The sequence below is a fragment of the Pseudomonas sp. FGI182 genome, from assembly GCF_000511325.1.
Classification (GTDB): domain Bacteria; phylum Pseudomonadota; class Gammaproteobacteria; order Pseudomonadales; family Pseudomonadaceae; genus Aquipseudomonas; species Aquipseudomonas putida_Z.
On sequence record NZ_CP007012.1, the window covers coordinates 5,054,377 to 5,891,312 of the forward strand.

Annotated in this window: 736 protein-coding genes, 6 tRNA genes, 3 rRNA genes, 2 other RNA genes, 5 pseudogenes and 2 riboswitches (1 of these 754 running past the window's edge); of the genes and pseudogenes, 323 read left to right on the forward strand and 429 right to left on the reverse strand. The window is 63.5% G+C overall.

Features of this window, described 5'->3' with window-relative positions; translation table 11 throughout:
* Window positions 1–401 carry the start of a 3-hydroxyisobutyrate dehydrogenase gene (gene mmsB, locus C163_RS22270; RefSeq protein WP_025340663.1) on the reverse strand. 487 nt of this gene lie to the left of the window's left edge, so the window shows 401 of its 888 coding nt (coding positions 1–401); the start codon lies at window positions 399–401; the stop codon falls past the left edge of the window.
* Window positions 402–429: 28 nt separating this feature from the next.
* A complete protein-coding gene (locus C163_RS22275) occupies window positions 430–1,956 on the reverse strand; it encodes a CoA-acylating methylmalonate-semialdehyde dehydrogenase (RefSeq protein ID WP_025340664.1) in 1,527 nt (508 codons plus the stop codon).
* Between the two features lie 132 nt (window positions 1,957–2,088).
* Here C163_RS22275 and C163_RS22280 point away from each other — a divergent pair, with 132 nt between their 5' ends.
* Window positions 2,089–3,039 (forward strand): LysR family transcriptional regulator, encoded by a 951-nt coding sequence (locus C163_RS22280; RefSeq protein WP_025340665.1) that lies wholly within the window; start codon window positions 2,089–2,091, stop codon window positions 3,037–3,039.
* Between the two features lie 280 nt (window positions 3,040–3,319).
* On the opposite strand, the gene C163_RS22285 is transcribed toward C163_RS22280, so the two are convergent.
* The 20 genes from C163_RS22285 to mrcB all read right to left on the reverse strand — a co-directional run bounded on the left by C163_RS22285 (window position 3,320) and on the right by mrcB (window position 31,455).
* Entirely contained in the window at window positions 3,320–3,811 is a 492-nt protein-coding gene (locus C163_RS22285; protein WP_025340666.1) for an OmpA family protein, read from the reverse strand.
* 4 nt (window positions 3,812–3,815) lie between these two features.
* Complete coding sequence (locus C163_RS22290; RefSeq protein ID WP_025340667.1) at window positions 3,816–5,087, reverse strand: diguanylate cyclase domain-containing protein; 1,272 nt, start codon at window positions 5,085–5,087, stop codon at window positions 3,816–3,818.
* Complete coding sequence (locus tag C163_RS22295; RefSeq protein ID WP_025340668.1) at window positions 5,084–5,650, reverse strand: YfiR family protein; 567 nt, start codon at window positions 5,648–5,650, stop codon at window positions 5,084–5,086. Before C163_RS22295 ends, C163_RS22290 begins: the two co-directional genes overlap by 4 nt.
* A gap of 226 nt (window positions 5,651–5,876) precedes the next feature.
* The gene (gene recD / locus C163_RS22300) at window positions 5,877–7,952 is read right to left on the reverse strand and encodes an exodeoxyribonuclease V subunit alpha (RefSeq protein WP_025340669.1); all 2,076 of its coding nucleotides are present in this window, start codon (window positions 7,950–7,952) and stop codon (window positions 5,877–5,879) included.
* Entirely contained in the window at window positions 7,949–11,626 is a 3,678-nt protein-coding gene (recB, locus tag C163_RS22305) for an exodeoxyribonuclease V subunit beta (RefSeq protein ID WP_025340670.1), read from the reverse strand. Before recB ends, recD begins: the two co-directional genes overlap by 4 nt.
* Window positions 11,623–15,105 (reverse strand): exodeoxyribonuclease V subunit gamma, encoded by a 3,483-nt coding sequence (gene recC / locus C163_RS22310; protein ID WP_025340671.1) that lies wholly within the window; start codon window positions 15,103–15,105, stop codon window positions 11,623–11,625. Before recC ends, recB begins: the two co-directional genes overlap by 4 nt.
* Window positions 15,106–15,496: 391 nt before the next feature.
* Window positions 15,497–15,612, reverse strand: a 5S ribosomal RNA gene (gene rrf, locus C163_RS22315).
* A 136-nt stretch (window positions 15,613–15,748) separates the two neighbouring features.
* Window positions 15,749–18,640, reverse strand: a 23S ribosomal RNA gene (locus tag C163_RS22320).
* A gap of 242 nt (window positions 18,641–18,882) precedes the next feature.
* Window positions 18,883–18,958: transfer RNA gene (locus C163_RS22325), tRNA-Ala, on the reverse strand.
* Between the two features lie 6 nt (window positions 18,959–18,964).
* Window positions 18,965–19,041 (reverse strand) — tRNA-Ile (locus C163_RS22330).
* A 77-nt stretch (window positions 19,042–19,118) separates the two neighbouring features.
* A 16S ribosomal RNA gene (locus C163_RS22335) occupies window positions 19,119–20,655 on the reverse strand.
* Together the 16S, 23S and 5S rRNA genes with 2 tRNA genes alongside form the textbook arrangement of a ribosomal RNA operon.
* A 908-nt stretch (window positions 20,656–21,563) precedes the next feature.
* Entirely contained in the window at window positions 21,564–22,175 is a 612-nt protein-coding gene (msrQ, locus tag C163_RS22340) for a protein-methionine-sulfoxide reductase heme-binding subunit MsrQ (protein ID WP_025340672.1), read from the reverse strand.
* The gene (gene msrP / locus C163_RS22345; protein ID WP_025340673.1) at window positions 22,175–23,188 is read right to left on the reverse strand and encodes a protein-methionine-sulfoxide reductase catalytic subunit MsrP; all 1,014 of its coding nucleotides are present in this window, start codon (window positions 23,186–23,188) and stop codon (window positions 22,175–22,177) included. The genes msrQ and msrP overlap by 1 nt, the downstream gene beginning before the upstream one ends.
* Before the next feature lie 79 nt (window positions 23,189–23,267).
* Window positions 23,268–24,119: a CDP-diacylglycerol--serine O-phosphatidyltransferase gene (gene pssA / locus C163_RS22350; protein ID WP_003250045.1), complete on the reverse strand. Its 852-nt coding sequence runs from the start codon at window positions 24,117–24,119 to the stop codon at window positions 23,268–23,270.
* 150 nt (window positions 24,120–24,269) lie between these two features.
* Complete coding sequence (ilvC, locus tag C163_RS22355; protein ID WP_013974255.1) at window positions 24,270–25,286, reverse strand: ketol-acid reductoisomerase; 1,017 nt, start codon at window positions 25,284–25,286, stop codon at window positions 24,270–24,272.
* Window positions 25,287–25,341: 55 nt separating this feature from the next.
* Window positions 25,342–25,833 (reverse strand): acetolactate synthase small subunit, encoded by a 492-nt coding sequence (gene ilvN / locus C163_RS22360; RefSeq protein WP_003250040.1) that lies wholly within the window; start codon window positions 25,831–25,833, stop codon window positions 25,342–25,344.
* Between the two features lies 1 nt (window position 25,834).
* The gene (locus tag C163_RS22365; RefSeq protein WP_015271834.1) at window positions 25,835–27,559 is read right to left on the reverse strand and encodes an acetolactate synthase 3 large subunit; all 1,725 of its coding nucleotides are present in this window, start codon (window positions 27,557–27,559) and stop codon (window positions 25,835–25,837) included.
* A gap of 408 nt (window positions 27,560–27,967) precedes the next feature.
* Entirely contained in the window at window positions 27,968–28,300 is a 333-nt protein-coding gene (locus C163_RS22370; RefSeq protein WP_025340674.1) for a YqcC family protein, read from the reverse strand.
* A complete protein-coding gene (locus tag C163_RS22375; protein WP_038408278.1) occupies window positions 28,300–29,118 on the reverse strand; it encodes a M48 family metallopeptidase in 819 nt (272 codons plus the stop codon). Before C163_RS22375 ends, C163_RS22370 begins: the two co-directional genes overlap by 1 nt.
* Before the next feature lie 15 nt (window positions 29,119–29,133).
* A complete protein-coding gene (gene mrcB / locus C163_RS22380) occupies window positions 29,134–31,455 on the reverse strand; it encodes a penicillin-binding protein 1B (RefSeq protein ID WP_025340676.1) in 2,322 nt (773 codons plus the stop codon).
* Between the two features lie 116 nt (window positions 31,456–31,571).
* Here mrcB and C163_RS22385 point away from each other — a divergent pair, with 116 nt between their 5' ends.
* Window positions 31,572–33,134 (forward strand): bifunctional aminoglycoside phosphotransferase/ATP-binding protein, encoded by a 1,563-nt coding sequence (locus tag C163_RS22385; RefSeq protein WP_025340677.1) that lies wholly within the window; start codon window positions 31,572–31,574, stop codon window positions 33,132–33,134.
* Window positions 33,135–33,372: 238 nt separating this feature from the next.
* Window positions 33,373–33,651, forward strand: a complete 279-nt coding sequence (locus C163_RS22390) for a TfoX/Sxy family protein (RefSeq protein ID WP_013974260.1) — start codon at window positions 33,373–33,375, stop codon at window positions 33,649–33,651.
* A 179-nt stretch (window positions 33,652–33,830) separates the two neighbouring features.
* On the opposite strand, the gene C163_RS22395 is transcribed toward C163_RS22390, so the two are convergent.
* The 4 genes from C163_RS22395 to C163_RS22410 all read right to left on the reverse strand — a co-directional run bounded on the left by C163_RS22395 (window position 33,831) and on the right by C163_RS22410 (window position 37,565).
* Window positions 33,831–34,712 (reverse strand): ChaN family lipoprotein, encoded by an 882-nt coding sequence (locus tag C163_RS22395; protein ID WP_025340678.1) that lies wholly within the window; start codon window positions 34,710–34,712, stop codon window positions 33,831–33,833.
* 167 nt (window positions 34,713–34,879) lie between these two features.
* Window positions 34,880–35,647: a heme ABC transporter ATP-binding protein gene (locus C163_RS22400; protein WP_025340679.1), complete on the reverse strand. Its 768-nt coding sequence runs from the start codon at window positions 35,645–35,647 to the stop codon at window positions 34,880–34,882.
* Window positions 35,647–36,684: an iron ABC transporter permease gene (locus C163_RS22405; RefSeq protein WP_025340680.1), complete on the reverse strand. Its 1,038-nt coding sequence runs from the start codon at window positions 36,682–36,684 to the stop codon at window positions 35,647–35,649. Before C163_RS22405 ends, C163_RS22400 begins: the two co-directional genes overlap by 1 nt.
* Window positions 36,681–37,565, reverse strand: a complete 885-nt coding sequence (locus tag C163_RS22410; protein WP_025340681.1) for a hemin ABC transporter substrate-binding protein — start codon at window positions 37,563–37,565, stop codon at window positions 36,681–36,683. The genes C163_RS22405 and C163_RS22410 overlap by 4 nt, the downstream gene beginning before the upstream one ends.
* Before the next feature lie 148 nt (window positions 37,566–37,713).
* On the opposite strand from C163_RS22410, the gene C163_RS22415 reads away from it, so the two are divergent.
* Window positions 37,714–38,031, forward strand: coding sequence for a Rieske (2Fe-2S) protein (locus C163_RS22415; protein WP_025340682.1), 318 nt, complete (start codon window positions 37,714–37,716; stop codon window positions 38,029–38,031).
* Here the strand turns inward: C163_RS22415 and sfsA are convergent.
* Window positions 38,021–38,734, reverse strand: coding sequence for a DNA/RNA nuclease SfsA (gene sfsA / locus C163_RS22420; RefSeq protein ID WP_025340683.1), 714 nt, complete (start codon window positions 38,732–38,734; stop codon window positions 38,021–38,023). The genes C163_RS22415 and sfsA overlap by 11 nt on opposite strands.
* Entirely contained in the window at window positions 38,734–39,906 is a 1,173-nt protein-coding gene (locus tag C163_RS22425; protein WP_025340684.1) for a pyridoxal phosphate-dependent aminotransferase, read from the reverse strand. The genes sfsA and C163_RS22425 overlap by 1 nt, the downstream gene beginning before the upstream one ends.
* 210 nt (window positions 39,907–40,116) lie before the next feature.
* Between C163_RS22425 and dksA the strand changes: the two genes are divergently transcribed.
* The 13 genes from dksA to C163_RS22490 all read left to right on the forward strand — a co-directional run bounded on the left by dksA (window position 40,117) and on the right by C163_RS22490 (window position 59,127).
* Window positions 40,117–40,560 carry an RNA polymerase-binding protein DksA gene (dksA, locus tag C163_RS22430; protein WP_025340685.1) on the forward strand — a complete coding sequence of 148 codons (444 nt, stop codon included), beginning with the start codon at window positions 40,117–40,119 and terminating at the stop codon, window positions 40,558–40,560.
* A gap of 64 nt (window positions 40,561–40,624) precedes the next feature.
* Window positions 40,625–41,512, forward strand: a complete 888-nt coding sequence (gluQRS, locus tag C163_RS22435) for a tRNA glutamyl-Q(34) synthetase GluQRS (RefSeq protein ID WP_025340686.1) — start codon at window positions 40,625–40,627, stop codon at window positions 41,510–41,512.
* Window positions 41,513–41,756: 244 nt separating this feature from the next.
* A complete protein-coding gene (locus C163_RS27260) occupies window positions 41,757–41,933 on the forward strand; it encodes a hypothetical protein (protein WP_003250005.1) in 177 nt (58 codons plus the stop codon).
* Entirely contained in the window at window positions 41,917–44,892 is a 2,976-nt protein-coding gene (locus tag C163_RS22445) for a sensor histidine kinase (protein WP_025340687.1), read from the forward strand. Before C163_RS27260 ends, C163_RS22445 begins: the two co-directional genes overlap by 17 nt.
* A 4-nt stretch (window positions 44,893–44,896) precedes the next feature.
* Window positions 44,897–46,339: a sigma-54 dependent transcriptional regulator gene (locus tag C163_RS22450; protein WP_025340688.1), complete on the forward strand. Its 1,443-nt coding sequence runs from the start codon at window positions 44,897–44,899 to the stop codon at window positions 46,337–46,339.
* Window positions 46,340–47,342: 1,003 nt separating this feature from the next.
* Entirely contained in the window at window positions 47,343–48,731 is a 1,389-nt protein-coding gene (locus C163_RS22455; RefSeq protein ID WP_015271847.1) for a polynucleotide adenylyltransferase PcnB, read from the forward strand.
* Complete coding sequence (folK, locus tag C163_RS22460; RefSeq protein WP_025340689.1) at window positions 48,728–49,207, forward strand: 2-amino-4-hydroxy-6-hydroxymethyldihydropteridine diphosphokinase; 480 nt, start codon at window positions 48,728–48,730, stop codon at window positions 49,205–49,207. The genes C163_RS22455 and folK overlap by 4 nt, the downstream gene beginning before the upstream one ends.
* A gap of 262 nt (window positions 49,208–49,469) precedes the next feature.
* Window positions 49,470–50,270 carry a 3-methyl-2-oxobutanoate hydroxymethyltransferase gene (gene panB, locus C163_RS22465; protein WP_025340690.1) on the forward strand — a complete coding sequence of 267 codons (801 nt, stop codon included), beginning with the start codon at window positions 49,470–49,472 and terminating at the stop codon, window positions 50,268–50,270.
* On the forward strand, window positions 50,267–51,130 hold the full coding sequence (panC, locus tag C163_RS22470; RefSeq protein ID WP_025340691.1) for a pantoate--beta-alanine ligase: 864 nt from the start codon (window positions 50,267–50,269) through the stop codon (window positions 51,128–51,130). The genes panB and panC overlap by 4 nt, the downstream gene beginning before the upstream one ends.
* Window positions 51,131–51,358: 228 nt before the next feature.
* Window positions 51,359–53,023, forward strand: coding sequence for a glucose-6-phosphate isomerase (pgi, locus tag C163_RS22475; protein ID WP_025340692.1), 1,665 nt, complete (start codon window positions 51,359–51,361; stop codon window positions 53,021–53,023).
* Between the two features lie 242 nt (window positions 53,024–53,265).
* Window positions 53,266–55,200: an acetate--CoA ligase gene (gene acs, locus C163_RS22480; protein WP_025340693.1), complete on the forward strand. Its 1,935-nt coding sequence runs from the start codon at window positions 53,266–53,268 to the stop codon at window positions 55,198–55,200.
* A 42-nt stretch (window positions 55,201–55,242) separates the two neighbouring features.
* On the forward strand, window positions 55,243–56,112 hold the full coding sequence (locus C163_RS22485; protein WP_025340694.1) for an oxygenase MpaB family protein: 870 nt from the start codon (window positions 55,243–55,245) through the stop codon (window positions 56,110–56,112).
* 78 nt (window positions 56,113–56,190) lie between these two features.
* A complete protein-coding gene (locus C163_RS22490; RefSeq protein ID WP_025340695.1) occupies window positions 56,191–59,127 on the forward strand; it encodes a DUF748 domain-containing protein in 2,937 nt (978 codons plus the stop codon).
* Between the two features lie 136 nt (window positions 59,128–59,263).
* Here the strand turns inward: C163_RS22490 and C163_RS22495 are convergent, their stop codons facing one another.
* The gene (locus C163_RS22495; RefSeq protein WP_010955354.1) at window positions 59,264–59,677 is read right to left on the reverse strand and encodes a VOC family protein; all 414 of its coding nucleotides are present in this window, start codon (window positions 59,675–59,677) and stop codon (window positions 59,264–59,266) included.
* Between the two features lie 60 nt (window positions 59,678–59,737).
* Here C163_RS22495 and C163_RS22500 point away from each other — a divergent pair, with 60 nt between their 5' ends.
* Window positions 59,738–60,040, forward strand: a complete 303-nt coding sequence (locus C163_RS22500; RefSeq protein WP_025340696.1) for a putative quinol monooxygenase — start codon at window positions 59,738–59,740, stop codon at window positions 60,038–60,040.
* 78 nt (window positions 60,041–60,118) lie between these two features.
* On the opposite strand, the gene C163_RS22505 is transcribed toward C163_RS22500, so the two are convergent.
* The 16 genes from C163_RS22505 to rlmE form a co-directional block, all read right to left on the reverse strand.
* Window positions 60,119–60,469, reverse strand: coding sequence for a BON domain-containing protein (locus C163_RS22505; protein WP_025340697.1), 351 nt, complete (start codon window positions 60,467–60,469; stop codon window positions 60,119–60,121).
* A gap of 263 nt (window positions 60,470–60,732) precedes the next feature.
* On the reverse strand, window positions 60,733–62,838 hold the full coding sequence (gene pnp / locus C163_RS22510) for a polyribonucleotide nucleotidyltransferase (RefSeq protein ID WP_025340698.1): 2,106 nt from the start codon (window positions 62,836–62,838) through the stop codon (window positions 60,733–60,735).
* Between the two features lie 250 nt (window positions 62,839–63,088).
* Window positions 63,089–63,358, reverse strand: a complete 270-nt coding sequence (gene rpsO, locus C163_RS22515; protein ID WP_003249971.1) for a 30S ribosomal protein S15 — start codon at window positions 63,356–63,358, stop codon at window positions 63,089–63,091.
* Between the two features lie 147 nt (window positions 63,359–63,505).
* The gene (truB, locus tag C163_RS22520; RefSeq protein ID WP_013974284.1) at window positions 63,506–64,423 is read right to left on the reverse strand and encodes a tRNA pseudouridine(55) synthase TruB; all 918 of its coding nucleotides are present in this window, start codon (window positions 64,421–64,423) and stop codon (window positions 63,506–63,508) included.
* Between the two features lie 3 nt (window positions 64,424–64,426).
* Window positions 64,427–64,825 carry a 30S ribosome-binding factor RbfA gene (gene rbfA / locus C163_RS22525; protein WP_025340699.1) on the reverse strand — a complete coding sequence of 133 codons (399 nt, stop codon included), beginning with the start codon at window positions 64,823–64,825 and terminating at the stop codon, window positions 64,427–64,429.
* Window positions 64,826–64,941: 116 nt separating this feature from the next.
* On the reverse strand, window positions 64,942–67,482 hold the full coding sequence (gene infB / locus C163_RS22530) for a translation initiation factor IF-2 (protein WP_025340700.1): 2,541 nt from the start codon (window positions 67,480–67,482) through the stop codon (window positions 64,942–64,944).
* 27 nt (window positions 67,483–67,509) lie between these two features.
* Window positions 67,510–68,991 carry a transcription termination factor NusA gene (gene nusA, locus C163_RS22535; protein WP_003258062.1) on the reverse strand — a complete coding sequence of 494 codons (1,482 nt, stop codon included), beginning with the start codon at window positions 68,989–68,991 and terminating at the stop codon, window positions 67,510–67,512.
* A gap of 59 nt (window positions 68,992–69,050) precedes the next feature.
* Window positions 69,051–69,509, reverse strand: coding sequence for a ribosome maturation factor RimP (rimP, locus tag C163_RS22540; protein ID WP_003249960.1), 459 nt, complete (start codon window positions 69,507–69,509; stop codon window positions 69,051–69,053).
* Window positions 69,510–69,639: 130 nt separating this feature from the next.
* Window positions 69,640–69,716, reverse strand: a tRNA-Met gene (locus C163_RS22545).
* 100 nt (window positions 69,717–69,816) lie between these two features.
* Window positions 69,817–69,902: transfer RNA gene (locus C163_RS22550), tRNA-Leu, on the reverse strand.
* Between the two features lie 21 nt (window positions 69,903–69,923).
* Window positions 69,924–70,322 carry a preprotein translocase subunit SecG gene (gene secG / locus C163_RS22555; RefSeq protein WP_015271857.1) on the reverse strand — a complete coding sequence of 133 codons (399 nt, stop codon included), beginning with the start codon at window positions 70,320–70,322 and terminating at the stop codon, window positions 69,924–69,926.
* A gap of 4 nt (window positions 70,323–70,326) precedes the next feature.
* The gene (gene tpiA, locus C163_RS22560) at window positions 70,327–71,082 is read right to left on the reverse strand and encodes a triose-phosphate isomerase (RefSeq protein WP_025340701.1); all 756 of its coding nucleotides are present in this window, start codon (window positions 71,080–71,082) and stop codon (window positions 70,327–70,329) included.
* Window positions 71,083–71,147: 65 nt separating this feature from the next.
* Window positions 71,148–72,488, reverse strand: coding sequence for a phosphoglucosamine mutase (gene glmM, locus C163_RS22565; RefSeq protein WP_025340702.1), 1,341 nt, complete (start codon window positions 72,486–72,488; stop codon window positions 71,148–71,150).
* Window positions 72,489–72,504: 16 nt separating this feature from the next.
* Window positions 72,505–73,356, reverse strand: a complete 852-nt coding sequence (folP, locus tag C163_RS22570) for a dihydropteroate synthase (protein ID WP_025340703.1) — start codon at window positions 73,354–73,356, stop codon at window positions 72,505–72,507.
* 8 nt (window positions 73,357–73,364) lie between these two features.
* The gene (ftsH, locus tag C163_RS22575) at window positions 73,365–75,269 is read right to left on the reverse strand and encodes an ATP-dependent zinc metalloprotease FtsH (protein WP_025340704.1); all 1,905 of its coding nucleotides are present in this window, start codon (window positions 75,267–75,269) and stop codon (window positions 73,365–73,367) included.
* A gap of 203 nt (window positions 75,270–75,472) precedes the next feature.
* Complete coding sequence (gene rlmE / locus C163_RS22580; RefSeq protein WP_025340705.1) at window positions 75,473–76,099, reverse strand: 23S rRNA (uridine(2552)-2'-O)-methyltransferase RlmE; 627 nt, start codon at window positions 76,097–76,099, stop codon at window positions 75,473–75,475.
* Between the two features lie 102 nt (window positions 76,100–76,201).
* Here rlmE and yhbY point away from each other — a divergent pair, with 102 nt between their 5' ends.
* Entirely contained in the window at window positions 76,202–76,510 is a 309-nt protein-coding gene (gene yhbY / locus C163_RS22585; protein ID WP_003249945.1) for a ribosome assembly RNA-binding protein YhbY, read from the forward strand.
* Between the two features lie 163 nt (window positions 76,511–76,673).
* On the opposite strand, the gene C163_RS22590 is transcribed toward yhbY, so the two are convergent.
* The 8 genes from C163_RS22590 to grpE all read right to left on the reverse strand — a co-directional run bounded on the left by C163_RS22590 (window position 76,674) and on the right by grpE (window position 87,088).
* On the reverse strand, window positions 76,674–77,114 hold the full coding sequence (locus C163_RS22590; protein WP_049798463.1) for a hypothetical protein: 441 nt from the start codon (window positions 77,112–77,114) through the stop codon (window positions 76,674–76,676).
* Window positions 77,092–77,568, reverse strand: a complete 477-nt coding sequence (gene greA / locus C163_RS22595; RefSeq protein WP_024717413.1) for a transcription elongation factor GreA — start codon at window positions 77,566–77,568, stop codon at window positions 77,092–77,094. The genes C163_RS22590 and greA overlap by 23 nt, the downstream gene beginning before the upstream one ends.
* 2 nt (window positions 77,569–77,570) lie before the next feature.
* A complete protein-coding gene (carB, locus tag C163_RS22600; RefSeq protein ID WP_015271865.1) occupies window positions 77,571–80,792 on the reverse strand; it encodes a carbamoyl-phosphate synthase large subunit in 3,222 nt (1,073 codons plus the stop codon).
* A gap of 105 nt (window positions 80,793–80,897) precedes the next feature.
* The gene (gene carA, locus C163_RS22605) at window positions 80,898–82,034 is read right to left on the reverse strand and encodes a glutamine-hydrolyzing carbamoyl-phosphate synthase small subunit (protein WP_025340706.1); all 1,137 of its coding nucleotides are present in this window, start codon (window positions 82,032–82,034) and stop codon (window positions 80,898–80,900) included.
* 327 nt (window positions 82,035–82,361) lie between these two features.
* Entirely contained in the window at window positions 82,362–83,168 is an 807-nt protein-coding gene (gene dapB, locus C163_RS22610; protein WP_013974295.1) for a 4-hydroxy-tetrahydrodipicolinate reductase, read from the reverse strand.
* Window positions 83,169–83,181: 13 nt separating this feature from the next.
* Window positions 83,182–84,306 (reverse strand): molecular chaperone DnaJ, encoded by a 1,125-nt coding sequence (gene dnaJ / locus C163_RS22615; protein ID WP_025340707.1) that lies wholly within the window; start codon window positions 84,304–84,306, stop codon window positions 83,182–83,184.
* 197 nt (window positions 84,307–84,503) lie between these two features.
* A complete protein-coding gene (gene dnaK / locus C163_RS22620; protein ID WP_025340708.1) occupies window positions 84,504–86,429 on the reverse strand; it encodes a molecular chaperone DnaK in 1,926 nt (641 codons plus the stop codon).
* Between the two features lie 101 nt (window positions 86,430–86,530).
* Window positions 86,531–87,088, reverse strand: a complete 558-nt coding sequence (grpE, locus tag C163_RS22625; protein ID WP_025340709.1) for a nucleotide exchange factor GrpE — start codon at window positions 87,086–87,088, stop codon at window positions 86,531–86,533.
* Between the two features lie 191 nt (window positions 87,089–87,279).
* Between grpE and recN the strand changes: the two genes are divergently transcribed.
* Window positions 87,280–88,953: a DNA repair protein RecN gene (recN, locus tag C163_RS22630; RefSeq protein ID WP_025340710.1), complete on the forward strand. Its 1,674-nt coding sequence runs from the start codon at window positions 87,280–87,282 to the stop codon at window positions 88,951–88,953.
* 192 nt (window positions 88,954–89,145) lie between these two features.
* On the opposite strand, the gene fur is transcribed toward recN, so the two are convergent.
* Complete coding sequence (fur, locus tag C163_RS22635) at window positions 89,146–89,550, reverse strand: ferric iron uptake transcriptional regulator (protein ID WP_015271870.1); 405 nt, start codon at window positions 89,548–89,550, stop codon at window positions 89,146–89,148.
* 97 nt (window positions 89,551–89,647) lie between these two features.
* Between fur and C163_RS22640 the strand changes: the two genes are divergently transcribed.
* The gene (locus C163_RS22640; RefSeq protein WP_025340711.1) at window positions 89,648–90,181 is read left to right on the forward strand and encodes an outer membrane protein assembly factor BamE; all 534 of its coding nucleotides are present in this window, start codon (window positions 89,648–89,650) and stop codon (window positions 90,179–90,181) included.
* A gap of 62 nt (window positions 90,182–90,243) precedes the next feature.
* Here the strand turns inward: C163_RS22640 and C163_RS22645 are convergent, their stop codons facing one another.
* Entirely contained in the window at window positions 90,244–90,678 is a 435-nt protein-coding gene (locus C163_RS22645) for a type II toxin-antitoxin system RatA family toxin (protein WP_025340712.1), read from the reverse strand.
* Window positions 90,679–90,840: 162 nt separating this feature from the next.
* On the opposite strand from C163_RS22645, the gene smpB reads away from it, so the two are divergent.
* Window positions 90,841–91,323, forward strand: coding sequence for an SsrA-binding protein SmpB (gene smpB, locus C163_RS22650; protein ID WP_013974300.1), 483 nt, complete (start codon window positions 90,841–90,843; stop codon window positions 91,321–91,323).
* A 126-nt stretch (window positions 91,324–91,449) separates the two neighbouring features.
* On the opposite strand, the gene C163_RS22655 is transcribed toward smpB, so the two are convergent.
* Window positions 91,450–92,217 (reverse strand): FCD domain-containing protein, encoded by a 768-nt coding sequence (locus tag C163_RS22655; RefSeq protein ID WP_013974301.1) that lies wholly within the window; start codon window positions 92,215–92,217, stop codon window positions 91,450–91,452.
* Between the two features lie 256 nt (window positions 92,218–92,473).
* On the opposite strand from C163_RS22655, the gene C163_RS22660 reads away from it, so the two are divergent.
* From C163_RS22660 to C163_RS22695, 9 genes are all read left to right on the forward strand, one after another.
* Window positions 92,474–94,144 carry a lactate permease LctP family transporter gene (locus tag C163_RS22660; protein ID WP_015271872.1) on the forward strand — a complete coding sequence of 557 codons (1,671 nt, stop codon included), beginning with the start codon at window positions 92,474–92,476 and terminating at the stop codon, window positions 94,142–94,144.
* A gap of 63 nt (window positions 94,145–94,207) precedes the next feature.
* Entirely contained in the window at window positions 94,208–95,353 is a 1,146-nt protein-coding gene (lldD, locus tag C163_RS22665; protein WP_025340713.1) for an FMN-dependent L-lactate dehydrogenase LldD, read from the forward strand.
* Between the two features lie 75 nt (window positions 95,354–95,428).
* On the forward strand, window positions 95,429–98,239 hold the full coding sequence (locus C163_RS22670; protein WP_025340714.1) for an FAD-binding and (Fe-S)-binding domain-containing protein: 2,811 nt from the start codon (window positions 95,429–95,431) through the stop codon (window positions 98,237–98,239).
* A 520-nt stretch (window positions 98,240–98,759) separates the two neighbouring features.
* Window positions 98,760–99,056 carry a hypothetical protein gene (locus tag C163_RS22675; RefSeq protein WP_013974305.1) on the forward strand — a complete coding sequence of 99 codons (297 nt, stop codon included), beginning with the start codon at window positions 98,760–98,762 and terminating at the stop codon, window positions 99,054–99,056.
* A gap of 99 nt (window positions 99,057–99,155) precedes the next feature.
* Window positions 99,156–99,554: a transfer-messenger RNA gene (ssrA, locus tag C163_RS26850) on the forward strand.
* Window positions 99,555–99,916: 362 nt separating this feature from the next.
* A complete protein-coding gene (locus tag C163_RS22680) occupies window positions 99,917–100,159 on the forward strand; it encodes a hypothetical protein (RefSeq protein ID WP_025340715.1) in 243 nt (80 codons plus the stop codon).
* Window positions 100,160–100,182: 23 nt separating this feature from the next.
* Complete coding sequence (locus C163_RS22685) at window positions 100,183–100,446, forward strand: DUF3077 domain-containing protein (RefSeq protein WP_025340716.1); 264 nt, start codon at window positions 100,183–100,185, stop codon at window positions 100,444–100,446.
* Between the two features lie 233 nt (window positions 100,447–100,679).
* Window positions 100,680–100,958, forward strand: coding sequence for a DUF2790 domain-containing protein (locus C163_RS22690; RefSeq protein WP_025340717.1), 279 nt, complete (start codon window positions 100,680–100,682; stop codon window positions 100,956–100,958).
* A 266-nt stretch (window positions 100,959–101,224) separates the two neighbouring features.
* Window positions 101,225–101,431, forward strand: coding sequence for a co-regulatory protein PtrA N-terminal domain-containing protein (locus tag C163_RS22695; protein WP_025340718.1), 207 nt, complete (start codon window positions 101,225–101,227; stop codon window positions 101,429–101,431).
* An 83-nt stretch (window positions 101,432–101,514) separates the two neighbouring features.
* Here the strand turns inward: C163_RS22695 and C163_RS22700 are convergent, their stop codons facing one another.
* From C163_RS22700 to C163_RS22720, 4 genes are all read right to left on the reverse strand, one after another.
* A complete protein-coding gene (locus C163_RS22700) occupies window positions 101,515–102,969 on the reverse strand; it encodes a multiheme c-type cytochrome (RefSeq protein ID WP_025340719.1) in 1,455 nt (484 codons plus the stop codon).
* A 388-nt stretch (window positions 102,970–103,357) separates the two neighbouring features.
* Window positions 103,358–103,918, reverse strand: coding sequence for a hypothetical protein (locus C163_RS22710; protein WP_025340720.1), 561 nt, complete (start codon window positions 103,916–103,918; stop codon window positions 103,358–103,360).
* Between the two features lie 307 nt (window positions 103,919–104,225).
* Window positions 104,226–105,278: an ADP-ribosylglycohydrolase family protein gene (locus tag C163_RS22715; protein WP_025340721.1), complete on the reverse strand. Its 1,053-nt coding sequence runs from the start codon at window positions 105,276–105,278 to the stop codon at window positions 104,226–104,228.
* Window positions 105,279–105,289: 11 nt separating this feature from the next.
* A complete protein-coding gene (locus C163_RS22720; RefSeq protein ID WP_025340722.1) occupies window positions 105,290–105,547 on the reverse strand; it encodes a hypothetical protein in 258 nt (85 codons plus the stop codon).
* Between the two features lie 119 nt (window positions 105,548–105,666).
* Between C163_RS22720 and C163_RS22725 the strand changes: the two genes are divergently transcribed.
* A complete protein-coding gene (locus tag C163_RS22725; protein ID WP_025340723.1) occupies window positions 105,667–106,542 on the forward strand; it encodes a WYL domain-containing protein in 876 nt (291 codons plus the stop codon).
* Between the two features lie 67 nt (window positions 106,543–106,609).
* On the opposite strand, the gene C163_RS22730 is transcribed toward C163_RS22725, so the two are convergent.
* On the reverse strand, window positions 106,610–108,148 hold the full coding sequence (locus C163_RS22730) for an MFS transporter (RefSeq protein ID WP_025340724.1): 1,539 nt from the start codon (window positions 108,146–108,148) through the stop codon (window positions 106,610–106,612).
* A gap of 283 nt (window positions 108,149–108,431) precedes the next feature.
* On the opposite strand from C163_RS22730, the gene C163_RS22735 reads away from it, so the two are divergent.
* Window positions 108,432–109,295, forward strand: coding sequence for a LysR family transcriptional regulator (locus tag C163_RS22735; RefSeq protein ID WP_025340725.1), 864 nt, complete (start codon window positions 108,432–108,434; stop codon window positions 109,293–109,295).
* Window positions 109,296–109,352: 57 nt separating this feature from the next.
* Here C163_RS22735 and gabP read toward each other — a convergent pair whose 3' ends face one another.
* The 3 genes from gabP to C163_RS22750 all read right to left on the reverse strand — a co-directional run bounded on the left by gabP (window position 109,353) and on the right by C163_RS22750 (window position 113,703).
* Entirely contained in the window at window positions 109,353–110,744 is a 1,392-nt protein-coding gene (gene gabP / locus C163_RS22740; protein ID WP_003258117.1) for a GABA permease, read from the reverse strand.
* Window positions 110,745–111,232: 488 nt separating this feature from the next.
* Window positions 111,233–112,576 carry an MFS transporter gene (locus C163_RS22745; protein WP_025340726.1) on the reverse strand — a complete coding sequence of 448 codons (1,344 nt, stop codon included), beginning with the start codon at window positions 112,574–112,576 and terminating at the stop codon, window positions 111,233–111,235.
* A gap of 176 nt (window positions 112,577–112,752) precedes the next feature.
* Entirely contained in the window at window positions 112,753–113,703 is a 951-nt protein-coding gene (locus C163_RS22750; protein WP_025340727.1) for a 2-hydroxyacid dehydrogenase, read from the reverse strand.
* Between the two features lie 99 nt (window positions 113,704–113,802).
* Between C163_RS22750 and C163_RS22755 the strand changes: the two genes are divergently transcribed.
* Window positions 113,803–114,690, forward strand: a complete 888-nt coding sequence (locus C163_RS22755; protein WP_081742322.1) for a LysR substrate-binding domain-containing protein — start codon at window positions 113,803–113,805, stop codon at window positions 114,688–114,690.
* A gap of 109 nt (window positions 114,691–114,799) precedes the next feature.
* On the opposite strand, the gene gudD is transcribed toward C163_RS22755, so the two are convergent.
* On the reverse strand, window positions 114,800–116,146 hold the full coding sequence (gene gudD / locus C163_RS22760; protein ID WP_015271908.1) for a glucarate dehydratase: 1,347 nt from the start codon (window positions 116,144–116,146) through the stop codon (window positions 114,800–114,802).
* Window positions 116,147–116,165: 19 nt separating this feature from the next.
* Window positions 116,166–117,518, reverse strand: coding sequence for an MFS transporter (locus C163_RS22765; RefSeq protein ID WP_025340729.1), 1,353 nt, complete (start codon window positions 117,516–117,518; stop codon window positions 116,166–116,168).
* A gap of 261 nt (window positions 117,519–117,779) precedes the next feature.
* Between C163_RS22765 and C163_RS22770 the strand changes: the two genes are divergently transcribed.
* The gene (locus tag C163_RS22770; protein WP_025340730.1) at window positions 117,780–118,487 is read left to right on the forward strand and encodes a FadR/GntR family transcriptional regulator; all 708 of its coding nucleotides are present in this window, start codon (window positions 117,780–117,782) and stop codon (window positions 118,485–118,487) included.
* Between the two features lie 147 nt (window positions 118,488–118,634).
* On the opposite strand, the gene C163_RS22775 is transcribed toward C163_RS22770, so the two are convergent.
* The 4 genes from C163_RS22775 to C163_RS22790 form a co-directional block, all read right to left on the reverse strand.
* Window positions 118,635–119,645, reverse strand: coding sequence for an NAD(P)-dependent alcohol dehydrogenase (locus tag C163_RS22775; protein WP_025340731.1), 1,011 nt, complete (start codon window positions 119,643–119,645; stop codon window positions 118,635–118,637).
* A 164-nt stretch (window positions 119,646–119,809) separates the two neighbouring features.
* Window positions 119,810–120,400, reverse strand: coding sequence for an HAD family hydrolase (locus tag C163_RS22780; RefSeq protein ID WP_025340732.1), 591 nt, complete (start codon window positions 120,398–120,400; stop codon window positions 119,810–119,812).
* On the reverse strand, window positions 120,397–121,266 hold the full coding sequence (gene tesB / locus C163_RS22785; RefSeq protein ID WP_025340733.1) for an acyl-CoA thioesterase II: 870 nt from the start codon (window positions 121,264–121,266) through the stop codon (window positions 120,397–120,399). Before tesB ends, C163_RS22780 begins: the two co-directional genes overlap by 4 nt.
* A gap of 96 nt (window positions 121,267–121,362) precedes the next feature.
* Window positions 121,363–121,932 carry a GNAT family N-acetyltransferase gene (locus C163_RS22790; protein WP_025340734.1) on the reverse strand — a complete coding sequence of 190 codons (570 nt, stop codon included), beginning with the start codon at window positions 121,930–121,932 and terminating at the stop codon, window positions 121,363–121,365.
* Between the two features lie 179 nt (window positions 121,933–122,111).
* Between C163_RS22790 and C163_RS22795 the strand changes: the two genes are divergently transcribed.
* The 3 genes from C163_RS22795 to C163_RS22805 all read left to right on the forward strand — a co-directional run bounded on the left by C163_RS22795 (window position 122,112) and on the right by C163_RS22805 (window position 125,343).
* The gene (locus C163_RS22795) at window positions 122,112–122,798 is read left to right on the forward strand and encodes a histidine phosphatase family protein (protein ID WP_025340735.1); all 687 of its coding nucleotides are present in this window, start codon (window positions 122,112–122,114) and stop codon (window positions 122,796–122,798) included.
* Between the two features lie 240 nt (window positions 122,799–123,038).
* Window positions 123,039–123,953, forward strand: a complete 915-nt coding sequence (locus C163_RS22800) for a histone deacetylase (RefSeq protein WP_015271914.1) — start codon at window positions 123,039–123,041, stop codon at window positions 123,951–123,953.
* Window positions 123,954–124,101: 148 nt separating this feature from the next.
* Window positions 124,102–125,343 (forward strand): TIGR03862 family flavoprotein, encoded by a 1,242-nt coding sequence (locus C163_RS22805; protein WP_025340736.1) that lies wholly within the window; start codon window positions 124,102–124,104, stop codon window positions 125,341–125,343.
* A 116-nt stretch (window positions 125,344–125,459) separates the two neighbouring features.
* Here C163_RS22805 and C163_RS22810 read toward each other — a convergent pair whose 3' ends face one another.
* Together C163_RS22810 and yedA are read right to left on the reverse strand one after the other, a co-directional pair.
* Complete coding sequence (locus C163_RS22810; RefSeq protein WP_013974320.1) at window positions 125,460–126,791, reverse strand: DEAD/DEAH box helicase; 1,332 nt, start codon at window positions 126,789–126,791, stop codon at window positions 125,460–125,462.
* Window positions 126,792–126,846: 55 nt separating this feature from the next.
* The gene (gene yedA / locus C163_RS22815; RefSeq protein ID WP_025340737.1) at window positions 126,847–127,767 is read right to left on the reverse strand and encodes a drug/metabolite exporter YedA; all 921 of its coding nucleotides are present in this window, start codon (window positions 127,765–127,767) and stop codon (window positions 126,847–126,849) included.
* Window positions 127,768–127,921: 154 nt separating this feature from the next.
* Between yedA and C163_RS22820 the strand changes: the two genes are divergently transcribed.
* Window positions 127,922–128,371 carry an Lrp/AsnC family transcriptional regulator gene (locus C163_RS22820; protein WP_015271918.1) on the forward strand — a complete coding sequence of 150 codons (450 nt, stop codon included), beginning with the start codon at window positions 127,922–127,924 and terminating at the stop codon, window positions 128,369–128,371.
* Here C163_RS22820 and C163_RS22825 read toward each other — a convergent pair.
* From C163_RS22825 to C163_RS22835, 3 genes are all read right to left on the reverse strand, one after another.
* Window positions 128,368–128,973, reverse strand: coding sequence for a PolC-type DNA polymerase III (locus C163_RS22825; protein ID WP_025340738.1), 606 nt, complete (start codon window positions 128,971–128,973; stop codon window positions 128,368–128,370). The two genes, C163_RS22820 and C163_RS22825, sit on opposite strands and share 4 nt — an antisense overlap.
* Window positions 128,974–128,981: 8 nt before the next feature.
* Entirely contained in the window at window positions 128,982–129,461 is a 480-nt protein-coding gene (locus tag C163_RS22830; RefSeq protein WP_004576858.1) for an NYN domain-containing protein, read from the reverse strand.
* 162 nt (window positions 129,462–129,623) lie between these two features.
* On the reverse strand, window positions 129,624–130,379 hold the full coding sequence (locus tag C163_RS22835) for a DUF2076 domain-containing protein (protein ID WP_025340739.1): 756 nt from the start codon (window positions 130,377–130,379) through the stop codon (window positions 129,624–129,626).
* A 166-nt stretch (window positions 130,380–130,545) separates the two neighbouring features.
* Here C163_RS22835 and C163_RS22840 point away from each other — a divergent pair, with 166 nt between their 5' ends.
* The 3 genes from C163_RS22840 to C163_RS26015 all read left to right on the forward strand — a co-directional run bounded on the left by C163_RS22840 (window position 130,546) and on the right by C163_RS26015 (window position 132,633).
* Entirely contained in the window at window positions 130,546–131,202 is a 657-nt protein-coding gene (locus C163_RS22840) for a YciC family protein (RefSeq protein WP_025340740.1), read from the forward strand.
* A gap of 276 nt (window positions 131,203–131,478) precedes the next feature.
* Entirely contained in the window at window positions 131,479–131,706 is a 228-nt protein-coding gene (locus C163_RS22845; protein WP_025340741.1) for a hypothetical protein, read from the forward strand.
* 396 nt (window positions 131,707–132,102) lie between these two features.
* Window positions 132,103–132,633 (forward strand): hypothetical protein, encoded by a 531-nt coding sequence (locus C163_RS26015; protein ID WP_025340742.1) that lies wholly within the window; start codon window positions 132,103–132,105, stop codon window positions 132,631–132,633.
* A 46-nt stretch (window positions 132,634–132,679) separates the two neighbouring features.
* Here the strand turns inward: C163_RS26015 and hrpB are convergent, their stop codons facing one another.
* Complete coding sequence (gene hrpB / locus C163_RS22855) at window positions 132,680–135,208, reverse strand: ATP-dependent helicase HrpB (protein ID WP_025340743.1); 2,529 nt, start codon at window positions 135,206–135,208, stop codon at window positions 132,680–132,682.
* 117 nt (window positions 135,209–135,325) lie between these two features.
* Between hrpB and C163_RS22860 the strand changes: the two genes are divergently transcribed.
* Window positions 135,326–135,745 carry a hypothetical protein gene (locus C163_RS22860; protein WP_025340744.1) on the forward strand — a complete coding sequence of 140 codons (420 nt, stop codon included), beginning with the start codon at window positions 135,326–135,328 and terminating at the stop codon, window positions 135,743–135,745.
* 22 nt (window positions 135,746–135,767) lie between these two features.
* A complete protein-coding gene (locus tag C163_RS22865; protein ID WP_025340745.1) occupies window positions 135,768–136,640 on the forward strand; it encodes a cation diffusion facilitator family transporter in 873 nt (290 codons plus the stop codon).
* Window positions 136,641–136,805: 165 nt separating this feature from the next.
* On the opposite strand, the gene C163_RS22870 is transcribed toward C163_RS22865, so the two are convergent.
* Window positions 136,806–137,591 (reverse strand): DUF6515 family protein, encoded by a 786-nt coding sequence (locus tag C163_RS22870; protein ID WP_025340746.1) that lies wholly within the window; start codon window positions 137,589–137,591, stop codon window positions 136,806–136,808.
* Between the two features lie 395 nt (window positions 137,592–137,986).
* Here C163_RS22870 and C163_RS22875 point away from each other — a divergent pair, with 395 nt between their 5' ends.
* A complete protein-coding gene (locus C163_RS22875; RefSeq protein ID WP_003249795.1) occupies window positions 137,987–138,463 on the forward strand; it encodes an Lrp/AsnC family transcriptional regulator in 477 nt (158 codons plus the stop codon).
* Between the two features lie 54 nt (window positions 138,464–138,517).
* Window positions 138,518–138,721, forward strand: coding sequence for a DUF2788 domain-containing protein (locus C163_RS22880; protein WP_013974331.1), 204 nt, complete (start codon window positions 138,518–138,520; stop codon window positions 138,719–138,721).
* Window positions 138,722–138,855: 134 nt separating this feature from the next.
* Here the strand turns inward: C163_RS22880 and C163_RS22885 are convergent, their stop codons facing one another.
* The 3 genes from C163_RS22885 to C163_RS22895 all read right to left on the reverse strand — a co-directional run bounded on the left by C163_RS22885 (window position 138,856) and on the right by C163_RS22895 (window position 142,828).
* Window positions 138,856–139,494, reverse strand: coding sequence for a pseudouridine synthase (locus C163_RS22885; RefSeq protein WP_025340747.1), 639 nt, complete (start codon window positions 139,492–139,494; stop codon window positions 138,856–138,858).
* Window positions 139,495–139,500: 6 nt separating this feature from the next.
* Window positions 139,501–140,964, reverse strand: coding sequence for an AMP nucleosidase (gene amn, locus C163_RS22890; RefSeq protein ID WP_025340748.1), 1,464 nt, complete (start codon window positions 140,962–140,964; stop codon window positions 139,501–139,503).
* Between the two features lie 211 nt (window positions 140,965–141,175).
* The gene (locus tag C163_RS22895) at window positions 141,176–142,828 is read right to left on the reverse strand and encodes an acyl-CoA dehydrogenase family protein (RefSeq protein WP_025340749.1); all 1,653 of its coding nucleotides are present in this window, start codon (window positions 142,826–142,828) and stop codon (window positions 141,176–141,178) included.
* A gap of 256 nt (window positions 142,829–143,084) precedes the next feature.
* Between C163_RS22895 and C163_RS22900 the strand changes: the two genes are divergently transcribed.
* Entirely contained in the window at window positions 143,085–144,491 is a 1,407-nt protein-coding gene (locus tag C163_RS22900; protein WP_371257952.1) for a PAAR domain-containing protein, read from the forward strand.
* A 929-nt stretch (window positions 144,492–145,420) separates the two neighbouring features.
* Here the strand turns inward: C163_RS22900 and C163_RS22905 are convergent.
* Both C163_RS22905 and C163_RS22910 read right to left on the reverse strand, forming a co-directional pair.
* Complete coding sequence (locus C163_RS22905; RefSeq protein WP_003257593.1) at window positions 145,421–145,681, reverse strand: DUF3077 domain-containing protein; 261 nt, start codon at window positions 145,679–145,681, stop codon at window positions 145,421–145,423.
* A 471-nt stretch (window positions 145,682–146,152) separates the two neighbouring features.
* Window positions 146,153–148,141 carry a hybrid sensor histidine kinase/response regulator gene (locus C163_RS22910; RefSeq protein WP_025340751.1) on the reverse strand — a complete coding sequence of 663 codons (1,989 nt, stop codon included), beginning with the start codon at window positions 148,139–148,141 and terminating at the stop codon, window positions 146,153–146,155.
* 265 nt (window positions 148,142–148,406) lie between these two features.
* Here C163_RS22910 and C163_RS22915 point away from each other — a divergent pair, with 265 nt between their 5' ends.
* The 4 genes from C163_RS22915 to C163_RS22930 all read left to right on the forward strand — a co-directional run bounded on the left by C163_RS22915 (window position 148,407) and on the right by C163_RS22930 (window position 151,882).
* Entirely contained in the window at window positions 148,407–149,204 is a 798-nt protein-coding gene (locus C163_RS22915; RefSeq protein ID WP_025340752.1) for a hydroxymethylpyrimidine/phosphomethylpyrimidine kinase, read from the forward strand.
* Window positions 149,205–149,217: 13 nt separating this feature from the next.
* Window positions 149,218–149,841, forward strand: a complete 624-nt coding sequence (thiE, locus tag C163_RS22920; protein ID WP_025340753.1) for a thiamine phosphate synthase — start codon at window positions 149,218–149,220, stop codon at window positions 149,839–149,841.
* Window positions 149,842–149,857: 16 nt separating this feature from the next.
* Window positions 149,858–151,141: a glutamate-1-semialdehyde 2,1-aminomutase gene (gene hemL, locus C163_RS22925; protein WP_025340754.1), complete on the forward strand. Its 1,284-nt coding sequence runs from the start codon at window positions 149,858–149,860 to the stop codon at window positions 151,139–151,141.
* Between the two features lie 195 nt (window positions 151,142–151,336).
* Window positions 151,337–151,882, forward strand: a complete 546-nt coding sequence (locus C163_RS22930) for a tetratricopeptide repeat protein (protein ID WP_003257587.1) — start codon at window positions 151,337–151,339, stop codon at window positions 151,880–151,882.
* Window positions 151,883–151,885: 3 nt separating this feature from the next.
* Here the strand turns inward: C163_RS22930 and C163_RS22935 are convergent, their stop codons facing one another.
* On the reverse strand, window positions 151,886–152,212 hold the full coding sequence (locus C163_RS22935; protein WP_013974341.1) for a DUF1820 family protein: 327 nt from the start codon (window positions 152,210–152,212) through the stop codon (window positions 151,886–151,888).
* A 276-nt stretch (window positions 152,213–152,488) separates the two neighbouring features.
* Here C163_RS22935 and C163_RS22940 point away from each other — a divergent pair, with 276 nt between their 5' ends.
* The 4 genes from C163_RS22940 to lnt are packed head-to-tail and all read left to right on the forward strand — an operon-like array spanning window position 152,489 to window position 156,344.
* A complete protein-coding gene (locus C163_RS22940; protein WP_025340755.1) occupies window positions 152,489–153,487 on the forward strand; it encodes a PhoH family protein in 999 nt (332 codons plus the stop codon).
* Window positions 153,480–153,953 carry an rRNA maturation RNase YbeY gene (ybeY, locus tag C163_RS22945; RefSeq protein WP_025340756.1) on the forward strand — a complete coding sequence of 158 codons (474 nt, stop codon included), beginning with the start codon at window positions 153,480–153,482 and terminating at the stop codon, window positions 153,951–153,953. Before C163_RS22940 ends, ybeY begins: the two co-directional genes overlap by 8 nt.
* A 25-nt stretch (window positions 153,954–153,978) precedes the next feature.
* Complete coding sequence (locus C163_RS22950) at window positions 153,979–154,818, forward strand: HlyC/CorC family transporter (protein WP_003257584.1); 840 nt, start codon at window positions 153,979–153,981, stop codon at window positions 154,816–154,818.
* An 8-nt stretch (window positions 154,819–154,826) separates the two neighbouring features.
* On the forward strand, window positions 154,827–156,344 hold the full coding sequence (lnt, locus tag C163_RS22955) for an apolipoprotein N-acyltransferase (protein WP_025340757.1): 1,518 nt from the start codon (window positions 154,827–154,829) through the stop codon (window positions 156,342–156,344).
* Window positions 156,345–156,469: 125 nt separating this feature from the next.
* On the opposite strand, the gene C163_RS22960 is transcribed toward lnt, so the two are convergent.
* Window positions 156,470–157,231: a YdcF family protein gene (locus C163_RS22960; protein WP_025340758.1), complete on the reverse strand. Its 762-nt coding sequence runs from the start codon at window positions 157,229–157,231 to the stop codon at window positions 156,470–156,472.
* A 136-nt stretch (window positions 157,232–157,367) separates the two neighbouring features.
* Window positions 157,368–157,682: a hypothetical protein gene (locus C163_RS22965; RefSeq protein ID WP_003257582.1), complete on the reverse strand. Its 315-nt coding sequence runs from the start codon at window positions 157,680–157,682 to the stop codon at window positions 157,368–157,370.
* A gap of 227 nt (window positions 157,683–157,909) precedes the next feature.
* Here C163_RS22965 and leuS point away from each other — a divergent pair, with 227 nt between their 5' ends.
* From leuS to C163_RS22990, 5 genes are all read left to right on the forward strand, one after another.
* Window positions 157,910–160,516 (forward strand): leucine--tRNA ligase, encoded by a 2,607-nt coding sequence (leuS, locus tag C163_RS22970; protein WP_025340759.1) that lies wholly within the window; start codon window positions 157,910–157,912, stop codon window positions 160,514–160,516.
* Window positions 160,517–160,576: 60 nt separating this feature from the next.
* Window positions 160,577–161,182, forward strand: a complete 606-nt coding sequence (lptE, locus tag C163_RS22975) for an LPS assembly lipoprotein LptE (protein WP_025340760.1) — start codon at window positions 160,577–160,579, stop codon at window positions 161,180–161,182.
* Window positions 161,183–161,221: 39 nt separating this feature from the next.
* Window positions 161,222–162,259: a DNA polymerase III subunit delta gene (gene holA / locus C163_RS22980; protein ID WP_025340761.1), complete on the forward strand. Its 1,038-nt coding sequence runs from the start codon at window positions 161,222–161,224 to the stop codon at window positions 162,257–162,259.
* A 218-nt stretch (window positions 162,260–162,477) separates the two neighbouring features.
* Window positions 162,478–162,642, forward strand: coding sequence for an alternative ribosome rescue factor ArfA (gene arfA, locus C163_RS22985; protein ID WP_025340762.1), 165 nt, complete (start codon window positions 162,478–162,480; stop codon window positions 162,640–162,642).
* 60 nt (window positions 162,643–162,702) lie between these two features.
* The gene (locus C163_RS22990; protein WP_025340763.1) at window positions 162,703–164,019 is read left to right on the forward strand and encodes a lytic murein transglycosylase; all 1,317 of its coding nucleotides are present in this window, start codon (window positions 162,703–162,705) and stop codon (window positions 164,017–164,019) included.
* A 134-nt stretch (window positions 164,020–164,153) separates the two neighbouring features.
* On the opposite strand, the gene C163_RS22995 is transcribed toward C163_RS22990, so the two are convergent.
* The 13 genes from C163_RS22995 to C163_RS23055 all read right to left on the reverse strand — a co-directional run bounded on the left by C163_RS22995 (window position 164,154) and on the right by C163_RS23055 (window position 176,662).
* A complete protein-coding gene (locus C163_RS22995; RefSeq protein WP_025340764.1) occupies window positions 164,154–165,092 on the reverse strand; it encodes an LD-carboxypeptidase in 939 nt (312 codons plus the stop codon).
* A gap of 87 nt (window positions 165,093–165,179) precedes the next feature.
* Window positions 165,180–166,196 (reverse strand): lipoyl synthase, encoded by a 1,017-nt coding sequence (gene lipA, locus C163_RS23000; protein WP_003257574.1) that lies wholly within the window; start codon window positions 166,194–166,196, stop codon window positions 165,180–165,182.
* A gap of 2 nt (window positions 166,197–166,198) precedes the next feature.
* Window positions 166,199–166,846 (reverse strand): lipoyl(octanoyl) transferase LipB, encoded by a 648-nt coding sequence (gene lipB, locus C163_RS23005; RefSeq protein WP_013974352.1) that lies wholly within the window; start codon window positions 166,844–166,846, stop codon window positions 166,199–166,201.
* Window positions 166,846–167,121: a DUF493 domain-containing protein gene (locus tag C163_RS23010; RefSeq protein WP_003249736.1), complete on the reverse strand. Its 276-nt coding sequence runs from the start codon at window positions 167,119–167,121 to the stop codon at window positions 166,846–166,848. The genes lipB and C163_RS23010 overlap by 1 nt, the downstream gene beginning before the upstream one ends.
* Before the next feature lie 73 nt (window positions 167,122–167,194).
* On the reverse strand, window positions 167,195–168,355 hold the full coding sequence (locus C163_RS23015) for a D-alanyl-D-alanine carboxypeptidase family protein (protein ID WP_025340765.1): 1,161 nt from the start codon (window positions 168,353–168,355) through the stop codon (window positions 167,195–167,197).
* A gap of 356 nt (window positions 168,356–168,711) precedes the next feature.
* Window positions 168,712–169,713, reverse strand: a complete 1,002-nt coding sequence (locus C163_RS23020; protein WP_025340766.1) for a septal ring lytic transglycosylase RlpA family protein — start codon at window positions 169,711–169,713, stop codon at window positions 168,712–168,714.
* Window positions 169,713–170,723 (reverse strand): lytic murein transglycosylase B, encoded by a 1,011-nt coding sequence (gene mltB / locus C163_RS23025; RefSeq protein WP_025340767.1) that lies wholly within the window; start codon window positions 170,721–170,723, stop codon window positions 169,713–169,715. Before mltB ends, C163_RS23020 begins: the two co-directional genes overlap by 1 nt.
* A gap of 17 nt (window positions 170,724–170,740) precedes the next feature.
* Entirely contained in the window at window positions 170,741–171,844 is a 1,104-nt protein-coding gene (rodA, locus tag C163_RS23030) for a rod shape-determining protein RodA (protein ID WP_015271941.1), read from the reverse strand.
* Window positions 171,845–171,882: 38 nt separating this feature from the next.
* Window positions 171,883–173,772, reverse strand: coding sequence for a penicillin-binding protein 2 (gene mrdA / locus C163_RS23035; RefSeq protein WP_025340768.1), 1,890 nt, complete (start codon window positions 173,770–173,772; stop codon window positions 171,883–171,885).
* 16 nt (window positions 173,773–173,788) lie between these two features.
* A complete protein-coding gene (gene rlmH / locus C163_RS23040; RefSeq protein WP_003249722.1) occupies window positions 173,789–174,256 on the reverse strand; it encodes a 23S rRNA (pseudouridine(1915)-N(3))-methyltransferase RlmH in 468 nt (155 codons plus the stop codon).
* Between the two features lie 10 nt (window positions 174,257–174,266).
* Window positions 174,267–174,686 carry a ribosome silencing factor gene (rsfS, locus tag C163_RS23045; RefSeq protein ID WP_013974359.1) on the reverse strand — a complete coding sequence of 140 codons (420 nt, stop codon included), beginning with the start codon at window positions 174,684–174,686 and terminating at the stop codon, window positions 174,267–174,269.
* Window positions 174,687–174,729: 43 nt separating this feature from the next.
* Complete coding sequence (gene nadD, locus C163_RS23050) at window positions 174,730–175,389, reverse strand: nicotinate-nucleotide adenylyltransferase (protein WP_025340769.1); 660 nt, start codon at window positions 175,387–175,389, stop codon at window positions 174,730–174,732.
* 1 nt (window position 175,390) lies between these two features.
* Window positions 175,391–176,662, reverse strand: coding sequence for a glutamate-5-semialdehyde dehydrogenase (locus C163_RS23055; protein ID WP_025340770.1), 1,272 nt, complete (start codon window positions 176,660–176,662; stop codon window positions 175,391–175,393).
* Between the two features lie 329 nt (window positions 176,663–176,991).
* On the opposite strand from C163_RS23055, the gene C163_RS23060 reads away from it, so the two are divergent.
* Both C163_RS23060 and C163_RS23065 read left to right on the forward strand, forming a co-directional pair.
* Entirely contained in the window at window positions 176,992–177,660 is a 669-nt protein-coding gene (locus C163_RS23060; protein WP_025340771.1) for a DNA-3-methyladenine glycosylase, read from the forward strand.
* 3 nt (window positions 177,661–177,663) lie between these two features.
* Window positions 177,664–178,980 carry a bifunctional DedA family/phosphatase PAP2 family protein gene (locus C163_RS23065; RefSeq protein WP_025340772.1) on the forward strand — a complete coding sequence of 439 codons (1,317 nt, stop codon included), beginning with the start codon at window positions 177,664–177,666 and terminating at the stop codon, window positions 178,978–178,980.
* Between the two features lie 121 nt (window positions 178,981–179,101).
* Here the strand turns inward: C163_RS23065 and C163_RS23070 are convergent, their stop codons facing one another.
* The 3 genes from C163_RS23070 to C163_RS23080 are packed head-to-tail and all read right to left on the reverse strand — an operon-like array spanning window position 179,102 to window position 180,777.
* A complete protein-coding gene (locus tag C163_RS23070; protein ID WP_025340773.1) occupies window positions 179,102–179,692 on the reverse strand; it encodes an LON peptidase substrate-binding domain-containing protein in 591 nt (196 codons plus the stop codon).
* Window positions 179,693–179,701: 9 nt separating this feature from the next.
* Complete coding sequence (locus tag C163_RS23075) at window positions 179,702–180,418, reverse strand: LrgB family protein (protein ID WP_025340774.1); 717 nt, start codon at window positions 180,416–180,418, stop codon at window positions 179,702–179,704.
* Complete coding sequence (locus tag C163_RS23080; protein ID WP_025340775.1) at window positions 180,415–180,777, reverse strand: CidA/LrgA family protein; 363 nt, start codon at window positions 180,775–180,777, stop codon at window positions 180,415–180,417. Before C163_RS23080 ends, C163_RS23075 begins: the two co-directional genes overlap by 4 nt.
* A gap of 143 nt (window positions 180,778–180,920) precedes the next feature.
* Between C163_RS23080 and C163_RS23085 the strand changes: the two genes are divergently transcribed.
* The 9 genes from C163_RS23085 to C163_RS23125 all read left to right on the forward strand — a co-directional run bounded on the left by C163_RS23085 (window position 180,921) and on the right by C163_RS23125 (window position 192,351).
* Window positions 180,921–181,376 (forward strand): MaoC family dehydratase, encoded by a 456-nt coding sequence (locus C163_RS23085; protein WP_025340776.1) that lies wholly within the window; start codon window positions 180,921–180,923, stop codon window positions 181,374–181,376.
* 249 nt (window positions 181,377–181,625) lie between these two features.
* On the forward strand, window positions 181,626–182,504 hold the full coding sequence (prmA, locus tag C163_RS23090) for a 50S ribosomal protein L11 methyltransferase (protein ID WP_025340777.1): 879 nt from the start codon (window positions 181,626–181,628) through the stop codon (window positions 182,502–182,504).
* Window positions 182,505–182,546: 42 nt separating this feature from the next.
* On the forward strand, window positions 182,547–183,908 hold the full coding sequence (locus C163_RS23095) for a DUF3426 domain-containing protein (RefSeq protein ID WP_025340778.1): 1,362 nt from the start codon (window positions 182,547–182,549) through the stop codon (window positions 183,906–183,908).
* A gap of 255 nt (window positions 183,909–184,163) precedes the next feature.
* The gene (gene dusB / locus C163_RS23100) at window positions 184,164–185,177 is read left to right on the forward strand and encodes a tRNA dihydrouridine synthase DusB (RefSeq protein ID WP_025340779.1); all 1,014 of its coding nucleotides are present in this window, start codon (window positions 184,164–184,166) and stop codon (window positions 185,175–185,177) included.
* Window positions 185,174–185,494 (forward strand): DNA-binding transcriptional regulator Fis, encoded by a 321-nt coding sequence (gene fis / locus C163_RS23105; RefSeq protein WP_012274390.1) that lies wholly within the window; start codon window positions 185,174–185,176, stop codon window positions 185,492–185,494. The genes dusB and fis overlap by 4 nt, the downstream gene beginning before the upstream one ends.
* An 81-nt stretch (window positions 185,495–185,575) precedes the next feature.
* On the forward strand, window positions 185,576–187,183 hold the full coding sequence (gene purH, locus C163_RS23110; protein ID WP_025340780.1) for a bifunctional phosphoribosylaminoimidazolecarboxamide formyltransferase/IMP cyclohydrolase: 1,608 nt from the start codon (window positions 185,576–185,578) through the stop codon (window positions 187,181–187,183).
* 182 nt (window positions 187,184–187,365) lie between these two features.
* Window positions 187,366–188,661: a phosphoribosylamine--glycine ligase gene (gene purD, locus C163_RS23115; RefSeq protein ID WP_025340781.1), complete on the forward strand. Its 1,296-nt coding sequence runs from the start codon at window positions 187,366–187,368 to the stop codon at window positions 188,659–188,661.
* 144 nt (window positions 188,662–188,805) lie between these two features.
* A complete protein-coding gene (locus tag C163_RS23120; protein ID WP_025340782.1) occupies window positions 188,806–191,577 on the forward strand; it encodes a hybrid sensor histidine kinase/response regulator in 2,772 nt (923 codons plus the stop codon).
* A gap of 177 nt (window positions 191,578–191,754) precedes the next feature.
* Window positions 191,755–192,351 (forward strand): MarC family protein, encoded by a 597-nt coding sequence (locus C163_RS23125; RefSeq protein WP_025340783.1) that lies wholly within the window; start codon window positions 191,755–191,757, stop codon window positions 192,349–192,351.
* On the opposite strand, the gene C163_RS23130 is transcribed toward C163_RS23125, so the two are convergent.
* From C163_RS23130 to cobG, 7 genes are all read right to left on the reverse strand, one after another.
* Window positions 192,348–192,971 (reverse strand): hypothetical protein, encoded by a 624-nt coding sequence (locus C163_RS23130; RefSeq protein WP_025340784.1) that lies wholly within the window; start codon window positions 192,969–192,971, stop codon window positions 192,348–192,350. The genes C163_RS23125 and C163_RS23130 overlap by 4 nt on opposite strands.
* Complete coding sequence (locus C163_RS23135; RefSeq protein WP_025340785.1) at window positions 192,964–193,644, reverse strand: hypothetical protein; 681 nt, start codon at window positions 193,642–193,644, stop codon at window positions 192,964–192,966. Before C163_RS23135 ends, C163_RS23130 begins: the two co-directional genes overlap by 8 nt.
* Window positions 193,645–193,700: 56 nt before the next feature.
* Window positions 193,701–194,381, reverse strand: a complete 681-nt coding sequence (locus C163_RS23140; RefSeq protein WP_025340786.1) for a hypothetical protein — start codon at window positions 194,379–194,381, stop codon at window positions 193,701–193,703.
* A gap of 93 nt (window positions 194,382–194,474) precedes the next feature.
* On the reverse strand, window positions 194,475–196,172 hold the full coding sequence (gene cobJ, locus C163_RS23145) for a precorrin-3B C(17)-methyltransferase (protein WP_025340787.1): 1,698 nt from the start codon (window positions 196,170–196,172) through the stop codon (window positions 194,475–194,477).
* Window positions 196,160–196,894, reverse strand: coding sequence for a precorrin-2 C(20)-methyltransferase (locus C163_RS23150; RefSeq protein WP_016712210.1), 735 nt, complete (start codon window positions 196,892–196,894; stop codon window positions 196,160–196,162). The genes cobJ and C163_RS23150 overlap by 13 nt, the downstream gene beginning before the upstream one ends.
* Window positions 196,891–197,517 (reverse strand): precorrin-8X methylmutase, encoded by a 627-nt coding sequence (locus tag C163_RS23155; RefSeq protein ID WP_003257545.1) that lies wholly within the window; start codon window positions 197,515–197,517, stop codon window positions 196,891–196,893. Before C163_RS23155 ends, C163_RS23150 begins: the two co-directional genes overlap by 4 nt.
* A complete protein-coding gene (gene cobG / locus C163_RS23160; RefSeq protein ID WP_025340788.1) occupies window positions 197,510–198,841 on the reverse strand; it encodes a precorrin-3B synthase in 1,332 nt (443 codons plus the stop codon). Before cobG ends, C163_RS23155 begins: the two co-directional genes overlap by 8 nt.
* A gap of 243 nt (window positions 198,842–199,084) precedes the next feature.
* On the opposite strand from cobG, the gene C163_RS23165 reads away from it, so the two are divergent.
* The 17 genes from C163_RS23165 to C163_RS23245 all read left to right on the forward strand — a co-directional run bounded on the left by C163_RS23165 (window position 199,085) and on the right by C163_RS23245 (window position 216,980).
* Window positions 199,085–200,296 carry a bifunctional cobalt-precorrin-7 (C(5))-methyltransferase/cobalt-precorrin-6B (C(15))-methyltransferase gene (locus C163_RS23165; protein WP_025340789.1) on the forward strand — a complete coding sequence of 404 codons (1,212 nt, stop codon included), beginning with the start codon at window positions 199,085–199,087 and terminating at the stop codon, window positions 200,294–200,296.
* Window positions 200,289–201,383 carry a cobalt-precorrin-5B (C(1))-methyltransferase gene (locus C163_RS23170; RefSeq protein ID WP_025340790.1) on the forward strand — a complete coding sequence of 365 codons (1,095 nt, stop codon included), beginning with the start codon at window positions 200,289–200,291 and terminating at the stop codon, window positions 201,381–201,383. Before C163_RS23165 ends, C163_RS23170 begins: the two co-directional genes overlap by 8 nt.
* Window positions 201,380–202,102 carry a cobalt-precorrin-6A reductase gene (locus tag C163_RS23175; RefSeq protein WP_025340791.1) on the forward strand — a complete coding sequence of 241 codons (723 nt, stop codon included), beginning with the start codon at window positions 201,380–201,382 and terminating at the stop codon, window positions 202,100–202,102. The genes C163_RS23170 and C163_RS23175 overlap by 4 nt, the downstream gene beginning before the upstream one ends.
* Window positions 202,103–202,293: 191 nt before the next feature.
* The gene (locus C163_RS23180) at window positions 202,294–202,731 is read left to right on the forward strand and encodes an NfeD family protein (protein WP_025340792.1); all 438 of its coding nucleotides are present in this window, start codon (window positions 202,294–202,296) and stop codon (window positions 202,729–202,731) included.
* A 26-nt stretch (window positions 202,732–202,757) separates the two neighbouring features.
* Window positions 202,758–203,612: an SPFH domain-containing protein gene (locus C163_RS23185; RefSeq protein WP_025340793.1), complete on the forward strand. Its 855-nt coding sequence runs from the start codon at window positions 202,758–202,760 to the stop codon at window positions 203,610–203,612.
* Between the two features lie 216 nt (window positions 203,613–203,828).
* The gene (locus C163_RS23190) at window positions 203,829–204,218 is read left to right on the forward strand and encodes a DUF2946 domain-containing protein (protein WP_024087799.1); all 390 of its coding nucleotides are present in this window, start codon (window positions 203,829–203,831) and stop codon (window positions 204,216–204,218) included.
* A gap of 47 nt (window positions 204,219–204,265) precedes the next feature.
* The gene (locus tag C163_RS23195) at window positions 204,266–204,751 is read left to right on the forward strand and encodes a copper chaperone PCu(A)C (protein ID WP_025340794.1); all 486 of its coding nucleotides are present in this window, start codon (window positions 204,266–204,268) and stop codon (window positions 204,749–204,751) included.
* Window positions 204,752–204,774: 23 nt separating this feature from the next.
* Window positions 204,775–205,206, forward strand: coding sequence for a DUF2946 domain-containing protein (locus C163_RS23200; protein ID WP_025340795.1), 432 nt, complete (start codon window positions 204,775–204,777; stop codon window positions 205,204–205,206).
* Between the two features lie 68 nt (window positions 205,207–205,274).
* Complete coding sequence (locus C163_RS23205; RefSeq protein ID WP_025340796.1) at window positions 205,275–207,323, forward strand: TonB-dependent copper receptor; 2,049 nt, start codon at window positions 205,275–205,277, stop codon at window positions 207,321–207,323.
* A 58-nt stretch (window positions 207,324–207,381) separates the two neighbouring features.
* A complete protein-coding gene (locus C163_RS23210) occupies window positions 207,382–208,749 on the forward strand; it encodes a PepSY domain-containing protein (protein WP_025340797.1) in 1,368 nt (455 codons plus the stop codon).
* A gap of 233 nt (window positions 208,750–208,982) precedes the next feature.
* Window positions 208,983–210,389, forward strand: coding sequence for a D-serine/D-alanine/glycine transporter (gene cycA / locus C163_RS23215; protein ID WP_025340798.1), 1,407 nt, complete (start codon window positions 208,983–208,985; stop codon window positions 210,387–210,389).
* 372 nt (window positions 210,390–210,761) lie between these two features.
* On the forward strand, window positions 210,762–212,027 hold the full coding sequence (urtA, locus tag C163_RS23220) for an urea ABC transporter substrate-binding protein (protein WP_013974390.1): 1,266 nt from the start codon (window positions 210,762–210,764) through the stop codon (window positions 212,025–212,027).
* Window positions 212,028–212,113: 86 nt separating this feature from the next.
* The gene (urtB, locus tag C163_RS23225; RefSeq protein ID WP_371257953.1) at window positions 212,114–213,643 is read left to right on the forward strand and encodes an urea ABC transporter permease subunit UrtB; all 1,530 of its coding nucleotides are present in this window, start codon (window positions 212,114–212,116) and stop codon (window positions 213,641–213,643) included.
* Entirely contained in the window at window positions 213,643–214,722 is a 1,080-nt protein-coding gene (gene urtC, locus C163_RS23230; RefSeq protein WP_025340800.1) for an urea ABC transporter permease subunit UrtC, read from the forward strand. The genes urtB and urtC overlap by 1 nt, the downstream gene beginning before the upstream one ends.
* Window positions 214,719–215,576 (forward strand): urea ABC transporter ATP-binding protein UrtD, encoded by an 858-nt coding sequence (urtD, locus tag C163_RS23235; RefSeq protein WP_025340801.1) that lies wholly within the window; start codon window positions 214,719–214,721, stop codon window positions 215,574–215,576. The genes urtC and urtD overlap by 4 nt, the downstream gene beginning before the upstream one ends.
* A 158-nt stretch (window positions 215,577–215,734) precedes the next feature.
* Window positions 215,735–216,433 (forward strand): urea ABC transporter ATP-binding subunit UrtE, encoded by a 699-nt coding sequence (gene urtE, locus C163_RS23240; RefSeq protein WP_013974394.1) that lies wholly within the window; start codon window positions 215,735–215,737, stop codon window positions 216,431–216,433.
* A gap of 31 nt (window positions 216,434–216,464) precedes the next feature.
* On the forward strand, window positions 216,465–216,980 hold the full coding sequence (locus C163_RS23245) for a GNAT family N-acetyltransferase (protein ID WP_025340802.1): 516 nt from the start codon (window positions 216,465–216,467) through the stop codon (window positions 216,978–216,980).
* A 154-nt stretch (window positions 216,981–217,134) separates the two neighbouring features.
* Here C163_RS23245 and C163_RS23250 read toward each other — a convergent pair whose 3' ends face one another.
* Both C163_RS23250 and cbpA read right to left on the reverse strand, forming a co-directional pair.
* A complete protein-coding gene (locus tag C163_RS23250) occupies window positions 217,135–217,440 on the reverse strand; it encodes a chaperone modulator CbpM (protein WP_025340803.1) in 306 nt (101 codons plus the stop codon).
* Window positions 217,441–217,442: 2 nt separating this feature from the next.
* On the reverse strand, window positions 217,443–218,396 hold the full coding sequence (gene cbpA / locus C163_RS23255; protein ID WP_025340804.1) for a curved DNA-binding protein: 954 nt from the start codon (window positions 218,394–218,396) through the stop codon (window positions 217,443–217,445).
* 164 nt (window positions 218,397–218,560) lie between these two features.
* On the opposite strand from cbpA, the gene C163_RS23260 reads away from it, so the two are divergent.
* Complete coding sequence (locus C163_RS23260) at window positions 218,561–219,832, forward strand: Hsp70 family protein (protein WP_025340805.1); 1,272 nt, start codon at window positions 218,561–218,563, stop codon at window positions 219,830–219,832.
* Between the two features lie 133 nt (window positions 219,833–219,965).
* Here C163_RS23260 and C163_RS23265 read toward each other — a convergent pair whose 3' ends face one another.
* The 3 genes from C163_RS23265 to C163_RS23275 form a co-directional block, all read right to left on the reverse strand.
* Entirely contained in the window at window positions 219,966–220,973 is a 1,008-nt protein-coding gene (locus C163_RS23265; RefSeq protein WP_025340806.1) for an AI-2E family transporter, read from the reverse strand.
* A 71-nt stretch (window positions 220,974–221,044) separates the two neighbouring features.
* Window positions 221,045–221,332, reverse strand: a complete 288-nt coding sequence (locus C163_RS23270; protein WP_003258250.1) for a PsiF family protein — start codon at window positions 221,330–221,332, stop codon at window positions 221,045–221,047.
* A 62-nt stretch (window positions 221,333–221,394) separates the two neighbouring features.
* A complete protein-coding gene (locus tag C163_RS23275; protein ID WP_025340807.1) occupies window positions 221,395–222,183 on the reverse strand; it encodes a helix-turn-helix domain-containing protein in 789 nt (262 codons plus the stop codon).
* Window positions 222,184–222,409: 226 nt separating this feature from the next.
* Between C163_RS23275 and C163_RS23280 the strand changes: the two genes are divergently transcribed.
* The gene (locus tag C163_RS23280) at window positions 222,410–223,282 is read left to right on the forward strand and encodes a DMT family transporter (RefSeq protein WP_025340808.1); all 873 of its coding nucleotides are present in this window, start codon (window positions 222,410–222,412) and stop codon (window positions 223,280–223,282) included.
* Here the strand turns inward: C163_RS23280 and C163_RS23285 are convergent.
* Window positions 223,279–224,169, reverse strand: a complete 891-nt coding sequence (locus tag C163_RS23285; protein ID WP_025340809.1) for a triacylglycerol lipase — start codon at window positions 224,167–224,169, stop codon at window positions 223,279–223,281. The two genes, C163_RS23280 and C163_RS23285, sit on opposite strands and share 4 nt — an antisense overlap.
* Before the next feature lie 123 nt (window positions 224,170–224,292).
* On the opposite strand from C163_RS23285, the gene osmE reads away from it, so the two are divergent.
* Window positions 224,293–224,634: an osmotically-inducible lipoprotein OsmE gene (osmE, locus tag C163_RS23290; protein ID WP_015271980.1), complete on the forward strand. Its 342-nt coding sequence runs from the start codon at window positions 224,293–224,295 to the stop codon at window positions 224,632–224,634.
* A gap of 48 nt (window positions 224,635–224,682) precedes the next feature.
* On the forward strand, window positions 224,683–225,213 hold the full coding sequence (locus C163_RS23295) for a bacterioferritin (RefSeq protein WP_025340810.1): 531 nt from the start codon (window positions 224,683–224,685) through the stop codon (window positions 225,211–225,213).
* A 129-nt stretch (window positions 225,214–225,342) separates the two neighbouring features.
* Here C163_RS23295 and C163_RS23300 read toward each other — a convergent pair whose 3' ends face one another.
* A complete protein-coding gene (locus tag C163_RS23300) occupies window positions 225,343–227,409 on the reverse strand; it encodes an AsmA family protein (protein WP_025340811.1) in 2,067 nt (688 codons plus the stop codon).
* A 341-nt stretch (window positions 227,410–227,750) separates the two neighbouring features.
* On the opposite strand from C163_RS23300, the gene C163_RS23305 reads away from it, so the two are divergent.
* From C163_RS23305 to C163_RS23315, 3 genes are all read left to right on the forward strand, one after another.
* The gene (locus C163_RS23305; protein ID WP_025340812.1) at window positions 227,751–228,293 is read left to right on the forward strand and encodes a hypothetical protein; all 543 of its coding nucleotides are present in this window, start codon (window positions 227,751–227,753) and stop codon (window positions 228,291–228,293) included.
* 122 nt (window positions 228,294–228,415) lie between these two features.
* The gene (gene fabR / locus C163_RS23310; protein ID WP_015271984.1) at window positions 228,416–229,048 is read left to right on the forward strand and encodes an HTH-type transcriptional repressor FabR; all 633 of its coding nucleotides are present in this window, start codon (window positions 228,416–228,418) and stop codon (window positions 229,046–229,048) included.
* Window positions 229,049–229,223: 175 nt separating this feature from the next.
* Window positions 229,224–230,321: an AGE family epimerase/isomerase gene (locus tag C163_RS23315; protein WP_025340813.1), complete on the forward strand. Its 1,098-nt coding sequence runs from the start codon at window positions 229,224–229,226 to the stop codon at window positions 230,319–230,321.
* A gap of 98 nt (window positions 230,322–230,419) precedes the next feature.
* Here the strand turns inward: C163_RS23315 and C163_RS23320 are convergent, their stop codons facing one another.
* The 6 genes from C163_RS23320 to C163_RS23345 all read right to left on the reverse strand — a co-directional run bounded on the left by C163_RS23320 (window position 230,420) and on the right by C163_RS23345 (window position 236,983).
* Entirely contained in the window at window positions 230,420–231,187 is a 768-nt protein-coding gene (locus tag C163_RS23320; RefSeq protein WP_025340814.1) for an SDR family oxidoreductase, read from the reverse strand.
* A 698-nt stretch (window positions 231,188–231,885) separates the two neighbouring features.
* Entirely contained in the window at window positions 231,886–232,602 is a 717-nt protein-coding gene (locus C163_RS23325) for an ABC transporter ATP-binding protein (RefSeq protein ID WP_015271986.1), read from the reverse strand.
* The gene (locus tag C163_RS23330) at window positions 232,599–233,474 is read right to left on the reverse strand and encodes an ATP-binding cassette domain-containing protein (protein WP_025340815.1); all 876 of its coding nucleotides are present in this window, start codon (window positions 233,472–233,474) and stop codon (window positions 232,599–232,601) included. The genes C163_RS23325 and C163_RS23330 overlap by 4 nt, the downstream gene beginning before the upstream one ends.
* A complete protein-coding gene (gene livM / locus C163_RS23335) occupies window positions 233,471–234,772 on the reverse strand; it encodes a high-affinity branched-chain amino acid ABC transporter permease LivM (RefSeq protein WP_025340816.1) in 1,302 nt (433 codons plus the stop codon). The genes C163_RS23330 and livM overlap by 4 nt, the downstream gene beginning before the upstream one ends.
* 2 nt (window positions 234,773–234,774) lie before the next feature.
* Window positions 234,775–235,689, reverse strand: coding sequence for a branched-chain amino acid ABC transporter permease (locus C163_RS23340; protein WP_013974411.1), 915 nt, complete (start codon window positions 235,687–235,689; stop codon window positions 234,775–234,777).
* Between the two features lie 157 nt (window positions 235,690–235,846).
* Window positions 235,847–236,983, reverse strand: a complete 1,137-nt coding sequence (locus C163_RS23345; protein WP_015271988.1) for a branched-chain amino acid ABC transporter substrate-binding protein — start codon at window positions 236,981–236,983, stop codon at window positions 235,847–235,849.
* Between the two features lie 525 nt (window positions 236,984–237,508).
* Here C163_RS23345 and pncB point away from each other — a divergent pair.
* Both pncB and nadE read left to right on the forward strand, forming a co-directional pair.
* Window positions 237,509–238,714, forward strand: coding sequence for a nicotinate phosphoribosyltransferase (gene pncB, locus C163_RS23350; protein ID WP_025340817.1), 1,206 nt, complete (start codon window positions 237,509–237,511; stop codon window positions 238,712–238,714).
* A 3-nt stretch (window positions 238,715–238,717) separates the two neighbouring features.
* On the forward strand, window positions 238,718–239,545 hold the full coding sequence (nadE, locus tag C163_RS23355) for an ammonia-dependent NAD(+) synthetase (RefSeq protein ID WP_013974414.1): 828 nt from the start codon (window positions 238,718–238,720) through the stop codon (window positions 239,543–239,545).
* A 111-nt stretch (window positions 239,546–239,656) separates the two neighbouring features.
* On the opposite strand, the gene azu is transcribed toward nadE, so the two are convergent.
* Window positions 239,657–240,103, reverse strand: coding sequence for an azurin (azu, locus tag C163_RS23360; protein WP_025340818.1), 447 nt, complete (start codon window positions 240,101–240,103; stop codon window positions 239,657–239,659).
* Window positions 240,104–240,452: 349 nt separating this feature from the next.
* Between azu and C163_RS23365 the strand changes: the two genes are divergently transcribed.
* Window positions 240,453–241,040, forward strand: a complete 588-nt coding sequence (locus C163_RS23365; protein WP_025340819.1) for a TIGR00730 family Rossman fold protein — start codon at window positions 240,453–240,455, stop codon at window positions 241,038–241,040.
* Window positions 241,041–241,194: 154 nt separating this feature from the next.
* On the opposite strand, the gene C163_RS23370 is transcribed toward C163_RS23365, so the two are convergent.
* Entirely contained in the window at window positions 241,195–243,495 is a 2,301-nt protein-coding gene (locus C163_RS23370; RefSeq protein ID WP_025340820.1) for a YgiQ family radical SAM protein, read from the reverse strand.
* 657 nt (window positions 243,496–244,152) lie between these two features.
* On the opposite strand from C163_RS23370, the gene C163_RS26870 reads away from it, so the two are divergent.
* The gene (locus C163_RS26870) at window positions 244,153–245,100 is read left to right on the forward strand and encodes an RHS repeat-associated core domain-containing protein (protein ID WP_081742324.1); all 948 of its coding nucleotides are present in this window, start codon (window positions 244,153–244,155) and stop codon (window positions 245,098–245,100) included.
* Between the two features lie 76 nt (window positions 245,101–245,176).
* Here the strand turns inward: C163_RS26870 and dnaB are convergent, their stop codons facing one another.
* The 7 genes from dnaB to rnr form a co-directional block, all read right to left on the reverse strand.
* Complete coding sequence (gene dnaB, locus C163_RS23375) at window positions 245,177–246,574, reverse strand: replicative DNA helicase (protein ID WP_009681285.1); 1,398 nt, start codon at window positions 246,572–246,574, stop codon at window positions 245,177–245,179.
* 113 nt (window positions 246,575–246,687) lie between these two features.
* A complete protein-coding gene (gene rplI, locus C163_RS23380) occupies window positions 246,688–247,134 on the reverse strand; it encodes a 50S ribosomal protein L9 (RefSeq protein ID WP_003249568.1) in 447 nt (148 codons plus the stop codon).
* 20 nt (window positions 247,135–247,154) lie between these two features.
* Entirely contained in the window at window positions 247,155–248,018 is an 864-nt protein-coding gene (locus C163_RS23385) for a hypothetical protein (protein WP_025340821.1), read from the reverse strand.
* Between the two features lie 33 nt (window positions 248,019–248,051).
* Window positions 248,052–248,282: a 30S ribosomal protein S18 gene (gene rpsR, locus C163_RS23390; RefSeq protein WP_003249563.1), complete on the reverse strand. Its 231-nt coding sequence runs from the start codon at window positions 248,280–248,282 to the stop codon at window positions 248,052–248,054.
* A 28-nt stretch (window positions 248,283–248,310) separates the two neighbouring features.
* Complete coding sequence (gene rpsF / locus C163_RS23395; RefSeq protein ID WP_013974420.1) at window positions 248,311–248,736, reverse strand: 30S ribosomal protein S6; 426 nt, start codon at window positions 248,734–248,736, stop codon at window positions 248,311–248,313.
* Window positions 248,737–249,041: 305 nt separating this feature from the next.
* Window positions 249,042–249,788 (reverse strand): 23S rRNA (guanosine(2251)-2'-O)-methyltransferase RlmB, encoded by a 747-nt coding sequence (rlmB, locus tag C163_RS23400; protein WP_003259007.1) that lies wholly within the window; start codon window positions 249,786–249,788, stop codon window positions 249,042–249,044.
* Window positions 249,785–252,361: a ribonuclease R gene (gene rnr / locus C163_RS23405; RefSeq protein ID WP_025340822.1), complete on the reverse strand. Its 2,577-nt coding sequence runs from the start codon at window positions 252,359–252,361 to the stop codon at window positions 249,785–249,787. Before rnr ends, rlmB begins: the two co-directional genes overlap by 4 nt.
* A gap of 271 nt (window positions 252,362–252,632) precedes the next feature.
* Here rnr and C163_RS23410 point away from each other — a divergent pair.
* From C163_RS23410 to C163_RS23425, 4 genes are all read left to right on the forward strand, one after another.
* Window positions 252,633–252,719, forward strand: a tRNA-Leu gene (locus C163_RS23410).
* Window positions 252,720–252,807: 88 nt separating this feature from the next.
* Window positions 252,808–252,894, forward strand: a tRNA-Leu gene (locus tag C163_RS23415).
* A gap of 274 nt (window positions 252,895–253,168) precedes the next feature.
* Window positions 253,169–254,182, forward strand: coding sequence for an extracellular solute-binding protein (locus tag C163_RS23420; protein ID WP_013974422.1), 1,014 nt, complete (start codon window positions 253,169–253,171; stop codon window positions 254,180–254,182).
* The gene (locus C163_RS23425; protein ID WP_013974423.1) at window positions 254,182–255,747 is read left to right on the forward strand and encodes an iron ABC transporter permease; all 1,566 of its coding nucleotides are present in this window, start codon (window positions 254,182–254,184) and stop codon (window positions 255,745–255,747) included. Before C163_RS23420 ends, C163_RS23425 begins: the two co-directional genes overlap by 1 nt.
* Before the next feature lie 176 nt (window positions 255,748–255,923).
* On the opposite strand, the gene C163_RS27790 is transcribed toward C163_RS23425, so the two are convergent.
* From C163_RS27790 to C163_RS23490, 14 genes and pseudogenes are all read right to left on the reverse strand, one after another.
* Window positions 255,924–256,808, reverse strand: a complete 885-nt coding sequence (locus C163_RS27790) for a methyl-accepting chemotaxis protein (protein ID WP_371034222.1) — start codon at window positions 256,806–256,808, stop codon at window positions 255,924–255,926.
* Between the two features lie 21 nt (window positions 256,809–256,829).
* Window positions 256,830–257,522 (reverse strand): annotated as a pseudogene (locus tag C163_RS27795) (methyl-accepting chemotaxis protein); the annotation flags it as partial.
* Between the two features lie 632 nt (window positions 257,523–258,154).
* Window positions 258,155–259,447: an adenylosuccinate synthase gene (locus tag C163_RS23435; RefSeq protein WP_013974430.1), complete on the reverse strand. Its 1,293-nt coding sequence runs from the start codon at window positions 259,445–259,447 to the stop codon at window positions 258,155–258,157.
* Window positions 259,448–259,503: 56 nt separating this feature from the next.
* Window positions 259,504–260,691 (reverse strand): ATP phosphoribosyltransferase regulatory subunit, encoded by a 1,188-nt coding sequence (locus C163_RS23440; protein WP_013974431.1) that lies wholly within the window; start codon window positions 260,689–260,691, stop codon window positions 259,504–259,506.
* A 301-nt stretch (window positions 260,692–260,992) separates the two neighbouring features.
* Window positions 260,993–261,862 (reverse strand): protease modulator HflC, encoded by an 870-nt coding sequence (hflC, locus tag C163_RS23445; RefSeq protein ID WP_013974432.1) that lies wholly within the window; start codon window positions 261,860–261,862, stop codon window positions 260,993–260,995.
* Window positions 261,862–263,043, reverse strand: coding sequence for an FtsH protease activity modulator HflK (hflK, locus tag C163_RS23450; protein ID WP_025340824.1), 1,182 nt, complete (start codon window positions 263,041–263,043; stop codon window positions 261,862–261,864). The genes hflC and hflK overlap by 1 nt, the downstream gene beginning before the upstream one ends.
* Window positions 263,044–263,139: 96 nt before the next feature.
* The gene (hflX, locus tag C163_RS23455; protein ID WP_015272005.1) at window positions 263,140–264,441 is read right to left on the reverse strand and encodes a ribosome rescue GTPase HflX; all 1,302 of its coding nucleotides are present in this window, start codon (window positions 264,439–264,441) and stop codon (window positions 263,140–263,142) included.
* Between the two features lie 12 nt (window positions 264,442–264,453).
* On the reverse strand, window positions 264,454–264,714 hold the full coding sequence (gene hfq, locus C163_RS23460) for an RNA chaperone Hfq (RefSeq protein ID WP_003258160.1): 261 nt from the start codon (window positions 264,712–264,714) through the stop codon (window positions 264,454–264,456).
* Between the two features lie 94 nt (window positions 264,715–264,808).
* Window positions 264,809–265,780, reverse strand: coding sequence for a tRNA (adenosine(37)-N6)-dimethylallyltransferase MiaA (miaA, locus tag C163_RS23465; protein WP_013974436.1), 972 nt, complete (start codon window positions 265,778–265,780; stop codon window positions 264,809–264,811).
* Window position 265,781: 1 nt separating this feature from the next.
* The gene (mutL, locus tag C163_RS23470) at window positions 265,782–267,677 is read right to left on the reverse strand and encodes a DNA mismatch repair endonuclease MutL (protein WP_025340825.1); all 1,896 of its coding nucleotides are present in this window, start codon (window positions 267,675–267,677) and stop codon (window positions 265,782–265,784) included.
* Window positions 267,674–269,104 (reverse strand): N-acetylmuramoyl-L-alanine amidase, encoded by a 1,431-nt coding sequence (locus tag C163_RS23475; protein ID WP_025340826.1) that lies wholly within the window; start codon window positions 269,102–269,104, stop codon window positions 267,674–267,676. The genes mutL and C163_RS23475 overlap by 4 nt, the downstream gene beginning before the upstream one ends.
* Before the next feature lie 11 nt (window positions 269,105–269,115).
* On the reverse strand, window positions 269,116–269,589 hold the full coding sequence (tsaE, locus tag C163_RS23480; protein WP_025340827.1) for a tRNA (adenosine(37)-N6)-threonylcarbamoyltransferase complex ATPase subunit type 1 TsaE: 474 nt from the start codon (window positions 269,587–269,589) through the stop codon (window positions 269,116–269,118).
* Entirely contained in the window at window positions 269,577–270,437 is an 861-nt protein-coding gene (locus tag C163_RS23485) for an NAD(P)H-hydrate dehydratase (RefSeq protein ID WP_025340828.1), read from the reverse strand. The genes tsaE and C163_RS23485 overlap by 13 nt, the downstream gene beginning before the upstream one ends.
* Before the next feature lie 20 nt (window positions 270,438–270,457).
* A complete protein-coding gene (locus C163_RS23490) occupies window positions 270,458–271,702 on the reverse strand; it encodes an RNA-guided endonuclease TnpB family protein (RefSeq protein WP_025340829.1) in 1,245 nt (414 codons plus the stop codon).
* Window positions 271,703–271,886: 184 nt separating this feature from the next.
* On the opposite strand from C163_RS23490, the gene queG reads away from it, so the two are divergent.
* Complete coding sequence (queG, locus tag C163_RS23495) at window positions 271,887–272,951, forward strand: tRNA epoxyqueuosine(34) reductase QueG (RefSeq protein ID WP_025340830.1); 1,065 nt, start codon at window positions 271,887–271,889, stop codon at window positions 272,949–272,951.
* Window positions 272,952–273,163: 212 nt separating this feature from the next.
* Here the strand turns inward: queG and C163_RS23500 are convergent, their stop codons facing one another.
* Both C163_RS23500 and orn read right to left on the reverse strand, forming a co-directional pair.
* A complete protein-coding gene (locus C163_RS23500) occupies window positions 273,164–273,775 on the reverse strand; it encodes a trimeric intracellular cation channel family protein (protein WP_013974442.1) in 612 nt (203 codons plus the stop codon).
* Window positions 273,776–273,875: 100 nt separating this feature from the next.
* Complete coding sequence (gene orn / locus C163_RS23505; protein WP_025340831.1) at window positions 273,876–274,418, reverse strand: oligoribonuclease; 543 nt, start codon at window positions 274,416–274,418, stop codon at window positions 273,876–273,878.
* A gap of 143 nt (window positions 274,419–274,561) precedes the next feature.
* Between orn and rsgA the strand changes: the two genes are divergently transcribed.
* A complete protein-coding gene (rsgA, locus tag C163_RS23510) occupies window positions 274,562–275,593 on the forward strand; it encodes a small ribosomal subunit biogenesis GTPase RsgA (protein WP_025340832.1) in 1,032 nt (343 codons plus the stop codon).
* A gap of 179 nt (window positions 275,594–275,772) precedes the next feature.
* On the opposite strand, the gene motB is transcribed toward rsgA, so the two are convergent.
* The gene (gene motB / locus C163_RS23515; RefSeq protein WP_013974445.1) at window positions 275,773–276,786 is read right to left on the reverse strand and encodes a flagellar motor protein MotB; all 1,014 of its coding nucleotides are present in this window, start codon (window positions 276,784–276,786) and stop codon (window positions 275,773–275,775) included.
* 3 nt (window positions 276,787–276,789) lie between these two features.
* Window positions 276,790–277,641, reverse strand: a complete 852-nt coding sequence (motA, locus tag C163_RS23520; RefSeq protein ID WP_015272014.1) for a flagellar motor stator protein MotA — start codon at window positions 277,639–277,641, stop codon at window positions 276,790–276,792.
* A gap of 130 nt (window positions 277,642–277,771) precedes the next feature.
* Here motA and C163_RS23525 point away from each other — a divergent pair, with 130 nt between their 5' ends.
* From C163_RS23525 to asd, 3 genes are read left to right on the forward strand one after another with little or no spacing between them, the layout of a single operon-like run.
* Entirely contained in the window at window positions 277,772–279,307 is a 1,536-nt protein-coding gene (locus C163_RS23525) for an HDOD domain-containing protein (RefSeq protein ID WP_025340833.1), read from the forward strand.
* 44 nt (window positions 279,308–279,351) lie between these two features.
* Window positions 279,352–280,161 (forward strand): rhodanese-like domain-containing protein, encoded by an 810-nt coding sequence (locus C163_RS23530; protein ID WP_025340834.1) that lies wholly within the window; start codon window positions 279,352–279,354, stop codon window positions 280,159–280,161.
* A 9-nt stretch (window positions 280,162–280,170) separates the two neighbouring features.
* Complete coding sequence (asd, locus tag C163_RS23535; RefSeq protein ID WP_025340835.1) at window positions 280,171–281,034, forward strand: archaetidylserine decarboxylase; 864 nt, start codon at window positions 280,171–280,173, stop codon at window positions 281,032–281,034.
* Between the two features lie 131 nt (window positions 281,035–281,165).
* Here the strand turns inward: asd and serB are convergent, their stop codons facing one another.
* Window positions 281,166–282,380, reverse strand: a complete 1,215-nt coding sequence (serB, locus tag C163_RS23540) for a phosphoserine phosphatase SerB (RefSeq protein WP_025340836.1) — start codon at window positions 282,378–282,380, stop codon at window positions 281,166–281,168.
* 135 nt (window positions 282,381–282,515) lie between these two features.
* On the opposite strand from serB, the gene C163_RS23545 reads away from it, so the two are divergent.
* The gene (locus C163_RS23545) at window positions 282,516–283,973 is read left to right on the forward strand and encodes an AhpA/YtjB family protein (protein WP_025340837.1); all 1,458 of its coding nucleotides are present in this window, start codon (window positions 282,516–282,518) and stop codon (window positions 283,971–283,973) included.
* Between the two features lie 389 nt (window positions 283,974–284,362).
* Here C163_RS23545 and C163_RS23550 read toward each other — a convergent pair whose 3' ends face one another.
* From C163_RS23550 to C163_RS23590, 9 genes are all read right to left on the reverse strand, one after another.
* Window positions 284,363–285,073, reverse strand: coding sequence for a membrane integrity-associated transporter subunit PqiC (locus C163_RS23550; RefSeq protein WP_025340838.1), 711 nt, complete (start codon window positions 285,071–285,073; stop codon window positions 284,363–284,365).
* Between the two features lie 172 nt (window positions 285,074–285,245).
* Window positions 285,246–287,504, reverse strand: coding sequence for a DNA topoisomerase IV subunit A (gene parC / locus C163_RS23555; protein WP_025340839.1), 2,259 nt, complete (start codon window positions 287,502–287,504; stop codon window positions 285,246–285,248).
* Window positions 287,505–287,514: 10 nt separating this feature from the next.
* Window positions 287,515–288,033: a TIGR02281 family clan AA aspartic protease gene (locus tag C163_RS23560; protein WP_025340840.1), complete on the reverse strand. Its 519-nt coding sequence runs from the start codon at window positions 288,031–288,033 to the stop codon at window positions 287,515–287,517.
* Window positions 288,030–289,016: an esterase-like activity of phytase family protein gene (locus C163_RS23565; RefSeq protein ID WP_025340841.1), complete on the reverse strand. Its 987-nt coding sequence runs from the start codon at window positions 289,014–289,016 to the stop codon at window positions 288,030–288,032. The genes C163_RS23560 and C163_RS23565 overlap by 4 nt, the downstream gene beginning before the upstream one ends.
* Window positions 289,013–290,917, reverse strand: a complete 1,905-nt coding sequence (gene parE, locus C163_RS23570) for a DNA topoisomerase IV subunit B (protein ID WP_015272020.1) — start codon at window positions 290,915–290,917, stop codon at window positions 289,013–289,015. Before parE ends, C163_RS23565 begins: the two co-directional genes overlap by 4 nt.
* A gap of 35 nt (window positions 290,918–290,952) precedes the next feature.
* Window positions 290,953–291,561, reverse strand: a complete 609-nt coding sequence (locus C163_RS23575; RefSeq protein WP_025340842.1) for a YqiA/YcfP family alpha/beta fold hydrolase — start codon at window positions 291,559–291,561, stop codon at window positions 290,953–290,955.
* Between the two features lie 275 nt (window positions 291,562–291,836).
* Window positions 291,837–292,637, reverse strand: coding sequence for a 3',5'-cyclic-AMP phosphodiesterase (gene cpdA, locus C163_RS23580; RefSeq protein WP_025340843.1), 801 nt, complete (start codon window positions 292,635–292,637; stop codon window positions 291,837–291,839).
* A gap of 85 nt (window positions 292,638–292,722) precedes the next feature.
* Window positions 292,723–293,175 carry a DUF1249 domain-containing protein gene (locus C163_RS23585; RefSeq protein WP_016501905.1) on the reverse strand — a complete coding sequence of 151 codons (453 nt, stop codon included), beginning with the start codon at window positions 293,173–293,175 and terminating at the stop codon, window positions 292,723–292,725.
* Entirely contained in the window at window positions 293,166–293,783 is a 618-nt protein-coding gene (locus tag C163_RS23590) for an NUDIX domain-containing protein (protein WP_015272022.1), read from the reverse strand. The genes C163_RS23585 and C163_RS23590 overlap by 10 nt, the downstream gene beginning before the upstream one ends.
* A gap of 185 nt (window positions 293,784–293,968) precedes the next feature.
* Between C163_RS23590 and C163_RS23595 the strand changes: the two genes are divergently transcribed.
* Entirely contained in the window at window positions 293,969–294,715 is a 747-nt protein-coding gene (locus tag C163_RS23595) for an RsiV family protein (protein ID WP_025340845.1), read from the forward strand.
* Here C163_RS23595 and cytX read toward each other — a convergent pair.
* Window positions 294,684–295,967, reverse strand: a complete 1,284-nt coding sequence (gene cytX, locus C163_RS23600; RefSeq protein WP_025340846.1) for a putative hydroxymethylpyrimidine transporter CytX — start codon at window positions 295,965–295,967, stop codon at window positions 294,684–294,686. The two genes, C163_RS23595 and cytX, sit on opposite strands and share 32 nt — an antisense overlap.
* A gap of 173 nt (window positions 295,968–296,140) precedes the next feature.
* Window positions 296,141–298,021: a phosphomethylpyrimidine synthase ThiC gene (gene thiC / locus C163_RS23605; RefSeq protein ID WP_025340847.1), complete on the reverse strand. Its 1,881-nt coding sequence runs from the start codon at window positions 298,019–298,021 to the stop codon at window positions 296,141–296,143.
* A 154-nt stretch (window positions 298,022–298,175) separates the two neighbouring features.
* A riboswitch (TPP riboswitch) is annotated at window positions 298,176–298,282 on the reverse strand.
* Window positions 298,283–298,442: 160 nt separating this feature from the next.
* Here thiC and C163_RS23610 point away from each other — a divergent pair.
* Window positions 298,443–299,879 carry a TolC family outer membrane protein gene (locus tag C163_RS23610; protein WP_025340848.1) on the forward strand — a complete coding sequence of 479 codons (1,437 nt, stop codon included), beginning with the start codon at window positions 298,443–298,445 and terminating at the stop codon, window positions 299,877–299,879.
* 177 nt (window positions 299,880–300,056) lie between these two features.
* Here the strand turns inward: C163_RS23610 and waaA are convergent, their stop codons facing one another.
* Window positions 300,057–301,328, reverse strand: a complete 1,272-nt coding sequence (gene waaA, locus C163_RS23615) for a lipid IV(A) 3-deoxy-D-manno-octulosonic acid transferase (protein ID WP_025340849.1) — start codon at window positions 301,326–301,328, stop codon at window positions 300,057–300,059.
* Between the two features lie 11 nt (window positions 301,329–301,339).
* A complete protein-coding gene (locus C163_RS23620) occupies window positions 301,340–302,230 on the reverse strand; it encodes a LysR family transcriptional regulator (protein WP_025340850.1) in 891 nt (296 codons plus the stop codon).
* An 87-nt stretch (window positions 302,231–302,317) separates the two neighbouring features.
* Between C163_RS23620 and C163_RS23625 the strand changes: the two genes are divergently transcribed.
* From C163_RS23625 to C163_RS23640, 4 genes are all read left to right on the forward strand, one after another.
* Window positions 302,318–302,650: a multidrug efflux SMR transporter gene (locus C163_RS23625; protein ID WP_008095055.1), complete on the forward strand. Its 333-nt coding sequence runs from the start codon at window positions 302,318–302,320 to the stop codon at window positions 302,648–302,650.
* 199 nt (window positions 302,651–302,849) lie between these two features.
* Window positions 302,850–304,025 carry an FAD-binding oxidoreductase gene (locus C163_RS23630; RefSeq protein WP_025340851.1) on the forward strand — a complete coding sequence of 392 codons (1,176 nt, stop codon included), beginning with the start codon at window positions 302,850–302,852 and terminating at the stop codon, window positions 304,023–304,025.
* Window positions 304,022–304,834, forward strand: coding sequence for an aldo/keto reductase (locus C163_RS23635; protein WP_025340852.1), 813 nt, complete (start codon window positions 304,022–304,024; stop codon window positions 304,832–304,834). The genes C163_RS23630 and C163_RS23635 overlap by 4 nt, the downstream gene beginning before the upstream one ends.
* A gap of 50 nt (window positions 304,835–304,884) precedes the next feature.
* Window positions 304,885–305,853, forward strand: a complete 969-nt coding sequence (locus tag C163_RS23640; RefSeq protein WP_025340853.1) for a hypothetical protein — start codon at window positions 304,885–304,887, stop codon at window positions 305,851–305,853.
* Window positions 305,854–305,989: 136 nt separating this feature from the next.
* On the opposite strand, the gene hldE is transcribed toward C163_RS23640, so the two are convergent.
* From hldE to C163_RS23655, 3 genes are all read right to left on the reverse strand, one after another.
* Window positions 305,990–307,411: a bifunctional D-glycero-beta-D-manno-heptose-7-phosphate kinase/D-glycero-beta-D-manno-heptose 1-phosphate adenylyltransferase HldE gene (hldE, locus tag C163_RS23645; RefSeq protein ID WP_025340854.1), complete on the reverse strand. Its 1,422-nt coding sequence runs from the start codon at window positions 307,409–307,411 to the stop codon at window positions 305,990–305,992.
* Window positions 307,412–307,541: 130 nt separating this feature from the next.
* Window positions 307,542–309,350, reverse strand: coding sequence for a lipid A export permease/ATP-binding protein MsbA (gene msbA / locus C163_RS23650; RefSeq protein WP_025340855.1), 1,809 nt, complete (start codon window positions 309,348–309,350; stop codon window positions 307,542–307,544).
* A 15-nt stretch (window positions 309,351–309,365) separates the two neighbouring features.
* A complete protein-coding gene (locus C163_RS23655; protein WP_025340856.1) occupies window positions 309,366–310,541 on the reverse strand; it encodes an O-antigen ligase in 1,176 nt (391 codons plus the stop codon).
* 101 nt (window positions 310,542–310,642) lie between these two features.
* On the opposite strand from C163_RS23655, the gene C163_RS23660 reads away from it, so the two are divergent.
* The gene (locus tag C163_RS23660; protein WP_025340857.1) at window positions 310,643–311,248 is read left to right on the forward strand and encodes a hypothetical protein; all 606 of its coding nucleotides are present in this window, start codon (window positions 310,643–310,645) and stop codon (window positions 311,246–311,248) included.
* A gap of 3 nt (window positions 311,249–311,251) precedes the next feature.
* On the opposite strand, the gene C163_RS23665 is transcribed toward C163_RS23660, so the two are convergent.
* The 9 genes and pseudogenes from C163_RS23665 to putP all read right to left on the reverse strand — a co-directional run bounded on the left by C163_RS23665 (window position 311,252) and on the right by putP (window position 321,609).
* Window positions 311,252–312,343, reverse strand: a complete 1,092-nt coding sequence (locus tag C163_RS23665; RefSeq protein WP_025340858.1) for a glycosyltransferase — start codon at window positions 312,341–312,343, stop codon at window positions 311,252–311,254.
* A 97-nt stretch (window positions 312,344–312,440) separates the two neighbouring features.
* Window positions 312,441–312,632, reverse strand: a pseudogene (locus C163_RS26885) (glycosyltransferase family 2 protein); the annotation flags it as partial.
* A 66-nt stretch (window positions 312,633–312,698) separates the two neighbouring features.
* Window positions 312,699–313,655: a glycosyltransferase gene (locus C163_RS23670; RefSeq protein ID WP_025340859.1), complete on the reverse strand. Its 957-nt coding sequence runs from the start codon at window positions 313,653–313,655 to the stop codon at window positions 312,699–312,701.
* 48 nt (window positions 313,656–313,703) lie between these two features.
* Complete coding sequence (locus C163_RS23675; RefSeq protein WP_025340860.1) at window positions 313,704–315,107, reverse strand: PIG-L deacetylase family protein; 1,404 nt, start codon at window positions 315,105–315,107, stop codon at window positions 313,704–313,706.
* A complete protein-coding gene (locus C163_RS23680; RefSeq protein WP_025340861.1) occupies window positions 315,104–316,000 on the reverse strand; it encodes an antimicrobial resistance protein Mig-14 in 897 nt (298 codons plus the stop codon). The genes C163_RS23675 and C163_RS23680 overlap by 4 nt, the downstream gene beginning before the upstream one ends.
* Window positions 316,000–317,130, reverse strand: a complete 1,131-nt coding sequence (locus C163_RS23685; RefSeq protein WP_025340862.1) for a glycosyltransferase — start codon at window positions 317,128–317,130, stop codon at window positions 316,000–316,002. The genes C163_RS23680 and C163_RS23685 overlap by 1 nt, the downstream gene beginning before the upstream one ends.
* Window positions 317,114–318,871, reverse strand: coding sequence for a carbamoyltransferase (locus tag C163_RS23690; RefSeq protein WP_013974482.1), 1,758 nt, complete (start codon window positions 318,869–318,871; stop codon window positions 317,114–317,116). The genes C163_RS23685 and C163_RS23690 overlap by 17 nt, the downstream gene beginning before the upstream one ends.
* A gap of 237 nt (window positions 318,872–319,108) precedes the next feature.
* Window positions 319,109–319,945 carry a 23S rRNA (adenine(2030)-N(6))-methyltransferase RlmJ gene (locus C163_RS23695; protein WP_025340863.1) on the reverse strand — a complete coding sequence of 279 codons (837 nt, stop codon included), beginning with the start codon at window positions 319,943–319,945 and terminating at the stop codon, window positions 319,109–319,111.
* A gap of 185 nt (window positions 319,946–320,130) precedes the next feature.
* Window positions 320,131–321,609: a sodium/proline symporter PutP gene (gene putP / locus C163_RS23700; protein ID WP_025340864.1), complete on the reverse strand. Its 1,479-nt coding sequence runs from the start codon at window positions 321,607–321,609 to the stop codon at window positions 320,131–320,133.
* Window positions 321,610–321,683: 74 nt separating this feature from the next.
* On the opposite strand from putP, the gene C163_RS27265 reads away from it, so the two are divergent.
* Both C163_RS27265 and putA read left to right on the forward strand, forming a co-directional pair.
* Window positions 321,684–321,872: a hypothetical protein gene (locus C163_RS27265; RefSeq protein WP_155951640.1), complete on the forward strand. Its 189-nt coding sequence runs from the start codon at window positions 321,684–321,686 to the stop codon at window positions 321,870–321,872.
* 94 nt (window positions 321,873–321,966) lie between these two features.
* On the forward strand, window positions 321,967–325,920 hold the full coding sequence (putA, locus tag C163_RS23705) for a trifunctional transcriptional regulator/proline dehydrogenase/L-glutamate gamma-semialdehyde dehydrogenase (protein WP_025340865.1): 3,954 nt from the start codon (window positions 321,967–321,969) through the stop codon (window positions 325,918–325,920).
* Between the two features lie 463 nt (window positions 325,921–326,383).
* Here the strand turns inward: putA and C163_RS23710 are convergent, their stop codons facing one another.
* The 3 genes from C163_RS23710 to C163_RS27270 form a co-directional block, all read right to left on the reverse strand.
* On the reverse strand, window positions 326,384–327,334 hold the full coding sequence (locus C163_RS23710; protein WP_025337292.1) for an IS110 family transposase: 951 nt from the start codon (window positions 327,332–327,334) through the stop codon (window positions 326,384–326,386).
* Window positions 327,335–327,653: 319 nt separating this feature from the next.
* Complete coding sequence (locus C163_RS23715) at window positions 327,654–327,917, reverse strand: DUF3077 domain-containing protein (RefSeq protein WP_019473937.1); 264 nt, start codon at window positions 327,915–327,917, stop codon at window positions 327,654–327,656.
* Window positions 327,918–329,017: 1,100 nt separating this feature from the next.
* Entirely contained in the window at window positions 329,018–329,704 is a 687-nt protein-coding gene (locus C163_RS27270; protein ID WP_155951641.1) for a hypothetical protein, read from the reverse strand.
* Between the two features lie 237 nt (window positions 329,705–329,941).
* Here C163_RS27270 and C163_RS23725 point away from each other — a divergent pair, with 237 nt between their 5' ends.
* The gene (locus C163_RS23725) at window positions 329,942–331,744 is read left to right on the forward strand and encodes an acyl-CoA dehydrogenase (RefSeq protein ID WP_025340867.1); all 1,803 of its coding nucleotides are present in this window, start codon (window positions 329,942–329,944) and stop codon (window positions 331,742–331,744) included.
* 17 nt (window positions 331,745–331,761) lie between these two features.
* On the opposite strand, the gene C163_RS23730 is transcribed toward C163_RS23725, so the two are convergent.
* The 3 genes from C163_RS23730 to C163_RS23740 are packed head-to-tail and all read right to left on the reverse strand — an operon-like array spanning window position 331,762 to window position 334,651.
* Window positions 331,762–332,682: a DMT family transporter gene (locus C163_RS23730; RefSeq protein WP_025340868.1), complete on the reverse strand. Its 921-nt coding sequence runs from the start codon at window positions 332,680–332,682 to the stop codon at window positions 331,762–331,764.
* Between the two features lie 2 nt (window positions 332,683–332,684).
* Window positions 332,685–333,644 carry a 2OG-Fe(II) oxygenase gene (locus C163_RS23735; protein ID WP_025340869.1) on the reverse strand — a complete coding sequence of 320 codons (960 nt, stop codon included), beginning with the start codon at window positions 333,642–333,644 and terminating at the stop codon, window positions 332,685–332,687.
* Window positions 333,645–333,670: 26 nt separating this feature from the next.
* A complete protein-coding gene (locus C163_RS23740) occupies window positions 333,671–334,651 on the reverse strand; it encodes a hypothetical protein (protein WP_025340870.1) in 981 nt (326 codons plus the stop codon).
* Between the two features lie 124 nt (window positions 334,652–334,775).
* On the opposite strand from C163_RS23740, the gene C163_RS23745 reads away from it, so the two are divergent.
* The 4 genes and pseudogenes from C163_RS23745 (at window position 334,776) to C163_RS23755 (ending at window position 338,552) form a co-directional block, all read left to right on the forward strand.
* Window positions 334,776–335,651, forward strand: a complete 876-nt coding sequence (locus tag C163_RS23745) for a LysR family transcriptional regulator (RefSeq protein ID WP_025340871.1) — start codon at window positions 334,776–334,778, stop codon at window positions 335,649–335,651.
* A pseudogene (locus C163_RS27800) lies at window positions 335,645–335,758 on the forward strand (hypothetical protein); the annotation flags it as partial. The gene C163_RS23745 and the pseudogene C163_RS27800, both read left to right, overlap by 7 nt.
* A gap of 32 nt (window positions 335,759–335,790) precedes the next feature.
* On the forward strand, window positions 335,791–337,233 hold the full coding sequence (locus C163_RS23750) for a TldD/PmbA family protein (protein ID WP_025340872.1): 1,443 nt from the start codon (window positions 335,791–335,793) through the stop codon (window positions 337,231–337,233).
* Window positions 337,233–338,552, forward strand: coding sequence for a TldD/PmbA family protein (locus tag C163_RS23755; RefSeq protein ID WP_025340873.1), 1,320 nt, complete (start codon window positions 337,233–337,235; stop codon window positions 338,550–338,552). Before C163_RS23750 ends, C163_RS23755 begins: the two co-directional genes overlap by 1 nt.
* Window positions 338,553–338,667: 115 nt before the next feature.
* Here the strand turns inward: C163_RS23755 and C163_RS26890 are convergent, their stop codons facing one another.
* Complete coding sequence (locus C163_RS26890) at window positions 338,668–339,744, reverse strand: RHS repeat-associated core domain-containing protein (protein WP_081742326.1); 1,077 nt, start codon at window positions 339,742–339,744, stop codon at window positions 338,668–338,670.
* Between the two features lie 194 nt (window positions 339,745–339,938).
* Between C163_RS26890 and mdtD the strand changes: the two genes are divergently transcribed.
* From mdtD to yccS, 4 genes are all read left to right on the forward strand, one after another.
* The gene (gene mdtD, locus C163_RS23760; protein ID WP_025340874.1) at window positions 339,939–341,366 is read left to right on the forward strand and encodes a multidrug transporter subunit MdtD; all 1,428 of its coding nucleotides are present in this window, start codon (window positions 339,939–339,941) and stop codon (window positions 341,364–341,366) included.
* Window positions 341,367–341,478: 112 nt separating this feature from the next.
* Entirely contained in the window at window positions 341,479–342,816 is a 1,338-nt protein-coding gene (gene dbpA / locus C163_RS23765; RefSeq protein ID WP_230396947.1) for an ATP-dependent RNA helicase DbpA, read from the forward strand.
* 137 nt (window positions 342,817–342,953) lie between these two features.
* Window positions 342,954–344,135, forward strand: a complete 1,182-nt coding sequence (locus C163_RS23770) for an NAD(P)/FAD-dependent oxidoreductase (RefSeq protein ID WP_025340875.1) — start codon at window positions 342,954–342,956, stop codon at window positions 344,133–344,135.
* 221 nt (window positions 344,136–344,356) lie between these two features.
* The gene (gene yccS, locus C163_RS23775) at window positions 344,357–346,540 is read left to right on the forward strand and encodes a YccS family putative transporter (RefSeq protein ID WP_025340876.1); all 2,184 of its coding nucleotides are present in this window, start codon (window positions 344,357–344,359) and stop codon (window positions 346,538–346,540) included.
* Window positions 346,541–346,671: 131 nt separating this feature from the next.
* Here the strand turns inward: yccS and C163_RS23780 are convergent, their stop codons facing one another.
* Window positions 346,672–347,409, reverse strand: a complete 738-nt coding sequence (locus tag C163_RS23780; protein WP_025340877.1) for an ABC transporter substrate-binding protein — start codon at window positions 347,407–347,409, stop codon at window positions 346,672–346,674.
* Between the two features lie 155 nt (window positions 347,410–347,564).
* Here C163_RS23780 and C163_RS23785 point away from each other — a divergent pair, with 155 nt between their 5' ends.
* Window positions 347,565–348,017, forward strand: coding sequence for a GNAT family N-acetyltransferase (locus C163_RS23785; protein WP_025340878.1), 453 nt, complete (start codon window positions 347,565–347,567; stop codon window positions 348,015–348,017).
* Between the two features lie 86 nt (window positions 348,018–348,103).
* On the opposite strand, the gene C163_RS23790 is transcribed toward C163_RS23785, so the two are convergent.
* The 9 genes from C163_RS23790 to tkt form a co-directional block, all read right to left on the reverse strand.
* Window positions 348,104–348,400 (reverse strand): helix-turn-helix domain-containing protein, encoded by a 297-nt coding sequence (locus C163_RS23790; protein WP_013974495.1) that lies wholly within the window; start codon window positions 348,398–348,400, stop codon window positions 348,104–348,106.
* Window positions 348,401–348,412: 12 nt separating this feature from the next.
* Entirely contained in the window at window positions 348,413–348,913 is a 501-nt protein-coding gene (locus C163_RS23795) for a M48 family metallopeptidase (RefSeq protein ID WP_049866783.1), read from the reverse strand.
* Between the two features lie 39 nt (window positions 348,914–348,952).
* Window positions 348,953–351,085, reverse strand: coding sequence for a bifunctional diguanylate cyclase/phosphodiesterase (locus C163_RS23800; RefSeq protein ID WP_025340880.1), 2,133 nt, complete (start codon window positions 351,083–351,085; stop codon window positions 348,953–348,955).
* 215 nt (window positions 351,086–351,300) lie between these two features.
* On the reverse strand, window positions 351,301–352,365 hold the full coding sequence (fba, locus tag C163_RS23805) for a class II fructose-bisphosphate aldolase (protein WP_016712383.1): 1,065 nt from the start codon (window positions 352,363–352,365) through the stop codon (window positions 351,301–351,303).
* Window positions 352,366–352,465: 100 nt separating this feature from the next.
* Entirely contained in the window at window positions 352,466–352,795 is a 330-nt protein-coding gene (locus C163_RS23810) for an MliC family protein (RefSeq protein WP_013974499.1), read from the reverse strand.
* Between the two features lie 160 nt (window positions 352,796–352,955).
* The gene (locus C163_RS23815) at window positions 352,956–353,207 is read right to left on the reverse strand and encodes a hypothetical protein (protein WP_025340881.1); all 252 of its coding nucleotides are present in this window, start codon (window positions 353,205–353,207) and stop codon (window positions 352,956–352,958) included.
* Window positions 353,207–354,370, reverse strand: coding sequence for a phosphoglycerate kinase (locus C163_RS23820; RefSeq protein WP_025340882.1), 1,164 nt, complete (start codon window positions 354,368–354,370; stop codon window positions 353,207–353,209). The genes C163_RS23815 and C163_RS23820 overlap by 1 nt, the downstream gene beginning before the upstream one ends.
* Before the next feature lie 12 nt (window positions 354,371–354,382).
* On the reverse strand, window positions 354,383–355,444 hold the full coding sequence (gene epd, locus C163_RS23825; RefSeq protein ID WP_013974502.1) for an erythrose-4-phosphate dehydrogenase: 1,062 nt from the start codon (window positions 355,442–355,444) through the stop codon (window positions 354,383–354,385).
* 149 nt (window positions 355,445–355,593) lie between these two features.
* Complete coding sequence (gene tkt, locus C163_RS23830; protein ID WP_025340883.1) at window positions 355,594–357,591, reverse strand: transketolase; 1,998 nt, start codon at window positions 357,589–357,591, stop codon at window positions 355,594–355,596.
* Window positions 357,592–357,935: 344 nt separating this feature from the next.
* On the opposite strand from tkt, the gene C163_RS23835 reads away from it, so the two are divergent.
* The 4 genes from C163_RS23835 (at window position 357,936) to C163_RS23850 (ending at window position 362,508) form a co-directional block, all read left to right on the forward strand.
* Window positions 357,936–358,928, forward strand: a complete 993-nt coding sequence (locus tag C163_RS23835) for a metalloregulator ArsR/SmtB family transcription factor (protein ID WP_025340884.1) — start codon at window positions 357,936–357,938, stop codon at window positions 358,926–358,928.
* 18 nt (window positions 358,929–358,946) lie between these two features.
* Window positions 358,947–360,137: a methionine adenosyltransferase gene (metK, locus tag C163_RS23840; RefSeq protein ID WP_015272060.1), complete on the forward strand. Its 1,191-nt coding sequence runs from the start codon at window positions 358,947–358,949 to the stop codon at window positions 360,135–360,137.
* Between the two features lie 145 nt (window positions 360,138–360,282).
* Complete coding sequence (ligB, locus tag C163_RS23845; RefSeq protein WP_025340885.1) at window positions 360,283–361,983, forward strand: NAD-dependent DNA ligase LigB; 1,701 nt, start codon at window positions 360,283–360,285, stop codon at window positions 361,981–361,983.
* A 132-nt stretch (window positions 361,984–362,115) separates the two neighbouring features.
* A complete protein-coding gene (locus C163_RS23850) occupies window positions 362,116–362,508 on the forward strand; it encodes a DUF1090 domain-containing protein (RefSeq protein ID WP_025340886.1) in 393 nt (130 codons plus the stop codon).
* Between the two features lie 157 nt (window positions 362,509–362,665).
* Here the strand turns inward: C163_RS23850 and C163_RS23855 are convergent, their stop codons facing one another.
* On the reverse strand, window positions 362,666–363,112 hold the full coding sequence (locus C163_RS23855) for a cytochrome c (protein ID WP_025340887.1): 447 nt from the start codon (window positions 363,110–363,112) through the stop codon (window positions 362,666–362,668).
* A gap of 119 nt (window positions 363,113–363,231) precedes the next feature.
* On the opposite strand from C163_RS23855, the gene C163_RS23860 reads away from it, so the two are divergent.
* The gene (locus tag C163_RS23860) at window positions 363,232–364,383 is read left to right on the forward strand and encodes a murein transglycosylase A (protein WP_025340888.1); all 1,152 of its coding nucleotides are present in this window, start codon (window positions 363,232–363,234) and stop codon (window positions 364,381–364,383) included.
* A gap of 319 nt (window positions 364,384–364,702) precedes the next feature.
* Here C163_RS23860 and C163_RS23865 read toward each other — a convergent pair whose 3' ends face one another.
* A complete protein-coding gene (locus tag C163_RS23865) occupies window positions 364,703–365,089 on the reverse strand; it encodes an MAPEG family protein (RefSeq protein ID WP_025340889.1) in 387 nt (128 codons plus the stop codon).
* A gap of 28 nt (window positions 365,090–365,117) precedes the next feature.
* Window positions 365,118–365,951 carry an EamA family transporter gene (locus C163_RS23870; protein WP_025340890.1) on the reverse strand — a complete coding sequence of 278 codons (834 nt, stop codon included), beginning with the start codon at window positions 365,949–365,951 and terminating at the stop codon, window positions 365,118–365,120.
* Between the two features lie 320 nt (window positions 365,952–366,271).
* Here C163_RS23870 and C163_RS23875 point away from each other — a divergent pair, with 320 nt between their 5' ends.
* Window positions 366,272–367,507 (forward strand): sodium:proton antiporter, encoded by a 1,236-nt coding sequence (locus C163_RS23875; RefSeq protein WP_025340891.1) that lies wholly within the window; start codon window positions 366,272–366,274, stop codon window positions 367,505–367,507.
* Between the two features lie 116 nt (window positions 367,508–367,623).
* Here the strand turns inward: C163_RS23875 and C163_RS23880 are convergent, their stop codons facing one another.
* A complete protein-coding gene (locus C163_RS23880; protein WP_003257757.1) occupies window positions 367,624–368,025 on the reverse strand; it encodes an acyl-CoA thioesterase in 402 nt (133 codons plus the stop codon).
* Between the two features lie 178 nt (window positions 368,026–368,203).
* Window positions 368,204–368,300: riboswitch (S-adenosyl-L-homocysteine riboswitch) on the forward strand.
* Between the two features lie 20 nt (window positions 368,301–368,320).
* Between C163_RS23880 and ahcY the strand changes: the two genes are divergently transcribed.
* The 5 genes from ahcY to C163_RS23905 all read left to right on the forward strand — a co-directional run bounded on the left by ahcY (window position 368,321) and on the right by C163_RS23905 (window position 375,029).
* On the forward strand, window positions 368,321–369,730 hold the full coding sequence (ahcY, locus tag C163_RS23885; RefSeq protein WP_025340892.1) for an adenosylhomocysteinase: 1,410 nt from the start codon (window positions 368,321–368,323) through the stop codon (window positions 369,728–369,730).
* Between the two features lie 165 nt (window positions 369,731–369,895).
* Window positions 369,896–370,741, forward strand: coding sequence for a methylenetetrahydrofolate reductase [NAD(P)H] (gene metF / locus C163_RS23890; protein ID WP_025340893.1), 846 nt, complete (start codon window positions 369,896–369,898; stop codon window positions 370,739–370,741).
* 92 nt (window positions 370,742–370,833) lie between these two features.
* Window positions 370,834–371,904: a hypothetical protein gene (locus tag C163_RS23895; protein WP_025340894.1), complete on the forward strand. Its 1,071-nt coding sequence runs from the start codon at window positions 370,834–370,836 to the stop codon at window positions 371,902–371,904.
* 227 nt (window positions 371,905–372,131) lie between these two features.
* On the forward strand, window positions 372,132–372,920 hold the full coding sequence (locus C163_RS23900; RefSeq protein WP_025340895.1) for an ABC transporter substrate-binding protein: 789 nt from the start codon (window positions 372,132–372,134) through the stop codon (window positions 372,918–372,920).
* Between the two features lie 219 nt (window positions 372,921–373,139).
* A complete protein-coding gene (locus C163_RS23905; protein WP_025340896.1) occupies window positions 373,140–375,029 on the forward strand; it encodes a DEAD/DEAH box helicase in 1,890 nt (629 codons plus the stop codon).
* A gap of 139 nt (window positions 375,030–375,168) precedes the next feature.
* Here C163_RS23905 and C163_RS23910 read toward each other — a convergent pair whose 3' ends face one another.
* From C163_RS23910 to C163_RS23920, 3 genes are all read right to left on the reverse strand, one after another.
* Window positions 375,169–375,747 (reverse strand): YceI family protein, encoded by a 579-nt coding sequence (locus C163_RS23910; protein ID WP_025340897.1) that lies wholly within the window; start codon window positions 375,745–375,747, stop codon window positions 375,169–375,171.
* A gap of 34 nt (window positions 375,748–375,781) precedes the next feature.
* A complete protein-coding gene (locus C163_RS23915; RefSeq protein WP_025340898.1) occupies window positions 375,782–376,333 on the reverse strand; it encodes a cytochrome b in 552 nt (183 codons plus the stop codon).
* 273 nt (window positions 376,334–376,606) lie between these two features.
* On the reverse strand, window positions 376,607–378,472 hold the full coding sequence (locus C163_RS23920; RefSeq protein ID WP_025340899.1) for a flavin monoamine oxidase family protein: 1,866 nt from the start codon (window positions 378,470–378,472) through the stop codon (window positions 376,607–376,609).
* A 265-nt stretch (window positions 378,473–378,737) separates the two neighbouring features.
* Here C163_RS23920 and C163_RS23925 point away from each other — a divergent pair, with 265 nt between their 5' ends.
* Entirely contained in the window at window positions 378,738–380,144 is a 1,407-nt protein-coding gene (locus C163_RS23925) for an adenosylmethionine--8-amino-7-oxononanoate transaminase (protein ID WP_025340900.1), read from the forward strand.
* A gap of 129 nt (window positions 380,145–380,273) precedes the next feature.
* A complete protein-coding gene (locus tag C163_RS23930; RefSeq protein ID WP_025340901.1) occupies window positions 380,274–380,993 on the forward strand; it encodes a 16S rRNA (uracil(1498)-N(3))-methyltransferase in 720 nt (239 codons plus the stop codon).
* Here the strand turns inward: C163_RS23930 and C163_RS23935 are convergent, their stop codons facing one another.
* The 7 genes from C163_RS23935 to C163_RS23965 all read right to left on the reverse strand — a co-directional run bounded on the left by C163_RS23935 (window position 380,994) and on the right by C163_RS23965 (window position 390,606).
* Window positions 380,994–381,611 carry a hemolysin III family protein gene (locus tag C163_RS23935; RefSeq protein WP_013974522.1) on the reverse strand — a complete coding sequence of 206 codons (618 nt, stop codon included), beginning with the start codon at window positions 381,609–381,611 and terminating at the stop codon, window positions 380,994–380,996.
* A gap of 96 nt (window positions 381,612–381,707) precedes the next feature.
* On the reverse strand, window positions 381,708–382,181 hold the full coding sequence (locus tag C163_RS23940) for a chemotaxis protein CheW (protein ID WP_025340902.1): 474 nt from the start codon (window positions 382,179–382,181) through the stop codon (window positions 381,708–381,710).
* A complete protein-coding gene (locus tag C163_RS23945; RefSeq protein ID WP_025340903.1) occupies window positions 382,174–387,126 on the reverse strand; it encodes an Hpt domain-containing protein in 4,953 nt (1,650 codons plus the stop codon). The genes C163_RS23940 and C163_RS23945 overlap by 8 nt, the downstream gene beginning before the upstream one ends.
* Before the next feature lie 48 nt (window positions 387,127–387,174).
* A complete protein-coding gene (locus C163_RS23950) occupies window positions 387,175–389,229 on the reverse strand; it encodes a methyl-accepting chemotaxis protein (protein WP_025340904.1) in 2,055 nt (684 codons plus the stop codon).
* Window positions 389,230–389,240: 11 nt separating this feature from the next.
* Window positions 389,241–389,795 (reverse strand): chemotaxis protein CheW, encoded by a 555-nt coding sequence (locus C163_RS23955; protein WP_025340905.1) that lies wholly within the window; start codon window positions 389,793–389,795, stop codon window positions 389,241–389,243.
* Window positions 389,792–390,157, reverse strand: coding sequence for a twitching motility response regulator PilH (gene pilH, locus C163_RS23960; RefSeq protein ID WP_025340906.1), 366 nt, complete (start codon window positions 390,155–390,157; stop codon window positions 389,792–389,794). The genes C163_RS23955 and pilH overlap by 4 nt, the downstream gene beginning before the upstream one ends.
* 47 nt (window positions 390,158–390,204) lie before the next feature.
* Window positions 390,205–390,606, reverse strand: a complete 402-nt coding sequence (locus C163_RS23965) for a PleD family two-component system response regulator (protein WP_003257770.1) — start codon at window positions 390,604–390,606, stop codon at window positions 390,205–390,207.
* A 298-nt stretch (window positions 390,607–390,904) separates the two neighbouring features.
* Here C163_RS23965 and gshB point away from each other — a divergent pair, with 298 nt between their 5' ends.
* The 14 genes from gshB to C163_RS24035 all read left to right on the forward strand — a co-directional run bounded on the left by gshB (window position 390,905) and on the right by C163_RS24035 (window position 404,922).
* Window positions 390,905–391,858 carry a glutathione synthase gene (gene gshB, locus C163_RS23970; protein ID WP_025340907.1) on the forward strand — a complete coding sequence of 318 codons (954 nt, stop codon included), beginning with the start codon at window positions 390,905–390,907 and terminating at the stop codon, window positions 391,856–391,858.
* A gap of 91 nt (window positions 391,859–391,949) precedes the next feature.
* A complete protein-coding gene (locus tag C163_RS23975) occupies window positions 391,950–392,855 on the forward strand; it encodes an energy transducer TonB (protein WP_013974528.1) in 906 nt (301 codons plus the stop codon).
* A gap of 171 nt (window positions 392,856–393,026) precedes the next feature.
* Complete coding sequence (locus C163_RS23980; protein WP_015272081.1) at window positions 393,027–393,596, forward strand: YqgE/AlgH family protein; 570 nt, start codon at window positions 393,027–393,029, stop codon at window positions 393,594–393,596.
* Window positions 393,596–394,033, forward strand: a complete 438-nt coding sequence (ruvX, locus tag C163_RS23985; protein WP_013974530.1) for a Holliday junction resolvase RuvX — start codon at window positions 393,596–393,598, stop codon at window positions 394,031–394,033. Before C163_RS23980 ends, ruvX begins: the two co-directional genes overlap by 1 nt.
* Before the next feature lie 49 nt (window positions 394,034–394,082).
* Window positions 394,083–394,601 carry a bifunctional pyr operon transcriptional regulator/uracil phosphoribosyltransferase PyrR gene (pyrR, locus tag C163_RS23990; protein ID WP_025340908.1) on the forward strand — a complete coding sequence of 173 codons (519 nt, stop codon included), beginning with the start codon at window positions 394,083–394,085 and terminating at the stop codon, window positions 394,599–394,601.
* Between the two features lie 12 nt (window positions 394,602–394,613).
* Window positions 394,614–395,618 carry an aspartate carbamoyltransferase catalytic subunit gene (locus C163_RS23995; RefSeq protein WP_003257774.1) on the forward strand — a complete coding sequence of 335 codons (1,005 nt, stop codon included), beginning with the start codon at window positions 394,614–394,616 and terminating at the stop codon, window positions 395,616–395,618.
* The gene (locus C163_RS24000) at window positions 395,615–396,886 is read left to right on the forward strand and encodes a dihydroorotase (RefSeq protein ID WP_015272083.1); all 1,272 of its coding nucleotides are present in this window, start codon (window positions 395,615–395,617) and stop codon (window positions 396,884–396,886) included. The genes C163_RS23995 and C163_RS24000 overlap by 4 nt, the downstream gene beginning before the upstream one ends.
* 245 nt (window positions 396,887–397,131) lie before the next feature.
* Window positions 397,132–397,662 carry an ATP-dependent protease subunit HslV gene (hslV, locus tag C163_RS24005; protein ID WP_025340909.1) on the forward strand — a complete coding sequence of 177 codons (531 nt, stop codon included), beginning with the start codon at window positions 397,132–397,134 and terminating at the stop codon, window positions 397,660–397,662.
* Window positions 397,663–397,736: 74 nt separating this feature from the next.
* Window positions 397,737–399,080: an ATP-dependent protease ATPase subunit HslU gene (hslU, locus tag C163_RS24010; protein WP_015272084.1), complete on the forward strand. Its 1,344-nt coding sequence runs from the start codon at window positions 397,737–397,739 to the stop codon at window positions 399,078–399,080.
* Window positions 399,081–399,251: 171 nt separating this feature from the next.
* On the forward strand, window positions 399,252–399,629 hold the full coding sequence (locus tag C163_RS24015) for a gamma-butyrobetaine hydroxylase-like domain-containing protein (protein WP_003249306.1): 378 nt from the start codon (window positions 399,252–399,254) through the stop codon (window positions 399,627–399,629).
* Between the two features lie 268 nt (window positions 399,630–399,897).
* On the forward strand, window positions 399,898–401,577 hold the full coding sequence (phaC, locus tag C163_RS24020; protein WP_025340910.1) for a class II poly(R)-hydroxyalkanoic acid synthase: 1,680 nt from the start codon (window positions 399,898–399,900) through the stop codon (window positions 401,575–401,577).
* Window positions 401,578–401,640: 63 nt separating this feature from the next.
* Entirely contained in the window at window positions 401,641–402,492 is an 852-nt protein-coding gene (gene phaZ / locus C163_RS24025) for a poly(3-hydroxyalkanoate) depolymerase (protein ID WP_025340911.1), read from the forward strand.
* A 119-nt stretch (window positions 402,493–402,611) separates the two neighbouring features.
* Complete coding sequence (gene phaC / locus C163_RS24030; protein WP_025340912.1) at window positions 402,612–404,294, forward strand: class II poly(R)-hydroxyalkanoic acid synthase; 1,683 nt, start codon at window positions 402,612–402,614, stop codon at window positions 404,292–404,294.
* A 13-nt stretch (window positions 404,295–404,307) separates the two neighbouring features.
* Window positions 404,308–404,922 carry a TetR/AcrR family transcriptional regulator gene (locus C163_RS24035; protein ID WP_025340913.1) on the forward strand — a complete coding sequence of 205 codons (615 nt, stop codon included), beginning with the start codon at window positions 404,308–404,310 and terminating at the stop codon, window positions 404,920–404,922.
* 120 nt (window positions 404,923–405,042) lie between these two features.
* On the opposite strand, the gene C163_RS24040 is transcribed toward C163_RS24035, so the two are convergent.
* The 3 genes from C163_RS24040 to C163_RS24050 all read right to left on the reverse strand — a co-directional run bounded on the left by C163_RS24040 (window position 405,043) and on the right by C163_RS24050 (window position 406,644).
* A complete protein-coding gene (locus tag C163_RS24040) occupies window positions 405,043–405,816 on the reverse strand; it encodes a phasin family protein (protein ID WP_025340914.1) in 774 nt (257 codons plus the stop codon).
* Window positions 405,817–405,826: 10 nt separating this feature from the next.
* On the reverse strand, window positions 405,827–406,246 hold the full coding sequence (locus tag C163_RS24045; protein ID WP_023663112.1) for a phasin family protein: 420 nt from the start codon (window positions 406,244–406,246) through the stop codon (window positions 405,827–405,829).
* Between the two features lie 122 nt (window positions 406,247–406,368).
* Window positions 406,369–406,644: a polyhydroxyalkanoic acid system family protein gene (locus C163_RS24050; RefSeq protein ID WP_015272091.1), complete on the reverse strand. Its 276-nt coding sequence runs from the start codon at window positions 406,642–406,644 to the stop codon at window positions 406,369–406,371.
* A 124-nt stretch (window positions 406,645–406,768) separates the two neighbouring features.
* Here C163_RS24050 and ubiE point away from each other — a divergent pair, with 124 nt between their 5' ends.
* From ubiE to C163_RS27810, 12 genes and pseudogenes are all read left to right on the forward strand, one after another.
* On the forward strand, window positions 406,769–407,539 hold the full coding sequence (gene ubiE, locus C163_RS24055) for a bifunctional demethylmenaquinone methyltransferase/2-methoxy-6-polyprenyl-1,4-benzoquinol methylase UbiE (RefSeq protein WP_013974541.1): 771 nt from the start codon (window positions 406,769–406,771) through the stop codon (window positions 407,537–407,539).
* Window positions 407,539–408,162 (forward strand): SCP2 domain-containing protein, encoded by a 624-nt coding sequence (locus C163_RS24060; RefSeq protein ID WP_025340915.1) that lies wholly within the window; start codon window positions 407,539–407,541, stop codon window positions 408,160–408,162. The genes ubiE and C163_RS24060 overlap by 1 nt, the downstream gene beginning before the upstream one ends.
* A complete protein-coding gene (gene ubiB, locus C163_RS24065) occupies window positions 408,159–409,778 on the forward strand; it encodes a ubiquinone biosynthesis regulatory protein kinase UbiB (RefSeq protein ID WP_025340916.1) in 1,620 nt (539 codons plus the stop codon). Before C163_RS24060 ends, ubiB begins: the two co-directional genes overlap by 4 nt.
* A gap of 72 nt (window positions 409,779–409,850) precedes the next feature.
* Window positions 409,851–410,243: a phosphoribosyl-AMP cyclohydrolase gene (gene hisI, locus C163_RS24070; protein WP_013974544.1), complete on the forward strand. Its 393-nt coding sequence runs from the start codon at window positions 409,851–409,853 to the stop codon at window positions 410,241–410,243.
* A 1-nt stretch (window position 410,244) separates the two neighbouring features.
* A complete protein-coding gene (locus C163_RS24075; RefSeq protein ID WP_013974545.1) occupies window positions 410,245–410,580 on the forward strand; it encodes a phosphoribosyl-ATP diphosphatase in 336 nt (111 codons plus the stop codon).
* Between the two features lie 169 nt (window positions 410,581–410,749).
* The gene (locus C163_RS24080) at window positions 410,750–411,022 is read left to right on the forward strand and encodes a twin-arginine translocase TatA/TatE family subunit (protein WP_025340917.1); all 273 of its coding nucleotides are present in this window, start codon (window positions 410,750–410,752) and stop codon (window positions 411,020–411,022) included.
* Between the two features lie 3 nt (window positions 411,023–411,025).
* A complete protein-coding gene (tatB, locus tag C163_RS24085) occupies window positions 411,026–411,403 on the forward strand; it encodes a Sec-independent protein translocase protein TatB (protein WP_025340918.1) in 378 nt (125 codons plus the stop codon).
* Window positions 411,400–412,188 carry a twin-arginine translocase subunit TatC gene (tatC, locus tag C163_RS24090; protein WP_013974546.1) on the forward strand — a complete coding sequence of 263 codons (789 nt, stop codon included), beginning with the start codon at window positions 411,400–411,402 and terminating at the stop codon, window positions 412,186–412,188. The genes tatB and tatC overlap by 4 nt, the downstream gene beginning before the upstream one ends.
* Window positions 412,185–412,892 carry a 16S rRNA (uracil(1498)-N(3))-methyltransferase gene (locus C163_RS24095; RefSeq protein WP_025340919.1) on the forward strand — a complete coding sequence of 236 codons (708 nt, stop codon included), beginning with the start codon at window positions 412,185–412,187 and terminating at the stop codon, window positions 412,890–412,892. The genes tatC and C163_RS24095 overlap by 4 nt, the downstream gene beginning before the upstream one ends.
* Window positions 412,893–412,992: 100 nt before the next feature.
* Window positions 412,993–414,909 carry a methyl-accepting chemotaxis protein gene (locus C163_RS24100; protein WP_025340920.1) on the forward strand — a complete coding sequence of 639 codons (1,917 nt, stop codon included), beginning with the start codon at window positions 412,993–412,995 and terminating at the stop codon, window positions 414,907–414,909.
* 290 nt (window positions 414,910–415,199) lie between these two features.
* Window positions 415,200–416,288: pseudogene (locus C163_RS27805) on the forward strand (methyl-accepting chemotaxis protein); the annotation flags it as partial.
* A 150-nt stretch (window positions 416,289–416,438) separates the two neighbouring features.
* Window positions 416,439–417,143, forward strand: a complete 705-nt coding sequence (locus C163_RS27810; protein WP_371257968.1) for a methyl-accepting chemotaxis protein — start codon at window positions 416,439–416,441, stop codon at window positions 417,141–417,143.
* Between the two features lie 110 nt (window positions 417,144–417,253).
* Here the strand turns inward: C163_RS27810 and C163_RS24110 are convergent, their stop codons facing one another.
* The 7 genes from C163_RS24110 to pip form a co-directional block, all read right to left on the reverse strand.
* The gene (locus tag C163_RS24110) at window positions 417,254–417,988 is read right to left on the reverse strand and encodes an amino acid ABC transporter ATP-binding protein (protein WP_013974550.1); all 735 of its coding nucleotides are present in this window, start codon (window positions 417,986–417,988) and stop codon (window positions 417,254–417,256) included.
* Window positions 417,981–418,943 carry an amino acid ABC transporter permease gene (locus C163_RS24115; protein ID WP_025340922.1) on the reverse strand — a complete coding sequence of 321 codons (963 nt, stop codon included), beginning with the start codon at window positions 418,941–418,943 and terminating at the stop codon, window positions 417,981–417,983. The genes C163_RS24110 and C163_RS24115 overlap by 8 nt, the downstream gene beginning before the upstream one ends.
* A 78-nt stretch (window positions 418,944–419,021) precedes the next feature.
* Window positions 419,022–419,819: a transporter substrate-binding domain-containing protein gene (locus C163_RS24120; protein WP_024087841.1), complete on the reverse strand. Its 798-nt coding sequence runs from the start codon at window positions 419,817–419,819 to the stop codon at window positions 419,022–419,024.
* A 275-nt stretch (window positions 419,820–420,094) separates the two neighbouring features.
* Window positions 420,095–422,668, reverse strand: coding sequence for a glucans biosynthesis glucosyltransferase MdoH (gene mdoH, locus C163_RS24125; RefSeq protein WP_025340923.1), 2,574 nt, complete (start codon window positions 422,666–422,668; stop codon window positions 420,095–420,097).
* Window positions 422,661–424,322, reverse strand: a complete 1,662-nt coding sequence (locus C163_RS24130; protein ID WP_025340924.1) for a glucan biosynthesis protein G — start codon at window positions 424,320–424,322, stop codon at window positions 422,661–422,663. The genes mdoH and C163_RS24130 overlap by 8 nt, the downstream gene beginning before the upstream one ends.
* 323 nt (window positions 424,323–424,645) lie before the next feature.
* The gene (dtd, locus tag C163_RS24135; protein ID WP_025340925.1) at window positions 424,646–425,083 is read right to left on the reverse strand and encodes a D-aminoacyl-tRNA deacylase; all 438 of its coding nucleotides are present in this window, start codon (window positions 425,081–425,083) and stop codon (window positions 424,646–424,648) included.
* Window positions 425,080–426,051 (reverse strand): prolyl aminopeptidase, encoded by a 972-nt coding sequence (gene pip, locus C163_RS24140; protein ID WP_013974556.1) that lies wholly within the window; start codon window positions 426,049–426,051, stop codon window positions 425,080–425,082. Before pip ends, dtd begins: the two co-directional genes overlap by 4 nt.
* A 170-nt stretch (window positions 426,052–426,221) precedes the next feature.
* Between pip and C163_RS24145 the strand changes: the two genes are divergently transcribed.
* Window positions 426,222–431,747, forward strand: coding sequence for a dermonecrotic toxin domain-containing protein (locus tag C163_RS24145; protein WP_256220384.1), 5,526 nt, complete (start codon window positions 426,222–426,224; stop codon window positions 431,745–431,747).
* 59 nt (window positions 431,748–431,806) lie between these two features.
* Here C163_RS24145 and hutG read toward each other — a convergent pair whose 3' ends face one another.
* The 7 genes from hutG to hutC form a co-directional block, all read right to left on the reverse strand.
* A complete protein-coding gene (hutG, locus tag C163_RS24150; protein ID WP_025340927.1) occupies window positions 431,807–432,610 on the reverse strand; it encodes an N-formylglutamate deformylase in 804 nt (267 codons plus the stop codon).
* A gap of 10 nt (window positions 432,611–432,620) precedes the next feature.
* Window positions 432,621–433,826, reverse strand: a complete 1,206-nt coding sequence (gene hutI / locus C163_RS24155; protein WP_025340928.1) for an imidazolonepropionase — start codon at window positions 433,824–433,826, stop codon at window positions 432,621–432,623.
* 16 nt (window positions 433,827–433,842) lie between these two features.
* Window positions 433,843–435,246: an amino acid permease gene (locus C163_RS24160; protein ID WP_023663049.1), complete on the reverse strand. Its 1,404-nt coding sequence runs from the start codon at window positions 435,244–435,246 to the stop codon at window positions 433,843–433,845.
* A 153-nt stretch (window positions 435,247–435,399) separates the two neighbouring features.
* Complete coding sequence (gene hutH / locus C163_RS24165) at window positions 435,400–436,932, reverse strand: histidine ammonia-lyase (RefSeq protein WP_003259868.1); 1,533 nt, start codon at window positions 436,930–436,932, stop codon at window positions 435,400–435,402.
* Between the two features lie 107 nt (window positions 436,933–437,039).
* The gene (gene hutU, locus C163_RS24170) at window positions 437,040–438,713 is read right to left on the reverse strand and encodes a urocanate hydratase (protein WP_013974561.1); all 1,674 of its coding nucleotides are present in this window, start codon (window positions 438,711–438,713) and stop codon (window positions 437,040–437,042) included.
* Window positions 438,714–438,971: 258 nt separating this feature from the next.
* Window positions 438,972–439,544 (reverse strand): HutD family protein, encoded by a 573-nt coding sequence (locus C163_RS24175; protein WP_025340929.1) that lies wholly within the window; start codon window positions 439,542–439,544, stop codon window positions 438,972–438,974.
* Window positions 439,541–440,251, reverse strand: a complete 711-nt coding sequence (gene hutC, locus C163_RS24180; RefSeq protein ID WP_013974563.1) for a histidine utilization repressor — start codon at window positions 440,249–440,251, stop codon at window positions 439,541–439,543. The genes C163_RS24175 and hutC overlap by 4 nt, the downstream gene beginning before the upstream one ends.
* Before the next feature lie 145 nt (window positions 440,252–440,396).
* On the opposite strand from hutC, the gene C163_RS24185 reads away from it, so the two are divergent.
* Entirely contained in the window at window positions 440,397–441,761 is a 1,365-nt protein-coding gene (locus C163_RS24185) for a formimidoylglutamate deiminase (RefSeq protein ID WP_025340930.1), read from the forward strand.
* Window positions 441,762–441,877: 116 nt separating this feature from the next.
* On the opposite strand, the gene C163_RS24190 is transcribed toward C163_RS24185, so the two are convergent.
* From C163_RS24190 to C163_RS24210, 5 genes are all read right to left on the reverse strand, one after another.
* Window positions 441,878–442,450, reverse strand: coding sequence for a lipocalin family protein (locus C163_RS24190; protein ID WP_025340931.1), 573 nt, complete (start codon window positions 442,448–442,450; stop codon window positions 441,878–441,880).
* Complete coding sequence (gene bamE, locus C163_RS24195; RefSeq protein WP_003249234.1) at window positions 442,447–442,701, reverse strand: outer membrane protein assembly factor BamE; 255 nt, start codon at window positions 442,699–442,701, stop codon at window positions 442,447–442,449. The genes C163_RS24190 and bamE overlap by 4 nt, the downstream gene beginning before the upstream one ends.
* Before the next feature lie 224 nt (window positions 442,702–442,925).
* Window positions 442,926–443,522, reverse strand: a complete 597-nt coding sequence (locus tag C163_RS24200) for a DUF924 family protein (RefSeq protein ID WP_013974567.1) — start codon at window positions 443,520–443,522, stop codon at window positions 442,926–442,928.
* Window positions 443,523–443,525: 3 nt separating this feature from the next.
* Entirely contained in the window at window positions 443,526–444,536 is a 1,011-nt protein-coding gene (locus C163_RS24205) for a class 1 fructose-bisphosphatase (RefSeq protein WP_025340932.1), read from the reverse strand.
* A gap of 254 nt (window positions 444,537–444,790) precedes the next feature.
* Window positions 444,791–447,241 carry a glycogen/starch/alpha-glucan phosphorylase gene (locus tag C163_RS24210; protein ID WP_025340933.1) on the reverse strand — a complete coding sequence of 817 codons (2,451 nt, stop codon included), beginning with the start codon at window positions 447,239–447,241 and terminating at the stop codon, window positions 444,791–444,793.
* Window positions 447,242–447,426: 185 nt separating this feature from the next.
* On the opposite strand from C163_RS24210, the gene C163_RS24215 reads away from it, so the two are divergent.
* Window positions 447,427–447,831 (forward strand): YkgJ family cysteine cluster protein, encoded by a 405-nt coding sequence (locus tag C163_RS24215; protein WP_003259873.1) that lies wholly within the window; start codon window positions 447,427–447,429, stop codon window positions 447,829–447,831.
* Between the two features lie 200 nt (window positions 447,832–448,031).
* Here the strand turns inward: C163_RS24215 and typA are convergent, their stop codons facing one another.
* Window positions 448,032–449,852: a translational GTPase TypA gene (typA, locus tag C163_RS24220; protein ID WP_025340934.1), complete on the reverse strand. Its 1,821-nt coding sequence runs from the start codon at window positions 449,850–449,852 to the stop codon at window positions 448,032–448,034.
* Window positions 449,853–449,979: 127 nt separating this feature from the next.
* The gene (gene thiI / locus C163_RS24225; RefSeq protein ID WP_025340935.1) at window positions 449,980–451,434 is read right to left on the reverse strand and encodes a tRNA uracil 4-sulfurtransferase ThiI; all 1,455 of its coding nucleotides are present in this window, start codon (window positions 451,432–451,434) and stop codon (window positions 449,980–449,982) included.
* 470 nt (window positions 451,435–451,904) lie between these two features.
* On the opposite strand from thiI, the gene glnA reads away from it, so the two are divergent.
* The 3 genes from glnA to ntrC all read left to right on the forward strand — a co-directional run bounded on the left by glnA (window position 451,905) and on the right by ntrC (window position 456,196).
* Window positions 451,905–453,311 (forward strand): type I glutamate--ammonia ligase, encoded by a 1,407-nt coding sequence (gene glnA / locus C163_RS24230; protein ID WP_025340936.1) that lies wholly within the window; start codon window positions 451,905–451,907, stop codon window positions 453,309–453,311.
* Between the two features lie 366 nt (window positions 453,312–453,677).
* A complete protein-coding gene (glnL, locus tag C163_RS24235) occupies window positions 453,678–454,763 on the forward strand; it encodes a nitrogen regulation protein NR(II) (RefSeq protein ID WP_025340937.1) in 1,086 nt (361 codons plus the stop codon).
* A complete protein-coding gene (ntrC, locus tag C163_RS24240) occupies window positions 454,760–456,196 on the forward strand; it encodes a nitrogen regulation protein NR(I) (protein ID WP_013974578.1) in 1,437 nt (478 codons plus the stop codon). The genes glnL and ntrC overlap by 4 nt, the downstream gene beginning before the upstream one ends.
* A gap of 441 nt (window positions 456,197–456,637) precedes the next feature.
* Here ntrC and C163_RS24245 read toward each other — a convergent pair whose 3' ends face one another.
* Entirely contained in the window at window positions 456,638–457,075 is a 438-nt protein-coding gene (locus C163_RS24245; protein ID WP_025340938.1) for a hypothetical protein, read from the reverse strand.
* Between C163_RS24245 and trmL the strand changes: the two genes are divergently transcribed.
* Window positions 457,074–457,535, forward strand: a complete 462-nt coding sequence (gene trmL, locus C163_RS24250; RefSeq protein WP_025340939.1) for a tRNA (uridine(34)/cytosine(34)/5-carboxymethylaminomethyluridine(34)-2'-O)-methyltransferase TrmL — start codon at window positions 457,074–457,076, stop codon at window positions 457,533–457,535. The genes C163_RS24245 and trmL overlap by 2 nt on opposite strands.
* Before the next feature lie 151 nt (window positions 457,536–457,686).
* Here the strand turns inward: trmL and secB are convergent, their stop codons facing one another.
* From secB to C163_RS24265, 3 genes are read right to left on the reverse strand one after another with little or no spacing between them, the layout of a single operon-like run.
* Window positions 457,687–458,172, reverse strand: coding sequence for a protein-export chaperone SecB (gene secB, locus C163_RS24255; RefSeq protein ID WP_013974581.1), 486 nt, complete (start codon window positions 458,170–458,172; stop codon window positions 457,687–457,689).
* 39 nt (window positions 458,173–458,211) lie between these two features.
* Window positions 458,212–458,466, reverse strand: coding sequence for a glutaredoxin 3 (grxC, locus tag C163_RS24260; RefSeq protein ID WP_003249204.1), 255 nt, complete (start codon window positions 458,464–458,466; stop codon window positions 458,212–458,214).
* A gap of 1 nt (window position 458,467) precedes the next feature.
* Window positions 458,468–458,881 carry a rhodanese-like domain-containing protein gene (locus C163_RS24265; RefSeq protein ID WP_003259887.1) on the reverse strand — a complete coding sequence of 138 codons (414 nt, stop codon included), beginning with the start codon at window positions 458,879–458,881 and terminating at the stop codon, window positions 458,468–458,470.
* 206 nt (window positions 458,882–459,087) lie between these two features.
* On the opposite strand from C163_RS24265, the gene gpmI reads away from it, so the two are divergent.
* The 4 genes from gpmI to C163_RS24285 all read left to right on the forward strand — a co-directional run bounded on the left by gpmI (window position 459,088) and on the right by C163_RS24285 (window position 464,330).
* Window positions 459,088–460,623: a 2,3-bisphosphoglycerate-independent phosphoglycerate mutase gene (gene gpmI, locus C163_RS24270; RefSeq protein WP_025340940.1), complete on the forward strand. Its 1,536-nt coding sequence runs from the start codon at window positions 459,088–459,090 to the stop codon at window positions 460,621–460,623.
* A gap of 231 nt (window positions 460,624–460,854) precedes the next feature.
* Window positions 460,855–462,159, forward strand: a complete 1,305-nt coding sequence (locus C163_RS24275; RefSeq protein WP_015272119.1) for a murein hydrolase activator EnvC — start codon at window positions 460,855–460,857, stop codon at window positions 462,157–462,159.
* Window positions 462,160–462,237: 78 nt separating this feature from the next.
* Window positions 462,238–463,554, forward strand: a complete 1,317-nt coding sequence (locus C163_RS24280) for a S41 family peptidase (RefSeq protein WP_023660970.1) — start codon at window positions 462,238–462,240, stop codon at window positions 463,552–463,554.
* A gap of 8 nt (window positions 463,555–463,562) precedes the next feature.
* Window positions 463,563–464,330, forward strand: a complete 768-nt coding sequence (locus C163_RS24285; RefSeq protein WP_025340941.1) for a divergent polysaccharide deacetylase family protein — start codon at window positions 463,563–463,565, stop codon at window positions 464,328–464,330.
* Window positions 464,331–464,540: 210 nt separating this feature from the next.
* Here the strand turns inward: C163_RS24285 and C163_RS24290 are convergent, their stop codons facing one another.
* A complete protein-coding gene (locus C163_RS24290) occupies window positions 464,541–466,487 on the reverse strand; it encodes a BCCT family transporter (RefSeq protein ID WP_223998156.1) in 1,947 nt (648 codons plus the stop codon).
* A gap of 533 nt (window positions 466,488–467,020) precedes the next feature.
* Here C163_RS24290 and betI point away from each other — a divergent pair.
* The 7 genes from betI (at window position 467,021) to trxC (ending at window position 478,548) form a co-directional block, all read left to right on the forward strand.
* Window positions 467,021–467,677: a transcriptional regulator BetI gene (gene betI / locus C163_RS24295; protein ID WP_025340942.1), complete on the forward strand. Its 657-nt coding sequence runs from the start codon at window positions 467,021–467,023 to the stop codon at window positions 467,675–467,677.
* A 39-nt stretch (window positions 467,678–467,716) separates the two neighbouring features.
* Window positions 467,717–469,189: a betaine-aldehyde dehydrogenase gene (gene betB, locus C163_RS24300; protein ID WP_025340943.1), complete on the forward strand. Its 1,473-nt coding sequence runs from the start codon at window positions 467,717–467,719 to the stop codon at window positions 469,187–469,189.
* 77 nt (window positions 469,190–469,266) lie between these two features.
* Window positions 469,267–470,964 (forward strand): choline dehydrogenase, encoded by a 1,698-nt coding sequence (betA, locus tag C163_RS24305; RefSeq protein ID WP_025340944.1) that lies wholly within the window; start codon window positions 469,267–469,269, stop codon window positions 470,962–470,964.
* A 267-nt stretch (window positions 470,965–471,231) separates the two neighbouring features.
* On the forward strand, window positions 471,232–472,974 hold the full coding sequence (locus C163_RS24310) for a potassium/proton antiporter (protein WP_025340945.1): 1,743 nt from the start codon (window positions 471,232–471,234) through the stop codon (window positions 472,972–472,974).
* A 35-nt stretch (window positions 472,975–473,009) separates the two neighbouring features.
* Window positions 473,010–476,345 (forward strand): mechanosensitive channel MscK, encoded by a 3,336-nt coding sequence (mscK, locus tag C163_RS24315; RefSeq protein WP_025340946.1) that lies wholly within the window; start codon window positions 473,010–473,012, stop codon window positions 476,343–476,345.
* Between the two features lie 180 nt (window positions 476,346–476,525).
* Window positions 476,526–477,986 carry a protein adenylyltransferase SelO gene (gene selO, locus C163_RS24320; protein WP_025340947.1) on the forward strand — a complete coding sequence of 487 codons (1,461 nt, stop codon included), beginning with the start codon at window positions 476,526–476,528 and terminating at the stop codon, window positions 477,984–477,986.
* 127 nt (window positions 477,987–478,113) lie between these two features.
* Entirely contained in the window at window positions 478,114–478,548 is a 435-nt protein-coding gene (gene trxC / locus C163_RS24325) for a thioredoxin TrxC (protein WP_025340948.1), read from the forward strand.
* On the opposite strand, the gene C163_RS24330 is transcribed toward trxC, so the two are convergent.
* Both C163_RS24330 and C163_RS24335 read right to left on the reverse strand, forming a co-directional pair.
* A complete protein-coding gene (locus C163_RS24330; protein ID WP_025340949.1) occupies window positions 478,545–479,318 on the reverse strand; it encodes a ParA family protein in 774 nt (257 codons plus the stop codon). The genes trxC and C163_RS24330 overlap by 4 nt on opposite strands.
* 110 nt (window positions 479,319–479,428) lie before the next feature.
* Entirely contained in the window at window positions 479,429–480,322 is an 894-nt protein-coding gene (locus C163_RS24335; protein ID WP_025340950.1) for a LysR family transcriptional regulator, read from the reverse strand.
* Window positions 480,323–480,488: 166 nt separating this feature from the next.
* On the opposite strand from C163_RS24335, the gene C163_RS24340 reads away from it, so the two are divergent.
* The gene (locus tag C163_RS24340) at window positions 480,489–481,676 is read left to right on the forward strand and encodes an MFS transporter (RefSeq protein ID WP_256220416.1); all 1,188 of its coding nucleotides are present in this window, start codon (window positions 480,489–480,491) and stop codon (window positions 481,674–481,676) included.
* A 100-nt stretch (window positions 481,677–481,776) separates the two neighbouring features.
* Here the strand turns inward: C163_RS24340 and C163_RS24345 are convergent, their stop codons facing one another.
* The 11 genes from C163_RS24345 to pilM all read right to left on the reverse strand — a co-directional run bounded on the left by C163_RS24345 (window position 481,777) and on the right by pilM (window position 496,871).
* Window positions 481,777–482,124 (reverse strand): NirD/YgiW/YdeI family stress tolerance protein, encoded by a 348-nt coding sequence (locus C163_RS24345; RefSeq protein ID WP_025340952.1) that lies wholly within the window; start codon window positions 482,122–482,124, stop codon window positions 481,777–481,779.
* A 116-nt stretch (window positions 482,125–482,240) separates the two neighbouring features.
* Window positions 482,241–483,305: a uroporphyrinogen decarboxylase gene (gene hemE / locus C163_RS24350; protein WP_025340953.1), complete on the reverse strand. Its 1,065-nt coding sequence runs from the start codon at window positions 483,303–483,305 to the stop codon at window positions 482,241–482,243.
* A gap of 236 nt (window positions 483,306–483,541) precedes the next feature.
* Window positions 483,542–484,960: an FAD-dependent oxidoreductase gene (locus C163_RS24355; protein ID WP_013974599.1), complete on the reverse strand. Its 1,419-nt coding sequence runs from the start codon at window positions 484,958–484,960 to the stop codon at window positions 483,542–483,544.
* 106 nt (window positions 484,961–485,066) lie between these two features.
* Window positions 485,067–489,512, reverse strand: a complete 4,446-nt coding sequence (gene gltB / locus C163_RS24360; RefSeq protein WP_025340954.1) for a glutamate synthase large subunit — start codon at window positions 489,510–489,512, stop codon at window positions 485,067–485,069.
* Between the two features lie 372 nt (window positions 489,513–489,884).
* Window positions 489,885–491,519 carry an SPOR domain-containing protein gene (locus C163_RS24365; RefSeq protein ID WP_025340955.1) on the reverse strand — a complete coding sequence of 545 codons (1,635 nt, stop codon included), beginning with the start codon at window positions 491,517–491,519 and terminating at the stop codon, window positions 489,885–489,887.
* A 15-nt stretch (window positions 491,520–491,534) separates the two neighbouring features.
* Complete coding sequence (gene aroB, locus C163_RS24370) at window positions 491,535–492,632, reverse strand: 3-dehydroquinate synthase (RefSeq protein ID WP_015272135.1); 1,098 nt, start codon at window positions 492,630–492,632, stop codon at window positions 491,535–491,537.
* Between the two features lie 96 nt (window positions 492,633–492,728).
* Window positions 492,729–493,247 (reverse strand): shikimate kinase AroK, encoded by a 519-nt coding sequence (aroK, locus tag C163_RS24375; protein ID WP_025340956.1) that lies wholly within the window; start codon window positions 493,245–493,247, stop codon window positions 492,729–492,731.
* A 4-nt stretch (window positions 493,248–493,251) separates the two neighbouring features.
* Window positions 493,252–494,520 carry a type IV pilus secretin PilQ gene (locus tag C163_RS24380; RefSeq protein WP_081742328.1) on the reverse strand — a complete coding sequence of 423 codons (1,269 nt, stop codon included), beginning with the start codon at window positions 494,518–494,520 and terminating at the stop codon, window positions 493,252–493,254.
* Window positions 494,444–495,445, reverse strand: a complete 1,002-nt coding sequence (locus C163_RS24385) for a pilus assembly protein PilP (RefSeq protein ID WP_025340958.1) — start codon at window positions 495,443–495,445, stop codon at window positions 494,444–494,446. Before C163_RS24385 ends, C163_RS24380 begins: the two co-directional genes overlap by 77 nt.
* 11 nt (window positions 495,446–495,456) lie before the next feature.
* Window positions 495,457–495,993: a PilN domain-containing protein gene (locus C163_RS24390; RefSeq protein ID WP_025340959.1), complete on the reverse strand. Its 537-nt coding sequence runs from the start codon at window positions 495,991–495,993 to the stop codon at window positions 495,457–495,459.
* Entirely contained in the window at window positions 495,990–496,871 is an 882-nt protein-coding gene (pilM, locus tag C163_RS24395; protein WP_025340960.1) for a type IV pilus biogenesis protein PilM, read from the reverse strand. Before pilM ends, C163_RS24390 begins: the two co-directional genes overlap by 4 nt.
* A 207-nt stretch (window positions 496,872–497,078) precedes the next feature.
* On the opposite strand from pilM, the gene C163_RS24400 reads away from it, so the two are divergent.
* Entirely contained in the window at window positions 497,079–499,529 is a 2,451-nt protein-coding gene (locus C163_RS24400; RefSeq protein WP_371257969.1) for a penicillin-binding protein 1A, read from the forward strand.
* Window positions 499,530–499,751: 222 nt separating this feature from the next.
* Here C163_RS24400 and C163_RS24405 read toward each other — a convergent pair whose 3' ends face one another.
* The 3 genes from C163_RS24405 to rpmE form a co-directional block, all read right to left on the reverse strand.
* Complete coding sequence (locus C163_RS24405; protein ID WP_024087853.1) at window positions 499,752–501,020, reverse strand: malic enzyme-like NAD(P)-binding protein; 1,269 nt, start codon at window positions 501,018–501,020, stop codon at window positions 499,752–499,754.
* A gap of 177 nt (window positions 501,021–501,197) precedes the next feature.
* Window positions 501,198–502,019, reverse strand: a complete 822-nt coding sequence (locus C163_RS24410; protein WP_025340962.1) for a thermonuclease family protein — start codon at window positions 502,017–502,019, stop codon at window positions 501,198–501,200.
* Between the two features lie 2 nt (window positions 502,020–502,021).
* On the reverse strand, window positions 502,022–502,237 hold the full coding sequence (gene rpmE / locus C163_RS24415; protein WP_003257833.1) for a 50S ribosomal protein L31: 216 nt from the start codon (window positions 502,235–502,237) through the stop codon (window positions 502,022–502,024).
* 167 nt (window positions 502,238–502,404) lie between these two features.
* Here rpmE and C163_RS24420 point away from each other — a divergent pair, with 167 nt between their 5' ends.
* From C163_RS24420 to C163_RS24430, 3 genes are all read left to right on the forward strand, one after another.
* Entirely contained in the window at window positions 502,405–504,624 is a 2,220-nt protein-coding gene (locus C163_RS24420; RefSeq protein ID WP_025340963.1) for a primosomal protein N', read from the forward strand.
* 229 nt (window positions 504,625–504,853) lie between these two features.
* The gene (argS, locus tag C163_RS24425; protein ID WP_025340964.1) at window positions 504,854–506,590 is read left to right on the forward strand and encodes an arginine--tRNA ligase; all 1,737 of its coding nucleotides are present in this window, start codon (window positions 504,854–504,856) and stop codon (window positions 506,588–506,590) included.
* Window position 506,591: 1 nt separating this feature from the next.
* The gene (locus C163_RS24430) at window positions 506,592–507,290 is read left to right on the forward strand and encodes an SPOR domain-containing protein (RefSeq protein ID WP_025340965.1); all 699 of its coding nucleotides are present in this window, start codon (window positions 506,592–506,594) and stop codon (window positions 507,288–507,290) included.
* 146 nt (window positions 507,291–507,436) lie between these two features.
* Here the strand turns inward: C163_RS24430 and C163_RS24435 are convergent, their stop codons facing one another.
* Complete coding sequence (locus C163_RS24435) at window positions 507,437–507,856, reverse strand: TM2 domain-containing protein (RefSeq protein ID WP_013974614.1); 420 nt, start codon at window positions 507,854–507,856, stop codon at window positions 507,437–507,439.
* 166 nt (window positions 507,857–508,022) lie between these two features.
* Here C163_RS24435 and C163_RS24440 point away from each other — a divergent pair, with 166 nt between their 5' ends.
* Complete coding sequence (locus C163_RS24440) at window positions 508,023–508,658, forward strand: C40 family peptidase (RefSeq protein ID WP_025340966.1); 636 nt, start codon at window positions 508,023–508,025, stop codon at window positions 508,656–508,658.
* 127 nt (window positions 508,659–508,785) lie between these two features.
* Here C163_RS24440 and C163_RS24445 read toward each other — a convergent pair whose 3' ends face one another.
* Window positions 508,786–509,784 carry a type IV pilus twitching motility protein PilT gene (locus C163_RS24445; RefSeq protein WP_025340967.1) on the reverse strand — a complete coding sequence of 333 codons (999 nt, stop codon included), beginning with the start codon at window positions 509,782–509,784 and terminating at the stop codon, window positions 508,786–508,788.
* Between the two features lie 65 nt (window positions 509,785–509,849).
* On the opposite strand from C163_RS24445, the gene C163_RS24450 reads away from it, so the two are divergent.
* The 9 genes from C163_RS24450 to C163_RS24490 all read left to right on the forward strand — a co-directional run bounded on the left by C163_RS24450 (window position 509,850) and on the right by C163_RS24490 (window position 516,419).
* Entirely contained in the window at window positions 509,850–510,536 is a 687-nt protein-coding gene (locus C163_RS24450; RefSeq protein ID WP_025340968.1) for a YggS family pyridoxal phosphate-dependent enzyme, read from the forward strand.
* Window positions 510,537–510,574: 38 nt separating this feature from the next.
* Complete coding sequence (proC, locus tag C163_RS24455) at window positions 510,575–511,393, forward strand: pyrroline-5-carboxylate reductase (protein ID WP_025340969.1); 819 nt, start codon at window positions 510,575–510,577, stop codon at window positions 511,391–511,393.
* A 10-nt stretch (window positions 511,394–511,403) separates the two neighbouring features.
* On the forward strand, window positions 511,404–511,994 hold the full coding sequence (locus tag C163_RS24460) for a YggT family protein (protein ID WP_013974619.1): 591 nt from the start codon (window positions 511,404–511,406) through the stop codon (window positions 511,992–511,994).
* 99 nt (window positions 511,995–512,093) lie between these two features.
* Window positions 512,094–513,233: a homoserine O-acetyltransferase gene (locus C163_RS24465; RefSeq protein WP_025340970.1), complete on the forward strand. Its 1,140-nt coding sequence runs from the start codon at window positions 512,094–512,096 to the stop codon at window positions 513,231–513,233.
* A 7-nt stretch (window positions 513,234–513,240) separates the two neighbouring features.
* A complete protein-coding gene (gene metW / locus C163_RS24470) occupies window positions 513,241–513,861 on the forward strand; it encodes a methionine biosynthesis protein MetW (protein ID WP_015272149.1) in 621 nt (206 codons plus the stop codon).
* Window positions 513,862–513,883: 22 nt separating this feature from the next.
* Entirely contained in the window at window positions 513,884–514,318 is a 435-nt protein-coding gene (locus C163_RS24475; RefSeq protein WP_025340971.1) for a DUF4426 domain-containing protein, read from the forward strand.
* A complete protein-coding gene (gene rdgB, locus C163_RS24480) occupies window positions 514,315–514,911 on the forward strand; it encodes an RdgB/HAM1 family non-canonical purine NTP pyrophosphatase (RefSeq protein WP_003257822.1) in 597 nt (198 codons plus the stop codon). The genes C163_RS24475 and rdgB overlap by 4 nt, the downstream gene beginning before the upstream one ends.
* Window positions 514,908–516,083: a radical SAM family heme chaperone HemW gene (gene hemW, locus C163_RS24485; protein ID WP_025340972.1), complete on the forward strand. Its 1,176-nt coding sequence runs from the start codon at window positions 514,908–514,910 to the stop codon at window positions 516,081–516,083. Before rdgB ends, hemW begins: the two co-directional genes overlap by 4 nt.
* A gap of 9 nt (window positions 516,084–516,092) precedes the next feature.
* Complete coding sequence (locus tag C163_RS24490) at window positions 516,093–516,419, forward strand: DUF3392 domain-containing protein (RefSeq protein WP_003257821.1); 327 nt, start codon at window positions 516,093–516,095, stop codon at window positions 516,417–516,419.
* Window positions 516,420–517,218: 799 nt separating this feature from the next.
* Here C163_RS24490 and trmB read toward each other — a convergent pair.
* The 4 genes from trmB to C163_RS24510 form a co-directional block, all read right to left on the reverse strand.
* The gene (trmB, locus tag C163_RS24495; RefSeq protein WP_013974624.1) at window positions 517,219–517,941 is read right to left on the reverse strand and encodes a tRNA (guanosine(46)-N7)-methyltransferase TrmB; all 723 of its coding nucleotides are present in this window, start codon (window positions 517,939–517,941) and stop codon (window positions 517,219–517,221) included.
* Window positions 517,942–517,950: 9 nt separating this feature from the next.
* On the reverse strand, window positions 517,951–518,745 hold the full coding sequence (locus C163_RS24500; RefSeq protein WP_013974625.1) for a thiazole synthase: 795 nt from the start codon (window positions 518,743–518,745) through the stop codon (window positions 517,951–517,953).
* A 53-nt stretch (window positions 518,746–518,798) separates the two neighbouring features.
* Window positions 518,799–518,999 carry a sulfur carrier protein ThiS gene (gene thiS, locus C163_RS24505; protein WP_003257817.1) on the reverse strand — a complete coding sequence of 67 codons (201 nt, stop codon included), beginning with the start codon at window positions 518,997–518,999 and terminating at the stop codon, window positions 518,799–518,801.
* 103 nt (window positions 519,000–519,102) lie between these two features.
* On the reverse strand, window positions 519,103–519,474 hold the full coding sequence (locus C163_RS24510; RefSeq protein ID WP_015272153.1) for a DUF423 domain-containing protein: 372 nt from the start codon (window positions 519,472–519,474) through the stop codon (window positions 519,103–519,105).
* Between the two features lie 64 nt (window positions 519,475–519,538).
* Here C163_RS24510 and mtgA point away from each other — a divergent pair, with 64 nt between their 5' ends.
* Window positions 519,539–520,249 carry a monofunctional biosynthetic peptidoglycan transglycosylase gene (gene mtgA / locus C163_RS24515; RefSeq protein WP_015272154.1) on the forward strand — a complete coding sequence of 237 codons (711 nt, stop codon included), beginning with the start codon at window positions 519,539–519,541 and terminating at the stop codon, window positions 520,247–520,249.
* Window positions 520,250–520,430: 181 nt separating this feature from the next.
* On the opposite strand, the gene rpoH is transcribed toward mtgA, so the two are convergent.
* From rpoH to ftsY, 4 genes are all read right to left on the reverse strand, one after another.
* Window positions 520,431–521,285 carry an RNA polymerase sigma factor RpoH gene (gene rpoH / locus C163_RS24520; RefSeq protein WP_015272155.1) on the reverse strand — a complete coding sequence of 285 codons (855 nt, stop codon included), beginning with the start codon at window positions 521,283–521,285 and terminating at the stop codon, window positions 520,431–520,433.
* Between the two features lie 111 nt (window positions 521,286–521,396).
* Window positions 521,397–522,419 carry a permease-like cell division protein FtsX gene (gene ftsX / locus C163_RS24525; RefSeq protein ID WP_013974629.1) on the reverse strand — a complete coding sequence of 341 codons (1,023 nt, stop codon included), beginning with the start codon at window positions 522,417–522,419 and terminating at the stop codon, window positions 521,397–521,399.
* The gene (gene ftsE / locus C163_RS24530) at window positions 522,416–523,087 is read right to left on the reverse strand and encodes a cell division ATP-binding protein FtsE (RefSeq protein ID WP_013974630.1); all 672 of its coding nucleotides are present in this window, start codon (window positions 523,085–523,087) and stop codon (window positions 522,416–522,418) included. The genes ftsX and ftsE overlap by 4 nt, the downstream gene beginning before the upstream one ends.
* A 2-nt stretch (window positions 523,088–523,089) precedes the next feature.
* Window positions 523,090–524,616 carry a signal recognition particle-docking protein FtsY gene (ftsY, locus tag C163_RS24535; RefSeq protein WP_025340973.1) on the reverse strand — a complete coding sequence of 509 codons (1,527 nt, stop codon included), beginning with the start codon at window positions 524,614–524,616 and terminating at the stop codon, window positions 523,090–523,092.
* Window positions 524,617–524,846: 230 nt separating this feature from the next.
* Between ftsY and C163_RS24540 the strand changes: the two genes are divergently transcribed.
* The 6 genes from C163_RS24540 to C163_RS24565 all read left to right on the forward strand — a co-directional run bounded on the left by C163_RS24540 (window position 524,847) and on the right by C163_RS24565 (window position 532,154).
* Entirely contained in the window at window positions 524,847–526,202 is a 1,356-nt protein-coding gene (locus C163_RS24540) for a pitrilysin family protein (RefSeq protein WP_025340974.1), read from the forward strand.
* Entirely contained in the window at window positions 526,195–527,685 is a 1,491-nt protein-coding gene (locus C163_RS24545) for a pitrilysin family protein (protein ID WP_025340975.1), read from the forward strand. Before C163_RS24540 ends, C163_RS24545 begins: the two co-directional genes overlap by 8 nt.
* Window positions 527,685–528,287: a 16S rRNA (guanine(966)-N(2))-methyltransferase RsmD gene (gene rsmD / locus C163_RS24550; protein WP_025340976.1), complete on the forward strand. Its 603-nt coding sequence runs from the start codon at window positions 527,685–527,687 to the stop codon at window positions 528,285–528,287. Before C163_RS24545 ends, rsmD begins: the two co-directional genes overlap by 1 nt.
* 134 nt (window positions 528,288–528,421) lie before the next feature.
* Window positions 528,422–529,705 (forward strand): pitrilysin family protein, encoded by a 1,284-nt coding sequence (locus C163_RS24555; RefSeq protein ID WP_038408392.1) that lies wholly within the window; start codon window positions 528,422–528,424, stop codon window positions 529,703–529,705.
* Between the two features lie 71 nt (window positions 529,706–529,776).
* A complete protein-coding gene (locus tag C163_RS24560) occupies window positions 529,777–531,102 on the forward strand; it encodes a pitrilysin family protein (protein WP_177325771.1) in 1,326 nt (441 codons plus the stop codon).
* A 59-nt stretch (window positions 531,103–531,161) separates the two neighbouring features.
* A complete protein-coding gene (locus C163_RS24565; protein ID WP_025340979.1) occupies window positions 531,162–532,154 on the forward strand; it encodes a hydrolase in 993 nt (330 codons plus the stop codon).
* Between the two features lie 141 nt (window positions 532,155–532,295).
* Here C163_RS24565 and C163_RS24570 read toward each other — a convergent pair whose 3' ends face one another.
* Window positions 532,296–533,150: a sulfurtransferase gene (locus C163_RS24570; protein WP_025340980.1), complete on the reverse strand. Its 855-nt coding sequence runs from the start codon at window positions 533,148–533,150 to the stop codon at window positions 532,296–532,298.
* Window positions 533,151–533,197: 47 nt separating this feature from the next.
* Window positions 533,198–533,863: a TetR/AcrR family transcriptional regulator gene (locus C163_RS24575; protein WP_025340981.1), complete on the reverse strand. Its 666-nt coding sequence runs from the start codon at window positions 533,861–533,863 to the stop codon at window positions 533,198–533,200.
* Between the two features lie 151 nt (window positions 533,864–534,014).
* On the opposite strand from C163_RS24575, the gene C163_RS24580 reads away from it, so the two are divergent.
* The 5 genes from C163_RS24580 to C163_RS24600 all read left to right on the forward strand — a co-directional run bounded on the left by C163_RS24580 (window position 534,015) and on the right by C163_RS24600 (window position 538,512).
* Window positions 534,015–535,445 carry a coniferyl aldehyde dehydrogenase gene (locus C163_RS24580; RefSeq protein ID WP_025340982.1) on the forward strand — a complete coding sequence of 477 codons (1,431 nt, stop codon included), beginning with the start codon at window positions 534,015–534,017 and terminating at the stop codon, window positions 535,443–535,445.
* 10 nt (window positions 535,446–535,455) lie between these two features.
* A complete protein-coding gene (locus C163_RS24585) occupies window positions 535,456–535,941 on the forward strand; it encodes a hypothetical protein (RefSeq protein ID WP_025340983.1) in 486 nt (161 codons plus the stop codon).
* A 20-nt stretch (window positions 535,942–535,961) separates the two neighbouring features.
* Window positions 535,962–537,560, forward strand: a complete 1,599-nt coding sequence (locus C163_RS24590) for a GMC family oxidoreductase (RefSeq protein ID WP_025340984.1) — start codon at window positions 535,962–535,964, stop codon at window positions 537,558–537,560.
* 112 nt (window positions 537,561–537,672) lie between these two features.
* The gene (gene coaD / locus C163_RS24595) at window positions 537,673–538,152 is read left to right on the forward strand and encodes a pantetheine-phosphate adenylyltransferase (protein WP_014861498.1); all 480 of its coding nucleotides are present in this window, start codon (window positions 537,673–537,675) and stop codon (window positions 538,150–538,152) included.
* A gap of 108 nt (window positions 538,153–538,260) precedes the next feature.
* Window positions 538,261–538,512, forward strand: coding sequence for a YfhL family 4Fe-4S dicluster ferredoxin (locus C163_RS24600; protein ID WP_013974644.1), 252 nt, complete (start codon window positions 538,261–538,263; stop codon window positions 538,510–538,512).
* Between the two features lie 155 nt (window positions 538,513–538,667).
* Here the strand turns inward: C163_RS24600 and mutM are convergent, their stop codons facing one another.
* Together mutM and C163_RS24610 are read right to left on the reverse strand one after the other, a co-directional pair.
* Window positions 538,668–539,480: a bifunctional DNA-formamidopyrimidine glycosylase/DNA-(apurinic or apyrimidinic site) lyase gene (mutM, locus tag C163_RS24605; protein WP_025340985.1), complete on the reverse strand. Its 813-nt coding sequence runs from the start codon at window positions 539,478–539,480 to the stop codon at window positions 538,668–538,670.
* A 3-nt stretch (window positions 539,481–539,483) separates the two neighbouring features.
* Window positions 539,484–540,302 (reverse strand): HDOD domain-containing protein, encoded by an 819-nt coding sequence (locus C163_RS24610; protein WP_177325786.1) that lies wholly within the window; start codon window positions 540,300–540,302, stop codon window positions 539,484–539,486.
* A 191-nt stretch (window positions 540,303–540,493) separates the two neighbouring features.
* Between C163_RS24610 and C163_RS24615 the strand changes: the two genes are divergently transcribed.
* The 3 genes from C163_RS24615 (at window position 540,494) to ilvD (ending at window position 544,544) form a co-directional block, all read left to right on the forward strand.
* Entirely contained in the window at window positions 540,494–541,033 is a 540-nt protein-coding gene (locus C163_RS24615; protein ID WP_025340987.1) for a type 1 glutamine amidotransferase domain-containing protein, read from the forward strand.
* Window positions 541,034–541,234: 201 nt separating this feature from the next.
* Window positions 541,235–542,431: a class I SAM-dependent rRNA methyltransferase gene (locus C163_RS24620; protein ID WP_013974648.1), complete on the forward strand. Its 1,197-nt coding sequence runs from the start codon at window positions 541,235–541,237 to the stop codon at window positions 542,429–542,431.
* Window positions 542,432–542,702: 271 nt separating this feature from the next.
* Complete coding sequence (gene ilvD / locus C163_RS24625) at window positions 542,703–544,544, forward strand: dihydroxy-acid dehydratase (RefSeq protein WP_025340988.1); 1,842 nt, start codon at window positions 542,703–542,705, stop codon at window positions 544,542–544,544.
* 173 nt (window positions 544,545–544,717) lie between these two features.
* On the opposite strand, the gene C163_RS24630 is transcribed toward ilvD, so the two are convergent.
* Window positions 544,718–545,773 carry a phosphorylcholine phosphatase gene (locus C163_RS24630; protein WP_025340989.1) on the reverse strand — a complete coding sequence of 352 codons (1,056 nt, stop codon included), beginning with the start codon at window positions 545,771–545,773 and terminating at the stop codon, window positions 544,718–544,720.
* Between the two features lie 244 nt (window positions 545,774–546,017).
* Between C163_RS24630 and C163_RS24635 the strand changes: the two genes are divergently transcribed.
* Both C163_RS24635 and C163_RS24640 read left to right on the forward strand, forming a co-directional pair.
* Window positions 546,018–547,409 (forward strand): L-cystine transporter, encoded by a 1,392-nt coding sequence (locus tag C163_RS24635; RefSeq protein ID WP_025340990.1) that lies wholly within the window; start codon window positions 546,018–546,020, stop codon window positions 547,407–547,409.
* A gap of 144 nt (window positions 547,410–547,553) precedes the next feature.
* Window positions 547,554–547,760, forward strand: a complete 207-nt coding sequence (locus C163_RS24640; RefSeq protein ID WP_025340991.1) for a hypothetical protein — start codon at window positions 547,554–547,556, stop codon at window positions 547,758–547,760.
* Window positions 547,761–547,804: 44 nt separating this feature from the next.
* On the opposite strand, the gene C163_RS24645 is transcribed toward C163_RS24640, so the two are convergent.
* Complete coding sequence (locus C163_RS24645) at window positions 547,805–548,320, reverse strand: dihydrofolate reductase (protein ID WP_025340992.1); 516 nt, start codon at window positions 548,318–548,320, stop codon at window positions 547,805–547,807.
* 54 nt (window positions 548,321–548,374) lie between these two features.
* On the opposite strand from C163_RS24645, the gene C163_RS24650 reads away from it, so the two are divergent.
* On the forward strand, window positions 548,375–549,766 hold the full coding sequence (locus C163_RS24650; RefSeq protein WP_025340993.1) for a DUF2868 domain-containing protein: 1,392 nt from the start codon (window positions 548,375–548,377) through the stop codon (window positions 549,764–549,766).
* Window positions 549,759–551,123 carry a GTPase/DUF3482 domain-containing protein gene (locus tag C163_RS24655; protein ID WP_025340994.1) on the forward strand — a complete coding sequence of 455 codons (1,365 nt, stop codon included), beginning with the start codon at window positions 549,759–549,761 and terminating at the stop codon, window positions 551,121–551,123. The genes C163_RS24650 and C163_RS24655 overlap by 8 nt, the downstream gene beginning before the upstream one ends.
* A 125-nt stretch (window positions 551,124–551,248) precedes the next feature.
* Here C163_RS24655 and C163_RS24660 read toward each other — a convergent pair whose 3' ends face one another.
* From C163_RS24660 to C163_RS24685, 6 genes are all read right to left on the reverse strand, one after another.
* Complete coding sequence (locus C163_RS24660; protein ID WP_025340995.1) at window positions 551,249–551,797, reverse strand: phosphonate degradation HD-domain oxygenase; 549 nt, start codon at window positions 551,795–551,797, stop codon at window positions 551,249–551,251.
* A 114-nt stretch (window positions 551,798–551,911) separates the two neighbouring features.
* Entirely contained in the window at window positions 551,912–552,937 is a 1,026-nt protein-coding gene (locus C163_RS24665) for a putative 2-aminoethylphosphonate ABC transporter substrate-binding protein (protein ID WP_025340996.1), read from the reverse strand.
* A gap of 18 nt (window positions 552,938–552,955) precedes the next feature.
* Entirely contained in the window at window positions 552,956–554,680 is a 1,725-nt protein-coding gene (locus C163_RS24670) for a putative 2-aminoethylphosphonate ABC transporter permease subunit (protein WP_025340997.1), read from the reverse strand.
* 1 nt (window position 554,681) lies between these two features.
* Complete coding sequence (locus C163_RS24675; protein WP_025340998.1) at window positions 554,682–555,740, reverse strand: putative 2-aminoethylphosphonate ABC transporter ATP-binding protein; 1,059 nt, start codon at window positions 555,738–555,740, stop codon at window positions 554,682–554,684.
* Between the two features lie 219 nt (window positions 555,741–555,959).
* Window positions 555,960–556,829 (reverse strand): LysR family transcriptional regulator, encoded by an 870-nt coding sequence (locus C163_RS24680; RefSeq protein ID WP_025340999.1) that lies wholly within the window; start codon window positions 556,827–556,829, stop codon window positions 555,960–555,962.
* Between the two features lie 9 nt (window positions 556,830–556,838).
* Window positions 556,839–559,052, reverse strand: a complete 2,214-nt coding sequence (locus C163_RS24685; protein ID WP_025341000.1) for a heavy metal translocating P-type ATPase — start codon at window positions 559,050–559,052, stop codon at window positions 556,839–556,841.
* Between the two features lie 84 nt (window positions 559,053–559,136).
* Between C163_RS24685 and cadR the strand changes: the two genes are divergently transcribed.
* Window positions 559,137–559,580 carry a cadmium resistance transcriptional regulator CadR gene (cadR, locus tag C163_RS24690; protein WP_015272183.1) on the forward strand — a complete coding sequence of 148 codons (444 nt, stop codon included), beginning with the start codon at window positions 559,137–559,139 and terminating at the stop codon, window positions 559,578–559,580.
* 117 nt (window positions 559,581–559,697) lie between these two features.
* Here cadR and C163_RS24695 read toward each other — a convergent pair whose 3' ends face one another.
* The 3 genes from C163_RS24695 to C163_RS24705 are packed head-to-tail and all read right to left on the reverse strand — an operon-like array spanning window position 559,698 to window position 562,326.
* Window positions 559,698–560,669, reverse strand: a complete 972-nt coding sequence (locus C163_RS24695) for a thymidylate synthase (RefSeq protein ID WP_013974664.1) — start codon at window positions 560,667–560,669, stop codon at window positions 559,698–559,700.
* 51 nt (window positions 560,670–560,720) lie between these two features.
* The gene (lgt, locus tag C163_RS24700; protein WP_013974665.1) at window positions 560,721–561,527 is read right to left on the reverse strand and encodes a prolipoprotein diacylglyceryl transferase; all 807 of its coding nucleotides are present in this window, start codon (window positions 561,525–561,527) and stop codon (window positions 560,721–560,723) included.
* A 16-nt stretch (window positions 561,528–561,543) separates the two neighbouring features.
* Entirely contained in the window at window positions 561,544–562,326 is a 783-nt protein-coding gene (locus C163_RS24705; RefSeq protein WP_025341001.1) for a sulfite exporter TauE/SafE family protein, read from the reverse strand.
* A 129-nt stretch (window positions 562,327–562,455) separates the two neighbouring features.
* Here C163_RS24705 and C163_RS24710 point away from each other — a divergent pair, with 129 nt between their 5' ends.
* Window positions 562,456–563,202 carry an NRDE family protein gene (locus tag C163_RS24710; protein ID WP_025341002.1) on the forward strand — a complete coding sequence of 249 codons (747 nt, stop codon included), beginning with the start codon at window positions 562,456–562,458 and terminating at the stop codon, window positions 563,200–563,202.
* A 150-nt stretch (window positions 563,203–563,352) separates the two neighbouring features.
* Here the strand turns inward: C163_RS24710 and ptsP are convergent, their stop codons facing one another.
* Window positions 563,353–565,632: a phosphoenolpyruvate--protein phosphotransferase gene (gene ptsP / locus C163_RS24715; RefSeq protein ID WP_013974668.1), complete on the reverse strand. Its 2,280-nt coding sequence runs from the start codon at window positions 565,630–565,632 to the stop codon at window positions 563,353–563,355.
* Between the two features lie 22 nt (window positions 565,633–565,654).
* On the reverse strand, window positions 565,655–566,134 hold the full coding sequence (locus C163_RS24720) for an RNA pyrophosphohydrolase (RefSeq protein ID WP_003249017.1): 480 nt from the start codon (window positions 566,132–566,134) through the stop codon (window positions 565,655–565,657).
* 141 nt (window positions 566,135–566,275) lie between these two features.
* Between C163_RS24720 and C163_RS24725 the strand changes: the two genes are divergently transcribed.
* Complete coding sequence (locus C163_RS24725; protein WP_025341003.1) at window positions 566,276–566,932, forward strand: HAD family phosphatase; 657 nt, start codon at window positions 566,276–566,278, stop codon at window positions 566,930–566,932.
* A gap of 250 nt (window positions 566,933–567,182) precedes the next feature.
* The gene (locus C163_RS24730; RefSeq protein ID WP_025337292.1) at window positions 567,183–568,133 is read left to right on the forward strand and encodes an IS110 family transposase; all 951 of its coding nucleotides are present in this window, start codon (window positions 567,183–567,185) and stop codon (window positions 568,131–568,133) included.
* 240 nt (window positions 568,134–568,373) lie between these two features.
* Here the strand turns inward: C163_RS24730 and C163_RS24735 are convergent, their stop codons facing one another.
* Both C163_RS24735 and ilvA read right to left on the reverse strand, forming a co-directional pair.
* Entirely contained in the window at window positions 568,374–568,799 is a 426-nt protein-coding gene (locus C163_RS24735; protein WP_015272187.1) for a DUF2269 domain-containing protein, read from the reverse strand.
* Window positions 568,800–568,994: 195 nt separating this feature from the next.
* Window positions 568,995–570,509 carry a threonine ammonia-lyase, biosynthetic gene (gene ilvA / locus C163_RS24740; protein WP_013974671.1) on the reverse strand — a complete coding sequence of 505 codons (1,515 nt, stop codon included), beginning with the start codon at window positions 570,507–570,509 and terminating at the stop codon, window positions 568,995–568,997.
* Window positions 570,510–570,643: 134 nt separating this feature from the next.
* Between ilvA and rpiA the strand changes: the two genes are divergently transcribed.
* Window positions 570,644–571,318: a ribose-5-phosphate isomerase RpiA gene (gene rpiA, locus C163_RS24745; protein WP_025341004.1), complete on the forward strand. Its 675-nt coding sequence runs from the start codon at window positions 570,644–570,646 to the stop codon at window positions 571,316–571,318.
* A 116-nt stretch (window positions 571,319–571,434) separates the two neighbouring features.
* Here the strand turns inward: rpiA and C163_RS24750 are convergent, their stop codons facing one another.
* From C163_RS24750 to C163_RS24765, 4 genes are all read right to left on the reverse strand, one after another.
* Window positions 571,435–572,337, reverse strand: a complete 903-nt coding sequence (locus C163_RS24750; RefSeq protein ID WP_025341005.1) for an SdiA-regulated domain-containing protein — start codon at window positions 572,335–572,337, stop codon at window positions 571,435–571,437.
* Between the two features lie 90 nt (window positions 572,338–572,427).
* On the reverse strand, window positions 572,428–573,348 hold the full coding sequence (locus C163_RS24755; protein WP_025341006.1) for an SdiA-regulated domain-containing protein: 921 nt from the start codon (window positions 573,346–573,348) through the stop codon (window positions 572,428–572,430).
* Between the two features lie 182 nt (window positions 573,349–573,530).
* Complete coding sequence (locus C163_RS24760) at window positions 573,531–574,196, reverse strand: fumarylacetoacetate hydrolase family protein (protein ID WP_024087876.1); 666 nt, start codon at window positions 574,194–574,196, stop codon at window positions 573,531–573,533.
* 25 nt (window positions 574,197–574,221) lie between these two features.
* Complete coding sequence (locus C163_RS24765; protein ID WP_025341007.1) at window positions 574,222–575,619, reverse strand: FAD-binding oxidoreductase; 1,398 nt, start codon at window positions 575,617–575,619, stop codon at window positions 574,222–574,224.
* A gap of 170 nt (window positions 575,620–575,789) precedes the next feature.
* On the opposite strand from C163_RS24765, the gene serA reads away from it, so the two are divergent.
* Entirely contained in the window at window positions 575,790–577,019 is a 1,230-nt protein-coding gene (serA, locus tag C163_RS24770) for a phosphoglycerate dehydrogenase (protein ID WP_003258542.1), read from the forward strand.
* A gap of 106 nt (window positions 577,020–577,125) precedes the next feature.
* On the opposite strand, the gene C163_RS24775 is transcribed toward serA, so the two are convergent.
* Window positions 577,126–577,602 carry a DUF4399 domain-containing protein gene (locus C163_RS24775; protein WP_025341008.1) on the reverse strand — a complete coding sequence of 159 codons (477 nt, stop codon included), beginning with the start codon at window positions 577,600–577,602 and terminating at the stop codon, window positions 577,126–577,128.
* A gap of 223 nt (window positions 577,603–577,825) precedes the next feature.
* On the opposite strand from C163_RS24775, the gene C163_RS24780 reads away from it, so the two are divergent.
* On the forward strand, window positions 577,826–578,314 hold the full coding sequence (locus C163_RS24780) for an ABC transporter substrate-binding protein (RefSeq protein ID WP_025341009.1): 489 nt from the start codon (window positions 577,826–577,828) through the stop codon (window positions 578,312–578,314).
* A 122-nt stretch (window positions 578,315–578,436) separates the two neighbouring features.
* On the opposite strand, the gene C163_RS24785 is transcribed toward C163_RS24780, so the two are convergent.
* Both C163_RS24785 and C163_RS24790 read right to left on the reverse strand, forming a co-directional pair.
* On the reverse strand, window positions 578,437–578,940 hold the full coding sequence (locus tag C163_RS24785) for a DUF523 domain-containing protein (protein WP_025341010.1): 504 nt from the start codon (window positions 578,938–578,940) through the stop codon (window positions 578,437–578,439).
* A complete protein-coding gene (locus tag C163_RS24790; RefSeq protein ID WP_025341011.1) occupies window positions 578,927–579,559 on the reverse strand; it encodes a 2OG-Fe(II) oxygenase in 633 nt (210 codons plus the stop codon). Before C163_RS24790 ends, C163_RS24785 begins: the two co-directional genes overlap by 14 nt.
* Before the next feature lie 113 nt (window positions 579,560–579,672).
* On the opposite strand from C163_RS24790, the gene C163_RS24795 reads away from it, so the two are divergent.
* Window positions 579,673–580,425, forward strand: coding sequence for a DUF2059 domain-containing protein (locus C163_RS24795; protein WP_003258544.1), 753 nt, complete (start codon window positions 579,673–579,675; stop codon window positions 580,423–580,425).
* On the opposite strand, the gene C163_RS24800 is transcribed toward C163_RS24795, so the two are convergent.
* Window positions 580,426–581,352, reverse strand: coding sequence for an alpha/beta hydrolase (locus C163_RS24800; RefSeq protein ID WP_025341012.1), 927 nt, complete (start codon window positions 581,350–581,352; stop codon window positions 580,426–580,428). It abuts the gene before it with no gap.
* Between the two features lie 233 nt (window positions 581,353–581,585).
* On the opposite strand from C163_RS24800, the gene C163_RS24805 reads away from it, so the two are divergent.
* A complete protein-coding gene (locus C163_RS24805; RefSeq protein WP_025341013.1) occupies window positions 581,586–582,155 on the forward strand; it encodes a DUF6436 domain-containing protein in 570 nt (189 codons plus the stop codon).
* Here C163_RS24805 and C163_RS24810 read toward each other — a convergent pair.
* Window positions 582,134–582,700 carry a sugar O-acetyltransferase gene (locus tag C163_RS24810; RefSeq protein ID WP_025341014.1) on the reverse strand — a complete coding sequence of 189 codons (567 nt, stop codon included), beginning with the start codon at window positions 582,698–582,700 and terminating at the stop codon, window positions 582,134–582,136. The two genes, C163_RS24805 and C163_RS24810, sit on opposite strands and share 22 nt — an antisense overlap.
* Window positions 582,701–582,786: 86 nt before the next feature.
* Here C163_RS24810 and C163_RS24815 point away from each other — a divergent pair, with 86 nt between their 5' ends.
* Together C163_RS24815 and C163_RS24820 are read left to right on the forward strand one after the other, a co-directional pair.
* Window positions 582,787–585,150, forward strand: a complete 2,364-nt coding sequence (locus C163_RS24815) for a penicillin acylase family protein (RefSeq protein ID WP_025341015.1) — start codon at window positions 582,787–582,789, stop codon at window positions 585,148–585,150.
* A gap of 159 nt (window positions 585,151–585,309) precedes the next feature.
* Window positions 585,310–586,128 carry an alpha/beta fold hydrolase gene (locus tag C163_RS24820; RefSeq protein ID WP_025341016.1) on the forward strand — a complete coding sequence of 273 codons (819 nt, stop codon included), beginning with the start codon at window positions 585,310–585,312 and terminating at the stop codon, window positions 586,126–586,128.
* A 129-nt stretch (window positions 586,129–586,257) separates the two neighbouring features.
* On the opposite strand, the gene C163_RS24825 is transcribed toward C163_RS24820, so the two are convergent.
* The 18 genes from C163_RS24825 to C163_RS24910 form a co-directional block, all read right to left on the reverse strand.
* Window positions 586,258–587,130 (reverse strand): transporter substrate-binding domain-containing protein, encoded by an 873-nt coding sequence (locus C163_RS24825; protein ID WP_025341017.1) that lies wholly within the window; start codon window positions 587,128–587,130, stop codon window positions 586,258–586,260.
* Complete coding sequence (locus tag C163_RS24830; RefSeq protein ID WP_025341018.1) at window positions 587,127–587,900, reverse strand: amino acid ABC transporter ATP-binding protein; 774 nt, start codon at window positions 587,898–587,900, stop codon at window positions 587,127–587,129. The genes C163_RS24825 and C163_RS24830 overlap by 4 nt, the downstream gene beginning before the upstream one ends.
* Window positions 587,897–588,556, reverse strand: coding sequence for an amino acid ABC transporter permease (locus C163_RS24835; RefSeq protein ID WP_025341019.1), 660 nt, complete (start codon window positions 588,554–588,556; stop codon window positions 587,897–587,899). Before C163_RS24835 ends, C163_RS24830 begins: the two co-directional genes overlap by 4 nt.
* Window positions 588,537–589,202 carry an amino acid ABC transporter permease gene (locus tag C163_RS24840; protein WP_025341020.1) on the reverse strand — a complete coding sequence of 222 codons (666 nt, stop codon included), beginning with the start codon at window positions 589,200–589,202 and terminating at the stop codon, window positions 588,537–588,539. The genes C163_RS24835 and C163_RS24840 overlap by 20 nt, the downstream gene beginning before the upstream one ends.
* Window positions 589,203–589,478: 276 nt before the next feature.
* Entirely contained in the window at window positions 589,479–590,264 is a 786-nt protein-coding gene (locus tag C163_RS24845) for a MetQ/NlpA family ABC transporter substrate-binding protein (protein ID WP_025341021.1), read from the reverse strand.
* Window positions 590,265–590,439: 175 nt separating this feature from the next.
* Window positions 590,440–591,270 (reverse strand): sigma 54-interacting transcriptional regulator, encoded by an 831-nt coding sequence (locus tag C163_RS24850; RefSeq protein ID WP_025341022.1) that lies wholly within the window; start codon window positions 591,268–591,270, stop codon window positions 590,440–590,442.
* Between the two features lie 64 nt (window positions 591,271–591,334).
* On the reverse strand, window positions 591,335–591,916 hold the full coding sequence (locus C163_RS24855; RefSeq protein ID WP_025341023.1) for an alpha/beta hydrolase: 582 nt from the start codon (window positions 591,914–591,916) through the stop codon (window positions 591,335–591,337).
* A gap of 281 nt (window positions 591,917–592,197) precedes the next feature.
* Window positions 592,198–592,599, reverse strand: a complete 402-nt coding sequence (locus tag C163_RS24860; protein WP_025341024.1) for a biopolymer transporter ExbD — start codon at window positions 592,597–592,599, stop codon at window positions 592,198–592,200.
* 1 nt (window position 592,600) lies between these two features.
* Window positions 592,601–593,320 (reverse strand): MotA/TolQ/ExbB proton channel family protein, encoded by a 720-nt coding sequence (locus tag C163_RS24865; protein ID WP_025341025.1) that lies wholly within the window; start codon window positions 593,318–593,320, stop codon window positions 592,601–592,603.
* 30 nt (window positions 593,321–593,350) lie between these two features.
* Window positions 593,351–594,142, reverse strand: coding sequence for an energy transducer TonB (locus C163_RS24870; protein WP_025341026.1), 792 nt, complete (start codon window positions 594,140–594,142; stop codon window positions 593,351–593,353).
* A 402-nt stretch (window positions 594,143–594,544) separates the two neighbouring features.
* A complete protein-coding gene (locus C163_RS24875) occupies window positions 594,545–595,534 on the reverse strand; it encodes a sulfate/molybdate ABC transporter ATP-binding protein (protein ID WP_013974693.1) in 990 nt (329 codons plus the stop codon).
* 3 nt (window positions 595,535–595,537) lie between these two features.
* On the reverse strand, window positions 595,538–596,410 hold the full coding sequence (gene cysW, locus C163_RS24880) for a sulfate ABC transporter permease subunit CysW (RefSeq protein ID WP_025341027.1): 873 nt from the start codon (window positions 596,408–596,410) through the stop codon (window positions 595,538–595,540).
* An 11-nt stretch (window positions 596,411–596,421) separates the two neighbouring features.
* Window positions 596,422–597,240 (reverse strand): sulfate ABC transporter permease subunit CysT, encoded by an 819-nt coding sequence (cysT, locus tag C163_RS24885; protein ID WP_025341028.1) that lies wholly within the window; start codon window positions 597,238–597,240, stop codon window positions 596,422–596,424.
* 184 nt (window positions 597,241–597,424) lie between these two features.
* On the reverse strand, window positions 597,425–598,432 hold the full coding sequence (locus tag C163_RS24890; RefSeq protein ID WP_025341029.1) for a sulfate ABC transporter substrate-binding protein: 1,008 nt from the start codon (window positions 598,430–598,432) through the stop codon (window positions 597,425–597,427).
* Window positions 598,433–598,480: 48 nt separating this feature from the next.
* The gene (gene oscA / locus C163_RS24895) at window positions 598,481–598,663 is read right to left on the reverse strand and encodes a sulfur starvation response protein OscA (protein WP_003258557.1); all 183 of its coding nucleotides are present in this window, start codon (window positions 598,661–598,663) and stop codon (window positions 598,481–598,483) included.
* A gap of 298 nt (window positions 598,664–598,961) precedes the next feature.
* The gene (locus C163_RS24900) at window positions 598,962–602,027 is read right to left on the reverse strand and encodes an efflux RND transporter permease subunit (RefSeq protein ID WP_025341030.1); all 3,066 of its coding nucleotides are present in this window, start codon (window positions 602,025–602,027) and stop codon (window positions 598,962–598,964) included.
* Window positions 602,024–603,091 (reverse strand): efflux RND transporter periplasmic adaptor subunit, encoded by a 1,068-nt coding sequence (locus tag C163_RS24905; RefSeq protein ID WP_025341031.1) that lies wholly within the window; start codon window positions 603,089–603,091, stop codon window positions 602,024–602,026. The genes C163_RS24900 and C163_RS24905 overlap by 4 nt, the downstream gene beginning before the upstream one ends.
* Entirely contained in the window at window positions 603,088–604,176 is a 1,089-nt protein-coding gene (locus C163_RS24910; RefSeq protein WP_025341032.1) for an efflux RND transporter periplasmic adaptor subunit, read from the reverse strand. The genes C163_RS24905 and C163_RS24910 overlap by 4 nt, the downstream gene beginning before the upstream one ends.
* Window positions 604,177–604,449: 273 nt before the next feature.
* Between C163_RS24910 and C163_RS26915 the strand changes: the two genes are divergently transcribed.
* Window positions 604,450–605,328 (forward strand): RHS repeat-associated core domain-containing protein, encoded by an 879-nt coding sequence (locus tag C163_RS26915; RefSeq protein WP_081742329.1) that lies wholly within the window; start codon window positions 604,450–604,452, stop codon window positions 605,326–605,328.
* Between the two features lie 157 nt (window positions 605,329–605,485).
* On the opposite strand, the gene C163_RS24915 is transcribed toward C163_RS26915, so the two are convergent.
* Window positions 605,486–605,764 carry a DUF3077 domain-containing protein gene (locus C163_RS24915; RefSeq protein ID WP_025341033.1) on the reverse strand — a complete coding sequence of 93 codons (279 nt, stop codon included), beginning with the start codon at window positions 605,762–605,764 and terminating at the stop codon, window positions 605,486–605,488.
* Window positions 605,765–606,269: 505 nt separating this feature from the next.
* On the opposite strand from C163_RS24915, the gene C163_RS24920 reads away from it, so the two are divergent.
* Window positions 606,270–606,725 (forward strand): transposase, encoded by a 456-nt coding sequence (locus C163_RS24920; protein WP_025341034.1) that lies wholly within the window; start codon window positions 606,270–606,272, stop codon window positions 606,723–606,725.
* A gap of 149 nt (window positions 606,726–606,874) precedes the next feature.
* On the opposite strand, the gene C163_RS24925 is transcribed toward C163_RS24920, so the two are convergent.
* From C163_RS24925 to C163_RS24955, 7 genes are all read right to left on the reverse strand, one after another.
* Window positions 606,875–607,768, reverse strand: a complete 894-nt coding sequence (locus C163_RS24925; protein WP_003258560.1) for an ABC transporter permease subunit — start codon at window positions 607,766–607,768, stop codon at window positions 606,875–606,877.
* Entirely contained in the window at window positions 607,765–608,685 is a 921-nt protein-coding gene (locus C163_RS24930; RefSeq protein WP_013974703.1) for an ABC transporter permease subunit, read from the reverse strand. The genes C163_RS24925 and C163_RS24930 overlap by 4 nt, the downstream gene beginning before the upstream one ends.
* Window positions 608,682–609,824 (reverse strand): polyamine ABC transporter ATP-binding protein, encoded by a 1,143-nt coding sequence (gene potA / locus C163_RS24935; RefSeq protein WP_013974704.1) that lies wholly within the window; start codon window positions 609,822–609,824, stop codon window positions 608,682–608,684. The genes C163_RS24930 and potA overlap by 4 nt, the downstream gene beginning before the upstream one ends.
* Before the next feature lie 71 nt (window positions 609,825–609,895).
* On the reverse strand, window positions 609,896–610,990 hold the full coding sequence (locus C163_RS24940; protein ID WP_025341035.1) for a polyamine ABC transporter substrate-binding protein: 1,095 nt from the start codon (window positions 610,988–610,990) through the stop codon (window positions 609,896–609,898).
* A 158-nt stretch (window positions 610,991–611,148) separates the two neighbouring features.
* The gene (locus C163_RS24945) at window positions 611,149–612,246 is read right to left on the reverse strand and encodes a polyamine ABC transporter substrate-binding protein (RefSeq protein ID WP_025341036.1); all 1,098 of its coding nucleotides are present in this window, start codon (window positions 612,244–612,246) and stop codon (window positions 611,149–611,151) included.
* A 170-nt stretch (window positions 612,247–612,416) separates the two neighbouring features.
* Window positions 612,417–613,778, reverse strand: coding sequence for an aspartate aminotransferase family protein (locus C163_RS24950; protein WP_025341037.1), 1,362 nt, complete (start codon window positions 613,776–613,778; stop codon window positions 612,417–612,419).
* Window positions 613,779–613,824: 46 nt separating this feature from the next.
* Complete coding sequence (locus C163_RS24955; RefSeq protein WP_013974708.1) at window positions 613,825–615,183, reverse strand: glutamine synthetase family protein; 1,359 nt, start codon at window positions 615,181–615,183, stop codon at window positions 613,825–613,827.
* 574 nt (window positions 615,184–615,757) lie between these two features.
* Between C163_RS24955 and C163_RS24965 the strand changes: the two genes are divergently transcribed.
* Window positions 615,758–617,134, forward strand: a complete 1,377-nt coding sequence (locus C163_RS24965; protein ID WP_003259348.1) for a glutamine synthetase family protein — start codon at window positions 615,758–615,760, stop codon at window positions 617,132–617,134.
* A gap of 198 nt (window positions 617,135–617,332) precedes the next feature.
* Here C163_RS24965 and argA read toward each other — a convergent pair whose 3' ends face one another.
* On the reverse strand, window positions 617,333–618,631 hold the full coding sequence (argA, locus tag C163_RS24970; protein ID WP_013974710.1) for an amino-acid N-acetyltransferase: 1,299 nt from the start codon (window positions 618,629–618,631) through the stop codon (window positions 617,333–617,335).
* Between the two features lie 124 nt (window positions 618,632–618,755).
* Entirely contained in the window at window positions 618,756–619,898 is a 1,143-nt protein-coding gene (gene argE / locus C163_RS24975) for an acetylornithine deacetylase (RefSeq protein ID WP_025341039.1), read from the reverse strand.
* Window positions 619,899–620,118: 220 nt separating this feature from the next.
* Between argE and C163_RS24980 the strand changes: the two genes are divergently transcribed.
* Window positions 620,119–621,486 (forward strand): CYTH domain-containing protein, encoded by a 1,368-nt coding sequence (locus C163_RS24980; protein ID WP_025341040.1) that lies wholly within the window; start codon window positions 620,119–620,121, stop codon window positions 621,484–621,486.
* A gap of 171 nt (window positions 621,487–621,657) precedes the next feature.
* Here C163_RS24980 and C163_RS24985 read toward each other — a convergent pair whose 3' ends face one another.
* Window positions 621,658–622,128 (reverse strand): Lrp/AsnC family transcriptional regulator, encoded by a 471-nt coding sequence (locus C163_RS24985; protein WP_025341041.1) that lies wholly within the window; start codon window positions 622,126–622,128, stop codon window positions 621,658–621,660.
* A 126-nt stretch (window positions 622,129–622,254) separates the two neighbouring features.
* Between C163_RS24985 and C163_RS24990 the strand changes: the two genes are divergently transcribed.
* The 3 genes from C163_RS24990 (at window position 622,255) to C163_RS25000 (ending at window position 624,855) form a co-directional block, all read left to right on the forward strand.
* Entirely contained in the window at window positions 622,255–622,560 is a 306-nt protein-coding gene (locus C163_RS24990) for a hypothetical protein (protein ID WP_003259353.1), read from the forward strand.
* 205 nt (window positions 622,561–622,765) lie between these two features.
* Window positions 622,766–624,451: a GspE/PulE family protein gene (locus C163_RS24995; protein ID WP_025341043.1), complete on the forward strand. Its 1,686-nt coding sequence runs from the start codon at window positions 622,766–622,768 to the stop codon at window positions 624,449–624,451.
* 89 nt (window positions 624,452–624,540) lie between these two features.
* Window positions 624,541–624,855 (forward strand): DUF2388 domain-containing protein, encoded by a 315-nt coding sequence (locus tag C163_RS25000; RefSeq protein ID WP_003259356.1) that lies wholly within the window; start codon window positions 624,541–624,543, stop codon window positions 624,853–624,855.
* Between the two features lie 119 nt (window positions 624,856–624,974).
* Here C163_RS25000 and gcvP read toward each other — a convergent pair whose 3' ends face one another.
* The 10 genes from gcvP to C163_RS25050 form a co-directional block, all read right to left on the reverse strand.
* Window positions 624,975–627,848, reverse strand: a complete 2,874-nt coding sequence (gene gcvP / locus C163_RS25005; protein ID WP_025341044.1) for an aminomethyl-transferring glycine dehydrogenase — start codon at window positions 627,846–627,848, stop codon at window positions 624,975–624,977.
* Between the two features lie 194 nt (window positions 627,849–628,042).
* Window positions 628,043–628,426 carry a glycine cleavage system protein GcvH gene (gene gcvH / locus C163_RS25010; RefSeq protein ID WP_025341045.1) on the reverse strand — a complete coding sequence of 128 codons (384 nt, stop codon included), beginning with the start codon at window positions 628,424–628,426 and terminating at the stop codon, window positions 628,043–628,045.
* Between the two features lie 51 nt (window positions 628,427–628,477).
* Entirely contained in the window at window positions 628,478–629,560 is a 1,083-nt protein-coding gene (gene gcvT / locus C163_RS25015) for a glycine cleavage system aminomethyltransferase GcvT (protein ID WP_025341046.1), read from the reverse strand.
* A gap of 125 nt (window positions 629,561–629,685) precedes the next feature.
* Window positions 629,686–631,308 carry an iron ABC transporter permease gene (locus C163_RS25020; protein ID WP_025341047.1) on the reverse strand — a complete coding sequence of 541 codons (1,623 nt, stop codon included), beginning with the start codon at window positions 631,306–631,308 and terminating at the stop codon, window positions 629,686–629,688.
* A 160-nt stretch (window positions 631,309–631,468) separates the two neighbouring features.
* The gene (locus tag C163_RS25025; RefSeq protein WP_025341048.1) at window positions 631,469–632,470 is read right to left on the reverse strand and encodes an extracellular solute-binding protein; all 1,002 of its coding nucleotides are present in this window, start codon (window positions 632,468–632,470) and stop codon (window positions 631,469–631,471) included.
* A 201-nt stretch (window positions 632,471–632,671) separates the two neighbouring features.
* Entirely contained in the window at window positions 632,672–633,889 is a 1,218-nt protein-coding gene (locus tag C163_RS25030; RefSeq protein WP_177325772.1) for a 2-octaprenyl-3-methyl-6-methoxy-1,4-benzoquinol hydroxylase, read from the reverse strand.
* Window positions 633,890–633,898: 9 nt separating this feature from the next.
* Window positions 633,899–634,384 (reverse strand): DUF4442 domain-containing protein, encoded by a 486-nt coding sequence (locus C163_RS25035; RefSeq protein ID WP_025341050.1) that lies wholly within the window; start codon window positions 634,382–634,384, stop codon window positions 633,899–633,901.
* Complete coding sequence (gene ubiH, locus C163_RS25040; RefSeq protein WP_025341051.1) at window positions 634,381–635,580, reverse strand: 2-octaprenyl-6-methoxyphenyl hydroxylase; 1,200 nt, start codon at window positions 635,578–635,580, stop codon at window positions 634,381–634,383. Before ubiH ends, C163_RS25035 begins: the two co-directional genes overlap by 4 nt.
* Window positions 635,577–636,911: a Xaa-Pro aminopeptidase gene (gene pepP / locus C163_RS25045; RefSeq protein ID WP_025341052.1), complete on the reverse strand. Its 1,335-nt coding sequence runs from the start codon at window positions 636,909–636,911 to the stop codon at window positions 635,577–635,579. Before pepP ends, ubiH begins: the two co-directional genes overlap by 4 nt.
* 21 nt (window positions 636,912–636,932) lie before the next feature.
* Entirely contained in the window at window positions 636,933–637,487 is a 555-nt protein-coding gene (locus tag C163_RS25050; RefSeq protein WP_025341053.1) for a YecA family protein, read from the reverse strand.
* A gap of 181 nt (window positions 637,488–637,668) precedes the next feature.
* On the opposite strand from C163_RS25050, the gene C163_RS25055 reads away from it, so the two are divergent.
* The 4 genes from C163_RS25055 (at window position 637,669) to C163_RS25065 (ending at window position 639,054) form a co-directional block, all read left to right on the forward strand.
* Window positions 637,669–637,851, forward strand: coding sequence for a TIGR02449 family protein (locus C163_RS25055; RefSeq protein ID WP_029886233.1), 183 nt, complete (start codon window positions 637,669–637,671; stop codon window positions 637,849–637,851).
* Window positions 637,848–638,168: a cell division protein ZapA gene (locus tag C163_RS25060; RefSeq protein ID WP_003259368.1), complete on the forward strand. Its 321-nt coding sequence runs from the start codon at window positions 637,848–637,850 to the stop codon at window positions 638,166–638,168. Before C163_RS25055 ends, C163_RS25060 begins: the two co-directional genes overlap by 4 nt.
* Window positions 638,169–638,185: 17 nt before the next feature.
* Window positions 638,186–638,365: non-coding RNA, 6S RNA (gene ssrS / locus C163_RS26920), on the forward strand.
* Window positions 638,366–638,445: 80 nt separating this feature from the next.
* Window positions 638,446–639,054 carry a 5-formyltetrahydrofolate cyclo-ligase gene (locus C163_RS25065; protein ID WP_003259369.1) on the forward strand — a complete coding sequence of 203 codons (609 nt, stop codon included), beginning with the start codon at window positions 638,446–638,448 and terminating at the stop codon, window positions 639,052–639,054.
* 18 nt (window positions 639,055–639,072) lie between these two features.
* Here the strand turns inward: C163_RS25065 and C163_RS27395 are convergent, their stop codons facing one another.
* On the reverse strand, window positions 639,073–639,225 hold the full coding sequence (locus C163_RS27395; protein ID WP_013974724.1) for a hypothetical protein: 153 nt from the start codon (window positions 639,223–639,225) through the stop codon (window positions 639,073–639,075).
* A gap of 178 nt (window positions 639,226–639,403) precedes the next feature.
* Here C163_RS27395 and C163_RS25070 point away from each other — a divergent pair, with 178 nt between their 5' ends.
* The 4 genes from C163_RS25070 (at window position 639,404) to C163_RS25085 (ending at window position 644,881) form a co-directional block, all read left to right on the forward strand.
* Window positions 639,404–639,853 (forward strand): EVE domain-containing protein, encoded by a 450-nt coding sequence (locus C163_RS25070; protein ID WP_025341054.1) that lies wholly within the window; start codon window positions 639,404–639,406, stop codon window positions 639,851–639,853.
* 237 nt (window positions 639,854–640,090) lie between these two features.
* Complete coding sequence (locus C163_RS25075) at window positions 640,091–641,050, forward strand: HlyD family secretion protein (RefSeq protein ID WP_025341055.1); 960 nt, start codon at window positions 640,091–640,093, stop codon at window positions 641,048–641,050.
* Entirely contained in the window at window positions 641,047–643,767 is a 2,721-nt protein-coding gene (rbbA, locus tag C163_RS25080) for a ribosome-associated ATPase/putative transporter RbbA (protein WP_025341056.1), read from the forward strand. Before C163_RS25075 ends, rbbA begins: the two co-directional genes overlap by 4 nt.
* Before the next feature lies 1 nt (window position 643,768).
* Window positions 643,769–644,881, forward strand: a complete 1,113-nt coding sequence (locus C163_RS25085; RefSeq protein ID WP_025341057.1) for an ABC transporter permease — start codon at window positions 643,769–643,771, stop codon at window positions 644,879–644,881.
* A gap of 169 nt (window positions 644,882–645,050) precedes the next feature.
* Here C163_RS25085 and C163_RS25090 read toward each other — a convergent pair whose 3' ends face one another.
* Window positions 645,051–645,455, reverse strand: a complete 405-nt coding sequence (locus tag C163_RS25090; RefSeq protein ID WP_025341058.1) for a flagellar basal body-associated protein FliL — start codon at window positions 645,453–645,455, stop codon at window positions 645,051–645,053.
* A 169-nt stretch (window positions 645,456–645,624) separates the two neighbouring features.
* On the opposite strand from C163_RS25090, the gene C163_RS25095 reads away from it, so the two are divergent.
* Window positions 645,625–646,602 (forward strand): NADPH:quinone oxidoreductase family protein, encoded by a 978-nt coding sequence (locus C163_RS25095; protein WP_025341059.1) that lies wholly within the window; start codon window positions 645,625–645,627, stop codon window positions 646,600–646,602.
* Between the two features lie 114 nt (window positions 646,603–646,716).
* Here C163_RS25095 and C163_RS25100 read toward each other — a convergent pair whose 3' ends face one another.
* The 5 genes from C163_RS25100 to trxA all read right to left on the reverse strand — a co-directional run bounded on the left by C163_RS25100 (window position 646,717) and on the right by trxA (window position 652,210).
* Entirely contained in the window at window positions 646,717–647,367 is a 651-nt protein-coding gene (locus C163_RS25100) for a gamma-glutamylcyclotransferase (RefSeq protein WP_025341060.1), read from the reverse strand.
* 245 nt (window positions 647,368–647,612) lie between these two features.
* A complete protein-coding gene (locus tag C163_RS25105; protein WP_025341061.1) occupies window positions 647,613–648,581 on the reverse strand; it encodes a CDP-6-deoxy-delta-3,4-glucoseen reductase in 969 nt (322 codons plus the stop codon).
* The gene (gene ubiD / locus C163_RS25110) at window positions 648,581–650,047 is read right to left on the reverse strand and encodes a 4-hydroxy-3-polyprenylbenzoate decarboxylase (protein WP_025341062.1); all 1,467 of its coding nucleotides are present in this window, start codon (window positions 650,045–650,047) and stop codon (window positions 648,581–648,583) included. The genes C163_RS25105 and ubiD overlap by 1 nt, the downstream gene beginning before the upstream one ends.
* A 203-nt stretch (window positions 650,048–650,250) precedes the next feature.
* The gene (gene rho / locus C163_RS25115) at window positions 650,251–651,510 is read right to left on the reverse strand and encodes a transcription termination factor Rho (protein WP_003253661.1); all 1,260 of its coding nucleotides are present in this window, start codon (window positions 651,508–651,510) and stop codon (window positions 650,251–650,253) included.
* A gap of 373 nt (window positions 651,511–651,883) precedes the next feature.
* Window positions 651,884–652,210, reverse strand: coding sequence for a thioredoxin TrxA (gene trxA / locus C163_RS25120; protein WP_012274768.1), 327 nt, complete (start codon window positions 652,208–652,210; stop codon window positions 651,884–651,886).
* 256 nt (window positions 652,211–652,466) lie between these two features.
* Here trxA and ppx point away from each other — a divergent pair, with 256 nt between their 5' ends.
* Complete coding sequence (gene ppx / locus C163_RS25125) at window positions 652,467–653,969, forward strand: exopolyphosphatase (protein WP_025341063.1); 1,503 nt, start codon at window positions 652,467–652,469, stop codon at window positions 653,967–653,969.
* Here the strand turns inward: ppx and ppk1 are convergent.
* Window positions 653,956–656,199 (reverse strand): polyphosphate kinase 1, encoded by a 2,244-nt coding sequence (gene ppk1, locus C163_RS25130; RefSeq protein ID WP_025341064.1) that lies wholly within the window; start codon window positions 656,197–656,199, stop codon window positions 653,956–653,958. The two genes, ppx and ppk1, sit on opposite strands and share 14 nt — an antisense overlap.
* Before the next feature lie 213 nt (window positions 656,200–656,412).
* Here ppk1 and C163_RS25135 point away from each other — a divergent pair, with 213 nt between their 5' ends.
* On the forward strand, window positions 656,413–657,057 hold the full coding sequence (locus C163_RS25135) for a DedA family protein (protein WP_025341065.1): 645 nt from the start codon (window positions 656,413–656,415) through the stop codon (window positions 657,055–657,057).
* A gap of 413 nt (window positions 657,058–657,470) precedes the next feature.
* Window positions 657,471–658,130 (forward strand): isoprenoid biosynthesis glyoxalase ElbB, encoded by a 660-nt coding sequence (gene elbB / locus C163_RS25140; RefSeq protein WP_025341066.1) that lies wholly within the window; start codon window positions 657,471–657,473, stop codon window positions 658,128–658,130.
* Window positions 658,131–658,283: 153 nt separating this feature from the next.
* Here elbB and C163_RS25145 read toward each other — a convergent pair whose 3' ends face one another.
* Window positions 658,284–658,736, reverse strand: a complete 453-nt coding sequence (locus C163_RS25145) for a YaiI/YqxD family protein (RefSeq protein ID WP_025341067.1) — start codon at window positions 658,734–658,736, stop codon at window positions 658,284–658,286.
* Between the two features lie 172 nt (window positions 658,737–658,908).
* Here C163_RS25145 and C163_RS25150 point away from each other — a divergent pair, with 172 nt between their 5' ends.
* Window positions 658,909–661,764, forward strand: coding sequence for a class I adenylate cyclase (locus tag C163_RS25150; protein WP_025341068.1), 2,856 nt, complete (start codon window positions 658,909–658,911; stop codon window positions 661,762–661,764).
* Window positions 661,765–661,881: 117 nt separating this feature from the next.
* On the opposite strand, the gene rnk is transcribed toward C163_RS25150, so the two are convergent.
* The 3 genes from rnk to cyaY form a co-directional block, all read right to left on the reverse strand.
* Entirely contained in the window at window positions 661,882–662,292 is a 411-nt protein-coding gene (gene rnk, locus C163_RS25155) for a nucleoside diphosphate kinase regulator (RefSeq protein ID WP_025341069.1), read from the reverse strand.
* A gap of 146 nt (window positions 662,293–662,438) precedes the next feature.
* Window positions 662,439–662,663: a DUF1289 domain-containing protein gene (locus C163_RS25160; RefSeq protein ID WP_013974742.1), complete on the reverse strand. Its 225-nt coding sequence runs from the start codon at window positions 662,661–662,663 to the stop codon at window positions 662,439–662,441.
* Window position 662,664: 1 nt separating this feature from the next.
* Window positions 662,665–662,997 (reverse strand): iron donor protein CyaY, encoded by a 333-nt coding sequence (gene cyaY / locus C163_RS25165; protein WP_004575827.1) that lies wholly within the window; start codon window positions 662,995–662,997, stop codon window positions 662,665–662,667.
* Window positions 662,998–663,294: 297 nt separating this feature from the next.
* Here cyaY and C163_RS26020 point away from each other — a divergent pair, with 297 nt between their 5' ends.
* Genes C163_RS26020 through C163_RS25195 form a run of 6 tightly spaced genes read left to right on the forward strand, consistent with a single transcriptional unit; the run spans window position 663,295 to window position 667,920 of the window.
* Window positions 663,295–663,513 carry a lipoprotein gene (locus C163_RS26020; protein WP_025341070.1) on the forward strand — a complete coding sequence of 73 codons (219 nt, stop codon included), beginning with the start codon at window positions 663,295–663,297 and terminating at the stop codon, window positions 663,511–663,513.
* 9 nt (window positions 663,514–663,522) lie between these two features.
* The gene (gene lysA / locus C163_RS25175; protein ID WP_025341071.1) at window positions 663,523–664,770 is read left to right on the forward strand and encodes a diaminopimelate decarboxylase; all 1,248 of its coding nucleotides are present in this window, start codon (window positions 663,523–663,525) and stop codon (window positions 664,768–664,770) included.
* Window positions 664,771–664,774: 4 nt separating this feature from the next.
* On the forward strand, window positions 664,775–665,605 hold the full coding sequence (gene dapF, locus C163_RS25180; protein WP_025341072.1) for a diaminopimelate epimerase: 831 nt from the start codon (window positions 664,775–664,777) through the stop codon (window positions 665,603–665,605).
* A 13-nt stretch (window positions 665,606–665,618) separates the two neighbouring features.
* Complete coding sequence (locus tag C163_RS25185) at window positions 665,619–666,329, forward strand: DUF484 family protein (RefSeq protein WP_015272252.1); 711 nt, start codon at window positions 665,619–665,621, stop codon at window positions 666,327–666,329.
* Window positions 666,329–667,228, forward strand: a complete 900-nt coding sequence (gene xerC / locus C163_RS25190) for a tyrosine recombinase XerC (RefSeq protein ID WP_025341073.1) — start codon at window positions 666,329–666,331, stop codon at window positions 667,226–667,228. The genes C163_RS25185 and xerC overlap by 1 nt, the downstream gene beginning before the upstream one ends.
* Window positions 667,225–667,920 (forward strand): HAD family hydrolase, encoded by a 696-nt coding sequence (locus tag C163_RS25195; RefSeq protein ID WP_025341074.1) that lies wholly within the window; start codon window positions 667,225–667,227, stop codon window positions 667,918–667,920. Before xerC ends, C163_RS25195 begins: the two co-directional genes overlap by 4 nt.
* A gap of 231 nt (window positions 667,921–668,151) precedes the next feature.
* Here the strand turns inward: C163_RS25195 and sutA are convergent, their stop codons facing one another.
* From sutA to glnK, 3 genes are all read right to left on the reverse strand, one after another.
* Window positions 668,152–668,481, reverse strand: coding sequence for a transcriptional regulator SutA (sutA, locus tag C163_RS25200; RefSeq protein ID WP_013974748.1), 330 nt, complete (start codon window positions 668,479–668,481; stop codon window positions 668,152–668,154).
* A 429-nt stretch (window positions 668,482–668,910) separates the two neighbouring features.
* Window positions 668,911–670,242, reverse strand: a complete 1,332-nt coding sequence (locus tag C163_RS25205) for an ammonium transporter (protein ID WP_025341075.1) — start codon at window positions 670,240–670,242, stop codon at window positions 668,911–668,913.
* 46 nt (window positions 670,243–670,288) lie between these two features.
* Window positions 670,289–670,627: a P-II family nitrogen regulator gene (gene glnK, locus C163_RS25210; RefSeq protein WP_002555808.1), complete on the reverse strand. Its 339-nt coding sequence runs from the start codon at window positions 670,625–670,627 to the stop codon at window positions 670,289–670,291.
* Window positions 670,628–671,142: 515 nt separating this feature from the next.
* On the opposite strand from glnK, the gene C163_RS25215 reads away from it, so the two are divergent.
* Both C163_RS25215 and C163_RS25220 read left to right on the forward strand, forming a co-directional pair.
* Window positions 671,143–671,409 carry an accessory factor UbiK family protein gene (locus tag C163_RS25215; RefSeq protein ID WP_025341076.1) on the forward strand — a complete coding sequence of 89 codons (267 nt, stop codon included), beginning with the start codon at window positions 671,143–671,145 and terminating at the stop codon, window positions 671,407–671,409.
* Window positions 671,410–671,548: 139 nt separating this feature from the next.
* Entirely contained in the window at window positions 671,549–673,039 is a 1,491-nt protein-coding gene (locus tag C163_RS25220; RefSeq protein ID WP_025341077.1) for a YifB family Mg chelatase-like AAA ATPase, read from the forward strand.
* A gap of 124 nt (window positions 673,040–673,163) precedes the next feature.
* On the opposite strand, the gene C163_RS25225 is transcribed toward C163_RS25220, so the two are convergent.
* A complete protein-coding gene (locus tag C163_RS25225; RefSeq protein WP_075046733.1) occupies window positions 673,164–673,532 on the reverse strand; it encodes a response regulator transcription factor in 369 nt (122 codons plus the stop codon).
* On the reverse strand, window positions 673,529–674,521 hold the full coding sequence (locus C163_RS25230; RefSeq protein WP_025341079.1) for a response regulator: 993 nt from the start codon (window positions 674,519–674,521) through the stop codon (window positions 673,529–673,531). The genes C163_RS25225 and C163_RS25230 overlap by 4 nt, the downstream gene beginning before the upstream one ends.
* A gap of 238 nt (window positions 674,522–674,759) precedes the next feature.
* Here C163_RS25230 and C163_RS25235 point away from each other — a divergent pair, with 238 nt between their 5' ends.
* Window positions 674,760–679,808 (forward strand): ATP-binding sensor histidine kinase, encoded by a 5,049-nt coding sequence (locus tag C163_RS25235; protein ID WP_025341080.1) that lies wholly within the window; start codon window positions 674,760–674,762, stop codon window positions 679,806–679,808.
* A 116-nt stretch (window positions 679,809–679,924) separates the two neighbouring features.
* Here the strand turns inward: C163_RS25235 and ycaC (C163_RS25240) are convergent, their stop codons facing one another.
* Window positions 679,925–680,551 (reverse strand): isochorismate family cysteine hydrolase YcaC, encoded by a 627-nt coding sequence (ycaC, locus tag C163_RS25240; RefSeq protein ID WP_004375560.1) that lies wholly within the window; start codon window positions 680,549–680,551, stop codon window positions 679,925–679,927.
* 73 nt (window positions 680,552–680,624) lie between these two features.
* A complete protein-coding gene (locus C163_RS25245; protein WP_025341081.1) occupies window positions 680,625–680,987 on the reverse strand; it encodes a helix-turn-helix domain-containing protein in 363 nt (120 codons plus the stop codon).
* A 180-nt stretch (window positions 680,988–681,167) separates the two neighbouring features.
* Between C163_RS25245 and C163_RS25250 the strand changes: the two genes are divergently transcribed.
* Window positions 681,168–682,145, forward strand: coding sequence for a GlxA family transcriptional regulator (locus C163_RS25250; protein WP_025341082.1), 978 nt, complete (start codon window positions 681,168–681,170; stop codon window positions 682,143–682,145).
* Between the two features lie 237 nt (window positions 682,146–682,382).
* Entirely contained in the window at window positions 682,383–684,170 is a 1,788-nt protein-coding gene (locus C163_RS25255; protein ID WP_025341083.1) for a monovalent cation:proton antiporter-2 (CPA2) family protein, read from the forward strand.
* Between the two features lie 4 nt (window positions 684,171–684,174).
* Here C163_RS25255 and C163_RS26925 read toward each other — a convergent pair whose 3' ends face one another.
* Together C163_RS26925 and C163_RS26930 are read right to left on the reverse strand one after the other, a co-directional pair.
* Window positions 684,175–684,459 (reverse strand): HigA family addiction module antitoxin, encoded by a 285-nt coding sequence (locus tag C163_RS26925; protein WP_081742330.1) that lies wholly within the window; start codon window positions 684,457–684,459, stop codon window positions 684,175–684,177.
* Window positions 684,460–684,471: 12 nt separating this feature from the next.
* Complete coding sequence (locus C163_RS26930; protein ID WP_081742331.1) at window positions 684,472–684,750, reverse strand: type II toxin-antitoxin system RelE/ParE family toxin; 279 nt, start codon at window positions 684,748–684,750, stop codon at window positions 684,472–684,474.
* A 601-nt stretch (window positions 684,751–685,351) separates the two neighbouring features.
* Here C163_RS26930 and C163_RS25265 point away from each other — a divergent pair.
* A complete protein-coding gene (locus C163_RS25265; protein ID WP_015272306.1) occupies window positions 685,352–685,645 on the forward strand; it encodes a hypothetical protein in 294 nt (97 codons plus the stop codon).
* Between the two features lie 176 nt (window positions 685,646–685,821).
* On the opposite strand, the gene ycaC (C163_RS25270) is transcribed toward C163_RS25265, so the two are convergent.
* A complete protein-coding gene (gene ycaC, locus C163_RS25270) occupies window positions 685,822–686,451 on the reverse strand; it encodes an isochorismate family cysteine hydrolase YcaC (RefSeq protein WP_013974760.1) in 630 nt (209 codons plus the stop codon).
* A 280-nt stretch (window positions 686,452–686,731) separates the two neighbouring features.
* Here ycaC (C163_RS25270) and C163_RS25275 point away from each other — a divergent pair, with 280 nt between their 5' ends.
* The 3 genes from C163_RS25275 to C163_RS25285 all read left to right on the forward strand — a co-directional run bounded on the left by C163_RS25275 (window position 686,732) and on the right by C163_RS25285 (window position 690,709).
* Window positions 686,732–687,643: a LysR substrate-binding domain-containing protein gene (locus tag C163_RS25275; RefSeq protein ID WP_025341085.1), complete on the forward strand. Its 912-nt coding sequence runs from the start codon at window positions 686,732–686,734 to the stop codon at window positions 687,641–687,643.
* Between the two features lie 203 nt (window positions 687,644–687,846).
* Window positions 687,847–689,109: an OprD family porin gene (locus C163_RS25280; RefSeq protein ID WP_025341086.1), complete on the forward strand. Its 1,263-nt coding sequence runs from the start codon at window positions 687,847–687,849 to the stop codon at window positions 689,107–689,109.
* Between the two features lies 1 nt (window position 689,110).
* Entirely contained in the window at window positions 689,111–690,709 is a 1,599-nt protein-coding gene (locus tag C163_RS25285; protein WP_025341087.1) for an MFS transporter, read from the forward strand.
* 168 nt (window positions 690,710–690,877) lie between these two features.
* Here the strand turns inward: C163_RS25285 and C163_RS25290 are convergent, their stop codons facing one another.
* The 4 genes from C163_RS25290 to ycaC (C163_RS25305) all read right to left on the reverse strand — a co-directional run bounded on the left by C163_RS25290 (window position 690,878) and on the right by ycaC (C163_RS25305) (window position 695,005).
* Window positions 690,878–692,719, reverse strand: coding sequence for an amidohydrolase (locus tag C163_RS25290; RefSeq protein WP_025341088.1), 1,842 nt, complete (start codon window positions 692,717–692,719; stop codon window positions 690,878–690,880).
* Window positions 692,720–693,094: 375 nt separating this feature from the next.
* A complete protein-coding gene (locus C163_RS25295) occupies window positions 693,095–693,913 on the reverse strand; it encodes an alpha/beta fold hydrolase (protein WP_025341089.1) in 819 nt (272 codons plus the stop codon).
* Window positions 693,914–693,952: 39 nt separating this feature from the next.
* Window positions 693,953–694,261: a hypothetical protein gene (locus tag C163_RS25300; protein ID WP_025341090.1), complete on the reverse strand. Its 309-nt coding sequence runs from the start codon at window positions 694,259–694,261 to the stop codon at window positions 693,953–693,955.
* Window positions 694,262–694,375: 114 nt separating this feature from the next.
* Window positions 694,376–695,005, reverse strand: coding sequence for an isochorismate family cysteine hydrolase YcaC (gene ycaC / locus C163_RS25305; RefSeq protein ID WP_025341091.1), 630 nt, complete (start codon window positions 695,003–695,005; stop codon window positions 694,376–694,378).
* A 320-nt stretch (window positions 695,006–695,325) separates the two neighbouring features.
* Here ycaC (C163_RS25305) and C163_RS25310 point away from each other — a divergent pair, with 320 nt between their 5' ends.
* Window positions 695,326–696,753 (forward strand): mechanosensitive ion channel family protein, encoded by a 1,428-nt coding sequence (locus C163_RS25310; RefSeq protein WP_025341092.1) that lies wholly within the window; start codon window positions 695,326–695,328, stop codon window positions 696,751–696,753.
* Between the two features lie 93 nt (window positions 696,754–696,846).
* On the opposite strand, the gene C163_RS25315 is transcribed toward C163_RS25310, so the two are convergent.
* Both C163_RS25315 and C163_RS25320 read right to left on the reverse strand, forming a co-directional pair.
* Window positions 696,847–698,133, reverse strand: coding sequence for an FAD-binding oxidoreductase (locus tag C163_RS25315; protein ID WP_013974769.1), 1,287 nt, complete (start codon window positions 698,131–698,133; stop codon window positions 696,847–696,849).
* Between the two features lie 167 nt (window positions 698,134–698,300).
* On the reverse strand, window positions 698,301–699,791 hold the full coding sequence (locus C163_RS25320) for an aldehyde dehydrogenase family protein (protein WP_025341093.1): 1,491 nt from the start codon (window positions 699,789–699,791) through the stop codon (window positions 698,301–698,303).
* A gap of 136 nt (window positions 699,792–699,927) precedes the next feature.
* Between C163_RS25320 and C163_RS25325 the strand changes: the two genes are divergently transcribed.
* Together C163_RS25325 and C163_RS25330 are read left to right on the forward strand one after the other, a co-directional pair.
* Window positions 699,928–700,818: a LysR family transcriptional regulator gene (locus tag C163_RS25325; protein WP_025341094.1), complete on the forward strand. Its 891-nt coding sequence runs from the start codon at window positions 699,928–699,930 to the stop codon at window positions 700,816–700,818.
* 203 nt (window positions 700,819–701,021) lie between these two features.
* Window positions 701,022–702,416, forward strand: coding sequence for a VOC family protein (locus tag C163_RS25330; protein WP_025341095.1), 1,395 nt, complete (start codon window positions 701,022–701,024; stop codon window positions 702,414–702,416).
* Window positions 702,417–702,529: 113 nt separating this feature from the next.
* Here the strand turns inward: C163_RS25330 and C163_RS25335 are convergent, their stop codons facing one another.
* Window positions 702,530–703,456, reverse strand: a complete 927-nt coding sequence (locus C163_RS25335) for a LysR substrate-binding domain-containing protein (protein WP_013974772.1) — start codon at window positions 703,454–703,456, stop codon at window positions 702,530–702,532.
* A gap of 156 nt (window positions 703,457–703,612) precedes the next feature.
* Between C163_RS25335 and C163_RS25340 the strand changes: the two genes are divergently transcribed.
* Complete coding sequence (locus C163_RS25340; RefSeq protein WP_025341096.1) at window positions 703,613–705,001, forward strand: NorM family multidrug efflux MATE transporter; 1,389 nt, start codon at window positions 703,613–703,615, stop codon at window positions 704,999–705,001.
* 123 nt (window positions 705,002–705,124) lie between these two features.
* Here the strand turns inward: C163_RS25340 and C163_RS25345 are convergent, their stop codons facing one another.
* Window positions 705,125–706,789: a bifunctional diguanylate cyclase/phosphodiesterase gene (locus tag C163_RS25345; protein WP_025341097.1), complete on the reverse strand. Its 1,665-nt coding sequence runs from the start codon at window positions 706,787–706,789 to the stop codon at window positions 705,125–705,127.
* Between the two features lie 254 nt (window positions 706,790–707,043).
* On the opposite strand from C163_RS25345, the gene rep reads away from it, so the two are divergent.
* Together rep and C163_RS25355 are read left to right on the forward strand one after the other, a co-directional pair.
* The gene (gene rep, locus C163_RS25350; RefSeq protein WP_025341098.1) at window positions 707,044–709,053 is read left to right on the forward strand and encodes a DNA helicase Rep; all 2,010 of its coding nucleotides are present in this window, start codon (window positions 707,044–707,046) and stop codon (window positions 709,051–709,053) included.
* 64 nt (window positions 709,054–709,117) lie between these two features.
* Window positions 709,118–709,690, forward strand: a complete 573-nt coding sequence (locus C163_RS25355; protein ID WP_003253535.1) for a xanthine phosphoribosyltransferase — start codon at window positions 709,118–709,120, stop codon at window positions 709,688–709,690.
* 110 nt (window positions 709,691–709,800) lie between these two features.
* Here the strand turns inward: C163_RS25355 and C163_RS25360 are convergent, their stop codons facing one another.
* The 5 genes from C163_RS25360 to dadA form a co-directional block, all read right to left on the reverse strand.
* Window positions 709,801–711,663: an acetyl-CoA hydrolase/transferase C-terminal domain-containing protein gene (locus C163_RS25360; protein WP_025341099.1), complete on the reverse strand. Its 1,863-nt coding sequence runs from the start codon at window positions 711,661–711,663 to the stop codon at window positions 709,801–709,803.
* 275 nt (window positions 711,664–711,938) lie between these two features.
* A complete protein-coding gene (locus tag C163_RS25365; RefSeq protein WP_038408395.1) occupies window positions 711,939–712,343 on the reverse strand; it encodes a cytochrome c5 family protein in 405 nt (134 codons plus the stop codon).
* A gap of 154 nt (window positions 712,344–712,497) precedes the next feature.
* The gene (locus C163_RS25370) at window positions 712,498–713,046 is read right to left on the reverse strand and encodes a cupin domain-containing protein (protein WP_013974777.1); all 549 of its coding nucleotides are present in this window, start codon (window positions 713,044–713,046) and stop codon (window positions 712,498–712,500) included.
* Window positions 713,047–713,155: 109 nt separating this feature from the next.
* Window positions 713,156–714,229, reverse strand: a complete 1,074-nt coding sequence (alr, locus tag C163_RS25375) for an alanine racemase (RefSeq protein WP_025341100.1) — start codon at window positions 714,227–714,229, stop codon at window positions 713,156–713,158.
* Between the two features lie 146 nt (window positions 714,230–714,375).
* Entirely contained in the window at window positions 714,376–715,680 is a 1,305-nt protein-coding gene (gene dadA, locus C163_RS25380; RefSeq protein ID WP_013974779.1) for a D-amino acid dehydrogenase, read from the reverse strand.
* A gap of 156 nt (window positions 715,681–715,836) precedes the next feature.
* Here dadA and dadR point away from each other — a divergent pair, with 156 nt between their 5' ends.
* Window positions 715,837–716,325: a transcriptional regulator DadR gene (dadR, locus tag C163_RS25385; protein ID WP_003258963.1), complete on the forward strand. Its 489-nt coding sequence runs from the start codon at window positions 715,837–715,839 to the stop codon at window positions 716,323–716,325.
* Window positions 716,326–716,327: 2 nt separating this feature from the next.
* On the opposite strand, the gene C163_RS25390 is transcribed toward dadR, so the two are convergent.
* A complete protein-coding gene (locus C163_RS25390) occupies window positions 716,328–716,681 on the reverse strand; it encodes a YkgJ family cysteine cluster protein (protein WP_013974780.1) in 354 nt (117 codons plus the stop codon).
* Window positions 716,682–716,880: 199 nt separating this feature from the next.
* On the opposite strand from C163_RS25390, the gene C163_RS25395 reads away from it, so the two are divergent.
* The gene (locus C163_RS25395; RefSeq protein WP_025341101.1) at window positions 716,881–718,173 is read left to right on the forward strand and encodes an FAD-binding oxidoreductase; all 1,293 of its coding nucleotides are present in this window, start codon (window positions 716,881–716,883) and stop codon (window positions 718,171–718,173) included.
* Window positions 718,174–718,327: 154 nt separating this feature from the next.
* Here the strand turns inward: C163_RS25395 and C163_RS25400 are convergent, their stop codons facing one another.
* Window positions 718,328–718,558, reverse strand: a complete 231-nt coding sequence (locus C163_RS25400) for a DUF1127 domain-containing protein (protein ID WP_025341102.1) — start codon at window positions 718,556–718,558, stop codon at window positions 718,328–718,330.
* A gap of 178 nt (window positions 718,559–718,736) precedes the next feature.
* On the opposite strand from C163_RS25400, the gene C163_RS25405 reads away from it, so the two are divergent.
* The gene (locus C163_RS25405) at window positions 718,737–720,167 is read left to right on the forward strand and encodes a PLP-dependent aminotransferase family protein (RefSeq protein ID WP_177325773.1); all 1,431 of its coding nucleotides are present in this window, start codon (window positions 718,737–718,739) and stop codon (window positions 720,165–720,167) included.
* Between the two features lie 60 nt (window positions 720,168–720,227).
* On the forward strand, window positions 720,228–721,784 hold the full coding sequence (locus tag C163_RS25410) for a phospholipase D family protein (protein ID WP_025341104.1): 1,557 nt from the start codon (window positions 720,228–720,230) through the stop codon (window positions 721,782–721,784).
* Between the two features lie 121 nt (window positions 721,785–721,905).
* Here the strand turns inward: C163_RS25410 and C163_RS25415 are convergent, their stop codons facing one another.
* Window positions 721,906–723,045 carry an MFS transporter gene (locus C163_RS25415; protein WP_025341105.1) on the reverse strand — a complete coding sequence of 380 codons (1,140 nt, stop codon included), beginning with the start codon at window positions 723,043–723,045 and terminating at the stop codon, window positions 721,906–721,908.
* 129 nt (window positions 723,046–723,174) lie between these two features.
* Window positions 723,175–724,668 (reverse strand): aldehyde dehydrogenase, encoded by a 1,494-nt coding sequence (locus C163_RS25420; protein ID WP_013974786.1) that lies wholly within the window; start codon window positions 724,666–724,668, stop codon window positions 723,175–723,177.
* A gap of 196 nt (window positions 724,669–724,864) precedes the next feature.
* Here C163_RS25420 and C163_RS25425 point away from each other — a divergent pair, with 196 nt between their 5' ends.
* The gene (locus C163_RS25425) at window positions 724,865–725,224 is read left to right on the forward strand and encodes a cupin domain-containing protein (RefSeq protein ID WP_003258971.1); all 360 of its coding nucleotides are present in this window, start codon (window positions 724,865–724,867) and stop codon (window positions 725,222–725,224) included.
* A gap of 167 nt (window positions 725,225–725,391) precedes the next feature.
* Here C163_RS25425 and rpmG read toward each other — a convergent pair whose 3' ends face one another.
* A complete protein-coding gene (rpmG, locus tag C163_RS25430) occupies window positions 725,392–725,547 on the reverse strand; it encodes a 50S ribosomal protein L33 (protein WP_003253507.1) in 156 nt (51 codons plus the stop codon).
* Window positions 725,548–725,557: 10 nt separating this feature from the next.
* Window positions 725,558–725,794, reverse strand: a complete 237-nt coding sequence (gene rpmB / locus C163_RS26945; protein WP_003258972.1) for a 50S ribosomal protein L28 — start codon at window positions 725,792–725,794, stop codon at window positions 725,558–725,560.
* 361 nt (window positions 725,795–726,155) lie between these two features.
* Here rpmB and C163_RS25440 point away from each other — a divergent pair, with 361 nt between their 5' ends.
* On the forward strand, window positions 726,156–727,763 hold the full coding sequence (locus C163_RS25440) for an ABC transporter substrate-binding protein (protein ID WP_025341107.1): 1,608 nt from the start codon (window positions 726,156–726,158) through the stop codon (window positions 727,761–727,763).
* Window positions 727,764–727,886: 123 nt separating this feature from the next.
* On the opposite strand, the gene radC is transcribed toward C163_RS25440, so the two are convergent.
* Window positions 727,887–728,567, reverse strand: coding sequence for a DNA repair protein RadC (gene radC, locus C163_RS25445; protein WP_025341108.1), 681 nt, complete (start codon window positions 728,565–728,567; stop codon window positions 727,887–727,889).
* 128 nt (window positions 728,568–728,695) lie between these two features.
* Between radC and coaBC the strand changes: the two genes are divergently transcribed.
* The 7 genes and pseudogenes from coaBC (at window position 728,696) to C163_RS25480 (ending at window position 734,722) form a co-directional block, all read left to right on the forward strand.
* The gene (coaBC, locus tag C163_RS25450) at window positions 728,696–729,907 is read left to right on the forward strand and encodes a bifunctional phosphopantothenoylcysteine decarboxylase/phosphopantothenate--cysteine ligase CoaBC (protein ID WP_003253409.1); all 1,212 of its coding nucleotides are present in this window, start codon (window positions 728,696–728,698) and stop codon (window positions 729,905–729,907) included.
* Between the two features lie 5 nt (window positions 729,908–729,912).
* Window positions 729,913–730,368: a dUTP diphosphatase gene (dut, locus tag C163_RS25455; RefSeq protein WP_015272329.1), complete on the forward strand. Its 456-nt coding sequence runs from the start codon at window positions 729,913–729,915 to the stop codon at window positions 730,366–730,368.
* A gap of 144 nt (window positions 730,369–730,512) precedes the next feature.
* Window positions 730,513–731,880, forward strand: a pseudogene (locus C163_RS25460) (phosphomannomutase/phosphoglucomutase); the annotation flags it as partial.
* A gap of 30 nt (window positions 731,881–731,910) precedes the next feature.
* Window positions 731,911–732,816, forward strand: coding sequence for an acetylglutamate kinase (gene argB, locus C163_RS25465; protein WP_025341110.1), 906 nt, complete (start codon window positions 731,911–731,913; stop codon window positions 732,814–732,816).
* A 173-nt stretch (window positions 732,817–732,989) separates the two neighbouring features.
* Window positions 732,990–733,670 (forward strand): CsgG/HfaB family protein, encoded by a 681-nt coding sequence (locus C163_RS25470; protein WP_025341111.1) that lies wholly within the window; start codon window positions 732,990–732,992, stop codon window positions 733,668–733,670.
* Between the two features lie 27 nt (window positions 733,671–733,697).
* Entirely contained in the window at window positions 733,698–734,066 is a 369-nt protein-coding gene (locus tag C163_RS25475; protein ID WP_025341112.1) for a DUF4810 domain-containing protein, read from the forward strand.
* Entirely contained in the window at window positions 734,063–734,722 is a 660-nt protein-coding gene (locus C163_RS25480; protein ID WP_025341113.1) for a DUF799 domain-containing protein, read from the forward strand. Before C163_RS25475 ends, C163_RS25480 begins: the two co-directional genes overlap by 4 nt.
* Window positions 734,723–734,833: 111 nt before the next feature.
* Here C163_RS25480 and pyrE read toward each other — a convergent pair whose 3' ends face one another.
* A complete protein-coding gene (gene pyrE, locus C163_RS25485; RefSeq protein ID WP_003253405.1) occupies window positions 734,834–735,475 on the reverse strand; it encodes an orotate phosphoribosyltransferase in 642 nt (213 codons plus the stop codon).
* An 80-nt stretch (window positions 735,476–735,555) separates the two neighbouring features.
* Between pyrE and C163_RS25490 the strand changes: the two genes are divergently transcribed.
* Window positions 735,556–736,335 carry an exodeoxyribonuclease III gene (locus C163_RS25490; RefSeq protein WP_003253401.1) on the forward strand — a complete coding sequence of 260 codons (780 nt, stop codon included), beginning with the start codon at window positions 735,556–735,558 and terminating at the stop codon, window positions 736,333–736,335.
* A 115-nt stretch (window positions 736,336–736,450) separates the two neighbouring features.
* Here the strand turns inward: C163_RS25490 and C163_RS25495 are convergent, their stop codons facing one another.
* Complete coding sequence (locus C163_RS25495) at window positions 736,451–736,819, reverse strand: DUF4870 domain-containing protein (RefSeq protein ID WP_003258195.1); 369 nt, start codon at window positions 736,817–736,819, stop codon at window positions 736,451–736,453.
* Between the two features lie 23 nt (window positions 736,820–736,842).
* Window positions 736,843–737,565 (reverse strand): ribonuclease PH, encoded by a 723-nt coding sequence (gene rph / locus C163_RS25500; RefSeq protein WP_013974792.1) that lies wholly within the window; start codon window positions 737,563–737,565, stop codon window positions 736,843–736,845.
* Window positions 737,566–737,793: 228 nt separating this feature from the next.
* Between rph and C163_RS25505 the strand changes: the two genes are divergently transcribed.
* Together C163_RS25505 and gmk are read left to right on the forward strand one after the other, a co-directional pair.
* Window positions 737,794–738,657, forward strand: coding sequence for a YicC/YloC family endoribonuclease (locus C163_RS25505; protein ID WP_025341114.1), 864 nt, complete (start codon window positions 737,794–737,796; stop codon window positions 738,655–738,657).
* Between the two features lie 13 nt (window positions 738,658–738,670).
* Window positions 738,671–739,291 (forward strand): guanylate kinase, encoded by a 621-nt coding sequence (gmk, locus tag C163_RS25510; protein WP_025341115.1) that lies wholly within the window; start codon window positions 738,671–738,673, stop codon window positions 739,289–739,291.
* Between the two features lie 123 nt (window positions 739,292–739,414).
* On the opposite strand, the gene C163_RS25515 is transcribed toward gmk, so the two are convergent.
* From C163_RS25515 to C163_RS25525, 3 genes are all read right to left on the reverse strand, one after another.
* On the reverse strand, window positions 739,415–740,956 hold the full coding sequence (locus C163_RS25515; RefSeq protein WP_013974795.1) for an APC family permease: 1,542 nt from the start codon (window positions 740,954–740,956) through the stop codon (window positions 739,415–739,417).
* Window positions 740,957–741,069: 113 nt separating this feature from the next.
* Window positions 741,070–741,843, reverse strand: a complete 774-nt coding sequence (locus C163_RS25520; protein WP_025341116.1) for a gamma-glutamyl-gamma-aminobutyrate hydrolase family protein — start codon at window positions 741,841–741,843, stop codon at window positions 741,070–741,072.
* A gap of 4 nt (window positions 741,844–741,847) precedes the next feature.
* The gene (locus C163_RS25525) at window positions 741,848–743,230 is read right to left on the reverse strand and encodes a glutamine synthetase family protein (RefSeq protein WP_015272334.1); all 1,383 of its coding nucleotides are present in this window, start codon (window positions 743,228–743,230) and stop codon (window positions 741,848–741,850) included.
* A gap of 207 nt (window positions 743,231–743,437) precedes the next feature.
* On the opposite strand from C163_RS25525, the gene C163_RS25530 reads away from it, so the two are divergent.
* The 5 genes from C163_RS25530 (at window position 743,438) to C163_RS25550 (ending at window position 748,187) form a co-directional block, all read left to right on the forward strand.
* Window positions 743,438–744,310 carry a LysR family transcriptional regulator gene (locus tag C163_RS25530; protein WP_013974798.1) on the forward strand — a complete coding sequence of 291 codons (873 nt, stop codon included), beginning with the start codon at window positions 743,438–743,440 and terminating at the stop codon, window positions 744,308–744,310.
* A gap of 250 nt (window positions 744,311–744,560) precedes the next feature.
* Window positions 744,561–744,824 (forward strand): DNA-directed RNA polymerase subunit omega, encoded by a 264-nt coding sequence (rpoZ, locus tag C163_RS25535; protein WP_003253383.1) that lies wholly within the window; start codon window positions 744,561–744,563, stop codon window positions 744,822–744,824.
* A 59-nt stretch (window positions 744,825–744,883) separates the two neighbouring features.
* On the forward strand, window positions 744,884–746,992 hold the full coding sequence (gene spoT, locus C163_RS25540; RefSeq protein ID WP_013974799.1) for a bifunctional GTP diphosphokinase/guanosine-3',5'-bis pyrophosphate 3'-pyrophosphohydrolase: 2,109 nt from the start codon (window positions 744,884–744,886) through the stop codon (window positions 746,990–746,992).
* Between the two features lie 23 nt (window positions 746,993–747,015).
* Window positions 747,016–747,396 (forward strand): RidA family protein, encoded by a 381-nt coding sequence (locus C163_RS25545; protein WP_003253379.1) that lies wholly within the window; start codon window positions 747,016–747,018, stop codon window positions 747,394–747,396.
* 59 nt (window positions 747,397–747,455) lie between these two features.
* Window positions 747,456–748,187, forward strand: a complete 732-nt coding sequence (locus tag C163_RS25550; protein ID WP_025341117.1) for a hypothetical protein — start codon at window positions 747,456–747,458, stop codon at window positions 748,185–748,187.
* A gap of 151 nt (window positions 748,188–748,338) precedes the next feature.
* Here the strand turns inward: C163_RS25550 and C163_RS25555 are convergent, their stop codons facing one another.
* Window positions 748,339–749,208, reverse strand: coding sequence for an SDR family oxidoreductase (locus C163_RS25555; protein WP_025341118.1), 870 nt, complete (start codon window positions 749,206–749,208; stop codon window positions 748,339–748,341).
* A gap of 190 nt (window positions 749,209–749,398) precedes the next feature.
* Between C163_RS25555 and exbB the strand changes: the two genes are divergently transcribed.
* From exbB to C163_RS25585, 6 genes are all read left to right on the forward strand, one after another.
* Window positions 749,399–750,373 (forward strand): tonB-system energizer ExbB, encoded by a 975-nt coding sequence (gene exbB / locus C163_RS25560; protein WP_025341119.1) that lies wholly within the window; start codon window positions 749,399–749,401, stop codon window positions 750,371–750,373.
* A gap of 3 nt (window positions 750,374–750,376) precedes the next feature.
* Window positions 750,377–750,805: a TonB system transport protein ExbD gene (gene exbD, locus C163_RS25565; protein ID WP_013974803.1), complete on the forward strand. Its 429-nt coding sequence runs from the start codon at window positions 750,377–750,379 to the stop codon at window positions 750,803–750,805.
* Window positions 750,802–751,533, forward strand: coding sequence for an energy transducer TonB (locus tag C163_RS25570; RefSeq protein ID WP_016489831.1), 732 nt, complete (start codon window positions 750,802–750,804; stop codon window positions 751,531–751,533). The genes exbD and C163_RS25570 overlap by 4 nt, the downstream gene beginning before the upstream one ends.
* Before the next feature lie 94 nt (window positions 751,534–751,627).
* On the forward strand, window positions 751,628–752,554 hold the full coding sequence (locus C163_RS25575) for a hydrogen peroxide-inducible genes activator (protein ID WP_013974805.1): 927 nt from the start codon (window positions 751,628–751,630) through the stop codon (window positions 752,552–752,554).
* Window positions 752,555–752,557: 3 nt separating this feature from the next.
* A complete protein-coding gene (recG, locus tag C163_RS25580; RefSeq protein ID WP_025341120.1) occupies window positions 752,558–754,636 on the forward strand; it encodes an ATP-dependent DNA helicase RecG in 2,079 nt (692 codons plus the stop codon).
* A gap of 78 nt (window positions 754,637–754,714) precedes the next feature.
* The gene (locus C163_RS25585) at window positions 754,715–756,118 is read left to right on the forward strand and encodes an aminoacyl-tRNA deacylase and HDOD domain-containing protein (RefSeq protein ID WP_025341121.1); all 1,404 of its coding nucleotides are present in this window, start codon (window positions 754,715–754,717) and stop codon (window positions 756,116–756,118) included.
* Between the two features lie 126 nt (window positions 756,119–756,244).
* Here the strand turns inward: C163_RS25585 and C163_RS25590 are convergent, their stop codons facing one another.
* The 4 genes from C163_RS25590 to C163_RS25605 all read right to left on the reverse strand — a co-directional run bounded on the left by C163_RS25590 (window position 756,245) and on the right by C163_RS25605 (window position 758,586).
* Window positions 756,245–756,619 (reverse strand): SCP2 sterol-binding domain-containing protein, encoded by a 375-nt coding sequence (locus tag C163_RS25590; RefSeq protein ID WP_025341122.1) that lies wholly within the window; start codon window positions 756,617–756,619, stop codon window positions 756,245–756,247.
* Window positions 756,620–756,767: 148 nt separating this feature from the next.
* On the reverse strand, window positions 756,768–757,067 hold the full coding sequence (locus tag C163_RS25595; protein WP_013974808.1) for an HU family DNA-binding protein: 300 nt from the start codon (window positions 757,065–757,067) through the stop codon (window positions 756,768–756,770).
* Window positions 757,068–757,253: 186 nt separating this feature from the next.
* The gene (locus tag C163_RS25600; protein WP_025341123.1) at window positions 757,254–758,402 is read right to left on the reverse strand and encodes an NAD(P)/FAD-dependent oxidoreductase; all 1,149 of its coding nucleotides are present in this window, start codon (window positions 758,400–758,402) and stop codon (window positions 757,254–757,256) included.
* Window positions 758,403–758,418: 16 nt separating this feature from the next.
* Window positions 758,419–758,586, reverse strand: a complete 168-nt coding sequence (locus tag C163_RS25605) for a rubredoxin (protein ID WP_003253349.1) — start codon at window positions 758,584–758,586, stop codon at window positions 758,419–758,421.
* Between the two features lie 230 nt (window positions 758,587–758,816).
* Here C163_RS25605 and C163_RS25610 point away from each other — a divergent pair, with 230 nt between their 5' ends.
* Together C163_RS25610 and ubiA are read left to right on the forward strand one after the other, a co-directional pair.
* The gene (locus C163_RS25610) at window positions 758,817–759,374 is read left to right on the forward strand and encodes a chorismate lyase (protein ID WP_025341124.1); all 558 of its coding nucleotides are present in this window, start codon (window positions 758,817–758,819) and stop codon (window positions 759,372–759,374) included.
* On the forward strand, window positions 759,374–760,264 hold the full coding sequence (ubiA, locus tag C163_RS25615) for a 4-hydroxybenzoate octaprenyltransferase (protein WP_025341125.1): 891 nt from the start codon (window positions 759,374–759,376) through the stop codon (window positions 760,262–760,264). Before C163_RS25610 ends, ubiA begins: the two co-directional genes overlap by 1 nt.
* A gap of 117 nt (window positions 760,265–760,381) precedes the next feature.
* Here the strand turns inward: ubiA and C163_RS25620 are convergent, their stop codons facing one another.
* Complete coding sequence (locus C163_RS25620; protein ID WP_025341126.1) at window positions 760,382–760,753, reverse strand: hypothetical protein; 372 nt, start codon at window positions 760,751–760,753, stop codon at window positions 760,382–760,384.
* Between the two features lie 172 nt (window positions 760,754–760,925).
* Between C163_RS25620 and phoB the strand changes: the two genes are divergently transcribed.
* The 3 genes from phoB to C163_RS25635 all read left to right on the forward strand — a co-directional run bounded on the left by phoB (window position 760,926) and on the right by C163_RS25635 (window position 764,541).
* Entirely contained in the window at window positions 760,926–761,615 is a 690-nt protein-coding gene (gene phoB, locus C163_RS25625; protein WP_003253341.1) for a phosphate regulon transcriptional regulator PhoB, read from the forward strand.
* Window positions 761,616–761,663: 48 nt separating this feature from the next.
* On the forward strand, window positions 761,664–762,971 hold the full coding sequence (gene phoR, locus C163_RS25630; RefSeq protein ID WP_025341127.1) for a phosphate regulon sensor histidine kinase PhoR: 1,308 nt from the start codon (window positions 761,664–761,666) through the stop codon (window positions 762,969–762,971).
* Window positions 762,972–763,200: 229 nt separating this feature from the next.
* Window positions 763,201–764,541: a hemolysin family protein gene (locus tag C163_RS25635; RefSeq protein ID WP_013974815.1), complete on the forward strand. Its 1,341-nt coding sequence runs from the start codon at window positions 763,201–763,203 to the stop codon at window positions 764,539–764,541.
* Between the two features lie 116 nt (window positions 764,542–764,657).
* On the opposite strand, the gene C163_RS25640 is transcribed toward C163_RS25635, so the two are convergent.
* The 8 genes from C163_RS25640 to C163_RS25675 all read right to left on the reverse strand — a co-directional run bounded on the left by C163_RS25640 (window position 764,658) and on the right by C163_RS25675 (window position 775,377).
* Complete coding sequence (locus C163_RS25640) at window positions 764,658–765,554, reverse strand: M23 family metallopeptidase (RefSeq protein WP_013974816.1); 897 nt, start codon at window positions 765,552–765,554, stop codon at window positions 764,658–764,660.
* Between the two features lie 238 nt (window positions 765,555–765,792).
* Window positions 765,793–766,689: a response regulator gene (locus C163_RS25645; protein ID WP_025341128.1), complete on the reverse strand. Its 897-nt coding sequence runs from the start codon at window positions 766,687–766,689 to the stop codon at window positions 765,793–765,795.
* A gap of 164 nt (window positions 766,690–766,853) precedes the next feature.
* Window positions 766,854–767,624 (reverse strand): phosphate signaling complex protein PhoU, encoded by a 771-nt coding sequence (gene phoU / locus C163_RS25650; RefSeq protein WP_013974818.1) that lies wholly within the window; start codon window positions 767,622–767,624, stop codon window positions 766,854–766,856.
* 168 nt (window positions 767,625–767,792) lie between these two features.
* Window positions 767,793–768,626 (reverse strand): phosphate ABC transporter ATP-binding protein PstB, encoded by an 834-nt coding sequence (gene pstB / locus C163_RS25655; RefSeq protein WP_003258171.1) that lies wholly within the window; start codon window positions 768,624–768,626, stop codon window positions 767,793–767,795.
* 72 nt (window positions 768,627–768,698) lie between these two features.
* Window positions 768,699–770,315 carry a phosphate ABC transporter permease PstA gene (pstA, locus tag C163_RS25660; protein WP_170929259.1) on the reverse strand — a complete coding sequence of 539 codons (1,617 nt, stop codon included), beginning with the start codon at window positions 770,313–770,315 and terminating at the stop codon, window positions 768,699–768,701.
* Window positions 770,316–770,386: 71 nt separating this feature from the next.
* Window positions 770,387–772,675: an ABC transporter permease subunit gene (locus C163_RS25665; protein ID WP_025341130.1), complete on the reverse strand. Its 2,289-nt coding sequence runs from the start codon at window positions 772,673–772,675 to the stop codon at window positions 770,387–770,389.
* Between the two features lie 139 nt (window positions 772,676–772,814).
* Window positions 772,815–773,813 carry a phosphate ABC transporter substrate-binding protein PstS gene (locus C163_RS25670; RefSeq protein WP_013974822.1) on the reverse strand — a complete coding sequence of 333 codons (999 nt, stop codon included), beginning with the start codon at window positions 773,811–773,813 and terminating at the stop codon, window positions 772,815–772,817.
* A gap of 274 nt (window positions 773,814–774,087) precedes the next feature.
* Window positions 774,088–775,377, reverse strand: coding sequence for an MFS transporter (locus C163_RS25675; RefSeq protein ID WP_003258167.1), 1,290 nt, complete (start codon window positions 775,375–775,377; stop codon window positions 774,088–774,090).
* A 360-nt stretch (window positions 775,378–775,737) separates the two neighbouring features.
* Here C163_RS25675 and C163_RS25680 point away from each other — a divergent pair, with 360 nt between their 5' ends.
* Window positions 775,738–776,136 carry an acyl-CoA thioesterase gene (locus C163_RS25680; protein WP_003253317.1) on the forward strand — a complete coding sequence of 133 codons (399 nt, stop codon included), beginning with the start codon at window positions 775,738–775,740 and terminating at the stop codon, window positions 776,134–776,136.
* 71 nt (window positions 776,137–776,207) lie between these two features.
* Window positions 776,208–777,104 carry a D-hexose-6-phosphate mutarotase gene (locus C163_RS25685; RefSeq protein ID WP_025341131.1) on the forward strand — a complete coding sequence of 299 codons (897 nt, stop codon included), beginning with the start codon at window positions 776,208–776,210 and terminating at the stop codon, window positions 777,102–777,104.
* Window positions 777,105–777,225: 121 nt separating this feature from the next.
* On the opposite strand, the gene C163_RS25690 is transcribed toward C163_RS25685, so the two are convergent.
* From C163_RS25690 to C163_RS25710, 5 genes are all read right to left on the reverse strand, one after another.
* Window positions 777,226–777,759, reverse strand: coding sequence for a DUF3299 domain-containing protein (locus C163_RS25690; protein ID WP_177325774.1), 534 nt, complete (start codon window positions 777,757–777,759; stop codon window positions 777,226–777,228).
* 48 nt (window positions 777,760–777,807) lie between these two features.
* Complete coding sequence (locus tag C163_RS25695) at window positions 777,808–778,053, reverse strand: GlsB/YeaQ/YmgE family stress response membrane protein (RefSeq protein ID WP_012274863.1); 246 nt, start codon at window positions 778,051–778,053, stop codon at window positions 777,808–777,810.
* 96 nt (window positions 778,054–778,149) lie between these two features.
* On the reverse strand, window positions 778,150–779,232 hold the full coding sequence (locus C163_RS25700; RefSeq protein WP_025341133.1) for a 5-(carboxyamino)imidazole ribonucleotide synthase: 1,083 nt from the start codon (window positions 779,230–779,232) through the stop codon (window positions 778,150–778,152).
* Between the two features lie 10 nt (window positions 779,233–779,242).
* A complete protein-coding gene (gene purE / locus C163_RS25705) occupies window positions 779,243–779,734 on the reverse strand; it encodes a 5-(carboxyamino)imidazole ribonucleotide mutase (protein WP_003253304.1) in 492 nt (163 codons plus the stop codon).
* A 171-nt stretch (window positions 779,735–779,905) separates the two neighbouring features.
* Window positions 779,906–780,838 (reverse strand): LysR substrate-binding domain-containing protein, encoded by a 933-nt coding sequence (locus C163_RS25710; RefSeq protein ID WP_161797629.1) that lies wholly within the window; start codon window positions 780,836–780,838, stop codon window positions 779,906–779,908.
* Between the two features lie 182 nt (window positions 780,839–781,020).
* Between C163_RS25710 and aspA the strand changes: the two genes are divergently transcribed.
* The 4 genes from aspA to C163_RS25730 all read left to right on the forward strand — a co-directional run bounded on the left by aspA (window position 781,021) and on the right by C163_RS25730 (window position 786,083).
* On the forward strand, window positions 781,021–782,445 hold the full coding sequence (aspA, locus tag C163_RS25715) for an aspartate ammonia-lyase (protein WP_003260072.1): 1,425 nt from the start codon (window positions 781,021–781,023) through the stop codon (window positions 782,443–782,445).
* Between the two features lie 273 nt (window positions 782,446–782,718).
* Entirely contained in the window at window positions 782,719–783,711 is a 993-nt protein-coding gene (locus C163_RS25720; RefSeq protein WP_025341135.1) for an AraC family transcriptional regulator, read from the forward strand.
* Between the two features lie 225 nt (window positions 783,712–783,936).
* Window positions 783,937–784,980, forward strand: a complete 1,044-nt coding sequence (locus C163_RS25725; RefSeq protein WP_025341136.1) for a histone deacetylase family protein — start codon at window positions 783,937–783,939, stop codon at window positions 784,978–784,980.
* A complete protein-coding gene (locus C163_RS25730) occupies window positions 784,980–786,083 on the forward strand; it encodes a polyamine ABC transporter substrate-binding protein (protein ID WP_025341137.1) in 1,104 nt (367 codons plus the stop codon). The genes C163_RS25725 and C163_RS25730 overlap by 1 nt, the downstream gene beginning before the upstream one ends.
* Before the next feature lie 176 nt (window positions 786,084–786,259).
* Here C163_RS25730 and C163_RS25735 read toward each other — a convergent pair whose 3' ends face one another.
* Window positions 786,260–787,804: a PLP-dependent aminotransferase family protein gene (locus C163_RS25735; RefSeq protein ID WP_025341138.1), complete on the reverse strand. Its 1,545-nt coding sequence runs from the start codon at window positions 787,802–787,804 to the stop codon at window positions 786,260–786,262.
* A 90-nt stretch (window positions 787,805–787,894) separates the two neighbouring features.
* Here C163_RS25735 and C163_RS25740 point away from each other — a divergent pair, with 90 nt between their 5' ends.
* Genes C163_RS25740 through C163_RS25750 form a run of 3 tightly spaced genes read left to right on the forward strand, consistent with a single transcriptional unit; the run spans window position 787,895 to window position 789,661 of the window.
* Window positions 787,895–788,524 carry an FMN-binding negative transcriptional regulator gene (locus tag C163_RS25740; RefSeq protein WP_025341139.1) on the forward strand — a complete coding sequence of 210 codons (630 nt, stop codon included), beginning with the start codon at window positions 787,895–787,897 and terminating at the stop codon, window positions 788,522–788,524.
* An 11-nt stretch (window positions 788,525–788,535) separates the two neighbouring features.
* A complete protein-coding gene (locus tag C163_RS25745; RefSeq protein WP_025341140.1) occupies window positions 788,536–788,982 on the forward strand; it encodes a GNAT family N-acetyltransferase in 447 nt (148 codons plus the stop codon).
* Window positions 788,983–788,989: 7 nt separating this feature from the next.
* Complete coding sequence (locus C163_RS25750; RefSeq protein WP_025341141.1) at window positions 788,990–789,661, forward strand: GNAT family N-acetyltransferase; 672 nt, start codon at window positions 788,990–788,992, stop codon at window positions 789,659–789,661.
* A gap of 147 nt (window positions 789,662–789,808) precedes the next feature.
* On the opposite strand, the gene C163_RS25755 is transcribed toward C163_RS25750, so the two are convergent.
* The 4 genes from C163_RS25755 to C163_RS25770 all read right to left on the reverse strand — a co-directional run bounded on the left by C163_RS25755 (window position 789,809) and on the right by C163_RS25770 (window position 794,831).
* Window positions 789,809–790,087, reverse strand: coding sequence for a helix-turn-helix domain-containing protein (locus C163_RS25755; RefSeq protein ID WP_025341142.1), 279 nt, complete (start codon window positions 790,085–790,087; stop codon window positions 789,809–789,811).
* Window positions 790,084–791,409, reverse strand: coding sequence for a type II toxin-antitoxin system HipA family toxin (locus C163_RS25760; RefSeq protein ID WP_025341143.1), 1,326 nt, complete (start codon window positions 791,407–791,409; stop codon window positions 790,084–790,086). Before C163_RS25760 ends, C163_RS25755 begins: the two co-directional genes overlap by 4 nt.
* Window positions 791,410–791,595: 186 nt before the next feature.
* A complete protein-coding gene (gene oadA, locus C163_RS25765) occupies window positions 791,596–793,404 on the reverse strand; it encodes a sodium-extruding oxaloacetate decarboxylase subunit alpha (RefSeq protein WP_025341144.1) in 1,809 nt (602 codons plus the stop codon).
* 11 nt (window positions 793,405–793,415) lie between these two features.
* Window positions 793,416–794,831 (reverse strand): acetyl-CoA carboxylase biotin carboxylase subunit, encoded by a 1,416-nt coding sequence (locus C163_RS25770; RefSeq protein WP_013974837.1) that lies wholly within the window; start codon window positions 794,829–794,831, stop codon window positions 793,416–793,418.
* A 189-nt stretch (window positions 794,832–795,020) separates the two neighbouring features.
* Between C163_RS25770 and C163_RS25775 the strand changes: the two genes are divergently transcribed.
* The gene (locus tag C163_RS25775) at window positions 795,021–795,983 is read left to right on the forward strand and encodes a LysR family transcriptional regulator (protein WP_015272364.1); all 963 of its coding nucleotides are present in this window, start codon (window positions 795,021–795,023) and stop codon (window positions 795,981–795,983) included.
* On the opposite strand, the gene C163_RS27580 is transcribed toward C163_RS25775, so the two are convergent.
* Both C163_RS27580 and hexR read right to left on the reverse strand, forming a co-directional pair.
* On the reverse strand, window positions 795,925–796,143 hold the full coding sequence (locus C163_RS27580) for a PA3496 family putative envelope integrity protein (RefSeq protein ID WP_080563834.1): 219 nt from the start codon (window positions 796,141–796,143) through the stop codon (window positions 795,925–795,927). The genes C163_RS25775 and C163_RS27580 overlap by 59 nt on opposite strands.
* Before the next feature lie 216 nt (window positions 796,144–796,359).
* A complete protein-coding gene (hexR, locus tag C163_RS25780; RefSeq protein WP_011536461.1) occupies window positions 796,360–797,226 on the reverse strand; it encodes a transcriptional regulator HexR in 867 nt (288 codons plus the stop codon).
* A gap of 103 nt (window positions 797,227–797,329) precedes the next feature.
* On the opposite strand from hexR, the gene zwf reads away from it, so the two are divergent.
* The 5 genes from zwf to C163_RS25805 all read left to right on the forward strand — a co-directional run bounded on the left by zwf (window position 797,330) and on the right by C163_RS25805 (window position 803,124).
* Window positions 797,330–798,772 (forward strand): glucose-6-phosphate dehydrogenase, encoded by a 1,443-nt coding sequence (zwf, locus tag C163_RS25785; protein ID WP_025341145.1) that lies wholly within the window; start codon window positions 797,330–797,332, stop codon window positions 798,770–798,772.
* An 88-nt stretch (window positions 798,773–798,860) separates the two neighbouring features.
* Complete coding sequence (locus tag C163_RS25790) at window positions 798,861–799,175, forward strand: hypothetical protein (RefSeq protein WP_025341146.1); 315 nt, start codon at window positions 798,861–798,863, stop codon at window positions 799,173–799,175.
* A 130-nt stretch (window positions 799,176–799,305) separates the two neighbouring features.
* Window positions 799,306–801,492 (forward strand): DNA helicase II, encoded by a 2,187-nt coding sequence (gene uvrD / locus C163_RS25795; RefSeq protein ID WP_025341147.1) that lies wholly within the window; start codon window positions 799,306–799,308, stop codon window positions 801,490–801,492.
* 255 nt (window positions 801,493–801,747) lie between these two features.
* The gene (locus C163_RS25800; RefSeq protein WP_025341148.1) at window positions 801,748–802,602 is read left to right on the forward strand and encodes a Tim44 domain-containing protein; all 855 of its coding nucleotides are present in this window, start codon (window positions 801,748–801,750) and stop codon (window positions 802,600–802,602) included.
* 114 nt (window positions 802,603–802,716) lie between these two features.
* Window positions 802,717–803,124, forward strand: a complete 408-nt coding sequence (locus C163_RS25805) for an SMI1/KNR4 family protein (RefSeq protein WP_025341149.1) — start codon at window positions 802,717–802,719, stop codon at window positions 803,122–803,124.
* A 262-nt stretch (window positions 803,125–803,386) separates the two neighbouring features.
* Here C163_RS25805 and C163_RS25810 read toward each other — a convergent pair whose 3' ends face one another.
* Window positions 803,387–805,147 (reverse strand): cation:proton antiporter, encoded by a 1,761-nt coding sequence (locus C163_RS25810; RefSeq protein ID WP_025341150.1) that lies wholly within the window; start codon window positions 805,145–805,147, stop codon window positions 803,387–803,389.
* A 343-nt stretch (window positions 805,148–805,490) separates the two neighbouring features.
* Between C163_RS25810 and C163_RS25815 the strand changes: the two genes are divergently transcribed.
* The gene (locus tag C163_RS25815; RefSeq protein ID WP_003260046.1) at window positions 805,491–805,976 is read left to right on the forward strand and encodes an acyl-CoA thioesterase; all 486 of its coding nucleotides are present in this window, start codon (window positions 805,491–805,493) and stop codon (window positions 805,974–805,976) included.
* Here the strand turns inward: C163_RS25815 and pdxY are convergent.
* Window positions 805,973–806,845, reverse strand: a complete 873-nt coding sequence (pdxY, locus tag C163_RS25820; protein ID WP_025341151.1) for a pyridoxal kinase PdxY — start codon at window positions 806,843–806,845, stop codon at window positions 805,973–805,975. The two genes, C163_RS25815 and pdxY, sit on opposite strands and share 4 nt — an antisense overlap.
* Window positions 806,846–806,965: 120 nt before the next feature.
* On the opposite strand from pdxY, the gene C163_RS25825 reads away from it, so the two are divergent.
* Complete coding sequence (locus tag C163_RS25825) at window positions 806,966–807,358, forward strand: DUF3301 domain-containing protein (protein ID WP_015272369.1); 393 nt, start codon at window positions 806,966–806,968, stop codon at window positions 807,356–807,358.
* Here C163_RS25825 and C163_RS25830 read toward each other — a convergent pair whose 3' ends face one another.
* Genes C163_RS25830 through zigA form a run of 3 tightly spaced genes read right to left on the reverse strand, consistent with a single transcriptional unit; the run spans window position 807,359 to window position 810,202 of the window.
* Entirely contained in the window at window positions 807,359–808,330 is a 972-nt protein-coding gene (locus C163_RS25830; protein ID WP_025341152.1) for a GTP-binding protein, read from the reverse strand.
* A 40-nt stretch (window positions 808,331–808,370) separates the two neighbouring features.
* Window positions 808,371–808,997, reverse strand: a complete 627-nt coding sequence (locus tag C163_RS25835) for a DUF1826 domain-containing protein (RefSeq protein WP_025341153.1) — start codon at window positions 808,995–808,997, stop codon at window positions 808,371–808,373.
* Complete coding sequence (zigA, locus tag C163_RS25840) at window positions 808,994–810,202, reverse strand: zinc metallochaperone GTPase ZigA (protein ID WP_025341154.1); 1,209 nt, start codon at window positions 810,200–810,202, stop codon at window positions 808,994–808,996. The genes C163_RS25835 and zigA overlap by 4 nt, the downstream gene beginning before the upstream one ends.
* A gap of 202 nt (window positions 810,203–810,404) precedes the next feature.
* Here zigA and folE2 point away from each other — a divergent pair, with 202 nt between their 5' ends.
* Window positions 810,405–811,310 (forward strand): GTP cyclohydrolase FolE2, encoded by a 906-nt coding sequence (gene folE2 / locus C163_RS25845; RefSeq protein ID WP_025341155.1) that lies wholly within the window; start codon window positions 810,405–810,407, stop codon window positions 811,308–811,310.
* On the opposite strand, the gene C163_RS25850 is transcribed toward folE2, so the two are convergent.
* The gene (locus tag C163_RS25850) at window positions 811,294–811,821 is read right to left on the reverse strand and encodes a DUF3617 domain-containing protein (protein WP_015272374.1); all 528 of its coding nucleotides are present in this window, start codon (window positions 811,819–811,821) and stop codon (window positions 811,294–811,296) included. The two genes, folE2 and C163_RS25850, sit on opposite strands and share 17 nt — an antisense overlap.
* A gap of 131 nt (window positions 811,822–811,952) precedes the next feature.
* On the opposite strand from C163_RS25850, the gene cls reads away from it, so the two are divergent.
* Window positions 811,953–813,392 (forward strand): cardiolipin synthase, encoded by a 1,440-nt coding sequence (gene cls, locus C163_RS25855; protein WP_025341156.1) that lies wholly within the window; start codon window positions 811,953–811,955, stop codon window positions 813,390–813,392.
* A gap of 141 nt (window positions 813,393–813,533) precedes the next feature.
* Here the strand turns inward: cls and cfaB are convergent, their stop codons facing one another.
* A complete protein-coding gene (gene cfaB / locus C163_RS25860; RefSeq protein WP_025341157.1) occupies window positions 813,534–814,718 on the reverse strand; it encodes a C17 cyclopropane fatty acid synthase CfaB in 1,185 nt (394 codons plus the stop codon).
* Between the two features lie 207 nt (window positions 814,719–814,925).
* Here cfaB and lpdA point away from each other — a divergent pair, with 207 nt between their 5' ends.
* Window positions 814,926–816,326 carry a dihydrolipoyl dehydrogenase gene (lpdA, locus tag C163_RS25865; RefSeq protein WP_025341158.1) on the forward strand — a complete coding sequence of 467 codons (1,401 nt, stop codon included), beginning with the start codon at window positions 814,926–814,928 and terminating at the stop codon, window positions 816,324–816,326.
* A 126-nt stretch (window positions 816,327–816,452) separates the two neighbouring features.
* On the opposite strand, the gene glmS is transcribed toward lpdA, so the two are convergent.
* The 21 genes from glmS to rpmH all read right to left on the reverse strand — a co-directional run bounded on the left by glmS (window position 816,453) and on the right by rpmH (window position 836,860).
* A complete protein-coding gene (gene glmS / locus C163_RS25870; protein ID WP_025341159.1) occupies window positions 816,453–818,288 on the reverse strand; it encodes a glutamine--fructose-6-phosphate transaminase (isomerizing) in 1,836 nt (611 codons plus the stop codon).
* Between the two features lie 3 nt (window positions 818,289–818,291).
* Window positions 818,292–819,068, reverse strand: coding sequence for a DeoR/GlpR family DNA-binding transcription regulator (locus C163_RS25875; RefSeq protein WP_015268400.1), 777 nt, complete (start codon window positions 819,066–819,068; stop codon window positions 818,292–818,294).
* A 304-nt stretch (window positions 819,069–819,372) separates the two neighbouring features.
* The gene (gene glmU, locus C163_RS25880) at window positions 819,373–820,740 is read right to left on the reverse strand and encodes a bifunctional UDP-N-acetylglucosamine diphosphorylase/glucosamine-1-phosphate N-acetyltransferase GlmU (protein ID WP_025341160.1); all 1,368 of its coding nucleotides are present in this window, start codon (window positions 820,738–820,740) and stop codon (window positions 819,373–819,375) included.
* 121 nt (window positions 820,741–820,861) lie between these two features.
* On the reverse strand, window positions 820,862–821,281 hold the full coding sequence (locus C163_RS25885; RefSeq protein WP_003260039.1) for a F0F1 ATP synthase subunit epsilon: 420 nt from the start codon (window positions 821,279–821,281) through the stop codon (window positions 820,862–820,864).
* Window positions 821,282–821,324: 43 nt separating this feature from the next.
* Entirely contained in the window at window positions 821,325–822,701 is a 1,377-nt protein-coding gene (gene atpD / locus C163_RS25890; protein WP_013974904.1) for a F0F1 ATP synthase subunit beta, read from the reverse strand.
* Window positions 822,702–822,728: 27 nt separating this feature from the next.
* Window positions 822,729–823,589 (reverse strand): F0F1 ATP synthase subunit gamma, encoded by an 861-nt coding sequence (atpG, locus tag C163_RS25895; protein WP_013974905.1) that lies wholly within the window; start codon window positions 823,587–823,589, stop codon window positions 822,729–822,731.
* A 48-nt stretch (window positions 823,590–823,637) separates the two neighbouring features.
* Window positions 823,638–825,182 (reverse strand): F0F1 ATP synthase subunit alpha, encoded by a 1,545-nt coding sequence (gene atpA, locus C163_RS25900; protein WP_013974906.1) that lies wholly within the window; start codon window positions 825,180–825,182, stop codon window positions 823,638–823,640.
* A gap of 21 nt (window positions 825,183–825,203) precedes the next feature.
* Window positions 825,204–825,740: a F0F1 ATP synthase subunit delta gene (locus C163_RS25905; RefSeq protein WP_003253191.1), complete on the reverse strand. Its 537-nt coding sequence runs from the start codon at window positions 825,738–825,740 to the stop codon at window positions 825,204–825,206.
* A gap of 12 nt (window positions 825,741–825,752) precedes the next feature.
* Window positions 825,753–826,223, reverse strand: a complete 471-nt coding sequence (locus C163_RS25910; protein WP_003260032.1) for a F0F1 ATP synthase subunit B — start codon at window positions 826,221–826,223, stop codon at window positions 825,753–825,755.
* A gap of 56 nt (window positions 826,224–826,279) precedes the next feature.
* The gene (gene atpE / locus C163_RS25915; protein WP_003097235.1) at window positions 826,280–826,537 is read right to left on the reverse strand and encodes a F0F1 ATP synthase subunit C; all 258 of its coding nucleotides are present in this window, start codon (window positions 826,535–826,537) and stop codon (window positions 826,280–826,282) included.
* 144 nt (window positions 826,538–826,681) lie between these two features.
* Window positions 826,682–827,551 carry a F0F1 ATP synthase subunit A gene (atpB, locus tag C163_RS25920; protein ID WP_003260030.1) on the reverse strand — a complete coding sequence of 290 codons (870 nt, stop codon included), beginning with the start codon at window positions 827,549–827,551 and terminating at the stop codon, window positions 826,682–826,684.
* A 16-nt stretch (window positions 827,552–827,567) separates the two neighbouring features.
* Window positions 827,568–827,975, reverse strand: a complete 408-nt coding sequence (locus C163_RS25925) for a F0F1 ATP synthase subunit I (protein ID WP_008092225.1) — start codon at window positions 827,973–827,975, stop codon at window positions 827,568–827,570.
* Window positions 827,976–828,124: 149 nt separating this feature from the next.
* Entirely contained in the window at window positions 828,125–828,997 is an 873-nt protein-coding gene (locus C163_RS25930) for a ParB/RepB/Spo0J family partition protein (RefSeq protein ID WP_025341161.1), read from the reverse strand.
* 9 nt (window positions 828,998–829,006) lie between these two features.
* Window positions 829,007–829,798, reverse strand: a complete 792-nt coding sequence (locus C163_RS25935) for a ParA family protein (RefSeq protein ID WP_012274913.1) — start codon at window positions 829,796–829,798, stop codon at window positions 829,007–829,009.
* Between the two features lie 18 nt (window positions 829,799–829,816).
* Entirely contained in the window at window positions 829,817–830,467 is a 651-nt protein-coding gene (gene rsmG / locus C163_RS25940) for a 16S rRNA (guanine(527)-N(7))-methyltransferase RsmG (protein WP_025341162.1), read from the reverse strand.
* Window positions 830,464–832,356, reverse strand: a complete 1,893-nt coding sequence (gene mnmG / locus C163_RS25945; RefSeq protein WP_015268403.1) for a tRNA uridine-5-carboxymethylaminomethyl(34) synthesis enzyme MnmG — start codon at window positions 832,354–832,356, stop codon at window positions 830,464–830,466. Before mnmG ends, rsmG begins: the two co-directional genes overlap by 4 nt.
* A gap of 569 nt (window positions 832,357–832,925) precedes the next feature.
* A complete protein-coding gene (gene mnmE / locus C163_RS25950) occupies window positions 832,926–834,296 on the reverse strand; it encodes a tRNA uridine-5-carboxymethylaminomethyl(34) synthesis GTPase MnmE (RefSeq protein WP_025341163.1) in 1,371 nt (456 codons plus the stop codon).
* A gap of 88 nt (window positions 834,297–834,384) precedes the next feature.
* The gene (yidC, locus tag C163_RS25955; protein ID WP_025341164.1) at window positions 834,385–836,067 is read right to left on the reverse strand and encodes a membrane protein insertase YidC; all 1,683 of its coding nucleotides are present in this window, start codon (window positions 836,065–836,067) and stop codon (window positions 834,385–834,387) included.
* Between the two features lie 2 nt (window positions 836,068–836,069).
* Entirely contained in the window at window positions 836,070–836,315 is a 246-nt protein-coding gene (gene yidD / locus C163_RS26965; protein ID WP_015268406.1) for a membrane protein insertion efficiency factor YidD, read from the reverse strand.
* Window positions 836,308–836,712 carry a ribonuclease P protein component gene (gene rnpA, locus C163_RS26970; protein ID WP_003253166.1) on the reverse strand — a complete coding sequence of 135 codons (405 nt, stop codon included), beginning with the start codon at window positions 836,710–836,712 and terminating at the stop codon, window positions 836,308–836,310. Before rnpA ends, yidD begins: the two co-directional genes overlap by 8 nt.
* Window positions 836,713–836,725: 13 nt before the next feature.
* Window positions 836,726–836,860, reverse strand: a complete 135-nt coding sequence (rpmH, locus tag C163_RS26975) for a 50S ribosomal protein L34 (protein ID WP_003253163.1) — start codon at window positions 836,858–836,860, stop codon at window positions 836,726–836,728.
* Between the last annotated feature and the right edge of the window lie 76 nt (window positions 836,861–836,936).

Consider the following 836,936-nt stretch of genomic DNA (forward strand, 5'->3'; position numbering starts at 1 on the left):
AAGGTCAGGGTGCCTGCCGCCGCGCCGCCGGTGCCGCCGGACACCGGCGCATCGCCCATGTCCACGCCCTTGGCCGCTGCGGCCTTGGACACATCACGCGCAGTCTGCGGGTCGATGGTGCTGCAATCCACGGTCGGCGTGCCGGGGCGAATGCCGGCCAGCACGCCGTCTTCGTTCAGGTACACGCTGCGCACATGGGCAGCAGCCGGCAGCATGGTGATCACCAGCTCGCTGTTGGCCGCCGCGTCCTTTGGCGAAGGGCTGATCTGCCCGCCCAGTTCTGCCAGCTCGGCCAGCACGGCCTTGTTCAGGTCGAACAGGTTCAGTTGGTGCCCGGCCTTGATCAGGTTGCGGGCCATGGGTGCGCCCATGTTGCCGAGCCCGATGAATGCGATACGCATGACTCTCTCCTTAGCGCAGGCTGATGGCTTAGCGCAGGCTGATGGTGGTGTTCACACCGTCGTTGACGCTGTCATCATCGAACCAGCGGGCGGTGACGGTCTTGGTCTGAGTGTAGAACTGCACCACTTGCTTGCCGTACGGGCCGAGGTCGCCGAGCTTGGAGCCACGCGAACCGGTGAAGCTGAAGAACGGTACCGGGACCGGGATCGGGATGTTGATGCCGACCTGGCCGATGTCGATTTCGCTCTGGAACTTGCGCGCTGCCGCGCCGCTCTGGGTGAACAGGCCGGTGCCGTTGCCGAACGGGTTGGCGTTGACCAGGGCGATGGCCTCGTCGAGGGTATCGACTTCCAGGGTCACCAGCACCGGCCCGAAGATTTCCTGGGTGTAAACCTGCATGTCGGTCTTCACGCCCGAAAACAGGGTCGGGCCGATGAAGTTGCCTTGCTCGTAGCCCGGCACCGTGACGTCACGGCCGTCGAGTTCCAGCTTGGCGCCTTCCTTGATGCCACTTTCGATCAGGCCCAGCACACGCTCCTTGGCGCGCTTGGAAACCACCGGGCCGACATCGGTGCCTGGCTCGCAACCGGCATTGACCTTGAGCTTGCTGGCCGCGTCCTTGATATCCGGCAGCCATTCGCGGGCCTTGCCCACCAACACCGCCACCGAGGTGGCCATGCAGCGTTGGCCTGCTGCACCGAAGGCGGCGCCGACCAAGGCGTTGACGGTTTGCGTGCGGTTGGCATCGGGCAGCACCACCGCGTGGTTCTTCGCGCCCATCATCGACTGCACGCGCTTGCCGTGCTGGCTGCCCAGGTTGTACACGTGGGTGCCCACTTCGGTGGAGCCGACGAAGGAAATCGCCTTGATGTCCTGGTGGGTGCAAATGGCATCCACCACTTGCTTGCCGCCATGCACCACGTTGAGCACGCCAGCCGGTATGCCGGCTTCCAGCGCCAGTTCGACCAGCAGCATGGTCGACAGCGGGTCTTGCTCGGACGGTTTGAGCACGAAGGTATTGCCGCAGACGATGGCCATGGGGAACATCCACAGCGGGATCATCGCCGGGAAGTTGAACGGTGTGATGCCGGCGCATACGCCGATCGGCTGGCGCAGGGTATAGGTATCGACGCCGCCGGCAACGTTCTCGGCGAATTCGCCCATCTGCAGGGTGCCGATGGAGGCGGCGTGCTCGACCACTTCCAGACCGCGGAAGATATCGCCTTCGGCGTCGGCCAGGGTCTTGCCCTGCTCGGCACTGAGGACCTGGGCGATGCGTTTGGTGTTTTCGCGGATCAGCGCCTGCAGCTTGAGCATGATGCGCATGCGCGCGCCGATCGGCGTGTTACGCCAGGTCTGGAAAGCGCGGTGGGCAGCGGCGACGGCCGCGTCGACTTCTTCGACGGTGGCGAACGGTACGCGCGCCAGCACCTCTTGGGTGGCCGGGTTGACGATGTCGCGCCATTCGGTGGTCTTGGACTCGACCCATTGGCCGTCGATCAGCAGCTTGACCTGCTCGATTTTGGTCTGGTTAGGGGATTGCGGTGCGTTCATCTGCGTTCTCCTTGGAATTATTGTCGGGACGAGATCGCCAGCGCCGTGCAAACGCGAGGTGGCGTCCTGAGGCTTGTTTCGAGTATAGATGTGCAAACATCCAACAAGAACGCACAAAAAAACCGGATCATCATGCAAAAAGACCTCACATCCCTGAGCGCGCTCAACTGGGACGACCTGAAGTTCTTCCTTGAAGTGGCGCGTACCCGCAAGGCCAGCAGCGCCGCCAAGCGCCTGAGCGTGGACTACACCACGGTGTCGCGGCGCATCAGCTCGCTGGAGGGGGCGCTGGGCACCTTGCTGTTCGAGAAATCCCGGACCAACGGCTTTGTCCTCACCGCCGAGGGCCAGCGCCTGCTGGGCTATGCCGAGTCGATCGAGAGCACGCTGCACATGGCCTGCGAGCAGGTGTCCGGGTCGGGCGTGGCGTTGTCGGGGCATGTGCGCATGGGCTGCACCGAAGGCTTCGGCAGCTTCTTCGTCACCCCGCAGCTAAGCCACTTCGTCGATGCCTACCCGGCGATTTCGGTGGATATCCTGCCGCTGCCGCACTTCATCAGCCTGTCCAAGCGCGAGGCGGACATCGTCATCGCCCTGGAGCGGCCGGAGCATGGGCCTTATGTGTGCTGCAAGCTGTGCGACTACCGCTTGCGGCTGTACGCGACCCAGGGCTACCTGGACAGCCACGCACCGATCAACCAGATCGCGGACCTGGCCAGGCACCCGTTCATCAGCTACGTGGACGACCTGGCGTTCAGTTCGGAGCTGCTGTACCTGGCCAACCTGATCCCCAGCGCCAGCGCGCATTTGCGCAGTACCAGCGTGATTGCGCAGTACACGGCTGCGTTGCAGGGGCGTGGGCTGGCTATCTTGCCGTGCTTCCTGGCGGCACAGGACCCGCGTCTGGTGACGGTGTTGCCGGAGGAGATCGAGGTGACACGGCAGTTCTGGATGTATTGCCGGGAGGATTTGCGCAAGCTGAAGCGGATTACCCTGTTGTGGGATTACATTCGCGGGGTGACGGAGGCGAATGCGCCGTTGTTGATGGGCGAGACCCGAGAGATGCGGTTTGCTCAGGAATAAGGGGGCTGCGTTGCAGCCCATCGCCGGCAAGCCAGCTCCCACGGGTGCAGCGTTGATCTCGAGGTTGTCGCTGTACCTGTAGGAGCGGCCTTGTGTCGCGAAAGGGCTGCAGAGCAGCCCCGGCAATTTGTGCATCTGCGCTGAAACCCCAGGGGTAACACAGATAATGTGGGAGCGGGTTTACCCGCGAAGCAGACAACTCGGTGCATGGCACCGGCTTCGCCGGTGTTCGCGGGTGAACCCGCTCCCACAGGGATATCTGATAGCCCGTAGGCTGTGGTCAGTAGGAAGCCACCACAATGGACACCCGCCGGTTCTCGGTACGCCCGGCGCTGGTGCGGTTGTCCGCCACCGGCTGACTACTGCCCAACCCACGGCTCTGGATGTTCTGCGCCGGCATGCCTACCCCGACCAGCGCCTTGGCAACGCTCTGCGCGCGGCGCTCGGATAGCTGCTGGTTATACGCCGCCTTGCCGGACGAGTCGGCATGTCCATCCACCCGCACGCCCTGGATGCCAACGCCGAGCAGCGCCTTGCCAATGCGTTCGACAATCGCCTGGCTCTGGCTGTTGAGGCTGTCCAGGTCGCTGCCGAACAGCACCTTGCCGGACAAATCGTAGGCCCAGCCTTCGTCGGTCGGGGTAAAGCCTTCACGCTTGAGCACGGCAATCTGCTCGGCGGTCAGGCCCTTGGGCGGAGCGCTCTGGCAGCCGGTCAGCGCCAGCACGGCGAGCAACAAGGCCCATAGGGGGAAACGCAAAGCCTGTATCACGGGTTCAACTCCTGTTCTTGATTTCGCTGGCGGACCGTTCCGTCTGCGCCACTTGCCAATGACCACGGCGTTTGCGCTTGGCCTGGTACATCGCCGCATCGGCGGCATTCAGAAGACTGGCGGGGTCAGCACCGTCATCCGGGTAATAGGCAATACCGACACTCAACGAGGTGGCGATACTGCGGCCACTGTCCAGCTGTACCGGCAACTTCATGCTGGCAACGATCTTCTCGGCAATGTGCTCGGCGTCCTGGCGCGAATGCAAAGGCGTCAGCAGCACGGCGAACTCATCGCCTCCCAGGCGCGCCACCAGGTCGTGCTCGCGCAGTTGGGCACGCACGCGGTCGGCCACGCTGATCAGCACTTCGTCGCCCACCGCATGGCCGAGGGTGTCGTTGATCTGCTTGAAGTGGTCGCTGTCGAGAAACAGCAGCGCCAGGTGATCTTGCTGCCGTTCTGCATTGCGCACGCTGCGGCTCAAGCGCCCCTCGAAGAAGGCGCGGTTGGGCAGGCCGGTCAGGCTGTCGTGGCTGGCCTGGTGCGCCAGGGTCTGGTTTTCGCTCTGCAGGTGGCTGTGCCATACCTCCAGCTCATCCAGCAGGGCGTTGAAGTCATTGCCCAGTTCGTTGAGCTCGGCAATCGGCGCTTCCGGCACGCGTCGGTCGAAACTGCGCTCGCGGCGGGCGGCGTGGGCGACACTGGCCAGGCCACGCAGCGGGCGGACGATATCGCTGAGCAGACGCCGTGACAGGTATTGAGCAGCCAGGGCGCTGAGCACCGTGCAGAACAGGATGCCGGCCAGCCCGCTGAACAGGAACAGCAACAGGCTACGCCCCTGGCCAACCAGCTCGATGCGCCCGACCTGCTGTTGCTGGTGCGTGATCGGCAGGTTGATCGGCTCATCCAGCAAGGCGGTGGCCACCTGCGCCTCCAGCCGCGCGAGCACGCCGGTATCGCTGCGCTGCCAATGCGCCAGTTGCTCGCCTTCGTTGTTGAAGACCCTGGCTTCGGCCACTTCCTCGGCACTGGCAATCAGCGCCAGCGATTCATTGGCCGCAGCGCTGTCGTCAAACACCACCGCCGCTTCCACGGTGTAGCTGATCGAGCGGGCGATCAGGTGCAGGTTGTCGTTGGCGTAGACACGCAGGGCGAGCACGCCCAGCAGGGTCAGGGATATGCCGGCCAGGCCCACGGCGAGCAAGGCGACGCTGAGATGGCCACGGCCCAGCACCGAGCGCAGGGTCGGGCGCACGCCGCGCTTGCGGGTTGGTTTCATGGTTGCACCGCCCGGCGCCGCGACAATTGCAGCACGCTGGGGTGAATGCGCACGCCGGAGCGTGCCACCGAGTCCAGGTTGACTTCAAAGGCTACCTGCTGGTCGCTGACCCGCAAGCAGAACAGGCTGCCGACCGTGCACGGGTCGTCCGCCTCGCTGATGCTCAGCACCGGGTGGCCACTGACGCGCTCGAACAGCCGGTCGCGCTGGCCCTGGTCGAGTTTGCCGATGTAGATGGCGTCGCAGGCCTGGGCGACCTGGCTATCGTCTGCCAGCAGCCGCCGCACCTGCAGCGGTCGGCCGGACTCCTGCACATGGCCTTTGATCAGGTCATCGGCGTATTCGGTCGGGCCGACCAGGCACAGGCGCAAGGGCGAGGGTTCGACGGGCCAGCGGGCGTAGCTGAAGATGCCCAGCACCACCTGGGTGACGGCCTTGGCACGTTGCTGCGCCTGGGCGGCAGTTATGGCGGGGTCTGCCCGGGCCGGGCCTGCGGAAAGGAACAGGGCGGCCAGCAATAGCGAAAGCGCACAGCTCGTCACTCGCCTTGCGGCCACTTTCATGTGGGAAATCTCTTAAGGTCCTTTCCAATATCGGCGCAACGATAGCACATGGCCGCATGCCTGTATGAAAGGCGCGGAGGCATTTACGTTCCCTGTAGGAGCGGCCTTGTGTCGCGAAAGGGCTGCATAGCAGCCCCTCGATATCTGCTGCGCTGCTGAGATCCGGGGGCCGCTTTGCGGCCCTTTCGCGACACAAGGCCGCTCCTACAGAGGACTGCGTCCGGTGTCAGACTTGCTCCAGCATCAACCCGGAAATTCGCCGTACCTTGCGCGCCACCGCCTCTTCGAAAATACCCTGGCGGGGCTCGACCAGGCTGAAGCAGTGCTTGGCGCGGGTGATGCCGGTGTATACCAGCTCCTTGGTCAGCACCGGGTTGAGCGCATCCGGTAGCACCAGCGCGGTGTGGCTGAACTCCGAGCCCTGGGACTTGTGCACGGTCATGGCGAATACCGTTTCCACTTCGTTCAGCCGGCTGGGCAGGACGAAGCGCACACCGCCGCTGCCGTCGTTACGCGGGAAGGCCACGCGCAACAGGGGTTCGCCGCGCTCGTCCGGCAGGCGCAGGGCAATGCCGATGTCACCGTTCATCAGGCCCAGGCCGTAATCGTTGCGGGTTACCAGCACCGGGCGCCCTTCGTACCAAGGCTGCTGGCTGTCGATCAGCCCGGCATTGTGCAGTACCCGCGCCACCCGCTCGTTGAGGCCTTCGACACCCCAGGCGCCGCGGCGTACCGCGCACAGCAACTGGAAGTCCTCGAAGCTGTGCAGCACCTTGCCCGCCCATTGCTCCCACGCGGGGTCGTCAACGGCGGTATCGAGTGCCGGGCGGAAGCGGCCAAGGGTGCGCAGGTAGCTGCGATAACCCTGCGGGCCGTCGCTGCCGCGGTTCAGGCCGTCGAGCAACAGGCGGTCGAAGGCGCGGTCCTGTTCGTGCTTCAGGGCCAGGCTGTACACATCGGGCGGCGGCGCGGCCAGCAGGTTGCGCGCCGCATGGGCGTCCTGGCGGTTGACCAGCCGGGCCAGCTGGCCAATGCCGCTACCTTCGCCGAAACGCCGCGAGAAGCGCAGCATCACCACCTGCTGGGCCAACGGGTTGCGTTGCTCATCGCCGGCCTTGAGGCCGCTGCCCGCCAGCGACTCGCCGCCGGTCTGCTCCAGCCATGCCTCGGTCGCCGGCGAGTAACAGCCCTCCTCGGCATCTCGGCATAGGTCACCCAGTACCGCACCGGCTTCGACCGAGGCCAGCTGGTCCTTGTCGCCCAGCAGTACCAGACGTGCCCGTGGCGGCAGGGCATCGAGCAGGTTGGCCATCATCTCAAGGTCGATCATCGACGCTTCGTCGACCACCAGCACGTCCAACGGCAGCGGGTTGCCGGCATGGTGACGGAAGTGCCGCGAACCGGGGCGGCTGCCGAGCAGGCGGTGCACGGTGCTGACCTCGGTGGGGATCTGCCCGCGCACCTCGGCGCTGACCTGCAGGCGCTCGACCTGTTGGCCAATGGATTCGGTCAGGCGCGCGGCCGCCTTGCCGGTCGGCGCGGCCAGGCGAATGCGCAATGGCCTGCCCTGCTCTACCGCCGGCGCCTGCAGCAAGGCCAGCAGGCGCACCACGGTAGTCGTCTTACCCGTGCCGGGGCCGCCGGTGATGATGCTGAAGCCTGCGCGGGTGGCCAGGGCGCAGGCGAGCTTCTGCCAGTCCACCTGGCCTGCCGGCGCGCCACCGTCGAACAGTTGCGCCAGACGGCCAGGCAGGTCGGCCGGAGGCGCTTCGGCCTGGGTCAGGCGCTGGCGAAGAGTATGGTCGATGCGCCGCTCGTAACTCCAGTAACGGCGCAAGTACAAACGCTCGCCGCTGAGGACCAGAGGCCGCGCTTGCTGGCCCGGGGTATCCCCGGCGGCCACCAGCGGGCTGGCGGTAATGCGCTGGCGCCAGGCGTGCAGGTCGAGGTTGGCCAGCAACTGCGAGGGCAGCAGCAAGGGGCCGGTCAAGGCGTCGCCTTCAGGCGGCAACGACAGGGCGAAATCGGGCTCGGCCAGTGTTTGCTGCAGGTCGAGGCAGACATGGCCGTGGCCCAGTTGGTGGCTGGCCAGGGCGGCGGCCAGCAACAGCAGGGGGTCGCTACCGGGGGCTCGTTCCTCAAGGAACGATACGAACGCACGGTCCAGGGCACGCAGCCAGCCCCGCTCTACCCAGCGGTCGAGCAGTTGCAGCAGGTCACCGCTGTCATGCTGCGGCGCCAGTGCGAGCAGGTGCTCGGCGTGCAGCGGAGTGGGCAACAGGTCGACGAGGCTTCGGCTCATATCACGGCTCCGGCAAACAGGTCCTGCTGTACGGGCGGATGCTCACCACGGAACAGCGCATCGAGGCTTTCGATCAGCTCACGCGGTGGCTTGGCGTGGTAAACGCCGTGGCCGCTGCTGCTGGCACCTCGCAGGAAGATGAACAGGGCGCCACCGACATGGCGGTCGTAGTCGTAGTCAGGCAGGCGGGCGCGCAACTGGCGATGCAGGGCCAGCAGGTACAGCACGTACTGCAGGTCGTAGCGATGCTCGAGGATGGCCTTTTCCATGGCAAGGGCATCGTAGGCCTGGATATCCGGGCCCAGCCAGTTGGATTTGTAGTCGGTCACGTAGTAACGCCCGTCCAGCTCGAAGGCCAGGTCGATGAAACCTTTGAACATGCCATTGAGCACGGTCGGCTGCGCCGCCGGGCGTGCCAGGCCGGGGTGGGTGTGGCGTGCCACCAGGCGGTCGAGTTGTTCGGCATCGACCTGGTGGCTGGCGAACCAGAACTCCATTTCGATCTGGTAGTGGCGCAGCTGCCCGAGCGTCACACCGAGGTCGTTGCCCGGCAACGGCAGCGCTTCGCCCAGCAGGCGCTGCAGCCAGTGCGTCAGGGTGGGGATCCAGCCGGTCCAGTCACGACGGTTGCAGCGCTGGCCAACGGTTCGCTCGATCAGCCGTGCATTGCCGCTGACCTGGCTGAAGCCCTCGCGGCCAACCCATTCCAGCAAGCCATGCAGGAAGGTGCCCGGGTTGGGCCCGCGCGGGAAGCGGTGAATATCGCCACTGTCGGCCGGGACCTCGCGCAGCACCTGGGTATCGACCACTTCATCATCCAGTAACTGCTGGGCCTGCGAACTGTCGGCACCGAGGGTCTGGTCGCCGACGCGCAGGGCACTGTACGAGGCAATCCACCAATGCTCGGCGCCCGCTGCGCGGCGCGGTTTGCGGGCAGGTAGCAGCTCATGCTCTGCGTGCGGCATGCGATACACCTGCTCATCTGCCGGCGGCAGGCTCGGGCAAGAGATGTGCGGGCAGGTCTTGGCCAAGGCCTGCAACCAGTCCGTCAGCTGCTGCGAGCCCGGCAGGGCGAGGCCGCCACCCAGCAGGTAGCCGAACGCCGAGCGGTGCAGTTGCGAGCTCTTCTGGTTGCCCCGCTTGAGGTCGGCGACACCCAGCCAGCAGGCATGCTGGGCGCGGGTCAGGGCCACATAGAGCAGGCGCAGGTCTTCGGCCAGGCGCTCGTCGTCGGCGCGCTCGATCTGTTCCTGGTCTGGTGTGAGGGTGAGATGGGCGTTGCCCTGGCTATCATGCCAGGCCAGCGGCAGGCGGCTGCCGTCCACTGGTTTGCTGGTGCAGATGAACGGCAGGTAGACCAAGGGGTATTCCAGGCCCTTGGATTTGTGGATGGTCACCACTTTCACCAACTGCTCGTCACTCTCCAGGCGCAGGATCTGCTCTTCACCAGCCTGGCCGGAACTGGCCAGGTGCTCGGCCAGGTGGCGGATCAGCGCCTGTTCGCCGTCCAGTTCGCCGGCAGCCTGTTGCAACAGCTCGGCCAGGTGCAGCAGGTTGGTCAGCACCCGCTCGCCATCGCTGCGGCGGATCAGCGTGCGCGGCAGCTGGAAGTCATGCAGCAGGTGCCGCAGCATCGGCAACACGCCCTGGCGCTGCCAGGTGTCGCGGTAACGGCGAAAACGCATGACCCAGTCTTCCCAGACCCGCTCGTCCTGGTTCAGGCGGTCCAGCGCAGCCAGCGACAGATCGAGGGTAAGGCTGGCCAGAGCGGCCTTGAGCAGGCGCTCCGAGTCGGGTTCGGCGCAGGCCTTTAGCCAGGCCAACAGGTCGTGGGCTTCCTGGGCGGCGAATACCGAGTCCTTGTCGGACAGGTACACACTACGCACCTCGCGCGCGGCAAGCTCGGCGCGGACCATCTGCGCTTCATGGCCATCGCGCACCAGGATGGCGATGTCCGATGGGAGGCACGGGCGCAGTTCGCCCTCGGCATTCTGGAAACCAGCCGTGCCTTGCTGGCCGCCATTGAGCAAGGCGACGATATGGCTGGCGCAACTGGCGGCCAGCTGCTGCCGGTAAACGCTGCCGGAGACCGGCTCTTCGCTTTCCAGATGCCAGCATTGAAGGGCTGCGCAGGCTTCACCGTCGATCAACAGCTGCTCGCCACGGCCTTTGGCGCGGACCTCGATGAACGGCAGCGGGTTGTCATCGGCCTCGCGGAACAGGAATGCGCCACGCCCTGCCTCACGCGCCTCGGCCTGCAGGAACACCTGGTTGACCGCCGCGACCATAGCCTTGCTGGAGCGGTAGTTGGTGTCCAGGCTGTGCAGGCGACCACTCGTGGCACGGCGGGCGGCGAGGTAGGTGTAGATGTCGGCGCCACGGAAGGCATAGATCGCCTGCTTGGGGTCGCCGATCATGAACAGGCCGGTTTCGGCGCGGTTTTCGCTGATCTGGTAGATGCGCTCGAAGATGCCGTACTGCACCGGGTCGGTGTCCTGGAACTCGTCGATCAACGCCACCGGGAACTGTTCGCGGATCAGGCTGGCCAAGCGCTCGCCGGCCTCGCTGGCAAGGGCGTGCTGCAGGCGCAGGAGCATGTCGTCGAAGCCCATTTCCGCACGCCGACGCTTCTCCACTTCGAAGCGTGCCGATACCCAGTTGGCGGCATGCTCGAGCAATGGGGCATCCGGGCTGTCCAGGGCTTGGAGCTGTTGCTGCAAGCTCTGCATGGCATTGAGGGCCGGGTGCTCGGGTGGCTCGCCCTTCCAGGCTTCGGCCATGCCCGCCGGGGTCAGGCGGGTAAAGCCGGTGCCCAGGTCGAGCTCCACCAGTTGTTCGGCTGCGGCCCAGGCGCAGAGCTTATCGAACCAGGGCTCGAAGTAACGGGCCTGCATCTTGCGGCCATCGACTTGTTTGGCGGCCAGTGCATCACGGCAGATCTGGCGCAACTCCTCGGCCCATTGCGCCCAAGGCGCCTTTAGCCGGGCCAACTGCTCGCCACGCTGCTGCAGCGATGCCTGGATCAGTGCCGCCGGCTCGGGCCCGTCGTGCTGGGCGCGCACGCGACCGAACAGTGGGCGGATCCGCGGCAGCAAGGCGTCGGGGCTGCCCCAGTGGCCACGCACCCAGGCCAGCGCGTCGCCTTGCATGCCGTAGCAGAAGCGCCGCCAGTAGTCGCGCATGACCTGGCCCAGCAGTTCGCTGTGGTCGGTTTCCAGGGTCTGGGTAAACAGGCTGCCGCTGTCGAAGGCATGTTCGCGCAGCATGCGCTGGCACCAGCCGTGGATGGTCGATACCGCTGCCTCGTCCATCCACTGCACGGCGATTTCCAGGCGCCCGGCACAGCGTGGCCAGGTTTCTTCCGGGTAGTCGTCACGCAGCTGGTGCAGCAGCGGGTCGGCCGCATCCAGCTCGCCACGGAAGAACCGCGCAGCTTCGGCCAGGCGGGCGCGGATACGTTCGCGCAGCTCTTTGGTGGCGGCGTCGGTGAAGGTCACCACGAGTATCTGCGGTGGTAGCAGCTCGCGGTCGAAGCCCTGCTCGCCACCGTGACCGAGGATCAGGCGCAGGTACAGCGCCGAAATGGTGAAGGTCTTGCCCGTGCCGGCGCTGGCCTCGATCAGCTGGCTACCGTGCAGGGGGAAACTCAGTGCCAGGGGACGGTCCTGGGTCATGCGCCTTTCTCCGGGTTGCCCAGGGTCTGCCACGGGGCGTTGAACAATGGGCGGTACAAGGCTTCGCACCAGCCTTCGAAGGTTTCATCAGCGGTGAGCGCGGCAAAGTCGCGGAACTGCCGGGCCAGGGCGATGCTTTCACTGCGCTCGCCGAAGCTGGTGCGCTCGTCGCCTTCGTAGGCGCGGGCAGCAGCAGCCAGGGCTTTGTCGCTATCGTCCTGGGCCAGCCAGGCGAACGCGGTCTTGGCCGCGACCGGCAACGGCGCATTCATCGCCGCCTGGCGGGCTACCAGCAGGTCGCCCAGCAATTGCGCCGCTTGCGCTTGCGGCAGTGGCGCAAGCAGCAGGGTCAGGTCGCTGGCCACCAGCGCGCTGTTATAGGGGTAGCCCGCCGCGCAGGCCACCAGGTGCGTGACCCAGGGCGCGATCAGGCGGTGCCACTTGAGGGCGTTACGCCCGGCACTGATGGTGTTGGGTACGGTGGTGATGCTGAGCAGGCTCTGGTCATCCGCCTGGAACACCCGCCCCAGCCAGCCTTCGAGGCGATGCTGGCCGTGCTCGAAATGCACTGGCAATGCCCCCTCGACCAGCTGCGGCCAGCGTTGCAATAGCTGGCGGTGGCGTTGCAGCAGGTCTGGCAGCGGCTCGATCAGCTCGCGCTGCAGCAGTTCGCCGAAGCCGGCCAGTGGCAGCACGCCACAGGCCTGCAAACGCCGGGCCTGGGCCTGCAGGGCCTGTTCGGCATTGTCCGGCTCGGCCAGCGCTGCACCCAGCAGGCTTTCACTGGCGCCGTACCGTTGCAGGGTATCGAGGACGAAGGGTTCCTCGTCCGGGGTCGGTGCTTCCAGCGCTTCGAAGTAGACTTTCAGACGCTGGCTGAAGAAGTGCCGCACCGGGTGGCGCAGGAAATCATTCAGCTGGGTCAGGCTCAAGGCCTCATTGTCATGGTATGGCGGCAGGCCGGGGTCAGCCTGCTGGTCCTCATGGCCCTGCTGGTGCAACACCTGCCATTCGTGGGCAAAGCTGAACAGCGGGCTGCCCTTCTGGAAGTAGCGTGGGCTGAACGGTTGCAGCGGGTGCTCCTGGGTCAGTGCGTGCAGCAATTGCTCGCCCGGTTCCGCTGGCTGCCCCTGCTCCGCGCCTGCCAGCTGCCAGCCGGCTGCAAGGTGATCGCGCAACTGGCCGATCAGTACCGAGGCCGGGCGTTCGCTGTTGTCGCGGATGCTGCGCCCGACCCAGCTGACATACAGTTGGTCGCGGGCCGACAACAATGCTTCGAGCAGCAGGTAGCGGTCATCCTCGCGGCGCGAGCGGTCACCGGGGCGGTAGTCGCTGGCCATCAGGTCGAAGTCCAGCGGCTGCTGAGCGCGGGGGTAATCGCCATCGTTCATGCCCAGCAGGCAGACCACCCGGAACGGGATGGCGCGCATCGGCATGAGGGTACAGAAGTTCACCGAGCCGGCGAGGAAACGCTGGGACAACTTGCCCTGGTCGAGGCCCGACAGCCAGGCTTCGCGCACTACGGTCAGCGGCAATGGGTCTTGCAGGCCGACGGCCTCGCACACTTCAAGCCAGCTATCACGCAGATCCTGCAACTGCATCAGCAGGAACTCGTCGTGCTCGCCCTCAGCCAGGAAAAACACTTGCAGCAAGGCATGCAGGCGCTCGCCCCACTGGCTGACAGTGGCAGGCTCGGACAGGGCCTGGCCGGCCACTTCGAGGGCGTCCAGCAAGGCGACCAGCGGGCCGATCAGTGCCGCATCCAGGCCACCGATTTCATCGTAGGGTTCGATGCCGTCACAGGCCTCACCCACGCCGACGGCATAACCCAGCAGCATGCGCCGCAGGCCGAACCGCCAGCTGTTCTGTTCCAGCCCAGCGGGCAAGCCCAGGCTGGCCCGCTGCTCGGCATTGAGGCCCCAGCGGATGCCAGCCCCCTCGATCCAGCGGTGCAGCGTGGGCAGGTCGTTTTCGCGTATGCCGAAACGGGCGCGGACTGCCGGCACATCCAGCAGGTCGAGCACTTCGCTGACCGCGAAGCGGCTATCCGGTAGCTTGAGCAGGTGTTCGAGGGCAATCAGCAAGGGTTCGCGGCCACGCTGGCCCTGGTCGGTCAGGGTGAACGGGATGTAGCGCGGATCGTTGCGCTGCAACTGGCCGAATACGGCGCGAATATGCGGCGCATAGGTATCGATGGCCGGCAGCATGACGATCACGTCACGTGGGCGCAGGGTTGGGTCGGCGCTGAACCGGGCCAGTAACTGATCGTGAAGGATCTCCACTTCACGTTGCGGGCTGTGGGCGATGTGGAAGCGAATCGAGCGGTCCTTCGCCGGGTCGACTGGATGCCACTGCTCGCGGGTTTCGGCGAGCGGACGCAGTTCGAGGATGTCGTCCTGCAACTGGTTGAGCAGCGTGGTGGGCGAGCCGTCACTGAACAGGTCGATGCGACCATCGCTGAACACGCCTTGGTAACTGCCGGGGTCATCGTAGCTGTCGAGCAGGTTGATGTAGTCGCGGCCTTGTTTGCCCCAGGCGGCCAGCAAAGGGTGGGCATGCTGGTGCAGCGACTGGTCGTCCAGTTGCAAGGGCATGCCCTGCTTGCGTTGCTGGCGCTTGTACTGGTGGCGCAGCAGGTCCTTGTCGGCAACGATATCGGCCCAGTGGTGGCGGCAGGGGTTGTGCACGCACAGCAGCACCTGGCTGAAGCGTGCCAGGCCGGCCAGTGCCTCAAGGGCCTGGGCTGGCAGCGAGGAGATACCGAATACGATCACCCGGGCCGGCAGACCGGCAGGTGCCTGCTCCAGGCTGTTGATTCGTTCGATGAAGCGTTGATGTACGCCGGCACGGCTCTGCGCCATGCCCTGCTCGCCAACATCCTCCAGCAATGCACGCCACAACTCGGCCTGCCAGCGGTTACCCGGGGGCAGCGCCTTGCGCTCACCGCGAGCGGTGTTGAGGATGTGCTCGCCAGCGGCCCAGTCCTTGAGCCAGTCGGCGCGGTAGACCTGATACTGGTCGAACAGGTCGGCCAGGCGCTCGGCGAGCTGATAGCGCTTGCGCAGGTCGCTGTCGTCGGTGAGGAAGCGTCGCAACGGCTCGAAATGCGGGCGTTCGATCAAGGCCGGGAGCAGACGCATCAGACGCCAGGTCAGCGGTGCCTTGTCGAGCAGGGAGACTTCGGGAATTTCGTCACGGCCCAGCACGCTGCGGTACAGCTGCCACATGAAGCTGCCTGGCAGTTGCACGTCGATGGCGGCGGCGATGCCACAACCACCCTGGTCATCGTCCTGAGGGTCTTCGGCAAGGGCCAGTTTGAGCCATTGGGCGATGCCATTGCTCTGCACCAGGGCGATTTCGTTTTCCAGAGGTGCCAAGGGATAGCGACGCATCCAGCTCACCACCAGGCTGCGCAGGTCGTCGAGGCGGTTGCCGTGGACGATCATGAAGCCGGGGTGGAGGTTGGTGGTGTTGGGCATCGGGAGGTCTCTGGCTGGCGCTGGGGGATGAGGGGAAACGATATCACGTAGGTACCATACGGAGAGTATGGCGTAGTGCCATTAACCGTCTGAATTGTGGGAGGCAACATAACAGCGGGCCTGCGCGACCTTTGTAGGAGCGGCCTTGTGTCGCGATCGGGCGCGCAGCGGCCGCAATCCAGGCGCCGCGGTTTACCTGTGAGACCCGGGATACAGGCTTTACGGCCGCTGCGCGCCCGATCGCGACACAAGGCCGCTCCTACAGGGATCGCACAAGGCCGGGGGATTCGCACAAGGTAGGGTCGGGGGATTTGAGTGAGGCCTGAATTTTATAGGGCCAGAAAGACAAAACCCCTACCTGCATGCGCAGATAGGGGTTTTGCGAAATGAATCTTGACGATGACCTACTCTCACATGGGGAAACCCCACACTACCATCGGCGATGCATCGTTTCACTGCTGAGTTCGGGATGGGATCAGGTGGTTCCAATGCTCTATGGTCGTCAAGAAATTCTGTTGCCAGAATGTCCAGATGGACAGCCCAGCGAATTCGGATATGCGATATTTGTGATGTTGCGAACTTTCGGTTCTTTCGTCTTCACCACCACAATTTGGCTTTCGTGCGCAAATTGCTTGGGTGTTATATGGTCAAGCCTCACGGGCAATTAGTATTGGTTAGCTCAACGCCTCACAGCGCTTACACACCCAACCTATCAACGTCGTAGTCTTCGACGGCCCTTCAGGGGATTCAAGATCCCAGTGAGATCTCATCTTGAGGCAAGTTTCCCGCTTAGATGCTTTCAGCGGTTATCTCTTCCGAACATAGCTACCCGGCAATGCCACTGGCGTGACAACCGGAACACCAGAGGTTCGTCCACTCCGGTCCTCTCGTACTAGGAGCAGCCCCTCTCAAATCTCAAACGTCCACGGCAGATAGGGACCGAACTGTCTCACGACGTTCTAAACCCAGCTCGCGTACCACTTTAAATGGCGAACAGCCATACCCTTGGGACCGGCTTCAGCCCCAGGATGTGATGAGCCGACATCGAGGTGCCAAACACCGCCGTCGATATGAACTCTTGGGCGGTATCAGCCTGTTATCCCCGGAGTACCTTTTATCCGTTGAGCGATGGCCCTTCCATACAGAACCACCGGATCACTAAGACCTACTTTCGTACCTGCTCGACGTGTTTGTCTCGCAGTCAAGCGCGCTTTTGCCTTTATACTCTACGACCGATTTCCGACCGGTCTGAGCGCACCTTCGTACTCCTCCGTTACTCTTTGGGAGGAGACCGCCCCAGTCAAACTACCCACCATACACTGTCCTCGATCCGGATAACGGACCTGAGTTAGAACCTCAAAGTTGCCAGGGTGGTATTTCAAGGATGGCTCCATGAGAACTGGCGTCCCCACTTCAAAGCCTCCCACCTATCCTACACAAGCAAATTCAAAGTCCAGTGCAAAGCTATAGTAAAGGTTCACGGGGTCTTTCCGTCTAGCCGCGGATACACTGCATCTTCACAGCGATTTCAATTTCACTGAGTCTCGGGTGGAGACAGCGCCGCCATCGTTACGCCATTCGTGCAGGTCGGAACTTACCCGACAAGGAATTTCGCTACCTTAGGACCGTTATAGTTACGGCCGCCGTTTACCGGGGCTTCGATCAAGAGCTTCGCTTGCGCTAACCCCATCAATTAACCTTCCGGCACCGGGCAGGCGTCACACCCTATACGTCCACTTTCGTGTTTGCAGAGTGCTGTGTTTTTAATAAACAGTCGCAGCGGCCTGGTATCTTCGACCGGCATGGGCTTACGGAGCAAGTCCTTCACCCTCGCCGGCGCACCTTCTCCCGAAGTTACGGTGCCATTTTGCCTAGTTCCTTCACCCGAGTTCTCTCAAGCGCCTTGGTATTCTCTACCTAACCACCTGTGTCGGTTTGGGGTACGGTTCCCAGTTATCTGAAGCTTAGGAGCTTTTCTTGGAAGCATGGTATCAACCACTTCGTCGCCTAACGGCAACTCGTCATCAGCTCTCGGCCTTGAAATCCCGGATTTGCCTAAGATTTCAGCCTACCACCTTAAACCTGGACAACCAACGCCAGGCTGGCCTAACCTTCTCCGTCCCTCCATCGCAATAACTGGAAGTACAGGAATATTAACCTGTTTTCCATCGACTACGCTTTTCAGCCTCGCCTTAGGGACCGACTAACCCTGCGTCGATTAACGTTGCGCAGGAAACCTTGGTCTTTCGGCGTGCGAGTTTTTCACTCGCATTGTCGTTACTCATGTCAGCATTCGCACTTCTGATACCTCCAGCAAGCTTCTCAACTCACCTTCACAGGCTTACAGAACGCTCCTCTACCGCGTCATCAAAGATGACACCCGTAGCTTCGGTGCATGGTTTGAGCCCCGTTACATCTTCCGCGCAGGCCGACTCGACTAGTGAGCTATTACGCTTTCTTTAAAGGGTGGCTGCTTCTAAGCCAACCTCCTAGCTGTCTAAGCCTTCCCACATCGTTTCCCACTTAACCATGACTTTGGGACCTTAGCTGACGGTCTGGGTTGTTTCCCTTTTCACGACGGACGTTAGCACCCGCCGTGTGTCTCCCATGCTCGGCACTTCCAGGTATTCGGAGTTTGCATCGGTTTGGTAAGTCGGGATGACCCCCTAGCCGAAACAGTGCTCTACCCCCTGGAGTGATACATGAGGCGCTACCTAAATAGCTTTCGAGGAGAACCAGCTATCTCCGAGCTTGATTAGCCTTTCACTCCGATCCACAGGTCATCCGCTAACTTTTCAACGGTAGTCGGTTCGGTCCTCCAGTCAGTGTTACCTAACCTTCAACCTGCCCATGGATAGATCGCCCGGTTTCGGGTCTATACCCAGCGACTAAACGCCCTATTAAGACTCGCTTTCGCTACGCCTCCCCTATTCGGTTAAGCTCGCCACTGAATATAAGTCGCTGACCCATTATACAAAAGGTACGCAGTCACCTAACAAAGTAGGCTCCCACTGCTTGTACGCATACGGTTTCAGGTTCTATTTCACTCCCCTCTCCGGGGTTCTTTTCGCCTTTCCCTCACGGTACTGGTTCACTATCGGTCAGTCAGTAGTATTTAGCCTTGGAGGATGGTCCCCCCATATTCAGACAAAGTTTCTCGTGCTCCGTCCTACTCGATTTCATTGACAAGAGATTTTCGTGTACGGGGCTATCACCCACTATGGCCGCACTTTCCAGAGCGTTCCACTAATCTCAAATCAACTTAAGGGCTGGTCCCCGTTCGCTCGCCACTACTAAGGGAATCTCGGTTGATTTCTTTTCCTCAGGGTACTTAGATGTTTCAGTTCCCCTGGTTCGCCTCTTGCACCTATGTATTCAGTACAAGATACTCAGCTTGTGCTGAGTGGGTTCCCCCATTCAGAGATCTCTGGATCACAGTCTGTTTGCCGACTCCCCAAAGCTTATCGCAGGCTACCACGTCTTTCATCGCCTCTGACTGCCAAGGCATCCACCGTATGCGCTTCTTCACTTGACCATATAACCCCAAGCAATCTGGTTATACTGTGAAGACGACATTCGCCGAAAATTCGCATGTTGCTCTTTCGAGCAGAACTCACAAATTTTACCTTAGCCTGATTTCCAGCAGTGAAACTGGTCATCAGTCTATATCTATCACATATCCGAATTTTTAAAGAACGATCTGACAAAAGTCAGAAATCAACATTCGATCTGAATGCTCATTTCTAAGTTCTGACAAGCTACTGCGTACGGCGAAAGTGGTGGAGCCAAGCGGGATCGAACCGCTGACCTCCTGCGTGCAAGGCAGGCGCTCTCCCAGCTGAGCTATGGCCCCGCATATTGGTAGGTCTGGGCAGATTTGAACTGCCGACCTCACCCTTATCAGGGGTGCGCTCTAACCAACTGAGCTACAGACCTATATAGGGTCTTGATCGTCTTCAACCATGAATCAAGCAATTCGTGTGGGAGCTCATCAGCAGGCTGATGTCGTCGATTAAGGAGGTGATCCAGCCGCAGGTTCCCCTACGGCTACCTTGTTACGACTTCACCCCAGTCATGAATCACACCGTGGTAACCGTCCTCCCGAAGGTTAGACTAGCTACTTCTGGTGCAACCCACTCCCATGGTGTGACGGGCGGTGTGTACAAGGCCCGGGAACGTATTCACCGCGACATTCTGATTCGCGATTACTAGCGATTCCGACTTCACGCAGTCGAGTTGCAGACTGCGATCCGGACTACGATCGGTTTTGTGAGATTAGCTCCACCTCGCGGCTTGGCAACCCTCTGTACCGACCATTGTAGCACGTGTGTAGCCCAGGCCGTAAGGGCCATGATGACTTGACGTCATCCCCACCTTCCTCCGGTTTGTCACCGGCAGTCTCCTTAGAGTGCCCACCATAACGTGCTGGTAACTAAGGACAAGGGTTGCGCTCGTTACGGGACTTAACCCAACATCTCACGACACGAGCTGACGACAGCCATGCAGCACCTGTGTCAGAGTTCCCGAAGGCACCAATCCATCTCTGGAAAGTTCTCTGCATGTCAAGGCCTGGTAAGGTTCTTCGCGTTGCTTCGAATTAAACCACATGCTCCACCGCTTGTGCGGGCCCCCGTCAATTCATTTGAGTTTTAACCTTGCGGCCGTACTCCCCAGGCGGTCAACTTAATGCGTTAGCTGCGCCACTAAAATCTCAAGGATTCCAACGGCTAGTTGACATCGTTTACGGCGTGGACTACCAGGGTATCTAATCCTGTTTGCTCCCCACGCTTTCGCACCTCAGTGTCAGTATCAGTCCAGGTGGTCGCCTTCGCCACTGGTGTTCCTTCCTATATCTACGCATTTCACCGCTACACAGGAAATTCCACCACCCTCTACCGTACTCTAGCTCGCCAGTTTTGGATGCAGTTCCCAGGTTGAGCCCGGGGCTTTCACATCCAACTTAACGAACCACCTACGCGCGCTTTACGCCCAGTAATTCCGATTAACGCTTGCACCCTCTGTATTACCGCGGCTGCTGGCACAGAGTTAGCCGGTGCTTATTCTGTCGGTAACGTCAAAACAGCAAGGTATTAGCTTACTGCCCTTCCTCCCAACTTAAAGTGCTTTACAATCCGAAGACCTTCTTCACACACGCGGCATGGCTGGATCAGGCTTTCGCCCATTGTCCAATATTCCCCACTGCTGCCTCCCGTAGGAGTCTGGACCGTGTCTCAGTTCCAGTGTGACTGATCATCCTCTCAGACCAGTTACGGATCGTCGCCTTGGTGAGCCATTACCCCACCAACTAGCTAATCCGACCTAGGCTCATCTGATAGCGCAAGGCCCGAAGGTCCCCTGCTTTCTCCCGTAGGACGTATGCGGTATTAGCGTTCCTTTCGAAACGTTGTCCCCCACTACCAGGCAGATTCCTAGGCATTACTCACCCGTCCGCCGCTGAATCAAGGAGCAAGCTCCCGTCATCCGCTCGACTTGCATGTGTTAGGCCTGCCGCCAGCGTTCAATCTGAGCCATGATCAAACTCTTCAGTTCAATACTGCTTGGGCTTTTAAGAAACCCTAAACTTGGCTCAGCAATCTCAAATGACTATGTGATTTCTCGCATGGCCACTTGTGATGCTGATAATCTTTGTGACTATCAGTCCGTACTCACAAGCACCCACACGAATTGCTTGATTCGATTTGTTAAAGAGCGTTTGGTTAAGAGCTTTTCGTCTCAACCGAGGCGCGCATTCTACGCTTTCCTCATTTGCTGTCAAGCGTTTATTTTGAAGTTTTTTTGCGAGAAACTCGTTTAGCTTCAAACACTTGACTCGCTGCGATCTCTCGTAGCGGGAGGCGAATCATACAGCGCTGAGAAGTGCTGTCAACCATCATCTCAACCGCTGCCGATCATTTGATCGTAGCCCTTTCAGCTCTTTCCGAACAACCTAACCTATTGAATTTCAAGAAGTTTGTCGTTCCGATGTCGCTGGAAGTGGGGCGCATTATAAGGGGATTCGAGAGGGCGTCAACCTTTAATTTCATTTATTTGAAATGTTCCAGGCGAAGACCTTATCAAGGCCACCAGGCGCTCGCCGCAACACCTTCAGCGCCTATGAGATCGAGCGCCGCCCGCGCGGCGCTTCGCGGGACAAGCCCGCTCCCACATTTGTTGCAACGTGGCCATGCCTGTCAGGCCATGGTTGTCAGCCTTGTTGGCATGACTGGATCTCGAGGTGGACATTGGTGCCGCCCCACCTGCCTCAAGACGAGCACCAAGGCAGGTAACCATGGCCTGACAGGTTCGGCACGTTGCAACAAATGTGGGAGCGGCGGTGCGGCGATCCGACTTGTCCCGCGAAGCGCCGCGCGGGCGGCGCTCGATCTCACAGGCGCCAGAGAACCTAAGGCAGGCACCTCTGAAAGCCAATCGCATCCCAAGACAGGCCCCACCCAACCTCAAACCGCCCTCCCCTGCCTCCGGCCCACCCTAGGCAGCACCCGCGAAACAGCAGGAACCCGCAACACCATCAACACCCCCCCAATAACCGCATAGATTGCCCACTCCCGCAGATCCGAGCGCACGATCCACAAGAAATGCAGCAACCCCAACCCAAGTATCACGTACACCAACCGGTGCAGCTTCTTCCAACGCGCACCCAACCGCCGCTGGCTATACCGATTTGAGGTAACCGCCAGGGCCAGCAGCCCAAGAAACCCAAGCGCACCCACAATAATGTAAGGCCGCTTGCGCAACTCAACCGCCAGCTGCCCCCAGTCCAGCCCAAGGATAAAGAACAGGTAAGCCAGGATGTGCAGCACGATATAGGCAAACACCCACAACCCCAGTTGCCGGCGCACCACGATCCAGCCCGACCATCCCGTCAGCTTCTGCAGCGGCGTCATGCCCAAGGTAACCAGCAGGAAGGTCAGCGCCCCGAGCCCAAGCCGGTCCATCATGATCTTTCCAGGGTCAGGCCCTAGCAGATTCATCGCCGCCTCATACAACCACCAGACCGGGAACAGGCACCCCACGATGAAGATGGCCAGACGAAACCAGGGGTAACGCATCAATAGTTCTTCCGCAGATCAAGCCCGGTATACAGCGACGCCACTTCATCGGCATAGCCATTGAACATCTGGGTTTCCCGCACATTGGGACTGAACAGCCCGCTGGGCAGCCGCCGTTCACGCGCCTGGCTCCAACGGGGGTGGTCGACCGTCGGATTCACATTGGCATAGAACCCATATTCATCCGGCGCCAGCCCTTCCCAGGTGGTGCCCGGTTGCTCGGCCACCAGGCTGATACGCACGATCGACTTGATGCTCTTGAAGCCATACTTCCACGGCACCACCAGCCGCAACGGCGCGCCATTCTGGTTGGGCAGCTCCCGGCCATACATGCCGACCGCCAGGATCGCCAAAGGATGCATCGCCTCATCCAGACGCAAGCCTTCTCTATAAGGCCAGTCGATCAAGGCGAACCCCGAACGCTGCCCCGGCATGTGCTCCGGGTCTTTCAGGGTTTCGAAGCGCACATAGCGCGCCTTGGACGTCGGCTCGACCTGCTTGAGCAACTGCGCCAACGGGAAGCCCAGCCACGGAATGACCATCGACCATGCCTCGACGCAACGCAGCCGGTAGATGCGCTCCTCAAGCTGGTACGGCTTGACGAAGTCTTCCAGTGCATAGCGCCCGGGCTTACCCACTTCACCATCGACCACAACGCTCCACGGTTCGGTTTTCAGGCTGTCGCCATTGGCCGCCGGGTCGCCCTTGTCGGGCCCGAACTCGTAGAAGTTGTTGTAGTGGGTGGCATCCTTGAACGGCGTGATTGACTCACCCTTGACCGTTACTGCCTGCCATCGGGTGGCCGCGAGCTTTTCACTGAACCAGCCAGGCGCCCTGCCCGCCTCGACATCGGCGTAACGGCTGGCTTCAGTTGCGCGCGCCATGCTCGGCAAGGCACCCAGCGCCAGGCCGGCCAAAGAGCCACCCAGCAGGGTACGACGGGAGAAGTAAATGCCTTCGGGGGTGATCTCCGACGCCTTGCATTCGGAAGACCTGGGTAGCTTGATGAGCATGAGCGGCTCCACAGCACTGGATAACGGATGTACCAGTAAGACTATGGAGCCGGCGGGTTATTCCTGCATTAAATGATTGTCACGCTTTACGACGGCGTGCCTTGAGCAGGAACTGGATCGGCCCCGAAGCCGCATAGGCGAGGAAGATCAGCAGCAGGATACGCGGCGGGTCGCTGAACACCACGGCAAACACCAGTACCACGGCCAGGATAGCCACGAACGGTACACGGCCCTTGAGGTCCAGCTCCTTGAAGCTGTTGTACTTGATGTTGCTGACCATCAGCATGCCGGCAGCAGCCACCAGCAGCGCCACCAGGAACGACAGCTTGGAGCCCTGGATGCCATAGTCGCTGAACGCCCACACGGTACCCGCGACCACGCCCGCGGCAGCCGGGCTGGCCAGGCCGATGAAGTAGCGCTTGTCGGCGGTGCCGACCTGGGTATTGAAGCGTGCCAGGCGCAGTGCTGCACCGGCCACATAGATGAAGGCGACCATCCAGCCGACCTTGCCCATGTCGCCCAGCGCCCAGCCAAAGGCCAGCAAGGCCGGAGCCACACCGAAGGCGACCATGTCCGACAGCGAGTCGTACTCGGCACCAAAGGCGCTCTGAGTGTTGGTCATGCGCGCGACCCGGCCATCGAGGCCGTCGAGCACCATGGCCACGAAGATGGCGATGGCAGCGAAGGCAAAGTACTTGCTCGCCTCGCGCGGGTCACCGGCGCTCAGGGCGCTCTGCGCGCTCATCGAGCTGATGATGGAATAGAAACCGGCAAACAGGTTGGCGGTGGTAAACAGGTTGGGCAGCAGGTAGATGCCACGATGGCGCACCTTGCGCCCTTCGGCGTCATGCCCTTCTTCAACGTGCTCATCGACAGGTAGCAGGCTTTCGGCGTCGGAGGGCTTGTTCGGCTCTTCGGGACGTTCGCTCATGGAGGGTACCTTGCAACAGGATGGAAAATGTTCGACACGGGCCTGCAAAACAGGTTCTGACGGCAGGCCACTGGTCTGCTTTATACCAGAAGCTGACTGTCAGAACGAAAAAACGCGGCCGAAGCCGCGTTTTTCATCTTTCGATAAGACTTAGTTCTTGGTCTTGTCGACGATTTTGTTAGCCGAGATCCACGGCATCATCGAGCGCAGTTGCTCGCCGATGATTTCGATGCCGTGAGCGGCGTTGTTGCGGCGCTTGGCGGTCATCGATGGGTAGTTGGTAGCACCTTCGGAGATGAACATCTTCGCGTACTCGCCGTCCTGGATGCGCTTCAGGGCGTTGCGCATGGCCTTGCGGGATTCTTCGTTGATGACTTCCGGACCGGTTACGTACTCACCGTACTCGGCGTTGTTGGAGATCGAGTAGTTCATGTTGGCGATACCGCCTTCGTACATGAGGTCAACGATCAGCTTCAGTTCGTGCAGGCACTCGAAGTAGGCCATTTCCGGCGCGTAGCCAGCTTCGACCAGGGTTTCGAAACCGGCCTTGACCAGCTCTACGGTACCGCCGCACAGAACAGCCTGCTCACCGAACAGGTCGGTTTCGGTCTCGTCCTTGAAGGTGGTTTCGATGATGCCGGTACGGCCGCCGCCTACGCCCGAAGCGTACGACAGGGCAACATTCTTGGCGTTGCCGGAGGCGTCCTGGTAGATGGCGATCAGGTCAGGGATACCGCCGCCCTTGACGAACTCGGAGCGAACGGTGTGGCCCGGGGCCTTCGGCGCGATCATGATCACGTCGAGGTCGGCACGTGGAACAACCTGGTTGTAGTGGATCGAGAAGCCATGGGAGAAGGCCAGGGTAGCGCCCTTCTTGATGTTCGGCTCGATTTCCTGCTTGTACAGTTGGCCCTGGAACTCGTCCGGGGTCAGGATCATGACCAGGTCGGCAGCAGCGACGGCAGAGGCAACGTCGGTCACTTTCAGGCCATGGGCTTCTGCCTTGGCAACGGTGGCCGAACCTTTACGCAGACCGATGGTGACATCTACACCGGAGTCCTTCAGGTTGCACGCCTGAGCGTGGCCCTGGGAACCGTAACCGATGATGGCGACTTTCTTACCCTGGATGATGGAAAGGTCGCAGTCTTTATCGTAGAAAACTTTCATGAAAATACCCCTGGTTATATCTCGGCCCCTGCGGAGCCATCGCTAATTTTTGAATTTAGATGCTGAGCACTTTGTCGCCACGGGCAATGCCGGTAACGCCGCTGCGCACGGTTTCGAGAATCGATGCAGTGCCGATCGCCTGGATGAAGCTGTCCAGTTTGTCGCTGGTGCCGCTCAGCTGCACGGTGTACACGCTGGCAGTCACATCGACGATCTGGCCACGGAAGATATCCGTGGTGCGCTTGATCTCGGCGCGCTGGGCACCGGTGGCCTTGACCTTGACCAGCATCAGTTCACGCTCGATGTGAGCGCTTTCCGACAGGTCGACGAGCTTGACCACTTCGACCAGCTTGTTCAGGTTCTTGGTGATCTGTTCGATCACTTCGTCATGGCCAACGGTGGTCAGCGTCAGACGCGACAGGGTCGGGTCTTCGGTCGGCGCCACGGTCAGGCTTTCAATGTTGTAGTTACGCTGGGAGAACAGGCCGACCACGCGGGACAACGCACCTGGTTCGTTTTCCAGCAGCAGGGAGATGATGTGCCGCATATCAGGTACGCTCCGTCTTGCTCAGCCACATGTCACGCATCGAGCCATCCTTGATCTGCATCGGATAGACGTGCTCACTGCGGTCAACCGCGATGTCGATGAACACCAGGCGGTCCTTCATCGCAAACGCTTCTTCCAGCTTCGGCTTGAGGTCCTTCAGGCTGGTGATGCGGATACCCACATGGCCATAGGCCTCGGCCAGCTTGATGAAGTCAGGCAGCGACTCGACGTACGAGTGCGAGTGACGACCGTTGTAGGCCATGTCCTGCCACTGGCGGACCATGCCCAACACACCGTTGTTCAGGTTGACGATCTTCACCGGCAGGCCGTACTGCATGCAGGTGGACAGCTCCTGGATGTTCATCTGGATGCTGCCTTCGCCGGTCACGCAGGCCACGTCCTGGTCCGGGAAGTTGAGCTTGACGCCCATCGCCGCCGGGAAGCCGAAGCCCATCGTGCCCAGGCCACCGGAGTTGATCCAGCGGTTCGGCTTGTTGAAGCGGTAGTACTGCGCCGCGAACATCTGGTGCTGGCCCACGTCGGAGGTGACGAAGGCATCGCCATTGGTCACTTCGCACAGGGTCTCGATGACTTTCTGCGGCTTGATGACATTGCCGTCACCCTTGTCGTAAGGGAACAGCTCGCCATTGCCACGCCATTCGTCGATCTGCTTCCACCAGGCATCCAGCGCCGCCTTGTCAGGCTGCTCGCCGATTTCCTTGAGGATGCCGAGCATTTCGCTGAGCACGCTGTCGACCGGGCCGACGATCGGCACGTCGGCCTTGATCATCTTGGAGATCGACGCCGGGTCGATGTCGATATGGATGATCTTGGCGTTCGGGCAGAACTTGGCCGGGCCGTTGACCACGCGGTCGTCAAAACGGGCACCGACGGCGAAGATGACGTCGGCATGGTGCATGGCCATGTTGGCAGTGAAGCTGCCGTGCATGCCGAGCATGCCGAGGAACTGGCGGTCAGTACCCGGGAAGCCACCCAGACCCATCAGGGTATTGGTGACCGGCAGGTTCAGCGACTTGGCGATTTCGGTCAGGGCTTCGGAGCCACCACCGAGGATCACGCCGCCACCGGAGTAGACGATCGGGCGCTTGGCCGCCAGCAGCATCTCGGCAGCCTTGCGGATCTGGCCGGAGTGGCCGCGTACCGCCGGGCTGTAGGAGCGCAGCTTGACCTTTTTCGGGTAGACGTATTCGAACTTCTCGGCCGGGTTGGTCATATCTTTTGGAATGTCGACCACGACCGGACCTGGGCGACCGGATTGCGCCAGGTAGAATGCTTTTTTCAGAACTTCGGGGATTTCGCTGGCATGTTTGATCATGAAGCTGTGCTTCACGATCGGCCGCGAAATACCGATCATGTCGGTTTCCTGGAAGGCATCGGTACCCACCATGGTGCTAGGCACCTGGCCGGACAGGATGACCATCGGAATCGAGTCCATGTAGGCGGTGGCAATACCGGTAATGGCATTGGTCGCGCCCGGGCCGGAGGTTACCAGCACCACGCCGGCCTTGCCGGTGGCGCGGGCGTAACCGTCCGCCATATGGGTAGCTGCCTGCTCATGACGAACCAGGATGTGCTCGACTTCCGGTTCCTTGAACAGCGCGTCGTAAACATGCAGGAGAGCACCACCAGGGTACCCGTAGATGTGCTTAACGCCTTCGTCACGCAAGAAGCGGACGACCATCTCAGCGCCAGATAAAAGCTCCACGTTGTTCACCTCTAAAACGCCAGAATACCGCCCTCACTGGACGGGTCTTAATAGGTTTACTGCCAAGCAGAGCATGAGCGAACGTCAGCACTGACTGAGCAAGTATTGGGAGCGCCCCAGAGTGTTGCGGGGTTTTCCCACCCAGCGCGAGGTAACGCGTTGCGGGGTGTAACAGGTCGGCGCGGGTGTGCGCCTCATGATCTGCTTAGCGGGTCTGCTTCTGGCAGTCCCTCTACAGCGGAGATTGGATTCTTCTGATTCGGCGCCAACAAGTCAAGAAAAATTATTGCCAATTTTTCCCCAAGATGAATTCCTGCCACCACTAAAAATCGCTTCAGCAGCAGAATAAATAAGATTTCCACAAAAAAGGGCCACAATCTGCGGCCCTTGAAGGAAAAACTGAAGAAATCAGGCGGAAGGAGCAATCAATTGGTCAAATGCTGCCAACAGGCGGCGTAGCTCACGACTTTGCTCTGGCCGGTCGGTAAACACGGTTTCGGCCATGACCAGGATGCCGGAGGCGTTGGGCAACGGGTGGCCCAGCTCGATGATGATCTTCATGCGCGGCAGGAAGATCCATTGCAGCCACTGCTCGAAACTGAGGGTATCGACAGCGAAAGGCACCGTACTGGCCAGTGCCTCGTCGCTTGGCGGCTCGTCATCCCACCAACCTTGCACCTGCAGCTCACGCTCGATCAGCAGCAGGTGGTCGGCAATATCCAGAATGCGCTGTTCGATCATCACGAATTGACCCGTGCCTTTTGCCGGGCCAGTGCGGCGCCGGCGTTATCACCCTGCTTCTCGCGGGCCTGAGCGATGGTGTTCCACAGCTCGGCCTGCAGGCTCGGGCGGCCATTGGCGTAAGTCAGGGCACGACGCGCCAGCTGCTCGGCCTGCGGCGCATCACCTTGCGACAGGCGCACCTGGGCCAGGCGGTACAGCACCTGCGGCTCGCGCGGCGCAATGCGCTGGGCACGCTCCAGGCTCGAGGCGGCACCGTTGAAGTCGCCACTGCCCTGCTGGGTCTTCGCGGTGGTCAGCAGCGCCAGCACCGGGCCGTCCAGCTGCTCGTCGGCCGACAGGCCACCTGCAGCGGCACTGCTACGCGGGATACCGGTTGGCGCGCTGGTGGTTTGCGGGGCACTGTTCATCGCCGCGATGTCGAAGGGTTCGTCGGCGATCGGGTTGGGGTTGGTGGTCATCGGTGCAGAAGTGACCGGCCCTGTGGTAATCGGTCCTGGGGTGATCGGCCCCGGGGTAATCGGCGAGGTGCTGATCGGCGCCGCGCCATTGGCCGCCGGGAACGTCTGGATGCCCGAAGCGCCAGCGCCCTGCGGGATCATCACGGTGACGCCGGAGTCTTCAGGCAGCGTTTGCGCCTGCGCGGTGCCCGCGTTATAGCCACCCGCAGAGCGGTTGGCCGTCACGCGTTCGCTGTTGGACACGCGGGTGCTCGAGTCGACCACCGGAATATTGCCGCGCGGGACGCTGGCGCACCCCTGGAGCACAGCCAGCGCCGTCACGGCAGGAAACAGCCACTTGTTCACGTCACACCTCATCAATGCAGCCTGTGCTTAATTCATCCAGCCCTTGACCCAGTCCATGACCGATTCAACTGGATCCTGCTCGCCGCCACAGGTCGCGCCGGCGGGCGGTTCACTGCCGCGAATATACGGCATCTGCACCGCTCCCGGACAGCTGCCATCAGACCCATGGCCACTGTACGGGTCGATCCAGGCCTGCACCACGTTGTCCGGTTGCGGCATGTCCAGCGGCAGCGGGTCGGCCTTCTTCATGAAGCTGGTCCACACCTGCAGGGCACCGGTAGCACCGGTAAATGGCGTTTTGCCGTTATCGTCACGGCCCATCCATACCACGGCCAGCAGGTCCTGGCTGAAACCGGAGAACCAGCTGTCGCGCGAATCGTTACTGGTACCGGTCTTGCCCGCCAGGGTGAGATTGCGCGGCAAAGTGTTGTACACCGAGCGGCCGGTGCCTTCGCGCATCACCCGCTGCATGGCGTTCTGCACCAGGTAGATGGCCCCCGGGTCGAAGGTTTGCTGGATCTGGAACGGGTAGCGCTTGAGCGGCTCGCCCTCGGCGGTGAGCACGCTGCGGATACCGCGCATCGGGGTGTTGAAGCCGCCGTTGGCGATGGTCTGGTACATGGTCGCGACCTGCATCGGCGACATGCCGCCGGCACCCAGCAGCATGGCCGGGAAGGCTGGCCAGTCGACATTCACACCCAGCCTGCCAATGGTCTTGATCACGTTGGGCACGCCCACATCCAGGCCGATCTTGGCAGTCGACAGGTTGTAGGAGTTGGCCAGCCCCTGGTACAGGTAGATGGTGCCATGCGGGCGGCGGTCGTAGTTTTGCGGGCGCCAGACCTGGCCGTCGGCACCTTTGACCGAGAACGGCTCGTCCTGCACCAGGCTGGTCAGGGTGTACCTGGTCGGCTGCTCCAGCGCGGTCAGGTAGACCGCCGGCTTGACCAGCGAGCCGATCGGCCGCACGGCATCGATGGCGCGGTTGAAGCCGGCGAAACCGGCCTGGCGGCTGCCGATCAGCGCCTGCACTTCACCGGTTTCCGGGTTGGTCACGACCATCGCCGACTCCACCTCGTCCGCCCCCTTGCGGCCCGCCAGGCGCTTGAAGGTCTCGCTCATCGAGGTTTCGGCCTTCATCTGCAGGATCGGGTCGAAGCTGGTGAAGATGCGCAGGCCTTCTTCGGTCAAGTCTTCATCGCGGTAGTCCTGGCGCAGCTGGCGCTTGACCAGGTCGAGGAATGCCGGGAACGAGCTGTCGGCCAGGCTGCCGCGCTTGGTCACGCCCAGCGGCATCTTCTTCGCTGCATCGACTTCTGCCTGGCTGGCCACGCCCTGCTCGGCCACCAGGTCGAGTACCAGGTTGCGGCGGGCCAGGGCGCGGTCCGGATAGCGACGCGGGTTGTAGTAGGACGGCCCCTTGACCATGCCCACCAGCAAGGCGATCTGGTGCAGTTTCAGCTCCGACAGCGGTTGGCTGAAGAAGAACTGGCTGGCGAGGCCGAAGCCGTGCACCGCACGCTGGCCATCCTGGCCGACGAACACCTCGTTGAGGTAGGCCTCGAGGATCTCGCGCTTGTCGTAGTGCAGCTCCAGCAGTACGGCCATCATCGCCTCGGTCAGCTTGCGGCTGAGGCTGCGCTCGCTGGTGAGGTAGAAATTCTTCACCAGCTGCTGGGTCAGGGTACTGCCACCCTGGCGCATGGAACCTGCCGAGGTGTTGACCCACATGGCCCGGGCGATGGACTTGGGCGACACCCCGAAGTGGCTGTAGAAATCGCGGTCTTCCGTCGCCACCAGGGTTTCGAGCAGGTACGGCGGTACCTGGTCGATCTTGATCAGGATGCGGTCTTCGAGGTTTTTCGGGTAGATGCCGCCGATCATCAGCGGCTCCAGGCGCACTACGTCGAGCGTCTTGCCGTTGGCGCCGGAAAGGCCCGCCACGTAATCGCCGGAGAAGCGCACACGCACGAACTGCGCCGGCTCCATGCCCTCGTAGAACTGGAAGCCACGGGTATTGAGCTCGACGGTGTTGCCGTTGACTGCCGCCGCGCCCGGGCCGTTGGCCGCGCTTTCACGCCGGTAGCCGAGCGCGTCCAGCTCGGTGAGGAAGTCGTTCTTGCTCAGCTTCTGGCCGGAAAACAGCTCCAGCGGCCGGGCATACACCTTGGCCGGGATGGTCCAGCGCTTGCCGGAAAACTTTTCCTGGACGACAGCATCAAGGTAAACCGCGAAGCCGGCGATGATCACCAGGCCGACCAGGCTGAGCTTCAAAGCCCAGCCCAGCCAGGCGCGGGAGCGGCCGGTCGGGCGTTTCTGAGGGGTACGGGGATTTCGGGTTCGGGTCATGGCGGCGGATTATACGCACTTTATAAAGGCTGGGCAGACGCCCCCGGCGGTAGGCAGGGACGGCACCATTGACCATAATGGCGCATTCGAATTCCCTGCCCCCGGAAGGATTTCCCGTGAGCCAAGCCCTTATCACTGCGTTGCAGAACCCCGCCCTGTACCCTCACCCCGTGGATGGGTTCCAGCTCATCGAGACGCATATCTCCTGGGTCCTGCTCACTGGCGAGTATGCCTACAAGATCAAGAAGCCGATGAACTTCGGCTTCCTCGACTTCACCGGCCTGGACCAGCGCCAGCATTTTTGTAACGAAGAATTGCGCCTGAACCAGCGCCTGACCGACGGCCTGTACCTGGAAGTGTTGCCGATCACCGGTAGCGTCGACGCGCCGCAGATCGGTGGTGAAGGCGAAGCCATCGAGTACGTGCTGAAGATGCGCCAGTTCCCCCAGGGGCAGATGCTCAACACCCTGCAGGCCAATGGCGAACTGAACGCCGCGCACATCGACCAGATGGCCCGGCAGATCGCCGAGTTCCACCTGCAGGCCCCACGCGTTCCGGTGGAGCACCCGCTCGGCACGCCGGACAGCGTGATGGCGCCGGTGGAACAGAACTTCGAGCAGATTCGCCCGTTCCTCAGCGACAAGGCCGACCTGCAGCAACTCGACGCCCTGCAGGCCTGGGCACGCAGCAGCTTCGAGCGCCTGCATGGCCTGCTGGAAAAGCGCAAGGCCAATGGTTTCATCCGTGAATGCCACGGTGACATCCACCTGGGCAACGCCACCCTGATCGACGGCAAGGTGGTGATCTTCGACTGCATCGAGTTCAACGAACCGTTCCGTCTGACCGACGTGTATGCCGACACCGGCTTCCTGGCCATGGACCTGGAAGACCGCGGCCTGAAATGCCTGGCCCGCCGCTTCATCAGCCAGTACCTGGAACTGACCGGCGACTACGAAGGCCTGGAACTGCTCAACTTCTACAAAGCCTACCGCGCGCTGGTGCGGGCCAAGGTTGCACTGTTCAGCATGCCAGCCGATGCCGATGGCGTGCAGCGCGCCACCACCCTGCGCACCTACCGCAACTATGCCAACCTGGCAGAAAGCTACAGCGCCATCCCGTCGCGCCTGCTGGCCATTACCCACGGTGTTTCGGCAGTGGGCAAAAGCCACGTCGCCATGCGCATGGTCGAGGCCCTGGGTGCGGTCCGCGTGCGTTCGGATGTGGAGCGCAAACGCCTGTTCGGCGACCAGCAGCAGGCTGACGCTGGCCAGCTGAGTAGCGGCATCTATGACCAGGACGCCAGTGTCGCGACCTACCAGCGCCTGCACGAGGTGGCGGCGACCGTGCTGCGAGCCGGCTTCCCGGTGGTGCTGGATGCCACCTACCTCAAGCGTGATCAGCGCCAGGCCGCGGCGGACATCGCCAGCCAGACCGGCGTGCCATTCCTGATCCTCGACTGCCATGCGCCGGACGCGGTCATCGCCAGCTGGCTGGAGCAGCGTCGGGCAGAAAACACCGACCCGTCCGATGCCACCCTGGAAGTGGTCAAGGCCCAGCAGGCCAGCCGTGAGCCGCTGAGTGCACAAGAGCTGGTGCAGAGCACCCGCGTCGATACCCAGAGTGCCGGGAGCATGGACCAGGTGATCGAGCAGATTCGCCAGCGCTTGCCTGGGCTGTAAGGTCAGCGATTTCCTGGGCCGGCCTCTTCGCGGGCTTGCCCGCTCCCACAGGTACAGCACAGTCCTTGAAGCTGTGCCTCACCTGTGGGAGCGGGCAAGCCCGCGAAGAGGCCAGTGCGGGACATCTCGTCGCCCCCTATGGCAAAAGGCCGCGCATTTCCCATCCCCCGCTACACTCCTCTCTGACCTGCTCGCGATTTATCCCCCAATCCCCGTTCAGCCATCGCAAGGAGGCTCGATGAACGATGAATTGCAGCATCTGAAGAACCTTGGCAAGACCTCTGCGCAGTGGCTGCATGCAGCCGGCATCCACAGTGCATCGGATCTGCGCCGCCTGGGCGCGGTGGGTGCGTACCAGGCCGTGAAGACACGAGGGTTCCGCGCATCGAAGGTGCTGTTGTATGCCATTGAAGGCGCCCTGCTGGACATGCACTGGAACGATTTGCCGCTGGAGCGCAAAGAAGCGCTCAACCAACAACTGGATGCGAAAAGCCCTGCGCAAAAAAATCAGAAATAATTTCAGGAAGGGGATTGACGACGAAATGAGAATCGTTATGATTATCACAACTGGTCGCGAGACTGGTTGGATAAGCTAAGAGCCCCTGGTTCGGACTCTCAGATTATCTCCTCATCAGGCTAATCACGGTTATTGACCCGGCAATTTGCCGGGTCTTTTTTTGCCTCTTTGCAGCCCTGTCACCGCAGTTGCGCGCAATAGTCCTGCTCCGGCATCGCTGCCGTGTACCAAACAAAATCAGCCTCGCCTGCCTCGACCTGCTCACCGACCTCTGCCAACAGCAGTACCTTGCTCTCCCCCTGCGCTTGCAGGTCAGCCAGGTGCAACGGCACACCCAGGTCCTTGCGCACGTGATAAGCCCCGGCCAGCAGCAGTGCCGGCTGCGGCGCCGCCAGCAAGCGCTCGGCCATGCGCCGGTCGCGCTGCTGCTGCACGGCCAGCATCGCCGGCAACTGGCTTTCTGGCAGCATCCCGCAATGCCCGGCACGCACATGCTCCAGCAAGGCGGCCTTGACCGTCGGCGCATTGGAGCGTTCGCCCGGTAACGAAGCTGGCTGTCGATAGGCCTGGCGCATCTCGCCGGGCGAGAGGTTGGCGGCCAGCACAGGCACCCGCTGCTGCAAAGCCTCAGTCACGATTGGCCCGTACAGCTGCCAATCCCAGCCGTCCTGCCAAGCCAGGGCATTGGGCAGGTCTGCCGGCAAAGGTTGCCCCGCGAGCTTGTCCAGCAGCGGTTGCTGCTCGGGCTGCAGCATTTCCAGCAGCAGGCTGCCCTGCACACGTTGGCCTTGCAGGGCGCGCAGCAGCCACAGCTGCAGTGCGTGATGGTCGGGGTTGTCGTGTTTCTCGCCGACCAGCACCCGGGGGGCGGCAGACAGGCGCTGCACCAGTTGCTCAGGGCTGATCAGCTGGCCATCGGCGAGATCGACGATATGCCCCAGCTCCGCATGGCTGCGCCCCTCACTGCTCTGCCAGGCGGGCAGCGGTGGCAGGCTGGCCTGGCAGCCACCCAGTACCAGCACCAGGCACAGCGAGAAAGCGGACAGCAGCGGATGTCGCATGGGCAGTACCTCCATTCATGGCCTGCACGAGCCCTTGTAGGAGCGGCCTTGTGTCGCGAAAGGGCCGCAAAGCGGCCCCAGATTTTCAGCAGTGATGCACAAATTGCCGGGGCTGCTCTGCAGCCCTTTCGCGACACAAGGCCGCTCCTACAAAGATCGCGCCAGCGTTAGCGAGTGATGATCAGCGGATGCCCACGCTGCGGGTGCGCCTGTACCAATACATCGATCCCGTATACCGCCTTCAACGCCGCCGGCGTCAGCACTGCTTCGGGTGCGGCAAAGGCATGGCAGCGCCCCTGCTCCAGCAGCAGGATACGGTCACAGTAGCGCGCCGCCAGGTTCAGGTCATGCAGGATCACCAGCACCGCGGCACCACGGTCGGCAAAGCGGCGCACGGCTTCCAAGGTGGTGTGCTGGTGCAACGGGTCGAGCATCGAGGTTGGCTCGTCGAGCAGCAGCGTGGTACCCGCCTCGCCCGGCCATAGCTGCGCCAGCACCCGAGCCAGGTGCACCCGTTGCCGCTCGCCGCCAGACAACGCCAGGTAACTGCGCTCCACCAGGTGCCAGGCATCTGCCGCCCGCAAGGCCGCTTCGACGATTTCCGCATCGCGCCGCTGCCCGGTGCCATGGGGCATGCGCCCCATGCCCACCACTTCCTCGACCCGGAACGAGAACCCCAGGCTGGACACCTGCGGCAACACCGCCAGGCGCCTGGCCCGCTCCTGCCCGGCCCAGTTGGCCAGCGGCCTGCCCTGTAGCGTCACCCATCCGCGATCAGGCATCAGTTCACCACACAGTACACCCAGCAGGCTGCTCTTGCCGGCACCGTTGGGGCCGAGCACGCCCACCACCTGCCCCGGGCTCAGCTGCAAATGAATGTCATGCAGCACTTGGTTGCTGCCCCGCCGCAAGTACAGGCCCTCGGCTTGCAACATCAGCTGCGCCCTCGTATCAGCAAGAACAGGAAAAACGGTGCACCGATAAAGGCCGTGACGATGCCGATCGGCAGCTCGGCAGGCGCCAGCAGCAGCCGCGCCGCCAAATCGGCGAACAGCATCAGCACACCGCCCGCCAACAAGGAAGCTGGCAGCACCACACGGTGATCAGGCCCGGCCAGCAAGCGCACCAGGTGCGGTACCACCAGGCCGATGAAACCGATCAACCCGGCAGCCGCCACCGCCGCACCCACGCCCAGCGCCGTGCAGAACACCAGCTCGCGCTTGAGCCGCTCCACATCGATGCCCAGGTGGCGCGCCTCCGACTCACCCAGCAGCATGGCATTCAACGCCTTGGCCCGGCGTGGCAGCCACACTGCCACGCCAGCAGCCACCAGCAGCAACGGCCACAGCCGCTGGTAACTGGCACCATTGAGGCTGCCCAGGTTCCAGAACGTCAGCGTGCGCAGCGTGGCGTCGTCGGCCAGGTAGGAGAACAGCCCCACGGCAGCACCGCCCAACGCGGTCATGGCCACACCAGCCAGCAGCATCGTGGCGACGTTGGTCTGGCCGTCGCGCCGCCCCAGACGATAGACCAGCGCAGTCACGCCCAGCCCACCGATGAAAGCACACAGCGACAACAAGTAAGGGGCAAGCACATCCGGCATGCCGCCCAGCCAACTGCCGCCAACGATGGCCACCGCCGCGCCCACCGCCGCCCCGGCGGCAACCCCTACCAGCCCAGGGTCGGCCAGTGGGTTACGGAACAGCCCCTGCATCGCCACACCGGACAGCGCCAGCACCGCGCCCACCGCCAACCCCAGCAAGGTGCGCGGCAGGCGGATCTGGCCGAGGATCATCTCGGCCTGCTGCAGGCCGTCGGCGGCAATGGGCAGCCCCAGCAGGCGCAGGCCGGCACGCAGGGTATCGAACAGCGGCAGGCTGACCGGCCCCAGGGCCAATGACAACCACACCGCCAATAGGCACAACAGGCTCAGGCAAACGAACAGCGTGCGTGGCTGGACCCGCTGTTTCATTGGGCGAGGCCGGCCTTGGCAGCCGGATAGAAGGTGGCCGCAAGCAACTGCAGTGTTGCCGGCAGGCGTGGCCCGAGCCCACCGACCAACAGCGTCGGGTCAAGCGATACCAGGCGTTTCTCGCGCACGGCGCGCGAGGCCGCCAGCGCGGGGTTTTCTTTCAGCAACGCCTGCAAGGCCCGCTCATCGGCCAGCGCCCGGTCGGAAAACACGATCACATCCGGGTCCAGCGCCGCCAGTGCTTCGCTGGAGAAATTCTTGTAGCCCTGATGTTCTGCCAGGTTGCGCCCACCTGCCTGGCTCAGCAGCCAGTCACCGGCAGTACCCTGCCCGGCGATCAGCGGCTTGGCCCCGGCATGCCCGACCAGCAGTAACACCCCTGGTGCCTTCTGCTCCGCCCGGGCCTGCCTGACCTTGGCCTGCAAGGCATCGAGCTGCTGGTGGTAGCCCGATGCCAGGACCGCGGCCTGCTGTTCTGCGCCCAGCAACTGCCCCAGGTGCTTGAGGTTTTCATCCACCGCCGCCAGTTCGGCCTTGCTGGAGAACAGTTCGACCCGCACGCCAGCCTTGCGGATTTGCGCCAGTACCGGTGGCGGCCCCATTTCGTCGGTGCCCACCAGCACATCCGGGCGCAGGCTGAGAATGCCTTCCGCAGACAGCTGCCGCTGGTAGCCGACACTAGGCAGTGACTTCAGCGATGGCGGATGCTGGCTGGTGGTGTCCACACCCACCAACCGCGCTTCACCACCCAGCGCGCTGATCCATTCGCTTAGTGCACCACCTGCGCTGACCCAACGCTGCGGCAGCTCGGCCGCCGGGGCCTGGGTGGAGAGCACAAGGCTCGCGCACAGGGCGAGCAAGGCGACGGGACGGCGCATCATCGGGTTCCTTCTGCAGGCGGGCCGCGCGCCTTGTGGCGGGCGACGGAACTGCGCACCATAAGCAGCCGGGCGCAGCGAATGCGGGCAATTTGATAATTATTCGCATTGACGCGTCAAGCTACCACTTGTTTCACGAGTCATCCTTGCCATGCACTTCCTTTGTACCTCCCACGGCCTGGCCGAAGGCCAAAGCCGCGCCTTCAGCGTAGACGGCATCGAACTGTTCGGCGTACGCCGCCAGGGCCAGGTGTACCTCTACCGCAATCGTTGCCCGCACCGCAGCATCCCGCTGAACTGGGCGGAAGATGCGTTTCTCGATGACAGCGCCAGCCTGATTCACTGCGCCCATCATGGCGCGCTGTTCCTGATCGAAAGCGGCGAATGCGTGGCCGGGCCGTGCGAGGGCGAGCAACTGCAGGCCCTAGGCTGCCACGAGGACAGCCAGGGCATCTGGTTCAAGGGGTAAGCAGCACCGGCAGGCGGCGGTCGATGACGATGCCTTCGGCGTCCAGGCGCGTGCCGTAGGCCAGCACCTCCACCCCGTCCGCCACCGCCGCGCGCAGGGCCTGGGCATAGGCCGCATCGATTTCCTCGGCCGGGCGCACCGCGTCGATACCGGTCAAGTTCACGCAATACAACTGCACCGCCCGCACGCCCTGCCTGGCCAGCTTCGCCAGCTCGCGCAGGTGTTTGGCACCGCGCTGGGTCACCGCATCAGGGAAGGCCGCGACCGTGCTGTCTGGGTAGCCCAGGGTCACGCTCTTGACCTCGACATAGGCCGGGGCACCGTCGAATTCCAGACGAAAGTCGATGCGGCTGCCTTCCTCGCCGTAGGCCACTTCACGCCTTAGAGCACTGAAGCCGGCCAGTTCGGCGATGATACCGGCACGCAGGGCCTCTTCGACCAGCGTATTGGCCCGCCCGGTATTCACACAGGCCAGCCGCCCCTGCGGGGTTTCGCTGATTTCCCAGGTGCCCGGGAGCTTCCGCTTGGGGTCGTTGGAGCGGCTGAACCACACCTGCCCGCCTTCACGCATGCAGTTGAGCATGGAGCCGGTGTTGGGGCAGTGGATGGTCAGCTGTTCGCCGCCGGGCAGTTCGATATCCGCCAGAAAGCGTTTGTAGCGGCGCAGCAGGCGTCCCTGTTCGAGTGGGGGATGGAATTGCATCAGCCTTGCCAGCTCCGCAGACCGCGGGCGATCCGTTGTACCGCCTCTTCCAGGCGCGGCAGGCTTTGGGTGTAGGCAAAGCGCACATGGTGGCCGGCCAGGTGACGGCCGAAGTCCAGGCCCGGGGTGAAGGCCAGGTGCTCGGTCTCCAGGAAGTGCCGGCAGAAGGCGAACGCGTCACCGCCAAAGGCACTGATGTCGGCATACAGGTAGAACGCCCCCTGCGGCTCGACGGCAATGCGGAAGCCCAGTTCGCGCAGGGCAGGCAACAGGTAGTCGCGGCGGCGGGCGAACTCGGCCCGGCGCTCCTCGAAAATGGCCAGGGTCTCGGGCTGGAAACACGCCAGCGCGGCATGCTGGGCCATGCTGGGCGCACTGATGTACAGGTTTTGTGCCAGCTTCTCCAGGTCGGCCACCGCGCCAGGAGGCGCCACCAGCCAGCCGAGGCGCCAACCGGTCATGCCGAAATACTTGGAAAAACTATTCAGGACGAATGCCGAGTCGTCCACTTCCAGCACGCTGGGTGCGTCCATGCCATAGGTCAGCCCGTGGTAGATCTCGTCCACCACCAGGTGGCCATGCCGTTCGCGGGTGGCGCGGGACAGGCCGGCCAGCTCGTCACGCCCCAGCACGGTGCCGGTCGGGTTGGCCGGCGAGGCGACCAGGGCTCCGACCGTGTCCTTGTCCCAGTAGCGGTCGACAAGGTCGGCAGTCAGCTGGTAATGCACGTCCGGGCCCACCGGCACCAGCTGCGCCCCGCCCTCGACCAGGCGCAGGAAGTGGCGGTTGCACGGGTAGCCTGGGTCGGCCAGCAGCCAGTGCTTGCCTGGGTCTACCAGCAAGCTGCTGGCCAGCAGCAGCGCACCGGAGCCACCCGGGGTGATGAGGATGCGTTCAGGGTCGACACTCAGGCCGTAACGCTGGCCATAGAACCCGGCAATGGCTTCGCGCAGTGCCGGCAGGCCGCGTGCGGCGGTGTAGCGGGTGTGCCCGGCAGCCAATGCTGCCTGGCCGGCGGCAACGATGGGCGCGGCCGTTGTGAAGTCCGGCTCGCCGATTTCCAGGTGGATCACGTCGTGCCCGGCCGCCTGCAGCTCGTTGGCCCGGGCCAGCAGCGCCATGACGTGGAAGGGTTCGATGGCGCGGCTGCGCGCACTGTAGGGGTGGGCCATGACCTTCTCTCAATTGGGTCTAAACTGGAGATTCTACCTCTGCACGCCACCGAACGTGCGGCTTGCGCCGCTGTCAATTACCAGGATCGGGCGGGGTAGCGCACCCCCGATCTATCTGGTAAGTTCGGCGGCTCGCAGTCGCAGGGCCGGCGGGTGCCGGAGATGGAGCAGCCTGCGCATTGGATCAGATGAGTGAGAGGCGGTCTATTCATGTCCACCGTAGAAAAGCAAAAAGCCCAGACCATGTACGGTGTCGAGCCCTACGTAGAAACCAAGGGTGAAGAGTACATGGGCGAGCCCATGAAAAAGCACTTCACCAAGCTTCTCGGCGCCTGGAAGCAAGAGCTGATGAACAGTGTCGACCGCACTGTGGACCACATGAAGGACGAGGCAGCCAACTTCCCCGACCCGGCCGACCGTGCCAGCCAGGAAGAAGAATTCGCCCTGGAGCTGCGCAACCGCGATCGCGAGCGCAAGCTGATCAAGAAAATCGACAAGACCCTCGACAAGATCAAGGCCGACGAGTACGGCTGGTGCGAATCGTGCGGCATCGAGATCGGCCTGCGTCGCCTGGAGGCCCGCCCTACCGCCGACCTGTGCTTCGACTGCAAGGAAATCGCCGAGAAAAAGGAAAAGACGGTCGGCAAAGGCTGATCTTTCTTTCCACCTGAACGGGGCGCATCATGCGCCCCGTTTCATTTATATGCCCAGCCTGACCATGACCGAATCAAGCTATATCGGGCGTTTCGCCCCCACCCCCAGCGGCTTCCTGCACTTCGGCTCGCTGGTCGCAGCCCTCGCGTCCTGGCTCGATGCCCGCGCCGTGAACGGCCGCTGGCTGCTGCGCATGGAAGACACCGACCCGCCTCGGGAAATGCCCGGTGCTCGCGATGCGATCCTGCAGACCCTGGAGCGCTACGGCCTGGAGTGGGACGGCGAAGTGGTGTTCCAGAGCCAGCGGCACGATGCCTATGCCGCGGTGGTCGACCGCCTGTTCAACATGGGCCTGGCCTACGCCTGCACCTGCTCGCGCAAGCAGCTTGAGGGTTACAACGGCGTTTACCCGGGCCTTTGCCGCAATGCCGGGCATGCTCGGGAAGGCGCGGCGATCCGCCTGCGCGTGCCAGAGCTGATCTACCGCTTTACCGACCGCGTGCAGGGCGAGTTCCAGCAGCACCTGGGGCGTGAAGTGGGCGATTTCGTCATCCAGCGCCGCGACGGCCTGTATGCCTACCAGCTGGCGGTGGTACTGGACGATGCCTGGCAAGGTGTTACCGACATCGTGCGTGGCGCCGACCTGCTCGACAACACCCCGCGCCAGCTGTACCTGCAAGAGTTGCTGGGCTTTTCGCAGCCGCGTTACCTGCATATTCCGCTGATCGTGCAGCCGGACGGGCACAAGCTGGGCAAGTCGTACCGCTCGCCGCCGCTGCAGGCGGACCAGGCGACACCGCTGTTGCTGCGGGCGCTGCGGGCGCTAGGGCAGGAAGCAGACCCCGAGTTGTTGCTGGCAACGCCGGCGGAGGTATTGGCGGTAGCTCGCAAGCAGTGGCGGCCCGAGGCGATTGCGCAGCGGACCACGGTGCCTGAGGCTGATTTGCGCTGAGGCATTACCGGCCTCTTCGCGGGCACGCCCGCTCCCACAGGAACTACACCACCTTCAAGATTTGTGGTTTACCTGTGGGAGCGGGCGCGCCCGCGAAGAGGCCGGCACAGGCAACCCACCCCCAAAAACAAAAGACCAATAAATTCAACCTCTTGGCGAACACCATGGATTCCCGCTAGCATCCGCCCAGCCATTTGCGCCAATAATAAGTCCAAGCCCGCAGCGCCCAACCATCGAGGCCAGCATGTACATCTATCGTTTGGTCCTGCTTCTGGTCGTGGGGATCTACCTGTTCTCCCCGGCCATCATGGACTGGTGGATCGAACCGACCGGAGCCTGGTATCGCCCTTACCTGCTCTGGCTGATCCTGATCGTCGTCACCTTCATCCTGCAGAGCCAACGAGATGCCGATGAGCTTTAGCCTGACCCAGATGATCCTGATCAGCGCCGCGTACCTCATGGTGCTGTTCGGCGTGGCCTGGATCAGCGAGCGGGGGTTGATCCCGCGCTCGATCATTCGCCACCCGCTGACCTACACCCTGTCGCTGGGCGTATACGCCAGTGCCTGGGCCTTCTATGGCTCGGTGGGCCTGGCCTACCAGTACGGCTACGGCTTCCTTGCCTGTTACCTGGGGGTGTCCGGCGCGTTCCTGCTGGCGCCGGTGCTGCTCTACCCGATCCTCAAGATCACCCGTACCTACCAGCTGTCCTCGCTGGCCGACCTGCTGGCGTTCCGTTTCCGCAGCACCTGGGCCGGGGCGCTGACCACCATCATCATGCTGATCGGGGTGCTGCCCTTGCTGGCCCTGCAGATCCAGGCGGTGGCCGACTCGATCAGCATCCTCACCGGTGAACCGGTCAAGGCACGGGTAGCCTTCGCCTTCTGTGCGCTGATCATCCTGTTCACCATCTTCTTCGGCTCGCGGCACATCGCCACACGCGAAAAGCACGAAGGGCTGGTGTTCGCCATCGCCTTCGAGTCGGTGATCAAGCTGCTGGCCCTGGGCGGTATCGGCCTGTACGCCCTGTATGGCGTGTTCGGCGGCCCGCACGAACTGGAAGTGTGGCTGCTGCAGAACCAGACCGCCCTGGCGGCTCTGCATACGCCACTGCAGGAAGGCCCATGGCGCACCCTGCTGCTGGTGTTCTTCGCCTCGGCCATCGTCATGCCGCACATGTACCACATGGCCTTCACCGAAAACCTCAACCCGCGCTCGCTGGTCAGCGCCAGCTGGGGCCTGCCGCTGTTCCTGCTGCTGATGAGCCTGGCCGTGCCGCTGGTGCTGTGGGCCGGCCTGCGCCTGGGCGCCACCACCAACCCCGAGTACTTCACCCTGGGCCTGGGGCTTGCCGCCAACAACCAGGCACTGGCGCTGCTGGCCTACGTCGGCGGCTTGTCGGCCGCCAGCGGGTTGATCATCGTCACCACCCTGGCGCTGTCGGGCATGGCCCTCAACCACCTGGTGCTGCCGCTGTACCAGCCGCCGGCCGAAGGCAACATCTACCGCTGGCTGAAGTGGACCCGCCGCGCGCTGATCGTCGCCATCATCACCGCCGGGTTCATGTTCTACCTGACCCAGAACAACCATCAGAGCCTGGCCAACCTGGGCATCGTCGCCTTCGTGGCCACGTTGCAGTTCCTGCCGGGCGTGCTGTCGGTACTGTACTGGCCGACTGCCAACCGCCGTGGCTTCATCGCCGGCCTGCTGGCCGGCACCCTGGTGTGGATGGTGACCATGCTGCTGCCCCTGCTGGGCAACCTGCAGGGCTTCTACATCCCGCTGCTGGACATGATCTACGTGCTGGACGACACCAGCTGGCACATGGCGGCCATCGCCTCGCTGGCGGCCAACGTGCTGTTGTTCACCCTGATCTCGCTGTTCACCAACGCCAGCAACGAAGAAGTCAGCGCCGCCGAAGCCTGCGCGGTGGACAACGTGCGCCGCCCGCAACGCCGCGAGCTGCACGCCGCCTCGCCACAGGAGTTCGCCACCCAACTGGCCAAGCCGCTGGGCGCCAAGGCCGCACAAAAGGAGGTGGAGCAGGCCCTGCGCGACCTCTACCTGCCATTCGACGAGCGCCGCCCCTATGCCTTGCGCCGCCTGCGCGACCGCATCGAGGCCAACCTGTCCGGCCTGATGGGGCCGAGCGTAGCCCAGGACATGGTCGAGACCTTCCTGCCGTACAAGTCCGGTAACGAGAACTACGTGACCGAGGACATCCACTTCATCGAAAGCCGCCTGGAAGACTACCACTCGCGCCTGACCGGCCTGGCCGCCGAGCTCGACGCCCTGCGCCGCTACCACCGCCAGACCCTGCAGGAACTGCCCATGGGCGTCTGCTCGCTGGCCAAGGACCAGGAAATCCTGATGTGGAACAAGGCCATGGAAGAGCTCACCGGCATCGCTGCCAAGCACGTGGTCGGCTCGCGCCTGGTCACCATCAGCGAACCCTGGCGCGGCCTGCTGCAAGGCTTCATCAACGTGCCCGACGAGCACCTGCACAAGCAGCGCCTGGCGCTGGACGGCCAGCCGCGCTGGCTGAACCTGCACAAGGCGGCCATCGACGAGCCGCTGGCCCCGGGCAACAGCGGCCTGGTGCTGCTGGTAGAGGACCTTACCGAAACCCAGGCGCTGGAAGACAAGCTGGTGCACTCCGAACGCCTGGCCAGCATCGGCCGCCTGGCTGCCGGCGTGGCACACGAGATCGGCAACCCGATCACCGGCATCGCCTGCCTGGCGCAGAATCTGCGCGAGGAGCGTGAGGGCGATGGCGAAATCATCGAGCTGTCCAGCCAGATTCTCGAACAGACCAAACGGGTATCGCGCATCGTCCAGTCGCTGATGAGCTTCGCCCATGCCGGCGGCAGCCACCAGAACAGCGAAGAGCCGGTATGCCTGGCTGAAGTGGCACAGGACGCCATCGGTCTGCTGGCGTTGAACCGGCGCAATTTCGAAGTACAGTTCTTCAACCTCTGCGACCCGGAGCACTGGGCCGAAGGGGACCCGCAGCGCCTGGCCCAGGTGCTGATCAACCTGCTCTCCAACGCCCGGGACGCCTCGCCGCCCGGCAGCGCCGTGCGCGTGCGCAGCGAAGTCAGCGAGCACACCGTCGACCTGATCGTCGAGGATGAGGGCAGCGGGATCCCGAAGAACATCATGGACCGCCTGTTCGAACCCTTCTTCACCACCAAGGACCCGGGCGAAGGAACCGGACTGGGGCTCGCTCTGGTCTATTCCATCGTGGAAGAGCATTATGGGCAAATCACCATCGACAGCCCGGCCGATATCGAACGGCAACGTGGCACCCGGATCCGCGTGACCCTGCCCCGGCATGTCGTAGCGACGTCCCCTGAAATTCGAGACCGTCGAGAGAATTGAATCAATGCCGCACATTCTGATCGTCGAAGACGAAACCATCATCCGCTCGGCCTTGCGTCGCCTGCTCGAACGGAACCAGTACCAGGTCAGCGAAGCCGGCTCGGTGCAGGAAGCCCAGGAACGCTTCAGCATTGCCACCTTCGACCTGATCGTCAGCGACCTGCGCCTGCCAGGCGCGCCCGGCACCGAACTGATCAAGCTCGGCCAGGGCACTCCGGTGCTGATCATGACCAGCTACGCCAGCCTGCGCTCGGCGGTAGACTCGATGAAAATGGGCGCGGTGGACTACATCGCCAAGCCCTTCGACCACGACGAGATGCTGCAAGCGGTGGCGCGTATCCTGCGCGACCGGCAGAACGCCCCGGCTGCCGCACCGGCGGCCGAGCCACGCGCCACCAATGGCAAGGCCGCCCCGGCCGACAAAGGCAGCACGGCAGCCGCCAATGGCGAAATCGGCATCATCGGCTCGTGCCCGCCGATGCAGGACATGTACAGCAAGATCCGCAAGGTCGCGCCCACCGATTCCAACGTGCTGATCCAGGGCGAGTCGGGCACCGGTAAAGAGCTGGTCGCACGCGCCCTGCACAACCTGTCGCGTCGGGCCAAGGCACCAATGATTTCGGTGAACTGCGCAGCCATCCCCGAGACACTGATCGAGTCCGAGCTGTTCGGCCACGAAAAAGGCGCGTTCACCGGCGCCAGCGCCGGGCGCGCCGGCCTGGTGGAAGCTGCCGATGGCGGTACCCTGTTCCTCGACGAAATCGGCGAACTGCCGCTGGAAGCCCAGGCCCGCCTGCTGCGCGTGCTGCAGGAAGGCGAGATTCGCCGGGTGGGTTCGGTACAGTCACAAAAGGTCGATGTACGCCTGATCGCCGCGACCCACCGCGACCTGAAGAACCTGGCCAAGGCCGGCCAGTTCCGTGAAGACCTGTATTACCGCCTGCACGTGATCGCCCTGAAACTGCCTGCCCTGCGCGAGCGCGGCAGCGACGTCAACGAAATCGCCAGCGCCTTCCTCGCCCGCCAGAGCGCGCGCATCGGCCGCGACGACCTGCACTTCTCGGCCGAAGCCGAGCAGGCCATTCGTCACTACAGCTGGCCGGGTAACGTGCGAGAGCTGGAAAACGCCGTTGAGCGTGCGGTGATCCTCAGCGAGAGCGCAGAAATTTCCGCCGACCTGCTGGGCATCGACATCGAGCTGGGTGACCTGGAGGAGGACGAAATCCTCGACAACGCCCTGGTCGTGGCCAGTTCGGCGAACGCCAGCCATGAGCCGACCGAGGACCTGTCGCTGGAAGACTACTTCCAGCACTTCGTGCTCGAGCACCAGGACCACATGACCGAGACCGAACTGGCCCGCAAGCTCGGGGTCAGCCGCAAGTGCCTGTGGGAACGCCGCCAGCGCCTGGGTATCCCGCGGCGCAAGAGCAACGCTACCAGCGAGTAACTCAACCTGCCCGCCACCGTACGCCGCAGCCTATGTGGCGCCTGTGAGATCGAGCGCCGCCCGCGCGGCGCTTCGCGGCACAAGGCCGCTCCCACATCTGTTTCGGGCCAATCATTCCTGTGCCAGATGGGTTGCAGCCTTGGTGCATGGCTGAAGTTGATGAAGAGCTGTCGCGCCCCCCTTGATATCGAATGGAACAGACAAGGCGGGCAGAGGAGACCTCACAGGAGAGACTGGCCCGAAACAGATGTGGGAGCGGCCTTGTGCCGCGAAGCGCCGCGCGGGCGGCGCTCGATCTCACAGGCGCTGAACGTGTCACGGCGAACACCCAGGTAACACCTCAGCCCCCGCAAAAATCTGTTACCCAAGCTTTCCGCCGTAACAGTTCCCGAGGCGTACGGTAACGAAATTTCGACATTTTCGACCGCTGAAAAACTGCTCGCCACCTCCAAGCCCTTGATTTTACTGGGTTTGCAAAAGTTGGCACGGCACCTGCTATATGTCTGGTACAAGAACAATAACAAGCACTGCAACTCAGAATAAGAACAAGACGAAACGGCTCACGCACAATAAAAACAAGACGGCGGAGGCGCAGCTAACTGATTCTTTTGGAGAGGATGCGTGTTTGGGGCTTGCCCCACAACCAGGCAGAGAACAATAAAAACTGCACTAAAAAGCAGCGCCTGAACTGGTTGGATCGACAGATCAACGTGACATCAGCGACCAAAGCAATCCGTTTGCTCTTAACCCCTGGATTGGGGGTCGTCCACAAGCTTCGAGATTTGTGGACAGGGCACTCAACAAAAACAAGAAGCCCAGCAAAAAAACAATAAGAGCACGCAACGACTTCTTGGGGAGCTTAGGCTCCCCTTGTCGTTTCTACCCTTCCGGCAGGCATCCTGCTACCCGCCTACACCATTCCTTGAGTAAATGCTAGAATCCCCGCCCATCATGCGGCCATTCTCCTATTCTTGGCCGAACATTCCTTCAAACAGTGCATCCCATGCTGAAGAAGCTGTTCCAGTCGTTCCGCCCGCCCGTACCGGGCCCGCACCACAGGCGCACCACGCCTGAGGTGATCAACAAGAGCCAGCACTCGCTGCAACGCCACCAGTTCAGCCGCCATGCGGTGAACATCGTGGAACGCCTGCAGAGCGCCGGTTACCAGGCTTACCTGGTCGGTGGCTGTGTCCGCGACCTGATGCTGGGTATCACGCCGAAAGACTTCGACGTCGCCACCAGTGCCACCCCCGAACAGGTCCGTGCCGAGTTCCGCAACGCGCGCATCATTGGCCGCCGCTTCAAGCTGGTCCACGTGCATTTCGGCCGTGAGATCATCGAAGTCGCCACCTTCCGTGCCCACCACTCGGAAGACGACCAGGGCGACAGCCACCGTTCGTCGCACAATGCCAGTGGCCGCATCCTGCGTGACAACGTGTACGGCACCCTGGAAGAGGACGCGCAACGTCGCGACTTCACCATCAACGCCCTGTACTACGACCCGGTCAGCGAGCGCATCCTCGATTACGCCAACGGCGTGCACGATATTCGCAACCGCCTGCTGCGCCTGATCGGTGACCCTACCCACCGCTACCAGGAAGACCCGGTGCGCATGCTGCGCGCGGTGCGTTTCGCCGCCAAGCTCGACTTCGGCATCGAAAAGCACACGGTCCAGCCGATCCGCGAGCTGGCCCCACTGCTGCGCGAGATTCCGCCAGCGCGCCTGTTCGAAGAGAGCCTCAAGCTGTTCCTCTCCGGCCAGGGCGCCATCGTCTTCGAAATGCTGGTCGACCTGCAGTTGTTCGAGCCGCTGTTCCCGGCCAGTTCGCATGCCCTGGACGAGCGCCCGACCTACACCCACACGCTGATCAGCCAGGCATTGAACAACACCGACCTGCGCGTGAAGCAAGGCAAACCGGTAACCCCGGCCTTCCTCTTCGCCGCGCTGCTGTGGCCAGCCCTGCCGGCCCGCGTGCTGCATCTGCAGAACCAGGGCGTGCCGCCGATCCCGGCCATGAACGGTGCGGCCCACGACCTGATCGCCGAGCAATGCGCACGCATCGCCATCCCCAAGCGCTTCACCCTGCCGATCCGCGAGATCTGGGACATGCAGGAGCGCCTGCCACGCCGCAGCGGCAAGCGCGCCGACATGCTGCTGGACAACCCGCGCTTCCGCGCCGGCTACGACTTCCTGCTGCTGCGCGAAAGCGCCGGCGAAGAAACCGACGACCTCGGCCAGTGGTGGACCGACTACCAGGATGCCAACGACAGCGAGCGCCGCGAGATGATCCGAGAGCTGGGCAGCCGTGACGAAGGCACCGGCGCCGGCCCGCGCAAACGCAAGCGTAGCGGTGGCAAGCGCAAGCGCAGTGGCGACGAGGCGTTCGAGTGAGTACCCGCGCCTATATCGGCCTGGGCAGCAACCTGAACGCACCTGCCGAGCAGCTGCGCAGCGCCTTGCAGGCCCTCGACCAGGTCGAAGCCACGCGCCTGGTGGCGGCCTCGGCCCTGTACACCAGCGATTCGCTGCTGCCCGGCCAGCCGCGCTATACCAACGCCGTCGCCGCCCTGGACACTGCCCTGCCACCGCTGGCCCTGCTCGATGCACTGCAGGCCATCGAGAACGATCAGGGCCGCGTGCGCAAGGAACGCTGGGGCCCGCGCACACTGGACCTGGACATCCTGCTGTTCGGCGACCAGGTGCTCGATGAGCCGCGCCTGAAAGTGCCGCATTACCACATGCATGCCCGCCCTTTCGTGCTGTACCCGCTGGCGGAACTGGTACCGGGCGATTTCCGCCTGGCCGACGGCCGCGCCCTCGCGCAACTGCTCGACGACTGCCCGTTCGTCGGCCTGGAACGCCTGTAAACCGGGCGTTCCAGCCTTGCACACTGGCGCGGTAACGCCAGTAACACCCTGATCGTAACAATGCGGTAACAGGGTGATTGACTTCCCCAACCTCGCTCACGACTATAGGCGTCCCGTGTGGCACCAAAGTGCCGCATACCCGTATTTAGGCCCGGACGGACCTGTGCCCGAACATCACGCGCGATGATGTGCCGCTCCGGAAGATGACTACACGCGTTGAATGCAGTCGTTTCTTACAGCGCCTGAACGAGGAATTTCCTACATGCCTGAAGTAACCCTGACCACCCTCAATGGCCTCAAGGCCAAGGGTGAAAAAATCACCATGCTGACCTGCTACGACGCGACCTTCGCCAAGGCCGCCAGCCAGGCCGGTGTCGAAGTGTTGCTGGTGGGCGACTCGCTGGGCATGGTCCTGCAAGGCCACGACAGCACACTGCCGGTGACCACCGCGGACATGGCCTACCATACCGCCAGCGTCAAACGTGGCAACGACGGCGCGCTGATCCTCGCCGACCTGCCGTTCATGGCGCACGCCACCCCGGAGCAGGCCTTCGCCAACAGCGCCACGCTGATGCAGGCCGGCGCCCACATGATCAAGATCGAAGGCGCTGCCTGGCTGGCCGAGACCATCCGCCTGCTGGCCGAGCGTGGCGTGCCGGTGTGCGCGCACATGGGCCTGACCCCGCAGACTGTCAACGTGCTGGGCGGCTACAAGGTGCAGGGCCGCCAGGAAGCCCAGGCCCGGCAGATGCGCGCCGACGCCATCGCCCTGGAACAGGCCGGTGCAGCCATGCTGCTGCTCGAATGCGTGCCCAGCGAACTGGCGGCGGAAATCACCAGTGCCGTATCCATCCCGGTGATCGGCATTGGCGCCGGCAGCGGCACCGATGGCCAGGTACTGGTCCTGCACGACATGCTCGGGCTGTCGCTGAGCGGCCGGGTACCGAAGTTCGTGAAGAACTTCATGCAAGGCCAGCCGGATATCCACAGCGCCCTCGTCGCTTACGTCGAGGCGGTCAAGCAAGTCAGCTTCCCAGGCAGCGAACACGGGTTCAGTGCATGAATACAGTCAAGACCGTCCGCGAACTGCGCGCCGCAGTCGCCCGCGCCCGCGGTGAAGGCAAGCGCATCGGCTTCGTGCCGACCATGGGCAACCTGCACAGCGGCCATGCCGCCCTGGTGACCAAGGCTGCGCAGCGCGCCGATTTCGTGGTCGCCAGCATCTTCGTCAACCCGCTGCAGTTCGGCGCCAACGAAGACCTCGACAAGTACCCGCGCACCCTGGCCGCCGACCAGGAGCGCCTGCTCCAGGCTGGCTGCAATCTGCTGTTCGCGCCCAGCGTCGAAGAGATGTACCCCGACGGCATGAGCGTGCAAACCCGCGTCAGCGTGCCCCACCTTTCCGAAGGCCTGTGCGGCGCCAGCCGGCCCGGGCATTTCGAAGGCGTGGCCACCGTGGTCAGCAAGCTGTTCAACATGGTCCAGCCCGACCTTGCCGTGTTCGGTGAAAAGGACTTCCAGCAGCTGGCGGTGATCCGTGCCATGGTGCGCGACCTGAACATGCCGATCCAGATCATCGGCGAGCCCACCGTGCGGGCCGAGGACGGCCTGGCGCTGTCGTCGCGCAACGGTTACCTCACGCCTGAGCAGCGTGCTGCGGCGCCAGCGTTGTACCGCACGCTGCAGCACATCGCTGCTGGCATCGGCCGTGGCCAACGGGACTTTGCCGCGCTGGTTGCCGAAGGCCAGGCGCAGTTGACCGCCGCTGGTTTCCGGCCGGATTACCTGGAAGTGCGTCATGCCGTGAGCCTGCGCCCGGCAGTGATCGATGATCGAGACCTGGTGGTAATCGCGGCGGCTTACCTGGGTAACACACGGTTGATCGACAACCTGTACCTGCATCTGGAAGAGAAGACCGCGTAACGGCCTGGGGCTGCCTTGCAGCCCATTCGCAGCACAAGGCTGCTCCTACAGAAGATCGCCTTCCTTTGTAGGAGCAGCCTTGTGCTGCGAAGGAGCGCAAAGCGCCCCCCAAATTCCCCCGCCATACCCATTCCCTGCAAGTGGCCTTTGCCTATAATGGTGCCAGCCTGAACCCGGCAATGAGTGCCGTGTCCAAGGTCTCACCACGCACCAAGGGAACCCCGCGCAATGGCGTATTACCGTACACCCCACGATGTCACGGCCCTGCCCGCCTGGCAGGCGCTCCAGCAACACCGCGACGCCATGCAAGGTTTCAGCATGCGCGAAGCCTTCGCCGCCGATGCCAAGCGCTTCGACCAGTTCTCCCTGAGCTCCTGCGGCCTGTTCCTCGACTACTCGAAAAACCTGATCACCGAACAAAGCCGCGACCTGCTGGTGAACCTGGCCAACGAAGTGGGCCTGCAGGACGCCATCAAGTCGATGTTCAGTGGCGAAATCATCAACGCCTCCGAAGGCCGCCCGGTGCTGCACACCGCCCTGCGCCGGCCGGTGGGCGACAAGCTCAGCGTCAACGGCGTGAACGTCATGCCGGAAGTGCACAAGGTGCTCAACCAGATCACCGAACTGGTCGGCCGCATCCACGACGGCCTGTGGCGCGGCTACAGCGAAAAACCGATCACCGACGTGGTCAACATCGGCATCGGTGGCTCGTTCCTCGGCCCCGAACTGGTCTCCGAGGCGCTGCTGCCCTACGCCCAGCGCGGCGTGCGCTGCCACTACCTGGCGAACATCGACGGCAGTGAGTTCCACGAGCTGTCTGCCAACCTGCGCGCCGAAACCACCCTGTTCATCGTCTCGTCGAAGTCGTTCAACACCCTCGAGACCTTGAAGAACGCCATGGCCGCGCGTACCTGGTATCTGGCCCAGGGCGGCTCGGAAGCCGAGCTGTACCGCCACTTCATCGCCGTTTCCAGCAACAAGGCCGCCGCCGTGGCCTTCGGCATCCGCGAAGAAAACATCTTCCCGATGTGGGACTGGGTGGGCGGGCGCTACTCGCTGTGGTCGGCCATCGGCCTGCCGATCGCCCTGGCCATCGGTACCGCCAACTTCAAAGAACTGCTGTCCGGTGCCTACACCATGGACCAGCACTTCCAGACCGCGCCGTTCGAAAAGAACATGCCGGTACTGCTGGCCCTGCTGGGCGTGTGGTACGGCAACTTCTGGGGCGCCCAGAGCCACGCGATCCTGCCGTACGACCACTACCTGCGCAACATCACCAAGCACCTGCAGCAGCTGGACATGGAGTCCAACGGCAAGAGCGTGCTGCAGGACGGCACCCCGGTGAAAACCGACACCGGCCCGGTGATCTGGGGCGGCGTCGGCTGCAACGGCCAGCATGCCTACCACCAGTTGCTGCACCAGGGCACCCAGCTGATTCCGGCCGACTTCATCGTGCCGGTGGTGAGCTTCAACCCGGTGGCCGACCATCACCAGTGGCTGTACGCCAACTGCCTGTCGCAGAGTCAGGCGCTGATGCTGGGCAAGACCCGCGAAGAAGCCGAAGCCGAGCTGCGTGGCAAAGGCCTGAACGAAGCGGACATCGAAAAGCTGGCCCCGCACAAGGTGATCCCGGGCAACCGCCCGAGCAATACCCTGGTGGTGGAGCGCATCAGCCCACGCCGCCTGGGCGCGCTGGTGGCGATGTACGAGCACAAGGTCTTCGTACAGAGCGTGATCTGGGGCATCAACGCCTTCGACCAGTGGGGCGTGGAGCTGGGCAAGGAGCTGGGCAAGGGCGTTTACCAACGCCTGGTCGGCAGCCTGGAAGACAGCGCCGAAGATGGCTCTACCCAAGGCCTGATCAACTACTTCCGCGGCCGTCACCGCGGTTGATCCCAAAGCCGTCACACGGTCGCTCCGTGTAGGAGCGGCCTTGTGTCGCGATGGGCCGCAGAGCGGCCCCAACAATTGATGCGCCAGCGCTGAGATCCCGGGGCCGCTCTGCGGCCCATCGCGACACAAGGCCGCTCCTACAGGGACCGAGTCTACCCTCAAGGAACATCACCTCTGGCTACACTGTCCTATCGAATAGCCGTTGCAGTCCATCGCCCCTTACAAGAGCAGGACCACCCGCCATGTTCGATATCCGCAACTACCCCCAGGCCCTGGCCGTCAGCCAGTCCGCCGCCCTCACCCCCGACGAGTACCGCCGCCTCTACCGCCAGTCGGTGGATGACCCCGACACCTTCTGGGCCGAACAGGCCAAGCGCCTGGACTGGATAAAACCCTGGTCGAGCGTGCAGCAATGCGACCTGAAGACCGGCAGCGCCCGCTGGTTCGACGGCGCCCAGCTCAACGTCAGCTACAACTGCATCGACCGCCACCTGGCCCGACGCGGCGAACAGACCGCCCTGCTGTGGGAAGGCGATGACCCCAAGGACTCCAAGGCCATTACCTACCGCGAACTGCACCGCCAGGTCTGCCGCCTGGCCAATGCGCTGAAAGCACGCGGGGTGAAGAAAGGCGACCGGGTGTGCATCTACATGCCGATGATCCCCGAGGCCGCCTTCGCCATGCTTGCCTGCACCCGCATCGGTGCCATCCACTCGGTGGTATTCGGCGGCTTCTCGCCAGATGCTCTGCGCGACCGTATCCTCGATGCCGACTGCCGTACGGTGATCACCGCCGATGAAGGCGTGCGCGGCGGCAAACGCATCCCGCTGAAACAGAACGTCGACAAGGCCCTGGCCAGCTGCCCCGCGGTCAGCAGTGTATTCGTGGTGCGCCGCACCGGCGGCGATGTCGCCTGGGCCGAAGGCCGTGACCTCTGGTACCACGAGGCAACGGAAAAAGCCGGCGACGACTGCGCTCCCGAGCCGATGGGCGCCGAAGATCCGCTGTTCATCCTCTACACCTCCGGCAGCACCGGCAAACCCAAAGGCGTGCTGCACACTACCGGCGGCTATCTGCTGCAGGCCACCCTCACCTTCAAGGTGGTATTCGACTACCGTGACGGCGAGGTGTTCTGGTGCACCGCCGATGTCGGCTGGGTCACCGGGCACAGCTACATCGTCTATGGCCCGCTGGCCAATGGCGCGATCTCGCTGATGTTCGAAGGCGTGCCCAACTACCCGGACACCTCGCGCTTCTGGCAAGTGGTGGACAAGCACCAGGTGAACATCTTCTACACCGCCCCGACCGCCCTGCGCGCGCTGATGCGCGAAGGCTCCGCGCCGCTGCAAAACACTTCACGCCAGAGCCTGCGCCTGCTGGGCAGCGTCGGCGAGCCGATCAACCCCGAAGCCTGGGAGTGGTATTTCGAGGAAGTCGGGCAAAAGCGCTGCCCCATCGTCGATACCTGGTGGCAGACCGAAACCGGCGGCATCATGCTCACCCCGTTGCCCGGCTCGCAGTCGCTCAAGCCCGGCTGTGCCACCCAGCCCATGTTCGGCGTGCAACCAGTGCTGCTGGACGAAAAGGGCAAGCTCATCGAAGGCCCCGGTGCCGGTCTGCTGGTGATCAAGGCCAGCTGGCCCGGGCAGATCCGTAGCGTCTATGGCGACCATCAGCGCATGGTCGACACCTACTTCAAGCCGATGCCCGGCTATTACTTCACCGGCGACGGTGCCCGCCGCGATGCCGATGGTGACTACTGGATCACCGGGCGTATCGATGACGTGATCAACGTTTCCGGCCACCGTATCGGTACCGCCGAAGTGGAAAGCGCGCTGGTGCTGCATGACAGTGTCGCCGAAGCGGCGGTGGTCGGTTACCCCCACGACCTCAAGGGCCAGGGCGTTTATGCCTTCGTCACGCCCATGAATGGCGTAACGCCGGACGACGCGCTCAAGGCCGAGTTGCTGGCCCTGGTCAGCAAGGAAATCGGCAGTTTCGCCAAGCCCGAGCTGATCCAGTGGGCCCCGGCGCTGCCCAAGACCCGCTCAGGCAAGATCATGCGGCGTATACTGCGCAAGATCGCCTGCAACGAACTCGACAACCTGGGCGATACCTCGACCCTGGCCGACCCAAGCGTGGTGCAGGGCCTGATCGACAAACGCCTCAACCAGTAACCGGCGGCCGCTGTTCATGGCCGCCCTGAACCACAGGTCGCCATGGAAGCCCTTCGCCGCCGCATCGAAACCCAGGTCATGAGCCTTACCGGGCTGGCCCTCGGCCAGCTCGATCTGGAATCGCCCAAGGGCGACCCTGGCCTGTTCGGCCCGCACAGCATCAGCTGGCGGGTACATGGCGACTTCCCGAGCATGCTAGTCGGTGGCATCAGCGCCCTCATGCTGCAATTGCTGCACCCGCTGGCCCTGGCCGGGGTGTGGGACCATTCCAACTTCCGTGAAGACCTGCTCGGCCGCCTGCGCCGCACCAGCCAATTCATCTCCGGCACCACCTTCGGCGCCACCCGCGATGCCGAGTGGCTGATCGACAAGGTGCGCACCATCCACCTGCAGGTGACCGGCACCGCGCCGGATGGCCGCCCATATGCGGCCAGCGACCCGGACCTGCTGACCTGGGTGCATGTGGCGGAAGTCAGCAGCTTCCTCGCCGCCCACCTGCGTTACCGCAACCCGCACCTTGCGCGCGCCGAGCAGGATGCCTACTACGCAGAGATCGCGCTGATTGCCGAGCGCCTTGGCGCCCGCGACGTGCCGCGCTCGTGCCAGCAAGTCGAGGACTACCTGCAGCGCATGCGGCCGCAGTTGCACTGCGACGCCCGCAGCCATGAGGTGGTCAGCATCCTGCTCGATGCCCCCGCCCCCAGCCGCCTGGCACAGCCGGTGGGCAAGCTGATGCTGCACGCCGGCATCGACCTGCTGCCGGCCTGGGCCCAGGCCATGCTCGACCTGCAGCACGGCCCGTTGCAGCGGCGCATGATCCGCCTGGGCCTGCAACGCACCGCGCCGATATTGCGCTGGGCGATGCGCGACGGCTCGGCGCATCGGGCCAAACGGCGCATGGGTATCGAATGAGGTCAGATGGTCGCCTCAGCGGAACTGATTTAACGTGCCATACTCCAAGCTCTCCTGCTTAGACAGACGAAGCGACACATGTACAAAGGATTGACTCGCGCCGCTGGCGCACTGCTGGCCCTCGTAGCCCTCTACAGCCTTCTCGGCTTTCTCGTTCTCCCCGGTGTCGCGCTGCGCATCGCCAACCAGCAGTTGGCCCAGTACGCGACCGTGCCTGCCCACCTCGAACGGATCGAGCTCAACCCCTTCAGCCTCGAGCTGACGCTGTGGGGCCTGCAGATCGGCGAGCCGGGCAAGGAGCAGGTCGGCTTCGAGCGGCTGTACGCCAACCTCTCGCTCGACAGCCTGTGGAGCGGTGCCCTGCACCTGGACGCCGTGGAACTGGTCAAACCACGCAACGAAGTACTGTTCGCCAGGGACGGTACCCTCAACCTGACCCGCCTGTTCAAGCTGCCAGCCAGCGAAGCCAAGCCTGACGAGCCGCCCAGCGACCCGTTCCCGCTACGTATCGGCAGCATCAAGCTCAGCGACGGCTACCTGCACTTCGAGGACCTGCGCCCGAGCGAGCCGATCGAGTTCCTCTACGACAACATGAACCTGGAGCTGAAAAACCTCAGCACCCTGCCCAACGACAATGCCGACATGACCCTGGTGGCCATTGGCCCCAACGGCGGGCGTATCGACTGGAAAGGTACCCTGAGCCTGGCGCCGATCGCCTCTGAAGGCACACTGAAGATCACCGAAGGCAAGATGAAGGCATTCTGGCCCTATGTGCGCGATGCCGTGCCACTGGTGCTGGAAGAGGGCGTGGTCAGCCTCGACACCCACTACAAGCTCAACCTTGCCAAACAGACCGAACTGTTGCTGGACAACGCGTCGGTGCGCATCGCCCCGTTTGCCATCAAGGCCCCGGATGGTCGCCCGCTGGCACGCCTGGCCAGCCTGGAAGTAAGCGAAACCTCGGTCGACCTAGTCAAGCAGCTGGTCACCGTGGGCAAGATCCGCAGCGAAAAACTGGAAACCTGGGCTGCGCTGGAAAAGGACGGCCAGCTTGACTGGCAGAAGCTGTTCGCCAGCCAGCCGGCCAAGGCTACGCCGAAGGAAAAGGCCGAGCCGGCAGCCGCCGAACCCACGCCCGAACAGCAAGCCGCCAAGGAGCCGAGCAAACCCTGGCAGGTGCTGCTCAAGGATGTGCAACTGCGTAACTACCTGGTGCACCTGGCAGACCGTACCCAGAAGGAGCCGGTGGCCCTCGACGTCGGCCCGCTCAACGCCGACCTGCAAGGTTTCGACAGTCTCAACAAGTCGCCCTTCACCCTCAAGCTCGATACCGGCGTGGGCAAGCAAGGCAAACTGCAGGCGGCCGGCCAGGTCAACCTGGCACCCATCTGGGCCAAGCTGGACGTGAGCACCCGCGACATCGACCTGCGAGTGGCCCAGGCCTATATCAGCCCGTTCATCCTGCTGGAGCTGCGCAGCGGCATGCTCGCCAGCGACCTCAAGGTCGACCTGAAGAACACCGCACCGCTGGCCTTCAGCGTTACCGGCAAGGCACAGGTCAGCCAGCTGCACACCCTCGACACCATCAAGAGCCGTGACTTCGTCAAATGGCAGCAGGTGAATGTCGACGGCCTGTCCTACGTGCACGGCGATGCGCTGTCGATCGACAAGGTGACTCTGCTGCAACCCTATGCGCGCTTCATCATCAACGAGGACCGCACCACCAACATCAACGACCTGCTGATCCCGCAGCCGGCCGGCGCCCCGGCGACCAGCCAGGCCAAGCCGGCCGCTGCCAGCAACGACAAGCCGCTGGGCATCCACATCGGCCAGATCGACATCAACGACGGCTCGGCCAACTTCGCCGACCTGTCCCTCACCCCCAACTTCGCCACGGCCATCCAGCAGCTCAACGGCCGGATCGGCACCATCGACAACCGCAAGCCGTTGCCGGCCAAGGTCGACGTCAAGGGCAAGGTCGACCGCTACGCGCCGGTCACCATCAAAGGCGCCCTCAACCCGTTCAACCCGCTGGCCAGTCTGGACATCGCCACCAGCTTCAAGCGGGTCGAGCTGACCACACTCACCCCCTACTCCGGCAAGTTCGCCGGCTTCCGCATCCGCAAGGGCCGGCTCAACCTCGACCTGCACTACCTGATCACCAATGGCCAGCTGAAGGCCGAAAACAAGGTGGTGGTAGAGCAGCTGCAGTTGGGCGAGAAGGTCGACAGCCCGGACGCAGTGGACCTGCCGATCCGCCTGGCGGTGGCGCTGCTGAAGGACACCGAAGGCAAGATCTCGATCGAGCTGCCGGTGTCCGGCGACCTCAACAACCCGCAGTTCAGCGTGATGCCGATCGTCTGGCAAACCCTGCGCAACCTGGTGTTGCGTGCGGCGCAGGCACCGTTCAAGTTCATTGGCGGGCTGGTTGCCGGCGGTGGCTCGGAAGACCTGGGCAACGTGGCCTTCGCCCCGGGCTCCAGCGAGCTCGGTAGCGACGCCCAGGCATCGCTGGACAAGCTGGCGTCGGCCCTGAAGGAACGCCCGGAACTGCGCCTGGAAATCGAAGGCACCAGCGCCCAGGCCAGCGATGGCCCGCTGATCGCCCAGCAGCGCCTGGAGCGCGAGTACCAGGCCACCTGGTACAAGATCCTGCAGCGTCGCGGTGACAAGGTGCCGGCCAATGCCTCGATGCTGGTGGTCGACGACAGTGACAAACCGGCGATGCTCGAAGGCATCTACCGTAACCGCCTGAAGCAGCAGCCGCCTGCCGAATGGGAGCAACTGGGCCGCGACGAGCGCACCGCCAAGCTGCGCGAGGCGGTGATCAAGTCCTGGGCCGAGAGTACTGCGCTACTGCGCACGCTGGGCCAGGAGCGGGCCAGCAGCATCAAGGATTACCTGGTGGACAAGGGCCAGCTGGAAGATGACCGGGTGTACTTCATCGATACCAACCTGGGCCAGGCCGAGAGCGATGGGCGGGTGGTGACGCCGATGCATCTGGATGCCGAGTAACTTCTACTAGCAGGTCCGGCCTCTTCGCGGGCTTGCCCGCTCCCACAGGGACCGCACACAGTTCAAGGCCTGTGCAGTACCTGTGGGAGCGGGCTCATCGGGGCGCCGAACCGCCGCGAAGAGGCCGGTACAGGCTTCACACCAAACGCTGCCCCGACACCGCCGGATGGTACAACGGCTGCACCTTGTTCCCTGCCGGGTCCAGCAGGTGGAAGCTGCGCGCCCCGTCACCATGGTTGAACGGCCGGTCCAGCAAGGTCACGCCGTGCGCCTTGAAGTACTGATACCAGGCTTCCAGCTCCTCCACGCTATCGACGATGAACCCATAGTGGTCCAGGGTCTGCAACCCATTGGCCGCCCCTGCCCCGCGCCCCAGCGACAGGTTGTCGTTACCACAAGTGAGGTACACCAGGTCTTCGTTGGCGCGGTTCAGCACTTCCATGCCCAGCACATCGACGTAGAAGCGTTCACACTCCTCCAGGTTGGGTACCAACAAGGCAATATGACGCAGGCCGTTCAGGCGGCCAGGGCGTGCAGGCAATTCGGACATTGGCGAGGCTCCATTTTTGTATACAATTCATAATAGAATTTAAAACAAAAGGAGAGCCTTGTGTATAGCCTGTTCATCAAGACCCGAGTGAAGCCCGGTTACGCCGATGAATTTCTGACTGCGATCAAGGACAATGCCGCGGCTTCCGTTGCCAACGAACCTGGCTGCCTGGTGTTCGATGTGTCGCAGGACCGGGTCGACCCGGAGGTGATCTACCTGTACGAGATATACCGCGATGATGCGGCGTATGACGCGCATACGCAGACTGCGCACTTTCGCGATAGCCGGCCGTTGGTCGAGCCGCTGATCGTCGAACAGGAATGCTTCGAGAGTGATGTGATTGCGCGTAATCCGGTGTACTAGCCACCAATGAAAAGCCCCGGCAAATAGCCGGGGCTCGGAGCGAAGGTGGCCAAATCCTTTTGGCCGACGGGACATTCCTTATTCGGCTTTCAGGCCGTCCGACATCACACTTTTGACGCCTTTGATGTTCTTGGTAATACGAACAGCTTCTTCTTTCTGGGACTGAGTCACCGCCACGTCAGACGACAGCGAGACGACACCTTGGCTGGTCTCGACTTTGATGTCGCTGCCTGGAATACCTTTTTCAGTCAGCAGGTCCGCTTTCACTTTGGTGGTGATCCAGGTGTCAGAACCTTCCTGCTTGGCGTTGTCCACGGTATTGGCGGCCAACATGACTGGAGCCTGGGTTGGCTCTGCAGCGAACGCGCCGTTAGCCATGGTCAGGGTCAGGGCGGTAGCAGTAGCGGCAGCAATGGCGAACTTCTTCATGTGAGTCACTCCTGTTTTTCGAAAGGTCTGCGCCGTATGTCCTGGCGTCAGGTATGAAGGTAGTTGCACGCGCTGTGCCAGATTTTCCGCTTCGCTTGTTTCCTTTCAAATCAATAAGTTAGCGAAAAACCAGCATTCCCGTCGTCGTGCATTTTGCAATCTGCACGGTAAACCTGCATGCAAGATGCAAGTCCGCAAAAGGTTCCCTTTCGCCCATGAAAAAAGGGCCCCGAAGGGCCCTTTTCCTGTTGCGTGGCAGTCGCTTAGACGCCCGAGGCCTTGGCCGCGGCAACGTCCTTGATCGACAGCTTGATACGGCCGCGGTTGTCCACGTCCAGTACCAGTACTTCGACTTCCTGGCCTTCTTTCAGGATGTCGGTGACTTTCTCGACGCGAGCATCGCTCAACATGGAGATGTGCACCAGGCCGTCCTTGCCAGGCAGGATGTTGACGAAGGCACCGAAGTCGACGATGCGCTCGACCTTGCCGACGTAGATCTTGCCGATCTCGGCCTCGGCGGTGATGCCCAGGATGCGCTGCTTGGCAGCCTCTGCCGCTTCCTTGGTTTCGCCGAAGATCTTGATCGAGCCGTCGTCTTCGATGTCGATCGAAGCCTTGGTCTCTTCGCAGATGGCGCGAATGGTGGCACCACCTTTACCGATGACGTCACGGATCTTGTCGGTGTCGATCTTCATCGCGATCATGGTCGGGGCGTTGGCCGACAGCTCGCTACGCGACTGGGCGATGATCTGGTTCATCTGGCCGAGGATGTTCAGGCGCGCTTCCAGGGCCTGGCCCAGGGCGATTTCCATGATCTCTTCGGTGATGCCGTTGATCTTGATGTCCATCTGCAGCGCAGTAACACCCTTGGCGGTACCGGCTACCTTGAAGTCCATGTCGCCCAGATGGTCTTCGTCACCCAGGATGTCGGTCAGGACGGCGAACTTGTCACCTTCCTTGACCAGGCCCATGGCGATACCGGCAACCGGTGCCTTCATCGGTACACCGGCGTCCATCAGGGCCAGGGAAGCACCACAGACCGAAGCCATGGAGCTGGAACCGTTGGATTCGGTGATTTCCGATACCACGCGGATGGTGTACGGGAAGTCGCTGTCGCTCGGCAGCATGGCCTGCACGCCACGACGGGCCAGGCGGCCGTGGCCGATTTCACGACGGCCGGCGCCGCCCATGCGGCCGCACTCACCCACCGAGAATGGCGGGAAGTTGTAGTGCAGCATGAACGGGTCTTTCTTCTCGCCTTCCAGGGTGTCCAGCAGCTGGGCGTCACGGGCAGTACCCAGGGTCGCGACGACCAGGGCCTGGGTTTCGCCACGGGTGAACAGCGCCGAACCGTGGGTCTTCGGCAATACGCCGACTTCGATGTTCAGTGGGCGCACGGTGCGGGTGTCACGGCCGTCGATACGCGGTTTGCCGTTGACGATGTTCTCGCGGACGGTGCGGTATTCCAGCTCGCCGAAGATGTCCTTGATGGCGCCGGCGGACGGGCCGGTCTCTTCGTTGCTCAGACGGGCAACAGCCTCGTCGCGCAGCTGGCCCAGGCGGTTGTAACGGTCAGCCTTCTGGGTGATGGTGTAGGCCTGCGAAACGGCTTCGCCGAACTCGCCACGCACCAGGTTCATCAGCTCGACGTTGGCTGGGGCTGGCTGCCAGTCCCAGGTCGGCTTGCCGGCTTCGGCGGCCAGTTCCTTGACGGCCTGGATCACGGCCTGGAATTCGTCGTGGGCGAACAGTACGGCGCCCAGCATCTGGTCTTCGGTCAGCTCTTTGGCTTCCGATTCAACCATCAGTACAGCGTCGGAGGTACCGGCAACGACCATGTCCAGGCTCGAGGCAGCCAGTTGCTCGTAGGTCGGGTTCAGCAGGTAGCCGGTGCTTTCGTGGAAGGCAACGCGAGCGGCGCCGATCGGGCCTTCGAATGGAATGCCGGAAATTGCCAGGGCAGCCGAGGTACCGATCATCGCAGCGATGTCCGGGTCGGTCTTCTTGCTGGTGGAAACCACGGTGCAGACGACCTGCACTTCGTTCATGAAGCCTTCCGGGAACAGCGGACGGATCGGACGGTCGATCAGGCGCGAGGTCAGGGTCTCTTTCTCGGAAGGACGGCCTTCACGCTTGAAGAAGCCACCCGGGATCTTGCCGGCGGCGTAGGTCTTTTCCTGGTAGTGGACCGACAGCGGGAAGAAGCCCTTGCCTGGATCGGCCTGTTTGGCGCCTACCACAGTCACCAGCACGGTGACGTCGTTGTCGACGGTCACCAGCACGGCGCCGGTTGCCTGACGGGCAATACGGCCCGTTTCGAGAGTAACGGTCGATTGACCGAACTGGAAAGTCTTGATTACCGGGTTCACGGTTTCCTACCTTTTTCAGTGGCTCTTGGGGGAACTGGTTTCTTGCGAATTCTTGGGCAGAACGGGGAATCGGCCCCATTGACCGTCCAGATACAACACGAGGCTGGGAGCCTGGCACCAAGCGGAAAATCCGCTCAGCATTGCCAGGCTGCCAACCTCGGAGATACGCGTGGCGTGTCCAACTGCAGCACTGCAAAACAGCCCTGCCGAAGCCTGCGACACGCCATGCACACCACTGGCCAGGCCGCTATTAGCGACGCAGACCCAGGCGACCGATCAGGGCGCTGTAACGAGTGGTGTCTTTGCCCTTCAGGTAGTCCAGCAGCTTACGACGCTGGTTGACCATACGAATCAGACCACGACGGGAGTGGTGGTCTTTGTCGTTGGCCTTGAAGTGGCCTTGCAGCTTGTTGATGTTGGCGGTCAGCAGAGCAACCTGCACTTCCGGGCTACCGGTATCGCCGGCGGCTTGCTGGTATTCGGCAACGATCTGAGCTTTTTCTTCAACGCTGAGGGCCATTTGGCTTCTCCTGATAACGGATCCCGCATGCGGGGTCCAATAGGCCAGGGACAAATCCCTGTATTAATAAAAAAGGTGTGACCGTGCCTACTGACAGCCACCCTTGGTGCCGTGGGGCCTGGCAACTGCCTGGCCCCGCGGTTTCGGTCATTCCGACCGAATCAGCCGACGCGGCGCAATGCGCCCGTCTTCGCTCACTTCACCGATACCGATGAAGCGTGCATTGTGATCCTGTACCCGGACCATGCCAAATTGTGGCGCGTCCGGTGCGCGTACCGCCTGCCCATGCAGCCAGTAGAACGCACTGTGTTCGGACAGGCACACCAGCGGCCAGTCCTGCAGGCCGCTGTCCGAGGGCATGAGGAAGCGGTCGAGCGCTTCGTTGCCGCCTTCGGCGTGGGCCTGTTCGAGTTCCTCGAGGGTGACCGTCTGTGCCAGCGCGAAAGGCCCGGCCTGGGTCCTGCGCAGCTCGGCGACATAGGCGCCACAGCCAAGGGCCTCGCCGATATCCTCCACCAGGGTGCGGATATAGGTGCCTTTGCTGCATCCTACGCTCAACCGTGCACGGGTGCCTTCGCACTCGAGCAACTCCAAGCGGCCAATAGTAACAGAACGCGCCTCGCGCTCCACTACCTCTCCTGCACGTGCCAGCTTGTACAGCGGCTGGCCGTCACGCTTGAGCGCCGAGTACATCGGCGGTATCTGGCTGATCTGGCCACGAAACCGCGGCAGCAGGGCCTCGATGTCGGCGCGACCAACGGTCACCTCGCGGGTCTGCAGCACCTCACCTTCGGCATCACCGGTGTTGGTAGTCTGCCCCATCTGCATGACCGTTTCGTAGCCCTTGTCGGAATCGAGCAGGTACTGCGAAAACTTGGTCGCTTCGCCAAAGCACAGCGGCAGCACGCCGGTTGCCAGCGGGTCGAGGCTGCCGGTGTGGCCGGCTTTTTCCGCATTGAGCAGCCAGCGCACCTTTTGCAGCGCGGCGTTGGAGGTGAAGCCCAGCGGCTTGTCGAGCAGGATGATGCCGCTGACGTTGCGGCGGATACGTTTGACCTGGGCCACCGCTTACTCCTCGGCGTCCGGCTTGTCGGCATCCTTGTGCAGACGGTCTTCGGCGACCGCGCGCTCGATCAGTGCCGACAGGTGGACACCGCGGCTGACGCTTTCGTCGAAGTGGAAATGCAGTTGCGGCACGCTGCGCAGCTGCATCGAGCGGCCCAGGTGCAGACGCAGGAAGCTGGCGGCGCTGTTCAGGGCCTTGAGCGACTGCTGCACTGCGTCTGGCGTTTCTTCGCCCATGACGGTGATGAAGACCTTGGCATGGCCTAGGTCGCGGCTGACATCCACAGCGGTGATGGTGACCAGACCGACGCGGGGGTCCTTGACTTCACGGCGGATCAGCTCGGCCAGCTCGCGCTGCATCTGATCACCGATACGTTGGGTACGGCTGTATTCTTTGGCCATTCTTGCTACCTGTAACTTAAAGCGGCAAACGCCCGGTCAGGCTGATGCCTGACCGGGCGCTACCTACTGAGGCACTGCCCACCGCCCTGCGGCGGGGGCTGGCGCCCTGCTCACCCTTAGAGGGTACGAGCAACCTGGACTTTCTCGAAGACTTCGATCTTGTCGCCGACCTTGACGTCGTTGTAGCTCTTCACGCCAATACCGCACTCCATGCCGTTACGCACTTCGGAGGCGTCGTCCTTGAAGCGACGCAGCGACTCCAGTTCGCCTTCGAAGATCACAACGTCTTCGCGCAGTACGCGGATCGGACGGTTGCGGTACACGGTACCCTCGATGACCATACAGCCAGCGATGGCGCCGAACTTCGGCGAACGGAACACATCACGTACTTCGGCGACACCCAGGATGTTCTCGCGAACATCGCTGCCGAGCATGCCGGTCAGGGCCTTCTTGACGTCTTCGATGATGTCGTAGATCACGTTGTAGTAACGCATATCCAGACCTTCCTGCTCGACGATCTTGCGCGCGCCGGCATCGGCACGCACGTTGAAGCCGAACAGTACTGCATTCGAAGCCAGCGCCAGGTTGGCGTCGCTTTCGGTGATACCACCGACGCCGCCACCGATCACGCGTACCTGAACTTCGTCGTTGCCCAGGCCCGACAGCGAACCCTGCAGTGCTTCCAGGGAACCACGCACGTCGGTCTTGAGGACGATGTTGAGGGTCTTCTTCTCTTCCTGACCCATGGTCTCGAAGATGTTTTCCAGCTTGCCGGCGTGAGCACGGGCCAGCTTGACCTCGCGGTACTTGCCTTGACGGAACAGGGCAACTTCACGGGCCTTCTTCTCGTCGGCAACCACGGACAGCTCGTCACCGGCTTCCGGGGTACCGTCCAGGCCGAGGATCTCGACCGGGATCGACGGGCCGGCTTCCTTCACAGGCTTGCCGTTCTCGTCGAGCATGGCGCGCACGCGGCCATAGTTGGAACCGCACAGGACCATATCGCCCTGACGCAGGGTACCGTCCTGAACCAGGATGGTAGCCACCGGGCCACGGCCCTTGTCCAGACGCGATTCGACAACCACGCCACGACCTGGAGCGGTCGGGGTAGCGGTCAGCTCGAGGATCTCGGCCTGCAGCAGGACAGCTTCGAGCAGCTCGTCGACGCCGGTACCCATCTTCGCCGAAACCTTGACGAACGGAGTGTCACCACCCCAGTCCTCGGAGGTCACGCCTTCGACGGCCAGCTCGTTGCGGATGCGATCGATATCGGCACCCGGCTTGTCGATCTTGTTCACCGCAACCACCAGCGGAACGCCAGCTGCCTTGGCATGCTGAACGGCTTCGCGGGTTTGCGGCATCACGCCGTCGTCCGCCGCCACCACCAGGATGACGATGTCGGTAGCCTTGGCACCACGGGCACGCATTGCGGTGAACGCAGCGTGGCCTGGGGTATCGAGGAAGGTGACCATGCCGCGGTCGGTTTCCACGTGGTAGGCACCGATGTGCTGGGTAATACCACCGGCTTCGCCAGCGGCAACCTTGGCACGACGGATGTAGTCGAGCAGCGAGGTCTTACCGTGGTCAACGTGACCCATGACGGTAACGACCGGCGCACGCGATTCGACTTCACCTTCGAACTTCAGCGATTCGGCCAGGGAGTCTTCCAGGGCGGTATCGCTGACCAGGGTCACTTTGTGGCCCAGTTCTTCGGCGACCAGCTGAGCGGTTTCCTGGTCGAGCACCTGGTTGATGGTGACCGGGGTACCCAGCTTGAACATGAACTTGACCACTTCAGCGGCCTTGACCGACATCTGTTGGGCCAGTTCCGAGACGGTGATGGTCTCGCCGATGGTCACGTCACGGATGACTGGACCGGTCGGGTTCTGGAAGCCGTGCTGGTTGCGCTTCTTCAGCTTGCTCTTGCCACCGCGGCCACGGCGTACGCCATCGCTCTCTTCATCGGTGGTGCGCGGTGCGGCACGAGGAGTCGGAGCCTTTTCCTTCTCCTTGACCTTGACCTTGATCGACACGCGCGGGGCCTCGCCACGACGCTCGCCACCACGACGGTCTTCGTCACGGGTGCGGCCTTCGTTGCGACGGGCTTCGTCCTTCTTGCGCTCGGCAGCACGGGCTGCGGCGTCTTCGGACGCCGGGGCGTCGGCAACTACCGGGGCCGGGGCAGCGGCAGGCGCCGCCTCTGGCTTGGCGGCAGGCGCAGGGGCTGCAGCAGCGGTATCGGCGGCCTGACGGCGAGCCTGCTCTTCGTTGCGCTGGCGAACTTCGGCCTCGACCTTCTCGCGAGCGGCATTTTCAGCCGCGCGGCGCTCATCCAGTTCACGCTTCTGCTCAGCCTGGATTTCTTCCGGGCTGCGCTGCACGAATACTTTCTTCTTGCGTACTTCTACGCTGATGCTCTTGCTACCGGCGACACGCAGGGTGCTGGTGGTTTTGCGCTGCAAGGTAATCTTGCGCGGTTCTTCCGCCTTGCTCTTGTGGCTGCTCTTCAAATGAGTCAGCAAGGTCTGCTTCTCATTGTCGGTCACTACCTGACCGGCGTCGGTGTGCGGCAGACCTGCCTCACGCATCTGCTGCAGCAGGCGCTCTACCGGTGCCTCGACCTCTTGGGCCAGTTCTTTCACCGTGACTTGCGTCATGCACTTCTCTCCTCAGGCCGCGCCTAATTACTCGAACCAGTGGGCTCGGGCGGCCATGATCAACTTGCCGGCACGCTCTTCGTCGATGCCGTCGATGTCGAGCAGATCGTCGATCGACTGCTCGGCCAGGTCTTCGCGGTTAACCACGCCGCGCACCGCCAGTTCCGCCGCCAGGTCCTTGTCCATGCCCTCGAGCGAGAGCAGGTCGTCAGCCGGATGGGCGTCTGCCAGTTTTTCTTCGGTAGCGATGGCCTTGGTCAACAAACGGTCCTTGGCTCGAGCGCGGAGCTCGTTGACGATATCTTCGTCAAAGCCATCGATGTTGAGCATTTCTTCCAACGGTACGTAGGCAATTTCTTCGAGGCTGGTGAAGCCTTCGTCGACCAGCACTTGGGCCAGCTCCTCGTCGACTTCCAGTTCATCGATGAAATTGCGCAGGATGTCACCGGTTTCGGCCTGCTGCTTGGCCTGGATGTCCTTCTCGGTCATCACGTTCAGGGTCCAGCCGGTCAGCTGACTGGCCAGGCGAACGTTCTGACCGCCACGACCAATGGCCTGGGCCAGGTTGTCCTCGGCAACGGCGATGTCCATGGCATGGGCATCTTCATCAACGATGATCGCCGCGACTTCAGCCGGCGACATGGCGTTGATGACAAACTGCGCCGGGTTATCGTCCCACAGGACGATATCCACACGCTCACCACCCAGCTCCCCGGATACGGCCTGGACGCGCGAACCACGCATGCCGATGCAGGCGCCTTGCGGGTCGATGCGCTTGTCCTTGGAGCGGACGGCGATCTTGGCTCGCGAACCCGGATCACGGGAGGCAGCCATGACTTCGATGAGGCCTTCGGCAATTTCCGGCACTTCGATGCGGAAAAGCTCGATCAGCATCTGTGGCGCGGTGCGCGACAGGATCAGCTGAGGGCCACGGTTCTCGGTGCGAATTTCCTTGAGCAGCGCACGCAGGCGCACGCCAACACGGAAGGTCTCACGCGGAATGATGTCTTCGCGGGCCAGCAGGGCCTCGGCGTTGTTGCCCAGGTCAACGATGACGTTGTCGCGGGTAACCTTTTTGACGGTGCCGGAGATGATCTCGCCAACGCGCTCGCGGTAGGCATCGACCACCTGGGCACGCTCGGCCTCACGGACCTTCTGCACGATGACCTGCTTGGCGGTCTGGGCGGCAATACGACCGAACTCGATGGACTCGATCTTCTCTTCGATCACGTCACCGACCTTGGCTTCAGGGTGGGTTTCGTGAATCTTGCTCAACCAGGTCTCGATCGCCGGATCATCAAGATCGGCTTCGTCGACCACGGTCCAGCGACGGAAGGTCTCGTAGCTACCGGTGTGGCGGTTGATCTCCACACGCAGGTCGACTTCGTCTTCAAAACGTTTTTTGGTTGCAGTGGCCAGTGCCACTTCCAGCGCTTCGAAAATGACGCCGGGCGGTACACCTTTTTCGTTGGATACCGATTCAACAACCAGCAGTACTTCTTTGCTCATCGTACGCCTCGCCTTGCGCAAGCCATTGGGCCCGGATAGTCCGCCGGGCCCGGCACGTCTCAGTCAAAACTGGGAATAATATTGGCCTTGTCGATCGAGTCGATCGGCAACAGGAACTCTTGATTGTCCACCTGGACCACCACATCCTGCTCCTCCACACCGCGGAGAAGGCCCTGGAAGTTACGACGACCCTCGAAGGGTGAGCGCAGCTTGATCTTCACTTGTTCGCCGGCATGCGAGGCAAACTGTTCCAGAGTGAACAGTGGGCGATCCATGCCTGGAGAAGACACCTCGAGGGTGTATTCACTGCTGATCGGATCTTCCACATCGAGAATTGCGCTGGCCTGACGGCTGACCGCTTCGCAGTCGTCCACCAGGATGCCGCCTTCCTTGTCGATGTAGATGCGCAGTACCGAATGCTTACCCTGGGAAACGTATTCGATCCCCCAGCATTGATAGCCCAGACCCTCGACAACCGGGGCCAACAAGGCCTGCAACTGTTCTAGCTTGCTCGACACCTGAACCCCCTCGTGCATGCTGTGCAAATAAAAAATGGGCGAAGCGCCCATCCCTGAAAGCGCCGTTGGACAACGACGCCGAAAACTGTTCGGTTAGCAAAAAGCCCCTGAAAAGGGGCTCCGCTGAAGCTGGTTGCGGGGGCTGGATTTGAACCAACGACCTTCGGGTTATGAGCCCGACGAGCTACCAAGCTGCTCCACCCCGCGACAAAGCTGGGGCAAAAGTATAAGACCGAACCCTCCTGAGGGTCAAATCCGAACCTTCACCTGCAAGAAAGCCCGCTAAAGCGGGCTCTCAAGCTTTAATTGGTACCGAGAAGGGGACTCGAACCCCTACACCCTATGGGCACAACCACCTCAAGGTTGCGTGTCTACCAATTCCACCACCTCGGCAATACTACTACTTGAAACCCGTTACTTCTGCTCTTGTGCCGGAGGAGGTACATCACCCGTATTAGGAGTGGTTTCGCTCTTCTGCTGCTGGAGCACCGGTACATCATCATTAACTGCCGGTTTCTGCGGCTCTTTCACTTCTAGCACTGCTGGATCTGGAAGACCTGCTTGGCTAAGCTGGTGAGCTTGTTGCTTCGCGAAGTATCCTAACCCAAGTGCTGTCAAAAAGAAAGTGGCAGCGAGTATAGCAGTTAATTTACTCAGGAACGTTGCAGAGCCCTGGCTCCCGAACACGGTATTTGAAGCACCCGCGCCGAAAGATGCTCCTGCTTCCGCACCTTTACCCTGTTGCAACAGAACCAGCACTACAAGCGACAGCGCTGCCAACAGATGAAAAACAACGATGACTGTTTCCAGCATTTGTTCAGTTTCCTGCGGCGCGACAAATTGCACCGAATTCGTCTGCGTTCAGGGAAGCTCCACCAATGAGCCCCCCATCGATATCCGGCATGCCGAACAGTTCGGCCGCATTGGCCGCCTTCACGCTGCCGCCGTAGAGCAACTGCACCTTCGCAGCCACTTCAGCATCTTCTGCCGCCAGCTGGCCGCGGATGGCTGCATGCACATCCTGGGCCTGCTGTGGCGTGGCCGTAAGGCCAGTGCCAATGGCCCATACAGGCTCATAGGCAATTACTGCATTGGCAAAAGCCTTAACACCGAATGCCTCGATGATACTGCTTAGTTGACGCCCGACAACTTCGAGCGTTTTGCCGGCCTCGCGCTCTTCAAGGGTTTCCCCGATGCAAAGCACTGGCTTCAAACCTTTGGCTTGGGCCGCTGCAAACTTGCGATTGAGCACTTCGTCGGTTTCACCAATGATCTGGCGACGCTCCGAATGACCAATCAACACCAACTTGCAGCCTGCTTCAACCAGCTGTTCCGGAGCAACTTCTCCGGTCAGCGCACCCTGTTCGGGTTGTACTGCAGAATTCTGTGCGCCGACAGTAATTTCCTTGCCTGCCAGGCCATCGATCACTTGATTGATGAACAAGGCCGGTGGAAACACCGCGACTTCCACTCCGCTCGGCAAGGCCAGATTTCTCAAGCCTTCGGTCAGCTCAGCGACGCTAGCGCGGGTACCGTGCATCTTCCAGTTACCAGCTACCATAGGGCGACGCATGCTTTACCTCGTCGGTCAAAGTGGGCGCAGATAGTACCCAACCCTATCTGCGCTGGCAAGCGCCTTCAGACACAAACTTCGCCGACCAGTTTGGCCAACGCTTCTGCGTGCGCACGCACCTGGCTTTCGTCCTCGCCCTCGACCATCACCCGCACCAACGGCTCGGTACCGGATTTGCGCAGCAGCACGCGGCCGCGGCCGGCCAAGGCCTCGGTCACCTTGGCACTGGCTTCCTTGACCGCCGGGTGCTCCAGCGGGTCGACCTTGCTGGCGCCATAGCGCACATTGATCAGCACCTGCGGGCACTTGCGCAGGGCCTGACGAGCCTGGGCCAGGGTTTCGCCACGACGTTTGAGTGCCATCAGCACCTGCAGCGCAGCGATGATCGCGTCACCAGTGGTGGTGTGATTGCAGCACACGACGTGACCAGAGTTTTCACCACCGACCAGCCACTCACGCTCCAGCAGCTCGGCCATGACATAACGGTCACCGACCTTGGCCCGCACGAACGGGATATCCAGGTCCTTCAGCGCAAGCTCAAGGCCCAGGTTGCTCATCAGCGTGCCCACTACCCCGCCCTGCAGCTTGCCCCGCTCCTGCAGGTCGCGGGCGATGATGAACAGCAGTTCGTCACCATCGACGATGGCGCCGGTGTGGTCGACCATCAGCACCCGGTCGCCATCACCGTCGAAGGCGATGCCCAGGTCGGCATGACCGACCAGCACGGCAGCCTGCAGCGATTCGATGTGAGTCGAGCCACAGCCTTCGTTGATGTTCAGGCCGTCGGGCTGGGCATGCAGCACGGTCACATCAGCACCCAGCTCGCGGAACACGCTTGGCGCGACCTTGTAGGTGGCGCCATGGGCGCAATCGACCACCAGCTTGAGGCCGTCGAAACTGGTGCTGCTCGGCACGCTGCTCTTGCAGAACTCGATGTAGCGGCCGGCGGCATCATTGATGCGCGAAACCTTGCCCAGCTTGCCCGACTCGACAACGGTCATCGGCTGGTCGAGCAATTCCTCGATCATCAGCTCGACTTCGTCCGGCAGCTTGGTCCCCTGGCCCGAGAAGAACTTGATGCCGTTGTCATCGTGCGGGTTGTGCGAGGCGCTGATGACGATACCGGCTTCGGCGTGGAAGGTACGCGTCAGGTAGGCGATGGCCGGCGTAGGCATCGGCCCGAGCAGCATCACGTCGGCACCCGCCGCAGACAGGCCGGCTTCGAGTGCGGACTCGAACATGTAGCCGGAAATACGCGTGTCCTTGCCAACCAGCACCCGGCAGTGGCCTTGCTTGCGGAAGGCCATGCCGGCTGCCCAGCCAAGCTTCAGCATGAAGTCAGGCGTGATCGGGTATTCTCCGACGCGGCCACGAATGCCGTCGGTACCAAAGTATTTTCTGCTCATAGGGGCTCCAATGTTCTTATTCGGCGCTTTGCACCGCAGCGATCATGCGCACCACATCAACGGTTTCGGCCACATCATGGACACGAAGAATGCTCGCCCCCTTGGTCATGGCCAACGCCGCCAGCGCAAGGCTGCCGTACAACCGCTCGCCGACCGGACGTTCCAGCGTCAGGCCGATCATGCTCTTGCGTGAAACACCCACCAGCAGCGGGCGCCCAAGGCGATAGAGCGCTTCCATATGCTTGAACAAGCTCAGGTTGTGCGCCAGTGTCTTGGCGAAACCGAAGCCCGGATCAAGGATGATTCTGTTTGCGTCAATGCCCGCCGCAGCGCAGGCGGCCATTCGCTGCTCAAGGTAACGCGTAACGTCGGCAGTCACATCTTCGTAATGTGGGTCGTCCTGCATGTTACCCGGCTCGCCGCGCATGTGCATGAGGCATACCGGCAGGCCGGTATCCGCGGCAGCGTCCAGGGCGCCATCGCGCTCCAGGGCTCGCACGTCGTTGATCAGCCCGGCACCGAGGCGCGCCGATTCACGCATGACCGCCGGGGTGGAGGTATCGACCGAGATGACCACATCGAGGCGGCTGTTGATCGCCTCGACCATGGGGGCTACCCGCTCCAGCTCCTCGGTCACCGATACCGCGCGCGCGCCCGGCCGCGTGGACTCGCCGCCGATGTCGATCAGCGTGGCGCCTGCGGCAACCATCGCTTCGGCATGACGCAACGCCTCGTCGCGCTGGTTGAAGCGCCCACCATCAGAAAAGGAATCAGGGGTGATATTGAGAATACCCATGACATGGGTACGCGACAAATCAAGAACCCGGTTGCCGCAAGGCAACCGGGTCGGGTACTGCGCTGAGCTCATAGATGCCCTTAGTGTTGAGCCGCTGGACCGCCGATCGGCGATTCCGGGCGATCACCCTGGGCAGCAGGCTTGCCCGAAGCCGAGTCATCATCCCAGTCGCGCGGTTCGCGGGGGGTACGGCCAGCCATGATATCGTCAATCTGCTCGGCGTCGATGGTCTCGTACTTCATCAGCGCTTCGGCCATGGCATCGAGCTTGTCACGGTTGTCGGTGAGCAATTGCTTGGCCGTGGCGTAGCACTGGTCGATGATGCTGCGCACTTCCGAGTCGATCAGCTTGGCGGTTTCGCCAGAAACGCTGGCGTGCTGGCTGGCAGCACTGCGACCCAGGAACACCTCGCCTTCTTCCTCGGCGTACATCAGCGGGCCGAGTTTTTCGGAAAGGCCCCACTTGGTCACCATGTTTCGGGCGATCTGGCTGGCACGCATGATGTCGTTGGACGCGCCGGTAGTGACACCGTCGAAGCCCAGGGTCATTTCTTCGGCAATACGGCCGCCGTACAGCGAGCAGATCTGGCTGATCAGTGCGCGCTTGGACAGGCTGTAGCGGTCTTCTTCCGGCAGGAACATGGTCACGCCCAGGGCACGACCGCGCGGAATGATCGAAACCTTGTAGACCGGATCGTGCTCAGGCACCAGGCGACCGACAATGGCGTGGCCAGCCTCGTGGTAGGCGGTGTTCTGCTTTTCTTTCTCGGACATGACCATGGTCTTGCGCTCGGCGCCCATCATGATCTTGTCCTTGGCCAGCTCGAACTCTTTCATTTCGACCAGGCGCTTGTTGGCGCGCGCGGCAAACAGCGAGGCCTCGTTGACCAGGTTGGCCAGGTCTGCACCAGAGAAGCCAGGGGTACCACGAGCAATGACCGCCGGGTTGACGTTCTCGCCGACCGGCACCTTGCGCATGTGAACCTTGAGGATCTGCTCGCGACCACGAATGTCCGGCAGGCCAACCACCACCTGGCGGTCGAAGCGGCCGGGGCGCAGCAGAGCCGGGTCGAGCACGTCCGGACGGTTGGTAGCGGCGATGACGATGATGCCATCGTTCATCTCGAAGCCGTCCATCTCTACCAGCAACTGGTTGAGGGTTTGCTCACGCTCGTCGTGACCACCACCCATGCCAGCGCCACGGTGGCGACCAACGGCGTCGATCTCGTCGATGAAGATGATGCACGGGGCGTGCTTCTTGGCCTGTTCGAACATGTCGCGCACACGGCTGGCACCGACACCGACGAACATTTCCACGAAGTCCGAACCGGAAATGGTGAAGAACGGCACCTTCGCCTCGCCGGCGATGGCCTTGGCAAGCAAGGTCTTACCGGTACCGGGCGGGCCGACCATCAGCACGCCACGCGGGATACGGCCGCCCAGGCGCTGGAACTTGCCCGGGTCGCGCAGGAACTCGACCAGCTCGCCGACTTCTTCCTTGGCTTCGTCGCAACCTGCAACGTCGGCCAGGGTGGTCTTGACCTGGTCTTCGGACAGCAGGCGCGCCTTGCTCTTGCCGAAGCTCATCGGCCCGCCCTTGCCGCCCGCACCGCCCTGCATCTGGCGCATGAAGAACATGAAGACGGCGATGATCACCAGGATCGGGAAGCTCGCCACCAGCAGCTGGGTCCAGATGCTCTGCTGCTCAGGCTGCTTGCCTTCGACGATGACGTGGTTGTCGACCAGGTCGCCGATCAGGCCGTTGTCGGTAATGGCCGGGCGAACGGTCTTGAAATTGTCGCCGTCGGCGCGCTTGCCGGTAATGATGTAGCCGTCGACGGTCACACGCTCGACCTTGCCATCCTTGACCTGCTGAATGAAGTCGGAATAGTTGAGGGTCTGCGGCTCGTTAGGGCTGGAGAAGTTGTTCATCACTGTCACCAGGACAGCTGCGATGATCAACCACAGGATCAGATTCTTTGCCATGTCGTTCAATTCGCTACCCTCTGAGGTCGGCGCACGACGCAGCCGTTCCTCGCATGATATTCATCGCCCTAACTTACTACATTACCTACGCAGCCGCAGGCACCGTCTGTAACCCTTTGTGAAAGCTAGACTACACGAAGTTCGGACGATCCTGACGCAGCGGCCGATTGGAAATAACTATCGGCCACCACGCTTCACGCCTTTCATGCCCCTTTGAAACCCCTGCCCAGCAGGTACTGCTCGCGGGAACGGTCACGCGACGACGACGGCTTGCGCATCTGTACCTTGTCGAACTTGCTGCGCACGTCCTTGAGGTACACGTCAAAACCTTCGCCCTGGAAAATCTTGATCAGGAAATCGCCGCCGGGCTTTAGCACGCGGGTTGCCAGATCGAGGGCCAGCTCGCAGAGGAACATGGCACGCGGCATGTCCACCGCAGGCGTACCACTCATATTGGGGGCCATGTCGGAAATCACAAGGTCCACGTGCGAATCGCCGACGGCCTCGAGAATGCGCTGCAGCACTTCATCATGGGTGAAATCGCCCTGGATGAAGGTCACATCGGGGATCGAGTCCATCTCCAGGATGTCGGAAGCAATCAGGCGGCCCTGGCCACCAATCAGACGACTGGTCACCTGCGACCAGCCACCAGGAGCCGCGCCGAGGTCGATCACGCTCATGCCTGGGCGGATCAGCCGGTCCTTTTCCTGGATCTCCAGCAATTTGTAGCTCGCACGCGAGCGGTAGCCATCCTTTTGTGCCTGTTTCACAAAAGGATCGTTGAAATGCTCTCGCAGCCAGTTAGCGCTGCTTTTGGAACGTTGTACCACGGGGCACCTCGATGATATGCGTCGTGATTGACTGGGCGGAGCCGGTGGCCCTCGGGTAAAATGCCGGTCAATTTTACAGAATCAGACGGAAAGGGTCAGATTATGCCGCTCAATAACGAGCAGAAGAAGCAATACAAGTCCATTGGTCATGACCTGAAGCCGGTCCTGATCGTTGCTGGCAACGGTTTGAATGAAGGCGTCATCGCCGAACTGGAGCGCGCCCTGGTCGACCATGAGCTGATCAAGGTCGAAATTCGCTCGGAAGACCGCGAAGAGCGGGCCGAGACCATTGCCGAACTGTGCAAGGCCGGCCGTGCCGAGCTGGTGCAGACCATTGGCAAGAAAGCCCTGATCTACCGCAAGAACCCACAGCCGAACAAGCAGCTGTCCAATATCCACCGTTACAAGTAACGGCTGGACGCCCGGATCGGCGGGCTACCTGTAGGAGCGGCCTTGTGTCGCGATGGGCTGCGAAGCAGCCCCCTGCAGTATCTGCGGCAAAGCTGATATCCGGGGCTGCTTCGCAGCCCATCGCGACACAAGGCCGCTCCTACAAGGACCGCGACAGCCCAGGCTAGCGGCGCACCTTGACCGGAACAGGCTGGGCCACCAGCACGATGCCGGAAAAGCCCAGCACCAGGAAACAGAGCAGCTGCCAGCGCTCGCCAACGGAAATACCGTAGCGCAAGGTGTAATACCCCACGCAGGCACCGAAGCCGAGCAACAGCATCTGGCCACGGAACTGCTGCCACCAGGCCGACAGGCCGTCCACCCTTGCCAGCACCGCCAGCTGGGTCAACAAGCCAAGCAGCGCCACACCGATCAACCAGCGGTCGATCTGCCCGGCGATATCCTGCACCAGCAGCGGCGCCAGGCCACTGACCTTGAGCGCGGGCACCAGCCCCACGTGAAACACCCACAAGCCACCGACCCAGAAAACCTGGGCCAGCTGCCATAGGATCCCCTCGAGGGATGGCGCCCGCAGGCGCCGGTCAGATGTGCTTGACTTCGACAATCTCGTACTCGACCGTCCCGCTAGGCGTCTTGACGACGACAGTATCACCTTCTTCCTTGCCGATGATGGCACGGGCAATCGGCGCACCGCTCGAGAGTTTGCCCTGCTTCACGTCAGCTTCATCCTCGCCGACGATCTGGTAGGTCACCTCTTCATCGGTTTCGGTGTTGGCCAGTACCACGGTGGTACCGAAAATCACCTTGCCGGTGTGAGGGATGGTGGTCACGTCGATCACCACCGAGTTCTGCAGACGGCCTTCGATATCGCGGATACGCGCCTCGACCATGCCCTGCTCTTCACGGGCGGCATGGTATTCGGCGTTTTCCTTGAGGTCGCCCAGTTCGCGCGCTTCGCCGATGGCCTGGCTCAGGCGCGGGCGCTCGGTCTTGCTCAGGAACAGGTGCTCCTCTTCCAGGGCGCGAGCGCCCTGGACGGTCATCGGGTACTTGGTAATGCTCATGCTTTCAGTCCTGCATGCAGATCCTGCAGGCGACGAACGGTCTTTTCCGGACCGAATTTCAGCGCCTCGCAGATGGCTTCACCGGCCGCAATGGTAGTGGTGCAGTAAATCTTGTGCTGCAGCGCATTGCGACGAATCGAGTAGGAATCGGCGATCGACTGGCGGCCTTCGGTGGTGTTGATGATCAGCGACACTTCGTCGTTCTTGATCATGTCGACCACGTGCGGGCGACCTTCGGTCACCTTGTTCACACGGCGCACTTTCAGGCCAGCCGCTTCGATAACCTTGGCAGTGCCGGCAGTTGCAACCACTTCGAAGCCCAGGGCGATCAGGTCGCGGGCAACGCCAGCCACTTGCGGCTTGTCGTCGTCACGCACGCTGATGAAGGCGGTACCGCCGGTCGGCAGCACTTCGCTGGCACCCATCTGGGCCTTGGCGAAGGCTTCACCGAAGCTGTCACCGACACCCATGACTTCACCGGTCGATTTCATCTCAGGGCCGAGGATCGGGTCAACCCCCGGGAACTTGGCGAACGGGAAGACGGCTTCCTTGACGCTGTAGAAGTTCGGGATGATTTCCTGGGTGAAGCCCAGCTCTTTGAGGGTTTTGCCAGCCATGACGCGGGCTGCGATCATCGCCAGGGAGGTGCCGATGCACTTGGAGACGAACGGCACGGTACGCGAAGCGCGCGGGTTGACTTCGATCACGTAGATCTTGTCGCCCTGCAGGGCCAGCTGCACGTTCATCAGGCCGACCACGCCCAGCTCCAGGGCCATTTTCTTGACCTGTACGCGGACTTCGTCCTGCACTTCCTTGCTCAGCGAGTAAGGTGGCAGCGAGCACGCCGAGTCACCGGAGTGAACGCCGGCCTGTTCGATGTGCTGCATGATCGCGCCGATCACCACGTCGGTGCCGTCGCACACCGCATCCACATCCATCTCGATGGCGCAGTTGAGGAAGTGGTCGAGCAATACCGGGCTGTCGTTGGACACCTGCACGGCTTCACGCAGGTAGCGCTTGAGCTCGTCCAGTTCGTATACGATTTCCATGGCACGGCCGCCCAGCACGTACGACGGGCGCACTACCAGCGGGTAGCCGATGCCGCCAGCGGCGCTGATGGCTTCTTCTTCGCTGCGCACGGTGGCGTTTGGCGGCTGCAGCAGGTTCAGGCGCTGAACCATCTGCTGGAAGCGCTCGCGGTCTTCGGCGCGGTCGATGGCGTCAGGGCTGGTACCGATGATCGGTACGCCGGCTTCTTCCAGGGCGCGGGCCAGTTTCAGCGGGGTCTGGCCGCCGTAGTGGACGATCACGCCTTTCGGCTTCTCGACGCGGCACACTTCCAGCACGTCTTCCAGGGTCAGCGGCTCGAAGTACAGGCGGTCGGAGGTGTCGTAGTCGGTGGAGACGGTTTCCGGGTTGCAGTTGACCATGATGGTCTCGTAACCGTCTTCACGCAGCGCCAGTGCGGCGTGTACGCAGCAGTAGTCGAACTCGATACCCTGGCCGATACGGTTAGGGCCGCCACCCAGGATCATGATCTTGTCGCGGGTCGACGGGTTGGCCTCGCACTCTTCCTCGTAGGTGGAGTACAGGTAGGCAGTGTCGGTGGCGAACTCGGCAGCGCAGGTGTCGACGCGCTTGTACACCGGGAACACTTCCAGCTTGTGGCGGTGACGGCGCAAGTTCTTGTCGGTGATACCCAACAGCTTGGCCAGGCGCTGGTCGGAGAAGCCCTTGCGCTTGAGGCGCAGCATGTAGTCCTTGTCGATCGACGACAGGGCCAGGGTCTTGACCTTCTCCTCTTCCTTGATCAGGTCTTCCATCTGCACCAGGAACCACATGTCGATGCCGGTCAGGTCGAAGATCTGCTCGCAGGTCATGCCGGCACGCATGGCGTCGGCCACGTACCAGATACGCTCGGCGCCCGGTACGGTCAGCTCGCGCTTGAGGATGCTGCTGGCTTCAGGGTTGGCCAGGTCGACTTTCGGGTCGAGGCCGCAGGCGCCGACTTCCAGGCCGCGCAGGGCTTTCTGCAGGGACTCCTGGAAGGTACGGCCGATGGCCATGACTTCACCCACGGACTTCATCTGGGTGGTCAGGCGGGCGTCGGCTTTCGGGAATTTTTCGAAGGCGAAACGCGGCAGCTTGGTGACGACGTAGTCGATCGACGGTTCGAAGGACGCCGGGGTGCGGCCGCCGGTGATGTCGTTCTGCAGTTCGTCGAGGGTGTAGCCGACAGCCAGCTTGGCAGCGATCTTGGCGATCGGGAAGCCGGTGGCCTTGGAGGCCAGCGCCGAGGAACGCGAAACGCGCGGGTTCATCTCGATCACGACCATGCGGCCAGTGTTCGGGCAGATACCGAACTGCACGTTGGAACCGCCGGTTTCCACACCGATTTCACGCAGCACCGCCAGCGAGGCGTTGCGCATGATCTGGTATTCCTTGTCGGTCAGGGTCTGTGCTGGGGCAACGGTGATCGAGTCACCGGTGTGCACGCCCATCGGGTCGAAGTTCTCGATCGAGCAGACGATGATGCAGTTGTCCTTTTTGTCGCGGACCACCTCCATCTCGTATTCCTTCCAACCGATCAGCGATTCGTCGATCAGCAGCTCCTTGGTCGGCGACAGGTCCAGGCCACGGGCGCAGATTTCTTCGAACTCTTCACGGTTGTAGGCGATACCACCACCGGTGCCGCCCATGGTGAACGACGGACGGATGATGCACGGGAAGCCCAGGCGCTCGAGGACGGCGTTGGCTTCTTCCATGCTGTGGGCGATACCGGAGCGCGGGCACTCCAGGCCGATGTCCTTCATCGCCTTGTCGAAGCGCGAGCGGTCTTCGGCCTTGTCGATGGTGTCGGCGTTGGCACCGATCATTTCCACGCCGAACTTTTCCAGAACGCCGTGGCGCTCCAGGTCCAGGGCGCAGTTCAGTGCAGTCTGGCCACCCATGGTCGGCAGCAGTGCGTCCGGGCGCTCTTTCTCGATGATCTTGGCCACCGACTGCCACTTGATCGGCTCGATGTAGGTGGCGTCGGCCATGGCCGGGTCGGTCATGATGGTGGCCGGGTTGGAGTTCACCAGGATGACGCGGAAACCTTCCTCACGCAGGGCCTTACAGGCCTGGGCGCCGGAGTAGTCGAATTCGCAGGCCTGGCCGATCACGATCGGGCCAGCGCCGAGAATCAGGATGCTTTTGATGTCTGTACGTTTTGGCATGGTTGTCACTCAAATCCGGGGTCAGTCGGCAAGCCGCTTTGAACAATCTGGGTCAGGCGCTTCCGGGCGCGGCGCAAGCCGGCCCGGGGCCTTGAAGCAGGATGCTCAGCGGCGCTTGGCCATGGCATCGATGAAACGATCGAACAGTGGCGCGACGTCGGTCGGGCCTGGGCTCGCTTCAGGGTGGCCCTGGAAGCTGAACGCGCTCTTGTCGGTACGCTCGATACCCTGCAGGGTGCCGTCGAACAGCGACTTGTGGATGGCGCGGACGTTGCCCGGCAGGGTGGCCTCGTCAACGGCAAAGCCGTGGTTCTGGCTGGTGATCATGACCACGCCGGTGTCCAGGTCCTGGACCGGGTGGTTGGCACCGTGGTGGCCGTGGCCCATTTTCACGGTCTTGGCGCCAGAAGCCAGGGCCAGCAGCTGGTGGCCCAGGCAGATGCCGAATACCGGGATCTCGGTCTCGAGGATGTCCTTGATCGCCTGGATGGCGTAGTCGCACGGCTCGGGGTCGCCAGGGCCGTTGGACAGGAACACGCCGTCCGGGTTGAGTGCCAGCACTTCGCTGGCCGGGGTCTGGGCCGGCACCACGGTCACGCGGCAGCCACGGGCAACCAGCATGCGCAGGATGTTCAGCTTGACGCCGTAGTCGAAGGCGACCACGTGGTATGGCAGGTCAGCGGCTTCGATGGTCGGGTGGCTGTCGGTCTTCAGTTCCCACACGCTGGAGCGCCACTCGTAGCGTTCCTTGGTGGAAACGACCTTGGCCAGGTCCATGCCCTTCAGGCCCGGGAAGGCGCGGGCAGCGGCGATGGCGGCTTCTTCGCTGATGTTGTCACCGGCGAGAATGCAACCGTTCTGAGCGCCCTTTTCACGCAGGATTCGGGTCAGGCGACGGGTGTCGATGCCAGCGATGGCGACGACGTTGTTGGCCTTGAGGTACTCAGGCAGCGACTGGGTGTTACGCCAGTTGCTGGCCAGCAGCGGCAGGTCACGAATGACCAGGCCAGCGGACCAGACGCGGTTCGACTCGGCGTCTTCCGGGGTAGTACCGGTGTTGCCGATGTGCGGGTAGGTCAGGGTAACGATTTGCTGCGCGTAGGAAGGGTCTGTAAGGATTTCCTGGTAGCCGGTCATAGCGGTGTTGAATACCACCTCACCAACGGTCTGACCGTCGGCACCGATAGCTTCACCGCGGAAAATACTGCCGTCGGCAAGGGCGAGTATGGCTGGCTTTGTCAAGAAGACCTCCCGTAAATCAAGCATGAAAGGGCGATCGCAGGTTGCAAAAAAGCGGAGTGACGTATGGACACGTCACCCCGCTTTCATGTGCTGAATTCAATTCGCTGCGCGCTTTTAGTGGACACACTAAAGCTGTAGCTTACAGAAAAGTGCGTTTTCGGTCTACCGCGGATGTGCCTCTAAAACACATCAATGCGACAGGCTGACATCTGTGCCGGCTTCTTCGCGGGTAAACCCGCTCCTACAGGGATAGCGCCATGCCTGAGGGCAACGCTGTACCTGTAGGAGCGGGTTTACCCGCGAAGAAGCCAACACCGCTCCAACTACTTAACGCAGCTCGAGCACATCCTGCATGTCGTACAGGCCAGGCTCACGCCCGTCCAGCCACAGCGCCGCACGCACAGCGCCCTTGGCGAAAGTCATGCGGCTGGAAGCCTTGTGGGTAATCTCGACGCGCTCACCTTCAGCAGCGAACAGCACGGTATGGTCACCCACCACATCACCGGCACGCACGGTGGCGAAGCCGATGGTCTGACGCTCACGCGCACCGGTCTGCCCTTCACGGCCATACACGGCCACTTCCTGCAGGTTGCGACCCAGCGCCTGGGCAACCACTTCACCCATGCGCAGCGCGGTGCCCGACGGCGCATCGACCTTGTGCCGGTGGTGCGCTTCGAGGATTTCGATATCCACATCGTCACCCAGCACGCGCGCCGCGGTATCCAGCAGCTTCAGGCACAGGTTGACGCCAACGCTGAAGTTGGCAGCGAAGACGATAGGGATTTCCTTGCCGGCTTCGGCCAACTGCTGCTTCTCTTCTGGAGTGAAGCCAGTGGTGCCGATGACCATCGCCTTGCCCGCCTTGCGGCAGAACGCCAGGTTCTTCAGGGTTACCGAAGGGTGGGTGAAGTCGATCAGCACGTCGAACTCATCGACCACCTTGCTCAGGTCGTCGGAAATCGGCACACCAATACGACCCAGGGCCGCCAACTCACCAGCATCAGCCCCTACCAGCGAGCTGTCCGGGCGGTCGATCGCCGCCGTCAGGCCCGCCTGGGGAGCCTGCTGCTGCACGGCTTCGACGAGGGTCTTGCCCATCCGCCCTGCCGCGCCCATCACTGCAATACGTCGCATAGCCATTTCCTTGTCAGAGATCGCCGAAGAAGCGCTTCACGCCATCGAACCAGCCACTGGCCTTGGGCGAGTGGGAGCTATCGCCTTCCAGCGAATCACGCAGCTCTTCGAGCAACTCGCGCTGGCGGCGGCTGAGGTTGACCGGGGTTTCCACCGCCACGCGGCACAGCAGGTCACCCGCACCACCACCACGCACCGGGGCAACACCCTTGCCGCGCAGGCGGAACTGCTTGCCGGTCTGGGTGCCTTCCGGGATCTTCAGCTTCACCCGACCATCCAGGGTCGGCACTTCCAGCTCGCCACCCAGGGCGGCATCGGTGTAGCTGATCGGTACTTCGCAGTACAGGTGCTTGCCATCACGCTGGAAAATCTCGTGCTCACGCACGTTGATCACCACATACAGGTCGCCAGTCGGGCCACCATGGGTACCGGCCTCGCCCTCGCCCGACAGGCGGATGCGGTCGCCGGTATCGACACCTGCCGGCACCTTGACCGACAGCGTCTTGTATTCCTCGACACGGCCTTCGCCGTGGCACGAGGTGCAGGGGTCGGTAATGATCTTGCCCTGGCCATGGCAGCGCGGGCAGGTCTGCTGTACCGAGAAGAAGCCCTGCTGCATGCGCACCTGGCCGATACCGCCACAAGTCGGGCAGGTGGACGGGGTCGAGCCCTTCTTGGCACCGGAGCCGTCGCAAGGCTGGCAGTTGACCAAGGTGGGCACGCGGATGCTGACCGTAGTGCCACGCACCGCCTCTTCCAGGTTCAGCTCCAGGGTGTAGCGCAGGTCGCTGCCGCGCTGAGCGCCGCCACGCGAGCCGCCGCGGCCGCCACCGAAGAAGTCGCTAAACACATCGCCGAAGATGTCGGAGAAGTTGGCACCGCCGAAACCGGCGCCACCGCCACCCATGCTCGGGTCTACACCCGCATGGCCGTATTGGTCGAAGGCCGCACGCTTACTGGCGTCAGACAGCACTTCGTAGGCCTCGTTGGCCTCCTTGAACTTGTCTTCCGACTCTTTGTCGCCGGGGTTTCGGTCCGGGTGGTACTTCATCGCCAGGCGGCGGTAAGCCTTCTTGAGGTCAGCTTCGCTGGCGCCGCGCTCGACACCCAGTACCTCATAATAATCACGCTTGGACATAGGTCATTTGCACCTTGTTGGGCGTCTGGCATCTGCGCCGCGCCATCAGCACCTGCCTTTTGCCCACCAGGGCCACTGACAGATGCTGTAAAAATTCTCGAATTCCAGATACGCCAACGCGGGAGCAAGCCCCCGCGCGGCGACATCCTACCAGCTCACCACCAAACGGCGGTGAACCGGCCGACAACATGCAGGGATTACTGCTTGTTGTTGTCTTTCACTTCTTCGAACTCAGCGTCAACCACGTCATCGTGCTTGGCTTCCGGCTCGGCCTGCTGCGCGCCGCCCTGAGGCTGTTCGGCCGACTGCTCGGCGTACATCTTCTGGGCAACCGGTGCCGATACCTTGGACAGCTCTTCGACCTTGGCGTCGATGGCAGCCTTGTCGTCGCCTTTGACAGCGGCCTCCAGGGCAACAACGGCAGCCTCGATGGCGGTTTTCTCTTCGGCGGTAACCTTGTCACCAGCGTCAGCAACCATCTTGCGGGTCGAGTGAACCAGCGCATCACCCTGGTTACGGGCAGCGGCCAGCTCTTCGAACTTGCGGTCTTCCTCGGCATTGGCCTCGGCGTCACGCACCATGCGCTCGATCTCTTCGTCCGACAGGCCGGAGTTGGCCTTGATCACGATCGACTGCGACTTGCCGGTGGCCTTGTCCTTGGCGCTGACGTGCAGGATGCCGTTGGCGTCGATGTCGAAGGTTACCTCGATCTGCGGCACGCCACGCGGAGCCGGCGGAATGTCAGCCAGGTCGAACTTGCCCAGCGACTTGTTCTGGGCAGCCTGCTTGCGCTCACCCTGCAGCACGTGAATGGTCACGGCACCCTGGTTGTCATCGGCAGTCGAGAACACCTGCGACTTCTTGGTCGGGATGGTGGTGTTCTTCTCGATCAGCGAAGTCATCACGCCACCCATGGTTTCGATACCCAGGGTCAGCGGGCTGACGTCCAGCAGCAGTACGTCTTTCACGTCACCGGCCAGCACGGCGCCCTGGATGGCAGCACCCATGGCCACGGCTTCGTCCGGGTTGACGTCCTTGCGCGCTTCCTTGCCGAAGAAGTCGGCAACGGCTTTCTGCACCAGCGGCATGCGGGTCTGACCGCCGACCAGGATCACGTCGTCGATCTTGCTGGCATCGATGCCAGCGTCTTTCAGAGCGATGCGGCAAGGCTCGATGGTACGGGCAACCAGGTCTTCGACCAGAGATTCCAGCTTGGCGCGGGAAATCTTCACGTTCAGGTGCTTCGGACCGGTAGCGTCTGCAGTGATGTACGGCAGGTTCACGTCGGTCGACTGAGCGGAGGACAGTTCGATCTTGGCCTTTTCAGCGGCTTCTTTCAGACGCTGCAGCGCGAGCGGATCGTTCTTCAGGTCCATGCCGGACTCTTTCTTGAACTCGTCGACGAGGTAGTCGATCAGGCGCATGTCGAAGTCTTCGCCACCCAGGAAGGTGTCGCCGTTGGTAGCCAGTACTTCGAACTGGTGCTCACCATCGACTTCGGCGATTTCGATGACCGAAACGTCGAAGGTACCGCCGCCCAGGTCATAAACGATGACGGTGTGGTCGCCCTTGGCCTTGTCCATGCCGTAAGCCAGCGCAGCGGCAGTCGGCTCGTTGATGATGCGTTTTACGTCCAGGCCAGCGATGCGACCGGCATCCTTGGTGGCCTGACGCTGGCTGTCGTTGAAGTAGGCCGGAACGGTGATGACCGCTTCGGTAACTGGCTCGCCGAGGTAGTCTTCGGCGGTTTTCTTCATTTTCTTCAGGACTTCGGCGCTGATCTGCGGCGGAGCCATGTCCTTGCCGCTGGCTTGTACCCAGGCGTCGCCGTTGCTGGCCTTGACGATCTTGTAAGGCACCAGCTTGATGTCTTTCTGCACCACGTCTTCTTCGAAGCGACGACCAATCAGGCGCTTCACTGCGAACAGAGTGTTGTGCGGATTGGTGACCGCCTGACGCTTGGCCGACTGACCAACCAGGATTTCGCCATCATTGGCGTAGGCCACGATCGAAGGGGTGGTACGCGCACCTTCGGCGTTTTCGATGACCTTGACGTTACCGTTTTCCAGAACAGAGACGCACGAGTTGGTGGTCCCCAGGTCGATACCGATGATTTTACCCATGTTAACTCTCCCGAAACTTGAATTTGGTAGCAGCGACTACTTTGGCCAACTGCAGTAATACTTGAAGGCTTGACACCTAGATGGGGATGCCCGGAAGGATTTCAAGCCTTTTCATCAATCGAGGGCTGCGCCGCGCTCGGCGCCTTGCTGACCACCACCATGGCAGGGCGCAGCAGGCGGCCGTTGAGCAGATAGCCCTTCTGGAAGACGTTCAGCACGCTGTTCGGCTCGACTTCGGCGTTCTCCTGCATGGCCATGGCCTGATGATGCTCTGGATTGAACGGCTGGCCGTGAGGGTCGACTGCTTCGAGGTTGTAACGCTTGAGGGTGTCCTGGAACATCTTCAGGGTCAGCTCGACGCCTTCGCGGATCTGCTTGACGTGCTCATCGTCGGCACTGGAGTGCGCCAGGGCCAGTTCCAGGCTGTCGATCACAGGCAGCAGGTCGCCCGAGAACTTCTCGAGGGCAAACTTGTGGGCTTTCTCGACGTCCTGTTCGGCACGACGGCGAGCGTTCTGCACGTCGGCAACGGCGCGCAGCGCCTGGTCCTTGGCGGCGGCCAGCTGCTCCTCGAGTTCCAGGACGCGGGCGTCGGCAGCATTACCTGCACCGGTCTCTTCGACGTTAAGGTCTTTCTCGTTCAGCTGTTCGTCAGCCATGGGGTCTCTCCTGCGCAATTTTGTGGACTGCGAGCCAGGCTCGCCTTGGATGTCGGCTATATGGGGCCGGAAAAACCAGCTTCAAGGGGCAAGGTGGTTTTCCCCGCTGCAACAGAATCTGCCAAGGGGCATTGGCAGGCCTGAAAAAAGTACTGTATAAATAACCAGACCTGACTTTCGGGAGCCGCCCCATGCTGGTGCACCTGTCCATTCACAACTACGCCATCGTCGAGCACCTCGACCTCGAAATCGCTCGCGGCATGTCCGTCATTACCGGCGAGACCGGTGCCGGCAAGTCGATCATGCTCGACGCCCTCGGCCTGGCACTGGGCGACCGGGCCGACAGCGGCGTGGTGCGCCCCGGCACGGACAAGGCAGACATCCTCGCCACCTTCGATCTGGTGGACATCCCCGAGGCGCATGCCTGGCTGGCCGAGCGCGACCTGGACAACGACGGCCTGTGCATCCTGCGCCGGGTGATCACCGCCGAAGGCCGCAGCCGCGGCTACATCAATGGCACGCCCTGCCCGCTCGGCGACCTCAAGGCGCTGGGCGAGTTGCTGATCGATATCCACAGCCAGCACGAGCACCAGTCACTGCTCAAGACCGACACCCACCGCCGCCTGCTCGACGAGTACGCCGGCGCCGTCGACCTGGCCCGCCAGGTACAGCTGGCAGCCAAGCGCTGGAACCAGACCCGTCTGGAACTGGAGCGCCTGTCCAACTCCGGCGATGAGCAGCGCGCCCGCCATCAGCTGCTGAGCTATCAGCTGGAGGAACTGGACAACCTCGGCCTGGGCGAACACGAACTGGAGCAGTTGGAGCAGGAACACAAGAACCTGACCAGCGCCGAAGCCCTGTTCGGCATCTGCCGCCAGGTCATCGACCAGTGCAGCGAGAGCGATTCGGGCAATGTGCTCAGCGCCCTCACCTCCAGCCTCAACCGCCTGGGTGCCGCCACCAACTCGCCAAAGGCACTGGGCGAAGCAGCCAACCTGATCGCCAGTGCGCAGATCCAGGTCGAGGAAGCCGTGGGCGAGCTCAACCGCTTTCTCGACAACTTCGACGCCGACCCCATGCGCCTGCAGGCACTGGAAGAACGCCTCGACACTATCTATACGCTGGCGCGCAAACACCGTGTGCACCCCACCGAACTGCCCCACTTGCAACAGCAGCTGATGGAAGAGCTGGAGGGCCTGAACGCCAGTGACGAGTCGATCGAGCGGTTGGGTGAAGAGCTGGCCGCCTTCGCCCAACACTATAAAGAGAAGGCTCGCGAGCTCAGCGCACTGCGCCAACAGGCTGCCCAGCAGCTGGCAGTGGCCGTCGAGCAGGAGATCCAACGCCTGGGCATGCCTGGCGGGCGCTTCTGCATCGCACTTACCCCCAATGAGGGAGCAGACCTTTCGCCTCATGGCCTGGAGCAGATCGAGCTACTGGTCAGCGCCAACCCTGGCCAACCGCTCAAGGGCCTGGCCAAGGTGGCTTCAGGTGGCGAACTGTCCCGCATCAGCCTGGCGATACAGGTAATTACCGCGCAGACCTCACGCATTCCAACCCTGGTGTTCGACGAAGTCGACGTCGGTATCGGCGGGCCTACTGCCGAAATCGTCGGCCAACTGCTGCGCCGCCTGGGCGAACGCGGCCAGGTGCTGACCGTTACCCACCTGCCGCAGGTGGCAGCACAAGGGCATCACCACCTGTTCGTGCACAAGGTGCGCAACAGCGACACCACCCACACCGCCGTGGCCAACCTGGGCAAACGTGAGCGAGTGGAGGAAGTGGCGCGGATGCTGGGCGGCATAGACCTGACCAAGGAATCCCTGGCGCATGCGCGCAAGATGGTGGTAAGCGGCAAGGCCTGAGCCCTCATTTTTCAGGACAATTCGCGGGCACGCCCGCTCCCACAGGTACGCCACAGATTTCAGGTCCTGTGATCATCCTGTGGGAGCGGGCGTGCCCGCGAAGAGGCCAGCACCGACAACACATCTTCCAGCCCCAGAAAGCACAAAGGCGACCCGAAGGTCGCCTTTGTCATTCATAACGATAAAAAATCGTTACTTCTTTTTACGCACATACAGGACCAGATTGTGGTCCACCAGCTCGTAGCCATGCTCGGCCACGATTTCGCGCTGGCGTTTCTCGATCTCGGCATCCATGAACTCGATGACTTCACTGGTCTCCACGTTGACCATATGGTCGTGGTGACCGCCATCGGCCAGCTCGAACACCGCATGACCGCCGTCGAAGTTGTGGCGAACCACCAGACCCGCCGCTTCGAACTGGGTCAGTACGCGGTAGACGGTGGCCAGGCCCACGTCCTCGCCAGCCTCCATCAGCGCCTTGTAGACATCCTCGGCGCTCATGTGACGCTGCTCGGTGGAGTCGAGCATCTGAAGGATCTTGACTCGAGGCAGGGTCACCTTGAGACCGGCTTTGCGCAATTCGCTATTTTCAACCATGGTCAGCTTTCTCGCCGATGCTGCTTCGCAGCTTCTCTTAATACGGGTATGATCGGGGTTTACGTTGTCCAGCCAAGATAGTGGAAGTCGCCCACCGATGCAAAACACCAAGCTCTTGCTAACCAGCCTCACCCTAGTGGGACTGCTCGCACTCGCCGGTTGCTCGTTTCCCGGGGTTTACAAAATCGACATCCAGCAGGGCAATGTCGTTACGCAAGACATGATAGACCAATTGCGCCCCGGAATGACCCGCCGGCAAGTAAGGTTTATCATGGGTAACCCGCTGATCCAGGACACCTTCAACACCAACCGTTGGGATTACCTGTACAGCCTGCAGCCAGGCGGCGGCAAGCGCCAGCAAGAACGCATGAGCGTGTTCTTCAACGAAAGCGACCAGTTGGTCAGCCTTTCTGGCGACTTCATGCCAGGCGTCAGCCGCGACCAGGAAATCCTCGGCGGCAGCAGCGACACCACGGTCAGCCCGGCCAACCAGCCAGAGCAACCAACCGTGCAGCCTGAAGAAAAACCGGCCAAGCCAGGCTCGGTGGAAGAATCCATCCAGCGCGAGATCGACACCATCGAGACCACCCCGGTCCCGACTCCGGCTCCGTTGGAGACCTCGCCTCAATAAGCGGCGAGCAGATACAAAAAAAGCCCGGACCTGGTCCGGGCTTTTTGTTGCCACCTTTTCAGTCAGGCATTCAGCTGCTTGGCACGCTGGCAGAAAGCATCCACCAGCGTATTAGCCGCCTGGTTGAACAGCGGGCCCAGGGTCGCGCGCACCAGCGGCCCGGCATAATCGAACGACAGGTCCAGGCTGATCTTGCAGGCCTTGTCACCCAACGGCTTGAACACCCACAGGCCATGCAACTGGGTGAACGGCCCCTCTTCCAGGTTCATCTCGATGGACTGCCCCGGCACCAGTACGTTGCGCGTGACGAAGTGCTGGCTCATGCCGCCCTTGGCAACATCGAGCTTGGCGCGCATGTGCGTGTCGCTGGCTTCGATCACCGTCGAGGCCGAGCACCAAGGCAGGAACTGCGGATAGCTGGCCACATCGTTAACCAGATCGTAAAGCGCCTGGGCGGGGTATGGCAGCAGGGCGGAGCGTTGAATATGGGTAGTCATCCAGGCATCACTTCCAAGGCTGGGTGGCGGCGCTTCGCAGCGTGCCGAAAACAGGTTCTGTCGCAAAGACAGGGGCTGTATTGTCCGGTATTCATTGCAGTGGCTCAAGCACACCGAAATCCCATAGCCGACGACGCGGCGACTGCCTATAATGCCGCCCCTATGGCTAAACAAAAGAAACATCCGACCGGGACCATCGCGCAGAACAAGAAGGCGCGACACGATTACTTCATCGAACACAAGTTCGAGGCCGGACTGGTCCTGTCCGGCTGGGAAGTAAAAAGCCTGCGAGCCGGCAAGGCGCACCTGACTGACAGCTACGTGCTGCTGAAAGACGGTGAGGCCTGGCTGTTCGGCAGCCACATCACCCCGCTGACCACGGCCAGCACCCACGTCATCGCCGACCCCATCCGCACTCGCAAGCTGCTGCTGAACAAGCGCGAGCTCGAGCGCCTGGAAGCGGCTGTGGCGCAAAAGGGCTACACCTGCGTGGCCCTGGCGCTGTACTGGAGCAAGCACCTGATCAAGTGCGAAATCGCACTGGGCAAGGGCAAGAAGGAATTCGACAAGCGCGACACCATGCGCGAGCGCGATTCCAACCGCGAGCTGCAGCGGGCTGTGCGGAACAAGGGCAAGGAAGAGTAATACCTTTTCTTTAGCCTGTTCCGGCCTCTTCGCGGGCTCGCCCGCTCCCACAGGTATCGCGCCACCTTCAGGTACGGCGCATATCCTGTGGGAGCGGGCAAGCCCGCGAAGATTCCAACACCGATCTCAACGCCCGCTACGCCGCTCCGCCCGCGCCACTCGCTGCGCTTCTTCGTGCGCCTCTTCCAGCACCTCCTGCACATACAGAATGTGCCGGCTGGACACTTCCCGCGCATCCTCCGCCCTGCCCTCGACTATCGCCAGGTACAGTTCCCGGTGCTGGCTGATCAGCATGTCCCGGGTCTCGGTCCGTTGCTGGTACATGCCGCCGATGTTGGTCACCACGTTGCGCTTGAGCAGGTCGAACAAGCCCCGAATGGTGTGCAGCAGCACGGCATTATGGCTGGCCTCGGCAATCGCCAGGTGGAAGCGCGCATCGGCCGCGCCCTCCTCCGCCCGGGTCACTTCGTCGGCCCTGGCATAGCAGTCCTGCAGCGCATCGAACGCCGCCTTCAGCCGCGCCCGGTCCGGCTGGGTCGCGCGCTGGGCCGCGTAGTAGGCGCAGGAAGCCTCCAGGGTATGGCGGAATTCAAGCAGGTCACGCTGCGCCTCGGCACTGTGCTCGAGCAGCTGCAGCAACGGGTCGCTGAAAGTGGACCCCAGGGACTCGGCGACAAAATTGCCCCCACCCTGGCGGCTGACCAGCAGCCCCTTGGCCACCAGCTTCTGGATCGCCTCACGCAGTGACGGGCGGGACACGCCGAACTGCTCGGCAAGGACGCGCTCGGCCGGCAGCCGCTGCCCCGAGGTCAGCGTGCCTTCCAGAATCATCCCTTCCAACCGATCGACAATGTCGTCGGACAGGCGCCGTTGGCGGACCTGATCAAAAACCATCACATGCTCTCCACAAACCCCCGGCAGATTTCAGGGGGCGCCTATTCTCGCCGATCCAGATCGCGCAAACACCCACCAGGCGACGATTTTCCCTGCCCACCAGGCGCCCGCTCATCGGCACGCGACCAAAGTTTTGCACGGGACAAATTGACACACCCACGAAGACGCTTTTAACCTAGCGCCCAGCCATTGTAAATTGGTCTTACCAATTATCCAATGCCAGTGCCTGACCAACAACAATTAGGGGCCACCCCATATGCAAACCTGGCAACAAATCTATAGTCCGCTTGGTAGTCTTGGCCTGTCCGCACTGGCGGCGGTCATTCCCATCGTCTTCTTCTTCCTCGCCCTCGCCGTATTCCGCCTCAAAGGCCACGTGGCCGGCAGCATCACCCTCGCATTGTCGATCCTGGTGGCGATCTTCGCCTTCCAGATGCCTGTCGACATGGCATTCGCCGCTGCGGGTTATGGCTTCCTCTACGGCCTCTGGCCGATTGCCTGGATCATCGTTGCCGCGGTGTTCCTGTACAAACTCACGGTCAAGAGCGGCCAGTTCGAAGTGATCCGCAGCTCGGTGCTGTCGATTACCGACGACCAGCGCCTGCAAGTGCTGCTGATCGGCTTCTGCTTCGGTGCCTTCCTGGAAGGTGCGGCAGGCTTTGGCGCACCGGTGGCAATCACTGCCGCGCTGTTGGTGGGCCTGGGCTTCAACCCACTGTACGCCGCCGGCCTGTGCCTGATCGCCAACACCGCGCCAGTGGCCTTCGGCGCCCTGGGCATCCCGATCATCGTGGCCGGCCAGGTCACCGGCATCGACGCCTTCCACATCGGCGCCATGACCGGTCGCCAGCTGCCGCTACTGTCGCTGTTCGTGCCGTTCTGGCTGGTATTCATGATGGACGGCCTGCGTGGCGTGAAGGAAACCTGGCCTGCCGCCCTGGTCGCCGGCCTGAGCTTCGCCGTCACCCAGTACTTCACCTCGAACTTCATCGGCCCGGAGCTGCCGGACATCACCTCGGCCCTGGCCAGCCTGATCGCCCTGACCCTGTTCCTGAAAGTCTGGCAGCCCAAGCGTTCGTTCGCCGAAGCCAAAGGCAGCGTCGGCGCCGCCGTGGTTCAGCCAAGCGGCAGCCAGCCAAGCCCCTACAGCTTTGGCGAGATCTTCAAGGCCTGGTCGCCGTTCCTGATCCTCACCGTGCTGGTCACCATCTGGACCCTGAAACCGTTCAAGGCGGCCTTCGCCCCGGGCGGCGCGATGTACAACTTCGTGTTCAACTTCGCCATCCCGCACCTCGACCAACTGGTGATCAAGACCGCACCGATCGTCGCCGCGCCAACCGCCATGCCAGCGGTGTTCAAGCTCGACCCGATCTCTGCCACCGGCACCGCGATCTTCCTCTCGGCGCTGATCTCCATGGCCGTGCTGAAGATCAACTTCAAAACTGGTCTGACCACTTTCAAGGAAACCTTCTGGGAGCTGCGCTGGCCAATCCTGTCGATCGGCATGGTGCTGGCCTTCGCCTTCGTCACCAACTACTCCGGCATGTCCTCGACCATGGCCCTGGTACTGGCCGGCACCGGTGCCGCGTTCCCGTTCTTCTCGCCGTTCCTCGGCTGGCTGGGCGTGTTCCTGACCGGTTCCGACACCTCGTCCAACGCCCTGTTCAGCTCGCTGCAGGCCACCACTGCGCACCAGATCGGGGTCAACGACACTCTGCTGGTAGCGGCCAACACCAGCGGCGGCGTGACCGGCAAGATGATCTCGCCGCAGTCGATCGCCGTGGCCTGCGCCGCCACCGGCCTGGTTGGCAAGGAGTCCGACCTGTTCCGCTTCACCGTCAAGCACAGCCTGTTCTTCGCCACCATCGTCGGCCTGATTACCCTGATCCAGGCCTACTGGCTGACCGGCATGCTGGTTCATCACTAAAGTGAAAGGGGCCGGGCGCCATCGCGCGCCCGGCAATCCCCACACGCAACGCTGCGAGAATCCATGATCATTTCCGCCTCTACCGACTATCGCGCCGCGGCCCAACGCAAGCTGCCTCCCTTCCTGTTCCACTATGCCGACGGCGGCGCCTACGCCGAGCACACCCTGCGCCACAACGTCTCGGATCTGGCCAGCATTGCCCTGCGTCAGCGCGTGCTGAAGAACATGTCCGAGCTCAGCCTTCAGACCAGACTGTTCGACGAAACCCTGAGCATGCCGGTGGCCCTGGCCCCGGTCGGCCTCACCGGCATGTACGCCCGCCGTGGTGAAGTGCAGGCGGCGCGCGCAGCGGCTGCCCACGGTATTCCGTTCACCATGTCCACGGTGTCGGTGTGCCCGATCGAAGAAGTGGCCCCGGCCATCGACCGGCCGATGTGGTTCCAGCTGTACGTGCTCAAGGACCGCGGCTTCATGCGCAACGCCCTGGAGCGGGCCAAGGCCGCCGGGGTAAAGACCCTGGTGTTCACCGTCGACATGCCGACCCCCGGCGCCCGCTACCGCGACGCCCACTCTGGCATGAGCGGCAAGAACGGCCCGCTGCGCCGCGTGCTGCAAGCCATGACCCACCCCGAGTGGGCATGGGATGTCGGCGTGATGGGGCGCCCGCACGACCTGGGCAACATTTCCACCTACCGTGGCAACCCCACCGGCCTTGCCGACTACATCGGCTGGCTGGCCAACAACTTCGACCCGTCGATCTCCTGGAAAGACCTGGAGTGGATCCGCGAGTTCTGGGACGGCCCGATGATCATCAAGGGCATCCTCGATGCCGATGACGCCCGCGATGCGGTCAGGTTCGGTGCCGACGGCATCGTCGTGTCCAACCACGGCGGCCGCCAGCTCGACGGTGTGCTGTCCAGCGCCCGTGCCCTACCGGCAATTGCCGATGCGGTCAAAGGTGACCTGAAGATCCTCGCCGACTCCGGCATCCGTAGCGGCCTCGACGTGGTGCGCATGATCGCTCTGGGCGCCGATACCGTACTGATCGGCCGCGCCTTCCTCTACGCCCTTGCCGTGCACGGCCAGGCCGGGGTGAAGAACCTGCTGGAGCTGTTCGAGAAGGAAATGCGCGTAGCGATGGTGCTGACCGGCGCCAAGTCGATCAGCGAAATCACCCGCGACTCGCTGGTACGCGAACTGGGCGCCTGAACGCCCGCAAGAACGACCGCCTGATTGACCCGGGGCATGTGGCGCACAGACGCCGCGGCCCCGCGAGGAGACTGCATGAGCCTGCCCGCCGCGTTCCTGCGTGATGCCGAGCGCCTGATCCCCGCCGAACGCCGCTTCGACGACCCCACCTCCACCCTGGCCTTCGGCACCGACGCCAGCTTCTACCGGCTGATCCCCAAGCTGGTGGTGCGCGTCGAGTCCGAAGACGAAGTGGTCGGCCTGATCAAACTGGCCCAGCGCGAGCGGGTGCCGGTCACCTTCCGCGCCGCTGGCACCAGCCTGTCCGGCCAGGCCATCAGCGACTCGGTGCTGATCGTGCTGGGCGATAACTGGAACGGCCGTGAAATCCGCGGCCAAGGCGAGCAGATCCGCCTGCAGCCCGGCGTCATCGGCGCCCAGGCCAATGCCTGGCTGGCCCCCTTCGGGCGCAAGATCGGCCCCGACCCGGCCTCGATCAACGCCTGCAAGATCGGCGGCATCGTCGCCAACAACGCCAGCGGCATGTGCTGCGGCACCGCGCAGAATACCTACCACACCCTGGCCGGCCTGCGCCTGGTGCTGGCCGACGGCACGCGCCTGGACAGCGAAGACCCGGCCAGCGTCGCCGCGTTCGAGGCCAGCCACGCCGACCTGCTGGAAGCACTGGCCCGCCTGGGCCGCGAGACCCGCGCCAACACTGCACTCGCCGAGCGCATCCGGCACAAGTACCGGCTGAAGAACACCACCGGCCTGTCGCTGAACGCACTGGTGGACTACGACCAACCGCTGGATATCCTGCAGCACCTGCTGGTCGGTTCCGAAGGCACCCTGGGCTTCATCAGTGCCGTCACCTACGACACCGTGCCCGACCACCCGCACAAGGCCAGCGCCCTGGTGGTGTTCCCCAACGTGGAAAGCTGCTGCCGCGCGGTGACCGTACTCAAGCGCCAGCCGGTCTCGGCCGTGGAGCTGCTCGACCGCCGCAGCCTGCGTTCGGTGCAGAACATGCCCGGCATGCCGCTGTGGGTAAAAGGCCTGTCGGACAATGCCTGCGCCCTGCTGATCGAGTCCCGTGCCGCCAGCCAGAGCCTGCTGCATGAACAGCTGCAACAGGTGATGACCTCGATCGCCGACTTCCCGCTGGAACAGCAGGTGGACTTCAGCGAAGACCCGGCCGTGTACAACCAGCTGTGGAAAATCCGCAAGGACACCTTCCCTGCCGTCGGCGCCGTGCGCCAGACCGGCACCACTGTCATCATCGAAGACGTCACCTTCCCCATCGAGCAACTGGCCGAAGGCGTCAACCGCCTGATCCAGCTGTTCGACAAGCACCGCTACGACGAAGCGATCATTTTCGGCCATGCCCTGGAAGGCAACCTGCACTTCGTCTTTACCCAGGGCTTCAACAGTGCCGAGGAAGTCGCCCGATACCAGGCCTTCATGGACGATGTGGCGCAACTGGTGGCGGTGGAGTTCGGCGGCTCGCTCAAGGCCGAGCACGGCACCGGGCGTAACATGGCACCGTTCGTGGAGCTGGAATGGGGCCATGACGCCTACCAACTGATGTGGAAGCTGAAGCGCCTGCTCGACCCCAACGGCATCCTCAACCCCGACGTGGTGCTGAGCGAGGATCCGGACATTCACCTGAAGAACCTCAAGCCGCTGCCCGCTGCCGACGAGATCGTCGACAAGTGCATCGAGTGCGGCTTCTGCGAACCGGTGTGCCCGTCCAAAGGCCTGACCCTCAGCCCGCGCCAGCGCATCGTCATGTGGCGTGACATACAGGCCAAACAGCGCGCCGGCATCGACACCCGCGAACTGCGCCAGACCTACCAGTACCAGGGCATCGACACCTGCGCCGCCACCGGCCTGTGCGCCCAGCGCTGCCCGGTCGGCATCAACACCGGCGAACTGGTGAAGAAACTGCGCAGCCAGGCCGCCGAGCACGAAAAAACCGCCGACTGGCTGGCCGAACACTTCCACACTGCCTTGGGCGGCGCGCGCCTGACCCTGACCGCCGCCAACACCGCACGCAAGCTGCTCGGCGCCCCACGCCTGGGCCGCCTGAGCGCCTCGCTGAACAAAGCCAGCAAAGGCCGCCTGCCACAGTGGACCCCGGCGATGCCACAACCCCTGCGCCCACTGGACTTCGGCCCGGCCAGCAACGATGCCCGCCCTCGCGTGGTGTACCTGGCCGCCTGCGTCTCGCGGGTGATGGGCCCGGCCTATGCCGACCGCGAGCAGAGTTCGCTGCTCGACAAGACACGCGCCCTGCTGGAAAAGGCCGGTTACCAAGTGGTGTTCCCCGACAACGCCGACAGCCTGTGCTGCGGCCAGCCGTTCGCCTCCAAGGGCTACCCCGAGCAGGCCGAGCACAAACGCCAGGAACTGATTGCCGCCCTGCTGCACGCAAGCCGCGGCGGCCTCGACCCGATCTACTGTGACACCAGCCCCTGCACCCTGCGCCTGGTGCAGGACCTGAGCGACACCCGGCTGGACCTGTACGACCCGGTGCGCTTCATCCGCACCCACCTGCTCGAGCGCCTGGAATTCACCCCCCAGGACGAACCAGTGGCTGTGCATGTGACCTGCAGCACCCAGCACCTGGGCGAAAGCCAGGCACTGATCGATTTGGCGCGGCGTTGCAGCAAACAGGTGGTGATCCCGGAGGGCATACACTGCTGCGGCTTTGCCGGTGACAAAGGCTTCACCACCCCCGAGCTCAACGCCCACTCGCTGCGCAGCCTGAAGGATGCGGTGCAGTATTGCAGCGAAGGTATTTCCACCAGCCGCACCTGCGAGATCGGCCTGTCCAGCCATAGCGGCATCGACTACCACGGGCTGGTCTACCTGGTAGACCGCGTCACCCGGCCGCGTAGCATCTGACCGTTTAACGCAAAACCTGATAGCTGCCGCAATGCCCCGTGGGAGCGGGCAAGCCCGCGAACACCGGCGCAGCCGGTGTCATACACCGCACTGCCTGCTTCGCGGGCACGCCCGCTCCCACAGGTACCGCGCCGGCTTTGGGTCCACGCTTTACCTGTACACCGGCATTGGCCCGAACGTTCAATGCAAAATCTGATAGCTGCCGCATTCCCTGTGGGAGCGGGCAAGCCCGCGAACACCGGCGCAGCCGGTGCCATACACCGCTCAGCCTGCTTCGCGGGCATGCCCGCTCCCACAGGTACCGCGCCGGCTTTGGGTCCAAAGCTGTACCTGTACACCGGCATTGGCCTGTCCGTTTAACGCAAAACCTGATAGCTGCCGCAATCCCCGTGGGAGCGGCTTCAGCCGCGAACACCGGCAAAGCCGGTGCCATCCCGCCAGCATCCCGATTGAACCCCCGCCAATCCCCCACAGTCCACCGTTACAGGCCCACCTTCCAGAGGCCCAGAAGGAGACTCCCATGAAAGGTACCGCGCTTTCGGCCCTGTTCGCGGCCGCCACCCTGCTGGCTTCGCCGGTGTTCGCTGCCGAAGACCTGTGCACCGCCAACCTGCAAAAGATCGACGACAGCATGGCCACCGCCGGCGCCACCTCCGAAGGCCTGGACAAGGCCATCACCGAGCACGTCGACAAAGCCAAGGCGGCCCAAGCCTCGGGCGACACCAAGGAATGCATCGCCATTACCAGCAAAGTCCTGGAGCGCCTGGAAAAAACCGAGAAAGGCAGCGGCACCAGCGGCGGCGGTAGCGGCGCGTGAGCCCAAAAGCGGGCGACCGGACCGGCTGTCGACGTCGCCCGCGCAATGGCGTATACTCCGCCTCACGTACCGTAAGGTGCGTTAGCCAAGAGCTAGTGTGGGGCCGATTAGGATTCGACGCCGGTAGCGAAACTCTAGGTGCATGCCGAGTTGGTAACAGAACTCGTAAATCCACTGTTGCAACTTTTATAGTTGCCAATGACGATAACTACGGCGCGGAGCTCAAGCTGGTCGCTTAAGCGATCAATTTGACCCGTTGCTTCTGGTAGCTTCGGCTCCAGCAATCACTAGGGGATGCCTGTAAACCCGAACTGATTGTCATACAGAACAGGATCGTCGCGTAGCACGTTGTGGGCGAAGTGACTAAAACTTACACAACTCATCCAAAGCACCCTGCCCGTCGGGCGGCTGCGGATTAAATCAGTAGACACGGCTAAGCATGTAGTACCGACAGCGGAGTACTGGCGGACGGGGGTTCAAATCCCCCCGGCTCCACCAAATTCCAAAGACGAAGACGCCCTCGGGCGTCTTTTTTTGTGCCTGCTTTTTGGGGTGCGCGAGCCCCAAAATCAGATTTCATCCCTTCCGTGTAGGGCGTTTCCCAAAGATACTCCCAACGCCTGTTTTCCGTTGCGGTCGTTTTTTCAGCGTTCTAGGCTCGGTGGGTCGTTGCTCATCAACGGCATGACTTTGACAGGTCGCGACGGTAAACAACAAAACGGCTCGTCGTTATGGCAGCTGTACGTGCGGGCACGCTTGCGTGCGCCGGAACTTGTTGTTTCCGCCGGTCTGTCAACCCGCGTACAGCTGCCACCCTCTGTTTGACAGCAGATGGTGACGGCCCTGAAATGGAAGCAATCATGTTGAAGATAGTCCCCGATCCACCCCACCATCTCCATTCCCTGGAAGACACCATCATGCTGGCCTCGGACTACGCGCTCTGTGCAGAAGCCGTAGCGCAGCAGGCAATGCTGATGCAGCCGCGATCGCCAGCGTCATTGTTGATCATGGCGTCGATGCACGAGCTTGAAGCCCTGCGCAAATTACTCGAATCAGCGCTGGCGCAAATACACAAGCCAGCGGGCCCGCAAGCCGTGCACTGAATCACTACCAGGGAGATCGATCAATGGCCAACGAAGACACCCAATGCACAGTCGGTAAAACCATCTTCTACCAAGGTGAAAACCAGACCCATCCACTGTTCCGCATCGAACCCGGCATACCCTGCCAGAACGCCCGTGAACAAGCCTCGGAACTGATGGGCTACGCGCGGGACCTGACCATCGACGGCCTGATGGAAGACAAACCGAAGCTGATCTGGGCCGCGCACTACCTCTGCGCCTTGGGCAAAGCACTGCTGGATGATGCCGAACTCGGCATGATGCGCTGAACAGCACACTGCCCTTCCCCGTGCTCGGCCAGACCCAAAAACGGAATTCTCCCAACAGATACGGGGGTCAAAGGACGAATGGTCGAAATGTGTCAGGCACGGGGAGTTGCTGGGAGTTTTTTGCCACTACTGGCGTTTCAGCCAAGCGCGTTCGTCGTGGTGAAATGAACTTCACTTTCTCGGCGTGTCAGATTAGGTCCTTGTCAAGCGAACTTCAGTAGAGGTACAGCCTTATGAGCATGGCCACAATTGTAAGTGCCGTGATTTCCAGTCTCGCACCAAGTGTCTTTGACCATAACAGCCTGCAAGAACCCGGCGCGCATATTTCTGCCGTCGAATACCACTACGGGATGAACATCGATGTGAAACGCGTATTGCAACGCACCGATACAACCGACAAGACCGGTGTGGTACCGGTAACCGTAGTTTATGAAGACAGCAAGGGCGAGATTCACAAGATCCGCTTCCTCGAATGGGGTAGAAGCCCCGCAGCTCCTACTGGCGTGGCCTGATCCGCCCAACGTTAAAGCCCCCCAGAAACGGAAGTCAAACCTCATACGCATTCAGTGCGAATGATGTTTCCATCACTCGAAAACGGACATGAGCGAATGACTAAAAGTTCATTCGCGAGAAACACCATTACCTTGACAGCCTAACCCTGCAAGTTAATAACCAGAAAAAGCTGAAATTCAATTACAGCCAACAACAGCACACTCTAGCCAAACAGTGCTGAGTGTCATGCTGAGCAGTTCACAAAGTTTTACTTGAGGATATCCAGATGAAAACCATGAAAGTTCTCTTCGTTGCCGCCGCCCTGTCCGCTTCTACTCTGGCGATGGCCTCCGGCGGTGGTGATCGGACCTTCGCACGCATGGAGTCAGCCCGCAAAGCCTCGATGCAGGCCTTCCAGCTCGCCGAGAAACAGAAAGCAGAAGCCGCTATAGCTGAAAGCAAAGCCAAGCCAGCCAATGACGCCAAGGGCTGATCGGTGTAGCGCGTCCTCCAGCCTGGCCATATGGCAGGCGTTTCCGATCCATACCGTCACCACAAACGCATGAACATATGCCGCTAGGGTCGGTACGCAGTGATCGGGGACAGGGGGACGCTCTGTGTGGCTTTGGCCATCTGGGTGATTTCCACCTGCAGTTGGTCTTTGCCGAGCAGGTAGTCGGCCAGTTTCTGCGAGAAAGGCCAGTAGTTCAGGGTGGCAGTCAGGGTCAACGGCCCGACAGCGTCGGTCGGTACCAGGAAGGAGAACTCGCCGATTTCGTAACCCTTGGGCAGTATGCGGTTGTCCGAGAGTATTTGCGTGGCATTCCACACCTCCACATCCAACGGATTACCGTCCTTGTCGCCTATGTGCACTTTGAAGTTTCGCGTGTTGTCCTCGGTCTTGCCGTCCTTGATCGAGCCCAGCCGATAGAGCTCTCGACCACTGGCATCCAGCACCTGGAAATCGATCCACATCTCCCGGCCTTCCGGAAAGCCGGTCGGCAATTTGTGCCCGGCGCCGACGTTGGCAACCTTGACGGCTACCGAGGTGTATTGCCCGGGCGTGATGACTGCCGGCAGTTGCTGGAAGGTTATTTCCGCTGCGCGCGCAAGCATGTCGCGCGCGCGTTGCGCGCCCTCTTCCTGCCCAAGATGCTTGAGCATCATGGCGTTGGCCCCGCTGAACCAATGCGAGGCAACATCTTCGCGGTCCGGCCCCATGATCGCGGCCTTACCCGCAAAACCTGGCATATGGCAACTTTGGCAGGTGACACCGTTGAGGCTGTACGCGCTCTCCTGCCATTCGTCATACGTGCGTTCGACCGCCACGCTGCTGAAAGGATGCGTGACGTTGTGGCAGGTGCCGCAAAAGTCCGAACGCGTGTGCAGGTCGGAATATACGGTGTCGTGATAAGGCGACACGGCATCTTTGCGCGGGCCGAACTTGGTCGGTTTACCATGTGCCCGAGGGCTCAGAACATAGGCGCCGTTATCAAGCCCAGTACGGGCACTGATGTTGTGACAGGACTCGCAATCGACCCCTGGCATCGGATGATTCTTGGCGCTGTCTTCAATCGAGGAGCGATTGACTTGCGAATTGATCTGCCCGGTCGTGAGACCGATCGGGGTATGGCAGCCGGTGCAGAAGTTGTCGACCTTGCCTTCCGTGGCTGCACTCGCACGCTTGAGCAACGCCCGATAGATAGGTTCATCCCAGGCCTGGGACATCATTGATGAGCGCCACTGCTTGTAGATTTCCGTATGGCAAGCGCCGCATACCTGGGCGTTGTCGAAGTCCTGCACATTGAGAACCAGGTTGCCGGTGGTATTGGCCCGATGTGGAAAGAACGGCATCGCGCCAGTCACATGCATGAGCCTGGAGCGCGCCGGCTCCAGCCACTTTTCGTTACCTGGATTGTCATTGCCTTGAAGTTCGTCGGCTACCACCACCAGCGTTGCCATCAGCAGGCAGGCCAGAAAACACAACTTCGGTAACGCCCGCCGCACAAACGTATGCCTGGAGTGGCTCATAAGCATCTCCCCTGGGCGGTTGTAGAGGCGCGCAGCAATGCTTCTATTGAGTAGCCAGGGGTATTTGTGCCGCCAACCGATGGTTACCTGCAATCACTCAATAGGTACTGTCAGCTTCGCTGCTTCCCGACTCTGCACCTTTGATGAACAGGATATGCTCACTCAGCAATTGGCTTGCCAGCCCCGCAAAAACATGTCGGGGCAACAGGAAGACCAGCAGGTATTGTTCAGCGCTTGAAGCGCTCAGTTAATGGGGCCCACAAACTGCTGGGGTATCACGCCCATTAGTGGGGCAACTCACCCCGAAGTCGGGGGGGTACGAATACGCTGCCTGGTTCCTGCGCCCGGGAAGTTTCATGCTATTTACGCTTGAGTTGTGTCACAGCCACTATGAAGCCGTAGTTTCCATGGTGCCTGCCGTGCTGGCGACCACAAGCGCCACGATACAAGCCAGCAAAGCGAATGCCGTGAACACCGCCATCACATGCATGCATGGCATGACATGGTTCCAGGCTCGGGCTACCCCCAGAAAAGCGGCGAACAGCCAACCACTCATGGAGAACGCCCCCAAGAGTGCAAGGCGACCGCGGTCGGAACCCGGTAACAAGACGAAAGGGGCTTTTTGCAACAACGGGAAGCCGATGCGATGCAACAGGCCGCCGTTCAATGTCAGCAACGCGACAACCGCAACCTTGGCCCAGAGCTTCTGGTTGAGCAAATACGCTGCGCCCTCGAGAAGATATCCCTGAAGTATCAACAGCAGACCACTGCCCCAAAGAGCCAGTAACGCAAGGGTGGCAATTTTCCTGGTTTCTTCCAGGTACTCATGCTTTGCCTGATCCAGCGCTTCCTTGCGCCAACTCCAAAGCTTGTGATCGGCAAGCAAGACCCTACCGAGGGCAATACAGGTGGCGAGCAGATGAACATACACGAGGAGCATTTTCAGCATTATTTTTATGACCTTCTTTTTATATGGACAATGCTCTCCTTGCGTCCTGAAATTTAATCTTAATGATACCGATTAACAGCTGCAACATAAAGTTTCAAAACCACCGGACCAGCATCTTGACGGATTGGTCTACTTTTTATAGGCATCTCGGCTACCCAGTTCAGTGGCGACCAAGCGATCAACAGGCTCATCGACGAATTTCGAGTGGATATCAATATCATCCACTCGACTCGAGAACCGGGAGCGGGCTGTAAAACGAAACATCCCGGCTCCTCGGCCCCGCGCAAACTCATGGCCTTCACTGCGCTCAACTACCCGGATAAGCCAGTTCGATCTGCTGATCGAACTCCCCGCCAACCCCACAATACTCCCGCGGAATGCGCTCGATATCTTCGGCTACCTGCGCAATCACCTGGTGCAGTTCCAAGCGCTCGAGCCAGCGGCCAGGAATAGCGGCAGCACCATGTTGCGCACCCAGCAAGTGCCCGGCGACCAACCCGGTACTGCTGCTGTCGCCGCTGTGATTCACCGCCATGGCTACCCCTTCCTCGAGTGACCGAGCTGTCAGCGCACACCACAACCCAACCGCCAGCACCTGGTCAGCGCCCCATGCAGCGCCAAAATCGTCAATGCGTTGCGGGGTGGGTGTATAGCCCTCGTAATAGAAGAACAGCACGCGCTCGATCAGGCTGCGCGTTTCCTCCATGCCAGGCACCTGCCCGTACCTGGCCAGGCTCTGAGTCACAGCGTGCTCCACGCTATCTTGTCGATCGACAATGCGCTGGAGAATGTCGGCGAACAGCCCTGCCGCCAGGTAACCGGTTGGATGTCCGTGCGTCAGTCGCCCGGACTGCGCTGCGTAGTCAAATGCATGGGCAAAGAATGCACAGGGTGCAACCCGTACCAGGGCACCGCAGCCCTTGCTGTTGTTTTCGGCAACCGCACCCAGCCGCCCGCTGCTCTTGAGCGCATTCAGGCAAGTTGCGTCGGGGGCGCGGCGCGACCAGAGCTCCACGTGCTTGATCAGCCAGCCATCCGTGGTCACCGGTATCGTCGAGGGGTAATCCTGTGTCATCAGCCAGCGCAGCAACGCGTGATGAATAATGCTGGGAACATGACAGCGCTGCCGTGAACTCCCAAGCACATAAGCCCGCAGCAAGCCTTCAGCGGTGAACAGCATCATCTGCGTATCGTCGCTGATCGCACCGGTGATGCCGTAGGCCGGGGCAAGATCAATGATGCCCTGCGCGCCGAACCTGGCCTTGATCACAGGCCACTCGAGAAACTCCACGGGGGCGCCAAGCGCGTCTCCCACTGCGCCACCTAGCAGGCAGCCTTTGATCCGTTCAAGTCTGTTCATGTCTTCCCTTGTCACTCTTCTGCAGAGACCAGGTTCTGCAAAAGCACCAGCTTGCTTTGCAGCTGTGCGATGTGCGCTTTGTCGGCACGCTGTGCCGCACGTAGCTCCCGGTTTTCCATCTCCCATATCCGCGCCCAACGCGCGTCCTGGCGACAGGCGAAAACCAGGTGCCAGATTTCTCGCAACCGCAGGTACTGCATCAGGAGCACCACCAGGATCACCCCGATCAACACCAACGCTCCTGTTGAAACCGCTTCAGACATGGTCATGTCCACTTCCTTTCGTGACTTCAATTTATTTCGAAGACAGGAACACGATATGTAGTGTTTAGTGACAGGTCTAGAATGTAGACTTATACAGGTAAAGTTATCGCGCACATGGAGAGGGTATGAAACGCAAGCAATCCATCGAGCAGGTACGCTGGGACCTGGCACTTCGCTATCGCTTGATCGAGACCGTTGCCTGGTGGGAAGGCCGGCTGACCACGGGCCACCTGATGCAGAGCTTTGGCATCAGCCGCCAGCAGGCGTCGAAGGACATCAATACCTACATCACCGAACATGCGCCCAAAAACTTGACATATGACAAGCAGCTCAAGGGCTATGTACCAAGCAAGCAGTTCAAGCCGCTGTTCATCGACGACAGCGCCAGCGCCTACCTGCACCTGCTTTATCAGAACAATGAGCGGGCCCCGCACATCGACGGGCTGGCACTGGCCTATGCGCATACCCGGGTGCTGGAAGTGCCGGACCGGCCTATTCGCCCGGAAGTGCTGCGCCCCTTGCTCAAGGCCTGCCGTGAAGGTTTGCGCCTGGAAACCGAATACGTGTCCTTCAACACCCCTAACGTGGAGGTGCGCCTCATCGCCCCGCACACGCTGGTCTACACCGGCATGCGCTGGCACGTGAGGGCTTACTGCGAAAAGAACGGCCAGTATCGCGACTTCGTCCTCAGCCGCCTGCGTGGGCAGCCAGACTTGCTCGACCAATCGCCGAACACCCGCGAGCAGGATGAAGACTGGAATGTCGAGGTGCCGGTCATCTTCGAACCTGACGGGCGATTGAACGCGGCGCAGAAGGCAATCATCGAAACCGACTTCGGCATGACGCAGGGGCAATTGGTGGTGCCCAGCCGCAGGGCGCTGGTGAAGTACGTGTTGCAGCGTTACCAGATCGACCACCGCAACCTGGCAGTACTTCCCGAGGCGCAGCAATTGGTGGTGAGCAACCTCAAGGAACTGAAGCCATGGCTGTTGAATGATTGATTGTCGAATGCCGCGACGAGGGGCTCGATGCCCCCAGTCGCTGTGTCGTGGTGCCCCGCCGCACGCTTCATGATTGCCCCTCGGCCAGCAACACCTCCGGTATGGCCGGCAGCGGCCGGCTCAGCAACACGCCGACCAGCATCGCGAACAGCAGCGCCGCCACACCGGCGACCTGCAACACGGCTTCGAAGCCCCCGATGAACGCCTGGCGGGCCAAGGGTGCCACCGTTTCCCGCAACCCGGGCTCAAGCAACGCCAACGCCGCCTGCAAATCCCCCGCGGCAACCCGCGTAGCCATTGCGGCAACCTGGCCCGATTGCCCAGGCGCCACGGCAGCCATGGCCTCATACAGCAACTGCCCACTACGTGCAGCCAGCACACCACCCAACCCACCGATGGCCAGCACGATCGCCCCGAACCGCGTGGTTGTGCTCAACCCCGAAGCCATGCCGGTGCGCTCACGCGGCACGCAAGCCATGATGTTCTTCTGCGTATCGCCATTCAGCAGCCCGGCGCCAGCACCCAGCACCAGGCTGGCCAGGGCGAATCCACCGTAACCGCCCTGCTGCGTGGCCCAGGCACACAGCAGGTTACCCGCCCCGACCAATACCAGGCCGAGTGCGAACACCTGCGACGGGCTCAAGTGCGCAGCCAGGCGCATGCCCAGGCGTGGCGTCAGCAGCATGGCCACGGCAAACGGCAACATGCCCGCCCCTGCGGCCAGGGCCGACAGCTGCAGGCCGTTCTGCAAGTAAAGCGGCAGCAGGGTCATCATCACCTGGGCGCAGGCCGCGTAGGCGAACATGCCCAGCAAGGCACCAACGAAACGCCCGCTACGCATCAGCCGCAGGTCGATCATCGGCCGATCCTGGCTGCGTTCGACCATGACGAACAGGCCGAACAGGAAGGCGCTGATCACCAGCCGTCCCAGGGTTTGCGCACTGCCCCAGCCCACCTGGTTGGCATCGATCATTGCCCAGATCAGGTAACCCAGGCTGCCGGCGAAAGTCAGGCTGCCCCATGGGTCGAGCCGGGCCGCAGTGCTGTCACGGGACTCTTCGACACTGCGCAGCACCATCACTGCGAGCACTGCCACCAACGGCAGGTTGATGTAGAAGATCCAGCGCCAGCCAAGGGTGCTGGCGATCACCCCGCCCAGCAGCGGCGCAAAGGTGATGGTGGCGCCCATGCAGGCGCCCCAGAAGGCCCAGGCGCGCATGCGCTCCTGGGGTTGGTGGAAGCGGTTGCCGATCGCGGCCAGGGCCGAGGTCAGCAGCAGCGCCGCACCAACGCCCTTGGCTGCCCTGGCCAGGTCGAGGAACAGCAGGTTGGGCGCCGCGCCACAGGCCAGCGAGGCGATGCCGAACAGGGCCAGGCCGAGCAGCAGCATGCAGCGGCGGCCAAAACGGTCGGCCAGGCTGCCAGCGGGCAGCAGGCAGGCGGCAAAGGCCAGCAGGTAGGCGCTGACCACCCATTCGATATCGGCGAACGAGCCGGACAGGTCGCGGGCGATGCTGGGCAGGCTGACCGCGACGATGTTGGTGTCGAGGATGATCAGGGCGCAGACCAGGGAGGCGGTGAGCAGGGTGAAACGCGCAGAGGGCATGGTGAGGCTCCGGATGCAGGGCTGGTTGGTCAAATCGCCGGGGCTGCCTTGCAGCCCATCGCAGGCAAGCCAGCTCCTACAGGGACCGCACCGCCTTCAAGGATTGCGCAATACCTGTAGGAGCTGGCTTGCCTGCGATGGACCGCAAAGCGGTCCCCTGCAATTCCCAGGCAGCCTTTGCCGCCAAGCCACCAGCCTTGTAGTGTTGGCCTCACCATAACGCCGCCAGCCCCCAGGCTTGTTAGCCCCGGCGGCCCGCGTCATTACCCTGCAGGTAACACCCATGGAAATCCGCCATTTCCGCTACTTTCTCTGCGTCGCCCGCCACGGTCACTTCACCCGTGCCGCCGAACAGCTGGGCATCGCCCCGCCCACCCTCAGCCGGCAGATCCAGGACATGGAGCGCGAACTGGGCGTGCGCCTGTTCGAACGCAACCAGCGCGAGGTCAACCTCACCGCAGCGGGCCAGGCGCTGTTGGTCGAGGCCGAGCATGCCGTGCGCCAGTTCGATGCTGCACAACTGGGCGCGCAACGGGCGGCCCGAGGCGAAAGCGGGCGCATAGAACTGGGCTATGTGGCCTCGGCCGCGTACTCGGGCATGCTCCAGCAGCAAGTCAGCCGCTATAACGAAACCTGCCCCGGCGTACGCCTGAACATTCGCGAACTGCCCATGGCCGAACTGCCCGGCATGGTCCGCGACGGCCTGCTCGACCTTGCCTATGTGCGCTCACCGATGGAGTTGCCCGAGGAGCTCGAAGCCATCGCCTTGCACCAGGAAGGTTTCGTCCTCGCCCTGCCCGCCAGCTCGCGGATAAATGAAGTGCCGCAGATCCCGGCCTCGCGCCTGGCCAATGAAACCTTCATCCTGCCCGAACAGATCTCCGGCACGCTGGAGGTGGCCGCACAAGGTGGTTTCGTCCCGAGGCTCGGCCCCCAACCAGGCAGCCTGGTGGCGGTGATCACCCTGGTGTCACTCGGCCAAGGCATCGCAGTGGTGCCGGAATCGGTGGTGCAGCGCATCAGCCTGCCGCAGGTGAACTACCGGCGTATTGTCGACTGCCAGACCAGCTCGTGGCTTAGCCTGATCCACCGGCGCTTCGAGAAAGCGCCGGCGGCAATCAGATACATCAAGATGATGAAAGGCTGAAAAAACAAAGGGCACCCATCCACTGGTGCCCTTTGCCCTACCGCCAGGTGAACTCAATCACCCCATCGAACGCACCCCCACAGGTTGCGCATTGCCCCGCGTGGTTACGATCCCCAGGAAGGAAATCACGATCGCCAGGCCCAATGTCGAGCTCACTTCCGCCCGGTGTTCAGGCGTGAACATCATGACCGCCAGTGCTCCGCCAATGAACAGGATCACCGCCCAGGTCAGGTACGGGAACAGCCACATGCGGAACTTCAGCTCGGTGTTTTCCCGCTCCAGGCGGCGGCGCATGCGCAGCTGCGAAATGGCGATGACCATGTACACCAGCAAGGCAATGGCGCCGGAGCTGGCCAGCAGGAACTCGAACACGCCCTTCGGCGCGAAGTAGTTGAGGATGGCAATGGCCGCGCCGATCAGCGTGCTGCCGAATACCGCAGCGCGTGGTACGCCGACCTTGGAGGTCTTGTTGAGCATGGCCGGTGCGTCACCGCGCTTGGCCAGCGAGTACATCATCCGCGAGGCAATGTAGATCGAAGAGTTCATGCAGCTGGTCACTGCCACCAGCACCACCAGGTCGACCATGAAGGCCGCGTTGGGGATGTTCATGATCTCCAGCGCACGCTGGTAGGAACCCACCACCGCCAGCTGCGGGTCGTTCCACGGCACCACCGAAATGATCACGAAGATCGACAGGATGTAGAAGGTGCTGATGCGCCAAATCACCGAGCGAGTGGCCTTGGCGATGTTGCGCGACGGGTCGCTGGATTCGGACGCGGCGATGGTCACCGCTTCGGTGCCGATGAAGCTGAACATCACGGTGATGAACGCACCAACCACGGCCGACCAACCCTTCGGCGCGAAGCCGCCGTGCTCGGCCATCAAACTGCTCAGGCCGCTGACCTCGCGGTTGGGCAGCCAGCCCATCAGTGCGGCGAATCCCAGGCCGATGAAACCGAGAATGGCCGTGACCTTGAGAATGGCGAACCAGAACTCGAACTCACCGTACTTGGCCACGCTGAACAGGTTGGTACCAGCCAGCAGCAGCACCGAAGCCAGGGCGAATATCCAGCTGTCCACCTGCGGGAACCAGGCGTTCAGCACATGCCCGGCGGCCAGTGCTTCGATCGGGATTACCAGTACCCAGAACCACCAGTACAGCCAGCCGATGGTGTAGCCGGCCCAGCGGCCGATGGCCTGCTCGGCGTAGGTGGAAAACGATCCGGTGTCCGGGTGTGCCACGGCCATTTCGCCGAGCATGCGCATGACCAGTACCACCAGGGTCCCGGCCACGAAATAGGAAATTATGGTAGCTGGCCCGGCTGCCGCGATGGCGTGGCCAGAGCCGACGAAAAGTCCGGCGCCGATGATGCCGGCGATGGACAGCATCGTTACATGACGTGGCTTGAAACCTTGTGCAAGGTTGCCATCAGATCCCACGGTGTTCATTGATGTTGTTCTCTTTTTGCTGACACAAGGATGGACGGGCAGGTGTAGGCGAAAATATCTCCTTTGAAATCAATAAGTCGACACGTTACTCGCGCTCTGTTGTTGATATTTGGCACGCGTCACAGAGCAACGTGTCAGTGCAGGTCGGGCTTCATTTAAGCCCCGCAGGGCTGTGGGAAATTACACGAGAACGCCCCGGAACTGTTCGATCACGACAGGGCATTTCCATGAACGCCAGATGTCGCGAATGGCATGCCCGATCGCGTCACCAGGCCGTCTGGAGCTTTTGTTTTTCATTTGGGTGTGTTTGTGGCTGTACTGGCCCTTTCGCGGGCTCGCCCGCTCCCACAAGTACTCCACGCCCCTCAAACCTGTGGTGTACCTGTGGGAGCGGGCAAGCCCGCGAAAGGGCCGGTGCAGGCATCACCACTTTCTGCCAGCCACAAAAAAGCCCCGGTCTCCCGGGGCCTCTGTTGCCAGGCGTCTGCCTACGCCTGCCCGGTACGCTCGAAGCGTCGGGCCAGCAACAGGTAAGCGAGGATCCCCAGCACGCCATGGGCGGCCACGAACCAGAGTGCGTTGTGGAACGAGCCGGTGCTGGCCACCACATAACCGATCACCAACGGGGTGACGATACCGGCGATGTTGCCGATGCCGTTGAACACGCCACCGCACAGGCCAACCATCTTCTTCGGCGCCACATCCGACAACACCGCCCAGCCCACCGCCGCCAGGCCCTTGCCGAAGAAGGCCAGGGTCATCAGGGCGATCACTGCGGCATTGCCGTCCACATAGTTGGCCAGCACCAGGCTGGTGGACAGCCCCATGCCGATGATGAACGGGGTCTTGCGCGCCCTGGACGGGTGCACGCCACGGCGGATCAGCCAGTCGGACACGAAGCCACCGAGAATGCCACCGGTAAAACCGCAGATTGCCGGCAACGCGGCCACCCAGCCGGCCTCCATGATGGTCATGCCACGGCCCTTGATCAGGTAGATCGGGAACCAGGTGATGAAGAAGTAGGTGAGCGCGGTGATGCAGTACTGGCCCAGGTACACCGCCCACAGGTTACGGCTGGTGAACAGTTGCGCAAGCTCGGCCCGGGTCGGTTTGCTCTTGGCGGTCTTGCGTTCCTTTTCCAGGTCGACCAGGGCGCCGCCTTCACGCATGTAGTCCAGCTCTTCGGGGCTCAGCCCTGGCGCACTGTGCGGCTCGTGGTACAAGCGGAACCACACCACGCTAAGCGCCAGCCCCAGCACGCCCATCCAGATGAACACCTGCTCCCAGCTCAGCGCATGGGTCATCCACGCCATCAACGGTGCGAACACCACCACGGCCATGTACTGCGCCGAGTTGAACAGTGCCGAGGCGGTGCCGCGCTCGCGGGTGGGGAACCAGCAACTGACGATGCGCGAGTTGGCCGGGAAGGCCGGCGACTCCACCAGGCCCAACATGAACCGCATGGAGAACAGCGCCACGGCGGCGGACACACCAGCCAGGCCCATCCAGCCCACGGTCCCTTGCAGCAGGGTGAACAGCGACCAGAGGATCAGGCTGATGCCGTAGACCCGGCGGGCGCCGAAGCGGTCGAGCAACCAGCCGCCAGGTACCTGGCCCAGGGCGTAGGCCCAGGCGAAAGCAGAGAAGATCATGCCCAGCATGACCGGGTCCAGGCCGAGGTCCTTGAGCACCTCGGTGCCGGTAATCGACAGGGTGGCGCGGTCGGCGTAGTTGATGACGGTGATGACGAAGATCAGTGCCAGGACCAGGAAGCGATGGCGACCGATCCCGGCCACGGCCTGCGGTGCGGCGACGGCGGATTTGCTGTTCATGTGGACCCTCTTGCTTCTCGGTGGAAGCGATTGTTCTTGTGCGGAGAAGGTGTGGCCCTTGGGGCCTGGTGTTGCCTGTACCGGCCTCTTCGCGGGCTTGCCCGCTCCCACAGGTGCTGCACAAACCTCAGGACCTGTGGTGTCCCTGTGGGAGCGGGCAAGCCCGCGAAAGGGCCTTAGGGGTGGATCACCCGATTCGGCGGCATCTCACCCCGGAAGCAAGCCTCCAGGTTGAGCAAGACCATGCGCCCCATTTCCAGCCGGGTTTGCAGCGTGGCGCTGCCTCGATGTGGCTGCAGAACGACCTGGTTCAGGTCACGCAGCGCCGGCGGCACATGCGGCTCATCGACAAACACATCCAGCCCAGCCCCGGCAATGCGCTGCTCACGCAATGCCTCGACCAGCGCGTCCTCATCGACCAACTTGCCGCGCGCCACATTGACCAGGTACCCCCCCGGCCCCAGTGCATCGAGCACTTCGGCCGTCACCAGCACCTGGCCGCCATCGGCGGCAGCTGCAACCACCAGCACATCCACCGAGCGCGCCAGCTCGACCAGGTCGGCCTCATAGCGGTAGCCGGTTTCTGGTTGCTCGCGCCGCCCGTTGTAGGCAATGCGCATGTCGAATGCAGCGGCACGCCGAGCGATAGCCTTGCCCACCTCGCCAAGCCCGACGATGCCCAGTTCGATACCGCTGACCTTGCGCGCCAATGGCAGGTCGACCTTGCCCCACAAGCCATCACGCACCAGCCGCTCACCCTCGCCCAGGCGGCGCAAGGTGCCAATGATCAAGCCCATGGCCAGGTCGGCCACATCGGCGGTGAGCACGCCCGGCGTAGTGGTGACATGGATGCCGCGGCTGGCCGCATGGCGCAGGTCCACGGCATCGGTGCCGATGCCGCTGATAGCGATGATCTCCAGCGCGGGCAGTTGCTCCATCAGCTCATTGGACAGGCCCTTGGCACCGCCTGTAACCACACCACGAATGCGCGGGCCGGCTTCGTCGAGCAACTGTTGCGGGTTGGAATGCTGATACAGGCGATGTACCCGATAGGCGCTGACCAGCCGGGCATCGATGGCCTCTGGTACTGGCTGGGTCAACAGCACTTCGATGGGGTTTTCGTTCATGGTGGGCATCCGGCAGTTCGAAGACATGACTCGATGCTAGGCCGGCATTTGATACAGGTCTAATATAGATGCTGGATCGAATAATTCAGGAATTGAATCATGGAGCTGCATCAGCTGCGCTGTTTCGTGGCCGTGGCCGAAGAGCTGCATTTCGGCCGCGCCGCCACCCGCCTGCACATGACCCAACCGCCCTTGAGCCGGCAGATCCAGTTGCTGGAACATGCCCTCGGCGTGTTGCTGCTCGAGCGTAACAACCGCCAGGCGCGGCTGACCCTGGCGGGCCAGAGCTTTCTCGAAGACGCCCGTCGCATCCTGCAGATCGCCGAGTCGGCCAGCCAGTCGGCGCGGCGCATCGCTCATGGCGAAGCGGGCCGGTTGACCCTGGGTTTCACCGCTGTGGGTGCCTACAGCATGATCCCGCGCTTGCTGGTGCATGCCGGGCAGGCGCTGCCGGACATCGAACTGGTGCTCAGCGAACGCGTCTCCAGCACCCAGGTGCATGACTTGGAGGCAGGGCTGATCGATGTTGGCCTGGTGCGCCAGGTGCTGCCCAGCGCGCGTGTGGAGTACCTGCCGATCCACCGCGAACCCTTCATCGCCGCCCTGCCCGCCGGGCATGCGCTGGTGGCACGTGAGCGGCTCAGGCCGAGCGATTTCGATGAACAACCATTCGTGATGTACAGCGCCAACGAAGGGCGCTACTTCCATGACCGCATCGCCAACCTGTTTGCTCGACATGAGGTGCAGCCGCGGTACCTGCACCAACTGGGGCAGACTCACTCGATACTGGGGCTGGTCAATGTGGGGCTGGGCTGCGCGGTAGTGCCGGCCTCGGCGCAGGCATTGCGCCTGGAGCAGGTGGTGTTCAAGCCATTGGTGGGGATGGAGCAGCAGGCGGAGATTTTCCTGGCGTTCTGCCGGGATAACCCCAACCCGGTGCTGGGGGCATTCGTGGCGATGGCGCGGAAGTTTTTCGAAGCAGGTTGATTTGTGCCTGCCTCTTCGCGGGCTCGCCCGCTCCCACAGGATAAATGCAGGCCTGGAGCCTGATGCAGTACCTGTGGGAGCGGGCAAGCCCACGAAAGGGCCAGCAGCCTCAACGCACCAGGCAAGGCCGCTTGTTATCGAAGCTCCACCCCGGAATCAGGAACTGCATTGCCACGCTGTCATCCCGCGCGCCCAACCCCATGTTGCGGTAGCACTCATGCGCCTTGGCCAGCTGGTCTTCATCCAGCTCCACCCCAAGCCCCGGCCGCGCCGGCACGTGCACATGCCCGTCGACGATGCGCAGTGGTTCGCGGGTCAGGCGCTGGCCGTCCTGCCAGATCCAGTGGGTGTCGATCGCAGTGATTTCACCCGGCGCCGCAGCCGCCACCTGGGTGAACATTGCCAGCGAGATATCGAAGTGGTTGTTGGAATGCGAACCCCAGGTCAGCCCCCAGTCGTTGCACATCTGCGCCACCCGTACCGAACCCTGCAAGGTCCAGAAGTGCGGGTCGGCCAGCGGAATGTCCACCGACTGCAACTGGATCGCATGGCCCATCTGCCGCCAGTCGGTAGCGATCATGTTGGTGGCGGTGGGCAGGCCGGTGGCACGGCGGAACTCGGCCATCACCTCACGGCCCGAGTAGCCGTTCTCGGCACCGCACGGGTCTTCGGCGTAGGCCAGCACATCGTGCTTGTCGCGGCACAGGGCAATGGCCTCCTTCAATGACCAGGCACCATTCGGGTCGAGGGTGATGCGGGCTTCGGGGAACCGTTCGGCCAGCGCCGTTACCGCTTCCATCTCCTCCTCGCCGCGCAACACCCCGCCCTTGAGCTTGAAGTCGCTGAAGCCATAGCGCGCCTTGGCGGCCTCGGCCAGGCGCACCACCGCGTCCGGGGTCAGGGCCTTTTCATGGCGCAGGCGGAACCAGTCGTCCTCGGCATCGGCTTCGTTGCGGTAAGCCAGGTCGGTCTGCTGGCGGTCGCCGATGTAGAACAGGTAACCGAGCATCTTCACCGCCTCGCGCTGCTGCCCCTCGCCCAGCAGTGCCGCCATCGGCACGTTCAGGTGCTGGCCGAGCAGGTCGAGCAGCGCCGACTCGATGGCCGTCACCGCATGCACGGTGATGCGCAGGTCGAAGGTCTGCAGGCCGCGACCAGCCGAGTCACGGTTGGCGAAGGTCTGGCGCATGGCATTGAGCACGCGCTGGTAATGGCCGATCGGCTGGCCGACCACCAGGCTGCGGGCGTCCTCCAGTGTCTGGCGGATCTTCTCGCCGCCCGGCACCTCGCCCAACCCGGTATTGCCGGCGCTGTCACGCAGCACCACCACGTTGCGGGTGAAGAACGGGCCATGGGCACCACTGAGGTTGAGCAGCATGCTGTCGTGCCCGGCGACGGGGATCACGCGCAGATCAGTGACCACGGGGGTGCTGGTGTGAAGGGTCTGCATGTTCATGGTTGTTGTCTCGCAGTCATCAATGGCTCTGACCCAGGGCCGAAGGGGCCTTGAGGTCATCGGAAGGGACGCCCTTTGGGCGAGTGCGTACGAAGAAGATGGCAATGGCCGCCAGCACCGAGGTCACCGCCAGGCCGTACAGGCCGCCCTGGATCGAACCGGTCTGCTGCTCCAGCAGGCCGAAGGTGGTGGGGGCGACGAAGCCGCCGAGGTTGCCGACCGAGTTGATCAAGGCGATCACCGCAGCGGCGATGCGGGCATCCAGGTAGCCCTGCGGGATCGGCCAGAACAGTGACGACGCCGACTTGAAACCGATGGCCGCGAAGCACACCGCGACAAAGGCGAACACCGGCCCACCCGTGGTGGACATGAACATGCCGATGGCAGCGATCACCAGCGCACCTGCGACCCAGGCCTGCTGGAACTTCCAGCGCGCCGAGCCGGCGGCGAAGGCATACATGGCCAGGATCGAGATCAGCCACGGGATCGAGTTGAAGAAGCCGACCTGCAGGTCGCTGAGGTCACCCATGCGCTTGATGATGCTCGGCAGCCAGAAGGTGGCGGCGTAGATGGTCAGCTGGATGCAGAAGTAGATCAGGCAGAACAGCAGGATCTGGCGGTCCTTGAGCAAGCTCCAGGCCGATGGCCTGACCGCGCCGACCGCTTCGCGCTCAAGCTGCTCGCGATCGATGGCGCCCACCAGTGCTTCCTGCTCGGCCTGGCTCAGCCACTTGGCGTCCTGCGGCCTGGAGTCGAGCCAGAAGAACACGAAGAAGCACAGCGTCACCGAGGCCATGCCTTCGATGAACAGCATCCACTGCCAGCCATGCATGCCCAGGCCCTGGATCTGCATCAGCGCGCCGGCCAGCGGCCCGGAAATCAGCGACGCCAATGCCGAGCCGCTGAGGAAGATGGCAATTGCCTTGCCACGCTCGGCGGCCGGCAACCAGCGGGTGAAGTAGTAGATCACCCCGGGGAAGAAGCCCGCTTCGGCAACGCCCAGCAGAAAGCGCAGCACATAGAACTGGGTTTCGTTCTGCACGAAGGCCATGGCTGTGGCCACCAGCCCCCAGGTGAACATGATGCGGGTCAGCCACAGCCGTGCGCCGACCTTCTGCAGCAGCATATTCGAGGGCACTTCGAACAACGCGTAGCCAATGAAGAACAGGCCGGCGCCAAAGCCATAGGCCGCGGCGCTGATGCCCAGGTCGCTTTCCAGATGGGGGCGGACGAAGCCGATGTTGACGCGGTCCAGGTAGTTGACGATGAACATGATGACGAACAGCGGCAGGACGTGGCGCTTGACCTTGGCCACGGCGCTGGCCAGGGCGTCGCCTTCATTCCGGGCAGACGGAGCGAGGGTATCGTTCACTTGCGGATCTCCCACTAATTGTTTTTGTGCGGGTCGAGGTTGTCTGACATGGCAGTGGGGAGGAGCATATGCGCAGCGCAGTTGTACGACAAGATCAACAACATCGGCAAAATCACAAAATACAAGCTACTGCAAAGCCAATATGCGTCGATCTTGCAAAAACAGACAAACTACTCGCTGGCTTGACCGCTGGAAAAATCGGCAAGAAATATTTTTATCGATTAACTTGTCGTACAAGCACAACAACAATCGGATCACACCATGGCCACCGAACAAGCCCACAAACGCGGCCACAGCCGTGCCCATGACCTGGTCTCCAGCCTGACCCAACAGATCTTGCTGGGTACCTTCAAGCCAGGCGACAAGTTGCCCTCGGAAAACAGCCTGGTGCGCGAGCATGGGGTCAGCCGCACCGTGGTCCGCGAGGCCCTGTCGAAATTGCAGGCTTCGGGGCTGGTGGAGCCACGCCACGGTATCGGTACGTTCGTGATGGAGCGCCAGGCCCAGGCCGGCCTGCGCATCGCTGCGGAAAGCGCGGCGAATGTGCGCGACCTGCTGGAGCTGCGCATCGGCCTGGAAGGCCAGGCCGCCGCCCTGGCCGCGCTACGCCGTGACGAGGGGCACCTGAGGCGCATGCGCCAGGCGCTGGATGACTACCAGGACCTGGCCGCCGCCGGCGACAGCTGCATCGAGGCCGACCGGCGCTTTCACCTGTTGATTGCCGAGGCCACTGGCAACCTGTACTTCACTGAAATGCTGTTGCAGCTGGGCAACGGCCTGATCCCGCGCAACCGCATGGCCCTGGCCGAACGCAGCGGGGCGAAGTTGGCGCGGCAGGCGTACCTGGCCAACCTCGAGCATGAGGCGATCCTCAATGCCATCCGCCGGCAGGACCCGGACGCGGCGCGGGCAGCGGTGTGCCTGCACCTGTCCAATAGCCGCGACCGACTACTGCCCGAACAGGTCTGACACGATCCCCTGTAGGAGCGGCCTTGTGTCGCGAAGGGCTGCACAGCAGCCCCTCGATTTCAGCTACAGAATTGCAGGCCGGGGGCCGCTTTGCGGCCCTTTCGCGACACAAGGCCGCTCCTACAAAGAGAACCGCATCAGGCCCTGTTACCAGGTCAGGCAGATCTTGCCGAAATGCCGATTGCTCTCCTGATAACGGAACGCCTCGACGATCTGTTCCAGCTCGAAATGCTTGTCCACCACCGGCCGCAGGCCGTTGGCATCGATCGCCCGCACCATCGCCTGCTGCTGGGCGCGGCTGCCCACCAGCACGCCTTGCAGGCGAATCTGCCGCACCAGCGCCTGCACCAGCGGCAACTGCCCGGCCACACCGGTGAGGATGCCGATCAACGACACATGCCCACCAATGCGCGCGGCAATCATCGATTGCTCCAGCGTCGCCGGGCCACCCACTTCGATTACATGGTCGACACCGCGGTTGCCGGTCAGCTCGCGCACTTTCTCACCCCACGCCGGGGTGCTCTTGTAGTTGATCAGGTGGTCGGCACCCAGGGCCTTCAGGCGCTCCAGCTTGGCGTCGCTGGACGAGGTGGCGATCACCGTCGCGCCGGCCAGCTTGGCAAACTGCAGGGCGAAGATCGACACACCGCCCGTGCCCTGCACCAGCACCGTATCGCCGGGCTTGAGGTGGTCGTCGCTCATCAACGCACGCCAGGCCGTGAGACCGGCCGTGGTCAGCGTGGCAGCTTCAGCATGGCTGAAGCCCTTGGGCGCCAGGGTGAAGGCGGTGGCGCGAGCGGTGACCTGTTCACGGGCGTAACCATCGATACCGTCGCCGGGCACCCTGGCGAAGCCTTCCACATTGGCCTGGCCGTCGAGCCAGTCGGGGAAGAAGGTACTGACCACATTGTCGCCGACCTGGAACTCGGTGACGCCGCTACCCACCGCGACCACTTCGCCAGCGCCATCGGCCATGGGGATGCGCCGCTCGCTCGGGCCCCACATGCCGCTGACAACGGCGAAATCGTGGTAGTTGAGAGAGCTGGCGTGCAGGCGCACGGTGATTTCGCCGGCCTGAGGTGCGAGAGCCTCGCTGGTACCGACCTCGACCTTGTCGTAGCCGCCGCCGGGTTTTACGTAGATGGCCTTGCTAGTCATGGATAGGTCTCCGTTCAGGGAATAGATTGGGGTTCAGCATAGACAGGTCCGGCCTCTTCGCGGGCTTGCCCGCTCCCACAGGATCTTCACCACCCTCAACAGCAGTGCAGTACCTGTGGGAGCGGGCAAGCCCGCGAAGAGGCCCGCACAGGCGACACAAAAACTCAGCCCAGCATCACCTTCAATGCCCGGCAATCGGCCGCATGCCAATCCACAAGCTCCGGCCACGGATTGTCCGGCAGGTTCACCAGCACCGTGCGCGCCCCTGCGGCCCGCCCACAGTCCAGGTCAAACCGGTAATCCCCCACCATCACCAGCTCACCCGGTGCCACACCCCAGGCATTGGCAATCTTCAGCAGCCCATCCGGGCTTGGCTTGGGCGCTGCTTCGTCACGCCCCAGAATGTGCTCCACCGGGAAGCAGTCCGCCAGGCCGATGGCCTCCAGCGTCACATGTGCCAACTCACGGGCATTGCGGGTCAGAATGCCCAGCCGGCAACCACGCTGGGCCAGTTCGCGCACCAGCTCCACCGCCCCGGTGGCCGCCGTGGAGGCAATCGCCAGGTCACGCTCGTGCTCCAGCAGCCAGGCATGCTTGGCCGCCGCCTCGTCCGCCGGCAAGGCTGCCAGGTGGGTGAGGATGTCGTGCTCGGCCGGGATATCCAGCGCTACGCGGATGGCGGCAAAATCGTGCACGGCCACGGTCAGGGTGCCGTCCATGTCGAACACCCAGTTGCGCACCTCGCCCAGGCTCATGCCCAGTCCTTGCGATGGCGAATCAGGCCTTCTTGGCACGACGACGCCACCAGTTGCCCGGCCTGGTTGAAGATGCTGCCGCGGCAGAAGCCACGGGCATTGCCCGCCCAGGGGCTATCGGTGGCGTACAGCAGCCACTCGTCGGCACGCAGGTTGCCATGGAACCACAGCGAATGGTCGAGGCTGGCGATCTGCATGTCACGCTGCCACACCGATTTGCCATGGGGCAGCAACGCAGTGGTCAGCAGGCCGAAGTCCGAGGCGTAGGCCAGCATGTATTTGTGCAGGGCGGGGATATCGGGCAGGTTGCCATCGGCGCGGAACCAGGCGTACTTCACCGGGTCGCCAGGCTGGGGGTTGAACGGGTCGCGCTCGGTGACCGGGCGGATCTCGATCGGCTTGGCGCACAGCACCTTGTCGCGAATGCGTTCGGGCAACTGGTCGGCCATGGCCCGGGCCAGCTCGACTTCAGTGGGCAGGTTCTCCGGGCCGACCACCTCGGGCATCTGCGCCTGGTGCTCGAAACCTTCCTCGTCGTACTGGAACGAAGCGCTGCAGGTGAAGATCGGCTGGCCCTTCTGAATCGCAGTCACCCGCCGGGTGCTGAAGCTGCCGCCATCGCGCACGCGGTCCACCGAATACACCACCGGCAGGCTGGCATCGCCAGGGCGCAGGAAGTAGCCGTGCAACGAATGCACATGGCGTGCATCCTCGACCGTCTGGCTGGCCGCCGACAACGATTGGCCCAGTACCTGCCCACCGTACAGCTGGCGGAAGCCCAGGTCCTGGCTGCGGCCACGGAACAGGTTCTCCTCGATGGACTCGAGGCTCAACAGGTCGACCAGGTCGTCCAACACATGACTCATCGGGGGTTCTCCTAGCAAGGCAAACAGGTCTCTACAGCACTCTTATGAAGGCAAATGATACAGGGTTTGTCATTCGCGCCGGGCATGGCCATGCATTCAGGCGCGCAGGGTACGCTCCCAGTGTGCGCGGTCGATGCGGTACAGCACATGCGGGCGCAGCGGATGGCCCACGGGCAGACGGGGGTGTTCGAAACTGCCACTCAGGTCCTGCTGCATGCCGATGGCCTGCATGACCTTCTGCGAGGGCAGGTTGCTCTCGCTAGTGAACGACACCACTTCCTCCAGGCGCAATTGGGCGAAAGCACAGCGCAGGCATGTCCACGCCGCCTCGCTGGCGAAACCCAGGCCCCAGTGGCGGCGTGCCAGGCGCCAGCCGATCTCCACCGCCGGCGCAAAATCGGCATCGAAGCCCACGTGCAGCAACCCGGTCATGCCGATGAAGGCACCGCTGTCCTTGCGCTCCAGGGCCCACAGGCCAAAGCCGTACTCATTGAAATGCCCGCGCACGCGGCCGATCAGCGCGGCTGCCTCCACGCGCGTCAGCGGCGCCGGGAAGTAGCGCATCACCTGCGGGTCGGCACACAGGGCGGCGAACTCGCGCAAGTCGTCGTCGTGCCATTGGCGCAGCACCAGCCGCGCGCTTTCCAGTTGCAGGATAGGGGTCATCGGGCGTGCTCCGGTTTTACCGTCTTGCAGTTTACAGCGTAGGCGCGGGTGCAGGTTTCACCCAGCCGGCGCAGCCGAATGCAATTTTCACACGCCCTTCACCGCCCCCCGACAGGCCTGTTGGCAGGATGCCAGCCAATACCGCCGCGCCAGCCGCGACCATGCCAACGGAGCAACGCATGCTATCGAGCAACACCTTGGGGCACCCAGCCATCCACGCCCGGCGCAAGCGACGCCTGACCCGCAAAGCCCTCGGTGCCGCCCTTGGCCTGTGCATGGTCGTGGCGGCGTTGAGCACCTGGCTGGCGACGAGGACGCACATCGTGGACCTTGGCAACGAACGACAATTGAGTGACAGCGGCCTGCTGCAGGACTGGGCCGACGGTGCGGTGATCGTGATGATCCGCCACGCCGAGCGCTGCGACAGCGCCCCCGGCCCGTGCCTGGACGACCCCACCGGCATCACCGTGCCCGGCAGCCAGGCTGCCGGACGTGTTGGCCAAGGGCTGCACCAGCTGGGCCTGAACAACGCCGATATGCTCAGCAGCCCGAAACTGCGCACACGGCAAACCGCGCATTTCATACTTGGCCAGGCGGTGGCCAGTGAGGACTGGCTGGAAAGCTGTGACAGCCAGTTCGCCAGCGAAGCGCTGGCACACAAACGACCGGGGCATAACCTGGTGCTGGTGACCCACAACGGCTGCATCGACCATTTTGCCCGCCAGCAGAAAGTTGCGGGGGGCGAGCGTGAGAGCGGCTATGCCAGTGCGCTGTTCGTTTCGGTGGATGGCAATGGCAAGACGCGCATCCTCGGCCGCCTGAACGAGCCGGACTGGCAACGGGTGCTGGCCAGTACCACGAAATAACGCCCCCTCATGGCAAACACGCCCTGTAGGAGCGGCCTTGCGTCGCGAAAGGGCTGCGCGGCAGACCCGGCAGTTTGTGCATTTGCGCTGATACCCCGGGGCTGCTGCGCAGCCCTTTCGCGACGCAAGGCCGCTCCTACAAAGGCCGGCGCTGGCCAGGAGATTGATGCCAGGCAGGTTCTCCCACAGCAGTCTCCAGCCATGGCAAGATCAGCACTGGCCCCGATTGCGACCCCACCCATGCCGTTGCCGCTGATCTACCACGAAGACTACAGCCCGGAGTTCCCTGCCGAACACCGCTTCCCCATGGACAAGTTTCGCCTGCTGCACGACCACTTGATCGACAGCGGGCTGACCACCGACCAGGCCCTGCTGCGCCCGGACATCTGCCCCAACGACATCCTCGCCCTGGCCCACGACCGCAGCTACATCGAGCGCTACATGAACGGCGACCTGTCGCGTGAGGACCAGCGCCGTCTCGGCCTGCCCTGGAGCGAGGCCCTGGCCCGGCGTACCGTGCGCGCCGTAGGCGGCTCGCTGCTGAGCGCCGAGATGGCGCTGCAACACGGCATCGCCTGCCACCTTGCCGGCGGCACCCACCACGCCCATTACGACCACCCTGCCGGTTTCTGCATCTTCAACGACCTGGCCGTGATCAGCCGCTACCTGCTGGAGGCTGGCCGGGTACACCGGGTGCTGATCTTCGACTGCGATGTGCATCAGGGTGACGGCACCGCGCGCATCCTGCACGACACACCAGACGCCATCACCGTGTCGCTGCACTGCGAACAGAACTTCCCGGCGCGCAAGGCACAAAGCGATTGGGACATCCCCCTGCCCCGCGGCATGGGCGACATGGCCTACCTGAAGGTGGTGGACGACGCCCTCAACTACTTGCTGCCGCTCTATCGACCCGACCTGGTGCTGTACGACGCCGGGGTCGATGTGCACAAGGACGACGCCCTGGGCTACCTGCAACTGACCGATGCAGGCGTTGCCGCCCGTGACGAAGCGGTGCTGCGCCACTGCCTGGGCCGCGACATCCCGGTGGTGGGCGTGATCGGCGGTGGCTACAGCAAGGACCGCGCAGCCCTGGCCAGGCGCCATGGCATCCTTCATCACAGCGCGGCACGCGTCATCGGTTGTTCACAATGACTGTGGAACCGCTTGTGGATAACCTGCGGGAAAGGCGCTGCAGCCCTTTACAGGCAAGGCTTGCAGAGTACTGATCATTTTTTGAGCAGTGCTTCTGCACGCCGCGCTGCGCTAGAATGCGCCTCTTTTCCACAGCCTGCTGCCCACCATGCCTGATCTGAGCCCCGCCTCCCCTCCCCTCGCTGTCGTCATCGGCGGCGGCCCAGCCGGCCTGATGGCCGCCGAAGCACTGGCCCAGGCGGGCCTGGCGGTCGAGGTGTTCGATGCCATGCCTTCGGTGGGCCGCAAGTTCCTGCTGGCGGGTGTCGGTGGCATGAACATCACCCATTCCGAGCCCTACCCGGCGTTCGTCAGCCGGTATGCCGAGCGCCAGGGCGAAATCGCCGCGCTGCTGCACGACTTCGATGCCGACGCCTTGCGCCAGTGGATTCACGGCCTGGGCATCGAAACCTTCGTCGGCACCTCGGGCCGGGTGTTCCCCACCGACATGAAAGCCGCGCCACTGCTGCGCGCCTGGCTCAAGCGCCTGCGCGACAGCGGGGTAGTTATCCACACCCGTCACCGCTGGTTGGGCTGGAATGCCGAAGGTGCATTGCGGATTGCTTATCCACAAGGTGAGCGGGCGGTGAAGGCCGCCGTGGTGGTGCTGGCGCTGGGTGGCGGCAGCTGGGCGCGACTGGGCTCGGACGGTAGCTGGCAGCCGCTGCTGGCCGCACGGGCTGTGGATATCTCACCCTTGCAGCCCAGCAACTGCGGTTTTGAAGTGGCAGGCTGGAGCGCGCTGCTCAAGGACAAGTTCGCCGGTGCGCCGTTGAAGAACATTGCTCTCAGCGTTCCCGGCAGCGCGTCGCGCAAGGGCGAGTTCATCCTCACCGCGCAGGGTGTGGAAGGCAGCCTGGTGTATGCATGGTCAGCGCTGGTGCGCGAGGCCATCAACCGTGAGGGCCACGGGATGTTGCTGCTCGACCTGTTGCCGGACAAGCCTGTGGACAAGATTGCCCAGGCGCTGGCCAAGCCACGGGGTTCGCGCTCCATGGCCAAGCACCTGCACAGCCAGCTGGGTATCGATGGGGTCAAGGCGGCGCTGTTGCGCGAGCTGACCGATCAGGCGACCTTTGCCGACCCTGGTGCCTTGGCTAGGGCGATCAAGGCATTGCCGATCACGCTGGTGCGCACGCGGCCGCTGGATGAAGCGATCAGCAGCGCGGGTGGGGTGCGTTTCGAGGGGCTGGATGAGGGCTTGATGGTCAAGGGCATGCCGGGGGTGTTCTGTGCCGGCGAGATGCTGGACTGGGAGGCACCGACTGGGGGGTATCTGCTGACAGCGTGCTTTGCCAGCGGCTTGCGCGCCGGGCGGGCGGCGGCGGATTGGCTCAAATCCAAAGGTTGACACTGTCCCCTGTGGGAGCGGGTTTACCCGCGAACACGGGCGAAGCCCGTGCCATGCACCGAGTCGCATTCTTCGCGGGTAAACCCGCTCCCACAGAGACCGCGTACACTGCAAATCTACGGCTTACGCTTGCGCGCCCCACCATTGAAGCTCGGCACCTTGCGCACCGCCTTCACCGCCGGCTCCGCACTGCCTGATTCAGCACTGTCCATCCAGCGCCCCAACCCTCGCTTGGCGCTGTTTTCCTTCGGCTTCTTGGGCTTCTTCGGCTTCTTGATCACCTGGCCACTGGCGTCGGTCATCGGCACCCGGTGGTCAGGGATGAAGTCCGGCTCTTCATGACGGGGCAGGGTCTGCCGGGTCAGCACTTCGATTGCCGCCAGCAGCTGCACTTCATCCGCACACACCAGCGAGATCGCCTCGCCCTTGTTGCCCGCCCGCCCGGTACGCCCGATGCGGTGCACGTAATCCTCGGCAACGATCGGCAGGTCAAGGTTGACCACCAGCGGCAAGTCGTCGATATCCAGGCCGCGGGCCGCCACATCGGTCGCCACCAGCACCTGGATTTCGCGGGCCTTGAAGCTGTCCAGCGCGCGCTGGCGGGTGGCTTGCGGGCGGTCACCGTGGATACCGTCAGCATTCACCCCCTCGGCCAGCAAGCGCTCCACCAATTGATCGACGCCATTGCGGGTCTTGGCGAACACCAGCACCTGCTTCCAGCGCTGCTTGCGCAGCAGGTGGCAGAACAGGTCGACCTTGCGCTTTTTATCCACAGGCACCAGCCACTGCTTGACGCTGGTGGCCGTGGCATTGCGCGGGCTGACTTCGATGCTCAGCGGGTCGTTCAGGGCCAGCCCCGCCAGCATGCGGATCTGGTCGGAAAAAGTGGCGGAGAACAGCAACGTCTGGCGCTTGCGTGGCAGCGCGGCGTACACCGACTGCAGCTCTTCGGCAAAGCCCAGGTCGAGCATGCGGTCGGCTTCGTCCAGCACCAGGGTCTGCACCTGGTTGAACTTCACGGCATTCTGCCGGAACAGGTCGAGCAAGCGCCCCGGGGTGGCCACCAGCAGGTCGACACCACGGCGCAGGCGCATCATCTGCGGGTTGATGCTGACCCCGCCATACACCGCGTAGGTACTCAGCGGCAGGTTCTCGGCATACTCGCGCACGTTGTTGTGCACCTGCTCGGCCAGCTCACGAGTGGGCACCAGCACCAGCGCGCGGATCGAGTTGCTGGCCACCTTCTCGCCTTCCAGCGCCAGGCGCTGCAGCACAGGCAGGGCAAAGCCCGCGGTCTTGCCAGTGCCGGTCTGGGCCGCGGCCATCAGGTCGCGGCCGGCCAGCACGGCGGGGATGGCCTTGGCCTGCACCGGGGTCGGGGTGGTGTAGTCCAGTTGCTGCAGGGTGCGCAGCAGCGGTTCGATCAGGCCGAGTTTGGCGAAATTCATGGCAATACCGTCAGGGGGTTCAGCGAAGGCGGCAAGTTTACCGCATCACCCCTGCCTACTTGCAGATTTCGCCTTTCAATGGCTGCGCCGGCTCTGGTGCCTTGCGCCACTGCGGTAGGCCGATCAGCACCACTGCGCCGATGATCACCGCCATGGCCACACATTCTTCTGCACCAATCTGCTCACCGGCAAAGACGATACCCAGCAGAACGGCCACTGCCGGGTTGACGTAGGCATAGCTGGTGGCAGCTGCCGGGCGCACGTGCTTGAGCAGGTACATGTAGGCACTGAACGCCAGGATCGAACCGAAGAATACCAGGTAGGCCAGTGCCCCCCAGCCGGCAGCGGTCGGCATCTGCGTCATGCGCTCGCCAGACAGCACGCTGCCGAGCAGCAGCACGGCGCCACCGACCAGCATTTCCGCAGCGCTGGCCATAGGCCCCTGAGGCAGCGGCAAGGTCTTGCTCCATACCGAGCCGAATGCCCACGACGCTGCCGCAAAGATGATCAGCGCCGCGCCAATCGGGCTTGCCTGCAGGTTGGAGCCCAGGTTCAGCAGGCCGATACCCACCAGCCCGAGGGCGATCCCCGCCCACTCCAGCTTCGAATTGCGGTGCCCGAACAGCAGGCCGAACAGCAAGGTGAACAGCGGCACCGTCGCCACCGCCAGTGCCGCCACGCCCGAGGCCACACCGGCATGCTCGGCCACGGTCACGCCACCGTTGCCACAGCTGAGCAGCAGGAAACCGATCGCCCCCGCAGCCCGCCACTGCGGCCAGGTCGGTGCCGGCACACCGCGCCAGCGCAAGAAGCCATACAGCAGGCCCCCGGCAATCAGGAAGCGCACCCCGGCCATGAGCATCGGCGGCCAGCTCTCGACGCCTATGCGAATGAACAGGTAGGTGGAGCCCCAGACCAGGTACAGGGCCAGGAATGCGCCAATGAGCAACAACGGGAAGCGACGGGAGGCAGGCATGGGAAACACTCGAAATCCGTTTACGGGTGGCTTAGTTTAGAAAGGCCACCGTGTAAACTTAAGTTACAAAACAGCTTTAAATCACCCGAACACTTTGCATTGCATGGTTATTCGGATGCTTTTCAATCGAATCGAAACCAGGCAGGAATAACCCATGGACAAGTATGACCGCATGCTGCTCGCCGCCCTGCTCGACAATGGCCGCGCCACCTTCGCCCAACTGGCGCGCCAGGTGAACCTGTCGGCGCCGGCGGTGGCCGAGCGGGTGGCCAAGCTCGAGGCCAGCGGGGTTATCACCGGCTACCAGGCCAAGGTCGACATGAGCAAGATCGGCCTGCCGATCCAGTGCGTGATCGAACTGCGCCTGGCCAGCCACGGCAACCAGCAGGCCTACGAAGCGTTGACCCAGATTCCCCAGTTGACCGAATGCCACCGGGTAACCGGCGACCCCTGCGTCATCATGCAGGCAGCGGTGGGTTCGATGCCGGAGCTGGAAGAACTGATCAACCGGGTCGCGCAGTTCGGCTTCAGCAAGACCTCGATCATTCTCTCCAGCGCTGTGGAGCGGCGGGTGCCGCTGGCGCAACTGGAGAAGAAGCCTTAACAGAACCTGGCCAGGGTTTCACGAACCTTCGCGGCAGGGGTTTTCTGCAGGCGGCAGAGCAGGTCGTGCGAGAGTTGCTGTACACCATGGCCCTGGCGCAGCACGCCAGCCAGGTGTTGCAGCAGGTTGGCGGCCATTTCGGCATCGGCCATGGCCCGGTGCGCGGTACCGGTATCCGGCAGCCCGGCCCAGCGGGTCAGGGTGCCCAGCTTGTGGTTCGGTGCCGCCGGCAACAGGCGCCGTGACAGCAGCAGGGAACAAGCGAAGGCCTGGCTGCGGCTACGGCCGATGCGGCTCAGTTCGTAGTCCCAGAACTTCTGGTCGAAGGCGGCATTGTGTGCAAGCAGCGGGGTACCACCAACGAACTCGGCCACTTCGCTCATCACCTTGTCCACAGGCGGCGCACTGCGCAGCATGGCGGTGGTGATGCCAGTCAGCCCGGCGACGAAGGCCGGTACCGGCACGCCCGCGTTCATCAGGCTCTGGTAGCGCTCGACGATGCGCCCGCCCTCCAGCATCACCACCGCCACCTCAGTGGCGCGGCAGCCGGCGCCGGGGCTGATGCCGGTGGTTTCAAAGTCGATGACAGCGATACGTTCCATGAAAAATCTCAGTGTTTTAGCAACAGCGCACCCTCGATGGGCACATAGCGGGTGGCGGCACGGATCAGCGACAGTGCGGTAAGCCCGGGCACACCATACACCACTGCCTCGGTGCCATGGCGCTGTATCACCCGCTCCAGCAGCAGGTCGAAATCGCCGTCGCCGGAGGCCAGTACCACTTGGTCGACGCGGCTGGCGGCGTCGATCACATCCAGGGTAATACCCACATCCCAGTCACCTTTGGCCGAGCCATCGCTGCGCTGGATGAAGGGCTTGAGGCGCACATCGAAACCGAGATTGCGCAGGATCTGCTGGAACTGCTGCTGTTTGCTGTCGCCACGGTCGATGGCATAGGCCACGGCCTCGACGATCTGGCCTTCGCGGCTGACATCGGCCCACAGAGCGGTGTAGTTGAAATGGCAGCCGTGGGCCTGGCGCACGGTGTAGTAGAGGTTCTGCACATCGGCGAACAGCGCGATCTTTTTCACCTTGGAACCCCTTGGTCGGCCTGGAATGCTGGGGGCTGCCTTGCAGCCCTTTCGCGACACAAGGCCGCTCCTACAGGGGTTCGCGTACCCTTGTAGGAGCGGCCTTGCGTCGCGAAAGGGGCGCAAGGCGCCCCCAAAATTGCCAGCAGTATGCCAGACCTGTCAGACGTACGAATCGTCGTCCGAGAAGAACCCACCATCATCGCTGCCATAATCGCTGTCGGCATAACCACCCTGGTCGTTGCCCCAACCACTGTTGTCAGCCACCTGCTGCTGCGCCCCCGAGTCGTTCCAGCCACCGCTGTCGCTGGCCGGCGCCGGCTCCTCCTTGATCACCTCTACCACCTCCTCCGGCTGCGAGTTGTGGTTGAACAGGCTGCTGATGCCCTGCGCCAGCAACACACCACCCGCCACACCGGCCGCAGTCTGCATCGCGCCGCCGAGGAAGCTGCTGGCACCACTGCGGGCCGGTGCGGCGCCAAAGCCAGGCTGCTGCGCTTGTGGCTGGGAAAAGCCCGGCGCCGACGGCTCACGCCAGCCACCGCCAGATGCCACGGGGGCTGCAGCGGGACGCTGCGGTTGCACGGCCGGGGCCGCATTGCGCCCAGACGAACCAAAGATGCTGGACAGGAAACCACCACCGCCATTGCTCGGCGCGCTGCCGGCACGGGCGGCCTCGGCCTGGGCACGGGCCTGCTTCAGTTCGGCTTCCAGTTGCTTGTTCTGCTCGTCGAGGCGCTTGATCGCTGCCTCCTGCACCAGAATCGCCTGGGCCATGTAATAAGGCGCCGCCGGCTGCTGACGCACATGTTCCTCGATGCATGCCTGGGCCTGCGCATCACGTGGCTGGCTCGGGTCCTCGGCTTGCTTGAGGCGGCCGAACAGGCCGTCGATCAGGGTTTGTTCTTCAGTATTCATGGGGCGACCTCGTGGGGTAGCGGACAACGGACAGCGTCAAAGATGGGGCGTACAGGCGTGGGATTCAATCACCGGCGGCGTGAAACTTTTTTCAGCAAGTGACAGCCCCAGGCCTGCTTTGGGCTAAAGTTATGCCCCTGTTTTTACTGCCATGCGATGTAGACTGATGAACCCGCTGAGCGTCCTGCGCGACTCCCTGTACTTCTTCCGCCGCCACCTGCCGAACATCCTCCAGCTGTGCCTGCCGCTGGTGGTGCTGGAAGCCTTGCTCACCCAGCTGCTGTACCGGCAGATGGGCGATCAGGCATCGCCGGCCTACGGCATGCTGGTCAGCCTGCTGTTCTACCCGCTGTACAGCGCCGCACTGATCCTGTACCTCGACACCCGCAGCAACGGCCAGGAAATCGCCAAGCGCGACCTGTTCGCCCGAGCCCTGCAATTGTGGCCGCAGCTGGCCCTGCTGATCCTGATCAGCTCGCTGCTGATCATGGCCGGCCTGGCGCTGTTCATCTTCCCGGGCGTGTGGATCATGATCAACCTGGTGTTCGCCGAGTACCTGCTGGTACTGCGCGGTCGGCCGGTGGTGCAGTCGATGCGCGACAGTGCAAGCATGACCACCGGGCACTTCATGCGCATCATGATCTGTGTCTTGGGCGTGCTGGCGCCGATCTGGCTGATCGACGGCCTGCTGCTGATGGCCTTCCCCGAGCCATCGCCCGGCATGGAGCTGGCCATGGACAGCCTCAGCGGCTTCCTGCAGTTGTTCAGCACCGTAGTGCTGTACCGCCTGTTCATGTTGCTGGAAGGCGAAGCCGGCGCCTGAGGCCACGAGGGACAGCCGTCAATCTGCTTGACGAGCTGTCCCCCTGGCGCTACCTGCACCGTCGCAAGTGTTCGCCAACTGCTGCGCCAAGGTACCCAGTCGACCGTTCAACAGCACATCAAGAAAGGGAAACTTCTTAATCCTTATTTAACTATTGCCCCTCAATCTTGCCCACGTACCAAGCCCAACCAAACTTCGACTTCAAGCATTTCCATAATCTCGATATGGGCGCCCCTGGCTGCCTGTAGCCCAAAACTTTACCTATGAGGAGTTCTTATGAAACAGCTGTCGAAATACATCGCCGTGGCCGTGGCAATTTCCATTCCGTATCTTGCCCATGCTGAAGACGGGATGGAAAACGCAAGAAAATTCCAGGAGCACAACAGGCAGACCTTCCTTCTGCAAAAACAGCGGCATGATCGTGAGGTGCTAGCTAAAACCCATGAAGATTCGAAAAAAACCGCCCAGACCGAAACTGCTGAAGGGGGCAAATCCGGAAGTTGATCTCTGCGAACGCACAGGGGGCTAGCCCATGTAATGAATACATGGAAAGCGAATGTCGCTGACATGCCAATCTACATGGACACCTTCAATGCCATGGCGCAACATCGCATCAAATTAATTTATCGCCACGTTTTCCATTGAACAATGGCTGCAGCTTTTAGCGACAACCGAATCATTTCCCCCAATAGCATTTCCGACTCAAGTCGAAAATGGGCAGTGCCTGGCGCCGAACTTCGAAACTGCGAAGTCGAGAATGCCAGGCCTGGATAACCTCATTGCCTACGGTAACTTCAGGTGTCTCGAACAAGGAAGTACTTCAGGCTTCGGCCCGGTCCGCAGCCTTACTACTGTACCCACGCAGAGGGAGCTCACCTCCCTCATTGGTGGAGAACAGTCATGAGTAACAGCATTACCAACTGGATCGCAGAAGCAAAATCTTTCAAGGTGCACATATATTGTCAGTCGGCCTGGAAATACTGGGACGCCGCCCAAGCCAGGTACAAAGAAATAATGATGTTCGACTCACAAGGGAAAGATGAACCAGTCCGGCTGAGCGACGCTTCCGGGCTCGTCCTGGAGGAGGGCTGGCTGATCACCGGACGCCAAGCAGCGCCCACCATGTTCAACATCGAATACCACTCCGAGACTACGGATCGGATCCATGTCTACATCAACGGCACGGGCACCGACAGCGACAGAAAGGTCGAGATCAGCCGAAACGGTTATCTTGGCTTGTACCGAACCAACTCACCGGTCGACCTGATAAAACTCGAACCGCTGGAATGGGGCCCTGACACACTGCGCTGCCGCCTGCGCGACCATACAGGCCGTACCGTGAAAACGCTGTATCACATGCCTCCGGACAGCAATGTCTATCTGAATACGAACGATGGCGACATCGCGACATTTCTTATCACGCGCCGATAGCTGACAGGTTGCCCCTGGAAAACCCGAGGTACACGGCCATGCGATGTCAGGTACCTCTGGGTTTGGCCCGTGCCGTCGCCTCAGCCACTAGTGGGTCATCCGGCCAGTAATGCTTCGGATAACGCCCCTTCAGATCTTTCTTCACCTCGGCATAGGTCGTACGCCAGAAGTTGGCCAGGTCCTGGGTCACCTGCACCGGGCGGCGTGCCGGTGACAGCAGGTGCAGCTTGACCTGCTGGCGGCCATTGGCGATGCGTGGGGTATCGGCCAGGCCGAACAGCTCTTGCAGGCGCACCGCGAGGATCGGCGGGTTTTCGCTGTAGTCCAGGCGGATGTTCGAGCCGGACGGTACCGCCAGGTGCGCGGGGGCCTGCTCCTCCAGACGCTGCGGCAGCGGCCATGGCAACAGGTTGCGCAGCATCGACGGCAAATCCAGTGCGGCGAAATGGCTGAGGCGCGACACCTTGCCCAGATAGGGCTGCAACCAGTCTTCCAGGCTGGCGAGCAAGGCCTCGTCAGCCAGGTCGGGCCATTCGCTGTGGCCGTCCTTGGCCAGATCCAGTTGACGCAGCAAGGCCACGCGCGCCTGCCATTGTCGCAGCTCGGGAGTCCAGGTCAGCAGGTTCAAGCCTTTGCGCCGGACCAGCCCAATCAGTGCGCGAGCCCGCGCTTCGTCATCCAGGCCGGGCAGCGGTTCGCGGCTGAGCACCAGCTCGCCGACCTTGGTCTGGCGTTCTGCACGCAGCACCTGCTCACGCTCGTCCCAATCAAGGATATCGACCCGCTCGACCTGCTCGGCCAGCACGCCCTCGAGCAGCGCCGGCTCGAACTCGGCGGCCAGATAGATGCGTTCTTCGCGCTGCCCCTGGCGGCTGCCCAGGTCGGCGATCACCAGCCACGGGCACTTCATCAGTGCATCGACTTCGGCAAACAGCACCGCACGGCCGTTGGCCAGCCGATATTCCGCACCACCCTCGCGGCGCTGCTGGGCGACGCGGTCGGGGTAGGCCAGCGCCAGCAGCGCGCCCAGCCAGCGCGGGTGATCGGGGTCCGCAACCGGCGCGCCTGGTTTGCCACGCAGCAGGCCACGGTACTGGCGAGCCAGTTGGCGCGCACGCTGCACACCGCCGTGGCTGCCACGAGCAGCTTTGCTTTCGCCACTGACCAGCGCCAGCCGGCTGTGCAGATCGGCACCACCGCCGCGCTGGATATCCCGCTCGCCCAGCAGCGCAGCCACATCGCAGGCCATCTGTGCCAGGCCCAGGTCCTGGCCGCGCAACAGCAGATGCGCGATACGCGGATGCGCCGGCAACTCGGCCATGGCCTGGCCGTGTTCGCTGAGGTTGTCACGGCTCCCGGGCTTGAAGGCGTTGAGCCGCGCCAGCAGGTCCTGGGCCTGGGCGAAGGCGGCCGTGGGGGGCTGGTCGAGCCAGCGCAACTGCTCGGGTGTAACACCCCAGCGCGCCAGTTGCAGGGCTAGGCCAGCCAGGTCGGCCTGCATGATCTCGGCGCTGCCGTGGGCGGCCAGCTGGTCATGCTGGGCCTCGGACCACAGGCGATAGCACACGCCGGGCTCCAGGCGGCCGGCACGGCCAGCGCGCTGAGTGGCACTGGCACGGGAGATGCGTTGGGTGTCCAGACGAGTCATGCCGCTGCCGGGGTCGAAACGCGGTACCCGGGCCAGGCCTGCGTCGATCACCACGCGCACGCCGTCGATGGTCAGGCTGGTCTCGGCGATGTTAGTGGCCAGCACCACCTTGCGCAGGCCCTTGGGCGCCGGGTCGATGGCCGCACGCTGGGCGTCGAGATCGAGCTCGCCATGCAGCGGGCAAAGCAGGACCTCGGGGCGCTCGCCCAGCGCTTCCTGCAGGCTCTGGTGCACCCGGCGGATCTCGGCTTGACCTGGCAGGAATACCAGCACACTGCCGGCCTGGTCGGCCAGTGCCTGCAACACGCTGTCCACTACCCGTGGCTCGATAAACTCACCCGGCTGGAAAGGCCGCCCCCAACGGATGTCGACGGGGTGCATGCGACCTTCGCTGCTGACCACCGGGGCATCATTCAGCAGCCGCGAAAGGCGCTCGCCCTCCAGGGTCGCGGACATCAGCAAAACCTTCAGTGGCGGATCTTCCCGCAGCAACTCCCGGCCATTCAGGCTCAATGCCAGGGCCAGGTCGGCATCAAGGCTGCGCTCGTGAAATTCGTCGAAGATCACCAGCCCCACACCCTCCAGCGCCGGGTCGGCCTGCAGGCGGCGGGTCAGGATGCCTTCGGTCACCACCTCGATGCGGGTGTTCGGCCCGACCTTGCTGTCCAGGCGGATGCGATAGCCCACGGTTTCGCCGACCTTTTCGCCCAGCTCGCTGGCCAGGCGCTCGGCCGCAGCCCGCGCTGCCAGGCGGCGGGGCTCGAGCATGAGAATGCTCTGCCCAGCCAGCCACGGCTCGTTGAGCAGCGCCAGCGGCACGCGGGTGGTCTTGCCCGCGCCAGGTGGCGCTTCGAGCACCGCTTCGTCACGGTTTTCCAAGGCCTGGCGCAGGGCGGGCAAGACAGCATCGATCGGTAATGAAATCATGGTGGTCCTCGAACAGTCTGGCGAGTATAACGGCGAACCCAAGCTGCCCTATCATGGTCTTAGCTTCAGGTGCAGGCGTTTCGCTTGCCCTGCTGAATACCTTTTCGGAGTTTTTACATGCGCATCCCATCCCGCGTCATCGGTGGCGCCCTCATCGTCACCTTGCTGACCCAACTGACGGCCTGCGGCACCATTCTGTACCCGGAACGTCGTGGCCAGATCGGCGGCAAGATCGACCCAGTGGTTGCCGCAATGGATGCCATCGGCATCCTGTTCTACGTGATCCCGGGGCTGATCGCCTTCGGTATCGACTTCGCCACGGGCGCCATTTATTACTCAGGCGGGCGATCCGCCCAGGTCGACCCGGTCAAACTGCGCGAAGCCGTGAGCCCCGATGGCAAGGTCGACAACCTGAAGTTGCAGGCCATTCTGGAAAGCGAACTGGGCCAGCGCCTGCCGCTGAACGACCCACGGCTGATCCAGCATCGCGGCAGCATCGAGCAGTTGGCCAGCCTGGGCCTGGTGCCTGCAGCCTGAAGCACAAGGACACTACCCACGGATGATGACCACCCCGGCTGAACACCAGCGCCTGCTACGCCTGGCCACTCGCGCATCGCTGGCGGTGGCCAGCATCCTGGTCCTGAGCAAGGCGTTGGCCTGGTGGCTGAGCGGCTCGGTCAGCCTGCTGGCCGGGCTGACCGACTCGGCACTGGATGCCGTTGCCTCGTTCCTCAACCTGCTCGCCGTGCACTACGCCCTGCGCCCGGCCGACAACGACCACCGTTTCGGCCATGGCAAGGCCGAGGCCCTGGCCGGTATGGCGCAGGCGCTGTTCATCGGGGTCAGTGCGGTGCTGATCGGGGTGCAGGCGGTTGAACGCCTGCACACCCCGCAACCCTTGGGCAATACCGCCGTCGGTATCGGGGTAATGCTGCTGTCGCTGGTGCTGACCCTTGCCCTGCTGGCACTGCAACACAAGGTCATCCGCCTGACCGGCTCCACGGCGGTACGGGCCGACTCCCTGCACTACCGCTCGGACCTGCTGCTCAACGGCAGCATCCTGCTGGCCCTGCTGCTGGCACGCTTTGGCTGGCCGCAGCTGGATGCGCTGTTCGGCCTGGGCATCGCTGTCTATATCCTCTGGAGCGCGCTGCAGATTGCCCGGGAGAGTACGGCCATCCTGATGGACCAGGAACTGCCCGGCGATGTTGGCGAGGACATGGCTGCGCTGGTGCTGGCCATTCCCGGGGTCAAAGGCGTGCACGACCTGCGTACGCGGGTGTCGGGCAACCAGTGGTTCGTGCAGTTGCATCTGGAGATGCCGGGGCAATTGCCGCTAAATGAAGCGCATGCCTTGTGCGTGGAGGCCTCGAAGGTAATCCGCCAGCGTTATCCACAGGCGGATGTGATGGTGCACGCGGATCCGGTGTGAATCAGTGAGCGTAACTGTGGGAGCGGGTTTACCCGCGAACACCGGCACAGCCGGTGCCATGCACCGCATCGCATTCTTCGCGGGTAAACCCGCTCCCACAGGGCTCTGCGCCGGCTTCAATCAATACGTGAGCCACACAGGTCCATTGCCGGGACGTGTCCCGCTTCAGTTGATGCTGTAACCTCGGCCGCTGAAACAAGCGCCCAGCGCCCGCCGGTAGTTGTCCGCCACATTGGCCGAAGGTGCATAAGTTGCCGTCGCCGGGTCGAACCCTGACTGGCTCACCGCCCAACGGTGGCATTGGTAACGGTCTTGGTCCTGCTGCTCCTGCCCTTGCCCATACATCGGGTAGGCCACCACGTCATACCCACCGCCTACAGGTGCCGGCGCCGCAACCGGCGGGTTGACCACCACGTACTCGCGGCTGTCGGCCACGTACTGGTAATAGGTATCGGCCACCAGGAAGAACAGCGCCCCGCCCAGCCAGACTTCCCGCGCATAGGGCGGCAGGTAATCGACCCGCACGCCACGGGGCGGAGTCACCACGACATAATGGCCACCATGGGGGCGGTACCAGTAACCACCGGAGTAGAAGTAGTCATCGCCACGGTAGGGCACTTTCCAGTAGCGGTCCGGGAAATGATCGATGGTGTGCCCCGGGCGATACTGCGGCCCCGGCCCCCAGCCATTGCCATGACCATCCGGACGCCCCTGCCAGTCACCGCCAGGCCGTTGCCCCGGGCCACCGGCTTCCCAATGGCGGTTATCGCCATGGCGGCGGGGAATGTCCTGGTAATAGCCCTGGCGTGGCGGCTGGGTCTGCTGCACTTCGTCACGCGAATTGAGCGAGCGGCCCGGCGCCCCCTCGCCCGGCCCTTCGGCCATGGCCCCGAGGCTGATGCTCAACCCCAACACACCAACACCTGCCAACTGCCAGATGCGCGACTTCATGCTGTTCCTCTCGGTAGAAAATACGGCAACCTCAGCCAGTCTACCGCGCCTGTCACGCAGGCCAATTAAATTTCCGGACATGAAAAAAGGGAGGCCGCTGGGCCTCCCTTCAGGAATTGTCGTCCGTGCTCGGCACTTGTGGCGCCGGCTCACCTCACACCGTCTTCTGGAAGGTGTGTAGCCCGGGGGCCTGCAGATCCTGTTGGATGGCTGGCCGCGACCGCCCGCCTAGGGCGCGTCGCCGTGGACTGATGTCCGGGCAGTGATTCTGTGGATAAAGATACCGGACAGGCTGCGGCAGATGATTGCGAAGATTGCTCGGATAAATAGCACTTGCGCAATTTTTCACCCTGGATTGATAATTCACCGCAATCCGAACAGAAAAGGCATAAACCATGAGCAAACTTGACCGCTACGACCTGAGCATCCTCGCCGAATTGCAGCGCGATGCGCGCATTTCCAACCAGGAACTGGCCGAACGCATCGGCCTGTCGCCTTCGCCATGCTCGCGTCGGGTCAAGCAACTGGAGGACGATGGCTACATCTCGCGCCAGGTGGCCCTGCTCGACCGCAAGAAGCTGGGCCTGAGCCTGACTGCCTATGTGCTGATCGGTATGGACCGCCACACCCCGGAGCGTTTCGAAACCTTCGAGGCGGCCATCCGCAACCTGCCACAGGTGCTCGAATGCAGCCTGGTCACCGGCATGGATGCCGACTACCAGCTGAAGGTGGTGGTGCCCGACATGGACCACTACCAGAAACTGCTGCTAGGCAGCCTGACCCGCATTGAAGGCGTCACCAGCGTACGTTCGAGCTTCGTGCTGAACCAGGTGCTGGCCAGCACCGAGCTGCCCTTGACCCACCTGCGTTAATTGCCTGCGCCAGCAAGCGTATAATCGGACGCTCAACCCGCCTGGAGAACACCGATGGATCCCGCCGTATTCGAAGAGTGGATGATGATCATCCTGGTCACCGTGTTGATCGGTTTCATGGGTTTCATCGTCTGGGACCTGGCGAAAAAGTCCAAGGCCGGGCGGTTCGGGACGCTGATCCTGTTCTTCGTGCTGGGGCTGGGGGTGCTGGCCTTTATCATCAAGAGCGTGGTGGTAGGGTTTCTCGAAGGGGTGTAAGGCTCAAGAAAGCCGGGAGCGCTTTGCGCTCCTTTCGCGACACAAGGCCGCTCCTACAGGGATCGCACAATGCCTGAGTTTGCGCTGCACCTGTAGGAGCGGCCTTGTGTCGCGATGGGCCGCAAAGCGGCCCCCTAGCGCTGCAACTTCGCCGGGACTTCTCGCCAGCAGCCCTGTTCCAACCCATCCAGCGCCCAGTCGCCAATCCGCACCCGCACCAGGCGCAAGGTCGGCAACCCCACCGCCGCCGTCATCCGCCGCACCTGGCGGTTACGCCCTTCGCGAATAACCAGCTCCAGCCAGCTGGTCGGCACGCTCTTGCGAAAACGCACCGGCGGGTTGCGCGGCCACAGCTCGGGCTCGTCCAGGCGCCGCGCCTCGGCCGGCAAGGTCGGCCCATCGTTCAGTTCCACGCCATCGCGCAAGCGCTGCAACTGCTCCTCGCTCGACTCCCCCTCCACCTGAACCCAGTAAGTCTTGGCCAGCTTGTGCTTCGGGTCGGCAATGCGCGCCTGCAGGCCGCCATCGTTGGTCAGCAGCAACAGGCCTTCACTGTCGCGGTCCAGCCGCCCGGCCGGGTAAACGCCGGGGATGTCGATGTAGTCCTTGAGCGTCGCGCGCCCGTCGCCGTCGCTGAACTGGGTCAGCACGTCGAACGGTTTGTTGAAAAGGATCAGGCGCGGCTCGGCCGGTGGCGCCTTGGGCTGGCGACGCGGGCCGGTGGCAGGCCGCGCCTGGGGGCGGCGCGGCTTGGAACGGGGTGGCAGTGACATGGATCCTCAGCGGAACGGCGGCTCATCGAAACTGCGCAGTTTACGCGAGTGCAGCGAGTTGAGCTCGGTGCGCAGCAGGTCGAGGGCGGCAATGCCGATCTTCAGATGCTGGCTGACCGCCCGGTTATAGAAGGCGTTGGCCGAACCCGGCAGCTTGATCTCGCTGTGCAGCGGTTTGTCGGACACGCACAGCAAGGTGCCGTACGGCACGCGCAAGCGGTAACCCTGGGCGGCAATGGTACCGCTTTCCATGTCCACCGCCACGGCACGCGACAGGTTGATCAGCGGCCGCTCCTGGGCCCAGCGCAGCTCCCAGTTGCGGTCGTCGTAGGTCAGCACGGTGCCGGTGCGCAGGCGCTTTTTCAGCTGTTCGCCACGCTCGCCGGTGACCTGCGCGGCGGCTTCCTGCAAGGCCAGCTGCACTTCGGCCAGGGCCGGAATCGGGATGTTAGGCGGCACCACCCGGTCGAGAATGCCGTCACGGCGCATGTAGGCGTGTGCCAGCACATAATCGCCGATGGTCTGCGACTGCCGCAGGCCGCCGCAGTGGCCGATCATCAGCCAGCAGTGCGGGCGCAGCACGGCCAGGTGGTCGGTGATGTTCTTGGCATTGGACGGGCCGACGCCGATGTTGACCAGCGTGACGCCGTCGCCATCAGCGGCGATCAGGTGATACGCCGGCATCTGGTAGCGGTGCCAGACCACGCTGGCCACCAGGGCCTGGGTTTCACCGTGGTCCATGCCCTTTTCGATCACCACGTTGCCCGGCAGCACCATGCGCACGAAGCGCGGGTCGTCACGCAACTGGTCGAGGCCGTGGCTGATGAACTGGTCGACATAGCGGTGATAGTTGGTCAGCAGGATCCACGGCTGCACATGGCGCCAGTCGCTACCGGTGTAGTGCACCAGGCGGCGCAGCGAGAAGTCGACACGCGCGGCATCGAACAGCGCCAGCGGCAGGGTTTCGGCACTGCCCCAGTCATACAGGCCGTCGGCGATGTTGTCGGTGGCAGCCGACAGGTCGGTGCTGGGGAACACCCGCGCCAGCTGCGCGGCGGTGATGCCGCTGCCGGCCAGTTCGTCGCCCTGGTCGACCACGTAGGGGTAAGGGATGTTCTGTTCGCTGACGCCGACCTCTACCGTGACGGTGTAGTCGTGCATCAGCGGGCGCAGTTGCTCCAGCAGGTAGCCACGGAAAGCAGCCGGCTGGGTGATGGTGACACTGTAGGTACCGGCCACCTGAACCTTGGCGTAAGCCCGCGTGGTGGCGGCGACTTCACCGTGGCTGTAATAGGTCAGGCGCAGCGCCGGGTAGCGGAACAGGTCGCGCTCTTCGACGCCCGGCTCGGTACGGTCCTTCAGGTAACGCTTGAGGGCCTGGCTAAGGGCCCCGGTGGCCTGGTCATGCAGGGCCGCCAGACGGTCGACGGCCTGTTCGGGGGTATCAACGACTACAAAAGCTTGGCTCACACTGTGCTTCCTGTCTGGACATGCATGTGAACCATCTTGCCTGCCTTCTTGGCTAAATACACCCCCATTGATCGGTGTTAATCAGCAGGCCAGCGCTGGTCCCTGAGCGGCCTTGTGTCGCGATAGGGCTGCAAAGCAGCCCCGGCAATTTGTGCATCTGCGCTGATCCCCTGGGGCTGCTTCGCAGCCCTATCGCGACACAAGGCCACTCCTACAGGTCCTGTGCTGGCGTCGCCCTGGCCACCAATGCCTCCACATCCACACCCCTCGGCAATGCCCCATACACGCGCCCGCCCCCCGTCAAGCGGCTGTCGATAAACGCATCGCTCACCACCGCATTGCCCGCCTCCAGCAACAGCTTGGCCTGCAGCGCCAGGGCAATATCCTCGGTCAGCTGCCGCGCGCGGTACTGCATGTCGCCAGTGTCGGCAAACGCCCCCTTGAGGTTGCCGATGTGCGCTGCCAGGCGCGGGTCCCCGTGCCCATCGCCCAGCTCAGCGAACAGCGCATCGAGCACGCCCGGCTCCTTGGACAAGGCCCGCAGCACGTCCAGGCATTGCACATTGCCCGAGCCTTCCCAGGTCGAGTTGACCGGCGCTTCGCGGTACAGCCGTGGCAGGATGCTGTCTTCCACATAACCCGCCCCGCCCAGGCACTCGGCGGCCTCGTTGATCATCGCCGGCGCGCGCTTGCAGATCCAGTACTTGCCCACCGCCGTGACCAGCCGGGCGAAATGCGCCTGCTGCGGGTCTTCCAGCTGCTCCAGCGCCTGCCCCATGCGCAGGCTCAGGGCCAGCGCGGCCTCGCTTTCCAACGCCAGGTCGGCCAGCACGTTCTGCATCAACGGCTGCTCGCTCAGCAGCCGCCCGCCGACCTTGCGGTGCGCGCAATGGTGGGTCGCCTGGGTCAGCGCCTGGCGCATCAGGGCGCTGGAGCCGACCATGCAGTCGAAGCGGGTCATGGCCACCATTTCGATGATGGTCGGCACGCCCCGCCCTTCTTCCCCGACCATCCACGCCAGGGCACCGCGGAATTCCACCTCGCTGGAAGCGTTGGAACTGTTGCCCAGCTTGTTCTTCAGGCGCTGGATATAGAACTGGTTGCGGCTGTCGTCCGGGCGGTGACGCGGCAGCAGGAAGCAGCTCAGGCCTTTTTCGGTCTGGGCCAGGGTCAGAAAGGCATCGCACATGGGCGCCGAGCAGAACCACTTGTGGCCGACCAGCTCGTAGGCCTGCCCCGGGCCAGCGGCGCCGACCGGATAAGCCCGGGTGGTGTTGGCCCGAACATCGGTGCCGCCCTGCTTCTCGGTCATGGCCATGCCCAGGGTGACCCCGGCCTTGTGGCGGTCGCCGACGTTACGCGGGTCGTACTCGCAGGCGAGGATTTTCGGCAACCAGTATTCGGCCAGTTCGGGTTGCAGCCGCAGCGCTGGCACAGCGGCGAAGGTCATGGTCAGCGGGCAGCCGGTACCGGCCTCAGCCTGGCTGTGCAGGTAGGTCATCGAAGCTCGCGCCACATGGGCACCTGGGCGGGGTTCGGCCCATGGCAGCGAAGGCAGGCCGTGCTCGACGGCGGTGCGCATCAGTTCGTGGTAGGCGGGGTGGAACTCGACCAGGTCGATGCGATGGCCGTAGCGGTCGTGGCTGCTGAACTCCGGCTTGTGCGCATTGGCCAGGAAGCCCGCCTGCATCAGCGGGCCACCGGCCAGGGCACCGTAGGCATCGATCCGCGATTCGGCCCAACCCGCACCGAAACGTCGCGACCATTCCTGTAGCGGCAGGTCGAGGCGGTAAAGGTTGGCACCATCGAGGGGCGGTGGCTGGTTGGTGACTTCGTGGGTTTCAGCGTACTGGTGCAGGTTCATCGGGGGCTCCTGGATCCGGGTAGCTTGAGAGCCCCAGTGAAGCACTCCCCGCGGGTCAGTCAAAGTGACATTAATGACTAAACATGTGGTGGGGGGCGCATGTCAGCCCTGACCCGATTCCCGCATTGTCATCAGAAAGCGCTGTAGTCCAAATCCCTATCCATTGTAGGACCCTTCCTAAACCCTCCCCTGCCTGAAAATACCCGCCTACAGGCTGCTAGGTTCCTGGCTTTCACTTTTAAAAAAGAGGCAAGCCATGAGCATGCGCATGAACATCTTCGGCCGAGGCCAGGGCCTGGACGGGGACGAAACCACCACTGGCGCCATCTGCATTGCCGGCCAGGCCAGGGGCCGTGTACACGGCAGCGACTGGCTGCTCAAAGGCGACAAGACCACCCCCTGCCCTCTCTGCGGTAGCGAAGGCACCATCGTGGAAGGCGAAAGCCGATGGACGCAGGACGGTAAAGCGACCGTCGTGGATGGCTCACTGGTCAGGTGCGGATGCCCCATCGGCAACAATCGAGTTGTCGCCCCTATGCACCAGCGCCCTCTACCACGCAGCACACCAGCCGCATCGGCCATGCCAGAGGCTGCATCTCGAATGGGCAACGCACCGGCTAGCAACTACTACCAACCCGTCGTTCGTCAGGAGCACTCCCAGTTGCCGGAGCTTGAGCCTGGTTTCTATATCATCCCTCGTAGCATGTCGTACGAGCAGGTCCTGGCTAACCTCAGAGATACACTGTCAATCCTTCCGGACGCGATGTTGAAGCGGCTAAACCCGACTTATCAACAGGGCTTCAAGGCAGGCGAAATATTCATCATTGGTGACCCTCGCAACGGTTACACCTGCACGCGTCAGGAAATGCACGCGATGAGTGCGGCGGAATTCGCACGCGAAGCATTAGCAGAACTAACCCCCGAAGAAGCCGATTTCATGATGCGGCACCAAGCCGAAATTGCCGGGCTGCTCAGCGATGTAAGCCTGGCGATGGGGGTAAGCCAAGCCATGATGGCCAAGTCACTGGATGAATTGGGCACCACGTTGCGCAATATTGAAAACCTGCACCAGCAGCAGTTTTCGAAGCATGGGCACCTACGCAGTCCGGAGTTCTTTGCCGAGCGTAAAGAGCTGTTCAGGCAACTGGACGCAAAATTGAGAGTTGGTCTACTTAACAAGCATATGAACCTCGGTAGTCATGACACTTTACGTCGAGGATTGGGGATATCAAGCCGGAGTCTTGTTCACCATTGGACCAAAGCTGGCGCCCCTGGGCAGATACCGGGATATTCAACGCACCTTAACAAGGTGGCAAGCATGTCCAAATACCTCCAATCCGGGGGATATGTAGGCGTAGTTTTGGGCGGAGGCTCATCATTACTGAAAATTCAAGAAGCCTGCAACTCGGGGAACAGCAATGCATGTAAAAAACTAAAATTTACCGAGGCAGGAAGTTTTGCAGGAGGTCTCGCAGGAGGTACGGCAGGAGCATACATCGGGAAAACAGTCGCAAGCTTTGCCTGCCTCAGCCTCGGGGCTTTAAGCGGAAGTGTATGCACGATTGTAATTGTAGGTACAGGATCCTTCGCAGGGAGCGAAATTGGTATGCACAGAGGGGAATATCTTGGAGAAAAGCTGTATGAGTTCGTCGAGCATGATTGACTTACAAGACGATATATGGCGTTTATTTTTGCTGGCCACACCTTTCACACTTATACTAACAGGGCTAACCATGCTAATAAATCTTGCTCGAAAACCAAACTATCGAAACATCGAAACATCCTTTAAAAAAAGCCAATGCCTAAAACGTGCAGTTCAGATATGGGGCAATAAAAGCCTGCGCTCTCGAACATCAGTCGTCGCCACTCTGACCGGAGTTGCATTATTCCCTAGCTTCTTTCTAAAAAGGAATCTTCTCGACACAAAAGAAGCATCCGCCTTTCCCGCCCATCTAAAAAACAGAATGCGCACTGCGTTATGGCTGCTATTAACTGGGTCACTCTTGCTAACACTAACCGATATTTATTATTAGCCCCAAAAAACCGACTCACAAATGAAACAGCCGATCAGTCGGATGGCTTAGCAAAACCATTATGAAAATACAACGCAGGCAGGATTTCATTGACTTGTCATCAAAAACCATAAAACTGTTAATGGCAGCAGTGCCATGCCTCATGATCATGACTGGCTTGGCACTTTATGCTCGTTTGGCTTGGTCTAAGAACCTCGAGATTATGATTTCTGCATTACCAAGTAGCTATTGGTTGAAGCTGAATATTGAAATATGGGGAAAGAAGAGCCTTCGCTCGAGGCTACACCTCATCGGAACCGTGTCAGCCGTATTATTCTTCCCCATAAAAAATCTGCATATTCGTAACCACAAACTAAACCAAAGAGATATTGATAACTTCCCGAAAGCCTTGAAAAGACAGCTACTGACTTGCAATTATCTACTATACTTTGGCGCAGCTTGGTTTGGATTAACGTACCATCTACACAACTAATGTCCCGCTTCCACAGGGATCGTGTACCCTTTCATCCCTGTGAAAGCGGGCTTGCTCCCGAAAGGGCCGGTGGGGCTAATACCGGGGTCAGCGCATCAAACCCAGCTCGGCATCATCCAGCAGCGCCTTGGCCATTGCTGCGAAGTAGTGTGAAGCCCACATCATTTGCTGGTCGCCATCCATCAAACCGGTAAGCGACAAGTCCCGCGCATACCCCATCAGCTCCGAGGCCTGCTCACGGGCGCTGCGACAGGGGATGCCCTCGGCAATGCGAAACAGTGGATGGGTTTGGCCTTCGCCTTGGTAGAAGTAGGTAACGCCAGGGGTGGTTTTGGTTTCGTCGTTCATGAGTTCGGCACCATGGAGATATGTGCCACCCGTCCGTTTCCACACATAGGGGTGACAGCTGCACACGGGGTGGAAAACCAGGCATGGTGCGAACCCGGTAGGCCCAAAGGCCTCCCGCGTACAGCTGTCGTAACGACACGCACCATAGGTCTTGCCAGGTTTCCACACCCGATCGCTGAACCGTCAGCGACTGGAAAAGCCTAGAGCGCGGGATTTGCAGGAACAATCAGACGCGTGTCGACAGGGGTTGTAGGGTATTTCGCAGTTGGCGCAGTTTCCAGTGCCAGTGCGTAGGAAGAGTCTGGAGTTGTTGTAGCCTGTGGGTTTCTTGGGGCCGCTTTGCGGCCCTTCGCAGGCACGCCCGCTCCCACAAGGGGATCGCGCATTTATCTGGGCTGAGCACCAAACCTGTAGGAGCGGGCGTGCCCGCGAAGGGCTGCAAAGCAGCCCCAACAAAGCCTGCGAAAATCTCTAAAGCAACCGTCGCGTCTGCAGAACATTCGATGCCATCTGCACCTGCGCAATAGCCATGTTCAAACTCAACTCGAACCGGCTCCCCAACCCCCGCGTCGACTCATGCGACAACCGTGCCCCCAACAATTCCCCCATCTGCCGGCAGATCGACAAACCAATCCCCAGCCCGCCATAACGCCGGGTCATCGAGCCATCGACCTGGAAGAAGCGCTGGTACAGGGTCGCCTGATCGAGGTCATCGAAGCCGATACCGCTGTCGCTGACCATGAAGGTCAGCGCCAGGTCGTCAGGCCCCACCCGGCGCCCGCGCACCTGGATCATCACCCCGCCCTGGTGGGTGAACTTCAAACCGTTGTCCACCAGGCACCCCAGGCAGCGGGCCAGCTTCTGAGCATCGCCCAGCAACCCGTCCGGCACATCGGCCGGGATGTCCAGGCTCAGGTACAAGCCTTTGCCCAAAGCCTGCCCGGCATAACCGGCACGCACGCCCTGCAGCAGGTCACGCAGGCTGAACGGCGCCGGCTGCGCGCGCAGGCGGCCGGCCTGCAGCTCGGACAGGGTAAGAATGGCATCGACCATATCCATCATGCCCTGGGCCGAGCCCACCGCCGTGCGGTGGTACTGTGCCATCTCGGCCTCCATCGGCAGGGTATGCATCAGCTCCAGCGAGCCGATCACACCATTCATCGGTGTGCGCAGCTCATGGGTCACGCTGGCCAGGAACTCATCTTTCAGCCGGTTGCTCCTGGCCAGTTGCAGGTTCAGTTGTTCCAGCGTGCGCCCGGTGTCTCGCAAGGTCTGCGCCTGCTGCTCGCGCAGGCTGTTGATGCGGTCGGCCAGCGCCAGCGACAGCAAGGCCACCTCCAGCGCCGACCCCAGCTGGCTGGCATACATGGTGATGAACACGTTCGGCAGGTAGCCCAGCACCATCAGGGTGTTGACCAGGCCACCAAGCAGGAATGCCGTCCAGGCGATGATGAACCAGCGTGCCACGCGCAAGCCACGCCACCAGGCGTACAGCCCGGCAGCGAAGATGCTCACGGTAAACAGCAACGCCAGCACCGTGGCCATGCGCAGGGCGACGCCGTAGGGCATGCTCACCGCCAGCACCATGACCAGCGCGCCACCCAGCATCAGCAGCTGCAGCAGCCGGTCGAAACCACGGCTGATGCTGCCCAGTTGCAGGAAATGCCGGGCGAACTGGCAGCCGAACAGGCCAGCGGCCCCGATGAACAACGGCGTCGAAGCATTCGCCCACCACGGGCTGTCCGGCCAGAAGTAGGCCACACCGGCGCCATTCACCGACACCTGGTAAAAGCCGAACGAGGCGATATAGAGGATGTAGTAGAGGTAGCTGACGTCGCGCACGCTGAGGTAGATGAACAGGTTGTACACCAGCATCACCAGCAGCACGCCGTAGATCATCCCCAGCACATACAGGCGCGTGGGCTGCTCCTCCATGTAGGCCTGGGCGGACCACAGCGCCAGCGGCGCCTGCACCGAACCCTGGCTGTGCAGGCGCAGGTAGGCAGTGGTCACCTGGCCAGGCGGCAGCTGCAGTTCGAACAGGTAGTTGTTCTGCAGGATCTGCCGGCTTTGGTAGGGCAAGGCGTCGCCGGTGCGCCGGGCCAGGCGGTAACTGCCACTGCTGTCGGGCAGGTACAGCTCGAGGTGGTCCAGCGGCGGATAGGCCAGTTCCAGTAGCCATTGCCGTGGGGCGGCGCCGGGCGCGGCGACAGGGCGCAGTTCGACCTTGAGCCAGAACACCGAGGTGGAGTAACCGGCGTTCAGCACGTCTTCATGGTGGGGGCGAAAATGCTTGGCGAACCCAGGGGCACTGACCTGGGCGATGCTGGCGCTGCCATCGAGGTCTTCATAAACCTGCATGGCCTTGCCCAGCGGAAGATGCCGCGTAGCGTCGTCGAAATCGACTGCCCCGGCCAGCACGGGCAGCAAGCCCAGAAGCACAATCAGCAAATAGCGCATACAGCCCCAGCATGGCCTGTCCGGTCGAGTCGCGGTTGCCTCCCATCCGTTTGAGACGACACGATCCGGCAGAACCCGTTTGTAGAGTTATCCGAGCACTCTAGCATAGCTTCGCAACCTGGCAATCGACCATATCCAATCACAAAGAAAAGGCTCTAAATCAATGCTTTCAGAAATTAAACCGGCAAAAAACTGACCTTATGATCAACAAAACTCGTTTGTAGGACGATCCGCCCAAACAGGATTGGTGGTAAGCTCGCCGACCATGAATACCTACAGCTCCCGCCCCGTTGTCCTCTGTCTCTCCGGCCACGACCCCAGTGGCGGCGCCGGCCTGCAGGCAGATATCGAAGCCCTGATCGCCCAAGGCTGTCACGCCGCACCCGCAGTGACCGCCCTGACCGTGCAGGATACCGTCAACGTTTCCGACTTCCGCGTGCTCGACCGCGAGTGGGTGCTGGCCCAGGCCAACGCCGTGCTGGCCGACTCCACGGTGGCCGCCGTCAAGCTCGGCATGCTCGGTTCGATCGAAATGGTCGACACCATCGCCGAGCTGCTGGCCGCCCACCCGCACCTGCCGCTGGTCTGCGACCCGGTGCTGCGTGCCGGTGGTGGTGGTCGCCTGGGCAAGGACGAAGTGGGCTACGCCCTGCGCGAACGCCTGCTGCCGCTGGCGACCATCGCCACACCGAACCTGCCCGAAGCCCGCATCCTTGCCGAACTGCCCGAAGGCACCGCCGACGAGTGTGCCGAGAAACTGTTGCCGTTCTGTAGACACCTGCTGATTACCGGCGGTCACGGCGACGAAGACGAAATTCACAACCGCCTGTACAGCCGCGACGGCCAGCACCACACCTGGACCTGCCAGCGCCTGCCGGGCAGCTACCACGGCTCGGGCTGCACCCTGGCCAGCGCCCTCGCCGGCCGTCTGGCCCTCGGCGAGCAGCTGGAAAGCGCCGTCCGCAGCGCCCTGGACTACACCTGGCGCACCCTGCGTGACGCCGAACAGCTGGGCAAGGGCCAGTTCGTGCCGCGCCGCCTGCCGCTGGATTTCTGCTCCTGACACGAGGCCTCCAATGAAGCTACGCGGTCTGTACGCCATCACCGACAGCCAGCTGCTCGCTGGCCGTTTCCTGTCCCATGTCGAGGCGGCACTGGAAGGCGGCGTGTGCCTGCTGCAGTACCGCGACAAAAGTGACGACGCGGCGCGCCGCCTGCGTGAAGCCGAAGGGCTGCTGAAGCTCTGCGAGCGCTACGGCACCCAGTTGCTCATCAACGACGACGCCGAACTGGCCGCGCGCCTGGGCGTCGGCGTGCACCTGGGCCAGACCGACGGCCCGCTGACCCCGGCCCGCGCATTGCTCGGCCGCCAGGCGATCATCGGCTCCACCTGCCACGCCAGCCTCGAACTGGCCGCCCAGGCTGCCAGCGAAGGCGCCAGCTACGTGGCCTTTGGCCGCTTCTTCAATTCCGTCACCAAGCCGGGTGCACCCGCTGCCAACATCGAACTGCTGGAGCAGGCCCGCGCCCAGGTGAAACTGCCGATCGCGGTGATCGGCGGCATTACCCTCGACAACGCCGCCCCGCTGGTCGCCCATGGCGCCGACCTGCTGGCGGTGATCCACGGCCTGTTCGGTGCCGACAGCGCGCAGGAAGTCACCCGCCGCGCCCGCGCCTTCAACGCCTTGTTCGCATCCTGATTCGAGAGATCCTCCCATGTCCCGTTCCGAAGCCCTGTTCGCCCAAGCCCAGAAGCACATCCCCGGTGGCGTCAACTCGCCGGTCCGCGCTTTCAAGAGCGTTGGCGGCACGCCGCTGTTCTTCAAGCATGCCGAAGGCGCCTACGTCGTTGACGAGGATGACAAGCGCTACGTCGACTACGTCGGCTCCTGGGGCCCGATGATCCTCGGCCACGGCCACCCGGAGGTACTGGACTCGGTACGCAGGCAGCTGGAGCACGGCCTGTCCTATGGTGCCCCGACCGCCATGGAAACCGAGATGGCCGACCTGGTCTGCTCGCTGGTGCCGTCCATGGAGATGGTGCGCATGGTCAGCTCGGGCACCGAAGCCACCATGAGCGCCATCCGCCTGGCCCGTGGCTACACCGGCCGTGACGCCATCATCAAGTTCGAAGGCTGCTACCACGGCCACTCCGACAGCCTGCTGGTAAAAGCCGGCTCCGGCCTGCTGACCCAGGGCGTGCCGAGCTCGGCGGGCGTGCCGGCGGACTTCGCCAAGCACACCCTGACCCTGCCGTTCAACGACATCGCCGCCGTCGAGAAAACCCTGGCCGAAGTCGGCCAGACCGTAGCCTGCATCATCGTCGAGCCGGTAGCCGGCAACATGAACTGCGTACCGCCGGCGCCAGGCTTCCTCGAAGGCCTGCGCGAGCAGTGCGACAAGCACGGCGTGGTGTTGATCTTCGACGAAGTGATGACCGGTTTCCGCGTTTCGCTCGGCGGCGCCCAGGGCCACTACGGCATCAAGCCGGACCTGTCGACCTTCGGCAAGATCGTCGGTGGCGGCATGCCGGTCGGCTGCTTCGGCGGCAAGCGTGAAATCATGGGCTGCATCGCCCCGCTCGGCCCGGTCTACCAGGCCGGTACCCTGTCGGGTAACCCGCTGGCCATGGCCGCCGGCCTGACCACCCTGAAGCTGATCAGCCGCCCGGGCTTCCACGCCGAGCTGACCGACTACACCAGCCGCATGCTCGACGGCCTGCAACAGCGCGCCGATGCTGCTGGCGTACCGTTCGTCACCACCCAGGCCGGTGCCATGTTCGGCCTGTACTTCAGCGGTGCCGACGACATCGTCACCTTCGAAGACGTGATGGCCAGCGATGCCGAGCGCTTCAAGCGCTTCTTCCACCTGATGCTCGATGGTGGCGTGTACCTGGCGCCGAGCGCATTCGAGGCAGGCTTCACCTCCATCGCCCATGGCGACAAGGAGCTGCAGATCACCCTGGATGCGGCTGAAAAGGCTTTTGCATCGCTGAAGTAATGCAGTGTCTGTACCGGCCCTTTCGCGGGTTCACCCGCGAAGAGGCCGGTACAGGCAACAAATACCCATGCACAATCAGCTGACTTCCCCAACCAAGCAGAAATTCGAGTAAAACTTTGTAAGGTTGGCGCTGCTTATCCCATAATGTGCCACCAGAGACATTGGCCGCAGCTTTGCAGAGGTAAGTCGATCCCCATGAACCGCACCGGCCGCGCCCTGACCCTGGGCTGCCTGTTGCTTCTTCAGCCCCTGCTGGCCCTGGCGGAGGGCGGTAACTCGTTGCTCATTCCGGCGACGGGCCGCTGCACCTTGAATGTCCAGCCTGAAGATCTGGCAAACGCCCTCAAGGCTTGTGAGCAGACGGCAACAGCGGGGGATGCCCAGGCGCAATTCGAACTGGGCGAGTACTACTACACGCAAACGCCGAAAAACCTGGGCAAAGCCCTGAACTGGTTCGAAAAGGCCTCGCTGCAAGGCCATGCAGAGGCCCAGTACCGCCTGGGCGCCATGTTCTTCCGTGGCGAAGGGGTCAAGGCCAACAATGTGCAGGCCTACATCCTGCTGAAGATGGCCGCGGTCAACGGCGCCGAGGATGCGCTGGACATGGCCGACGAAGTGACCGAGCAAATGCCTCGCGACGAACTGGAGCATGCCACCCAGGTGCTCGGCCAGATCTTCCGCAAGTACCTGCTGGAACTGCAGAACGCCGAAGGGCGCACGCCGTTCTCGCCACTCCCCTGAGGGTTACTTTTCCGGCATCGGCATGGGGAACGGCATCACGTTGCCGCCGCCCTTGGCTTCGCTGATCTTCGCCGTGCCCAGGCGCTCCACCTCGTCGATGCGCACGATCGAGTGCATCGGCACGAAGCTGCGGATCACCCCATCGAACTGGCTCTTGAGCTTCTCCTCGCTCGGGTCCACCACCAGCTGCGAACGCTCGCCGAACACGAACTCCTCGATTTCCAGGAACCCCCACAGGTCGCTCTGGTAGATCTGCTTGGCATACATCTCGAAGACCTGCCCCTGGTTGAGGAAGATCACTTTATAGATGGCAGGTTCGCGTTTGCTCATGTTCGTCGGGATAACACATGCGTAAGAAAAGGCGGGCATCATAGCAGACAGGTTTGCTGATCTGTGTTGCCTGTCCCGGCCTCATCGCCGGCAAGCCAGCTCCCACAGGTACTGCGCAAGCTTCAGGCCTGTGCAGTATCTGTGGGAGCCCGGCTTGCCGGCGATAGGGCCGGAACAGGCCATACATACCGTTGAACGTTTCAGTGCTTTCGCCACTGCCATTCAAGGGTTATTCTTGAGTTCACATCCATTGCCGTCGAGCGGCTAAAAACGACCTTGAACGCACCCATACAACCCCATCGTTTCATCCTCGAACCTTTCGAGGCCCACCGTTTCGCCAACTTGTGCGGCCAGTTCGACGAGCACCTGCGCCTGATCGAACAGCGCCTGGCCATCGAGATCCGCAACCGCGGCAATCAGTTCGAGCTGATCGGCGAACCCAAGACCACCTCCGCTGCCGAACAGCTGCTGCGCCGTCTCTACCGCGAGACCAAGGCCAGCGACCTGTCGCCGGAAACCGTGCACCTGTACCTGCAGGAATCGACCGTCGAGAACATCGACAACCCGGCCGTCACCGAGGTCAGCGTGTCGCTGCGCACGCGCAAGGGCAACATCCGCCCGCGCGGGGTCAACCAGCAACGCTACGTCAAGGAAATCCTGGCCAACGACATCAACTTCGGCATCGGCCCGGCTGGTACCGGCAAGACCTACCTGGCCGTGGCCTGCGCCGTGGACGCGCTCGAACGCGAACAGGTGCGCCGTATCCTGCTGGTGCGCCCGGCGGTCGAGGCGGGCGAAAAGCTCGGCTTCCTGCCCGGCGACCTGGCCCAGAAGATCGACCCGTACCTGCGCCCGCTGTACGACGCCCTGTACGAAATGCTCGGCTTCGAACACGTGGCCAAGCTGATCGAACGCCAGGTGATCGAGATCGCCCCGCTGGCCTACATGCGTGGCCGCACCCTGAACAACAGCTTCATCATCCTCGACGAGAGCCAGAACACCACGCTGGAACAGATGAAGATGTTCCTCACCCGTATCGGCTTCGGCTCCACTGCGGTCATCACCGGTGACATCACCCAGGTCGACCTGCCCCGTGGCACCAAGTCGGGCCTGGCGCACGTCATCGAGGTGCTGAGGGACGTCCCGGGGATCAGTTTCACCCACTTCCAACCCAAAGATGTGGTTCGTCACCCACTGGTGCAGCGCATTGTCGAGGCCTACGACCGCTTCGATGCCCGCCAGGCCAAGCCCGAGGCGCCCGGCAAAGATGCTTGAACTCGATATTCAACGGGCCACGGATGCTGCCGCCCCGGATGACACCGCCTTTCGCCGCTGGTGCGAACTGGCCCTGCGCCAGCGCAGCGCCGATTCGGAAATGACCATTCGCCTGGTCGACGAAGTCGAAGGCCGCGAGCTGAACCACACCTACCGGCACAAGGACTACGCGACCAATGTGCTGTCGTTCCCGGCCGACGTTCCCGACGACCTGCTCGATATCCCGCTGCTGGGCGACCTGGTGATCTGCGTGCCGGTGGTCGAGCGCGAAGCCGCCGAACAGGGCAAGTCGCTGGAAGCGCACTGGGCACACCTGGTCATCCACGGTTGCCTGCATCTGCTCGGCTACGACCACATCGAGGATGAGGAAGCCGAGGAAATGGAAGGCCTGGAACGGGAATTGCTGGCAGAACTGGGTCATCCCGACCCGTACGCCGACGATGAAACCGACACCATCACACACTGATACACGAAGGATCACGAGAACCGCCATGAGCGAAGATCGATCGAGCAACGGGCAGAAGTCCTGGCTGGGTAAACTGACCCAGGCTTTTGCCCATGAGCCGAAAAACCGCCAGCAACTCCTTGAACTGCTGCGCGAAGCCCATCAGAACAAACTGCTGGACAGCGAAGCGCTGACCATCGTCGAAGGCGCCATCCAGGTGGCCGACCTGCAGGTTCGCGACATCATGGTGCCGCGTTCGCAGATGATCAGCATCAAGGCCAGCCAGTCGCCGCGCGAGTTCCTGCCGGCAGTGATCGACGCCGCGCATTCGCGCTACCCGGTGATCGGCGAAAGCCACGACGATGTGCTCGGGATCCTGCTCGCCAAGGACCTGCTGCCGCTGATCCTCAAGGAGAACGGCGACAGCTTCAACATCAAGGACCTGCTGCGCCCGGCCACTTTCGTGCCCGAGTCCAAGCGCCTGAACGTGCTGCTGCGCGAGTTCCGCGCCAACCATAACCACATGGCCATCGTCATCGACGAGTACGGCGGCGTGGCCGGCCTGGTCACCATCGAGGACGTGCTGGAGCAGATCGTCGGCGACATCGAGGACGAGCACGATGTCGAGGAAGACAGCTACATCAAGCCGCTGCCCAGCGGTGACTTCCTGGTCAAGGCGCTTACCCCGATCGAGAACTTCAACGAGTTCTTCGACAGCGAATTCTCCGATGACGAGTTCGACACGGTCGGCGGCCTGGTGATGAGCGCCTTCGGTCACCTGCCCAAGCGCAACGAAACCACCGAGATCGGCCCTTACAAGTTCCGTATTCTCAATGCCGACAGCCGGCGGATACACTTGCTGCGCCTGACACCGATCACCCGTTAAGGACAAACATGCGTTGGATCACCCGCCCCGGCTGGCCCGGTAACCTGCTGGCCCTGGCGGCCGGTGCCTCCACCCTCCTGGCCCTGGCGCCGTTCGACATCTGGCCCCTCGCCGTGTTGTCCATCGCCCTGCTCTACCTTGGCCTGCGCGAGCTCAGCCCGCGCCAGGCCATGTGGCGTGGCTGGTGGTTCGGCTTCGGCCTGTACGGTGCCGGCACCTGGTGGATCTACGTCAGCATGAACACCTACGGCGGCGCCTCGCCGCTGCTGGCGATCCTGCTGCTGCTGGCGTTCTTCGCCGCCCTGGCCTGGTTCTTCGCCCTGCCCACCTGGCTTTGGGCACGCTGGTTGCGGCGTACCGAGGCGCCACTGGCCGACGCCTTGTGCTTCGCCGCCCTGTGGCTGCTGCAAGAGGCCTTCCGCGGCTGGTTCCTGACCGGTTTCCCCTGGCTCTACGCCGGCTACAGCCAGCTGGACGGCCCGCTGGCCGGCCTGGCACCGCTGGGCGGCGTGTGGCTGATTTCCTTCACCCTGGCCCTGACCGCTGCCCTGCTGTGCAACCTGCACCGCCTGCGCGCCCGCCCCTCGTTCCTGGCGGTGGGTTGCCTGCTGTTGCTGGCCCCGTGGGTGCTGGGCCTGGCGCTCAAGGGCCATGCCTGGACCAAGCCGGCGGGCGACCCGCTGAAAGTGGCGGCCATCCAGGGCAATGTCGAGCAGGACCTGAAATGGGACCCGGCACACATCGACGCGCAACTGGCGCTGTACCGTGACCTGAGCTTCAGCTCCAGGCCGGTGGACCTGCTGGTGTGGCCGGAAACCGCGGTCCCGGTGCTCAAGGACCAGGCCCAGGGCTACATCGATGTGATGGGCCGGTTCGCCGCCGAACGGCATTCGGCGCTGATCACCGGCGTGCCGGTGCGTGAAGTGGTGCACCACCAGCGCCGCTACTACAACGGCATCACCGTCACCGGTGAAGGCGATGGCACCTACCTCAAGCAGAAGCTGGTGCCGTTTGGCGAGTATGTGCCGCTGCAGGACATGCTGCGCGGCCTGATCGAGTTCTTCAACCTGCCCATGTCGGACTTCGCCCGCGGGCCGGAAGACCAGCCGCTGCTGCAGGCCAAGGGCTACCAGATTGCGCCTTACATCTGTTACGAGGTGGTCTACCCCGAATTCGCCGCTGGCCTGGCGGCCCGCAGCGACCTGCTGCTGACCATCAGCAACGACACCTGGTTCGGCACCTCGATCGGCCCGTTGCAGCACCTGCAGATGGCGCAGATGCGCGCGCTGGAAGCCGGCCGCTGGATGATCCGCGCCACCAACAACGGCGTGACCGCGCTGATCGACCCGTTTGGCCGCATTACCACGCAGGTACCGCAGTTCCAGCAGGCGGTGCTGTATGGCGAGGTGGTGCCGATGCAGAAACTGACGCCGTACCTGCAATGGCGGTCGTGGCCGCTGGCGATAGTCTGCGCATTGCTGCTGGGTTGGGCGTTGCTGGCCGGGCGCATTGCCAAGACCGTTTGAGTTTTCCTGTACCGGCCTCTTCGCGGGTAAACCCGCTCCCACAGGGACCGCACAAGCCCATGGCCTGCGGTATACCTGTGGGAGCGGGTTCACCCGCGAAGAGGCCGGCACAGGCAACACAAGGCTCAGTAGAACAGCCGATACCCCACCAGCCCGGCCACTTCATTGAGCAACTGCCCGCTCTGCCACATCGCCCGGCTCTCCGGCAGCAACCCGCCGAACGGCCGCGCATGATCGCGCCCGAGGAACCCGACCGGCGCCGGCACCACCTCGAACCCCGCCTGCTCGAAGCTCCAGCGCGAGCGCTGCATGTGCCACGCCTGGGTCACCACGACCACCCGGCGAATCCCCAACGGCTGCAGTACCTTGGCCGTCAGCCGGGCATTCTCCCAGGTCGTGCGGCTGCCCTCCTCTCGCCATTTCACCTCGACACCGAAATCTTCACGCAGGCGATCAGCCATCAACTGCGCCTCGCTCGGCGGCGAGCCATAGTGCAACCCGCCACTGGTCAGCACCGGCAAGCCCGAAGCCTTGGACAGCCGCGCGGCAAAGCGCATGCGCTCCAGCGCCGTGGCCGTGGGCTGGTCGCTACCACCCCAGGCCGGATCACCCCGCTCACGCCCCGCGCCCAGCACCACAATGGCATCCGCCCGGCTTGCCAGGCCGGCCCAATCGCTTACCGCCAGCGGCGCTTCCGTCTCCAGCGCACGGGCGGTTTCCTGCACCACCAGCGGCAGGCTCATCAGCCACAGGCCACCAAGGCCCACGGCAAAACACAGCGCTGCCAACCTGGGCCGGCGACGGCGCAGCCACCACGCCACAAGCAGCAGCAGGAACAGGACGCCTGGCGGCATCAGCCATTGTTTGACGAAGAATCGGATCGGCATTGGCCACACCTCCTTGGCAGGCGTGCAGCCTAGAAGGATCGACGCCGGTCAACAAGGGTGCGGCCGGCGCCGATCGTGAGCTGTGCAAATTTTGAAGAACCGGCGCGCGATAGCCTGCGCCTGGCGTCCTGAACGGCTAGCGATGTGGCAGCGTCCTGGATCTCGCCGTGCTGGCGGGGCGTTTCTTGTCCTTGAGCCAGATGATCTTGGCCGATGTCGGCTCCGCTTGTGGGTAACTGCCGACACAGGCATTGTGGCGCTCCGGGAGGGAATCCAGGTAGGCCTTGATCAGTTCGAACTCTGCGTGGCTCAGGCCACGCAACTCCAGCTCGGCTGGCATTTCGTCGCGCAATCGCACCGAGGTCCTGGCCACTTCCAGCGCCAGGCCAAGCCGGTCGATCAGGCGTTCGTATAGCTCCGGTCTGATTGCGGGTAGCTGCGTCTCTCCCATCCGTTCACCTCATTGAAGATAAGAATATCTCCCCCCACACCTGAGCTTAGCGTCGCTGCAAAAAGCAGCCGTGTGCCGCGACCAGCGGGCATTCGCAACGAAGGTTTCCCACGATGCGCGGCGCTGCTGTATGCTACGGCGTTCACTCTAAACGACACCGGAGTGCCGGACGCAGCGAGGTTCCGCTGCCTGGAACAAGGTCTCTTCTCTCTCAGCAAAAAGTAGCCATGCACGAACAATACACGCCCCGTGATATCGAAGCCGCCGCCCAGAACTTCTGGGACGAGCAACAATCGTTCGCTGTTACTGAACAGCCAGGCAAGGACACCTACTACTGCCTGTCGATGTTCCCGTACCCGAGCGGCAAGCTACACATGGGCCACGTGCGCAACTACACCATCGGTGACGTGATTGCCCGCTACCAGCGCATGCTGGGCAAGAACGTCCTGCAGCCGATGGGCTGGGACGCTTTCGGCATGCCCGCGGAAAACGCGGCGATGAAGAACAACGTCGCCCCGGCCAAGTGGACGTACGAAAACATCGACTACATGAAGACCCAGCTCAAGAGCCTGGGCCTGGCCATCGACTGGGCACGTGAAGTCACCACCTGCAAGCCCGACTACTACCGCTGGGAGCAGTGGCTGTTCACCCGCCTGTTCGAGAAAGGCATCATCTACCGCAAGAACGGTACCGTGAACTGGGACCCGGCGGACCAGACCGTACTGGCCAACGAGCAGGTCATCGACGGCCGTGGCTGGCGTTCGGGCGCGCTGATCGAGAAGCGCGAAATCCCGATGTACTACTTCCGCATCACCGACTACGCCGACGAGCTGCTGGAAAGCCTCGACGAGCTGCCGGGCTGGCCTGAGCAGGTCAAGACCATGCAGCGCAACTGGATCGGCAAGTCGCGCGGCATGGAAGTGCAGTTCCCGTTCGACCTGGCCAGCATCGGCCACGAAGGCACCCTCAAGGTCTTCACCACCCGTCCCGACACGCTGATGGGCGCCACCTACGTCGCCGTCGCCGCCGAACACCCGCTGGCCACCCAGGCCGCCCAGGGCAACCCGGCGCTGCAGGCGTTCATCGACGAGTGCAAGAGCGGCAGCGTTGCCGAAGCCGACATGGCCACCCAGGAGAAGAAGGGCATGGCCACTTCCCTGTTGGTCGAGCACCCGCTGACCGGCGAGAAGCTGCCGGTATGGGTCGCCAACTACGTGCTGATGCACTACGGCGATGGCGCCGTCATGGCCGTGCCGGCCCACGATGAGCGCGACTTCGAGTTCGCCCACAAGTACAACCTGCCGGTCAAGGCCGTGGTGCGCACCAGCGCTGGCGACGAAGTCGGCAACGAGTGGCTGGCCGCCTATGGCGAGCACGGCCAGCTGATCAACTCCGGCGAGTTCGACGGCCTGGACTTCGCCGGTGCCTTCGACGCCATCGAAGCCGCCCTGATCCGCAAGGAGCTGGGCAAATCGCGTACCCAGTTCCGCCTGCGCGACTGGGGTATCAGCCGCCAGCGCTACTGGGGCTGCCCGATCCCGATCATCCACTGCCCGTCCTGCGGCGACGTACCGGTGCCGGAAGACCAGCTGCCGGTCACCCTGCCGGAGAACGTGGTGCCGGACGGTGCCGGTTCGCCACTGGCGCGCATGCCTGAATTCTACGAGTGCAGCTGCCCGAAATGCGGCACCGCGGCCAAACGCGAAACCGACACCATGGACACCTTCGTCGAGTCGTCCTGGTACTTCGCCCGCTACGCCTCGCCGAACTACGAAGGTGGCATGGTCGACCCGAAAGCGGCCAACCACTGGCTGCCGGTCGACCAGTACATCGGCGGTATCGAGCACGCCATCCTGCACCTGCTGTACGCGCGCTTCTTCCACAAGCTGATGCGTGACGAAGGCCTGGTAACCTCGAACGAGCCGTTCAAGAACCTGCTGACCCAGGGCATGGTGGTCGCCGAAACCTACTACCGTGTGGCCAGCAACGGCGGCAAGGACTGGTTCAACCCGGCCGATGTTGAAGTCGAGCGCGATGCCAAGGCCAAGATCATTGGCGCCCGCCTGAAGACCGACGGCCTGCCGGTGGAAATCGGTGGCACCGAGAAGATGTCGAAGTCGAAGAACAACGGCGTCGACCCGCAATCGATGATCGACCAGTACGGCGCCGACACCTGCCGCCTGTTCATGATGTTCGCCTCGCCGCCCGACATGAGCCTGGAATGGTCCGACTCCGGCGTCGAAGGCGCCAGCCGCTTCCTGCGCCGCGTCTGGCGCCTGGCCCAGGCCCACGTGGCCCAAGGCCTGCCGGGCAAGCTGGATGTCGCCGCCCTGGACGACGCGCAGAAGGTCATCCGCCGCGCCATCCACGCCGCCATCAAGCAGGCCAGCACCGACGTAGGTCAGTTCCACAAGTTCAACACCGCCATCGCCCAGGTGATGACCGTGATGAACGTGCTGGAAAAGGCCCCGCAGGCCACTGAACAGGACCGTGCCCTGCTTCAGGAAGGCCTCGAGGCCGTCACCTTGCTGCTGGCACCGATCACCCCGCACATCTCCCACGAGCTGTGGCAACAGCTGGGCCACCAGCAGGCCGTCATCGACGCCAGCTGGCCAGCCGTCGACGAGGCAGCCCTGGTACAGGACACCGTCACCCTGGTGGTGCAGGTCAACGGCAAGCTGCGTGGCCAGGTCGAAATGCCGGCCGCCGCCAGCCGCGAAGAAATCGAAGCCGCCGCGCGCAGCAACGAGAACGTCCTGCGCTTCATCGATGGCCTGACCATCCGCAAGGTCATCGTGGTACCGGGCAAGCTGGTCAACATCGTCGCCAACTGATGGCAACGCCCGCCCGCAGCCACTGCGGGTGGGCGAACAGGCCCACAAGGGAGCAACAACATGATCAAACGCAATTTGCTGGTAATTGGCCTGGCGGTCATGCTCAGCGCCTGCGGTTTCCAGCTGCGCGGCACCGGCTCCACCGAGCTGAGCGTGAAGGAAATGGACGTCAGCGCACGCAACGCCTACGGCCCGACCGTGGTCCAGCTGCGTGAAGTACTGCAGCGTAGCGGTGTCAACGTGCACGCTGGCGCACCGTACCGCCTGGTGCTGACCAACGAGCAGGAGCGAGAGCGCTCGGCAACCTACAACAGCGGCAACCGTACCGCCGAGTACGAGCTGACCACCGTGCTGAACTACAGCATCCAGGGCCTGAACAACCTGGAGCTGATGAGCGACAAGCTGGAAGTGCGCAAGATCTACTTGCGTGACGGCTCGAACATCACCGGCTCCGAGCAGGAAGCCAACCGCGCCCGCGAAGAAATGCGTCGCGACCTGGTCAACGCCATGGTCGTTCGCCTGCAGATGCTGACCCCGTCCCAGCTGGACGAGCTGCAGCGTCAAGCCGACGAACGTGCCAAGGCCGAAGCCGCTGCGCTGGAGGCCGCTCGCCGCCAGCAGGCCGAAACGCCTCAGCAGTCGCCACTGGAAGTGCCGGGCAGCTAAGCCCGAGCGGGGTACCTTCGGGTGCCCCGCCTGTTTCCCATGAAGCTCGCCCCCGCCCAACTCAACAAGCACCTGCAGGGCGCCCTGGCACCGGTCTACGTGGTCAGCGGCGACGACCCGCTGCTGTGCCAGGAAGCCGCCGACGCCATCCGCAACGCCGCGCGCCAGCAGGGCTTCGACGAACGCCAGGTATTCAGTGCCGACGCCAACTTCGACTGGGGCACCCTGCTCCAGGCTGGCGCCAGCCTGTCCCTGTTCGCCCAGCGCCGCCTGCTGGAATTGCGCCTGCCCTCGGGCAAGCCCGGTGACAAGGGCGCTGCTGCGCTGATGGAATACTGCGCCAACCCCGCCGAAGACACCCTGCTGCTGGTCAGCCTGCCCAAGCTCGACGGCAGCGCACAGAAGACCAAGTGGGGCAAGGCGCTGATCGAAGGCGCCCACTGCCAGTTCATCCAGATCTGGCCGGTGGATGTGCACCAGCTGCCGCAGTGGATCAACCAGCGCCTGCAGCAGGCCGGCCTGTCGGCACAACGTGACGCCGTCGACCTGATTGCCGCACGCGTGGAAGGCAACCTGCTGGCTGCAGCGCAGGAAATCGAAAAGCTCAAGCTGCTTGCCGAAGGTAACCAGATCACCGTGGAGACCGTGCAGGCCGCCGTCGCCGACAGCGCCCGCTTCGATGTCTTCGGCCTGGTCGATGCCATTCTCAACGGCGAAGCCGCGCATGCCTTGCGCATGCTCGAAGGCTTGCGCGGTGAAGGCGTGGAGCCACCAGTGATTCTCTGGGCCCTGGCCCGTGAGCTGCGCCAGCTGGCCGGGCTGGCCCAGCAGTTCAGCCAGGGTGTACCGCTGGACAAGGCCTTCAGCCAGGCCCGCCCGCCGATCTGGGACAAACGCCGGCCACTGGTCAGCAAGGCCCTGCAGCGCCTGTCGGCGCAGCGCTGGGCGCAGTTGCTGCAAGATGCCCAGCGTATCGATGCACAGATCAAAGGCCAGGCCGAGGGCTCGCCCTGGACAGGCCTGGCGCGCTTGTCGCTGCTGATGGCCGGCCAGCGCCTGACACTGCCTCCCGAGTAACTGGGGCCGCTGTGGGAGCGGGCATGCCCGCGAATCAGGCGACACGGTGGATGGCACCGGCTTCGCCGGTGTTCGCGGCGGTTCGACGCCTCGACACGCCCGCTCCCACAGGGCTGCAATGTCCCCAACATCTCGAACCATAAACACAATCAATTGGCCCCACCCTGCCCGAAGCCCTACAGTGCGCCGCGAAACCCACCCAACCCGGGAACCCCGCCATGAGCAAAAAGCCGAAAAAGCACGGCCCCAACAAGGCCAAGTCGATCATCGCCCAACCGCTGTTCCGCTGCCGCCAGGAACGGCCGAACAAGGGCAAAGGCAGCTACCGCCGCGAAGCCTTCCAATCGAGAGATTGGGAGGCTTCCTACTTTTTGGCAGCATGAAAGCATCGAAAGCGCAGGCATGGTATGGTCGTCACCTGACCTGCAATTCTGGATCTGTGCATGCTCCTCAGTCTTCTCCCCCGCTGGAAAACCCGTCAGCTGATCGCGGCCTCCAGTTTCATCCTGCTCGTGGCCTGCGCAGAAAAGCCCACCGCCGCCGATGCCCTGCCGCTGGCCCCCGCCCAGCCCGCCCCGGTGGTGACCCTGCCCGGCACGACGCCCGACACCAGCACTGAAATCCAGCCTCTGCAAACCTTCGCGCAATGGCAGGCCGGCTTCCGCCAGCAAGCCCTGCAAGCCGGCATTTCGCAGGACACCTTCGACCGCGCCTTCCTCGGCATCACCCCTGACATGGACGTGATCAAGGCCGATCGCAGCCAGCCGGAGTTCACCCGCCCGGTATGGGAATACCTCGAAGGCGCCCTGTCGCCCCTGCGTGTGCGCAACGGCAAGAAACTGCTGGAGCAGAACGCCGAACTGCTGACCCGCATCGAGCAACGCTATGGCGTCGATCGCCAGGTGCTGGTCGCGGTATGGGGCATGGAAAGCAACTTCGGCCAGTTCCAGGGCAACAAGTCGGTGATCCGCTCGCTGGCTACCCTGGCCTATGAAGGCCGCCGCCCGCAGTTCGCCCAGGACCAGCTGATCGCCGCGCTGCAGATCATCCAGCATGGCGACATCCAGCCTGAAGCCATGCGCGGCTCGTGGGCCGGCGCCATGGGCCAGACCCAGTTCATCCCGACCACCTACAACACCCATGCCGTGGACTTCGACGGCGATGGCCGACGCGACATCTGGAACAGCACGGCAGACGCCCTGGCATCGACCGCGCACTATCTGCAGAGCTCGGGCTGGAAACGTGGCCAGCCGTGGGGCTTCGAGGTCCAGGTGCCGCCTGGCTTCGATTACTGGCAGGCCGATGGCGCCCTGCGCAAGCCGGTGAGCGAGTGGCTGGCGATGGGCGTGAAACTGCCTGCCGGTACCCAGCTGCCGGTGGGCAGCAACCAGCTGTCTGCCGCCCTGCTGCTGCCAGCGGGCGCGCGCGGCCCGGCGTTCCTGGTGCTGGACAACTTCCGCGCCATCCTCAAGTACAACAACTCGTCGTCCTACGCGCTGGCGGTAAGCCTGCTGGGTGATCGCTTCACGGGCTGGGGCTTCATTGCCGGCAGCTGGCCGAAAGAAGACCTGCCGCTCAGCCGCAGCGAGCGCATGGAGCTGCAGAACCTGCTGAACAGCAATGGGCACGAAGCCGGCAATGCCGATGGCATCATTGGCGCCAATACCCGCAAGGCGATCCGCAATGCCCAGCAGGGGTTGGGGTGGCCGGCGGATGGGTATCCGACCCACAAACTGCTCGAGAGCCTGCGTCAGCAGTGAGAATCTTGGGGTCGCTGCGCGGCCCATCGCGACACAAGGCCGCTCCTACAAGCGATCGCGAACCATCGGGGTAACGCGGTCTCCTGCAGGAGCGGCCTTGTGTCGCGATGGGCTGCAAAGCAGCCCCGACAATCTCAAGCCTGGAAAAGATCCTGCTCCAGCAGCAAGCTCTGCCGATCACTGTCCAGCATTACCCGAGCCCCCAACGGCAAGCACACATTCGGGTCACAATGCCCACTGCGCCACCCGGCCAGCACCGGCACACCCAGCGGTGCGAAGATATCCTCCAGCAGGGGCGTCAACGCCGCAGTGGTAATCCCGGCAAAGTCCCCCACCAGCACCCCCTTCACCCCCTCCAGCTTGCCCGCCAGGCGCAGTTGGGTCAGCAAGCGATCCACCCGGTACAGCGGCTCGTTGACGTCCTCGATGAACAGGATGCAGCCCTGCGTATCCAGCTCGGCAATCGTCCCCAGGGTCGCGCCCAGCATCGACAGGTTGCCGCCCAGCAGCGGCCCGCTGGCCACCCCATGCAGCACGCTGCTCAAAGGGAAGTCAGCAGGGTGCACGATCTGCTCCCCTGCTCGCACATGCCCACCCAGCTGCGCCAGCAACGAAGTCTCGGTTGGCGGCAACTTGGCCCCCAGCAGGTCGGCATTGAGCATCCCGCCATGGAAGGTGAGCAGCCCGGTATGCCGGTAGATCGCCGTGTGCAGCGCGGTGATGTCGCTGTAGCCGATCAACGGCTTGGGGTTGCGCCGGATCAGTTCGAAATCGAGCTGGTCGAGCAGGCGCATGCTGCCGTACCCCCCACGCATGCACAGAATGGCGTCGATGGCCGGGTCGGCAAAGGCATCATGCAGGTCCTGTAACCGCTGCAGGTCCGGCCCCGCCAGATAGCCCTGGGCCTGAAGGGCTCCCGGATAGATGCGGCAGCTGTAGCCTCTATCAACGAACCACTGGTTGACCTTGTGCGTATCCAGCCGCGCCGCGCCCGCCGGGGCGACAATGGCAAAACAGGCATCACGCGGCAGCGCGGCGGGCAGGCTGGGTTGGAAGGTTTCGGCGCAATTCATCGCGGCTCCTTGCAGCACGTGTGGCACAAACAAAAATGCCGATGCCGCCCTTCGGCGCGCATCGGCATGCGTGGCTCTGTGCTTGGCTCAGAGCTTGATCTTGGCTTCGTGAGCCTGCTGGTCAGCGTGGTACGAAGAACGCACCAGCGGGCCGGAAGCGACGTTCTTGAAGCCCATCTTGTAACCTTCCTCGGCGAACCAGGCGAAGGTGTCCGGGTGGACGAAACGCTGCACCGGCAGGTGGCTGCGCGACGGCTGAAGGTACTGGCCGAGGGTGAGCATGTCGATGTCATGCTCGCGCATGCGGTGCATCACTTCGATCACTTCCTCGTCGGTTTCGCCCAGGCCGAGCATCAGGCCCGACTTGGTCGGTACGTGCGGCACCAGCTGCTTGAACTTCTGCAGCAGGTCCAGCGACCAGTCGTAGTCCGAACCCGGGCGTGCGGCCTTGTACAGGCGCGGTACGGTCTCGAGGTTGTGGTTGAACACATCCGGCGGCTCTTGCGCGGTGATCTCCAGGGCAATATCCATGCGCCCACGGTAGTCCGGCACCAGGGTTTCCAGCTGTACGCCCGGCGACAGCGCACGGATTTCGCGGATGCAGTCGGCAAAGTGCTGGGCACCACCGTCACGCAGGTCGTCGCGGTCCACCGAGGTGATCACCACGTACTTCAGGCGCAGGTCGGCGATGGCGATGGCCAGGTTCTTCGGCTCGTCCAGGTCCAGCGGTTTCGGCCGGCCGTGGCCAACGTCGCAGAACGGGCAACGACGGGTGCAGATGTCACCCATGATCATGAAGGTGGCGGTACCACCGGAGAAGCACTCGCCCAGGTTCGGGCAGGATGCCTCTTCGCATACGCTGTGCAGCTTGTGCTTGCGCAGCAACTGCTTGATGCGGTCTACCTCGGGCGACACCGGGATACGCACGCGGATCCAGTCGGGCTTCTTCGGCAGCTCTTCGGTGGGGATGATCTTCACCGGGATGCGCGCCACCTTTTCGGCACCACGCAGCTTGACCCCGGCTTCCACCTTCTTCGGCGCTGGGCGCGGGGTGGCATCCTGGGTAGGTATCAGGTTCGGCACGGCTTCTTGCACAGTTGTCATATTCAGTCGATTCCGCCCGTGAGGGTCGTCTGCTCAGCGTAGTCGAGGTGCTTGACCAGCTGTCCGCGCAGCCTTGTCCTGACCTCGTCGAGTTCGATCGGACCTGCCAGGTCGCGCAGCTGGGTCATCGCCAGCCCCGCATAGCCGCAGGGGTTGATTCGGCGGAATGGCGCGAGGTCCATGTCCACGTTCAGGGCAAGGCCGTGGAATGAACGGCCGTTGCGGATTCGCAGGCCGAGGGAGGCGATTTTCGCTCCGTCGACATAGACGCCCGGGGCATCGGGCTTGGCCGCGGCCTGGACATCGTAACTGGCGAGCAGGTCGATGAGGGTCTGCTCGATACGGCTGACCAGCTCACGCACGCCAAAGCCCAGCCGGCGCACATCCAGCAGCAGGTAGGCCACCAGCTGCCCGGGGCCATGGTAGGTCACCTGGCCACCGCGATCGGTCTGCACCACCGGGATGTCGCCCGGCACCAGCAGGTGCTCGGCCTTGCCGGCCTGGCCCTGGGTGAAGACCGCGGGGTGCTCGACCAGCCACACTTCATCCTGGCTGTCCGGGCTGCGTTGCTCGGTGAAGCGACGCATGGCCTCCAGCACCGGTTCGTAGGGCTGCAGGCCAAGCTCGCGAAAACCGAGGCAGGCGGACATCAGAGCACCATTTTCACGATGCCGGTAGCGCGCAGGGCGCTGTTGATATCGTGAAGCTGGTTCTCGCTTTCGGCAACGATGTGCAATTGCACGGTGGTGTACTTGCCTTCCTTGCTCTGGCGCTCGGCCAGGGTGGAAAGGTCGACCTTGGCGTGCTTGCTCAGGATCTCGATCACCGTGTCCTTGAAGCCGACAACGGTGTCACCGATGACCTTGATCGGGTAATCGTCGCAGGGGAATTCGATCTTGTGCGACTTGACGTCTGGTTCGCTCATGGCGGAAACGGCCTCGTAAGCCGTGGCAACAACAACGCCCCCGCAGGATACGCGGGGGCATGCAGGTCACGTATCAGTTGAACAACCCGTAGAAGAATAGACGGATGCTATCCCACATACGGCGGAAGAAACCACCTTCCTCGACGCCATCGAGGGCGATCAGGTCGGCGCTGTGAACCACTTTCTCGTCCAGTTTGACTTCCACTTTGCCGATCACGTCACCTTTGGCGATTGGCGCGGTGAGCTGCGGGTTCATGGTCATCGAAGCCTGAAGGCGCTTCAATTGGCCTTTAGGCATAGTCAGGGTCAGGTCGTTGGCCAGGCCGGCTTTCACTTCGCCAGTCGCGCCCTTCCAGACCGGCGACTTGGTCAGCTCGGTACCCTTCTGGTAGAAGGTCTGGGTTTCGAAGAAGCGGAAGCCGTAGGTCAGCAGCTTCTGGGTCTCGGCAGCACGCGACTGCTCGCTGTTGGTGCCGAACACCACGGCGATCAGGCGCTGGCCATCGCGAACGGCCGAAGCCACCATGCAGTAGCCGGCTTCGTCGGTGTGGCCGGTCTTCAGGCCATCGACGGTCTTGTCACGCCACAGCAGCAGGTTGCGGTTTGGCTGCTTGATGTTGTTCCAGAAGAACTCTTTCTGCGAGTAGATGGCGTAGTGGGCCGGGTCGACGTTGATGATCGCACGGGCCAGGGTCGCCATGTCGTGGGCCGACGAGTAATGCTCCGGGTGCGGCAGGCCGGTCGGGTTCATGAAGTGGCTGTTGCCCATGCCCAGGTCGGCAGCGGTCTTGTTCATCATGTCGGCGAAGGCGTCTTCGCTGCCGGCGATGTGCTCGGCCAGGGCGACCGAGGCGTCGTTGCCGGACTGGATGATGATGCCGTGCAGCAGGTCGCTGACGGTCACCTGGCTGCCCACCTTGATGAACATGCGCGAACCGCCGGTACGCCAGGCGTTTTCGCTGACGGTAACCGGGTCGTTTTCACCGATCTGGCCGCGACGGATGTCCAGGGTGGCGATGTAGGCCGTCATCAGCTTGGTCAGGCTGGCTGGCGGCAGGCGCTCGTCACCGTTGTTCTCGACCAGCACGTTGCCGCTGGACGCATCCATGAGTACGTAGGACTTGGCTGCCAGTTGCGGTGGCGCCGGCGTCATCTGCTCAGCCGCGAAGGCGGCAGGCGTGATCATCAGCAGTACGGGCAGGCAAAGTCGTTTGGCAAGGTTGGTGATGTTCATCCGTCTCTCGAAAATCGCTAATGGTCTGATGTTCCCTGGGCAAGATCATGTGCCCAGCGCCAGTCAGTCTAGTTTTGTGGCCGTAGGCCAGGCTCGCAAAGTGCGGCTTTATGTCGCTGCGGGCAAAAGCCGACATTGTACATGCCCGCGCCCGGCAATTCATGACAAAACCGACAGTTTAACGGTTGCCTTGAATGGGAACGCGGTCATTGTAGGAGCGGCCTTGTGTCGCGATCGGGCTGCAAAGCAGCCCCAGCCACTTTTGCATTCATGCAGAAACCCTGGGGCCGCTGCGCGGCCCTCTCGCGACACAAGGCCGCTCCTACAGAAAGCGCATCAAGGCTGGAGCTCCACTGTCAGTCAGCTGTGACCAGCTTGGCCTGCCCAAGGTTCGCCAGGCGGATGCTGTCCTGCGCTTGCTGGATCTCGCCCTGGCTGTTGATCGGCCCCAGGCGCACGCGGTGCAGGGTCTGCTGGTTGCGCACGATCGAGCTGATGAACACGGGCGCGCTGACCATGCTGCTGAGCTTGGAGCGCAGCAGTTCGGCGGCGTCCGGGTTGGCGAAGGCGCCCACCTGCAGGAAGCTGCCGCCACTGCCGGCCGGCACGTTGTTGCCAGCCACCTGCACCGGCACCACCGGCGCCGCATGCTGCTGGGGCGGCGGGGTCCATTGCTCGACGCGCCCGGTACTGGCCGGGATTGCCTGGGTCTGGGCCACCTGCGGCTCTTTCAGCACCATCGGTGGCGTCTGGCCACGCTGGGCCCACCATTGTTGCGGGTCGATGCCTTCGACGCGCACGTGCGCGGTACCGATCTCGGCATAACCGAGCTTTTTCGCCGCGGCATAGGACAGGTCGATGATGCGGTCCGAATAGAACGGCCCACGGTCGTTCACCCGCAGGATCACGCTGCGGCCGTTGGCCAGGTTGGTCACCCGCACGTAGGCCGGCAGCGGCAGGGTCTTGTGCGCCGCGCTCATGCCGTACAGGTCGTACAGCTCGCCGTTGGCGGTGTTCTGGCCGTGGAACTTGGTGCCGTACCACGACGCGGTGCCCTCCGCGCGATAGTTGCGCGAGTCCTGCATCGGGTAGTAGGTCTTGCCCAGCACCGTGTACGGGTTGGCCTTGTAGTTGCCGGTGTGCACGGTTGGCGTGGCGTCGGGGATCTTGTTCACATCCACGTCCCACCACGGCGCGCCGTCCTTGTGCGCCCGGTTGATGTCCAGGCCCGGCTGGGTGCGCACCACGTTGCCACTGCTTTGCTGGGAAGGGCGGTTGGACGAACAGCTGGCCAGCACCACGCCGACGGCGAGGCAGGTGAACAGCTTGAAAGAGTTGCCAGAGAAGATTGCGCGCATTACTTGACGCCCCGTGCTTGAACCAGCTGTTCCGATAGCTGATGCACCGCCATGGCATACATCACGCTGCGGTTGTAGCGAGTGATCGCGTAGAAGTTCTTCAGGCCCATCCAGTACTCGGGGCCATTGTCGCCCTCGAGACGGAAGGCGGTAACCGGCAGATCATCGCGCAGCGAATCATGGACCGACCAGCCAAGCGTGCGCAACTCCCCAACGGTTTTTACCGGCTCGATGCCGGTAGTCAGGCCTTCGTCGGCGCGCCCACCGTCCACCCAGGCACGGCTGACCACACCTTCGCCGGCCACCCAGCCGTGGCGCTTGAAGTAGCTGGCCACGCTGCCGATGGCATCGTCCGGGTTGTTCCAGATATTGATGTGGCCGTCGCCGTCGAAGTCCACCGCGAAGTTGCGGAAGCTGCTCGGCATGAACTGCGGCAGGCCCATGGCGCCGGCATAGGAGCCCTTGAGCGTCAGCGGGTCGAGCTGCTCCTCACGGGCCAGCAGCAGGAACTCGCGCAGCTCCTTGCGGAAGAATTCGGCCCGTGGCGGGTAGTCGAAGCCCAGGGTCGACAAGGCATCGATCACCCGGTAGTTGCCGGTGTTGCGGCCAAAGAAGGTTTCCACGCCGATGATGGCGACGATGTACTGCGCCGGCACGCCGTATTCTTGCTCGGCACGGGCCAGCACCGCTTCGTGCTGGCGCCAGAAGTCCACACCGCGGGCGATGCGCGCGTCGGTGATGAACATCGGCCGGTAGTCCTTCCACGGCTTTACCCGTTCGGCCGGGCGCGAAATGGCGTCGAGGATCGACTGTTTGCGCTGCACCTCACTGAACACACCCATCAGCTGCTCAGGGGCAAAGCCATGGTCGCGGCTCATTTCGCCAACGAACTGGGCCACCTGGGGCGAGCCTTGATAATCGCCGGCATGGGCCAGCTGTACAGCGCCGAACAGGCCCACCGCGCCGATCCACGGCGCACAACGGGCAGCCCAGTTACGCACTGCTTGCATGAAATTCTTCACCTTATTCAAACCTGAGCGATCCATTTGCGGTGCGTGTGGATCGACATCAGAACGCCAAACGCTGACAGCAGCGTCACCAACGAAGTTCCGCCATAGCTGATGAAGGGCAGCGGCACGCCCACCACGGGCAGAAGGCCGCTGACCATACCGATATTGACGAACACGTATACAAAGAAGGTCATGGTCAGGCTGCCCGCCAGCAGCTTGCCGAACAGGGTCTGCGCCTGGGCGGTGATCATCAGGCCACGGCCGATCAGCAGCAGGTAGACGATCAGCAGCAGGCAGATGCCGACCAGGCCGAATTCCTCGCCGAGCACGGCAATGATGAAGTCGGTGTGGCTTTCCGGCAGGAAGTCCAGGTGCGACTGGGTGCCGAGCAGCCAGCCCTTGCCGAACACACCGCCCGAGCCGATCGCCGCCTTCGACTGGATGATGTTCCAGCCAGTGCCCAGCGGGTCGCTTTCCGGGTCGAGGAAGGTCAGTACCCGCTGCTTCTGGTAGTCGTGCATGACGAAGAACCACATCGCCACCGCCACTGGCACCGCAGCCGCCAGCACGCTGAGGATCCAGCGCCAGCGCAGGCCTCCCATGAACAGCACGAAAGCCCCGGAGGCGAGGATCAGCAGCGCCGTGCCCAGGTCGGGCTGGCGCACGATCAGGATGAACGGCACGCCGATCAGCACCAGGCTGATCGCCACATGCTTCAGATGCGGCGGCAACGTGCGCTTGGACAGGTACCAGGCGATGGTCGCCGGCATGATGATCTTCATGAACTCCGAGGGCTGGAAGCGGATCACCCCGGGGATGTTGATCCAGCGCGTGGCGCCCATGGCGTTGTGGCCCATCACGTCCACCACCACCAGCAACAGCACCCCGGCCAGGTAGGCCAGCGGCACCCAACGGGCCATAAAGCGCGGCTCCAGCTGGGCGATGATGAACATCGACACCAGGCCGATGCCGAACGAGGTGGCCTGCTTGAGCAGCAGGTCCCAGTTCTTGCCACTGGCCGAGTACAGGACAAACAGGCTGCCGGCCGCGAGGGTCAGCAGAATGATCAGCAAAGGGCCGTCGACGTGGATGCGCTGCAGAAAGCTGGCGCGCCGACGCATCACATCCTCGCTGGAGAGCATGCGATCGAAATTGTTCATCACAGGGCTGATTCCTGGGTAACGGTGGCAGGCGCGAACTCGGGCTTGAGCCGGCCGTTTTCGTCAAGCAGCCAGGCGTCCATCACCTGGCGCACCACCGGGGCGGCGACGCCCGAGCCGGACTCACCGTTCTCGACCATCACCGAAACCACGATCTTCGGGTCCTCGGCCGGGGCGAAGGCGACGAACAGGGCGTGGTCGCGGTGGCGCTCCTGGAGCTTGTTGCGGTCGTACTTCTCGCCCTGCTTGATCGCCACCACCTGGGCGGTACCGCTCTTGCCGGCAATGCGGTACTGCGAGCCGATGGCCGCCTTGCGTGCGGTACCGCGGGCGTTGTGCATCACCTGCTCCATGCCATGGGTAACCTTGGCCCAGTCGGATTTGTCACGCAGCACGATGTTTTCCATGGGGTTGTCGTCCACCGGCGGCTGGCCTTCGATGGTCTTGGCCAGGTGCGGGCGGTTCCACACGCCCTTGTTGGCGATCAGCGCAGTGGCCTGGGCCAGTTGCAGCGGCGTGGTCTGCATGTAGCCCTGGCCGATGCCGAGGATCAGGGTTTCGCCGGGGAACCAGGCCTGGCGGCGGGTGGCGCGCTTCCATTCGCGCGACGGCATCAGCCCGGCGGATTCCTCGAACATGTCGAGGGAAACCCGCTGGCCGATGCCGAACTTGTTCATGTAGCTGGACAGCCGATCGATGCCCATCTTGTGGGCAAGGTCATAGAAGTAGGTGTCGTTGGAGCGCATGATCGCGGTGTCCAGGTCGACCCAGCCATCGCCCGAACGGTTCCAGTTACGGTATTTGTGGTCGTAGTTGGGCAGTTGGTAGTAGCCCGGGTCGAACACCCGGCTGCCGGCATTGACCACGCCGCTGTCCAGGCCGGCGATGGCCACCGCCGGCTTGATGGTCGAGCCTGGCGGGTACAGGCCACGCAGCACGCGGTTGAACAGCGGTCGGTCGATCGAGTCGCGCAGTTCGGCATAGGCCTTGAAGCCGATGCCGGTGACGAACAGGTTGGGGTCGAAGCTGGGCTGGCTGACCATCGCCAGCACCTCGCCGGTACGCGGGTCGAGCGCCACCACCGCACCACGCCGGCCACCCAGGGCGGCCTCGGCGGCCTCCTGCAGCTTGATGTCCAGGCTCAGCACGATGTCCTTGCCCGGTTTCGGGTCGGTACGCTTGAGCACCCGCAGCACACGGCCGCGGGCGTTGGTCTCGACTTCCTCGTAGCCCACCTGGCCATGCAGGTCGGCTTCGTAGAAGCGTTCGATGCCGGTCTTGCCGATGTGGTGGGTGCCGCTGTAGTTCACCGGGTCGAGGGTTTTCAGCTCTTTCTCGTTGATCCGCCCCACATACCCCACCGAATGGGCGAAGTGCGCGCCCTGCGGGTAATGGCGCACCAACTGGGCCACCACTTCCACGCCCGGCAGGCGGAACTGGTTCACCGCCACGCGGGCGATCTGCTCTTCGTTGAGTTCGAACAGGATCGGCACCGGCTCGAACGGCCGGCGGCCCTGGCGCATGCGCTTCTCGAACAGGGCGCGGTCGTCGGGCGTCAGTTCCAGCACTTCGACGATGGTATCCAGCACTTCCTGCCAGTTACCCGCACGTTCGCGGGTCATCGACAGGCTGAAGCTGGGCCGGTTGTCGGCGACGATCACCCCGTTGCGGTCGAAGATCAGCCCGCGGGTCGGCGGGATCGGCTGCACATGCACCCGGTTGTTCTCCGACAGCGTCGAGTGATAGTCGTGCTGGATGACCTGCAGGTAGTACAGCCGCGCGATCAGCACGCAAATGAGCAGCATGATCGCCACTGCGCCGACCACGACGCGGTTGCGCACCAGGCGGGCGTCTTTCTCGTGGTCCTTGAGACGGATCGGCTGCGACATCGGACTGCTTACAGGCTCATTTATGGTAAGGATGCCCGGACAACACGGTCCAGGCGCGGTAGATCTGCTCGCCGATGAGTATCCTTACCAATGGGTGCGGCAAGGTCAGCGGCGACAGCGACCAGCGTTGCTCGGCGCGCGCACAGACCTCGGGCGCCAGGCCTTCCGGGCCGCCCACCATCAAATTCACCGTGCGCGCATCCAGGCGCCAGCGGTCCAGCTCGGTCGCCAGCTGCTCGGTACTCCAGGGCTTGCCATGGACCTCGAGGGTGACGATGCGTTCCCCTGGCTGAACCTTGCTCAGCATGGCCTCGCCCTCCTGACGGATCAGGCGGGCGACGTCGGCATTCTTGCCACGGGTGTTCAGCGGGATTTCCACCAGCTCCAGCGACAGCTCGGCGGGCAGGCGCTTGGCATATTCATGCCAGCCTTCCTCGACCCACTTCGGCATGCGCGAGCCGACCGCGATCAGGCGCAGACGCACAGCGCTTTCCTTATTCCCGGTCCTTGAGCTTGTCGGAGTACTCGTGGGCATGGTCCGGGCTGTGGTGCTTGCCATCGGCGGCACGGCTTTGCTCGGCACCCTGCCACAGGCGCTCCAGGTCGTAGAACTGGCGGGCAGCGGCGGTCATCATGTGCACGATGACGTCGTTCAGGTCCAGCAGCACCCAGTCGCTGTCGCCCTTGCCTTCTTCACCCAGTGGCTGGGCACCCTTGGCCTTGACCGCTTCGCGGACCTTTTCCAGCATCGCGTTGATCTGGCGGTTGGAGGTACCGGTGGCAATGATCATGTAGTCGGTCAGGCTGTGCTTTTCGCGCACGTCGATGACCTGGATGTCCTGGGCCTTGACGTCTTCCAGCGCTGCCTTGGTCAGGGCGACCAGTTCTTCGCCGTGGATTTTCTGCTTGGTCATATAAAACTCGTTCAACTCGTTGGATGAGGCGCCAGAGGCACCGTCAGTTAGGTGCACGATACAGTTCGTGCGCCTCGATGTAGGCCAGTACGGCGTCCGGCACCAGGAACCTCACCGATTTGCCGCTGGCCAGCAGCTGTCGGATCTGTGTAGCCGACACCGCAAGCGGCGTCTGCCAGACGAACGAAATGTTTCCCGCCGGGCCGGACATGGCGGTGGGATCGCTCTCCGAGCGCGCAGCCAGCAGGTTGCGCAGCTCGTCAGGGGGTTCTACGTCGGCATCCGGGCGTTGCAGCACCAGGATGTGACAGTGTTGCAGCAATTCTTCCCAGCGGTGCCAGCCGGGCAAGCCACAGAAGGCATCCCAGCCCAGCACCAGGAACAGCTGGTCGTTGGCGCCTAGTTCGGTGCGGATCGATTCCAGCGTGTCGATGGTGTACGACGGTTTGTCGCGCGCCAGTTCGCGGGCATCCACGCTCAGGCAGGGCACGCCCTGTACAGCGCCTTGCACCATGGCCAGGCGGTCCTGCGCGGCCACCTGCGGAGTGTCGCGGTGCGGCGGCCGGGCGTTGGGCAGCAGGCGAAGCTCGTCCAGCCCCATGAGCTCGGCCACTTCCAGCGCGCTGCGCAGGTGGCCGATGTGCACGGGGTCGAAGGTGCCGCCAAGAATGCCGATGCGCCGGACTGCCTGGGCCTTGCTCAACTCAGCAGGACTCCTGGCCGCGCAGCTGGCCGTCGCCGATCACTACGTACTTCTCGCAGGTCAGGCCTTCCAGGCCGACCGGGCCACGGGCATGCAGCTTGTCGGTGGAAATGCCGATTTCCGCACCCAGGCCGTACTCGAAGCCGTCGGCGAAGCAGGTCGGGGTATTGAGCATGACCGACGCCGAGTCGACCTCAGCCATGAACTGGCGGGCTTCACCCTGGTGTTCGCTGATGATCGAATCGGTGTGGTGCGAGCCATAGTGGTTGATGTGCTCGATGGCCTGGTCCAGGCCGTCGACCACACGGATCGACAGGATCGCGTCCAGGTACTCGGTGTGCCAGTCGGCCTCGGTGGCCGGCTTGGCGTCGATGATCGCCCGGGTGCGCTCGCAGCCACGCAGCTCGACGCCCTTCTCCTGGAAGCGGCGGGCCATTTCCGGCAGGAAGCGCTCGGCCACCTGCTGGTCGACCAGCAGCGTTTCCATGGCGCCACAGATGCCGTAGCGGTAGGTCTTGGCGTTGAACGCCACGCGCCAGGCCTTGTCCAGGTCGGCGTGCTGGCTGACGTAGACGTGGCAGATACCGTCCAGGTGCTTGATCACCGGCACGCGGGCATCGCGGCTGATGCGTTCGATCAGGCCACGGCCACCGCGCGGCACGATGACGTCGACGAATTCCGGCATGCTGATCAGCGCGCCCACGGCTTCGCGGTCGGTAGTCTCGACCACCTGCACCACGGCTGCCGGCAGGCCGGCGGCGGCCAGGCCACGCTGGATGCAGGTGGCGATGGCGCGGTTGGAGTGGATGGCTTCGGAGCCACCACGCAGGATGGTCGCGTTCCCCGACTTCAGGCACAGGCTGGCGGCATCGATGGTCACGTTCGGGCGCGACTCGTAGATGATCCCGATCACCCCCAGCGGCGTGCGCATCTTGCCAACCTGGATACCGGATGGGCGGTAGCTCATGTCGCGGATGGCACCGACCGGGTCCGGCAGGCTGGCCACCTGGCGCAGGCCGGTGATCATGCCGTCGATACGCGCCGGGGTCAGCGCCAGGCGGTCGAGCAGCGCCGGCTCCAGGCCGTTGGCACGGCCGGCGGCCAGGTCCAGCTCGTTGGCAGCGGTAAGCTCGGCACGAGCGGCGTCCAGTGCATCGGCGGCAGCCTGCAGGGCGCGGTTCTTCTGCGCGGTGCTGGCACGGCCGATCACCCGGGAAGCCTCACGGGCAGCGCGACCCAGGCGGGTCATATAGTCAAGAACGGACTCAGTCATGGGTTCGGTGTCTTGGCGAAGGGGAAATCGGCTGATTATAACTGCCGCGCAGGTGTACGCCCAGCGGCGGGTGGCGGATGGTAGAAAATGGCTGGGGGCATTGTGTAGGAAAGATGTAACCGGGGTTATCGAAAAACCCACCATCTGTTGCGGCCTTTTCGCGGGCACGCCCGCTCCCACAGGGATTGCACAAGGCCTGGGACCTCCGAGGTACCTGTGGGAGCGGGCGAGCCCGCGAAAGGGCCGGCACTGCCAACATCCCACTCGATTCAGCCTCGATTAAGCCATTCATTGCTATCATCCCCGCCTCCCAACCGCGAACCGCCCGCATGCCAGCCTTGCCCGACAGCTTTTTCGACCGCGACGCCCAGACCCTGGCCAAGGCCCTGCTGGGCAAGGTCATCCGCCATCGCCACGGCGACCTGTGGCTGGCCGCGCGCATCATCGAGACCGAGGCCTACTACCTCACCGACAAGGGCAGCCACGCCTCGCTCGGCTACACCGAAAAACGCAAGGCGTTGTTCCTCGATGGCGGGCACATCTATATGTACTACGCGCGCGGCGGCGACTCGCTGAACTTCAGCGCCCACGGCCCGGGCAACGCGGTGCTGATCAAGTCGGCCTATCCTTGGCAGGACGCCCGCTCGGGGCCGAACAGCCTGGCGCAGATGCAACTGAACAACCCCGATACCAGCGGCAACCTCCGCCCGGCCGAGCGCCTGTGCGCCGGCCAGACCTTGCTGTGCCGGGCCCTGGGCCTGAAGGTGCCGCACTGGGACGCCCAGCGTTTCGACGCCGAGCGCCTGTACGTGGAGGATTGCGGCAACGCCGTGCCACGGGTGATCCAGGCCACCCGCCTGGGCATCCCGCATGGCCGCGACGAGCATCTGCCCTACCGTTTCGTCGATGCCGAATACGCCCGTTTCTGCACGCGGAACCCGTTACGTCGTGGCCAAGTCGAAGGCCGCGACTTCTTCATTATCGAACAAGGAAGCTGAACCATGGGCCAATGGCTCGACAGCCTGACCGGCTGGCTCAGCGCCAACCCGCAGTGGCTTGGCCTGGCGATTTTCCTGGTGGCCTGCATCGAGTGCCTGGCCATTGCCGGCATCATCGTGCCAGGCACTGTGTTGCTGTTCGCGGTCGCGGTACTGGCCGGCAGCGGCGCCTTCAGCCTGGGCGAAACGCTGCTGCTGGGCTTTCTCGGCGGCCTGGTGGGCGATGCCTTGTCGTACACGGTGGGCAAGTACTTCCACCAGAACATCCGCCGCCTGCCCCTGCTGCGCCACCATCCGGAATGGATCGGCAGTGCCGAGGCCTACTTCCAGCGCTACGGCATCGCCAGCCTGCTGGTAGGGCGCTTCATCGGGCCGCTGCGGCCAATGCTGCCGATGGTCGCCGGCATGTTCGACATGCCACTGCCGCGCTTCATCGCCGTCAGCCTGGTGGCCGGTGCCGGCTGGGCGGTGGCCTACCTGCTGCCCGGCTGGGCTACCGGCGCGGCCATGCGCCTGCCCCTGCCGGAAGGCTTCTGGCTGGATGCCGGGATCATCGCTGGCACCCTGGCAGTCATCATCGGGCTGAGCCTGAACACCAGCATTCGCGATCAACGCCACGGCACCCGGCTGATCGCCGGCATGAGTTTCCTGGCCTTGGCCGGGGTCTTCCTCGGCTGGCCCTACCTGCACGAATTCGACCAGGGCGTGATGACACTGGTGCAGGAACACCGCAGCCAGGCCATCGATGGCGCCGTGGTGCTGGTGACCCGGCTGGGCGATTTCCGCACCCAGTTGTTCCTCGGCGGCCTGCTGACGGGCCTGCTGCTGCTTGCCCGGCAGTGGCGGCATGCCATGTTCGCTGCGGGCGCGCTGATGGGTACGGCGCTTGCCAACGGCACGCTGAAGTGGCTGTTCGCCCGGGCCCGCCCGGAAGTGCTGAGTGACCCGCTGACCAGCTACAGCATGCCCAGCGGGCACAGTTCGGCGTCGTTTGCGTTCTTTCTGGTGATGGCGGTGCTGGCCGGGCGCGGGCAGCCGCCGCGGATGCGCCTGACCTGGGTGATGCTGGGCTGTATTCCAGCGCTGGCGATTGCCCTGTCACGGGTGTATTTGGGGGCGCACTGGCCGACCGACATCCTCGCCGGGGCCTTGCTGGCGTGCTGTGTGTGCGCGCTCAGCCTGGCATTGGTGCAGCGCCACCAGACCCTGCCGGCCTTGCCGCTGCGGGTGTGGTGGCTGGTGTTGCCGGCGTGTGTCGCGTTGCTGGCGTTCTTTGCCATGCATGCGCTGCCGCAGGCTTTGCTGCGGTATCAATATTGATGTCGCCTGTACCGACCTCTTCGCGGGCTTGCCCGCTCCTACAGGTACCGGCCCGAGAGGGCGCTATCTCTGTGGGAGCGGGCAAGCCCGCGAAGAGGCCGGTACTGGCAACCCATCACTATCAGGCAAAAAGCTCTCCCTGAATCCGCTCCAGCAGCTTCTGGATTTCCCCCAACCGCTCCTGTGGCGAGTCGAGGGTCAGCAAATCCAGCTTGTCCTCTTCCATGAATGGCAGCAGGTACGCCAGCTGGTTGGCCAACGCCTGGCGCCCGTCTACCGGGCGCGGCATGTCCAGGGCTTCGACCATCGGGTGTTCGCCCAGGGCCACCAGCAACGCCAGCAGGTCTTCGTCCGCCTCGAGCAACGGGCTGTCCGCCTGCTCCGGCAGCCATTGCACCTGCCCCACCAGCAACTGGTCCTTCTGCACCTCGGTGCTTTCCAGGTTGAAGCGCCGCACACCTTCGACGCGGATACCCAGCAAGCCGTTATCCTGCTGCACGAAGTCACGGATCACCGCCTCGCAGCCGATCGAGGCAACCACCGGCGGCGCCTTGCCGACCTGCTCGCCTTCCAGGATGCACACCACACCAAAACCTTCGCCCCGCTTCATGCAGCGCCCGATCATGTCCAGGTAGCGCGCCTCGAAAATCTGCAAATCGAGAAAACAACCAGGAAACAGCACGGTATTGAGTGGAAACAGCGGTAGCGTCATCACAAGTCCTCAAGCCACCAGGCTGACCGCCAGCGGCAGGAACACCGCCGTGGCCACCCCCATCAGGCTCATCGCCAACGCGGCAAAGGCGCCGCATTCGTCACTTTCCTGCAGGGCCACCGAAGTGCCCACCGCGTGCGCGGTCACGCCCAGAGACATGCCGCGTGCCTCGGGGCTATGCACGCCAAAACGGCTCAGCAGCGCCGGGCCGAAGATTGCCCCGATCACCCCGGTAATCAACACGAACACCGCCGCCAGGGCCGCCACACCGCCAATCTGCTCGGCCACCAGCATGGCGATCGGCGAGGTCACCGATTTCGGCGCCATGGTCATCAGGATCATGTGCTCGGCACCGAACCACCAGCCCAGCAACAGGCAGCACAGCGTGGCGAACAGGCCTCCGACTACCAGCGTAGTAAATGTGGGCCAGAACAGCTGCCGGATACGCCGCAGGTTGAGGTAGAGCGGCACGGCCAGGGCCACGGTGGCAGGCCCCAGCAGGATGTTCATGATTTCGGTGCTCTTGCGGTATTCGCGGTAGTCGATGCCACACACCAGCAACACGCCGATCACCAGCAGCATCGACACAAGTACCGGCTGCAGGAAGATCCAGCGGGTCTTCTCGTAGGCCGCCAGCACCACCTGGTAGGCCCCAAGCGTGATGCCGATACCGAACAAGGGATGATGAACGACCGCATCCAGTGCGCCTTGCCAGTCGAGCATCATGGCTGCTCCTCGCGCCGGCCCTGGCGGTGGATGAGCTTTTGCATCAACACGCCGACGAACACCAGGGTCACCAGGCAGGAGATCAGCAAGGCACCGGCAATGGCCCAGAAGTCGGCGGCGATATCCCTGGCATACACCATCACCCCCACCGCTGGCGGCACCAGCAACAGCGGCAGGTAGCGCAGCAGGCTGCTGGCGGCCTCGTTCAGCGGCTTGCCCACCTCACCACGGGCCATGAGGAAGAACAACAGCAGCAACAGGCCAATGATCGGCCCCGGCAAAAACGGCACCAACAGGTGGTTGATCGCCGTCCCCAGCAGCTGGAACTGCACCAGCCAGGTCAAACCACGCAACAGCATAAGCATCTCCCTCGGGCATGGCCGCCATTATAAGCATGTGCCGCCATATACCGATATTCGTCGAAAAGCGCGCAACTTGACTGAAACGGTTCGCCGTGCTGATCTTGCACTTTCGTACCAACTGACAACCTGGAGAGTCCGCGATGCCCCATGTACCGGTTACAGAGCTTTCGCAGTACGTTGGTAAGGAACTGGGCCACTCGGCCTGGCTGAAGATCGACCAGCAACGCATCAACCTGTTCGCCGAAGCCACGGGCGATTTCCAGTTCATCCATGTCGACCCGGAAAAGGCGGCGAAAACCCCGTTTGGCGGCACGATCGCCCACGGTTTCCTGACGTTGTCGCTGATTCCCAAGCTGATCGAGGACATCCTGATCCTGCCGGAAGGGCTGAAGATGGTGGTGAACTACGGACTGGACAGTGTGCGGTTCATCCAGCCGGTCAAGGTCGACAGCCAGGTGCGGCTGAAGGTGGACCTGGCCGAGGTGACCGAGAAGAAGCCGGGGCAATGGTTGCTCAAGGCGATTGCCACGCTGGAGATCAAGGGAGAAGAGAAGCCTGCTTATATAGCTGAGTCGCTTTCCCTCTGTTTTGTCTGATGCACCACAGTTTCTGTGGGAGCGGGCAAGCCCGCGAAGCAAGCACCGCGGTGGATGGCACGGGCTTCGCCCGTGTTCGCGGGCGCGCCCGCTCCCACAGGGTGCATGCCAGGATTTCAATGTTGTGCAAGGCATTAACCCCAACGATGTCCGTGCCTGGCCTCCTCTACAAACCCACCGCACTCGCGTAAACTGCCAGCCTTCGCGCAGCCTAGGGCTGCCCCTGTCGATTTACCAAAGGTGCCCGCCATGCCCTGGCTGCAAGTACGCCTGGCCATCAGCCCGGAACAAGCCGAAACCTACGAAGATGCCCTGCTCGAAGTGGGTGCCGTCTCGGTCACGTTCATGGACGCCGAGGATCAACCGATCTTCGAGCCAGACCTCAACACCACCCCGCTGTGGTCACACACCCACCTGCTGGCCCTGTTCGAGGCCGATGCCGATCCTGAGCAGGTATTCGCCCACCTGCGCCTGCTGACCGGTGCCGAGCTGCCCGAGCACCAGGCCGAGGTGATCGAGGACCAGGACTGGGAACGCAGCTGGATGGACAACTTCCAGCCGATGCGCTTCGGTCGCCGCCTGTGGATCGTGCCCAGCTGGCACGAGGCCCCGGAACAGGACGCGGTGAACCTGCTGCTCGACCCGGGCCTGGCGTTCGGCACCGGCACCCACCCGACCACCGCCCTGTGCCTGGAATGGCTCGACGGCCAGCAACTCGAAGGCACCCAGGTGCTGGACTTCGGCTGCGGCTCGGGCATTCTGGCCATCGCCGCGCTGCTGCTGGGCGCCCGTGAGGCGGTCGGTACCGACATCGATGTGCAGGCCATCGAGGCTTCGCGCGACAACGCCCAGCGCAACGGCATCGCCGATGAGAAGCTGGCGCTGTACCTGCCCGAGCACATGCCGGCCATGCAGGCCGACGTGCTGGTCGCCAACATCCTCGCCGGCCCGCTGGTGTCGCTGGCACCGCAACTGTCCGGTCTGGTCCGCCCAGGTGGCCTGCTGGCGCTGTCGGGCATCCTCGCCGAGCAGGGTGAGGAAGTGGCCGCGGCCTACGCCGCCGACTTCGAGCTGGACCCGATCGTCGTGCGCGACGGCTGGGTGCGCATCAGTGGTCGCCGCCGTTAAGCGGGCCTAGAATACTTTTCTGCACAGCTCCCGGATTGCCGCATGACCGACAGTTTCGTCACCCAGTGCCCGCATTGCCAGACCAGCTTTCGCGTCACCCACCACCAGTTGAGCGTGGCCCGCGGTGTAGTGCGCTGCGGCCACTGCCTGCAGGTGTTCAACGCCGCCAAGCAACTGCTGGAGCAGAACCGCGCCGGCGGAGCCAGCGCACCTGCGGTGCCAGCACCGATGCCTGCCGCCCCTGCCGAGCCGCTGGCCGAACCGGTGATCACACCCGAGCCTGTCGCCAGCGAGCCCGGCACCACCCCGGACGAGGACTGGGCGCTCACCAACCAGGCGCTGGACGCGCTCGACCTCGACATGGAACTGGAGCGCCTGGAGCGCCGCGGCCAACCGGCCACGGCTCGCCCGGCCAGCCAGGATGACGGCCTGCAGGCGCGGCGTGACGAACTGCACCCGGACGAACATGCCGACGACCTGTTCGGTACGGCTACCGATGAACCGTTCGAACCGCAACCGGCGATAGAAACCGCGCCCGTGCTGCGGGAGCCGGAGCCCTTGGAGCTGGACCTGGAGCCCGCCCCGGGCGAGCGTACCGAGCCGACGTTAGGTGGCAATCTGGACCTGGACATCGACGACGAGCCACCGGTAACCCGTGCCGTCGAAATCGATGAACACCCCGAATTCAACGAACCGCTGCGTGCCAGCGATGATGAAGCCCCGATACAGGGCCTGAGCGCTCGCGACGACGAGCCGCTGGAGCTGCACCTGTCGGCGCGCGATGACGAGCCTGTCGAGCCGCTGCCCGGCGAACGCCTGGAACCAGGCCTTGCCGGCAAAGCCGAGCGCCCGGCGCGCAAGGAGCCGCTGGTCGACGTGGTCGACGACCCGCTGCAACTGGGCTGGGAAAAGCCCGCACCCAACTGGGGCAAGCGCCTGCTGTGGGGCTTCCTGACCCTGCTGGCCGCTGGCTTGCTGGCGTTCCAGTACGTGTGGTTCCACTTCGATGAAATGGCCCGCCAGGACCAGTACCGGCCGCTCTTCCAGCAAGTCTGCCCGTTGGTCGGCTGCGAAGTGCCGACCCGCGTCGATATCGCCCGAATCAAGAGCAGCAACCTGGTGGTACGCAGCCACCCGGACTTCAAGGGCGCACTGATCGTCGATGCGATCATCTACAACCGCGCGCCGTTCGCCCAGCCGTTCCCGCTGCTGGAACTGCGCTTCGCCGACCTCAATGGCCAGCTGATCGCCAGCCGGCGCTTCAAGCCCAGCGAGTACTTGTCCGGCGAACTGGCCGGGCGCGGCGAAATGCCCAGCCAGACCCCGATCCACATCGCCCTGGACATCCTCGACCCGGGGCCGAAGGCCGTCAATTACAGCCTGAGCTTCCGCTCGCCGGAATAACCACCAACCCTGTGGGAGCGGGCGTGCCCGCGAACACGGGCGAAGCCCGTGCCATCCATTGCGCCGCCTGCTTCGCGGGCACGCCCGCTCCCACAGGGGCCGCGCAAGGTCCTGGATCCTCCCCCCATACCAAATGTCATAAGCCGACAACTGTTCAGATTTTATCCAAATCCATCTTTATCCGGTCACCGAGAGCGGGTATCATGCCAACCCTTTTTCGAACTCCAAGATTCGGCCCCACAACAGGGATCACCTATGTCGGCGGTACGCATCGGCCCATACACACTACGTAACAACCTGATCCTCGCGCCCATGGCCGGGGTCACGGACCAGCCTTTCCGTACACTTTGCCAGCACCTGGGCGCCGGCATGGTGGTGTCGGAAATGGTCTCCAGCGACATGAGCCTGTGGAACAGCCGCAAGTCGAGCCTGCGCCGCATCCATGAAGGTGATCCCGAGCCACGCTCGGTACAGATCGCCGGTGGTGATGCGCAGATGATGGCAGCGGCGGCAAAGGCCAACGTCGAAGCTGGCGCCCAGATCATTGATATCAACATGGGCTGCCCGGCAAAAAAAGTCTGCAACAAAGCCGCAGGCTCTGCTTTATTGAGAGATGAAGCCTTGGTCAGCGAGATTCTCCACGCCGTGGTCGGCGCCGTGGACGTCCCGGTGACCCTGAAGATCCGCACCGGCTGGGACCGGGCGAACAAGAACGGCCTGAACGTGGCGAGGATCGCCGAGCAGGCCGGCATCCAGGCGCTGGCGGTGCATGGCCGCACACGCGCCGACCTGTACACCGGCGAAGCCGAATACGACACCATCGCTGCCATCAAGCAGGCGGTGTCGATCCCGGTTTTTGCCAACGGCGATATCACCTCGCCAGAAAAGGCCCGGGCGGTGCTGGACGCCACCGGGGTAGACGGCCTGTTGATCGGCCGGGCCGCCCAGGGGCGGCCATGGATCTTTCGCGAGATCGAGCATTACCTGCGCACTGGCGAACACCTGCCAGCGCCGCAGCTGGACGAAGTGGAACGCATCCTGCTGGAGCACCTGGCCGCGCTGCATGCCTTCTATGGCGATGTGATGGGCGTACGTATCGCCCGCAAGCACGTTGGCTGGTACCTGACAACACGACCCGGCGGCAAGGAGTTTCGCTCCCGGTTCAACGCTTTGGAAGACACACAAGCGCAGTGCGCCAACGTTCGCGCGTTTTTCAGCGAACGTCGACAGAGCCTTGAGACAGAGGACGGACAAGGGGTGGCCGCATGACGATGATGACCGAGACATTTGTGAGTGGAACAACGCCCGTGAGCGACAACGCCAACCTGAAACAGCACCTCAACACGCCGAGCGAAGAGGGCCAGACCCTTCGCGACAGCGTCGAGAAGGCGCTGCACAACTACTTCGCCCACCTGGAAGGCGCGACCGTGACGGACGTGTACAACCTGGTGCTCTCCGAAGTCGAGGCGCCCCTGCTCGAAAGCGTGATGAACTACGTGAAGGGCAACCAGACCAAGGCCAGCGAGATGCTCGGGCTGAACCGAGGCACCCTGCGCAAGAAGCTCAAGCAGTACGACTTGTTGTAAGCCAGAATCCCAACCAGAAAAGGCGGCTCCCTGAACAGAGGCGCCTTTTTTGCTGACTCCACCGCGTTATTGGAACCCGAAATGACCGACCAGACTACCCGCCTGCCAGTCCGCCGCGCCCTGATCAGCGTCTCCGACAAGACCGGTATCCTCGAATTCGCCCGTGAGCTGCAGCAGCTCGGTGTCGAGATCCTGTCCACCGGCGGCACCTACAAGCTGCTCAAGGACAACGGCGTCAACGCGGTGGAAGTGGCCGACTACACCGGCTTCGCCGAAATGATGGATGGCCGGGTCAAGACCCTGCACCCGAAAATCCACGGTGGCATCCTGGGCCGTCGCGGCACCGACGACGCCATCATGAACGAGCACGGCATCAAGCCGATCGACCTGGTAGTAGTCAACCTGTACCCGTTCGAAGCCACCATTTCCAAGCCTGGCTGTGATCTGCCGACCGCCATCGAGAACATCGACATCGGCGGCCCGACCATGGTCCGTTCGGCTGCCAAGAACCACAAGGACGTGGCCATCGTGGTCAACGCCAGCGACTACGCCGGCATCGTCGAAGGCCTCAAGGCCGGTGGCCTGACCTACGCCCAGCGCTTCGACCTGATGCTCAAGGCGTTCGAGCACACCGCTGCCTACGACGGCATGATCGCCAACTACATGGGCACCATCGACCAGGCCAAAGAGACCCTGACCACTGAAGACCGCAGCGAATTCCCGCGCACCTTCAACAGCCAGTTCGTCAAGGCCCAGGAAATGCGCTACGGCGAGAACCCGCACCAGAGCGCGGCGTTCTACGTGGAAGCGAAAAAAGGCGAAGCCAGCGTTTCCACCGCCATCCAGCTGCAGGGCAAGGAACTGTCGTTCAACAACGTGGCCGACACCGACGCCGCACTGGAGTGCGTGAAGAGCTTCGTCAAGCCGGCCTGCGTCATCGTCAAGCACGCCAACCCATGCGGCGTGGCCGTGGTACCTGAAGACGAAGGCGGCATCCGCAAGGCCTACGACCTGGCCTATGCCACCGACACCGAGTCGGCGTTCGGCGGCATCATCGCCTTCAACCGCGAACTGGACGGCGAAACCGCCAAGGCCATCGTCGACCGCCAGTTCGTCGAAGTGATCATCGCCCCGAAAATCTCCCAGGCTGCCCGCGACGTGGTTGCCGCCAAGCAGAACGTACGCCTGCTGGAATGCGGCGAGTGGCCAGCCGAGCGCGCTGCCGGCTGGGACTTCAAGCGTGTCAACGGTGGCCTGCTGGTGCAGAGCCGCGATATCGGCATGATCACCGCCGATGACCTGAAGATCGTCACCAAGCGTGCGCCGACCGAGCAAGAGATCCACGACCTGGTGTTCGCCTGGAAAGTGGCCAAGTTCGTCAAGTCCAACGCCATTGTCTACGCCAAGCAGCGCCAGACCATCGGCGTCGGCGCCGGCCAGATGAGCCGCGTCAACTCCGCGCGCATTGCTGCAATCAAGGCCGAGCATGCCGGCCTGCAGGTGCAGGGTGCAGTCATGGCGTCGGATGCGTTCTTCCCGTTCCGTGATGGCATCGACAATGCGGCTAAAGTGGGTATCAGCGCCGTGATCCAGCCGGGTGGTTCGATGCGTGATGCCGAGGTGATTGCTGCTGCTGACGAAGCCGGTATCGCCATGGTGTTCACCGGTATGCGCCACTTCCGCCACTAAACAGATGCAGGGCCGATCGCCGGCCCTTGTAGGAGCGGCCTTGTGTCGCGATAGGGCCGCAAGGCGGCCCCGGCAATTTCTGCTGCGAAGCTGAAAACCTGGGGCCGCTACGCGCCCCTTTCGCGACACAAGGCCGCTCCTACAGGAAGCGGGATCGGCCAGACAGAATTCGAGGTTTTGACATGAAAGTTTTGATCATCGGCAGCGGCGGCCGTGAGCACGCCCTGGCCTGGAAAGTCGCCCAGGACCCACGCGTGGAAAAAGTCTTCGTTGCCCCGGGCAACGCTGGCACCGCCATTGAAGCCAAGTGCGAGAACGTCGCCATCGACGTCTGCGCCCTGGAGCAACTGGCTGACTTCGCCGAGAAGAACGTCGACCTGACCATCGTCGGTCCGGAAGCACCGCTGGTCATCGGTGTGGCCGACCTGTTCCGCAGCCGCGGCCTGGACTGCTTCGGTCCGACCAAGGGCGCGGCCCAGCTGGAAGGCTCCAAGGCCTTCACCAAGGACTTCCTGGCGCGTCACAAGATCCCGACCGCCGACTACCAGAACTTCACCGAAATCGAGCCGGCGCTGGCCTACCTGCAGGAAAAAGGCGCGCCGATCGTGATCAAGGCCGACGGCCTGGCCGCGGGCAAGGGCGTGATCGTCGCCATGACCCTGGAAGAAGCCGAAGCCGCCGTGCGTGACATGCTGGCCGGCAACGCCTTCGGTGATGCGGGCTCCCGCGTGGTGATCGAGGAGTTCCTCGACGGCGAGGAAGCCAGCTTCATCGTCATGGTCGACGGCCAGAACGTGCTGCCCATGGCCACCAGCCAGGACCACAAGCGCGTCGGCGACCAGGACACCGGCCCGAACACCGGCGGCATGGGTGCCTACTCCCCTGCCCCGGTGGTCACCGCCGAAGTGCACCAGCGCGTGATGGACCAGGTGATCTGGCCGACCGTGCGCGGCATGGCCGAGGAAGGCAACGTCTACACCGGCTTCCTCTACGCCGGCCTGATGATCGACAAGGCGGGCAACCCCAAGGTCATCGAGTTCAACTGCCGCTTCGGCGACCCTGAAACCCAGCCAGTCATGCTGCGCCTGGAGTCGAGCCTGGTGCTGCTGGTCGAGGCCGCATTCGCCAAGGCGCTGGACAAGGTCGAAGCACAGTGGGACCCGCGCCCGAGCCTGGGCGTGGTACTGGCTGCCGGCGGCTACCCGGGCGACTACGCCAAGGGTGATGTGATCAACGGCCTGGACGCTGCCGCGAAGATCGAAGGCAAGGTGTTCCACGCCGGTACCGCACTTAAGGATGGCAAGGTGACCACCAACGGCGGGCGCGTGCTGTGTGCCACCGCCATGGGCAGCACCGTTGCCGACGCGCAGCAGCAAGCTTACCGCCTGGCCAAGGAAGTAAGCTGGAACGGCAGCTTCTACCGCACCGACATCGGCTACCGGGCCATTGCCCGAGAGCGCGGTGAGCACCAGCAGTAAGTTGTACCGGGCTGCCGCAGCGCGCTCCAGCACCTTGCGCCTGCGGCATCCGGCTCGTCGACAGGGCCCCGAGGGGCCTTGCCTTCGACTTGGCGCGCCGCGCATAGTTAATACCCGGCACCTTGGCTAAGAAGGGATTTCGTAGTGCGTCGGCTTCGGATTGCCTCAGCTCTGATCGTCAGCTTGCTGACCTTGCTCTGCATGTTCCCGGCTGCGGCCGAACATGACGGAGGCTGGGCCGTTCTGCTCGACGAACAGGCCAACCTGCAACTGAGCGACGTGCGCTCCGAGCGTTACCGCAACCAGTTCAGCCCGCTGGTACTCGCCGACCTGGATGCCGCCCCTGCGGAACAGGCCCTGTGGCTGCACTACCGCCTGGAGCCCGGCGAGCAGGAACAACTGCTGCGGGTTTTCGCCCCAGACCTTTCTGGCCTGGACCTCTACGCCCTCGAGGGCGACCAGCTTCTGCGTCAGCTGCACCACGGGCGCCAGGCCGGCAATGCCAGCCCGACCCTGCGTGGCAGCGACCATGTACTGCCCCTGCCCAACAGCAAGCAACCCCTGGATATCTACCTGCGCCTGGTTTCCGAGCACCAGCTGCGCCCGGCCATCAGCCTGGAGCCTGCGGCCGTGGCAGCCTCCGACCAGCGCCAGCCACTGCTGTTCGGCATGCTGTTCGGCGGCCTGGTGATGCTGATCATGCACAACCTGATCCGCTTCCTCTACAGCCGCTCGAGCACCACCCTGATCCTGGCGCTGTACCACGGCCTGATGCTGCTCAGCGGCCTGATCCTGCTGAACCTCAGCGGCCCCTGGTGGCACGTGTGGCACAGCGCGCAAACGCCCGCCGCATACCTGACGCTGGTCCTGGCCGGCCTGGCCGGGCTGTGTTTCACCCAGCATTTCTTCTCGCCATGCAACTCGCCACGGCTCAACCGCCTGCTGCAGGGCGAGATGCTGGTGGTCGGGTTGAGCGGGTTGGTGCTGCTGTTCGTCGACACCCTGCCCCTGAACCTGATGACCTACGCCCTGATGGCCCTGGGCAGCGTGAGCATGCTGCTGGTCAGCAGCTACCACTGGTACAAGGGCTATGCACCCGCACGCCTGTTCAGCCTGGCCATGGTGGTGTTCAACCTCGGTGGGCTGGTGCTGCTGCCAGCGCTGCTGGGCCTGACCCGTACCTCGACGCCCTGGCTGCTGTGCATCCTGCTGGGGCTGACCGTGGCCAGCGGCCTGCTGCTCAACCTGGCAGTCAGCGAACGCCTGCGGCGCATGAGCGAAGAGCGCTTCAGCGCCAGCCGCGCCCTGGCCGCCAGCGATGCCGAAATCAACGCCAAGGCCGAGTTCCTGGCCAAGATCAGCCACGAAATCCGCACCCCCATGAACGGCGTGCTGGGCATGACCGAACTGCTGCTGGGCACGCCGCTGTCGGTCAAGCAGCGCGACTACGTGCAGACCATTCACAGCGCCGGCAACGAACTGCTCACGCTGATCAACGAGATTCTCGACATTTCCAAGCTGGAATCCCGACAGATCGAACTCGATGACGTGCAGTTCGACCTCAACGCGCTGATCGAAGATTGCCTGAACATCTTCCGCGCCAAGGCCGAACAACAGAACATCGAACTGATCAGCTTCACCCAGCCGCAGGTACCACGGGTGATCAGCGGCGACCCGACGCGCCTGCGCCAGGCCTTGTCAAGCCTGCTGGAGAATGCCCTGAAAAACACCGACCAGGGCGAGATCCTGCTGGTAGTGGCACTGGACCAGCGCGGCGAGGTACCGCGCCTGCGCATCGCCGTGCAGGACAGCGGCGAACCGTTGCCCGCCGCTGACCGCGAAGCTCTGTTGCAGGCCGAGTTGCACAGCCACCACTTCCTGTCCAGCAACAAGCTGGGCGGCCACCTGGGGCTGGTCATCGCCAAGCAGCTGATCGGCCTGATGCAGGGCGAGTTCGGCATCAAGAGCAGCACCGGCATGGGCAACACCCTGTGGCTGACGCTGCCGCTGGACCCTTCGCGCCTGGAACAGCCACCGGCCGACCTGGACAGCCCGCTGCGCGATGCTCGTGTACTGGTGGTGGACGACAACGACACCTGCCGCAAGGTGCTGGTACAGCAGTGCAGTGCCTGGGGCATGAACGTCAGCGCGGTCCCGTCGGGCAAGGAAGCCCTGGCCCTGCTGCGCACCAAGGCCCACCTGCGCGATTACTTCGATGCCGTGCTGCTGGACCAGAACATGCCAGGCATGACCGGCATGCAGCTGGCCGCCAAGATCAAGGAAGACCCGAGCCTGAACCACGACATCCTGGTGGTGATGCTCACCGGCATCAGCAACGCGCCGAGCAAGGTCATTGCGCGTAACGCCGGAGTCAAGCGGATCCTCGCCAAGCCGGTGGCCGGCTACACGCTGAAAACCACCCTGGCCGAAGAACTGGCCCAGCGCGGCCGCGAGCAAGCCATACCAGCCAGTTTGCCCGGCATCCCCCAGGCACTGGACCTGCCCGGCGATTTCCGCGTGCTGGTCGCCGAGGACAACAGCATTTCGACCAAGGTGATCCGCGGCATGCTCGGCAAGCTCAACCTCGAGCCCGACACCGCCAGCAATGGCGAAGAGGCCTTGCAGGCGATGAAGGCGCAGCGCTATGACCTGGTGCTGATGGACTGCGAGATGCCGATACTGGACGGCTTCTCGGCCACCCAGCAGCTGCGCGCCTGGGAAGCCGCCAACCAGCGCCAGCGCACCCCGGTGGTGGCACTGACCGCGCACATACTTGCCGAACACAAGGAACGCGCCCGCCTGGCGGGCATGGACGGGCACATGGCCAAACCGGTGGAACTGTCGCAGTTGCGAGAGCTGATCCAGTACTGGGCCAATCACCGGGAAGCCAAGGTGGATCCGGTGCATAGTTCCTGATCTGAGGCGCCTGTGCCGGCCTCTTCGCGGGTGAACCCGCTCCCACAGGGATAGCATTGCCTTCAGGCCTTATGCAGTACCTGTGGGAGCGGGTTCACCCGCGAAGAGGCCGGCACAGGCTATCAACAGAATCTGCTGATAAACTCTGCCCAGCCATAACTGCCTGGACTAGCCCCCATGCTCCATGAGTTGTTCAGCGTCTACCTGAAAATGCTCGTGCTCTACAGCCCGTTCTTCGTGCTGTCGTGCTTCATCAGCCTGACCCGCGGCCACTCCAGCAAGGAGCGCAAGCAGCTGGCATGGAAGGTGGCCATCGCCGCGCTGATCTCCAGTGTCCTGCTGTACCTGTTCGGGCGGGCGATCTTCGGCATTTTCGGCATCACCGCCGACGCCTTCCGCATCGGCGCCGGCAGCGTGCTGTTCATCTCGGCCCTGGGCATGGCCCAAGGCAAGTCCGCGGTACAGGCCGACAACGTGCAGCAGGATGTCACCATCGTGCCGCTGACCATCCCGCTGACCGTCGGCCCCGGCACCATCGGTGCACTGCTGGTAATGGGCGTCGGCCACCCGCACTGGGACGACAAGCTGCTGGCCATCATCAGTATCGCCCTGGCCTGCTTCACCGTGGGCCTGGTGCTGTACCTGTCGCACCGTATCGAGCGCATCCTCGGCGACCAGGGCCTGCAGATCGTCAGCCGCCTGATGGGGCTGTTCGTCTGCGCCCTGGCTGCACAAATCATCTTCACAGGCATCAAAGGCTACCTCGCGCCCTAGATGTCGAAATCCAGTATGCGCTTCAAGGAAACCTGCACGACGCGGTCCTGCACCTTGGGCAAGAAACTCTGCTCGAAAGCCAGGATGTTGAAGCGTATCAACTCCGCTCGCACATTCTTGAGGCTGCGCTTGTGGCTGATGAAGCCTGCCCGGAACGCCGAACGATTATCCGTTTCGTGATACAGCACCATGTCGACACGATTCGCCCCTGCAGGCGCGCAGGGCAGCAATTGAAAATGCTGCCGCTCATAGGCACAGCGCTCAAGCGATTGCAGAACCGGCGGCTTGGTCAACAGCTTGCGCATGGACTGACCACTTGCCGAGGCAAAATGATCGCCGGCGGTTGCGGCAATGGTTTCAAGCACCTTGTCGGTTTGCCTGACCCGGTCCTCCTCAGGCCAGTGCACCTGCTCGGCAGTAACTGCGTCCCAGCCCATGAATTTCAGCTGGTTGCGGTAGTAGGCCAACCAGTCCTGGATCAGCCCTTCCTTGTAAGCCGTTTCGGTGGCCCGCTCAGCCATCGCCAGGGCAAGCCGCACTTTGTTTTTCTGCGCAGTGGAAATACCCGGCAGAAACGAAACAATCCCTGCGCCGATCACAGCAGATATGGCTTCAATCATGTTGTGCTCCTGTTACTGGTGCATGAGGGTCGAACCGATACTCCCCCAGTGCATCCTTGGTTTTCATCAATGCCTGCAGTTCATCTCGCTGACGTTGGAAACGCCCGTTATCCAGCAGCAAGGAAACGCCATTGAACCTGGCTTCGCCCTCCAGCGCCTTTTCGACCAGCAGCATGTCCTGAGAGATGCCGGCGATCGGCTTGTCGAATTGCAGGGTGATACTGCAAAGGTCAAGCGCCGGCCCCGGCTTGAGCAGCCCAAGCTCGATCACCAGCTGCGAACCCTGCGTGCTGAACTTCAGCTGGTGGCGAAAACCTTCGATCGATCGGCCCAGGCCGCTTCTTACTGCAGCCAGCACGGCCTCATGACGGATCGAGCGCATCTTCAGCCACGCCTCGAGCGGCTGTATCTGCGCGCTGCGCGCGGGTTGCCCCAACTGTTTCAGGTCATGCGTACTGGCCAGCTTGATCCAGCCCAGTTGCCGATATGCCTCGCGATAGGCGTCATACCAGGCTTCATAGTTGTCAAAGCGTGACCCCGCATTCCTGTTGGCCACCAACTGGGCGTAAAGGATGGAGTCGAAGGCAGCCTGACGCTGAATCTGGCCAGTGTCTGCGCGATACAGTAATGCCGTTCCGCCAATCAACATGAGTTGTTCAGCTGCTCTGTCCATTGTGTTGCCTCGTCACAAAGACCCGAACAAGGCGGCGTTGCAACGCCGCCCTGCGATCAGATGTCGTACTGGAGAATGTTCTCGACACTGCGCACGCCGAGTTTGTTTTCCACGGTTTCGCGGATTTTGTCGTAGACGAAGGTGTTGAGAGTAAGCACAGCCGTGCCGGCGTAGTAGTGGGTCTTGTCCAGCTTCCACTGGATACCCAGGATGTCATCATCCAGCTGCGGGGCAGACGCCTGGATGCAACTCACCACCATGACCACATCGTTGTTATCGGTTTCGATGCAGGCCGCCATGCCGACCATGCCCCTGGCCTTGTTCTTGCGTTTGTGGTCGAGCACCTTGGCGTCATTTTCGACGGTAGTCAGTTTGTCGAAGGCCATCTTGGCCAGCTCACCCAACTTGGTACCCCCCAGCATTGCATTCCCCACCACACCGATCGCCCGTACAGCGACAGCGCCTACGGTGACAGACAGTTCCGCCGAGGTTTCCAGTTCGAAACTACGCTTGGGGATGGTAAAGCCAAGATCACGCATGACATCGATGAACCGCTCGTACCACTCCCTGCTCTGCTTTTCGGCATCGAAGGATTTGTCAGCCACCAAGGTGGCAAAGTGGAAGGCATTCTTTACGTCATGACGGCTTTGCGAAGACATGCCTGCGCCGCAGGCCAGCAGGTTGCCTTCGACCAGAATGGCCGCGTCAGTGGTAGTGACTTGTGTTTCTTCGGACATGTGGAAACTCCTAGATGGTTGCCCCTTGAGTCAGGGGCAACCACCTTAGCCAGCGCGCCCACGATGCAGCGCGCTGAAGGGTTTCCGGTGCAACTAGTCGGCCGACGGGTACCAACGCGGCGTGTAGGCCCACACCCCACCCGAGAGGCGAGGAAACACGCAGGTTGTAGATGAACCCACCAGCACCATGGTGCGCATGTCGACCATTTCCGGCAGCAGCTCGGCCAATGTGACGACCTTCAGCGTCTGCCCCGGCCTACCGATGTCACGGCCAAGGACTACAGGCGTGTTCCCCTCGCGATGCCGGCGCACGACCTCCAGCGCTACCCCGAGCTGGTGCGGCCTTGCCTTGGAAATCGGGTTGTAGAATGCCAGCACCAGGTCGGCCTGGGCCGCCAGATCCAGGCGCTTTTCAATGATCGACCATGGCTTGAGGTTGTCCGACAGCGACATCACGCAGAAGTCATGCCCCAGCGGTGCACCCGCCTGGGCGGCGGTCGCGAGCGAGGCCGACACCCCTGGCAGGATCTCGAGATCCACCCGGTGCCAGGCAGGGTCCGTTGACTCGTGCAGCGCTTCAAGTACCGCAGCTGCCATGGCGAACACACCCGGGTCGCCCGACGACACCACCACCACCGAACGGCCCTGGGCCGCCAGTTCGAAGGCATGCCGGGCACGCTGCATCTCTTCACGGTTGTCGGTGCAGTGCAGCACCTGGTCGTCACGGAACGGGCCGGCCATGCGCACGTAGGTTTCGTAACCGAGCACATCCTCGGCTCGCGCCAGTTCGGCCTTGACCGCCGGCACCATCAGCTCGGCTGCACCCGGCCCCAGGCCGATGACCGCCAGGCGACCCCGACGACGACCGATCTGCGCCACCTCGACCGGGGCAGGCGCCACCGCGATGACCACGTCTGCCACCTCGATCAGCTGCGCAGCAGGCAATGCCGCAGCAACCATGCCGGCCAGATCATGCGTCCTGGCAGCAAAGCGCAAGGCAATCCCCAGGGCCTGTGCGGCCTCGTGCAGGGCGCTGTCGGCCATGGCTTGCTCGTCGGCCAGCAGGCAGGCCACAGCAGGCTCGGCGATGCCGGCCTGCTGCAATGCCGCACGGATACTGGCCAGGCTGCCGCCAGCAACACCCACTACCACCGAACGCGGGTGGATCAGCAGCTCGTCGCGGCTGGCCGGGCGGGCCTGGTGCCCCACATGGATGGTACGCCGAGCCGCCTCGCTGGCAGGCAACTGCGCCTGTTGCAGCCACGGCGCGTCACCTTCGATGCGCACCGCCTCGCCAGCAAGCAGGTCGGAGACAAAGCGCTTGCCTTGCTCGATATCCGCCAGCGCATAGCCCTGTGGCGGGTTCAGTAGACAGGTGCCGAAACGCAGCTCGCCGCTGGTGGTGATGGCCGCAGCAACGCCTAGTGCTTCAGCGATTTCGCGCGCCATCACGTTCACCCCGCCAAGGCCCCCGAGCAACGGCACTACGGCACTGCCGTCTTCGGCCACGGCCAGTACCGGTGGTTCGACACCTTTCTCGCTGAGCAGGCTGGCCAGGCTGCGGATGACGATACCCGCCGCGCACAGGGCGATGATCGGCGTGTTCTGCTGGTACAGCCCACGCAGGGTATCGCCGAACGCGGTGTAGCAAAGGTCGGCACCCTCGACCCGGCCTTCCAGGCCATGGATCGATGCTTGTGGATAACACTGCTGGATACGCTGCGCCGTGGCCAGGCTGCCCTGGCCAAGGATGACGATCGCCGGTGCCTGGTGCATGTTCAGCCCTGCCATTTTTCACCCGGCACGATGATCAGCGAGAAGTACGGCGACGACTGTGGGTCGACCTGGTCCAGCGGCACGATCTTCTGGTTGGCCATGGTCGCCCGCTCCACATACAGCGCGCGCCCGTCCAGGCCCAGTTCGGCCAGCACTTCGCGCACCTTGGGGAAGTTGCGGCCAAGCTTCATGATCACCGCTGCGTCGGCGTCGGCCAGGCGACGCTTGAGCTCTTCGGCCGGCAACACGCCAGACAGCACCGACAGGCTCTGGTTGCGGTAAACCAGCGGCGCGCCCAGTACCGAGGCGCCACCGAGCATCGAGCAGACGCCGGGGATCACTTCGGCCTCGTAGCGCTGCGCCAGGCGGTCGTGCAGGTACATGTAGGAACCATAGAAGAACGGGTCGCCTTCACAGATCACCGCCACGTCGCGGCCGGCATCCAGGTGCTCGGCTACCTGAACGCTGGCCTCGTCGTAGAAGTCGCTGATCACCTGTTCATAGGACAGCGGCGCTGGCAGCGCTTCGGTGGTTACCGGGTAGACCAGCGGCAGCAAGGTCTGCTCGGGCTGCAGGTGCGCCTCGATGATGCCGAAGGCATTGCCGCGCTTGCCCTTGGCCACGAAGTAGCCGACCACGGGCGCTTCACGCAGCAGGCGCAGGGCCTTGAGGGTAATCAGTTCAGGGTCGCCAGGGCCCACGCCCAGGCCCAGCAGACGTCCACGCGGCGCCATCATTCCACCTCCGTGGCGAGGGCGTTGACCGCAGCGGCGGCCATCGCGCTGCCGCCCAGGCGGCCCTGCATGATCACGAACGGCACGCCACGGCTGTCGGCGGCGAGCATCGCCTTGGACTCGGCGGCACCGACGAAGCCGACCGGGAAGCCGAGGATCAGGGCTGGTTTCGGGGCGCCGGCGTCGAGCATTTCCAGCAGGTAGAACAGCGCGGTAGGCGCGTTGCCGATCACCACCACACTGCCTTCCAGGTGCGGTCGCCACAACTCCAGGGCCACGGCGGAACGGGTGTTGCCGGCGTCTTTCGCCAGGCCCGGTACGCTCGGGTCGCGCAGGGTGCAGATGACCTTGTTGTCGGCGGGCAGGCGGGCGCGGGTAATGCCTTCGGCGACCATGTGCGCATCACACAGGATCGGCGCGCCGTTCAGCAACGCCTCGCGCCCGGCCCGGCCGGCGCCTTCGGAGAACTGCAGGCCATCGATGGCGTCGACCATGCCACAGGCGTGGATCACGCGCACGGCGAGCTTTTCGAGGTCTGCGGGGATCCGCTCGAGTCGGGCTTCCTCGCGGATGATCCGGAAGGAATTGCGATAGATCTCCTGACCATCGCGGATGTAGTCAATCATCAAGGTGCTCCGTCGGCAGGTCGAGCATGGCGCCTGCTTCATTCAAGGTAAGGTCGGTGGCGCGCAGGGCGCCGAAGCCCGGCAGGCGCGCATCACGCAGGTACAGGTCGTAACGGCCCGGCGCGCGGGCCAGCAGGGTGGCCGGGGCAACATGGGCCACGGCGCAGGATCGGGGGCAACCGGACAAGTGCACGCTGCCGGGCACGCCAGGGCCGAGCAGTGCAGCCAGGGTGACGGCGTCGGCCTTGGTCTCGCCCAGGGCCTTGGCACAGCCACTGGTGCCGGTACAGGCGCTTATGCGTGCCAGTGGCTCATGGTCGTGGCATAGCAGGCCCAGTGCGGACAACCCGGCCTGGGCGTGATCGATGTGTTGGGCTTGCAGGTTGGTCAGCACCAGGCTTTGCCAGGGGCTCAGGCGCAGGCTGCCATCGCCATGTTCACGGGCAACGCGCGCAGCGCCACGCAGCATGGCCGGGGTCAGGCGCCCCTGCGGCGGGACAACGCCCAAGGCGACGCCCTGCGCCTGGGGCAGAACGCCCAGCCACGAGGCGCTGCGGGGTGCACGCCGCCATGCGAGCACGGCGGCATCGCGGCGGATGGCCAGGCCGAGTCCGTCGATGAAATCGGTTGCCGAACACACCTCGAGCAACTGGCGCATGCGCGACTGTGCCGGGGTGGCCAGGTCGAGGAAGCGCTCCAGCACCGCACGCACCAGTGCCAGGCCTTGGTCCGCCGGCACCGCGCCGAGCACCTGGCCGTCTGCCGGGCAACCCGCCAGGCCAAACGCCAGCCAGGTCTGCTGCCCCAGGCGCAGGGCCGACAGCCACAGGTCATGGGGGTGTTCGAGCATGGCCAGGTTTTCGCCGGCATCCAGCTGCACGGCGAACTTGGCCGACAACTGGTGAAAACGCGGGGTGCCTTCCAGCAGGTCGAGGATCTGCCCGGCCAGCGGCCGAGCGTCCAGCAGCATCGCCGGGTCATGCCCGGCCAGCGGGCTGAGCATCAGGTTGCGCACATCGTCACCGGCGGCATCACGTGGGCCCAGGCCGGCAGCAAGCAGTGTCTCGACCAGGCCGCGATGCTCGCTGCCGATGCCGCGAATCTGCAGGTTGCCGCGGTTGGTGGCCTCGATCACGCCACCGGCGAAACGCTCGGCAGCCGCCGCCACTGCGTCGGCCTGGTCGGCCAGCAGCAGGCCGCCCGGCAGCTTGATGCGGCAGATGCCACCATCACGGGCACTGACGATGCGCCACAACCCCGGGCAGGCCGAGGGACGGGGCGATACATGGGAGGCATGGGCCTGGGTCAAAGGGGCGTCCGGCAATCTGTGAAAATGCGCTTGAGTGTAGAAGGCGCGGTATTATGCCTGCTTTGTCCGGCGGCATGAAAAGCCGGTGGTCGAGCATCATCGACGATCGAGTAGAAATTCAGGACCGCGTCGCCTTCTTCGCGGGCATGCCCGCTCCCACAGGATCACCGCTGCCCTCAACGGCTGCGCTGTACCTGTGGGAGCGGGCGAGCCCGCGAAGGGGCGCGCAGCGGCCCCCAAAATGGCGGAATGAAATACATGGCACCCTGGCTGACAGTTGTAGGTATCGGCGAAGACGGCTTCAGCGGCCTGGGCAAGCAGGCCCGGCGCGCGCTGCTGGGCGCTGCGCGGATCTTCGGCAGCCCGCGCCAGCTGGCCTTGCTGCCACGCTGCGTGGCCGGCGAACGGCTGGGCTGGCCAAGCCCGTTCTCGCTGGCCCCGGTACTGGCCCTGCGCGGCCAGCCGGTATGCGTGCTGGCCAGCGGCGACCCGATGTTCTACGGCGTCGGCGCCAGCCTGGCGCGCCAACTGCCCGCCGCTGAAATACGCGTGCTGTCGATGCCCTCCTCCTGCGCCCTGGCCGCCGCCCGCCTGGGCTGGCCGCTGCAGGACGTGCAAGTCGTATCGCTGGTCGCTCGGCCCCTGGCAGCGCTCAATGCCCACCTGCACAGCGGCGTGCGCCTGCTGGTGCTGAGCAACGACGGCGACAGCCCGGCAGCAATTGCCACGCAGCTGCGCGAGCGGGGCTTCGGGCCAAGCCGCCTGCGGGTCTTCGAACACTTGGGTGGCGTGGACGAACGTGAGTTGGCCGGCACCGCCGAGGGCTGGCAGCACAGCGACGTCGCCGCGCTCAACCTGGTAGCCATCGAGTGCCTGGCCACGCCAGAGGCGCCGCGCCTGCACCGGCTGGCCGGGTTGCCGGACAGCGCCTTCCGGCATGACGGCCAGCTGACCAAGCGCGATGTCCGCGCCATCACCCTGGCCCGCCTGGCACCACAGCCCGGCGAGCTGCTGTGGGACGTGGGTGCCGGCTGCGGCTCGATCGGCATCGAATGGATGCGCGCCCACCCGGCCTGCCGCGCCTTGGCCATCGAGGCCGACGAAGGCCGCCAGGGCTTCATCGAACACAACCGTGATGCGCTGGGTGTACCCGGCCTGCAACTGGTCCGCGGCAAGGCACCGGCGGTGCTTGAAGGCTTGGAGCAACCGGATGCGATCTTCATCGGTGGCGGCGTCACCCGCGAAGGTGTGCTCGACTTGTGCTGGGCAAGCCTGCGCCCCGGCGGCCGGCTGGTAGCCAATGCGGTGACCCTGCAAAGCGAACTGGCCCTGGCGCATTTCCGTGAACGCCATGGCGGCGAGCTGACCCGCATCCATGTCGCCCATGCCCAGCCATTGGGCGCGTTCGACACTTGGCGCCAGGCGCTGCCGATCACCTTGCTGGACGTGGTGAAACCCGCCAATGCGTGAAGAAACCCGCGAACAGCCCGCCCCCCTGCGCAGCGGCCTGACCACCGGCAGCTGCGCCACTGCCACCAGCCTGGCGGCAGCGCGCTTGCTACTGGGCGGCGAGAGCAACGACGCCGTCAGCATCACCCTGCCCAAGGGCAAGGTGGTGCAGATGCGCCTGGAGTTCTGCCGCCTCACCGGCCAAGGTGCCGAAGCGGGCACGCTCAAGGACGCCGGCGACGACCCGGACGTGACCCATGGCGCCCTGCTCTATAGCCAGGTGCGCCTGCTGGCCGAACCGGGCATCCGTTTTGTCGCCGGCACCGGCGTCGGCACCGTGACCCGCCCGGGGCTGGTGCTGGCGGTGGGTGAGCCGGCCATCAACCCGGTGCCACGGCGCATGATCAGCGAACACCTGCAACGCCTGGCGGACGAATGCAGCTACTCAGGTGGCTTCGAGGTCACGGTCAATGTGCAGGGCGGCGAGCAACTGGCCCTGAAGACCATGAATCCGCGCCTGGGCATTCTCGGCGGGCTGTCGATCCTCGGCACCAGCGGCATCGTGCGGCCGTTTTCCTGCGCGGCCTACATCGCCTCGATCCACCAGGGCATCGACGTCGCCCACACCAACGGCTACACGCATATCGCCGCATGCACCGGCAACGCCAGCGAAGACACCATGCGCCGCGTCTATGGCCTGCCGGAAATAGCCCTGATCGAAATGGGCGACTTCGTCGGTGCGGTGCTCAAGCACCTGCGCAAGGTGCCGGTGCCACGCCTGACCCTGTGCGGCGGTTTCGGCAAGATCAGCAAACTGGCTGCCGGGCACATGGACCTGCACAGCCGCCACTCCAGCATCGACCTGCCGCAACTGGCCGGCTGGGCAGCGGACATCGGCGCCGACGAGGCGCTGCAGGCATCGATCATTACTGCCAACACCAGCCAGCAGGCCCTGGCACTCGCCCATGCAGCGGGCATCCCCTTGGGTGACGCGGTTTGCGCCCACGCCCTGGCCTTCGCCCGCAGCGTGGTGCCAGCGCAGGTGCAGGTGGAGGTGTTCGCCATCGACCGCCAGGGTGGCATTGTCGGCCGGGCGGGTGTGCAATGAACGGGCGCATCCTGCTGCTGGGCGGCGTCACTGAAGCCCTGGCCATCGCTCGCCGCCTGGGCCCGCAGCACGTCTACAGCCTGGCAGGCATCGGCCGGGTGCCGAAGGACCTGCAATGCCAGGTTCGGGTCGGCGGCTTTGGCGGTGCCGAAGGGCTGGCGAACTACCTGCACGATGCAGGCATCACGTTGCTGATCGATGCTACCCATCCCTATGCCGCGCAGATCAGCCGCAACGCGGCCAACGCCGCACGCTTGGCCGGTATTCCGTGCTGGGCCTTGCGCCGCCCGGCCTGGCAGACACAAACGGGGGACGACTGGCGCGAGGTCGAGGACTGGGCGGGGTTGATCGAGGCACTCAAGCCGTTTCGCAGGCCATTGTTCACGCTGGGGCGTGAGCCGCTGCAACATCTGGACGAGATACCGCTGGAGCAGTTCTGGACCTTGCGTGCGCTGGAGGCGTGCCCTGGCAATGATCGCTGCGAAGTGATTGGCGCGCGCGGGCCGTTCCATATCGACGATGAGCGGGCGTTGTTCCAGCGCCGCAAGATCGATGTACTGATCAGCAAGAACAGCGGCAGCGTGGCGACCGAACCGAAGCTGGAAGTGGCGCGGGAGCTGGGGATACCTGTGCTGATCCTGAAGCGACCGGCGTTGCCGGATGTGGACCAGGCATTCGACTCGCCAGCCGACCTGGCTGCGGCACTCGACCTGCAATAACTGTGGGAGCGGGCGCGCCCGCGAACACCGGCGAAGCCGGTGCCATGCACCGAGTCGTAATTTTCGCGGGCACGCCCGCTCCCACTGGGGTGGCCTACAGTAAGTTCAGACTTTTCTCTCAAACCATGAAGTGGCCATGTGCCGCACCGCTACCTTAAACTCGGCACTCCCTCCCGGAAGGCGCTACCCATATGGAAATGCAATGGTGGATCTGGCTGGTCTTCGGCATCGCGCTGATCCTGCTCGAACTGGTCCTGCCGACGTTCTTCATCCTCTGGTTCGGCATCGGCGCCGTGCTGGTGTCGCTCATTTCGCTGGCCGCCCCCAGCCTGCAATTGGACATGCAGGTGCTGCTGTGGGTGCTGATGTCGTCAGTCACCACGGCACTGTGGTTCAAGCTGTTCCGGCGCAAGCAACCAGACGTGCGCTGGACCGCCGAAAGCGTGATCGGTGAAGTGGGGCTGCTGACTGCTGGTGTATCGGAGTTCCAGAAAGGCCGTGTGCGCTTCCAGAAGCCTATCCTCGGCAACGAGGAATGGACCTGCGTCGCCAACAGCGAGATCGCGGCCGGCGAGCGGGTACGCCTGACCGCCATCGAAGGGAACACCGCCCGGGTCATCCGGGCCTGAATCCGCACTAAAAGGAATTTCGCATCATGACCAGCCTCATCGTCGTCGTCGCCATTGCCCTGTTCATCCTGATCACCGTGTTCAAGGGGGTGCGCATCGTGCCCCAGGGCGAGGAATGGGTCGTCGAGCGCCTGGGCCGCTACCAAAGCACCCTCAAGCCCGGCCTGAACATCGTCATCCCGTACATGGACGTGGTCGCCTACCGCCTGCCGACCAAGGACATCATCCTCGATGTGCAGCAGCAGGAAATCATCACCCGGGACAACGCGGTGATCGTCGCCAACGCCCTGTGCTTCGCCAAGGTGGTCGACCCGCAGAAGGCCTCTTATGGCGTGCAGGACTTCTCGTTCGCCGTCACCAGCCTGACCATGACCTCGCTGCGTGCCATCGTCGGCGCCATGGACCTGGACGAAGCGCTGTCCAGCCGCGAGCAGATCAAGGCGCGCCTGCGCGAGGCGATGTCCGAGCAGACCGAAGACTGGGGCGTGACCGTACGCTCGGTGGAAATCCAGGACATCAAGCCCTCGGAGAACATGCAACTGGCCATGGAGCGCCAGGCGGCAGCAGAGCGTGAGCGCAAGGCCGACGTGACTCGTGCCGAAGGGGCAAAGCAGGCGGCGATCCTGGAAGCAGAAGCACGCTTGCAGGCTGCCAGGCTGGATGCCGAAGCGCAGATCAGCCTGGCCGAGGCCTCGGCGCGGGCGATTACGCTGGTCAAGGACGCGGTCGGCAACGAGACCGTGCCGGCGATGTACCTGCTGGGCGAGCGCTATGTGGGGGCGATGGAGAACCTGGCGGGCAGCAGCAATGCCAAGGTGGTGGTGCTGCCGGCGGACCTGCAGGAGACCGTGCGTGGGCTGATGGGCCGCAACAAGGCTTGATAATGCTGGGGGCGCTTTGCGCCCCATCGCGACACAAGGCCGCTCCTACAGGTTACCCGCTGCCCCTGGGCCGGTGATAATCCTGTGGGAGCGGGCGTGCCCGCGAAGCAGGCGACACCGCTTCAACAGCATGCCTGCGTCACTTCACCGCACCCCGCCATTTTTACCTATACTCCGCCTTACAATACCCACCACGATTCCTGACCGGATCTCTCCATGCCCCCACGTCGGCACATCGCCTGGATAGCCTGCCTTGCAGTGCTGTTCAACCTGCTGGCCATGCCGCTGTCTTCCGCCGCGCCCAAGGGCCCGGCCGAGCAGCTGCTGTGGGGGGCCTTCTGTTCCAGCATGGCCAACAAGGCCAAGGTCGACGTCCAGGCCCTGGCCAAGATCGACCTCGGCCCGCAAAGCGACGACAGCGCCAGCATGATGAATTGCTGGTGCTGCTCCGGTGCCGCGCCACTGCTGGCCCTGCCCGGCTACCCGCCGCAGCTGCACAACCCGCCGATACTGCTCGCCGGCCTGCTGCCGCCACCCGCCGACTACCACGCCACGCCGCGCCAACTCTGGCCGGCGCTCAACCCCCGTGCCTCTCCGCTGGCCTGAGTTCTTCACGCTGTCTGCCTGAACCTGAACAGAAACGGAGATTCACCATGCTCAAGCACGCCCTCGTCATGGCCGCCCTGCTGCTGCCCGGCGCCTTTGCCAATGCCCACGAATACAGCGTGGGTGACCTGCACATCGCCCACCCCTGGTCACTGCAGCTACCCCCCAACGCCCCCAACGTCGCGGCGTATTTCGTGGTGCACAACAACGGCCAGGCCGACGACCGCCTGCTCAGCGTCGACAGCCCCATCAGCGATGACGCACAACTGCACGAGCATGCCATGAGCGCCAGCGGTGCCATGAAGATGCAGCAGGTGCCCAGCGTGGTGGTGCCCGCTGGCAAGGACCTGACCTTCGCCCCCAGCGCCTACCATGTGATGCTGATGCAGCCCAAGGACCGCAGCCTGCTCAGCGACGGCAAGCGCTTCCCGTTGACCCTGCACTTCGAAAAGGCCGGCGATATCACCGTCGATGTGGCCGTGCAGAAGCAGGCGCCGACGGACCAGCCGCAAGCCCACGAACACGCGCACTGATCACCCGCTGAAAGGCACTCGCCATGAGCCTGCCGCGCAACAGCATCAGTCGTACCACCCGCCCTGACCGCAGGCGCGCCGGTGGCGGATGGCTGAGCCTGTTCGCCATGTGGATGATCTTCATCGGCCCGCTGATTTCCCAGTCGATGCCGATGGACCACCACGCCGGCATGAGCATGCCGATGGACATGCCGATGGCCACCGCCCATCAGCATGGCGGCGACACCCATCACGGCCAGGCTGGAGATGGCCAGCTGCATGTGATGTGGGAAAAGTGCGGTTACTGCAGCCTGTTGTTCAACTGCCCGGCCCTGCCCCAGGCCCTCAGCCCGCTCAGTGCCGGCAGCGTCGTACCCACCACCCACCTGTTCGCACCCACGCGCCAGGGCCATGCCCGGCAGGCTGTATTCCCCGGCGCGCGCAGCCGCGCTCCACCTTCCTCGATCAACGTCTGAACCCACATTTTTTGCGCACGGAGCCAGGAGGCTTCGCGCTGACTCATGACTGATCGACTGGAATCATTATGTCCGGCTGCACCCCTGTTTTTGCCTTGTCCCTGCGTGGGACCATCGCCGCCGTGTGCGGCTCGCTGCTCGCGCCCGTGGCCCTGGCCGCCGACCCAGGCCATGAAGGCCATGCACACGACGCCCCCGAGCTGAGCCCGACGGTGATCACCGCGGTGGCCCCGAGCTCGCCGCTGACCGTGGTCACCAACCCGAAAGACCCGCGCCAGCCGGTGCCGGCCAGCGATGGCGCCGACTACCTGAAAACCATCCCCGGCTTCTCGGCCATCCGCGCCGGCGGCACCAACGGCGACCCGGTACTGCGCGGCATGTTCGGCTCGCGCCTGAACATCCTCACCAATGGCGGCCTGATGCTGGGCGCCTGCCCCAACCGCATGGACGCCCCCACGTCGTACATTTCGCCGGAAACCTACGACCGCCTGACCGTCATCAAAGGCCCGCAAAGCGTGATCTGGGGCCCGGGCGGCTCGGCGGGCACCATCCTCTTCGAGCGCGAGCCGGAAAAGTTCGGCACCCTCGGCAGCCGGGTCAATGCCAGCCTGCTGGCCGGCTCCAACGGCCGCTTCGACAAGGTGCTGGACACTGCCGCCGGCAACGACCAGGCCTACGCCCGCTTCGTCGGCAACCAGTCGCGCTCGGACGACTACCACGACGGCGGTGACAACACCGTGCCGTCACGCTGGGACAAGTGGAACGGCGATGTCGCCCTCGGCTGGACCCCCGACCAGGACACCCTGCTGGAACTCACCGCCGGCAAGGGCGATGGCGAGGCCCGCTATGCCGGCCGCGGCATGGACGGCTCGCAGTTCAAGCGCGAAAGCCTGGGCCTGCGTTTCGAAAAGTCCAACCTCGGCGAGGTGCTCGACAAGGTCGAGGCGCAGGTCTACTACAACTACGCCGACCACGTGATGGACAACTACAGCCTGCGCACGCCTTCGGGCAGCGGCATGATGGGCATGCCGATGGTCAGCAATGTCGACCGCCGCACCATGGGCGCACGCATCAAGGCCACCTGGCGCTGGGCTGATGTTCAACTGATCGGCGGCATCGACGCGCAGACCAACGAACATCGCAAGCGCGGTGGCATGGGTGTGGACGCGCACAAGGGCAAGGCCTGGACCAAGGACGCCGACTTCCACAACTACGGTGCTTTCGGCGAGCTGACCTGGTACGTCAGCGGTGACGACCGGTTGATCAGCGGTGCCCGCCTGGACCGCGCCTCGGCCCGTGACTTCCGCGCGACCAGCGCCACCAACGGCGACACCCGCGCCGACACCCTGCCCAGCGGCTTCGTACGCTACGAGCACGACCTGGCGGCGCTGCCAGCCACCACCTACATCGGCCTCGGCCATGCGCAACGCTTCCCCGACTACTGGGAGCTGTTCTCGGCGGGCGGCCCCACTGGCTCGGTCAATGCCTTCGACAGCATCAAGCCGGAGAAGACCACCCAGCTCGACTTCGGTGTGCAGTACCGCGACGAGCGCATGGAAGCCTGGGCTTCCGGCTACGTGGGGCAGATCCGCGACTACATCCTGTTCGACTACCAGGGGATGAGCTCCCGGGCCCGCAATATCGACGCCCGCATCATGGGCGGCGAACTGGGCGCGGCCTACCAGCTGACGGAAAACTGGAAGGCCGATGCCACGCTGGCCTACGCCTGGGGCAAGAACAGCAGTGACGGCACGGCACTACCGCAAATGCCGCCCCTGGAAAGCCGCCTGGGCCTGACCTACAGCCGCGATGTCTGGAGCGTCGGCGCACTGTGGCGGCTGGTGGCGGCGCAGAACCGCATCGCCGAGGACCAGGGCAACGTGGTCGGCAAGGACTACGACAACAGCGCCGGCTTCGGCGTGTTCTCGCTCAATGGCGCCTACAAGGTAAGCAACCACCTCAAGCTCAGCGCGGGGGTCGACAACCTGTTCGACAAGACCTACGCCGAGCACTTGAACCTGGCCGGGAACGCCGGGTTCGGCTACCCGGCTACCGATCCACAGCCGGTCAACGAGCCAGGCAGGACCTTCTGGACCAAGGTCGACTTCAGCTTCTGACAACAACAACGGGCGCGGCGCAGGTCGCGCCCATCTGCTGGTCAAACAGGAGGTTCCCATGAGAGGAACACGCATCAACTTCTACAACCTGGCCTGGCGTTGGCACTTCTATGCGGGGCTGTTCGTGGCCCCGTTCATGATCCTGCTGGCAATTACCGGGATCATCTACCTGTTCAAGCCGCAGCTCGACCCGCTGCTGTACCGCGAGCTGATGGTGGTCGAAGCCGGCCACCACCGACAGGGCGCGGACACAATGCTGGCCGAGGTGCGCAAGGCCTACCCCGAGGGCCACGTTGGCCAGTACCTGCCGCCGCTGGACGCCGAACGCAGCGCACAATTCGTGGTGCATGACTCCGGGCGCGAACTGAACGTGTTCGTCGACCCCTATAGCGGCAAAGTCCTCGGCGAACAGGATGGCAAGCAGAACCTGCAGGCCATCGCCCGCGCCCTGCATGGCGAACTGATGGTCGGCACGGTCGGTGACCGCCTGGTAGAACTGGCCGCGGGCTGGGGCATCGTGCTGGTGGTGTCGGGCCTGTACTTGTGGTGGCCACGCGGGCGCAATGGTGCTGGCGTGCTGTGGCCACGGCTGTCGGCACGCGGCCGACTGTTCTGGCGCGACCTGCATGCGGTGACCGGCTTCTGGGGCTCGGCCTTGTTGCTGCTGATGCTGGTCAGCGGCATGACCTGGACCGGCCTGTGGGGCAAGCAGTACGCCGACTTGTGGAACCGCTTTCCGGCGGCCATGTGGAACGACGTGCCCAAGTCGGACCAGCAGGCGGGTGAACTCAACAGCGCGCACCGCCAGACCGTGCCCTGGGCGATGGAAAACACGCCGATGCCGCAGTCCGGTGCACACGCCGAACATGCCGGGCATCACATGATGTCGAGCGCGCCGGCAGCGCCACAGATAAGCCTGCAGCAGGTCGAAGACATCGCTACCGCGCGCCAGGTCGAACCGGGTTACAGCATCACCACGCCGACCACGGCCGATGGCGTGTTCACCATCGCCGTATTCGCCGACGACCCGCGCAACGACGCCACCCTGCATGTCGACCAGTACACCGGCAAGGTGCTGGCCGATGTGCGCTGGCAGGACTACAGCCCGGTCGCCCGTGCCACCGAGCTGGGTGTGATGCTGCATGAAGGCAAGATGTTCGGGGCGTTCAACCAGATCATCATACTGCTGGTGTGCCTGATGATCTTGCTGGGCTCGGTGAGCGGGCTGGTGATGTGGTGGAAGCGCAGGCCGGCCGGCGGGCTGGGTGTGCCGCCGCTGCGCCATGACCTGCCGCGCTGGAAGGTAGCGGTAGGGGTGATGCTGGTGCTGGGGTTGATGTTCCCGCTGGTGGGGGTGTCGATGGTGGTGATGTGGCTGGTGGATAGCCTGGTGGTGAGGCGCGGTCGGGTGCTGGCCAGCGCTTGAGTTCTGGCCTGTGCCGGCCTCTTCGCGGGCTTGCCCGCTCCCACTGGGTCACCACATATTTCGAGGCCTGTGGTGTACCTGTGGGAGCGGGCAAGCCCGCGAAGAGGCCGGCACAGGCACAACACTGCTCCCCAAAAGTCGAGTCGATCTGTCGCGCCCCGAACTGGAACGCGCGTGTTAGCCTAGCCGGCTACCTCTGACAAGACGACCGACTGTCCAACGGAATGCAGCCTATGACGCAAACCTCACCCACAGCGCCAGATGAACAGCATCTGCAGCGCAACCTGACCAACCGCCACATCCAGCTGATCGCCATCGGTGGCGCGATCGGTACCGGCCTGTTCATGGGCTCGGGCAAGACCATCAGCCTGGCCGGGCCGTCGATCATCTTCGTCTACATGATCATCGGCTTCATGCTGTTCTTCGTCATGCGCGCCATGGGCGAACTGCTGCTGTCGAACCTCAACTACAAGTCGTTCATCGATTTCTCCGCCGACCTGCTCGGCCCCTGGGCGGGCTACTTCACCGGCTGGACCTACTGGTTCTGCTGGGTAGTCACTGGCATCGCCGACGTGGTCGCGATCGCGGCCTATACGCAGTTCTGGTTTCCCGAACTGCCGCAGTGGATACCGGCGCTGACCTGCGTAGGGCTGCTGCTGTCGCTGAACCTGGTGACGGTGAAGATGTTCGGTGAAATGGAATTCTGGTTCGCCCTGATCAAGATCGTCGCCATCATCGGCCTGGTCGTCACCGGCCTGTACATGGTCATCACCGGCTTCACCTCGCCCAGCGGGCGCACCGCGCAACTGGCCAACCTGTGGAATGACGGTGGCATGTTCCCCAATGGCCTGATGGGCTTCTTCGCCGGCTTCCAGATCGCCGTGTTCGCCTTCGTCGGCATCGAGCTGGTAGGCACCACCGCCGCCGAAGCGAAGAACCCGGAGCGCACCCTGCCACGGGCGATCAACTCGATCCCGGTACGGATCATCGTGTTCTACGTGCTGGCGCTGATCGCGATCATGGCCGTGACCCCATGGCGCGACGTGGTGCCAGGCAAGAGCCCGTTCGTGGAGCTGTTCGTGCTGGCCGGCCTGCCGGCGGCGGCGAGCATCATCAACTTCGTGGTGCTGACCTCGGCGGCCTCGTCGGCCAACAGCGGCGTGTTCTCCACCAGCCGCATGCTCTACGGCCTGAGCCAGGAGGGTGACGCACCCAAGGCCTTCGAGAAACTGTCGAGCCGCTCGGTACCAGCCAACGGCCTGTACTTCTCCTGCACCTGCCTGCTGCTGGGCGCAGTGCTGATCTACCTGGTACCGAACGTGGTCGAGGCATTCACCTTGGTCACCACCGTTTCGGCGGTGCTGTTCATGTTCGTCTGGACACTGATCCTGCTGTCGTACCTGAAGTATCGCAAGCACCGCGCGGCGCTGCACCAGGCCTCGAAGTACAAGATGCCGGGCGGGCGCTTCATGTGCTACGTGTGCCTGGTGTTCTTTGCCTTCATCCTGGTGTTGCTGAGCCTGGAAGACGATACCCGCGCGGCATTGCTGGTGACGCCGATCTGGTTCGTGCTGCTGGCGGTGACCTATCAGGGTGTGCGCAGCAAGCGCCATCCGCGCACGGCTGTGCGTAACGGCTGATGGCCTCGAGGGCTGCTCTGCAGCCCTTTCGCCGGCAAGCCAGGCTCCTACCTCGACCGCATCGACCTCAAGTCATGCGCTAACAACTGTCTTGTGTTGCCTGTACCGGCCTCATCGCCGGCAAGCCAGCTCCCACAGGGACAGCGCATGGCTCGAGGCCGATGCGGTCGAGGTGGGAGCTGGCTTGCCGGCGATGGGCCGCACAGCGGCCCCAATCCTGTGCACACAAATCCATCAGGCACCAACCTGGATCCAACCAACGCCCCAACACCTCGCACAACCCCTCTATTGCGCACCTTCCGCCGTTAGGCACACCCCTTGCAACACCCCTCCCCGCTTGCCCAACACATAAAAACTCAGCGGAGAGAGCACATGAAGCGACGCAGTCTGATCAAGGCCTTCACCCTTAGCGCATCGATTGCCGCAATGGGCCTGAGCTGGAGCATCCAGGCCGCCGAAACCATCAAGGTCGGCATCCTGCATTCGCTGTCGGGGACCATGGCCATTTCCGAGACTTCGCTCAAGGACATGGCGCTGATGACCATCGAGCAGATCAACGCCAAGGGCGGCGTGAACGGCAAGCTGCTCGAACCGGTGGTGGTCGACCCGGCCTCCAACTGGCCGCTGTTCGCCGAAAAGAGCCGACAGCTGCTGACCCAGGACAAGGTGGCAGTGGTGTTCGGCTGCTGGACCTCGGTATCGCGCAAGTCGGTATTGCCAGTGTTCGAGGAACTGAACGGCCTGCTGTTCTACCCGGTGCAGTACGAAGGTGAAGAGATGTCGCCAAACGTGTTCTACACCGGCGCCGCGCCCAACCAGCAGGCGATCCCGGCCGTGGAGTACCTGATGAGCGAGGACGGCGGCAGCGCCAAGCGCTTCTTCCTGCTGGGCACCGACTACGTCTACCCGCGCACCACCAACAAGATCCTGCGTGCCTTCCTGCACAGCAAGGGCGTGGCCGACAAGGACATCGAAGAGGTGTACACGCCGTTCGGCCACAGCGATTACCAGACCATCGTCGCCAACATCAAGAAGTTCTCCGCCGGCGGCAAGACCGCGGTCATCTCCACGGTCAACGGCGACTCGAACGTGCCGTTCTACAAGGAGCTGGCCAACCAGGGCCTGAAGGCCACCGACGTACCGGTAGTGGCGTTCTCGGTGGGCGAAGAAGAACTGCGCGGCATCGACACCAAGCCGCTGGTGGGCCATCTGGCGGCGTGGAACTACTTCGAGTCGGTGGATAACCCGGTCAACCAGAAATTCGTCGCCGACTGGAAGGCCTACGCCAAGGCCAAGGGCCTGCCAGGCGCCGACAAGGCGGTGACCAACGACCCGATGGAGGCCACCTACGTGGGCATCCACATGTGGGCGCAGGCGGTGGAGAAAGCCAAGTCCACCGATGTCGACAAGGTGCGCGAGGCACTGGCCGGGCAAAGCTTCGAGGCGCCGTCCGGCTTCACCCTGACCATGGACAAGACCAACCACCACCTGCACAAGCCGGTGATGATCGGCGAGATCCAGGATGACGGGCAGTTCAGCGTGGTGTGGGAAACCGAGCAACCGCTACGGGCGCAGCCATGGAGCCCGTTCATTCCCGGCAACGACAAGCGCCCTGATTACGCCGTGAAAGGTAACTGAGTGTACTGGGGCTGCTTTGCAGCCCATTCGCGGGCACGCCCGCTCCCACAGGTTCGGTGCCAGGTTCGAAACCTGTGGGAGCGGGCATGCCCGCGAAGAATCCAACGCCGATTTCCAGGATTACCCGCATGCTCAGACTGCTGCTCACCCTGCTCCTGCTGATGCCCTTGGCAACCCAGGCCAGCGAGGGCGAATTCTTCCTCGCTGCCAAGCCTGCCGAGCAAGCCCGCCTGCTCGAAGGCTGGGCCGCGCAACCCGATGCCGCCCGCCTGCCGCTGCTGGACAACCTGCGCCAAGGCCGCATCGCCGCCGACGACACGCGCAAGGTGCGCCTGAACAACCGCCTGCGCGGCCTGATCGACAATGCCCTGGCCAGCCACCAGTTGCTCAGCGACAACAGCGACATCCGCCTGGCCGCTGCCCAACAACTACAGAAAAGCGCGCAACCGGCGCAAATGGCCTTCCTCGACCGGCGCTTCGCCAGCGAACCGGATGCCGCCGTGCACGCCGCCCTTGGCCTGGCCCTGGCCAACCTGCAACTGGGCGCCAGCGAACCAGCGGTACGCCTGGCTGCCGTGCGCCTGCTCGGCGAAACCGGCGACCCGCTGGCCCGCACCCGCCTCGAAGCCTTGCTGCAACCCGACGCGGAAACCGACCCGGGCGTGCGCACCGCCGCCGAAACCAGCCTGGCCCAGGTGCAGCGCAAGCTGCTGGTGGGCGAACTGCTCGGCCAGGCCTTCAGCGGCCTATCGCTGGGCTCGATCCTGCTGCTGGCAGCCCTTGGCCTGGCCATCACCTTCGGCTTGCTCGGGGTGATCAACATGGCCCACGGCGAAATGCTGATGCTCGGCGCCTATAGCACCTACATGGTCCAGGTACTGCTGCAGCGCTACGCCCCCGGCGCCATCGAGTTCTACCCGCTGATCGCCTTGCCGGTGGCGTTCGCCATCAGTGCCGGGGTCGGCATGGCGTTGGAGCGCACGGTAATCCGCCACCTGTATGGCCGCCCACTGGAAACCCTGCTGGCGACCTGGGGCATCAGCCTGATCCTGATCCAGGCCATCCGCCTGCTGTTCGGCGCGCAGAACGTCGAAGTCAGCAACCCGGCGTGGCTGTCGGGGGGCATCCAGCTGCTGCCCAACCTGGTGCTGCCATACAACCGCCTGGTGATCATCGGCTTCGCCCTGGCCGTGGTACTGCTCACCTGGCTGCTGCTCAACCGCACACGGCTGGGCCTGAACGTGCGCGCAGTCACCCAGAACCGCAACATGGCCGCCTGCTGCGGCGTGTCCACCGGGCGCGTAGACATGCTCGCCTTCGGCCTCGGCTCGGGCATCGCCGGGCTAGGCGGCGTGGCCTTGAGCCAGGTCGGCAACGTCGGCCCGGACCTGGGCCAGAGCTACATCATCGACTCGTTCCTGGTGGTGGTGCTCGGCGGCGTCGGCCAGTTGGCCGGCAGCCTGTGGGCAGCCTTTGGCCTTGGCATCGCCAACAAGCTGCTGGAGCCGCAGATCGGCGCCGTGCTCGGCAAGATCCTCATCCTTGCGTTGATCATTCTGTTCATCCAGAAGCGCCCGCAAGGCCTGTTCGCCCTCAAGGGACGGGTAATCGACTGATGAACCAGCCACTGCTTGTCACCGCTACGCAAAAGGCCGGGCCACGCCTGACCCTGGCCATCGGCGCCGTCGTCGTCCTGCTGCTGGTGGCCCTGCCGCTGCTGTCGCTGCTGCCGGCGGACCATGCCCTGCAAGTGTCGGCCTACACCCTGACCCTGGTCGGCAAGATCCTCTGCTACGCCATTGTCGCCCTGGCCCTGGACCTGGTCTGGGGCTATGCCGGGCTGCTGTCGCTGGGCCACGGGCTGTTCTTCGCCCTCGGTGGCTACGCCATGGGCATGTACCTGATGCGCCAGGCCGCCGGTGACGGCCTGCCAGGGTTCATGACCTTCCTGTCGTGGAGCGAGCTGCCGTGGTACTGGGCTGGCACCCAGCATTTCGCCTGGGCCCTGTGCCTGGTGGTGCTGGCGCCCGGGTTGCTGGCGCTGGTGTTCGGCTGGTTCGCCTTCCGCTCGCGGATCAAGGGCGTGTACTTCTCGATCATGACCCAGGCGCTGACCTTCGCCGGCATGTTGCTGTTCTTCCGCAACGAAACCGGCTTTGGCGGCAACAACGGCTTTACCAGCTTTCGCACCATCCTTGGCTTCGACATTGCCGCCCAAGGCACCCGCGCGGTGCTGTTCCTGCTCACTGTCGGCCTGCTGCTGGCCAGCCTGTACCTGTGCTGGCGCCTCACCCGCAGCAAGTTCGGCCGTTTGCTCACCGCCGTGCGCGACGCCGAAAACCGCCTGATGTTCTGTGGCTACGACCCGCGTGGTTTCAAGTTGCTGGTGTGGGTGCTAAGCGCCGTACTGTGCGGCCTGGCCGGTGCGCTGTACGTACCGCAGGTGGGCATCATCAACCCCAGCGAGATGTCGCCGACCAACTCCATCGAAGCCGCCGTGTGGGTGGCCCTGGGCGGGCGCGGCACCTTGATCGGCCCGCTGCTCGGCGCCGGCCTGGTCAATGGCATGAAAAGCTGGTTCACCGTGGCCTTCCCGGAGTTCTGGCTGTTCTTCCTCGGCGCGTTGTTCATCCTCGTCACCCTGTACCTGCCCAAGGGCGTGGTCGGCCTGTTGAAGAAAAGGAGCCAGCCATGAGAGGCGTGCCCCCGGTCCACCCGGAATTCATGCTCGAACCGGTGTTCGACAACCTCGGCGCCAGCCGTGACGCCATCGGCCTGGGCCACAGCCGCAAGGCCGGCCTCGACACCCGCCACGGCACGGTGCTGAGCCTGGAAGACATCAGCGTCAGCTTCGATGGCTTCAAGGCGCTGAACGCGCTGAACCTGTACATCGGCGTGGGCGAGCTGCGCTGCATCATCGGCCCCAACGGGGCCGGCAAGACCACGATGATGGATGTGATCACCGGCAAGACCCGGCCCGACAACGGTACGGCCTATTTCGGTGACACCCTCGACCTGACCCGCATGAGCGAATACCAGATCGCCCAGGCCGGCATAGGCCGCAAGTTCCAGAAGCCCACGGTGTTCGAGGCGCTGACGGTGTTCGAAAACCTGGAGCTGGCGCTGAAGACCGACAAGTCGGTATGGGCCAGCCTGGCAGCGCGCCTGGGTGGTGAGCAGCGCCAGCGCATCGAGGAGGTACTGGGCACCTTGCGCCTGCTGCCGCTGGCCCAGCGCCAGGCGGGCTTGCTGTCGCATGGGCAGAAGCAGTTCCTGGAGATCGGCATGCTACTGGTGCAGGAGCCGCAACTACTGTTGCTGGACGAGCCGGTGGCGGGCATGACCGATGCCGAGACCGAGTTCACCGCCGAGCTGTTCAAGGGGTTGGCTGGCAAGCATTCGCTGATGGTGGTGGAGCATGACATGGGGTTTGTCGGCAGCATTGCCGACCATGTGACCGTGCTGCACCAGGGCAGCGTGCTGGCGGAAGGGTCGCTGGAGCAGGTGCAGGCGGATGAGCGGGTGGTCGAGGTGTACTTGGGCCGGTGACCGGCATTTGAATTTTTGAAGCCTGTACCGGCCTCTTCGCGGGCTTGCCCGCTCCCACAGAAAACCCACAGTTTTCGAGCCCTGTGTAGTACCTGTGGGAGCGGGCAAGCCCGCGAAAGGGCCGGCACAGGCACAGCAACAATTTCAGGAATACACACATGCTCAAGATCGACACCCTGCACCAGTACTACGGCGGCAGCCATATCCTCCGGGGCCTGTCCTTCGAGGCCAAGGTCGGCGAAGTCACCTGCCTGCTGGGCCGCAACGGCGTGGGCAAGACCACCCTGCTGCGCTGCCTGATGGGCCTGGTCCCGGCCCGCGACGGCAGCATCGAATGGGAAGGCAAGCCGATCACCAGCCTCAAGCCCCAGCAACGGGTCCACGCCGGCATCGCCTACGTGCCCCAGGGCCGCGAGATCTTCCCGCGTCTCACCGTCGAGGAAAACCTGCTGATGGGCCTTTCGCGCTTCCCCGCCCGTGAAGCTCGGGAGGTACCGCCCTTCATCTACGAACTGTTCCCCGTGCTGGAACAGATGAAACAACGCCGTGGCGGTGACCTGTCCGGCGGCCAGCAGCAACAGCTGGCCATCGGCCGCGCCCTGGCCAGCCGCCCGCGCCTGCTGATCCTCGACGAGCCCACCGAGGGTATCCAGCCTTCGGTGATCAAGGAGATCGGCGCAGTCATCCGCCGCCTCGCCGAGCGTGGCGACATGGCAATCCTGCTGGTGGAGCAGTTCTACGACTTCGCCGAGGAGCTGGCCGACCAGTATCTGGTGATGGCCCGTGGCGAGATCATCCAGCGGGGGCGCGGTGAAAACATGCAGGCCGAAGGTGTGCGCGGGCTGGTAACCATTTAATCTGCAAGCAACTACCCTGCGAGACGCTGTCATGAGTCATGAAATCCGCGACGCCCTGCCTTCCGACGTGCCGGGCATCCTCGACATCTACAACGACGCGGTGCGCAACACCACGGCGATCTGGAACGAAAACCCGGTGGACCTGGCCAACCGCCTGGCCTGGTTCGATGCACGGGCGCAGCAGGGTTACCCGATCCTGGTGGCGGTGGATGAGAGCGGGGTGCTGGGCTATGCGTCGTTTGGCGACTGGCGGCCGTTCGAGGGCTTTCGCCTTACCGTTGAGCATTCGGTGTATATCCGCGGCGACCAGCGTGGCAAGGGGCTGGGGCCGGTGCTGATGGCGGCGCTGGTCGAGCGTGCGCGCGCGTGTGGCAAGCATGTGATGGTGGCGGCCATCGAGAGCGGCAATGCAGCGTCGGTGCGCCTGCACGAGCGGCTGGGCTTCGTGGTGACCGGGCAGATGCCGCAGGTGGGGGTGAAGTTTGGCCGGTGGCTGGACTTGACCTTCATGCAGCTGGTGCTGAACCCGGGGGCAGAACCAAGCTGAGAAACCAGGCCTCACACGATCCCTGTAGGAGCGGCCTTGTGTCGCGATGGGCTGCGCAGCAGCCCCAGATCTTTGCTTCATCTCAAGATTGCCGGGGCTGCTGCGCAGCCCATCGCGACACAAGGCCGCTCCTACAGGGGTTAGCCGCAACGGCCTACATCTGGGTAAACCTGCCCAACCGCTGCCTCAGCATGTTGTTCTCGCTGCGTAACTGCTGCACTTCCTGCAGCAGTTCCAGCGCCAGCGCCACACCTTCCCACTCCAGTTCCAGCTCCTGATGCAGCTTCGCCGCACGTTTGGCCAACAACGGCGCCTGATCGTCGAACAACCAGTCCTCCGGCGTTCGGCCGGAAGGTTCGACAATGCCGTGCTCGACGATTTCGATCACGCAGTCAGCCGTGATATCGGCCTCCTGACACAAGGTACGCATGTCCAGTTGAACGATCAGGGTGCTGCTCATGATCACTTACTCCATTGTGTCCTCGGGTTGAACGCAGCCTTCTCGGAAAGCTTGGTCCACAATTCGCGGGCAGACTCGTCGGATGCTGGCGGCATGACCACTTTCAGCTGCGCGTAAAGGTTGCCGCGCTCGCCACTCTTGTTGGCCAGGCCCTTGCCCGGCACGCGCAGGCGCTGGCCGCTCTGGCTGTCGGGGCGGATGGTGAGGTTGATCTTGCCGTCCAGGGTCGGCACGGCCACCTTGGCGCCCAGTGCTGCCTCCCACGGTGCCAGCGGCACGGTGATGATCAGGTCATGACCTTCGACATCGAACAGCGGGTGCGGTGCCATGCGAATGGTCAGGAACAGGTCGCCATTGGCCCCGCCACCACTGCCCGGCGCGCCCTGGCCCTTGAGGCGGATGCGCTCGCCGTCGGTCACCCCTGCCGGGATCTTCACGTTCAGGGTCTTGGTAGTGAAGCCAGTGCGCTGGCCCATGGCATTGGTCTGCGGCACCTGGAAGCTGATCTGCTTGGACTCCTTGCTCAGGGTCTCTTCAAGGAATACCGCCAGTTCTAGCTCCACATCCTGCCCCCGCCTGCCGGCGCTGCGTTGCTGCTGCCGGGCACCACCGAACGGGTTGCCGCCCCGGCCACCAAAGATCGAGCTGAAAAAGTCGGAAAAATCACCGCCTTCGAAACCACCGCCACCGCCGCGGCTTTCCCAGCCCGGTGGTGCCTGGAACGGCCGGCCATGCTGGCCGCCGTACTTGCGGATTTCGTCGAATTCGGCACGTTTCTGCGCGTCGCCCAGCACTTCGTAGGCCTCGTTGGCCTCCTTGAATTTCTCCTCGGCGTCGCGCTCCTTGCTGACATCGGGGTGATACTTGCGCGCCAGCTTGCGGTACGCGGCCTTGATCGCCTTGTCGTCCGCCGTGGGCTCTACGCCGAGTATCTTGTAATAGTCTTTGAAGTCCATCTATGGATCACCAATGTGAATGTGCGTGTTGCAAAAGAAGATAGGGGTCAAGCATAGCCTTTCAAGACCGCCTTGGGTTTGCTCCATGGCAGACGACCGGTCTTGATTCTGTAGCCAACTGGCATACACTGCGCGGCCGTTTTGCCTCCGGAAGCTCATTCCCCATGTCTGACGTATCCCCGGCCCGCGCCCTGGGCATCGACTTTGGCACCTCCAACTCCACGGTCGGCTGGCACCGCCCCGGCGTCGAGTCGCTGATTGCCCTGGAAGACGGCAAGATCACCTTGCCCTCGGTGGTGTTCTTCAACATCGAGGAGCGTCGCCCGGTATATGGCCGCCTGGCACTGCACGAGTACCTGGAAGGCTACGAAGGCCGCCTGATGCGTTCGCTGAAAAGCCTGCTGGGTTCCAAGCTGATCAAGCACGACACCAGCGTGCTGGGCAGCGCCCTGCCATTCAAGGACTTGCTGGGCATGTTCATCGGCGAGCTGAAAAAACGCGCCGAGGCCGCTGCCGGGCGCGAGTTCGAGCAGGTGGTGCTGGGCCGCCCGGTGTTCTTCGTCGACGAAGACCCAGCCGCCGACCAGGAGGCCGAGGACACCCTGGCCGAAGTGGCGCGCAAGATCGGCTTCAAGGATGTGTCGTTCCAGTACGAGCCGATTGCCGCGGCCTTCGACTACGAGTCGAGCATCAGCCGCGAAGAGCTGGTGCTGATCGTCGACATCGGCGGTGGTACCTCGGACTTCACCCTGATCCGCCTGTCGCCCGAGCGCCACCTGGTGGCCGAGCGCCAGAGCGACATCCTCGCCACCGGCGGCGTGCACATTGGCGGTACCGACTTCGACAAGCAGCTGAGCCTGCAGGGCGTGATGCCGCTGTTCGGCTACGGCAGCCGCATGAAGAGCGGCGCGCTGATGCCGACCAGCTATCACCTCAACCTCGCCACCTGGCACACCATCAACGCCCTGTACTCGCAGAAGTCGCAGCTGGCGCTGGGCAGCATGCGCTATGACATCGAGGACACGCTGGGCATCGACCGCCTGTTCAAGCTGATCGAAGAGCGTGCCGGGCACTGGCTGGCGATGGAAGTGGAGGCCAGCAAGATCGAGCTGACCGAGCAGCAGAGCCGCCACGTCGACCTCGGCCGCATCGAGCGCGAGCTGGGCGTGGACCTGTCACGAGCGCTGCTCGAGGGGGCTATCGAAGGGTTGCTGGAGCGGGTGCGTGGTAGCGTGAGCGAACTGCTGGCCAAGGCTGGAGTGAGCGAAACACAGGTCGATACGGTGTTCTTCACCGGCGGTTCCAGCGGGATTCCGGCGCTGCGCAACAGCGTGTCGGCGATGCTGCCGAATGCGCGGCATGTGGAAGGCAACATCTTTGGCAGCATTGGTAGCGGGCTGGCCATCGAGGCGCGCAAGCGTTACGGCGTAGCCTGATCCCTTCTGGGGCTGCTTTGCAGCCCATCGCGACACAAGGCCGCTCCTACAGGGACCGCGTAATCAGATGAATGCGCGGTCCCTGTAGGAGCGGCCTTGTGTCGCGATGGGCCGCAAAGCGGCCCCAGCAATCTCAGACCAGTTCGGCCCGCTTCAGCTCACTCTTCAGGTAGGCATAGTAGATCGGCCCCGCCACCACCCCCGGCAGCCCGAACGCCGCTTCGAACACCAGCATCGCCAGCAGCAGTTCCCACGACTTGGCACTGATCTGCCCGCCCACGATCCGCGCGTTGAGGAAGTACTCGACCTTGTGGATGACGATCAGGTAACCCAGCGCCGCCGCCGCCACCCAGATCGACAGCGACAGGCCGACGATGGTGATCAGGGTATTCGACATCAGGTTGCCGATCACCGGCAGCAGGCCCAGCAGGAAGGTCAGCACGATCAGCGTCTTGGTCAGCGGCAGGTGCACGTCGAACATCGGCAGCACCACGGCCAGGAAGATGCCGGTGAAGGTAGTGTTGAGCAGCGAAATCTTGATCTGCGCGAAGACGATGTTGCGAAACGCCTGCACCAGCAGGCTCAGGCGCTCGAACAGCGCCGCCGCCAGCGGCTTGCGCCGGGAGATGTCGGGGATGCGCTGCAAGGCGACGATGGCGCCCAGGATCATGCCGATCAACAGGGTGACGAACATGTGCGCCATGCCCTTGCCCACCAGCTGCAGGTCGCTCAGGTGGCTCTTGATCCAGTCACCGATGGCTACCTTGAACTCCGCCGCACTGGCCGGCAGGTAGCCTTCGATGAACGGCGGCAGCTGCCCGCGGGCGCGCTCCACCAGGGCCATGAACTTGTCCAGCGAAGCCCCGGGGTTTTCCGCCTCGTGCAGCAAAAAGCTGAAAGCACCGGCAAACAGCAGGGTCAGGGTGCTGACCACCAGCGTGCCGAGCAGCGCTACAGCCAGCCAGCGGGCACGCTGCCCGGCAATCAGCGGCTGCAGCCGCGGCGTGAGCATGTTGACCAGCTCGAACACCAGCAGGCCGGCCAGCAGGCTCGGCAGCAATTTCAGGGGCAACGCCAGCAACAGGCCGGCAAACACGATGATCCAGCTGGCCAGGGTGACCTGGCGGGGGGTGAAGGTCATACAGCCTCAACGGCAGACAACGGGAAAGACCCGCAGTCTGCCAGCCTTACGTCTGCAGGCATAGGCGCAGGTCATTTCTTCTTCAGGCAGTCGCTCATGAACGCTTTGCGCTCGTCACCCTTCAGGGCCTTGGTGGTGGCGTCGGCGTTGCAGGTTTTCATCTTTTCTTGCTGGGTTTGCGGCACATCCTTCTTCAGGCAGGTGCTCATGAAGGCTTTGCGCTCATCGCCCTTGAGGGCCTTGGCGGTGGCGTCGGCGTTGCAGGTTTTCATCTTTTCCTGCTGCGCGGTATTGGCGGCGAAGCCTTGGGCGCTGAACAACACCGCCAACACCAGTAAGGGGATTTGCAGCACTTTCATGGAGTAGTCTCCTTGGCTCCGCGCCCGATGCACGGGGGTCGAGCTGAGTGTAGCCAAGAATTTCAACGCCCTGCCCGTGCCTGGCGGCGGTATTGCTCGGGCGTGCACTGGGCCTGGCGCTGGAACATGGCGATGAACGCCGAGGCGCTGCTGTAGCCCAGGTCGAAGGCGATGGCCTGGATCGGCTGGCCGGCCTCCAGCGCTTCAATGGCGCGCAGAAAGCGCAGGCGCAGGCGCCATTCGCCAAAACTGATGCCCAGCTCACGCAGAAACTGGCGGGCCAGGGTACGTTCGCTGACATGCACCTTGGCGGCCCAGTCGGCCAGCGGGCGGTTGTCGCCCGGCTCGGCACCGAGGGCATCGAGCACCTGGCGCAAGCCTTCGCTGTGGGCAAACGGCAGGTAGCAGGCCTGGGTGGGCGCCAGCAGCAACTGGTCGAGCAGCACTTGCACCAGGCGCTGGTCGCGCTCGCCCTCGGCCACCCGCAGGTCGCGCCGGGCGAAGTCGGCGAGGATGGCCTTGAGGATGTCGCTGATCATCAGGCTGCACGGTTGCTGCGGCAGTGCGGCGCACAGGCTGCGGTCCAGGTAGACAGAACGGTAGACGATGGCCTGCGGGTTGTAGCAGCCATGCTCAGTGTCGGGCGGCACCCACACGGCGTATTGCGGCGGCGACAGGAAGTGCTGGCCGGCGACCTCCAGATGCATCACGCCGTGGGCGGTGTAGTTGAGCTGGCCCCAGGCGTGGCGATGCAGGGCGCTGCGGGTGTCGGCACCGAACTCGTCGTGACGGAAGTACACCGGGGCCGGGAGCCGGGTGAACTGGGGAATGTCGAGGTATTTGCGCGGCATGCTGTCTGCTTTGCGGGGTGGGTTGTCTGGATAGGAGTATAGGCTTGTTGACAGACAGTTGATAATGGCTGCCATCGGGGCCTGCTGCGCAGGCCATCGCGACACAAGGCCGCTCCTACAGGGACCCGCGTTGTCTTCCGGGCCTGTGCGATACCTGTAGGAGCGGCCTTGTGTCGCGATGGGCTGCAAAGCAGCCCCAATCAGTCCAAAACGAGTAACCTGCTACATGAACTACCTGTTCCCCCTGACCGCCATCCTGATATGGGCCGGCAACACCGTGGTCACCAAGATGTCCGCCGGCGCCATCCACCCCGCCGAGATCGGCTTCTACCGCTGGCTGCTGGCCGCGCTGTTGTTCACCCCGTTCCTGCTGCCCGCCGTGTGGCGCAATCGCGCGGCCATTCGCCCGCACTTGGGCAAGGTTTTCGTGCTGGGCGTGCTGGGCATGGCGCTGTACCAGAGCCTGGCCTACTTCGCCGCCGGCATCACCAGCGCCACCAACATGGGCATCATCCTTTCGCTGATGCCGCTGATGTCGCTGGCACTGTCCATCGCCTGGCTGGGCCAACGCCTGAGCTACGGCGCCCTGCTGGGCGCGCTGGTGTCATTTTTCGGCGTGCTTGAAGTGGTCAGCGCCGGCCACCCCGCCAGCCTGTTGCAACAAGGCCTGAACAGCGGCGACCTGCTGATGCTGGTGGCCACACTGGCCTACGCGCTGTACAGCTTCCTGCTGAAGAAATGGCAGCTGCGCCTGCCACCGATGCAGCTGCTGTACCTGCAGGTGCTGGTAGCCATCGTCGTGCTGCTGCCGCTGTTCGTGCTGTCGGACAAGACTGGCCTGAACAACCGCAACATCGGCCTGGTGCTGTACGCCTGCGTGCTGGCCTCGATGATCGCACCCCTGGTGTGGATGCAGGCCGTGCACCGCCTGGGGCCCAGCCGCACCACGCTGTTCTTCAACCTGCTGCCGCTGGTCACGGCACTGATCGCCGCCGTGGTGCTCGACGAGCAGCTGGCCCGCTATCACCTGGTCGGCGGCCTGCTGACCCTGGCGGGCGTGGTGCTGGCCGAGCGCTGGACCACACCGATCCGTCGTTAGAGCCCTGCCGCCTTGAGCCGGGCGGCATGTTCGGTGAACAGCCGCACCGGTTCGGCACCCTTGCCCACCGCACCAAGCGACTGGTTGACGATATCCAGGTGGTCGAGCGGGTAATCGTCGCCGATCACCTGCCCCAGGTGCGAACTGAAGCGCCCGACCATACCGTCGCAATGGCCCCTTTCCTTGACGAAACTGCGCGCGAACAGGCGGCAGAAGTGGCTGCTGCCGTCGAAACGGTTGCGCCGCTGGTCGGTCAGGCCGGGCTGCAGGGTGCCGGACCAGGAGTAATAGCGCACGCCATCGACCTCATAGGCCCCCTCCCCGCCCCAAGTGTCTGGCAACCCCTGTGGATAAGCCTGGTTGAACAGCGCCACCCCGGCGCTGGTCAACGACTGGTGCGAGGCGTGTACATCCACCGGCAGCGGGTCGCGGCGCCAGCCGGTTTCCAGCCACACCAGCAGCACGGCCAAGCCATGCAGCACAGCCTTCAGGATGCGCCCCTGCGGGGAATCGCCCGGTGCCGTACGCTCCAGGTAGTCGGCCAGTTCCGAGCCATGGTTGGGCCCCGCCACCGAAGTGACCGAAGCCACCCGCCCGGGCCGCCTGGCGGCCGCGTAGCGCGCGCTCAGGGCACCCTGGCTGTGGCCGATGAGGTTGACCTTTTCCGCTCCGGTGCGCAGGCAGATGTCTTCGATGATGGCCAGCAACTGCTCGCCGCGCACCTCGCTGGAATGCAGTGGCGAAACCTGCACCGGGAACACCTGCGCCCCGCCCTTGCGCAGGGCCGGCACGATGCCGAACCAGTAGGGGTAGAGCACTACCCGGACAAAACCGAGCATGCCCGGCACCAGCACCAACGGGTATCGCGTGGCCAATTCCTGCTGCATTGCCCCAGCCCCTTTCCGTGGACGACCGGCCAACACTACAGCGGCCTTGATGACCATCGCAATCGAACTCCCGGCGCGCGCTGCGGTTCCAAACCACACATACCCTTTGCAAGGAGCGGGACCATGTACAAGCAGACCCTGGCAATCCTTCTGGCAAGCGCCACCCTCGCCGCCTGCGGCAGCCGCCCGGAAAACCCGGTGGACTATGTCACCTACCGCGACGAGCCGCTGGTCAAGCAGGTGGAAAAAGGCATGACCATGCAGAAAGTCATCGCCATCGGCGGCAGCCCGTCCAACGTGATCGACCTCCCCCATGGCGGCACCTGCAACGACTACATCCTCAACCACGATGGCCACCAGCAGCCCTACTACGTGCGCTTCGACGCCACCGGCCATGTCGACGCCAAGGGCTTCAAGACTTGCAAACAACGCGAAGAAGACAGCGACGCCGTCCACGGCGCCTGAGCCTTCCAGGCCATATCCATGACCACCCTGATGTTCCAGGAGATGAACATGAATGCGACTGAACTGACCGATGTGCAAACCCTGCGCGAACGTGCCCGCCAGCATGTCGAGCAAGGTGCGGTGACCGAGGGTTACGATGCTGATCGCCAACAGATCCTGCGCCTGCTCAATGATTCACTGGCCACCGAACTGGTCTGCGTGCTGCGCTACAAGCGTCACTACTTCATGGCCAGCGGCATCAAGGCCAGCGTGGCTGCCGATGAATTCCTCGAGCATGCCAACCAGGAAGCCGAGCACGCCGACAAGCTTGCCGAACGGATCGTGCAGTTAGGTGGAGAGCCGGATTTCAACCCGGACAACCTGAGCAAGCGGTCTCATGCCCAATATGTGGCGGGCACTTCATTGAAGGAGATGGTGCTGGAAGACCTGGTGGCGGAGCGGATCGCCATCGATAGCTATCGCGAGATCATTCGGTACATTGGGGATAAAGATCCGACTACGCGGCGGATTTTTGAAGACATCCTCGCGCAGGAAGAAGAGCACGCGGACGATATGTCCGACCTGTTGCAAGGCTTGTGATTGCTGGGGGCGCTTTGCGCCCCATCGCGACACAAGGCCGCTCCTACAGAGGGATCGCATCTCGGCAGATTTGCGCGATTCCCTGTAGGAGCGGCCTTGTGTCGCGATGGGCCGCGAAGCGGCCCCCTGCTATTTCCTCTCTTTCACCACCGCCGGCGCCTTGCCCGCCTTCATCTGCTGCAACAGCGGCGTGCACTGGTTGGGATCATCCCCGCTGCTAGGCGCAATCAGCGCCAGCAACCCCGCCGCCGGCCCGGCAACCACGCCCAACGCCACCATCCCCGCGCCGCGCAACGCCAGCGGCACCGCCTGCACCCCGGCACTGGGCTTGGCGAACGGCCCGCGCACATACAGCGGCGAGCGCAGCGAGAACAGCCGCAGCCCTTTCGATTCAGGGGTAATTTTCAGGTCCAGCTGCTCCGTGGCGAAATTGGCCGTGCCGTTGATGTAGATGATCGCGTTCTCGGTATCGAAGATGAACAGGCGCGTGGTCGCCAGGCCATCCTTGATGCCCACGTCAGCCGCTGCACAGTTGATCTTCACATCCTCATCACCAAACAGCTTGCCGACCACATAGTTGCCCACGTTCAACCCGGCAATCTCCATCAGGCTGCGGCTGATGGCGCCATCGTTGATCAACATGCGCAGGTCGCCATTGGCCGTGCCCAGCAAGGCGGCTACCGAGTTGCCCCGGCCGGTGATATCGGCATCGCCATTCAACTCACCGAAGCTGGTCTGCATCGGCGCAAAGGATGGGAACAACTGCTTGAGCTTGAAGCCCCGCGCCGTCAGCCGGGCACGTCCCTGCAATGGTACGTTGCGGCCATCCAGGCGGATCCTGGAAGCCAGGTTGCCGCCAGCCACGCCAAAACGCAGGGGCTCCAGGCGCAGCAGGCCGTCCTCCAGTATCACGTGGGCCGACAGGTCGTTGAACGGCAGTTGCGCGCTGTGCACGATGCGCTTGCCGGCGAAGGTGACGTCGGCGTCCATCGCGCGCCAGCGCTCGGTGCGGAACTCTTCCACCGGCAGCACCTTGCCCGCCGGCTGCTTGCTGGCACCCCCGCGGGCCTTCTGCTCGGCGTTGGAGTCGGCGCCGATCAGCGGCGCCAGGTCCTTGAACAGCAACTGGTTGGACACCAGGTTGCCGGACAGCTTGGGCCGTGGCTGGCTGGCAACGAAGGCCAGGTCGCCGTGGATATCGCTGTCACCGATCTTGCCGTTGAAGCCCTGGTAGTTGAAGGTCGCCCCTTGCGCCGCGTGCAGGTTGGCGCTGAGGTGGCCGTCGGTGGAATAGGCCGGGGTGTCGGGCAAGGTTACGCCGGTCAACGGGTAGAGGTTGCCCAGGCTGGCCCCGGACAGGCGCAGGCGCAGGTCGAGGGCGCCGAGGTTGCGCGGGTCGGTCAGGGTGCCGGCGAGCACCACATGGGTGTCGGCGATGCGCACGTCAGCCTGCAGCGGGAACGGCTGGCTGGCGTCCTGCAGGGCCAGCAGGCCGCCGATCTTGCCGGTACCGGACACCGGCTGGCCTTTGTAGCGGCCCTGGGCCTTGAGCCCGAAGGCGTAGTCCTGCGCGGCACCGGCCTTCTCGGCGCTGGCCTTGCCGACGATGTCGCTGAACGGGACAGGCTTGCCCAGCGGGTCGATCTGCACCTTCATGCTGGTTTTCAGGGTTTGGTCATCGAAGCTGACATTGCCCTGGTCGAAGCCGATCGCGCCAATGTCCAGCTGCCATTTGGAAGGCTCTGCGTTTTCATCCTTGGGGCCGAAGTCGAAGGCCCAGTTGGCGCGGCCATCGGCCAGGCGGGTGAGGCTGGCTGTGGGCTTGGTCAGGTCGATGCGCGGGATGCTGATCTGCTGGAACAGCAGCGGCAGCGGCGCCAGGCGGAACGCCACGCGCTCCAGGCCGACCATCTTCGGTTCCTTGAGCCACTCGGGGTTGCCCAGGGTCAGGTCTTCGGCAATGAAGTGCGGCCAGGGCACCCAGGCTCGCCAGCCCCCCTCTTCTGGTTCGGTGCGCCAGTCCACGGCAAGGTTGCCATTGATCGCGAAGGGCCGCTGCAGGGCCTCGGAGACTTTCTCGTTGAGCAGGGGCTTGACGCGGTTCCAGTCGAAGGTGGCGATCACCACCACCAGGATCGCCAGCAGGGTCAGCAGGCTGGTGAAGGTCCAGACGAGGATTCTGGCGGGACGCGTCATTGCGTGATTCTCCTTGCGGTATGGCACAGAACAGGTGCAGCGGTGGCACTCAATATCTCGGACTGATGAAAACCCGTGGGGTTTTATCGATGGCGCCATGATAGCGAAGTTTTTCCTGGCCTTTTGCTCAGCAATTCGTCGCGCCAGGCCATACGTGTTACCCGCATACATCGCCATCAAATTGCCACCTTCCAGCCTGGAAAGTGCTTTCTAGAGCAGGTTGCAACCTCTATCAATACGGTCGATTGTTACCATTACCCGTATGAACTTCTCTCTGGCGTTACCCGGCGTAGCATTGGCTCCGTACCCACTTTCCAGCCCCCGAGAGGAGCACCGAAATCATGAAACGCCATCTGCTGACCCTGACCCTGTCCATCCTGGCCGCCAACGCTTTTGCCCTGCCAGCCGACGAGCAACACCTGACCGCCGAATCGCGCTCCAGCGCTGCCGAAATCGCCCAGCCGCTGAAAACCGTTGCCGAAGGTGGCTCCGATCGCCTGATCGAACGTAGTGGCCGTGTTGCCGAAGGTGGCTCCGATCGCCTGATCGAACGTAGTGGCCGCGTTGCCGAAGGTGGCTCGGATCGCCTGATCGAACGTAGTGGCCGTGTTGCCGAAGGTGGCTCCGATCGCCTGATCGAACGTAGTGGCCGTGTTGCCGAAGGTGGCTCCGATCGCCTGATCGAACGTAGTGGCCGCGTTGCCGAAGGTGGCTCCGATCGCCTGATCGAACGTAGTGGCCGCGTTGCCGAAGGTGGCTCCGATCGCCTGATCGAACGTAGTGGCCGCGTTGCCGAAGGTGGCTCGGATCGCCTTATCGAACGTAGTGGCCGCGTTGCCGAAGGTGGCTCCGATCGCCTGGTTGAACTCAGCCGTGTGAGCTGATCACCATGGCCGAAAAGAACAACCTCTGTCACAACACTTGCTCCCCTCCAGGCCCGGTCCATTGACCGGGCTTTGTTTTTTTAACTAGAGTGCCCAGCCTTACCGCCACAGAAGCCCGCACCATGCTGCCGCGCGCCGAACAGAAGCTACAGACCCGCCAGGCCCTGCTCGATGCCGCCTGCCAGCTCATGGAGAGTGGCCGTGGTTTCGGCAGTATCAGCCTGCGCGAAGTGGCGAAGACGGCCGGCATCGTACCCACCGGCTTCTACCGGCATTTTTCCGACATGGACGCCCTGGGCCTGGCCCTGGTTGCCGAGGTCGACACTACCTTCCGCCAGACCATCCGCCTGGTGCGCCAGAACGAATTCGAACTGGGCGGCATCACCGACGCCTCGGTGCGCATCTTCCTCGACGTGGTTGCCGCCCACCGTGCGCAGTTCCTGTTCCTCGCCCGTGAGCAGTACGGCGGTTCGCAGGCCGTACGCCAAGCCATTGCCCGCCTGCGCCAGGACATCAGCGACGACCTGGCCACCGACCTGGCGCGGATGAAGCGCTGGCAGCACCTGGATAGCGCCGCGCTGGCGGTGATGGCCGACCTGGTGGTGAAAACCGTGTTCGCCACCCTGCCAGAGCTTATCGACAGCCCCGAAGCGGGTTATCCACAGGCGTTGACGCCGCAGGAAAAGATCACCCAGCAGTTGCGCTTCATCTTCGTGGGGGCGCGGCATTGGCAGGGGTTGGGCAACCCGGGCTGATCGGTAGCCTGTGCCGGCCTCTTCGCGGGCATGCCCGCTCCCACAGGTACCCCGCATTGCTCGAACCTTGTGGTGATCCTGTGGGAGCGGGCGTGCCCGCGAAGAGGCCGGCACAGGCTACCCACAACCCAGTTCTGCTACCATGGCGCCCTGCCCGACAGCGACGAGCGCCGAAATGTCCGACCCCCGCCCCACCCTGCCCGAACTGGCCCGCTTCAACCAGCACTTCGCCGAACGCATCGTGCCGTTGTGGCAAGGCCCGGGCTGGAACGCCGACATGGCCCTGCCCTACGAGGCACTGGACGCCCAGCACCAGCCATTGCCGGTGCAGCGCTACCGGGCCATGGCCTGCGCGCGTCAGCTGTACCTGTTCAGCAGCCGCATCGGGCAACCGGGCGCAGCCGAGCGTGCGGCCGCCTTGTTCCGCTCGCTGCAGAAGCACTTCCACGACGCCGAACACGGCGGCTGGTTCTACAGCATCGACGCCCAGGGCAAACCGCTGGACCGGCGCAAGGACCTCTACACTCACGCCTTCATCGTCTTCGCCTGTGCACATTACTGGGGCAAGGTGCGTGAAAACCTGGTGGAGTCCACGCTGAACGCCGCGCTGGACATCATCGACCAGCAGTTCGCCCGCGACGATGGCCTGTACGAAGCCAGCCTCGCTGAAGACTGGGCCGACCTTGGCAGCGGCCCGCTGCAGAACCCGCAGATGCACCTGGCCGAAGCCTTCCTGCAGGTGCTGGCGGTGCGTGACGACGAGCATGCCCAGCAGTCGTTGCTGCACCTGTGCGAGGCGCTGCAGGAACACTTCATCGACCCCGCCCACGGCCTGATGCTGGAAAAGCCACGCGGCACTGTGGATAACTGGTTCGAGCCAGGGCACCAGTTCGAGTGGTTCTACCTGCTGCATACCTCGCCACTGCTGCGTGATACGCCGCTGCATGCGTCCATCGACCGGGCTTTCGGCTACGCCGAGCAGTACGGGGTGAAGGACACCGCGGTACTGGCGATGCTGGATGTGGATGGCCAGGTGCTCGACGCCACCCAGCGGATCTGGGCGCAGGCGGAATACCTGCGGGCGCTGGTGTTGCGGACAGGGGGCGAGGCGAAGCTGGCCGGGCAGTTGCAGGCGCTGGAAGCGCGGTTCCTGCGTGAGGCGGGCTGGTATGAGTGCCGGGATGGGCAAGGTAGTGTCAGCCGGCATGATATGCCTTCTACTACGCCCTACCACTTGGCGACTTGCCTGGAAGGGTTGCAGCGCCTGGGCTGACGCATTCGCGGGTGAACCCGCTCCCACAGGGATAGCGCCTGCTCTGAAACCGGTGCAGTACCTGTGGGAGCGGGTTTACCCGCGAAGAGGCCCTCGGATCAGTCTTTGACCGACCGGTCGATCGAGAACCCTGCCCAGTCCTGGCTCACCGGCATCAACTCGAGGCTGTTGATGTTGATATGCGCCGGCTGGTTGAGGATCCAGAAGATGGTCTCGGCAATGTCCTGCGGCTGGATCGGCTCGGCACCGGCGTAGGTGGCGTCGTATTTGGCCTGGTCACCGCCGAAGCGCACCAGCGAGAACTCGCTCTCGCACAGGCCCGGCTCGATGTTGCTCACGCGCACGCCCGTACCCCGCAGGTCGCAGCGCAGGCTCAACGAGAACTGGCCGACGAAGGCCTTGGTGCCGCCGTACACGTTGCTGCCCGGGTACGGGTAGTTGCCCGCCACCGAACCTACGTTGAGGATCGACGCCCCACGGCCATGGGCGATCAGCCGTGGCAGCAGCAGGCGGGTGGTGTACATCAGGCCCTTGATGTTGGTGTCGACCATGGTTTCCCAGTCGTCCAGGCTGCAGTTCTGCGCCGCGTCCACACCCAGCGCCAGGCCTGCGTTGTTGACCAGGCCGCGCAGCTTGTCGAAGCCGGCCGGCAAGTTGGCGATGGCCTGCTCCATGGCCTTGCGGTCACGCACGTCGAGCACCAGGCCATGTACTTCGGTCTTGGCCGACAGTTCGGCGCACAGGGCGTCCAGGCGCTCCTTGCGGCGGCCAGTGAGCACCAGCTTCCAGCCGGCTTCGGCGAAGCGGCGGGCAGTGGCCTCGCCGAAACCGGAAGTCGCGCCAGTGATGAATACGGTGGACGTCATGCTCTGTTCCTCACGGTGGATTGTCATCGGCAGGCTTGCAGCATGCCCGCGCCGGGCGCTTGCAGCAACCCGCCCGGGGCACTGTTCATTTTTTGATCATATGCGGCAAACCCTTGCAGCAGAGGGCTCGGCACCAGCTATGCGCATGTTATCCACAAGGCTTTCCCCACGGATTGGGGGCAACTTGTCCACGGTGCGGAACCCTTTCAGCGACTTGTGGTCGGTGGATATCTTTTCGGTGATGGCGCAAGGCTTTCAAGCATGCTGTCTGCAGCGGTCTGTCCAAGGTTTTTTCACAGGGTTATCCACAGGTTTTGCGCGCGCCTTGGAATGAATGCAGGGCTTTGAAAAACCTGGGAAAATCATCCACAAGTCACCTGTGATCAAAAAATGATCATGAAGCTGCAGGGCTTGGTATCAAAGGGCTTGAGCGAGATGCCACCATGTTTTCCACAGGCGGTTCCACATTATCCGTGGAAAAGATCGGGCCTGTGGAAACAAGGGCTTGAGATGGGATGCTGGAGTGTATGGAGGCAGGCCCGCGACAAGTTGTCCACATTTGGAATCGGGGCTGCTTTGCAGCCCATCGCGACACAAGGCCGCTCCTACAAGGGGCCGCGATGCCACATGGAATCGCAGATCGCCTGTAGGAGCGGCCTTGTGTCGCGATGGGCCGCAAAGCGGCCCCCGCATGCAACTCAATGCCCGCCGAGATAGGCGTTACGCACTTCCTCGTTGACCAACAGCTCCTGCCCCGTCCCGCTCATGCGAATCTGCCCGTTGACCATCACATAAGCCCGGTCCGACAGTTTCAGCGCATGGTTGGCGTTCTGCTCCACCAGGAAGATGGTCATCCCGGTCTTGGCCAATTCACGCAAGGTCGAGAAGATCTGCTTGACCACGATCGGCGCCAGCCCCAGCGATGGCTCATCCAGCAGCAACAACTTTGGCCGGCTCATCAGCGCGCGGGCAATGGCCAGCATCTGCTGCTCGCCACCGGACATGGTCATGGCCCTCTGGTTACGCCGCTCTTTCAGGCGCGGGAACAGCTCGTACATGCGCTGCATGTCTTCGTCGGCATGCTTGTCACCGATGGGGATGGTACCCATCATCAGGTTCTCCTCGACGGTCATGTCGGGGAACACCCGGCGCCCTTCCGGCGACTGGGCGATGCCGTTGGAAGCGATGTAGTGCGACGACTTGCGAGTGATGTCGGTGCCGCGGTACACGATATGCCCCGACGCCGCCCGCGGCTGGCCGAAGATCGACATCAGCAGGGTCGACTTGCCGGCACCGTTGGCGCCGATCAGGCTGACCGTCTCGCCCTCGTTGATGTGCATCGAGACCTTTTTCAGCGCCTGGATCGGGCCGTAGAACACGTCCAGGTCCTTCAGTTCGAGAATGGGTGCACTCATACCAGTTCCTCTTCATCGGCACCCAGGTAGGCGGCGATCACCGTCGGGTTGTGGCGGATATCCTGCGGCGCGCCTTCGGCAATCACGTTGCCGTGGTCGAGCACCACGATATGGTCGGAAATGCTCATGACCATGCCCATGTCGTGTTCGATCAGCACCACGGTGATGTCGTGCTCGTCGCGCAGCACGCGGATCATGCGGCTGAGAGCTTCGGTTTCCTGTGGGTTCAGGCCAGCCGCCGGTTCGTCCAGGCAGATGATCTTCGGCCGCGTGCACATGGCCCGGGCGATTTCCAGGCGGCGCTGCTGGCCGTACGACAACTCGCCAGCCAGGCGGTTGGCGCAATCGACCAGGTCGACCACCTCCAGCCAGTAGAACGCGTGGTCCAACGCGTCGCTCTCGGCCTTGCGGTAGGCCTTGGTGTTGAGCACCCCGGCCAGCAGGTTGCGGTTGACCCACATGTGCTGGGCCACCAGCAGGTTCTCCACCACCGACATTTCCTTGAACAGGCGAATGTTCTGGAAGGTGCGTGCCAGGCCGGCGCGGTTGACCAGGTGAGTACCGCCGAACATCTTGTAGTACATGCGGTTGGCAAAGCGCGCCGGCGAGACGAAGTCCGCCACCTGGAAGCGCTCGCCGAGCAGCTGGATGACATTGGTGTGGCTGCCGCGCACGTTCAGCTCGATGCGCCCGCCACTGGCCTTGTAGAACCCGGTCAGGCAGTTGAACACAGTAGTCTTGCCCGCACCGTTGGGGCCGATCAGGGCGAAGATCTGGTTGCGCCGGACCTTCAGGCTGACATCGCTGAGCGCCTTGATGCCACCGAACTGCATCATCAGGTTGTCGACCGAGAGAATGATATCGTCGCTCATGGCGCCACTCCTTTACGCGGGGTCACACCGGTACGGCTGATGCGGATCAGCCCACGCGGTCGCCAGATCATCATCAGCACCATCAGCACACCGAACAGCAGCACGCGGTATTCGGAGAAGCTGCGCAGCAGCTCGGGCGCCACGGTCAGCACGAAGGCCGCGATCACTACACCTACGGTCGAGCCCATGCCACCGAGCACGACGATGGCGAGGATCAGCGCCGACTCGAAGAAGGTGAACGACGACGGGTTGACGAAGCCCTGGTAGGTGGCAAAGAACACCCCGGCCAGGCCGGCGGTGGAGGCACCCAGGGTAAACGCCGAAAGCTTGACCAGCACGTGGTTCAGGCCCATCGAGCGGCAGGCGATCTCGTCTTCGCGTAGCGCTTCCCAGGCACGGCCGACCGGCATGCGGGTCAGGCGATGCTTGATGTACAGCACGGCCAGCACAACGATGAACAGCACTGCGTAGATGAACACGAACTTGAGGTTGGCGTTGTAATCGAAGCCGAAGAACTCGTGGATCGGTACCCCACCGTCCTTGGCCCTACGGCCGAACTCCAGGCCGAAGAAGGTCGGCGCCGGTGCCGGCATGCCGTTCGGGCCGCCGGTGAACGACAACCAGTTGTTCAGCACCAGGCGGATGATCTCGCCGAAGCCCAGGGTCACGATCGCCAGGTAGTCGCCGTGCATCCGCAGCACCGGGAAGCCGAGTATGCACCCCGCCAGCGCCGCGGCGATGGCCGCCAGTGGCAGCACGCTCCAGAAGCCCAGGCCAAGGTACTGGTAACCCAGCGCCAGGCCGTACGCACCGATGGCATAGAACGCCACGTAGCCCAGGTCGAGCAGGCCGGCCAGGCCAACCACGATGTTCAGGCCCAGGCCCAGCAGCACGTAGATCAGGCCGAGGATGACCACGGTCAGCAGGTACTTGTTGGCGAAGATCGGGAAGACGATGGCAATCACCACCAGCGCAGGGATGATATAGCGCAGCCGCGATACGTAGTCCGGCGCGCGCACATGCACGCCTGAGCCACCGCTTTCGAAGCCCTGGAGCATGCGCGAGCCGGCGGCCGTCTGCAGGTACAGGCTGAGCAGGAAGCGCCCCAGCATCACCCCGCCGACCAGCCAGGCCACACGCCGCGGCTCGGCATTGAAGGTGTAGCCGTCGAGCACCACGCCGACCACAGGGCCAAATACGATGAGTGCCAGCAGGCCGGCGACGATGGTCTCCAGCAGGCTGCGTTTGATGTCGAAACTTCTGGTTTCAGTAACGGAGGCAGTTTTGGCAATGGACATGTTCACACCTTAGCCACGAGCGGGCGACCCAGCAGGCCTTGTGGGCGGAAGATAAGGATCATCACCAGCAGCGAGAAGCTGAACACGTCCTTGTAGTCGGAGTTGATCAGGCCAGAGAACAGCGACTCGGAAATACCCAGGATGATCCCGCCGAGCATGGCGCCAGGCAGCGAGCCGATACCGCCGAGCACCGCGGCGGTGAACGCCTTGATGCCGATGATGAAGCCGGCGTAGAAGTCGAAGGTGCCGTAGTTCATGGTGATCAGCACGCCGGCCAGGGCGGCCATCACAGCACCGATGACGAACACGTAGGAGATCACCCGGTCGGTGTTGATGCCCAGGATCGAGGCCATCTTGCGGTCTTGCTGGGTGGCACGGCACATGCGGCCGAGCTTGGTGTACTTGATCACGTAGGTGAGCAGGCCCATGCCAACGAAGGCTGCCACCAGGATGAAGATCTTGGTGTAGGTCAGTTGCACGAAGCCGGTGCCCACTTCGACACGCCAGGCACCTTCCAGCAGGGTTGGCACGCCTTGCTGGCGGGCGCCCTGGCTGATCTGCGCGTAGTTCTGCAGGATCAGCGAGATGCCGATGGCACTGATCAGCGGTGCCAGGCGGGTGGAGTTGCGCAGGGGTTTGTAGGCGATGCGTTCGATGGTGAAGCCGTACACACCGGTGACGACGATGGTGAACAACAGGGTGCCCAGCATCAACAGGGGGAACGACTCGATACCGAAATAAGCCAGCAATGCCAGGCTGATCGCCGCGAGGTACGCGGAAATCATATACACCTCGCCGTGCGCGAAGTTGATCATGCCGATGATGCCATAGACCATTGTGTAGCCGATGGCGATCAGGCCATAGACCGACCCGAGGGTCAGGCCGTTGACCAGTTGCTGCAGGAAAATACCATCCATAACGCAATCTCACCTGATTGAGATTGCACGAGCGCCGACCACGGCGGGCCTGGGACAAGGCGGCCCTCGCAGCGCAGTACTGTGCAGATCTACGGATAAAGACAGGTACCGCGGGGCTTTGGCCCGGGGGCTGACGCGCCCGGGCCGTGGGCCGTTGTTATTTTTGTTTTTCCAGCTGGTGGTACTTGCCTTGGGCATCCCACTGGTAGACCACATAGTCGGACACGGTCAGGTCACCCTTCGAGTCCCACTTTTTCTCGCCCATGACGGTCTGCACCGGGTTGGCCTTGAGCCACTTGGCAGCGTCTTCGCCCTTGTTCGACTTTGCGCCGTTGAACGCAGCAGCCAGGGCCTGCAGCGAGGCATAGGCGTACAGGGTGTAGCCTTCAGGTTCGGTACCGGCCTTGCGGAACTCCTCCACCACCGCCTTGCTGTCCGGCAGCAGGCGCGGGTCGGCGCCGAAGGTCATGTACACGCCATCGACGTACTGCGCGCCGCCGGCGGTGGACACCAGTTCATCGGTGACGATGCCGTCATCGGACATGAACTTGACGTCCTTCAGGCCCTGCTCGCGCAGCTGGCGTACCAGCGGGCCGGCTTCCGGGTGCAGGCCGCCGAAGTAGACCACGTCGGCACCGGTGGAACGGATCTTGGTGACGACGGCGCTGAAGTCTTTCTCGCCGCGGGTCAGGCCTTCGTACAGCACCGGCTTGACGCCGCGTTTCTCCAGCTGTGCCTTGGTCGCGTCGGCCAGGCCTTGGCCGTAGGTGTCCTTGTCGTGCAGCACCGCGACTTTCTTGCCCTTGAGCACGTCGACGATGTAGTCGCCGGCGACGATGCCCTGCTGGTCGTCACGGCCGCACATGCGGAACATGGCGCCCAGGCCGCGCTCGGTAACCTGTGGGTTGGTGGAGCCAGGGGTGATGGCGATGACGCCAGCCTCGTCATACACCTCGGAGGCCGGGATGGTGTTGGAGGAACAGAAGTGGCCGACCACGCCGATCACCTTGTCCTGGTCGACCAGGCGGTTGGCCACGGCCACGGCCTGCTTCGGCTCGCAGGCGTCATCGCCTTTGACCAGCACGATTTTCTCGCCGTTCACGCCACCGGCGGCGTTGATCTTGTCGGCCGCTGCCTGCGCACCTTTCATGTACTGCTCGCCAAACGCTGCGTTAGCCCCGGTCATCGGGCCCGCTACACCGATCTTGACGTCGGCCTGAACATACGAAGAAACACCCAGTGCCGTAGCTACGGCCAGAGCCAGGAAACCTTTCTTGTAAAACGTCTGCGACATGAGGTGGTGCTCCTAGAGTTTTTTTTGGTTGGCACTACAACTTCTCAGCCCTGTGCTCTGAGCAAGGGCCGTGCCATAGGTTTTGTCTTCCGGGAAAACACACTGTGCAGGTTGCCGGCAGGCGACCGACGGCCTTTTCTTTATTGAGCGTGCAACCGTCTGCCACGCGGCAGGCGCCACCACACGTACAGACAAGGAGCAACCATCGGGTGCCATCATTGCAACCCTGGCAAGTGTTTACGTGCAACCGCCCTGTAACAGCGGACGTCACCGAACTGCACACAGCTGGTGCGCGACTGCTACAGGCGGCACCGTTTCAAGGCTAGCTGGTGCACGAAAAAACACCTCTGTTTTGGCAGTTCCGGCCCTATCGCCGGCAAGCCAGCTCCCACAGGAACACTGCAAATTTCGGCCGTGTGGGTTACTTGTGGGAGCTGGCTTGCCGGCGATAGGGCCGCAACAGGCACAACAAGGCCGAAAAGGCTGGCACAATGTCCGCCATTCGCCGCTTCCGGAGCCCCATTGATGAGCGAGAGCGCATTCGCCGAGCGCATCGTGCACAACCTGCTCGACACCGACTTCTACAAACTCACCATGATGCAGGGCGTGCTGCACAACTACCCGGACGCCGACGTCGAGTGGGAATTCCGCTGCCGCAACGGCGAGGACCTGCGCCCCTACCTCGGCGAGATCCGCAACCAGCTCGAACTGCTCAGCGACCTCACCCTGGATGACGGCCAGCTGGCATTCCTCGAACGTATCAGCTTCCTCAAGCCTGACTTCCTGCGCTTTCTGCGCCTGTTCCGCTTCAACCTGCGCTACGTACGCCTGGGGATAGAAAACGACCAGCTGTTCCTGCGCCTGAAAGGCCCGTGGCTGCATGTGATCCTGTTCGAAGTGCCGCTGCTGGCGATCATCAGCGAAGTGCGCAACCGCCATCTGCACCCGCGCATGCGCCTGGCCGAGGCCCGCGACCAGCTGTACCGCAAGTTCGACTGGCTGCGCGCACATGCCAGCGACGATGAACTGGCCGAACTGCAGGTGGCCGACTTCGGCACCCGTCGGCGCTTTTCCAGCCGTGTGCAGGAAGAAGTGGTGCGTGTGCTGCGCGACGATTTCCCGGGCCGCTTCGTCGGCACCAGCAACGTCGACCTGGCATGGAAACTGGATATCAAGCCGCTGGGCACCATGGCCCATGAATGGATCATGGCCCACCAGCAACTCGGCCCGCGACTGATCGACAGCCAGATCGCCGCGCTGGACTGCTGGGTGCGCGAGTACCGCGGCCTGCTCGGTATCGCCCTGACCGATTGCATCACCATGGATGCCTTCCTCGGCGATTTCGACCTGTACTTCGCCAAGCTGTTCGACGGCCTGCGCCACGACTCGGGCGAACCGGTGGCCTGGGCGGAAAAGGCCATTGCCCATTACCAGAAACTGGGTATCGACCCGATGACCAAGACCCTGGTGTTTTCCGACGGTCTCAACCTGACCCGCTCGCTGGAAATCTTCCGTGCCCTGCGCGGTCGCATCAACGTCAGCTTTGGCATCGGCACCAACCTGACCTGTGATATCCCGGGCGTGGCCCCGATGAGCATCGTGCTTAAAATGACCGACTGCAACGGCGCGCCGGTGGCGAAGATCTCGGACGAAGCCGCCAAGACCCAATGCCGCGACGAGAACTTCGTCGCCTACATGCGCCATGTATTCAAAGTCCCCAGCAAGGAGTAACCCATGCAAGCGGTTCAGCAAGAGATTGCCCAGGCGCTGAAGGTACAGCCGCCGTTCGCCGACGCCGCCGCGCTCGAGGCCGAAGTGGCCCGGCGCGTGGCGTTCATCAAGGATTGCCTGGCCAACGCCCGGCTCAAGACCCTGGTGCTGGGCATCAGCGGCGGCGTCGACTCGCTGACCGCCGCCCTGCTCGCCCAACGCGCCATCAACGAGCTGCGCGCCGAAACCGGCGACAAGGCCTACACCTTCATCGCCGTGCGCCTGCCTTACCAGGTCCAGCATGACGAGCATGACGCCCAGGCGTGCCTGGAAGTGATCAAGGCCGACGAAGTGCACACCGTGGATATCGCCCCGGCAGTACGGGCGCTGGCGGCTGAAGTGGTGGAGTTGAAGAACGGCTCGCCGACGCTTGTGGACTTCGTGGTCGGCAACGTCAAGGCGCGTACCCGCATGGTCGCCCAGTACACCATCGCCGGTGCACGCGCGGGCCTGGTGATCGGCACCGACCACGCCGCCGAGGCGGTGATGGGGTTCTTTACCAAGTTCGGTGATGGTGCCTGCGACCTGGCGCCGCTGAGCGGGCTGGTGAAGAACCAGGTGCGGGCGATTGCGCGCAGCTTCGGTGCGCCGGAGTCATTGGTGGAAAAGGTCCCGACTGCGGACCTGGAAGACCTGGCGCCGGGCAAGCCGGACGAAGCCTCCCATGGCGTGACCTACCAGCAGATCGATGCCTTCCTGCATGGGCAGCCGGTTGACCAGGAAGCGTTCGACATTATCGTCGCCACCTACCGCAAGACCCAGCACAAGCGCGAACTGCCGTTCGCCCCTTGATAAGGCTATAGACGGACCTGTGGGAGCGGGTTCACCCGCGAATGCCATGGTGAAGCCACCGACGCATTCGCGGGTGAACCCGCTCCCACAGGGCTCACCGTCAGCCTTTGATTACTTGACGACGACCTTGCCTTTCATCATCGAGATGTGGCCCGGGAAGGTGCAGAAGAAACTGTAGTCGCCACCGGCTTCCAGCTTGGAAGTGTCCAGGCTGATGCTGGCTTTTTCGCCAGCGCCGATCATTTTGGTGTGCCCGATGATCGCTGCGTTGTCAGCCTTGATGTAGTCCTTGTCCAGGCCTTGCGACATACCTTCGGTGGCGATTGCCTGCATGTCGGCAGTCTTGCTGATCACCAGGTTATGGCCCATTACGTTCTTCGGCAGGCTGCCACCATGGGTCAGTTCGATTTCAACGGTCTTGCAGCTCTTGTCGACAGTGAATTCCTTGGTGTTGAACGACATCTGGTCGGTCGAGTCGACGGTGACTTTGCACTCGGCTGCGAAGACAGAAGCGCTGGCGAGGGTCAGCAGGGATACCGCTACAGCTTTCGCAAACATCATGAATCTCCTTGGCAGGGTTTTATCAATTGCGAGACTGCCTGAAACCGTTCAGCCCCTTGCTGATATGGGTCAAGGGGCTGTCAAGAGGCCAGCCAGTAGAATTGTTCAATGGATTGTATACAACCAATTCAAGGGCACATCATGCCCTTTTATTGGACGATGGGACAACCTCTCATTTAGGAGCAATACGAAATGACCCTTGGTAGCCTGATGAACAGCCTGCTGGCGGCCTACGCCCATGGAGCGACCGGCGCCATCTGCGAATTCTCCCGACCGGAGTGAAACCAGCCTTGGAACTGTAGGACATGGGCCTTACCCTGTCAGCCTGAGTGACTGGAGATGAGCAATGCCCGTACGTTCCGTTTGTGTGTTCTGCGGCGCCAGCATTGGTGCCAACCCTGCCTACCGTGAAGCGGCCATCGCGCTGGGCCAGGCGATTGCCCGTCGCGGCCTGACCCTGGTCTATGGCGGTGGCGCGGTTGGCCTGATGGGCACCGTCGCCGACGCGGCCATGGCGGCCGGTGGCGAAGTGATCGGGATCATCCCCCAGAGCCTGATGAATGCCGAAATCGGCCACAAGGGCCTCAGCCGCCTGGAAGTGGTCGACGGCATGCACGCGCGCAAGGCACGCATGGCCGAGCTGAGCGATGCCTTCATCGCCCTGCCCGGTGGGCTGGGTACGCTGGAGGAGTTGTTCGAGGTATGGACCTGGGGGCAATTGGGCTATCACGCCAAGCCGCTGGGGCTGCTGGATGTGAACGGCTTCTACGAGAAGCTGGGCGGGTTCCTCGACCATATCGTCGAAGAAGGCTTCGTGCGGCCGCAGCATCGGGCGATGTTGCTGCTGGGGCAGCAGCCTGATGAGCTGTTGGACGGGATGGACAGCTTCGTTGCGCCGGTGGCGCCGAAGTGGGTCGACAAGAAGCCTGACTGAAGCTGAGATTTTTGGGACCGCTTTGCGGTCCATCGCGACACAAGGCCGCTCCTACACCGACCGTGAGCCCCCCGGAATTGGCGGGTTTGCACGGTCATTGCAGGAGCGGCCTTGTGTCGCGATGGGCTGCAAAGCAGCCCCAAGAATCGCCCAGTTAACGCGGGATCACTGGCTGACGCGGCTTCTTGTTGCCCTTGCCACCCTTGGCCGCTTCCTTGCGCTCCTTGGCCGCCTGCTGGTTACGCGCAAACGCTTCGGCCTTGGCTTTTTCACGCTTGTCCCACGGCTTGCTGCCATCACTGCCACGCGGCGGCAGGCCGGTGTGCTGGGTAAGAACCTTCTGCTCCTTGCCCACCTTGTGGCTACCCGCAGGGGTCGAGTTCTTGCGGCGTGCACTCTGGTAGGTATCGGTCTGCGGCTGGTGCAGCGGGATCAGCTGGTGCTTGCCCGGCCCGATCAGGTCGGCGCGGCCCATGCGCTGCAACGCCTCACGCAGCATCGGCCAGCCCTTCGGGTCGTGGTAACGCAAGAACGCCTTGTGCAGGCGGCGCTGCTCCTCGCTCTTGACGATATCCACACCTTCGCTCTTGTAGGTCACCTTGCGCAGCGGGTTCTTGCCCGAGTGGTACATGGCCGTGGCCGAGGCCATCGGCGACGGGTAGAACGCCTGCACCTGGTCGGCACGGAAGCCGTTGCCCTTCAGCCACAGGGCCAGGTTCATCATGTCTTCGTCGGTGGTGCCCGGGTGCGCGGCGATGAAGTACGGGATCAGGTACTGCTCCTTGCCCGCCTCTTTCGAGAACTTCTCGAACATGCGCTTGAAGCGGTCATAGGTGCCGATGCCCGGCTTCATCATCTTGTCCAGCGGGCCACGCTCGGTGTGCTCCGGGGCAATCTTCAGGTAACCGCCGACGTGGTGGGTGACCAGTTCCTTGACGTACTCCGGCGACTCCACCGCCAGGTCATAACGCAGGCCAGAGGCAATCAGGATCTTCTTCACACCCGGCAGGGCACGAGCCTTGCGGTACAGCTCGATCAGCGAGCTGTGGTCGGTGTTGAGGTTTTCGCAAATGCCCGGGAACACGCACGACGGCTTGCGGCAGTGCTTCTCGATGTCATGGCTCTTGCAGGCGATGCGGTACATGTTGGCAGTCGGGCCGCCAAGGTCGGAGACCACGCCGGTGAAGCCCGGCACCTTGTCACGCATCTCTTCGATTTCGTGCAGGATCGACTCGTGCGAGCGGTTCTGGATGATGCGGCCTTCGTGCTCGGTGATCGAGCAGAAGGTGCAGCCACCAAAGCAGCCACGCATGATGTTCACCGAGAAGCGGATCATCTCGTAGGCCGGGATGCGCTCCTTGCCGTAGGCCGGGTGCGGCACACGGGCATAGGGCATGCCGAACACGTAATCCATTTCCTCGGTGCTCATGGGGATGGGTGGCGGGTTGAACCACACATCCACTTCGCCATGCTTCTGCACCAGGGCGCGGGCGTTGCCCGGGTTGGTCTCCAGGTGCAGCACCCGGTTGGCATGGGCATAGAGTACCGGGTCGTTACGCACCTTCTCGAACGACGGCAGGCGGATCACCGACTTTTCCCGGGTCATGCTCGGGCTGTCGAGAATCTGCACGACCTTGGCTTCGTTCGGGTCCTCCTGGTCGCCCTTGGCCTGCTCGATGGCACAGGCCTGGGTGTCCTGGGTGTTCACGTACGGGTTGATGATCTTGTCGACGCGGCCCGGGCGGTCGATGCGGGTCGAATCGATCTCGTACCAGCCCTGAGGCGTGTCACGGCGCACGAAAGCAGTGCCGCGCACATCGGTGATGGTCTCGATCTTCTCGCCGTTGGACAGGCGCTGGGCCACCTCGACCACCGCGCGCTCGGCGTTGCCGAACAGCAGGATGTCGGCGCTGGCATCGATCAGGATCGAGTGGCGGACCTTGTCCTGCCAGTAGTCGTAGTGGGCGATGCGGCGCAGCGAGGCCTCGATGCCGCCAAGCACGATCGGCACATGCTTGTAGGCTTCCTTGCAGCGCTGGCTGTACACCAGGCTGGCGCGGTCCGGACGGCTGCCGGCCAGGCCACCAGGGGTGTAGGCGTCGTCGGAACGGATCTTCTTGTCCGCGGTGTAGCGGTTGATCATCGAGTCCATGTTGCCCGCGGCCACGCCGAAGAACAGGTTCGGCTCGCCGAGCTTCATGAAGTCGTCTTTCGACTGCCAGTTCGGCTGGGCGATGATGCCCACGCGGAAGCCCTGGGCCTCCAGCAGGCGGCCGATGATGGCCATGCCGAACGACGGGTGGTCGACGTAAGCATCACCGGTCACGATGATGATGTCGCAGGAATCCCAGCCGAGCAGATCCATCTCCTCCCTGCTCATCGGCAGGAAAGGTGCTGGCCCGAAGCATTCGGCCCAGTACTTGGGATAGTCGTAGAGTGGTTTGGCTGCTTGCATGTCAGTGACCGGTTCTGGTGTGCAGGGAAATCGCGGGCGCGGAATATAGCACAAATTTTGACCAAATCCGACTGGATTCGTGGGGATTGGTGGGGTGGGCGACGGTTGGGGCGGGTCGGTAAATGCCTTGAAACCTGTGGGAGCGGGTTCACCCGCGAAAGGGCCCGCTCAGGCGACATATCACTGAAGCCTTACAGTGTGCATTTGCCCTGCACCGGGTTGTCTTCAGGTAAAGGGGGATCGAGGGGTGGATCGGGGACAATCTTGAGCACGACAGGGCCAGTCCGCCCCGAAAACCACCGCAATACCGCAAAGGCGGTAAGAAGCTATTTCAGAAATGGCCTAAGCGCAACGGGAAAGATCTGGTTATTTCCTAGCAAACCGGTCAGAAACCGTAGCGCGTCTCGCAAGGCTTTCGCCTTGAAACCTGCCAGGGCCGCCAGGTGCATACCGACAGGTTTGCCGCACCTGTCAAATCGAGTGCCGCCCGCGCGGAGCTTCGCGAACGAAGCTGGGTCTTTATCGGCTTTACGACGCCCCCTGAGCGCGCTTCCAGATTTGATAGACGATTCTGAGCCTAGCATTTTTGTCAGTACCGCGAAGCCAACTGCAGAGGTACAGTTGAAACTGTAAAGTTACTAGCAGTGAGGATAAAATATGCGCCTCTTTTATTGCAACGATATTTTGTCACATATTGCATATACATTCACGAACGAATCAATCTTCAGGCACGGTCGATACAACCTCTCGCTAAAAGACCAGCAGAACACTCAATGGCTTCTGAGCACTGATTCTTTTAATACCCCATTTCTCACCAACGCCCCGAACCAAGGTATATCTTACCGCTACAGCGCTTTCGGATTCAGCGCCCCCTCTAACAACGAATGGGGTTTTAAAGGCGAGCGGAAAGACCCTATCAGCAACGGTTACCTACTTGGAAATGGTCGCAGGCTCTACAACTCGACCATCATGCGCTTTGCTAGCCCAGACCCCTTAAGCCCACTCTCCAAAGGCGGCCTTAACTACTACGCATTTACACTGAACGACCCCATTAACAACAGTGACCCAACCGGCCTGTTCACTCAACCCATACTTCGATTTTTCGCTAAACTTAACCCGAAGAAAACGTATCGCGGCGATATACTATGGCAATATGATGGTATAACTGCATTCGCTGATAAGCGTCGAACAGACGGCAATCTCGACACCATTTACATCCTGAGCCATGGCGAGGCAGGTGTATTAACGGGAAACGAATTCAACCACTCAGCCTTGGATATTTTCGTCAGACTGAAACAAAAGGGTATTGAAATGCGCGGCAGACAAACACATTTCTTAGCCTGCTACTCTGCTACACCTGAGTCTTACGGAGGGTATTCAGTCGCTGATGAAATGGCCAAATTAACAGGCGCACAATCCTCAGGGTACGATGGCCGCGTCAGTGTCGTCGATGAAATCGACAAAAGTGGAAAAATCCTCAGCCACCGCCTCAGCAACCCATTAATTAATTTTATTGGGCTAGGCACAGCAACTAAAGTCAGGCGGGGCAACATAAGAAATCCCCACAAAACTGAAAATACGGGGCCTGGCGGCAGACACTGGTAGTATCTGCACTCAGCATGCATAACGTGTTCGCAGTTCACGCCCCACTGGCTGACCGCTTTAATTAAGCTAGTGGTTATCACTCATCATCATCAAAGTTATACATCCCTGGCGCAAGGTTCTCGAAGCGGGTGTACTTACCGATAAACGCCAGGCGCACGAAGCCGATGGGGCCGTTACGCTGTTTACCGATGATGATTTCCGCCACGCCCTTGTGCTCGGTCTCGGGGTGGTACACCTCGTCGCGGTACACGAACATGATCACGTCGGCGTCCTGCTCGATCGCACCGGATTCACGCAAGTCGGAGTTCACCGGGCGCTTGTTCGGGCGCTGCTCCAGGGAGCGGTTCAGCTGCGACAGGGCGATGACCGGGCAGTTGAACTCCTTGGCCAGGGCCTTGAGCGAGCGGGAGATCTCGGAAATTTCGTTGGTCCGGTTGTCGCCGGCCGAACCCGGGATCTGCATCAGCTGCAGGTAGTCGACCATGATCATGGCGATTTCGCCATGTTCGCGGGCCAGGCGACGGGTACGGGCGCGCATTTCCGAGGGACTGATGCCGGCGGTATCGTCGATGAACAGCTTGCGGTCGTTGAGCAGGTTCACCGCCGAGGTCAGGCGCGGCCAGTCGTCGTCGTCCAGCTGGCCGGAACGCACCTTGGTCTGGTCGATACGGCCCAGGGACGAAAGCATACGCATGATCAGCGATTCACCTGGCATCTCGAGGGAGAACACCAGCACCGCCTTGTCGGTACGCAGTACGGCGTTTTCCACCAGGTTCATGGCAAAGGTGGTCTTACCCATCGACGGACGGCCAGCGACGATGATCAGGTCGGCAGCCTGCAGGCCACTGGTCTTCTCGTCGAGGTCGGTGAAGCCGGTGGACACGCCGGTGATGTCACTGTCGGAGTTGAACAGCGTGTCGATGCGGTCGATGGCCATGGTCAACAGTTCGTTGACCCCCACCGGGCCGCCGGTTTTCGGGCGGGCCTCGGCGATCTGGAAGATCTGCCGCTCGGCGTCGTCGAGAATCTCTTCGGCGTTGCGCCCTTGCGGGTTGAACGCGTTGTCGGCGATATCGGTACTGATGCTGATCAGCTGGCGCAGGGTGGCGCGCTCGCGAATGATCGCGGCGTAGGCCTTGATGTTGGCTACCGACGGGGTGTTCTTGGCCAGCTCGGCCAGGTACGCCAACCCACCGACTTGCGAAGAAAGGCCTTCCTTGTCCAACTGCTCGTGCAGGGTCACCACGTCGAATGGCTGGTTGGCGTCGGCCAACTTGTGCACGGCACGGAAGATCAGGCGGTGGTCATGCCGGTAGAAGTCGCCATCCGATACCTGGTCCAGCACCCGCTCCCAGGCATTGTTGTCCAGCATCAGGCCACCGAGCACGGCCTGTTCGGCCTCGATGGAATGCGGCGGTACCTTCAGGGCTGCGGTTTGCAGGTCTAGCTGTTCGGAGGTGGTGATCTCGTTCATGGCCACGAAAGAATTCTGGAGGATGAAAAAGACAAAGGGCACGGCCTGTCGAAAACAGGACCGTGCCCGATGTTAACCGCCTGACCCACAAGGAGCCAGCCAGTCAGCGCAGCTTAGGCAGCTACGACGACCACGCGTACGGTGGCTTCAACGTCGCTGTGCAGGTGCACGGCTACGTCGTATTCGCCAACCTGACGGATGGTGCCGTTCGGCAGACGAACTTCAGCCTTGGCCACTTCAACGCCGGAGGCGGTCAGGGCGTCAGCGATGTCGTGGGTGCCGATCGAACCGAACAGCTTGCCTTCGTCGCCAGCGGTGGCAGTGATGGTCACTTCCAGCTCGGCCAGTTGGGCAGCGCGGCTTTCAGCCGAAGCTTTCTTGTCAGCAGCTGCTTTTTCCAGCTCGGCGCGACGCTCTTCGAACGCAGCCAGGTTGGCGGCGTTGGCAACGGTGGCCTTGCCGAATGGCAGCAGGAAGTTACGGCCGTAACCAGCCTTAACTTTTACTTTGTCGCCCAGGTTGCCCAGGTTAGCGACTTTTTCCAGCAGGATCAGTTCCATTTGGTAAAACCTCTTAACTTTTAACCTTCACCGTTCGCGGAGTCATTCCCCTTGGGGGACTTGCGACCGCGAAAATCAATCAGGCTGTCGACAATGGCCAAAACCACCAGCAACGGATAAATCAGCTGCATGATCAGCGGCAACGTCACGTACATGCCCACCAGCCAGAAACCGGCCAGTCGCCCCTGCGCCACCAGCCCGTGCATCAAGGCGATGCCGGCCAGCACCAGTACCAGGCTCGAGGCCGATGCCAGGACGATGAACTGCGGCCCGATGAACGGGGCCACCACCATCACTGCCACCAAGACCGCCATGGTCTGTTTCGGCAACCTCAGCGCGCGAAACTCGCGACCGAAGCCTCCAGGGTTGTACAACGCTGCCTGCCAGTAGCGCGCCAGCACCAGGGCCAGCACACTGAACAATTGCACCGTCACTGCTGTGGAAGCGACCAGCACAGGGCGGATCAGCTCACCGGAGAGCACCGGTTGCCCCTCGATTTTCGGCATGGCTTCGGCAAACGCCTTGGCCAGCACATCGAAGGTTTGCGCCAGCGCCAGATCGAGCACGAGGCTGAAAGCCACGGCGAACACGGCACTGACCAGCAACACCCGGCTCCAGGGATGCTCGGCGCGCAACAGCGCAGCCAGGCCCAAGGCACCCGCAATCACCAGAAAGGTGATGGGATCGCCCATGACCCACACGGCCAACCCGGCCAGCAGGCCGCCGGCGATGACCGTTGTAGCATCCTTGAACCCACGCCGCAGCAGCACAAGGCTGCCAGCAGCGGCACTCAACCAGAACAGCAGCGGCAGTACCGCGCTGATGACCACCACCAGGGTGGCCTGCACACGACCGCGCATGATGAAACTTGCTAACGCTCGCATGCTAATCCCTTACTGCTTGTCGACGACCCGGTCTCAGCGGCCGTGGCTGTCGGTGTAGGGCAGCAGGGCCAGGAAGCGGGCGCGCTTGATAGCGGTAGCCAGCTGACGCTGATAACGAGCTTTGGTACCGGTGATACGGCTTGGAACGATCTTGCCGGTTTCGGATACGTAAGCTTTCAGGGTGTTGAGATCTTTGAAGTCGATCTCTTTCACGTCTTCAGCAGTGAAGCGGCAGAATTTACGACGACGGAAGAAACGTGCCATTTAATAGGCTCCTCTAAAGGTCCGTGGATTACTCGTCAGCGTTATCGCTGGAGTCGCTGTCATTGCTGTCGTCGCCGTCGGCGGATTCAGCATGCTCAGGACGCTCACGACGCTCACGGCGCTCGCTGCGGTTTTCTTCAGCCTTCAGCATCTCGGACTGGCCGGTAACGGCTTCGTCGCGACGGATGACCAGGTTACGGATAACGGCATCGTTGTAGCGGAAGTTGTCTTCCAGCTCGGCCAGGGCCTTGCCGGTGCACTCAACGTTCAGCATCACGTAGTGAGCCTTGTGAACATTGTTGATTGCGTAGGCCAGTTGACGACGGCCCCAGTCTTCCAGGCGGTGGATCTTGCCACCATCTTCTTCGATCAGCTTGGTGTAACGCTCAACCATGCCGCCGACTTGCTCGCTCTGGTCCGGGTGAACCAGGAAGATGATTTCGTAATGACGCATGAATGCTCCTTACGGGTTAGTAGTCTGCCAGCGAATCTGGTCAGACAAGGAGTGAATGACACTGTATGTCTTGCACGGAGGGGAGGCACATGCGCGCCTGCCAGCTCGGCAAGGGGCGCAATTGTAGAGAAGGCGAGGCGTACAAGCAAGGTGATTGGTGAATATTTGAACAGCCTGAAACACATTACAGACTGCCGGCCCTTTCGCGGGTAAACCCGCTCCCACAGATACCCCACAGGGCTTAGGCCTTGTGCGATCCCTGTGGGAGCGGGTTTACCCGCGAAGAGGCCGGTACAGGCTGAAGATCAGCGCTTGGCCTGACGCTGACGCACAGCCTCGAACAGGCACACGCCAGTCGCCACCGACACGTTCAGGCTGCTGACACTACCGCCCATCGGCAACTTCACCAGGAAATCGCAATGCTCGCGGGTCAGCCGGCGCATGCCCTTGCCTTCCGCGCCCATGATCATCACCAGCGGCCCGGTCAGGTCCTGCTGGTAGATTTCCTGTTCGGCCTCGCCGGCGGTACCTACCACCCACAGGCCACGCTGCTGCAGTTTTTCCAAGGTGCGCGCCAGGTTGGTCACGGCCACCAGCGGGATCACCTCCGCAGCGCCACAGGCCACCTTGCGCACGACCGGCGTCAGGGTTGCGGACTTGTCCTTGGGCACCACCACTGCCGTGGCACCGGCGGCATCGGCGGTACGCAGGCAGGCGCCAAGGTTGTGCGGGTCGGTCACGCCATCCAGCACCAGGATCAGCGGGGGTGTTTCGGTGCGTTCGAGCAATTCCTCGAGCATCAACTCGCCCCAGACCTGGCTCGGGCTCACCTCGGCGACCACACCCTGATGCACGCCCTCTACCCAGGCATCCATCTCACGGCGCTCGGCCTGGCCGACCGCCACGCGATTTTCCGCGGCCAGCGCCAGCAGCGCCTGCAGGCGCGGCTCGCTGCGCCCTTCCGACAGCCAGATCTGCTTGACCCGCTTCGGATGGTGCTGCAGCAATGCCTGCACGGCGTGCACGCCGTAGATCTTTTCCAGCTGACTCATGACTTGCTCTTGCTCTTGCGTGGCGCGCCGGACTTCGACGGGCCTTTACGGTGCTTGGTCGGCTTGCCGGATGCCTTGCCACCCTTGTCCGACTTGCTGCTGGCATGGCCGCCACTGCGCGCCTCGCTCATCAGCGCCTTCTTCATTTCGCGGCTCTTGCGTACTTCGGCGTTACGCTGCACAGCGTCTTTCGGGAAGTACGCCTCGGCGGTCTCGCTCTTGCGGCTGCGCGGCTTCGGCGTGGCCTTGGCCTCGACCGGGGCCTGCTCGGCCTGGCCGGCAGCCGGTGCGGCGCCACGTTGCTTGCGGCCGATCGGGGCGGCGAGGGTCTTTTCCGACACTTCGAAGTCGATCTTGCGCTCGTCGAGGTCGACGCGCATGACCTTGACCTCGATCGTGTCGCCCAGGCGGAAGCTGCGCCCGGTACGCTCGCCAGACAGGCGGTGGTGCACCGGGTCGAAGTGGTAGTAGTCGCCCGGCAGCGCACTGACGTGCACCAGGCCTTCCACGTAGATATCGGTCAGCTCGACGAACAGGCCGAAACCGGTCACCGCGGTGATCACACCCGGGAAAGTCTCGCCCACGCGGTCCTTCATGAACTCGCACTTGAGCCAGTTGACCACATCACGGGTGGCTTCGTCGGCCCGGCGCTCGGTCATCGAGCACTGCTCGCCAAGCTGCTCGAGGGTGTTCTCGTCGTACGGGTAGATGCGCGCCTTGGGGATGCTCATGGCGCCGGCACGCTTGACGTGCGGGGTTTCGACCCTGGAACGGATGATGCTGCGGATGGCGCGGTGCACCAGCAGGTCCGGGTAGCGACGGATCGGCGAGGTGAAGTGGGTGTACGCCTCGTAGTTCAGGCCGAAGTGGCCGTTGTTGTCGGTGCTGTACACCGCCTGGCTCAACGAGCGCAGCATCACGGTCTGGATCAGGTGGAAGTCCGGGCGCCCGGCGATGCTCGCCAGCAGTGCCTGGTAATCCTTCGGCGACGGGTCCTTGCCCTTGTGCAGGGTCAGGCCCAGTTCGCCCAGGAAGGCGCGCAGCTTTTCCAGACGCTCCGGCGGCGGGCCGTCGTGCACGCGGTACAGGGCCGGCACGCCATGCTTCTGCAGAAATTCGGCGGTGGCCACGTTGGCCGCCAGCATGCATTCCTCGATCAGCTTGTGGGCGTCGTTGCGCACGGTCGGGCGGATTTCCGCGATCTTGCGCTCGTCACCGAAGATGATGCGGGTTTCCTGGGTCTCGAAGTCGATCGCGCCACGGGTGTGACGGGCCTCCACCAGCACCTTGTACAGGTTGTACAGGTTCTTCAGGTCCGGCACGACTGCCTTGTACTCCTCGCGCAGCGCCTTGCCCTCACGGGTGCGGGAGTGCTCGAGCATGCTGCTGACCTTGTTGTAGGTCAGGCGGGCGTGGGAGTGGATGACGCCTTCGTAGAACTGGTAGTCGACCATCTGGCCGGCTTTGTTCATGGTCATTTCGCAGACCATGGCCAGGCGATCGACATGCGGGTTCAGCGAGCACAGGCCGTTGGACAGCTCTTCGGGGAGCATCGGTACCACGCGCTCGGGGAAGTACACCGAGTTGCCGCGCTGCTGGGCCTCGACGTCCAGGGCCGAGCCCAGGCGCACGTAGCTGGACACGTCGGCAATGGCCACATACAGGCGCCAGCCGCCGGAGAACAGGCGCAGCTTGCCCAGCGGCTCGCAATAGACGGCGTCGTCGAAGTCACGGGCGTCCTCGCCGTCGATGGTGACGAACGGCAGGTGGCGCAGGTCGACGCGCTTCTCCTTGTCCTTCTCTTCGACTTCGGAGCGGAACTTGCGCGCTTCCTTGATCACGTCTTTGGGCCAGACATGCGGGATATCGTAGCTGCGCAGGGCAACGTCGATTTCCATGCCCGGCGCCATGTAGTTGCCGATGACCTCGACCACATCGCCTTGCGGCTGGAAGCGCGGGGTCGGCCAGTGGGTGATCTTGATCTCGACGAACTGGCCGATCTTGGCACCGCCGTTGCGCCCGGCGGTGACCAGCACTTCCTGCTGGATCTTTGGGTTGTCCGGGGTCACGTAGCCGATACCGCCTTCTTCGAAGTAACGGCCGACCACGCTTTCGTGGGCACGGGAGATGATTTCGACCAGCACGCCTTCACGGCGGCCACGGCGGTCGACGCCAGATACGCGGGCCAGGCCGCGGTCGCCGTCGAACACCAGGCGCATTTGCGACGGGCTGAGGAACAGGTCTTCGCTGCCGTCGTCCGGAATAAGGAAGCCGAAGCCGTCGCGGTGACCGGAGACGCGGCCGCAGATCAGGTCCAGCTTGTCTACCGGGGCATAAGTGCCGCGCCGGGTATAGATAAGCTGGCCATCGCGCTCCATTGCACGCAGGCGGCGGCGCAGGGCTTCGATCTGGTCTTCGTCGTAAAGACCGAACTCGGCCGCCAGCTCCTCGCGTGCGGCCGGTTCGCCACGGTCGGCGAGGCGCTGCAGGATCAGCTCACGGCTGGGAATGGGGTTGTCGTATTTTTCCGCTTCGCGAGCGGCCTCGGGATCGAGGGATTGCCAATCGGCCATCAGAAGGGGTTCACCTTGGGGTATATAGATATGAATTCTGGCATAGGCGTATTGAAACCGGAAATGTCAGCCTTGGACAGCCCCACCGGCGCCTCCGGCGAGCAGGAATAGGCCTGCGGAATCAACAAGTTGAATTTTTTGAAATTTTTTTTGCTTGGGGGGTTTACAGCCCCCCGGACCGTCCGTATAGTGCGCACCACAACGACGGACAACCCCGAAGTTGTAGTAGAGATGAGCGGCGCTGTAAAGCATCAAGTAATCTCGAATGTGTGCCCAGGTGGCGGAATTGGTAGACGCGCTGGTTTCAGGTATCAGTGGCTTAACGGCCGTGGAAGTTCGAGTCTTCTCCTGGGCACCAAATATTTTCAAGTAACAGATGACCAAGGATCTGTTACTACTGTGTGAAAGCGAACGATAGTCGCCTTCTTCAGATGATGTAAAGCTTTGCCCAGGTGGCGGAATTGGTAGACGCGCTGGTTTCAGGTATCAGTGACTTAACGGTCGTGGAAGTTCGAGTCTTCTCCTGGGCACCATACAAAAACCCACTAGCTTGCTAGTGGGTTTTTTCTTGCCTGCGATTTTTGTATCCCTCCTCTTTCGGTCATAGGTGCAAACCTGTGCCGGCCTCTTCGCGGGCACGCCCGCTCCCACAGAATCATCACAGGCCTTCCGGCTAGTGAAATACCTGACACCTTCAGACTCTTGCACCATGGTCTGACCATGAATTTCTCGTCACCCGGCCACTTGAGAAACGATTTCGTTTACCATTGTTTCCAAATATGTAGCCGTAAGCGAGGAAGTACCCGCATGACGATCCGCCCGCAACCGCTGATGCGTACCTTGGCCGCCGCCGTGCTGAGCCTGGCCATCGGCGCTCCGGCCGCCATGGCAGACGCACCGGTCACCCTGACCATGTACAACGGTCAGCACAAGGAAATCGGCGAGGCCATCGCCAAGGCCTACGAGGCCAAGACCGGCATCCACATCGATATCCGCAAGGGCAGCAGCAACCAGCTGGCCAGCCAGATCATCGAGGAAGGCGAGCGCTCGCCGGCCGACATCATCTATACCGAAGAGTCCCCTCCCCTGAACAACCTGGGCGAACTGGGCCTGCTGGCGAAGATCGATGACGCCACCGCGAACATGATGCCCAAGGAGTATGTTGGCGCCAACGGCACCTGGATGGGCATCACCGCCCGTACGCGTATCGTCGTGTTCAACCCGAAGAAGGTCGACGAGAAAGACCTGCCGACCACAGTGATGGACTTTGCCAACCCCGAGTGGGAAGGCCGCGTCGGCTATGTGCCCACCAGCGGCGCCTTCCAGGAACAGGCCGTAGCCATCCTGAAGATGCACGGGCGAGAAGCCACCGAAGAATGGCTTACCGGCCTGAAGGCATTCGGCAAGACCTACACCAACAACATGGTCGCCCTCAAAGCCGTGGAAAAAGGCGAAGTGGCTGCGGTACTGGTGAACAACTACTACTGGTACGCGCTTGAGCGCGAGCGCGGCAAGCTGGACACCAAGCTCTACTACCTGGCCGATGGCGATGCCGGCAACCTGGTCACCATTTCCGGCGCAGCCGTGGTCAAGGCCAGCAAGCACCCGAAAGAAGCCCAGGCCCTGCTCAACTGGATGGCCAGCGAAGAAGGCCAGCGCGTGATCACCCAGACCACCGCCGAGTACCCGCTGCACAAAGGCATGGTCTCCGACCGTGGCCTGAAGCCGTTCGAAGACCTGCGCCCACCGAAGATCTCACCAGCCGACCTGGGCAATGCCGAGGAAGCGATCGAGCTTGAGCGCGAGGTCGGCCTGCTCTGATGACTGCCGCCCTGTCCGAGCCGGTGCCGGTACGCTTCGTACCGCGCCGCAAGCGCCCCTCTGTCTGGGTGGTGCTGCCTGTGCTGTTCCTGGTAGCGATGAGCTTGCTGCCCTTGCTGTACGTTGCCATGAAAGCCTGGGAGGCTGGCTGGCGCGAAGCCTTGCACCTGCTGTGGCGGCCGTTTGTCTGGGGGCTGATGCGCAACACCCTGATGCTGATGGTCGGGGTGACGCTGACCTGCATGGTGGTCGGCCTGGCCCTGGCCTGGCTGCTTGAGCGCAGCAACCTGGCCGGCCGTCGGCTGTGGGGCGTGGTGCTGTGCCTGCCGTTCGCCGTGCCGTCGTTCGTCAGCAGCTTCACCTGGGTGTCGCTGAGCTCGGACTTCGAAGGGCTGGGCGGGGCGATCATGGTCATGGCCCTGTCCAAGTACCCACTGGTGTTCCTGCCGGTAGCCGCGACCCTGCGCAACCTCGATACCTCGCTGGAGGAATCGGCACGTACGCTGGGCTGCAGCCGCTGGGGCGTATTCATCAAGGTCACCCTGCCGCTGCTATGGCCATCGATGCTGGGCGGCGCGCTGCTGATCGCCCTGCACATGCTGGTGGAGTTCGGCGCCTTGTCGATCCTCGGCTTGCAAACCTTCACCACGGCGATTTACCAGCAGTTCGAACTGGAGTTCAGCAATGCCAACGCGGCCATGCTGTCCGCCGTACTGTTGGCGATGTGCCTGGTGATGCTGTGGCTTGAACTGCGGGTACGCGGCAAAGCCCGTCATGTGCGCATCGGCCAGGGTGTGGCGCGGCGAGCACAACCGGTGCGGCTGCGTGGCTGGGCAGTGCTGGCGCAACTATTCTGCGTGGGCCTGGCGGTGTTGGGCAGCGGTATTCCGCTGGCCATGCTCGGCTACTGGTTGAGCGTGGGTTCATCGGCGGCATTCCCTGTGGCAGCCATTTCCAAGGCGCTGTTCACCTCGTTGTCGGTGTCGCTGGGGGGGGCCGGTTTCTGCGTGTTGCTAGCCCTGCCAATCAGCTTCCTGGTGGTGCGCTACAAGGGCCGCCTGGCAATCTGGGCCGAGCGCCTGCCATACCTGTTGCACGCCCTGCCCGGCCTGGTGATTGCCCTGACCCTGGTGTTCTTCGCCCTGCATTACGTGCCGGCGCTGTACCAGACCACGGCACTGTTGCTGCTGGCCTATGCGCTACTGTTCCTGCCGCTGGCGCAGTCGCCGGTGCGCACCGCACTGAACAAGGCTTCACCTACCCTGGAGGAAGCGGCACGGACCTTGGGCGCGAGCAGCTTTGCCGCGTTCTGCCGGGTGACCCTGCCGATCATCTTCCCGGCCATGGCGGCAGCCTTTGCCCTGGTGTTCCTGGATGCCATGAAGGAACTGACAGCTACCTTGCTGCTCAGCCCGACCGGCATGACCACCCTGGCCACCGAGGTGTGGGCGCACACGGCCAACGTCGAGTTCGCGGCGGCAGCGCCTTATGCGGCGTTGTTGATTGTGGTTTCGGGGTTGCCGGTGTATCTGCTGACTACGCGGATGTACCTGAACAAGGCGTAACCTTCTTCGCGGGCTTGCCCGCTCCCACAGATACCGCGCAGCCCTGCTGCCCACAAAGGCAAGGGCCCTGTGTCGCGATCGATGTGGGAGCGGGCATGCCCGCGAACACCGGCGAAGCCGGTGCCATCCACCGTGTCGCCTGCTTTGCGGGCACGCCCGCTCCCACAATGATCGGGTCAGGCTCTGAATTGGCCCAGACTGGCACGCAGCTGTGCCGCCAGGTCATCCAGCACCTTGCTGCTGGCGGTGGTCTGCATCACCACCTCGGCCGAGCGTTCGGCCTGGGCGTGTATGGTTTCCACCCGTCCACGCACTGCCTGCGCCCCGCTCGCCTGCTGCTCGGCCGCCCGGGTGGCCAGGCCGATGGCCGCGTGCACCTGCTCCACCGCTGCCTGCACCGACTGCTGGCGGCGCTCGTTGTCACGCAGCACCAGCAGCCCTTCGCTGGCCTTGAGCCCGGCCTGGCTGATGGTGGCCACGGCCTCCTTGGCCCCCTTCTGCAGCGCGGCGATATGCGCCTGGATATCGCCCGTGGAACTTTGCGTCTTGCTCGCCAACGCCCGCACCTCATCGGCCACCACGGCAAACCCGCGCCCGGTTTCGCCAGCACGGGCGGCTTCGATGGCCGCGTTCAAGGCCAGCAGGTTGGTCTGCTCGGCGATGCCGTGGATAACCGTCAGCACCACTTCGATCTGCTCACTCTGTTTGGCCAGGCGCTCGATCACCTGGGAGCCGGCCTCCACCTGCCCGGCCAGGTTTTCGATCAAACCGGCTAGCTGGGTCGATGTGCGGCTGTTTTCATCAGTTGCCTGGCGGATATCCACCACCTGCTGCAGGGCGGCCTGCATCGCGTGGCTTTCAGCCTGGGCCTCGTCGGCCATGCTCGACAGGTCGCGCAGGCTGGCCGCCACTTCGTCGCGTTGCAGTGCAGCGGCAGCATCGGCACCGGCATTGCGCTGGGCCATCGCGCCAATCTCAACGCCGGTGCGCTGCGCCACCTCGCCCGCCTCGCGCACGATGGGTTGCAGCTTGTCGACAAAGCGGTTCACCGCCGAAGCCATGTCGCCAATTTCGTCGCGGCTGTCGAGGGGCACACGCTTGGTCAGGTCGCCTTCACCAGCCGCCAGGTCATCGAGGGCAGCAATCAGCAGGCGCAGCTTGCTCAGCACCCGGCGGCCAAGCACCACAGCCACCACCACCAGCACACCCAGGCCGACCAGCATCAGGCCCAGGCCGATGCGCCAGCGCAGTTCGGCGGCAGCATCACGCACGGTCTGTGCGGTATTGGCCTGCATCGCGGCTGCGCTGCCCTGCGCCTTTTCAAGGCGCTCGCGCAAGGTCTTGCCACTGTCAGCTGCAGCACCGACCAGGCTGTCGCCGACCAGTTGCTCGCCGCTGGCGATCAGTGCGGCGAAGCGCTGGTCGAGGGCCTTGAGCTCTTGGTCGATGCCGGCGGTGGAAACGCCCATCACCACCTTGCCGATTTCTGCACCATTGGGGTTGATCGAGGCCTCGACGAAGTACACCGCCGGGTCGCGCCGGGCCGCGTCGATCACCTTGTCCAGCGCACGCTCGCCCTGGCCTTTGTCCATCAATGCCTGGTTGATCGGGTTTTGCCGGTTCAGGTAGCGAGTCAGGTGCTGGCCCTGGGCGTCGTCGTAGACCACGAACAGCACGTTGGGGTTGCGCTGCGCACGCCGGGCGAAGTCGGAGAGCACCGGCACGTCGTTGTCCCATATCGCCCGCGGTGCGACCGACGCCAGCAGCTCGGCCATATCGTTGGCGGAGTCCTTGAGGTTCTTTTCCAACGTGCTGCGCAGCTGCTGCTGCTCGCTTTGCAGGCGCGCCGACAAACCTACGCTCAAGCGCTGGCGGGTGCTGCTGGAGAGGCTGTCGAGGCCTGAGCGCACGTCTTGCCCGGCTTGCTCCAGCTCACTGGCGAGCTGGCGGCTGTCATTGCCCAGGCGTTCGCCCAGGTCGGCTTCCAAGGCGGTGACCGTGCTTCGGGTAAGCGCAACGGCGACCAGCACCTGCACCAAAAGAGCGATACCAAGGGCAACAAACACAGGCCGCAAAAGGCGGCTTCGTAACAGTGAGAGGATGGCAGACACGGTGTAACCCTCGTGTTTTCTGGCGCCACTATTTTGATGGCATCTTCAGAAACTTCTTACAGCAAGGGTTGTGCCGGGGGCAGCAGGGAAATGTGCCAAGGTCTAGCAATGAGGTTGCCCGCACGGGCCTCTGCGCGGGTGAACCCGCTCCCACATGGACCGCGCAGGTACTGAGGACTGTGCAGGACCTGTGGGAGCGGGTTTACCCGCGAAAGGGCCGGGACAGGCATACCCCACAAATGAAAACGCCGCAGCCCCTTTCAGGGCCACGGCGTCAGATCAGCCGGGAAGGCAGATCAGGCGAACGGATGACGCAGAACGATGGTCTCGTTGCGGTCCGGGCCGGTGGAGATGATGTCGATCGGCGCGCCGATCAGCTCTTCGATGCGCTTGATGTAGGCGCGAGCGTTGGCTGGCAGTTCTTCCAGGGTTTTCACGCCCAGGGTCGACTCGCTCCAGCCTGGCATCTCTTCGTACACCGGCTCCAGGCCGATGTAGCTGTCGGCATCGGAAGGCGCGTCGATGACGGCACCGTTCTCGTTCTTGTAGCCAACGCAGATGTTGATGGTTTCCAGGCCATCCAGTACGTCCAGCTTGGTCAGGCAGATGCCCGAGATGCTGTTGACGTCGATGGCGCGACGCAGGATCACGGCATCGAACCAGCCGCAACGGCGCGCACGGCCGGTGGTGGAGCCGAACTCATGGCCACGCTTGGCCAGGGTAGCGCCAGTCTCGTCGAACAGTTCGGTCGGGAACGGACCGGAACCTACGCGAGTGGTGTAGGCCTTGGTGATACCCAGGATGTAGTCCAGGTACATCGGGCCAACGCCAGAACCGGTGGAGATACCGCCAGCAGTGGTGTTGGAACTGGTGACGTACGGGTAGGTACCGTGGTCGATGTCCAGCAGCGAGCCCTGAGCACCTTCGAACATGATGTCCTTGCCGGCGCGACGCAGGTTGTGCAGCTCGGCGGTGACGTCGAGCATCATCGGCTTGAGCTGTTCGGCGTAGGCCATGCATTCGTCCAGGGTCTGCTGGAAGTCGATGGCCGGCTCTTTGTAGTAGTTCACCAGCTGGAAGTTGTGGTAGTCCAGCAGCTCACCCAGCTTGGCGGCGAAACGCTCGCGGTGGAACAGGTCGCCCACGCGCAGGCCGCGGCGTGCGACCTTGTCTTCGTAGGCTGGGCCGATACCACGGCCGGTGGTGCCGATCTTGGCTTCGCCACGGGCTTTTTCGCGGGCCTGGTCCAGGGCAACGTGGTACGACAGGATCAGCGGCGCAGCCGGGCTGATGCGCAGTCGCTCGCGCACCGGTACACCCTTCTCTTCCAGCTTGGTGATTTCACGCATCAGGGCATCCGGGGCAACGACCACGCCGTTGCCGATCAGGCACTGTACGCCTTCACGCAGGATGCCGGACGGAATCAGGTGCAGAACGGTCTTTTCACCGTTGATCACCAGGGTGTGACCCGCGTTGTGGCCACCCTGGTAGCGCACTACGGCGGCAGCATGTTCGGTCAGCAGATCGACGATCTTGCCTTTGCCCTCATCACCCCACTGGGTGCCCAGGACGACGACATTCTTACCCATTACATTGGTCCTCATTCACGCAAACTTGGTTGCCGGCCTACTGCCGGCGCAGAAACTCACTGGGCCAGCGGCAGAACCTGCCAGCGCCCGTCTTGCTGAATCAATTGCCGATCACAATCCGCCTCGAGAGCAGCACTCAACGGCTGGCCAGGCAGGGCCTGGACCACACGCTGGCCCTCGTTGCGCAACTGGCAGACTTGCTGCCAGAGGGCCGCGTCGCCACTGTCCGGCATCCAGATGCCGCCAGTTGGCAATACGACCTCCGCTCGCCCCAGTGTGACCAGGGTCTTCAAATCCGTGGAGAAACCGGTGGCCGGGCGGGCCCGGCCGAAATCGGCGCCGATGTCGTCATAGCGCCCGCCCTGGGCGATCGATTGACCTTCGCCCGGCACGAACACGGCGAATACCACGCCAGTGTGATAGTGGTAACCGCGCAGCTCGCCGAGGTCGAAGTACAGCGGCAGGTCCGGGAAGCGCGACGCCAGGCGATCGGCGATCGCCAGCAGGTCGTCCAGCGCCGCCAGCACGCTGGCCGGGGCACGGCCCAGGCGCACGCGGGCTTCGGCCAGCACTTCGCGGCCACCGCACAGCTCGACCAGCGCGCGCAGCATGTTGCCCAGGTCCTTCGGCAGGTCGGCGGTCAGCACCTGAACTTCATCCACGGCCTTGCGCTGCAGGGCGTCGAACAGCTGCTGCTCGACCGCACCGGACAGGCCGGCAGCACGGGCCAGGCCGCGGTAGATACCGACGTGGCCGAGGTCCATGTGCACATCCGGCACATCGGTCAGTTGCAGCGTGGCGAGCATCAGGCTGATGACTTCGACATCGCTGGTGGGGCTGGCGTCGCCGTACAGCTCGGCACCCAGCTGGATCGGGCTGCGCGAGGTGGACAGGGCACGCGGCTGGGCGTGCAGCACGCTGCCGGCATAGCACAGGCGGCTCGGGCCTTCACGGCGCAGGGTGTGGGCGTCGATACGTGCCACCTGCGGGGTGAAGTCGGCGCGGAAGCCCATCAGGCGGCCGGACTGCGGGTCCACTACCTTGAAGGTGCGCTGATCCAGGTCCTGGCCGGCGCCGGTGAGCAGCGACTCCAGGTACTCGATATGCGGGGTGACGACCAGTTCGTAGCCCCAACTCTGGAACAGGTCCAACACCTGGCGGCGCGCGATCTCGATGCGCGCAGCCTCAGGTGGCAGTACTTCCTCGATGCCATCTGGCAGCAGCCAGCGGTCTACCGTTGCCATTACGCCATTTCCCCTCTGGTCCGGGCGGCTTGCCAGCAGGCTAGCCGTCAGTAAAGCCGGTATCGCGCACAGCAGCGGGCAGCACTGATCCCAGCGCAGCCACCGTACCCGACACCCTCGAATTGCCTTGCGACCTGACCAAACCGTCAACTGGCGGTTTGCCAATCAACCTTGCAGACGCAAAAAAGCCGGGAAATTTCCCGGCTGCCTCATCATACACCCCTTTTCATTCAGGATGCACCCCGCCTGGTGTTTTAGCTGCCAGGCGGGGCGCCGCTGCATGAAAATCAGGGCCTGAGCATCACGGCCTGCTCTTGTCCAGGAAGCGGAAGAACTCGTTCTTCGGGTCCAGGACCAGCACGTCGCTCTTGCTCGAGAAGCTCTCGCGGTACGCCTGCAGGCTACGGTAGAACGCATAGAAATCAGCGTCCTGGGTGTAGGCCTTGGCGTAGATGGCGGCCGCCTGGGCGTCGCCGTCACCGCGGGTTTCCTCTGCTTCGCGATAGGCCTCAGCCAGCAATACGCGGCGCTGACGGTCGGCATCGGCACGGATACCTTCAGCCAGCTCGTTACCCTTGGCGCGGTGCTCGCGGGCTTCACGCTCACGCTCGGTACTCATGCGGTCGAACACGCTGCGGTTGACTTCCTTCGGCAGGTCGATGGCCTTGACGCGCACGTCGACCACCTCGATACCCAGCTCCTTGGCGGCCATGCGGTTCAGCGATGCAGTGATGTCAGCCATCAGCGCGTCACGTTCACCGGAAACCACTTCGTGCAGGGTACGTTTACCGAACTGGTCACGCAGGCCGCTTTCCAGACGACGCGACAGACGCTCGTCGGCGATCTGCTTCATGCCGGACGTGGCGGTGTAGAAGCGTTCAGCGTCCTTGACGCGCCACTTGGCGTAGGCGTCGACCATCACCGCTTTCTTCTCCAGGGTCAGGAACCGCTGGGTCGGGGCGTCGAGGGTCATCAGGCGGGCGTCGAACTTGCGCACCTGGTTCACGTACGGAATCTTCACGTGCATGCCCGGCTGTACATCCGCCTGGACCACCTTACCGAAGCGCAGCAGTACCGCACGCTCGGTCTGGGACACGATGTAGAAGCTGTTCCAGGCCACGATGGCCAGGACCACGGCGGCGATCAGGGCGATCAGCGATCTGTTGCTCATCAGCGGCTCTCCCTAGTGCGCAGCGGCTGCTGTTGCTGTTGCAGGTCCTGCGCCGCACGCGCGGCCGCATCGTTGACCGATGGCGACACACTGGCGGTCGGCGCGGACGGGTTGCGGCTGCCTTCGACCATCTTGTCCAGCGGCAGGTAGAGCAGGTTGTTCTGCCCGTCCTTGGTCGCCACCATGACCTTGCTCGAATTGCTGTAGACCTCTTGCATGGTCTCCAGGTACAGACGCTGACGGGTCACGTCAGGTGCCTTGCGGTATTCGGCGACCAGCTTGGTGAAGCGGTCGGCCTCACCCTTGGCGCGGGCGATGACTTCGTCGCGGTAACCGTTGGCGTCCTCGATGATGCGCTGGGCCTGACCACGGGCTTCCGGCACCACGCCATTGGCGTAGGACTCGGCCTGGTTGCGGGCACGCTGCTCGTCTTCGCGGGCACGGATCACATCGTCGAAGGCTTCCTGCACTTCACGCGGGGCTGCCGCGCTCTGCACGTTGACCTGGGTAACGCTGATACCGGTGCGGTAGGTGTCGAGGAAGCGCTGCAGGCGTTCGCGGATATCCACGGCCATCTGCTCGCGGCCTTCGGTCAGCACCTGGTCCATCGAGGTGGAACCCACCACGTGGCGCAAGGCACTGTCGGTCGCGTGCTGCAGGCTGACCTCAGGCTGGTCGACGTTGAGCACGAAGTCCTGCAGGTTGCTGATCTTGTACTGGACGGTCAGCGGTACCTCGACGATGTTCTCGTCTTCGGTCAGCATCTGGCCCTGCTTGGTGTAGGCACGCTCGCGCGTGACGTTCTCCATGTACTTGCGATCGATCGGCGGGAAGTAGATGTTCAGGCCGGGACCGACCGTCTCATAGTACTTGCCGAAGCGCAGCACCACGGCCTGCTCCTGCTCGTCGACCACGTACACGGCGCTGTACAGCCAGATAGCAGCCAGCACCGCCAGGCCGATGCCCAGCAGGCCCAGGCCACCGCCCTTGCCGACATTGCGGTCACCGCCGCCACGTTTCTTGCCACTGCCGAACATGCCGTTCAGGCTGTCCTGCAATTTGCGGAAGGCCTCGTCCAGGTCCGGTGGACCTTTTTTGTCACCACCGCCGCCACCGCCATTCCGGCGACCGCCCCAGGGATCCTGATTGTTCGAGTTGCCACCCGGCTCGTTCCAAGCCATAGCGCTCTCCATCTGATAAAGCAAAGACGCGCCCACGGCGCGCCGTCCAATGCTACAGAATGCCTGTCACTGCTGCCCGGCGACCTCGACGAGCATTTATTGCAAAGTGTGTTGCTCGACAAACACTTGCGGCTCCATGCCTTCGCGGCTGACCAGGCGATTCAGTTCGACCATGGGCAGTCGCACGCTCAGCAGGCTGCGCCCTTCTTCATCATGCTCTTCACTCTGCACGGCACCCAGGGCAAAGAATTGCGCGCGCAAGCGGGCAAAACGCTGCTCCAGACACAGGGTACCGACAAACAGATCATCCCCCAGCAACTCGGCAATCGCCTGGCCGACCAGCTCCAGGCCACGCCCATCGCGTGCCGATACCCAGACCCGTTCCGGCTTGCCATCGGCATTGCGCTGGATCTGCGGCTCGACATCTTCGAGCAGGTCGAGTTTGTTATACACCTCGAGGATCGGCAACCCTTCGGCACCAATCTCGCCCAACACCGCCAATACCTGCTCGATCTGCTCCATGCGCTCCGGCTCATGGGCGTCGATCACATGCAGCAACAAGTCGGAGTTGCTCGACTCTTCGAGCGTAGCCCGAAATGCCTCGACCAGCTTGTGCGGCAGGTGGCGAATGAAGCCCACGGTGTCGGCCAGCACGATCGGCCCCAGGTCGTTCAGCTCGAGCCGGCGCAGGGTCGGGTCGAGGGTGGCGAACAGCTGGTCCGCGGCATACACCTCGGATTCGGTCAGGGCGTTGAACAGCGTGGACTTGCCGGCGTTGGTATAACCCACCAGCGATACCGACGGAATGTCCGCACGCTTGCGCCCACGGCGCGCCTGCTCGCGCTGGCTGCGCACCTTCTCCAGGCGTGACTTGATCTGGCGAATGCGCACCCGCAACAGGCGGCGGTCGGTTTCCAGCTGGGTTTCACCCGGGCCACGCAGGCCGATACCACCCTTCTGTCGCTCAAGGTGGGTCCAGCCGCGCACCAGCCGCGTGCTCATGTGCTCGAGCTGGGCCAGTTCGACCTGCAGCTTGCCTTCATGGGTACGCGCCCGTTGGGCGAAGATATCGAGGATCAGCCCGGTACGGTCGAGCACACGACACTCGAACACACGTTCGAGGTTGCGCTCCTGACTGGGCGTGAGGGTGTGATTGAAAATCACCAGGTCTACCTGTTCGGCATGGACCAGGTCGTGCAACTCTTCGACCTTGCCACTGCCAATCAGGTATTTGGCGGAAGGCTGATGCCTTGCCACCGTGACCAGCGAGACGATGTCGGCACCGGCCGACAATGCCAGCTCCTGGAACTCCTGCGGGTCTTCGCGCGCCTCAGGGTTCTGACCTTCCAAGTGAACGAGCAACGCCCGCTCACCACCACCGTGGCGCTCAAAGAACAATGCAGGCTCCTATCAGGCGTTGCCTGGCTCGCTGTCGCCGTGTTCGGAATCGGACGGGCTTGGCAGACGAACCGGACGGGCAGGAACCACGGTCGAGATGGCGTGCTTGTAGACCATCTGGCTGACGGTGTTCTTCAGCAGTACCACGAACTGGTCGAAGGACTCGATCGAACCCTGCAGTTTGATGCCGTTGACCAGGTAGATGGATACCGGGACCTTTTCTTTTCTCAAGGTGTTCAAGTAAGGGTCTTGTAGCGAATGCCCTTTTGACATATGCCGCACTCCTGTAAGGATAAATAATAGAAAATCAAGAAAATCGATAAATTAGGCCGCCCCTTCGCAAGAATAGACGGCAATCAGCAGGGACTCAGCTCAATATGGAGATGGCCCCAAGGTATTTCAAGGTGCGGGACAGATTGTCGCAGGCCAGGCTGTCAAGCCAGTGTACTTCGGGCCAGCCACGCAACCAGGTGAACTGCCGCTTGGCCAGCTGCCTGGTGGCAATGATACCGCGTTCACGCATCTCATTCTCAGTCAGCTTGCCGTCCAGGTAATCCCAGACCTGCCGATACCCCACTGCCCGTATAGACGGCAGCCCGGCGTGCAAGTCACTTCTGGCTCGCAGCGATCGGACCTCGTCGACGAAGCCCTGTTCCAGCATCTGTGAAAATCGTAACGCAATTCGCTGATGCAAAATGTGACGATCTGTAGGAGCAATCGCCAAACTCGCGACAGTATAGGGCAAATGTCCGCCAGCGCCTGCGTCTGCGCCGCGACTTTCCGCGAATTGACGCTGTCGATGTGCCGTCATGCTCTCGCCGCTCACCCGGTACACCTCCAACGCCCGGATCAACCGCTGCGGGTCGTTGGGGTGGATGCGCGCCGCCGACTCAGGGTCAACCTCGGCCAACTGGCGGTGCAACTCGGCCAGGCCGAGCGCTTCGGCCTGGGCTTCCAGCTCGGCACGCACCGCGGCATCGGCCGCCGGCATGTCGGCTAGGCCATCGATCAACGCCTTGTAATAGAGCATGGTGCCGCCCACCAGCAGCGGGATCTTGCCGCGCGCGGTAATCTCGGCCATGGCCTCCAGGGCATCGGCACGGAACTGCGCAGCCGAATAGCTCTCGGCCGGGTCGCGAATGTCGATCAGCCGGTGCGGGTGAGCGGCGAGGATTTCTTTCGACGGCTTGGCCGAACCGATGTCCATGCCGCGGTAGACCAGCGCCGAATCGACGCTGATCAGCTCGCACGGCAGTACTTTGGTCAGCTCGATGGCCAGGTCGGTCTTGCCGGCCGCCGTCGGGCCCATCAGGAATATTGCAGGGGGCTTGCCGCTCATTTCATCGACCGCGCAGGAAGAGTTTGTCCAGGTCGTCCAGGCCCATTTGGGTCCAGGTGGGGCGACCATGGTTGCACTGGCCGCTGCGCTCGGTGTTTTCCATGTCACGCAGCAGGGCGTTCATCTCGGGGATCGCCAGGCGCCGGTTGGCGCGCACGGCGCCGTGGCAGGCCATGGTGCCGAGCAGCTCGTTGAGGTGCGCCTGGATACGGTCGCTGGTGCCGTATTCCATCAGGTCGGCGAGTACATCCTGCACCAGGCGGTTGGCCTCGGCCTGCTTGAGCAAAGCCGGGATCTGGCGGATGGCCAAGGTCTCGGGGCCCAGCCGCTGCAGTTCGAAGCCCAGCCGCTGGAACCACTGCGCGTGCTCTTCGGCGCAGTCTGCTTCACGCTGGCTAAGGGCCAGGGTCTCGGGCACCAGCAGCGGCTGGCCGCTGAGGCCTTCGCTGGCCATGGCTACCTTCAGGCGCTCGTACATGATGCGCTCATGGGCCGCATGCATGTCTACCAGCACCAGGCCGATGGCGTTCTCGGCCAGGATATAGATGCCCTTGAGCTGCGCCAGCGCGTAGCCCAGCGGGGGAATGTCACCCTGGCTTTCGGGCAACGCCGTTGGCGCCGCGCCTTCATCCAGCGGTTTGTAAAACTCGCGATACACCGCCTGCGCCTCGGCGGCTGGCAGCGGCTGCGAGGGGCGCGGGGTGTACTGGTACTGGTAACCCGCGCCACTGCCGCCACTGGAAAACGACTGCTGCGGGGCTCGCGGCTGCTCGAGCACCGGCGAGGCCAGGCGCATTTCGCCCTGGGGGCCGAACTCACCGGCCTGCTGGCCCGTGGGGCGGACCACTTCGGGCACGGCAGCAGGCGCCGCCAACTGGTCTTCCGGGCGTACATCGGCAAGGGCGCGATGCAGGGTGCCATACAGGAAGTCGTGCACCGAGCGCCCCTCGCGGAAACGCACTTCGTGCTTGGTCGGGTGCACATTGACGTCGACGCCGTTGGGCTCCAGCTCCAGGAACAGCACGAAGGTCGGGTGTCGACCATTGAACAGCACGTCGCGGTAGGCCTGGCGCACGGCGTGGGCGACCAGCTTGTCGCGCACCGCACGGCCGTTGACGAAGAAATACTGCAGGTCTGCCTGGCTGCGCGAGAAGGTCGGCAGGCCGACCCAGCCCCACAGGCGCAGGCCATTGCGCTCCACGTCGATCGGCAGCGCCTGCTCCATGAAACCCGGGCCGCAGATGGCACCCACCCGCCGCGCACGGGCGGTTTCATCGTGGGCCTCGTGCAGGCTGAGGATGCTCTTGCCGTTGTGGCGCAGGTGGAAGCCGACATCGAAGCGCGCCAGCGCCAAGCGCCGTATCACTTCCTGCAGGTGATCGAATTCGGTTTTCTCGGCCTTGAGGAACTTGCGCCGGGCCGGGGTATTGAAGAACAGGTCGCGCACTTCCACCGAAGTACCCACCGGGTGCGCCGCCGGCTGCACCCGCGGGGTCATGTCGCGGCCTTCGGTTTCCACCTGCCAGGCCTCGGTAGCGCTGGCGGTACGCGAGGTCAGGGTCAGCCGCGCCACCGAGCTGATCGAGGCCAGGGCCTCACCACGGAAGCCCAGGCTCAATACCCCTTCCAGGTCTTCCAGCTCGCGGATCTTGCTGGTGGCGTGACGGGCCAGGGCCAGCGGCAGGTCGTCGGCGGAAATGCCGCTGCCATCGTCACGCACCCGCAGCAGCTTGACGCCGCCCTGCTCCACTTCCACGTCGATACGCCGGGCGCCGGAGTCCAGGCTGTTCTCCAGCAACTCCTTGGCCACAGAGGCCGGCCGCTCGACAACCTCACCGGCGGCAATCTGGTTGGCCAGCCGCGGGCTGAGCAGCTGGATGCGCGAACCGCCACTCATTGCGAGGCCAACGTGGTAGCGGGGATATCGAGGCGCTGGCCGACCTTCAGTTCATCGGTCTTGAGGCTGTTGGTGCTGCGCAGGCTGGTCACGCTGACCTGGTAGCGCACGGCAAGCATCGCCAGGGTCTCGCCAGGGCGCACCGTGTGCTCCCGCGGGCCAGCGGCGATCTTGCCGGTGTCGCGCAGCCAGGCGATGTAGGTGCCAGGCGGCGGGTTCTGCTGGAAGTACTGGCGCACACCGGTGTGGATCGAACGTGCCAGGGCCTGCTGATGGCTGGCGGTGGCCAGCTTGGCGGCTTCGTTGTTGTTCGAGATGAACCCGGTTTCCACGAGGATCGACGGAATATCCGGCGACTTCAGCACCATGAAGCCGGCCTGTTCCACCCGCTGCTTGTGCAGGGAGGTAATGCGGCCCATGTTGCCCAGCACCTTCTGCCCCACATTGAGACTGGAGCTGAGCGTGGCGGTCATCGACAGGTCGAGCAGCACGCCGGCCAGCATGCGGTCCTTGTCGTCGAGGCTGACGTTACCGGCACCACCGATCAGGTCGGAACGGTTTTCCGTGTCGGCCAGCCAGCGCGCGGTCTCGGAGGTAGCGCCGCGGTCGGACAGGGCGAACACCGAGGCGCCAAAGGCGGCGCGGGACGGCGCGGCGTCGGCGTGGATCGAGATGAACAGGTCGGCGCCCTTCTTGCGGGCGATTTCGGTGCGCTTGCGCAGTGGGATGAAGTAGTCACCGGTACGGGTCAGCTCGGCCCGGAAGCCTTTTTCGCTGTTGATCTGGCGCTGCAGTTCCTTGGCGATCTGCAGCACGATGTCTTTTTCATGCTGGCCACGCGAACCGGATGCACCCGGGTCTTCGCCGCCGTGACCGGCGTCGATGGCAACCACGATGTCACGCTTGCCGCTGGGTACCGGCGGCAGCTTGATGCCAGGCTGGGCCGGGGTCACCGGTACTGCTGGCGTGGTTGCGGGCGTTGGTGCCGGAGTCGGGGTCGGAGCCGGCGCGCTGGCCGCGATGGCGTCAGCCTCCTGGTCGTACAGGTCGACCACCAGACGGTTGCCGTACTGGGCGTTGGGCGCCAGGGTGAAGCTTTTGGGGGTGACCGACTTTTTCAGGTCGACCACCACGCGCAGGTCGGTCGGGGTGCGCTGAGCCGAACGCACGCTGCTGATCGGCGTATTGGAGGTAGCCACGTTCAGTGGCGCGGCCAAGGTCGCGCCATTGATGTCGATAACCAGGCGATCAGGTGCGCTCAGGGTGAAGACGCTGTGCTGCACGGGGCCAGACAGGTCGAAGACCAGCCGCGTGTTGTCCGGCGCGCGCCACAGGCGCATGCTCTTGACTTGAGTGACGGCCAGAGCGTCAACGGTCACCGTTGTCAGCAGCAGCCCAACGATGGCGACCAGTGCGCGTATGCGCATACCTACCCCACTTACTGTTTATAGTGTTCGGCCAGTGCCACGCACCAGGCCTCGCCGCGAGCCCCCTGCGGCGAAAGGATCAGCGAGCGTCCGCCCGCTTGGGGGCTTATGGTAATGGTCAGGTCGGGCTTTGGCAAAACGCCCGCACCCTTTTGTGGCCACTCGAACAGGCACAGCGGGTCGCCCTCGAAATAGTCACGAATGCCCATGAACTCCAGCTCTTCCGGATCGACCAGGCGATACAGGTCGAAATGGAATGCCCGCACCTCACCGATCTCGTAAGGCTCGACCACGGTGAAGGTCGGGCTTTTCACTGCACCAGTATGGCCCAGGCCACGAATCAGGCCACGCGACAGCGTGGTTTTGCCCGCGCCCAGGTCACCTTCCAGAAAAATCACGCCGTGACCGCCGGTCACCCCGGCCAGTTGTGCGCCGAATTCGACCGTGGCCGCTTCATCGGCCAGAAACAGGTTTAAGCCAGACACGCAGAATGCTCCTCCAACAACTCACGAATGACCGGCGCCAGATCGCTGGCAGCCAGGCCTCTACCTTTAACGCCCAGACGCTCGCCGGCACAGGCGTGCAGCCATACCCCCAGCCCCGCGGCATGCCAGGCATCCAGGCCCTGGGCCAGCAGCGCCGCCAATACACCGGTCAGCACATCGCCCAGGCCGGCACCGGCCATGGCCGGGTGGCCACGTTCGCACAGCAGCAGCTGCCCGGCCGGGTCGGCCACCAGAGTGCCGGCTCCCTTGAGCACGCAGACGCTGTTGTAACGGCGCGCCAGTTTGCGTGCGGCGCCCGCGCGGTCCGCCTGCACAGCCTCGGTGGAAATGCCCAGCAGCCGCGCCGCCTCCCCGGGGTGCGGGGTAAGGATGCTGCCACTGGGCAGGGCCAGCGGGGTGCGCGCCAGCAAATTCAGGGCATCGGCGTCCCACACCTGCGGGCGCTCGGCATTGGCCACCGCCGACAGCAGACTGCGGCCCCAGGCTGCCTGGCCCAGGCCTGGGCCGACCACCAGCACCGAAGCGCGCTCCAGCACGCCCATCAGCTGGTTGGCCGAACTGGCGCCCAGGCACATGACTTCGGGCAGGCGGGCCAGGCTGGCGGCCACATGCTCGGGCCGGGTCGCCACGCTGACCAGCCCGGCGCCACAGCGCAGGGCGGCTTCGGCACTGAGCAGCACGGCGCCACCAGTGCCAAGGTCGCCACCGACCACCAGTACATGGCCGAAGTCGCCTTTATGGGCGTGCGCATGCCGTGCCGGCAGGTGCGCGACCGACACGCTGCTGAGCAATTGAGGGGTATGGCTGGGGTGTTTGGTCTGCGGCATGGGTTGACATCCTCCCCGGCCTAAAGGCAGGGGATTCCTACGGCGCTACACGAGGGTTCTCGCGTAGTCGCTTCGGTGGGTTCCTGCTTCATCGAGCGGCCTGACTGCACCGTCTCTCCACAGGCTGCAACGCGGTGTCCCCGCGCCAGTATGTTGATCGCCCCGACCGCATCGGCGTTATCCTCGAGGCCGCAGGCCACGCACCGGAATTGCGCTTGTGTCCTGCGGTTGGCCGCATCTACATGGCCGCATTGCGGACACGTACGGCTGGTGTTATGCGGCGGCACCGCAATAAGCAACCCGCCCGCCCATTGCAGTTTGTAATCCAGTTGCCGCCTGAACTCGAACCAGCCTTGATCGAGGATAGCCTTGTTCAGGCCGGACTTGGCCTGCACGTTTTTGCCCGGTGTTTCTACCGTGCCTGCCGCTGACCTGGACATGTTGCTTACCTGCAAGTCCTCGATGCACACCATCGCGTGGTTTTGGCTGATGGCGGTCGTGGCCTTGTGCAGGTAGTCGCGGCGGGCGCTGCCGATGCGGGCGTGAATGCGCTGGACTCGGGCTTTCGCCTTCTTCCAGTTGTTGCTGAATCGGGTCTTGCGACTCATCGCCCGCTGCGCGTGGCGTAACCGGACTTCATGCGTCTTGAAGCGGGCCAGCGGCGCAAGGTGGCTGCCGTCGCTCATCGTGGCGAAGCGGGCAATGCCGACGTCGATGCCGATGGCGCTGGTGGCCTGCGGCACGGGTTGTTCGACTTCGCGCTGGGTCTGGATGCTCACAAACCATTTGCCCGCGCTCAGGCTGACGGTGACGTTCCTGACCGCACCCAGCGCCTCGCGGCTGTTGCGGTAGCGCAGCCAGCCCAGCTTGGGCAAGAAGATGCGGCTATTGGCCTGATCGAGCTTGATCTGCTTCGGATCAGGGTAGCGGAAGCTGTCGGATTGGCCTTTCTTCTTGAAGCGCGGGAAGGCTGCGCGCTTGGCGAAGAAGTTGGCATAGGCGCGCTCCAGGTCCTTGAGCGTTTGTTGCAGCGGATGCACCGGCGCACCTTTGAGCCACGGCGTCTCCAGCCCGTTGCGCCACGCCGTGAGCTCCTTGCACAGGCCGGCATAGCCCAACTTCTTCTCGCCTTGCTCGTAGCGTTCCCTCTGCATTGCCAGCGCCTTGTTGAACACGAGCCGACACGATCCCGCGAAGCGGCGCATGTCGCGCTGCTGCTGGCCGGACGGCATCAGTTCGTATTTAAAGGCTTGGAGGCGTTGCATGGGGATAATATAGTTTGGTCTATAAGCAACGACAACGACCTTCGCCACGGAAGACAATACGTCCGAGCAGCAAACGCCACATTGACTTCCACCGCCGAAGGACAGAGCTTGACGCGCACCAGGTCAAAGTCTCCAGTTTCTGGCAAAATTATACGCACCTGAGCCCGTATTGCCTTGCCCATCCATGTCCGCCTGTACGCCTGACCTCGCCCAACTGGCCCAATCGATCAAGATTTGGGGCCAAGAACTCGGTTTTGCCCATGTCGGCATCGCCGGGGTCGACCTTGGCGAACACGAACACCATCTGCAGCGCTGGCTCGACGCCGGCTACCAGGGCGAGATGGATTACCTGGGCGCCCACGGCAGCAAACGCGCGCACCCAGAGCAACTGATCCCCGGCACGGTACGTGTGGTATCGCTGCGCATGGACTACCTGCCCGGCGACACGCAGATGGCGCAGCGCCTGGCACAGCCGGAAAAAGCCTACGTATCGCGCTACGCCCTGGGCCGGGACTACCACAAGCTGGTGCGCAAGCGCGTGCAGTTCCTGGCCGATCGCATTCAGGAAGCCATCGGCCCGTTCGGCTACCGCGCCTTCGTCGACAGCGCTCCGGTGCTGGAAAAGGCCCTGGCCGAGCAGGCCGGGCTGGGCTGGATCGGCAAGAACACCCTGTTGCTCAACCGCAAGGCGGGCAGCTACTTCTTCCTCGCCGAGTTGTTCGTCGACCTGCCGCTGCCGGTGGACGAAGCCACCACCAGCGAACACTGCGGGCGCTGCCAGGCCTGCCTGGACATCTGCCCGACCCAGGCCTTCGTCGGGCCGTATGTGCTGGATGCACGGCGCTGCATCTCCTACCTGACCATCGAACTGCGGGGGCCGATCCCCGTCGAGTTGCGTTCGAAGATGGGCAACCGGGTGTTCGGTTGCGATGACTGCCAGATCGTCTGCCCGTGGAACCGCTTTGCCAGGCACAGCCAGGAACAGGACTTCCAGCCACGGCACGGGCTGGAGAATGCCGAGCTGGCGGAAATGTTCCTGTGGGATGAAAGGACCTTCCTGCGCAAGACCGAAGGCGGGCCATTGCGCCGGGCCGGGTATGAGCGCTGGTTGCGCAACCTGGCGGTTGGGCTTGGCAATGCGCCATCGACGATCCCGGTGATCGAAGCGCTGAAGGCGCGGCGCGAGGATGCCTCGGAGCTGGTGAGGGAGCATGTGGAGTGGGCGCTGGCGCAGCACGGCGTTCAATAGCGACCCAGCCCCAGAGCTTGCGCCACCCTTGTGGGAGCGGGCGTGCCCGCGAACACCGGCGGAGCCGGTGCCATACACCGCGTTGGCCGCTTCGCGGGCACGCCCGCTCCCACAAAGAAGGTGACACACTCTCGAAATTTGTTCCCTGTGCGACAGCGCAGCCCCAAGGGCTGGGCAATCTCCCACAGGGGCCATGTTGTGCCGGAACTGCGTTACTGCTGGTCGTTGTAGTGGAACTTGGGCATTTCCCAATGGAACCGAATCGCCAGCAACCGCACCAGGAAGCCGCCAAACAAGGTCAGCAGCATCGCCTGCTCCGCCGGCACCTTGAAATACACGCAGCCCAGGTAGAACCAAGCCGCGGCAAACGACACGCTGGCGTACAGCTCGCGGCGGAATACCAGGGGAATGTCGTTACAGAAAATATCCCGCAAGATCCCGCCAAATACCCCGGTGATCACCCCGCTGATCGACGCCACCAGCATGCCCTGCCCCATCTCCAGTGCGGTCATGCAGCCGATCAGGGTAAAGGCCACCAGCCCCAGGGCATCGAGCACCAGGAACAGCGAGCGCAGGCGGCGCATCATCGGTGCGATGAAGATGGTCAGCAGCGCCGCACAACTGGTCAGCACCAAGTACTCCGGGTGCTTCACCCAGGTCAGCGGGTAATGCCCGAGCAGCACGTCACGCACCGAGCCGCCACCCAGGGCGGTGACGCAGGCAATCAGCACCACGCCGAACCAGTCCATGCCGCGGCGGCCGGCAGACAACGCGCCGGTCATGGCTTCGGCGGTGATGGCGATGAGGTAGAGCATCAACAACATGGTGCGGGGTCCGTGCGGGCGTGCGAGAAAGGCGCGCAGTCTAACCAGTTGCCCATGGCACCAAAAGAGGGCGCAGATACAATATCTGCGCCTTTTCGGCTCACACCTTGATGAAGTGCTCGCGATAGTGGCGCAGTTCGGCGATCGATTCGCGAATGTCGTCCAGCGCCAGGTGGGTGTTGCCCTTCTTGAAGCTGTCACGCACATCAGGCGCCCAGCGTGCAGCCAGCTCCTTCAGGGTAGAGACATCCAGGTTGCGGTAGTGGAAGTAGTTTTCCAGGTTGCGCATGTGCCGGTAGAGGAAGCGGCGGTCCTGGCAGATGCTGTTGCCGCAGATTGGCGACTTGCCTTTCGGTACCCACTGCTCGAGGAAGGCAATGGTCTGCGCCTCGGCTGCGGCCATGTCGACCTTGCTCTCGCGTACGCGCTGGGTCAGCCCCGAAGCGCCATGGGTGCGGGTGTTCCACTCGTCCATGCGCGCCAGCACTTCGTCACTGTGGTGGATGGCGATCACCGGCCCTTCGGCCAGGGTGTTCAGTTCGCTGTCGGTGACGATGGTGGCCATCTCGATGATGACGTCGCTGTCCGGATCCAGGCCGGTCATTTCCAGGTCGATCCAGATCAGGTTCTGTGGGTTTTGCATGCGGGGGCTCCTCGTATAGGCCGTCATAGTAGCGTAGTGGCCAAGGCACGCCCATTCACGGCGCGAAGGTAAGCCAAATGGTCCGGCGCCTGGCGTGCTAAACTGCCTGCCGTTTTCAACCTGCCCCCACGCACGGAACCTTCATGGCCAAACGCCAGCTCAATCGCCGCCAGAACTGGCGCATCGAAAAAATCCAGAACGAGCGCGCCGCGCGTGCGGCCAAACGCGAACAGCACGTGTTGCAGGAACTGGAGGGTGGCGACCTGGGACCGGAGCAACTGGGCCTGGTGATTGCGCACTTCGGTGTGCAGGTAGAAGTGGAAGCCCAGGACGGCGAAGCCGCGGGCCAGGTATTCCGCTGCCACTTGCGCGCCAACCTGCCGGCGCTGGTTACCGGCGACCGCGTGGTATGGCGCTCGGGCAACCAGGGCATTGGCGTGATCGTCGCGCAGATGCCGCGCAGTACCGAGCTGTGCCGGCCGAACAACCACGGCCAGCTGAAGCCGGTGGCGGCCAACGTCGACCTGATCGTGATCGTCTTCGCCCCCGCGCCCGAACCGCACCCCAACCTCATCGACCGTTATCTGGTGGCGGCGGAGCACGCCGGCATTCGCCCGCTGCTGCTGCTGAACAAGGCCGACCTGATCAACGACGAGAACGGCCCGGGCCTGCATGCGCTGCTGGAGGTTTACCGCGAGCTGGGCTACCCGCTGCTGGAGGTCTCGGCCCACCACGGTGACGGCATGCAACGCCTGCAACAGATGCTCGACGGCCACATCAGCGTGTTCGTCGGCCAGTCGGGGGTGGGCAAGTCGTCGTTGGTCAACAGCCTGCTGCCGGACGCCGGCACCCGTGTCGGTGACCTGTCGGAGTGGTCTGGGCAGGGCACCCACACCACCACCACCGCGCGGTTGTACCACTTCCCCAACGGTGGCGACCTGATCGACTCGCCAGGCATCCGCGAGTTCGGCCTGGGTCACGTCAGCCGCAGTGATGTGGAGGATGGTTTCATCGAGTTCCGCGACCTGTTCGGCACCTGCCGCTTCCGCGACTGCAAGCATGATCGCGAACCGGGCTGTGCGCTGCTCAAGGCGCTGGACGAGGGGCGTATCAAGCAGCAACGGATGAACAGCTACCGCTCTATCATTGCCAGTTTGCCGGAAGACGCTTACTAACCCCTGTGGGCGCGAGGTTCAGCTGCAGCACACGCCTGTAGGAGCGGCCTTGTGTCGCGATAGGGCCGCAGAGCGGCCCCAGCAATCTTTGCCAAAATGCAGAGATCCGGGGGCCGCCTTGCGGCCCTATCGCGACACAAGGCCGCTCCTACAAGGACCGTGCAGGGCGCCCCAAGAACCTACTGGTCCTTGGCCTCATCCATCTTCAGTGTCCCCTCTTCGAAGATGTTCAGCTTCTGGCGCAGTTCACGCGGCTGCATGGGGGCCTGCCCGGCCTCCCCTGGCGCCGCCGGTGCCGCAGCGGCGGGCGGCGCAGGCTCGGCAGCCGGTGCTTCCGGCGCGCCCTGTTCGCCTTCGATATTGCGCTGGGCCTTTTTGGTCAGCACGATGATGTCGATGCGGCGGTTGACCGGGTTGAACGGGTCCTTGCGATCGAACAGCGACGACGAGGCATAACCCACCACCCGCGCCACCTGGCCATCCGGGTAGCCGCCGGCCACGAGTGCACGGCGCGCGGCGTTGGCGCGGTTGGCCGACAGTTCCCAGTTGCCGAACTCGCCACTGCCGGCATAAGGCTTGGCATCAGTGTGGCCACTGATGCTGATCTTGTTCGGCACCGCCTTGATGGTGTCGGCCATGGCCAGCAGGATGTCCTCGAAGTACGGCTGCAGGCGCGCGCTGCCAATGTCGAACATCGGCCGGTTCTCGGCGTCCATGATCTGGATGCGCAGGCCGTCCTGGGTGATCTCGAACAGGATCTGGTCCTTGAACTTCTGCAGCTGCGGGTTCTCTTCCACCTTGTTCTGCAGTTCCTGCAGCAGCAACTCCAGGCGCTCACGCTCGACCTGCTCGGCCATGGTCTCCACCTGGTCCTTGTCCAGCTGGATGCTGGTATCAGGCGTCGGCTCCGACTTGGCTTCGGGGTTGATGGTCTTTTCCGGCGCCAGCTGAGGCGAGCCGCCCAGGTCGATGACGTAGGGCGTTCCGCTTTCCGAGAAGCCGATCGGGTCCTTGAAGTAGCCGGCAATGGCGATCTTCTGTTCCGGTGTGGCCGTGGACAACAGCCACAGCACCAGGAAGAACGCCATCATCGCCGTGGCGAAGTCGGCGAAGGCGATTTTCCAGGCGCCGCCGTGATGGCCGCCACCAAAGCGCTTGACGCGCTTGACGATGATGGGCTGATTGTTCTCCATGACTCAGCGACCGCGAACCGCTTGTTCCAGTTCGGCGAAGCTTGGGCGGTGCTTGGGGTACAGCACCTTGCGCCCGAACTCGACCGCCAGCGAAGGCGGCATGCCCGAGGCCGAGGCCACCAGCGAAGCCTTGATCGATTCGTAGAGGTTCAGCTCTTCCTTGGCATCGTGTTCCAGGCACTTGGCCAACGGGCCGAAGAAGCCGTAGGCCGCCAGAATACCGAAGAAGGTACCCACCAGTGCCGCACCCACATGGAGGCCGATGGAGGCCTGGTCACCGTCGCCGAGCGAGGCCATGGTCACCACGATACCCAGTACCGCCGCAACGATACCGAAGCCGGGCATGCCGTCGGCGATGCCGGTCACCGCATGGGACGGGTGCTCCAGTTCTTCCTTCATGCTCAGCAGTTCCATGTCGAACAGGCCCTCGAGCTCGTGCGGGGCCATGTTGCCGGTGGACATGATGCGCAGGTAGTCGCAGACGAACGCGGTCATGCGCTCATCGGCCAGCACCGTCGGGTACTTGGCGAAGATCGGGCTGGCGGCGGCATCCTCGATGTCGGCCTCGATGGCCATCATGCCTTCGCGCCGGCTCTTGTTGAGGATCTCGTACACCAGGCCCAGTACTTCCAGGTAGAAGGCATGAGTGAAGCGCGAGCCGAACATCTTCATCGACTTCTTGATGACGTGCATGGTCATGTGGCCAGGGTTGGCCTGCAGGAATGCACCAAAGGCCGCACCGCCGATGATCAGTACTTCGAACGGCTGGATCAGCGCCGCAATCTTGCCGTGGGAAAGCACGTATCCGCCGAGCACGCTCGCGAATACGACGATGATGCCGATAATTTTAGCCATAGGTTCAAAGCACTTGCTGTCGTGGTCAGGGGAAGAGACGGGAGCTTTAAAACTCTTCTTCTACTTATCGGCAGAACTGCGCCAGACTATAGCCACTCAATGCGAAAAGCCAGTTCGGACTGATGTCAAAATGCCAATTGAAACCAAGGTGCCCGCTCAGGCTCCACGTACGCTAGAGGCCTGGGTAAAGCTGCTCGAGAGTGTTCGCATCCCCGTGCCGAAGCACAGCTACGACCGGGTCATGGCCGCCATCCACGATAACCGCCGCTCGCTGCGCGATATCGCCGAACTGATGCAGGATAGCCCGGCACTGGTGCTGTCGGTGATGCGCGAAGCCAATCACCCCACCAATGCCAGCCTGGCAGAGCCCGCCGAAAGCCTGGAAGTCGCCCTCAACCGCCTGGGCCTGGAGCGCAGCGAACAGCTGCTCAAACGCCTGCCAGCTGTGCCCGTAGAAGAAATCCCACCGGTACTGTGCCAGTTCCAGCTGATCAGCCAGCACGCCTCGCAGCAGGCCAGCGGCCTGTTCGCCAGCCGCCTGGCACGGCTGTGGCAGGAAATCCACTGGGGCAGCCTGTTGTTCCTGTCGCCACTCTGGCCGCTGGCGCTGGCCTACCCCAAGCTGCTCGATACCTGGGAGCTGCGGGTTATCCACAAGGGCGAAGACGCCGCCCATGTCGAGGAAGAACTGTTTGGCGTGCGCATCATGGAGCTTTGCCAGACCATGGCAGAGTACTGGCGCCTGCCACAATGGGTGACCCAGGGTTACCGCCTGCTGCTGGAAGAACGCGAACAACTGGCCCAGGTGCTCAGTATCGCCCGCGACCCGGACCTGCTCAGCCAGCAACACCGCCTGGACGCCGAGCCTGGCCTGCGCCGGTGGTTCAACCAGCCGGCCAACACCGTGCTGCTGGCCAACAACCTGGCCCTGGCGGCACAGGTGGGCTGGGACAACCCGCACCTGCTGCGCTGGCAGCTGTTGACCGCACTGTACCTGCAGACCTCGCTGGAAGACGTGCAGCAGCAGGTGCACCAGCAGGCTGCGGCCAGCGCCCGCCGCCATGCCCAGCATGCCCTGTTCCACCCGGCCGAAGCGCTGATCTGGCCCTGGCACCAGCGCCGCCCGCACCCAGACATGCTGGCTCCGCCACCGCCCACCAGCGACGAACTGGCGCGCTGGCGCAAGCTGTGCCAGGACCTTCTGGCCCAGCCCAGCCCGTTCACCAACAGCGTGCACCTGGCCACGCAGGTTATCGAGGCCCTTCTGGCCTCTGGCATGCAGCGGATCCTGCTGCTGAGCCTGGACAAGGCCAAAGACGAGCTGCGCGTGCAGCAGATGGCCGGCCTGCCCAAGGAAGCCGGGGCGCTGGTGCTGCCGGTGGCGCAGAACAAACTGCTGCAAAAGCTGCTGGCCAAGGCCGGGCAATTGCGTATCACCCCGGAAAACCACAGCCAGTTCTCGGCCCTGCTGCCGGCCCCGCTGCGTGCCTTGTTCCGCAGCGAGCACGTGCTGCTGCGCTCGCTGGCAGTGACGGACCAGGTGCTGATGCTGATGGTGGCTGACCAGGGCTGCCGGCCGCTGGCCGATATCAGCGTGCAAGCCTTCGGCAAGACCGCACAGTGCACCGAACGGGCGCTGTCGGTGTTTGCCAACCGCAAGGCCTGAGCCTTGCGCTACAATCGCCCCTCTTTCCACACTGGAGACCGTGGATGACTGACTTTTCCGGCCTGCCCCTGGTGATCGAAGCCGCGGACCTGCTGCCGCGCCTGGATTCGCCACAGCTGATCCTGGTCGACCTGAGCAGCGCCAACCGCTATGTCAGCGGGCATATCCCCGGCGCACGCTTTGTCGAAGGCAAGCGTACCCAGCTTGGCCAGCCCCCCGCGCCCGGCCTGCTGCCGGCCCTGGGCGAGCTGGAAAAACTGTTCAGCGAACTCGGCCACCGCGACGATGCCGTGTATGTGGTGTATGACGATGAGGGCGGCGGCTGGGCCGGGCGCTTCATCTGGCTGCTCGATGTGATCGGCCACAAGCGTTACCACTACCTCAATGGCGGCATCCAGGCCTGGCCCGCCGACAAGCTCTCCACAGAAGTGCCCGCCAGTGGCAACACGCCGGTGCACCTGCGCATCGACAGTTCGCCCACCGCCACCCGCGAGTACCTGCAAAGCCGCCTGGGCGCCGACGACCTGGTCATCTGGGACGCCCGTGGCCCGCAGGAATTCAGCGGCGAGAAAGTGCTGGCAGCCAAGGGCGGCCACATCCCCGGCGCGATCAACTTCGAATGGACCGCCGGCATGGACCTCAACGACCACCTGCGCATCCGCCAGGACATCGCCGAAGTCCTGCAGAAACTGGGCATCACCCCCGACAAGGAAGTGATTACCCACTGCCAGACCCACCGCCGCTCCGGTTTCACCTACCTGGTGGCCAAGGCCCTCGGCTACCCGCGCGTCAAGGCCTACGCCGGCTCGTGGAGCGAATGGGGCAACCACCCGGACACGCCTGTAGAAGTCTAAGGAACCTGCATGAAATCCCGTTTGTTCATCATCAGCCAGTACCTGCTGCCGCACCACCTGCTGTCGCGGCTGGCCGGCTGCATCGCCGAGTGCCGCGTGCGCTGGTTCAAGAACGCCTTCACCGCCTGGTTCGCCAAGCGTTATCAGGTCAACATGAGCGAAGCGCTGGTCGAGGACCTGAGCGCCTACGAGCACTTCAATGCATTCTTCACCCGCGCCCTGAAGCCGGGTGCCCGCCCGCTGGACGAGACCCCGGGCGCCATCCTGTGCCCGGCCGACGGTGCCGTCAGCCAGCTTGGCCCGATCGAGCACGGCCGCATCTTCCAGGCCAAGGGCCACGGTTTCAGCGCGCAGGAGCTGCTGGGCGGTGACCCGGCCATGGCCGCGCCGTTCATGGGCGGCGAGTTCGCCACCATCTACCTGTCGCCCAAGGATTACCACCGCGTGCACATGCCGCTGGCCGGTACCCTGCGTGAAATGGTCTACGTGCCGGGCCGCCTGTTCTCGGTCAACCAGACCACCGCAGAGAACGTCCCCGAGCTGTTCGCCCGCAACGAGCGTGTGGTATGCCTGTTCGATACCGAGCGCGGGCCGATGGCCGTGGTGCTGGTTGGCGCGATGATCGTCGCTTCGATCGAAACCGTGTGGGCCGGCCTGGTGACGCCACCCAAGCGTGAACTGAAGACCTTCCGCTACGACGAAGCCAGCCGCGCGCCGATCCATCTGGAGAAAGGCGCCGAACTGGGCCGTTTCAAGCTGGGGTCGACTGCTATCGTGCTGTTCGGGCCGGAGCAGGTGAAGTGGGCGGAGAGCCTGGGTGCTGGTTCCGCGGTGCGCATGGGGCAGCAGTTGGCGGCGCCTGTGCAGGCTTGATTACCTGATGGAACCTGGGGCCGCTTTGCGGCCCTTTCGCGACACAAGGCCGCTCCTACAAGAGATATGCAATTCCCTGTAGGAGCGGCCTTGTGTCGCGATGGGCTGCGAAGCAGCCCCGGATTCTCAGATCAGCCGCGCGCGTCGCGGTCCCGCAGGCCCAGCAGATACAACACCCCATCCAGCCCCAGGGTAGAAATCGCCTGCTTGGCCGACTGGCGCACCAGCGGCTTGGCGCGGAACGCCACGCCCAGGCCGGCTAGCGACAGCATCGGCAGGTCGTTGGCACCGTCACCCACGGCAATGGTCTGCTCCAGCTGCAAGCCTTCTTCGCTAGCCAGCTTCTGCAGCAGCTCGGCCTTGCGCTGGGCATCGACGATCGGCTCCACAGCCACGCCGGTCACCTTGCCATCGACCACTTCCAGCTCGTTGGCGAACACATAGTCGATGCCCAGGCGCGCCTGCACCTGGCGGGCAAAGTAAGTGAAGCCACCGGACAGGATCGCCGTCTTGTAACCCAGGCGCTTGAGCTCGGCAAACAGGTTCTCGGCACCCTCGGTCAGGCGCAGCGACGCACCGATCTCGTCCAGCACGCCCACATCCAGGCCCTTGAGCAGCGCCATGCGCTCCTTGAAGCTGGCACGGAAGTCCAGCTCGCCACGCATCGCGCGCTCGGTGATCGCGGCCACCTGCTCACCTACGCCAGCGGCCTTGGCCAGTTCGTCGATGACTTCGGCTTCGATCAGCGTCGAGTCCATGTCGAACACCGCCAGGCGGCGGTTGCGGCGGAACAGGTCGTCCTTCTGGAAGGCGATGTCGATGCTCAGCTCTTCAGCCAAGGCGAAGAAGTCGGCACGCAGCGCCTGGGCATCGCTCGGCACGCCGCGCACGGAAATCTCGATGGCCGCCTTGCCCTTGTCGGTCTCGGCATCCAGCGCCACACGGGCCGACAGGCGCTCGATGCGCTCGATGGTCAGGCCGTACTGGCTGATCACCGCACTCACCCGCTGCAGCTGCTCGGGGGTGATCTTGCGGCTGAGCAAGGTGACGATGTGGCGCGCCTCGCCGTGGCCATCGGCCCAGTGCTGGTAGTCCGCCTCGGAAATCGGCGTGTAGCGGGCCTGCAGGTTCAGTTCGTGGGCCTTGGCCTGCACGCTCTGCAGCAGGGAGGTGGCCACTTCGTTGTCCGGGATATCGACCAGGATGCCGAACGACAAGGTACCGTGCATGACTGCCAGGCCAATGTCGAGGATGCTCACACCGCCCTGCAGCAGGACGCCGGTGATAGCCGCAGTGAGACCGGGACGGTCCTCACCGGTGATGTTGATCAGGACGATTTCGCGCACAACCTGGCTCCGACTTCGATGAAAAATGCGCATTCTACCGATTTTCCGTGACCGTCGGGCGCCAACGATACTTTGCCGACAAAACCCGGCTCGCTATACTGCCCCACACTTTCATGCCATTAAGAGCCGAGCTCAGTGAACCGGCCCACGCCCGTCAAAGCAGACAACTTCTTCCTGATGATCTATCGCGCCCTGAGTCAACGTCGCGTGCCGCTGGCACTGCGCATCGCCTGCACCAACATTTTCCTGGTGGCGCTGGCGTTGGTGATCTACGCCTGCGTGATGGGCCTGCAGTTCAAGCAGGCCATGCACGAGCAGGCCGATGCCCTGGGCCAGAGCCTGACCACCCAGACCGCCACCTCGGCGACCGAGCTGCTGGTGGCCAACGACATCCTCAGCCTCAACGTGCTGCTCGGCAACCTGGTGAAAAACCCGCTGGTGGCCCATGCGGCGATCTACAGCGTGGACAACCGTATCCTCGCCGAGGCCGGCCAGCGCCCGCGCAATAGCCTGCTGGGCGAGGCCGAAGGCCTGTACCAGACCAAGATCACGTTCCAGGACGTGACCGCCGGGCAACTGCGTATCAGCCTGGACATGAGCCAGTTCCAGCAGCCGATGCTGATCAGCCTGCAGAGCATGGGCATCCTTGCCGCCATCCTGCTGGTGCTGGCACTGACCCTGAGCCTGCGCCAGGGCCGCTTCATCACCCTGCCGCTGCTGCAGCTGCGGGTGTGGCTGCGCGACCCGCAACCCTATACCCCGGCTACCGACCGCCAGGACGAGATCGGCGACATCGCGCGCCAGCTGCACGCGCGCCTGGCCCCGCCACCGCCACCTGAGCCGGAGCCCGAAGAAGAGGACGACGAGCAGTTCGACGACCTGCACGACGCCGCCCCGGCAGCCAAGGCCGCACCGCGCGCCAAGCTTGCCGCCCAGGCGGACGAGGATGACGATGAAGCCTTCGCCGGCCTGCTGGACGACGAAAGCGCGCCCAAGGCCGCCGTGGTCGAATCCGACGAGCCGCAATACAGCGCCGTGCTCGCCGTGCAACTGGGTTCGCAGGAGCAGCTGCGTCGCCTGCCGCGCACGCGCCTGACCGAGCTGACCGAGCGCTACCGCGATTGCCTGGAGCACGCCGCCTCGCTCTACGACGGCGAAACCCACACACTCAACGACGGCAGCACCCTGGTGCTGTTCCACAGCCGCGACTGCGGCGAGGACTACCTGACCAACGCCATCTGCTGCGGCGAGCTGTTGCGCGCCCTGGGCCATGCCCTGCAGATCGAGGTGGCAGACAGCGGCATTACCCTGCAGCTGCAACTGGGCCTGGCTCTGGGCAACGACCTGCAAGGGCTGGAGCTGGTAGACCTGCTGATGGCCGAAAAGGCCCAGGACGCCCTGGCGCTGTCGCAGCACAGCCGCAACCTGTTGCTGGTGGAGCGGCAGATCAGCGATGACACGCTGATTCGCCAGCGCGCCCGCATTCGCCCGATTGCCAGCCCCGAGGGCGCCTGCTGCGTGGAGCGCCTGATGGAGCCCTACCCGTCGATGCTGGAGCGGCAGTTGGCGCGGATGCACGAACGACGGGCCTGATACAGCCCCCTGTGGGAGCGGGCGTGCCCGCGAATCAAGCGCCGCGGTGTATGGCACCGGCTACGCCGGTGTTCGCGGGCATGCCCGCTCCCACAGGAACCGCGCATTTTCTGAGCCTCGCGCTAAACCTGTGGGAGCGGGCGAGCCCGCGAAGGGCCGCAAAGCGGCCCCAATTTGCTTAACTGAACGACATTAGGGCATGCCGGCTCCCACAGGCCCCACGCATTTTCTGGGCCTCGCGCTAAACCTGTGGGAGCGGGCAAGCCCGCGAAGGGCCGCAAAGCGGCATACCTGCTCCCACACGCCCCGGCAAAATCAGTGGGGTATGGTTTACAGCAGATACGAAAAAGCCCGCATCGTTGCGGGCTTTTTCGTATCTGGCAGTTGGATCAGAACCGGTAGACTTCCATATCGGTTCGAATCGGCGCAGCCATCGGGATCTTGGACTTCTCCGGCGTCTTTTTCACCTGCACCGGAGCAGCCGGCTTTTTTGGCGACTCTTCGGCAATCGCCGGCTGGTTGGCCAGCGGCTTGACCGCAGTGCTCAGCTGTTCGGCCAGCTTCTGCAGCAACTGGCCCTGGGCCTGTACCTGCGACGCCTCGCTGCCCGCGTGTGGCTGCTCGAGGTGAACGATGCGGTTGTCACGCACATGGCCACGGCGGTCCAACAAGCGCCACTGGGCATCCAGGACGGCCGGCTGGTCCTTGCCCGAGTCCAGGCGAGTAATCGACAGCAGTACTTGTACATCGGGGTTGAAACCGGTCGCCGCCGGGGCCAGCACCACGCGCTGGCTGTCCAGGCGCCAGGCGAGTTGGCGCACCAGCAGCTGGTCGATATCCGACGAAAGGCTGCCGGCCCAACGACCGTCGGTCGCCGAACTCAGGCTGCCATCGGCCTGACGCTGCAGGAAGGTTTCACGTTGCAGGTAATCGGCAACCGATACCGGGCCGAGCACCACGGCCATGCCCGCACTCTGCGAAGGCTGGCCAGGATCACCACTGTCGAGCTGGTACAGGGCAACCGGCTGGTGCATTGTGCACCCGCCAAGGCCCAGCAGGCCAGTCATCAACAGCGCAAATGGAAGGCGCAGAAATTTCATCATCCCATCCAGGCGGTCGCCAAAAGGCCAACCGCAGTGATACACATAGATTCAAACGGGCACACGGCCACGCCGGCACCGCAAGGGCCATATCATCCGCGAAATAACCGTCCGACTCCAGCATTTCTGCCCGGAACGACGCTGAAATTGCCGTTCCAGACATTTCAACCGGTTACGCCGGCACTTCCACCTGCAACCCATCGACCCGCTGGAACCCGCGTGGCAGCTTACTGCCGCGCCTTCCGCGCTCGCCCTTGTAATGCTCCAGGTCGTCCGCTTTCAGAGATAGGGTACGCTTGCCGGCTTGCAATACAAGTGTCGCGCCATCGGCAATCACAGCCAGATCGGTAACAAATTCTTCACGGCTGGCTACCCGGTCGCCCGGCACCCCGATGATCTTGTTGCCCTTGCCTTTGCCCAGCTGAGGCAGGTCGCTGACCTTGAACACCAGCAGACGGCCTTCGGTAGTCACCGCCGCCAGCCAGTCCTGCTCGCGGTTGGCCACCGGGCGCGGGGTCATGACCTTGGCACCGTTGGGCAGGCTGAGCAAGCCCTTGCCGGCCTTGTTCTTGGCCTGCAGGTCTTCACCCTTGACCACGAAGCCATAGCCGGCGTCCGAAGCCACCACGTACAGCGCATCGTCGTCCGGCAACAGCACGCACTCGAAGGTGGCCCCCGGTGGTGGCGTCAGGCGGCCGGTCAGCGGTTCGCCCTGACCACGCGCCGACGGCAGGCTGTGAGCGGCCAGCGAGTAGCTGCGGCCAGTGGAGTCGATGAGCACGGCAAACTGGTTGGAGCGCCCGGCGGCGGCGGCCTTGAAGCCATCGCCGGCCTTGTACGACAGGCCGGTGGCATCGATGTCGTGGCCCTTGGCGCAGCGCACCCAGCCCTTCTCCGACAGCACCACGGTGACCGGCTCGGTCGGCATCAGTTCGTTTTCCGACAGCGCCTTGGCCTCGGCACGCTCGACGATCGGCGAGCGGCGGTCGTCGCCATAGGTTTCGGCATCCTTGACCAGCTCGCTGCGTACCAGTTTGCGCAGCTTGGCATCGCTGCCCAGCAGGGCGAGCAGTTTGGCCTGCTCTTTCAGCAATTCATCCTGCTCGCCACGGATCTTCATCTCTTCCAGGCGCGCCAGCTGCCGCAGGCGGGTCTCGAGGATGTAGTCGGCCTGGATTTCGGTCAGGTCGAACCGGGCGATCAGGGCTTGCTTGGGCTGGTCCTCGGTACGGATGATGTGGATAACTTCATCCAGGTTGAGGAACGCGGTCAGCAAACCTTCCAACAGGTGCAGGCGCTTCTCCACCTTGTCCAGGCGGTGCTGCAGGCGGCGACGGACGGTAGTGGTACGGAACTCCAGCCACTCCAGCAGCAGCGCTCGCAGGTTCTTCAGCTGTGGCCGGCCGTCCAGGCCGATGATGTTGACGTTGACTCGGTAGCTGCTTTCCAGGTCGGTGGTGGCAAACAAGTGCTGCATCAGTTCATCGGCATCCACGCGGTTGGAGCGCGGGATGATGACGATGCGGCACGGGTTCTCGTGGTCCGATTCGTCACGCAGGTCGGCGACCATCGGCAGCTTCTTGGCCTGCATCTGCGCGGCGATCTGCTCCAGCACCTTGGCCCCGGAGACCTGGTGCGGCAGCGCGGTGACGACGATGTCGCCATCCTCGACGCGGTACACGGCGCGCATACGGATGGAGCCGCGGCCGCTTTCGTACATCTTGAGAATTTCTGCCCGCGGCGTGACGATCTCGGCCTCGGTCGGGTAGTCCGGCCCCTGGATGTGCTCGCACAGCTGCTCGATGGTGGCCTTGGGCTCGTCGAGCAGGCGCACACAGGCCGTGGCCACTTCACGCAGGTTGTGCGGCGGCACGTCGGTGGCCATGCCCACGGCGATACCAGTGGTGCCGTTGAGCAGGATGTTGGGCAGGCGCGCCGGCAGCACGGCGGGCTCCTGCAGGGTGCCGTCGAAGTTGGGCACCCAGTCCACGGTGCCCTGGCCGACTTCGCTGAGCAGCACTTCGGCGTAGCGCGAAAGACGCGCTTCGGTATAACGCATGGCGGCGAACGACTTCGGATCGTCCGGCGCACCCCAGTTGCCCTGGCCGTCGACCAGGGTATAGCGGTAGCTGAACGGCTGCGCCATCAGCACCATGGCCTCGTAGCAGGCCGAGTCGCCATGGGGGTGGAACTTGCCGAGCACGTCACCGACGGTACGCGCCGACTTCTTGTGCTTGGCATCGGCATCGAGCCCCAACTCGCTCATGGCGTAGACGATGCGTCGCTGCACCGGCTTCAGGCCATCGCCGATGTGCGGCAGGGCGCGGTCCATGATCACGTACATGGAGTAGTTGAGGTAGGCCTGTTCGGTGAAGTCAGCCAGCGAGCGGCGTTCCACGCCGTCCAGGCTGAGTTCCAGTGAGTCGCTCATGCGGGCCTCGTCATTTCAGGTTCTGGCGCAGCAGCATGGTGCCGCCGCGCTGGGTAAATTCAAGTTGTTTCAGGGCACTCATGCCCAGCAATACGGTCTGCCCATCCAGGCCCGGCACCACGATGGCGCGCACGTCCTGCAGGCGGATATCCCCCAGCTGCAGGCTGGCCAGGCGCGTGCGGTAGCCTTCGGTACGGCCGTTGGCGGTACTGAGCTGCACCGGGCTGCCACGCTCCAGGCCCAGCTCGCGGCCCAGCGCCTCGGGGATGGCCACGTCGGTGGCACCTGTGTCGAGCATGAAGTGCACCACCTGGCCGTTGATTGCGCCATCCATCACGAAGTGGCCCTGGCCGTTGCCCAGCAGGCGCACCTCGATAAAGCCTTCGCCATGCGACGACTGCACCTGGGCATTGGGGTTGCGCTGGCTGTCTTCCCATTGGCCGAAGAAACGCGTGGCAAGGAACAGCGCCGCCGCCCAGGCGACGATCATCAATACCTTGCCAGCCCGCTTGCCCGGTGCCTGGCTCATGGCTTGGCGCTCCATCCGCCTTCCGGCGCATCGAAGCGCCAGACGATCGGGCGTGCCTCGCCATCGGCGCGGGCGCCATTGTTGTTGTCCACACCGATCCAGGCGCCCTTGGCATCGATCACCAGGGCCTCGGCCAGGCCGAACGGCTGTTGATAGCGGCGCGACTCGACCAGGGCATCGGCAGCGAACGACCAGCAGCGCTCGACCTTGCCACTGTCGGTATCCCGACGGCAGACCCGGTAGGCGTTGCGTTCGAGGGTGAACAACTTGCCTTCGAACCAGGCCAGGTCAGCGAAGTCGCGCGACAGTGCCTGGGCATTGGGCATCTGCGCCGGCTGCATTTCGACGCCAGCCTCGCTCAGCAGCACGCAACTGCGGCCGCAGGTCCACACCGATTGCTGGCGCTCGATGGCCACCAGGCCCCGCCGCTCGCGCTCGGCGGCCAGCCACAGGCGGTCGCCCGCCGGGTTGATCGCCAGGCCTTCGAACAAGGCGTTGAAGTTCAGCAGCATGCCGCTGGCACGGGCCTGACGAACCATGGCCGGGTCGATCTTCAACCAGTCCGCTTCGCCTTCCAGCGGCAGTTGCAGCACCGCGGCATGCGCCTCGCTGACCAGGTACAGGTTACCCGCCTGGTCACAGCTGATGCCTTCGAAATCCAGCTCGCCACCACGAATATACGACGCCGCCCAGTTGCGCGACTTCAGGCCCCACGGCAGGCCACTTTCCGGCACCGCTGGCGGGGTGAAGGTGAGCGGCTGCGCGCGCCAGGTCGGGTTTTGCTGGTCGAAGCGGTAGATACGGTCGTCGTCGCGGTCGGAAACGCCCCACAGCCCGCCCCGGCATTCCACCAGGCCAGACAGGTTGCCACCACGCATGCCTTCGATCGGGTGCTCGGCGCTCAGCTTCAACTCTGGCCAGTTGCCCGCTAGGCTCGGCAGGGCAACCAGCGCCAGACAGGCAGCCAGAAGCCGCCGAATCAAACCATGACCTCGGCCAGGTTACCCTTGGTTTCCAGCCAGCTCTTGCGGTCACCCGCGCGCTTCTTGGCCAGCAGTTTGTCCATCAGCTCGCAGGTGGCCTGCACATCGTCCAGGGTCAGCTGCACCAAGCGCCGGGTGTTCGGGTCCATGGTGGTCTCGCGCAGCTGTGGCGGGTTCATCTCGCCCAGGCCCTTGAAGCGGGTGACCTGTGGCTTGCCGCGTTTCTTCTCGGCCACCAGGCGATCGAGGATACCGTCACGCTCGGCCTCGTCGAGGGCGTAGTAGATTTCCTTGCCCAGGTCGATGCGGTACAGCGGCGGCATGGCCACGTACACATGCCCGGCCTCGACCAGCGCGCGGAAGTGCTGGACGAACAGCGCGCACAGCAGCGTGGCGATGTGCAGGCCGTCGGAGTCGGCGTCGGCAAGGATGCAGATCTTGCCGTAGCGCAGCTGCGCTAGGTCGGTGGCCCCCGGGTCGACGCCAATGGCCACGGCGATGTTATGCACTTCCTGGCTGGCCAGGACTTCGCCACCGTCCACTTCCCAGGTGTTGAGGATCTTGCCGCGCAGCGGCAGGATCGCCTGGAATTCCTTGTCGCGAGCCTGCTTGGCCGAGCCACCAGCCGAGTCACCCTCGACCAGGAACAGTTCGGCGCGCATCGGATCCTGGCCGGCGCAATCGGCCAGTTTGCCGGGGAGTGCCGGGCCCTGGGTGATGCGTTTGCGCTCGACCTTCTTGCTGGCCTTGAGGCGGCGACCGGCGTTGCTGATCGCCAGCTCCGCCAGTTGCATGCCCAGCTCGGGGTGGGCGTTGAGCCACAGGCTGAAGGCATCCTTGACCACGCCGGAAACGAAGGCCGCCGCCTCGCGCGACGACAGGCGCTCCTTGGTCTGCCCGGAGAACTGCGGGTCCTGCATCTTCATCGACAGCACGAAGGTGATGCGTTCCCAGACGTCTTCCGGCGCCAGCTTCACGCCGCGCGGCAGCAGGTTGCGGAACTCGCAGAACTCGCGCATGGCATCCAGCAGGCCCTGGCGCAGGCCGTTGACGTGGGTGCCGCCCTGGGCGGTAGGGATCAGGTTGACGTAGCTTTCCTGGATGCTGTCGCCGCCTTCTGGCAGCCACAGCAAGGCCCAGTCCACTGCCTCCTTGTTACCGGCCAGGCTGCCGCAGAACGGCTCGTCGGGCAGGCGCTGGAACTCGTTTACCGAGTCGACCAGGTACGAGCGCAGGCCGTCCTCGTAGTGCCATTCGACCTTCTCGCCGCTGGCCTTGTCCTCGAAGCTGACCAGCAGGCCCGGGCACAGCACGGCCTTGGCCTTGAGCACGTGCTTGAGGCGGCTGATGGAGAACTTCGGCGAATCGAAGTACTTGGGGTCGGGGCTGAAGTACACGCTGGTACCGGTGTTGCGCTTGCCGACCGAGCCGACCACTTCCAGCTCGCTGGCCTTGAAGCCATCGGCGAAGGTCATCTGGTATTCGTTGCCGTCACGTTTGACGCGCACGCGCACCTGGGTCGACAGGGCGTTTACTACCGAGATGCCCACGCCGTGAAGGCCACCGGAGAACTGGTAGTTCTTGTTGGAGAACTTGCCGCCGGCGTGCAGCTTGGTGAGGATCAGCTCGACCCCGGACACGCCCTCTTCCGGGTGGATGTCCACCGGCATGCCGCGGCCATCGTCGCTGACTTCCAGCGAGTGGTCGGCATGGAGGATGACCTGCACCGAACGGGCGTGACCGGCCAGGGCTTCGTCGACACTGTTGTCGATGACTTCCTGGGCCAGGTGGTTGGGGCGGCTGGTATCGGTGTACATGCCCGGCCGCTTGCGGACCGGGTCAAGGCCCGAGAGGACTTCGATGGCGTCTGCGTTATAGGCGCTAGCGCTGGGAGTGGCCATAGGGTCTCGTCGTCAGTCTGGTGAATGCAAAAAAGTCAAAATACAGAAAAATCGAGCGCTGCGTACTGCCCACGGGCAATGCCGGCGAAGGCCAGCAGTGCCGGCAGGCGCTCGGCGAAGCCCTGGAAGCTGTGGTCGCCACCGGCCTGGATACGCAGGGCACAAGCACGGTAATAGCGCTCGGCGTGGCGATAGTCCAGGGTTTCATCGGCGGTCTGCAGCCACACTTGATAGCGGCTGGCGTCCACCGGGGCTGGTACTTCCAGCTCGGCCAGGGCCTGCACGTGATCGTGGGTCAGCTCCCAGGCTTCACCGGTGTAGTGATTGTGCTGGGTACCCAGGTAGCCGTCGAAATGCTTGTGCGGTGTTACCGCCGGGTTCACCAGCAGGGCCTTGAGGCCGTGGCGCTCGGCCAGACAGGTGGCATAGTAGCCGCCGAGCGAACTGCCCACCAGCAGTGGCGCGCCCAGCTCGGCGATGGCCGCTTCGAGCTGGGCGATGGCCTGCCGTGGGTGGTGGTGCAAGGCGGGCACCCGCAGTTGGGCCGACAGGCCCAGTTGCTGCATCACGGCCTCGAGTTGGCGCGCCTTGGTCGAAAGTGGCGAGCTGTTGAAGCCATGGATATAGAGGATGGAACCCGACATGCTGCCCCCGGAATCTGTGGCTTCGCGCCCGGTGATATGGGCGCAGGGACGCGCAGTGTAGCGCGTTCGCCGGGTTTTGACGCAGTGTCACGGGTTTCGCAACAATTTCTTCACCGAAGTCGCAACCACAGTTCCCTGTAGGAGCGGCCTTGTGTCGCGATGGGGCGCGAAGCGGCCCCAGGGTTTCAGCTGCGCCACAAATATTGCCGGGGCCGCTCTGCGGCCCATCGCGACACAAGGCCGCTCCTACAATTGAGCGCGTCTGCAGCCGCAGCTCAATAACCAGGGCTATCGAAGTCGAGCTTCACCTTGAAATCCAGTGCCCGCTCTACCCCGGTCTCCAACCGCCCGTCGGCGTGCAGGCGCAGCCAGCGGTATCCAGGCTGCTCCTCGCTCACCTTGAAATCCTCGCTGCGCGCCGCGAACTGGATGCAGGTCGACGGAGTGGCCAGCAGGCGACGGCCGTCGCGCACTTCATCCCATTCCTGGTGCACATGCCCCCACAGCAGCGCCCGCACCTGTGGATAACCCTCGACGATATCGAACAGCGCCTGGGCATTGCGCAAGCCGATCGGCGCGATCCAGGCACAGCCGATATCCACCGGCTGATGGTGGAAGCACACCAGGCAATGCCGTTCACCCGCCTCTCGCAAGGCCGTTTCCAGCACTGCCAGCTGATCACCCTCCAGCAGCCCATGCGTCGCCCCGTGCACGGCCGTGTTGAGCATGACGATGCGCCACGCACCGATATCGGTCACCGCCTGTACCAGCTCCGGCGCCACTTGCGCCATGACTCGGGCCTCGTCATGGTTGCCAGGCAACCAGCGGGTGGGCACGGCAAACGGTGCGGTCAGCTCACGGAATGCTTCATAGGACGCCACGCTGGCGTCCTGGGACAGGTCACCAGTGCACAGCAGCAGATCGACAAGCGGTTGCTCCCGCCGCACCTGGGCCACTACATGGCGCAGGCTGTCACGGGTATTGAGGCCCAGCATGCTGCCGGCCGGGTCGGCGAACAGGTGGGCATCGGTCAGTTGCACCACATGCACGGGGCGCGATTGGTCTGGCTGCGGCAACGGCCGTCTCCTCGAACGGATTCAGCGCGAATTATGGCTGCACAACGGGTGCGAGCAAACACCCACGAACGACCTGCGTCACACTTCAGCGAACACTCGCCAGTTCGTGACCACAAGCCAGGCAGTGGCTCAGCCATTCACCGAGGAACAGGTTGAGCTGGGCCTTTTCGTCCGGCTGGTGCATGGCCTCGTTCGGATACGGGTAGATGCTGCGCAGGCGCCGGGTGTGTTCGGCACTGACCACTTCGGCCATGCGCGCATCGTGGTACACCTGCACTTCCAGGTGCGGCACCGGCAACCACGGCAGGCTGTGCTCCTGGCGCACGTGCAGGGTGGTGGTATACGGGCAGGCCAGCACCACGTCGAGCACCAGCACGCCAAGCATCTGGTCGCCCTGGGTCATGCCGATGCGGCGCGAGCTCTGGGTGGTGCGCATGTCGGGCAACAGGCGCATCAGCCGGGCGTAGTTGGCCTCGCAGGCTGCCTGCAGCCCGACCAGGTCGACCCGATAACGCTCGCGCAGCAGGTTCACTTCCACATACCTCGTACTTCGTCACGGTTCAGCGCCAGCCATTGCAGGCCGATGATGGTCGCCGCGTTGCAGATGCGCCCGTCGCGCACCGCCTGCATGGCATCCTCGAACGACCACACGCGCACGCGAATGTCCTCGCCCTCTTCTTCCAGGCCATGCAGGCCGCCCGCACCTTCGCTGCTGCAACGGCCGAGGAACAGGTGAACGTATTCGTCACTGCCGCCGGGCGACGGGAAGTAACGGGTCATCGGCCACAGGGCGCTGAAGGCCAGGCCGGCTTCTTCTTCGGCTTCGCGGTGGGCGACTTCCTCGGGTTGCTCGTCCTTGTCGATCAGCCCGGCCACCATCTCGATCAGCCAGGGGTTGTCGACCTTGTCCAGTGCACCGACGCGGAACTGCTCGATCAGCACCACTTCATCGCGCAACGGGTCGTACGGCAGCACGCACACCGCATCATGGCGCACGAACAGTTCGCGGCTGATCTCGCGGCCCATGCCCCCGGCAAACAACTCGTGGCGCAGGCGTAGCTTGTCGAGCTTGTAAAAGCCCTGGAAGCAGTTGGCCCGCTCGATGATTTCGAAGCCCTTGGGCACTGAGTTCAACGCGTCTGACATGGAAATCCTCATTACCTCGAATACCGCATCGCGCCATCCTACTCTGCACGCCTGCCGGTTTCATCCCTTTCCGGCAACCGTTCGCGCACTCGGGACAGCGCGCCTTCTCTCTGTTAGCTTAGTGGCGAACTGAAGGCCGCGCAGACGGTCAAAGGCCGACTTTTCCCTGTTCTGCAAGGATCCTCATGACACTTGTCAAACTGACTTCCGTGGCTGTGCTGGCCCTGGCCCTGGGTGCCTGCCAAAGCCTGTTCACGCCCAACTACCGGGCGCCGCTCGAGGTCAAGCGTGATGCCTGGGAGCATGTCAAACCCGGCTGCAGCGAAAGCGACTGCCCGCTGGTGAACATCGACATGATCCACTTCCCGGCCTTGCCCAAGCTCGATGGCATCGTCGAGAAACGCCTGCTGCAACTGACCGAAGACAACCAGCGCGGCAACGCACCGACCAGCCTGCAAGCCTACGAGCAGCAGTACCTGGCCAGTGCCGACAAGCGCAACAGCAGCTACCTGCAGGCCAAGGTACGCGAGCAGCATGACGGACTGGTGATCATCGAACTGTCCAGCTACCTGGACAGCGGCGGCGCCCATGGCATGCCCGGGCGTGGTTTCATCAACTATTCGCGCAAGCTGGACAAGGTGCTGACCCTGCAGGACATGCTGGTGCCCGGCCAGGAAGACACCTTCTGGAAAACCGTCGAGGAGTCGCACCGCGCCTGGCTGATCAGCGTAGGCATGGACAAGGACGCCGAGTTCATCAAGACCTGGCCGTTCAAGCAGTCGCCGCACGTCGCCCTGACGTACGGCGCGGTGGTGGTCAAGTACGAGGTCTATTCCATCGCGCCCTACTCCATGGGCCACGTGGAGTTGAAGATCCCGTACCCACGCCTGAATGGCGTGCTCAAGCCCGAGCTGTTTCCCGGCCGCGGCTGAAGCTCAACAGCCCGTGCAGTAGCCCTGCCAGCAGCAATGCCGGCAGGGTCGCACCCAGGTCGGGCGCTTGCGCGGCGATCAGGTGGTACGCGGCAACGCCCACCGCCCAGGCCAGCAGTGCAGGCCAGTGCAAGCCATGCACCTGTGCCGGCAAGCGGCGGCGACGGATCACGTAATGGTCCATCAATACCACACCGAACAACGGTGCAAACACCGAGCCGATCAGCAGCAGGAAGTTCTCGTACTGTGCCAGTGGCGCCAGCAAGGCGATCAGCGTGCACAGCACGCCAATGGCCAGCGCCAGGTGCTCGACCTTCAGGCGCACCAGCACACCGGTGGAAACGGCTGCCGAGTGAATGTCGGCAAAAGCCTTTTCCGACTCGTCCAGCAGAATCAGCAGCAGTGGAATGCCCATGCCGGCGCCCGCCAGGGCCAGCAGCAGGGCGTTGGCTTCGCCATTGCCGGCGAAGGCCAAGGTGTAGCCCACGCCCAGGCTCATCAGCCAGGTGTTGCCGATGAAGTAGCCCACCACCGTACCGCCGAATACATGTTTGCCGTTACGGGCAAAACGCGAGTAATCCGCGATCAGCGGCAACCAGGACAGCGGCATGGCAATGGCGATGTCGAAGCCCACGGCCAGCGACATCGAACCGTCACCGGCACGGTCCCACAGTGCCGCCAGGTCGGCCTTGGCGAACAGGTTCCAGGTCAGCCACAGGCAAGCGCCCAGCAGCAGCCAGATGCCCCAGGTGCGCAGCACCTTGCGCACGAACGCCAGCGGCCCACCGACCGCGAGCAGAGTGGCCAGGGCGCCGAAGCACAGGGTCCAGAGCATAGGGCTGTTCCAGGCGCTGGCTTCGCCGAACGCCCGCGCGCCCAGCAGGCTGGCGGCATCGCGCATGACGATGATCTCGAACGCGCCCCAGCCCACCAGTTGCAGCAGGTTGAGCATCGCCGGCAAACGCGCACCATGGCCACCCAGGCTCAGTTTCAGGGTGCCCATGGCCGACAGGCCGGTATCGCTGCCGATGACACCGGCAGCCCCCAGCAGCAGCACACCCACACCGGTGCCCAGGGCGATAGCCAGCACCGCGCCGGCAAGGCCCAGGCCAGGGGCCAGCATGGCGCCGACCTGCAGCACCATCAGGCCGATGCCGAGGGAGAACCATAGCGAGAACAGGTCGCGGGCGCCGAAGATGCGCTGGGCGGTGGGGACCGGGTGGTCGGGGGAGAATTGGCTGGGGGTGGTCATGCTTTGACACTCGGCAAGGTATTGGATTGGACGCGGTCGCTGTAGGAGCGGCCTTGTGTCGCGAAAGGGCCGCAAAGCGGCCCCAGGTTTTCAGCTTCGCGGCTGAAATTGCCGGGGCCGCTTCGCGGCCCATCGCGACACAAGGCCGCTCCTACAGGGGTCAGCGCTGCGACTTAGACTTTGTGATACAGCTGGCTGCCTTCCTGGCGGAACCGCTCGGCCTGCTCACGCATGCCTTGCTCGACCGTCACATCCACGGTTTCGATCTTGGCGGCGTATTCACGCACTTCCTGGGTGATCTTCATCGAGCAGAACTTCGGCCCGCACATCGAGCAGAAGTGCGCGACCTTGGCCGATTCCTTTGGCAGGGTCTCGTCGTGGTAGGCACGGGCAGTGTCCGGGTCCAGGCCGAGGTTGAACTGGTCTTCCCAACGGAACTCGAAGCGTGCCTTGGACAAGGCGTTGTCACGAATCTGCGCACCTGGGTGGCCCTTGGCAAGGTCGGCGGCATGAGCGGCGATCTTGTAGGTGATGATGCCGGTCTTCACGTCATCCTTGTTCGGCAGGCCCAGGTGCTCCTTGGGCGTGACGTAGCAGAGCATGGCGCAACCGAACCAGCCGATCATCGCCGCACCAATGCCCGAGGTGATGTGGTCGTAGCCAGGAGCGATATCGGTGGTCAGCGGGCCGAGGGTGTAGAACGGCGCCTCGTCGCAGCATTCCAGCTGCTTGTCCATGTTCTCCTTGATCAGCTGCATCGGCACGTGGCCGGGGCCTTCGATCATGCACTGCACGTCGTGCTTCCAGGCGATCTTGGTCAGCTCGCCAAGGGTTTCCAGCTCACCGAACTGCGCGGCATCGTTGGCGTCGGCAATCGAGCCGGGGCGCAGGCCGTCGCCCAGCGAGAAGCTGACGTCGTAGGCCTTCATGATTTCGCAGATTTCGTCGAAGTGGGTGTACAGGAAGTTTTCCTTGTGGTGCGCCAGGCACCACTTGGCCATGATCGAGCCACCACGGCTGACGATGCCGGTGACGCGCTTGGCGGTCAGCGGCACATAGCGCAGCAGCACACCGGCGTGGATGGTGAAGTAGTCCACGCCCTGCTCGGCCTGCTCGATCAGGGTGTCGCGGAACAGCTCCCAGGTCAGGTCTTCGGCCACACCGTTGACCTTTTCCAGGGCCTGGTAGATCGGCACGGTACCAATCGGCACCGGCGAGTTGCGGATGATCCACTCACGGGTTTCGTGAATGTGCTTGCCGGTGGACAGGTCCATGACCGTGTCCGAACCCCAGCGGATGCCCCAAGTCAGCTTGGCCACTTCTTCCTCGATCGAGGAGCCCAGGGCGCTGTTGCCGATGTTGCCGTTGATCTTCACCAGGAAGTTGCGGCCGATGATCATCGGCTCCACTTCCGGGTGGTTGATGTTGGCCGGGATGATCGCGCGGCCACGGGCGATTTCCTGGCGAACGAACTCTGGGGTGATTTCTTTCGGGATGTTGGCCCCGAAGCTGTGACCGGCGTGCTGCTCGTCGAGCAGGCCCGCGGCGCGTGCCTCTTGCAGCTTCATGTTTTCGCGGATGGCCACGTATTCCATCTCGGCGGTGATGATGCCCTGGCGGGCATAGTGCATCTGCGAGACGTTGGCGCCCGCCTTGGCACGGCGCGGGTTGCGCACGTGGGCGAATCGCAGCTTGGCCAGTTCGGCATCGTTCAGGCGCTGCTGGCCGAAGTCGGAGCTCAGGCCGGCCAGGCGCTCGGTGTCACCGCGTGCCTCGATCCACGCCGAACGCACGTCGGCCAGGCCTTTTCGCACGTCGATGACAACGTTGGGGTCGGTGTACGGGCCGGAAGTATCGTAGACCAGCACCGGGGCATTGGACTCGCCACCGAAATCGGTCGGGGTGTCGTCCAGGCTGATTTCACGCATGGGCACGCGGATGTCCGGGCGCGAGCCTTCGACATACACCTTGCGCGAACGCGGGAACGGTTGCACGGACTGCTGATCGACTTGTGCCGATTCGCTGAGGTTGATCGCTTTTTCTTGTTTGGTCATCACAGGCTCTCCAGACGGCTTCCTAGCAGTGGAATGTCGGGGTGAACCTGAAAGGCGCGGACGCACCCTTGATGGGTGCAGTGCCGGACATGGGGGTGCCTGAAGCTGCATGCAGCTGCGACATTCCCGGACCTGGCACAAGAGGCTCCCCGGGAAGGCGAGCAATCTTGTTCCCTACGCAGGCGCTAACCTGATCAGGTTCAACGGGATCCGCAACTTTGCGATCTCAGCCTTTGCTTCAAGGCACCCCGACAAGAACATGCGCAGTCTAGACTGGAGTGGTCGGCAAAGCCAAGCAGGTAAATGCGCGGATGATGAAAGGCACCCCGAGCGATTGTTGCCGGGTGCGCATGGCACTACACTGGCCCATCGCTCGATACTCAACAGTTCAGTAATTCAATTTCGTACAAGGATTGCCTCTATGCTGCGCAAACTCTCACTGGCAATAGCCGTGTCTTGTGCGTCCAACGGAGTGGTCTGGGCAGCGGACGTGCCCACTACAGTGAAAACCGACCTGGTCAGCGTCTATCAGGAAGCGGTCGACAACAACGCTGACCTGGCTGCGGCCCGCGCCGATTACGGTGCCCGCCGCGAAGTGGTACCGCAGGCTCGCGCCGGGTTGCTGCCCAACCTTTCGGCCGGTGCCGAAATGCTGAACACCCGCACCAAGCTGGACGAACCCTCGGCCACCAGCAACCGCAGCGGCAATACCTGGAGCGCGACCCTGGCGCAGCCTATCTTCCGCGCTGACCGCTGGTTCCAGTTGCAGGCGGCCGAGGCGGTCAACGAACAGGCAGCGCTGGAGCTGTCGGCGACCGAACAGAACCTGATCCTGCAAACCGCGCAGAATTACTTCGCCGTGCTCCGTGCCCAGGACAACCTGGCCGCGACCAAGGCCGAGGAAGCTGCCTTCAAGCGCCAGCTGGACCAGTCCAACGAACGATTCGACGTCGGCCTCTCCGACAAGACCGACGTGCTGCAATCCCAGGCCAGCTACGACACGGCGCGGGCCAACCGGATCATTGCCGAGCGCCAGGTACAGGATGCGTTCGAGGCCCTGGTGACCCTGACCAACCGGGAATACACGTCGATTCAAGGCGTGGTCCATACCCTGCCGGTGCAGGTCCCTACGCCCAACGATGCCAAGGCCTGGGTCGAAACCGCCGGGCGCCAGAACCTCAACCTGCTGGCCACCAACCACGCGGTCGTCGCTGCCGAGGAAACCCTGCGCCAGCGCAAGGCCGGCCACGCGCCGACCCTGGACGCAGTTGCCAAGTATCAGAAGGGTGACAACGACAACTTCGGTTTCACCAACCCCGCGCCGGCCCCCGTTTCGCGCTATAGCGGCGACGTCGAGCAGACCAGCATCGGCCTGCAGTTGAACATCCCGATCTACAGCGGCGGCCTGACCAGTTCGCAGGTGCGCGAGGCCTACCAGCGCCTGAGCCAGAGCGAGCAGCAGCGTGAAAGCCTGCGCCGCCAGGTGGTGGAAAACACCCGCAACCTGCACCGCGCGGTAAACACCGACGTGGAACAGGTGCAAGCGCGCAAGCAGTCGATCATCTCCAACCAGAGCGCGCTGGAAGCCACCGAGATCGGCTACCAGGTGGGTACCCGCAATATCGTCGACGTGCTTGACGCCCAACGTCAGCTGTACACCTCGGTGCGCGACTACAACAACAGCCGCTACGACTACATCCTCGACAACCTGAGCCTGAAACAGGCGGCCGGCACCTTGAGCCCGCAGGACCTGCAGGACCTCAAGCGGTACCTGAAGCCAGACTACAACCCGGACAAGGACTTCCTGCCGCCGGACCTGGCGGCTGCAGCGGCCAAGAACTTCGAGCGTCGCCCCTGAAAGTGCTGGACCAAGGCGAGCGGTCGCTGTAGGAGCGGCCTTGTGTCGCGAAAGGGCCGCAGAGCGGCCCCAGGGAATCAGCAGTGATGCACAGATTGCTGGGGCCGCCCTGCGGCCCTTTCGCGACACAAGGCCGCTCCTACAAGGACCGCACCATTGCTGACATCTGTTTAGAACTCAGCTGATGAGTTTGCCCAGGCCATCGAGCAAGCGCTGCAATGCGCCCTGGTTGGCCCGCATTACCGCCCTGCCCGCCTCGCCCATGCGCTGTGCATCCTGCGGCAACTCGACCAGCCGCCGCACCGCTTCGGCCAGCCCGTCGGCATCGTCCACCTGCTGCAACGCCCCCGCCTCGCGCAGCATCGCGCTGATTTCGAGGAAGTTGAACACATGCGGCCCCATCAGTACCGGCAAGGCCAGCGCCGCGGGCTCCAGCGGGTTGTGCCCGCCGGTCGCCACCAGGCTGCCACCGACGAAGGCAATGTCGGCCAGGGCATAGAGGAACAGCAGTTCGCCCATGGTATCGCCGAGCAATACGCGAGTCTGCGCATCAACCGGCGTGCCGGCAGAGCGCCGCACGGTGGTGAACTGTTCGCTGCACAGCGTATGCACCGCTGCGAATCGCTCGGGGTGGCGCGGCACCAGGATCAGCAGGGCATCGCCATGCACCTGCAACAACTGCCGATGTGCCTGCAGGATCAACGCATCTTCACCTTCGTGGGTGCTGGCGGCGATCCACACCGGGCGCTGTTCGGCCCCCCATTGTTCACGCAATGCCTTGGCACGCGGCAACAGTTGCTCATCGATCTTCAGGTCGAACTTGATCGAACCGGTGACCTGCACGCACTCCGGACGCGCGCCCAGGTCACGGAAGCGCTGGGCCTCGGTTTCGGTCTGCACGGCAATCAGGCTCATCTCGGCCAGCATCGGCCGGGTCAGCCTGGCAAAGCGCCCATAGCCACGGGCCGAGCGCTCAGACAAGCGTGCGTTGGCCAGCGCTACTGGAATGCCGCGCTTCGCACACTGGTGAATGTGGTTGGGCCACAGCTCGGTTTCCATGATGATGCCCAGCTTCGGCTGCACATGGTCGAGAAAGCGCCCTGCCGCCCAAGGCAGGTCGTAGGGCAGGTAGCAATGCTGCACGCGAGGTTCGTCAGCGAACATGGCGCGAATGCGCTCGGAACCGGTCGGGGTCATGCAGGTAAGCGTGATCGGCAATTCAGGGTAGGCCTTGAGCAAGGCGCGCACCATCGGTGCCGCCGCAATGCTCTCGCCCACCGATACCGCGTGCACCCAGATGCCGCCCCGGCGCATGGCCGGCAGCCTGAAAGCAAAGCGCTCGCCAATGCGTTGGCCATAGGCCGGCGCCTTGCGCGCGCGCAGGTACAGGCGCAGCGCAACCAGCGGCAGGCCCAGGTGAAACAACAAGGTATAGAGAGTTCTGTTCATGGCCGCGGAGTTTACCCGATCGCGCGCAGGTGCACCGCAAAGCGCTCGGCCAGCCACTGCGCGGCAGGCCCCAGTGGCTCGTCGCGGCGCCAGGCCAGTTCCACCACCAAGGCCGGTGGCCGCCACTCGCTGTCCAGTTCGACCATGTGCGCCTGGTAGGTCGGGTACTGCACCACGTGCCGCGGCAGCCAGGCCCAGCCCAGGCCGCGCATCAGCAGTTCGGCCATGGCATAGAAGCTGTCGGCGCGCCACACCTGCGGGCTTATCGCTTCGCCGCCGGGGTAGCCGCTTTGCTGCGGGGCGATCAGCAATTGTCGGTGGCGCGCCAGTTGCTGCCGGGTAACCCGGCCTTCGCCGGCGAGCGGGTGGCCGACCGCGCACACCGTGACCATTTCCACACTGCCCAGGGCGCGCCGCTCCAGCGAGGCCGGGATGCTCTCGTGATGGAAGAACAGGCCAAGATCAGCGCGCCGCTCCACCAGCTTGCGCGCCACATCGCCCTGGGCACCGCTGGCCAGTTGCACCTCCAGGAACGGGTATCGGCTGGCCAGCTCGTCGAGGCTGTCGATGACCGGCTGGTAGGGCATGGCTTCGTCCTGGGCGACCCGCAACAAGGCCTCCTGCCCGCGCATCAGCGCCAACGCACGGCCATCCAGGCGCTCGCACTGACGCAACAGTTCGCGGGCATCTTCCAGCAGGGCGCTGCCGTTCTCGGTCAGCTTGGGCTGCCGGCCACTGCTGCGCTCGAACAAGGTGACCCCCAGGTCGGTTTCGAGCAAAGCGATCGCGCTGCTGATCGCCGACTGGGCCTTGCGCTGCTCGCGGGCCACGGCAGAGAACGAGCGCAGTTCTGCAACGCGCAGGAAGGTACGCAACTGTTCAAGGTTCCACTGCTCGGCCATCGACCTATCTCCAATAGTGATAGGTAATGACTTTACCCCATCCAGGTTACGTCTAGAATGCCCGACCAGTTACCGGAGGATCCCGCCATGAATGCCTACACCTACCTCGCCATCGCCATCTGCGCCGAAGTCATCGCCACCGCTTCCATGAAAGCGGTGAAAGGCTTGAGCACGCCCTTGCCGTTGCTGCTGATGGTGGTTGGCTATGGCATTGCGTTCTGGATGCTGACCCTGGTGGTGCGCAGCATTCCGGTGGGGATCGCCTATGCCATCTGGTCGGGGCTGGGGATTGTACTGATCAGTGTGGCGGCGCTGGTGATCTATGGGCAGAAGCTGGATGTGCCTGCGATGCTGGGGATGGCCATGATTGTGGGTGGGGTGGTGGTGATTCAGCTGTTTTCGAAGACTGCTGGGCATTGATGTTTGCCTGATGGATTTTGGGGCCGCTTCGCGGACCTATCGCGACACAAGGCCGCTCCTACAGGGACCGAGGCATGCGCGGGGCCTGTAGGAGCGGCCTTGTGTCGCGATAGGGCTGCGCAGCAGCCCCAGGAACGCAAAGCCCACATCGGCCCGACCCTGTATACTTGCCAGCTGTCCCAGTCTTCGAGGTACCGCCATGCCATCCGCCATTTCCACTGACGTGCTGATCGTCGGCGCCGGGGTCGCAGGCCTCTGGCTCAATGCCCGCCTGCGCCGGCTGGGCTACTCGACAGTACTGGTGGAACGCGCCAGCCTTGGCGGCGAGCAGACCATCAAGTCCCAGGGCATCATCCATGGCGGCACCAAGTACGCCCTGCACGGTGCCCTGACCGGCGCCTCGGAAGCCATCGCCGACATGCCGCGACGCTGGCGCGAAGCGCTGAGCGGCAGCGGCGAGCTGGACCTGACCCGCACCCGCCTGCTGTCCGACGCCCATTACCTGTGGTCACCAGGCACGCTGGCCGGCAACCTCACCAGCTTCTTCGCCAGCAAGGCCGTGCGCGGCCGGGTCGACCAGGTGAAGGGCGAGCAACTGCCGCCGGCGCTGCAGGACCGCGCCTTCAAGGGCAAGGTCTATCGCCTGGCCGAACTGGTCATCGACGTACCCAGCCTGCTGGCCAACCTGGCCGAACTGGCAGGCGACAGCCTGCTGGCCGGTGAGCGCATCGAGCCACTGCGCGAGGGCGACGACCTGGTCGGCCTGCGCGTCGACGGGCGCGACATCCGCGCCCAGCGCATCGTGCTCAGCGCCGGCGCCGGCACCGAAGAGCTGCTGCATGCCCTGGGCCTGAACCAGCCAGCCATGCAGACACGCCCGCTACATATGGTGATGGCCAAGGGTGTCAACCTGAAACCGCTTTACGCCCATTGCCTGGGTGGCGGGCCAAAGCCACGGGTGACGGTTACCACCCACCCCGCCGCCGATGGCCAGTGGGTCTGGTACCTGGGCGGCGACCTGGCCGAAGCCGATGGCGTTGCCCGCGAGCCGGCTGCGCAAATCGCCGCGGCACAGAAAGAAATCGCCAGCCTGCTGCCATGGGTCGACCAGAGCCAGGTGCGCTGGGCCACCCTGCGGGTCAACCGTGCGGAACCGGCGCAATCGGGCCTGGTACGCCCGGACAACGCCTTCCTCGCCGACCAGCAACGCCTGCTGGTGGGCTGGCCGACCAAGCTGGCCCTTGCACCGGACTTCAGCGACCGGGTCATCAGCCACCTGGAGCGCGACGGTATCCGCCCACAGGAACAGGCCGACCTGGCCGACCTGCCACGCCCACCGCTGGGCGTACCGGCCTGGGAGCAACTGCTGCCATGAGCCTGCCGACCCTGCACGACTTCCATCGCCCCTTGGGCAGCACCGGCTTCAAGGTTTCGCCGCTGGGCCTGGGCACGGTCAAGCTGGGCCGCGACCAGGGCGTGAAGTACCCCACCGGCTTCACCATACCCGGCGATGACGAAGCCCGCCTGCTACTGGCCCAGGCCCGCGAGCTGGGCATCAACCTGATCGACACCGCCCCGGCCTACGGCCGCAGCGAAGAGCGCCTGGGCCCGCTGCTGCGCGGCCAGCGCGATGAATGGGTGATCGTCAGCAAGGTTGGCGAAGAATTCGACAATGGCCAATCGCACTTCGACTTCAGCGCCGCCCACACCCGCCGCTCGGTGGAGCGCAGCCTGCGGCGCCTGGAAACCGACCGCATCGAGCTGGTGCTGGTGCATTCCGACGGCAACGACCTGGCGATCCTGGAACAGCAGGAGGTCTACCAGACCCTTGCCGAGCTCAAGCAGGAGGGCAAGATCCTCGGCTTCGGCCTGTCCGGCAAGACCGTCGCCGGCGGCCTGAAAGCGCTGGAGCAAGGCGACTGCGCCATGGTCACCTACAACCTCAACGAACAGGCAGAACGCCCGGTGCTGGACTACGCTGCCGAACACGGCAAGGCCATCCTGGTGAAGAAGGCCCTGGCCAGCGGGCATATCTGCCTGGCCCCGGGCATTGACCCGGTGCAGGCCAGCTTCGAGCTGCTGTTCGCCCACCCCGGCGTCAGCAGTGCTATCGTCGGCACCATCAATCCGTTGCACCTGGCCCACAACGTGGCCACCGTCGCCCGTATCCTGGGCCAGCATTGAGTTGCCCCAGGCCCGCGGGCCTGGACTGACCCGACGCAAGGAGGAGCCTCGTGGCGCGAACGCTGATCCGCAAGAACCCGAGCAACTTCAAGACACTGCCGCTGCATGTCGAGGCCACGCCCGAAGGGCTGATCTACCAGAGCATCGGCATGCCGCTGAACTTTGCCCAGACCCAACAACGGCGCAAGGCCATCCAGTTGCCCGACGTGCAGCGCTTCGTGATCGAACTGGCCAACCTGGGCGTGTCGGTGCGGCTTACCCTGCATTGGCAGAACCGCGATTATTGGGTGCTGGTACGTCAGCGCCGGCAAGACCGTGGCGATGTGGTGCTGAAACTGATTTCCGGCTATGTGCCGGCGCAGGAGCTGAACCTGCCATTGCACACGGCCGTGCAGGAAGTGGCCGAGGAATGCCTGCTGGAAACCCCGGAAGGCTGGCTGGGCGGGCGCTTCAACGACACCTGGTTGCCGGTGCCCTACGCTGCCGCCCTGCACTACCGCGAAACGCCGCACTTCGTGCTGGCCCCGGAGTCCGGTGCCGCGCGCCCGGTGCACTGCGGCAAGCTGATGCTGCTGGAACGGCCACGGGCGTATGTGCACCTGCCCACCGCCTCGCTGCAACTGATCTACGACATGCGCCTGCAGGTACCCCGGGACGCCAAGAAGCTCAGCCTGTTCCACGTTGATGAGCGGCTGGAGGGCGACCAACTGGTGGCGCGGCTAAACCGCAAACGGCCAGACCTGTACCTGATGCCACTGAAGGACGGCCAGCCACTGGCTGAGCTGTATACCGTGAAGAAGGATGAACTGGTGCCGGCGAGCACACGCGGGCTGTACCTGGCCGAAAGTTTTGCCCGGCAGGAGGGCTGGGTGGTCACGGACGAGCGGGTGCGCTGGAAGGACTGGGTGAAGCAGCAGGGGTTGGTGGAGAACAAGCCGGTACGGGCATCGCACCTGCAGCGGTTTGGCGACAAGGCGCAGGAACTGCTGGAGCGGGCGCGGACCTCATTGCACAAGTAAGACTCTGGGGCTGCTTCGCAGCCCATCGCGACACAAGGCCGCTCCTACAAAGGATCGCGCAAGCCTTGAAGTTGCGTGGCCTGGTGTAGGAGCGGCCTTGTGTCGCGATGGGCCGCAAAGCGGCCCCCGGGGTCGATCAGTTCTTGCGAATCTTCTCGACGATCGCCGTGGTCGAGCTGTTCTCGACCAGCCCCAGCACCTTCACGGTACCGCCATAGGCCTTGACGATATCGGCACCCACCACCTGGTCGATGCCATAGTCTCCGCCCTTGACCAGTACATCCGGCTTGACCTGGCTCAGCAGGTTCTCCGGCGTGCCCTCGGGGAAGCTGATCACCCAGTCCACTGCCCCCAGCCCGGCCAGTACGGCCATGCGCCGGTCGACGCTGTTGATCGGCCGGCCCGGCCCTTTCAGGCGGCTGACCGAGGCATCGTCGTTGACCGCGACGATCAGGCGATCGCCCTGGGCCCGCGCCTGCTCCAGGTAGGTGACATGCCCGGCATGCAGGATGTCGAAGCAGCCGTTGGTGAAGACGATCTTCTCTTTGTGCGCCCGCGCGTCGTCGATGGCCAGCAGCAGTTGCTCCAGGCCCAGCACGCCGCGCTCGGAGCCTTCCTCACGCTGGATCGCCCGGCGCAGCTCGGGGGCGCTGATCGCAGCCGTACCCAGCTTGCCGACCACAATACCCGCCGCCAGGTTGGCCAGGGCCACCGCGTGGGGCAGGTCCTCGCCGGCAGCGATGGCCGCGGCGAGGGTGGAGATGACGGTATCACCGGCACCGGTCACATCGAACACTTCACGCGCCCGCGCCGGCAGGTGCAGCGCCGGCTGGCCGACGCGCAGCAGGGTCATGCCGTGCTCGCCACGGGTCACCAGCAAGGCGCCAAGGTCCAGGTCCTGCAGCAGCTGCAGGCCCTTGGCGACCAGCTCGGCCTCATCGACGCAACGGCCGACGATGGTCTCGAACTCGCTGAGGTTGGGGGTGATCAGGCTGGCGCCACGGTAGATGGAAAAGTCCTTGCCCTTGGGGTCGGCCAGCACCGGAATGCCCTTGGCCCGCGCCGCCTGGATCAGGCTCTGGTGGTTTTTCAGTGCGCCCTTGCCGTAGTCGGACAGGACCAGCACCTTGACGCCCTCGAGCAGGCTGTCGACCTCTGCGCCCAGCGACAGCGGGTCGGTGGCGAACGGTTCTTCGAAATCGATGCGCAGCAACTGCTGGTGACGGCTCATGACCCGCAGCTTGACGATGGTCGGCTGGTGCGCGATGCGCTGGAACACCGAGCGCACGCCTGCAGCCTGCAGGCTGTTGGCCAGGCTGTCGGCGGCCTCGTCCTGGCCGGTGACGCCAATCAGCGAAGCCGGCGCGCCCAGGGCGGCGATGTTCAAGGCAACGTTGGCCGCGCCGCCGGGGCGATCCTCGATCTGATCGACCTTGACCACCGGGACTGGCGCTTCAGGCGAGATACGCGAAGTACCGCCATGCCAGTAGCGGTCGAGCATGACATCGCCGACCACCAGTACCGGGGCTTGATCGAAACGCGGCATGGACAACTTCATGGGCAACCCATATGGAAATAATGAACAGGGGCAGGATATTAGCACAGGGTAGACGACGGCTTTATGGCCAGATCACCCCAGGAAAATTCCCGTGACAATCGGGGCCGCGATGGCCCCGATCAACGAGGGGTCAGGTGATATCGGCCTTGGCCGGCTCATCCAGGCCCATGGCATGCAGGCGGGCATAATGGCCATTGGCCGCGAGCAGCTCGGCATGGGTGCCGCGCTCGACCAGCCGGCCCTGGTCCATGACCAGGATCTGGTCGGCCTTCTCGATGGTCGACAGGCGGTGGGCGATCACCAGCGTGGTACGGCCCTGCATCACATGGTCCAGGGCAGCCTGGATATGCCGCTCGGACTCGGTATCCAGCGCCGAGGTGGCTTCGTCGAGGATCAGCAGCGGCGCATTCTTCAGCAGTGCCCGGGCGATGGCCAGGCGCTGGCGCTGGCCGCCGGAGAGCAGCACGCCGTTTTCACCCACTTCGGTATCGAAGCCTTTTGGCAGCCGGTCGACGAACTCCTTGGCGTAGGCATCGGCCGCAGCGGCTTCGATGTCGGCGCGCGGGGCGCCGGCCAGGTCGCCATAGGCTATGTTGTTGGCCACGGTATCGTTGAACAGGGTGACATGCTGGGTCACCTGCGAAACGTGACGACGCAGGTTGCGCAGGCGATAGTTCTCGATCTCCACGCCATCGAGCAGGATCTGCCCCTGGTCGTGGTGATAGAAGCGCGGGATCAGCGCCGCCAGGGTCGACTTGCCGCTGCCGGAGCGGCCAACCAGGGCAATCATCTGGCCCGGCTCGGCCACGAAGCTGATATCGCTCAGCACCTCACGCTCGGTGCCCGGGTAGGTGAAGCTCAGGTTGCGCACTTCCAGGCGCCCTTCCACCCGCTCCTTCTCGACGGTGCCGCTGTCCACTTCAGGCGCTTCGTCCAGCTGCTCGAAGATGCTCTCGGCACCGGCCAGGCCCTTCTGGATGGTCGAGCTGACTTCCGAAAGCTGACGAATCGGCTTGGGCAACAGGCCGGCGGCGGTGATGTAAGCCACCAGGTCACCGGCAGTGGAATCACCGCGCAGGAACAACACCAGGAACATCAGCGCGGCCATGGCGGTGTAGATCACCAGTTGCAGCATCGGCGTGTACAGCGAGCCGGTCTTGGTCATTTGCAGCTGCTTGTCGGTGTTGCTCTGGCTGGCCTTGCCGAAACGCTGCTCCTCGTAGGCCTCGCCGCCGAAGCTGCGCACCACGCGGTAGCCCTGGATGGTTTCCGAGGCGACATGGGTGACGTCGCCCATGGCCACCTGGATCTTCTTGCTCTGCTTGCGGAATTTCTTGCTGGCGACGCTGACCATCACTGCAATCACCGGCAGGATGGCGACCATCACCAAGGTCAGGTGCCAGTTCATCCACAGCAGGTAGCCGAACAGGAACACCACGGTCAGGCCTTCGCGGATCACCACCTTGATCGCATCGGTGGCGGCACCGGTGACCATGGTCACGTTGAAGGTAATGCGCGAGATCAGGTGCCCGGAGTTGTGGTTGTCGAAGTAGCGGTTAGGCAGCACCAGCAGCTTGTTGAACAGTTCCACACGCAGGTCGTGCACCAGGCACAGGGAAACCTTGGCCAGGAAGTAGTTGCCGAGGAACGAGCCCAGGCCCTGCCACGCGGCGATCAGGATGATCAGCAGCGGCACAGCCTGCAGCAGTTGCAGGTCGCGCAGGTAGGGGACGTTGGGGAACAACACCGCTTCGGGGTTGCTCAGCCCATCGACGAAATATTTCAGGATCCCGGCCAGCATCGGCTGGGTCGATGCAAAGATCACGAAACCGATGATGCTCAGCAGGAAAATGCCGACATAGGGTTTCACATAGCTCAGCAGCCGGAAGTAGATCTTCAGGCTGGAGGTGTGTTCCGCCGGTCGCGGTGTTTCGGCCATTATCAAGCTCGCTGTTCAGGTTGAACCGGAAATTTTACCACAGGCATCATTTTCGGCACGCCCCCATGGCAGCAACATGGCCAGGCCCACGGGCAGCCAGCTGATGAACCATTCGGCACGTGGCGTACCGGTAAGGCTGGCGGCATCGAATTGCATGGCCAGGGTGGAGTACACCCAGAAACCGAGCAGGATCTTGCCGAACAGCGTGCCGCGTGCGCGGACGATTTCGCCCAGGGTGTACAACCACACCAATATCCACAGCAGCATGCCAGGCAGGCCCATCTCCACGGCGACATGGGTGAACATGTTGTGGCTATGGTCGAAGCGCATGCCCGCTGCCGTCACATCGTAGGCAGCCCCCAGGCCCAGGCCGGTCCAGGGGTGCGCGGCAATCATGTCGACTACAGCATGGAAAATTTCCGGCCGGTAGGACGAGCCACGCTGGGCGATCAGGTCGTACACGCAGTAGAAGGCCAGGCCGGTGGCAACGACCGCCAGGATGGAAAACAACAGACTGTGGCGATCGCGGAACCACAGCGGCGCAATCACCACGGTGATCGCCAGAGCCAGGATCGCTCCACGGCTCTGACTGAGCACGGCGAACGCCCCCATGCAAGCCAGTGCAGCCAGCCACAGCAATTGCAGACCACGTTCGCGCGGCGGCTCATACAACAAGAAAAGCACGGCCGAGCCAATGACATAGGTGCCCAGGATGGGGTGCGATATCTCGCCAATGCCCTCCAGGCGGGCCAGCATAGGCATGCCCATCACGCCGTAGAAATGAATGATCGAGATCAGCGCGGCAATGGCTAGCAGAGCGCTGCCGACCAGCAGCAGTTGACGAATGCGGGCTAGGCCAAGCTGGGCCAACAGCGGGAACGTCAGTAGGAACACCAGGATGTAGACCAGGCGCTTGACCTCGCGCCCCGGGCTTTCTGCGGCCGACCAGACCAGGCTGAGACCGCTCCACGCCAGCAGCAACAACACACTCCCCCACAAGGCCGGCTGACGTTTCCAGGCCTGCACCAGTACCGGCCTGGCAGACCAGGCCAGGATCAACGTCGGCAACCACAGGAACAGCACCAGGCCTTGCTGATAAATCTTGTTGCTCGGTGCCAGGGCAATCGCTGCCAGGAACCAGACCAGACCCAAGCCCAACCAGACTCGTGCCCAGTTTTTTTGATACAACATCCTTTCCCCCGATGAATCAAAGACACCATCCAATGGTGCTAAAACATTATTTTCGGCATTATTGTCGGTCATTTTGTTCGCCCGACGACAAGGCTCTTTTCATGCAATGCTCCCGGCTCACCCAGGTCGACTTCGATCAGATGACACTAGGCGCACAGGTACTAGAGGCAGATAGCCATGGTGCCAAAGTCTACCTGCTTACGAATGGTAATTTCCTCAAAGTTTTTCGCCGCAAGCGGTTGATTTCATCCGCATTGTTGCGCCCGTATTCGCAACGTTTCGTCGACAACGCTGCGCGCCTGGCGCAAATGGGCATCCCTACCCTGGAGGTAATCAGCCAGCACAAGCTTGACCTGCCAGGTCGCACTGCCGTGCTGTACCGTCCACTGCCAGGGCGCACCCTGCTGCAGATGTCGCGCGATGAAGGGTTCAGTTGGGGCACGCACCTATCACGGCTGATCGAACTGATTCGCCAACTGCACCGCAGTGGGGTGTACTTCCGCTCGTTGCACTTGGGCAATGTGGTGGTCACTCCCGACCAGCACCTGGGGCTGATAGATGTGGCTGACATGCGCTTCCTGAGCCCGCCGCTGTCGGCGCGCATGATCCGGCGTAATGTCCAGCACATGGTGCGCTATATCGAGCGGGAGAACCTGGGCGACCGGTTCCCCCTCGCCGCCTTCCAGGCAGCCCTGCTGACGCGTTGAGTGTCAGCTGCGCAGCAGGCTCTGCGAGCCAGTGCAGAAGGCCTGCCAGGCCTGCTCGGGGGCTAGCGCCTGGCGCTGCCGCGCGACCGCTGACGGAGTGCTGAGGGTGGCACAACGCCTGATCGCCTCGGCCCAGGCGCGCTCATCGCCAACCGGCAGGTAGCCGCCGGTATCGCCCAACTGCTCGCGGAATACCTGCAGGTCACTGCATACCACCGGCACATCGGCCATGACCGCTTCCTGTACCACCAGCCCCAGGCCTTCGGAGCGCGAGGGTACCAGTAGCCAGTCGAATGCCCGGTACAATTGCTGCAGGTCGTCGCGGTGCCCGCTAAGATGAATACGGTCAGCCAGGCCCAGCGCGTCGATGCGGGCCTGCAACGCCGCATGCAGAGGCCCGCCGCCGACGACCGCCAATTGCAGGTCCGGCTGGCACGCACTGGCTTTAGCGAACGCTTCGATCAACATCTCGAAACCTTTGCTTTGCACCAATCGTCCTACCGCACCCAGCACCACCCCGCCTGCCTCGGGCATTTGCAAGGCCTGCCTGGCCGCCTCCCGGCTCAACAACGGTGCGGTAAAAGCCTGCGGGTCAAGCGCCATGCGCAAGGTCTGCACTGGCCTGCCCAGGTCACGCTGCAACGACGCGGCCAGCGTCTGCGAAACCGCTGCGACACTCAGGCGCTCGGCCGGGAGCATGCGCAGCAAACGCACATCACTGGCACTCAGGCGCGTCTCGCCGTGGAACAGGACCTTGACGCGCACCTGGGGAACCCGCAGCAACGCCGGCAGTAACAGCCGCGCCACACCGACACCGTCGAGCAGTACGACTTCAGCCTGGGCCTCGTTCAGCGCCTTGCGCAAGCGCATGCGCAACCATGGACGCAACAAACGCCAGAAGTACCGCCCTTTCAGTGCCCGTGACGGCATATGCCACTCCCGGGTCGAACCGAGCCCACAGCAGAGCCCACTACCCAGCAGTAGCCAGTTACTGATCCGGGCATCAGCCCCCGCATGCGACAGCACCTGCTGATGCACCTTATGGATGGACATGTACGGCGTTCCGCCCGCCCACATTACATTGACGATGTTCATGAGTCCTCTCCCGCTCATGTTAGGTGGGACAGCGACATCATTGAACAAAGATGCTGACAGCCATACCGATCAAAGCACCCTCCGCCAGAGTCAACCCCTTGCAGTGCGGCTTCCAGTGCTCAGGCACAGCGGCATGCACGGCATCGTCACCGGAGTCTTCGGTGATAAACACTTCGCGAATGGGCGCAGTATTGTAGCGATCGAAACTCTCAAGGGTATCTTTGAGCAGATCGAACCGCCCACAACTGGTCACGACGAGCGTGACGTCACTCTCATTTGAAAAGCGCACCGGACTCCCTCCGCATTGCGACTATCGACTTTCAACGCCCGCTCCGCAGGCGCGAAAGTTCTTATGTTAGATGCCCAGCTTCAGGCGCAGCCGCTGCCATGCAGACAACGGCGGATGGGGCCTGAGCGCCGGGCGCATGTGGTCGACGATGCTACGTCCAACTGCGCCGAAACTGAAACGGGAAACCGCCAGGTGGCGGCCATTTTCTGCAATCTGCCGGGCAAGTTCAGGTTCCGCACGCAAGTGGCGGAGCTTTTCCTGGAGGGTCGGGATGCTGTCATAGAACACCACGTTGTGCATGTCCTGCAGGCCCAGCGCGCGGTTCTCTTCCTCGCCCTGGTCATACGCCAGCAACACACAGCCACAGGCCATGGCTTCGAAGTTCTTGATCATGTATTCGCCCATGCCGACGTCGGCACTGACGAAGAAGCGGATCCGGTTGAGCGTGTTGCAGTAGTCCTCACCCGACTTGGTACGGGTCACTACCAGGTTCTCGACCCGGCCCAGCTCGTCCAGCAATGCCTTGCGGCCGCTGTAGGCCACGCTGTTGGTGCTGCCGACGAAGGCCAGTTCGATGTCGCGCTCACGCCCCTGGTCGGCCAGCAACTGCTCGTCGTAGCCCTTGGGCACGAACACGGCGTCGAAACCTTCCTGGCGCAAGCGCTCGCTGACCATGTAGCCGGAGCTGATCACCCGCGCCCAGGGCAGCTTGCGGTAATGGGCGCTGAACTTGCCGGTGTATTTGCACGGGATGTAGTTCTGGTAGGCATCGTGCTCGAGGATTACCAGGTTCGGCACGGTACGGATGAACGCCGCCTGGCGGATCTCCTGCTTGAAACGCAGGAAGAAGACAATGCGGTCATAGCGCTCGACCTGCACTTCACGCTTGAAATAGCGGCGCAGGTTGCGCTGGTCTTCGCTGGTCAACCAGCGCAGGTCGCACTCGCAGTTGGCCGCGACGCCATCGTACAGGCGGTCGAGAATCGCCCGCTGTTCCTTCTGCACCAGAAATAGGACTTTCATTGGGTTCCTTGGGCGCTCTGCGCCATCGCGGTCAACCATGGGGCGCGGCTACAACTCACGCCGCCAGAACAGTTCATGTCGGCGCACGGCCTTGCGGAAGAATTCGTTCTCGCCGTAAGGCGACGGCCGCCGCCCGGCCAGCCAGCGCTGCAACAAGCGGCGCAGGCGGCGCTTGAACGGCGCCGGCGGCTGCAGGTCGTGCATCATGCCCAGGGCCATGGCCTTGTCGCGCTGGGTTGCCAGGTCCAGTACCAGGCTGCAAGGTGCCCACGCCTGGGCAGCGCTCAGCTGCGGCGGCAAGGCCACGCCGTCACCACTGTCGCCCATCGGCCAGCGGTCGTTGTCATGCAGGTGGTTGGCGTAGCACAGCAGGGTTTGCGGCTGCCAGGCCAAGCCTTGCAAGGCTTCCAGCACCGCTGCCTGGGCACATATGTGGTCGGGGTGCGGGTCGAGCTGCGGGTGCGGCATCACCAGCACCTCTGGCCTGGCCATTTCCAGCAAGGCCCGTAGGTCGGCCAGCAGGTTGCGCCAGGTCGGCGCGCCATCGTCGTCGGCCGGCAGCGGGAACGGGTTGAACCGGCGGAATACGCGAATGTCGGCAAGGTCGGCCTCCCGGGAAGCGGCCGGCTGGTCTGGCGCAGCCTGCATGGCAGGCAGTTGCAGGCAGAAATAGCCCAGCTGCACGCAACGCGATTCCGCCACACCGGCCCAGCGTGGCACGGCGATACTGTCCCAGGCCCGCAGGCGGCCCTTCAGGCGCGCGGCCTCAGCCTTTGCCAGGCCCATCTGCTGATAGTGTTCGGCCTCGATCTCACCGGCGGTCAGGGTCACTACCCAGGTTTCGTCGGCCTGACTGTAGAGACCGTAAGCGGCCAGCTCGGCATCATCGGCATGCGGCGCGATCACCATCACCCGGCGCCGTTGCAGCTCGACCGCCGGGGTTATCCACAAGCGCGGCTGGCCCGACAGCCGGCAATGCCGGCCACGCAGGCGCAACGCGCCAGCCTGCAGAGGTGCGGCGAGGCCGGTCAAGTTGAGGAAACGCACGCCATCGACGCCGCGCTCGAAGGTTTGCCGATCGGCCTGCTCACCAGCCATCAGCTCGACCTGCGGGTCGAGGAAGCGCCCCAGCCAGCTGCTTTTTACCCGCAGCTCGAGGACCAGGGTTTCGTTGCCCAGCAGCGCGCAGTCAGCCTTGAGCAGGCCGCCATTCAGGCTGGCAGGGGCTTGCCGGGTCTGCTCGCCGAAGTCGTAGGCGTAGTCCTCGCCAGGCGCATAGAACAGGTGGTCGGCAAACCAGGCTTCATGGGCTGCCCACAGCAGCGGCAACAGCAACAGTGGCAACCACCACCAGCTGAACACACCTACGGCCACCAGCGCGACCAGGCCCGCCAGCAGGCCCAGGCGCTTGTTGCGCCGGTGGCGCTTGAGCAGCTGCTGCTTGCGACTCACGCCTGATACACCGGCACGGGGTTGCACCAGCGGTCCTTGTACTCGCGGTCGGCACGGCCGAACGAGAACCGCAGCGGCTTATTGCGCGCACGGGCGTCTTCCCAGGCGGCCTGGGTATTGATGAAGCTCAGCACGCTGCCGGGGCTGAAGGCCTTGGTTTCAGGGTCGACACCGCCATTGATGTACTCGACGCTGATCCATTCCGGCGCTTCGACACGGTAAACCAGCTGGATGGCAATCGGCTTGCCGTCCAACAGCAGCACCGAGCCGATCAGCAGCTCGCGCAGGCGTTCCAGCACCTCGGCCATGCGCTCGGCACCGGTGGCAGGGAAGCCCCAGCGGCGCTGGAACAGGTCGCAGTACATACTGGCAATTTCCTGCGCGCTGAAGTCACCAATCGGGCGCACCACACCGCCCGCCTCTTCCAGCAGGCGCAGTTCGCGGCGCTGGTTGTAGCGGAACTTCTTCGACAGGTCTTCGTGGGCGCGGGCCATGGCCAACTGTTCCTTCTGCGCCTTGAGGCCGCTGAAGCGCCCCTGGTTCAGTTCGGACAGGTAGCGCGCGGCATGGCGCAACGGTGCAGCAGCATCGGCCGCCGCCGGCAGGATGATCTCGGCATTGCCCAGGTCGAACAGGGCCTTTTTGCCGGCACGCTTGAGCACATCCTTGGACAGCGCAAGGTGACGCCCCCAGGTGGGGATGGCGGCCTTCAGCTCGCCGGCCTGGTGCCAGCCCAGGTAACGCACCGGGATCTGTGCCAGGTCCGCCAGCTGCTCGACTACCAAAGGATGGGTGGCGACACTGCCACCAAAGCGGGCCCATGCCTCGGCGTAGGCCTTGGCGTCGATAACTTGCCAACCGCGTTCGCGGAAGGCCTGGATACGGTTGAGCATCAGGCCTGCCCCACCAACGCACGGACTTGCGGCAGCTGCCAGAAGGCCTCGCGCACCGCCTGGTCGGAGAAGCGTTCACGCAGGCGCTGCAGCATGTGCTCGGCACAGGCCTGGCGCTGCTGCCCATCGAGCACAGCCATGTGCTTCAGGCCCTGGGCCAGTTGCCCGGCATCGCCCAGCGGGAACAGCACGCCAACACCCTCGACCACTTCGCGAGCACCACCACAAGCCGTGGCCAGTACCGGTACACCGGCGACCATGGCTTCGAGCAGGACCATGCCGAACGGCTCATGGTCGGAGCTCAGGGCGAATACGTCGAATGCCTGGAAGTAACGGCGCGCATCCGGCACCTGGCCAAGGAAGTCCACTTGCCCGGCAATGCCCAGCTCGGCGGCCAGGGCCTTGAGCCTGGCTTCCAGGCGCCCCTTGCCAAGAATTGCCAGGCGGGCGCCAGCCGGCAGCCCCGGTAGCGCTTCGGCAAAGCCACGCAGCAGGGTGGCCTGGTCCTTGTCCGGGTGCAGGCGCCCGACGTTACCGACAATCCACGCCTGCGCATCCAGGCCCAAGGCCCGGCGGGCCTCGGCGCGTGGCACCAGGGCCGCTTGCAGGGCATCGATGTCGATGCGGTTGTACAAGGTCTGGATACGCTCTGCCGGCCACTGCGGCAGACAGCGGCGCATGTCGTCACGCACTGCATCCGACACGCCCAGCAAGCTCAGGCGCTTGCCGAACAGGTTGGCGAAGATGCGTCGCCCCTTGCGCTCGTAATCACCGAAAGCATGGTGCACGCCGATCACCGGCAAGCTGGTGCCCAGCAACGCCACGTAGATCGGCTTGAAACGATGGGCAATGCAGAAGGCGAAATTGCGCTCGGCCGCGATCCGCCGCAATGCACGGATGGCGCCGAGTTTCAGGCCGCGCACGGCCTTGGAGCTGAACTCCAGGAACAGCACCTCGTCCGACGCGCAGCCAGCCGCTACCTGCGGGTCGGCGGCGCCGGTGAGGAACACCGTGGTGACCTGGTAACCACGCCCCTGGAACAGGCTGGCGTACTGACGGGCGCAGTCCAGGAACGGCCCGTCATAGCCATGGCAGAACTGCAGGATGCGCGGTTCAGAGCGGCTGGTCATACGGGGCCGCGCCGTCCTTCACAACCAGGATGTCTTCCATGATCAGGTACTGCAGGTCCGAGCCGAAGAACATGTTCAGGGCGTCGGTCGGCGAGCAGATCATCGGTTCACCACGGCGGTTCAGCGAGGTGTTCAGCGACACGCCGTTGCCGGTCAGGTCTTCCAGCGCCTTCATCATGTCGTAGTAGCGCGGGTTGTACTCGCGCTTGAGCACCTGGGCACGCGAAGTGCCGTCCTCGTGGACCACTTCCGGCACGCGGGTCTTCCACTCTTCAGCCACTTCGAAGGTGAAGGTCATGAACGGCGCGGGGTGATCGACCTTGATCATCTGCGGGGCGACGGTGTCGAGCATCGACGGGCAGAAAGGTCTCCAGCGTTCGCGGAATTTGATCTGCTCGTTGATGCGGTCGGCTACGCCCGGCACGCTCGGGCAACCGATGATCGAACGGCCGCCCAAAGCACGAGGGCCGAATTCCATACGGCCCTGGAACCAGGCCACCGGGTTGCCGTCGACCATGATTTTGGCGATGCGCTGCGGCATGTCGTCGAGCTTGCGCCACTTCGGCGCGTTCGGGTGACGGGCGCAGGCAGCGATCACGTCTTCGTTGGAGTACGAAGGGCCGAGGTAGACGTGTTCCATCTTCTCTACCGGCACGCCACGGGCGTGGGAAACGTAGGCGGCAGCACCCACGGCGGTACCGGCGTCACCGGAAGCAGGCTGGACGAACAGCTCTTTCAGGTCTGGGCGGGCGATGATCTTCTGGTTGAGCTTGACGTTCAGCGCGCAACCGCCGGCAAAGGCCAGCTTGCCGGTTTCACGCAGGACGTCGCCCAGGTAGTGATCGATCATCTGCAGGGCGATCTTCTCGAACAGCGCCTGCATGCTGGCCGCGTAATGGATGTACGGCTCGTCGGCGATGTCGCCTTCGCGCTTGGGGCCCAGCCATTCGATCAGCTTCGGCGAGAAGTAGAAGCCCTTGCCCTTCTCTTTATAGCGGCGCAGGCCGATGACGTTGGCGTACTCGGTGTTGATCACCAGCTCGCCGTTTTCGAAGCTGGCCAGGCGCGAGAAGTCGTACTTGCTGGCATCGCCATACGGCGCCATGCCCATGACCTTGAACTCGCCATCGAGCATCTCGAAGCCGAGGAACTCGGTGATTGCGCCGTACAGGCCGCCCAGCGAGTCCGGGTCGAAGAACTCCTTGATCTTGTGGATCTTGCCGTTTTCGCCGTAGCCAAAGAAGGTGGTGGCGTATTCACCTTTACCGTCGATGCCGAGGATTGCGGTTTTTTCCTTGAAGCCCGAGCAGTGGTAGGCACTGGAGGCGTGGGCCAGGTGGTGCTCGACCGGCTCGATCTTGACCTTTTTCGGGTCGAAGCCCAGTTGCTCCAGGCACCAGACGATCTTCTTGCGGTAGCGCTTGTAGCGACGGTTGCCCATCAGGATGGCGTCGAGGGCGCGGTCCGGGGCGTACCAGTAGCGCTTGGCATAGTGCCAGCGCGCCTTGCCGAACAGGCTGATCGGGGCGAACGGGATGGCTACCACGTCGACGTCGGATGGCTTGATGCCTGCCTGTTCCAGGCAGAACTTCGCCGACTCGTAGGGCATGCGGTTCTTCGCATGCTTGTCACGCACGAAGCGCTCTTCTTCGGCGGCGGCAATCAGTTTGCCGTCAATGTACAAGGCCGCGGAAGGGTCATGGCTAAGGGCGCCGGACAGGCCAAGAATCGTCAATGCCAAGGGATTAGCCTCTTCATTCGGTAGAAATGCGCCAGCGGCCTCTTGGGCGGGTGGCGGCTAAAGGGCGGGATTATAACGCAAACATCAGGAACTGCGCGGTCGTTGTAGGAGCGGCCTTGTGTCGCGAAAGGGCCGTGCAGCGGCCCCAGGCTTTCAGCTTCGCAGCAGAAATTGCCGGGGCCGCTTTGCGACCCTTTCGCGACACAAGGCCGCTCCTACAAGGGATCGCAGCGCAGCTTATTCAGCGATCAGCCAGTCCATGCGGAAGCTGCCGGCGGTTTGCGCCAGCTCTTTGGCCAGCCATGGCAGCAGCTCCTTGAGCTCTTCTTCCAACCCCCACGGCGGGTTGGCGATGGCCAGACCTGAGCCATTGAGCCCCTGCGGGCTGTCCTGATGGTGCACATACAACTCGACCCGCAGCAGTTTCGGTGCGCCGGTGCTGGTCAGGTCCTGGTAGAAGCGGGTCAGCGAGCGCTGGTCCTTGATCGGGTACCAGATGGCCGCGACGGTCTGGCGCATGCGACTGATCGCCTCTTTCATTGCGGTAGTGCAGCGCTTGAGCTCGTCAGCCTGTTCGAACGGCGGGTCGATCAGCATGATCGCGCGCTTTTCCTGCACGGGCAGCAAGGCCCGCGGCACATGCCAGCCTTCGCCCAGGTGCACGACCACGCGTGGGTCTTTCTTCATGTTCTCTTTGAGCAGAGGCCCGTCCTCGGGATGCTTCTCGTTGAGCAGGGCGCGGTCCTGCTGGCGCATCAGGCGGCGGGCCAGCTCGGGCGAACCGGGGTAGTAGCGCAGCTCGCCATCGGCATTCAGGCGCTTGATGATACGCAGATAGTCGTCGGCCATGGCCGGCAGGTCATCGCGATTCCACAGGCGTGCGACACCTTCCAGGTACTCGCCGGTGCGGGTTGCCTGGTCGCCCTGCAGGTCGTAAAGACCGAGCCCTGCATGGGTATCGATGTAGGCGAACGGCTGCTCCTTGCGCGACATCAGGGCGATGAGGCGGGTCAGCACGATATGTTTGAGGACGTCGGCGTGGTTGCCGGCGTGGAAGGCGTGACGATAGTTCATGGCAACTCCTGCGGGGGTGGCAAGTTTACCTTGCCTTGCAGGCGGAGTCAGGCCTGGCTGCTGATCGGCGACGGCATCTTCGCGGGTAAACCCGCTCCCACAGGCACCTCACAGAATTTGAGTTCTGTGCAATCCCTGTGGGAGCGGGTTCACCCGCGAAGCAGGCGCCGCCGACTCAACGGGTATTACTTGTCAGCGTGATACGCCGCATCAGCAGTCTCGAAGCGCTTGACCATTGCCTGCGACGGGCTGCCCAGCTTGCTCACCACGAAGATGGCGATGCTGGCGAACAGGAAGCCCGGGATGATTTCGTACAGCCCGAGGGTGTCGAAGTTCTTCCACAGGATCACGGTCAGTGCGCCCACCACGATACCGGCCAGTGCGCCGTTACGGGTCATGCCTTTCCACAGTACCGAAATCAGCACCACCGGACCAAAGGCAGCACCGAAGCCGGCCCAGGCGTAAGCCACCAGGCCCAGCACGCGGTTTTCCGGGTTTGCGGCCATGGCGATGGCGATCAGGGCAACGGCCAGCACCATCAGGCGGCCGACCCACACCAGCTCGACCTGCGAAGCATTCTTGCGCAGGAACGCCTTGTAGAAGTCTTCGGTCAGGGCACTGGAGCACACCAGCAGCTGGCAGCTCAGGGTACTCATTACCGCCGCGAGGATGGCCGACAGCAGCACACCGGCAACCCATGGGTTGAACAGGATCTTGGCCAGCTCGATGAACACCCGCTCGTGGTTCTCGCTGACCGGGCCTGCCAGGTCAGGATGCGCCGAGAAGTAGGCGATGCCGAAGAAGCCCACGGCGCAGGTACCGACCAGGCAAAGGATCATCCAGGTCATGGAGATACGACGGGCGTTGGCGATCGACTTCACCGAGTCGGCGGCCATGAAACGCGCCAGGATGTGCGGCTGGCCGAAGTAGCCCAGCCCCCAGCCCATCAGCGAGATGATGCCAATGAAAGTGGCGCCCTTGAACATGTCGAAGTGGGCCGGGTTGACCGCATCGATGGCAGCGAAGGTGGTATCGAAGCCGCCAGTGGAGATCAGCACGATCACCGGAGTGAGGATCAGCGCAAAGATCATCAGCGAAGCCTGCACGGTATCGGTCCAGCTCACCGCCAGGAAACCACCGACGAAGGTGTAGGCGATGGTCGCAGCGGCACCGGCCCACAGGGCGGTTTCGTACGGCATGCCGAAGGTGCTCTCGAACAGACGGGCACCGGCAACGATGCCGGAGGCGCAGTAGATAGTGAAGAACACCAGAATCACGATGGCCGAGATGATCCGCAGCATGCCGCTGTTGTCTTCGAAGCGGCTGGAGAAGTAGTCCGGCAGGGTCAGTGCATCGCCGTTGTGCTCGGTCTGCACGCGCAGACGGCCAGCGACGAACAACCAGTTCAGGTAGGCGCCGACGGTCAGGCCGATGGCAATCCAGGCTTCGGACAAGCCGGAGAAGTAGATGGCGCCCGGCAGGCCCATCAGCAGCCAGCCACTCATGTCGGAAGCGCCGGCGGAAAGCGCGGTGACCACGCTACCCAGGCTGCGACCGCCAAGGATGTAGTCGGAAAGGTTATTGGTGGAGCGATAGGCGGCGAAGCCGATCAGCACCATTGCCGCGATATAGACCACGAAAGTGATCGTTAGTGGATTGCCCATGCGTGTGCCCTGGCGTTTGTTTTTATGTCATGCACAACCGCAGCCATGGCGGTTGCACCCAGGCGGCGAATCGTATGCAACAACGCAAAGCGGGTGCAACCATTTTTCATTTGCAAGTTGCACCTTCTCGTGCATTTTCAGACAAAACTGATTTTTTGCTCCTTTTTGGAGCAAAAATCCCGCTTTTCAGAATAAAACTCACCGAAAACGACCCTTTTCCGAGCATGGAAATGACGGTCGGACGAGTTGCACCTTTTCCATGAAAAATTCGGGTTGCACCTGGTTGCACCCGAATTGTCCTACAGCTACTCTTGGCGTCAGCTTAGGCCACAACCGTGGCAATAACGAGGATAAGAAATGGCGACGACCACCCTTGGGGTCAAACTCGATGACCCGACCCGTGAGCGACTCAAGGCAGCTGCGCAGTCGATTGACCGCACCCCGCACTGGTTGATCAAGCAAGCGATCTTCAACTACCTGGAGAAGCTCGAGGGTGGTGCCACCCTGACCGAACTCAACGGCCATGCCAGCAACCTGGCCGACGACGCCGGTGAGGTCCAACCTGACCACAGCCACCAGTGCTTCCTCGAGTTCGCCGAGAGCATCCTGCCGCAGTCGGTGCTGCGCTCGGCGATCACCGCCGCCTACCGCCGCCCCGAGCAGGAAGTGGTACCGATGCTGCTGGAGCAGGCGCGCCTGAGCGCCCCGCTGGCCGAAGCGACCAACAAGATGGCCGCCGGCATCGCCGAAAAACTGCGTAACCAGAAGAGCGCTGGCGGTCGTGCCGGCATCGTTCAGGGCCTGCTGCAGGAATTCTCGCTGTCGTCCCAGGAAGGCGTGGCACTGATGTGCCTGGCCGAAGCCCTGCTGCGCATCCCCGACAAGGGCACCCGTGACGCGCTGATCCGCGACAAGATCAGCACCGGCAACTGGCAGCCGCACCTGGGCAACAGCCCGTCGCTATTCGTCAACGCCGCCACCTGGGGCCTGCTGCTGACCGGCAAGCTGGTATCTACCCACAACGAATCCGGCCTCACCTCCTCGCTCACCCGCATCATCGGCAAGAGCGGCGAGCCGATGATCCGCAAGGGCGTCGACATGGCCATGCGCCTGATGGGCGAGCAGTTCGTCACCGGTGAAACCATCGCCGAAGCCCTGGCCAACGCCAGCCGCTTCGAGTCCAAGGGCTTCCGCTATTCCTACGACATGCTCGGCGAAGCCGCACTGACCGAGCACGACGCACAGAAGTACCTGGCGTCCTACGAGCAGGCTATCCACTCGATCGGCAAGGCCTCCCATGGCCGTGGCATCTATGAAGGCCCGGGCATCTCGATCAAGCTGTCGGCGCTGCACCCGCGCTACAGCCGCGCCCAGTACGAGCGCGTGATGGAAGAGCTTTACCCGCGCCTGCTGTCGCTGACCCTGCTGGCCAAGCAGTACGACATCGGCCTGAACATCGACGCCGAAGAAGCCGACCGCCTGGAGCTGTCGCTCGACCTGCTCGAGCGCCTGTGCTTCGAGCCTTCGCTGGCCGGCTGGAACGGTATCGGCTTCGTTATCCAGGCCTACCAGAAGCGCTGCCCGTATGTGATCGACTATGTCATCGACCTTGCCAAACGCAGCCGCCACCGCCTGATGATCCGCCTGGTGAAAGGCGCCTACTGGGACAGCGAAATCAAGCGCGCCCAGGTCGAAGGCCTGGAAGGCTACCCGGTCTACACCCGCAAGGTGTACACCGACGTGTCCTACGTTGCCTGCGCCCGCAAGCTGCTGGCCGTGCCAGAAGCCATCTACCCGCAGTTCGCCACCCACAACGCCCACACCCTGTCGGCCATCTACCACATCGCCGGTCAGAACTATTACCCGGGCCAGTACGAGTTCCAGTGCCTGCACGGCATGGGCGAGCCACTGTACGAGCAGGTGGTCGGCAAGATTTCCGAAGGCAAGCTGAACCGTCCGTGCCGCGTCTATGCACCGGTCGGCACCCACGAAACGCTGCTGGCCTACCTGGTACGTCGCCTGCTGGAAAACGGCGCCAACACCTCGTTCGTCAACCGCATCGCCGACCACTCGATCTCCATCCAGGAACTGGTCGCCGACCCGGTCGCCAGCATCGAGCGCATGGGCACCCAGGAAGGCAGCATCGGCCTGCCGCACCCACGCATCCCGCTGCCGCGTGAACTGTATGGCAGCGAGCGAGCCAACTCGGCCGGCATCGACATGGCCAACGAACACCGCCTGGCATCGCTGTCCTGCGCCATGCTGGCCACCGCTCACAACGACTGGAAAGCCACGCCACTGCTGGCCTGCGCCGCCAGCGAAAGCGCAGCCGCACCGGTGCTGAACCCGGCGGACCACCGCGACGTGGTCGGCCATGTTCAGGAAGCCACGGTCGCCGACGTCGACAACGCCATCCAGTGCGCACTGAATGCAGCACCGATCTGGCAGGCCACTCCGCCGGCCGAGCGCGCTGCCATTCTGGAGCGCACCGCCGACCTGATGGAGGCCGAAATCCAGCCGCTGATGGGCCTGCTCATCCGCGAAGCGGGCAAGACCTTCGCCAACGCCATCGCCGAAGTGCGTGAAGCCGTGGACTTCCTGCGCTACTACGCGGTGCAGGCACGCAACGACTTCAGCAACGACGCCCACCGCCCGCTGGGCCCGGTGGTGTGCATCAGCCCATGGAACTTCCCGCTGGCGATCTTCACCGGCCAGGTAGCCGCAGCGCTCGCCGCCGGCAACCCGGTGCTGGCCAAGCCGGCCGAGCAAACCCCGCTGATCGCTGCCCAGGCCGTGCGCCTGCTGCTGGAAGCCGGCATCCCTGAAGGCGTGCTGCAACTGCTGCCAGGCCGCGGTGAAACCGTCGGTGCCGGCCTGGTGGGTGACGAGCGCGTCAAGGGCGTGATGTTCACCGGTTCCACCGAAGTGGCCCGCCTGCTGCAGCGCAACGTCGCCGGCCGCCTGGACAACCAGGGCCGCCCGATCCCGCTGATCGCCGAAACCGGTGGCCAGAACGCGATGATCGTCGACTCCTCGGCACTGACCGAGCAGGTAGTGATCGATGTGGTGTCCTCGGCCTTCGACAGCGCCGGCCAGCGTTGCTCAGCACTGCGCGTGCTGTGCCTGCAGGAAGACTCCGCCGACCGCGTGATCGAAATGCTCAAGGGCGCCATGGCCGAAAGCCGCCTGGGCTGCCCGGACCGCCTGGCCGTAGACATTGGCCCGGTGATCGACGCCGAAGCCAAGGCCGGCATCGAGAAGCACATCCAGGGCATGCGCGAGAAAGGTCGCTCGGTCTACCAGGTGGCCATTGCCGATGCTGCCGAGCTCAAGCGCGGCACCTTCGTCATGCCGACCCTGATCGAGCTGGAAAGCTTCGACGAGCTCAAGCGTGAAATCTTCGGCCCGGTGCTGCACGTGGTGCGCTACAACCGTCGCAACCTGGACCAGCTGATCGAGCAGATCAACAACTCCGGCTACGGCCTGACCCTCGGCGTGCACACCCGCATCGACGAGACCATCGCCAAGGTGGTGGAAACCGCCAACGCCGGAAACATGTACGTCAACCGCAACATCGTCGGTGCAGTGGTGGGTGTGCAGCCTTTCGGTGGTGAAGGCCTGTCCGGCACCGGCCCGAAAGCCGGCGGCCCGCTGTACCTGTACCGCCTGTTGTCGACCCGCCCGGCCGACGCGATTGGCCGCCACTTCCAGCAGCAGGACGGCGAAGGCAAGCCTGACCGTGCCCTGCACGAACAGCTGATCAAGCCACTGCATGGCCTGAAGGCCTGGGCCGAGAGCAACCAGCTGGCCGACCTGGCCGCGCTGTGCAGCCAGTTCGCCAGCCAGTCGCAGAGCGGCATCGCCCGCCTGTTGCCAGGCCCGACCGGCGAGCGCAACAGCTACACCATCCTGCCGCGTGAGCACGTGCTGTGCCTGGCCGACAACGAAGCCGACCTGCTGGCGCAGTTCGCCGCAGTGCTGGCCGTTGGCAGCTCGGCGGTATGGGCGGACGGCGAGCCGGGCAAAGCCCTGCGTGCCCGCCTGCCGCGAGAGCTGCAGGCCAAGGTCAAGCTGGTGGCGGACTGGAACAAGGATGAAGTGGCGTTCGACGCCGTGATCCACCATGGCGACTCGGATCAACTGCGTGGCGTGTGCCAGCAGGTGGCCAAGCGTGCCGGGGCGATCGTGGGTGTGCACGGGCTGTCCAGCGGCGACCACCAGATTGCGTTGGAGCGCCTGGTGATCGAGCGGGCAGTGAGTGTGAACACTGCTGCTGCCGGTGGTAATGCCAGCCTGATGACCATTGGCTGAGGCTGGGGGTTGTTAACGAAAAAAGGAGAGCTTCGGCTCTCCTTTTTTTATGAGGGCTTGGGTTGGGCTGACAGGTGTTCGCCACAGAATTTTCTGCGCCTGTGATATCGAGCGCCGCCCGTGCGGCGCTTCGCGGGACAAGCCCGCTCCCACATTTGTTGCAACGTGCCAAACCTGTCAGGCCATGGTTGCCTGCTTTGTTGGCCTGACGATATCTCCCCCGTTGGCGCGGCTGCCGCCCCACATGTCTTTAATCATGCGCCAAGGCTGACGACCATTGCCTCACAGGCATGGCCACGTTGCAACAAATGTGGGAGCAACTGTCTTGCTCAATTTCAAAAAGCTGGCGCGATCCCTGTGGGAGCGGGCTTGCCCGCGAACACGGGCGAAGCCCGTGCCATCCACCACGGTGTTGGCTTCGCGGGCAAGCCCGCTTCCAGGCGGCTCACGCTGCGTTCTGGATTTACGTTGTACCTTCAGGCTGCGGTAGCACTAGATCGAGCCATGATGTACCCGTTCTGAGCATGGCATTTAACCGCACGATGAACGTTCTCATGCAGGCCACGATAGCGACTTTGGGAAGTTTTCCGCGCTCCCGCAGTGACTGATAACGAGCCTTGAGTGCTGGGTTGTATTTCATCGCCACAAGGCATGCCATGTACAGCGATCGCCTGACCGCAAATCGCCCGCCAGAGATAGAGCGCTTGCCCATGAATTTCCCGCTGTCGTGGTTGAAGGGCGCCACCCCAACCAGGGAGGCAATTTCTCTGGACTCAACCCGACCTAGCTCCGGCAGCAGCGCTATTAGTTTGCCCGCTGTCACCATCCCAATGCCTTTCACTTTGATCAGCTGGGCAACCCGTTCGTCGTTCAGCATCGCGATTTGCTGTTCGATCTCACACTCAACCCGTTTGATCTGCGCCTTGAAGTGTTTCAGGTTGGCATTCAGGTAGTTAGCAACTGCAGTCGATTGCACCTGCTTCAGGCGCCGCAGGTCGTCATCTCGCTGTTGAACCATCCGATCACGTTGCTGAAGCAACTCTCGCAGAAGCGCTCGTTCGGGGCTGACTCGCAGAGAGGGTTGATCTGGAATGACTTCGGCATAGTGCGCCAGAACCTCGGCGTCGATGGCGTCAGTCTTGGCCTTGATGCCTAAAGAGTCAGCGAATGACCTGGCTCGCCTGGGATTGACGCGTATGACCTTGTAGCCAGCGTCCTGTAGAAAACACATGACATCTCGCTCGTAGCCACCCGTCGCCTCTAACAGGACGCGCTTGATACTGAGCTTGCGAAGGCTCTCCAGTAGCGCCTCAAACCCTGTTGGATCATTGCTTAAATGCATTTTGATGCCCTGTGGCCGCACCGCAGCATCAAGGGAGAGACTGGAAACATCGATACCCAAGAAGGAAGCCATCACCAAAACCTCCTAAACTCAACACAGTGAGAGGACTTTGGCTTGGCCCACGCTTGTGATTCGAGATCAGAGCCGCATCCAACTGTTCGGGCTCTCGCCAAAGTGGAACGGTGAATGGCAGCTTTTGCTCCCACACGTGCTCAAGGCACCTACGGCATTCAGCTTGCCATTCACCGCTCTCACTCCAAATTCTAATCCCCCATCAAGACACAAGCGGGCTTGTCCCGCGAAGCGCCGCGCGGGCGGCGCTCGATCTCATAGGCGCAGGAATTGTTGTGGCGAACACATGGCGGCCTTCACCCCATCTGAAGCCAAACCCTCACTGCTTCATCCCCAACTCAGCATCATCCATCAGTGCCTTGGCCATCGCACTCAGGTAATGGGCAGCCCAGATCATCATCGGCTTCTCATCCATCAGCCCGGTAATGGTCAATTCGCGGACATAACCCATCAACTCCGACGACTGCTCGCGGGCGTCCCGGCACGGGATGCCCGGCTCGATGCGGAACAGCGGGTGGGTGCCATTCTCACCCTGGTAGAAGGTGGTCTTGCCGACGGTAAATTGGGTGTCTTCTGTTGTCATTGTTCAATCCCCTGATAATTCTCGACTGCCTGGGCCGGCCCTTTCGCGGGTAAACCCGCTCCCACAGGATCACCACAGGCTTCAAGACTTGCACCGTACCTGTGGGAGCGGGCATGCCCGCGAAAGGGCCGGCCCAGGCGACACATCAATAAGCCTCAGTGCGAAGTCCGTGGCCTGGATGAGGGCGTCTCGAGTGAATGGGCGTTCAGGGGTGGATCGGGGACAATATTCAGCATTGGTATTTTTCTCGGTTTGGGCCACCACCATCTGCTGTCAAACAAGAGGGTGGCAGCTGTGCATGGGTTGACAGACCGGTAGAAAAATCCAAAAAGCCCGGCGCACGCGAGGTGCCCCATACACAGCCGCCATAAAGGCGAAAGCCATGAGAATTTTCTGGTCGGCCTGTCAAAGCCGGTCACTGATTTGGCAGCGACCACCCGAGACTATGGCCCGATCCAGAGCACCGCAATGGCTAGGAGGGGGTTGGGAGTATGTTTGGGAAATGGACTACATGGAATAGGCGAAAACCTAAAAAACTGCCGGGGTGCTGACTGAAATGCGGTAGGGCTGGCAGGTTTCACCTCGCCCTTTGCAGCGCGCCTGTGTGACCGCTCGCCGCTCGGTCGCACAGATCTAGGAGGAACCAAAGCAAGCACCCTTTAATGCCCTCGCTCATCCGAGCCTTCGCCAGAACCACCAAAGGCTTAGGATTTTAGCCCCTTCAGAAGCTGCGAAAAGGCTCAACCAAACCCACGTACTGGTATCTGGCAATAATAGAAACAAAGAAAACGACGGAACTATAAACAAGATACGAAATGGAAACTGAACGAAAGCCAGATAACGCCCTAATCTTCTCCCCATACAAAGTAATATGCTACTGGCAACAAGGGATACCTGGACAATCAGACCCATCCACACCATGATCTCAAGCCCTCCCCCCCACTGCTCCATGTTTGCAAGAGCGGAATTGAGATCACTGACAAAGGGGATCACACCTCTATTCAGGCTACTGACCACAACGAAAAAAATGTAAAAAGCATCCATACACCCCCAAAACAAACCGACCAAACGCGTTGACCTTATCAAACCGATGCTCCAGTTCATTTATCTTTCAACTCATATTCTTCATTTGCTATTATTGGTCGCCAATGCCATGAGGTTCCCGACACATCCCAGGCATCATCAGCCTCCACATAAACTTGCGTTACTTTACGTTCCATTCCATATCTGTGGATTGCGGAGGATGGCGAAAAATACTGTTCCTCTTCATAAAGCGGCACCCATTCCTGCGTAACTGTTCTCGTCGTATTCGCAAAATCTTTCCCTGACGACAAGAAGACACGCCCCTCATCTCCTCTTGATGTCAGGAAGTTCGCAACAAAGGCAGCACTCGAAGCAAGCTTATTAACACGTATAGAGGTTATTTTCCATTTGCCCGGACCACTCATCGCAGAAACGGTGTTAATCAGAAAATCGCCATCATCGCTCTCACGACAATTTCTCGCATACCAATTCTCTTCGAGATCTATCGGCTTGAATGGCCTATCTTTAATCAGCATCCACTCACCTGATGCAACCGGCCTAAGTACTCTGTCAATTTGATCACTCGCCAGCCTAACCGAGTCATACAAACCGCACTCCCTTAAGAGTTCTGTTACGCCGAATATTTCTTGTACGTAGCCCCTACTTTGCAAATAATCTCTAATTATCCCGGTCGAAAAGAATGGATCTTCGACCCTACACAGGTCATCCGTTAGAACGTTCGTCCAGCGAGTGAGCTTTTCCATTGCCAATCCTCCATTCCGAGCACCGACGTCTACATTCACTAGCTCAAAAAATCTGTAGGACCACTTCTGATGAAGTTGTGGGAAATTTCTCCATGTTTCATGGAAAACAACATCTGTACGGATGCCAGACCGCAGGTCTCATTACTCTTTCTCAACCCATATCACCCAAACCTATTAACCTGTCCCCCACCCCACCACTCTCCTACACTCGCAGCATCCCGCCTCAGGACCGCGATCATGCCCGAGACCCTGCTCAGCCCCCGCAACCTCGCCTTCGAACTCTACGAAGTCCTCGACGCCGAGGCCCTGACCCAACGCCCGCGCTTCGCCGAGCACAGCCGCGAAACCTTCGATGCGGCGCTATCAACTGCCCGTACCATCGCCGAGAAGTTCTTCACCCCGCACAACCGCAAGGCCGACGAAAACGAGCCGCGCTACGTGGATGGCCGCGCCGAACTGATCCCCGAAGTGAAACCCGCCGTCGACGCCTTTCTCGAAGCCGGCTTCCTCAACGCCAACCGCGACTTCGAAGTCGGCGGCATGCAGCTGCCGAGCCTGGTCTCGCAGGCCTGCTTCGCCCACTTCCAGGCCGCCAACGCCGGCACCACGGCCTACCCGTTCCTGACCATGGGCGCGGCCAACCTGATCGAGAGTTTCGGCAGCGATGAACAGAAACGCCTGTATCTGCAGCCGATGATCGAAGGCCGCTACTTCGGCACCATGGCCCTGACCGAACCCCACGCTGGCTCGTCGCTGGCCGATATCCGCACCCGCGCTGAACCCGCCGGTGACGGAAGCTACCGGCTCAAGGGCAACAAGATTTTCATCTCCGGCGGTGATCACGAGTTGTCGGAAAACATCGTGCACATGGTGCTGGCCAAGCTGCCGGATGCTCCGCCCGGCGTGAAGGGCATCTCGCTGTTCATCGTGCCCAAGTATCTGGTCAGCGAAGATGGCAGCCGTGGCCCGCGTAACGATGTGCTGCTGGCCGGGCTGTTCCACAAGATGGGCTGGCGCGGTACCACCTCCACCGCGCTGAACTTCGGCGACAACGGCCGGTGCGTCGGCTACCTGGTCGGCCAGCCGCACCAGGGCCTGGCCTGCATGTTCCAGATGATGAACGAGGCACGCATCGGTGTCGGCATGGGCGCGGTGATGCTCGGCTACGCCGGCTACCTGTATTCGCTGGATTACGCCCGCCAGCGCCCGCAGGGCAGGCTGCCGGACAACAAGGACCCGCACAGCCCGGCAGTGCCGATCATCGAACACACTGATGTAAAACGCATGCTGCTGGCACAGAAGGCCTACGTGGAGGGCGCCTTCGACCTGGGCCTGTATGCCGCGCGCCTGTTCGACGACACCCAGACTGCCAGCGACGGCAGCGCCCGCAAGCAGGCGCAGGAGCTGCTCGACCTGCTGACCCCGATCGTCAAGTCCTGGCCCTCGGCCTTCTGCCTCAAGGCCAATGAACTGGCGATCCAGATCCTCGGCGGCCACGGCTACACCCGCGAATACCCGGTGGAGCAGTACTACCGCGACAACCGCCTGAACCCGATCCACGAGGGTACCGAGGGTATCCAGTCGCTCGACCTGCTCGGCCGCAAACTGGCGCAGAACAATGGTGCCGGCCTCAAACAGCTGATCCGCCTGATCGCCGCCACCGGCGAAAGCGCCAGCCACCACCCGAACCTCGACCCACTGCGCCAGCCGCTGGAGCAACTGGTCAACCGCCTGCAAGGTGTGACCCTGACCTTGCTTGGCGACCTGGCCGAAGGCAAGGTCGCCGGTACCCTGGCCAACTCCGCCCTGTACCTCAAGGCCTTCGGCCACTGCGTGATCGGCTGGCGCTGGCTGGAGCAGGCGATTCATGCCGAGCTTGGCCTGCTCAAGGGCAACCCTGCCGACCGCGACTTCTACCTCGGCAAGCTACAGGCCGCGCGTTATTTCCTGACCTGGGAAGTACCGGGCTGCCATAATGAGCTGGCATTGCTCGGGGCGCGCGACGACACCTGCCTCGCCATGCAAGAGGAGTGGTTCTAGACAGCACCTGTGAAGAATCACTGAGTACACTTGGCGGGCGATGCCGAGCTGCGGGGGTTGCGAGCAATAGCGATTCCTGCAGCGACTACCGCAATGCCCAGGTAGGCTGTCCAATGAATCGCGTCGCCGAACATCAACGCAGCCCATAACAATGTCACTGGCGGTTCCAGATAAACCAGCGCCGACACGCGGGTCGCGGTCAGCTTGGTCAGCAATATCCACAGGCTCAAATAGGCGATGAACGTTGAGAACAGTGTCAGCCAGGCGACAGCCACCCAGGCCTGGGTGCTGGCAGGCACTTCGATCAAGCCCAACGGCAAGCCTGTAGCGGTGAGCAACACCAGCGTCGCGGTCGATTGCAGAAACAGTGGCATCAGCAAACCGTCCTTGCTGTGGTCTGTCTCCAGAACCGATTGCCGTCGCTGGTAAAGCGTGGCGATGGACAGCGTGATGGCAGCGATCAGCGGCAGAGCGTACAGCCAGAATTCAAGCCGGGCTGTCGACAGGCTGTACTCACCCAGAATGACTACGCTGACGCCCGCAAACCCAAGCACAAGCCCCAGCCACTCCTGCCGGCCACTGCGTTCACCGTGGTCCCTGCTGCTCATCGATGCCGTGATCAATGGCTGCAAGGCGCAAATGATGGCAGCAATACCCGCCGGCAGGCCGCCGCGGATGGCGATGTAAACGCTGACCAGGTAGGCAAACTGGGCCAGAAAACCGATCACGGCGTTGTAACGTATCTGCGCCCACGACAGTACACGCAGTCGGTGCAAGACAAAGGGCAACAGGCAGATGCAGACCAGCAAAAAGCGCCAGAACAGCAGGTTTATTGCACCAGCGTCCTCCGTGCCCAGCCGGGCGCCAATGAAGCCCGAACTCCAGGAAAGGACAAAAATGACTTGCAGCAGGATCAGGTATGGCGCACTGCTTGGCATATTCACGCCCCTATGTGATGCAATTCCTCGAACGTAATCGGCTGGATGCCTATACGTGCGTATTGTCGAACAGCTGATCGCTGCAGGGCCCAGCGCAACCCCAACCAGTTGGGGATGGTCGCGGGAATGCCGTCGTCGGAGGCTAGGTGCCAGAAGCGGTTGGAGTCGTCACCGAAGTAAGGGCAATGGAAGGACAACACCAGTGACATGCGCCGCCCGCTGAGCACCGGGCGAACGCCGTGGAACAGGCGGCTGCCATAGATGAACAAGGCATCGCCGGGCTCGTCCAGGCGTGCGGTTTCGAAGGTGCGGTAATCCAGAGCATCAAAGGTATCGACAGTACCGTTGTGGAACAGGAACTCGCCACCGCTGTAATCGGCAGGCCCCGACAGCACGATGTTCAGCACATAATTGGTGCCGTCCGTATGCCACATACCCAGTTGCTGCTGTTGCTCGACAGGCTTGGGGTAGTAGTAGTTGATCTGCGAGCGGGCATTGAGCATGGGGTAAGGCACGAGCGGCACGCCAGCGATGCGCGAGATGGCCAGCAGGAATGAGCGACTGCACATCATGTCGTTGATGAACGACGACAGCCCCGTCACCCCTCGTGTGCGCCGGGAAATGATCCAGTCGCTGTCGCCCGCCCCTTCCTCCAGGCGGGCGCAGATGTCTTGCAAGGCCGCGACGCCCTCGAGCGTGAACAACCGATGGACGACAGCGACCCCCGTGATGGCATCTACCGCAACTTTCGAGTGTGGGCTTTGGCTATAACCCAGTTCCCCCAGCGTTCGGGTGTCCGTGACGGTGGGCCCTTGTCGTCGAAGCAGATCATCCCGCCAGGCAACCTGCTCGCCCAGGCAGATCGACGAAGCTCGCGGCGTGCGCTTCAACGTTGACTTGAGCGCCAGCTTCACGCGGCCTACGCCGCGCTCGAACAAGGGTAAGGTATCTGAGTGGTTCATGAAGTGTCAGTCCCTGTTGGTGGTCGCTACTGGAGGTACTTCGCGATTTGATAGCGCACCGAGCCGTCCCCACTGGCGAACTCGTCTACCACACTGCAGTTGCAGTGCCGGGCTCTGATGCGACGGAACTGTTCGGGCGTGTATTTGAGGCAGATGTTGGTCAGCAGGTACCCATGTTGCCGCAGGCGCTGCACAGGCTGCAGGGTCACGGCCACATGGACGGATTCATCCAGAATTCGTAAAGGCACGAGGATGGCTTCGTGCTCGCCCGACGGGGTAAAGCCTTGTTGCAGCGCAACCATTCGGGAAAACTGCAGCATGTTGGGGTTGGCGTAGAACTCAAGAATGGGCCGCTCCAGGCCTTCTTCGTAGACCTGCATTTCCGAAAGAATGTAGGTGGTCTCACCGGCAAGGTTACGGATCAGTCTACCCGTGCTCACGGGCAGCTCATTACCCTCCTGAAAACCAAGCAGTGTGATCAGGGTGAGCTCTTGATCATGACGCAAAGCTTCATGAGTAACGGTACGATAATCAGCGGCGATGTAATTGAAGCTGCCTTCGGCTTGCACGATGGGGCGCACAGCATCGCTCATCGCGGGTTCCGAGGTCTGGTTGATATCGATGGCGGTGTAGCGGATGGAGCTTGAAGTCTGGGCTATTCGCTTCAGCAAGCAAGTGCTCTTGATCGGCTCGGGGCCCAGCTCGACGTAGTGCAGTCGGCGCCCACTGCTCAGCGCCGCCAACCGCTCGGCAACACTGCCGATGACACTTTTGAGCGCACCCTGCCCCCGTGCGTCGGCACAAAGCCCGTCCTCGCCCACGCCTTGTTCATTCAAGGCGCGCATGAGCAAAAATATTTCGTGGTTAAAACGATTCCCGCCTTCGGGGTGGAGCTCAGGCTGGTCCAGGGTCGAGTACTTCTCATGGTTCTCGACAGTCCATAGCCGCGAGTTCTGGTACGAGGGGGTGCGCACGAGTGCATCTACAACGAAGTCGTTCAGGCTCATCCGTATCATTCCTTTGCAATTTCGGGGGTAGCTATGCCTTGCCCACACAGTAAGAGGGGGTATAAAGCCTGTACAGTTGATTAAATCGAAGCGCTGGTTCGATCCGGCTAAATCAGGTGGTTCAATGGGGAAAGGCCTCGACATCAACGTACTCAGAACCTTCCAGGCAGTAGCCCGGCTGGGCCGCTTCAAGGATGCCGCCGACTATGTCCATCGCAGCCCATCGGCGGTGACGACGCAAATACAGAAGCTGGAGGAACAGATCGGGCAGCAGCTGTTTGCTCGCAGCAACCAATCAGTAGAACTGACCCCGGCGGGTCGACACCTGCTGGTTGAAGCGACACGTTTTCTGATGGCCCATGACAGGCTGCTGGCTACGTTGTCGCCCCAGCAGATGACCGGCAAGGTCCGCCTTGGGGTACCAGACGGATATGCAGCCAGCCTCATGAGCGATTTCCTGCCAGTTTTCGTAGCCAGTAATCCGAAGCTGGAACTGGAGGCCGTAGCGCGGTCCAGCGCAGAGCTCATCGAGCTGTTTGCGCGACAGCGCCTGGACTTGGCAGTGGCGGTCAGCAGTGAGGCCTGTGAACAAGGGGAGTGGCTTCGCTCGACCAGACCTCGCTGGGCTGCGGCCCCTGGTTTCCACTACGACCCTGGCCGCCCCTTGCCGCTGGCACTGCAACTGAAGGGCTGTCCGTACAGGGAGGCAGCCTTGCAGGCACTGAAGGTACACGGCATTGCGTACCGTATCCTGCTGGAAAGCGCCAACTGGCATGCGGTACTAGCCTGCATGAGGAGCGGCCTGGCAGTCGGTATTGTCGAGGGGCTGGACAGTGGTGATACATCACTTGCGTACGTGGAAGGCATGGGCTTCCCCGCGCTCGCCGAGCATCACGTCTACCTGCTCACGGACACCACTCACCATGTTGCGTCGCATCTGAACGAAATGTTGAAGGCCACCATCCGCAAGGATGGACCTGCAACACCAGGCCCTTGCTGACCGCACTTTATTTCCTGACCTGGGAAGTACCTGGCTGCCATAATGAGCTGGCATTGCTCGAGGCACGCGACGACACTTGCCTCACCATGCAGGACGAGTGGTTCTAAGGGGGAGCCACCGTGTACACGGAGGCTTCCACATGTTCGATACCAGCGCCCTGCTGCGCCAGCGCTTTGCCGCGCTGCGCAGTACGGCCGAGTTGTTTTCCCTGCGCCATGTGAAACAGTCGCACCAGGCTCTGTCGGTTCGCCGCAACGTCGCGGAACCACCCTTCTTCAGCCAGGACGAGGGCGCCATGCTCACCGTGCGGGTGAATGGCGTGGAAGCCTATGCCGCCACCGCCGACCTGTCCCAGGCCGGCCTGCAGCGTGCCCTGGAGCACGCCGAGGCACTGGCCCGCCAGATCGCCCGGTACAACCTGCTGGACCTGCGCGAGCAACCGGTGACCAGCGCACGCCACGACCACATTTCGCCCAACTTCGACCAACCCGTGCCCAACCTCGCCGACTGCCTCGGCCTGCTCGCTGCCGAATCGGCCAGCGTGCCCAAGGACAGCCGCCTGGTGGACTGGCAGGCCAGCCTGGGCCTGAGCCTGGTCGAGCAGACCTACCTGAACTCGGCCGGCGCCGAGCTGCGCCACGCCCAGCGCTTCCTGTTCCCGGGCCTGGGCGTGACCGCCAGCGATGGCCAGGACAGCCAGAGCCGCAGCCTGGGCCGCGACAACTTCGGCCAGCAGGGCGGCTTCGAGATCATCGAGCGCTGTGGCCTGGTCGGGGCTGCCCGCCGGGTGGCCGACGAGGCGCTGCAGCTGCTACTGGCACCGAACACCCCCAGCGGCCCGCGCGACCTGCTGTTGATGCCGGACCAGATGATGCTGCAGATTCACGAATCCATCGGCCACCCGCTGGAGATGGACCGCATTCTCGGCGACGAGCGCAATTACGCCGGCACCAGCTTCGTCAAGGCCGGTGACTTCGGCCACCTGCAGTACGGCTCCGCGCTGCTCAACGTGACCTTCGACCCGACCATCGGCGAAGAGCTGGCCAGCTACAGCTTCGATGATGACGGCACCCCGGCCAGCAAGCAGTTCCTGATCCGCGATGGCCTGCTGCTGCGCCCGCTGGGTGGTGCGCTGTCGCAGTTCCGCTCCGGCCTCGACGGCGTGGCCAACAGCCGCGCCTGCGGCTGGAACCGTGCGCCGATCGACCGCATGGCCAACCTCAACATCGAGCCGGGCGACCAGAGCCTGGATCAGCTGGTGAAGGGCATCGAGCACGGCATCCTGATGCGCACCAACCGTTCCTGGTCCATCGACGATGCGCGCAACAAGTTCCAGTTCGGCTGTGAATGGGGGCAGTTGATCGAAAACGGCGAGCTCAAGGGCATCGTCAAGAACCCCAACTACCGCGGCATCTCCGCGCAGTTCTGGCGCAACCTGGCGGCGGTCGGCGACAGCAGTACCTTCCAGGTGCTGGGCACGCCCAACTGCGGCAAGGGCGAACCCAACCAGGTGGTGCGGGTCGGCCACGCCTCGCCGGCCTGCGTGTTCCGCCAGATCGACGTATTCGGAGGAGACGCCTGATGAAACACGCTTTCGAAACCCTAGTCGGGGATGTACGCAAAGCCCTGCAGACGGGCGAACAGTTCACCCTCGGCTACAGCGCCGAACAGTCGCAATTCGTGCGTTTCAACCATGCCAAGGTGCGCCAGGCCGGCACCGTGAACCAGGCCGGCGCGCAACTGCGGCTGATCCGCGATGGCCGCCAGGCAGAGCAACAGGTGACCTTGAGTGGTGACACGCAACTGGATAGCCAGCGCCTGGTCACGGCCCTGGAGCAACTGCGCCAGACCTTGCCACTGCTGGCGGTCGATCCGTACCTGCGCCTGGATGAAAGCGCCTGGCACAGCCACAGCCAGCAGGAGCAGCCGCTGCCCGAGCTGAGCGATGTGCTGACCTTGCTCGAGCGCGAAGCCGGCGACCTGGACCTTGTCGGCATCTACGCCGCCGGCCCCATCTGCCGGGGCTTCGCCAGCTCGTTCGGGGCCTTCGGCTGGCACCAGGCCAACAGCTTCAACTTCGACTGGAGCCTGTTCCACGAAAACGGCGAGGCGGTGAAGGCCAATTATGCCGGGCAAGTGTGGAGCGCCGACGACTTCACTGCACGCCTGCGCCAGGCGCGGGAGCAGCTGGGTTTCCTTGGCCGCCCTGCCGTCACGCTGAAACCTGGCAGCTACCGTGCCTACCTGGCCCCGGCGGCCATGGACGAAATAGCCGGCATGCTGTGCTGGGGCGGCTTTTCCGCACAGGCCCTGGCCACTGGCAACAGCGCCCTGCAGCGCCTGTACAACGGCGATGCGCGGCTGAGCCCGCTGGTGAGCTTCACCGAGCAGGTCAGCGGTTCGCTGAGCCCGGCGTTTTCCGATGAAGGCTCGCCGCGCCTGGATGTGCCGTTGATCCAGCAAGGCGAGGCCCGGCAGCGATTGATCAGTGCGCGCAGTGCGGCCGAGTTCGAGCTGCTGGCCAATGGCGCCGATAGTTACGAGTCGCCGTGTGCGCTGAGCCTGGCAGCAGGTAGCCTGCCGAGCGAGCAGATCCTGGAGCGGCTCGGTACCGGGCTGTACATCAGCAACCTGTGGTACCTGAACTATTCCGACTTGCCGGCAGCACGCATGACCGGGCTGACCCGCTTCGCCACTTTCTGGGTGGAGAACGGGCAGATTCAGGGGCCAGTTAGAACCATGCGTTTCGATGACAGCCTGTACAGCCTGCTGGGCAGCCAACTGGAAGACCTGACCCGCGAGCGCGAGATGATCTTGTCGACTAGCACCTATGAGCAGCGAAGTACCGGGTCGAGTCATTTGCCGGGGGCGTTGGTCAAAGGGCTGACCTTGACACTATGAAGCGCAATACCAACCTCTTCGCGGGCCTGGCCAGCTCGCGAATAAGTCTAACGCAAAGACTGCCATGGGCACCCTGTGCTAGCGAATCCATGTCAATGCTTGCTGGCCCTATTTTCTAACCATGACTGCTTCGAATTACGTTAATATCTTTCAACAAGCGCCTGACTTCAGGAGACTCTAGGACCCCTGGGATGGGCTGCATGTCTCTCATGGGTGTGCCAGGTTGTATAATGTTATTCTTATACGGCCCAATCGCCGCGTGAAGCCTCACTTCATGAGCCCTCGTCATACCTGTAAAAGAAATGTCTATTATTGAACGGTCCCGACTTGATGCCGGTAAAGTTTGCGAGATGAAAATATGATTAGAGGGAAGCCCGTTTGCGATTGATTCAATGACATTTCCTACAGCTCTGGCTGATATTTCATTCGCCAATCCAGGATTTTGCAAATCTAAGCGCTTTATATAGTTATCAAAAGCCTTCGATTTGTAACTAGCAGTCTTATCCGCAATATGATTTACCTCATCATTCAGACCAGCCATCGTTTTCGACGATAGACGCTTGCTCGAATAACTGTAGACCAATTTGCCATTATTTAAAAGCTCATTCCTCGCAGTGCTTAAGTCTATACCAGGCCCACCCCGGGATACGACTTTCCGAGCTGCCAATGATTGAAGAGTAGGAATTTTAGTACGCCCGCTCGGGTCGATCGAGTTAACGGGGTCTCCTCCACAATAGGCATAACCATTTATACCCGCCGAGGTAAAGGGGCCAGATCTATCGGTAGAGCAGAAGCGTCGGAGCCTGGGACTGTAAAAACGCTCGCCATTACCCAACGCATAAAGCGTCGCCAGTAGAAGATAATGCTCACCATTGAAACCCAAACCAAGCTTATGCCCCCCAGGCACGCCGTCGCAGCCGTAAGTGTCGTAACAGAGCGCCTGATGGCCTGCGCTGCCACAGATCGCTCTAAGCACTGATGAAGAGAAGTCAGTCGCTATCAATCGCCTACAATCAGGCTGACCCAGAACAAGCGGTAGCCGACCAGACCGCACAACGCGTTCAGCCCCTGCGGAATGCATCCACATGGCCAAACACCCATTTTCGTAGAAACAAAGCATTTCATCCGTCCCCGCCCTGGTAAGGCCCGCCTCTACCCGCAGCAATCGTGAGGCGACAAACCTGCATGCCATCACGCAGCCCTCTACAATCAGCCTGTATCGTCGAAGGCTCAACTGGCAAAAGTGATAGGACCGCCAGATTGATCTGGCTCTGCATCAAGCGGTGAAATCCGCAGGAACCCGGTATGTTTCTGGGAGAACTCACCGGCATTCACATCGGCACATGAGACTGCCCATGCCTATCCAGCACATGACTTGAGGATCAAATGCCCGAACGCACCCCGCTGGACCCTGTCACCGCCCGCTGGATCCCTTGGGTGGTGGCCATCGCCTTCTTCATGCAGTCCCTGGACGGCACCATCCTCAACACTGCACTGCCAGCCATGGCCCGCTCGCTGGCCGAAGACCCGCTGCGCATGCAGGGCGTGATCATTGCCTACATGCTCACCGTGGCCCTGCTGATCCCCGCCTCAGGCTGGATCGCCGACCGCTTCGGCACCAAGCGCATCTTCTTCAGCGCCATCCTGCTGTTCAGCTTCGGCTCGCTGCTGTGCGCCGCCGCCAACAGCCTCGGTTTCCTGATCTTTGCCCGTGTCGTGCAAGGGCTGGGCGGTGCGCTGATGCTGCCGGTCGGTCGGCTGGTGGTCCTGCGCGCCTACCCGCGCACCGAGCTGGTGCGCATCATGAGCTTCATCACCATCCCCGGCCTGCTCGGGCCGCTACTGGGCCCGACGGTTGGCGGCTGGTTGGTGGAAATACTGAGCTGGCACTGGATCTTCCTGCTCAACCTGCCGGTCGGCCTGATCGGCTGCTACGCCGTGTGGAAGTTCATCCCCGACCTGCGCGGCGCCGAGCGCACCACGTTCGACGGCCCCGGGTTCCTGCTGTTTGGCGCAGCGATGGTATTGATCACCATCGCCATGGAAGGCCTGGGCGAACTGCACCTGCCGCACCTGCGGGTAATGTTGCTGCTGTTCGCCGGCATGGCCTGCCTGGCGGCCTACTGGCTGCGCGCCGGGCGCGACCCGGAGCCGCTGTTCTCGCCCAGCCTGTTCCGCGTGCGCACCTTTGCCATTGGTATCCTCGGCAACCTGTTCGCCCGCCTGGGCAGCGGCGCCCTGCCGTTCCTGGTGCCGTTGCTGCTGCAAGTGGCGCTGGGCTACTCGCCGGCCCAGGCCGGCATGAGCATGATCCCGCTGGCGGCTGCGGCGATGCTGGCCAAGTCCATTGCCCGACCACTGATCGAGCGCTTTGGCTACCGCATCATCCTCACCGGCAACACCCTGCTGCTGGGCCTGCTGCTTGCCAGCCTCGGTCTGGTCGACGAACAGACGCCCTATGCCGTGCTGCTGATTCAGCTGGGCCTGCTCGGCGCGGTCAACTCGATGCAATTCACCGCGATGAACACGGTAACCCTGATCGACCTCGACGACGCCAGCGCCAGCAGCGGCAACAGCCTGCTGTCGGTGGTCGCGCAGCTGGCCCTGAGCCTGGGCGTGGCATGTGCGGGTGCATTGCTCGGCGGCTTTACCGCAGCCGGCAGCGCCGACGGCGTGGAAACCACCTTGGGCGCATTCCAGCTGACCTTCGTCACCATCGGCGGGATGGCCATGCTGGCGGCGGCGATCTTCCTGCAACTGTCGCCGACGGACGGAAGGCGTGCCCGTCGTCCGGAACAACACATGGAGTCGTAGGGCGAATGGCCACGAGGCTGGTAGACTGTGCGGCATTTTTCGCTTCGCAACGCAGGCCCGCCTCGTGACCACCGAATCCACCGCCTTTGCCACCTTGCCGCTGTCCACTGCCATGCTGGCCAACCTGGACGCCCTCGGCTATGCCTCGATGACACCAATCCAGGCCCAGAGCCTGCCGGTCATCCTCAAGGGCCAGGACCTGATCGCCCAGGCCAAGACCGGCAGCGGCAAGACCGCCGCCTTCGGCATCGGCCTGCTCAACCCGATCAACCCGCGCTACTTCGGTTGCCAGGCGCTGGTGCTGTGCCCCACCCGCGAGCTCGCCGACCAGGTGGCCAAGGAGCTGCGCCGCCTGGCCCGCGCCGAGGACAACATCAAGATCCTGACCCTGTGCGGCGGCGTTTCGCTGGGCCCGCAGATCGCTTCGCTGGAGCACGGCGCACACATCATCGTCGGCACCCCAGGGCGCATCCAGCAGCACCTGGACAAGGGCACCCTGGTGCTCGACGGGCTGAACACCCTGGTGCTGGACGAAGCCGACCGCATGCTCGACATGGGCTTCTTCGATGCCATCGCCAGCATCATCGGCAAGACCCCGTCGCGCCGCCAGACCCTGCTGTTCTCGGCCACCTACCCGGCCGGCATCAAGCAACTGGCCGCCGACTTCATGCGCAACCCGCAACAGGTCAAGGTCGAGAGCCTGCACGCCGACAACCAGATCGAGCAGCGCTTCATCGAGATCGACCCGCAACAGCGCCTCGAGGCCGTCACCCGCGTGCTCGGCCACTACCGGCCGCAGTCCTGCGTGGCGTTCTGCTTCACCAAGCAGCAGTGCGAGGATGTGGTCGCCCACCTGACCGCCAAGGGCATCGTTGCCCAGGCCCTGCATGGCGACCTGGAGCAGCGCGACCGCGACCAGGTGCTGACCATGTTCGCCAACCGCAGCAGCTCGGTGCTGGTGGCTACCGATGTGGCCGCGCGCGGCCTGGACATCGATGGCCTGGACATGGTCATCAACGTCGAACTGGCACGTGATGCGGAAATCCATGTGCACCGTGTGGGCCGTACCGGCCGTGCCGGCGAGAAAGGTATTGCGGTCAGCCTGGTGGCACCGGCCGAAGGCCACCGCGCCCAGGCCATCGAAGACCTGCAGAAGAGCCCGCTGCGCTGGGACCAGCTGGACAGCCTGAAGCACAAGGGTGGCGAGCCGCTGCTGCCGCTGATGAGCACCCTGTGCATCGCCGCCGGGCGCAAGGACAAGCTGCGCCCCGGTGACATCCTCGGGGCGCTGACCGGTGATGCCGGCATCCCCGGCAAGCAGGTGGGCAAGATTGCGATCTTCGATTTCCAGGCGTTCGTGGCCGTGGAGCGACCGCTGGCCAAGCAGGCCATGCAGCGCCTGAACAGCGGCAAGATCAAGGGGCGCTCCCTGAAAGTCCGCATCGTCTGAACTAATTTTGGGGCCGCGTTGCGGCCCTTTCGCGACACAAGGCCGCTCCTACAGGGGATCGCAAACTCCTGTAGGAGCGGCCTTGTGTCGCGAAAGGGCTGCAAAGCAGCCCCCAGCAATCCTGAAGAGGTAACACCGTGCACTCCACCGACGTGATCATCCTCGGCGCCGGCGCCGCCGGCCTGATGTGCGCCCAGCTCAGCGCCCGCCGTGGCCGCCGGGTACTGGTGCTCGACCACGCCAACAAACCGGGCAAGAAGATCCTCATGTCCGGCGGCGGCCGCTGCAACTTCACCAACATGTATACCGAGCCGGGCAACTTCCTCTCGCAGAACGCACACTTCTGCAAGTCGGCCCTGGCCCGCTACACCCAGTGGGACTTCATCGAGCTGGTGTGCAAGCATGGCGTGGCCTACCACGAGAAGAAGCTCGGCCAGCTGTTCTGCGACAACAAGGCCAGTGACATCCTCGACATGCTGCTGGCCGAATGCGATGAGGCCGGCGCCGAGATCCGCATGCACATCAGCATCGAGCAGATCGAGAAGACCGAAGGCGGCTACCTGCTGCAGACCAGCGGCGGCCAGTTCGCCTGCCAGTCGCTGGTGATCGCCACCGGCGGCCTGTCGATCCCGACCCTGGGTGCCACCGGCTTCGGCTACCAGGTGGCCCGCCAGTTCGGCCACACCCTGCTGCCAACCCGCGCCGGGCTGGTGCCGTTCACCATCACCGAGCCCCAACTGAAGGCACTGTGCACCGAGTTGTCCGGCACCTCGCTGGATTGCACCGCCAGCTGCAACGGCACCAGCTTCCGCGAGAACCTGCTGTTTACCCACCGCGGCCTCAGCGGCCCGGCGATATTGCAGATCTCGTCGTTCTGGGAGGCCGGCGACACGGTCGAGATCAACCTGCTGCCCGACCGTGATGCACTGACCTGGCTGCAACAGATGCAGGCCGAACGCGCCAACGCCGAGCTGAAGACCGTGCTGGGTGAGGTGTTTACCCGCAAGCTGGCCAACCTGCTGGCCGAGCAGTGGTTCGAGTCCAGGCCGATGAAGCAGTACACCCCGGCGGAACTGGCACAGATCGCCGAAAAGCTGGCGAACTGGCAAGTGGTGCCGGCCGGCACCGAGGGCTATCGCACTGCCGAAGTGACCCTGGGCGGCGTGGATACCCGCGAGGTGTCGTCCAAGACCATGGAATCGCTGAAGAGCCCCGGGTTGTATTTCATTGGTGAAGTGCTGGATGTGACTGGCCATTTGGGCGGTTTCAATTTCCAGTGGGCCTGGGCCTCCGCCAACGCCGCGGCGCAGTTCGTGTAGAGTAGAATCCATTCAGCAGCACGGAATGCTTCTTGCTGGCCCGTGCTGGGAGTGCCGAAATTCGCATGGGGCTGCCATGCAGCCCATTCGCGGCACAAGGCCGCTCCTACAGGGGACGCGATCGACTGTAGGAGCGGCCTTGTGCCGCGAATGGGCCGCACAGCGGCCCCAATGACACGGCCTCGAACGGTATTTCTCTGATCACTGCCTAGCAGGCCATCATGTCATCGAGCTCGTTCCGTCAGTCACTGCGTCGCCTGTGGGGTCAAGACAAGTTCAGCTACAGCATCCGGGTCACCATCGCCCTCACCGGCAGCCTGGCCCTGTGCTGGTACCAGAACGAAATGGCCCTGCTGATTCCGCTGTTCCTCGGCATCATCGCCAGCGCCCTGGCCGAAACCGATGACAGCTGGCAGGGCCGCCTCAGCGCCCTGGCCGTCACCCTGGTGTGTTTTGCCATCGCCGCACTGGCGGTCGAACTGCTGTTCCCCTACCCGTGGGTATTCGTCATTGCCCTGGCCTTGGCGGCCTTCGGCCTGACCATGCTCGGTGCCCTGGGCGAGCGCTATGGCGCCATCGCTTCAGCGACCCTGATCACTGCGGTGTACACCATGATCGGCGTGGACCAGCGCGGCGGCCAGGTCACCGACTTCTGGCACGAACCACTGCTGCTGGTGGCGGGTGCGGCCTGGTATGGGCTGTTGTCGGTGCTATGGCAGGCGCTGTTTTCCAACCAGCCGGTGCAGCAGAGCCTGGCCAAGCTGTTCTTCGAGCTGGGCAGCTACCTCAAGCTCAAGGCCAGCCTGTTCGAACCCGTCCGCACCCTTGACGTCGAAGCCCGGCGCCTGGAGCTGGCCCAGCAGAACGGCAAGGTGGTAGCGGCGCTCAACGCGGCCAAGGAAATCATCCTGCACCGGGTGGGCAACAGCCAGCCGAACTCCAAGGTCAGCCGCTACCTCAAGCTGTACTTCCTGGCCCAGGACATTCATGAACGGGTCAGTGCCTCGCACTATCCCTACAACGCCCTGACCGAGGCTTTTTTCCACAGCGACGTGATGTTCCGCTGCCAGCGCCTGCTGCGCAAGCAGGGCTCGTCCTGCCAGGAGCTGGCCCGCTCGATCCGCCTGCGCCAGCCGTTCGTGCTGGCCAGCGGTTATCCCGAAGCCCTCGAAGACCTCAACGCCTCGCTGGAACACCTGCGCATGCAGAACAACCCGGCCTGGCGTAGCCTGCTTCGCTCGTTGCGGGCGCTGGCGGCCAACCTGGCGACGCTCGACCGCCTGCTCAGCGCCGCCAGCAACCCGGACAGCCTTGCCGACACAAGCGATAGCAGCCTGCTCGACCGCTCGCCACGCTCGCTGAAGGATGTGTGGACCCGCCTGCGCACCCAATTGACTCCGACTTCGCTGCTGTTCCGCCATGCCCTGCGCCTGCCGCTGGCGCTGTCGATCGGCTATGGCATGGTGCACCTGATCCACCCCACCCAAGGCTACTGGATCATCCTTACCACGCTGTTCGTGTGCCAGCCCAACTACGGTGCGACCCGGCGCAAGCTGGTGCAGCGGATAGCCGGCACCGCCGTCGGCCTGACGGTGGGCTGGGCATTGTTCGACCTGTTCCCCAACCCGGTCATCCAGTCGTTGTTCGCCGTGGTCGCCGGGGTGGTGTTCTTCGTCAACCGCACCACCCGCTACACCTTGGCCACGGCCGCGATCACCCTGATGGTGCTGTTCTGCTTCAACCAGATCGGCGATGGCTATGGCCTGTTCCTGCCGCGCCTGTTCGATACCCTGGTCGGCAGCCTGATCGCCATCCTCGCGGTGTTCCTGTTCCTCCCCGACTGGCAGGGGCGGCGGCTGAACAAGGCGCTGGCCAATACCCTGGCCTGCGCCAGCGTGTACCTGCGGCAGATCATGCAGCAGTATGCCCACGGCAAGCGCGATGACCTGGCCTACCGCCTGGCCCGGCGCAACGCCCACAACGCCGACGCGGCGCTGTCCACCACCCTGGCCAACATGCTGATGGAGCCGGGGCATTTCCGGAAGGAGGCCGACGTCGGCTTCCGTTTCCTGGTGCTGTCGCATACCTTGCTCAGCTACCTCTCGGGGCTGGGCGCGCACCGCGACACCGCCTTGCCGGCGGAGGTGCAGGAGCAGTTGATCGACGGTGCCGGACAAAGCCTGGCCAGCAGCCTGGACGAGATTGCCAACGGCCTGGCCGCGCGGCTGCCGGTGGCGATTCACAGTGATGCCGAAGAAGCGCTGGCCAATGCCTTGGAGCAGATGCCGGAAGAGCTGGATGAGCACCAGCGGCTGGTGCAGACGCAGTTGGCGTTGATCTGCCGGCAGCTGGGGCCGCTGCGGACCTTGGCAGCGCATTTGATCAAGGAAGGTGCACCGGCCTGAGTTGTACTATCGCCTGTGCCGGCCTCTTCGCGGGTGAACCCGCTCCCACAGGAACCCCACAAGTTTCAAGACCTGTGTAATACCTGTGGGAGCGGGTTTACCCGCGAAGAGGCCGGCACAGAAGATATAGCTCAGAAGCCATGCTGGCGCATGAGCCGCGCATAGCTGCCATCCGCCTTCATCGCCGCAATCGCCTGCTCGAACCGCTCGACGATCCGCGCATGCTCCGGGTTTTTCAGGCTGACCAGGATATGCAGGGTGTTCTCCCCCAACGGCGGCTCCACCAGCATCACCCCATCGCGTACCTCCGGCAGTTCGCGCTGCAAGTTGTAACGGGCCACGTACTCGTCCTCCACCGCCAGGTCCACCCGCCCCGCCGCCAGCATGCGTACCGCAGAGGGAAAGTTGCGCACCGCCACCTTGTGCAGGCGGGTGTCGCGGTCGAACTCGGGGGAATAGGCGTAATCACGCACCACAGCGATGCTATAGGGGTACAGGTCTGACTGGTGCTTGTAGCGAAACGCCTCGCCCTTGCGTTGCAACAGGCGAATGCGGTTGACCAGGTAGGCTTTGGAAAACTGCCCGATGCTGGCGCGCGAGTCGTTGTACCAGGCGTTGATCAGCACGTCGTAACGCCCCTCGCTCACCCCCAGCAGGGCCCGCGCCCACGGTGCCTCTTCGACCCCACTGGTGTAGCCGGCCCGGGCCAGCGCCGTGGTGACGATGCTGGTCGCCAGGCCACCGCCCGGCATGCTGGCATCGGTGAACGGCGGCCAATTGTCAGCCACCAGGCGTAGCTTTTCGTAACCCGGGGCGGGTGTTGCAAGCATCATTGCCAGCAACCCCAGAACACAAAGCAGTGGCCGCATGCTCACGTCCTTTCGCAATGGAGGGCACACACTGTCGACGAGATTACACAAAGCCGTTGCCGAGGGCAGCGGCCAATAATGTCATTTAGCCTCTATTTTGGCCGTGGCACATACATCATGCGATGATCGACGGCCCACTCAAGGAGTTCGCGCCAATGTCCATCGACTGGCTCTGCAAGCACCACACCGATCTCAGCAAGGACCAGCTCTACGCCATTCTGCAATTACGCACTGAAGTGTTCGTGGTCGAGCAGCGCTGCGCCTACCAGGAAGTCGATGGCCAGGACCTGACCGGCGATACCCTGCACCTGATGGGCTGGCAGGATGACAAGCTGGTGGCCTACCTGCGCCTGCTCGACCCGCAATCCCAGGGTGGGGATGTGGTGATCGGGCGGGTGGTGACTGCACCTGCGGCGCGCGAGCTGAAGCTGGGGCACCCCCTGCTGCTCAAGGGATTGGAGGCAGCGGAGCATTGCTGGCCGGGGGTGCCGGTCTATCTGTCGGCGCAGGCGCATTTGCAGGGGTTCTATGCCCGGCATGGGTTCGCGGTGGTGGGCGAGGAATATCTTGAGGATGACATTCCGCATATCGGGATGCGCAAGGGTTGAGATCGCCGGGGGTGCTTCGCACCCCTTTCGCGACGCAAGGCCGCTCCTACAAGGGAACGCGATTACCTGTAGCAGCCCCCAGTGGATCAGGGATACCCCAGCACTTCGCGAACCTGCCGCAGGTGCTGGATGATCCACTGCTTGTCGATCGCCCCCCAGTCATGAATGCGGTAATGCCCGGCGTGGTTGCGCGCGCCTTCCTGCTGCTCGAACTCGCAGACGATATCCAGGTCGGCCAGCGCCGCAATGGTGTCCTGGGCGGTGCGCCGGGGCATGCCGGTGGCCTCCATCAGGGCCGGCACGCTGGTCGCGGTCTGGCTGTCAATCAGCCAGGCCACGTACAGGCGGCGGTAGAAGCTGCTCTTGGTCTTGCTCACTTCCATGCTGCGTGGTCCTTAACAGTTGCCCGGCAGCTCCCGATAGGTCAGGTAGACGCGCAGGTCGAATTCCAGTTGGTGGTAGTCCGGCTCCATGTGCTGGCAGAGCTGGTAGAACGCCTTGTTGTGGTCGCGCTCGCGCAGGTGTGCCAGTTCGTGCACCACGATCATGCGCAAGAATTGCGGCGCGGCCTCCTTGAACAGCGAGGCAATGCGGATTTCCTTCTTGGCCTTGAGCTTGCCGCCCTGCACCCTTGATATCGCCGTATTCAGGCCCAGGGCCCGATGGGTCAGGTCGAGACGATTGTCGAACAGCACCTTGTCCAGGTTCGGCGCGCTGCGCAGGTATTGCTGGCGCAAATCCTGGGCATAGCCGTACAACGCCTTGTCGTTCTGCACGTCATGGCGGTCGGGGTAGCGGCGATGCAGGTACTCGCCCAGGCGGTCGCTGTCGATCATCTCCCGCACCTGCTGCTGCAGGTGCGGGGGGTAGGCTTGCAAGTATCGTAATACGGTCATGGCGCTGCATTCGGTGTAACGAATGCCGATTCTAGCCAATCATGGCCCCGGCCAGGAGAAAATCACCGGGAAGCTGCTGGCATCCGTGGCGGTCATCGGGTAAGCCACCAGGAACCCCTGCACGTACTCACAGCCATTGGCCTTGAGCCAGGCCGCCTGGGCCGGGGTTTCCACCCCCTCGGCGATCACCGTGATGCTGTAGTCGGCGCACAGGCCGATGACGCTGCGCACCAGCGCGGCATCCACCGCCGAGTCGGGCAGGCGCGCGACCAGGTGGCGGTCGAGCTTGAGGGTATCGATCGGCAGGTCGCGCAACATGCGCAACGAACAGTCGCCGGCACCAAAGTCATCCAGCGCCACCCGCATACCCAGCTCGCGCAAGCGGTGTATCTGTTTCACCGCCGCATCGATGTTGTACATCAGCGAGGTTTCCGCCACCTCCACTTCCAGCTGCGCCGGGTCCAGCTGGTAAAGCTGGATGACCCGGTGCAGTTCGTCGACCAGGCTTGGCATGGCGAACTGCGCACGGCTCAGGCTGATACCCAGCACCAGGTCCGACGGGAAACGCTGGCACCAGGCCTGGCGCTGAGCCGCGCCCTGGCGGTAGATCCAGCTGGCCAGGCGGTTGATCAAGCGCGCCTCTTCCAGCAACGGGATGAACAGCCCCGGCGGCACGTCGCCGACACTGGGATGCTGCCAACGCAGCAAGGCCTCGAAGCCACGCAAGCGGCCATCGTTGAAGCCAACCTGCGGCTGGTAAACCAGAGTGAAGTCTTGCTGCTCCACGGCCGTGCGTACGCTGTCCTCGAGCATCAGCCGCGAACGCGCCCGGCCGTTGAGCTCCTGATCGTAGAAGCGATACTGCTGGCGCCCCGCCTGCTTGGCCGCGTACATCGCCGCATCGGCCGCACGCAAGAGGCCTTCGACATTGGCGCCGCAATCCGGATAGGTGGCGATACCGATGCTCACCCCAAGGCTCACATCCAGCCCTTCCACCTGGTGGCTGATGGAAATACGTTCCAGCAACCGCTCGGCATAGCGCCCGGCCTGCTCCGGGTAAGGCAGGCTGTCAAACAGTGCGGTGAACTCGTCCCCGCCCATGCGCGCCAGCAGCGCTTCACTGCCCAGGCAATCCTTGAGCTGTTCGGCTACCCAGTGCAGCACCCGGTCGCCTGCGTCGTGGCCGAGCGAGTCGTTGATGCGCTTGAAGCCATCCAGGTCCATGTACATCAGCGCCTGCGCCTTGTCCGAACGCTCGTTGCGCAGCAGCGCCCCTTCGGCGGCCTGGTAGAACCCGCGGCGGTTGAGCAGGCCGGTAAGCGGGTCGGTGACGGCCTGGTACTCCAGCTGCTGGTGCAGGTTGCGCACCACCGACATGTCCAGCACGGTGACCACCATGGCCTGCTGCTCGGCCGGCAGTGGCGCACAGGACAACGCCACCGGCACCAGCTCGCCGCCAAGGGTGCGCAGCTGGGCATCGTGCACGCGGAAGATACGCCGCCCCAGGTAGGCTTGGTAGAAATCCGATTCGTTCCACAGGCTGGCACTGGTCAGTTGCACCAGGTCGAGCAGATGGGCGCCCTGCAACTGCTGCACCGGCGCTGACAACAAACGGGAAATGGCCGGGTTGGCAAAGCTGATGATGCCTTGGGCATCCACCACCAGAATGCCCTCGGCGGCGTTCTCCAGGATCGATGCGTTGAAGGCCCTGGCCGCTTCCAGCTCGCGGGTCAGCCGCTGCAGCATGCGCCGGTTGCGCTGCTGGTCGAGCAGGGCCTGGACCTTGGGCTTGAGGATTTGCGGGTCGAACGGTTTGAACATGTAGTCCACGGCGCCGCTGGCGTAGCCCTTGAGCACGGCCGCTTCGGACTGTTCGTTGGCGGTGAGGAAAATGATCGGGGTCAGCCGGGTACGCTGGCTGCCGCGCATCAGCCGGGCGACTTCGAAGCCGTCCATCTCCGGCATCTGTACATCCAGCAGGACCAGGTCGACATCGTGCTCGAGCAACGCGCTCAGGGCTTCCATCCCCGAGTTTGCCGTCAGCACCTGCCAATCCTGACGGGCCAGCAATGCCCGCATGCTGATGAGGTTTTCGGGGTAATCGTCTACCACCAGAAGAACCGAGCTGCCATCCAGTGGCTGAGGTTGGGGGTGAGGGTGAGCGCCATCCATGCTGCTTCTCTATTATGTGACCGACTTCAAGATACGGTTGGATCCACTAGTACTCTAGACCTGAGCGGATAACACGCAATGCAATCAGAACGCTATCAGTGCCTCAACTATACGGTAGCCGACTAACGGTCGCTTTGCCGGCACAGGCATAAGGTTCTAACACCCAAAAATGAAAAAACCCGCATTTCTGCGGGTTTCTTGTGTTGCCAGTGCAATCAGTTGACCTTGGCGGCCAGCTCACCTTTCAGGTAGCGCTGGTACATGCCTTCCAGGGAGATCGGCTTGATCTTCGAGGCATTGCCAGCGGTGCCGAAGGCTTCGTAACGGGCGATGCACACGTCACGCATGGCCTTGACGGTTTCACCGAAGAACTTGCGCGGGTCGAACTCGCTCGGGTTCTGCGCCATCAGGCGGCGCATGGCACCGGTGGAAGCCAGACGCAGGTCGGTGTCGATGTTGACCTTGCGCACGCCGTACTTGATACCTTCGACGATTTCCTCGACCGGTACACCGTAGGTTTCCTTGATGTCGCCGCCGTACTGGTTGATGATCGCCAGCCACTCTTGCGGTACCGAGGACGAACCGTGCATCACCAGGTGGGTGTTGGGGATGCGCTTGTGGATTTCCTTGATGCGGTCGATGGCCAGCACGTCACCGGTTGGTGGCTTGGTGAACTTGTAGGCACCGTGGCTGGTACCGATGGCGATCGCCAGGGCGTCGACCTGGGTCTTCTTGACGAAGTCGGCAGCCTCTTCCGGGTCGGTCAGCATCTGGCTGTGGTCCAGCACACCTTCGGCACCGATGCCGTCCTCTTCACCGGCCATGCCGGTTTCCAGCGAACCCAGGCAGCCCAGCTCGCCTTCTACCGAAACGCCGCAGGCGTGGGCCATAGCAACGGTCTGCTGGGTAACGCGGACGTTGTACTCGTAGTCGGTCGGGGTCTTGCCGTCTTCACCCAGCGAGCCGTCCATCATCACCGAGCTGAAGCCCAGCTGGATCGAGCGCTGGCAGACGTCAGGGCTGGTGCCGTGGTCCTGGTGCATGCACACCGGGATATGCGGGAATTCTTCGATGGCCGCCAGGATCAGGTGACGCAGGAACGGGGCACCGGCGTATTTGCGGGCACCGGCCGAAGCCTGGACGATCACCGGGGAGTCGGTCTTGTCGGCCGCTTCCATGATGGCGCGCATCTGCTCGAGGTTGTTGACGTTGAAAGCTGGTACGCCGTAACCGAACTCGGCGGCGTGGTCCAGCATCTGGCGCATGCTAATGAGTGCCATTGTGTATCTCTCTCCCGACAAGCGTCGTTTGTTTCGTGCAAGCCTGCCGCAGGGGCGGTTGCTGTTCAAGTAGTGTGGGCCACCCTCGCGGCCCGGCCAGTCACGGTGCCTTGCAGCCCCGCCCAATCAGATCGTTGGTTGCCACCCAGTACACCAGGCCTTCTTCGCCCTTGGTATGGAAGGCCAGCATGCCATCGCTGTACAGCGCACCCGAGGCACCCGGCTCGGCCTTGAGCCGGTAGACCTGGTCTCCGCCACCAAGGCGCACATCGACCTGGTCGCGCTGCGCATCGGCGAAGCGCCACAGCACTTCAGCCTGGGTGTCGCAGACCCAACGGGTCCAGTCGTCTGCCGGGGCGGGTTGCGCCGGCTTCAGCAGCGAGCATCCTGCCAGTGTCGCCAGGGCCGTCACGGCCAAAAGCGCTTTCATTCAGTTTCCTCGATTGGGGGCTGCTGTGCAGCCCTTCGCGGGCTTGCCCGCTCCCACAGGTCAAGCGCTGTACCTGTGGGAGCGGGCAAGCCCGCGAAGGGCCGCACAGCGGCCCCTACCTCAAGACCACAAATCAGCCTTCAGGTTGCCTGTTACCCGATCAAGGGCAACCCGGCGCCTTGCGCTGGTGGTCTTCGTCGTACTTTTCCAGGCCTTCCGGGCCCACGCGCTTGCTGATGACCGGCACGGTCTCGGCCTGCCACTCGGACTGGTAGCAACCGCCCTTGGGCGGTTGCGCCGGGTCGGCATCCGAGGCCGGGCTGCCGGCGCATGCGCTCAGCAGGCCAGCCAGCATCATCACAGGCAATTGCTTGACCATCAGGCCGCTCCCTTTGCCAAGCGCCGACGTCATCAGGCCTTGGCCCGCTCTTCCAGGATTGCCACGGCCGGCAGGACCTTGCCCTCGACGAACTCGAGGAAGGCGCCACCACCGGTAGAAATGTAGGAGATATCGGCGCCAACGCCATATTTGTCGATGGCTGCCAGGGTGTCACCGCCACCGGCGATGGAGAACGCGGCGCTGTCGGCGATGGCTTTGGCCAGCACCTTGGTGCCGTTGCCGAACTGGTCGAATTCGAACACGCCGACCGGGCCGTTCCACAGGATGGTCTTCGACGACTTCAGCAACTCGGCGAAATTGGCTGCGGTTTGCGGGCCGATGTCCAGGATCATGTCGTCAGTGGCAACGTCGGCAATGGCCTTGACGGTGGCTTCGGCGCTCTCGGCGAACTCTTTGGCAACCACCACGTCGACCGGCAGAGGCACGCTGACCTTGGCGGCGATGGCCTTGGCGGTGTCGACCAGGTCAGGCTCGTACAGCGACTTGCCCACCGGGTGGCCGGCTGCGGCCAGGAAGGTGTTGGCAATGCCGCCACCGACGATCAGCTGGTCGCAGACCGAGCTCAGGCTGTTCAGCACGTCCAGCTTGGTGGAGACCTTGGAGCCGGCAACGATGGCTGCCATCGGCTTGGCCGGGGCCTTCAGGGCCTTGCCCAAGGCATCCAGCTCGGCTGCCAGCAGCGGGCCGGCAGCAGCGACCTTGGCGAACTTGGCAACGCCATGGGTCGAACCTTCGGCACGGTGGGCAGTACCGAAAGCGTCCATGACGAACACGTCGCAGAGGGCGGCGTATTTCTGCGCCAGCTCGTCGGCGTTCTTCTTCTCGCCCTTGTTGAAGCGCACGTTCTCGAACAGTACCAGGTCACCAGCCTTGACCTCGACACCGTCCAGGTAGTCGGCAACCAGCGGCACGTCGCGGCCCAGGGCCTTGCTCAGGTAGTCGGCGACCGGCTTGAGGCTGTTCTCGGCAGAGAACTCACCCTCGGTCGGGCGGCCCAGGTGCGAGCAGACCATTACCGCCGCGCCCTTCTCCAGGGCCAGCTTGATGGTCGGCAGCGCTGCCAGGATACGCGCGTCGCTGGCTACCACACCGTCCTTCACAGGCACGTTGAGGTCTTCGCGGATCAATACGCGCTTACCTTGCAGGTCGAGGTCGGTCATCTTCAACACGGTCATGAATGCAGTCCTTCAGGGCTGTTTGTTGCGGGTTGGGTGGACGACGTGCAGATAGTGTTCGGCAACGTCGAGCATACGGTTGGCGAACCCCCATTCGTTGTCGAACCAGGCCAGCAGGTTCACCAGGCGAGGGCCGGAAACACGGGTCTGGCTGGCATCGACGATCGCCGAATGCGGGTCATGGTTGAAATCACAGCTGGCGTGGGGCAACTCGGTGTAGGCCAGCAAGCCTTTCAGCGGGCCTTCCAGCGCCGCCTCGCGCAGCACCCGGTTGACTTCGGCCGCGCTGGTATCGCGGGCGGTCTGCAGGGTGATGTCCAGGCACGAGACGTTGACGGTCGGTACGCGTACCGCTTTGGCCTGGATTCGCCCGGCAAGTTCCGGAAGCAGGCGCTCGATGCCACGCGCCAGACCAGTGGACACCGGGATCACCGACTGGAAGGCCGAACGCGTGCGGCGCAGGTCTTCGTGGTGGTAGGCGTCGATCACCGGCTGGTCGTTCATCGCCGAGTGGATGGTGGTGATCTGCACGTACTCGATGCCGAATGCCTGGTCCAGCACGCGCAGCAGCGGCACGCCGCAGTTGGTGGTGCACGATGCGTTGGACACCAGGCGCTCGTTGCCGGTCAGGCAGGCCTGGTTGACGCCGTAGACCACCGTGGCATCGACGTCGGCCTCGCTGGCCATTGGCTGCGAGAACAGCACCCGCGGCGCGCCGGCGTCGAGGAAACGCTGGCCATCGGCGCGGGTGTGGTAGGCGCCGGAGCACTCCAGCACCAGGTCGATGTCCAGGGCGGCCCAGTCGATGCCTTCGGGGGTGGCACTGCGCATCACCTTCACGCAGTCGCCATTGATATGCAGACAGTCGCCATCGACCTTCACCTCACCGGGGAAACGCCCGTGGGTGGAGTCGAAGCGTGTCAGGTATTCCAGGCTGGCCTGGTCGGCCAGGTCGTTCAGCGCGACGATCTCGAAACCGGCCTTTGCCCCCCGCTCGAACAGCGCGCGCAGGACACAGCGGCCGATACGGCCATAACCGTTGAGTGCAACTTTGTAGGGACGCAGGTGGGGCATAGGTAGCTCTTGAACTCCGGCAGTTGAACGGGGCCGCTGCGCAGCCCATTCGCGGCACAAGGCCGCTCCTACAGGGGACGGCGTGCGCAATACCCTGTAGGAGCGGCCTTGTGCCGCGAACGAGGGCCATGGCCCTCGCCTTCCTTGTATCAGTCTTCCAGCAGCTCTTCGGCGGTACCCAGGATGTTCTCCAGGGTGAAGCCGAACTCTTCGAACAGTGCCGAAGCCGGCGCCGACTCACCGTAGGTGGTCATGCCGATGATACGACCTTCCAGGCCGACGTACTTGTACCAGAAGTCGGCGTGAGCGGCTTCGATGGCGATACGCGCACCTACTTCCAGCGGCAGCACGGACTGCTTGTAGGCAGCGTCCTGGGCATCGAACACGCTGGTGCACGGCATGGAAACCACGCGTACCTTGCGGCCTTGTTCGGTCAGCTTGGCGTGCGCCTGAACAGCCAGGCCCACTTCGGAACCGGTGGCGATCAGGATCAGCTCAGGCTCGCCGGCGCAGTCCTTGAGCACGTAGCCGCCGCGGCTGATGTCGGCGATCTGCTGGGCGTCGCGGTCCTGGTGCTGCAGGTTCTGGCGCGAGAAGATCAGCGCCGAAGGGCCGTCCTTGCGCTCCAGGGCGTTTTTCCAGGACACGGCGGATTCCACCGCGTCGGCTGGGCGCCAGGTGTCCAGGTTCGGCGTGCTGCGCAGGCTGGTCAACTGCTCGATCGGCTGGTGAGTCGGGCCGTCTTCGCCCAGGCCGATGGAGTCGTGGGTGTAGACGTGGATCACGCGCTGCTTCATCAGCGCCGACATGCGCACGGCGTTGCGGGCGTATTCCATGAACATCAGGAAGGTCGCGCCGTAAGGCACCAGGCCACCGTGCAGGGCAACGCCGTTCATGATGGCGGTCATGCCGAACTCGCGCACGCCGTAGAACACGTAGTTGCCGCTGGCGTCGTTGGCTTCGACACCCTTGCAGCCCTTCCACAGGGTCAGGTTGGAACCGGCCAGGTCGGCCGAACCGCCGAGGAACTCTGGCAGCAGCGGGCCGAAGGCGTTCAGGGCGTTCTGGCTGGCCTTGCGGCTGGCGATGGTTTCGCCCTTGGCGGCCACTTCGTTGATGTAGGCCTGGGCCTTCTCGCTGAAGTCGGCCGGCAGCTCGCCGCTGTCACGGCGCTTGAACTCGGCAGCCAGCTCCGGGTAGGCCTTGGCGTAGGCGTCGAAGCGCTGGTTCCACTCGGCTTCGGCCTTGGCACCGGCAGCCTTGGCGTCCCACTCGGCGTAGATCTCGGCCGGGATTTCGAACGGGCCGTGGTTCCAGTTCAGTTCCTTGCGGGCCAGGGCGATTTCGTCGTTGCCCAGCGGTGCGCCGTGGCAGTCTTCCTTGCCCTGCTTGTTCGGCGAGCCGAAACCGATGATGGTCTTGCAGCAGATCAGGGTCGGGCGATCGCTCTTGCGGGCGGTCTCGATGGCGGTCTTGATCTCGTCGGCGTCATGGCCGTCGACGTTGCGGATCACCTGCCAGTTGTACGCTTCGAAGCGCGCCGGGGTGTTGTCGGTGAACCAGCCGTGCACTTCGCCGTCGATGGAAATGCCGTTGTCGTCATAGAAGGCGATCAGCTTGTTCAGGCCCAAGGTGCCGGCCAGCGAAGCGACTTCGTGGGAGATACCTTCCATCATGCAGCCGTCGCCGAGGAACACGTAGGTGTTGTGGTCGACGATGTTGTGGCCGTCACGGTTGAACTGGGCGGCAAGCACTTTTTCGGCCAGGGCGAAGCCCACGGCGTTGGCGATACCCTGGCCGAGCGGGCCGGTGGTGGTCTCGACGCCTGGGGTGTAGCCGTATTCCGGGTGGCCCGGGGTGCGGCTGTGCAGCTGGCGGAAGCCTTTGATGTCATCGATGGTGACGTCGTAGCCGGTCAGGTGCAGCAGCGAGTAGATCAGCATCGAACCGTGGCCGTTGGACAGCACGAAGCGGTCACGGTCGGCGAAACTCGGGTTGCTCGGGTTGTGCTTCAGATAGTCGCGCCAAAGCACTTCGGCGATATCCGCCATGCCCATGGGGGCACCTGGGTGGCCGCTGTTGGCCTTTTGCACGGCATCCATGCTGAGGGCACGAATGGCGTTGGCACGTTCACGACGGCTGGGCATCGCTGATCTCCTGGGGGGCTTGAATAGGTGGTGTCACGAAAAAAGGCGGCCATTTTCGCCCACTGGGGGGGCTTGGGGCAATGACGTATGGTCGCAGTCGGGGGATTTTCCTCTGATTGGCACTGATTTCGGGGCAAAATCTGGAAATCGGCGCCGGCTTCTTCGCGGGTGAACCCGCTCCCACAGGGTCGCACCAAGGCTGAGGGCAGTGCTGAACCTGTGGGAGCGGGTTCACCCGCGAAGAGGCCAGCAATGGCAGCCTCGCCCTCCGCCCATCAGCCAATATCAAAACTTTTTGATATTGCCCTTGCTAGGGCAACGATGCCTGTCTAGACTGCCGCACCATGAACCTCCGTGCGCAATCGATCCCCGAGCAACGCGAAGCATTGGCAGCCCTGTGCAAAGCCAGTGGCGACGAGTTGCGTCTGAACGTATTGCGCGCCCTGGCCAACGACTCGTTCGGCGTGCTGGAGCTGGCGCAGATCTTCGATGTGGGCCAGTCGGGCATGAGCCACCACCTGAAGGTACTGGCCCAGGCCGAGCTGGTGGCGACCCGCCGCGAGGGCAATGCCATCTTCTACCGCCGCGCCCTGCCCGACAGCCTGCGCCTGGGCGGTCGGCTGCACGCGGCGCTGCTTGAAGAAGTGGACGACCTGGCCCTGCCGCCTGACGTGCAGGCGCGCATCGCCCAGGTGCAGCAACGCCGCGCAGCCACCAGCCAGGACTTCTTCCTGCGTGTGGAAGAGAAATTCCGCGCCCAGCAAGACCTGATCGCCGGCCTGCCGCAGTACCGCGAAAGCCTGCTGGCGCTGCTCGACAAACTGAATTTCGACCCGGCCGCCAGCGCCCTCGAGGTCGGCCCCGGTGACGGTGGCTTCCTGCCCGACCTGGCCCGGCGCTTCGCCCAGGTCACCGCCCTGGACAACAGCCCGACCATGCTCGAACTGGCGCGTCAGGTGTGCCAGCGCGAAGGGCTCGACAACGTGAACCTGCAGTTGGCCGATGCACTGGGTGCAACGGATGTGGCCGCCGACTGCGTTGTGCTGAACATGGTGCTGCACCATTTCAGCGACCCGGCCCTGGCCTTGCGCCAGCTGGCCAAACGGGTGAAGGCAGGCGGCAGCCTGCTGGTAACCGAACTGTGCAGCCATGACCAGGGGTGGGCGCGCGAAGCCTGCGGCGACCTGTGGCTTGGCTTCGAACAGGACGACCTGGCCCGTTGGGCCAACGCCGCCGGGCTGGCCCCCGGGGACAGCCTGTACGTGGGCTTGCGTAACGGTTTCCAGATTCAGGTCCGCCATTTCCAGCGGACGGCTGGCGACATACAACATCGGTAAATTTCAGGAACCTTCGAGATGAGCGAATACTCCCTTTTCACCTCCGAGTCCGTGTCCGAAGGGCATCCGGACAAGATCGCCGACCAGATTTCGGACGCCGTCCTTGATGCCATCATCGCCCAGGACAAATACGCCCGCGTAGCCTGCGAAACCCTGGTCAAGACCGGTGTCGCCATCATCGCCGGCGAAGTCACCACCTCCGCCTGGGTCGACCTGGAAGAGCTGGTGCGCAAGGTCATCATCGACATCGGCTACAACAGCTCCGACGTCGGTTTCGACGGCGCCACCTGCGCCGTGATGAACATCATCGGCAAGCAGTCGGTGGACATCGCCCAGGGCGTCGACCGCTCCCGCCCGGAAGACCAGGGCGCCGGTGACCAGGGCCTGATGTTCGGCTACGCCAGCAACGAGACCGACGTGCTGATGCCAGCACCGATCTGCTTCTCGCACCGTCTGGTCGAGCGCCAGGCCGAAGCGCGCAAATCGAAACTGCTGCCATGGCTGCGCCCGGACGCCAAGTCGCAGGTCACCTGCCGTTACGAAAATGGCAAGGTGGTCGGCATCGACGCCGTGGTGCTGTCGACCCAGCACAACCCTGAGGTTTCGCAGAAAGACCTGCAGGAAGCCGTGATGGAGCTGATCGTCAAGCACACCCTGCCTGCCGAACTGCTGCACAAGGGCACCCAGTACCACATCAACCCGACCGGCAACTTCATCATCGGTGGCCCGGTGGGTGACTGCGGCCTGACCGGGCGCAAGATCATCGTCGACTCCTACGGCGGCATGGCCCGCCATGGTGGTGGCGCGTTCTCCGGCAAGGACCCGTCCAAGGTCGACCGTTCCGCCGCCTACGCCGGCCGCTACGTGGCCAAGAACATCGTCGCCGCCGGCCTGGCCGAGCGTTGCGAGATCCAGGTGTCGTACGCCATCGGCGTGGCCCAGCCGACCTCCATCTCGATCAACACCTTCGGTACCGGCAAGGTCTCCGACGACAAGATCATCCAGCTGGTGCGCGAGTGCTTCGACCTGCGTCCTTACGCCATCACCACCATGCTCGACCTGCTGCACCCGATGTACCAGGAAACCGCTGCCTACGGCCACTTCGGCCGCACCCCGCAGCAGAAGACGGTCGGCGACGACACCTTCACCACCTTCACCTGGGAGCGCACCGACCGCGCCCAGTCGCTGCGTGACGCTGCCGGCCTGTAAGTTTCCTACGGCGCTGGACGAAAGCCCCTGCCGAGCAATCGACAGGGGCTTTTTTGTGACATATGGGCTGACAAACGCTGCATGGCGACCCTCACGCTACCTGCCTAGGCTGAGGGCTCCCACCCGCCATGCAAGGATGCTGGCCATGCCGCTCATGCTGCTTTTCGCCCTACTGTTGACGTTGAATGCTCCCTTGGCCCGTGCCGCCACATGCCCCACCTGGAACCCGCAACAAGTCGAGGCTGAAGTAAGCCGACTGCGCGCCACGCTTGCCCGCTGGGACGACCATTACCATCGTCAGGGCATCGCACTGGTGGCCGATGAACTGTACGACCAGAGCCGCCAGCGCCTGGCGCACCTGCAGCAATGCTTTGGCATCGCGGCCACCCCGTCCCCGCTGGCCAGCGCTGGCGGGCCAATCCCGCATCCGGTGCCGCATACCGGCGTCGACAAGCTGGCCGACCGCCTGGCTGTAGAACACTGGCTGGCCGGCAAGGCCGATGTCTGGGTGCAGCCAAAGGTCGATGGCGTAGCGGTATCCCTCATCTACCGACAGGGCCGGCTGGTGCAGTTGATCAGCCGGGGGGACGGCGTGCAGGGGCACGACTGGAGCCGCCACATCCCCCTGCTCGACGCAATCAACCGGCAACTGCCCCAGGCCATCGACCTGCAACTGCAGGGCGAACTTTACCTGCGCCTGGACGGGCATGTGCAAGCCCGGGCTGGCAGCGCCAACGCCAGAGGTACGGTAGCCGGGCTGCTGGCTCGCAAGCAGCTGAGTGGTGAGCAAGGCGAGCGCATCGGCCTGTTCGTGTGGGACTGGCCGCAAGGCCCCGAGCAGCAGGCCGAACGCCTCGCGAAGCTGGCGGAACTGGGCTTTGCGCACAGCCAGGATTACAGCGTCGCCATAGCAACAGCGGACGATGCCGCGCACTGGCGTGAGTACTGGTACCGCTCACCCCTGCCCTTCGCCACCGATGGCGTGGTGTTGCGCCAAGGCGTCCGGCCGCCGGCCGAGCGCTGGCAGGCCAAGGCACCCTACTGGATCGCGGCGTGGAAGCACCCGTACACGCAGGCCCTGGCCGAAGTGCGCGAAGTACGCTTCCGCGTTGGCCGCACAGGCAGGGTCACGCCAGTGTTGCACGTGCTGCCAGTTACCCTGGATGACCGGCGAATCACCCAGGTGAGCCTGGGCTCGCTGGCTCGCTGGCTCAAGCTCGACATCCGCCCCGGTGACCAAGTGGCCGTCAGCCTTGCCGGGCTGACCATCCCGCGCCTGGAGCAAGTGGTGCACCGCGCCGCCGAGCGCCAACCGGTAACCGCACCAGCGCCCGGCCAACATCATGCCCACAGTTGCTGGCAGGCAAGCGAAGGCTGCGAGGACCAGTTCATTGCCCGCCTCACCTGGCTCAGCGGCAAGCAGGGGCTGGCCCTGCCGCGCACCGGCCCCGGCACCTGGCGCCGACTGGTGGCTGCCGGGCTGGTGACCTCCATGACGGACTGGCTGCATCTGGATGCCGAGCGCCTGGGCCAGGTAGCGGGTATCAGTGACGCAACGGCTGCGCAGTTGCTGGGCAGTTTCGAGCAAGCCCGCTCACGGCCCTTTGCCCAGTGGCTGCGCGGGCTGGGCGCACCCACGCCCACCGGCATGCAGATGACAGGCGACTGGCTGGAGCTTGCTGCTCGCACAAACCTTGAATGGCAAGGCATGCCCGGTATCGGCGAAAAGCGCGGGCAACAGCTTGCAGGATTTTTTGCGACCACCGAGGTTCAAGCCATTGCAACGCAGCTGGCCAAGGCCGGGATCGACGGATTCCGGATCGACAGGCAAAGCATCGAGCAATGATTATTTACCAATTTACCCGTAGGAAAATCCCGAGATTAAGCCGGAAAACCGCAACAAGGGTTTCTAAATGGGCAAAACCAAGGCAGGATTTCCCCCAACTTTTGCTGCCCCGCCCCGTCAAGGAGGCTTTTCATGAAACGTATTTCGACCCTTTTCCTGCTCGCGACACTGGGCCTGGCCGCTGGCGCCGTACAAGCCGCCCAGCCGGATGCCGGCCTGACCGGTTGCGCCGCCAAGCGTAGCGCCATCGAGAACCAGTTGAAGATTGCCCGTGACCACGGCAACAACGATCAGGCCGCGGGGCTTGAAGAGGCGCTGCGAGGGGTCGACAACTGCACCGATGCCGGTCTGCGCAAGGAACGTGAGCAGAAGGTGCTCGACGCCCGTCACGAAGTGGCGCAGCGGGAAAGGGACTTGAAGAAAGCCGAGAAGAAAGGCGATTCGGAGAAGATCAACAAGCGCAAGGACAAGCTGGCAGAGTCGCGCAAGGAACTGCAGGAAGCGGTGGAAGATCTGGATCGCTGAGGCCCCGACCGGGCAAACGCGATCATTGTAGGAGCGGCCTTGTGTCGCGATGGGCCGCAAAGCGGCCCCGGCGATTTGTGCATCAGCTGAAATCCTGGGGCCGCTGCGCAGCCCTATCGCGACACAAGGCCGCTCCTACACAGGGCAATGCAGTCCATCAATGGTTGCGGAATTCCGTATGACAGGCCTTGCAAGCCGCTTCGACCTTGTCCATCGGCGCCTTCAGCTGCGCAGCGTCCAGCGGCTGGCCGCGGGTGACATCGACCAGTTCGCCAGTGACGCCTTCCAGCTGCCGGGCCAGGTCATGAAAGCGTGCCTGACGTTCCCATACCTCGGCACGCGCGCTACTGTCGCCACCATCACGCGCCTGTGGGAAGTGCTGCCAGGGCTGGTGCGAAAGGTTGTCCAGCTTCAGCGCACCGTCGGCAAACTTCACCCCGTCGAACGGCAACCGCCCACGCAACATGCCGCCCAGGTCTTCGCTGGTCTTGAGCATGTCCTTGAAGATCACCTTGCGCTTGCCCAGCGGGGAGTTCGGGTCAACCCGGTCACAACCACCCAGGGCCAGTGCTGCCAGCAGAACAACGGTCAATCGCTTCAACATCACGGTCACTTCGGCCTACGCAAATGGGCGGCCAGTATCGCTGCCCAGCGGCCAAAGACCAATAGCCACATAAAAAACAGGGGCGAATATCCGTGTTCACCCATGACAGGAACGTACTCATGAAATCTGCCCTGCGCCATCTGGCCTGGACACTCCCGGCGCTGGCCCTGCTGGCCGGCTGCAACGGTGGCGAAAGCGCCAAACCTGAGCCCCATGCCATCGCCACCTACGCCAATGCCACCTGGCAGGACCTGCCTGCCGTCAGCGACAGCGACCTGGTGGCGGGCTTCCAGGCCTGGCGCAACGGCTGTGAAAAGCTCAAGCGCGACACCGTCTGGGCCAGCACCTGCGAAGCAGCCGCCAGCGTGCCCGACAATGCCTTGCAAGTGCGCGCCTTCCTGCAACAGAACCTGCAGGTATACGGCCTGCGTTCGGCCGAAAACAATGCCAACGGCCTGATCACCGGTTACTACGAACCGGTCTACCCTGGCAGCCTGAGCCAATCGGCAACCAACCACGTGGCGGTCTACGGCATCCCCGACGACATGATCGTGGTCGACCTGGCCAGCGTGTACCCCGAACTCAAGGGCAAGCGCCTGCGCGGTCGCCTCGATGGCCGGGTGCTAAAGCCTTACGACACCGCCGAGGTGATCAACCGTGACGGCGTCAAGGCACCGGTGCTGGCCTGGCTGACCGACCCGATGGACCTGCAGTTCCTGCAGATCCAGGGTTCCGGCCGGGTACAACTGGAAGATGGCCGCCAGCTGCGCCTGGGTTACGCCGACCAGAACGGCCACCCCTACCGGCCGATCGGGCGCTGGCTGGTGGAACAGGGCCAGTTGAAAAAGGAAGAAGTGAGCATGGGCGCCATTCATGCCTGGGCCCAGGCCAACCCGCAGCGGGTGCCGGAACTGCTCGCCAGCAACCCCAGCTACGTGTTCTTCAGCACCCGCCCGGACAGCAACGAAGGGCCGCGGGGTTCGCTGAACGTGCCGCTGACCGCTGGCTACAGCGTGGCCATCGACCGCAAGGTGATTCCGCTGGGCAGCTTGCTGTGGCTTTCCACCACTCGCCCGGATGGTACGCCGGTGGTACGCCCGGTGGGGGCTCAGGATACCGGTGGGGCAATTACCGGCGAGGTGCGCGCGGACCTGTTCTGGGGCACCGGGCCGCAAGCCGGAGAGCTGGCCGGGAACATGAAGCAGCAGGGGCAGATCTGGATGCTGTGGCCCAAGGGCAAGCCGCTGCCTGAGGTGCCGAAAGTGCCTTGATCGGCGGTGGATTCTTCGCGGGCTCGTCGGACCGCCGCACCGCCGCTCCCACAGGTACACCCCAGGATTCAAGGGCCGTGATGTACCTGTGGGAGATTGCCCAGCCCTTTGGGCTGCGCTGTCGCACAGAAAACTGAACTCGCAAGCGATCCTCGTACCCTGTGGGAGCGGCTTTAGCCGCGAAGAATCCAACGCGGTGCATGGCACCGGCTGCGCCGGTGTTCGCGGCTAAAGCCGCTCCCACAGGGTCCCTGCTAATTCAATGAGTTATGTGCAGTTCTATGAGAGCGGGCAAGCCCGCGAAGAAGGCAACGCGGTCTCAGATGGAAACCACGAAGAAGGCCACGATCATCGCCATACCGGCAAACCACACCAGCGATCGCAGCATGGCCCAGTCGGCCAGGTAACAGATGATGTAGAGCAACCGGCTGGTGATGTACATCACCCCCAGCACATCCTGCGTCACCTGCTCGGCATTGCCGACGATATCCGCCACCAGCACCGCCGCGGCAAATGCCGGGAAGGCTTCGAAACTGTTCTGCTGGGCAGCATGCGCGCGCCGCGGCAACCCGGACAGGGTATCCAGGAAGGCGCGCGGGTCGTGGTTGTCGCGCAAGCGGAAGCGGCCACTACCGACTTTGGCGATCAACGCACACAGTGGTGGCAAGAACAGCGCAATCAGGATGCACCACAGGGCAACAGTCATGGACAGGACTCCTTGTTCAGTCTTCGGGTCAAAGCTTCATTACCAGCATGCCGGCCAACACCAGCCCGCAAGCTAGGAGTCTCGGTCCGCCAAAAGGTTCTTTCAGGTAGCGCATGCCCAGCAGCACCACCAGGATCACGCTCAACTCCCGCAACGCCGCCGCTTCGGCCACCGACCCCAGGTGCATGGCCCACAGCACCAGCGCGTAACTGAGCAATACACAAAGCCCCACCGCCAGCCCCAGGCGCCACTGCAGGCGCCAGAACAACACGAACGGCGCACGTCGCGCCACGCTGGCAAGCAACGGGAAGGGCCAGGCGCTGAGCAAGGTCAGCCACACCAGGTAATCCCAGGGCTTGCCCCACAAGCGCACGGCCTGGCCGTCGAACCAGGTGTAGCAACCAATGCACAGACCGATCAGGGCAACCACCGGCAGCATCGACCAGGGCAGCCGGTCACCGCCACCGCCCTGCCACAACAGGCAGGCCATGCCACAGGGGATCAGCAGGATGCCGATGATCTGCTGCTGGCTCAGCGATTCGCCGGCAAAGGCCAGGGTCAGCCCCAGCACCACCAGCGGCGACAGCCCGCGCATCAGAGGATAGACCAGCCCCAGGTCGCCCACGCGGTAGGCCTGGATCAACAGGAAGCGGTACAGCTGCTCGGCCAGCGCCGACGCCAGCAGCCAGGGCCAGATGTTGGCCGGCGGTACCTCGACGAAGGGCACCGCCAGCACCGCGAAGGCCAACGCCACCGTATCCATGCTGGCGATCACCAGCAGGCGCTCGCCGCTGAATTTGATCAGGGTATTCCAGGTCGCATGCAGCAGGGCAGCGACCAACACCAGGGAAGTTGCCAGCACGCCTTCTTATCCTTGTGGCTTTTTACGTTTGTGAATATACAGCGCTCGAGGGGACCATTGTGGGAGCGGGCATGCCCGCGAAGAAAGCAACTCGGTGCATGGCACCGGCTTTGCCGGTGTTCGCGGGCATGCCCGCTCCCACAGAGACCGCGCCAGCCTTCGGGTTTTGCACAAGTCAGGGTATGCGATACAAGCTTCTGGATGGGAACGTTTCAAACGAATCCGGTCAAACCCTGTGTCCCGAACCCCGCGCCAGGTCATCAAAGAACTGCCCGAGCCATTCGGGTTACGACTTGGAAGCCACTGTTACAGGATTCGGGATGCTTGAACTAGTTGCCGCGTTTATCTGCCTTACCACCCTCCTCACCTATGTAAATTACCGTTTCATCGGCCTGCCCCCTGCCATCGGCGTGATGGTCACGGCGCTGCTGTTTTCCCTGATGCTGCAGGGCTTGAGCCTGATCGGCTTCCCTGGCCTGGAAGCGCGCGTCGAAGGGCTGATGAATCAGATCGACTTCAACGACCTGCTGATGCACTGGATGCTGGCGTTCCTGCTGTTCGCCGGCGCCTTGCACGTCAACCTCTCCGACCTGCGCAGCTACCGCTGGCCCATCGGCCTGCTGGCCACCGTCGGCGTACTGATTGCCACCGTGGTCATCGGCTACCTGTCGCACTGGGTGTTCGCCCTGTTCGGCTGGCAGGTGCCGCTGATCTACTGTCTGCTGTTCGGTGCGCTGATCTCGCCCACCGACCCGATTGCCGTGCTGGGCGCGCTACGTACCGCCAATGCCTCCAAACCGCTGAAAACCACTATCGTCGGCGAGTCGCTGTTCAACGACGGCACTGCGGTGGTGGTGTTCACCGTGTTGCTGGGCATCATCCAGCTGGGCGAGACGCCGAGCATGACCGACACCGCGATCCTGTTCGCCCGCGAGGCCATCGGCGGCGTGGTGTTCGGCGGCCTGATCGGCTACGCCACCTACCGCATGATCAAGAGCGTCGAGCAATATCAGGTGGAAGTGATGCTGACCCTGGCACTAGTCATCGGCGGCTCGGCGATGTGCTACGAGCTGCACGTTTCGGCGCCGATCGCCATGGTGGTGGCCGGGCTGATCATCGGTAACCTGGGGCGCAACCTGGCCATGAACGACATGACCCGTCGCTACATGGACGGTTTCTGGGAACTGATCGACGACATGCTCAACGCCCTGCTGTTCGCGTTGATCGGCCTGGAACTGTTGCTGCTGCCATTCAACTGGATGCACCTGGCGGCCGGCAGCGTGCTGGCGCTGGCGGTGCTGCTGTCGCGGCTGCTGACCGTGGCCCCGGCGATCGTGCTACTGCGGCGCTGGCGCCCGGTGCCCAAGGGCACGGTACGGGTGCTGACCTGGGGTGGCCTGCGCGGTGGGGTGTCGGTTGCCCTGGCACTGTCGCTGCCACTGGGCGAGGAGCGTGACCTGCTGCTGTCGATCACCTACATCGTGGTGCTGTCATCGATCCTGGTGCAGGGGTTGAGCATTGGGCGGGTGGTGCGCAAGGTGAGCGCTCAGCCTTGAGACCCTGGGGCCGCTTTGCGGCCCTTTCGCGACACAAGGCCGCTCCTACAGGAGATTGCATTCCCCTGTAGGAGCGGCCTTGTGTCGCGATGGGCTGCAAAGCAGCCCCAGAATGTTCATTCCACTGCAGAATCCGGGAACTGGTCCTGGATGTACTTGATCTCGGTCCGCCCATGCGCCGCCGGCAGCCCATCCTCGCCAAGGTTGACGAAGACCATCTTGTCGACCGTGAGGATGGCCTTGCGGGTGATCTTGTTGCGCACTTCGCACTTGAGGGTGATCGAGGTGCGGCCGAACTCGGTGGCGGTGATGCCCAGCTCGATGATGTCGCCCTGGCGCGAGGCACTGACGAAGTTTATTTCCGATATGTACTTGGTCACCACGCGCTGGTTGCCCAGCTGGACGATGGCGTAGATCGCCGCCTCTTCGTCGATCCAGCGCAACAGGCTGCCACCGAACAAAGTGCCGTTTGGGTTGAGGTCTTCGGGTTTAACCCACTTGCGGGTATGAAAGTTCATCTGTACTCCTGACCTGCTTGGCTAACGTGTAGCAATGATGGCAGAGCGGCCGCTGTCGCTCCATTGAACATCGACTATCGTCGCGATTAATCGACAGAAAACCTTGGGCAAGCCGACGGGCGCGGCTATAATCTCCGCCGCTTCACATGGCCGCCCACAGCGGCGCCATGCCCGCCACCCGTCCGAGGGGCGCTGCAGCAGGCTAGGCCTGTCAGGCTCGGATGGGGCGTTGCTCGCTCTCGCGGGCGCTTAACGCACAACGGCGCCCATTCGCACACTACGAATGGAGGCTCTCATGAGCGCTGCAAACATGCCTGCTGGTTTTACCGATTACAAAGTCGCCGACATCTCCCTGGCCGCCTGGGGTCGTCGCGAAACCATCATCGCCGAATCGGAAATGCCTGCACTGATGGGCCTGCGTCGCAAGTACCTGGCCGAGCAACCGCTCAAGGGTGCGAAGATCCTGGGCTGCATCCACATGACCATCCAGACCGCCGTGCTGATCGAAACCCTGGTTGCCCTGGGTGCCGAAGTGCGCTGGTCGTCCTGCAACATCTTCTCCACCCAGGACCAGGCCGCCGCGTCCATCGCCGCCGCCGGTATCCCGGTGTTCGCCTGGAAAGGTGAAACCGAGCAAGAGTACGAGTGGTGCCTGGAGCAGACCATCCTCAAGGATGGCCAGCCATGGGACGCCAACATGGTCCTCGACGACGGTGGCGACCTGACCGAGCTGCTGCACAAGAAGTACCCGCAAGTGCTGGAGCGCGTGCACGGCGTGACCGAAGAGACCACCACCGGCGTGCACCGCCTGCTGGACATGCTGGCCAAGGGCGAGCTGAAAGTCCCGGCGATCAACGTCAACGACTCGGTCACCAAGAGCAAGAACGACAACAAGTACGGCTGCCGTCACAGCCTGAACGACGCCATCAAGCGTGGTACCGACCACCTGCTGTCGGGCAAGCAGGCCCTGGTGATCGGTTACGGTGACGTGGGCAAGGGCTCGGCCCAGTCCCTGCGTCAGGAAGGCATGATCGTCAAGGTCACCGAAGTCGACCCGATCTGCGCCATGCAGGCCTGCATGGACGGTTTCGAAGTGGTTTCGCCGTTCATCGACGGTATCAACAACGGCACCGAAGCCAGCATCGACAAGGCCCTGCTGGGCAAGATCGACCTGATCGTGACCACCACCGGTAACGTCAACGTCTGCGACGCCAACATGCTCAAGGCGCTGAAGAAGCGTGCCGTGGTGTGCAACATCGGCCACTTCGACAACGAGATCGACACCGCCTTCATGCGCAAGAACTGGGCCTGGGAAGAGGTCAAGCCGCAGGTGCACAAGATCCACCGCACCGGCGCTGGCAGCTTCGACCCGCAGAACGACGACTACCTGATCCTGCTGGCCGAAGGCCGCCTGGTCAACCTGGGTAACGCCACTGGCCACCCAAGCCGCATCATGGACGGTTCGTTCGCCAACCAGGTACTGGCGCAGATCTTCCTGTTCGAGCAGAAGTTCGCCGACCTGTCGGCCGAGAAGAAAGCCGAGCGCCTGACCGTTGAAGTACTGCCGAAGAAGCTCGACGAAGAAGTGGCCCTGGAAATGGTCCGCGGCTTCGGCGGCGTGGTCACTCAGCTGACCAAGCAGCAGGCCGACTACATCGGTGTCACCGTCGAAGGCCCGTTCAAGCCGCACGCCTACCGCTACTAAGCGGCAGCTTGAAGCTTCAAGCGGCAATCAAAGGCAGACCATGCCGTTGCCGCTTGCAGCTCAAGCATAAAGGATCTTGAACGATGCCCAAGCCAGGCCGGCCATAACCGATCTGGCTTTTACTTGCAGCCTGCCGCTTGAAGCTTGCTGCCAGAGGAACGCCTGATGTCCCAGGAACGCCGTTACAGTTTCGAGTTCTTCCCGACCAAGACCGATGCCGGTCACGAAAAGCTGATGGGCGTCGCCCGCCAGCTGGCCGCCTACAACCCGGACTTCTTCTCCTGCACCTACGGTGCCGGTGGCTCGACCCGCGACCGCACGCTGAACACCGTGCTGCAGCTGGAAAGCGAAGTGAAGGTACCTGCCGCACCGCACCTGTCGTGCGTAGGCGACACCAAGGCCGAACTGCGTGCCCTGCTGGCCGAATACAAGGCTGCAGGCATCAAGCGCATCGTCGCCCTGCGTGGCGACCTGCCATCGGGCATGGGCATGGCCAGTGGCGAACTGCGCTACGCCAGCGACCTGGTCGAATTCATTCGCCAGGAAACCGCCGATCACTTCCACCTGGAAGTGGCCGCCTACCCGGAGATGCACCCCCAGGCCCGCAACTTCGAGGCTGACCTGGCCAACTTCGTGCACAAGGTCAAGGCCGGTGCCGACAGCGCCATCACCCAGTACTTCTTCAACGCCGACAGCTACTTCTACTTCGTCGAGCGCGCGCAGAAGCTGGGCGTGGACATCCCGGTGGTACCCGGCATCATGCCGATCACCAACTACAGCAAGCTGGCGCGCTTCTCCGACGCCTGTGGCGCCGAGATCCCGCGCTGGATCCGCAAGCAGCTGGAAGCCTATGCCGACGACACCGCCAGCATCCAGGCATTCGGCGAAGAAGTGATCACCCGCATGTGCGAACAGCTGCTGCAAGGCGGCGCACCGGGCCTGCACTTCTACACCTTGAACCAGGCCGAGCCGAGCCTGGCGATCTGGAACAATCTGAAGCTGCCGCGCTGAAATTTTTTGCAAAATCTGTTTAAGATTTGATTAAGGCTTTGGTCATAGACTAAAGCCTTATTCATTTTCCGGTTACACAGGTCTTGCCTGCCATGCAGCCCCTCCAGCCATCGCGTCCACAGCTCGTCTACCTGGCTTTTGGCCCGGCAACCTACCATCAGGAAGCCTGCTTCAGCATCATCAGCGCCCTCGCCCATCTGGGCACAGGCGAAGCCATGGACATCCAGGTCTACACCGACAACCCGCAGCCCTATGCCGGCCTGCCGGTCACCGTACACCTGCTGGACGAAGCCACGCGTCAGGCATGGAACGCCCCTCACGGTTATCACTTTCGCAGCAAGCATGTGCTGTTGCGTCAGGTGCTGCAGCAACACCCGCTGGCAGTGCTGATCGACACCGACACCTTCTTCCGCAAGTCGCCGCTGGAGCTGTTCGCCCGAGTGGCCCCAGGCCGCCTGCTGTGCAATGCCATCGGTGCGCGCTACGGCAGCAACCAGAAGTGCCTGCTGTACAAGAACCTGCTGGCCATCCTCGAGTCCAGGGGCCTGGCCGATTGCCAGATGCCACTGGTCAACTCGGGGGTGATCGGCCTCAGCGCCGAAGACGCCGGCACCCTGGACCGCTCCATCGCCATGATGGACGAGTTCCACCCCCTGGCTCGCGAGGCTTATACCCTCGAGGAGTTCTGCCTGGCGGTGGCAGCCTACCGCACGCTGGAGCTGGCCGAATGCACAGATGTCATCCACCACTACTGGAGCCGCAAGGCGCAGTTCCGCGCCAAGATCCAGGCCTGGCTGCGCAAGCACGGCCATGACCCGCTGAGCCACGCGGCGCTGGCCGACGTGTCCCTGGTCAATGACCAGCTGCCACGGCCGCCGGCCCTGCAACGCCTGGGTTACAAGGCGCTGAGCATGACCCTGCCCAGCCATGAGCGCCAGTTCGCCCGCGAGCTGCTGTATGGCTGCTACCCCTACCCCAATGAGTTCGACCGTGCCTGCGCGCCGGCCTGGTGGGACAAGGCCCTGGAAAACCTCAACGCCCGCCATGGCCACATGGAGCCCGAGCAACTGCGCCAGTGCCTGCGCCACCCGGGGTTGCGCCTGTCACTGGGCGAGCGGCGCAAGGATATCGAGGCGCATCTGCTGCGCACCTCCCAAGGCTGAGGTACCCGCAAAACCACTGCCTTGCGCAATTCCGTGGGAGCGGGCGTGCCCGCGAAGCAGGCAACGCGATAGATGGCACCGGCTTTGCCGGTGTTCGCGGCGGTTCGACGCCTCGACATGCCCGCTCCCACAGGGGCCGCGCATGCCTTTCAGTATTCGATTATGGCAATTGCCGCGTTCAATCTCGGGCTCTGGCCATGCAGCGGCCGAGCGCGTAATCTCCGGCCATGCCACACGTCGCCCGTCTGTTCTGGATCCTGTTGCTCGCCTGCCTGAGCCCGCTGGCCCTGGGCGAGCGCCTGCGCCTGGTGACCGACGACTGGGCACCCTATGCGTACCAGCACGACGGTCAGCCGCGCGGCATCGACTACGAAGTCACCACCCAGGTGTTCGAACGCCTTGGCGTCGAGGTGGAGTGGGAGTTCCTGCCATGGAAGCGCTGCCTGGCAATGATCGAGCAGGGCTCGGCCGACGGCATCATGGACATCTTCCAGACCGAGTCGCGCCAGCCCTACCTGGTGTACGCCCCCGAGCCCATGTCGGAGGTCGAGTTCGTCCTGTTCCAGGCCAGCGCACGTCGCCATGCCGTCAAGGCGCTGGATGACCTTGCCGGCCTCACCGTCGGCACCTCACCCGGCTACGCCTATGGTGCCGCATTCAACGAGGCCGTACATTTCAGGCGCGAAGCAGCGCCTACCCATGAAGCCAACTTCGGCAAACTGATGCTGGGCCGCATCGACCTGGCAATCACCGACCGCAGGGTCGGACATTACCTGCTGCGGCATCTGGGCCTGCAACAGCAGGTCGAGGAGCTGCCGCTGGTGATCAGCCGCCAGGCGCAGTACCTGGGGCTGGCGCGCAAGCCGGGGCGGGAGGCACTGGCCCAGGCCTTCGCCGTGGAACTGCGGCGCTTCAAGCAGGAACCGGCCTATGCAGCGATCAGCAACCGCTACACAGGCGACATCGGAAACATTCTCAACGCCGTTGAGCAGCAGGAAAGCAGCACAGCGCGATAGCTCTGTTATACTCGGGCCTTCCCGCCCGGCTCACGCCCGGACGCTCGGCCTAGCAACAGGCATCCCGATCGGCATCGACGCGCCTTCGCGTCCACCCTCCGCTAACCGGATGTGCAGTGAAAGCCCAGCTGGACCGGACGCGATCGCATCCCACCGATGCCCGTCGCGCCAGGCAGAACATCCCAAACGGGCCCAGCCCACACGAGAACAGGATTGCCCATGTCCTTTGCTTCCCTCGGTCTCTCCGAGGCTCTTGTCCGCGCTATCGAGGCTGCGGGCTACACCCAGCCGACCCCCGTGCAACAGCGGGCGATTCCCGCCGTGTTGCAAGGCCGCGACCTGATGGTCGCCGCACAGACAGGTACTGGTAAAACCGGCGGTTTCGCCCTGCCGATCCTCGAGCGCCTGTTCCCGGCCGGCCACCCCGACAAGTCGCAGCGCCATGGCCCGCGCCAACCTCGCGTGCTGGTCCTGACCCCGACCCGCGAACTGGCAGCCCAGGTGCATGACAGCTTCAAGGTCTATGCCCGTGACCTGCCACTGGTCAGCGCCTGCATTTTCGGCGGCGTCGGCATGAACCCGCAGATCCAGGCCATTGCCAAGGGTGTGGACGTGCTGGTCGCCTGCCCGGGCCGCCTGCTCGACCTGGCGGGCCAAGGCAAGGTTGACCTGGCCCACGTGGAAATCCTGGTGCTGGACGAAGCCGACCGCATGCTCGACATGGGCTTCATCCATGACGTCAAGAAGGTCCTCGCCCGCCTGCCGGCCAAGCGCCAGAACCTGTTGTTCTCGGCCACCTTCTCCAAGGACATCACCGACCTCGCCGACAAGCTCCTGCACAACCCGGAGCGTATCGAGGTCACCCCGCCGAACACTACCGTCGAGCGTATCGAGCAGCGCGTCTACCGCCTGCCCGCCAGCCACAAGCGCGCGCTGCTGGCGCACCTGATCACCCAGGGTGCCTGGGAACAGGTACTGGTGTTCACCCGCACCAAGCACGGCGCCAACCGCCTGGCCGAGTACCTGGAAAAGCACGGCCTGACCGCCGCCGCGATCCACGGCAACAAGAGCCAGAACGCCCGCACCAAGGCTCTGGCCGACTTCAAGGCCAACAGCGTGCGCGTGCTGGTCGCCACCGACATCGCCGCCCGTGGCCTGGACATCGACCAGTTGCCGCACGTGGTCAACTTCGAGCTGCCGAACGTCGAGGAAGACTACGTCCACCGTATCGGCCGTACCGGCCGTGCCGGGCGTTCGGGCGAGGCCATTTCCATGGTCGCGCCAGATGAAGAGAAGCTGCTCAAGAGCATCGAGCGGGTGACCAGGCAGAAGATCCCGGACGGCGACCTGATGGGCTTCGACGCCAGCCAGGTAGAGGCCGAAAAGCCTGAAGTACGCGAACGCCAGCAGAACAACGGCCGTGGTGGCCGCAACCAGCAGGCCCGCGGCGAAGGCGGCAAAGACGCCAACGGCGGCCGCAAGGACAAGGGCAAGGATAAAGGCAAGGCCAAGCAACAGGCCGCTGACAAGCCGGCCGACAAGGAAAAGAGCGGCGACAAGCAACAGCAGCAACGCAAGCCGCGTGACAAGAAGCCGCGCCAGCAGCAACAGGCCAGCAACAGCAGCGCGCCGAAAGTGCCTGTCGACCGTGATCCGGAAGAGTTCCTGGACGACGATATCGACAACTTCGGCAACCGTGCCGACTATGTCAGCCCGTACCAGGGCAAGAACCAGGGCCGCAATCGCCGCCCGGGTGGCAGTGCCGGCCAAGGTCAGGGCCAGGGTAATGGCCAGCGCAGCAACGCCGGTGGCCAGGGTCGCAATAGCGGCCAGGGTCGCAGTGGCGGTGGCGGTGGCGGCGAGAAACGTCCGGCCCGCGCCAACAATGGTGGCGGCGCCCGTCGTGATGGTGGTGGCCGTGGTCGCCCGGCCCGTGACGATGCTGCCCGGCAGGAACCGGCCGTGCGCAACCCGCGCCAGCCGGAAAAACAGCCAGTGATCATCCGCAAGGAATCCAAGCTCGACCGTTATCCGACGCCAGAGCAGCTGGATGACCTGCCGAGCCGCCCGCGCGGTGAGCGCCCGGCGCTGCTGACCCGCAAGGGCTGACAGAAGCACCGAGGGGGCTGCTTCGCAGCCCTATCGCGACACAAGGCCGCTCCTACAGGGTTACGTAATTCCCTGTAGGAGCGGCCTTGTGTCGCGATAGGGCCGCAAAGCGGCCCCCTCAGTTTTCAGCAGGTAAGAATTACTTCTGCTTCACACCTTCAACACTGATATCCAGGTCCAGGGTCTGCGAGGTAGCGCCCGGGCCCTTGATGCCGAAGTCGTTCAGGTTCAGCGTGGTGGTGGCGTTGAAACCAGCGCGCTCGCCGCCCCATGGGTCCTTGCCTTCACCGTTGAAGGTGGCCTTGAAGGTGACCGGCTTGGTCACACCGTGCATGGTCAGGTCGCCAGTCACGTCAGCGGTCTTGTCGCCAGTCGACTTGACGCTGGTGGAGACGAACTTGGCTTCCGGGTACTTCTTCACATCGAGGAAGTCGGCGCTGGCAATGTGCTTGTCACGCTCGGCGTGGTTCGACCACAGGCTGGCGGTTTTCAGGTCGACGTTGATCTTGCTGGCTTCAGGCTTGGCGCTGTCCCAGGTGAAGTTGCCGTCGAAATCCTTGAAGGTACCGTGAATGAAGCTGTAGCCCAGGTGGCTGATCTTCCAGTCAACGAACGCGTGCTGGCCTTCCTTGTCGATCTTGTACTCGGCAGCCATGGCCTGGCCGGCGGAGAGCAGAGCGGTACCGAGCGCCAGAGCGGCAAAAGTCTTTTTCAACATCCTTACTTCCTTCCTATGCAATTGAGGTTGAGAGTCAAGCTTTGCGGCCCAGCATGCGGGTCAGGGTCGCGTCACGGTCGATGAAATGGTGCTTGAGCGCTGCCAAGCCATGCAGCACGGCAAAAATCACCAAGCCCCAGGCCAGCCAGAGATGAATCACGCCAGCCAGGTCTGCCTGGTCGGGCAGGTCGCTGACCAGTGCCGGCACTTCGAACAGGCCGAACACCGGAATGCCGACACCGTCGGCGGTAGAAATCAGGTAACCGGCAATCATTACCGCGAACAGCCCCAGGTACAGGGCCAGGTGGCCCAACTTGGCTGCCAGGCGGGTAAGTGCGCCGTGGTTGGCCGGTGCCGGTGGTGGCGGGCTGATGAAGCGCCAGACCACCCGCAGCAGCATCACCGCCAGCAGCACCAGGCCGATGCTCTTGTGCAGGTCCGGGCCGGCCTTGCGCCAAGGGCTATAGTAGTCGAGGCCGACCATCCACAGGCCCAGGCCGAACAGGCCGAAGACTGCCAGAGCCACGCCCCAGTGCAGGACGATGCTGACCACGCCGTAGCGAGAAGATGAATTGCGCAGTTGCATGTTGACGTGTTTCCCCGTGAAAGCTGTGCACAGACTAACGCGTAACGCATCGAATAAAAGCGTAAAAAATTGCTTTGGATTATCGAGAAATCCGATATTTATTCTGTAAGCTTCCCATTAAGGAAACATTAACGATAGTTGGGTAATCAGCGGATGCCAGTGCCGGCCCTTTCGCGGGTAAACCCGCTCCCACAGGGTCGGCGCAGTTCCTGATACATGTGCCGGACCTGTGGGAGCGGGTTTACCCGCGAAAGGGCCGGCACTGTCAATAAATTAACCGGCCTTGGCTTGGGTATTGGCTACAGCTTTCTTGGCCGGTTCGGACTTGGCAGTCGCTTTCTTGGCCTCGGCAGGCTTGTGGGCCGGTTTGTGCGCCGGTGCATGCTTGCCAGATGCAGCCTTGGTAGCAGCAGGCTTGGCCGCCGCCTCCTTGGCCACAGGCGCTGGCGCAACCGGGGCCGGTGCGGCTTGCGGCGCTGGCGCAGGTGCTGGCGCCACTTCCTCGGCCTTGGCAATCGGCTCGGCCTTCACCTCAGGCTTGTCCGCCCCACCAAACAGGCGCTTGAAGAAGCCCGGCTTATCCTGCTTGGCCTCATCGACCGGCTTCGGCTCGGCCTTGACCGGGGCCTTGTCAGCCTTGTCGCCCTTGTCGGAAGAACCACCGAACAGGTTGGAGAAGAACCCGCCCTTGCTCTCCTTGGCCGCCACGGCGCCTGCAGCTGCTGCCGCCGCCACCGGTGCCGCCTTGGCCGGGTCGAACGACTTGCCGGCCAGCAGGTCCTGCACCTGGCTGGCCGCGCGCTGACCACTGCGCAGGGCGCCTTCCAGGGTGCCTGGGTAGAGGGCGTCGGTATGCTCACCGGCAAAGGTGATGCGCTGCACCGGGCGCTCCCACAGGCGCCAGTACTTGCTGATCTGGCCCGGGCCATAGGCCAGGTAGGCGCCGCCGGTACCGGCGTCGGTGCTGTAGCGCTTGACCTCGTAGCCGGTGAACGAGCCACGGGCCTGTGGGTAGAACGCATGCAGGCGGATCAGCACCTGATCGACCATCTGCTTGTCGCCGAACGCCTGCAGCAGACGGGCGTTGTCGCCCGACAGGTTGATCACCACGTTGGCGCCACCCTTGAGCGCGGGTTCGATCCACAGCATGCCCAAACCAGCGTTACTGAAGATTTCGCCCGACATGCGCGCGCGGCTTTCCCACACCGGTTTCTTGAACTTGAGCATCAGCTGGTCGCGCCAGCCATAGTTGGTGCCCTTCAATGCCGCCAGGTGCTGGCTGTCCAGGCCCGGGGTCATCTGGATCTTGGCCAAGGCGCGCAGGGGCACGGCCATGACCAGGTAATCCGCCTGGTAGCCGACGCTGCCGACCTTGACCGTGACACCGTCCTTGTCCTGGACGATGGAGGTCACCGGCGAACTGGTCTTGATGGTCTTCAGTTGCTTGACGAACGCCTGGGCCAGCACCGGGCTGCCACCGGGCAGGCGCGCGGCACGCAGATCACGGTCGCTGACGCCACGATACACGCGGTTCTGCTGGGCAAAGTACAGCAGCGACAGGCGCGATGGCTCATCGTAGCGGGTACGGATCTGCTGGTTGACCAGCTGACGGGCGGTGGTCGGCAGTTGCAGCTTGTCCAGCCAGGTGGAGACGTTGATCTGGTCGAGGGCGAACAGCGTGCTGTTGGCTTGCGGGTTCAGCGGGTCGTCGATCGAACGGGCCAGGTCATCGAGGGTTTTCTCGTAACGTTTGAGCGCATCGGCTGTAGCCGGCTGCTTGGTGGCCAGGTCGGTGGCGCTGAAATACTCGCCGTCGATCAGGTAACCGGGGGTACGCACAAACTCCGGTGCCGGCAGTGTTTCAAGTTTGAAACGGTCGAGGTACTGGTTGAGCACCGGCTGCGCCTTGGCGTTGCCGATCCACTCGCTGGTGGCCAGGCCCGAGCGCCCGCCCATGCCCGCCTTGGCCTCCAGCAGCGTCACCTGCCAGCCTTTGTTCTGCAGCTCGTAGGCGGCCGTCAGGCCCGCCAGGCCGCCACCCACGACGATCGCCGAAGGTGTCTTGTCCTTTGCCAGCGCGGCGCCGCTGGACACACCAATCAATACCAACGCGCACAGGCGCACCCAAGCAGCAGCCATGTCGGCGAACTCCGAGTCAGGGGGTTACAGAAACGGGGAGAGGCAGGAATGCCCCGGGAGAGATGCGTTAAGAATACGTCAGGTCCGCCGACCCTGCCAGCGCAGTGACATCAAGTCCTTTTCGCCACTGACATTTTTGCCTGCAGCGATTCCACGCGGTGGCAAGCTCAGCTGGCAAGCCGATGAGAAGCGGCGGTTGTCCTGCCTTGCGGCATTGCTTAGGCTTACGCGGTCGAACCAAGCCGCAAAGCCAGGAGAAGTGCCCATGGGCCTCAATGATCAGTGGATGCAACGCGACCTCAAGGTCCTGTGGCACCCCTGCACCCAGATGAAAGACCACGAGCAGCTGCCGCTGATCCCGATCAGGCGCGGCGAAGGCGTGTGGCTGGAAGACTTCGAAGGCAAGCGCTACCTGGATGCGGTGAGCAGCTGGTGGGTCAATGTGTTTGGCCACGCCAACCCGCGTATCAACCAGCGCATCAAAGACCAGGTCGACCAGCTGGAGCACGTGATCCTGGCCGGTTTCAGCCACCAGCCGGTGATCGAGCTGTCCGAGCGCCTTGTAGCCATGACCCCCGCCGGCCTTGACCGGGTGTTCTATGCCGACAACGGTTCGTCGTGCATCGAAGTGGCGCTGAAGATGAGCTTCCACTACTGGCAGAACGTCGGCAAACCGGGCAAGAAGCGCTTCGTCACCCTGACCAACAGCTACCACGGCGAAACCATCGCCGCCATGTCGGTCGGTGATGTGCCGCTGTTTACCGAAACCTACAAGGCGCTGCTGCTCGACACCCTCAAGGTGCCCAGCCCCGACTGCTACCTGCGCCCCGAGGGCACGAGCTGGGAAGAGCACTCGCGCACCATGTTCCAGGCCATGGAACAGACCCTGGCCGAGCACCACGCCTCGATCAGCGCGGTGATCGTCGAACCGCTGATCCAGGGTGCCGGCGGCATGCGCATGTACCACCCGGTGTACCTCAAGCTGCTGCGCGAGGCCTGCGACCGCTACGACGTGCACCTGATCCACGACGAGATCGCCGTGGGCTTCGGCCGCACCGGCACCATGTTCGCCTGTGAACAGGCCGGCATTCGCCCGGACTTCCTGTGCCTGTCCAAGGCCCTGACCGGCGGTTACCTGCCGCTGGCCGCCTGCCTGACCACCGACAAGGTGTACCAGGCGTTCTACGACGACTACCCGACCCTGCGCGCGTTCCTCCACTCGCACAGCTACACCGGCAACCCGCTGGCCTGCGCCGCGGCGCTGGCGACCCTGGACATCTTCGAGCAGGACAACGTGATCGAGGCCAACAAGGCCCTTGCCACCCGCATGGCCAGCGCCACCGCGCACCTGGCCGACCACGCGCATGTGGCCGAGATTCGCCAGACCGGCATGGCCCTGGCCATCGAAATGGTCCAGGACAAGGCCGGCAAGGTTGCCTACCCGTGGCAGGAGCGTCGTGGCCTGAAAGTGTTCGAGCACGCCCTGACGCGTGGCGCCCTGCTGCGCCCGCTGGGCAGCGTGGTGTACTTCCTGCCGCCGTATGTGATTACGCCAGAGCAGATCGACTTCCTGGCAGAAGTGGCCAGCGAAGGCATCGACATTGCCACCCGCGATAGCGTCAGCGTGGCCGTACCGGCCAACTTCCACCCCGACTTCCGCGACCCGGGCTAAGCCCGGAAGCCCGCCGCGTACTCTGTGGGAGCGGGTTCACCCGCGAATGCAATAGTGGAGTCACCGCCGCATTCGCGGGTGAACCCGCTCCCACAGGGACCACCTTCTCCCTTTAGCTTGAGCTCAACCATGAGACTGTCCCGCTTTTTCATCGACGCCCCCCTGAGCCTTGGCGAGCATGACCTGCCCGAAGCCCAGGCCCACTACATCGGCCGCGTACTGCGCATGGCCCCCGGCGACGCCGTGCAGCTGTTCGACGGCAGTGGCCAGGAATACCGCGGCCAGTTGCTCGAAGTGGGCAAGAAAACCGTGCGCGTCAGCCTCGACCAGGCCCTCGCCGGCCAAGCCGATTCACCACTGCACGTGCACCTCGGCCAAGGCCTGTCCCGTGGCGAGCGCATGGACTGGGCAATCCAGAAAGCCACCGAACTGGGCGCCAACGAAATCACCCCGATCGTCAGCGAACGCTGCGAAGTGCGGCTGAAGGACGAACGCGCCGACAAGCGCCTGGCCCACTGGCGCCAGGTGGCCATCAGCGCCTGCGAACAATGCGGCCGCTCGACCTTGCCGGTCATCCACCCGCCAGTGACCCTGGCCGAGTGGCTGAACAGTGCCAAGGCCGAGCTGAAACTGGTCCTGCACCCGGTGGCCGAACCACTCACCAGCCACGCCAAGCCGGCCACCCTGGCCTTCCTGATCGGCCCCGAAGGCGGCCTGAGCGAGGCGGAGGTCGACCAGGCCAAGGCTGCCGGTTTCCACGCCGCACGCCTGGGCCCACGCGTGCTGCGCACCGAAACCGCACCGGTGGTGGCACTGTCGGTGGCACAGCAACTGTGGGGCGACTTTTAACTAGCGCACGTAGAACGACACCGCCACGAAGTGCATGAGGCTGCCGGCGATCACGAACAGGTGCCAGATGCCATGCCAGTGGCGGAAGCGGCTGTCGAAGGCGAAGAAGATGATGCCGACGGTGTAGAACACCCCGCCGGCGGCCAGCCAGGCAAAGCCGGCGCTGCCGAGCGAGTGCAGCAATGGCTTGACCGCCACCAGCACGATCCAGCCCATCACCGCATAGATGATGATCGACAGGATGCGCGCCTCGGAGCGCGGCTTGATCTCCTGCAGCATGCCGATCACCGCCAGCCCCCAGACCACCCCGAACAGGCTCCAGCCCCAGGGGCCGCGCAGGCTGACCAGGCAAAACGGCGTGTAGCTGCCGGCGATCAGCAGGTAGATCGACAGGTGATCGAGCTTGCGCATGATCACCTTCGCCCGCCCGCGAGTGCTGTGGTACAGGGTAGAAATGCTGTACAGCAACAGCAAGGTGCTGCCGTAGATGGAGAAACTGACGATCTTCCACGGGTCGCCCTGCAGGCCCGCGACCACGATCAGCCAGATGGCACCGATACAGGCCAGGACGGCACCGACCAGGTGGGTCCAGGCGTTGAAGCGTTCACCGTAGTACATGCAAACACAGACCTCCTGAGGTGGGCTGGGTTCCTGCTTCCTTCTGTTCCGGCCTCTTCGCGGGTTTACCCGCGAAGAGGCCCTGTGCCTTGCATCCTACCCAAGCTCAGGTTGCAGTTCCGCGTCACGCACCAGCCGTTCCAGCGCAGCCAGGTCCGGTACCCGTGCCACCTGCTCACCCACCTGCACCGCCGCCAGCTCCAGGCGACCCAGCGCCACGTCCACGTAGTTCAGCTGGCTGTCGAGCTTGCACGAGCGCGGTATGTCCTGCAGCAACAACGCCAGGTAACGCAGGCCGGTATCACCCAGGGCATTGAGCACCACCACGCGTGCCCGCTCGCCGCAGGGTGTCTCACCACCGCACGCGGCTTCGAAGCCGATCAGCGGCAGGCGCTGCTGGCGCCAGTCGATCCAGCCCAGGTGCCAGGCCGGCTCGCCGCGTTGGCACACCAGATTGCGCTGGCCACTCAGTTCGGCAACCGCCACGTTGGGCAACACCAGGGTACGGTCACCCAACGGCAGCAAAAGCCCGGTCAGGCTGCTGCGCTGGCCGGCGATCAGTTCAAGCATGGGGCTGGCTCCAATGGGCAATGCTCTGCAACAGGACCGACTCCTGGTACGGCTTGCCCAGGTATTCGTTGACGCCGATGGCCATGGCACGGTCGCGGTGCTTCTGCCCGGTGCGCGAGGTGATCATGATGATCGGCAAGTCTTTCAGCCGCTCGTCACGGCGGATACGTGTGGCCACCTCGAAGCCGTCCATGCGCGGCATCTCGATGTCCAGCAGCAACACATCGGGGCGGTGTTCTTCCAGCAGGGCCATCGCATCGACCCCGTCCTTGGCCGTCAGCACACTCATGCCGTGGCGCTCCAGCAGGCGGCTGGTGACCTTGCGCACGGTCACCGAATCGTCCACCACCATTACCAGCAACGCCCGCCGTGGCGCCGGGCCGAACACCTGGCGCCGGGCCGCACCGCCACCCGGTAGGCGCGCCAGGCGCCGCTGCTGGCCACGCAACTGGCCCAGCAGGTCGAGAATCAGTACCACCCGCCCATCGCCCAACAGCGTTGCCCCCGACAACCCGGCAACCGCGGCAAACTGCGGCCCCAGGCTCTTCACCACGATCTCGCGGCTGGGCGACAGGCTGTCGGCCTGGATGGCGAACGACTGCTCCTGGGAATGCACCAGCAGCACCGGCAGCGGCACGCTCTGCCCGAGCAATGCCGGGCGTGGCATGCCCTGCAGCAGCTCACCTAGGTAGCGCAGCTCGTATTCGTGGCCGGCGTACACATAACGCGGGGCGTCCAGCTGGTAGCACGCCGCCAGTTCGGCCGGCGGCACGCGAACGATGCCCTCGATGGTGTTCAGCGGAATGGCGTACTGCTCTTCGCCCAGGTGCACCATCAGCGCACGGTTGACCGACACGGTGAACGGCAGGCGGATCAGGAAGCGCGCGCCCTTGCCCTGGGCCGACTCGATACTCATCGAGCCACCCAGTTGCTTGACCTCTTCGTGTACCACGTCCATGCCCAGGCCACGCCCGGAAATCTGGGTGATCTTCTCGGCAGTGGAAAAGCCCGGGCGCAGGATGAACTGGAGGATCTCGTGATCGCTCAACTGCGCCTGCGGGTCCAGCAGGCCGCGCTTGATGGCCTTGCGGCGCACCGCTTCCAGTGGCACGCCGGCACCGTCGTCGGTCATTTCGATGACGATGTCCGCGCCTTCGTGCAGCAGATTCAGGTGAATGGTGCCCTGCTCCGGCTTGCCGGCGGCCAGGCGCATTTCGCGGCTTTCCAGGCCATGGTCGACGGCGTTGCGCAGCATATGCTCCAGCGGCGCCACCATACGTTCAAGCACGCTGCGGTCCAGTTCGCCCTCGGCATTGCCCACCACCAGCTCCACCTGCTTGCCCAATTCGCTGGCCACCTGCCGTACCACGCGCTGCAAGCGTGGCACCAGGCGCTCGAAGGGCACCATCAGGGTCGCGGTCAGGCCTTCCTGCAACTGGCTGTTCACCCGCGCCTGCTGCTGCAGCAGGCTGTAGGCCTCCTGGGCGCGCTGTGCCAGGGTTTCCTTGAGGTCGAGCAAGTCCGAGGCAGACTCGAACAGGGCCCGCGACAGCTGCTGCAGTTGCGAGTGGCGGTCCATTTCCAGCGGGTCGAAGTCGTCATAGGCATCGCCTTCGAACTGCTGCCGGCTGGACATCCGCCCTTGGGTCTCGATATCCAGGCGCAGCAACTGGTCGCGCATGCGTTCGAGGGTGGTTTCCATCTCGTTGAGGGTGAACTGCGCATCGTTTACCTGCTGCTCGATGCGCCCACGGATGATCGAGTGCTCACCGGCCAGGTTGCCCAGCTCGTCGAGCAACTCGGCATCGACCTTGACCATGTCGCCCGGCGCCCGCTCCGGCGCCGCCGCCGGCGCCTCACTGGTCGCGGCCTCGACAGGCCCCTGGCCAGCGGCGCTGTCGGCCAGGGCCGAGAAGCTGAAGTTGCGGATGTAGTCGATCAGCGCAGTGGCGGCATGCAACGGCTGCCCCAGGCGCACGGCATCGAGCATGTGCGCCAGGCGGTCATGGCAGTTCTGCAGCAAGGCGAACAGTGGCGCGCTCGGCGGCATACGGCCAGCGGCCAGCAGTTCGTAGAGGAACTCCAGCTCGTGGGCCAGGTCGCCGATTGGCGCGATTTCGACCATGCGCGCCACGCCCTTCAGGGTGTGCAGGTCGCGCATCAGGTTGTCCACCTCGACGCTGTTGCGCGGGTCGGCCTGCCAGCGCGCCAGGGCTGCGGCGGCACTCTCGACGATGTCCGAGCTTTCTTCGAGGAAGACTTCCAGCAGCTCTTCGCCTGGGCTTTCCGGCTCTTCGACCAGCGGCTCGGCCACAGCCGGCAGCAAAGGGTGCTGCGCCGGCCCCAGGCCAAGGGTATCGGCCAGGTCCATGTCCGGGTGCAGCGGCGTGACCGTGTCGATGCCTACCAGGCCAGTGGCCTCCGGTGCCAGGGCCTGGCCCAGCAGGTTGCGCAGGCTGTCGACCAGCTCCGGCCTTGGCGGGATGTCCTGCCCGGCCGCCACTTCGTCGAGCATGTCCAGCAGGGCTTCATGGGCCCGCTGCACGTGGGCGAAGAAGCGCGCATCGGCGGGCAGGCTGCCCTCCTCCACGGCGCCGTACAGGTCGAGCAAGGCCTCGCACACATCATCCATCTGCCACAGGTCGGCCAAGTGCGCGGCGTGGCCCAGGGTGGTCAGTTCGTCAAGCAGGGCGTCCAGCGCATCGCGCTGGCCGGGCTGCTCCTGCCAGCGCGACAGCAACGACTCGGCATCCAGCAGGATATCCATGGCCTGGGCCAGGAAACTGGCAATCAACTGCGGGTCGCGCTTGCTGCGCCGCGCATGCTGCGGGTCGTCATGCAAGCTGACCAGGTGCGCGTCCACCGCCTGGCCGACCTGCTCGATCAGCTCCGCGGCACCGGGGATGGCCGCCAGCGGCGTGCTGTCGAGTTGCGCCAGGCCCAGATGGAACAGCGAGCGAGCAGCTTCCAGCCATTCGATCTCGGCCATTTGCAGGGGCAGTTGGTGGCCCTTGTATTCACGAGCCAGGCGGTCGAAGGCGGTGGCCAGTTCGGCGACCGGCATCACCCCGGCCATGGCGGCACTGCCCTTGAGCGTATGCAGGGCGCGCTGCAGGCCATCGCTGACCTGCGTATCGTGGCCGTCGGCGCCCTGCAGGAAAGCATCCAGGCTGGCCAGGTGGCCCTGCGCCTCGCTGCGGAAGATGTCGAGCAATTGCGGGTCGAGACCGTCGATGTCGGCCGCCACCGGGGCATCGTTTTCGGCCAGGGCATGTAGGTGCCCGGCCAACTGCTCGATTTCCGTCAGTTGTGGCAGCTGGCCGGCGGCAAAGTCGGCCAGCAGGTCGGGCAGGTAGACGAATGCCTGCTGCAGGGCCACCACGCCTTCCGGGCTGAGCACGCTACGGCCCTCGAGCACCCGGTTCAGCAGGTGCTCGGCGCCCCAGGCCAGCTCGGCCACCGCCTCGGCATGTACCATGCGGCCGCTGCCCTTGAGCGTATGCAAGGCGCGGCGCACTTCTCCCAGTGCCTCGCGCTGCTGGTTGTCGGCACGCCAGCGCAGCCAGTGGCGCTCGATTTCCGGCAGCAGCTCACCAGCCTCGTCGAGAAACACTTCACGCAACTCGTCATCGATGCCATCAGCGCTGCCATCGTGGCCCGCGGTGGCCTCGACCAGCGCGCAGTGCACACCCAGCGTCGCCAGGCTGGCGCGCGCCATGTCGATGAAGGGCTGGCCATCCGCCAATGGGTCCGCCACCCGCCATTGCAGGTAGCATTCGGCGGCGCTCAGGGCCTCGGCCAGGTGCGTCAGCTCATCGGCTGGCGGCTCCACGTCCAGGTGCTGCAGCCAGCGCTGTACATAGCTGGCGCAACCGGCAAACAGCTCGGCCACGGCCGGCAGCATCAACATCGCCAGCGCACCGCGAATCTGCTGCAACAGCCCTGGCAAGGGTTGCAGGCGTTGCCGCGGCCAGCCGGACTCCAGGCAATCGCCGATCAGGTCCTTGGCCTGCTGCAGCACGTTCAGCGACTCGTTCAACACCAGTTGGCGGATCTCGGCCAGGTCCGAGCCCGGCAGGCCGCCCTGGCCGTTTTCCTCCAGCGGGCCGACCATGCCATTGAGCGTGGCCTCCACGTACAGCAGGGCCCCCGCTACATCCATCAACACCGCGTCGTCCACCGCCCGCTCGCCCTGGGCCAGGGCCTGCAACGCCAGCACCTGGTCGATGATCACCCGGCGTGGCTGTTGGAAGCCAAGCACCGCCAGGGTGTCGGCCACGTGGCGCAGCGGTGCCAGCAGGGCATCGAGCTGCTCGCTGTGCTGGCGGTCGCCACGCACGAACTGGTCCAGGCGCTCCTTGATGCGCATCAGGTCGTCGCACAGCGCGGTCACCACCGAGCGCAGGGCATCGCGGCCCGGCCCGGCCTGCAGCTGCTCGCGCCAGTTGCCCAGCGACAGGTCGAGGTTGGCCAGGTCGTCGGCACCGGCAAAGCGTTGGGTGGCGCCGCTGATCAGGCTGGCCTGGGCCAACGGCTCCTCGCCACGGCAGGCACGCAGCTGGTTGAGCAGCGGCAGCATCACCAGTGGCAGGTCGTGGCGGGCGCCGCGCAGGCGCTCCAGATACGACGGCAATTGCTCCAGGCCGCGGAACAACGCGCCCAGGCAATCACCGCGGGGGCTGACCTGGCCATCGGCCAGGGCCCTGGCGAACAGCTCCAGTTCTTCAGCCAGGCGCGTGGCGCCGCGCAGTTCGAGCATGCGCAGGCAGCCGTGCACCTGGTGCAGGTTGTCGACCACGAATGCCAGCATCGACAGGTCGCCAGGCTCGCCGGCAAAGCGCTCCAGCGCCTGGCGCGCCTGGCCCAGGCAGTCGAGGATGGCGGCCTTGGTCCAGGCCAGCGCCACTGTGTCGTGGCGCTCGGGGCTTACTGCAGCTACAGCCATGGGCACTCCTCGGCGCGGCTTTTCAGTAGAGCTCATCAGTAGGGCTATTCACTTGGGCTCTGCTGGTGGCGGCAGGGTGAACCCGGACACCGAACGGCGCATCTCGCTGGCCATGCGTGCCAGGTGGCGGATGCTGTCGGCGGTGGCGCCGGAGCCGGCGGACGTCTGCGCGGTAATCTGCTGGATAACTGCCATGGTGTGGGAGATCTGCCCGGCAGACGAAGTCTGCAGCTGGGCGGCATCGGAGATGCTGTGGATAAGGTCGGCGAGGTTCTGCGATACGCCTTCGATCTCGGCCAGTGCCACCCCGGCATCCTGGGCCAGGCGGGCACCGCGCACCACTTCGGCGGTGGTCTGCTCCATGGAGATCACCGCCTCGTTGGTGTCGGCCTGGATGGTGCGCACCAGCGCCTCGATCTGCCGGGTAGCCGACGACGAGCGCTCGGCCAGGCGCTGCACTTCGTCGGCGACCACGGCGAACCCACGGCCGGCCTCGCCGGCAAGCGAGGCCTGAATCGCCGCGTTGAGGGCGAGGATGTTGGTCTGGTCGGCAATGTCGTCGATCAGGCTGACGATATCGCCAATTTCCTGGGAAGACTCACCGAGGCGTTTGATCCGTTTGGCGGTGTCCTGGATCTGCTCGCGAATGTTGTCCATGCCGTTGATGGTGTTGTGCACCACCTCGTTGCCCTTGTTGGCGATCGCCACCGAGCGCTCGGCAACCTTGGCCGACTCGTAGGCATGTGCCGAAACCCGGTCGATCGACTCGACCATGTCGCCGACCGCCTCGGATGCCTCGCTGATCTGCTCGGCCTGGTGTTCAGAGGCCTTGGCCAGCTGGCGTGCGGTGTTCTGTGTGTCCTGCACGGCGGCAGCGACCTGCACGGCGCTGTGGTTGATGGTGGCGACCAGGTCGCGCAATTGGTCCACGGAATAGTTGATCGAATCGGCAATGGCGCCGGTGAAGTCTTCGGTCACCGATACGGTCACGGTCAGGTCGCCGTCAGCCAGCTCTTCGATTTCGTCGAGCAGGCGCATGATCGCCTGCTGGTTGCGTTCGTTCTTTTCCGCCGTCTCGCGCAGCTGCCGGTTGGTGGTGCGCACCATGACCAGGCCGATGAGGATGATCGAAGCCAACGCCAGCAGGCCCAGGACATAGCCGCCGACAGTGTCGAGGGTGCGCCCGCCGGCCAGGTTCTCGAAACCGTTGGCCAGGTGCGAGGCCTCGTCGAGCAGGGTTTGCGACAGGCTGAAGATGTTGCCGGCAGCCTCGCGTACGCGGAACAGTTCTGGTGAGGTTTCGAGGATTTCATCCACCGAGCCGGCAACGAACTGGAACAGCTCGGCAATTTCAGCCAGGCGCGCACGGGCGTCGGCGTCCTCGACACGGGTCACCTGGATCGCCGCGCTGCCACTGAGCATGCCCTCCAGCACCTGGCCGAAGCGCCCGGCATCACGGCCAAAGGCATCCGCCGCCTGGGCCGCGGTGTCGTCACCGGCCAGCACAGTGTTGACCGAGCCGAGGATGCGTTCGGCCAGCAGCAACTGGCGCTGGGCCACCGCCACCTGGCTGGCCGGAGCGCCGCTCTGCAGCAGGATCTCGACCACTTTCTCGTATTCCACCTGCAACTGCGGCACGGTCTCGGCCAGGGTCGCCGCCACCTGGTGCAGCGACAGCACGGTCTGCTCGCTGGCCAGGATGGTATCGGTGTTCTTGCGCAGGTTTTCCCAGTCGCGGCGTACCGCTTCCATCTCGTCCCGCACCATGGGCGGCGCGGGTGGCAGGCCGGTGGACTTGTCACCTTCACGCAGGTAGCCCCAGCGCCGTTCGAAATCGTTGCGCGCGTCCGACAGCAGCTTGAAGGCCAGGGCCTTGCCGGTGGCGGCTTCGGTGGCGTTCTTGGCGATGCGCTGCGACAGCACCCGCAGTTCGCCGGCGTGGCCGATGTACTGCTTGTCGTAGTTGGACTGGGTGTTCAGGTAGGCAAAGTTGGCGAACAGCAGGATGATCGACAGGATCAGGATCAGGAACAGCACGGTGATCTGCGCGATGCTGCGGGTACGTGGGGTCACGGTGGTGACGGGGGTGGCAGGCTTGTTCACGTTCGCAGGTCCTATAACGCCACATCGAGAAAGCCCGGCGCCTGGGCCAGGGCGAAGGGGCTGAAGATCGCCCAGTTGCGTTCACGCGGGAAGTGCCCCTGCACGAAACGCGCAGCGGCGCGGATCAGGGGCTGTGGTGGCGACAGTTGCAGGCTGTCCAGGGCAAAGTGCTGCAGGCCCAGCACCTCGTCCACCAGCAGGCCGACGAACAGGTCCTCGTGGTCCAGCACCAGCACCCGCCGCTGCTTGCCCGGGGCGGCGTGGCCCAAGCCGAAGAAGCTGCTCAGGTCCATCACCGGCAACAGCCGGCCGCGCAGGTTGGCTACCCCGCACACCCACGGCTGCACACCGGGGACGCGGCTGCTGCGCGGTTCGCGCAGCACCTCGGCCACCTCGCCCATGGGCGCGACGAACCATTGCCCGGCAATACGAAAGCCAATGCCGCTCCACTGTTGCAGGCGGTTGTCCTGCGGCGGCTGGTCGGCGACCAGCAGGCGGCAGCGCCGGTCGATGTCCAGCAACAACTCGAAGGCGGTCAGCGACGCGCCCTGCGGGCGGGTGGTCAAGCCCCCAGCACTTCTTTGAGCTTGGCGATCAGCGCGTCCTCTTCCACCGGTTTGGTCAGGAAGTCACGAGCGCCCTGGCGCGTGGCCCAGATACGGTCGGTTTCCTGGTCCTTGGTGGTGACCACGATCACCGGGATGGCGCTGGTTTCCGGGTCCTTGCTGAGCTGGCGGGTGGCCTGGAAGCCGTTCATGCCGGGCATGACGATGTCCATCAGCACCGCGTCGGGCTTGTCCTGCCGGGCCAGGGCCACGCCATCGGCACCGTTGTTGGCCTTGAGCACCTGGTAGCCGTGCTTTTCCAGCCATTCGGTCAATCGGTACATCTCTGTCGGCGAGTCGTCGACAATCAGAACTCGGGCCATGCTGGTTCCCCATCAGGAAAGAAAGACCGTGCCATGGCGGGGCGCGGTCAGGGTGCGTGTTGTTGGGCTGCGGCAAAACCGGGCACGTGGGCGCGGATCGCGTCGAGCAGTTCTTCCTTGCTGAACGGTTTGGTCAGGAACTGGTCGGAGCCGACCACCCGGCCGCGGGCCTTGTCGAACAGGCCGTCACGTGACGACAGCAGAATGACCGGGGTGTCCTTGAAGGCACTGTTGTGCTTGATCACCGCGCAGGTCTGGTAGCCGTCCAGGCGCGGCATCAACACATCGACGAAGATGATGCTGGGCTGGTGGTCGACGATCTTGGCCAGGGCATCGAAGCCATCGCTGGCGGTGATCACCTCGCAGCCCGCTTCACCGAGCAACATCTGCGCGGTGCGGCGGATCGTGCGCGAATCGTCGATCACCATCACCTTCAGGGGTTGTTCCATCACTTGGGCTACCGTCGCTGCTTATGCCGAATTCCTGGGGCCGCTTCGCGCCCCTATCGCGACGCAAGGCCGCTCCTACAAGGGACCGCAATCTCCTGTAGGAGCGGCCTTGCGTCGCGATAGGGCTGCGCAGCAGCCCCCATGGGCCTGTCATTCAGCACTATGACTGGCATTTTTAGCACACTCCGGGTGGCCGTTCCATCTGCGGCGCCCCTTGACCGGCGGCGTTCACGGCGCCACCCTGAGCCACTTTTCTTTCGATCCATCGCGGCCACGCGCCGCCAAGAGGAACCACCCCATGAGCGTTCGCCTCGGCATTGTCATGGACCCCATCGCGTCCATCTCCTACAAGAAGGACAGCTCGCTGGCCATGCTGCTGGCCGCCCAGGCACGCGGCTGGAGCCTGTTCTACATGGAACAGCGCGATATGTACCTGGGCGCCGGCCAGGCGCGTGCGCAAATGCGCCCGCTGAAAGTGTTCGCCGACCCGGCCCGCTGGTTCGAGCTGGGCGACGAGCAGGACAGCGCGCTGGCCGAGCTGGACGTGATCCTGATGCGCAAGGACCCGCCCTTCGACATGGAGTTCGTCTACAGCACCTACCTGCTGGAGCAGGCCGAGCGCGAAGGCGTGCTGGTGGTCAACCGCCCGCAGAGCCTGCGCGACTGCAACGAAAAACTGTTCGCCACCCAGTTCCCGCAGTGCATGGCGCCGACCCTGGTCAGCCGCCGTGTCGACATCCTGCGCGAGTTCGCCAACAGCCGTGGTGACGTGATCCTCAAGCCGCTGGACGGCATGGGCGGCGCCTCGGTGTTCCGCCACCGCAAGGACGACCCGAACCTGTCGGTGATCCTGGAAACCCTGACCCAGCACGGCAACCAGCAGATCATGGCGCAGGAATACCTGCCGCAGATCGTCGACGGCGACAAGCGCATCCTGATGATCGACGGCGAGCCGGTGGACTACTGCCTGGCGCGTATCCCGGCCAGCGGCGAGACCCGTGGCAACCTGGCCGCCGGCGGCCGTGGCGAAGCACGCCCGCTGACCGACCGCGACCGCTGGATCGCCGCCCAGGTCGGCCCGACACTGCGCGAGAAGGGCCTGATGTTCGTAGGCCTGGACGTGATCGGCGACTACCTCACCGAAATCAACGTCACCAGCCCCACCTGCATCCGCGAGATCGATGCCGCCTACAACACCGATATCGGCGGGCAATTGATGGATGCCATTGATCGCCAGCTGAAGGCGCGCTGACCGCCGACGCACGGCAACAACCCAGAGTGGGGTATGATGCGGGTCCTTTTGGCCTGGCCTGCTACCCCGCCCTGCGGTTGCTGGAAACCTGATGACGCTGCCCGCTGACATCCCCGCCGACCTGCTGCCCCCCCGTGTTCGCCCGGTGGACCGGCTCGGCTTTACCCTGTTCCTGGCTGCCCTGGTGCACCTGGCGCTGATCCTCGGCGTCGGCTTCAGCGTGGTCAAGCCTGCCGAAATCCGCCACACCATGGACATCACCCTGGCCACCTTCAAGAGCGAGAAACCGCCGGAGAAGGCCGATTTCCAGGCCCAGGACAACCAGCAGGGCAGCGGCACCCTGGACAAGAAAGCGGTGCCCAAGACCACCGAACTGGCACCGTTCCAGGACAGCAAGATCAACAAGATCACCCCGCCACCCGCCGCGAAGCCCGAGGTGGTACCGCCCCCTGTCCCGCAGAAGTCGGCGGTAGTGACCACGGCGCCCAAGCCACAGAAGGTCGAGCCCAAGCCCAGGGAAAGCAAGCCGCAGCCCAAGCCGGCAGCCCCGGCACCGGACTTCGACAGCTCGCAGTTGTCCAGCCAGATCGCCAGCCTGGAGGCGGAGCTGTCCAACGAACAGCAGATGTACGCCAAGCGCCCGCGCATCCATCGGCTCAATGCTGCCTCGACCATGCGCGACAAGGGTGCCTGGTACAAGGAAGAGTGGCGCAAGAAGGTCGAGCGGGTGGGCAACCTGAACTACCCCGACGAAGCGCGCCGGCAACAGATCTACGGCAACCTGCGCATGATGGTGTCGATCAACCGCGATGGTTCGCTGTACGAGGTGCTGGTGCTGGAGTCGTCCGGGCAACCGGTGCTGGACCAGGCGGCGCAGCGCATCGTGCGGCTGGCGGCGCCGTTTGCGCCGTTTACCGGGGACCTGGCCGAGTTTGACCGGCTGGAGATCATCCGCACCTGGCGATTTGCCCGTGGGGACCGTTTGTCCAGTAACTGACCTGCGGCATTACGCGGTCCCTGTGGGAGCGGGTTTACCCGCGAAAGCTTCCGACTAAGCGACATCATTGCCTGATCTGGCGCATTCGCGGGTAAACCCGCTCCCACAGGGAACGCGCAAGCCTCGTTACGCACCTTGTCAGCCTCGCCACCTGGCGCCACACTATCCCCCATGAAAACCCTCACGCCGAGCTACCTCAAGCATCAGTTCCTGATCGCCATGCCGCACATGGCCGATCCGAACTTCGCCCAGACCCTCACGTACATCGTCGAGCACAACGCCCATGGCGCCATGGGCCTGGTGGTCAACCGGCCGCAGGAGCTGAACCTGGCCGACATCCTCGAGCAGCTGCGCCCGGACGAAATGCCACCGGCCAGCACCTTGCAGGTGCCGATCTACCAAGGTGGCCCGGTACAGACCGACCGTGGCTTCGTGCTGCACAGCAGCGAATGCAGTTTCCAGGCCACCGTGGCGCTGGAGGGGCTGTCGCTGACCACCTCGCAGGATATATTGCTTGCCATCGCCGCCGGGGTAGGCCCGAAACAGAGCCTGATCACCCTGGGTTATGCCGGCTGGGAAGCGGGCCAACTGGAAGCGGAGCTTGCCGACAACGCCTGGCTCAACTGCCCGTTCGACCCGGAAATCATCTTCGGCCTGACCAGCGACCTGCGCCTGGAAGCCGCCGCTGCCAGCCTGGGGATCAACCTGAACCTGCTGACCAGCCAGGCGGGCCACGCCTGATGGCCGAACTGCACCCTGAACTGCGTCTGCTGCTGGGCTTCGACTACGGCAGCAAACAGATCGGCGTAGCCGTCGGCCAGGTGGTCACCGGCCAGGCCCGCGAGCTTTGCACCCTGAAGGCACAGAACGGCGTGCCGGACTGGGCCCAGGTGGAAAAGCTGATTGCCGAATGGAAGCCCGACGCCATCGTCGTCGGCCTGCCGCTGAACATGGACGGCACCCCCAGCGAAATGAGCGCCCGCGCAGAAAAGTTCGCCCGCCGCCTGAACGGCCGCTTCAACCTGCCCGTGCACACCCACGACGAACGCCTGACCACCTTCGAGGCCAAGGGCGAGCGCATGGCCCGTGGCGGCCAGCGCGGCAGCTACCGCGACAACCCGGTCGATGCCATCGCCGCCGCCCTGTTGCTGCAAGGCTGGCTGGAGGCCAATACCTGATCATCTTTGCCGCCGGGCCCGCCCGGCGCACCCTTCCGAGGAGCCTGCAATGAGCCTACCCGATCCAGCCGAACTGATTCGGCAGATGGCCGTCGACCTTCGCGCCCACCTGGCCCGCCGGGCAATTACCGAACCGCGCTACATCGGCATCCGCACCGGCGGCGTCTGGGTTGCCCAGGCCCTGCAGGAAGCCATGGGCGACACCAGTCCCATGGGCACTCTGGACGTGTCGTTCTATCGCGACGACTTCAGCCAGAACGGCCTGCACCCGCAAGTGCGCCCGTCCGAGCTGCCGTTCGAGGTCGAGGGCCAGCACCTGGTGCTGGTGGATGACGTGCTGATGAGCGGCCGCACGGTGCGCGCCGCGCTCAACGAACTGTTCGATTATGGCCGCCCGGCCAGCGTCACCCTGGTCTGCCTGCTGGACCTGGATGCCGGCGAACTGCCAATCCGCCCGAATGTACTCGGCGCCACCCTGTCGCTGGCCGCCCATGAACGGGTAAAATTGACCGGACCCGCACCGCTCGCTCTCGAGCGCCAGGACCTCGCCTCCGCTTCCGCCCTTTAAGAGTCCCCCGCGATGACGCCAATCGACGCCAAGCGCCCGCTGCAGCTCAATGATCAGGGCCAGCTGCGCCACTTCCTCTCGCTCGACGGTTTGCCCCGCGAACTGCTCACCGAGATCCTCGACACCGCCGACTCCTTCCTGGAAGTCGGTGCCCGGGCCGTGAAGAAAGTCCCGTTGCTGCGCGGCAAGACCGTGTGCAACGTGTTCTTCGAGAACTCCACCCGTACCCGTACCACCTTCGAACTGGCGGCCCAGCGCCTGTCGGCCGACGTGATCAGTCTGAACGTGTCGACCTCCTCGACCAGCAAGGGCGAGACCCTGTTCGACACCCTGCGCAACCTCGAAGCCATGGCCGCCGACATGTTCGTGGTGCGCCACTCCGACTCCGGGGCCGCGCACTTCATCGCCGAGCACGTGTGCCCGGAAGTTGCCGTGATCAACGGCGGTGACGGCCGCCACGCGCACCCGACCCAGGGCATGCTCGACATGCTCACCATCCGCCGCCACAAGGGCAGCTTCGAGAACCTGTCGGTGGCCATCGTCGGCGACATCCTGCACTCGCGCGTGGCCCGCTCCGACATGCTGGCGCTGAAAGCGCTGGGCTGCCCGGATATCCGCGTGATCGGCCCGAAAACCCTGATCCCGATCGGTATCGAGCAGTACGGCGTGAAGGTGTACACCGACCTCGCCGAAGGCCTGAAGGATGTCGACGTGGTGATCATGCTGCGCCTGCAGCGTGAGCGCATGGCCGGTGGCCTGCTGCCCAGCGAAGGCGAGTTCTACCGCCTGTTCGGCCTGACGACCGCGCGCCTGGCCGGGGCCAAGCCCGACGCCATCGTCATGCACCCGGGCCCGATCAACCGCGGCGTGGAAATCGAGTCGGCGGTGGCCGACGGCAAGCACTCGGTGATCCTCAACCAGGTCACCTACGGCATCGCCGTGCGCATGGCCGTGCTGTCCATGGCCATGAGCGGGCAGAACGCGCAACGTCAATTCGACCAGGAGAACGCCCAGTGACCATCAGTATTCTCGGCGCCCGGGTCATCGACCCCAACAGCGGCCTGGACCAGGTCACCGACCTGCACCTGGACGGCGGCCGCATTGCCGCCATCGGTGCAGCCCCGGCCGGCTTCAGCGCCAGCCGCACGATCCAGGCTGATGGCCTGGTCGCCGCGCCCGGCCTGGTCGACCTCGGCGTGTCCCTGCGCGAGCCGGGCTACAGCCGCAAAGGCAACATCGCCAGTGAAACCCGCGCCGCCGTCGCCGGCGGTGTCACTAGCCTGTGCTGCCCGCCGCAGACCAAGCCGGTGCTGGACACCTCGGCCGTGGCCGAACTGATCCTCGACCGCGCCCGCGAGGCCGCCAACAGCAAGGTCTACCCGATCGGCGCCCTGACCAAGGGCCTGGAAGGCGAGCAACTGGCCGAGCTGGTGGCCCTGCGCGACACCGGCTGCGTGGCCTTCGGCAATGGCCTGAAGGAGATCCCCAACAACCGTACCTTGGCCCGCGCCCTGGAATACGCCGCCACCTTCGACCTGACCGTGGTGTTCCACTCCCAGGACCGCGACCTGGCCCAGGGTGGCCTGGCCCACGAAGGTGCCATGGCCAGCTTCCTCGGCCTGCCGGGCATTCCGGAAACCGCCGAGACCGTGGCCCTGGCGCGCAATCTGCTGCTGGTGGAACAGACCGGCGTGCGTGCGCACTTCACCCAGATCACCAGCGCCCGTGGCGCACGGCTGATCGAGCAGGCCCAGCAGCTTGGCCTGCCGGTGACCGCCGATGTGGCGCTGTACCAACTGATCCTTACCGACGAGTCGCTGCGTGAGTTCTCCAGCCTGTACCACGTGCAGCCACCGCTGCGCACCGCCGCCGACCGTGACGGCCTGCGTGCGGCGGTGAAGTCGGGGGTGATCCAGGCGATCTCCAGCCACCACCAGCCGCACGAGCGCGACGCCAAGCTGGCCCCGTTCGGCGCCACCGAGCCGGGCATCAGCAGCGTCGAGCTGCTGCTGCCGCTGGCCATGACCCTGGTGCAGGACGGCCTGCTCGACCTGCCAACCTTGCTGGCCCGCCTGAGCAGCGGCCCGGCGGCGGCCCTGCGCCTGCCGGCCGGCGAGCTGAAAGTGGGTGGCGCGGCCGACCTGGTGCTGTTCGACCCGCAAGCCTCGACCGTGGCCGGCGAGCAGTGGTTCTCGCGCGGCGAGAACTGCCCGTTCATCGGCCACTGCCTGCCGGGTGCGGTGCGTTATACCTTGGTCGATGGGCATGTCTGCCACGAGGCCTGAGTAGCCCCTGTGGGAGCGGCCTTGTGTCGCGATAGGGCCGCAAAGCGGCCCCAGCAATCCATGCATGATGCCGAGAACCTGGGGCCGCTGCGCGGCCCTTTCGCGACGCAAGGCCGCTCCCACATTGACCCCGTACAACCTTGAGCCTGCACCGACCATTCATCCCCCACGGTTGAAATCCTTCCCCCCACCCCCATATGAGTCTGCATCAGGCACTTTCGCCCCGCTGCGTGGAGACTCTCCCCTTGACCACCATCGTTTCTGTCCGCCGTAACGGCAAAGTCGTCATGGGCGGCGACGGCCAGGTATCCCTCGGCAACACCGTGATGAAAGGCAACGCCAAGAAGGTGCGCCGCCTGTACCACGGCCAGGTCATCGCGGGCTTCGCCGGCGCCACCGCCGATGCGTTCACCCTGTTCGAGCGCTTTGAAGGCCAGCTCGAGAAACATCAGGGCCACCTGGTCCGCGCTGCCGTGGAGCTGGCCAAGGAATGGCGTACCGACCGCTCCCTGAGCCGCCTGGAGGCAATGCTGGCCGTGGCCAACAAGGACGCCTCCCTGATCATCACCGGCAACGGCGACGTGGTCGAACCCGAAGACGGCCTGATCGCCATGGGTTCCGGCGGCGCCTACGCCCAGGCCGCAGCCCGCGCCCTGCTGAACAAGACCGACCTCTCGGCCCGTGAAATCGCCGAGACCGCCCTGAACATCGCCGGCGACATCTGCGTGTTCACCAACCACAACCTGACCATCGAGGAGCAGGACCTGGCCGAATAATCAGTTGTTCTGGCGTCCCGCTGCGAGCGGGACTTTTCCACGCTGATTCATTCCGCCCGAGGACCATTTTCATCATGTCCATGACCCCCCGCGAGATCGTCCACGAACTCAACCGCCACATCATCGGCCAGGACGACGCCAAGCGCGCCGTGGCCATCGCCCTGCGCAACCGCTGGCGGCGCATGCAGCTCCCCGCCGAGCTGCGCGCCGAAGTGACCCCGAAGAACATCCTGATGATCGGCCCTACCGGCGTCGGCAAGACCGAGATCGCCCGCCGCCTGGCCAAGCTGGCCAACGCGCCGTTCCTCAAGGTCGAAGCCACCAAGTTCACCGAAGTGGGCTACGTGGGCCGCGACGTCGAGTCGATCATCCGCGACCTGGCCGATGCCGCGCTGAAGATGCTGCGTGAGCAAGAAATCATCCGCGTGCGCCACCGCGCCGAAGACGCCGCCGAAGACCGCATCCTCGACGCCCTGCTGCCGCAGGCGCGGGTCAGCAGCTTCGCCGAGGAAGCCGCGCAGACCAGCACCGATTCCAACACCCGCCAGCTGTTCCGCAAGCGCCTGCGCGAAGGCCAGCTGGACGACAAGGAAATCGAGATCGAAGTGGCCGATGCCGTGGGCGTCGAAATTGCCGCGCCGCCCGGCATGGAAGAAATGACCAACCAGCTGCAGAGCCTGTTCGCCAACATGGGCAAAGGCAAGCGCAAGGCGCGCAAGCTGAAGGTGAAAGAAGCACTGAAGATGGTTCGCGATGAAGAAGCGAGCCGCCTGGTCAACGAGGAAGAGCTCAAGGCCAAGGCCCTGGAAGCTGTCGAGCAGCACGGCATCGTGTTCATCGACGAAATCGACAAGGTTGCCAAGCGCGGCAACGTTGGCGGCGCCGACGTGTCCCGTGAAGGCGTGCAGCGCGACCTGCTGCCGCTGATCGAAGGCTGCACCGTCAACACCAAGCTGGGCATGGTCAAGACCGACCACATCCTGTTCATTGCCTCGGGTGCGTTCCACCTGAGCAAGCCGAGCGACCTGGTGCCCGAACTGCAAGGCCGCCTGCCGATCCGTGTGGAACTCAAGGCCCTGACCCCGGAAGACTTCGAGCGCATCCTGCAGGAGCCGCACGCGTCGCTGACCGAACAGTACCAGGCCCTGCTCAAGACCGAAGGCCTGAACATCGAGTTCCTCGCCGACGGTATCAAGCGCCTGGCCGAGATTGCCTACCAGGTCAACGAGAAGACCGAGAACATCGGTGCCCGCCGCCTGCACACCCTGCTCGAGCGTTTGCTCGAAGAGGTGTCGTTCAGCGCTGGCGACCTGGCCAGCACCCATGACGAAGCGCCGATCCAGATCGACGCGGCGTATGTGAACAGCCACCTGGGTGAGCTGGCGCAGAACGAAGACCTGTCGCGTTACATCCTGTAAGACCGCACGGGGCCGCCTTGCGGCCCATCGCGACACAAGGCCGCTCCTACAGGGGAACGCGATCTCCTGTAGGAGCGGCCTTGTGTCGCGATGGGCTGCAAAGCAGCCCCCTTGCACAATCCCCCGAATCTCCTGAAGCTGTGCACCATCAGCTCCCGAGAGATTCCGCCCATGGCCCGCCTGCCCACCGCCATCAACCTGCACAAAGCCTCGAAAACCCTCAGCCTCACCTACGCCCCCGGCGAGGTCTACCACCTGCCCGCCGAATTCCTGCGCGTGCACTCCCCCTCCGCCGAGGTCCAGGGCCACGGTAACCCCATCCTGCAGTTCGGCAAGATCAACGTCGGCCTCAGCGGCCTGGAACCTGCCGGGCAATACGCACTGAAACTGACCTTCGACGACGGCCATGACAGCGGCCTGTTCACCTGGGAATACCTCGAGCAGCTGTGCCTGCGCCAGGAACAGCTGTGGGCCGAGTACCTCGACGAACTGCACAAGGCCGGGAAATCCCGCGACCCTGCCGAGTCGGTGGTCAAACTCATGCTCTAGCGCAAGGCCTGCAGGATTTAGAGCGCATTTTCTAAATTCATCTGTTTGAATGCCTTACAGACAGCCCAGTGACGGGCTGTCTTGCGCATTACATGAAAGTCGGGTAACCAATGGGGGTGGCAAGTTCCCTGCATCAAATTGCAGGTAGTCAGAACCCTCGCAGCACCGCTGTTCCTTATCACTGGTCACCCGAGTAGCAGTACCGGGCTCAGAACTGTGCACCCGCCACAGCAACCGGTACTCGTCTCAGGACAACGGAGCGTCGTAGATGAGTAACAAGAACAACGATGAGCTGCAGCGGCAGGCCTCGGAAAACACCCTGGGGCTGAACCCGGTCATCGGTATCCGCCGCAAGGACCTGTTGAGCTCGGCACGCACCGTGCTCCGCCAGGCCGTGCGCCAACCGCTGCACAGCGCCAAGCATGTGGCCCACTTTGGCCTGGAGCTGAAGAACGTGCTGCTGGGCAAGTCCAGCCTTGCCCCGGAAAGCGACGACCGTCGCTTCAATGACCCGGCATGGAGCAACAACCCACTTTACCGTCGCTACCTGCAAACCTACCTGGCCTGGCGCAAGGAGCTGCAGGACTGGATCGGCAACAGCGACCTGTCGCCCCAGGACATCAGCCGCGGCCAGTTCGTCATCAACCTGATGACCGAAGCCATGGCTCCGACCAACACCCTGTCCAACCCGGCAGCGGTCAAACGCTTCTTCGAAACCGGCGGCAAGAGCCTGCTCGATGGCCTGTCCAACCTGGCCAAGGACCTGGTCAACAACGGCGGCATGCCCAGCCAGGTGAACATGGACGCCTTCGAGGTGGGCAAGAACCTGGGCACCAGTGAAGGCGCCGTGGTGTACCGCAACGATGTGCTGGAGCTGATCCAGTACAGCCCCATCACCGAGCAGGTGCATGCCCGCCCGCTGCTGGTGGTGCCGCCGCAGATCAACAAGTTCTATGTATTCGACCTGAGCCCGGAAAAGAGCCTGGCGCGCTACTGCCTGCGCTCGCAGCAGCAGACCTTCATCATCAGTTGGCGCAACCCGACCAAAGCCCAGCGCGAATGGGGCCTGTCCACCTACATCGACGCGCTCAAGGAGGCGGTCGACGCGGTGCTGGCGATTACCGGCAGCAAGGACCTGAACATGCTCGGTGCCTGCTCCGGCGGCATCACCTGCACGGCATTGGTCGGCCACTATGCCGCCCTCGGCGAAAACAAGGTCAATGCCCTGACCCTGCTGGTCAGCGTGCTGGACACCACCATGGACAACCAGGTCGCCCTGTTCGTCGACGAGCAGACTTTGGAGGCCGCCAAGCGCCACTCCTACCAGGCCGGCGTGCTCGAAGGCAGCGAGATGGCCAAGGTTTTCGCCTGGATGCGTCCCAACGACCTGATCTGGAACTACTGGGTCAACAACTACCTGCTCGGCAACGAGCCGCCGGTGTTCGACATCCTGTTCTGGAACAACGACACCACGCGCCTGCCGGCCGCCTTCCACGGCGACCTGATCGAAATGTTCAAGAGCAACCCGCTGACCCGCCCGGACGCCCTGGAGGTTTGCGGCACCCCGATCGACCTGAAACAGGTCAAATGCGACATCTACAGCCTTGCCGGCACCAACGACCACATCACCCCGTGGCAGTCGTGCTACCGCTCGGCGCACCTGTTCGGCGGCAAGATCGAGTTCGTGCTGTCCAACAGCGGCCACATCCAGAGCATCCTCAACCCGCCAGGCAACCCCAAGGCGCGCTTCATGACCGGTGCCGATCGCCCGGGTGACCCGGTGGCCTGGCAGGAAAACGCCACCAAGCATGCCGACTCCTGGTGGCTGCACTGGCAAAGCTGGCTGGGCGAGCGTGCCGGCGAGCTGAAAAAGGCGCCGACCCGCCTGGGCAACCGTGCCTATGCCGCTGGCGAGGCATCCCCGGGCACCTACGTTCACGAGCGTTGAGCTGCAGCGCCGTGGCCCCCTGCGGGGCGCCACGGTGTTCATTTCACCCCATGAGTCACGCGCATGCCGCAACCCTACATCTTCAGGACCGTCGAGCTGGACAACCAGTCCATCCGCACCGCCGTCCGCCCGGGCAAGCCGCACCTGACGCCGCTGCTGATCTTCAACGGCATCGGTGCCAACCTGGAGCTGGTGTTTCCGTTCATCGAAGCACTGGACCCGGACCTGGAAGTCATTGCCTTTGACGTACCCGGGGTCGGCGGCTCGTCCACGCCGCGCCACCCATACCGCTTTCCCGGGTTGGCCAAGCTGACGGCACGCATGCTCGACTACCTCGACTACGGCCAGGTCAATGTCATCGGTGTGTCCTGGGGCGGCGCCCTGGCCCAGCAGTTCGCCCACGATTACCCCGAACGCTGCAAGAAACTGGTGCTGGCCGCCACCGCAGCCGGTGCGGTGATGGTGCCAGGCAAGCCCAAGGTGTTGTGGATGATGGCCAGCCCACGGCGTTACGTGCAGCCGTCGCATGTCATCCGCATTGCGCCGACGATCTATGGCGGCGGCTTCCGGCGTGACCCCGAACTGGCCATGCAGCACGCCGCCAAGGTGCGCTCCGGCGGCAAGATGGGCTACTACTGGCAGCTGTTCGCCGGGCTCGGCTGGACCAGCATCCACTGGCTGCACAAGATCCAGCAACCGACCCTGGTGCTGGCCGGCGACGACGACCCACTGATCCCGCTGATCAACATGCGCCTGCTGGCCTGGCGGATTCCCAATGCCCAGCTACACATTATCGACGACGGTCATTTGTTCCTGATCACCCGGGCCGAGGCCGTCGCCCCGATCATCATGAAGTTCCTTCAGCAAGAACGACAGCGCGCCGTCATGCACCCTCGCCCGGCTTCGGGCGGGTAAATCGATGCGGCCTTCTTCGCGGGCGCGCCCGCTCCCACAGGGATGGCGCCGAACCTGTGGGAGCGGGCATGCCCGCGAAGGTCTCGACAGCGAAATGGCTTAGACGAGGGAGTGTTGCCATGAAAGACAAACCGGCCAAAGGAACGCCAACGCTTCCCGCCACCAGCATGAACGTGCAGAACGCCATCCTCGGCCTGCGCGGCCGTGACCTGATTTCCACGCTGCGCAATGTCAGCCGCCAAAGCCTGCGTCACCCGCTGCACACCGCACATCACCTGTTGGCCCTGGGTGGCCAGCTGGGCCGGGTGATACTGGGTGACACACCGCTTCAGCCGAACCCGCGCGATTCGCGCTTCAACGACCCGACATGGAGCCAGAACCCGTTCTACCGTCGCGGTCTGCAGGCCTACCTGGCCTGGCAGAAGCAGACCCGCCTGTGGATCGAGGAAAGCCACCTGGACGACGATGACCGGGCCCGTGCGCACTTCCTGTTCAACCTGATCAACGATGCCCTGGCGCCGAGCAACTCGCTGCTCAACCCGCTGGCGGTCAAGGAACTGTTCAACAGCGGTGGCCAGAGCCTGGTGCGCGGCGTGGCCCACCTGCTCGATGACCTGCGCCACAATGACGGCCTGCCACGCCAGGTCGACGAGCGCGCCTTCGAAGTGGGCGGCAACCTGGCCGCCACCGCCGGCGCCGTGGTGTTTCGCAACGAGCTGCTGGAGCTGATCCAGTACAAGCCGATGAGCGAAAAGCAGCACGCCCGGCCACTGCTGGTGGTGCCGCCACAGATCAACAAGTTCTACATCTTCGACCTCAGCTCGACCAACAGCTTCGTCCAGTACATGCTCAAGAATGGCCTGCAGGTGTTCATGGTCAGCTGGCGCAACCCCGACCCGCGCCATCGCGAATGGGGCCTGTCCAGCTACGTGCAGGCCCTGGAAGAAGCGCTCAACGCTTGCCGCAGCATCAGCGGCAACCGCGACCCCAACCTGATGGGCGCCTGCGCCGGCGGCCTGACCATGGCCGCACTGCAGGGCCACCTGCAGGCCAAGCACCAGCTGCGCCGGGTGCGCAGCGCCACCTACCTGGTCAGCCTGCTGGACAGTAAGTTCGAAAGCCCCGCCAGCCTGTTCGCCGACGAGCAGACCATCGAGGCCGCCAAGCGCCGCTCCTACCAGCGCGGTGTGCTGGATGGCGCCGAGGTGGCGCGGATCTTCGCCTGGATGCGGCCCAACGACCTGATCTGGAACTACTGGGTCAACAACTACCTGCTCGGCAAGACACCACCAGCCTTCGACATCCTGTACTGGAACGCCGACAGCACGCGCCTGCCCGCCGCGCTGCATGGCGACCTGCTGGACTTCTTCAAGCTCAACCCGCTGACCCACCCCGCCGGCCTGGAGGTATGCGGCACCCCCATCGACCTGCAGAAGGTCGAGCTGGACAGTTTCACCGTGGCCGGCAGCAACGACCACATCACCCCGTGGGATGCGGTGTACCGCTCGGCCTTGCTGCTGGGTGGCGACCGACGCTTCGTGCTGGCCAACAGCGGGCATATCCAGAGCATCATCAACCCGCCCGGCAACCCCAAGGCCTACTACCTGGCCAACCCCAAGCTATCCAGCGACCCGCGTGCCTGGTTCCACGACGCCAAGCGCAGCGAAGGCAGCTGGTGGCCGTTGTGGCTGGAGTGGATCACCCCGCGCTCCGGCCCGCTCAAGGCACCGCGCAGCGAACTGGGCAATGCCACCTACCCACCACTGGGCCCCGCGCCGGGCACCTACGTGCTGACCCGATGAGCATGCCGACTGGATGAAGACTCGCGACCGTATCCTCGAATGTGCCCTGCAGCTGTTCAACCAGCAGGGCGAACCGAACGTATCCACCCTGGAAATTGCCAACGAACTGGGCATCAGCCCTGGCAACCTCTACTACCACTTCCACGGCAAGGAGCCGTTGGTGCTGGGGCTGTTCGAGCGCTTTGAAGAAGCGCTGATGCCCTTGCTCGACCCGCCGCTGGAGGTACGCCTGGACGCCGAGGACTACTGGCTGTTCCTGCACCTGATCGTCGAACGCATGGCGCAGTACCGCTTCCTGTTCCAGGACCTGTCGAACCTGACCGGGCGCCTGCCCAAACTGGCCCGCGGCATGCGTAGCCTGATCAACGCGCTCAAGCGCACGCTGGCGGCGTTGCTGGCCAGCCTCAAGGGCCAAGGGTTGGTAGAGAGCGAGACCCAGGCGCTGGGGCAACTGGTGGAGCAGATCACCCTGACACTGATGTTCTCGCTGGATTATCAGCGGGTACTGGGGCGCGAGGGGGATGTGGGGATTGTGGTGTACCAGGTGATGATGCTGGTGGCGCCGCATCTGCAGGCCCAGGCGCGGGGGGCGGCGGAGCAGTTGGCCGTGCGGTATCTGGAGGGGTAAGCCTGTTGTTTCGGTGTCGCGGCTTTCGCGGGCATGCCCGCTCCCACAGGTGAAATGCAGTGCTCGAGTGCACACAGGACCTGTGGGAGCGGGCAAGCCCGCGAAGAAGGCGACGCGGTATCAGATCAGGGTACCGGTGCCTGTCTGTGCCGAAGGCGGGTTGCTGGCCGGAGCCGCAGTGGGTGCGGGAGCTGCGCTAGCGGCCGGAGCGGCGCTGGCCGCTGGAGCTGCCGGCTTGGCGGCTGCCGGCTTGGCCGGTGCTTTCTTCACTGCAGGCTTCTTCGCCACAGCTGGTTTGGCCGCTGCCGGTTTCGTCGCAGGCTTGGCCGCCGCAGTCTTCGCAGCAGGTTTAGCCGCTGCGGCCTTGGCTGCCGGCTTGGCTGCCGCGGTTTTTGCCGCAGGCTTGGCCGCTGCCGTCTTGGCCAGTGGCTTGGCAGCCGCCTTGCTCGCAGCCGGTTTGGCTGCAGTGCGCGACGAAATCGGGGTAACCGAAGCGCCGGTGAGTTTCTCGATCTGCTTGGTCAGGCTGTCCACCTGCTGGTGCAGGGCCTTGATCTCGTTGCGGCTCGGCACGCCAAGGCGAGAGATGGCGCTGTTCAGGCGCTTGTCGAAGGCCTCTTCGAGTTCGCTCCACTTGCCCAGCGCACGGTCCTTCACGCCCGACACACGCGAAGTGGTCGAAGACTTGGCAGTTTCAGCAACATCTTCTGCGGTCTTCTTCGCCTGCTTCTCGGCCTTCTCGCCATCCTTCACCAGCGAGTCAAACAGCTTCGGGCCGTCCTGGTCGATCTTCGAATAGATACCAAGCCCCGCCAGCCAGATCTTGCGGGAGTACTTCTCGATCCCGCCGACCCAGGAGCTGCCTTCTTTCTCGGAATTCTTCTTGCCAGCCATCCTGCTCTCCTTATGGTTTGTGCGCGACGCGCTCGAGCAGCTCATGCAGCTGTTCAAGCTTGATGGACAACGCCTCAACGTCATGTTTAGACGGAATGCCAAGGCGATTCAAGGCGCGACCTACCCGCGCGTCGAAAGCTTTTTCGATCTTGTCCAGTTGAACTTCGACCTTGCCGCGTACGCGGCTGACTTCCTGGGTCGCTTCGTCGATCTGGTTGTTGGCAGCATCGAGCTCCTTGTCGATGCGCTTCTTGCCACGCTTCTCGACGCCTTCGCCGGCCTTGACCAGCTCATTGAAGTAGTCGGAGCCTTCCTGGCCCACACGCGCATAGGCGCCGATGCCCGCCAGCCAGATCTTGCGCGCGTAACCGCGCACCTCGCCCAGCGTACCCGGGGCGTCGTCCTTTTTCTTCACAGTCACTTTGGCCATGCTCTGTACCTCATGCTCATGAGTGGAGGAGGAACCGCCCATGGAGGTTGGGCTTGAGCACAAGGTAGAGAGGGAAATTAGAATCTTCACCCTAAGGTGAACGAGCATGGCCCGGGGAGGGGTCAGGCCAGGGCTTTGTCCAGCGCCCGCTCGATCTCGCCCTTGATGGTGCCGCTCATCATCGACAGCATCATGCCCAGCTTCAATTCGACGCGAATGCGGTCATCGAAGATGTGCACGCTGCCGTTGGCACCGCTGCGCGCCACGTCGACCCGGTCACCGTTCCAGGTGGCCTTGAGGTCGTACTCGCGGGTCAGTTTGTCGACCAGCGCTTCAGCCTTGGCACGGGCGGCATCGCGGCCGAGGGAATGTTTGCGTTCGACGCTGATCTGGGTCATGCGGGTGTTCCTGAAGATGAAGACATAATGGGCATTATGCCCGCCCCTGCCCACAGGCACACCCCGCCAAGACAAATCCGCCCGTTCGCCCTAGAATGGCGGTAATTTTTTCCGGTGAAGCGATATGAACGACCAGCGCAAAGGCGACCACGCCGAACCCACCACCCATTTCGGTTACCAGGACGTCCCTGAAAGCCAGAAGGCGAAGAAAGTCGCCGAGGTGTTCCACTCGGTAGCGGCCAAGTACGACCTGATGAACGACGTGCTTTCCGGCGGCATGCACCGCCTGTGGAAGCGCTTCACCATCGAGCTGTCGGGCGTACGCGCCGGCAACCGTGTACTGGACATCGCCGGCGGTACCGGCGACCTGGCCGCCAAGTTCTCGCGGCTGGTCGGCCCGACCGGCCAGGTAGTGCTGGCCGACATCAACGAGTCGATGCTCAAGGTCGGCCGTGACCGCCTGCTCGACCGTGGCGTGGCCGGCAACATCGAGTTCGTCCAGGCCGACGCCGAGAAGCTGCCATTCCCGGACAACCACTTCGACTGCGTGACCATCGCCTTCGGCCTGCGCAACGTCACCCACAAGGACGAAGCCATCCGCTCGATGCTGCGCGTGCTCAAGCCGGGCGGCCGCCTGCTGGTGCTGGAGTTCTCCAAGCCGACCAACAAGCTGATGTCCAAGGCCTACGACGCCTACTCGTTCGCCTTCATGCCGCTGGCCGGCAAGCTGATCACCAACGACTCGGAGAGCTACCGTTACCTCGCCGAGTCGATCCGCATGCACCCCGATCAGGAAACCCTGAAGGCCATGATGGTCGAGGCCGGTTTCGACCGCGTCACCTACCACAACATGACCAGCGGCATCGTTGCCGTGCACCGGGGGATCAAGCCCTGATGCTGCTGGCCGGGCTGCTCGCCAGCGTCGAACATGGCCTGAACCGCGTCCTGCGCATGGACAGCACGGCCCTGCCGCGGCTGGCCGCGCTGGAGGGCAAGGTCATCGAGATCGACTGCCGCCAGCCGGCCTTGCAGGTGTTCATCCTGCCCGATGAAGAGGGCCTGATGCTCGCCGCCCACTGGCAAGGCGAGGTCGACTGCAGCCTGCGCGCCCCGGCCGGCAGCCTGGCGCAACTGGCCCTGGCCAGGGACAAGACTGCCGTGCTGCACAGCCCGCAAGTCGAACTGCATGGCGACAGCGCCGTGCTGCTCGACCTGTTCGGTGTGCTGCAGGACCTGGAGCTGGACTGGGAGCACGAGCTGCAACGCTGGCTCGGCCCGGTCGCCACGGCGCTGCTGGCGGGCCACATCCGCCTGCGTGCACGCTGGACCCGCCAGGGCCTGGCGCGCTTCAGCCAGAACCTTTCCGAGTACCTGGCCGAAGAGTCCCGTACCCTGGTCGGCAAGCGCGAAGCCGAAGCCGCCTTCAGCGAGCTCGATGCCCTGAAGCTCGATACAGAACGCCTCGAGGCGCGCCTCAAGCGCCTTTCCCGAACCCTTGATACCAGCGATAACGCATGAAGCTGCTCGCCGTCCGCCGTCTTTTTCGCATCCAGCGTGTGGTGATCCGCTACCGTCTCGATGACCTGCTGTTCGACCTGCCGCTGCCCTGGTGGCTGATGAGCCTGCGCCTGCTGATGCCGTGGCGCTGGCTGCCGCGCAAGCCGTCCGAGCTCAGCCGTGGCGCGCGCCTGCGCCTGGCCCTGCAGGACCTGGGGCCGATCTTCATCAAGTTCGGCCAGTTGTTGTCCACCCGCCGCGACCTGCTGCCCAACGACATTGCCGATGAGCTGATGCTGCTGCAGGACCGCGTGCCGCCGTTCGACCCCAAGCAGGCCGTGGCACTGATCGAGGCGCAACTGGGCGCCCCGGTAACGCAACTGTTCAGCCGCTTCGACGTCGAGCCGCTGGCCTCGGCCTCGGTGGCCCAGGTGCACGCTGCGCGCCTGAAAAGTGGCGAGGAAGTGGTGGTCAAGGTGGTGCGCCCGGGCCTGAAGCCGGTGATCGCCCAGGACCTGGCCTGGCTGTTCCTGATCGCCAAGGCCGCCGAGCGCGCTTCGGCCGACGCCCGTCGCCTGCACCCGGTGGAAATCGTCGGCGACTACGAAAAAACCATCTACGACGAGCTCGACCTGCTGCGCGAAGCGGCCAACGCCAGCCAGCTGCGGCGCAACTTCGAAGGCTCCGAGCTGATGTACGTGCCCCAGGTGTACTGGGACCTGTGCCGCCCCAAGGTGCTGGTGATGGAGCGCATCTACGGCGTGCCGGTGACCGACATGGCCACCTTGGCCGACCAACGCACCGACATGAAGCTGCTGGCCGAACGGGGTGTGGAGGTGTTCTTCACCCAGGTGTTCCGCGACAGCTTCTTCCATGCCGACATGCACCCCGGCAACATCTTCGTCAGCACGGTCAAACCATGGAGCCCGCAGTACATCGCCATCGACTGCGGCATCGTCGGCAGCCTGACCGCCGAGGACCAGGACTACCTGGCGCGCAACCTGATCGCTTTCTTCAAGCGTGACTACCGCCGCGTCGCCCAGTTGCACATCGACTCGGGCTGGGTGCCGGCGCACACCAAGGTCAACGAGTTCGAAGCGGCGATCCGCACCGTGTGCGAGCCGATCTTCGAAAAACCGTTAAAGGATATTTCCTTCGGCCAGGTGCTGATGCGCCTGTTCCAGACTGCCCGGCGCTTCAACATGGAAGTGCAGCCGCAGCTGGTGTTGCTGCAGAAGACCCTGCTCAACATCGAGGGCCTGGGCCGCCAGCTGTACCCCGAGCTGGACCTGTGGAGCACCGCCAAGCCATTCCTCGAGCGCTGGATGCGCGACCGCATGAGCCCCAAGGCCGTGCTCGGCAACATCCACAGCCAGGTCGAGCAACTGCCGCACCTGGCCGACATGGCCCGCGACCTGCTCGAGCGCCTGTCGCAACCGCACCTGCACGATCCGCAACTGCCGGAGCGGCGCCGCCAGGGCGACCGCTGGGCGCTGCGCCTGTTGGGCGCCGGCCTGCTCGGCGGTGGTGCGGTACTGGCCGCTGGTGCCGCCGCGGCCGCCAGCCTGGCCGCCCCTGCCGCCTGGCCGGCCTGGCTGATGCTGGCCGCCGGCCTTTACCTGATCGTGCGCCAATAGCCAGCCGCGCCCATGGCTGGCACACTAGCGCAAAGGGCCCGGCACAGGAGCGGGCCCGCTTTGGAGTCGACGATGAAAGACTGGCTGGACGAGATCAAGTGGAACAGCGAGGGCCTGGTACCGGCGATCGCCCAGGACCACAAGACCGGACGCGTGCTGATGATGGCCTGGATGAACCGCGAATCGCTGGCCCTGACCGCCGCCGAGCAACGCGCCATCTACTGGTCGCGTTCGCGTGGCAAGCTGTGGCGCAAGGGCGAGGAATCCGGGCACGTGCAGAAGCTGCATGAAATGCGCCTGGACTGCGATGCCGACGTGATCATCCTGATGGTCGAGCAATTGGGCCATATCGCCTGCCATACCGGCCGTGAAAGCTGCTTCTACCGCGTCTTCGAAGACGGCCAGTGGAAAACCGTCGACCCGGTCCTGAAAGACCCGGATGCCATCTACAGCGCAGGACACTGACATGAGCGACACCCTCAACCGCCTGGCCGAAGTGCTTGAAGAGCGCAAGCAAGCGGCGCCCGACAGCTCCTACGTGGCCAGCCTGTACCACAAGGGCCTGAACAAGATCCTCGAAAAGCTCGGCGAAGAGTCGGTCGAGACGATCATTGCCGCCAAGGACGCTGCGGTCAGCAAGGATTACAGCGATGTCATCTACGAAACCGCCGACCTGTGGTTTCATAGCCTGGTAATGCTCAGCGCGCTGGGCCAGCATCCGCAAGCCGTGCTCGATGAGCTGGAACGCCGCTTCGGGCTTTCCGGGCATGATGAGAAGGCTGCACGACAGCCGTCTGCCTGATGTAATTCAAGTGCGCGGTGCCCCTCTCTTTTGTGGGAGCGGGTTCACCCGCGAAGAATGCGACGCGGTGTATGGCACCGGCTAAGCCGGTGTTCGCGGGTGAACCCGCTCCCACAGGGGCCGCGTTGCCAGAACAATTCGCTTGACCTGTAAATTTCAGGAGTACGAAATGGGTATCTTTGACTGGAAACACTGGATCGTCTTGCTGGTGGTCGTGGTCCTGGTGTTTGGCACCAAGAAGCTGAAGAACTTCGGCAGTGACCTGGGTGAGTCGATCAAGGGCTTCCGCAAGGCCATGAGCGACGAAGAGAACAAGCCGGCCGAGCAGACCCCGCCGCCTGCCCAACCCGTTCCACCGGTGCAGAACACTGCCCAGCAGAACCAGGGCCACACCATCGAAGGCCAGGCCCAGCCGGCTCAAGAGCCGCAGCGGAAAGACTGACCCATGTTCGGCATCAGTTTCAGCGAGCTGCTGCTCGTCGGCCTGGTCGCCCTGCTGGTGCTCGGCCCCGAGCGCCTGCCCGGTGCCGCGCGCACGGCAGGCCTGTGGATCGGCCGGCTCAAGCGCAGTTTCAACAGCATCAAGATGGAAGTGGAGCGCGAAATCGGCGCCGACGAAATCCGCCGCCAGCTGCACAACGAGCACATCCTGCAGATGGAAGAGGAAGCCAAGCGCATCCTCAACCCGATGACGCCACCGGCGCAGCCGCCTGTCACCACCGCAACCGTTCAGCCCCCCGCCGGGCTCGAAGCCAGGCCGGTCGAGACCGCTGCCACCCCGGCCACGCCTTCTGAACCGCCTCAACCGCCGCGAGCCCCATGAGCGAAAATCCGGAACACGACCAGCCAATGCCGCTGGTTTCGCACCTGACCGAACTGCGCACCCGCCTGCTGCGCTGCGTTGCCGTCATTTTCCTGATCTTTGCCGGGCTGTTCTCCTTCGCCCAGCAGATCTACACCTTGGTCTCCGCGCCGCTGCGCGAGCACCTGCCGGCCAATGCGACGATGATCGCCACCGACGTGGCCTCGCCGTTCCTCACGCCGTTCAAGCTGACCATGATCGTCTCGCTGTTCCTGGCGATACCGTTCATCCTCCAGCAGATCTGGGGCTTCATCGCACCCGGGCTGTACCGCCATGAAAAGCGCATCGCCATTCCGCTGTTGGTGTCGAGCATCTTCCTGTTCTACGCCGGCATGGCCTTCGCCTATTTCCTGGTGTTCCCGCTGATCTTCGGCTTCTTCGCCAGCGCCACGCCGGAAGGCGTGTCGATGATGACCGACATCGCCAGCTACCTCGACTTCGTGATGACGCTGTTCTTCGCCTTTGGCGTGGCCTTCGAAATCCCGGTGGCGGTGGTGCTGCTGGTATGGATCGGCGTGGTCGACGTGAAGTACCTGAAGAAGATCCGCCCCTACGTGATCATCGGCTGCTTCGTGGTCGGCATGGTCCTCACCCCACCGGACATCTTCTCCCAGACCCTGCTGGCCGTACCCATGTGGCTGCTGTTCGAGATCGGCGTGCTGTGCGGCAGCCTGATCCGCAAGCGCAGCGCCCACGACGAAACCGCCAACGACCACAACGACCAGCCACCAGCGACCCAACCGTGAACCTGTTGCTCCTTGAAGAGGCCGACTTCGTCTCGGCCGACCGCGTCGTTCTCGCAGACCGGCGCTTCACCCACATGCAGGACATCCACCGTGTGGCGGTGGGCGACAACCTGCGCGTGGGCCGCATCAACGGCCTGATGGGCAAGGCCACGGTGCTGCGCCTGGAAAAGCACGAAGCCGAACTGGAAGTCGCCTTTGACCAGCAGCCACCGGCCAAGCTGCCGCTGACCCTGGTGCTGGCCGTACCTCGGCCGAAAATGCTGCGCCGGCTGTTCCAGACCGTGGCCACCCTTGGCGTGCCGCGGCTGATCCTGCTGAACAGCTACAAGGTCGAGAAAAGCTTCTGGCAAACACCGTTCCTGCACCCGGACAGCATTCGCGAGAACCTCATCCTGGGCCTGGAACAAGCCCGCGACACCGTGCTGCCCGAAGTGATCATCGAGAAGCGCTTCAAGCCGTTCGTCGAAGACCGCCTGCCGGCCATCGCCGCAGGCACCCTGGGCCTGGTCGGCCACCCCGGCCCCTACCCCGCCTGCCCGCGCGCCGTGGAGCAGCCCGTGACCCTGGCCATCGGCCCTGAGGGCGGCTGGATCCCCTACGAGGTGGACCTGCTGGGCAAGGCAGGCCTGGCTCCGGTCCAGCTGGGCGACCGCATCCTGCGGGTAGAGACCGCGGTAACAGCGCTGCTTTCACGGATTTTCTGACACTCAAGTCAACTTTTACCCATAAAGTTTCCCTTCCCCAGGCCGATTGTCTTGGCAACACAACAATTAATCGTGCTGCCAAGGCGCCGGGGAGTCGTACATGTATCAATGGTTCGCCCAATCATTGGGCAATGTGAGCGTCAATCGCAAACTGGGGCTGGGCTTCGGCCTGGTGCTGCTGTTGACCCTGGCCATTACCCTGGCTGGCTGGCACGGCATGGACAGCATCATCAACCGTGGCGACAAGCTGGGAAACATCTCGGTCATTCAGCAGTACACCCAGGAACTGCGCATCGCCCGCCAGCATTACCAGCGACAGCCTGACGAAGCCTCGGTGGCAGAGCTGGAAAAAGCCCTGGGTAATCTCGAGCGCCAGGTACAGCTTATGCTCGGGCAGATCGAGCAGCCCGCTGACAGCCAGCGCCTTGAGCAGCAGCGCGAGGCCGTGCGCGGCTACCAGCAGGCGTTCAACGAGCTGAAACAGGCCGGCCAACGCCGCGAGGCCAGCCGCGCCGTGCTAGGCGACACTGCCGACAAGGCCGCGGAGCTGATTGGCCGGGTGCAACGCGGCCTGCTGCAGGGTGGCGATATCAGCCAGTACCAGCACGCGGTGGAAGTCAGCGCCCTGTTGCAACAGGCGCGGTTCCAGGTACGCGGTTACACCTACAGCGGCAACGCCGACTATCAGCAGACGGCGCTGAAAGCTATCGACCAGGCCTTGGCCGAACTGCGCGCGCTACCGGCCAAAGTGCCGGCGGAGCATGCTGCCAGCCTGGACGATGCCACCACCGCCCTGGCAGGCTACCGCGACGCGGTCACCCAGTTCGGCAGTGCCCAGGTCGCCAGTGAGCAGGCCCTGCAGAGCATGGTCGAGCACGGCACGGTACTGCTGCAGACCAGCCAGGCGATGACCACCTCGCAAACCGCTGTGCGCGACGCCGGGGCGGCCCAGGCCAAGACCGTGCTTGCCGTGGCCACCGTGCTGGCGCTGACCCTCGGCCTGCTGGCGGCCTGGGCCATCACCCGGCAGATCATCGTCCCGCTGCGCCAGACCTTGCACGCCGCCGAACGCGTGGCCAGTGGCGACCTGACCCTGAACCTGCAGGTACAACGCCGCGACGAACTGGGCCAGTTGCAAGCCAGCATGCATCGCATGACCCAGGGCCTGCGCGAACTGATCAGCGGCATCGGTGATGGCGTCACGCAGATCGCCAGTGCTGCCGAGGAGCTGTCGGCGGTGACCGAGCAGACCAGTGCCGGGGTCAACAACCAGAAGGTCGAGACCGATCAGGTGGCGACCGCCATGAACCAGATGACCGCTACCGTGCATGAGGTGGCGCGCAATGCCGAGCAGGCCTCGGAAGCTGCGTTGATGGCCGACCAGCAGGCCCGCGAGGGCGATCGTGTAGTGGGCGAGGCGGTGGCGCAGATCGAGCGCCTGGCCGGCGAAGTGGTCAACTCCAGCGAAGCGATGAACCAGCTCAAGGCCGAAAGCGACAAGATCGGCAGCGTGCTCGACGTGATCAAGTCGGTGGCCCAGCAGACCAACCTGCTGGCCCTCAACGCGGCGATCGAGGCGGCCCGGGCCGGCGAGGCCGGGCGTGGCTTTGCCGTGGTGGCCGATGAAGTGCGCAGCCTGGCGCAGCGCACTCAGCAATCGACCGAAGAGATTGAAGAGCTGATTGCCGGCCTGCAAAGCGGCACCCAGCGCGTGGCCAGCGTGATGGACAGCAGCCGCCAGTTGACCGACAGCAGCGTCGAACTGACCCGCCGTGCCGGCAGCTCGCTGGAAACCATCACCCGGACCGTATCGTCGATCCAGGCCATGAACCAGCAGATTGCCACGGCAGCTGAAGAACAGACGGCCGTGGCAGAAGAGATCAACCGCAGCGTGATGAACGTGCGGGATATTTCTGACCAGACCTCGGCGGCCAGTGAAGAGACGGCCAGCTCCAGCGTGGAGCTGGCGCGGTTGGGTACCCACCTGCAAGGGTTGGTGAGGCGGTTCAAACTTTGACCAAAGGTGCCACGCGCCCCCTGTAGGAGCGGCCTTGTGTCGCGATGGGGCGCGTAGCGGCCCCAGAATTTCAGCCTCGCTACATCCATCGCCGGGGCCGCTTCGCGGCCCTTTCGCGACACAAGGCCACTCCTACAGAAACCGTGCCGCCACGTAATTCTTCTTACAATTGCCAGTGAAATTTCCTACCTGATTATCAGGTCAAGTCCTACAGCTCCGCTGCCGATTGGCACAGGTGTGATGCCAGCAATGCGCCTGCATCCTCGCCCCCAATCGCACGGAGATTCCTCATGCTCGGCTACCTCAACCGCAAGCTCGGCAACATCAGTGTCGCAGCCAAACTCGCCCTCGGCTTTGCCGTAGTCCTGCTGCTTACCCTGGCCACCACCGTCAGTGGCTGGCGTGCACTGGATGACGCCATTGTGCGCTCGCAGCAACTCAGCGAAATCGGCCTGATCAACGACCTGACCAAAGACTTGCGCGCAGAGCGCATTACTTACCGCGTACTCAACGACAACGCCAGCAGAACGCGGATAGCCAACATTCTCGACCAGCTCAACAGCATGCTGAGCACCTTGCAACAACGTAGCAGCGTGGATGAATCCCGGCAGATGCTGGCCGAAAAGCTGGCGTTGCTGCAGCGCCTGCGCGACGATTTCAGCGAGCTGGAGAATACTGTCGCCAAGCGTATCGCCCTGCGCCAGGCCATGCAGGCCCATGAGCAGAAGCTCACCGAAGTGATCGACGATCTCCAGACCCAGGCCTTGCTGAGGATGCCTGCCGACAGCCAGCAAGGCGGTGTGCTGGGGCTGATGGACACGCTTGGCCGACATGTCGACGGTGCCAACCAGCAGAGCCTGGTGCCGGCCTATACCTTCTCCCCTGTGGAAAGCTTCGCCAAGGTCGGCGACACCTCCCTGGATGCCGCCGCCAGCAGCCTTGCGCAACTGCTCAAAGGCCTTGCTCCACTTGGCTTGCCCCGTGCGCTCACCCAGCAGCCCGGCGAGCAGCTGGCCAAGTACCGCGCCAGCCTGGATGAGTATCGTCGGGCTGCGGTGCGTGTCGAACAGCTGCAAAACAATATGGAGAACATGGGCAACGAGCTGCGCGCGGTAAGCCTGGAACTCGGCAAACGCAAGATCGAGCAGCGCGACAGGGAAGCCCTTGAAGCCCGTTCGCTGCTGACCACTGTAGCCCTGCTGGCGTTGGTGGTAGGCGTCGTGGCCGGCTGGCTGATCACCCTGCAGATCACCCAACCTTTGCGCCAGACCCTGGCCGTGGCCGGGTGCATCGCCAAGGGCGACCTGAGCCAGGTCGAACCTGTGCAACGCCGCGACGAGATGGGCCAGTTGCAAACCAGCATGCGCGAAATGACCTTGAGCCTGCGCGAGCTGATCGGTGGCATCGACCAGGGCGTAGGCCACCTGTCACAGGCCGCCACACAGCTGGCGGCCAGCAGCGAAGACACCAAGCTGCGCATCAACCAGCAACGCGAGGAAACCGACCAGGTGGCCACAGCCATGAACCAGATGAGCGCCACCGTGCAGGAAGTGGCGCAGAACGCTGAACAGGCCTCGCTGGCGGCGACCAACGCCGACCAGCAGGCGCAGATCGGCGACCAGGTGGTGGCCGAAGCTATTGGCCGTATCGAACAGCTGGCCGGGCAGATGGACCATTGCCTGGCGGCCATGCAGCACCTGGCGGGCGAGAGCCAGCGCATCGGCAGCATCCTCGATGTGATCAAGTCAGTGTCCGAGCAGACCAACCTGCTGGCCCTGAACGCGGCGATCGAAGCGGCACGGGCGGGTGAAGCCGGGCGTGGTTTTGCCGTAGTGGCCGATGAAGTGCGCGGTCTGGCCCAGCGCACCTCGACGGCGACCGAGGAAATCGGCCAACTGATCGACAGCCTGCACAACGGCACCGACGAAGTGACCCGCCTGCTGGACAACAGCAAGAACCTGACCGAGCAAAGCGTGGAGCTGAGCCGCAAGGCGGGGCATGCGTTGAGCCAGATCACCGACACGGTGTCCAGCATCCAGGGCATGAACCAGCAGATTGCCACGGCCAGCGAAGAGCAGAGCGTGGTCGCCGAGCAGATCAACCGTAGTGTGCTGAATGTGCGCGATGTGTCGGATCAGACCAGTGCGGCCAGTGAGCAGACGGCGGCGTCGAGTGGGGAGCTGGAGCAACTGGGGCAGCAGTTGCGGGGGATGGTGGGGCGGTTCAACATCTGAAACCGAGTCGTCCTCTTCGCGGGCATGCCCGCTCCCACAGGTATATCCCCCCCTTCAAGGCGGTGGTGGACCTGTGGGAGCGGGCGTGCCCGCGAAGAGGCCGGTGCGGGTTAAAGCACCTGGCGCAGGAACGCCTGCGCACGCGGGTCCTTCGGCGAGGCGAAGAACGCGGCCGGCGCCGAATCTTCCAGCAACTTGCCATGATCGAAGAACAGCACCCGGTCCGCCACTTCACGGGCAAAGCCCATTTCGTGGGTAACGCAGACCATGGTCATGCCTTCCTGGGCCAGGGTCTTCATCACGTCCAGCACCTCGCCGACCATTTCCGGGTCGAGCGCCGAGGTTGGCTCGTCGAACAGCATCACTTTCGGGTCCATGGCCAGGGCACGGGCGATCGCCACCCGCTGTTGCTGACCACCGGACAGGCGTGACGGGTATTCGTTGGCTTTCTGCGCAATGCCCACCTTCTCCAGCAGCGCCCGGGCCTTGGCCTCGCGGTCGGCCTTGTTGCGCTTGCGCACCACCTTCTGTGCCAGGCACAGGTTCTCCAGCACGGTCATGTGCGGGAACAGGTTGAAATGCTGGAACACCATGCCGACTTCGCGGCGGTAGGCGTTGATGTCGGTCTTCGGGTCGGCCAGTTGCAGGCCGTCGATGGCCACATGACCTTCGTCGAAATGCTCCAGGCCGTTGAGGCAGCGCAGGAAGGTAGACTTGCCCGAACCCGACGGGCCGAGCACCACCACCACTTCGCCCTTGGCGACCTGGGTGGTGACGTTATCCACGGCCCGTACCACGTGGCCACGGGTGTCGAAGACTTTCAGCAGGTCACGGACTTCAATCACTTTGCGCAAGCCTCCGCTCGAGCCGGCTGGCCAGGTGCGACAGCGGCAGGTTGATCAGCAGGTACAGGCCTGCCACGCAGAACCAGATCTCGAAGGTCGAGAACGAGGTGGTAATGGCCTCGCGGCCGCTCTTGGTCAGCTCGGTGATGGCGATCACCGAGACCAGCGAGGTGTCCTTGACCAGGCTGATGAACTGGCCGGCCAAAGGCGGCAGCACGCGCTTGAAGGCCTGCGGCAGGATCACGTGGCGCATCGACTGGCCCGCGTTCAGGCCCAGCGAGCGGGCCGCTTCGTTCTGGCCCTTGGCGATGGACTGCACGCCGGCACGAACGATTTCGGCCACGTAGGCGCCGGTGAACAGCGCCAGTGCCGCCACCCCGGCAAACTCGCGGGACAGGTTGAGCACGGTACCGATGAAGAAGTAGAAGATGAAGATCTGTACCAGCAGCGGTGTACCGCGCACCAGTTCGACATACACCGTCGACAGGTCACGCAGTGTAGGGTTGCTGGACAGGCGGCAGAGGCCGGCGAACAGGCCGATCAACAGGCCCAGGGCACCGGATACCACCGAAATCCAAAGCGTGGTCCACAGGCCCCAGGCCAGCGGGCCAGCCGCCCAGTGGCGGGTGACGCCAATCTGGTCGCCTTCGGAAACATCGTCGCCGCGGGCCAGCTGCAGGCTGTCCTTGGCCACATCGAGCACCTGCTCGGCACCGCTCTCGTCTTTCAGCGTGACACGGGCATTGTCGCCAGAGATGACGATGTCCTGCACGGTGCCGTAACCGGCGGCGCGCTGTGCTTCCTCGGCCTTGTAGGCGAAGTACTGCGGTACGCGGTTCCAGCGCCACTCGTAGGAAATCATCGAGGTGGCCATGTACAGGCTGAACGCCAGGCCCACCAGGACCAGGGCAGTCAAACCGTGCCAGGGCCACTGGGCTTTCTTGTGTTTGATCACGTGGGGTACTTCCGTAAATACGAACGCGCAGGGTTTGCCTGCGCGTCGGGGTCATAAAGCCGGCTTGTGGCCTGGGCCTTATTCCATTTCCTTCAGCCAGTCCTTGTTCTTGAACCACTTGTCGTGAATACGATCGTAGGTCCCGTCATGCTTGATCTGGTGCAGGAAGTTGTTGATGAAGTTGATGCTGTCGTAGTCGCCTTTCTTCAGGCCGAAGGCCAGCGGCTCGTAGGTGAAGGGTTCTTCGAGGAACAGCAGCTTGCCGGCACCGGCCTTGTCCACTGCCACCACGTTGTACGGCGCGTCGTAGACGAAGGCGTCAGCCTTGCCGTTGACCACGTCCATCACCGCTTCCTGCTCGTTGTCGTAGCCGTGGTACTTGGCCTTGGCGATCAGCTTCTTGGAAACCATTTCGCCGGTGGTGCCGAGCTTGGAGGTGATGCGGTACTTCTCGTTGTTCAGGTCCTTGTACGACTTGATCTCGCCCGCCAGTTCCTTGCGGATCAGCAGGGTCTGGCCAACCACGATGAAGGGTTCGCTGAAGTTCAGGCGCAGGTTGCGTTCCTGGGTCAGGGTCATGCCGCTGCCGATCATGTCGAACTTGTCGGTCAGCAGGGCCGGGATGATGCCGTCATAGGCCGTGGATACCGGCTCGAACTTGACGCCCATGGACTTGGCCATGGCTTTGAGGATATCGACTTCGAAGCCGATGATCTCGCCACGCTTGTTGGTCATCTGGAATGGCATGTAGGTCGGGTCCATGCCCACCCGCAGGGTGCCGCGCTTGACCGCGTCATCTATCGCGCCCGCCTGGGCCGCAGTCACGGCGACCAGGGCGGTGACACCGACCAGCAGTCGCGAAAGGTATTTCTTGATCATCACCAAGTCCCCTAGCAAGAAAAGTAGCGAATCTTATTGTTGGCATGGCCGTGGCGGCCGATGCGTCATATCGGAGAGGGATGCTAACGCATGGCGGCTCGGGGACCTAGAGCCGGGGGGGACTTTGTTGGCCAAAATCCATCATGCAGGGACATTGCTAGCGAGGGCTTTGCCCTCGTTTCGCGACACAAGGCCGCTCCTACAGGGGCATGCATTCCCTTGTAGGAGCGGCCTTGTGTCGCGATAGGGCCGCAAAGCGGCCCCTGGGCCGATCAGGCGCCGACGAGTGCCGGTTGGCCTTCATTCTCCGGATGCAGCGGCAACAGCGGCGAATGCGGGTCGTTCTTGATCGATGCACGCCACACGTTGATCCACGCCGCATTGTGCTCGGCCCAGACCTGCTCGTGCAGGCGGGTCAGCGCCACCGGGTCGCTGAGCAGGGCCAGGCGGGTATTGAGGTCCAGCCCTTGCGGCCCGACCTCCATCGCCTTGGCCACGCGCTCGACGCGCAGTGCCTCGATCGGCGCCGCCTGACCATGACGGGCAGTGGCCATGGCGCAGGCCAGGGCGTTCTGCCGCGGGTCGACCACAGCCCGCACGAAGCCGTCATGCAGGGCATGCCAGCGGTTTTCGTGGGTGTACTGGTCGGTGGCCAGCAGCTCCTGCGGAGTAGCGTATTCCTCGGGGATGAGGAACAGCTTCTCGTCCTTGGCCGCCAGCCCCAGGCGGGTGCGGCTGGAGATCACCGAGACCGGGATCGACAGCACCAGCGAACCAACGATTGGCGCCAGCCACCACAGGAAGCTTGGGTTCAGCCAGGCCACCAGCGCCGCCCAGGCAATGCCCAGCAGGGTCTGCGGGCCGTGGCGGCGCACCGCTTCGCTCCACGGCGTGGAGTCGTCGTCACGCTGCGGCGAGTTCCAGGTCGCGGCCCAGCCGAGGAACGCGGCCAGCACGAAGCGGGTGTGGAAGATCATGCGCACCGGTGCCAGCAGCATGGAGAACAGCATCTCCATCAGCATCGACAGGGTGACCTTGATACGCCCGCCAAACTCGGTCGCGCCCTTGGCCCAGATCAGGATGACGCTGAGCAGCTTGGGCAGGAACAGCAGCACGATGGTGGTGGAGAACAGCGCCACGGCCTTCTCCGGGTGCCACTGCGGCCACAGCGGGTAGAGCTGGTACGGCTCGATGAAGTACTGCGGCTCCATCAGCGTGTTGGTCGCCAGCAGCGCGGTCGACAGCACCAGGAACAGGAACCACAGCGGTGCCGACAGGTACGACATCACCCCGGTGAGGAACACCGCACGGTGCACCGGGTGCATGCCCTTGACCAGGAACAGGCGGAAGTTCATCAGGTTGCCGTGGCACCAGCGGCGGTCGCGCTTGAGCTCGTCGAGCAGGTTCGGCGGCAGTTCTTCGTAGCTGCCCGGCAGGTCGTAGGCAATCCACACGCCCCAGCCGGCACGGCGCATCAGCGCGGCTTCGACGAAGTCGTGGGAGAGGATTGCACCGGCGAACGCACCCTTGCCCGGCAACGGCGCCAGGGCGCAGTGCTCGATGAACGGCTTCATGCGGATGATCGCGTTGTGGCCCCAGTAGTGCGACTCGCCCAGCTGCCAGAAGTGCAGGCCGGCGGTGAACAGCGGGCCGTACACGCGGGTGGCGAACTGCTGCAGGCGCGCATACAGGGTGTCCATGCCCGAGGCCTTAGGCCCGGTCTGGATGATGCCGGCGTCCGGGTTGGCCTCCATCAGGCGCACCAGGCTGCTCAGGCACTCGCCGCTCATGACGCTGTCGGCGTCGAGCACGACCATGTACTTGTATTCGCCGCCCCAACGACGGCAGAAGTCGTCGAGGTTGCCGCTCTTGCGCTTCACCCGGCGCCGACGGCGGCGGTAGAAGATACGGCCGAAGCCTTTGGTTTCGCGGCACACGTCCAGCCAGGCCTGTTGCTCGGCCACGGCGATGTCGGTGTCGTTGGTGTCGCTGAGCACGAAGAAGTCGAAGCGATCGAGGTTGCCGCTGGCGGCCACCGACTCGAACGTTGCGCGCAGGCCGGCGAACACGCGCGGCACGTCTTCGTTGCAGATCGGCATCACCAGCGCGGTACGTGCCTCGGGCGCGATCGGCTCGTTGCCTGCACTGCTACCCGAAATCTTGTACTTGTCACGCCCGGTGAGCAGCTCGAGGAAGCCCATCAGCGCGGTCCAGAAGCCCGCCGATACCCAGCAGAACAGGATGCCGAAGAGAACCAGGATGGACGTCTGCAAGGCATACGGCCAAACCTGTACCACGGTGTCCCACAGCGGCTGGTTGACGACTTCGTCAAAGTCCACGAACGACCAGCCCTGGTACGGCAGGATGCCCTTCATGTACCAGCCGGCAACGATGGTCTGGCCGATCATCAGCGCCAGCAGGATGTAACGGCGGATCGAGCCGACCGTACGCCAGCGGGCTGGCGGCAGCTCGCGCTTGGGCGGCTGCGGGGCGTTGGTGCGGCCGGTCATGCGCCGCCACATGCGGATCAGCACGTTGGTACGCCATGGCTCGGGCACGACCTTGGTGCGCTTGATCGGCGGAGCGATCTTCAGGCACAGGCGGCCGCTGCCGTCGACACCAAGCATTTCGGCGTCTTCCAGCTCGGCGGCGCTGCCTACGGTCAGGCGCGGGCCCACCGAGGCCTGCACGGCCTCGGCAGAGCTGGCGGCCGGGTTGGCCGCCAGGCGTTGGTGCAGCTCACTGAATGACGTGCAGCTGGCGAGTTCCGCCCGTTGCTCGTCGCTCAGTGGTAGGTGGGCCAGGTACTCGCGAAGCGATTCCGGCCTTGCGCTTGAGTTACTCATCGGCAGGCAACTGATAGCTCCAGGTCTCGGTCAGCACCTTCTCGGTGGTGGCCGGGGTCCCGTTGGTGGGCGCCGCATCGGCGGCAGGTTGTTCGGCCTTGGCAGCTTTCTCGGCCTTGGCTTGCTTGGCTGCAGCCTTGTCCTGCTTGGCGTCCTTGGCAGGCTTGGCGGCTTCGACCGGCACGTCACGCACCAGCGCGGCACGCATTTCGGTCGATTTGTTGGCTTCCTTGACCTTCAAACGCAGGGTCAGGCGCCAGCCCTTGGTCTCAGGGTTATAGCGCAGGTTGTTCTCGACCACCTCGGCGTTGTCGCCCACGCTGATCTGGCTGCGCACGGCGGTGTCTTCCGGCAGGGCGGCCAGCGCCGGGCCGGCGAAGTCGACCAGGAAGGCCACGCTGCCGTCTGGCTGGCGGATCAGGTTGGACTGCTTGACGTCGCCGGTGGAACGCAGGGTCTGCTTGACCCAGCCCAGCTCGGAAGCCTGGAACTTCGGCTCGTCGATGGTCCAGTGCAGGCGGTAGGCGTACTCGAATGGCTTGCCTGGCTCAGGCAGCTTCTCCGGGCTCCAGAAGGCCACGATGTTGTCGTTGGTCTCGTCGGCAGTCGGGATTTCGACCAGGTCGACGGTGCCCTTGCCCCAGTCACCCTTCGGCTCGATCCAGGCGCTCGGGCGCTTCTGGTAGTTGTCGTCGAGGTCTTCGTAGTCACTGAAGGCGCGCTGGCGCTGCATCAGGCCGAAACCACGCGGGTTCTCGACGCTGAAGTTGCTGACGGCCAGGTGTTTCGGGTTGTTCAGCGGGCGCCACAGCCATTCACCGTTGCCGGCATGGATCGACAGGCCTTCGGAGTCGTGCAGGGCCGGGCGGTAGTTGAGGACCTTGGACGGCTGGTTGGGGCCGAACAGGTACATGCTGGTCAGCGGGGCAATGCCCAGGCGGCTGACATGGTCACGCAGGAACACGCGGGACTGCACGTCGACCACGGTGTCGTTGCCTGGGCGCAGGATCAGCTTGTAGGCACCGGTGGAGCGTGGCGAGTCCAGCAGGGCGTAGATGACCAGGTGCTTGTCGGCCGGCTTGGGCTTCTCGACCCAGAACTCGGTGAAGCGCGGGAACTCCTCGCCCGACGGCAGTGCGGTGTCGATGGCCAGGCCACGGGCCGACAGGCCGTACACGTGGCCCTTGCCGACCACGCGGAAGTAGCTGGCGCCAAGCAGGGTCATGATCTCGTCCTGCTTGTCGGCCTTGTTGATCGGGTACAACACGCGGAAGCCGGCGTAACCCAGGTTCTTGGTGGTTTCCGGGTCGTGTGGCACGTCACCGAACTCGAAACGGCTCGGGTCGTACTTGATTTCCTCGACCTTGGTGGCAGTAACCTGGTTGATCTTCACCGGAGTGTCGAAGTGCATGCCCTGGTGATAGAACGACAGCTTGAACGGGGTCTTGTCCTTGGCCCACTCGGCCTTTTCCTGCAGGAAATGAATCTTCTGGTAGTCCGCGAACTTCATGTCGCGGAATACGGCCGGCAGGTTGCTTTTCGGTGCTTCGTACTTCTGGCCGGCCAGATCCTTTGCCTTGGCTGCAACATCGTCAAGATTGAATGCCCACAGCTGGCCCGCGCTCATCAGGCCGACCAGTGCCACACTGGCCATCAGGGCCTTGCGCAGCCCGGTACCGGGGATTCTTGATGCTTTTTGGGGACTAACAATCACGAGCAACCCTCGCCGAAAACAGATCATGAAACCAACGGCCAGCGACAAATGCCGGGTTGGCGAGCACTGTTCGGACCCCGTGAGGGCGTAATGATTCCCCAAACGGATCCAGACAATGCTCGAGTCAGAGTGAAACGAACCTGCGAACGCAGGTCCATGCAGCGCGCGATTATCCAGCAGGTCGCGTGACAACGCATCAGGCTGGAACAACTATTTATCGTACAAAACCCCTTGTTTTCCTGTGAACAAGGGGTTTTTTACACTCACATTTGTAACATAAATGTTACGGGGCCATCATTGACCAGGTGCACCTGCATGTCTGCACCGAATTGCCCGCTTGCCACATCAGCGTGCCGGGCCTTCGCCTGCTGCAAAAGATAGTCGAACAACTCGGCGCCGAGGGCCGGTGGCGCTGCCGTCGAGAAGCTCGGGCGCATGCCGTTGCGGGTGTCTGCCGCCAGGGTGAACTGCGACACCAGCAACAAACCTCCCCCCACATCCTTGAGCGACAGGTTCATCTTGCCCTGCTCGTCGCTGAACACCCGGTAGTTCAACAGCTTGTGCAACAGTTTGTCGGCCTGCTCACGGGAATCTTCAGGCTCGACGGCCACCAGCACCAGCAAACCCTGGTCGATGGCACCTACCACCTCCCCCGCTACTTCCACCCGCGCACCACGCACGCGCTGCAGCAGGCCCCTCATGCTTCTTCCAGGGGCAGGTCGAGCAGGCGCCGGGCCATCTGGTCGGCGGCACGCACCAGGGCATCGGTGATGCCCGGCTCGGAAGCCGCGTGGCCAGCGTCACGGATCACCTTCAGTTCGCTGTTCGGCCAGGCCTGGTGTAGCGCCCAGGCGTTGTCCAGCGGGCAGATCACATCATAGCGGCCATGCACGATCACGGCCGGCAGGTGGGCGATCTTCGGCAGATCGCGGATCAGCTGGTCCGGCTCGAGGAAGGCGTTGTTCATGAAGTAGTGGCATTCGATACGGGCGATCGACAGTGCACGCTGCGGCTCGGAGAAGCGGTCGACCACCAGCGGGTTGGGACGCAGGGTGGCGGTACGGCCTTCCCAGGTGGACCAGGCCTTGGCCGCGTGCATCTGGGCGATCTGGTCGTTGCCGGTCAGGCGCTTGTGGAAGGCCGTGACCAGGTCACCGCGCTCCTCCGGCGGGATCGGCGCGATGTAGTCCTGCCAGTAATCGGGGAACAGGCGGCTGGCGCCTTCCTGGTAGAACCATTGGATTTCCTGGGGCCTGCACAGGAAGATGCCGCGCAGGATCAGGCCATGCACCCGCTCGGGGTGGGTCTGGGCGTAGGCCAGGGCCAGGGTGGAGCCCCACGAGCCGCCGAACAGCACCCACTTGTCGATGCCAAGGTGCTCGCGGATGCGCTCAAGGTCCTCGACCAGGTGCCAGGTGGTGTTGTTCTCCAGGCTTGCGTGCGGCGTGGAGCGGCCACAGCCGCGCTGGTCGAAGGTGATGATGCGGTACAGGGTCGGGTCGAAGTAGCAGCGGCTCTGGGCGTCGCATCCGGCGCCCGGGCCGCCGTGGATGAATACCACCGGCAGACCTTCTGGCGAGCCGCTTTCGTCGACATACAGCACATGCGGCGCTTCCACGGCCAGATCGTGCCGGGCGTAGGGTTTGATCTGCGGGTACAGGGTCTGCATTGCGCACTCCGTGTGAGGATTATTCGGCCGTGGGCCATCATAAACCTGAATTGCGCTTTGAGCACTGCCCGCGCTGATGCCGCCGCACCTCAAGGGCACATATATCTACCTCCAGCAGTTCAGGCAGGCCCGCGATAGTCCCTCGCCCCAAATCAAGCAAGGGCCTCGCCATGCCAACTGCAGTCACTGCCGCGCCTAGTGTTCATTACGCCACCATCGAGCGCAGAATCCCCACCTGGCTCAAGCACGCGCCACCAGAAACCCGACGTGCGATGCGCAACTGGCATCAACCCCCTGCCTGGCTGGTGACGGCACTCCAGCAACAACCGGAAGTCGCCAAGGCATGGCAGGAAGAGCACGCACGCCACCGCGAGCACCAGGTGCAGGTGCACAAGCTGTTCGAACAGCTTCCAACCCTGGAAACCTACGCCACCAAGGCACTCACCGATGCCATCAAGCAGCGATTCAGGCTTGACCTGGATGTGCGCAACACCTACCTCGTCGATGCCCGCCTGATCGAAACGACCGACGCCATCGACAGCCGCCAGGCCGTAGACCGGGCTACACGCTCGCTGCTGCACTGCGCCTTGCACAGCTTCGACCAGGCCGCCGCTGCCGAACACGGCATGGACGCGCCCGCCTCCCTGCTCAAGAGGTCGGTCATCGTCGATCACCGGCGCTTCATGGGCACCGTGCCGATCACCAATGCACTGGGTATCGCCGCCGAAGACTTCGCCGACTTGTGTCGCACGCTGGATATCGGCGGCAAGTATCACGAACAGGTACATGCCATCTACTACCCGGCGGCCACGCCGTCACTCGGCGCCGATGAAGCCGCACTGGCCGTTTATGAAACCCTGGGGCGTGCCGAGGTATCGGCATTCCGGCAATCCCTGCATTTCGCGCGCCTCAAGGGCGATATCAGCGAAGCGCTATATTCCGCCGCTCTCGCCACACCACTTGACCAGGCGCCAGCGCCCTCTTCGCCGGTGACATTCAGCTTGCTCGAGTTGTGGGAAGCCGAGCTGACCGGCGTTGTGCTCATTACCCTGCAAGCTGAAGGGCATCAGGCCGTGGCGCTGTACATCCCTGAAGACAGCACCACGCCCCTCAAGGAGTTCACCAGCCAGCAAGCCATGCACGACGAATTGCGCGACAGGCTCCAGGCCGATATCGGCTACCTGGACAAGCACCTCGCCGACCGCGACAAGGCGCCGATAACCACCCGCCTGAAGGACCGGCTCATGCCCCTCGCCTGGAGTGCCCGCGGCTTGCATGAACGTGTTCCGGACCCGCACGCCACCCTGTATCCGGTCATGAAGCCTTTCAGCCACGCCTTCCAAGGCGTGATGGCTTTCCAGAAGGCCCAGCGTCATGAAAAGGACGTGCTGTTCCACGCCACTCCCACCGAAATCGTCGACCGGCGCACCACGCAAGCCCACCGGGAACTGATCGCCGGCCGTGTGCTTACGGCCTTGAACATCGCCGGCTTCTTCGTGCCGGGGCTTGGCGAGGCAATGCTTGCCGTTTGCCTGGCCCAGCTGGCCCATGAGGTGTATGAAGGGATCGACGCCTGGGAAAACGACGAGCGTGATACTGCCTATGGCTATCTGGTCGATGTGATCGAAAACGTGGCCGTCATGGCCGCCCTCAGCGCAGCAGCCAAAGCATTGAGAGGCTCGCAGGGCGGCGAAACCGGCACGGCTTCGGAAGGTCCGGCGGTAGAAGAGCCAGAGGACGAGGAGCCAGGGATAGCCCGTATTTCTGTAGAAACGCCTTCATTCATCGAAGAACTGGAAGACGTGGAAACATCCGATGGTCAGATGAGGCTGTGGAAACCCGACCTCACGCCCTACCAGAGCTTCGAGACACTGCCCCATGACCTGGTACCGGACGAACTGGGCCTACGGCATCACCAAGGCAAACGCTGGCTGGTACTGCAGGGCAATCAGTACATCGTCAGCCAAACGCCAACGACTGGTGAATATCGTTTGCAACACCCTGCAAGTCCTCGCCGTTACCAGCCGCCAGTGCGGCACAACGGTGCCGGAGCATGGTTGCACGTTACCGATAAGCCACTGAGTTGGTCGGGCATGACACTCCTGCGCCGCATCGGCCACTTGAGTGGGCACTTCGACGAGCCGACGCTGCAACGGATTATCGCCGTCAGCGGCGTACACGAAGACGAGCTGCGCCGGGCCCTGGCCGAAAGCCAGCGGCTGCCGGCCTTGCTGGAAGACACCCTGCAACGCTTCAAGCTGGACGAAACGGTCCGCCAGCTGGCGGACGAGAGCACTCGGCCCGCTGAGTTTGCCAGGGCCTACGCCGGCCTTTCGCGCGACCTGGCGCCGGGCGCCGAGGCCATCCAGAGGGCGTATCCGAAATTGCCGTCAGCAGTCGCCAATGAGCTGGCGCGCGAGGCCAGTGCCAACGAACTGCAGATACTCGACAACGGCAAGGTACCACTGCGCCTTGCCGAAGAGGCCCGCATCTACCAGCAACAAATTCGCCTTGCCCGCGCCTGCGAAGGGCTGTACCTGTCCAGCGTGCCGAACTGGGATAGCGACCTGTTGATCGTGCATACGCTCGAACGCTTGCCAGGCTGGCCTGCACAGACCAGGCTCCGGCTGCTCCAGCGCATGTCCTGGCCGGCCCAGGATCATGCCATAGGCACACTGGACACCCGCCCATTCAAGACCATCACCCATGCCCAGGCAGGGTACATCGTCCACGACGAAAGCCTGCCCAGCGCGGCGGTCAAGGTGTATTCAAGCCTTTACGCTGCATTGTATGAGGCACTGCCAGCGGCCATGGCAAGCATCGACGTCGCCGATCAGCAAGCGCTGCAGCGCCTTGTACAGGGAAGCCCGTTGCTGCCCCGCCCGGCCTTGAGGGTGCTGCTGGGCATGCAGCCCGTACGCCCAGGCTACCGTTCTCCCATGCGCCTGGCCGATGGCCGCCTGGGCTACCCACTCAGTGGCGGCGGCCCGGCCACCCATGGCATCACCCGCCAGCAGCTGTTCGAAGCTATCGAAGCCACAGGGCTCGCCGAACGCACCGGCCGCTCGGCGGATCAGGTTCTGCTGGCACTTGCCAGCCGCGGCCGTACGCAACTGCAGATATTCGAACATTTGCAGACACTACTGGAGCAGCGCAACGAGCTGCAAAGCAGCCTGGACGATTGGAGCGAAGCCATTTCGCCGGCAAGCGACCAGGCAGCACAGGACTACGACAGCCTGCGTGACTCGATCATGCAACATTGGTACGACACTGCGCTGGACGAGAACACCGGGCCCACCACCGAACTGCGTATCGCCCGCGTCCCCCTTGCCGACGTGCCCCTCACCTTGCCCGCTTTTTTCAACGCACGCGTGCGCAGCCTGAGCCTGATCGACTTGCCGTCAGGGTCCTTGGCGGGCTGGGCGCAAAACGAGCGCCTGCTGCAACGCCTGCTCAGGCAGATGCCGCAGATCGAGTCGCTGGAAATCAGCCGTCCGTTTGACCCCAGGGCAACACCCTCGCCCTTCCTGTTCAGCGTGCCCACCATCACCGAGTGCCTGCCAGGGTTGCGACGACTGGTGCTCACCAACCAGAACATGACGCTCTCCGAAAGCGACCTGAACCTGCTGTCAGGGCTTCGCCAAATGAGATACCTCGACCTGAGTGGTAACCGGCTGGCGCAGAGCAACAGGCCAAGCTTCCATGAGTTGACCCTGGATTACCTGGGCCTGGACCAGATGCAATTGGCCCAATGGCCGATCGGGATTGGCAGCGACGCCCTGGCGCGCATTTCCCATCTGTCGTTGCGCCACAACAATCTCAGGTCGTTGCCCACGTTCCTGCTTCATGAAGCGGACATGCTGACAACCCCACCGGTGATCTCGCTGGAAGGCAACAGCATCAATGAGTCCCACCTGCAGCGCTTGTTGCTGAATGAGCATGTCGACACCTCGGGTATCACCACGGACCAGCCAGCAGCACTTTCCGAACAGCTCGCACGCATTCGCGATGAGCGACGGCAGATGCGCGATGCGATCGATGGCTGGGCCCAGGCCTCAAGCTCGAGCAACCCATTGACCCAGGCCGCACTGGCGGACAGGCAACGTATCGCGTCAGCGATCGATCAATTCTGGGAACAGCAGGAGCAGGGCCAGTCATACCTGCGCCTGCAACTCGAGGACGTGGCCATCGAGCATTTCCCCAGGCGGCTTCCAGCGTTCTTCGGCGCCCGCGTACGTGCACTCAGCCTGACGCGTTTGCGAGGCAGCACCTCACAGCTCGATGAACTACTCAGCCGGTTCCCTAACATCAGCCGGCTGACCATCGATGAACACCAGGCCGCCATGCCCTCACTGGCATCCGTCCTGGCCCGCCTTCCCCAACTCACCTACCTGGAGTTTCGCAACATGGGGCTGGAGGTCGACCAGGCCATGATGGACATTTTCGCAGGGCTGCGAAACCTGACCTCGCTGGACCTGTCGGGCAACCGGGCAGGCAGCATCGACCATGTGCCCGCATCGCTGGCCGGCAACCTGCAGTCACTCGCATTGACCAACATGAACCTGCAAGCCTGGCCCAGCTGGTGTGACAGTTTGCTGCCACTGGAACTTCTGGACCTGAGCTCGAACAACATCACCCAGTTGCCCGAGCACATCCTGACGAACCTGAACAATCCCATGCCAATCTCGTCGATCGCCTTGTTCGACAACCCACTGCCTCTTGAAACCATCCTGCGGGTACGCACCTTCTCGGACAGCCAGCACAGCTATTCCTTTGCCCTGGATATCCCCGACGACCTGATGTTCTTCGATTCTTCCAGCGAAGGATCTCTCGACCACCCTCACTTCCCACTGCTGGGCGATGATACGCCCAGGCTGGAGGACTGGCTGCTGGGTAGCGAAGCACAGAATGCCGCATTGCAGGACTGCTGGGAGCGGCTCGAAGGCAGTGATCTGTTGCGTCTGGCGGGCCGTTTGCACAATGCCGCCCCATACGTTGACCCGAATACGCGAGCCACCTTCTGCGAACGGGTGCGCTTGATGCTGGTGGTGGCTGCAAGCAACGAAACCGAACGCCCGATCATGGAGAGCATCGCCGCAGCGGCATTGCCAGACCCGGTAACCGGCTCGCAGACCTGCCATGACGGAGCGCTGCAGGAGTTCAACAATATTGAACTGTACCTGATGAGCCAACGCCTGTTGGTCGACGCCGGCGATTCCCTGCAAGCACTGCGTCGTCGCCTGTTACAGCTTTTCCGGATCGAACAGCTGGAGCTGCTGGCCAACCAACGGACCGGCTCGGGTGACCTGGTCTCGGTACGCCTGGCCTACCGCCGGGAACTGGCCAGGGAACTGGACCTGCCGATCGCCGACAGCATGCGTTTTCGAGGTGCTGCGAACCTGGCGCGCGATGAGCTATCCAGTGTGCTGGAAAAGGTCCGGAAAAGTGAACTGAGCGATGCACTGGTCGACTACATGCTGGCGAATACGGACTGGACCACGCGCCTGCGCGCCGAGTGTGCCGACCGCTTCGCCGAAATAGACGCACGTTTCCGCCTGCGGGTGCTCGAGCTGGCCAGCAAGGACCACTCGCTTCAGGACGAGTTGAACTTGCAGCAAGGCCTGCAAGATGACAAGGACCAGGAAGAGAAGGAGCTACTGCGCGAACTTACCATCAAGCAGATCAACAACAACTGACCCGTAGTGACTGGCGACGCGCATGGCCTGCATCGCGTCGCCATTCTTACTGGCGAACTTCACCGCCCGTAATGCGCCTTGCCCCAGTCCAGCACTGCCTGCAGAAGCTGCTTCAACACCTCCTGTGTAGGCCGTGCCAGGTCTTCGCGGTAAGCGAACGGCTCGGTCTCTTCCATATAGGTGCTCTGCGCCAGCTCCAGCTGCACCGCATGGATGTGGTTGGCCGGATCGCCGTAATGCCGGGTGATATGCCCGCCCTTGAAGCGGCCATTGAGCACATGGCTGTAACCTTGGGCCTGGGCGCACACCTCTTTCAGCCGTTCGGCCAGGGCCGGGTCGCAGCTGGCGCCGTTGAAGGTACCCAGGTTGAAGTCCGGCAGCTTGCCGTCGAACAGGTGCGGGATCAGCGAACGGATCGAATGGGCGTCCCACAGCAGGGCGTAGCCGAACTGCTCGCGCAGCCGCGCCAGCTCGCGACGAATCGTGTCGTGATAGGGGCGCCAGATCTGCTCCAGATACTGCTTGCGCTCCTCGCCTGTCGGCACCAGCCCGTCCTTGAACAATGGCTCGCCATCGAACAGCGTGGCCGGGTACAGGCCGGTGGTGGCACCGACGTACAGTGGCTTGTCGTCATCCGGCCGGTTCAGGTCGATGACGAAGCGCGAATACTCCGCCGCCACCACGCTGGCGCCCATGTCACGGGCAAAGTCATACAGCCGTGGAATATGCCAGTCGGTGTCCGGCAGGCTGCGCGCCTGGTCGACCAGGCCGTCTCGTACCGCCGGCGACAGTTGCAGGCCGGCATGGGGCATGCTGATCAGCAGCGGCAGGCGCCCCTGGTGAAAACTCAGTACCTTGTCCATCGTGCCTCACTCAGTTGGAAATCTCGTGGCCCTTGCGCACCACGCGCTTGGGCAGGTCGCCGCCCAGCCAGTAGGCCAGGTCGGCGGGGCGTTCGATCTGCCAGGCGACGAAGTCGGCGACCTTGCCCACTTCCAGCGAGCCGTGGCTGTCGCCCAGGCCCAGCGCCGTGGCGGCGTGCACGGTGACGCCGGCCAGGGCTTCTTCCGGGGTCATGCGGAAGCAGGTGCAGCCCATGTTCAGCATCAGCCGCAGCGACAGCCCTGGCGAGGTGCCAGGGTTGAGGTCGCTGGCCAGGGCAATCTTCACCCCGTGGCGGCGCAAGGCGTCCATCGGCGGCAGCTGGGTTTCGCGCAGGAAGTAGAACGCGCCCGGCAGCAGCACTGCGACCGTGCCGGCTTTTGCCATGGCAATGGCGTCTTGCTCGGTCATGAATTCCAGATGGTCAGCCGAAAGCGCCTGGTAGCGCGCCGCCAGGCTGGAGCCGTGCAACGACGACAACTGTTCGGCGTGCAGCTTGACCGGCAGGCCCAGCTCGCGCGCCTTGATAAACAGCCGCTCGACCTGGGCCGGGGAGAACGCCAGGTGTTCGCAGAAGGCATCCACTGCGTCCACCAGGCCTTCGGCGGCCAGGGCCGGCAGCATTTCATCGCAGATGTGCGCGATGTAGTCGTCAGCCCGGCCGACGTATTCCGGCGGCAAGGCATGGGCTGCCAGGCAGGTGGCGCGCACCGCCAGCGGCAACTCGTCGGCCAGGCGCCGGGCCACACGCAGCATCTTGCGCTCGTTGGCCAGGTCCAGGCCGTAGCCGGACTTGACCTCGATGGTGGTCACGCCATCGCGCATCAGCGCCTGGACCCGCTGGCGAGCACTGGCGAACAGCTCGTCCTCGCTGGCCGCACGGGTAGCCCGCACGGTGCTGGCGATGCCACCGCCCTGTGCGGCGATTTCGGCATAGCTCACGCCCTGCAGGCGCTGCTCGAACTCACCGCTGCGGTTGCCACCGAACACCGCGTGGGTGTGGCAGTCGATCAGCCCCGGGGTGACCCAGGCGCCGCCCAGGTCCACCGTATGCTCGGCATCGACCGACGCCAGCTCGACGCGTGGGCCGATCCACTCGATCAGCCCAGCGTTGGTGACGATGGCCGCGTCCTCGATGGCCGAGTAACGGCCCTCGGCCATGGTTGCCACATGGCAGTGCTGCCAGACGGTTCTCATACATTGACTCCTGTACTTAGCGGTGCAGTTCGGCCGGTTCCGCTACCGGTTTGCCCTGCCCTGCGCGCGGCTTGCACCACAGCAGGTAGGACGCCACCAGGAACACCACCCAGACCACGCCGACGAGCAGTGCCGCCTGGGTATCCGGGAAGTAACCGAGCACGCCAAAGATGAACACCATGAACGCAATGGCCATGGCCGGGCCGTAAGGCCAGAACGGTACCGGGAACTGTAGCTGGGCCACTTGTTCACGGCTCATGCTGCGGCGCATGGCCACTTGGGTGAGCAGGATCATCAGCCACACCCACACGGTGGCGAAGGTAGCGATCGAGGCGATCAGCAGGAACACGTTCTCCGGGATCAGGTAGTTGAGCAGCACGCCGATCAGCAGCGCAGCACCCATCACCACCACGGTCATCCACGGCACGCCGTGCTTCGACAGCTTGCTGAAGCCGCGCGGAGCGTGGCCTTGCTGGGCCAGGCCGTACATCATGCGGCCGGCGCCGAAGATGTCGCTGTTGATGGCCGAGATCGCGGCGGAAATCACCACGATGTTCAGCACCGCGGCGGCAGAGCCGATGCCCAGGTTACTGAAGATCTGCACGAACGGGCTGCCCTGGCTGCCGATTTGCGGCCATGGGAACAGGCACATCAGCACGAACAGGGTGAGCACGTAGAACAGCAGGATGCGCAGCGGCACGGCGTTGATCGCCTTGGGGATGACCCGCTGCGGGTCCTTGGCCTCACCGGCGGTGACGCCGATGATCTCGATACCGCCGAACGCGAACATCACCACGGCAAAGGAGGCGATCAGGCCGCCCACGCCATTGGGCATGAAGCCGCCGTGGTCGAACAGGTTGCTGACACCCACGGCCTGCCCGGTGCCTACCTGGCTGAAGCCGAAGGCCATGATACCGAGGCCGGCCAGGATCATCGCCACGATGGCGCCGACCTTGAGCAGCGACAGCCAGAATTCCATTTCGCCAAAGACCTTGACGTTGCACAGGTTGAGGCCGCCGATCAGGAAGACGATGCCCAGCACCCAGATCCAGCGGGCCACTTCCGGGAACCAGAAGCCCATGTAGATACCGAAGGCAGTGACGTCGGCGATGGCGACGATGACCATCTCGAAGGCGTAGGTCCAGCCGAGGATGAAGCCGGCCATGGGGCCGAGGTAGGTGCTGGCGTAGTGGCCGAACGAGCCGGCGACCGGGTTGTGCACAGCCATTTCGCCGAGGGCGCGCATGACCATGAACACGGCGGCGCCGCCGATCAGGTAGGCCAGCAGCACGGCCGGGCCGGCCATCTGGATGGCCGAGGCGGAACCGTAGAACAGCCCGGTGCCGATGGCGGAACCGAGGGCCATGAAACGGATGTGGCGGGCACTTAGCCCGCGCTTTAGACCTTGAGCTTGTTGCATGTCACGTCCTTAAATTGTTTTTGTGGTCGTGAGATCGAGGGGGGCTGCCTTGCAGCCCTTTCGCAGCACAAGGCTGCTCCTACAAGGGAGCGCGTCGCCTTTGTAGGAGCAGCCTTGTGCTGCGAATGGGCCGCACAGCGGCCCTTGGGGGCATTACAGGCTTGGCAGCACACCAGCCGGCAGCAGGCCGGTCAGGCGACCCTTGGCCAACAGTTCCACGGCCTTTTCGATGTCGGGCGCGAAGAAACGGTCACGGTCGTAGTGCGGCACTTCGCTGCGCAGCGCCTGGCGCGCCTGCTCCAGCTTGGCCGAGGTCTTCAGGCCCTTGCGCAGGTCCAGGCCCTGGCAGGCGCCCAGCCATTCGATGGCCAGCACGCCACGGGTGTTTTCGGCCATTTCCCACAGGCGCTTGCCGGCTGCCGGGGCCATCGACACGTGGTCTTCCTGGTTGGCCGAGGTCGGCAGGCTGTCGACACTGTGCGGGTGCGACAGGGCCTTGTTCTCGCTGGCCAGGGCAGCAGCGGTGACCTGAGCGATCATGAAGCCCGAGTTGACCCCACCGTTTTCCACCAGGAACGGCGGCAGCTGGGACATGTGCTTGTCCATCATCAGCGAGATACGGCGCTCGCTGAGCGAACCGATTTCGGCAATGGCCAGGGCGATGTTGTCGGCGGCCATGGCCACCGGCTCGGCGTGGAAGTTGCCGCCGGAAATCACGTCACCTTCGGCAGCGAACACCAGCGGGTTGTCCGACACGGCGTTGGCTTCGATGCCCAGTACCTCGGCGGCCTGGCGCAGCTGGGTCAGGCAGGCGCCCATGACCTGCGGCTGGCAGCGCAGCGAGTACGGGTCCTGGACCTTGTCGCAGTTCTTGTGCGACAGCGACACTTCGCTGGAGTCGCCCAGCAGGTCACGGAAACAGGCAGCAGTGTCGATCTGACCGCGCTGGCCACGCACTTCGTGGATGCGCGCATCGAACGGCGAGCGCGAGCCCAGCGCGGCTTCGACGCTCAGACCGCCGCAGGCGATGGCAGCGGCGTACAGGTCTTCGCCCTGGAACAGGCCACGCAGGGCATAGGCGGTGGACGCCTGGGTGCCGTTGAGCAGGGCCAGGCCCTCCTTGGCGGCCAGGGTCAGCGGCTCGAGGCCGGCCACGGCCAGGGCTTCGGTAGCTGGCAGCCACTGGCCCTTGTAGCGGGCCTTGCCTTCACCCAGCAGCACCAGCGACATGTGCGCCAGCGGGGCGAGGTCGCCGGAGGCGCCCACCGAGCCCTTCAGCGGGATGTGCGGGTAGACTTCGGCGTTGACCAAGGCGATCAGCGCGTCGATGACCTTGCGACGGATGCCGGAGAAGCCACGGCTGAGGCTGTTGATCTTCAGCACCATGATCAGCCGCACCAGGTCGTCATCCAGCGGCGCGCCGACACCGGCGGCGTGGGACAGCACCAGCGAGCGCTGCAGGTTTTCCAGGTCGTGGCTGGCGATGCGGGTCGAGGCCAGCAGGCCGAAACCGGTGTTGATGCCGTAGGCGGTACGGTCTTCGGCAATGATCTGCTCGACGCAGGCAACGCTGGCGTCGATGGCCGGCGCGGCGCTGGCGTCCAGTTGCAGGCGCACGGGCGCGGCATGGATGGCGCGCAGCTGGGCCAGGGTCAGGGTGCCGGGCTTGAGGGTCAATTCGGTCACTTCACTACTCCAATCGCGTGGAGCCGCAGGCCCGTTTGTGAGTGCCTGCGTGCTCCTTCTTGTTGTTCAGTATCACCCCTTGTGGGGTGCGATCCAAAGCGTGGCGATCAGCCAGTGATCATCGGCAGGTCCAGGCCCTGCTCCTTGGCGCACTCGATGGCGATGTCGTAACCGGCATCGGCATGACGCATTACACCGGTCCCTGGGTCGTTGGTCAGCACGCGAGCGATACGCTCGGCGGCTTCATCGGTACCGTCGCAGACGATGACCATGCCAGAGTGCTGGGAGAAGCCCATGCCCACGCCACCACCGTGGTGCAGCGAAACCCAGGTAGCACCGCCGGCGGTGTTCAGCAGGGCGTTGAGCAGCGGCCAGTCGGAGACAGCGTCGGAACCGTCGCGCATGGCTTCGGTTTCACGGTTGGGGCTGGACACCGAACCGGAGTCCAGGTGGTCACGGCCGATCACGATCGGTGCCGACAGCTCGCCGCTGCGTACCATTTCGTTGAACGCCAGGCCCAGCTTGGCGCGCAGGCCCAGGCCAACCCAGCAGATACGTGCCGGCAGGCCCTGGAAGCTGATGCGCTCGCGAGCCATGTCCAGCCAGCGGTGCAGGTGGGCGTCGTCGGGGATCAGTTCCTTGACCTTGGCGTCGGTCTTGTAGATGTCTTCGGCATCACCGGACAGCGCCGCCCAGCGGAACGGGCCGATGCCACGGCAGAACAGCGGGCGGATGTAGGCCGGCACAAAGCCCGGGAAGTCGAAGGCATTGGCCACGCCTTCTTCCTTGGCCATCTGGCGGATGTTGTTGCCGTAGTCGAAGGTCGGGACACCCTGCTTCTGGAAGTCGAGCATGGCTTGCACGTGCACGGCCATCGACTGCTTGGCGGCCTTGACCACTGCGGCCGGCTCGGTCTGCGCGCGGTCGCGGTACTGTTCCCAGGTCCAGCCGGCTGGCAGGTAACCGTTCAGCGGGTCGTGGGCGCTGGTCTGGTCGGTGACCATGTCCGGGCGCACGCCACGCTTTACCAGCTCTGGCAGGATTTCGGCAGCGTTGCCGTGCAGGGCGATGGAGATGGCCTTGCCTTCGGCGGTGTACTTGGCAATGCGTGCCAGGGCGTCGTCGAGGTCAGTGGCCTGCTCGTCGACGTAGCGGGTTTCCAGACGGAAGTCGATGCGGCTCTGCTGGCATTCGATGTTCAGCGAGCAGGCACCGGCCAGGGTGGCGGCCAGTGGCTGGGCGCCGCCCATGCCGCCCAAGCCGGCGGTCAGTACCCACTTGCCTTTCAGGCTGCCGCCGTAATGCTGGCGACCGGCTTCGACGAAGGTTTCGTAGGTGCCCTGGACGATGCCCTGGCTGCCGATGTAGATCCAGCTGCCGGCGGTCATCTGGCCGTACATGGCCAGGCCCTTGGCGTCCAGTTCGTTGAAGTGTTCCCAGTTGGCCCAGTGCGGCACCAGGTTGGAGTTGGCGATCAGTACGCGCGGGGCGTTGCTGTGGGTCTTGAACACGCCGACCGGCTTGCCCGACTGCACCAGCAGGGTTTCGTCGTCTTCCAGGCGGGTCAGGGTCTCGACGATCTTGTCGTAGCACGCCCAGTTACGGGCAGCGCGGCCGATACCGCCGTACACCACCAGTTCTTTCGGGTTTTCCGCGACCTGTGGATCGAGGTTGTTCATCAGCATGCGCAGTGGCGCTTCGGTCAGCCAGCTTTTGGCAGTCAGCTTGTTGCCACGTGGGGCACGGATTTCAACGTCACGGTATTTGTTGTTGTCGGTCACGGGAAAGGTCCTCTGCGGTCGTCCGCGGGCGGGTATGTCGTGGTAGATATACAAACACACCTTTACTTGTATGTACAAGCATGGACAACCAAAATAATCGGACTTTTCCGCTGAGCGGCCAAAAAAACTGGGGCCGCTACGCGACCCTTTCGCGACACAAGGCCGCTCCTACAGGGGACCGCGCCAGCCAAAGCATGCGCGGTGCGTGTAGGAGCGGCCTTGCGTCGCGAAAGGGTCGCGTAGCGGCCCCCGACTATCTCAACGTGAAACGAGTTCGATCAGGCAGAACCGCCCCTGCACATCCAACCCCAGCAACTGGTCATTGCCCTCCAGCCGCAGGCAGTCATACAACCCCAACCGCTGCGTCTCGCGCCCGGCAATGCCAACCTCGACCTGATTGCTGGCAGCGAACAGCAACACCGTCGACGCCGAGCTGTACAAGCGGCTGGTGCCACCGAACCACTGCAACCGCGCCCGGTAGCGCTGCGGTGCGTAGATCAGGTTGAAATCGCGGATCGCCCCACCCAGCAGCTTGCAGCTGACCTGACTCTCGCCACTGAAGGCGAAGGCATCGAACGGCAGCAACGGCCTGCTGGCCTGGCCGTCGACCAGCAGGCGCATGCCGTCACCTTGCAGCACGGTGATGATCCGCTGGTAGCCGGCGAAGGTGGAAAACCCGCCGGACTCCTCGATATCGGCAATCGACAAGCGCCAGCCAAAGCCGTCCAGGCCTTCGCCACTGTCGCGGGTAATCTCTTCGGTGAAACCGCCACCGTTCTTCCACGGCATGCGCGGGTAGCCCTGCGCACGCAACAACTGCAGCTGACTCATTTACTGAAACGTCCTTCCAGGCGATGACGGGAACCGGGGTGGATCAGCCGCGCGGCGGTCACTGGCTGGCGGCCAGACCAGGTGCGACGGCGGATCAGCAGGCAAGGCTCGCCCCGCTCGATCTGCAACAGGCGGCATTCTTCCGGCTCGGCCAGGATTGCCTCGACCACGTGCTCACCCTCGGTCAGCGGCGCCACCTGCGACAGGTAGGCGTAAGGCGTCTGCCGGGTGAAGTCCTGCTTGAGGTAGTCGGGGGCAATCGCCGCATTGACGTAGCGATCCTCGATCTGCACCGGCACGCCGTTCTCGAAATGCACGATCAGCGAGTGGAACACCCGTTGGCCTTCGCGCATGTCCAGGGCCAGGGCCCGCTCGGAACCGGCCGTTTCCTCGGTGAGGGTGATCACCTGGCAGCTATGCTGGTGGCCACGCGCGGCAATTTCGTCGGCGATGTTGTTGACCTCGAACAGCGCCGAACGCCCCTTGGGCTCGGCCACGAAGGTACCGACCCCTTGCATGCGCACCAGCAGGCCTTCGGCGGTAAGTTCGCGCAGGGCGCGGTTGATGGTCATGCGGCTGAAGCCCAGCTCGCTGACCAGTTCGCTCTCCGAGGGCACTCGGTGATGCGGTGGCCAGCTGCCGTTGTCGATCTGCTGGATGATCATCTGTTTGACCCGGGCGTACAGCGGAGCCGGGCCCTCGCCCATCTGGGCAACCAGCGCGGAGACAGGTGGTGTCGGCACGGCGTTGGATCCTTGTGCAAATGGAATGAGCGGTAGCTTGCCGCAGTTTACCCGGCAGGCAAACGCCTGTATATGTATATACAAGTTAACAATAACAGGATTTTCACCGATGTCCGCCTACTTCACCGAACGCGCCCTGCTGCCCACGGGCTGGGCCAGCCATGTCCGCATCGAGGTCACCAGTGATGGCCATGTGGCCCGCATCGAACCAGGTGCCTCGGCGGAAGGCGCCGAGCGGCTGGCCGGCCCGCTGCTGCCCGGCATGCCCAACCTGCACTCGCATGCCTTCCAGCGCGCCATGGCAGGGCTGGCGGAAGTCGCCGGCAACCCCAACGACAGTTTCTGGACCTGGCGCGACCTGATGTATCGCCTGGTCGGCCAGATCAGCCCGGAGCAGCTGCAGGTCATCGCCCGTCAGCTTTACATCGAGATGCTCAAGGCCGGCTACACCTCGGTCGCCGAGTTCCACTACGTGCACCATGACCAGGCCGGCAAGGCCTACGCCGACCCGGCCGAACTGTCCCGCCGCATCAGCGCGGCTGCAGCCGACAGCGGCATTGGCCTGACCTTGCTGCCGGTGCTGTACAGCCACGCAGGTTTCGGCGGCCAAGCCCCGAATGACGGGCAACGGCGCTTCATCAACTCCACCGAACAATACCTGCAACTGCAAGCGCAGCTGGCCCCGCTGCTGGCCGCGCAACCCGCGCAGCAACTGGGTTTGTGCTTCCATTCGCTGCGCGCGGTGACGCCCGGGCAGATCGCCGAAGTGCTGGCAGCCAGCGACAAGCAGTGCCCGGTGCATATCCATATCGCCGAGCAGCAGAAGGAAGTCGACGACTGCCTGGCCTGGAGCGGCCTGCGCCCGTTGCAGTGGCTGTACGAGCACGTGGACGTGAACCCACGCTGGTGCCTGGTGCATGCCACCCATGCCGAGCCGGATGAAGTCACCGCCATGGCCCGCAGTGGCGCGGTAGCCGGGCTGTGCCTGACCACCGAGGCCAACCTGGGCGACGGGATTTTCCCGGCAGTGGACTACCTGGCGCAGGGTGGGCGCATGGGCATTGGTTCGGACAGCCATGTGTCGCTGAGCGTGGTGGAGGAACTGCGCTGGTTGGAATACGGCCAGCGGCTGCGCGACCAGCGGCGTAACCGCCTGTATCGCGGCGACCAGCCGATGGTCGGGCGCACGCTGTATGACGCTGCCCTGGCGGGCGGCGCGCAGGCGCTGGGGCAGACGGTCGGGGAACTGGCCGTGGGCAAGCGCGCCGACTGGCTGGTGCTCGATGGGCAGGACCCTTACATCGCCATGGCCGATGGAGATGCGATTCTCAACCGCTGGCTGTTTGCCGGGGGCGATCGCCAGGTGCGGGATGTGATGGTGAATGGGCAGTGGGTGGTGCGCCAGGGGCGGCATGCGCAGGAAGAGCAAAGCCGGTTGGCGTTTGCCGAGGTGTTGCGACAGCTGTTGGGGTGAGTTCATTGGGGCCGCTTTGCGGCCCATCGCGACACAAGGCCGCTCCTACAGGAATGTGCGTTCCCCTGTAGGAGCGGCCTTGTGTCGCGATGGGCTGCAAAGTAGCCCCCAGAAATTCAGTGCCTCTTGACGATCTGCTGGTCCGAAGCACGCCAGATCAGTCGGTTGGTGTCATACCCCTGCTGCCGGGCCTTGGACATCAGGTTCTCGCGCTCCCAGGCAGGTAGCGTCGGCGTACGCGACAGGATCCACAAGTGCTTGCGGTCCGGGCTGCCGACCACCGCCGTGCGGTAGCGATCATCCACATAAAGAATCCAGTACTCGCCCCTCGCCACCCCTGGCACCAGCTTGGTGAACCAGTTGTCGAACTCGACCCACAACTTGTCGGTGTGTCCCGGCTCCTGGATGTTCGCATGCCCTTCGGCGCGCAGCCATTCGTCACCCATGGTGCGGCAGCGGTTGAGCACGCCGAGGCTACCATCGAGCCGGAGGTTGTAGTGCGCTTCGGACTGCTCGCAGCCGGTCTGGTAGCGCATCGGCAGGCGCGCCAGCTCGTACCATTTGCCTTGGTAGCGCTTGAGGTCGATGTTGCCCGCGGTTTTCGGCGCCAGCGGGTCATGCACGGAGCCGGCACAACCGCCCAGCAGCAACGCCAGGCATACCCCCATCAGCAGATACAGGTGCCTCATTTGAGACCCTGCCCTGAATACATGAGCACCTTGTCAGCCGCGTATTGCACACTGATGAAGCTCTTCTCGTCCCCCCAGGTGCAGCTGCTCATCCCCAGCGCACCAGAGCACTCGGTCGGCGTGCCGAGCAGCTGCTCGACCTCGGCCTTGTTCATACCGGCCTTGATCTTGGAATAGTTTTCCTGGTTGATCTTGCTGCAGGCAGTCAGGACGACGCACAGCGACAACAGGGCGAGGGAACGCAACGACATGAAGGACACTCCTGGAGAGGGGATACAGGCGAGTGGCCTGCAGTGACCTTCGACGGTAAAAACCCTCCCAGGTTCCCTGACCTCCCTCCTCTACCCCTACGCCATTGGTCGGATGGCCACTACTGTGCGATTAATCACAAAGAATTACCCCGCCCAAACAAAAAGGCCGCTCCGTGAAGGAGCGGCCTTGCGTCGCGACGGCCTGCGCAGCAGGCCACGAAACCTTAGAACCTGGACCCAGGCTCCAGCAAAAAGTCCATCTCTTCGCTGGTACTCGGCCGCTCCAGCACCAGGTTGCGGTGCGGGAAGCGCCCGAAACGGGCAATTACCCGCTGGTGCTGCTCGGCGTAGTCGAGGAAGCCTTCGAACAACCGGCGGTTGGCTTCGGGCTGCTCGTCCAGCAGCACCTGGTAGCGCTCGACGCACAGGTTCTGCCAGTCCAGCACCTCGGCATGCTCCAGCACCAGCAGCACGAACACCCGCTGGATCGGCAACAGCTGGTAATCCCAGTTTTTCTGCAAACCCTGCATCGCCACCACCTGGGCACGCCGGTCACCCTCGAAGGCACGCGGCGTGTCGCGGTAGATCATGCGCGGCAGCTGGTCCAGCAGGATCAGCAGGCCCAGCCAGCCCTGCGGGCTTTGCTGCCACTCGTCGAGCCCACCCGCCAGGGCATGCTCGACCAGGTCGCCAAACAGCGCATGGGCGTCGGCATCATGATGCTTGCCGAACCACAGCGTGCTCTTCTCGTCAGCCACGGCCTGGGGACTGGTGCCCCAACCGAACCACCACTCCAGCAACGGCTGCCAAGGTGCGAGCATGACTTACTCCTTGTGGTAGGCGGTGACGCGCTCGACCTCTTCCTTCGAGCCGAGGATTACCGACACACGCTGGTGCAGGCTTTCTGGCTGGATGTCGAGGATGCGATCGTAACCGTTGGTGGAGGCGCCGCCGGCCTGTTCGATGATGAAGGACATCGGGTTGGCTTCGTACATCAGGCGCAGTTTGCCCGGCTTGCTCGGCTCGCGGGCGTCACGTGGGTACATGAACAGGCCGCCACGGGTCAGGATGCGGTGTACGTCGGCCACCATCGAGGCGATCCAGCGCATGTTGTAGTTCTTCTTCAGCGGGCCGGTCTCGCCTGCCAGCAGTTCGCCCACGTAGCGCTGAACCGGGGCTTCCCAGTGGCGCTGGTTGGACATGTTGATGGCGAACTCTGCGGTGCTTTCCGGCACGCGGATGTTTTCGTGGGTGAGGACGAAGCTGCCCAGTTCGCGGTCCAGGGTGAAGCCCTTGACGCCGTTGCCCAGGGTCAGGATCAGCATGGTCTGCGGGCCGTAGATTGCGTAACCGGCGGCGACCTGCTGGGTGCCTGGCTGCAGGAAGGCATTTTCGTTCAGGGTTTCGTTCTGGCTCAGGTATTCGTTAGGGCAACGCAGTACCGAGAAGATGGTGCCGACCGAAACGTTGACGTCGATGTTGGACGAGCCGTCCAGCGGGTCGAAGACCAGCAGGTAGGCGCCTTTCGGGTACTTGCCCGGGATCTGGTAGGCGTTGTCCATTTCTTCGGAAGCCATGCCGGCCAGGTGGCCGCCCCACTCGTTGGCTTCCAGCAGGATATCGTTGGAAATCACGTCCAGTTTCTTCTGGACTTCGCCCTGCACGTTTTCAGTGCCCATGCTGCCCAGCACACCACCAAGGGCGCCTTTTGACACGTGATGGCTGATTTCCTTGCACGCACGCGCCACCACTTCGATCAGGAAGCGCAGATCGGCAGGGGTATTGTTGCTGCGGGTCTGCTCAATCAGATAGCGACTCAGGGTAACGCGGGACATGTATGGCTCCGAAAGGATTGGGGGGATAAAAACCCCCGCAGTTTACAGGGAGAGTTGCGGGCTAGCGAGTGATGAGACTCGCCACGGCTCTCAGACGGCACAATAGGTCGGTAGTTCAGCGCGCGCCAGGCCGGTGGTCGGAGTGAGGCCCATTCGCGGGTGAACCCGCTCCCACAGGATCTTCACAAGATTCAGGGCCTGTGCAGTCCCTGTGGGAGCGGGTTTACCCGCGAAGAGGCCGGCACAGGCCTACCTCAATCCAGCGCCTTCCAGATCTCGCTGGCATATTCCCGAATGGTCCGGTCCGAGGAGAACCAGCCCATCCGCGCGGTATTCAGCACCGCCATGCGCCACCATTCCTGCGGCGTGTGCCACAGCTCCTCGACCCGTCGCTGGGCATCCCAGTAGGCATCGAAATCGGCACACACCAGGAAGCGGTCATGAGCCACCAGCCCGTCGATCAGCGCGCTGTAGCGCGACGGGTCGTCCGGTGAGAACACCCCGCTGCGAACAGCCTGCAACACGTCGTTCAAGCGGCTGGACGCGGCAATCGCCGCACTGGCGCCAAAGTCCCCGTCGCGCCGTCTGGCCTCCACCTGCTGCGCGGTAAGGCCGAAGATGAACATGTTTTCGGTACCCACCTGCTCGCTCATCTCGACGTTGGCACCATCCAGGGTGCCGATGGTCAGCGCGCCGTTCAGGCCGAACTTCATGTTGCTGGTGCCGGAGGCTTCGTAACCGGCGGTGGAAATCTGCTCGGAAAGGTCCGCCGCCGGGATGATGCTTTCAGCCAGGCTGACGTTGTAGTTGGGCAGGAATACCACCTTCAGCAGGCCGCGCACGGTCGGGTCGTTGTTCACCACCCGGGCAATGTCGTTGGCCAGCTTGATGATCAGCTTGGCCTGGTGATAGCTGGCCGCGGCCTTGCCGGCGAAGATCTTCACCCGCGGCACCCAGTCGGTACCGGGGTCGTTGCGCATCGCCTGGTACAGCGCCACGGTGTGCAGCAGGTTGAGCAACTGGCGCTTGTATTCGTGGATGCGCTTGACCTGCACATCGAACAGCGCTTCGGGGTTCACCGTAACGCCCAGGCGGTCCTGGATGATGCTGGCCAGGGCACGCTTGCTGTGCAGGCGCTGCGCGGCGAACTGCTTGCGGAAGCCGCTCTTGTCGGCGAACGGCACCAGATTGACCAGGCGCCCTTCCGGATCGTCCAGCAACTCAGGGCCCAACGCCTCGACCAGCATGGCGGTCAGCTGCGGGTTGGACTGGTACAGCCAGCGGCGGAAGGTAATGCCGTTGGTCTTGTTGTTGATCCGTTGCGGGTAGAGCTTGTGCAGCTCGGAGAACACCGTGCTTTTCATCAGCTTGCTGTGCAGCGCCGACACACCGTTGACGCTGTGCGAACCGAGGAACGCCAGGTTGCCCATGCGCACTCGGCGGCCGTTGTCTTCTTCGATCAGCGACACGGCCCGCAGCACATCGAAGTCGTGCAGGCCTTTCGCCCGCAGCGCGTCGATGTGGTAGGCGTTGATCAGGTAGATGATCTGCATGTGCCGCGGCAGCATGCGTTCCATCAGCGCCACCGGCCAGGTTTCCAGGGCTTCGGGCAGCAAGGTGTGGTTGGTGTAGGCCAGGGTGCCGACGGTCAGCTCCCAGGCGGTATCCCAAGGGATTTCATGCTGGTCGACCAGCAGGCGCATCAGCTCGGCCACGGCGATCGACGGGTGGGTGTCGTTGAGCTGGATGGCCGCCGCATCCGGCAGGTTGAGCAGGTTGTCGTGCATGTTCAGGTGGCGGCGCAGCAGGTCCTGCAACGAAGCCGAGACGAAGAAGTACTCCTGGCGCAGGCGCAGCTCCTGGCCCGCCTCGGTGCTATCGGCCGGGTACAGCACCCGCGAAATGCTTTCGGCCCGCGCCACCTCGGCTACCGCACCCAGGTGGTCACCGGCATTGAAGCGTTCCAGGTGCAGCTCTTCCAGCGCCCGCGCACGCCACAGGCGCAGGGTATTCACGCTGGCCCCGCGCCAACCGACTACCGGGGTGTCATAGGCCACCGCTCGCACGGTCTCGCCCGGCCACCACACCTGGCGCTGCTGGCCGTGGGTGTCGTGCACCGTTTCGACGCTCCCGCCAAAGCTGATCGGGTAGATCACCTCCGCGCGCTCGAACTCCCAGGGGTTGCCGAAGTCCAGCCAGTTCTCGGTCTGCTCCTGCTGCCAGCCATCAACCATGGCCTGGCGAAACAGCCCGTGCTCGTAGCGGATGCCATAACCGTGAGCAGCGATGCCCAGGGTCGACATGCTCTCCATGAAGCACGCCGCCAGGCGGCCCAGGCCACCGTTGCCCAGCGCGGCATCGGGCTCGAGCAGGCGGATGCGCTCCAGGTCCACGTCCAGCCCTTCCAGTGCATCGCGGGCAATGTCGAGCAGGCCCAGGTTGCTCAGGCTGTCGTACAGCAAGCGGCCGATGAGGAATTCGAGGGAAAGGTAATAGACCCGCTTCTGGCTGCGGCGATAAGCCTGGCGGGTGTGGTCCATCCAGTGATCGACCATGTGATCGCGCGCGGCCAGTGCAATGGCTTCGAACCAGTCGTGGTCGAAAGCGTGCTCCGGGTCCTTGCCGACCGCATAGGTCAGCTTGTCCAGTACAGCGGCGCGAAATTCGGCCACCTCGGCGTCACGAGCTTTGGGTTCCTGGGACATGCGGCATCCTCGGGCAAGTTGACGAAAGCGGAGGGAGACTGTTGAGCCTAGACCCTTCGACAGGGAGTGACAGTTAGCGTTCGCAGTTTTCATGCCCACTCTGCGATTCCGGCAAAAGGTTGTTCATAAATTGAACAATTCCGGTATGATCGCGCGCCCCAAGACCGTGATACACCCCCATAACGATGAAAACGACCCTGATCGCCGCGGCCGAAGTCGACCGCCTGGAGACCTGGCAGCGCTATACCAGCAACATGTGCCATGGCTGCCATTCGACCTGCTGCACCCTGCCGGTGGAGGTGAAGATCAAGGATCTGATCCGTATCGGCGTGGTCGACGAGTTCGAGAAAGACGAACCGCCGAAGAACATCGCCAAGCGCCTGCAGAAGGACGGCATCATCGAACGCTTCAACCAGAAGTCGGGGATCTTCACCCTGACCCGGATGAGCAATGATGACTGCCTGTACCTGGATCGTAAAAGCCGGCTGTGCACCATTTATGACAAGCGGCCGGATACCTGCCGCAACCACCCCAAGGTCGGGCCGCGGCCGGGGTATTGTGCGTACAAGCCCAAGGTGGTCGGGCGCTGATCCTGCTTTGCATTTGAGATCCTGGGGCTACTTTGCAGCCCTTTCGCGACACAAGGCCGCTCCTACAGGAGATCGCGGTCCCTTGTAGGAGCGGCCTTGTGTCGCGATAGGACGCAAAGCGGCCCCAAAATCTGCAGGCAAACAAAAACGCCCCCGGCCTTTCGACCGGGGGCGTTTTTGTTTCAGCTCAAGCTAGACGATCAAGCCTTGGCTTTCTTGGCAGCGCGGGTACGCTCGCCTTCGTCCAGGATCTTCTTGCGCAGGCGGATCGACTTCGGAGTCACCTCGCACAGCTCGTCGTCCTGGATGAATTCCAGGGCCTGTTCCAGGGTGTGGCGAACCGGCGGTACCAGGGCGATGACTTCGTCTTTGCCCGAAGCACGCATGTTGTCGAGCTTCTTGCCCTTGGTCGGGTTCACGCCCAGGTCGTTGTCACGGCTGTTCAGGCCGATGATCTGACCGTTGTAGATGTCCTGGCCGTGCTCGATGAACAGCTTGCCGCGAGCCTGCAGGGTTTCCAGCGAGTAGGTCAGCGCCTTGCCGGTCTCGATCGAAACCAGTACACCGTTCAGGCGACCAGACATCTGGCCGGCTTTCATGGTGTCGTAGCGATCGAAGATCGAGGTCAGGATGCCGGCACCGTTGGTCAGGGTCAGGAACTGGTTACGGAAACCGATCAGACCACGAGCAGGTACGTTGTACTCCAGACGTACACGGCCCTTGCCATCCGGCGCCATGTTGGTCAGGTCGCCCTTACGCAGGCCCATTTCTTCCATGACCTTGCCCTGGGATTCTTCAGGGATGTCGATGGTGACGTTCTCGAACGGCTCCTGCTTCACGCCGTTGACTTCGCGGATGATCACTTCAGGGCGGCCTACAGCCATCTCGAAGCCTTCACGACGCATGGTTTCGATCAGAACCGACAGGTGCAGCTCACCACGGCCGGAAACCTTGAACTTGTCAGCCGAGTCGCCTTCTTCAACGCGCAGTGCAACGTTGTACAGCAGCTCTTTGTCCAGACGTTCCTTGATGTTACGGCTGGTGACGAACTTGCCTTCCTTGCCGCAGAACGGCGAGTCGTTGACCTGGAAGGTCATCGAAACGGTCGGCTCGTCAACGGTCAGTGGCTTCATCGCCTCGACGTTGTTCATGTCGCACAGGGTGTCGGAGATGAACAGCTCGTCGAAACCGCTGATGCAGACGATGTCGCCAGCCTGGGCTTCTTCAACGTCGACGCGGTGCAGGCCGTGGTGGCCCATCAGCTTGAGGATACGGCCGTTACGCTTCTTGCCTTCGGTGTCGATGGCAACAACCGGGGTGTTCGGCTTGACGCGACCACGGGCGATACGGCCAACGCCGATAACACCGAGGAAGCTGTTGTAGTCCAGAGCGGAGATCTGCATCTGGAACGGGCCATCGACGTCAACGTTCGGCGCCGGTACGTTGTCGACGATCGACTGGTACAGCGGGGTCATGTCTTCGGCCATGTCGGTGTGGTCCAGACCGGCGATGCCGTTCAGGGCCGAGGCGTAGACAACCTGGAAGTCCAGCTGGTCGTCGGTGGCACCGAGGTTGTCGAACAGGTCGAAGATCTGGTCCAGAACCCAGTCAGGACGCGCGCCCGGGCGGTCAACCTTGTTGATCACGACGATCGGCTTCAGGCCAGCTTCGAAAGCCTTCTTGGTCACGAAGCGGGTTTGCGGCATCGGGCCGTCCTGGGCATCGACCAGCAGCAGCACGGAGTCGACCATCGACATTACACGCTCAACCTCGCCACCGAAGTCGGCGTGGCCGGGGGTGTCGACGATGTTGATGTGGTAGCCGTTCCAGTTGATGGCGGTGTTTTTCGCCAGAATGGTAATGCCGCGCTCTTTTTCCTGGTCGTTGGAGTCCATCACGCGCTCGTCGTTGAGCTCGTTACGCTCCAGGGTGCCGGACTGGCGCAGGAGTTTGTCGACCAGGGTGGTTTTACCATGGTCAACGTGGGCGATGATGGCGATGTTACGCAGATTTTCGATCACAACTGTATCTCGATCAGAGGATTCGGTTGCCGCCAGTGTAGGCGGCGAATATGTACGGTTTGAGGCTCAGCGGGCCCGATGGTCGGGAGGGCGATGGCGGATGCTGCCGCCATACAGCCCTGGCGTCTTATGTCGGACGATAAACACGCACATTGGCATGTCCCTCACTGAGCAGGTGGTGTGCGTGCAGACGGCTCATCACACCTTTGTCGCAATACAGCAAGTACTGGCGGTTGGCATCCAGGTGCTTGAACTTGCTGTTGATGGCATAGAACGGCATGGCCTGGACTTCGATACCGTCGAGCACCAGAGGTTCGTCTTCCTGGGCATCGGGGTGACGAATGTCGATGACGATCTGGCCGGGCAGCGCCTCGGTCACTTCCTCGATTTCGATGTCCTTGCCCAGTTCGTCGATCACATGGTCGATGGAGATCAACCGGGCGCGTTCCAGGGCGCGCTCCAGCACGGCCATGTCGAACTGCTTCTCTTCATGCTCCATGCGGTGGCGCTTGGCGTGGGTGGTCGGGTTTACCGAGATCACGCCGCAGTATTCTGGCATGTGCTTGGCGAAGTCGGCAGTGCCGATCGCGTAGGCCTGGTCGATGATGTCCTGCTTGTGGCTGGCCAGCAGCGGGCGCAGCACCAGCTTGTCGGTGGCCGAATCGATGATCGACAGGTTCGGCAGGGTCTGGCTGGACACCTGGGAAATCGCCTCGCCGGTGACCAGCGCGTCGATCTCCAGGCGGTCGGCCATGTGCGCGGCACCGCGCAGCATCATGCGCTTCAGGGTCACACCCATGTAGCTGTTGTCGACCTTGTTGAGGATCTCGCCGACCACTTCCTCGAACGGCACGCTGATGAACAGCACGCGCTGGCTGCTGCCGAACTTCTTCCACAGGTAGTGGGCCACTTCCATCACGCCCAACTCATGGGCACGGCCGCCGAGGTTGAAGAAGCAGAAGTGGGTCATCAGGCCACGGCGCATCATCTGGTAGGCCGCCACGGTGGAGTCGAAGCCGCCGGACATCAGTACCAGGGTCTGCTCCAGGGCGCCCAGCGGGTAGCCGCCGATGCCCTGGTGCTGGTTGTGGATCACGTACAGGCGCTGGTCGCGGATTTCGATGCGCACCAGCACTTCCGGGTTCTTCAGCTCGATGCCGGCTGCGCCGCACTGCTGGCGCAGCTGGCTGCCGACGTAACGATCGACGTCCATCGAGGTGAAGTCGTGGTGGCCGCCGCGCTTGCAGCGCACGGCGAAGTGCTTGCCGGCCAGCAGGTGACCGAAGTGCTGCTTGCACTTGGCGACGATATCGTCGAAGTCGCCGAGCGGGTATTCCTCTACCTGCAGGAAGTGGGTGATACCCGGGGTGCAGGTGAGGCGCTCGATCATCTCGCGCTGGACTTTTTCGTCTTCGACGCGGGTGACCACTTCGAGATTGTCCCAGACACCATCGACCACGAGCTCAGGGTCGAGGTCCTTGAGCACGTTGCGGATGTTCTTGCCGAGCTGGCGGATGAAGCGCTTGCGCACCGGCCGGCTCTTGATGGTGATTTCTGGGAAGACTTTGACGATAAGTTTCATTGGTTAACAGCGCGCGCAGGGCCTGCCGAAAATGAGGGGCGCGAATTATAGCGGAAATTGCTCAGGATTTGACCAACTTTTGTACAGAAGGTCGGATTTATATTGCCTGCGCCGGCCTCATCGCCGGCAAGCCAGCTCCCACAGGCTATCCGCAGCTCTCAAGACGTACGCCCTACCTGTGGGAGCGGGCGAGCCCGCGAAGAGGCCCTCAAAGAAAGCACACAACTCAAGCAATGCACACTATTGGTGCACCGCTACCAAAATTCGCATCTTAAGGGTGCATTTTTACCCGCCAACCCTGCGCCAAATGCCCGCAAACGCCCCCTTTTATCCCGCCCTCGCCATTTTCGGGCACTGGCATGCAATTTGCTCCCTTGTGAGGCAGGTAAGCTTGGCCGACTATCCGCGCCCGGCAACACCCTTTTTCCAGGGCAGCGGCCCACCGCGCTCTAGACCATCCGGAGGACAACATGTCGAAGTCGGTTCAACTCATCAAAGATCATGACGTCAAGTGGATTGATCTGCGTTTCACGGACACCAAAGGCATTCAGCACCACGTGACCATGCCGTCGCGTGATGCGCTGGAAGACGACTTCTTCGAAGTCGGCAAGATGTTCGACGGTTCCTCCATCGCTGGCTGGAAAGGCATCGAAGCTTCCGACATGATCCTGATGCCGGTCGACGAAACTGCCGTACTGGACCCGTTCACCGAAGAGCCAACCCTGATCATCACCTGCGACATCGTCGACCCGTCGAGCATGCAGGGCTACGATCGTGACCCTCGCGCCATCGCCAAGCGCGCCGAAGAGTACCTGAAGAGCACCGGCATCGGTGACACCGTATTCGCAGGCCCGGAGCCAGAGTTCTTCATCTTCGACGAAGTGAAGTTCCAGTCGGACATCTCCGGCTCGATGTTCAAGATCTTCTCCGAGCAAGGCTCGTGGATGACCGGCGCTGACGTGGAAGGCGGCAACAAAGGCCACCGTCCAGGCGTGAAAGGCGGCTACTTCCCGGTTCCGCCGTTCGACCACGACCACGAAATCCGTACCGCCATGTGCAACGCACTGGAAGAAATGGGCCAGACCGTCGAAGTTCACCACCACGAAGTGGCGACTGCCGGCCAGAACGAAATCGGCGTCAAGTTCAACACCCTGGTGAAGAAGGCTGACGAAGTACAGGCACTGAAGTACGTCGTGCACAACGTTGCCGACGCCTACGGCCGTACCGCCACCTTCATGCCGAAGCCTCTGTACGGCGACAACGGCTCGGGCATGCACGTGCACATGTCGATCTGGAAAGACGGCAAGAACACCTTCTCGGGTGAAGGCTATGCCGGCCTGTCCGACACCGCCCTGTACTTCATCGGCGGTATCATCAAGCACGGTAAGGCCCTGAACGGCTTCACCAACCCGTCGACCAACTCCTACAAGCGTCTGGTCCCAGGCTTCGAAGCCCCGGTAATGCTGGCCTACTCGGCTCGCAACCGTTCCGCCTCGATCCGTATTCCTTACGTCGGCAGCCCGAAAGCCCGCCGTATCGAAGCTCGCTTCCCGGACCCATCGGCCAACCCGTACCTGGCCTTCGCGGCCCTGCTGATGGCCGGCCTGGACGGTATCCAGAACAAGATCCACCCAGGCGATGCTGCCGACAAGAACCTGTACGACCTGCCGCCTGAAGAGGCCAAGGACATCCCGCAGGTTTGCGGCAGCCTGAAGGAAGCGCTGGAAGAGCTGGACAAGGGCCGTGCGTTCCTGACCAAGGGCGGCGTGTTCTCCGACGACTTCATCGATGCCTTCATCGAGCTGAAGAGCGAAGAAGAAATCAAGGTCCGCACCTTCGTTCACCCGCTGGAATACGAGCTGTACTACAGCTGCTGATCTGATCGGCGCCTGGCGCCGATGACATGATCACGAACGGCCTCCTTCGGGAGGCCGTTTTCGTTTCTGCACCATACGAAGCCACAGAGACCCCGCCCGTCACGCTATGCTCTATATTGGTGCACAGCTGAACGCCGTGCCCCTATTTGCTCCCCAAACTGGTTCACATGAAACGTTTCATCAAGACTTTCTGATCCGAATTTGCGCAGATTCAGGCCTTTATCGGCAAATCCCGCTTCTTTTCGGAGCTTTGGTTTGTTTCTTGCATTTCCAGCAGGTAGAGAGTCTCGCATCAGCGGATCCACCGCGCGCCCGGCCATGGCCGCGCCATGCCAGCCAAGCGCCAAAAGAGGTCAACGACGCCTTATGACCATCAGCGATGCACAGCACCGTCTGCTTCTGGACAACCTGACCACCGCCACGTTGCTGCTCAACGCCGAGCTGCGCCTGGAGTACATGAACCCGGCCGCGGAAATGCTCCTGGCGGTCAGTGGCCAGCGCAGCCATGGGCAGTTCATCAGCGAACTGTTCACCGAGTCGACCGAGGCCCTCAGCTCGCTGCGCCAGGCGGTCGAGCAGGCGCACCCGTTCACCAAGCGCGAAGCGCAGCTCACCTCGCTGACCGGGCAGACCATCACCGTCGACTACGCGGTAACGCCGATCCTGCACCAGGGCCAGACCCTGCTGCTGCTGGAGGTGCACCCGCGCGACCGGCTGCTGCGCATCACCAAGGAAGAGGCCCAGCTGAGCAAGCAGGAAACCACCAAGATGCTGGTGCGCGGCCTGGCCCACGAAATCAAGAACCCCCTTGGCGGCATCCGCGGCGCAGCCCAGCTGCTGGCACGCGAACTGCCTGAAGAAGGCCTGCGCGACTATACCAACGTGATCATCGAGGAAGCCGACCGCCTGCGTAACCTGGTCGACCGCATGCTCGGTTCGAACAAGCTGCCGTCGCTGGCCATGACCAACATCCACGAAGTGCTGGAGCGGGTCTGCAGTTTGGTAGAGGCCGAAAGCCAGGGCTGCATCACTTTGGTGCGCGACTATGACCCCAGCCTGCCGGATGTGTTGATCGACCGCGAGCAGATGATCCAGGCCGTGCTCAACATCGTGCGCAATGCCATGCAGGCGATCAGTTCGCAGAACGAACTGCGCCTGGGCCGCATCACCCTGCGCAGCCGTGCCCTGCGCCAGTTCACCATCGGCCACGTGCGCCATCGCCTGGTGGCGCGAGTGGAGATCATCGACAACGGCCCGGGCATCCCGCCGGAACTGCAGGACACCCTCTTCTATCCCATGGTCAGCGGCCGCCCGGACGGTACCGGGCTGGGCCTGGCCATTACCCAGAACATCATCAGCCAGCACCAGGGCCTGATCGAGTGTGAAAGCCATGCAGGCCACACCGCCTTCTCGATCTACCTGCCCCTGGAACAAGGAGCCACCGCCTCATGAGCCGAAGTGAAACCGTATGGATCGTCGACGATGATCGCTCCATCCGCTGGGTCCTGGAAAAAGCCCTGCAACAGGAAGGCATGACCACCCAGAGCTTCGACAGCGCCGATGGCGTGATGGGCCGCCTGGCACGCCAGCAACCGGACGTGATCATTTCCGACATCCGCATGCCGGGCACCAGCGGCCTCGACCTGCTGGCACAGATCCGTGAGCAGCACCCGCGCCTGCCGGTCATCATCATGACCGCCCACTCCGACCTGGACAGCGCCGTGGCATCGTACCAAGGCGGTGCCTTCGAGTACCTGCCCAAGCCGTTCGATGTGGACGAGGCGGTCTCGCTGGTCAAGCGAGCCAACCAGCACGCCCAGGAGCAACAAGGGCTGGATGTGCCGCAGAGCCTGGCGCGCACCCCGGAAATCATCGGTGAAGCGCCGGCGATGCAGGAGGTGTTCCGCGCCATCGGCCGCCTCAGCCACTCCAACATCACCGTGCTGATCAACGGCGAGTCCGGTACTGGCAAGGAGCTGGTGGCCCACGCCCTGCACCGCCACAGCCCGCGTGCGGCGTCGCCGTTCATTGCCCTGAACATGGCCGCCATCCCCAAGGACCTGATGGAGTCCGAGCTGTTCGGCCATGAAAAAGGCGCCTTCACCGGCGCCGCCAACCTGCGCCGGGGGCGCTTCGAGCAGGCCGACGGCGGTACCCTGTTCCTCGACGAGATCGGCGACATGCCTGCCGACACCCAGACCCGCCTGCTGCGAGTGCTGGCCGATGGCGAGTTCTATCGCGTGGGCGGCCACGTGCCGGTCAAGGTCGATGTGCGCATCATCGCCGCCACCCACCAGAACCTGGAGTCGCTGGTACAGGCCGGCAAGTTCCGCGAGGACTTGTTCCACCGCCTGAACGTGATTCGCATCCACATTCCACGGCTGGCCGACCGCCGCGAGGATATCCCCGCCCTCGCCCGCCACTTCCTCGCCCGCGCCGCCCAGGAGCTGGCGGTCGAGCCGAAGATCCTCAAGCCGGAAACCGAGGAATTCATCCGCAACCTGCCGTGGCCGGGCAACGTACGGCAGATGGAAAACACCTGCCGCTGGATCACCGTGATGGCCTCCAGCCGCGAAGTGCTGATCGGCGACCTGCCGCCCGAGCTGCTGAACCTGCCACAGGACGCCGCACCAGTAACCAACTGGGAGCAGGCCCTGCGCCAGTGGGCCGACCAGGCGTTGGCGCGCGGGCAGACCAGCCTGCTGGACAGCGCAGTGCCGAGCTTCGAGCGGATCATGATCGAAACGGCGCTCAAGCACACCGCTGGCCGTCGGCGCGATGCGGCACTGTTGCTGGGTTGGGGGCGCAACACCCTGACGCGCAAGATCAAGGAGCTGGGGATGAATGTGGCGGGTGGCGATGATGAGGAAGGGGACGAGCACTGAGTTCCAGGTAAACCCATAGTTCTTTGGGGCTGCTGCGCAGCCCATCGCGACACAAGGCCGCTCCTACAGGAGAATACGATCACCTGTAGGAGCGGCCTTGTGTCGCGATGGGCCGCAAAGCGACCCCAAACATTTCAGCCCTTCGATGCACCGATCCTGTGCCCGATGCACCTCTCGAAGGCACAAATCCCCCGCAAAAACGGCCAAATCACCCTGAAAACCCATAATTCACGGGCTTTTCAAAACTGGCACGCCCCCTGCAATAACCCATACATATCCAGTTTCGGGGGCCCTGGTACAGGCAGGCCGGGTGAACCCCTCTTTTATTCGCAACGTCGCCAGTTTTGGGGACCTCGGTACAGGCAGGCCGGGCCATCCCCCCTTTATACGCAGTACCCCTTTCGGGGACCCTGGTACAGGCAGGCCGGGATATCCCCTCTTTTATTCGTGCAGTTTCACCTGCAACCGCCAGCGCCCAGCGTCCTCTGCACCGGCCCACTCGCCGTGCAGGGGGCGCGCGGCCACCACCGTCAGCAACAGACCTTCCTTGCTATTCTGCACCCGCCAGCTCACAGGCTTGCCCTGCAGGCTCAGTTGCCCTTGCCGGGCCTTGCCCTGGGCCTGGAACAATAGCGCTACCGTACCTTCCACATTCTCGCCATGCAGCTGAGGCTCTTCGTTGAACCACAGCTCCAGGCCATCCTGCACCACTTCCACCTGCTGCAGCTCGCGCTCGTCGGGCGTGGTCAGGCGGCCGATCATCAGCCCCACCATCAAGCCGACGATCGCCAGCGACAGCATCACCCGCGGGAACGCCTTCGAACGCACGTCCGGTTCAGGGGTAGAATGCCCGTCATCTTCACGCTTGGAGCCGTGCATGTTTCACGTCATCCTTTTTCAACCAGAAATTCCGCCGAATACCGGCAACATCATTCGCCTGTGCGCCAACAGCGGCTGCGACCTGCACCTGATCGAGCCCATCAGCTTCGAACTGGATGACAAGCGCCTGCGGCGCGCGGGGCTGGATTACCACGAGTATGCCACGCTCAAGCGCCATGAGAGCCTGGCCGGATGCCTGGAAAGCCTGGGCAACCCACGGCTGTTCGCCTTCACCACCAAGGGCTCGCACCCGTTCCACGAAGTGGCCTACCAGCCGGGTGATGCCTTCCTGTTCGGGCCAGAAAGCCGTGGCTTGCCGACCGAGGTACTGGACAGCCTGCCGGCCGAACAACGCCTGCGCCTGCCGATGCGGCCGGGGTGCCGCAGCCTGAACCTGTCCAATACCGTGGCTGTGACGGTGTATGAGGCGTGGCGGCAGAATGGGTTTGCCGGGAGCTGAGCTATAGCCTGTGCCGGCCCTTTCGCGGGCTCGCCCGCTCCCACAGGTAGGACGCCGAACGCGAACCTGTGGGAGCGGGCATGCCCGCGAAGAGGCCGGCACAGGCAACAAAAAAGCGCCCCGAGAGGCGCTTTCTTGATACCAGCAGCTATTACTGCACAGTCGGCGCTTCGCCAGCTTCCTGCATGCGCTGCATTTCCTGCGCGTACAGGGCGTCGAAGTTGACCGGCGACAGCATCAGGGCCGGGAACGAACCGCGGGTCACCAGGCTGTCCAGGGTCTCGCGGGCGTACGGGAACAGGATATTCGGGCAGAACGCACCCAGGGTGTGGCTCATCGAAGCCGCGTCCAGGTTCTTGATCAGGAAGATACCAGCCTGCTGCACTTCAGCGATGAAGGCCACTTCGTCACCGTTCTTGACGGTAACCGACAGGGTCAGCACCACCTCGTGGAAGTCACCTTCCAGGGCTTTCTGCTTGGTGTTCAGGTCCAGGGCAACGCTCGGCTCCCAGGTCTGACGGAAGATCTGCGGGCTTTTCGGGGCTTCGAACGACAGGTCGCGCACATAGATGCGCTGCATGGAGAACTGAGGGCTGTTGTCTTCTGCAGCAGCGCCGTTGGTCTGTTGGTCAGTCATGGCAGATCCTTATCCTAATGTTTTTGAATGCAGTGCAAATCAGGCCGCCAGCAGCGCGTCGAGCTTGCCGGCGCGCTCCAGGGCATAAAGGTCATCGCATCCACCGACATGGGTGCTGCCGATCCAGATCTGCGGCACAGATGTACGGCCGGCCTTCTGGCTCATCTCGGCACGAACCTGTGGCTTGCCGTCGACCTTGATTTCCTCGAAGGCCACGCCCTTGCTCTCGAGCAGGTACTTGGCGCGCATGCAGTAGGGGCAGTAGTCGCTGGAATAGACGATGACGGGCTTCATATCACTTCACCAGGGGCAGGTTATCGGCTTTCCAGCTGGAAACGCCACCGCTCAGTTTGGCGGCGTTGTAACCAGCCTTGAGCAGCTCGCGGCAGATGGTGCCGGACTGCTGGCCCATCGAGTCGACGACGATCAGGGTCTTCTCTTTGTGCTTGTCCAGCTCGCTCATGCGGTTGACCAGCTTGTCCTGCGGGATGTTCACCGCACCGACGATGTGACCGGCGGAGTATTCCTTGGTCGGGCGGATGTCGATGACCAGGGCTTTCTCGGCATTGACCAGGGCAGTCAGCTGGCCGTTGCTCAGGCTCTGGCCGCCGCGACGGATTTCGTTGACGAGCAGCGCGACCAGCAAAACAACGAAGATCGCCACCAGGATGTAGTGGTTTGTCGCAAATTGAATCAGGTTAGCAACCATCTGGGGTGTTCCACGCGATTGAAAATGCCGGCCAGTATACACAGCCCCCCAGTGCCACCAAAGCCCGACGGGCCGGCCGGAAAGGTACCTTCATGTTGCCACATTGGCCACGCTGGTCAGGGAACAGGACGAATATTCGCCGCCGGTGGCGCATTTGCCCTAAAATGCGTGTCTTTATCATCTTTGAACAACCGTGAGTTTGATTGATGACGAGTACGCCCAAACCCCTGGTCCTGATCATCCTGGATGGCTTCGGCCACAGCGAAAGCCCCGAATACAACGCCATCTACGCCGCCAAAACACCGGTCTATGACCGCCTGCGCGCCAGCCAGCCGCATGGCCTCATTTCCGGCTCGGGCATGGATGTCGGCCTGCCGGATGGGCAGATGGGCAACTCCGAAGTCGGTCACATGAACCTCGGCGCCGGCCGCGTGGTGTACCAGGACTTCACCCGGGTGACCAAGGCCATCCGCGACGGCGAGTTCTTCGAGAACCCGGTTCTGACCGGCGCCGTGGACAAGGCAGCCAGTGCCGGCAAGGCCGTGCACATCCTCGGCCTGCTGTCCGACGGCGGCGTACACAGCCACCAGGACCACCTGGTAGCCATGGCCGAACTGGCCGCGCAGCGCGGTGCGGAAAAGATCTACCTGCACGCCTTCCTCGATGGCCGCGACACGCCGCCACGCAGCGCACAGTCGTCCATCGAACTGCTCGACGCCGCCTTCGCCAAGCTGGGCAAGGGCCGCATCGCCAGCCTGATCGGCCGCTACTACGCCATGGACCGCGACAACCGCTGGGACCGCGTCAGCGCCGCCTACAACCTGATCGTCGACAGCGCTGCCGAATACACCGCCGACACCGCCCTGGCCGGCCTGGAAGCGGCCTACGCCCGCGACGAGAGCGACGAGTTCGTCAAGGCCACGCGTATCGGTGAAGCAGTCAAGGTCGAAGACGGCGACGCGGTGATCTTCATGAACTTCCGCGCCGACCGCGCCCGCGAACTGTCGCGCGTGTTCGTCGAAGCCGACTTCAACGAATTCCCGCGTGCCCGCCTGCCAAAACTGGCCGCCTACATCGGCCTGACTCAGTACTCGGCGAAAATCCCGGCCCCCGCCGCCTTCGCCCCGGCCAGCCTGAACAACGTGCTGGGCGAGTACCTGGCGAAGAACGGCAAGACCCAGCTGCGCATCGCCGAGACCGAGAAGTACGCCCACGTCACCTTCTTCTTCTCCGGTGGCCGCGAAGAGCCGTTCGAAGGCGAAGAGCGCATCCTGATCCCGTCGCCGAAGGTCGCCACCTACGACCTGCAGCCGGAAATGAGCGCACCGGAAGTTACCGACCGCATCGTCGAGGCCATCGAGCAGCAGCGTTATGACGTGATCGTGGTCAACTACGCCAACGGCGACATGGTCGGCCATACCGGCGTGTTCGAAGCTGCGGTGAAAGCCGTCGAAGCCCTGGATGGCTGCGTCGGGCGCATCGTCGAGGCGCTGGACAAGGTAGGCGGCGAAGCGCTGATCACCGCCGACCACGGCAACGTCGAGCAGATGGAAGACGAGTGCACCGGCCAGGCGCACACCGCGCACACCACCGAGCCGGTGCCGTTCATCTATGTCGGCAAGCGCAACGTCAAGGTGCGTGACGGCGGCGTGCTGGCCGATGTGGCGCCGACCATGCTGAAGCTGCTGGGGCTGGAAAAGCCGGTGGAAATGACTGGTACCTCGATTCTGGTCGACGCCTGATTCGGTGCCAAAGGGGGCCGCTTTGCGGCCCATTCGCAGCACAAGGCTGCTCCTACAAAGAGCTCGTGCTATGCCTGTAGGAGCAGCCTTGTGCTGCGAATGGGCTGCACAGCAGCCCCAACAACACATGAATTCCAGACAAACGCCCCTCTGCACCCGCAGCGAGGCGTTTTTTTTGCCCGCCCGCGCGGGCATACTAGGCCAGTCTCCATCCTTGGTACGCCAAACCCCATGCTTCGCGCCCTGATCCTCCTAGCCCTGTCTTGCCTGCTCAGCCCGGCCTTTGCCGATGAGCGTGCGCAGACCCAGCAGCAACTGGACGCCACCCGTCAGGATATTGCCGAGCTCAAGAAGACGCTGGGCAAGCTCCAGGAAGAAAAGGCCGGTGTGCAAAAGGACCTCAAAGCCACCGAGACCGATATCGGCAACCTCGAAAAGCAGGTGGAGGCCCTGCAGCAAGAACTAAAAAAGACCGAGGGCGAGCTGGAGCGCCTTGATACCGAGAAAAAAAAACTCCAGAGCGCCCGCGTTGAACAACAGCGACTGATCGCCATCCAGGCCCGTTCGGCCTACCAGAACGGCCGCGAGGAATACCTCAAGCTGCTACTCAACCAGCAGAACCCCGAGAAGTTCGCCCGCACCCTCACCTACTACGACTACCTGAGCAAGGCGCGCCTGGAGCAACTGCGCACCTTCAACGAGACCCTGCGCCAGCTGGCCAACGTCGAACAGGAAATCGCTACCCAGCAGCAACAGCTGCTGGCCCAGCGCGCCGACCTCGACAGCCGCCGCCAGGCCCTGGAAACCGAGCGTGGCAAGCGCCAGCAGGTGCTGGCCAAGCTCAACAGCGACATGAAGGACCGCGACCAGAAGCTGCAATCGCGCGAGCAGGATCAGGCCGACCTGTCCAAGGTACTCAAGACCATCGAGGAAACCCTCGCCCGCCAGGCCCGCGAGGCCGAAGAAGCGCGCAAGAAGGCGTTGCTGGCCCAGCAGGAAGCGGAAAAGCGCCGCCAGCAGGAAGCCCTGGCCGCTGCTGCCGCCCGCGAACAGGCCCGCGAACCGGTGGAACCACCGAAAAAGGCCCGCACCACCCTGGGCCCGCTGGTTTCCAGCGACGGCGCGAACTACGGCGGCGCATTTTCTGCCGCACGGGGAAAACTTCCCTGGCCAGTCAATGGTCGATTGCTGGCACGTTTCGGTGATGCCCGCGGCAGCGATGCCCGTGCCAAGTGGGACGGGGTGATGATCAGCGCCAACCCGGGCACCCAGGTCCGTGCCGTGCACGGCGGGCGCGTAGTGTTCGCCGACTGGTTGCGCGGTGCCGGGCTTCTGGTCATTCTCGACCATGGCAACGGTTACCTGAGCCTGTACGGCCATAACCAGAGCCTGCTCAAGAGCGCCGGTGATATCGTCAAGGCTGGCGAGGCCATTTCCACCGTTGGCGACAGCGGCGGCCAGGACGCTGCCGGCTTGTACTTCGCCATCCGCCAGCAGGGCCGGCCTACCGACCCTTCGCAGTGGTGCCGGGGCTAGTCAAATTTCTACGGGGTAGCCCACGGGCTGCGCCGATGCTCCCCAGGGAGCGCTTACAGGATCAGGAGTTCGTTCGACATGCTGCACTCGCCTCGTCTCACCCAGCTGGCCCTGTCCATCGCCCTGGCGGTCGGCGCGCCCCTGGCCACTGCCGCGGAGCCGGCCAAGCCGGCCGCAGTACCGGCCACCGAGGTGACCGCCAAGGCGCCACTGCCGCTTGAAGAGCTGCGCACCTTCGCCGAGGTCATGGACCGCATCAAGGCGGCCTATGTGGAGCCGGTGGATGACAAGACCCTGCTGGAAAATGCCATCAAGGGCATGCTCAGCAACCTCGACCCGCACTCGGCCTACCTCGGCCCCGAGGACTTTCAGGAACTGCAGGAAAGCACCAGCGGCGAGTTCGGCGGGCTGGGCATCGAAGTAGGCCAGGAAGACGGCTTCATCAAGGTTGTCTCGCCGATCGATGACACCCCGGCCTCGCGTGCCGGCGTGCAGGCCGGCGACCTGATCGTCAAGATCAACGGCGCCCCGACCCGTGGCCAGACCATGACCGAAGCGGTCGACAAGATGCGCGGCAAGGTCGGCGAGAAAATCACCCTGACCCTGGTGCGTGACGGCGGCAACCCCTTCGACGTGACCCTCGCCCGCGCGGTCATCCAGGTCAAGAGCGTGAAGAGCCAGCTGCTGGAGAACGACTACGGCTACATCCGCATCACCCAGTTCCAGGTCAAGACCGGCGACGAAGTCGGCAAGGCCCTGGCCAAGCTGCGCAAGGACAACGGCAAGAAGCTGCGCGGCGTGGTGCTGGACCTGCGCAACAACCCGGGCGGCGTGCTGCAGTCGGCGGTGGAAGTGGCCGACCACTTCCTGACCAAGGGCCTGATCGTCTACACCAAGGGCCGCATCGCCAACTCCGAGCTGCGCTTCTCGGCCGACCCGGCCGACGCCAGCGACGGCGTGCCACTGGTGGTGCTGATCAACGGCGGCAGTGCCTCGGCCTCGGAAATTGTTGCCGGCGCCCTGCAGGACCAGAAACGCGCCGTGCTGATGGGCACCGACAGCTTCGGCAAAGGCTCGGTGCAGACCGTGCTGCCACTGGCCAACGACCGTGCGCTGAAGCTCACCACCGCGCTGTACTTCACCCCCAACGGCCGCTCGATCCAGGCCCAGGGCATCGTCCCCGACATCGAAGTGCGCCCGGCCAAGCTCACCGCCGAAGCCGACACCGACAACTTCAAGGAAGCCGACCTGCAGGGCCACCTGGGCAATGGCAACGGCGGTGCCGACCGCCCGACCGGCAGCGGCAAGCGCAAGGAGCGCCCGCAGGATGACGACTTCCAGCTGAGCCAGGCCCTGAGCTTGCTCAAAGGCCTGAACATCACCAAGGGCGACTGACCCACCCCATGCGTTATCTGCTGTGTCTGCTGTTCTGCCTTATGGCCGGGGTCGCGCAAGCGGCGCCGGCCGGCAAGGCCTACATGAGCATCATCATCGACGACTTGGGCCAGAGCAGCGAGCGCGATAGCCGCACCCTGGCCCTGCCCGGTCCGGTGACCATGGCGATCATGCCCGACACCCCGCATGCCACCGACTTTGCCCGCCAGGCGCACAAGGCTGGCAAGACGGTGATCCTGCACATGCCCATGGACCCGGCTACCGGCCCTTACGCCTGGCACCCTGGCACGCCGATCGAAGAACTGGCCAAACGCCTGGACGCAGCCCTGGCCAAGGTTCCGTATGCCGCCGGCATCAACAACCACATGGGCAGCCGCATGACCGCCCAGCGTGAGCCGATGGCCTGGCTGATGGGAGAACTGCAGCGCCGACACCTGTTCTTCGTCGACAGCCGCACCAGCGCCGCCACCGTGGCAGCGGCCGAAGCCCAGGCGCAGGGGCTGGCGCATGTTTCGCGGGATGTATTCCTCGATGATGTGCGCACCGTTGAAGCGATTACCGGGCAGTTGCAGCAGGGCATCGCCCTGGCGCACAAGCAGGGCTCGGCGGTGCTGATCGGGCACCCTTATCCACAGACACTGGGAGTACTGGAGCGGGAGTTGCCAAGATTAAGGAGCCAGGGCATCGAACTGATCAGGCTCAAGCAGATGATCGCCGTGCGCAGCAATCAGGCGATGCCGGGGCATGGCCGGAATGGCCGCTACAGCAATCGCTGATACAAGCACCGACGCGATCCCTTGTAGGAGCGGCCTTGTGTCGCGAAAGGGCCGCAAAGCGGCCCCGGCAATTTGTGCTGCGTAGCTGAAATCCCGGGGCCGCTACGCGCCCCTTTCGCGACACAAGGCCGCTCCTACAAAGGATCGCGCAATCTTCAGGTCATAAAAAACCCGCTCATGCGAGCGGGTTTTCTTTTGCCTCAACAGCGATCAGCTGTACACACGCCCCAGCAACTGGCGGTGGCTTTCGAACTGATCCAGCACATCACGCACGATCTGCTCCGGCGCAAAGCCCATCAGGTCGTACTCCTGGCTGCCATCGTGCAGATACACCTCGGCGCGGTAGAAGCGCTGGCGCACTTCCGGCTCACCTTCCACCGGCGCTTCGCTCGGCGCGGCCAGGTAGCCATCCAGGCTCACTTCATAGACGAACGGGTTGCCCTCTTCCATCATCACCCGCAGGCCCATCATGTTGCGCGACTGGCCAACCCGGGTTTCCACCTCGAAGCCCAGGGTCTGCAACTGCGCGGCGGCTTCTTTCAGCGCCGGGCTGACCTGCTTGTCCATGAAACGCTGCACCACGGCCTGGGTCGGCTGCAGTTCCAGCTGGGTCAGGCGCTCGCTGAAGCCACGACGGCCACGGGCGGCCAGCTCGGCACGCTCCTGCTCGACCGCCACGTCCTGTTTCATTGCCTTGTACAGGCCAAACATGAACAGTACCAGCACCACCGAGAACGGCAGGCCCGCCAGCACCACCATGGTCTGCATGGCTTCGAAGTTACCGGCGAACAGCAGGCCGATGGTGACCAAGGTGATGACCACCGACCAGAACACCACCATCCAGTGCGGGGCGTCTTCGTCGACCTTGCCGCCTTTGCACGACAGGTTGGCCATCATCACCGCGCCGGAGTCGGCCGGGGTGAGGAACAGCACGAAGCCGACGAACACCGCTACACCGATCACGATCTTGGCCGCCGGGAAGTATTCCAGCAGCTGGTAGATCGACATCGACGGCTGTTCCAGGGCGGTCTTGCCCAGCTCAACGGCGCCCTGGTTGATCACCAGGTCCAGCGCGGTGTTGCCGAAGATCGACAGCCAGGCCAGGGTGAAGCCCAGCGGGATCAGCAACACGCCGCTGACCAGTTGGCGCACGGTGCGGCCCTTGGAGATACGGGCAATGAACATGCCGACGAACGGGCCCCAGGAAATCCACCAGGCCCAGTAGAACACGGTCCACAGGCCCAGCCAGCGCTCGGACTTGCCGGCTTCGCCTTCATACACATAGAGGTCGAAGGTTTTCAGCACGATGCCGTTGAGGTAGTCGCCGATGTTCTGCACGAAGCCGTTGAGCAGGTGCAGGGTTTCGCCGCCCAGCAGGACGAAGATCAGCAGGCCGCTGAACAGCACGATGTTGAGGTTGGACAGGCGGCGAATGCCGTTTTCCACACCCGAGACCGCCGCCACGGTGGCGACGCCGGCCATGACCAGGATCACCACCAGCAGGTTGGTCTTGCTGTGGTCCATGCCGAACAGGTATTCCAGGCCGGAGGCCACCTGCATCGAGCCGATGCCCAGGTTGGTCACCAGGCCCAGCAGGGTTACGAACATGCCGAAGATGTCCACGGCGTTGCCCGCAGCACCCTTGACCCAACGCTCACCCACCAGCGGGTACAGCGCCGAGCGCAGCGCCAGCGGCTGGTTGTGGCGGTAGGCGAAGTAACCCACGGCCAGGCCGACCAGGGCGTAGATCGCCCAGCCATGCAGGCCCCAGTGCAGGAAGGTCAGCTGCAGGCCCTGGCGCGCTGCGTCGAGGCTGGCAGAAGTGCCTTCCGGTGGGTTGAAGTAGTGGTCCAGCGGCTCGGAGGCGCCGAAGTACAGCAGCGAAATGCCGATACCGGAGGAGAACAGCATGCCGGCCCAGGCACCGTAGCTGAAGTCGGGCTGGTCATCCTTGCCGCCAAGCTTGAGCTTGCCGTAGTCGGAGAAGGCCAGGTAGATGACGAACAGCAGGTAACCGCCGATTACCAGCATGTAATACCAGCCGAAGGTGCGCGTCAGCCATTTCTGGGCCACGCCCAGCACCTGGCCGGCGGTTTCGGGTACAGCGATAAGCAAGGCAGTCAGAACGAGGATCATCAGCGCGGAGGTGAAGAACACCACGCGGTTGACCCGTACCCTCTCGGCCGGAGGGTTGGTAAGTGAGGCAGAACTCATTGCACGAATGCTCCGGGCAGTACAGCTGTGGAGGCTAATCAGTCTTTCCCGAGCAATTGGTGGAATATCCCCACTGCATCAGGTGTTATAAAAGCACCCTGGAAACCGTGATCCCGAATCGATACGTTGCAAAAAAACAGACAGGTGGCCTGCTGCAAATGCCACGCCTCAGCCGAGGTGCGCGCATTCGTCACAGATCACCCCGCCCGCTCCAAGGGCCCGCCGCAGGGTCCATGACCGCACGGCAGAATCTGCATTTCGCATCGCTCATGCCCGTCAACGCCTTGTATTCCGGGGGTTACGCGATTTCCTGGGGTGTCAATCCGTGCCTTCTCGACCGCCTGAAAAACTGTCAATGGCACAAATTGTCGCAGAGCTTATTCTTTATTGATTGAACGTTCAATCAAAACAAAATAGACTGGCCTTCGCCGAGTCAGCCGCCCGTCGTCTGCTCGCAGGCCTGAGGAGATAGCAAGATGCCCAAGGTCGGTATGCAACCCATCCGCCGCCAGCAGTTGATCGAAGCCACGTTGCAGGCGGTCGATCAGGTCGGACTGGGCGACGCCAGCATTGCGCTGATTGCCCGTTTGGCCGGTGTGTCGAACGGCATCATCAGTCACTACTTTCGGGACAAGAACGGCCTGATCGCAGCGACGATGGGTTACATCATGAACATGCTCAACGAAGGTGTCAGAGCACGTCGCCAGGCCCTGACGGACGACAGCCCGCGCGCCCACCTGAAAGTGATCATCGAGGGCAACTTCGATGCCAGCCAGGTGAACGGCCCGGCGATGAAAACCTGGTTGGCCTTCTGGGCTTCCAGCATGCACCAGCCCGATTTGCACAGGTTGCAGCGGATCAACGACCACCGCTTGTATTCCAACCTGTGCTGCCAGTTCCGCCGCGCCCTGCCGCTTTACCATGCGCGCAAGGCAGCCCGCGGCCTGGCAGCTTTGATCGACGGCTTGTGGCTGCGTGGCGCCCTGTCGGGTGATGCATTCGACACCGACCAGGCGATACGGATTGCTTACGAATACATGGATCTACAACTGGCTAAACAGCACACCCTGGGTACAAACGACCAGGCCGCTGAACCAACGCGCACGGCCCTTGCCAACCCGGCAGGAGCGTGACGCGCAAGCCAAACCACACACTGCACTTGCGAGGACACTATGGCCCGTTTCGGAACGCAAAAACTCTACATTGATGGCGCTTACGTCGACGCTGGCAGCGATGCCACCTTCGAAGCCATCAACCCGGCTACCGGCGAAGTCCTCGCCCACGTGCAACGTGCCACCGAGGCTGACGTCGAGAAGGCCGTCGAAAGCGCCGAGCGTGGCCAGAAAGTCTGGGCCGCGATGACCGCCATGCAGCGTTCGCGCATCCTGCGCCGCGCCGTCGAGATCCTGCGCGAGCGCAACGACGAGCTGGCCATGCTGGAAACCCTGGACACCGGCAAGTCGTACTCGGAAACCCGCTACGTCGACATCGTCACCGGCGCCGACGTGCTGGAGTACTACGCTGGCCTGGTTCCGGCCATCGAAGGCGAGCAGATCCCGCTGCGTGAATCGTCCTTCGTCTACACCCGCCGCGAGCCGCTGGGCGTGACCGCCGGTATCGGCGCCTGGAACTACCCGATCCAGATCGCCCTGTGGAAATCCGCCCCGGCCCTGGCCGCCGGCAACGCGATGATCTTCAAGCCGTCGGAAGTCACCTCGCTGACCACCCTGAAACTGGCCGAGATCTACACCGAAGCCGGCCTGCCGAACGGCGTGTTCAACGTCCTGACCGGCAGCGGCCGCGAAGTCGGCACCTGGCTGACCGAGCACCCACGCATCGAAAAAGTCTCCTTCACCGGCGGCACCACCACCGGCAAGAAGGTCATGGCCAGCGCCTCGAGCTCGTCGCTCAAGGAAGTCACCATGGAACTGGGCGGCAAGTCGCCACTGATCATCTGCGCCGACGCCGACCTGGACAAGGCCGCCGACATCGCCATGATGGCCAACTTCTACAGCTCGGGCCAGGTGTGCACCAACGGCACCCGCGTGTTCATCCCGGCTGAAATGAAAGCTGCCTTCGAGGCCAAGATCGTCGAGCGCGTTGCCCGCATCCGCGCTGGCAACCCGGAAGACGAAAACACCAACTTCGGCCCGCTGGTCAGCTTCCAGCACATGGAAAGCGTGCTTGGCTACATCGCCAAGGGCAAGGAAGAAGGTGCCCGCGTGCTGTGCGGTGGCGAGCGTCTGACCGCCGGTGATTTCGCCAAGGGTGCGTTCGTGGCCCCGACCGTGTTCACCGACTGCACCGACGACATGACCATCGTCAAGGAAGAGATCTTCGGCCCGGTGATGAGCATCCTCACCTACGAAACCGAAGAAGAAGTCATCCGTCGTGCCAACGACACCGAGTACGGCCTGGCCGCCGGTGTCTGCACCAACGACATCACCCGCGCCCACCGCATCATCCACAAGCTGGAAGCCGGTATCTGCTGGATCAACGCCTGGGGCGAATCGCCGGCCGAAATGCCGGTCGGTGGCTACAAGCAGTCGGGCGTCGGCCGTGAGAACGGCGTCAGCTCGCTGGCTCAATACACTCGCATCAAGTCGGTCCAGGTCGAGCTGGGCGGCTACAACTCGGTTTTCTAAACCCTGTATAGCCCCGCCCGTGCCGCTGCGCACGGGCGTTCCCGCTCCCTGATCACCGCCAACACGAGGGTACTTTCATGTCCCAAGAATTCGATTACATCATCGTCGGTGCCGGCTCGGCCGGTAACACCCTGGCGACCCGCCTGACCGAAGACGCCGGCGTCACCGTACTGCTGCTGGAAGCCGGTGGCCCCGACTACCGCTTCGACTTCCGCACCCAGATGCCGGCCGCCCTGGCCTTCCCGCTGCAGGGCCGCCGCTACAACTGGGCCTACGAGACCGACCCGGAGCCATACATGGACGGCCGCCGCATGGAATGTGGCCGCGGCAAGGGCCTGGGCGGCTCGTCGCTGATCAACGGCATGTGCTACATCCGCGGTAACGCCATGGACTTCGACGGCTGGGCAGAACTGCCAGGCCTGGAAGACTGGACCTACCTGGACTGCCTGCCGTACTTCCGTAAAGCCGAAACCCGCGACATCGGCCCGAACGACTACCACGGTGGCGAAGGCCCGGTCAGCGTTGCCACGCCAAAGGCTGGCAATAACCCGCTGTTCCACGCCATGGTCGAGGCCGGCGTGCAGGCCGGTTACCCGCGCACCGAAGACCTCAACGGCTACCAGCAGGAAGGCTTCGGCCCGATGGACCGTTCGGTGACCAAGAACGGCCGCCGTTCCAGCACCGCCCGTGGCTACCTGGACCAGGCCAAGAAGCGCCCGAACCTGACCATCGTCACCCACGCCCTGACTGACCGCGTGCTGTTCGACGGCAAGCGCGCCATCGGCGTGACCTACCTGGTCGGTGACAGCGAAGAGCGCGTTGAAGCCCGCGCCCGCAAGGAAGTGATCGTCAGCTCCGGCGCCATCGCTTCGCCGCAACTGCTGCAGCGCTCCGGCGTCGGCCCGCGCGCCCTGCTGGAAAGCCTCGACATCCCGGTGGTGCACGACCTGCCGGGCGTTGGCGAAAACCTGCAGGACCACCTGGAACTGTACCTGCAGTACGCTTGCACCCAGCCGGTGTCGCTGTACCCGTCGCTGCTGTGGTGGAACCAGCCGGCCATTGGTGCCGAGTGGATGTTCAACGGCACCGGCATCGGCGCCAGCAACCAGTTCGAGGCCGGTGGTTTCATTCGTACCCGCCCTGAATTCAAGTGGCCGAACATTCAATACCACTTCCTGCCGGTGGCCATTAACTACAACGGCTCCAATGGCGTGAAGGAACACGGCTTCCAGGCGCACATGGGCTCGATGCGTTCGCCTGCCCGTGGCCGCATCCAGGCCAAGTCGAAGAACCCGCGCCAACACCCGAGCATCCTGTTCAACTACATGTCCACCGAGCAGGACTGGCAGGAATTCCGTGACGGCATCCGCCTGACCCGCGAAATCATGGCCCAGCCGGCACTGGACCCGTACCGTGGCCGTGAGATCAGCCCGGGCGCGCACGTGCAGACCGATGAAGAGCTGGACAAGTTCATCCGCGAGCACGCCGAAACCGCCTTCCACCCGTCCTGCTCGTGCAAGATGGGCACCGACGACATGGCGGTGGTCGACGGCGAAGGCCGCGTGCATGGCATGAAAGGCCTGCGCGTGGTCGATGCGTCGATCATGCCGCTGATCATCACCGGCAACCTCAACGCCACCACGATCATGATCGCCGAGAAAATCTCGGACAAGATCCGTGGCCGCAAGCCGCTGCCGCGCAGCACCGCCAAGTACTACGTGGCGGGCGATGCACCGGTGAAGGGCAAGCCGATGCGTGAGGTCAAGCAGGCGTAAACCTGCACCGGCCCTTTCGCGGGCATGCCCGCTCCCACAGGATTCTCACAGAACTTGAGATTTGTGATTCACCTGTGGGAGCGGGCGCGCCCGCGAAGAGGCCCACCCAGGCAACACCAGAAAAGGCACCCACCGCGGTGCCTTTTTTTCATCTGCAGAAACGCTTTACAGCCTGCCAATTCATCAGGTTAGAATCATTTGGCACGCGACCTGCTAGCGTCATGCTATCAAGTCCCCTCCCCCCTGCGGTCCCCGGAGTACCTGCCTTTGGATGCAAGCACCATCAACAGCCTGTTCCTGATCGGCGCATTGCTGGTGGGCGCAAGTATCCTGGTCAGTTCGCTGTCGTCGCGCCTGGGCATCCCTATCCTGGTCATCATCCTCGCCGTCGGCATGGTCGCCGGGGTCGATGGTGGCGGCATCATCTTCAACAACTACCCGACCGCCTACCTGGTGGGCAACCTGGCGCTGGCCGTGATCCTGCTCGACGGCGGCCTGCGCACGCGGGTGGCGAGTTTCCGCGTGGCGCTGTGGCCGGCGCTGTCGCTGGCCACCATCGGCGTGATGATCACCACCGCCCTCACCGGCCTGGTCGCCGCCTGGCTGTTCGACCTGAGCCTGATCCAGGGCCTGCTGATCGGCGCCATCGTCGGCTCCACCGACGCCGCGGCGGTGTTCTCGCTGCTCGGCGGCAAAGGCCTGAACGAGCGGGTTACCGCCACCCTGGAGATCGAGTCGGGCAGCAACGACCCGATGGCAGTGTTCCTCACCGTCACCCTGATCGACATGATCGCCAGCGGCCAGACCGGCCTGCACTGGAGCCTGCTCACCCACCTGCTGCGTGAATTCGGCATAGGCGGGCTGCTGGGCCTGGGCGGCGGCTGGCTGATGCTGCAACTGGTCAACCGCATCAAGCTGGCTGGCGGCCTGTACCCCATTCTGGTGATCGCCGGCGGCCTGGTGGTGTTCTCGCTGACCAACGCCCTGCACGGCAGCGGCTTCCTTGCCGTGTACCTGTGCGGCCTGGTGCTGGGCAACAAGCCGATCCGCAGCCGCCACGGCATCCTGCACATGCTCGACGGCATGGCCTGGCTGGCGCAGATCGGCATGTTCCTGGTGCTGGGGCTGCTGGTCACACCCCACGACCTGCTACCCATCGCCCTGCCGGCGTTGGGCCTGGCGCTGTGGATGATCCTGGTGGCGCGGCCGCTGTCGGTGGTCGCCGCCCTGCTGCCGTTCAAGGCTTTCCATGGCCGCGAAAAGGGCTTCATTTCCTGGGTCGGCCTGCGCGGTGCGGTACCGATCATCCTCGCGGTGTTCCCGCTGATGGCCGGCCTGCCGGACGCCCAGCTGTTCTTCAACCTGGCCTTCTTCATCGTGCTGGTGTCGCTGCTGGTGCAAGGCACCAGCCTGCCGTGGATGGCCAAGCTGTTGAAAGTGACAGTACCGCCAGACCCGGCGCCAATCTCCCGCTCCGCCCTGGAAGTGCACATCACCAGCGAGTGGGAAATGTTCGTCTACCGCCTGGGCGCCGAAAAATGGTGCATCGGCGCCGCCCTGCGCGAGTTGAAGATGCCCGAAGGCACGCGGATCGCCGCGCTGTTCCGGGGCGAGCAGCTGCTGCACCCGTCCGGCAGTACGGTACTGGAAGTAGGCGACATGCTCTGCGTGATCGGCCACGAACATAACCTGCCGGCCCTGGGCAAACTGTTCAGCCAGGCGCCACAACGTGGCCTTGACCTGCGTTTCTTCGGCGACTTCGTGCTCGAAGGCGATGCCGAACTGGGTGCGGTGGCAGCGTTGTACGGCCTGAAACTCGACGGCCTGGACGCGAAAATGCCGCTGGCCCAGTTCATCCGACAGAAGGTCGGAGGCGCTCCAGTAGTAGGTGACCAGGTCGAATGGCATGGCACGATCTGGACCGTGGCCACCATGGACGGGAACAAGATCCAGAAAGTAGGCGTCAGATTCCCCGAAGGAACGCGACCCGGACCAGGATTGTTCCTCTAAACTTCGTTTCTGCCGGATCCACAAGTAGTCTGCCTATGTCCCTGCGCGTGTACCTCCGCACAGCCCTGCTCGGGCTGTGCCTGTCTCTCTCGTTCGCCGCTGGTGCGGCCGAGCTTCCCACCACGACCAGCATCCAGAGCAGCCTGAACAAGATTTCCCAGCCCAAGGGTGCCGAGGCCGACCCCAAGGCTGCGCAACAGACACCGGAGCAGAAGGCCCAGCAACAGGTGCTGGAACAGACCTTGGCACTGCTGCTCAGCAAGGAAGACAGCGAAAAGAAGCTTGAGGCACTCAAGCAGCAATTGGCTGGCGCGCCCAAGGAAACCGCCGACAGCCAGCGCGAGCTGATCAAGCTCAAGGCCAGCAAGCCCCTGCCGGTGGCTCAACGCTACGCCACCCTGAACGTGCCACAGCTGGAGCAGATGCTCAGCGAGCGCAGTACGCAACAAGGCGAACTGCAAAAGGCACTGTCGGATGCCAACAGCCTGATCATCAACTCGCAGACCCGCCCAGAGCGGGCTCAGGCAGAAATCAGCAACAACCAGACACGTACCCAGCAGATCAACCTCAGCCTCAAGAGCGGCAAGGAGAACGGCAAGCCGCTCAACAGCGACCAACGCAACAGGCTCAATGCCGAGCTGGCGTCGCTAAATGCCCTGACCTCGTTGCGCCGCCAGGAACTGGCCGGCAACGGCCTGCTGCAGGACCTGGGCAATGCCCGTCACGACCTGCTGATCGAGCGCGCCACACGAATGGAGCAGGAAATCCAGGACCTGCAATCGCTGATCAACGAAAAACGCCTGGCCCAGTCGCAACAGGCGGTCACCCAGCAGTCGATCGAAGCGCAGAAAGCCGGCGGCAGCACCCTGCTGGCCAACGAAAGCGCTGCCAACCTGAAACTGTCCGACTACCTGCTCAAGAGCACCGACCGCCTAAACGAGCTGACCCAGCAGAACCTGCGCAGCAAGCAGCAGCTAGACAGCCTGACCCAGGCCGACCAGGCCCTGGATGAACAGATCAGCGTGCTCAAGGGCAGCCTGCTGCTGTCCAAGATCCTCTACAAGCAGAAACAGGCCCTGCCGCACCTGAAAGTCGACCGCGACCTGGCTGACCAGATCGCCGATATCCGTCTTTACCAGTTCGAAGTGAACCAGCAACGCGAGCAGATGAGCAGCCCCGCCGCGTACGTCGACAACCTGCTGCTCGGCCAGCCGCAGGAGCAGGTTACCCCTCAGCTGCGCAAGGCGCTGCTGGAGGTGATGATTACCCGCGTCGACCTGCTCGAACGCCTCAGCCGGGAGCTGTCGGCACTGCTCAACGAATCGATCACCTTGCAGCTCAACCAGAAGCAGCTGCTCGGCACCGCCCAGGGCTTGCGCACCACGCTCGAAGAGCAGATGTTCTGGATTCCCAGCAACAAGCCACTGGACTGGGAATGGCTGAGCCTGGTGCCGGCACGCTTCGCCGACCAGGTAGCCAGCCTGCCCTGGGGTTCGGGCCTCAAGGAACTGGCCGATGGGCTGGGCCAGCGACCGTTGCTGTTCCTGCCCTTGCTGCTGGTGATCGGCGCCCTGCTGTGGCGGCGCAAGTACCTGTACCAACGGCTGGGCAAGGTGCACCAGGACATCGGCCACTTCCGCCGTGACAGCCAGTGGCACACGCCACAGGCGATCCTCATCAACATCCTGCTGGCGATGCCGGTCAGCCTGGGCCTGGCCCTGTGCAGCTACGCCCTGCAGATCGACGCCCGCGGGCAGAATGCCAACCTCGGCGCCGCCCTCTGGCAACTGGCCCAGGCCTGGCTGGTGTTCTACACCGCCTACCGCATCCTAGCCCCGGGCGGCGTGGCGGAAATCCACTTCCGCTGGCACAAGCCGCAGGTCGAGTTCCTGCGCGGCTGGGTGCGGCGCCTGGGCACCGTGGTACTGGCACTGGTCGGCGTGGTGGCAGTGGCCGAACATCAGCCTTCGGCGCTGGCCGATGATGTGCTGGGTATCGGCGTGGTACTGACCTGCTACGCACTGATGGCCTGGCTGCTCAGCCGCCTGCTGCTCAGCAGCCCGGCGCACCGAGACACCTCGCTGTTCCGCAAGGCCGTGGGTGTGGCCTTCACCGCCCTGCCCATCGCCCTGTTCGTGGCCGTGTGCTTCGGCTACTACTACACCGCGCTCAAACTTACCGACCGGCTGATCTACACCCTGTACCTGCTGCTGTTCTGGCTGGTGATCGAAGCCGCGTTCGTGCGGGGCCTGTCGGTGGCGGCACGGCGCCTGGCCTACCAGCGCGCGCTGAGCAAGCGGGCGGCGGCCAAGGAAGGGCTGGATGGCGAAGTCATCACCGAAGAACCGACTCTGGACATCGAACAGGTCAACCAGCAGTCGCTGCGCCTGATCCGCCTGGCCCTGCTCGGCGGCTTCATCGCCGGCCTGTACTGGGTGTGGTCGGACCTGATCTCGGTGTTCGCCTACCTCAACAATTTCACCCTGTACGAGTACTCCAGCGGCACCGGTGCCACCGCCAGCATGGTGCCGATCAGCCTGGGCGACTTCCTCGGTGCGCTGGTCATCATCGGCATCACCTTCGCGCTAGGTCGGAACTTGCCCGGCCTGCTCGAAGTACTGGTGCTGTCGCGGCTCAACCTGGCCCAGGGCAGTGCGTATGCCACTACTACCTTGCTGTCCTATGTCATCGTCGGCGTCGGTATCGTCAGCACCCTGTCGACCCTCGGGGTCAGCTGGGACAAGCTGCAATGGCTGGTGGCCGCGCTGTCGGTGGGCCTGGGCTTCGGCATGCAGGAGATCTTCGCCAACTTCATCTCCGGCATCATGATCCTGTTCGAGCGCCCGGTGCGGATTGGCGACACCATCACCATCGGCAACCTGTCGGGCACGGTGAGCAAGATCCGCATCCGCGCCACTACCATCACCGACTTCGACCGCAAGGACATCATCGTCCCCAACAAGACCTTCATCACCGGTCAGCTGATCAACTGGTCGCTGACCGACACGGTCACCCGGGTAACGCTGAAGCTGGGCATCGACTATGGCTCGGACCTGGACCTGGTGCGCGACCTGCTGCTCAAGGGTGCCCACGAAAACCCACGCGTGCTCAAGGACCCGGAGCCGATCGTGTACTTCCTCAACTTCGGCGAGAGCTCGCTGGACCACGAGCTGCGCATGCACGTACGCGACCTGGGCGACCGCAACCCGACGCTGGACGAGATCAACCGCTACATCAACCGCGAGTTCAAGGCGCACAACATCAAGATCTCGGTGCGCCAGGTCGAGGTGTTTCTGATGGATCCGAAGGGCGGCAAACAGCAGCTGATTCCGGTGGAGCAGCCGAAACCGGATGGCACTGCTTCGGCCTGAGTGGGCTCTAATACTTTATTCTGTGCAGAATCCCTGCGAGGGCTTCGCCCTCGTTCGCGGGCGCGCCCGCTCCCACAAGGGCCGCGCCGCTCTCAGGCACTGCGCAATACCTGTGGGAGCGGGCTTGCCCGCGAAGGGCCGCAAAGCGGCCCCAGTCCATCAATTTCTGGAGCCGGCCCCGTGAAAGCCCTCGACCAACTCACCTTCGACAATCGCTTCGCCCGCCTGGGCGATGCGTTCTCCACCCAGGTCCTGCCCGAACCCATCGCAGACCCACGCCTGGTGGTAGCGAGCGAGTCGGCCATGGCGCTGCTCGACCTCGACCCGGCCCAGGCAGAGCTGCCGGTTTTCGCCGAGCTGTTCAGCGGCCACAAGCTATGGGAAGAGGCCGACCCGCGGGCGATGGTCTATTCCGGCCATCAGTTCGGCTCCTACAACCCGCGCCTGGGTGATGGCCGCGGCCTGCTGCTGGCCGAAGTGCTGAATGACCAGGGCGAGCACTGGGACCTGCACCTCAAGGGTGCCGGGCAGACGCCCTACTCGCGCATGGGCGACGGCCGCGCCGTGCTGCGTTCCTCGATCCGCGAGTTCCTCGCCTCCGAGGCCCTGCACGCCCTGGGCATTCCCAGCAGCCGGGCACTGTGCGTGATCGGCTCGAGCACCCCGGTGTGGCGCGAAACCCGCGAAAGCGCGGCCATGCTCACCCGCCTGGCGCAGAGCCATGTGCGTTTCGGGCATTTCGAATACTTCTACTACACCAGGCAGCCAGAACAGCAGCGCGTGCTCATCGACCACGTGCTGGAGCAGCACTACCCCGAATGCCGCGATGCCGAGCAGCCTTATCTGGCCATGTTCCGCACCATCGTCGAGCGCAATGCCGAGCTGATCGCACGCTGGCAGGCCTATGGTTTTTGCCACGGGGTGATGAACACCGACAACATGTCGATCCTCGGCATCACCTTCGACTTCGGCCCGTACGCCTTCCTCGACGACTTCGACGCCAACTTCATCTGCAACCACTCCGACGACCGTGGCCGCTACAGCTACGCCAACCAGGTACCGATCGCCCACTGGAACCTCAGTGCACTGGCCCAGGCGCTGACCACGGTGATCGAAGTCGAACCGCTCAAGGAGGCGTTGGGCCTGTTCCTGCCGCTGTACCAGGCACACTACCTTGACCTGATGCGCCGGCGCCTGGGCCTGTCCACCGCGGAAGAGGACGACATGGCGTTGGTCGAGCGCCTGCTGCAGCGCATGCAGAGCGGTGGTGTGGACTACAACCTGTTCTTCCGCAAGCTGGGCGATCAGCCCGTGGCCGAGGCGCTGAAGGTGGTGCGTGACGACTTCATCGACCTGGCCGGTTTCGATGCCTGGGGGGCGGACTACCTGGCCCGCTGCGAGCGCGAAGCGGCCAATGCCGAAGGGCGGCGTGAGCGCATGCATGCGGTGAACCCGCTGTACGTGCTGCGCAACTACCTGGCACAGAAAGCCATCGAAGCGGCCGAAGCGGGGGATTACAGTGAAGTGCGACGGCTGCATGAGGTGCTGAGCCGCCCGTTCGAGGAGCAGGCCGGGATGCAGGGCTATGCCGAACGCCCGCCGGAATGGGGCAAGCACCTGGAAATCAGCTGCTCATCATGAATCCTGGGGCCGCTGCGCGGCCCATCGCGACACAAGGCCGCTCCTACAAGGGTACGCGGACTCCTGTAGGAGCGGCCTTGAGTCGCGATGGGCTGCAAAGCAGCCCCAAAAACCTCAAGGAAACGACATGTCCGACCCACTGGTAATCCCCTGCCCCCACTGCAACGGCCTCAACCGCCTGCCCGCCGAGCGCCTGGGCGACGCGCCGAAATGCGGCCGCTGCAAACAGGACGTGCTGCTGAGCACCCCCTTCGAACTCACCGAAGCCAGCTACGCCAGCCAGATCAAAGGCGACCTGCCACTGCTGGTCGACATCTGGGCGGATTGGTGCGGTCCGTGCAAATCCTTCGCCCCCACCTTCGAACAGGCCGCCCGCCAACTGGCCGGCCGCTGCCGCCTGGCCAAGCTCGACAGCGAAGCCAACCGCAACCTGGCCGGGCAACTGGGCATCCGCTCGATCCCCAGCCTGCTGCTGTTCAAGAATGGCCGTGAAGTAAGCCGTCAGGCCGGGGCGTTTCCACTCCAGTCGTTGCTGGAGTGGTTGCGTAGCCAGGGGGTCTAAGCGTTCTCTTCGAGCAGCGAATGCAACTCGACAAACTGCTGGGTCAGCTTGTGCCTGGGCTCCAGGTGAATCAGCGGAAGGCTGGCATGGTGCGACTCACGCATCTTCACCGAGCTGCCCAGGTACACCGGTAGCACCGGGAGCCCTTCGGCCAGCAGCTCGTCGAGCATCTGCTGTGGCAGGCTGGCGCGGGACTGGAACTGGTTGACCACGATGCCTTCGACCACCAGGTCTTCGTTGTGGTCTTCCTTGAGTTCTTCGATCTCGGCCAGCAGGCCATACAGGGCCTGGCGTGAGAAGCTGTCGCAGTCGAAAGGAATCAGCACGCGATCGGCGGCGATCAGTGCGGAAACCGCATAGAAGTTCAGCGCTGGCGGGGTATCGATGTAAATGCGCTCGTAGTCCTCGTCCAGTTCGTCGAGCAACTTACGCAGCTTGTTGATCTTGTGCTTCGCCTCAAGCTTCGGTTGCAGATCGGCCAGCTCGGCCGTGGCGGTGACCACGTGCAGGTTGTCGAACGGGGTTTCGTAGATATCGACCTGGTTCTTCTTGCTGAACGGCCCGCTGGACAGGCTTTGCTTGAAGAAGTCGGCGATGCCCATGGGGATATCGTCGCCGGTCAGGCCAGTCAGGTACTGGGTCGAGTTGGCCTGGGCATCCAGGTCGATCAGCAGGGTCCGATAACCTTCGCTGGCGCTCACCGCCGCCAGGTTGCAAGCGATGCTCGACTTGCCCACACCACCTTTCTGATTGAACACCACGCGCCGCATGATTGACCTCCGTGTATCAACGAATGCCCGAGTATGTGGCGCCGCTGCGGCAATGACCAGTGCCATTTGCCGTGTGGTCTGCAGAGGCCGCCCTGACAAAAAGCAAGCCGTCAGATATAGGCCTGCCCGGTGACCAGTTCGGCAAACGCCTTGGCCATCGCCGAACCCCCGCGCTCGCGCTGCACCAGCCACACCGCCGACATCGCCCCTTCATCCAGCAGCGTGCGATAGACCACCCCCTCGATGCGCATGCGCTGGAACGACGCCGGCAGCACCGATACCCCAAGCCCTGCCGATACCAGCCCGATGATGGTCATCGCCTCCCCCGCCTCCTGGGCAAAATGCGGGCTGAAACCCGCCTGGCGCGCCAGGCTCAGCAACTGTGCGTGCAACCCGCTGCCATAGCTGCGCGGGAAGAACACGAACGGCTCATGAGCCAGCGCGGCCATTTGCACGCCATGCTCCGTGCCTTCGGCCAATGGATGCGAGGCATTTATCACTGCCACCAGCGGCTCGCGAAACAACTCGGTGGCCACCAGCCCTTCCGGCAGCGGCATCGGCCGCATCAGCCCGACCTCGATGGACTCGTCGAACACCCCTTCTGCCACGTCGCGACTGCTCATTTCCTTGAGGTTCAGGTGCACCGCCGGGAAGCGCTGGCGAAACGCGTGGATGGCCTTGGGGATCTTCGAGGTGAACGGTGCCGAGGAGGTAAAGCCGATCTTCATCTCCCCCAGCTCCCCCAACTGCGCACGCCGGGCGACATCGGCGGCCTTTTCCACCTGCGCCAGCACCTGGCGGGCTTCCTCGAGGAACAACCGCCCCGCCTCGCTCAGCTCGACCCGACGGTTGGTACGCTCGAACAGACGGGCCCCCAGTTCCTGCTCCAGCGCCTGGATCTGCTGACTCAAGGGTGGCTGCGAAATGCCCAGCTGCTGGGCAGCGCGGCCAAAATGCAGCTCTTCGGCCACGGCGATGAAGTAACGCAGATGGCGCAGTTCCATGATCAGCTCCAAACAGGTCGTAAAACATCTCAAATAGGTCGAACAATATATTGGATCTAATCATTAGCCAGCTATATGCTTTTTTTCATTGCGCCAGAGGTACCCGCCCGTGAAAACTGCTGTAGCTCCCCTTCCCGCCGAGCCAGAACCTGCCCCGCTGAACGAAATGTGGATCGAAAAAGGCACCCCCGCTTTCATGAAGACCGTGCTGGCGCTATTCAGCGGCGGCTTCGCCACCTTCGCCCTGCTGTACTGCGTGCAGCCGATGATGCCGTTGCTGTCGAAGGAATTTGCCATCAATGCGGCGCAGAGCAGCCTGGTGCTGTCGGTCTCCACAGCCATGCTGGCGTTCGGCCTGCTGATCACCGGCCCGATCTCCGACCGCATCGGGCGCAAGCCGGTGATGGTGTTTGCCCTGGCCTGCGCCGCCCTTTCCACCCTGGCCAGCGCGGTGATGCCGAGCTGGGAGCTGGTACTGGCCACCCGCGCTCTGGTCGGCCTGTCGCTGAGCGGCCTGGCAGCGGTGGCGATGACCTACCTGAGCGAAGAGATCCACCCGCAGCACATTGGCCTGGCCATGGGCCTGTACATCGGCGGCAACGCCATTGGCGGCATGAGCGGGCGCCTGATCACCGGCGTGCTGATCGACTTCGTCAGCTGGCACACGGCGATGCTGACCATCGGCGGCCTGGCCTTGGTGGCGGCGCTGGTGTTCTGGAAGGTGCTGCCCGAATCGCGCAATTTCCGCCCGCAGGCGATGAACCCACGCAGCCTGCTGGATGGCTTCGTCATGCACTTCAGGGATGCCGGCCTGCCCTGGCTGTTCCTCGAAGCCTTCCTGCTGATGGGCGCCTTCGTCACCCTGTTCAACTACATCGGCTACCGCCTGCTGGCCGAGCCCTATCACATGAACCAGGCGCTGGTCGGCTTGCTGTCAGTGGTGTACCTGTCTGGCATCTACAGCTCGGCGCAGGTCGGCGCACTGGCTGACAAACTGGGCCGGCGCAAGGTGTTCTGGGCCAGTATCGTGGTGATGGCGGGCGGCTTGCTGATGACCCTGGCCAGCCCGCTGGTGATGGTTATCGTCGGTATGCTGGTGTTCACCTTCGGCTTTTTTGGCGCGCACTCGGTGGCCAGCAGCTGGATCGGCCGCAGGGCTTTGAAGGCCAAGGGACAGGCGTCGTCGCTGTACCTGTTCAGCTATTACGCCGGGTCGAGCGTGGCCGGTACGGCGGGCGGGGTGTTCTGGCACCAGTGGGGCTGGAATGGCATCGGGCTGTTCATTGGCAGCCTGCTGGCGGTGGCGTTGCTGGTGGCGCTGCACCTGAGCAAGCTGCCACCGAAATCGAGCTGAACCCCATCGCGACACAAGGCCGCTCCTACAGCAGAACGCGATTCCCTGTAGGAGCGGCCTTGTGTCGCGATGGGCTGCAAAGCAGCCCCAAAATCTCGGCTTAGTTGATGATCTCGACCATATCCACATCCACTTCCCGGCTCATCAGGTGCTTCTCCACCTCACCGGTCAGCTTGACCTTGGTCTTGTCGTTGAACGGCGTCGGCGGCAGGTCTTCATCATCGATTTCCACGGTGATGGTGCCGGTGTTGTCCTTGAACTCGTACTTGTCGTCGTTGTTGATCTTCTTGGTCACGAAGCCTTGCAGCACCACTGGGGTGTCGTCGGCAGCATCGTTGGCCGCAGATACGGTGGTGACGGACTGGGCACCGGGGCCGGTATAACCGGCAGCCAAGGCAGCAGTGCTGAACAAGGGGGCGAGGATCAACGCAAGATAATGTGCTTTCATGAGGAACAGGTCCTGTTTCGGTTTCGATGGGACCAGATTAACGACGATCGCTGAATTAAAACTTAATGCAACAAAAAGCCCGGCACATGGCCGGGCTTTCGTGTTCAGAGATCAATTCATTGATGGTATTGCGCCGACAGCTCATGCACCGCGTTGATGAACACGCCGGCGTGCTCTGGGTCGACTTCCGGTGTGATGCCGTGGCCCAGGTTGAACACATGGCCTGTGCCGTGGCCATAGCTGGCCAGGATACGCGCCACTTCCTTACGGATAGCTTCGGGCTTGGCGTACAGCACGGTCGGGTCCATATTGCCCTGCAGCGCCACCTTGTCACCCACGCGGCGGCGGGCATCGCCGATCTCGCAGGTCCAGTCCAGGCCCAGCGCGTCGGCGCCGGCTTCGGCGATGCTTTCCAGCCACAGGCCGCCGTTCTTGGTGAACAGGATCACCGGCACCTTGCGCCCTTCGTGCTCGCGGATCAGGCCGCTGACGATCTTGCGCATGTAGGCCAGGGAGAACTCCTGGTAAGCCGCCGCCGACAGGTTGCCGCCCCAGGTGTCGAAAATCTGCACGGCCTGGGCACCAGCGAGGATCTGGCCGTTGAGGTAGCTGGTGACCGACTGGGCCAGCTTGTCCAGCAGCAGGTGCAGGGCCTGCGGGTTGTCGTAGGCCATGGCCTTGGTCTTGCGGAAGTCCTTCGACGAGCCGCCTTCGACCATATAGGTGGCCAGGGTCCACGGGCTGCCGGAGAAGCCGATCAGCGGCACGCGGCCGTTGAGCTCGCGGCGGATGGTGCTGACCGCGTCCATCACGTAGCCAAGGTCTTTCTGCGGGTCGGGGATCGGCAGCGCTTCGATGTCGGCCGGGGTGCTGATGACCTTCTTGAAACGCGGGCCTTCGCCGCTTTCGAAGTACAGGCCCAGGCCCATGGCATCGGGGATGGTGAGGATGTCCGAGAACAGGATCGCCGCGTCCAGCGGGTAGCGGTCCAGCGGCTGCAGGGTGACCTCGCAGGCGAACTGCGGGTTCATGCACAGGCTCATGAAGTCACCGGCCTTGGCGCGGCTGGCGCGGTACTCCGGCAGGTAGCGGCCGGCCTGGCGCATCATCCACACCGGGGTGACGTCTACGGGTTGCTTGAGCAGTGCACGCAGGAAACGATCGTTCTTCAGGGCAGTCATGTCGGCATCCGGAAAAATAGTGCGGGCATTTTCTCAGACGCCAGCGCAAAAGGCACGGTCAAGGCCATGCGTTTTGTCTATTGGATGCCATGGATCAAGGATTTTTGTATACAAAAATGCCTTTGGGGCTGCTTTGCAGCCCGTCGCGACACAAGGCCGCTCCTACAGGACATACGCGATCCCCTGTAGGAGCGGCCTTGTGTCGCGATGGGCCGCAAAGCGGCCCCGACAATCGATCAGACTTCCAGGTAGTCCAGGATACCTTCAGCAGCAGTACGCCCTTCGAAGATAGCCGTCACCACCAGGTCCGACCCACGCACCATGTCGCCACCGGCAAACACTTTCGGGTTGCTGGTCTGGTGCTTGAACTTGCCCTTCTCCGGTGCCACTACGCGGCCCTGGCTATCCAGCTGGATGCCATGCTGCTCGAACCACGGCGCCGGGCTTGGGCGGAAGCCGAAGGCGATGACCACGGCATCGGCCGGCAGGATCTCTTCAGACCCCGGGATCGGCTCCGGGCTGCGACGGCCACGGGCATCCGGCTCGCCGAGACGAGTCTCGACCACCTTCACGCCTTCGACCTTGTCCTCGCCGACAATGGCGATAGGCTGGCGGTTGTAAAGGAACTTCACGCCCTCTTCCTTGGCGTTCTTCACCTCACGACGCGAACCCGGCATGTTGGCCTCGTCACGGCGATAGGCGCAGGTCACCGACTTGGCGCCCTGGCGGATCGAGGTGCGGTTGCAGTCCATCGCGGTGTCACCACCGCCCAGTACCACTACCTTCTTGCCCTGCATGTCGACGAAGTCTTCCGGCGACTTCTCGAAGCCCAGGTTGCGGTTGACGTTGGCGATCAGGAAGTCCAGCGCGTCATGCACGCCCGGCAGGTCCTCGCCCGGGAAGCCGCCCTTCATGTAGGTGTAGGTACCCATGCCCATGAACACCGCGTCGTACTCGGCGAGCAGTTGCTCCATGGTCACGTCCTTGCCCACCTCGGTGTTCAGGCGGAACTCGATGCCCATGCCGGTGAACACTTCACGGCGGTTGCTGAGCACGGTCTTTTCCAGCTTGAACTCGGGAATACCGAAGGTCAGCAGGCCGCCGATTTCCGGGTTGCGGTCGAACACCACCGGGGTCACGCCGGCACGTACCAGCACGTCGGCACAGCCCAGGCCGGCCGGGCCGGCACCGATGATGGCGACGCGCTTGCCGGTTGGCTTGACCTTGGACATGTCCGGGCGCCAGCCCATGGCGAAGGCGGTGTCGGTGATGTACTTCTCCACCGAGCCGATGGTCACCGCACCGAAGCCGTCGTTCAGGGTGCAGGCCCCCTCGCACAGGCGGTCCTGCGGGCATACGCGGCCGCACACTTCCGGCAGGGTGTTGGTCTGGTGCGACAGTTCCGCCGCGGCCAGGATGTTGCCTTCGGACACCAGCTTCAACCAGTTGGGGATGAAGTTGTGTACCGGGCACTTCCATTCGCAATACGGGTTACCGCAGCCCAGGCAGCGGTGCGCCTGCTCCACGGACTGCTGCGGCTTGAACGGCTCGTAGATTTCCACGAACTCCTTCTTGCGCTGGCGCAGCAGCTTTTTCTTCGGGTCCTTGCGGCCCACTTCGATGAACTGGAAGTCGTTGTTCAGACGTTCAGCCATTTTTCAAAACCTCTTTACCGCAGTTGCCAGCCTCAGGCTGCAAGCTGCAAGACGATCACTTGAGCACGACAGGCCCCGCGCACGGGGCCGTCACTTGCAGCTGTTGTTACTGCGGGTTGGCACGGGTGCTGGACAGCAGTTGCTTCAGGTTGGCTGCCTTCGGCTTCACCAGCCAGAAGCGCCGCACGTAGTCGTCCAGGTTCTCCGAGAGCTCACGCCCCCACTCGCTGCCAGTCTCTTCCACGTACTCGGCAAGGACCCGCGCCAGGTGGCTGCGGTAGGCCTCCATCGCTTCACCACTGATACGCTGGATTTCCACCAGTTCATGGTTGAGCTTGTCGACGAAGGTATTGTCCATGTCGAGCACGTAGGCGAAGCCGCCAGTCATGCCAGAACCGAAGTTGTAACCGGTCTTGCCCAGCACGCAGACAAAGCCGCCGGTCATGTATTCACAGCAGTGATCGCCAGTGCCCTCGACAACAGCGTGGGCGCCGGAGTTACGTACAGCGAAGCGCTCGCCAGCAGTACCGGCGGCGAACAGCTTGCCGCCGGTGGCGCCGTACAGGCAGGTGTTGCCCACGATGGCGCTGTGCTGGGTTTCGAACGGGCTACCGGCTGGCGGCACGATGGTGACCTTGCCACCGGTCATGCCCTTGCCGACGTAGTCGTTGGCGTCGCCTTCCAAGTGCAGGTTCAGGCCACCGGCGTTCCACACGCCGAAGCTCTGGCCCGCAGTGCCCTTGAAGCGGAAGGTGATCGGCGCCGCAGCCATGCCCTGGTTGCCGTGCAGGCGGGCGATTTCGCCCGACACCCGCGCACCGATGGAGCGGTCGCAGTTGCAGATGTCGAGGCTGAACTCGCCACCGGCCTGGTCGCGGATGGCCGGCATGGCCATTTCCACCATCTTCTCGGCCAGCTCGCCCTGGTCGAACGGCGGGTTCTTGTCGACTTCGCAGAACTGCGGCTTGTCAGCCGGGATGTGCGAGCTGCCCAGCAGCGGCGACAGGTCCAGGTACTGCTGGCGCTCGGTGTCGCCTGGCAGCACGTCGAGCAGGTCGGTACGGCCGATCAGCTCGCCGAGGCTGCGCACGCCCAGCTTGGCCAGCCACTCACGGGTTTCTTCGGCGACGAAGGTGAAGAAGTTGATCACCATGTCGACGGTGCCGATGTAGTGGTCCTTGCGCAGCTTGTCGTTCTGGGTGGCCACGCCGGTGGCGCAGTTGTTCAGGTGGCAGATGCGCAGGTACTTGCAGCCCAGGGCGATCATCGGCGCGGTACCGAAGCCGAAGCTTTCGGCGCCGAGGATGGCTGCCTTGATCACGTCCAGGCCGGTCTTCAGGCCACCGTCGGTCTGTACCCGTACCTTGCCGCGCAGGTCGTTGCCGCGCAGGGTCTGGTGGGTCTCGGCCAGGCCCAGCTCCCATGGGGCGCCGGCGTACTTGATCGAGGTCAGCGGCGAAGCACCGGTACCACCGTCGTAGCCGGAGATGGTGATCAGGTCGGCATAGGCCTTGGCCACACCGGCGGCGATGGTGCCGACGCCAGCTTCTGCCACCAGCTTGACCGAAACCAGGGCCTGCGGGTTGACCTGCTTGAGGTCGTAGATCAGCTGGGCCAGGTCTTCGATCGAGTAGATGTCGTGGTGCGGCGGCGGCGAGATCAGGGTCACGCCCGGCACCGCGTAACGCAGCTTGGCGATCAGGCCGTTGACCTTGCCGCCTGGCAGCTGGCCGCCTTCACCGGGCTTGGCGCCCTGGGCAACCTTGATCTGCAGCACTTCGGCGTTGACCAGGTACTCCGGGGTCACGCCAAAGCGGCCGGTGGCCACCTGCTTGATCTTCGAGCTCTTGATGGTGCCGTAGCGCGACGGGTCTTCACCGCCCTCGCCAGAGTTGGAACGCGCGCCCAGGCGGTTCATCGCCTCGGCCAGCGCTTCGTGGGCCTCTGGCGACAGTGCACCCAGCGAGATACCGGCGGAGTCGAAGCGCTTGAGGATCGCCTCCAGCGGCTCGATCTGCTCCAGCGGCAGTGGCTGGTCGGCCACTTTCACCTTCAGCAGGTCGCGGATCATCGACACCGGGCGCTGGTCGACCAGCGTGGTGTATTCCTTGAACTTGGCGTAGTCGCCCTGCTGCACGGCGGCCTGCAGGGTGTTGACCACGTCCGGGTTGTAGGCGTGGTATTCGCCACCGTGGACGAACTTCAGCAGGCCGCCTTGCTGGATCGGCTTGCGCGCGCTCCAGGCTTCGGCTGCCAGCAGCTTCTGGTCGCTTTCCAGGTCTGCGAAGCGCGCACCCTTGATGCGGCTGGAAACGCCCTTGAAGCTCAGGCCCACCACTTCCTCGGCCAGGCCGATGGCTTCGAACAGCTGCGCGCCACGGTACGAGGCGATGGTGGAGATACCCATCTTCGACAGGATCTTCAGCAGGCCCTTGGAGATGCCCTTGCGGTAGTACTTGAAGACTTCGTCCAGATCGCCCAGCACTTCGCCGGTACGGATCAGGTCAGCCAGCACTTCATAGGCCAGGTACGGGTAAACGGCCGAGGCACCGAAGCCCAGCAGCACGGCGAAGTGGTGCGGGTCGCGGGCGGTGGCGGTTTCCACCAGGATGTTGCTGTCGCAACGCAGGCCCTGTTCGGTCAGGCGGTGGTGCACCGCACCAACGGCCAGCGAGGCGTGCACCGGCAGCTTGCCCGGGGCAATGTAGCGGTCGCTCAGCACCAGCTGGGTCTTGCCAGCGCGCACGGCTTCTTCAGCCTGGTCGGCGATGTTGCGGATGGCCGCTTCCAGGCCGACGCTCTCTTCATAGTTGAGGTCGATCAGCTGGCGGTCGAAGCCTTCGCGCTCCAGGTTCATCAGCGAACGCCACTTGGCGGGCGAGATGACCGGCGAGCTGAGGATTACCCGCGAAGCGTGCTCCGGGGATTCCTGGAAGATGTTGCGCTCGGCACCCAGGCAGATTTCCAGGGACATGACGATCGCTTCGCGCAGCGGGTCGATCGGCGGGTTGGTCACCTGGGCGAACTGCTGGCGGAAGAAGTCGTACGGCGAACGCACGCGCTGCGACAGCACGGCCATTGGCGTGTCGTCACCCATCGAACCGACCGCTTCCTGGCCCTGCTCGCCGAGCGGGCGCAGCACCTGGTCACGCTCTTCGAAGGTGACCTGGAACATTTTCATGTACTGCTTGAGCTGGTCAGCGTCGTAGCTGGCCACGCCCTGGTCATCGGTCAGTGTCGCCTGGATGCGCGTGGCGTGCTGACGCAGCCAGCGCTTGTACGGGTGGCGCGACTTCAGACGGTTGTCGATGGCGTCGGTGTCGAGGATCTGGCCGGTTTCGGTGTCCACGGCGAAGATCTGGCCCGGGCCGACGCGGCCCTTGGCGATGACGTCCTCGGGCTTGTAGTCCCATACGCCGATTTCCGACGCCAGGGTGATGTAGCCGTTCTTGGTGGTCACCCAGCGCGCCGGGCGCAGGCCGTTACGGTCGAGCAGGCACACCGCATGGCGGCCTTCGGTCATTACGATACCGGCCGGGCCATCCCACGGCTCCATGTGCATGGAGTTGTATTCGTAGAAGGCGCGCAGGTCGGCGTCCATGGTCTCGACGTTCTGCCAGGCTGGCGGTACCAGCATGCGCACGCCACGGAACAGGTCGATGCCGCCAGTGACCATCAGCTCCAGCATGTTGTCCATGCTCGAGGAGTCGGAACCGACGCGGTTGACCAGCGGGCCGAGCTCGTCGAGGTCGGGGATCAGGTCGTTGGCGAACTTGGTGCGACGGGCCATGGCCCAGTTGCGGTTGCCGGTGATGGTGTTGATCTCGCCGTTGTGGGCGAGGAAGCGGAACGGCTGCGCCAGCGGCCATTTCGGCAGGGTGTTGGTGGAGAAGCGCTGGTGGAACACGCAGATCGCGGTTTGCAGGCGCTCGTCACCCAGGTCTGGGTAGAAGGCCGCGAGATCGCGCGGCATCATCAGGCCTTTGTAGATGATGGTCTTGTGCGAGAAGCTGCAGATGTAGTGGTCGGCGTCGTGGGCGTTGGCCACGGACGAACGGCGACGGGCACTGAACAGCTTGATGGCGAATTCCTGGTCGCTCAGGCCTTCACCGCCGATGAACACCTGCTCGATCTGCGGCAGGCGCTCAAGGGCCAGGCGGCCGAGCACGCTGGTATCGATCGGCACCTTGCGCCAGCCGACCAGCTTCAGGCCAGCAGCAAGGATTTCGCGGTCCATGTTGGCGCGGGCGGCTTCGGCTTTGACCGGGTCCTGGTTGAAGAACACCATGCCGACGGCGTACTGCTTGGGCAGCTCGACAGCGAAGTGCTCCTGGGCCACGGCACGCAGGAATTGATCGGGCTTCTGCATGAGCAGACCGCAACCGTCACCGGTCTTGCCGTCGGCGTTGATACCGCCGCGGTGGGTCATGCAGGTCAGTGCCTGCATGGCGGTTTGCAGAAGGTGGTGGCTCGGTTCGCCCGTCATATGGGCGATCAGGCCAAAACCACAGTTGTCCTTGAATTCTTCGGGATGGTACAGACCTGTTTTCATAGACACATTCTCACCAGGTTCACCTCTCAACGGAGGTAAATCTCTTTTTTAACAACCACTTACCATCCACGCCGATCAAACGCCAGCTTTTTTGCGGTGGCCATGGAAAACCATTGTTGCACAGCGACAGCGATGCCCACAAATTTTCATGTCTCACCATTGAAAATTTATGTCGCAATTTTGAATGTTTTTGCGCCATGCGCCGTGATAGCGGCTTGGCTCGAGTCTGAAGCGTTTCAGCCATGACTGCAAGTAAGGCTTGTGGCCGGCAGTCTGGGACAGAAAAGCCTGCCGCGTGACAACGCAGCAGGCTAGTCGAAAGTCAGTAATCGCTCAGCAACTGGGCGGCGGGGTGGTGCCGCCCGGAAGGTATCAGCGGGCCGAGGCCAGCTCTTGTTGGACGCTGGCGACGGTACGTGGCCAAGGTTTACCAGCCTGGACCTTCGCTGGCAAGTTCTTGATTGCCGCAACCGCTGCGTCGCGGTTGGCGAAGTTGCCGTAAGTGACTACGTACAGCGGCTTGCCCTGCAGGTTTTTCTTGAAGTAGCGATAGTCGCCACCCTGGGCCTTGACGAACGCCTGGGCCGAAGCCTCGGAGCTGGTACCCAGGATCTGCACCACGTAATTGCCCGGTTTCTGCCCGGCGTACCAGCCGCTGTTACCGCTGCCACCGGTGGCCGGCTTCTCGACAGGCTTGGCGGCCGGCTTGGCCACGGCGACCTGGGTCGGTGCTGGTGCAGGCTTGGCTGGCGCAACCGGCTTGGCAGGCTGGGTTGCGACAGGTTTTGGCGCAGGCGCAACCGGCTGCGGTTGCGGCTGTACCGGCTGGGCTGGCGCCGCGGCTACTGGCTGGGCAGGTACCGGTGCCGGGCCCGCCGGCACACCTTGCGGCGGTGCGATGGTGGTCACGGTTGGCGGCGGGTTGCCTGGCTGCAGGGCGGTATCACCGGCCGGGCTACCCTCTTCACCCTCACCCATGCCCGCGGCTTGGGCCAACGGCTCGCGCATCACCGGCTGCGACTGGCCAACCAGCGGTAGCGGCATCGGCTGGGACGAACCCGAGAACTCGATGGCTGGGTTGCCACCATTGGCCTGGCCCTCGCCAAGCGGCAACTGGGCCTGGGCGGCCGGCGCTTCGGCAGGCGCCTTGTCACCTTTCTTCGGCATCAACACCGCGGCCGCAACGGCGACCACAACCACAGCGGACAGCGCGAGCACATGTTTTTTAGGCATCTTGAACCCCATGGATGGTCGCTTGGCCGTCGAACGGCTGGCGATCATGGCTTCGATCAAAGTGTCACGGGCGACCTGGTTGATGTTGCCAGGCCAGCCGTCGGAGTTTTCATGGATATCGACGATCTGTTCACGGCTGAACACCTCGATGCCCCGGCCAGCACCTTCCAGGCGCTGCTCCAGGTACTCGCGGGTTTCTTCTTCACTGTAGGGGGCGAGTTCGATGATGTGGAAGCGTTCTTCCTCGACATTGATCTCGTCCAGCCCGGCAATCAGCGACGGCTCACCGAACAGGAACACATGCGGGCGCCCTTCCGGTACACCCGCCGCCAATTCCAGCAACGCTTGGAGTGCCGACTCGTCGAGTTGTTCCGCATCGTCCACCAGCAAGTACACTTCCTGGCCGGTCAGTGCCAGTTGCACCACCTTGGCCAGGATCGCCTGCATTTCGGCCTCGGCCACATCCAGGCTCTGCGCGACCTGGCCGAGTACGCTGGCGGCATCGCTGGCGCCACGGGCAGACACCACCACGCTCTGCACCGCCTGCTTGTTGGTACTGGCCACCAGGGCCTGGCGCAGCAGGGTCTTGCCACTGCCCAGCGGGCCGGTGACAACCAGCATCAGCTGGCTGTAGCGCGCCAGGTGGTGCAGTTGGCCGAGCACGGGCTTGCGCTGGGCCGGGAAGAACTTGAAGCCGGGCACGCGGGGCGCGAACGGATCGTGGCTCAACTGGTAATGGTCGAGAAAGGCCTCATCGGCATGCAAACTGGTCATTGCGCTGTCACAACCTCAAAGCTGGGCCACGATCGCGCGGTAATCCGCCGACAACGTGGCCTGTAGAATCTCTTTCGGATAGTCGTCGGTCACCACGGCCTCGCCCATCTGGCGCAGCAGCACCAGACGCAGACGGCCGTCGAGCACCTTCTTGTCGACCGCCATGTGCTCCATGAAATGCGCCGGGGTCATTTCCTGTGGTGGCACCACCGGCAAACCTGCGTCCTGCAACAGGCGGATTCCGCGATCGCGCTCGGCCTGGTCGATCCAGCCAAGGCGCATGGACATCTCCAGGGCCATCACCGTGCCCGCCGCCACGGCTTCGCCGTGCAGCCACACGCCATAACCCATGTGGGTCTCGATGGCATGCCCGAAGGTATGCCCCAGATTCAGCGTGGCGCGTACGCCAGACTCGCGCTCGTCGGCCCCCACCACCGCGGCCTTGGCCGCGCAGGAGCGGCGGATGGCTTCGGTCAACGCCACCGGGTCGAGGGCGCGCAACGCCTGCATATTGTCCTCGAGCCAGGCGAGGAACGGCTTGTCGCAGATCAGGCCGTACTTGATCACTTCGGCCAGGCCTGCGGACAGCTCGCGCGCCGGCAGGGTCTTGAGACTGGTGGTGTCGATCAGCACCGCATTGGGCTGGTAGAAGGCACCGACCATGTTCTTGCCCAGCGGGTGGTTGATGCCGGTCTTGCCACCGACCGAAGAGTCAACCTGGGACAGCAGGGTTGTCGGCACCTGGATGAAGTCGACGCCGCGCTGGTAGCAGGCGGCAGCGAAGCCGGCCATGTCACCGATCACGCCGCCACCCAGGGCGACCACGGTGGTGCGACGGTCGTGCCGTGCAGTCAGCAGGCCATCGAAGATCAGTTGCAGGGTTTCCCAGTTCTTGTGGGCTTCGCCATCGGGCAATACCACCGGCAGCACCGAATAGGCACCCAAGGTCTTGCTCAGGCGTTCGAGATACAGGGGCGCGACGGTCTCGTTGGAAACGATGGCAACCTGCCGCCCGGCGATGTGCGGCGCCAGCAGCTCGGGCTGGTCCAGCAGGCCTTCGCCAATGTAGATCGGGTAGCTACGCTCGCCCAGGTCGACCTTTAGTGTCTGCATGTATCCCCACAATGTACTTGGGCGCGGCGCCGTTCAGGCACCCGCGCGGTAACGTTGAACCTCGCCTCGGCGCTGGTGGCCGAGAATAGTCCCGGGCTAACGGGGCGGCAACTGCTGCAAGCGCTCGAGAATATCGATCACCACCATGCGTGGCGGCCGCTCGTCGGTTTCCACTACCAGGTCGGCGATCTCGCGGTAGAGCGGGTCGCGGGTTTCCAGCAGGGCGCGCAAGGTCGCCTCGGGATTGGCGGTGCGCAGCAGGGGGCGATTGCGATCACGCGCGGTGCGGCCAACCTGCTGTTCCACCGAAGCATGCAGGTAGATCACCCGGCCACCCTGGTGCAGGGCCTGGCGGTTGGCTTCGCGCATTACCGCGCCACCGCCGGTCGCCAGGACCACGCCGTCGAGTGCGCACAGCTCGGCGATCATCGCCTGCTCGCGGTCACGGAAACCCGGCTCGCCTTCCTTGTCGAAAATCCACGGGATGTTGGCGCCGCATCGCAGTTCGATTTCCTTGTCGGAATCCTTGAACAGCAGGCGCAGCTCTTTGGCCAATAGGCGTCCGATGGTGCTTTTACCAGCGCCCATGGGCCCCACAAGTATCAAATTTCGCACAGAATCAACGACTCACAGCAATCGCCTGGTCACTCATGATACGCGGAGTCAGGAAGACCAGCAGCTCGGATTTTTTCTCTTGTAATGCATCGCGTCGAAACAGCCGCCCAACATACGGCAGATCGCCGAAAAATGGCACCTTGTCGACCACATTGTTTTGCGAAGTCGAGTACACGCCACCAATCACGATCGTTTCACCGTCCACCACGCGAACCTTGGCATTGACCTCGTTCTTGCGGATCGGCGGTACGTTGTTCAAGGCATTGACGTAATCCGGCTCGTCCTTGGTCACCCTGACGGTCATGATCACCTTGTTGTCCGGGGTGATCTGCGGGGTCACCTCCAGCGACAGCGAGGCTTCGCGGAACGCTACCGAGGTGACACCGCTCTTGCTGGTTTCCTGATACGGCACCTCGGTACCCTTGAGGATCCTGGCCGTTTCCTTGTCGGCCGTGACCACCTTGGGCTGCGAGACGATTTCGCCGTTGCCGCTCTTTTCCATGGCACTGAGCTCCAGGTCGAGCAGCACGTCGCCACGCAGCAGGCCCAGGCCGATGCTGCCGCCCACCCGCTCCACCCCTAGGTCGACGAACAGGTCCTTGCCCGGCAGCGGGTCTTCAACGTAAAGCAGCCCACCCCAGCGCACCCCCAGGCTTTTTTCGTAATCGACGTTGGCCTCGACGATACGCGCCTCGATCGCCACCTGACGCACCGGCACATCCAGCTGCGCCACCAGTTGCCTCAGCTCGGCAAGGCGGTCGGCCGGCTGGTGCACCACCAGCGTATTGGTGCGCTCATCGACACTCAGGCTGCCCCGACCGGTGAGGATGCCGTCATCTGCCAGGCTCGCCAGCAGCAGCTCCGCAAGTTCGGCGGCCTTGGCGTGATGGATGGGCAACAGCTCCCGGCGCAACGGCTGCAACTGCGCATCCAGCGCCTGGCCCACACGAGCATCGACAGACTGCGCGGCAAACTCGGCCGCAGGCGCCACCAGCAGCACATTGCCCTCCTGGCGCCGGGCCAGGCCCTTGCTGCGTAGCACCAGGTCCAGCGCCTGATCCCATGGCACATCCTGCAAGCGCAAGGTGACGCTACCCTGCACGGCATCGCTGGCGACCAGGTTGACGCCAGCATAGTCAGCCAGCACCTGCAGCACCGAGCGCACTTCCACATCCTGGAAGTTCAGCGACAGTGGTTCACCCTGATAAGGCGTCGCCGACGCCAGCGGGACCGGCAGCAGGGCTGCCAGCATCCATTTCATCAATGTTTTCATCGTCGTCCGGGGCCTCCTTGCCCAGGTGCTTTGCGAGTGTGATGAACGCCGTGCGTTCATGCCACACCCCTGCCATGAACAGCCGTTCGCGTACTTCGACCTGGGCTTGATCAACCCTCGCCACCACACCTTGGTCGCGCCCGACCCGGTCACCAGGGCGCACGCGATAGAGCCTGCCGGCCGCCATCAGCAGTGCTTCGTGCTCCGCCCCACGCGACAGGCTGCCGACCATCTCCAGTTGCGCCAAAGGCACGTCGGCCAACCCGCTGCCCGTCAATCGCGTCGCCCCGGGCGCAAACGGGTCCACCGGGGGCGCTGCCGTCACGCCCCTGGCCGGCATGCGCGCAAGCATCGCAGGCTCCGGCACTGGCGCCAGCGCCTGATAGGCATCAACCCGCAACTGCAGGCGCAGCAGGCCAGACTTGCCATCTGCTGCAGCCAGCTGCAGGTCACCGCTGCGCAGCACACGCGCCTGGCCCAACCAGTCGCCCAACCACTGGCGCAAGGCCGCGTATCGTCCCACCACCTGTAGCTCCAGCGGTACCTTGCGCAAGCCCGCCTGTTGTTCATCTTCATGTACATCGAAGCGCTCGATGAGCAAGCCGTGCGCATGCCCCGACGCTGCCAGGCGCTCGAGCAGGTCGCTCATGCCCTCCCCGGCCGCCAGGTGCCAGTACGCCTCCCGCAAGCGTCGCTCGGCAATGGCCACAGACGCCTGGAGCTGCTCCAGTTCGGCCAGCTGCACCGCGCCGGCTGAATGCTGTTCGTGCAACTCGGCGTGCCGGGCCTCCTCCTGCGCCTGCTGCTGCAGCACTGCAGGGAGACGTATGGCGCAGCCCAGGCCGAACAACGCCAAGGCCATCAGCACTGGCGCCAGCTGCCTGAAGCGGCTGGAGCGTTCGGCCATGGCCAGCCAGCCGAGCACCTGTGCAGCATTCACGACCAGAACGCCGAAACGCGCGCGCCCAGCAGGAATTCATCGCCGCCCGGCAGGCTCCTGATGCGCTTGAGCTCCAGACCAACCAGCGCACTCGAGCGGCTCAGGTCCCGCATGAACTGCGCGACCACGGCACCGGACGTGGCCAGCCCGGTCATCTGCAGGCTGCCGTCTTCCAGGCTGAGGTCGAGCAGTTGCACACCCACTGGCAACGCCCGCTCGAGGTCAGCGAACACCCCGGCCAGCACATCCTGGTTGGCACGCAGGCCTTCCAGCGCCGCCGCACGTGCCAGTAGCGCCTCATGCTGCGCACGCACATCGGCCAGCGGCTGCAATTGCTCGCCCAACACCTCAAGGGCCGCCTGGTGCCGGATATTGGCCAGCGCCTGCTGCTGCCCGCGCTGGCGGGCCAGCTGGTCGACCAGCGTCACGCCACACAGGGCCAGCAACGCGCCGGCGACCAGTCGCCTGCGGAAAGACCGCAAGGCGGCCTGGCGTTGCCGTTCGCGCCAGGGCAGAAGGTTCAGCCGCATCATCGGCGCAACCCTCCGAGAGCCAGGGCGCACGCCAGAATCATCGCGCCATCGACGTGTTCCACGCGCGCCAGGTCGGGTACCAGGCGACACGGCAGGTTCAACCGGGAGCCGAGGCTCTGCAACTGGCCCGGCTCGATCGGCGAACGGCTGGCGATCAACAGACAATCGGGCAAAGGCTCACCGGCGAGCAGGGCCAGCAGGCGCTCCGGCAGCGCCCCGGCTATCGTCGACAGCCCCAGGTTCAGCTCACGCCGTTGCTGAGGCCGACCCGACTGCCAGCCATGAAGGGTGGTGCTTTGCGCCTCGATACGCAGCAACGCCGAGCTTTGGTGCCTGGCCAGCGGCAGCATGCGCCCCAAGGCAATGCTGTCGACCTCCACGGCCTCCAGTTGCAACCCGGCCTCCTCGACGATGCCCTCAAGTGGCGCCAGTGCACTCTGTCGACACGCAGCCACCATCACCTCGGCGCAGCCTGGCTGGACGCTAGAGCCTCCCAGGACCTGAAAATCCAGGGCCAGGTCTTCCAGCGGAAATGGAAACAGCCGTTCGGCGTCAGCCAGCAACTGCGCCTCCATTTCTGCCCCGCCCTGTTCAACCGGCAGGTGGCACAGCTTGCAGATCACCTGGTTGCCCGGCAGTGCCAGCGCCACCCGGCGCTGCCTGAGGCCGCTGCGTCGGTAGGCGCGCCTCAAGGCAGCCGCCACGGCGCCAGGCTCTGCCGCCCAGTCACTGCCAGCCGGTGATTCGAACGGTTCTTGTACCGAGGCAAGCACACGGCAGCGCCGGTTACGCCGCTGCAGTTGCACAATCCGAACGGAGTCGAGGGCAATTTCCACCCCCACGAGTGAACCGGCATCCTTGCCGAAGCGTCCTAGCATCGTGGCATCCTTGTTGTCTGTCGCCGCCATCTGTCGCGGCTACCTGCCCCAACCCCGCGTCAACACTAGGCCGCGCCGGCCCATCGAGGCGACGGGCAGCCTGGCCGGTAACCCGGAGAGGCGAAAAAATGCTTATAATGCCCAGCGTTTTTTGGTCCGCCGGACCTGCGTGCAATCCACTCCCAACCTGGACACCGAAAAGCCTTGATACGTCTGCTGAAGTTCTTCTGGTGGTCTTCCGTCGCAGTCATTTGCGCGCTCGTACTCGGTGTGAGCGGTGCGTTTCTGTATCTTAGCCCCAGCCTGCCCTCGGTCGAGTCGCTCAGAAGCATCCAGTTGCAGATCCCCCTCAGGGTGTACAGCAGCGACGGCAAGCTGATTGCCGAGTTCGGCGAAATGCGCCGCTCGCCGATCCGCTTCGCGGAAATTCCCCCACAATTCATCCAGGCGCTTCTGTCGGCCGAGGACGACAATTTCCTCAACCACTATGGCGTCGACCCCAGCAGCCTGATGCGCGCCGCGACCCAGCTGGTGAAAACCGGCCATATCCAGACCGGCGGCAGTACCATCACCATGCAGGTGGCGAAGAACTTCTTCCTCACCAGCGAGCGCAGCTTCTCGCGCAAGACCAACGAGATCCTGCTGGCCCTGCAGATCGAGCGTGAGCTGACCAAGGACGAGATCCTCGAGCTGTACGTGAACAAGATCTACCTGGGTAACCGCGCCTACGGTATCGATGCCGCCGCGCAGGTGTACTACGGCAAGTCGATCCGCGACGTGAGCCTGGCCCAGATGGCGATGATCGCCGGCCTGCCCAAGGCACCCTCGCGCTTCAACCCGCTGGCCAACCCGGTGCGCGCCAAGGAGCGCCGCGACTGGATCCTCGGCCGCATGTACAAGCTGGGCAAGATCGACGAAGCCAGCTACCAGGCAGCCCTGGCCGAGCCGCTCAACGCCAGCTACCACGTGCCCACGCCTGAAGTGAATGCGCCTTACATCGCCGAAATGGCCCGCGCCGAAATGGTCGGTCGCTACGGCAGCGACGCCTATACCGAAGGCTTCCGCGTCACCACCACGGTTCCCAGCGACATGCAGGAAATGGCCAACAAGGCCATCCTCAACGGCCTCTCCGACTACGATGAGCGCCACGGCTACCGCGGCCCCGAAGCACGCTTCCCGGGCCGCACCCAGGCGGCCTGGCTGCAGGAACTGGGCAAGCAGCGCAGCCTTGGCGGCCTGGAGCCGGCCATCGTCACCCAGGTAGAAAAAACCGGCCTCAAGGTACTGACCCGCAGCGGCCAGGAAGAGCTGGTAGCCTGGGACACCATGAAATGGGCGCGCCCGTTCATCAATAGCAACTCCCAGGGCCGTGCGCCGCAGTCGCCGGCAGACGTTGCCCAGGTCGGCGACCTGGTGCGCCTGCAGCGCCTGGAGGATGGCAAGTTCAAGTTCAGCCAGGTACCTGGCGCGCAGAGTGCGCTGGTCACCCTCGACCCTTACAACGGCGCCATCCGCGCCCTGGTCGGCGGCTTCTCGTTCGAGCAGAGCAACTACAACCGCGCCATGCAGGCCAAGCGGCAGCCGGGCTCGAGCTTCAAACCGTTCATCTACAGCGCCGCCCTGGACAGTGGCTACACCGCATCCAGCCTGGTCAACGATGCACCGATCGTGTTCGTCGACGAGTACCTGGACAAGGTCTGGCGACCGAAGAACGACACCAACACCTTCCTTGGCCCGATCCGCATGCGCGAAGCGCTGTACAAGTCGCGCAACCTGGTGTCGATCCGCCTGCTGCAGGCAATGGGCGTGGACCGCACCATCGACTACATCGCCAAGTTCGGCTTCAACAAGCAGGACCTGCCGCGCAACCTGTCGCTGGCACTGGGCACCGCCACCCTGACCCCGATGGAAATCGCCACAGGCTGGAGTACTTTCGCCAACGGTGGCTACAAGATCACCCCGTACCTGATCGATCGCATCGAAAGCCGCAGCGGCGAGACACTGTTCACCGCCAACCCGGCCCGGGTACCGCAAGGTGCCGAGGACCAGGCAGGTGTGGCCGCGCCCGAACAGCCGATCAGCACCGCCGCCATGCCGGGCGAGGCACCCGCCGCCTTCAGCCAGGTGGCGTCTGCACCGCAGGCGCCGGCCGTGGCCGAGCAGATCATCGACGGGCGCACCACCTACATCCTCACCAGCATGCTGCAGGACGTGATCAAGCGCGGTACCGGCCGCCGGGCGCTGGCCCTGGGCCGCACCGACCTGGCAGGCAAGACCGGTACCACCAACGAGTCCAAGGACGCCTGGTTCTCCGGCTACAACGCCGACTACGTGACCACTGTGTGGGTCGGTTTCGACCAGCCCGAAACCCTTGGTCGCCGCGAGTACGGCGGCACCGCGGCACTGCCGATCTGGATGAGCTTCATGGGCGCGGCACTCAAGGACAAGCCTGCGCATGCGCCGGCAGAGCCGGAAGGCATCCTCAGCCTGCGCGTCGACCCGGTCAGCGGCCGTGCCGCTTCGCCGAGCACACCGAATGCCTACTTCGAGCTGTTCAAGGCCGAAGACTCGCCGCCGTCGGTGGACGAACTGGGCACTGGCGCAGCACCGGGCAGCCCGTTGCCGGCGGATGAAGCGGCGCCGATGGATCTGTTCTGAAGCACAGCGGTCAACGCCGTCCGTGTAGAAGCGGCCTTGTGTCGCGAAAGGGCCGCAAAGCGGCCCCAGCAATGTCTGCTTGATGCATGAACCCCGGGGGCGCTTCGCACCCCTTTCGCGACACAAGGCCGCTCCTACAAGGGACCGCATCATCAGTGCAGCGTGTAAACAAAAAGCCCCGGCTCATACGAGCCGGGGCTTTTTTATGTCGCCAGGCAGCAATCAGCCTTTGAACACGTCATCCACGCTGGTCAGCGGGTAGTGCTTCGGATACGGCAGGGTAGCCACGCCGGATTCGATGGCGGCCTTGGCCACAGCGTCGGAAACGACGGTGATCAGGCGAGCGTCCAGCGGTTTCGGAATGATGTACTCACGGCCAAATTCCAGAGCCTGTACGCCGTAGGCGTCGCACACTTCCTTCGGCACTGGCAGCTTGGCCAGGTCTTTCAGGGCGATGGCAGCGGCGATCTTCATTTCTTCGTTGATACGCTTGGCGCGAACGTCCAGGGCACCACGGAAGATGAACGGGAAGCCCAGTACGTTGTTGACCTGGTTCGGGTAGTCGGAACGACCGGTAGCCATGATCACGTCGCTGCGAGTGGCATGCGCCAGCTCTGGCGAGATTTCCGGGTCCGGGTTCGAGCAGGCGAACACGATCGGGTTGGCAGCCATCGACTTCAGGCCTTCGGCGCTCAGCAGGTTCGGGCCGGACAGGCCTACGAACACGTCGGCACCGTCGAGGGCGTCAGCCAGGGTGCGCTTGTCGGTGGCGTGGGCGAACTGCGCCTTGTACTGGTTCAGGTCGTCACGGCCAGCGTGGATCACGCCGCTGCGGTCGATCATGTAGATGTTCTCGACCTTGGCGCCCATGCTCACCAGCAGCTTCATGCAGGAGATGGCAGCAGCGCCGGCACCCAGGCAGACGATCTTGGCGTCTTCCAGCTTCTTGCCGGCGATTTCCAGGGCGTTGATCATGCCGGCCGCGGTCACGATGGCGGTACCGTGCTGGTCATCGTGGAATACCGGGATGTCGCACTGTTCGATCAGGGTGCGCTCGATTTCGAAGCACTCAGGCGCCTTGATGTCTTCGAGGTTGATGCCACCGAAGGTGATCGAGATGCGGCGAACGGTGTCGATGAACGCCTGCGGGCTTTCCGATTCCACTTCGATGTCGAACACGTCGATACCGGCGAAACGCTTGAACAGAACACCCTTGCCTTCCATGACCGGCTTGGAAGCCAGTGGGCCGAGGTCACCCAGACCGAGGATGGCGGTGCCATCGGAAATCACCGCAACCAGGTTGCCTTTGCCGGTGTATTTGTAAGCCAGCTCTGGATCACGGCCGATTTCACGCACGGGCTCAGCAACACCTGGGCTGTAGGCCAGGGCGAGGTCACGGGCGGTGGCGGTGGGCTTGGAGAGTTCGACGCTCAGTTTCCCCGGACGAGGTTGAGCGTGATATTCGAGAGCGGCGGTTTTCAGGTCTGACATGGTGGGCATTCCGCTATTTACTGTTCTGACGGACCGCCGAGGATACGCAAAGAGCCGGGGAGCCACAAGACTGGTCGGTCACTTGTGTCAAGGCCTTTAGCCTACGACTTTACGCTATAACCCACGGGGCATACGGCTAACAGTGTGTACAATCTAATAGCGAAATGTCTACATCTTTTAGCCTGAAATGCGCTCCAACATGCTCGGATCGGTCAACGGCAACAGCCAGCGTCGCTGCCCGGGCTTGAGGCCGCCCTTGCGGGAACGATCCAGCACCCAGCCACGCGCCTCGACTTGGCGTCCCTTGAGGTTATCGAAGAAGCTGGCGGGGAAGTTGCGCTGCAGACGAGCGGGAACCTGCAGCACCACCGCACCGTCCAGGTTCAGCCAGACCCCGCCACGGTTGCGCTCCACGCCTTCGATGCGGCCCGCAATGACCGCGAAACCCGACTGCCGGACATCCCCGGCACGCACCACCGGCGAACGACGCCACAGCCCGGAGCCAGCCTTGCGCGCAGCCTGCTCGGCAAGCTGCTGGCAAGCGCTGAGGCGTACATTGGGGGCAACCGCGACGCGATAGCCCAAGCCCTCACTGAGCAGCTGTGCTTCGATATTGTCGCCATTGCGGCCATAGATATGCGCCAGCGTGCGGCCGTATTTGTCCTTGGACTCGACGCCCGGCTCCAGCCCGACACGCCCGTCGCTGGCCTTGACCAAGGCCTGCAAACGCTGCCTGGCGGCCTCGGCATAGGGCTCGCTGGTGCGCCCGTTACGGCCGATTTCCGGGGCATTGATGCCGATCAGTCGCACGCTGCGGCCATCGACCAGACGCAAGGTATCGCCATCGACCACCTGGCGCACCGCCACCTGCTGAGGGCTGCCTGGTAGCGGGCAGAACGCCAGGGCCGGGAAATGCCAGATGACGCCCATAAAAAAGGCGCCCACAAGGGGCGCCTTTTTTTGCAGCAATGCGAAACCCGAGGGGTTCGCCATGCGCATGATTACTTCTTGGTACCGAACATACCGAAGCGATCGGCGAACTTCTGTACGCGACCACCGGTGTCCAGGACTTTCTGCTTACCGGTGTAGAACGGGTGGCACAGGTTGCAAACGTCGATCGCCAGGGTGCTGCCCAGGGTCGAACGGGTTTCAAACTTGTTGCCGCAGCTGCAGGTGACTGCAACTACTTCGTAGTTCGGATGAATATCTGCTTTCATGGTCACTTCCTCGAGCTGCGTGCCGCCACCCAACACCAATTGTTGAATACCGCACGTAATTAGGCGGCGAATAATACCAGAGCATCACGCCAACGCAAGTTGTCGCTTGCACCGACCGTCGTCTGCTAGGCTCGCCAGTCTTTGAAACGCCCTCCGAGACTTTCCGCGTGTCCGACGTCATCCTGCGCCTTGCCCTGCCCTCCCCGCTGCGTCGCCTGTTCGACTACAAGGCGCCGGCAAGCATGGCGCGCCAGGCCTTGACCCCGGGCATGCGCATTCGCGTGCCATTCGGCCGCCGCGAAATGATCGGCGTGCTGGTGGAGGTGTGCGAGCAGAGCGAAGTACCCGCCGACAAGCTCAAGCCGGCCAGCGCCCTGCTCGACCCGGTGTCGCCGATCCCGCCGTCGCTGTTCAAGTTGTGCCTGTGGACCGCCCAGTACTACCAGCACAGCCTGGGTGACACCCTGAGCTGGGCCTTGCCGACCCTGCTGCGCCAGGGCGAGCCCGCCGAGATGCGCCAGGAGCGCTTCTGGCACGTCGCCCCCGGCGCCCGCCTGGAAGACCCGCGCATCGCCCGCGCTCCGCGCCAGCGCGATGCCCTCAAGACCCTGGCCCAGCACCCGCATGGCGTGGCCCATAGCCTGCTGGCCAAGCTCAATCTGAACAAGGACAGCCTCGACCTGCTGCTGGCCAAGGACCTGGTGCAGATCGAGGTCCGCCGCCACCTGCCGTCGCTGCGCCACGAACACTGGCTGGCACAGCCGGAACTGCCGCTCAACGAAGAGCAACGCGACGCCTTCGACGCCGTGCGCGAAGGCTTTGGCGGCTTCGGCGCCTTCCTGCTGGCCGGTGTCACCGGCAGCGGCAAGACCGAGGTGTACCTGCAGCTGATCCGCGAAACACTGGAAGCCGGCAAGCAGGCCCTGGTGCTGATCCCGGAGATCAACCTCGGCCCGCAGACCCTGGCCCGCTTCGAGCAACGCTTCAACGCCCGCATCGCCCTGCTGCATTCGGCGGTGAACGACCGCGAACGCCTGGATGCCTGGCTGGCAGCCCGGGACGGCGAGGCCGACATCATCATCGGCACCCGCTCGGCGTTGTTCACGCCGATGAAGAATCCCGGCCTGATCATCATCGACGAGGAGCACGACGGCTCCTATAAACAGCAGGAAGGCCTGCGCTACCATGCCCGCGACCTGGCACTGGTGCGCGCCCACCAGGAAAACGTCCCGATCCTGCTAGGTTCTGCCACGCCATCGCTGGAAACCCTGCACAACGCCCTGACCGGTCGCTACCGCCTGCTGCGCATGAACCAGCGCGCCGGCGGTGCCCGCCCGCCACGCATGCTGCGCCTGGATGTGAAGAGCCTGCCGCTGGACAGCGGCATCAGCGGCCCACTGCAGCAGGCCATCCGCCAAACCCTGGAGGCGGGCCAGCAAGTGCTGGTGTTCCTCAACCGCCGCGGTTTCGCCCCGACCTTGCTGTGCCACGATTGTGGCTGGCTGTCCGAATGCCCGCGCTGCGATGCGCGCATGACCGTGCACCAGCGCTCCGGCGTGCTGCGTTGCCACCATTGCGGCTATGACGAGCGCCTGCCGCAGCAGTGCCCGCAGTGCAACCACGTTGACCTGCGCCCGGTCGGCGCCGGCACCGAGCGTGCCGAGGAACGCCTGAAAGTGCTGTTCCCGGATTACCCGATCCTGCGTGTGGACCGCGACAGCACGGCGCGCAAGGACGCCATGCACAACCTGTTCAGCACCATCCAGCGCGGCCAGCCGAGCATCCTCGTCGGCACCCAGATGCTCGCCAAGGGCCATCACTTCCCGCGGGTGACCCTGGTGGCCATCCTCGATGCCGATGGCGGGCTGTTCTCCGGCGATTTCCGCGCCAGCGAACGCATGGCACAGCTGATCGTGCAGGTTGCCGGGCGGGCCGGGCGGGCCGAGGAACCCGGCAAGGTCATCATCCAGACCCACCTGGCCGACCATCCGCTGCTGGTGCAGCTTACCGAGCAGGGCTACTTCGCCTTCGCCGAGCAGGCCCTGGATGAACGCCGCGCCGCCGGGCTGCCGCCTTACTCGCACCTGGCGCTGCTGCGCGCCGAAGCGCACAAGCCCGGGCAGGCCGAAAGTTTCCTCGACGAGGCCTGCGCCGCCGCCGAGCGCCTGGTGGCCGAACAGCGCCTGCCCGGCATCGAGTTGCTGGGGCCGGTGCCAGCACCGATGGAGCGCCGCGCCGGGCGCTTCCGCGCGCAACTGTTGATACAGGCCAATACGCGGGCGCCTTTGCATCGACTGATCAGCGCCTGGTTGCTAGTGTTGGAGCAGATGCCGAGCGGGCGCCAGGTGCGGTGGTCGCTGGATGTCGATCCAGTCGACCTGTACTGACGTTGGGGCTGCTCTGCAGCCCATCGCGGCACAAGGCCGCTCCTACACGGGGGCGCGTAACGCCTGTAGGAGCGGCCTTGTGTCGCGATGGGCCGCAAAGCGGCCCCGGCATTCTCAAGGCAAGCAACCCCCAAAGGTTGGCAACCCGCCCCCAGCCACGGATAATGCCCAGTTTTTCCACCTGCGCATCCAAGCGCTCCACCGCGCTTGCGGTCGAAAAGAGATCCCCATGAAAGACACCATTCGCCAGCTGATCCAGCAAGCCCTCACCCAACTCGTCACCGACGGTGTGCTGCCTGAAGGGCTGTCGCCGGCGATCCAGGTGGAAAACGCCCGGGACAAGACCCACGGCGACTTCGCCAGCAACATCGCCATGATGCTGGCCAAGCCGGCCGGCATGAAGCCGCGCGACCTGGCCGAGAAACTGATCAATGCCCTGCCGGCCAGCGCCGACATCAGCAAGGTCGAGATCGCCGGCCCCGGCTTCCTCAACTTCTTCCAGAACACCGACGCCCTGGCCAACCGCCTGGATGCCGCACTGGCCGACGCCCACCTGGGCGCGCGCAAGGCCGGCCCTGCGCAAAAGGTTGTGATCGACATGTCGGCACCCAACCTGGCCAAGGAGATGCACGTCGGCCACCTGCGTTCGACCATCATCGGTGACAGCGTGGCGCGCGTGCTGGAGTTCCTCGGCGATGACGTGATCCGCCAGAACCACGTGGGCGACTGGGGCACCCAGTTCGGCATGCTGCTGGCCTACCTGGAAGAAAACCCGATCACCAGCGACGAGCTGTCGGACCTGGAAAACTTCTATCGCGCCGCCAAGAAGCGCTTCGACGAATCCGAAGAATTCGCCACCCGCGCCCGCGGCCTGGTGGTCAAGCTGCAGGCCGGTGACCCGGACTGCATGGCCCTGTGGACGCGCTTCAAGGACATTTCGCTGTCGCACTGCCAGAAGACCTACGAGCTGCTCAACGTCAAGCTGACCATGGCCGACGTGATGGGTGAAAGCGCCTACAACGACGACCTGGCGAACGTGGTCGCCGACCTCAAGGCCAAGGGCCTGCTGGTCGAAGACCAGGGCGCACAGTGCGTGTTCCTCGACGAGTTCAAGAACAGCGAAGGCGAACCACTGCCGGTGATCGTGCAGAAGGCCGACGGTGGCTACCTGTACGCCACCACCGACCTGGCTGCCGTGCGCTACCGCAGCAACGTGCTCAAGGCAGACCGCGCCCTGTACTTCGTCGACCAGCGCCAGGCCCTGCACTTCAACCAGGTGTTCGAAGTTGCACGCCGCGCAGGCTTCGTCGACCACCCGATGCAGATGGAGCACATGGGCTTCGGCACCATGAACGGCGCCGATGGCCGCCCGTTCAAGACCCGTGACGGCGGCACCGTGAAGCTGATCGACCTGCTCACCGAGGCCAAGGAGCGCGCCTACGCGCTGGTCAAGGAAAAGAACCCGAGCCTGGCCGACGAAGAACTGCGCCACATCGGCGAAGTGGTTGGCATTGGCGCAGTGAAATACGCCGACCTGTCCAAGCACCGCACCAGCGACTACAGCTTCAACTTCGAGCTGATGCTCAACTTCGAAGGCAACACCGCGCCTTACCTGCTGTACGCCTACACCCGCGTGGCCGGCGTATTCCGCAAACTGGGCAAGGGCTTCGATGAAGTCGACGGCAACATCGTGCTGCAGGCTGCCCACGAGCAGGACCTGGCCGCGCGCCTGGCGCAGTTTGGCGAAATCCTCAACAACGTCGCCGACAAGGGCACGCCGCACGTGCTGTGCAGCTACCTGTACGACCTGGCCGGCCTGTTCTCCAGCTTCTACGAGAATTGCCCGATTCTTGCCGCCGAAACCCCGCAGCAGCAGCAGAGCCGCCTGCGCCTGGCGGCGCTGACCGGTCGCACCCTCAAGCAAGGTCTGGAACTGCTCGGCCTGGAAACCCTGGAGCGCATGTAAGTTGGCTGCCAAGAAAAAACCCGCACCCAAACGCGGCGCCAGCCGCCAGACGGCGCCGGCCAAGCAGCCGATTCCCGGTTGGGTATGGCTGGCGGTCGGCCTGACCGTAGGCGCGTTCATCGTGTTCCTGATGAAGCTCGAGCCCGGTGGCGAAGACATCAAGCGCACCAAGCCCGAGCAGCAGAAGGCGGAGAAAGTGGCCGAAGCCGGCAAGCCGGCGCAGGCCACCCCGCAGCAGCCGGTGAAGCCGAAGTACGACTTCTACACGCTGCTGCCGGAGTCGGAGGTGATCGTGCCGCCGGAGGCCGTGCCAGAGAAGACGCCACCTGTCCCGGCCCAGCCGGTGACCCCGGTGACGCCGGCCGAAGCGGCGAAGATCGACACGGCGCGAGCCCAGGCGGCGCTGATGGGCCAGACCCCGCCACCGGCACCACCGGTGATCAAGCCGGCGGCAACCACCCAGTTCTTCCTGCAGGCTGGTTCGTTCCGCAAGCAGGCCGATGCCGACAAGGTGCGCGCGCAGATCATCCTGCTGGGCCAGTCGGTGAAGGTGGAGTCGGGCACGGTCAAGGACGAAACCTGGTACCGCGTGCTGGTGGGGCCGTTCAGCAACCGCGAGCAGCTGACCGGGGCGCAGAAGCAACTGGCTGGGGCAGGTTTCAGCAACCTGCTGCTGCAACAGCGGCAGACCCGTCAGTAACCTGCTTTCGGGGGGCGCTTTGCGCCCCTATCGCGACACAAGGCCGCTCCTACAATGTGCGGGTAAACCTGAAAGTCAGGTTTACGCGATCCCTGTAGGAGCGGCCTTGTGTCGCGATAGGGCTGCAAAGCAGCCCCCATGTGAACTCAACCCCGCCCCGCATTCCGCTCGGAAACCTGGCTGTTCAGCGTCCAGAAGTCATACAGCACCCCCACCAGGAACAGCCCGCCGGTGAAGAAGTAGATGATCGCGGTGATCCACTTGCCCTGATACAGCCGGTGCAGCCCAAACACCCCGAGGAAGGTCAGCAGGATCCAGGCGATGTTGTAGTCAATGCGCCCGGACTGGAACCTGAGGTCGGCTTCACGGTCCATGGACGGGATCAGGAACAGGTCGATCAACCAGCCGATGCCCAGCAGGCCCAGGGTGAAGAACCAGATGGTGCCGGTTACTGGCTTGCCGTAATAGAAACGATGCGACCCGGTAAAGCCGAAAATCCATAGCAGGTAGCCAATGGTCTTGCTGTGGGTGTCGTGAAACGGCGCCCCCTGTTGATAACTGTTCATTCATAGCCCCCGTGGGTTATCCGAAAATTTTCTAAGAAAAAATGTGACTTTCTTGTCGCAGGCCGACGTACGGCACCTGGACAATCGACCAACGGATCAAAGATTGATCAAAAAGCTGTTATAAAGTTGCGCGCCCAACACATAACTATTCATAAGAGCTTCATCTATGCCGCCTTTACTCAAGACATGGCTGACCCTCTGCCTATTATTGCCCCTGGCCGCCCACGCCACCAATCGTGAGCAACGTCTTCCCAATGGTTTTACCGGCTACACCACCAATGCCTCGGTAAGACATGCACCGGTCAAGCAGACCGCGCTGCGCACCCGCCCAAGCAATGCCGCCAGCAGCCGCAGCGTGCCCGGTGCGCCGGTCGCCGCCATGTCGCCGAAGCAGAGCAGCGATGTGCTCAGCCGTGCGGTGAATGTGCTCGGCACCCCTTATGTCTGGGGCGGCAGCAGCCCGAAGAAAGGCTTCGACTGCAGCGGGCTGGTCAAATACGCCTTCAACGACGTCGCCGACGTCGACCTGCCGCGCACCTCCAATGCCATGGCCCAGGGCCACGGCGTCAAGGTAGCCAAGGGTGACCTGAAGCCAGGTGACCTGATTTTCTTCAACATCAAGAGCCGCCGGGTGAACCACGTTGCCATCTACCTGGGCAACGACCGCTTCATCCATGCTCCACGCCGTGGCAAGCGGGTAAGCATCGACACCCTGAGCAAGCCTTACTGGCAGAAGCATTACGTGGTGGCCAAGCGAGTGCTGCCGAAAGAACAGCAGCAGCTGAACCTGGCCAAGCGCTGATCTGATCGGCGCTCTCCTGTCCGGGCCTCTTCGCGGGCACGCCCGCTCCCACAGGTACCGCGTCGCTCTCGCGGGCAGCGCCATACCTGTGGGAGCGGGCGTGCCCGCGAAGGGGCCGGTACAGCCACTACAAGTCTTCGATCAGCCCTCGCTCCCTCAGCCCCCGCATCGCCCCCTCCATCGTCCGCATCCCGTCCGCACCACCCGCCTGCATCACCGAACACAACTGCGCCATCCGCCCCTCCCGAACCAGGTTACGCACCGCTGGCGTCACCACCAGCACTTCCCGCGCAGCAACCCGCCCACCGCCCGTACGCCTGACCAGCACCTGCGCCACCACCAGGCGCAACGACTCGGCCAGCATCGCCCGCACCAGCGGCTTCTCTTCGGCAGCGAACACCTCCACCAACCGGTCAATACTGCTCACCGCCGAACGCGTATGCACGGTCGCCAGCACCAGGTGCCCAGTCTCGGCCGCGCGCAAGGCCAGCCGAATGGTTTCCAGGTCGCGCAGCTCACCGATCATGATCACATCCGGGTCCTGACGCAGGGCACTGCGCAGCCCCTGGGCGAACCCACCGCAATGGCGGCCGACCTCACGCTGGTTGACCAGGCTGCGCTGGCTACTGTGGATAACTTCGACAGGGTCTTCGAGGGTGATGATATGCAGAGCCCGATCGCGGTTCAGTTGGTCAAGCAGTGTCGCCAAGGTGCTGGACTTGCCGCTGCCGGTCGGCCCACCCACGAGGATCAAGCCATCGCTGCATTGCGCAACAGCTTGAAACACATCCCCCAGGTCGAGTTCATCGAGCGTGGCGATATGCCCCGGGATCAGGCGAAAGGTGGCCGCAGGGCCATGCAACTGGCGAAACAGGTTCAGCCGAAAGCGCCCCAGCACCGGCAATTCCAGCGCCAGGTCCAGCTCATCACCCCGGGTCCACTGTCGACGCTGGTCTTCATCCAGCATGGGTGCCATGCCCTCGGTCAAGGCAGCCGGGCCCAAGGTCGGCAGGGCCATGCGCTGCAGCTCGCCATCCAGGCGCAGCATCGGTATCTGGCCCGCCGCCAGGTGCAGGTCGGAAGCCCCCGCATCCACGGCCCGGGCCAACAGGTCGGTCACATCCATGAGACTCCCCAAAGGCCTTCAAGTAGGTAGAATGCCGCAAACCCCACAGCCGCCGGCATCAGTCCATGTCCACCCTAGCAGACAACCTTTCCGCTATTTCCGCCCGTATCGCCAGCGCTGCCCAGGCTGCCGGGCGTGATCCGGCCAGCGTCCAGTTGCTGGCCGTGAGCAAGACCAAGCCAGCCAGCGCCATCCGCGAGATCCACGCCGCCGGCGTGTGCGATTTCGGGGAAAACTACCTACAGGAAGCGCTGACAAAGCAGCAGGCACTCGGCGACCTGCCCTTGATCTGGCACTTCATCGGCCCCATTCAGTCGAACAAGACCAAAGCCATCGCCGAGCATTTCGACTGGGTACATTCCGTGGACCGCCTGAAAATCGCCCAACGCCTCTCGGAGCAGCGCCCGGCCGGGCTGGTGCCACTGAACATCTGCCTGCAGGTGAACGTCAGCGGCGAAGACAGCAAGTCTGGCTGCGCCCCCGCCGACCTGCCGGCCCTGGCCAAGGCGGTAGCCGCGCTGCCCAACCTGCGCCTGCGCGGGCTGATGGCCATCCCAGAACCCACTGATGACCGCGCCGCCCAGGAAGCCGCCTTCGCCACCCTGCGCCAATTGCAGGAAGGCCTTGGCCTTGGCCTGGACACCCTGTCCATGGGCATGAGCCACGACCTGGAAGCGGCCATTGCACAGGGTGCGACCTGGGTGCGTATCGGTACCGCCCTGTTCGGTGCCCGCGACTACGGGCAGCCCTGATTCCATGCTTTACTCACTCTTTCCCACAAGGACCTGACATGAGCAAGACTCGTATTGCCTTCATCGGCGCCGGCAACATGGCCGCCAGCCTGATCGGTGGTCTGCGTGCCCAGGGCCTGGACGCCTCGCAGATCCGCGCCAGCGACCCGGGCGCCGAGACCCGCAGCCGCATCCAGGCCGAGCACGGCATCGAAACCTTCGAGAACAACGCCCAGGCCATCGATGGTGCCGACGTCATCGTCCTGGCGGTCAAGCCCCAGGTCATGAAAGCCGTGTGCCAAGCCCTGCAACCAAACCTGCAGGATGGCCAGCTGATCGTTTCCATCGCCGCCGGCATCACCTGCGCCAGCCTGCAAAGCTGGGTCGGCGCTCGCCCGGTGGTGCGCTGCATGCCCAACACCCCGGCACTGCTGCGCCAAGGCGTCAGCGGCCTGTACGCCACCGCGGAAGTATCCAGCGAACAACGCCAACAGGCCGAGCAACTGCTGTCGGCCGTGGGCACCGCCCTGTGGCTGGAGCAGGAGCAGCAACTGGACGCCGTGACGGCTGTCTCCGGCAGCGGCCCGGCGTATTTCTTCCTGCTGATCGAAGCCATGACCGCGGCAGGCGAGAAACTTGGCCTGCCACGTGAAACCGCCTCGCAGCTGACCCTGCAGACAGCCTTGGGCGCCGCACGCATGGCGGTTGCCAGCGATGTCGATGCTGCCGAACTGCGCCGCCGTGTCACCTCGCCTGCCGGCACTACCGAAGCGGCGATCAAGTCGTTCCAGGCCAGCGGCTTCGAAGCCATCGTCGAACAGGCGCTGCAGGCTGCGGCTACACGTTCCGCCGAGCTAGCCGAACAACTGGGCAAATAAGGAGCCTTAGATGAATGCACTGTCCGGCGCCGCGATCTTCGTGGTGCAAACCCTGGTCAGCCTGTACCTGGTGATCGTCCTGCTGCGCTTCGTGCTGCAGCTGGTCAAGGCCAATTTCTACAACCCGCTGTGCCAGTTCGCCGTGCGCGCCACACAACCGCTGCTCAAGCCGATCCGCCGGGTCATCCCCAGCGTTGGTGGGCTGGATACCTCGTCGCTGCTGTTGTCGGTGGTCATCCAGGCGTTGCTGATGGCTTTCGTGCTGATGGTCACCTACGGCACCTTCGGTGACATCCTGCACCTGCTGATGTGGGCCATCATCGGTATCACCTCGCTGTTCCTGAAGATTTTCTGGGTCGCGATGATCGTCATGGTGATCGTGTCCTGGGTTGCTCCCAACAGCCACAACCCGGCGGCCGAACTGGCCTACCAGATCAGCGAACCGGTGCTGGCACCGTTCCGCCGCATCGTGCCCAACCTGGGCGGCATGGACATCTCGCCGATCTTCGCCTTCCTCGCGATCCAGGTGATCCAGTCGTTCGTCATGCCGCCGCTGGCCGCCTATGCCGGCATGCCACAAGAGCTGTGGCGGATGATCTGAGCCTCACCTGACCCTGGTTGCTTCCAGCGACAAGCCTCTGCTTGCCGCTGGGGGTAGCGCTCTTTAGACTTACGCCTCCGTCAAGCGTGAGCAGGGTCGATGTCCACTGTCTTTCCCGAAGATTCCGTCGGTCTGGTAGTACCGCAAACCGCCCGGTTCGATGAACCGCTGGCACTGGCTTGTGGCCGCTCCCTGGCCAGTTACGAACTGGTCTACGAGACCTATGGCACCCTGAACGCCAGCGCGAGCAACGCCGTGCTGATCTGCCATGCCCTTTCCGGCCACCACCATGCCGCTGGCTACCATGCCACCACCGACCGCAAGCCGGGCTGGTGGGACAGCTGCATCGGCCCTGGCAAGCCGATCGACACCAACCGCTTCTTCGTGGTCAGCCTGAACAACCTGGGCGGCTGCAACGGCAGCACCGGCCCCAGCAGCGTCAACCCGGCCACCGGCAAGCCTTATGGCGCCGACTTCCCGGTGCTGACCGTGGAAGACTGGGTGCACAGCCAGGTGCGCCTCGCCGAGCGCCTGGGCATCCAGCAGTGGGCCGCCGTGGTCGGTGGCAGCCTGGGTGGCATGCAGGCGCTGCAGTGGACCATCAGCTACCCCGAGCGCGTGCGCCATTGCGTCGACATCGCCTCGGCGCCCAAGCTGTCGGCACAGAACATCGCCTTCAACGAAGTGGCACGCCAGGCCATCCTCACCGACCCCGAATTCCACGGTGGTTCGTTCCAGGACCAGGGCGTGATCCCCAAGCGCGGCCTGATGCTGGCGCGCATGGTCGGCCACATCACCTACCTGTCGGATGACTCGATGGGTGAAAAATTCGGCCGCGAGCTGAAGAGCGACAAGCTCAACTACGACTTCCACAGCGTCGAATTCCAGGTCGAGAGCTACCTGCGCTACCAGGGCGAGGAGTTTTCCGGGCGCTTCGACGCCAACACCTACCTGCTGATGACCAAGGCGCTGGACTACTTCGACCCCGCCGCCGCCCAGGGCGGCGACCTGGCGGCCACCCTGGCCCACGTCAAGGCGGATTACTGCATCATGTCGTTCACCACCGACTGGCGCTTCTCCCCGGCCCGTTCGCGCGAGATCGTCGACGCCCTGATGGCCGCGCGCAAGAACGTCTGCTACCTGGAGATCGACTCGCCTTACGGGCACGACGCCTTCCTGATCCCCACGCCTCGCTACATGCAGGGTTTCTCGAACTACATGAACCGCATTGCCATCTGAGGACAGCATGAGAGCCGATCTGGAAATCATCCACGACTGGATCCCCGCCGGTAGCCGGGTACTCGACCTGGGCTGCGGCAGCGGCGAACTGCTGGCCTCGCTGCGCGACCGCAAGCAGGTCACCGGCTATGGCCTGGAGATCGACGCCGACAACATCGCCGCCTGCGTGGCCAAGGGCGTCAACGTCATCGAGCAGGACCTGGACAAGGGCCTGGGCAACTTCGCCAGCAACAGTTTCGACGTGGTGATCATGACCCAGGCCCTGCAGGCCGTGGAGTACCCCGACCGCATCCTCGACGAGATGCTGCGCGTGGGCCGCCAGTGCATCATCACCTTCCCCAACTTCGGCCACTGGCGTTGCCGCTGGTACCTGGCGACCAAAGGCCGCATGCCGGTTTCGGACTTCATGCCGTACACCTGGTACAACACGCCAAACATCCACTTCTGCACCTTCGCCGACTTCGAAGAGCTGTGCCACGAGCGCCGCGCCAAGGTGCTAGACCGCCTGGCGGTCGACCACTTGCACCGCAACGGGTGGGGTGGCCGGCTTTGGCCTAATCTTCTAGGTGAGATCGGCATCTACCGCGTCAGCAGCCCGGGCCTGCAAGAACATCAGCTCGCGGTCTGACGCCCACCGGAGGAACCACCCCATGCGTCGCCTAGCCCTGTTCCTGATCAGCCTGTGCCTGGCCCTGCCGGTACTGGCTGCCGATGCTGCCCGTCCCGAGCGCAAGGAAGTGTTTGGCGACGTGACGGTGCACTACAGCGCGTTCACCTCGAGCATGCTGACACCGGAGGTGGCCGCAGCCACCGGCCTGGTACGCAGCAAGAACCAGGGCGTACTCAACATCGCCGTGCTCAAGGCCAACAAGCCCGCCACGGCTGTGGTCAGCGGCACGGTCAAGGACCTGACCGGGCGCAGCAGCCCGCTGTCGTTCAAGCAGATCACCGAACAGGGCGCGGTGTACTACATTGCCCAGTTCAAGATCGACCAGCCAGAAACCGTCACCTTCGACCTGAATATCGAAACCGGCGGCATCAGCAACTCCCTCAGCTTCAATCAGGACGTTTTCCCAGGCGAATGATGAATTTCCAGCAACTCGTATTGGCCAGCCACAACGCCGGCAAACTCAAGGAACTCCAGGCCATGCTCGGCGCGTCCGTGCAACTGCGCTCGATCGGCGAGTTCAGCCAGGTCGAGCCGGAAGAAACCGGCCTGTCGTTCGTCGAGAACGCCATCCTCAAGGCGCGCAATGCCGCACGCATTTCCGGCCTGCCGGCCCTGGCCGACGATTCGGGCCTGGCGGTGGATTTCCTCGGCGGCGCGCCGGGCATCTACTCGGCGCGCTATGCCGACGGCAAGGGTGACGCGGCGAACAACGCCAAGCTGCTCGAAGCACTGAAAGACGTGCCTGAAGCCGAGCGCGGCGCACAGTTCGTCTGCGTCCTGGCACTGGTGCGCCATGCCGACGACCCGCTGCCGATTCTGTGCGAAGGCCTGTGGCACGGGCGCATCATGTTCGAGGCCAGTGGCGAGCACGGCTTTGGCTACGACCCGCTGTTCTGGGTACCGGAGCGCAGCTGCTCCAGCGCCGACCTGGCCCCTGTGGACAAGAACCAGCTCAGCCACCGCGCCCGCGCCATGGCCCTGCTGCGCCAACGTCTGGGCCTGGCATGATCGAAACGCTGTCCACCCCCGGCGCGGCGGGCTTCACCAGCCTGCCGCCGCTGGCGCTGTACATCCACATCCCGTGGTGCGTACGCAAATGCCCTTACTGCGACTTCAACTCCCACGCTGCCGGGCCTGAACTGCCGGAAGATGCCTACGTCGCCGCCCTGCTGACCGACCTCGACCAGGAACTGGCCGCCGTGCAAGGCCGGCCGATCAGCTCGATCTTCTTCGGCGGCGGTACCCCTAGCCTGTTCAGTGCCGACGCCCTTGGCCGACTGCTGCGTGGCGTAGAGCAACGCATCCCGTTTGCGCCGGACATCGAAATCACCCTGGAGGCCAACCCGGGCACGTTCGAGCAGGACAAGTTCAAGGCCTACCGGCAAACCGGTATCAATCGTCTGTCCATCGGTGTGCAGAGCTTCCAGCCAGCCAAACTGCAGGCGCTGGGGCGTATCCACAATGGCGATGAAGCGGTCCGCGCCGCCGGCATGGCGCGCGCCGCCGGCTTCGACAACTTCAACATGGACCTGATGCACGGCCTGCCCGACCAGTCGCTCGACGACGCGCTGGGCGACCTGCGCCAGGCCATCGACCTGGGGCCGACGCACCTGTCGTGGTACCAGCTGACCGTGGAGCCGAACACGGTGTTCTGGAACCAGCCGCCCGAGCTGCCCGAGGACGACATCCTCTGGGATATCCAGGAGGCCGGCCAGGCACTGATGGCCGAACACGGCTTCCGCCAGTACGAGGTCTCGGCCTATGCCCAGGCGGGGCGCGCTGCCCGGCACAACCTCAACTACTGGCGCTTTGGCGACTTCATCGGCATCGGCGCTGGTGCCCACGGCAAGCTGACCTTCGCCGACGGGCGCATCCTGCGCACCTGGAAAACCCGCCTGCCCAAGGACTACCTGAACCTGGCCAAGCCGTTCAAGGCCGGCGAAAAGCTGCTGCCAGTCGACGAGCTGCCGTTCGAGTTCCTGATGAACGCCCTGCGCCTGACCGATGGGGTGGAAGCCGAACTGTTCACCCAGCGCACCGGTTTGCCGCTGGCACACCTGCGCGAGGCACGCCGCGCGGCCGAACAAAAGGGCCTTTTGCAGGTCGAACCGGATCGACTGGTGGCCACGCCGAGGGGCCAGTTGTTCCTCAATGACCTGCTGCAGTATTTCTTGACCTAAGGATGACCCATGGATCTGGTACTTGATCTGCTCGCGACGGTTTCTCGCTGGAGCCGCAGCAATCTGTCGGAGATTTCACTGGCCTTGGTAGGCTGCCTGCTGGTGCTGTTCGGCACCGATATCAAGGGCTGGGTGGAACAGCGCCTGGGCGGCCTGGCGGGTGCCCTGCGCGTACCGTTCATGGCTTTGCTGGTGATGATCGGCAGCGGTGCGGCGCTGATCTATGCCACGCCTTGGGTGGTGAAAGGGCTGAGCCAGTTCAACAACTACGCGCTGGCGCCGGTGTTGCTGGTGGTACTGGTGCTGATCGGGGTGGTGGCGGATCGACGGGGCTGAGCCACGGCCTTGCACTGAACCTTGCAGGAGCGGCCTTGTGTCGCGATAGGCCGCAAAGCGGCCCCAGCAATTGCTGCCTCACCGCTGACATCCTGGGGCCGCTACGCGGCCCATCGCGACACAAGGCCGCTCCTACAATGACCGCGTAATCTGGCGAGTACAGAGATGGGTTGTAAAAGCTGCCCCGGTGAACCAGGGCAGCCCTACCACCTGACTAGCCCTTACTGGGCATCATCAAAGTGATCGCGCATGAAGTCCCGAACGGTCTTGAGCACAGTCAAGATCCGGATGAACGTCCAAACGCGGCTCAGCGCATCAAGCAAACGCTTCATATGCCTTGGCCTCCGTGTTGGCGGGCCAATCTTCCAGCATCTAACCGGTACTTCGATGCCTTCGAAAACTGTGTGAGAGTCTTCTGTGAAGTGGCCAGGTCAATGGCCCTTCGAAGAGGTGCACCGGCACGGTTCTCAGGCCGTGTCGAAGGGGCCGGAAAGCAGAATTCTTCTCCTACCCGGCCCATCACTGATTTCATCCACACAGGAGCAGCGCGATGATACTTGGAATGCTCACCCAAGACTGTTAACCGCTCCGACACACGTGATGCCGGATATTTCTGAGCATTGACGTTCCCCCGCTACGCTGCCTATGATCAACTAACTGTGTGAGGGTTTTCTGTGAAACCTCAGAGCGAAGGATACTCAGTCCTGTCGCTCACATAAAAAAACCGCCCTTCTCAAGGCGGTTTTTTTTCGCCTGCATTTCTGCAGGCATCGGCATATCGAAAGGCCGTATCAGCCGGTCAATCCACCTTCTCGAACTTCAAATCCCAAACCCCATGCCCCAGCCGCTCGCCGCGGCGCTCGAACTTGGTGATCGGGCGCTCTTCCGGGCGCGGCACGTAGGTACCGTCAGCCGCACGGTTGCGATAGCCCGGGGCAGCGCTCATCACTTCCAGCATGTACTCGGCATACGGTTCCCAGTCGGTGGCCATGTGGAACACGCCACCGGGCTTGAGCTTGCGTCGTACCAGCTCGGCGAACTCCAGCTGGACGATGCGGCGCTTGTGGTGGCGCGCCTTGTGCCATGGGTCGGGGAAGAACAGCATCAGGCGGTCGAGGCTGTTGTCCGCCACGCAGCGGTTCAGCACTTCGATGGCATCGCAGTCATATACCCGCAGGTTCTTCAGGCCCTGGGTCAGCACGCCGTTGAGCAGCGCGCCAACACCCGGGCGGTGTACTTCCACACCGATGAAGTCCTGTTCAGGCGCGGCAGCAGCCATTTCCAGCAGGGAATGGCCCATGCCGAAGCCGATCTCCAGGGTGCGCGGCGCCGAGCGGCCGAACACCTGGTCGTAGTCCACCGGGCTGTCGGCCAGCGGCAGGATGTACAGCGGGCCGCCCTGCTCCAGGCCACGTTGCTGGCCTTCGGTCATGCGCCCGGCGCGCATCACGAAACTCTTGATGCGGCGGTGCGGGCGGGCTTCGCCGTCGGGGGTGATCGGCGTATCGTGCGATTCAGTCATCAGGGGCTCTTACTTGATCAGACCATCCAGCGGCGAAGAGGCGCTGGCATAGAGTTTCTTCGGCATACGGCCGGCCAGGTAGGCCATGCGACCGGCGACGATGGCGTGCTTCATGGCCTCGGCCATCAGTACCGGCTGCTGGGCGTGGGCGATGGCCGAATTCATCAGCACCGCTTCACAGCCCATTTCCATGGCGATGGTGGCGTCGGACGCGGTACCCACGCCAGCATCGACCAGCACCGGCACCTTGGACTCTTCCAGGATGATCTGCAGGTTGTAGGGGTTGCAGATACCCAGGCCGGTACCGATCAGGCCAGCCAGCGGCATGACCGCGATGCAGCCGGCTTCGGCCAGCTGGCGGGCAATGATCGGATCGTCGCTGGTGTAGACCATCACGTCGAAACCATCCTTGACCAACACTTCGGCGGCCTTGAGGGTTTCGATCACATTGGGGAACAGGGTTTTCTGGTCAGCCAGTACTTCCAGCTTGACCAGGTTGTGGCCATCCAGCAGTTCGCGGGCCAGGCGGCAGGTGCGCACGGCTTCGACCGCGTCGTAGCAGCCAGCGGTGTTCGGCAGGATGGTGTAGCGGTCCGGTGGCAGCACATCGAGCAGGTTCGGCTCGCCCGGGTTCTGGCCAATGTTGGTGCGGCGCACGGCAACGGTGACGATCTCGGCACCCGAGGCTTCGATGGCCAGGCGGGTTTCTTCCATGTCACGGTACTTGCCGGTACCGACCAGCAGGCGCGACTGGAAAGTACGCCCGGCCAGGGTGAAGGGCTTGTCGCTACGAACGTTGCTCATGGTTGTTCCTCGGGAAAAGGTTGCTGGGCTTGCAGGTGAATCGCCGGCCGGAATCAGCCGCCACCGATGGCGTGGACCACTTCGACCTGGTCGCCGTCGTTCAACAGCGTGCTGTCGTGCTGGCTACGCGGCACGATATCCAGGTTAAGTTCCACCGCGACGCGGCGCCCGGTCAGCTCCAGGCGGGCCAGCAGGGCCGCGACGCTTTCGCCAGCGGGCAATTCGTAAGGTTCACCGTTCAGTTGAATGCGCATGCGCACGGCCACCATTGTTCTTTGGGGGCCCGCATTCTAGCGCTGAACCGCCCTGCAACCCAAGGGCGCTGCACGCCATTAGTCGCGATTGTGGACCACTCGGTCAACCGAGCCGCCAGGCTGCCAGGCCCAGGCACAGCCAGCCGGCGAGGAAGCACAGGCCACCAATCGGGGTGATGATGCCGAGCTTGCCCAGGCCGCTGAGGGTCAGCAGGTACAGGCTACCGGAGAACAGCACTATCCCCACGGCAAACAGGCCGCCAGCCCAGCCGACCAGGCGCCCTGGCAGGTGCACCGAGAGCACGGCGACAGCGAAGATCGCCAGGGCATGCACCAACTGGTAGGTCACACCAGTCTGGAAGATCGCCAGGTAGTCGGCCGTCAGCCGGCTTTTCAGGCCGTGGGCGGCGAAAGCGCCCAGGGCCACACCGGTGAAGCCGAAAAAGGCGGCAAGCATCAGGAAGCTGCGAAGCATGGGACGACTCCTTGGATCGGGTCTGTATAATGGCCCCTTCCACCCGTACGGCCAAGCCATCGTCATGCTGCCAACCCTTCTCCGCCGCCTCTCCCGCGCCCTGCTCTGGTTCGCTGCCGGCAGCATCGTGCTGGTGCTGGTGTTCCGCTGGGTGCCACCACCCGGCACGGCGCTGATGGTCGAGCGCAAGGTGCAGTCCTGGGTGAATGGCGAGCCGATCGACCTGCAGCGCGACTGGGAGCCGTGGGAGAACATCTCCGATGACCTCAAGGTCGCGGTCATTGCTGGCGAGGACCAGAAGTTCGCCAACCACTGGGGTTTCGACATCCCGGCTATCCAGGCGGCGCTGGCCTACAACGAGCGCGGCGGCAGCATTCGCGGTGCCAGCACCCTGACCCAGCAGGTGGCCAAGAACCTGTTCCTGTGGTCCGGGCGCAGCTGGTTCCGCAAAGGGCTGGAGGCCTGGTTCACCGCGTTGATCGAGCTGTTCTGGTCGAAGGAGCGGATTCTCGAGGTCTACCTGAACAGTGCCGAATGGGGCAAAGGTGTGTTTGGCGCCCAGGCGGCAGCGCGCTACCACTTTGGCGTCGATGCGAGCAGGCTTAGCCGCCAGCAGGCGGCGCAGCTGGCGGCGGTGCTGCCGAGCCCGATCAAGTGGAGTGCCAGCAGACCGAGCGCCTATGTGGCCAGCCGGGCCGGCTGGATTCGCCGGCAGATGAGCCAGTTGGGTGGGCCCAGCTACCTGATGCAGCTCGACACTTCGCGCAAACTTTGAGCCTTTGGGGCTGCTGCGCAGCCCATCGCGACACAAGGCCGCTCCTACAGGGGATCGCAGTCTCTTGTAGGAGCGGCCTTGTGTCGCGAAAGGGCCGCAAAGCGGCCCCAAAATCCCCCGGCCAAAAAAAAGCCGCTCACCCTATGCGGGCCAGCGGCTTTTCCTTGCAGCCAGGGCTCGATCAGACCGCGATCAGCGCCTTGACCTTGTTCATCGCATTCTTCTCCAGCTGGCGAATCCGCTCAGCCGAAACGCTGTACTTGTCCGCCAGCTCATGCAACGTGGCCTTCTCTTCCGCCAACCAGCGCTGGTAGAGAATGTCGCGGCTACGCTCGTCCAGCCCTTGCAGTGCTTCGTGCAGGTTGCTGGTGGAGTTGTCGCTCCAGTCGGCATCCTCCAGCTGCACCGCCGGGTCGTAACGGTGGTCTTCCAGGTAATGCGCAGGCGACTGGAAGGCACTGTCGTCGTCAGCTTCCGCTGCCGGGTCGAACGCCATGTCCTGGCCGCTGAGGCGGCTTTCCATCTCGCGCACTTCACGCGGCTCCACGCCCAGGCTTTCCGCCACGCGGTGCACTTCGTCGTTGTTCAGCCAGGCCAGACGCTTCTTCTGGCTGCGCAGGTTGAAGAACAGTTTGCGCTGGGCCTTGGTGGTGGCCACCTTGACGATGCGCCAGTTGCGCAGGATGAACTCGTGGATCTCTGCCTTGATCCAGTGCACGGCGAACGACACCAGGCGCACGCCCATTTCCGGGTTGAAGCGCTTGACGGCTTTCATCAGGCCGACGTTGCCTTCCTGGATCAGGTCGGCCTGGGCCAGCCCGTAGCCGGCATAGCTACGGGCGATATGTACGACGAAACGCAGGTGGGCCATCACCATTTGACGAGCGGCCTCGACATCCTGCTCATAATAGAGACGCTCGCCCAGATCACGCTCCTGCTCGACAGTCAGCAGCGGGATGCTGTTGACCGTGTGCACGTAGGCTTCCAGGTTTGCACCGGGTACCAGGGCATAGGCAGGTTGCAACGATGTGGTCATTCAAGAACCTCCGACTTACAGAACTCGCGCCTTGTGGGCGCTGCCAACATTGACCTGGAACGACGGTACAAGTTCCATAGTGAAGAATTTGTCAATGCTGGCACGTAAAAACTATCGCGGCGCCAGCTCGTTCAAATGGCGGGCCACTGCGATCCATGCACCGATATACCCCAACAGCACCGCTCCGATCAAGAGCGACAGACCATCGGACGCCGGCACCCCGCCCAGGGCGAAGTCGCTGCCATACAGCCCGGAAAGCCCTACCACCGCCTCATTTAGCCAGTTCAGGCCAAACGCCAGGATGCCCCATGCAATCACCCCTGCACCCAGGCCATACAGCGCGCCCATGTACAGGAAAGGCCGGCGTACGTAGGCGTCTGTACCACCGACCAGCTTGATCACTTCGATCTCGGTACGGCGGTTTTCAATATGTAGACGAATTGTGTTACCGATTACTAACAGCAGGGCAGAAATCAGCATCACGGCCAGGCCAAAGACAAAGCGGTCACCCAGCTTGAGGATGGCTGCAAGGCGCTCGACCCAAACCAGGTCAAGTTGCGCCACTTCCACCCGCGGCAGCTCCGACAGGCGCTGGCGCAGGGCTTCCAGGGCCGGCTTGTCGACTTCGGTAGGGGTCACCACCACCACGCCAGGCAGCGGGTTGTCAGGCAGCTCACGCAGGGCTTCGCCCAGGCCGGACTGTTGCTGGAACTCCTCCAGCGCCTGCTCGCGGCTGACATACTGCGCGTCGGCCACGCCAGGCATGCCCTTTATCTCGTCGCGCAGCGCCTCACCTTCGCGGCTGCCGGCATCGAGCTTGAGGTACAGCGAAATCTGCGCGGCGCGCTGCCACGAGCCGCCAAGCTTCTCGACGTTCTTCAGCAGCAGCGACAGGCCCATGGGCATGCTCAGCGCCACCGCCATCACCAGGCAGGTGAAGAAGCTGCCGATCGGCTGCTTGCCCAGCCGGCGCAGGCTGTCGGCCATGCTGGCACGGTGGCTTTCCAGCCAGGCATGCAGCAGCGTGCGGAAATCCGGGCCGTCATCGTCGTCGTGCTTTTTCTTCGCCGGTTGCGGGTCGGCCGGTTTCGGCGCAACCCGCTCGGAAACCTTCGGCGTACGTGTAGTGCTCATTGCCCGGCCTCCCCATCGCCGATCAAGCGGCCGCGCTGCAAGGTCAGCATGCGGTGGCGCATGCGCGCAATCAGTGCCAGGTCGTGGCTGGCGATCAATACCGTGGTACCCAGGCGGTTGATGTCCTCGAACACCCCCATGATCTCCGCGGCCAGGCGCGGGTCGAGGTTACCGGTGGGTTCGTCGGCCAGCAGCAGGGCTGGCTGGTGAACGATGGCGCGGGCGATGCCCACCCGTTGCTGCTGCCCGGTGGACAGGTCGGCCGGGAACAGCTCGCCCTTGTCGGCCAGCGACACTCGCTCCAGCGCCGAGTCCACGCGCTTGGCGACCTCGGCCTTGGACAGGCCGAGAATCTGCAGCGGCAAGGCGATGTTGTTGAACACCGTGCGGTCGAACAACAGCTGGTGGTTCTGGAACACCACGCCGATCTGCCGGCGCAGGAACGGGATCTGTGAATTGCTGATCTGGCCCAGGTCCTGCCCGGCCAGCATCAGCTTGCCGCTGGTCGGGCGCTCCATGGCCAGCAGCAGGCGCAGCAAGGTGCTCTTGCCCGCGCCCGAGTGGCCGGTGACGAACAGGAATTCGCCCCGGCGCGCCCGGAAACTCAGCTCATGCAAACCCACATGACCATTGGGATAGCGCTTGGCAACCTGTTCGAATCGGATCATGTTCAGTCTCGCTCGGCGAACAGAGCCTTGACGAACGGCTCGGCTTCGAAGGTACGCAGGTCGTCGATGCCTTCACCGACACCGATGAAGCGGATCGGCAGCTTGAACTGCTTGGCCAGGGCGAAGATCACCCCGCCCTTGGCAGTGCCGTCCAGCTTGGTCAGGGCCAGGCCGGTCAGTTCGACGCTCTGGTTGAAGTACTTGGCCTGGCTGATGGCGTTCTGGCCGGTGCCCGCATCGAGTACCAGCAGCACCTCGTGCGGCGCCTCGGCGTCGAGCTTGCCGATGACCCGGCGGACCTTCTTCAGCTCTTCCATCAGGTTGTCTTTGGTGTGCAGGCGGCCAGCGGTGTCGGCGATCAGCACGTCGACGCCACGGGCCTTGGCGGCCTGTACGGCATCGAAGATCACCGAAGCGGAGTCGGCGCCGGTGTGCTGGGCGATCACCGGGATCTGGTTACGCTCGCCCCACACCTGCAGTTGCTCGACCGCAGCGGCACGGAAGGTGTCGCCAGCAGCCAGCATCACTTTCTTACCTTCGAGCTGCAGCTTCTTGGCCAGTTTGCCGATGGTGGTGGTCTTGCCGGCGCCGTTCACACCGACCACCAGGATCACATAGGGCTTGTTCTGCGCCTGCACCACCAGCGGCTGCTCGACCGGGCGCAGCAGCGCAGCCAGTTCTTCCTGCAGCGACTTGTACAGGGCATCGGCGTCGGCCAGCTGCTTGCGGGCAACCTTCTGGGTCAGGTTCTGGACGATGGTGGAAGTGGCTTCCACGCCAACGTCGGCGGTCAGCAGTCGGGTTTCGATTTCGTCGAGCAGGTCGTCATCGATGACTTTCTTGCCCAGGAACAGGCTGGCCATGCCCTCGCCGATGCTGGCGCTGGTCTTCGACAGGCCCTGCTTGAGGCGGGCGAAGAAGCCGGGCTTGGCCTGCTCGGCCTGCGCGGCGACCGGGGCTGCAGCCACAGGGGCAGCAGGCTCTGGTGCAGGGCGTTCCGGGATGGCGGGCGGCGCTTTCGGCTCCAGATCCGGCACCAGGGCCACGGGCTCTTCGGCAACCGGCAGCACCAGGTTGCTGACCGGCGCGGCCGGCTCGACGATCGGGGCCGCCTCGACAGGGGCTGGCTCGACCGGGGCCGCCTGCAAGGGCATTGACGCGACCGGCTGCGGTGCAGGTGCCACCAGCGGCTGGGACGCGACCGGCTCGGGTTCAGGGGCCTGTGACGGTTGGGAAGCAACCGGTTCGGGGACAGGGGCCTCGACCACCGGGGATTGGACGGGTGCGGCGACCTGCTGCGGTTCTGTCAGCTGTGTGGCCGCAGGGGCCTGAACGGGTTCAGGGGCCTGTGGCGCTTCGGCGGTAGCCCCTTCGACCGGAGCGGCTGCAGGCTGCTCGACGGCTGGGGGTTCATTCGCGGGCACGCCCGTTGCCACAGGTTGCTGCGGCTTCTTGCGAAACCAGCTGAACAGGCCTTTCTTCTCACCAGCCTCGGCCGGTGCTTTTTTGTCGTCGTTGGAACCAAACATGGAAGACGGCTATCTCAGGGTAGCGATGGGCCAGCTATGGCGCATCGGGAATTCTCTCTACGCAGAACAGACTATCTTGAAGCCGGCTGGTTCATGCGCAACGTTTTGTCTTAGTGTCCTGCGGGCCAGAACGGCGACAGGCATGGTCGCCAGGCAACCGGATCAGTATCCTAGCACCTCCTGGCCCGCCGACGCTAAACCAGCGGGCCGCCGAACAGGTTAAACACCGTATGAATGCTCTAGCCCGCCGCGCCGCTGGCCTGTTGCTCGGCACGCTCTGCCTGCCGCTCGCGGCCTTCGCCGCCGATGTGCAACCCACCCACGAATTCATCCTCGACAACGGCCTGAAAGTAGTCGTGCGCGAGGACCACCGCGCCCCGGTGGTGGTCTCGCAGATCTGGTACAAGGTTGGCTCCAGCTACGAAACCCCGGGCCAGACCGGCCTGTCCCACGCGCTGGAACACATGATGTTCAAGGGCAGCGCCAAGGTCGGCCCCGGCGAGGCTTCGCGCATCCTGCGTGACATTGGCGCCGAAGAAAACGCCTTCACCAGCGACGACTACACCGCCTATTACCAGGTGCTGGCGCGCGACCGCCTGCCGGTGGCCCTGGAACTCGAGGCCGACCGCCTGGCCAGCCTGCGCCTGCCCGCTGACGAATTCAGCCGTGAAATCGAGGTGATCAAGGAAGAACGCCGCCTGCGTACCGACGACCAGCCCAACTCCAAGGCGTTCGAGCTGTTCCGCGCCATGGCCTACCCGGCCAGCGGCTACCACACCCCGACCATCGGCTGGATGGCCGACCTGGAGCGCATGAAGGTCGAGGAACTGCGCCACTGGTACGAATCCTGGTACGCCCCCAACAATGCCACCCTGGTGGTGGTCGGCGATGTCACCGCCGATGAGGTCAAGGGCCTGGCGCAGAAGTACTTCGGCAGCATCCCCAAGCGTGCCGTGCCGCCGGCCAAGTTGCCGCTCGAACTGGCCGAACCAGGCCAGCGCCAGCTGACCCTGCACGTGCGCACCCAGTTGCCGAGCCTGATCTACGGTTTCAACGTACCTGGCCTGTCCACCGCCAAGGACCCGCGTACGGTGCATGCCCTGCGCCTGATCTCGGCGCTGCTCGACGGCGGCTACAGCGCCCGCATGCCGGCACGCCTGGAACGTGGCCAGGAACTGGTGGCCGGTGCTTCTTCCAGCTACAACGCCTTCACCCGCGGCGACAGCCTGTTCCTGATCTCGGCCACGCCGAACGTGCAGAAGCAGAAAACCCTCGCCGATGTCGAAAAAGGCGTCTGGCAGCTGCTGGATGAGCTCAAGACCACCCCCCCCAGCGCCGAAGAGCTGGAGCGCGTACGCGCCCAGGTCATTGCCGGCCTGGTCTACGACCGCGACTCCATCAGCAGCCAGGCCACTACCATCGGCCAGCTGGAAACCGTCGGCCTGTCCTGGAAGCTGATCGACAGCGAGCTGGACGAGCTCAAGCGCGTTACCCCGCAGGACATCCAGAACGCCGCGCGCACCTACTTCACCCGCGAACGCCTGAGCGTTGCCCATGTATTGCCCGAGGAGTCCGCTCATGAGTGATCGCCGCGCACCACGCCCAACCCTGCTGGCCACGGGCATCCGCGCCCTGGCGCTGGCGGCGGTGCTGGCCGCCCCGGCCATGGCCGACAACGCCGCCAAGGCCGACAGCAACGCGGCACGCCCGGCCAACACCTTGCAGTCGCTGGCCGAGCTGGATGGCAAGGCGCCCAGCCGGCGCCAGTTGAACATCCAGCACTGGAACACCGCCGAAGGTGCCCGGGTACTGTTCGTCGAGGCCCGCGAACTGCCGATGTTCGACCTGCGCATCACCTTCGCCGCTGGCAGCAGCCAGGATGGCGGCACGCCAGGCCTGGCAGCCCTGACCAACGCCATGCTCAACGAGGGCGTAGCCGGCAAGGATGTGACTGCCATCGCCGAAGGCTTCGAGGGCCTGGGCGCCGACTTTGGCAACGGCTCCTACCGCGATATGGCCGTGGCCTCGCTGCGCAGCCTCAGCGCCAAGGACAAGCGCGAACCGGCGCTCAAGCTGTTCGCCGAGGTGGCTGGCAAGCCGACCTTCCCCGAAGACGCCCTCAAGCGCATCAAGAACCAGATGCTGGCCGGCTTCGAGTATGAAAAGCAGAACCCCGGCAAGGTCGCTGGCAAGGCCCTGTTCGCCAAGCTCTACGGCGACCACCCCTACGCCCACCCGAGCGACGGCACCGCCGAAAGCATCAGTGGCATCACCCTGGCACAGCTGCGCGCCTTCCACGCCAAGGCCTACACCGGCGGCAACGCAGTCATCGCCCTGGTCGGCGACCTCAGCCGCGCCGAGGCCGAAGCCATCGCCGCCCAGGTATCAGCTGGCCTGCCCAAGGGCCCCGCGCTGGCCGCACCGGCCCAACCCGGCGAAGCCAAGGCAGGCCTGACCCACATCGACTTCCCGTCCAAGCAGACCCACCTGATGCTGGCCGAACTCGGCATCGACCGCCAGGACCCGGACTGGCCGGCCCTGTCACTGGGCAACCAGATCCTCGGCGGCGGTGCGTTCGGCACGCGGCTGATGAGCGAGGTGCGTGAAAAGCGCGGCCTGACCTACGGCGTGTACTCGGTGTTCAGCCCGATGCAGGTGCGCGGGCCGTTCATGATCAACCTGCAGACCCGTGCCGAACTCAGCGAGGGCACGCTCAAGCTGGTGCAGGATATTCTCGCCGACTACCTCAAGGCCGGCCCCACCCAGCAGGAGCTGGACGATGCCAAGCGCGAACTGGCCGGCAGCTTCCCGCTGTCCAATGCCAGCAACGCCAGCATCGTCGGCCAACTGGGTGCCATTGGCTTCTACAACCTGCCGCTGACCTGGCTGGAGGACTTCATGCAGCAGTCCCAGGCCCTCACCGTCGAGCAGGTAAGAACGGCCATGAACAAACACCTGTCAGCCGATAAACTGGTGATCGTCACCGCTGGCCCGAAAGTGCCGCAAAAACCGCTGCCAGCACCCACTGACAAGCCCTCCGAGCAGCCGCTCGGGGTACCGGAGCACTAATGCCAAGATCCACCCCTCCCGCCCGCCCGCAACCGGGCCAAAGCAAGGGCCAGGGCCACCTGCGCATCATCGCCGGCGAATGGCGCAGCCGCCGTCTGGCGGTGCCGGAAGGCGAAGGCCTGCGGCCAACGCCCGACCGCGTGCGCGAAACCCTGTTCAACTGGCTGGCGCCCTATATCGAGGGCGCCCGCGTGCTGGACGCCTTCACCGGCAGCGGCGCCCTGGTGCTCGAAGCCCTGTCCCGGGGGGCCGAGGACGCCGTCGCGCTGGACAGCAACCCGGCGGCCATCGCCAACCTGAAGAACAACCTCGAGATCCTGCGCTGCCCGCGCGGGCAAATCCTGCAGACCGACGCCCTGCGCTATCTGCAAGGCCCGGCCAAGCAGCAGTTCGACGTGGTGTTCCTCGACCCGCCGTTCCACCAGGACCTGCTGGCCGACACCTGCAACCTGCTGGAACAGAACCAGTGGCTGCGCGAGCAGGCGTGGGTCTACACCGAAAGCGAGGCTGCCCCATCGACCTTGCAACTGCCAGGTAACTGGCGCCTGCATCGAGAGAAAAAGACCGGCCAGGTACATTACGCGCTCTGGCAGCGGGGCTAATTATTTAAAGCAGGTGCAGCACCCTTGTCGCTGAAGCTGTTCGGGTTCACATCAACCAGAGCACTTCAGCGATGACCTCACAACCACCTACTTCGCCACCCGACCTGGGCCAGGTCTCTGCGGGGCTTGCCGCCTTGTCCTGCACCACTACCTCGCCATTGCAGCACTTCACGCTGGAAAACGGCCTGTCCGTTTACTTGCGAGAAAATCACAAGACATCTCTGGCCGCAGTCCAGCTCTGGTACCACATAGGCTCAAGCCATGAGCCTGCCGGCCACACGAACCTGTCTCACGTGCTGGAGCACCTGATCTTCGCAGGCAGCAGCAAACTGCCCACCGACCAATACAGCCGGGTGATCGCACGCATAGGGGGCAATGCCAATGCCTCCACCCACCTGGACGCCACCTCCTATGAAATCTCGCTACCGGCCAGCCGCCTGCCCATAGCGTTGGAAATCATGGCCGATGCCATGAGCACCGCTACCTTCGGTCAAGCGGAGATGGAAAGGGAGATAAAGGCGGTGGAGGACGAGCGCCGGCTCAAGCTGGACGTCCAGCCCGACCAACAGGCATACGATCAGCATAACGCTCTGGCACATGGCGCCAGCCCCTACGCAGGCCCGAGCTTCGGTTATCCGGCAGACCTGGACAGCATCGACCTGGCGGCGCTGCGAACCTGGTACAGGTCCTGGTATCAGCCCAACAACGCAACGCTTGTGGTAGTCGGCAGCGTTGACCTGCCAACGCTCCGGCAGCATGTGGAGCGTTACTTCGCAGGCGTGCCGAAAGCGCCTGTCGCCGACCGGCCTGTTCCACGCCATGACGCTCAACTGCAGGCCCGCAGCCACACCGTAAGCCTGCCAGGGTTACGCGAGGGGTTGTTCATGTCATTCAACGTTCCAGGCCGAGCAACAGCCCCCGACGCCAAGACATCGCTTGCCCTGACCCTGCTTTGCGACTTGCTTGGCGCAGGTTTCAGCTCCCGGCTGTACAGCGACCTGGTACGGGACAGGCGCCTGCTTACAGGCGTGCAAGTGTCCTACAAGCCCTTGGTGCGTGGCGACACGCTGTTGACGATTTCAGCCTACGTAAACACCACCCACGCCACACCGGAAGAGGCCGCCCAAGCCGTTTACGAGCATGTGCAGGCGCTGCGCAGCGTTGCCTTGCCGGAAGCAGAGCTGCAGCGCGCCAAGTTGCGCATGCTCGCCCGACGGCTGTTCGGCCTTGACGCGCTCACCCCCCAGGCAGACGAGCTGGGCGCCGCTGCCGCCGCCGGTTTGCCAGCCTCGGTGATTGACGAGGACTGCCCTCTCATCCAGAACCTCGACAGTGCGACAGTGCAACAGGTGGCGGTTGCCTATCTGGGGCGCGAACGGCTGACCACAACCTACCTTCGGCCAGGAGTGCCAGCATGAGCCCAGACAACTTGACGACCACCCGACCAACGCTGTGCGACGGCCCAACTACCGACACCGCCTTGGAGGCCATGGCCAACCTGGAATCGGCCAAGGAAATCGAGCTTGGCCAGATACCGCCCCTGCAAGCCGCCGCCGAGTGCTGGCAAACCGCCGGCGGCGCAAAGGTCAGCTTCATCGCAGACCATGACCGCCCGATGTTCGACCTGGCCTTGCGCTTTCGAGCCGGCAACGTGCTTGACGGTGCCAACCCAGGCCTGGCTGCAGTTACCCTGTACAGCCTCGACCAAGGGACCGGGGAGCTCGATGCAGCACAGTTTGCCGAGCAGCTGGCCGGGTACGGGGCCATCCTCAGCAGAAGGATCACCGATGACAGTGCGGTCATCACACTCCGCTGCCTGAGCTTGCCCGCGCTACGCGCCAGCGTGATGCAACTGTTCACCCAGATGCTGGCATATCCTGCTTTCAGGGAGCCTGACGTGGCGAAAATCCGGGAGCGGCTGGCTTTCAACCGGGTCCGACAGGCCAGCCACCCACTGGTACGGCTTACCAACACCACGATGGCTCATGTTTTCCGTGATCATCCGTACGCTGCCAGCGCCACCACGACGGCCAGTGGCACCGTCAATGTCGAGCAGATCAGGGACTTCCACCAGAAGGCTTACTCGGCGAACAATCTGGATATTGGCCTGGTGGGAGACCTGAGCCGCGAAGACGCGGAGCAACTGATCAACGAACTCACCCGTTCCCTGCCGCAAGAGTGGGCCGCCGCCGCCCCGCCACCACTCCCCGAACACCTGCCACTCGTGCAGCACCTGACCGCCGCCGGCAGCGCCACCCGGGCACTGTTGACGTTGTCCTCGAAAGCTTCGCCAAGCAGCCCGCTATTTCCGGCCTTGACGCTGCTCAACGTGATACTTGGCACCAGCTATGAATCACGCCTGACGCAAGAGTTGCGAACCCTGCGCAGCCTGACCTACGCCATCTACTCCGACCTCAACCCACTGGATGCGGCATGCCTGCTGCAAACTCATTGGGACATCGCCCCGCAGTACCGGGATGCGGCAGCGGCCCTGGTGTCGGGGATTGTCGCGTGCCTGCGCGAACGAGGCCCAAGCCAGGCAGAATGCGACATCGCTGTGAACGAAATTGCGGCCAAGCTGCATCACGACCTTGCAGACAGCGCCAAACTGGCCAGAGCACTTGCGACTTACAGCCACCAAGGGCTGCCAGGCGATCACCTTGCCACTTTTCTTGACAGGCTACAGTCGCTCACGCCTGCGAACCTGCGTGAAGCCGGGCAGGTGTGGTTGGGCAACGCGACGCAAGTGCTGGTGACCGTAGGCCCCGAGTCAGTGCAGCTGCCACTGCCGGAAACAATGAAGGACGACCAATAGCGCAGGTACATCGGGGTTTTTCCATGGCATTCTAGGCACGCACACCATGAGTCGCCCACATGCCCAGCCCCAGCGCAACGTTCCGTCCAGCCCTCGGCCTTGCCAACCCCCACTTGCAAACCTTGTGGGGGCCATTGTGGCGAAAACTGCCTGAACTGCAGCGCAACCGCGAGCGGCTATGGCTGGCCGATGGCGACTTCATCGACCTGGACTGGCACGGCCCGCACCAGCCCCACGCGCCGTTGGTGCTGGTGCTGCACGGTTTGACCGGCTCCTCCCACTCGCCCTACGTCAAAGGCTTGCAGCAAGCGCTGCAAGGCCGCGGCTGGGCCAGCGTGGCGGTGAACTGGCGCGGTTGCTCGGGCGAGCCCAACCTGCTGCCACGCAGCTACCATTCCGGCGCCAGCGAAGACCTGGCCGAAATCGTCAGCCACCTGCGCGCCCAGCGCCCGTTGGCGCCGTTGTATGCGGTGGGTTATTCGCTGGGGGGCAATGTGCTGCTGAAATACCTGGGCGAAAGCGGTGTCGCCAGCCAGTTGCAGGCTGCGGTGGCAGTGTCGGTGCCGTTTCGCCTGGACCACTGCGCCGACCGCATCGGCCAGGGCTTTTCAAAGGTGTACCAGGCGCATTTCATGCGCGAGATGCTGGCTTATGTGCAGCTCAAGCAGCGGCACTTCCACGACAAGGGCCAGCATGAAGGGCTGGCGACGCTGCAACGGCTGGGGCCGTTGGGCAACCTGCGCACGTTCTGGGATTTCGACGGCAAGGTCACCGCACCGCTGAACGGTTTTCGCGATGCGCACGACTACTACCGCCGCTCATCGAGTCATTTCTTCCTCGGCCAGAACCGCACGCCGACGCTGATCATCCACTCCGGCGATGACCCTTTCGTCTCCGGCCACAGCCTGCCAACGGCCCGCGAACTGGCGCCGCAAACCCGCCTCGAACTGCACAGCCGCGGCGGCCATGTGGGCTTTGTCGATGGCAGCCTGCGCAACCCGGGCTATTACCTGGAGCGGCGGATTCCACAGTGGCTGGTGGAGGGCACATAAGCGATTGTTTTGCAGGATCCCTGTGGGAGCGGGCGCGCCCGCGAACACCGGCGCAGCCGGTGCCAGCCACCGCGTTGCATGCTTCGCGGGCTCGCCCGCTCCCACAGGGCCTGGGCGATCTCCTACAGGATTTTGACCGGCTTACTCGCCAGTGGCTACGCCATGCTGCGGATCGTTGATCCACTCACTCCACGACCCGGCATACAGCTTGCCCAGCGGGTACCCGGCCAACGCCAGGGCAAACAGGTTATGACACGCCGTCACCCCTGACCCGCAATACGCCACCAACTGCTCCGGCGCCCGCCCGGCCAGCTTTTCGGCAAAGCGCTGTTTTAGCTGGTCCGGCTGCAGAAAACGCCCATCAGCCCCCAGGTTGTCGGTGAACGCAGCGCACTGCGCCCCCGGAATATGCCCCGCCACCGGGTCGATCGGTTCCACTTCGCCACGGAAACGCGGCAAGGCACGCGCATCGATCAAGGTCAGGTCTGCGTTACCCAAGCGCTTGGCCAGGTGCTCGGCATCGATCAGCAGCTTGCCGTCCGGCTCACCGTTGAAGGTGCCTTCCCGCTTGAGCGGCGGGTCCAGGCTGAGCGGCAGGTGCGCCGCATGCCAAGCCTTCAGGCCACCGTCGAGGATCGCCACGCCGCTGCGCTTGCCCAGCCACGCCAGCAGCCACCAGGCACGGGCAGCAAAAGCGCCAGGGCCGTCGTCGTACAGCACCACCTCGCTGTCATCGTCCAGGCCCCACTCACGCAGGCGCTCGACCAGCCGGCGCGCATCCGGCAACGGGTGGCGCCCGGTGCGCCCCTTGCTCACCGGCCCGCTGAGATCACGCTCCAGGTCGGCAAAATGCGCCCCGGCAATATGCCCCTGGGCATAGCTGCGTTGGCCATAGTCCACATCCTCGAGGGCAAAGCGGCAGTCGAGGATCACCAACTTGGGCGAGCCCAGACGCTCGGCCAACTGCTGCGGGGTGATCAATTGCGCAAGGGGCATGACAATCTCCTGATCGATGGCACTATCGATAGCACTGAGGCCTTGGGTTAGTGCTCCAGGGCCTGGTTGAACGGTACATGGAATTCCTGGCACAGGGCGTCCACGGCATTGCGGGCGTTGTCGGTGACGAAGCCGAGCTCTAGCACCAGTACCTGGTAGACGCCGCGCTTGAAGGCTTCTTCACCCAGGTGCGCGGAATGCTCCCGCGTGGTGCTGAGAAAACGTACCCAGGACGTCAACACGATCCAGGCGTTGATGGTCAGCGATTCGATCTGCGCTGGTGCCATGGCCAGGATGCCCGCCTCGACAAAGCCGCGGTAGATCGCCTGGCCCTGGCGCAGGCAGCGCTCGGAAAAGCGCCGATAACGGGCGGCCAGCTCCGGGTCGCTGTCCAGCAGGTGCTCCAGGTCGCGGTGCAGAAAACGGTAGTTCCACATCGCTGCCAGCAGGGCCTTGAGGTAGAAGCGCTTGTCCTCCACGGTCGCCGCGCGGCCTTGCGGCGGGCGCAGGAAGCTGTCCACCAGTTCTTCGTACTGGCTGAACAGCAAAGCGATGATCGCCTGCTTGTTGGGGAAGTGGTAATACAGGTTGCCGGGCGAAATTTCCATGTGCGCGGCAATGTGGTTGGTACTGACGCTGCGTTCGCCCTGCTGGTTGAACAGCTCGAGGCTGTTCTGCACGATGCGCTCTCGGGTCTTCATGCGCGGGGCCATGCTCAGCTCCCAGTCTGCGGGCCTTCATCAAAGGGTCATCTTACGGCGTATTGGCAATGGAATGCACCGCTCGACAACGCGGAAAAATTCGCACCATCGTACAAATTAGAGTATAGGCTCTAGGGATTCCCTGCCCGGACTCGACGCCGCCATGAACTCGCCCAGTGCCTTGCCCCCTGTGCAATCCGACCTCGACCTTGCGGCGACGTTCGCCACCCAGCGCCAGGCCTTTACCGACAACCCCTTGCCAGCGGCGGCGCAGCGGCGCCAATGGCTGATAAGCCTGCGGGAAGCCTTGCTGGCCGGCCAGGCCGAACTGATCGAGGCAATCGGCCAGGACTTTGAGGGGCGCAGCGCCGACGAGACCCTGCTGGCCGAGCTGCTGCCCTCGGTGCAAGGCCTGCGTCACGCCGAAAAGCACCTGCAGCGCTGGATGCGCGCCAGCCGGCGCAAGGTCGGCCTGGCCTTCCAGCCGGCCAGCGCGCAGGTGCGCTACCAACCCCTGGGCGTGGTCGGCATCATCGTGCCGTGGAACTACCCGCTGTTCCTTGCCATCGGCCCGCTGACCTGCGCCCTGGCCGCCGGCAACCGGGTCATGCTCAAGCTCAGCGAAGCCACGCCTGCCACTGGCCTGGCGCTCAAGCAACTGCTGGAGCAGGTGTTCCCCACCGATCTGGTCAGCGTGGTGCTCGGCGAGGTCGAGGTAGGCCAGGCCTTTGCCCGCCTGCCGTTCGATCATCTGCTGTTCACCGGCGCCACCAGCGTGGGGCGCCAGGTAATGCTGGCTGCGGCGCACAACCTGACCCCCGTCACCCTGGAACTGGGTGGCAAGTCGCCAGCCATTGTCTCGGCCGACGTACCGCTGGACAGCGCCGCCGAGCGCATCGCCTTCGGCAAGACCCTGAACGCCGGCCAGACCTGCGTCGCCCCCGATTACGTGCTGGTGCCACGCGAGCGCCTGGAGGCCTTCAGCGACGCCTACCAGCGTGCCGTACGCCGGCTGTACCCGCGCATCGCCGGCAACCCCGACTACACCGCCATCATCAACCAGCGCCAGCTGCAGCGCTTGCAGCATCTACTGGACGATGCCCACGCCAAAGGTGCGCAGGTACTCGACCTGTACCCCGGTGAAACCCGCCAGGGCCGGCGCCTGCCACCCCACCTGCTGCTGGGGGTGAACGACGGCATGCAGGTGATGCAGGACGAAATCTTCGGCCCATTGCTGCCGCTGGTGCCCTACGACAGCCTCGAGCAGGCACTGGCCTACATCAACCAGCGCCCGCGCCCGCTGGCGCTTTACTACTTCGGCTATGACCGCGCAGCCCAGGAGCAGGTGCTGCGCCACACCCACTCCGGCGGAGTGTGCCTGAACGACACCCTGCTGCACGTGGCCCAGGATGACTTGCCGTTCGGCGGCATCGGCCCTTCAGGCATGGGCCATTACCATGGCCATGACGGTTTCCTGACCTTCAGCAAGGCCAAGGCGGTGCTGGCCAAGCAACGCTTCAATGCTGCTCGGCTGATCTACCCGCCTTATGGCAAAGCCTTGCAGCGCCTGGTCTTCAAGCTTTTCATCCGCTGAGGGCCGGCCCATGCACCGCCGCGAACTGCTGCGCTTCAGCCTTGGCGCCAGCGTCTTTCTGGCCGGTACCAGCCTGGTCGGCTGCAGCGCACAGACAGCCGCAACGGGTTACCAGGTACTGCGCGACGACGACCTGCCGCTGCTGCGCGCGCTGATCCCGGTGGTACTGGCCGGCACCCAGGCCGCCGAGACACTAGTGCTGCATAGCCTCGACCACAAGCTGGCGGCGCTGTCGCCGGAAATGCTCAAACTCACCCGGCAGTTGTTCGACGTGCTCAACCTGCCGCTCACCCGCGGTCCCCTGACCGGTGTCTGGGGCGCCTGGGAGCAAGCCAGCGCCGCGCAGGTCACGGCCTTCCTGCAACGTTGGCAGGACAGCTCGCTGAACCTGCTGCGCATGGGCCACGCCTCGTTGCTGCAGTTGCTGCAGATGGCCTGGTACGAACGCCCCGAATCCTGGGCCGCCTGCGGCTACCCCGGGCCACCGAAAATCTGAAAACAACAAGAGCAGCGCCAATGCCTGTACCCGACCCGTTTCGCCAAGGCCTGGAAAGCGGCTGGATCACCCACGACGCCTCGCGCCTGGAGCACGACCTCACGCTGGAAGCCGACATTGCCGTGATCGGCAGCGGTGCCGGTGGCGCCACCAGCGCGCAAATGCTCAGCACTGCCGGCTTCAAGGTGCTGCTGATCGAAGAAGGCCCGCTGAAGACCAGCAGCGATTTCCACCTGCTGGAAAACGAAGCCTATGCCAGCCTGTACCAGGAAGGCCTGGGCCGCATGAGCAAGGATGGCGCCATCACCATCCTCCAGGGCCGCGCCGTGGGCGGCACCACGCTGGTCAACTGGACCTCGAGCTTTCGCACGCCGCCACAGACCCTGGCGCACTGGGCCGCAGCCCACAACGTGAGCGGCCTGGGCGAAGAGCAAATGCGCCCCTGGTTCGAGCGCATCGAGCAGGAACTGAGCATCACCCCCTGGGCCCTGCCACCGAACGCCAACAACGACGTGCTGCGCCGTGGCTGCGAACAGCTGGGCTACCGCTGGGCGGTGATCCCGCGCAACGTGCGCGGCTGCTGGAACCTGGGCTACTGCGGCATGGGTTGCCCGGTGAATGCCAAGCAGTCGATGCTGGTAACGCGTATTCCCGCCACCCTCGAACAAGGCGGCGAGCTGCTGTACCTGGCTCGGGCCGAGCGCTTCGAACACAACGGCGAGCGCATCCAGGGCCTGTCATGTCAGGCCCTGGATAGCCAGGGCATACACGCCACAGGCCGGCAGGTCCGCGTTCGCGCGCGTCACTACATACTTGCCGGTGGCGGCATCAACAGCCCGGCCCTGCTGCTGCGTTCCGACGCGCCCGACCCGCATGGCCGCCTGGGCAAACGCACCTTCCTGCACCTGGTCAACTTCAGTGCAGCACGCTTCAACGACCGTATCGACCCCTATTACGGCGCCCCGCAGTCCATCTACAGCGACCATTTCCAATGGCAAGGCGGCAGCGACGGCCCGGTTGGCTACAAGCTGGAAGTACCACCGCTGCACCCGGCCCTGGCCAGCACGCTGCTGGGCGGGCATGGTCACGAGAATGCCCGGCGCATGGCCGAGCTGCCACATACCCACGTGATGCTGGCACTGCTGCGTGACGGCTTCCACCCGCAAAGCCAGGGAGGGGCCGTGGAGCTGCGCGGCGATGGCTCACCGGTGCTCGATTACCCGGTCACCGACTACCTGCGCGACGGCCTGCGCCGCGCCTACCGCAGCATGGCGCAGATCCAGTTCGCCGCCGGCGCCACCCAGGTCACCCCCGTGCACAGCGATGCCAGCGCCGCGTCCAACCTGGAGCAGGCCTTGGCCATGATCGACCAGTTGCGCCTGGAGCCGTTCCGCACGCGCCTGGGCAGCGCTCACGTGATGGGTGGCTGCGCCCTCGGCGACGACCCGCGCCAGGCGGTATGCGACAGCGTTGGCCGCCATCACCAGCTGGAAAACCTGTCGGTTCACGACGGCTCGCTGTTCCCCACCAGTATCGGCGCCAACCCGCAACTGTCGGTGTATGCCATCAGCGCCAGGCTCACCGAAGCGCTGGTCGCCCGCCTGGCACACAGCGCATGACAAGGAACAGGCCCCCTGTCTATAGTGCCATCAGCCGGCCGCATGACTTGGCCGGGGCGCCGTCGCTGCGCTACCATCCGACTCCCCAACGCACTCCAGCCAGGATGACGCGATGAACCGAGTGTTGTACCCGGGTACTTTCGACCCCATTACCAAAGGCCATGGCGACCTGGTCGAGCGCGCCTCGCGGTTGTTCGACCACGTGATCATCGCGGTGGCGGCCAGCCCGAAGAAAAACCCGCTGTTCCCGCTGGAACAACGGGTCGAGCTCGCCCGTGAGGTCACCAAGCACCTGCCCAATGTCGAAGTCATCGGCTTCTCCTCGCTGCTGGCGCATTTCGCCAAGGAACAGGGCGCCAACGTCTTCTTGCGTGGCCTGCGTGCGGTATCCGACTTCGAGTACGAGTTCCAGCTGGCGAACATGAACCGGCAACTGGCTCCCGACGTCGAGAGCCTGTTCCTCACGCCTTCGGAGCGCTATTCGTTCATTTCCTCGACCCTGGTCCGGGAAATTGCCGCGCTGGGCGGTGATATCAGCAAGTTCGTCCACCCGGTGGTGGCCGAGGCGCTGACCGAACGCTTCAAGAAGTGACCTTTAGCGGCTGATCATCGCGCCCGCGTGCACTGCGGGCGCGAATGCGGCACAATTGTGCCCACTGCGTTGAACATGCCCGGGCGCAGAGCCCCGGCCGGAGTCCCCATGTCCCTGATCATCACCGACGATTGCATCAACTGCGACGTCTGCGAACCCGAGTGCCCGAACGAGGCCATCTCCCAAGGCGAAGAGATCTACGTGATCGACCCTAACCTGTGCACCCAGTGCGTGGGCCATTACGACGAGCCGCAATGCCAGCAGGTCTGCCCGGTCGACTGCATCCCGCTGGATGAAGCGCACCCGGAAACCGAAGAAGAGCTGATGGCCAAGTACCGCCGGATTACTGGCAAGGCCTGATCGCTCGGCCCTACGCTGTACCTGTAGGAGCGGCCTTGTGTCGCGATGGGGTGCGAAGCGCCCCCAAATTTCAGCTCCGCAGCAGAAATTGCCGGGGCCGCTTCGCGGCCCATCGCGACACAAGGCCGCTCCTACAAGGTACCGCGTAACTTGCCTCAGCGCTGGCAGCGCGGGCAATACACACTCGCCCTCTGCCCCAGCTTCACCTCGCGCAACTCCGTGCCACACACCTTGCACGGCTGCCCGCCCCGCCCGTACACGAACAATTCCTGCTGGAAGTACCCCGGCTGCCCGTCGCCACCGATGAAGTCGCGTAGCGTGGTGCCGCCCTGCTCGATCGCCGCCGCCAGCACGCGCTTGATCTCGATCGCCAGCTTCAGGTAACGCGCCCGGGAAATCCCGCCCGCTTCCCGACGAGGGTCGATGCCAGCGGCAAACAGCGCCTCGGTGGCGTAGATGTTGCCCACCCCCACCACCACCGCGTTGTCCATGATGAACGGCTTGACCGCCATCGACCGCCCACGGGACAGCTGGAACAGCCGCTCGCCGTCGAACAGGTCGGTCAGCGGCTCCGGCCCCAGGCGCAGCAGCAGTTCGTGTTTGAGCGGGTCCAGGCTCCACAGCATCGCGCCAAAGCGGCGCGGGTCGGTGTAACGCAGCATCAACCCCGACTCCAGCTCGATATCCACGTGCTCATGCTTGGCCGCCGGCAAGCCCAGCTCGACCAGGCGAAGGTTGCCCGACATGCCCAGGTGACTGATCAGGGTGCCGACCTCGGCATTGATCAACAGGTACTTGGCGCGCCGCTCGACACTGACGATGCGCTGCCCCGACAGGCGCACATCCAGGTCTTCCGGAATCGGCCAGCGCAGGCGCCGGTCACGTACCACCACCCGGCTGACGCGCTGGCCTTCCAGGTGGGGCGCAATACCGCGCCGGGTGGTTTCTACTTCTGGCAATTCCGGCATGTGTCAGTGCCCGCCCAACTCGCGAATGTTCTGCTTGAGGTTTTCGAAATCGTATTCCGACAAGCCAATGTAATCGAGCACCAGCGGGCCGACCACATTCCATTCGTGGTCCACGGCCTGGTTGCCCAGCACCCGGTACGACGCGCAGATGTGCTCGGCCATCTTCAGCACCGCCAGCAGGTTTTTAAGCTGGCTCTGGGTATTGCGCGAACTCTCGTCGCGGAACACCGCCAGGGCGTTGTGGTGGTTGGCAATGGCCGCACTGAGGTGCTCGGGCAGGCGCCAGGACTTCGCAGTGAAATAGCCGACCACCGAATGATTGGTGTTGAACGCGCGGTTTTCGGTGTCGACCACGCGGGTTTCGTCGTCGGCCTTGGCATAGGCCTCTTCCAGCACATCCATGTAGTCGGGGAAGCGCTTGAGCATCAGCGGCACGCCACAGTCATGGAACAGGCCCAGGGTGTAGGCCTCGTCCGCCGCCTGGATGCCGGTGCGCTTGGCCAGGGTCAGGCAGGTCATCGCCACGTCCTGGGCGGTGTCCCAGAAGCGGTTGAGGGTAACGATGGTCTCGTCGCTCATCTCGCCCTTGATCGACTGGGCGTTGATCAGGTTGATGATCGAACGGCTGCCCAGCAGGTTCACCGCGCGCTGGATCGAACCGATCTTGTTGGAAAGGCCGAAATGCGGGGAGTTGACCAGTTTGAGCAAGGCGCCCGAGAGGCCCGGGTCCTGGGAAATCAGCTTGGCGATGGTTTCCAGGTCCGGTTCAGGCATGTACTGCTCGAACTGCAGATCGACCATGATCTGCGGTTGCGGCGGGATGGTGATGCCTTGCAAGGCTTGCTGGATCTGTTCGGCGCTGAGTTCTTGGGACATACGTGCACACTCGTTTGGGACCGGCGATTCTAACCCTCCAGACCGGAAAGGGACCAACCACTGAATCGTTGCGCCGGAACTTTACTCTATCCATGCGGGCCTCTCTCTCATATTCATCAAGGAAAGGAGCAAGGCCCATGAGTGCAGAACTGAACGGCAAGCGAGTGGCTTTCCTGGTCACCGACGGCTTCGAGCAAGTGGAACTGACAGGCCCTCGCGAAGCCCTGGAACAGAGCGGCGCGGTGGTGGACATCCTCAGCGACAAGGAGGGCACGGTACGCGGCTGGAACCACGACCAGCCGGCCGACGCATTCGCCGTGGACGCAACCTTCGAAAGCGCCCACCTGGACCTCTACGATGCCCTGGTGCTGCCCGGCGGCGTGCAAAACTCTGACACGATTCGGTTGATCCCCGCCGCGCAGAAACTGGTGAAAAGCCACGATTCGGCTGGCAAGCCGCTGGCGGTGATCTGCCACGGTGGCTGGTTGCTGGTGTCGTGCGGGTTAGCCAAGGGCAAGCGGCTGACCAGCTACAAGACCCTGCAGGACGACATCCGCAATGCCGGCGGAGACTGGGTGGATGAAGAAGTGGTAGTCGATGGCAACCTGATCACCAGCCGCCAACCCGACGACATTCCGGCGTTCAACCAGCAACTGATCAAGGCATTGGCAGCCTGACGCCATCTCATGGCCTACGCGAGGCCTGCAGGAGCGGCCTTGTGTCGCGAAAGGGCCGCAAAGCGGCCCCGGCAATCCATGCAGCGCTGCTGAAACCCTGGGGCTGCTGCGCAGCCCTTTCGCGACACAAGGCCGCTCCCACAACGGGCATGCGGCCCGGCAACAGGCTATAATCCCGCTCTTTTTTCCCGGAGCGACGTCATGTCCCTGCCCAGCCTACGCCTCAAAGCCAATGCCGACCGCCGCCTGCGCGCCGGCCACCTGTGGGTCTACAGCAACGAAGTCGACGTCAGCGCGACCCCGCTGCAAGGCTTCCAGGCCGGCCAGCAGGCTGTTCTCGAGGCGGCCAACGGCAAGCCGCTGGGTATCGTCGCACTGAGCCCGAACAACCTGATCTGCGCCCGCCTGCTGTCGCGCGACGCCAAGCTGCCGCTGGACAAGTCGCTGCTGGTGCACCGCCTGAACGTCGCCCTGTCGCTGCGCCAGCGCCTGTTCGACCAACCGTGCTACCGCCTGGTCTATGGCGATTCCGATCTGCTGCCAGGCCTGGTTGTCGACCGCTTCTTCGACATCCTCGTGGTGCAATTGGCCTCGGCCACCATGGAAGCGCACAAGGACGACGTGATTGCAGCCCTAGTACAGGTGCTCAAGCCAAGCGGCATCCTGTTCAAGAACGACTCCTCCGCACGTGACGCCGAAGGCCTGCAGCGCTATGTCGAGACCGTCTATGGCGAAGTGCCGGACTGGGTGCCGCTGGAAGAAAACGGCGTCAAGTTCGAAGCCCCGGTACGCGAAGGCCAGAAGACCGGCTGGTTCTACGACCACCGCATGAACCGTGCACGCCTGGCACCGTACGTGAAAGGCAAGCGCGTGCTCGACCTGTTCAGCTACATCGGTGGCTGGGGCGTGCAAGCCGGTGCCTTCGGCGCCAGCGAAGTGTTCTGCGTCGACGCCTCGGGCTTCGCCCTGGACGGCGTGGAGCGTAACGCCGCGCTGAACGGTATCAGCGAGAAACTGACCTGCATCGAAGGCGATGTGTTCGAGGCCCTGCGCGAACTGAAGGCCGCCGAAGAGCGCTTCGACGTGATCATTGCCGACCCACCCGCCTTCATCAAGCGCAAGAAAGACCTGAAGAACGGCGAAGCGGCCTACCGCCGCCTGAACGAACAGGCCATGCGCATGCTGACCAAGGACGGCATCCTGGTCAGTGCCTCGTGCTCGATGCACCTGCCAGAGGACGACCTGCACAACATCCTGCTGACCAGCGCCCGTCATCTGGACCGCAACCTGCAGTTGCTCGAACGCGGCGGCCAGGGCCCGGACCACCCGGTGCACCCGGCGATCGCCGAAACCCGCTACATCAAGAGCATCACCTGCCGGTTGCTGCCAAACAGCTGATATCCGCTAAAAAGGGCCGCCAAGCGGCCCTTTCCTGCTGCAATCTCCCCGCCAGCTATCCACATCTGCATTCCCTCGCCGCGCCAGCGGTGTAGAATCGGCCTATTCATCGCCAGTCATCCCCGGCGGGTTTATGAGCTCTGCCCAAGCACGCGGCGATCCCGCGCGGTCTTCGGCCCCATCCGTGCCAGTGGCAACCGGCCTGCGGTACAAAGGACAAGAGAAGCTCACTCCCCTTTTTGTGACCTGATTAAGCCGCCAGGAGTGTTTCATGCCTGATTATCGTTCCAAGACTTCCACCCAAGGCCGCAACATGGCCGGCGCCCGTGCCCTGTGGCGCGCCACCGGGATGAAGGACGAAGACTTCAAGAAACCGATCATCGCCATCGCCAACTCGTTCACCCAGTTCGTCCCGGGCCACGTGCACCTGAAGGACCTGGGCCAGCTGGTCGCCCGCGAAATCGAACGCGCCGGTGGCGTGGCCAAGGAATTCAACACCATCGCGGTCGATGACGGCATCGCCATGGGCCACGACGGCATGCTCTACTCGCTGCCAAGCCGCGAGATCATCGCCGACGCCGTGGAGTACATGGTCAACGCCCACTGCGCCGACGCCATCGTGTGCATCTCCAACTGCGACAAGATCACCCCCGGCATGCTGATGGCCGCCCTGCGCCTGAACATCCCGGTAATCTTCGTCTCCGGCGGCCCGATGGAAGCCGGCAAGACCAAGCTGGCCAGCCACGGCCTGGACCTGGTCGACGCCATGGTCATTGCCGCCGACTCCTCGGCTTCCGACGAAAAAGTCGCCGAATACGAGCGCAGCGCCTGCCCTACCTGCGGTTCGTGCTCCGGCATGTTCACCGCCAACTCGATGAACTGCCTGACCGAAGCCCTGGGCCTGGCCCTGCCGGGCAACGGCTCGACCCTGGCCACCCACGCCGACCGCGAGCAGCTGTTCCTCACTGCCGGCCGCACCATCGTCGAGCTGTGCAAGCGCTACTACGGCGAGAACGATGAGTCGGTACTGCCGCGCAACATCGCCAACTTCAAGGCGTTCGAGAACGCCATGATGCTCGATATCGCCATGGGCGGCTCGACCAACACCATCCTGCACCTGCTGGCCGCCGCCCAGGAAGCCGAGGTGGCGTTCGACCTGCGCGACATCGACCGCCTGTCGCGCAAAGTGCCGCAGCTGTGCAAGGTTGCGCCGAACATCCAGAAATATCACATGGAAGACGTGCACCGTGCCGGCGGCATCTTCAGCATCCTCGGCTCGCTGGCCCGTGGCGGCCTGCTGCACACCGACCTGCCGACCGTGCACAGCCGCAGCATGGAAGAAGCCATCGCCAAGTGGGACATCACCCAGACCGATGACGAAGCCGTGCACACCTTCTTCAAGGCCGGCCCTGCCGGCATCCCGACCCAGACGGCATTCAGCCAGTCGACCCGTTGGGAATCCCTGGATGACGACCGTGAGAACGGCTGCATCCGCAGTGTCGAGCACGCCTATTCGCAGGAAGGCGGCCTGGCCGTGCTGTACGGCAACATCGCGCTGGATGGCTGCGTGGTGAAAACCGCCGGTGTCGACGAGTCGATCCTGGTGTTCGAAGGCACCGCGAAGATCTTCGAAAGCCAGGACAGCGCCGTACGCGGCATCCTCGCCGACGAAGTGAAGGCCGGCGACATCGTGATCATCCGCTATGAAGGCCCGAAAGGTGGCCCGGGCATGCAGGAAATGCTTTACCCGACCTCGTACCTGAAGTCCAAGGGCCTGGGCAAGGCTTGCGCCTTGCTCACCGACGGCCGCTTCTCGGGCGGCACCTCGGGCCTGTCGATCGGCCATGCCTCGCCGGAAGCCGCCGCTGGCGGCGCCATCGGCCTGGTGCGCGACGGCGACAAGGTGCTGATCGACATCCCGAATCGTTCGATCAACCTGCAGGTCAGCGACGAAGAGCTGGCCGAGCGCCGTGTCGAGCAGGACAAGAAGGGCTGGAAACCGGCTGAAGTACGCCCACGCAAGGTGACCACCGCGCTGAAGGCCTATGCCCTGCTGGCGACCAGTGCCGACAAGGGCGCTGTGCGTAACAAGGCGATGCTGGAAGGGCTGTGAGGCTCTGACGGTATGAATGAAGAACCGGCGCCCTGGGCGCCGGTTTTTTATGCCTGTAAGGGCCCTTTCGCGGGTAAACCCGCTCCCACAGGTACAGTGCCTGGCTCAAAGGCTGCGGGGTCCTTGTGGGAGCGGGTTTACCCGCGAAGAGGCCAGCACAGGCACCACATGGCTTACTGAATCTGCTCCGGCGTCACGATCACCCAGTTCTTGTCCGCCGTCACCGGCAGCCCTTCCTTGGCCTGCGCCGCGGCATTCCTGGCAATCATCCCGTTCATCTGGTCCATGTACTTGGCCTTGCGGTTTATCCACAAGTGGATGCCACCTTTGCCCACATCCACCCCATGAAACTGCATGTAGCCATCACTGGTCGGCGTATCGCCCCCCACCAGCACCGGTTTCTTCCACTCATCGATATAGGTCAGGATCGCCGCCTGCTTGCCTGCCATCCAGGTGGCCGGGGTCCACAGGTACGGGGTCAGCTCCAGCCCCACGTTGGCCTTGGCATCATAGTGCCCGGCGCTGATCTGCTTGCGCGCGGTGGTCAACTGGCCGCTGGCGCGGTCCTTCAGCAACAGGCTCACGCCAATCACATTCTGCGGCTTCACGTTGTAGCCGTACTTGGGGTCCGACGCGACCATGCGCACCAGCTCCTCGGAAGCAGCGGAAATCACATAGACCTCGATACCGTTCTCCATCAGCTTGTTGTACAGCTCGGCCTGGCCCTTGAAGACCTTGGGTGGCTGTACCTCGATGGCCTTGACCTGGTCCCCTTCGTAATAGGTGGCCGGGATCGGTTTGCCGGAGGCCATCAGCTCATCCACCTGCACCTTCAGCTCCTGCAGGGTAAAGCCGGAGAACACCTGGGCCACCCACGGGTAGCAGACCATGTCGTCCACTTCGCACAGCCGGTAGTAGTAACTGAACAGGCTTTCCTTGTGCTCGGCGGTGTCCTTGAACGGCATCAGCTTCAACGAGGGGTCGAGCTTGTCGCGGCTCAGCAGGCCCTTGTTTTCCATGAACGGCAGCAAGGCCTCTTCAAGGTCGTAGCGGTAGCTGGTGTTGTCCATGTCGAACACCGCGTAGTTACCCTTGTTGGCATTGGCGGCAATCATGCCGTCGAGCTGCCTGGCTGCCTCGGCGGGCCAGTGCTTGAGCTCGGTGGCGAAGGTTTCGATACTGAACAGCAGGGACAGGCCGATGGCGACGGCTTTCGGAGCGAACTTCATGTACGAATCTCCTGAAATGACCCCGAAACGCTAGTGCAACAATCCCCGCCGGAAGCCCTTGATAACGACCTCCATGCAGCTGCAAACGCCGTGTTCATTGCAATCCGCGACACGCCGTTATTCCATAAACGACTATGCACATTCCATTTGGGTATAAATTCGTTTGTTTTCAGCCTGTTAGCATTTCCGTTCGCAATCGCTCACAGAGGCGATGCCTCTTCTGCTTTTTTCTGCTGGAGCTTCAATGAACCTGCCGCTGTCCCTTAACCTGCTGGCGTTCCTGGCCCTGTTGCTGGGCCTGGCACAAACCCGCCGCACCGACTGGAGCCTGGCCAGGAAAGTATTGCTGGGCCTGGTGCTGGGCGTGGTGTTCGGCCTGATCCTGCATACCGTGTATGGCGCTGGCCACCCCGTACTCAAGGCCACCATCGCCTGGCTCGACCTGGTCGGCAACGGCTACGTCGGCCTGTTGCAGATGATCGTCATGCCGCTGATCTTCGCCTCGATCCTCAGTGCCGTGGCGCGCCTGCACAATGCCTCGTCACTGGGCCGCATCAGTGTGCTGAGCATTGGCACCCTGCTGCTGACCACCGCCATCGCCGCGTTGATCGGCATCGTCCTGACCAACCTGTTCGGCCTGAGCGCCGAAGGCCTGGTGGCCGGCGCGCAGGAAAGCGCGCGCATGCAGGTTATCCACAGCGACTACGCCGGCAAGGTCGCCGACCTCAACATCCCGCAACTGCTGCTGTCGTTCATCCCCAGCAACCCGGTAGGTGACTTGGCACGGGCCAAGCCGACCTCGATCATCAGCGTGGTGATCTTTGCCGTGTTCCTCGGCCTGGCCGCGCTGCAGCTGATCAAGGACGATGCCGAGAAAGGCGAACGCGCGCTGTCGGCCATCGACACCCTGCAGGCCTGGGTGATGCGCCTGGTGCGGGTGGTGATGAAGCTGACCCCGTATGGCGTACTGGCGCTGATGACCAAGGTGGTGGCCAGCTCGAACATGGAAGACATCCTCAAGCTGGGCAGCTTCGTGGTGGTGTCGTACCTGGGCCTGGCGCTGATGTTCGTGGTGCACGGCGTTATCCTCGCCGCCACCGGCGTGAGCCCGCTGCGCTTCTTCCGCAAGGTGTGGCCGGTGCTGACCTTCGCCTTCACCAGCCGCTCCAGCGCCGCCAGCATTCCGCTGAACATCGAAGCGCAAACCCGCCGCCTGGGCGTACCGCAGTCGATTGCCAGCTTCAGCGCATCGTTCGGTACCACCATTGGCCAGAACGGCTGCGCCGGCCTCTATCCCGCCATGTTGGCGGTGATGGTGGCGCCAGCGGTGGGCATCGATACCTTCGACCCGCTGTGGATCGCCACCCTGGTGGCCATCGTCACCCTGAGTTCGGCAGGTGTTGCCGGCGTAGGTGGTGGTGCCACTTTCGCCGCGCTGATCGTGCTGCCGGCCATGGGCTTGCCGGTGGAGCTGGTGGCGTTGCTGATTTCGGTAGAGCCGCTGATCGACATGGGCCGCACGGCGTTGAACGTGAACGGTTCGATGACCGCAGGGGTGGTGACCAGCCAGCTGTTGAAAGAGACCGACAAGGAAGTGCTGGCTGGCGATGAACATGCCGAGTTGAGTCATTCCTGATAAGGAAGGGGTCGCTATGCGGCCCCAATATCCAGTAACGCAATGGCATGGGAAGCAAGCAATAGCTGGCTATTGGCGTTGCTATACTGCTAGCCGGGCTAGCGAATACGCCGATGGAAAGGAACCACCATGCAGCAGTACGACATGACCCAGGCAGAAGCCGAAAAGATCCGAATTGAGGTTGCCAAGATCCGCGTCGAAGTGGATAAGTTGATGGCCGAGACACGCAAGCTGAATGCTGAAGCCGTCAAAATGACCCGCGAAACCTTCTGGTACCCGGTTGCCATCGCCGTCGGTTTCGTCACCACGGTGGCTACTGTCACCGCATTGATCATCAAGCTGCTCACCTGAGCGCCGGACCGGCCGGAAAGGGCTGCAAGGCAGCCCCGGCAATCTCAAACCTTGTCCCAGACCTCGAAGTGATACCCAGGCTTGCCTTCCTCAGCCTGCGCCTCGCTCGACACCAGCTTCCACTGCCCCCGATCGAACTCAGGGAACCACGCATCCCCCTCCGGCGACAACTCGACCCGCGTCAGGTACATGCGGCTGACCAGCCCTTTCTCCAGCGCCTGCCCATACAGCTGCGCCCCGCCAATCAGCATCAGCTCGTCGACACCGGCCTCCCGCGCCCACTGCTCGGCCCGCACCAGCGCCTCTTCCAGCGAGCCAAACACCTCGGCCCCCGCCAGTTCCAGCCCGGCCTGCCGGCTGACGACGATATTCAACCGCCCAGGCAATGGCCTGCCCAGCGAGTCCCAGGTCTTGCGCCCCATGATGATCGGCTTGCCCAGGGTAGTGGCCTTGAAGTACTTGAAGTCCCCCGGCAGATGCCAGGGCATGGAGTTGTCGATGCCGATCACGCGGTTCTCGGCGTGAGCCGCGATCAGGCTGAGGGGGAGTGATGTATTCATGCCAGCGAGGATAGCACCGGGCGTGTGGGTTATGCTTCTGCCCTGACCTGTGCAATGGAAGACCTTGTGACCGCACCGACTTCACTGGACAAGCGCTGGCTCACCGAAGCGGTACGCCTGCGCGAGGAACATGCCGGCCCCCTGGAGGACCAGGAAGCCAACCGCCGCGCCCGCCAGGCAGGCGGTGACCTGGCAGCCCGCATCGAAACCCGTGCCCTGTTCCTGGCCGAACGCGACGGCATCAGCACCGCCCTGCGCCACTGGAAACAGGGCGCACGCCTGGCGCTGCTGGCCTTGCTGGTGCTGGCCGTGCTCAGCGGCGCAGGGTTGGCACTGGCCGCCCTGGGCGACGGGCAGCGCCCGGTGAATGTGTTCTGGGCCCTGGGCAGCCTGCTCGGGCTGAACCTGCTGATGCTGCTGGGCTGGGCCATCGGCTTTGCCCTGAGCGGCGAACATGGCGCGGGGCTGGGCCGCCTGTGGCTGTGGCTGAGCGAACGCTTTGCCCGTGACGCCAAGGCCGCGCACCTGGCACCGGCGCTGCTGGTGCTGCTGCAACGCCAGCGCCTGAACCGCTGGCTGCTCGGCCTGCTGGTGCATGGCCTGTGGCTGCTGGCGATGATCACCGCACTGGGCATGCTGCTGGCCTTGCTGGCAACCCGGCGCTATGGCTTTGTCTGGGAGACCACCCTGCTCGCTGCCGACCCGTTCATCCACCTGACCCAAACCTTGGGCGCGCTGCCTTCGTTGCTGGGCTTCACGGTCCCCGACGAGGCCATGATCCGCGCCAGCGGCGACAGCCAGCCGGCCCTGGACCTGGCGCGCCAAGCCTGGGCCAGCTGGCTGCTTGGCGTGGTGCTGGTGTACGGCCTGCTGCCGCGTCTGCTGCTGGCCGGGCTGTGCCTGTGGCGCTGGCGTCAAGGCCGCCAACACCTGGCGCTGGACCTCAGCCTGCCCGGCTACGCGCAGCTGCGTGAAGCGCTGATGCCACGCAGCGAACGCATCGGCGTCCAGGATGCCGCGCCCGAAGCCTTGCCGCAGTTTGCCGCTGGCCAGCTGGAAAGCGGCAGCAGCGGCGCCCTGCTGGTCGGCCTGGAGCTGGACGACCAGCACCCCTGGCCGCCCGCGCTGCCGAAAAGCGTGACCAGCGCCGGCGTGCTCGACAGCCGCGAATCGCGTAACCGCCTGCTCGAACAGCTCAGCCGTTTTCCGCCGGCACGCCTGGCCATCGCTTGCGACCCGCGCCGTTCGCCCGACCGCGGCAGCCTGGCGCTGCTCGCCGAGCTGGCACGCAATGCCGGCGCCACCCGCATCTGGCTACTGCAGGCCGCACCGGGCGAGGCCCTGGACGCCCAGCGCCTGGGCGACTGGCACGAAGCCCTCGACCGCCTTGGCCTGGCGCATGCCGATACCTCGCCGCTGACCTGGCTGGAGCATGGCCATGACTGAGCCGCTGAAACTGGCCGTGGTCGGCCACACCAACGTCGGCAAGACCTCGCTGCTGCGCACCCTGACCCGTGACGTCGGCTTTGGTGAGGTTTCCCACCGCCCCAGCACCACCCGCCATGTGGAAGGTGCGCGGCTGTCGGTGGACGGCGAACCCTTGCTCGAGCTGTACGACACCCCGGGCCTGGAAGACGCCATCGCCCTGCTCGACTACCTCGAACGCCTGGAGCGCCCGGGCGAGCGCCTGGACGGCCCGGCCCGCCTCGAGCGCTTTCTGCAAGGCAGCGAGGCACGCCAGCGTTTCGAGCAGGAGGCCAAGGTGCTGCGCCAGCTGCTGGCCAGCAATGCCGGCTTGTATGTGATCGACGCCCGCGAACCGGTGCTGGCCAAATACCGCGACGAACTGGAAGTGCTGGCCAGCTGCGGCAAGCCGCTGCTACCGGTGCTCAACTTCGTCGCCAGCCACCAGCACCGCGAGCCGCAATGGCGTGAAGCCCTTGCCAGGCTTGGGCTTCACGCGTTGGTGCGGTTCGACAGCGTGGCCCCGCCAGAGGATGGCGAGCGCCGGTTGTACGAAAGCCTGGCCCTGCTGCTGGAAAACGCCCGCCCGGCCCTGCAGCGACTGATCGACGACCAGCAGGCACAGCGCCTGGCGCGCCGGCACAGCGGCAAGCGCCTGATTGCCGAGCTGCTGCTGGACTGCGCCGCCTGCCGGCGCAGCGTCGAGGCCGAACCGGCTGCCGAAGCCCAGGCCATCGAGGCATTGCGGCAAGAGGTGCGCCAGCGCGAGCAGCGCTGTGTCGAGGCACTGCTCAAGCTGTATGCCTTCCGCCGCGAGGACGCCCATGCCAGCGACCTGCCGTTGCTGGATGGCCGTTGGGGCGATGACCTGTTCAATCCCGAAACCTTGAAGCTGCTGGGCGTGCGCTTGGGCAGTGGTGTGGCCGCCGGTGCTGCGGCGGGTGCCGGGGTGGACCTGCTGGTCGGCGGCCTGACACTGGGGGCTGCCGCCCTGGCCGGGGCGATTGCCGGCGGCGCGCTGCAGACGGCGCGCAACTATGGGTCGCGGTTGATGGGCAAGCTCAAGGGCAAGCGCGAGCTGACGGTGGACGACACGGTGTTGCGCTTGCTGGCCTTGCGTCAGCAGCAGTTGATGGTGGCGCTGGAAAACCGCGGGCATGCGGCGCAGGACAGCATTCGGCTGGGGGAGCTGGATGAGAAGGCCTGGCGGGAGGGCAAGTTGCCGGAGGCGCTGAGCAAGGCGCGGGCGCATCCGCAGTGGTCCACCCTCAACCCTGGGGCGAAGCTGAACCAGGCTGAGCGGCAGGAACAGCTAGAGGCGCTGGTTTCACAGTTTTGATCAAGCAGGTCTGGCCTCTTCGCGGGTAAACCCGCTCCCACAGGTATCTCACATTCCTTGAGATGTGCACTACTCCTGTGGGAGCGGGTTCACCCGCGAAGAGGCCCGCACAGGCAGCCCACATCTCAAAGTAAAGCCAAAGCCTTCCGCTTCAACCCATCCAGGTCAATCACCGCCACCCCGACCACTTTGGCCCGCTCATCCCACTCCCTCATCCGCAAGCTCACCTCGAACAGCGGATCCCGCTCGAACACATCCGCTTCGCCCTCGCTCATCACGCCCCCCTGATACTCCAGGGTCCGCCGGCTCGCTTCACTCAACCGCTGGTAATACCCAGGCTGGCGCAAAGTCAGGTAGCGCTTGGCCTCCACGTGATACTGCACCAGCCGCGCCATGCGTTCGCCGAAACCGCAGCGGCGTAAATACTCGGCGCCGATGCGCTCATGGCTGACCACGCCATAGCCGCCCATGCTCGCGTAACCGCCGCACAGGTGGCCGATGTCGTGGAAGAACGCCGCCAGCACCACTTCGTCGTCGAAGCCTTCGGCCATGGCCAGTTGCGCGGCCTGGGACATGTGTTCGAGCTGGGTGATGGCTTCGCCGATGTAGTCGTCACTGCCGTGGCGTTCGTACAGCGCGAAGGTGCTGTCGATGATCTGGGCTGGGGTGGGCATCACCGTCTTCTCCTGGCTTGATTGGGTGGTGGCTTCTTCGCAGCGCAAGGCTGCTCCTACAGGTTGTCGCCGACCTGTAGGAGCAGCCTTGTGCTGCGAAGAGGCCGGTGCAGGTTACTGCTGAGCCACCTTCTCCGACTTGCCGTCATAGCGCTTGCGCCACTCGGCCAGGATCTGGTCACGGTTCTTCGAGGCCCAGGCAAAGTCGTTCTTGATCAGGCGCTGTTCATAGTCCGCCGGCAGTTCGGTCTGCGGCTTGGCAATACCCGGTGCAGCCAGCACGGCGAAGTTCTCCTTGTACAGCTCCATGGCCGCCGGGCTTGCCGAGAAATCAGCCAGGCGCTTGGCCGCATCCGCTTTTGGCGAACCCTTGATCACCGCAGTCGCCTCGATCTCCCAGCCCAGGCCTTCCTTCGGCAGCACGATGTCCAGCGGCGCGCCCTGGCGCTTGAGCTGCACGGCCGGGTACTCGAACGAGATACCGATCGGGAATTCACCCGCTGCGGCAAGCTTGCACGGCTTGGAACCGGAATGAACGTACTGGCCGATGTTGTGGTGCAGTGCATCCATGTACGCCCAACCCTGTGGCTCGCCAAAGGTCTGCAGCCAGGCACTGACATCCAGGAAGCCGGTGCCGGACGAGGCCGGGTTCGGCATGACGATCTTGCCCTTGTACTCGGGCTTGGTCAGGTCCTGCCAGCTCACCGGCTTGCTCAGGCCCTGCTTCTCGGCCTCGATGGTATTGAAGCAGATGGTCGCGGCCCACACGTCCATACCGACCCAGGCTGGAGGGTTGGCAGCATCGCGGTAATTGGCGGCAATCTTGCCCAGGTCCTTCGGTGCGTAGGCTTCGAGCATGCCGTTCTGGTCGAGGATGGCCAGGCTGGAAGCAGCCAGGCCCCACACTGCGTCGGCTTGCGGGCGGTCTTTCTCGGCCAGCAGCTTGGCGGTGATGATGCCGGTGGAGTCACGAACCCACTTGATCTCGATGTCCGGGTTGGCCTTCTCGAAGGCCTGTTTGTAGCTCTTCAGCTGTTCGGCTTCCAGGGCGGTGTAGACCGTCAGCTGGGTACCAGCGGCCGAAGCCTGCAGACCGAACACGGCGGAAACGGCAGCGGCAAGTGCAAGGTGCTTGTACATGGGTAGGTTCCTTACAGGTCAGACGGTCGCGGCGCGTTGGCGCCAGGCTTGGGAGCGGCGCAGCAGGCCGCGTGAGGCTGCGGCCAGCAGCAGTGAAGCGCCGGCACTGGTCAGCAGGATCAGGGTGGACATGGCGGCGGCACCACCGACATTGCCGGCGTCATCCATGTTCAGCACGGCGACGGCAGCCAGGATGGTGTCGGGGCTGTACAGGAAGATCGCCGCCGACACGGTGGTCATCGCCGATACGAACAGGTAGCGAATGATGTCCAGCAGCGCCGGCAGGCAGATCGGCACGGTCACCCGCAGGAAGTGCCTGTACAGCGGCGCCTTCAGCGACAGCGCGGCGGCCTCGAACTCGCCGTCTAGCTGGCGCAGGGCGGTGGTCGCGGTCATCTGCGCGGTGGTCAGGTAGTGGGCGATGGTGCACACCACCAGCAGCCCCATGCCGCCGTAGAACACATGCAGCGGGTTGCCGTTCAGGTTGAAGAAGAATACGTAGCCCAGGCCCAGCACTAGGCCCGGCACGGCCATGGGGATGAAGCTGAGCAGGCGCAGCGCCTGGTTGAGCAGGCGTTGGCCCTGGGTCTTCTCCATCAGGTAGGCGCCGGTGAAGATCACGATGCTGCCGATCAGCGCGGTGCCGATGGCCATGGTCACGCTGTTGCGGTAGGCCAGCCAGCCACCACCGGCGGTGTCCTCGAACATGTAGTGACGCAGCGACAGCGACAGGTTGTAAGGCCAGAACGTGACCAGCGACGAATACACCGCCATGCCGATCACCAGCAGCAATGCCGCGCACACCAGCAGCACGATCGCCAGGAAGCAGGCATCACGGCCCCGCGACGGCTTGGGCTCGAACACCTGGGCACGGCCGCTCATGGCCTCGCCCTGGCGCCGGCGTAGCCAGGCATCGACGGTAAAGCTGAACAGCGCCGGCAACAGCAGCACCATGCCGATCAGCGCGCCGCGGCCGAACTGCTGCTGGCCGACCACAGCCTTGTAGGCTTCCAGGGCCAGCACCTGATAGTCGCCGCCGACCACGACCGGTACACCGAAGTCGGTGATGGTCAGGGTGAACACCAGGCAGAACGCTGCGAATACTGCCTGGCGCGTGGCCGGCCAGGTGATGCTGGTGAACGCTCGCCAAGGGCCTGCACCCATGCTGGACGCTGCGTCGAACAGGCGTGCATCGGCCAGCGACAGCGCCGACAGCAGGATCATCAGGGCATGCGGGAAGGTGTAGATGGCCTCGCCCAGCACAATGCCCCAGAAGCCATAGATGTTGTCGCTGAGCAACCCGCGCAGCAGCCCCTGGTTACCGAACAGGTAGACCAGGGCGATGGCAGGCAGCATTGACGGCGCCAGCAGCGGCAGCAACGAAATCCCCCGCCACAGGCCTTTGCCCGGAATCAGCGTGCGTTGCAGGGCATAGGCGAACAGGTAGGCCAGCGGCACCACGATGGCTGCCACCGTGAAGGCCACCGACAGGCTGTTGCCCAGCAGCCAGTGGAAGTTTTCACTGGCCAACAGTTCGCGGGCCGCCAGCAGGCCGCCACCCTGGCCCGCTTCTGCGCTGAAGCCGCGCCAGAAGATCGCCAGCAGCGGCATCAGCACCGCCAGCATCAGAAGGATCAGCAGCAGGCTCTTGCCGCCGACGACGAACAACCGGTCGCCCAGGGCGACGCCAGCACGCGGCGTGGCCTTGGCCTGGCTCAGCGGCAGGGACATTGGCGCGGCCATCTCAGGCAAACACCTGCAGGCTCTGCGGCGGCAGCGCCACCCAGATGTCCTGCGAACCCAGCCGCGGCATGGCCTCGGGGGCCAGCTCCGCCAGCAGTGCATGGCCAGGCAGCGCCTTGAGCTCGAAGCTCATGCGGCAGCGGTTACCGAGGAAGGTGATTTCACGGACCATGGCCGGGAACAGGTTTTCTTCGTGCACCGCCGGGTTGACCGTGATCGCCTCCGGGCGGCAGAACAGCCGGCCGCTGCTGGGTCGGGCCGAACCTGGTGCCAGACGCATGTTCATGCCACCGACCTGGGCATGGCTGTCACTGCTGCGCTGGAACGGCAACCAGTTACCCTGGCCGACGAACTCGGCAACGAACGGCGTGGCCGGCTGGTCGTAGATTTCCTGCGGGGTGGCGTACTGCTCGACCTGGCCGTTGTTCATCACCGCAATGCGGTCGGCCATCAGCATGGCCTCGTCCTGGTTGTGGGTGACCATCAGCGTGGTGATACCCAGCTGGCGCTGCAGCTGGCGCAGTTCGGTGCACAGGTGCTCGCGCACCCGGGCGTCCAGCGCCGACATCGGCTCGTCCAGCAGCAGCAACGACGGCGACGGTGCCAGCGCACGGGCCAGGGCCACACGCTGCTGCTGGCCACCGGAAAGCTGACCGGGGTACTTCTTCTCGCTGCCGGCCAGGCCCACCAGTTCGAGCATTTCGGCCACTCGCTGGCGGGCCTGCTCGCGGCCGCTGCCAGTCAGGCCATAGGCGATGTTGGCTTCGACGGTGAGGTTGGGGAAAAGCGCGTAGGACTGGAACAGGATGCCGTAGTCACGGGCCTGGGGTGGCAGCTCGGAGATATCGCGCTCGCCGATGTACAACGTACCGCGGTCCTGGCGCTCCAGGCCGGCGATGCAGCGCAGCAACGTGGTCTTGCCGCAGCCGGACGGGCCGAGCAGGCACACCAGTTCGCCGGCGGCGATGTCCAGCGAGACATCGTTCAGCGCCGTGAAGGCGCCGAAGCGCTTGTGGATGTTGCGCACTTTCATCTGTGCGCCGGGGGTGGTGTGGTTCATGGCAGGGCCTCATCGAAGAGATGGGGGCCATGCTAGGAAGGCTGTGCGAAGGTTCTGTGGCTTTAGGGCAAAAGCGGGTGATAGTGGTATAGGCAGATTTTGTAGTGGCCTTCGCGGGCCTCTTCGCGGGTAAACCCGCTCCCACAGGGATCGCGCCGCATCTGAAGGCTGTGCAGTACCTGTGGGAGCGGGTTTACCCGCGAAGAAGCCAACACAAATCTAGAACTGTGAACCGGCAACTTCCTGCGCCACGCCAAGGAAGGCAGCTGGCAATCGCGCCTGGCGCCGCTCCTTCAGGCAATACAGGTACTCATGCATCACCGGCGCGTTCTCCAGCGCCAGCACCCGCAACTCAGGGTTGTGCGGCACCTCGTGCCGGGCAATCACGCTGATGCCGATATTGCGCAGCACCGCCTCACGGATCGATTCGCGGCTGCCAATCTCCAGCAAGGCGCCGGCCTTCACCCCGGCCTCCTGCATCATCTGCTCGGTCAGCTTGCGTGTGGTCGAGCCCTTCTCGCGCATCAGCAGGCAATGGCCGGCCACCACGTCAATGGACACCGCCTGGCGGTGTGCCAACGGGTGGTTGCGATGCACCGCCACCACCAACGGGTCAGTCCCCAGCACCCGCCGCACCAGCCGCGCGTCTTCCAGCAGTTGCGACGAAGCGGCGATATCCACCCGGTAGTCCTCGAGCATCTCCAGCACCTGCTGCGAGTTGCCGATTTCCACCGCCACTTCCACCTGCGGCAGGCGTTCGCGGTAGATCTTCACCAGGTCGAGAATGTAGTAAGGCGCCGTGGCCGCAATGCGCAAGCTGCCCTGGGCCTGGCCGCTGTTGCGCAGCTCGAACTCGATGTCGGCCTCCTGCTGCAGCAGTGCCTTGACCATCGGCAGCAGGCGCACGCCCTCCTCGCTCAGCACCAGGCGCCGCCCGCCGCGGTAGAACAGCTCCACCGCGTACTGGCTCTCCAGGTTGCGAATCTGCGTGGTCACCGTGGGCTGGCTGAGGCCGAGCTTCTTCGCCGCCAGGGTGATGCTGCCCAGGCGGGCCGCCATGTAGAAGGCTTTAAGCTCCGAACTCAGCATGCACGTCCTCTATTTGCGCAACAGGCGCAAGCCGTTGAACACCACCAGCAGGCTCACGCCCATGTCGGCAAACACCGCCATCCACATGGTGGCCATGCCGGCAAAGGTGATCGCCAGGAATATTGCCTTGATGCCCAACGCCAGAACGATGTTCTGCATGAGGATCGCCGCACTTTGGCGCGACAGCCTGACGAAGGCCGGGATTTTCCGCAAGTCGTCGTCCATCAGCGCCACATCGGCGGTCTCGATGGCGGTGTCGGTACCGGCCGCCGCCATGGCAAAACCGATCTCGGCCCGAGCCAGCGCCGGGGCGTCGTTGATACCGTCACCGACCATGCCCACCCGATGGCCCTGGGCGTACAGGGTTTCGATGCTCTTGAGCTTGTCGGCAGGCAGCAGGTTGCCTTCGGCACGGTCGATACCCACCACGGTGGCGATGGCCTGGGCGGTATGCGGATTGTCACCGGTCAGCATGACAGTCTTGATGCCCAGCTCGTGCAGCTCGGCGATGGCCTGGCGACTGCTTTCCTTGACCGTGTCGGCCACCGCGAACAGCGCCAACGGGCCGGAGCGGTCGAGCAGCAGCACCACGGTCTTGCCCTGGCGCTCCAACGCATCCAGCTGGGCCTCGAGCTCGGGCGAGCACAGCCCCAGCTCCTCGACCAGACGGTGGTTACCCAGGTGGTAAACCTCACCCGCGATGGTACCGCGCACGCCGCGCCCGGCCAGGGCGGCGAAGTCATCGACCTCGCTCAAGGCCAGGCCTTGCTCCTTGCCGAACTGGGCAATGGCGCGGGAAACCGGGTGGTCCGAACGCTCGCCCAGGCTGGCGGCCAGGGCTTGCGCGCGGCCTTCGAACAGCGGCTCCAGTACCTTGGCGTCGGTCTGCACCGGCTTGCCGTGGGTGATGGTGCCGGTCTTGTCCAGGGCCAGGAAGTCTAGCTGGCGCCCGCCTTCCAGGTACACGCCACCCTTGATCAGGATGCCCTTGCGCGCGGCGGCGGCCAGGCCGCTGACGATGGTCACCGGGGTCGAGATCACCAGGGCGCATGGGCAGGCCACCACCAGCAGCACCAGGGCGCGATAGACCCAGTCGAACCAGGCACCGGCCATGAACAGCGGCGGTATCACCGCAACGGCCAGGGCAATGGCAAACACCACCGGGGTGTAGATGCGCGAGAAGCGGTCGACGAAACGCTGGGTAGGCGCCCGCGCGCCTTGCGCTTCCTCGACGGCCTTGATGATTCGCGCCAGGGTCGATTGCCCGGCAGCAGCGGTAACGCGGAACTCCAGCGCCCCTGCCTGGTTGATGGTGCCGGCGAACAACTTGTCGCCCACGGCCTTCTCCACAGGCAGGCTTTCGCCGGTGATCGGCGCCTGATCGACGGTGGATTGCCCGCTGGTCACTTCACCGTCCAGGCCAATGCGTTCGCCGGGGCGTACCCGCACCAGGGCCCCGATGGCCACTTCCCGCACCTCCACTTCCCGCCACTGGCCATCGGCCTGGCGCACGGTGGCCATGTCCGGGGTGAGCTGCATCAGGCCGCCAATGGCGTTGCGCGCGCGGTCCAGCGAGCGGGCTTCGATCAGCTCGGCGACGGTGAACAGCACCATCACCATGGCCGCTTCCGGCCACTGGCCGATCAGCACCGCGCCAGTCACGGCAATGCTCATCAGCGCGTTGATGTTGAGGTTGCGGTTTTTCAGGGCGATCCAGCCCTTCTTGTAGGTACCCAGGCCACAGCCGAGGATCGCTGCCAGCGCCAGCACCGCCACCACCCACTCCGGGGCCAGCGCGGCAAAGTGCACGATTTCAGCGGCGATCGCGGCAATGCCGGACAGCGCCAGCGGCCACCAGCGGGTCTTGGCCACTTGTGATGCGCTGGCGGTGCCATCGTCTTCGGCCCCAAGCGGCTCGGCTTTCATGCCCAGGCTATCGATGGCCTGCTCGATTTCAGCAGTGCCACCCAGGGTGTGGCGCACGCCAAGCACGCGGTTGATCAGGTTGAATTCCAGCTGCTCGATACCGGCTAGCTTGCCCAGCTTGTCCTGGATCAGGGTCTGCTCGGTAGGGCAGTCCATGGCCTCGATGCGAAAACGGCTGAACTGGGCGTGGCTGCTGGCCTTTTCGCTCAGCTGGACCAAGGCTGGCGCAGCAGCGCTGCCACAGCAGCTGTGGGCGTGGTGTTCGTGCTTGTGTTCGTGGCTGACAGGCTGGTTCATGGGGTCATCCTTAATTTGAGCCTGTTGCCAAGTGAACACCCTGTAGCCACTATAGGGTCAAGCCACTTGCTGGAGAATTTCGTGATGAAGATCGGAGAACTGGCCAAAGCCACCGACTGCGCCGTGGAAACCATCCGCTACTACGAGCGTGAACAGCTGCTGCCGGAGCCGGCGCGCAGCGACGGCAACTACCGGCTGTACACCCAGGCCCACGTCGAGCGGCTGACGTTCATCCGCAACTGCCGCACCCTGGACATGACCCTGGATGAAATCCGCAGCCTGCTACGCCTGCGCGACAGCCCCGATGATTCGTGCGGAAGTGTCAATGCGCTGATCGACGAACATATCGAGCATGTGCAGGCACGGATCGATGGGTTGGTGGCGTTGCAGGAACAGCTGGTGGAGCTGCGGCGGCGCTGCAATGCACAAGGGGCGGAATGCGCGATCTTGCAGCAACTGGAGACGAACGGGGCGGTATCGGTGCCGGAAACCGAGCATTCGCATGTGGGGCGAAGCCACGGGCATTAAGCCAAAAGCTTCGCGGGTAAACCCGCTCCCACAAGTACTGCACAGGCCTGAGCTTTGTGCGGTCCCTGTGGGAGCGGGTTTACCCGCGAAGAGGCCGGTACAGGCAATAGAGATCTGTCACACCGCCATCGGCGCCGTCATCGGCGCATGGTGCTCATACCCTTCCAGCCAGAAATCGCTCGGCTCGATCTTCTCCAGCCACTCCGGCTCGTACTTGCCCGTCTCGGCAAACGCCGGCACACGGTCGCTGATCACCAGCTTCGGCGCTTCCAGCGGCTCACGCTTGAGCTGCTCGTTGAGCATGTCCAGGTGGTTCTCATACACATGAGCGTCGCCGATGAAGTAGGTGAACCAGCGAGGGGTGTAGCCGGTCAGGCGGCCGAACAGCGACAGCAGCGCCGCGCCTTCGGTGAGGTTGAACGGCGTGCCCAGGCCCAGGTCGTTGGAGCGGATGTAGAGGGTCAGGGAAATCTCCCTGGTCTCCACATTCGGATGGAACTGGTACAGCAGGTGGCACGGCGGCAGGGCCATTTCGTCCAGCTGCGCGCAGTTCCAGCCGTGGAACAGGATACGGCGGCTGCCCGGGTCGTTGGCGATGGTGTCCAGGCACTGGCGCACCTGGTCGATGGCTTTGTACAGGATGACGAACGCGACGCCGTCCTCCTCGTCCTGGGCGATGCGGCGGAAGCCCGCCTTCTCGGCCATTTCGATGGCCGCCGGGTTGCTCAGCGGGATGCGCTTGTAGCCCGGCCACTGGCGCCATTGCACGCCGTAGATCTCGCCCAGGTCGTCATGGCCCTGGCGGAACGGGTTGGCCAGCCACTGGGCGTTCTCGTTGGCGTTCTGGTCCCAGACCTTGCAGCCCAGTTCGCGGAATTCACCGGCGTTCTTCACGCCACGCAGGAAACCGACCATTTCGCCGATCGCCGACTTGAATGCCAGTTTGCGCGTGGTAATGGCCGGGAAGCCCTTCTGCAAGTCGAAACGCAGCATGGCGCCCGGCAGGCTGATGGTGCGGATGCCGGTGCGGTTGCCCTGCAGCGTGCCGTTGTCGATGACGTCGCGGACCAGGTCCAGATACTGTTTCATGGCTTACCTGTAGCAAAAACGGCAGGGGGATCGCCCCTGCCGTGGGATTAATCAGGCGGGTTTCGCCGTAGGCTTGCGATTATAAGCCCACCAGATCAGGCCAAGGCCAGCCAGGATCATCGGCACGCACAGAATCTGACCCATGGTCAGCCAGCCCCAGGCCAGGTAGCCAAGCTGGGCATCCGGTACGCGGACGAATTCGACGATGAAGCGGAAGATGCCGTAGAACAGCGCGAACATGCCGGATACCGCCATGGTCGGCCGCGGCTTGCGCGAGAACGCCCAAAGGATCAGGAACAGCGCTACACCTTCGAGTGCGAACTGGTACAGCTGCGATGGGTGACGCGGCAGCTGCGCCGGGTCGCTGAACGGCGGGAAGACCATCGCCCATGGCACGTCGGTGGCCTTGCCCCACAGCTCGGCGTTGATGAAGTTGCCGATGCGCCCGGCCCCCAGGCCGATCGGCACCAGCGGCGCGACGAAGTCCATCAGCTCGAAGAACGACTTGTTGTTGCGCTTGCCGAACCACAGGGCCGCCAGCATCACGCCGATGAAACCGCCGTGGAACGACATGCCACCCTTCCACACCTCGAAGATCAGCGTCGGATTGGCCAGGTAGGCGTGCAGGTCGTAGAACAGCACGTAGCCCAGGCGACCACCGACGATCACACCCATCGACAGCCAGAACACCAGGTCGGAGAGCTTTTCGCGCGTCCAGGTGGGGTCGAAGCGGTTCAGCCGGCGCGAGGCGAGCAGCCAGGCACCGCCGATGCCGACCAGGTACATCAGGCCGTACCAATGGATTTTCAGCGGCCCGATGGCCACGGCCACGGGGTCTATCTGCGGGTAAGGCAGCATGGAACTTCCTCTCGATTCAAATCAAAAAGCTGAGGCCGACACAGAACAGCAGGGCTGCGAACAGGCGTTTCAACAAACGTGGCGACAGCTTGTGCGCCAGGCGCGCGCCGAAGCGGGCGAAAAACATGCTGGTCACGGCAATGCCGAGCAGCGCCGGCAAGTACACGTAACCCAGGCTGTGGGCCGGCAGGTGCTCCTCGTGCCAACCCAGCAGCATGAAACTCAGGGCACTGGCCAAGGCAATCGGCAGGCCACAGGCCGAAGACGTGGCCACTGCCTGCTGCATGGGCAGGCTGCGCCAGGTCAGGAACGGCACGGTCAGCGAACCGCCGCCGATGCCGAAAATGGCCGAAGCCCAGCCGATCACCCCACCTGCACCGATCAGCGCGGGCTTGCTGGGGATGCCACGACTGGCCTTGGGCTTGAGGTCCAGGGCCATCTGCGCGGCAATGACCAGGGCGAACACACCGATGATCTTTTGCAGCAGTGGCCCCTGGATCAGCGAGGCGGTCTTGGCGCCGACACCGGCCCCGAGGAGGATGCCGAGGGTCATCCAGGCGAAGATCGGCCATTGCACCGCGCCCTTGCGATGGTGCTCGAGCACGGCGTTGATCGAGGTGAAGACGATGGTTGCCAGCGACGTACCGACAGCCAGGTGGGTCAGCACCGAGGCATCGAAACCCTGCAAGGTGAAGCTGAACACCAGCACCGGCACGATGATGATACCGCCGCCCACGCCGAACAGCCCGGCCAGCACACCGGCGCAGGCGCCCAACAGCAGATAGAGCACGAATTCCATTCGTCTTCCCCGAGAAAACAATGCGGCATGGTAACGGAAGCCGGGCTCGGGGCTCTAGTGAACAGTGTGTCAGGATGGATCCTCCCCGCCGCTGTGGGTACAGTGGCAAAAAACCCAGAGGCCCGACCGATGTGCCTGATCGTATTCGCCTGGCGGCCGGGGCATGCCCTGCCGCTGATCGTGGCGGCCAACCGCGATGAGTTCTATGCCCGCCCCACCCAGGCCCTGGCGGCCTGGGAGGATGCACCCGGGGTATATGCCGGGCGCGACCTGGAGGCCGGCGGCACCTGGCTGGGCGTCGGCCCGCAGGGGCGGTTCGCGGCGCTGACCAATATTCGCGACCCGGCGCAGGCTTTGGGGCCGCGCTCGCGGGGCGAGCTGGTGGCGGCGTATCTGCAGGGGGAGTTTGGGGTCGATGCCTATCTGGACCAGGTGGCCAGCCGCAGCAGGCAGTATTCAGGGTTCAACCTGTTGGTGGGCGATGGGCGACAGCTGGGCTATCTGCATGCCCGGGACGCGGCGCCGCGCTTGCTGGAGGCCGGGGTTTACGGGCTTTCCAATGCCGGGCTGGATACGCCTTGGCCGAAGCTGGTGAAGGCGCGCAGTGGGCTGGAAGGGTTACTGGAGACGCCAGAGCCACAGCGCTTGCTGGCGTTGCTGGCCGATGCCGAACCGGCGCCGGAGGGCGAGTTGCCGGAGACGGGCGTGGGGTTGGCGACCGAGAAGCTGCTGTCGAGTGTGTTCATTGCCAGCCAGAACTACGGGACTCGGGCGAGTACGGTGCTGATTGTGGATGATCAGGGCAAAAGGCGACTGATTGAACGCAGTTTCGGGCCCTTTGGTGGGCACTTGGGGGAAGTTGAGCTTTCAGTCTGATCACTGTGCTGGCCTTTGTGGGAGCGGGCGAGCCCGCGAACACCGGCGAAGCCGGTGCCATACACCGAGTCGCCTGCTTCGCGGGCACGCCCGCTCCCACAAGCCCGCTCCCACAAGCCCGCGAAGAGGCCGGAACAGGCCACCTCACATTCAGAGGGTTTTATTGGCCCCAGGCCCGATCATCCGCGCCAACCCAAGGTTTTTCAGGGCCAGTTGCAGCGAGCTGTGGATAACCTGCGGGTTGTCATGACTCAAGGCCTCCACCAGCAGCTCCTTGGCCTTGCTCATATTCACCTGACGCAGCATCCACTTCACCTTCGGCAGGTTGGTGGCGTTCATTGACAGGCTGTCGAAGCCCATGGCCATCAACAGGATCGCCGCTGCCGGGTCGCCGGCCATCTCACCGCAGATACTCACCGGCTTGCCTTCGCCATGGGCGTCGCGCACCACCGTGTTCAGCGCCTGCAACACCGCCGGGTGCAGGTAGTCGTACAGGTCGGCGACCCGCGGGTTGTTGCGGTCCACCGCCAGCAGGTACTGGGTCAGGTCGTTGGAACCGACCGACAGGAAGTCCACCTGCCGCGCCAGCTCCTTGGTCTGGTACACCGCCGCAGGAATTTCCACCATCACGCCAACCGGTGGCATCGGCACATCGGTGCCTTCGTCACGCACCTCGCCCCAGGCGCGGTGGATCAGGTGCAGCGCCTCTTCCAGCTCATGGATGCCGGAAATCATCGGCAGCAGGATACGCAGGTTGTTCAGCCCCTCGCTGGCCTTGAGCATGGCACGGGTCTGCACCAGGAAGATTTCCGGGTGGTCGAGGGTGACGCGAATGCCGCGCCAGCCGAGGAACGGGTTTTCTTCCTTGATCGGGAAGTACGACAGCGACTTGTCGCCACCGATGTCGAGGGTACGCATGGTCACCGGCAGCGGGTGGAAGGCCGCCAGCTGCTCGCGGTAGATGGCCAGCTGCTCTTTCTCGCTGGGGAAGCGCTGGTTGATCATGAACGGCACTTCGGTGCGGTACAGCCCCACCCCTTCAGCACCACGCTGCTGGGCACGGGCCACGTCGGCGAGCAGGCCGGTGTTGACCCACAGCGGCATGCGGTGGCCGTCCGGGGTAACGCACGGCAGTTCGCGCAGGGCATCCAGGCCCTGGGCCAGCTGGCGCTCCTCCTCGACCACGTCGCTGTACTGCTTGCGCAGCACTTCGCTGGGGTTGGTGAACACCTCGCCCTTGTAGCCGTCGACGATCATCTCGATGCCGTCGACCTTGGAATAAGGCAGGTCGACCAGGCCCATCACCGTGGGGATGCCCATGGCGCGAGCCAGGATGGCGACGTGGGAGTTGCCCGAGCCCAGTACCGAGACCAGGCCGACCAGCTTGCCTTCCGGCACTTCGCCGAGCATCGCCGGGGTCAGCTCTTCACTGACCAGGATGGTGTTGTCGGCATACACCAGCGACTGCGCGCGGGCTTCCTGCAGGTAGGCCAGCAGGCGCCGGCCCAGGTCCTTGACGTCGGAGGCGCGCTCGCGCAGGTAGTCATCGTCCATCAGCTCGAAGCGGTTGACGTGCTCGCCCACCACCTGGCGCAGGGCGCCCTGGGCCCACTGGCCGGTCTTGATGACTTCGGTCACCTCACCGCCCAGGGCCGCGTCTTCGAGCATCATCAGGTACACATCGAACAGTGCACGCTCCTCCGGGCGCAGCTGGGTGGCCAGTTTGGCCGACAGCTTGCGCATATCGTCGCGCACACCTTCGAGGGCGTTCTGGAACAGCTTCAGCTCGGCGTCGATGTCATCGACGGTCTTGTCCGGTACCACTTCCAGATCGGCTGGCGGCAGCATCACCACTGCGCGCCCCACGGCGGCGCCAGGCGAGCCCGGTACGCCGACGAAGCGCGCTTCCTGGATACCTTTGCCCTGGCGGCCCAGGCCACGGATCGAGCCGGTGGCCTCGGCGTGGGCGATAACCCCTGCGAGCTGGGCGCTCATGGTGACCAGGAAGGCTTCTTCGCCCTCGTCGAACTGGCGGCGCTCCTTTTGCTGGATGACCAATACCCCGACCACGCGGCGGTGGTGGATGATCGGCGCACCGAGGAAGGAGGCGAATTTTTCCTCGCCGGTTTCGGCAAAGTAGCGGTAACGCGGGTGGTCGGCAGCGTTTTCCAGGTTCAGCGGCTCTTCCCGGGTACCGACCAGGCCGACCAGGCCTTCGTTGGGGGCCATGCTGACCTTGCCGATGGAGCGCTTGTTCAGGCCTTCGGTGGCCATCAGCACGAAGCGGTTGGTTTCCGGGTCGAGCAGGTAGACCGAGCAGACCTGGCTGCCCATGGCCTCCTTGACACGCAAGACAATGATCCCCAACGCCGACTTGAGATCTTTGGCGGAGTTTACTTCCTGGACGATCTTGCGCAGCGTATTGAGCATGGCTCGGGGTCGAACTCCGTCGTCAGTCGCGCGTCAGCAGACGCGGTGCTAGCTCTTTCAGGGCGCGTCGGTAGACCTCGCGCTTGAATGTCACAACCTGGCCCAGCGGGTACCAATAGCTGACCCAGCGCCAGCCGTCGAATTCCGGCTTGCCGGTCAGGTCCATCCGCACCCGTTGTTCGTTGCTGACCAGACGCAGCAGGAACCATTTCTGCTTCTGGCCGATGCACAGCGGCTGGCTATGCGTACGCACCAGTCGCTGGGGTAAACGATAACGCAACCAGCCACGGGTGCAGGCAAGAATTTCCACATCATCGCGTTCAAGGCCAACTTCTTCGTTCAGCTCGCGGTACAGGGCATCTTCCGGCGTCTCGTCAGGGTTGATGCCACCCTGGGGAAACTGCCAGGCATCCTGGTTGATCCGTCGAGCCCATAGCACCTGCCCGGCATCATTCGTGAGAATGATCCCGACATTGGGGCGAAAACCATCCGGGTCGATCACGGCAGCAACCTCGCAAACGCATGTCACCGCATTGTTCCACAAAGCTTGCGAGCGCAGCAACGCGCCCGCCAAGCTTATGTGCAGCAGCGTGAAAACTCCGTATTCTGCGGGCCTACCCTGTGGCTTATGCGAGTGACCGCGATGCGCCTGGCTTTATTCGACCTGGACAATACCCTCCTCGGTGGCGACAGCGACCATGCCTGGGGTGACTACCTTTGCCAGCGCGGCATCCTTGACCCGGTTACCTACAAGCAACGCAACGATGGCTTCTACCAGGACTACCTGAACGGCACCCTGGACCTGCAGGCCTACCTGGCCTTTTCCATGGAGATCCTTGCGGCAACACCGGTAGCCCAGCTCGACGAATGGCACCGCGACTTCATGCGCGCCTGCATCGAGCCGATCATGCTGCCCAAGGCGCTGAGCTTGCTGCAGCAGCACCGCGAGGCCGGCGACCAGCTGGTGATCATCACCGCCACCAACCGCTTCGTCACCGCACCGATTGCCCGGCGCCTGGGAGTTCGCGTGTTGCTGGCGACCGAATGCGAGATGCGTGATGGCCGCTATACCGGGCGTAGTACCGATATACCGTGTTTCCGTGAAGGCAAGGTGACGCGGCTGGAGCGCTGGATGCTGGAGAACGGCTTCGATCTTGAGGACAGCTATTTCTATAGCGACTCGATGAACGATTTGCCGTTGTTGCAGCGAGTGGCGCATGCGGTGGCGGTGGACCCCGACCCGAAGCTGCGGGCGGAGGCCGAGATGCGCGGGTGGCCGGTGGTTTCGCTGCGGGATTGAGGTTTTCCTGTAGCGGCCTCTTCGCGGGCATGCCCGCTTGTGTCTTGATGGGGGATTAGAATTTGGAGTGAGAGCGGTGAATGGCAAGCTGAATGCCGTAGGTGCCTTGAGCACGTGTGGGAGCAAAAGCTGCCATTCACCGTTCCACTTTGGCGAGAGCCCGAACAGTTGGATGCGGCTCTGATCTCGAATCACAAGCGTGGGCCAAGCCAAAGTCCTCTCACTGTGTTGAGTTTAGGAGGTTTTGGTGATGGCTTCCTTCTTGGGTATCGATGTTTCCAGTCTCTCCCTTGATGCTGCGGTGCGGCCACAGGGCATCAAAATGCATTTAAGCAATGATCCAACAGGGTTTGAGGCGCTACTGGAGAGCCTTCGCAAGCTCAGTATCAAGCGCGTCCTGTTAGAGGCGACGGGTGGCTACGAGCGAGATGTCATGTGTTTTCTACAGGACGCTGGCTACAAGGTCATACGCGTCAATCCCAGGCGAGCCAGGTCATTCGCTGACTCTTTAGGCATCAAGGCCAAGACTGACGCCATCGACGCCGAGGTTCTGGCGCACTATGCCGAAGTCATTCCAGATCAACCCTCTCTGCGAGTCAGCCCCGAACGAGCGCTTCTGCGAGAGTTGCTTCAGCAACGTGATCGGATGGTTCAACAGCGAGATGACGACCTGCGGCGCCTGAAGCAGGTGCAATCGACTGCAGTTGCTAACTACCTGAATGCCAACCTGAAACACTTCAAGGCGCAGATCAAACGGGTTGAGTGTGAGATCGAACAGCAAATCGCGATGCTGAACGACGAACGGGTTGCCCAGCTGATCAAAGTGAAAGGCATTGGGATGGTGACAGCGGGCAAACTAATAGCGCTGCTGCCGGAGCTAGGTCGGGTTGAGTCCAGAGAAATTGCCTCCCTGGTTGGGGTGGCGCCCTTCAACCACGACAGCGGGAAATTCATGGGCAAGCGCTCTATCTCTGGCGGGCGATTTGCGGTCAGGCGATCGCTGTACATGGCATGCCTTGTGGCGATGAAATACAACCCAGCACTCAAGGCTCGTTATCAGTCACTGCGGGAGCGCGGAAAACTTCCCAAAGTCGCTATCGTGGCCTGCATGAGAACGTTCATCGTGCGGTTAAATGCCATGCTCAGAACGGGTACATCATGGCTCGATCTAGTGCTACCGCAGCCTGAAGGTACAACGTAAATCCAGAACGCAGCGTGAGCCGCCTGGAAGCGGGCTTGCCCGCGAAGCCAACACCGTGGTGGATGGCACGGGCTTCGCCCGTGTTCGCGGGCAAGCCCGCTCCCACAGGGATCGCGCCAGCTTTTTGAAATTGAGCAAGACAGTTGCTCCCACAGGGATCACCACAAGCCTGGAGGGCTGCGCCGTACCTGTGGGAGCGGGCGCGCCCGCGAAGAGGCCGGCACATACAGCACAAGCCTGTCAGACCGGCTTGGCCCCCATCAGCCCGGCGATGGACAGGAAGCAAACCCCACTGAACACCGCCAGTGCCAGGGTAAAGCGCAACCCCACCACCTCGGCCTTGCGCAGCCGGTTCAACCGCACCAGCAGCCACCACACGGCAAACGCGCCCAGCGTATAGATGACGCTGGACGCCAGCACCCAGGTCTGCCCCAGCGGCCAGCCCACCAGGTGCACCAGCCACCAGCCGGTAAACGGCATGCTCACCAGGCACAGGCCCATCACCAGCCAGACGAACACAAGCGGCCGACGCAGCAGCTTGGCGTAGGCCTCGGCATCGCCCTGGCGGCGGGCGCGCACGGTCCAGAGCGCCAGGCCCAGAGCACCCAGCAGCAGGAGCGCGGTGGCGATGATGTGCAGGGTCTTGAGGGTGGTCAGGTGTTCCATGTCCGAATTGTCCTTTGTCAGGCCATTTTTGCAGCAGCCCCTAACCCTTGTAGGAGCGGCCTTGTGTCGCGAAAGGGCCGCAAAAGCGGCCCCGGGATCTCGGCCATGATCACACATTGCCGGGGCCGCCTTGCGGCCCATCGCGACACAAGGCCGCTCCTACAAAAAGCGAGATTTCTGGCTTAGCTTAGCCGCTCAGCCCAGGAACAGCTTGTAAGCCGGGTTGTCAGTCTCGTCCCAGTACGGGTAGCCGATCTTCGCCAGCGCCGCCGGCACCAGATGGCGCTCGTCTTCCGGCACCTGCAACCCCGCCACCACGCGCCCGTCAGCGGCACCATGGTTGCGGTAATGGAACATCGAGATGTTCCAGCGCCCGCCCAGCTTGTTGAGGAAGTTGAACAGCGCCCCCGGCCGCTCGGGGAACTCGAAGCGCAGCACCATCTCGTCACTGGCACCGGCCGAATGGCCACCGACCATGTGGCGAATATGCAGCTTGGCCAGCTCGTTGTCGGTCAGGTCGGTAACCGGGAAGCCCTGCTCGGTCAGTTGCTGTACCAGCGCCGCACGCGGGTCGTTTTCCGGGTGGGTCTGCACGCCGACGAAGATATGCGCCTCGTCGGAGGTGTGCTTGCGGTAGTTGAATTCGGTGATCTGGCGCTTGCCGATAGCCTCGCAGAAGGCCTTGAAGCTGCCCGGGCGCTCAGGAATGGTCACGGCGATGATCGCTTCGCGCTTTTCACCCAGCTCGGCACGCTCGGCCACATGGCGCAGGCGGTCGAAGTTGACGTTGGCACCGGAGTCGATGGCCACCAGGGTCTGCCCGGTCACGCCGTACAGTTCGACGTACTTCTTGATGCCCGCCACGCCCAGGGCACCGGCAGGTTCGGTGATCGAGCGGGTATCATCGTAGATATCCTTGATAGCCGCGCAAATCTCGTCGGTACTGACGGTGACCACTTCATCCACATGATGACGGCAGATATCGAAGGTATGCTGGCCGATCTGCGCCACCGCCACGCCGTCGGCGAACAGCCCGACCTGCGGCAGCACCACGCGCTCGCCGGCCGCCATGGCCGCCTGCAGGCAGTTGGAGTCGTCCGGCTCGACGCCAATCACCTTGATTTCCGGGCGCAGGTACTTCACGTAGGCAGCAATGCCGGCGATCAGGCCACCGCCACCCACCGGCACGAAGATCGCGTCCAGCTGGCCTGGGTGCTGGCGCAGGATCTCCATGGCCACGGTGCCCTGCCCGGCGATGGTGTGCGGGTCGTCGTAGGGGTGCACGTAGACGAAGCCCTTTTCATCGACCAGTTTCAGCGAATAGGCCAGCGCCTCGGGGAACGAGTCGCCATGCAGCACCACCTTGCCGCCCCGCGAACGTACGCCTTCGACCTTGATTTCCGGGGTGGTCTTGGGCATCACGATAGTGGCCTTGATGCCCATCTCGCGCGCAGCCAGGGCCAGGCCCTGGGCGTGGTTGCCGGCCGAGGCGGTGACCACGCCACGGGCCAGTTCTTCCGGGGTCAGTTGGGCCAGCTTGTTGTAGGCCCCGCGGATCTTGAACGAGAACACCGGCTGCAGGTCTTCGCGCTTGAGCAGAATCTGGTTGCCCAGGCGCTTGCTCAGCTGCCCGGCGCTCTGCAGCGGGGTTTCGACCGCAACGTCGTAGACGCGCGAGGTGAGGATCTTCTTGACGTACTGTTCGAGCATCGGGAATGCATCACTGGGCCGCGGGACAAGGGCTGGGAGTCTACCCCAGCGCTACGTCGGGCGACCACAGCAAAGCCGCCCGAGCCGTTATACTAGGCTCTTTTCAAAACCGCCCTGCCCCTCTCGGAGCCCGCATGACCCAGGACCAACTCAAACAGGCCGTCGCCCAGGCCGCTGTCGACTTCATTCTGCCCAAGCTGGATGAAAAGAGCGTCGTCGGCGTCGGCACCGGTTCGACCGCCAACTTCTTCATCGACGCCCTGGCTCAGCACAAGACCGCCTTCGACGGCGCGGTCGCCAGCTCCGAAGCCACTGCCCAGCGTCTGAAGGGCCATGGCATCCCGGTCTACGAGCTGAACAGCGTCAGCGAACTGGAGTTCTACGTGGACGGCGCCGACGAGAGCGACGCGCACCTGAACCTGATCAAGGGCGGCGGCGCAGCCCTGACCCGCGAGAAGATCGTCGCCGCCGTGGCCAAGACCTTCATCTGCATCGCCGACGCCAGCAAGCTGGTACCGGTGCTGGGCGCCTTCCCGCTGCCGGTCGAAGTGATCCCGATGGCCCGCAGCCACGTGGCGCGCCAGCTGGTCAAGCTGGGTGGTGACCCGGTGTACCGTGAGGGCGTGATTACCGACAACGGCAACGTGATCCTCGATGTGCACAACCTGCAGATCACCAACCCGGTGGAGCTGGAAGGACAGATCAACGCCATCGTTGGCGTGGTGACCAACGGCCTGTTCGCGGCGCGTCCGGCGGATTTGCTGCTGCTGGGTACCGCTGAAGGCGTGAAAAGCCTGAAGGCCGAGTAACCTGCGGCGAGGGCTTCGCCCTCGATTCGCAGCACAAGGCTGCTCCTACAAGGGTACGCGACTTCCTGTAGGAGCAGCCTTGTGCTGCGAATCGGCTGCAAGGCAGCCCCACCGGCTCACTCCGCCGTCTGTTTAAACACATAGAACAGGTTCGGCTCACTGACCAGATAGATGGTCCCCGCTTCATCCATCGCAATCCCCTCCGCCTGCGGCACCGTCGCCTGCAACCCCTGGAACCCCTTGCGCAACGACAAGGTACTCAGCGGCCGGCCCTCCACATCCAGCTCCAGCACCAGCCGCGACTCGTCCGACAGCGCCAGCAGGTGCCCGCTGCGCTCATCGAACTGCAAGCTCGACAGGTCCCGCACGAACAGCCGCGAATCGCGCTTGCGGTCCTGCACCACATGCACCGCATAGGGCTGCTCAGGGTTGTCGTGCGGGAAGCCATGCACCTCGTAGATCAGCATCGGGTCACGCTCCTTGGCCACGAACAGGCGCTTGCCCGCCGAATCGTAAGCCAGCCCCTCGAAACCCTTGTTGCCGTTCAGGCCAATGCCCAGGGTCAGCTGCTCGGCATCGCCGGCATCGAGGAACATCGTGTCGTCCTCCAGGCGCACGCGTATCAGCCGCTGCTGACGCTCGTCGGTGATCACATAGCTGTTGGGCCCGACGTACTCCACGGCTTCCGGGTCGCCGAAGCCGGTCAGCGGCACCCGGCGCAGGATGCGGCCGTCCAACGACAGCTCGATCAGCTCCGAGCGGGCATTGGTGACGGTAAACAGGGTCTTGCGGTCGGGGTCGTAGGTCAGCGCCGATATGTCGTCATCCAGCCCTTCGACCGGCTGCGCCTCCACCACCACCCGGTAGCGGTCCAGGCCGATGCTCTGCTCGGCGGGCTGCCACCAGGCCTTGAGGTTGAACCAGCCACGCTCGAACAGGCGGAACTCCTGCCCGGCCAAGCCGAGCAGGAGCAGGCCGATGGCGACCAGGACAAGGAACAGGCGAACAGAACGGCGCATGAGGGCAGACTCGACATAGGGGTGGCGAATCTAACCATGAACCACTGAATTAAAGCTTAATGCCAGCATCCGAAAAGTCGGATGTTGGGCTCAGTTCTTTCTGAAGCGATAGAACAGGGCCGGCTCGCTGACCATGTACAAGTTGCCCTTGTCGTCCATGGCCACCCCTTCGGCACGCGGAATGGTGTCCTGCAGGCCGTTGAAACCGCCGAGCAAGGTCATGAAGCTGACTTGCTGACCCTGCTCGTTCAGTTCCAGCAGCATGTTGGAATCGGCCGACAGCGCCAGCAAGTGGCCGGTACGCGGGTCGACGCCCAGTGCCGAGAGGTTGCGCAGGTCCAGTTCATCGTTGGGCAACGGCTGCTTTTCGCCCGTGAGCGGGCTGCGGCCATCGGTGTTCCAGGTGTACAACCTTGGCGGGCGCTCCTCGCCGATGACCAGGCGCTGGCGCAGCGGGTCCCAGGCCACCGCCTCGAAGCCCTTGTTGCTCTTCACCGACTGGCCCAGGTCGTGGCTCTGGAAATCATCATGGTTCAACGAGGTGGTCTGCGCATCCACCTTGACCACGGTCAGGTCGTGCAGGCGCTCATCGGTGATTGCCAGGAAGCCGTCTTCCAACACGGCGACGCCTTCCGGGTTGTTCCAGCCGTTGAGGGGGATCTTGCGCAGTACATTGCCATCCAGGCTCAGTTCGACCAGGATCGGGTTCTTGCCCATGACTGCGAACAGGGTGCGGGTACGCGGGTTGAAGGCCACATCCGAAGCTTCATCGTCGTCCATGCCCGGCAGCGGCTTGGCATCGATGTCGACCTGGTAGTCCGGCAGCCATACGCTTTCGCTGCGCTCGGCGGTGCTTTCGAAGCCTTCCTTGACCCACAGCGCGCCGCGGTCATCCCAGTGCATGGCCACGGCCACGCCATAGCCGATTACCGCCGCCGCGGCCAGGCCGAAGGGCCAGCGCAGGAAGAAACGACGCTTGGGGGTTGCCGGGGCGCTGGAGGGAGATGGCATGCGGGGGTCCTGGGGAAATGGGCGTAGGTTCGCGCATTATCCGGATCAGGTGTGAAAAATCGGTAAACAGGACCGGCCTCTTCGCGGGCATGCCCGCTCCCACAGGGTTCTCCACAGGTTTGAAGCTTGTGATATTCCTGTGGGAGCGGGTTTACCCGCGAAGAAGGCGACGCTGTTTCGAGTCAGAGCACCCGGCTTTCGAAGCGGCTCACACCCGGCAGTTCCAGCACCAGTTCGTCACCGACATTGAACGGCCCCACGCCCGCCGGGGTGCCGGTGAGGATCACATCCCCCGCCTGCAGCGAGAAATGCGCGGCCATGTACTGAATCATCGGCACGATCGGGTTGAGCATCATCGCGCTGTTACCGTCCTGGCGAACTTCGCCGTTGACGGTCAGGCGCACCGGGATGTCGGTCACATCCTCGAAGCTGGCGGCTGACACGAACGGCGGCAGTACGCAGGCGCCGTCGAAGCACTTGGCCAACTCCCATGGCAGGCCCTTCTCTTTCAGCTTGGCCTGCACATCGCGCAGGGTCAGGTCCAGCGCCGGGGCGTAACCGGAAATGGCGTCCAGCACCTCTTCCTCGCTCGGATGAGTCGACAGCGGCTTGCCCAGCAGCACGGCAATTTCCGCCTCATAGTGCACCGAGCCACGTTCCGTCGGAATCTTGAAGCCGCCCTCGGCCGGCACTACGCAGCTGCCCGGCTTGATGAACAGCAGCGGTTCGGTGGGGATCGGGTTGTCCAGCTCCTTGGCATGCTCGGCATAGTTACGGCCGATGCACACCACCTTGCCCAGCGGGAAGTGAATGCGTGTGCCGTCTACGTACTGGTGCTGGTAACTCATGGCCGACTCCTCTGGATACTGCTTTCTATTCAGGTGCGAAGATCTTACCCGGATTCATGATGCCGTTAGGGTCGAACACGGCCTTTATTGCCTTCATGCAGGCGATTTCTTCGGGCGAGCGGCTGTAGCCCAGGTAGTCTCGCTTGGTCATGCCCACGCCGTGCTCGGCCGAGATCGAGCCGTTGTAGCGCTTTACGATATCGAACACCCACTTGTTGACCTTGGTGCACGAAGCGAAGAAGTCATCCTTGCTCATGTGCTCGGGCTTGAGGATGTTCAGGTGCAGGTTGCCGTCGCCGATGTGGCCGTACCACACCACTTCGTAATCCGGGTAATGTTCGGTCACGATGGCGTCGATATCGCGCAGGAACGCTGGCACTTTCGATACCGTGACAGAAATGTCGTTCTTGTACGGTGTCCAGTGCGAGATGGTTTCCGACAGGTATTCGCGCAGTTTCCACAGGTTTTTCAGCTGGGTCTCGCTCTGGCTCATCACCCCGTCCAGCACCCAGCCTTGCTCGACGCAGTGCTCGAAGGTGGCCAGGGCTTCGTTGGCCACCTCCTCGGTGCTGGCCTCGAATTCCAGCAGCGCATAGAACGGGCAGTCGGTCTCGAACGGCGCCGGCACATCGCCACGCGCCAGGATCTTGGCCAGGCCCTTGTCGGAAAAGAACTCGAAGGCGGTCAGGTCCAGCTTGCCCTGGAAGGCATGCAGCACCGGCATGATCGAGTCGAAATCCGGGGTCCCCAGCACCATCGCGGTGAGGTTGCGCGGCGCACGGTCCAGACGCATGGTGGCCTCGACCACGAAGCCCAGGGTACCTTCGGCACCGATGAACAGCTGGCGCAGGTCGTAGCCGGTGGCGTTCTTGATCAGGTCCTTGTTCAGCTCTAGCAACTCACCCTTGCCGGTGACCACTTTCAGCCCGGCCACCCAGTTGCGGGTCATGCCGTAGCGAATCACCTTGATTCCGCCGGCATTGGTGCCGATATTGCCGCCAATCTGGCTGGAGCCGCTGGAGGCGAAGTCCACCGGGTAATACAGGCCCTGTTCTTCGGCGTAGGCCTGCAGCTGGCGGGTAATCACCCCTGGCTGGCAGACCACGGTGCGGTCGAAGGCATTGAAGCCGAGAATCTGGTTCATGTAGTCGAAGGCGACCACCACTTCGCCATTGGCCGCCACGGCGCCTGCGGAAAGCCCGGTACGCCCGCCCGACGGCACCAGCGCCACCTTGTGCGTATTGGCCCAGCGCACGATCGCCTGCACCTGCTCCACCGTCTTGGGGAAGACGATGGCGCTGGGCGCCGGTGGGTAATGCTTGGTCCAGTCCTTGCCATAGGCCTCCAGGGAAGCTGCGTCGGTCAGGACCTTGCCAGGGTCGACAAGGGTCATCAGTTCATCAATAACAGCGGGGTGGGTCATCGCTGGAACTCTCGACTTATTCATAGTCACCCTGAGCACTCTTCACCTGTCGGGATAAGCTCAGATTGTGTCGCGTATGCTAGCATAGCCCTCCCGCTGTTCATGCTAAGGCTGCCTTTGCGCCTGGCATCACCCTCGCCATTTTTTCTCCGGGATACAGGTTTACGCAGATGAGCAAGACTTCTCTCGACAAGAGCAAGATCCGGTTCCTTCTTCTTGAAGGTGTGCACCAGAACGCGGTCGATACCCTCAAGGCCGCCGGCTACACCAACATCGAATACCTCACTGGTTCGCTGCCGGAAGCCGAGCTGAAGGAAAAGATCGCCGACGCCCACTTCATCGGCATCCGTTCGCGCACCCAGCTGACCGAAGAGATCTTCGACTGCGCCAAGAAACTGGTCGCCGTTGGCTGCTTCTGCATCGGCACCAACCAGGTCGACCTGGAAGCTGCCCGCGAGCGCGGTATCGCCGTGTTCAACGCGCCATACTCCAACACCCGTTCGGTAGCCGAACTGGTACTGGCCGAAGCCATCCTGCTGCTGCGCGGCATCCCCGAGAAGAACGCTTCCTGCCACCGTGGCGGCTGGATCAAGAGCGCGGCCAACTCCTTCGAAATCCGCGGCAAGAAGCTGGGTATCGTCGGTTACGGCTCGATCGGCACCCAGCTGTCGGTCCTGGCCGAGAACATGGGCATGCAGGTGTATTTCTACGACCCGCTGACCAAGCTGCCACTGGGCAACGCCGTGCAGGTCACCAGCCTGCACGAGCTGCTGGGCCTGGCCGACATCGTTTCGCTGCACGTGCCTGAGCTGCCGTCCACCCAGTGGATGATCGGCGAGAAGGAAATCCGTGCGATGAAGAAGGGCGCGATCCTGATCAACGCCGCACGCGGCACCGTGGTCGAGCTGGACCACCTGGCCGCCGCCATCAAGGACCAGCACCTGATCGGCGCCGCCATCGACGTGTTCCCGGTGGAGCCGCGCTCCAACGACGAGCAGTTCGAAAGCCCGCTGCGTGGCCTGGACAACGTGATCCTGACCCCGCACATCGGTGGTTCCACTGCCGAAGCCCAGGCCAACATCGGCCTGGAAGTGGCCGAGAAGCTGGTCAAGTACAGCGACAACGGTACCTCGGTATCCTCGGTCAACTTCCCGGAAGTTGCCCTGCCGGCGCACCCAGGCAAGCACCGCCTGCTGCACATCCACGAAAACATCCCTGGCGTGCTCAGCGAGATCAACAAGGTCTTCGCCGAGAACGGCATCAACATCTCCGGTCAGTTCCTGCAGACCAACGAGAAAGTCGGTTACGTGGTGATCGACGTTGACGCCGAGTACTCCGACCTGGCGCAAGAGAAGCTGCAACAGGTCAAGGGCACCATCCGTTCCCGCGTCCTGTTCTAAGTTCGCTGGCGGTATGAAAAAGGGAGGCCCCGGTGGCCTCCCTTTTTTTTTGCCTGTGACATTGGTGTCGCTTGCTTCGCGGGCTTGCCCGCGAAGAACCCGACACCTATTTCACGTCGACAGTAATCTTCTGCGACACGACGCTCGGCTTGAACGGCACGTGATACTGGTCACCCAGCACCAGCTGCAGGGTGTGCTTGCCCGGGGTGAGGGTAATGCTGGTCTCGGTCTGCGCCTTGCCGAAGTGCAGCACTTGCGGGCCATCCGGCAGCGCGGTGCCGGCCTGCGGCATCAGGCTGGATGGCAGCGCCATGTCGGCCACCGGCTCTTTATCCACATCCACCAGCAGGTGGTGGTGCCCGGTGTGCGGGGTGCTGTCGCCCGCAGGCTTGAGCGCCATGCCCTCGATGCCGAACTTGACGGTGAAGGTCTTGTCGACCGTGGCGCCATCGGCGGGGGAAACGATGAAGACCTTGGCATCCTTGGGCGGCTCCTGGCTCTTCAGGGCATCTGCGGCACTGGCGAACATTGACGCTCCCATCAACAGACCAGCAACGGCAGCACGCGAAAATAGGCTGTTCATTCACTTCTCCTGTGATTCACTTATTGACCGCCGCCAGTATTCCAGTGGCGGCGGTGGTTCACCTTAGTTGATATGTTTGCCCAGATGTTCACATCGTCAGGCAGAAATATTTCAATCCGGGTTAAACAATGCCGAGGCTTCAAGGTCATAGGCTGCGCTCGACCACGGCGAGGAAGAAAGCCGTGGCGAAGGTTATTCATCTGCCAAAGAGAAAGGGGCTTTAATGCGTTCGATCATCGGAGTAATGCTGGCGGTACTGATCACGCCATTGGCTCAGGCCGAGCTGATAGACGAAATTGCCGACCGGGGCGAACTGCGCATTGCCGTACAGGCCGACAACTCGCCGTACGCATTCAAGGAAAATGACCACCTGACCGGTTTCGAGATCGAGTTTGGCCAGGACCTGGCCAAGGAACTGGACCTGCGCGCCGAGTTCATCGAAGCCCCTGCGGCAGAGGTACTGCCCGGTGTCGAGAGTGGCAAGTACGACATCGCACTGACCCCGTCGAGCGAATCGCCCAAAGGTGACGGCCCGCTCGATGTGAGCCTACCGTTTGGCGAGAAGCAGCTGGTGATCCCGTTCCAGAAGGACAACCCGGCGTTCGAGAGCGCGGTGAACAATGCACTGCAGCGGCTCAAGGACAGCGGGCGGACTGCCGAGCTTGAGCAGAAGTGGTTCAAGGGTGTGCCTGAGACTGCGTCCGGGCAATAGGATTTTTGCTGCCTGTACCGGCCTCTTCGCGGGTGAACCCGCTCCCACAGGGACATCACAAGCCTTGAGGGCTGTGGAGAACCTGTGGGAGCGGGTTCACCCGCGAAAGGGCCGGAACAGGCTTAAGCTGAAAGCCCGGCCAGAGCCTGCTGTGCCTCGTCCAGCTCCAGCTCGCTGAACACCAGCACCCCCGCCCGCCGCAGCAATGCCGTAGTCACTCCTTCCCCGGCCACCTTCACACCACTGAACGTGCCGTCATAGGTCAACCGGTTGCCACACGAAGGGCTTCCAGCCTTCAGCACGGCCACACGAATGCCATGCCGGTGCACCAGCTCCAGCGCCCGCTGCGCCCCGGCCAGGAACTCGGCGCTGACATCCTCGCCCGCCACCGTCAGCACCTGCGCGCCACCGTCGAGCACCTCCCCGCCCTGCCCGCCCGGTATCTCTGCAGGCGGCCGTGGGGTCGGCAAGCCACCCGCCACTTCCGGGCACAACGGCACCACGCGCCCTTCGGCCTGCCAGCGCTGCAACAGGTCGGGGTGGCCACTGGCGCGGCCGTCATAGCGCACCGGCTGCCCCAGCAGGCAGGCGCTGACCAGGACCTTGGGCAGGTCAGAAGGGGTCATTGCCACGGCGCCGGAACCAGCCGGTCAACGAAAGCCGCTCACGCCCTGCCGGCAGCACCTCATGGGGCACCTCGCCCGACAGGAACACTACCAGGCTGCCCGCCACCGGCTCGACATCATGCTCGACACCGTCCGCCAGGAACATGCGCAACTGGCCACCGTCCTGCGGCTGCCAGCCTTCATTCAGGTACAGGACTGCCGACACCATGCGCCGGTCATCATCGCGGAAGCGGTCCAGGTGCCGGCGATAGAACGCCCCCGGCGGGTACAAGGCAAAATGGCACTCGAAGTCTTCCAGGCCGAGGAACAGGCCCTGGTTGATGGCCTGGCGCAGCTGGTCCATGGCGCTCAGGTACTGGTCGCAGGCCTCGGCCTGGCCAGGGTCGATCCACTGGATCTGGTCGCCGCGAATGGCCTCGCGCACCTCCTGGGCAGCACCGCGCCCAACCCCTGCGGGGTTGAGTTCGCCTTCGGCATCACGGCGCCGGCACTCGGCCGCGAGCGCGTGCACCAGGTCGGCAGGCAGAAAAAGCGCCTGCTGGGACCAGCCATGGGTGACCAGATCATCGACGACGGCCGCAAGCATCGGGTGTTCAGGGGAGATGTGCATGGCGCGCATCATATCCATTAGCCATGCCGGCGCACAGCGCCACTTGGCCGAGAAGCACGCGGATATCTCGACAAACCGGCGCCCGGCCACGGACAATAGCCACCTGCCGACAGGAGTCCTGAATGCGCCGTCTGTTTTCCCTGATTCTGCTGATGATCTGCACCGTGCCTGTCTGGGCAGACAACCTGGATCAACTGTACAAGGCCGCCGGCTGGCCCGACCAGCGCGCCCATTTCAATGATGCCCTGACCGCTGCCCAGGAACGCTACCGCAACAGTTTGCCACCCGCCGTGTACCAGGCGCTGGTAAACAACAGCAACCAGCGCTTCCAGGCCCAGGCGGTGGACCGTCGCGCCCAGGCACAGCTGCGCGCAACCTTGGCCAACCCGGCACCGGCGCTGGCCTTCTTCCGGTCGCCGCTGGGGCGCAAGGTGGTGGCTGCGGAGCTCAAGGCCACACGCAAGGACGAACTGGCCAGGAATGCCAAGGGCTTGCCGAAGATCCAGGCCAGCGATGACCGCCTGCTGATAATCGGCCACCTGGCCCAGGCCCTGCCGGCGCGCGAAGCCGGCGCCGAAGTGAGCCTGGCCATCGCCGGCGTGGCGGCCGACAGCCTCAGCTCGATGATCCCCGGCCTGTTCGGCGGCGGCCAGGCTCAGAACCTGCTCGACGGCCAGCGCCAGCGCCTGATGGGCCAGATCGGCGAAGACCTCAACAACACCCTGCTGTATGTCTATCGCGACCTGTCCGATGCCGAGCTGGAAGAGTTCGCCACTTTTGCCGAGTCGCCAGACGGCAAGGCTTACTACCAGGCCGCCCTGGCCGCAGTTCGCGCAGGCCTGGCGGTTGGCCAGAGCAGCAGCGACCTGAAGTGATCAGCCCAGGCGCTGGTCGATGAAGTCGAAGTAGCGCTGGCGAATGCCCGGCAGCTCGTTGGCCAGGTGGTGACGGGCCTCGGGCAGCATCAGAATCTGCGGTTCGGCGAACTTGGCCTTGAGCACTTCGAGGTTGTACGGCCAGTCCACTGTGCCATCCGCTTCTCCTTGCACGATCAACGGCCGCCGCGTGCTGCGCGGCGCGGCCTCGATGCGTTTGACCCAGGCAATCAAGGCACCCACCCAGGCTGTAGGCAGGCGGCGCGGTTGCAGCGGGTCGGCTTCGAGGAAGGGAAGGAAGGTCGGGTCATTGGTGTTCTCGCTGAAGCGCCGCTCGATGCCATTCACGAAGTGACGCAACACGCGATAGCTCAGCTTCGACCAGCGCCAGGCACAGGGCCGCACCAGCGGCGCCAACAGGATGACCTGGCCATCGATGGGGCTGCGCGCGCCCTGGTGCAGCAGGTGGTCCACGGCGATGGCGCCACCGGTGCTTTGCCCGCACAGGTGCCAAGGGCGCGGCAGTTGCAGCGTGCGCGCCTGCTCGAACAAAGCCTCCAGCACCTGCTGGTACACCGCGAAATCACTGATGCTGGCTCGCTCGCCGCTGGACAGGCCGTGGCCTGGCAGGTCGCAACTGATCACAGCGAAGCCCTGTTTGAGCGCCCAATCGATCACATGCCGGTAGAGGCCCATATGGTCGTAATAGCCGTGCAGCAGGAACAGCGTCGCGCTCGGCTGCTCGGGTAGCCAGGCCTGCCCGACCAGCTCGAAGCCTGCGGCCTGGAAGCCGCCCAGCCAGCTGCGGGCCGACAGGTTCAGGCCATAGAAGCGCTGGTAGTCCTGCGCCTGCGCCGACAACGGCTGGCGAGCGGTCAACGGCGCCAGACTGGTGCGCAGGAGGTCGGGGTGAAAGGCAGCGGGCATCGGGTACATCCACAGTGAAGCAAGTATTGATCTGGGATATTCAGCTCTGGCCCGCGCCATGGCAAGCTTGCTCACCATCGAACATCAACCACCGATCCCCTGTAGGAGCGGCCTTGTGTCGCGATAGGGCCGCACAGCGGCCCCGGCAATCTCAGCGTGGGGCACAAATCCTGGGGGCGCTTCGCACCCCATCGCGACGCAAGGCCGCTCCTACAGGGGGCCGCGGAAACTTCATGAAGACTCGGATCATCAAACCGCTGTGTACGGCAATCGCCCTTCTGGTCGGCGTGGCCATCCTCTGGCAGGCCTACACCACCTTCCAGGCCCGCTACCTGCGCCCGTTCGACAATCAAACCACGCTGTTCGACGGCAGCCAGCTGCAGTTGCCCCCCGAGCTGGCCGGCCCCGGCCCGGTCCGGGTAGTGCATTTCTGGGACCCGGCCTGCCCGTGCAACGTCGGCAACCAGCAGCACCTGGGCGACCTGGTCAGCCAGTTCGCCAGCCAGGGCGTGACCTTCCACGTGCTGCAAAAGCCCGACAGCCACGGCCAGCTGCCCGCCAACCTCACCGCCCTAAAGCCACTCGCCAGCGTGCCCGGCAGCGAACACCTGCCCGCCTCCCCGGCCGTGGCGATCTGGGACCGGCAAGGCCACTTGGCCTACTTCGGCCCGTACAGCGAAGGCGCCGTGTGCAATGCCAGCAACAGCTTCATCGAACCGATCCTCAAGGCGCTACTCGACGGCCGCCAGGTGAGTGCCTCAAATACCTTGGCGGTGGGCTGCTACTGCCCCTGGGCCGGCTGACGCACCCGCGCAGGGTTGCCCACCACCACCGCGCCTGCCGGCACGTCACGGGTGACCACACTACCGGCACCCACCACGGCGTTATCGCCAATGGTCACCCCCGGCAGGATGATCGCCGCGCCGCCGATCCACACGTTGTTGCCGATAGTCACCGGCCGGCCACTCTCCAGCCCAGTGCGGCGCACCTCGGGGTCGAGCGGGTGGTCGGCGGTATAGATCTGCACGTTGGGGCCGATCTGGCAGTCATCACCGATATGCACCGGCAGCACATCGAGGATCACGCAGTTGAAATTCATGAAGGTGTTGCGGCCGACGCTGATGTTGTAGCCATAGTCGCAATAGAACGGTGGGCGGATCACCGCGCCTTCGCCGACCTGGCCAAAGTGCTCGACCAGGAGCCCATGACGTGCGTCGTTGAGCAATTCGACACTGCTGTTGTAGCGGTGCATCCAGTGCTTGTTGGCGATCTGCTCGGCCTGCAGCTCGGGGCAGCCAGCGTGATAGAGCTGGCCTGTAAGCATTTTCTGTTTTTCGCTGAGGGACATGGAAACTCCTTCCTGGGGCTATGCTCTGTTCGCGAATCCGCCGATCATCGGACCACATTTTTCGCTTGAACGCACAAGGAGCCTGCATGAAGCGCAGCCTGACCCTGTTGGCCGTGGTGGTTGCCGTGGCCGCCGGCGCCGGATACTGGTACGTGCAGGGAAAGCTGCCGCAACGCGAGGGCGAGGTGGCCATCGCCGGCCTGCAGGCGCCGGTCAGCGTGCGCTACGATGCCCGCGGCGTGCCGCACCTGCAGGCGCAGAGCGAGCCGGACCTGTACCGTGCCCTCGGTTACGTGCATGCCCAGGACCGGCTGTTCCAGATGGAGATCCTGCGCCGCCTGGCCCGGGGTGAGCTGGCCGAGGTGCTGGGCGACAAGCTGCTGCCCACCGACACCCTGTTCCGCAGCCTGCGCATTCGCGAACAGGCAGCACTGATGGCCAAGCGTCAGGACCGGCAATCGCCCGCCTGGCAAGCCCTGCAAGCCTACCTCGACGGGGTGAACAGCTGGCAGGCCAGCCACCCCAAGCCCATGGAATTCGACCTGCTCGGCATCACCCCGCGCCCATTCAGCGCCGAAGACACCCTGAGCATCGCCGGCTACCTGGCCTACAGCTTTGCCGCCGCGTTTCGCACCGAGCCCGCGCTGACCTACATCCGCGACCAGCTGGGCCCTGAGTACCTGAACATCTTCGATCTCGCCTGGCAGCCCGAGGGCGCCTTGGGTACAACGCTGGCCGCTGCCGACTGGCAAAGCCTGGAGGCCCTCGCCCGCCTCAGCCATGACGCGCTGGGCGATGCGGGCATCCCGCAATTCGAGGGCAGCAACGCCTGGGCCGTGGCCGGCAGCCGCACCCGCAGCGGCAGGCCGCTGCTGGCCGGCGACCCGCACATCGGTTTTGCGGTGCCGGCGGTGTGGTACGAAGCCGAGCTGTCGGCGCCGGGCTTCAACCTGTATGGCTACTTCCAGGCGCTCAACCCATTCGCCCTGCTCGGCCACAACCGCGACTTCGGCTGGAGCCTGACCATGTTCCAGAACGACGACGTCGACCTGATCGCCGAGCGCACCAACCCAGCCGACGCCAACCAGGTGATGGTCGATGGCAAATGGCAGGCGCTGGAAAAGACCGAGCAACAGATTGCCGTCAAAGGCGAAGCACCGGTCACCCTCAGCCTGCGCCGCTCGCCCCATGGCCCGATCGTCAACGACGTGCTGGGCGCCACTGCCGGGCCCACGCCAATCGCCATGTGGTGGGCGTTTCTGGAAACCGAGAACCCGATCCTCGACGGTTTCTACCAGCTCAACCGCGCCGGTACCCTGGGCAAGATGCGCGAGGCCGCGGCCAAGGTGCATGCGCCGGGGCTGAACCTGGTGTGGGCCAATGCCCGTGGCGATATCGGCTGGTGGGCGGCGGCGCAGTTGCCGATCCGCCCCGACGGCGTCGACCCCGCGTTCATCCTTGACGGTGCCAGTGCGCAGGCCGACAAGCTCGGCTTCTATCCCTTCAGCGTCAACCCGCAACAGGAGAACCCGGCGCGCGGCTACATTGTCTCGGCCAACTACCAGCCTCCGGCGGCGGTGCCGATACCCGGTTACTACAACCTGCCGGACCGAGGCCGCCAGCTCGACCGCCACCTGTCCAACCCCGAGGTGAAGTGGGATACCCAAAACAGCCAGGCGCTGCAGCTGGACACTGCCAGCGACCATGGCCCGCGCACCCTTGCACCACTGCTGGCAACGCTGCGCGCAGTGGCCGAGGGTGACGAAGAGAAGGAACTGGTCGAGCAACTGGCAGCCTGGAGCGGCGACTACCCGCTCGACTCGACCAGTGCCACGCTGTTCAACCAGTTCCTCTACGAGCTGGCATTCGCGGCCCTGCATGACGAGCTGGGCGACACCTGGTTCCCGGTGCTGATCAGCACCCGCGCCATCGACGCCGCCCTGCCGCGCCTGGCGGCAGATGCCGATTCGCCGTGGTGGAACACCCGCGGAGCCAACCAGCGCACCGACCGTACCGCCGTGGTGCGCACGGCGTGGCAGAGCAGCTTGAAGCACCTGCGGGAGACCTTGGGTAGTGACCCGGCCAGCTGGCAGTGGGGCAAGGCCCATACCCTGACCCACAACCACCCGCTGGGGGTTAAAAAGCCGCTGAACCTGCTGTTCAACGTCGGCCCGTTCGCCGCACCGGGCACCCATGAAGTGCCGAACAACCTCTCGGCGAAGATCGGCCCGGCGCCATGGCCGGTGACCTATGGGCCGTCGACGCGGCGGCTGGTCGACTTTGCCGATGCCGGGCAGGCGCTGACTACCAACCCGGTCGGGCAGAGTGGCGTGCCGTTCGACAGGCATTTTGCGGATCAGGCCGAAGGGTATGTGCAGGGGCAGTACCAGAAGGCGCAGATGGGGGTGATTCCGGCGCAGAGTACCTTGCGTCTGGTGCCAGCACCGTAGGGGCTGCCTTGCAGCCCATCGCGACACAAGGCCGCTCCTACAGGGGACCGCGCAACTCAAGGCGAATCCCTGTAGGAGCGGCCTTGTGTCGCGATGGGCCGCAAAGCGGCCCCCGACAATTTCGAATACCCTACAGCACTCCCAGCCGAGACCCATTCCATGCAAAGACACTTCATCGAAATCGACGGCGCCCGCATGAGCTACATCGACCAGGGCCAGGGTTTTCCGGTCCTGCTCGGCCACAGCTACCTGTGGTCCGCCGAGATGTGGCAGCCACAAATCGAAGCCTTGTCAGCAAACTTCCGCGTCATCGTCCCCGAGCTGTGGGGCCACGGCGGCTCCGATGCTCCGCCTGCCACGACCACCGACATGAGCGCCCTGACCCGCCAGCATCTGGCACTGCTGGACGCCCTGGACATTGGCAAATGCCATTTGGTCGGCCTGTCGGTCGGCGGCATGTGGGGCGCGCAACTGGCCCTGGAACACCCCGATCGGGTAGACCGCCTGGTGCTGATGGACACTTATCTCGGCGCCGAGCCGGAGGCGACCCGGCTCAAGTACTTCGGCCTGCTCGACGCCGCCAGTGCTGCGGGGCTGTTCCCGGAGCCATTGTTGGATATCGTCGTGCCGATCTTCTTCCATGCAGGCGGGCAGACTGTGCCGGAAGTGCGCGAAGGCTTCCGCGCAGCATTGAAGGCGAGCAGCGCTGAGGTGATTCGGCACAGTCTCGATCCGATGGGGCGGGTGATCTTTGGCCGGCCAGACCTGTTGTCGCGGCTGGGAGAACTGGCCAGTGAGCGGACCATCGTTGTCTGCGGCGACCAGGACATTCCGCGGCCGCCGGAAGAGTCCAATGAAATGGCGCGGATCATTGGTTGCCTGGCGGCGCAGATTCCGTTTGCGGGGCATATCTCCAGCCTGGAGAACCCGCGGGTGGTGAATGAGTTCTTGCTGAATTGGCTGCCGCGTAACCACTGAGATTACCGGGGCTGCTTTGCAGCCCTTGTGGGAGCGGGTTCACCCGCGAAGCAGGCAACGCGGTGCATGGCACCGGCTTCGCCGGTGTTCGCGGGTGAACCCGCTCCCACAATGGCCTTATTTACCTGACTAACCCTGCCACTTGCCCCCTTCCACAATCACGCTTTCCGGCTTGGTGTCATCGCTCAGTTCCTTGCGCACATACTGGTCATACAGCTTCAGCAGAAACTTCTCCTCCCCCAATTTGGCCAGCTCGGCATTCACCCAGTCACGCAGCTCGGTGTTGCCCTTTTTCACCGCCGGTGCAATCGGTGCCTCGTCACCCAGCAGCTCAGGCAGCACGCGGTACCCCGGGTTCTGCTTGGCCCAGCTGAACAGAATCAGGTTGTCCTGCGCATAGGCATCGCCACGCCCGGTGGCCAGCGCCTGCAGCGACTCGCTGTTCTTCTCGAACTTGAGCAGTTTCCAGTCGGGGTGGTTCTTGGTCAGCCAGATATCAGCGGTAGTGCCGGTGGTGACGATGATGGTCTTGTCGGCCAGGTCATCGAGCTTCTGCACCGGGCTGCCATCCGCGACGATGGCCTGCACGGCAACGCGCAGGTTGGGGTTGGTGAAGTCCACCGCTTCCTTGCGCTCCGGGGTCACGGTCATGTTGGCGAGGATCAGATCGACCTTGTCGCTCTGCAGGAACGGGATACGGCTGGCCGGCTCCACGGCAACGAACTCGACCTTGTTTTCATCACCCAGCAGGTCCTTGGCCAGGCGCCGGCCGATATCGGTGTCAAAGCCCACGTAGCGGCCCCGCTCATCGACGAAACCGAACGGCGGCTTGTCGGTGAACACCCCGACAATCAGCTTGTCGCGGGCCTTGATGGTTTCCAGGTAGCTGGTGGCCGGTGAGGCCGCCGCGGGCTTGGGTGGTTCTTCAGCCTTGTTGCAGCCGGCCAGCAGGGCCAGGCCGAACAACGGCGCCAGCAGTTTGGTGAGGTTGGCAGTTTTCATGACAGTTCCTTGTGCAGTGTCTTCGGCAGGCTTTCTACGAAGGAGAATTTCTCCAGGAACTGCTGCGCGCGTGCGGTCCGCGGTCGTGTGAAGAAGCTCTCGGGGTCGCCCTGTTCAAGGATCCTGCCGGCCTCCATGAACACGATGCGGTCGGCCACCGCGCGAGCGAAGGCCATTTCGTGGGTAACGATGAGCAAGGTCATGCCGTCGCGGGCCAGGCCCTGGATCACCTGCAGCACCTCCTTGACCATTTCCGGGTCGAGGGCTGCGGTAACCTCGTCGAACAGCATTACCTCGGGGTTCATGCACAGCGAACGCACGATGGCGATGCGCTGTTGCTGGCCCCCGGACAACTGCCGGGGAAAGGCGTCGCGCTTGTCCAGCAGGCCGACCCGCGCCAGCAACGCCTCGGCCTGGGCCTGGGCTTCGGCGCGCTCGCGCCTTTGCACCTTGAGCGGGCCAAGCAGCAGGTTGTCGATCACGCTCATGTGACCGAACAGGTGATAGCTCTGGAACACCATGCCGACCCGCTGGCGGATCTCGCGCCAATCGGTGCGCGGGTCGAGCAGCTCCTGCCCGGCCAGGCGCAGGTGGCCGCCGTGGGCCTGCTCCAGGCCGTTAAGGCAGCGCAGCAGCGTGCTTTTGCCACAACCGCTGGGACCGAGGATGACTACCGCCTCGCCGGCCGCCACCTGGAGGTCGACGTCCTTGAGCACCTGGTGCTCGCCAAAGAACTTGTTGAAACCCTGAAATTCGATCAATGCGCTCATGAGTGGGCCCAGCGGCGTTCCAGCACGCGTGAAGCGGCGGACAGCGGATAGCAGACGATGAAGAAGAACAGGAACAAGGCGCCGTAGATCAGCACCGACTCGTAGGTGCGCTCGATGATCTGCTGGCCGGCCTTGATTACCTCGACCACGCCGATCAGCACCGCCAGCGAGCTGGTCTTGATGATCCGCGTGTAGATGTTGATGGTCGGTGGGGTCATGCGCTTGAGCGCCTGTGGCAACAGCACGTAGCCATACAGCTGCCAGCCGGCCAGGCCGATCGACAACCCCGCCTCGCGCTGGCCGCGCGGCAGCGAGCGCAGCGCGCCACGCACCACCTCGCCCACCTCGCTGGCGCCCCACAGGCCCAGCACCAGCACCGCGCACCAGAAGCTGGGGATGCTCAGGGCCAGGAAGATCGGCAGGCCGAAGAACACCAGGTACAGCCAGACCAGCACGGGGATGGCACGGAACAGCTCCAGGTACACCTGCAAGGCAATGTTCAGGGCCCGGTTGCCCAAGGTTGCCAGCACGCCATAAAGCACACCGCCCAGCGTCGCGAAGAGGATGCCCAGTGCAGAGATGGCCAGGGTCTGCGCCGCGCCGCCAGCCAGCTGCGGCAATGCCTGCAGCAGCAGTTCAGACGCCGAACTGGCCATGTTGCAGCCTCCTTTCGACATAGCGCAGCAGCAACGACAGCGGCAGGAACAGCAGCACACAGAGCAGGGTCAGCACGGTGAGCATTTCATAGGTCTTGTAGTACAGCGCGATGTAGTTCTTGGTGGTGTAGAGAATCTCCGGCACGGCCACCGCCGACACCACGGTGGTTTCCTTGAGCAGGAAGATGAAGTTGGCGAACAGTGCCGGCAGGCTGAGGATGCCGGCCTGGGGCAGCACCACATGACGCAGCAGCTGGCCTTCGGACAGGCCGATGGAGCGCCCGGACTCCAGCTGGGCACGGGGCACGGCCTCGATGCCGGCACGCAGCACCTCGGTGAGGTAGGCACCGCCCATGAAGGTCATGGTGATGATCGCTGCGGCAAAGCCGGAAATCTTCAGGCCCAGGCTGGGCAAGGCGAAGTAGACGAAGAACAGCTGGATCAGCAGCGGCGTGTTGCGGGCCAGCTCCACGTAGGCTTTTACCAGGCGCGACAGGTACGGGGTGCGTAATACCAGCAGTGTGGCGTTGACCAGGGCGACCAGCAGCGAGGTGGCGATGGCGATCAGGCCGACCTGCAGGGTCACGCCCACGGCCTTGAGGAAGGCGGGCAGCGTGCCGAGGATGAATGCGGTGTCGAAGGTCATGGTGAAGCAGGTCTGCAGGGTGCGCGTGGGCACGATAGCTAGACTCTAATGATCTAAAAACTTTTTGATAAATACCTTTGTAGAATAAACATATCACCGAGACGTCGCGCAGGGACCCTGTGGGAGCGGGCGCGCCCGCGAACACCGGCGTAGCCGGTGCCATCCACCGCGTCGCCTGCTTCGCGGGCACGCCCGCTCCCACAGGGTCCTGCGCCACAAACAAAAACGCCGACACAAGGGTGTCGGCGTTGGGTCATGCAAGGTAATGCAAGCGCATCAGAACGCCGGCAGCACCGCACCCTGGTACTTCTTGGCGATGAATTCCTTCACTTCCGGGCTGGTCAGGGCCTTGGCCAGTTTCTGGATGGCTTCGCTGTCCTTGTTGTCCGGGCGGGCGACCAGGAAGTTCACGTATGGCGAGTCGCTGCCTTCGATCACCAGCGCGTCCTTGGCCGGGTTCAGGCCGGCTTCCAGGGCGTAGTTGGTGTTGATCATGTCCAGGTCGACCTGGTCCAGCACACGCGGCAGCATGGCCGACTCAAGCTCGCGGAACTTCAGCTTCTTCGGGTTCTCGGCAATGTCCTTGGGGGTGGCCAGGGCGTTCTTCGGGTCCTTCAGGGTGATCAGGCCAGCCTTCTGCAACAGCAGCAGGGCGCGGCCGCTGTTGCTGCCCTCGTTAGGGATGGCAACGGTAGCGCCTTCTTTCAGTTCGCTCAGGCTCTTGACCTTCTTCGAGTAACCACCGAAGGGTTCGACGTGCACGCCGATCACGGTATCCAGGTGGGTGCCCTTGCCTTCGTTGAAGTTCTGCAGGTACGGCAGGGTCTGGAAGTAGTTGGCGTCCAGGCGCTTCTGGTCAACCTGCACGTTCGGCTGCACGTAATCGGTGAAGACCTTGATCTGCAGGTCCACACCTTCCTTGGCCAGGGTCGGCTTGATCAGCTCGAGGATTTCGGCGTGCGGTACCGGGGTGGCGGCAACCACCAGTTTCTCGGCGGCGGCAGCCAGGCCGGCAAACGACAGGGCAGCAGCCAGGGCAGTGGTCAGCAGGGTCTTCTTCATGGTGGTCCTTGTTCTGGTTCTGGGCCATCGACGATGGCGAATCGGGTGCCCAACCGGTTCACCAGCGGGCGTGAGGCGGACAATACCCAGATTTTTTATTCCGTAACAATATCTTTTATTTAGCTTCTTATTCCAAAAACAAACTGCCATCAGCCACTTTGCTTATGAGCGATGTCTAGCGCGCGGGGTTTGGCAGGTCAAGGTCTTCAGCCAGGATCTCTTCGCCGTCATTCACCAGCAAGGCGAAGTGGATGACGTTCTCCAGTTCACGGGTGTTGCCGGGCCAGGGGTGTGCTTCCAGCACCTGCTGCGCCGCCTCGCTCACCAGCGGCACAGGCCGTTGCAGGCGCACGCTGTAGATGCCCACGAAGTACTCGGCCAACGGCAGGATATCGCCCGGCCGCTCGCGCAGTGGCGGCAGCTCCAGCGCCCCCTCGCGCAGGTATTGGTACAGGCGCTCATTGAAGCGCCCCGCGCGCACCACCCGCGCCAGGTCGATACTGGTAGCGGCCACCAGGCGCACGTCCACCGGTTGCGGCTGCTGCGCGCCCACCCGGGTAACCTCGCGGTTTTCCAGGGCGGCCAGCAGCTTGCCCTGGATGGCCAGCGGCAAGTCGGCGATCTCGTCCAGGTACAACGTGCCGCCGTTGGCCGAGCCGAACCAGCCGGCACGGCTGCTGGCTGTGCCACCCTGGCTGCCGGCACTGTAGCCGAACAGCTCGGCATCTGCGTAGGTGGGGCTGATGGCAGCGCAGTTGACCGACACGAACAACCCGCTGCGGTCACTGGCACGGTGGATCTGCCGAGCCAGCAGTTCCTTGCCGGTACCGGTTTCGCCACGGATCAGCACTGGCAAGGGTTGTGGCGCCAGGTGCTCGAGCTCCTCGCGCAGCTGCTGCGACCGTGGGTCGATGAACACCAGCGCCTTGGCGCGGATGCTCAGCGGGCTCTTGTCCAGCTCAGGGAAGGTCAGCAACGGCTGGCCAAAAGGGTTTTGAAAAGTCATGACGAACTCCCGCCCCAGGCCTTCAATGGCCGGGCGTCAGGCAAACGGTAAACAGTAAGGGCGATCAGGCGCGGCGCAGTGCGCGCTGCTCGACCCGGCTCTGCAAGCGATACAAGTAGGCGAAACCCTGTTCCCAGCGCTCATGGCCGGACTTGACGTTGATGTGCCCGGCGTTGGTCAGCAGCCCTGCTTCGGCGCCCCAGACCTGGGCCAGGTACAACGCCCTTGGCACGCTTACGGCCGGGTCGTTGTCCGAGCTGACCACCTGGCTGGGGAATGGCAGTGCTTCGGTCGGGATCGGCGCGAAGTTGCGCAGAGCCGGCGCGCAGGTTGGCCGCTCTACGTCAGCGGGTGCCACCAGCAGCGCGCCACGTACCCGCCGCAGCAGGGCCGGGCTGGCTTGCGCGGCCCAATGAGCGACGGTTATGCAGCCCAGGCTATGGGCAATCAGAATCACCGGCGAGCGCTCGGCGGCAATCGCCTGCTCCAGTGCCTGCACCCAGTCCTTACGTTGCGGGGTAAGCCAGTCGTGCTGCTCGACCCGGGCACTGTTGGGCAGGGTGCGCTGCCAGTGACTTTGCCAATGGTTGTCTGGCGATCCTTGCCAGCCCGGCACAATCAGGTAACGAATCGACTCATTGCGCATGGGGACGCCTCCAGTGAGTTTGCGTGCTTGGAGACAAGTATAGGGAGGGAGTTATATCAGTAAAGGAATAAGAAGCTATTTATTAATAACCAAAAATCTCAGCATCTTGTGCGACCCCTGTGGGAGCGGGCATGCCCGCGAAGCAAGCACCGCGGTGGATGGCACGGGCTTCGCCCGTGTTCGCGGGCACGCCCGCTCCCACAGGGATCACGCAAAAAAAGGGGCCATCCCCTGCCAAGAGATATGGCCCCTAAGCACTTGCCTGAAGAAAGTTGACGGGTTCAGCGCGCGGTAATCACCGCCAGCTTGCTGATCCCCGCACGTTCGATAGCCGCCATGGCCCGCGCCACTTCGCCGTAGTTCACGCCGTCATCAGCCTGCAGCTGTACGCGCACGTCCACGTCCTTGTCCTTGGCGGCCTTGAGGCTGGTTTCCAGCAGGTCGGGCTGGATCTCGTCCTTGTTGATGAACAACTTGCCGTCACCGTCGATGCTGACCACCAGCGGGTCCTTCTGCTCCACCGGGGCCACGGCCTCGGTCTTGGGCAGGTTGATGGGGATGGCATTGGTCAGCAGCGGCGCGGTGACGATGAACACCACCAGCAGCACCAGCATGACGTCTACCAACGGCGTGACGTTGATTTCACTGAGGACTTCGTCGCTGTCCTGGGTCGAAAAGGCCATGTCAGGACGCCTCCTTCACCGGTTGGGTGAAACCGGCCTGGGGCCTGTGCACGGCCGGGTGCACCAGCACGCGGAAGGCACTCTTCTGCGCCAGGCTGTAGAAGTCGTGGGCGAAGTCATCGAGATCGGCCGCGGTGAGCTTGAGGCGGCGCAGGAAGTAGTTGTAGACCAGCACCGCCGGCACCGCGACGGCGATACCCACGCCGGTGGCCACCAGTGCCGCGCCAATTGGCCCGGCCACGGTTTCCAGGCTGGCGGAACCGGCCGCGCTGATGCCCTTGAGCGCTTCCATGATGCCCCAGACGGTGCCGAACAGGCCGATGAAGGGCGAGGTACTGCCAATACTGGCGACCACCGCCAGGCCGGTTTCCAGCGAACGGCGCTCACGCACGATCTGCTGGCGCAGGGCGCGCTCCAGGCGGTCCTGGTGGTTGATGGCGTGGCTCAGGTCATTGGCCTGGCTGTCACCGACAGCGATGGCGGCATAACCGGCCTGGGCAACGCGGGCGGCCGGGCCAGGCAGTTCGTGGCTGGGCTCGGCAGCCGAGTCCAGGCTCGAGGCGGCCCAGAATTGCTGGTGGAAGCGTTTGTCCTGGTTCTTCAGCCGCACGAACTGCACGACCTTGACCAGGGCCAGGGCCCAGGTGGCGACAGAAAAACCGACCAGCAGCCAGATGACTGCGCTTTCAACGGATTCGAGGGGGGATGCCAGCAGGCTCATGATGATGTCTTCCTGTGTTCTGCGAAAAAGTTAGCGAAGCTTGAAATCGATCGGCACGCTGACCCAGCCGGTCTGGGCCACGTCACCCTGCTTGGCAGGCACGAAACTCCAGCGCTTGACCGCGGCCAGTGCGGCAGCGTCGAGGGCATCACGGCCGCTGCTCTTCTGGATCTGGATCTGCCCGGGCTTGCCGCTGGGCAGCACCTCGACGCGCAGCAGCACGGTGCCTTCCCAACCGCGGCGCTGGGCCATCTGCGGGTACTCCGGCGCCGGGTTCTTCAGGTACGCCGCGTTGGCCGATGCCGGGGTGACCGGGGCCGGCGCGGGCGGTGCTGGCGGGGCCGGAGCGGCCACAGGGGCTGGCGGCGGCGCTTCGACCGGCTTGGGCTGCGGTTTGGGCTGTTGCTTGACCACCGGCTTGGGCACGGGTTTTGGCTTGGGTTTGGGCTTGGCGGCCAGCTCGTCGACCACCGGCGGAGGTGGCGGCTGGACCACCGGCGGTGCCGGGGCTGGTGGCGGTGGCTCGACTACAGGCGGTGCCGGCGCGGCGAACTCGATGGTCATCGGCGGTACTTGCGGTGGCACCACCGGCAGCTCGGGCGTTGGTGCCTGGCTGACCCAGTACGCTGCTGCGCCATGCAGGGCCAGCACCAGCAGGCCCAACACCAGCTTGTCGCGGCGCTTGAGCCCACTGACGGGCGTGCGTTGCAGGCGCAGCTGGCCAAGCGGGAGGCGAAGCGTGCGTCCAAGGTCGACCAGGTCACCCGGTGCCGGGCGCCATGGCTGGTCGTAGGCCCTGACGGCCGACTGGACATTACCCATTGATCAAACTCCTGGGACTCGATTCAGGTGTGTGGCTGAATCATCGGGGCCAGGGGCTTATCTCTTAAAGTAATGTTTAAAATTATGGTTAGAACTTTACTGAATATCGTTTTTGAGGGATTGTGGCAAAGCCGCGGAATTCGCGGGCTGTAGCCGGGCGGGTTTTCAATCATGCATTGCCGGCATGCGAAATATTCGCGTAAGGCATGAGATTGCCGCGAGGGCTGCGCCCTCGATCGCGACACAAGGCCGCTCCTACACGGACCGCGCAAGCCCCAGGCATTACGCGATCCCCTGTAGGAGCGGCCTTGTGTCGCGATGGGCTGCAAAGCAGCCCCGGCAATCCATCAGGCATAAAAAAGCCCAGGAGCAACCCCGGGCTTTTTCATCACCAAAGGCGACTCAGATATCCGCCACCTTCTGCCAAACCTTCGGCCGGAAGAACAATGTCTCCCCCCGCGCCAACCCGGTCAGGCTGTCATGGTCCTTGACCACTTCGGCCTCGATCAGCTCGCTCTGCCCCTCCACCTTCAAGGTCACCCGCGTGGTCGCGCCCAACGGCCGGATATCCCGCACCTCGGCCGCATGGTGCCCTTCGGTCTCGTGTCGCGACAGCGACACTTCGTGCGGGCGGAACAGCACATGATGCCCTTCGCTCAGGGCCAGGCGGTTGGAATCACCGAGGAAGTGGTAGACGAAATCGTTGGCCGGGTGCTCGTACACCTCGCCCGGCGAGCCGATCTGCTCGATCACGCCCTTGTTCATCACCACGATGCGGTCAGCCACCTCCATGGCTTCTTCCTGGTCGTGGGTGACGAACACCGACGTCAGGTTGATGTCCTCGTGCAGGCGCGCCAGCCAGCGGCGCAGCTCCTTGCGCACCTTGGCATCCAGCGCACCGAAAGGCTCGTCCAGCAGCAGCACCTTGGGCTCCACCGCCAGCGCACGGGCCAGTGCGATACGCTGGCGCTGGCCACCGGACAACTGCTCGGGGTAGCGGTCGGACAGCCAGTCCAGCTGCACCATGTTCAGCAGCTCATGCACCTTCTCGGCAATCTTGCTCTCGCTCGGGCGCTCGCCCTTGGGCTTCATGCGCAGGCCGAAGGCAACGTTGTCGAACACACTCATGTGGCGGAACAACGCGTAGTGCTGGAACACGAAACCGACGTTGCGGTCGCGCACGTCATGGCCGGACACGTCCTCGCCATGGAACACGATATTGCCCTGGTCGGGGGTTTCCAGGCCGGCGATGATGCGCAGCAACGTGGTCTTGCCGCAGCCGGACGGGCCGAGCAGGGCCACCAGCTCGCCGCTGTTGATGTCCAGGTTGATGTTGTCCAGGGCCTGGAAGCTGTTGAAGCGCTTGCTGACGTTACGAACTTCGATCGACATGAATCATTCCTCCGCGGCGCTGTGGCGCAGGCGGTTAATACGGTTCTCGCTCCACTGCTTGAGCAGCAGGATGAAGAGCGCCAGGATCAGCAGCAGGCTGGCCACGCTGAAGGCCGCGACATGGTTGTACTCGTTGTAGAGGATCTCCACATGCAGCGGCAAGGTGTTGGTCACGCCGCGAATGTGGCCGGACACCACCGACACCGCGCCAAACTCGCCCATGGCCCGCGCGGTGCACAGCACCACGCCGTAGATAAGGCCCCATTTGATGTTCGGCAGGGTCACGTGCCAGAACATCTGCCAGCCATTGGCGCCGAGCAGGCGCGCGGCCTCCTCTTCCTGCGTGCCCTGCTCCTGCATCAGCGGGATCAGCTCACGGGCCACGAACGGTACGGTGACGAAGATGGTGGCCAGGACGATGCCCGGCAGGGCGAACACGATCTGGATATCGTGGTCCTGCAGCCACGGCCCGAACAGGCCTTGCGCACCGAACATCAGCACGTAGACCAGGCCGGCGATCACCGGCGATACCGAGAACGGCAGGTCGATCAGGGTGACCAGGATACTCTTGCCACGGAAGGTGTACTTGCTCACGCACCAGGCGGCGCTGACGCCGAACACCAGGTTCAGCGGTACCGAAATGACCACGGCGAGCAGGGTCAGCTTCAGCGCCGACAACGCGTCAGGCTCGAAGATCGCTTCGAAGAAGGTGCCAAAGCCGTTCTTCAGCGCCTGCGATACCACAATCACCAGTGGCAGCAGCAGGAACAGCGCGAACACCAGCCAGCCAAGGCCGATCAGGATACGCCGCGAAGTGGCACTGCCCCGGCGGGCGGCGTTGGCGGCGGCGGTTGCATTCAGGGATGAACTGGACATGCCGGCCTCCTTCAAGGGGTTTCGATGCGGCGCTGCAGCAGGTTGATCAGCAGCAGCAGGATGAAGGAAACCACCAGCATGAGCACGCCGATGGAGGTCGCGCCGGTGTAGTCGTACTGGTCGAGCTTGACCATGATCAGCAGCGGCAGGATCTCGGTCTTCATCGGCATGTTGCCAGCAATGAAGATCACCGAACCATACTCGCCCACGCCGCGGGCGAAGGCCAGGGCAAAGCCTGTCAGCCAGGCAGGCAGCAGCGCTGGCGCCAGCACATGGCGGAACACCTGCAGCGGCTTGGCGCCCAGGCAGGCGGCGGCCTCCTCCACTTCACGCGGAATGTCGGCCAGTACCGGCTGCACCGTACGCACCACGAACGGCAGGGTGACGAAGGTCAGCGCCAGGGTGATGCCCAGCGGGGTGTAGGCGATCTTGAAACCCAGGTCGGTGGCGAACTGACCGACCCAGCCCGAAGGCGCGTACAGGGCGGTCAGGGCGATACCGGCTACGGCCGTGGGCAGGGCGAACGGCAGGTCGATCATCGCATCGATGATCTTGCGCCCGGGGAAGGTGTAGCGCACCAGCACCCAGGCCAGCAGGGTGCCGATCACTCCGTTGATGATGGCGGCGAACAGGGCGGTGCCGAAACTCAGCTTGAGCGCGGCGATCACCCGCGGCGCACTGATGACGTTCCAGAACTGCTCCCAGGTAAGCTGTGCGGCATGCACGAACATGGCGGCCAGCGGTATCAGCACGATCAGGCTGAGGTACACCAAGGTGTAGCCCAGCGTCAGCCCGAAGCCGGGTATGACGGGGGAAATGCGGCGTGACATAAATATCCCTGGTTGAACGCACTTGGCCCGGGAACGATCCCGGGCTGGTGCTAGCTTCTGAAATCCTGGGGCTGCTTTGCAGCCCATCGCGACGCAAGGCCGCTCCTACAGGGGTGCGCGTACCTCTGTAGGAGCGGCCTTGTGTCGCGATGGGCCGCAGCGCGGCCCCGCTTTTCCTTGGCCCTTACTGTGCCTGATAGATCTGGTCGAACACACCGCCATCATTGAAGAATTTAGGTTGTGCAGTCTTCCAGCCACCAAAGTCCTTGTCGATGGTCACCAGGTCCAGTTTCGGGAACTGCTTGCCGAACTCGGCAGCGACCTTCTCGTCACGCGGGCGGTAGAAGTTCTCGGCGGCGATCTTCTGCCCGGCCGGGCTGTACAGGTGCTTGAGGTATTCGCTGGCAATCTCGGTATTGCCCTTCTTCTCGGCGTTCTTGTCCACCACCGCCACCGGCGGCTCGGCGAGGATCGACAGCGACGGCACGACGATCTCGAACTTGTCGGCGCCACCGTCTTCCTTCAGTGCCAGGAAGGCTTCGTTTTCCCAGGCCAGCAGCACATCGCCCTGGCCGTTGTTGACGAAGGTGATGGTCGAGCCACGGGCGCCGGTGTCCAGCACCGGCACGTGCTTGAACAGCTCCTGCACGTAGGCCTTGGCTTTCTCTTCGCTACCGCCGGTCTTCAGGCCATAGGCCCAGGCAGCCAGGAAGTTCCAGCGGGCGCCGCCGGAGGTTTTCGGGTTGGGGGTGATGACCGACACGTCCTTCTTGATCAGGTCGCCCCAGTCCTTGATGCCTTTCGGGTTGCCCTTGCGCACCAGGAACACGATGGTCGAGGTGTACGGGGTGCTGGCATCCGGCAGGCGGGTCTGCCAGTTGTCTGGCAGGGTCTTGCCAAGCTTGGCGACTTCATCGATGTCGCCGGCCAGGGCCAGGGTCACCACATCGGCACGCAGGCCATCGATCACCGCACGGGCCTGCTTGCCCGAACCGCCGTGGGATTGCTGGATCTTCACCTTGTCGCCCGGGTGGGCCTGCTGCCAGTGCTTGATGAACTCGGCGTTGTACTGCTGGTACAGCTCGCGGGTCGGGTCGTAGGACACGTTCAGCAGTTCGTAGTCCTTGGCGATGGCGGAACCGGCAAAAACAGCACTGGCCAGGGCGGCGAGCGCATAACGGCGGATGGACATGGTGAAGCTCCCGATTGGCATTTTTCTAGTTTTGAATGTGTGGTGCGATCAGCCGGTCTTGTTGCCGGGCTGCTGCAGGCGGAACTTCTCCTTGCGCTCGATCTGCACGACCTGAGCGTTGTGCACGGTAATCTCCACCGCACCGAATCGCAGGTCGCGCAGAGCGCTCTGGATTTCACGCAGAATGGTGGCTTCGTCCTGACCGTCGATGCTACGCAGAGATGCACTCATGCTCGTTCTCCTTGGAGTGAGGGTGCCGGGCTGAGGTTTGAAGGGGATTTGCGCCTGGCTTGAGGGCAATAGTAGTGAGGCTGGGTTATTCTTAAAAATACTGTTTAAGAATGTTTATATAACTAAAAATTAGCGATGATCTTGCAGGCGAGAAAGCGCCTCTGTGGGAGCGGGCACGCCCGCGAAGAATCCAACGCGATGGATGGCACCGGCTTCGCCGGTGTTCGCGGGCACGCCCGCTCCCACAAGGACTGCACAAGCATTTGGATATTGAACAAGACAGCTGTTTCAACAGGGTTCAGTGTTGGGTTCCAGTACTGTTTTCAGGCTCGCGGATCTTGTACCAGGCCACATACAAGGCCGGCAGGAACAGCAGCGTCAGCAGGGTCGCCACGATGATCCCGCCAATCATGGCGTAGGCCATCGGCCCCCAGAACACCTCGCGGGCAATCGGGATCATGCCCAGGCTCGCCGCCGCCGCGGTCAGCAGAATCGGCCGGCGCCGGTGGTTGGTGGCCTCCACCACCGCATCCCACGGCGACAAGCCCTGGGCCTCGAACTCGTCGATCTGGGTCACCAGGATCACCGAGTTACGAATGATGATGCCCGCCAGCGCGAGAATGCCGAGAATCGCCACGAAGCCCATGGGCGTACCTGTGGGCACCAGCGCAATGATCACGCCAATCAGCCCCAGCGGCGCCACGCTGACCACCAGGAACAGCTTCTGCACGCTGTGCAGCTGGATCATCAGGAACGTCGCCATCAGGAACAGCATCAGCGGGATGACCTTGCGGATCGGCCCCTGCGCCTTGGCGCTCTCCTCCACCGTACCGCCGGTAGCCACTTCGAAGCCCACCGGCAACTTGCTGGCGAACTCGTCGATCTTCGGCTTCAGCTGGGCCACCAGGTCGGTGGGCTGGATGTCGCCGTTGACCGAGGCCTTGATGGTGATGGTCGGCTTGCGGTCACGGCGCCACACCAGCGGCTGCTCCAGCTCGTAGCGCACGGTGGCGAACGCAAGCAGCGGGATCGAGGTGCCGTTGGGCGTCAGTATCTGCAGGTTCTGCAGGGTATCGGGCGAGCCACGCTCGCTGTCCTCGGCACGGGCGACCACGTCGACCAGGTAGATGTTGTCGTTGACCTGGGTGATCTGCACGCCGCTGACGATGCTGTTCATCACATTGGCCACGTCCTCCGACGACAGGCCCAGCTGGCGCGCCTTGTCCTGGGCGATTTCCACGCGCAGCACCTTACCCGGCTCGTTCCAGTCGTAGATCATCTCGCCGATGTGCTCGTTCTGGTCGAGCAAGGTGGCCAGCTCGATGGCGTGCTTGCGTACCTGGTCGATATTGGCGCCGCTGACCCGATACTGGATCGGTCGGCCCACTGGCGGGCCCATTTCCAGCGATTGCACGTTGGTGCCGACGCCAACGAACTCTTCATGCAGGATCTTCTGCAGGCGGTCCATCATGGCCTGGCGTTCCTCGAAGCCCTTGCTGACGATCACCAACTGCGCGTAGTACGGGTTCTGCAGCTGCTGATCGAGGGGCAGGTAGAAGCGGATCGCCCCTTGGCCGATGTAGGTACTCCAGTGCACCAGGTCCGGGTCGTCCTTGATCCGCGCCTCGAAGCGGTCGACCACCTTGCGCGTCTCTTCGATCGAGGCGTTTTGCGGCAGGTTGAGGTCGACGAGAATTTCCGGGCGGTCCGAGGACGGGAAGAACTGGTTCTGCACGAAGCGCTCGCAGAAGATCGCCAGGGCGAACAGCACCACGGTGCCGATGATGGTCAGCCAGCGGTTGCGCATGCACCACAACAAACCATGCTCGAAGACCCGGCCGACACGGCCAGGCTCGGCTTCGTGGGGCTTGAGCTTGGCACTGCTGAGAATGTGCACGCCGAGCACCGGGGCGAAGAACACCGCTACCACCCACGACACCATCAGCGCCACGGCAATTACCGCAAACAGCGTGTAGGTGTACTCACCCGCCGAACTGGCGTTGAGGCCGATCGGCACGAAGCCGGCCACCGTCACCAGGGTGCCGGTAAGCATGGGGAAGGCTGTGGAGGTATAGGCAAAAGTCGCCGCCTGCTCCTTGCTTTCGCCCATCTCCAGCCGTGTGACCATCACCTCCACGGTGATCATCGCGTCGTCCACCAGCAGGCCCAGGGCGATGATCAGCGCCCCCAGCGAAATCCGCTGCATGGTGATGCCGCTGTATTCCATGAACACGAACACCATGGCCAGCACCAGCGGGATCGAGCAGGCCACCACCAGCCCGGCACGCACGCCGAGGCTGACGAAGCTCACCGCAAGCACGATCACCACCGCCTCGAACAGCGCACTGGTGAAGCCGCCCACCGCTTGCTTGACCACCACCGCCTGGTCGGAAACAGTGTGCACCCCGACGCCCACCGGCAGGTCTTCGATCACCTTGTCCATGCGCTTTTTCAGCGCCGCGCCGAACACCTGGATATTGCCGCCGGCCTTCATGCCGATGGCCAGGCCCAACGCCGTCTGGCCGTTGTAGCGGAACATCGGCGAAGGGGGGTCGACGTAGCCGCGCTCGATATCGGCGATGTCGGCCAGGCGGAAGAAGCGGTCGTTGATCTTCAGGTTGACGGTTTGCAGGTCCTTTTCCGAGGTGAACTGCCCGGAGGTACGCACCGAGATACGTTCCGGCCCGGCCTCGATCACACCGGCAGGGGTCACGGCGTTTTGCGATTGCAGGGCCTGCATGACCTGGCGCTGATCGATGCCCAGGGCTGCCAGCTTGCGGGTGGAGAAGTTCAGGTAAAGCACTTCGTCCTGGGTGCCGATCAGCTCGATCTTGCCGATGTTGGGCACATCGCGCACTTCGGCCCGCGCCTGTTCCACATAGTCGCGCAACTGGCGCAGGGTCAGGCCGTCGGCGGTGAAGGCATAGATCGAACCGAACACATCGCCGAATTCATCGTTGAACCCGGGCCCCTGGATGCCCGCAGGGAATTCACCGCGAATGTCCTGGATCTTCTTGCGCACCTGGTACCAGATTTCCGGGATGTCCTTGGCCTTGGTGGTATCGCGCAGGTACACGTAGACCGTGGATTCGCCGGGGCGGGTGTAGCTTTTGGTGTAGTCGAGGGAGTCGAGTTCCTCGAGCTTCTTCTCGATACGGTCGGTGACCTGGTACAGGGTTTCGTCCTGGGTCGCGCCGGGCCAGCGGGTCTGGATGACCATGGTCTTGATGGTGAACGACGGGTCTTCCTCACGGCCCAGGTTGAAGTAGGAGAAGATCCCCATCAGCAGGCCAACGAACATCAGGTACCAGACGAACGATTGATGCTTGAGTGCCCAGTCGGACAGGTTGAAGCTTCCTTTCATTGCGCATCCTCGTCGAAGGTGACCTTCTGGCCGGGCTTGAGGCTGTTCACGCCCGCAGTCACCACCCGCTCGCCGGGCTGTACGCCCGAACTCAGGACGACGCTGTCGGCGGTGCGGCCGATCAGGGCCACGTCACGAGTGGCCACGGTCTTCTGCTGCGTATCGATCACCCATACCTGGGTCTTGCCGTCGCGCTCGAGCAAGGCACTCAAAGGTAGTTCGCTGCGCGGCGACACCTCCGAACTCAGGGTCACGCTGATGGCGGTGCCCAGGTGGAAGGCCGCCGGGGTGCTGGCCAGGGTCAGGCGCGCGCGGCGGGTGCGAGTGGTGGCGTCGGCCTGGGGTTCCAGTTCCCGCAGGCTGGCGGTGGTGTTGATGGTCGGGTCCAGCTGCGAAGCAACGGTAAAGGTCAGGCCTTTGCTCAACTGCTCGGCCAGGCCGATCGGCAGGTCGATCACCGCTTCCTTCACATCCGGCCTGGCCAGGGTTACCACGGCCTGGCCGGCGGTGACGGTTTGCCCGGCTTCGGCCTGCCAGGCAGTGATTACCGCGGCGTGGTCGGTGCGCAGGGTGCTGTAGTCGAGCTGGTCACGCGCCTGGCTGAGCGCAGAGCGCGCCTGCTCCAGCGCCGCGCTGGTGGTTTTCAGGTTGGTCTGGGCGATATCCAGCTGTGCCTGGGCGCCTACGCCACGGTCGTACAGCTGTTGCTGGCGGCGGGCATCGGCCTGGGCGTTGATCCATTGCGCCTGCACCTTGGCCAGGTCGCCCTCGGCGGCACGAAGCTGGTTCTGCTGGTCGGTCGGGTCGAGGGTGGCCAGGGTGTCGCCCGGTTTCACCTGGGCGCCCACATCCAGCCAGCGCCGGGCGATACGCCCGGATACCCGGAAGCCCAAGGTGCTTTCGAAACGTGCCTGGATACTGCCGGCGAAACGGCCCAGCTGCGACTGCACCTGGGGTTCGACCTTGACCGACAGCACCGGCCGAATCGGCTCCGGCACTTCATCCTCGCTACTGCAGCCAGCCAACAGCACGCCGGCCGACAGCATCAGCAGCAGGCGCTTCATAGCTCACCCCCGTTGCCCTTGGCATCGATCTTCAGCACCTGCATGCCGGGGTGCAGCAACTGCCCGCCATTGACCACCACGGTCTCGCCGCCGTTCAGGCCGCTGGCGACCACGATCCTGCCGGTGAGGTAACGGCTGACCTCGACCTTGCGCAGCTCTACCTTGTCACCCTCGCCCACCACCCACACGGCGGGCTCATGCAGGGCTTTGGTCAGTGCCGACCATGGCAGCTCGATACTTGGCCGGCCCTGGGCATTGGTGGTGGCCGTCACCGGTGCACCCAGTTGCATCCCTGGCGGCACATCCCTCAGCCCGACCTTGACCTGTACCGTGCCGCTTTGCGCGGACACCGTGGGTGTGATTTCGCGCACGAAGCCACGGGCCTGGACCTTGGGGTCGTCCAGCAGGCTGACGATCACGCCGGCGTCGCTTGGCGGAGCCACCAGCAGCGATTCGTAGACATTGAACACGGCATCACGGTCGCCATCGGTGGCCAGGCTGAAGATCGGCATGGTCGCCTGCACCACCTGGCCGACCTCGGCCTGGCGCTCGGTGATGACCCCATCGGCCTCGGAGACCAGCGCGGTATAGCTCAGTTGTTCGTTGGCATTGGCCAATTGCGCCTGTGCGGCCTTGAGCGCGCTCTGGTTGCTGCGCAGCGCGGCTTCGGCGGAATCGTATTCGCTCTGGCTGGTGTAGCCCTTGGGCAACAGCTTTTGCTGGCGAACGAAGGCAGCGCTGGTCTGGGTGACCCGCGCCTGCGCGGCGAACACCTCGGCCTTGGCCGAGTCGACATTGTTCTGCAGGTCTTTCGGGTCCAGCCGCGCCAACACCTGGTTGGCCTTTACGTGGTCGCCGACATCGACACTGCGCGAAATGATCTTGCCGCCCACACGGAACGACAGGTCGGTCTGCACCCGTGCCTGCACATCGCCGGTCAGGGTGACCCTGGCAGCGAAATCGGTGGGTGATACCTGTTGCACACCTACGCGTGCCAGTGTTTCGGTGGTTTCTTCCTTACTACAGCCCGACAGCAGGGACACAAGCCCCAGGCAGACGACCAACAGCGGACGTATCAACGTCATGCAGGCTCCTTGCTTGCGCGCAAATGATTCGTGGGATGCGACTGTCAGCGTAGTTCAGGGTTGGACAAACGGCACTGGCCATATGCGCAAGGGAGGCATTCCGAATGCCGGCGACACAGGGCAGGTTCGGCACAACTTGTTCGTTGAAAACCTGGCATTTCTGCCAGTAGCCGATTATCGCCAGGGCATTACATAGTGTCCCCAACCGGTCGCCCCGATAGTGGCACCACAGAGAGGCATTTTTCTGTTCACCCTTGAACCCTCGGAGGCCCCATGGCCGCTGCAAAAAGTTCACGCCGCTTCTACCAGAACGGCCGTGTTTCCACCGAACTCGGCGGGTCTGTAACACGCTCCATCTTCCGGCATCAGGGTAGCCTCCTGGCGCAATGCACATCAGGTGCTGAGGTATCGCGTTCTATCATGACGGTGAACAATACCAACACCGTCATGAGCGAATTTGGACACACCGGTAAGACGCCGTTCGCTTATACCCCCTATGGCCGACGCCCAGGTGAGAGCAAATCGAATAACCCCTTCGCATTCAACGGCGAGCAGCTAGACACGACAACAGGCTGTTACTTGCTAGGCAATGGTTATCGTCTCTTTAGCCCGATACTCCGAAGGTTCTTTAGCCCAGATAATCTAAGCCCGTTTGAGGAGGGTGGCCTGAACGCTTATGCGTACTGTGCGGGGGATCCGGTGAACAGTACTGATCCCTCGGGGCACTCCCCGCGTAAAATGCTCTTGGATGTTGTATCGTTAACCTTGATAGCAGCATCAATTGCAGGAGCAATTGCGACAGCGGTTACGAAGCCCAAAAAGGCTGAACTCTATTCGTTCTTGGCACTCACTGGTGCTGCAGTAGGGGCCGGCTTGGTTATAATGCGTGTCACTTCATCTAGACGACAATTTGCCCCGTTCCTTCAGCGCAGGCAGCAAACAGCAGTACCTGTCCAATCTGAACCGCCTCCTTCCTACAGGGAACTTTTCGGTCAACCGCCTTACCCGGGTGTAACTCATTCCACGGATATTGAGATGACCCCACTTGCTAATATTGAAGGCAGTCCGGGAGTCAGCACTCCCGGAGCTGCACCTCCCCCTTACCAGGTGGCTATGTCTGCTAATGATGTTCGCAACCCGGAATGGAATTAAGGGTTGGATAACCGACAATGATGGAGATCAGTCGGCATTTTCAGCGCCTGCGCGGGCCTTTTCGCGGGTGAACCCGCTCCCACAGGTATTGAGCAAACCCTGAAGGCTGCACATGACCGTGTGGGAGCGGGCGTGCCCGCGAAAGGGCCGGTACAGGTCAGAGCTGAACTGAAGCCTTGTTCAGTCCCAGCTCGATGTCATCGATCAGTGCTTTGGCAAAGCCACTGAGAATTCTCGCGGCACTACCAGCCAGCCGGTCATTTTCCATCTCGGCTTCGGTCGTCAGGTGATTGATGCAACCGAGCATTACGGAGAGTTCGGAGAAGGCATGGTTGAAAGGGATATTGGCCTGTACGCGGAAGAGGTCCATGCAGGTTTCTTTACCGACGGTGCTGCTGTGTGATGGATGAGGAGTGCCTGGAGCAGAATTGGTCATGGTGGATCTCCTATATCTGGACAAGGAGTTGCCACCTTCATCTTTCTCACGGATCAGGGCGGCAACCGTACGCGAGGTGAGAAACCGCGGATATAGGAACGCAGCCAGACGTAAGTCTGCCCGCGCACGGTTGCCATGACGAAAGCACTATATCGTTGGGTTCTCACACCCAGTCCCAGGTACGTTATCCCTGGGGCATTTCCCCAGCAACAGAGCAGCTTCCACACGGCTCGTAGGATAATTCCCAAGCCGATCCAACTGAAGCCTTTGGTTCGAGTTGATGAAAAGTCGTACGCCTTCAGGGCCTCTTCGCGGGCATGCCCGCTCCCACAGGAATGTCGCCAGCCCCAAGCCAGCGCTGTACCTGTGGGAGCGGGCGCGCCCGCGAAGAGGCCGGCACAGCAATGCATGAGCTTCTGCCATATTCAGAAACCATCAGCCACCCGGTAACCCCCGCTTCAGCCACTACCTTTCAAAAGGAGATTCAATTTCAAGGAAGATCACAATGCCACTAGCCGAATCCCACCGATTACGTCGTGGGCGCTACTCCGAGCCAGGCAGGCTCTACCTGCTGACCACCATCACGCACCAACGAAAACCACTGTTCCATGACTTCGACAATGCTCGCCTGGTGGTCAATCACCTGCGGGTTTCAAATGACATTCAGGATTGCCATTCCCTGGCCTGGGTAGTGATGCAGGACCACCTGCATTGGCTGGTCGAGCTGAAGGAAGTGGCATTGGGAACGTTGATGCGCAAGTTCAAATCACGCACAGCCATTGCGTTACGCAAGGCAGGTGTCAGGCACAAACCGATCTGGCAACCCGGTTACCATGACCATGCGCTGCGGCGGGAAGAGTGTGTGGTGCATGTAGCCCGGTACATTGTTGCCAATCCCTTGAGGGCAGGATTGGTCAGGAGTGTCAGGGACTATCCACACTGGGATGCTGTATGGCTTTGAGTCGGCGTTGGGGCCTTCGCGGGCTTGCCCGCTCCCACAGGGATTCCCACATGCCTGAAGGTTTTGGTGCCCCTATCCCACAGGGATCACCACAAGCCTGAAGGCTGTGATGTCCTTGTGGGAGCGGGCAAGCCCGCGAAGAGGCCAGGTCAGGCCGACGCCGCAACCTGCGCCGGGCGCTTGACCTGTGGCTGCGAAGCATTCGCCGCAGCGCCCTCTTCGATCGCCTGCTGTATCGCCTTGCGACGGCGCTCTTCGGCCTGGCGGCTGAAGTACCAGACGAAGAAGGTCACCAGCGACACCGACAGCAGGATCAAGCTTGCCACGGCGTTGATCTCCGGCTTCACGCCCAGGCGCACCGCCGAGAACACTTCCATCGGCAAGGTGGTCGAACCAGGGCCGGAGACGAAGCTGGCCAGTACCAGGTCATCCAGCGACAGGGCAAACGACATCATGCCGCCCGCCGCCAGCGACGGCGCGATCATCGGGATGGTGATCAGGAAGAACACCTTCCACGGCTTGGCCCCCAGGTCCATCGCCGCTTCCTCGATCGACAGGTCCAGCTCACGCAGGCGTGCCGACACCACCACCGCCACATACGCGGCACAGAACGTGGTATGGGCGATCCAGATGGTGACGATGCCGCGCTCCTGCGGCCAGCCGATCATCTGCGCCATGGCCACGAACAGCAGCAACAGCGACAGGCCGGTGATCACCTCGGGCATTACCAGCGGCGCGGTGACCAGGCCACCGAACAGCGTGCGGCCCTTGAAGCGGGTAACCCGGGTCAGCACGAACGCCGCCAAGGTACCCAGCGCCACCGCTGCCACCGCCGTGTAGCAGGCGATTTCCAGCGAACGCATCACCGAACCCATCAACTGGGTGTTGTCGAGCAGGCCGACGTACCACTTCACCGACCAGCCACCCCATACCGTCACCAGCTTGGAGGCGTTGAACGAGTAGATCACCAGGATCAGCATCGGCAGGTAGATGAACAGCAAGCCGAGCACCAGCATCAGCTTGGAGAAACTGAAGCGCTTCATGCCCTGCCCTCCATTTCTTTGGCCTGGCTGCGGTTGAACAGCAGGATCGGCACGATCAGGATCGCCAGCATCACCACCGCCAGCGCAGAGGCCACCGGCCAGTCACGGTTGTTGAAGAACTCTTGCCACAGCACCTTGCCAATCATCAGGGTTTCCGGGCCGCCAAGCAGTTCAGGGATCACGAACTCGCCCACCACCGGGATGAACACCAGCATGCAGCCGGCGATGATGCCGTTCTTCGACAGTGGCACGGTGATCTTCCAGAAGCTGTTGAAGGTGCTCGAACCCAGGTCCGAAGCGGCCTCGAGCAGGCTCGGGTCGTGCTTCACCAGGTTGGCGAACAGCGGCAGGATCATGAACGGCAGGTACGAATAGACCACGCCGATGTACACCGCCAGGTTGGTGTTGAGGATTTGCAGCGGCTGGTCGATCAACCCGGTCCACAGCAGGAAGCCGTTGAGCAGGCCGTTGTTGCTGAGAATACCCATCCAGGCATAGACGCGGATCAGGATCGCGGTCCAGGTCGGCATCATGATCAGCAACAGCAAGACCGTCTGGGTCTCCTTCTTGGCGTTGGCAATGGCATAGGCCATCGGGTAGCCGATCAGCAGGCACAGCAGGGTGCTGAAGAAGGCCATCTTCAGCGAGCCCAGGTAGGCCGAGATATACAGCTCATCCTCGGTCAACAGGCCATAGTTGGCCAGGTTGAGCACCAGCTGCAGCTTGTCTTCGACGTAGCTGTAGATCTCGGTATACGGCGGGATAGCCACGTCGGCTTCGGCGAAGCTGATCTTCAGCACGATGAAGAACGGCAGCATGAAGAACAGGAACAGCCAGATGAACGGCACGCCGATCACCAGGTGCCGCCCCTCCGGGGTAATACGCTGGAAGGCTCGCTTGAGCTTGCGCAGTTTCATGACCGCAGTACCACGCCGCTGTCGTCTTCCCACCACACGTACACTTCATCGCCCCAGGTCGGGCGGGTGCCCTGGCGCTCGGCGTTGGCGACGAACGACTGGACGACCTTGCCGCTCGGCAACTCGACGTAGAACACCGAGTGGCCACCCAGGTAGGCAATGTCGTGAACCTTGCCGCGCGACCAGTTGTGCTCGCAGGTCGGTTGCTGGGTGGTGACCAGCATCTTTTCCGGGCGCAGGGCATAGGTGATGTGCTTGTCTTCCACCGACGTGGTGATGCCGTGGCCGACATAGATCTTGCGCTCCAGCTCCGGGCTGGCAATGATCGCGTGGCCTTCGGCGTCGTCGACCACTTCACCTTCGAACAGGTTGACGTTGCCGATGAACTCGCACACCAGGCGGCTGGTAGGCGTCTCGTAGATGTCCACCGGCGAGCCGATCTGGGCGATCCAGCCCAGGTGCATGATGGCGATGCGCTGGGCCATGGTCATGGCCTCTTCCTGGTCGTGGGTCACCATCACGCAGGTCACGCCCACGCGCTCGATGATCTCCACCAGTTCCAGCTGCATCTGCGAACGCAGTTTCTTGTCCAGTGCGCCCATCGGCTCGTCGAGCAGCAGCAGCTTGGGGCGCTTGGCCAGCGAGCGGGCCAGGGCCACGCGCTGGCGCTGGCCGCCGGACAGCTGGTGCGGCTTGCGCTTGGCGTACTGGGTCATGTGCACCAGCTTGAGCATCTCGGCCACGCGGGCGTCGATCTCGGCCTTGGGCATCTTGTCCTGCTGCAGGCCGAAGGCGATGTTCTGCGCCACGGTCATGTGCGGGAACAGCGCGTAGGACTGGAACATCATGTTGATCGGCCGCTCGTAGGGCGGCATGTCGGTGATGTCGACGCCATCGAGGAATATCCGCCCTTCGGTCGGGCGTTCGAAGCCGGCCAGCATGCGCAGCAAGGTGGACTTGCCGGAACCGGAGCCACCCAGCAGGGCGAAGATCTCGCCCTTGCGGATTTCCAGGGACACATCGTCCACGGCTACCGTTTCGTCGAACTTTTTCGTGACCCGGTCGATCTTGACCAGCACCTGCTTGGGTTGCTGGCCACCCTCGAGGGCTTTTTTATAGGCACCGGAGGCAACTGCCATGAGTGAAACTCCCAACAAGATTTTTGTGCCCGCGAGCCCTGTTCTACAGGTGCCACCACGGGCCTGGATTTTTACTTGCCCGACTTGACCTTGGTCCAGCTACGGGTCATCAGCCGTTGCACCTTGGGTGGCAACTCTGAGTTCACGAACATCTTGTCCAGCACTTCCTGCGGTGGGTAAACCGCGGCGTCAGTCCTCACGGCCTGGTCCATCAGGTCGCCAGCCTTGGGGTTCGGGTTGGCGTAACCGACGTAATCACTGACCTGGGCGATAACCTCAGGCTTCAGCAAATAGTTGATGAAGGCATGCGCCTCTTTGACGTTCTTGGCGTCCTTGGGGATCGCCAGCACGTCGAACCAGAGGTTGCCGCCTTCCTTGGGAATGGCGTAGGCCAGGTTCACGCCCTTCTTCGCTTCTTCGGCGCGGGCCTTGGCCTGGAACACATCACCCGAGAAACCTGCCGCGACGCAGATGTCGCCGTTGGCCAGGTCGGTGATGTACTTGGACGAGTGGAAGTAGGTCACGTACGGGCGTACCGCCAGCAGTTTCTTCTCGGCGGCCTGGTAGTCCTTGGCATTGGTGCTGTTGGGGTCCAGCCCCATGTAGTTGAGCACCGCCGGCAGCATTTCGTCCGCCGAGTCGAGGAAGGCCACGCCGCACTTGGCGAGCTTCTTCATGTTCTCGGGCTCGAACAGCACTGCCCAGGAGTCGATGGTGTCCACGCCCAGCGCGGCCTTCACCTTGTCGACGTTGTAACCGATGCCGTTGGTGCCCCACAGGTAAGGCACGGCGTACTGGTTGCCCGGGTCGTTCCTTTCCAGGCGCTTCATCAGCGCCGGGTCCAGGTTGGAATAATTGGGCAGCAGGCTCTTGTCGAGCTTCTGGAACGCGCCCGCCTTGATCTGCTTGCCGAGGAAATGGTTGGATGGCACTACCACGTCATAGCCGGTGTTGCCGGCCAGCAGCTTGCCTTCCAGGGTTTCGTTGGAATCGAACACGTCTTGCACGGGCTTGATGCCCGTGGCTTTCTCGAAGTCCGCGAGTGTGGTCGGGCCGACGTAGTCGGACCAGTTGTAGAAGTGCACCGTAGGCGCCGCTTGGACGCTGCATGCCAGCGTCAGGCCCGCTCCAGCCATCAAGGCCTTGCGGAATACAGAAATGGACAAGTGGGTGGTCCTCACAATCAGTGCCTGGGTAGCGACAATGCTGCCGCACACGCAAAACCGGCGCGCAACTTACCTTCGCAGCTTCGATGCCGCAATCATCAATTGCCTTTCACTGGCTCTGGGCCGGGATTCCCCGGCCCAGAGGTACCGCATCGGGCTTATTTGCCCGACTTGATCTTGGTCCAGCTGCGGGTGATCACACGCTGGGCAGACGCTTCAGGCGCAGCGATCGCGTACAGCTGCTTCTTCACTTCAGCTGGCGGATAAATGCTCGGATCGCTGGTGATTTCCTTGTCCACGAACTGGGTGGCGGCAGCGTTGCCGTTCGGGAAGCGCACGGCGTTGGTGATCTCGGCCATGATTTCCGGCTGCATCAGGAAGTTCATGAACTGGTAGGCAGCGTCTTTATGCTCGGCATCCTTGGGGATGGCGACCATGTCGTAGAAGGTACCGGCACCTTCCTTCGGAATGACGTAGTCCACCTTGACCTTGTCACCGGCTTCGTGGGCACGGGCCTTGGACTGCTCCAGGTCACCCGAGTAACCGACGGCTACGCAGATATTGCCGTTGGCCATGTCGCCGATGTACTTGGACGAGTGGAAGTAGGTGATCGAAGGACGGATCTTGAGGAACAGGTCCTCGGCGGCCTTCAGGTCTTCCTTCTTGGTGCTGTTGCTCGGCAGGCCCAGGTAGTGCAGCGCAGCCGGCAGCATTTCGGTCGGGGCATCCAGGAAGCTCACGCCGCAGCTCTTGAGCTTGGCGATGTTCTCAGGCTTGAACACCACGTCCCACGAGTCGATCTTGTCCACGCCCAGCGCGGCCTTGACCTTCTCCGGGTTGTAGCCGATGCCGATCGAGCCCCACATGTAAGGGAAGGCGTGCTTGTTGTCCTTGTCGCTGGCATCGCCAACGGCCTTGAGCAGGTCTGGGTCGAGGTTCTTCCAGTTCGGCAGCTTGGAGCGGTCCAGTTCCTCGTACACGCCAGCCTTGATCTGCTTGGCCAGGAAGTTGTTCGAAGGCACGACGATGTCATAGCCCGACTTGCCTGCCAGCAGCTTGGCTTCGAGGGTTTCGTTGCTGTCGAAGACGTCGTACTTGACCTTGATGCCCGACTGTTTCTCGAACTTGGCGATGGTGTCCGGAGCGATGTAGTCCGACCAGTTGTAGACGTTCAACACCTTGTCTTCAGCCTGAACAGCGGTAGCCATGGCACCCATAAGGGCGGCGGCCAGCAACGTCTTGCCCATTTTATTCATGCGTAATGCTCCAGAATTTTTTATTTAGCCATCTGTTCAGCAGCCAGGACCTACGGTGCAGAGCGCGCGGCGACTGAAACAGTCGCTAGTCTGGCAAGTTACAAGGCTCTGTATCAAGGAAAGCAGGGCCTTGTAACGACTTAATGTCACATCGCTAGCCTAGCAAACTGTCAGCGGATCGCTTCGAGCGTCAGATCAAGGCATTTACGTGCCTTTTCCACCAGTTCGTCGATCTCTGCATGGCTGATCACCAGCGGCGGCGCAATGATCATGGTGTCACCCACCGCGCGCATGATCAGGCCGTTTTCGAAGCAGAAGGTGCGGCAGATCATGCCCACGCCCTTGCCCTCGTAACGGCTGCGGGTGGCCTTGTCCTTGACCAGCTCGATCGCGCCGAGCAGACCCAGGCCGCGTACCTCGCCCACCAGAGGGTGGTCCTGCAGTTCACGCAAACGCTTTTGCAAATACGGTGCCGCTTCGCTGCGCGCCTTCTCGACGATTTTCTCGTCACGCAGGATGCGCAGGTTTTCCAGGCCCACGGCGGCCGCTACCGGGTGGCCGGAGTAGGTGAAGCCGTGGTTGAAGTCGCCGCCTTCGCTGAGTACCTGGGCCACGGTGTCACGCACGATCACACCGCCCATTGGGATGTAACCGGAAGTCAGGCCCTTGGCGATGGTCATCAGGTCAGGCTTGAGGTCGTAGTAGTCGGAACCGAACCACTCGCCGGTACGGCCGAAACCGCAGATCACTTCGTCGGCGACGAACAGGATGTCGTACCTGGCGAGGATCTCCTTCACCTTCGGCCAGTAGGTTTCCGGCGGGATGATCACGCCCCCGGCGCCCTGGATCGGCTCGGCGATGAAGGCGGCGACATTGTCTTCGCCGACTTCGAGGATTTTCTTCTCCAGCTGCTCGGCCGCCCACACCCCGAACTCATCCGGGGTCATGTCGCCGCCTTCGCCGAACCAGTAAGGCTGCGGGATATGCACGATGCCCGGGATCGGCAGGCCGCCCTGCTCGTGCATGCCGCTCATGCCGCCCAGGCTGGCACCAGCCACGGTGGAGCCGTGGTAGCCGTTGATGCGGCCGATGATGGTCTGCTTCTGTGGCTTGCCTTTCAACGCCCAGTAATGGCGGACCATGCGCAGCACGGTGTCGTTGCCTTCGGAGCCGGAGCCGGTGAAGAACACATGGGTCATGCCTTGCGGCGCGACATCGGAGATTGCCTTGGCCAGTTCCAGCGCAGGCGGGTGGGCAGTCTGGAAGAACAGGTTGTAGTACGGCAGCTCGCGCATCTGCTTTTCTGCCGCCTGCACCAGTTCTTCACGGCCATAGCCCACCGCCACGCACCACAGGCCAGCCATGCCGTCGAGGATCTTGTGCCCCTCGCTATCCCACAAATGCACACCCTGGGCCTTGGTGATGATGCGCGGCCCCTTCTCCTTCAGCTGCTTGTAGTCGCTGAAGGGCGCGAGGTGATGCTCCTCGCTCAGGGTTTGCCATTCACGGGTTTGCGGGTTGTTGACGCTCATGTGCTTCTCCGTTGTTCGACAGCCGCGTCCTGCGGCACCAAGTTGATCAGACAGCAAACAGCAGGAACTCACGCTCCCAGGAACTGATGACTCGCTTGAAGTTCTCGTGCTCGGCGCGCTTGGTAGCGACGTAGCCGGTGATGAACTTCTTGCCCAGGTACTGCACCAGTGCACGGCTGTTTTCCATGCGTTCCAGGGCATCTTCGATGGTCAGTGGCAGGCGCAGGTTGCGGCGTTCGTAGCCACGACCCTGCACCGGCGCGCTGGCGTCGATGCCTTCGACCATGCCGATGTAGCCACACAGCAGGCTGGCGGCGATGGCCAGGTAAGGGTTGGCGTCGGCGCCTGGCAGGCGGTTTTCGACCCGGCGGCTTTGCGGGCCGGCGTCCGGCACGCGCAGGCCGACGGTACGGTTTTCCTCGCCCCACTCCACGTTCACCGGCGCCGAGGTGTCAGGCAGGAAGCGGCGGAACGAGTTGACGTTGGGCGCGAACAGCGGCAATGCCTCGGGGATGAACTTCTGCAGGCCACCGATGTGGTGCAGGAACAGTTCGCTCATGCTGCCGTCGTCGTTGCTGAAGATGTTCTTGCCGGTGGCCACGTCGACCACGCTCTGGTGCAGGTGCATGGCACTGCCTGGCTCGCCGGTCATGGGCTTGGCCATGAAGGTGGCGGCCACATTGTGCTTGAGCGCGGCCTCGCGCATGGTGCGCTTGAACACCAGGATCTGGTCGGCCAGGTGCAGGGCGTTGCCATGACGGAAGTTGATCTCCATCTGCGCCGTGCCGTCTTCATGGATCAGCGTGTCGAGGTCCAGCTGCTGCAGTTCGCACCAGTCGTAGACGTCTTCGAACAGCGGGTCGAATTCGTTGGCGGCTTCGATCGAGAACGACTGGCGGCCGGTTTCCGGGCGGCCCGAACGGCCTACCGGGGGCTGCAGCGGGAAGTCCGGGTCTTCGCTGCGCTTGGTCAGGTAGAACTCCATCTCCGGCGCGACGATCGGCTGCCAGCCCTTGTCGGCGTAGAGCTTGAGGACTTTCTTCAGCACGTTGCGCGGCGACAGTTCGACCGGGTTGCCCTTCTTGTCGTAGGTGTCGTGGATCACCTGGGCGGTCGGCTCGATGGCCCATGGCACCAGGAACACGGCGTTCTCGTCGGGGCGGCAGATCATGTCGATGTCCGCCGGGTCCAGCAGTTCGTAATAGATGTCGTCGTCGACGTAGTCGCCGGTCACGGTCTGTAGCAGCACGCTCTCGGGCAGGCGCATGCCTTTTTCGGCGATGAATTTGTTGGTAGGCGAAATCTTGCCGCGCGTGATGCCAGTCAGGTCACTGATCATGCATTCGACTTCGGTGATCTTGTGCTCTTTCAACCAATCGGTGAGCTGGTCGAGGTTGTTACTCATAAATACCTCAGGAGGTAAGGTGGTCCGCGCACTGATTCTGGATGGAGTACATTGCTAAAGCAAAAACCCCCGCGCAGAGCCACAGTGGATACACTGAAAACAGGTGCGTCCGTAATGAGTTCGAAAGGCAGGAAGACGAAACGAAGGGCGGCAAGCCGCTACGAGGGCAGGTCCGGGAGCGCCAAACGTCAATTATTGCGGCCAGGGCGGCCACGCCATTGACGAAGCTTGCAAAAAAGACGGATGTACCCGATGGCACTGCGCAGGCAGTGCTTTCAGGTCTCGGCAAGCGGACCATGTGACCCTCGTATTATTGTGTTCTGGGTTGAGACCGAGCTTAGCCTTGTTCATTTTTTTACACAACACCTCCGTAAAAAATAAAACACGGTTGGTCGGAGATAGCCCTTTGCGCGGGAAATAGCGGATAATGGTTTGCCCCGAGATGCAGCAAATCTGCCGTCGATGTGCCATTTCAGGGCATCATGGGGTTGGCTTGACATCAGTTTGTCTTTTCGATTGACTGGTCTTGCAAGCCCCCCTTGATTGATATTTTTAACAACAAAGGTGTTGCATCATGTCGGTACCCCCGCGTGCCGTTCAGCTTAACGAAGCGAACGCGTTCCTTAAGGAACATCCTGAGGTTCTCTACGTTGACCTTCTGATTGCAGATATGAATGGTGTGGTGCGTGGCAAGCGCATAGAGCGCACCAGCCTCCACAAGGTTTACGAGAAAGGCATCAACCTGCCTGCCTCCCTCTTCGCCCTGGACATCAACGGTTCCACCGTTGAAAGCACCGGGCTGGGCCTGGACATCGGCGATGCTGACCGCATCTGCTATCCAATCCCTGACACCCTCTGTAACGAGCCGTGGCAAAAGCGCCCTACTGCCCAGCTGCTGATGACCATGCACGAGCTCGAAGGCGAGCCGTTCTTCGCCGACCCGCGTGAAGTGCTGCGTCAGGTGGTGAGCAAGTTCGACGAACTGGGCCTGACCATCTGCGCCGCGTTCGAGCTGGAGTTCTACCTGATCGACCAGGAGAACGTGAACGGCCGCCCGCAGCCGCCGCGCTCGCCAATTTCGGGCAAGCGCCCGCAGTCGACCCAGGTGTACCTGATCGACGACCTCGACGAATATGCCGACTGCCTGCAGGACATCCTGGAAGGCGCGAAGGAGCAAGGCATCCCGGCCGACGCCATCGTCAAGGAAAGCGCCCCGGCGCAGTTCGAAGTCAACCTGCACCACGTGGCCGACCCGCTCAAGGCCTGCGACTACGCGGTGCTGCTCAAGCGGTTGATCAAGAACATCGCCTACGACCATGAAATGGACACCACTTTCATGGCCAAGCCCTACCCGGGCCAGGCAGGCAACGGCCTGCATGTACACATTTCCGTGCTGGACAAAGATGGCAACAACATCTTCACCAGCGAGGATCCCGAGCAGAACGCCGCGCTACGTCACGCTGTCGGCGGTGTGCTCGAGACCCTGCCCGCGTCCATGGCGTTCCTTTGCCCGAACGTCAACTCGTACCGCCGCTTCGGCGCGCAGTTCTATGTGCCGAACGCGCCAAGCTGGGGCCTGGACAACCGCACCGTGGCCCTGCGCGTGCCGACCGGTTCGCCGGACGCCGTGCGCATCGAGCACCGCGTGGCCGGTGCCGACGCCAACCCGTACCTGATGATGGCCGCCGTGCTGGCCGGCGTGCACCATGGCCTGACCAACAAGGTCGAGCCGGGTGAGCCGATCGAAGGCAACTCGTACGAGCAGCTGGAGCAGAGCCTGCCGAACAACCTGCGCGATGCCCTGCGCGAGCTGGACGACAGCGAGATCCTGAACAAGTACATCGATCCGAAGTACATCGACATCTTCGTCGCGTGCAAGGAGAGCGAGCTGGAGGAGTTCGAGCACTCGATCTCCGACCTCGAGTACAACTGGTACCTGCATACCGTGTAAACAAAAACGCCGCCCACAAGGGCGGCGTTTTTCATTGGCTTCCAGGCGACTGGGTCCCTTGTAGGAGCGGCCTTGTGTCGCGATGGGCCGCGCAGCAGCCCCGACAACCTCGGCTAAAACACAAGGCCCTGGGGGCCGCTTTGCGGCCCATCGCGACACAAGGCCGCTCCTACAGAGACCGCGCAGGAGGCAGATGCCTTACAAGGGCTTCTCGAAGATTTTCGAATTGCGCTGGTAGTTGTACAGCGAAGCCCGCGCCGCTGGCAGCCGCTCGACCCCGCTCGGCGCAAACCCGCGTTCGCGGAACCAGTGCGCGGTACGCGTAGTCAGCACGAACAGGGTATTCAGCCCCAACTGCCGCGCCCGGCTTTCGATGCGCTCCAGCAGCTCGTCACCACGCCCGCCATGCCGGTACTCCGGGTTCACCGCCAGGCACGCCAGCTCGCCGGCGTCGGAGTCGGCAATCGGGTACAACGCCGCACAGGCGATGATCATGCCTTCGCGCTCGACCACGCTGAACTGCTCGATCTCCCGCTCCAGCACCTCACGCGAACGGCGCACCAGGATACCCTGCTCTTCCAGCGGGCTGATCAGCTCCAGCAAGCCGCCCACGTCTTCGATGGTCGCCTCGCGCACCACTTCGAACTGCTCCTGCGACACCAGCGTGCCGCCACCGCCACGGGTGAACAGCTCGGTCAGCAAGGCGCCGTCCTCGGCATAGCTGACGATATGGCTGCGCGCCACGCCGCCTTTGCAGGCTTCGGCCGCGGCATCCAGCAATTCGCCCTGGTAATCGCTGCCCAGGCGCTGCAGATGCGGGGCAACCTGCTGCGGGCGCAACTCACGCACCAGCTTGCCATCGGCATCCAGCAGGCCCGGCTCGGCACCGAACAGCAGCAGCTTGTCGGCACCCAGTTCGATGGCGGCGCGGGTGGCCACGTCTTCGCAGGCCAGGTTGAAGATTTCCCCCGTGGGCGAATAGCCCAGCGGCGACAACAGCACGATGGAGCGCTCGTCGAGCAGGCGGCTGATGCCCTTGCGGTCGACCCGGCGCACTTCGCCGGTGTGGTGGTAGTCCACGCCTTCGAGCACGCCGATCGGCCGCGCCGTGACCAGGTTGCCGGACGCCACGCGCAGGCGCGAGCCCTGCATCGGCGAAGCGGCGATGTCCATCGACAGGCGTGCCTCGATGGCCAGGCGCAAGGCGCCGACGGCATCGATCACGCAATCCAGGGTGGCGGCATCGGTGATGCGCAGGCCACGGTGGTAGTGCGGGGTCAGGCCGCGATCAGCCAGGCGGCTTTCGATCTGCGGGCGCGAGCCATGCACCAGCACCAGGCGCACGCCCAGGCTGTGCAGCAGCACCAGGTCGTGGACGATGTTGCCGAAATTAGGGTGTTCCACCCCATCGCCAGGGAGCATGACCACGAAGGTGCAGTCGCGATGGGCATTGATATACGGGGAGGCATGACGCAGCCAGTTGACGTAGTCGGGCATGACAGGGCCTGTGGATAAGTGGACGGAGAACGGCGATACAGGGGGCGTTCAGGATCATCGTCGGAACAGGCTTGCGGTCACGCGCGGTCTCCTCTAGGCAGGAACGAAACAGTTCGGTTGACGTTTAGTCCAGGCAATAGTGCCGGATCAGGTCACGCAATAGACGCACGGTAGGCTCGATTCGTGACATTTCAAGGTATTCGCCGGGCTGGTGGGCACAGGCGATGTCGCCGGGGCCCAGCACGATGGTCTGGCAACCCAGTTGCTGAAGATAAGGCGCTTCGGTGCCGAACGCCACCGCTTCGGCGCGATGGCCGGTCAGGCGCTCCGCCACTTGCACCAGCTCGGCGTCGGCGGCCTGCTCGAATGGCGGCACCTCGGGGAACAGCGGGCCATAGTCGATGCGCACGTCATGGCGCTCGGCCACCGGCACCAGCTTCTCGCGAATGGCAGCACGCAGTTGCTCGACGTCCATGCCCGGCAGTGGCCGCAGGTCGAACTCCAGGGCGCACTGGCCACAGATGCGGTTGGGGTTGTCGCCGCCGTGAATACAGCCGAAGTTCATGGTCGGCGTCGGCACGGTGAATTGCGGGTTGCGGTAGGTTTGCTGCCATTGCTGGCGCAGGCCCATCAACTCGCCCATTACCGCATGCATGGCCTCCATGGCGCTACGGCCAAGGCTTGGGTCCGACGAATGGCCGCTGCGCCCGAGGATGTCGATGCGGTCCATGAGGATGCCCTTGTGCATGCGGATCGGCCGCAGCCCGGTGGGCTCGCCGATCACCGCCGCACGGCCGAGTGGCTGGCCGGCCTCGGCCAGGGCGCGGGCACCGGACATGGAGCTTTCTTCGTCACAGGTGGCGAGGATCAGCAGCGGCTGCTTGAAATCGTGCTCCAACAGCGGGATGACCGCCTCGATGACCAGGGCGAAGAAGCCCTTCATGTCGCAGCTGCCCAGGCCGACCCAGCGGCCATCGGTTTCGGTCAGCTTCAGCGGGTCGCTGGCCCACAGCTGTCCGTCATAGGGTACGGTGTCGCTGTGCCCCGCCAGCACCAGGCCCCCCGGGCCAGTGCCACGGCTGGCCAGCAGGTTGAACTTGCCGGGGCTGACCTGCTGGATGTCGCACTTGAAACCCAGGTCACCCAGCCAGCCGGCCAGCAGGTCGATGACCTGGCGATTGGACTGGTCCAGCGCAGGCTGGGTGCAACTGACCGAGGGCGCGGCGATCAGGGCGGCGAACTGGTCTTTCAGCGTCGGCAACGGCATGCGCGTACTCCTCGGAAGCGTTGCCCATCATAGCAATGCCGTCCAACCGTGTGGGCTTCTTCGCGGGTAAACCCGCTCCCACAGGGAAAGCGCTACACCTGAGGGCTACACAGTACCTGTGGGAGCGGGTTCACCCGCGAAGAAGCCAACCACGATCCAACAGACGAGAGCCGACTCCTGTAGACTGCTGGGCAACCACGCCCCCTCCTTCGAGCCTGTGATGCACAAAGAAACCGAACTCAAGCTCCGCGCCAGCCGCGAGACCCTTGCCGCCCTGCGCGAGCACCCTCTGCTGAAAAAGCGCAACAAGTCCGGCTGGCAGACCCGCGAACTGCTCAACCAGTACTTCGACACCCCCGAGCGCGAGCTCTCTGCTGCCCGTGTCGCCCTGCGCCTGCGCCGCGATGGCGAGGCCATCATCCAGACCCTCAAGTGCCGCGGCACCAGCGTGGCCGGCCTGTCCGAGCGCAACGAGCACGAATGGCAGCTGGACAAGGTCAAGCTCGACCTGAAGAAGCTCGACGACAGCTGCTGGCCCGCGCAACTGGCCAACCTGGACAAAAAGACCATCAAGCCGCTGTTCACCACCGACTTCAGCCGTGAATACGCCGAAATCGCCTGGGGCCGTGGCAAGAGCAAGGTGGTGATCGAGGCCGCGCTGGACCAGGGGTTCGTGATCGCCGGCAAGCGCAAGGAAGAAATCTGCGAGCTGGAACTGGAACTGCGCGAAGGCGAGCCGCAGGCACTGCTGGAACTGGCCGCCGAGCTGGCCGCCAGCCTGCCGTTGATGCCATGCGACATCAGCAAGGCCGAGCGTGGTTACCGCCTGCTGGAGCCGGACAGCTACGAGCTGGGCCTGCCGCACACCGAGCTGGAAGCCGAAATGGCCGTGGACGACGCCTACGCCGCACTGGCCTGGCAACTGCTGGGCAGCAGCCAGCGCCTGGCCGAGCAATACCGCCACAACGGCCACTGGCGCCTGCTGCAGGACTGGGTCGAGTGCCTGAGCGAGCTGCGTGCCATTACCGCCAGCCTGGGCCAGGCCGCGCCGCGCGCCACCACCCGCGACCTGCGCAGCAGCCTCGACGCCCTGCTCGAAGACTGGCGCCCGCTGGTGCAGGCCGGCAACGAAGACGAAGATATCCGCCGCGCCGCCCCCGAGCAGTTCGCCGAAGAGCTGGAGGACGTGCGCTGGGGCCAGTTCTCGCTGGAAACCTCGCGCTGGCTGCTGGCCCGTGCCTGGACCGTGGAGCGCAAAGGCCGTGGCGAGCGCCAGGGCAAGGCGCAGCTGGCAAGCTGGCTGGCGCACCTGCTGGGCGAAGAAGGCCGAGCGTTGAAGCTGCCGCTGTACACCCAGCGTCCGGAAGACCTGGCCGAGCAACTGCCGCGTATCGAACAGCTGCTGGCCTGGCTGCACCATGCCCGTCAGGTGCTGGAAGCGCCGCAGATGGACCGCCTGTATGGCGACCTGAAGAAGCTGCATGAGCTGGCTGAACAGCCGATCAGCGATGAAGTGCTGGAAGCGCGTATCGAACAGGCTCGGGCGGTGGATCAGAGCCGCGGCTGGAAGCACCTGCTCAAGGTGTGAATCCTTCTGAAGGCTGACACAGCCTTTGTAGGAGCGGCCTTGTGTCGCGAAAGGGCCGTACAGCGGCCCCGGCAATATCTGCTTGGTGCACAAAGCCTGGGGGCGCTTAGCGCCCCTTTCGCGACACAAGGCCGCTCCTACAGGGACCGCGTCAGCGGGTCTGAAACGGTCTTACCGCGACAATGGCAGACTGGTGGTGGACTTGATCTCCGACAGCGCCACGATCGAGTTCACCTCCTGTATCCCCGGCACGTTCGACAGTTTTTCGAAGAAGAACCGTTCATAAGCCTCGATATCCGGGGTAACGATGCGCAACAGAAAGTCCACCGACCCCATCAGCACATAACACTCCAGCACCTCCGGAAACCCGCGGATTGCGTCGGTGAACTCGGTGAAGTTGGAGCGCCCGTGGGCGTTCAGTTTCACCTCGGCGAATATCTGCGTGTTCAGGCCGACCTTCTTGCGGTCCAGCAAGGTCACCTGCCCGAGAATCACCCCCTCCTCCTTCAACCGCTGGATACGCCGCCAGCACGGCGATTGCGACAGCCCCACGCGTTCGGCGATCTGCGCGCTGGACAGCGAAGCGTCCTCCTGCAGCAGTTCGAGGATACGGCGGTCGTAGGCGTCCAGCTCGCTGTGCATAAATAATTCTCCCGAACAGCACTTTATGAATAGAGCAATTCGCCAATACAGCGAAACGATCAAATCATAGCGAAAAAATACCGCCGCCAACGTGCAAGAATTTCTCCCACATTTGCGGAGACCAGCATGAACGCACAGCCCCGTACCGACGCCTGGGCCGCCAGCAGCGCCCATAGCACCGTGCACTATCGCCTGCAGGCCGAGGCCGAGCCTGACAGCCTGTGCCGGGTGCTCAACCTGTTTGCCCTGCAGTTCCTGACCCCGCACAGCGTGCAGGTCAGCCAGCAGGATGACTGGCTGGATATCGAGGTCGGCATCGGCGGCCTGAGCTGGCACCGGGCCGAGGTGATTGCGCAAAAACTGCGTAACCTGGTGTGTGTGGGCGAGGTGAGCCTGAGCAACCTGCAGCGGGTGGAGCTGGCGGTGGTCTGAGCCATCCGCTTTGGCCCCTTCGCGGGCTCGCCCGCTCCCACAGGATTACCACGGACCTCAGCCCTGTGGTGTACCTGTGGGAGCGGGCGAGCCCGCGAAGAGCCAGTACAGGCATTGCAAGATTCCGAAACCTTTCACCCTCGGTAACCCTCCCTCGCCCGGCTAGCCTTGATCAGCACTCCCCTATCAGGCACGGACGCCAACCATGCACACACCCGACAACCCGGCACTCGACCTCAAGCACCTGCTCCAGGCCCTGCTCGCCGACCAGCACCTGCACGCCAACGACACCCTGCAGGTACTCGAGCACGCCGCCACTCACCCCACCGCCCACCCGCTGGAACAGATCGCCGCCTGCGCCCTGGAAGACCGCCGACACCCTGGCCAGCCCCTGGACCTGGACCGCCTCTGCCAATGGCTGGCCAACAAGGTCGGCCAGCCCTACCTGCGCATCGACCCGCTGCAACTGGACCTGCCCCAGGTCACCGGTCTGATATCCCCGGCCTTCGCCCAGCGCCACGGCATCCTTATCGTCGCCGCCGACGCCTCCAACGTCACCGTCGCCAGCGCCCAGCCCTACCAGGACGACTGGCTGGCCGACCTCGCCCGCAGCCTGGGCCGGCCGATCCGTCGCGTGCTGGCCAACCCGCAGCAGGTCCGCCAGGCAGGGCAGTCGTTTCACCGCCTGGCCCAATCGGTAAAGGGCGCGCAACACCAGCAGTCAGCCAGCCTGGGCGAACTCGAACAGCTGCTGGAGCTGGGCAAGCGCCAGGCCGAGGCCAGTGCGGACGACGCGCACATCGTGCATATCGTCGACTGGCTGCTGCAGTACGCCATCGAGCAACGCGCCAGCGATATCCACCTGGAACCACGCCGCGAACAGGGCCAGCTGCGCTACCGCATCGACGGCCTGCTGCACAACGTCTACGCCTTCCCCGCCGGGGTGACCCTGGCGCTGGTCAGCCGCCTGAAACACCTGGGGCGCATGGACGTCGCGGAAAAGCGCCGGCCGCAGGATGGCCGGCTGCAAAGCCGCCTGCCTGGCGGCGGCGAGGTGGAACTGCGGCTGTCGACCTTGCCGACCCCGTTCGGCGAAAAATTGGTGCTGCGCCTGTTCGACCCGCAACAGCTGCAAGAAGGCTTCGACCGGCTGGGCCTGGATGGGCCACAGCTGGACCAGTGGCAAGGCCTGCTGCGCCAGCGCCAGGGCATCATCCTGGTCACCGGCCCCACCGGGTCCGGCAAGACCAGCACGCTGTACGCCAGCCTCAAGCTGCTGGCCACGCCGCAGGTCAACCTGTGCACTATCGAAGACCCGATCGAGCGCCTGGATCCCACCTTCAACCAGTTGCAGGTGCAGCCCGCCCTGGACCTGGGTTTCGCCAACGGTGTGCGGGCCATGCTGCGCCAGGACCCGGACATCATCATGATCGGCGAAATCCGTGACCGCGAGACCGCCCTGGTGGCGGTGCAGGCAGCCCTGACCGGGCACCTGGTGCTGTCGACCCTGCATACCAACGACGCCTGTGGCGCGATCACCCGCCTGCAGGAACTGGGTGTGGCCGACTACCTGATCAAGGCGACGCTGGTGGGGGTCATGGCTCAGCGGCTGGTGCGCACACTGTGCGCGGATTGCCGGGGTGGTGCAGCGCTGCCCGAAGGCCAGCCATGCCGTACCTGTCGTGGCACGGGGTTCCATGGCCGCACAGGGTTGTTCGAGCTGCTGATACCCAGCGACAGCCTGCGCGCCCTGATAGGCCCGGGCAGCGATCTGGCCGGTTTGCGGCGCCAGGCCGTGGCCGATGGCTTGCTCGATCTGCGCCGCTGCGGCGAAGCCAAGGTAGCCTGCGGGCAGACCCGCCAAGAGGAAGTGCTACGGGCCTGTTCCTGAGCAAAAATCCTTTGTATTCAAGGAACTTGCCTCCCTGTGGCAGGATCAAACCGCGCATCTTCAACCCTCACCCTTCGAGGTGTTTCAACATGCGTTTCAAAACCGCCATCGCTGCCGCTGCCTTGCTTTCGCTGCCTATCGGCTCGGCCATGGCCGATACCTTCTGGCGTAACGTGATGACTACCGGTGCTACCACGGCATCGAGCTACCTGACCTCCGGGGATCACAAGCTGGTGATGGCGGCGCAGGATGACGCCGGCAGCTTCGTGGCCAGCGAAGGCGCGATCCGCGGGCCGTTCCTTGAAGCGGCGATTCGCCAGGCCCGCGCAGAGAACCCGGGGATGCAGGCTTCCGACATGGAACTGGCCAATGCCATCCTGGCCAAGAATGCGGTAGCCGAGTAACCGCGTCGCCTGCTTCGCGGGTGAACCCGCTCCCACAGGTACTGCACAGTATTCAAAACTTGTACAAGCCCTGTGGGAGCGGGTTTACCCGCGAAGAGGCCGGCACAGGCAAACCACAATTAGCGGTAAGCCTCCACCGGCACACAAGCACAGAACAAATTCCTGTCCCCATACACGTTGTCGACCCGGTTCACCGCTGGCCAGTACTTGTGCTGGCGCACATGAGCACTGGGCGCCACCGCCTGTTCCAGGCTGTAGGGCCTGTCCCACACCGCCAGCACATCGGCCAGGGTATGCGGCGCATGCTTGAGCGGGTTGTTCTCCGCCGGCCAGTTGCCCTCCTGCACTTCGCCAATTTCCGCCCGAATCGCCAGCATCGCCTCGACGAAGCGGTCCAACTCGGCCTTCGACTCACTCTCGGTCGGCTCGACCATCAGCGTGCCCGGCACCGGGAACGACATGGTCGGCGCGTGGAAGCCATAGTCCATCAGGCGCTTGGCCACGTCCTCTTCGCTGATGCCGGTCAGCGCCTTCAGCGGCCGCAGGTCGAGGATGCACTCATGCGCCACCCGCTGGTTGCGCCCGCGGTAGAGCACCGGGAAGGCCCCACCCAGCTGGCTGGCCAGGTAATTGGCCGAGAGGATCGCCACCTCGCTGGCATCGGCCAGCTGCGGCCCCATCATGGCTATGTACATCCAGCTGATCGGCAGGATGCTCGCACTGCCCCAGGGCGCGGCACTGACCGCGCTGTTGTTCGGGTCCAGGCCGGGTACCGGCACCACCGGGTGGCTGGCGACGAACGGCTTGAGGTGCGCGCGAATGCCGATCGGGCCCATGCCCGGCCCGCCACCACCGTGGGGGATGCAGAAGGTCTTGTGCAGGTTCATGTGTGAAACGTCGGCGCCGATATCCGCCGGCCGCGCCAGGCCCACCTGGGCATTGAGGTTGGCGCCATCCATGTATACCTGGCCACCGTGCTGGTGAACCACTTCGCAGATCTCGCGAATCCCCTCTTCATACACGCCGTGGGTCGACGGGTAAGTGATCATCAGGCACGACAACCGATCCCCGGCCGAGTGGGCCTTGGCCTTGAGGTCGGCCAGGTCGACGTTGCCATCGTCGTCGCAATCGACGATCACCACCTCCATGCCGGCCATTTGCGCCGACGCCGGGTTGGTGCCGTGGGCCGACGACGGAATCAGGCACAGCGTGCGTTGCGGCTGGTGGCGGCTGCGGTGGTAGCGGGTAATGGCCATCAGGCCGGCGTACTCGCCCTGGGCACCGGAGTTGGGCTGCATGCAGATGGCATCGAAGCCGGTAATGGCGCACAGCCAGCTTTCCAGTTCGTCGATCATCGCCTTGTAGCCGATGGCCTGGGACGCCGGGGCAAACGGATGCAGCTGGGCAAAGCCAGGCCAGGTGATGGGGATCATCTCGCTGGTGGCGTTGAGCTTCATGGTGCACGAACCCAGCGGGATCATCGACTGGTTCAGCGCCAGGTCCTTGTTCTCGAGCTGCTTGAGGTAGCGCAGCATCTCGGTTTCGCTGTGGTGCAGGTTGAACACCGGGTGGGCGAGGAACGGCGTGCGCCGCACCAGGCTGGCGGGGATGCCTTCGGGCAGGGCCAGCTGGTCGAGTGCGGCTATATCCAGGCCGTGGTCCACCCCCAGGAAGATATCGAACAGGCGCAGCACCGTCTGCTCCGAGCAGGTCTCGTCCAGGCTCACGCCCAGGTGCCCGCGGCCAAGGATGCGCAAGTTGATCTGCGCGGCTTCGGCGCTTTCGATGATGGCCACCTGGGCACCGCCGACGTCCAGGGTAAGGGTGTCGAAGAAGTGCTGGTTGAGGCGTTTGATGCCCTTGGCCTCGAGGCCGGCGGCCAGGATGAAGGTCAGCCGGTGCACGCGCTGGGCAATGCGCTGCAGGCCTTCCGGGCCGTGGTACACCGCGTAGAAGCCGGCAATGTTGGCCAGCAGCACCTGGGCCGTGCAGATGTTGGAGTTGGCCTTCTCGCGGCGGATATGCTGCTCGCGGGTCTGCAGGGCCATGCGCAACGCGGTGTTGCCACGGGCATCGCGCGACACGCCGATGATGCGCCCCGGCATGGCTCGCTTGTAGTCATCGCGGCAGGCGAAATAGGCCGCGTGGGGGCCGCCATAGCCCATCGGTACGCCAAAGCGCTGGGTCGAGCCCAGCACCACATCGGCACCCAGCTCCCCAGGCGGTGCCAGCACCACCAGGCTGAGCAGGTCGGCGGCTACGCAGGCCAGGGCATGCTGGCTGTGCAAATGGTCGATTTGCGGGCGCAGGTCGCGCACCTCGCCGTGGGTATCCGGGTACTGCAGCAAGGCCCCGAAAACCGCGTGTTTGCCAAGGTTATCCACAGAGTCGACGATCAGCTCGAAGCCGAAGCCCTCGGCACGGGTCTTGAGTACCGACAGGGTCTGCGGGTGACAGTGCTCGTCGGCGAAGAAGGCATTGCTCTTGTTGCGCGCCACCCGCTTGGCCAGGGCCATGGCCTCGGCGGCGGCGGTAGCTTCGTCGAGCAGCGAGGCGTTGGCCAGGGCCAGCCCGGTGAGGTCGATGACCATCTGCTGGAAGTTCAGCAGCGCCTCCAGCCGGCCTTGGGCAATCTCGGGCTGATAAGGCGTGTAGGCGGTGTACCAGCCCGGGTTTTCCAGCACGTTGCGCAGGATGACCGTGGGGGTGATGGTGCCGTGGTAGCCCATGCCGATCAGGCTGGTCCAGACCTGGTTCTGCCCAGCGTAACCGGCGAGCTTGGCCAGGGCGGCCTGTTCGTCCAGTGCCGGCGGCAGGTCGAGGGGGCGATTGAGGCGGATGTCTGGTGGTACGGTCTGCTCGATCAGCTCACTGCGGCTGGCGACACCCAGCGCGTTGAGCATGGCCTGCTGCTCCGTGGCATCCGGGCCCAGGTGGCGACGCAGGAATGGGTTGAGCTCTTGCAGTTGATGCAGGGATGGCGACTGGGACATGACGACGCTCTCTTCCTGGAACAGCTCTCATGGAGACTTACAAGTCTAGGAAGGGATTGCCGATTCTGCGGGGAAAGTTGCTCGCAGGCCCGGCCTCTTCGCGGCTAAAGCCGCTCCCACAGGGACCGCACAGGTATCAGACGCTGTGCAGTCCCTGTGGGAGCGGCTTTAGCCGCGAAGAAGGCAACGCGGTCTTACTCGCCGATAGCGGCTGCGTAGCCAGCAGCACCCAGCAGCTTGTCCAGCTCGGCCGGGTTGCTTGGCTTCAGCTTGAAGATCCACGACTCGTAAGGTTCTTCGTTGAGCAGCTCAGGGCTGTCAGCCAGTTCTTCGTTGACCGCGATCACTTCGCCACCGACCGGGGCATAGATGTCCGAAGCGGCCTTGACCGACTCGACCACACCGGCCGCGTCGCCAGCGGCGAATACCTTGCCGACTTCAGCCAGCTCGACGAATACCACGTCACCCAGGGCTTGCTGGGCGTGGTCGCTGATACCCACGGTCACGGTGCCGTCGGCTTCCAGGCGAGCCCACTCGTGGCTTTCGGCAAAACGCAGGTCGGCGGGGATATTGCTCATGTCTTGAATTCCTCGATTGGCTCAGCGGTACGCCCGCCGGTTAAAAATTGTTCAGATCAGGATCTTGCCGTGGCGCACGAAGGTCGGTTTGACCACCCGCACCGGGTACCACTTGCCGCGGATTTCCACCTCGGCCCGGTCGCCGGTGGCCATGGGCACGCGTGCAAGGGCAATGGACTTGCTCAGCGTAGGCGAGAAACTACCACTGGTGATCTCCCCTTCGCCAATCCCGGCTACACGCACCACCTGGTGGGCACGCAGCACGCCGCGCTCTTCCAGCACCAGGCCGACCAGTTTTTCCTGCACGCCGTGCTCGATTTCTGCCAGCAGCCCGGCGCGGCCGATGAAATCGCGCTCGGCCGGCTCCCAGGCGATGCTCCAGCCCAGGTTGGAGGTAAGCGGGGTGTGGGTTTCGTCGATGTCCTGGCCGTACAGGTTCATGCCGGCTTCCAGGCGCAGGGTATCGCGGGCACCAAGGCCGCTGGGGGCAATACCGGCACCGACCAGGTCGTTGAAGAAAGCCACGGCCTGCTCGCCGGGGAGGATGATCTCCAGGCCGTCTTCACCGGTATAACCGGTGCGGGCAATGAACCAATCGCCTTCGGCAACGCCTTCGAACGGGCGCAACTCGCGGATCAGCGCGGCACGCGCGGGGCTGAGCAGCGCTGCAACCTTATCTCGGGCGTGCGGGCCCTGGATGGCAAGGATGGCAAGGTCGGGGCGGACCTTGAAGTCCACGGCAAAACCGTCACGCTGCAGCTGCAGCCAGTCGAGCACCTTGGCGCGGGTGGCGGCGTTGGTTACCAGACGATAGCCATCTTCCGTGCGGTAGACGATCAGGTCATCGATCACCCCGCCCTGCGCCTGCAGCAGCGGGCTGTAAAGCGCCTTGCCGGTGTCGTCGAGGCGGGCCACGTCGTTGGCCAGCAGACGCTGCAACCAGGCAGTGGCGTCGCTACCATCGACATCGATCACGGTCATGTGGGAAACATCGAACACCCCGCAATCGCTGCGCACCTGATGGTGCTCCTCGACCTGCGAGCCATAGTGCAGGGGCATGTCCCAGCCACCGAAATCGACCGTCTTGGCGCCAAGCGCCAGGTGCAGGTCATACAAAAGCGTGCGCTGTCCCATGGGTTTCTCCTTCCGGGCGTGGCGAAGCGGCGGCGGTCGATGACGTCGGGTCGTCAGCTCTTCTTGTGTAGGACCCGCCGCGCGAATGCCGCGCATTGTAGCCGCAAGGGCGCGGGCTGGCACCCTCAGTGACTGTGACCGGGTCGACGTGCCGAACGGCGGATCAGGCCGATGACCGGCAGCAGGCCCACCAGCACCAGGGTCAGTGCCGGCAACGATGCACGCGCCCACTCGCCCTCGCTGGTCATCTCGAACACCCTTACCGCCAAGGTGTCCCAGCCGAACGGGCGCATCAGCAAGGTGGCCGGCATTTCCTTGAGCACGTCGACGAACACCAGCAGAGCGGCGCTGAGCACGCCAGGCACCAGCAGCGGCAGATACACCTTGAAAAACAAACCCGCGCCACCGACGCCCAGGCTGCGGGATGCCTCGGGCAGTGACGGGCGGATACGCTCCAGGCTGCTCTCCAGCGGCCCGTAGGCCACCGCGATGAAGCGCACCAGGTAGGCCAGCAGCAACGCCGCCAGGCTACCCAGCAGCAGCGGCTTGCCGGCACCGCCCAGCCAGCTGGACAGCGGGATGACCAGGTGGTTGTCGAGGTAACTGAAGGCCAGCATGATCGACACCGCCAGCACCGAGCCGGGCAAGGCATAGCCCAGGTTGGCCAGGCCTACCCCGGCGCGGATACCGCCCGTCGGCGCCTGGCGCCGGGCAAAGGCCAGCAGCAACGCCACACACACCGTGACCAGCGCCGCCATGCCGCCCAGGTACAGGGTGTGCAGCACCAGGCCGACATAGCGCTCGTCCAGGTCATGCCGGCCGCGCTGCCAGAACCACGCCAGCAGTTGCAGCAGCGGGATGACGAAGGCGCAGGCGAACACCAGCAGGCACCAGCCACTGGCCAGCAACGCCTTGAACCCGCGCAGGTGATACAGCGCCTGCCCGCGCGGCCGCTCGTTGCCGCTGCGGCTGGCCCCCCTGGCACGGCGCTCGCCATACAGCACCAGCATCACCGCCAGCAGCAACAGGCTGGCCAGCTGGGCCGCGCTGGACAGGCTGAAGAAGCCGTACCAGGTCTTGTAGATGGCCGTGGTGAAGGTGTCGAAGTTGAACACCGCCACCGCGCCGAAGTCGGCCAGGGTTTCCATCAGGGCCAGGGCAATACCGGCGCCGATCGCGGGCCGTGCCATGGGCAGGGCCACACGCCAGAACGCTTGCAGCGGGGACAACCCCAGCACCCGCGCCGCTTCCATCAGGCCCTTGCCCTGGGCCAGGAATGCGCTGCGCGCCAGCAGGTAGACATAGGGGTAGAACACCAGCACCAGGACGACGATCACCCCGCCGGTGGAGCGCACCCGCGGCAGGCGCATCGGCCCGAATACCTCGCGCAGGGCGCTCTGCACCGGGCCGGCGAAGTCCAGCAGGCCGACGAAGACGAACGCCAGCACATAGGCCGGGATGGCGAACGGTAGCATCAGCGCCCAGTCCAGCCAGCGCCGGCCAGGGAACTCGCAGAGGCTGGTCAGCCAGGCCAGGCTGACGCCCAGCACGGTGACGCCGATGCCCACACCCACCACCAGCGTCAGGGTATTGCCCAGCAGGCGAGTCATCTGGGTGTCGAGCAGGTGCGACCAGATCTGCAGGTCGATCGACTGCCAGGACAACAGCAGGACGCTCAGGGGCAGGAGCACCAGGGCGGCGACCAGGGTGACCGGGAGGTACCAGCGGCGTTGGGGGGTGTGGGGCAAGGCTTGATTCTCGATTGCGATGGCGACCGCTGCGCGGTCGTTCGCGGGTGAACCCGCTCCCACAGGATCTGCACTGCCTTTGAGGGTTGTGCGGTCCCTGTGGGAGCGGGCATGCCCGCGAAGAGGCCCTGAAAGGCCCCGGAAGGATAAAGCCTGGCGCTTAGTTCCAGCCAGCCCGATCCATCAAGCGAATCGCTTCAGCCTGGCGCTTGCCGGCGATTTCCACCGGAATGCTGTCAGCCTTGAAGCTGCCCCACGCTGCCACTTCTTCCGATGGCTTGACCTTCGGGTTGGCCGGGAACTCCTGGTTGATGTCGGCGAACAGCTTCTGCGCCTCTTCACCTGTCATCCATTCCACCAGCTTCTTCGCCGCCTCCGGGTGTGGCGCATGCTTGGTCAGGCCGATGCCCGACAGGTTCACGTGCACGCCACGGTCACCCTGGTTGGGCCAGAAGATCTTCACCGGCAGTTTCGGGTTCTGGTTGTGCAGGCGGCCGTAGTAATAGGTGTTGACCACGCCCACGTCGCACTGGCCGGCCTCGATGGCCTGGATCACTGCGTTGTCGTCGGAGAACACGTCGGTGGACAGGTTGTTGACCCAGCCTTTGACGATCTGCTCGGTCTTCGCCTCGCCGTGGGTCTCGATCAGGGTGGCGGTCAGCGACTGGTTGTACACCTTCTTCGCCGTGCGCAGGCACAGGCGGCCTTCCCACTGCTTGTCGGCCAGGGCTTCGTAGGTGCTCAGCTCCTGTGGCTTGACCCGCTCGGTGGAGTAGATGATGGTGCGGGCGCGCAGGCTCAGGCCGGTCCAGTCGTGAGACGAGGCGCGGTACTGCGGCGGGATGTTCTGGTCGATGATGTCGGACTTGATCGGCTGCAGGATGCCCATCTGCTCAGCCTGCCACAGGTTGCCGGCATCGACGGTCAGCAGCAGGTCGGCCACGCCGTTTTCGCCCTCGGCCTTGATGCGCTGCATCAGCGGGGCTTCCTTGTCGGTGATGAACTTGATCTTGACCCCGGTCTTGGCGGTATAGGCATCGAACACCGGCTTGATCAGCTCGTCGATGCGCGAGGAGTACACCACCACTTCGTCCGTTGCGTGGGCGGTGCCGCCGAACAGGGTCAGGGCCAGGGCGGCCAGTAGGGGCTTGCGTGGCAACATGGAAAGCACTCCTCGGATCGTATGAGAGGCGCAAATGGTAGTGAATCCCATTTTCCGACTCATCTACATAGGCGTTACCGGATGTTGCAGAGGGGCTGCTGCGCAGCCCATTGCGACACAAGGCCGCTCCTACAAGAGATTGCGTCCCCCTGTAGGAGCGGCCTTGTGTCGCGAAAGGGCCGCAAAGCGGCCCCGACAAGCTCAAGCCTTGGCCAGATCCGGCAGATCACCGCTCAAACCCAGCGCCTGCCGCACGAACAGCGCCTTGGCCTCCGGCATCTGCTCCACCAGCTTCAACCCGCTGTTACGCAACCAGCGCAACGGCAACGGGTTGGCCTGGAACAACCGCTCGAACCCTTCCATCGCCGCCATCAGCGCCAGGTTGTGCGGCATGCGCCGCCGCTCGTAACGGCTCAGCACCTTCACATCCGCCAGCCGCTCGCCACGCTCGCAGGCGTTGACCAGCACTTCGGCCAGCACCGCAGCATCGAGGAAGCCCAGGTTCACGCCCTGCCCGGCCAGCGGGTGAATGGTGTGCGCGGCATCGCCGATCAATGCCAGGCCTTCATCCACATAGCGCTTGGCGTGGCGCTGGCGCAGCGGCACGCACACCCGCGGGTCGGCCTGCAGCACATCACCCAGGCGCCCCTCGAAAGCCCGCTCCAGGGCTTTCAGGAAGGCCGCTTCATCCAGCGCCATCAACTGCTCGGCATGCTCCGGGGTGGTCGACCACACGATCGAGCACCAGTCCTGCTGGCCATCGCGGGTCAACGGCAGGAACGCCAATGGCCCTTCATCGGTGAAGCGCTGCCAGGCCGTGGCCTGGTGCCCGGCGCTGCAACGCACGCTGGTGACGATGGCATGGTGCAGGTAATCCCACTCGCGGGTTTCGCAGCCGGCCAGGCGCCGCACTGCCGAGTTGGCACCGTCGGCCGCGATCACCAGCGGCGCACGCAGCTGGCGGCCATCGGCGAGGGTCAGCAGCCACTCGTCGCCGGAGCGGCGAAGCTGTTCGAGCCGCGCGTTGGGCAGCAGGCCGATGTCGCTGTCATGCAGGCGCTCCAGCAGGCCATCCTGCACCACCCGGTTCTCGACGATGTGGCCGAGCACCTGGGCATGCACGCTGGCAGCCGAGAAGTGAATCTGCCCGGTGCCGCTGCCATCCCACACATGCATGTCCGAGTATGGCGTGGCACGCCGCTGGGCAATGCCATCCCAGGCGCCAAGGCGCTCGAGAATGCGCTGGCTGGCTGCCGACAGCGCGCTGACACGCGGCTCGAACGGGGCCTGGGCATCGAACGGCTTGACCGTCAGCGGGCCGCCGTCGAGCAAGAGGATTTGCAAGCCACTGTGGCGCAACGCCAGGGCCAGGGCGCTGCCGACCATACCGGCACCGACAATCAACAGATCTGCGCGCATTTCCATGCCTTACGCCAGCCTCGCTTGCGGCTTGAGCCGCACATATAGGGTTTTATCGACCCGCGCCACCAGCTCGCCGGCGCCGTCGCGGATATCGACCTGCAAACGCGGCAGGCATTTCTTGCCGGTGGCGGTCTGCTGGCGGATTTCGTCCAGCAATGCGTCATCGACGTGGAGTTCGGCATACACCGGGCCTTTGCCCGGCGAAATGAAATCGATGCTGGCGGCCTTGTCCCAGACGATGTAGTCACGCCCCAGCTGCTCGATCAACAGCAGCATGTAGAACGGGTCGACCATGCCGTACAGGCTGCCGCCGCATTGGGTGCCGACGTAGTTGCGGTTCCAGCGGGTCAGTTTCATCGCCACCTTGACGCTGCGCAGGTCCGGGCTGATGTGCTGCACGCGGATGCCAGCCCCGAGGTGCGGCGGGAACAGGTTCAGCCGCCAGCGCAACAGGCACGCCCGGCGCGCCAGCCTGCGCGTGTCGTCACTCATGCCTGACCTCGCGGATCGGGGCGGGTGCCCAGGCCCATGGCCTGGCGGGCGAACCAGCTTTTGGCCGGTGGCAGCAGGTCGAGCCCAAGCAGGCCAAGGTTGCGCCCGGCGGCCAGCAATGGCTGGCTGCTGCCGAACAGACGGGTGACCTGGTCGGAAAAACCGATGGTCATGGCCTGGTCCAGGCGCTGACGCTGGTGGTAGCCCTGCAACGTGGTCAGGTCACCAGGCTGCTGCGGCCCGGCCAGCAGCGCCTCGGCCAGCGCCTGCACGTCACGCAGCGACAGGTTGAAGCCCTGGCCGGCAATGGGGTGCAAACTGTGCGCGGCGTTGCCCAGCACCACCAGATGCGGCCGCACCTGCTCCTGGGCCTCGATCAGCGACAGTGGGTAGAGGTGCCGCGCGCCGACCTGGCGCAAGGCGCCCAGGCGATAGCCGAACACGCCCTGAAGCTCGCGCAGGAAACTGCGCTCGTCGATGTCGGCCAGGCGTCGTGCGTCCATGCCCTGGCGGGTCCAGACCAGCGCGCAGCGGTTATCCGGCAGCGGCAGCAGGGCCATGGGGCCTTCTTCGGTGAAACGTTCGAAGGCCTGGCCACCGTGGGCCTCGCCCGGGGTGATATTGGCGATCAGCGCGCTCTGTTGGTAGGGCGTGTGGCGCACATGGATGCCTAGCTGTTCGCGCAGGCCGGAGCGGCCACCATCGGCCAGTACCGCCAGGTCGCACTCCAGCTGGGTGTCGTCGTTCAACAGCAGGCGGTAGCCACCTTCGATGGCCTGCATCGCGGTCACCTCCGCCGGGCAGCGCCAGCTCACCACCTCGCTGTCCAGCCCTTGCCACAGGCACTGGCCCAGCCAGGCGTTTTCCACCACGTAGCCAAGCGCCGGCACGCCCTCTTCCAGGGCATCCAGGCGGGTGGCGCCGAAGCGGCCGCGGTCGGATACGTGAATCTGCCGGATCGGCTCGGCGCGATGGCCGATGGCCTGCCACAGGCCCAGCTGCTGGTAGATCTGCTGGGTACCGAACGACAGTGCCGACGAACGCGCGTCGTAGCTGGGCTGGAAGCTGTCACCGGGGGCGAAGGGCTCGATCAGCAGGATCTTCCAGCCTCGCGCTTTGGCCCCCGCCTGCAGGGCCAGAGCCAGGCTCGCGCCCACCAGGCCGCCACCGATGATCGCCAGGTTCACCCGATTCATGCCGCGTCCTTGCGGGCGGCCTGCATCAGCGCCTCGATCTCGGCGACCGTGCGCGGCACGCCCGAAGTCAGGATTTCACAACCTTGCCTGGTCACTACCACGTCGTCCTCGATCCTTACACCAATGCCGCGCCATTTCTTGGCCACGGCCTGATTGTCGGCGCCTATGTAGATGCCCGGCTCGACGGTCAGCGCCATGCCGGGTTCAAGCACCCGCCACTCACCGCCCACCTTGTACTCGCCCACATCGTGCACATCCATCCCCAGCCAGTGCCCGGCGCGGTGCATGTAGAAGGCACGATAGGCCTCGCTGTCGATCAGCGCCTGCACCTCGCCCGTCAGCAGGCCCAGTTCCACCAGGCCCTCGGTGATGACCCGCACGGTCGCCTCATGGGCGTGGTTCCAGTGCTTGCCGGGGGCGATTTCGGCAAACGCCGCTGCCTGGGCCTTGAGCACCAGCTCGTAGATGGCCTTCTGCTCGGGCGAAAAGCGCCCGCTGACCGGGAAGGTACGGGTGATGTCGCTGGCGTAGCAGTCGATCTCGCAGCCGGCGTCGATCAGCACCAGGTCACCATCCTTGAGCGGGGCGTCGTTCTGCTGATAGTGCAGGATGCAGCCATTGCGCCCGGCCGCGACGATCGAGCCGTAGGCCGGCATCTTCGCCCCGCCCTTGCGGAACTCGTAGTCCAGCTCGGCTTCCAGGCTGTATTCGTGCAACCCGGCCCGGCAGGCCTGCATGGCCCGCACGTGGGCCCGCGCCGAGATATCCGCGGCAGCGCGCATCACCTTCACTTCCGCTGCCGATTTATACAGGCGCATGTCGTGCAGCAGATGATCCAGCGCAACGAACTCGTTCGGCGGCTGGGCGCCCAGGCGGGCCTTGGAGCGGATCACGTTGATCCAGTCCATCAGCCGGCGGTCGAACTCGGGGTTGCTGCCCATGGCGCTGTACACCCGCTCACGGCCTTCGATCAGGCCCGGCAGGATCTCGTCGATGTCGGTGATGGGGAAGGCATCGTCTGCGCCAAAATCGCGCACCGCACCTTCCTGGCCGGCCCGCAGACCATCCCACAGCTCGCGCTCGGGGTTGCGTTCACGGCAGAACAGCACGTATTCGCCATGCTCGCGCCCCGGGATCAGCGCAATCACCGCTTCCGGCTCGGGGAAACCGCTGAGGTACTGGAAGTCGCTGTCCTGGCGGTAAACGTGCTCGACGTCGCGGTTGCGGATGGCAACCGCGGCGGCGGGCAGGATGGCGATGCTGTTGGGGACCATCTGCGCCATCAGCGCCTTGCGCCGACGGGCATACTCGGCCTTGGGAATGTGGCTCATGGGCAGACTACCCCCGGTTGATCAGTGCAGCGATGGCTTGGGTGCGGGGGCGGCCGGCTTGGCCAGCTCGGAGAACAGCAGCAACGGCGCCACGCGCAGGTATTCCATGACTTCCATGTAGTCGCTCTCGCCGTCCTCGGATTCCTCGAGGGCTTCCTGGACTTGGGAAATCGCTACCAGGTCCTGCAGCACTTCCTTGGCCTCGTCGGACAGGTCCTTGCCACCGGCATTCAGGCCGAAACCGGTGATGAAGCCTTGGCACCACTGGCCCAGCGCGGTGGCGCGGTCGCTCAGGGCGGCGTCGTCGGAAGGCAGCAGCAGGACAATGGCCATGTCGTCGCTGGTCAGCTCGCCCTTGACCATTTCCTGCAGGCCGACCAGGGCGTTGCGCACGGTGTCACCGGGCTCGGTTTCCAGCAGCTGGGCGGCATCGGCCAGCCAGCCGTCGGCCTCGAAGCCGGCACCGGCGCAGCTGCGGCCGATCAGCAGGCCGTGCAGTTCGGCCGGGGTGACAGGATGACCATTGCTGGACAGCAGCATGGCGAAGGCGATGTAGGGCGATTGGGTATTGGGCATGGGCAGCTAGGCGCCAGACGGCGCAATGACTAGAATGGAGACCTTGTATCCTAGCACCGGCAGGCGCGCCAAGACCATCGGCACTGGCCGTCGCCGCCCAGGGAGAGGCATCATCGCCAGGTGACTCAACGACGGAGCGAATCGAGTGCAACCCACGCAAGAGAACGACCTGCAGGCACTGATGAGCCGATTCGAGTTGCTGATCGAACGTGTCGAGCAACTAAAACGGCAAAATGCACTCCTAGTAGCTCAGGAAAAATCCTGGCGCGAAGAGCGCGCCCACCTCATCGAAAAGAACGAGATCGCCAAGCGCAAGGTCGAGTCGATGATTTTACGCCTCAAGGCTCTGGAGCAAGACTCATGAGTTCAAGCAATAGCGTCACCGTGCAGATCCTCGACAAGGAATATTCGATCATCTGCCCGCCGGAAGAGCGCAACAACCTGGTCAGCGCCGCGCGCTACCTGGACGGCAAGATGCGCGAGATCCGCAGCAGCGGCAAGGTGATCGGCGCCGACCGCATCGCGGTCATGGCAGCGTTGAACATCACCCACGAAATGCTGCACCGCCAGGAAGACCGTAACGATGCCCCGGCAGGCGGCACCACCCGCGAACAGGTGCGCGACCTGCTGGAACGGGTCGACCAGGCACTGTCCGACGACGCGGATACCAAAATCGGCTGAGATTGGTATACTGGCGCCACTCCCTGGGGGATGCGCCAGTCGGTTATGTCCCTGAGCCGATACGCACAACCACGGGGGTTGCACGCTGGGGCCGGTGTGCATGTCCGCCCGACGGAAAGCCTTAACGCCCCCTGCAATCTCCACCTTGAACTTTCGGGTTCAAGGGCTACACCGATAGCGGTCTTATCGGGGAGCCTGAATTCTCTTGCCCGCCCCCTTCCGGCGGGCAATTCGTTTTGGCCGACCACGTCGGCCAGCACCTGGGATCGCCCGTGCCATGACCGACACCGCGCAGCTCACCCGCCCCCAGCTCCGTCGCCTGCTCCGCAATGCCCGCCGCGCCCTTACCCCTGCCCAGCAACGCCAGGCCGCCCTTGGCCTGTACCGCCAGCTGGCGCAGCACCCGCTGTTCCGACGCGCCCGGCATATTGCCCTGTACCTGCCCAACGACGGCGAGATCGACCCTTACCTGCTGCTGCGCGAAGCCCAGCGCCGCGGCAAGCGCACCTACCTGCCGGTGCTGCACGCCTGGCCGCGCACGCGCATGGTGTTCCAGCGCTTCGAGCAGGGCGAGAAGCTCAAGCCCAACCGCTTTCGCATTCCCGAGCCGGTCACCGAGCGCAAGCGCCAGCGCCCGATCTGGTCGCTGGACCTGATCCTGCTACCGTTGGTCGGTTTCGACGAAGTGGGCGGTCGCCTGGGAATGGGCGGTGGTTTCTATGATCGCAGCCTGGCCTACCAAGCACGTCGCCAGACCTGGAAAAAACCATTGCTGTTGGGGCTGGCACATGAATGCCAGAAGGTCGAGCGGCTGGCTCAGGCCAGTTGGGATGTACCGCTGCAGGGGACGGTCTCGGACCGTGGCTGGTACCTGGCGCCGCGTTGAGCGGCGCCGGCGGGGGCATCAACGTTGCGGCTGGCTGGCGTCGACCGGCATCTGATAGGCGTTGTCCAGCTTGCGCTCCCAGATACCTTGCGCATAACCGGTCGTGACCACACCCAGGCCGAAAATGAACACCAGGATCCACAGCAGATCCGGCTTGTTACGTTGATTCATCGAAGATTGCCCCCCAGGCAAACTGTTCAGGCTCGGCAATTTTCTGGGTATCGCCGGAGCATCGCGCTTTAAACGGGGCGCATTTTCCGACAACCTGCGTCTGCACGCAAACCTTGACGCCAACCGACTGTCGGTTTCATGCAACAGGTTATTTCAAACCTTTTCAGGAGCAGCACCCATGGCCTACTGGCTGATGAAATCCGAGCCCGACGAGCTCTCCATCGAAGCCCTCGGCCGCCTCGGCGAAGCGCGCTGGGACGGCGTGCGCAACTACCAGGCGCGCAATTTCCTGCGGGCCATGAGCGTTGGCGACGAGTTCTTCTTCTATCACTCCAGCTGCCCGCAGCCGGGCATCGCCGGCATTGCCAGGATCACCCGCGCCGCCTACCCCGACCCGACCGCGCTGGACCCGCAAAGCCACTACTACGATGCCAAGGCCACGGCCGACAAGAACCCGTGGAGCGCGGTGGATGTGGCCCATGTGCAAACCCTGCCACGGGTGCTGGAGCTGGGCTGGCTGAAACAGCAGGCAGGCCTGGCCGAATTGCCGCTGGTGCAGAAGGGCAGCCGCCTGTCGGTGATGCCGGTAACGCCAGAGCAATGGGCGGTGATTGTCGCTTTGCGTTGAAACTGCGACTAAGGTCAGATCTTGCTGACCGGCGCGGTCCCCTGTAGGAGCGGCCTTGTGTCGCGATGGGGCGCACAGCGGCCCCGGGATATCAGCGTCACCCCATGAATTGCCGGGGCTGCTTTGCAGCCCTTTCGCGACACAAGGCCGCTCCTACAGGGCCTTTGATTGATATCAACACATCGCCAATGGCCGCAGGCCATGATGCAGTGTGCATGACCGCAAGGATGCAGACCGATGAACCGATACGCCCCAAGGATCTTCGCCACCGCGCTGATCGCCCTACTCGCAACAGCCGGTGGGCTGGGGTACTGGAAGTCGCTCCACGACCAGCTGCCCGGAGGCCTGAGCATGGGCAACGGCCGCCTGGAAGCCACCGAAGTGCAGATCGCCAGCAAAATCCCCGGCCGCCTGGCCGAAGTGCTGGTCGACGAAGGTGACAAGGTAACTCGTGGCCAGCTGCTGGCGCGCATCGACACCCGTACCATGGAAGCCCAGCGCAGCCAGGCCGAAGCCGAAGTGCTGCGCGCCCGGGAAAACTACGCCGCCGCCCAGGCCAGCGTGCAGCTGCGCCAAAGCGAACTGCTGCTGGCCAGCCAGGAGCTCAAGCGCGTGCGCGAGATCTTCCAGCGCAAATACGCCAGCCAGCAGTTGCTCGACCAACAGCAGGCGCGCTTCGACACGGCCAACGCCGCCGTGGTCGCCGCCCGCGCCCAACTGGCGGCGATCAAGGCCGCCATCGGCGCCGCCGAGGCCCAGGTGGCGCAGCTCACCAGCGAAATCGACGACAGCAGCCTGCGCGCACCGATCGACGGCATCATCCAGCTGCGCCTGGCCGAGCCCGGTGAAGTGTTGGGTGCCGGCGGCCGCGTACTGATGCTGATCGACCCCAGCGACCAGTACATGAACCTCTACCTGCCCGCCTCCACCAGCGGCCGGCTGACCGTCGGCGACCAGGCGCGGATCGTGCTCGACGCCCTGCCCGAGCGGGCGCTGCCGGCGAAGGTGGCCTTTGTCGCGGCCAAGGCCCAGTTCACCCCCAAGCAGGTGGAAACCCGCGACGAGCGGCAGAAGCTGGTGTTCCGGGTCAAGCTGCGCCTGACCGACCCGGGCGCCGTGCCGCAGGCCAAGCCGGGCATGCCAGGCGCCGGCTATGTCCGCACGGCTGAGGTGGACTGGCCGGCCAACCTGCAATGAACGCCCCGGCACTGCTGGCCGAGGGTATCAGCCATCGCTACGGCGATCTGGTGGCCCTGCACCCCCTCGGGTTCAGCCTGCCGGCGGGCACCCGTTGCGCGCTGATCGGCCCTGACGGGGCTGGCAAATCAACCCTGCTGGGGCTGATCGCCGGCGTCAAGCGCCTGCAACAGGGCGAACTGCAGGTGCTGGGTGGCTCGATCCGCCAGCGGCGCCATCGCGCGGCGCTGTACCCGAAAGTGGCATTCATGCCGCAGGGGCTGGGCAACAACCTGTATCCGGAGCTGTCGATCAGCGAGAACATCCGCTTTTTCGCCACTCTGTTCGGCCTCGGCCGCCGCGAATGCGAACAGCGCATGGCCAACCTGCTGCAGGCCACCGACCTGCAGCGCTTTGCCGAGCGCCCGGCGGGCAAGCTGTCGGGCGGCATGAAACAGAAGCTGGGCCTGTGCTGCGCGCTGATCCACGAGCCGGACCTGCTGATCCTCGACGAACCGACCACCGGCGTCGACCCACTGTCACGGCGGCGTTTCTGGGAGCTGGTCGAACAGGTGCGCGCGCAACGTCCGCAACTGACCCTGCTGGTGGCCACTGCCTACATGGAGGAGGCCGAACAGTTCGAGCATTGCCTGATGCTCGATGGCGGCCGCCTGCTGGCCGCCGGCCCCAGCCATGAGCTTGCCGCAGTCACCCCCAGCGGCAAGCTGGACGACGCCTTCACCCATTACCAAGGCGCGGGCAAGGCACAACACCCTCCGCTCATCATTCCACCGCGCCCGGCCACTGACACCTCGGTCGCCATCGAGGCCCACGACCTGACCCTGCGCTTTGGCGATTTCACGGCAGTGAACAAGGTCAGCTTCGCCATTGGCCGCGGGGAGATCTTCGGCTTCCTGGGCTCCAACGGCTGCGGCAAGACCACCACCATGAAAGTGCTCACCGGCCTGATGCCGGCCAGCGAAGGCAGCGCCAGCCTGCTCGGTCGCCCGGTGGATGCCAGCGACCTGGCCACGCGCAAGCGGGTCGGTTTCATGTCGCAGAGTTTTTCGCTGTATGGCGAGCTCAGCACCCGGCAGAACCTGACCCTGCATGCCCGCCTGTTCGACCTGCCCAAGGCCGAGAGCGCCCAGCGTATCGACGAACTGATCGAGCGCTTCGACCTGGGTGCCATCGCCGACCAGCCATCCGGCGCCCTGCCCCTCGGCCTGCGCCAGCGCCTGTCACTGGCGGTGGCGGTGCTGCACCGCCCGGAAGTGCTGATCCTCGACGAACCCACCTCCGGCGTCGACCCGGCTGCCCGTGACGACTTCTGGCGCCTGCTGGTGGAGCTGTCACGCGAGCAGGGCGTGACCATTTTCCTTTCCACCCACTTCATGAACGAAGCCCAACGCTGCGACCGCATCTCGCTGATGCATGCAGGCCGGGTGCTGGCCTGCGACACGCCGGGTGCTCTGCAACGCCAGTACCAGGGCAACACCCTGGAAGACGCGTTCGTACGCTGCCTGGAACAAGCCCAGGAACTGGCGCCGCAAGCCACCGACAACGCCGTGCTGGAACAGGCCGCCACGCCTGCGCCGGCGCTGCGCCAGGGTTTCAGCCTGCGTCGCCTGCTGGCGGTGGCCAGCCGTGAGGGCAAGGAGCTGCTGCGCGACAAGGTACGCCTGGCCTTCGCCCTGCTGGGAGCGGTGTTCATGATGGTGATCTTCGGCTATGGCATTTCGCTGGATGTGGAAAACCTCGCCTTCGCCGTACACGACCAGGACCAGAGCCCGCAAAGCCGGGCCTACCTCGAAGCCTTCCGTGGTTCACGCTATTTCGCCGAACAGGCGCCCATCCGCGATACCCGCGAAATGCACCAGCGCCTGCAGCGCTCGGAAATCAAACTGGCGCTGGAAATCCCCCCCGGCTTTGGCCGCGACCTGTACGCCGGGCGTCAACCGGTGGTGGCTGCCTGGCTCGATGGCGGCATGCCGTTCCGCGCGGAAACCAGCCGCAACTACGTGGAAGCCGTGCATCAGGCCAACCTCGAGCAGTTGGCCAAGGCCAGCCCACAGCCGCAGCCGCGCCAGGACCTGGTGCGCCTGGAAACCCGTTTTCGCTACAACCAGGATGTGGTCAGCGTGAACGCCATCGGCCCGGGGGTAATGGCGCTGATCCTGGCCTTCATCCCGGCCATGCTCACCGCGCTGGGTATCGTCCGCGAGAAAGAGCTCGGTTCCATCACCAACTTCTACGCCACACCCCTCACCCGCCTGGAGTTTCTGCTTGGCAAGCAGATGCCCTATCTGGCCGTGAGCCTGGTCAACCTGGCGTTGCTGGTGGCGATGAACCGCTGGCTGTTCGCCGTGCCGCTCAAGGGCAGCGTGCTGGCCCTGGCCTGTGGCGGCGTCGCTTACCTGCTGGCGACCACCAGCCTGGGCCTGTTGATCTCGGCCTTCACCCGCACACAGATCGCCGCCATCCTGGGCACCATGATCATCACCAGCCTGCCGACCATCCAGTTTTCCGGGCTGATCGTGCCACGCTCGTCGCTGGACGGCGCGGCGGCGGTGATGGGCCAGCTGTTCCCGGCGGGCTACTTCCTCGACATCGCGGTCGGCACCTTCACCAAGGCGCTGGGCCTGCGCGAACTGTGGCCGCAGTGCCTGATCCTGCTCAGCTTCTTTGCCGTGTTCACCGGCCTGAGCCTGGCCATGCTGAAGAAGCAGGAGGCCTGAGATGTCGCGCCTGAACCACACCCTGCGCCTGGGCCTGAAAGAGCTGACCAGCCTGCGCCATGACAGCGTGCTGCTGTTGTTCCTGCTGTATGCCTTCAGCGTGGCCATCTACATGCCCGCAGCCGGCTCGGTGATCGGCGTGCACAACGCCAGCGTCGCGGTGGTGGACGAAGACCACAGCCTGCTGTCACGCAAGCTCGGCGAAGCCCTGCAACCACCCGAATTCCAGCCCGCCGTGCCGCTGGCCCCGGGGCGCCTGGACCAGGCCATGGACAGCGGCCAGTACACCTTCGTGATCAACGTGCCGGTGAATTTCCAGAGCGACCTGCTGGCCGGGCGCTCGCCGGAACTGCAGATCAATGTCGACGCCACGGCCATGAGCCAGGCGTTCATGGGGGCCGGCTATATCGGCCGCATCTTCGAACGCGAGTTGCTCGACTACAGCCAGCGCAACAACACACAGAGCCCGGTGGTAATAAACGCCAAGGCCCTCTTCAACCCCAACCTGGAGGGTGGCTGGTTCCTGGCGGTGATCCAGATCGTCAACAACATCACCATCCTGGCGATCATCCTCACCGGCACCGCGTTGCTGCGCGAGCGCGAGCACGGCACCCTCGACCACATGCTGGTGCTGCCGCTGACCGCGCTGGAAATCATGCTGGCGAAAATCGCCAGCAACGCGCTGGTGGTGGTGATCTGCACCTGGATTTCGCTGGTGGTGGTGGTCAAGGGCGCGCTTGGCGTGCCGCTCTCCGGTTCGATGGGCCTGTTCCTGGCCGTGACCGCGCTGTACCTGTTTGCCAGCACCGCACTGGGCATCTTCCTCGCCACCCTGGCGCGCTCGACGCCACAATTCGGCCTGCTGGCAATCCCGGTGATCATCCCGATGCTGTTGCTGTCCGGCGGCAGCACACCGCTGGACAGCATGCCGCAGTGGCTGCAGTGGGTGATGCAAGGGTCGCCGTCGACGCACTTTGTCAGCCTTGGCGCCGCAATCCTGTTCCGTGATGCCGGCTGGACGGTGGTGTGGCCGGACATCCTGGCGCTGGCCGTGATCGGGCTGGTGTTCTTCGGTGTGGCGCTGGCGCGGTTTCGCCGAAGCCTGGCGTCTTGATGATGCTCAGGCTCAGCGGGCACTTGTAGGAGCGGCCTTGTGTCGCGAAAGGGCCGCATAGCGGCCCCCGGATTTCGGCTATACCGCATCAATTGCCAGGGGCTGCCATGCAGCCCTTTCGCGACACAAGGCCGCTCCTACAGGGACCGAGTTAGTCAGACAAAGTGGATCACTGCACGATCAGGTTGTTGAACAGCAGGTCTTCAACGATCGGCTTGCCCTCTTCGGCTTCCATCACCTGCTGCACCTGTTTCAGCGCTTCCTGGCGAAGATGCTCCTTGGCTTCGACGTTGCTCATGCTGTCCACCGACTGTTGGGTGAACAGGGCCACCAGCTGGTTGCGGATCAGCGGCTCGTGGTGCTTCACCGCCTTGGCGGCTTCGTCGCCAGTCACGCGCAGGGCCACATCGGCCTTGTACACGCGCAGCCGCGGGCTGCCGTCGAGGGCGTAGTTGCCGACAAAGGGCGGGCTCAGGCTGATGTAGGCGACTTTCGGCGCCCCTTCCTTGGCTTCCTCGGCCATGGCCGCAGCCGGCAGCAGCAGCGCCAGCACCATCAAGATCCACGCTTTCACGAATTTGCTCCTCAATACAGTTGGCGCCAGCTTACCCAGCATGCCGCTCAAACCCAAGCCCGGGCTTGTGCCGCCACTTATGCCTGCACATCAGGGCGCCCCATGCTCGTTGACCGGGCAGGCGGCACTCCTACACTTATCGGCCACGACCCGCAAAGGAATAGCCCCGATGAAAGCTGTGTTGTGCAAAACCCTGGGCCCGGCGCGCGACCTGGTGCTGGAAGAGGTGGCCAGCCCGGTGCCGAAGAAAAACGAGATCCTGCTGGATGTGCAGGCCGCCGGGGTCAACTTCCCCGACACCCTGATCATCGAAGGCAAGTACCAGTTCCAGCCACCGTTGCCGTTCTCCCCCGGCGGCGAGGCAGCGGGCGTGGTGGCCGCCGTCGGGGAAAAGGCCGGCGCGTTCAAGGTCGGCGACCGGGTCATGGCGCTGACCGGCTGGGGTGCATTCGCCGAGCAGGTGGCGGTGCCGTTCTACAATGTGCTGCCGATCCCGCCGAGCATGGACTTCACCACCGCAGCGGCATTCGGCATGACCTACGGCACCTCCATGCACGCCCTGCGCCAGCGCGGCCAGTTGCAGGCGGGCGAGACCCTGCTGGTGCTGGGCGCGTCCGGCGGCGTCGGCCTGGCGGCGGTGGAGATCGGCAAGGCCATGGGCGCGCGGGTGATCGCGGCCGCCAGCAGTGCGGAAAAACTGGCCGTGGCCAAGGCAGCCGGCGCGGATGAACTGATCGACTACAGCCAGGCCAGCCTGCGTGACGAGATTAAGCGCCTGACCGGCGGCCAGGGCGTGGATGTGATCTACGACCCGGTGGGTGGCGAGTTGTTCGAGCAGGCAGTGCGCGGGCTGGCCTGGAATGGCCGGTTGCTGGTGGTGGGTTTTGCCAGCGGGACCATCCCGCAGCTGGCGGCCAACCTGGTGCTCCTCAAGGGCGCGGCGGTGCTCGGGGTATTCTGGGGGGCGTTTGCCCAGCGTCAGCCGGAGGACAATGCGGCCAACTTCCGGCAGCTGTTTGCATGGCATGCCGAAGGCAAGTTGAAGCCGCTGGTGTCGCAGACTTATCCACTGGCTGAGGCAGGGGCTGCCATTGAAAAGTTGGGGCAGCGTCAGGCTGTGGGTAAGTTGGTGGTGCTGGCCAGGTAAGACAGTTCCGGCCTTTTCGCGGGCACGCCCGCTCCCACAGGAATACCATGCCGTTCGAGGCTGTGGTGATCCTGTGGGAGCGGGCGTGCCCGCGAAGAGGCCGGTGCAGGCTAATCAAACTTCGCGCAGGTTATGGCAGCGCCTGAACCGCGCCTCCAGGTTGCGATCGGGCATCTGGTGGCTGCGCAGGGCATTCAAGGTCTGTTCGACATAATCACGCGTGGTGCCATAGCGCCCCTTGGCACTGGCCAGGATCTGGCTGAGCAGGGTGTCCGGCAGGTTCCCGGCATAGCACGGCAGATGCCGCTCCAGCACGAAGCCCAGGGCCTGCACCTTGCTGCCATCACCCAACCGGCAACTGAGCCAGTGCGGCCGGTACGCCGGGTACGGCATCTCGCGCTGCCACAGGGCCATCAGCGACTCGTCCAGGCTGCTTTCATCCAGCCGGTAGGCAAAACCACTGCAGGAGCCCCCACGGTCCAGGCCGAACACCAGCCCAGGGGTTTCCGGGGTGCCGCGGTGTTCGTGCGACCACAGGTACAAACCACGGTGGTAACCATGTACCCGCGCGCGTTGGCGCTCCACCGAGTTGCACTCCGGTCGCCAGATCAACGAACCATAGGCGAACAGCCACACCGGCCCACCCTGATGGCGAGACATGGTTGTCTTCATGGAATTGAACAACTGTTCGCGAGTATGTTGCTGACCGAAGTCGAGTGTCGGTGGATATGAAACTTCCCAGGACATACTTTCAAGTGCCGACATAAGCTGCCGCCATTATCCCTGTGAACTACGGATGTAGCGAGATTCGATTACGATGCGCCCCCAGCCTCTGTACCAAGGGCGCTTGCAGTAACCATAGGACAGAAATGCAGGAATACTCAAGCCCTCGCGCCAGAGTTTCATCCGCGCTCCCGACGACTGGAAAGTACTGTTTCGACAACTGTGAAAGTTATTAGCCAAGGCGGTAACAATTACCGCCTTATACCCATACTTTCAAACTTCGGTTATTAGCCGCGTGGTGCGTAGGCAAACACATCGGCGCGCATGCGGTGCGCATCCATGCCGGCTTCGACCAGGGCGTCGAGAGTGGCATAGATCATGTTCGGCGAGCCGCTGGCATATACATGCACGCTGTTGAGGTCGGCGATGTCCTCGCAGACCGCCTCATGCAGCATGCCGCAACGGCCTTCCCAGCCGCACAGGTCGCTGACCACCTGATGCAGGAACAGGTTGGGCAGGCGCTGCCATTCGTCCCAGTGCTCGATCTGGTAGAAGTCCTCGGGCCGGCGCACGCCCCAGTACAGGTGCACCGGGTGCTTGAAACCCTGAGCCCGGCAATGCTCGACCAGGCTGTGCATCTGGCCCATGCCGGTGCCAGCAGCGATCAGCACCAGCGGCCCGTCGGGCAACTCGGCCAGGTGGGTGTCGCCGAACGGCATTTCGATGCGCGCCAGGCCGTCGCGCTTGAGCTGCTCGATAAGTTGCACCGCACTGGGCTCGCGCGCCAGCACATGCAGCTCCAGCTCGCGCCCGGCATGGGGTGCGGAAGCCAGCGAAAACGCTGCCTGCTTGCCGCCTTCGCGCTCGATCATCAGGTACTGCCCCGCGTGGTAGCGCGGCGGCCTGCCAGCCGGCGCGCGCAACCGCACGCGCCAGACGTCGCCACCGACCTCGACGCACTCACTGACACTGCACGCCAGTTTGCGCACCGGCAACTCGCCCAGGGCGAGCACACCATCCCAGAGCAACACGCAGTCCTCCAGCGGTTCGGCAATGCAGGTGAACAGCTCGCCATGGTCGCGGACTTCACCGTCCTGGCGTACCCGGCCTTCGACCAACAACGCGGCGCAGACATGGCAATTGCCATTGCGGCAGCTGTTCGGGCAGTCATAGCCCAGCCGCCGCGCTCCATCCAGGATCCGTTCCCCGGGTTCGAGCGCCAGCACCGCCCCGGACGGCTGCAACGTTACCTGCATCAATCTATTCCCAACTGATCCCACAGCTCATCGATACGGCGGGTGACGGCTTCGTCCTTGACGATGACCCGTCCCCATTCGCGTGTAGTCTCGCCCGGCCACTTGTGCGTGGCGTCCAGGCCCATCTTCGACCCCAACCCGGATACCGGCGACGCGAAGTCCAGGTAGTCGATCGGGGTGTTGTCGATCATCACCGTATCACGCTTGGGGTCCATGCGTGTGGTGATGGCCCAGATCACATCGTTCCAGTCGCGGGCATTGATATCGTCATCGGTGACAATAACGAACTTGGTGTACATGAACTGTCGCAGGAACGACCACACACCCAGCATCACGCGCTTGGCGTGGCCCGGGTACTGCTTCTTCATGGTCACCACCGCCATGCGGTACGAGCAGCCTTCCGGCGGCAGGTAGAAATCGACAATTTCCGGGAACTGCTTCTGCAGGATCGGCACGAACACTTCGTTCAGCGCCACGCCGAGGATCGCCGGCTCATCTGGCGGGCGGCCGGTATAGGTGCTGTGGTAGATCGGTTTCTGCCGGTGGGTGATGCGCTCGACGGTGAACACCGGGAAGCTGTCCACTTCGTTGTAGTAGCCGGTGTGGTCGCCGTACGGGCCTTCCGGCGCCATTTCGCCCGGGTGGATCACACCTTCCAGGATGATTTCGGCGGTGGCCGGTACCTGCAGGTTGCTGCCCCGGCACTTGACCAGTTCGGTACGGTTGCCGCGCAGCAGGCCGGCGAAGGCGTACTCGGAGAGGGTGTCCGGCACCGGGGTCACGGCGCCGAGGATGGTGGCCGGGTCAGCGCCCAGGGCCACGGCGACCGGGAACGGCTGGCCAGGGTTCTTCTCGCACCATTCGCGGTAGTCCAGGGCCCCGCCACGGTGGCTGAGCCAGCGCATGATGACCTTGTTGCGGCCGATCACCTGCTGGCGGTAGATGCCCAGGTTCTGGCGGTCCTTGTTCGGGCCGCGGGTGACGGTGAGGCCCCAGGTGATCAGCGGCGCCACGTCGCCCGGCCAGCAGTGCTGTATCGGCAGAGCGCCGAGGTCGACATCGTCCCCCTCGACCACCACTTCCTGACATACCGCGTCCTTGACCACTTTCGGCGCCATCGACACGACTTTCTTGAAGATCGGCAGCTTGGACCAGGCATCCTTCAGGCCCTTCGGCGGCTCAGGCTCCTTGAGGAAGGCCAGCAGCTTGCCGATTTCCCGCAGTTCATCGACCGACTCGGCGCCCATGCCCATGGCAACGCGCTCCGGGGTGCCGAACAGGTTGCCCAGCACCGGGATGTCGAAGCCGGTGGGCTTTTCGAACAGCAATGCAGGGCCCTTGGCACGCAGGGTGCGGTCGCAGACCTCGGTCATTTCCAGGACGGGGGAGATCGGAACCTGGATGCGCTTGAGCTCGCCGCGCTGTTCCAGGCCACGGATGAAGTCGCGCAAGTCGCGATACTGCATGCAGGAGCCTCGTGTTGGCCGTATCGGTCGGGGGTGCAGAGTGTAGCGCCGTTCAGTGCCTAATAGCCAAAAATGACTTGGGGCCGCTTCGCGCCCCATCGCGACACAAGGCCGCTCCTACAGGATTACGCATTCCCCTGTAGGAGCGGCCTTGTGTCGCGATGGGGCGCGAAGCGGCCCCAATCAATTCCGGCCTGAAACGCTTACTTGCGCTTCATCGACAGGAAGAACTCGTCGTTGGTCTTGGTCTGCTTGAGCTTGTCGACCAGGAACTCGATGGCGGCGATTTCGTCCATCGGGTGCAGCAGCTTGCGCAGGATCCACATGCGCTGCAGTTCGTCGTCGGCGGTCAGCAGCTCTTCGCGGCGAGTACCGGAACGGTTGATGTTGATGGCCGGGAACACGCGCTTCTCGGCGATGCGGCGGTCCAGCGGCAGCTCCATGTTGCCGGTGCCCTTGAACTCTTCGTAGATCACTTCGTCCATCTTCGAGCCGGTTTCGACCAGCGCGGTGGCGATGATGGTCAGCGAACCGCCTTCCTCGATGTTACGCGCGGCACCGAAGAAGCGCTTCGGCTTCTCCAGGGCGTGGGCGTCGACACCACCGGTCAGTACCTTGCCGGAGCTCGGGATCACGGTGTTGTAGGCACGCGCCAGACGGGTGATGGAGTCCAGCAGGATGACCACATCCTTCTTGTGCTCGACCAGGCGTTTGGCCTTCTCGATCACCATTTCGGCAACCTGCACGTGGCGGGTTGGCGGCTCGTCGAAGGTGGAAGCAACCACTTCGCCGCGCACGGTGCGCTGCATTTCGGTCACTTCTTCCGGGCGCTCGTCGATCAGCAGGACGATCAGGTGGCACTCGGGGTTGTTGCGGGTGATGTTGGCCGCGATGTTCTGCAACATGATCGTCTTGCCCGCTTTCGGCGGAGCAACGATCAGGCCACGCTGGCCTTTGCCGATCGGGGCGCACAGGTCGATGACGCGGCCGGTCAGGTCTTCGGTGGAGCCATTACCGGCTTCCATCTTCAGGCGCTTGTTCGGGAACAGCGGCGTCAGGTTTTCGAACAGGATCTTGTTCTTCGCGTTTTCCGGGCGGTCGAAGTTGATGGTGTCGACCTTCAGCAGGGCGAAGTAACGCTCCCCTTCCTTCGGCGGGCGGATCTTGCCGACGATGGTGTCACCGGTACGCAGGTTGAAGCGACGGATCTGGCTGGGCGAGACGTAGATATCGTCAGGGCCGGCCAGGTAGGACGCATCAGCCGAACGCAGGAAACCGAAACCATCCTGGAGAATCTCCAGCACGCCGTCACCCGAGATCTCTTCGCCGCTTTTCGCGTGCTTCTTCAGCAGGGCGAAAATCACGTCCTGTTTGCGCGAACGGGCCATGTTTTCGATGCCCATCTGTTCGGCCATTTCCAAAAGATCGGTAATCGGCTTTTGCTTGAGTTCAGTCAGGTTCATAAGGGGAGTGACGTAATCATGTAAGAAGGGAGAATTAAGCTTCTGGCTTAATGAGGCCGCGCCGCTAGATGGCGACAGGATCGCGTACTGATTCGAATTAGGGATGCTTCGGCGACGGCGTGTAGAGGGCACTGGAGAAGCAGTGCGAGGCCGAATGTAACACTTGCTTTTTTCGACGTCTAGTGGTTTTGCCCTGCCATTTTCAGCTGCATCACACCTTCCTGTAGGAGCAGCCTCGTGCTGCGAAGAAGCCATCAGCCGCAGCGACAACGCCAGCCTTACCGGCCCTTTCGCAGCACAAGGCTGCTCCTACATGGGCAAGACCGCCTTTGCAGAGGCAAAAAAAGCCCCGCATCTGCGGGGCTTTTTCACATCACAGGTGGGCGTCGAGGAACGCGGCCAGCTGCGACTTGGACAGGGCGCCGACCTTGGTGGCTTCGACGTTGCCGTTCTTGAACAGCATCAGCGTCGGGATACCACGCACGCCGTGCTTGGCCGGGGTTTCCTGGTTCTCGTCGATGTTCAGCTTGGCGACGGTCAGTTTGCCCTCGTAGGTAGCAGCGATGTCGTCCAGAACCGGAGCGATCATCTTGCATGGGCCGCACCATTCAGCCCAGTAGTCGACCAGCACCGGGCCTTGAGCCTGCAGTACGTCGGCTTCGAAGCTGGCGTCGGTGACGTGTTTGATTTTGTCGCTCATGGAAATCTCCAAGGTCGTAAGCAATAAAAAACGTTGCCCATCATAGCCGCACCCGTCTCCTACAGGAAGCCGCGGACGATTGAGTGTAACTATAGTTGTGCAAGACGCCACGAATCGAAACTGTCATACAAACGTCATAGCATCGAATGGCACATTGCCTTGCATCAAGGCCAGCTCAACGGCTATGTACCACGCGTTGGCGACAGCCTGCTATCGTGGCACGATTGCCGGGTTAACGACCGAGAACAACCAGATCATGCCGCAAACCATCGCGAAGAACCTGTCCCTGATCGCCGCCATCGACCTTGGCTCCAACAGCTTTCACATGGTCGTGGCCAAGGCCCACCATACCGAAATCCGCATTCTCGAGCGGCTCGGCGAGAAGGTTCAGCTGGCCGCTGGCATCGACGAAGAACGCAAGCTCAGTGAAGAGGCAATGGAACGAGGCCTGGATTGCCTCAAGCGCTTTTCCCAACTGATCAACGGCATGCCGGCAGGCTCGGTGCGCATCGTCGGTACCAACGCCTTGCGCGAAGCGCGCAACCGCAACGAATTCATCCAGCGCGCCGAAGCCATCCTTGGCCACCCGGTCGAAGTGATCTCCGGCCGTGAAGAAGCGCGCCTGATCTACCTGGGCGTGTCGCACACCCTGGCCGATACCCCCGGCAAGCGCCTGGTGGCCGATATCGGCGGCGGCAGTACCGAGTTCATCATCGGCCAGCGCTTCGAGCCGCTGCTGCGCGAAAGCCTGCAGATGGGCTGCGTCAGCTTCACCCAGCGCTACTTCCGCGACGGCAAGATCACCCCGGCCCGCTACGCGCAGGCCTACACCGCCGCGCGCCTCGAGCTGATGAGCATCGAGAATGCCCTGCACCGCCTGACCTGGGACGAGGCCATCGGCTCGTCCGGTACCATTCGTGCCATCGGCGCCGCCATCAAGGCAGGCGGCCTGGGCAATGGCGAGGTCAACGCCGAGGGGCTGGCCTGGGTCAAGCGCAAGCTGTTCAAGCTGGGTGAGGTCGACAAGATCGACTTCGAAGGCGTCAAGCCGGACCGCCGCACCATCTTCCCGGCGGGCCTGGCGATTCTCGAAGCGATCTTCGATGCCCTGGAACTGCAGCGCATGGACCACTGCGACGGCGCCCTGCGCGAAGGCGTGCTGTTCGACCTGCTGGGCCGCCACCACCACGAAGACGTGCGCGAACGCACCCTGAACTCGCTGATGGAGCGCTACCACGTGGACCAGGGCCAGGCTGCGCGCGTCGAGCGCAAGGCATTGCACGCCTTCGACCAGGTGGCTGACGCGTGGGACCTCAAAGACGGGAATTGGCGCGATCTGCTGGGCTGGGCGGCGAAAGTGCACGAAATCGGCCTGGATATCGCCCACTATCACTACCACAAGCACGGTGCCTACCTGATCGAACACTCCGACCTGTCGGGCTTCTCCCGCGAGGACCAGCAAATGATGGCCTTGCTGGTGCGCGGCCACCGCCGCAACATCCCCAAGGACAAGATCGCCGAGCTGGGTGAGGAAGGGGTCAAGCTGCTGCGCCTGTGCGTGCTGCTGCGCTTCGCCATCCTGTTCCACCACATCCGTGGCAACCAGCAGATGCCGAAGGTCGAGCTCAAGGCTGCCGACAGCAGCCTCGATGTGGCCTTCCCCGAGGGCTGGCTGGAACAGAACCAGCTGACCCAGGCCGACTTCGCCAACGAGGCGGAGTGGCTGGCCCGGGTCGGCTTCGTCCTCAGCGTACGTTGAGGACCGGGTTGCTCAGGCGCTCCAGCAGGGTCGCCTGGGCACTGCGTGGGTTCTGGTTGCCGGTCGGCGTGCTGCGCACGTAGCGCCCGTCCGGCTGCAAGGTCCAGGCGTGGGTGTTGTCGGTCAGGTAGCCTTCCAGCTCCTTCTTCACCCGCAGCAACAGCTTCTTGCCTTCCACCGGGAAGCAGGTCTCGACACGCTTGTCGAGGTTGCGCTCCATCCAGTCGGCACTGGACAGGTAGATCTGCTCTTCGCCGCCATTGAGGAAGTAGAACACCCGCGTGTGCTCGAGGAAGCGGCCGATGATCGAGCGCACCTGGATGTTGTGCGAAACCCCCGGAATGCCTGGGCGCAGGCAGCACATGCCACGCACCACCAGGTCGATCTTCACGCCCGACTGGCTGGCCTTGTACAGCGCCTTGATGACCTTGGCGTCGGTCAGCGAGTTGAACTTGGCGATGATATGCGCCGGCTTGCCTTCGAGGGCGAACTGGGTTTCCCGCGCGATCATGTCGAGCATGCCCTTCTTCAGGGTGAACGGCGCGTGCAGCAGTTTCTTCATGCGCAGGGTCTTGCCCATGCCGATCAGCTGGCTGAACAGCTTGCCGACGTCCTCGGTGAGGGCGTCGTCGGAGGTCAGCAGGCTGTAGTCGGTGTACAGGCGGGCGTTGCCGGCGTGGTAGTTACCGGTGCCCAGGTGCGCATAACGCACGATCTCGCCCTGCTCGCGGCGCAGGATCAGCATCATCTTGGCGTGGGTCTTGAAGCCGACCACGCCGTAGATCACCACCGCACCGGCCGCTTGCAGGCGGCTGGCCATCTGCAGGTTGGACTCTTCGTCAAAGCGCGCCCGCAACTCGATCACCGCAGTGACCTCCTTGCCGTTACGCGCCGCGTCCACCAGCGCGTCGACGATTTCCGAGTTGGCCCCGGAACGGTACAAGGTTTGGCGCACGGCAAGCACGTGCGGGTCCTTGGCGGCCTGGCGCAGCAGGTCGATCACCGGGGTAAAGGACTCGAACGGGTGCATCAGCAGGATGTCCTGCTTGCCGATCACGCTGAAGATGTTGTCGGCGTTCTGCAGCAGCTTGGGGATCGCCGGGGTGAACGGCGTGTACTGCAGCTCGGGGTGGCTGTCCAAACCGGTGATGCTGAACAGGCGGGTAAGGTTGACCGGGCCGTTGACCTGGTACAGCTCGCTTTCGCTGAGGCTGAACTGCTTGAGCAGGTAGTCCGACAAGTGTTTCGGGCAGGTGTCGGCCACCTCCAGGCGCACGGCGTCACCGTAGCGGCGCGAGAACAGCTCGCCGCGCAGGGCGCGGGCCAGGTCGTCGACCTCTTCGGAGTCCAGCGCCAGGTCGGCGTTACGGGTCAGGCGGAACTGGTAGCAGCCCTTCACCTTCATGCCCTGGAACAGGTCGTCGGCGTGCGCGTGAATCATCGACGACAGGAACACGTAGTTGGCGCCCGGGCCACCCACCTCTTCCGGCACCCGGATGACCCGCGGCAGCAGGCGCGGGGCCGGGATGATCGCCAGGCCCGAATCGCGGCCGAAGGCGTCGACACCCTCGAGCTCGACGATGAAGTTGAGGCTCTTGTTCACCAGCAGCGGGAACGGGTGGGTAGGGTCGAGGCCGATCGGGGTGATGATCGGGGCGATTTCGTCGCGGAAGTAGCGGCGCACCCAGGTCTTGAGCTTGGGTGTCCAGTAACGCCGGCGGATGAAGCGAATATGGTGCTTTTCCAGCTCTGGCAGCAGCACGTCGTTGAGGATCGCGTACTGGCGCTCCACTTCGCTGTGCACCAGGTCGCTGATGCGTGCTAGCGCCTGGTGCGGCTGCAGGCCGTCGGCACCGGCCTGTTCACGGGCGAAGTTGATCTGCTTCTTCAGGCCGGCGACGCGGATCTCGAAGAACTCGTCGAGGTTGCTGGAGAAGATCAACAGGAACTTGAGGCGTTCGAGCAGAGGGTAGTTCTCGTCCAGCGCCTGTTCCAGCACACGGATATTGAACTGCAGCTGCGAGAGTTCGCGATGAATGTACAGGCTGCTGTCGTCCAGGCCTGGGATGATGATTGCAGGGGCCGGCGCGGGTGCCGGAGCCGCAGGCTCTGCCACCGGTTCCACGGCAGGCAGGGGCGCCGGCGGCAGGTCTGGCGGGGTCTGCACCATCTCTTCGGGGAGTTCCTGGGCATCCTTGATCGCGACAGGGGTTAGCACTTCATTATTCATCTGGCGTTCCTGAGGACGTTAACGCCCTATCATCTATTGAGCGGCAAGATAAGCGCCCATTATGACGCCTGTGTTACACGCCAGGGCAAGCCATGGCGCGTGGCTTTTGGCATTCTCCGAGCAGGAATTGTTCATGTCGAGACACATTTGGACACTTTCACGAACGCGCGCGAAGGGGTAGGCTTCGCGTTCATTTCGCCAGCACCTCAGAAAATGCTTCAACAATTCCTGCAGGATTTCGGCTACTTCGCCCTTTTTCTAGGCACCTTCTTCGAAGGCGAGACCATTCTGGTGCTTGCGGGATTCCTTGCGTTCCGCGGTTACATGGACATCAACCTGGTGTGCCTGGTGGCGTTTTTCGGCAGCTATGCCGGCGACCAGCTGTGGTACTTCATGGGCCGTCGCCACGGGCGCAGGATCCTGGCACGCAAACCACGCTGGCAGGCGATGGGTGACCGGGCGCTGGACCACATCCGTCGCCACCCCGACATCTGGGTACTGAGTTTCCGCTTCGTCTATGGCCTGCGCACGGTCATGCCGGTGGCCATTGGCCTGTCCGGCTACCCGCCACGCCGCTATCTGCTGCTGAATGGTCTTGGCGCTGCCATCTGGGCAGTGGCCCTGGGCGCGGCCGCGTATCACTTCGGCGCCATCCTCGAAGGCCTGCTGGGCAACGTGAAGCGCTACGAGCTATGGGTGCTCGGTGGCCTGTTGGCGCTGGGCGGCCTGCTGTGGCTGCGCCGGCGCTTCCGCACGTTGCGCGCGGAGCGCAAGGCGGCGGGCAAGGCCCAGGCCCCAGAGGCTGAGCAGGTTGTAAGCCACGAGCAGCAACCAGGCCAGCGGCACGACCACCGCTAGGCCCAGTGCGCCGGCTAGGTGCCTGGCTTGGATTTCTCAGGTGATGCGTCAATCGAGCGCCGCCCACGCGGCGCTTCGCGGGGCAAGCCCGCTCCCACATTTGTTGCAACGTGGCCATGCCTGTGAAAGAGGCGTTGTCAGCCTTGGTGCAAGGCTTGAGACAAATGGGGGCAGAAATGCCAGCACAGAGATCCAGCCAGCCCACCCAGGCTGACAATCATGACCTGTCAGGTTCGGCACGTTGCAACAAATGTGGGAGCGGGCTTGCCCCGCGAAGCGCCGCGCGGGCGGCGCTCGATCTCACAGGCACCATACAACTCACGCCAAGCATAAGATAAAGCCGCACGGAACCCCCTATCGCTACATCTGCCAAACTAGAGGACATTTAGCGCCTCGACACTGGAGTAAAAAGCATGACAAAAAAAGTAGCGGTGATTCTTTCCGGCTGTGGCGTTTATGACGGCGCCGAAATCCACGAAAGCGTGATCACCCTGCTGCGCCTCGACCAGCGTGGTGCGCAGGTGCAGTGCTTCGCGCCGAACATTGCGCAGATGCATGTGATCAACCATCTGACCGGCGAGGAAATGCCCGAATCGCGCAATGTGCTGGTGGAGTCGGCGCGCATTGCCCGCGGCGAGGTCAAGGACATCCGTGAGGCCAAGGCCGAAGACTTCGATGCGCTGATCGTGCCGGGCGGTTTCGGGGCGGCGAAGAACCTGTCCAACTTTGCCGTGGAAGGCGCCAACTGCAGCGTCCACCCAGATGTGCTGGCCCTGGCCGAAGCCTTTGCCGATGCCTGCAAGCCAGTTGGCCTGATCTGCATCTCGCCGGCGCTGGCGGCGAAGATCTACGGGCCAGGCGTGGTCTGCACCATCGGTACCGACGCCGGCACTGCGGCGGCCGTGACGAAGATGGGTGGCACCCATGAAGAGTGCGATGTGCACGATATTGTCGAGGACACCCAGCGCAAGCTGGTGACCACCCCGGCGTACATGGAGGCCAAGTCGATCAGTGAAGCGGCTGGCGGGATCTACAAGCTGGTGGACCGGGTGCTGGAGCTGACGCACGAATAGGTTCTTGCTGGCACGCGCTGTGTAGGAGCGGCCTTGTGTCGCGATCGGGCCGCGAAGCTGCCCCGGCAATTTATGCGGCGAAGCTGAAAACCTGGGGCCGCGCTGCGGCCCGATCGCGACACAAGGCCGCTCCTACAGGGACCGCGCCTGCCCTCAGGCTCTGGACAACCGGGCAATGATCCGGTCCAGCGCATTGGCAAACGCCTGTTTCTCGCGCTCGCCATAAGGCGCCTGCCCTCCCCCCACCTGGCCCTGCTCGCGCAGCTCGGTGAACAGGTTGCGCGCCGCCAGCCGATCACCCATGTTGCGCTCGTCGAACTCGCGCCCGCGCGGGTCCAGTGCCGCCACGCCCTTTTTCACCAGGCGGTCGGCCAACGGCACGTCACTGCAGATCACCAGCTCGCCAGGCACGGCGTGCTCCACCAGGTAATCATCGGCCGCGTCCATGCCGCTGGGCACCACGATCAGGCGCACGATCGCGAACGCCGGCTTGGCCACAGCCTGGCCCGCCACCATCACTACCTCGAACTTGCGCTTGAGGGCGAACTTGACGATCAGATCCTTGGCCGCCTTGGGGCAGGCGTCGGCATCGATCCACACACGCATCGGAAAACCTCGCAATCAGCTTGAGACCCCCATCATGCCTCAAGCGCAACGAAAGCTGCAGCCGCCGCCCACGCGCGCTGGGAAAATGGCGCCAATATTTCAATTGCCGCTTATCCGACCCCGCCACTCAGGCTACACTCGCCACAGCTCCGCTGGCCTGCCCGAGTGCGCAATGAACCACCCCCACGAAATCCGCCCCGACCTGGACGAAGGCGTCGACCGCAAGGTCCTGGCGACATTGCGTGCGCGCTTCCTGCGGCTCAACCAGGGCCGGCTGCAGCGGGCCCTGGAGGGCCTGTCGACGCGCCAGCAACAGGTGCTGACGCTGCTGCCGCTGCTGTTTCATGTGAACCACCCGTTGCTGCCGGGCTATGTCTCCGGCAGCACCCCCGCCGGCGTATCGGGCTACGAGCCAAGCGCCGACCTGGTAGTCGAGGCCCAGCGCCTGGCCCGCTCGTTCACCTACAAGGCCCGCCATGGCAACCCGCCGCGGCCGATCCACGGCCTGTTCCTGATGGGCAGCCTGGGCTCGCTGGCCCAGGCCGAGCACAGCGACATGGACCTGTGGGTGTGCCATGCACCCGGTCTGGCCGACGAGCTGCTGGGCGAGTTGCGCCGCAAATGCCAACTGCTGGAGGCATGGGCGGAAAGCCTGGGTGCCGAGGCACACTTCTTCCTGATCGACACGCAAGGTTTCGCCCAGGGCCAACGCGAGGGCCAGCTCGGTTCCGACGATTGCGGCACCACCCAGCACTACCTGCTGCTGGACGAGTTCTACCGCACGACTATCTGGCTGGCCGGGCGCACGCCACTGTGGTGGCTGGTGCCGGTCTACCAGGAACACGATTACCACACCTATACCCAGACCCTGCTGTCCAAGCGCTTCATCCGCAGCCAGGATGCCCTCGATCTCGGCAACCTGGCGCACATTCCGCCCGGCGAATTCGTCGGCGCCGGCTTGTGGCAACTGTTCAAAGGCATCGACTCGCCCTACAAGTCGCTGCTCAAGCTGCTGCTGACCGAGGCCTATGCCAGCGAACACCCCGCAGTACGCTGCCTGAGCCTGGACTACAAGCAGGCAGTGTTCGCCAACCAGCTCGACCTCGACGAGCTGGACCCGTACGTGATGGTGTACCGGCGCATCGAGCGATACCTGCTGCAGCGTGGCGAACACGCGCGCCTGGAGTTGGTGCGGCGCAGCCTGTACCTGAAGGTGAACAAGAAGCTCAGCGACCCGGCCCGGGCCAATGGCTGGCAACGCCGGCTGTTGCAGCGCCTGGCCGACGAGTGGGACTGGGACGAGCGCCAGTTAGCCCTGCTGGACAGTCGCAACCAATGGAAAGTGCAACAGGTTGCCGTCGAGCGCCGCGAGTTGGTGGCCGAACTGAACCACAGCTACCGCTTTCTCAGCCAGTTCGCCCGCACTCAGAACGCCAGCAGCCGCGCCGACCAGCGCGATCTCAATGTGCTGGGCCGGCGCCTTTACGCGGCCTTCGAGCGCCGCGCCGGCAAGGTCGAAGTGATCAACCCCGGTATCGCGCCGGACCTGGCCGAAGGCACCCTGACCCTGGTCCAGGCGCCTAACCGCAAAGAGCCCGGCAGCCACCACTGGGAGCTGTACACCGGCAACCTGAGCCCCCATGAGGTGGACCACTTCAGCCCGCTCAAGCGTTGCCGCGAACTGCTCGAACTGCTGACCTGGGCCCATCGCAACGGGGTGATCGACAGCAGCACGCGCTTGGCGCTGCACCCGGGTGTCAGCGACCTCAGCGAATTCGAGCTGTTCAACCTGGTCGGCTGCCTGCAGCAGAGCATCCCCCTGCCCTTGCCGACCGTCAGCGAAGTGCGCCTGCTGCAACCCAGCGTTGCCGACGAGGTGCTGCTGCTGGTCAACGTCGCCATCGACCCACTGCGCCACCACCGCGACCTGAACATCCTGATGACCACCGAGCGTACCGACTCGTTGAGCTATGCAGGCGTGCGCGAAAACCTGGTCCTGACCCTGGACCAGGTCACCCTCAACAGCTGGAACGAGGTATTGGTCCAGCGCTATGACGGCGAGCACGCGCTGGTGCGCTGCCTGCGCGACTTCCTCAACAGCCCCGTGCTGCGCGGCCACCGGCCGAGGGTGCGGGTGCGCTGCTTCTGCCACAGCCGCGCCCAAGCCATCGGCCAACGCGTGGAGGAAATCTTCGACACCGTGCAGCTGCTGCTGGACCAGGGCCTGAACCACCGCTACCTGCTGCAGGTGGCCCAGCACACCCATGTGCTGGAGCTGCTGGCCGGGCATGTCGGCCTCACCACCTTGGCCGAGCACGAGGCACTGCTGGACCACCTGGGCGAAGAGCGTAGCGCCTACAGCCCGCTGTACCTGGATGCCAACGCCCTGCAGGACCACGACCTGCACCTGGTGCTGGAGCAGGGCCGGCCGGCCTGCATCCAGGTGTTCTACCGCCTGCAGGGTGGCTGGGCCGAGCTGTACGTGCTGGATGAATACAATGCCCTGTGGCAGCAACGCCTGCCCCTGCACGACGAAGCCCACCTGCTGTTGCCGCTGCAGCGCTTTCTGCGCTCGGTGGTGATGCGCCGTGATGCCCGGCTGCCGCTGGACACCCAGCGCGCGGCCTCACTGGACATCCACTACGCGCAACTGTTGCCTTCCGGGCCAGGCAAGGCGCGCAGCATCGAGCCGCGCCAGGCCCCGCTCGAGGGTAGCGACCAGCCTTACTATGAGGTGCAGGCGATCATCCAGGCCGGGGTGGCGGGTGCGGCGCACGTGACGCTGTATTGCGACCAGCAGGAGTTTTCCGAACTGGAGCATGGTGAACAGCTATATGCGGTAGCGGCCCGGCAAATCCTCGGGCAGCGACGTGGTGCAGGACAGTACCGCTGCTACATCACTGACCTGGATTTGTCCGAGTTGCTGGATGACCAGTTGGGGTCGACGCAGCTGTACCTGCGCTACAAGCGGGAGCTGGAGCAGGCTTTGAATGAGGGGTTGGAGCAGGTTTTGGCGCAAGAGGCTTGAATTGCCGGGGGCGCGTTGCGCCCCTTTCGCGACACAAGGCCGCTCCTACAGGGGAATGCGTAATCCTGTAGGAGCGGCCTTGTGTCGCGATGGGCCGCAAAGCGGCCCCCTTGGTCCTTACAGGTCGAAATCGCCCGCCGCTTCCGGCTGGTATTCCACTTCCAGCAGCTTCAGCTTGAGGGTCTTGCCCCCCGGGGCCGGCCAGTCGATCTGCGCGCCCACCGACAACCCCAGCAAGGCGCAACCGATCGGCGCCAGGATCGAGACCTTGCCTTCCGGCCCGGCATCCTTCGGATACACCAGGGTCAGGTGGTAGTCCTTGCCGCTGGCTTCCTCACGGCAGTGCACGCGCGAGTTCATGGTCACCACGCCAGCCGGGACTTCCTCGTGACCGACCACCTGCTCGGCGCGGTCCAGCTCGTCCTGCAGGGCGAGCACACCCGGCGTACTCTCGTCGAGGCTGTCGATCAGACGCTCCAGACGTTGTACGTCCAATCGGGTGAGGATGAGGGAAGGCTTGGTGCTCATGATCCAGTCAGACTCCTTTGAACAGGCGGTTTTCATCGTGCAGATAAAGCAAAACCCCGCCCAAGGGCGGGGTTTGTGAAGGCTTTGGCGTCACCGACGCAGAACCCGACGTTACCACAGCCGGGTAAATACTCAAGCCCCTGCGATCAGTGTGCCTTAGCCTGGTCGCGCAGGGCCTGGGCCTCGCGGCAGATCTGCCGGCGCCGTTCGTCATCGGCCGAACGCCATTCGCGGATGTGCTCGACATGCCGGTGGCAACCCGTGCAGACCCGCTGTTCGTCCAGCCGGCAAACGCTGATGCAGGGCGACGGTACTGCGGGGCTGACGTTGCTGTAGAGCGGCTTGGGCGGCCGGGCCTGGGTGCTGCTCATGTCAGATCTCGTCGAAGTCCAGCTTCTCGCCGGCCCGCTCCCAGACGATGCGCTCGAGCATTTCGCCCAGCAGCTCCTCGCTCTTCTCGCACACCCACTTGCCGCTGTCTTCGTCGTAGTCGAAGTGGAAACCGCCGGAACGGTCGGCCAGCCACAGCTGGCGCAGCGGCTCCTGGCGGCTGAAGATCAGCTGGGCGCCGCCTTCGAACTTGACGGTGAGGACGCCAGCGGAGTTCTCCATGTCCAGGTCCAGGCCGCTCTCGTCGAACAGGTCTTCCAGGGCCTGTTGGGTCGCGTCGACCAGATCATGGAAACGCGCTTCACTCAAACTCATTGCAGGAACCTCGAAATTGGCTGCGTTACAGGCAAGCCCGGCAAGATACGGGCGCTTGCCGCCGAATGCAAAGGTTTAGCCGCTACCTTCACTTGCCCCTTCGCGGCTAAAGCCGCTCCTACAGGTACTGCACATGGCGTGAGGCCGATGCGGTCGAGGTGGGAGCGGCTTCAGCCGCGAAAGGGCCCTTGCAGGCGGTAAGAATAGCCCGCCCGGCGGGCCGGCCCTTGCATAGGCAAGCCGTCGGTCGCTCGGTATACTCGGGCGCAATACTGCATATTTCTAAGGATTTCACCCATGAAGCGCCTGATTTCCTCCCTCGCGGCGCTGGTCGCTGTTGCCTGCCTCGTTTCGGCCTGCGGCCAGAAAGGTCCGCTGTATCTGCCAGAAGACAGCGATAACGGCAAAGCGCACAAGTCGCACCAGCACCAGCCAAAAGCCAAGCCGGCCCCGGTACAAGAGCAGCAGCCAGAGCCGGAGCTCGAGCCCGAGCCCGAGCAGTCGCCAGCGCAGTAAGGAAACCAGATGAACGCTTTCAACTACCGCGACGGCGAGCTGTTCGCGGAAGGCGTGGGCCTGTCGGCCATCGCCGAACGCTACGGCACCCCGACCTACGTGTATTCGCGCGCCCACATCGAGGCCCAGTACCGTAGCTACGCCGACGCCCTGCAAGGCACCGAGCACCTGGTGTGCTTCGCGGTCAAGGCCAACTCCAACCTCGGCGTACTGAACGTGCTGGCGCGCCTGGGCGCAGGCTTCGACATCGTCTCCGGCGGTGAGCTGGAGCGCGTGCTGGCCGCTGGCGGCCGTGCCGACCGCGTGGTGTTCTCCGGCGTCGGCAAGACCCGCGACGACATGCGCCGTGCCCTGGAAGTCGGCGTGCACTGCTTCAACGTCGAATCCACCGACGAACTGGAGCGCCTGCAAGTGGTGGCCGCCGAGATGGGCAAGGTTGCCCCGGTCTCGCTGCGGGTCAACCCGGACGTCGACGCCGGCACCCACCCGTACATCTCCACCGGCCTGAAAGAGAACAAGTTCGGCATCGCCATCGCCAACGCCGAGGCCATCTACATGCGCGCGGCGCAGCTGCCGAACCTGGAAGTGGTCGGTGTCGACTGCCACATCGGTTCGCAACTGACCACCGTCGAGCCTTTCCTCGATGCCCTCGACCGCCTGCTGGTGCTGGTCGACCGCCTGGCCGAGTGCGGCATCCACCTGCGCCACCTGGACCTGGGTGGCGGTGTCGGCGTGCGTTACCGCGATGAGGAGCCGCCGCTGGTGGCCGACTACATCAAGGCGATCCGCGAGCGCGTCGGCGACCGCGACCTGGCCCTGGTGTTCGAGCCGGGCCGTTACATCGTGGCCAACGCCGGCGTCCTGCTGACCCGCGTGGAATACCTCAAGCACACCGAGCACAAGGACTTCGCCATCATCGATGCGGCGATGAACGACCTGATCCGCCCGGCCCTGTACCAGGCCTGGATGGGTGTCAGCGCGGTCAAGCCACGCGCAGACGAAGGCCGTGCCTACGACCTGGTCGGCCCGATCTGCGAGACTGGCGACTTCCTCGGCAAGGACCGCGTGCTGAACCTGGCCGAAGGTGACCTGCTGGCCGTACAGTCCGCGGGCGCCTATGGTTTTGTCATGAGCTCCAACTACAACACCCGTGGCCGTTGCGCTGAAATCCTGGTCGACGGCGACCAGGCCTTCGAAGTACGCCGCCGCGAGACCATCGCCGAATTGTACGCTGGCGAAAGCCTGCTGCCGGAGTAAGCCCATGCTGCTGCGTTTTACCAAGATGCATGGGCTGGGCAACGACTTCATGGTCCTCGACCTGGTCAGCCAGCACGCGCACATCCAGCCCAAGCACGCCAAGCAATGGGGTGACCGCCACACCGGCATCGGCTTCGACCAGTTGCTGATCGTCGAGGCGCCGAATAACCCAGAGGTGGACTTCCGCTACCGCATCTTCAATGCCGACGGCTCCGAGGTCGAGCAGTGCGGCAACGGTGCGCGCTGCTTCGCCCGCTTCGTGCTGGACAAGCGCCTGACCGCGAAAAAGCGCATCCGCGTGGAAACCAAGAGCGGCATCATCGAGCTGGACGTGCAGAACGACGGCCAGATCAGTGTCGACATGGGCCCACCGCGCTTCACCCCTGCCGAAATCCCCTTCGTCGCCGACGAGCAGGCGCTGAACTACCCACTGGAAGTCGACGGCCAAGTGCATTCGATTGCCGCCCTGTCCATGGGTAACCCGCATGCCGTGCTGCGTGTCGACGATGTGCGTACCGCCCCTGTGCACCAGCTGGGCCCGAAGATCGAAAACCACCCACGCTTCCCGCAGCGGGTGAATGCCGGCTTCCTCCAGGTCATCGACCGCCACCGCGCCAACCTGCGGGTGTGGGAACGTGGTGCGGGCGAAACCCAGGCCTGCGGCACCGGCGCCTGCGCCGCCGCCGTGGCGGCGATCAGCCAGGGCTGGATGGACTCCCCGGTATCCCTCGACCTGCCCGGTGGCCGCCTGCACATCGAATGGGCCGGCCCCGGCAAGCCCGTGCTGATGACTGGCCCAGCCGTACGCGTCTACGAAGGACAGGTTCGTCTCTAAGCGAGTAACCGCCATGACCGATCAGCCCCAGGTTGTACCCCAGCAGTCCGCCGAGCTCGATGCCGAAGCGGTGGTCGCCTACCTGCGCGCCCACCCCACCTTCTTCGCCGAGCACGACGAGCTGCTGATCGAACAGCGCATCCCGCACCAGCGTGGCGACAGCGTGTCGCTGGTGGAGCGCCAGCTCAAGCTGCTGCGCGACCGCAACATCGAGATGCGCCACCGCCTGTCGCAACTGATGGACGTGGCCCGCGACAACGACCGGCTGTTCGACAAGACCCGCCGGCTGATCCTCGACCTGCTCGACGCCGGCAGCCTGGAAGAAGTGGTGATGGCGGTCGAAGACAGCCTGCGCCAGGAGTTCCAGGTGCCCTTCGTCAGCCTGATCCTGTTCGGCGAAAACGTCGCGCCGGTCGGGCGCTGGGTCAGTAACGCCGAAGCGCAGCAGGCCATCGGTGCCCTGCTAGGCGGCGGCAAGACGGTCAGCGGCAACCTGCGCGAGCACGAGCTGGCCTTCCTGTTCGGTGAAGAACAGCGCCGGGAAGTGGGCTCCAGCGCCGTGGCTGCCCTGGAGTACCAGGGCCTGCACGGGGTGCTGGCGATCGGCAGCCGCGACCCGCAACATTACAAGAGCAGCGTCGGCACCTTGTTCCTTGGCTACATTGCCGAGGTGCTTGGCCGCGTTGTGCCACGCGTTACCCAGACCCTGCGCCCGGTACGCTGATGGAACGCCAGCTGGAGGCTTATTGCGCACACCTGCGCAACGAGCGCCAGGTTTCCGAGCACACCCTGCTGGGCTACCGTCGCGACCTGGACAAGGTGGTCGCCTACTGCAAGGAGCACGGCATTGCCGGTTGGCAGGCGCTGCAGATCCAGCAGCTGCGCCAGCTGATCGCCCGCCAGCACCACCACGGCCAGTCCTCGCGCAGCCTGGCCCGGCTACTGTCGGCGGTGCGTGGCCTGTACCGCTATCTCAACCGCGAAGGCCTGTGCCAGCACGACCCGGCCAGCGGCCTGAGCGCGCCCAAGGGCGAACGCCGGCTGCCCAAGGTGCTGGACACCGACCGCGCCCTGCAACTGCTCGATGGCGGTGTCGACGATGACTTCATCGCCCGTCGCGACCAGGCCATCCTCGAACTGTTCTATTCGTCGGGCCTGCGCCTGTCCGAGCTGACCAACCTCGACCTCGATCACCTCGACCTCGCCGCCGGCCTGGTGCAGGTGCTGGGCAAGGGCGGCAAGGCCCGCGTGCTGCCGGTCGGCCGCAAGGCCCGCGAAGCGTTGCAGGCCTGGTACCGCCTGCGCGGCATCGGCAACCCGCGCGACCGCGCGGTGTTCATCACCCGCCAGGGCAACCGCATCAGCCCACGGGCCGTTCAGCAACGGGTGAAGGCAGCCGGTGAGCGCGAGCTGGGCCAGCACCTGCACCCACACATGCTTCGCCATTCCTTCGCCAGCCACGTGCTGGAATCGTCCCAGGACCTGCGCGCAGTGCAAGAGATGCTCGGCCATGCCGACATCGGCACCACGCAGATCTATACCCACCTGGACTTCCAGCACCTGGCCGCGGTGTACGACAGCGCCCACCCTCGGGCCAAACGCAGCAAAGGCACAGACTCATGAGCATCAAGCTGATCACCTTCGACCTCGACGACACCCTGTGGGATACCGCGCCGGTGATTGCCAGCGCGGAAGTCGTGCTGCGCGACTGGCTCGAAGCCAACGCCCCAATCCTTGGCGGCGTGCCGGTGGAGCACCTGTTCGCCATTCGCGAGCGCCTGGTGCAAGCTGAACCCGGCCTGAAGCACCGCATCAGCGCCCTGCGCCGACGGGTGCTGTTCCATGCCCTGGAAGAAGTCGGCTACAGCGAAAAGCATGCGCAGGAGCTGGCCAACGAAGGTTTCGAAGTATTCCTGCATGCCCGCCACCAGGTGGAGATCTTCCCGGAGGTGCAGCCGGTGCTGGAGATCCTGCGCCATCACTACACCTTGGGCGTGGTCACCAACGGCAATGCCGACGTGAGCCGGCTGGGGCTGGCGGACTATTTCCGCTTTGCCCTGTGTGCCGAGGACCTCGGCATCGGCAAGCCGGACCCGGCGCCGTTCCTCGAAGCCCTGCGCCGCGGTGCCGTTGAGGCCAGCGCGGCGGTGCACATCGGTGACCACCCGGGCGATGACATCGCCGGCGCCCAGCGCGCCGGGCTGCGCGCGGTGTGGTTCAACCCGCAGGGCAAGGCGTGGGTAGGCGAACAGGCGCCTGATGCCGAGATCCAGCGCCTGTCGCAGTTACCCGACATCCTCGCGCGCTGGCGCTGACAGGTACTGCACAGCCCTCGAAGCCTGCGCGGCCCGTTGTAGGAGCGGCCTTGTGTCGCGAAAGGGCTGCGAAGCAGCCCCAGCAATTCGTGCATCTACGCGAAAACCCTGGGGCTGCTTCGCAGCCCTTTCGCGACACAAGGCCGCTCCTACAGGGACCGCGTCAACCTGGCCTGAACAGTAGGCACAAAAAAGCCCGCAGCGACGGCGGGCTTTTTTTCGATCAGCCACTCAGATAGGGCGGCTGCCGTACTTGTTGTCCGGCTTCTTGGGCGGGTCGGCGACCACATTGGCCTCGACTTCCTGAACCTTGCCGCCGCGAGCGAGGAACTCTTCCATGGCCTTGGCCAGGGCGTCACGCTCCTTCTGCTTGGCTTCCATGCTCGGCATCTCGTCTACCGAGACCGCGGCCTTGGATTTGCCCTTGGCAGCGGGTGCCGGGCTGCTGTCGTCATCGCCAGCGTCTTCGGCGCCGTCATCAGCTGCCGCTTCGAGGCCTTCATCGCCCTCGTCTTCGTCGCCTACTTCGAGGTCATCATTTTCCAGATCGTCGTCGCTCATGTTCTACCTCATGACTTGCGAAAAGCAGGTTAGTTATAGACCAGTGCAGCCGTAGACCGGCAGCCACCAGTGAAAATTCAACTGGCCGTGGGTTAGGCCACTGCCCTAGGGTCGGCGCTCCTGATGGGAGGCGGCACCCAGCAGGCCCTGCTCCTGGCAGGACCTGACAAATCCTTTAGCCCCTGCTGGCCACACGCTAATGGCAAGCCTAGCAAAGGCTGGCGAAGCGTGTGGACTACTCGTCAAACACCCTTCGGCGCGCATTCTAGCGCGCCAGCAGAAAAAGCAAAGCACCATGAATGCTCTGCGTTTTGTAAGATTTCCGCCTACGTCGCGAACGTGTCGGATAAACCGTTTGCCGTGCGGGAAATGCTAAAAATCTGGCAAAAAAATGCCCGGCAAGCCGGGCAAGTTTTTACCGCGTCGCAGTTACAGGTTGTAGCCGCGCTCGTTGTGCTGAGCCAGGTCGAGGCCGACCGACTCTTCTTCTTCGCTGACCCGCAGGCCCATCACTACATCCAGCACCTTGAGGATCACGTAGGTGACGATGGCGGTGTAGACCACGGTGAAAATCACGCCCTTGGCCTGGATCCAGACCTGCATGCCGATGTCGGTGACGGCACCGAAGCCGCCCAGCGCCGGGGCTGCGAACACGCCGGTGAGGATGGCGCCGATGATACCGCCGATGCCGTGCACGCCGAAGGCATCCAGCGAGTCGTCATAGCCCAGCTTGCGCTTGAGGCTGGTGGCGCAGAAGTAGCAGACCACACCCGAGACCAGGCCGATCACCAGGGCACCCATCGGGCCTACGGTACCGGCAGCCGGGGTGATGGCGACCAGGCCGGCGACCACGCCCGATGCGATGCCCAGGGCGCTCGGCTTACCGTGGCCGATCCACTCGGCGAACATCCAGCCCAGGGCCGCGGCGGCGGTGGCAATCTGGGTCACCAGCATGGCCATGCCGGCGGTACCGTTGGCGGCAGCGGCAGAGCCTGCGTTGAAGCCGAACCAGCCGATCCACAGCATGGCCGCGCCCATCAGGGTGTAGCCCAGGTTGTGCGGGGCCATCGGGGTGGTCGGGTAGCCCTTGCGCTTGCCCAGCACCAGGCAGCAGACCAGGCCCGCGATACCGGCGTTGATGTGCACCACGGTGCCGCCGGCAAAGTCCAGCACGCCCCAGTCCCACATCAGTGCACCGTCACCGCTCCAGACCATGTGCGCGATCGGCGCGTAGACCAGGGTGAACCAGATGCCCATGAACACCAGCATCGCGGAGAACTTCATGCGCTCGGCGAAGGCACCGACGATCAGCGCCGGGGTGATGATGGCGAAGGTCATCTGGAAGGTGATGAATACCGCTTCAGGGAACAGCGCGGCAGCCGAGGTCAGGTTCGAGGGCGTGACGCCGCTGAGGAACGCCTTGGAGAAGCCGCCGACGAAGGAATTGAAATTGAGCACGCCCTTTTCCATACCGGTGGTATCGAAGGCCATGCTGTAGCCGTAGACGACCCAGAGAATGCTCATCAGGCCAGTGATTGCAAAGCACTGCATCATCACCGACAGCACGTTCTTGGAACGCACCATGCCGCCATAGAACAGGGCCAGGCCCGGAATGGTCATGAACAGCACCAGCGCCGTTGCGGTCAGCATCCAGGCGGTGTCGCCGGAGTTCAGCGCTGGGGCAGCTTCCTCTGCCAGGGCAAGCCCGGGCATTACGAGGGACAATAGGGCTCCTAGCCCTGCGATCTTACGCAGAGTCATGTTGTTTTCTCCTGGGGCGTTGGGTTTGGTGAGGCTTTGTTGCTGCTTAGATCGCGTCGGTATCGGTTTCGCCGGTACGGATACGGATCGCCTGCTCCAGATTCACCACGAAAATCTTGCCGTCACCGATCTTGCCGGTGTTGGCTGCCTTGGTGATGGCTTCGATTACCCGATCAAGGTCCTTGTCATCGATGGCGACATCGATCTTCACCTTGGGCAGGAAATCGACCACGTATTCAGCACCGCGATACAGCTCGGTATGGCCCTTCTGCCGACCGAAGCCTTTGACTTCGGTGACGGTGATGCCCTGCACGCCGATTTCCGACAGCGACTCGCGCACGTCGTCCAGCTTGAACGGCTTGATGATGGCTGTGACTAGCTTCATGAAACTCTCTCCCGATTTGGTGGACTTGCCCCAGGAAAACAAACCCGTCTCAAGTCTAAGCGCAGCGCTTGGCTTTGTAACGCGTCGTCGGCATCCGGCTCCGCGTGCGCACTGCCTGGTCACAAGGAACTGCATCAGTGCATGGCTCGCAGTGGTCTTTGCAGAATCCTTGCCAGTTCCGTCAAAGCACGGGAAAACAGCGAGTTATGTGAATCAGTCGGGATTGGCCAGTCGCCAGCATGCGTAACATGCACAATTTCGGTGCATCCCGACCTGGCGCATTGCTCGAAAAATGTGCAGTTTCAGAGGTGCGCTGCTTTCTGTAGGAGCGGCCTTGTGTCGCGATAGGGGTGCGAAGTGCCCCCACGATTTGTGCCAGGATACTGATATCGCTGGGGCCGCTGTGCGGCCCTTTCGCGACACAAGGCCGCTCCTACACAAGCCCGCGACCGGATCAGATGCGCATGTGTGCGTGCTACACTGCCGGCCATTTCCCAGTATCAGTGGACAGCCCCATGCTCGCGCCCAAAGCCCTTCTCGATGCCCTGAGCGACCAGGCCTCGCGCCTGTTCAGCAGCGATACCGCCCAGCCCCGCGCCGAACTGGAAAGCCAGTTCAAGGTGCTGATGCAAGGTGCCTTCAGCAAGCTGGACCTGGTCAGCCGCGAAGAATTCGACAGCCAGATGGTCGTCCTGGCGCGCACCCGCGCACGCCTCGAGGCCCTGGAAAAACAGGTAGCCGAGCTGGAAGCACGGCTGAATCCAGCCCCGCAGGATGAATGAATGCGCAAGGGCATGAAAATACAGGGTAACGCCCTAGCCTGAAAAACCACGACGCACACTTGTAGCTCCGGCCCGGGCCGCGCTGGCTATGCTTGCAAAGCCGCAGGAAGCGGCCCTTTTCAGCGACAACGGAGCGTCCATGTCCCTAGCCCTCGTCCACAGCCGCGCCCAGGTGGGCGTGCAGGCACCGGCGGTCAGCGTCGAAACCCACCTGGCCAACGGCTTGCCCCATCTCACTCTGGTCGGTCTGCCGGAAACCACGGTCAAAGAGAGCAAGGACCGGGTACGCAGCGCCATCGTCAACTCCGGTTTGAACTATCCGCAGCGGCGCATCACCCAGAACCTCGCCCCCGCCGACCTGCCCAAGGATGGCGGGCGCTATGACCTGGCCATTGCCCTGGGTATCCTCGCCGCCGATGGCCAGGTACCAATGGCCACCCTTGCCGAGGTCGAATGCCTGGGCGAACTGGCGCTATCTGGCAAGTTGCGCCCGGTGCAGGGCGTGCTGCCCGCGGCACTGGCGGCACGCGAAGCAGGGCGGGCGCTGGTGGTGCCACGGGAGAATGCCGAGGAGGCCAGCCTGGCAGGCGGGCTGGTGGTGTATGCGGTGGGGCACCTGCTGGAGCTGGTCGCCCACCTGAACGGCCAGGTGCCGTTACCGCCGTATGCGGCCAACGGCCTGATCCTGCAGCAACGCCCGTACCCGGACCTGAGCGAGGTGCAGGGCCAACTGGCTGCCAAGCGTGCACTGCTGCTAGCGGCGGCCGGGGCACATAACCTGCTGTTCACCGGGCCTCCCGGTACCGGCAAGACCTTGCTCGCCAGCCGCCTGCCAGGGCTGCTGCCACCGCTGGACGAGCACGAGGCACTGGAAGTGGCGGCGATCCAGTCGGTCAGCGGCCATACGCCACTGAGCAGCTGGCCGCAGCGGCCCTTCCGCCATCCGCACCACTCCGCCTCCGGCCCGGCGCTGGTCGGCGGCAGCAGCCGGCCGCAACCGGGCGAAATCACCCTCGCCCACCATGGCGTGCTGTTTCTGGACGAGCTGCCGGAATTCGAGCGGCGTGTGCTGGAAGTGTTGCGCGAGCCGCTGGAGTCGGGCGAGATCGTGATTGCCCGGGCCCGCGACAAGGTGCGCTTCCCCGCACGTTTCCAGCTGGTGGCGGCAATGAACCCCTGCCCTTGCGGCTACCTAGGCGACCCCACTGGCCGCTGCCGCTGCAGTACCGAGCAGATCGCGCGGTATCGCAACAAGCTGTCCGGGCCGTTGCTGGACCGTATCGACCTGCACCTGACCGTGGCCCGGGAGAGCACCACGCTGAACAACCGGCCCTGCGGTGAGACCAGTGCCGATGTGGCGGCCAAGGTAGCCGAGGCACGTGAACTGCAACAGCGGCGGCAAGGGTGTGCGAATGCATTTCTCGACCTTGAGGGGTTGCGCCGCCATTGTGGCTTGGCCGCGGCGGACCAGGCCTGGCTGGAGGGCGCCTGTGAACGGCTGACCCTGTCGTTACGTGCGGCTCACCGGTTACTGAAGGTGGCGCGGACCCTGGCGGATCTGGAAGGTAGCCAGGCAATTGGCCGGGCGCATCTGGCCGAGGCCCTGCAGTACCGGCCGGGGAGCAGTTAGATTGCCGGGGCTGCCTTGCAGCCCATCGCGACACAAGGCCGCTCCCACAAGAGACACCACAGTTTCAAGGGTTGTGGAGATCCCTGTGGGAGCGGGCAAGCCCGCGAAAGGGCCGACACAGGCATCACTGGCTGCCCAACAAAGCATCTTCAACCACCTTCAGCAGCACCTCTTCAGAAAATGGCTTGCCCAGGCAGACCAGCGCCCCAAGCGCCATCGCCGCCCGCACCGCCCCTTCATCCCAATGCGCCGACATGCAGATCACCGGCAAACGCCACTCCAGCCGGGCCAGTTCGCGCTGCACCGCCAGCCCGCTCATTCCAGGCATCCTCAGGTCGAGCAGCACACATCCCGCTTGCCGCGCCAGTGCCGAGGCCAGGAACAGGTCCCCTGCAGCAAAAGACAAGGTCTCGAAACCTGCCGAACGCAGCAGGTTGGCCAGGCTTTTGCGCACCGACGCATCGTCGTCGACGATGCACACCGCTCTGCTCATGCGCCGCCCAGGCCCTCAGGCTGCGCCCCGATGACGTTGTGCATGGCCACCAGCTCCAGCAGCGAGCGGGACTGCATCTTGTTCATGATGTTCTTCTTGTGCACCTTGGTCGTCACCTCGCTGGTGCCGATCTGCTTGGCGATCTGCTTGTGCGACAGGCCGCCAACCACCAGCGAGAACACCTGGCGCTCGCGCTGGGTCAGGCGCTGGTACTTTTCCTCGACCTGTCGCGCATGGTGCCACCTGCGTCCTTCGGCCACGGCACTAGTGCGCACCGCCTGCAGCAGTGTCAGCAGTTGGTCTTCGTCGAACGGTTTGGTCAAAAACTCCACGGCCCCGGCACGCATGGCCTGGACGGTCATCGGGATGGTGCCGAAGCCGGTCATGAAGACGATCGGCCAGGGCAGCGCCAGCCGGCGCAGCGCGTCTTGTACCTCCAGGCCGCTGGTATCGGGCAGGTGCATGTCCAGCAACAGGCAGGCATAGGGGGTTTCCAGGCGGGCCTCGAACAACGCCTCGGCACTGGCGAACAAATGATGCGGAATGTCCTGCGAGCGCAGCAGGCGGCCTAACGCCGTACGCACCGACGGGTCGTCATCCACCACCAGCACCGGCACGTTCAAGTGCTCATCGAACAACTCGACAGTGTCGGCCACGGCGCACAGCGGCGATTTGCCCAACGCCTCGCCAGGCACCTCGAGGCTGATCTCGGCGGCCAGGCGGTAGCCCCGGCGCGGCACGGTCTGGATCAGGCCACGGTCACCAAAGGCCTTGCGCAGCAAGGACACCTGCACCTGGAGGTTGTTGTCCTCCACCACCGTGCCAGCCCACACCTGGCTGAACAGCTCGTCCTTGCCGACCACCCGGCCCTTGGCCTTGATCAGCGTCGCCAGCACCTCGAAGGCACGCCCGCCCAACAGGATCGGCTTGCCATCAACAAAGGCTTCGCGCCGCTCCAGCGACACCTGGGCATTACCTATTCGGATCATGGCTTCCTCGCGCGGGCATGGGCGTTTCCCAGCCCCGGGCAGCCTAGGCCAGCGTACGCCTTCAGACAATTATCCCGAGGGATAGGTTGGCCTGGGGACTATACAAAAGCCCGCCAGCCCCCAGGGGACGATAACGGACAACAGCGTGCCCGTTCCTGCCAAGCAGGCTGCAGGCCGCATCCGTGCTGGGCTCGCTGCGTATACTCGCGCGTCAGGATGTCGCTAGCAGGGGTGCCTTATGCTCGATGAACGCCTTGCCCACAGGCCCATCGATTACGACCAGACCGTCGACGAGGGCTGGCTGAACCGGTGCGACATCAGCGCGCTGGGCCAGGAAGGTGAGCTCAGCTACTTCCGCCTGCGCGACCCTGCCACCCACCAGGCCTGGATCGCCGTGCGCGCCCCGCGCGAGGCCCCCGCCGCCTGCCAGCGCCTGGAACGTGACTACCGCCTGCAACTCGACCCGCAGTGGGCGGTGATCCCCTCGGCGTTCGTGCGTTCGGCCGAAGGCCCGCTACTGGTGTACCCGGCCGGCCGCTCCATCGCCGACCTTATCGCAGAAGGCCCAGCAGCCCTGACGCCGTTTCTCGAGATTGCGGTAAACGCGGCCACTGCCTTGGCCCAGGCCCACGAACGCAACGTGCTGCACGGCGCGCTGCAGCCCGAACATGTGTGCCTGCACTCCAACCAGCGAGTGCGGCTGGGCTGCTTTCGCGCCGACCCGGCGGAACTGATCAGCGAACAGGGCACCGCGCTCGGCAACTGGGCGTACCTGGCACCGGAACAGGTCTGCCCGCACGGCAGCAGCAGCGACCGACGCACCGATATCTATGCCCTTGGCGCGATCCTCTACCAGCTACTGCTGGGCGAATTGCCGCTAGCCGGACGCGACACCCAGCACTGGCGCCAGCTGCATGCCGGCGTGCAGCCACGAGCGGCCTGCGAAGTGGACAGCAATGTGCCGCAACCGCTCAGCAGGATCCTGGCCAAGGCCTTGGCCAAAGAGCCGGACGCCCGCTACCAGAGTGCCCGCGCCCTGGCGGTGGACCTGGCCCATTGCCAGCGGCAGTGGGCCGCCAGCAAGTCCATGGAGGCCTTTGAACCAGGCTGTGCCGACCCGGTCACGCCCGACCGCGCACGCCTGTATGGCCGCTGCGCCGAGCAGAAGGCCATCGCCCTGCTGCTCAAGGCCCTGCGCCGTGACAGCAAGCCACAGGCCCTGTTCATCAATGGGGCTACCGGCATGGGCAAGTCGAGCCTGGTCGAGGCAGCACTCAAGGCCAACGCCCAGGGTTACTGGGCCACCGGCAAGTGCAACGGCGTTGCCCAGGCCGTGCCCTACGCGCCCTGGGTCGAAATTCTCGGCGCGCTGACCACCCAGTTGCTGGCCCAGAACAGCCAGGACCTCGACACTCTGCGCCGCGAGATCCTGCGCCGCATCAAGGGCCACGGCCGGCTGCTCGGCAAGCTGGCGCCAGACCTGCAACTGGTCCTCGGCCCCCTGCCCGAATTGCCGGCCAAGCCCACACGCCTGGCGCTGCAGAAGGAGCTGCGGGCGATCGTCGAATTCCTGCAGGTGTTCAGCCGCCCCGGCCAGCCGCTGGTGCTGTTCTTCGATGACCTGCAGTGGGTCGACGACGCCAGCCAGCAACTGCTGGCGCAACTGCTGGCTCACGCGCCCGGCAACCTGTTGCTGATCTTCGCCCGGCGCAATGATGCGCCAGCCAGCAGTACACCCCTTGCCCTGCCTGCAGCGGTGCGCAGCACCACGCTGAACCTGCGGCCCCTGGCGGTGGGCGCGGTGACCGAGCTGATCGGCGAGCGCTACCACGTCGGCCCCGAGGACGCATTGCAGGTGGCCGAGCTGGTGCACGACAAGACGGCGGGCAACCCGTTCTTCATCAATCAGATTCTCCGGGCCCTGGTCGAGGACCAGCTGTTCACCTTCGACACCCAGGCCATGCGCTGGTCATGGTGCCTGAAGGCCGTGGCCCGCCACCGCTATTCCGACAATGTCGCCGACCTGATGATCCACCGCCTGGCGCGCCTGCCAGAGCCGCAGCGCGACCTGCTGCGGGTGGCCAGCGCGGCGGGCAGCCGCTGCGATGAACGCCTGCTTCAGCAGGTGCTCTCTCAAACGCCCGGCGAACCGTTGAAAGCCTTGATTGGCGCGGGTTTCCTGCAATCGGGCCAGAACGGCCTGGGCTTCGCCCACGAGCGGGTGATGGAAGCCGCGTACGCTCTCACGCCCGCGCGCGAGCGTGCCCAGCTGCATGCACATATCGCCCTGGCCATGCGCCAGGCCTGGCCGGGGCGCCTGCACGAGGCACTGTTCGAGCTTGCCAACCAGCTGCAACGCGCCAGCCCATGCGGGTTTGCAGCGGATGACTGCGAAGCGTTCCTGCAGCTTCTACGCGAAGCCGCAGCACGTGCACGCGACGGCGGCGCTTTCGAACAGACAGCTGGCTACCTGCACACGGCCGAGCAGTTGCTGCACCACGGCGCAACGCTGGAAAGCCGCGCCACGCATGGCTTTGCCATCGCCTGCATGGCGACCGAGTGCGATATGCAACTGTCGCGAATGATCGCGGCCGAGGCCCGCATCACTGAATGCCGCCAGCGCGCTCGCTCGGCGTTGGACCAGGCGCGGGTGTGCCGCCTGCAGGCGCTGCTGTACACCTTGCGCGGCGACTATCAGGCGGCCATCGACAGCGCCATATCCGGCCTGGACTTGCTAGGTATAAGCCCGGTGCGGGGTGTCGACTGGCAACAGGTCGAGGCCAGTCATGCCCATGTACAGGCCTTGGTCGAACAGAAAGGCCGCCACTGCCTGGAGTCGCTGCAGCGCACCGATTCGGAGGAAGTGACGGTTGCCATCAGCCTGCTGGCCACCCTGTCGTCATCGTTTTTCGTAAAGGACGACATCTGCTTCCTGCACCTGGCCAAGCTCATGGAGCTGTCGCTGCTGCACGGCGTCGCCCCGGGCAGCACCTACGGCATGGCCTGGTACGGGGTGATGATTGCCGAGCGCTTCGGCGCCTACCATGATGGCCATGCTTGCTGCCTGGCTGCGCTCAAGCTGATAGAACGACACGGTTTCGACGCTGACTTGACCAGCGCGCTGCTGGCCCTGGACCAGGTCAGCGCCTGGACCTCGCCCATGGAGTTCGCCCGCCGCACCGCGCTGGATGCGGTCGATTCAGGGCGCGTGAGCGGTGACCTGGCAATGAGCTGCTATGCCTGCAACCACCTGGTTTCCGATTCGCTGTTCATGGGCCGCTACCTGCCGGACGTGGTGGAGGAACTGGCGCAAGGCCTGACCACCGTGCGTCGCTACGGTTACCGCGACATCGAGCAGATCCTGCAGGCCCAGCAAGCGTTCGTCGGCAAATTGAGCGGCACGCCCTGCCCGGCCTCGGCCGCAGCCTCGAAATCGCCTGCCACGCGGTTCTTCCAGTACCTGATGGCCGGCATGTGCGACTTCTACCTGGGCAACATCCCGCAGGCCATGCGCAACCTGGCACTGGCCGGCGACAACGCCTGGGCGGTACCGGCGCACATCAACCTGGCCGACTATCACCTGTTCCGCGGCCTGGCCCTTGGCAGCCCCGAGGCCATTGGCAGCCTTGCCGACAAGCTGCGCGAGCTACACGCCCTGCGCGAGCGCTTCGGCCGCTGGGCCGGCTTCAACCCGGCCACCTTCCGCAACAAGCTGTTGCTGATCGAAGGCGTGATCGCCAAGCTAGAAGGCGACGGCCTGGCCGCCATCCGCTGCTTCGACCAGGCACAGATCGCCGCCACCGCCGCCGGTTTCATCCACGAGCAGGCGCTGGCCCACGAACAGCTGGCCGAGGTATGCATCCCCAGCGGCCTGATCTCCGGCGCCAACCTGCACCTGCGCATCGCCCGCGACTGTTTCCATATCTGGGGCGCGACCGGCAAGGTGCACCAGCTGGAGGCTTTGCACCCGTTCCTGCGCACCCAGCCGATCCAGGAAAGCCACCGCGCCACCCACCAGGCCAAGCTCGACCTGGAAGCCGGCATCGAGGCAGCACGGGCGCTGTCCGAGGAAGTGCTGCTCGAGGGCCTGATCGAAACCCTGATGGGCCAGCTGACCCAGCATTCTGGCGCCGACCACGGTGCGCTGCTGATCGTCAGCGGTGCCGAATTCCAGATGGCGGCCCTCGCCTACATCGACGACGCCGGGCTGCACGTGAGCATGGACGACTGCCAGAAGTTCATGACCCAGGCGCCGCTGTCGATCATCAACGCCACCATGCGCACCAAGAAGCCCCTGGTGCTCAACGATGCCCAGAGCGATTGCCCCGAGGCCTTCCGCCAGCAGTTGCAGGCGCGCAAGGCCCGTTCGGTGCTGTGCCTGCCGCTGGTGATCCAGGGCGTGCTTATCGGCCTGGTGTACCTGGAAAACCGCCTGGTACCGAACCTGTTCGGCAGCCAGCGCCTGGCCATGCTGGAAATCCTCGCCTCGCAGGCGGCGGTGTCGCTGCAAACCGCCAAGTTCTACACACGCCTGGCCGAAGACAACCAGACCCGCGCCCAGATGGAGGCCGAGCTGCGCCGCTCCCGTGCGGAGTTGGCGCGCACGGCGCATCTGCAGGTGATGAACGAGCTGTCCGCGTCCATCGCCCACGAGATCAGCCAGCCGCTGCTGGGCATCGCCTCCAACGCCGCTGCCAGCCTGCGCTGGCTGAAGCGCGCCAAGCCCGACCTGGAAGAGGCGATTGCCGGCCTGGAAGACATCCGCAACGACAGCGAACGGGCCGCCAACATCGTGCGTGCACTGCGCTCGCTGGCCAAGCAGTCACCGATGCAGCTCAAGGTAGTGAAGCTGGACGAACTGATCCGCGAAGTGGTGCGCCTGACCTCGGCCGATGCCGCCAAGGGCACGGTGGATGTGCAGATGCGCTTGCAGGCGGGGGTGAGCGTGATGGCCGACCCGGTGCAGTTGCAGCAGTTGGTGTTCAACCTGATTACCAATGGCCTGGAGGCGCTGGCGGGGTATCGCAGCGATGGGGTGCTGCGGATTGCGTCGGCGGTGGTCGGGGATGGGGTGGAAATCTGCGTGGACGACAACGGGCCGGGGATTGCAGCGGATGAGCGCGAGCGAGTGTTCGATGCGTTTCATACCACCAAGATCGGCGGCATGGGGATGGGCTTGGCGATCTGCAACTCGGTGGTGCAGGCCCATGGTGGGCAGTTGCAGGCGCTGGTGTCGGAGTTGGGGGGGTGTCGGGTTCGCCTCACTCTGCCTGTGAATCATTCTTAGCCTGTTCCGGCCTCTTCGCGGGCACGCCCGCTCCCACAGGAACCGTGCAGCTCTCAAGCTGTGCGCTATCCCTGTGGGAGCGGGCGTGCCCGCGAAGGGGCCGGGACAGGTTTACATCAACGGGCGCTCAGCGCCGCATAGCTGTTCATCAGGTTGCGGTAGTTGGGAATGCGCTGCGACAGCAGGTTACCCAGCCCTTCGATGTCATTGCGCCAGTCGCGGTGCAGCTCACAGGCCACCGAGAACCAGTTCATCATCTGTGCACCCGCCTGGGTCATGCGCACCCAGGCCGCCTGCTGCACGGTTTCGTTGAAGGTGCCCGAAGCATCGGTCACCACGAACACTTCAAAACCTTCCGCCAGCGCCGACAAGGTCGGGAACGCCACGCACACATCGGTCACCACGCCAGCGATGATCAGCTGCTTGCGGCCAGTGGCCTTGATCGCCTTGACGAAGTCTTCGTTGTCCCAGGCGTTGATCTGACCAGGGCGGGCAATGTACGGCGCATCCGGGAACATCTCTTTCAGCTCGGGCACCAGCGGGCCGTTCGGGCCTTGCTCGAAGCTGGTGGTGAGGATGGTCGGCAGGCCGAAGAACTTGGCCAGGTCGCCCAGGGCCAGCACGTTGTTCTTGAACTCGTTGGGCGAGAAGTCCTGCACCAGCGAAATCAGGCCGGTCTGGTGGTCGACCAGCAGCACCACGGCGTCGTCTTTGTTCAGGCGCTTGTAATCGGGTTGGCTCATCGGGGTGACTCCTTGGGTTGGGAAAACGGGCCGGCACTGTCCACAAGGGGCTATACCGGCGGATAGGTTCGGCTTAAGGATGGGCATGCGCCTGGCGCCAGGCCTTGGGCGGCTGGCCGACCAGGCGGCTGAAGGCACGGGTGAAATGGGCCTGGTCGCAGAAGCCGCATTCCAGGCTCACGTGGGTGATCGGCGCCTCGGTGGCGAGCAGGCGCTTGGCCTTTTCCATGCGTGCCAGCAGGCGCCAGGCCTGGGGCGAGAGGCCGGTGTTGACCTTGAATGCGCGGGAGAAGTGGCTGCGGGTGAGGTTGCATACCCCGGCGATTTCGATGATCGACAACGGGCTGTGCAACATCAGTTCCTTGGCCCGGCGCAACCGTGCTGGCGTCAGTGCGCCGGGGGGTTGCAACGGTGCTTGGGGCGTCCCGGGGTGCATGGCGACTCTCCTGTTCAATGCAGAAAGTCTCGCCCCCGGCACATGACAAAGTCCTGAGCCAAACCTGAATTGTTGTTAATTGCGCGCTGCTGGCCCTGGCTGTTTTACCGATACCTTAAGATGCGTTTCGTATTCAGCTTCAGGCCGCCAGTGGCGGCCGGCATTCAAGGCAAAAGAGCCATGCAGGAAAAACCCGCCCACCGCACCGTGGCCATGGTGCTGTTCAATGATGTGCTGTTGCTGGACGTGACCGGGCCCATGGACGCGTTTGCCATTGCTAACCGCTTCCTTCCTGCCGAGCGGAAGTACCGGCTGCTGACCCTGGCCGAAGGGCAGGCAGCGGTGCGCGGCTCCTGCGGGTTGAAAGTGGTAGCCGACCTGCGTCTGGAGGATTTGCCGGAAGCCGTCGACCTGTTGCTGGTGCCAGGCGGCCCGGGCGCCTATGACATCGCCCTGCCAGGCATCGAGCGCTGGCTGCCCCAGGCCGTGCGCCAGGCCAAACGCTTTGGTGCCATCTGCACGGGAGTATTCCTGCTGGGCCGGGCCGGGCTGCTGGACGGCTATCGCTGCACCACACACTGGAACTACGTGGAGCGCCTGGCACAGGCGTTCCCCGAGGCGAAGGTCGAGACCGAACAGATCTACGTGATCGACCGCTGCCTGATTACCTCGGGCGGCATCACCGCTGGCATCGACCTGGCACTGGCGGTGGTGGCCGAAGACCACGGCAAGGCGCTGGCCCTGGAAGTGGCCAAGGTGCTGCTGGTCGCCCGCCATCGCCAGGGTGGGCAGACACCCTACGGGCCACTGCTGGCGGCTGTACCGCGGGATGATTCACCGATTGCCCGGGTGCAGGCGTATATCGTCGACCATATCGAACAAGCCTTCACCGTGCAGAAGATGGCCGACCTGGTGGCCATGAGCGGGCGCAACTTCGCCCGCACCTTTCAGCGCGAGGTGGGCATCACGCCGCTGCAATACTTGCAAAACGCACGCATCGACCGCGCGCGCAAGCTGCTGGAAGGCACCGACCTGCCGTTGAAGGTAGTGGCTGCGCAGTGCGGGTTTGGCAGTGACCGGCATTTGCGCAAGGTGTTCTGCGAGCGGATTGGCATGACGCCGGCGCAGTATCGGGCGCAGTTTGGTGGCGGTGAATAGTCAGATCTGCGCTGCCTTCTTCGCGGGCACGCCCGCTCCCACAGAGATAACACCGGCCTCAGGGGCAGTGTTGTACCTGTGGGAGCGGGCGTGCCCGCGAAGAGGCCACCACAGGTTGTCACCTGTACCGGGACAATGTTTCTCCCCGATGGCAGATTGTTTGACTCCATCTCAACCCCCAGAATTGTCCGCCAAACTGATCTAACGCTGCCCCGGCAGCTCATGGAGTACGAGCCAATGCCACACGAAGGCAGCCTTCTGCAAACCGCGGTGATCTTCCTGCTCGCCGCTGTTCTCGCCGTCCCCCTGGCCAAGCGCCTGCACCTGGGGGCCGTGCTCGGTTACCTGCTCGCCGGCGTGATCATCGGCCCGCAGGCGCTGGGCCTGATCCGCGACACCGAAAGCGTGGCGCACATTTCCGAGCTGGGCGTGGTCCTGCTGCTGTTCATCATCGGCCTTGAGCTGTCGCCCAAGCGCCTGTGGCTGATGCGCAAGTCCGTATTCGGCGTCGGCACCGCCCAGGTGCTGCTGACCGGTGCGCTGATCGGCGCCATCGCCCTGTTCGGCTTCAGCCAGACGCTACCGGCGGCCATCGTGCTCGGTCTGGGCCTGGCGCTGTCGTCCACCGCCCTTGGCCTGCAGAGCCTGGCCGAAAGCAAGCAGCTCAACGCCCCGCACGGCCGCCTGGCGTTCGCCATCCTGCTGTTCCAGGACATCGCCGCGATCCCACTGATCGCATTGGTTCCGCTGCTGGCTGCCAGTGGCCCGGACACCAGCCACGGCGACAGCCTGGAGCATGGCCTGAAGGTGTTCGCCAGCATCGCCGTGGTCATCGTCGGTGGCCGCTACCTGCTGCGCCCGGTGTTCCGCACCGTGGCCCGCACCGGCCTGCCGGAAGTGTCCACCGCCACCGCGCTGCTGGTTGTGATCGGCACTGCCTGGCTGATGGAAGAAGCCGGCATTTCCATGGCCCTGGGTGCCTTCCTCGCCGGCCTGCTGCTGGCCGACTCGGAATACCGCCACGAGCTGGAATCGCAGATCGAACCATTCAAGGGCCTGCTGCTGGGGCTGTTCTTCATCAGCGTCGGCATGGGCGCCAACCTGCGCCTGCTGCTGGAAATGCCTTTGGTGGTGCTGGGCCTGACCCTGCTGCTGGTGGCCGTGAAGCTGGTACTGCTGATCGGCGTCGGGCGCCTGGCCGGTGGCCTGAACAGCGCCAGTGCCCTGCGCCTGGGCATGGTGCTGGCTGCCGGTGGTGAATTTGCCTTCGTGGTGTTCAAGCTGGGCAAGGACCAAGGCTTGTTCGACACCCAGACCTACGACCTGCTGCTGATGACCATCACCCTGTCGATGGCCATTACCCCGCTGCTGATGATTGGCTGCGCCCACGCCCTCAAGCGCCCGCAACCGGCGCGTGAAGTGCCGGAGCATTACAAGCAGATCCAGGCTGACACGCCACGGGTGGTGATCGTCGGCATGGGCCGCATGGGCCAGATCGTCGCGCGCATCCTGCGGGCACAGAAGATTCCGTTCATTGCCCTGGAAACCTCGGTGGACACCATCGAGATGACCCGTATGTTCGAACAGGTACCCGTGTTCTACGGCGACCCACTGCGCCCCGAGGTGCTGCATGCCGCCAAGGTGGGCGAGGCGGAATACTTCATCATCACCATCGATGACCCGGAAGCTGCCATTCACACGGCGGAACGGGTGAAACGCCTGTACCCGCACTTGAAAGTGCTGGCCCGCGCGCGTAACCGCCAGCATGTGCACAAGTTGGCGGATGTCGGCGCCGAGCCGATTCGAGAGACGTTCTACTCCAGCCTGGAGATGACCCGCCGGGCATTGGTGGGGTTGGGGTTGAGCGAGGCGCAGGCGGCGGACCGGATTGCGCGGTTTACCCAGCATGACGAAGAGGTGCTGGTGGCCCAGGGGCAGGTGCGTGATGACCGGGCCAAGGTGATGCAGACGGCCAAGGAGGCCCGGGCGGAGTTGGAGCGGTTGTTTGATTCGGATGCGGATTGAGCTATCAGGCAAACACTAGCCGTACTATTTGCGGATGCTCACGGTGCGCGGCCTGCCAGAGATCATAAGCAGCCTGCTCCGCAAGATACTGGCGGGCATCACCGAGGCCCGCCAACTCAAGGCGATAAGCAAGGTCGGCTGATATGGCGGCGCGCCCGTTAAGAACGGTGGACAACTGCCCTCGCGAGTAGCCGAGGTGTCGAGCCAGCCCCGATACGCTCATGCCAATCGCAGGTAACACGTCTTCACGGAGGGACTCGCCAGGGTGGGGCGGATCGAACATAGCCATGATTTCAGCTTCCTAGTGGTAATCCAGATAATCGACAAGCTCCACGTCTGTACCAACGAAGCGGAACACCAGACGCCAATTGCCCGAGACATTCACTGCCCAAAAGCCGTCCAGCTTTCCATGCAGGGGATGAAGCCGGTTACCAGGGCGATTCATATTTGAAGGCGTCTGCGCTACTTCAAGTGAAGCGAGTAAGCGTCGCAAACGGGCAACATGATCTGCCCGCACTCCTGATGAGTCGCCTTGCTGATGAAGTAGCCTCAGGCCTTTGTGCCTGAAGCTCCGTATCATTGGAGATAAAGTGTAAGGCCAAGCCTTACACTATTCAAGTTAGCATTGGGAACGTACATAGACATACTCCTGAATGATTTCCGGGTTGACCAGTTTGTTCCTGACCACTCGGTTTGGCGCCGTCTGACGCTCCGATCTGCGCGTAAGAAATTTCCCAAAAAAGATGCCCGTCAGAAGCAAATCGCCCACATGGCCCCTCGCCTGCCATCACTACAAGTCGGTCTGGTGCAATCTTGGGAGAGAAGGCTTGCCCACGATTAGCAGCGCGCGGAATTAAAACGCAGACGTCTCAGCAGCCTCCTACTTACCTGCGAGTCATTTCCTACTCAGGCACACCGTCTGAAGATTTATCCTACGCACCGTGTCGACGCCCGTCTGATTGTCCGGGGAAAGCCTGCTCTCTAGGCTTGCCGGGTCGCTGTCGGTTCAGCGATCGGGTGTGGAAACCCGTCTGGTCTGAGGTGCTGTCTTCAATGGCAGCTGTGCGCGGGAGGCCGTATGGCCTACCGGGTTGCCTCCGACCGGTTTTCCACCCCGCGTACAACTGCCACCCTTCGTGTGGAAACGGATGGTTGCAGGACAATCTTGTGAGGTCACTGCAATGAAAAAAATTGTCCCCAATCCACCTCTTCCCGACACCAAAGAGCGCGCTTTCAGCCGCTGCGATGCCGGCCATCCACCTTTGTTCACAGTAAACCCAGGCGTCTCTGCCCACGACGCCCTGGTGCATGTCGCCCAGTACCTGCGCGGCGCCTACGACTGTGGCTACAAAGCCCTGGAACACCTGGATGAAACCGGCAAGAGCCTGTTCTGGAGCAACCTGAATGCGCTCGAAATGGCAGAAGGATTGGTTGAGGCATTGCTGGATGGGATTGAGTCGCAGCCCATGAATTGATGTTGTCTGTTCCGGCCCCTTCGCGGGCTTGCCCGCTCTCACAGGTACTGCACTGCGTCAGAGCCTGTGGTGATCCTGTGGGAGCGGGCAAGCCCGCGAAGAGGCAGGCACAGCAAACACAAAAGGCCGGCTCCCTGCAGAGGGAGCCGGCCTTATTGCTTTCAACTAACGGACTATTACTTACCCGCAGTCAGCGCGTTGTAGCTGGTAATCAGGTTGCGATAATCCGGAATGTGGTTGGAGCACAGCGCCGCCAGCCCTTCGATGTCGTTGCGCCAGTCGCGGTGCAGCTCACAGGCCACGCCGAACCAGGTCATCATTTGCGCGCCGGCGCGGCTCATGCGGTCATGGGCAGCATCGCGGGTCATTTCGTTGAAGGTGCCGGAAGCATCGGTCACCACGAACACTTCGAACTCCTCTTCCAGGGCCGACAGCGCCGGGAACGCTACACAGACCTCAGTCACCACGCCGGCAATGATCAGCTGTTTCTTGCCAGTGGCCTTCACCGCCTTGACGAAGTCTTCGTTGTCCCAGGCGTTGATCTGGCCTGGGCGGGCGATGTACGGGGCGTCTGGGAACAGGGCTTTCAGCTCTGGTACCAGCGGGCCGTTGGGGCCTTGTTCGAAGCTGGTGGTGAGGATGGTCGGCAGGTTGAAGAACTTGGCCAGGTCGGCCAAGGCCAGCACGTTGTTCTTGAACTTGTCCGGCTCGATGTCACGGACCAGGGACAGCAGGCCAGCCTGGTGGTCGACCAGCAGGACAGCGGCGTCGTCTTTGTTCAGGCGGTTGTAGGTGAATTTGCTCATGGTCTGTGCTCCTAAGGGTTATGAATTTTTCAGCATTCGGGGGTGTTTCGCGTTGATGGGCACAGATTAAAATCATCACCTTTGTGGCGGTAGATAGCAGAATTTGGCTTTAGCGTTCCGTTTTGTGAACGATGGATTTGTAGGGGCTGTGCCGGCCTCTTCGCGGGTAAACCCGCTCCCACAGGGATGGCGCCGGGCTTGAGCCCTGTGCAGTACCTGTGGGAGCGGGTTTACCCGCGAAAGGGCCGGCACAGGCAACCAAGTACCTGGAGACCGATCATTGGAAGACCTCAACTCCCTCTACTACTTCACCCAGGTAGTCGAGCACGGCGGCTTCGCCCCGGCTGGCCGGGCGCTGGACATGCCCAAGTCGAAGCTAAGCCGGCGCATCGCCGATCTCGAAGACCGCCTGGGCGTGCGCCTGCTGCACCGCACCAGCCGCCATTGTTCGCTCACCGAGATCGGCCAGGCCTACTACAACCGCTGCCTGGCCATGCGCGTGGAGGCCGAGGGCGCGGCGGAGATCATCGAGCGCAACCGCAGCGAACCGCGCGGTCTGGTGCGTATCAGTTGCCCGACCACCCTGCTCAATTCCTGGGTCGGGCCGATGCTGACCCGCTACATGCTCAAGTACCCGCAGGTGGAGCTGTTCATCGAGAGCACCAACCGCCGCGTCGACCTGCTGCACGAGGGCTTCGATATTGCCCTGCGGGTGCGCTTTCCGCCGCTGGAGAACACCGACATGGTGATGAAGGTACTGAGCAACAGTACCCAGTGCCTGGTCGGCCAGCCGCAGTACCTGGAGCAGTTGCCCAAGGGCTTCGACCCGCAGCTGCTCGGCACGCTGCCGAGCCTGCATTGGGGCAGCGCCCAGCGTGAGTACCAATGGGAGCTGTTCCAGGGTGAGGACAGCAGCCACAGCATCGTCATCCCGCACACACCGCGCATGGTGACGGACGACCTGTTCGCCCTGCGCCATTTCGTGGTGGCCGGGGTGGGTATTGCGCACCTGCCGCGGGTGGCGGTGCGTGAAGACCTGGCGGCGGGGCGGCTGGTGGAGTTGTTGCCGGAATGGCACCCGCGTTGCGGCATCGTGCATGCAATCTTCCCGTCGCGGCGGGGGTTGCTGCCGTCGGTGCGGGCGCTGATCGATCATCTGGCCGAGGAGTTTGCGATCAGCGACATGGCTTGAGTTCTGGGTTGGCTGTACCGGCCTCTTCGCGGGCTCGCCCGCTCCCACAGGTTCACCACAGGCTCTGAACCCTGTGCAAAACCTGTAGGAGCGGGCGAGCCCGCGAAGAGGCCGGCACAGGCAAAACCACCCAGAGCACACACATACAAGACCCCTGGCCTATCCTTCATCCACATTCCCGGATCATCCCTCCCGGAGCCCCCATGATCCGCGCCACTCACGGACCAGGCCGCGCCCTGCTCGCCACCCTCGCCCTGTGCCCGGCGCTCAGCCAGGCCGAAGAGCCCGGCTGGTCGCTGCTCAGCCGCAACTACTTCCTGCACAGCGACTTCCGCTCGCCCTCCGGCAGTGGCCAGAACTACCGCCAGGAATGGGCCCAGGGCTTCATTGGCGAAATCCGCTCCGGCTTCACCGAGGGCACACTCGGCGTCGGCATCGATGCCCATGGTTTTCTCGGCCTCAAGCTGGACGGCGGCCGCGGCCATGCCGGCACTGGCCTGCTGCCGCGCGACAGCGATGGCCGCGCCGAGTCCGACTACTCCAGCGCCGGCGCCGCACTCAAGCTGCGGATGGGCAACACCCAATTGCGCTACGGCGAAATGACCGTGGAAACCCCGGTGTTCGACACCAGCGACAAACGCCTGCACCCGGAGTACGCCACCGGCTGGTTCCTGGACAACACCGACCTGCCCGACTGGCGCCTGCAGGCCGGGCACTTCACCGCCTTCAACAACCAGGACAACAGCTCCAGCCATGATGACTTCAGCGGCTACGGCGCTACCACCGACAACCGTGCCATCAGCCTGGCCGGCGCCGCGTTCGCACCCGACGGGCCATTCGGCGGCGCACTGTACGCAGGCCAGCTGGAGGACACCTGGCGCCAGGCCTACCTCAACCTGAACCTGGCCGAGGGCAACTGGCGCCTGGACGGCAACCTGTACAAGACCCGCGACACCGGCAATGCCAGTGCCGGGGCAATCGACACCCTCGCCTACAGCCTGCTGGCCAGGTACAGCTTTGGCGCCCAGGCGCTGAGCCTGGCCTACCAGAAGGTCGAGGGCGATACCCCGTTCGACTTCGTCGGCGGTGACTCCATCTACCTGGCCAACTCGATCAAGTACGCCGACTTCAACGGCCCCGGCGAGCGCTCGTGGCAACTGCGCTACGACCTCGACTTCGCCACCCTCGGCGCCCCCGGCCTGAGCCTGATGGGCCGCTACGTCAGCGGCCGTGGCATCGACGGCAGCCATGCCCCGGCCGGCGGCGCCTATGTGGGCCAGTACGGCGACGGCGGCAAGCACTGGGAGCGCGACATCGACCTGAAATACGTGGTGCAGTCGGGCGCCGCCAAGGACCTGAGCCTGTCGTTTTCCCACGTCAGCCACCGCGCCAACCAGGCCCAGGCCGGCGATGACATCGACCGGATCTACCTGATCATCGAATACCCACTCAAAGGCAGCTTCTGACATGAGCACGACCACTTCAGGCGCCTGGAGCCCATTGCGCAACGCCACCTTCCGCATGCTTTGGATCGCCACCATCGCTTCCAACATCGGCACCTGGATGCATGAGGTGGGCGCCGGCTGGCTGATGACCACGCTGTCGGCCAGCCCGCTGCATGTGGCCCTGATCCAGGTAGCCGGCTCGCTACCAATGTTCTTCCTCGCCCTGCCGGCCGGTGCGGCGGCGGATATCGTCGACAAGCGCCGCTACCTGTTGCTGGTGCAACTGTGGATGTCCACGGTGGCCGTGGTGTTGGCAGCCCTGACCCTGCTCGGGCTGATGAACGTCACCCTGCTGCTGGTGCTTACCCTGGCGCTAGGCATCGGCACGGCACTGATGATGCCGGCCTGGAGCGCGCTTACACCGGAGCTGGTGGGCAAGGACGACCTGGCCAACGCGGTGGCGCTTTCCAGTGTCGGTATCAATGTGTCGCGCGCCATCGGCCCGGCTTTGGCGGGCGTGGTGGTGAGCATGGTCGGCCCGTGGCTGACCTTCGCCCTGAATGCCATCTCGTTCGCCGGGGTAATCCTGGTGCTGTTCCTGTGGAAGCGCGAGGTGAAGGAGCCACTGCTGCCGGCCGAGCGCTTCGTCGGCGCCATGCGCACCGGGCTGCGTTTCGCGCGCAGTGCCAAGCCCTTGCAGGCGGTGATATTGCGCGCCTTGGCATTCTTTTTCTGCGCCAGCGCCGGCACCTCGCTGCTGCCGTTGATCGTGCGTGGCGAGATGCAGGGTACCGCCGCCGATTTCGGCCTGCTGCTGGCGGCCATCGGCATCGGCGCGGTGGCCGGCGCCACCTTGCTGCCACGCCTGCGCGAACGCATCAGCCGCGACCGCCTGGTGCTGCTGGCCAGCCTGCTGTATGCCCTGTTCCTGCTGGCCCTGGCGCTGGTGCGCAACTTCTATGTGCTGCTGCCGGCAATGCTGCTCAGCGGCGCGGCGTGGATTGCCGTGCTGTCCAACCTGCAGGTGGCGGCGCAGACCTCGGTGCCGGCCTGGGTACGGGCGCGGGCGCTGTCGGTGTACATCCTGATCTTCTTTGGTGCCATGGCCGGTGGCGGGTTGCTGTGGGGCACGCTGGCCAGCCATGCAACGATCACCTTGAGCCTGCTGCTGGCCGCAGGAGGCTTGGCACTGGGCACGCTGCTGACCTGCAAGGTGACGCTGCCGGAAACCGCAGCCGAGGAGCTGACGCCGTCACTGCATTGGCCGGTGCCGCTGCTGAGCGACGACATGGACAAGGAAAGCGGGCCGGTGATGGTCACCGTGGAATACCACATCGACCCGGCCAAGGCCGAGGCGTTCCAGCAGGCAGCGCGGGAGCTGGAGGCGATGCGCAAGCGCAATGGCGCGTTGTCGTGGGGGTTGATGCGCGACAGTGCGGACCCGGCGTTGTGGCTGGAGTTCTTCTTCGAGGAATCGTGGCTGGAGCATTTGAGGCATCACCACCGGGTAACCCGGGGTGAGCTGAAGATCGAGGCCAGGGTGCGGATGCTGCAGACCGATGGGGTGGAAGTGAAGATCCGGCATCTGTTGGCTGGAGCTGAGCACAAGGCTCACCATTGATGCTGGCCTTTCCGGCCTCTTCGCGGGCTCGCCCGCTCCCACAGGGATCGCACAGAGTCTGAGGGCTGTGATGTACCTGTGGGAGCGGGCGAGCCCGCGAAGGGGCCAGCACAGAAGGAACAAAAAAGGGGGCCAATAACTGGCCCCCCCTTTTCACATCAGCTCAGCTTAGAAAGCAAAGCACGAACAACCCAACGCCCCCCAGAAGCCCTGGAAGTCATTCACCGGCACATTCGAATGCCGTGCCTTCTCATGGCTGTGTGCATGCACCCCGCAAGGCCCGACACACTGGTGCGCCACCGCTGCCAGCGACGGCGTGCCCACGCGCCAGTGGCCCGGCACCTTGCTCACCGGCGACCACTCCGGCAGCACCGGCACCTGGGGCGGGCCGAACTTGTCGAATTCCGCCGCGCCATACACCACCTTGCCGTCGACCACGGTCAGCACCGACTCGATGCCCTTGATCGCCTCTTCATCGACACTGAAGAAGTCCAGCGACAGCGCCGCCAGGTCGGCCAGCTGGCCCACCTTGATCTGGCCTTTCTTGCCCTGCTCGCTGGAGAACCAGGCGCTGCCCTGGGTGAACAGCTGCAGCGCGGTGTCACGGCTGAGGCCTTCCGGGTACAGCTCCATGCCACCGACGGTCTTGCCGCTGACCAGCCAGTACAGCGAAGTCCACGGGTTGTAGCTGGACACGCGAGTGGCGTCGGTACCGGCGCCCACCGGCACGCCCATGTCGAGCATGCGCTTGATTGGCGGGGTCTGCTCGGCAGCCTTGGCACCGTAGCGGTCGACGAAATACTCACCCTGGAAGGCCATGCGATCCTGGATGGCGATACCGCCGCCCAGCGCACGCACTCGCTCGATGTTCTGCGGGGTGATGGTTTCGGCGTGGTCGAAGAACCACGGCAGGCCATTGAACGGGATATCGCGGTTGACCTTCTCGAACACGTCGAGCATGCGCGTGATCGATTCGTTGTAGGTGGCATGCAGGCGGAACGGCCAGCGCTGCTCGACCAGGTGGCGCACCACCGGCTCCAGCTCTTGTTCCATGGTTTGCGGCAGGTCCGGGCGCGGTTCGAGGAAGTCCTCGAAGTCGGCGGCGGAGAACACCAGCATCTCGCCGGCGCCATTGTGGCGCAGGAAGTCGGTACCGCTGTGCAGCTTCACGCTGGAGGTCCACTTGCGGAAGTCGTCCAGCTCTTCCTTGGGCTTCTGGGTGAACAGGTTGTAGGCAATGCGCACGGTCAGCTGGTTGTTGTCGGCCAGCTCCTGGATCACCTGATAGTCGTCCGGGTAGTTCTGGTAGCCACCACCGGCATCGATGGCGCTGGTCAGGCCCAGGCGGTTGAGCTCGCGCATGAACTGGCGGGTGGAGTTGACCTGGTATTCCAGCGGCAGCTTCGGCCCCTTGGCCAGGGTGGCGTAGAGGATCATCGCGTTGGGGCGGGCGATGAGCATGCCGGTCGGGTTGCCGAACTTGTCACGCTGGATCTCGCCGCCCGGCGGGTTGGGCGTGTCCTTGGTGTAGCCGACGGCCTTGAGCGCGGCGCGGTTGAGCAGTGCGCGGTCATACAGGTGCAGCAGGAATACCGGGGTGTCAGGTGCGGCCTGGTTGATTTCCTCCAGGGTGGGCATGCGTTTTTCGGCGAACTGGAACTCGTTCCAGCCACCGACCACGCGCACCCACTGCGGGGTCGGCGTACGCGCAGCCTGGTCCTTGAGCATGCGCAGGGCATCGGCCACCGAAGGCACGCCTTCCCAGCGCAGCTCCAGGTTGTAGTTCAGGCCACCACGGATCAGGTGCAGGTGCGAGTCGTTCAGGCCAGGGATGACCGTACGCTGCTTGAGGTCGATGATCTGCGTGGTGGCGCCCTTGTGGGCCATGGCTTCGGCATCGTTGCCCACTGCGATGAAACGGCCATCCTTGATGGCGACGGCGGTCGCGGTGGGCTTTTCACGATCAACGGTATGCAGTTTGCCGTTGAACAGAATCAGATCGGCGGTCATGGAGCCTCCTTGGGTGGATGCGTGAGCGGAACCGGCGGAACCGGTAAAAGGCAATGCGGACCAGAGCGCGCCGGCGGCACCGAGCACGGTACTGGTGGCGAGGAACTGGCGACGGGTCTTGTCGTTGCGGTCCTGGGACATGGGGTTCTCCGTCTGGTGCGGCAGCGGGCAGGCGCAACTGCGGAGCATGCCGGTTGGTGTAGGGGCAAGGCTTGGATGGATGTGCGGTGGGTGGTTGAAGGTTAGCCCTGTTCAGCATTTGTGCTGTCTGGGCTGGCCTCTTCGCGGGCACGCCCGCTCCCACAGGTACTGCACAGCATTTAAAACCTGTGATTTCCCTGTGGGAGCGGGCGTGCCCGCGAATGCCTCCCACAATTACTGCTGAAGGAACGCCAGCAGGTCCTCGTTCAGCTGCTGTGCATGAGTCACCGCAAACCCGTGCGGCGCCCCCGCATACACCTTCAGCTCAGCCCCGCGAATCAGCTCCGCCGCCTGCTTGCCGGTGCTCTCGAACGGCACGATCTGGTCGTCGTCACCGTGGATCACCAGGGTCGGCACATCGATCTTGGCCATATCCGGACGGAAGTCGGTTTCGGAAAACGCCGTCACGCAATCCAAAGTGCCCTTGATCGATGCCATCAGCGCAATGTTCAAGGTCTGGGTCTGCACCCCCTGGGACACCTGCTGCCCATGGTTGATGCCATAGAACGGCGCGGCGAAATCGGCGATGAACTGCGCCCGGTCGGCACGCAGGCCGGCGCGGATACCCTCGAACACCGACAGGTCGACACCTTCAGGGTTGTCGTCACGCTTGCCGAACACCGGCGTCACCGCGCCCAGCAGCACCAGCCCGGCCACCCGCTCGCTGCCGTGGCGGGCGATGTAGCGGCTGACGTCACCGCCACCCATCGAGAAGCCCACCAAGGTCACGTCGCGCAGGTCGAGGTGTTCGATCAGCTGGGCGATGTCATCGGCGAAGGTGTCGTAGTCGTAGCCATTCCATGGCTGGCTCGAACGGCCGAAACCACGGCGGTCGAAGGCGATGGCGCGGTAGCCGCGGCTGGCCAGGAATTCCATCTGCGAATCCCACATGTCGGCATCCAGTGGCCAGCCGTGGCTGAACAGCACAGGTTTGCCGCTACCCCAGTCCTTGAAGTAGATCGAAGTGCCATCGCGGGTAACGAACGTGCTCATGTCGGTATCTCCTTGAAAATGTCGAGGTAAAGGCCTGGCTCAGCCACGCAGCCAGTTGGCGCAGCGGCGGGTTACCCAAGGCATGATGTAGAACACCACAGGCAGGATGACGAACACATTGACGATCAGGTTGCCGGCAATCACACCGCCCAGCTGAGGGAAGCGTGCGAACAGCGGTGCCAGCAGTTGCGGAATGATCATGGTCATCGGGCAGATCACCAGGTAGGTCAGCAGCGCCTGCTTCCAGCGCGGCGGTTGCGCTGCGTTGGTGCCCGGGGTGCTATCAAGAACCTGGTGTTGCAGGCATACGGTTACCACTTCGCGGTTATCTTGGAGTGCGGTGTTCATCAGCGTTCCTTGGGATGAGCTTGCCCGCATCCACTGTGCAACGGCGGACGGGCGCTGGATTGGACAGGTGTGCTGCCTTGGCGGGCACCGGCTGGCGGTGCCCGCGCATCTGGCTTACTTGCTGGCGTTGAAAGCGTTGTAGCTGGTGATCAGGTTGCGGTAGTCCGGGATGTGGTTGGAGCACAGCGCCGCCAGGCCTTCGATGTCGTTGCGCCAGTCGCGGTGCAGCTCACAGGCCACGCCGAACCAGGTCATCAGTTGTGCGCCGGCCTGGCTCATGCGGTCGTGGGCGGCGTCGCGGGTCATGGCGTTGAAGGTGCCGGAGGCATCGGTGACCACGAACACTTCGAACTCTTCTTCCAGGGCCGACAGCGCCGGGAAGGCTACGCACACTTCGGTCACCACGCCGGCGATGATCAGCTGCTTCTTGCCGGTGGCCTTCACCGCCCTGACGAAGTCTTCGTTGTCCCAGGCGTTGATCTGGCCTGGGCGGGCGATGTAGGGGGCGTCCGGGAACAGGGCTTTCAGTTCTGGTACCAGCGGGCCGTTCGGGCCTTGTTCGAAGCTGGTGGTGAGGATGGTCGGCAGGTTGAAGAACTTGGCCAGGTCGGCCAGGGCCAATACGTTGTTCTTGAACGCGTCCGGCTCGATGTCGCGGACCAGGGACAGCAGGCCAGCCTGGTGGTCGACCAGCAGGACAGCGGCGTCGTCTTTGTTCAGGCGGTTGTATTTGAAGTTGGTCATGGTCGTTGCTCCTAAGGGTTTTGATCTTTTCAGTAAGTTGGGTGTTTCGCGTTGATGGGAGAAGATTAAAACCATGACCTTTCTGGCGGTAGATAGCAGTTTTTGGCCCTAGCGTTCTGTTTTATGAACGATGGTTTGGTATAGGCTCGACCGGCCCTTTCGCGGCTAAAGCCGCTCCCACAGGGATTGCGCGGGATTTGAATCGTGCGCAGTACCTGTGGGAGCGGCTTTAGCCGCGAAGAGGCCGGCACAGGCCCCATTGCCTGCCCGGCCAACCTGCTCTATTACTACCCACAGCCCTCCCCTCACCCGAGACCACCATGCTGGCGTTCATCCAGTCATACCCGTTGTTGCTCGGCACCGCCCTGATCCTGCTCGACCTCGTGCTCTGGCAACTGATCCCTCTCCAGCACCGGGCCTGGCGCATCGGCGCGCGGCTGGTGCTGTTCCTGCTGTTCAGCTCGGTGCTGGTGGCTGCCGGCATGAGCCCGCTGCAACCACCACCCTGGCCCGATGATGTCTCGCGCAACCTGATCGCCACGGTACTGGCGATCGGCTGGTGGCTGTTCGGCGCACGCACGGTGACGGTGGTGTTCGGCCTGTTGCTGGTGGCCCGCGGCAGCCATGGCGGGCGTTTGCTGCAGGATGTGCTGGGGGCGCTGATCTTCCTGGCTGCCGTGGTCGCTGCCGCAGGCTATGTGTTGCAGTTGCCGGTCAAGGGCCTGCTGGCCACGTCGGGGGTAATGGCCATCGTCATCGGCCTGGCGCTGCAGAGCACACTGGCCGACGTGTTCAGTGGCATCATCCTGAACACCACGCGGCCGTATCAGATTGGCGACTCGATCTCCATCGACAGCACCGAAGGCAAGGTGCTGGAAATCGACTGGCGTGCCACCCGCCTGCTCACCAGCACCGGAAGCCTGGCGGTAATCCCCAACTCGGTGGCGGCCAAGGCCCGGCTGCTCAACCACAGCCGCCCTGCCGATTTGCACGGGGTGTCGATCAGCGTGGTGGTGCCGGCCAAGGTGCGGCCCAAGCGGGTGTTCGATGCGCTGGAAAAGGCCTTGCAAGGCGTCAGTGCCATTCTTGCAACACCAGGACCAAAGGTGACGGTGAAAGCCTCGACGCTGGAATCAGTGGAATACGAAGCCAGTGGCTTCGTGGCCGACGCGGGCGCCAAGGGCGACGCGCGCAACCAGCTGTTCGACCTGGCCCACCGGCACCTGGAGGCCAGTGGGGTGATGTGGAACACCGACCTGGCCATGCCACCACGCAGCCGCCAGCGCGAGGTGCTGGACGAGGTGCGGGTGTTCCGCTCGCTGAGCGCGGAAGAGCGCGATGCGCTTAGCCAGCGCATGACAGCGGTGGAATACCTGGCCGACCAGGTAATCCTGGGCGTGGGCGAGCATTCCGATCATTTGCTGGTGATTGGCAGCGGGGTGGTTTCGGCGTCGATCCGCGATGGCGACAAGCTGGTCGAGGCCGGGCGCATGGGGCCGGGCGAGGTGCTGGGGATCGAAGGAATCATCGACGAAGAGGAATCGCTGGCCGAGTTCCGCACGCTGACCGGTTGCGTGCTGTATCGGATCGACAAGGAACAGGTGAAGAGCTGCCTGGTGCAACGCGGCGATGTGCAGACGGCGTTGAGCAAGTTGCAACGGTTTCGGCGGCAGAGCCGGGAGTCGTTATTGCTGCAGAAGCCGGTTTCGATCAAGAAGGGCGGCTTTCTCAGCTGGTTGCACAAGTAAACCTGTGCCGGCCTCTTCGCGGGCGCGCCCGCTCCCACAGGTCCACCACAGCACTCACTGTGGGAGCGGGCATGCCCGCGAAGAGGCCTGTATTTACAACACAACTCTCAAGCATTGCCCCGCGTGGTACAGCGAGAACCCGGACTCGTAGAACGCGGTCCGCAGCGAGGGCGCACTCACGCCCTTCATCGGCGAGAACGGAATCGGCAGGCTGCCCGCCTCCCCCTTCAGCAGGAACTCGGCAAACGCCCGGCCAATCACGGTCCCGGTGGTATTGCCCCGCCCGTTGTAGCCGGTCACCGCCACCAGCCCCGGCGCCGGTTCGAACAGGCGCATCAGGTGGTCTGGGGTGAAGTCGATGCAGCCGGTCCAGTGCATTTCCCACTCGACCTTGCCCAGCTCCGGGTAATAGTGGCTCTGGATGCGGTCGGCCCAGCTGCGCACGAACCACGCCGGCTTGTTGTCGACCCGGCCCAGGCTGCCGAGCAGCAGGCGGCCCTGGTCGTCGCGACGGATGCTGCTGAGCACGGTGCGGGTGTCCCACGAGCCTTGGCCATGTGGCAGCACCTTGTCGGCTGCAGCGCCCTGCAACGGCTTGGACGCCACCTGGTAGTAGTAACCACGGAAAAACTGCTTCTGCAGGTTGCTCCAGTCGCCTTCGGTGTAGGCGCCGGTGGAAATCACCACCTTGTCGGCGCGCACCGAACCACGTGCGGTCTTCACCCGCCAGGCATCACCGTCACGCTCCAGGCCTTCGACCGAAGACTGCTGGAACAGCTTACCACCCAGGCGTGCCACCGCTGCGGCCAGGCCCTGGGTGTAGCCCATGGGGTTGATGGTGCCGGCGCGGCGGTCGAGCAGCGCGGCGGAAATCTTGTCGGTGCCGCAGTATTCCTGGCATTGGGCGCCGGTCAGCAGCTCCACATCGGCACCACGGCGGCGCCATTGTTCGTGGCGGGCCTCGAGGTCGGCGATGCCGGTGGCGTTGTGCGCCATGTGCAGCGTGCCTTTGTGCTGGGCCTGGCAGTCGATGCCAAGGCGTTCGATCATGGCGAACACTTCGGCCGGGGCTTCGCCGAGCACCTTGTTCAGGCGGCTGCCCTGCTGCAAGCCGAGGGTGGCCTCGACATCGTCGGGGCGAATCCAGGTGCCGGCGTTGACCAGGCCGACGTTGCGCCCGGAGCCACCGTGACCGATCTTCCAGGCCTCCAGCAGGATCACCGACTTGCCCTGTTCGAGCAGGTGGATGGCCGCCGACAGGCCGGTAATGCCGCCACCGATCACGCAGACATCGGCCTTGTGCTCACCGGCCAGGGCCTGGGCGGCGACGGTCGGTTTGCTGACGAATTCCCACAAGCATTCTTGACGCAGTTCGGACATGGCCCGGCTCCAGCAATTTGTTCTTGTTTGGGGCCGTTGTGCGGCCCATTCGCGGGTAAACCCGCTCCCACAGGTGCATCACAGGTTTCAAGAACTGTGTTGTACCTGTGGGAGCGGGTTTACCCGCGAACCGGGGGCCAGGCCCCCGGCCATGCAGCATCAGCCGATCAGTCGAACACGATACCCTGCGCCAACGGCAGTTCGCGCGAGTAGTTCACGGTGTTGGTCTGGCGACGCATGTAACCTTTCCAGGCATCCGAACCGGACTCACGGCCACCGCCAGTCTCCTTCTCGCCACCGAACGCACCGCCGATCTCGGCGCCGCTGGTGCCGATGTTGACGTTGGCGATGCCGCAGTCGCTGCCCGAGGCGCTCTGGAAGCGTTCGGCCTCACGGATGTCGGTGGTGAAGATGCACGACGACAGGCCTTGTGGCACTTCGTTGTTCAGGCGCAGGGCCTCTTCGAAGTCGTCGTAGGCCAGCACGTACAGGATCGGGGCGAAGGTTTCGTGGCGCACCACATCGCTCTGCGCCGGCATTTCGGCGATGGCAGGCGATACGTAGTAGGCGTTCGGGTACTGGTCGGCCAGCTGACGCTCGCCACCAAATACCTGGCCACCTTCGTCGCGTGCCTTGGCCAGCGCGCCCTGCATGGCGTCGAACGACTGCTTGTCGATCAGCGGGCCCACCAGGTTGTCCTTGCGTGGGTCACCGATGCGCACCTTGCCGTAGGCGGCTTTGACGCGGGCAACCACTTCGTCCTTGATCGAACGGTGCACGATCAGGCGGCGCAGGGTGGTGCAACGCTGGCCGGCAGTGCCCACTGCGGAGAACAGGATGCCACGCACGGCCAGGTCGAGGTCGGCGCTCGGGGCCAGGATCATGGCGTTGTTGCCGCCCAGTTCGAGGATGCTGCGGCCGAAGCGGGCAGCCACACGTGGGCCGACTTCGCGCCCCATGCGGGTGCTACCGGTGGCGCTGACCAGCGGTACGCGCGGGTCGTCGACCATGGCTTCGCCGGCTTCACGACCGCCGATCACCAGTTGTGCCAGGCCAGCCGGGGCATCACCAAAGGCTTTCAGGGCTTTTTCGAACAGCGCCTGGCAGGCCAGGGCTGTCAGCGGGGTCTTCTCGGACGGTTTCCATACCACCGAGTTACCGGCGACCAGGGCCAGGGCGGTGTTCCAGGCCCAGACTGCGACCGGGAAGTTGAAGGCGCTGATCACGCCGACCACGCCCAGCGGGTGCCAGGTTTCACGCATGTGGTGGCCAGGGCGCTCGGAAGCGATGGTCAGGCCGTACAGCTGGCGCGACAGGCCAACGGCGAAGTCGCAGATGTCGATCATTTCCTGCACTTCGCCCAGGCCTTCCTGGGTGATCTTGCCGGCTTCGATCGAAACCAGCTCGCCGAGGTCGGCCTTGTGCTCACGCAGCACTTCGCCGAACAGGCGCACCAGCTCGCCGCGGCGCGGGGCCGGCACGCTGCGCCAGGCTTCGAAGGCGCTCTGGGCCTGATCGATGCGGGCGATGGTCTCGGCCTTGCCGAGCAGTTTCACCGAGGCGATCTGGCTGCCGTCGATCGGCGTGTGAACAGGGTAGTCGCCCTGGGTGTAAGCCTGGGCAGCAACGCCAAGGCGCTCGAGCAGTCCAGCAACCATTTGTGCATCTCCTACATCGGGTGATGGGGTGGAAAAATGATGTGGATCAGTATTAATCCGATCACACCGGTGCAACAAACGACCTTTATTCCGCATATCATTCCGTCAGGTAATGATTTGAGCCGCAGAGACCGCTATGTCCAAACGCCTGGTGCCCTCCATGACCGCCCTGCAGTGCTTCGAAGCTGCAGCCCGCCATTTGAGCTTTACCCGTGCCGCCGAAGAGCTGCACCTGACCCAGAGCGCGGTCAGCAAGCAGGTGGCGCAGCTTGAAGACATGCTGCGCCACCACCTGTTCCTGCGTATCCGCCGCCGCCTGCAACTGACGCCGGCGGGCAGCCTGTACCTGGCCGAGGTCAACAAGATCCTCACCCAGGTGGATATGTCCAGCCGCTACGTGCTCACCTACGGCGAGCAGACCGAGATATTGAAGGTAGCCACTCAGCCGAGTTTTGGCGTGCGCTGGTTGATCCCGCACCTCAAGGGCTTTGGCAAGCGCCACAGCAACATCCACCTGGACATCCGCAACGAGATGGAGCCATTCGCCCTGCTGCAGGGCTCGGCGGACGTGGTGTTCTTCTATGGCCAGGGCACCTGGCCAGGGGCCACCTGCGTGGAGCTGTTCGGTGAGGAGGTGGTGCCGGTGTGCGCGCCGGAGTTGCTGGCCGGGCGTGAACTGAACGATGCCGGGGAGCTGGCCGACATGGTGCTGCTGCAGAGCACCTCGCGGCCCGAGGCCTGGCACGAGTGGTTCCTGGAGTTGGGCTTGCAGAGCGTCAGCGCCTACCACGGGCCGCGCTTCGATACCTTCTACATGGCCTTGAGCGCGGCGCAGGCCGGGTGCGGGGTGGCGTTGGTGCCGCGCTACCTGGCGGCAAAGGAGCTGGCCGAGGGGAGTTTGGTGGTGCCGTGGAACCATGCGATGCGCAGTGCCGGGGCGCATTACCTGGCGTATGCCGAGCATGCGGCGGAGGTGCCCAAGGTAAGGGCATTGGTGGAATGGATTCGTGAGCAGTTATCGGCTTGAGGGCCTCTTCGCGGGCACGCCCGCTCCCACAAGGTACTGCATAAGGTTCAGACTGCGCACAGTCCCTGTGGGAGCGGGCGTGCCCGCGAAAGGGCCCTTGAGGTCGATCAAAAAAGGAATGACACACTCACTTTTTTTCGCTTGTGAGCAAAGTGCATTCCCAGCTTTCATGTAAGCGTCCGAACCCAACCAGGAAGCTAGCGATGCCCGCCCACGATTTCGTCAGCCCCGACAGCATCCGCGCGCAGTTCTCTGCCGCCATGTCGCTCATGTACAAACAGGAAGTGCCCCTGTACGGCACGCTGCTGGAGCTGGTGAGCGAAATCAACCAGCAGGTCATGGCCCAGCAACCCGAGGTTGCCGAGGCCCTGCGCTGGACCGGCGAAATCGAGCGCCTTGATCAGGAGCGCCACGGCGCCATCCGTGTGGGCACCGCCGCAGAGCTGGCCACCATCGCCCGGTTGTTCGCGGTCATGGGCATGCAGCCGGTCGGCTACTACGACCTCAGTTCCGCTGGCGTGCCGGTGCATTCCACCGCCTTCCGCGCGGTGCATGAGCAGTCGCTGCACGTCAGCCCGTTCCGCGTGTTCACCTCGCTGCTGCGCCTGGAGCTGATCGACAACCCGCAGCTGCGCGAGCTGGCAGAGAGCATCCTGGCCAAGCGCCAGATCTTCACCGCCCGTGCCCTCGAACTGATCGCCCAATGCGAGCGCGATGGTGGCCTGAACGCCGCCGATGCCGAAGCGTTCGTGCAGGAAGCGCTGCACACCTTCCGCTGGCACCATGACGCCACTGTCACTGCCGAGCAGTACCAGCAGTTGCACGACCAGCACCGCCTGATCGCCGATGTGGTGGCCTTCAAGGGCCCACACATCAACCACCTGACCCCGCGCACCCTGGACATCGATGCAATCCAGCTTGGCATGCCGGCCAAGGGCATCCCGCCAAAGGCCGTGGTCGAAGGCCCGCCCACCCGCCGCCACCCGATCCTGTTGCGCCAGACCAGCTTCAAGGCCCTGCAGGAAAAGGTAGCGTTCAGCGACCAGCAGGGCAGCGAAGGCAGCCATACCGCGCGCTTCGGCGAAATCGAGCAACGCGGCGCGGCGCTGACGCCGAAAGGTCGCCAGCTGTACGACAAGCTGCTCGACGCCACCCGCGCCGCCCTGGGTGGCGCCCCGGCCGAGGCCAATGCCGAACGCTACATGGCGTTGCTGAAGGACACCTTTGCCGAGTTCCCGGATGACCTGGCACAGATGCGTGAACAGGGGCTGGCCTACTTCCGCTACTTCGCCACCGAGAAAGGCCTGGCTGCGCGCGACCAGGACGGCCGCCCGACCACACTGGAAGGGTTGATCGAGGCTGGCCATGTGCACTTCGAGGCGTTGGTGTACGAGGACTTCCTGCCGGTGAGCGCGGCGGGGATCTTCCAGTCCAACCTGGGTGACGATGCGCAGGCCGAGTACGGCAGCAACGCCAACCGCGATGCGTTCGAAGCGGCGCTGGGGCTGCAGGTGCAGGATGAGCTGGCGCTGTATGCGCAGAGCGAGCGTCGGTCGCTGCAGGCGTGTGCACAGGCGTTGAACCTGGGCTCGATGTAAGGCATTGCGGCCTCTTCGCGGGCTCGCCCGCTCCCACAGGTACAGTGCCGGTTTCAAGGCATGCGATAACCCTGTGGGAGCGGGCAAGCCCGCGAAGAGGCCGGTACAGGCGATCAAAGGGCCGGCAGGATCTGCACATCCGGCAAATCCATCGCCGCCACCTCCTCTTCCAGAAACGCGCTCAAACGCCGCAATCGCTCGCCCCCTGGCCGAGTGCGCGGCCATACCAGGTAATAATCCATCCCGCTGGGCACCGCCGTCGGCCAAGGCAGGCTCAAGCGCCCCTGCGCCACATCTTCGGCCACCATCAGCAAATCACCCATGGAAATGCCATAGCCACGCGCCGCGGCAATCATGCCCAGCTCCAGGGTGTCGAACACCTGCCCGCCCTTGAGCGAAACCTTGTCACTCAATCCCATGCGCTCCAACCACTCCCGCCAGTCGCGCTTGTCCACCGTGGGGTGCAGCAGCTCGATGCAGGCCAGCCGGCGCTCGTCCCACGGTTCCTCGTCGAGCAGGTCTGGCGCACCCACGGGGATCAGCAGCTCCGGGAACAACCTGCGCACTTCCCATTCCGGCGGGAACACCCCGTCGCTGAGCAACACCGCGCAATCGAACGGTTCCTGGTTGAAGTCCACATGGTCGACATCCATCCAGGCGCTGGTCAGCTGCACTTCGTTGCCAGGCTGCAAGTGGCGAAAGCGGCTAAGGCGCGCCAGCAACCAGCGCATGGTCAGGGTCGAGGGGGCCTTCATGCGCAGGATGTCATCCTCACCGCGCAAGGTATCGCAAGCCCGTTCCAGCGCGGCAAAGCCTTCGCGCACACCGGGCAGCAGCACCCGCGCCGCTTCGGTCAGTTGCAGGCTGCGGCCGCTGCGCACGAACAGACGGCAGGCAAAATGCTCCTCCAACGTGCGGATATGTCGGCTGACCGCGCTCTGGGTAATCGACAACTCTTCGCCGGCACGGGTGAAGGAGCTTAGCCGCGCTGCGGCTTCGAATGCGCGCAGGGCATACAGCGGGGGGAGCTGACGGGACATGAGGCACCTGCCATACGGGGCTGTGAAATGAATCACCGGGAAGCATATATACATGAGTCAGACTCATGCCAATGATCGCTTTTATCCTTTTGTGCAAAGTTGACCAAAGCCTCAGAATCGCCCTTCGTTGATCACCCCAGGAAAAGGACTGCCCCCATGCATGTCGCGCCCACCACAGAACTCAAGGCTTTGCTGCGCCTGGCCGGGCCGCTGATCGCCTCGCAGTTGGCGCACATGCTGATGGTGCTGACCGATACCCTGATGATGGCCCGCATCAGCCCGCAAGCCCTGGCTGGCGGCGGCCTGGGCGCGGCGAGCTACTCGTTCGTGTCGATCTTCTGCCTTGGCGTGATCGCTGCGGTCGGTACCCTGGTGGCCATTCGCAAGGGCGCCAACGACATCGAGGGCGCCACCCGCCTGGCGCAGGGTGGCTTGTGGCTGGCCTGGGGCCTGGCGCTGTTCGCTGCGCTGGTGCTGTGGAACCTTGAGCCGGTACTGCTGCTGTTCGGGCAAAAGCCCGAGAACGTTGCCTCGGCCGCCGAATTCCTCACCCTGCTGCCACTGGCCCTGCCCGGCTACCTGACCTTCATGGCCTTGCGCGGCTTCACCAGCGCGCTGGGCCGGTCGACCCCGGTGATGGTCATCAGCCTGGTCGGCACGGTGCTCAACTACCTGTTCAACGTGGCGTTGATCGAAGGCATGTTCGGCCTGCCCAAGCTGGGCCTGATGGGCATCGGCCTGGTCACCGCGGTGGTGTCGATGGGCATGGCCATTGCCTTGGCGCTGTATATCCGCTGGCACCCGGCCTATGCCGCCTACCCACTGCGCAAGGGCCTGTCGCGCCCTTCGCTGCCGGCCCTGCGCGAGCTGTGGCGGCTGGGCCTGCCGATTGGCGGCACCTACATGGTGGAAGTCGGCCTGTTCGCCTTCGCCGCGCTGTGCATGGGCGTGCTGGGCAGCACCGAGCTGGCAGCGCACCAGATCGCCCTGCAGATCGTTTCCACGGCGTTCATGGTGCCGACCGGGTTGTCGTATGCGGTGACCATGCGCGTGGGGCTGTACTACGGCGCCGGCAACCTGCTGGCGGCGCGCAGTGCCGGGCGGGTGGGCATCGGCTTCGGGGCGATGATCATGTTTGCCTTCGCCGCGCTGTTCTGGCTGCTGCCCGATGCGCTGGTGGGGCTGTTCATCGACCGTGACGACCCGGCATTTGCGGCGATCTTCCAGCTGGCGGTGCAGTTGCTGATGGTGGCTGCGTGGTTCGAGCTGTTCGATGGCATGCAGACCATCGCGATGGGCTCGATCCGTGGGCTGAAGGATGCCAAGACCACCTTCCTGATCGGCCTGGTGTGCTACTGGTTGGTGGGGGCGCCGAGCGCCTGGCTGTTCACCTTTACCCTGGGCGGTGGCGCGGTCGGGGTGTGGTGGGGACTGGCGTTGGGGCTGGCGTGTGCGGCGGTGGCACTGACTTTTGGCTTTGAGTGGCGCATGAAGCGGCTTTTGGGCAAGGCCGGTCTGGCTGACGGGTCGGCAGTGTCTGTGTGATTGCCGGGGCTGCTTTGCAGCCCTTTCGCGACGCAAGGCCGCTCCTACATGGGCCTGCGTTCGTCGATCAATGTAGGAGCGGCCTTGTGTCGCGACAGGAGGGCGAAGCCCTCCCCTGCGATGTCACAGGCTAACCAGCTTCGGCTTGCTGTAAACCAGCAAGAACTCCATCAACTCCCCCACCGGCAGCGGCTTGCTGACCAGGAAGCCTTGAACCTGGTCACAGCCAAACCCGCGCAGCAAAGCCATCTGCTCTTCGCTCTCCACCCCTTCGGCCACCACCTCCAGGTTGAGGTTGTGCGCCAGGTTGATCATGGCGTGCACCAGCTTGCGGTTCTCCTCGCGCATTTCCATTTCCGCGACAAAGCTGCGGTCCACCTTGAGCAAGGTGATCGGCAGGCTGTTGAGGTGCACGAACGAAGAGAACCCGGTACCGAAATCATCGAGCGAAAAGCGCACGCCCAGGCGCCCCAGGGCGTCCATGGTCTGGCGCACCAGTTCGTTGCGGCGCATCACCGCCGTTTCGGTCAGTTCGAACTCCAGCCAGCGGGCATCCACGCCATGTTCGAGAATCAGGCGGCTCAAGGTCGCCAGCAACTGGCTGTCCTGGAACTGGCGGAAGCTCAGGTTGACCGCCATGTGCAGCGGCTCCAGGCCGCGCTCGCACAGCGCCTGCATGTCGCGCAGGGCACGGGAAATCACCCAGTAGCCCAGCGGCACGATCAGGCCGCTCTGCTCGGCCAGCGGCACGAACTCGCTGGGCGGCAACAGACCGCGCTCGGCATGCCGCCAGCGCACCAGCGCCTCGAGGCCGACGATGCGCCCGTCGGCCAGGTTCAACCGCGGCTGGTAATGCAGCTCCAGTTCGTCCCGGCGCAGGGCGCGGCGCAGTTCGCTTTCCAGGTCGGCAAGGCTGCGGGCGTTGCGGTTGATGCGTTCGTTGAACACATGGAAAGTGCAACCCTGGCTGCCCTTGGCCTGGCGCATGGCGATGTGCGCGTGCCACATCAGCGGGTCGGCACCACCCTGGGCGCGGGCATGGGCCAGGCCCAGGCTGCAGCCCAGCAGCAGGCTTTCGCCGTCGATCCAGTAGGGTTCGGCCAACGCCTCGACAATCCGCTCGGCAATCGATTCGGCACGATTGGGGTCGCGTCGGGTGTCGATCAGCAGGGCGAACTCGTCGCTGCCAAGGCGCGCCAGCTGGTCACCCGCCTCCAGTTGCTGTTTCAGGCGCGCCACCACCTGCAGGATCAGGCGGTCGCCACTCTGGTGGCCAAGGGCGTCGTTGACGTGGCGGAAGTTGTCCAGGTCCAGGTGGCCGAGGGCAAGGCCACGGCCGTCGTTCTCGGCCAGCCGCGCGGTCAGCAAGGCCTGGAAGCCCTGGCGGTTGGCGATGCCGGTCAGCGGGTCCTGCTCGGCCAGGCGCTGCAAGGTGGCCACCAGCACGCCGCGCTCGCGCACATGGCGCAACGAGCGGCGCAATGTGTCGACATTGAGCTGGTCACGCACCAGCCAGTCGCTGACAGCGGTGGGCGCTACCTGGGGCTCGTGGTCGAGCAGCAGGATGGTCGGCAACTCGCAGCGCCCGGGCGCGGGCTGCAGGGCCGGGGTTGCCAGCACGATAGCCTGACGGTCCTGGTTGAACAGGCTGTCGACCGACTCCCAGTTCGGCGCCGTCAGCAGTACGGCGCTGCCACCCAGTGCGGGCGTGCACTCGCGTAGCAGCGCACCCCATTCCGGCTCATCGGCCAACAGCAGCAAACGCAATGGTTCGACAGGCGTGGACAAGCGGGCTCCTTAGGGCTTCACGGTGCAACGGAAACTGCCAGGTATGCTACTGCATTAATGAAAATGATTTTCAATTTAATACATGTTTTTACGGGTGTAGCATCCCGACGTATTTTGTCGTGCATCCTGCGCGAAACTGCGCCAGCCGGCAAATCCCGTTTACATATTTGACTCAGACGTCAGACGGTCGCGCCACAAACGCCCCATGCCTGTTAGAATGCGCGGCTATTTTCTGGCGACCCCCGGTTTCTAGCATGTCCCGACTCAATCCCCGGCAGCAGGAAGCCCGTGACTATGTCGGCGGCCCTCTTTTGGTGCTCGCCGGTGCAGGCTCGGGCAAGACCAGCGTGATCACGCGCAAGATTGCCCACCTCATCCAGAACTGCGGCATCCGTGCCCAGTACATCGTGGCGATGACCTTCACCAACAAGGCCGCGCGCGAGATGAAGGAGCGGGTCGGCACCCTGCTGCGCCCGGGGGAAGGCCGTGGCCTGACGGTATGCACGTTCCACAACCTGGGCTTGAACATCATCCGCAGGGAGCACGAGCGCCTGGGCTACAAGCCGGGTTTCTCGATCTTCGACGAGTCCGACATCAAGGCGTTGCTGTCGGACATCATGCAGAAGGAATACTCCGGCGACGACGGCATCGACGAGATCAAGAACATGATCGGTGCCTGGAAGAATGACCTGATCCTGCCCGCCGAAGCCCTGGAGAAGGCGCGCAACCCGCGCGAGCAGACCGCAGCCATCGTCTACACCCACTACCAGCGCACGCTCAAGGCGTTCAACGCGGTGGACTTCGACGACCTGATCCTGCTGCCGGTCAAGCTGTTCCAGGAACACCCCGATGTGCTGGAGCGCTGGCAGAACCGCGTGCGCTACCTGCTGGTGGACGAATACCAGGACACCAACGCCAGCCAGTACCTGCTGGTAAAGATGCTGATCGGCATGCGCAACCAGTTCACCGTGGTAGGCGACGACGACCAGTCGATCTACGCCTGGCGTGGCGCCCGGCCGGAAAACCTGATGCTGCTCAAGGAGGACTACCCCTCCCTGAAAGTGGTGATGCTGGAGCAGAACTACCGCTCCACCAGCCGCATCCTGCGCTGCGCCAACGTGCTGATCGCCAACAACCCGCACGCGTTCGAGAAGCAGCTGTGGAGCGAGATGGGCGTGGGCGACGAGATCCGCGTCATCCGCTGCAAGAACGAGGAAGCCGAGGCCGAACGCGTGGCCATGGAAATCCTCACCCTGCACCTGCGCACCAACCGCCCCTACAGCGACTTTGCCATCCTCTACCGCGGCAACTACCAGGCCAAGCTGATCGAACTGAAGCTGCAGCACCACCAGGTGCCGTATCGCCTGTCGGGCGGCAACAGCTTCTTCGGCCGCCAGGAGGTCAAGGACCTGATGGCCTACCTGCGCCTGCTGGTGAACCCGGACGATGACAACGCCTACCTGCGGGTGATCAACGTACCGCGCCGCGAAATCGGCTCCACCACCCTGGAAAAGCTCGGCAACTACGCCACCGAGCGCGGTATTTCGATGTACGCCGCCAGCGAGGAGCTTGGCCTGGGCGAGCATCTGGACGCCCGCTATACCGAGCGCTTGCAGCGCTTCAAGCATTGGCTGGACGGGGTGCGCCACAAGGTTGCCCTGGAAGACCCGATTGCCGCGCTGCACGAGATGATCCGCGATATCGACTACGAGAACTGGATCCGCCAGCAGACCGCCAGCGACAAGGCTGCCGAGTTCCGCATCAGCAACGTCTGGTTCCTGGTCGAAGCGCTGAAGAACACCCTCGAGAAGGACGAAGAGGGTGACATGACCATCGAGGACGCCATCGGCAAGCTGGTGCTGCGCGACATGCTCGAGCGCCAGCAGGAAGAGGAAGAGAACGCCGAAGGTGTGCAGATGATGACCCTGCATGCCTCCAAGGGCCTGGAATTCCCCTACGTGTTCATCATGGGCATGGAAGAGGAAATCCTCCCGCACCGCTCCAGCATCGAGGCCGACACCATCGAAGAGGAACGCCGCCTGGCCTACGTGGGCATCACCCGCGCGCGCCAGACCCTGGCCTTCACCTTCGCCGCCAAGCGCAAGCAGTACGGTGAAATCATCGACTGCACGCCCAGCCGGTTCCTCGACGAACTGCCACCGGACGACCTGGCCTGGGAAGGCCTGGACGATGCGCCGGTCGAGGTAAAGGCTGCACGGGGCAACAACGCCTTGGCCGATATCCGGGCAATGCTCAAACGCTGATCAACCATTACTCTTTAACTTTGCCGCTATTTGCGGCCACCTTTGCTACATCGAGGAAAACAAAGTGGAAGCACTGCATCAGAAGATTCGCGAAGAAGGCATCGTGCTTTCCGATCAGGTTCTCAAAGTCGACGCGTTTCTCAACCACCAGATCGACCCGGCGCTGATGCAGCTGATCGGTGACGAGTTCGCCCGCCTGTTCGCCGACGCGGGCGTGACCAAGATCGTCACCATCGAAGCCTCGGGCATTGCCCCGGCGGTGATGACTGGCCTGAAGCTGGGCGTGCCGGTGATCTTCGCCCGCAAGCACCAGTCGCTGACCCTGACCGAGAACCTGCTGACCGCCTCGGTGTATTCCTTCACCAAGCAGACCGAGAACACCGTGGCCATCTCGCCGCGTCACCTCAACAGCAGCGACCGCGTGCTGGTGATCGACGACTTCCTGGCCAACGGCAAAGCGTCGCAGGCACTGATCTCGATCATCAAGCAGGCCGGCGCCACCGTGGCCGGCCTGGGTATCGTGATCGAGAAGTCGTTCCAGGGCGGCCGTGCCGAGCTGGACAGCCAGGGCTATCGCGTCGAGTCGCTGGCCCGGGTGAAGTCGCTGGAAGGTGGTGTGGTGTCCTTCATCGAATAAGGCCGCTACGCGATCTCTGTGGGAGCGGGTTTACCCGCGAAGGCGATTTGGGATGCGCCATCGCATTCGCGGGTAAACCCGCTCCCACAGGGGACAGTATGTCCGAGCGCTTATTTTGCAGCCTGTAAGCCCGCCAGCAGCAACCGCTGGTAAAGCTCTTCCTTCAGCCCCTGCGGCTGCTCCAGCTGCATCCGCGCAAGATGCCTCGCATACCCCTCTGGCCCCGGCGCATCCAGCGCTGCCTTGCCCAGCTCCAGCACCTCGCTCAGCTTGAACTTGCTCTTCAACCAGTTCAGTGCCCGCAGCAAATCCCGCTCTTCAGCCGTAAAGTCCGTGCCCAGCGGATACTCCGGGAACAACCGCGAGTGCCGCGCCCTGATCGCCTCCAGCCGCTGCGGCGTATTGTCGGTAAAGCACGCCTCCAGTTGAAAGTCTTTGGCCAGCTTGCCGGCGTCCTTTGCCTGCTCGATCAACCCCTGCTGGAACCGCGAATCACATACCGCCAGCAACCGCGCAATCACCTCGCTGTCGGTCTGCCCACGCAGGTCGGCGATGCCGTACTCGGTCACCACGATATCGCGCAGGTGCCGGGGGATGGTGCAATGGCCATAGTTCCAGAACAGGTTCGAGGTCACCTCCCCGCCCGCCTCACGCCAGCTGCGCAGCAGCAGGATCGAACGCCCGCCCTCCAGCGCATGGCCCTGGGCGACGAAGTTGTACTGCCCGCCCACGCCACTGAGTACCCGGCCATCCTCCAGCTGGTCGGCCACCCCGGCGCCGAGCAGGGTCATGCCGAATACGGTGTTGATGAAGCGCGCATCACGGCGTTGGCGGCGCTTGAGCTCCTCCTGTCCATACAGCTCGTTGATGAAGCTGATACACGTCATGGCAAACCGTGCGCGCTGTTCCAGCGGCATGTCGCGCAAGCGCTGGTAGAACGCCTGGGGGCCGAGGAAGAAACCGCCATGCAGCACTGCCGCCCCCTGCTCGTCCGCCGGGCGCCGCAACAGGCCCGCTTCGGCCAGCGCCAACAGGCCGTTGACGAACATCTCGCTGCAGCCGTACAGGCCTTGGGCGAAGGTATCCAGGCCCCCTTCCCGTTCGACCAACGTTTGCCACGAGCCAGCACCCAGCGCGTCGAGCACGGCACGATAACCGGCGTTGTCACCCTGGCGCGCCAGCAATGCGGCAGCTACCGCATCGCCCATGGCACCAATGCCGATCTGTAGCGTGCCGCCGTCGCGAACCAGGCTGCTGGCGTGCAGGCCGATGCAGTGGTCCTGGGTGTTGACCGGCATGTTCGGCGTGGAGAACAGGCGGCGTTGCTCGGCTGTATCGATCAGCAGGTCGAACGTATCGATGGGTAGCTCGGCGTCACCCGGCATGTAAGGCAGCTCGGCATGCACCTGGCCGAGCATGAGGATGGTCTCGCCGGCGGCGCGGCGCTTGGCGATCATCGGCAGCAGGTCGAGGGTGATGTCGGGGTTGCAGGCCAGGCTCAGGTGCACCGGCCTCTCGGGTGTGGCGGCCACCAGCTGCGCGATCAGGTTCAGGCCCTTGGCGTTGATGTCGCGTGCGGCGTGGCTGTAGTTGCTGCTGATGTAGCTCTGCTGGGCCGACGCGCTGTGCAGCAGGCTGCCCGGCTGCATGAAGAACTGTTCGACGCGAATGTTGGATGGCAACGTGTCGTTGCGCAGGTCGGTGAGGTAGGCGAGTTCTTCGTAGTCGGCGAAAACGCGTTCGACAAAGGGTTCGAGAAAGCGCCGTTGCAAACCGTCACCCAGTGACGGACGTCCGAGGGACAGGGCCGTGTAGATGGTCAGCTGCCGTTCGGGCAGCTCGCGGATGCGGGCGTAAAGCGCATTGACGAAGGCGTTGGGCTTGCCCAGGCCCAGCGGCAGGCCCATGTGAATGTGGGCTGGCAGGCGCGAGAGGACTTGCTCGACGGCCTGGTCGATGGAGCAGAGGTGCATCGGGGCCTCCTGAGACATCCATGGGTTCAGGGGTTGGACATGGGCTTTGGTGGGTTGGTTGCCCGTGCCGGCCTCTTCGCGGCTAAAGCCGCTCCCACAGAGACCTCACCGCCCTTGAGTCCTGTGCTGTACCTGCGAGTTCCCACAGGGTCCCCACAGCCCTTGAAGCCTGCACTGTACCTGTGGGAGCGGCTTTAGCCGCGAAAGGGCCGGCACAGGCACCACAAAAACAAAGCCCGCCATCAATGGCGGGCCTCATGCAATTCAGCTGTTTCTCACAGCCCGGACATTTTCTTGATCGCCCCTTTCAGGTCGTCATCCGAGCAGTCCGCGCAGGTGCCTTTCGGTGGCATGGCGTTGATGCCGGTAATGGCCTTGGCCAAGATGCCGTCCAGGCCGCCCTGATGGTCGGCGCGTTCCTTCCACGCCGCGGTATCGCCAATCTTAGGTGCGCCGAGCAGGCCGGAGCCATGGCAGGCATTGCAGTGCTTGGCGATGATCTCGTCCGGCGTCTTGGCACCACCGCCACCTGCGGCGGCGGCCACTTCCATGCCTTTGCACTCTTGGCCTTGGACGCACACCTGGCCAACCGGCTCCAGGCGCTTGGCGATGTCATCATTGGTCGCAGCGGTTGCGCTCATTGCCCAGAGGGCGAATACGGCTGCTGGTACGGCCAGCATCTTCTTGATTTGGTTCACGCGAACACCCTCATGGTGGCTAATCACGCTCGCGGCCACGGATCGGCGAGCGTTGAAAAGTATAGCGGGAACCCAGAGGCCGTGAAACGACCCCACACAGGAAAGGGGTATTGCCGAATCAATGCACTGCGCTGGATCAAAAGTTTGAAGGCGTCGCCGCACTGATCAGCCGCGCCGGGCGGTCGAACGGGTTGCGAAAGCGGTGCGGGCGGGTGCTTTCGAAGTAATAGCTGTCGCCCTCTTCAAGGATGAAGATCTCATTGCCGACCACCAGCTCCAGGCGGCCTTCGAGCAGGATGCCGGTTTCTTCACCGTCATGGGTAAGCATTTCGGCCCCCGTGTCGGCACCCGGTGGATACACCTCGGTGAGAAAGGCGATGGCACGGTTGGGGTGCGACTTGCCGACCAGCTTCATGGTCACCGCACCGTCGGAGATATCGATCAGCTCATGGGCCTTGTAGACGATCTGCGTGGGGCTTTCAGGTTCCAGTTCGACCGAGAAGAACTCGACCATGGACATGGGAATGCCGCTCAGCACCTTGCGCAGCGAGCTGATCGACGGGCTCACGCTGTTCTTCTCGATCATCGAGATGGTGCTGTTGGTCACGCCGGCACGCTTGGCGAGTTCACGCTGGGACAGGCCCTTGAGCTTGCGGATGGCTTGCAGTCGTTCGCCGACGTCCAAAGCTGGAGCCTCCTGAAACGGTGGAAAGGGGGGTGGATGTGAACGATATCATGGCAATGCCGTTCAGTATTTACAACACACCGCCCTTCAACCTGTCCGCTTCAGCGTGTCATTCGCCGACGTAGTCCCGAGGTACCCGCTTCAGGTTGCAGAAAATCTGGTACGGAATGGTACCCGCGTGCGCCGCCACTTCACTGGCCAGCACATGCTTGCCCCACAGTTCGACGGGGCTGCCGACGGTGGCTTCCGGCACATCGGTCAGGTCGATGCTGAGCATGTCCATCGACACCCGGCCGATCAGTTGGGTGCGCTTGCCGGCGACCAGCACCGGGGTACCGTTGGGCGCCTGGCGCGGGTAGCCATCGGCATAGCCCATGGCAACCACACCAACACGGGTTGGCCGTGGACTGACGAACTTGGCGCCGTAGCCCACCGGCTCGCCGGCAGGCAGCTCGCGCACGCTGATCACCCGCGATTGCAGGGTCATCACCGGTTGCAGGCGCTCGGCCTCGGCCTGGGCCACTTCGAACGGTGTGGCACCGTACAGCATCAGGCCCGGGCGCACCCAGTCGCTGGGGGCCTGCGGCCAGCCCAGCACACCGGGGGAGTTGCGCAGGCTGCACTCGGCGGCCAGGCCCTGGCGGGCGGCCTCGAACACGGCGATCTGCTGGGCGGTAGCGTCGGCATCCAGTTCGTCGGCGCGAGCGAAGTGGCTCATCAGCACGATGCGCGCGACCTTGCCGCTGGCCAGCAGGCGCTGGTAGGCCTCGTGGTAGTCCTTGGGGTGCAGGCCGACGCGGTGCATGCCGCTGTCGAGCTTGAGCCAGACGGTGAGCGGCTTGTGCAGCTGGGTCTTTTCGATCGCTTCCAGTTGCCACAGCGAGTGCACCACGCACCACAGGTCGTGTTCGGCGATCAGGGCCAGTTCGCTGGCTTCGAAGAAGCCTTCCAGCAGCAGCACCGGGGCCTTGATACCGGCGGCGCGCAGCTCCAGCGCTTCTTCGATGCAGGCCACGGCAAAGCCGTCGGCTTCGGCCTCCAGGGCCAGGGCACAGCGCACGGCGCCGTGGCCGTAGGCGTCGGCCTTGATCACTGCGAGGGCTTTGGCACCGGTCAGTTCACGGGCCAGACGGTAGTTGTGGCGCAGGGCCTGGAGGTCGATCAGGGCGCGGGCGGGACGCATGGCGGCTGCCTTATGGTGGTTCACAGGTTGAAAACGGTGTTGGGTTCTTCGCGGCTAAAGCCGCTCCCACAGGGGACCGCACAATGTCCAAGCACATGCGATCCCTGTGGGAGCGGCTTTAGCCGCGAAGAGGCCGGCGCAGGCTATTACTGCTGGTGAGCCGGCGCAGTCTGCCCGTGCTTGGCCACTTCCGGGCTGTTGCCATAACGGGAAATGTCCAGGCCTTCGGCACTGATCTGCGGCTTCTTGCGCGCAATCAGGTCGGCCAGCAGGCGACCGGAGCCGCACGCCATGGTCCAGCCCAAAGTACCGTGACCGGTGTTCAGGAACAGGTTGCGGAACGCCGTGGCGCCGACGATCGGCGTGCCGTCCGGGGTCGCCGGGCGCAGGCCGGTCCAGAAGCTGGCCTGGCTCAGATCACCGCCGCGAGGATAAAGGTCGTTGACGATCATCTCCAGCGTTTCGCGCCGACGCGGGTTCAGCGACAGGTCAAAACCGGCAATTTCAGCCATGCCGCCGACGCGGATACGGTTGTCGAAACGGGTAATGGCGACCTTGTAGGTCTCGTCGAGAATGGTCGAGGTCGGGGCCATGTCGGCGTTGGTGATCGGCACGGTCAGCGAGTAGCCCTTCAGCGGGTACACCGGGGCCTTGATGCCCAGCGGCTTGAGCATCTGCGGCGAGTAGCTGCCCAGCGCCAGCACGTAACGGTCGGCAGTTTCCAGCTTGCCGTCGATCCACACGCCATTGATGCGGTCACCCGCGAAGTCCAGGCGCTGGATGTCCTGGCCGAAGCGGAACTCCACGCCCAGCTTCACGGCCATTTCGGCAAGCTTGGTGGTGAACAGCTGGCAGTCGCCAGTCTGGTCGTTTGGCAGGCGCAGGGCGCCGGCCAGGATGTCCTTGACGCCAGCCAGGGCCGGCTCGACGCGGGCAATGCCGTCGCGGTCGAGCAGCTCGTAAGGCACGCCGGACTGCTCCAGCACGGCAATGTCCTTGGCCGCGGCATCCACCTGGGCCTGGGTACGGAACAGCTGGGTGGTGCCCAGGCTGCGGTTTTCGTAGGCGATGCCGGTTTCGGCGCGCAGTTCGTCGAGACAGTCACGGCTGTACTCGGACAGGCGCACCATGCGCTCCTTGTTCACAGCGTAACGGCTGGCGGTGCAGTTGCGCAGCATCTGTGCCATCCACAGGTACTGGTCGACGTCGCCGGTGAGCTTGATGGCCAGGGGCGCGTGGCGCTCCAGCAGCCATTTGATGGCCTTCAGCGGCACGCCTGGGGCGGCCCAGGGCGAGGCATAGCCGGGCGAGATCTGGCCTGCGTTGGCAAAGCTGGTTTCCATGGCCACCGCCGGCTGGCGATCGACCACCGTTACTTCGAAACCTTGCCGGGCCAGATAGTAGGCACTGGCGGTTCCGATCACACCGCTACCAAGTACCAGAACTCGCATCGTTTTATCCCTCGCACGCGGCGCGCCGCAGACTTTTATTGAAATGGCATGAATGCGCGCAGTATAGGAATTTGAAGGCAGTGCAATTCACTATATAAAAGCCTATTATTGGCGAGAATTCTCGGCAAAATCGCCTTTCACGGAGGGGCATCCCCTATGAGAACCCAGCACCAGAGCAAGCGTGAACTGGACAAGATCGACCGTAACATCCTGCGTATCCTGCAGAATGACGGGCGTATTTCCTTCACCGAACTGGGCGAGAAAGTTGGGCTTTCCACCACCCCTTGCACCGAGCGGGTCCGCCGCCTGGAGCGCGAGGGCATCATCATGGGCTACAACGCCCGCCTGAACCCGCAGCACCTCAAGGGCAGCCTGCTGGTGTTCGTGGAAATCAGCCTGGACTACAAGTCGGGCGACACCTTCGAGGAGTTCCGCCGCGCGGTGCTGAAACTGCCCCACGTACTGGAATGCCACCTGGTTTCAGGCGACTTCGACTACCTGGTGAAGGCGCGTATTTCCGAGATGGCCTCGTACCGCAAGCTGCTCGGCGACATCCTGTTGAAGCTGCCGCACGTGCGCGAATCGAAGAGCTACATCGTGATGGAAGAGGTGAAGGAGAGCCTTTGCCTGCCGATCCCGGACTGAAGTCAGACCAGCACCTGGCGGGTGGTGGCAATGAACTGGTGGACCAACTGCTCGGCAGCGGGCTCGATCATCTGTTCAGGGCCACGACCGCGCGGGCAGGCCAGGCGCGGGGTGGTGCCGAACAGGCGGCAGATCATCGGGCGCTCTTCATACACCGTGCAGCCGTTGGGGCCCAGGTGCACACAGTCCAGGCGCTCCAGGGCGGCGTCCTGCTCGGCTTGGGACTTGCGCGGCAGGCGGGCCATTTCTTCCGCCGAAGTGGTGACCGGGCCGCAGCAGTCGTGGCAGCCGGGCTCGCACTCGAAGGAAGGGATGAGTTCGCGCAGGAAGTGGATCTTGTGGCGGTTGCAGGACATGGCAAGGTACAAGTTTGAGAGCTGAGGTTGGATTATAGGGCCAATCGCCGGCAAGCCGGCCCCCACAGGTACACCGCCGGTCTCAAGTGCCACGCGGACCCTGTGGGAGCTGGCTTGCCGGCGATGAGGCCGGTTGCCCCTCCCCAAAGCCCCGGCTTATCCTCCTCCCCCTCAGCCCACCAGCCTCAGGACCTGCCCAATGATCCACAGCGCGCAGCACGCCGCCTCCTATTACGCCGCCAGCAGCGCGCCACACCCCGACCACTCCTTCCTGCAAGGCGAGCACAGCGCCGACGTGTGCATCGTCGGCGGCGGCTACTCGGGCCTGAACACCGCCATCGAACTGGCCGAACGCGGCTTCTCGGTCATCCTGCTGGAAGCGCGCAAGCTCGGTTGGGGCGCCAGCGGGCGCAATGGTGGGCAACTGATCCGTGGCGTCGGCCACGGCCTGGAACAATTCCTCCCGGTCATCGGTGAGGAAGGCGTGCGCAGCCTGAAACTGATGGGCCTGGAAGCCGTGCAGATCGTCCGCGAGCGGGTCGAAAGGCATGCCATCGCTTGCGACCTGACCTGGGGTTATTGCGACCTGGCCAACAAACCCGCCGAACTGCTGGGCTTTGCGAAGGATGCTGAAGAACTGCGCAGCCTCGGCTACGCACATGAACTGCGCCTGGTCGGCAAGGACGATATCCACAGCGTGGTCGGTGCCGACTGCTATGTCGGCGGGCTGGTCGACATGGGCTCCGGGCACCTGCACCCGCTAAACCTGGCACTGGGTGAGGCTGCCGTGGCCAGCCGCCTGGGCGTGAAGCTGCTCGAGCAGTCCGAGGTCACACGCATCGACTACGGCCCGGAAGTACAGGTACACACCGCCCAGGGCCGGGTGCGCGCCAAGACTCTGGTGCTGTGCTGCAACGCCTACCACAACGACCTCAACCGCGAACTGGGCGGCAAGGTGCTGCCAGCCGGCAGCTACATCATCGCCACCGAGCCGCTGGGCGAGGAACGTGCCCGTTCGCTGCTGCCGCAGAACATGGCGGTGTGTGACCAGCGCGTGGCACTGGACTATTACCGCCTGTCCGCCGACCAGCGCCTGTTGTTCGGCGGTGCCTGCCACTATTCAGGCCGCGACCCGAAGGACATCGCCGCCTACATGCGGCCAAAGATGCTCAAGGTTTTCCCGCAACTGGCCGACGTGCGCATCGACTACCAGTGGGGCGGCATGATCGGCATCGGCGCCAACCGCCTGCCACAGGTTGGCCGCCTGGCCAGCCAGCCGAACGTGTATTACGCCCAGGCCTACTCCGGCCATGGGCTCAACGCCACCCACCTGGCTGCGCGCCTGCTCGGCGAAGCCATCAGCGGCCAGGAAAGCGGGCGGTTCGACCTGTTTGCCAAGGTGCCGCACATCACCTTCCCCGGCGGCAAGCACCTGCGCTCGCCGCTGCTGGCGTTGGGGATGCTGTGGCATCGCCTGAAAGAGCTGATCTGAAAGCCACGCGGTCCCTGTAGGAGCGGCCTTGTGTCGCGAAAGGGGTGCGTAGCGCCCCCAGGTTTCAGCTTTGCCGCAAATATCGCTGGGGCCGCTCTGCGGCCCTATCGCGACACAAGGCCGCTCCTACATTGACCGCGCAACATCTGTATGGTCAGTCTTTCCAGAAGGGCTTACTCCCCTCGGTCCGGGCCTGCTCCCAGCTCAGCCCGACATCGCGCAACTCGTCATCGGTCAACTGCAGCAGCGCCCTGCGGGTGTGCCAGCGATGCAGCATCAGCCCCCAACGCCCCAACCCTTCCGGCGCGTTGAACACCTTGGCTTGCTGCCCGGCTTCCAGTTCCTTGGCCAACAGTTGCAAGCGCACATCGCTCATGCCACCCATCACCGCATCCTCTCGTTCAGTTGATACCGTGGAGAAAGCATGCGCGTCGACAGCACCGGCAATACAGACCCAATACAGCCTTATTATTCCCATACAGAATTGGCCGCAGGCCGACTGAATGCTGTATTTTCAGCGCAACTGTACCGGTCGCCACGCTATTGCAGCGAAGGAGTATGCCGTGACCCTTTACCTGAACCTCGCCGAACTGCTCGGTGCGCGCATTGAACAGGGCCTCTACCGCCCCGGCCAGCGCCTGCCGTCAGTGCGCGCCCTGAGTGTGGAGCACGGGGTCAGCCTGAGCACCGTGCAGCAGGCCTACCGCATGCTGGAAGACAGCGGCATGGTCTCGCCCCGGCCCAAGTCCGGCTACTTCGTCAACGACCACCGCCACCTGCCAGCCCTGCCCGCCGTCAGCCGCCCGGCCCAGCGCCCGGTAGACATCTCGCAATGGGAGCAGGTGCTGGAACTGGTGCGAAGCACCCCACGCCAAGGCGTGATCCAGCTCGGCCGCGGCATGCCCGACATCGACAGCCCAACCCTCAAGCCACTGCTGCGCAGCCTCGCCCAGCTGAGCCGGCGGCAGGACATGCCCGGCCTGTACTACGACAACATCCACGGCAATCTGGCCCTGCGCGAACAGGTGGCCCGGCTGACGCTCGACTCCGGCTGCCGCCTGGGCCCGGGCGACCTGGTGATAACCACCGGCTGCCATGAGGCGCTGTCATGCAGCATTCGCGCAGTGTGCGAGCCGGGCGATATCGTCGCGGTCGACTCCCCCAGCTTCCACGGCGCCATGCAGACCCTCAAGGGCCTGGGCATGAAAGCCCTGGAAATCCCCACCGACCCGGTCACCGGCATCAGCCTGGAGGCGCTGGAGCTGGCCTTGGAGCAGTGGCCGATCAAGCTCATCCAGATCACCCCCAGCTGCAACAACCCGCTCGGCTACATCATGCCCGAGGCCCGCAAGAAGGCCCTGCTGAGCCTGGCCCAGCGCTACGACGTGGCGATCCTCGAAGATGATGTATACGGCGACCTGGCCTACACCTACCCGCGCCCACGCACCCTCAAGTCGTTTGACGACGACGGCCGCGTGCTGCTTTGCAGTTCGTTCTCCAAGACCCTCGCCCCCGGCCTGCGGATAGGCTGGGTGGCACCCGGTCGTTACCTGGAGCGGGTGCTGCACATGAAGTACATCAGCACCGGCAGCACGGCCAGCCAGCCGCAGTTGGCCATTGCCGACTTCATCGCCGGCGGGCACTACCAACCCCACGTGCGGCGCATGCGCAGCCAGTACCAGCGTGGCCGCGACCTGATGAGCGACTGGGTGACCCGCTACTTCCCGGCGGGCACCCGGGTCAGCCGGCCGCAAGGTGGCTTCATGTTGTGGGTGGAATTACCCGAACATTTCGATACGCTGCGCCTGAACCGGGCTTTACTGGAGCAGGACGTACAGGTTGCCGTGGGCAGCATCTTCTCGGCCTCGGGCAAGTTCCGCCACTGCCTGCGCATGAACTTCGCCGCGCGGCCGACGCCGCAGATCGAAGCCGCCGTGCGCAAGGTTGGTGAAACCGCCCTTCGTCTACTGGATGAAGAAAGCGCCAGCGCGTAACTTTGCGCAGCCCGCCACGGTCCAACCTATCAAGCCTTTGCTGCACAGGACGATCCACCCTTGAGACTCCAGCGAGCCCTGCCTCTGCTGCTGGTGCTACTGCTCGGCCTTGCCGGCTGCGCCAGCGTCGGCACGCCCCGCGAAACCAGCCAGGCGCTGCCTGCCAACGACTCGGCCTTCGGCCGTTCGGTTCTGCGCCAGGCCGCGCCCTACGGCGGCCGCTCGGGCTTTCGCCTGCTGCCCAACAGCAACGAGGCGTTCCGCGCCCGCGCCGAACTGATCCGCAACGCCCAGGCGAGCATCGACTTGCAGTACTACATCGTCCACGATGGCCTCAGCACCCGCGCCCTGGTGCATGAACTGCTGCGCGCCGCCGACCGTGGCGTGCGCGTGCGCATCCTGCTCGACGACACCACCAGCGACGGCCTGGACGTCATCATGGGCACCCTCGATGCCCACCCGAACATTCAGATACGCGTGTTCAACCCGCTGCACCTGGGCCGCAGCACCGGCGTGACGCGCGCGGTGGGCCGCCTGTTCAACCTGTCGCGCCAGCACCGGCGCATGCACAACAAGCTTTTCCTGGTGGACAACAGCATGGCCATCGTCGGCGGGCGCAACCTGGGCGATGAGTATTTCGATGCCGAACCCAACCTCAACTTCACCGACATCGACTTGCTGGGCGTCGGCCCGGTGGCCGAACAGCTCGGCCACAGCTTCGACCAATACTGGAACAGCGCCCTGAGCCGGCCGATTACCGACTTCCTCTGGCGCGACCCGGATGCCAGCGACCTGCGCGCCAGCCGCCACCGCCTGGAAGTTTCACTGGCCGAAGCCAGGACGCAGCGCAAAGCCCTGTATGACCGCTTGATGGCCTACCAGTCGCAGCCACGCCTGGATGTGTGGCGCAACGAGCTTATCTGGGCCCATGCCCAGGCGCTGTGGGATGCGCCGAGCAAGGTGCTGGCCGATGACGAACCGGACCCGCAACTGCTGCTGACCCAGCAACTGGCCCCGGACTTGAGCAAGGTGCAACACGAGCTGATCCTGGTATCGGCGTACTTCGTACCCGGCGAGTCCGGCCTGCTGTACCTGACCCACAGCGCCGACGCGGGCATATCGGTCAAGCTGCTGACCAACTCGCTGGAGGCTACCGACGTGCCGGCGGTGCATGGCGGCTATGCGCCGTATCGGCGGGCGCTGCTGGAGCATGGCGTGCAGCTGTACGAGCTGCGCCGCCAACCCGGCGACCCCAGCGCGCAGCACCGCGTGAGCTTCCATGGCAGCTCGGACTCGAGCCTGCACAGCAAGGCGATCGTGTTCGACCGGCGCAAGACCTTCATCGGCTCGTTCAACTTCGACCCGCGTTCGGTGTTGTGGAATACCGAGGTCGGAGTGCTGGTGGACAGCCCGGAGCTGGCCGAGTACACCCGCGCACTGGCGGTACAGGGCATGGCCCCGGCCTTGAGCTATCAGCCGACGCTGGTGGGTAACCAGATGGTATGGGTGACCGAGGAAAATGGCAGGCGGCGCATGCTCACATCCGAACCGGGCGGGATGTGGCGGCGGTTCAATGCCTGGATCAGCAAGGCGGTTGGCCTGGAGAAGATGTTGTAGCGGCGATTTTGGGGCTGCTTTGCAGCCCATCGCGACACAAGGCCGCTCCTACATGGGATCGCGTATCTCCTGTAGGAGCGGCCTTGCGTCGCGATGGGCCGCAAAGCGGCCCCAGAATCCATCAGGCAGAAGCCGGCTCAAACGCCCCGCGCCGCCGGGTCAACACCACCAACCCCGCAGCCCCCGCCGCCATCAGCAACGGCAATGCATGCCCGCTGATCCACTGGCTGCCTGCCCCGGCCAGCAGCGGCCCGAGCAGGCAGCCAATACCCCACAGCTGCGCCACATGGGCGTTGGCCCGCACCAGCGCATCATCCCGGTAGCGCTCACCAATCAGCACCAGCGACAAGGTGAACAAGCCCCCCGCACTGGCCCCGAACAGCACCCACAGCGGCCAGATCGCCGGTGTATGCAGCAGCAACGGAATCGCCAGACTGGATACCAGCAGGGTCACCGCACAGCCGGTGAACAGGGCGCGCCGCGACATATGGTCGGCCAGCGCACCGATGGGCAGTTGCAGCACCGCATCGCCCACCACCACGGTACTGACCATGAACAGGGCGATTTCGGTGCTGAAGCCCTGTTGCAGGCAATACACCGGCAACAAGGTCAGGATCATTGCTTCGAACGAGGCAAACAGGGCAATGGCCCAGGCGATCACCGGCAAGCGCCGGCAGAAGGCAAACAGGTCGCCGAAGGTGACGCTGCAGGCCTCTGTGCTGGGTGCCCCGCCACGGCCCAGGAGAATCAGCGGCGCCACCAGCAGCAGGCCGGTAGCGGCCCAGAAGCCGAAGTCGTCATCCGAGCCGAGAAAGCCCAGCACCAGTGGCCCGGCCAGCTGGCTGAGCGCATAGCTGCTGCCATACAGCGCCACCAGGCGGCCACGCCATTGCTCGACCACCAGCTGGTTGATCCAGCTTTCGCCGAGGATGAACACCACGGTCAGTGACATACCGATCAGCAGCCGCAACAGCAGCCACAGCGGGTAGCTGGGCAGCAGTGCGACCAGGCCGATCGACAGCGCCCCGCCCCACAGGCACAGGCGCATGGCCGAGGGCACGCCGACCCAGCCGGCCAGGCGGCTGGCCAGGCTGGCACCTACCAGCACGCCCAGCGCCGGCATTGCAGCCATCACGCCGATGGCGAAGCTGCCGTAGCCCCAGGCCTCCAGGCGCAGGGATACCAGCGGCATGCTCACGCCGAGTGCCAGCCCGACGCTTAGCACCGATGCCAGTACGGCGAAGTAGGTACCCCAACGCATCCTTGACCTCTCGAGTTCTGGGGGCTGCTTTGCAGCCCATTCGCGGCACAAGGCCGCTCCTACAGGGAAACGCATACCCCTGTAGGAGCGGCCTTGTGCCGCGAATGGGCCGCGAAGCGGCCCCCGGGATTACAACTTGATCCAGGTCGCCTTCAGCTCGGTGTACTTCTCCAGCGCATGCAGCGACTTGTCACGGCCGTTGCCCGACTGCTTGAAGCCACCGAACGGCGCGGTCATGTCGCCGCCGTCGTACTGGTTGACCCAGACGCTGCCAGCGCGCACGGCACGGGCGGTCTTGTGGGCCTTGGAGATGTCCGAGGTCCAGATGCCAGCGGCCAGGCCATACGGCGTGTCGTTGGCAATGGCGACGGCTTCTTCGGCGGTATCGAAGGCAATCACCGACAGCACCGGGCCGAAGATTTCTTCCTGGGCGATCTTCATGGCGTTGGTCACACCGTCGAAGATGGTCGGCTCGACATAGGTGCCACCGGTTTCTTCCAGGGTGCGCTTGCCGCCGGCCAGCAGCTTGGCGCCGTCCTTGTGGCCAGCCTCGATGTACGACAGCACGGTGTTCATCTGCTGGGTGTCGACCAGGGCACCGACAGTGGTCTGTGGGTCCAGCGGGTTACCTGGCTTCCAGCCTTTCAGGGCCTCGACCACCATCGGCAGGAACTTGTCCTTGATCGAACGCTCGACCAGCAGGCGCGAGCCGGCGGTGCACACTTCGCCCTGGTTGAAGGCGATGGCGCTGGCGGCAGCTTCGGCGGCAGCTTGCAGGTCCGGAGCGTCAGCGAAGACGATGTTCGGGCTCTTGCCGCCGGCTTCCAGCCAGATGCGCTTCATGTTCGATTCGCCCGCGTAAACCATCAGTTGCTTGGCGATCTTGGTCGAACCGGTGAATACCAGGGTGTCGACGTCCATGTGCAGGGCCAGGGCCTTGCCCACGGTGTGGCCGTAGCCTGGCAGCACGTTCAGCACGCCAGCCGGGATACCAGCTTCGATGGCCAACTGGGCAATGCGAATGGCAGTCAGCGGTGATTTTTCGGACGGCTTGAGCACTACCGAGTTACCGGTGGCCAGGGCCGGGCCGAGCTTCCAGCAGGCCATCAGCAGCGGGAAGTTCCACGGTACGATGGCACCGACCACACCCACCGCTTCGCGGGTGACCAGGCCGAGCTGGTCATGCGGGGTCGGGGCGACTTCGTCGTAGACCTTGTCGATGGCTTCGGCAGTCCAGTGGATGGCATTGGCCGCGCCAGGTACGTCGATGCTGGAGGAGTCGCCGATCGGCTTGCCCATGTCCAGGGTTTCCAGCAGCGCCAGCTCTTCGACGTTCTTGCGCAGCAGGTCGGCGAAGCGGATCAGCTTGGCCTTGCGCTTGGCCGGGGCCAACTGCGACCACACGCCGGAGTTGAAGGTGGCACGGGCGTTTTCCACAGCGCGGTTGGCATCGGCCAGGTCGCAGCTGGCAACCTTGGCCAGGAAGCGTCCGTCGACCGGGCTCAGGCACTCGAAGGTTTCACCGGATGCGGCATCGGTGTATTCGCCGTTGATGAAGGCACGGCCTTCGATCTTCAGTTGCTGGGCACGTTGTTCCCAGTCCGCACGAGTCAGGGTGGTCATACGAAACTCCTCCTCTTGTATAGGTGCAACGCCGCACTGAGGACTCACAGGCGTTGTCAGAATTCTGCCCAAGCGTCGAGGGCATTTTGGCTACCGACACCCTAAACCAGCCGGTGTAAACTATCAATATATTTGACACGAATGGCTCAAAAGCCTACTCATGTGCATTTTATTAAACAACAACAGGAGCCGAACCATGAGCATCGACAGCATCATCGACTTCGCACAGGTCATTACCGAGGCCGAACGCTACCGCCCGGCGGCAGAAAAAATCCTCAAGGGCGAGCCAGACCAGGCTGTCTACAACCATTATTCCAGCCCGTGCGGGCAGTTTGCCGCGGGCGTGTGGGAAGGCGAGGTGGGGCAGTGGACGGTGAACTACACCGAGCATGAGTACTGCGAGATCGTCCAGGGCGTTTCGGTGCTGCGTGACCAGGATGGCGGAGCCAAGACCCTGCGTGCCGGTGATCGGTTTGTCATCCCGGCCGGCTTCAAGGGCACCTGGGAAGTGCTGGAGCCTTGCCGCAAGATCTATGTGATGTTCGAGCAGAAGTAAGCCTCTGGGGCCGCTTCGCGACACAAGGCCGCTCCTACAGGCATTGCGCGGTCCCTGTAGGAGCGGCCTTGTGTCGCGAAAGGGGCGCGAAGCGGCCCCGGCTTTCTTGCAGGCATAAAAAAACCCGCCTCCTTTCGGATGCGGGTTTTTTTCAGGTCGCCGATCAATTACTTGATCTTGGCTTCCTTGTACACCACGTGCTTGCGAACAACCGGATCGTATTTCTTGATCTCGATTTTGTCCGGAGTGGTGCGCTTGTTCTTGTCGGTGGTGTAGAAGTGGCCAGTGCCAGCACTCGAAACCAGACGGATCAATTCACGCATGACGTTCTCCTTAGAACTTTTCGCCGCGAGCGCGCAGCTCGGCCAGCACTACGTCGATACCACGCTTGTCAATAACGCGCATGCCTTTGGCAGATACGCGCAGACGCACGAAACGCTTCTCGGATTCAACCCAGAAACGGTGGTGCTGCAGGTTCGGCAGGAAACGACGACGGGTTTTGTTGTTTGCGTGGGAAATGTTGTTCCCGGTTACTGGACCCTTACCAGTAACTTGACAGACTCTCGACATGACTCAGCCCTCTAAAACCACATGCCCAACCCGGCATGGGTTGGCCGCTTAATCTCTCAGTCTTTGGCGCCTAGGCGCCGTGATTCTGGAGGTCTTATCGACCGGATCCGCTTATGCGACAGGCCGAGCCCCTAGAAAAGAGCGCTGCTTTATACCAGAAAGACTTGGCCGCAACAACATTAGATGCACATTGTCACGAGCCGGAACGCGCCGGGCCAGCATAGCGGCAGGCCCCGCCAGCCGTCGACCGCCCGTCGCCAATTTTGTAAAAAAGGGTGTGGTCATTTCCCGACGGGCACACTAGGGTAGGCCTTTTCCAGACTGCACTGGCAGATGGGCCACTGACAGCCAAGGAGCCACCATGCGTACTGCCGCCCTTTCCTTATTGTTCAACTCCTTGTTCGCCGCAAGCGCCCTGTTCGCCGCAGGCGTTGCCCAGGCCGCCCCGCTGAGCGTCTGCAGCGAGGCCAGCCCCGAAGGCTTCGACGTGGTGCAGTACAACTCGCTGACCACCACCAACGCCACAGCCGATGTGCTGATGAACCGCCTGGTGGAGTTCGACGCGGCGCAAGGCAAGGTGGTGCCGAGCCTGGCGGCCAGCTGGACGGTATCGGCCGACGGCCTGATCTACGACTTCACCTTGCGCGATGACGTGAAATTCCACACCACCGCCTACTTCAAGCCAAGCCGCGCACTGAACGCCGACGACGTGCTGTTCAGCTTCCAGCGCATGCTCTACCCCGCCCATGCCTGGCACAAGACTGCGCCAGGCGGCTACCCGCATGCCCAGTCGCTGCAACTGGGCAGCCTGATCAAGGCGATCGAGGCGCCGGCACCGAACACCGTGCGCTTCACCCTCAGCCACCCGGACGCCACCTTCCTGGCCACCCTGAGCATGGGCTTCGCCTCGATCTACTCCGCCGAGTACGCCGACAAACTGCTCAAGGCCGGCACGCCGGAGAAGCTCAACAGCCAGCCGGTCGGCACCGGGCCGTTCATCTTCCAGCGCTTCCAGAAGGACGCCGTGGTGCGCTACCGCGCCAACCCTGACTACTTCGCCGGCAAGCCGGCGGTCGACCCGCTGATCTTCGCCATCACCACCGATGCCAACGTGCGCCTGCAGAAGCTCAAGCGCGGCGAGTGCCAGGTCGCGTTGTCGCCCAAGCCGCTGGACATCGCCGAAGCCGGCAAGGACCGCAACCTCCAGGTGGCCACCACCCCGGCGTTCATGACCGCCTTCGTCGCCATCAACAGCCAGCACCCGCCGCTGGACAAGCCGGAAGTGCGCCAGGCGATCAACCTGGCCTTCGACAAGCAGGCCTACCTCAAGGCCGTGTTCGAAGACTCTGCGGTGGCCGCCAACGGCCCCTACCCACCCAACACCTGGAGCTACGCCAAGGACCTGCCCGGCTACCCGCTGGACCTGAAGAAAGCCAAGGCCCTGTTGACCAAGGCCGGCCTGGCCGAGGGCTTCAGCACCACGATCTGGACCCGCCCGTCGGGCAGCCTGCTCAACCCCAACCCCAGCCTCGGTGCGCAGATGCTGCAGGCCGACCTGGCCAAGATTGGCATCAAGGCCGAGATCCGCGTGATCGAGTGGGGCGAGCTGATCCGCCGCGCCAAGGCGGGCGAGCATGACCTGCTGTTCATGGGTTGGGCGGGTGACAACGGCGACCCGGACAACTTCCTCAGCCCGCAGTTTTCCTGCGCGGCGGTGCAGTCGGGGACCAACTTCGCACGCTTCTGCGACAGCCGCCTGGACCAGCTGATCAGCGCCGGACGCACCACCAACGACCAGAGTGTGCGCAGCCGGCTTTACCAGCAGGCACAGACGCTGATCCAGCAGCAGGCGCTGTGGGTGCCGCTGGCGCACCCGACGGCGGCGACCCTGCTGCGCCAAGGGGTCGAGGGGTATCAGGTGAGCCCGTTCGGGCGGTTGGATTTCAGCAAGGTGTCAGTGAACAAGTAAGCCTGCACCGGCCTTTTCGCGGGCTTGCCCGCTCCCACAGGGACAGCACAACACTCAAGGTTGGCACGATACCTGTGGGAGCGGGCGAGCCCGCGAAGAGGCCGGGACAGGCAGCACAAGTGCCTAAGCCACAATCCACCCATGCTCGACCATCGACAGCGGCTCCCCGTCACCGATGATGATGTGATCCAGCACCCGCACATCGATCAACGCCAGCCCCCGCTTCAACGACAGGGTCAAGTGCACATCGTCCTGGCTGGGCTCACTGTTGCCCGAGGGGTGGTTGTGGCACAGGATCAAGGCCGCTGCGTTATGCAGCAATGCCCGCCGCACCACTTCCCGCGGGTAGACGCTGGCCCGATCTATCGTGCCTCGGAAGAGGATCTCAAACGCCAACGGCCTGTGCTTGGTATCGAGAAAGAGGCATCCGAACACCTCGCTGACTTCATGTCGCAGCATCGCTTTCAAATAACGCCTCACCGTTGCCGGGCTGTCCATCGCGGATTCACGCTCAATCGAAGTTGCAAGGTGCCTGCGCCCGATCTCCAGCAGCGCCTGCAGCTGGCTGAACCTCACCGGACCCAACCCAAGCTCGCCGACGAAAGCCTCACGGTCGGCCTCCAGCAACTGGCGCAACCCCCCGAACTTCACGAGCAGACCTCGCGCCAGCTCCACGACATTGCGCCCACGCACACCTGAGCCGAGAAATACAGCCAGCAATTCCGCGTCCGTCAGGCTTCCGGCCCCACGCTGCAACAACTTCTCCCTCGGCCGCTCTTCCGCCGGCCACTCCCTGATATTCATCCCGTCCCTCTGCCCTTGCTGCGGCCCATTTCGGCCCTGTGTTAATCTATTTCGCCTCGTACATGCGACGTTCTGCCGCAGGCATTTTCAAACGTCGCCGCCCGCTCTCACTGGAAAAAGGCAAGCCTATGCAGCGGCTGTATCGCAAGCGCATCGTTCTCGGCGTGGGTGGCGGCATTGCCGCCTACAAAAGCGCCGAACTGATTCGCCGACTCCTGGAGCACGGCGCGCAGGTGCGCGTCGTCATGACCCGTGGTGGTGCAGAGTTCATCACCCCGCTGACCCTGCAGGCGCTGTCGGGCCACCCGGTGCACATGGACCTGCTCGACCCTGCCGCCGAAGCGGCCATGGGCCACATCGAACTGGCCAAGTGGGCCGACCTGGTGCTGATCGCCCCGGCCACCGCCGACCTCATGGCGCGCATGGCCCAAGGCATGGCCGACGACCTGCTGACCACCCTGGTGCTGGCTACCGATGCCACCGTCGCCGTGGCCCCGGCCATGAACCAGGCCATGTGGCGCGACCCGGCCACCCAAGCCAACCTCGAACTGCTCAAGAGCCGTGGCATCCAGGTGTTCGGCCCGGCGTCCGGTAGCCAAGCCTGTGGCGATGTCGGCCTGGGCCGCATGCTCGAAGCCACCGACCTGGCCTGGTGTGCCGCGGAAAGCTTCAAGCGCCAGGCACTGACCGGCAAGCACGTGCTGATCACCGCCGGCCCGACCCAGGAAAACATCGACCCGGTGCGCTACATCACCAATCATAGCTCCGGCAAGATGGGCTTCGCCCTGGCCGAAGCGGCCGCCGAAGCCGGGGCTCGGGTCACCCTCGTCACTGGTCCGGTGCACCTGCCGACCCCCGACCGGGTCAGCCGTATCGACGTGGTCAGCGCACGGGACATGCTCGCGGCCTGTGAAGCGGCCATGCCGTGCGACCTGTTCATCGCCTCTGCGGCGGTTGCGGACTACCGCCCGGAAGTCGTTGCCACGCAAAAATTGAAGAAAGATCCTACGACCGGCGACGGCATGCTGCTGCAGATGGTGCGCAATCCCGATATCCTTGCCACCATCGCTGGCCGCGCCGACCGCCCGTTCAGCGTCGGTTTCGCCGCCGAGACCGAACACTTGCTCGATTACGCCACGCGCAAGCTCAAGGACAAGAACCTCGACCTGATCGTCGCCAATGATGTGGCCAACCCCAGCATCGGCTTCAACAGCGAGGAAAACGCCTTGACCGTGATCGACCGCCAGCAGCACCAGACCCTCTTCGCGCAGACCAGCAAGGGCAAGATTGCCCGGCAACTGGTCGCCTTCATCGCCGAACGGCTCAATCAGGTTCAATAAGTTACATGCACGCTCTTCAAGCCAAGATCCTCGACCCACGCCTGGGCACCGAATTTCCCCTGCCGCAGTACGCCACCCCCGGCTCCGCCGGCCTGGACCTGCGCGCCCTGCTCAAGGAAGACACCGTCCTCGAGCCAGGCCAGACCCTGCTGATCCCCACCGGCCTGTCGATCTACATCGGCGACCCGGGCCTGGCGGCGGTGATCCTGCCGCGCTCGGGCCTGGGCCATAAGCACGGCATCGTGCTGGGCAACCTGGTCGGGCTGATCGACTCGGACTACCAGGGCGAGTTGATGGTGTCGTGCTGGAACCGCGGCAACACCCCGTTCACCATCGCCGTTGGCGAGCGCATTGCCCAGCTGGTGCTGGTACCGGTGGTACAGGCCCATTTCGATATCGTCGAAGCGTTCGATGAAAGCCAGCGCGGTGCTGGCGGCTTTGGCCATTCCGGCAGCCACTGAGCCGAGAAATGACCGTTCAGGCCAAGGATGGCGAACTCTCTGGCGAAACCACCGTCCAAGCGTTCAGTTTGCGCCTGCCCAGAAAGCCTTTGACTAATGGAGCTTCCAGAGATGAACGACATGGCCCACCTGGTACCCGCCGCACTGCCAGACAGCATTTTCCGCGCGTATGACATTCGCGGCGTGGTCGGCAAAACCCTTCACGCCGAAACCGCCTACTGGATCGGCCGCGCCATCGGCGCACAGAGCCTGGCCCAGGGCGAACCGCAGGTTTCGGTCGGCCGCGATGGCCGCCTGTCCGGCCCGATGCTGGTCGAACAGCTGATCAAGGGCCTGGTCGATGCCGGCTGCCAAGTCAGCGACGTCGGCCTGGTACCCACCCCGGCGCTGTACTACGCAGCCAACGTGCTGGCCGGCAAGTCCGGTGTGATGCTGACCGGCAGCCACAACCCGTCGGACTACAACGGCTTCAAGATCGTCATCGCTGGCGATACCCTGGCCAACGAACAGATCCAGGCCCTGCTGACGCGCCTGAAAACCAACGACCTGACCCGCGCCGAAGGCCGCGTGGAAAAGGTCGAGATCCTTGACCGCTACTTCCAGCAGATCGTCGAGGACGTGAAGCTGGCCAGGAGGCTCAAGGTGGTCGTGGACTGCGGCAACGGTGCCGCCGGCGTGGTCGCGCCGCAACTGATCGAAGCCCTGGGCTGCGAAGTGATCCCGCTGTTCTGCGAAGTCGACGGCAACTTCCCCAACCACCATCCGGACCCGGGCAAGCCGGAAAACCTCGAAGACCTGATCGCCAAGGTCAAGGAAACCGGCGCCGATATCGGCCTGGCCTTTGACGGTGACGGCGACCGCGTCGGCGTGGTGACCAACACCGGCAGCATCGTCTACCCAGACCGCCTGCTGATGCTGTTTGCCCAGGACGTGCTGTCTCGCAACCCGGGCGCCGAGATCATCTTCGACGTCAAATGCACCCGTCGCCTGACCCCGCTGATCGAGCAGCACGGCGGCCGCGCACTGATGTGGAAGACCGGTCACTCGCTGATCAAGAAGAAGATGAAGCAGACCGGCTCGCTGCTGGCCGGCGAGATGAGCGGTCACATCTTCATCAAGGAACGCTGGTACGGTTTCGACGACGGCATCTATAGCGCTGCACGCCTGCTGGAGATCCTCAGCAAGGCCGGGCAGAGCGCCGAAAACCTGTTCGCCGCGTTCCCGAACGATATTTCCACGCCGGAAATCAATATTGATGTGACCGACGAGGGTAAATTCAGCATCATTGATGCACTGCAACGCGACGCCGACTGGGGCGAAGCCAACCTGACCACCATCGACGGTGTGCGGGTGGACTACGCCCACGGCTGGGGCCTGGTTCGCGCCTCCAACACCACCCCGGTGCTGGTGCTGCGCTTCGAGGCCGACAGCGACGCCGAATTGCAACGTATCAAGGATGTTTTCCGTACCCAGTTGCTGCGGGTTGAGCCTGAGCTGCAACTGCCGTTCTGACCGACTATCTGTTCCTTACAGGAGCCCTGCATGACCCTCGATCGCGATGCCGCTTCCCATGTAGCCGAGGTTTTGTCCGAAGCACTGCCTTACATCCGCCGCTTTGTCGGCAAGACCCTGGTGATCAAGTACGGCGGCAACGCGATGGAGAGCGAGGAGCTCAAGACCGGCTTCGCCCGTGACATCGTGCTGATGAAGGCTGTGGGCATCAACCCGGTGGTGGTCCACGGTGGTGGCCCGCAGATCGGCGACCTGCTCAAGCGCCTGTCGATCGAAAGCCACTTCATCGACGGCATGCGCGTCACCGACTCGGCGACCATGGACGTGGTGGAGATGGTGCTGGGTGGCCAGGTCAACAAGGACATCGTCAACCTGATCAACCGCCACGGCGGCAGCGCAATCGGCCTGACCGGCAAGGACGCGGAGCTGATCCGCGCCCGCAAGCTGACCGTCAGCCGCCAGACGCCCGAGATGACCACCCCGGAAATCATCGACATCGGCCACGTTGGCGAAGTGGTAAGCGTGAACACCGACCTGCTGAACATGCTGGTGAAGGGCGACTTCATCCCGGTGATCGCACCGATCGGCGTGGGTGCCAATGGTGAGTCCTACAACATCAACGCCGACCTGGTGGCTGGCAAGGTAGCCGAAGCGCTGAAGGCCGAGAAGTTGATGCTGCTGACCAACATCGCCGGCCTGATGGACAAGCAGGGCGAAGTACTGACCGGCCTGACCACCGAGCAGGTCAACGAACTGATCGCCGACGGCACCATCTACGGCGGCATGCTGCCGAAGATCAAGTGCGCGCTGGATGCGGTGCAGGGCGGTGTCAACAGCTCGCACATCATCGACGGCCGCGTGCCGAATGCGGTGCTGCTGGAGATCTTCACCGACAGCGGCGTGGGTACCCTGATTACCAACCGCAAGCGTCACTGATCCGGCTGTAATACACGGCGGCTGGCCCGCTGTGCTTTCAGCCCGATGTACGCGGACAGGTGGTGCAAGGCGGTCAATTCAGGTTCGATCATAAGATTCCTGACCAGCAGCCGATACAACGTGGCAATATGCAGGCTCACTGCAAATTGCCACTATCCATCTGGAGTACACGCGTGAAATACGCATCACACGGACTCGTGCTGGCAGCCGCCCTGGCTGTCGGGTCCATCGCCGGCTGTGCCACCGAAACCTCCACCGCTGTTGCCGTACAACAGGTCGAAAGCGTAAGCCGCCCCTACAGCGGCGCGCGCGCGCCGATTGCCGTAGGCAAGTTCGACAACCGCTCCAGCTACATGCGCGGTATCTTCTCCGATGGCGTCGACCGCCTCGGCGGCCAGGCCAAGACCATCCTCATCACCCACCTGCAGCAGACCAACCGCTTCAACGTGCTCGATCGCGACAACATGAGCGAGATCCAGCAGGAAGCCGCAATCAAGGGCCAGGCACAACGCCTGAAAGGTGCGGACTTCGTGGTAACAGGCGATGTCACCGAGTTCGGCCGCAAGGAAGTCGGCGACCACCAACTGTTTGGCATCCTCGGCCGTGGCAAGACCCAGATCGCCTACGCCAAGGTGGCGTTGAACATCGTCAACATCAGCACCTCCGAAGTCGTCTACTCGAGCCAGGGGGCAGGTGAATACGCGTTGTCCAACCGCGAAATCATCGGTTTCGGCGGCACCGCCAGCTACGACTCGACGCTCAACGGCAAGGTTCTCGACCTGGCCATGCGCGAAGCCGTGAACAAATTGGTGAACGCTGTCGAAAACGGCCAATGGAATCCAAAGGCCCAGTAAAAGATTTTTCCAGGAAGGACCCCTCCCATGAGCATCACCCTCCCGGCCATGCGCATCTGCGCTGGCCTTGTGTTGGGCAGCGTCTTGCTGGCCGGCTGCAATGCGCCCAAGCCGCTGTACCAATGGGAAAGCTATCAACCCCAGGTTTATGGCTACCTCAAAGGCGATTCGAAAGAAGAACAGGTCATTGCGCTGGAGCGCGACCTGGAAAAGATCAAGGCCAAGAATGGCGCCGTCCCGCCTGGCTACCATGCGCAGTTGGGCCTGCTGTATTCCAGCCTGGGCAAGGATGACCAGATGATCCAGCAATTCCGCACCGAGAAGGCGCTCTTCCCGGAGTCGGCGGCGTACATGGACTTTCTGCTGAGCAACGCCACCAAGGGGGGCAAGCAATGATCAAGCGCCTTAGCCGCCTTGTCGTCGGCGCCTGCGTGCTGGCCCTGTTCGCGGGCTGCGCCGAGCGCAAGACCATCGACTACTCGGCTTACAAACAGAGCCGCCCGAAGTCGATCCTGATCCTGCCGCCACTGAACGAGTCGCCCGATGTGAAGGCGAGCTACAGCATGCTGTCGCAGGTGACCTACCCGCTGGCCGAGGCCGGCTACTATGTGATGCCGGTGGCGCTGGTGGACGAGACCTTCCGCCAAAACGGCATGACCACGCCAGCCGACATCCACCAGCTACCGACGACCAAGCTGAATGAGATCTTTGGCGCCGACGCCGGCCTGTACGTCACGGTATCGGACTACGGCACCCGCTACATGGTGCTTAGCAGTGCGACCATCGTCACCGCCAATGCCAAGCTGGTCGACTTGAAGACCGGTACCACCTTGTGGACTGGCAGCGCCACTGCCTCCAGCCAGGAAAACCAGCAGAACCAGGGCGGCATCATCGGCATGCTGATCGTTGCGGCGGTCAACCAGATCATCAGCAGTGTGCAGGATGATGCAGGTTACCCGATCGCTGGCATGACCAGCGCACGCCTGCTGACGCCGCACCCGAACGGCGGCATCCTCTATGGGCCACGGTCGCCCAAGTACGGCACCGACTGAGTCCGGCCTGTTCCGGCTTCCTTCGCGGACTTGCCTGCGACAGGGCCGAAAACGGCGACAAAAAAAGGCGACCTTCACAAGAAGGTCGCCTTTTTCATTTCCAGGCCCGGATCAGATACCGTACTGCGCCCGGTAAGCCTCGACAGCTGGCAGATGTTGCTTCAGCTGTGGGTCATCGGCCAGGAACTCCAGCACCTGGGTCAGCGAAACGATGCTGACCACAGGGATACCGAAGTCACGCTCCACTTCCTGGATCGCCGACAGCTCGCCATTGCCGCGCTCTTCGCGGTTCAGCGCGATCAGCACGCCAGCGGCCTTGGCCTGCTGGGCATTGATGATCTGCATGACTTCACGAATGGCGGTACCGGCGGTGATCACGTCGTCAATGATCAGCACGTCACCGGCCAGCGGTGCACCGACCAGGCTGCCACCTTCACCGTGGTCCTTGGCTTCCTTGCGGTTGAAGCACCATGGCACGTCGAGCTGATGCTGATCGGCAAGGGCCACGGCGGTAGTCGCTGCCAGCGGGATACCTTTGTAAGCCGGGCCGAACAGCACATCGAACGGGATCTTGCTGTCGACGATGGCTGCGGCATAGCAACGGCCCAGTTCGGCCAGGGCGGAACCGGTGTTGAACAGGCCGGCATTGAAGAAATACGGGCTGGTACGCCCCGATTTCAGGGTGAATTCACCGAAACGCAGTACCCCGCGATCGATGGCAAAACGGATGAAGTCGCGCTGATACGGCTGCATGGATAGTCCCGGACACCACGGATTTAGCTAAATGGGTTGAGCTCGGGTATCATACACGCACGAGATTTTTGGGGCCATTTATGCGGATCATCAGTGTGAACGTAAATGGCATTCAGGCTGCGGCCGAGCGTGGTTTGCTCAGCTGGCTGCAAGCCCAGAATGCCGACGTCATCTGCCTTCAGGATACCCGCGCCTCGGCCTTTGAACTCGATGACCCAGCTTTCCAGCTCGATGGCTATTTCCTTTATGCCTGCGACGCGGAGGTGCCTGCCCAAGGTGGTGTGGCCCTGTATTCGCGCATGCAGCCCAAGGCAGTCATCACCGGCCTGGGCTTCGAGACAGCCGACCGCTACGGGCGTTACCTGCAAGCAGATTTCGACAAAGTCAGTATTGCCAGCCTGCTGCTGCCTTCGGGGATGAACGGCGACGAAGACTTGAACCAGAAGTTCAAGTTAATGGACGACTTCGCCAAGTACCTGGACAAACAGCGTCGCAAGCGTCGCGAATACATCTACTGCGGCTCGTTCTACGTGGCGCAGCAGAAGCTCGATATCAAGAACTGGCGTGACAGCCAGCAGTCGCCGGGTTTCCTGGCGCCGGAGCGTGCCTGGATGGACGCGATCACTGGCGAGATGGGTTACGTCGATGCCCTGCGCGAAGTCAGCCGTGAGGGCGACCAGTACAGCTGGTGGCCGGACAACGAGCAGGCCGAGATGCTCAACCTGGGCTACCGGTTCGACTACCAGATCCTCACCCCGGGCCTGCGCCGCTTCGTGCGCAATGCCCGCCTGCCGCGTCAGCCGCGCTTCTCCCAGCATGCGCCGCTGATCGTCGACTATGACTGGACGTTGACCATCTGAAGGCATGGGGCCGCTTTGCGGCCCTATCGCGACACAAGGCCGCTCCTACAGGGGAATGCATATCCCTTGTAGGAGCGGCCTTGTGTCGCGATAGGGCTGCAAAGCAGCCCCAGCATTATTTGATCGGCCGCCAGATCATCGGGTAGCGATACGGCTTGCCCTCATTCGCCCGCACAGCCGCAATGATGATCAGGATCATCACCGCGACCATCAGCATGGCGAACAGCACCAGCCCGATGAACACGAACATCAGCAGGAAGCAGATGAACCCGGCAATGGTCACGCTGATCTGAAAGTTCAGCGCCTCTTTGCCCTGGGCGTCGATGAAAGGGTCTTGCTCGCGCTTGAGGTGCCACAGCACCAGCGGGCCCAGCAAGTGCCCGAGCGGCACCACCAGGCCCAGCAGCGCGGAGAGGTGGCAGAACATCGCCCACTGCCGGATTTCGGCATTGGGCGGGGTGATCGACAGGTTCGATTCGCTCATGCCCCGCACCTCCCTGGCTGGGTTCAGTCGGCCAGTGCCGCCTGCTGCAGTTCGAAGATCTCGCTCATGCCCTTCTGTGCCAGGGCGAGCATGGCGTTGAAGTCTTCAGGCTGGAACGGCGCACCTTCGGCAGTACCCTGCACTTCGATGAAACCACCGGCGCTGGTCATGACCACGTTCAGGTCGGTTTCGGCGGCGGAGTCTTCCAGGTAGTCCAGGTCGAGCACCGCTTCGCCCTGGTACATGCCCACCGACACTGCGGCGATCATGTGCTTGAGCGGGTTGCCGGCCTTCAGGCCACCGCGCTTCTTGATCACCGCCAGGGCGTCGCACAGGGCGACCATGGCACCGGTGATGGACGCGGTACGGGTGCCACCATCGGCCTGGATCACGTCGCAGTCGACGTACAGGGTGATGTCACCGAGCTTGCTCATGTCCAGCGCGGCGCGCAGCGAACGGCCGATCAGGCGCTGGATTTCCAGGGTGCGGCCACCCTGCTTGCCACGGCTGGCTTCGCGCTGGTTACGCTCGCCGGTGGAGCGCGGCAGCATGCCGTATTCGGCGGTCAGCCAGCCTTGGCCCTGGCCTTTGAGGAAGCGCGGCACACCGTTTTCCACGCTGACCGTGCAGATGACCTTGGTGTCACCGAACTCGACCAGTACCGACCCTTCGGCGTGCTTGGTGTAGTTGCGGGTGATGCGGATCGAGCGGAGCTGATCGGCGGCGCGACCACTTGGACGTTTCATCTGGGATACCTGTACTGGGACTTTGAATCTGCCGAGCATTATAGAGCCCACGGCCCGGGGAAGACATGCCTATTGTCGCGCCCGACACAGCCCGTCGCCTTTTCCTGCCGGCCAAGCCACCCGTCGGTAACATGGGTGGATTGGGCGCCAAGGCCCCACTGCGCTACAATCCTGCGCCTTGCAGCCGAGAGGCTCCCACCGTTCATTCATATACGCGAGGTACTCCCCATGGTGCACAGCATGACCGCTTTTGCTCGTGTCGAGCGCGCCGGCAGCCAAGGCACCCTGGTCTGGGAGCTGCGTTCGGTCAACCACCGTTACCTGGAGCCGCACCTGCGCCTCCCCGAGGCCCTGCGCGACCTCGAAGGCGCCGTGCGTGAAGGCCTGCGCCAGGGCCTGTCGCGGGGCAAGGTGGAATGCACCTTGCGCCTCAACGAAGACAGCAACGGCAAACCGCTGAAGGTGGACCGCGAGCGCGCCGCGCAGCTGGTTGCCGCCGCCGAGGAAGTGGCCGGCCTGATCAAGCAGCCGGCACCACTGAACCCGCTGGAGGTGCTGTCGTGGCCAGGCGTGCTGGTGGCCGACGCAAGCGACCCGCAGGCACTGAATACCGAAGCCATGGCGCTGTTCGATGAAGCGCTGGCCGAGCTCAAGGCCGGGCGCCAGCGTGAAGGCCAGGAACTGGCCCGGCTGATCAACGAACGCCTGGACAACATGGCCAGCGAAGTCACCACCCTGCGCGCCCTGGTGCCGCAGATGCTGGCAGCTCAGCGACAGAAGATCCTCGACCGCTTCGGCGACATGCAGGCCGAACTCGACCCGCAACGCCTGGAGCAGGAGATGGTGCTGCTGGCCCAGAAGAGCGACGTGGCCGAGGAACTCGACCGCCTCAGCACCCACGTCACCGAAGTACGCCGAGTGCTCAAGGGTGGCGGCGCCGCCGGCCGGCGCCTGGACTTCCTGATGCAGGAACTCAACCGCGAGGCCAACACCCTCGGCTCCAAGGCCTTCGACCCACGCAGCACGCAAGCGGCGGTCAACCTGAAGGTATTGATCGAACAGATGCGTGAACAAGTACAGAACATCGAGTAAGGCCACCCCGACCATGAACCACAGCAGCGGCACCCTCTACATCGTTTCGGCCCCTTCGGGCGCCGGCAAGACCAGCCTGGTCACCGCCCTGATCAAGGCCGACAAGCGCGTAAGCGTCTCGGTCTCGCACACCACCCGCGCCATGCGCCCGGGCGAGCAGCACGGCGTGAACTACCACTTCGTCAGCCATGACGACTTCAAGGGGCTGATCGCCAAGGGTGACTTCCTCGAGCACGCCGAAGTGTTCGGCAATTTCTACGGGACTTCGCGCAGCGCGCTGCAAGAGGTACTCGACCAGGGCAATGACCTGATCCTGGAGATCGACTGGCAAGGCGCCCAGCAGGTACGCAAGCTGATGCCCGAGGCTTTGTCGGTGTTCATCCTGCCGCCAAGCCAGCAGGCCCTGCGCGAGCGCCTGGATGGCCGCGGGCAGGACAGCGAAGAGATCATCGCCGGGCGCATGAAAGAAGCGGTCAGCGAGATGGTGCACTACGACGAGTACGACTACGTGATCATCAACGATGACTTCGACGTGGCGCTGGAAGACTTGAAGGCAGTGTTCCGCTCGAACCGCCTGCAGCTGAAGAAACAGCAACAGCGTCATGCGGCATTGCTGAAGCAAATGATCGGCTGAAGATTGCCGGGGCCTCTTCGAGGCCCTTTCGCGACACAAGGCCGCTCCTACATCGGAAGGCGTACGCCGTGCTGTTGTAGGAGCGGCCTTGTGCTGCGAATGGGGCGCGAAGCGCCCCCAGCCTTATTCCTGCAGTGGCAAGGTAGCCTGCTGACGCAGGGTAGCCCCCAGGAAGTACGCCGGCGCGCGCAGGCGCGACAGCATCATCAGCACGATCCCCAGCACCGAGATGATCGCGGCGATCACGAACACCAGCCCCAGCCCGCCCACATGCGAGCCGCTGCCGAAGTCCGGCGAGGCGCTGTCGATGGCGGTACGCACGAAGATCACCGACAAGATCACCCCACCCACCAGCGGGCACAAGCCGCGCATCAGGAAGTGGCGCAGGCTGTCGAACAGGCTGTGGCGGAAGTACCAGACACAGGCGAAGGCCGTCAGCGAATAGTAGAAGCAGATCATCATGCCCAGTGCAGTGATGGTATCTGCCAACACGTTCTCGCTCAGGGTGCGCATGGTCACGTAGAACAGGCCCGCGGCCACGCCGGCGCAGATGGTGGCGTAACGCGGGGTCTGCGAACGAGGGCAGACGCTGGCGAACTTCTGCGGCACCGCACCGTAGTAACCCATGGCCAACAGGGTGCGCGCCGGTGACACGAAGGTCGACTGCAGCGACGCCGCGGTGCTGGCCAGCACCGCGATGGACATCAGGATCGCCAGCGGCCCCATGACCGGACCGGCCAGGTGGGCGAAGACGTTTTCCTGGATGCGCGGGTTGTTGAGGCCCAGGCCTTGTTCGCTGATACCGGCAAACTGCAGGGTGGCAATCGCGGTGAACAGGTACAGGCCGAGGATCAGCAGCACGGTCCAGGTGGCCGCCTTGCCCGGCACCTCGTCACTGCCGACCGATTCCTCGCTGACAGTCAGGCACACGTCCCAGCCCCAGAAGATGAAGATCGACAGCGACAGCCCGGCGGCAAAGGCCGAGAACGATTCGACGCCGAACGGGTTGAACCAGGCGAAATCGAATTCCAACGGTGGCGGCGCGGTGGTTTCGCCGAAAGCGGCAAAGGCAAAGCCGATCAGCACCAGCAACTGCAGGGCCACCAGGCCGTATTGCACGGTCATGGTGGTGGTCATGCCGCGGCAGCAGATCCACACCGCCAGGGCGATGAACACGCAACAGGTGGTTATGTTGATGAGCAGGTTGTCGGCCAAGGCCGCCAGCTCATGCTTGCCGGTTATCTGGCCAAGGAACAGGTAGAAGAAGTCGACCGCCACCCCTGCCAGGTTCGACAACACGATGGTGGTGGCGACCACCAGGCCCCAGCCACCGATCCAGCCGATCATCGGGCCAAAGGCACGCGCCGACCAGGTAAACGAAGTACCGCTGTCCGGCTCCGCCGAGTTCAGTTCGCGGTAGCCCAAGGCCACCAGCAGCATCGGCAGGAAGCCGACGATGAACACCGCCGGCAGGTGCGCGCCCACTTCACGCACGGTCGGGCCAAGGGCACCGGTAAGGGTGTAGACCGGGGCGATGGTGGAAATGCCCAGCACCACGCTGGCCAGCAAGCCCAGTCGGCCGGTGGCCAGGCCCTTGCTGCGCTGGGTGTTGCCCGCGTCGGCCGCCACGTCGGGTGGGCGGCCGGCTTCTGTGTAATTGCTCATGAGTATTTGCCGTAAATTTTGGAATTGTTTTCACAGGCCTTGCGTACAAGGCCCGCTTTCACTCATTGAAAGCTTGCTGCCGGGAACAAGTCATCCGAGACCTTCGGGTGACGTCAGAATGCCTCCTGCCGTGCGCCCTCCCGTATTGCGTAGGCAATGCAGGCCTCGCGAAACGCCTGGAACAGGCGCAGCGAGACCGGGTTTTCGGTAAATCGCCACTCCGGGTGCCACTGCACGCCGAGCACAAAGCCCGGCGCCGCCGGCATGGACACCGCTTCGATCAGGCCATCCGGGGCCCGTGCCTCGACGCGCAGGCCCGGGGCCAGTCGGTCGATGCCCTGGCTGTGCAGCGAGTTGACCTCGAATTGCGCCGCCAGGCCCAGGCGCTCGAACAACCCGCCAGGCTCGATGCCGACAAGGTGACGAGGGCCGTATTGCACCTCCAGGGGTGCGTCCTCAGGTTCACGGTGGTCAAGGTAGCCGGGCAGTTCCTGCACGCGCTGGTGCAGGCTGCCGCCCAGGGCCACATTCAATTCCTGGTAGCCACGGCAGATACAGAACACCGGCACACCGGCGGCAATGGCCGCCTGCAACAACGGCAGGGTCAGGCGATCACGTGCCAGATCGTGCCGGGTACCCGCCGCGCTGGGGGCGCCATTGTAATGATGCGGTTCGATATTTGAAGGTGAGCCGGTAAAAACAATGCCGTGCAGACGGGCCAGCAGCGCCTGCGTGTCGCTGCCCCCGTCACGGGCCGGCAGGATCAATGGCAAGCCGGCAAAGCCGGCCGCCTCGACATACTTGTCGCCTACCGTATGCGACGAGTTCTTCCCCACCTGCTGGCGGCAGGCGCTGACACCGATCAAGGGGACCGCATTTGCGCTCATGGGCTTACACCGTGTGCAGGTACCAGTTGTACTCGAGGTCGGAAATCGACACTTCGAACTCGGCCAGTTCGCTTTCCTTGCAGGCCACGAAGATATCGATATAGTCCGGGCTGATGTATTGGTTGAGGACTTCGCTGTCGTCCAGCGCGCGCAGGGCATCGCGCAGGTTGTTCGGCAGGCTCTGCTCCAGCTGTTCGTAGGAGTTGCCTTCGATCGGTGCCTGCGGCTCGACCTGGTTGGTCAGGCCGTGGTGAACACCGGCGAGGATCGCCGCGAGCATCAGGTAGGGGTTGGCGTCGGCACCGGCCACGCGGTGCTCGAGGCGCACGTTGTCGCTGCTGTCGGTGGGCACGCGCACTGCCACGGTACGGTTGTCCAGGCCCCAGCTTGGCGCATTGGGCACGTAGAACTGCGCGCCGAAGCGGCGGTAGGAGTTGATGTTCGGGCAGAGGAAGGCCATCGACGCCGGCATGGTCTCCAGCACACCACCGATGGCATGGCGCAGCGCGTCGCTTTGCAGCGGGTCGTCGCTGGCGAAGATGTTCTTGCCGGTTTTCTTGTCCAGCAACGAAATGTGCACGTGCAGGCCATTGCCTGCCTGGCCCGGGTAGGGCTTGGCCATGAAGGTGGTGTCCATTTCATGGTCGTAGGCAACGTTCTTGATCAGGCGCTTGAGCAAGATCGCGTAGTCGCAGGCCTTCAGCGGGTCGGCAACATGATGCAGGTTGACCTCGAACTGTGCCGGGGCGCTTTCCTTGACGATGGCGTCGGCGGGCAGGCCTTGCTCCTTGGCCGCTTCGAGCATGTCCTGCAGGCAGTCGGCATATTCATCGAGGTCGTCGATCAGGTACACCTGGGTCGACTGCGGGCGCTTGCCGGAAATCGGCGAGCGCGGCGGCTGCGGGCGACCGTTGAGGTTGTCCTGGTCGATCAGGTAGAACTCCAGCTCGAACGCGGCGCAGATATCCAGGCCCAGGTCATCGAACTTGCTCACCACCTGGCGCAGTACTTCGCGCGGGTCGGCGAAGAACGGCTGGCCATCCAGTTCGTGCATGGTCATCAGCAGCTGGGCGGTGGGGCGTTTCTGCCACGGCTCGTCCGACAGCGTGCCGGGGATCGGGAAGCAGATGCGGTCGGCATCGCCGATGTCCAGGCCAAGGCCGGTGCTCTCGACGGTGGACCCGTTGATGTCCAGGGCGAACAGCGATGCCGGCAGGTTGATGCCCTTCTCGTACACCTTGTGCAGGCTGGCCCGCTCGATGCGCTTGCCACGTACCACGCCGTTCATGTCGGAGATCAGCAGGTCGACGTACTGCGTGTCCGGATGGGCCTGGAGGAAGTCATTCATCTCGCTGGAAGAACTGGCGCACGGGGTTACCGACGTCATGGCTGTACATCCTTTGATTTGCTGCGGCGATGTGGGGGATACGGCTGGCGCCTCACGGGCGACGATGGTTGCAGCTGTTGTTCTTTTCACTTTCCCATCGTGGGGATTGGTTACCCGACCGGGCGCATTGATTCTCGGGGGCCGTTTCACTATAAAATGGCCAAAACGCAACAGACATTGGCAATTCGGCAAGCAGAGCGTGCACCAATGCAATATCAGATTACCCATGCCGACCTCTCCCTGGTCCTGGCCCTGGAACGTGGCCGCTCGCTGGCCAAGGCTGCCGAGTTGCTCAAGGTCGATGTTTCGACGGTGTTCCGCTCGATCCGTCGGCTGGAGTCGGCGCTGGGCACAGCCTTGTTCGTCAAGAGCCGCAAAGGCTACCTGCCGACCGACACCGCCCAGGCCCTGGCCGAGCAGGCCGAACGCGCCGAGCAGGCGCTGGAGGCGGCGCGCATCGCCATGACCAGTGGCGAGCAGGTGGTCAGCGGCACCGTGCGCCTGACCTGTACCGAGGCGGTGATGCACAGCCTGCTGCTGCCGGCGCTGGCCGAGTTCATGCCCAACTACCCGGCCTTGTCGCTGGAGATGGGCACCTCCAACACCTTCGCCAACCTCAGCCGGCGCGATGCCGACATTGCCCTGCGCCTGACCAACACGCCGCCGGAGCACCTGGTGGGCCGCAACCTGGGGTCCACCTCCTACGTGGTCTGCGGCCAACCGCAGTGGCGCGAGCGCCTGGCCGAGTCACCTGCCAGCGTGCCGTGGATCGCCCCCGACGACTCGATGCAGGACCACCCCACGGTGGTCTGGCGCAACCAGCAGCACCCGGGTTTGAGCCCGCGCTACCAGTGCAGCGGCATGTCGACCATCGCCCAGCTGGTCACGGCCGGGCTCGGCGTGGCAGCGTTGCCGGACTACATGGTGCACGCGCTGCCCGGGGTGGATGCGCTGAGCGGGCCGCTGCCGGGTTGCGACACCCAGCTGTGGCTGCTGACCCGGCCGGACTGCCGGGCGTTGCGCTCGGTGCAGACCCTGTTCGAGGAGCTGACCCCGCGGTTGCGTGACGCGATGCTCTGAGGTTATCGTCAGGTTCAAGTATTGATAGTGTCTGTTCCGGCCTTTTCGCGGGCACGCCCGCTCCCACAGGTAAAGCGGCGGCGGTGAGAACTGTGCAGGACTTGTGGGAGCGGGCGTGCCCGCGAAGAACTCCACACCGATCTACCCGACAAAACAGCGCTTCCCTATTGGCTGGTGATTTTTTAAACTATCGAGTCCGCCTGCCCATTACTGGGCTGCACGCCCACCGCAATTGCTACTGAGGAAGACCATGGCCCGCGTAACTGTTGAAGACTGCCTGGAACACGTGGATAACCGCTTTGAGCTGGTCATGCTCTCGACCAAGCGCGCTCGCCAGCTGGCGACCGGCGGCAAAGAGCCACGCGTTGCGTGGGAAAACGACAAGCCGACCGTTGTTGCCCTGCGTGAAATCGCCGAAGGCATCGTCACCAACGAGTTCATCGCCGCTGAAGAGATCGTCACCGAGGATCCGGTGTTCGCCGCGTTCGAGGACGAGAACAACGAGGCTGTCTGATTGATGCCAGGTCGACGTCGCACGGCGCAAGGCCCCCTTCCTCGGCAGGAGGTGAACCCATGCCGGGTATAGAAGCCTTGGCCGAACGGCTGTCGACCTATCTTGGCCCCGAACAGGTCAACCTGGTCCGGCGCGCCTATTTCTACGCCGAACAGGCCCACGATGGGCAGCGCCGCCGCAGTGGCGAGCCCTACGTGACCCACCCGCTGGCCGTGGCCAGCATCCTCGCCGACATGCACATGGACCATCAGAGCCTGATGGCGGCCATGCTGCACGACGTGATCGAAGATACCGGCATCGCCAAGGAAGCCCTCAGCCAGCAGTTTGGCGAGACCGTGGCCGAGCTGGTCGATGGGGTCAGCAAGCTGACCCAGATGAACTTCGAGACCAAGGCCGAGGCGCAGGCCGAAAACTTCCAGAAGATGGCCATGGCCATGGCCCGTGACATCCGCGTGATCCTGGTCAAGCTGGCCGACCGCCTGCACAACATGCGCACCCTGGAAGTGCTGTCCGGCGAAAAACGCCGGCGCATCGCCAAGGAAACCCTCGAGATCTACGCCCCCATCGCCAACCGCCTGGGCATGCACACCGTGCGCGTGGAGTTCGAGGACCTCGGCTTCAAGGCCATGCACCCGATGCGTTCGTCGCTGATCCACCGTGCGGTGAAAAGCGCTCGCGGCAACCGCAAGGAGATCGTCGCCAAGATCGAGCATTCGCTGGCCAACTGCCTGGCCGCCGACGGCATCGAGGGCGAGGTCAGCGGCCGGCAGAAACACCTCTATGGCATCTACAAGAAGATGCGCGGCAAGCGCCGCGCCTTCAACGAGATCATGGACGTATACGCCTTCCGCATCGTCGTCGACAAGGTCGACACCTGCTACCGCGTACTCGGTGCGGTGCACAACCTGTACAAGCCGCTGCCCGGTCGCTTCAAGGATTACATCGCGATCCCCAAGGCCAACGGCTACCAGTCGTTGCACACCACGCTGTTCGGCATGCACGGCGTGCCCATCGAAATCCAGATCCGCACCCGCGAGATGGAAGAGATGGCCAACAACGGCATCGCCGCGCACTGGCTGTACAAATCCAACGACGACGAGCAGCCCAAGGGCAGCCACGCCCGCGCCCGCCAGTGGGTCAAGGGCATCCTCGAGCTGCAGCAACGTGCCGGCAACTCGCTGGAATTCATCGAAAGCGTGAAGATCGACCTGTTCCCGGACGAGGTTTACGTGTTCACGCCCAAAGGCCGCATCATGGAGCTGCCCAAAGGCTCCACGGCGGTCGACTTCGCCTACGCGGTGCACACCGACGTCGGCAACAGCTGCATCGCCTGCCGCATCAACCGCCGCCTGGCGCCGCTGTCCGAACCGCTGCAAAGCGGCTCGACGGTGGAAATCGTCAGCGCCCCGGGCGCACGGCCGAACCCGGCCTGGCTCAACTTCGTGGTTACCGGCAAGGCGCGCACGCACATCCGCCACGCACTCAAGCAACAGCGCCGCTCCGAGTCCATCAGCCTGGGCGAACGCCTGCTGAACAAGGTGCTCACCGGCTTCGACAGCAGCCTGGAGATGATCCCCCAGGAGCGTATCCAGGCGATTCTCGCCGAGTACCGCCTGGAGCTGATCGAAGACCTGCTCGAAGACATCGGCCTGGGCAACCGCATGGCCTACGTGGTCGCGCGCCGCCTGCTGTCGGCCGAAGGCGAGCAGTTGCCGGCACCGGAAGGCCCGCTGGCGATCCGCGGTACCGAAGGCCTGGTGCTGAGCTACGCCAAGTGCTGCACGCCGATCCCGGGCGACCCGATCGTCGGCCACCTGTCAGCCGGCAAGGGCATGGTCGTGCACCTGGAAAACTGCCGCAACATCAGTGAAATCCGCCACAACCCGGAGAAGTGCGTACAGCTCTCCTGGGCCAAGGACATCACCGGTGAATTCAATGTCGAGTTGCGTGTCGAACTGGAGCACCAGCGCGGCCTGATTGCCCTGCTGGCCAGCAGTGTCAACGCCGCCGACGGCAACATCGAGAAGATCAGCATGGACGAACGCGACGGCCGTATCAGCGTGGTCCAACTGGTGGTCAGCGTGCACGACCGCGTGCACCTGGCGCGTGTGATCAAGAAGCTGCGTACCCTGACCGGTGTGGTCCGCATCACCCGCATGCGTACGTAGTCCGCCAACCGCAAGGAGTCATCATGAGCAAGACCGTCATCAACAGCGACAAGGCCCCTGCCGCCATCGGCACCTACTCGCAGGCGATCAAGGCCGGCAACACCGTGTACATGTCGGGCCAGATCCCGCTGGACCCGAAGACCATGGAACTGGTCGAAGGCTTCGAAGCCCAGACCGTACAGGTGTTCGAGAACCTCAAGGCCGTGGCTGAAGCCGCTGGCGGTTCGTTCAAGGACATCGTCAAGCTGAACATCTTCCTCACCGACCTGAGCCACTTCGCCAAGGTCAACGAGGTGATGGGCCGCTACTTCGAGCAGCCTTACCCGGCCCGCGCCGCCATCGGCGTTGCCGCACTGCCGAAAGGCTCCCAGGTCGAAATGGACGCCATCCTGGTCATCGAATGATGCCCCCGGTGACGGGCGCCCTGTCCGTCACCTTCCCTTCTCTGCAAGGTTACCCCGTCATGCGTCAAGCACTGCCCCTCGCGCTGGCAGCCCTGCTTCTGGGCGGCTGCGCCAGCCACAAACCCGAAGATTTCAACGGCACCTGGATCAACCAGGACGCCATCAATGCGGCCGTCAAGGGCGGCAGCCTGCGTCAGGCGCTCAATGAGCACGGGCCGGTGTTCGAGTGGAAGCTCGACGTCGCCAGCCAACAGGCCAGCTACAGCAATGGTTTCGAAGCGGCCGACGGCCAGCTGAGCGCCATCGACAAGCAATGGCAGGCCAGCTTCCAGGGTGGCCAGACCGAACAGCTGTCGCTCGATGGCGACGAACTGCAGGCGGTCGATCAAAGCGGCAGCAAGCAGACCTTCGTGCGCGCCAAAGCACCGGCGGCGACCAATGCGCCACTGGGCAGCAGCTTCGAGAAAGCCCTGTACCAGGCCTATCTGGGCGGTAACTGGAAGATCATCGAAGGCCAGGGCAAAGGTGCCAGCGTGCGCTTCGGCGACACCGGCAACGTCACCGGCCTGCCGGGGCCAGACCGTTTCGCCCTGTGCCTGGCGGGTGACTGCGCGACCATGGGTGGCAGCAATGACAGCCTGTGGCTGGAGCGCAACCAGCGTGGCGCGCCGTTCATCCTCAAGCGCGATGGCGACAAGCTGGAGATCTTCCAGGCAGTGAACCGCGCACAGCCGGATGAAATGCCAGTGTTGGCGGCCGGCAAGCGCCAGTGGGTGCTGGAACTGGACTGAAAACCTGCGCGGTCCCTGTAGGAGCGGCCTTGTGTCGCGATGGGCCGCACAGCGGCCCCGGCATTCTAAGCGGCGACGCTGAAATCCTGTGAAATCCTGGGGCCGCTGCGCGCCCCATCGCGACACAAGGCCGCTCCTACAGGGGGTCGCATCAGGCCTGAGGCTGGTTTTTACCCTCAAGGATGGCCGCATAGCCTTCCCTGTAACTCGGATACACCGGCGCCCAGCCCAACGCCCGCGCCCGGGCATTGCTACAGCGCTTGCTGCCGGTACGCCGCACTCGCTGCTCATCCGACCACTCGGTTACCCCCATGTACGCCCGCAGCCAGGCCACCACGTCGGCCAGCGGTGCCGGGTCGTCGTCGACGCCGATGTAGCAATCGTCGAGCACCTTGCCGTCGGCATCGGCCTGCAACAGGAACGCCAACAGGCTGGCGGCATCCTCGGCATGGATGCGGTTGCCATAAAGCGGTGGCTCCTCGGCCACGCGGTAGCCCTGGCGCACCTGACTGAGCAGCCACTCGCGGCCGGGGCCATAGATGCCGGTCAGGCGCACCACGCTGGCCGGGATGCCGCTGGCCAGCGCCAGCCGCTCGGCCTCCAGCATCAACCGCCCGGAATAACCTTCAGGCTCGGTGGCCGCGCCTTCTTCGATCCACTCGCCGTCCTTCTGTGCATACACGCTGCTGCTGGACACGAACAGCAGGCGCCGTGGGCGTTGGCCGCGCTCGGCCAGCCAACCCAGCACATGGCGCAAACCGTCGACATAGGCTGCCTGGTAACCCGCCTCGTCGTGCTGGCTGGCCGCCACGCAATACACCAGGTAGTCCGGCGCGCGCTGCGGCCAGGCGTCGGGGATCGATGGCTCGGACAAGTCCGCCGCCACCGGCACGACCCCCGCAGGCAACTGCCCGACCGAGCGACGCAGGCCGCTCACCTGCCAGCCGCGCGCAAGCATCTGCCGGGCAAGACGCCCGCCTACATCACCACATCCCACCACCATCACGGAAAGGTCTGACATCTCTAAACTCCCTAGACCAATTGATCAGCCCGACCACGCTACACGATGGATGGCTAGACCATAGGCGAAAAAAGCAACAAGATTACTTTTGTTAACAAGAATTACTTGCAATAATGGCCGCCAAATTGTTCTCGGCCTACCTCGAGGCCTTGGAGAACGTTCACTTTATTCTTCATCAGGTCCGGCCAGCATGACACGTACTCAACCTTCCGCTTCGCCAACCCCGTCGCGCGCCTGGCGCGCCATCGCCGCGCTGACGCTCAGCTTGGTGCTGGCCCCGGTGGCCATGGCCGATGAGCCAACCGCCAATGCTGCCACGCCTGCTGCCGCTACTGCACCAGCTGCGCCGGCCGCTGCCCCAGCCGCAGCACCGGCTGCCGACGCAGTTGCCGCCACCCCGGTTGATGCCCCGGTCGCTGCAGACCCGAGCGTCGAAGCCCTGGTTGAAGACACCTCGCTGGGCATGGCCCACGACCTGTCCCCATGGGGCATGTACAAGAACGCCGACGTGGTGGTCAAGGCGGTGATGATCGGCCTGGCCATCGCCTCCATCATCACCTGGACCATCTGGATCGCCAAAGGCTTCGAGCTGATGGGCGCCAAGCGTCGCCTGCGTGGTGAAATTGCCCTGCTGAAGAAGTCCGCCAGCCTCAAGGAAGCCAGCGACGTTTCCAACAAGGAAGGCACCCTGGCCCACACCCTGGTCCACGACGCCCTCGAAGAGATGCGCCTGTCGGCCAACGCCCGCGAAAAAGAAGGCATCAAGGAGCGCGTCAGCTTCCGCCTGGAGCGCCTGGTACACGCCAGCGGCCGCACCATGAGCAGCGGCACCGGCGTACTCGCCACCATCGGCTCCACTGCGCCATTCGTCGGCCTGTTCGGTACCGTATGGGGCATCATGAACAGCTTCATCGGCATCGCCAAGACCCAGACCACCAACCTGGCCGTGGTTGCCCCGGGTATCGCCGAGGCCCTGCTGGCCACCGCCCTGGGCCTGGTCGCCGCAATCCCGGCCGTGGTCATCTACAACGTCTTCGCCCGCTCCATCGCCGGCTACAAGGCCCAGGTGTCCGACGCCTCCGCCCAGGTGCTGCTGCTGGTCAGCCGTGACCTGGACCACCAGGGCAGCGAGCGCGCCGCCCCGCACATGGTGAAAGTGGGGTAAGCCATGGGCCTGCATCTCAACGAAGGTGGCGACGACCTCGCCGAAAACCACGAAATCAACGTTACGCCGTTCATCGACGTGATGCTGGTGCTGCTGATCATCTTCATGGTCGCAGCCCCCTTGGCCACGGTCGACATCAAGGTCGACCTGCCGGCCTCGACCGCCAAGCCGGCGCCGAGGCCCGAGAAACCGGTGTTCGTCAGCGTCAAGGCCGACCAGAAGCTGTACGTCGGCGACGATCAGGTCCCTGCCCCCGACCAGCTTGGCCCGATGCTCGATGCCAAGACCAAGGGCGACAAGGAAACCACCATCTTCTTCCAGGCTGACAAAGGCGTGGATTACGGTGATCTGATGGAAGTGATGAACAACATGCGCGCGGCCGGCTACCTGAAAGTCGGTCTGGTAGGTCTCGAGACGGCAGCCAAGAAATGACAAAAACGCGCTCTAACATGGCGCGCTACGGTGGCAGCCTGGCGATCGTGCTGGGCGTGCACGTGGTCGCCGTGCTGCTGACGCTCAACTGGTCGGTGCCCCAGGCCATCGAACTGCCACCGGCAGCCATGATGGTCGAGCTGGCGCCATTGCCGGAGCCTGCGCCACCACCGCCCCCGAAAGCGGCGCCGCAGCCACCGGCGCCGGTCGAGGAACCGCCGCTGCCGAAGCTGGCCGAGGCACCCAAGCCCAAGATCGCCATTCCCAAGCCGCCCAAGCCAAAGGCCAAGCCACAGCCGCCCAAGCCCGAGAAAAAGCCTGAACCGCCGAAGGAAGCACCGCCGACCGAACAAACGGTAGACGCACCGCCCAGCAACACGCCACCGCAGAAGTCCGCGGCACCGGCGCCGAGCATTGCGTCCAACAGCAACGCCCTGCCGACCTGGCAGAGCGACCTGCTGCGTCACCTGGCCAAGTACAAGCGTTACCCGGAAGACGCGCGCCGTCGCGGCCTGCAGGGCATCAACCGCCTGCGCTTCGTGGTCGACGCCGAAGGCAAGGTGGTGTCGTACTCCATGGCCGGTGGCTCGGGTAGTGCCGCCCTGGACCGGGCGACGCTGGAAATGATCCGTCGGGCCGGCACGGTACCCAAACCGCCACCCGAGTTGCTGAACAATGGCACGATCGAAGTCGTGGCACCGTTCGTCTACTCGCTGGACCGCCGCTGAGACTTTTGTTTCTGTCACAAATCGGCAAGTCTGATAACGTGCGTCTATCGATTGCAGCCGCTATGCTGGGCTCGCAACTTCATGGACGCACGTTATGACCCTCACAGAATTACGCTACATCGTCACACTCGCCCAGGAACAGCACTTCGGCCATGCCGCCGAACGCTGTCACGTGAGCCAGCCGACCCTGTCGGTCGGTGTGAAGAAGCTCGAGGATGAGCTTGGCGTGCTGATCTTCGAGCGCAGCAAGAGCGCGGTCCGCCTGACCCCGGTCGGCGAAAGCATCGTCGCCCAGGCGCAAAAGGTACTGGAGCAGGCCCAGGGCATTCGCGAGCTGGCCCAGGCCGGCAAGAACCAGCTGACCGCCCCGCTCAAGGTCGGTGCCATCTACACCGTCGGCCCGTACCTGTTCCCCCACCTGATCCCTCAGTTGCACCGCGTGGCGCCGCAAATGCCGCTGTACATCGAAGAAAACTTCACCCATGTACTGCGCGAAAAGCTGCGCAATGGCGAACTGGATGCGGTGATCATCGCCCTGCCGTTCAACGAAGCCGACGTGCTGACCCTGCCGCTGTACGATGAACCGTTCTGCGCCCTGATGCCGGCCGACCACCCATGGACGGCGAAAAAGACCATCGACACCGCCATGCTCAATGACAAAAGCCTGTTGCTGCTCGGTGAAGGCCACTGCTTCCGCGACCAGGTGCTGGAAGCCTGCCCAACGCTGAACAAGGGCGGTGAAGGCTCCAAGCACACCACGGTCGAGTCCAGCTCGCTGGAAACCATCCGCCACATGGTGGCCTCGGGCCTTGGCGTGTCGATCCTGCCGCTGTCGGCGGTGCACAGCCACCACTACGCCCCCGGCGTCATCGAGGTCCGCCCACTGACCGCACCGGCACCATTCCGCACCGTGGCCATCGCCTGGCGCGCCAGCTTCCCGCGGCCGAAGGCCATCGAGATCCTCGCCGACTCGATCCGCCTGTGCTCGGTCGCCAAAGCCCCTGCGGAACAACCGGCCTGAGTCATGAGTGAGCTGTCGAAGGTCCCGGTCACGGTACTCAAGGGGGTTGGCGAGGCCATGGCGGAGAAACTCGCCAAGGTCGGCCTGGAGAACCTGCAGGACGTGCTGTTCCACCTGCCCCTGCGCTACCAGGACCGCACTCGCGTGGTGCCGATAGGCCAGCTGCGCCCTGGCCAGGACGCGGTGATCGAGGGCGTGGTCAGCGGCGCCGACGTGACCATGGGCAAGCGCCGCAGCCTGGTGGTGCGCCTGGGTGACGGCAGCGGCGTGCTGAGCCTGCGCTTCTACCACTTCAGCAACGCGCAGAAGGAAGGCCTCAAGCGTGGTACTCACCTGCGCTGCTACGGCGAAGCCCGCCCCGGCGCCTCGGGCCTGGAAATCTACCACCCGGAATACCGCGCACTGAACGGCGACGAGCCGCCGCCACCGGTCGAGCAGACCCTGACGCCGATCTACCCGTCCACCGAAGGCCTTACCCAGCAACGCCTGCGCCTGCTGTGCCAGCAGAGCCTGGGCCTGCTCGGCCCGCGCAGCCTGCCGGACTGGCTGCCCGACGAACTGGCCCGGGACTACCAGTTGGCGCCGCTGGACGATGCCATCCGCTACCTGCACAACCCGCCGGCCGACGCCGACCTCGACGAGCTTGCCGAAGGCCAGCACTGGGCCCAGCACCGCCTGGCCTTCGAAGAACTGCTGACCCACCAGCTGTCGCAGCAACGCCTGCGCGAAAGCCTGCGCAGCCTGCGCGCGCCGGTGCTGCCCAAGGCCCAGCGCCTGCAGGCGCAGTACCTGGCCAACCTGGGCTTCCAGCCGACCGGCGCGCAGCAGCGGGTGGCCAACGAAATTGCCTACGACCTCAGCCAGCACGAGCCGATGATGCGCCTGGTGCAGGGCGATGTGGGTGCCGGCAAGACCGTGGTCGCCGCCCTGGCCGCGCTGCAGGCCCTGGAGGCCGGCTACCAGGTGGCCTTGATGGCGCCCACCGAGATCCTCGCCGAACAGCACTACATCACCTTCAAGCGCTGGCTCGAACCGCTGGGCATCGAAGTGGCCTGGCTGGCCGGCAAGCTCAAGGGCAAGGCCCGGGCAGGCGCCCTGGAACAGATCGCCAACGGTGCGCCAATGGTGGTTGGCACCCATGCGCTGTTCCAGGAAGAGGTGAAGTTCAAGCACCTGGCCCTGGCGATCATCGATGAACAACACCGTTTTGGCGTGCAGCAACGCCTGGCCCTGCGCAAGAAGGGCGTGGCCGGGGAATTGTGCCCGCACCAGCTGATCATGACCGCCACGCCCATTCCGCGCACCCTGGCCATGAGCGCCTATGCCGATCTGGACACCTCGGTGCTCGACGAACTGCCACCCGGGCGCACCCCGGTGAACACCGTGCTGGTGGCCGACAGCCGCCGCTTCGAAGTGGTCGAGCGGGTGCGCGCCGCCTGCGCCGAAGGGCGCCAGGCCTATTGGGTGTGCACCCTGATCGAAGAATCCGAAGAGCTGACCTGCCAGGCCGCCGAAAGCACCTACGAGGAGCTGGGCAGTGCCCTGGGCGAGCTGCGGGTGGGGCTGATCCACGGGCGCATGAAGCCGGCGGAAAAGGCCGAGATCATGGCCGAGTTCAAGGCCGGCAACCTGCAGTTGCTGGTCGCCACCACGGTCATCGAGGTGGGCGTGGACGTGCCCAACGCCAGCCTGATGATCATCGAGAACCCCGAGCGCCTGGGCCTGGCCCAGTTGCACCAGCTGCGCGGCCGGGTTGGCCGGGGCAGCGCCGTCAGCCATTGCGTGCTGCTGTACCACCCGCCACTGTCGCAGATCGGCCGCGAGCGGCTAGGGATCATGCGGGAAACCAACGACGGCTTCATCATCGCCGAAAAGGACCTGGAGCTGCGTGGCCCGGGCGAGATGCTCGGCACCCGCCAGACCGGCCTGTTGCAGTTCAAGGTCGCCGACCTGATGCGCGACGCCGACCTGCTGCCGGCCGTGCGCGACGCCGCCCAGGCCCTGATCGCACGCTGGCCGGAGCACGTCAGCCCACTGCTCGATCGCTGGCTGCGTCATGGCCAGCAATATGGCCAAGTGTGACGCTGGTCCCATAATGGATCCAGTTTTGCCCCCAGGCTGGTTATACTTCGCGTTTAAAAGAATCAGTGGATACGGACCATGACTGAAGTTGCCCTGGACACCGCAACCCCACACGCTCCCTCGGTCATCCGGCTGCTGCTCGACAAACTCGGCGTGGCCTACCGCGAGGTGGTCGAACATCCGCACCTGCCGGCAGCGTCGCGGGTACAGGCCGTGCTGCTCGACGACGAGGTCGGCGCCCTGATGGTGCTGTTCCCGCAGAGCCAGCTGCTGGACCTCAACCGCCTCGCCGAACTGACCGGGCGCAAGCTCACCGCGGTGTCGGTGCCACGCCTGAAGCAGATGCTGGACAAGCACCAGCTCAAGGCCCTGCCGGGCATCCCGGCGCTGACCAGCTCGCCGTGCCAGTACGAAAAGAGCCTGCTCGACGCCGATAAAGTGTTTATCCAGTCTGGCGAAGCCGGCCTGCTGCTGGAAATCGAACGCGCGCACTTCAAGCGCATGCTGGTCAAGGCCAGCGCCAGCAGCTTCGGCCAGGAAGCCGAGGCCATCAGCCCCAACCTCGACCGCCCCGATGATGACACCCGGGAAATCACCAACGCCGTCCAGGCCTTCACTGCCCGGCGCATCCAGAAGCGCCTGGAAGAAACCATCGAAATCCCGCCGCTGGCCGACACCGCGCAAAAGATCATCAAGCTGCGGGTAGACCCCAACGCCAGCATCGACGATATCACCGGCGTGGTCGAAACCGACCCGGCGCTGGCAGCACAGGTGGTGAGCTGGGCGGCATCGCCCTACTACGCCTCACCTGGCAAGATCCGTTCGGTAGAAGATGCCATCGTGCGTGTGCTGGGCTTCGATCTGGTGATCAACCTGGCCCTGGGCCTGGCGCTGGGCAAGACCCTGAGCCTGCCGAAAGACCACCCGCAGCAAGCCACGCCGTACTGGCAGCAGTCGATCTACACCGCCGCGATCATCGAAGGCCTGACCCGCGCCATGCCACGGGCCGAGCGCCCCGAGGCCGGCCTGACCTACCTGGCCGGGCTGCTGCACAACTTTGGCTACCTGCTGTTGGCGCACGTTTTCCCGCCGCACTTCTCGCTGATCTGCCGCCACCTGGAGGTCAACCCGCACTTGTGCCACACCTACGTGGAACAACACCTGCTGGGCATCAGCCGCGAGCAGATCGGTGCCTGGTTGATGAAGCTGTGGGACATGCCGGAAGAGCTGTCCACCGCGCTGCGCTTCCAGCACGACCCTGCCTATGAAGGCGAGTTTTCGGCGTTCCCCAACCTGGTGTGCCTGGCCACCCGCCTGCTGCGCTCGCGGGGGATTGGCTCGGGGCCGCAGCAGGAAATTCCAGACGAGTTGCTGGAACGGCTGGGGATTACCCGGGACAAGGCCGAGGATGTGGTGAACAAGGTGCTCGAGGCAGAGAGCCTGCTGCGTGAGCTGGCTTCGCAGTTCCACACACCGCACTGACATGATTGGCCCCTGTGGGAGCGGGTTTACCCGCGAAGATCGCGACGCGGTGCATGGCACCGGCGTTGCCGGTGTTCGCGGGTAAACCCGCTCCCACAGGGTATGAGTCAGCAGGCCTATTGAGTTTCAGCCCTTCTTCTTCGGCTTCAGGTACTTCATCAACCCCTGGAACCACATCACCAGCGCCGGGTTACCCTTGATCTGGATGTGCTTGTCCTGGATCCCCTGCATGAACGCCAACTGCTTGTTACCTGCCTGCATGGTGGCGAAGCCATAGGCGGCGTCCTTGAAGGCAATGGCGAACGCCGGCTGCGGGTGCGCGCCGCCCTTGCTGCTGACGCGTTCGTTGTTGACGATGAAGTGCCGGGCGACCTTGCCGTCCAGGGTCTGCATCTGGAACACCAGGTCCTTGCCCTTGAGCTGCTGCTGGAATGCCGGGTTGTTGCGGCTGGCCCTGGCCATCAACAGCCCCATGGCCCAGAGAAGAAAGCGGAACTTCATCAACGCGCCTCGAATTAAAAGTGACTAAGGCGCGCAGTCTATCCTTTTCCGGAACTATTTATGCAAGTTCGAAACATTTTGCCTGCAGAAAGCACAACGGGCGCCCTGGGGCGCCCGCTTGGCTGACACTGGGGTTGTCAGGGAGCGATCACTTGCCTTTCTTGGCCGGCTTGACGGGGGCGTTGACGCTGTCGCGCAGGTTCTTGCCTGGCTTGAAAGCCACGGTATTGCTGGCCTTGATCTTGACCGGTTCACCGGTTTGCGGGTTCTTGCCGGTACGCGCACCGCGATGACGTTTTTCGAAGGTGCCGAAACCGACCAGGGTCACGGTGTCCTTGTCCAGGGCACCCGTGATGCTGTCGAGAATCGCGTTCAAAACCTGATTGGCCTTTTCCTTGGTCAGATCGGCCTTTTCGGCGATGACGGCGGCGAGTTCTGGTTTGCGCATAGTGAAGCCTCTTTGACGGAATTCTTGTTGTTATGCCGTGCTGCCCTGGGAGCAGCGCTCAAGGCACCGCAGGCTCTAATCTGCGGCAGACGGAAGTGAGGATGGCACGTGCACAGGGGCCGCGCCAGTATCTGGGCGGCCATTGTGCAAGCAACAACAGGATAAATCCGACAGAACGCCAGCTATTTACGCCATCACGGCCGGCAGCAGGCGATTCAGGGCCAGCTTTTCCATCACGGCCGCCCCGGTGAGGGCGTAGCCCAGCAGCTTGCCCTCTGCATCAAGGCAGAGCACCTTGAGGTCACTGCCCTGCCCTTCTACCTGCCAGGTGCCTTCGTGGCCCTGGGGCGGCGGCGAGACCACCAGCGGGCAGGCCGGGGTTTTCACGGTGATCGGCATCGGTCCGTAGGCGACCGTTGTCGGCTTGCCGGCCAGGGTTTGCGCCAGGGCCCGGGCACAGCTCATCAGCGGCATCACATAGAGCAGGTTGATGCCATCGACTTCGGCACAGTCGCCAAGGGCGAATATGTTGGCGTGGGACGTGCGCAACTGGCGGTCCACGCAAACGCCGCGATTGGTCTGTAGGCCAGCGGCTGCGGCCAGGTCGGTGCGCGGGCGCAGGCCGATGGCCGAAACCACCAGGTCGCAGGCGATCACGCTGCCGTCGGACAGGTGCGCCTCCAGGCCCTGGGCCACCTGCTGCAGGCGGGTCAGTACCGGGCCGAGGTGAAAGCGCACGCCCAGGCCTTCCAGCCCGGCCTGCACGGCAGTGGCAGCAGCCGGGTGCAGCAGGGTCGGCATGACTTGCTCGCACGGCGCCACCACATCGACCTGGAAGCCGCCCAGGCTCATGTCGTTGGCGAATTCGCAGCCGATCAGGCCGGCACCGAGGATCAGCACGCGCTGTTTGCCGACGGCGGCGGCACGGAAGCGCGCGTAGTCTTCCAGGTCGTTGATCGGGAACACTCGATCGCCGCCATCACCTTCGATCGGCACCTGCACCGTCTGCGCGCCCCAGGCCAGCACCAGGTCGCGGTATTCCACCGCCTCTTCACCTATCCACAAACGCTTGTGGCCCGGGTCGATGCCGCTGATGCGGGTATGGGTGCGAATCTCGGCATTCAGTTGCTCGGCCATGGCGCCCGGCTCGGCCATGCACAGGCCGTCGGCGTCCTTCTGCTTGGCAAAGCCGGTGGACAGCATGGGCTTGGAGTAGGAACGACCGTCATCGGCGGTGATCAGCAGCAGCGGCGTCTGCGCATCGAGCTTGCGAAATTCACGGGCCAGGTTGTAGCCCGCAAGGCCGGTACCGATGATTACCACAGGGGACGTCATGTCGTGCTTTCCTCGATTAGCCGATGGAGATCATTTCAAAGTCGCTCTTGCCCACGCCGCAGTCGGGGCACAGCCAGTCTTCAGGCACATCTTCCCAGCGGGTGCCGGGGGCGATGCCGTCGTCGGGCCAGCCTTCGGCTTCGTCGTAGATCAGGCCACAGACAATACATTGCCACTTTTTCATGGGGGTGGGTTTCCTCGGTTCAGGCTGGAGCGTTGTGTTGCTGCTGATGGCCTCTTCGCGGGCATGCCCGCTCCCACAGGCATTGTGCATAACCTGTAGGAGCGGGCGCGCCCGCGAAGAGGCCAGCGCGCAATTCGTGGGGCTTTGTAGCGGCCCTGTCGGCAGTATGCAAGCAGTCGGGGCAATCATGCTAAGCTCGCCGCCTCTCTGGTTGTAACAAGCAGACCGACGTGTCGTACGAATCCCCGCAAGCAGCCGCTGTCGCGTGGCTGCCGTATTCACAGCTGGCGACCGACATCGACCAGCCCACCCTTGACTGGCTGTTCGACGAGGGCTCGCTGACCCGCCGCCTGACCCGCCTGTCTAACGATCACTTCTCCGTCACCCCGCTGTTCGAGGGCTGGCAGCCGCTGCGCGATGACGAATGCCAGGCACTGGGCATCGCCGCTGGCGCCGAAGGCTGGGTGCGTGAGGTTTACCTGCGCGGCCATGGCCAACCCTGGGTGTTCGCCCGCAGCGTCGCCAGCCGCAGCGCCCTGGAGCGCGGCGGGCTGGACCTGGAAACCCTGGGCAGCCGTTCGCTGGGCGAATTGCTGTTCTGCGACCAGGCGTTCATCCGCCACCCCATCGAGGTGTGCAGTTATCCACAGGCCTGGCTGCCGGGCGAAGCCGCCCAAGCGGCGCTGTGGGGCCGCCGTTCGCGCTTCGAACGTGGCGGCCTGGACCTGCTGGTGGCAGAGGTGTTTCTGCCAGCATTGTGGCAAGCGGCCAAGGAGGAAAACCGCTGATGTACCTGCAACTGCTCAAGTCGCTCAACCGCCTGCACCCACGGGCCTGGGACTTCGTCCAGCTCAGCCGCATGGACCGGCCGATTGGTATCTACCTGCTGCTGTGGCCGACCTTGTCGGCGGTGTGGATTGCTGGCAACGGTTCACCAACCCTGGCCAACGTGCTGATCTTTGGCCTCGGTGTGGTGCTGATGCGCGCCGCAGGTTGCTGCATCAACGACTTTGCCGACCGCAAGGTGGACGGCCACGTCAAACGCACCGCCGACCGCCCCCTGGCCAGCGGCCGGGTCCGCCCGCGCGAAGCGCTGGCGCTGTTCGCCATCCTGGTCGGAGTGAGCTTCCTGCTGGTGCTGTGTACCAACAGCCGCACGGTTTGGCTGTCGTTCGGTGCGGTGGCACTGGCGTTCTGCTACCCGTTCATGAAGCGCTACACCTATTACCCGCAGGTGGTGTTGGGGGCGGCGTATTCCTGGGGCATTCCCATGGCCTTCACCGCAGCGGGTGGCGAGCTGCCGGCCAGCGCCTGGCTGCTGTATATCGCCAACCTGCTGTGGACGGTGGGCTACGACACCTACTACGCCATGGTCGACCGTGATGACGACCTGAAGATAGGCGTGAAGTCGACCGCTATCCTGTTCGGCGACGCAGACCGCACCATCATCCTGACCTTGCAGCTGCTGTCGCTGGGCTGCCTGTTGCTGGCCGGCAGCCGCTTCGAGCTGGGTGGCTGGTTCCACCTGGGGCTGCTGGGCGCGGCGGCGTGCTTTGCCTGGGAGTACTGGGCGACGCGCAAACTGGACCGGGAGTCGTGCTTCAAGGCGTTTCTGCACAATCACTGGGCGGGGATGCTGGTGTTCATCGGGGTGGTGCTGGATTACGCATTGCGCTGAGGATTCTGGGGCTGCCTTGCAGCCCATCGCGACACAAGGCCGCTCCTACAGGGGATCGCGCATTCCTGTAGGAGCGGCCTTGTGTCGCGAGAGGGCCGCAAAGCGGCCCCGGCAATCTCAAGGCTTGGCAACGTGCCAGACGTCCTTCATGCCGTCACCGGTCATATCGCCGGCCTTCTTGTCCTTGACGAAGGTGTACAGCGGCTTGCCGTCATAGGCCCACTGCTTGCTGCCATCATCGCGCATCACCACTGTCCACTTGTCCTTGGCCGGTTCGTCATTGGCCTTGACCATCAGCGGCGGCCAGTTTTTGGCGCATTCGCCATTGCACATCGACTTGCCGCCCGCATCCTTGTCGAAGGTGTACAGGGTCATGCCGGCATGATCGACCAACATCCCGCCCTTCTCCATCGCATGGTCGGCCAAGGCCACCCCCGGGAGCGCCAGCGCAGTGAAAAGGGCCATCCAGCTCAGCGTTTGTCGTGTCATTGGATTCACCATTGTTTCGGGGGGATTGAGTTCTGGTTGCCACAACTACGGCCCTTTCAAGCCTAGTTCAGTCATGGAATGTCGCCAGAACGGCCAACACCCTGTCACACAGCTGCAATAATTCCGTTATCTAATGCGGGCCAAGACACCGTATCCAGGAGAGGTTTTGAGCATGGTTGGCAGGAACATTCTGATCGTCGACGACGAAGCACCAATTCGCGAGATGATCGCCGTTGCCCTGGAAATGGCCGGCTATGACTGCCTGGAAGCGGAAAACTCCCAACAGGCCCACGCGATCATCGTCGACCGCAAACCGGACCTGATCCTGCTCGACTGGATGCTGCCGGGCACCTCCGGCATCGAGCTGGCCCGCCGCCTCAAGCGCGACGAGCTGACCGGCGACATCCCGATCATCATGCTCACCGCCAAGGGTGAAGAGGACAACAAGATCCAGGGCCTGGAAGTGGGCGCCGACGACTACATCACCAAGCCGTTCTCGCCGCGTGAACTGGTCGCCCGCCTGAAAGCCGTGCTGCGCCGCACCGGCCCGAGCGATAGCGAGGCACCGATCGAAGTCGGCGGCCTGCTGCTCGACCCGATCAGCCACCGCGTGACCATCGACGGCAAGCCGGCCGAGATGGGCCCTACCGAATACCGCCTGCTGCAGTTCTTCATGACCCACCAGGAGCGCGCCTACACCCGTGGCCAGCTGCTGGACCAGGTGTGGGGCGGTAACGTCTATGTCGAAGAGCGCACCGTCGACGTACACATCCGCCGCCTGCGCAAGGCGCTGGGTGAAGCCTACGAAAATCTGGTACAAACCGTCCGGGGCACCGGCTACCGCTTCTCGACCAAGAGCTGATCGAGCTGAAAAGCGCCAAGCTGCACGTCGTTGTACAAGGACCGTCAATTGAACCAGAACTGGCACGCGACCCTGATTCGCCACCTGCTGCTGCTGATTACCGTCTGCCTGATCGGCGGGTTGGTGAGCGGCTACTATGGCTGGAGCCTGGCCATCGGCCTGGCGCTCTACCTGGGCTGGACCCTCAAGCAACTGCTGCGCCTGCATGACTGGCTGCGCAACCACCAACCCGACGAAGCACCGCCCGATGGCTACGGCCTGTGGGGCGAAGTGTTCGACAGCATCTATCACCTGCAACGCCGCGACCAGCGCGTGCGCGGCCGCCTGCAGGCGGTGATCGACCGGGTGCAGGAGTCTACCGCCGCGCTGCGTGACGCGGTGATCATGCTGGACAGTGACGGCAACCTGGAATGGTGGAACCGCGCCGCCGAGACCCTGCTGGGCTTCAAGACCCCACAGGACGGCGGCCAGCAGGTGACCAACCTGGTGCGCCACCCGCGCTTCAAGGAATACTTCGAGGCGGAGAACTACCTCGAGCCGCTGGAAATCCCCTCGCCGATCAACGACCGCATGCGCGTGCAGCTGCACATCACCCGCTACGGCAACAACGAGCACCTGATGCTGGTGCGCGATGTTACCCGCATCCACCAGCTGGAGCAGATGCGCAAGGACTTCGTCGCCAACGTATCCCACGAGCTGCGCACGCCGCTGACGGTCATCACCGGCTACCTGGAAACCTTGCTGGACAACGTCGAAGACGTGAACCCGCGCTGGGGCCGAGCCCTGCAGCAGATGAGCCAGCAAGGCTCGCGCATGCAGACACTGCTCAACGACCTGCTGCTGTTGGCCAAGCTGGAGGCCACCGACTACCCGTCGGACAACCAGCCAGTGGCGGTCGATGCCTTGCTCGCAGCGATCAAGAACGACGCCCAGGCCCTGTCCGGGCCCCGCAACCAGCGCATCACCCTGGAAGCCGCGCCCGGCGTGCAGCTGAAAGGCAGCGAGTCGGAGCTGCGCAGTGCCTTTTCCAACCTGGTGTTCAATGCGGTCAAGTACACCCAGGACGAAGGCAGCATCCGTATTCGCTGGTGGGCCGATGCCCAGGGCGCGCACCTGTCGGTTCAGGACTCGGGGGTGGGCATCGATGCCAAGCACCTGCCACGCCTGACCGAGCGCTTCTACCGGGTCGATTCCAGCCGTGCGTCGAATACCGGCGGCACCGGGCTGGGGCTGGCGATCGTCAAGCATGTGCTGATGCGCCACCGCGGCAAGCTGGAGATCAGCAGCGTGCCGGGGCATGGCAGTACCTTTACCTGTCATTTCGCGCCGGCACAATTGGCCAACGGCAAGGCTTGAGGGCCTCGGGGGCTGCTTTGCAGCCCATCGCGACACAAGGCCGCTCCTACACGGGATCGCGGTCTCCTGTAGGAGCGGCCTTGTGTCGCGATGGGGCGCAAAGCGCCCCCAAAGAATCCATCGCCCTTTGCTTTTACGGCCCCAGCCGCTACATTGGACCCCCTGTGCCAGCAAGAGCTGGCACTTTTTTTCTCTCTATCTCGAAGACGGACCCCGTAAAAACTCCATCATGGACCCTTCCCCTGGTATCAGCCTCACCTCGTTATTCGCCGATTTCGGCATGATCATCTTTGCCTTGCTCCTGGTGCTGCTCAACGGCTTCTTCGTTGCCGCCGAGTTCGCCATGGTCAAGCTGCGCGCCACCCGCGTCGAGTCCATCGCCGAGCTGCATGGCTGGCGTGGTAGCATCCTGCGCAAGGTACACAACCAGCTCGACGCCTACCTGTCGGCCTGCCAACTGGGCATCACCCTCGCCTCGCTGGGCCTGGGCTGGGTCGGTGAACCAGCGTTCGCCCACCTGCTCGAGCCGCTGCTGGCCTACCTGGGCGTGGACACGCCCGAGCTGATCAAGGCCATCTCGTTCTTCGTCGCCTTCTTCGTCATCTCGTACCTGCACATCGTAGTCGGCGAGCTGGCGCCCAAGTCCTGGGCCATCCGCAAGCCCGAGCTGCTGTCGCTGTGGACCGCCGTGCCGCTGTACCTGTTCTACTGGGTGATGTACCCGGCCATCTACCTGCTCAATGCCAGCGCCAACACCATCCTGCGCATTGCCGGCCAGGGTGAGCCCGGCCCACACCACGAGCACCACTACAGCCGTGAAGAGCTCAAGCTGATCCTGCACTCCAGCCGTGGCCAGGACCCGAGCGACCAAGGCATGCGCGTGCTGGCCTCGGCCGTGGAAATGGGCGAGCTGGAGGTGGTCGACTGGGCCAACTCGCGCGAGGACATGGTCAGCATCGACGCCCATGCGCCGTTGAAGCAGATCCTGGCCCTGGTGCGCCGCCACAAGTTCAGCCGCTACCCGGTGTACGACGCCGAGCGTGAAGAATTCACCGGCCTGCTGCACATCAAGGACCTGCTGCTGGAGCTGGCCGAACTCGAGCACCTGCCCGAAACCATCGACCTCGACGACCTGGCACGGCCACTGGAGCGCGTGTCGCGGCACATGCCGCTGGCGCAGTTGCTGGAGCAGTTCCGCAAGGGCGGCGCGCACTTCGTGCTGGTGGAGGAAGCCGATGGCAAGGTGATTGGTTACCTGACCATGGAAGACGTGCTGGAAGTGCTGGTGGGCGACATCCAGGACGAGCACCGCAAGACCGAGCGCGGCATCCTCGCCTACCAGCCGGGCAAGCTGCTGGTGCGTGGCGACACGCCGCTGTTCAAGGTCGAGCGCCTGCTGGGCGTCGACCTTGACCATATCGAAGCAGAAACCCTCGCCGGGCTGGTCTACGAGACGCTCAAGCGCGTGCCTGAAGAAGAGGAAGTGCTGGAGGTCGAAGGGCTGCGCATCATCATCAAGAAGATGAAAGGGCCGAAGATCGTGCTGGCCAAGGTGCTCAAGCTGGATTGAGGGCAAGGGGGCTGCTTTGCAGCCCATCGCGACGCAAGGCCGCTCCTACAGGGGTTCGCGTATCCCTGTAGGAGCGGCCTTGTGTCGCGATGGGGCCGCAAAGCGGCCCCAAAATCTCAAGGGTTACCCGCAGTGAAGTCAGGCAACCCTCCGATCGGCCTGTCGAACCGATAAGGTATCGACTCCAGCGCCAACCCCACATTGCGCTGCACCACGAAATGCAGGTGAGGCCCGGTACTGTTGCCGGTATTGCCCGACTTGGCCAGCATCTGCCCCTGCCGCACTCGTTGCCCCTCCGCCACTACCACCGACCCGCGCATCAGGTGCAGGTACACGCCCATGGTGCCGTCCGGGTGCAGGATCCTGACGAAATTGCCCGAGGGGTTGGGGCCGCGCCCGCTCTGGCTGTTCTCCGTCTTCACCACCACCCCTTCCCGCGCCGCGATGATGGTGGTGCCTTCGGGCATGGCGATGTCCATGGCGTAACGCCCCTTGGGCCCAAAATGACTGACCCGGCCATTGGGGCCCTGGGTCACGCGGAACGGCCCGCCAATCCAAGGGAATGCATAGCGGAAGCCCTGGGGCCGCTTGCCCGGGTCGCCCATGGCCTGTAGCAGGGTCGAGCGGTAGTTCAGCAGCATCCCGGGGCGCCCCCTGAGCACGCTTAGCATTTGCGTGGTGCGCGGCGGCAGTACCCGGCGCACGGTACGCGGGGCATTGCCACCTTGTGCATTCACCAGGTTGTCCAGGCGCAACTCCACCTCCACTGGCACGTGTAGCTGGTTGCGGGCCGAAAAGCTCACGCCGCCGTTGAAGGTTATCGCGTTCAGCAGAACCTGGCCTTCGGGCACCTCAACCATAGGTACGCGCCGCACAAAGGTTTTGGCACCGGGGCCGGGCCGGTCGGAATAGGAGGTCACGCGGCCATCATCGGTGATCTCGTAGATAGTCATGCCCAGGCTCGACGCCGAGGCCATGAGCAATGCACAGAACAGCAGCAGGCGGGCGGGCATGATAGTGGCTTTTTGACAGTTATGATTTGTCGAAGCCTAGCAGGGGGTTTTGCGGCGGGTATGACAGTTGGTCGGATGGCCCTGGGGTGCGCAGTTTTTTGTAGGAGCAGCCTTGTGCTGCGAATGGGCTGCAAAGCAGCCCCGGCAATGCTTGCGGCGGCATTGATGCCTGGGGGCTGCTCCGCAGCCATTCGCAGCACAAGGCTGCTCCTACAAAAAGTGCGGTGTGAGGCTGCGGTCAGGCGCCCGGGGTGAAATGCTTCTGCGCCGTCCCGCGGGCAATCAGCCGCGACAGGTAGTCGAGCTTCTGGGCATCCTGGTCGACGAACTTGAAGGTCAGTTGCAACCAGTCACTGTCAGGCTTGGGTTCCAGTGCCGCGACGGCATGCAGGTAGCCGTTAAGGCGCGCGACTTCGGCGTTCTCGCCCTGCTCCAGGTCCAGCACTGCGCCTTCCAGCACTTGAGGCAGCGCTTCGCCACGGCGCACCACCAGCAGGGCCTCTTTCAGGCTCAGCGCCTTGATCACGCATGGCTGCATGCCGCCGGCCAGGCGCAACTGGCCCTGGCCACGGCCGGTCGGCGCAGGAGCGGCGGGCCGGGGGGCATTGGCCACTGGCCTGGCGAGTGCAGGTGCCGGCGCTGGCGCCGTGACCTTCACCGCTTCAGGCTTGCCGGCTGTCAGTGCATTCAGCGAGTCATTGGCGAACGCCGAGTTGACCCGTGCCGGGCCGCTGGCCATCAGGCTGTCGAGCTTGCCGATCTTGGTCAGGGCCTTTTTCACCTTGGTCAGCAATTGTTCGTTGGTGAACGGCTTGCCGACAAAATCGGAAACGCCCGCCTGAATCGCCTGGATGACGTTTTCCTTGTCGCCACGGCTGGTCACCATGATGAACTGCAGGTTCTTCAACTCAGGCTGCTGGCGGCACCAGGTGAGCAGTTCCAGACCGGACATTTCCGGCATCTCCCAGTCGCACAGAACCAGGTCGAACGCTTCCTTGCCCAGCATGGCCATCGCCTTGCGACCGTTGACGGCGTCGTCGATGGTCATGCCCGGGAAGGCATTGCGCAGGCATTTGCGGACCAGGTCACGGATAAACGGGGCGTCATCCACGACCAGCACATTCACTTTACTCATCGATACTCCTTCTGAATCCCGACTAGCCTACCGCCGAATAATGGCCACTTGCTACAACCTGGTCACGCCGGGACTTCTTCACATCGTTCGCGGGTGCCTGCCGGCTCCTCGACCGCAAACGAAAACGCCCGGCCAAGGCCGGGCGTCGATGCTCGGGAGCAACCTTACTTATCGTCAGGTTCGGCCGGAACATTAGCGTTTTCGCCGTCGGAAACAGCAGTGCCCTGCACTTCTGCCGTCATGCGCTTGAGGCCCATGTGACGCACGTCGGTGCCGCGCACCAGGTAGATCACCAGCTCGGAGATGTTGCGCGCATGGTCGCCGATACGCTCCAGCGAACGCAGGACCCAGATAACGCTCAGTACCCGCGAGATCGAGCGCGGGTCTTCCATCATGTAGGTCACCAGCTCACGCAGGGCGGTCTTGTATTCACGGTCGATGGTCTTGTCGTACTGGGCCACCGACAGCGCCAGGTCGGCGTCGAAGCGGGCAAAGGCGTCCAGCGCGTCGCGGACCATGTTGCGTACCTGATCGCCGATGTGACGCACCTCGACATAGCCGCGCGGCGACTCGCCTTCCTCGCACAGCTGGATGGCGCGACGGGCGATCTTGGTCGACTCGTCACCGATGCGCTCCAGGTCGATCACCGACTTGGAGATGCTGATGATCAGGCGCAGGTCGGAGGCCGCCGGCTGACGACGGGCGAGGATGCGCAGGCACTCCTCGTCGATGTTGCGCTCCATCTGGTTGATCTGCTCGTCGACTTCGCGCACTTGCTGGGCCAGGCCCGAGTCGGCTTCGATCAGCGCAGTGACTGCGTCGTTGACCTGCTTTTCAACCAGGCCGCCCATGGCCAGCAGGTGGCTACGCACCTCTTCGAGCTCGGCGTTGAACTGCTGGGAAATGTGATGCGTAAGGCTTTCTTTGTTGATCATCGTTCGCTCCGCGAAGAAGCTGCAAGCTTCAATTTGTTCGTCTCGTTCCCTGGTCTGTGGGAGCGGGTTTACCCGCGAACACCGGCGAAGCCGGTGCCAGACACCGCGGCGCCTGCTTCGCGGATAAACCCGCTCCCACAGGGGCCAGGTACCTATCCGGAGCGGCGATCAGCCGTAGCGACCGGTGATGTAGTCTTCGGTCTGCTTCTTCGCCGGGTTGGTGAACAAGGTGTCGGTATCCCCGAATTCGACCAGTTTGCCCATGTACATGAACGCGGTGTAGTCCGAAACACGGGCCGCCTGCTGCATGTTGTGGGTCACGATGACGATGGTGTACTTGGATTTCAATTCGTAGATCAGTTCCTCGACTTTCAGGGTCGAGATCGGGTCCAGTGCCGAGCACGGTTCGTCGAGCAGCAGCACTTCCGGCTCCACGGCGATGGTGCGGGCGATGACCAGACGCTGCTGCTGGCCACCGGACAGGCCCAGTGCCGAGTCGTGCAGGCGATCCTTGACCTCGTCCCACAGGGCCGCGCCCTTCAGCGCCCACTCGACCGCTTCGTCGAGCACGCGCTTTTTGTTGATGCCCTGGATGCGCAGGCCGTAGACCACGTTTTCGTAGATGGTCTTTGGGAACGGGTTGGGCTTCTGGAACACCATGCCCACACGACGGCGCAGCTCGGCCACGTCTTCGCCCTTGCGGTAGATGTTGTTGCCGTACAGGTTGATGGCGCCTTCCACGCGGCAACCATCAACCAGATCGTTCATGCGGTTGAAGGTGCGCAGCAGGGTCGACTTGCCGCAGCCGGACGGGCCGATAAAGGCGGTCACGCGCTGCTTGGGAATGTTCATCTGCACATCGAACAGCGCTTGTTTGTCGCCGTAGAACAGGCTCAGGCCCGGCACTTCGATGGCTACGGTTTCTTCGGCCAGGCGCAGGCTCTGCTTGTCGCGGCCCAGGGCAGACATGTCGATGCCGTGGGTATGGGATTCTTGCTGCATGGTCAACTCCATACGCTAACAATTCGTTTCAAAGGGCCGCCCGGCTCACGGGCGGCACGCTTGCAATCAGGATCAGCTGTCGAGGGCCTTGTACTTCTCGCGCAGGTGGTTACGGATCCACACGGCCGAGAGGTTGAGGGCCGCGATCACCAGCACCAGCAGCAACGCCGTGGCGTATACCAGCGGCCGCGCGGCTTCGACGTTGGGGCTCTGGAAGCCGACGTCATAGATGTGGAAGCCCAGGTGCATGATCTTCTGGTCCAGGTGCAGGTACGGGTAGTTCCCGTCCACCGGCAGCGACGGGGCCAGCTTCACCACACCTACCAGCATCAGCGGTGCCACTTCACCGGCGGCGCGGGCCACGGCGAGGATCATGCCGGTCATCATCGCCGGGCTGGCCATCGGCAGGACGATCTTCCACAGGGTCTCGGCCTTGGTCGCGCCCAGGGCCAGCGAGCCTTCGCGCACGGTACGCGGGATACGCGCCAGGCCTTCTTCGGTGGCCACGATCACCACCGGCACGGCCAGCAGCGCCAGGGTCAAAGATGCCCACAGCAGGCCCGGGGTACCCAGGGTTGGCGCCGGCAGTGCTTCGGGGAAGAACAGGCGGTCGATCGAGCCACCCAGCACATAGACGAAGAAGCCCAGGCCGAACACGCCGTAGACGATCGCCGGTACACCGGCCAGGTTGTTCACCGCGATGCGGATCAGGCGGGTCACCGGGCCCTGTCTGGCGTATTCGCGCAGGTACACGGCAGCCAGCACACCGAACGGGGTGACGATCACGGCCATGATCAGGGTCATCATCACGGTACCGAAGATGGCCGGGAAGATACCGCCCTCGGTGTTGGCTTCACGCGGGTCGTCGCTGAGGAACTCCCAGACCTTGGTGAAGTAGGCGCCCAGCTTGGTGAACCCCGACATGGCGTTCGGCTGGATGGCGTGCACCACCTTGCTGAGGTTGATTTCCACTTCACGGCCGTTGCCATCGCGGGCCACCAGGCTGTCGCGAGCGAAGGCCTGGTGCAGGCCGGTCAGGCGGTCTTCGATGGCCTTGTAGCGGCTGTTCAGCTCGGCGCGCTCGGCGTCCATGTCAGCCTGGGCGGCGGCGTCCAGCTTGCCGTCCAGCTCCAGCTTGCGCGCCTGCAGACGCAGGCGCTCGAGGCCATGGTTGATGGCGCCGATGTCTTTCTTCTCGAGGCTTTGCAGTTCGCTGTTGAGCTGGTTGGCGCGCTTGAGGCGAGCCTGCAGCTCGGCCCAGGCGGCAACACCTTCGGCGACCACGCGGCCTTCTTCCTTGACGCTGACCAGGTAGCCGTAGAAGTTGCCCCACTCGCGACGCTCCAGGGCGATCAGGTCGGTCGGGTGCTTTTCGTCGACCAGCCAGTCGCCGACCACCCACGTGAAGTCGCTGCCGTTGAGGTCGCGGTTGCCCACCTTGATCAGCTCACGGGTCATGAACTCCGGGCCTTGGTCAGGCACTGGCAGGCCGGCGCCCTTCAGGCGGGCACGGGGTACTTCTTCCTTTTGCACCACTTCGCCAATGACGACGTGGTCGGCCTGGCCCGGCACCTTGTAGGTGGCCTGGACAAGATCGGCCGGCCAGAAGTGGCCCAGGCCGCGCACGGCAATCACCGCCAGCAGGCCAACGGTCATGATCACTGCCATGGCCACCGCGCCGCCGCTCATCCAGACGCCTGGGGCGCCGCTCTTGAACCAGCCTTTGAGGGAATCCTTTTTCACGGATCGCTACCTTTCTATCAAAGCGACGAGTATTTCTTGCGCAGACGCTGGCGAATCAGCTCGGCCAAGGTGTTCATGATGAAGGTGAACATCAGCAGCACCAGCGCGGCCAGGAACAGCACGCGGTAGTGGCTGCCGCCGACTTCCGATTCCGGCATTTCCACGGCCACGTTGGCGGCCAGGGTGCGCATGCCCTCGAACAGGTTCAGCTCCATCACCGGGGTGTTGCCGGTGGCCATCAGCACGATCATGGTCTCGCCCACCGCACGGCCCATGCCGATCATCAGCGCCGAGAAGATACCCGGACTGGCGGTGAGGATGACCACGCGAGTCAGGGTCTGCCATGGCGTAGCTCCCAGGGCCAGGGAGCCCAGGGTCAGGCTGCGCGGCACGCTGAACACGGCGTCTTCGGCGATGGAGTAGATGTTCGGGATGACCGCGAAGCCCATGGCGATACCCACGACCAGGGCGTTGCGCTGGTCGTAGGTTATCCCCAGGTCGTTGGTGATCCACAGGCGCATGTCGCCGCCAAAGAACCAGTTCTCGAGGTGCGGGCTCATGGTCAGGGCGAACCAGCCGGTGAACAGGATGACCGGGATCAGGATCGCCGCTTCCCAGCCATCCGGGATACGCAGGCGGATCGACTCGGGCAGGCGGGTCCAGGCGAAGCCGGCCAGCAGGATACCGAGCGGCATCAGCAGGAACAGGCTGAACACGCCCGGCAGGTGGCCTTCCAGGTACGGGGCGAGGAACAGGCCGGCGAAGAAGCCGAGGATCACCGTCGGCATCGCTTCCATCAGTTCGATCACCGGCTTGACCTTGCGGCGCATGCCAGGGGCCATGAAGTAGGCGGTGTAGATGGCCGCGGCAATCGCCAGCGGGGCCGCCAGGATCATGGCGTAGAACGCGGCCTTCAGGGTACCGAAGGTCAGCGGTGACAGGCTCAGCTTGGGCTCGAAGTCGGTGTTCGATGCGGTCGATTGCCAGACGTATTTCGGCTCGTCGTAGTTCTCGTACCACACCTTGCCCCACAGCGCGCTGAAGGAAATTTCCGGGTGCGGGTTGCGCAGGCTCAGTGGCAGCAGCTTGCCGCCTTCTTCGATGATGATGCGGTTGGCACGTGGCGACAGGGCCAGGATGCCAGGGCCTTCGGCGGCCGGCTCGACCAGCAGGGTACGGTGCGCGGTGCTGTGGAACACGCCCAGCTCGCCTGCGGCGTCGAGGGCGACGAAGCCCTTGCGGCGCTCTTCGGCGTCGATCTGCACGACCGCGGCCTTGCCCATCTGGAAGGTGCGGATCAGCTTGAAGCGGGATTCGCCATCCGGGTCACGGGCCATGAACCACTGGGCCAGGCCGCCCTTGGAGTCGCCGATGATCAGCGAGATGCCGCCGACCAGCTGGGCGGTGGCGGTAATTTCGGTGTCGGCGCTTTCAGACAATTTGTAGCGGCCGTTGAGGCTCCTGTCGCGCAGGTTGAACACGTCTGCGGTGGCGCGGCCGTTGATCACGTACAGCCACTGCTGACGCGGGTCGATGAAGATGTTCTTCACCGTTTCGGTCATCTGCGGCAGTTCGATGCGGTTCTGCTCGGTGGTGACCTCTTCGGTCATCATGTTTTCGGTGCGGGTCAGCTCGACCACCTGCAGGTGCGCGCCGGTGGAACCGGCCATCAGCAGGGTGTCGCCATTGACGTTGACGCTGACATGCTCCAGCGCACGGCCCTGCTCGTCGAGCACGAACGGCTGCTCGCCGTACGGGTAGTCGATGCCGGGGGCGATGGTTTTCTTGTTGTCCGGGTAGGTGATCTTGTAGGTGTGGTGGAACACCAGCGCCTGGCCATTGGACAAGCCCAGCACCACCAGCGGACTGCCCGGCTGGTCGGCACTGATCGAAGTGACCTGGGTGCCTGCCGGCACCGGCAGGTCGAAACGCTTGAGCTCGTTACCGGTCTTGGTATCGAAGAACAGTGCCTGGCCCTTGTCCGAAACACGCATGCCCACCAGGTTCTGCTCTTCAAGCGCGATCATCAGCGGCTTGCCGGCATCCTGTTGCAGCCAGGTCGGCTCCAGGGCTTTCTTGCTGGTCAGCTCGGCGCCCTGGAACAGCGGCAGCACCACATAGGCCAGATAGAAGAAGATCAGGGTGATCGCCGCCAATACGGCAAGCCCGCCCACCAGTACATACCAGCGGGTCAGGCGGTCCTTGAGCGCGCGCATGCGGCGCTTGCGTTGCAACTCCGGCGTATTGAAATCAATCCGCACGGGCTGGGAGTTTTGGGTCATGTTGGAGTTGGCCAGATCATTCATGCGCACACCCTAGCGGTCCCGTGTGACAAAAACATTACAAAGTGGTGACGCACGAAAGCCCGCCGCACAGGAAACCTGGCTTCGGACTGGAATTTCGTGGAAGAGGCCAGGCATCAGCGCCGGCCTCCCCTTCAATTACTTACTTTTTTGCGACGTTACCAGCGTGGGACAGGCCCAAGTCAGCCAAGGTCTTGTCGACGACTTTGGCCGGCAGCGGGATGTAGCCATCCTTCACCACGACCTGCTGGCCAGCTTGCGACAGCACCAGCTTGACGAACTCGGCTTCCAGCGGGGCCAGAGGCTTGTTCGGGGCCTTGTTGACGTAGACGTACAGGAAGCGCGACAGCGGGTAGGTGCCGTTCAGGGCGTTGGCTTCGTTGTCTTCAACGAACTCGCCGCCTTCCTTCTTGGCCAGGGCCACGGTCTTGACGCTGGCGGTCTTGTAGCCGATACCCGAGTAGCCGATGCCGTTCAGCGAGGAGCTGATCGACTGCACGACCGAAGCCGAGCCAGGCTGTTCGTTGACGTTAGGCTTGAAGTCGCCTTTGCACAGGGCTTCTTCCTTGAAGTAGCCGTAGGTGCCCGATACCGAGTTACGGCCGAACAGCTGTACTGGCTTGTTGGCCAGGTCGCCGGTCACGCCCAGGTCACCCCAGGTCTTGACGTCGGCTTTGCCACCGCACAGGCGGGTGGAAGAGAAGATAGCGTCGACCTGGGCCATGGTCAGGCCTTTGATCGGGTTGTCCTTGTGCACGAACACAGCCAGGGCGTCTACGGCGACCGGGATGGCGGTCGGTTTGTAGCCGTACTTCTGCTCGAAGGCCTGCAGCTCGACGTCCTTCATCTTGCGGCTCATCGGGCCGAGGTTGGCGGTGCCTTCGGTCAGCGCGGGTGGCGCGGTGGAGGAGCCGGCAGCCTGGATCTGGATGTTTACGTTCGGATATTCCTTCTTGTAGGCCTCGGCCCACAGAGTCATCAGGTTGGCGAGGGTGTCCGAACCGACGCTGGAGAGGTTGCCCGAAACACCGGTGGTCTTGGTGTAGGTCGGGATCGCAGGATCGACAGCGGCTACCGCGTTGGCGGTTGCAACGCCAGCGGCGGCAAAGGTGAGGGCCGCCATCAAACGCTTCAGTTTCATGCCTTGCTCCTAGCAGGAATATTGGGGTGTTGGATGGAACGGGCCCAAGTATCTGCAGGCCGCATGAATACGATATGACTTGAATATGACAATTGGATGAAAAGCCATCACCGCTCAGCTGCTTGGCAATACCTGTAGGAGCGGCCTTGTGTCGCGATGGGCTGCGCAGCAGCCCCGGCAATTTGTGCCGGGTTTGCGATCTCTGGGGCTGCTGTGCAGCCCATCGCGACACAAGGCCGCTCCTACAATGACTGCGTTGACCAATCGGTGCCGATCAGCGCTTGTTGGCGAGCAGGTACAGGCCCACAACCAGACCAACGGCACACAGCCCCGCCACATAGTAGGCCGGCGCCATCGGGCTCACTTTCAGCAGCGCAGTCACCACCATCGGCGTCAGCCCGCCAAAAATTGCGTAGGCCACGTTGTACGAGAACGACAGCCCGCTGAAGCGCACCACCGCCGGGAACGCCTTGACCATCACATAAGGCACCGCGCCAATCACGCCCACGCACAGGCCGGTCACCGCATACAGCGGGAACAGCAGCTCGGGGCGCGTAGGCAGGCTGTGGTAGAAGGTCCAGGAGGTCGCCAGCAGCAACAGGCTGCCGATCACGAACACCCGGCCCGCGCCAAAACGATCAGCCAGGCTGCCAGCGCCGATGCAGCCGAAGCTGAGCAGCACGATGGCCAGGCTGTTGGCCTTGAGCGAGTCGGTGGGGCTGATGTGGTAGATGCTCTGCAGCAGCGCCGGAGTCATGAGGATGAGTACCACGATGGCGGCTGACAGCATCCAGGTCAGCAGCATCGACAGGATGATCGCACCGCGATGGTCACGCAGCACCGCGCGCAACGGCAGTTCCTCGGCCAGCGCCTTGCGCTGCTGCATCTCGGCGAACACCGGGGTTTCGTGCAGCCAACGGCGCAGGTACACCGAGAACAGGCCGAATACACCGCCGAGCAGGAACGGGATACGCCAGGCGTAATCGGCCACTTCCTGCGCGCTGTAGACGCTGTTGATCAGGGTCGCCACCAGCGAGCCAAGCAGGATACCCGCAGTCAGGCCTGCGGTGAGGGTGCCGCAGGCGTAGCCGGTGTTGCGCTCTGGCACGTGCTCGGACACGAATACCCAGGCACCGGGTACCTCGCCGCCGATGGCCGCGCCCTGGATCACGCGCATCAGCAGCAACAGGATCGGCGCCCACATGCCGATCTGTGCATAGGTGGGCAGCAGGCCCATGATCAGCGTTGGCAGGGCCATCATGAAGATGCTCAGGGTGAACATCTTCTTGCGCCCGAGCAGGTCGCCGAAGTGGGCCATGATGATGCCGCCCAGCGGCCGCGCCAGATAGCCAGCGGCAAAAATGCCGAAGGTTTGCATCAGGCGCAGCCATTCGGGCATGTCGGCGGGGAAGAACAGCTTGCCGACCACCGTGGCGAAGAACACGAAGATGATGAAGTCGTAGAACTCCAGCGCGCCGCCCAGGGCGGACAGTGAGAGAGTCTTGTAGTCACTGCGGGTCAGCGGCCGCGAGGGCTGCTCGATACTGCTCGGCACGGAAGTCATCGCTGATTGTTCTCTTTGTAGGCATGCAGGCCGCTTGGCACGCGGCTTCTGGAGTGGGAGACAGGCGAAGATAGCAAATTGCTGAGCTGCGCCGGAAGCGATACAAAATCCCTACACATATTCATGAATGCACGGTCGTCGCTGGCCGTTATGCTCTATATACTGGCAGTTCGTAGGAAAAGGTTGCTGCTAGCGTGGGATGTTGTGCGAAAACGCCGGTCTTTATGTCAGGCGGTTTCGCAGAGTTTCCCTACGGCCGCTCAGTGAAACGAAATCGGCGTAGTATGTTTCAAGCTGAATCGTTTACCCGGCCTTTGCGCCACACCAACGAAAAGCGTCACGGGTCAGAGGCCCCATCGCATGATTGAGCTCGAACAAGAAGATCCTATCCCGCAAGGTGACCTGGCCTTGCAGATCACCGCACTGCCGCGCGAAACCAACGGGTTTGGCGACATCTTCGGCGGCTGGCTGGTCGCCCAGATGGACCTGGCCGGTACCGCCATGGCCAGCCGTGTCGCCGGCGGCCGCGTGGCCACCGTGGCCATCGACCGCATGGCCTTTCTGGTCCCGGTCGCCGTCGGCGCGCAGCTGTCGTTCTATACCCAGACCCTGGAAATCGGCCGCAGCTCGATCCAGATGATGGTCGAAGTGTGGAGCGACGACCCGCTGTCCAGCGAATGGCGCAAGGTCACCGAAGCAGTCTTCGTCTTCGTCGCCATCGACGGCAGTGGCCGCACCCGCTCCGTACCTCGTCGCTGAGCCACGCCGGCGGTAAACTCATTGCATGTGCCCGGGTCCAAGGCCCACTGGCAATCAATGAGATGAATGCAATGGCTACCTTCCAGGTCGTAACCGAGCAACATGGCGAACTCAACTGCTGGCGTATCAGCAGCGACCACGCCGAACTACTGATCGCCCAGCAGGGCGCGCAGATCCTCAGCTACCAGCGCGTTGGCCAGCCACCGCTGCTGTGGCTGAGCGACCAGGCCATCTTCCGTCAGGGCAAGTCGGTACGCGCCGGTGTGCCGGTGTGCTGGCCGTGGTTCGGCAACCTGCAGCGCAACCCCCAGGCCGTGCAGGCCATGTACCACGGCAAACAGGCACCCGCCCACGGCCTGGCGCGCGCGCGCGACTGGCAATTGCTGGGTATCGAGGAAGCGGGCAAAGGCCTGCGCATCGAATTCGAACTGCCGGAAGCGCAGGGTGACCTGCCTGGCTGGCCTCATGACGTCGAGCTGAAGCTGGTAGTGGAGCTGGGCGAGGACCTGCAGCTGAACCTGACCAGCCGCAACATGGGCAATACCCCCGTCACCATCAGCCAGGCCCTGCACAGCTACTTCGCGGTCAGTGATGTGCGCCAGGCGCGGGTCGAAGGGGTGAAGGGGCTGAGCTATATCGAGACCCTGGCTGACTGGGAGCAGCGCCAGCAGCAGGGGCCACTGGCGTTTGCCGGGGAGACCGACCGGATCTACCTGGCGCCCCCGCAAACCCTTAGCATCGTCGACCCGCATTGGGAGCGGCGCATTACCTTGACCAGCAGCGGGTCGCGCTCGGCGGTGATCTGGAACCCTTGGACTGAACGGGCCAGGGAACTGCCGGACATGGCCGACGATGGGTGGCAGCGGATGCTGTGCATCGAGACGGCGAATGTGTGGGATGACCTGGTCGAATTGAAGCCTGGGGGCAGCAGCTCGCTGGGGGTCAGGATTGGCTGTGAAATGATCTGAGTCTTGTGCCTATGCGGGCCTCTTCGCGGGCTTGCCCGCTCCCACAGGTACTCCACAAGCCTTGAAAATTGTGGAGTACCTGTGGGAGCGGGCAAGCCCGCGAAGAGGCCAGTGCAGGCGATCAGAGGTCTGCGTCCTCCACCACCCTCACCTTCCCGGCATCCAGCGCATAGGCCGCATCGGCCAGGTCATTGCTGACCTTCTCCACCTTCAGCTTGCCGCTGACCCACAGCGGTGTGTAGATATCATCGATCTTCAGGCCTTTCGGGTAGCGCACCAGTACCAGCTGGTTCGGTGGTGGTGGCGGCACATGAATGCACGCGCCCGGGTACGGTACCAGGAAGAACAACGTGCTGTTGCCCTTGGCATCGCTCTCCAGCGGCACCGGGTAGCCGCCCAGGCGAATATCTTTGCCGTTCATGGCCGCCACGGTCTTGGTCGAGTACATCACCGCCGGCAGGCCCTTGCTCTGCTTCAGGCCGCCCTTGTCGGTAAAGGTGCCCATGGCTTCCGGCGAGTTGTGGTCGATATCGGGCATTTGCTCGAGTGCCTGCTGGTCCGACTTGGGCATCAGCTCCAGCCAGTCGGTTTCAGGCAGTTCGGCATGGGCCAGGGTGCTGGCCAACAGCAGTGGGGCGAGGAAAAAGGCACGCATGAAAATGCTCGGCAACTCGAATGAATTGCCGGGCATTCTAACCAGTATTCAGCGTTTCTTGATGAATCCGTAGATCACCAGAAGGATCACAGCACCGATCAGCGCGCCAAGGAAACCGGCAGCCTGCCCGGCCTGGTAGATACCCAGCGCCTGGCCGCCGTAGGTGGCCAGCAAGGAGCCGGCAATCCCCAGCAGAATGGTCATGATCCAGCCCATGCTGTCGTCGCCCGGCTTGATGAAGCGGGCCAGCAGGCCGACGATAAGGCCGATGAAGATGGTTCCAATGATACCCATGGCAATCCCTCTGCAGTGAAGATGGAACAAGCCAAAGCCTAGACAGCGCTTTGGCTTGTTGCCATTTCAGAGGGCAAGCCGCTGGTAGAAGTTCGATCAGTTGCCGATCAGGGCTTCTACTTCGGCAATCTTGCGCTCGAGGGTGGCCATGTCGTGGCAGCGCAGGGTGGCGTGGCCAACCTTGCGACCAACCTTGAAGGCCTTGCCGTAGTGGTGCAGGTGGCAGTCACCGATGGCAACCACCTTGTCCACCGCCGGCACTTCACCGATGAAGTTGAGCATCGCGCTCTCGCCGACCTTGGCAGTCGAGCCCAGCGGCAAGCCGGCGACGGCGCGCAGGTGGTTCTCGAACTGGCTGCACTCGGCGCCTTCGATGGTCCAGTGCCCGGAGTTGTGCACGCGCGGGGCGATTTCGTTGGCCTTCAGGCCGCCGTCGACTTCGAAGAACTCGAAGGCCATCACGCCCACATAGTCCAGTTGCTTGAGCACACGACCCACGTAGTCTTCGGCCAGGGCCTGCAGCGGGTGCGCCTGGCTGGCGACCGACAGGCGCAGGATGCCGCTTTCGTGGGTGTTGTGCACCAGCGGGTAGAAGCGGGTTTCGCCATCACGGGCGCGCACGGCCACCAGCGACACCTCGCCGGTGAACGGCACGAAGCCTTCCAGCAGGCAAGGTACGCTGCCCAGCTCGGCAAATGTACCGACCACGTCCTCAGGCGTGCGCAGCACCTTCTGGCCCTTGCCGTCGTAACCCAGGGTGCGGGTTTTCAGCACGGCCGGCAGGCCGATGCTGGCCACCGCGGCGTCCAGGTCGGCCTGCGAGAGGATGTCGGCGAAGGCCGGGGTAGGGATACCCAGGTCGCGGAACATGCTCTTCTCGAACAGGCGGTCACGGGCGATGCGCAGCGCTTCGGCGCTGGGGTACACCGGCACGAACTGCGAGAGGAAGGCCACGGTCTCGGCCGGGACGCTTTCGAACTCGAAGGTGACCAGGTCGACTTCGTCGGCCAGCTGGCGCAGGTGGTCCTGGTCGCCGTAGTCGGCACGCAGGTGCTCGCCCAGCGGCGCAGCGCAGGCGTCCGGCGCCGGGTCGAGGAAGGCGAAGTTCATGCCCAGCGGGGTACCCGCCAGGGCCAGCATGCGGCCCAGCTGGCCGCCACCGATTACACCGATCTTCATGGGTTGAGCCTCAAGCCTGGCGCGGGTCTGGGTTGTCCAGCACGGTGTCGGTCTGTTCCGTGCGGAACTGCTTGAGCGCCGCGTGGTACTGCGGGTACTTGGCGCCGAGGATGCTCGCCGACAGCAGCGCGGCGTTGACCGCCCCGGCACGACCGATGGCCAGGGTGGCAACCGGCACGCCGGCTGGCATCTGCACGATCGACAGCAGCGAATCGACACCCGACAGCATCGACGATTGCACGGGCACGCCCAGCACCGGCAGGTGGGTCTTGGCGGCACACATGCCTGGCAGGTGGGCTGCGCCACCGGCACCGGCGATGATCACCTCGATGCCACGGCCCTCAGCCTCCTCGGCATACTGGAACAGCAGATCCGGGGTACGGTGGGCGGAAACCACCTTCACCTCGTAGGGAATGCCGAGTTTTTCCAGCATATCGGCGGTGTGGCTAAGGGTGGACCAATCGGACTTGGAGCCCATGATCACGCCAACCAGTGCACTCATCGTCGAGCCTCTTCGCTTGTGCGCCCTTGGGCGCGTCAAAAAACAACAAGCCACGCGGGACGACCGGCGTGGCTTGTTTGCTGATCAGGACCGGACGCATCCGGTCGAAAGGCCGCGCAGTATACCGTAAGGTGGGGCGTTTAAGGCACCCCGGCGACCAACTGTCGCCCCTTATTTTTCGGGGCTTTGACTGACTTTTGGGTCAACCATCGCCGCCCCCTCGAGCTTGCGCCACAACAGCCTTACATTGGCCTTGCGCACCAGGGCGCAGCGGTACAGGCGGATTTCCAGCGGCACGTGCCACTGACTGCCGCCGCAGATCGCCAGTTCGCCCCGTTCCAGTTCGCCACGCATCGACAGGCGCGGCACCCAGGCGATGCCCATGCCTTCCAGCGCCATGCTCTTCAGACTGTCGGCCATGGCGGTTTCATAGACGGTGGTATAGCGCAGGTTGCGCTGACGCAGCAGCAAATTGACCGAGCGACCGAGGAAGGCGCCGGCGGTATAAGCCAGCAGCGGCACGCTGCCCTCGCCTTCCAGGTCGAACAACGGCTTGCCGTCGGCATCCACGGCGCATACCGGCAACATTTCAGTGGTGCCCATGTGCAGCGACGGGAAGATCTCGGCATCCATCTGCAGGGCGGCATCCGGGTCATAGAAGGCCAGCATCAGGTCGCAGCCACCTTCGCGTAATGCATGCACGGCATCTCCGACGTTGGTCGCAACCAGGCGGGTAGCGATGTTCAACCCGTCGTTGCGCAACTGGGCCACCCAACGCGGGAAAAAGCCCGATGCCAGGGAGTGTGCCGCGGCCACTTGCACCACTTCACCCTGCCCGCCTTCCAGATGATGCAAGTGGCGGAGAATTTCGCTCAACTGGTCGACAACAGTACGCGCCGTGACGAGAAACAGCTGGCCGGCCTCTGTCAGCTCGATCGGCGTGCGGGAACGATTCACCAATTGCAGGCCCAAGGCTGCTTCCAGGCTGCGAATGCGCCGGCTGAAGGCCGGTTGGGTGACGAAACGCCGCTCTGCCGCCTGGGAAAAACTGCGGGTGGCGGCCAGCGCGCTGAAGTCTTCCAGCCATTTGCTTTCAAGGTTCACGAAGCACATCTCCTGGCGTGCACCAAAATGGAACACGTTCGAATGTCAATTGGCGTCACATGAAACACTATGCCGTTTGTGCATAGGTTAGCGTGCAACAGCATTGGCCGCAAAATCACCTTCAGGCCTAGGATTGGCGCCATTCCGGCATGTGCCGGGTCAAAATCGAGATGATATACATCATGTCCTCCGCTGCATCGTTCCGCGTCGAAAAAGATTTGTTGGGTACCCTTGAAGTTCCTGCAGATGCCTACTACGGCATCCAGACCCTGCGCGCTGCCAACAACTTCCACCTCTCCGGTGTTCCGCTGTCGCACTACCCGAAGCTGGTCGTGGCCCTGGCCATGGTCAAGCAGGCTGCTGCCGACGCCAACCGTGAGCTGGGTCACCTGAGCGATGCCAAGCACGCTGCCATCACCGCAGCCTGCGCCCGCCTGATCAAAGGCGATTACCACGACCAGTTCGTGGTGGACATGATCCAGGGCGGTGCTGGTACTTCTACCAACATGAACGCCAACGAAGTCATCGCCAACGTCGCGCTGGAGGCCATGGGCCACCAGAAGGGTGAGTACCAGTACCTGCACCCGAACAACGACGTGAACATGGCGCAGTCGACCAACGACGCCTACCCGACCGCCATCCGTCTGGGCCTGCTGCTGGGCCACGACGCCCTGCTGGCCAGCCTCGACAGCCTGATCCAGGCCTTCGCTGCCAAAGGTAAGGAATTCGACCACGTACTGAAGATGGGCCGTACCCAGCTGCAGGACGCCGTACCGATGACCCTGGGCCAGGAATTCCGCGCCTTCGCCACCACCATGACCGAAGACCTGCAGCGCCTGCGCTCGCTGGCCCCGGAACTGCTGACCGAAATCAACCTGGGCGGTACCGCCATCGGCACCGGCATCAACGCCGACCCTGGCTACCAGGCCCTGGCCGTACAGCGCCTGGCTGCCATCAGCGGCCAGCCGCTGGTACCGGCTGCCGACCTGATCGAAGCCACCTCCGACATGGGCGCCTTCGTGCTGTTCTCCGGCATGCTCAAGCGTACCGCCGTCAAGCTGTCGAAGATCTGCAACGACCTGCGCCTGCTGTCCAGCGGCCCGCGCACCGGCATCAACGAGATCAACCTGCCAGCGCGTCAGCCAGGCAGCTCGATCATGCCAGGCAAGGTCAACCCGGTTATCCCGGAAGCCGTCAACCAGGTGGCCTTCGCCATCATGGGCAACGACCTGGCCCTGACCGTCGCCGCCGAAGGTGGCCAGCTGCAGCTGAACGTTATGGAGCCGCTGATCGCCTACAAGATCTTCGACTCGATCCGCCTGCTGCAACGCGCCATGGACATGCTGCGCGAGCACTGCATCGTCGGCATCACCGCCAACGAACAGCGCTGCCGTGAACTGGTCGAGCACTCGATCGGCCTGGTCACCGCCCTGAACCCGTACATCGGCTACGAAAACGCCACCCGTATCGCCCGCGTTGCCCTGGAAACCGGCCGCGGCGTACTGGAACTGGTGCGCGAAGAGAAGCTGCTGGACGACGCGATGCTCGACGACATCCTGCGTCCGGAAAACATGATCGCTCCCCGTCTGGTTCCGCTGAAGGCGTAACCAGGCCGCTGTAAACAGTCTCACCAGGTCGAGGGACTAGACACCTCTCAACCTTTCCAAGGCCCGAGCCTATGCTTCGGGCCTTTTTTTTGCCTGCAGGATTTTGGGGCTGCTTTGCAGCCCATCGCGACGCAAGGCCGCTCCTACAAGAGCCCTGCGTACACTGGCCAATGTGGGAGCGGCCTTGTGTCGCGACAGGGCCGCAGAGCGGGCCCCGAACATCGGCACACAACTTGCTCCATAATGCGTCCCAGCCCAACGGGATTACCCAGCATGCTGCACAGCCACCTGACCACCCTCAATGCGGTTTCGCTGATCCTCAACGTCTTCCAGGCAGACGGTTGCGACGCGTCGGCGCTGCTGGCCGGCAGCGGCATCGGCCCGGCAGACCTGGGCCATGCCGATGCGCGCATCACTACCCAGCAGGAACTGCAGGTGTGCGCCAACGCCGTTGCCCGGCGCGAGGATATCGGCCTGGAACTGGGCCGGCGCATGCATGTGTCGTGCTACGGCATGCTCGGTTACGCCCTGCTCTCCAGTGCCACTTTGGGTGACGCCTTGCGCCTGGCGCTGCAGTATCCGGCACTGCTGGGAACAGTCTTCAAGCTGCGTTTGCTCGACGACGGCCAGCGCGTCTGGTTTAGCGCCAGCGACTACCACGACAGCCCGACGCTGACCGCCTTCAACGCCGAGTTCTGCCTGGTGTCGCTGAAGGTCATCTGCGACGACCTGCTCGGCCGCCCGCTGCCCCTGCTGGCAGCCCGTTTCGAACACCCACGGCCCGGTTACCACGCACTCTATGCCGGGGCATTCCAGTGCCCGGTCGGTTTTGACGCCGAGGACAATGCCTTTGCCTTCGAACAGCGCTGGCTGGACACGCCACTGCCGCTGGCCGACCCGATTACCCACAAGGCCATGAGCGAACGCTGCCGGCGCCTGAACCTGGAATTCACCGGCCGCCAGGCCTGGCTGGGGCGGATTCGCCAACTGCTGGCGCAGCAACTGGATGCAGCGCCCGGGCTGGAAGGGCTGGCGCGGCAGATGAACTGCTCATCGCGCACCCTGCGCCGGCATTTGCAGGCGTTGGGCAGCAGTTATCAACAGCTGCTGGATGAACTGAGGTTCGAGCGGGCCAAGCAGATGCTGGCTGATGAGCAGATGCCGATCTATCGGATTGCCGAGTGCCTGGGGTTCAGCGAGACCGCCAGTTTTCGGCATGCCTTCCAGCGTTGGAGTGGCGTCGCGCCCAGTCACTTCCGCGGTTGACCTGTACCGGCCTCTTCGCGGGCTTGCCCGCTCCCACAGGCTCTGCACAACTCCCCAGTGTTGTGGGATACCTGTGGGAGCGGGCGCGCCCGCGAAGAGGCCGGTACAGGAAAAGCGGGCCAAAGAGCTTGGCCATATCGATCCCCTTTTGGCCACTTGCGTCGTTCTCCCCCACTGGCCCGCCCATGAGAATGGGCCCACGCCAGTACCCAACGGAGAACAACAATGCTGACGATCTATTCCGATGACCACCGCCTGCACCACGGCCGCTGCGAGCTGATCGACGGCAAGCTGATGCCCTGTTTCGAAATGCCGTCACGCGCCGACCATGTGCTCGACCAGGTAAAAAAGCGCAACCTCGGCGACATCCAGGGCCCCACCGACTTCGGGCGCGCACCGTTGCTGCGTATCCACAGTGCCGGCTACCTGGACTTCTTCGAAGGCGCCTGGGCGCGCTGGGCCGCACTGGGCCAGGAAGGCGACCTGCTGCCGTTCACCTGGCCCGCACGCACCCTGCGCCAGGTAAAACCCACCGGCCTGCACGGTGAGCTGGGCTACTACAGCTTCGATGCCGGCGCACCGATCACCGCCGGCACCTGGCAGGCCGCCTACAGCGCCGCTCAGGTCGCCCTCACCGCCCAGGCGGCGATCCAGCAAGGCGCCCATTCCGCCTTCGCCCTGTGCCGCCCGCCAGGGCACCATGCCGCCGGCGAAGTCATGGGCGGCTATTGCTACCTGAACAACGCCGCGATCGCCGCCCAGGCCTTCCTCGACCAGGGCCGGCGCAAGGTCGCCATCCTCGACGTCGACTACCACCACGGCAACGGCACCCAGGACATCTTCTACAACCGCAACGATGTGTTCTTCGCCTCGATCCATGGCGACCCGCGCGACGAGTTCCCGTTCTTCCTCGGCTATGCCGATGAAACCGGCGAGGGTGCCGGTGAAGGCTGCAACATCAACTACCCACTGCCGGCCGGCAGCGACTGGGCCGCCTGGAGCGCTGCCCTGGAGGACGCCTGCCAGCGCATCGCCGCCTATGACGCCGATGTGCTGGTGATCTCGCTGGGCGTGGATACCTTCAAGGACGACCCGATCTCGCAGTTCAAGCTGGACAGCCCGGACTACCTGGAAATGGGCAAGCGCATCGCCCAGCTCGGCAAGCCGACCCTGTTCGTGATGGAAGGCGGCTACGCTGTGGAAGAAATCGGTATCAACGCGGTCAATGTGCTGGAAGGCTTCCAGCACGCCCAGCCAGGAGCCCGGTAATGGTCCGACTCAAGCGTCTGCTCGCCCCGTTCATCGCCGCCACCCTGTTCACCGGTGCCCTGCACGCCCAGGCCGAACAGCGCACCCTGCGGGTGTACAACTGGTTCGACTACATCACGCCGCAAACCCTCACCGAGTTCCAGAAAGACAGCGGGGTGAAGCTGGTCTACGACATCTTCGACACCAACGAGGCGCTGGAAGCCAAGCTGCTGACCGGCAACTCCGGTTATGACGTGGTAGTGCCGTCCAACGTGTTCCTCGCCAAGCAGATCGAAGCGGGAGTGTTCCAGCCACTGGACCGCAGCAAGCTGCCGAACTGGCAACACCTGGACCCGGCGCTGATGAAGCTGATCGAGGCCAACGACCCCGGCAATAAATTTGCCGTGCCCTACATGTACGGCACCGTGCTGATCGGCTTCAACCCGGCCAAGGTCAAGGCTGCGCTCGGCGACAACGCCCCGGTGGACAGCTGGGACCTGGTCTTCAAGGAAGAGAACATCGCCAAGCTCAAGCAATGCGGCGTTGCCCTGCTCGACTCGCCGTCGGAGATCATGCCGCTGGCGTTGCAGTACCTGGGCTTGCCACCGAACAGCGACAAACCGGCTGATTACAAGAAAGCCGAAGCGCTGATGCTGAAGATCCGCCCGCACATCACCTACTTCCATTCCTCGAAATACATGGCCGACATCGCTAACGGCGATATCTGCGTGGCAGTGGGCTACAGCGGCAGCTTCTCGCAGGCCGCCAACCGCGCCGTCGAGGCGAAGAATGGCGTGGTGGTGGACATGCGCCTGCCCAAGGAAGGTGCACCGATCTGGTTCGACATGCTGGCGATTCCGAAGAACGCGGCCAACCCGGAAGATGCCCACGCGTTCATCAACTACCTGCTGCGGCCCGAAGTGATTGCGCCGATCAGTGACTTTGTCGGGTACCCGAACCCGAACAAGGACGCGACCGACAAGGTGAGCCCGGCGATTCGCAACAACCCCAACCTGTATCCGACGGCGGAGGCGATGGCCAAGCTGTATACCCTCAAGCCCCTGGCGCGGGATGCCGAGCGGGCTCGGACCAGGGCCTGGACGCGGATCAAGTCCGGCACCTGATTTAGAGCCGGGGGCTGCTTTGCAGCCCAATCGCCGGCAAGCCAGCTCCCACAGGGATCTCGCAAGCTTGAGGATTTAGTGCAAGGCAGTTGCTCCCCAGGGCTGCACAGCTCTCAAGACCGGTGCAGTCCCTGTGGGAGCGGGCGTGCCCGCGAAGGGCCGCACAGCGGCCCCATTCACTTTCTCCAGGCCTTGCGCAAGCGCATCAACGCCTCGGCAATCTCCCCCTCCGGCACCGCTGCAAACCCCAGCACCAGCCCTGCCCTTTTATCCACAGGTACCTCGCTGTCCGCCAGCCAGAAATTACTCAGCGGCGTCACCTCCACCCCCACCGCTTCAGCCTTGGCCACCAGCTCCTGCTCCCGCGCAAAGTTATCCACATCGACCTTCACATGCAGCCCGGCCGCCACCTCCGGCATGCCGCCCAAACCCGGAATATCCACAGGCCAGCCAGCCTTGAGCACATTGCGCCGGCTCAACGCTGCCTTGCGCATGCGCCGAATATGCCGCTGGAAGTGCCCCCGGGCCATGAACTCGGCCATCACGCACTGGCTACTGACCTCCGAATGCCGCACCGCCAGCGCCCTGCCCTGGCTGAACGCCTGCGCCAGTTGCGGCGGCAGTACCAGGTAGCCCAGGCGCAACGCTGGAAAGGCGATCTTGCCGAAGGTACCGACATACAGTACCCGCCCGTGCCGGTCGAGCGCCGCAAGCGGGGCCAAGGGCGCACCGCTGTAGCGATACTCGCCGTCGTAGTCGTCTTCGATGATCCAGCCTTCGCTGCGCTCGGCCCAGGCCAGCAGTTCCAGGCGGCGCGCCAGGCTCATGGTCACCCCGGTCGGGTACTGGTGGGCTGGCGTGACATAGGCCAGCCGGCAATCCGTCAGCTGCCCAAGCCGGCGACAGTCCATGCCGTCCTCGTCCACCGGCACGCCACACAACCTGCCACCGGCCAGCGCAAAGGCATGCCCGGCTGCGCGGTAACCCGGGTTTTCCACAGCCACACCGTCGCCGGGCTGCAACAGCAACTGTGCACAAAGGCTGATGGCCTGCTGCGCACCACTGGTGATCACAATTTGTTCAGCAGTGCAACTCAGCCCACGCGAGCGACGCAGGTAGGCTGCGATCAGCTCACGCAGCAGTGGCTCGCCTGCCGGGTCACCATAACCCAACTGCGCCGGAGCCGGGTTGCGCCAGAAACCCGCCTGCAGCTTGGCCCAGACGTCGAACGGGAACAGGTCGAACGCCGGAATACCGACGCGAAAAGCACGCGGTGCACCGCTTCTTGGGGGCGGCAGATGGTTACTTTTCAGGCGCTGCAAAGGCTCGCTGGAACAGCGTTTGCTGGATAAATCCTCAGTATTTTCTGAGGAAAATGTGGATAAGTCTGTTGATAACCCCCGGGATAACCCTGTGGATACTTGTGTGGATAGTTTTGCAGTGGAGAGTTTCGGTAACTGGCTGACATAGGTGCCGTCGCCTACCCGGCTTTCGATGTAGCCCTCGGCATATAGCTGGTCATAGGCCCGCACCACGCTGTTGCGTGACAGCGCCAGCATGGCGGCCAGATCACGAGTGGCCGGTAGCCGCGTGCCACTGCTCAGGCGCCCGTCCAGCACCCGCGCACGTAGCGCCTGGTACAGCTGCTGGCTGAGCCCGCGGCGGCGATCGAGGGCGATCCCGGCAGGGTCGAAAGGCAACACTAGGGGGCGCTCGCTCATGGCATTGGACCTATAAAAACAGCCGTTAATGGCTCTTACTATGAACCAATAGCCTGCCTAGGATGGAGCCATCGCACAAGGAAACCGAGCATGTACAACAGCAAACCCCATCAGGAACACGACCTCGGGCGCCTGCACCAGCACATGCTCGACACCCGCCTGGCCATCCTGGTCAGCCAGGGCGAACAAGGCCTGCTGGCCACGCACCTGCCAGTGCTGGTCGATATCGCCGAAGGCGAATTCGGCACCGTCTATGCCCACCTGGCGAGGGCCAACCCCCAGTGGCACGACCTGAAGCAAGGTAGCGAAGCCCTGCTGGTGTTCCCCGGCGCCGATGCCTATGTCAGCCCCGGTTACTACCCGAGCAAGGCCGACAACCCCAAGGTGGTGCCAACCTGGAACTACCTGGCCGTGCACGCCTATGGCCCGGCCGAAGTGATTCACGAAGCCGAGCCATTGCTGGCCATTGTCAGCCGCCTGACCGAGCGCCACGAACAAGGCCGCGGCGAACCGTGGAACGTCACCGATGCCCCGCGTGACTACCTCGATGGCATGCTCCGCGCCATCGTCGGCATCCGCCTGCCCATCGCCCGCTTGCAAGGTGCGCGCAAGCTCAGCCAGAACCGCTCTGAGCAAGACATTGCCGGCGTGCGTGAAGGCCTGAGCGCCAGCCCCGATTACCTGGATAACCAACTCGCGGCGCACATGCGCCAACTCTGAAGGAATAGCCCATGTCCAGCGTTACCCTGCGTCCTGTTACCACCCAAGACCATGCTGCCTGGCTCGCCCTGTGGCAGGCCTACTTGCACTTCTATGAGTCCGAATTGACCGAAGAGGTCAGCCTCAGCACCTGGCAACGCCTGCTCGACCCGAACGAACCGACCCATTCGGCCCTTGCCTGGGTCGATGGCAAGGCAGTGGGCATGGTCAACTTCATCTACCATCGTTCCAACTGGAGCATCGGAAACGCCTGCTACCTGCAGGACCTGTACGTGGACAGCACACAGCGCGGCCTGGGCATCGGCCGCCAGCTGATCGAGCACGTCTACGCCAAAGCCAAGGCCGACAACTGCGCCAAGGTGCACTGGCTGACCCACGAGACCAACGCCACCGCCATCAGCCTGTACCAACAGGTTGCCGAGCGCTCGGGCTTCATCCAATTCCGCAAAGAGTTCTAAGCCGAACATGACCGACGCATTGAACTGGAAACCCGCCGCAGCTCCCCAGGCCGAGCCCATCGACGGCCACTTCATCCGCCTGGAAAAGCTCGACCCGGCGCGCCATGGCGACCACCTCTGGGAGGTGCTGCAAGGCCCGGCGGCCGACCCGGTGCTGTGGGACTACCTGCCCTATGGCCCGTTCACCGAACGTGCCGCATTCGACCGTTGGCTGGAAGGCAACGCCGCTGGCCGCGACCCGCTGTTCTACACCGTCATCGACCGCGCCAGCGGCCAGGCCCAGGGCATCCTGAGCCTGATGTCGATCGTGCCCGACCACGGCCGCATCGAAATCGGCCACATCGCCTTCGGCGCTGCCATGCAGCGTACGCCCAAGGGCACCGAGGCGGTGTATTTGCTGGGCAAGCTGGGCTTCGAGCTGGGCAACCGCCGGCTGGAATGGAAGTGCAACAACGCCAACGCACGCTCCAAGCGTGCGGCGGAGCGGTTTGGCTTTGTCTATGAAGGAGTGTTCCGCAAGCACCTGGTGGTGAAGGACCACAATCGGGATACGGCGTGGTATTCGATTACCGATGATGAGTGGCCGGCGGTGGCTACCGGGTTCGAGCGTTGGTTGAGCGAGGAAAACCAGAAGCCCGAGGGGCAGGTGCAGACCTTGGAGGCGTGCCGCAAGGGTTGAGAATCGCACTGGACCAACCGTCCTCTTCGCGGGCTTGCCCGCTCCCACAGGTTTTCCACAAGTCTCGAGACTGGTGGTGTACCTGTGGGAGCGGGCAAGCCCGCGAAGAGGCCGGCAAGCCCAACACAGACCTGATGTTGGGCGCGCTCAGATGACCTTCCGCTGACGCCTGACAACCCCCATTTGCAAACCAAAAGGACGAAACACGGCATTCATTGATTTGAGTGTCGGGTTTCCTTCCCCTTGCTCGATCTGAATAAGCGTGCGCAGTGAAATCTTGCACATCCTGGCAAACTGAGCCTGTTGCAGATTGGCCACCGTGACCCGCAAATGCCTCACTCCAGCACCGAGTTCCCAAGTGCCATCGGCGATGCCTCGTTGAACATCGTCGATTACCTGGGCACGTTGTTCGGGCGTAAGCGTCATAGCAATTTCCACTCTTTCATTCGTTGCTCAAGCAGCCTCAAGTGGACCGCTGGATGATTCATGACGGCATCAGGCAAGCCCGCAGCACTGAGCAGATCAGGTAAAGCCAACAGGCGTGCGGCATCCTGCTGTAACCGGTCAAAGGCCAGATGCGGGTCGATCAGATCGGCAAGGCTGGTGCATGCTGCCCACCAGTCGATGTCGCCAGCACGCTCTATGTCTGCCGCCCATTTGGTAGTCCGTGTAATACCTTCCGCGTCCAGCACCATCGGCGCCAGATCATAAATGGGCGCCAACCTGACGGAATTGGCCCCACGGATGACCGCCATGTTCCGCCCATGATTGTCGGCATTACCCACAACCTTGTTGATAAGGTCGCGGCGCAGGTAGTCGGCAATCAGGTCATTGATCTGTTGGTCTTGCCCGGCTTGTGTCCAAAGCGCCGCCAGGTTCCTCAGCACTTCCCCATGGTCCATCCGGCTACCGGGCTGGGTGATGCCTGACAACGAGTAGATGGACTCGACCGCTAGCCGTTGCACACCGTGCGGGCTGATCTCGCGGTCAAAGCGGCGCATCCACAGGCTGGGCTTTGTACCCTCCTCCAACGCCATGTCGTTCGTCGCCACAGTCTCCACGCCCAAGGCTTGCAATGCGCGGTAGTACAGATATTCAGCCCGCAAGATATCCTGATCGTTGTTCAGGGCCTGATTGCGGGCGAACTTGATGAACCAGTGCCGGCAGGCTTGCCCATCATCGAGTGCAGCATCGGGATAGAGAAGACCGTCATGGTCCTCCGTCATCAGTAGCTTGGGTGCCTCACCGCCCGCGCCCGTAGCCCCGCCGATGGCAGCACCTTGCTCGTAGGCGTACTCAAGAAAACGTTGATCGCGAGAGATCACATCCTGCCTGGCAAAGCCCATTGGCTCACGTGTGTCCAGATAGTTCATGGATTCCTTGATGCGCATGTTTCCTACTGGCGCCGGTGTACTCCTTGCCAAAAGAAACATGTCATCACTGACACCGTCGGGCTTTGCCTGGCCGATGTGCGCCATGAGGAAGCGCTTGGCCGCACCGGATGGCGCAATGTCATGAACGAACGCAGGGGCAGCAGGGAGCATGAAGCTGTCGAAGTCTACCGGTAGCCGGGCACTGACCGCCTTGGCGGCAAAGCTCTGGTAGGCATCAAGGTTGTCTCTGACATAGGACGCTTCATAGGCGACGGCGCACGGCCCATGAAAGCCTTGTTCTGGCCGCAAGAACGTCAACGTCATAGCGTCCTGCCAAATGCCGTCTGCAAAGACCTGAAGGGTTAGCGGGTACATGTGTGACCTGCTGCAGCTGTTAAGACAATCTGCAATATAGTGCATTAACCTTTTCAGTAAGCACATAGGGTATGCACTTTATTGCACATACATTATGCCAACCCCAGGCTTGAATGCGTTTTAATGCACAAAAAAAGGGGAGCATCCGCTCCCCAGAGGTAAACCGTTGGTAGATGAGGGCTTATCTCAGCCTTCGATCTCGATCAGGATCTCGCCCGGTGTCACGCGGTCGCCCTTGGCCACGTGGATGGCCACGACCTTGCCAGCGATACCCGCCTGCACTTCGGTCTCCATCTTCATGGCTTCGGTGATCAGCACGGCCTGGCCGGTCTTGACCATGTCGCCTTCCTTGACCAGTACATCGACGATGTTGCCTGGCATGGTGGTGCTGACATGGCCCGGGGCACTGGCCTGCTTGCGCTTGCTGCTGCCGCCACCGACGAATTCGTTGAGCGGCTCGAACACCACTTCTTCCGGCATGCCGTCGATCGACAGGTAGAAGTGGCGCTTGCCTTCGGCCTTCACGCCCACACCGGTGATGTCGACGCGGTAGGTTTCGCCGTGCACGTCGATGACGAACTCGGTCGGTACGCCTTCACCGCTGTGGGACGCCACTGCGCCCGCTTCAGGAATTGGCAGCAGGACCTCAGGGGTCAGGGTGCCGGCTTCGCGTTCTTCGAGGAACTTGCGGCCAATGTCCGGGAACATGGCGAAAGTCAGCACGTCTTCTTCGCAACGGGCCAGGGCGCCGATATCGGCACGCAGCTTGGCCATTTCCGGCTTCAGCAGGTCGGCCGGGCGCACGTCGATTACTTCTTCACTGCCGATCGCCTGACGGCGCAGCTGCTCGTTGACCACGCCCGGAGCCTTGCCGTAACCGCCTTGCAGGTACAGCTTCACCTCGTTGGTGATGGTCTTGTAGCGCTCGCCGGCCAGCACGTTGAAGAACGCCTGGGTGCCGACGATCTGCGAGGTCGGGGTCACCAGCGGCGGGAAGCCGAGGTCTTCACGCACGCGCGGGATCTCTGCCAGCACTTCGTTCATGCGGTTGAGGGCGCCCTGCTCCTTGAGCTGGTTGGCCAGGTTGGAAATCATGCCGCCCGGTACCTGGTTGACCTGCACGCGAGTGTCCACGGCGGTGAACTCGCTTTCGAACTGGTGGTACTTCTTGCGCACGGCATAGAAGTACAGGCCGATTTCCTGCAGCAGCTCCAGGTCCAGGCCGGTATCGAATTCGCTGCCCTTGAGCGCGGCAACCATCGACTCGGTACCCGGGTGGCTGGTGCCCCAGGCGAAGCTGGAGATGGCGGTGTCGATGTGATCGGCGCCGTTTTCCACAGCCTTCAGCTGGCACATTGCGGCCAGGCCGGCAGTGTCGTGGGAGTGGATGAACACCGGCAGCGACTGCTCGGCCTTCAACGCCTTGACCAGTTCGCCGGTGGCGAACGGGGTCAGCAGGCCGGCCATGTCCTTGATCGCCACCGAGTCGCAACCCATGGCTTCCATCTGCTTGGCCTGCTTCACGAAGGCTTCGATGGTGTGTACCGGGCTGGTGGTGTAGGCGATGGTGCCCTGGGCGTGCTTGCCGGCAGCCTTGACCGCTTCGATGGCCACGCGCAGGTTACGCACGTCGTTCATCGCATCGAAGATGCGGAACACGTCGATACCGTTGACCGCTGCCTTGGCGACGAACGCCTTGACCACATCGTCGCTGTAGTGGCGGTAGCCCAGCAGGTTCTGGCCACGCAGCAGCATTTGCAGGCGGGTGTTGGGCAGCGCCGCGCGCAGCTTGCGCAGGCGCTCCCACGGGTCTTCCTTGAGGAAGCGCACGCAGGCGTCGAAGGTGGCGCCACCCCAGACTTCCAGCGACCAGTAGCCGACTTTGTCGAGCTTGTCGCAGATCGGCAGCATGTCTTCGGTACGCATGCGGGTGGCCAGCAGAGACTGGTGGGCGTCGCGCAGGATCGTGTCGGTTACGTGAATTTTCTTGGACATTATGGGGTTCCTCACAGGCCTGCGTGGGCGGCGATGGCAGCGGCGATGGCCAGGGCCAGCTCTTCGGGTTTGCGCTTGATCGAGTAGTTGGTCAGTTCCGGGTGGCTTTCGACGAAGCTGGTGTTGAACTGGCCGCTACGGAATTCGGGATTGCGCAGGATTTCCTGGTAGTACGCGGCGGTGGTCTTCACCCCTTGCACGCGCATGTCGTCCAGGGCCCGCAGGCCGCGGTCCATGGCTTCTTCCCAGGTTAACGCCCACACCACCAGTTTCAGGCACATGGAGTCGTAGAACGGCGGAATGGTGTAGCCGGTGTAGATCGCCGTGTCGGTACGCACGCCCGGGCCGCCGGGGGCGTAGTAACGGGTGATCTTGCCGAAGCTGGGCAGGAAGTTGTTCTTCGGGTCTTCGGCGTTGATGCGGAACTGCAGCGCGTAACCGCGATGCTGGATGTCTTCCTGCTTGACCGACAGCGGCAGGCCCGAGGCAATGCGGATCTGCTCACGGACGATGTCGATACCGGTGATTTCCTCGGTGATGGTGTGTTCCACCTGCACCCGGGTGTTCATTTCCATGAAGTACACCTCGCCATCGGCGAGCAGGAACTCCACGGTACCGGCGTTCTCGTAGTTCACCGCCTTGGCCGCACGCACCGCCAGGTCGCCGATGTAGGCGCGCTGTTCGGGGGTGAGCTGTGGGCTCGGGGCGATTTCGATGAGCTTCTGGTTGCGGCGCTGGATCGAGCAGTCGCGCTCGAACAGGTGCACGACGTTGCCAAAGCTGTCACCGAGGATCTGCGCCTCGATGTGCTTGGGGTTGACGATGCACTTTTCCAGGAACACTTCCGCGGAACCAAAGGCCTTAGTAGCCTCGGAGATGACGCGGGGGAAGTTCTGTTCCAGTTCTTCACGGCTGTTGCAACGGCGAATACCACGGCCGCCACCACCAGAGGTGGCCTTGAGCATGACCGGGTAACCGATGCGGTCACCTTCACTCAGGGCTTCGTGAATATCGGCAACGTTGCCTTCGGTACCCGGGGTTACCGGTACACCGGCGGCGATCATGGTGCGGCGTGCTTCGGTCTTGTCGCCCATGCGGCGAATGACCTCGGCGGCCGGGCCGATGAACTTGATCCCGCGTTCGGCGCAGATCTCTGCCAGTTCAGCGTTTTCCGACAGGAAACCATAGCCCGGGTGCAGGGCATCACAGCCGGTTTCCACAGCCAGGTTCACCAGCTTGCGCGGGTTCAGGTAACCGGCCAGCGGCTCGGCACCAATGCTGTGGGCTTCGTCGGCACGCTTGACGTGCAACGCGTGGCGGTCGGCGTCGGAATAGATCGCCACCGAGCGAATGCCCATCTCGGCGCAGGCACGCACGATCCGAACTGCAATTTCACCTCGGTTGGCGATCAGGATTTTTTTTATCACTGGAGTCTTCCCAAAGCCGTAGGAACAGTCGAGCCGGTTCTCCCGGTCGGCGCGTGACCAGACGTTGCTGGCCAGTCGCACATTCACCCTAGCGCTGTAGGTTGATAAACAAAAATCAATATTTGTTAGGGGCTGTATTAGCAAAAGCTTATAGTGCGGTAACAAGGTGTTGCCGAAGGGCGGATAAAAATGCGTAAGTCCTTGATGCGTATGACTTTGCGTCAATTGCAGATCTTCAACGAGGTATGCGATTTGCGTTCATACAGCCGTGCGGCGGAAGAGATGGCGCTGACGCAACCCGCCGTTAGTCTACAGATCCGCCAGCTCGAAGAGCTGATCGGCCAGCCGCTGTTCGAGTACGTGGGCAAGAAGCTCTACCTGACCGAAGCTGCCGAGGCCTTGCAACGCGCCAGCCGCGATATCTTCGGGCGCCTGGAGAGCCTGGACATGCAGCTTTCGGACATGCAGGGCTCATTGCAGGGGCAGTTGAAACTGGCGATCGAGTCCAGTGCCAAGTACTTCGTGCCACACCTGTTCGCGGCCTTCAAGCAGCGTCACCCCGAGGTCAACCTGACCCTGACGGTGGTCAATCGCGCCCAGGCCATCCGCCGCCTGTCGGACAACCGCGACGACCTGATCATCATGTCCATGGTGCCGCAGGACATGGGCCTGGAGTTTCTGCCGTTCCTCAACAACCCGATCATCGCGGTGGCGCCGCCCGAGCACCCGCTGTGCAAGCTGGAGCAACTGCGCCTGCAGGACCTGGAGCCTCATACCCTGCTGGTCCGCGAACAGGGTTCGGGCACGCGCAAGGCTTGCGAGGAATACTTCAAGGACAAGCGCGTGCATTTCACCCAGACCCTGGAGGTGGCCTCGGCCGACGCCCAGCGCGAGTGCGTGATTGCCGGCCTGGGCATTGCCATGCTTACCCGCCATGCGGTCAACCTGGAGCTGGCCACTGGTGTGCTGAGGGAGCTGCCCGTGGAGGAACTGCCGCTGTATCGCAGTTGGTGCGTGGTGCAGTCCAAGGCCAAACGGCAGTCGCCGGTGGCCTTGGCTTTCCTGGCGTTCATCCGCAGCGAACGTGCGCTGATCAGCGCGCTGGTTGAGCGTTTTTCGGGGAAGCTGCTGCCGACGCCTGCCAGACCGTGAGCTCTTGCAGCTCGGGGTAGTCCACTAGTTCGCGGAGCAGTTGACGTTGGTCGCAATAGCTCTCGATCGCGCGGCGGTATTCCATGCGGCGCTGATCCTTTTCCTGCTGCTTGCGAGCCTTGGCGCTGGGTTGGTACGTACCGTCGAAGTCACGAGCCATTGCCTGTCTCCCAGATAGGATGCGGGAGTTTCAGACTGGCTTGAGTGGTTTACGGTTTGGCTGTGGAATGGTGACAAAACAGTGAAATTTATAGCACCTGTGCTGGCCCTATCGCCGGCAAGCCAGCTCCCACAGGTACTCCACAGGACTCGAGGCCTGTGGTGACTGTGTGGGAGCCCGGCTTGCCGGCGATAGGGCCAGCACAGGCAATGCAGATCAGTCGTCGGTAGCCTTGATCGACTTGGGCGACAAGCGCAGGCTGCGCAAGCTGCGCTTCACGCTCTTCAGGTGGTTGACCAGGCTAGGCCCGCGCGCCATGGCCACGCCCATGGCCAGCACGTCGATCACCACCAGGTGGGCGATACGCGAGGTCAGCGGGGTGTAGATTTCGGTGTCTTCATGCACGTCGATCGCCAGGTTGACCGTCGACAGCTCCGCCAGCGGTGTCTGGCTTGGGCACAGGGTAATCAGGTTGGCACCGCTCTCACGGACCAGGTTGGCGGTGATCAGCAGGTCCTTGGAACGGCCCGACTGGGAAATGCATACCGCCACATCACCCGGCTTCAGGGTCACCGCCGACATCGCCTGCATGTGCGGGTCGGAATAGGCTGCCGCGCTGAGCAGCAGGCGGAAGAACTTGTGCTGGGCATCGGCCGCTACCGCACCGGAGGCGCCAAAGCCATAGAACTCCACACGCTGCGCCTGGGCCATGGCGGTCACCGCCTGCTGCAGCGCCTGCGGGTCGAGGTGCTCGCGCACTTCCATCAGGGTGTGCAGCGTGGTGTCGAAGATCTTCAGACTGTAGTCGGCGACCGAGTCGTCTTCATGGATGGCGAACTGGCCGAAACTGGCCCCCGCAGCCAGGCTCTGCGCCAGCTTCAGCTTCAGGTCCTGGAAGCCCGAGCAACCGATCGCGCGGCAGAAACGCACGATGGTCGGTTCGCTGATACCCACGCTGTGCGCCAGGTCGGCCATGGAGCTGTGCATGACGGCAGCCGGGTCGAGTAGCACGTGGTCGGCTACTTTGAGTTCCGATTTGCGCAGCAGGTGGCGCGATTGGGCGATATGTTGCAACAGATTCACAGGCTGGACTCGGTTATGATCGGCTGGCCGGGTTGTAGCTATCTTGTAGTTATACTACATGGACGCCAACCCGCCCAGTTAAACGAACGTGGAGAGTGGTGGTTTGACTATTCCTTGCGACATTCTGGTCTTCGGCGGCACCGGCGATCTGGCCCTGCACAAACTGCTTCCGGCGCTCTACCACCTGTTTCGCGAGGCCCGTCTGAACAACGCCGTGCGCATCATCGCGCTGGCACGACGCAACTTGCCACGTAACGATTATCTCAAGCTCGCCGAACGCCATTGCCGGGCTCAAATTGCCCGCAACGACTTCGACGAAGAGGTCTGGCAGCGGTTTTCCGCGCGGGTCGACTATTTCGCCATGGATGCTTCGCAAAGCGCCGACTTCGGCCGCCTGGCGCGCTACCTGGGCGAACCCGGCGGCTTGACGCGCATCTTCTACCTGGCCACCGCCCCCAACCTGTTCGTGCCGATTGCCAAGCACCTGCGTAACGCCGGCCTGGCCGACGCCGAAGCACGCATCGTGCTGGAAAAGCCGATCGGCCACTCGCTGGAATCGGCTACCGCCATCAACGAAGCGATTGGCGCAGTGCTGGAGGAAAACCAGGTATTTCGCATCGACCACTACCTGGGCAAGGAAACCGTGCAGAACCTGATGGCCCTGCGTTTTGCCAACGCCCTGCTGGAGCCGGTGTGGCGCAACAACCAGGTCGACCACGTGCAGATCAGCGTTTGCGAGACCCTGGGGGTAGAGAACCGCGGCGCCTACTACGACCGCGCCGGGGCGACCCGCGACATGTTGCAGAACCACCTGCTTCAGCTGCTATGCCTGGTGGCCATGGAGCCCCCCGCGCAGTTCGAGGCCGAAGCGGTGCGTGACGAGAAGGTGAAGATCTTGCGGGCCCTCAAGCCCATCACTGGCCAGGACGTGCAGGACAAGACCGTACGTGGCCAGTATGGCGCCGGGCGCATCGGCGGCCAGGAAGTGCCGGCTTATTACTTCGAAAAAGACGTCGACAACGACAGCGACACCGAAACCTTCATCGCCATCGAGGCGCACATCGACAATTGGCGCTGGGCGGGCGTGCCCTTCTACCTGCGTACCGGCAAGCGCATGGCACGGCGCTCATCGCAGATCGTCATCCAGTTCAAGCCGGTGCCGCACGAGCTTTTCAATGGCGGCCAGGTCAACCAGCTGCTGATCCAGCTGCAACCGGACGAACGCATCAGCCTGCGCATGATGACCAAGAGCCCGGGCAAGGGCATGCGCCTGGAACCTGTGGACCTGGACCTTAACCTGGCCCAGGTGTTCAGCCAGACCCGCCGCTGGGACGCCTACGAGCGCCTGCTGCTGGATGTGCTGGAGGGCGACTCGACGCTGTTCATGCGCCGCGATGAAGTGGAAGCGGCCTGGGCCTGGATCGACCCGATCATCAAGGGCTGTGAAGAGCACTTCCAGGCACCGCGACCGTACCCGGCAGGCAGTAACGGGCCTGAGCAAGCCAACAGCCTGCTGGCCAGGCACGGCAGGCACTGGCATAGCTGAAGCACTGCCCTGCTCCCGCGGCAGGCGAAAGGGCAGAAAGTAGCCCCGGCGCGCTGGCGCTACTTTCAACCCGAGACAGGAGCAGACAATGGCTACTATCACCAACCTCGTTGCAATCAACGACATCGCCCACGGCAAGCAGGTTTTCAGGGTTCATGGCACCGTTACGGTCGCCTCTCCGGCCATCGAACCGGTGCTGGTCGAACCCAAGGTGCGCCACAGGGGTGGCTGGGAAGTGCTGGAGCTTCAACTTCTGGATAGCGGCGCAATCACCCCGCAGGTGCTGACCGAAAAAGCCGTGGTTTTCGAACGTGCAGGCGGCACTGGCTGGAAAACCGTGGAGATCATCCATGCCGACGGTTCGCAGCGCTGCGAAATTCGCACCATCGAGGCGATTGACTGAACCGCTGCCTGCCAGGCCGCCCGAGCGGTGGCCTGGCACCTGCCATCGGCTCGATAAACGGGCATGCGGCAGGTGAATATTTATACAGTAGAGGTTTGCCCCATTTCCTGCCGCGCCCTAGAATGGCCCGATGCGCACAGACGACCTCTCCCTCCTGCTGAATTCCCTCAACGATGCCCAACGCCAGGCCGTAGCGGCCACGCTCGGGCGTCAACTGGTGCTTGCTGGCGCCGGTTCCGGTAAAACCCGCGTGCTGGTGCACCGCATTGCCTGGCTGATCCAGGTGGAGCAGGCATCGCCGCACTCGATCCTGTCGGTGACCTTCACCAACAAGGCCGCGGCAGAAATGCGCCAGCGGATCGAGCAACTGCTGGGCATCAACCCGGCGGGCATGTGGGTCGGCACCTTCCACGGCCTGGCCCACCGCTTGCTCCGGGCCCACTGGCAGGAAGCACGGCTGGTGCAGAACTTCCAGATCCTCGACAGCGACGACCAGCAGCGCCTGATCAAGCGGGTGATGCGCGAGCTGGGCCTGGACGAGCAGAAATGGCCGGCACGCCAGGCCCAGTGGTTCATCAACGGGCAGAAGGACGAAGGCCTGCGCCCACAGCATATCCAGGCCGGGGGCGACCTGTTCCTGTCGACCATGCGCGACGTCTATACCGCCTACGAGCAAGCCTGCGAGCGCGCCGGGGTCATCGACTTCTCCGAGCTGCTGCTGCGCGCCCTGGACCTGTGGCGCGACCACCCGGGCCTGCTGGAGCACTACCAGCGGCGCTTCCGCCACGTGCTGGTGGACGAGTTCCAGGATACCAACGCCGTGCAGTACGCCTGGCTGCGCCTGCTGGCGCGCGGCGGTGACAGCCTGATGGCGGTGGGCGATGACGACCAGTCGATCTACGGCTGGCGCGGTGCCAAGATCGAGAACATTCACCAGTACACTGCCGACTTCCCCGACGCCGAGATGATCCGCCTGGAGCAGAACTACCGCTCCACTGGCGGCATCCTCAAGGCAGCGAACGCGCTGATCGCCAACAACAGCGGGCGCCTGGGCAAGGAGCTGTGGACCGACATGGGCGAAGGCGAACCGCTGACCCTGTATGCGGCCTACAACGAGCACGACGAAGCCCGCTACGTGGTGGAAACCATCGAGAGCCTGGTCAAGCAGGGCAATGCGCGCAACGAGATCGCCATTCTGTACCGCTCCAACGCCCAGTCGCGGGTGCTGGAAGAAGCCCTGCTGCGCGAACGCATCCCGTACCGCATCTACGGTGGCCAGCGCTTCTTCGAGCGCGCCGAAATCAAGAACGCCATGGCTTACCTGCGGCTGATCGAAGGCCGTGGCAACGATGCAGCCCTGGAGCGGGTGATCAACGTGCCGCCACGTGGCATTGGCGAAAAAACCGTCGAAGCCATCCGCGAGCACGCCCGCCACAGCCAGGTGTCGATGTGGGAGGCCATGTGCCAGCTGCTCGCCGCCAAAGCCCTGAAAGGCCGCGCGGCCAGTGCCCTGGGTGCGTTCATCGAGCTGATCGAGGGGTTGGCGGCGAAGGTCGTGGACATGCCACTGCATACCATGACCCAGACCACCATCGAGCAGTCCGGGCTGATCATCTATCACCAGGAAGAAAAGGGTGAGAAGGGCCAGGCACGGGTAGAAAACCTTGAGGAACTGGTCAGCGCAGCGCGCAACTTCGAGTCCACCGAAGAAGACGCCGACCTCTCGCCACTCTCGGCGTTCCTCGGCCACGCCTCGCTCGAGGCAGGCGATGCCCAGGCCGACGAGCATGAAGACAGCGTCCAGCTGATGACCTTGCACAGCGCCAAGGGCCTGGAGTTCCCGTATGTGTTCCTGGTGGGCATGGAAGAAGGCCTGTTCCCGCACAAGATGAGCCTGGAAGAGCCTGGCCGCCTGGAAGAGGAACGCCGCCTGGCTTATGTGGGCATCACCCGCGCCATGCGCCAGCTGGTCATGACCTACGCCGAAACGCGTCGCCTGTATGGCAGCGAGACCTACAACAAGGTGTCACGTTTCGTACGCGAAATTCCGGCAGGCCTGGTTCAGGAAGTGCGCCTGTCCAACAGCGTCAGCCGCCCGTTCGGCGGGGCCAAGACGGCCACGAACAGCAACCTGTTCGCCAATGCCAGCATTCCGCAGACCGCGTTCAACCTGGGCCAGCGTGTTCAGCATGCGGTGTTTGGCGAGGGTGTGATCCTCAACTTCGAAGGCTCCGGCGCCCAGGCGCGGGTGCAGGTGAATTTTGCCGAAGGCAGCAAGTGGCTGATGCTGGGGTATGCCAAGCTCGAGGCCATCTAAAAGCCTGCGCAGTCCCTTGTAGGAGCGGCCTTGTGTCGCGATAGGGCCGCAAAGCGGCCCCACAATCATGGCGTTGACACTGATATCTCGGGGCTGCTTCGCAGCCCTATCGCGACACAAGGCCGCTCCTACAGGTCCGTCATAAGCACCTTGTAACATTCAGGCAAAAGCTCGAAACATTATGTCGCTGGTCATGTGCCCGGGAACCTGTGCACCATGACGCGCGTGCAATCCACAACAGGGGATATCCCACTTATGCAACGTTTTCTTAGCATCGCTCTGGCGCTCTGCGTCGGCCTGACGCTGAGCCTGGACGCCAACGCCAAGCGTTTTGGCGGCGGCAAGAGCTCGGGCTCCGCGCCTATTCACCAGACCCGCCAGGCCACGCCAACCACGCCTGCCGCCGCGCCGACCGCACCTGGCCGTGCCGCCCCGGCCACCAGCGGTGCTTCGCGCTGGTTGGGCCCTCTGGCCGGCCTCGCCGCCGGTGGCCTGCTGGCCTCCATGTTCATGGGCGACGGTTTCGAAGGCTTCCAGATCATGGACTTCCTGATCGTGGCGCTCATCGCCTTCCTGGTGTTCCGCTTCATCGCCGCGCGCCGTCGTCAGCAGCAGCCGCAAATGGCCATGCCGGGCCATGCGCCGATGCAGCGTGAAACTCACGCGCAGCCTGCCCAGCCGTCGATCTTCGGTGGTTCGGCCGCACCTGCCGCCGCAGCCGCCCCGGTGATCAACGCCCCGGCCTGGTTCAACGAGCAGAACTTCCTGGCTGCTGCCCGTAACCACTTCCAGGCGCTGCAGCAGCACTGGGACGCCAACGAGATGGACAAGATCGCCGAGTTCGTCACCCCGCAGATGCTCGAGTTCCTCAAGCGCGAGCGCGCCGAACTGGGTGATGGCTTCCAGTCCACCTACATCGACAACCTCGAGGTACAGCTGGACGGTGTCGACGACCGCGCCGACCGTACCGACGCCACCCTGACCTTCCGTGGCGTGTCGAAGAACTCGCGCTTCGACCAGGGTGAAGTGTTCAGCGAAAGCTGGCACATGGTCCGCGCCCAGGGCGAAAACCAGCCTTGGCTGGTGGCCGGTATCCGTCAAAACGGCTAACCGCTGCGTGCTGCACAAAAAACCCCGGGCCTGTCCCGGGGTTTTTGCTTTTGCCAGAGTGGCCTACTAGGGTATAACGCGCAGCGTTGTCATCTAGGTCAGAGGAAGTGAACCGTGGAAGAAGTGATCGAACAACTCCGTGAAGCCAACGAGCCAGTGCCGGTGCCCCTTGAGCTTCCCGACGAGGACCAGTTGGTCGAGATCGAAGAAGAGCTGTTCATCAACATTCCGTTCGTGTTCAAAGAGTTCCTGCTGACCGTCAGTGACGTGGTGTATGGCTCACTGGAGCCGGTGACCGTTACCGACCCACAGTCGCATACCTACCTGCCAGAAGTCGCCGCCAACGCCTGGGATGCCGGCGTACCACGTGACCTGATTCCACTGTGCCAGGACGGCGACAACTACTACTGCGTCGAAGAGGATGGCACCGTGGTGCTGTGGGATGCCGAAGAGGAAATCGTCGGTGAAGACAGCTGGGAATCGGTGTGGCACTGGGCGCGGGATGTCTGGCTGGAGAGCTGATTTCGATCTCTGATCTGGTGCTGCTTGTGCCGGCCTCTTCGCGGGTAAACCCGCTCCCACAGGTATTGCACAGGTGCTGATCATTGTGCAGTACCTGTGGGAGCGGGTTTACCCGCGAAGAGGCCGGCCCAGAAATGGGAAACTTATGGCCTAGTGCCACCAGTATAGTTAATATCGCCAGGCTTTCTGCGCCTGGCGACATCGCTACCGCTCCATCCCCTCGGACGACGGTGAAATCTTGCGCAGGGAGCATTTGCCCTCTTCAGTGCGTATTCTCGCGGCTGTTCTCCAGCGTCTCCAGCAAGGCAATCTGCATGCGCGTATGCACGCGGATAAACCAGCGCCACAGCAAGGCCACCACCACCGCAGCCACCACGGCAATCACCAGCAGCAGCTCGCTGGTGGGCAGAATGCTCGCCGACAGCGCCGACAGCAGCAGGAAAATCACCAGCAGCGACAACAGCGGGATCACCTCGGCAATCACACGGCGCACGCGCTGGGTATGCCGCCCGGCCGTTTCCGGCTTGACGCCCATCTCTGCCAGTAGCATCGACAGCGCCTTGAGCTTTCGATAGGCGGCAATCAGGAATGGCAGCGACAGCAATAGCGCTGCGCCCCAGATCAGCGCTTTCTGTTGGCTGGCATCGCTGACCCACTCGCTGAGCCAGTTGCCGATCCGCCCGGCGAAATAGCCACCACTGAAGAAGATGGCGATCACCAGCGCCAGGTTCACCCCAACCTGCAACAGGATGCGCCGGATCATCGCCGCGAGCATGGCGCCCTCGCCCTGCGGCTGGATGCTGCGCAACCATTCGCCATACAACGACAGCACCCGCGCCAGGCGGCTGGGCACCACCTTGCCCAGCTTGAGTGACAGCGGGTCGGCGGCACGGATCAGGTAGGGTGTCAGCAGCGTGGTGATTGCCGATACCGCCACAGCCACCGGGTAGAGGAAGTTGCTGGTCACCTGCAGGGTCATGCCCAGCGCGGCGATGATGAAGGAAAACTCGCCAATCTGCGAAAGCCCCATGCCCACCCGCAGCGATGTGCGCCCGTCATTTCCGGCAATGAACGCGCCCATGCCGCACGACAACATCTTACCCAACACCACCGCCAGGGTAATGACCACGATCGGCCAGGCGTAGTCGATCAGCACCTGGGGGTCGATCATCAGGCCGATGGCGACGAAGAAGATGGCACTGAACAGGTCGCGTACCGGTTCGATCAGGCTCTCGATCTTCAGCAACTGGCGCGATTCGGCCATGATCGCGCCAATCAGGAAGGCGCCAAGCACCATGCTGTACTCGAGCTTCACCACCAGAAGGCAGAAGCCGAAGCACAAGCCCAATACGGTTATCAGCAGCATCTCGTTGCTTTCGAACCTGGCCACGTAGGCCAGCAGTCGCGGCACCAGCAGAATGCCGATGACCAGCGCAACGATCATGAACAGCGACAGCTTGCCGACAGTGGAGAACACCTCGCCCGAGCTGACCGTGCCGCTGACGGCGATGCCCGACAGCAGGGCGATGATGCCGATTCCGAGGATGTCCTCGACGATCAGCACGCCGAATATCAGCTGGGCGAAACGCTCGTTCTTCATCTTCAGGTCGTTGAGCGCCTTGACGATGATGGTGGTCGAGGAAATCGCCAGGATGGCGCCGAGGAACAGCGAATCCATGGTGTTCCAGCCGAACCAGCGGCCGATCTCGAAGCCGATCCAGATCATCAGCACGATTTCCAGGAACGCCGCGATGAACGCCGTGGCGCCTACCTTGAACAGCTTGCGCAGGCTGAATTCGAGCCCCAGGCAGAACATCAGGAAGATCACCCCCAGCTCGGCGAGGGTCTTGATGGTGTCTTCGTCGTGGATCAGGCCGAACGGTGGGGTGTGCGGGCCGATGATGAAGCCGGCGACGATGTAGCCCAGCACCACAGGCTGCTTGAGGCGGTGAAAGAGAATGGTGACCACGCCAGCAACCAGCATGATGACTGCCAGGTCCTGGATGAAGCTGATGGCATGCATGGCGTGATACTCCTTTTCTCGTCCGTTGCTGGATGCCTGGGCAGACCGCTCCTCTGCCAAGGCAACCCTGAGCGAGCAGCAAGTACATACTGTTTTGAATGCAGGAAAAGCCCATGTTGCATGGGTGTAGTCAGGTTAACATCGCACCCCGCCGCAAAAAGGCGGTGCAATATGCAGAAACAGATCGGCTGGAAAAGCGCCGCTGATGGCATGATCGGCGTGACGATGGAGCGTCAGCCAACGTCCCGTACCAGGAAGGCAAATTCAAAAGAGGGGAACAGAAGTGTCTGCAGATAATGCCCCCCATTCGCCCGATTCAGCGCAACCTCACCGTGAGCACACTATGGAACCTGGAAACGCCCAGCTGAGCATGACCGTCCTGATGACCCCGGACATGGCCAACTTTTCTGGCAACGTACATGGCGGCACCCTGCTCAAGTACCTCGACGAAGTGGCCTATGCGTGCGCCAGCCGCTATGCCGGCAGCTATGTAGTCACCCTGTCGGTCGACCAGGTGATCTTCCGCGAGCCGGTGCACGTGGGTGAACTTGTGACCTTCCTGGCGTCGGTCAATTACACCGGCAACACCTCGATGGAGGTGGGCATCAAGGTGGTGACCGAGAACATCCGCGAGCGCTCGGTGCGCCATTCCAACAGCTGCTTCTTCACCATGGTCGCGGTCGACGACAACCGTCGCCCGGTGCAGGTACCGCCGCGCCAGCCGCAAAGCAGTGAAGAAAAGCGCCGCTTCCTGCAGGGCCAGCAGCGCCGACAGATCCGCCAGGAGCTGGAAAAGCGCTACCAGGACCTGAAAACCGACGCGATTTAAAGCGCCAGCGGCTGTGCCTCGAAGCGCACCCTTGGATGCGCAATGCGGTCCTGGGCCCGCACCAGCTGCAGTTCATAGCTGGAGCAGGCCTGGGTTTCGAGCAGCACTTCGTGTACGGCCGCAGCGGTGAATTCGAACGCCTGCACCCAGCTGTCGCCGAGCAGAACGCGGGCCAGGAACAGGCCTGAGGTCAGGTCACCCACCCCTACCGGCTGCCGCGGGAACGCCAGCAGCGGGCGGCGCAGGTGCCAGCTTTGCTCGGCAGTCACCAGCAGCATCTCGAACTGGTCCTCGGCACGCCCGGGGTAGGCCAGGTGCTTGACCAGCACCACCTGCGGCCCGCGCTGCAACAGGCTGCGCGCCATGTTCACGCAGTCCTCCAGCGACTGCGCTCGGCTGCCACAGAAGCTGTCCAGTTCCAGCTGGTTGGGGCACAGGATGTCAGCCCTGGCAGCCGCCTCGTCGAGCAGGAACTCGCTGACTTCCGCTGGCACAATGCAGCCCTTCTCAGGGTGCCCCATGACCGGGTCGCAAAGGTACAAAGCCTTTGGGTTGACTGCCTTGATGCGCTCGACGCCGGCCAGAATCGCCCGACCTTGTTCGGCGCTGCCCAGGTAACCGGACAGCACCGCGTCGCAATGGCCCAGCTCGCCGATGTTGGAAATGCCTTCCACCAACGCAGGAATTTGCGCGGGGGCAAGCACTTCACCCGCCCACTGGCCATACTGTGTGTGATTGGAGAACTGCACGGTATTGAGCGGCCACACATTGACCCCGATACGCTGCATGGGAAACACCGCGGCGCTGTTGCCGGCGTGGCCGAACACCACGTGGGACTGGATGGCGAGCAGGTGCGGGGTACGTTTCATGCGGGAGGTTTCCAAAGCTGTTTCAGGGATTGTGCGCAACGCAGTATGAACTCGATTGCCACCTGTACGACAGGCCAGGGACGCAGTTAAGCTGGATCGACCTGTTTGGAGCATACGCAAATGTTGACCCTGGAAAACCTCTTCGTCCTGATGCTGGTCGCCACGGCAGGCGCCTGGTTGTGGCACAACCACGGGTTGCGCGAGAAAGCCCTGGAACGGGTCAAACAGCATTGCGCCAAGCTCGACCTCGAACTGCTCGACGACGCGGTCGCTCTCAAGCGTATCGCCTTTGTCCGTGACGCCAACGGCCGCAAGCGCCTGGCGCGCGTCTACGCCTTCGAGTTCACCGTCACGGGCGAACAGCGCCACCCCGGTACCGTGACCCAGTTCGGCGCCCACAGCGTGCAGATTGAACTGGCGCCCTACCCGTTCGAGATCAAGACCCCACCACGCACCGACAATGTCATCGAGATGCAGCAGTGGCGCCAGGAGCACAACCGCTGGCGCAACTGATCAGCTGACACGACATTCGCTCAACCCGGCCTGCAGCGCGGATTGCGATTGCGGCTGGTCGAAAATCAGCTCGATACGCGTATCCCTGCGCCAGTCGCTTGGCTGCCAGGCAGGCATGTCCCCATTCAGGCCATTGAATGATTGCCAGCCCTCCACGCTGTGGATAACCCCCTTCGCGCGCCGCCACGGCCAAGCCCGCAAGAACGCCTGCAGCCGCTGTGGATAAAACTGCTGGCCAGGGTGCCAGCGCCAGCCGATGCTCCAACCTCCCTCCCCCTGCTGGGCAAGACAGATAGGCTGCCCGGGATCTGCCCATAGCGCTGCCGGTGGATTTACAAGATTGTCGACAATCCTGTTATCCACAACCGAGCTGTCGACAATGCCATTGGTTATAGCCGGAAGGTCCGACAAGGGCAACCTACCCTGGACGGTCCAGAAGATTTTTTTTCCATAAAATTTATTAGTTATCAACAACTTAGTTATTTCATCCACAGCCTCTGATTTGTTCAAGACAACGCTTTCAGCAGCATCGAACGCCTGCTGTTGAGCCTCCGGAAGCTGCTCGTTCCGGACCATCGACTGCGCGTCCACGACCATCAGCAATGGCTGTATTGTCAGCACTCCAGCCCAAGGGGCTTTTTGCAACTGAGCGAGCAACTGCAAGGGATGACCCAGCCCGGACGGCTCGATGAACAGCCGGTCAGGGCGGGATTTGCGCAGCAGTCGGCCCAGGCCCACCTGAAACGGCATGCCATTGACGCAGCACAGGCAGCCACCTGCGACCTCGCCGATGGCGATGCCGTCTTCGTCACGGCTGAGCAAGGCCGCATCCAGGCCTACCAGGCCGAATTCGTTGATCAATACCGCCCAGCGCTCATTGGCGGGGCGCTGGGCCAGCAGGTGACGGATCAGGGTGGTCTTGCCGGCCCCCAGCGGGCCGGCAATCACGTGGGTGGGAATGTTCTGCAGCATGGGGCGGCTTCGGGCGATGGGGATGCCTCACTATGCGCTGTCAGGCCAGCCAGTCAAGGCTGAGCAGCAGGCGCCCCAGCTGCCCCGAAGGCGAGCGGTGCACCAGACCCGCGCCTTCGTTGCCCTGCCACTTCTCACCTTTGAGCACAGCCACATCGCCAGCTTGCAGGTGCTGAACGTTATCCACAGGGAGTACTGCTGTGTGTAAGTTGCCACGAGGGCTCGCGTCCTCTTTCAACCACTCGCTACCTGGGCCTGCGTAGGTAGTGAGCAGACGCAGCGGAACGTTATCCACATGGAAGCGCGGGCACATCGGGCCTGTCAGTACCCGCAGGCGCAAACCTACCCGCTGCGCACCCACCAGGCAGGTATAGGCCGCCACCAGCCAGGCCACATCCGCCACGAATGCCTCATAGCCGTGCAAGTCGGCCGCTTCGCGCAAGAGTTCGGTGAATACCGGCATGTGCTGCTCGTCCACATCGATGACGCGCTGGTCTGCCAAGGGCTGGCCGAGGCTGACTACCAGCGCGGCAAAGTCCTCCAGTTGTGGCGGCAAGCGTCGGCGCCATACCGCCAGGTTCACGCCATCCTGCAGCACATCGGTCAGCACCTGCGGTGTCTCGCCAAATACCTGAAAAATATCCACAGGCTTGCGTGCCGGATTCATGCTGCCGCCTCCTCATGCCATGGACCGAACGGATCGGGCAGGCGCAACCAGCCCATGTGCCCCAATTCCATTTCCTGATCGGTCAAAAGGCATGCATCGAGTGCTGTGGATAATTTTTCGAAGTCAATATTCTGCCCGATGAACACCAGTTCCTGGCGGCAGTCACCGCTCTCGGCAACCCAGTTCTTCAAGATCGCGGCGGTGTTATCCACATCCTGTGGCCACTGCTCGCGGGGCACGAAACGCCACCAGCGGCCCGCCAGGCCATGGCGCATCATGCCGCCTGCCTGCGACCAGCTGCCGGCCTCCTGGTATTTGCTGGCCAGCCAGAAAAAACCTTTCGAACGCAGCAGTCGGCCATTGCTCCAGGGCGTGTGGATAAAGTCGAAAAAGCGCTGTGGATGAAAGGGGCGCCGGGCCTGCCAGGTGGTGGCGGCAATGCCGTACTCTTCGGTTTCCGGCACATGCTCGCCGCGCAACTCTTGCAGCCAGCCCGGTGCCTGGGCGGCCTGGTCGAAGTCGAACAGACCGGTATCGAGGATGCGTTCCAGCGGTACCTGGCCCATGACCATGGGCACGATCTGCGCCCGGGCATTGAGGCTGCGCAGAATGGCTATAAGCTCTTCGCGTTCGTGCTGGCTGATCAGGTCGATCTTGCTCAGCAACAGTACATCGGCGAACTCGACCTGCTCGATCAGCAAGTCACTGATCGAGCGCTCGTCTTCCTCACCCAGGGTTTCGCCACGGCTGGCCAGGCTGTCTGCTGCCTGGTAATCACGCAGGAAGTTCAGGCCATCGACCACAGTGACCATGGTGTCCAGACGCGCCATGTCGGACAGGCTGCGGCCCTGTTCGTCGCGGAAGGTGAAGGTCTCGGCCACCGGTAGTGGCTCCGAGATCCCCGTGGACTCGATCAGCAAATAATCGAAACGCCCTTCTTCGGCCAGCCGCGCCACTTCCTCGAGCAGGTCTTCACGCAGCGTGCAGCAGATGCAGCCATTGCTCATCTCCACCAGCTTCTCCTCGGCACGGTTGAGGCTTACGTTGCGCTGCACCTCGCTGGCATCGATGTTGATTTCGCTCATGTCATTGACGATGACCGCAACCCGCAGGTTGTCGCGGTTACGCAGCACATGGTTGAGCAAGGTGCTCTTGCCGGCGCCAAGGAAGCCGGACAGCACGGTGACAGGGAGACGGTTGGACATGGCGAAACCTCTTCAGGCGAGCGCATTCGAAACGATGCATTGCACAATGTTATAAAGTAACAATACAATTTCGCCAAGTCGTTCGTGACGAACGAGTACCCACCGGGAGGACAAATGAACCCGCCACGTGCCAGGGTACCCCTCCCGGCATTGCAGCTTGATCGGTGGTGGCCGCTGATCTCCCTTTTGTTTGGAATAGCAGATGACTCAGCTCAAGCTCCCCGACATTGCCGCACAAACCCATGAATACGCCTTGCCTTTGAACTGGGTGGGTATGTGCGGGATCGCCCAACCTGTGCAGTTCGAGGGGCGCACAGCAGCTGCCACTGTCGATGCCGGCGTTAGCCTGGTAGACGGCAGCGCACGCGGTATCCATATGTCGCGGCTTTATCTCGCCCTGGAGTCGTTGGAGCATCAGCCTCTGACGCCGCTCACCATCCGCCAGCTGCTGGCTGACTTCCTCAGCAGCCACGAAGGCCTTTCTTCAGCCGCCTATCTGCGTTTGCGCTTCGAGCATCTGCTAAAAAGGCCTGCATTGATCAGCCCGCTGGAGGGTTGGAAAAGCTATGCCGTCACAGTCGATGCAAGGATCGAAAATGAAATGTTCCACGTGGAACTATCCGTTTCCATCCCTTACTCCTCGACCTGCCCATGCTCGGCTGCACTTGCACGGCAGCTGATTCAGCAGCAGTTCCAGGCGCATTTCAGCGCCGAGCAGGTCGACAAATCTGCAGTGCTGCAGTGGCTTGGCAGCGCCGAAGGCATCGTAGCGACGCCCCATAGCCAACGTAGTAACGCGCAAATCCAGGTAAGGCTGCGCAGCAATCAGCAGGTTCTGCCAATCACCGAGTTGATCGACCGGATAGAAGCAAGCCTGGGGACGGCGGTGCAGACCGCAGTGAAGCGCGCAGACGAACAAGCCTTTGCCTTGGCCAACGGCCAGAACCTGATGTTCTGCGAAGACGCCGCACGACGCCTGCACAAGGCGCTACGGCAAATGGAATGGAGCACGGCCTTCAAGCTGCGCGTGGAACATGCAGAAAGCCTGCATGCCCACGATGCTGTCGCGACCAGCCAGTGGCAATGGGATGTCAGCTGCGCGGCTTGACCGAGCCGCAGTCATTACCCAACCACACGGCACGGGTGTTCATGCTGCCTTGCTGCTGTACACCCGAGGCGTTGAACGTACCGTTGACCTGGGTGGTGAATTCCCGGTCACTGAGGAATGTCGCCTGGCCACTGCCCTGCGCTTTGGGGCAGCTGAACTGAAATTTCCACACATTGCCGGTGCGGTCGGTGATCTTCTGGGTACACCCTGACTTCGGGTCCTGCAGCGGGATATCGTTGGTTGCCACCTGTTCTGGCGTCAGGCACGAGCGCACCCCCTTACCCCCAACAGTCACTCCCTGCTTGGCCAGCACCCCTTCCATCATCGCGCGCTGCTCTGGCGGCAGGTTCTTCAACTGACCGAGCATGAACTCCATGTCGGGTAACGGCTTGCCATCGACCTGCATGTTGCTGGTGGTCAGCTCCCACAAACCTGGCTGTAGCATCTGAGCATGCACCAGCGGGCTGCTCACACCTAGGGCCAACGCCAACAGTGGCAGACGAATCTTCATGGACGAACGCTCCTGGAAAAAGCCGGCCAAGCGGGCCGGGCTGAGCCTTAGACGCCAAATCCACCTGCAGGTTGCAAGGCGGACCGGGAACGTGTTCTGTTACTCAAGTGTACTCGGCAAGCAGGATGCATATGGACTACCACAGCCCCTACTTCTTCGGTTACCTACTCGGCCTGGTTCACCTGCTGGGTATCGTCGCCGCACTGCACGCACTGTTCACCGTGCGCACTGCCCAAGGCGCAATCGCCTGGGCCATGCCGTTGTTCTTCATCCCCTACCTCACCCTGATCCCTTACCTGATCTTCGGTGCGCGCTCGTTCTATGCCTACATCAAAGCCCGGCGCCAGGCCAACCAGGAAATGCATGTGGCCATGGCCAACCTCAACTGGCGGCCTTGGGTAGAAGAAGCCCTTACCGCCCGCGAGTCGGAAAGCTATGCGGCGTTGCGCGCCATGCCCAAGCTCGGGCGCATGCCCTGCCTTGCCAATAACGAGGTGAAGCTGCTGATCGATGGCAAGGCAACATTCGATGCAATATTCGCCGCCATCGAAAAAGCCCGCGATGTGGTGTTGGTGCAGTTTTTCATCATCCATGACGACAACCTTGGCAAAGCGCTGCAGCAACTGCTGCTGCGCAAGGCCGCCGAGGGGGTGCAGGTGTTCGTGCTGTATGACCGTGTCGGCAGCCATGCCTTGCCGGCAAGCTACAGCCAGTTGCTGCGCGACGGTGGTGTACAGATTCATGCCTTCGCAACCCGTCGTGGCTGGTTCAACCGCTTCCAGGTGAACTTCCGTAACCACCGCAAGATCGTGGTGGTGGATGGCTTGCTCGGTTTCATCGGCGGGCACAACGTGGGCGATGAGTACCTTGGTGGCCACCCGCAGCTCTCACCTTGGCGCGACACCCATGTGCAGATCAGCGGGCCGGTGCTGGCCTGCCTGCAGGAACCGTTCGCCGAAGACTGGTACTGGGCCACGCGCCAGCTACCACCGCTGATTCTGCCGGATGCCTACCCGGACAACGGCGTGCTGTGCCAAGCCTTGGCCAGCGGCCCGGCCGACCCACAGGAAACCTGCTCGCTGTTCTTCCTTGAGGCGATCCATTCAGCCACCCGGCGCGTGTGGATCACCAGCCCGTACTTCATCCCCGACGAGGCGGTGTTCGCCGCGTTGCGTTTGGCGGTACTGCGTGGGGTCGATGTGCGAGTGCTGATTCCGTCACGCCCAGACCATCGCATCGTCTATGCAGCCTCCAGCCTTTTTGCCTTCGAAGCGGTACGTGCGGGTGTGCGCATGTTCCGCTACCAACCGGGCTTCCTGCATCAGAAGGTGGTGCTGGTGGATGACGATGTCAGCGCGATCGGCAGTGCCAACCTGGACAACCGCTCCTTCCGCCTGAACTTCGAAATCACCCTGCTCACGGTCGACCGCGGCTTCGCTGACCAGGTCGAGGACATGCTGAACAATGACTTTGAACAGGCACGGGAAATTACTGCGGAGGACAGCCGCGATACTCATCGGCTGCAGCAACTGGGGATGCGGATTGCTCGGCTGATTTCGCCGATCCTGTGAAGCTGGATGCGGTCACTGTGGGAGCGGGCGTGCCCGCGAAACAGGCGGCGCAGTGGATGGCACCGGCTTTGCCGGTGTTCGCGGGCTCGCCCGCTCCCACAAAAACTGCGCCAGACAGAATCTCCCACAGCGGTTGCGTTATTAGCGATACAGGTCTTCGCGCGTCCAGGGCAGGTCATGGTGCCCATCGGCGTACGGCTTCACGGCCAGAATCTGATGCAGGTTGATCCAACCCTTCTGGAAGGCATAGGCACACCCCGCCAGGTACAGGCGCCAGATGCGCAAGGTCTTCTCGGGCACCAGCGCCGCCGCTTTGTGCAGCTGGTTCTCCAGGTTCTCGCTCCAGTGGTGCAAGGTCTTGGCGTAGTGCAAACGCAGGCTTTCCACATCTACCACCTCCAGCCCCGCTTCACAGATGCTGGCACTGATCATCGACAGGTGCGGCAGCTCGCCATGGGGGAACACGTAGCGATCGATGAACTCGCCAGCGCCACGCCCGACCGGGCGGCCATCGACATGCTTGGCGGTGATACCGTGATTCATCACCAGCCCCCCTTCCCTCACGGCACCGAACAGCTTCTGGCTATACAGCGCCAGGTTGGCATGCCCCACATGCTCGAACATGCCAACGCTGACAACCTTGTCGAAGCGGCCATCCTGAGGCAGGTCGCGGTAGTCGAGAATCTGCAGGTCGACCTTGTCGGCCAACCCCTCTGCCTTCACCCGCTCGCGACCGAGCTTGAGTTGCTCCTTGCTCAAGGTGATACCGAACACCTTGGCGCCATATTCGCGAGCAGCGAAACGCGCCAGCCCGCCCCATCCGCAGCCGACGTCGAGCAGGTACTCTCCTGCATCCAGGCGCAGCTTGCGGCACAGATGATCGAATTTGTCCTGCTGTGCCTGATCCAGCGTGTTGTCCGGCTCGCGGAAGTAGGCGCACGAGTAGGCCATGTCCTGATCCAGCCATAGCTGGTAGAACGCGTTGGAAACATCGTAATGGTAGGAAATGGCTTCGGCGTCGGTGCTCTTGTCATGGGCCCGGCGCTCCGGTGGAGCGTCGTCCTCATCGGTCAGTAGCGCTTCGCTCAGCTCATCGCATACGCGGATGGCCTCACCAATATCGCCCTCCAGCTCCAGCTTGCCTTCTACGAAAGCTGTGCCCAGCTGGTCCATGCTCGGGTGGCTCAACTGGCTGATCAGCTGTGGCTCCTTGACCAGGATAGTGACCTGCGGGCTAGGCCCCAGATCGAACTGGTTACCGTCCCACAGTTTCAGCCGCAGCGGCAGATGCAGGCTCTGCAGTGCCGGTGGAAGTTGCGCAAGCATGAACGACCCTCCTGTCCGTATTTGGCCACGACGCCTGATATTTCGAACGTCGCCGGATCAGAGTAGTTCATTCGTGGGATGTTTCCTCTAAACGAGACCATGGTCTAGAACCAACTGATCTTATCCACGCAGCAGATTGTATACAATTTTTGCATCTCAGCTTAACCTTGTGCCCCTCTTGCGCTTCTTCATCCTGGAGTTGAACCCATGAAATCCTATGACGTGGTGATCATCGGCGGTGGCCCTGGCGGCTACAACGCAGCCATCCGCGCCGGCCAACTGGGCCTGAGCGTAGCCTGCGTGGAAGGCCGCTCGACCTTGGGCGGCACCTGCCTGAACGTGGGCTGCATGCCCTCCAAGGCGCTGCTGCATGCTTCCGAGCTGTATGAAGCCGCCAGTGGTGACGAGTTCGCCCACCTCGGTATCGAAGTCAAACCTAACCTCAACCTCGCCCAGATGATGAAACAGAAGGACGAGAGCGTGACCGGCCTGACCAAGGGCATCGAGTACCTGTTCCGCAAGAACAAGGTCGACTGGATCAAGGGCTGGGGCCGCCTGGACGGCGTCGGCAAGGTCGTGGTCAAGGCTGAGGACGGTAGCGAAACCGCATTGCAGGCCAAGGACATTGTCATTGCCACCGGCTCCGAACCTACGCCCCTGCCGGGCGTGACCATCGACAACCAGCGCATCATCGACTCAACCGGCGCGCTGTCGCTGCCACAGGTGCCCAAGCACCTGGTCGTCATCGGCGCCGGCGTGATTGGCCTTGAGCTGGGTTCGGTATGGCGCCGCCTGGGCAGCCAGGTCACGGTCATCGAATACCTCGACCGCATCTGCCCGGGCACCGACGAAGAAACCGCCAAGACCCTGCAGAAGGCCCTGGCCAAGCAAGGCATGGTGTTCAAGCTGGGCAGCAAGGTGACCCAGGCCAGTGCCAGCGCCGTTGGCGTGAACCTGACCCTGGAGCCGGCCGCCGGTGGCACCGCAGAAACGCTGCAGGCTGACTATGTACTGGTCGCCATTGGCCGCCGCCCCTATACCAAAGGGCTCAACCTGGAAAGCGTGGGCCTGGAAACCGACAAGCGCGGCATGCTCGGCAACGACCACCACCTCACTTCCGTGCCGGGTATCTGGGTGATTGGCGACGTCACCTCCGGCCCGATGCTGGCGCACAAAGCCGAAGACGAAGCGGTGGCCTGCATCGAACGCATCGCCGGCAAGCCCCACGAGGTCAACTACAACCTTATCCCTGGCGTGATCTACACCCGCCCGGAGCTGGCCACCGTGGGCAAGACCGAAGAGCAGCTCAAGGCCGAAGGGCGTGCCTATAAAGTCGGCAAGTTCCCGTTCACGGCCAACAGCCGGGCCAAGATCAACCACGAGACCGAAGGCTTCGCCAAGGTCATCGCCGATGCCGAGACCGACGAAGTGCTGGGTGTGCACCTGGTAGGCCCAAGTGTCAGCGAGATGATCGGTGAGTTCTGCGTGGCCATGGAGTTCTCGGCCTCGGCGGAAGACATCGCCCTCACCTGCCACCCCCACCCGACCCGCTCCGAGGCCTTGCGCCAGGCAGCGATGAATGTGGACGGGATGGCGATGCAGATTTGATGTGAGATAGCCGGGGGCTGCTTTGCAGCCCATCGCGACACAAGGCCGCTCCTACAGGAAATTGAGTTCTCCTGTAGGAGCGGCCTTGTGTCGCGATGGGGCGCAAAGCACCCCCTGGCTTCTGGCTTACTCGACCGTAACCGACTTGGCCAGGTTACGCGGCTGGTCCACGTCGGTGCCCTTGAGCACGGCCACGTAGTAAGACAGCAGCTGCAGCGGGATGGTGTACAGGATCGGCGCCAGGGCGTCGGCGATGTGCGGCACCTTGATCACGTGGGTACCTTCGCCATTGGTCATGCCGGCCTGCTCGTCGGCAAACACTACCAGCTCGCCACCACGGGCGCGTACTTCCTGCAGGTTGGACTTCAGCTTCTCCAGCAGTTCGTTGTTCGGCGCAACGGTTACCACCGGCATGTCGCTATCCACCAGCGCCAGCGGGCCGTGCTTCAACTCGCCTGCCGGGTAGGCTTCGGCGTGGATGTAGGAGATTTCCTTGAGCTTGAGCGCACCTTCCATCGCCACCGGGTACTGCGCACCACGGCCGAGGAACAGGGTGTGGTGCTTGTCGGCGAACAGCTCGGCGATTTTCTCGACGGTGGCGTCCATGGCCAGGGCTTCGCCCAGGCGGGCCGGCAGGCGGCGCAGTTCTTCAACCAGCTCGGCTTCGACGCCGGCTTCCAGGGTTCCGCGCACCTGGCCCAGAGCCAGGGTCAGCAGCATCAGCGAAACCAGCTGGGTGGTGAAAGCCTTGGTCGAGGCCACGCCGATTTCCGGGCCAGCCAGAGTCAGCAGGGTCAGGTCCGACTCACGCACCAGCGAGCTGATACCGACGTTGCAGATCGCCAGGCTGCCGAGGAAGCCCAGCTCCTTGGCGTTGCGCAGTGCGGCCAGGGTGTCGGCGGTTTCGCCAGACTGCGAGATGGAGACGAACAGGGTGTCCGGCTGCACTACCACCTTGCGGTAACGGAACTCGCTGGCCACTTCGACCTGGCACGGGATCCCGGCCAGGCTTTCCAGCCAGTAACGGGCGACCATGCCGGCGTGGTAGCTGGTACCGCAGGCAACGATCTGCACGTTGCGCACCTTGGCGAACAGTTCGGCAGCCTGCGGGCCGAAGGCCTGGACCATCACGTTGTCCTTGCCCAGGCGACCTTCCAGGGTGCGCTGCACCACGCTTGGCTGCTCATGGATTTCCTTGAGCATGAAGTGGCGGTAGGTGCCTTTGTCGGCAGCTTCGGCACCTTCGTGGTACTGCACGGTTTCGCGCTGGACCTTGTGGCCATCCTGGTCCCAGATGGAGACCTGGTCACGGCGGATTTCGGCAATGTCGCCTTCTTCCAGGTACATGAAGCGGTCGGTGACCTGGCGCAGGGCCAGCTGGTCGGACGCCAGGAAGTTCTCGCCCAGGCCCAGGCCGATCACCAGCGGGCTGCCACTGCGTGCAGCTACCAGGCGGTCAGGCTGCTTGGCACTGATCAGCGCCAGGCCGTAAGCACCATGCAGGCGCTTCACCGCAGCCTTCAGGGCATCGGTCAGGTCCGGAATGCTCTTCAGGGTGTGGTGGATCAGGTGGACGATGACTTCGGTATCGGTCTGCGAAGTGAAGACATAGCCAAGGCCCTTCAGCTCTTCGCGCAGTTCTTCGTGGTTCTCGATGATGCCGTTGTGCACCACGGCCACTTCATTGCCCGAGAAGTGGGGGTGGGCGTTGCCCTCGGTCGGCGCACCGTGGGTGGCCCAGCGAGTGTGGGCGATGCCCAGCTGGCCGGCCAGTGGCTCGGCGGCAGCAGCGGCTTCCAGTTCACTGACCTTGCCGATACGGCGACGGCGCTGCAGTTCACCGTTCTGGGTGAGGACGGCCAGGCCGGCGCTGTCGTACCCGCGGTACTCAAGACGCTTGAGGCCTTCGATCAGGATGGCTGTGATGTTGCGTTCGGCGACGGCACCAACGATTCCACACATGGTTTATTGCTCCTGGCTGATCGCGGCGCAGATCAGGTTGATGCCGCGGGCTTGAATTTGTTCGCGTGCCGCTGCGGGCAGGCGTTCGTCAGTAATAAGGGTGTGCACGCTGCCCCAGGGCAGCTCGAGGTTGGGGATCTTGCGCCCTACCTTGTCCGATTCGACCATCACGATCACTTCACGGGCGACCTCGGCCATGACCCGGCTCAGCCCGAGAAGTTCGTTGAAGGTGGTGGTACCACGACCGAGGTCGATGCCGTCGGCGCCGATGAACAGCTGGTCGAAATCGTAGGAGCGCAACACTTGCTCGGCCACCTGGCCCTGGAACGACTCGGAATGCGGGTCCCAGGTGCCACCGGTCATCAGCAGCACCGGCTCGTGTTCGAGGTCGCAGATGGCGCGGGCCACGTTCATCGAATTGGTCATCACCACCAGGCCAGGATGGCGCCCCAGTTCGGGGATCATGGCTGCCGTGGTGCTACCGCTGTCGATGATGATGCGCGCATGTTCGCGGATACGTGCCACGGCGGCGCGGGCGATGGCCTTTTTATAGGAAGACACCGGCTGGGCAGGCTCACCGAGCAACTCTTGTGGCACCGGGACCGCGCCACCGTAGCGCCGTAGCAACAGGCCGTTGGTTTCGAGGGCAGCGAGGTCCTTGCGGATGGTGACTTCCGAGGTAGCGAAACGCTTGGCCAACGCGTCCACACTCACCTCGCCCTGCTCGCTGAGCAAAGCCAGGATGTTGTGCCGCCGCTGCGGGGTGTTTCGTTTCGACATGAGCGCTTAAGTTTCGATTCGAAAGATAATGGTGGCAATCAAAACCTAAGATGAGCGATTCGTCAAGTTATCGCTGCCCTGTGGATAGATTCTCTCTGCACTGGCGCGGCTTCTGTAGGAGCGGCCTTGTGTCGCGATGGGCCGCAGCGCGGCCCCAGGTTTTCGAGGCAAAACAGAAATTGCCGGGGCTGCTTTGCAGCCCATCGCGACACAAGGCCGCTCCTACAGAGGCTGCGATATGCCGCAAATAAAAAGCCGACTTATTCACATAAGTCGGCTTTCGATCGAAACAGCTGTGTATAACTCAGCTCTTCTTGATCTTCTCCGGCCGCTTCCAACCCGAGATGTTGCGCTGACGGGCACGAGCTACCGCCAGGTCGCCTGCCTCCACGGTCTGGGTGATGGTCGAACCGGCAGCAGTGGTCGCACCAGCCTTGATTTCCACAGGCGCTACCAACGAGTTGTTCGAGCCGATGAACACGTCCTCGCCCATCACGGTCTTGAACTTGTTGGCGCCATCGTAGTTGCAGGTAATGGTGCCGGCGCCGATGTTGGTGCGTGCACCGATTTCAGCATCGCCCAAGTAGGTCAGGTGACCGGCCTTGGCGCCTTCCCCGAGGTGGGCGTTTTTCAGTTCGACGAAGTTACCCACATGGGCCTTGGCGTCCAGCACACTGCCCGGGCGCAGGCGGGCGAACGGGCCGGCATCGCTGCCCTCGCCCATCACGGCGCCTTCGAGGTGGCTGTTGGCCTTGACCACTGCGCCTTTGCGCAGGGTGGTGTTCTTGATCACGCAGTTAGGGCCGATCTGCACATCGTCCTCGATGACCACCTTGCCTTCGAGAATCACGTTGATGTCGATCAGCACGTCACGGCCAACGGTTACTTCACCGCGGACATCGAAGCGCGCCGGGTCGCGCAGGGTCACGCCCTGGGCCATCAGGCGACGGCCTTCGCGCAACTGGTAGTGGCGCTCCAGCTCCGACAACTGGCGGCGGTCGTTGGCACCTTGCACTTCCATCGGGTCGTGCGGCTGTTCGGTAGCCACCAACAGGCCATCGGCCACAGCCATGGCGATGACGTCGGTCAGGTAATACTCGCCCTGGGCGTTGTTGTTCGACAGGCGGCCCATCCAGTCGGCCAGGCGCGCGGCTGGCAGGGCCAGAATACCGGTGTTGCCTTCCTTGATCGCTTTCTGCGCATCGTTGGCGTCCTTGTGCTCAACGATGGCGGTCACCTTGCCCTGCTCGTCACGCACGATGCGGCCATAGCCGGTCGGGTCGTCGAGGGTCACCGTGAGCAGGCCCAGTTGCTGCTCGTTGGCCTTGGCCAGCAGACGCTGCAGGGTTTCCACTTCGATCAACGGCACATCACCGTACAGCACCAGCACGGTTTCGGCGGTCAAGGCCGGTAGTGCCTGGGCAACCGCATGGCCGGTACCCAGCTGCTTGTCCTGCATGACGAAGTTCAGGTCGTCGGCGGCCAGGCGCTCGCGAACCAGCTCGGCCCCATGGCCAATGACCACATGAATACCTTGCGGCTGCAGCTGGCGCGCGCTGTGGATAACATGGCCGAGCATGGAGTTGCCGGCTACCGGGTGCAGCACCTTGGGCAGCGCCGAGCGCATGCGGGTGCCTTGGCCGGCGGCGAGAATAACGATATCGAGTGACATTACTGGCTACCAATCCTGGGTGGTCAGTGAAATGACCGGGGGGAGAAATCAGAAAAAGAAAAAGGGTAGCCGAGGCTACCCTTTTACTCAATCGCTACAGAAGTTATCAGCCGAGGGCCGATTACTTGCCTCTGCGCATTTGCTGGACGGTACGCAGCTGAGCTGCGGCCTCGGCCAGACGTGCGGCGGCGGCGCCGTAGTCGAAGTCCGCGCCTTTCAGATTCAGGGCGTTCTCGGCAGCCTTGAGGGCTTCCTGAGCCTGAGCTTCATCCAGGTCTGCAGCACGTTGCACGGTATCGGCAAGCACCTTGACCATGTTCGGCTGAACCTCGAGGAAACCACCAGAGATGTAAAACACCTCTTGGGCGCCACCCTGCTTGGTCAGCGTGATCGGACCAGGCTTGAGATTGGTGATCAGCGGCGCGTGACCCGGAGCGATACCAAGATCACCTAGGTTACCGTGCGCAACTACCATCTCGACCAGGCCGGAGAAGATCTCTCCTTCCGCGCTGACGATATCGCAATGGACTGTCATAGCCATCTGCTTGCCTCAACCTGATAGCGCCCCTTGCGGGGCGCAGGAATTACAGTTTCTTGGCTTTCTCGATCGCTTCGTCGATGCTGCCGACCATGTAGAACGCTTGTTCTGGCAGGTGGTCGTAGTCACCTTTGAGGATGCCGCTGAAGCCAGCGATGGTGTCTTTCAGGGAAACGTACTTGCCTGGCGAACCGGTGAAGACTTCGGCCACGAAGAACGGCTGCGACAGGAAGCGCTGGATCTTACGAGCGCGGGCTACCAGTTGCTTGTCGGCTTCGGACAGTTCGTCCATACCCAGGATCGCGATGATGTCCTTCAGCTCTTTGTAGCGCTGCAGAACATACTGAACGCCACGAGCGGTCTCGTAGTGCTCGTTGCCGATCACGTTCGGGTCCAGCTGGCGCGAAGTCGAGTCCAGTGGGTCGACCGCTGGGTAGATACCCAGGGAGGCGATGTCACGGGACAGAACGACGGTGGCGTCCAAGTGGGCGAAGGTGGTCGCTGGCGACGGGTCGGTCAAGTCGTCCGCAGGTACGTATACGGCCTGAACGGAGGTGATCGAACCTTCCTTGGTGGAGGTGATACGCTCTTGCAGAACGCCCATCTCTTCAGCCAGGGTCGGCTGGTAACCTACTGCCGAAGGCATACGGCCCAGCAGTGCGGATACTTCGGTACCGGCCAGGGTGTAACGATAGATGTTGTCGACGAACAGCAGAACGTCGTTACCTTCGTCACGGAACTTCTCGGCCATGGTCAGGCCGGTCAGCGCTACGCGCAGACGGTTTCCTGGTGGCTCGTTCATCTGACCGTAGACCAGCGCTACCTTGTCGAGAACGTTGGAGTCCTTCATCTCGTGGTAGAAGTCGTTACCCTCACGAGTACGCTCACCCACACCAGCGAACACGGAGTAACCGCTGTGTTCCATGGCGATGTTACGGATCAGTTCCATCATGTTTACGGTCTTGCCGACACCGGCACCACCGAACAGACCAACCTTACCACCCTTGGCGAACGGGCAAACCAGGTCGATAACCTTGATGCCGGTTTCCAGCAGGTCGTTGCCGCCTGCCTGGTCAGCGAACGAAGGCGCTGGCTGGTGGATACCGCGACGCTCTTCTTCGCCGATCGGGCCGGCCTCGTCGATCGGGTTGCCCAGTACGTCCATGATACGGCCCAGGGTGGCCTTACCAACAGGAACGGAAATGGCAGCGCCGGAGTCAACGACTTCCAGACCGCGCTTCAGGCCTTCGGTCGAGCCCATCGCAATGGTACGAACCACGCCGTCGCCCAGCTGCTGCTGAACTTCCAGGGTGGTTTCCGCGCCTTGTACTTTCAGCGCGTTGTAAACACTCGGCACGACGTCACGTGGGAATTCCACGTCGATGACGGCGCCGATGATTTGAACGATACGTCCGCTACTCATAGCTGGATCCTCTGAATATTTGAACCGTTAAACCGCGGCAGCGCCGCCGACGATTTCCGAGATCTCCTGGGTGATCGCAGCCTGACGCGCCTTGTTGTAGATCAACTGAAGCTCTTTGATCAAATCACCGGCGTTGTCTGTGGCGTTCTTCATGGCGATCATCCGGGCCGCTTGTTCAGCAGCGTTGTTCTCGACCACCGCCTGGTACACCTGCGACTCCACGTAACGCACCATCAAGCCGTCCAGCAGCTCTTTTGCGTCGGGTTCGTACAGGTAGTCCCAGTGATGCTTGAGATCCTGATCCGGGGTTGCCACCAACGGTACCAATTGCTCGACCGTTGGCTTCTGGGTCATGGTGTTGATGAACTTGTTCGAAACCACCGAGAGGCGATCGATACGGCCGTCCAGGTAGGCGTCCAGCATTACTTTGACGGAGCCGATCAGATCGTTGATCGATGGCTCTTCGCCCAAGTGGCTGATCGCGGCTACGACGTTGCCGCCAAAGATGCGGAAGAAAGTCGCACCCTTGCTGCCGATCACGCACAGGTCGATTTCCACGCCCTGTTCGCGGTTTTCGTTCATGTCCTTGACCAGGGCCTTGAACAGGTTGGTGTTCAAGCCACCGCACAGACCACGGTCACTGCTCACCACGATATAACCGGCGCGCTTTACAGGGCGCTCGATCATGAACGGGTGGCGGTATTCCGGGTTGGCGTTGGCCAGATGACCGATCACCTGGCGGATACGCTCCGCGTAAGGACGGCTAGCAGCCATGCGCATTTGTGCCTTGCGCATCTTGCTGACCGCCACTTTCTCCATGGCGCTGGTAATTTTTTGCGTGCTTTTGATGCTCGCAATCTTACTGCGAATCTCTTTTGCGCCTGCCATGTATCACCTATCAGGTTAGCAAGCGGGGGCCTGAGCCCCCGCTGCGGCTTACCAGGTCTGGGTGGCCTTGAACTTCTCGATACCGGCTTTCAGGCCTGCGTCGATTTCGTCGTTGAAGTCACCCTTCACGTTGATCTTCGCCATCAGTTCAGCGTGATCACGGTTGAAGAAGGCGATCAGTGCTTGCTCGAAGCTACCGATCTTGGAGACTTCTACGTCAGTCAGGAAGCCACGCTCAGCGGCGTACAGCGACAGGGCCATGTCCGCGATGGACATCGGCGCGTACTGCTTCTGCTTCATCAGCTCGGTAACGCGCTGACCATGCTCCAGCTGCTTGCGGGTCGCTTCGTCCAGATCGGAAGCGAACTGGGCGAATGCAGCCAGTTCACGGTACTGAGCCAGAGCGGTACGGATACCACCGGACAGCTTCTTGATGATCTTGGTCTGAGCGGCACCACCTACGCGGGATACCGAAACACCGGCGTTCACTGCAGGGCGGATGCCCGAGTTGAACATGGCCGATTCCAGGAAGATCTGACCGTCGGTGATGGAAATCACGTTGGTCGGAACGAACGCGGAAACGTCGCCAGCCTGGGTTTCGATGATCGGCAGGGCGGTCAGGGAACCGGTTTTGCCAGTCACAGCACCGTTGGTGAACTTCTCGACGTACTCTTCCGAAACGCGCGATGCACGCTCCAGCAGACGGGAGTGGAGATAGAACACGTCACCTGGGTACGCTTCACGTCCTGGTGGACGGCGCAGCAGCAGGGAGATCTGACGGTAGGCAACGGCCTGCTTGGACAGGTCATCGTAAACGATCAGGGCGTCTTCACCGCGGTCACGGAAGAACTCGCCCATGGTGCAGCCGGCGTATGGCGCCAGGAACTGCAGTGCGGCGGATTCCGAAGCACTGGCAACGACCACGATGGTGTTGGCCAGGGCGCCGGCTTCTTCCAGCTTGCGAACGATGTTGGCAACGGTGGAACGCTTCTGGCCGACAGCAACATAAACACAGAAAATACCGGAGTCTTTCTGGTTGATGATGGCGTCAATGGCCATGGCGGTCTTGCCGATCTGACGGTCACCGATGATCAGCTCGCGCTGGCCACGGCCGACAGGGATCATGGCGTCGACGGACTTGTAGCCAGTCTGTACAGGCTGGTCTACCGACTTACGCCAGATCACGCCTGGAGCGACCTTTTCGACCGCGTCGGTTTCGGTGGTGGTCAGAGGACCTTTGCCATCGATCGGGTTACCCAGAGCGTCGACGACGCGGCCCAGCAGGCCTTTGCCGACCGGAACTTCCAGGATGCGACCGGTGCACTTGGCGCTCATGCCTTCGGCGAGGGTGTCATAGGCACCCAGGATCACTGCACCTACGGAGTCTTGCTCCAGGTTCAGGGCCATGCCGAATACGCTGCCAGGGAACTCGATCATTTCGCCGTACATGACGTCGGCCAGACCGTGGATCCGCACGATACCGTCGGATACCGAAACAACGGTACCTTCGTTACGGGCTTGGGAGCTCACATCGAGGTTGTCGATGCGGCCCTTGATGATTTCACTAATTTCGGAAGGATTGAGTTGCTGCATTGCTCTGCTGCCCCTTCAAACTCAAGATTTCAATGCTTCGGCCAGTTTCGCGATTTTGCCGCGAACAGAGCCATCGATTACCAGGTCACCAGCGCGGATGACGACGCCGCCAATCAGGCTGGCATCCTCCGACGCGTGCAGGCGCACTTCCTGGCCTAACCGTGCACTGAGAACCTTGGCGAGTTTGTCTTGCTGTTCTTGGTTCAACGCGAAGGCACTGGTGACTTCCACGTCCACGGATTTCTCTTGCTCGGCCTTGTACAGGTCGAACAGGGCGGCAATCTCCGGCAGAAGCAGGAGACGGTCGTTTTCCGCGGCAACATGAATGAAATTCTGTGCCTGTGCATTGAACTTGTCACCGCACACGTCAATGAACGTGGCGGCCTTTTCTGCGCTCGTCAGTCGCGGGGCCTTGAGCAGGCGCTGCATGGTGTCGTCTTGCGACACCGCAGCAGCCAGGCCGAGCATGGCTGACCAATTGGCCAGTTGCTGATGGGCCTGGGCATGCTCAAAGGCAGCCTTAGCGTAAGGTCGGGCCAACGTGGTCAGTTCTGCCATGATCGCCCTCGCTTAAATTTCAGCGGCCAGTTTGTTAACCAGCTCCGCATGCGCGTTTTGATCGATTGTGGCGCCAAGGATCTTTTCAGCACCACCAACGGCCAGGGCACCCACTTGGGCACGCAGGGCGTCTTTAGCGCTGTTCAGTTCCTGTTCGATCTCGGCCAGAGCCTGAGCTTTCACACGGTCAGCTTCGACGCGGGCCTGATCACGGGCTTCCTCGACAAGCTGAGCAGCGCGTTTCTTGCTTTGCTCGATGATTTCGGCTGCCTGTGCTTTAGCTTCACGCAGTTGCTGACCCGCTTTCTCTTGGGCCAGCTCCAGGTCGCGAGCTGCGCGGTTGGCAGCGTCCAAGCCGTCGGCAATCTTCTTTTGGCGCTCTTGCAGGGCAGTGATGACCGGAGGCCATACATACTTCATGCAGAAGAGTACAAAAATCAGAAAAGCAACGGATTGGCCAATCAGGGTTGCATTAATGTTCACGCCAACACCTCGCTCGGTCTTAATTCATACAGCCATCAACTCGTGGTGACGAGTGATTAGCCGGCGATCTGACCAACGAACGGATTCGCGAAGGTGAAGAACAGAGCGATACCAACACCGATCATGGTTACGGCGTCGAGCAGACCGGCAACGATGAACATTTTAACCTGCAGCATCGGAACCATTTCTGGTTGACGAGCAGCGCCTTCCAGGAACTTGCCGCCCAGCAGGCCGAAACCAATGGCGGTACCCAGAGCACCCAGGCCGATCAGCAGAGCAACAGCGATAGCGGTCAGACCAACTACAGTTTCCATCTTTCCTCCCGACTTTTACGTCGTATTGGTTAGGTTTTTAGTTTGAAGCGGTAAAACAAATCGTTTGGTACAGCATGCCCTTGCGGACTTTTTAAGCCCTCCCCCCGAACAGGCGGGGAAGGCTATCAGACACGCCAGGCGGTCTTAATGGTTATCTTCGTGAGCCATCGACAGGTAGACGATGGTCAGCATCATGAAGATGAAAGCTTGCAGGGTGATGATCAGGATGTGGAACACAGCCCACGCCCATTGCAGCACCACACCCAGGCCGCTGAGCCACAGCAGGCCGGAGCCGAACATTACAGCGATCAGGATGAACACCAGTTCGCCGGCATACATGTTGCCGAACAGACGCAGTGCCAGCGAGATCGGCTTGGCGATCAGGGTGACGAATTCCAGCAGGAAGTTGACCGGAATCAGCAGGATCTGAACGAAGATGTTCTTGCTGCCGAACGGGTGCAGGGTCAGCTCACCGATGAAGCCGCCCAGGCCCTTGACCTTGATGCTGTAGAAGATGATCAGGGCGAACACGCAGAAGGCCATGGCCAGGGTCGCGTTCGGGTCGGTGGTCGACACGGCGCGGAACGGAATGTGCGGGTCACCGGAGATCAGGATGGCCAGCTGAGGAATCCAGTCGACCGGTACCAGGTCGACGGCGTTCATCAGGAATACCCAGACGAAAATGGTCAGCGCCAGCGGAGCGATTACCGGGCTACGGCCGTGGAAGGAGTCCTTCACGCTGCCGTTGACGAAGTCCACCATCACTTCTACGAAGTTCTGCAGGCCGCCAGGTTGGCCGGAAGTCGCCTTCTTGGCCGCCATGCGGAAGATGAACAGGAAGATCAGACCCAGCGCGACGGACCAACCCAGGGTGTCCAGGTGGAACGCCCAGAAGCCCATTGCCTTGGCTTCTGCAGCCGAATGGGCGAAGCCCCAGCTGCCGTCTGGTAGTTGACCGTAGGTCAGGTTCTGCAAGTGGTGCTGGATATAGCCCGAAGCGGTTTCTGCTGCCATGGTTGCCTCAAACGCCCTAAGGTCTCGAAAGTCTTTTATTCATCAGCAGGGGCGCGAACCAGCTGACCAAAAGGGTCAACACGAAGACGCCGAATACTGCTAACGGCGCCAGTGGCTTCACTCCTGCGAAGGTCAGTGCAAAAAGCACTGCCGTCAAAATCATCTTGCCTGCCTCGCCAGCGTAGAACGACTTGACGATGGCTTGTGCCGCCCGGGCCCCGCTGAAGCGAAAAGCCTTCCAGGCGAAATACACATTGGGTAGCCAGGCAATCAAACCTCCGCAAAGGCCTGAATATCCACTGACCGCCCCTTTCCACTGCCACAACACCAACGTTGCCAGCAGCAGTACGACGAATTGAGCCAGCAGTACCGGGAAAACCGCCCAGCGATGGAAAGGCAGGCGGTTTGGCGTGCGGATTTCCATCACAACTGCTCCTCGGAAGTCGACCAGCAAGTCAGTTATGACTTGGCATAATTTGTGCCGACAAAATGCGCGCAGAGTATAGGGGTGGATTAACCCCTATTCAACTATTCGGTAGTGATTTCCGACTGCGCGCTACAACGGGAATTGTTTCAGCGGATGTGAGCAAGCACGCCTTGCAACTCGTCAAGCGAGTTGTAGCGAATAACCAATTGGCCTTTGCCCTTGTTGCCATGGCGGATCTGCACGGCCGAGCCCAGGCGCTCTGCGAGCCGCTGTTCAAGGCGTGCGATATCCGGATCAGGTTTGCTCGGTTCGACCGGATCAGGTTTGTCGCTGAGCCACTGACGAACCAGTGCCTCGGTTTGGCGCACGGTGAGGCCACGTGCGACAACATGACGCGCCCCCTCTTCCTGGCGGTGTTCTTCCAGGCCGAGCAATGCACGGGCGTGGCCCATCTCCAGGTCGCCATGGGCGAGCATGGTCTTGATCGCGTCAGGCAGGGTGATCAGGCGCAGCAGGTTGGCCACGGTCACCCGCGACTTGCCCACGGCATCGGCCACCTGTTGCTGGGTGAGCTCGAACTCCTGCTGCAGGCGCTGCAGGGCCAGCGCCTCTTCCAGCGGGTTGAGGTCTTCGCGCTGGATGTTTTCGATCAGCGCCATGGCGATGGCGGCTTCGTCGGGCACTTCGCGGACCATCGCCGGGATCCTGTCCAGGCCAGCCTGCTGGGTGGCGCGCCAGCGGCGCTCACCGGCGATGATCTCGAAGCGGTTGCCATCGATCGGGCGCACCACGATCGGTTGCATCACGCCATGGTTGCGAATCGAGTGCGCGAGCTCTTCCAGCGCCTCCGGGTCCATGTCCCGGCGCGGCTGGTACTTGCCACGCTGGATCAGCTCGACCGGCAGGTGTTGCAGTTCTTTCTGGTCGATCTTCACAGCCTGCTCTTCGAGCGCGCTGACGGAAGGACCACTGAGCAGTGCATCCAACCCACGTCCGAGACCCCGTTTCTTGACGGCCATACGGATTCCTTAAGTTGTTTGTGCAGTGCGTGATTGACGGCGTTGACGGCGTACCAGTTCCCCGGCCAGGGCCAGATAAGCCAGCGCGCCTCGCGATTGCTTGTCGTAGGCCAGGGCCGGCATGCCGAAGCTCGGGGCCTCGGCCAGGCGAATGTTGCGCGGAATGACCGTGTCGTACAGCTGCGGGCCAAAGTGCTCCTTCAGCTGCGCCGAGACATCGTTGTTCAGGCTCAGGCGCGGATCGTACATGGTCCGCAGCAGGCCCTCGATCTTCAGCTCCGGGTTCAACCGGGCGGCGATGCGCTTGATGTTATCCACAAGGTCGCTGAGACCTTCCAGTGCGTAGTACTCGCACTGCATCGGGATGATCACGCCATCGGAGGCGACCAGGGCGTTGAGCGTGAGCATCGACAGCGACGGAGGGCAGTCGATGAGGATGTAGTCGTAGTTCTCGCGGATCGGCGCCAGGGCGTTGCGCAGGCGGCTCTCCTTGACCTGCATTTCCAGCAGCACCACTTCGGCGGCGGTCAGGTCACGGTTGGCCGGCAGCAACTGGAAACCACCGTGCTCGGAGTAATGCATGGCCTGGGCCAGGTCGCATTCCCCGATCAACAGGTCGTAGACCGAGTGCTCGAGCTCGTGCTTGTCCACACCGCTGCCCATGGTGGCGTTGCCCTGCGGATCGAGGTCGATCAGCAGCACACGACGCTTGGTCGCGGCCAGCGAGGCGGCGAGATTGATACAGGTGGTTGTCTTGCCCACACCACCTTTCTGGTTCGCGATTGCGAATACCTTAGCCATTGTTGCGTGTGTTCCCAGTCATGCCTTGCGGCGCAGTATCAGCAGATGGCGCTGGCCCTGGCAACCTGGAACGGTCAGGGCCTGCTCGCTTTCCACTGTGAAGTCTGCGGGCAATGCTACCAGTTCATCGGCAGGATGCAGCCCCTTCATTGCAAGCCATTGCGTCCCGGTGTCGCCCAGGTGGCGGGTCCAGTTGGTGAAGTTCTCCATGCTGCTGAAGGCGCGGGAGATGATTCCGCTGAACGGTTGTGTCGGCTGGAAGGCTTCGACCCGACTGTGGATAACCGTGAGGTTTTCCAGCTTGAGCTCCATTTTCACCTGGGTCAGGAAGCGGGTCTTCTTGCCGTTGGCGTCCAGCACCGTCACGCGCTTGTGCGGATGCAGGATAGCCAACGGGATACCGGGCATGCCACCGCCACTGCCGACATCCAGCCAGTTGTCACGCTCGCTGTGGATAAACGGCATGACACTGAGGCTGTCGAGCAGGTGACGCGACACCATTTCGTCGGGGTCGCGCACGGCGGTGAGGTTGTAGGCTTTGTTCCATTTGATCAACAGGGCCAGGTAGCCGAGCAGCTTTTCGTGATGCTCGGCGCTCAGCTCTACACCGAGCTGGCGCGCACCTGTGGACAACTCTTCAGCGTGTTGCGGGGTGACCAGGGAACTCAAGCGCTTTGCTCCAATTCGCGGCCAGCGCCGCGTTTTTTCAAATGAATCAGCAACAGGGAAATCGCCGCCGGGGTCACGCCCGGGATACGCGAAGCCTGACCCAGGGTTTCCGGTCGGGTCTGGCCCAGCTTGCCCTGGATTTCCTTGGACAGGCCGGAAATCGTCGAGTAATCGATATCCACAGGCAGGCGGGTGTCTTCGCTGGCGCGCAGACGTGCGATTTCATCCTGCTGGCGGTCGATGTAGCCGGCGTACTTGGTGCGGATTTCGACCTGCTCGGCGACCTGTGGATCGATTGCTTCGCCGCCGGTTGCCTCGATCAGCCCGGCGTAGTCGATTTCCGGGCGCGCCAGCAGGTTGAGCAGGCTGTACTCGTGGCTGAGCGGGGTACCGAACTTATCCACAATGGCTTGGCCTTGCTCGGTGTTCGGGCGTACCCAGGTCGACTTCAGGCGCTGCTCCTCGCGTTCGATGCCGTCGCGCTTGGCACAGAAGGCGGCCCAACGCTGGTCGTCGATCAGACCGAGTTCGCGGCCCTTTTCGGTCAGGCGCAGATCGGCGTTGTCTTCGCGCAGGATCAGGCGGTACTCGGCACGCGAAGTGAACATGCGGTACGGCTCCTGGGTACCCAGGGTAATCAGGTCGTCGACCAGTACGCCGATGTATGCCTCGTCGCGGCGCGGGCACCAGCTGTCGCGGCCCTGCGCCCGCAGGGCCGCGTTGGTCCCGGCCAGCAAACCCTGGGCGCCGGCTTCTTCGTAACCGGTGGTGCCGTTGATCTGGCCGGCGAAGAACAAACCGCCGATGACTTTGGTCTCGAGGCTGTACTTGAGGTCGCGCGGGTCGAAGTAGTCGTATTCGATGGCATAGCCCGGGCGAACGATGTGGGCGTTCTCCATGCCGCGGATCGACCGCACCAGCTCCAGCTGCACGTCGAACGGCAGCGAAGTGGAAATACCGTTGGGGTACAGCTCATGGGTGGTCAGGCCTTCCGGCTCGATGAACACCTGGTGGCTTTCCTTGTCGGCGAAGCGGTGGATCTTGTCTTCGATCGACGGGCAGTAGCGCGGGCCGACACCTTCGATGACACCCGAGTACATCGGCGAACGGTCGAGGTTCGAGGCGATGATCTCGTGGGTGCGCGCATTGGTGTGGGTGATCCAGCAGCTCACCTGGCGCGGGTGCATCTGGGCATTGCCCATGAACGACATCACCGGAATCGGCGTATCGCCTGGCTGCTCGGTCATCACCGAGAAGTCCACCGAGCGGCCGTCGATGCGTGGCGGGGTACCGGTTTTCAGGCGGCCGACGCGCAGCGGCAGTTCACGCATGCGGTGGGCCAGGGCAATCGAAGGTGGATCGCCGGCGCGACCACCGGAATGGTTTTGCAAACCAATGTGGATAAGCCCGCCGAGGAAGGTACCGGTGGTCAGTACCACCGATTCGGCGAAGAAACGCAGGCCCATCTGGGTCACCACACCTTTGACCTGGTCCTGCTCGACGATCAGGTCGTCGCAGGACTGCTGGAATATCCACAGGTTCGGCTGGTTTTCCAGGATTTCACGCACCACTGCCTTGTAGATGGCGCGGTCGGCCTGTGCACGGGTGGCGCGTACGGCCGGGCCCTTGCGGTTGTTCAGAACGCGGAACTGGATGCCGCTCTTGTCGGTGGCCAGCGCCATGGCGCCGCCGAGGGCATCGATCTCTTTGACCAGATGGCTTTTGCCAATACCGCCAATGGCGGGGTTGCAGCTCATGTGACCGAGGGTTTCCACGTTATGGGTCAGCAGCAGGGTTTTCACACCCATGCGTGCAGACGCAAGCGCAGCCTCGGTACCGGCATGGCCGCCGCCGATGACGATCACTTCAAAACGGGAAGGGAAATCCACCACGCACCTCGTGCCTGTTTTTGCGAATAGAGAAGGTAAGCGGACAAGTATAGGGACTTCACCCCCTGTAAAGAAACCGTCTGAGCAAATTTTGACCAGTCTGTGGATGAGTGGCAGCCAACAGAAATCAAAGAGGAAAAATTTAAAAAAGCTTTGTTTTTATGTTTATTCTTATGCACAAGCTTTGCTGTGGGTAAGGTTATGCAGGCCTTTATTCATGCCGTGTAGAGAAAAATTAAACCCTGTGGCTGGAGTACCATGAGGGCTATGGATAACACGATTTAGCCTGTGGATTAAATGGCTGTTTACCCACAAGCGGGTTTGTCCTCAGAAAAAAAGCCTGCTTATCAACGGAGCTGAAGGCGAGTTTTCCACAGGGCTCCTGAGAGCAGATTGGGGTAGGTGAATGAAAAAAATGTGAACCTGCACCGGCCTCTTCGCGGGTGAACCCGCTCCACAGGGTTCTGCACAGCCTTCAGGTGCGGCGCGATTTCCGTAGAAGCTGCGAAATTTGAGGCAAAAAAAAGCCGCTCCCGAAAGAGCGGCTCTTGGTTTTGCCTGGCTGTGAATTACTTGCCGATGCAGAAGCTGGAGAAAATCCGCCCCAGCAGGTCATCAGAGCTGAATGCCCCGGTAATCTCCCCCAGGGCCTGCTGCGCCTGCCGTAGGTCTTCCGCCAACAGCTCACCCGCACCAGCCAGGGTCAGTTGTGCACGGCCATGTTCCAGGTGCTCACTGGCCTGGCGCAGGGCATCCAGATGGCGCCGGCGAGCGCTGAAACCACTCTCCGCCGTCTGTTCATAACCCATGCAGGCCTTCAGGTGGTCACGCAGCAACTGCAGCCCTGCATCGTCCCCTTTGGCACTGAGGGTGATCGTTACATGGCCGTCATCGCACTGTTCCAGCGCTACCCGCTCACCACTAAGATCGGCCTTGTTCCGAATCAGCGTCACCTTGGTCGGGTCTGGCCGCTGGTCGAGAAATTCTGGCCACAGGGCGAACGGGTCACTGGCCTCGGGCGCGGTGGAATCCACCACCAACAACACACGGTCTGCCTCGCCAATGGCCTTCAGCGCACGTTCCACGCCGATCTTTTCCACATGGTCATCGGTGTCGCGCAAACCGGCAGTATCGACCACGTGCAGCGGCATGCCGTCGATGTGGATATGTTCGCGCAGGATGTCCCGCGTGGTGCCGGCAATATCGGTGACGATGGCCGCTTCCCGTCCGGCCAGCTGGTTCAGCAGGCTCGACTTGCCGGCATTCGGCCGACCGGCGATGACCACGGTCATGCCGTCACGCAGCAAGGCACCCTGCCCGGCTTCCCGCTGCACTGTGGACAACTCGCCGCGAACGTTATCGAGCATCGAAAGTACATGGCCATCAGCGAGAAAGTCGATTTCTTCTTCGGGGAAGTCGATCGCCGCCTCGACGTAGATACGCAGGGCTATCAGTGCTTCGGTTAGGCTGTGCACGCGCTTGGAGAACTCGCCCTGCAGCGAACGCAGTGCGTTGCGCGCAGCCTGGCTGGAACTGGCTTCGATCAGGTCGGCAATGGCTTCGGCCTGGGCCAGGTCGAGCTTGTCATTGAGGAATGCACGTTCGCTGAACTCACCTGGGCGAGCCAGCCGGCAACCAACCTGTACACAGCGCTGCAGCAGCATATCCAGCACCACCGGTCCTCCGTGGCCCTGCAGTTCCAATACGTCCTCGCCGGTGAACGAATTAGGCCCGGGGAAGAACAGCGCAATCCCTTCGTCCAGTACCAGGCCTTCCTCGTCGCGGAACGGGCCGTAATGGGCGTGGCGCGGGGTAAGCGTACGGCCGGTGATCAACTGGCCGGCCTTGGCAGCCAGAGGGCCGGACAACCTGACAATACCCACACCGCCGCGGCCTTGGGCGGTGGCGATGGCGGCGATGGTTTCACGCACAGTGTTCATGCTCGAAAGCCTCTACGACAAAAACGACAGATAGCAAAAACGCCCCACTAGGGGGCGTTTTTTATTCACAGGCTAGCGCAGTAGCCTGTCAAGCAGCAGCTTTTTTGCTGGCTGCTTCGATGCTGCGGGTGATGTACCACTGCTGTGCGATCGACAGGCAGTTGTTCACAACCCAGTACAGCACCAGACCAGCCGGGAACCACAGGAAGAAGAAGGTGAAGATGATCGGCATCATTTTCATCACCTTGGCCTGCATCGGATCCGGCGGCGTCGGGTTCAGGCGCTGCTGGATGAACATGGTGGCGCCCATGATGATCGGCAGGATGAAGAACGGATCCTTGATCGACAGGTCGGTAATCCACAGCATCCATGGAGCCTGGCGCATTTCCACGCTTTCCAGCAGTACCCAGTACAGGGCCAGGAACACTGGCATCTGCACCAGGATCGGCAGGCAGCCGCCCAACGGGTTGATCTTCTCTTTCTTGTACAGCTCCATCATCGCCTGGGACATCTTCTGGCGATCGTCACCGAAGCGCTCCTTCAGTGCAGCGAGCTTCGGCGCAACGGCACGCATGCGCGCCATCGAACGGTAGCTGGCAGCCGACAGCGGGAAGAACAGGCCTTTGATCAGCATGGTCAGCACGATGATCGACCAGCCCCAGTTACCCAGCAGGCTGTGGATATGTTGCAGCAGCCAGAAGATCGGCTGGGCGATGAACCACAGGAAGCCGTAGTCGACAGTCAGTTCCAGGCCTGGGGACAACTCTTTCAGCTTGGACTGGATTTTCGGGCCGGCGTACAGCATGGCGCTGGTTTCGACCTTGCCGCCAGCAGGCACGCTGATGGCCGGGCCGGTATAGCCGATGATGTAGTTGCCCTGGCTGTCCTTGCGGGTCTGAACAACGTTGTTGTCCGACTTGGCCGGAATCCAGGCGGTCACGAAGTAGTGCTGCAGCCAGGCAACCCAGCCGCCGGACACATTTTCTTTCAAACTACCTTTGTCGATGTCCTTCATCGAGACCTTTTTGTAAGGCTCGGAAGCAGTCCACAGGGCAGCGCCCAGGTAGGTGGCGGTGCCGGTGGCAGTGCTCGACGACGGATCGGAGCTGGCGTCACGCTTGAGCTGGGCAAACATGTTGCCGCTCCAGGCCTGACCGCTCTGGTTGTCGATCAGGTAGCTGACGGTCAGGTCGTACTCGCCGCGCTTGAAGCTGAAGCGCTTGATGTAGTTGACGCCGTTGTCGCTGAACTTCAGGTCGACCACCAGTTGTTCCTGGCCATCGGCCAGCTGGTAACCCTTCTTGTCGGTAGCGTACAGGGGGCGACCGGCAGGACGGGCATCCGGACCGTTGACGCCGGTCAGGCCGCTTTGTGCCAGGTAGACACGCTCGCCACCGTTGTCGAACAGCTGGAACGGAATGTCCGGGTGGTCCTGGCGACGTGGGTACTGCGGCAGGTTCAGCTGGACGATGTCACCACCGACCGGATCGATAGCCAGCTCCAGGACATCGGTCTTGACCCGGATCAGGTCCTTGCTGACCGCAACCGGTGCCAGTTCGGCTGCGCTGGTTTCGGCGTTGGCGCTTGGCACATCGGCGCTGGCGCCGGCGTTACCGGCCGGTACGCCATCCGGCAAACCCGGGGCAACGGTGCTGGCAGCAGTATTCTGAGTCGGCAGGGCAGCCTGGCCGTAGTCCTGGTTCCACTTGAGGACCATGACGTAGGACACGATTGCCAGGGCGACGATCAGGATCGTGCGTTTAATATCCATGATTACTCGGCTATCGAAGAAGTTCGGGAGGAAGGAGCTGGAGGAACGGGATCGAAACCGCCGTCGTTCCACGGATGACAACGCCCCAGGCGACGAACGGCTAGCCACCCACCACGCCAGAGGCCGTGGTTTTCGATGGCTTCATAAGCGTAACAGGAGCAACTGGGGAAGAAACGACAGTGGTTGGCCATCAGAGGACTAATGGCGTAACGGTAAAACTGGATCGGAACGAGCGCCAGTTTACGCATCTTGGCTGTCTACCCCTGCGGAATTGGCGGTCACTGCTGGAGTGGGCCGGCTGCGCGCCAGGCGTTTCCAGAGTTTGCCAAAGTGTTGGTGCAATTCCGGGTTTTCTATCTCACCCAATCCCTTGCGCGCGACGATCACAATGTCCAACCCGGCAAGCAATTGCTGGTTCAGGCGAAAGGAATCGCGCATCAAGCGCTTGAGGCGGTTGCGTTGAACGGCGAGCTTGACGCTCTTCTTGCCGATCACCAGGCCAAGGCGTGGGTGATCGAGGCCGTTCTCGCGAGCAAGGATCAGCAGGTTTTTCCCTGGAACCTTGCCGGTTGGGGAGTCGAAGACCGCTTTGAAATGTCGGGGTGTAAGCAGTCGCTTTTCCCGACTGAAGTCCTGACTCACCACCTGTGCCGAAAAATCAAATGGCCAGACGCTTACGGCCTTTGGCACGACGACGCGACAGAACAGCGCGGCCGTTCTTGGTAGCCATACGGGCACGGAAGCCGTGGGTGCGCGCGCGCTTGATGGTGCTTGGTTGGAAAGTACGTTTCATGGCGTGTTACCTGGTTTGTCGACGACGGGCCGGGATGGCCCCCTTTTTAAGAGACCGGCGATTCTAGAGAAAGCAA

Bases quoted from the DNA above. Each gene is read 5' to 3' on its own strand.
- C163_RS22395 (WP_025340678.1), bottom strand. From the start codon at position 34,712: ATGCGACATCCGCTGCTGTCCGCTTTCTCGCTGTGCCTGGTGCTGGTA.
- C163_RS25925 (WP_008092225.1), bottom strand. From the start codon at position 827,975: ATGGAAATCCGCACGCCAAACCGCCTGCCTTTCCATCGCTGGGCGGTT.
- C163_RS24365 (WP_025340955.1), bottom strand. From the start codon at position 491,519: ATGACCAGTTTGCATGCCGATGAGGCCTTTCTCGACCATTACCAGTTG.
- C163_RS25640 (WP_013974816.1), bottom strand. From the start codon at position 765,554: ATGCCCGCCCGCCTGCTGCTGTTCTGTGCATTGCTCATGGCCTCGGCG.
- C163_RS25680 (WP_003253317.1), top strand. From the start codon at position 775,738: ATGATTGAGCTCGAACAAGAAGATCCTATCCCGCAAGGTGACCTGGCC.
- yidC (WP_025341164.1), bottom strand. From the start codon at position 836,067: ATGGATATTAAACGCACGATCCTGATCGTCGCCCTGGCAATCGTGTCC.
- C163_RS22905 (WP_003257593.1), bottom strand. From the start codon at position 145,681: ATGAACGACGAAACCAAAACCACCCCTGGCGTTACCTACTTCTACCAA.
- C163_RS25490 (WP_003253401.1), top strand. From the start codon at position 735,556: ATGCGGATCATCAGTGTGAACGTAAATGGCATTCAGGCTGCGGCCGAG.
- C163_RS24985 (WP_025341041.1), bottom strand. From the start codon at position 622,128: ATGCACAGCGAGCTGGACGCCTACGACCGCCGTATCCTCGAACTGCTG.
- C163_RS23930 (WP_025340901.1), top strand. From the start codon at position 380,274: ATGAGACTGTCCCGCTTTTTCATCGACGCCCCCCTGAGCCTTGGCGAG.
- C163_RS23270 (WP_003258250.1), bottom strand. From the start codon at position 221,332: ATGAAAGTGCTGCAAATCCCCTTACTGGTGTTGGCGGTGTTGTTCAGC.
- cbpA (WP_025340804.1), bottom strand. From the start codon at position 218,396: ATGGACTTCAAAGACTATTACAAGATACTCGGCGTAGAGCCCACGGCG.
- C163_RS23140 (WP_025340786.1), bottom strand. From the start codon at position 194,381: ATGTCCGAAGAAACACAAGTCACTACCACTGACGCGGCCATTCTGGTC.
- C163_RS25475 (WP_025341112.1), top strand. From the start codon at position 733,698: ATGAGCATCACCCTCCCGGCCATGCGCATCTGCGCTGGCCTTGTGTTG.
- lysA (WP_025341071.1), top strand. From the start codon at position 663,523: ATGAACGCTTTCAACTACCGCGACGGCGAGCTGTTCGCGGAAGGCGTG.
- C163_RS24915 (WP_025341033.1), bottom strand. From the start codon at position 605,764: ATGACCAATTCTGCTCCAGGCACTCCTCATCCATCACACAGCAGCACC.
- C163_RS23915 (WP_025340898.1), bottom strand. From the start codon at position 376,333: ATGCAACTGCGCAATTCATCTTCTCGCTACGGCGTGGTCAGCATCGTC.
- C163_RS22910 (WP_025340751.1), bottom strand. From the start codon at position 148,141: ATGCGCTATTTGCTGATTGTGCTTCTGGGCTTGCTGCCCGTGCTGGCC.
- rbbA (WP_025341056.1), top strand. From the start codon at position 641,047: ATGAACGCCCCGGCACTGCTGGCCGAGGGTATCAGCCATCGCTACGGC.
- C163_RS25105 (WP_025341061.1), bottom strand. From the start codon at position 648,581: ATGCAGGTAACGTTGCAGCCGTCCGGGGCGGTGCTGGCGCTCGAACCC.
- rpmB (WP_003258972.1), bottom strand. From the start codon at position 725,794: ATGTCGAGAGTCTGTCAAGTTACTGGTAAGGGTCCAGTAACCGGGAAC.
- C163_RS23020 (WP_025340766.1), bottom strand. From the start codon at position 169,713: ATGCGCGCAATCTTCTCTGGCAACTCTTTCAAGCTGTTCACCTGCCTC.
- C163_RS24925 (WP_003258560.1), bottom strand. From the start codon at position 607,768: ATGAAGCGCTTCAGTTTCTCCAAGCTGATGCTGGTGCTCGGCTTGCTG.
- C163_RS25205 (WP_025341075.1), bottom strand. From the start codon at position 670,242: ATGACTCTGCGTAAGATCGCAGGGCTAGGAGCCCTATTGTCCCTCGTA.
- gcvP (WP_025341044.1), bottom strand. From the start codon at position 627,848: ATGTCCCAGTCGCCATCCCTGCATCAACTGCAAGAGCTCAACCCATTC.
- dnaK (WP_025340708.1), bottom strand. From the start codon at position 86,429: ATGGGTAAAATCATCGGTATCGACCTGGGGACCACCAACTCGTGCGTC.
- C163_RS24340 (WP_256220416.1), top strand. From the start codon at position 480,489: ATGTGGATCGAAAAAGGCACCCCCGCTTTCATGAAGACCGTGCTGGCG.
- C163_RS23810 (WP_013974499.1), bottom strand. From the start codon at position 352,795: ATGAAAGCGCTTTTGGCCGTGACGGCCCTGGCGACACTGGCAGGATGC.
- C163_RS24345 (WP_025340952.1), bottom strand. From the start codon at position 482,124: ATGAAAGCACATTATCTTGCGTTGATCCTCGCCCCCTTGTTCAGCACT.
- C163_RS23625 (WP_008095055.1), top strand. From the start codon at position 302,318: ATGAATGCCTACACCTACCTCGCCATCGCCATCTGCGCCGAAGTCATC.
- tatC (WP_013974546.1), top strand. From the start codon at position 411,400: ATGAGCGAAAATCCGGAACACGACCAGCCAATGCCGCTGGTTTCGCAC.
- C163_RS23075 (WP_025340774.1), bottom strand. From the start codon at position 180,418: ATGATGCTCGACTGGCAAGGCGCACTGGATGCGGTCGTTCATCATCCC.
- ftsY (WP_025340973.1), bottom strand. From the start codon at position 524,616: ATGTTTGGTTCCAACGACGACAAAAAAGCACCGGCCGAGGCTGGTGAG.
- C163_RS23855 (WP_025340887.1), bottom strand. From the start codon at position 363,112: ATGTTGAAGCGATTGACCGTTGTTCTGCTGGCAGCACTGGCCCTGGGT.
- dapF (WP_025341072.1), top strand. From the start codon at position 664,775: ATGCTGCTGCGTTTTACCAAGATGCATGGGCTGGGCAACGACTTCATG.
- C163_RS24630 (WP_025340989.1), bottom strand. From the start codon at position 545,773: ATGAAGTTCGCTCCGAAAGCCGTCGCCATCGGCCTGTCCCTGCTGTTC.
- osmE (WP_015271980.1), top strand. From the start codon at position 224,293: ATGTACAAGCAGACCCTGGCAATCCTTCTGGCAAGCGCCACCCTCGCC.
- C163_RS24265 (WP_003259887.1), bottom strand. From the start codon at position 458,881: ATGGTTGCTAACCTGATTCAATTTGCGACAAACCACTACATCCTGGTG.
- C163_RS25835 (WP_025341153.1), bottom strand. From the start codon at position 808,997: ATGAATCCGGCACGCAAGCCTGTGGATATTTTTCAGGTATTTGGCGAG.
- rbfA (WP_025340699.1), bottom strand. From the start codon at position 64,825: ATGGCCAAAGAATACAGCCGTACCCAACGTATCGGTGATCAGATGCAG.
- C163_RS25070 (WP_025341054.1), top strand. From the start codon at position 639,404: ATGGCCTACTGGCTGATGAAATCCGAGCCCGACGAGCTCTCCATCGAA.
- C163_RS23185 (WP_025340793.1), top strand. From the start codon at position 202,758: ATGACCAGCCTCATCGTCGTCGTCGCCATTGCCCTGTTCATCCTGATC.
- C163_RS23710 (WP_025337292.1), bottom strand. From the start codon at position 327,334: ATGGCTTCCTTCTTGGGTATCGATGTTTCCAGTCTCTCCCTTGATGCT.
- ubiD (WP_025341062.1), bottom strand. From the start codon at position 650,047: ATGCAGTATCGCGACTTGCGCGACTTCATCCGTGGCCTGGAACAGCGC.
- C163_RS24445 (WP_025340967.1), bottom strand. From the start codon at position 509,784: ATGGATGTGACCGACCTGTTGGCCCGGGCCGTGGATGCGGGGGCTTCC.
- C163_RS24890 (WP_025341029.1), bottom strand. From the start codon at position 598,432: ATGTCCATCCGCCGTTATGCGCTCGCCGCCCTGGCCAGTGCTGTTTTT.
- C163_RS24130 (WP_025340924.1), bottom strand. From the start codon at position 424,322: ATGGCCAGTGTGGCACTGGTCGGCCTGATGAGCGCGGGCCAGCTGTGG.
- C163_RS24900 (WP_025341030.1), bottom strand. From the start codon at position 602,027: ATGAAAGGAAGCTTCAACCTGTCCGACTGGGCACTCAAGCATCAATCG.
- C163_RS23670 (WP_025340859.1), bottom strand. From the start codon at position 313,655: ATGAAAGTCCTATTTCTGGTGCAGAAGGAACAGCGGGCGATTCTCGAC.
- C163_RS24405 (WP_024087853.1), bottom strand. From the start codon at position 501,020: ATGTCAGACCTGAAAACCGCCGCTCTCGAATATCACGCTCAACCTCGT.
- dbpA (WP_230396947.1), top strand. From the start codon at position 341,479: ATGCTGGCCAACCTGGACGCCCTCGGCTATGCCTCGATGACACCAATC.
- pyrR (WP_025340908.1), top strand. From the start codon at position 394,083: ATGAGCCTACCCGATCCAGCCGAACTGATTCGGCAGATGGCCGTCGAC.
- epd (WP_013974502.1), bottom strand. From the start codon at position 355,444: ATGCCCCACCTGCGTCCCTACAAAGTTGCACTCAACGGTTATGGCCGT.
- betB (WP_025340943.1), top strand. From the start codon at position 467,717: ATGGCCCGTTTCGGAACGCAAAAACTCTACATTGATGGCGCTTACGTC.
- C163_RS24275 (WP_015272119.1), top strand. From the start codon at position 460,855: ATGCTTCGCGCCCTGATCCTCCTAGCCCTGTCTTGCCTGCTCAGCCCG.
- C163_RS24075 (WP_013974545.1), top strand. From the start codon at position 410,245: ATGAGCGACACCCTCAACCGCCTGGCCGAAGTGCTTGAAGAGCGCAAG.
- C163_RS23150 (WP_016712210.1), bottom strand. From the start codon at position 196,894: ATGATGGCGCCGCGTGGACGTCTGCTGGGCCTGGGCGTGGGCCCTGGC.
- C163_RS23320 (WP_025340814.1), bottom strand. From the start codon at position 231,187: ATGACGTCCACCGTATTCATCACTGGCGCGACTTCCGGTTTCGGCGAG.
- rpsO (WP_003249971.1), bottom strand. From the start codon at position 63,358: ATGGCCCTCAGCGTTGAAGAAAAAGCTCAGATCGTTGCCGAATACCAG.
- C163_RS22885 (WP_025340747.1), bottom strand. From the start codon at position 139,494: ATGTCACTGCCACCCCGTTCCAAGCCGCGCCGCCCCCAGGCGCGGCCT.
- C163_RS26870 (WP_081742324.1), top strand. From the start codon at position 244,153: ATGCGCCTCTTTTATTGCAACGATATTTTGTCACATATTGCATATACA.
- dnaJ (WP_025340707.1), bottom strand. From the start codon at position 84,306: ATGTCCAAGCGTGATTATTATGAGGTACTGGGTGTCGAGCGCGGCGCC.
- C163_RS24145 (WP_256220384.1), top strand. From the start codon at position 426,222: ATGCCAACTGCAGTCACTGCCGCGCCTAGTGTTCATTACGCCACCATC.
- C163_RS24665 (WP_025340996.1), bottom strand. From the start codon at position 552,937: ATGTACAAGCACCTTGCACTTGCCGCTGCCGTTTCCGCCGTGTTCGGT.
- glnK (WP_002555808.1), bottom strand. From the start codon at position 670,627: ATGAAGCTAGTCACAGCCATCATCAAGCCGTTCAAGCTGGACGACGTG.
- C163_RS25310 (WP_025341092.1), top strand. From the start codon at position 695,326: ATGCTGGCGTTCATCCAGTCATACCCGTTGTTGCTCGGCACCGCCCTG.
- cysW (WP_025341027.1), bottom strand. From the start codon at position 596,410: ATGTCCAGTTCATCCCTGAATGCAACCGCCGCCGCCAACGCCGCCCGC.
- C163_RS23755 (WP_025340873.1), top strand. From the start codon at position 337,233: ATGAAACACGCTTTCGAAACCCTAGTCGGGGATGTACGCAAAGCCCTG.
- rph (WP_013974792.1), bottom strand. From the start codon at position 737,565: ATGAAACGTCCAAGTGGTCGCGCCGCCGATCAGCTCCGCTCGATCCGC.
- mrcB (WP_025340676.1), bottom strand. From the start codon at position 31,455: ATGACCCGAACCCGAAATCCCCGTACCCCTCAGAAACGCCCGACCGGC.
- fabR (WP_015271984.1), top strand. From the start codon at position 228,416: ATGCTGCCGCGCGCCGAACAGAAGCTACAGACCCGCCAGGCCCTGCTC.
- C163_RS22895 (WP_025340749.1), bottom strand. From the start codon at position 142,828: ATGAACCTGCACCAGTACGCTGAAACCCACGAAGTCACCAACCAGCCA.
- C163_RS25415 (WP_025341105.1), bottom strand. From the start codon at position 723,045: ATGCGTTGGGGTACCTACTTCGCCGTACTGGCATCGGTGCTAAGCGTC.
- trxA (WP_012274768.1), bottom strand. From the start codon at position 652,210: ATGAGCGACAAAATCAAACACGTCACCGACGCCAGCTTCGAAGCCGAC.
- cadR (WP_015272183.1), top strand. From the start codon at position 559,137: ATGAAGATCGGAGAACTGGCCAAAGCCACCGACTGCGCCGTGGAAACC.
- C163_RS24210 (WP_025340933.1), bottom strand. From the start codon at position 447,241: ATGTCCCAGGAACCCAAAGCTCGTGACGCCGAGGTGGCCGAATTTCGC.
- trmB (WP_013974624.1), bottom strand. From the start codon at position 517,941: ATGACTGAATCGCACGATACGCCGATCACCCCCGACGGCGAAGCCCGC.
- C163_RS23245 (WP_025340802.1), top strand. From the start codon at position 216,465: ATGAGTCATGAAATCCGCGACGCCCTGCCTTCCGACGTGCCGGGCATC.
- C163_RS22875 (WP_003249795.1), top strand. From the start codon at position 137,987: ATGAGCAAACTTGACCGCTACGACCTGAGCATCCTCGCCGAATTGCAG.
- C163_RS25220 (WP_025341077.1), top strand. From the start codon at position 671,549: ATGTCCCTAGCCCTCGTCCACAGCCGCGCCCAGGTGGGCGTGCAGGCA.
- C163_RS27810 (WP_371257968.1), top strand. From the start codon at position 416,439: ATGAGCGCCACCGTGCAGGAAGTGGCGCAGAACGCTGAACAGGCCTCG.
- C163_RS22780 (WP_025340732.1), bottom strand. From the start codon at position 120,400: ATGAGCCTGGGCGAGGTGCGCAACTGGGTGTTCGACATGGACGGCACC.
- C163_RS22685 (WP_025340716.1), top strand. From the start codon at position 100,183: ATGGCCAACGAAGACACCCAATGCACAGTCGGTAAAACCATCTTCTAC.
- C163_RS23325 (WP_015271986.1), bottom strand. From the start codon at position 232,602: ATGAGTGCACCCATTCTCGAACTGAAGGACCTGGACGTGTTCTACGGC.
- thiI (WP_025340935.1), bottom strand. From the start codon at position 451,434: ATGAAACTTATCGTCAAAGTCTTCCCAGAAATCACCATCAAGAGCCGG.
- C163_RS23665 (WP_025340858.1), bottom strand. From the start codon at position 312,343: ATGAACATCGTCAATGTAATGTGGGCGGGCGGAACGCCGTACATGTCC.
- C163_RS22485 (WP_025340694.1), top strand. From the start codon at position 55,243: ATGGAAGCCCTTCGCCGCCGCATCGAAACCCAGGTCATGAGCCTTACC.
- C163_RS22845 (WP_025340741.1), top strand. From the start codon at position 131,479: ATGAAACAGCTGTCGAAATACATCGCCGTGGCCGTGGCAATTTCCATT.
- C163_RS25285 (WP_025341087.1), top strand. From the start codon at position 689,111: ATGAGCACGACCACTTCAGGCGCCTGGAGCCCATTGCGCAACGCCACC.
- bamE (WP_003249234.1), bottom strand. From the start codon at position 442,701: ATGTCGTTGCGTTCCCTCGCCCTGTTGTCGCTGTGCGTCGTCCTGACT.
- C163_RS23875 (WP_025340891.1), top strand. From the start codon at position 366,272: ATGCTTGAACTAGTTGCCGCGTTTATCTGCCTTACCACCCTCCTCACC.
- C163_RS25325 (WP_025341094.1), top strand. From the start codon at position 699,928: ATGTCCAAACGCCTGGTGCCCTCCATGACCGCCCTGCAGTGCTTCGAA.
- C163_RS22950 (WP_003257584.1), top strand. From the start codon at position 153,979: ATGAGCGAAGATCGATCGAGCAACGGGCAGAAGTCCTGGCTGGGTAAA.
- C163_RS22725 (WP_025340723.1), top strand. From the start codon at position 105,667: ATGAAACGCAAGCAATCCATCGAGCAGGTACGCTGGGACCTGGCACTT.
- cfaB (WP_025341157.1), bottom strand. From the start codon at position 814,718: ATGCTTGCGCAACTTCCACCGGCACTGCAGAGCCTGCATCTGCCGCTG.
- metK (WP_015272060.1), top strand. From the start codon at position 358,947: ATGAGCGAATACTCCCTTTTCACCTCCGAGTCCGTGTCCGAAGGGCAT.
- C163_RS24475 (WP_025340971.1), top strand. From the start codon at position 513,884: ATGCGTCGCCTAGCCCTGTTCCTGATCAGCCTGTGCCTGGCCCTGCCG.
- ybeY (WP_025340756.1), top strand. From the start codon at position 153,480: ATGCTTGAACTCGATATTCAACGGGCCACGGATGCTGCCGCCCCGGAT.
- C163_RS25085 (WP_025341057.1), top strand. From the start codon at position 643,769: ATGTCGCGCCTGAACCACACCCTGCGCCTGGGCCTGAAAGAGCTGACC.
- hisI (WP_013974544.1), top strand. From the start codon at position 409,851: ATGAAAGACTGGCTGGACGAGATCAAGTGGAACAGCGAGGGCCTGGTA.
- hutI (WP_025340928.1), bottom strand. From the start codon at position 433,826: ATGAGAACCGTCTGGCAGCACTGCCATGTGGCAACCATGGCCGAGGGC.
- C163_RS25800 (WP_025341148.1), top strand. From the start codon at position 801,748: ATGCAACGTTTTCTTAGCATCGCTCTGGCGCTCTGCGTCGGCCTGACG.
- purH (WP_025340780.1), top strand. From the start codon at position 185,576: ATGACCGACCAGACTACCCGCCTGCCAGTCCGCCGCGCCCTGATCAGC.
- pdxY (WP_025341151.1), bottom strand. From the start codon at position 806,845: ATGAAACGTACCCCGCACCTGCTCGCCATCCAGTCCCACGTGGTGTTC.
- C163_RS23060 (WP_025340771.1), top strand. From the start codon at position 176,992: ATGCCAGCCTTGCCCGACAGCTTTTTCGACCGCGACGCCCAGACCCTG.
- C163_RS22810 (WP_013974320.1), bottom strand. From the start codon at position 126,791: ATGAATTTCGCCAAACTCGGCCTGATCGAACCGCTGCTGCGCACCCTG.
- C163_RS24635 (WP_025340990.1), top strand. From the start codon at position 546,018: ATGAACCTGCCGCTGTCCCTTAACCTGCTGGCGTTCCTGGCCCTGTTG.
- C163_RS23575 (WP_025340842.1), bottom strand. From the start codon at position 291,561: ATGTCGGGTTCCATCCTCTATATCCATGGCTTCAACAGCTCGCCACTT.
- C163_RS23300 (WP_025340811.1), bottom strand. From the start codon at position 227,409: ATGACGCGTCCCGCCAGAATCCTCGTCTGGACCTTCACCAGCCTGCTG.
- C163_RS24800 (WP_025341012.1), bottom strand. From the start codon at position 581,352: ATGCCCGCTGCCTTTCACCCCGACCTCCTGCGCACCAGTCTGGCGCCG.
- hldE (WP_025340854.1), bottom strand. From the start codon at position 307,411: ATGAAGTTGTCCATGCCGCGTTTCGATCAAGCCCCGGTACTGGTGGTC.
- ftsH (WP_025340704.1), bottom strand. From the start codon at position 75,269: ATGGCAAAGAATCTGATCCTGTGGTTGATCATCGCAGCTGTCCTGGTG.
- C163_RS24795 (WP_003258544.1), top strand. From the start codon at position 579,673: ATGCGCCGTCTGTTTTCCCTGATTCTGCTGATGATCTGCACCGTGCCT.
- rpmH (WP_003253163.1), bottom strand. From the start codon at position 836,860: ATGAAACGTACTTTCCAACCAAGCACCATCAAGCGCGCGCGCACCCAC.
- C163_RS24950 (WP_025341037.1), bottom strand. From the start codon at position 613,778: ATGAGCGTCAACAACCCGCAAACCCGTGAATGGCAAACCCTGAGCGAG.
- C163_RS22730 (WP_025340724.1), bottom strand. From the start codon at position 108,148: ATGCCCTCTGCGCGTTTCACCCTGCTCACCGCCTCCCTGGTCTGCGCC.
- secB (WP_013974581.1), bottom strand. From the start codon at position 458,172: ATGACTGACCAACAGACCAACGGCGCTGCTGCAGAAGACAACAGCCCT.
- rnr (WP_025340822.1), bottom strand. From the start codon at position 252,361: ATGGCCGATTGGCAATCCCTCGATCCCGAGGCCGCTCGCGAAGCGGAA.
- C163_RS23730 (WP_025340868.1), bottom strand. From the start codon at position 332,682: ATGCCAAGCAGTGCGCCATACCTGATCCTGCTGCAAGTCATTTTTGTC.
- secG (WP_015271857.1), bottom strand. From the start codon at position 70,322: ATGCTGGAAACAGTCATCGTTGTTTTTCATCTGTTGGCAGCGCTGTCG.
- xerC (WP_025341073.1), top strand. From the start codon at position 666,329: ATGGAACGCCAGCTGGAGGCTTATTGCGCACACCTGCGCAACGAGCGC.
- C163_RS22990 (WP_025340763.1), top strand. From the start codon at position 162,703: ATGCTCCTCAGTCTTCTCCCCCGCTGGAAAACCCGTCAGCTGATCGCG.
- C163_RS22295 (WP_025340668.1), bottom strand. From the start codon at position 5,650: ATGAAAGTGGCCGCAAGGCGAGTGACGAGCTGTGCGCTTTCGCTATTG.
- urtB (WP_371257953.1), top strand. From the start codon at position 212,114: ATGCCCGCGAAGAATCCAACGCCGATTTCCAGGATTACCCGCATGCTC.
- serA (WP_003258542.1), top strand. From the start codon at position 575,790: ATGAGCAAGACTTCTCTCGACAAGAGCAAGATCCGGTTCCTTCTTCTT.
- C163_RS22930 (WP_003257587.1), top strand. From the start codon at position 151,337: ATGAACCGCACCGGCCGCGCCCTGACCCTGGGCTGCCTGTTGCTTCTT.
- C163_RS25670 (WP_013974822.1), bottom strand. From the start codon at position 773,813: ATGAAACTGAAGCGTTTGATGGCGGCCCTCACCTTTGCCGCCGCTGGC.
- C163_RS22690 (WP_025340717.1), top strand. From the start codon at position 100,680: ATGAGCATGGCCACAATTGTAAGTGCCGTGATTTCCAGTCTCGCACCA.
- C163_RS24200 (WP_013974567.1), bottom strand. From the start codon at position 443,522: ATGCTCGCACCTTGGCAGCCGTTGCTGGAGTGGTGGTTCGGTTGGGGC.
- ubiA (WP_025341125.1), top strand. From the start codon at position 759,374: ATGTACCTGCAACTGCTCAAGTCGCTCAACCGCCTGCACCCACGGGCC.
- C163_RS25300 (WP_025341090.1), bottom strand. From the start codon at position 694,261: ATGAACACCGCACTCCAAGATAACCGCGAAGTGGTAACCGTATGCCTG.
- C163_RS25600 (WP_025341123.1), bottom strand. From the start codon at position 758,402: ATGACGTCCCCTGTGGTAATCATCGGTACCGGCCTTGCGGGCTACAAC.
- C163_RS27580 (WP_080563834.1), bottom strand. From the start codon at position 796,143: ATGGCTCGTGACTTCGACGGTACGTACCAACCCAGCGCCAAGGCTCGC.
- C163_RS24440 (WP_025340966.1), top strand. From the start codon at position 508,023: ATGCCGCCTTTACTCAAGACATGGCTGACCCTCTGCCTATTATTGCCC.
- C163_RS23435 (WP_013974430.1), bottom strand. From the start codon at position 259,447: ATGGGTAAGAATGTCGTCGTCCTGGGCACCCAGTGGGGTGATGAGGGC.
- rsgA (WP_025340832.1), top strand. From the start codon at position 274,562: ATGGCCAAACGCCAGCTCAATCGCCGCCAGAACTGGCGCATCGAAAAA.
- pstA (WP_170929259.1), bottom strand. From the start codon at position 770,315: ATGAGCGGCGGCGCGGTGGCCATGGCAGTGATCATGACCGTTGGCCTG.
- C163_RS22680 (WP_025340715.1), top strand. From the start codon at position 99,917: ATGTTGAAGATAGTCCCCGATCCACCCCACCATCTCCATTCCCTGGAA.
- ppx (WP_025341063.1), top strand. From the start codon at position 652,467: ATGCCGCAAACCATCGCGAAGAACCTGTCCCTGATCGCCGCCATCGAC.
- C163_RS25145 (WP_025341067.1), bottom strand. From the start codon at position 658,736: ATGCGTGTGTGGATCGATGCCGACGCCTGCCCCAAGGCGGCCAAGGAT.
- C163_RS26890 (WP_081742326.1), bottom strand. From the start codon at position 339,744: ATGGCATGCAGGTTTGTCGCCTCACGATTGCTGCGGGTAGAGGCGGGC.
- recD (WP_025340669.1), bottom strand. From the start codon at position 7,952: ATGAGCCGAAGCCTCGTCGACCTGTTGCCCACTCCGCTGCACGCCGAG.
- fba (WP_016712383.1), bottom strand. From the start codon at position 352,365: ATGGCACTCATTAGCATGCGCCAGATGCTGGACCACGCCGCCGAGTTC.
- C163_RS23910 (WP_025340897.1), bottom strand. From the start codon at position 375,747: ATGTTGAAAAAGACTTTTGCCGCTCTGGCGCTCGGTACCGCTCTGCTC.
- yidD (WP_015268406.1), bottom strand. From the start codon at position 836,315: ATGCGTAAACTGGCGCTCGTTCCGATCCAGTTTTACCGTTACGCCATT.
- C163_RS22860 (WP_025340744.1), top strand. From the start codon at position 135,326: ATGCGCATCCCATCCCGCGTCATCGGTGGCGCCCTCATCGTCACCTTG.
- C163_RS24865 (WP_025341025.1), bottom strand. From the start codon at position 593,320: ATGAGCCTGCTGGCATCCCCCCTCGAATCCGTTGAAAGCGCAGTCATC.
- recC (WP_025340671.1), bottom strand. From the start codon at position 15,105: ATGCCCAACACCACCAACCTCCACCCCGGCTTCATGATCGTCCACGGC.
- C163_RS23590 (WP_015272022.1), bottom strand. From the start codon at position 293,783: ATGTCAGACGCGTTGAACTCAGTGCCCAAGGGCTTCGAAATCATCGAG.
- C163_RS23785 (WP_025340878.1), top strand. From the start codon at position 347,565: ATGTCCATCGACTGGCTCTGCAAGCACCACACCGATCTCAGCAAGGAC.
- C163_RS23980 (WP_015272081.1), top strand. From the start codon at position 393,027: ATGAAAACCCTCACGCCGAGCTACCTCAAGCATCAGTTCCTGATCGCC.
- C163_RS23330 (WP_025340815.1), bottom strand. From the start codon at position 233,474: ATGAGCGACGATATCATTCTCTCGGTCGACAACCTGATGATGCAGTTC.
- gudD (WP_015271908.1), bottom strand. From the start codon at position 116,146: ATGAACATGCAGACCCTTCACACCAGCACCCCCGTGGTCACTGATCTG.
- gabP (WP_003258117.1), bottom strand. From the start codon at position 110,744: ATGAACACCGTGGGATCTGATGGCAACCTTGCACAAGGTTTCAAGCCA.
- C163_RS25320 (WP_025341093.1), bottom strand. From the start codon at position 699,791: ATGGTTGCTGGACTGCTCGAGCGCCTTGGCGTTGCTGCCCAGGCTTAC.
- rpoZ (WP_003253383.1), top strand. From the start codon at position 744,561: ATGGCCCGCGTAACTGTTGAAGACTGCCTGGAACACGTGGATAACCGC.
- atpB (WP_003260030.1), bottom strand. From the start codon at position 827,551: ATGGCAGCAGAAACCGCTTCGGGCTATATCCAGCACCACTTGCAGAAC.
- C163_RS22400 (WP_025340679.1), bottom strand. From the start codon at position 35,647: ATGTTGCAAGCCGAGGGCCTGTACTTGCGGCGGGGCAGCAACCAAGTG.
- coaBC (WP_003253409.1), top strand. From the start codon at position 728,696: ATGCAGCGGCTGTATCGCAAGCGCATCGTTCTCGGCGTGGGTGGCGGC.
- metF (WP_025340893.1), top strand. From the start codon at position 369,896: ATGTCCCAGGAACGCCGTTACAGTTTCGAGTTCTTCCCGACCAAGACC.
- lldD (WP_025340713.1), top strand. From the start codon at position 94,208: ATGATCATTTCCGCCTCTACCGACTATCGCGCCGCGGCCCAACGCAAG.
- dnaB (WP_009681285.1), bottom strand. From the start codon at position 246,574: ATGAACGAGATCACCACCTCCGAACAGCTAGACCTGCAAACCGCAGCC.
- C163_RS23200 (WP_025340795.1), top strand. From the start codon at position 204,775: ATGAGCCTGCCGCGCAACAGCATCAGTCGTACCACCCGCCCTGACCGC.
- C163_RS23125 (WP_025340783.1), top strand. From the start codon at position 191,755: ATGCTCCATGAGTTGTTCAGCGTCTACCTGAAAATGCTCGTGCTCTAC.
- C163_RS25595 (WP_013974808.1), bottom strand. From the start codon at position 757,067: ATGCGCAAACCAGAACTCGCCGCCGTCATCGCCGAAAAGGCCGATCTG.
- lpdA (WP_025341158.1), top strand. From the start codon at position 814,926: ATGAAATCCTATGACGTGGTGATCATCGGCGGTGGCCCTGGCGGCTAC.
- C163_RS25295 (WP_025341089.1), bottom strand. From the start codon at position 693,913: ATGAGCACGTTCGTTACCCGCGATGGCACTTCGATCTACTTCAAGGAC.
- ycaC (WP_004375560.1), bottom strand. From the start codon at position 680,551: ATGAGCCAACCCGATTACAAGCGCCTGAACAAAGACGACGCCGTGGTG.
- C163_RS24575 (WP_025340981.1), bottom strand. From the start codon at position 533,863: ATGGCCCCGCGCATGAAGACCCGAGAGCGCATCGTGCAGAACAGCCTC.
- prmA (WP_025340777.1), top strand. From the start codon at position 181,626: ATGCCCTGGCTGCAAGTACGCCTGGCCATCAGCCCGGAACAAGCCGAA.
- C163_RS26020 (WP_025341070.1), top strand. From the start codon at position 663,295: ATGAAGCGCCTGATTTCCTCCCTCGCGGCGCTGGTCGCTGTTGCCTGC.
- C163_RS22825 (WP_025340738.1), bottom strand. From the start codon at position 128,973: ATGGAACGTATCGCTGTCATCGACTTTGAAACCACCGGCATCAGCCCC.
- rpmE (WP_003257833.1), bottom strand. From the start codon at position 502,237: ATGAAAGCAGATATTCATCCGAACTACGAAGTAGTTGCAGTCACCTGC.
- fur (WP_015271870.1), bottom strand. From the start codon at position 89,550: ATGGTTGAAAATAGCGAATTGCGCAAAGCCGGTCTCAAGGTGACCCTG.
- rsmD (WP_025340976.1), top strand. From the start codon at position 527,685: ATGCCAAGATCCACCCCTCCCGCCCGCCCGCAACCGGGCCAAAGCAAG.
- mutM (WP_025340985.1), bottom strand. From the start codon at position 539,480: ATGCCGGAATTGCCAGAAGTAGAAACCACCCGGCGCGGTATTGCGCCC.
- rho (WP_003253661.1), bottom strand. From the start codon at position 651,510: ATGAACCTGACTGAACTCAAGCAAAAGCCGATTACCGATCTTTTGGAA.
- pstB (WP_003258171.1), bottom strand. From the start codon at position 768,626: ATGCAGCAAGAATCCCATACCCACGGCATCGACATGTCTGCCCTGGGC.
- folE2 (WP_025341155.1), top strand. From the start codon at position 810,405: ATGACTCAGCTCAAGCTCCCCGACATTGCCGCACAAACCCATGAATAC.
- C163_RS22840 (WP_025340740.1), top strand. From the start codon at position 130,546: ATGAACCCGCTGAGCGTCCTGCGCGACTCCCTGTACTTCTTCCGCCGC.
- C163_RS23800 (WP_025340880.1), bottom strand. From the start codon at position 351,085: ATGGATGGCGCTCACCCTCACCCCCAACCTCAGCCACTGGATGGCAGC.
- C163_RS25725 (WP_025341136.1), top strand. From the start codon at position 783,937: ATGCTGACGATCTATTCCGATGACCACCGCCTGCACCACGGCCGCTGC.
- C163_RS25025 (WP_025341048.1), bottom strand. From the start codon at position 632,470: ATGTTGCCACGCAAGCCCCTACTGGCCGCCCTGGCCCTGACCCTGTTC.
- betI (WP_025340942.1), top strand. From the start codon at position 467,021: ATGCCCAAGGTCGGTATGCAACCCATCCGCCGCCAGCAGTTGATCGAA.
- ubiE (WP_013974541.1), top strand. From the start codon at position 406,769: ATGAACGACCAGCGCAAAGGCGACCACGCCGAACCCACCACCCATTTC.
- urtE (WP_013974394.1), top strand. From the start codon at position 215,735: ATGCTCAAGATCGACACCCTGCACCAGTACTACGGCGGCAGCCATATC.
- C163_RS25290 (WP_025341088.1), bottom strand. From the start codon at position 692,719: ATGACCGCCGATCTGATTCTGTTCAACGGCAAACTGCATACCGTTGAT.
- phaZ (WP_025340911.1), top strand. From the start codon at position 401,641: ATGCCGCAACCCTACATCTTCAGGACCGTCGAGCTGGACAACCAGTCC.
- C163_RS24930 (WP_013974703.1), bottom strand. From the start codon at position 608,685: ATGAAACTGCGCAAGCTCAAGCGAGCCTTCCAGCGTATTACCCCGGAG.
- C163_RS26925 (WP_081742330.1), bottom strand. From the start codon at position 684,459: ATGGCTATGTTCGATCCGCCCCACCCTGGCGAGTCCCTCCGTGAAGAC.
- gluQRS (WP_025340686.1), top strand. From the start codon at position 40,625: ATGACCGAATCAAGCTATATCGGGCGTTTCGCCCCCACCCCCAGCGGC.
- C163_RS24670 (WP_025340997.1), bottom strand. From the start codon at position 554,680: ATGGCCGCGCCAATGTCCCTGCCGCTGAGCCAGGCCAAGGCCACGCCG.
- tatB (WP_025340918.1), top strand. From the start codon at position 411,026: ATGTTCGGCATCAGTTTCAGCGAGCTGCTGCTCGTCGGCCTGGTCGCC.
- C163_RS25150 (WP_025341068.1), top strand. From the start codon at position 658,909: ATGAACCACCCCCACGAAATCCGCCCCGACCTGGACGAAGGCGTCGAC.
- livM (WP_025340816.1), bottom strand. From the start codon at position 234,772: ATGTCCATTGCCAAAACTGCCTCCGTTACTGAAACCAGAAGTTTCGAC.
- C163_RS24765 (WP_025341007.1), bottom strand. From the start codon at position 575,619: ATGACCCACCCCGCTGTTATTGATGAACTGATGACCCTTGTCGACCCT.
- nusA (WP_003258062.1), bottom strand. From the start codon at position 68,991: ATGAGCAAAGAAGTACTGCTGGTTGTTGAATCGGTATCCAACGAAAAA.
- C163_RS24695 (WP_013974664.1), bottom strand. From the start codon at position 560,669: ATGAAACAGTATCTGGACCTGGTCCGCGACGTCATCGACAACGGCACG.
- dadR (WP_003258963.1), top strand. From the start codon at position 715,837: ATGAGAACCCAGCACCAGAGCAAGCGTGAACTGGACAAGATCGACCGT.
- C163_RS25745 (WP_025341140.1), top strand. From the start codon at position 788,536: ATGTCCAGCGTTACCCTGCGTCCTGTTACCACCCAAGACCATGCTGCC.
- C163_RS24410 (WP_025340962.1), bottom strand. From the start codon at position 502,019: ATGCGCATGGCGAACCCCTCGGGTTTCGCATTGCTGCAAAAAAAGGCG.
- C163_RS23940 (WP_025340902.1), bottom strand. From the start codon at position 382,181: ATGCTTGAACTGATCGCCGGCCAGCGCAGCAGCCTGACCGGGCTTTTG.
- folP (WP_025340703.1), bottom strand. From the start codon at position 73,356: ATGAGCTCAGCGCAGTACCCGACCCGGTTGCCTTGCGGCAACCGGGTT.
- C163_RS24905 (WP_025341031.1), bottom strand. From the start codon at position 603,091: ATGAAGCGCCTGCTGCTGATGCTGTCGGCCGGCGTGCTGTTGGCTGGC.
- C163_RS22720 (WP_025340722.1), bottom strand. From the start codon at position 105,547: ATGACCATGTCTGAAGCGGTTTCAACAGGAGCGTTGGTGTTGATCGGG.
- glnA (WP_025340936.1), top strand. From the start codon at position 451,905: ATGTCGAAGTCGGTTCAACTCATCAAAGATCATGACGTCAAGTGGATT.
- C163_RS25905 (WP_003253191.1), bottom strand. From the start codon at position 825,740: ATGGCAGAACTGACCACGTTGGCCCGACCTTACGCTAAGGCTGCCTTT.
- C163_RS25340 (WP_025341096.1), top strand. From the start codon at position 703,613: ATGCATGTCGCGCCCACCACAGAACTCAAGGCTTTGCTGCGCCTGGCC.
- C163_RS24460 (WP_013974619.1), top strand. From the start codon at position 511,404: ATGAATGCACTGTCCGGCGCCGCGATCTTCGTGGTGCAAACCCTGGTC.
- C163_RS24655 (WP_025340994.1), top strand. From the start codon at position 549,759: ATGACTGAGCCGCTGAAACTGGCCGTGGTCGGCCACACCAACGTCGGC.
- ftsE (WP_013974630.1), bottom strand. From the start codon at position 523,087: ATGATCCGATTCGAACAGGTTGCCAAGCGCTATCCCAATGGTCATGTG.
- C163_RS25360 (WP_025341099.1), bottom strand. From the start codon at position 711,663: ATGCACCTCTGCTCCATCGACCAGGCCGTCGAGCAAGTCCTCTCGCGC.
- ruvX (WP_013974530.1), top strand. From the start codon at position 393,596: ATGGCCGAACTGCACCCTGAACTGCGTCTGCTGCTGGGCTTCGACTAC.
- ubiB (WP_025340916.1), top strand. From the start codon at position 408,159: ATGAAGCTGCTCGCCGTCCGCCGTCTTTTTCGCATCCAGCGTGTGGTG.
- C163_RS25930 (WP_025341161.1), bottom strand. From the start codon at position 828,997: ATGGCCGTCAAGAAACGGGGTCTCGGACGTGGGTTGGATGCACTGCTC.
- C163_RS24840 (WP_025341020.1), bottom strand. From the start codon at position 589,202: ATGACCTTCGACACCGCATTCATCCTCGGCACGCTGCCCGCCTTCCTC.
- C163_RS23305 (WP_025340812.1), top strand. From the start codon at position 227,751: ATGAAACGCCATCTGCTGACCCTGACCCTGTCCATCCTGGCCGCCAAC.
- C163_RS23500 (WP_013974442.1), bottom strand. From the start codon at position 273,775: ATGTTGTTGATGCTCTACCTCATCGCCATCACCGCCGAAGCCATGACC.
- C163_RS23525 (WP_025340833.1), top strand. From the start codon at position 277,772: ATGCCAATTGAAACCAAGGTGCCCGCTCAGGCTCCACGTACGCTAGAG.
- C163_RS25030 (WP_177325772.1), bottom strand. From the start codon at position 633,889: ATGCGCGCAGATCTGTTGATTGTCGGTGCCGGTATGGTCGGCAGCGCC.
- C163_RS26015 (WP_025340742.1), top strand. From the start codon at position 132,103: ATGAGTAACAGCATTACCAACTGGATCGCAGAAGCAAAATCTTTCAAG.
- pilH (WP_025340906.1), bottom strand. From the start codon at position 390,157: ATGGCCCGAGTTCTGATTGTCGACGACTCGCCGACAGAGATGTACCGA.
- C163_RS23080 (WP_025340775.1), bottom strand. From the start codon at position 180,777: ATGCTGTTGCGTGGTTTGACCTGGCTGGTGCAGTTCCAGCTGCTGGGG.
- C163_RS24805 (WP_025341013.1), top strand. From the start codon at position 581,586: ATGAAGACTCGGATCATCAAACCGCTGTGTACGGCAATCGCCCTTCTG.
- ntrC (WP_013974578.1), top strand. From the start codon at position 454,760: ATGAGCCGAAGTGAAACCGTATGGATCGTCGACGATGATCGCTCCATC.
- C163_RS23660 (WP_025340857.1), top strand. From the start codon at position 310,643: ATGCAATGCTCCCGGCTCACCCAGGTCGACTTCGATCAGATGACACTA.
- C163_RS25095 (WP_025341059.1), top strand. From the start codon at position 645,625: ATGAAAGCTGTGTTGTGCAAAACCCTGGGCCCGGCGCGCGACCTGGTG.
- C163_RS25245 (WP_025341081.1), bottom strand. From the start codon at position 680,987: ATGCACCCCGGGACGCCCCAAGCACCGTTGCAACCCCCCGGCGCACTG.
- hfq (WP_003258160.1), bottom strand. From the start codon at position 264,714: ATGTCAAAAGGGCATTCGCTACAAGACCCTTACTTGAACACCTTGAGA.
- atpE (WP_003097235.1), bottom strand. From the start codon at position 826,537: ATGGAAACTGTAGTTGGTCTGACCGCTATCGCTGTTGCTCTGCTGATC.
- C163_RS24330 (WP_025340949.1), bottom strand. From the start codon at position 479,318: ATGCGGCGCGTGGTGTTCAATCAGAAAGGTGGTGTGGGCAAGTCGAGC.
- cyaY (WP_004575827.1), bottom strand. From the start codon at position 662,997: ATGAGTTTGAGTGAAGCGCGTTTCCATGATCTGGTCGACGCGACCCAA.
- C163_RS22490 (WP_025340695.1), top strand. From the start codon at position 56,191: ATGTACAAAGGATTGACTCGCGCCGCTGGCGCACTGCTGGCCCTCGTA.
- C163_RS27265 (WP_155951640.1), top strand. From the start codon at position 321,684: ATGCAACAACGCAAAGCGGGTGCAACCATTTTTCATTTGCAAGTTGCA.
- C163_RS25515 (WP_013974795.1), bottom strand. From the start codon at position 740,956: ATGAGCAATTACACAGAAGCCGGCCGCCCACCCGACGTGGCGGCCGAC.
- C163_RS25315 (WP_013974769.1), bottom strand. From the start codon at position 698,133: ATGTCCGAACTGCGTCAAGAATGCTTGTGGGAATTCGTCAGCAAACCG.
- C163_RS25620 (WP_025341126.1), bottom strand. From the start codon at position 760,753: ATGACACGACAAACGCTGAGCTGGATGGCCCTTTTCACTGCGCTGGCG.
- putA (WP_025340865.1), top strand. From the start codon at position 321,967: ATGGCGACGACCACCCTTGGGGTCAAACTCGATGACCCGACCCGTGAG.
- gpmI (WP_025340940.1), top strand. From the start codon at position 459,088: ATGACGAGTACGCCCAAACCCCTGGTCCTGATCATCCTGGATGGCTTC.
- C163_RS25790 (WP_025341146.1), top strand. From the start codon at position 798,861: ATGGCTACTATCACCAACCTCGTTGCAATCAACGACATCGCCCACGGC.
- C163_RS24615 (WP_025340987.1), top strand. From the start codon at position 540,494: ATGAGTGCAGAACTGAACGGCAAGCGAGTGGCTTTCCTGGTCACCGAC.
- C163_RS23250 (WP_025340803.1), bottom strand. From the start codon at position 217,440: ATGAGCAGCACCCTGATCGTTCAACTGGACATGCGTACCTTGTGTCAG.
- coaD (WP_014861498.1), top strand. From the start codon at position 537,673: ATGAACCGAGTGTTGTACCCGGGTACTTTCGACCCCATTACCAAAGGC.
- C163_RS23790 (WP_013974495.1), bottom strand. From the start codon at position 348,400: ATGGAAGTGAGCAAGACCAAGAGCAGCTTCTACCGCCGCCTGTACGTG.
- panB (WP_025340690.1), top strand. From the start codon at position 49,470: ATGCCTGAAGTAACCCTGACCACCCTCAATGGCCTCAAGGCCAAGGGT.
- C163_RS23425 (WP_013974423.1), top strand. From the start codon at position 254,182: ATGACTGCCGCCCTGTCCGAGCCGGTGCCGGTACGCTTCGTACCGCGC.
- C163_RS25335 (WP_013974772.1), bottom strand. From the start codon at position 703,456: ATGTCCCGTCAGCTCCCCCCGCTGTATGCCCTGCGCGCATTCGAAGCC.
- C163_RS23595 (WP_025340845.1), top strand. From the start codon at position 293,969: ATGACACTTGTCAAACTGACTTCCGTGGCTGTGCTGGCCCTGGCCCTG.
- recB (WP_025340670.1), bottom strand. From the start codon at position 11,626: ATGACCCAGGACCGTCCCCTGGCACTGAGTTTCCCCCTGCACGGTAGC.
- C163_RS24500 (WP_013974625.1), bottom strand. From the start codon at position 518,745: ATGAGCAACGTTCGTAGCGACAAGCCCTTCACCCTGGCCGGGCGTACT.
- pilM (WP_025340960.1), bottom strand. From the start codon at position 496,871: ATGCTAGGACGCTTCGGCAAGGATGCCGGTTCACTCGTGGGGGTGGAA.
- leuS (WP_025340759.1), top strand. From the start codon at position 157,910: ATGCACGAACAATACACGCCCCGTGATATCGAAGCCGCCGCCCAGAAC.
- uvrD (WP_025341147.1), top strand. From the start codon at position 799,306: ATGCGCACAGACGACCTCTCCCTCCTGCTGAATTCCCTCAACGATGCC.
- exbD (WP_013974803.1), top strand. From the start codon at position 750,377: ATGGGCCTGCATCTCAACGAAGGTGGCGACGACCTCGCCGAAAACCAC.
- rlmB (WP_003259007.1), bottom strand. From the start codon at position 249,788: ATGAGTCAGCTGGAAAAGATCTACGGCGTGCACGCCGTGCAGGCATTG.
- trxC (WP_025340948.1), top strand. From the start codon at position 478,114: ATGTCCGACCCACTGGTAATCCCCTGCCCCCACTGCAACGGCCTCAAC.
- azu (WP_025340818.1), bottom strand. From the start codon at position 240,103: ATGTTTGCGAAAGCTGTAGCGGTATCCCTGCTGACCCTCGCCAGCGCT.
- C163_RS26930 (WP_081742331.1), bottom strand. From the start codon at position 684,750: ATGATACGGAGCTTCAGGCACAAAGGCCTGAGGCTACTTCATCAGCAA.
- hemW (WP_025340972.1), top strand. From the start codon at position 514,908: ATGATCGAAACGCTGTCCACCCCCGGCGCGGCGGGCTTCACCAGCCTG.
- dtd (WP_025340925.1), bottom strand. From the start codon at position 425,083: ATGAGGGGCCTGCTGCAGCGCGTGCGTGGTGCGCGGGTGGAAGTAGCG.
- gmk (WP_025341115.1), top strand. From the start codon at position 738,671: ATGAACCACAGCAGCGGCACCCTCTACATCGTTTCGGCCCCTTCGGGC.
- lipB (WP_013974352.1), bottom strand. From the start codon at position 166,846: ATGTCCGCCTGCCTCGGTTTTCGCGAGCTTGGCCTGCAGCCCTACGAA.
- rpiA (WP_025341004.1), top strand. From the start codon at position 570,644: ATGACCCAGGACCAACTCAAACAGGCCGTCGCCCAGGCCGCTGTCGAC.
- C163_RS23065 (WP_025340772.1), top strand. From the start codon at position 177,664: ATGGGCCAATGGCTCGACAGCCTGACCGGCTGGCTCAGCGCCAACCCG.
- C163_RS24710 (WP_025341002.1), top strand. From the start codon at position 562,456: ATGTGCCTGATCGTATTCGCCTGGCGGCCGGGGCATGCCCTGCCGCTG.
- C163_RS22935 (WP_013974341.1), bottom strand. From the start codon at position 152,212: ATGAGCAAACGCGAACCTGCCATCTATAAAGTGATCTTCCTCAACCAG.
- C163_RS22735 (WP_025340725.1), top strand. From the start codon at position 108,432: ATGGAAATCCGCCATTTCCGCTACTTTCTCTGCGTCGCCCGCCACGGT.
- gcvT (WP_025341046.1), bottom strand. From the start codon at position 629,560: ATGGGACAGCGCACGCTTTTGTATGACCTGCACCTGGCGCTTGGCGCC.
- spoT (WP_013974799.1), top strand. From the start codon at position 744,884: ATGCCGGGTATAGAAGCCTTGGCCGAACGGCTGTCGACCTATCTTGGC.
- C163_RS25605 (WP_003253349.1), bottom strand. From the start codon at position 758,586: ATGAAAAAGTGGCAATGTATTGTCTGTGGCCTGATCTACGACGAAGCC.
- C163_RS25235 (WP_025341080.1), top strand. From the start codon at position 674,760: ATGCTCGATGAACGCCTTGCCCACAGGCCCATCGATTACGACCAGACC.
- C163_RS23920 (WP_025340899.1), bottom strand. From the start codon at position 378,472: ATGGCTGCTGCTTGGGTGCGCCTGTGCGCGTTGGTATTGATTGGTGTG.
- C163_RS23275 (WP_025340807.1), bottom strand. From the start codon at position 222,183: ATGCCGCGCAAATACCTCGACATTCCCCAGTTCACCCGGCTCCCGGCC.
- phaC (WP_025340912.1), top strand. From the start codon at position 402,612: ATGAAAGACAAACCGGCCAAAGGAACGCCAACGCTTCCCGCCACCAGC.
- panC (WP_025340691.1), top strand. From the start codon at position 50,267: ATGAATACAGTCAAGACCGTCCGCGAACTGCGCGCCGCAGTCGCCCGC.
- cobJ (WP_025340787.1), bottom strand. From the start codon at position 196,172: ATGGCAGGGCTGAACATGCACCAGGCACCGGCGATCGTCATCCTTGGC.
- alr (WP_025341100.1), bottom strand. From the start codon at position 714,229: ATGCGTCCCGCCCGCGCCCTGATCGACCTCCAGGCCCTGCGCCACAAC.
- C163_RS25585 (WP_025341121.1), top strand. From the start codon at position 754,715: ATGACTGAAGTTGCCCTGGACACCGCAACCCCACACGCTCCCTCGGTC.
- ligB (WP_025340885.1), top strand. From the start codon at position 360,283: ATGCCGCTCATGCTGCTTTTCGCCCTACTGTTGACGTTGAATGCTCCC.
- C163_RS25135 (WP_025341065.1), top strand. From the start codon at position 656,413: ATGCTTCAACAATTCCTGCAGGATTTCGGCTACTTCGCCCTTTTTCTA.
- C163_RS22700 (WP_025340719.1), bottom strand. From the start codon at position 102,969: ATGAGCCACTCCAGGCATACGTTTGTGCGGCGGGCGTTACCGAAGTTG.
- rnk (WP_025341069.1), bottom strand. From the start codon at position 662,292: ATGAGCACCAAGCCTTCCCTCATCCTCACCCGATTGGACGTACAACGT.
- fis (WP_012274390.1), top strand. From the start codon at position 185,174: ATGACGATGATGACCGAGACATTTGTGAGTGGAACAACGCCCGTGAGC.
- C163_RS22670 (WP_025340714.1), top strand. From the start codon at position 95,429: ATGAGCCTGCCCGCCGCGTTCCTGCGTGATGCCGAGCGCCTGATCCCC.
- zigA (WP_025341154.1), bottom strand. From the start codon at position 810,202: ATGTCCAACCGTCTCCCTGTCACCGTGCTGTCCGGCTTCCTTGGCGCC.
- C163_RS24060 (WP_025340915.1), top strand. From the start codon at position 407,539: ATGCTGCTGGCCGGGCTGCTCGCCAGCGTCGAACATGGCCTGAACCGC.
- C163_RS25425 (WP_003258971.1), top strand. From the start codon at position 724,865: ATGAGCATCGACAGCATCATCGACTTCGCACAGGTCATTACCGAGGCC.
- ilvN (WP_003250040.1), bottom strand. From the start codon at position 25,833: ATGCGGCACATCATCTCCCTGCTGCTGGAAAACGAACCAGGTGCGTTG.
- C163_RS25885 (WP_003260039.1), bottom strand. From the start codon at position 821,281: ATGGCTATGACAGTCCATTGCGATATCGTCAGCGCGGAAGGAGAGATC.
- C163_RS24175 (WP_025340929.1), bottom strand. From the start codon at position 439,544: ATGAGTCAGCTGCAGTTGTTGCGTGCGCAGGGCTACCCGCGCATGCCG.
- parE (WP_015272020.1), bottom strand. From the start codon at position 290,917: ATGGCCACTCCCAGCGCTAGCGCCTATAACGCAGACGCCATCGAAGTC.
- dadA (WP_013974779.1), bottom strand. From the start codon at position 715,680: ATGCGAGTTCTGGTACTTGGTAGCGGTGTGATCGGAACCGCCAGTGCC.
- hflK (WP_025340824.1), bottom strand. From the start codon at position 263,043: ATGGCTTGGAACGAGCCGGGTGGCAACTCGAACAATCAGGATCCCTGG.
- ycaC (WP_013974760.1), bottom strand. From the start codon at position 686,451: ATGAGCAAATTCACCTACAACCGCCTGAACAAAGACGACGCCGCTGTC.
- C163_RS25635 (WP_013974815.1), top strand. From the start codon at position 763,201: ATGGACCCTTCCCCTGGTATCAGCCTCACCTCGTTATTCGCCGATTTC.
- C163_RS23685 (WP_025340862.1), bottom strand. From the start codon at position 317,130: ATGACCAGCCGCTCTGAACCGCGCATCCTGCAGTTCTGCCATGGCTAT.
- argE (WP_025341039.1), bottom strand. From the start codon at position 619,898: ATGCCGTTGCCGACGCTGAAAGACCAGTTCGCCGCCCTGATCGCCGCG.
- C163_RS23085 (WP_025340776.1), top strand. From the start codon at position 180,921: ATGCCCCATGTACCGGTTACAGAGCTTTCGCAGTACGTTGGTAAGGAA.
- C163_RS22275 (WP_025340664.1), bottom strand. From the start codon at position 1,956: ATGAACGCACCGCAATCCCCTAACCAGACCAAAATCGAGCAGGTCAAG.
- C163_RS23860 (WP_025340888.1), top strand. From the start codon at position 363,232: ATGAAATCTGCCCTGCGCCATCTGGCCTGGACACTCCCGGCGCTGGCC.
- C163_RS23015 (WP_025340765.1), bottom strand. From the start codon at position 168,355: ATGAACATCACCAACCTTGCCAAACGACTTTGCCTGCCCGTACTGCTG.
- C163_RS25050 (WP_025341053.1), bottom strand. From the start codon at position 637,487: ATGCCCAATACCCAATCGCCCTACATCGCCTTCGCCATGCTGCTGTCC.
- C163_RS25265 (WP_015272306.1), top strand. From the start codon at position 685,352: ATGAAAAAAATTGTCCCCAATCCACCTCTTCCCGACACCAAAGAGCGC.
- C163_RS25255 (WP_025341083.1), top strand. From the start codon at position 682,383: ATGCCACACGAAGGCAGCCTTCTGCAAACCGCGGTGATCTTCCTGCTC.
- C163_RS22370 (WP_025340674.1), bottom strand. From the start codon at position 28,300: ATGATCGAACAGCGCATTCTGGATATTGCCGACCACCTGCTGCTGATC.
- C163_RS23935 (WP_013974522.1), bottom strand. From the start codon at position 381,611: ATGTACTACGGTGAACGCTTCAACGCCTGGACCCACCTGGTCGGTGCC.
- C163_RS25645 (WP_025341128.1), bottom strand. From the start codon at position 766,689: ATGAGTAAAGTGAATGTGCTGGTCGTGGATGACGCCCCGTTTATCCGT.
- queG (WP_025340830.1), top strand. From the start codon at position 271,887: ATGTCCGCCTGTACGCCTGACCTCGCCCAACTGGCCCAATCGATCAAG.
- C163_RS23010 (WP_003249736.1), bottom strand. From the start codon at position 167,121: ATGAGCGAACCAGACGTCAAGTCGCACAAGATCGAATTCCCCTGCGAC.
- C163_RS23655 (WP_025340856.1), bottom strand. From the start codon at position 310,541: ATGTTGTATCAAAAAAACTGGGCACGAGTCTGGTTGGGCTTGGGTCTG.
- C163_RS23815 (WP_025340881.1), bottom strand. From the start codon at position 353,207: ATGACGTCGGCGCTTGGCAAAGGGAGCGGCCTGATGGTCAAGCAATTG.
- mnmE (WP_025341163.1), bottom strand. From the start codon at position 834,296: ATGAACACTGTGCGTGAAACCATCGCCGCCATCGCCACCGCCCAAGGC.
- pip (WP_013974556.1), bottom strand. From the start codon at position 426,051: ATGCAGACCCTGTACCCGCAGATCAAACCCTACGCCCGGCACGATCTG.
- C163_RS25825 (WP_015272369.1), top strand. From the start codon at position 806,966: ATGTTGACCCTGGAAAACCTCTTCGTCCTGATGCTGGTCGCCACGGCA.
- C163_RS24910 (WP_025341032.1), bottom strand. From the start codon at position 604,176: ATGACGTTGATACGTCCGCTGTTGGTCGTCTGCCTGGGGCTTGTGTCC.
- C163_RS24775 (WP_025341008.1), bottom strand. From the start codon at position 577,602: ATGAACAGCCTATTTTCGCGTGCTGCCGTTGCTGGTCTGTTGATGGGA.
- C163_RS25215 (WP_025341076.1), top strand. From the start codon at position 671,143: ATGCTCGCGCCCAAAGCCCTTCTCGATGCCCTGAGCGACCAGGCCTCG.
- C163_RS25060 (WP_003259368.1), top strand. From the start codon at position 637,848: ATGAGTTCAAGCAATAGCGTCACCGTGCAGATCCTCGACAAGGAATAT.
- C163_RS26915 (WP_081742329.1), top strand. From the start codon at position 604,450: ATGGCCGCTGCAAAAAGTTCACGCCGCTTCTACCAGAACGGCCGTGTT.
- C163_RS23680 (WP_025340861.1), bottom strand. From the start codon at position 316,000: ATGCTCAACCGTATCCAGGCCTTCCGCGAACGCGGTTGGCAAGTTATC.
- phaC (WP_025340910.1), top strand. From the start codon at position 399,898: ATGAGTAACAAGAACAACGATGAGCTGCAGCGGCAGGCCTCGGAAAAC.
- C163_RS24450 (WP_025340968.1), top strand. From the start codon at position 509,850: ATGTCCACCCTAGCAGACAACCTTTCCGCTATTTCCGCCCGTATCGCC.
- ycaC (WP_025341091.1), bottom strand. From the start codon at position 695,005: ATGACCAACTTCAAATACAACCGCCTGAACAAAGACGACGCCGCTGTC.
- C163_RS22775 (WP_025340731.1), bottom strand. From the start codon at position 119,645: ATGACTAGCAAGGCCATCTACGTAAAACCCGGCGGCGGCTACGACAAG.
- pyrE (WP_003253405.1), bottom strand. From the start codon at position 735,475: ATGCAGCCGTATCAGCGCGACTTCATCCGTTTTGCCATCGATCGCGGG.
- acs (WP_025340693.1), top strand. From the start codon at position 53,266: ATGTTCGATATCCGCAACTACCCCCAGGCCCTGGCCGTCAGCCAGTCC.
- recG (WP_025341120.1), top strand. From the start codon at position 752,558: ATGAGTGAGCTGTCGAAGGTCCCGGTCACGGTACTCAAGGGGGTTGGC.
- C163_RS22805 (WP_025340736.1), top strand. From the start codon at position 124,102: ATGCCTGATCTGAGCCCCGCCTCCCCTCCCCTCGCTGTCGTCATCGGC.
- C163_RS22790 (WP_025340734.1), bottom strand. From the start codon at position 121,932: ATGACCCCTATCCTGCAACTGGAAAGCGCGCGGCTGGTGCTGCGCCAA.
- C163_RS25695 (WP_012274863.1), bottom strand. From the start codon at position 778,053: ATGGGTATCATTGGAACCATCTTCATCGGCCTTATCGTCGGCCTGCTG.
- C163_RS25735 (WP_025341138.1), bottom strand. From the start codon at position 787,804: ATGAGCGAGCGCCCCCTAGTGTTGCCTTTCGACCCTGCCGGGATCGCC.
- C163_RS23795 (WP_049866783.1), bottom strand. From the start codon at position 348,913: ATGACCGTATTACGATACTTGCAAGCCTACCCCCCGCACCTGCAGCAG.
- C163_RS25250 (WP_025341082.1), top strand. From the start codon at position 681,168: ATGCAGGAAAAACCCGCCCACCGCACCGTGGCCATGGTGCTGTTCAAT.
- C163_RS24100 (WP_025340920.1), top strand. From the start codon at position 412,993: ATGTATCAATGGTTCGCCCAATCATTGGGCAATGTGAGCGTCAATCGC.
- C163_RS25690 (WP_177325774.1), bottom strand. From the start codon at position 777,759: ATGCGTGCCTTTTTCCTCGCCCCACTGCTGTTGGCCAGCACCCTGGCC.
- sfsA (WP_025340683.1), bottom strand. From the start codon at position 38,734: ATGCAATTCCATCCCCCACTCGAACAGGGACGCCTGCTGCGCCGCTAC.
- C163_RS24080 (WP_025340917.1), top strand. From the start codon at position 410,750: ATGGGTATCTTTGACTGGAAACACTGGATCGTCTTGCTGGTGGTCGTG.
- C163_RS22375 (WP_038408278.1), bottom strand. From the start codon at position 29,118: ATGAGGTGTGACGTGAACAAGTGGCTGTTTCCTGCCGTGACGGCGCTG.
- rodA (WP_015271941.1), bottom strand. From the start codon at position 171,844: ATGCGTCGGCGCGCCAGCTTTCTGCAGCGCATCCACGTCGACGGCCCT.
- lgt (WP_013974665.1), bottom strand. From the start codon at position 561,527: ATGCTGCCTTACCCGCAGATAGACCCCGTGGCCGTGGCCATCGGGCCG.
- C163_RS23385 (WP_025340821.1), bottom strand. From the start codon at position 248,018: ATGCGAGCGTTAGCAAGTTTCATCATGCGCGGTCGTGTGCAGGCCACC.
- C163_RS24560 (WP_177325771.1), top strand. From the start codon at position 529,777: ATGGCCAACCTGGAATCGGCCAAGGAAATCGAGCTTGGCCAGATACCG.
- parC (WP_025340839.1), bottom strand. From the start codon at position 287,504: ATGAGCGACTCACTGGAACTCAGCCTGGACGGCGTGGAACGCCGCTCG.
- ubiH (WP_025341051.1), bottom strand. From the start codon at position 635,580: ATGAATCGGGTGAACCTGGCGATCATCGGTGGCGGCCTGGTGGGCGCG.
- C163_RS27790 (WP_371034222.1), bottom strand. From the start codon at position 256,808: ATGGCTTCGGCGGTGAACCGCTTTGTCGACAAGCTGCAACCCATCGTG.
- C163_RS23695 (WP_025340863.1), bottom strand. From the start codon at position 319,945: ATGAACTATCGTCACGCCTTCCACGCCGGCAACCACGCCGACGTCCTC.
- glmU (WP_025341160.1), bottom strand. From the start codon at position 820,740: ATGTCACTCGATATCGTTATTCTCGCCGCCGGCCAAGGCACCCGCATG.
- C163_RS23975 (WP_013974528.1), top strand. From the start codon at position 391,950: ATGACGCTGCCCGCTGACATCCCCGCCGACCTGCTGCCCCCCCGTGTT.
- C163_RS23740 (WP_025340870.1), bottom strand. From the start codon at position 334,651: ATGAGCCTGAACGACTTCGTTGTAGATGCACTCGTGCGCACCCCCTCG.
- tesB (WP_025340733.1), bottom strand. From the start codon at position 121,266: ATGAGTCATGTGTTGGACGACCTGGTCGACCTGTTGAGCCTCGAGTCC.
- C163_RS23550 (WP_025340838.1), bottom strand. From the start codon at position 285,073: ATGAAATTTCTGCGCCTTCCATTTGCGCTGTTGATGACTGGCCTGCTG.
- ilvD (WP_025340988.1), top strand. From the start codon at position 542,703: ATGCCTGATTATCGTTCCAAGACTTCCACCCAAGGCCGCAACATGGCC.
- gshB (WP_025340907.1), top strand. From the start codon at position 390,905: ATGAGCGTTCGCCTCGGCATTGTCATGGACCCCATCGCGTCCATCTCC.
- C163_RS25760 (WP_025341143.1), bottom strand. From the start codon at position 791,409: ATGTACCCGCTAACCCTTCAGGTCTTTGCAGACGGCATTTGGCAGGAC.
- C163_RS24645 (WP_025340992.1), bottom strand. From the start codon at position 548,320: ATGAATACATCACTCCCCCTCAGCCTGATCGCGGCTCACGCCGAGAAC.
- C163_RS25755 (WP_025341142.1), bottom strand. From the start codon at position 790,087: ATGACGCTTACGCCCGAACAACGTGCCCAGGTAATCGACGATGTTCAA.
- C163_RS24750 (WP_025341005.1), bottom strand. From the start codon at position 572,337: ATGCGCCGTTCTGTTCGCCTGTTCCTTGTCCTGGTCGCCATCGGCCTG.
- C163_RS24490 (WP_003257821.1), top strand. From the start codon at position 516,093: ATGGATCTGGTACTTGATCTGCTCGCGACGGTTTCTCGCTGGAGCCGC.
- holA (WP_025340761.1), top strand. From the start codon at position 161,222: ATGAAGCTCGCCCCCGCCCAACTCAACAAGCACCTGCAGGGCGCCCTG.
- C163_RS24205 (WP_025340932.1), bottom strand. From the start codon at position 444,536: ATGTCCCGCGTTACCCTGAGTCGCTATCTGATTGAGCAGACCCGCAGC.
- C163_RS22770 (WP_025340730.1), top strand. From the start codon at position 117,780: ATGGCCACCGAACAAGCCCACAAACGCGGCCACAGCCGTGCCCATGAC.
- C163_RS22660 (WP_015271872.1), top strand. From the start codon at position 92,474: ATGCAAACCTGGCAACAAATCTATAGTCCGCTTGGTAGTCTTGGCCTG.
- C163_RS23750 (WP_025340872.1), top strand. From the start codon at position 335,791: ATGTTCGATACCAGCGCCCTGCTGCGCCAGCGCTTTGCCGCGCTGCGC.
- C163_RS22965 (WP_003257582.1), bottom strand. From the start codon at position 157,682: ATGGGAGAGACGCAGCTACCCGCAATCAGACCGGAGCTATACGAACGC.
- rpsF (WP_013974420.1), bottom strand. From the start codon at position 248,736: ATGCGTCATTACGAAATCATCTTCCTGGTTCACCCGGACCAGAGCGAG.
- C163_RS24035 (WP_025340913.1), top strand. From the start codon at position 404,308: ATGAAGACTCGCGACCGTATCCTCGAATGTGCCCTGCAGCTGTTCAAC.
- C163_RS24760 (WP_024087876.1), bottom strand. From the start codon at position 574,196: ATGAGTTACCAGCACCAGTACGTAGACGGCACACGCATTCACTTCCCG.
- C163_RS22755 (WP_081742322.1), top strand. From the start codon at position 113,803: ATGGAGCTGCATCAGCTGCGCTGTTTCGTGGCCGTGGCCGAAGAGCTG.
- grpE (WP_025340709.1), bottom strand. From the start codon at position 87,088: ATGGCTGACGAACAGCTGAACGAGAAAGACCTTAACGTCGAAGAGACC.
- C163_RS23745 (WP_025340871.1), top strand. From the start codon at position 334,776: ATGGGGAAAGGCCTCGACATCAACGTACTCAGAACCTTCCAGGCAGTA.
- yccS (WP_025340876.1), top strand. From the start codon at position 344,357: ATGTCATCGAGCTCGTTCCGTCAGTCACTGCGTCGCCTGTGGGGTCAA.
- C163_RS25555 (WP_025341118.1), bottom strand. From the start codon at position 749,208: ATGTCAGACCTTTCCGTGATGGTGGTGGGATGTGGTGATGTAGGCGGG.
- C163_RS25815 (WP_003260046.1), top strand. From the start codon at position 805,491: ATGGAACCTGGAAACGCCCAGCTGAGCATGACCGTCCTGATGACCCCG.
- C163_RS24565 (WP_025340979.1), top strand. From the start codon at position 531,162: ATGCCCAGCCCCAGCGCAACGTTCCGTCCAGCCCTCGGCCTTGCCAAC.
- C163_RS23205 (WP_025340796.1), top strand. From the start codon at position 205,275: ATGTCCGGCTGCACCCCTGTTTTTGCCTTGTCCCTGCGTGGGACCATC.
- C163_RS22425 (WP_025340684.1), bottom strand. From the start codon at position 39,906: ATGGCCCACCCCTACAGTGCGCGCAGCCGCGCCATCGAACCCTTCCAC.
- C163_RS25850 (WP_015272374.1), bottom strand. From the start codon at position 811,821: ATGAAGATTCGTCTGCCACTGTTGGCGTTGGCCCTAGGTGTGAGCAGC.
- C163_RS25750 (WP_025341141.1), top strand. From the start codon at position 788,990: ATGACCGACGCATTGAACTGGAAACCCGCCGCAGCTCCCCAGGCCGAG.
- C163_RS24780 (WP_025341009.1), top strand. From the start codon at position 577,826: ATGCGTTCGATCATCGGAGTAATGCTGGCGGTACTGATCACGCCATTG.
- smpB (WP_013974300.1), top strand. From the start codon at position 90,841: ATGGCTAAACAAAAGAAACATCCGACCGGGACCATCGCGCAGAACAAG.
- C163_RS22445 (WP_025340687.1), top strand. From the start codon at position 41,917: ATGCCGATGAGCTTTAGCCTGACCCAGATGATCCTGATCAGCGCCGCG.
- arfA (WP_025340762.1), top strand. From the start codon at position 162,478: ATGAGCAAAAAGCCGAAAAAGCACGGCCCCAACAAGGCCAAGTCGATC.
- C163_RS23900 (WP_025340895.1), top strand. From the start codon at position 372,132: ATGCCACACGTCGCCCGTCTGTTCTGGATCCTGTTGCTCGCCTGCCTG.
- C163_RS24015 (WP_003249306.1), top strand. From the start codon at position 399,252: ATGGCCCGCCTGCCCACCGCCATCAACCTGCACAAAGCCTCGAAAACC.
- C163_RS24650 (WP_025340993.1), top strand. From the start codon at position 548,375: ATGGAAGACCTTGTGACCGCACCGACTTCACTGGACAAGCGCTGGCTC.
- C163_RS24510 (WP_015272153.1), bottom strand. From the start codon at position 519,474: ATGCTTCGCAGCTTCCTGATGCTTGCCGCCTTTTTCGGCTTCACCGGT.
- mutL (WP_025340825.1), bottom strand. From the start codon at position 267,677: ATGAGTGGCGGTTCGCGCATCCAGCTGCTCAGCCCGCGGCTGGCCAAC.
- atpD (WP_013974904.1), bottom strand. From the start codon at position 822,701: ATGAGTAGCGGACGTATCGTTCAAATCATCGGCGCCGTCATCGACGTG.
- hutG (WP_025340927.1), bottom strand. From the start codon at position 432,610: ATGGACAAGGTACTGAGTTTTCACCAGGGGCGCCTGCCGCTGCTGATC.
- mscK (WP_025340946.1), top strand. From the start codon at position 473,010: ATGTCCCTGCGCGTGTACCTCCGCACAGCCCTGCTCGGGCTGTGCCTG.
- C163_RS25195 (WP_025341074.1), top strand. From the start codon at position 667,225: ATGAGCATCAAGCTGATCACCTTCGACCTCGACGACACCCTGTGGGAT.
- C163_RS23370 (WP_025340820.1), bottom strand. From the start codon at position 243,495: ATGCAAGCAGCCAAACCACTCTACGACTATCCCAAGTACTGGGCCGAA.
- C163_RS22960 (WP_025340758.1), bottom strand. From the start codon at position 157,231: ATGCCGATCCGATTCTTCGTCAAACAATGGCTGATGCCGCCAGGCGTC.
- hemE (WP_025340953.1), bottom strand. From the start codon at position 483,305: ATGACTGCCCTGAAGAACGATCGTTTCCTGCGTGCACTGCTCAAGCAA.
- msbA (WP_025340855.1), bottom strand. From the start codon at position 309,350: ATGGCCGAAACACCGCGACCGGCGGAACACACCTCCAGCCTGAAGATC.
- C163_RS24435 (WP_013974614.1), bottom strand. From the start codon at position 507,856: ATGAACAGTTATCAACAGGGGGCGCCGTTTCACGACACCCACAGCAAG.
- C163_RS22745 (WP_025340726.1), bottom strand. From the start codon at position 112,576: ATGAACAGCAAATCCGCCGTCGCCGCACCGCAGGCCGTGGCCGGGATC.
- radC (WP_025341108.1), bottom strand. From the start codon at position 728,567: ATGAATATCAGGGAGTGGCCGGCGGAAGAGCGGCCGAGGGAGAAGTTG.
- C163_RS22800 (WP_015271914.1), top strand. From the start codon at position 123,039: ATGCCGTTGCCGCTGATCTACCACGAAGACTACAGCCCGGAGTTCCCT.
- C163_RS23635 (WP_025340852.1), top strand. From the start codon at position 304,022: ATGAGCCTGCCGACCCTGCACGACTTCCATCGCCCCTTGGGCAGCACC.
- C163_RS24790 (WP_025341011.1), bottom strand. From the start codon at position 579,559: ATGCGCGCCATGCACATCTCCCCTGAACACCCGATGCTTGCGGCCGTC.
- mdtD (WP_025340874.1), top strand. From the start codon at position 339,939: ATGCCCGAACGCACCCCGCTGGACCCTGTCACCGCCCGCTGGATCCCT.
- C163_RS25775 (WP_015272364.1), top strand. From the start codon at position 795,021: ATGCGTAAGTCCTTGATGCGTATGACTTTGCGTCAATTGCAGATCTTC.
- exbB (WP_025341119.1), top strand. From the start codon at position 749,399: ATGACACGTACTCAACCTTCCGCTTCGCCAACCCCGTCGCGCGCCTGG.
- C163_RS25225 (WP_075046733.1), bottom strand. From the start codon at position 673,532: ATGAGCAGAGCGGTGTGCATCGTCGACGACGATGCGTCGGTGCGCAAA.
- C163_RS22290 (WP_025340667.1), bottom strand. From the start codon at position 5,087: ATGAAACCAACCCGCAAGCGCGGCGTGCGCCCGACCCTGCGCTCGGTG.
- C163_RS25575 (WP_013974805.1), top strand. From the start codon at position 751,628: ATGACCCTCACAGAATTACGCTACATCGTCACACTCGCCCAGGAACAG.
- motB (WP_013974445.1), bottom strand. From the start codon at position 276,786: ATGGAGAACAATCAGCCCATCATCGTCAAGCGCGTCAAGCGCTTTGGT.
- C163_RS25400 (WP_025341102.1), bottom strand. From the start codon at position 718,558: ATGGGTGGCATGAGCGATGTGCGCTTGCAACTGTTGGCCAAGGAACTG.
- C163_RS24355 (WP_013974599.1), bottom strand. From the start codon at position 484,960: ATGGCTGAACGTCTGAACAACGACTTCCAGTTCATCGAAGTGGGCCGC.
- hslU (WP_015272084.1), top strand. From the start codon at position 397,737: ATGTCCATGACCCCCCGCGAGATCGTCCACGAACTCAACCGCCACATC.
- C163_RS25700 (WP_025341133.1), bottom strand. From the start codon at position 779,232: ATGAAGATCGGTGTAATCGGTGGCGGCCAGCTGGGCCGCATGCTGGCC.
- betA (WP_025340944.1), top strand. From the start codon at position 469,267: ATGTCCCAAGAATTCGATTACATCATCGTCGGTGCCGGCTCGGCCGGT.
- C163_RS22865 (WP_025340745.1), top strand. From the start codon at position 135,768: ATGATGACCACCCCGGCTGAACACCAGCGCCTGCTACGCCTGGCCACT.
- lptE (WP_025340760.1), top strand. From the start codon at position 160,577: ATGATCAAACGCAATTTGCTGGTAATTGGCCTGGCGGTCATGCTCAGC.
- C163_RS27260 (WP_003250005.1), top strand. From the start codon at position 41,757: ATGTACATCTATCGTTTGGTCCTGCTTCTGGTCGTGGGGATCTACCTG.
- glmS (WP_025341159.1), bottom strand. From the start codon at position 818,288: ATGTGTGGAATCGTTGGTGCCGTCGCCGAACGCAACATCACAGCCATC.
- lipA (WP_003257574.1), bottom strand. From the start codon at position 166,196: ATGACAACTGTGCAAGAAGCCGTGCCGAACCTGATACCTACCCAGGAT.
- C163_RS25000 (WP_003259356.1), top strand. From the start codon at position 624,541: ATGCGTTTCAAAACCGCCATCGCTGCCGCTGCCTTGCTTTCGCTGCCT.
- C163_RS23835 (WP_025340884.1), top strand. From the start codon at position 357,936: ATGAACCTCCGTGCGCAATCGATCCCCGAGCAACGCGAAGCATTGGCA.
- C163_RS24680 (WP_025340999.1), bottom strand. From the start codon at position 556,829: ATGCTGAGTTCGGAGCTTAAAGCCTTCTACATGGCGGCCCGCCTGGGC.
- C163_RS22695 (WP_025340718.1), top strand. From the start codon at position 101,225: ATGAAAACCATGAAAGTTCTCTTCGTTGCCGCCGCCCTGTCCGCTTCT.
- C163_RS25100 (WP_025341060.1), bottom strand. From the start codon at position 647,367: ATGTCGGCACTTGAAAGTATGTCCTGGGAAGTTTCATATCCACCGACA.
- phoB (WP_003253341.1), top strand. From the start codon at position 760,926: ATGGTTGGCAGGAACATTCTGATCGTCGACGACGAAGCACCAATTCGC.
- C163_RS24540 (WP_025340974.1), top strand. From the start codon at position 524,847: ATGAATGCTCTAGCCCGCCGCGCCGCTGGCCTGTTGCTCGGCACGCTC.
- C163_RS23895 (WP_025340894.1), top strand. From the start codon at position 370,834: ATGCAGCCCCTCCAGCCATCGCGTCCACAGCTCGTCTACCTGGCTTTT.
- carB (WP_015271865.1), bottom strand. From the start codon at position 80,792: ATGCCAAAACGTACAGACATCAAAAGCATCCTGATTCTCGGCGCTGGC.
- C163_RS25505 (WP_025341114.1), top strand. From the start codon at position 737,794: ATGGTGCACAGCATGACCGCTTTTGCTCGTGTCGAGCGCGCCGGCAGC.
- C163_RS25065 (WP_003259369.1), top strand. From the start codon at position 638,446: ATGACCGACACCGCGCAGCTCACCCGCCCCCAGCTCCGTCGCCTGCTC.
- C163_RS23195 (WP_025340794.1), top strand. From the start codon at position 204,266: ATGCTCAAGCACGCCCTCGTCATGGCCGCCCTGCTGCTGCCCGGCGCC.
- purE (WP_003253304.1), bottom strand. From the start codon at position 779,734: ATGAGTGCACTGGTTGGCGTGATCATGGGCTCCAAGTCCGATTGGTCC.
- hrpB (WP_025340743.1), bottom strand. From the start codon at position 135,208: ATGATTTCATTACCGATCGATGCTGTCTTGCCCGCCCTGCGCCAGGCC.
- C163_RS23530 (WP_025340834.1), top strand. From the start codon at position 279,352: ATGACTGACTTTTCCGGCCTGCCCCTGGTGATCGAAGCCGCGGACCTG.
- gltB (WP_025340954.1), bottom strand. From the start codon at position 489,512: ATGAAAACAGGTCTGTACCATCCCGAAGAATTCAAGGACAACTGTGGT.
- dksA (WP_025340685.1), top strand. From the start codon at position 40,117: ATGTCCACCGTAGAAAAGCAAAAAGCCCAGACCATGTACGGTGTCGAG.
- cycA (WP_025340798.1), top strand. From the start codon at position 208,983: ATGACGCAAACCTCACCCACAGCGCCAGATGAACAGCATCTGCAGCGC.
- glnL (WP_025340937.1), top strand. From the start codon at position 453,678: ATGACCATCAGCGATGCACAGCACCGTCTGCTTCTGGACAACCTGACC.
- C163_RS23265 (WP_025340806.1), bottom strand. From the start codon at position 220,973: ATGACCTTCACCCCCCGCCAGGTCACCCTGGCCAGCTGGATCATCGTG.
- C163_RS24245 (WP_025340938.1), bottom strand. From the start codon at position 457,075: ATGCACGGCTCCAAGCGTGAAGATGACGGGCATTCTACCCCTGAACCG.
- urtD (WP_025340801.1), top strand. From the start codon at position 214,719: ATGAGAGGCGTGCCCCCGGTCCACCCGGAATTCATGCTCGAACCGGTG.
- ilvC (WP_013974255.1), bottom strand. From the start codon at position 25,286: ATGAAAGTTTTCTACGATAAAGACTGCGACCTTTCCATCATCCAGGGT.
- rsfS (WP_013974359.1), bottom strand. From the start codon at position 174,686: ATGACCAAGCAGAAAATCCACGGCGAAGAACTGGTCGCCCTGACCAAG.
- C163_RS24045 (WP_023663112.1), bottom strand. From the start codon at position 406,246: ATGGCCAAAGTGACTGTGAAGAAAAAGGACGACGCCCCGGGTACGCTG.
- C163_RS23715 (WP_019473937.1), bottom strand. From the start codon at position 327,917: ATGACAACAGAAGACACCCAATTTACCGTCGGCAAGACCACCTTCTAC.
- urtA (WP_013974390.1), top strand. From the start codon at position 210,762: ATGAAGCGACGCAGTCTGATCAAGGCCTTCACCCTTAGCGCATCGATT.
- C163_RS24855 (WP_025341023.1), bottom strand. From the start codon at position 591,916: ATGCGCAATGAGTCGATTCGTTACCTGATTGTGCCGGGCTGGCAAGGA.
- C163_RS24980 (WP_025341040.1), top strand. From the start codon at position 620,119: ATGCACAAAGAAACCGAACTCAAGCTCCGCGCCAGCCGCGAGACCCTT.
- C163_RS25480 (WP_025341113.1), top strand. From the start codon at position 734,063: ATGATCAAGCGCCTTAGCCGCCTTGTCGTCGGCGCCTGCGTGCTGGCC.
- C163_RS24995 (WP_025341043.1), top strand. From the start codon at position 622,766: ATGCACACACCCGACAACCCGGCACTCGACCTCAAGCACCTGCTCCAG.
- C163_RS24725 (WP_025341003.1), top strand. From the start codon at position 566,276: ATGCGCCTGGCTTTATTCGACCTGGACAATACCCTCCTCGGTGGCGAC.
- C163_RS25545 (WP_003253379.1), top strand. From the start codon at position 747,016: ATGAGCAAGACCGTCATCAACAGCGACAAGGCCCCTGCCGCCATCGGC.
- C163_RS23560 (WP_025340840.1), bottom strand. From the start codon at position 288,033: ATGAGCCAGGCACCGGGCAAGCGGGCTGGCAAGGTATTGATGATCGTC.
- C163_RS25675 (WP_003258167.1), bottom strand. From the start codon at position 775,377: ATGACTTCCGTGCCGAGCAGTATCGAGCAGCCCTCGCGGCCGCTGACC.
- C163_RS23345 (WP_015271988.1), bottom strand. From the start codon at position 236,983: ATGTCGCAGACGTTTTACAAGAAAGGTTTCCTGGCTCTGGCCGTAGCT.
- C163_RS25185 (WP_015272252.1), top strand. From the start codon at position 665,619: ATGACCGATCAGCCCCAGGTTGTACCCCAGCAGTCCGCCGAGCTCGAT.
- C163_RS25230 (WP_025341079.1), bottom strand. From the start codon at position 674,521: ATGATCCGAATAGGTAATGCCCAGGTGTCGCTGGAGCGGCGCGAAGCC.
- C163_RS24600 (WP_013974644.1), top strand. From the start codon at position 538,261: ATGTCCCTGATCATCACCGACGATTGCATCAACTGCGACGTCTGCGAA.
- C163_RS24050 (WP_015272091.1), bottom strand. From the start codon at position 406,644: ATGACCCAGATCAGCGTCGAACGCAAACATTCCCTCGGCCGCGATGCC.
- hflC (WP_013974432.1), bottom strand. From the start codon at position 261,862: ATGAGCAACAGATCGCTGATCGCCCTGATCGCCGCCGTGGTCCTGGCC.
- C163_RS24590 (WP_025340984.1), top strand. From the start codon at position 535,962: ATGCCTGTACCCGACCCGTTTCGCCAAGGCCTGGAAAGCGGCTGGATC.
- C163_RS24820 (WP_025341016.1), top strand. From the start codon at position 585,310: ATGCAAAGACACTTCATCGAAATCGACGGCGCCCGCATGAGCTACATC.
- C163_RS23880 (WP_003257757.1), bottom strand. From the start codon at position 368,025: ATGAACTTTCATACCCGCAAGTGGGTTAAACCCGAAGACCTCAACCCA.
- cysT (WP_025341028.1), bottom strand. From the start codon at position 597,240: ATGTCACGCCGCATTTCCCCCGTCATACCCGGCTTCGGGCTGACGCTG.
- C163_RS24215 (WP_003259873.1), top strand. From the start codon at position 447,427: ATGAAAACGACCCTGATCGCCGCGGCCGAAGTCGACCGCCTGGAGACC.
- atpG (WP_013974905.1), bottom strand. From the start codon at position 823,589: ATGGCAGGCGCAAAAGAGATTCGCAGTAAGATTGCGAGCATCAAAAGC.
- dut (WP_015272329.1), top strand. From the start codon at position 729,913: ATGCACGCTCTTCAAGCCAAGATCCTCGACCCACGCCTGGGCACCGAA.
- nadE (WP_013974414.1), top strand. From the start codon at position 238,718: ATGCAAGCGGTTCAGCAAGAGATTGCCCAGGCGCTGAAGGTACAGCCG.
- C163_RS25590 (WP_025341122.1), bottom strand. From the start codon at position 756,619: ATGAAGTTCCGCTTTCTTCTCTGGGCCATGGGGCTGTTGATGGCCAGG.
- C163_RS22900 (WP_371257952.1), top strand. From the start codon at position 143,085: ATGAGCATGCGCATGAACATCTTCGGCCGAGGCCAGGGCCTGGACGGG.
- rplI (WP_003249568.1), bottom strand. From the start codon at position 247,134: ATGGAACTGATCCTGCTGGAAAAAGTCGCTAACCTGGGCAACCTGGGC.
- C163_RS22505 (WP_025340697.1), bottom strand. From the start codon at position 60,469: ATGAAGAAGTTCGCCATTGCTGCCGCTACTGCTACCGCCCTGACCCTG.
- C163_RS24190 (WP_025340931.1), bottom strand. From the start codon at position 442,450: ATGAGGCACCTGTATCTGCTGATGGGGGTATGCCTGGCGTTGCTGCTG.
- C163_RS23260 (WP_025340805.1), top strand. From the start codon at position 218,561: ATGTCTGACGTATCCCCGGCCCGCGCCCTGGGCATCGACTTTGGCACC.
- mrdA (WP_025340768.1), bottom strand. From the start codon at position 173,772: ATGTCGCAGCCGATCCGTCTCAAGGACCACGAGAAAGACGCCCGCCTG.
- C163_RS24730 (WP_025337292.1), top strand. From the start codon at position 567,183: ATGGCTTCCTTCTTGGGTATCGATGTTTCCAGTCTCTCCCTTGATGCT.
- C163_RS24955 (WP_013974708.1), bottom strand. From the start codon at position 615,183: ATGAGTAACAACCTCGACCAGCTCACCGATTGGTTGAAAGAGCACAAG.
- C163_RS24465 (WP_025340970.1), top strand. From the start codon at position 512,094: ATGTCCACTGTCTTTCCCGAAGATTCCGTCGGTCTGGTAGTACCGCAA.
- C163_RS22750 (WP_025340727.1), bottom strand. From the start codon at position 113,703: ATGAACGAAAACCCCATCGAAGTGCTGTTGACCCAGCCAGTACCAGAG.
- C163_RS25420 (WP_013974786.1), bottom strand. From the start codon at position 724,668: ATGACCACCCTGACTCGTGCGGACTGGGAACAACGTGCCCAGCAACTG.
- mdoH (WP_025340923.1), bottom strand. From the start codon at position 422,668: ATGAGTAACTCAAGCGCAAGGCCGGAATCGCTTCGCGAGTACCTGGCC.
- C163_RS23945 (WP_025340903.1), bottom strand. From the start codon at position 387,126: ATGGCTGTAGCTGCAGTAAGCCCCGAGCGCCACGACACAGTGGCGCTG.
- C163_RS24285 (WP_025340941.1), top strand. From the start codon at position 463,563: ATGCGTTATCTGCTGTGTCTGCTGTTCTGCCTTATGGCCGGGGTCGCG.
- C163_RS22880 (WP_013974331.1), top strand. From the start codon at position 138,518: ATGGATCCCGCCGTATTCGAAGAGTGGATGATGATCATCCTGGTCACC.
- C163_RS23175 (WP_025340791.1), top strand. From the start codon at position 201,380: ATGAACGGGCGCATCCTGCTGCTGGGCGGCGTCACTGAAGCCCTGGCC.
- pgi (WP_025340692.1), top strand. From the start codon at position 51,359: ATGGCGTATTACCGTACACCCCACGATGTCACGGCCCTGCCCGCCTGG.
- C163_RS22410 (WP_025340681.1), bottom strand. From the start codon at position 37,565: ATGATGCGCCGTCCCGTCGCCTTGCTCGCCCTGTGCGCGAGCCTTGTG.
- C163_RS23155 (WP_003257545.1), bottom strand. From the start codon at position 197,517: ATGATTGACTACATCCGCGATGGTCAGGAGATCTATCGCAATTCCTTC.
- msrP (WP_025340673.1), bottom strand. From the start codon at position 23,188: ATGCTCATCAAGCTACCCAGGTCTTCCGAATGCAAGGCGTCGGAGATC.
- C163_RS25330 (WP_025341095.1), top strand. From the start codon at position 701,022: ATGCCCGCCCACGATTTCGTCAGCCCCGACAGCATCCGCGCGCAGTTC.
- C163_RS23440 (WP_013974431.1), bottom strand. From the start codon at position 260,691: ATGGCAACGGTAGACCGCTGGCTGCTGCCAGATGGCATCGAGGAAGTA.
- C163_RS23630 (WP_025340851.1), top strand. From the start codon at position 302,850: ATGCCATCCGCCATTTCCACTGACGTGCTGATCGTCGGCGCCGGGGTC.
- C163_RS23055 (WP_025340770.1), bottom strand. From the start codon at position 176,662: ATGACTGAGTCCGTTCTTGACTATATGACCCGCCTGGGTCGCGCTGCC.
- miaA (WP_013974436.1), bottom strand. From the start codon at position 265,780: ATGAGCGGCAAGCCCCCTGCAATATTCCTGATGGGCCCGACGGCGGCC.
- C163_RS24620 (WP_013974648.1), top strand. From the start codon at position 541,235: ATGTCCCTGCCCAGCCTACGCCTCAAAGCCAATGCCGACCGCCGCCTG.
- oscA (WP_003258557.1), bottom strand. From the start codon at position 598,663: ATGAGTGCATCTCTGCGTAGCATCGACGGTCAGGACGAAGCCACCATT.
- C163_RS24185 (WP_025340930.1), top strand. From the start codon at position 440,397: ATGTCCGCCTACTTCACCGAACGCGCCCTGCTGCCCACGGGCTGGGCC.
- C163_RS25830 (WP_025341152.1), bottom strand. From the start codon at position 808,330: ATGCTGCAGAACATTCCCACCCACGTGATTGCCGGCCCGCTGGGGGCC.
- C163_RS24675 (WP_025340998.1), bottom strand. From the start codon at position 555,740: ATGAACCACACCACCCCCGGCGCACAGATGAAAGTGCGCAACATCCAC.
- C163_RS23420 (WP_013974422.1), top strand. From the start codon at position 253,169: ATGACGATCCGCCCGCAACCGCTGATGCGTACCTTGGCCGCCGCCGTG.
- argA (WP_013974710.1), bottom strand. From the start codon at position 618,631: ATGCCCGACTACGTCAACTGGCTGCGTCATGCCTCCCCGTATATCAAT.
- C163_RS24335 (WP_025340950.1), bottom strand. From the start codon at position 480,322: ATGGAACTGCGCCATCTGCGTTACTTCATCGCCGTGGCCGAAGAGCTG.
- C163_RS22405 (WP_025340680.1), bottom strand. From the start codon at position 36,684: ATGAAACAGCGGGTCCAGCCACGCACGCTGTTCGTTTGCCTGAGCCTG.
- C163_RS23780 (WP_025340877.1), bottom strand. From the start codon at position 347,409: ATGCGGCCACTGCTTTGTGTTCTGGGGTTGCTGGCAATGATGCTTGCA.
- mltB (WP_025340767.1), bottom strand. From the start codon at position 170,723: ATGCAAGCAGTGCGTAACTGGGCTGCCCGTTGTGCGCCGTGGATCGGC.
- C163_RS25730 (WP_025341137.1), top strand. From the start codon at position 784,980: ATGGTCCGACTCAAGCGTCTGCTCGCCCCGTTCATCGCCGCCACCCTG.
- C163_RS24755 (WP_025341006.1), bottom strand. From the start codon at position 573,348: ATGCCATCTCCCTCCAGCGCCCCGGCAACCCCCAAGCGTCGTTTCTTC.
- C163_RS25720 (WP_025341135.1), top strand. From the start codon at position 782,719: ATGCTGCACAGCCACCTGACCACCCTCAATGCGGTTTCGCTGATCCTC.
- C163_RS24785 (WP_025341010.1), bottom strand. From the start codon at position 578,940: ATGACCCCTTCTGACCTGCCCAAGGTCCTGGTCAGCGCCTGCCTGCTG.
- C163_RS25495 (WP_003258195.1), bottom strand. From the start codon at position 736,819: ATGAGCGAATCGAACCTGTCGATCACCCCGCCCAATGCCGAAATCCGG.
- dapB (WP_013974295.1), bottom strand. From the start codon at position 83,168: ATGCGACGTATTGCAGTGATGGGCGCGGCAGGGCGGATGGGCAAGACC.
- C163_RS25685 (WP_025341131.1), top strand. From the start codon at position 776,208: ATGGCTACCTTCCAGGTCGTAACCGAGCAACATGGCGAACTCAACTGC.
- C163_RS24830 (WP_025341018.1), bottom strand. From the start codon at position 587,900: ATGAGCGCATTGATCGAATTTCAGGGTTTCAACAAGTTCTTTGGCGAG.
- C163_RS22280 (WP_025340665.1), top strand. From the start codon at position 2,089: ATGCAAAAAGACCTCACATCCCTGAGCGCGCTCAACTGGGACGACCTG.
- C163_RS25740 (WP_025341139.1), top strand. From the start codon at position 787,895: ATGTACAACAGCAAACCCCATCAGGAACACGACCTCGGGCGCCTGCAC.
- C163_RS23210 (WP_025340797.1), top strand. From the start codon at position 207,382: ATGAGAGGAACACGCATCAACTTCTACAACCTGGCCTGGCGTTGGCAC.
- yhbY (WP_003249945.1), top strand. From the start codon at position 76,202: ATGCCGCTCAATAACGAGCAGAAGAAGCAATACAAGTCCATTGGTCAT.
- ptsP (WP_013974668.1), bottom strand. From the start codon at position 565,632: ATGCTCAATACGCTGCGCAAGATCGTCCAGGAAGTAAACTCCGCCAAA.
- infB (WP_025340700.1), bottom strand. From the start codon at position 67,482: ATGACGCAAGTCACGGTGAAAGAACTGGCCCAAGAGGTCGAGGCACCG.
- C163_RS24585 (WP_025340983.1), top strand. From the start codon at position 535,456: ATGCACCGCCGCGAACTGCTGCGCTTCAGCCTTGGCGCCAGCGTCTTT.
- C163_RS23130 (WP_025340784.1), bottom strand. From the start codon at position 192,971: ATGATTGAAGCCATATCTGCTGTGATCGGCGCAGGGATTGTTTCGTTT.
- C163_RS24945 (WP_025341036.1), bottom strand. From the start codon at position 612,246: ATGAATAAAATGGGCAAGACGTTGCTGGCCGCCGCCCTTATGGGTGCC.
- waaA (WP_025340849.1), bottom strand. From the start codon at position 301,328: ATGAACAGAACTCTCTATACCTTGTTGTTTCACCTGGGCCTGCCGCTG.
- motA (WP_015272014.1), bottom strand. From the start codon at position 277,641: ATGGCTAAAATTATCGGCATCATCGTCGTATTCGCGAGCGTGCTCGGC.
- C163_RS24965 (WP_003259348.1), top strand. From the start codon at position 615,758: ATGTCGGTACCCCCGCGTGCCGTTCAGCTTAACGAAGCGAACGCGTTC.
- C163_RS23190 (WP_024087799.1), top strand. From the start codon at position 203,829: ATGCCCCCACGTCGGCACATCGCCTGGATAGCCTGCCTTGCAGTGCTG.
- C163_RS23925 (WP_025340900.1), top strand. From the start codon at position 378,738: ATGGGCCTCAATGATCAGTGGATGCAACGCGACCTCAAGGTCCTGTGG.
- msrQ (WP_025340672.1), bottom strand. From the start codon at position 22,175: ATGCGTTACCCCTGGTTTCGTCTGGCCATCTTCATCGTGGGGTGCCTG.
- C163_RS22455 (WP_015271847.1), top strand. From the start codon at position 47,343: ATGCTGAAGAAGCTGTTCCAGTCGTTCCGCCCGCCCGTACCGGGCCCG.
- C163_RS25810 (WP_025341150.1), bottom strand. From the start codon at position 805,147: ATGCATGCCATCAGCTTCATCCAGGACCTGGCAGTCATCATGCTGGTT.
- C163_RS23865 (WP_025340889.1), bottom strand. From the start codon at position 365,089: ATGACTGTTGCCCTGTGGTGCATCCTGATTGCGCTGTTCTTGCCACCA.
- C163_RS25280 (WP_025341086.1), top strand. From the start codon at position 687,847: ATGATCCGCGCCACTCACGGACCAGGCCGCGCCCTGCTCGCCACCCTC.
- C163_RS25520 (WP_025341116.1), bottom strand. From the start codon at position 741,843: ATGAGCGCAAATGCGGTCCCCTTGATCGGTGTCAGCGCCTGCCGCCAG.
- C163_RS23280 (WP_025340808.1), top strand. From the start codon at position 222,410: ATGAACTACCTGTTCCCCCTGACCGCCATCCTGATATGGGCCGGCAAC.
- C163_RS23180 (WP_025340792.1), top strand. From the start codon at position 202,294: ATGGAAATGCAATGGTGGATCTGGCTGGTCTTCGGCATCGCGCTGATC.
- trmL (WP_025340939.1), top strand. From the start codon at position 457,074: ATGTTTCACGTCATCCTTTTTCAACCAGAAATTCCGCCGAATACCGGC.
- lnt (WP_025340757.1), top strand. From the start codon at position 154,827: ATGCGTTGGATCACCCGCCCCGGCTGGCCCGGTAACCTGCTGGCCCTG.
- C163_RS25530 (WP_013974798.1), top strand. From the start codon at position 743,438: ATGCAATATCAGATTACCCATGCCGACCTCTCCCTGGTCCTGGCCCTG.
- C163_RS22995 (WP_025340764.1), bottom strand. From the start codon at position 165,092: ATGAATTGCGCCGAAACCTTCCAACCCAGCCTGCCCGCCGCGCTGCCG.
- C163_RS22820 (WP_015271918.1), top strand. From the start codon at position 127,922: ATGGACAAGTATGACCGCATGCTGCTCGCCGCCCTGCTCGACAATGGC.
- mtgA (WP_015272154.1), top strand. From the start codon at position 519,539: ATGCTGCCAACCCTTCTCCGCCGCCTCTCCCGCGCCCTGCTCTGGTTC.
- C163_RS25875 (WP_015268400.1), bottom strand. From the start codon at position 819,068: ATGTCGAAACGAAACACCCCGCAGCGGCGGCACAACATCCTGGCTTTG.
- C163_RS25075 (WP_025341055.1), top strand. From the start codon at position 640,091: ATGAACCGATACGCCCCAAGGATCTTCGCCACCGCGCTGATCGCCCTA.
- metW (WP_015272149.1), top strand. From the start codon at position 513,241: ATGAGAGCCGATCTGGAAATCATCCACGACTGGATCCCCGCCGGTAGC.
- C163_RS24835 (WP_025341019.1), bottom strand. From the start codon at position 588,556: ATGGCCAGTTCGGCGTCTGAACTGCTGCTGCAGGCATTGCCGCAGCTG.
- C163_RS22715 (WP_025340721.1), bottom strand. From the start codon at position 105,278: ATGAACAGACTTGAACGGATCAAAGGCTGCCTGCTAGGTGGCGCAGTG.
- C163_RS22870 (WP_025340746.1), bottom strand. From the start codon at position 137,591: ATGAAGTCGCGCATCTGGCAGTTGGCAGGTGTTGGTGTGTTGGGGTTG.
- sutA (WP_013974748.1), bottom strand. From the start codon at position 668,481: ATGAGCGACGACGATCTGGAAAATGATGACCTCGAAGTAGGCGACGAA.
- ahcY (WP_025340892.1), top strand. From the start codon at position 368,321: ATGAGCGCTGCAAACATGCCTGCTGGTTTTACCGATTACAAAGTCGCC.
- C163_RS22655 (WP_013974301.1), bottom strand. From the start codon at position 92,217: ATGGTTTTTGATCAGGTCCGCCAACGGCGCCTGTCCGACGACATTGTC.
- C163_RS24920 (WP_025341034.1), top strand. From the start codon at position 606,270: ATGCCACTAGCCGAATCCCACCGATTACGTCGTGGGCGCTACTCCGAG.
- C163_RS25570 (WP_016489831.1), top strand. From the start codon at position 750,802: ATGACAAAAACGCGCTCTAACATGGCGCGCTACGGTGGCAGCCTGGCG.
- C163_RS25935 (WP_012274913.1), bottom strand. From the start codon at position 829,798: ATGGCTAAGGTATTCGCAATCGCGAACCAGAAAGGTGGTGTGGGCAAG.
- dusB (WP_025340779.1), top strand. From the start codon at position 184,164: ATGTCGGCGGTACGCATCGGCCCATACACACTACGTAACAACCTGATC.
- C163_RS23850 (WP_025340886.1), top strand. From the start codon at position 362,116: ATGAAACGTATTTCGACCCTTTTCCTGCTCGCGACACTGGGCCTGGCC.
- C163_RS25665 (WP_025341130.1), bottom strand. From the start codon at position 772,675: ATGAATGATCTGGCCAACTCCAACATGACCCAAAACTCCCAGCCCGTG.
- C163_RS25390 (WP_013974780.1), bottom strand. From the start codon at position 716,681: ATGTCCTGCAACCGCCACAAGATCCACTTCCTGCGCGAACTCATCCCT.
- C163_RS23135 (WP_025340785.1), bottom strand. From the start codon at position 193,644: ATGGACAGAGCAGCTGAACAACTCATGTTGATTGGCGGAACGGCATTA.
- aroB (WP_015272135.1), bottom strand. From the start codon at position 492,632: ATGCAGACACTAAAGGTCGACCTGGGCGAGCGTAGCTACCCGATCTAC.
- C163_RS25055 (WP_029886233.1), top strand. From the start codon at position 637,669: ATGAGCCGATTCGAGTTGCTGATCGAACGTGTCGAGCAACTAAAACGG.
- C163_RS24990 (WP_003259353.1), top strand. From the start codon at position 622,255: ATGAACGCACAGCCCCGTACCGACGCCTGGGCCGCCAGCAGCGCCCAT.
- C163_RS23170 (WP_025340790.1), top strand. From the start codon at position 200,289: ATGCGTGAAGAAACCCGCGAACAGCCCGCCCCCCTGCGCAGCGGCCTG.
- C163_RS25160 (WP_013974742.1), bottom strand. From the start codon at position 662,663: ATGAGCAGCACCCAGGCCCGGCCGCCCAAGCCGCTCTACAGCAACGTC.
- rpsR (WP_003249563.1), bottom strand. From the start codon at position 248,282: ATGGCACGTTTCTTCCGTCGTCGTAAATTCTGCCGCTTCACTGCTGAA.
- recN (WP_025340710.1), top strand. From the start codon at position 87,280: ATGCTGGTGCACCTGTCCATTCACAACTACGCCATCGTCGAGCACCTC.
- C163_RS25035 (WP_025341050.1), bottom strand. From the start codon at position 634,384: ATGAGTGACGACACGCGCAGGCTGGCGCGCCGGGCGTGCCTGTTGCGC.
- pncB (WP_025340817.1), top strand. From the start codon at position 237,509: ATGAGCGAGAGCGCATTCGCCGAGCGCATCGTGCACAACCTGCTCGAC.
- hemL (WP_025340754.1), top strand. From the start codon at position 149,858: ATGTCCCGTTCCGAAGCCCTGTTCGCCCAAGCCCAGAAGCACATCCCC.
- yedA (WP_025340737.1), bottom strand. From the start codon at position 127,767: ATGCCTGCCTCCCGTCGCTTCCCGTTGTTGCTCATTGGCGCATTCCTG.
- urtC (WP_025340800.1), top strand. From the start codon at position 213,643: ATGAACCAGCCACTGCTTGTCACCGCTACGCAAAAGGCCGGGCCACGC.
- elbB (WP_025341066.1), top strand. From the start codon at position 657,471: ATGACAAAAAAAGTAGCGGTGATTCTTTCCGGCTGTGGCGTTTATGAC.
- tpiA (WP_025340701.1), bottom strand. From the start codon at position 71,082: ATGCGTCGCCCTATGGTAGCTGGTAACTGGAAGATGCACGGTACCCGC.
- grxC (WP_003249204.1), bottom strand. From the start codon at position 458,466: ATGAAGCCCGTCATCGTCTATTCCAGCGACTACTGCCCCTACTGCATG.
- C163_RS22675 (WP_013974305.1), top strand. From the start codon at position 98,760: ATGAAAGGTACCGCGCTTTCGGCCCTGTTCGCGGCCGCCACCCTGCTG.
- C163_RS24570 (WP_025340980.1), bottom strand. From the start codon at position 533,150: ATGCCCCTTGCGCAATTGATCACCCCGCAGCAGTTGGCCGAGCGTCTG.
- C163_RS24280 (WP_023660970.1), top strand. From the start codon at position 462,238: ATGCTGCACTCGCCTCGTCTCACCCAGCTGGCCCTGTCCATCGCCCTG.
- gcvH (WP_025341045.1), bottom strand. From the start codon at position 628,426: ATGAGCAATATCCCCGCCGACCTGCGTTTTGCCGAAAGCCACGAGTGG.
- C163_RS24160 (WP_023663049.1), bottom strand. From the start codon at position 435,246: ATGCAACAAGCTCAAGGTCTAAAGCGCGGGCTAAGTGCCCGCCACATC.
- C163_RS23165 (WP_025340789.1), top strand. From the start codon at position 199,085: ATGGCACCCTGGCTGACAGTTGTAGGTATCGGCGAAGACGGCTTCAGC.
- C163_RS24685 (WP_025341000.1), bottom strand. From the start codon at position 559,052: ATGAACCAGCCTGTCAGCCACGAACACAAGCACGAACACCACGCCCAC.
- orn (WP_025340831.1), bottom strand. From the start codon at position 274,418: ATGCAAAACCCACAGAACCTGATCTGGATCGACCTGGAAATGACCGGC.
- thiE (WP_025340753.1), top strand. From the start codon at position 149,218: ATGAAGCTACGCGGTCTGTACGCCATCACCGACAGCCAGCTGCTCGCT.
- C163_RS22390 (WP_013974260.1), top strand. From the start codon at position 33,373: ATGAACGATGAATTGCAGCATCTGAAGAACCTTGGCAAGACCTCTGCG.
- C163_RS22495 (WP_010955354.1), bottom strand. From the start codon at position 59,677: ATGTCCGAATTGCCTGCACGCCCTGGCCGCCTGAACGGCCTGCGTCAT.
- C163_RS23485 (WP_025340828.1), bottom strand. From the start codon at position 270,437: ATGCCGCAGACCAAACACCCCAGCCATACCCCTCAATTGCTCAGCAGC.
- C163_RS24640 (WP_025340991.1), top strand. From the start codon at position 547,554: ATGACCCAGGCAGAAGCCGAAAAGATCCGAATTGAGGTTGCCAAGATC.
- C163_RS23610 (WP_025340848.1), top strand. From the start codon at position 298,443: ATGCTGCGCAAACTCTCACTGGCAATAGCCGTGTCTTGTGCGTCCAAC.
- C163_RS23070 (WP_025340773.1), bottom strand. From the start codon at position 179,692: ATGACGCTACCGCTGTTTCCACTCAATACCGTGCTGTTTCCTGGTTGT.
- C163_RS27270 (WP_155951641.1), bottom strand. From the start codon at position 329,704: ATGGAAAAGCTCACTCGCTGGACGAACGTTCTAACGGATGACCTGTGT.
- rpmG (WP_003253507.1), bottom strand. From the start codon at position 725,547: ATGCGTGAATTGATCCGTCTGGTTTCGAGTGCTGGCACTGGCCACTTC.
- C163_RS23995 (WP_003257774.1), top strand. From the start codon at position 394,614: ATGACGCCAATCGACGCCAAGCGCCCGCTGCAGCTCAATGATCAGGGC.
- tkt (WP_025340883.1), bottom strand. From the start codon at position 357,591: ATGCCCAGCCGTCGTGAACGTGCCAACGCCATTCGTGCCCTCAGCATG.
- C163_RS23965 (WP_003257770.1), bottom strand. From the start codon at position 390,606: ATGGAACAACCCCTGAAGGTGATGGTGATCGACGATTCGCGCACGATC.
- rep (WP_025341098.1), top strand. From the start codon at position 707,044: ATGTCCCGACTCAATCCCCGGCAGCAGGAAGCCCGTGACTATGTCGGC.
- C163_RS23365 (WP_025340819.1), top strand. From the start codon at position 240,453: ATGCCCGTACGTTCCGTTTGTGTGTTCTGCGGCGCCAGCATTGGTGCC.
- aspA (WP_003260072.1), top strand. From the start codon at position 781,021: ATGTCCTCCGCTGCATCGTTCCGCGTCGAAAAAGATTTGTTGGGTACC.
- C163_RS24580 (WP_025340982.1), top strand. From the start codon at position 534,015: ATGAACTCGCCCAGTGCCTTGCCCCCTGTGCAATCCGACCTCGACCTT.
- ppk1 (WP_025341064.1), bottom strand. From the start codon at position 656,199: ATGAATAATGAAGTGCTAACCCCTGTCGCGATCAAGGATGCCCAGGAA.
- C163_RS24825 (WP_025341017.1), bottom strand. From the start codon at position 587,130: ATGAAAACTGCCAACCTCACCAAACTGCTGGCGCCGTTGTTCGGCCTG.
- C163_RS25550 (WP_025341117.1), top strand. From the start codon at position 747,456: ATGCGTCAAGCACTGCCCCTCGCGCTGGCAGCCCTGCTTCTGGGCGGC.
- pssA (WP_003250045.1), bottom strand. From the start codon at position 24,119: ATGAGCGAACGTCCCGAAGAGCCGAACAAGCCCTCCGACGCCGAAAGC.
- C163_RS24810 (WP_025341014.1), bottom strand. From the start codon at position 582,700: ATGTCCCTCAGCGAAAAACAGAAAATGCTTACAGGCCAGCTCTATCAC.
- C163_RS23340 (WP_013974411.1), bottom strand. From the start codon at position 235,689: ATGGATGGTATTTTCCTGCAGCAACTGGTCAACGGCCTGACCCTCGGG.
- C163_RS23620 (WP_025340850.1), bottom strand. From the start codon at position 302,230: ATGGCCGAGCAGTGGAACCTTGAACAGTTGCGTACCTTCCTGCGCGTT.
- C163_RS24545 (WP_025340975.1), top strand. From the start codon at position 526,195: ATGAGTGATCGCCGCGCACCACGCCCAACCCTGCTGGCCACGGGCATC.
- C163_RS23095 (WP_025340778.1), top strand. From the start codon at position 182,547: ATGACCGACAGTTTCGTCACCCAGTGCCCGCATTGCCAGACCAGCTTT.
- C163_RS22450 (WP_025340688.1), top strand. From the start codon at position 44,897: ATGCCGCACATTCTGATCGTCGAAGACGAAACCATCATCCGCTCGGCC.
- cls (WP_025341156.1), top strand. From the start codon at position 811,953: ATGGACTACCACAGCCCCTACTTCTTCGGTTACCTACTCGGCCTGGTT.
- C163_RS23905 (WP_025340896.1), top strand. From the start codon at position 373,140: ATGTCCTTTGCTTCCCTCGGTCTCTCCGAGGCTCTTGTCCGCGCTATC.
- atpA (WP_013974906.1), bottom strand. From the start codon at position 825,182: ATGCAGCAACTCAATCCTTCCGAAATTAGTGAAATCATCAAGGGCCGC.
- thiS (WP_003257817.1), bottom strand. From the start codon at position 518,999: ATGCGCATTCAACTGAACGGTGAACCTTACGAATTGCCCGCTGGCGAA.
- putP (WP_025340864.1), bottom strand. From the start codon at position 321,609: ATGGGCAATCCACTAACGATCACTTTCGTGGTCTATATCGCGGCAATG.
- C163_RS22710 (WP_025340720.1), bottom strand. From the start codon at position 103,918: ATGCTGAAAATGCTCCTCGTGTATGTTCATCTGCTCGCCACCTGTATT.
- C163_RS25395 (WP_025341101.1), top strand. From the start codon at position 716,881: ATGATCCACAGCGCGCAGCACGCCGCCTCCTATTACGCCGCCAGCAGC.
- asd (WP_025340835.1), top strand. From the start codon at position 280,171: ATGAAATCCCGTTTGTTCATCATCAGCCAGTACCTGCTGCCGCACCAC.
- C163_RS23285 (WP_025340809.1), bottom strand. From the start codon at position 224,169: ATGCAGCAGGAATTGGCCACGCGATACCCGTTGGTGCTGGTGCCGGGC.
- C163_RS24390 (WP_025340959.1), bottom strand. From the start codon at position 495,993: ATGATGCGGCTGAACCTTCTGCCCTGGCGCGAACGGCAACGCCAGGCC.
- C163_RS24735 (WP_015272187.1), bottom strand. From the start codon at position 568,799: ATGGAACACCTGACCACCCTCAAGACCCTGCACATCATCGCCACCGCG.
- C163_RS24845 (WP_025341021.1), bottom strand. From the start codon at position 590,264: ATGAAGAAGACCCTGCTGACCACTGCCCTGGCTGCTGCCCTGTCGTTT.
- thiC (WP_025340847.1), bottom strand. From the start codon at position 298,021: ATGACCAAACAAGAAAAAGCGATCAACCTCAGCGAATCGGCACAAGTC.
- C163_RS23725 (WP_025340867.1), top strand. From the start codon at position 329,942: ATGCCCGAGACCCTGCTCAGCCCCCGCAACCTCGCCTTCGAACTCTAC.
- proC (WP_025340969.1), top strand. From the start codon at position 510,575: ATGAGCAAGACTCGTATTGCCTTCATCGGCGCCGGCAACATGGCCGCC.
- C163_RS23295 (WP_025340810.1), top strand. From the start codon at position 224,683: ATGAATGCGACTGAACTGACCGATGTGCAAACCCTGCGCGAACGTGCC.
- C163_RS23820 (WP_025340882.1), bottom strand. From the start codon at position 354,370: ATGACCGTGTTGAAGATGACCGACCTCGACCTGCAAGGTAAGCGCGTA.
- potA (WP_013974704.1), bottom strand. From the start codon at position 609,824: ATGGCAGTTGCCTCCGGTGCCTATAAAAAAGCCCTCGAGGGTGGCCAG.
- argS (WP_025340964.1), top strand. From the start codon at position 504,854: ATGAAAGACACCATTCGCCAGCTGATCCAGCAAGCCCTCACCCAACTC.
- ftsX (WP_013974629.1), bottom strand. From the start codon at position 522,419: ATGAGCACTACACGTACGCCGAAGGTTTCCGAGCGGGTTGCGCCGAAA.
- C163_RS23315 (WP_025340813.1), top strand. From the start codon at position 229,224: ATGTCCGACCCCCGCCCCACCCTGCCCGAACTGGCCCGCTTCAACCAG.
- C163_RS24040 (WP_025340914.1), bottom strand. From the start codon at position 405,816: ATGGCTGGCAAGAAGAATTCCGAGAAAGAAGGCAGCTCCTGGGTCGGC.
- oadA (WP_025341144.1), bottom strand. From the start codon at position 793,404: ATGTCCAAGAAAATTCACGTAACCGACACGATCCTGCGCGACGCCCAC.
- C163_RS25365 (WP_038408395.1), bottom strand. From the start codon at position 712,343: ATGCTGGCCGTACCAGCAGCCGTATTCGCCCTCTGGGCAATGAGCGCA.
- C163_RS22795 (WP_025340735.1), top strand. From the start codon at position 122,112: ATGCTATCGAGCAACACCTTGGGGCACCCAGCCATCCACGCCCGGCGC.
- C163_RS24660 (WP_025340995.1), bottom strand. From the start codon at position 551,797: ATGCCCACCCCAGCCCAGATCATCGACAGCACCTTCGCGCTGTACGAA.
- C163_RS24380 (WP_081742328.1), bottom strand. From the start codon at position 494,520: ATGAAAACATTGATGAAATGGATGCTGGCAGCCCTGCTGCCGGTCCCG.
- cytX (WP_025340846.1), bottom strand. From the start codon at position 295,967: ATGACCACCCCCAGCCAATTCTCCCCCGACCACCCGGTCCCCACCGCC.
- purD (WP_025340781.1), top strand. From the start codon at position 187,366: ATGAAAGTTTTGATCATCGGCAGCGGCGGCCGTGAGCACGCCCTGGCC.
- C163_RS23735 (WP_025340869.1), bottom strand. From the start codon at position 333,644: ATGAACCACTCAGATACCTTACCCTTGTTCGAGCGCGGCGTAGGCCGC.
- C163_RS24850 (WP_025341022.1), bottom strand. From the start codon at position 591,270: ATGACTTTTCAAAACCCTTTTGGCCAGCCGTTGCTGACCTTCCCTGAG.
- C163_RS22645 (WP_025340712.1), bottom strand. From the start codon at position 90,678: ATGACTACCCATATTCAACGCTCCGCCCTGCTGCCATACCCCGCCCAG.
- phoU (WP_013974818.1), bottom strand. From the start codon at position 767,624: ATGATCAACAAAGAAAGCCTTACGCATCACATTTCCCAGCAGTTCAAC.
- C163_RS23475 (WP_025340826.1), bottom strand. From the start codon at position 269,104: ATGCGCATACGCGCACTGGTCGCCATCGTTGGGCTGCTGCTGACAACG.
- C163_RS25525 (WP_015272334.1), bottom strand. From the start codon at position 743,230: ATGACGTCGGTAACCCCGTGCGCCAGTTCTTCCAGCGAGATGAATGAC.
- C163_RS22415 (WP_025340682.1), top strand. From the start codon at position 37,714: ATGCACTTCCTTTGTACCTCCCACGGCCTGGCCGAAGGCCAAAGCCGC.
- C163_RS24860 (WP_025341024.1), bottom strand. From the start codon at position 592,599: ATGGCCTTTTCGACCCAGGACAGCGACGAAGTCCTCAGTGAAATCAAC.
- rdgB (WP_003257822.1), top strand. From the start codon at position 514,315: ATGATGAATTTCCAGCAACTCGTATTGGCCAGCCACAACGCCGGCAAA.
- C163_RS25440 (WP_025341107.1), top strand. From the start codon at position 726,156: ATGCGTACTGCCGCCCTTTCCTTATTGTTCAACTCCTTGTTCGCCGCA.
- ilvA (WP_013974671.1), bottom strand. From the start codon at position 570,509: ATGCTCGAACAGTACGTCAAGAAGATCCTCACCTCGCGCGTCTACGAC.
- glmM (WP_025340702.1), bottom strand. From the start codon at position 72,488: ATGAGCAGAAAATACTTTGGTACCGACGGCATTCGTGGCCGCGTCGGA.
- C163_RS27395 (WP_013974724.1), bottom strand. From the start codon at position 639,225: ATGAATCAACGTAACAAGCCGGATCTGCTGTGGATCCTGGTGTTCATT.
- C163_RS23490 (WP_025340829.1), bottom strand. From the start codon at position 271,702: ATGCAACGCCTCCAAGCCTTTAAATACGAACTGATGCCGTCCGGCCAG.
- C163_RS22915 (WP_025340752.1), top strand. From the start codon at position 148,407: ATGAATACCTACAGCTCCCGCCCCGTTGTCCTCTGTCTCTCCGGCCAC.
- pepP (WP_025341052.1), bottom strand. From the start codon at position 636,911: ATGAGCCACATTCCCAAGGCCGAGTATGCCCGTCGGCGCAAGGCGCTG.
- argB (WP_025341110.1), top strand. From the start codon at position 731,911: ATGACCCTCGATCGCGATGCCGCTTCCCATGTAGCCGAGGTTTTGTCC.
- hutC (WP_013974563.1), bottom strand. From the start codon at position 440,251: ATGGGCGAGGGCCCGGCTCCGCTGTACGCCCGGGTCAAACAGATGATC.
- C163_RS24815 (WP_025341015.1), top strand. From the start codon at position 582,787: ATGAAGCGCAGCCTGACCCTGTTGGCCGTGGTGGTTGCCGTGGCCGCC.
- C163_RS24870 (WP_025341026.1), bottom strand. From the start codon at position 594,142: ATGGGTAATGTCCAGTCGGCCGTCAGGGCCTACGACCAGCCATGGCGC.
- C163_RS22640 (WP_025340711.1), top strand. From the start codon at position 89,648: ATGCAAAACACCAAGCTCTTGCTAACCAGCCTCACCCTAGTGGGACTG.
- C163_RS22835 (WP_025340739.1), bottom strand. From the start codon at position 130,379: ATGAATACTGAAGAACAAACCCTGATCGACGGCCTGTTCGGCCGCCTC.
- rpoH (WP_015272155.1), bottom strand. From the start codon at position 521,285: ATGACCACATCGTTGCAACCTGCCTATGCCCTGGTACCCGGTGCAAAC.
- C163_RS24705 (WP_025341001.1), bottom strand. From the start codon at position 562,326: ATGGAATTCGTGCTCTATCTGCTGTTGGGCGCCTGCGCCGGTGTGCTG.
- C163_RS24875 (WP_013974693.1), bottom strand. From the start codon at position 595,534: ATGTCGATCGAAGTTCGTAACGTCAGCAAGCGCTTCAACAGCTTCCAG.